We start from the raw sequence: 900,541 nt of genomic DNA on the forward strand, positions 1-900,541 counted from the left end.
GTCATGCGTCGCTCGATGCTCGAAGCTTCCTCCTTGTCACCTGAGCTCGCAGATGAAGCAGCCAGTGCAGACGCTCAGGGTATCACTTTGCTCTTGGATGAAATTGCAGCTCTGGAAAAGAGACAGGCTGAGGCCAAAGAAAAATTGGCTTCACCAAAACCTACAAAGAAGGCGGAAAACGATCTTCGGGTTTCAACCAACAAGATTGCCGCAGCCAAAAAGAAGCTGGAAGAAATCAGGAGTCCTGCACCGTCGGGTGGTATCGACCGGATTTGGCCAGGGCAGTTCGCCCCTATCCTGATTCGAGATCCGGAAACAGGTGAGCGCGTTGTCATTCCCATGCGCTACCGCTGTCGGTTGCCAGGGTGGGACGTGGCCAAGGAAACGGAAAAGCCCGGCACCTACAACGCAAGGCGGGACAAGTTAACGACGGTCTGGAAAAAGGTCTTTGGGGTTCACCACGGCATCATGGTGGTTGAGCGCTTTTATGAGAGTGTCAACCTCCATGACCTCCAACACAGAGACCTTGTGCCAGGCGAGCGCGAGCAAAGCGTAGAAATTGTTTTCACCCCGCAGACGGGCGAAGACTTGTTTGTTGCTTGCCTTTGGACCTACACGGAAGGCAGTGGGGATGAACCCGGATTCTTCTCGTTTGCTGCCATCACCGATGAGCCACCCCCGGAAGTGTCTGATGCAGGCCATGACCGTTGCATCGTGACGGTTGCCGAGGAAAACATTGATGCCTGGCTCAACCCAACGGCAAGTACACCCGTGGTGCTCAACGCGTTGCTCGATGCGGCAGACCGGCCTTACTTTGAGCATGAGCTAGCGGGCGCGATGAAGGCGACCGAGTGATTCAGCGTCAGAACCCACAATTTTCAAAAATCGCTTTCTGCCAAGTCGTACGTGTGCATGTTGCCGTTGGCTATTTTGTACAGCGTCAGATCAATTTGGCTGTATTGAACGCCACCAGACATTGGCGTCTGTTCAACAGTGAAGCGTTCAGTGCGGGCAAGTTGTCCTGTATCGAGGTCACGGTAGCGAACGTCGTAGCTGCCCGAACTCACCCGGTTGATAGTGAACTTCTGATTCGCTGGTACAAACAATTCGCGAACTGGGTAGGCCTTCGTGCCTTCGAGTGCAACGAGTTTTACAAACACATCAGACCCGTTGCCTGAGTTGTCGATCGTGACTTCAGACATGCCTTTGGTGTGCAGTTGCTTGAACTCTTTTAGGTAACTGGCAGTCACGGGCCATGGCCGACCGCGAGGCGTGAGAGTCGGACGCAAGTACACGGGTCTTTGCACGGCAGCGATCGGTGGCAAAGGTGCGCGTTCTGCTGCAGGGGCAACGGGAGGTAGAGAACCGGTGGCTTGAGGTTGCGCTTGTGAGTAGACCTCAGGTATCGGGGTAGCCGGTAGGTCGGGCGCATCGTTTTTACTTGATGAAAAGTAAATGACACCGACGAAAATTGCCGCAATCAGCCCATAGCTGACCAACTTCATGCCGGCGTGACCGAGCTCCATGCTTGCGACATGAGCTCGAATGCGAGTTGCCCAGGTGGAGACAAACGAAGGCTTTGGTTTAGCGTCGAACTGGTTGAAGTCACTCCAGTTCGCATCCTTCGTTTTTGCTTCTTCTCGCGCAATCCACTCATCGTGTTGCCGGCGACGCACCGGGTCTGACAACACGGCGTAGGCGTCACTGATAATTTTCGTAACGCGTGCGGTGTCTGAGCCTTGCGGATGCCGGTCAGGATGAAACTTCAGCAACAGTGACTCGTAAGCAGCTCGAATGACCTCAGGCGGCGCATCGCGGGATACCTTCAGATTGTCGTAGTGAGTTTTAAAACCCATGGTCCCCTCGCTATTGGTCCTCAAGACCCATGCAATATTCGAGCCCGCTTGAGCGCAGACGAACTGATGGCTTTCGGGGATCTCCGCGAAGGTGTCTGGCACAGGTGGCAAGATACATCGCAACCACCCCTACCTGGTCGCTTCCTGTGGCTTTCATCGCCGCGCGAAGAGCATCAGGCGTGCAACTGAAGTGCCCACACCAGTGCAAAAAGCAGATTTCGTCTCTAACGTCGATAATTTGGTCTTTCATCACTCTCTCCTTGAGTTTTAATGGATGGCTAGACGCCTAAAGCAAATGCCAACTGCCTACCAAGCCATGCGGCGTACATAAATACGGGGATGAATCCGAACAGTGCGGCAACGGGCATCAAAAGCAGCTGCCCCCATCCTTCCTGTTTTCGATCCACCAGGACGACGAGGAATGCACTAACGATGGTGCCAAGCCAAGCGCAAAGACCACCAACGACTAAGAGGCCTGTCACGAACCAGAAGCCTGGTTTGACCTGAATGTGTTGATGGTTTGGAAACTGCGAGCCGAGAATCCAGACGAGGAAGATGAGCGTGATGCTTCCAAGCAAAAGCGTCAGGGCCGCTTGAATTCGCCCAATGATAGGAATGAAGCCCAAGACGAATGCCGCGACCAGCAATGCCAAAGACATCTTGGCGAAGGGCCAAGGATTTGCAACCATGAACTGCCAAGGGAAAGCCCAAGCAGCTTGGCTCGATCGGCCAAAAAGAATGGGCGAGAGAGTCCACAGGAAGACAATGGTTGCCGCGCACTGCAGCAACGGACTCAACAACATCGTCAGGCAACCTGCCAACGGTTTGGGTCCTTCGTCGTTGCCAGCCCCGGAGGCGACTCCAATGATGACGGTCGGGATGAGGTAAATCCCAAGATACTCAACGGCAGCGAGCCACGTCTGCCAATGTCCAAGCACGGTCAGTCCAGCCCACACAGATTCCCAGAACATCCTTGGCTCCCCCGGCCGGTTCAGACCTTCAGCTTAACGCGGTTGGCGCAAGTCATGTCCTCTCCATTGGAAACGGCCGGTGTAGGTGCATGGCGTTCATCTTGTCAGAATCTCCGCTGGAATCAGGGACTCACAATCTGAGACCAGGTGCGTGTTAATTTGAATTCCTGTCCCGGTAATTCAAAGCGGTCTGAAGATGAACACCAAACGAGGTGGGGCAAGGCCTGGCGCGGGTAGACCCCCCGTCGAAAGCCCCAATCCAAGCCAGAGAATCAGAGTCCCCCTGAGCCACCTGCCGGTGGTCACCTCTTTGCTCGAACGGCTCAAGAAGCCTGAAGAATACGACTGGGTTGAACCCATGGGTCAAGCGTATGGGGACGGCCTTCCCTTGTCTATGTTCCCTGAGATCCAATGTGGTTTTCCAAGTCCCGCAAGTGACTATGAGGAGACGCTCAGTCTTGAAGATGTCGTGATCGATTCACGGCACAAAGAAGCCACGTATCTGGTCAAAGCCAAAGGCCACAGCATGGTTGGAGCGGGCATCTTCGATGGGGACACCCTGGTTGTCGATCGCGCTCAGACACCACGCAAAAACGGAGGCTCCATCGTCGTTGCTGTGGTCCAAGGCAAAGCCACCTGCAAACGCCTGATGTTCAAGCCGGATGGCACGCCTTACCTCGCTTCAGAAAACCCACATTTTGAAAACCGAGTGGTGGCAGAAGGCGATGAGTTCGAGCTCTGGGGTGTGGTGCGCTACTGCCTGCATGCGTTGCTATGAAAGAACGCTTTGCCTTGGTCGATGTGAACAACTTTTTTTGTTCTGCAGAGGCTGCTTTTGCACCAGAACTCAAAGGCGTTCCCTTGGTCGTTTTATCAAACAACGATGGGTGCGTGGTCAGTCGCTCAGCCGAAGTGAAGGCCCTTCAGACAGTGAAGATGGGCACACCCTGGCACCAGATGCAGGACTTGGCCAAGCAACACGGGATCATCGCCAAAAGCTCTAATTACGAGCTCTATGGAGACATGAGCAGAAGAACGATGACTGTCATCGGCACCTTCGTTGAGCCTTCAGATCAAGAGGTGTATTCGATTGATGAGAGCTTCCTCAGACTGACGAAGTACCCACATCTCGATGGCCAAACGCTTGGGCGAGAAATCCGTGCAAAGGTTTTTTTGTGGACAGGGATGATGGTGTGTTGTGGCATTGGCTTTAGTCGCACGCAAGCCAAGCTTGCCAATCACCTGGCTAAAAAACGCCCGCAGTACGAAGGCGTTTGTGACCTCACCAAGCTGTCGCGGGCTGAGTTCGATGACATCTGCAAAACTGTGTCTGTCAATGATGTGTGGGGCATTGGTGGACGGCTCACAGGGCACCTGACAGCCATGGGTATCACCACCGTCCATGAGCTTCGATGTGCTGACATCAAGCGACTTCGGGAGCGGTTCGGGGTTGTCTTGGAGCGCACGATAACGGAGCTCAACGGCACGCCTGTGAGTGGGCTTGATGTGGTGGAACCCAAACAGCAGATCATCTCAAGCCGAAGTTTTGGTTCACCATGCTATGACTACAACGGCTTGCACTCGATGGTATCGACCTTCATTGCCCGTGCCACCGCAAAGCTCAGGAAGCAGGGCAGCTATGCAGGCCGGGTCTGTGTGTGGCTGGAGACGAATCGCTTTCGCGAACAGGATGTCCAATACCACCCGGCAGCTGGCATCCGGCTTCCGAACCCCACCAACGACATTGCCGCGCTCACGAACGCAGCAAGCATCGTTTTAGGACGCCTGTACAAACCGGGTTTTCGGTATGCCAAAGCTGGTGTGATGCTCGAAGAGCTCAGTGACAGTGCTCACGTCCAAGGCTCTCTCTTTGGTGGCTCTGAGCCATCCCCTGAGCGGCAGAAATTGCTCACCACGCTTGACCGCATCCACCACCGTTTTGGGAAAAACCACATTGGCGTTGGATATGCCGGCGTCAAACGGGTCCCCCACGAGATGCAGCGGGCATTGATGTCGCCACGCTACACGACAAGATGGGATGAGCTCATGGAAGTGCAAGCGTAGGATGAGGGCGCATGCCAGAGCCATTGTTTAGCATCAAACACGAAGACGGACGTGACATGTCTGACGAGCTCAACGCGTTCGCCAGAACCATTGGCCTGGAGCGTATTGCGCCCGGTAGATACAGCATCCTGTTGGTGCTTTCTCTTTTCGGCGGGATGGCATCGGGAAGAATGAATCCAGCGGTTGTTGTGCAGGAGATTGAGGCACTCGAAGGACTTCGCACGAGTCGTTTCAAGAAGCCAATCCAGAACAAACATCCGCCACTCCAAGGCCTCTGGCACAAGCATTTTTACGACGCAGGGCTGAAGTCTCTGGCGATGAACTTCAAAAAGGGGCTGGACAAGTTCAAAATTCCTCTCTTTTTACAACGCATGAAAGAAGCAAGAGAAGCTGGGGTGGAGCGCTACGTAACCTTGGAAGATGTCGATGCTCTGGCTACAGACATGGTGCAGGGAAATCTAGCCCGCCTGGCAGAGCGCCAAGCGATGAGCGGCGAATGGTTGATGTTCGCGGAGCATGAGGGAAGGCGGTATTACCTGTGCCTTGCGACTCATGACTCATCACAACACGATGGGATTCGAACGCAGATTGACGAGATATGTTGCAAGGAATTTCCCTTCCTCAAAACAATCCTAAACGACCTGGAAACACGCCCATGAATGAGAAGGAATTTATTGCTTGGGCGGACGCGAAGCGTAAGCCGCTTGAGATGGCGATAGCCAAATCTCTCAGCATCACCGTCGCCAAGCACTCTAAACGCGTCACCAAGTTCGTTGGTTGGTGGCTGACTGCCATAGGCGCTGCTGCTGGTGTGCTTGCGGCCAACGCAAGCCAAGCACCTGTGATTCTCGGCGCACGGGGCTTCAAGGTTGATTTCTCCATCCTCGTTTTGGCCGGCATCATGGGCCTGTGGTCGCAGTACCGAGGGACCCAGGCTCAAAAGGCTCTTGCCATCACCACTTCGATTGCCAAGAATCTACCGCCGATCCTTGACGACTACCGGAAGGTGGAAAAAGAGTTGGCGGAAGCAGATGGTTGTCCGGAAGGGTACGACACAAGTTTCGACATCATGCGAGCCATGAAGCTTGGCCTGTCCATGCAACCTTGGCCAGCTAAGATGATGGCGGCATACGGACAGAGAAAAGCAACGCGTTCCCCACATCCTGAGTTGCTTCCCTATTCCGAGGCTGCAAGGCTCACCTTCTGGCAACAATTTTCAGCACAAGGCATGGTTCTAATGACCTTGCTCTTTGCAATTGTGTCGGGCTATCTAGTTGTCTTTGGCGGTTGCTAGTGGCAGACCACCTCAGCTGCCCTTGACCATCTCTGGCAAGCAGGGCAGGTGGGCCAGCTGCACTTGGATCACTCTTCTTGTGAGACCCACATCACCAGAGCCAACGCCCGAAAGCATTGCCATCATGCCGGCGAGGCCGTTGGCGTGCCGTAGCATTAAGATTCTCTGGCTCTCTGGCATGGCGCGCTCACCAAGAGCCGCATAGTGTCCACCATGCACATAGGAGTTGAGAGGCTTGAGCGACGAGTCGTTGAATTCTTGGAGCTGTCGGCAGACCTGTGCCGGAGCCTTTCCAGCCATGGCTTTGATCATCTCGGCGATGGTCTTGGCGGAGGGCTCTTTCAAGACTCCATCCTCAGCTTGGATGGTGGTAAAGCGCTGCACCTTTTCATCTGATGCAGCAAAGTGAAACCAAAAAGCTCTGACCGTTGCTTCGTACTGACAACGCAAGAGCACGAATGCTGATACTAGGTGGCCGTCAGCAAAAAGCGCCCGGATGGCCCTCCAGTGATCGAGAGACAGAGCCATGTAGATGCCGGTCACGGTTGCGCGTGGAGTTCCGTCACTCCGGTTGTCGGCAAGGACAGCTTCCATGTCTTGCTCAAAGCGTTCGGTGAGGAGGAGGGTTTCGGCTAAAGTGTTCGGCATGGTTCGGATGTTAGACGACATCGGCCAAGGAAACGAACAGGGGAAAGTCAGTGGTACTCACGCAGATACAGCGATTACTCATGGATGACGTCGAATGAACTCCAACCTGGTGCTGACGTGCCTGACTTGCGATGGTGATACGGACTGTCGAATCGGGTTTTCAAACCGAAGAATCCAACAGCTGCAATTTTCTTGTCCACACTGTACGACTCCCATTGAGCTGACTCTCGATATCACGAACGCGCCTGGTTACGAGCTCACATTCAAGAACTGTGAGCCACGTGAGGGTCACCAGTACGGTTTGTTCGACGGGCGAAACCCATTCGTTGACCTACACCTCGACTTTCCCGTGGCCTTTGGACAGTACGTGATGGGCCTGACTCCGTTCATGGCAGCAATGGGGCGCATAGAGGCAGGGCAAGGCGATGCAATGCAGGCGCACGCGGCACTCCATTTGTTCAATGAAAAACTTGACCGCCTGAACGAATTTTCGGACAAATCCGATGAAGTGAAGACCGCAATTCGACTGTATTTTGGAAAGAACAAGCAGCTTTTCAAAAAGCGAGTGGAGCAGCTTCTTGATAGAAACCTTGGACCGTCACTCTTGCCGCAGGATGTAAATGCAGCGCTCTACACGCTTGTCAGTCATTGCTTCAAGCCTCTTATCCATCACGAGTCCGTTCGTGATTTTGTAGAGGCGACTACTGACATGATCAGGGGACTAGCTCAGAACATGCCGGAGGCTTTCGAAGCATTCATGGCGAACATCATTGACACCGGATTCTTGCTAAACATTCAGCGAGACAGTTTGGAAGTCTATCCAGAAATTTACACAGCCGAGATTGCTCTGCGTCCCGCAATATTTCTGGACTTCGTCAACGAATCTGAGGAGCAGATGATTGCAGGCCGGGTCTCAACCAGCGATTTCCCGGTCTATAAGGATTTGTACAAGGACCTCTGTGAGATTCTTGGTCGTCAACTGATCTTGGTGGCTGGTATCAACAATTTGATCAATCGCGGAGACTACAACACGTTTGCTGCGACAAAAGACGGTCCAGGGCTTAGCTCACTGGACAAGTTTGCAGAGAAGACCCTCACCGAGAAGTTCAAATACCTCGATGATTGTTGGTTCAACTTTGGTCGTGACGCTGTCAATGCCGGCATCCGCAACGCGATAGCCCATCACATCACGGAGTACGACGAAGGAAGTCAGCTGATTAGGTACTTCCCTGACAAAGACGGCATCCGCCAAGACAAGGCCCAGACCATGACGTTCCTTGCGTTCGTCCGCTTGATCTTGCAAGTGTTTCGCGAAATCCACTATTTGCATCACGTCATCAAATGCTTCTTGAACTACGAGATGTTGATCCGGAGCAAGCGGGCGAATCAGTAAGCGACTGTAGACAGGGGAAGGACCGTGGCACTTACTCAGATGCAGCAAATCCAGAGCCTCGGGGAAGCCCTTGCCTGGCTGGAGCGGGAGATTTCTTGGGGTGTGCCTGTCACTGAGCTCCGGCACCTGTGTGGCCGCATTGGTGAGCTCTACGCTTGCACCATCACCAACGGTCAAATGGCGCTCCAAGTCAACCAACACGGCTATGACGTGGTCAGTGCAGATGGTGAGCGAATCAGTGTCAAAACCACCGGCACGACCAGAGGGGGCTTGGTCAACTTCAATACCAATACCCTGAGCTTGGTAGACCGCGTGATCATTCTTCGCGTCAACACGGATGAAATGCAGGTGGAAATCTTGCTCAATGCGAAGATCGATGAAGCAAGAGCACTGATGAGGGAAGGCACAGGAAAAGTGCTGTCCATCAACCTCGCAAAGCTGGAAAGGCCTAAAAGCCAGAGCACCGATGAGAAGGTGGTTAGAAGCGCAGCTTACGAAGGCTTCGTTGTGACAGAGCTCGAAAGCGGGACGATTGATGTCCGAGAGTTGGGCACACCAAAAGTGCCGGCCAAACCGTCCCTTCGAACCCTTGCGGGCAAGTTAGGACTTAGCCTATTGAACGGCCGTGGCAATCCCTACAACACGCGGCAGTTGGGCAGCATGGTGATCGAGGCAGTGAAAGCGCTTGATGGACGTTCAACAATCTAGGAGGACAGGATGGAATATTTACCGGAAGCGCCCACGACGGTAACACCCGATGGTTGGACGAAGTTCGTATTCAAGTTCGGATGGAAGCGTTGGGCATTGGTTTTTCTCCTCTTCATCGCAATCCTATACGCGTTAGTGCTTCTTGGAGATCAAATCAAGAATGAAGGAGGGCAACTGCACAGCTTTTGGCTCTGGGTTCTTCTGATTGCTTTGGGCGGCGTGGTCGGACTGCCATTGCATGAGGCTCTTCATGCTGTGTGCCTACCGAATTTTGGGTGTGGTCCACAGACAATCTGGGGATGGTCTAACGTCGTTGGGCCAATAAAGAATCCCTGGGTTGGGTACCTTGGTCCACTCTCAATCCAGCGATTTGTTGTCCATCGTCTAGTACCCTTTTTCATCTTGGGACTTGGTGGCCTCATACTTTCATTCTGTGTTCCTGAGCTTTGGAAAATGTTTATATTTGGCTTGACCGCAGGGAACTTAATTGGTTCTTTTTATGACATCGAGACAGCAATTCAAGCGTTACGTCTCGGAGCTAAGCAAGTGCAAGACGGAAAAGACGGATTCGACTGGACACCGGAAAAGGCGCTTCCCTAAAAGAGAAAGGCCACCGGTCCGATCCGATCAGGCGAAGATCACTCAGATCCGCGGCGGCGACTTCACTGCGGCGCCGGCCACCGCTGGCGAACGCAAAGTAGAGCAGGGCACGATCGCGCAACCCTTCCAACGTGTCATCGCACGTATCGATGAGCGCCTCCAATCCGATGCGCACGATCGCGGTCTTCCGGCGGCGTTACTGGCGGCACAGCACGCATTGAAAGCCAGTACGCAACGGGAAGTGGCGCTACAAGCAAAGTTAGATAGCATTCCTGCGGACGCGAAGATCAAGCCGACGATCAGGAAGAGAAAACCGCGTGGTGCGTCCAGCTGAAGTCGCGCACACCATAGCTTATTGAATTAACTAAATATTTTACTAAAATTACTTGTAACTAATTGATTTTATTGGATTCTAAAAACGGCACTTTTTGCACGGAAGGTACGTGGCCCCCAAGCTACGGTTCTGCCTAAGACTTGGCTGTTTTCCTGTCCAAGTCAGCCTCACATGTCGCGCATGAACGCGGCGGGGCGGCTGGAAGACATGCGCCTGGGCGTGGAATGCCTGCTCACCGACGACGTGGCGCAGGCGCGCCGCCATGCCGAGCAGCTCGACGCGATCAACCGCGAGCGGCGTGAGCTGCAGGCCTCGATGGTGGCCGAGGCCGAGGTGATGGTGGCTGGCCTGGGTCATGTCGACGCCGTCGGCGTGGCGCTGTTCGAGCCGTCGTGGCATGCCGGCGTGGTTGGGCTGGTCGCCTCCAAGCTGAAGGAGCGCTTGCACCGCCCGGTAATCGCCTTCGCGCCAGCCGGTGAGGACGACACCGAAAACCTGCGTGGCTCGGCGCGCTCGATCCCTGGTTTCCACATCCGCGACGCGCTGGCCGCGATCGACGCGCGCCAGCCCGGCTTGATCGAACGCTTCGGCGGCCACGCGATGGCCGCGGGGCTGAGCCTCAGGAGCGCCGACTACCCGCGCTTCGCCGCCGCCTTCGATGCGATCGCGCGCGAGCTGATCGAGCCCGAGCGCCTGCAGGCGGTGCTCTACACCGACGGCGAGCTGCCGCCCGGCGCCGCCACGCTGGGGCTGGCCCGACAGCTGCGCGCCGCGGGGCCGTGGGGCCAGGCCTTCCCCGAACCGCTGTTCGACAACCTGTTCGATTGCGCCGGCTGGAAGCTGATGGGCGAGAGTCACCTGCGCCTGCAATTGCGCGACCCGCGCGACGGCGCCCTGCATGATGCGGTGATGTTCAACGCGTATCACGGCCAGCCGCCGCCATCGCGGCTGCGCGCGGTCTACGAGCTGACCATCAACGACTGGCAGGGGCGCGAGACGCCACGACTGCTGCTGCGGCACATCGAACCGGCCTGATGCCGCTTGCGCGTTTTTCACGCGGCCCGTTCCAGACTGGCGTTCGCCCCGCTCATGGAGAACGCCCGTGATCGCACTGATCGAAGGACTGCCGCCCGGTACGCTGGGTTTTCGCGCCCATGGCCAGGTGACGGCGGAAGATTACGAGAACATCGTCGTGCCGGACGTCGAGGCGGCGTTCGCGCTCAATCGCAAGCTGCGCCTGCTGTATGTCACCGCCGATGACTTCACCGGCTTCGACCCGGGCGCGATGTGGGATGACGCCAAGCTGAGCCTGCGCCATTTCAGCGGCTGGGACCGCGTCGCACTGGTCACCGACGTGGTCTGGCTGCGCGGTACCGCGATGGCGTTCAGCTTTGCCATCCCGGCGCAATTCCGCCTGTTCCACGGTGCGGACATCGAGGAAGCCACCCGCTGGATCACGGCTCCCTGATCTCGCCCTGTGGTAGGAGCCCGCCCGCGGGCGATGCTCTGGCTTTTTGCGAATCCCGAATCCCGAATCTTGAGCCCAAGCCCAAAAGCATCGCCCGCGGGCGGGCTCCTACGGCGACTTGACCGTACCCGCGCTTGCCAAGCGCCGGCGAATCTGCTCAAGTTGGCCCATGCACCCCGCCGCCGCCAGCCGTCTGAACCTCACCGCGCCTTCCGCGCGGGGCTTAGTGCTGGCCGGCAACAACAATAATCGCGCGAACAATAACGCCAACCATTGGCGGGCCCGCGCGTAGCTGCAAGTCTCCACGAAACAAACGCGACGAAGGCCCGCTTGATGCGGGCCTTCGTCGTTTCCGGTGCTTGATTTGTGCGCGGCTCCATCCGCGCAAGAGCAAAACCCGGCCATCCATGGCCGACTTTCAAGAAGAGCGGTACCCACCACCAGTAACCGAGGAACCCCCACCATGTGCTCGATTTTCGGAATGTTCGACCTGCAGCCGGGCGACGACCTGGCGGCGCTGCGCCGGCAGGCGCTGGAACTGTCGCAGCGCCAGCGCCATCGCGGGCCGGACTGGAGCGGGGTGTTCGTCGACGCCGGGGTGATCCTGGTGCACGAACGGCTGGCCATCGTCGACCCGGCCAGCGGCGCGCAGCCGCTGCGTTCGCGCGACGGCGCGCTGGCGCTGGCGGTGAACGGCGAGATCTACAACCACCGCGAACTGCGCACAGCCAGCGACTACGACTTCACCACCGGCTCGGACTGCGAGGTGATCAACGCGCTGTATCGCGAGCAGGGCAGCGACTTCGTGGGCAAGCTCAACGGCATCTTCGCCTTCGCGCTGTGGGACGGCGAGGCGCAGCGCTACCTGGTCGCACGCGATCCGATCGGCGTCTGCCCGTTGTACTGGGGTCACGACGCGCAAGGCCGCCTGTGCGTGGCGTCGGAGATGAAGGCGCTGGTCGGCGTATGCGCCGACGTGGCGCCGTTCCCGCCCGGCCACGTCTACGACAGCGCCAGCGGCGGGCTGCGCGGCTACTACGCCAGGCCATGGCGCGACTATGCCGCCACGCGTGGCCATGACGTGTCTGCTCCGGCCTTGCGCAAGGCGTTCGAGCAGGCCGTACATCGCCAGCTGATGACCGACGTGCCGTATGGGATACTGCTTTCCGGCGGCTTGGACTCGTCGCTGGTCGCCGCCTGCGCCGCGCAGTTCGCGCGCGAGCGGGTTGAGGACGACGACCGCAGCGAGGCCTGGTGGCCGCGCCTGCATTCGTTCGCGATCGGACTGGACGGCTCGCCCGACCTGGCCGCGGCGCAGGTCGCCGCCGACGCGCTGGGCACCGTGCACCACGGCTTCGTCTACACGTTCTGGGAGGGTCTGGATGCCTTGCCCGAAGTGATCCGCCACATCGAGACCTACGACGTCACCACCATCCGCGCCGCCACGCCGATGTACCTGCTGGCGCGGCGGATCAAGGCGATGGGCGTGAAGATGGTGCTGTCCGGCGAGGGCTCGGACGAGATCTTCGGCGGCTACCTGTACTTCCACAAGGCGCCATCGGCCGAGGCTTTCCACGAGGAGACCGTGCGCAAGCTCGACGCGCTGCACAGCTACGACTGCCTGCGCGCGAACAAGGCGATGATGGCGTGGGGCGTGGAGGCCCGCGTGCCGTTCCTCGACCTGGAGTTCATCGACGTGGCAATGGGCTTGGACGCCGCGCACAAGATGGCCGGGCAGGGCCGCATCGAGAAGGCGGTGCTGCGCGAGGCGTTCGACGGCGCGCTGCCTGATGCGATCCTGTGGCGGCAAAAGGAGCAGTTCAGCGACGGCGTGGGCTACGGCTGGATCGACGGGCTGAAGGCGCACGCGGAGCAGGCGGTCAGCGATCGCGAGTTCGCCGCGGCGGCGGCGCGCTACCCGTTCAACACGCCGGCGACCAAGGAGGCGTACTTCTACCGGCGCATCTTCGAGCAGCACTTCCCCGGCGAGGCCTGCGCCGCGACCGTGCCCGGCGGCAAGTCGATCGCCTGTTCCTCGCCGGCGGCGCTGGCGTGGGATCCGGCGTTCGCGAATGCAGCCGATCCGTCGGGGCGGGCGGTCAAGGGCGTGCATCAGCAGGCGCTGGCCTGAACCACGACACCATGATCAGTCGTGTCGCTGCTGGCGCGGCGGTGCGTCCGCACGGGGGCGTCTGTTATCCTAGAGCGCTTGCATCCAACCCTGATACCGACATGATCGAGACCAATCCCATCCATGCGCAGATCGCCGACCTTCGTGGCCGGGTCGAGTCGCTTAGGGGGTATCTTTGACTACGCTGCGAAAAGCGAGCGTCTGGAAGAAGTAACCCGTGAACTGGAAAGCCCCACCGTGTGGGACGACCCGGCACGCGCGCAGGAACTGGGCCGCGAGCGTGCCCGCCTGCACACCATCGTCCACGGCATCGACACGCTGACTGCCGGGCTGAATGACGCCGGCGACCTGCTGGAGATGGCGATCGCCGACGGCGACGACGACACTGCGCGATCGGTGACCGACGACCTGGCCAAGCTCGAGGCACAGGTCGGCAAGCTGGAGTTCCAGCGCATGTTCTCCGGCAAGATGGACGCGATGAACGCGTTCGTCGACATCCAGGCCGGCGCCGGCGGCACCGAGGCGCAGGACTGGGCCGAGATGCTGCTGCGCATGTACCTGCGCTGGTGCGAATCGCGCGGCTGGAAGACCGAGTTGATGGAGGTCAGCGGCGGCGACGTGGCCGGCATCAAGTCCGCCACGTTCCGCGTGGAAGGCGATTACGCCTACGGCTGGCTGAAGACCGAGATCGGCGTGCACCGGCTGGTGCGCAAGAGCCCGTTCGATTCGGACAACCGCCGGCATACCAGCTTCACCTCGGTATTCGTCTCGCCGGAAGTCGACGACGACATCGACATCGAGATCAACCCGGCCGACCTGCGTACCGACGTCTACCGTTCGTCCGGTGCCGGCGGCCAGCACGTCAACAAGACCGAGTCGGCGGTGCGCATCACGCATATCCCGACCAACACCGTGGTGGCCTGCCAGACTGGCCGCAGCCAGCACCAGAACCGCGACACCGCGATGAAGATGCTGGCCGCCAAGCTGTACGAACTGGAGATCCAGAAGCGCAATGCGGAGAAGGATGCGCTGGAAGCGACCAAGTCCGACATCGGCTGGGGCAGCCAGATCCGCAACTACGTGCTGGACCAGAGCCGCATCAAGGACCTGCGCACCGGCATCGAGCGCTCGGACACCCAGAAGGTGCTGGACGGCGATCTCGACGAGTTCATCGAGGCCAGCCTGAAATCCGGCCTCGAAGCCGGTGCCAAGCGCGCCGATGCGTAACGCCTGATTCCTTCCGCTCCGCCCACTGACGAGGTGCCCGCATGAACAGCCAGAAGATCTGCGCGATCCTGATCACCTTTGCCGCGCTGGCGGCGTTCGGCGCCGCAGCGCAGTCGCAGCAAGGCAGTGCCGGCCAGGGCATCAAGCAGGATGCCAAGGCGGTCGGCCACGGCGTCGCCGATGGCGCCCGGGATGTCGGCCACGCCACCAAGCATGTCGCCAAGAAGATCGGGCATGGCGCGAAGGAGGCCGGCACCGGCATCGGCCACGGCGCGAAGAAGGCCGGCATCGCCGTCGGTCATGGCGCACGCGAGGGCTGGGACGCCACCAAGCACGCGGTGAAGCAGGTGTTCGGCAAGGACGGTTGAGTACCTGCGGGCACGCCGCTTTTCCCCCGACCCATCACTGGCACATCCACGAGACATTCGCTGCCCGGCGCACGCCGGCAGCCACGGAACCATCCATGAGCGAAGCGACCGATACCCAGCCCGTCGACGAGAACAAGCCGGACGTCAATCGACTCGTTGCCGAGCGTCGCGAGAAACTGAAGGCGCTGCGCGGGCAAGGCATTGCGTTCCCGAACGACTTCAAGGTCGACAGCTTCGCCGGTGATTTGCAGACCGAGTTCGCCGACAAGGACGTGCACACGGCCGAGGCGGTCGAGGCTGCCGTGCGCCGGGTGAAGATGGCCGGGCGCATCGTGCTCAAGCGCGTGCAGGGCAAGGTCAGCTTCGTGCAGCTGCAGGATTTCAGCGGGCGCATCCAGCTGTTCATCCACCAGGGCACGCTGGGCGAGGCCTACGAGGCGTTCAAGGGCTGGGACGTGGGTGACATCGTGGGCGCCGAAGGCGTGCTGATGCGCACCAAGACCGGCGAGCTTTCCGTCCGGGTCGACCGGCTGCGCCTGCTGACCAAGAGCCTGCGCCCGCTGCCGGACAAGTTCCATGGTCTGGCCGACGTGGAGCAGCGCTATCGCCAGCGTTACGTCGACCTGATCGTCACCGAGGAGGCGCGGCGCACCTTCATGCTGCGCTCGAAGATCATCGGCTTCATGCGCCAGTGGCTGGAAGCGCCGTCGCGCCGCTTCATGGAAGTGGAGACGCCGATGATGCACGTGATTCCCGGTGGTGCCACGGCCAAGCCGTTCGTCACCCATCACAACGCGCTGGATCTGGACCTGTACCTGCGCGTGGCGCCGGAGCTTTATCTCAAGCGCCTGGTCGTGGGCGGCTTCGACCGCGTCTACGAGATCAACCGCAACTTCCGCAACGAGGGCGTGTCGACCCGGCACAACCCCGAATTCACCATGCTGGAGCTGTACCAGGCCTACGCGACCTACCACGAGATCATGGACCTCACCGAGGCGGTGATCCGCGACACCGCGCAGGCCGTGCTGGGCACCACGCAGCTGGAATGGGACGGCGCCGCGATCGACGTCGGCCCGGCGTTCCGCCGCTGGCGCATGGAAGACGCCGTGCTGGAACACAACCCCGGGATCCGGCGCGAGGAACTGCGCGACCGCGAGGCGATGGCCGCGCATGCCAGGCGCCTGGGCGTGCAGGTCAAGCCCGGCTACGGCTGGGGCAAGCTGTTGCTGGAAATCTTCGAGAAGACCGTCGAACACACCCTGATCCAGCCCACCTTCATCACCGACCATCCGGTGGAGGTGTCGCCGCTGGCGCGCGAGAGCGACACCGACAAGGGCATCACCGACCGCTTCGAGCTGTTCGTCGGCGGCAAGGAGATCGCCAATGGTTTCTCCGAGTTGAACGACCCGGAGGACCAGGCCGCGCGCTTCCAGGCCCAGGTCGACGCCAAGGACGCCGGCGACGACGAGGCGATGCATTTCGATGCCGACTACATCCGCGCACTGGAAGTGGGCCTGCCGCCCACTGGCGGGCTCGGCATCGGCATCGACCGGCTGGTGATGCTGCTGACCGGCTCGTCCTCGATCCGCGACGTGCTGCTGTTTCCGTACATGCGGCCGGAGGCGTGAGTGTCGACACGCCCGCGCTGCAGGACCTGGCCGCACCCGACGGCGTTTGCTACGGCTGCGGCAGCGCCCATCCGCATGGCCTGCACATCAAGAGCCACTGGCACGAGGACGGCGTGCACGTGGTGAGCACCCATCTGCCGGGCGCCGATTTCCACGGCTGGCCGGGGCTGGTCTACGGTGGCCTGATCGCGATGCTGGTGGACTGCCATTCCAATTGGACCGCGATGGCCTACCACTACCGTGCCGAGCATCGCGCGCCGGACAGCAAGCCGCGCATCGACTGCGCCACCGGCAGCCTCGGCATCAGGTTCCTCAAACCCACGCCGATGGACGTGCCGTTGACGCTGAAGGCACGCGTCGAGGGCGAGGTCGGGCGCAAGACCCGCGTGCTGTGCGAGGTTTACGCCGGCGAGGTGATGACCGCGCTGGGCGATTCGGTCTTCGTGCGCGTCGACACGGCGCAGCTGGCTGCGGCCGCGCGGAACGCCTGAGCGGCGGCGTGGGTTAAACTTGCGGTTTCGCCGAAGCCCGGAGCCTGCATCATGTGGTTTGCCATCCTCGGAACGGACGTTGCCGACTCGCTGGAGAAGCGCAAGGGCGTGCGTCCGGCGCATATCGCGCGCTTGCAGGCGCTGCTGGACGAGGGGCGGCTGTTCGTGGCCGGCGCGTTCCCGGCGATCGAGTCCGAAGATCCGGGCCCGGCCGGCTTCAGCGGCAGCCTGATCCTGGCCGAGTTCCCGTCGCTGGCCGAGGCCCGCGCCTGGGCCGATGCCGACCCCTATGTGGCGGCTGGCGTCTATGCCGAGGTGCAGATCAAGCCGTTCCGCAAGGCCTTGCCGGTGTGAGCGAGGCGATGATCGAACAAATCCGCCAGCGCCTGACCCAGGCCCTGGCGCCGACCGAGCTGGAAATCGTCGACGAAGGCCACCTGCATGCCGGGCATGCCGGCGAGGGCAGGGGCCATTTCCACGTGCGCATCGTCAGCCCCGCGTTCGCCGGGCTGTTGCCGATCCGCCGCCATCGCCTGGTTTATGCGGCGCTGGATGGGCTGATGGATAACGGAATCCACGCACTGTCAATCGACGCAAAAAACAAATAGCTTTCAAACAATAAGTTATATTGAATCCTTCAGCTATTACTTCATGCGGAAACGCATTGCAGCGCCGTCCCGCGTTTGGCACAGTGACTTGTCGCCCGGACTGTGCGGGCACTACCGATGACCCATTGATGACCGCATGCGCCTGACCACGATCAAACTCGCCGGTTTCAAGTCCTTCGTGGACCCGACCACCCTGCACCTGCCGAGCAACATGATCGGCGTGGTCGGCCCGAACGGTTGCGGCAAATCCAACATCATCGACGCGATCCGCTGGGTGATGGGCGAGAGTGCGGCCAGCCGCCTGCGCGGCGATTCGCTGACCGACGTGATCTTCTCCGGCTCCAACACCCGCAAGCCGGTGGGGCAGGCCACGGTCGAGCTGATCTTCGACAACGCCGACGGTTCGATCCAGGGCGAATACGGCCAGTACGCCGAGATCTCGGTGAAGCGCCAGGTTACCCGCGACGGCCAGTCCGCCTATTTCCTCAACGGCGCGCGCTGCCGCCGGCGCGACATCACCGACCTGTTCCTCGGTACCGGCCTCGGCCCGCGCAGCTACTCGATCATCGAGCAGGGCATGATCAGCCAGATCATCGAGGCGCACCCGGAAGAACTGCGCACGCACCTGGAAGAGGCCGCCGGCATCTCCAAGTACAAGGAACGCCGCAAGGAAACCGAGAGCCGCATCAAGGCCACCCGCGAAAACCTCGACCGCGTGCGCGACGTGCGCGACGAGGTGGACAAGCAGCTCGAACACCTGAACCGCCAGGCCCGTGCGGCCGAACGCTGGAAGGCCTTGAAGGAAGAGCAGACGCGCAAGGAAGCCGAGTTGCGCGCGCTGGAATACCGCGGCCTGAAGAGCCAGCACGACGGCGAAGGCGAAGTGCTCTCCGCCGCCGAGATCGAGATCGAGAAGCAGCTGGCCGGCCAGCGCCAGATCGAGGCGCAACTGGAAAGCGTGCGCGAGCGCCACACCGACGCCAGCGAACACCTGAACGCGGTACAGGCCGAGGTGTACAAGGTCGGCGCCGAGATTGCCCGGGTCGAGCAGCAGGTTCGCTACAACAAGGAAACCGCCGATCGCCTGCAGCGCGCCCACGGCGATGCCGAGCGCGAGCACGCCGAGCTGGCCGCGCACATCGCCACCGACCGCGAGCAGGTCGAGGTGCTGCGCCTGGCGCTGGCCGAAGGCGAGCCGAAACTCGAGGCCCTGCAGCAGTTGCAGGACGACACCATCGAAGTTCAGCGCAGCACCGAGGCGAAGCTGGCCGACTGGCAGCAGCGCTGGGACAGCCACACCCGCAACGCCGGCGAATCCAACCGCGCGGCCGAGGTGGAACGCACCAAGCTCAATTATCTCGACCGCCAGGCGATCGACCTGTCGCGCCGGCGTGAGGCGCTGGAAGCCGAGCAGAAGGCCACTGACGTGGCCGCGCTGGACGCCGCCGGCCAACAATTGATCGACGAGCACGAGACCCAGTGCGAACGCGTGGAAACCCTGGGCAACCTGCTCGACCAGCACAAGTCTGGTCACGAGAAGGTGCTGGAGGAAGAACGCCAGGTGCAGTCGGCGCTGAACGAGGCGCGCCAGCAGCTGCAGGCGGCACGCGGCCGGCACGCCTCGCTGGAGGCGTTGCAGCACGCCGCGCTGGGCCAGGAAGAAAGCGCCGCCAGCGGCTGGCTGGCGCGGCTGGGGTTGGACCGCTCGCGTCGCCTGGGTGAATCGCTGCAGGTCGAGGCTGGCTGGGAAACGGCGGTGGAAACTGCGCTGAGCGGCTTCCTTGACAGCGTGCTGGTCGACGGCGCGCATGCGCTGGCCGCCGAATTCAAAGCGCTGGAGAACGCCGACGTTGCGCTGCTCGACGCCGCCGACGGCGGCGCCAACACCGCCGGCACACTGGCTGCCCACGTGCGCGGGCCCGCCGCTGCGCTGGCGATCCTCGGCCACGTGCTCACCGCCGAATCGCTGGGCGAGGCGCACCAGCGCGTGACCTCGCTGTCCGCGCTGGCGCCGTACCAGTCGGTGATCACCCGCGGCGGCGAATGGCTGGGCTCGGGCTGGGCACGGGTGCGGCGTGCGCAGGGCAGCCAGGTCGGTGTGCTGGCGCGCGAGCGCGAACTGCGCCTGCTCATCGAGCAGGTTGCCACGCTGGAAGCGCAATTGGAGGAATCCGGCGAACGGCTCGACACGCTGCGTACCAGCAAGTTCGAGGCCGAGCGCGCACGCGACGACGCGCAGCGCGAGCTGTACAACGCGCATCGCCGCCAGTCCGAACTGGCCGGTCAGCTGCAGAGTCATCGCGGCAAGCTGGAAACCGCGCGCGCGCGTGCCGAGAAGGTCAGCGGCGAGCTGAACGATCTGGCGGCCCAGCTCGACGAACTGCAGAATCAGACCCGCGAGGCCCGCGCGCGGCTGGACGAATCGGTTGGCCTGATGGGCGACCTGGAAGACCAGCGTCGCGAACTGGAAAACGAACGCCGCGCGCTGCTCGAAGCGCGCGAAGAGGCGCGCATGAACGCGCGCGAGGCGGCCGAGCAGTCGCATGCGCTGGCGCTGGCGCTGGAGTCGAAGCGATCCTCGCTGAGCTCGCTGGAGCAGGCGCTGGGCCGCATGGACGCCCAGTTGCGCCAGATCGAGGCGCGCCGCAACGAGATCACCGAACAGCTCGCCGCCGGCTCCGATCCGATCGCCGAACTCGAAGCCGAACGGCAGGCCTACCTGGACCAGCGCCTGCTGGTCGACAAGCAGCTGGTCGAGGCGCGTCGCGCACTGGAGGATTGCGACGTCGAATTCCGCAAGCTCGAACAGCAGCGGCATCTGGCGGAGCAGGGCCTGGCCAGCTTGCGCGAGAATCTGTCCGAGAAGCGCCTCGCCGCCCAGGCGCTGCAACTGCGCGCCGAGCAGCTGGCGGCGGCGATCACTGCGTCCGGTTTGGAACTGGAGACCCTGCTGGCCGAACTGGCCGAGGACATCGACGCCAACCAGTGGCGCCAGCAGCTCAACGACATCGGCCAGAAGATTGCGCGGCTGGAGCCGGTGAACCTCGCCGCGATCCAGGAACATGCCGAGCAGAGCGAGCGCAAGACCTACCTGGACAACCAGCTGGCCGATCTGGTCAGTGCGATGGAGACGCTGGAAGGCGCGATCAAGAAGATCGACCGCGAGACCCGCCAGCGCTTCAAGGAAACCTTCGACAAGGTCAACGCCGGCGTGCAGGAACTGTTCCCGCGCCTGTTCGGCGGCGGCCATGCCTACCTGGAACTGACCGGTGACGACCTGCTCAATACCGGCGTGTCGATCATGGCGCGGCCGCCGGGCAAGCGCGTATCCAACATCACCCTGCTGTCCGGCGGCGAGAAGGCGCTGACCGCGGTGTCGCTGGTGTTCGCGATCTTCAGCCTCAATCCGGCGCCGTTCTGCCTGCTCGACGAGGTGGACGCGCCGCTGGACGAGGCGAACGTGGGACGCTTCTCCAGCATGGTGCGCGAGATGAGCGAGAAAGTGCAGTTCATCTTCATCAGCCACAACAAGGCGACAATGGAAGCGGCCACCCAGCTGTGCGGCGTGACCATGCGCGAGCCCGGCGTGTCGCGGCTGGTGCAGGTGGACTTGGCCGAAGCGGCTAAACTGGCGGGAGCTGCCTGAAGGAGCCCATGATGACGATCGCCTTTGCCTGGAACCCTGCCGTCGGCGTCCCGATGCTGATCGTCGGGGTGATCGTGCTGGCGCTGATCTGGCTGTTCGGTCAGCCGAAGAAGGAACAGGGCAGGCGCAGGACAGTGATGGACCCGCACGCTGGCGAGCGCCGCGAACCTACCCTGGGCGAACCGGGCAGCGAGCCGGTTGCGGGTGAACCGTTCATCGGCGATGCGCGGCCGCAGCAGGGCGAACTCGAGGTGGGTCTGCGCGAGGAACTCGAACGGCTGGGCGCCACCCTGTCCGGCGAGCGCGCCAAGGCTCCGCTACCCGCCGCGGCACCGAGGGGCAGGCCCAGGCAGCAACCCAAGCTGGCCGACCATGTCGCCTCGATCATCGATGCCTTGCGCGCACCCAGTTCCGGCGAGCCGGTAGTCGCGGCGGACCTCTCGCCCGCCGCAGAGGAAGCTCCCGCGCCGGCGACGGCGTCCGTGGCCACGCCAGCCTCCGGAATACCGCCGCGCTCCGACCTTGGCCGCCGCCCACCCCAGCTGCCGGTGGAGCGCATCGTCACCTTGTTCGTGGTGGCCCGCGACGGCGGGCGTTTCCACGGGCCGGACCTCGTCGTCGCTGCCGAGAAAGCCGGCCTGGAATTCGGCGACATGGGCATCTACCACCGCCTGGTCGACGGCAAGCGCGAGCTGGGGCCGATCTTCAGTGTCGCCAACATGCTCAAGCCCGGCAATTTCGACTTGGCACGGCTGGATGCCTTGCGCACGCCCGGGGTGAGCTTCTTCATGACCCTGCCGGCACCGCTGCCTGCGCTGGACGCGTGGGATGCCATGCTGCCCACGGCGCAACGGTTGGCCGAACTGCTGGACGGCCAGGTGCTGGACGAGGAGCGCAATGCGCTCGGCCGCCAGCGCATCGCCCACATCCGCGACCAGTTGCGCGGCTGGGATCGCGACCACGAAGGCAAGGAAATCATCTTCGGGCGCTGATGCCCCGGTCAGCCGGCCTTCTGGCGGCGGGGCAGTTTCCAGCCCGGCCGGATGAAGTGGCAGGTGTAGCCGTCGGGATAGCGTTCCAGGTAGTCCTGGTGCTCCGGCTCGGCTTCCCAGAAATCGCCGGCCGGCGCCACTTCCGTCACCACCTTGTCGGGCCACAGGCCCGAGGCGTCCACGTCGGCAATGGTGTCCTCGGCGATCCGCCTCTGCTCCTCGGACGTGTAGAAGATCGCCGAGCGATAGGAACTGCCGCGGTCGTTGCCCTGCCGGTTCGGCGTGGACGGGTCGTGGATCTGGAAGAAGAATTCCAGCAGCGCGCGATAGCCGATACGCGCTGGATCGAACACGATCTCGATCGCCTCGGCGTGGCTGCCATGGTTGCGATAAGTTGCATTCGGCACGTCGCCGCCGCTGTAGCCGACCCGGGTCGAGACGACGCCGTCCTGGCGGCGGATCAGGTCCTGCATGCCCCAGAAACAGCCGCCGGCCAGGATGGCGCGTTCGGTACTCATCGCACGTCCTCTACCTGGTCCAGGTAGTCGCCATAGCCTTCGGCTGCCATGTCGTCGCGGTGGACGAAGCGCAGCGAGGCCGAGTTGATGCAGTAGCGCAAGCCGCCGCGATCGGCCGGGCCGTCGGAGAAGACGTGGCCGAGGTGGCTGTCGCCGTGCACCGAGCGCACTTCGGTGCGGATCATGCCGTGCGAGGCGTCGCGCCGTTCGTGGACGTGGGCCGGCTCGATCGGCCGGGTGAAGCTCGGCCAGCCGCAGCCCGATTCGAACTTGTCGGTCGAGGCGAACAGCGGCTCGCCCGACACGACATCGACGTAGATGCCCGGCTCCTGGTTGTGCAGGTATTCGCCGGTGCCGGGACGCTCCGTGCCGCTCTGCTGGGTGACCCGGTACTGTTCGGTGCTGAGCCGCGACAACACCTCGGGGTTCCTGGTGTAACGGGGCATGCGGAGCCTCCTGTCGTGATTCGGATACAGGTGGAAGATGGCTGTTCCTGCACGCTTATCAAGGCAGCCGGGGGAAACGCCGGAAGAAGAGGGCACGTCTGATTCTCCTGCGATCCCGGGCTTCGCGGAACAGGTGCGTGCCGCAGGTTGGCTGTCGCATGCGCATACGCGCGAGGGGCGGGCAGGGCAGCGGGCCGCCCTCTCATTCCTTGAGATGGCGACGGGTGACGCTGGAGTCCGCCTCACCTTCGAAACTGGATGCGATTGCTTCGCCAAGCCGTTGATCCATCGGGGTGCTACGGCGTGGTTTTTCTTTTACTCTCAATTTTCACCTGTTTAGGTGAAACTATGCGGACCATGACCATCCAGATCACCCAGCGCCAGTCGAACGTTCTTGCCTTCATCCGTGCGCGGATCGAGCGCGATGGACAGTCGCCCACTCTCGAGGAAATTGGCGAGGCATTGGGCATCGACAGCGTCAGCGCGGTGCTCAAGCACGTGCGTTCCCTTGAAGCGAAAGGCCGGCTGACCCTCGAACCCCATCGCGCCCGCGGTATCCGGCTGGTGCGCGAGCCCGATCCGATGGATGCGGACACGCTGGAGCTGCCGCTGATCGGTCGCATCGCGGCCGGCGAACCGCTGTTTTCGGAGGTGCGGGTTGATCGCCGCCTGCGTGTTTCGCGCGCGCTGTTCCGACTGCGCCCGGACTACCTGGTGAAAGTGGTCGGCGATTCGATGCGCGGGGAGGGCATTTTCGACGGCGACCTGGTGGCGGTGCACGCCACGCCGGTGGCCCGCCACGGCCAGGTGGTGGCCGCGCGCGTGGGCGGGGACCGTTTCACGATCAAGCGGCTGTACTGGAAAGGCGACATGGTGCGCCTGCTGCCCAACAGTCCGGGCTTTCGTCCGATCGACGTGGATCCCACCGAGGATTTCGCGATCGAAGGCCTGTTCGCCGGCTTGCTGCGGGGCAGTTGATGAACGCCGTGGTTCCCCTTTCCGCCTTGCTCGATGCGCGTCAGGTTTGGCGGGGGCACGCTGCCGGGGTTCCGGCCGGCAACCAGCCCACCGGGTGGCGCGCACTCGATGCCCTGCTGCCTGAAGGCGGCTGGCCCGATGCGTCGCTGTCGGAGATCCTGCTGCCCGTCGATGGCGTGGGCGAACTCCGCCTGGTGCTGCCCACGCTGGCGCGATTGACCCGAAGCCGGCGCAACGTGGTGATCGTATCGCCGCCATATGCGCCGTGCGTCGCCGGCTGGCGGCAGCAGGGCGTCGACATGCGCCGGGTGGACATCATCGATGCCGTCGAAAAGGACGTGCTCTGGGCCGCCGAGCAATGCCTGCGCTCGGGAAGCTGCGCCGCGGTGCTGGCGTGGCCGCGGCGGGCCGACGATCGCGCCTTGCGCCGGCTGCAGGTGGCGGCGACCAGCGGGCAGGCACTCGCCTTCGTGTTCCGCGACCGCTCCCATCTTTCCAACGCATCACCGGCCGCGCTGCGGCTGGAACTGGAAGCCTTGCCGCGGCCGCAGTTATGGGTGCGCAAATGCCGCGGCGGGGCCGTGCCCACCCGGCCCGTTTCGCTGGCGCGTCTTGCCGGTTGATGGTGGCCGGACATGCTCTGGGCCTGCATCAACCTGCCGCATCTGGCCATGGACGGGATCCTGCGACGCCATCCCGTGACGGGTCCGTTGGTGCTCGTCGACGGGCCGGCCAACGCCCGCACGATCGTTGCGGCCAATGAACCTGCCCATGCCGCAGGCCTGCATGTCGGGCAGCGACTGAGCGCCGCCCAGGCGCTGCTGTCCCAGTTCGAGGCGATGGCGTACGAGCGCGAATCGGCGGACCGCTGGCACCGGTTCCTGGCTGCCGTGGCCTATCGCTACAGCTCCGAGGTCAGCCTGCTGCCGCATGCGATCGTGCTGGAGGTCAGCCGCAGCATGGGCCTGTTCGGGCCGTGGCCACGGCTGGAGGCGATGCTGCGGGCGGATTTCACCGCACTGGGGTTCCGCCATCGGCTGGCCGCGGCGCCGACGCCCCATGCCGCGCAGGTGCTGGCCACGGTGGCCGATGGCCAGGCGGTGCAGGGCGCCGACGCGCTGCGCCGCGCCCTGCAGGGAGTGCCCCTGGCCGCTAGCGGCCTGCCAGCGGCGGCCATCGCCGCGCTGCCGGGCATGGGTATTCGCCGCCTGGGCCAGTTGCTGGCGTTACCGCGGGATGGCCTGCGCCGGCGCTTCGGCGCGGAGCTGCCGGCGGCGCTGGAACGCCTGACCGGCGAGCGCCCGCCCGGCCTGGAGTCGTATCGCCCGCCGGATGTCTTCGACCTGCGCATCGAATTGCTGCATGAGGTGGAGAACCGGTCCGCGCTGGTCTTTCCGCTGCGGCGCATGGTCGATGACCTGGCCGCCTATCTCGCCGGCCGCGATGGAGGCGTGCAGCGTTTCCTGCTGCGCCTGGAACATCGCGAAGGGCGCTGTACCGATGTGCCGGTGGGGCTGCTGGCGCCGGAGCGTGATGGCGTGCTGCTGTTCGAGTTCGCACGGGGCCGGCTGGAACACGTCGTGCTTCCCGCGTCGGTGCTGGCGCTGCGCCTGCTCGCGCGCGAGCTGCCGGCGTTCGTGCCCGCCGGGCGTGACCTGTTCGACGAGCGGCCGGCGCATGCGCTGCCGCTCGGGCAACTGCACGAGCGCCTGCGCGCGCGGCTGGGCGAGCGGGCGGTCTACCGGCTGAGCGGCACCACCGACCCGCGCCCCGAACGCGCCCAGGCCGTGGCCGAAGGCGACCACGGCCACGACGAGCCGTCGCCGCGGCCCACCTGGCTGCTGACGCATCCGGTTCCCCTGCGTGGCCCACCGCCGCGCATCCTCGCCGGCCCCGAGCGGCTGGAAACCGGCTGGTGGGATGGTGCCGAAGCCTGCCGCGACTACTACGTGGTCGAGACCTCGCTCGGCCAGTGGGCGTGGGCGTTCTGCCCGCCCGGCGAGCAGGACGGCTGGATGCTGCAGGGCTGGTTTGCATGAACGACTACGCCGAACTGCATTGCCTGTCCGATTTCTCCTTCGGCCGCGGCGCCTCGAGCGCGGCCGAGCTGTTCGAGCGCGCCGGGGCCTGCGGCTACCGCGCGCTGGCGATCACCGACGAGTGTTCGCTGGCCGGCATCGTGCGTGCGTACCAGGCCTCCAACGAAACCGGCGTGAAGTTGATCGTGGGCGCCGAGTTCCAGCTCGCGGATGGCCCGAAGCTGGTGCTGCTCTGCGGGAATCGGCAGGGCTATGCCGGGCTCTGCCGGCTGATTACGCGCGGGCGCCGGGCCTCGGAAAAGGGCAGGTACCGGCTTGCCTGCGAGGATCTGCATGGCGGGTTGCCGGGCACGCTGGCCTTGTGGATGCCGGCGCCGCAACCGGACATCGCCCACGGCCGCTGGTTGCGCGAGACGTTCGGCGATCGCGCATGGCTGGCGGTGGAACTGCACCGCGGCCCCGACGATGCCGCGCGCCTGCGCGAACTGCAGGCGCTTGGCCGTGCCGTGGGCCTTCCGCTGGTGGCCAGCGGCGACGTGCACATGCACGTGCGCCGGCGCCTAGCCCTGCAGCACACGCTCACCGCGATCCGCCATCGCGTGCCGGTCGCCGAGGCCGGGGCGCTGATCTTCCGCAATGGCGAACGGCACCTGCGCCGATGCGACGTGCTGGCCGGGATCTATCCCGAAGCCCTGTTGCAGGAAAGCGTGCGCATCGCCGAATACTGCACCTTCCAGCTGGACGAACTTGCCTATCGTTACCCGACGGAACTGGTGCCACCAGGCCACACGCCGACGAGCTGGCTGCGCCAGCTGGCGGAGGAGGGCCTGCGCTGGCGCTGGCCGCAGGGTGCCAGCGACAAGGTGCGCCGGCTGGTGAAGGAAGAACTGGCGCTGATCGTGTCGAAGCGGTACGAGGCCTTCTTCCTTACCGTGCACGACATCGTCCGCTTCGCGCGCGGCCAGGGCATCCTCTGCCAGGGCCGCGGCTCGGCGGCCAATTCCGCGGTGTGTTTCGCGCTGGGCGTGACCGAGGTGGACCCGGAGGTCAACCACCTGCTGGTGGCGCGCTTCATCAGCGAGGACCGCGACGAGCCGCCCGACATCGACGTCGATTTCGAGCACGAGCGGCGCGAGGAAGTCATCCAGTACGTCTACCGCAAGTACGGTCGCGAGCGCGCCGCGCTGGCCGCCACCGTGATCTGCTACCGCGGCCGCAGCGCTGTGCGCGACGTGGCCTGGGCGCTGGGCCTGCCGCCGGACCAGGTCGGCCGGCTCAGCGACGTGTTTGCGCGCGGCTGGGGCGACAGCAAGGCTGACGAACGGTTGCGCGAACAGGGCTTCGATCCGGACAGCCCGCTCATCCGCCGCGTGCTGAAGCTCACCGGAGAGCTGCTCGGCATGCCGCGGCACCTGTCGCAACATGTCGGCGGCTTCGTGATCTCCGATGCCCCGCTGAGCGAGATGGTACCGGTGGAAAACGCGGCGATGCCAGGGCGCACGGTGATCCAGTGGGACAAGGACGACCTCGACTGCATGCGCATGCTGAAGATCGATTGCCTGGCGCTGGGCATGCTGACCTGCCTGCGCAAGTGCTTCGCGTTGCTGGAAAGCGCGTATGGCGTGACCAGGATCATCGCGACGATCGAGCCGGATGACGCGGCGACCTATGCAATGATCCGGCGCGCCGATACCGTCGGCGTCTTCCAGATCGAAAGCCGCGCGCAGATGGCGATGCTGCCGCGGCATCGGCCAGCGAATTTCTACGACCTGGTGATCCAGGTGGCGATCGTGCGGCCGGGCCCGATCCAGGGCGACATGGTGCACCCGTACCTGCGCCGCCGGAACGGCGAGGAGCCGGTCGACTATCCGTCGCCGGCATTCAGGGATGTGCTGGAACGCACGCTCGGCGTGCCGCTGTTTCAGGAACAGGTGATGAAGCTGGCCATGGTGGCCGCCGACTTCACCGATGGCGAGGCCGACCAGCTGCGTCGTTCGATGGCCGCATGGAAGCGTCACGGCGGGCTGGAGCCGCATCGCGAGAAACTGGTGCAGGGCATGCTGAGGAACGGCTAGGGGTTCAGCCGAGATACGTGCAAAAGCAGGACATAACCCTGAATTAAACTAGGTTTGTCAACGGTTTAGTGTGACATTTGGAATGCCTCCTTTCTCCTTTTTCCGTGGACAATGTTGGACCTATTCCAACAGGAGTTCGGTCACAAAGGGATCGGGCACGGCTTCCACGTCGATCAGGTAGTCACCGAAGCGCTTGATGTGCCCGGTCATATATGGGCTCATTGTCGCGACGTCTTGGCGACTTGGCTTCATCCCTTCGCTGACCAAGTCACGCAGAATCCGCGTGAGGTCGACCGCGTTACTGAAAATGATCGCGTTGGTGACCAGGTCGTTGTACTTGACCGTCTTTTCCTGCTCCTCCGGATCGTTGTCGGCGATCACCCCCTCGCCACCGAAGAAGTTCCATTTGGCGAAGCCATTGTAGGCCTCGACCTTGTTGGTCGAGGCGGTGATTTTCTCGCGCAGCTCCAGATCCGAAATATACCGGAGCAGGAAGATGGTACGAACGACGCGCCCCAGTTCACGGAAGGCCTGATAAAGCCGATTCTTACGGCTGTCGTTGCCCAGTTTTCGCAAGAGCGTCACGGACGAAATCTTTCCGGTGGAAATCGAAAGCACCACGCGCATCAGGTCTTTCCAATGAACCTCGATGAGCGACCAGTCGATGGTGTCCTTGAACAGCGTATCGATATGCTCATAGCGCGTATCCGGTGCCGGCCGGAAAAACTTCAAATCCTGCCAGTTGCGTATGCGAGGCATCAGCTTGATGCCCAGCAGGTACGACAAGGCGAATACGGGTGCTGATTGGCCTTGGGTGTCGGCATGGATAGTGTCTGGCTGGATGTCTGACTTGTTCTTCAACAACCCGTCAATGATATAAATCGCCTCCCACACCCCGCATGGAATGAAGTGCGAGAACAGCGCGACGTAGGTATCGGAAACATGGTGATAGGCGATGCCGCCATAGCCGCCGTAGCGTATGTGGTACTCGGCCATGAGGTTCTGGTCATACATGTCGTATTTAGTGCCATCGGCGGCGGCACTCTTTCCATTGCCCCACACCTTGGGCAGATGCAGCGTGTTGTAGGCATTGACGATGTCCTTGATCGCCAGATCGAGTTTCGTCGGGTTGATGTGGCGGCGATTCACGAAGGAAAGCATGTGCGGGGTCACGGCGCCGCGAAAGTGGCGAGCTGCCTGCACCGGGCCCAGATTGCAGCCGTAGGTAAAAGACGTGAGGATGTATCGCTCAGTCGCACGGTCAATCTTGGGGTCGGAGCCTGAAAGCGGGCCGAAATGCCGCGGAAAACCCACCCAGTGCGCCACGTTGCACAAGATGTCCAACACATTGCGCTCCGGCATGCGCGCAAGGATGGTGGCTTCCAAGGTCTTGGCCGCTTCGGTGGGTTCCGTGGCGGTGACGCGCTTGAGTACTGGTAAGCCATTGGCATCAATGACTACCTGGTTGTTCTCCGGGTAGGCGGCATCGATCTCTTCGGCGACGCGTGTCAGCTCGTCACGCAACCGGGTGACGAATGCCGTGGCATCCGTGGGTAGGTCGAGTTGGCTGCAATAGTCAATCAGGTGTGCTTGGCAGTCTTCCCAGCCCAGCAGCTGATCTCGGTAGTCGGCGTATTCCTCGGAGCCGGCGATGGCTACGTCGCCGGTCTTCAGTTCGTTGGCCAGGCAGGAGAAGACGCAGGCCTCCAAATGCCGACGATGCAGGCGTGGGTTTCCGGTCTCGTCGCGCTGGGTCACCGCGCGGCGCCATCGCTCGTTCGCGAAGGACAGGTCGATCGACTCCTCCAGCCAATCGCCACGCCGCGATTCATGTTCAAGAACAAGATCCAGCGCCTCCATCAAGCTGCGATCTTCGCTGGTCGACGCCAAATCGAGCAGCCGAACCATCCTGAAAATGGTGGGACGATGGCTTTTGTAGAACTTCCAGACCAATGGGTAATAGTTGTCACCGCTGTACGCATTGATGGCGGCACAGTCTTCCTGCAGGGTCTCCATACCACCGCGCTTACGCAAGAGCTGGCGTATTTCTCGACCAGCATCCGTGTCGCTGGCGTGCGTATCCAAGACTTGGATGACATCGGCGAGCGTGGCGACGATCGCCTCGGTCTTCTCGCGGTGACGAACCCGCAAACGCTCCATCTCCTCCTTGGCGCGGCGGTGAAGATTGTTCATCCGCTTGATGTACATCGCGGCCAGATCATCGCGAGCCTGGATGCGTGCACGGTGAATCAGGCTCAGCAACAGCATGTGTCGTTTGGGGGCGCCAAAATCTCGCAGCTCGGCCGCATCAAGGGCTTTCGCTTCGGCGGCAAAGTGCTTGATCTTCACCTCCGGCACATCGGCCAACAGATGCATGTCGCCCATCAGATTGGAGAGGCGCGCGATGTGCTCGATCAACCGCTGGAAGTGCTGTAGCGAGGAGCGCTTGGGTAACTGCTTGATCAGCTGCAGCGGACTCTGGCGGCGCCCGGTATCCACATCGAGCAACGTGTCCAGTTGCGCGGCTTCCTCGGTGGTCAATCGTTGCTGGACTAGGCTGAATAGGCGTTGGTTGACCAGTGCCCGTACCCGTCGTGCCAAGCGATCCAGCGTACTGAAGGCCGGTAGCTCGATCTTGTCCTTAATTAGTTGCTCGATCGCCGCATTGATCAAATCCGCTGGGTTGTCCATTACGCCCGCTGCTATCCCCACCGCGCGCGTTGCCGCGTGCATGCCACGTTCCCGGAAAGCCGAGACGTCCAGCCGTTGCCGAATGGTGGCGTGATAGCGATAGAGCGTGCGCGCCCCCAATGTCGCTGGTCGGGCATGCCCGCTGAGCCGCAAGGTATCCCGGACCTGACGCATGATGGCGATTGGCACTGCCTCCAGCGCGGGAAAGTACCCGAGGCGTTGAAAGCCTTTCAGCAGCAGTAGGAAACTGAGGCGGCGCGCCGGCTCACGCACTTGCCGTATGGCCCATGCAATTTCGTCATCGGTCGGCGTATAGATTTGGGCCAGTTCACTCGCAGATGGATTGCGCTTGAAGAAGGGATAAGCGGTCCGTTCGATCGATGCCATAGTGAAGACAGTGATCTAGCCAGCCCGTAGGATAGACCGTGAAGTGTGTGTTTCGGTCCCTTACTTGGAGCTTTGTTGCTTTCGCGTAGACGCTGGCGGTGCAGACTGGGAGCGCATTAGTATGTATGCGCAATGTACGGCCCCATTCGCCCCGTGGCCAGGACGCGGCCACTCCCGCGCCGTCTCGATGGCAGCACCGAATGGCGGTGGCAACGACCAGTCGTCGCGTCGGTTCTTTGCACGTGCGCTTTATACGGGCAGCTCGACGTGTGCCGTGCGACGCGGCACCCCTACCATCGACTCCGGGGGCCGACCTGCAAGTGTTCTATGCCGAGGGCTTGTTTACGGGTTCAATCTCCTTCAGAAGCCGCTCTTGCTCGGTAGCATCCAGTGCACTGAAAGCCCGAATCATTCGAGCAAGTCGTTCGTTGTCGGCGTAGAGATACGCCAATGGCACGCCGAGCGCTTTCGCCAGGCGCTTCGCCGTCGCTTGATCTGTGGCGTGGACGTCCTGCTCGTATCGGTTGATGCGTGTGCTAGCCACGAAGGGATCCAGTCCGGCGAGGATGCCCAGCTCCTTCTGGGATAGACCGGCATCCTGACGCGCTTGCTTCAAGCGCTTGCTGAAGATGGACGACGGTTCACGTGGGCGAGGCATGGAATTCTCGAGGAGGAAGACCTCTACGAGATTCGTTGCTTTACCGTGCTGGCGATACTACGATATTCGTAGTTTTGTTGATAGCCTCAAGTGTTTGGCCACCCTACGACCGATAGGAAGCCAGCCCCATGCTTCTGCAACTGGTGTTCGAAGATCAGTGGTCCATTCCCGTACCGATGGACGATCGGCTGGAGGAGGCGCTTGGCGTGCAGCGCGAGCGCGCCTCCCGCGACGAGTTCGACCTCGCGTTTCTCGAGCGTCTATCAGAATGCTTAGCGAATTCGCTCGCGGCGTGCCTTGACACCGACTTGCAGCTGCCGACGGACAGCCAGGTGAAGTACGCCATGGACATCGCTCGGGAACTGGGTGTGTCGTTACCTGCCGATGCCCTACGTTTCCGCGGCGCAGCTCACGAGTTCATTGACCGCTTCAAAGATTCCTTCCGCGTCAGCCGTGAACGACGCCGGCGTATGACGAGTCCCACCGGGGGGTAGCTCATCCGGATGACCTGCCGAGGCCGCCGCCAAGACAAACCTTGGCGTGTTGGCCGCACGTATCACTAAATATCAGTCGATCATGACCCTACCTTACGAGCGCACTTGGGCAGTCGTCGAAACACGGCGTTTCCTGACAGAGGTGCTGGCCAATCGACGCGTTCCCGCCGCCGTTCGCGAGCAGGCGCGCACTCTGCTGCGTCACTACCCAGGCCCCAGCGACGTATTCAATGCGGCGTGGCAAGCGCTTGCCGATCCCCGCCTCGTCCTGGAACCAGTCTTTGACATGAGCACTGACGGATCGCCTTCACCCAACTGGCCGAAACCACGAGTGCTTCGTACTTCGAAATGACGGCATAGAGCCAATGCGTGACAGGCGTGCTTGTTGTAGCACGGCTCCTCAGCCACGCCCCCGCTGCCTACAGAATCGATCGAGCAAATGGCCAAGATGACAAAGGAAAAGCTTGCGCAACTACTGGCTTCTGCAAGGGCCACGCCATCTGGAGAGAATCCCGAAGACGCCCAAGAGGCGGTCTTCAGGGCACTCCTTGATGCGACGGTCTATGCACATGTGCCGTTGGAAAGCCCACCGGAAGGCGTGATGCGCTTCATCCAGTTCGTGCGTCCCGACAACGGTCAGACCGTGCTGCCCTTTTTCAGCGACAGGGAACAATCCGACGCGGCCGCCGGCGGGAACGTTCTCAGCATGGCGATGTCCGGACGAAGCCTGTTCGAACTGACGCGCGGTGCCACGTTGATGCTCAATCCGAACCTGGATGCGGTCGCTCTCTATCCGCCAGAGATCACCGCACTGCTGGAGGGGAGGGCGCTAGGTTTTTTCAGAAAGGACGAAGTGGCTGAGGATGCGAAGGTACTAACTGGTCAGCCATCCATATCGACAGCTGGGCTGAATACTATGCTGCGCAGCTTGTTCGAACGGGAGGCGACGGTCAGGGCAGCCTTCTTGTCCGAGGTGCACCATCAAGACGATCGCGCGGAGGTTTTCCTGCTCCTTACCGTCGTGGTGTCATTGGCCCACCAGGAGCGCATCCTCCAACTGGCCACGCTGGCTTTCAAGACGGAGGCTCTGCAACTCGACCTACCACTCAACATGAGGTTCTTGGCGCCTGATGCGCTGCTTGATGATCTCTGCAACTGCGGAGTGCAGATCTACGGTACTTGATGGAAGCCGGATGGCTTTACAAATGGGCGCTGCCGAAACCGCTTGCACGCGGCGGTGGTACCGCCTACCGCACGTCGCAACGCGTGGTGATGGAGGAGACGATCTGTCGAGTGCGCCGGGGCGACCCCCTTGTCGACTGCCTGATCATTAACGCTGTGTCCAGTGCTGTACTACTACCTCCAACCAAACCCAAAGATTCAGGAACTACATAACCATGAGCCACGAGCCTTAGGTGGAGACTTGGTAGTCAGAACCAATCGCAATACATGCAGCGTTGCATGTTAGCCTCTGCGAGTAGCCATGTACGAAATCCTGCCAGCGCGGGGTCCTGCGCTCGGGCCGGGCGGTACGCCAGGTACCAGTTCTCGTAGTTCTTTCCTGTGGACTGGAACGGGGCGACCAGCCGACCCGATTTGAGCGCATCGCTGACGTAGGGAAGCTGGGCCACGGCGACACCCACGCCGTCCAGCACGGCCTGCATGGCCATGGCCGAGCTCTCGAAGATCACTTCCGCTTTTGGCTTGAGCGGTGCGCGCAATCCCGCAGCCTTGAACCACCAGGCCCACTGTTCACGCAGGTGTGCGACCACGATCAGCGAGGCCTGGCGCAGGTCGCGAGGTTGGCGCAAACCCTTCGCCAGGGCGGGGATGCAGACCGGCACCAGGGTCGAAGGAAACAACTCCTCGGCAAGGTAGCCGGGCCAATCGCCGGAGCCACGGCGCACCGTGCAGGTCCAGTCGTCGCGCAAGGGATTCATGAGGCCACCGGTTGCCACGCGAACCTCGATCTGCGGGTGATCGTGACTGAAGCCGGCCAGCCGGGGGATCAGCCAATGTAACGCGAAGGCGGGAGCGACACCGATCGTGAGCACCGGGCCGGCGCGCATGGCCGACACCTGCGCGACCAGGCGCGTGATCGCCTCGAAAGCGTCGGTCAACCCGGGCTGCAGTGCGCGTCCCTGCAGCGTGAGCTCGAGCCCGTTGGCGTGGCGATGGAACAGCGCGAAGCCGAGGCGGCGTTCCAGCAGGCGCACGCTCTGGCTCACTGCGGCCTGGGTGACATGCAGCTCGCTGGCGGCCGCCGTGAAGCTGCCGCAGCGGGCCGCCGTCTCGAAAGCACGCAGCCCATTCAGGAGGGGAAGGGATCCTGTCATGGCGGGTAGCCCAAGGAAAACTTTTGGTGGCGGCAAGAAATAGTCGTTGGCAATGAGCGATGCCTACGCCTGAAGATAGCCGCTGACAACGCTTCACGGCGCAACACTACCCTTCTTCGCATGGATCGTCGAATGACGTACCCCAAGGTTGGCTTTTCCCGGGTTTCTCGTGACTCCGTCTGGATCGCCGAAACCGGGAGCGGATGCGGGGGCAGGGATGCCTCACGCCTCGATCGCCCACCCGCGGCTGTTCCACGGCATGGATCGACCCCGTGAACTTGTCCGCGCCGTTCATCGCGCGGCCAGTCGCGACGGTACTGCTGATGGCGACGGTGGCCTTGGCAGGCATCGTCGCGTTTCCCTTGTTGCCCGTCGCCCCGCTGCCGCAGATCGACGCGCCGACCATCCAGGTCACGGCGACGCTGGCAGGGGCCAGCGCGCAAACCATGGCATCGTCGGTGGCCACGCCGCTGGAGCGTCAGCTGGGCCAGATCGCCGGGGTCAGCGACATGACCTCGTTCAGCGCGATGGGGGCGACGTCGGTCACCGTCCAGTTTGACCTGGATCGCAACATCGACGCGGCGGCGCAGGACGTGCAGGCAGCGATCACGGCAGCGGGCAACAACTTGCCGCGGGCGATGACCACGCCGCCAACCTACAAGAAGTTGAATCCGACCGATGCACCGATCCTGGTGCTGGCGGCGAGTTCCGATGCGCTTCCGCTGACCGCCGTCTCCGACGCCGTCGACAACTTCCTGGCGCGCAAGATCTCACAGATACCGGGCGTGGCCCAGGTTTCGCTGGGTGGCGCGCAGCAGCCTGCGATCCGGGTGCAGGCCGACCCCGGCCGGCTCGCGGCGGTCGGGTTGACGCTCGAACAGGTGCGCACGGCGCTGGTCGCGGCCACCACCGACGCCGCCAAAGGTGCGATCGATACCCCCACGACGAGCTTTGCGATCGCCGCGAACGATCAGATCATCCATCCGCAACCGTTCGAGGATGTCGTGCTTGCCTACAAGCGCGGCGCGCCCATCCGGGTGCGCGACATCGGGCGCGCCGTCGCCGCGGCCGCCGATCGCAACGCGGCGGCGTACTACAACGGTCGACCGGCCATCCTGCTCACGGTCTACAAGCAACCCGACGCCAACGTCATCGCCACGGTCGAGCGCATCAAGTCGGAACTTCCCCAGCTTGTCTCCGACATCCCCCGTGCCATCACCATCGATACGGTGCTCGACCGTACCGTCACCATCCGCGCCGCAGTACGTGACGTCGAATTCACCCTGGTGCTGGGGGTCATCCTGGCGGTGCTGGTGGTGGGGTTGTTCCTGCGCAACCTGTGGGCGACCCTGGTGCCGGGCATCACCATCGTGCTCTCGCTGCTCGGTGCATTCGCGGCGATGTGGCTGTTCGGATTCAGCCTCGACAACCTGTCCCTGATGGCCTTGACGCTGGGCATCGGCTTCGTGATCGACGACGCGATCGTGGTGGTCGAGAACATCCAGCGTCACGTCGAGAACGGCTTGCCGCCGATGCAGGCGGCGCTCGAAGGCTCACGCGAGATCGCCTTCACCGTGTTCTCGATCAGCCTGTCGATGCTCGCGGTGTTCGTTCCGCTGCTGTTGATGGGCGGCATCGTCGGCCGCCTGTTCCAGGAATTCTCGTTGACCATGATGGCGTCGATCATGGTGTCCATGCTGGTGTCGTTGACCCTGGCGCCGATGCTGTGCTCACGCTTCATGCGCCGCGGGGATGGCCGGCACGGCCGCTGGCATGAGCGGGTCGAAGCCGCGTTCGACGCGCTCCTGGTGGGTTATCGGCGCACGCTGGACGGCGTGCTGCGTCATCCGGCCATCACGATGGGGGTGTTTCTTGCCACGGTGGCATCGGCACTGGCCCTGGCCATCGGGATTCCCAAGGGCTTCTTTCCGATTCAGGACACCGGGTTGATCCAGGGCCTGGCCGAGGCGGCACAGGGCACCTCGCCGGAGGAGATGCGGCGTCTGGAGCGCCAGCTCGACGCGGTGCTGTTGCGCGACCCCGGCGTGGCCGGCGTGGCCTCCTGGACCGGCACGACGGGCGGCAGCGGCTATGCGCAGACCGCCAACACGGCGCGCTACCTGATCGTGCTCAAGCCGCTCGAACAGCGCGAGCTGCCCGCCACGGAAATCATTCGCCGGCTGAAGCCGCACGTCGGCGCCGTCGCCGGTGTCGACTTGAAGCTGTCGCCGACGCAGGACATCACGACCGGTGGCCGCACGGCACGCGGCAGCTTCCAGTACACGCTGCGCGGCGCGGACGTCGATGAGCTCGATGGATGGTCACAGAGAATGCTGGCGAAGATGCGCACGTTGCCACAATTGACCGATGTGGCGAGCGACCTGCAGTCCAGCGCGCCGCAACTTGCGATCCATATCGACCGCACGGTGGCCGCGCACTTCGGCATTTCACCGCAGACGATCGACGACACGCTGAATGACGCCTACGGCCAACGCCAGATCACCCAGTACTCCACCCAGGTCAGCACCTATCCCCTGATTCTCGAGGTCACGCCCGACTTGCAGGGCAAGCTTGCGTCGCTCGATCGGCTGTATGTCCAATCGCCCCTCACGGGTACCGTGGTGCCGCTGTCGGTGATGACGCGGGTGGATTCCACGAAGGTGGGCCCGCTCTCGGTGATCCATCAGGGATCGTTCCCCGCCGTCACGCTGTCGTTCAACCTGCCGCCTGGCGTGGCGCTCGGCGAAGCGGTCACCGCGATCCAGCAGGCCGCGGCAGCGATCGGCATGCCCGATGGGGTGCGAGGGGCCTTCGAAGGCAACGCCAAGGCGTTCCAGTCCTCCTTGTCGAACATGCCGTGGCTGGTGCTGGGTGCGTTGGTACTGGTCTATATCGTGCTGGGAATCCTGTACGAAAGTTTCATTCACCCGCTGACGATTCTGTCGACCTTGCCCTCTGCCGGTGTCGGCGCGCTGGCGATACTCTGGATCATGCACATGGGCCTGACCGTCATCGGCATCGTCGGCATCATCCTGTTGATCGGCATCGTCAAGAAGAACGGCATCATGCTGGTCGACTTTGCCGTGGCAGCCATGCGCGAGCGCGGTCTTTCGGCGGTGGAGGCCGCGCGGGAAGCGTGCCTGCTTCGCTTCAGGCCGATCCTGATGACGACCGCGGCGGCCATGCTGGTCGCCCTGCCGCTGGCGTTTGGCCATGGCGTCGGATCCGAACTGCGCCAGCCACTCGGTTACGCGATGCTGGGTGGACTGGTGCTGAGCCAGTTGCTGACGCTGTACACCACGCCGGTCATCTTCGTTTACATGGAGCGCTCGCGAAGCTGGTTGGCGTACAGGAGGCAGTCGGCGCTGCAAGCGCCATCGTGACGAACCGGGATGGTGGCTTGGCACCTCTCAAACCCTCGAGCGGGCTTGGCCATGTGCAGCGGGGCGAATGGCGGCGGCGATGGCGCCCGGCGCGACCCGGTGGGTCCCCAAGCTCGAGCGGCCCCTTTCCCGGGGGAGAGGGGCCGTGACAGGCCGAGGTTGGGGGATGGACGTCAGGCCACCGCCGGGAAATCGATGGTGGTGTCGTTGATGCGGTTGAATACGTTGGTGAATACGATCACCGCCATCGCCAAGGCGATGTCCACCAGCTGTGCGTCGGTGTAGCCGGCCGCCCGGATCGCCGAGAGCTCGGCGAGGTCGAGCGTGCCGCGCGTCGTGGCGAGCGTGCGGACGAAGCGGATCAACGCGTCGCGCTTGGCATCGCCGGTGGGTTCGCCGGCGCGGATCCGCTTCAGGGTTTCCGGCGACAGGCCGGCCATCTTGCCCATCATGCTGTGCGCCGCCACGCAGTAGTCGCAACCGGCGGCCACGCTGACGGCCAGCTTGACGGTCTCGCGATCCTGCTTGTCCAGGCTACCCGCGGCGAGCACGCCATCGGCCTGCAGGATGGCACCCAGCGCAGCCGGGCCATGGGCACCGATGGCGGCGTAGGCGTTGGGCACCCTGCCGGCAGCCTTCTTGACCTGGGCATAGACCTCGGCCGTGGCGCCGGTGGCGGTTTCGAGGGCGGGGGTGACGATACGGGACATGGCGGTTACTCCGGTTGGGGAAGGGTGGAACACGTCGCTACTTTACGGACCCGAGTTGAGATTGTTAATGCCATAAAATCTCAGTAACATGCTTCATCGTCTCAAATCAGGAGGCCGATATGTCACCGCCTCTGGATTGGTTGAGCCGCCTGCTCAACCTCATTCCCGTCCGTGGGCAGCTCGATGTCCGCTGCCACTACGGCGCGCCCTGGCGCATCGATCAGGAGCCCATGCCGCCGGGGGAGATGCCGTACCACGTGGTGCTCGCGGGTTCGGCCGTACTTGAGGACCCGGTCAGTGGACAAACGGAAGTCCTCACGAAAGGCGACATCCTGCTGCTGGGAGAGGGCGGTGCACACGTCCTCCACGACGGCAGCGGCGCGCCTTCCGCGCCGACGCGCGTGCGCATGGGGTTCAACGTGTCGATCAGCGAGAACGCGGGGCAGGGCGAACCACTCGACTTGCTGTGCGGTCGCTTCGTCGTCGCCGCACCGCACGATCGCCTGTTGCGCGACTATCTGCCGCCGCGGCTGGTGGTGCATGCGGCGGGTGACGCCGCCGCGTCGGATACCGACACGGCGCTGCAACTCGAGCACCTGTTGGCGCTGATGCGCAGCGAGTCCTCCGGCGATCACCTTGGCGGCCGCGCCATGCTCAACGGCTTGTCGACAGCCCTGTTTGCCTTGACGTTGCGCCTGGCCAGCCAGCTTTCGCAGCCACCTTCCGGACTGCTCGCCCTGGCCGGCCATCCGCGCCTCGCCCCCGCCCTCACCGCGATGTTCAACGAACCCGCACGGGCGTGGACGCTCCCGGAGCTGGCGCAGCTGTGCAGCATGTCGCGTGCGACGTTTGTCCGCCATTTCCAGGATGCCACGGGCCGAACCGCCGGCGACCTGTTGGTCGACATCCGCATGACCTTGGCCGCACGCGAGTTGCGCAAGCCCTCGGTGTCCATCGGTACCGTCGCCGATAGCGTGGGCTACCGGTCCGAGGCCGCCTTCCAGCGCGCCTTCAAGCACTACATGGGAACGACACCCGCACGCTGGCGCCGCCAGGCGTAGGGCCAGTGAACCGCCGCTTGCAACCGTCGCACGCGAAGCACGCCGGGGTGCCGTGATCTGACGGCCTGGCCTGGGTAAGACGCACCCGATCAACCGGCGGCGTTCATGGGCCAGTCCGTGCAGCCTTCGTCACCGGCCGCAGAACGCGTGGACACCTGTCGACGCTGTCGTGGTCCGTGGCTCGCCACGGCATCCTGCTGCAAGCGGTTCCCCGCTGGCCTCTTGGGTCGACGGCGACTGCCGGACTAAGGAGCGACCGGTGGGGCTCGATCCCGCATTCTGCTCTGGTCGAATTCCGCGCGACTGCTGCTGTCGCCGCGCGGGCGCGGCACGTAACCTCGTGGCGGTCGGCAAGGGGCATTCGCATCGCCGCTGCGACGGCGGCAGCTGCCGGCGCGCGGCCGCATGCATGCACCCGGCGCAATGCCAGGGCAGACCGAGGAGACCGCGATGGCCAAACCGAACTTGCTTCGATTGCAGGATCACGACCAGATCACCAAGGAACTCAGCTTCAACATCTACGATATCTGCTACGCCGTGTCCGAAGACCAGCGCCGGCGTTACATCGAGTACATCGACGAGCAGTACGACGCCGACCGCCTGACCCGGATCCTCAGCGACGTGGCCGAGATCATCGGTGCCAACATCCTCAACATCGCGCGCCAGGATTACGATCCGCAGGGCGCCTCGGTTGCGCTGCTGATGAGCGAGCGCATGCTCGGCCGCAGCAGCACTGCCACGCATGTGGACAAGAGCCATATCACGGTGCACACCTACCCCGAGACGCATCCGCACACCGGCCTGGCCAGCTTCCGCGCCGACATCGACGTGGCCACCTGCGGCGTGATCTCGCCGCTGAAGGCGCTGAACTACCTGATCGAGCGCTTCGAGTCCGACATCGTCGTGTGCGACTATCGCGTGCGCGGCTTTACACGCGACATCAAGGGGCGCAAGCACTTCCTCGATCACCGCATCAATTCGATCCAGGAGTTCCTGTCGCGATCGATCCGGCAGAAGTACGAGTGCTTCGACGTCAATGTGTACCAGGAGAATCTGTTCCACACCAAGATGCACATCAAGAACTTCCAGCTCGACGACTACCTGTTCGAGGCGAAGGCGGACGACCTGTCGTTCAAGGAACGCGAGCGCATCAAAGCCCTGCTCAGCCACGAGATCCAGGAGCTGTTCCAGGGGCGCAACATCGCCTGAGTTCAGGTGCCAGCGAGGCGCCCGAGCGTCGCCAGCGCCGCTTCGGTGCGCGCATCCCAGGCATAGCCGTAGTTCAGGCGCAGGCAATTCGCGTAGGCCTGGCTGGCCGAGAACATCGGTCCCGGCGCCACGCTGATGCCATGCGATAGCGCGTGCTGGTGGATCGCCGGCGCGTCGGCCGGGGCCGGCAGTTCGACCCATAGGAAATAGCCGCCGGCCGGTCGCGTCGCGCGCGTGCCCGGCGGAAAGTGCTTCGCGATCGCCTCGATGAAGGCGCCCTGCCGGCTCGCCAGCGCTTGGCGCATCCGGCGCAGATGGCGGTCGTAGCCGGCTTTCTCCAGGTATGTGGCCAGCGCTGCCTGCATCGGCGCGGCGGTGGTCAGCGTGGTCGACAGCTTGTGGCGCGCGACCGCTTGCGCATAGCGCCCTGGCGCGACCCAGCCGATGCGAAAGCCCGGCGCCAGGCATTTCGAGAACGAAGAGCAGTGCAGCACCAGGCCTTTGCGGTCGAACGCTTTCGCGGGCGCTGGCCGCTGGTTGCCGAAGTAGAGCTCGCCATAGACATCGTCCTCGATCAGTGGCACCTCGTGGCGCGCCAGCAGCTCGACCAGTTCGCGCTTCTTCGCCTCCGGCATCAGGCTGCCGAGCGGGTTCTGGAAGTTCGTCATCAGCCAGCAGGCTTTCGGCGCGTGGCGCGCGAGCACGCGTTCGAGCGCGCCGAGATCGATGCCCTCGCGCGGGCTGGTCGGCACCTCGATCGCGCGCAGGCCGTTGCGCTCCAGCGATTGCAGTGCGGCGTAGAAGGTGGGCGATTCGACCACTACCGCATCGCCCGGCCGCGTCACCGTGGCGAGGCAGAGATTGAGTGCTTCGAGCGCGCCGTTGGTGATCACGATCTCGTCCGGGTGCACCTGCAGGCCGTCTACCAGGTAGCGCAGCGCGATCTGCCGGCGCAGCGGCGCGTGGCCGGGCGTGAGACTGTCGACCGTGCTCCAGGGATCGAGCCGCTGCACGCTGGCGGCGACCAGCCGCGCGAGGCGTTCGAGCGGAAACAGCAGCGGATCCGGGAACGCCGAGCCGAAGGGAACGACCTCGCGGTCCATGGTCGAGCCGAGCAGGTCGAACACGCGATCGCTCATGTCGAGCAGGACCGTGTCCTCGTTCGGCTGCGAAGCCGCATCCGGCTCCGGCGGCAACCGCGCCACGCGGGCGGCGACGTAGTAGCCGGAACGCTCGCGCGCGCGGATCAGGCCCCGTGCTTCGAGCAGGTAATAGGCCTGGAATACGGTCGACGGGCTGACGCCCCGGCTGGCACTGGTCTGGCGTACCGAGGGCAGGCGATCGCCGGGTCGCAGCAGGCCGGTGCGGATCGACTCGGCGAGATCAGCGGCGAGGCTTTCGTAGCGATTCATCGGCGGCATCAGCGACGGTGGTGAAGACTGGCATTGTGCGCCACGGCGCGCCGATCTGATCCGTACAGGATGCCGAATTATCCGGGTGCGTCAGTACGCCGCGCGTGCGACGAATACGGCCGATCTTTACAAACTGCTGGCTGCCAAGCGCTTTTCCCGTGCCACGTATCTGATACGGTTTTTTCCGATTCATCTGCTTCTGTTTGATCTGCTTCTGTCGACGCATCGTGCGGCCATTTTCCAAGCCGCCATGGGCGGCCCGTCCCCGAGAAGCCGTTGATGAACCCGACCGCCATCCTGCTTGCCACCTTCCTGCTCTCGATCGCCGGCTTATTCGCCTTCATCTGGTCGCTGCGCAAGGGCCTGTTCGACGCCGATGCTGGCGGTGCGCGCACGATCTTCGCGCAAGGCGAGATTGGCCATGTCGAAGATCCTGCCGCCGATGCAGGGCAGGCGCACACGCTGCAACGCGATGCGCGCGTGCTCGGACCGACCACGGCCGCCGAGCTGGCCGCGCGCGAAGCCGCCGATCGGTCGAGCGCGCAGCCGGCCTTCGCGCTGTTCACCTACGCGATCGTGTGGCTGATCGTCGCCTCGCTAGCCGGCCTCGTCAGCTCGCTCAAGTTGCACTGGCCGGAGCTGCTCGACCAATACGGCTGGCTCACGTTCGGCCGCCTGCGCACCCTGCATCTGAACGCCGTCGCCTACGGCTGGGCGCCTCAGGCGCTGCTCGGACTGGCGATATGGATGCTGCCGCGCCTGCTGCGCACGCCGCTGATCGGCGCTCGCTTCGTCCTTGTCGGCGCACTGATCTGGAACGCGGGCCTTGTCGCCGGCCTCATCGCCATCGCGTTCGGCCTCAGCGCCGGGCTGGAGTGGCTGGAGATTCCCTGGCAGGTCGGCGGGTTGTTCGCCTTCGGCGGCATGCTGATCGGCCTGCCGATGGTGTTCACCCTGCGGCGCAAGCGCGTGCATCACCTTTATGTATCGGTCTGGTACATCGGCGCGGCGCTGTTCTGGTTTCCGGTGCTTTATCTGGTCGCCAAGGTGCCTGGGGTGCATTTCGGCATCGAGATGGCGACGATGAACTGGTGGTTCGGACACAACGTGCTCGGCCTGTTCTACACGCCATTGTCGATTGCCGCGGTGTACTACTTCCTGCCGAAGATCATCGGCCGGCCGGTGCAGTCGTACAATCTCTCGCTGCTCGGCTTCTGGACGCTGGCGTTCTTCTACGGCCAGGTCGGCGCCCATCACCTGATCGGCGGGCCGGTGCCGGAGTGGTTGATCACGCTGTCGATCGTACAGAGCGTGATGATGGTAATTCCGGTCATCGCGTTCTCGCTCAACATGCACCTGACCCTGAGAGGGAATTTCGACGCGCTGCGCCATTCCTATTCGCTGCGTTTCATCTTCTTCGGCGCGGTGATGTACACGCTGGCGTCGCTGCAGGGCACATTCGAGGCGCTGCGCTCGGTCAACGCGGTCACCCACTTCACCCATTTCACCGTCGCGCATGCGCACCTGGGCATGTACGGCTTCGTTTCGATGGTCGCGTTCGGCGGCATCTATTTCGCGCTGCCGCGCGTGCTCGATTTGCGCTGGCCGCGACCGCACCTGATCGCGCTTCACTTCTGGCTCGTCGTGGCGGGCTTCCTCTTCTATCTCGTGACGCTGAGCGTCGGCGGCGTGTTGCAGGGCCTGGCCCTGCTCGATCCGGCGCGGCCGTTCATGGATTCGGTCGCGGTGACCTTGCCATGGCTGCAAGGCCGCTCGCTCGGCGGTGCGCTGATGACGGCGGGTCATCTGGTGTTCGCCTGGCATTTCTTCCTCGCGGTGCGCGCAACGGCATGGCGCACGCGCGTCCAATCTTTGCCGCTTAACGTCACGGGCTGATGACGATGGAAAACGAACTCAAACTGATCGGCGGCGCATTGGTCACGCTCGCACTCGCGACCGCGGCGATGATCCTGGTGCCGTTCCTGCAGCTCAAGCATGTCGCCGCACCGGAAGGTCTTGCGCCGTACAGCGCCGCCGAGGCGCGCGGGCGCGAGATCTACATCGGCAACGGCTGCATAGCCTGCCATTCGCAGCAGCCGAGCAGCACCGGAGCCGGCCGTGCCGATGCACGCCGCGGCTGGGGTCGGCCGTCGGTCGCGGCCGACTATACCTACGACGATCCGCCGCTGCTCGGCACGATGCGCACCGGGCCGGACCTGTTCAACATCGGCGTGCGCCAGCCCAGCGTCGACTGGCACCTGGGTCATCTCTACCAGCCGCGTGCCTACGTCAAGGGCAGCATCATGCCGGCGTTTCCGTTCCTGTTCGCGCTGCGCGAGTTCGACGAAGTGGGCCGCGACGATCGCGTCGTGGCGCTGCCGCCTGGCGTCGAGCCCCCCGGCAAGAAGGTGATCGCGACGCAGGACGCGCTGGATCTCGTCGCTTACCTGGTCGCGCTCAAGCACACCTACCCAGTACTCGCGCCCGATGCGAGCGCCGCAGCTGAACCGAAGAAGGCCGCACCATGAACGAGCCGATCCGCCAAGGCGAGAACGCCGATCCGAACGAGTCCAACAATCCGGTGCCGCGCGTCGTGCTCGCGCTGGTGGTCGGCCTGGTGATCTGGGCCGGCAGCTATATCGTGATGCAGAGCGCGAACGCGCCGGCCGAACTCGGCGACGGCCGCGATCCGGTTGCGCTCGCGGCCGTGCAGGCCGGCCCGGCCAATGGCGCCGAGATCTACACGCGTTGCCAGGGTTGCCATCAGGCCAATGGCCAGGGGTTGCCCGGCGTGTTCCCGCCGCTCGCCGGTTCGCCGTGGGTGATCGACGATGCGGTGCTGGCGACACAGATCGTGCTGCACGGCCTCACCGGCCCGATCAAGGTGCTTGGCACGACATACGATGGTGCGATGCCGGCGTTCGGCGAGCAACTGAGCGATGCCGAGATCGCCGCCGTGCTCACGCATATCCGCGCGGATTGGGGCAATGGCGCCGGCGCGGTCGACGAGGCCGCGGTCGCCGCCGCGCGCAAGCAATCGGCCGCGCGCACGACACCGTGGCATGGCGTCGACGAGTTGAAAGGCTTCCTTGCCGCGAAGGATGTGGCAACGCCGTGAACACAACCGCGCTGCGCACAGGGCTCGCCCTCGCCGCGCTGGCGTCCTTCGCGCTCGTCGCGTTCGCCGATGTGACCTGCGGTTTCGCCGCGATCACCAGCGAAGGCGCGCGCCGCGTTGCCATCGAGCGTGCACCGCGCGCGGTGCCGGACATCGAACTGGTCGACAGCCACGCGCAGCGCGTGCGCTTCGCCGACCTACGCGACGCGGCGGGCAGGGTGCTGCTGGTCAGCCTCGTCTACACGCAGTGCGAAACGATCTGCCGCACCACGGCGTCCGGCCAGGCCTGGCTACAGCGCGAGCTGCGCCACCGCGGCCTCGGCGAGCGCGTGCATCTGGTCACGTTGAGCTTCGACCCCGCGCGCGACACGCCAGCCGCGCTACGCGCCTACGCGCGTGGCCAGCGCGCCGACGCGAGCCTGTGGACGTTCGCGACCGTGGCCGATCCGGCGCAGCTCGATGCGTTGCTGCGCACGTTCGGCATCGTCGTGCTGCGCGATGAGTTCGGCGGCTACACGCACAACGCGGCGTTGTTCCGCCTCGACGCGCAGGGCCGCATCGATCGTGTCTACGACGTCGATCGGCCGAATCTCGCGCTCGCCGACCTGCTGCGCGACTGACGATGCCGCGCCTCTCGTCCGGTGTCGCGCCCGGCCTCGCACTCGCCGCCTGCGCGTTCGCGCGGCCCGTGCTCGAGGCGACGATGGCGCTGCACATGGCGCTCGAATTGCCGCTGCTGTTCGCGATCGGCCTCACTGCGGCGCACGCGGCCGGCCCGCGCCTGTCGCACTCGCTGGCGCGCTGGGACCCGAACGGACTGGTCGCGCTGCTCGCCGCCAGCCTGGTCGGCGCGTACTGGATGCTGCCGGTCGCTCTCGATCGCGCGGTACTGGAGCCGGCCCTCGGTTTCGCCAAGGCCGCCAGCCTCGTCGGCGCCGGCCTGCTTCTCGGCGCGAGCTGGCGCCGCGTGTCGCTGGTGTTGCAGGTGTCCTTCGTGCTCAACGCGGTCGGCATGCTGTTCGTGGCGGGCATGCTTTATCACGAGGCGCCCGAGCAACTGTGCAGCGTCTACCTCGCCGGTGAGCAGGCGCTGGCCGGCGCGGCGATGGTGGTGTGGGCGAGCATGCTGCTGGTCGGCGGCTTCGTCGCCTTGCTGCGCCATCCGGCGCTGCGTGACCGCGACGACTCTCATGAACTGAACCGGCCATGCCACGTTGGCGGGGTCACGGCTGCAACGCTCGCCTGCGCGGCGGCGCGATCAGCGCGTCATGCCGGCCATGCTCATCACCACCCGGAAGATCAGGGCTATAACCGCAAGTGCGGCGATGCTTGCGGCCCAGATGGCGATCAGCCAGCCGATGCGGCGCAGCCACAGGCCGCGCGGTCGCGGCTCCACGGCCATCAGTGATATCCCTCGCCGGCCTTCACCTTGCCGCGAAAAACGTAATAAGACCATGCGGTGTAGATGAGGATGAAGGGGATGATGAACAGCGCCCCGACCAGCGTGAATCCCATGCTCTGGGGAGGTGCGGCAGCCTCCCAGATGGAGATCGCAGGCGGGATGATGTTCGGCCACAGGCTAATCGCCAGTCCTGTATAACCGAGGAACAGCAACCCAAGGGACAACAGGAACGGAGCCGCATGGCCCTCGGTGCCCAGCGACTTCAGCAGCCCCCATGTGGCCAGCAGCACCAGCAAGGGCACTGGCGCGAAGTAGAACAGGTTCGGCAGAGCGAACCAGCGTGTTGCGATGTCAGGATGCGCGAACGGCGTCCAGAGACTGACGATGACGATCGTCGCCAGCACAACCAGCGTGATGGGCCGGCCGAGTCGTCGCATGCGCTGCTGCAGATGGCCCTCGGTTTTCATCACCAGCCAGGTGGCGCCCAGGAGGGCATAGGCCACCACCAACCCGACGCCCGTGAACAGGCTGAATGGCGTCAACCAGTCGAGCAGCCCGCCGGCATAGGCGCCGCCCTCGACCTTGAAGCCGCTGATGAAGGCGCCGAGCACAAGCCCTTGCGAGAAGGTGGCGATGTAGGAGCCCCAGATGAAAGCCTTGTCCCAGAAAGTCTTGTGGCTTTCGTCGGCCTTGAAGCGGAACTCGAAGGCGACGCCCCGCCAGATCAGGCCCGCCAGCATCAACATCAAGGGTAGGTAGAGCGCGCTCAGGATGACGGCGTAGGCGAGCGGAAAGACCGCCAGCAGGGCGGCGCCACCCAGGACGAGCCACGTCTCGTTGCCGTCCCATACCGGCGCCACGCTGTTGATCATCACGTCGCGATCCTCGCGACCGTACACGAAGGGAAACAGGATGCCGATGCCCAGGTCGAAGCCGTCCATGATGACGTACATCATCAGGCCGAAGCCGATGATGATGATCCATACGAGAGGAAGGTCGATGCCCATGGTCAGCCTCCTTGGTTCAACGCGGGATCGATATCGTCGGGGGCCGCCGACAGGGGGCGGGCAGGCCGACGCGCCTGACCGGGATCATCGGAAGGGGAGGCGTCCCCGCTCTCGCCCGGGCCCTTGGCGACGAGCTTGAGCATGTAGCTGACGCCGGTTCCGAACACGGCGAAATACATGACGATGAACACGATGAGAGTCGTCGACAGCGCGAGCGCGGAATGGTTCGAGACGCCATCCGCGGTGCGCATCACGCCATAGACCAGCCAGGGTTGCCGGCCGATTTCCGTCGTGAACCAGCCGGCCAGGAGGGCGACTAGGCCGGACGGCCCCATCCAGGTCGCAAAGCGCAGGAAGCCGGATGGCGCGAACAGGTTTCTGCGCCAGCGCAGCCAGACGCTCCAGACGCCGAGAAGCAGCATGAGCATGCCGAGCCCGACCATGATGCGGAACGACCAGAAGACGATCGTGGCATCAGGGCGATCCTCGCGCGGGAACTCGCTCAGACCCTGATACTGGCCGTCCAGGCTGTGGGTCAGGATGAGGCTTCCCAGCCGGGGAATCTCGACCTTGTAGCGCGTCTTTTCGGCTTCCATGTCCGGCCAGCCGAACAGGATCAGCGGCGCGCCGGCCCCCGGCTCGTTGCGCCAGTGGCCTTCCATCGCCGCGATCTTGGCCGGCTGGTACTTCAGCGTATTCAGGCCGTGGAGATCGCCGATGAAGATCTGGATCGGCGAGACGATCAGCACCATCCACATCGCCATCGAGAACATCTTCCTGACGCAGGGATTGTCATTGCCGCGCAGGAGATGCCATGCGCCGGATGCGCCCACGAAAAGGGCGGTGGCAAGGAAGGCGGCGACCGTCATGTGCGCCAGGCGGTAGGGGAAGGAGGGATTGAAGATCACCTCGAACCAGTTGACCGGCACGACGACGTTGTTGACGACCTCGAAGCCCTGCGGCGTCTGCATCCAGCTGTTGGAGGCGAGAATCCACGTCGCCGAAATCAGCGTGCCGATGGCCACCATGAGGGTGGCGAAGAAGTGCAGGCCTGGTCCCACCCGGTTCCACCCGAACAGCATGACCCCGAGGAAGCCCGCCTCGAGGAAAAAGGCAGTCAATACCTCATAGGCGAGCAGCGGGCCGGTGATCGAGCCGGCGAAGGACGAGAAATAGCTCCAGTTGGTGCCGAACTGGTACGCCATGACGAGGCCGGAGACGACGCCCATGGCGAAGTTCACCGCGAAGATCTTCGACCAGAACTGGTAGAGGTCGCGATAGACCGTATCCTTCTTCCGGAGCCACAGGCCTTCCAGCACGGCCAGATAGCTGGCCAGGCCGATGGTGATCGCCGGGAAGATGATATGGAAGGAGATGGTGAAACCGAACTGGATGCGCGCCAGTTCGAGTGCGGTCAGGCCGAACATCACGAGCCCTCCTGGGTTTGCCCGGCGTCGATGGTATCCGAGCCGGGAGGCGGAAGACGGGGGCTGTCGAAGGTAACGGCCGACTTCGACCGCGTGTCGACGAAGAGCTGGAAGACGTCGGGCCTTGCGTAATGGCCCACGACGTCGAGATCGTACTTGCCGCGCGCGATCATCCGCCGGTCGATCTCGGCGACCTTGATCGTCTCGCCGGTGAAATCGGGCTCGACCAGCACGTTGCCGAGCGGATCGACGATGCAAGAGCCACCCCGGATCAGCACCGTTGCCGGGTCATCACCCTGGATCGGGGCGTAGTCCGCCGGGCCGTCGCCGCGCGTCAGGTACTGGCAGGCCGAGATCACGAAGCAGCGCCCTTCGAGCGCGATGGTGCGCATCGTCGGCAGCCAGGTATCGCGATCGTCCACGGTCGGCGCGCAGTAGAGCTCGACACCCTGTGCGTACATGGCCGCGCGCAGCAGCGGCATGTAGTTCTCCCAGCAGATGACGCTGCCGATCCGCCCGATGTCCGAGTCGACGACGCCGATGGTCGAACCGTCGCCGAACCCCCAGACCAGGCGTTCCAGGGCCGTCGGCATCAGTTTGCGGTGTTTGTGGAGGAGCTTGCCCGACGGTGCATAGGTGAGCGTCGAGCAATAGAGCGTGCCGCCGTCCCGTTCGATGATGCCGACGACGAGATGGACGCCATTGTCGCGCGCGATGTCGCCGATGCGGACGGCTTCGGCGCCGGGAACGGTCATGGCGCCCTCGTAGTAACGCCGGAATTCCTCGCGCCCCTCCGCGCTTCGGCTGCCGAGCCGCGCTCCGAAGTCGAGTCCCTTGGGGTAGCCGCCGACGAAGGCTTCCGGAAAGACCACGAGGTTCGCACCCCTGGCGGCCGCATCGCGGGTCAGCTCGGCGAGCTTTTCCACGGTTCTCTTCGTATCGAACAGTCCCGGGGCGGCTTGAACGACGGCGGCTTTGATGAGGGACATGACGAAGGATCCTTTGAATCACACCGCGGCTGGCGCCGAGTGCCGGTTGAGAGACCCCGCTTGCAGGCGGGGCCAGACCGCCTTCGGGATCGCCGCGATCAGCATGCTCGGAAAGCGCCGGCCCGACAACGGATGGCTTGTCCAGATACCGCGTTCCTGGCTGATTCCCGTTCCTCGATGCCGCGGCGCCGCGGGCCGTTCGGTGCCACTCGATGCATCCTCGTCGCCCCGGCAAGCCCGGGCCTTGCGGGACCGGGGAACGCTGCCTCTCCCGGTCGTTCTCCGGGAAAGGCTATCGTCGGGGGTCGGCCATCGCCGCGTTCAAGGCGGCGGTGAATTCCTCCAGGGTCGATCCGGTCGCCGGCAACGGCACGATGCGATCATCCTGGATGTAGAGCACCGTGGGGTAACTCGCCACACCGAGTTCGCGCGCGCGCCGGAAGTCCGCCGCGGCCATCCGGGACGCCTCGCCGGAACTCAGCAGCGAGGCCACCCGACGGTCGTCGAGGCCGGCCTTCCGTGCAAGCTCCACAAAGGTTTGCGGGTCGGAAAAGTTCTTGCCGTGCAGGTAGAACGCCTCCTGGACCAGGTGCACGAGTTCGATGGCGCGATCCGGCGCCTGCTCACGGAGCGCCGCGTAGCCGGCGGCGACGTCGGCCGAGTTCATCATGAGACGGCCGTCCTTCAACACGTCGAGATACGGAGCGCCAAACGTCACGCCGGACAGGCTCGCAATGCGCGCATTCGCCCCGGGGATGTGCGGGTAAGCGCCTATGGGGAGAGCACGCTCGCCCACGAACAGGCCGCCGCTGATCGCGTCGAATCGAACCCGGTGGCGATGGGCCGCTTCATACTCGGCCATTTTCTGCGAGAAGCCGTAGCACCAGCCGCAGTAGGCGTCGAAGACGTACAACACCAGCGGAGTGGTTTCGACAGACGTGTTCATGCCGATTCCTCAGTAAGCCACGGTGAAACGCGCTCGCGGATGGCGAGGGTTCTCGACCTCGTCGATGAACGCCATCGCGAAGTCCTGGGTCGAGATGTCGCTCGGACCGTTGGCTCCGAACAGCACATTGTCCTTGCCGACCCGGTATTGGCCCGTGCGCTCGCCCGGTTGGATCGCCGGCGGCGGGGCGAGTACCGTCCAGTTGATGTCGCTGTCTTCCCGCAGCAAGGCAAGCGCATCCCGCGCGCCTTCGGCCGTGGGGCGCCAGTCGGCGGGGAAGGTCGGCGAGTCGATCAGCAACTGGCCCGGCTCGATCTCCAGGCTGCCGGCGCCGCCGACGAGCATCAGGCGCGGCACGCCTGCGCGCTTGGCCGCCGCGATGATCGAGCGGATGCCGCGCATGTAGTAGCCATACACGTCTTCACTGGCGTGTCCGCTGAAGGCACTGATCACGACGTCGTTTCCGGCCAGTTGCGCTGCCAGCGCCGGCGTATCGAACGCGTCCGATTTGAGCACGGTCAGGCCAGAGGCGGCCGCAAGGCGATCCGGATGGTGGACAAGACCGGTGACCTGATGGCCACGGGCGAGGGCTTCGTCGCGGATTGCCGACCCAAGGAAGCCGCTGGCACCGATAAGGGCAATTTTCATTACACCATCTCCAATTCGGGGAAATCCCGTGGACAAATAGTGGGCTCTACAATAGATGGGAAAAAGCCTACAATTCATACATCTTTGGTATGTGATTGTTACCAATGCCGCCACCCGTCCCGGACCTTAATCTCCTCCGCACCTTCGTCGCAGTGGCCGCCGTCGGCAGCTTCACAGCCGCTGCGGAACGACTGGGGGTGACCCGGCCACAGGTGAGTCAGCAGATTCGAAAACTCGAGTCGGCCCTGGCTACCCAGCTGCTACGACGCACCACGCGACGGGTGGGCCTGACGCAAGAGGGACGTTTTCTCTACGAACGATGCGCGCCTTTACTGGGCGACATCGACAGCAGCCTGGAGCGGCTGGGGAACACGCAACCCGAGCTGTCGGGGACGCTGCGCATCGGCGCACCGATCGACCATGCCGCGCAGGTCATCGCCCCCGTGGCTGCCGAGTTCTCGCGCGCACATCCCTTGCTGAAGATCGACCTGCGCGCCTCCGACCACATCCAGGACCTGATCGCCGAGGGCATCGACGTGTCGATCCGCATCGGCTGGCTGCCGGATTCCAGCATGCGGGTGACCAAGCTCGCCGACTTCCATCAGGTCGTGCTGGCGTCAGCCGGCTATCTCGCGCGCAGCCGTCCGATCGTCGCGCCGAGCGACCTCGCCAATCAGCAATGGATCGAGTTGTCCTTGCTCCGCGCCCCCTTGACGTGGACATTCGAACGCGATGGGGAAAAGGTTCCGGTGCGCATGTCGGCGCGCCTCAAAACCGATTCCCCGACCGTGCTTCGTTCATGGCTGATGGCGGGCGCAGGCATTTCCGTCGCGAGTCTTCACGCCTTTTCTCGCGAACTGTCGGAAGGAGTGCTGGTTCGCGTCCTGCCGGATTGGCAGCTACCCTCCGGCGGCATCTTTGCCGTGTATCCGCCCGGCACCCACATATCGTCCTCAAGCCGAACGTTCGTCGAGTTCCTGCGCACCCGGATGCACGCAGCGCGCTGAATAGCGGTCGTCACTGCGGATGATGGCCTAGCGGCAATGGTAGCTACATACCGCTAGGCGAAGCGGATCTCATGTAGGGCGTCATGCTGGCCCAATCCAACCCAATGACGCCCCGACATACCCGCAATGATGAAAATCATGGGAACCGGTGCTCTTGAACGGTAGATCGCCTGCCACGCCTCCTGATCAATTCGCGACGGACGCGGCATGTCTTCGGGATGGGTGTGCCATTCCCCGACATAGTCGACTGTGCCGCCACTTCGATGCCATCGCGCGGTGGCGATCTCTTGATGGGCCGCCGGCGATCGGTCGAAATGGGTGCGTCCGCGGCGATCCTTCGGTGCTGGCTCTGTTGCTTCGACCACGTGCAAGTGGATGCCCCGGCGTTGCCCGAGCAAAATGCCTCCGGCCTCGGCTTTTCGTGGTGCGTCTTGGCGATGGCGACTGATGGTGATCAGCACCCGTGCCTCGATCAGCACTTGACCACCCCAGGCACATGGATTGTCGCCAATCAGCGAGGCGAGCATGCCGGGCACCCCGTCAGCGGCGTCAGATTTTGTGGTTTGAGCTTCCTGATGTCGGCGCTTTCAGTGGTGCGAGTGCGAAAGCGAGGGGAGGGATCGCCACGCATCCAGTCGATCACCAGGTCACTCGCCAAGGCAGCGGCCGACATGGGGGCGGACACCGCAAAGGGTGTGAAGGCGTGACATCCCAAGTTGCGCTGTTCCACCGGGTGATTCATCACCGGGAATCGGGGCGTGCGCGCACCGTCATTGCAGCGTAGGCACCGATAGCAGGCGAATTTCGGGGTATCAACCCACAACGCCTGGGCGCAGTCGCCGTTACCTACGATCCACACATGCAACAGAGGAGGGCGCACTGCAGAATCGACCTGCAAGCGATGGCAGTTCAGCGCTTCGCTAAGCGCCTCTTCGCCGGTGGCGTCGATGATCAAGTCCCCACACAGGTCATCGTGCCAATTCGCTTCCCGCGGACAGGCCATCACATTGATGGTGGGGAACTCCTGCTGAAGGCGCCGCTGCACCGCCTCGGCTTTGGGCAGAAAGAGACTGTCGTACCCCAGCCAGTGTCGACCGAGGTTCTCGGCCCGAAGTCGATCCGGATCGATCAGCGTCAACTGGCCAGCGCCGGTGCCGGCGCCCAGCCGTGCCAAGGCCTGCGCGAGGTAGCCGCCAATCGCGCCGCAGCCGATCACGGTAATGCGTCGGTCCTGGAGGGAGTGGTAGGTGAGGTTGCGGCTATGAACAAAGCTCGGACCAATCTCCTGGACAGCCACGCGACTGATGGAGCGGGAGCTGCCTCGGCCGTGCAAGCTCTGGCGCATATAGGATGGCTTGCGCCGGAAGACCTGTCGTTTGCTGGCATCCAAGGTCATATCAAAGCCGAACCAGCCGGCCCGGCATTGCAGCAGAAACATGACATGCGGCCGGGCAAGGTAATCCGGCCGGCCCAAGATGCGCTGGATCGCTGCATACGCGCGCGTGTCCCAGGCCTTGATCCACGCGAACATTTCGCCGATGGTTCCCGGCAGGGCGTTCTGTGGCAATGTTGGCGCCTGATCGCTGCGCACGATCCAGCATGTCAGCGCTGCCTCGACGGGCGCCGGCCAACCCCGCACGGCGCACCATCGCGCGATCTCCTCCGGAAGACTGCTGATCGCCAACATGCGCTCATCGGGCGGCCCCACCAGCAACGCGCTGGCGAGATCGGAGTCCGGGTGAATCGAGCCGAGGAGCACCGTCCAAGGCAACGGTCGCTGACCGATGTTCCAGTTGGCCCCGAACTCCGATTGAAATTCGTTCTGTCGATAGACCGGTCCTGTGAGTAACCGGTCGAGCTCCAGACGGGCCAAGTCCAAGCATTGAACGATGGCGTGTTCCGGGTGGAAACGGTCCAAGACCACACTGCCGCTCGCGAGGTAGCACAGTCCCCGATCGGCGTCGATGTGCGGGAGCAAGCCACTGAGGCCAGATGGCGCCTCCAGCACCTGAACGGTCGGGTAGTGCACGAAGTCCCAATCGCGTATCGTCAGGCGAATTCGCACAAGCCCACGTTGAGGTATGGCCGGGATTCTGGAAATTTTCGCAGAAACACATCTAAGTAACTGTAGCGTCTAAGGTTCTGTTCCATTGAATTAGCTCAACTCAGCTAAAATTAGCAACATCGAAGAATTGCTGCGAATCGCGGCTGCACATCGAAAACGCCGAACATGCTGTCACCCGATCAGCATGGCGATGTGGGTTACGGAACCGGCGGCTTACGCTGAACAACTCCCGGAGCGTGCATGCACCTGAACGAAATCTCACGGGGCGTCTAACTAGGTAAGGCTCAGCTAAGAGCAAACAAGCAATCTGAGCCTGCCAAACACTTCGCGAGGAGCTGTTTCGGTACCAACAACCTCAATTCTGGAGAACCAATTATGCGCAAGTCCCTGCTCGTCAGCTCGTCCCTTGCACTGTGTGCCATGGCGTTTTCAACCATCGCCGCCGCTACTCCTGCAGATCTGGCGGCACAGGCCCACGTCAAGATGGCCGAGGCGCGTAGCATCGCCCTGAAAGCTTCTCCCGGAAAGATTGTCAAGGAAGAACTTGAAAAAGAGTCGGGCGGAAGCGGCCTGCGCTATTCCTTCGACATCACCGCAGCCGGTGTTACTCACGAGATCGGGGTAGACGCCAAAGACGGCAAGATTTTGGAAAACTCCATCGACAACGGCAACGATTAATCCTCAGCCGGCCGGCATCCGGCCAGCGACATTAATTTGAAGCGAGCCCCAACACGGAGTGATCCGAGGCCGCTCCGGCCGCGCAGTCGAAGTGGCTTTTTGCTGATCGAACTTGCTGCAGCTCACGAAGGGACCGTGCCCGGAAATGGGTAAAATCGACGCGTAGGCCTCAAACGAGGCCTACGCGTCGCGCTGCTTGCCCTGTTTTTTCCGAGGCATTGCTGGCGACATCCGTTCTGCCAGTAGCGCACTGATACGCGATTCGGCCGTGGTCGCCCGAGTTTCCAGCGATCGCATCGCCGTTCCCAGTCCATCCAATTGCCCGCGAGCCGCGGCCAGTTCGACCGCCATCCGATCGCGATCCGCGACAGTAGCGGCCAATGCCTCTAAGCGGGTATCACGTTCGGCCAGTTCACGACGGTGATGTCCTGCTTCCAAGCGCAGCTCCGCCAAACTGGCCTGCTGTTGCTCCAGCCGCTCTCGCGTTTTGCCGGCCTGCTGTTCTGCGCGGCGCTGACCTTCGCGAGCTGCATCGATCTCCTGCAGCATTCGGGCTTGGGCGACTTCCAGCCGTCCGCTCGCTATATCGCGTTCGGCCTGAAAAGCCGCATCCCGACTCGCTATCAAGGCTTGGAACTCCTCAGCCTGCTCGGTTTGAGCTCGCCGGATACGTTCGATTTGTTCAGCGGTTTCAGCCTGCAAAGCCATGAGTCTTTGTTGTAGTTCCTGCCCATCCTGGAGAGCTTGGTTCTTCGCGCCAATCTCAGTCTCTGCTCGCGCTTGCTGCGCGGCGACTTGATGCCGGAGTGTTTCACATTGTTCACTCAGTGCTGCCACCGTCGCCAGTGCTATGTTGCGCTCTTGCGCGGCTGCATTCCGTTGCTGGTCGGCCTCCGCCAAGGCAGTTTCCAAGGCGCCACTCTGTTCGGCAAACACCGCTTGGCCCTGCTCGACAGCGGCTACCCACAGAGCCTCCATGGCATCGGCCACGGCGGCCGGGAGATCAGCACCGAGGGCGTCAACCTTCGTGCGATCGCCTTTCCACAGTTTTAGCTCGTCATTGATCGTCGTACGGCTGCCTTGCTGGATGGCGGCGTAGATTTGATCGACGGTGATTTCGTGGGGCCGCTTCCCGTCGGCAACGAGCTGCGCAGCGGCTTCGCGGGTACGTTGGCGGGTGTCACTGATGCGGCTCATGGCATTTCCAGTCGCTCGGAGGGTCAATTTTTGAAGTGACGATAGATGTATATCACAGTATTACATTATATATATAACGATTAATCCTAGAAATTTACGATAACTCCTATAATCGAAAGTCTTTTGACGATACCCTGCATATTCCGTGGCGTGGGACATTGGAAAGCATGACTGAGCTGATAGTGAGTCTTTTGGCGTTGCCCCAAGCCTTGCCGCCCGCCCTGTCCGGTTGCGTCGGCACCAATCGCGCACCGGCCAGCGTGGCGCGGCAGATTGCGGCCAACGACGACGTGGCCGCGATCGGCTTGTGGTTGGCGGAATATCACGACTCGCCACATACCTTCCGCAGTTACCACAAAGAAGCCGAGCGGCTGTTGCTCTGGGCCACGCAAGTACGGGGCAAGCCGGTGTCGAGCCTCACCCGCGAGGACGTGATCGCCTACGAAGCCTTCCTCGCGCATCCGCCTGCTACCTGGTGCGACGACGGCCTGGCGCGTCGCGGTGAGCATCGGCGACTCTTCGTCGGTCCGTTGGCCGAGCGCAGCCGCCGCCAAGCGTTGGGCATTCTGGCGGGACTGTTTAATTATCTCGTACGCGCCGGCTATCTCGCTGGCAGTCCGTTTGTGCTGCAGCGACGACGGGCGCGCCGCGGAACCCGGCGCACCATCGAGCGCTATCTGGACCGCGCTCTCTGGGAGGACGTACTGCGGATCGTCGATGGCTGGCCGCAAGACACTTCGAGGGAGCGGCAACGCTACGAACGCGTTCGGTGGATCCTTCGTTTCCTCTATGAAACCGCACTGCGGGCCGCCGAAGCGGCGGCCACCGGCGAAAGTGATTTCCAACAACTCCGTGGGCGGTGGTGGCTACACACCGTGGGCAAAGGCGGCGTTGAGGGCACGATTCCGCTGAGCGATGGTCTCATGGTGGATTTCGCACGCTATCGACGCTTTTATGGATTGCCACCAATACCTGCGATGGAGGGCAAGATACCGGCCATTCTCGGTATCGCCGGAAGGCCGTCTCCGTTGACGTCTACCGCGGTCTACCAGATCGTCAAGGACGCCTTCCGACGCGTGGCCGATACGTTGCAAAAGGAGGATTGTGCCAAAGCCACGCGTCTGCGGCGGGCATCAACACACTGGCTGCGGCATACAGCCGCCACGCACCAAGCCGAGGACGGCACACCGATTCACCACATCCAACAGAACCTGCGCCACAGCTCTATTGGCACGACGTCGATCTACATTCATGCGGAAGAAGATGCACGGCATGCCAGCACCACGAAAACACGCAGCGAGACATCCGCTCCCCCAGGAGACGTGCCATGACTGACCCCGACGATCGCTTTGGCATGCCCGACAGTGCGTTCAAGTCCGCCCGGGAAAGCCATGGCTTGAATAGCCCGGTTTTCCGTGCAGGTATGTATGTCCCGTCCCGGCATGAAGTAGCCACTCTTTCTGCCGCCAAACTTCTACCCATCGTGGTCGACTGGATGTGGGAAAGTCCGTCGGAGTTGATCCCTAATAACGATCAGATTTCGCAGCTGCGCGCCATACTTCTGAGCCGCCCTGATGCCGCCGCACCCGAGGTACGCGAACTCATCGTGGCCTGTGAGGATTATTTGAAGGTGTAAGCAGATGGCCCGAAGCAGAGTGAACTATCGCCAGGAATTTCAACTTCCGTTAACACGAATGGGCACACGATCTCACCGTTGCGTCTGGCAACTCATCGTTGGGACAGCGATATGACTATTTCACGCAAATCATTACTTTCGACGTTTGGCTCTCTGGTGCTCGCTTTGGCCCTAAGTGGTGTCGCCGTGGCTCAGGACAGCACGCCCGCAAGCGGCATGGACAAAATGGGGGCCATGCACTCGGACATGAAGGGTATGCACGGCAACATGATGGGTATGCACAAGATGCCAGCGACCGTGACGGCGGCGGATGCAAAGACCGGTGTGGTCGATGTGACGACCGAAGGTATGGCTTTGAAGGTGCATTTCCCACCGTCCGCCATGGCCAGCCTGAAAGCCGGAGACAAGATCACGTTGCATATGGGCTTCAGCAAGCCGTGAATCATCTGAACCCACCTCCAGAGTTGAGGGTGCCAGGTCGCACGGGTATGCTCGCCATATGACCTTCTCGCTGCGTCAGCTCGCCCGTTCACGTCGCCTCCGGGCGATGGGCATGCTGGCGTGGCTGATGCTGGTCATCAACTCATTGGCCGCTGCACCGATGGGCATGACGGGAATGCCTCATTCCCATCCCATGCACACAACGGTTGCGGCGGTCAGTGAACACTGTCATCACCACGTAGCCGCCAACAAGGCAGCCCGACCCTGTTGCGACGATCAGGCAGGTTGCTGCGGCGGCATGACCGGTCACACCTGTAATTGTGCAGCGATGTGCAGCACCACCATGCCACCCGAGCCGGCTGTGGCTTTGGTCTCGGCCGCGATCACCGCCCGTTACGCCATGCCGCTGCCCCGTAGCGCGCCCTCGTTGAATACCGCCCCTCCGTTGCGACCACCGGCGGTCTGACTCTCCCTCGTTTCTGATGAGCTTTGCTGGCGATCGTCGTGTGTCGATGATTGCCAGCAATCGGCTGTGATCGGTATCGGCATGATCGGTACCGCCTGCCCTGGAGAGAGTCCATGAACCTGTTTTCCCCGCCCCCTGCAGATTTGTCGCGGCGACGTTTCGTCCAGGGTGTCGCCATCGGCGGCGCTGTGGCCGGTTTGGGCCTGCTGCGTCCCTCGAACGTCTGGGCATTGACCAACCCCGGTCACCCCACGGTGCTGAGCGGCACCGACTTCGCGCTGGATATCGCCGAAACACCGGTCAACTACACCGGTGCCACGCGTCTGGCCACCACGGTCAATGGCGGCATCCCTGGCCCGATCCTGCGCTGGAAGGAAGGCACCACGGTGAACCTGCGCGTGACCAACCGACTGCGCGTGCCGACTTCGATCCACTGGCACGGCATCATCCTGCCGTTTCAGGAAGATGGCGTGCCCGGCATCAGTTTCGATGGCATTGCGCCCGGCGAAACCTTCCTCTATCAGTTCAAGGTGCGTCAGTCCGGCACCTACTGGTATCACTCGCATTCGGGTTTCCAGGAACAGACGGGTCTGTACGGCCCGCTGGTGATTGAACCCGCCGGCCCCGATCGCCATCCCACCGATCGCGATTATGTGGTGATGCTCAACGACTGGACCGACGAAAATCCCGAACGGATTTTCGCCAAGCTTAAGAAACAGAGCGACTACTACAACTTCGCCCAGCCCACCGTGCCGGATTTCTTCCGCGATGTGCGCGAGAAAGGCCTGAGTCAAGCCCTGGCCATGCGCAAGATGTGGAACGAGATGCGCATGAATCCGACCGATTTTGGCGACGTTTCCGGCTACACCTACACCTATCTGATGAACGGTGCGGCACCGGCCGGCAACTGGACCGGTATCTTCAAACCCGGCGAGAAGCTTCGGCTGCGTTTCATCAACGGCTCGGCGCAGACGATCTTCGACGTGCGCATTCCGGGCCTGAAAATGACGGTGATCTCGGCCGACGGCCAGGACATCGAGCCGGTGTCGGTCGACGAATTCCGCATCTCGGTGGCCGAAACCTATGACGTTATCGTCGAGCCGCAGGAGGAACGCGCCTATACGCTGTTCGCCCAGTCAATCGACCGCTCGGGCTACGCCCGCGGCACCCTGGCACCACGCGCTGGCATGGAAGCGGAGGTGCCCAAGCCCGATCCCATTCAGTGGCTCGCCATGGATGACATGATGGGCGCGATGGCGATGGGTGGTTCCGGTCACGGCAGCATGCAAGGCATGTCGGGCATGAGTGGCATGCAGGGCATGGCCGGCATGGATCATGGTGCGATGCCAGGCATGACCGACCCTGCGCCTCCCGTGGTGCGGCACGCCCGCACGGAATACGGCCCCGGTGTCGACATGCACGTGGATATGCCGCGGACCAACCTCGACGATCCGGGCATCGGCCTGCGCGATAACGGTCGCCGGGTGCTGACCTACGCCGACCTGCACACGATCGGCGGCCCGATCGATGCACGCGAGCCCACTCGCGAGATCGAGTTGCACCTGACCGGCAACATGGAGCGCTTCATCTGGTCGTTCGACGGCGTGAAGTTCTCCGATGCCAAGCCGGTGCATTTCAACAGCGGCGAGCGGCTGCGCATCGTGCTGGTCAACGACACCATGATGAACCACCCGATACACCTCCATGGCATGTGGAGCGAGATGGAAAATCCGCAAGGCCAGTTCCAGGTACGCAAACACACCATCAACGTGCAGCCGGCGCAGCGCATCACCTATGCCGTGTCGGCGGACAATCCCGGCCGCTGGGCCTACCACTGCCACCTGCTGTACCACATGGAAGCTGGCATGTTCCGCGAGGTGGTGGTGTCATGAAAGTGAATCGTCGAAACACCTCAACCGCTCCGCACCGCTCGGTATGGCTGGCTGCAGTGCTGCTGGCGTTGCCGCTGGCTGCTACGGCGCAGAGCGCGCCCGCGTCCAGCAGCACCTCGTCGATGGACATGAGTTCGATGCCGGGCATGGATCACGGCAGCATGGCCGGTATGACGATGCCGGCTCCCGCCAGTAGCGCCGCGAAACCGGCCACGAAAGCGCCCGCCAAGAAAGCCAAGAAGAAACCCGTCTCTGCTGCCCCGACACCGGCTTCCCACGCTATGGACGGCATGAAGGGCATGGATCACAGCACCATGCCAAACATGGACCACAGCACGATGTCGGACATGCCGATGCCGGCCAAGCCCGCCGCATCGGCAGCCCCCGTCGGCGACATGCCCGGGATGGATCATTCATCGATGCCCGGCATGAGTCCGGGAGCGATGCAAGGGATGGATCACAGCGCGACGCCCCCAAAGGGACAAGGCGACATGACTGGCATGGCCGCGATGCCTGGCATGACGATGGGCCCCATGCAGGGCGGCAGTCCGCCGCCTAACGCACGGAGCCCCGATTACTCCGATGGCGTCGGCTACGGTTCCATGAAGGGCATGGACATGGCTGACAACGCGTCGTTGGGCATGCTGTTGATCGATCAGCTCGAAGCGTTCCACGGTCGCGATGCCAATGGCCAGAGCTGGGAAGCCGAAGGCTGGTATGGCAACGACGAGAATAAGTTGTGGGTACGTACCGAAGGCGAGCGTAGCCGCGGCAAGCTGGAAGACGGCGACCTTGAAGCGTTCTGGAACCACAACATCGCTACCTACTGGAGCACCCAGCTGGGTGCCAGGCAGGATCTGGGTGAAGGCCCCAAACGCACGTGGGCGGCCTTCGGCGTACAGGGCCTGGCACCGTACTGGTTCGAGGTGGAGGCGACGGGCTACGTCGGGGCTTCCGGTCGCACGGCGGCACGCTTGCGTGCCGACTACGAAATGCTCTTCACCCAGCGCCTGATCCTGCAGCCGGAAGCGGAAATCAACCTCTACGGCAAGAACGATCCGCAGCGCCGGATCGGTAGCGGCGTGTCCGACGTCCAGTTCGGCTTGCGGCTGCGCTATGAGATTCGCCGGCAGTTCGCGCCCTACATCGGGGTGAACTGGGTGCGCCGCATCGGCACCACGGCCGACTACGCACGCCAGGATCATCAACCCATTCTCGACCGGCAGATCGTGGCCGGCGTCCGACTCTGGTTCTAAGGGGAAATACCATGAAACAGCACATCAAGCATCACAGCATTACCGTTGCCGTTGTCCTGGGCGTTCTTGCCCTCGGCGCCGGTGCGTTTGTGTATTCCGGCCTCTACAACATCGGTGCTGACGACCACCACACCAAGCCGGTGTTCGCGGTAATGCAGACCCTGCGAGAGCAATCCATCCATGCCCGCTCGAAAGACATCGTGGTACCCGACCTCAATGACGAGCAGTTGATCTTGAAAGGGGCCGGCCTGTACGCGGCGATGTGCACCCAGTGTCATCTCAAGCCTGGGATGAAGGACTCGGAGCTTCGCCAAGGCCTGTACCCGCTACCGCCAAACCTGTCGCAGGTAAGGGTCGATCCGAAGGATGCGTTCTGGATCATCAAGCACGGCATCAAGATGAGCGGGATGCCGGCTTGGGGCATGGTGCCCGGTCACGACGACCCCACTATCTGGAGCATGGTCGCGTTCATCGAAAAACTGCCGGGCATGACGCCCGCGCAATACAAAGCCATGGTTGCCAAGGCCCCGCCGGATGAGGACATGCATATGGGAGAGGACGGTGGCCATGGCCACGGTGAGGCCGCCGATGAGGACGCCCACGGTGCTGCCGACATGGAAGGCATGGACATGTCCGGTGAGGCCGGTCACAGCCATGGCGCGGCTGCGGGAGATGACCACGGTCATGCGGCGGCCGCCGCGCCCGCGGCTGAAGCCCCGCTTTCGCTGGAGGGCATGAAGCCGAAGGCGGCACCCGAGGCCGAGGCCGTGGCACAGGCGTTCCAGGCGGCCTTGCAGCACGGCGATCGGGCGGCCGTACTCGCTTTGCTGGCTCCCAATGTCACCATCAGCGAAGGCGGCCATGTCCAGACGCGTGACGCCTACGCGGCTGGTCACTTGGGCGAGGACATCGCGTTCCTGAATAGTGCCAAGATCACCCCGGTCTCGCTGGGTTCAATGCCGATGGGCGACACCGCCATGGTCGGTAGCGAGAGCGACATCCAGGCCACGGTCAAGGGCAAATCGACCACGCTGCGCAGCCGCGAGATGCTCAACCTCAGAAAAGATGGCGACAGCTGGAAGATCGTGTCCATCCAGTGGCAAACCACCCCGGTAGCAGGAGAATGACGATGAAGCGATGGTTTTCCCGCATGGGCATCAGTTTGCTGTTTGCCGTGCTGTTCGCGCCGGCGGCGATGGCCGCGAACGCGTTGGACGTGTACAGCGACCCGTCCTGCGGCTGCTGCGACGCGTGGGTCGATTACATGCGCGCGCAGGGCTACACCGTCACCGTGCACCAGGACCAGCCGATGGCGAGCGTAAAGGCACGGCTTGGTGTGCCGGCCGATGTCGTCTCCTGTCACACCGCGCTGATCGATGGTTATGTGATCGAGGGTCACGTGCCGGTGGAAGATGTTCAGCGCCTGCTCGCCGAGCGCCCTGACGCCCGGGGCCTGGCGGCACCGGGTATGCCGATGGGCTCGCCTGGCATGGAGATGGGTGCGCCGGAACGCTATGACGTGGTGTTGATCGGCCGGGATGGATCGTCCCGCGTCTTTGCCACCCACGGTCCGAAAGCGTGATCGCCGTGGCCGGTGGACGAACCGCCCGTTCGTGTGCCGGCCACGATCGCGCCATACCGATTCCTGACCTCTCTGTACGGTTCGGAGAGTGACGATGCTCCTGCAGCCGATCGATATTTTTGTCTACGCGTGGCTTGCCATTGCGGTGCTCTCGGCGATCTATGTGGCGTGGGATCAGTTCCGCGGCAATCCCGAACCCACGGTCATGAAGTGGGGCTTCGTACTGATCACGCTGTACATGGGGCCGATCGGCTTGTTGCTCTACGTGATGGCGGACAAGGAGCCGACACCGGGTACGCATGAAGCGTTTGTACAGCCGCTGTGGAAACAGGGCGCAGGCTCGGCCGTGCACTGTGTCGCTGGTGATGCGACCGGCATCATTCTCGCCGCGGTGGTGGTTTCGCTGATTGGCCTACCGATGTGGGCCGATCTGATCGTCGAATACGCCGCCGGCTTCCTGTTTGGCCTGCTGATTTTCCAGTCGCTGTTCATGCGCAAGATGATGGGCGGGTCGTATCTGGAAAATGTACGCAAGTCGTTCATGCCCGAATTCATCTCGATGAACGCGATGATGGCCGGTATGGCGCCGGTCATGGTGCTGTTGATGATGGGGCGCGACATGCGCGCGATGTGGCCGGGTGAGCCGCTGTTCTGGTTCGTGATGTCGCTGGGCGTTACGGCCGGCTATGCGGTGACCTATCCAGTCAACGTGTGGCTGGTGTCGCGCGGCATGAAGCACGGACTGATGACGGTGCGCGACGATGCCCCTCCCCAGCACGATGAACGGCCGCAGGCATCGACGAGCGCGTCGCACGATCATGGCGCGATGGCGTCGATGCCCGCCGATCACGTAATGTCGGCGGTCACGGGAAAGGATGACGGCAAGCATGGAATGCACGACGCGTCCTCCGGCCACGGCATGCACGGCGGCGGCAAGACGCCGACCCGCGCGCAGCTCATCGCGGTCACTGCCTTCACCAGCCTGATGCTGATCGCCGGCATGACGCTACCCTCCGCCTTCGTCAACATGCGGTTGTCCGCGCACGAGGTCGGCAAGCTGATCATGCCGCCGGGCATGATCACCACCCAGGAAACCCCGGCCGCGACCATGCGCGACATGGCAGGTATCGATCCGCGTACCAGCGTGTACACCGCACCGGTCGCTGCCCAAGGCGATCAACTGCTGCAGCCGCAGATCGTCGAGGGGGTGAAGGTGTTTCACTTCAACCTCGAAGTGATCCAGTGGAGCATCCTCGCCGATCGACCGGTGAACGCTTATGCGGTCAATCGCCAGGTGCCCGGCCCACGCATCGAGCTGGAGCAAGGCGATCACGTGCGCTTCGTGGTCACCAACCATCTGCCGGAATCAACCACGCTACATTGGCATGGATTGATCGTGCCCAACGCGATGGACGGCCCGGCCATGGTCACGCAGAAGCCTATCGCGCCCGGCGCCACGTTCACTTACGACTATGTGGTGCCACAGGTCGGCACCTACTTCTATCACTCACACGATCATCCGGATCGCCAGCAAAGCCTGGGCCTCTACGGCGCACTCATCGTGCGTCCCACGCACAACTTGGAGAACCTCAAGCGCCTCGCGGCGCTGCACCTGCCGCCGGAAGAGGTAACGGCGGCGGCCGATCCGGCGAAAGAAGTGAAAGCCGACCACGAGTACACCCTCCTGCTGCAGGAATGGCTGGCTCGTGACGGCATCACCTATCCGGCGATGAACATGGAAGGCGGTCTACCCAACTACTTCACCATCAACGGCAAGGCCTACCCGTCGACCGATACGGTAAAAATGCGCGTGGGCGAAACGATCAAGATCCGCTTCATCGGCAGCAACACCAATTTCGTGCATCCCATGCATATCCACGGCGGGCCGTTCACCGTGGTCGCACGCGATGGCGTTGACCTACCCAAGGATGCGCAGTTCCAGGCGGACACCGTGAATGTCGGCCCCGGACAGCGTTACGACGTGATCTGGACCGCGCGCAAACCGGGACGCTGGCTGGTGCACTGCCATATCCCGCACCATACGACCAACAACAACCAGGAGCAGCAAGGCGGCGGCGGCTTGATGATGGTGCTCGATGTGCTCGACGCCAACGGACATTCGTTGCCAATGCCGCCACAGTAAGAGCGACTTTTGGCCGTGACGCCCGAAGGCACGAGATCCTCGTTCCGGGCCTGCCGGCCGCATCCCTCGGGAATGGCGCCGCCTGTGACCGCGTTCCGCCCCATGTCGTCGAGCCGCCCACGATTGACACCACATCCACCTCGCCGCTTACACGTGCTTGCACATCAATCGACGTCAATCCATTGCCATCGTCATGGGAGGCTACATGAACACTCGCCATCACCACACGGGCGCCAACAAACACGGACACGGCGCCCATCCCGGCTCGGCGACAACCGCGCTTGATCCGGTCTGCGGCATGCGAGTCGATCCGAATCAAACGGCTTACCACGCCGAGTATCAAGGAGTAACGCGCCACTTTTGTTCGGCGCGCTGCCGGGAGCGCTTCGTGGCTGATCCGGCCAAATATCTGTCCGGGCAGCCCGATGACGCCTCCGCGGAGGCACCGGCGGGAACGATGTACATCTGCCCCATGCATCCGCAGGTACGCCAGGAAGATCCCGGCATTTGCCCCATTTGCGGCATGGCGCTGGAGCCGGAAATGCCGGGGCTGGACGACGAGGACCAACCCGAACTGCGTGATTTCAGCCGTCGCTTCTGGTGGACCTTGCCGGCGACGCTGGTGGTGCTCGTGCTGGCGATGTTCGGCCATTACTTACCCCGGTTGCCGGTGAACACCCGAACCTGGATCGAACTGGTACTGACCATGCCAGTCGTGTTGTGGGCAGGCTGGCCGTTCTTCGTTCGCTGCGTGCAGTCGGTCCGCAACCTGAGCCCCAACATGTGGACCCTGATCGGCATCGGCGTTGGCGCGGCGTTCGGCTACAGCATCGTTGCCACCCTCGCACCGGACGTGTTCCCGGAGTCGTTTCACGAACATGGCCGCGTGGGTGTCTATTTCGAAGCCGCCGCGGTGATCGTTTCGCTGACTCTGCTTGGGCAGTTGCTCGAACTGCGTGCCCGCTCCAAGACCTCGACTGCCCTGAAAGCCCTGCTGGGGCTGGCGCCAAAGACTGCGCGCCGCCTGCGCGACGACGGCGGCGAGGAGGATGTCGAACTCGGCAACGTTCACGTCGGCGATCGCCTGCGGGTACGCCCGGGCGAAAAGGTGCCGGTGGACGGCGAAGTGATCGAGGGACGCTCCCTTGTCGACGAGTCGATGCTGACCGGCGAACCCGTCCCGGTCGAGAAGTCCATCGGCTCCAGCGTGATCGGCGCGACCCTCAACGGCACTGGCAGCCTGGTGATCCGGGCGGAGAAGGTCGGTTCGGCGACGGTGCTGTCGCAAATCGTGCAACTGGTCGCCCAGGCGCAACGCTCACGCGCACCGATGCAGCGCATGGCTGACAAGGTGGCTTTCTGGTTCGTGCTGGCGGTCCTGGCGATTGCCGTCGCCACCTTTGTCGTGTGGGGGCTGTTTGGACCGGAACCGTCGTGGACGTTCGCGGTGCTCAACGCGATCTCGGTCTTGATCATCGCCTGTCCCTGCGCGCTGGGACTGGCCACACCGATGTCGATCATGGTGGCGACCGGCCGTGCCGCCGGGGAAGGCGTGTTGTTCCGCGATGCCGAGGCGATCGAGAACCTGCGCAAGATCGATACCCTGATCGTGGACAAGACCGGAACCCTGACCGAGGGACGTCCGGCATTCCATACCGCACTCGCGGCCAAAGGGTTCACTGAGCATGAGGTGCTGCGCCTTGCGGCCAGCCTCGACCAGGGCAGCGAGCACCCGCTGGCCGACGCGATCGTCGCGGAAGCCCGCCATCGTGGCCTGGCACTGGAGACGCCGGAGAGCTTCGAGTCGTCCACCGGCATCGGGGTGCGCGGCAAGGTGGGAGGCGCCACGCTGGCGATCGGCAACACCGCGCTGATGGACGAGGTCGGAGTCGATGCCACCGTTCTTTCCGTTCCGGCCGAGAAGCTGCGCAGAGCCGGTGCCAGCGTGATGTATTTGGCGGTCGATGGTGTCCTGGCTGGCCTGCTCGCGGTCGCCGACCCGATCAAGGCGACCACCGCTGATGCCATTGCATCGCTGCACGATGCAGGCCTGAAAATCGTGATGGCCACCGGCGACGGCGCCACCACGGCCCATGCGGTTGCACGCACCTTGGGCATCGACGAAGTCCATGGCGAGGTTCGCCCAAAGGACAAGATCGACCTCGTGCAGCAGCTGCAAGCCAAGGGCCATCGGGTCGCGATGGCGGGCGACGGGATCAACGACGCACCCGCGCTTGCCGGCGCCGATGTCGGCATCGCGATGGGCACCGGTACCGATGTGGCGATGTCGAGCGCGCAGGTGACACTGGTGAAAGGCGATTTGCGTGGCATCGTGCGGGCACGGTCGATTTCCAACGACACCGTCGCCAACATGAAGCAAAACCTGGGCTTCGCATTTCTCTACAACGCATTGGGTGTACCGGTCGCGGCCGGCGTGCTCTACCCCCTGACTGGCCTGCTGCTCAGCCCCATGATCGCCGCTTTGGCGATGAGTTTGAGCTCCGTGTCGGTGGTTGCCAACGCATTGCGGCTGGGCCGAAAGCGGCATGGCTGAAATGACCAACGCCGGCGAGCGGAGCGAACCCGGCGCAATGCCTTCGCCGGTCGACGGACAATCCGTAGTTGATTCAAGTCAAGGAAACCTTGATATTATCCGAGATAAAGTGGTGTCCATGGCCCGTCCTTTCCGCATGCATCGCACCACACGTCGCCGCCTGTTCTGGCTGGTGACGCTGCTGATGCTTTGGCAGCAGACGGCACTGGCTGCTTATATCTGTCCGACTGTGCCCGAAGCGGCGACGGCGACCGCGTTGGTAAACTCGATGCCGGGCATGGACGACGGCTGTGTGCAGCATCAGGATACCCCCGCCAGCCCGTTGTGCCAGAAACATTGCGTGCCCGAGCACGCCACGCAGGTTGAGGCGCACACGGCGTCGGTGCCGCTGAGCCCATTGCCGGCCATGCCGCCGATGCTGATATCGGTCGCGGCCGTTACGCTGCCATCGAATCGCGCGCTCCAACGGATCGGGCATTTGCGCGCGCCACCACCTCCGCCCATATTGTTGTTCTGCTCACTCCTGATCTGATCTGACACGTCGAGGCATTGACGTACGTGGCGTCGCGTCTGCGTGGCGCGCCGCAAACCGCAGATCGACGGAGTATTCATCCATGTTGTCCATTCATTTCGCTCGGCACCTGATGGTGGCGGGCTTGGCCACGCTCCTGTGTGGGGCCGTGGCTGCGGCGGCGCAGGCCGCCGAACCGCCGCTGACGCTGGAAGCGGCCGTGCAGCACGGCCTGGCGCGGGCGCCGCAACTCGATGCGCGTACCGCCGACACGGTGGCAGCCCGCGAGGAAGCCGCGCGGGCCGGGCAGTTGCCGGATCCCACCCTGACGTTCGGGCTTTCCAATTTTCCCGTCACCAGCCCGGGCGCTTTCAGCTTGCGTTCGGAGGGGATGACGGCGCGCACCGTCGGCGTGATGCAGGCTATCCCATCACGCACGGCGCGTCGCGCGGAGCGCGCCTTGGCCAGCGCCCGGATCGATGCGGCCCAGGCCGATCGCGTGGCCACCGTGCAGAGTGTGCGCGAGCGCATCGCCGATGCCTGGATCGACGTATGGGTGACCGAGCAGCAGCGATCATTGCTGGCTGCCTTGCATGATGAGGCGGGGTTGGCTGTGCGGATAGCGCAGGCACGCTTGCGCGGCGGCGAAGGCAACGCGACGGATGTGCTGGCCGTCCGAGCCGAGGCTGCCACGCTGGATAACCGTCTGGAAGCGATTGGCGCGGATCTCGTCGCCGCCCAAGCCGGCCTGCAGCGCTGGCTTGGTCCGGGCGTTTTCGATCTGGCCGAGGCCCCGGATTTTGGTCGACTGCCGGTCACCGCAGATCACTTGGAGCAGCGCATCGACCAACAGGCGCCGATGCAGGCGTGGCAGGCACGCGAGCAAGTTGCGCAGGCGGCGCTCGAGCAGGCGCGTGCGGCCAAGCACCCGGACTGGAGCGTGACTGCCAGCTATGGTCGGCGCGCCCCGGGCCTGTCGGACATGGTGATGCTGGAGGTGGGCGTCAGCCTGCCGCTGTTCACGCGCAACCGGCAGGACCGCGGCATCAGCGCCCGGCAGGCGCAATGGGATGCGGTGCAGGCCGATCACGAGGACGCGCGGCGCGCCCAGCGCGAGGCAGTCACACGCGCCGTAGCGACGTGGCAGGGATGGAATCAGCAAGTCCAGCGCTATCAGGACACCCTGCTGCTGCTGGCGCGTGACCGCGCGCAAACCGCGCTGGCCGGCTATCGCGGCGGCGGCTCGTTGCAGCCGTGGCTGGATGCCCGTCGCGCCGAGATTGAGTTGCGTCTGAATTATGCCGATGCGCTTGCCGCCCGCGCCCGGTTATGGGCCTCGCTGGCTTATCTGTTGCCTACCTCGGAGACGACGCCATGAAGCGTGCACCGATAATCCTAGCCAGTGTTTTGCTGGCAGCCCTTTTGCTTTTGGTGGGGTACTTCGGCGGTCGTCGGCATCCGCCAGCGTCGTCCGCTCAGACAGGGTCCGCTATGCCTGCTGCCCACGGCGGCGACAAAAAAATCCTGTACTGGTACGACACGATGGTGCCGCAGCAGCATTTCGACAAGCCGGGCCTGTCGCCGATGGGCATGCAGATGGTGCCCAAGTATGCCGACGAAGGCGTGGCCAAGGATGTCGTCAGGATCGACCCGGCGACGGTGCAGAATTTGGGTGTGCGCACCGCTTCGGTCGAGCGTCGTGTGCTGGCATCGGCGATCCGGGTGCCGGGCACCATCACCTGGGATCTGCGCCAAGCCACCACCATCAGCGCACGCACCGATGCGGTGGTGAGCAAGCTGGACGTGCGCGCACCCTACACCGCGGTCAAAGCCGGCGAACCGCTGGCGGAGTTGTTGGCGCCGCAATGGAGCAGCGCACTGGCCGAATATGCTGCGCTTCAACAGGCGCACTCGGCCGACGCAAAAGGCCTTCGCGCGGCTTCGCGGGAACGCCTGCAGGTGTTGGGCCTGACCCCCGAGGATATCCGGGCGGCTCGTCATGGTTCGGGGGCCGCGATCACGCTGCACGCCCCGCAGGCGGGCGTCGTCACGACACTGGATGTGCGTGAAGGTCAGCGCGTCAGTGCGGGCCAGACCCTGATGACCGTGAACGGCCTGTCCACCGTGTGGATCGAGGCCGCCCTGCCGCAGGCGGCGGCAGGTGCAGTGCACAGCGGCACGCCCGTCACCGTCACGGTCGATGCACTCCCAGGTCGATCGTTCCACGGCATCGTCGAAACCTTGTTGCCGGACGTCGATGCCATGACGCGCACCCAGCGCGCCCGCGTCGTACTCGCCAATCCCGGCGAGGCCTTGAGTCCGGGCATGTTCGCCACCGTGCAACTCGACCCGACTCCCGACGCGGCGGTGCCGGTGGTGCCGGACGACGCGCTGATCGCGACGGGGACCCACACACGCGTCATTCTCGCCGAGGGGGATGGCCACTTCCGTGCCGTGTCGGTGCGTACGGGACGCGCAGCCGGCGGCTATACGGAAATTCTCGATGGCCTCAGCGGTGGCGAGAAGGTAGTGGTCTCCGGCCAGTTCCTGATCGATTCGGAGGCAAGCCTGTCCGGTGCGCTGGAACGCCTGAATGACGCCTCGGCGCCTCCGGCACCGGCGGCGAGTGCGCCAATGCCGGGCATGCCGATGGGAGGCAAACCATGATCGCCGCCCTGATCCGTGCTGCCATCGCGCATCGCGTGTTCGTATTGCTGGCCGCGCTGGCCCTGGCAGCGGTCGGCGTGTTTTCCGCGTTGCACACCTCGATCGACGCATTGCCCGATCTGTCCGACACCCAGGTGATTATTCGCACCAGCTATCCGGGGCAGTCGCCGCAGGTAGTCGAGGATCAAGTCACCTATCCGCTGGCCACCACCATGCTGTCGGTGCCGGGCGCGACGACCGTACGTGCGTTTTCGTTTTTCGGTGACTCCTACGTCGACGTGCTGTTCGATGACAGCACCGACCTGTACTGGGCGCGCTCACGGGTACTGGAGTACCTGAGCCAGGCACGCGATCGCCTGCCGGCGGGCGTTACGCCCGCCCTCGGCCCCGATGCCACGGGACTGGGCTGGATCTACGAATACGCCCTGATCGACCGCACCGGCCAGCACGACCTCGGCCAGCTACGCGCGCTGCAGGATTGGTTTCTGCGCTATCAGCTCAAGACCGTGCCGAATGTCGCCGAGGTGGCCACCCTGGGTGGCATGGAGCGCGCGTGGCAGATCGTGCCCGATCCGCAAGCGCTGGCGGCGCGCGGGATCACGGTGGCGCAGCTGGTCGATGCGGTGCGCAGCGCGAACGGTGCCAACGGCGGCTCGGTGATCGAACAGGGCGAAGCGGAACTGATGGTGCGCAGCGAAGGCTACCTGAAGAGCCGCACGGACTTCGAAAACGTCCCCATCACGACCAACGCCGGCGGCGTACCGGTGCTATTGCACGATGTGGCGACGGTGCGGCGGGGTCCGACGTTCCGCCGCGGCCTCGCCGAGCTGGATGGCCAGGGCGAAGTGGTCGGCGGCATCATCGTGATGCGCACGGGCAAGAACGCCAAGGCCACCATCGCCGCCGTGAAATCGCGATTGGCGGAACTGCAGCGCAGTCTGCCGGCCGGCGTCGAGATCGTGCCTACCTATGACCGCTCGCGGCTGATCGACGCCGCGGTGGAGAACCTGTGGGGCAAGTTGCTGGAAGAGTTCCTGATCGTGGCGCTGGTCTGTGTGCTGTTTCTCGGCCATCTGCGCTCGGCGCTGGTTGCGGTGATCACCTTGCCGCTGGGCGTGCTGACCGCGTTTATCGTGATGAATCTGCAAGGGGTATCGGCGAATCTGATGTCGCTGGGCGGCATCGCGATCGCGATCGGCGCGATGGTCGACGCGGCGATCGTGATGATCGAGAACACGCACAAGCATCTGGAACATTGGCGTAGTGCGAACGACGGACGTGAACCGCAAGGCGCGCAGCGATGGTCGTTGATCGCCGATGCCGCCGCCGAGGTGGGGCCCGCACTGTTTGTGAGCCTGTTGATCATCGCGCTGTCGTTCGTGCCGGTGTTTGCGCTGCAGGGCCAGGAAGGCAAACTGTTCAAGCCGCTGGCTTTCACCAAGACCTACGCGATGGCGGCGGCGGCCGGGCTGGCGGTGACGCTGGTGCCGGTGCTGATGGGCTATCTGATCCGCGGGCGCATCCGTGCCGAGCGCGACAATCCGCTCAACCGCGGATTGATCCGCGGCTATCGGCCCCTCCTCGAAGCCGTGCTGCGCCATCCGAAAGCGACCCTGGTGCTGGCCGGTGTGTTGCTGCTCACCGCGATCATTCCGATGACCAGGCTCGGCAGCGAGTTCATGCCCGCGATGGACGAAGGCACGTTGTTGTACATGCCCACCGCATTGCCGGGACTGTCCGCCGGCAAGGCCTCGCAGTTGCTGCAATTGACCGATCGCATGATCAAGACCGTGCCCGAGGTCGATCATGTGTTCGGCAAGGCGGGGCGCGCCGACACGGCCACCGATCCGGCGCCGCTGGAGATGTTCGAGACCACGATCACCTTCAAGCCGAAGGACCAGTGGCGGCCGGGCATGACCATGGACAAGATCAAGGCGGAGCTGGACAAGGCCGTGCACGTGCCGGGACTGACGAACTTGTTCGTGCCGCCGATCCGCAATCGCATCGACATGCTCTCCACCGGCATCAAGAGCCCGATCGGCATCAAGGTGCTGGGCACCGATCTGGCCGCGCTGCAGACCGTGGCCGATCGGATCGAGACGGTGGCGAAGACCGTACCCGGTGTCAGTTCGGCGATTGCCGAGCGTCCAACCAGTGGCCGCTACGTCGATGTGGCCATCCGCCGTGATGCCGCCGCACGTTACGGGCTGACCCAGGAGCGCGTGCAGCAACTGATTGCGACCGTGGTCGGCGGCGACCCGATCGGTCAGACCGTCGAAGGGCGCGAACGCTATCCCATCGTGGTGCGCTATCCGCGCGCTGAGCGTGACTCGGTCGAGGCCTTGCGACGGCTACCGATCGTCGCCGCCAACGGCGCCCAACTCGCGCTGAGTCAGGTGGCCGATATTGCCGTGGTTGCAGGACCGTCCATGCTGAAAAGCGAGGGCGGCCAGTTGGCCACGTATGTCTACGTCGATACGGCCGGCAGCGATTTGGGCACGGTGGTGGCCAACCTGCAACGCGCAGTGGCGCAGCAGGTCACCTTGCCGCCGGGTACGACCGTGGCGTGGTCCGGTCAGTTCGAATACCTAGCCAGTGCCATGGAAAGACTCAAGGTGGTAGTGCCGATTGCGCTGGTGATCATCTTCCTTCTGATTTACGCCGTGTTCCGACGCATGAGCGAAGCGGCACTGATCATGGCCAGCGTGCCGCTGGCCCTGGTCGGTGGGCTGTGGCTGATCTGGCTGCTCGGTCATGCGGTATCGGTCGCCACGATCATCGGCTTCATCGCGCTGGCCGGTGTCGCCGCCGAGTTCGGGGTGGTGATGCTGCTGTATCTGCGCCAAGCCTGGGACCGGCAGCTCGTGCGCGATCCGCAGGCCGGTCTCAACGCACTGGATGAAGCCATTCGCGAAGGTGCCGTGCAGCGCGTGCGCCCGAAGGCGATGACCGTGGCGGTCATTCTCGCCGGTCTGTTTCCGATCCTGCTCGGCCATGGTGCTGGCTCGGAAGTGATGCAACGTATCGCCGCCCCGATGATCGGCGGCATGGTCACTGCGCCCTTGCTATCCATGCTTGTCATACCCGCGGCGTACCGCCTGCTGGTTCGTCATCGGCTGCGTAAAGCCAGCAAGGCAAACGCCACACTTCATCCCAACCCACAAGGAAACTGACCCATGAAAAAGCCATGCATCACCCTCGCAATTACCGCTGCGCTGTTCACCGCTCCGGCGTTTGCCAACCCTCAGCAGATGGATCCCAACATGCCGGGCATGGCCGGGATGCACGAAGCCACACCTGCCGATGTGCAGGGCGTGGGCGTGGTCAAGGCGGTCGACACCGCCAAGGGCACCATCACGCTGCAGCATGAGGCGATTGCCGCGATCGGCTGGCCGGCCATGACGATGACCTTCAAGCTGGCGTCACCGGATCTGCTCAAGGGCGTCAAGGTCGGCGACAAAGTGCGTTTCAGCTTGCATCCGGCCGGCATCGCGAGCACGGTCACGGCGATCGCGCCGGCGCAACCGTAAGCGGATCGCGTGCATCTGTCGCCATAAGCCAGCGGCCGTCACAGTGACGGCCGCCAAACGGGTTCTTAGGGCTGCGCCTGCTTCGATTCCAGATCCTTGATCAGTCCCTTCATCTCGCCGATCTCGCGCTTTTGCGACGTGATAATTTCATCGGCGAGCTTGCGCACACGCGGATCCGAAATGTGGGCGCGTTCGCTGGTGAGAATGGCGATCGAGTGATGCGGAATCATCGCTTTCATGTAGGAAACATCGCCCACGGTGGCCTGGCTGCGCACGAGATAGAGCGCCGCGGCAAACACCACCACGGCGCCGCCAACGATGGCGAGGTTCATCGTGCGGCTGCCGTACATGTGCAGCATGAAGCCAAGCATGATCACCGCCATGGTCGCGCCCATCACCAGCGCCATCCAGGCGCGGGTCTGGCTCCAGAACACGTGATCCAGCCGGTAAGTGTTGAGGTACATCACGCCGAACATGACCACCGTGGCGGTGGCAATCATGGCGAGGAAGCGCACGTAGGAATTCTTCATCGGGGATCTCCGTAGGAAACGGCAACAAGGTAGGCGATAGCCTGTCGGAAGTTCGTGACCGAGTGGAACGGCTATGCCGACGCGCCGTCTCGCGCTTCCGCGCAGCCCGCCCGCGCTCGGGCGGCGATCGAAACGACTGCACCTGACGCTCGGATACTGAATGCACAGCAGCACACACGCGAACTCGACACGCCATGCGAAAAGATGAAGGATCGGCGCGGCGGTCACGTACGTCGGAGGGTCGGAAACGGTCGAGGACAACGTCATGGAAACATCCAAACCCATGGTCATCGTGACCGGCAGCAGCGGCTACATCGGCTCGGCGGTAGTGCGTGCCTTCGCTGAGCACTTCGATCTGGTCGGGCTCGATCGCGAAACCTCGCCGCATCCTCCTATCGATGCCGAATGCGTGTGCGTCGACCTGACCTCGGATGAGAGCGTGGCGACCGCGCTCCAGCGCGTGCGGCATGCGCACGGCGCGCGCATTGCCTCGGTCATCCATCTGGCCGCCTATTTCGACCTGACCGGCAAGCCCGATCCGCGATACGAAGCGATCACGGTGCAGGGAACCGCGCGCTTGTTGCACGCGTTGCAGGCGTTCGAGGTCGAGCAGTTCGTGTTTCTCAGCACGATGCTGGTGCATGCGCCCACGCAACCGGGGCACCCAATTAATGAAGACTCGCCGCTGGATCTGCAGCCGCTGCCGTATCGCGAATCGAAGATCCGCACCGAGCAGTTGATCCGCGAACAGCACGACGGCATGCCCGTGGTGATCGTGCGCCCGGGCGGCGTGTACGACGACGGCGGCCATTCGGCGTTTCTCGCCCAGCAGATCGCGCGCATCTACGAGCGGCAGCTAGTCGGCCACGTCTATCCCGGTGCGCTCGAAACCGGACAGCCGTTCCTGCACCTGGCCGATCTGGTGGCCGCGCTGCTGGCGATCGTGTTGCGTCGCGCGGAGCTGCCCGGCCAGCTGACCCTGCTGCTGGCCGAACCCGAGGCGATCGGCACCGGCGACATGCAGCAAACCCTGGGCCGGCTGCTTCACGGCGAGGACTGGGTGACGCGCCAGATTCCCAAGCCGGTGGCCAAGGCTGGCGCCTGGTTGCAGAACGACGTGCTGGACGAGCACACCTTCGTGCGCGACTGGATGATCGATAGCGCCGACGACCATTACGAGATCGACACGGCGCGCGCCCGGCACTGGCTCGATTGGCGACCGGGCCATGCACTACGCGATGCGTTGCCGAGTATCGTCGCGAAGCTCAAAGCCGATCCTGTCGGCTGGTATCGCAGCAACAAGCTGGACGCCGCACGGGTCGCCACGCTCGCGGTGAAGCCCGCGCCGCCCGCGCCGCCGCCAACCAACGACGACATGGCGCAGCATGCCGCGATGATGCGCAAGCATGTCGAGGACATGCGCGCGATGCATTTCGACATGCTGTGGGTGCACTATGTGGCGATGATGCTGGGCGCGTGGCTGGCGTTCTCGCCCTTCGTGTTCGGCAGTTTCGAGAGCACCGGCTTCAGCGATGCGGTCATGCGCGTCACCGCCGCGCGCGGCTTGCCCGATCCGGCACTGCGCAGCGCGATGTTGGGTTACAGCGACGTGGTCAGCGGCTTGCTGGTGATGCTGTTCGGCGCGCTGTCGTTGTCGCCGCGATTTGCCTGGGCGCAATGGGCGAATGCGGTGACCGGCGCGTGGCTGCTGCTCGCGCCGCTGGTGTTCTGGGCGACCAGCGCGGCGGCTTACGCCAACGACACGCTGGTCGGCGCACTGGTGATCGCGTTCGCAATCCTGGTGCCGATGATGCCAGGCATGAGCATGGCCGGCATGATGGACAACTCCGACCTGCCGCCAGGCTGGACCTATTGTCCGTCCACCTACCTGCAGCGTCTGCCGATAGTGGCGCTGGCCGTGGTGGGCCTGCTGATTTCGCGCCATCTGGCGGCGTACCAGCTGGGCCACATTCCGACGGCAATCGAGCCGTTCTTCTCTGGCAGCCATGGTCTCAACGGCACCGAAACGATCATCACCTCGACGGTGTCCAAGGCGTGGCCGATCGCCGACGGCGGCCTGGGCGCGGTCAGCTACATGGCCGAGATCCTGATGGGCGTGATGGGCGACCGCCGGCGTTGGCGCACGATGCCGTGGATGGTGGCGATGTTCGGCATCGTGGTGGTGCCGCTAGGCGTGGTGAGCATCTACTTCATCATCATCCAGCCGATCGTCATCGGCACCTGGTGCAGCCTGTGCCTGCTGGCCGGACTGGCGATGCTGGTGATGATTCCGTACAGCCTCGACGAGCTCGTCGCGACCGGGCAGTTCCTGGTGCAGGACCATCGGCGCGGCGGCAAGTTCTGGCGCACGTTCTTCCGCGGCGGCGCACAACCCGATGGTGCCTGCGACCATCATCCCGGTTTCGATGCACCGCTGACCGCGGCCACGAGGTCAGCCATGCGCGGCGTCGGCATGCCGTGGACTTTGCTGGCCAGCGCCGCCCTGGGTCTGTGGCTGATGTTCACTCGGTTGAGCCTGGGAACACATCCGCCACTGGCCGACAGCGATCACCTGATGGGCGCGTTGATCGTCACCGTCGCGGTGATTGCGATGGCCGAAGTGGCCCGGGCGTTGCGCTTCGTCAATATCATTTTTGGCTTATGGCTGATCGCTGCGCCGTGGTGGATTGCCGGTAGCAGCATGCTCGCTTCCTGGCTGGGTGTGCTGGTCGGCCTGCTGGTGATCGGCCTCAGCTTGCCACGCGGTACGCGCAGCCACGACCACTACGGAAGCTGGGATCGCTTCGTGTGATGACCCGCGTATCCATTGCACCGCCCAAGCACGGCATGGTCGACTGGCTGCCGCTCTGTCGCAGCGTCATCTTCGTGCACATGCGGAAGCCGGCTCACCGATCGCTACTTCAATCACCACCCAACAGATGGGCGATGGATGCGACCAAGGGACCCTTACGTTGCAGCATGAAGCGATTGCCGCGACCGGCCGACCGTCCATGACCATGCAAGGTGGCGTCGCCCGAGTTGCTGAAGGACGTGAAAGTCGACGCCAAGGTGCAGTTCTCCCCGCGGCCGAGATGGCCGGCCCAGTGATGGCGAACACGCCGGTGCTGCCCGTAAGTGGATGCACGTGTGCCTGTGCGAGCAGACGCGCGACTATGCCTGCCGAAGGAAATCCAGTGTCGGACAGTGACCGTCACGAGGTGTCTGTGCGCAGTCACCGGCGAGTTGTACGAGTTCCGCCTCCAGTCGTCGCAGTTCCTCCAACTTGCGGCGCACATCGAAAAGCTTGTGCTCGATCAGTCGGCGTGTCTGCGCACAGGCCCGTTTACCTTTGAGCTGCAGCAGTCCGGCGATCTCCTCCAGCGTGAAGCCCATGGTCTTGGCGCGGCGGATGAATTGCAGGCGCGCCAGATCATGATGTTCATAGCGGCGCACGCCGCCTAGGGGCCGCTCGGGCTCATGCAACAGGCCCACACGCTGGTAGTAGCGCACAGTTTCGACGTGCACGTCAGCGGCCAAAGCCAACCGACCGATAGTGAGAGCAGAATTCATGCTTGACTCCGTAGTGGGGTACGGAAGTTAGTATGCACGCATGAGCTCGATACCTGCCAAGTCGTCCTTGCCCGCCGTGATCGTTGCGTTGCTCGCGGCGATCGGCGCGTCGGTGTGCTGCGTGGTGCCGCTGGTGCTGGTGTTGTTGGGCGTCAGCGGCGCGTGGATCGCCCATCTCACCGCACTCGATCCCTGGCGGCCGTGGTTCATCGCGGCCACCTTGCTTTGCCTGGCGCTCGCGTTCTGGACGCTGTATGGGCCCTCGTCACGCTGCCGTACGGAAGGTGTTTGCGTTGATCCGCCGGTCTTGCGCCGGCGCCGGCGCTGGTTATGGCTGGCTACGGCATTGATCATGCTTTTGTTGCTGTTTCCCTATGTCGTGGGCTGGTTTCTGTAGGAGTTGATTGATGTGCATCAAGACAGCTGGAATGGTGGCGACCCTTTGGCTCGGCCTGGCACATGCGGCGACGCCCACCACAACGGTGTTGCATGCCGCGAACATGACCTGTCCCGCCTGCAACGTAACGATCGAGAAGGCATTGAGTCGCGTACCCGGGGTGACGAGCACGAAGGTCGATCTGAAAGCCGAGACAGTCACGGTGATTTTCGATGCGGATCGCACCACGGTGCCGGTGTTGGCGCGTACGGTCACCGATGCCGGTTTCCCGGCTACGGCGAAAGCCCATGGCGGTTGAGCCCATCTTGCAGAGCACGTTGACCTGTCCGCATTGCGGCCACCAGGCCAACGAGACCATGCCGACCGATGCCTGCCAGTTCTTCTACGACTGCAAGGGGTGCGGCGAATTGCTCCGGCCCAAGGCGGGCGACTGCTGCGTGTTCTGCTCGTACGGCAGCGTGCCGTGTCCGCCGATCCAGCAGCAGAAGCCGTGCTGCGAAAGCGGTCGCTGAATTTCACTCATCAGGCTGTTCGGATTTTGCTTCGCAATTTATCCGTTGACGGCTTGCACGAAGTCTCGCCAACTTGGCAACTGCCGTCGGACTGACTGCAGCAATGATCTGTGAGGTAGCCGATGAGGTCGTTCATGGCCTCGATCACGGGGGCGTAATAGATGAAACGTCCACTTTGCTGGCTGGTCACAAGGCCGGCGTGCGACAGCTCTTTCAAATGAAACGAAAGCGTGGCGTTGGCCAGTCCCAGCTTCTCGGCAATCGCACTGGCGGCAAGACCGTCCGGCGCGTGCTCGATCAACAGCCGATAGACCGCCAACCGCGACTCCTGAGCGAGCGCGGAAAGGATCGTGAGGACTTGTTTGGTCTGCATAGTGCGAATAGCCGTCTCAGAACGCTGCGTATTGTCCGCTTTTGCAGTGTAGTGCTTGCGCTCACCACCGGATCAACCGGCTGCGCCGTTACTGGGCGCTTTACCGATGGTATCAAGCCGACTGGACAGCGCGAGCCGATCCAAGGCCGTCAAGTTTAAATTGAGCAGCAAGCTGATCCGTTGCTGCAGAAGGTTCCTGGCCAGCACGAAGGCTTTGTAAACGCTGGCCTGATCGCCTTGCGCCTTCGCTGGATCAGGGATGTCCCAGTGCGCGGTGATAGGCGCACCGGGCCACGCGGGGCAAACCTCGCCGGCCACCTGGTCACACACGGTGATCACGAAATCCATCACCGGCGCTTCCGGTGCCATGAACTCCGCCCAGCTCTTGCTGCGAAGCCCATCGATGGGAAGATCCACGGCCTTGAGCACCTCCAGCGTCTGGGGGTAGATGAAACCTTTGGGCTGGCTTCCGGCGCTGTAGCCATGAAAACGATCGCGGCCAAAGTGATGCACGGTCGCTTCGGCCAAAATGCTACGCGCCGAGTTGCCGGTGCAGACGAACAACACGTTGTAGTGACCCTGCATGACGATGCTCCGCTCAAGCCTGCTTTAATTCGTACCAACGCTTGCTGCCGTTGACGATGCGAACCACCGACAACATCACCGGCACTTCAATCAACACGCCAACCACGGTGGCCAGCGCGGCGCCGGAGTGCACGCCGAACAGACCCACCGCGGTGGCGACGGCTAGCTCGAAAAAGTTGCTGGCCCCGATCAGCGCCGAGGGCCCGGCCACGCAATGGGGCACCCCGAACCGACGGTTGAGCACGTAGGCCAGTCCGGAGTTGAAATACACCTGGATCAGGATCGGCACGGCCAGCATCGCGATTACCGCCGGCTGGGCCAGGATCTGCTGCCCCTGAAAACCGAACAGCAGCACGAGGGTGGCCAGCAGCGCGAACAAGGACGCCGGTCCCAGGCGCTGTAGCAGTTTCTGCAGCTGTGGCTCGCCGCCTCGCGAGAGCACCCAACGACGAAGCACCACGCTGATAGCCACCGGCACAACGATGTAGAGCAGCACCGACAACAGCAACGTGTTCCAGGGCACCGTGATCGAAGAGATGCCCAGCAGCAGCGCCACGATGGGCGCAAACGCCACGACCATGATCGTGTCGTTCAAGGCGACCTGGCTCAGCGTGAAGTTCGGCTCGCCGTGGCAGAGATTGCTCCACACGAACACCATCGCCGTGCACGGTGCCGCGGCCAGCAGGATCAGGCCGGCAATGTAGGAGTCGAGCTGGTCAGCAGGAAGGTAGCCGGCGAAGACGTGGCGGATGAATATCCAACCCAGCAGCGCCATCGAAAACGGCTTCACCGCCCAATTGATGAAAAGCGTGACGCCAATGCCTTTCCACTGACGGCGCACGCCACCAAGCGCGCTGAAATCAATCTTCAACAGCATCGGGATGATCATCAACCAGATGAGCACGGCCACTGGCAGATTGACTTGCGCGACCTGCATGCCCCCCAAGGCCTCAAAAGTGTCCGGCAGCCAGTGACCCAGAAGCGTGCCCACCACGATACACAGCAAGACCCAGACTGTGAGGTAGCGCTCGAAGAAGCCGATGCGGCTGCCACTGGCCGTATCCGGATCGGCGTCGACCACTTCAGCTGACAACTGGTTCATGCGTGTTCCTCATCGGCGTCGGTGATGGTGCCGATGTGATCAAGGGCCAACTTCAACTCGTCCCGGCTCATCGTTTCCACCGGCAGGTTCAGCAACGCGTTGACTCGATAAAGCACGAGCGTGTGGGCAAGCCGGAAGGCTTCGATCACGGCACCTTCACCGTGGGCTGCCGCCGGATCGGGCTGACCCCAGTGGGTTTTCACAAAATCGCCGAACAGCACCGGGCACGTCTCATTCGCTGCGTTGTCGCAGACCGTGATGACGATATCCAGCGGCGGCGCACCCTCCCCCGTGAAGCGATCCCAGGACTTGCTGCTGAGTCCTTCGGTGGGTATGCCGAGGGCCTTGAGCTCGCCGATCGCATAGGGGTTGACGCGGCCGGTCGGCTGGCTGCCCGCGCTGAAGGCTTCGAAGCGGCCTTTGCCCAAATGGTTGAGGGTCGCTTCGGACAGGATGCTGCGGGCGGAATTGCCCGTGCAGATGAATAGAACGCGGCACGGATGCATGACGGTCTCGAATTGGCTTCTATATTTCCATAATGATAGAATCATTTAGTCAAAGCAACAGGAAACATACCCATGACGATGCCGGATCTGCCCCACATTGCCGCCGATGTGCTGGATACCCCAACCCTGGCCAAACTGGCGCTGCCGGCGGACTCTAGCCATCCGCCGCGCATCCTGATCCTTTATGGATCACTGCGTCCGCAGTCGTTCAGTCGCAAGTTGGCCCTGGAAGCCGAGCGCATCTTGCGCCAGTTCGGCGCCGAGACCCGCGTGTTCGATCCACATGAGTTGCCCATTCTGGACAGCGTGCCCAACACGCATCCCAAAGTGCAGGAGTTGCGGGCGCTGTCCTTGTGGTCGGAAGGCCAGGTCTGGGTCAGCCCCGAGCGCCACGGTTCGGTGACAGCCGTCTTCAAGAATCAGATCGACTGGTTGCCACTGGAAGAGGGCAGCGTGCGACCGACCCAAGGGCGCACCCTGGCGGTCATGCAGGTCAGCGGTGGCTCGCAATCGTTCAACGTCGTCAATGCACTGCGCGTGCTGGGCCGCTGGATGCGCATGGTGGTCATACCGAATCAATCATCGGTCGCCAAGGCTTGGCAGGAGTTCGACGATGCGGGTCGGATGAAGCCATCACCGTTCTACGATCGCGTTGTGGACGTCATGGAGGAACTGTTCAAGTTCACCCTGATGGTGCGCGATCGCAGCGACTATCTGGTGGACCGCTATAGCGAGCGCAAAGGTGCGGCTGAGGCACATGCCTTGTTGGTGGCTGCCGGCGTGACCGAAGAAGCGGCGCCGGCTCCGGTCGTGGTGGAACCGGCCAAGACCAGCTGTTGTTTCAGTGGAGCCTGCTGACGATGAATACGACGACACCGATGACCGCCACGATCTATCACAACCCGGACTGCGGAACCTCGCGCAATACGTTGGCCTTGATTCGCCACGCTGGCATCGAGCCCACGGTGATCGAATATCTCAGAACGCCGCCCAGTCGTAAACAGCTAACCAAGCTTATCGACGAAGCCATGCTCAAGCCCCGTGAGGCGTTGCGTGAAAAGGGAACGCCCTTCGCCGAGCTGGGGTTGGACGAGGCCGGCATCACCGACGACGTCATCATCGACGCCATGTTGCAGCATCCGATCCTCATCAATCGCCCCTTTGTGGTGACACCACGTGGCACACGTCTGTGTCGTCCCTCCGAAGTCGTACTGAACATCCTTCCGCCAAACCTCCAACCGTTCACCAAGGAAGATGGGGAAGTTGTCGTAGGCCGCGAGCCCTTGGCGATCTTCCCGGATGCTGACCCGCGTTGATGTTTTTGCGTGAGTCGTCAAACCGTTCGGAGAGCAAATGAAATTGTCTAACACCTACGAGGCTGGGTAACATGGCTAGATGCCATGCGCCCGATCATCACTGCTGAGTCACCTGCGCCGCCATCGCGGCCTATGGGTGTTGGCTGTGGCTGTATTGCTGATCAAGCTGGTCAGCGGATCAATCTGCGTTGCCGATGGACCGCGGGCGCAATTCGTTTTGGCGACTGCTGCTGCTCCGGCCACCTTATTGGCGGATACCGCCGTCAGCACGGTATCGGCTGACGATGTGAACACCTGTCTTCTGGGTGAAGGTGCCGGTTGCCATTGTGCCTGTGCGCACTCGGTGACGTTGCCGGCCACTGCGCCGATGTCCATCGCCAGAATGGAGCCGCGCTTCGCGCCGCTCACCATCCATTCGGGATTCACGCCGGCCATGACCGGCTCGCTGCTGCGCCCTCCCATCGCCTGAGAACAATCCCGTTCTGCGATGAAACCGCCTGTGCGGTTCCTCGCTTCGTGATCGTTTTGAGGAGATAGCTTCATGTCTGTTTTACGTTCGGTGCCCTTTGGCGCCGTGTGTCTGCTGTACGCGGCAATACTCAGTGCCACCCCCGTAACCCATCCTTCCCCACCGGTAGTGGCCCCCGCGCCATCGTTGGCATCGTCCTCGCTGCAAGAGGCGATGCGCCGCATTTGGCAAGCCAGCCCCGAGGTGCAGGCGGCTCGTGCGGATCTCGACGCCGCCCGGGCCCGTGCGCGTGCCGCCGCGCAACCGCTGTACAACCCCTCGCTGTCGCTCGATGCGGAGAACGCCGATGTCAATCGGCGCACGGCCGGCATCAGTCTGCCACTGGATCTGTCCGGCAAGCGTCGCGCTCGCACCAGCCAGGGTGAGGCCGACCTGCTCGCCGCCGAGGCGAGCTACAACGTGCGGCGTCGTGACGTCGCCGCCCGCTGGTTGACGGCGTGGTCGACAGCGGTGCTCGCGGCTCGACAAAGTGAACTGGGTCGCCGTCGTCTCGCGTTGATGCAGCGCTTCGACGATTTGGCCGCCCAGCGACTCAAGGTCGGTGACATCAGCAGCCCCGAACGCGATCTGGCCGGTCTGGCACTCGGCGAGGCGCAGGTGCAACAAGCCACGCTCGCCGGTAACGAAGCGGCAGCCCGTGCGGCATTGCTGGCCATCAGTGGCGATCAACCCATGGCCCTGCCACCACTGCCCAACGGGCTGTCACCAGCGACGGACAGTGTGATGCCATTGCCCGTCGACGAGTTGCCTGAACTGCGTCAGGCCCGCGCTCAGCAAGCAAGCGCCGAGGCGGGCGTGCAGGTCGCACGTCGCGCGCGCATTCCCGATCCGACACTCAGCCTGACCGGTGGCCAGGTGCGCAGTGGGCCACGCACCGATCAGGTGATCGGCGTGAGTGTGTCCATTCCGTTGCCGGTGCTCAACACCGGACGCGCCGAAGTGGATGCCGCCCGGGCGGAAGCCGACGCAGCCGCGGCCGGCGTGCGTTCGCGCCAGTTTGTATTGCGCGCGGGATTACAGGAAGCGCAAGCCCGTTACGCCGCTCTGCGCGGTGCGACTGAAGCGTTCCGCAGCGGCCGTGCCGCGGCGTTCGAGGATCGCACCACGCTACTGGAAAAGCTCTGGCGTGCTGGTGAAATCAGCACCTCCGATTACCTCGTGCAACTCAAGCAAAGCCTGGATACCGCGTTGTCCGGCCAGGAACTGGAAAGCCAAACCTGGCAGACCTGGTTCGACTACCTCACCGCTGCGGGCCGTCTAACCGACTGGCTCGATGGCCGTACTCAGGACGGCCACAATCAGGACATGACCCGATGACTATTTCTCTTTTGAAACGCAGCCTGCTGGGATTGGCGCTGCTCGCTGCGCTGGCCGGCCCCGTCCTGGCACAGGAACCGGCGCCCGCCAATCCGCTCGCACTGGACGCCAAGGCGATCAAGGACGCCGGTATTGTCCTCGACAAGGCTGCTCCCCGTGCACTGACGGATGAACTCAAAGCCCCTGGTGAAGTGAAAGCCGACGCGTACTCCACCGTACTGGTGTCGCCGCGCGTGGAATCGCAGGTGCTCGCCCGCAAAGCCAAGCTGGGTGACGTCGTGAAGGCCGGCGATGCGCTGGTCGTGCTCTCCAGCGTCGAGGTGGCCACCACGCAAGGTGCGTTGATCGTAGCCGAACAGGACTGGCAACGGATCGCGTCGCTCGGGCCCCAGGCGGTGTCGGCCCGGCGCTACAACGAGGCGAAAGTGCAACGCGACCAGGCACGCGCCAAGTTGCGCGCCTACGGCTTGTCCGACGGTCAGATCGGTGGGTTGCTGCGCAAGGGATCGGCCGGTGCGGATGGCAGCTTCGAGCTGCTTGCGCCCGCCGCCGGTCGCGTCACCACCGATGAATTTTTGGTCGGTGAGCGGGTGGAACCCGGCCGCACCTTGTTCACCCTGGTCAAGGAAGATTCGGTCTGGGTCGTCGCGCAGATGGCACCGGCCGATGCCGAACGGGTCAAGCCCGATGCCGATGCCCGCATCCTCGTGCATGACACCGAGATACCCGGCAAGGTCGTCCAGCGCTCGCATCAGACCGATGAGCGCACCCGCACGGTGCCGGTGCGCATCGAAGTCGACAACCGCAAGGATCTGTTGCACCCGGGTGAGCTGGTCGAAGCGCGCATCGCCGCCGGTAGCGCCGTGCAGAAGCTCGCGGTGCCGGCTGAAGCAATCGTATTGCTGCAGAACCAGCCGACCGTGTTCCTCGCCAAAGGCAATGGCCCGTTCGAGCCGGCATCAGTCATGGTTGGCGATACGCGTGATGGCTGGACGGTGATCACGCAGGGCCTGAAATCCGGCGACACCTACGTGCGCAAGGGCGCGTTCGCCTTAAAGGCCCGCTTGCTGCGCTCGCAGCTGGGAGAAGAATGATGCTGGAACGTCTGGTTGAATTCTCTCTGCGCTACAAGGTGCTGGTACTGATCATCTTCGTGGTGATCGGTTTTCTCGGCTTTCAGGCCGTGCGTCAGCTACCCATCGATGCCTTCCCGGACGTGACGCCGGTACAGGTCAACGTCTACACCGAAGCCTCGGGACTCGCAGCGGAGGATGTGGAGCAATTGCTCACCACTCCGGTGGAGTCGGCACTCGCCGGCTTGCCCAAGGTGGAACAGATCCGCTCGGTGAGCCTGTTCGGCTTGTCGTATGTGTCGGTGTACTTCGACGACAGCATGGACATCTACTTCGCCCGTCAGCTGGTCAACGAGCGGCTGCAACAGGTCGGCGATCGTTTGCCGGCGGGTTATGGCAAACCGGAAATGGGACCGAACACCTCCGGTCTCGGCCAGGTGTTCTGGTACACGGTCGAACGCGCCGACGACACGCTGAGAGGCACCACAGCCGGTACGGCACCGAACGACATGGATCTGCGCACACTGCAGGACTGGACCATCCGTTTGATCCTGCGCACCGCGCCGGGCGTCGATGACGTCAGCTCATGGGGCGGGCAGGAAAAACAGTTCCAGGTGCGCATCGATCCCATGAAATTGATCGCGCACAAACTCGGCTTCAAGAACGTGATTGAGGCGCTGCAGGCGAACAACGCGCAAGTCGGCGGCAACTTCGTCGACGTGGGGCGCGAGCAGTATCTCGTGCGCGGACTGGGCTTGATCCAGAACGCCAAGGATCTGGGCAACATCGTGCTCAAGACCGAAGACGGCACGCCGGTCTACGTGCGGGACGTGGCCACCATTACCGAGGCCGGGGCACCGCGCACCGGGGCGGTGACGCGCGACGGCAAGGAAGTCGTGCTGGGCATGGCGCTGGCGCGTATTGGTGAGAACGCCAAGAGCGTGGTCGATGCGGTCAAAGCCAAGCTCGATACGGTGAAGCAATCCTTGCCGCCGGGCGTGGTCGTGAAACCGGTGTACGAGCGTACCGAACTGGTCAACGCGGCGGTGGGTACTGCCGTGCGCGCGCTGGTGGAAGGTTCGATCCTGGTGGCGCTGGTGCTGTTCCTGTTCCTGGGCGAGTTCCGCAGCGCGTTGGTGGTGGTTGTGGCGTTGCCGTTGGCGATGCTGATCGCCTTCATCTGCATGAACCAGGTGGGGCTGTCGGCCAACTTGATGTCGCTGGCGGGGCTGGCTATCGGTATCGGCATGATGGTGGATGGCGCGGTGGTGATGGTGGAGAACGCCTATCGCATCATGGCCGAACGCAAGGCGCACGGCGGTCCGGTGGATCGTACCGCTGCCGTGTTGGCAGCCGCCCGCGAGGTGGCTAACCCGATGGCGTTCGCGATCCTGATCATCATCGTGGTGTTCCTGCCGCTGTTCAGCCTGCAGGGGCTGGAAGGCAAGATGTTCAAGCCGATGGCGTTCAACATCAGCTTCGCGATGGCCGGCTCGCTGATCCTCGCGCTGACGCTGATTCCGGTGCTGGCCGCATTGGTGTTGAAGCCCAAGGAAGAGAAAGACACCTGGCTGGTCGCGTTCCTGAAACGCCATTACGCCACGGTGCTCGCCTGGGCGCTGGCGCGGCGCAAGCTGGTGCTGGGCATCGCTGCCGGTGCCTTGATCGGCAGCCTGGCGTTGTTCCCGTTCCTGGGCAAGGAGTTCATGCCCAACCTGAAAGAGGGTGCCATCATGTGGCGCATCACGTCGATTCCGTCGGCCTCGCTGGATGAATCGATCAACATCTCCAGACAGGTGTCGGCGCTGATCAAGCAGAAGTTTCCGGAGGTGGACACTACCCTGGCGATGATTGGCCGCGCTGAAAAAGGCGAGACCGCCGACGTGAACTACATGGAGGTCTACACACCGCTCAAGCCCAAGGACCAATGGCGCAAGGGCGAGACGCTGGAAAGCATCGAGGAGGCAATGCAGAAGGAGTTGTCGGCCGCCTTGCCCACCGCCGTGGTGAGCTATACCCAGCCGATCCAGATGCGCATCGAGGAACTGATCTCCGGCGTGCGGGCCACGTTGGCGTTGAAGATTTACGGCGATGATCTGGGCGAGCTCGATCGTCTCAGCGGCCGCATCAAGAATGTGCTGGCCGGCGTGCCGGGCGTGGCCGATCTCGCGCTGGAGGCGAACATCGGCAAGCCGCAGATCCGCATCAAGGTGGATCGCGATGCGCTGGCCCGTTACGGCCTCAACGCCGACGACGTGCTGACCGTGGTGAAGAACGGCATCGGCGGCGAACCCGTGACGACGCTGCTCGATGGCGTGAAGCGCTTCGACATCGCGGTACGGCTGGACGATGCCGACAAGGCGTCCCTGCCGGCGATCCAGCGCATACCGATCCGCACCGCCAGCGGTGCGCTGGTGCAGCTGTCGCAGGTGGCCGAGGTCAGTGATGCGGAAGGCTATTCGTTCATCCGTCGCGAGCAGTTGCAACGCTATGCGGTGATCCAGATGGACGTGCGCGGTCGTGACATCGACGGCTTCGTCAAGGATGCCAACGCGGCCATCGCGCAACAGGTGAGGCTGCCGACTGGCTATTACAGCGAGTGGGGCGGCGCGTTCGAGAACCAGCAGCGGGCGTTGAAGCGGTTGTCGCTGATCGTGCCGGCGACGATCTTCTTCATCTTCGTCTTGCTCTACACCGCGTTCAACTCGGTAAAGCACGCCACGCTGATCCTGGCCAACGTGCCGTTCGCCACTATTGGCGGCATCGTCGGGTTGGCGATCACCGGGCAATACCTGTCGGTGCCCTCGGCGATCGGCTTCATCGCGGTGTTCGGCGTGGCGATGTTGAACGGCATCGTGCTGGTGAGTTTTTTGAACGAGCAACGTGAGAAAGGCTTGCCCGTGCGGGAGGCGGTGATCCGCGGCACCGCGCTGCGCATGCGGCCGGTGATGATGACCGCCAGCGTGGCGATCCTGGGCCTGGTGCCGATGCTGCTCTCCAGCGGCGTCGGTGCGGAAACCCAGCGTCCGCTCGCTACCGTGGTGGTCGGCGGCCTGATCACCTCGACGTTGCTGACGCTGGTACTGCTGCCGGTGCTCTACGACTGGATCGAAGAACGCGCCGCAAGGCGCCTGGCCAAGGAAAACACCCCATGAAAGAAGTGAAGGCATTCATCCACCGCGGTCGCGTGGTCGACGTCATCCACGCCTTGGAGGACGGTGGATTTCGTTACCTGTCCGTCAGCGACGTCAAAGGTCTGCTCACCGCGCTCAGCGCCCAGGAACAGATCTATTCAATGGAGCTGGGCGAACGGGTTACCCGGCAGATCAAGCTCGAAGTGTTCTGCGAGGACGATCAGGCTGATCGCGCGGTACAACTGATTCGCCTGCACGGACGCACCGGTCAGAGCGTGGCCGGTTGGGTCTATCAGAGCACGGTGGATCGGGCATGGCCCATCGACGGTGCCGTGGACTGAAGGCGATGGGCGGGTTACGCCCGCCCATCCTTCCGGGTGTCATTACATAACGCTGCAGCGGTCGCGTAAGGTGACCGCCGCACGGGAGACTTCGATGAGCACGTCAGAGCCACACAAACACGATCACGATCATCACCACGACCACAGCCACGGCGTGGCACCGGATGCGAACAAGAAATACCTGACCATCGCGCTGCTGTTGCTGCTCGGTTTCATGGCGGTCGAGGTGGTGGTCGGCATGCTGGCCAAGTCGCTGGCCTTGATTTCCGACGCCGGCCACATGCTTACCGACGTCGGCTCGATCGGGCTCGCCCTGGTGGCGATGCGCCTGGCCAAACGACCGGCCAGCGGTAGCTACACGTTCGGGCTCAAGCGCGTGGAAATCCTGAGTGCGCAGGCGAACGGGCTGACGTTGTTGTTGCTGTCGGTGTGGTTCATCGTCGAGGCGATTCGTCGCCTGATCGATCCGCCGGTGGTGGAAGGCTTGCTGGTCACGGTAATTGCGGTGATCGGCATCGGTGTCAACCTGCTCGCCGTGTGGGCGATGAGCAAGGCCAACCGACAGAGCCTCAACGTGGAAGGCAGCTTTCAGCACATCCTCACCGATCTGTATGCCTTTATTGCTACCGCGATTGCCGGTGGCATCATTTGGTGGACCGGCTGGAATCGCGTGGATTCGATCGCCGCGCTGGTCGTGGCCGGATTGATGCTGAAAGCCGGCATCGGGCTGGTGCGCGAATCGGGACGTATCTTTCTGGAGGCAGCACCGCGCGGCCTCGATCCAGTCACGATTGCCGAGGCGATCCGTGCTTTGCCCGCCGTGACCCGACTGGACGACCTGCACGTATGGGAAGTGACCTCGGGCATGCCGGCACTGTCGGGGCACATCTATGTGAACCACGACATCGACTGCCACGACGTGCGCCGGGCGGTCGAAGCGATGCTGCACGATCGTTTCAAGATCACGCACACGACATTGCAAACCGATCATGGAGCCACCGACGAATCGGCCAGCGCCGCAGGTTGCAGCTTTGCCTCAACTGGCGGGGCGCACTAAGGGCGTCGCTGTGCTGGCGATGAACGGCACCTCACGTCGGTGACGATGAGGACACGATGGCAGGCGTCGTCGCAGGGCGGCGAAGCCACCCCCAGCCAATCCACATAGCCAGAGCCCCCATCGCCAGAGCGCCGAGCATGTCGCCGGGATAATGCACTCCCAAGTAGATGCGTGCCCATGCCATGGGCAGGCCGAGCAGCGCAATCGCGAGGCTCCAGGCTCGGGTACGTCGATCCAGCAACAGCATGCCGGCGATGACCCACTGCGCGGTCAGATGATCACTGGGAAAACTGCCGGTCGCCGCATGAGATACCCACGCCTGACCGGCACCGGCCACGAAGGGGCGTGCGCGATCCCAAATCAAGCCAATGATCAGATTCGCGAGCAATGTCGCTGCGGCGGCAACCGATGCTTTCAGGGCGGTAGAGCGCATCGACCACCGAGGAACCATCAGCATCGTCCCAAGAAAAGCGGCGGTCAGGATCAATGGCCCATCGGCCAAGCCGCGCGCCACCTGCAGCATCGCGGACGATGGCGGTGTAGACGGATGGATGGCGTGGAACAGTCGCAGGTCAACGGCGTACGCCAAGGTGCCGAACCCCGAGATCGGCGATGTCATGGTTTGCCGATCGGTGCAAGGGCAGCGGCCCGTGCTTCCTTCGCTTCGCGCAGGATGCCGAACGCCTCCTTCAGCACATAGCAGGCGATGGCCGCACCGATGACCAGATCGGGGACCGCACTGTGTAGAAGCAGCACCAGCACACCGGAGACGATCACCGCCAGGTTGGCGATGACGTCGACTCGCGTGAACAGCCACGTGGCGCGCAGATGCACTTCGCCGTGACGGAACCGCTCCAACAACCGTAGCACGGTGGCATTCACGATCAAGGCGATGAAGGCAATACCCATCATCCAGCCACCCTCGGGATGACTGCCCGCGACGAGTCGCCACACTACGCCGGCGAGGACACCCGCGCCCAGGATCAGCAGCAACGTGCCACTCAGAGTGGCGGCCGATGCCTTGAAGCTTGCGGTGCGCTGCCAAGCGACGAGCGCGATGCCGTACGCACTCGCGTCGGCGAGCATGTCCAGCGAATCGGCGACCAGCCCCATCGATTGCGCGATCAGACCGGCGATCACACCGACCACAAACATCGTGGCGTTGAGAACCAGCGCGAAGCGCAGGATGCGTCGCTCCGCTTCGTTGCTGCCTTCAGCATGGCAACCACATTCACTCATGTCCTATCGCCTTCATTTTGCATCGGGAACCACTTCCTGGGCTCCCTGGGGTGACGGCAAGGGCTGGCGGCCACGACGGATGTTGAACACGAACCCGACAGCCAGTAGCACCAGAATTGCCAACTGGGCCAGCAAGGATTGCCAGGTCGGATAGATGCCCAGCAGTTCGATATGCGGCACCGGGGCGACGCTCACCGCCACCCAGCCGGCCTCCTGCAGGGCGGCGACGCCCTTGCCGGTCAGTACGACAGCAAGCACAGCGATCAGCACGGAACTGGCGGAGAAGAACGTACCGATCGGCAGCCGATGACTGGTGCGCAACAGCACCCAGGCGATCAACCCCAGCGCCGCCGCACCGGCGGCGATACCGCCGAGCAGCCACACTTCCTGGCCGTCATTCCAAAGGGCGGCATAGAACAGGATGCTCTCGAACACCTCGCGATACACCGAGATGAAGGCCAGCCCGAACAAGAACCAGGCGGAACGTCGGTTGAGCGCGGCAGCCATCTTTTCCTTCAGATACGCCTGCCAGCGACCGCCGATACTTTTCTGGTGCATCCACAGACCGACCCCAAGGAGCACGAACGCCGCAAACAGCGACGACAGCCCCTCGGTCAACTCACGGCCAGCGCCACTGATGGAAATGGCATAGCTGGCAATGGCCCAGGTAACGCCGCCGGCGACCAACGCAAGGCTCCAGCCGGCATGCACGTAGCGCCGTGCTTCGGGTCGCGCAGCCTTGCGCAGGAAGGCGAGTAACGCGACCACGACCAGCAGGGCTTCCAGACCCTCTCGTACCAAGATGGTGAAAGCCCCCAGGAAAGTGGCGGCGGCATCGCCAGCAGCATCGCTAGTGACTTCTTGCGCACGCAGCAGCAGGCCATCGACCTCATCGGACTGTTTCGCCACCGATGCCACCGAGGTGCTGCTCGTCAGTGCGGTGCGATAGGCACCCATCGCCGTTTCAAGCTGAGCGCGCAGCGCGCCGTCCCGTGCGTTGAGTTGCGGTTCGACCGGCTCCACGCCATCGAGGTAGGCGGACAGTGCCAGTTGGGTGGCTTGCGTCTTCGCTCCGGCACGATAAGCCGTCAGGCTCGCCGCCAGTCGCGCGCGCGCCAACGGGATGCCCGCCAACGCCTGCTGATGAATGACGTCGGGGTGTGCCCGCAAATAGCCCACGATCGCCCGGGCACGCTCCGCACCGAGGGTAGGTGTCAGCTGCGCGACGCGCACACGCGACAATTCCTTCAAGTCGGCGATCTGTGCACGGGCGGCGGTGTCGTGTTGCCAGGTATCAGCGCCAGTGGCGGATTCCTGGGTGTAAGCCAGCGAACCCACGTAGTAAGCCAGTGCCCAGCGGTCGTCGGACGACAGCTGCTGCGCGTAGCTCGCCATCGGCGTGCCTTCCACACCTTGGCTGATCACCTCGTACAACGACAACGCGCTGCGCTGATCCGCCCGCGTCTGGTCGGTGAAGTTCACCGGGTGGGGCGACAGTTGCAGGCCGGCCGGACCATCGCCATGGCCGGTCGCTCCATGACAGGCGGCGCACCGGTTCTGATAGAGCGTCGCCCCACGCGCCAGATCGGGGGCGTGTTCTGGAGCGGTCGGCACCGGATACGCTTGCAGCAACGCATCGGCCAGCGCGTGCGCTTGCGTCGCCACTTGGGCTGGCGCCGCCTTGGCATCGACCGAGGCCACCAATGTATCGGCCTGCTTCATGAGTGCGGGCGTGGTCGCGGTCGGTGGCAACGCGTCGATGCGCGATCGAGTCGTCGCCGTGAATTCCCGCATCTCGGCGTACTCGGACGCGCTGATCACCGCGCCATCCTTCACCGCACCAGCGTAGTCGGTCGCCAGGTAATCCAGCATCTGCCACGTTTGTGGAACGGTCGTAGTGGCATCCTGAGCCATCACCGTAAAGGTCGTCACACCGCACAGGAGTAGCGCCGCTATGGACAGTTTGCGCAAGGCACTGCGAATAAGAGTCGTTATCATTAATGCATGGTACTCGCCCTTCGATCGTTCGTCAGCAGTTGCTCGCCAGACAATGTTCTCGTTACCAAACGTGCCCCTCGCGTCGCAACGAACTCAACCCTGACGGTTAATTCGTTGCTTTCCGGCTCGTCCCCGCCAAATCTTCCAGAATTGGACAATCCGGATGATTATCGCCATGGCAGCGCCGGGCCAGATCCGTGAGCGTGGCGCGCATGGATTCCATTTCGCGGATCTTCTGTTCCAGTGCCCTGGCGTGTTGCAGCGCCAATTGCTTCACCTCGCTGCTCGCCCGTTGTCGATCGTCCCACAGACTTAGCAGTTGCTCGATTTCCTTGATCGAGAACCCCAAGGTTCGCGCACGTTTGATGAAGCGCAGGCGATGCAGATCGCTCTCGGCGTACAGGCGATAGCCGGCGAACGTGCGACCTGCGGTCGGCATGAGTCCGATCGACTCGTAGTGACGAATCATCTTGGCGGTGACCGCGCTGGCGAGCGCGGCTTCGCCAATGGTGTGCAGTCCCAGAGCACGTGCATCGGCGGCTTCGGGGCGTAGCGCAGGACGTGGCATCGGTGTCTCCAGTCATTCCTCGTGGGTATGGGGACGCCAGCGGCGCAGCAACAAGGTGTTGCCCACCACACTGACGCTGGACAGCGCCATCGCGGCCCCAGCGATCATCGGATTGAGCATGCCCAGGGCAGCCAAAGGTATGCCGATTGCGTTGTAGATGAAGGCCCAGAATAGATTCTGACGGATCTTGCGCGTGGTACGCCTCGAAATCTCGATTGCATCAGCAATCAGGCGCGGGTCGCTGCGCATCAGGGTCACCCCGGCGGTTTCCATCGCCACATCGGTGCCGGACCCCATCGCAAAGCCGACGGCGGCTGCGGCAAGCGCCGGCGCATCGTTGATGCCATCACCGACCATCGCGACATGGTCGCCGGCATCGGTAAGCGCTGTGACAGCCTGCGCCTTCTGTTCGGGCAGCGTATCGGCAATCACAGTGTCGATACCCAGTTCGGTGGCGATGGCCTCGGCGGCGGCGCGGCGGTCACCGGAGATCATGACCGTGCGCAAGCCGAGTGCATGCAGCTGGTCGACGGCCTCGCGCGCTGTCGTGCGCGGCGCATCGCGAAAGGTGAGAACGCCGCGCACCACGGTGCCTGTCGCACTGCGCTCGGCCAGCCACGCGGTAGTTTGCGCGCTGGCGTCTAGCCCAAGGCCGATGCGTTCCATCACGCTGCGATCCACACCCAACTCGTCCATCCAGCGTTCGCTACCCAGAACGAGTTCGCGCCCTGCCACGTCACCACGCACACCACGACCGACCACGGCCGCCACCTTCGTCGCTGGCACGATGCGGCGCTGACCGTCCGTCGCTGCCTGCAGCACGGCCTTTGACAGCGGATGCTCGCTGCCGGCCTGCAGACTGGCGGCATCGTCCAACAGCGCGTTGTCGTCGCCACGGATCGCGAGGCGTTGCACCAACGTCGGGCGACCTTCGGTCAGAGTGCCGGTCTTGTCGAAGGCGACCACGGTGACCGACCGCGCGACCTCAAGCACCTCGGCGTCCTTGATCAGGATGCCTGCGCGAGCAGCCACCCCGGTACCGGTCATGATCGCGGTGGGCGTGGCCAGACCCAAGGCACAGGGACAGGCGATGACCAGCACGGCCACCGCATTGAGGATCGCGCGACTCCAATCGCCGGTACTCACACCCCATGCGAGCAGGGTGATGAGTGCCAAGACGATGACGACAGGTACGAAGACTGCGCTCACACGATCCACGATGCGCTGGATCGGCGCCTTCTTGGCCTGGGCGTCCTCCACGGCACGAATGATCCGCGCCAGTCGGCTCTGGGCGCCGACTGCCTCCGTAGCCAGCACGAGCCGGCCTTCACCGTTGATCGCACCACCAATGACGGCATCGCCCGTGTGTTTGGCCACCGGCATGCTTTCCCCGGTAATGAGTGACTCGTCGACTTGTGAGATGCCTTCGAGCACAAGACCGTCGACCGGAATGCGTTCACCGGGAAGCACGACGACCACATCGTCCACGCGAATCATCTCCAACGGTACCCAGATTTCCTGATCGCCTTCGCGCCGACGCGCCTGCTCGGGGCGCAAGGACTGCAGGGCGCGAATCGCTTCGGTGGTCTGTCGCTTGGCTCGCGCCTCCAGCCATTTGCCCAGCAGGATCAGGGTAATCAGTACGGCGGAGGCCTCGAAATACAGCGGCGCGTGATTGACGCCGATACCATCGCGTAGCAAATGAAAGACGCTAAGACCGTAGGCAGCCGACGTGCCCATGGCCACCAGCAGGTCCATGTTGCCAGTGCGTGCCCGCACTGCCTTGTACGCCGCCCGGTAAAACCGGGCACCCAACCAAAATTGCACGGGCGTGGCCAACAGCCACTCCAGCCAGCCGGGCAGCATCAGGTGAATACCTAATGGCATGGCCAGCATCGGTGCCATCAATGGCAGCGATAGCATCGTGGCCCAGATCAGGTGACGACGCTCTTTGGCGGCACCGGCGGACTTCGTCGGAGTCGGTACGGAAGATGACTCCGCATCCGCGATGTTGGCCTGGTAACCGGCGTCCACGATCGCCTTGATCAACAAGGCGGCATCGGTCCCCGCGTTGATCATGACGGCAGCCCGTTCGGTGGCCAGGTTGACGCTGCTCGCGATGACCCCCGGCACTGCACGCAGGGCGCGTTCGACGCGTCCCACACAGGACGCGCAGGTCATGCCTTCAATCCGCAGCGCCACCGAGTCGATGGCAGCCTCGTAACCGGCGGCTGCCACGGCAGCGTGGAGGGCCGGCAACGCCTGCGGCGTGGATGTCCGCACCGTCGCCTGCTCGGTGGAGAGGTTCACCGTCGCATCGATCGTCCCGGCCACCGCCTTCAGGGCCCGCTCGACGCGCCCGACGCAAGAGGCGCACGTCATTCCGACAATACCGAAGCGGACAATGGATGGCGTGTCTGGAGAGGAAAGTGGTGTGGCGTGAGTGTTCATGAGGAGGAACTCCCGAGAGGGAGCGCCATCATGATGTCTCCCATCATGGGAAGGTCAAGCATGCCGGCTGAAAGCGCTGAGGCTTGACCTTCCCACCATGGCAAGCCTCATTCTTTTCCCCACTGGCAGCCTGCCTGACGATGGAGAGATCACCATGCAATTTTCAGTCGACAACATGACCTGCGGACACTGTGTCCGAGCCATCACCGCCGCCTTGCAAGACCTCGATGCCCACGCCAAGGTCGATGTTGATCTGCTGAGCGGAAGGGTTCAGACAGAAGGTCGTTTTACTTCGGCGGCCGCCGTCGCGGCGATGGAAGCGGCGGGCTATCACGCAACGTCTGAGATCAGCAGTCAGGCTCCGTCGACCTCCGAATCGTGCTGCGGGCACTGTCACACATGACCATGGAAGCAAGCTGATGTTGGATGGGGCGATATCAGCTGACGGGCTCCGCAGCCTTTGCCTGATAGACCCGAGGGAGCGCCGCTATGGAGCGATGCGTCTTGTCATTGTGGAAGACGATATCGCGATCAGCACACTCCTCGGCGATGTATTCACCCAACGAGGTGATGCGACCGTCAGTACCGAGACAGCGCGTACGCTTGGCTTCAGTTATCCGCCAACCCCGAACACCGAGCCGACGATTTTGCCGACGCCAGCGGTAACGCCCATCGCAAGCATCCCCCAAAAACTAATGCGCCATGCACCCCGGACCATATTCGCCCCACCGGCATACGCTGCCAAACCGCCTAGTAGCGTAAGCAAGATCAGCGAAGTGGCCGCCACCAGTACGATCAACATTTCCGTGGGCGCGAGGGCGACCACCAGCAACGGCAATGCAGCGCCCGCAAAGAAGCTGAGCCCCGAGGCCAACGCGGCTTGCAATGGGCGTGCCTTGAGCGTCTCGGTGATACCCAACTCGTCGCGCGCATGGGCATCCAACGCGTTGTGACTCATCAATTGAGCTGCGACTTGGCTGGCCAAGTTGGGATCAAGTCCACGCTTGGCATAGATCGCGGCCAGCTCCCTGTGCTCACCATCATCGTCATTACGCAAATGTTGACGTTCGCGGTTCAATTCAGCCTTTTCCGTATCGGCTTGTGAGTGAACGGAGACGTATTCACCGGCGGCCATGGACATCGAGCCGGCCACCAATCCCGCCATACCGGCAACTAGGATCGCTGTGTGAGTGGCTTGTGCCGAGGCAACACCCAGCACGAGGCTTGCGGTCGAAAGAATTCCATCATCCGCACCCAGGACAGCCGCGCGCAGCCACCCGCTGCGGCCGATTCGATGTTTGTCAGAACTCTGCAAGGGCATTTGCGGTCATTCTCCCTGTTGGCGGCGCTTTCTTCATTTCGGTGAGGGCCAATGCGGATGCATGTCGTCGATGACATATGGATGGGCATGCACATGCCCGGAGGCCACTTCGCCTGAGGTCAGGTGGGAATGATCGAGCGGCAGATCGTCGTGATGATGGATGAGCACCTCGGGATCGCGCGACGGCCATAGCAGGAAACCCGCGACCACCGCCATGACCACGATGACTGCCATCGATGCGGCGCCCCACGCTGGCGATGACAAGGTGCCCAGCCAGCCTGCCAGGGGATACATCAACAGCCAGCAGGCGTGGGACAGGGAAAATTGCGCGGCAAACAAGGCCGGTCGATCCTCGGCGTTACCCGAACGCTTCAGCAAACGGCCGCCCGGAGTGAGTATGGCGGCGTAGCCAGCGCCGATCAGCCCCCATGCGGCGGCGATCAACCATCGACGTTCCGCCACCGGAACCAGTGAAGCGAGCGCCGCGAAGAGCACCAGACCCAAGCCGGCCAGCACGGCACCACTCAGCATCACGCTCCGATCGGGCCAGCGTTTGAGCAAGCGTGGCAGGCTGAGCGCCGCCACCATCGAGAAGCCGCCGAATACCGCGGTGGTCAACGCCACGTCGCGATTGTTGCCGCCCAGCCAGTCGCGCACATAGATGACGGTGTTGACGATGACCAGTGAACCGGCGGCCGCCTCGGCGAAACTCAGGCACAGCATGCCGCGCAACCTTGGCGTGGCGAGGTAGCGGCGCATGCCGGCCAACACTTTGGGCCGTACCGCCGCCAGCGCGAGCCGACGCGGGAGTGGAATGGTCGCCACCAAGGCCGCGGAACTGACGAAGCCGAGCAAGGTGAAGCCGAACAATCCACGGAAACTGATCACCCCCAGCAGCAGTGCCGCCAGCAGCGGGCTGAGCAGGTTTTCCAGATCGTAGGCCAGGCGCGACAGCGACAGCGCGCGGGTGTACTGCGCCTCATCGGTCAGCACTTCGGGGATGGTGGCCTGGAAGGTCGGGGTGAAGGCCGCCGAGCAAGTCTGCAAGACGGCGACCAGCACATAGATCTGCCACACAGCAGTGACCCATGGCAGGCACAAGACCAGAACCGCCCGGATCAGATCCATGCTGACCAGAAAGGGTTTGCGCGGCCACCGCGCGGTGTATGCGGTGGCCAGCGGCGCGACCAGCACATAGACCGCCATCTTGATGCCCAGCGCCGTGCCGAGCACCACCGAGGCGCGGTCACCGGCGAGGTCATAAGCCAGCAGACCCAACGCTACGGTCATCAAACCGGTGCCGATCAGCGAGGTGGCCTGTGCCGCAAACAGGTGCCGATAGACGCGATCGGTAAGGACTTCAAACAGCATGCATGGCTCCAGTGGATAAGGAAGCTTGGCGCCGTCGGAATTCGCCAAGCAAAAACCGCCGACCCGATGGAACTTCATTCGCCGGATCGGTCCGTCGTGCAGCTTACTCGTGGGCCAGCCCCCAGATTCGGTGGGCGTCGATGAGCAGGCGATAGTACGCACGCAGGGCGGTAACGCGCGCGTCAAGAGCCGCTTCCGAGGCTTGCAGCGATTGCCGGCGAGCCAGCAGCAAGGTCTGCACGTCGGCTTCCCCCAGCGTATAGGCGCGCTGGGTCAGCCGCGCGGTATCGGCCGCATGGCGCGCGCCTTTCGTAGCCAGTTGCCAGCGCGCGTGGTTGCCGCTGGCATCGGCATAGGCCTCGGCGATTTCGGTCTCGACGACCCTTTGCTGGCGATCGCGGGCGGCGGTCGCCGCGTCCACGGCGGTCAGAGCCTGGCCGAGGCGTTCACGGCGATAGCCACCCGGCAACGGGATCGACACACTGACACCGATGATGCGTTCGCGACTGAACGCTTCGGAGGCGGTGAATACGCCGACCGTCGGATCAGGCAATCGGTCGGCGCGCGCGCGGTCAGCTTGCTGTTCCGCTTTGCGCATTTCCAGCTCGGCAATGCGCAACGGGTCGCTGCTGGCCATCACCAGCTCATGCCATGCCTGTTCCGGCATGGCGACGGGTTGCGGTTCGCTGAGCGTAGGCAGACCCGACGGCACGTCCGGGAAACGGATTCGCAGCCGTGCTTGCGCCTTGGCCGCCTCGGCGCTGGCTTGCGCAAATCGTTGCTGAATTTCAACCAGATCGCCGGCGGCGACATTCACCTCCAGGCGCGATGCATCCCCCGCACGCTGCCGCGTCTTGGCCGCCTGCAGGTTGGACTGCGCAAACGTGGTTTGTTCGGCTATCAACTTCTTCGCGTGCTCGGTTTGCGCCCAAGCCATCCACAGATCCAGCAGGCTGCGTGCCGCCTCATGGATCGCCTCACCCAGACGCGCCTGTGCCAGGTCGACTTCCACGTCGCCCAGCTGGCGATCCATCGCCTTCTTGCCGGGCAAGCGGATCGTGCGCTCCAGTTGCGCTGCCCATTCACGAGATGTGGGACCCGCTTCGTAACGACGTTGTTGCGAGGTCGCCTTGACCGTCCATTCATGCGGCGAAGCACGCAACATGCCGGCCACGTGACCAGCACCGGCCATGTCCGCCAACGCTTCCTGCACCGCGGGGTCCTGCCGCAGCCAAACCTGCGCTGATTCGGTGGAGGGCAGATCGGTGGGCGTGGGCATGTCGACGTCCATCGCCGAGATCGAACAGGACGCCATGCCCAGTAAAAGCAAACTCCACCAGCGCTTCATGCGAGTTCTCCTTCCAGCGAAATCGGCGACACCCAATAACGAATACCGGTACCGGCGAAATCCGCGTGCAGCAGCTGCTGCAGGGATTCGCTTTCGGCCTTGGTCAGCAGAATTTGCACGTAGACCGAGCGACTGCGCCCGAGCACTTGTTCCAGCGGATTCAACAGGCCGCCGGCGGTTCCATGACTGAAGGTGGGCAGGCTGAAGAAGACCTCGTCGCCAAAATTGAGCAGCAACGTGTCGAGGAGTTTTTCTTCGATGTCCGTCGCACAAACCAGGGAAAAACTGCATTTATCGAACGTGGACTTATCCATGACATACCTCCGCGGTTGCATGGGCGAACCGCAGGTAAAGGATGGGAAGCAGGATCAGGGTCAGCGCAGTGGCGGTGACCAGGCCACCGATGACCACGATCGCCAGCGGTCGCTGCACTTCGGAGCCCGGACCGCTGGCGAACAGCAGCGGGATCAGGCCGAAGGCGGTGATCGAGGCGGTCATCATCACCGGACGCAGACGGCGCTCGGCACCGACGACGACGCATTGCAGTCGACTCAATCCTTCGGCGTGCAGCTGATTGAAGTAGCTGACCAGCACCACGCCGTTGAGCACTGCGATACCGAGCAGCGCGATAAAGCCGACCGATGCCGGTACCGAGAGGTATTCCCCCGTCACCCACAAGGCGATGACGCCGCCCATCAGCGCGAACGGGATATTGCTCAGCACCAGCAGCGATTGGCGTACGGATCCGAAGGTGGAGAACAGGATCAGGAAGATCACGCCGAGCGCGAGCGGCACCACCAGTGTCAGCCGCGCCGCCGCCCGCTGCTGGTTCTCGAACTGTCCGCCCCAGCTGATCCGGTAACCGGTCGGCAAGCTCACCGCCTTGGCGATCTTTGCCTTGGCCTCTTTCACGAAGCCCACCAGATCGCGGCCGCTGACGTTGGCGATGACCACGCTGTAGCGGCTGCCCATCTCGCGATCGATCTTCACCGGGCCGCCATCGCGCACCAGCCTGGCCACGCTTTCCAACGGCACGCTGGTGCCATCGGCGGCCGTGATGCGCAGCATCGCGAACTCCGCTGGCGACAGCTTCACGCGCTCCGGTCCGCGCAGCACGATCGGCACGCGCTGGTTGCCTTCGATCACCAAGCCGGCGCGCTGTCCTTCGATCTGGGCGCGCAGCGCGTCCTGCACGTCTTCTACCGACAGACCAAACTGACCGGCCGCCAGCCGATCCACGATCACCCGCAGGTATTGCACGCCGTCGTTCTGCACGGTGTAGACGTCCTGGTTTCCAGGAACGGTTTTCACCTGCGCTTCGATCTGGCTCGCGAGCTCGTCCAATATCGCGAGGTCGGGGCCAAACACCTTGATCGCCAAGTCGCCGCGCACGCCGATGATCATTTCCTGCACGCGCATGTCGATCGGCTGGGTGAAGCTGTATTTGATGCCTGGCAGTTCATCGAGTACGCCGCGAATTTTGGTGATCAACGCGCCTTTGTCTTTGGCCTGCCATTCGTTGGTGGGCTTGAGTACCAGAAACGTGTCGGTCTGGTTCAATCCCATCGGGTCCAGGCCGATCTCGTCAGAGCCGGCGCGGGCCACCACGCCGATGATCTCGGGGACCTTCGACATCAGTGCCTGCTGGATCTTCAGATCGAGCGCGGCGCTTTCCTCCAGGCTCACGCTGGGCAGTTTCTCGATACCGACGATCAGGTCGCCCTCATTCATGGTCGGCATGAACGTCTTGCCGACCATCACGTAGACACCGATCGTGACCGCCAACATCACGCCCGCGGCAATGAACACCACGCGTTGACGCCGCATGGCCCACGCCAGCGCCGGGCGGTAGGCGGCCAGCAGTTTGCGCGGCAGCCACGGATCGTCGCGTGGAACCTTCCTGAGCAGGAACGACGCCAGCACCGGAATCACCGTCAGCGACAGCACCAGCGAGCTGGCCAGCGCAAACGCGATGGTCAATGCCACCGGCACGAACATCTTGCCTTCCAGATCCTGCAAGGTCAGCAGCGGCAGGAACACCGTTATGATGATCAGGATGCCGGCCGTGACCGGCACCGCCACTTCGCGTACGGCGCGAAAGATGATGTGCAGACGCGGCAGTTTGCCACCGGCCTTGTCATGGGCCAGGTGCTGCACGATGTTTTCCACCACCACGACCGCCGCATCGACCAGCATGCCGATGGCGATTGCCAGACCGCCGAGGCTCATCAGGTTGGCCGACATCCCGCCCACGCGCATCAGGATGAAGGTGGCCAGCGCCGCCAGTGGCAAGACCACGGCGACCGTGATCGCCGCCCGTACGTTGCCCAGGAACGCACCCAACAGCACGAGCACCAACAGCGTGCCTTCGATCAGCGCCTTCGTGACCGTGCCCACGGCCTTGTTGACCAGGTCGGCGCGGTTGTAGAACACCTGCAGCTTCACGCCCGCGGGAAGGCTCGGTGCCAGCTCCGCGAGCTTTTTCTCCACGCCGCTCACCACGTCGCGGGCGTTGGCGCCGGCCAGGCCGAGCACCAGGCCTTCGACGGCTTCGCCGCGACCGTCCTTGGTGACGACGCCATAGCGCGTCAGCGCACCGATGCGCACTTCGGCGACATCACCCATGCGCACCGGCACGCCATCCTTGCGGGTGACGACGATGGCGCGCAGATCGTCCAGATGGCGGATGTTGCCCTCGGTGCGAACCAGCAGCACCTCGTCACCCTCGCTGAGCCGGCCGGCGCCGTCGTTGCGGTTGTTGGCACCGATCGCCGCTTGCAAGTCGTTGGTCGAAAGACCCACCGCGGCCAGCTTCACCGGGTCGGGCACCACCTCGTAACTGCGCACCAAGCCACCGAGCGCGTTGACGTCGGCTACGCCCGGCACGGCGCGCAGCGCCGGCCGGATCACCCAATCAAGCAGGCTTCGACGTTCGGTGATCGACATGTTTTCCGCTTCCACGGTGAACATGAACATCTCGCCCAGCGGCGTGGTGATCGGCGCCATACCGCCGCTGATGCCTTCGGGCAAATCGGCGAGGATGCCGTTCAAGCGTTCGGCCACCTGCTGACGCGCCCAGTAGATGTCGGTGCCATCCTGAAAGTCGATGGTCACGTCGACCAGGCCGTACTTGGACACCGAACGCAGCATGCGCTGATCGGGGATGCCCAGCATCTCCACTTCGATCGGAATCGCAATCCGGGTCTCGATCTCTTCCGGGGTCATACCCGGCGCTTTCATGATCACCTTGACCTGGGTGCTGGAGACGTCGGGGAAGGCATCGATCGGCAGGTGCTGGAAGGCGAACCAGCCGGCGGCGGCCAGCAAGGCGGCAGCCAACAGCACGAACAACCGTTGGGCGAGCGCGAATTGAATCAGGCGATTGAGCATCTCATTCGCCCCCGCTCTCGCCGAGCCAGGCGGCCTTCAGCGCGATCACGCTGCTGACGGCGACCTGGTCGGCGCTCTTGAGAGGGCCTAGCACGCTTACCGATTGCCCAGCGCTGGCGACCACGTTGACCTTGCGCGCGTCGAAACCCTGAGCGGTCCGGACAAACACGTAGGCCTGCTCACCCTGGCGGGCGACGGCTGCCAACGGCAGCGACCACGCATTCGCGCGATCGGCAAATGGCACCTGCACCTGCACGGCCTCGCCCGGTCGTACGCGATCGACCCCGGCGCTGATTCGCGCACGCAGGCTCACGGTCTGGCCTTCGCCCACCACGGCTCCAGCCTGCATCGGTCGGGCCGTGACGGGGCGTCCCACGACGGTGATGTCGCCGTCCTTCGCCCAGGCATCGGCGCGCTTGGCCGGAATCTGGATGTCCAGCCACAGTTGGCTGGGATCGGCAATGCGCAGCAGCGGGTCGGCGGCAGCGACCCGCTGGCCCGGTTTGGCCTGCAGATCGACCACGAGCCCCGCGCTACGCGCCTTCAGCGTCAATGATTCCTGCAAGGCACCGGAGCCGATCAGGCGAGCAACGGCCGGCGCGTCCAGGCCCGCCAGGCGCAGCGCGGCGCTGGTCTGGCGCAAGCCTGCCTTGCCATCGCTGGCTGCGGCCTCGGCTTCGAGCAAGCGACGTTGCGGCACGATGCCTTCGGCGAACAGCTGCTTCTCGCGCTGCAAGGTCTGCTGCGCCAGGCGGTTCTTGTTGGCCGCTTCCAGCGCGGCCAACTGCAGCTCACCGAATTCCGGGCTGGCCAATCGCAACAACGGTTGGCCGATCGTCAATCGTTGATGTTCGGTCACCAGCAATTGCTCGACGACACCGGCGACCGGCGCGCTGATCACCACATCCTGCTGGGGCGGCAGAATCACCCGCGCCGGATAACTCAGGCCACGGATCGCGGCGGGTTTGTCCAGCCGTTGCACGGTAATGCCCAGGGCGCGCATCTGTGCGGCGGATACCGGAAACGTGTTGTTGACGGCGACAGCAGCCACCGGGAAAAGCAAGGCACCAACCAGCGCGCTGCGCGCGCCAGTTCGCCACAGTCGATAACTCATGGGACAGGACTCCAGAGAGGGAATGAATCAGGCGCGCTTGTGCCGCAAGAAAGCGGCACAGAGAGGCCTTGCATCGAGCCAAAAGCCCGGACGCCAGCAGGGGAAGAGGAAGAAAAAATCCCATCGGGTTGCCCGCAGCCACGGACAAGCCCGACCCAGCTGCGCACGGCAGCCGGCGAGGACAACGCAAAGAAGACACCAGCGTGCTCCGATCGGATCGGGTCAACGAAAGGCCGTTATCGGCCGGTCAACGTGGCGATCAGGCGATAGGAGGGCGGTGCAGCGTGGCGAGCAAGCCTTGCGGCGTCAGCGCATTGCGCCACGGCGGGCAGTGATTGCCCGCCGGGTTGAGCTGATGAAGCTGGCCGAACAGCGCGGGCAGCGTGAAGGCTGCACCGGCAAGGTAATGCACATGGGTATGCGAAACATCGGATGGCGTCATGTCAGCGACATCGGCATTGGCCACATGGTGCTCGAGGGTCTGATCAGCCGTAAGCAGGAACCCGGACGCCTGGTTGCCGTCGTGAGCATGGACCACCCACCGCGGCATCGTCGACAACATCACGATGGCCAACACCAGCAACAGCATCCACCGCACCATCGTGAGATGGCGTCGATGCAATCGGCGGATGGTTCGAAGGGCAGACATGGGAACTCAGCATGCGGGGTACGGACGAAACAGGCAAGCCATCACGAGAAATTGCAGCGGGTGGCGATGGCTATAATACCATAGGGGGGTATATTATAGCCCGTCTACGATCACGACGGTTGCCGGCAAGGAGAAGTTCATGGGACATCTGGCGAAGGACAACAGCAAGTTGCTTGGCCGCGTGCGCCGTATCAAGGGCCAGATCGAAGGCGTCGAACGGGCACTGAACAGCGAAAAGGACTGTGCCGAGATCCTGCGACAAATCGCCGCGATCCGCGGCGCGATCAATGGACTGATGGCCAAGGTCGTCGAGGACCATATCGAGATGCACGTGGCCCATCCGGACATCACCGATCCCGCGGAACGCAAGCAAGGCGCGCAAGAACTGATCGACGTGATCCGCACGTATCTGAAGTAATCAAGTTTCGCCGCAACCCAGTCTGCAGCAATCAGGAGTTCCTCATGACCGACCCCCAGCCGCGTGCTGACACGGATCTATCGGCGCAGGCAGAGCAGCGCACGATCGCGCCGGCGGCCGAGCCGCATGATCACGAACACGCTTTCGACATCCCGGAGGCGCTGCGCATCGGTGCCGTGGCGCTGGCGGCGATCGCCGTGTGGTTTCACTGGTGGGAACCGTGGCCCCGATTCAGCGTGATCGGCGTGGCTGGATTGCTGATCGGCGGTTGGCCGATCTTCAAGGAGGCGATAGAGAACCTGCTCGCGCGGCGCATGACAATGGAATTGTCGATGACTATCGCGATCGTTGCGGCGGCCGCCATCTCGGAATTCTTCACCGCGCTGATGATCACCGTGTTCGTGCTGGTGGCCGAGGTGCTGGAGGGCATGACGGTATCGCGCGGGCGACGCGCCATTCGCGATCTGCTGGATTTCCTGCCGCGCGAGGTCTCGGTTCGACGTGATGGCGCGATCCGCGAAGTCGACAGCGGCTCACTCGCCGTGGGCGATACCGTGCTGGTCAATCCAGGCGGCCGCATTCCCGTCGACGGCCGCGTCGTCGATGGGCATTCGTTTGTCGACCAGGCGCGGATTACCGGCGAATCCATGCCGGTGGAAAAGACTGCCGGCACCGAGGTATATGCCGGCTCCATCAATCAATCCGGCGCGCTGGAAATTCTGGCGCAACGGATCGGCCGCGACACCAGCTACGGCAAGATCATCGATGCCGTGGAAGAGGCGGAGCGTTCGCGCGCTCCGGTGCAAGGGCTAGCCGACAGAATGGCCGGCTACCTGGTCTATTTCGCGCTGGCCGCAGCGCTGCTGACCTACCTGATCACGCGGGACATTCGCGCCACCATTTCCGTGATCATCGTCGCCGGGGCCTGCGGCATCGCCGCCGGTACGCCGCTGGCGATCCTGGGTGCCATTGGTCGCGCGGCGCGTGGCGGCGCCATCATCAAGGGCGGCCTGTATCTGGAGCAGCTCGGCCGGGTGGATACCGTTGTGCTGGACAAGACCGGCACGCTGACTTATGGCGAGCCGGAAGTGCAGTCACTGGTGGTCGCCCCTGGTGCCGTCGTCGACGATGTCCTACGGCTGATGGCATCCGCTGAGCTGCGTTCGGAGCACCCATTGGGCAAGACGCTGGTGCGTTATGTGCGTGCGCAGGGCGTGACACCCGTCGAGCCGGAGGCTTTTCAGTACACGCCGGGCCTCGGCATTTCCGCCACCGTCAACGGCGAGCGCATCCTGGTGGGCAATGAAGCGCTGTTGCGCAAGTGTGGCATCGCGCTGCCCGAGGAGCTGCTGACGCAGCAGCCGGCCGCCGCCAAGGTATGGCTGGCCCGTGGCGATGCGTGGCTGGGCATGGCCATCGTCGCCGATACCATCCGCAGCGAATCGCGAAGCGCGCTGCAGGCAATGCACGCCATGGGTCTTCGCACCGTGCTGTTGACTGGCGATACCAAGGCCGTCGCCCAAGCCGTGGGCGCCGAGCTGGGTATCGACACCATCGTGGCCGACGTGCTGCCGGACGCCAAACTCGCCTACATCGAACAGCTGACCGCCGGCAAGGCCGTGGTGGCCATGGTCGGCGACGGCATCAACGATGCGCCCGCCCTGATGAAGGCGCATGTCGGCGTGGCGATGGGCTCGGGCACCGATGTCGCCCGCGAGAGCGCGGACGTAGTGCTGCTGGGTAACGATCTGGTCAAGTTCGTGCAGACACTGCAGCTGGCACGACGTACGCGACGCATCATCTGGGCCAACTTCGTCGGCACGGTGGCGGTGGATCTCGTCGGCATCGCGCTGGCCGCCGCCGGCTTGCTGAATCCTTTGCTTGCCGCTTTTATCCATGTCGCTTCGGAGATGACCTTCATCCTTAATTCGGCCCGATTGCTGCCGGCCGTTGAGTCCAAAGAGAAACCCGGTGCCGTACGGCTAGTTGCAGAGCATCACTGACATGGCGCTTGCGTCACCTTGCGGCGACGTCTGTCGGTTCAATCGAAAAGCCGACGTGTGCGTTGGCTGCTTCCGCACGACAACGGAGATTCGTCAGTGGCGGAAGCTCACCGATTATCGGCGGCGGGAGATCTTGGCGGATCTTGCGCGACGGGCTCACAAGCTGAAGGGCGGTCGCTGATTTCAAGGATCGCCTGGCCAAGGTGTAACGGCGCGCCGACTGCACTGCGGAAACACCGCGTTCCAGCCCTCGCCGCTTAGCGAAAACTTCTTCCTACACCATCCTGTCGAGCCACCACCATGCCGTGGAGCATCACCAAATACCTCATCACCGCAGCTGTCGTAGTAGCCGTCTCCGAACTGGCCAAACGCAGCGATCGGTTAGGCGCCTTGCTTGCATCACTTCCGCTGGTGACGCTGCTCGCGCTGACCTGGCTCTATCTGGACAAGCAGCCCGCGGAGAAGATCGCGAATCACGCCTGGTATACGTTCTGGTATGTCGTGCCGACGCTGCCGATGTTCCTGATCTTTCCGCGTCTGTTTGCACGCTTCGGTTTCTGGCCTGCATTGGCACTGAGCGCAGTCATTACGGTGGTGTGCTTTGGCATTTTTGCGCTGGCCGTCAAGCCCTTCGGGATCAAATTGCTTTAGCTTCTTCTTTTTTTGGCGGCGGCAAGCATGTCGCACCGTGGATTCGCATGAGCACGATTCAGGACACTGCCTATCCCCAATTGAAGAAGGATCTCAGCGCCCGTGAACTGGCGGTCATATACACGCCCACGGCCGATGAGTGCGCGTTTGCCATGGGAGTTTCCGCACGTAAGCCCACCCAGGCATTGCTGTTGATCCAGCTAAAAATCCTTCAGCGCTTGGGTTACTTCGAGTTGCTGTCGACGTTGCCGCGTGTGATTGTCGATCACGTATGTAGCAGTGCCCAGATGCGTGTTCCCACCATGCGCGAATTGAAGGCTTACGACGCGTCGGGAAGCCGCTCGCGACATCTGCAGAAGATCCGTGACTTTATCGGTGTGCAGCGGTTTGTGGAAACCGATTGGTCCTGGCTGGATCAAGTTGCCCGCGAGGCGGCCTCGACCAAACAGGAATTGGAGGACATCATCAATGTCCTCATTGAAGAACTCGTTCGGCAGAAATTCGAACTACCCGGGTTCACTCAGCTTGTGCGTGCCGCGCGGGCGGCGCGTAACGCTGTCAACACCGCAATCTTCAAATCGGTCACGGAGCAGTTGTCGGCCGAACAGCGCCAGATGCTGGACGACCTGATCCTGCAGCGGCGTGGGGTCACCCTATGGGATCAGCTCAAGCGTGAACCGAAAAGGCCCGCCGTGCGTGAAGTGGCAAAATTTCTTGAGCATATCCGCTGGCTCAAAAGCCTGGGTCATGGATTACCCGATACCCGCGAGATGGCGGTGACCAAGCGCCATCAGTTGATGTTGGAAGCTCGGGCGTTGGATGCGAAGGACATCCGAACCGTCAAGCTGATCAAACGTCATACCCTGGCCGTGCTGCTGATCCAGTCGCAGTTGGAGAAAGCCACTGACGACGTAGCGAACATTTTCATCAAGATCATGCATGGCATCGACAACCAGGCCGAGGAGCGGCTGCGCCAGTATCGCTTGGACCATGCCGAGCAAACCGATCGTCTGATTGGCCAATTTCGCGAGGTGCTGGCCGCCATGCAAGAGGGCGAGTCGGCCAAGAAGCGCGTGGCAAATATGGAACGGGTGCTGGGCGATGATCCGGAACAATGGATCATCCAATGCGATGAGCACGCCGCCTTCGCGGGGAACAACTATCTTCCCTTCATGTTGAAACCCTACGGGAACAAACGTGCGTTGCTGTATCAATGCCTGGACGTGCTCGAACTTCAGTCCAGCTCACAAGACGATACGCTGGTACGAGCCATCGCCTGGATCCGAGAGTGGCGCACGGCACGCCGCGAACACCTCGATCTAGCGGTGTTGCCCAAGGGCATCGATCTGAAGCGTTGGCTGCCCGACGCCTGGTATCGCCTGATCGCAGTGGTGTCGCCAGAAGACGAACCACGTATCCATCGAAAATACCTCGAACTGTTCATCTGCATGTCGATCATGAAAGACCTGCAGTCCGGCGATCTGTACTCGGCGCACAGCAACGACTTCGATGACTACCGGGAACATCTGGTGTCTTGGGATGAGTACGGCGGGGAACTGAGCCGCTACTGCGATATCACCTCGCTGCCCAAGGATGGCGCGGGTTTTGTTGCACAACTCAAGGCTGAGATGTCGACGCTGGCCAAGCAGGTGGACGACAGCTTTCCCGAGAACGAGTTCGTACGGATCGGTGACAACGGTCTGGTCATCCAGCGGCTCGACCGCAAGCAGGATCCACCGGAGTTGGCTCTGTTGGAGGCACGACTCAAGGAGGATATGCCTCCCGTCAACATACTGGACCTGCTGACCGAGTCCGAGCAGTGGCTCGACCTACATCGATTGTTCGGACCATTGTCCGGCTTTGAAACCAAGATCGACGACCCACGAAAACGCTTCATCACCACCTTGTTTTGCTACGGCTGCAACCTGGGCCCCACGCAGACAGCGCGCTCGGTGCAGGGGCTGAGTCGCAAGCAGGTCGCGTGGCTCAACCTTCGCCATATCACCGAGGAACGTTTGGACAAGGCGATCGTACGGGTGATCAACGCCTTCAACACCTTCGCCTTGCCCAAATTCTGGGGCACCGGCAAACACGTTTCGGCCGACGGCACGAAGTGGAGCATCTACGAGCAGAACCTACTATCGGAGTACCACGTTCGCTATGGCGGTTACGGTGGCATCGGCTATTACCATGTCTCGGATATGTACATCGCGCTCTTCAGCAACTTCATTCCGTGTGGCGTGCATGAGGCGGTTTATATCCTCGACGGCCTGATCAAGAATGAATCTGATGTGCAGCCGGACACGATCCACGGTGACACGCAGGCTCAGAGTGCACCCGTGTTCGGCTTGTCGCACCTCTTGGGCATCCGTCTCATGCCGCGTATCCGTGGCATCAAACAGCTGGTGTTCTACAAGCCCGACCGGAAGGCCAAATACGATCACATCAACAGCTTATTCACCGAAGCGATCAACTGGGAGCTCATCGAGCGGCACTACCCGGACATGCTGCGCGTGGCCATCTCGATCAAGGCAGGGCGGATCACTCCCTCAATGATCCTTCGGCGCTTGGGTGTGGCCAGCCGCAAGAACAAGCTGTATTTCGCGTTCCGCGAACTCGGTCGGGCGATTCGAACCCGGTTCCTCCTGAACTACATCAATGATGTTGAGCTGCGCCGCGTGATCCACCAGTCGACGAACAAGAGCGAGCAGTTCAACGACTTCGCCCAATGGTTGCACTTCGCGAATGACGGAATCATTGCGGAAAACATTCGCCACGAGCAGCGAAAAGTCGTGAAATACAACCACCTCGTGGCCAACATGGTCATCCTGCACAACGTCCATACGATGTCGCGGACGCTGAAAGTTCTTCAAGAGCAGGGCGTTCCGCTCAGCGAAGAGCTGCTGAATCGGCTGTCGCCATACCGGCGAGAGCATATCAATCGGCTAGGCCACTACTCACTGGACTTTGAGCGATACCAAAGCGCCATGGCCAAAGACATTAAATTTACCTTGTAGCCTCAAGGACTTATTGCTCATTTTGCGAAAATTTCCAGAATCCCGGCCGAACCTCACGTTGGCAGGCGAGTGTGCCTTCGAAACGCCGCGCGTATCCCGCGCGCGGCAGCTGGGCGAAGCCGCGATCGTGCAATGCCCGCAGGGCTGCAGCGAGTTCGCCGTGTGCGACGAGCGGGGCGTCAGGCATTAGCCGGCCTTCGTGGCACCCACCACCGGAGGCACCACTTGGGCGGCCGGCACGCGGCGCACGTCGGTGCCATCGTCGGCTGCCACCAGTTCGCAGTTATCGGCGATGCGCGGGCCAAACTGCGCGCGCACGTTATCGACAGCCGTCTGCCTGAGGCCCGGCCCGAAGTGGCGGCTAAGGGACATCTGACGGGCCAGCGACTCCGCCCGCTGCACCGCGATCAGGCGCTCGCCGGATGACATGCGGTTAAAATCCTCCTCGCCGCCGTCAATGCCGCGCTCGTACACCCCGTCGCCCAACGCCCGGGCGAGTGTCATGGCGGCCCGCTCGACGGCCAGATCATCGCGTCGCGGGGTGGCGTCAAACGCTTGAGTAACCACGATCATGATCAATACCGAACTCGGACCGCCGCCATCGCGCCAGTGATAGTCGCGCCATGCCTTGAGGTAGCAGCACACACGCCGCAGCTGCTCGCCATGCACCAGCACTTGATCATCGAACCACTTCGCCACGGCCTCCGGATCGGACGGCAGCCAGCGGCCGTCACGCGTTGCTACATGGATCTCGTCCAGCAGCTCCCAGAAGGGCTCCGGCGCTTCGTCCAGCGCCGCGCTTTCGCGTAGGTGAAGGTAGGCATGGTGGGCACTATTCAACGCCACGGCTTTTTCCATTACCTGGTGAAACTTGGCCTCGGGGGCGGCATACAGGGGCACATCGATGTGAGCCCAATCGGCAATTCGGATCCGAACGCAGCGTGTGTTGCCACGCTCCAGTCGCCAGCCCTCGCGTTCGCACAATTGGCCCAGCGAACGTTCCACCAGCTCAAAATACAACTTGGCCATGCGGGCCGGCGGGGCATGCTCGTCCCACACGGTCACCGGCAGATAGACGCCGAAATCCCAGTCCATCTCCTGCGGTGGGCGGTGGGCGGCTTGCACGCAGGTCTTGTAGGCCCACGAACCCTGAGTGCGAAAGCGCGGCGTCACCATGCGATCCATGCCAAGCACGGTAGTTGTAGCTGCCCGAATGTCCGCGCGAAGATGCTCGCGAATGGCATTTTTGGCGGCCATCAGCGTCCGACGCTGACTATCCGTCGGCGCAATCACCTCATCGAAGCTGTCGGGCGCGCCCGCGTTCAAAAACAACTTATGCAGTGACAGCATCGCGAGCGACTCCTTCTTCGTGGTGGGCATGGATACCGTGGTAGAAGCGGGGGGCGATGGGGGAGTGTTGGAGGACGGTCCGAAAAGCTGGGTCACCAAGACACCATTTCGCGCGTTCGGCGCCCACACCAAGCAGCACTTCGCGTGCGGCCGCGTTGGCCTTGTCGAGTGCCACCGCGCGAGCACGTGCATCGGTCAGGTCGTCATCCACGTGGAAGTATTGGCCAGGAGCCAGCTGATGGCCCAGCAGGTGATGGACCAGCGATTCCTGCGCGGAGATGGCGACGCCAAACAACCGCTTGGGCGTTTCCGCCGGGTGCCAGCCGCCCCAGTCGTAGGTGCCACCACTCCGATTGCGCCGTGGGTCAACGGTGAATCGCGCGGACATGGTGCCGATGGCGACTAGGCAGATGTCTTCCCGGGGGCGGCCGAGGAAATGTTGGGCCTCATGCAGGGCGAGCAAACCCGGGGCGTTGGCAAAGAGTCCGCCATCGATGTACTGACGATGATCGAAGACGTGGCGCGGAAAGTATGCGGGGGCTGCACTGGTGGCCAAGGCCACATCAATCAGCTGGTAGCGGAAATCGCGGGAGAAATTCGGGTGATGCGGTGTCTTGAAGAGCACCGGGAGGCCAGTGCTGTAGTTGATGGTGGGTACCAGCACCGGGTGAAGGCACGCCTCCAAACGGCGATCACCGAACAGGTCATCCTGCGCCAGCAACGCGGCCAGCGGTGCCTGCGAGTAAGGGGCGCGGACGATGCCGCGCAACGACCACCGACGCCGAAAGATCGCTTCCCCGTGCCGCTCGAAAAGCGTCACCATACGCTCCGCGGGAATTTCCAGCGCCACCGCCAAGGCCAGGATGCCCCCGATGGATGTGCCGGCGATGAGATCGAAATGGCGGCCAATGGGCGCCCCGATATGTTGTTCGAGGTCGGCCAAAATCTTCGCGGTATATAACCCGCGGTAACCCCCGCCGGAGAGGGCAAGAATCTGGAATCGCTGGTTAGGTGGGCGTTCCGAACCCTGCCCGATAGCCACTGCGGACGTGCTCATGTTGTCTTTCCCCATCAGGTGACGCGCTGCCCGGAGTCTCTGGTCGCGGCATCTCACCGGTTGCGACGACCCCTTTGGATTAGGCACATCCACGCATCACACATTGGGGTGCTGTTCACGTTTTCAACATCGTATTTTCTCGGGCTCTTCACACGCCACGACGGTGGGGCGGCCGACCGATCCTTCATCGGCGTCGGGAGCATCCATCAAGCGGGCTGCCGGATTCTGGTCTGCCGATCCGGCATGGAAATAACCCATCACACTACTGACCGACCGATGCTCGGTCATCGCCATCAACGCGGGCAAGGCGACACCTTGGCGCGCGCCCTCGGTGACGAAGCCCGAGCGCAGGCTGTGGCCCCCGAAATCCCCCGTGAGCCCCGCGAGTGCCGCGCGCCGTTGCACGATGGCCCCGACCGCCGCCGGCGACAACGATCCGCCGATCCGCTGCTTCCAGAGGCGCCTAAAGATCGCGCCTTCGGTGAGCCCACTCGCATCGAGCCAAGCACGCAGGGCAATCGCCGCATTGCCTAGGAGCGGCTTGTCCGGCGTGTCGGTGGCGGTTGGACCCGCCTGGCGGGTCTTGCTACAAGGCAGGTGATAAACATAGCCTTGGTCGATGCCCTTCAAGTCGGCCAAGTCGGCCGCGGCCACCTCGCTACGCCGCCGGCCACCGCTGGCGAACGCGAAGCAGAGCAGGGCTCGGTCTCGCCGGCCCTCCAGCGAGTCGTCGCAGGTGGCCAGCATGGTTTCGAGCTCCTGACGAGTGATGGCTGTCTTCTTGGTCGGCCGCTCGCCGCGCTTGGTCGCCGCCCGGCGAGCGCGGGCCAGCAGGTGGCGCACGCTCGGGCTCGCGCAAGGATTGGTCACGCGCCGCAGTTGATGTGCCTTGGACAGCACGGCGACCCGATGTGTCAGTGTGGCCAGCTTGAACGGCCCGGTTTTTTGCTTGAAGCCGCCAGCGATCAAGGCCGCATCCAAGGCCGGTGGCAGTTCCCAGACCAAACCGTGCTTGCCGCGGCGCGCCGTGTGGTCAACCAGGAACTGCACGACCACAGCCTCCGACAACGGCAACACCAGCGTCTGCCCGTAGCGGCCGGTGAACCAGGCCGCCCAGTAGCGCAAGGCGCTGGCGTAGCTGCGGGTGGTGTTCGCCGCGACCGCTTCCGCCAGGAGTTCACGGACCGCGTCCGCCGCGCGCGCATCCAGCGTCGCCGGATCCAGCATGGGTAAGGCGTTCGCCAGCGGCAACAGGTCATGTTTTTTCATATGTACTATGTATCATAATAAACGAAATAAACCATGTACCGACGATAACTATCTATTATCGCGAGTACGAAGCCAAGCGGGCAGGGCGCCGATCGAGGAGATCATCCGATGCGCACAGGGATCACCCAAGACCAAGTCAACGCCGCCGCCGACGCGTTGGTCGCCGCCGGCGACAAACCGACCGTGGAAAAAATCCGGGCCGCCTTGGGCACGGGCTCGCCGAACACCGTGACGCGCATGCTGGAGGTGTGGCGCAATCACTTGGCCGAACGCCTGCAGCAGGTGCTACAGCTGCCGGAGCTGCCGCCCGAAGCCGGGCAGGCGATGACCGAGTTGTGGCGCTTGGCGGTGGCGCATGCGGATCGCCTCCTCCAGGCCCGTGTGACCGAGACGCGCGACGCGTTGGCCACCGAGGCAGCTCACTTGGCCGAGGAACGGGCCCGCTGGGCGGCCACTCTGGCGGACGCTGAGGCCGCTGTGACCCAGGCCCAAACCCAACGCGAATTGTCCGAAAAGACCTGCACAAACTTGGACAGCCAGCTACGTGACAGCCACGCCTTGCGGGACGACTTGGTGCAGCAGCGGGATCGCCTGCAGGCGCTCTGCGATCGACAAGTCGCCGACATCGAGGCGCTGCAACGGGAAAAGAACGCGTCGACAACGGCGGCCGTCAATGAGCGAGAGCGTGTGGAGGAGCATGTCCGTGCGGTGGAAGATCGCGCGCACCAGGAAGTGGACCGCGCGCGCCAGGAGCTCCAATCCTTTCGGCAGCAACTGGAGGTACAGCGCCGCGAACATACCAAAGAGCGGGCGCAGACTCAGCGACAGCACAAGGCGCTCCAGCATGCGTTGCGAGAGGCCGAGAAAGCGGCAGCGCGTCATGCGGGGCGCGCGGATGCGTTGGAAGTGGCACGAGCCAAGGACAAGTCCGTGGCGGCAGCGAGCAAGCGTGGAAAACGGGTTCCTGCCAAGAAGCCACGCGGTGCGGGCCGCGCCTAACGAAAGTCGACGTATCGCTTCGCCGCTGATCAGCCGTCGAAACCCGCCAGAATCAGATCTTCCGTTGGGCCGCATTTCAGTGCACTACTGGCCGAATCGGTTTACGCTGTTCGAGCCAGAGCCGATCAGGATTAACCTTTGGCGTTCGACTGGTCGCTTTAGCAGACCAGGATCGGCGCGAGAAATCTTGCGCTAACTCGTTGGACTGAAATTGTTTTTCAGCCCGAGTGTCCTATTTTTACACGTATCTCGGCCGGACCCCGGCTACACGGCGGCATTCGCCGCGCGCATCTTCGAGCAGATCAAGGGCTTTGGTTCCTACGGTTTCCCCGAATCGCACGCGGCCAGTTTCGCCAACCTGGTCTACGCCTCGTGCTGGCTGAAATGTCATTACCCCGCGGCGTTCGCCTGCGCGCTGCTCAATGCGCAGCCGATGGGCTTCTACGGACCGAGCCAGATCGTGCAGGACGTGCGGCGTCATTGCGTCGCGGTGCGCCCGGTGGATGTGCGTTTCAGTGACTGGGACTGCACGCTGGAACCGGACCCGCGCGGCCATGCCGAGGCGCGCGCGATCCGGCTGGGCCTGCGCATGGTTCGTGGGTGTTCCGAAGCGGCAGCGCTTCGCCTGATGGCCGCGCGCCGGCAGCAGCCGTTCGCCGACGTCACCGACCTGTGCGTGCGATCCGGCCTCGATCGCCGTCACCAGGAGCTGCTGGCCGATGCGGCAGCCTTGCGCGGGCTGGCCGGCCATCGCCATCGCGCATGCTGGACGGTGGCCGGCGTCGAGGCGCAACTGCCGCTGTTCGGCAACACCAGTCCGGCCGAGCGGGCCGTGACCCTGCCGCTGCCGACGCAGGCCGAGGACACGCTGGCGGATTATGCGCGGGTCGGCCTCAGCCTGGGCGTGCATCCGCTGCGACAGATCCGCGCCCGCCTGGACGCGGCGCGCTGCATCGACGGCAAGGTCCTGCGTCGGCAGCCGCACCACAGCCACGTGCGTGTGGCCGGGCTGGTGACGTCGCGACAGCAACCGCAAACCGCCAGCGGCATCATCTTTGTGACGCTGGAGGACGAGCATGGCCTGATCAACGTCATCGTGTGGCGGCAGGTGGCCGAAACCCAGCGCCGGGCGCTGCTGCAGGCGCGGTTGCTGGCAGTGGAAGGGCAGTGGGAGAACGTCGAGGGCGTCCGTCACCTGGTCGCACACCGGCTGCAGGACCTCACCCCGCTGCTGGGCACGCTGGATGCGCGCTCGCGGGACTTCCACTGAGTTCGTCGCGGCTCACCCGTCGTTGCCCCGGCTTGCGCATACCCGGCGCGAATGGCCAAAACGACCGCGCGTGAAAACGTCCCGGATCCGCGCCGCGAGACGCGTGCGATGGGGCTGGTCCATGTCAGCGACGCGCAGCCTGGCCTGAGCCGACGGCGCCGCGGCAAGGGCTTCAGCTACCGCGATGCGGATGGCCGGCCGGTGACGGATCGCGATGAGCTGGCGCGCATCCGCGCGCTGGGGGATACCGCCCGCGTATACCCGGGTGTGGATCTGCAGCAACCTGCGCGGGTTCCGCCGCCAGCCACTGGCGGCAGGCGGCCTGTTCCGTGGCGTTCGCGCGCTTGTGCAACCGCGCTTTGCCGCGCGTCTCGTACTTGAAATGCTTGACCGTGTTGGTGAGATAGCGCGCCAGCCGCGGACCAGGAAGTAGAAGTTTCTCTGCGGAGAACAGGGGAGATGTGCCAGACCCGGCGACGGCGGGGCTTGCGTGCCCGCGCTGACCCCTTGGCAATTTCGCATAATGTATATTATGTCAAATAAATGCCTACGGCATCGCCGTGTTTGGCACATCAGCCCCGAGGGCTTCCGCACGCTCCACCACAGCTGCTTGCTGTCGCGCCCAGCGTGCGCGGACTTCCTCGGCGTCTGCCCGTGCACCGATCGCGTGCCCATGCATTGAGCTTGGCACGCCTGTTCCACGTTATGCCTTACGCAGACGGCCTCCTTGGGGAAGCCGCTCTGCGCAGGTCTGCTTGTGGCTGGGCTGGGGACCTGGCTGGCGAAGGCATCCCGGCCAATATCGGACTTTACGCGCCGGAGCCCCGATTCGGGGACGGGGAGCCCGGTAGGCGTGATGCCGGCGTTCTGTCGATCCGCGAAACGGGCGACGGGCCCGGATCGCTTCATCATCCGGAGCGGCATCGGTCGTCCGACAGCCTGGCGCGCCATACCCGGCCCGGGCGGGTGCATGCGGGCATGGAATGCCGGAGAGCGGCGCGACCATCGCGGAGCTTGCCGTCCATCAGCTCGGAGCCGGCGTCGCACACGCGCCAGACGGCTGGCGCAAATCGCTGCTCGTCGTGCGGCTGGCCTTGGGCTCTCGCCCCTGGCCTCTTGACGACTCAAATAGCAATGAGTAGCATTTACCAAACACGCGGGGATTTGCAGATGAAGTATTTTTTGATGCTGGCCGGGGTCATCCTGCTGGCTGCTGCCGGAAACGTAGTGGCCGGCGAGTTGCCGGAGTACACCTTGGTCATCAAGAACCATCGCTATCAGCCGAGCGAGATCAGGATGCCGGCCAATACCAAGGTGCGCATTGTGGTGAACAACCAGGATCCGACGCCCGAGGAATTCGAAAGCACTGATTTCAGTCGCGAGAAGCTGGTGCTGCCCAACGGCAGCGCCACGGTTTATGTCGGCCCCTTGCGTGCCGGTACCTATGCCTTTTTTGGCGACTTCCACCAGGACACGGCCCAGGGGCGCCTGATCGTGGAATAGCTGCCTGCCGTCGGATCGGCCTCCCCCACCGCCGCCATGGCGTGGATCCCTTCACACCTGTTCTCAATCAGTCGCGTATCGCCGTTGCTGCTGCGGCAGGTGGCTACCCGACCCGATGTTTTCCCAGGACTTTCCATGCAGGCAAACTACGCATTTACCGATCACTCCCGCCGTATTTTTCCGACAATCCTCGGCCTTGCCATGCTCGGAGGCAGCGGCCTCGTGCATGCCGACGATTTCATCGTCTACTCGCCGCATGTGATAGCCACCCAGACCGAAATCGAGCTGCGCGGCTACGGTTTCAGTGACGGGCGTGCGGACATCGGCGGCGAGCGGGCGGCCGAGCTTTCCGTCGCGCACGCAGTCACCAGTTGGTGGAAACCCGAACTCTACGTGGCAGAGTACAAGAAAGAGCCCGGCGGCCGGGGGAAACTGGTGGGCTATGAATTCGAGAACACGTTCCAATTCACCGAGCCGGGCCGTTATTGGGCCGACATCGGCCTGCTTGCCTCCTACGGTCATCCCAGGGGCGGTGGTCCGGGTGAACTCGAGCTTGGCGCACTGCTCGAGAAGGCGGCCGGTCGCTTCGATCATCGTGTCAACCTGATCTGGGAGCGTCATGTCGGCAGCGGCGCGTCGCATGGCACCGAGTTCCGCTACAGCTACGCGGGCACCTATGCATTGACGTCCGCATTTCGGCCAGGCATCGAGGCGTATGGCCGGCCGGACGACCATGCCTACCAGGCCGGTCCCGTGGCCACCGGTGAGTGGCACGTGCCGGGCACGCATGGCAACATCGAGTACCGTGTCGGACTGCTTCTGGGCATCAATCCCGCCGCTCCGCGGCGCACGGTGCTGGCCCAGGTCGAGTACGAGTTCTTTTGAGCGCACCGCGGTGGCGGTGAAGTGAACCCTGGCAACGTGGGCTACTGCCCTGCCCGCTGAGCGGCCCGGATCGGCTTGATCCGGCGCAACCAGTCGTAACCATCCGTGGGGCGCAAGCCGATGTCGGCGCCAGCGCGCCTGGCAGGGGCGCTGCGGCCCGTGACGTTCGGGTTACCGAATCGGCGTCGCGGATGTAGTGGCTGGCGGCTGAAGCTGGTCTTCATTCCCGGGTTCCTCGCGATGTGAGTTGATCGGCCCGATCCATGTCGGTTCGTGCGTACACCTCGAAAGATCCGGCTCGCCGGGCCGCGGATCAACGGCCTTGGCGGGATCGCACCGTTTCCGCCTGGGAACGATCTTGTTTCGGTCGATCGTTCGTCCATGGAGACTCACTGATCACCCACCAAGCGTTTTGCCGCGAACGGCCGACGCCATATCGCTGTGCACGAGTGCGTTCGGGTGTCGGATCATGGGCAAATCACTACTTTCGCGGCTGTTTCTCGTGCTCGGCATGATGAGCGTGGCGCTGCCGGGTGCTGGTGCGGCCACGCTGTACGGCGGCGACTACGCCAGGATCGGCGTGCCGGACTTGCAGCAGGCCGTGGCTTTTTTCCGAGATGTGCTGAACTGTCGCCCGCTCGACCCGGCCGCAGGTGCGGTCGACAGCCCGCGGCAATCCAGTCTGCTGGCCTGCGACGCGGGTTCGATCATTGAACTGTTCGATGAGCGGGATGCCACTCTTTCACCCGCACGGCCGTCGCCGGAACAGGTTGGCCGCACCTTGCGATTCGTGACGGATGACGTCGTCCATGCTGACCAATGGCTGCGCGACGAAGGCGTCGACGTGAGCGGAATGCCGCACCGGTTGAGTTCCGGACCGCTGACCGGCCGTCTGGTACTGGATTTCGTGTCGCCCTGGGGCTTGCGCCTGCAGCTGCTGGACAGCAAGGCGGCGGGTTCCGTCGACAGCCATCTGGCGGCGGTCGAGATGCCGCTCGGTGGCGATTGAGGCTCAACGGCGGGCGCGGAAGAACTCGCGCAACATGCCGGCGGATTCCTCGGCCAGCAAGCCGCCAACCACTTCGATGCGATGGTTGTGGCGCGCATCCTGCAGGGTGTCGAACACGCTGCCGGCGGCGCCGGTCTTCGGGTCGGCGGCGGCGTAGACTACTCGGCCGAGGCGAGCGTGGATCATCGCCATCGCACACATCGAGCATGGCTCCAGCGTGACGTACAGCGTGGCGCCGGACAGGCGGTGGTTGGCCAGCTTCTCGCCGGCGGCGCGCATGGCCATGATCTCGGCATGGGCAGTCGGGTCGTGCAGGGTGATGTTGCGGTTCCAGCCCAACCCGACGATTTTCCCGCCCTGCACCAGCACCGCGCCTACCGGTACTTCGTTCTCGGCATCGCGGGCGTGCTTGGCCAATTGCAACGCGCGCTGCATGTACTGCACGTCGGCGGCCGAGAATTCGCCTGAGCTTCCAATTACTTCGTCAGTCATTTCAATGCATTGTGGCTTGAACATGAGAAAGCCGGCAAGTTGCCGGCCTTCTCGGGTGCGTTCAAGTGGTTGATTTCCCTACTCCCACTCGATCGTGGCCGGTGGCTTGCCACTGATGTCATAAACGACACGAGAAACACCACGCAACTCATTGATAATACGGTTTGAAACCTTGCCAAGAAACTCGTAGGGCAGATGCGCCCAGTGTGCGGTCATGAAATCGACGGTTTCCACCGCGCGCAGCGCTATCACCCACTCGTAGGCGCGTGCATCGCCCACCACACCGACCGACTTCACCGGCAGGAACACCGCGAACGCCTGGCTGGTTTTGTCGTAAAGGTCGGCCTTGCGCAGCTCGTCGATGAAGATCGCGTCGGCCTTGGCCAGCAATTCGGCGTATTCGCGCTTCACTTCGCCCAGGATGCGCACGCCGAGGCCGGGGCCGGGGAACGGGTGGCGGTAGACCATGGCGCGCGGCAGGCCAAGTTCCACGCCGATCCGGCGCACCTCGTCCTTGAACAGCTCGCGCAGCGGCTCGACCAGCTTCAGCTTCATGTGCGCCGGCAAGCCACCGACGTTGTGATGGCTCTTGATGACATGGGCCTTGCCGGTCTTGCTGCCGGCCGACTCAATCACGTCGGGGTAGATCGTGCCCTGCGCCAGCCATTTCACCTTGCTGCCGTCGGCGGTGATCTTGCTTGACTCCTCGTCGAAGATCTCCACGAACAGGCCGCCAATGATCTTGCGCTTGGTTTCCGGGTCGGTCACGCCTTCGAGCGCCTGGAAGTAGCGATCGGCTGCATCGACGCGAATCACCTTGACGCCCATGTGCTCGGCCATGGTGGCCATCACCTGATCGCCTTCCTGCCAGCGCAGCAGCCCGGTGTCGACGAACACGCAGGTCAGCCGGTCGCCGATCGCCTTGTGCAGCAAGGCGGCGACCACCGAAGAGTCGACGCCGCCGGACAGGCCCAGCAGCACGTGATCGTCGCCGACCTGGGCGCGCACGCGCTCGATCTGGTCGCCGATGATGTTGGCCGCGGTCCACAGCGTCGCGCAGCCGCAGATCCCGGTGATGAAACGCTTCAGCAGTGCCCCGCCCTGCTTCGTATGCGTCACTTCGGGGTGGAACTGCACGCCGTACCAGCGCTTGGCATCGTTCTCCATCACCGCGACCGGGATGCGGTCGGTGCTGCCGGTGACGACGAAGCCCGGCGGCGCTTTCGACACGTGGTCGCCGTGGCTCATCCATACATCCAGCTTGTGCTCGCCTGGGTGATCGGTGAGGCCGTCGAACAGGCGGCTGGGCGCCACGATATCCACGCTGGCGTGACCGAACTCGCGGGCATCCGCCGCTTCCGTGGCGCCGCCAAGCTGGGCGGCCAGGGTCTGCATGCCATAGCAGATGCCGAGGATCGGCAGGCCGGCGTCGAACACCTGCGGCGGTGCTTTCGGTGCGCCTTCCAGCGTAGTGGATTCCGGGCCGCCGGACAGGATGAAGCCTTTCGCGCCAAACGCGGCGATCTCGGCGGGATCGTGGTCCCACGCCCAGATCTCGCAGTACACGCCCAGCTCACGCACGCGCCGCGCGATCAGCTGGGTGTATTGCGCACCGAAGTCGAGGATGAGGATCTTGTCGTCGTGGAGCCGGGATTGGGGATTCGGGGTTCGGGACTCAGTCATGGCTGGCTGCACGCGGGAATGGAGAATGGGAAATGGGAAATAGAAAGAACCACGAGCTTCGGAGCGAAAGTGCGATCGGATAGGTGGACCGCTTTACCCATTTCCCATTCTCCATTCCCGGCTCCCGGATACTCAGGAATTCAGCCGGTAATTCGGCGCTTCCTTGGTGATCTGGATATCGTGCGGGTGCGCCTCGGTAACGCCGGCGGAGGTCACCTTGACGAACTGCGCCTTGTGCCGCACGTCCTCGACGGTGGCCGCGCCCAGGTAACCCATCGAGGCGCGCAGGCCACCGATCAGCTGGTGGATGATGTTGCGCAGCGGGCCGCGGTACGGCACGCGGCCTTCGATGCCCTCGGGCACCAGCTTGTCGGCGTCGGCTTCGTCCTGGAAGTAGCGGTCCTTGGAGCCGAGCTGCATCGCGCCGATCGAGCCCATGCCGCGGTAGCTCTTGTAGGAGCGGCCCTGGAACAGTTCGACTTCACCGGGAGATTCCTCGGTGCCGGCGAACATCGAGCCGAGCATCACGGTGGACGCGCCGGCGGCCAGCGCCTTGGGGATATCGCCCGAGTAACGGATGCCGCCATCGGCGATCAGCGGGATCTCGTCCTTCAGCGCGGTGGCGACCAGGTCGATCGCGGTGATCTGCGGCACGCCGACGCCGGCGACCACGCGGGTGGTGCAGATCGAGCCGGGGCCCACGCCGACCTTGACCGCGTCCACGCCCACGTCGAGCAGCGCGCGCGCCGCCTCGCCGGTGACGATGTTGCCGGCGATCACCTGCACCTGCGGGTAGTGCTTCTTGACCCAGCCGGCGCGTTCGATCACGCCCTGCGAATGGCCGTGCGCGGTGTCCACCACCAGCACGTCGACGCCGGCGTCGACCAGCGCGGCCACGCGCTGCTCGGTGTCGCCACCCACGCCGACCGCGGCACCGACCAGCAGCGCCTCGTGGCTGTCCTTGGCGGCATACGGGTTGTCGCGCGCCTTCTGGATGTCCTTCACGGTGATCAGCCCGCGCAACTGGAACGCGTCGTTGACCACCAGCACCTTCTCGATGCGGTGCCGGTGCAGCAGCTGCAGCACCTCGTCCTGGCTGGCGCCTTCCTTCACCGTGACCAGCTTGTCCTGGCGGGTCATGATGTTGCGCACCGGGTCGTCGGGCTTGCGCTCGAAGCGCATGTCGCGGCTGGTGACGATGCCGACCAGCTTGCTGCCCTCGACCACCGGCACGCCGGAGATGTTGTGCGCGTGGGTGAGCCGCAGCACTTCGCGGATCGAGGTGTCCGGGCCCACGGTGATCGGGCTGCGGATCACGCCGGCCTCGAACTTCTTCACCAGGCGCACTTCGGCGGCCTGCTGCTCGGCGGTCATGTTCTTGTGGATGATGCCGATGCCGCCGTTCTGTGCCATGGTGATGGCCAGCCGCGCCTCGGTGACGGTGTCCATCGCGGCCGACACGATCGGAATGTTCAAACGCAGGTTGCGGGTGAAGCGGGTGGAGGTGTCGACGTCGCGGGGAAGCACGACGGAATGGCCCGGAACGAGGTAAACGTCGTCGTAGGTCAGGGCCTCGGCGAGGATGCGCATGCGAAAAGTCCCGCTGCAAAGAGGGAATTATACGCGCCCTGCCGGTGGGCTCGCCAGACGTGCTGCTTAATGCAGCAACAACCGACGCGTCAGGCGACCCGACGCGGTGTCGTGCGCGCTTCCGCCGCCTCCAGCGTGTTCTCCATCAGCGTGGCCACCGTCATCGGGCCGACGCCGCCGGGCACCGGGGTGATCCAGCTGGCACGCTCGGCGGCCGGCGCGAATTCCACGTCGCCGACCAGGCGGCCGTCGTCGAGCCGGTTGATGCCCACGTCGATCACCACGGCGCCAGGCTTGATCCATTCGCCCTTCACCAGCCCCGGCTTGCCCGCGGCGACGATCATGATGTCGGCCTGGCGCACGTGGCTTTCCAGGTCACGGGTGAACTTGTGGCAGCAGGTGGTGGTGCAGCCGGCGATCAGCAGCTCCAGCACCAGCGGGCGGCCCACGTGGTTGGACACGCCGATCACCACCGCGTGCTGGCCGCGCACCGGGCGATCGGTGTGGCCGAGCAGGGTCATCACGCCCTTCGGCGTGCACGGGCGCAGGCCGAAACGGCGCAAGGCCAGCCGACCCACATTGATCGCCTGGAAGCCGTCGACGTCCTTGTTGGGGTCGATGCGATCGACCAGCGCATCCTCGTCGATGTGTTGCGGCAGCGGCGACTGCACCAGGATGCCGTGCACGTCCGGGTCGGCATTGAGCCGGTCGATCAGGGCGAACAGTTCGTCCTGGCTGGTAGTCGACGGCAGGTCGTAGCCGAACGAACGGAAGCCCACCTGCTGGCAGGCCCTGCGCTTGTTGCGGACATAGACCGCGGAGGCTGCGTCGTTGCCCACCAGCACCACCGCCAGTCCCGGCGGGGGCAGTCCCTGCGCGGTCCTGGCAGCGACGCGCAGGCCGACACGCTCCAGCAGTTCCTGCGCGATGCGCTTGCCGTCGAGGATGCGTGCGTTCATGGGAGAGGCCTGGCTGCGAAGTCCGCCATTATCCGGGCTCAGCCCGGTGCGCACAAACGGCGCATGCACCCGAAGGTCAGTGGGAAGCTCTTAGCGCGTGCGCTTGATCAGCTCGCTGAGCCGCCGCCTTGCCTTGTGCTGCTGTTCCTTGGTCAGCACCTTCTTGCGTCCGGCATACGGGTTCTCACCTTCGCGGAACACGATCCGGATCGGCGTGCCTTCCAGCTTGTAGCGCTTGCGGAAGAAGTTCTCGAGGTAACGCTGGTAGGCCGGTGCGATGTGCTTGGTGCGGCTGCCGTGGATGACGATGGTCGGCGGATTGGTGCCGCCCGGGTGCGCGAAACGCAGCTTCGGCGCATGACCGTTCACCAGTGGCGGCTGGTAGCTCTCGTAGGCTTTTTCCAGTGCCTTGGTGAGGTCGGAGGAGACCAGCTCTTTGGTCGCCGACGCATGTGCGCGCACCACTGCACGCATCAGTTCGCGCAGGCCGGAGCCGTGCAGTGCGGAGATCTGCACCTGCTTGGCCCAGTCGACGAACACCAGTCGCCGGTCCAGCGCGCGGCGGCATTCGTCGCGCTGGTACGAGTCCATGTCGTCCCACTTGTTGATCGCGATGACCAGCGCCCTACCCTCGTCGATCGCGTAGCCGATCAGGGTGAGATCCTGGTCGGCAAGGTTCTCGCGGGCATCGATCATCACCACCACGACCTGGGCGGCGGCGATCGATTGCAGCGTCTTGATGACGCTGAACTTCTCCACCGCCTCCTCGACCCGCGCCTTGCGCCGGATGCCGGCGGTGTCGATCAGCGTGTAGCGCTTGCCGTCGCGCTCCAGCGGCACCCGGATCGGATCGCGGGTGGTGCCGGCGACGTCGGAGACGATCAGCCGCTCCTCGCCCAGCAGGCGATTGATCAGGGTCGACTTGCCGGCGTTCGGACGGCCAACGATGGCCACGCGGATGCTGCCGTCCTCGCCCTCGGCTTCCGCCGCGGCTTCCCGGTCGGCCGGCAGCAGCGGCAGCAGTACCCGCAGAAAATCGTCGGTACCGCGGTTGTGCGCTGCCGACAGCGGCAAGGTGGCACCGATGCCGAACGCGAAGAACTCGGCCATGACGGCCTGTTCGTCGAGGCCGTCGGTCTTGTTGACCGCCGCCACGATCGGTTTGCCGCTGCGCCGCAGTTCGGCCAGGATCGCGTCGTCCTGCGGCAGCAGGCCGTCGCGGGCGTCGACCACAAACACCAGCACGTCCGCTTCGGCGATCGCCAGGCGCACCTGCCTGGCGGTCAGCACGTCCATGGCCTCGTCGATGCCGGACAGACCACCGGTGTCGACCACCACGAAGGGCCGTTCACCGGTACGGCAGATGCCGTAGTGGCGGTCGCGGGTGACGCCCGGCATGTCGGCCACCAGGGCGTCGCGGCTGCGCGTCAGCACGTTGAAAAGGGTCGACTTGCCGACATTCGGGCGACCAACCAGTGCGACGACGGGCAGCATGAGGAGCGCTTCGTTCCGGCGATCAGTGCGCGGACAGACGGTAGGCGCCGATGCGGCCCTCGACGTCCTCGACGTACACGATGTCGCCCACCACCAGCGGTTGTGCGCGGATCGCCTTCTTCGACAGGCGCTCGCGTGCGGCCAGCGCGCCGTCGCCGGTCTGCAGCCAGTGCACGTAGCCTTCCAGGTCGCCGACCACGACGTAGTTGCCCTGCACCGCCGGGCCGCTGAGCCAGCGGTATTTCAGTGCATCGTTCTTCCATATGTCGGCGCCGCCATTCTTGTCGAATGCCCACACCACCGAGGCGTCGTTGACGCCAAAGACCGCATGGTCGTTGACCGCCAGCGACTCGAAGCTGGAGAACGGATGCGTCCACAACGGGCGGCCGCTGGGGCCGTCGACCGCCGCCACGTTGCCGTGATAGGCGGTGCCGTAGAGCGTGCTGCCGTCCAGCAGGATCGCACCGTCCGCATCGTTCAGGCGGTCGATTTCGGTACGGCCTTCGCCGCTGGCCAGTTTCTGTTCCCACAGCTTCGCGCCATTGTCCTGGCGCAGGGCGACGAGCTTGCCGTCGTCGCTGCCGAAGAACAGCACGCCGTTGGCTGCCAGCAGCGCGCCGTTGCCGCGCAGGCTGAGCAGCGGCACGGTGCCCTGGTCGTAGACCCAGCGGCGCTGGCCGGTCGCGGCGTCCAGCGCGTAGACGCGGCCGTCGCCGGTACGCACCACGACCATGTCGCCGACGATCACCGGCGACGCCAGCACTTCGCTGCTCACCTCGACGTCCCAGCGCGGACTGCCGTCTTTCGCATTCACCGCGTAGACGTGGCCGTCCAGCGTGCCGACGGCGAGCAGGTCGCCATTGACGGCAGGCCCGCCGGCGTACTGGGCGTCCTTGCGCTTCTTGTCGCCCCAGCCGAACCAGCCGTGGGTGCGCGAGCTCTTCGACCACAGGCTCTTGCCGCTGGTGGCATCGATCGCGACCAGCTTGCCGTTCGTGCTGGCGGCGTAGAGCACGCCGTCGACCACGGTCGGGCGCAGGCGTGCGCCGCTCGTGCCGGCACCGTCACCCACGCTGGTTCGCCACAGGCGGGTGACCTGCAAGGTCGGCTTGAAGTCCTTGGCCAGCGGAGTCGGCGGCTGGACGTTTTCCTTCTTGAACGAATGGCACCCGGCGAGGGTTACCAGCGAAGCCAGCGCGATCAGCAAGGCACGTTTGATCATTTCAGGTTTCATGCACCCTGCTTCCCGGCCGTGGCCAAATCATCGAGTTTCATCTGCAAGGCGCCGCGTTGCGGCGCTTCCTCGCCCAGTGCCGTCAGGGCCGTCTGGTAGGCCTTGCGTGCTTCGTCCGAGCGTCCAAGCTTGACCAGCACATCACCGCGGAGTTCCTGCACCAGCCCCTGGTAGCTGTCGGCCGGGATGCGGTCCAGCGTGGCCAGCGCCTGCTTGCCGTGGTCGCGGGCCAGTTCCACCTGCGCGATACGCAGCAGCGTCAGCGACTTCAGCGGGGATGCACCGGCATGGCTCTCAGCCCACTCCAGCGACGACTCGGCCTTGTCCAGCTGGCCGGCCTGGACCTGCTGCTTGGCGCGCTCGCTGACCGCAAATACGGCAAATGGCGACTTCGCGTAATCCTTCATCAGTTGATCGGTCAGCTGCGAGGCGGTGTCCGCCTTGCCGGACGCCTGCGCAATCTGGATCTGCTGATAGAGCTGCGAAGCCTGCCCCTCGTTGCGCGCCTGATGGTTGCGCAATTGCTGCCAACCGAAGATGCCGACCAGGCCGATCGCGATGCCGACGACGATCGACATGCCATTGTCGCGCAGCCACTTCTGAACCAGCTCGCTCTGTTCGTACTTGTCGTATTCTTCAAATGCCATGCAATCACCATTCAAGAGGCCGCCCACACGCAGACGCGGGCACGGGCCGGTGCGGTAACCAAGGGAAAAAGCCGCTTGCGCCCGCTCGTTGCCGAGCGAACCGAGTGGGCAAGCATAACCGAAATGGGCCGCACGCAGCGGCCCGAGCGGTGATCAAAGGCTGGTGGCTGAGGCCTTGCCGTCCTGCATCTGCAGGCGGAAATGGGCAACGTTGGCGCGCCGGAAATCGTCCAAGCCGATCGAGTTGCCATCGATGCTGACCTGCGCACCGCTGGCGTTGCCGATGCGCACGTCCAGCGGCTGATCGCTGTGCCAGGTCTTGCTGCTGCCGGCGGCGAGCAGGCCGTACTCCAGCCGTGTGCCGTCGGCCTGTGTCACTTCCACCCAACTGGCCGAAGACAGGCTGAGGCTCAGGCTGTGGCCGTCGGCACCGCTGTTCGCGACCGGCGCGACCTGCCGCGCCGGCGGCGGCAGGCTGGCGCTTTCCAGGTTCGGGAACGGTGCCATCGAGGCCAGCAGCGGTTGCTCCTGTTCCGGCGGCGGCGGCGTCCTGGGCGATGCCTGCGGAATCGGCGTGCTGGCCGGCGCGTCGGTCGCCACGGCATCCGTGGCGCGTGTTTCCATCTGGGCGACCGGTGCAGCATCGAGTGGCGCAAGGTGGCTGAGGTCACGATCCAGCGTGCCGCGTACGCCCAGCCAGATCATCGGCACCACGATCACCGCGGTCAGCACGACGTAGGTGGCGGCCGTGGCGTAGCGATCCAGCAGGAAGCGCGAATGAGAGATGCCGCCGGTGGCCACCAGCGGCGGTTCGATCTGCTTGATGCGATCGAGCTCGACCTGGATCGACGCCTCGTTGATACCCAGGTGGTGGCCGTACTTGCGGATATAGCTGGCCAGATAGATCTTGGAGTCGATGCCGTCGTACTGGTCGCGCTCGAGCTGGCGCAGTACCCGGGCCGGCAACTTCAGCCCGTGGGCGCAGGCTTCCAGATCCAGACCCTGGGCTTCACGTGCCGCATGCAGACGACTGCCGAAACTCACCGTGTGGGGGCCTGTCGAGGACACATCCATGTTGAGCAAATTGATACCGAACAGCCCGGGCTCGTCTGGACGCTGGTCGGTCGATGGAGACTGCATGGAGGTCATGGGCTGGCAGTGGTGTCTAGGGTGTGCGCCTGCTCCGAATCCGGGAACTGGCTGAGCAATCGCTTGCTGTAGGTACGGGCACCTTCCGGGTTGCCCAGACGGATTTCGATGTCGTGGCCGAGCTTGAGCGACGCGGCCGTCGGCTGGCCCAGCGCATCGAACCGCTGGAGGAAAGCCCTGGCGCGAAATGCATCCTTGTTCAGATAAAGCGTGTTTGCAAGCTGGAAGAGTGCCTCCGCATTCTTGGGATTTCTTGCGATGGCGTCACGAAAACTCGCTTCGGCCCCGCTGGCGTCGTCGGCGCGCAACTGGCAGACGCCGGCGTTGGTCAGCGCCACGTCGGGGGTCTGGTAGAACGGATCGGCGACGGCTTTCTGGAAATACTGCTTTGCCTCGGCGATTTTCCCGGTATGGCAAAGGAAGACGCCGAGGTTGTTGTTCGGTGCACCCCTGGCCGGTTCCAGCGCCACGGCCTTGCGGTAATGCTGCTCGGCTTCGGGCAGCTTGTTGATGCGCTCGTACAGCACCGCGATCACGGTGTGCGCCGGTGCGTAATTGGGGTCGAATTGCAGCGCCTTGGTCAGCTTTTCCAGCGCGGTCTGCAGGTCGCCGTTGGTCATGTAGCGCTGGCCCAGCTCGGTATGGATCCGGGCGGCGTCCTCGGCCTGCTCCGCCTTGCTGGTCTGCGGCATGCTCTTGCCCAGCGAGCTGCTGTCCGTATGTGTGGTGATGCAGCCGGCCAGCGGCAACAGCAGGCTGAAGATCACGACCCGGTCAAATCGCATGCGTTGCCCCCTCGTCCTGCCGTTTGCGGATATCGGCGCTGCGCCGGGTGCGGTCGGTGACCTGTCCGGCCAGCTGGCCGCAGGCAGCATCGATGTCGTCGCCGCGGGTGCGCCGCAGCATGGTCAGCACGCCGGCATTCAGCAGCTGCGTCTGGAACGCGTGGATGTCGGCGGCGTCAGAGCGCTTGAACTGGGTGCCCGGGAAAGGATTGAACGGGATCAGGTTGACCTTGCACGTCGGCAGCTTGCGCATCAGCTTGATCAGCTGGCGGGCGTGCTCGGGCTGGTCGTTGACGCCCTGCATCAAGGTGTACTCGAAAGTGATCGAGGTGCGCGGCTTGCGCGCAATCCAGCGCTGGCAGGCTGCCAGCAGCTCGGCGATCGGATAGCGCTTGTTGATCGGCATCAGCTCGGTGCGCAGCTCGTCGTTGGCGGCGTGCAGCGACACCGCCAGCGACACGTCGATGGCCTCCGACAACTGGTCGATCAGCGGTACCAGGCCGGCGGTGGACAGCGTGACGCGCTTGGCCGCCAGACCGAAGCCCAGGTCGTCGCGCATCAACTTCATCGCCTTCAGCACGTTGTCGAAATTGGCCAGCGGCTCACCCATGCCCATCATCACCACATTGGTGATGCGCCGGTTCTGGTGGGTGACGTTGCCTAGGTACTTCGCCGCCACCCACACCTGGCCGATGATCTCGGCGGTGGACAGGTTGCGGTTGAAGCCCTGCGCGCCGGTCGAGCAGAACTGGCAGTTCAGCGCGCAACCGATCTGCGAGGAGACGCACAGCGTGCCGCGGGTCGGCTCGGGGATGTACACCGTCTCGATCGCATTGCCGCTGTCCATGCCCAGCAGCCACTTGTGCGTGCCGTCGGTGGCCACCTTGTCCAGCAGCGTCTTCGGCGCGCCGATGTAGCAGGCCTCGGTGAGCTTGGCGCGCAGCGCCTTGCCCACGTCGGTCATGTTCTCGAAGTCGTCTTCCAGGTCGTGGTAGATCCACTTCATCACCTGCTCGGCGCGATACGGCTTCTCGCCGAGCTGCGTGAAGAAATCACGCAGCCCCTGGCGATCGAAGTCGAGCAGGTTGACCTTGTTCGAGCTGGCGACGACTTGTTGCATGGTTACCTTGAAACCACATCCGTCGCCGCGAAGAAATAGGCGATCTCCACCTTGGCGGTCTCGACCGCGTCGGAACCGTGCACGGCATTGGCGTCGATCGACTCGGCGAAGTCGGCGCGGATCGTGCCCTTGGCCGCTTCCTTCGGGTTGGTGGCGCCCATCAGGTCGCGGTGGGCGAGCACGGCGTTCTCGCCTTCCAGCACGCTGATCATCACCGGGCCGGAGATCATGAACTCGACCAGGGCCTTGAAGAACGGCCGCTCGCGATGCACGGCATAGAAGCCTTCGGCCTCGGCGCGCGACAGCTGCTTCATGCGCGCGGCGACGATCTTCAGGCCGGCCTTTTCAAAGCGGGCATAGATTTCGCCGATGACGTTCTTGGCGACGGCATCGGGCTTGATGATGGAAAGAGTGCGCTCCAGCGCCATACGGGTCTGCTCCGGAAAAACGGATGGATGGGGAAAAAGGCGTGGCCGCTCGGGCCGGCAAAATCGGCTAATTCCGACATGGATTGCGGATTTAGCTCAGGAAAGTTTGACAGATTCTAACTCATACGCAAGTCGGCGGACGTTTGCAACAAACGCTCGTTTGACGGCTGCCGAGCTGTCCGCGTATGCTCAAACGATCGTTTGAACCGGCCCGTGGCCGATGGATGATTCCGCCCGTGAACAGCTCCGGCTCAACCAAGGAACGGATACTCGGCGCCGCCGAGCTCCTGTTCGCCCAGCGCGGCTTCGACGGGGCCTCGCTGCGCCAGCTCACTGCCGCGGCCGGGGTCAATCTGGCCGCGGTCAATTACCACTTCGGTTCCAAGGACAAGCTGGTCGAGGAAGTGTTCCGGCGCCGGCTGGACGCGTTGAACGAACGCCGACTGACGGCACTCGCCAAGATCGCCGGTGCCGAAGACAGCACCCTCGAGGACGTGCTGGAAGCGTTCATCCGCCCCGCCCTGGACCTGTCGCACGACGACAGCGGCGCCTTGTTCATGCGCGTGCTGGCACGCGCGTTCGCCGAGCACGACGACACCCTGCGCCAGTTCCTTTCCGCGAACTACGGCCACGTGATGCGCCAGTTCACCGCCGAGTTCGCGCGCCTGCTGCCGCAGCTGAGCAAGGAAGAGCTGTACTGGCGCATCGACCTGGTCACCGGTGCACTGACCCACGCGATGTCCGGCTTCGGCATGATCCAGCGCAAGAGTGACGTCAGCGAACACGTCCATCGCGAACAGACCGCGCAGCACCTGATCCGCTTCGCCATCGCTGGCCTCAGCCATCCCTGATCCACTTGCCCCACCTCTTTTGCATCCTCGGAGAAGCCAATGACCGCTGCATCCTCACCCACTTCAGCGCTGCGCATCCGCAAGGCCGCCGTGCTGGGCGCCGGTGTCATGGGCGCGCAGATCGCCGCGCACCTGACCAACGCCGGCGTCGAAACCGTGCTGTTCGACCTGCCGGCGAAGGACGGCCCGAAGAGCGGCATCGCGCTGAAGGCGATCGCCAACCTGGCCAAGCTGTCGCCTGCCCCGCTGGCCGACAAGAACCTCGCCGGCGCGATCATCCCGGCCAACTACGACGACGATCTCGACCACCTGAAGGACGTCGACCTGGTGATCGAGGCGATCGCCGAGCGGATGGACTGGAAGCTGGATCTCTACAAGAAGATCGCCGGCCACCTGTCGAAGACCGCGATCATCGCCTCCAACACCTCCGGCCTGTCGATCAACACGCTGGCCGAGGCGCTGCCGGAAGAAATGCGCCATCGCTTCTCCGGCGTGCACTTCTTCAACCCGCCGCGCTACATGCACCTGGTCGAACTGATCCCGACCCGGCTCACCGACCAGAACGTGATCGACGGCCTCGAAGCCTTCCTCGTCACCACCGTCGGCAAGGGTGTGGTGATCGCCCGCGACACCCCCAACTTCATCGGCAACCGCATCGGCGTGTTCTCGATGCTGGCCACCATGCACCACACCGAGCAGTTCAAGCTCGGCTTCGACACCGTCGATGCGCTGACCGGCCCGGCCGTGGGCCGCCCCAAGAGCGCCACCTACCGCACCGCCGACGTGGTCGGTCTGGACACCATGGCCCACGTCATCAAGACCATGGCCGACACCCTGCCCGACGATCCGTGGCACGCATACTTCAAGGCGCCGGTGTGGCTGGCCGGGCTCATTGAAAAGGGCGCACTGGGCCAGAAGAACGGCGCCGGCTTCTACAGGAAGGCCGGCAAGGACATCGTGGTGCTGGACGTGGCGAAGCAGGACTATCGCCCGTCCGAGCAGAAGCCGTCGGATGAAGTCGCCGCGCTCCTGGCGATCAAGGATCCGGCCGAGAAGTTCGGCAAGCTGCGCGCATCAAACGATCCGCAGGCACAGTTCCTGTGGGCCACCTTCCGCGATCTATTCCATTACACCGCCTACCACCTGGCCGACATCGCCGACACCGCGCGCGACGTGGACTTCGCGATCCGCTGGGGCTACGGCTGGAAGCTCGGCCCGTTCGAGACCTGGCAGGCTGCCGGCTGGCAGCAGGTCGCCGGCTGGATCGCCGAGGACATCGCCGCCGGCAAGGCGATGAGCAAGGCGCCGCTGCCCGCCTGGGTCACCGACGGTCGCAGCGGCGTGCATGGCAAGGCCGGCTCGTGGTCGGCCAGCGCCAACGCCGACAAGCCGCGCTCGCCGCATCCGGTCTATCGGCGCCAGCTGTTCCCCGATCCGATCCTCGGCGAGAAGTTCGATACCGGAAGCACGGTGTGGGAGAACGACGGCGTGCGCCTGTGGACGCTGGGCGACGACGGCATCGGCATCATCTCGTTCAAGACCAAGATGCACACGGTCAACGACCACGTGCTCGACGGCATCCAGCACGCCCTCGGCATCGCCGAGGAGAAGCTCAAGGCGGTGGTGATCTGGCAAGACTCCGAGCCGTTCTCCGCCGGCGCCGACTTGAAGGGCGCGCTCGGCCTGCTGCAGGCCGGCAAGTTCGACGACTTCGAGAAGATGGTCGCCAACTTCCAGCGCACCAGCATGCGCATCAAGCACTCGCTGGTACCGGTGGTCGCCGCCGTGCGCGGCTTGGCGCTGGGCGGCGGCTGCGAGTTCCAGATGCATTCGGCGCGCACCGTCGCGGCACTGGAAAGCTACATCGGCCTGGTCGAGGCCGGCGTCGGCTTGCTGCCCGCCGGCGGCGGCCTGCATGAACTGGCCGTGCGCGCCGCGAAGGCGAACCCGGCCGATCCGTTCGAGGAACTGAAGAAGGTGTTCGAAACCGTGGCGATGGCCAAGGTCTCCGCCAGCGCATTCGAGGCAAAGAACCTGGGCCTGCTGCGCAACAGCGACGTGGTCGTGTTCAACGCCTACGAGCTGCTCTACGTGGCCAAGCAGGTCGCCAATGCCCTGGCCGAATCCGGCTATCGTCCGCCGCTGTATGCCCGCGCCATCCCGGTGGCCGGCGACGTCGGCACCGCCACCTTCAAGGCCTCGCTGGCCAACCTGCAGGCCGGCTACTTCGCCTCGGAACATGACGTGAACATCGCCACCCGCATCGCCGACACCCTGTGCGGCGGCGTGATCGAACGTGGCTCGGCGGTCGACGAAGAGTGGCTGCTGGCGCTGGAACGCAAGCATTTCGTGGAGCTGGCGCAGACCGAAAAAACCCAGGCCCGCATTGCGCACACCATGACCACCGGCAAACCGCTGAGGAATTGACGGAGACGGACGGCTAGACATCCATCCCGAACCACTTCGTCATTCCCAAGGATCAAATCCCATGACCAAGCAAGTGCAAGAAGCCTACATCGTCGCCGCCACCCGCACCCCGGTCGGCAAGGCGCCGCGCGGCGTATTCCGCAACACCCGCCCCGACGACATGCTCGCCCACGTGATCCGCGCCGTGATGGCGCAGGCACCCGGCATCGACCCGCACCAGATCGGCGACGTCATCATCGGCTGCGCCATGCCCGAGGCCGAGCAAGGCATGAACGTGGCGCGCATCGGCCTGCTCTTGGCCGGCTTGCCCGACACCGTGCCCGGCGTCACTGTCAACCGTTTTTGCTCCTCCGGCCTGCAGTCGGTGGCGATGGCCGCCGACCGCATCCGCCTGGGCCTGGACGACCTGATGCTCGCCGGCGGCACCGAGAGCATGAGCATGGTGCCGATGATGGGCCACAAGATCGCGATGAATCCGGCGATCTTCAACGACGAGAACATCGGCATCGCCTACGGCATGGGCATCACCGCCGAAAACGTGGCCAAGCAGTGGAAGGTCAGCCGCGAACAGCAGGATGCGTTCTCGGTGGAGAGTCATCGCCGGGCACTGGCCGCGCAGGCTGCCGGCGAGTTCAACGACGAGATCAGCCCGTTCGCGCTGGATGACCACTACCCGAACCTCGCCACCCGCGGTATCGTCACCGACAGCCGCCGCATCGACAGTGACGAAGGCCCGCGCGCCGGCACCACCATGGAAGTGCTGGCCAAGCTGAAGACCGTGTTCCGCAACGGCCAGTTCGGTGGCACCGTCACCGCCGGCAACTCCTCGCAGATGTCCGACGGCGCCGGCGCCGTGCTGCTGGCCAGCGAAAGAGCGGTCAAGGAATACAACCTGCAGCCACTGGCCCGCTTCGTCGGCTTCTCCGTCGCCGGCGTGCCGCCGGAAGTGATGGGCATCGGTCCGAAGGAAGCGATTCCCAAGGCACTCAAGCAGGCCGGCCTCAACCGCGACCAGCTCGACTGGATCGAGCTCAACGAAGCGTTCGCCGCCCAGGCGCTCGCCGTGATGGGCGACCTCGGTCTCGACCCGAACAAGGTCAACCCGCTTGGCGGCGCCATCGCGCTGGGCCACCCGCTCGGCGCCACTGGCGCCGTGCGCATCGCCACGCTGGTGCACGGCATGCGCCGGCGCAAGCAGAAGTACGGCATGGTGACCATGTGCATCGGCACGGGCATGGGCGCGGCGGGCATCTTCGAAGCGCTCTGATTTTTCGCTCGTCATGTCGGCGAAGGCCGGCATCCAGCGCCTTTCGCTGAAACAACAACGGCGCCGTATCGCTACGGCGCCGTTGCTCTTTCAGCAAGGCGAGGTCACGCAGGTTGGGGGCATCGCGAACCCAACAACCCGGCCAACCCGGCGCCTCGCCGGGATTCGCTTCGCTGGCCCCAACCTAACGGGCTGCGATCGCGTGAATCACGGCTTGCTTGCAGGCTCCGCGCATTGTCCCTGGGCGCAATCGAAGTCGACCTTGATGCCGCGGCCCACGACGACCGGCACGTTCACATGCTTGACGACGGGACGGCCGTCCTCTTCCAGCGTCACCGTGTAAACACCGACCGGCAGCGGGCCGATGCGGTAGCGGCCTTTGGCATCCACCTGGGCCTGGCGCTGGACTCCGGTCGCCGTGTTGTGCGCCGTGATGGTGTCGCCCGCCGGCGCCTTTCCGAAGACATTGCCCGCGGTGGCTTGTGCGTAGACCGAGGCCGATCCCGCCGCACCACACATGCCGATGACAGTCGCCATCGCCAGACTCCGGAGCGAGAAGCCGCGGCGATGCCGTGGACGGTTGCTTGAGAGGGAGCTGTTGTTGCTCATGGGATTTTCCTGATTCCGTTTGACTGTGGGGACATGAGCCCGCCAGACCGTTTGGCAGTCCGCTCATGGGGAAGTTCGGGACGGTTTTGTCCGCCCGCCGGGCCTGGGGATGGCTGACGGCAGGCATCGCTTCGCTCTCCGTCCTCGGCCACCCGGTAAATGACCGACGCCACAAACCGGATGGCCGGGCGCAGCCTACGCCGGCGTCAGGTGACCGTTGAAGGGTCAGAGGTCATTGGAGGCCGGAAGTCACGGCCCCATGAAAGCCGGCGACAGTGCACATGCTTCTTCCCGCAGAACCAGGCGAACAGGTTCAGCCCTTCTTCGGCGACGGCTTGACCGGCCAGGGCGCTGCGCGCCAGCAGGCGTTGTAGAAGTCCTTGATGGCGTGCCGGGCGGGATAGAGCACGAAGGTGGCGCCGTAGCGGAACGCGCTGCGCCTGCCGCCGACCCAGGCGCCGAGGGAGTGTGACGAAAGCAGGTGCCCCAGCTCGGCCGGCGGATAGGGCCGGGTTATCACGACGGCGTCATCGACGGCGCGGGCTGCACCGCGCGGCTCGACCAGCACTTCCTGGCGATCGACCTCGAAATACGATCGCGTTTCGTGCGCCACGATCTGCCTGGCACGGGGTGCGCCCACCAGATCGTACGCGGTCAGCGTCACGCTGCCCGGCCGGCATTGCAGGACGAGCCGATGGCTGCCGTCGCGGTCATCCTGCTGGAGGTCCAGGAAAGGCGCCGGCGGCAGAAGCCAGCTTTTCGTCTTGAGGGGAAGTCGGCCATTGTTGGCCAGGCCGGCGACGGTCATCTGATCCGCGGTCAGCCAGGTCGGCGAGTCGCCCGGTGGCGTCGGCGCCAAAGCGAGCCCGTCGAGATCGATGCCCATGCTCTTCAGGTATGCATCCGCCTCGCCGCTCTCCGACTGGTTCGGTGCGGCGCCCGCCGCCTGGTGACGGATCAGGCTGATGCGGTCGCTGCCCGTGGGAGCCCACCGGTAAAGGCCGCCGAAATAGGCATAGGTACAGGCTCCGCTGCAGACGGCCGCCTTGATGCCTCGATACCCGGCACGGCCTTTGTGCCGCGGTGTTCCCAGATGCGTCGTCATCGCGCCGGCGCGAAACAGCCGTCCCAGCGCCATGCCGGCAGCCAGGTCGCCCTGCACGGAATTCAGGTAGACATCGGACCCGGGCGAAATCTTCCCCGACTTCACCAACGTCTCGAACCGCTGCGGCGCGTCGGCGTCGATCACGCCATACAGATAGATCTGCGGCGCCCCGGCGATCATTACCGTCATGCGGTCGTCGTTGACCTGGATGACCATCCGCGGCGGGGTTGCGTTCCCGCTGCCACGTGCCGTGGTGCCGTGGGCAGGCACTGTGCCCGCCAGACCCGCGATGAGCAACAACAAACCCCGACATGCCATGTGGGTACGCGCCCTGCTCCAGCAGGCGGTGTTTTCGGATTTGCCGTATCGCACTACTGCTCCCGCGCTTCAAACGATGGAGTTTTAGGGGCTCAAGATGTCCTACAGGTGAACACGGGATCGCGGCTCTCGTCGTTACCGCGAGGCGCCCAGGCAAGCGCCGCCCGTGTCGGGTTCACGGGTTCGCCCCGATCGTCCCCGCTGCCGCATCATCGGCCTCCCCCAGCAGCCTGCCCAGCGCTGCACCCAGCGCAAGATCATCCAGCACCCCGAAATGCTGCTCGCGCAACCTTCCCTGCGCATCGATCAGCATCAGCGTGGGCGTGTCTTGCATGGCGTAGGCGCGCATCGTCAGCGGCAACGGGTCGCCATCGGCGTACGCGTCCACGCCGACGGGGAACGCATAGCGGTATTCGTACAGAAACGCTTCCAACGCCAGCGGCCCTTGCGCCTCGTGATGCTCGAACACCGTATGCAGCCCGATCACCGCCACGCGGTCGGCAGGAAAGGTCTGCCGCACGCGCTGCATCTGCGGCAGCGCGTGCACGGCGCAACCCGGACACAGCATCTGGAAAGCGTGCGCGACGACCACGCGGCCGCGCAAATCGGCCAGGGTCAGCGGCGCGCTGTTGAACCAGCGCGACACCTGCCACGGTGGCGCAAGCTGCCCTGTCGTCATGGTCTGCCTCCCGGAATGGAATGCTTCGAGTTTGTGCGTTCTGCGGGTGGTTCACAAACGCGGGTGTCGTGCATGCCGAAACTCGCGGCGGGCAGCGCAGCACGATGCGCAGGATCTGAAAAGTCTGGCCGGTTTCAGACCACTCGCGGCATTGCCAGCATGTTCATCACCAACCGGATCATGGTGTCCTTCTGTGCCGGGTCGGATTCGGCGACCAGCAAGGCCAGTGCAGCCAGACCGATGTCGTTGATCACCGGTATACCGACCGCATCCAGCAGGCGGCCATTGCGGTTGAGAAAGTCCACGAACAGAAATGCGCCGCTACGCTTGTTGCCATCGCTGAACGGGTGATTCTTGATCACGAAGTACAGAAGGTGCGCCGCCTTGGCCTCCACCGTGGGATAGGCTGGCTCACCAAACACGCTCTGGTCCAAGTTGCCCATCAGCGCGTCGAACGCGTCTCCGCGCTCCTGTGCGAACAGTGCGGTGGCTTCGCCGCGAGCTATGAGATTGGCCTTGAGGTCGGCCAGCGCAGCACGTGCTTCGGCCATGGATGGCAACGTGCCACCGGGTTGTGCGGCCGGCTCGGCCAGCAAGCCCTCGTCGTAGCGCTGCAATAGCAGAAAGGTCTGCGCGTAGCGGCTGACGATATTCAGCAGTCCGCGACTGGTATCCAGCCGCAGCTCCGGGCTCTGTGCGGCCCTGCCCACCAGCTGCAGCATGGCCGTCAACTCGCGCGCATTGGCCTCGAACCGCTCGTCATTGTGGCGGGCGTTCAGATGCTCGCGCAGCACCTTGGTGGCCCACTGACGAAAGCGCGTACCTTGCACCGAGTTGACCCGATAACCCACCGACAGGATCGCATCGAGGTTGAAATACTCGACCTGATAGGTCTTGCCATCGGCGGCAGTTGTTGCATTTTTTGCAACAACTGAAAATCGCTCCAACTCGCCATCCTTGAATACATTGCGAAGATGGCGAGAAATCACCGATTTGTCGCGGCCAAACAGTTCCGCAATCTGGTTCAAGGCCAGCCACAGCGTATCGCCGCGCAGCTGCACTTCGACGCGCTGGCCGTCGGCAGACTGATAAAGCAGGATCTCGTTGCTGGTCTCGTTCACAGCTGGCCTCCTCGGCGATGTATCCGAGGATAGCCGGGAGAACACCGCGAGTCTGCCACTGCGCAACGGCCGAGACACGCCAAGACGCTTACCGACATCTGCGGTCGGTCAGGTCAGTTTGTGGCCCAGCCAGCTTGACGACACCAACGTGGAGCCGGAACATTTCCGGCCGACGGCTCGCCGCGTACCCCACAGCCAGGAAGCTCCGCTCATGCGCACCCATGGCACGTTGACCCAATGGAATGACGATCGCGGATTCGGTTTCATCGCGCCGGCGCAGGGCACCGAGGAGATTTTCGTGCATGTTTCCGCCTTTCCGCGGGACGGTATCCGCCCCCGCATTGGCGAACTCGTCTCCTTCGAGATCGACCTGCGCGGCGATGGCAAGAAGCGGGCGGTACGCATCATGCGCCCCGGCAGCAGAACAAGATCGCGTCCCGCACGCCGGATGCAATCAACGACAACCCGCCAAGGCACATTTGCCATGATTGCCGGCCTGCTGATGCTTGCTGCCAGCAGCTGGTACGGCTACTCGCGGTTCGCCACGGACCGCACTCAGCCACCTGCTCCGGCAGCACGCGCGATCCAGACACTGCCTATCGCGCCCGCGCAAGCCTTTACCTGCGACGGCCGCACCCAGTGTTCCCAGATGACCTCATGCGCCGAGGCCACCTTTTTCATCAAGCAGTGCCCGGGCACGCAGATGGACGGCGACGGCGATGGGAAGCCTTGCGAAAGTCAGTGGTGCGGGGGTAGTTGGGCCGATTGACGAACGCTACAGGATCACGACGCGGCTGCTGGATTAAGTGGCGCTGCCCCGGAAACGGGAACGACGCCGTTGTGATGCGGCGCCGTTCTCGTATCAGGAAGTAGCTCTGCCCCAGTTACGAGCCGTGGTGTGACGTCAAGTTGACATTCAGATCGGCAATGAGCTGACGCAGGATGTTGTCGACTGCGAGCTTGGTCGACTGTTGCACAGCGTTCTTCATGGCAAACGCGCCGCCCCAGAACATCTTGCCGCCCTGCGTAGTGCCATCGGCCTGGTATACCTTGCTGAAGACATCTTGGTTGCCGCGCCGATAGGTGACTTTGAGTGAGACGTGTGCTCCAAGCTCGACGTAGGTGTAACTCTGCAGGTCGAAAACGAGCAGGCCATCATTGGCGGTGCCGCCCTCAGATTTCGCGAGTTTGCCGAATGCGGCCTGCACATCATGTGACTGCAAGGTATCGTCCAGCACCTGGCCAAACTGCACGACCCACACGTTTGCATAGCCAGCCATCGCGGAGCGGAACTCATAATGATTCGCGACAGTTGCTGGCGAGATCGTGTATTCCGATGCCGCCTTGGTTGATGGAAGCTGTGACGCGCCCTGATTGTTGATCAGGTATTGCGAATAGTCCTTTGCCACATCGTGTCTGATCGAACATCCGGACAGCAGCAAAGCCGCTGCAAATACAGCAAGAAGTGTCTTCATGTTTCCTTGCTCCCCTGTCTTCGTTGTAACTTCAAGAACCGCAACAACACTAGTACTACTTACCGCTCGCGTTGCTGCGCCCGAAACACCCGCCTGACCTCCGGTTCCAGCACATCCACCTGCCGCTTCTGCTGAAACATCGCCCGCTCCCCTGCCCCGAGCTGGCAATTCCGCGACAACGTGTCTGCGCCTTCCGAAGTGGTAGCCAGGAGGTCCTGCACGTTGACGACCACGCTCAGCGTGTCGCCCAGCGGTTCCAGCGCGAGGCAGATGGTGTCGATGGTGGCCATGCTGCGGTACTGACTACCGCCGACCAGCACCAGCAGGTTGGCGTTGTCGATCCAGACGGCGGACTGCACGCCTTGCAACGGGCGCACGGCGGCGCGGGCGGCTTCGTGGTCGATGCGGCGGGACGCGTCGGCCAGATGCATGTCGCGCATCAGGTTCTTGTGCATCGCGTTGATGTGCGCCTGCATGGCGCGCTGGTCGCCGCTCAGGCCCGCCACCTCGACGCCGGCGAGATGGCCGGCGGTGATCAGCGGGTTCATGTCCTGGCCGGCCTGTTGCGGTCGGCGTGTAGCGGTGGTCGCTTCCCCGTCTGCCTTGCTGCAGCCGGTCGCGGCGACACAGGTGATGGCGGCGGCGATCAGCCAGCGCTGCATGGACATCCATTCCCCCCCCGGAATACCGGCCGAGCATAGCTCAGCGAAAAGGTGATGGCATGCTTTGCCGGCCCTGCGCGATGCTTCCGCTGCCATCGCGGCGCAAGAAACGGAGTGCGCGGCCGGCCACGAAAGGCCGATCCTGATGACTCCACCCTATTGTTGGCACGCCTTCCGGCACAGGCGCCGGAAGGCGCAATGGCGTGTGATGCACAGCCGGCAGGCGACTCCGCGGAAGGCACGGACCGTGGCCGGTACCGAACCGTTTTCAGACTGCGAAGCGAGACCGCCCATGACGATGCGCCCGGCAGCACCCCGAACTCCGCACCGGCGCTGCTTGCGCCGGCTGGCATGGAGCCTGTCCTGCGCTGCCCTGTTGCCGCTCGCTGCACTGGCGCAGGACGTGCCGTCCCGCGCCGTCACGCCGGTGTCCGCGGCATCGCCGCCGCGCCAGTCGCAGGACGATGCCTGGTGGACCGGGCCGATGCTGGCGAACTCCGCCGCCACCCTGCCGCGCGGCCACGTCCTGATCGAGCCTTATGTCTATGACGTGTCCTCGCCGCATGCCGACGGCTACGGTTCGCTCACCTACATGCTCTACGGCCTCACCGACCGGCTGACGGTCGGCCTGATGCCGGTGCTGGGCTACAACCGCATGGATGGCCCGGGCGACAGCAGCGGGATCGGGCTGGGCGACGTCAGCGTGCAGGCGCAGTACCGGCTGACCGATGTGCCGGCGGGCAGTTCGCGGCCCACGGTCTCGCTGCAACTGCAGGAAACCCTGCCGACCGGCAAGTACGACCGGCTGGGCCGGCGACCCGGCAACGGCCTGGGCAGCGGCGCCACCACCACTACGCTGCAGGTCAACACGCAGACGTATTTCTGGTTGTCCAACGGCCGCATCCTGCGCATGCGCTTCAACGTGGCGCAATCATTCTCGACGCGGGCACGGGTCGAGGACATCAGCGTCTACGGCACCCCGGACGGCTTTCGCGGGCACGCCCGGCCGGGGCGTTCGTTCTTCGTCAATGCGGCCTGGGAGTACAGCCTCAGCCAGCGCTGGGTGCTGGCGCTCGACCTCACCTACCGGCGCAGCCACGGTGCCCGCGTGCGCGGCGACGACCTCAATGGCGTGCCTGCCTTGCGTCTGGACGGCCGCTCCAGCGAGGCGTTCGGCTTTGCCCCGGCCATCGAGTACAGCTGGAGTCCGCGGCTCGGCGTGCTGTTCGGCACCCGCGTGATCACCGGCGGGCACAACACCGCGACCACGATCACGCCGGCGGTGGCCTTCAACTACGTGCACTGAGGCCTGCATCGCTCGCTATCCGCCCTTGTCGACACGGTGGAAGCGAACACGTTCCCGGATACCGTTCGTGGTGAGCCGGTCGAACCATGGACGGTATCGGCGTCGGCCGTCCATCCTTCGCCAGACTCGGGGCGAACGGTCTTGCAGCGGTCCTTGAACTGCTTCGGCGGTCGGGCGGTGCGCGGCGGCGCGGCGCGCCGAAGAAAAACGGCGGTGCGATTTTGCCCATGCGCGCCTGCATCACGCCGTCTCGTGCGTACTGCCCTCCGCTGCACCCACATCCCTCCCCCATGATCGCGATGAATGCATCAGGACGGACCCTTCGGCCAGCCGCGGCCATATCCGTTCCTACCAGGCCACCGCCTATCTGGGTTATGCGCCGGGATCGTGGTTCGTCAACGGGGCGCTGGTCTATGGGCTGGATGACTATTCCAGTTCGCGCCGGGTCGCGTTCCCGGGGATCGACGAGACGGCGCGCGCCGACTACAGCGGTCGCCAGTACACCGCGTTCGGTGCGACCGGGTATCACTTCTACGTAGGCGATGGACGCAGCGTGATCACGCCGACGGCCACCGTGCAGTACACCCGCATGAAGATGCCCGGCTACCGCGAGTTCGGCGGCAACTCGGTCAATCTGGCGGTCGATGCGCAGACGTACCGTTTCCTGCAGTCCGGCCTGGGCGTGAAGTTCTCCCGCGACTTGGCCACCTCCGGCGACCTGACCGTACGCCCCGAGATGCACGCCAACTGGCTGCATTCGTTCAGCGGCCGCAGCGTGAGCGAGACCGCGCAGTTCGCCAGCGGCGGGCCGTCGTTCACCGCCACCGGAGTCAAGCCGGGCCGCGATCTGGCCGAGCTGGGCGCGGGCCTGCTGATCGCCGGCGGCAACCGCTGGTCGCTGGCCGGCGCCCACCGCTGCCAGTTCAATCGCAGCTACAAGGCGGGGCCAGGTCATGGTGAAGGTTGCCGTGGCGTTGTGAGGGCGACTCCTGTCCGGAGTGGCAGACTGATGGGGTGACGCGCCGCGCGTACGGCTCCGGCGTGCGCTGGCTGGCGTCGGCGAGCGGGATTTCCCTGCGTTCGTCCTCAGCTGGTCGAAGGACGGATGGGTGGAGCGTGAGGTGTTGGGCCGGCGTCGCGGGCCGGTCGCGTCGCGTTCACGGCAGCCTGCGCAGAGTGGGGCGAGTCTGCCGGCGTCGAGGTCGGACCGAGGTGGCTCGCGGGTTACAGCAGACAGGCGGTGTGGACATGCGGCGTTTGATGACGGCAGTTGCACTGGCGGTGCTGGGCCTGGCGCTGGGTGCCTGCTCGCCGCCGGCGGCGGTGGTCAAGCCGCCGTCGAAGGCGTTGCCGCCGACCACGGCCACGGCGGGCGCGCGCTACGTCCACGCCGAAGTGAAGCAGCACCAGGACAAGTCCGGCTTCCGTCTGCTCACGCGCAGCACCAACGCCCTGATGAGCCGGGTGGCGCTGGCCGACCATGCGCAGCACGCGCTCGACCTGCAGTACTACATCTTCGACAACGACGCGACCGGGCGGCTGGTGGCACAGCGGCTGCTGGCGGCGGCGGATCGCGGCGTGCGCGTGCGCCTGCTGGTGGACGACATCAACGCGGGCGAGGCGATCGACATGTTCGACGCGCTGGATACCCACCCGAACATCGAGGTGCGGCTGTTCAACCCGTTCGCCACGAAAAAACCCTCCCTGTTCTCCCGGGCCACCCAGTTCCTGCTGGATGCGCACCGGCTCAACCGCCGCATGCACAACAAGTCGTTCATCATGGACGGCAACGTCGCCATCGTCGGCGGCCGCAATATCGGCGACGCCTATTTCGATGCCGGCGACACCAATTTCCGCGACCTCGACCTGATCGCGATCGGCCCGGTGGTGAAGCAGGCGTCGCAAGCCTTCGACGAGTACTGGAACTGCGACGCCGCCTACCCGGTGAAGGCCTTCAGCGGCAAGCATGCCGGCCATTACGACCTGGCCAGGCTGCGGGTGGACCTGGCGCATGACGCGCGCGTGTTCGCCCAGTCGGATTATGCGCAGGCGACGCTGGACGAACTGCCCAACGGCGCCTCCGCCGATCGTCCGGGCAAGTGGTTCTGGGGACCGGCCACCCTGGTCACCGACCAGCCGGAAAAGATCGAGACCGGGCACGATCAGCCGCAGTTGCGCATCGGCCCGGACGTCAAGGCGCTCACCGATGGCGCGCAGCGCGAGCTGCTGCTGATTTCGCCGTACTTCATCCCCGGCGACAATGGCACGCAGTATCTCGCGGCGCTCGCGGCGCGCGGCGTCACGGTGAAGGTGCTGACCAATTCGCTCGCCTCCAACGACGAGCCGGCAGTGTTCTCGGGCTATTCGCGCTACCGCCGTGCGCTGCTCGAAGGCGGCGTGCAGCTGTACGAACTGCGTCCCGCCGCCGGAGCCGCCCAACCCGCCACCGCGCACGGCACCTCGTCCGGGGTGAGCCTGCATGCGAAGGCGATCGTGGTGGACCGGCAGCAGGTGTTCATCGGTTCGATGAACATGGACGCCCGTTCGAAGCTGCTGAACACCGAGATGGGCCTCATCGTCGATTGCCCGCCGCTGGCGGCGGCGGTGACCCAGTTCTTCGACACCGCCACCTTGCCCGCCAGCGCCTGGCACGTGACGCTGAAGACGGACGGCGGCGCCATGCAATGGCAGGCCAGCGACAACGGCAAGCCGGTGAGCTACGACCGCGACCCTGGCGCCACCACCCAGCGTCGCATCGAAGTGCAGATGCTCAAGCTGCTGCCGCTGGAAAGCCTGCTCTAGGGCCGCCGCGTGAGAGGACCCTGTCCCATGCTTCCTTCAATACGCCAGCTTCCCGCACGCCTGTCCAAGGCGCTGCTGGCGTGGCTGCTGTTCGCCCTGCTGCTGACGCCCGCACTCGCCCGACAGCCCATGTCGGCGCCGCCGACCGAGCAACAGAAAATCGACTACCTGATCAGCATCGTCGCCACGCTGCATGGCGCCAGTTTCATCCGCAACGGCAGCGCCTACGACGCGGAGCAGGCCGCCGCGCACATGCGCCTGAAGCTGCGCTTCGCCGGCAGCCGGGTGAAGACCGTGGACGACTTCATCGTGTATTGCGCCACCGGCTCGTCGGTATCCGGAACCCGTTACGTCATCCGCTTCGCCGATGGCCAAAGCATCGACGCCGCCACCTTCCTGCGCGGCAAGCTGGCCGTCTTTCGCACTCCGTGAATGCGGACACTCCCGTTCGTCCTGAGCCTGTCGAAGGATGAGCGGAAGGAGCGCGCTGTGTCTGCCGTCGCCGGGCGGATCAAGCTGCCGGAGATGCGAGCGCGGGATTCAGAGGACGCGGACGCCGCCACGCATCCGGCAGTTGCATCGACAACCGGCTGGTTCAGGAATGGGTCGACCGCACGTTCAGCCGAACGTGGCGAAGACCGGCACGGCCGGAACCGGGCGGGCACCGGGGCGCCGGCCGTCCACGAACATGTACAGGTGGCCGCCGACCACGGCCACCATCGGGCGACCGGACAGCTGCATCGCAGGGAATGCCGCGGGCGACTTGGCCAGGCCGATCTGGTGTTCGGCGCGCATCCGGGCGGTCTTGGCGGCAAACCAGGCTTTCGGGCCGGCCAGCAAGATGCCCGAGTCGGACTCCGCCTGGCGCGAGTTCTCGATGGTCTGGCGCAGGTGGGCGAGGTGGTGTGCGCTGAAGGCCTCGCTCAAGGCAGCGGACTTGAACGGCGAGGCGACGTATTCGTCGAGCAGGCCGCCCAGCGCCGCGGCCACCCGCAACGCGATCCGCCGGTTCGCACGCTCCACGCGTGAAGCACCGGCCGAGGCCTGCCAGACACCATCGAGGGCTTCGGCCAGGGCAAGGTATTCGGCCTGGTTGAGCGGGCGCCGGGCCAGCGGGGTGTCGCGACGAGCGATCAGCCACGCCTGGTCAGCGGCCGGCAGCGCGTGCGAGCGGCGTGCGACGCGCGAGCGTGCTTCCTTCATCGACAGGTCGCCGTCGGCCGCCAGTCGCAGCGAAAGCGCTTCCCGGGTCAGCGGCTGCGCACGCGGTGTGCCGTCGGTGCGGTACCAGCGGCGGTGCTCCAGCGTCGCTGGATGGAACAGGCCTTGCGGCGGTCGCAGCGTGACGCGCGCCTCCGCGGCGTAATCGAGCGAAGGGGCCATCGGTCGCAAGCCGGCAGCGCGGGCGGCGAGCACTCGGCCAAGCAGGATTTCGGCGACGACCAGATGCCGATGGCAGCTGGCCCGATGATCGCGCTCGGCCCGCGCGAAGTAGACGAAACGCACGCGAGCCGCTGGCGGGGTGCTGCCGGGCCGAACGGTGGCTTTGGTGCCGTGACAGCCCTGCCCGGCGATCCGGTGGCCGATCGGCAGCGCGCGATGCGCAGTAGGCAGGTCACCCAGCAGGGTATCGACGGAGGGCACAGGAACAGCGACGGATCTGGCCTTGGCGGCCTCTTTCACATGCACACTTGCGGGGATCGGCACACTCACAAAAAGCCTTCGTCGCTGGAAGGCAGTCACGACGCTCGACTCTGCCAGCACCGCACCTGCCTGGGTACCGCTCACGCCGTCCAGCCTGGACGGCCACGACACCACTCTTGCATCATGCGTGCCGCGAAAATGTGCGCTATCGCGCAATAATCGAACTTCGACTCTGCTTGGGTGCGCGCCGCGCAGCGGGGGGTGTTCCGCCGGCATTTCCCGGGGCCAGCCGGAAAGCAGGCAGAATGGGCGGCTGGCGACGCCCCGCCCGCCCCCTGTTCGACTACGGATGACCTCTTGACGATCACGCCCGCCCCCACGCCTCTGCCCGACCCTGCGGACGCCGCCCTGCTGGAGCGCCTGCGCGCCACCTCCGCACTGCTGGAAGCGGTGGCGGCCGATCGCCAGCTGCTGGACCGGCTTCCGGCCGAGGAGCGCCAGCGCCTGCACCGGGCGGTGGCGCAGCTCTACCATCCCGACCCGGCGGCCCGCCGGATCAAGCTGAAGGCGGCCGAGAAGGCGCGCCATGCCTCGAAGATCGAGGCCGAGGACACCGTGCTGAACCAGACCGGTATCCGCGCCTTGCGCCGCAAGCCGGTGTTCACCACGCCGAACGCGTTCGCGCCGGAAGGCTTCCTGCCGCACGACGTGCCGCCCGCGGCCGACGCCGCGCAGCCGCGCGAGTCGGTCGAGCCGAAGCACTGCTACGTGTGCAAGCGGAAATACACGGCCATCCACTTCTTCTACGACCAGCTGTGCCCGGAGTGTGCCGCGTTCAACTATGCCAAGCGCGGTGAACTGGCCGACCTGCGCGGGCGCGTGGCACTGCTCACCGGCGGCCGGGTGAAGATCGGTTACCAGGCCGGCCTGAAGCTGCTGCGCGCCGGCGCCGAGCTGATCGTCACCACGCGCTTCCCGCGCGACTCGGCGGCGCGCTATGCGGCCGAGCCGGACTTCGCCGACTGGGGTCACCGCCTGCAGGTCTACGGCCTGGACCTGCGCCACACGCCCAGCGTCGAGGCGTTCTGCCAGGAACTGGTGGCGACCCGGCCGCGGCTGGACTTCATCATCAACAACGCCTGCCAGACCGTGCGCCGCCCGCCGGATTTCTACGCGCACATGATGGAGGGCGAGACCGCCGCGCTGCACCAGCTGCCCGAGCACGTGCGCCGGCTGGTCGGCCATTACGAGGGCCTGCGCGGCGCGGAGATCCTGCCAGGCAGCAGCGCGCTGGCCAGCCGCGGCGCCGACCTGCCCGGGCTGAGCCGCGCCGCCGAGCTGTCGCAGCTGCCGCTGCTGCCGGAAGAACTGCTGGCGCGGAGCCACCTGTTCCCCGAGGGTCGACTGGATCAGGACCTGCAGCAGGTCGACCTGCGCCAGCGCAACTCGTGGCGGCTGCTGATGGCCGAGGTGCCGTCGGTGGAATTGCTGGAGGTGCAGCTGGTCAACGCGATCGCGCCGTTCATCATCAACGCGCGGCTGAAGCCGCTGATGCTGCGCACCGGCGAGCGCGACAAGCACATCGTCAACGTGTCGGCGATGGAGGGCCAGTTCTACCGCAGCTTCAAGACCACCCGCCACCCGCATACCAACATGGCCAAGGCCGCGCTGAACATGATGACGCGCACTTCGGCCACCGATTACCACAACGACGGCATCCACATGAACAGCGTGGACACCGGCTGGGTCACCGACGAGGACCCCGCCGAACTGGCCGCGAAGAAGGTGCGCGAGGAACGCTTCCACCCGCCGCTGGATATCGTCGACGGCGCCGCGCGCATCGTCGACCCGATCATCCACGGCATCAATACCGGCGAGCACGTGTGGGGCCAGTTCCTGAAGGACTACCGCCCCACCGACTGGTGATCCACTGGTGCCAGAGCGACGACAATCCGTTTCCTTCGCGCCGGTTTCAGACGCCGCTGCGTAGCCTTATCTTGCGGACAGGCGCCATCCGGCGCGATCAAGCATGAGGAGCAACGCCGTGATTGAACGCAGACCCTTCGACCGCCTGGGCGGAGCCGACCACGGCTGGCTCAAGGCCAAACACCATTTCTCCTTCGCCGGCTACCACGACGCGAATCGCATGGGCTGGGGCGCGTTGCGCGTGTGGAACGACGACACCATCGCGCCGCAGACCGGCTTCCCGCCGCACCCGCACGCGGACATGGAGATCATCACCTACGTGCGCGAAGGCGCGATCAGCCACCAGGACAGCCTGGGCAACGCCGGCCGCACCGAGGCCGGCGACGTGCAGGTGATGAGCGCCGGCAGCGGCATCACCCACAGCGAGTACAACCGGGAGGACGTGACCACGCGCATCTTCCAGATCTGGATCATCCCCGACGAGAACGGCCAGCCGCCGTCGTGGGGTGCGCGGCCGTTTCCCAGGGGCGATCGTTCCGGGCGTTTCGTGGCGCTGGCCAGCGGCTTCAAGGACGACGTCGAGGCGCTGCCGCTGCGCACCGATGCGCGCGTGCTGGGCGCCACGCTGAAGGCCGGCGAAAGCACCGAGTACATGCTGGCCCCCGGCCGCTACGCCTACCTGGTGCCGGCCACCGGCAAGGTGGACCTCAATGGCGTGCAACTGGACGCCCGCGACGGCGCCGCGATCCGCCAGGAGTCGACGCTGAAGGTCACCGCGCTGGAAGACGCCGAGCTGGTGCTGGTCGATACCGCGCCCTGAGCTGCGCGCATGCGGGCGCGTGCGGCGCCAGGCGCGGGCGCCCCGGCGGGAGCCGGCCCGGTGCGGCTCCAATTCGACCGCAAGACCCGGAGTGCCGCGGCGGGCGCCGGTCCGTAGATTGCGCCTTGAGCGATAATCCGACGGAAGGAACAGCCATGAAAACTCCGGAAAAACAGGCCGCACGTGCCGCCACCCTCGCCGACCCGCGCTGGGCCGCCGTGCAGGCGCGCGACGCGCATGCCGACGGCAGCTTCTTCTATTCGGTGCGCAGCACCGGCGTGTACTGCCGTCCCTCCTGCGCCGCGCGCGCCGCGCGGCCGGAAAATGTGGCGTTCCACGCCACCGCCGCCGAGGCGGAGCGCGCCGGCTTTCGCCCGTGCAGGCGCTGCCGGCCCGACCAGCCATCGCTGGCGCAGCAGCAGGCGGCGATGGTCACCGCTGCCTGCCGGCTGATCGAGCAGGCCGAGACCGTACCCACGCTCGAACAGTTGGCGCAACCGAGCGGACTCAGCCCCTTCCACTTCCACCGCGTGTTCAAGGCGGTTGCCGGGGTGACCCCGAAGCAGTACGCCACGGCGCATCGCAACCGCCGCGTGCGCAGCGGCCTGGAGCGCAGCCACACGGTGACCGAGGCGATCTTCGATGCGGGCTACAACGCCAGCAGCCGCTTCTACGAAACGGCGAACGAGGTGCTGGGCATGACGCCCTCGCGCTATCGCGCCGGCGGTGCCGACAGCGAGATCCGCTTCGCCATCGGCGCCTGCTCGCTCGGCGCGATCCTGGTGGCGCAGAGCGCGCGCGGCGTCTGCGCGATCCTGCTCGGCGACGACCCCGACGCGCTCGCGCGCGAGCTGCAGGATCGCTTCCCCAGGGCCAGGCTGATCGGCGGCGACCGCGACTACGAGCGCCTGGTGGCGCAGGTGGTCGGCTTTGTCGAAGCCCCTGCGCTGGGACTGGATCTGCCCTTGGACGTGCGCGGCACCGCGTTCCAGCAGCGCGTGTGGCAGGCGTTGCGCGAGATCCCGGTCGGCAGCATGGCCAGCTACAGCGAGATCGCGCGGCGCATCGGCGCGCCCAAGGCCGCGCGGGCGGTGGCGCAGGCATGTGCCGGCAACATGCTGGCGGTGGCGATCCCCTGCCATCGCGTGGTGCGCAACGACGGCGACCTGTCCGGCTACCGCTGGGGCGTGCCGCGCAAACGCGCGCTGCTGGAGCGCGAGGCGCAGGCATGAACGCGCAACTGCGCCCTGGCCCCGACACCGGTGCGCGGCTGCAGGCATACGACTGGGTCCGCATCGGCGATGAACTCGATGCGCACGGCTGTGCGATGCTGGAAGCCCTGCTGTCGCCGCCGGAGTGCGCGAAGCTGGCAAGCATGTACGCGGACGACGGACGCTTCCGCAACCGCGTGCTGATGGCCCGCCACGGTTTCGGCCGCGGTGAATACCGCTATTTCGATTACCCCCTGCCCGAGCTGGTGGCCGGGCTGCGCGGTGCGGTTTATCCGCGGTTGGCACCGATCGCGAACCGCTGGAACACGTCGATGGGATTGGCCGTGCGCTACCCCGCCGCGCATGCCGAGTTCATCGAACGCTGCCACGCCGCCGGCCAGCGCCGCCCTACCCCGTTGCTGCTGCAGTACGGCACCGGCGACTACAACTGCCTGCACCAGGACCTGTACGGCGAGCACGTGTTTCCGCTGCAGCTGGCGATCCTGCTGTCCGAGCCGGGACGCGATTTCAGTGGCGGCGAGTTCGTGCTGACCGAGCAGCGTCCGCGCATGCAGTCGCGTGCCGACGTGGTGCCGCTGCGCCAGGGCGACGCGGTGCTGTTCGCGGTGCACCAGCGGCCGGTGCAAGGCACGCGCGGCAGCTACCGGGTGAACATGCGCCACGGCGTCAGCCGCGTGCGCAATGGCCACCGCCACACGCTCGGCATCATCTTTCACGACGCCACATGATCACCACCGACCTGTTCGCCGCTGCACCCGCCCCTGTTCGTCAGGACGAGCCGCTGTGCGAAGGCGCGATGGTGCTGCGTGGGTTTGCCTTGGCCAGCGAGGCGGCGTTGCTGCAGGCGCTCGATGCGATCGTGACGCAGGCACCGTTCCGCCACCTGGTCACGCCCGGCGGCTTCCGCATGTCGGTGGCGATGACCAACGCGGGATCGCTGGGCTGGGTCAGCGATCGCCGCGGTTACCGCTACGACCCGATCGACCCGGACAGCGGCAAGCCATGGCCGCCGCTGCCGCCGGTCTTCCTGCAGCTGGCAGCTACCGCCGCCGCGCGTGCGGGCTTTGCCGGTTTCGTGCCGGATGCCTGCCTGGTCAACCGCTACGAGGCGGGTACCCGGCTGAGCCTGCATCAGGACCGCGACGAGCACGACCTGGGCCAGCCGATCGTGTCGGTCTCGCTGGGCATCCCGGCGGTGTTCCTGTTCGGCGGCTTGCAGCGCTCGGACTACCCGCAACGCGTGCCGCTGGCGCATGGCGACGTGGTCGTGTGGGGCGGCCCCGCGCGGCTGCGCTATCACGGCGTGCTGCCGCTGAAGCCGAACCATCACGCCGTGCTGGGCGACTGCCGCATCAATCTCACGTTCCGGCGGGCCGGTTAGATGAAGCGGACTGTCGATGCGTCCACATTCCTGGCCTCGATCGACGCCGATTGGGCAGGCCTGGTTGCGCAGGTCGGCCCCTGCGGTCACGAGCCGAAACCGGCGCGCGAGCCGTACGAGGCGCTGGTGCGCGCGGTGGCCTACCAGCAACTGCATGTGAAGGCCGGCGACGCGATCCTGGCGCGGCTGTTGGCTTTGCATCCGCGGCGGGCGTTTCCGTCGCCGGCGCAATTGCGCGATGCCGACTTCGACAGCATGCGCGCCTGCGGCTTTTCGGCGCGCAAGATCGAAACGATCCGCGGCATCGCCGCGGCCACGCTGAAAGGTGTGGTGCCGGACCTGTCCGCGGCCCTGGCGCTGCCGGACGAGGAACTGATCGCCCGGCTCAGCGTGCTGAAAGGGATCGGCCGCTGGACGGTGGAGATGTTCCTGATCTACAGCCTGGACCGGCCCGACATCCTGCCGGCAGACGACTTCGGCGTGCGCGAGGGCTACCGTCTGCTGAAGTCGCTGGAAACGGCGCCCACACCGAAGGCGCTGGCGGCGATCGGTGCGGCCTGGAGTCCGTATCGTACTGCCGCTGCCTGGTATCTGTGGCGCGTGCCGCGGCCGTCGAAGGCGAAGGCTAAGCAGGCGGCAGTGGGCTGACGCCGAGCCGGTGTCCGTACACCAGCTTGCCGCCGAGCCAGCCGGCCACGCCCAGACACAGGAAGCCCAGCACGCTCAACCCGATCGCCAGCAGGCCCGGCTCGATGAAGTGCGTGCCGTGCAGGCGCAGGAACAGGCTGGCCACGTAGCAGCTCAGCGCGCCCATCACCATGAGCATGTGCCGGTTGACGTCCTTGAGCGCCGGGTTGTCTTCGGCGACCTTGGCCAGCTCGAGCAAGCCGGCCAGCATGGCGGGGATCGAGAAGCCGATCCCCGCCAGCAGCAGGATGCCGGCAAAGCGCCATGCCGGTTCGCCCCAGGCCAGGCTGGCCAGATCCGCCGCGGTGGCCAGCGACCAGCAGGCGATCGGGAAATGCACCAGGGCCGGATGCAGCGGATGGCGCATGACAGCGGCTCAGGCCAGCAGCAGGCTGAGCAGGGTCAGGAAACCCACCACCGCGACGCCGGCGTGCACGAACACCACGGCCTTCGGTGCGACCTGCTGGCGCAGGTGGAACGAGGCGAGGAAGAAGCCGCCCAGCGCGGCCAGCACCAGCAGGGCCAGCGCCGCGGTGAGCCGCCCCGGGGCCGCGCCCTGCAGCACCACGAGAATCAGCAACACCAGGCCGCTGGCGCCGAGCAGCGCGTGCAGCATGGAAATTGCCCACGGCGCCAGCTTGCCGCGCAACACGCTGGAGGCCAGCACCAGACCGCCGATGGCGGCCACCGCAAAAACCAGAATCGCATAGAGCAGCATGTCGTTTCCCCCGGGTAGCGCGTTGATGAGTGGGTCGCTGCCGATCGGATGCGGCAGCCCCTCCAAAGGTTCCCGCGCCATGACGGCAGCCTCTGCAGGACGCGCTTTTCGGGCAACCCGCGCTCGACCATGGTGCAAGTGCCCATCCTGCGGCGGCTTGCTACCCTCGCCGGATCGTCCGGTTCGCGAGGCAGGCATGGCAAATACCCACGGCATCCACACCATCGACACCGGCTTCGTGCGGCCGCGGTTCGACGCGGCCTACCTGGTCGTCGAGAACGGCCGCGGCGCGTTCATCGACTGCGGCACCAACTTCTCGGTGTCGCGCCTGCTGGTGGCACTGGACGAGGCGGGAATCTCCGTTGCCGCGGTGGACTGGCTGATCCTCACCCACGTCCACCTGGACCATGCCGGCGGCGCCGGCGAGCTGATCGCGCGGCTGCCGAACGCGAAGCTGGTGGTGCATCCGCGCGGCGCCCGCCACATGATCGATCCCTCGGTGCTGTGGGCGGGCGCCAGCTCGGTGTACGGCGAGGCGGTGATGGAGCAGACCTATGGCCGGCTGCGCCCGGTCCCCGCCGAACGCGTCGTCGAGGCGCCGGACGGGCACGTGGTGGAACTGGCCGGCCGGCGGTTGCTGTGCATCGACACGCCCGGCCACGCGAGGCACCATCTCACCGTGTACGACGAGCGCGCCAACGTGTGTTTCACCGGCGACGTGTTCGGCCTGTCGTATCGCGATTTCGATACCGCGAACGGCCCGTTCATCCTGCCTACCACGTCGCCGGTGCAGTTCGATCCGGAGGCGTTGCATGCGTCGATCGGGCGACTGGTCGCCCTGGAACCTGCCGCGATGTACCTCACCCACTACGGCCGGGTCGAGCCGGTGGAGCGGCTGGCTGCCGACCTGCATTTGCAGATAGACGCGATGGTCGCGCTGGCCCGCGCCGCGCACGGCAGGCCCGACCGGCATGCCGTGCTGATGGAGTCGCTGACCGATCTCTACGCGACTCGTGCCGCGGCCCACGGCTGGGGCCAGGGACGCGACGCCTTGCGCCAGCTGCTGGGCATGGACATCGAGTTGAATGCGCAAGGGCTGGAGGTCTGGCTGGATCGCTGATCCATCATGCCGGCCGGAGCCGGCTCACTTGCCTGCCGCGCGCGCGTCCTGCCGCTCCTTCGCCAGCCGCGCCTCGAAGCGCGGCTGCGCCGCCGCGGCATAGGCGCGACAAGCGCCGGTGTCGATCAAGGGGGCGGACGAATGCTCGCGATCGCGCGCGGCGATCTTCTGCATGAAGCCGCTGGCCTCGGGATGCGGGGTGATCAGGATGTCGCACGGCAAGCCGGCGACGGTGGCGAAGGACCGGCGGAAGCTGGCGACCCGCGCCGGGTCGTCGCTGTAGCGGAAGCCATCGCGGCCGAGCGCGGTGAGGCTGTCGACGTAGGCCAGCGCGAGGCAGTGTTCCTTTTCGCAGGAACGCCAGGTCCATGACGTGCTGCCCGGGGTGTGGCCTGGCGTGTAGTGCGCCGTGATGGCGATCGGCCCCACCCGCACGGCGGCACCATCGGCGACCACCTCGACCGGCGTGACCGCCGGATAGCGTGGCGTCATGCCGTATTGCGGGTCGTCGGGATCATTGCCGCCCGAACGCAACTCCTTCGCTCCGGCCACGCTCGCCGCCACCGTGGCGCCGCTGTCGTGCGCCAGCCTGGCGATCGCTCCGGCATGGTCGGAGTGGGCGTGCGAGTTGAGGATCAGCTTGACGTCATGCAGGCGGAAGCCGAGCGTATGGATGTTCGCCTCGATCTGCGCCGCATTGCCTTCCAGCGTGCCGTCGATCAGCACGTGGCCCTGCGGCGAGGTGATCAGGATCGCGCTCAGTCCCTGCGTGCCCACGTACCAGCTGTTGCCGTAGATGCGGAACGGCTGCTGCGGCGCGCTCCAGTGCGCCTCATCTGCCTGCGCGACACCCGCCGCGGTCAAAAAGGTAAGCAACCATAGCGCGCGTAAAAATGGATTCATGCGTGGGACTCCGTGGGGACGAAGCCGCCATGCTGGCGGGCGGCGCGGCACTGGTGCGGGCACCGCTCGGGCAAATTGCGGGCGCGACGCCGCTCAGGCCAGCCGCGTGCCGTTCGGTACCGGGCGTTCGACCGCGGTGAGCACCACACCCTCGTCGGTGGGAAAGCCGGTGAGCAGGAACTGCGAGCGGAACGGGCCGATCTGCTTTTCGGGGAAGTTGATCACGCCCACGACCTGCCGGCCGAGCAGATCCCCGGCCTGGTACAACGCGGCGATCTGCGCGCTGGTCTTCTTCTCGCCATAAGGGCCGAAGTCCACCCACACTTTCCACGCCGGCTTGCGCGCTTCGGGAAACGGTTCGACCCGGGTCACCGTGCCGGCGACGACCAACACTTTCTCGAAATCGGCCCAGCTGATCTCGGGGTGATTCGCTGCACTCATCCTTCCAACCTCGTCTTCAGACAGTCGCGGCTTTGCTGCCACCAGTAGCTGGCCTGCGCCGCCAGATAACCGAACGGACGGTGCGTGTTGCCCAGGCCATAGTCGGCAAAACGTTTCCAACCATCGTCACCATCGGCGATCGCCGCCGCCAGCAGTTCGCCGGCCGCACAGGTCGGGGCCAGGCCGTGGCCGCCGAACGCCTGCGCCCACCAGAGGCCGTCGTCGCTGCCGCCGATCTGCGGCATCTGGTGCCGTGCGTAGCTCATCAGGCCCGACCAGGCGTGCTCGATCCGCACGCCGGCCAGTTGCGGGAACACCCGCAGCAGGTCCCGCGTCAGCAGGCGCTGCACGCCGCGCGGCGAGCGGTTGAGCACCGAGATGCGCCCGCCCCACAGCAGCCGCGTATCCGGCAGCGCGCGGTAGTAGTCGAACGCGAAGCGGCTGTCGTAGATCGCCGCGCGGGTGTGCAGGCATTCGTCCAGCCGATCGCCGAGCGCTTCGGTGACCATCACGTAGGTGGCGATCGGCAGGATCGCCCGGTCGATCGGTTTGCGCAGGCCGGCCAGATAACCGCCGCAGGCCAGCACGACCTGGTCGGCCAGCAGCTCGCCCTGCGCCGTACGCAGGCGCCACTGCCGGCCTTCGCGCGCGAGGCTGCGCACACCGCTGTGCTCGTGGATGCGCACGCCCTGCCCGGCCGCCGCCGCGGCCAAACCGATCGCATAATTGAGCGGATGCAGGTGCAGCGCGTCACGCTCGTACAGGCCGTCGTGATAACGCTCGCTGCGGATGCGTGCGCGCAACTCCGCTTCGGGCAACCACTGCCAGTTCACGTGGTAGTGTTCGGCCAGCAGTTGCTGGCGCCGGCGCAGCACCGCGGGGTCACGGAACCAGTTGGCCCAGATCACACCTTCGTCGACCGCGTCGCAGGGGATGGCGTATTCGGCGACACGCCGGCGGATGCGCCCGACCGCCGCGGTGGTCAGCTGGAACAAGGCCTGCGCACGCGCCTCGCCCAACTGGTCGAGCAGTGCCTGCTCACCCAGCGAATAGCCGGCGAAGACGAAACCGCCATTGCGACCGGATGCGCCGAAACCGACCTGCTCGCGCTCCAGCAGCACCACGTCGCGCACGCCGCGCTCGGCCAGGCCCAGCGCGGTGTTCAAGCCGGCAAAGCCGCCGCCGATCACGGCAACACGTGCGTGCGTGCTGCCCTGAAGCGGTTCCCAGGCCGGGTACGGCGTGGCGGTGGCGCGGTAGTAGGACGTAGGCGAGGGGGATTTCATGCTGCAGCGACAGGCGGCACCGGTGTCCGTGACTGGGCAAGCATATCCTTCATGCCAGGACGTCGTGGCAGCCGTGGTTCAAAGCTGGCCGAGGAACTCTCGCACGGTGGGCGCGAGTTTCGGGTCCTGCATGGCCATGTGCATGGTGGCGCGCACCAGTCCGGCCTTGTTGCCGCAATCGAAACGGGTGCCTTCGAAGCGGTAGGCCAGCACCTTGCCCTGCTCCTTCAGCAGCGCGTCGATCGCGTCGGTGAGCTGGATCTCGCCGCCGGCGCCGGGCGTGGTCTGCTCCAGCAACTGGAAGATGCGGCCGGGCAACACGTAGCGGCCGACCACGGCCAGGTTCGACGGTGCGTCGGCCGGCTTGGGTTTCTCCACCATGCTGCGGATCCGCGCGCTGCGCTCGTCGACCGGCACGGCGTCGACGATGCCGTACTTGTCGGTCTGGTCGTGGGGGACTTCCTCCACCGCGATCACGCCGGCGGCTTGCGCATCGGCGAGCTCCGCCATCTGCCGCAGCGCACCCTTGCCGGCGCCGTTCCAGATCAGGTCGTCCGGCAGGATCACGCCGAACGGCTCGTCGCCGACCACCGGCTTGGCGCACAGCACGGCGTGGCCCAGGCCGAGCGCCTCGGGCTGGGTCACGAAGATCGCCCGCACGTGCCGCGGCAGGGTGCCCTGCACCAGCGCCAGCAGTTCGGCCTTGCCCTTCTCCTGCAGCTTCGATTCCAGCTCGTAGGCCTTGTCGAAATAGTCGGCGATCGCGTGCTTGTAGCGGTTGGTGACGAAGACCAGGGTGTCGGCACCCGCATCCACCGCCTCGTCGACGGCGTACTGGATCAGCGGCTTGTCGAGCACCGGCAGCATTTCCTTGGCGACCACCTTGGTCGCCGGCAGGAAACGCGTGCCGAGTCCGGCCACGGGAAACACCACTTTGCGCAGGGGCTTGCTCACTCATTGATCTCCGGGTTGGCACGGCGGATCGACACCACGTTGTCCGGTTGCACCGTTTCGCTCCAGCGGAACGAAGGCAGCAGGCTGGACACGCAGCGCCGAAGTTCTTCCTCATTGAAAACCTCGGCCGCCTCGGCAGCCTTGTGCAGCAGGGCCTGCAGCAACTCCCACGACACCTCGCGATGTTGCGCCAGGAATATCTTGGCGTGCGCGGTGGCGCTGTAGTTTTCCAGCGGATGGAAAAGTTCCTCGAACAGCTTTTCGCCCGCGCGCAGGCCGGTGTACACGATCGGAATCTCGCTGCCGGGCTTCTTGCCGGCGAGGCGGATCATCTGCTCGGCCAGATCGCGGATCTTCACCGGCTCGCCCATGTCGAGCGCGAAGATCTCGCCGCCCTTGCCGATGCTGGCGGTCTGCAGGATCAGCTGGCAGGCTTCGGGGATCGTCATGAAGTAGCGCGATATTTCCGGGTGCGTCACGGTGACCGGGCCGCCGTCGCGGATCTGCCGGCGGAACAGCGGCACCACGGAGCCGGCTGAATCCAGCACGTTGCCGAAACGCACCGTCATGAAGCGGGTGGCGGCATGTGCGTCGAGGTTCTGGCAGTAGATCTCGGCAATGCGCTTGCAGGCGCCCATCACGCTGGTCGGGTTGACCGCCTTGTCGGTGGAAATCAGCACGAAACACTCGACCCCGGCTTCGCAGGCTGCATCGGCCACCGTGCGCGTGCCCAGCGCATTGTTGCGAAACGCCGCGCGAAGCTGGTTCTGCAACAGCGGCACATGCTTGTAGGCGGCGGCATGGAACACCACCTGCGGCCGGACGTCCGCAAATGCCTTGCGCATGGCGACCTGGTCGCCGCAGTTGGCCAGGATGCCGTCGAAGATCAGTTCGGGAAAATCCGCGCGCAGCTCCTGGCTGATCCGGTACAGGTTGTATTCGCTCTGCTCGATCACGGTAAGCGACTGCGCGCCCAGCCGGGCGACCTGGCGGCACAGTTCCGAGCCGATCGAGCCGCCGCCGCCGGTGACCAGCACGCACTTGCCGCTCAGCGTTTCGCGGATCGCGGTCCAGTCCAGCTCCACCGTGTCGCGACCGAGCAGGTCCTCGATCGCCACTTCCTTGATCTGGTTGAACTGGGCGCGGCCAGCCACCACGTCCTCCAGCCGCGGCACCGTCCGGTACGGCAGGCCGGTGGCGTCGCACAGCGAAACCACCCGCCGCATCTCGCTCGTCGACGCACCGGGCAGCGCGATCAGCAGCATGTCGATCGCCACTTCGCGGGCTACCTCGGGCAACTGGTCGAGTTGCCCCAGCATCGGGTGGCCGTTGATGCTGGCGCCGCGCAGGCTGGGCTTGTCGTCGACGAAGCCGACCACGGCATAGCGGTTGTCGCGGTGCAGGTCGCGCGAAAGCACTTCACCGGCGCGATCGGCGCCGACGATCAGCACGCGCTTCGCAACCTGGTTCTGCAGCAGGTCGTTGCGGCTGTCTTTCCAGTAGCGGTAGGCCAGACGCGGTACGCCGAGCAACGCGGCGAGCAGCAGCGGGTAAAGCGCCAGCACCGAACGCGGTACGCCCTCCAGCCGGTCATACAGGAACAGCGACACGCCGACGAACAGCGAACCGATCACGACCGCGCGCGCGATGTTCCACAGGTCCGGCAGGCTGGCGAAACGCCAGACGCTCTTGTACAACCCGGTCCAGCGGAAGATCAGCCCCTGCACCAGCAGCACGATCGGAAACTCGAGTATCCCGAAACTGACGACCTCGTCCGGTTTCAGCGCATACCTCAGCAGTTTGGCGATCCACCATGCGAGCACGGCCATGGCCAGGTCGTGCAACACGACGGCGATACGCGGGTGGATGAAGCCGACGAGCTTACGCAGCGACATGGGAGGCCTTGGGCAGATGGCGTCGCAGGCAGCGACGTTTCAGCGCCAGCCAAGTGGCCGCCGCTCCAAGATAGACGGCTATGGTAATCGGCAGCGCCATGCGCAGATGACTCCAGGCCAACCAGGCCGAGGGTGCCGCGACCAGCAGGTTCCAGCCCATATAGGCCATGTCCGTCCGTGCATGCGTTCCTCCGCGGCGCACCAGCCACTGGTAGAGGTGTTCGCGATGGGCAGTGTACCAGCGCCGCCCGCGCCACATGCGGGTCAGCAGGGTCAGGCTGGCATCCACCACGAAGGCGGACGACAGGATCAGCGCCGGCCACAGCGCCCCCGGCGCGACCCGCCACAGCATCGCGCTGAACGCAAAGACCAGCAGGCCTGTGCTGCCGCTGCCGACGTCGCCCATGAAGATTCGTGCGGGTGGCCGGTTGAAGCACCAGAAGCCCAGTGCCGATGCCGCGAAGACCGCCGCCGCGGCGGCCAGCGCAGGTTGCTCCGCTGCCCCCGCCAGCCAGGCCAGGCCTGCGCCCACGAAGACCGCCTGCTGTGCCAGCAGCCCGTCGATGCCATCCATGAAATTGTGCAGGTTGATGCTCCAGACACCGCCGACCAGCAACAGCGGTATCCACCATCCTGACAAGCCGGTGGCCAGCAGCCCCAGCGAGAACAGGCCGGCCGCGAGCAGTTGGGCGCCCAGCCGCGGCAGTATCGGCAGCGAGCGGTGGTCGTCCCACCAGCCGGCCAGCGCCACCAGCACCAGTGCGGCGAGCAGGCTCGCGGTCACGCTTGCTGGCCAATCCGCCGGCGCATGCCACAGCACGCCCGGCAGGCAGGCCAGCATCGCCACGACGATGCCGATGCCGCCGCCGCGCGGGGTCGGCAGCCGATGCGAACGGCGTTGCCCGGGCTGGTCCAGCATGCCGCGCCGCTGCGCATAGCCAATCGCGCCGCGCACCAGCAGCAAGGTGATCGACAAGCTGGCCAGCAACCATCCGGTGGTCAGGTACATGCTCCGCTCACTCGCTGGCGACACCGTGGATCGGCCGGATCGTGCTCCAGCTCTTGCAGCTGGGGCACTGCCAGTGATGGGCCTTGGCGCCGAAGCCGCAGCGGCTGCAGCGATACATCGCCTGGCCTTCCAGCAGCTTGCGGGTCAGGTCGCGCAGGATCAGGAAATTCTCGCGCGCCTCGCCTTCGATCTTGTCCATGGTGGCGTCGATCAGCGCCATCAACCCGCGCACCGACGGCCGCTGGCGCAATTGGGCGGTCAAGAAGTCGACCGCTGCCCGCTCGCCGTCGCGCTGCCGATACAGGTGGGTCAGCGCCAACACCGGCGAGACGCCGTGGTAGCGCCCGAGCATGTCGTGCAGGAAATGTTCGGCGCGCTCCATCTGCTGCGAGCGGGCATAGCTGTTGAGCAGCGGCGGCAGAATGTCCGGAGTGAAGGCGATATCGGCCTTGATCGCCGCCTCGTAGGCCGTTACCGCCTCCGCATGCTGGCCGTCCTCGGACAGCATGCGGCCGGTCAGCATGAAGGCACGCACGCAGCCGGGCTGGCACTCGAACGCCTGGCGCAGGTAGTCGCGCGCTTCGGCGCGGGCGCCGTGCTGGCGCGAGCGGTCGGCCAGCTCGCAGTAGAACTGGGCGATCATCGGTGCCTCGTCCTCGCCGGTCATCACCTCCAGCCGGCGCGCGTGCTCGATCGCCTTGTGCCAGTCGCGTTCGTGCTGGTAGATCGCGATCAGGTGGCGCAGCGCCGACGGTGCATGCGCATCCATCGCCACCAGGTCGGAGAACAGTGCCTCGGCGCGATCCAGCAGGCCGGCACGCATGTAGTCCTCGCCCAGTTCCAGCAAGGCCACCGTCTTCATCGCGTCGGTCAGGCCCGGTCGCGAGACCAGGTGCTGATGCAGCCGGATGGCCCGGTCCACCTCGCCGCGGCGGCGAAACAGGTTACCCAGTGCCAGGTGGGTCTCGACCGTGTCGCGGTTGTACTCGGCCAACTTGAGGAAGACCTCGATCGCCTTGTCCTGCTCCTCGTTGAGCAGGTAGTTCAGGCCGCGGAAATAGTCCGAGGACAGCTCGCTGACCTCGGCGCCGGAACGGCGTGCACCGGCCTGGCGGGAGGCCCACCAGCCCAGCACGAATGCAGCTGGCACCAGCGGAACCAGCACATACAGGAAATTCATGGCCGGGCCGGCTGCTTCTTGTCGGCACGCGGTTGCCGGCGATGCCGGCGCATGCTCACGCCGAGCCAGGCGGTGAGCCCGCCCAGCAGCCAGCCGATCACCAGCGCGCCCAGCAAGGCCGCGCCCTTGGGCAGTTGCATCCGGACGAACGCGAGGTCGTAGCCGACCAGGTCGGCATTGAGTGCGCCAAGCACGATGCCGGCGGCGATGAAGATCACGAGGACGATGATGGCGAGCAGTCGCATGGCCGAGACTTTACCCGATTGCTCGTGACAGGCACAGGCAGCGTGGGTGGTCCAAGCGGCAACGATTCATGGCGGCCCGGTGGCCGCACGACGGCGCGCAGCAAAAAAGGCAGGACCGCCCTGCATCGCCTGCCTTCGGTCGATCTTTCCTGAGTGGTGGCCGGGATGTCAGGCGATTTTCTGCTCCAGATCCTGGTTGACGCGCTCGCGCAATTCCTTGCCCGGCTTGAAGTGCGGAACGTGCTTGCCGGGCAGCGCCACGGCCTCGCCCGTCTTGGGGTTGCGCCCCATCCGCGGCGGCCGGTAGTGCAATGCGAAGCTGCCGAAGCCACGCACCTCGATGCGTTCGCCATGGGCCAGGGCGTGGCTCATCTGCTCGATGACGCTCTTGACGGCCATCTCGACGTCCGCAAACGCAAGATGGGTCTGGCGCCTGGCGAGCGCCTCGATCAATTCGGATTTAGTCATGGGCCCCAATGTCCGTGACATGAAACGACGGGGCGGCGGCGACAAACTGCCGCCCCGTGTCAGGCTGCTGCAGGCGATCAGTCGGCCTTGTTGAACTGCTCCTTGAGCAGCGCACCAAGCTTGGTCGTGCCGCTGGCCGCGGACGAGTAATCCACCGACGTGTCGGGCGCGTCTTCCTCGTCCTTGGCGCGGATCGAGAGCGCCAGCTGGCGACCCTTGCGATCCATACCGGTGAACTTGGCCTCGACCTTGTCGCCCACCTTCAGGTGCTGGGTGGCGTCGTCGATACGCTCCTTGGCGATGTCGTTGGCGCGCAGGTAGCCCTCCACGCCCTCGCCCAGGTCGATCACCGCGCCCTTCGCATCGACTTCCTTGACGGTGCCGTTGACGATGCTGCCGCGCGGATTCGCCGCCATGAACTGGCCGAACGGATCCTGCTCCATCTGCTTGATGCCGAGCGAGATGCGCTCGCGCTCCGGATCCACCGCCAGCACCACGGCCTCGATCTCGTCGCCCTTCTTGAAGTTGCGCACGAGGTCTTCGCCGGACATCTGCCAGGAGATGTCGGACAGGTGCACCAGGCCGTCGATGCCGCCGTCCAGGCCGATGAACACGCCGAAGTCGGTGATCGACTTGATCTGGCCGGAGACCTTGTCGCCCTTCTTGTGCATGGCGGCGAACGCTTCCCACGGGTTGGAACGCGTCTGCTTGATGCCCAGCGAGATGCGGCGACGCTCTTCATCCACGTCCAGCACCATCACTTCGGTCTCGTCGCCGACCTGCACCACCTTGGCCGGGTTGACGTTCTTGTTGGTCCAGTCCATCTCGGACACGTGCACCAGGCCTTCCACGCCCGGCTCGATCTCGACGAAGCAGCCGTAGTCGGTGACGTTGGAGACCTTGCCGAACAGGCGGCTGCCGACCGGGTAGCGACGGGCGATGGCGACCCACGGGTCGTCGCCAAGCTGCTTCAGGCCAAGCGAAACGCGGTTGCGCTCCTTGTCGTATTTCAGCACGCGCACGTCCAGCTCGTCGCCGACGTTGACCACCTCGGACGGATGACGCACACGCTTCCACGCCATGTCGGTGATGTGCAGCAGGCCGTCGATGCCGCCCAGGTCCACGAACGCGCCGTAGTCGGTGAGGTTCTTGACCGTGCCCTTGACCACCGCGCCCTCGGTCAGGCGCTCCAGCAGCTTCTCGCGCTCCTCGGAGAACTCGGTCTCGACGACGGCGCGGCGGCTGACTACCACGTTGTTGCGCTTGCGGTCCAGCTTGATGATCTTGAACTCGAGTTCCTTGCCCTCGAGGTAGGTCGGCTCGCGCACCGGGCGCACGTCGACCAGCGAACCCGGCAGGAACGCGCGGACGTCCTTGATGTCGACGGTGAAACCACCCTTGACCTTGCCGGAGATCATGCCCTTGATCGTCTCTTCCTTGTCGAACGCCTGTTCCAGGTCGTCCCACACCATCGAGCGCTTGGCCTTCTCGCGCGACAGCTTGGTCTCGCCGAAACCGTCTTCCAAAGCTTCGAGGGCTACCTTCACCTCGTCGCCTACCTGCACCTCCAGCACGCCGTCCTCGCTCTTGAACTGCTCGATCGGGACGATGCCTTCGCTCTTCAGGCCAGCATTGATCACGACGACGTCGTTGCGGATTTCCACAACGATGCCGGTGACGATGGCGCCGGGCTTCAGCTTGGAGATGGCCTGTTGGCTCTGTTCAAACAGTTCGGCAAAACTTTCAGTCATGTTGATTCCATAGTGGGAAAAGACCGTGATCCGTTGCGCCTGGTTGGGTGTTGCGCACGAACTTTCCGGTCCACCGGTTGAGGGTGCCTTCGGGTGGTTGCACAGAACCGACCGTCGTCACCATTGGCCAAAACCCCCTGCCGCGGCAGGGGCACAGAAACCGCCGCGCAACCCGCTCAGGACTGCACGACGGCAAGTACTTTCGCGACGACCTCGTCGATGCCCATCCCGGTGGTATCCACCAGCACGGCATCCTCGGCAGGCTTGAGCGGCGCAACCGCCCGCGATGCATCGCGGCTGTCACGCGCCTCAATTTCTCGCTGAAGGCCGGCAAGTGTAACGCTGAGTCCCTTTTCCTTCAACTGCTTATAGCGCCTTTTCGCCCGCTCGGCGGCGCTCGCGGTGAGGAAAACCTTGTGCACGGCATCCGGGAAGATCACCGTGCCCATGTCGCGCCCGTCGGCGACCAGGCCGGGCGCCTTGCGGAAGCCCAGTTGCAGCGCCACCAGCGCCTCGCGCACCGACGGCATCGAGGCGATCGCCGAGGCCGCCGCCCCGGCGGTCTCGGTGCGCAGCTCGTCAGTGGCGTCGTGTCCGTTGACGATCACCCGGGTCTCGCCGCCGTCGCTGGCAGCGCGGAACTGGATCTTCGTGCCCTGCGCGCAGCGGGTCACCGCCTCCACGTCCGACAAGTCCAGCCCGGCCATGCCGGCGGCGTAGCCCACGGCGCGGTACAGCGCGCCGGAATCCAGCAGCCGCCAGCCCAGCCGTTCGGCCACCAAGGCGCTGACGGTGCCCTTGCCCGACCCCGACGGCCCGTCGATCGTGAGTACGGGTACGACGGGAGCATGGCTCATGGAAGGACCCTGGCTGAATGGCTAAGGCCGGAAGTTTACCGCGTTGACCCCACCGGGGACGCGTGCTATCTAGCCGATCTCCTTGTCTGCAGCCCTGTCCGAACCGCCTTATGACCGACCTTCGCCGCGAGTTCGAGCAGGCTGCCAAGGACATCCGGCAATTGGCCCGGCGCCCCGACAACGACACCTTGCTGAAGCTCTACGCGCTCTACAAGCAGGGCTCGGAGGGTGACCTCAAGCGCGTCCAGCCCGGTTTCTTCGACTTCGTCGGCACAGCCAAGCACGAGGCCTGGGCGCAGCTGAACGGCGTCTCCGAAGAAGAAGCCATGCGCCGCTACATTGCGCTGGTTTACCAATTGCTGGCCTGATCCGGGCTGCCGTACTCACGAGAGGCTTGCTTTCAAACGCCGAACACCGGCACATTCATACGATCGTTTGAGCCTCGTGTGGATCGCATGCATTACCCGAACCTGTTCGCCCCGCTCGATCTGGGCCATGTCACCCTGCCCAACCGTATCCTGATGGGCTCGATGCACACCGGGCTGGAAGACAAGGCCAGCGACTACGACAAGCTGGCTGCGTACTTCGCCGAGCGCGCCCGCGGCGGCGTCGGGCTGATGGTCACCGGCGGCATCTCGCCCAGCATCGAAGGCTGGCTGAAGCCGTTCGGCGGCCGGCTCACCCTGCCTTGGCACAAGCCACGCCATCGCAAGCTGACCCGCGCCGTGCACGCTGCGGGCGGGCGCATCTGCCTGCAGATCCTGCATGCCGGCCGCTACGGCTACCACCCGTTGTCGGTGGCGCCATCGAGGATCAAGTCGCCGATCACTCCATTCACGCCACGGGCGCTCACCGCACGCGGCGTGGAGCGCACCATCGGCGACTTCGTGCACTGTGCGCGGCTGGCGCAGGATGCCGGCTACGACGGCGTCGAGGTGATGGGCTCGGAAGGCTACCTGATCAACGAGTTCATTGCCGCGCGTACCAACCGGCGCGACGATGCCTGGGGCGGCGACGCGACGCGGCGCATGCGCTTTCCGGTCGAGATCGTGCGCCGCACGCGCGCGGCGGTGGGCCGCGACTTCATCATCATCTACCGGCTGTCGATGCTCGACCTGGTCGAGGGCGGCCAGGACTGGAGCGAGGTCGCCACCCTGGCCAGGGCGATCGAGGCCGCCGGCGCCAGCATCATCAACACCGGCATCGGCTGGCACGAGGCGCGCGTGCCGACCATCGTCACCAGCGTGCCGCGCGCCGGCTTCGCCTGGGTCACGCAGAAGCTCAAGGGCGAGGTGTCGATCCCGCTGGTCGCCACCAACCGGATCAACATGCCGGACGTCGCCGAGCGCATCCTCGCCGATGGCGAAGCCGACATGGTCTCGATGGCGCGCCCGCTGCTGGCCGACCCGGCATGGGCGAACAAGGCGAAGGCCGGGCGCAGCGAACGCATCAACACCTGCATCGCCTGCAACCAGGCCTGCCTCGACCACGTGTTTCAGAACAAGCGCGCCAGCTGCCTGGTCAACCCGCGCGCCTGCCACGAGACCGAGCTGAAGGTCGAACCGGCCAGCGTGCGCAAGCGCATCGCCGTGGTCGGTGCAGGCCCGGCCGGCATGGCCTGCGCCGCCACGCTGGGCGAGCGCGGCCATGCCGTGGTCCTGATCGACCAGGCCAGCGAGATCGGCGGCCAGTTCAACTACGCCAAGCAGATTCCGGGCAAGGAAGAGTTCCACGAAACGCTGCGCTATTTCCGCCACCAACTGGACGACACCGGCGTCGACGTCCACCTCGGCCAGGTTGCGGATGCCGCCTCGCTGCGCGCCGGCGGCTATGACGAAGTGGTGATCGCCACCGGCATCACGCCGCGCCAGGCGAGCTTTCCCGGCAGCGACGACCCGCGCGTGCTGGGCTATCTCGATGTGCTGGCCCGGCATCAGCCGGTGGGCGCCAGGGTGGCGATCATCGGCGCCGGCGGCATCGGTTTCGACGTGGCCGAGTTCCTGGTCGAACACGCACCCTCGCCCACCACCGACGTGGCCCGCTGGACCCGCGAATGGGGAGTGGACATGCAGCTGCGGCAGCGCAGCGGCCTGCAGCCGCCACAGCCGGAAGCGCCGGCGCGGCAAGTCTGGCTGCTCCAGCGCAGCGAGGGTCGCCCCGGCGCGAGGCTCAACAAGACGACCGGCTGGGTACATCGGGCCACGCTCAAGGCGAAACGGGTGACCATGCTGGGCAATGTCGGCTATGAACGTTTCGATGACCTGGGCCTGCACATCACCGTCGACGGCAAGCCACAGATCCTGCCGGTCGAGCACGTGGTGGTCTGCGCCGGCCAGCTGCCGAACCGCCGGCTGGCCGAGGAACTGATCGCCGCCGGCATGAAGGTGCACGTGATCGGCGGCGCCGACGTGGCCGCCGAGCTGGATGCCAAGCGCGCCATCGCCCAGGGCACCCGCGTGGCCAGCGCAATCTAGGCGCCGGTACGCCGACACCGCTGCCCGATGGCAGCGGTGTCGGTCATCCAAAAGAAAGCGCCCCGCAGGGAAGACGCATCGACATGGGCTCAGGGGGGGAGTTGAACCAGATGTCGTATTTAGCGTCGCTGCGGGGCGAGGGCCGCCGCCACCAGGGGGGAGGGGAAGTGGCGGGACGGAGGTGATTTTATGATCGACGGAATAAAGTATCTAATATATATTTAGGCCGTTATTGATTTCGAATCGCTATATGTTTGACCTTCGCCAGCTGCGCTACTTCATCGCCGTCGCGGAAGAGCTGAGTTTCACCCGCGCTGCGCTGCGCCTGCATCTCTCCCAGCCGCCCCTGTCGCAACAGATCCAGTCGCTGGAACGGGATCTGGGCGTGCGCCTGCTGGAGCGCACCAAACGCAGTGTGACGCTGACCGAGCCCGGTCGGGTGTTCCTGGGGCAGGCACGACAGATCCTGGCCAAGGTGGACGAGGCGCGCAGCCAGACGGTGGCCGCCGCCGCGGGTTACAGCGGCCAGTTGCGGCTGGCCTATACCGTCTCGGTCTCGTTCCATCCGGCTATGCCGCAAACCTTGCTGCGTTTTGGCCAGATCGCTCCCGACGTGCGCCTGCAACTCAGCGAGATGTACACCGAGCCGCAGTTCGCGGCCCTGCTCGCCGGCAAGATCGACGTCGGCTTTGTCCGTGACGAGCCGATGCAGGCGCAGTACGCCCGCGACTTGCGCTGCAGCGTGATCGATCGCGAACCCCTGCTGCTTGCGTTGCCTGCCGGCCATCCGCTGGCTGGCCGCAGCAGCCTGCGTCTAGCCGAAGTGGCCGGCGATGCGTTCGTGTCGCAACCGCGTGAGCTCGCTGCCACGCTTTACGACCGGCTGGTGAAACTGGCGACGCGGGCCGGTTTCCAGCCGTCGATCACCCAGCATGCCCAGCAGATCAACGGCCTGCTGGCCCTGGTTGCCGCCGGGCTGGGGCTGGCGCTGGTGCCGGCCAGCATGCGCACCGTGCGCCTGGCCGGGATCTGCTACGTGCCACTGGAGGACCCCGATGCCTTTCTGTTGCTGGCCGTGGCCTGTCGGGCCAGCGATCAGTCCCCCGCCCTGCAGCAATTCCTGGCCACGGTGGCGCAGACGGCCGTCGCGTCGGACTTGTGACAAACCATGTGGCTCGCTATACTTGCCCGCTTACATTTTAGTCTAGTGTCAGGAGCTGGCCGTGAAGGTGCTTAACTCTTTGAAGTCCGCCAAGGCGCGGCATCGCGACTGCAAGGTTGTGCGCCGTCGCGGCAAGGTATTCGTAATCTGCAAGAGCAACCCCCGTTTCAAGGCTCGCCAGCGCTGAGTGCAGCCTGACGACGCCACGAAAAAGGCCGCGCAAGCGGCCTTTTTCGTGGGTGTTCCTGCGGCCTGCGGCGGCGCAAGCCGTCACTCGTAACGGACGTCGATGATCTCGTAGTGCTTGACGCCGTTCGGTGCGGTGAACTCGAAGCTGTCGCCGGCGCTCTTGCCGATCAGCGCGCGGGCGATCGGGGAGGACACCGCAATCAGCCGTTGCTTGATGTCCGCCTCCAGGTCGCCGACGATCTGGTAGGTCACCAGGGTACCGGAGTCCTCGTCCTCCAGATCCACGGTGGCGCCAAACACCACGCGGTTGCCCGGGTTGAGTCGGGCGACGTCGATGACCTCGGCGGTCGACAGCAAGGCCTCCAGTTGGGCGATGCGGCCCTCGGTGAAGCTCTGCAGTTCGCGCGCGGCGTGGTACTCCGCGTTCTCCTTGAGGTCGCCATGGGCGCGGGCCTCGGCAATCGCCGCGATGATGCGCGGACGCTCGACCGATTTCAGCCGCTCCAGTTCCGCGCGCAGGCGCTCGGAGCCGGTCTTGGTGATGGGAGCGCGACTCATGCGCTGAGCTCCTTGTGCAGTTCCTGCAGGCTGTGTACTTCACCGTCGACGTGAAAGTCCAGCGAATGCACGAGCGCGCGGGCGCCCGCCACCGTGGTGGAATAGGTGACGCGATGCTGCAGCGCCTCGCGCCGGATCGAGAACGAATCGGCGATCGCCTGCTTGCCCTCGGTCGTGTTGACGATATAGACGATCTCGCCGTTCTTGATCAGGTCAACGATGTGCGGACGCCCCTCGAGCACCTTGTTGATCCGCTCGCAGGCCACGCCGTGCCCGGTCAGGTAGCTGGCGGTGCCGGCGGTTGCCACCAGGTTGAAGCCGCGTGCAATGATCTCGCGAGCCACCGGCAACAAGCGATCCTTGTCGCCGTCGCGCACCGACAGGAACGCCTTGCCGACCGTCGGCGCCTTGATCCCGGCCGCTTCGTGGCCACGCGCGAACGCCGCGCCGAAACTGCGCCCCACGCCCATCACCTCGCCGGTCGAACGCATCTCCGGGCCAAGGATCGGGTCGACGTTCTGGAACTTCAGGAACGGGAAGATCGCCTCCTTCACCGAGTAGTACGCCGGGATCACCTCGCGCGTCGCGCCCAGGCTGATCAGCGAACGCCCGGCCATCACACGGGCGGCGATCTTGGCCAGCGGCACGCCGGTGGCCTTGGACACGAACGGCACCGTGCGCGATGCGCGCGGATTCACTTCCAGGATATAGACGGTGTCGCCCTGGATCGCGAACTGCGTGTTCATCAGGCCGATGACCTTCAGCTCTTTCGCCATCGCGCTGACCTGGCGGCGCATCTCGTTCTGGATCGATGCGCTCAGCGAATACGGCGGCAGCGAGCAGGACGAATCGCCCGAATGCACGCCGGCCTCCTCGATGTGTTCCATGATGCCGCCGATCAGCACGGTGCCTTCGGCATCGGCGATCACGTCCACGTCGACCTCGACCGCGTGGTCGAGGAAGCGGTCCAGCAGCACCGGCGAATCGTTCGATACCTTCACCGCATCGCGGATGTAGCGCGACAGGTCGGCGTCGTCATGCACCACTTCCATCGCGCGGCCGCCGAGCACGTAGCTCGGCCGCACCACCAGCGGATAGCCGATCTCGCGGGCCAGCGCCAGCGCCTCGTCGGCATTGCGCGCGGTGCGGTTCGGCGGCTGCTTCAGGCCGATCTTCTCGATCATGTGCTGGAAACGCTCGCGGTCCTCGGCCAGGTCGATCGAGTCGGGGCTGGTGCCAATGATCGGCACGCCGGCGGCTTCCAGCGCGCGCGCCAGCTTCAGCGGGGTTTGCCCGCCGTACTGCACGATCACGCCCTTCGGTTTCTCGACGTGGACGATCTCCAGCACGTCCTCCAGCGTCAGCGGCTCGAAGTACAGGCGGTCGGAGGTGTCGTAATCGGTCGACACCGTCTCCGGGTTGCAGTTGACCATGATGGTTTCGTAGCCATCCTCGCGCAGCGCCAGCGAGGCATGCACGCAGCAATAGTCGAACTCGATGCCCTGTCCGATCCGGTTCGGGCCGCCGCCGAGCACGATGATCTTGTCACGGCCGGTCGGCGCCGCTTCGCATTCTTCCTCGTAGGTCGAATACATGTAGGCGGTGCTGGTGGCGAACTCGGCCGCGCAGGAATCCACCCGCTTGTACACTGGGCGCACGCCCAGGGTGTGGCGCAGGTGACGCACGGCGGCCTCGTCGGTGCCGATCAGCTCGGCAATGCGCGCGTCGGCGAAGCCGAGCCGCTTGAGCTCGCGCAGGCGCGACGCATCGAGCGCGGTGATGCCCTGCCGGGTGATCTCCGCTTCAGTCAGCACGATGTCCTCGAACGCGGCAAGGAACCACGGATCGACCCGGCTGAGGTTGAACACTTCCTCCAGCGACAGCCCGGCGCGGAACGCATCGGCCAGATGGAACACGCGATCGGGGCGCGGCTCGCGCAATTCCCGCTTGAGCACGGCCAGCCCGTCGTCGGTGCCGAGGTCCAGGCCGGTGGGATTGAGGCCGGTCTTGCCGATCTCCAGCCCGCGCAAGGCCTTCTGCAACGACTCGTGGAAGCTGCGGCCGATCGCCATCACCTCGCCGACCGACTTCATCTGCGTGGTCAGGCGCGCATCGGCCGCCGGGAACTTCTCGAAGGCGAAACGCGGGATCTTGGTGACCACGTAGTCGATCGACGGCTCGAACGAGGCCGGCGTCAGGCCGCCGGTGATGTCGTTCTTCAGTTCGTCCAGCGTGTAGCCCACCGCCAGCTTGGCGGCGACCTTGGCGATCGGGAAGCCGGTCGCCTTCGACGCCAGCGCGGACGAGCGCGACACGCGCGGGTTCATCTCGATCACCACCACGCGGCCGTCGACGGGGTTGACGCCGAACTGCACGTTGGAGCCGCCGGTGTCCACGCCGATCTTGCGCAGCACCGCGATGCTCGCGTCGCGCAGGCGCTGGTACTCCTTGTCGGTGAGCGTCTGCGCCGGCGCCACGGTGATCGAGTCGCCGGTGTGCACGCCCATCGGGTCGAGGTTCTCGATGGCGCAGATGATGATGCAGTTGTCCGCGGTGTCGCGGACAACTTCCATCTCGAACTCCTTCCAGCCCAGCACCGATTCGTCGATCAGCACTTCGTGGGTGGGCGACATTTCCAGGCCGCGCTTGACGATGAGCTCGAACTCTTCCTTGTTGTAGGCGATGCCGCCGCCGGTGCCGCCCAGCGTGAAGCTGGGCCGGATGATCACCGGAAAGCCGAGCCTGGCCTGGATCTCCACCGCGTGCTCGAAGCTCTTGGCCACGTCGGATTTGGGGCTTTCCAGCCCGATCTCGGTCATCGCCTGCTTGAACAGTTCGCGATCCTCGGCCATGCGGATGGCTTCGCGCCTGGCGCCGATCAGTTCGACCTGGTACTTCTCCAGCACGCCGTGGTCGGCCAGGTCCAGCGCGCAATTCAGCGCGGTCTGGCCGCCCATCGTCGGCAGCACCGCATCCGGGCGCTCCTTGGCGATGATGCGCTCCACCGTCTGCCAGTTGATCGGCTCGATGTACACCGCGTCGGCGGTCTCCGGATCGGTCATGATCGTGGCCGGGTTGGAGTTCACCAGGATCACCCGGAAACCCTCTTCCTTCAGCGCCTTGCAGGCCTGCGCGCCGGAGTAGTCGAACTCGCAGGCCTGGCCGATCACGATCGGGCCGGCGCCGATGATGAGGATGCTCTTGATATCGGTGCGCTTAGGCATGCGTGCGGGCCTCCTGCATCAGTGCGGCGAAACGTTTGAACAGATAGCCGATGTCGAGCGGGCCCGGGCTCGCTTCGGGATGACCCTGGAAGCAGAACGCCGGCCGGTCGGTCAACGCGAAGCCCTGCAGCGAGCCGTCGAACAGCGAGGTGTGGGTAACCCGTACGTTCGCCGGCAGCGTGGTCGGGTCCACCGCGAAGCCGTGGTTCTGGCTGGTGATCAGCACGCGGCCATCATCCAGATCCTTCACCGGGTGATTCGCGCCGTGATGGCCGAACTTCATCTTCAGCGTCTTGCCACCCAGCGCCAGGCCCATCAGCTGATGGCCGAGGCAGATGCCGAAGAGCGGAATCTTCGCGTCGAGGAATTGCCGGGTCGCCGCGATGGCGTAATCGCACGCCGCCGGATCGCCGGGGCCGTTGGACAGGAACACGCCGTCGGGCTGCATGGCGAGCACTTCGGCGGCGGGCGTCTGCGCCGGCACCACGGTGACCTCGCAACCCTGCTCGGCCAGCAGGCGCAGGATGTTGAGCTTGGTGCCGAAGTCGTAGGCGACCACCTTGAAGCGCGTCGCGGGCTGGTTGAACGCGGTGCGGTCGAGGTCGTACACGCCCTGCTTCCACACGTACGGCCTGGCGGTACTGACCACCTTGGCCAGATCCATGCCGTTCAGGCCGGGGAACGCGCGCGCCTTGGCCAGCGCCGTTTCCGCGTCAACCTGCTCGCCCGCCACGATGCAGCCGGCGAGCGCGCCCTTGTCGCGCAGGATGCGGGTCAGTCGACGGGTGTCGATGCCGGCGATCGCGACCGTGCCGTGGCGCCGCAGGTAATCGGGCAAGCTCTCGGTGCTGCGCCAGCTGCTGGCGCGGCGCGGCACGTCGCGCACGATCAGTCCGGCCGCATGCACCGCGGTGGACTCGACGTCCTCGGCGTTGACGCCGGTGTTGCCGATGTGCGGATAGGTCAGCGTGACGATCTGGCGTGCGTAGGAAGGATCGGTGAGGATTTCCTGGTAGCCGGTCATCGCCGTGTTGAAAACCACCTCGCCGACGGTGTCGCCGACAGCGCCGACGGCGTGACCATGAAACAGGCTACCGTCTTCGAGGGCCAGCAGGGCAGGAATAGGCATCGGGGTAACCGCCTTTTGGATGCAGCAAAATCCGCAAGCCGCAGTATTGCTGGCTTGTGGAGCTTTGGTGGGGAAAGAAATTCGGGCGGGTGGAAATGATAAGCGGCGAGGTCGTTTCTGTCCACCTCACAGAACGTGAATCCGGGCCTTCCCTGGCTCTTTTGCGCCGAGCGGTCGGCGCTACACTAGGCCACTGTTTTGCCGGAGTCCGATGCCCCATGAGTGCTGCCGTACTGCTCGATCCCGCCCGTCTCGATCGTCCGGATACCACGGTTCAGCACCAGCCTTTCCCGTTCATGATGGCGCACGGTCAGTTGCCCGACGAAGTGCGCGACGACCTGGATCGCGACTTTCCGCGATACGCCAGCGCCGGTTTTTTCCCCTACGACCCGGCCGACTGCGGCCCGAGCGTCAACGCGCTGATCGAGAGCATGACCGCGCCGGCGTTTGCCCGCGCCATCGGCGCGCGCCTGGGCGTCGAGCATCTCGACCAGTACCCGACCCTGGTGACACTGTGCCGCCTGCTCAACAAGCGCCACGGCACCATCCATACCGACAGCAAGTCCAAGGTGGTCACCGCGCTGATCTATCTGAACCCGCAATGGCCGGACACCAGCGACGGCTGCTTGCGCTTTCTGCGCAAGATCGACGACATCGACAGTATCGTGGCACCGGAGCTGGCGCCGCTCTACGGCGAGTTCGCCGTGTTCAAGCGCTGCGAGAACTCCTTCCACGGCCACTTGCCTTACGAAGGCGAGCGGCGGGTGATCCAGGTGGCCTGGCTGACCAGCGAAGAAGAGAAGCGGCGCAAGACGAAACGCGGCAAGTTCTCTCGCGCTTTCAAGAAATTGTTCGGCAGCTTCGATACCCGGCTGGGCGCAGGCCGCGATCGCAACGCTTCGCATCGCGACTGAATCCGATCACGCCGTGGGCGCACCATGCTGGCGCTGGCGGCTCAGCGCGGCGCGGCGATCATGTCGTCCAATTGCCATGACCCCGCTGCACGCCCCGCCAGCCAGTGCGCCGCGTGCAAGGCGCCACGCGCGAAGATCGTGCGGTCGGTGGCGCGATGGATCAGCTCCAGTCGTTCGCCCTGCCCGATCAGCATGGCGGTGTGTTCGCCCACGATGTCGCCGCCGCGTACCACGGCGAAACCGATGCTGCCTTCGTTCCGCTCGCCGGTACGGCCTTCACGGCTGCAGACCGCCGCTGCTTCCAGCGTGGTATCGCGTGCCACCGCCGCCGCCCGGCCGAGCGCCAACGCGGTACCGGACGGCGCATCCTGCTTGCGGCCGTGGTGCGCCTCGACGATTTCCAGATCCCAGTCCGGCAGGGCCGCCGCTGCCTCGCGCAGCAGGCGCGTCAACACCGCCACGCCCAGGCTGAAATTGGCAGCGCGCAGGATCGCGATGCGCCGGGCGGCATCGGCCAGCCGTGCCTCGAGCGCGGCGTCGATGCCGGTAGTGCCGCTGACCAGCGCCGCACCTTGCGCGAGGCAATGATCGAGCGCATGTGCCAGCGCGGCGGGACTGCTGAAGTCGATGACGACATCGATCGGCGGCGCGTGCAGCCAGTCATGTGCATAACGCAGGAAACCCGCCGCGGAGCCGGGCACCGGCTGGCCGTCGTGAACCGAACCGGGCGCCACCACGGCATGCACCAGTTCGATGTGCTCGTCCCCGACGAGCAGGCCGAGCAGCGCGCGACCCATGCGACCAGAGGCGCCGCTCAAGGCAAGGCGAAGGGGACGGGTCATGGGCGGCGCGCTCGCAGAGTCGGGGCGTACATGCTAACCGCGCAACGGGATTTACGCGGTGACCTTGGACCAGAATTTCTTCACGCCGTCGACCCAGCCCTTGGCACGCGGCGTATGCTTGCCGGCGTCGCTGCTCTCGAAGGTGGCTTCCAGCGACTCCAGCAATTCGCGCTGTTGCTTGGTCAGCCGCACCGGCGTCTCCACCACCACGCGGCAGATCAGGTCGCCGTGGCGGCTGCTGCGCACCGACTTGACACCGCGACCGCGCAGGCGGAACTGGGTGCCAGTCTGGGTTTCCGGCGGAATGCTGACCGGTACTTCGCCCTCCAACGTCGGCACCGGCAGTTCGGCCCCCAGAGCCGCCTGCGAGAAACGGATCGGCAATTCGCAGTACAGGTCGTTGCCGTCGCGCTGGAAGATGTCGTGCTCGCGCACGCGCACCTCCACGTACAGGTCACCGGCCGGTGCGCCGGCCGGGCCGGCCTCGCCCTGCCCGGAAAGGCGAATGCGGTCGCCGTTGTCGACGCCTTCGGGGATCTGCACCGACAGCGTGCGGTTTTCCTCCAGACGGCCTTCGCCGTGGCACTTCTTGCACGGCTTTTCAATCGCCTGGCCGCTGCCGCCGCAATGCGGGCAGGCCTGCTGGATCGAGAAGATGCCGTTCTGCATGCGTACCTGGCCGTGGCCGTGGCAGGTCTTGCACTTGCTGATCTTGCCGTCCTCCGAGCCGCTGCCGTTGCAATGGTGGCAGTTGACCTGGGTCGGCACCTCGATCTGCCGGCTGACGCCGAACACGGCCTCCTCCAGGTCCAGCTCGATGATGTAGCGCAGGTCGGCGCCGCGTCGAGGCCGACCACGCCCGCCGCCGCTGCGGCCGAAGATGTCGCCGAAGATGTCACCGAAGATGTCGCCCATGTCGCCGAAGCCGGCGCCGCCGCGACCGCCGCCCATGCCGTTCTCGAAGGCGGCGTGGCCGTGCTGGTCGTACATCGCGCGCTTCGACGCGTCGGACAGGACTTCGTAGGCCTCCTTGGCCTCCTTGAACTTGTCCTGCGCGGTCGGGTCGTCCGGGCAGCGGTCCGGGTGGTATTTCATTGCCAGCCGGCGGAAGGATTTCTTCAGTTCGGCTTCGCCAACGCTGCGCTCGACGCCCAGCACCTCGTAGTAGTCACGCTTGTTCATTCATGCATCCACACTGCTTGTCACCACTCCGGCCGGCGAGGTCGACGGTCCCGCATACCCAATCAACAGACAGCCCGTGCCGGGGTTTCCCGGCACGGGCTGATTCATCGGCCGTGCCGACAATGCTTGCCGATTACTTCTTGTCGTCCTTCACTTCGGTGAACTCGGCGTCGACCACATCGTCGGGCTGGGCCGAGCCGCCCGGTGCGGATTGTGCACCGGCATCGGCCGTGCCACCCCCCTGCGCAGCGGCATGGAGCGCTTGGGCGACCTGCTCCAGCTTCTCCACCTTGGCCTCGATCGCCGCCTTGTCGTCGCCATCCTTGACCTTCTCCAGATCGGACAATGCGCCCTCGATGCTGCTGAGCTGGTCGGCCGGCACCTTGCCGCCGTGTTCCTTCAGCGCACTGCGGGTCGCGTGCACCAGCTGATCGGCCTTGTTGCGCGTGGCGACCAGCTCGTGGAACTTCTTGTCCTCTTCCTTGTTCGCCTCGGCGTCGGCGACCATCCGCGCGATCTCTTCCTCGGACAGGCCCGAACCGGCCTTGATCTCGATCTTCTGCTCCTTGCCGGTCTTCTTGTCCTTGGCCGACACGTGCAGGATGCCGTTCGCGTCGATGTCGAAGGTGACCTCGATCTGCGGCATGCCGCGCGGCGCCGGCTCGATGCCCTGCAGGTCGAACTTGCCCAGCGACTTGTTCGCGCTGGCGCGCTCGCGCTCGCCCTGCAGCACGTGCACGGTCACCGCGGTCTGGTTGTCGTCGGCGGTGGAGAAGGTCTGCGAGGCCTTGGTCGGCACCGTGGTGTTCTTCTCGATCAGTTTGGTCATCACGCCGCCCATCGTCTCGATACCCAGCGACAGCGGGGTGACGTCGAGCAGCAGCACGTCCTTGACCGAACCGCCCAGCACGCCGCCCTGGATCGCCGCGCCCACGGCGACGGCCTCGTCCGGGTTGACGTCCTTGCGCGGCTCCTTGCCGAAGAAGTCCTTCACCGCTTCCTGCACCTTCGGCATGCGGGTCTGGCCGCCGACCAGGATCACGTCGTCGATGTCGGCCACGCGCAGGCCGGCGTCGTTCAACGCGGTGCGGCACGGCTCGATGGTGCGCTTGACCAGGTCTTCCACCAGCGCTTCCAGCTTGGCCCGGGTCAGCTTGATGTTGAGGTGCTTCGGGCCGGACGCGTCGGCCGTCACGTACGGCAGGTTCACGTCGGTCTGGTGGTTGGAGGACAGCTCGATCTTGGCGCGCTCGGCCGCGTCCTTCAGACGCTGCAGCGCCAGCGGATCCTTGCGCAGGTCGATGCCCTGCTCTTTCTGGAACTCCTCGACCAGATAGTCGATGACGCGCATGTCGAAGTCCTCGCCGCCGAGGAAGGTGTCGCCGTTGGTGGCCAGCACTTCGAACTGCTTCTCGCCGTCGACTTCGGCGATCTCGATGATCGACACGTCGAAGGTGCCGCCGCCGAGGTCGTACACCGCGATCTTGCGGTCGCCGCCCTTCTTGTCCAGGCCATAGGCCAGCGCGGCCGCGGTCGGCTCGTTGATGATGCGCTTCACGTCGAGGCCAGCGATCTTGCCCGCATCCTTGGTCGCCTGGCGCTGGCTGTCGTTGAAGTAGGCCGGCACCGTGATCACCGCTTCGGTGATCGTCTCGCCGAGATAGTCCTCGGCGGTCTTCTTCATCTTCATCAGCACTTTCGCGGCGATTTCCTGCGGCGCCATCTTCTTGCCGTCGGAGGTCTGCACCCAGGCATCGCCGTTGTCGTGGGCGAGGATGCCGTAGGGCACGATGTGCAGATCTTTCTGCACTTCCTTGTCGGTGAACTTGCGGCCGATCAGGCGCTTCACCGCGTAGAAGGTGTTCTTCGGATTGGTCACGCTCTGGCGCTTGGCCGAGGCGCCCACCAGCACCTCGCCATCCTTGGTGAAGGCGACGATGGAGGGGGTGGTGCGATCGCCTTCCGAGTTCTCGATGACCTTGGTCGTGCTGCCGTCCATCACGGACACGCAGGAGTTGGTCGTGCCCAGGTCGATACCGATGATCTTGCCCATGTGATTGCTCTCCGAATTTTGCTTGCGGCCCCCGCGGCCGCGATGGTTTCCAGATGGGGGCCTGCCTTGGCGATTCAATGCCGGCAAGGCCCCGGATGCGATTTGGCGATGTCCGCCACCGCGCCGTTCAGGCGGGCGCCAGCAGCGGCGCCGCTCAGTCCTTTGCGACCGCGACCAGCGCGGGACGCAACAGGCGATCGTTCAGTACATAGCCTTTCTGCAGCACGCTGACCACGGTGCCCGGCGCCTGGCCCGGCGCCTCGACCATGCTCACCGCATGGTGGCGTTCCGGATCGAGCGGCTGGCCCAGCGGGTCGACCTGCGCCATGCCGTGGTTCTCTGCCACCTTGAGCAGCGCCTTCAGGGTCAGGCCGAGGCCTTCGCGCATCGAGGCGACGTCGCCGCCCTCCACGGCAAGGCCGCTTTCCAGGCCGTCGTAGACCGGCAGCAGTTCGCTCAGCAGCTTCTCGTTGGCGAAGCGGCGCGCCTGTTCGAGGTCGCGATGCAGTCGGCGTCGCTGGTTTTCGAGTTCGGCCTTTTCGCGCAGCACGGTCTCGTGCAACTCGGCATTGCTTGCCTCCAGCCCAGCCACGCGCGCCTGCAGGTTCTCCAGTTCCGTGTTCGACGATTCACCCGGCTGGCCCTGGACTGGCGTATCGCCAGGCGACTGCGGATCGTTGTTCTGCATGCTCACTCCAAACGATTGTCAATGGCCGGCATGCATGCCGACCGCCCTGGAAAATTGGCGAGAAACCCCGCTCCCGCAGCGGTTATAAGGTCGTGGCGGCGCGATTCAAGGCGTCGCTGAGCAATCCGGCGGTGGCTTGTACCACCGGGATCACCCGCTCGTAGGCCATCCGGGTGGGGCCGATCACGCCGACCGCGCCGAGCACGCGCCCCTGCGCGCCGTAACTGGCGGTGACCACGCTGCAGCCGTCGAGTGCGGTGAAGCCGGATTCCTCGCCGATGAACAGGCGTACGCCTGGCGCCCGCGCACAGACTTCCATCAACTGCAGCAATTCGTTCTTTTGCTGGAACGCCTCGAACAATTCGCGCAGGCGCTGCAGGTCGGCCAGCTCGGAGTAGCCCATCAGATTGGTCTGGCCGCTGACCAGCACGTCCGGGCCAGCCGGGCCGCTCGCCGGCGGTGCGAACGAGGCGGTGGCCAGCTCCACCGTGCTGGCCAGCAGCTGGTTGAGTTCGCTGCCGGTCTTGCGCACTTCGGCCAGCAGGTGGGCGCGAATATCGTCCACGCGCAGACCAGCGAAATGGCTGTTCAGATAGTTCGCCGCCTGCTCCAGCTCGCGGCTGCCGAGCGGCCGGGCCAGTTGCACGATGCGGTTCTGCACCTGGTTGTCGCTGAACACCAAGATCACCAGCACCCGTGCGTCCGGCAGCGCCACGAAATCGATGTGCCGCAGCGGGAAATCGGCCTGGCGCGGCACGGTGACCACACCGGCGAAATGGGTCATCGCCGACAACAGGGTCGACACGTTGCCGAGCAGGTCGCGCGTGGTAGTCGGCCCCGGCGGCAGTTCACGCTGCAGGCGGGCCATCTCCGCGCGCGGCAGCGGCTGCAGTTCGATCAGGCTGTCGACGAACAGGCGCAAGCCGCGCGGCGTGGGCACCCGCCCCGCCGAGGTGTGCGGCGAGGCGACCAGCCCGGCATCCTCGAGGTCGGCCATGATGTTGCGGATCGTCGCCGGGCTCACGTCCAGGCCGGACGAACGCGACAGCGTGCGCGAACCGACGGGCTCGCCATCGACCAGGTACTGGGCAATCAGCGTGCGCAACAAGCGGCGCGCGCGCGCGTCGAGGTCGTGGCCATGCGGCTTGATCATGCTGTCGTAGCAATCCTTGAGACGCTACAGAAATAAGGTCTGCGCGCGCAGCTTGCAAGTGGAACGGTGTCTTGTGCCGCCGGGCTGCCGCTACAATCCCGCCATTCCACCACCAGCCTGCCCATGCTCACTTCGCTCTACGTCCGCCATTTCGCCGTCGTCGAAGCCGCCGAGGTCGCGTTCGGCCCGGGCCTGACCGTGGTCAGCGGCGAGACCGGTGCCGGCAAATCGCTGCTGGTCGATGCGCTGATGCTGCTGGCCGGCGCCCGTGCCGACAGCGGCATGGTACGCGCCGGCAGCGATCGCGCCGAACTGGCGGCCGAATTCGATCTGACCGGACTGCCCGCCGCGCGCAACTGGCTGCAGCGCGAGGAACTGGATGAGGACGGCGGCTGCCAGCTGCGCCGGGTGATCCGCGCCGAGGGTAGTTCCAGGGCCTGGATCAACGGCCGCCCCGCGAACGCCCGCCAGCTCGGCGAGCTGGCCGCGCTGCTGGTCGAGATCCACGGACAGCACGAGCACCAGGCGCTGCTGTCGCGCCCACACCAGCTCGCCCTGCTGGATGCTTACGCCGGCCACGATGAGCTGCTGGCGCAAGTGCGCGACAGCGCCGCGCAGTGGCGCGAGCTGGGTGCGCGCATGCGCAAGCTCAGCGGCGGCGACGATCGCGGCCAGCGCATCGAACTGCTGCGCCATGAAATCGGCGAACTGGAGAAATGGGCGCTGCCTCCTGCCGAACTGGCCGAACTGGAGGCGGACCACCGACGCCTCGCCAACGCCGGCCGTCTGGCCGAAGGCTCTGCGGGTGTGGTCGAGCTGCTCGATGGCGACAGCGAATTCGCATTGCGCCGCGCCCTCGGCCGGGCCCACGCCGAACTCGGCAAGCTGGCTGCGCTCGACGACAGGCTGAACCCGCTGCTGGAACTGCTCGACAATGCCGGCATCCAGCTCGGCGAATCCGCCGACGGCCTGGCGCGCTATGCGCAGGATGTCGACCTCGACCCGCAGCGATTCACCGAAGTCGACAACCATCTGGCCCGCCTGCACGAGCTCTCGCGCCGGCACCGACTGCCGGTGGCCGAGTTGCACGACCGGCTGGCCGCCCTGCAGGCCGAACTGGCCGAGCTCGAAGGCGCCGGCGACGCATTGGAACGGCTGGCGGAGCAACGCCGGCGACTGCAGGACGATTACGTCGGTGCGGCGGCCAGGCTCAGCGCGGCGCGCGCGGCGGCCGGCGACCGGCTTGGCGACGAGGTCAGCACGTTGATGGCTGAACTGGGCATGGCCGGCGGGCTGCTGCGCGTCGAGCTGGAGCCATCCGCCGGCAGCGAGCCGGACCCGCAGGGCGAGGAGCGCTGCGAATTGCTGGTGAGCGCGAACCCCGGGCAGCCGCCGCGGCCGCTGCGCAAGGTGGCCTCCGGCGGCGAGCTGGCGCGCATCAGCCTGGCGATCGAAGTGGCCACTCTGGGCAAGGACACCATCGGCAGCATGATCTTCGATGAGGTCGACAGCGGCATCGGCGGCGCGGTCGCTGAAGTGGTCGGGCAGAAACTGCGTGCGCTGGGCGTCCAGCGCCAGGTGCTGTGCGTCACTCACCTGCCGCAGGTGGCCGCCCAGGGCCATGCGCATCTCAGGGTCAGCAAGTCCAGCGATGGCGACGCCACCCGTACCCAGATCGAACGGCTCGACGCTGCCGGCCGGCGCGACGAGCTGGCCCGCATGCTGGGCGGCGTCGAGATCACCCGCGAGACGCGGGCCCATGCGAAGCAGATGCTGGAGCGCGCGCAGACCGTCTGATCCGGCGACCGCTCACCCGGCCGGCGGCAACATCCCGCGCTCGGTGGCCATCCGGTACAGGTCCAGTTCCGAACCGGCGCCCAGCTTGCCCATCAGGCTGGCACGATGGATGTAGACCGTCTTCTGGCCGATACCCAGTTCCGCCGCTACCTGCTTCGGCGCGCGACCACCGGCCAGCAGCAGGAAGACCTCGCGCTCGCGTGCGGTCAGCCGGTTGATCGGGTCCAGCGCCGCATCCGGCCGGTCGGCCCGGCGCTGGCGCAAGTCGGAGCTGAGGAAGCACTCGCCCTGCATCACTGCACGCAGGCCTGCCACCAGTTCCTCCGGTGCCACGCCCTTGGTGACGTAGCCACTGGCGCCGCGACGCAGCGCTTCGGACACGTAAGGCTCGCCGTCGTGCATGCTCAGCACCACCACATGGGTTTGCGCATGCACGCTGAGCAAATGTTCGATCAGCGGCAACCCGCTGCCATCCGGCAGCGAAAGATCGAGGGCGACCAGGTCGGGGTGCCAGTGTCCCACCGCCTCGACCGCGTCGTCGGCGCTGCGGCACTCGGCCACCACGTCGAGATCGGGCTCCATCTCGATCAGCCGCTTGAAACCCTCGCGAACGATGGCATGGTCATCAACCAGAACGATGCTGTACATCCCACTACTTTACACAGGGACTCCCCGGTCATGCACATCCGGCTCGCCGACAGCCGGGCCGGCCACCGCGCCGCGGCGCACATGTAACATCCGCGCATGCGCCTGAAACCCCTACGCCTGCCCGACTCCGGCCCGCTGCTTGCCGCCGGCTACCTGTTGCTGTGGCTGCTGCTGTGGCTGACGGTGCAGCCGTACTGGATGCTGCCGTACGGCCTGCGTTTCGGCGCCCTGCTGCTGACCCCGGTCCGTTACTGGGGCTGGCTGCTGGGTGGCGAACTGGTCGCCACCGCCGGCATCGGCCTGGCCCATGGCCTGCCGCAGGGCTGGCTCGGCTTTGCCATCGACGAGCTGCCCGAGCCGCTGGTGATGGCCGCCGGCTTGTGGCTGCTGCGGCGATTCAACCTGCACGCCAGCCTGCACAGTCCGCAGGAAGTGACCCGCCTGCTGCTTTCCGTGGTGCTGGTGGTGACCGCCACCACCGCCGTCGACGCCGCCCTGCTGGCACTGGTCAGCACGCCGGGCTCGCCGGAATTGATCATCGGCGTACTCGGCGAGGAACTGCTCAGCCACTACCTGGGCATCCTGCTGATCGTGCCGCTGATGATCATGCTGCTGCGTACCCGGATCGAGCAGCGCGCCCTGGTCAGCCTGTTCATGGATGGGCTGCTGGTGATGCTGCCTTCCATGACGATCCTGCTGGTGCTGTCCGAGCAAGCCGCTCCCCAGCCGCAATTCGCCCGCGTGCTGTCGCTGGCGCCGGTGCTGTTCTTCGCATTCCGCCATGGCTGGCGCGGCGCCAGCCTGGCCATGCTGATCACCAGCCTCGGCATGACCCTGGCCGACCAGCACCTGGGCCACGCCCCCTCGAACGCCGCGGCCTATCTGTTCCTGGCCGTGGCCGGGACCGGTGCGCTGATGCTGGGTTCGGCCACCGATGCATTGCGCCGGAGCAGCGAGCGAGTCGCCGAGCAGAACGTCTACCTGGGCGCGGTCAATCGCCGCCTGGATCAGTTGGCCCATCAATTGCGCGATGCCGCCCGCGGCAACCTGCAGGCGGACGAGAACCAGCGCCGGCACCTGGCCGCCGAACTGCACGACGAACTGGGCCAGAACATCACCGCGATCCAGACCCACGTGAAACTGGCCCAGGCACGCCTGCTGCAGGCCGGCATGGAGGACATCAGTACCTCGATCAACACCATCCTGGCCCATATGCGGCGTGCCCTGCACCGCCTGTTGGACGACCTGCGCCCTGCCGTGCTGGACGAATTCGGATTGCTGCGCGCACTCGACGAGGGTCCGATCCGCGACCTGTTGAACGCCGCCGGGATGGCCTACTGTACCGAACTGCACGGCGATCCGCGCCTGCTGGACGACGACACGCGCACCGCGATCTACCGGCTGGTGCAGGAGAGCGCGACCAACGCCGTCAAGCATGCCAAGGCCAGCGAGTTCCGTCTGCGTCTGCGCATCGGCGAACGCCAGGGCATCGCAGTGGCCCTGCTCGATCTGCGCGATGACGGCACCGGCCTGCCCAGTCGACTGCCCCGGGGCGGTCGCGGCCTGCAGGGCATGCGCGACCGGGTCACTTCGCTGGGTGGGCAGTTCCGCCTGCGTCCCACGCCGGCCGGTGTCCACCTGCGGATTTTGCTGCGGGGCAACAACCATTTCTCCGAAAACAGCCGGTGAAACTAGGAATTTTTCCGATACCGGAAACGTGAAGCCCTCGTTAGCATCCTTCCATCGATGTGGGGGAGCCACCATCGCGAGATGGTGGATCAGGGTCGCCGTGGGGACGGAGGCTCTGAAACAACGGCAGGATGCCGTTTCGCCGCTACCTGGCGAGAGTCAAAAGGCGATGGCGAGCCATTCGCGTCGCCGACCGGCAGGTAGCGGAGCCGCCGCGGGTGGACAGGAGTCCTCCCCGCGGCTTTTTTATGTCCGTCTGCCTGCGCCCTTACGCCCGGGCCGATGCTCCGCGGTCGGCACGCCCCTCAGCTTTTGTGCGCGCGCTGCTTCGGCCGCACGTACAGCACCAGGCTGTGATCCTCGATCACGTAACCGTGCTTCGCGGCTATCTCGTGCTGCAGTCGTTCGATCTCTTCGCTGATGAACTCGATCACTTTTCCGCTGTCCACATCGATCATGTGGTCGTGGTGCTTGCCGCGGTCGAGCTCGTAGACAGCCTGGCCACCTTCGAAATTGTGCTTGACGATGATGCCCGCTGCCTCGAACTGGGTCAGCACGCGATACACCGTGGCCAGGCCGATGTCTTCCTGGTGGGCCAGCAGTTTCTTGTAGACATCCTCGGCGGTGAGGTGCTGTGTGCCCTCCTCGTCGAAGATTTGCAGGATGCGCATGCGCGGATGAGTCACCTTGAGGCCAACCCTGCGCAGCTCTTTGGTTTCCTGTTCCATGACTCACCCCGCACACGGCGTTTCCGAGCCGGTAGTGTATCATCCGACACCTTCACGATCCGGACGCAACACGCATGCAAAAGCTGATCACCCTGCTGGTTTTCGCCATGCTGGCGCTCTCCGTCGCCGGCTGCCATATCGTCTACAAGCCCGACGTGCAGCAAGGCAACCTGCTCGACAAGAAAACCGTGGATCAGCTCAAGCCCGGCATGACCAAGCACCAGGTTCTGGTGCTGATGGGCACGCCTTCGGTGAATACGCCGTTCGACCAGAGCCGCTGGGATTACGTATCGACCTTGGCGCACCGCGGCGGCGCGATGAAAGTGCGTACCTTCACCCTGACCTTCAACAACGACACCCTGGTGCGCACCGAGGGCGATTTCTTTGCACAGGATGCCCAGCAGTTGATCAAGGACAGCAAGAAATACAACGCCGGCTACCCGGTCAACGAGACCCAGGGCGACAAGAGCACGTCACCGGACGACAAGAAGAACGACGGCGGCTTCGGCCAGGGCGGCAATCCGGGCGGCAACGACGGTCATTGAGCTGAGCCTGGCGGGCCGATCCTCAACGAGCGCGTCGACGGCGCGCCTCCATCGGATCAAGTACCAGTGGCCGGCAGATCTCGATCCGGTCTCCTTCGCGCAGCAGCCGCTCTGGTGTCACCCTTCGCGCAAACATGCCGAGGCGAGCTGGATCAATCGCGTCGCCCGGAAGCAAGGCGGCGATTCCCGAAGCAGCAATCGCCTGCATCACGGTGCTGCCATCGGCCAGTTCGACGCGACGCCGGATCGGTTGCCCCGCTCCGGCGTAAACCACCTCGACGCGAATGGTAGGCTCAGCCATAGACCCGCTCCGCCTCGCGGCAGAAGTCGTCCACCATGCGACCGGCCAATCCCTGGAAGCCCAGTTTCAAGGCGCCTCCACCGAGCCGGCCGGCGTAATCGAAATCCAGCGCGAACGCGACCTTGCAGCCGGCGTTGCCCAGCGCGATGAAATCCCACGTGCCTTCCAGGCTGCGAAACGGGCCGTCGACCAGATCCATGCGCAGGCGCCGCGGTGGGTCGATCGTGTTGCGCGTGGTGAAACTCTGGTGAAACCCGGCAAACGTGAGATCCAGCCGCGCCACCAGGGCATCGCCGTTGCGCCCGAGGATCTCGGCCCCGGCACACCAGGAGAAGCGCTTTGGGTATGCTTCAACCTCATTGACCAGGTTGAACATCTGCGCTGGTGAATATTTCACCAGTGCACTGCGACGAATTTCGATCACGGCGATCCTCGATGGTTCTTGCATTCGTCCTTGAATGCGGGAATCAGGAAGCGGCTATCCATGGCTGCACCTTTCAACGAGTCCGTTCCCCACGGGACAGGGCCGACCACAGGGCGACGCGCCCGAGTTTAACGGACATGGCGAAAACGAAGGAAAAGGACAACAAGGGCGGCGGCACCATCGCGCTCAACAAGCGCGCACGCTTCGAATACCACATCGACCAGCGCTTCGAGGCCGGCGTCGCCTTGCAGGGCTGGGAGCTGAAGGCGCTGCGCGCGGGCCGGATCAACTTCGGCGACAGCTACGCGGTCGTGTTGAAGAACGAGCTTTTCCTGGTCGGTGCCTCGATTCCGCCGTTGATCAGCGCGTCCACCCACGTGGTCGCCGAGGACCGACGCACCCGCAAGCTGCTGCTGCACCGCAAGGAGATCGATCAGCTGGTCGGCGCGGTCGAGCGCAAGGGCTATACCCTGGTGCCCACCGCGATGTACTGGAAAGGCAACAAGGTGAAGGTCGAGATCGGGCTTGCCCGCGGCAAGCAGGAGCACGACAAGCGCGACACTGAGAAGCAGCGCGACTGGCAGATCGAAAAACAGCGAACCATGCGCTCGCACAATCGTGCCGCCTGACGCCACCACCTTCGAACCATAAAAAACCCCCGATCGCTCGGGGGTTTCGTGTTGGTGGAGGTGGCGGGAGTCGAACCCGCGTCCGAAGGCGTTCAACGCCTGGATCTACATGCTTAGCTCACCGTTCGATCTCGTTCCGCGACAAGCACGATGGGCGAGGCGCACCGCGGAACCAGCCTGATTGATCTAGCCTAGAACCGCCAGGCGGCAGCGTTCGGCGATCTCATGATAATGACCCTACACCGACGAGCATGAGCACAAGTGGGTTCGGGGCTTACGCCTTAAGCGGCGAGAGCGTAGTTGTCGTCGTTGGCAACTATGAGTTTGCTGCTGGATTAACGAGGAAAGCTGCCCCCTCGGCATGCACCAAGTCATCTCACTACCCCCGTCGAAGCCAGGACACCCCCGGGGAAAACGATCCGACTGCGACAGTATATGGGGGCATGCATCGCAACACCAATACCGCGCGATGAAGCCGGCCATATCGGATATGTGCTGCGCAAACATTGACCAACGTCAAGTCGAGTGTTGTTAGGGTGTTAACGCAACGTCTATACTTGGTGACTGGCGTACTTCCGTATCCGTCGCACTCGTGGGAATGATCTCGATGACTCGATTGCCATTGCTTGGCCTGACCGTGGCCGCAGCCCTCTTTGCCACCAGCCTTCACGCCGAGGGCGACAAGGCCGCCGGGCGTGCACTGGTCTATACCTGCGCCGGTTGTCACGGCGTGCCCGGCTACACCAATGCCTATCCGCAGTACCCGGTGCCGAAAATTGCCGGACAGAACGAGCAATACATCATCAATGCGCTGCAGGGCTACCAGAGCGGGGGCCGCAAGCATCCGACCATGGATGCGCAGGCGCAAAGCCTGTCGGCCACCGACATCCAGAACATCGCCGCCTATCTTTCCAGCCTCGCCAAGTAAGTAGCCAAGGACTTCCCGCATGAAACGTGCGATCACCCTGCTTTCATTCGGCGCCATCCTGGCGTTCGCTTCCTCCCAATTGCTGGCCGCCGGCAACGCCGAAAACGGCAAGCAGAAGGCGGCCACCTGCTTCGCCTGTCACGGCACCGACGGTAATGCGGTGGATCCGCAGTACCCGCGCCTCGCCGGCCAGTACAACCTCTATCTGCAACGCGTGCTGCATGAATACAAGGAAGGCCAGCGCGACAACCCGATCATGAAGGGCATGGTGGCCACCCTGTCCGACCAGGACATCGAAGACGTTTCGGCGTACTTCTCCAGCCTGCCGAGCAAGCTCGACACCCTCAAAGGCCACATCAGCGGCAACAGGTAAATCCGCCGCGGCGTCGTACGAAGAACAAAGGGTCCGCATCTGGCGGGCCCTTTGTTTTGGCGGCCGCGCCGCCACTCAGGCGAGTGCCGACTTGCCCCCGGCTTTGCCGTAGTACGGCTTTTCGCCGGAGGCATGGTCGGTGGCGTCGCGCACCGAGGTCACTTCCGGCACCCGCTCGCGCAGAGTCTTTTCCACGCCCTGCTTCAATGTCACGTCGACCATGCCGCAGCCATGACAGCCGCCGCCGAACTGCAGCAGCACGGCACCGCTGGCATCGATCTCCAGCAGGCTGACCCGGCCGCCGTGCGAAGCCAGTTTCGGATTGATCTCCGCTTCCAGCACATAGCGCACGCGTTCGATCAGGCCCGCTTCCACGCCGGGTACGTCGCCCTTGATCTTCGGCGCGCGGATGTTGAGCTGACCACCGGTGGCGTTCGGCTCGAAGTCGATGCTGGCCTGGTCCAGCCAGCTGGCGCTGTCGCCGTCGATATGGAAGTCGAAGCCGGCGCATTCGATCGTCCACTCCCCACCGGCCAGGTCCGCGGGCTCGCAGAACTCCAGCTCGCAGTTGGCCGCCGGCGTGCCCGGCGAGGTCACCCGCAGGCGGATGCCCAGCCCGTCGATGCCTTGCTGCGAAAGAAGCCGCAGGAAATGCTGCTGCGCGCGTTCCGAGATTTCGATCATGCCTGCTCCAGGGTCGCCAAATCGATGCCGGCGGGCCACACCGGCGAAACAGCACCATTTTAGTCCGGTTTCGCGTCCGGGTGCGTGCTTTGACATTTGCGCAGGCAACTTCGACGCTTCACCCTTCCAGAATCTCAAACCCGATGGAGACCTCCATGAACGCCAACGACCTGGCCAGCCGGCATTGCCAACCACGCAAGGGCAAGGAACATGCGCTGGACGCCGCGCAGGTGGTCGAACTGCTGCAGCAACTGCCGGACTGGCAGCTGCGTGGGGACGGCATGGCCATCGCCAAGGATTTCCGTTTTAGCGACTTCCACCACACATTGGGCTTCATCAACGCGGTGGGCTTCATGGCCAACCAGGAAGACCACCACCCGGATCTCGAGGCCGGCTACGGCCATTGCCAAGTGTTGTGGTCGACCCACGACGTGGGCGGCCTGTCGCTGAACGATTTCATCTGCGCGGCGCGGGTCGATGCCCTGCTGGCGCGCTGATCAGAAGTCGATGCGTGATTTTTCCTGCATCCACACCAGTCTCTTGCCCTTCACCGCCAGCACGTCGAGAAAATCCTTGAGGTCTTGCGGCAGTGGTGCGGAAAAGCTGTAGGCACGCCCGTCCAGGTCGAAACTCATGTGCGAGGCGTGCAGGAACATCCGGTTCAGGCCCATCTCGCGGTAGCGCTTGTTCATCTCGCGATCGCCGTATTTCGGGTCGCCGGCCAGCGGATGGCCGATGTGTGCCGCGTGCACGCGGATCTGGTGGGTGCGGCCGGTACCCAGCGTGGCCTGCATCAGGCGGGCGCTGGGGTATTGCTCCATTTCGCGGAAAAAGGTCAGCGACGGCTTGCCGTTGTCGGCCACCCGCACCATCCGCTCGCCGCCCTGCAGCACGGATTTCAGCAGCGGCGCGTTCACGTCAAATTTCGCCTTGGACGGGTGGCCGAGCATCAGGCACAGGTACTGCTTGGTCACCTCGCCGGCCCGGATCGCCGCCTGCAGACCGGTCAGTCCCGCCCGGGTACGGGCGAACACCAGCACGCCGCTGGTGTCGCGGTCGAGCCGGTGCACCAGTTCCAGGTGCTCCTGCGGGCGAGTGGCGCGCAGCAGTTCGATCGCACCGTGGCTCACCCCGCTGCCGCCATGGCTGGCCACGCCGGCCGGCTTGTCGATCACCAGGAAGTGCTTGTCCTCGAAAATGATCGCGTCGGCCACCGAGGCCACCAAGCCGCTGGCCGGGGCCCGTTCCTCCGGCCGTTCCGCCACCCGCACCGGGGGGATTCGCAGCGTATCGCCGTCGGCGAGACGCGTGTCCGGCTTGGCTCGCTTGCCGTTCACGCGCACCTGGCCAGTGCGCAAAAGCCGGTAAATCATGCTCTTGGGCACGCCCTTGAGCAGCGTCACGAGTGCGTTGTCGATGCGTTGCCCGTCCCGCTCGGGGCCGATCTCGACTTGACGTACACCGTGAGGTGCATCATGGGAAGTTGCCGTCTGCATTGAAAAAAACCTGCTGAAATAGGATACTCGGCGGGCGCTACATTCTGCCCGCCGAAGTCCGGACTGGGCCGAGTGCCCGCCCGTAACGTCGGCGAGGATTGCTCCAGTTGCCTTCGGGCGGCCGGTCGCGACTCCCTTTCATCGTAACGGTTTGGGCCGTCGTTTGTCCGATGCCATTGCGGTGTCGGGGCGGCAGGCGCAGCTGACCGAATCATCCCGACGCCGGAAACGGTGCCGTTTTTTTTGCCGCTTAACCGCAGCGGCGCGATCCCCGGCAGGCCGCCATTGTGGCGCCACCGTGGCACGCGACGCGCGGCCAAGCCGAGGATTACCACCATGAAACGCATGTTGATCAACGCGACTCAGCGTGAAGAGTTGCGCGTGGCCATTGTCGATGGCCAGAACCTCTACGACCTGGACATCGAAATCCCTTCGCGGGAGCAGAAAAAGTCCAATATTTACAAGGGTCGAATCACTCGGGTTGAGGCTTCACTCGAAGCCTGCTTCGTCGAGTACGGCGCCGAACGTCATGGCTTCCTGCCGCTGAAGGAAATCTCCCGCGAGTATTTCACCCCGGGTCTGGACCCGCACAAGGCGAACATCCGCGAGCTGATCAAGGAAGGCCAGGAAGTCGTCGTGCAGGTGGAAAAGGAGGAGCGCGGCAACAAGGGCGCTGCCCTGACCACGTTCATCAGCCTGGCCGGCCGCTACATGGTGCTGATGCCGAACAACCCGAAGGCCGGCGGCGTCTCGCGCCGGATCGAGGGCGAGGACCGGCAGGCGCTGAAGGAGGCGCTGGATCACGTCACGGTGCCTGACGATGTCGGCCTGATCGTGCGCACCGCCGGCCTCGGCCGCGATGCCGAAGAGCTGCAGTGGGATCTGGACTACCTGCTGACCCTGTGGAAGTCGATCTCCGAAGCGGCCAGCAAGCAGAAGGCGCCGTTCCTGATCTACCAGGAATCGAAGCTGTTCATCCGTGCCCTGCGCGACTACCTGCGCAGCGACATCGGCGAGATCCTGATCGACGACGAACCGCTGTACAACGACGCCCGCGATTTCATGCAGCAGGTGATGCCCAACGCCCTGCGCAAGCTCAAGCTGTATCGCGACGACACCCCGCTGTTCACCCGCTACCAGATCGAGACGCAGATCGAGAGCGCGTTCGACCGCCAGGTACGCCTGCCGTCGGGCGGTTCGATCGTGATCGATCAAACCGAGGCGCTGACCGCGATCGACGTCAATTCGTCCAAGGCCACCAAGGGCAGCGACATCGAGGAAACGGCGTTCAACACCAATTGCGAGGCCGCGGTGGAAATCGCCCGCCAGGCGCGCATCCGCGATGCCGGCGGCCTGCTGGTGATCGACTTCATCGACATGGACAGCCCCAAGCACCAGCGTGAAGTGGAAGATCGCCTGAAGGATGCATTGAAGCTGGATCGCGCGCGCGTACAGATTGGCCGCATCTCGCGCTTCGGCCTGCTCGAGATGTCGCGCCAGCGGCTGCGCCCGAGCCTGGGCGAAGCCACCCAGATCACCTGCCCGCGCTGCGAAGGCCACGGCCACATCCGCGGTGTGGAATCGCTGTCGCTGTCCACCCTGCGCCTGATCGAAGAGCACGCGATGAAGGACAACACCGGCCAGGTGCTGGTGCAGGCGCCCACCAGCGTCGCCAACTTCCTGCTCAACGAGAAGCGCGCCAGCGTGGTCGAGATCGAGCTGCGCCACAAGGCGCACGTGGTGATTGTCGCCGACGAGAAGCTGGAAACCCCGCACATCGAGATCCAGCGCATCCGCGAGGCGGAGATGGGCGAGCACAGCAAGCCCAGCTACGAACGCCTCACCGCGGTCGAGGCCAGCGAACTGCCGAAGATGGGCCAGACCCTGGGCAGCGGCGAGCAGCCTGCCGTAAGCGGCATCGTGCCGGCCAGTCCGGCACCGGTGCGCGAAGAAGTCGCCGCACCGGTCGCTGCGGCGGCTCCGCCGGCCGCACGCCGTCAAGCGGCGGCAGCACCCGCCGCCGCAGCGCCAAGCGGCGGCATCATCTCGCGCCTGTTTGGCTGGTTCCGCAGCGCGGAAGCGGCAGCACCCGCGCCGATACCGAAACGCGTCGACAACGGCGGCGACGGCAGCAGCCGCAGCCGTCGTGACGAGCGTGGCAATCGTCCCGGCGCCAGCTCGGGCGCACCATCCCCGCGCCAGCCGCGGCGCGAGGCCGCCCAGCAAGGCTCGTCGAAGCCCTCTGCCCAGCAGCCGGCCCGCGGCAACCGTCAGCGCGGCAACGAGACCCAGCCGCGCCCGGCGCAGCAATCCCAGGCCCAGGCCGCCAGGGCGGATCGCCAGCCCAAACCGGCCGCAGCAACCGAGAACACCCCTGCGCGTGCAGAGCGCAAGCCGAATCCGCCGCAGTCGCCCAAGGTCGAACGCCAGCCGCGCATCACCGTCGACGAGCGCCCCACCGCGGCACCACCGGATGATGCCGTGAAGGAAGCCGAGCCGTTGCTCGCACCGCTGGCCGCCTCGTCGGTGCCCGAATCTGCCGACAGCCCCCTGGATGCCGAAGGCAGCCAGGCGCGCCGCCGCCGCGGTCGTCGTGGTGGCCGCCGGCGCCGACGTCACGACGAAACCGCCACGAACGGCACGGACATCGACAGCGCCCTGGCGCTTGACGACGAGGATCGCGAGGAAGCCATTGCAGACGCCACTGCAGCGACCCCGGTTTCGCACAGTGCGCCGTCGCCGCGTGAATCGTCGCCCGTGGTCGCCGCAAGCGATGGCGACACCGCACCGGCCATCGTGCCGGCTCGCCCACCGATGCCTGCCCGGCCGATCGAAACGGGCACCACGCCTTCCATTGACGCGGAGATCAGTGCCACGGTGCCTGCCGCCACGGCATTCAACCTGCCAACCCTGCCGCCGATTCCCGACCCGGTGAAATCCGCAGTGGCAACGGCCGCGGCTGACGAACACGATCTTGTCCGGATTACCCCGGCGAGCACGCCTGCGCCAGAACCGCAACCTGCCGCAGTCGCGATGAGCGCCGGGGATAGCCATGCGACGAAGGCGGATCCTCTTCCGATGGCCGTCACCATAGCCGCCACCACACCGACGACGATCAGTCGGCCGGCTTCCGACACGGTGTCATCGACGGTCGTGGCATCGTCGAGCACGCAGCCGGCGCTGGCAGCAGTGACTGCGGCAAGCCCGACGGTCGTGATTCCCGGGTCGGCTACAGCTTCGGCACCGACCGCGCCGTTTGCGCAAGAGGTCGACCCTTCGATGAGCGTGGCGGTACCGGCGGTTGCCACCGACAAGCCTGAATCGGCAACCGATCCCGTGACTTCGCTGCAGCAACCCACGCAAGGCGATTTGCTGGCCCAGCCGAATCACCCGGCAAGGCCGCTGCCGTCGCTCAGCGAGGAAAGCGAACCTGCCTCGCCGCGCTCGCACGACGAGTCCGACGCGCACAAGGGCGACACGAACAGCTGAGTGGTCACGCCACCGTGCAGCACGACGAAAAAAACCGGACCTCACGTCCGGTTTTTTTTTACCGCTTCCGATCACCCGGATGCCTGGCCTGTTGCATCAATTGCCGACGTGGTGATTCGGAGTATCGATCAGTCCATGTACGGTCATCAGATGGGCCAGGCTGAGCACGTGGTCCACGTGCAGTTTCTCCATCAGGCGCTGTTTGTAGGTGGACACGGTCTTGGGACTCAGGTTGAGCTGTTCGCCAATGATGGTCAGCGGTTTGCCGCGCACCAGCATCATCGCCACTTGGCTATTTGTGCCCATCCCCCGACAGTATAAAATAAGCGGTAAAACAGCCTATATAACAACGACCTATCTTTGTCGCAGCTAACGACGCCGGACGTTCGATCGTGCCGGATTCGCACGAGGCACCGCTTCAGCCTCATGGACATCAACCTCAGTGGTACTGACGTTGCGCAGTCGAGCAAACATTTCTTCCAGTACGTCCAACCGTGCCTGGCTGGCGGCGCGCTGGGTCTCCACCTCTCGCCGGTGATCCCGTTCGGTGGTCAATTGAGTTTCGGCCGCTGCGAGCTGGGTTTGCAGATGCGCCTGCCCTTGTTCGGCTTGGGCCAACCGCATCTGCAAGGTCGGATGCTCCTTGGCCAGCGGCAGATTCGCGTCGTAGGCGTGTTGCAGTTTCTGATGCTCGGTGCGGAACTGGCGAAACTCCTTGTCGAGCTGATTGATATGCTCGGTCATCCGGGCATTATCGCGGTTGAGCTGCAGTAGCTCGTGATTCTTGCTCGTGATGGTGTCGTTGGCTTGTCGCAACTCGACCTGCAGTCCCTGCACCTGGTGTTCGTGCCGGCGCTGCTCTTGGTCGCGCTGTTCCTTGACTGCCGTCCGATAGTGCTCCAAGGCATCGCGGGCATGCTGGTGTTTGTCTTCCAGCGACTGAATGTGCGCTTCGTGCTCAGTCAGCCGAGTGGTCATGCCGGCGACCCGCTCCTCCAACTGCTGGACGAGCAACGCGCGATCACGAAGCCCTTGTTGGGCCTGTTCATGGGCAGCCTTTTCGTCTTGCAGGGCGATATCGGTACGCTGCAGCTGCGTGCTGAGCGCAGTCGCTTCTTGGCGGTGCTGTTCCACGGTGGCAGTCAGCGCTTGGCGTTCCGCCGTGAAGCGTTCTTGCGCCGCGGTGATCCGGACCTCGGCCTCCTCGTGCAGTCGTTCGGCCAGCCGGCCGACTAGATCCTGTAAGGCATCGCTGATCGCCACCGTCGCACCGACACGCGGCCCGTCCTCGGCTTCCAGTTCCTTCAGGTAGCGGTGGATGGTGGTCTTGGAGCCGGTATTACCCAAGGCCACCCGTAAGGCGTCGACCGAAGGATGCTTTCCCTGCGCCAACAGACTGTTCCGCGCCTTCTGGACCTCGGTCTTGTACAAGCCACCACGTGCCATATCGGTCTCTCGATGGATTTCATAATGCATTACATACCATGTAATTACATACCGATCAATCACACAAGACGCCACAGAAACCCGCTCTTTCTCAGGCGGGATAATGTTGGATTATCCCGCCTGACCCGGTCAGAAGGTGAATTTGGCCCTGCCGGCAGTACGAAATGGCGTTTCCGAGCGACGCGGCTGGGCGCCTACGACATGGTGGCGGCGATTCGCGCCGTAGTAAGTCCGTTATCGACGTCATCCCGCTGAGCGAACCGTCGTTCACCGAAATGCAGGTTGCGGCGCGACACGATGAGTTGGCCGGCCAATACGGCGCGGCCGCGCACACGCTGGACCAGGCCTTGAAGCTTGCCCCCGACTCATCGGACCTGCTGCAGGATCGGGCAGAGATTGCGTTGCGGCTGAAGAATTTCAGCGACGCCGAAAAGCTGGCCCGTCAGTCGTGGTCGTTGGGTCCGAAACTCGGCACCCCTGTGTACCCGCAACTGGCAGACCATGGTCGAGGTGCGCTTGCAGGCTGGCGACCGAGCCTGTGCGGAGCGCGCGCAGGTGGGTACAGCAATGCCGCAAGGCGAGGATCAATCACTTTTGAGCGAGCCACGAGCCGATCCTCGGTTGCTCCTGCGTGCCCGGCGGATGGGGCGGCGCGGTGTCACGCCATGGCCGGTGACCGCGGTCGCGGATCGGTGGTGCGCTTCGCAAGCGGTATCTAGATCGCTGCTGGTGGCGCGGCTTGCCATGCCCCGCAGGCATGCGCAAGGCACCTCGGGTTCATTTGCCTGACGCCGGCGCCGACGGGGTATCGGCATGTTATGGCGTGGGCTTGTGGCTCGCGCGTGCCCGCCCGTCCTGCCGCGCGCGCGCTGCGTCGTGCGGGATGACCGGTATCTGGCGCGCGCTCTGCCAGCCCCCCCCCAGGGCGAGAAACAGCCTGACCTGCGCCAGCGATACCTGCGCGTCGGCGGCCGCGGCGGCCGCCTCGGTGTTGGCCAGCGTGGTGCTGCCTTGTTTTAGGTGCAAAAAGTAACGCTTCGCGCCATTCGGCAACACATTGATTGTATTAATAAAAAGATCTTGCGAGTTTAGCAAATATCATTTCAATCAAAGAGTTGCTGTTACCCCTTTTTGAGACCCTAATTCGGGCTGATCGGCGGTGGTCCGCGATGATTTTGCTGCAAATAGTGACACTTCGACCTTGCGGTGGGTCGGATTGACTCGGCGGGGCCGGCATCGTCAACGGGAGGAACGCGTGCGAGGCCTGGCCGATTTTGCGGCCTTCTTGGCCGCTCCTGGGCGCTTAACCTTCGTGGCCTGACCTTGGGCCCGAAGGATCGCGGGCAGATCGCCCAACGTGGCCCATTGGCGCTCCAGCGTCTCGACACGCGCCCGGTACGCCGCCACGTCTTGCTGCGCCGTGGTCAAACTGGCGCGGACGGTGGTCAGTTCGTGCCGATGCTTCTCGCGCTCGGCAGCACGTTCCTTCTCCACAGCGGTCAGCCGGGTGCGCCATCCCTTGCTCTCCTGGCGGGCGCGATCCACCTCGGCGTGGCCATGATCTTCCGCGGCGCGCAGTTGCTGGGCCAGCGATTCGCGTTCGGCGGCCGCGGTGGCTTCCTGGGCCTGCAGGCGCGCTGTGACGCTGAGGTACTCCGCTTCCAGTCGCCCGTTACGCGCTTCCAGCGCTTCCCGCTGCTGGGTCAGATCCGCCAGTTGTGCGGCTTGCTGCTCGACGAGCCGTTGAATATCGGCCAAGCGTGCCGCCATGGCCGTTTCGGCCTGCTGCGCCTGCGCGAGCGCTTGCTGGAGTTGCGCGTGCGCCTGTTGAAGGGTCTCTCGTTCACGATCAAGCGCCACGCGATCGTCGGCGAGTTGTTGCCGCTCACGGGCAAGGTCGGCATGCACGGCCTCGCGCGCCTGCTGCCACGCCTGTGCCCACCATTGTTCCGCCAGGGTGGCGATTCCGGCGGGGACGTCGGGGATCGATGCCATCGCCTGCTGTGCGGTCAATCGGGCGCCCAGCGCCTGCCACCACGAATCGAGTAGCCGGGTGACGGTGTTCGGCGAGCCGGTACCGAGGTGGGCGCGGATCCGCTCCACCGTGGGGCGCTCGCCGGCGGCCACGAGGGCGTCGGCGGCGGCGTGAACCTGCGCTTCGGTGATGCCTTTGGCCATGGCGAAGCTTTCCTCTGTGCGGCGTGACCGGGTTTGGTGCTATACAAGCGATAATAGATCGTTATCGCAAGTAGGCCTTTCTAATCGTTACTTATCTTACATACTACATATGAAAAGAAACAGCGATTTGCGACTTCCCACCCTGCCTCCTATCGCTCCGCCGGAGCAATTGGCCACGGAAGCGGCGGCGGCCGTGCGCGACATCCTGGCCGAAGCGGCGTCGGCGAACACCGCGCGCAGTTATGCCAGCGCGCTGCGCTACTGCGCCGCCTGGTATCAGGGCCGCTACGGCCAGCCGTTTGCCCTGCCATTGCCCGAGGCGGTGGTGATCCAGTTCATCGTCGACCACCTGGCCCGTCGGAGCGAATCGGCGCTCACCTGGGAGCTGCCGCCCGCACTGGATGCCGCACTGGTCGAGGCCGGCCTCAAACAACGCCTGGGGCCGCTGAAGTTGAGTACGATCAGCCATCGGATCGCCGTGCTGTCCAAAGCGCACCAGTGGCGTCGCGTGGCCAACCCGTGCGAGCAGCCGGCCGTCCGTCACCTGCTGGCCCGCGCCCGCCGCGCCGCGGTCAAACGCGGCGACCGCCCCACCAAGAAGACCGCGATCACCCAGCCCGAGCTGGCCGCGCTGCTGGCCACCTGCGATGCCTCCCTGACCGGGGTGCGCGATCGCGCGCTGCTGCTGTTCGCGTTCGCCAGCGGCGGGCGCCGACGCAGTGAAGTGGCCGCCGCGGACCTGAGCGATCTGCGCCGGGTCGGCGAGCGCGCGTTCGTGTACCACCTGGGGCACAGTAAGACCCAACAGGCCGGACCGAGCGTCACCGCCACGCCCGACAAGCCCATCCTGGGTCCCGCGGCCGACGCACTGGCCGCTTGGCTGGCGGCGGCTCAGCTCACGGACGGCCCGATCTTCCGTCGGCTGTGGCGGCACCGCATTGGTGGCGGCCTCTCACCCGCCTCGGTCGCAGCCATCGTGCAACGCCGCGCCGCGATGGCTGGGTTGGAGGGGGACTTCGGCGGGCACAGTCTGCGCTCGGGCTTTGTCACCGAAGGCGGCCGCCAAGGCATCGCGCTGCCGGCGTTGATGGCCATGACCGAGCACCGCGCGGTGGGCAGCGTAATCGGGTACTTCCAGGCCGGTGGCGTGACCGACAATCCCGCGGCGCGCCTGCTCGACGATGGCATCCTGCATGCGTCGCACGCATCGTCCCCCTCATCGGTTTCGGGCGACGATGCGTCATGACCGCCGGCGCGTGCTCCACGCGGGCTATCCGCGCACAAACATCACCCCGCCTGGCGCATCCGATGACCCGATTCAAAAGATGGCCATGCGGGTGCGTAAAAATTCCTCATCCGACACGGACAATTCCGCCAGGTTTTTCAGTGCGGGCAAACGACGCACGTCATCCATGGCCATCGGAAAATCCAGACGCGGGTTGATGCGGTGGTAGGCGGTACCCAGCAGGCCCGCCGCCAACAGATTGGTGTACTGCGACTGGCTTTCGTCGATGACGTTGTGGAAGTGCGCACCCCAGGCCAGCAAACCGCCGTTACGCAAGCGTTCTGGGGTATAGGGCATGGCACATTGCTCACCGGTGCCTATCGACAATACGGCCAGTTGTGCCAGGCACGTGGCACCAAGGTCGTGAGGCGGCGCGATACCGCGCCGACTCGGGCGGCTGAACTGGAACGCCTCCACCACACCGAGTAGCGCGGGGTTGTTGGCGTAGAGCCCACCATCGACGAGATCGCTCAGGCGTTCCGTCGCGTGGGCGGCGAAGAAGGTTGGCGCCGCCGAGGTGGCTAATGCCAGATCGGCGAGACGATCTTCGCCACGCCATGGGCCTGGCTTCGCGTAATCGCTGCGGAAGAGATGGGGTCGTGCATTGGTCAGCGAGGCCGCGGTGACGCAGACATCCGTCTGCACCGCGCCTAAGGTGAGGTCGCCGAAGAACGCATGCATCGCCTCGCGTAAGGCGTCGCTGCGGTAACGGGGGCGGAAATTTCTCATCCACCCGAAGCGCCGCATCGTTGAACCGAAGATGCGCGGCACGTGTCTTTCATACAGGGCGGATATCTCGCTCACCGGTCGGCCCAGTGCCAGCGCCAGTGCGATGATCCCGCCCGTCGACGTACCACAGATGAGGTCGAAACGCGCCCCCAGCGGCAGCGCGTTATCAGTCAGCGTATTCAAATACGCTTCGACGCATTCGAGAATCTTGAGTGTCAAATAACCGCGGGCGCCGCCCCCATCCAGGGTGAGCACCGAAAACAACCGGGCGGTACCGGCACGAGGCGATGGGGGTTGCGCTAAATGCATGGCAGAGGGTGTGCTGGCTTGGACTCTTCGATGCATGAGAGGAAACGCGAAGGCTGCCCTTGTCTTGACGAGTTCGTTATGCGCCTCGCGTGGGTTGAGGTGCTGCACTAGGTCACGTCAGGAAAGCTACACGCCGTGCGGACTTTTTGCTTGGCGCGCCTGCTACACCATCGAACTGATGTCCGAGGCATAGCTGGGATAGGCAAAGATGATGCCCTTGAGCTTGTTCGCCGTCAGTCCAGCGCCCATGGCCATGGCGAGCAGATTGATCTGTTCCTCGGCGCCGGGGCCGATCAGATGCGCGCCCAGGATGTTCCCGCTGCCTTTCTCGACCAACACCTTGTAGGCGCTGTGTCGCGCGCCCACGCGCAGGGAGGAATACCACTGCGCGGTTATCTCGAAATGCGCGTCAAAGTCCAGCCCCTGCTCGCGTGCCGCGTCTTCGGACAGCCCGACGGACGCCACGGGCGGAAGCGTGAAGACGACGCTGGGGATCGGCGGGTAGTGGATCGCGCGCTCGTCTTTTCCGGCGAGCAGGTTCTTGCCCGCGATCCGGCCCTCGTTGGCCGAGACCGGGGTGAGATTGGGGCCGCTGTCCGCGCAGTCGCCGGCCGCGAAGATCGCCGGGTTGGTCGTGCGCATGAAGGGACTGACTTGGATGCCCTTACGGCCGTAGGCCACGCCCGCGGCGTCCAGGTTGAGATGCTCGATGTTGGGCACGCGCCCGGTGGCATGCACCACCCTGTCGCAGGCAATGGTCTGGGTGCCTTGCGGCGTTTCATAGGTCACGATGAACCCGGCGCCGTCCTGCTCGATCGTCAACACCCTGGCCTCGGTCCGCAGGTCGATGCCCAGATCGGCGGTCGCTTCGGAAAGCATGCCGACCATGTCGGGGTCGAAATTGCCCAACGGGCGCTTCATCATTTCTAGTACCGTGACGTCCCTTGAGCCGGCGCGTTTGCAGATGTGGGCAAATTCCATCGCGATGAATCCGCCGCCGACGAAGACGACCCTGTCCGGCCGCTCCGGCAATTCGAGGAAGTCGGTGCTGGTGATCAGCAGGTTTTCGCCCGGGATATTCAAGGTCATCGGCCGGGCGCCGGTGGCAAGGTGAAAATGCCGAGCGGTCAGGAGTTCGCCATTCACTTCAATCGTGTTTGGTCCGGTGAAGCGGGCCTGGCCATGCAGGGGAACGACACCGGCCCGCTGCATCCCGGCTTCGATCCGACCTGACATGAGGTCGGTAAAGCTGCGCTTGAAAGCGATCATGTCGGGCCAATCGACAGCGGTTTGCGCCCGAAGCCCCTTGCCTTTCAAGTTGCGCGCCCAGTCGACGCCCTCGGTCACGGCGATCAGCATTTTTTTGGGGTCACACCCGCGTAAGGCGCACGTACCGCCATAAGGCAAGCTATCGACCACGGCGACCTTCCAGCCTGCCGCCGCAGCCATGCGGGCGACGCCCGTACCGCCGGTACCGGCCCCGATCACGATCAGGTCGAAACTCTCATTTGGGTTCATGCCATGCTCCTTTACTTCCGACGGACGTCGAGCAGCGCTTCGAGGTTGACAGCGATCGTGGACGCAAGGCGCTTGGCCTGGATGGCGGCGTGCCCGCGGAATTGCTCGTCCACGGTTGCCACAAATAACGCCAACCACCGCTGAAAGTGGTGGTGGTGCAAGGAATGTCGCGTGTGCAGCGCCATGTGCTGGGCAATCATGTTGCGTCGATAGCCCTCATGGTCACCGAGCAGCATCTTGCGCCAATACGCGCGAATCTTTGGTATATGTTGCTGCAGGTCAACGTCTTTGAAGATCGGTCCAAGCGCGGCATCAACCCTCACCTTGGCGTAAAAGGCGTCCACGAAGTCGGCAATGGCCTCCGGTGAGTTCAGTTCACGCGAATCCATGGCGATCGTTTTCACCTGGCGCTCAAGGGCATGCGGATGCGTCCGATCGGCCCTCGACGAATTCAAGCCGGCCGTGCATCAAACCGCTCATACGCGTCCTCCAAACGCACGTATCGCCCGCCACACGGATAGCCCGAACAAGCTGATCAACCCCAGTGCCGCGATGACCCAGTGCGCACTGAAAAAGGCGCCGGCCGTCGTACCCGCCAAGAGCGCGGCCAGGATCGGGAGGTGACACGGGCACGTCAGCACAGCCAGCCCGGCCCACAGGTAACCCGTGATGGATTTGCGCTCGTGACCGTTCATCGCCGTGCCTCTTCGTGTCGACCAACCTCTGCCCGCAGCGCGCTCAATTGCGCCTCCAACCCCACCAATGCCTGCCGCCGCTCATCGACGATTCCGCCTACCTCTGCCAGGCACATCACCGTCTTATCGGCATTCGATGCATCCAGCGACCGGCACAGTCGCGTCACGACGTCCAGGCCGACCCCTGCCTCGACCGCGGACCGCACGAAACAAAGCCGGTGCAGGGCGTTCGCGTCGAACACGCCATAACCTCCATCGGTGCGCGCGGCCGGATGCAGCAGCCCGCGCACCAGGTAGTCACGCACGATATGCACGCTCACGCCGGCGTCTTTAGCCAGCTGTGACACGGTGTAGGCGTTCATCGAACACCCCGTCTCCTCATCCGGCACAGCAGGAAAGTTGCTTGACGTCCTTGGTGAAGGTCTGTGCCGCCAGTTTCAGGCCCTCGACCATCGTCAGGTACGGGAACAACTGATCGGCAAGCTCCTGCACGGTCATGCGCGCCCGGATCGCCAGTGCGGCCGCCTGGATGATCTCGCCGGCTTCCGGCGTCACCGCCTGCACCCCGATGAGCCGGCCGCTACCCGCTTCGGCCACCAGCTTGATAAAGCCATGGGTGTCGAAATTGACGAGCGCCCGCGGCACGTTATCGAGTGAAAGTGTGCGGCTATCCGTCTCGATACCCTGCAGGTGCGCTTCCGCCTCGCTAAGGCCTACGGTCGCGACTTGGGGCTCCGTGAACACCACCGCCGGCATGGTGGTGAGATCCAAGGTCGCCTCGCCCCCCATCAGGTTGATGGCGGCACGTGTACCGGCGGCGGCCGCCACGTAGACGAACTGCGGCTGGTCGGTGCAATCGCCCGCAGCATAGATGTGCGGCGCACTGGTTCGCATACCGCGATCGACCACGATGGCGTTTTGAGCATTCACCGCAACACCCGCCGCCTCCAGCGCGAGGTCACGCGTGTTGGCGGTCCGGCCCGTGGCCACCAGCAACCGATCGGCACGCACTTCGCCGTGCCCGGTGGTGAGCACGAATTCACCGTTGGCATGGGCAACTTGGCTGGCCTGGGTGTGCTCCAACACCTCGATGCCTTCGGCACGGAACGCCGCCGTGATCGCCTCGCCGATGGCCGGATCTTCGCGAAAGAACAAGCTGCTGCGCGCCAAGATGGTGACGTGACTGCCCAACCGCGCGAAGGCTTGCGCCAATTCCACCGCAACCACTGACGAGCCGATGACGGCGAGCCGCGGCGGAATCGCGTCACTGGCTAATGCCTCGGTGGACGTCCAATACGGGGTGTCCTTCAAGCCGGGGATGGGCGGCACCGCCGCGTGGGCACCCGTGGCGATCAGGCAGCGATCGAAAGACACCTCCGATTCACCACGCCCCGTCGTCGACGTGACGACGAGCGTGTGTGCGTCCTTGAAACGCGCTTCGCCACGCAGCAGCTGGATGTTGGGGTTGGTATCGAGAATCCCCTCGTACTTGGCGTGACGCAGTTCGTCGACACGACCTTGCTGTTGGGCGAGCAGTCGGTCACGCCGAACCACCGGCCCCGTACTGGAGATGCCGTCATCGAACGGACTGCTTCGACGCAGGTGGGCCACGTGCGCGGCGCGGATCATGATCTTCGACGGCACGCAGCCGATATTGACGCAGGTACCACCGACGGTTCCGCGCTCGATGACGGTCACCCGGGCGCCGAGTTCAACGGCCTTCAGCGCTGCCGCCATGGCCCCGCCGCCCGTGCCGATGACAGCAACGTGCAGTCGCTGCTCCGAAGCGGTGGGCGTGCGGTCGACATCGCCACGCGGCTTGAACCAACCACCCAGCGAGCCCAAGGCCTGGTCGAGCATGGAGGACTTGCGCGCGAGTGTGTCGGCTTGCGGTGCCGAGGCGGCGGCGATCCGGTAGTTTTGCGGCAGACCCGCGTTGAGTTGCTCCACCGTCAATGGCTGGGTACTACGGACGTGCGCCACATTTTGCGGGTAGGCGACGTCAGCGGCGACGACGTCAGGCAACGCCCGGAGCGCTTTTTCAACATGTCGGGCGCAATCGGCGCACGTCATGCCGATCACAGAGAGGGTTTGTTCGTTCATGATGTTCCTGGCAAATGAACGCGTGTCGCTTCGGTTCGAAGCAGAGCGGCACACCGTTGAATCAATAGAGGGCCCCATCAACCATCGCAGTGACGGCACCTTCCGTTAGCAGCAATAGGGCACCACGACGATCAACAAAAGCACGATGCCGATGACGATCGCGGCCGTGATGAGGTCGGTTTTCTTGGCACTCAGCCATGCTTTCATGGGTGTCATCTCCGATAGGGTGATCCAACGAACGCCGGTACTCCACGGGGTTTGATCCCACATCTCCACCCGCGGAAGGTGGGGTGAGTGTTCAACAGCAGGCGTCGTCTCGCTTCGCACCGCGGTGCCCCTTTCCCGGCGGCGATACCAGATCCCAGATGGATACCGCGACCATCAAGACCAGCCCGGGATAGAGCAGCCACGCCGCCATGCGCAAGGCCCCGATCAGCACCAAGACCGGTCCGATCACGCCAAGGGCCATGCGTAACCACTGCCGATGACGGAAGCCGGCGATCCCGTTGGCAAGCAAGGCGACCATCGCAAACAGTGGCAGCAAGTAATGGATGAATACGCCCTCGTACTGGCTCAGAAAGCCCAATCCGATCGCGGCGCCCAGGCTGGCGAGTGCAGGAAAGCAAGCAGCGCATCCCATCGCTGTGACGATGGCCCCGATTACGCCCGCTTTGTCGGCGGTGCGTGTGAGTGGAGTGAGAGACATGGGAATGACCTCGGGCGCTTCAATTCTTAACGGTGGAGGGGTAGCCCGCATCCGTCGTGGCGCTGACGAGTGCCCGGGTGCTGGTCTTGGCATCATCGAAGGTCACAACGGCTTCCTTCTTGTCGAACAGGATCTCGGTCTTTTCGACACCGGGAACCTGGGACAGCGCTTTCTTGACGGTGATGGGACATGCGGCACACGTCATACCGGACACCGACAGGGTGGCGGTCTTCGTAGCCGCCCAGGCAGGCGCGGAAATGGCGGTGGCAAGGACGATGAGAGCGGCAAGTTTCTTCATGGGTGGATCCTCCGACGGGTCAGTAAAACAGCGTGGCGAGATAGGGAAAGGTCAGCGCCACGAGCACCAGGGCTGCGACGATCCAGAACAAGACTTTGTAGGTGGTCCTGACCTGCGGCACAGCGCAGACGTCACCAGGCGCGCACGCCGTAGCAGGCCGGTAGATGCGTCGCCAGGCGAAGACCATCGCGATCAGCGCTGCACCGATAAAGTACGGGCGGTACGGCTCAAGCACAGTCAGGTTGCCGATCCAGGCGCCACTGAACCCAAGGGCGACCAAGACCAGGGGACCAAGGCAACAGGTCGACGCCAGTAGTGCGGTGATACCCCCGGCCAGAAGAGCGCCGGAACCTGTTTTCTTGACGACTTGGGTATTTTTCATGGAGGGCTCTGCGTGGATGGGGGCGACTATGGGAGCACTCTATTCGCGTACTTAGGTACAGAGTCAAGCGCAAGAATTTTTAGCGTCAACCCGCTGCAATCAGTTGGTGCTTCAGCAGACTGCGCAGACAAACCGCGAGATCGAATGCTCCGTCGATGGCCCGAGCCGCCGCATACGCGGCCTCCAGATCACGCGTATCGATCAGCGCGGCGATGCAGGCGAAGCTCGCTGCGTCCAGCACGGTCATCGCCACCTCGCCGCCGTCACGCCACAACACGACCTGTTCGCCGCGACCATCCAGCTGCAGCCGCTCGCCTTCGGGGGCGGTGGCGTAACGCCAGATCGTCAGCACCGGATGCGTACTGCCCAGCAGGCGCACGCTGGGATGCAACCGCCAGGACAACGATGTCGTGTCATCGAGCGTGGCCGGAGCCAGTGGCGATGCTTCAGCGGCCAGTGCGGACTGCTGGCGTAGCCACTCCAACTGCGCCACATCAGGCAAATAGGCAAGTGCTGCCGCTTCGGGCATCGTGGCCAGAAACGCGGCGAAGGCGCCGCCGAACGCCTGCAGGTTGCCGCGCGTCGACGGATGATGCAGGCGATAGCGCGTCGCTGCGGCCTCGAAGAAGGCCTCGCCGACCAGCGCTTGCACCGCGGGGTACGTGGCGCGCAGCGTTTCGATCTGCGTACTGGCGATGGCGTTGCCGTACACCTGCAACCGTGCAGCGGGGGCGAGGCCGGCACCGACAACCCACTGCGCGAGGTCACTGCCGCGATCGAGCACGGCGTTGGCGAAACCGCGTTGCAACTCAAGCAATGTGGGTGCGGTGACCATTGAGCAGGGCCTCCGCGCGGCCGGCTTCCGCCAGCAACACCTCAAGTTCGGGGATGTCCTGATCCCACTCAATCAGGGTGGGTACGGGGCCGAACAGATCCAGTGCCCCGGCATAAAGCGCCCAGACTTCGGCATCCACCGGCCGGCTGTGGCTGTCGATCAATAGCGGTACCGCGAGATCGGTCTTGCGAATAAATCCACCCAAGTGGATCTCGCGCACCGCCGCGCGCGGCATCGCACGCAGATAGGCATGCGCGTCGAAGCCGTGATTGACGCTGTTGACGTAGACATTGTTGACGTCGAGCAACAGGCCGCAGCCACTGCGACGTATCAATTCGGCGACGAACTCCCACTCGCTCATCTCGGCGTGTTGGAACGTGAGATAGCTGGAAACGTTCTCGACCAGGAACTCGCGGCCCAGCGCGTCCTGCACCTGCTGCACGCGCGTCACTATCAGGTCCAGCGCCTCCCGGGTGAACGGTAGCGGCAGCAGGTCGTTGAGGTGGATGCCGCCGATCGCGCCCCAGCAAATGTGATCGGAGACCAGCCCCGGTTCGAAGCGTTGCACCAGCGCACACAGCGTCGCCAGATGCTCGTCGTCGAATGTGTCGGCTGATCCCAGCGAGAGGCCGACACCGTGCAGGCTCAGCGGATAGTCGGCGCGCACATGCTCGATCGCCGCATGCAGTGCTCCGCCGTCGGCAAACAAATTCTCACTGTGCACCTCGAACCACGCCACGCGCGGACGTTCGCTCAACACCCGCTGCATGTGTGGCGCACGCAGACCGATCCCGACTCCAGAAGGAGCCGAGATCGGTGGCGCCGCGAGCGTGCTCGCGTCGTGCATCGTGGTGTTGCTCAGCCCTTCTGTGCCGGTTCGAGTTTGCCGCCGTCGATCTTCTCGCACAAGCCCTTGGGCACCGCGACGAAAGAGTTTGGATCGCGGGCCTTGGTGTCCTGGCTGGCGCAGGAGTGGCCTGCTGCTTTGCAGTCGTTCTTCTGCGCAGCGTTGATGCCGTAACACTTCTCCATATGACTCATTGACATCGGTTTGCTCTGCATGCCTGCGGCCGCTGCGACTGTGGTCAGACCCAACGTGAGTCCTCCCGCCAGAACGGATTTCAGAATCGATGCGGTATTCATTCTCAACTCTCCAGTACGTGGCCAGAAACACTCTGGCCTTCTTTGAAAATGACAATCGGTAACCCATGCAGAAACTTTCCCGTGTCGACCAGCAGCCATCCTCATCTTCGAACCGCGTGTCCGGTCAATCTCCGCCCATGGCGCAGAGCCTACTGCCGTACTTCGGTACGACATCAAGCGTGGATTGCCAAGACCGCGGGAGCCTTGACCGACGTCCTACTGCCCATCGTGGCTCGGCCTGAGATGGAAGGTCGGATGTGCGCATGCGATTTCCGTGATGATGTCGCTTAGCAGCTGGCGTGCTTCCTGCTCGCAGCCTCCGCAGCCACCCGAGCAGCCGGTGAGCCACTGCAATGCTTCGAAACTGCGCACCCCGGCCACCACCGCGTGGCGAATGTCCTCCTCGGTCACGCTGTGGCACACGCAAACGTCAGTCATGATCCAACTCGCGTGGCGGAGCCGTCCTGTCGTAGCCTGAGACGCGGCGGATCGCAGATGTCGGTCCTGAAGCACGGAGTCGTACCCACCATCTGACGCGAAGTCGGCACGTCAACCCGCGGCCTCGGGCAGGAGCGCAGCGGGCGTCAACCACGCCTCCAGCTGCGGCAGCGCGTTCGGTCCGAGATGCTGCTGGAATGTGTTTCGCGCCACCCCGAGTAGCCGGGCAAGTCGAGCTTCGATAGGCAAGGCCTCGTCTGCCACAAGAACCTCTAGCAGCGCACACGCGAGATCGCATTGCAGCGCGGCCCCATCGGGCAACGGAACGCGTGCTTGCGACAGCCGCTGGACGAGACGGGCGGCCATGGTGTGCGCCTCCTCCTGACTGAGCTGATCGACCGTCTCGCGCCGGTACCAGTATGAAGGGTTCGGAAATGTGGCAAGCAACGCCGACGCCGTCGTGGCAGCTACCAAAGCAACCTGGCTGTCACCGCCGAGGGCAGCACGCAGGAGGCCGACCTGCTGGTCGACCCGAAGCTCACGCAGCCATTTGATCGCGATCACGTCACCGCGATGGTGCAGCCAAACCTCTGCAATATCAGGATGAACCTCCAGGCGTGCCAAAACGGGTTTGGCAAGGCACCCGCAACCGATCTGCGGCACCGCCTCGCACACGAGCGGCACCGTGTAGAAGTGAATGAACACGAACGTCTCCCAGGGGGTGAGGTGGGTGTACGCTATGTCCGTAGTCATGTACGGAGTCAATGGGTATGGGGAAGCCATCGGAACAACTGACCATCGGTGCGTTTGCCAAAGCCGCGGGGGTCAACCTGGAAACCATCCGGTTTTATCAGCGCAAGGGGCTGCTTCCGGAACCGGACAAACCCTATGGCAGCATCCGCCGCTATGGTGATACCGATGTCGCTCGTGTGAAATTCATCAAGTCAGCGCAGCGTTTGGGCTTCAGCCTCGACGAAGTCGCACAGTTGCTCGCCCTGGAGGACGGCACCCATTGCAGTGAGGCGGCACAATTCGCCGCGCAGCACCTGGCCGACGTGCGGGGACGCCTGAAAGACCTCAAGCGCATGGAAACCGTACTGGCTCGATTGGTCGCGCAATGTCATTCGCATCGCGGCACCATTACCTGCCCCCTCATCGCCTCCCTGCATGGCCGTTGAGACGTCCTGCCGGCGACGCCTGACAGCCTGGCGCACTCTTTGGTGGATCAGCCGGACATGAAGGCAAGCTGTTCGCCGGCTTATCGGCAATGCCCCGTCAGCAGCCGCGTGATGCGCGACCGAAACTGGTCAGGGGTCAACGTCGTGATCGGTTCGCGCTGCGGCCATACCTTCAGGATGGCGGCTCGGAAATTGGCGGGCGTGCTGCCTTGCTCGGGACCAATGATGTAGGTCGGCACCGTGGTGACCGCGTAGTGCGGGTACATCTGCCGCGCGACGTCTTCGAACCGACCATGATCGGTGGCGCCTTCGGCAAACACCAGCAAAGCCACCCATGCACCGCAGCGGTCGCAACGCACTTCTTCGACGGGGATGGTGCCGCCGGGCAGCGAGTGCTTTGCCGCCAAGGGTGGTGGTGGCGTACTGCTCGGACCGCGAATGGACTCCAGCGCCGTCACGATCTGGTGCGACAGGGGTTCCAATATCGCGCGCCGCTGGGCAAACATCGCCTCCCGTTCGTCGCCGGCGATGTCGGTGACCACGCAGGTTTCGCCGGACGCGGTACCTGTGACGCGCAGGCGTCCCAACTCCCCCAGTTCGGCGTGCCGAAAGACGTAGGCGATACCGTCCGGCAAAGGGTCGCGGTGAAAGGACACATCCGGTGGCAGCTTTAATCCGGCAGCCGCTTCGGCGGGCGATTTGCGTTGGGAGGTCATGCGGGATTCCGTGCGAACGCGTGGCGGCTTCCAACGACGTTAACGCATGTTCCGCAGCACCGGCCTGACCGGCTGCAGGGTGGGCAGCAACCGCGCCATGTACCGCTCGACCGGGAACAGGAACAGCCCGCGAAAATTCACGAGACGCTCCTGGATCGGCGCGATATGGCGCAGGTTCTCGGGCACCGCGAGGGCTGCGATGTCGGCGGGCAAGGTCGCGAGCGATTGCTGCATGCGCGCCGTGGTCCACGCCATGACGATGTTGCTCAACAGCGTGATGGCGGAGGAGACACTTCGGAGGCGCGCGTTGTGGCTCATCTGATGCCGCGGCACCTTGCCCGTTTCCAGCGCATGCTCCAGCACATGGACACGTTCCCCGTGATTGAGGGTGCGCAGGATTTCCCGGCGGAAGTCGGGTAGCGTGAACCAGCGGCACAGATAGAGCGTGAGTAGCAATCGGCCGATCTGGACGCCCGCGTCGTACAACTGCTCACCGGCCGCGGCGGAGCCGAAGCGGGACAGGATGTCGACCGCGCTCGCTTTGCCGACATGGGTGGAGGCCGCCATGCGGACCCATTCATCCCATACGGGCTCCACCTTCTCAGGATGCGCTCGGTTCTTGGCGATCACGCTGCGCAGCCCCTCGGGCACCGTCATCGCCGGGGTCACATACAGCTTGTGTGCGCTGGCATCACGCAGCCGTGGGCACATATCCTTTCCCACCGTTTTCGCCAAGAACATGCCGAATTCGGTTTGACCGTGCGTATCCACCGCCAATTGGTTGATCGTGACCGTGCTTTGGCGAAGGACCCCTTCCAAGGCCACACCCTGTTGCCGTTCGCCGAGCACGACGGGCTGGTCGTGAAAGATGCCCCAGCGGTCATGGATGTGCGTGTAGATGCCAATCGACTTCTTCTTCGTGCGCGGGTCGCGACGTGCCAGGGGGCTGCTCTTGACGGTTTCACGACTCATCATGTCCGCGGACGCCAGATCGGCGCGTCCCCAGGATTCGGCAATGGGGTGGCTGTGCATGTACTCGAAGACGGCGGTATTGGCTTCCCGTAAGCGCTTTTCTTGGGCGATCCAACGCATGCTCTGATTGACGGCATCCGCGGAGAGGCCCGGCATCATGCGCGCCGTATCGGCGGCGGACAATGCCGTGCCGTGCGCAAGAAGACCGGCATACACCAAGCGCAACTCATCGATCGAGCGCGGCTCGCGGCCCAGCAGCGTCCAGCTGAAGCGGGTGTGGCTGTCCACTTCCATCATGACGCCCGGCAGCTCTTCCGCTCCCATGCGCTCCATCAGGGCATCCCGAAGCACCATCACGGCTTCCGGCACGTCCTCCGCCGGGAGTTTGGGCAAGTGCACACCGTCTCTGTCCACGGTGACGTCGCCAGCCTGCGCGGCTTCACTCAGGTGCTGGAGCTGCTTGGACACTTCCTCGACCAGCGGACCGGTGAATTCCTTCGCGTCGCGGGGCAGCTTCAAGCGCGCGTAATGATGCGTCTTGCTCTTGGTCCATTCCGCGGACGGAATCAGCATGCTTTCGCGACTGCGGAAGCTGAAACTGTGCGCGACATACACGCTGCCGTTCTTCAGGGCACGGCGTAACGCCAGCAGCGTCGCCACCTCGAAGGCCTGCAGGGCACGTTGCCGGTCGGGATTTGCCAGCATGTCGTCCCACACTTTGCCGAGGTGAACCGGTATCGCCTCGGGCAGTGCTGGTTTGCGCTGCAGATAGATCTCGCGCAAGGCGTCCAGCGCCTGACGAACCGGGTGCGGCGCCACGCTCTCAAAGGGAAGCGCACACAGCATTTTCAACAGCGAGCGCGAGTGGCGGTTGTTTTTGAGGAGGAGTTGTTCACGGGTCAGGTGCGCTCGGCTGAGTTTCTTGCCGCCGCCGACCTGTTCCACCGCACGCAGAATCGCCGCACGCAGATCCTCTTCGCGAAGGGAGCGATCGAGGGCCAGCTCGCGGACTTCCTTCGCAAAGGTGGTCAGCGTGCGCGCACGCGCCTCGGCGGATTGGACCACGGCGCGCATCCCGTTGCCCCAAAGATCGGCTACGTGTTGGCGCGTCATGGCCAGCACCCGGTCCGTGGCGGTGCACAGCGCCGTCTGCAGGTAACAGGCGACCTCGATGGTCCGGCGCGTTGCCGCAATACGCTTACTCGCCGCGGGTGGCCGATCTGCCATCGCCTGGGCGTAATGGCGCTTGATGTGATCCGACACGGAAGGCATGGGGTGTGCGGCCACACCGAGTTGGGTCAGGTATTGGATCCGCTCGAACTGTTCGCGAATCTGGGGGAGCGACTGCCGGCGTGGTGCTTGCGCAAGCCATTCCTGAAAGGAAAGACCAGAGCGATGGGGTTCGTCGCAGGCCCGCACCCACGCATCGAGGACAGTGAAAGGGGCGTCCTTCTGCAGCACGGTGCCGAGTTCATCCTCGGCCAGCTTTAGCGCGACATCGATGGCGCTCTTCAGTGGGCGCTCGCCCTCAATGAGGATGCCGTGCTCGTACAGCCACGTTTTGACGTGTGTTTTCAAACGATGACGATCGAACTCGGACAGCACCTCGACACGCAGGTAGCGCACCAGGGCACGGCGCTGGTGTTCGGACATGCGACCAAAACCCAACGTTTCCATGGCGGCGTTCTGGTGCGCGAACAAGGTCGGCCGGCGGCGATATAGCGAGCGGAGCGAGGCAATATCCGGCGTCGTGATCTCCAGCGTTTTGCCTAGATGTGCCCATAGCTCGGCAGGGACTACTTTGACGGCCGCAAGCACGCTGCCAGTCATCCGGATGAAGCCGATCTGCAACGCCAGGCCCAGCCGGTGCAGCGCGTCGCGCTTGGCGAGAATGACGCGCCGTTCCTTGGCCGAGTAAGTGAAGAAGGCATGGAGCTCGAACTGATTGAGCTCCTTGGGAATGGTGCGCAGCCCAAGATACGGCGCCTGCCAGTACTGCATGCCTACCTCCGGCCTTTCCGTGGAGAAGATCTGAGGCTAACAGCAAACTGTTGATTTTATGAAGATTGCTTCCCGGGCGCCTACATTATTCCCCGTCAAATCAAAGAGTTGCTTGACGAGGCTAAGCGTTACTATTTGCACCTAAAACAAGGTGACACCGTGACCACGATCACCGTGCCGTCCGGGAGCGTGATCGTGCACTCGCCGCTGGGACTGCACTCGACCTGCTGGGCCTGGGGCGTGGAGAAGGCACCGGCCGGAGTCGTGGTCGGGGTCGGCGCGGGCCTTGCCGGCGGCGCCTGGACGGCGCTGGCGGTACCGGCCATGGCGACCAGGGCGGCGGCGATCACGAGGGTCTGCTTGAGCTTCATCGGAACGTCCTTCGGGCTGGCGTCGCGGATTGCGACCGTTCCATGGCACCACCAGCCGCCGATGCGGCAACTCCTCTTGCTCCAGCCTGCCCAGATCCCGCAGCGGCCGGCGCAGGTAAGTTACTCCGTCCAGCGCAGACGTTCCGGACCCCGCAACGCGCGCATGTGCTGGACAACATCCGGCCTTGGATTGCACAATCCAATGGCAAACGGAGGGGTTCATATATGGTCCGACCGCTTTCGGCTCCGCTCCCGACGCCTAAGATGGCCGACGAGCTGCAGCAGGCTTTCGACTACTTCAATGAGCGACTATTCCACGGCGTGCTGCCGCCTTGCTTGATCACGCTCCAGCGCGAACGGGCCACCTTCGGTTACTTCCACGCGAAACGCTTTGTGAGCGCCGATGGTCGGGCGTTTACGCACGAGCTGGCACTCAATCCCAGCTACTTTGTCGCGCGCACCCTCAAGGCCACGCTAAGCACCCTGTGCCACGAGCTCGTGCATCTGCAACAGGAAATCTGTGGAACGCCTGGCCGCCGCGGCTATCACAATGCCGAGTGGGCGACTTTCATGAAGTGCATCGGGCTCATGCCATCCGACACGGGCGCTCCTGGTGGTCGGGAGACCGGCGAGCGCGTATCGCACTACATCGTCGATGGTGGCTTATTCGACGTGGCCGCCGACGATCTTCTCAACGACCAGTTCGTGCTGTCGTGGATCGACCGCTATGCCACTGCCGTCCCAGTCGGCATGCGGGTGCCGGAGAACTATCGAGCGAAGGAAATTCCCAACACGACGGCCCCTCAAATTCCCGACCCAGCGAACGATGGAGATGTGGGCCCATTGCAGGCTTCTTCGCAACTCACTTCCTTGGCCGCCTCCGAGCTTTTGGATGAAATCGACCCCCGAGACATGCCCGAGGTGGCGTACCGCGGTACCGCGCAACTCATCAAGTGGCCCTCGGATGCGCGCAACGGCTCCCGTCGCACAAAATACAAGTGCCCTGGTTGCAAGGCGCAAGTCTGGGGCAAGCCCAAGTTGGACATTCGCTGTGGACATTGTGGCGGCCGTCAGTACGAGGTCGAAACGGACGTCCACGCCTACGGCGCCCGACGTACCGCTGAGTTGAAGAACTGACCAGCGCTCCGCGGTGCTAGGCCGCGAGACGGTGCTCGTAGTACGGGCGCGGGCGATCGTCGAGGATGGCGTATTGCGCCGACAGGTTCGTCGGGTCGGGCTGCAACCACGCGTCGAGATTTTCGGGCTTGATCTGGATGACGAAGCGGTCGTGTCCTGCCGCGGCCACCTCCGGCGGCGGGTCATCGGTGATGGCGGCGAACGAGTAGAGGTCCTGCTCCCCTGCGCGTCCCTTCGTGCAGGACCACAGGCACGCAATCATCATGTACTGTCGCGGCTCCGGGCGGAACTCCAGCACCACGTTTTCTGGCGCCTCCCCAGGCACTAGCTCGCGACCTTCGGCGGCGTGCCGCCACACGTTCTCGTACACCGCGTCGGCAACGATGACGCCGTGCTGGTGGCCAAAGAGCCGCCCCCACGACGCTTCGAGGCGATCGCGGCGGGCGTTGTAGGACCCCGGGTATTTGCGCTCGACGGCCTCCGTCCATCCAGGCATGCGGCATTGGTATCGCATGGGCACGAGGATGCGCCGGCCTTCGTGGGCAATCAGAACGGGCGCGTAGCTGCCGGGGTAGATTCGCGCATCGTTCGGCTCCAAGGTCTTGCGCTCCAACACCCGAAGAGCGCGCTGGGCCGCTTGTACCTTGTTGGTCGCGATGCGCGCCTCGTTCGCCGCCTTCTTCGTCGGGCGCGGCGAGTCGAGCACAACCTGTGCATCAGCAAGGCGCTCGGATTGCTCGGTGATCTCCTTGCGCAGTTGGTCGGCACGGGTGCGATCACCTTCGGCGACGAGCTTGGCCAGCCCCATCTCCTCTGGCCCGCGCGGATGCCGAAAACTGGCACGCATGGCCTTGGGAATCTTTTGCCATCCGCCGTCGGCGTTCTTCTGCCAGAACAACGCTGCGTAGCGCCGGATGCTCAGCTCCGCGCCAAACTCCCGTTCGTAGTCCCTGAAGCCCGCCCACACCTCGGCCGAGTAGCACATAACCGCTTCCTCGTATGTCGCCTAACTGTCCATCCTACCCGCTCGATGTCATCGGTGTGGCGACCGCGGGGCAGCCGGCGTCATCGTCTACCCGGCACCTGGCGGCCCGCCGTTGCATGGAGTTATCAGCGTGGTAGAACACCATCTCCAACGAGGAGGGCTAGTTCATGGATACGCTTCCGGTGATCGGTGACCAGGTGCATTTTCCTGGCAACCTGGTTGTCGGCCCGTGCGATGGCGTCGTCGAGAACGTCCGGCGCGCCTTTCGGCTCGGGACGCGAGTCGCGCTTCCCGTCACGGATTGGTTCGCGAGGATTCGTCCGGACGCGTTGCCAAAGCCGTGGGCGTACGGATCGCGTTCGAGTGTTTTCGAAGCGCGCGTGGGGGACCTAGAGTCGATCCCGCAAAGGGCCGCCTCGGTCACCGGCCCGCGCGACGGGGGTGCTGCGGCGGTGTGACCTCGGTGGGCCATCGCTTCTGCCCACCACCCGCCCTTCCGTCCGAGTCTGACGCTCTGCCCATCTCAGTCTCGATCGAGGCGCGCGACGTGCGCAGCGATGAGGTGTGTCACACCGTCCACGTGCTCGATCCGACCGTCCACGCGCACAGGCCCACCGGACCGCAGCGCGATCGCGCATTCCTCCGCCAGATCCGGCCATACCACGACGTTCAGCCACGCTGTTTCGTCCTCGAGCGTGAGAAAGGTCACGCCGCGTGCCGCCGGCGGCCGCTGGCGCAAACCGATCAGGCCAACGACGCGCATTCGCCGCTGGTGCGGTGCTCGACGTGCCTCATCCAGAGTCGCCACGCCACGTCCCGCGAGCGCTGGCCTGACCAGTGCCATCGGGTGGCCGGCAGGGGTGAGGCCCATCGCTGCATAGTTGGCGGCCATGTCTTCGCCGGGGGTCGGTGGGCGCAGCATTGGCGCCGCTTCCACGGTACTGCCGAAGAGCGGCAAGGTCGCCTCGATGCCGCTGGCCACCCAGCGGGACACGTGACGGTGACCGGCCAGGCCGGCAAGCGCGCCGGCGTCGGCGAGCAGCGGCAGATCGCGCTGGTCGAGCGCGGCGCGGCGCGCCAGATCCGCAACGTCGTTGAACCGCATCTCGCTGCGCGCAGCCAGGAGCCTCGCCGCGCTGTCGACACGGAACCCGCTGATCTCGCGCAGGCCCAGCCGCACCACCGGCGCGCCCCTCACATCGCCTGGCTGCAGTGGGCGGCCGCCAGGCCCCTCCAGGTGCGAATCCCATCCGCTCACGTTCACGTCCGGCGGGCGCGTGGCGATGCCGTGGCGACGGGCGTCCTGCAATAACTGATCCCTGGTGTAGAACCCGGCTGGCTGGGCGTTGAGCAGCGCGGCGAGGAACGCGGCCGGGTAATGGGCGCGGAGCCACGCAGAAGCGTACGCGAGCAGCGCGAAGGAGGCTGCGTGGCTCTCGGGAAATCCGTAGGCGCCGAAGCCGAGGATCATTTCGAACACCTGCTCCGCGAAGCCCTCGGTGTAGCCGCGCTCGGCCATACCGGCGAGCAGGCGCGTGCGGAAGTGCTCCATGGTGCCGTGCCGCTCCCAGGCGCCCATCGAGCGGCGCAACTGGTCAGCCTCGCCCGCCGAGAAGCCGGCGGCGACCACCGCAAGCTGCATCACCTGCTCCTGGAAGATCGGCACGCCGAGCGTGCGCTCCAGCACGCCCTTGACCGCCTCCGACGGGTAACTCGGCGCTTCCCTGCCCTGTCGACGGCGCAGATACGGGTGAACCATGCCGCCCTGGATCGGTCCGGGCCTGATGATGGCCGTCTGAACCACCAGGTCATAAAAGCACTGTGGCCGCATGCGCGGCAGCATCGCCATCTGCGCCCTGCTCTCGACTTGAAACACACCTACCGTGTCGGCGCGCCGGAGCATCGCGTAGGTGGCCGGGTCCTCGGCCGGAATGTCCGCCATCGACAGGGAGACGCCGTGGTGGCGTCGGATGAGGTCGAACGTCCGACGTAAGGCAGACAGCATGCCCAGTGCCAGGATGTCGACCTTGAGCAGGCCCAAGGTCGACAAATCGTTCTTGTCGTACTGGATGATCGTGCGCCCTTCCATCGTTGCCGGCTCGACCGGCACCAGTTCGGCGAGCGGCGCCGCGCTGATGACGAAACCGCCGACGTGTTGCGAAAGATGCCGCGGCGTGCCGACCAGCTGCATGGCCAGCACCAGCAGGCGGCGCATCGCCGGCGTGTCGGTGTCGATACCCGTCTCGGCCAGGCGCGTCGGCATCGTCGCGGCGTCGCCCCATCCGTCCATCGCACGGGCCAGCCGGTCGATCAGATCAGGATCGAGGTCGAGCGCACGGCCCACGTCGCGCACCGCGCTGCGTGGCCGGTAGGTGGTGATCGCTGCGGTCAGCGCCGCGCGGTCGCGGCCGTACCGCGCATAGATGAACTGAATGACTTCCTCGCGCCGTTCGTGCTCGAAATCGACGTCGATGTCTGGTGGTTCATGGCGCTCTTTTGATAGGAAGCGCTCGAACAGTAGATGCCCGCGTTCGGGGTCGACCTCGGTTATACCCAGGGCGTAGCAGACTACGGAGTTCGCGGCCGAGCCGCGGCCCTGGCAGAGGATCTGGCGCGATCGCGCAAAGGCGACGATGTCGTGGACGGTGAGGAAGAACGCCTCGTATCCAAGGTCGGCGATCAGCGCCAGCTCGTGGTCGATCTGTGCCGCCTGCGGCGCCGGCACCCCGTTGGGCCAGCGCCGCGCCGCGCCCTCGGCCACCAGCGCGCGCAGCCACGCCGCCGGCGCAACACCGGCCGGCACGCTGTCCAGCGGCGGCCGGCACCCGAGCGTGCCGAGATCCAGCCGGCAGCGTGCGGCGATGCGCAGTGTCTCGGCGATCAGCGCCGGCGGATACAGCGCCGCGAGATCCGTTGGCGCGCGCAGGTGGCGCTCGCCGTTCGGGAACAGCTCGCCGGCGGCGGCAGTGACGGATTTGCCCAGGCGGATCGTGGTCACGGTGTCCTGCAGCGCACGTTGGCTGCGCGTGGCCATGTGCACGTCGCCGGCGGCGACCAGCGGCAGGCCGGTGGCAGCGCCGATACCGGTACACGTGGCCAGCGCCTCCGCGTCTCGGTCGCCGCGGTGAAGCTCCACGCCGAGCCACGCGCCACCCGGCAGCATGGTGGCCAGGCGCGCGGCCCAGCCGCGGCACGCCGCCGGCACCGCGCCATGACGATCGACCGCACACAGGAGGGCCAGCACGCCAACGTGGTCGCCCTCAAGATCACTCCAGCGTGCCTCGTACCGGCCCTTCGGCGCGCGGGCACGCGCGGCGGTGATGAGGCGGCACAGGGTCGCGTAGCCGGCGCGGTCCTCGGCGAGCAGCACCAGGCGCGCGCCATCCTCGAGCGCCAGCTCGGTACCGACGATCAGCGGCAGGCCCGTCGCGCGGGATGCCTCCAGCGCGCGGACGATGCCGGCGAAACTGCATTCGTCAGTGATCGCGAGGGCGTGGTAGCCCAGCGCCGCCGCGCGCTCGAACAGCACGCGCGCGCTGGCCACGCCGCGTAAGAAGGAGAGGCTCGAGAGGCAGTGGAGTTCGGCGTAAGTCACGGCACGACGCTCCGGCTGGTGCCCCCGGCCGGCAGCGTCGCTGATGGACGCGGGAGTACACTTTGCACCGGCAGGAAGGGGAAATCGAGATGGGGTTCGGACCGGATCACGCGAGAGCTGCGGGGCATGCGCTCATCACGATGCGCATGCACTACTCCAACCCCCAAACCACGGAACGTGGTCTGGACCCAATCTTCTACGCGTACCTGACTGGCGCCCATCCTGGGGTACCGGTGTCGCGGCAAAAACATGTGCACTTCCACCGTGTAGCCAAACCCAGCCGCATCGACTTCCGGATCGGTAGCACCTCCCCCACCGTGCTCGAGCTGGCGGTCCGCAAACCCACTGGCATGTCGGAGCTGTACGGACCCACGAACCACAGCGAGTTGATCAAACTCTCGAAGATCCCCAGGTCCCAGGCCGCCGCGCGCATCCTGCTGCTCATCGACCTGGCGCCGGCGCCGATCACTCAAGACGCGCTCCGCGCCTCGTACGCTCCGCTGCATGCTGGCCGTGGGCGCAAAGTCCGCGAGTCCGTGACGGTGGTCTATGTCCATGGCGAGCTGGATTACAGCTTCTGCTGGTCGCCCTTCCGCAGCATCTGACACGGCGTGGGCCATACCGGTACCGCTGCCGCGCTCCTGCCATCGTGGTACGCTCAGCCTCGGCGTCGACCGGCGCCAGCTGCTCACCGATGGCAAAGCCTCGCGGCACGGTTTCCACCCTTCAATCCCTGATTCCCCTCTGCAGGCGAATCTTGGCAGTGAGCACCGGGCGTTCGCCTCCAGCGAGGAGTCAGCGTCATGCGTTTCATCCCCACCACGACCGCGAAGGTCGAATCCCTCAAGAAGCAAGCCAAACGCATTCAGCGCAATGGTGGCGGCAGGCACGCCGACCTGCTGAATCGCGTTGCGCGCACCGCCGGGTATGAGCACTGGCACCACGTCACGCTGTGTCAGCGCGAGACAGAAGGCGTCAAGGAGGACCGGTCGCTTCGGTCCACCATCGCGAAGATCCTCACCCTCGAGGAGCGCGGCCAGGTCGGCATCGTCGGTACCGGATCGGAAACCTCGACCACGCAGCCCTTCCTCCTCTTTTCCACCGGCCTCGGCGACGCGTGGCTGCTGGACCCGATCGGGCACAAGGCCTGTTGCCTCATGTGGCGCGGTGAGCGGCGATCGCCCACGATCCGCGACGAGCCTGAGCGACTGGAAATCCTCTGGGAAGGGCACTACGAGTTGCGCGGCGCGTTCTTCGAGGTCGACCTGGACCATCCTCTGATCGGCCACCGCGCCATTGGGGGGTATCCGATTGACGGGCTGCGGGAGTTCCTGCTCCCGGCGCAGCCGGCCGAGGAGTCGATCGGCCAGGTGTTTGGCCAGGACGATGCTGTGCCCCTCACGCCCGACTTGATTCGGCAGTTGGAGCATGAGGGTTGGCAGGCGGAACAGCTCACCGCAGCAGCACGCCAGGGCGCCCTCTACTCGCCCACGCGGAACGGAATTCTCTTTCCGTCGATGCAGGAGCCGAAGTTCTAAGGACGACACGGCGTCACCCGAACCAGCCGTGCACGAACCAGGCGTCCGTGCGCAGGTCCTGGTAGACCCACCACGTGGCGCCGGCGTCGCCGCGCGCCACGTAGTAGTCGCGCCGGCTGTCGCCGCCGTCCCACCAGCCCGACTCCATGCGCTCCGGCCCGGCCAGCAGCCGCGCCGGATCGCACCGCCACGGCACCGGCGCCGGCAGCAGCCAGGCCGGTCGCCGCCGCGGCGACACCGCCGCAGTGTCCTCGCCGGCGAGCAGCACGCGGCGCTGCGCGCGCTCCGGCCGCGGATCGGCGACGGCGGCCAGGCCGTAGACAGCGGCATCCCCCAGGCGTGCGCGCAGGCGGTCGAGCAGCGCGACCAGTTGCTCATCGCCATCGTCACCGAAAAGCTGCGCCGCTCCGAGCGCTTCCCGGGCCGCATCAAGACGGAGCTGCATGGCGACTACGGGCCCTGGCCACGGTGCACTGGCCAGCCGCGCGACCGTGAGGTCCAGCAGCTGCCGGGCATCAGCCGTGCCGGCGGCGGCCGCAACGGCGATCGCGGCGTCGGCGCGAGCGTCGGTACGCAGCACCAGCGACCAAGCCGTCGCGCGCTCGCCACGGCACGCAACGTGGGCGGCCATATCACCCAGCAGTCGGCGCAGAGGGAACTGCAGGATCTCCACGCTGGCCAGCGCATCGTCCCAGTCGGCTTCGCGCACGAACCTCGCCGGCGGGACCCAGCTCTCGCGCGGATCGGGACGCTCGCCCAGCAGGCGCGCCAGCAGCGTCACCGCCGGCACGCCGAGCCGGCGCGCAAGGCCCGCACGCGGCAGGGCCAGCACGTCGCTGACTCGCCTGGCGCCTATCCGGCGCAGCAGCTGGTGCGCGGCCGGCGGCAGCGGAAGCGCCGACGCCGGCAGGTCGGTCAGCGCGGAGCGCAGCTCCTGGAGGTTGGCCACCGTGGTACCCGGCCGATACCCGGCCAGCATGGCGGCCGCCGCCGGCGTCGGCGCAATCGCGGCGCGCCAAGTCACCGCGGCATCCTCGAAGGCGCCCCGTGCCGCCCGGCGCACGCCGGCCAGCCCGCCGAGCATCCTCCGGCTCCCGCCCACCTCACCCAGCAGCGTGTCCGTTTCCGGCGCCAGCATCACCTGCGATGTGATCGTCGCCAGCCTCGGCGCAAGGTCGGCCAGCGCTCTGCCCCGCGAGGCGGCATCGGTATGGCGCACCTCCAGCGGCGACAGGAGCGCCCGCGCGGTGGCCACGCGCATACCCGGCTGGATGCCTGCCGCCTGCGCGAGCGGACAGGCCTGCCGCACCACGCCGTCAACGGCGACTCGGCCCACGCCGGTCGCCCCGGGCGGCACCTCAACCGCGAGCGAGGGAAACTGGCAGGCGAGCCACAGCATCGCCCCACTCCAGGTGCACCGGTCCCACCGGCGGGCCGCGGCGTTTCATGACGTCGACCTGCAGCGCGCCGGTGCCGACGCTGCGCAAGCCCAGACGCAACGGCACGCCGTTGGCGACACTGGATGGCCGGCAGAAGACGAATCCGAGGCCACCGCCGGCGGCGATCGCCAGGCTGAGCCGGCGCGCGATGCGATCGTCCAGCGGCGACGGCCACCACAGCAGCGCCGCGGCGAAGGCGCCGCTGCGCAACACCTGCTCGGCCACCCAGCGTTGATCGCGGGCCTCGCGCGGACGGGCAACTGTGATGGCTCGCGGCGAGAGGCCCAGGCCATGCAGGGCAGCGAGGCCAGGCTCCGCCGGTGGCGCGAGGAAGGCCACCCGCCCGGCACGCTCCGGCGACGCCAGCGCGCTGGCCAGCAGCCTCAGCTCACCGATGCCGGCGTTGGCCAGCTGCAGCTCCACCAGTGCGCCGCGCGGCCAGCCGCCACCGGGCAGCACTGCATCGAGGGGTGCATACCCGCTGGGTACCGTGCCCCGCGGCTGCGCCGCCACCTCGCCGGCGCGGCGGACCCCGGCGACGCGAAGCTCGCCTTCCCACGGCAGATGGTGGACGACGGCAGACATGCTCCACCTTCACCTGCGCGACGCCGCGCGGCCCCGCCGGCGGCCGAAGGTGCCGATTACCACCCCGAGGATGTCCAGCGACTGCTTCGGCCGCAGCGGCTGGTAGCGCGGGTCCGCATTGGCCGGCTGCAGGTAGCGGCCCTTGTCATCGCATGCGAGCAGCTTGAACGTCTCCTCGCCGTCGATCAGCGCGTACACGATCTCGCCCACATCCGCATGCTGGCGCACCTCATACACGGCGGTGTCGCCGTCCAGGAGCCCCATGTCGACCATCGAGTCGCCGCGGATGGGCGCAAGACGGGTGATGAGGGGATTGGGTGCCAGCCAGGCGTCGATCGAGCGGCGCTCCTCCGGCATGGTGTCCCCGGTATCCGGCACGCCGGCGGGCACGGGCCGGCCGATCGGGAAGCCGGCGAAGTTCCAGCCGGGCTTGAGCCGACCACCTGGGGCGCGGCCGACAATACCGGCCTTCTCCAGCCGGTCGATGATCCAAGCCAGGGTGCCCTTGCTGGTGATCTTGTGGGACTGCAGCGCCTCGAGCAGTTCGCTGAGGCTCGGCAGGATGCCGTGCTTGGCGTAGTAGGCGCGCAGCGCTTCCTCGACCGCTGGGGCGGATTGCGCAAACGGGATGGTGCGGCGCGCGGCGGGCATGACGGCGGGTCAACTTGAACGGACGTTCAAGCCTACTCGGTCCGGTCAGGACTGCCAAGCCCTACTCTGGCGGCGTGAACGGGTCGAGCAGCTGCGGATCGTCGTCACGCGACGCATTGACCCTGCGGGAAACCGGCCGCACCACCAGATCCGGAACGGGCACCGCCAGCATCAGGGCCATCGCGTCGTCCGGCGTTGCGCGCAGGTATTCCTCCACCAGCTCGGCCGGGATGCACACCGGCATGCGGTCGTGGATCGTCGCGGCGGCGCCGTCGGATGCCGTGACGATGATCGTGCAGGAGCCGGCCTCATCCTCATCCTGGAGCGGGTGCCGAGGCTCCCAGAGCCCAGCCGCGAACAGATCATGGCCGTCTGCCCTGGTCAGGTAGTAGGGCTGCTTCACCTTCCCTTCCAGTCGCCACTCGTAGTAGCCGGCCATGGGGATGACGCACCGGCGTGCCTTGAACGCCGCGCGGAACGCGGGCTTCGTGGCCACCGTCTCAATGCGGGCATTGAACGTCGAGTAGGACTGCTTGAGGTCCTTGACCCAGAACGGGAGCAGCCCCCACCGCAACCGGCGAACCGCGAGCTGATCGTCGGCGTCGAGAACCACCGCCGCGCGCTGGGTAGGCGCCAGGTTGTAGCGCGGCGTGAGGTTCGCCAGCTCGTCGGCCAGCGTCGGCGCCGGAAGGTCGCCGGGAAAGCGTAGAGGGAGCTGGACGAAGCGGCCGCACATGGGCGGGAGCGTAGCACCGGCTGCGGGACGCCTCTCTACCGCGGCCGCATCCGCCGGATGTCGGCGAGAATCCGCCGGTGCGCTGTCGGTGTGAACTCGAGCATGCGGGCCCTGCGCCGGACCTTCTCGGGCAAGGTGTTGACGGTCAGTTTCGTCACTGCCTCACCGCGGCCCTGCGACAACTCGAAGACCAGGTAATCCCGCGTGGCCACGGCAAGTGCCCACAGGCGACAGATCGCCTCCGGATCGTCGCAATCCTCGCCACGCAGCGGGAATCTGAGCGTCCTTCCGTATGGCAGCGAGGAGGCCTTCGCTTCGAAGAACGCCCGGTTGCGCGAGGACCAGCTGAACATCACACCTGGCCGCCCCGTGCGGACGGACTTGTGGTCGCGTTCGACCTTGTCGGTGTGCTTGAGCTCCCCTGCGCGGCGCATCGCTCTGCGGCGGCGCTCCAGCTCGGTGACAGCCTTGGCCAGCCCGACTACCGTGTCACTGGCCGGGAAATATTGCTGGCCAAACCGCCGGCTTGCGAAGGTCACGCGCCACAAGTGCGCGGCGCGCATATACGAGATACCGACCGGCACTTGGTGCGTGTTCCCGTCGACCGTCGTCAATTCTCGGAGTCGATACTCGTCCATCGGCCTGAGTATTGCCCTTAGTCGTCCTGCTCGCGACAGTCGCCTCGGAGTTTCCGGTATTCCATCGCGACCACCTGGTCCGTGCTCATTCCACCACTCGGATCTGGTGCATGCGCGACAATCGTAGGCGACCATCGCCCGATCAATCCGCATTGCGTCCCCGACAGAACCGATAGGCCCATCCTTGGGCCTGGTCACCACGACTCCGCGTGGATTTCGGAACGCGACACCTAGCGGCGTGGCGGGTGTTCAGGCAGCACAGGGGGGAGCTGCCTGATGCTTCGAGGCTGGGCATCTCCGTCACTGGAGATTCGGCTCCCAACCTCCGCCGCCAATGGCGGCGTGCTGCGTGGCGGTCAGGCCGGGTCTCCACGGCCTTGGGTATCCTCACCCGGCGGCCTGACCACCAACTCCAAAATCTGGCATTCCCTTGCCGTCGCTCGCTTTCCTTGCCTGGCGTCCTGCCTGGGCGTTCCTGCCCGACTCCTACCTCCTCCTCGGCGTCCTGCCCGTGCGCTGCCTTCCTGGCGCTGGCGGCGTCCGTGCCGCCTGTCTGGGCTCCCTGCCCCGATGCCATCCTCCTGGCGACCGTCTCGCTCCTTGAGACCGATGTGAGCACACCTCCGTGATCGCGCAAGTCCTGTTTCAGTGACGGTCCGCACGATCCCTCGCTGGCCGGCGTCGCGTCTCACTCGTTGCGACGAAGTGATCCCATCACATGCCGCCGATCTCGCAAGTCCCCTTGCCACCCGAGTCACGTCGCAGCGGTCTTGGCCACGGCGCCGGTCAGAAGGCGCCGCGCTTTCTCCTGCGGGAGTGCCGCATCCACCAGGACGACGCCTTGGTCGTGGTCCGACATCTCGGCGACGTGAGACGAAAGGTCGACCGCCAATCGCCTGGCATCCGGTAGCACCAACTCGAACGCCGGTGCACGCGGGTATGGCGACGGGAACAGTGGCGCGGCCAGCTCGACCTCCAACTCCAGCCGCTTCCATCCGCGCCAGAAGTGCATCTGCTCCAGGAGCAGGCGCGCCAGCGCGCGGTGGTCCTCGCTCGGCACCGGCAGCAGCGTGCGCCGATCGAGGGCATGCAGCAGCAGTACATCACCCAGGCGGCAGCGGCCGTCGCCATCAGCTACGCAGAGCGCCAATGTCCAGTATGGGCCGTGGCGACCGTCGTCGCCCACCGGCAGCCGGATGCCGCCCTGCACCGGCACGGCACAGCGGCCGCCGCGCTGATCCTTGCTCACTACGAATCCGGCACCGTAGCTGCTCTGAGCGAGCGTAATTTCCTCGGTGATGCCGACGAAAAGTCCGCACACCGTGCCCGCTGGTTCGCTTGTTCGACCCAGCGTCGAGAGCAGGCGAGGAATCGCCGGCAGGTAGGTAGTCCCGACGTCGCGAAACAGATGCGACCCGTCGATTTCCTGGCCGCCGAGATGGCGCAGCCTCGCAAATGGCGTCTCCAGCATGCGCAGCTGCCCGGCCGGCACCTGGCTCGCAAACGAGGAGACATGCAGGCGGTCGTAACCCAGTTGCGCGAGTGCCGTGCGCAACAGGCGTGACATCACGCTCTGGCGCTCCTCAGCGTCCTGTCCAATGGGAAACAGGGCCGCGAGATCCCACCTTCCCTCGAGCTGACCGTCTTCGTCCGACCCAGACTCGGCGAGGTCCACCGGGCGGATCGCGCCGGCGAACGGACAATCCCCTCGGTGGGCGACATGGCCGAACCGGAATGGGTGCATGCCGCCACGGCCATCGCGAGGGCCGATCATCGGCCACGTGTCGTCCGGCCCTTGAGCGCAGTCGCAGGCGAGCCATAGCCGCTGGCGGTGCAGGTCAGCCAGCGCAGCGCGCGCAACGGCCAACTGGTCCTGTGTGCGGTCATCCGTGAAAAACGCCCGGCGCAGTGCTTCCACGGTGGATTGTGGCGCCGGCGCTGTGCGAGTCTGGCGATTGTGGATGTGGAGCATGGTTTCCTCCTACGCGCTCGACGTCATCGCGACCTTGCAGGTACCGCAGTCGAGGCAAGCCGTGCCTTTCGCCCATGCCTTCTGCCCGCAGGACGGGCACGTGAACCTCACCTTGTCCCGCCGCGGCTTGCTGCCCGGCTCCGGCTGACCACCTACGCTGATCAGGGGTACCGGCTTCGGCTCCTCCCCCGCCCGCGCCTTGCTGCCCGAATCCAAGATGACGGCACCACCTTCCTGCGCGGGCCGCGGGCGGCCGTCGGCTGGCGAAAGCGCTTCGGCTCCCCGATCGTCGTCCTGCGGGAGCACATACGACTCAGTCGCTGCAGGACCAGGTGCGCCCCAGTCGAACGCGTCCTCTGGCGCAGGCTCCTGGCGCTGGTCAAGTGCCACCTGCGCGGCGGCGTCGGCCGGCGTGTGCCGTCCGTCGATGGCGTCGAGCTCTGGCTCGTCGTCTTGCACCTGGCTCACCAGCAGACCCATGCGGCCAAGCAGCTGGCTGCCGAGCAGCTGGTGCTCTCGTTCCGATGAGCCAGCGTCCTCGCCCTCCAGCCACGGCGACGCCACGCGGTCCAGCCAGGTGATGCCGAAGCCGCTGGCGACCAGATCGCGCACCGCCTCGTCGAATGGCCCACCCTCGATGATGTAGTGCTCGACCTTCTCGCCGGTGCGCTTGCCTCCCGGCCGACCGGTGCTGCTGGGCATCAAACCCAACGCCTCCATGCGGTCGGCCCACGCCTTCGAGTGGTAGCCGCGCCGTCCCTGCACGCCACGCATGTGCGCCCACAGGTGAACCATGTTGTGTGCCAGCTCGCTGAGGACCTCCGGGAGCGTGGCCAGCGCAAAGATCTGCGGATTCATCGCGATCTCGTGCGTGGTCGTGGCGTCCGCCCGAATGAACCGGTGGGCGGAGAAGAATCCCCGAAAGCCACGACTGCGTTGCAGCGTGATCAGGCACGGCGGGAGTTCGGCATCGAACAGTCGATCGTTGAGGACCTCGAAGGCATGTGCCAGCTCCTCATGTGCCTGCTCAGTCGGCGTCCGCGAGCGATCCATGGGAGGGCTCAGCGCGCCGCGACGGCGACTGGAGTGACGGTCAAGGTCGCACCGATGTCAGCGCGGACCGCCTCCGCGAGCTTGGCCAACTGCGCCTGCTGCGCTGGGTCGCATTGGACCGGATTTGCTTGGAGGGTGACCGAGCGCTGCACGCGGAGCGTCCGGCTCGCGTCGTCGTAGATGTACGTCGCCTGGTACCTACCGAGGCCGGCGCCCACCGAAAGGTCGACATTCCTGGGCACGTCGACCCTTACCGGAAGCACCCAATGGAGCTGCGTTTCCTCGCTGCGCACGGTGCGCTGGCAGAGCCCTGGGCCACGCTGGGCGGCGAAGGCATCCATGGGCCTGGTTCCGGTGACCACGCGCGGAATCGGCATTCGGTACGCCGTGAGCCCGTGGTAAGCGGGCACGGTGAAGGTGGTGTTGATGACGAACCGATTGGACGGCTGCAGCGGATCATCCGTATGCACGATGGCTAGTTGCGTCCCGACGGGCGCATTCCGACTGACCAGGCCACGCAGAGCAATCGGGTCATTGGCGAACACGTCGTGCCTGGCGCTGGCGGCCATGTCGCCGTAGGCGGCCACGGTGGTGGATCCCTGCAGACTGCCATCGGCCAGCATCACGAGCTGTGTCGCCGTACCGCCGTTGCTGGTGGTCGCGGTGGCATCGGGAATCTGCAGCGGAGCCACGCCGCCGCCCGGCCCGATCCGAATGCCGAATTTGCCGTGGTCCTCGGGGTCGTATTCACCGAGCGCGAGCACGGGATTGCCGATGTCGAGAACGTGCTGGCCGTTGTCGACCGTCAGCAACAGCTTGTCCTGAAACTCCGGCACGAGAGGTAGCTGATCGCCCCACATCACCGGCAGGCTCGGTACGAACACGAGGTCGCTCGGCAGCTCCTTGGCGTGCATCAGCGCCTGAAGGAGGATCACGCGGTCCTCTGCCGTGCCGTACTTTGAAAGCAGGATGTCCTGCGCGGCGCGCGGCCTGTCGTTGGCCAGCCCCAGGGGAACGGGCACCAATGCGATGTGCGCGTTTATCCAGGCGTAATAGCGCCGCACCAGCACGCTCGGATCAATCGCGTTCTCGCCGATCGAGTCGGCGAGCTGCTGCAGCTCGAGGGTCACCCGTTCCGCCGGTGCGATCCGGCCGAGGTAGGCCACGCCGACTGCGCGAGGGTCCGCGGACCGACCGATCGCCACGAACGGGCTCTTGGCCAGCAGGGTCGAGGTCGACGCGACGTTGACCAGTGGCGCGACCTTGTCGGCGGTCATGGTCCAGTGCTCGGTGCCTCCAATCCTCTGGTGGTCGGTTCGCATGTTATTCACGCGCACATTGAGGTGCATCGCGGCCGGGGCGCTCACATCGAAGCGCAGTTCCTTGATGGGAAAGGCGCGGGAAACGACCTGGAAATAGCCCCCTTGCCCTTGCAGCAGGGGTCGGTCAGTGCGGATGACGTAGTGCGCCGACACCACCGCACCTGGCTGAAGGCCGGCGAATCGGATTTCCTTTCGCTGTACGTCGCGGTAGGACGGAGCCGCCACGGGAGTCGGCCACGGGTGAGTAGCGATGTCGCCGGCGCCGACTTCGCGCATGGTCTGGTCCGGCATGACCACTGACGCGCCTTTGATGTCGACCGATTGGCGCGCGAGATTGAACGGAATGGTCAGCGTGCCGAGCATCCGCACCCCTTCGGCATCCATGGCCTTCATGATCTGCGTCCGATCCACCACCGTGGCGCCGGATGCCGAGACCTGGATGCTTGCTCGGTCCAGCACCACCATCACGTGGGGATCCTCGGCTGCCGCTCCCAGCGGCAGCAGCATCGCGGTTGCGAGGAGCGCGCACGCCGGCGCGGAAAAGCATTTCATCGAGTCGCTTCCTTCGGCGCCCCGTGCCGCAGCAAGGGACGACTCTGGTGGATGGCAAGCCGCCGCGGAGCGGACGGACGCCGGGTGGGAGGAGCCAGCCACAGGACTACGAGGCACAGAATGGCGGTGGCGGCGTCGACGCCGATCAGCGGCAGCGCCAAAGCAGGCTTGAGTGACGCCGCAACACCTGCCACGATCTGCAGCACGGCGATGAACACTAGGGCGTGGGGGAGCGCTCGCATGGTTCGTGGGTCCTCGAGAGGCACCTCCATGCTAGGGCTTGCCCCTCGGCTGAGCGGGTCGCGGTCGTGGCCTTCAACTGGGGACTGGCGGCACATCGACCCACGCCGCATGCGATCTGGCTCACGACCTCCGGGCATGGCGTTTAGCTACCATGGTCGGTTCCTCCATCTGCTGGCGCGGCCATCTACCTATGCGTGACGTTACGGTTCACCCCCGCTGGATTGCAGCGCAGCTGCGCATTCGCGACGGGGCCTACGCCATGCAGGCGCTGCGGGACGCCGCCTTACAGCCAGAAAGCCCTGAGATTGCCGAAGCCGAGCGCGAGCTGGCGGCCCGAGCCGACGCCCTATGTGATCAGGCGGTGGCGGCGTTTGGCCGCGACGCGCGGGCGGTGCGCAGCATCTACAACCGCACTGAGGATCCTCTGGCCCGCTTTGCCGTCCTGGCCAACCCCTACTACAAGGCCACCGGCTGGGGCGCGAGCGTGCTGGACCTCGACCAAGCCACGGCCCTGCTATGTTCCGGCGACCCGGCGGACCTCCAGGTCTTCATGGCTAACCCGCGGTTGTCCCCGGATGGCCTGCTGGATGTCCTACTTCGACGCGGACCGGCGTCGAGCCTGTCTCCCGACCATCCGTCGTGGCCGGCGATCTTCCAGGGGTTAGCCGAGAACCCGTCGCTGGGCGACCTTTTTGATACGAGTCGGCGCCTCCCGAACGCCGCCGCGCGCCAGTCCCTGCCTTCGGCACTCCTCGAATGCGTCCGCTGGTTGCCACCAGCCGAGCCGCTGGCAACCGCCTTGGCGGGTTTCCTGACGGCCCTGCACGACGATCGCGCGCCCGGGACCACCTTCCCACCGGGAGATGTCGCGGCGACGGTCCTTCACTGGCACCCCGACGTCAGCAGCGACGCCTCCGGCAGCTCAGCGTTTCGGGTGCAGATGCTTCTTGCCATCCTCTTTGGCAGTCGCGTAGAACTGCCGGCGCGCAATGCCTTTGCGTCTGCCCGCGCCGCTTCGATGGCGTTGGCCAATGTGTCCAGCGACGACGAGCTAGAGACGTTGGCGGACGTCGACGCGGCGGCGTTCTTCGCCGGCATGCCCTTCAACCCCGCGCTATACGAAGACCACGCCCTCGGTACGACGTTTCTATCCTTGGCAGCGGGCTCCAATGAGGCCGCCATGGCGCTCTACCTCAGCCGGCGGTCCAAATTCGATCGCCTGTGGCAGGTGGACCGCGCGGTGACCGCTCGCGACCTCGCTGTGCTGCGACGGGTCATGCGCGACGATCACAAGCAAGGCGCGTCCAAGGACGACGTAGAGAGCTTGCTGCGAGATCGAGAAGCCATGGTGGAAGATGACGCTGCGCGCCGTGCCTGGATCAGGTATGGGCACCCCAAGCTGTCCCGCTGGCGTCGGGCCGTGCTCGCCGCCGTGATCCTCATCATCGTGTTGCTGCTGATCGAGATGGTGGAAATTCGCGGGCTTACTCCATAACCGTCCCGCGGGCCTTGCGGGAAACCCGGTTAGCCGTACAAGTGGAACTCTCGCTGGAGATTTCCGCATGGCACCACCCAATGCTCACGCGCAGGCGCGCGACCCGTCGGTCGCTGGCTTTGTTGCCCCCAGGAGCCTCGCTGACTTCAATGAACGGCTCCATGCCCATGCGTTGCCAGGGCCGCTGACGCCCGAGGAGCACAAACGGCTCGTCGAGCAGTTCGACCGTGCCGATGTCATCCGCGCGCTCACGTCCTTGCACAACCGCGCCCGCAACAGCGACGGCGCCCGCGCGTTCCTGCTGCGTTCGATCAACCAGGTCCGCCAGGCGCCCACTGCCGCGGCGCCTGCCCCTTTCGCCGAGCCGAAAAATCTCGGCGAATTCAACGCACAGCTGGAGGCGACGCGCCTGCATCGGCCGCTCGCCGTGGCGGAGATGGACGTCCTGCTCCAGCAGGTCGGACGTACCGACCTCATTGCCGCCTTGCGCGACGTGCACCAAGGTGGCCCCGCCCGCGCGGAGGCTGAAACGATGTTGCGCCGGGTGCTCGCGGATGCCGTGGTGCGGGCGGCCCGCGGCCAGCTCCGGCCGTCCGCCGCAAGCGAACTGCCGCCGATCTCAGACGACGACGATGGCTTCGCCGGCACCGACGCGCCGGCACGTGCGCCCGCGCCACCTGCGGCGCCGGCGGAGCGGCCCCAGCATCGCCCGCCGGCGCCTGCCGCTCGAGCAAGCACGCCGTCGCCGCAGACCGCGGACGCCAACCATGATCGGCCTCAGGCGCGCGCATACGGCAAGCGGGCGGCACTGTGCGTCGAGCCCTCCGACAGCGGGAGCCAAGGGCCCACCCTCATGGTCGAGATGGCCGCCGCGGTACCGGACAAGGAAAAGACCTACGACTGGAAGCACTCCAAGATCCGCTTCCAACTGATGCGCAAGGAGCTTCTGTATCTGCTGGCCGTCTTGTATGGCTGGGCCGGCGCTGCGGAGTTCAAGAACCACGGCGAGTCGAAGGTCAAGTCGCTTTCGCTCGAGAACCAGGACGGCGGCAAGCTGTTCATGAAAATGTCCGACAAGGGCGCACCGATGCTGGTCCTTCCGGTGACCGAGGTGGATGCGCTGGCCGACTTCACGGTGCTTGCCCTGCAGCAGGCCTGCAAGACGTTCCACCAGTTCGGGCCGACCGAGCTGCTCGCCTTCGTGCGCCAGCGCGTGGCGCCCGGCATGCGGGCGCCGTAGCCGCCACGCTCTCCTTGGCATCCGGCTTCGGCTGCACAGCAGGTAAAAAAAAACCGGCGCCCCGTGAGGGACGCCGGTGCTGTTGCTCTCTTGGTCATCCTGCGCGGCGCCGGCTGGCGTCGTGAAACGGAATGACCACTCGCTGACTAACAGCCTTCTGCAAACTCTCGACGAAGCGAATCGCCTCCTTTCCATGCTGGTTGTAGATGTTGAGCCAGTCGACACCCTTGGAACCTACGGGAATGGGGCCGGGCGGTAGGTCCGCCCGCACCTGGTACCCGAGGCCCTTTAGGGTCCCTTCCTCGTCGCTCATCGCCTTCTGGCCTTCCTCGCTGCGATCCAGATCACCGAACAGATGCACGCCCAACGTCCCCTCCGGCGGTCGGAACTGACGCAGAAGCGTCGCGTTCACTGTCGACCACACGGAGAAGCCGGTGAATGCGCCGACTGCCAGCGCGGTTTCCATACCCTCCGCGGCTCCGATCACCCGCCCAGGCGGACCCAGGCGAATGGCACAACCGGCCAAGCTCACGATCTCCGGCTTGCCCATCAGCTTCTTCGGGTAGCTCACCGGCGCCTTGCCCCACCCATCACGGGCGAGGTAAGTCCGATGAACACCCCGAACGCCGCCTTGCGGGTTCTGCAGCAGTGCCACCATGGCCGGGAAGTACCCGGATTCATCGTTCTCGTCGTCCCGATCGTCGTCCCGATAGAACAGCGATGGGAGGAATCGAACCGAATCCCACACTCCCGGCATTTCCCCCGGCACAGGCAGCCCGCGGGATTCCAGGTAACGCCACGCGAGCCTGGCGCGGGCATCCGTCAACGGGATGGCCTTTTGCCAGGTCTCGCGCATCCGCTGTACCAACGCCCGGTCCTGCTCCTCCATTTCGCGAGTGCGAGCCGGAGGTGCAGGCGGCGGTGGCGCGGCGCGGCGATGTTCCGCCTTGCCGTGACTCTGCAGCAAATGCGGTGCCACGATGCTCGCCACATCTTCGAGGACTTGGGGGAACGATCCCCCCGTTGCCCACATCAGGATGCCGAAACCATCGAGCCACTGCCGTTCACCATTGCGCACGAAGGCGTCGCAGGAATTGCAGATGCCCTGCCCACCGTCCGCGGTCTTGTGCAGGCGGAACCCATTGGTCCCGCCGTGCACTGGACAGGCGACGTGCCTGCCCTTCTTGGCGATCGCCGCCCCAAGCGTCGGGGCAAGCGATGCATAGATGTTGTCCCAACGCCCGCGGGCGTAGGACGCCACCTCTCTTGCCTCCAGCTTGAAGTTGCTCACGCGACTCTCCTCATCTTCTTGTGAATGACCCCGAACAACGCCCCGGCCAGTTCGTCCACCGCGTCGATACCGACCGCGCTGGGGAAAAGCCTTTCCACAGCTTGACGGCCACTCCCGATACCGACGCCGATGACCTCGACCCCGGACTGGGCGAACTTGCCGGCCAGCCGCTTGACCATCGGAACATCCTCCGGCTCGCCATCGGTGATCACCACCAACAGCTTGCGCTCCTCTCGGCGTGACACCAGCTGCGAGGCCGCCCAGATCATGGCGCGACCCATCGGTGTGCCACCTGCGGCAGACAAGTCGAAGCGACCGGCCACTCCCCGCGCTGCCTCGTCGAACTCCTTGAGGACTTCGATGGCGGGAAACGCGGCCGCGGCCGCTTTGCAGCCAACGATCTGGCTGATGCCAACGGCCGTTGCCAGCGTCGCCTTCCTGGCGATCTCGATCGGCGTTCCATTCATCGACCCCGACCGATCAAGCAGGATTTGCACCGCCGTGTTCACCTTGCGCGCCACCTCCTTTCGGGCGAAGACGCGCATGTCGCCGGTGAACAACCGGTGGAGCACCCGCCCGTCCAGGCGAGCTCCCTGCCGACGGTAATCGACCTTTGCGCGGGCCTGGGCCTCCATGGCCGCCGCCAGACGAGTGCGCAACTGCTGGGATTGCCCCAACACTTGTTGCAGCTCGCCCTGTCCCTGCGCCCTCCGCTTCGACACTGCCAGCGGATCGGTCACCGGTCGAGCACGAACGCCCTCCTTTGCCAGCTGACGGGCTTCGGCCTCGACACCCTTTCGAGCTTCCTGCTCAAGGGAGGCGCCGAGCACTTTGCCCAAGTCCGTCGGGACGAAGTCGCTGGCCCCGGCACCCAAGGCCTGTGAAAGCGCCTGTCGGTCCGGTCCAGCTTGCGCATCACCCGTCGATCCCTGTGCGTCCGACGACGACGCCGCATCGGCATCGGGGTTGGACCGGGCGCTTTGATCGCCGCCGGCGTCGGGCTGTCCGCCCTGACCGGACGCATCGCCCTCTCTTTGCTGGGGGTCACCGGGTTGCGAGGGATCCGAGGGCTCCTGCGGCTCGTCCTTTGCCGCCTCCTCGACCAGCGTTTTGATCCGGCGTGCCAGAGCCAGTGCATCGGCCGTGGTATCCAGATCGTCCACGCACCCGAGGAGTGCTTCGAGCTTGATGCTCGCCGCCCGCCCTAGCAGCGCCTGCAGCTTCGGCCACCAGATGGCAGCCGCGACATCGCATGGCTGCCCGAGGTACTGGCTGCGCAGCCGGGTCAGAACGCCCATCATCAGCACGTTCTGAGGCTCGGCCGTCTTCGCCATCTCCTCCGTGCCGAAGTCCCCTTCGGCCGCCACCACTCCCACCAGTTTCGAGAGCGATGCGGCCGAGCCGGGATACGTCGCATTGCGCATCGACTCCATGCGGATGTCCTCGACCACGTTGAGCAGGTTGGCCTCGAAGGCGTCACCCGCTGTGGCGTAGGTCGTGAAGTCAGTGAACTCGATATGGCCGGTCTCGTGAAACAGATAGCCCATCGCTTTCACTTCCAGTGTCTCGTCGCAGTCCAGCGGCAGATCGGGCAGCCGGATGACCCGGCCGTCCGTGCATGCGATATTGCCCCCGACGAAGACCTTCACACCCTGGCGACGGCCGAATGCCGCCGCCAGGATTGGAAGGGATCCGAAGATCCCTTGTACGCGCTTTCCCATGACTTCCTCCTTCGCTCGCTAGAGCATCGTGGCGGTAGCCAGTGGCGACACCTGCGCCGGCGGCGGAGGTGCAACGACCACCGCTTCCGGTTCGGGTTCGTGGAACAGGTCCGTTTGGGCCTCGTCCACCGTGATGACCCCCTCTTGCACCTGCAGGGAGCCGTGCGTGCGGACCTTGACCGGATCGGTCAGCAGTTCCAGCAGGCCACGCAACGCACTGGTGTGCGTCACGCTGAGCGTCGCGCACGTGCTGCCGATCGAGCCCAGCACCTCGCCGATCATCGACGCCACCGGTACCACCAGCGGATCGACCATTGCGAAGGAGCGGAGCTTGTTCGCCAGCACGCCGATCGAGGTCATGATGCGGCCCGAGACCTGGGCCTTGCCCTCGAACGTCTTCTTGAGGATGTCAGTGGCGTTGTCGGCCACGTCGTCCAGGATCGCTTCGAGCAGCGAGCCCCGCGCGATGCCCATGCCGTCGTTCAACGGATCGTCATCGGCGTCGGCCGCCGGCCGCATGCGGTACATCATGTGCCGGAACCGGTAGCGGCTCCGGATGTTCGCCGGCGTCGGCCGATCCCTCGTCAAGAGATTCTCCCAGCCCGGGTTGGACTGTTCCCATTCCTTGAACTTCTGCGGCAGCGCAGCTTCGAGGTTGTCCGCCTCCCGGACATAGGAGATGGCCAGCTGCTTCAGCACGTCGTCGAGTTTGCGCGCCGCCGCTTTCGGCACCGCCCAGCCTTTCAGCAGGGGGAAACCGACTTCGGCACAGGCTCGCTCGGCCCGTTTCTTCAGCGCGTTGAAAGGCGCTTTCAGTTTCGGATCGGCGTAGTGCTTCACGCCGGCACTGATGAGGTGCGCCGGTGGCATCTGGTCGGAAGGCAGGTCGCGGGTGCGCTCCACCTTGCTGGACAGCTCCGACGCTCGCACGTCCAGCTGCACCAGCACCACCGCGTCAAGCACGGTGGCAGGGTTGTAGTTGCTCATGTCGTTCTCCTGGTAGGAACCCCAGGGATCGACGCACCTCCCCCGTGGGGGCGATGCGCCCCCGTGGGGATGGTGATGAATTACAGCAGGATTGCCTCGGCGACCGCACCGGATCCGATCAATCCCGGACGGGCGACACCTGACTCCAGAACGAAGTCCCGGAGCTCCTCCGGCAGGGCCTGTGCAAGTTCGTAGAGCTGACGGTGGTCGACCGCCCTGGTGCCACCGGGAGTGGGATAGACCTCGAGTGCGAGTTCCGCCCACCCTTCGTGACACCAGATCAGCGCGAGGGCCACCAGCGGCGAGTCGGAGGCCGACACCGCCGATGCGTCCCGCGTGACGTCCAGCGCGATGCGCGTGCCCCGTGAATCGGAGACGTCCACCCTGCCGGCCGCGTATGAACCCACCAGGATGCCCGGAGGCATGGTGGATCCGGTCACGTGGTCGATGACATCGCCGGTGTGTTGGCGATGCACCACCACGTACAGGTAGGACTCCCGTCCGTCCAGCGCAGTTTCGTCGTCACGGTCGAACGTGAAGCCTTCGCCCACCAGCTTGTGCTGCTGGACGCGCGCCTCGAGCTCGACCGATCCTCCTTGGCACAGCTTGATGGGGATCCGGACCGGCCTCCCCTTGCTGCGCGTTGACTCGACCCGTCGCGTTACCGTGACGGCCTCCGGCTCGGTCGAGATGGTTGCTACCTCATCCAAGCCGCCGGGGTGGGCCAATCGGAAATGGCGCTTCATGTCAGTCCCCCGTGTTGGCGGTCACGAAGCGATCCACGCCGATGTGTTGCTGGATCATGCTGTGCAGCGACTCGGACACCGCCGCCGACGTGCCGTTGGCGAGGGCCAGGTCCATCGCGTAATGGATGGGCTGGTGACCCCTGCGCTCGATGCCCGCGAACTGTCCCGTCAGGCGAACCCAACGGACCAGCGTGCGGGTGGACATCGTCACGTCCAATCCGGTGCCGGCTTTGAAGCCCTCCCGGATCATGTTGGCGACGGCGATGAAGCCCTTCAGGACCTGTACGGACGTGCTCGGGAACTTCCGCTCGAGGAGCTTCAGTTCCGTGGGCTCGTCCATGTAGTCCACGACGACCTTGAGGAAGCGATCGCGGAACGCGAGGTTCTGCACCTTCGTGCCCACGTACGCGCCCAGATCGTCGCCGGCGCCACCGGTGTTGCTGGTGGCAATGAACGCGAAGCCCTGCGCCGCACGAACGAGCTCGTTGGTCGATGGAATGACCAGGAAGCCACGCTCGATGATGTCGTTCAGACCGGTGGCCGTGCCCGACTCCAGCAGATCGCTTTCGTTGAGCACGAACGGCCACCCATTGCGGATGGCCATGGTCAGGGGGCCGTCGACCGTCATGGTCGATCCCTCGAACGCCACGATGCTGCTAATCAGCTCGGGCACCTCCATGCGCTCGTGGGCCGTGACCGAAACCACCGGTACGTTGAGCCTGGCGCAGACCTGCTCGATGAGCGAGGTCTTGCCGGAGCCGGTCGGGCCGATCAGCTGCAGGCCTTCCTTGGTCCCTTCGGTCCAGGCCGAGTTGAGGAAGTTGTTCACGACCGACAGGTTGTTCCTGTCGAACGTGTACGTCGCGTCGATCGCCGGAATGTAGGCCTCCGACTCCTGGCCGACCTCGCGCACCATGGCGGGGATCTGCACGTCGGGGCTTTCGTCGCCGAAAACCTTCGCACTGACGGTGGTGAATTGCATGTGTCTCTCCTTCGCTCAGATAGCAAAAAGGGGACACCCCCGACGGGAGTGTCCCCGCGGGGTGGGTTATGCGAACAGGAAGTCGTCCTGGTGCTCGTGCGTGTCCGCAGGAGCCCGATCTTCTTCCAGGTAGCCGCGAATCTCGGCCTTGAACTGATGCCACACCGAGGTGTAGATCGGCTCGGGGTCGAGGCCAGCGATGCGACAGCAGAACGCGAACGACAACGTCTCGTCCGGATCGCTGGACGGGGCGAACCACGTCAGCAACTCGCGCCGCCGGGCGGGGTCCTTGAACCCGCGCAGGCCTTCGAGGCTGGCGCGGATGATCCCATCGCAGAGCGCGACAATCTGCTGATCCGTCCACTCGCTGGCGACCGTACGACAGAAGTCGTGAGTCGGCACCAGGAGCTCGCGGTCTGCACTCGGCAACACCGCAGCGAACAGGTCCAACTGCTCGGACGCACCGAACGCCAGGAGATCCCGGCGCAGCTGCGCGATAGCACCCGTACGCAGACGCCTGGCATCACGACGCTTTTCGCGCCGGTCCGCCAGAGCGGTCACGATCCCAAGGGGATCGAGCACGGGCAAGCTGAGTTGCCCGAATATTTGCTTCAACATGACGAACCTCCGTGCAAAAGACGCACAGAGGCCCGAGTGGGCGGCTGTGCGCGCCCAGTGGGCAAAAATTCCGGAATCGCTCCGGATAGCGTGCGGTGCAAAAGCACCACGGAAACGCTGGCCCACACCGAACGCGGGGAGGCCTCACGCGAACACCCGCGCGGGCGCTCGCGTGAAACCTCACGCAGTCATCGGAAGGCTTTGGTCGGCGTCACCACGAAAGCGGGACACGATTGCTACGGCGGTGCGCAGCGGAGGAAGGCCGCCAAGCGTGGGCGGGTCACGGCCGAGATCGGCAGCTGCATGCTGGAGCAATCCGGCCGGCCGTGTCAAGCCAATCCCCGGGCGGCTTGCGCCGCCCGGGATTCACGTTCACTTACAACAGCACGACGGCTTGACTTCTAATGTCCTCAAGCCAGCTTGCGACCTCGCCCATGGGCTCCGATGCCGGTTCATCCCTTGCGAGAGCATCGGCAAATGCCATCCAGCTGGGGTTCGCCTCGAACGCATCGAAAGCCTTCCTGCTCTCTTTTAGCGCCCTCGCGTCGTCCAAGGTCCTCAGCAGGGACTGTGGCTCGCTGTCCGGCCATGATTTCCCGATGGCGTAGCCCGGGTGGGTGACCATCACGGCCTTTTGCGCGTGCATCATGGCAATGGCGATATTCGCCATTGGACCTCCGTATCGGGCCATGACCAAGGCCGGCCCGGTAAGGCCAACGCCCGGCATCACTCCCTGATTACCTTCGATGCTCACGCGACCATCTTCGTGAAGGAGGATGGCGGAGCATCCCAGCCTAGCTCGGTTCACTTTCCATTTCGTGAGGCCGTGTAGTTGGCTGCGACCCTGCGAGATGGCCTCGCTGGCCCTGATGATGTCATCCCGCGTCATCGCCAATGGGCGAACCGTGATCCACGCTGGATCCAACGTCAGCAAGGATAAACCACTGCTCCGGTCGAGTATGTAGCCCTCCTTGCGCTTCCTTTCGACGATCTTCATGGCAAGGGCATTTTCGTCACCCACGTCGCCGGAGATGGGATGGCTCTTCGCGAGCACCATCGTTCGGCCATGGCGTCCGTTTCGGCATTCGACCAAACCCGCGCCAGTGGTGACGACGTAGTCCTTGTCCGATCCGTTCTGCGTGTTTCGCATTACATAGTGCACAACAACCTCCCCGCCCTTGTGGGCGGTCAAGCCCGTGAAGGGTGGAAAAGATTCCGCGGCGTGCCGCACCGCGGTGGTAACGCTAGTTGCGAGAGGGCTGGCGCCGCTCCCGGCATGCGCCCTGCGGGCCTCGGCTTGCCAAGGCACGAACCATGGCTCGTGTGCTCAGCTGGACCGGCAGCGCCGACACGTAGCTCGACGCTACGTCGTCGTGGATCGCCTTGGTCCACCGTTTGGTCCACCTCACCATCGCGGCCGGATCGTCCAAACGGATGATCCGCAGGACCAGGCGTGCGGTAGCCTCGGCGTCTTTCAGCGGGCGCTGCGACAGCCGCATCAGGAGGCTGCCGATCCGGACGAGACTTTCCTCGCCCCCACAGGGGCGCATGAAGCCAGCGATCTCCTCGCCGGCAGTAATCCAGGTGGACAACTCGATTCCGACACGGTCCAGCTCGATCGTCATCGGCACACCGCGGCGGCCCAAGGAGATCGTGACGATCCCATCGTCCAGCGGCAGCGTGGACAGCTTGCGCACAGCATCCAGTACGGCCGTGGCGAGCGCTGTGTCGGCGTGGTCCGCTTTGGGGTTCGCGGCCAGGAACTGTCGAAGCTTGCCCTCGGTTGTATGCATGTTTCGGGTGTGGATCATCGCCAAATCCTCGATGGTCGATGCCGCGCGCCTTTGGCCCGCGACGATGGATGGGAACGCCCCTCGGAGAAGGGGCTGATGATGGTCATTCTGGGTTGCGCCAGTCGGCGCGGTGTGCCGGCCGCGCCGGGTTGAAGCCGGCGCGGCCGCCACGTGGAAAAGCGAAACCCTGCCACCGCATGCCAGGCCAGAGGTCTGGCATGCGGCCCTTTTCGATCAAGCGATCAACGACAGCTGCTGACCACCGCTCAGGCGGTTCAGCGAGCTGCAGATGCCGCTGTACTTATCCAGCGAGCCGAACGTCGCACACAGACCCGTGGCGATTGCCGGGATCGTCTGCAGCAAGCATTCCAGTTGCAGCTGGTTCTCGAGCGGGAGTCGGATGCCACCCTCCGAGTACTGGGGCTTGTAGGTCCACCCTTGCGCGACAGCAAAGCGCCACCAGGGGTGCACGCTGGCCTTCTCGGCATCGAACAGATGCAGCTTCACATCGAGGACCCCGCCCCTGTTCATGCTGAAGAAGTTTTCCAACGGCAGGGCGGACGCCGCCATGCGGTTGCGGTAGGCGGCGATATACGTCTCCGCCCGCTGCTCGCGCCCGAATGGCTTGGTCAGGCCACGTTCGACGTAGGTCGACATGGTGATCACCCGTTCGAGGCATTCCGAGACCGCTCCGCAGTGCTGGAGCTGCCAGGACCGCGACCGCCGATTCGTGTCGGCTTCGAAGGTGTTGCTGGCGCCCTCTTCCACGAACGTGACCACACACCTCTCGGCCGCGTAGTCCGGGAAGCGGCTGGGCCTGGCACTCGTGTCCTTGACGAGGGCATTCATCGCCGAGTGCGCCTGCTGGGCGTCGTAGGCGAAGACTGCGTAGCGATATTCGATTTCGTACGACATGGGATGCTCCTTGAAAGGCCGGAATCGCTCCGGTAGCGGTCGGAGGCAGACGCCTCGAACAACCGGCAGGGTCTCCATGCCCTGACGTGAGCCGCCGCGCACGGCGGTTCACGTCAAGCCACGGTTGCGCCTGATCTAAGGTGCCAACCCGACAGCACGCCCTGACGGCGTGCTGTCGGATGTCGGTCAGATCCCGAAGTCCTGCATGATCGCGTCGATCGCCAGCGGGTCGTTGGCCAACACGTGGTCACTGATCTCGGGGATGGTGGCTTCGAACCATACGTACTCGGCCGAGACGACCATTTCGGTCCTCGCGGCCTCCCACGGTTCGCCGTCGCCGTCGAGCTCGTCGCCGAAGGCGGCGCAATCGCCGTCGCTGCGATCGCGGATCGACATCGCCTGGACCGTCTTCACCGTGTCCGACAGCAGTCGGATGCGCTTGGCCAGCGCCAGGGAGATGACAACGCGCGCCTCTCCGGGCAATTCCGACTCGGTGTCCTCGCTGTCGACATGCGTACGGTAGATGCGCTCTTCAGTGGTCTGCATGGGAGTTCCAGATGAGTGAAAGGGATGAGGGCCCGGCCACCGAGGTGGCCAGGTCTTCGTAGGGCGACCATCACGCCGCGTGGACCAGATGCTCCCGGAACCAGTGGGCATAGCCGTCGATCAGGAACGCCGCGTCACCGCCAGCGAGGCTCACGGAGGGTCGGTCGATGCCGAGCCCGCCGTAGACCTCGCACATGGCGTAGAGGCGGTCGATCGGAGTCAGTGCCAGGGACACGTGCCACGGTCGAGCCCTCCCATCGTCGGCGCCGGCGGGTGCGATCCCGGCTTGCACGTAGTCAGCCAAGCGCTTTCCGTTGGCACTCCGCGGGCAGACGTCCCGTGTCGGCTGGAAGGCGATGCCGCGCTCGATGCCTTCGATGTAGCTCAGCGGCATCGCGTGGGCGAGCGCCAGGTCCATCACCGCGTCGAACGTCTCGACGGTCGCAGGACGACTCGCATCGGTGATCGCGATGTGGCCGGCATCGACGTCGGCCCGCAGCCCGTTGAAGGACTGCCGGACCTCGCCGTCGGTGCCGACGGCGAAGATCGCGCGCGTGCGGTCTTTCGTCGGACGCCCCAAGGCGAGCCTTGAGCGATCCGAAAGAACGATCAGCTGGCGGCCCTGGAAACCTGGATTGATCCAAGGATTCCAGTGGGGCAGCACTTCTCGCATGGCGTGGGCCGCACGCGATGCGTCGATCGCGATGGCGTAGTAGCCGTGTACCAAGTAGGTTGGGCGGTGGGTAACCGTGTTCATGGGAATCTCCAGATCGGCGAGGCCACGGACACGCATCCCGTGCGGGATGTGGACCCGCGGCGGGAGGAGGAAGCCGGAACGAATCCGGCTTGGGGAGCGGCAGCTTCGGTCTAGTAGCCGAAGAAGGACCGCTCGAGATCGCGGTCGCAGAAGCACACGCCACCGCGCTTGAGGAAGAACACCAGCTTCGTCGGGCGGGACACGGCCCGGCGGAACTCGGACCAGCTCACCTGGTTGGTCACCAGGAAGGCTGTGAGGCGGATCGCGCGTGCGATCAGGTACCAAGGGATCATCTTGACCTCCGATGGCGTGCTGCGGCGTGGCCGCGATCTGCACACCGTTTTGAACGACCGGGAACACCCCGGACAGCGACGTGCACGACGGCACGCAGGAAAGCGATTGGCGGCACGCGCAAGCACGCGCGCGGCGAATCGCTCTCGTTCAAATCGGATATGGAAATTGCGGCGATCGTGAATCGGCGCCGCGGGCTCACCGGAAGCGATGAGCACCTCGCATCGGGGAGGGAACCGGCCTGGAAGGCAGGAATCATGCTGCCACGGCGCTTCGGCGGGGTCAACGGGCCGGCCGACACGCCTTCAACCGGGTGGATTGCGCCCGGGCATTGGAGGGCAGTCGCCTAGAGTGGAAGTCCCCCCACCACGCGCGAAGGTCCACCGGTGCGAACTCTCCCTGCCATCCTTCTCGGCCTGATTCTGGCGCCGCTAGCGCACGCCGCCCAGGCGCCCGCGCCGGTCGCCGCGGCCATCCATCGTCTTTCGCCGACGGGCCAGATCACCGCGGTTACCGCAGCGCCAATGCCTCACTTCCTGACAGCCATCGTCGATGGCCAACCGCTGTACGTGAGCGACGATGGCCGATTCGTCCTGCAGGGGCACCTGTACGACATGGCACATGGCGTGGATGTCTCGGAACGCATCAAGGCGGCCTCGCGGGCCAAGGCGCTCGCGGGTCTGGCGCCGCACGACAAGATCAGCATCGCCCCGCCCCATGCGCGCTATCGCGTGACCGCTTTCGTGGACATCGACTGTGGCTTCTGCGAGCGACTTGTGACGCACGTTGATGACTACCTGAGGCAGGGAATCGCCTTCGACTTCGTGGCCTACCCGCGTGCCGGCATCAACGACACCGCTTCCTATCAGGAGGCGGTCAATGTGTGGTGCGCACCGAACCGGGCGGAGGCCCTTCGTAACGCCTACGCCAAACGGGAGCTCCCGGTGCGCCACTGCGCCAACCCGGTGGCTAAGGAGTACGAGCTGGCCATCGCCCTCCAAGTTCCCGGCACGCCCGCGCTGATCGCCCCGGATGGCACCGTGCTGGGCGGGCTGGTCGACCCGGCACGTCTGCGAAGCAGTCTGGATGCGCTGCAACTGCCGCCGGCGTCGCCGCGATGACGGAGTTGGCGTTGATGGCCGCAATCGTCGCGTGCGTCGCCATTCTGACCATAATCCATTGTTCCGCGACTCCCATCATCTGGGCGGCGTGGATCGTCCTCACTTTCGTCCTGCAGCTCGTAGGTGTGTTGGCCCTCATCAAACTGGCGCTCGGCGTGGACAAATGGATCGAGAAACGCTATCGCATGCCCGCACGAATTCGGCGTGGCCACGAGCCGTCTTCACCGAACTACGTGATCGCCGTACACGAGGTCGAGTTGAGCACCCTGCGTGGCCAAGGTATCTCGATCGACTCGCTGGCAGAGCGCGTGCTCGCCGACCACGGGCTGAAGATCGGTTCCGACCTGCTGGCCGAGCAGCTGGATGACTACCTGGTGCGCCGCCTCGCACCCGAACTCCGCGCGCGGCGTGCCGACGGCGTCGCGCTCGCAACGCTCTGCGCGGACCTGCGCGAGCGGTACGGCTACAGCTTAGGGGCGTCCCATCTGGTGGGGGCCGGACGGCTTCCGTGGTTCGCTCCCGACGGATCGCTGCAGGGATCCTAGCGCCGCGCCTCGCACCCTCTGCTTTCCGGAGCCCCAAAAAAGAGCGAGGCGCCCTGGTGGGGCGCCTCGTCGTTCTACATCGGTACGTTAGCGGTGGGTGCTCGCCCGCTGGTTCCCGTGGGGCGGCGTGGCCATGGCCTCGTCGGTTACGCGGTTGAGCCAGCGGAAGAAGGCCGTGACGGGAGCGAAGAAACCCCGTGGGGTCTCCTTTACGCCCTGCACAAAGCCTTCGATGAAGGCTTTCACATTGTCATTCATGGCTCGACTCCTGTGCTGCCCGTTTGGCGGATTTTACCACCCACCACAGCGACAGCGCCACGTCAATCAGCACGAACACCGCGTCCAGCCCCTCCATGAGACTGGTGAACCAGTGCTCCCCAACCATGTGGACCATGGTGCGGACCGCCACGATGACGATCGACTCCATGGCCACCAGGCACAGCAGCAGCACGGCACCGATCAGCAGGTGGGCCAGGAGACGACCCATTTCCCGCCACGCGGCGCGCACCGAACGTACGCGATGCATTGCATCGCTCTTCGCTTTCTTCATACAACACTCCTCTGCGGCCGTGCACGCCGCGGTTGAAACAAGCCCCGCGCGTGCACGCCGCGAGGGTTCCCACGCGGCGCAAATTGCCCCTGTCGGGCAATCGGCCCGACTAGGGTTGGGTGTAGCGGTCCCTGCAGGGAACCGGATCGGGAGCTCAGCCGAAGCTTCCGCCTTCCATGACGGCGCTTGGGCGGGTGGCCGGGTGATCTCGCCTCCACGCGCAAACCAGGCCGGATTGCCAGTCGGCCAGCAGCTCGTCGATCGTAAACAGCGTCGATGCTGTTGCAGCCATGCAGGCGGCGCGGTCTGCGCGACCGCAATGCACCGCCGCATCGCAGGCGGCTTGATCTGCCCCATGCAGCCGAGCGGCAAGCCCGTACGCCTCGATGACGCCAACGGTCTCGTCCATTCCGGCCACAAGGCGCAGCTTGAGCAATGCCTCGGCTGCCGTGTCCTTCGGGTCGTAGCCTTCCGGTGGCAGGCTCATATCCCGAACCACCCGCGGCCCACCACGTCCAGGTCGTAATCGTCGGCGTACGCGATGGCCGCCTGCTGATAGTCCTGGGCCGATTGGGCGTCGCCGATATAGTTGTCGACGTCGGCGTCGGACATACCAGCATCTTCTACCGTGATCAGACACAGACGCTGCAGCGCCTCGCTGAACCTCTGACGACGACCCGCCTGCGCCATCGCGTTACCTTCCAGTAACTCCGACATGGCCACCTCCCTCTCAATAATCCCGAATGCGCTTCGGGTAGCGACTGGTGCGAGGTGCACCGAATGCGTTGCCTTCACCGATACCGCCTCCCTGAGGCGCCATGGGTCAGGGCAAACAGCCCGGGCGACTTGCGTCGCCCGGGACATCTCCGACTTCCTACAACTACCCGCAGGCCGACCAGGAGCAGTTCCTGCAGACCTTGCAGCCCGATTCCTTCACGACCGCATGCACACCGCACTCACCGCAGAGTTCCCCCCGCGGCTGTTCCGCAACCGGCGATGATGCAGCGTTCGGAGAAGGCACCAAGCGAAGTGTCGGACCGCTCGCTCCCTTGCCTTCCGCCGACGTCAGGCCCAGCGTTTCCAGCCTGTGCCTGATCAGCGTGGCGATGTAGGCCACCGTGGACGGATACCACTGTTGCTTCTCCGAGCCAGGGACTGGGCCGAGGAAACCACCGTTGGGTTCCTCGATGTCCACCAGCTGGTCGAGCTTTCGCAGGATCCACGCCGGCGAGTACACGCGCATGTCTAGCGACAGCGCCTTGCACAGGCCATCGAGCGACCGTGGGTACTTGCCGGCCGTCCAAACGCTGATTGGGCGAATGGTGCCGTCAGGCAGGCTGACCTCCTTGAGCGTCATGTAGAAGTCGTCGCGTACGACGGCGTTCTTGACGTCGAAGCTCCAGGAGGCCGCTCCCTCGGCCGTGGTCTTGGGCTCCTTGCGGGACAGCATGGCGTCGATCAGCGGCGTCGCCGCCGACCCATCGAACGCTCCCATGGCCGTGCCGTGCCAGAGCAGCAGCCTCGCCATTGCGGCCGCATCCGACGCCACCCGTTCAATCGTTCCGTCGGGAAGCGTCAGTGCGAACGGCGTGCCTTCGGCATCCAGCAGCGCCTCCAGCTTCAGCTTCAGCCAGGCGCGATCCCGCGCCCGCATGTCCATGCTGAGATTCTTGGCCAGCGCCCGCAGATCGCGAGGCGCTTCACCCGGCACCCAAACTTCGAACATCCAGGGTGCATCGTCCTCGGTCTCGGTGACGACCACCGGGAACTTGCCCGTTGGCGATGCCACCATGAAGACTCTGGCCGGGTGACCGGCATCCGCATGGGGCCGGCGTTCCAGGTAGAGCACGCTCTTTGGGTCGAAGGCACCTGCGCTGATCTGCAGGCGACGGTCGGGCTCATTCGTGAAGCCGCCCTTGGACGATCCCTGGGGTGGCTCGTTGCTGACCACGGCATATCCCGTGATCCTCTTGCTGATGGTTTTCGACATGACTCCTCCCTGGCGGGGCACCGAAGTGCCCCGCCCTGGTTAGTTGGTTTAATGGCTGCGCCGGCTCAGAGCTTGCCGTAGTAGCCGTCCTTCAGAGCGTCGAACAGATTGGCGGCCGTATGCATCTCGCCGTCGTATTCGATCTCCTCGTTGCCCTTCACCCGCACCTCGGATCCGTCTTCGAGCTTGAAGACGTACTCCGTGGCGGCGAGGTCGGACTCCCGCACCAGGACGCCTTGGAAGGCCTCCGGGTTGAAGCGGAACGTCGTGCACCCTTTCAGCCCTTGGGAAGCGGCGTAGCGGTAGACGTCCTTGAATGCCTCGAACGGGATATCGGTCGGTACATTGACCGTCTTGGAGATCGACGAGTCGACCCAGTACTGCGCCGCCGCCTGCACGTCCACGTGCTCCTTCGGCAATACGCTGTCGGCTGCGACGAAGTACGCCGGCAGCCGATGCAACTCGCTGGTCGCATCCGGACTGGCCTGCGAATCAACGAACGCCCGGTAGGCCAGAAGCTCGAAGCTGAACACCTCGACCTTCTCCTTCGACTTCTTCCCCTCACGGATCACATTGCGCGAGTAGTGATGGGCGAAGCTTGGCTCGATGCCATTGCTGGCATTGTTGGCCATCGACAGTGCGATCGTGCCGGTCGGGGCGATGGAGCTGTGGTGCGTGAAGCGTGCACCGACCTCTGCCAGTCGCTCGACCAGTTCCGGTTCGCACAGGGCGATTCGCTGCATGTAGCGGCTGTACCTGGCGTGGAGCAGGCGGCCAGGGATGGAGTCCCCAACCTTGTACCCGTCGCGCACCATGTCCGGCTGCTTTCGCAGCATTTCGCCCGTCACCGTGAAAGTCTCGCCCATGATCGGGGCGGGGCCTTTCTCTTCGGCGAGCGTCAGCGCCTCGCGCCACCCCTCGATCGCCAGTGTCCTGGTGACCTTCGAGGTGAACTCGACGCTTTCGGGCGACCCATACCGCAGGCCCAGCATCGTCATCACCGAACCCAGGCCGAGGTAGCCCATGCCGTGACGACGTTTGCGCATGATCTCGTGGCGTTGGACCTCCAGAGGAAGCCCGTTCAGTTCCACCACGTTGTCCAACATCCGCGTGAAGATGCGGATGACCTTCGCGTACATCTCCCAGTCGAACGTCGCCGCTGTCCCGAAGGGCTGCCGCACGAAGCACGTCAGGTTGACGCTTCCCAACAAGCAGGCTCCCGCAGGGGGAAGCGGCTGCTCGCCACCAGTGCTGTTACTTTCGGCCTCGCGGCCTACTGACCGGCTGTCGCCGGCGGGGGAGCTCTTCGGCATCCCCTCTCCCCTTTCCACGGCGTTGCCGCCGCACGTCATGGGGGAGTTCTGACTGTCGCATGCCGGCCGGAGCCGGCCCCTCTCGCTCAGTCGATCACCCTGCACGGCTTTCGCCTGCTTGGGCCGTGTCGCCCGCGTCCGGGCTTCCACGTCGATCAGAGAGGGTTTTCCGCGGGCTGTTGCCCGTGGCCGCATGGTCTACGGATTGGTCGAACGAATCGACTCGCACCACCAGTTGTTGTTCATCGCATTGACCTTGTCGATCAGGATGAACCCCGGCTCGGCGAAATCGTACGTGCTGGACATGATCAGGTTCCAGAGCTGCCGCGCGCGAATGCGGCGGTAGACGCGACACGCGACCAGACCATCCTCGCGGACGGTATAGCCCTCGTACTGCGCCGGCCACTCACGCCAGATCACCTGCGTCGGATCGTCGAGATCGAGCTTCGACTTCTCCATCGCCATGACCGGGAATGCCAGGGGCCACTCGAGATCCTTCTCCACCGCCTCGAGGAAGGCCGAGGTGATCAGCAACGACAGGTTGAACTGCCGCAGCCGCCCTGCCTCCCGCTTTGCGCGGATGAAGGCTTCGACGTCAGGATGCCCGACGTCCATCACGCCCATCTGGGCACCGCGTCGGTTACCCGAGGAGGCGACCGTCTGGCACACCTTGTCGAAGATGTCCATGAAGGGTAGCGGCCCCGACGTCGATGCTCCGGCGCCAGCGACCACCGCTCCCTTCGGCCGAAGCGTCGTGAAGTCGTAGCCGATACCGCAGCCGGCTTTCAACGTCATTGCCGCTTCGTGTGCACGGGCCATGATCGAGTCCATCGAATCGTGGATGGTCTGCGACACCGTGCAGTTGATCGTCGAGGTCGCCGGCTTGTAGGCCGACGCGCCGACGTTGGACATGATGCGCCCGGCCGGGATCGCACCGTTCTCCAGCGCCCAGAGGAACTGCCGGGCGAAGTGCTCGCGCACTTCCGGCCTTTCCACCGACGCCAGGGCGGTCGCGACACGTTCGAGCGTGTTCTGCACCGTCATGTCCACCGGCTCGCCGTCCAGATCCTTGAGACGGTACTTCTTGTCCCAGATGTCCAGCGATGCCGGCTGAAGCCCCAGCGAGATCGGGGCGGGTTGCAAGCTAACTGCGTTCATGACTCTCTCCTGGTACACCCCGCGCCGGGGCACACCGATACCGCCCGCAGACGCAGGGGCATGGGTGTGCCCCGGCGAGGGCGCTTGGTAGCGACCAGAGACGGAGCCCCCTTGGCACGGGGACTGCGTCCCCGGCGGGGTTGTGTGAAAGGCTGGCAGAGCTATCCTTGATGCATGACCACGGACAGCCGCCCTACGACGTTGAAACTGATTGACGGCAGCCGTGACGCCCTTGAGCGTCAGGCTGTGCGACTTGCGGCACTCGGCAGCAACGCCGAGCTGAGAGCGGCCGTGGATCGGCTGATGCCACGGGGCAAGCTCACGCCTGTCCCGAGCGCCGGCGAGCCGACGACCACTCCACGTTGATCCTGGCGGCCTGCTCCTCACGGAGCATGCGCAGCATGAATTGGACGTCTTTCCGCGAGTCAGAGCCGCACTGCAGAACGCCCTCCATGTCTTCCAGCGCCTTCCTGCGTTCCCTCAACTCGCGGTGATTTGCGGTATCGAGGAACGTGAGAAAGCCTCGTACTTCGTCACGGTCCAGCATGTTGCCTCCTCGCCCGTAGGCAGCGACGGCATGCCAGCCCGGTGAGGGACGGACATCCCTCGCAGGGTTAAAAGTCTGGAAGCCCTCCAGCAGGGCATGGCGCGTGGCCATGGAAACGCGACAGGCAAGTGCCTGGGGACTGCGTGACGGCGCACGCCCCAATCACCTGATGAGAGGCGCCCCGCGCGGCGAACCGCGCGGGGCCATCCCGAATCCGCCCGCATCCCGGCTCAGTGGAACTCCGGCTGGAGCCCGTGGGCCAGCATGGTCAGCTGGGCGGCAAGGAAGACGTCGACAAAGCGGTCCGCCAACGCCGGGGTCTGAGAACACATACGCACCCATTTCGCAGCGCGATCGGGGTAGCTCACCGTGTCCATCGAGAAAACCTCGGCGCCGAAGCGATACTCGGTCGGCGTGGCCTGGCTGTTCTGCTGCTGCGACATGGTGTTGCTCCTCGTAGACGCCCGGTTGGGGCACACCGCAGCGACCGGAATCCAGTCGCTGCGGTGTGCCCCAACGCGAGCGCGTGTGGGGCAGTACGTCATGCACGCACGTGAACCTGCGAGGGTGCCAGGTGGATCGCCGGCGCCGTATTGCGCTTGGCCATCTCCAAGACATCCGCGTAGTCCACGAACTTTTCGGGAGCCCCGCCGATCGCGTCGACGAGGATCTTCCCCATGGCCGGCTCGGCCGCGAGATCGAGAAGGATCGTGCGAGCCTCCTTCTGCTCCTGCGCCGAACCACAGATGGCGAGTGCCAATGCCAGCAGCAGGCGGCGACGTTCGACCCTCAAGTCGAACAACTCGTCCTGCCGCTCCTTTGCCTGAATGCCCATACGAACTCCTGAAGCATGGCTTCGGTAAGCCCCGGGCAGACGGCTCGCCCCGGCGGGGAGAGACCCGCGCGGGGAGAGGAATGAATGGGTCGGACGGGAGCGAACTCCCGTCGACGATCCGTTGTGAGATCAGAGACCCAGCGCCACGGCGTCCGCGGCCGCCTGTGCGGCGATCGGGGCATCCGCAGCGAAACGCGGGTATTGCAGGGTCAGACCACGCATCTGCGTGGAGAACTGCGTGGCCACCTTGGCCTGCTCGCCCGCCGACATCCCTTTGAGGATGGCGATCGTGGCTTCGCAGGTGCCGGGACGGCCCAGCTGACTCAGGACACTCTCGAGCCTTTCGACGTTGCTCAACATTTGCCTTACTCCTTTGATTGAGAGCGCACCCCACCCTGGCGGGTTGGTGTCCCGCTCGGACGTGGAATGCCGCAAATGCGGCGGAAATCAGTGCTCGGTGAACCGACGCGACATCTCGAAGCTGGCGAGGAACTCGCCGCAGTGAGGATCACGAAGGTGACGTTCCAGCTCGCGCCGGACGTTTTGCTCTTCCTGGCGACGAATCGCGTTTGCTACGGCCTCGCGAGCGTTGCGCTCGTACAGATCGAGGCGAATGGTGCCATTGCGCATGATGTGTGCTCCCGTACCTGAGAGAAGGTCCGACAGAGCACGACCCTGACGGGGCGTGCCCGTCGGGGTCGATGATATGAAAGGCTTAGATGCTGCCTTCCACCTGCAGGTGACGCTCGAGGAGCGCATCCTCACTGGCCCGCTGCGCCGCTTCCAGGAGTCCCAGACGGAACTTCTTGAGGCGAGCGCGGAACTTGCGCTCCTGGGCCATCTCTTCCTTGCGCTGGCGCGCTGCCTGCTCGATCGCCAGGGACTGGCGACGAACGGACTCGGCACGGCGCTGCGGATCGGTCGAACGAACCGCCATGGGTTCGCCGGCCTTGCGGAGCTTCGCACTGCTGATCGACATCCACCAGGAGGCGGCGTCGTTGGCGGTCAGCGTCTTCTGCTGCTGGCCGGCTTTCTTGCTGGACTTCGTATCGCGATGATCGCTGGCAGCGGTCACTTCGAACGGGAGGTCCAAGGCTTTCAGGTCGAGGATCGGCTCTTTGGCCGAAGGACGAACTGCAAGGACGGATTCCGGCGACAGAACAGGGGGCGTCATGTCGACATCGGTCGGGGCAGCGGCATTGGCCGACGCTTTGATCGTGGAATCGTCCTTCTTGGACATCATCTCCTTTGCCTTATGGGTCGGTGCGATGCCGAGAAACATCATCGCCCTGCCCACGAACATCATGCCGATGAAAACGATCGACAACAGTCCGACGAACTGGATAACCATGGAACTTCTCCTTCTCAAATACGGACCCAATCGCTGGTCCAAGCGAGTCGCACGAGGCGACCATTTGCTCTGTTGGCGGCACCGCCTTGCTGATGCGCGCGCTGGAAAGCGCGCATAGGCAAGCCGGCGCGAAACGCGCAACGGCAAGAGAGGAGAGGTGATTCGAAGATTCGGAATACGGCAGCAAAGCCGTGGCGCTGGAGTAGCGCTTGTTTCGGCGGCTCGGTCGCGGCGCTGTTCGCCGCTGACTCTTGCCGCGACACCGCATCGGGGGTGTGGACCGGCGCCTGATGAAACTAGGCGCGAATACAGCCTAGCCGCGCGCCCGTGGCGTTGTCAACGGCCGGCAGGCGTCACTGCAGCTGCACCGGGCGAGCCATCAGGCTGGAGCGGATCGCCCCTACCCACGAATCCAGGTTGACCAGCCCGCGCACGTCGCGCGTCGGGCGGAACGATTGCACTGGCAAGGAGGGAAACTCGCGGGCCTCGGTGGGCTCCAGCAGCCCCACGCGGTCAATGAGGCCGATCGCCCTGGCATCGTCGGCCACCCAGACCCGGCCCGACCACAGGTCGGGGGTGTCTCGATTCAGCTGCGGGCGCCTGGCGATCACCTCCGACTGAAACACCCGCATCGCCGATTCGGCCAGTTGCTGGGCAACGGCCTGCTGCGCCGGCGTGTCGAGGGCGTAGGGCGACAGCATGGTCTTGAGCGGACCGGAGGCGTAGGCGTACGAGGAAACGCCAACCTTTTTCATGAGTCCGTCGTATTTCAGCCCCTCGATGATGACGCCGATAGATCCGACCATGCCGGTCGCGTTGGCCACGATCTCGTCGCCGTGCAACGCGATCATGTAGCCGGCGCTAGCGCCCAGGCCGTCGATGACCGCCACCACCCGCCGTCGCTGCCGGTTCGCCTTTGCATCCTTCCCGGGCGGCATCAGCTTGCACGCATCCACAGCGGCACCGATTCGCTCAGCGTCACCAGGACTGCCCCCGGGCGAGTTGATGTGCAGCACGAGGCCCTTGACGTTGGGCTGCTTGCAGAGGCTCTGGAGCATCGGCACGACGGTGTCCGCACTGGTCACGTTGCCCGCGCCGATCTGCCCGTCGATTTCCAGCTGCGCCACCGTCGGTTCGATCACGGTCGGATGAACCCCGAAGGCGGTTCCATAGATCAGCGCCCAGATCATCAAACCCAGGAGAAACATCAGCACGAGGCCGCCACGCTTGACGAGGGACCACAAGCCTCCGCTGCGCCGTTCGCGCGTGACGGTCGTAATGAACTTTAGGAGCGCCGGCTCCAGAGATTCCATGACCACGGCAAGCCGCTCGCTCGGCGATGGCGGTGTGGGAATCGGGTTCGGCGGGAGCTGTTGGTCAGGCACTGTCGTCTTTCCGTGTCGAGGCGGTCCGGCGTTGCAGCCAGGACCGTAGAACCGGCTCCATCTCCTCGATGTAGTCCGGATTGATTTCGCGGCCAAACAGAATCGAGAGCGCGCCTCCCGATTGCTTTTTCCCACCTGCCTTCATTTCGCCAGGGCCGCGTAGGCGAAGGTCGGCCTCCGCCAGCTCATAGCCGTCGTTTGTCCGGACCATGACGCCGAGGCGCTCACGCACATCGTCGGAAGCGGGCTTCATGAGCAGCATGTCGAAGTTCCCGACGCCGCCCTCCCGGGCGAGGCGGCCGCGGAACTGATGCAACGTGGTCAGTCCGAATCGTTCTGGGTGCACGACCACGACGCGTCGCATGTCAGGGATGTCGATACCGACCTCGATGACACTCGTGCAGATGCCAATGCGAGCAGTGCCGTCGCGCAGGTCCGAAATATGGCTCGCCACGAGCGTGCCTTTCGTCCGCCCCGTGAGGACCCGCACCTGGCCGGGAAACGCTTGCTCCCACTTGTCGCGTGCCGCTTCGATGCTGCGCAGCTCGCCACCGCCCTTGCTGCTGATGGCGGGATACACGACGAGCACCCGACCGCCGCGGTCGATGGTCTCGCGCACGCCCTGGAAGAGCCCCCGCATAGCGTCCTTCTCCCACAGCTTCGTGGAGATGCGCTTGCGCGTGTGGCCCTCGCGCAGGTGAACAGTGTCAATGAGGCCGAACTTGGCCAGCGCCATCGTGCGCGGAATCGCGGTGGCCGTCACTTCCAGCTGATGGGCTTCCCCGCTCGCGAGCTGGCGGCGCTGGGCCGCGCCCAGCTTCTGCTGTTCGTCGCAAATCACGAGGTCGAACACACCCACGTCGCGATTGAGCATGGCAGTGGTGCCCACCACGAGCGCGGCATCCCGCGCCGGCGCATTCGCCTCACCCGTGACCAGCGCTACCGAAAGATCCGTGAACACGGAACCGGCGACATCCACTACCTGGCGCGCCAGCACTTCATTCGGTACCAGCACTGCGACGCGTCCTCGCTGATCAATGACCGCGGCGGCAATGGTGAGGTAGGTGAGGCTCTTGCCGGTGCCGGTATCGCCGCTCAGGAACGCGGTGCTCACCGTGCCGCGACTGAACACGGCGGCGAGCTTGGCTACCGCCGCGCGTTGGGATGGGCTCGGCGTGAACTTCCACTGGGTCAGGCGTGCATCCGGGGCCAGCGCCATGGCGCGGCGGGGCCTTGCTTCCCGCTCATGCGAGTCCACCAGCTGCTTGAGTGTCACCAGCGCCGCAAAGCGCTCCATGGCCTCGATAGCCAATCGACCGGTGATCGGATCGTGCGGAAAGTGTGCTCGCACGATCAACCGTGCGAACCCGTCGACACCGGCGGGAACCCGGATCGCCGCAAGCATCTCGGGCACCGTGGCCAGCCCCTGTAGCAGCGACCCACAGCGGTGTTCAGCATCCGGCAAGTGGTCGCGCAGTAGCGAGACGACCCGGTCCCGAAGCGTGTCCGAGCGCATGCGCTTGCCGAGACCGCCGTAGTTCGGACGGCACCGGTCGCGCCAGCGCCGCTCCACCAGCGTGGGGCCGCTGATCTGCCAGTGCCCGTTGAACTGGCTCAGCTGGCCTTGGACCGCGACCAGGCGACCGGGCGTCAGGGTTGCGGCAACCTCCCGCGCATCACCGAACCACGTCAACGTCACCACGGTGCCGTCGGCCAGCGCGATCGGCACGGTGGTGCGCGGTGAGCCGCTGCCAAAGTGGCTCTCCGGCGTGCGCCTGACCTGTCCTTCCAAGACGACCGAAATGCCTACATCGAAGCCGAACGCGTCGTCTTGCACGTTGCGGAAGTCTGCGAAGGATTCGGGAAGCAGGAAAGCCACGTGCCACGGTTCAGTGAGGCCGACCTCGACGAGGCGGCCCAGCGCCTCGGCCGCCTGCGGCGGCGAGGTGCTTGTGGCTGCGCTGGGAGATACGCTGGCGTTCACTAATCGGTTGCTTCGAAGTGGCCGTCCTTGACCTGATACCACTGATCGGCGACGACGCCAGCCTCGCCGACGCGCGCCGTCAGGACCGTCACGGCGCCGTCCGCCACGACATCCAGGGCGACAAACTGGGCCCCGTCCGCGCCGCGATAGCGCGTACCGGCGCGCCCGATACCGACGCTGCGCTGGCCGAGGTCGAGGAAGCCGGCGCTCTCCACCATCACCCTGGCGCCGGCACCGACCTTGATCCTGGTCATACTGCCGGCCGCTATGATGGCGCCATCGCCGGCCTGGATCTCGGCATTCATGCCAGAGGCGATCGTGGCATAGCGATCGGTCAACACTTTCGAGCCGTCGCCTACCGACAGGCGAGCGAACTCGTTCGCCTGCACTTTGCTGTCGCGCCCGGTCGCGACGGTGGCGCCGGCATCCAGGTGAAGCTCCGCCCCGTCCGCAACCGCCACGGTGGCATGGGGGCCTGCCTCGACTTCGCCGGCGCTGCCCGAACTCAGGACCGCAAACGCACCACCGCGGCGCCGTCGTCCCAGGTAAGGCATGCCCGCAGCTCCGTGATGATGGAGGTACCGCAGCGCGTCGGCGCGCGCACCGTCGCAGACTACCGTGGCATCGAACACCAGCGCGCCGTGGTCGCTCGTTTCGACACGCTCGGCCTCCAAGATCAACCAGCGTGGCGCCTTCGGATTGATTCCGTACAGCGGACCGCAACCCCAAGCCAGCGCCGGATGCCCGTTCGGCGCGGTGAAGCGCTTGCCCGCCACCATGGGCGTTCCCTCCTTGGACCGGGCATGCGCGTCGCAAGCGGCCAGGTAGAGCACGACGGCGACCCGCGGCGCACCACCGGCGACGGTCGTGTGGCCGTCGCCCGTGGCGTAGCTGAGAATCTCGCGCTCGGTCGTGGTGGTCAGGGCGTAGCCTCGTCAGTTCGATACCGCACTGTGGCGTGCGCTAGCGCCGACATACAAGGAAAGGCCCAAGATCGCGCAGCCGGCTATGCCAATCAGCGCCCACAACGGCACGCCGAGCACGCTTACTTGCGCGATGACCTCCGTAAGCGTGACCCATGGCACGCGGGGATCCGGCGAGGGCTGACTCCACAAGAAGACCGACGTCGCAAGCGCGCTGGTTGCGACACCCAGCAATGGAACATTGAAGATTTCCCGGATTGCATTGGCGAAGCCGGCCAAGAGAGCGCCGAGGACGATGACCGGGGAAAGGAACATCACAAGGATCAGTTCGAGCAGCGCGATCATGGAAGATTCCTCTAGTTAGGCAGCTACCGGCTGCACGTCGCCTCCGGCATTCTGGCGGGCGTGCTATACATCGTAATCCGCCTGCAGCCGGACGCACGTATTGAGGGATCCCTTGCGTCAGCTGGTGACGCTGCGAAGGCGTCGGAATGGGTTGGCCAGCTTCTTTCGCAAGGCGGGACTCGGCTCGAAGGTGACGACGCGCCGACGCTTCTCGCCGAAGGCTGTTTGCTCCAGCGGCACGAGTCGACCGAGGAGCGGCAGCGAGACCGTTTCGTTGGCCTGCAATTCGTTGCTGGTCAGAATGCCCAGCTCGCGCAGCACGCGCGACACGTCCGCCGTTGGAACGCCGGTCTTTTCGTGGATCAGGAATACGAGATGGACGGTCTTCATCGTGCGGGCGAAATCGTTGCCGTGGCCTCAGGTGCACGGCCAGTCTACGGGCGCCCCCGACATCGGGCGTGCGCGCCACGCCCGCCTGAACGCCATGCTCGCGGCCCGTCGGTGCGGCGACTTGCCTCATGCGCCGGAGCACCCACGGTTGAAGTGCCGGCAGACCTTCTCGCAATAGCCCCGGTCGCGGGTGCGGCGCGGTGCTTCCCCGCGGGCCAGGGCGTGATAGCGCAACACCAGCGCCGCCAGCTGGCCATCCGTGAGGAGGGCGACACGCTGCCAGCGGATGCGCGTTCGCCCTGGTGTGCCATAGCGAACGTAGCCGAACGGCTCTACCGGCACGCCCCGCAGCGACGCTGGCGGGTTGTGCCGCAGAATGGCGGCATAGACGGACAGCTGGATCCTTTCGGCGGCCGGGTGGGGAAAACGGAGCCCAGACTTGTCCTCTCGAACCACCAGCGTGCCGCGCGCCGTGAGGTAGACGACATCCGGCCTTCCATGAAGCTTGAATGGCGACGTCATGGCCAGCGCCACATTGGATTCGACCACCCGCGCGTTGGCCAGGTCGGCTGGGCGCCGACCCTCGGCCCTCGCATAAGGGTCGCCTGCAGACCGCAAGGCCATGGCCAGCACGGTCGCCGCCACGATCAGCACACATACCCAGAGCAGCATCATGGCCGGCTCTCGATACGCGTGACGAGGCGATTCAGCACCCAGCGCGCCGCCGCGCCGAGACGCGGGCAACGCTGCAGCACCGGAACCAGGCGAGGTGACAGGGCGTAATAGCAGCGAACGACGGCTCGGCCGGCGCGGGTCGGGAGAAGTGAGCGGTCCCGCCAGCGCCGCAAGATGTCCGTCTGCGGCGCATCCGGGCCATAAACCGCTGAGGCGATGAAGCATCGCCGATCGGTTGCCGCTCCGCGCAGCGCAGCCAAGCGGGCCCGTTCATGGGAAGCGGTGCCGGCATCCAACCAGCGGCGCTGGTCCGCCGTTGCGCGACCCTTCCCGTTCGTCCGGTCCAGGGCAGCCTGCTGCTCGCACAGACCCAGCGTGGCCAGTTCGGTGGCGGAGATGCTGTCGTGCTTGGACAAGCTCAATCTGATTCCCCTGTACCGTCCAGGCAAGCGACGATCTTGAGGTCGTAACCTGGGCCGCGCGCGAAGGTGCTTCCGGTCAGCTGGTAGGCGAAGCGGTGGTGGCCAGGCCCAATGGGCAGCTGTCCATCCTCGCCCACTGCATTGAACCAGACCATGCGCTCCCGCTGCCCATCAGGGAATGCCACGTCCATCTGCAGGTGCTTGTTGTCCCTGCCGAGAGGGCGGATGCGACTAACTTCGCCGGCCACGACAAAGACGGGCTCGGGAAAGCCACGGCCGTACGGCGCCAGCTCTGCCAGCTCCGCGGCGGCCTGCCGCGACGGGCGCACCGGCAACTTGCCATCGTGTTCGCGCGGCGGCGGCGGCCTATCCGCCAGAGCGTCCTGTACCGCCAGCTCCCAGGCGATCGCGAACTGGGATACCAACGCCCGGGGGACTTTGACGCCACCAGCCATCGCATGACCGCCGTACCGAAGGTTCAGTTGCGGGTATTCGCGCGCGATGCCGTCGAGGAGGTGCTTGACGTGCGCCCCCTTCACGGAGCGAATGGACCCGGTCATCCAGTCCGGGTCACCTTCAACCGGGCTCAAGCAGACCGTTGGTACACCGAAGGTGTCCACGATCCGACTCGCGGTAATGCCATGCACGCCGGCGTGCCCACCCGTGTAGAACGGCAGGCATAAGGCGGGAGCGCCCTGATCCATCTGCGGCTGCGCCATCTCCATGGCGCGTTCGGTCAGCTCGGCCTGGACGCGCTTGCGTTCGAGGTTCGCGTCATCGAGCGTTTGCACCCAGGCATAGGCCTCGCGCAGGTTGCTCGAACACATCGCCTCGATGCCGCGCTTGGCATCGCCAAGGCGCCCGACGGAGTTCAGGCGCGGCACGATCTGGAAGGACAGCGAAGTTGAAGTCCACTCGTTGCGCACGAAGGGCGCGAAGGCTTCCCAGATGGCCTGGCCGCCTCGCTCGATGCGCTCCAAGCCCTGCTGCACGGCCCAGCGGTTCGCGTGGCTCATGCCAAGGTCCACGCAGTCGCCGCACGTTGCGACCGCGACGAAGCTGAGGAGATCCACCAGCTGCGCTGGTGTGCCGTGAGGCAAACCGCGGCGGGCCAGCTCACGCTGCAGCGCCACCATGACGTACCACGCCACCATGGCGCCGCAGATCGTTGGATCGCCAAATGCGGTGGCGTCGTCGCGCGCAGGATTGACGCACGCAACGGCCGATGGCGGCGGCCCTTCCTCCGGCAAGTGATGGTGGTCCGTGACGACGGTCTTGACCCCATGGCGCGCTAGCTCGGCGACGCGCGGCTCATCGGTCGAACCTTGGTCCGCAGTAAGCACGCACGTCGGCCTGGGGTCGAGCGCAAGGATGCGTTCCACCAGCTGGGAGGACACACCATAGCCTTCCTTGAGGCGATGGCTGGTGACCACGTGCAAGCGCTCCGGGGGCACCGCGAAGGCCTCGGTCATCGCGCGCCAGATCACCAGTCCAGAGTTCTGGCCGTCGGCGTCATGGTCGAGCACGGCAGCAATGACTTGCCCCTGCTCGATGGCATCGGCGAGGCATGCCGTCGCCAGGGCAATGTCCGGCAGCGCGCTCGCACGCGGAAGGTCCGCGGCCCGCGGGTTGATCAGATCGGCCAGGCGCCCATCGGGAAGGCGATTCAGACGACCGGCAATCACGGTCGCCTGGAGGTGCGAACGACCCTCCGCCACGGCGGCCTCGTACACGGCGTCGGCGAGCGGGCGTGCGGCCCATGGACGGGTGGCTCTCGAAGCGGTGGTTTCTTGCAAGGCGCTATTCATGCCTTCAACGGTGCCACACGCCGGTGCTGCGGCAACCGCGCTGGTCGTCCGTCCGCTGGTCGCGCTGGGACGCGCGGCCGGCGCAGACAAGCGTGCCGCCCGCGTCCGGCCATGACGCGCCATCGGCCGATCGGAAGCGCGCTGGATGCCGGTTGCCGGAATCCGGCTCCGTGGCAAAACGGAATGACTCTCCACGGAGTTCCCTCATGCTCGACCACGATACCGCAGCGGCGCTGCCCGCTTGTGATCCCTTTGCGTCCCGTCTTCTCGCGCTGCTGTCGTGGCCGGGGGAAAGCGCGAGCCCGACGGCCATCCCGGACGAGGCGGTTGAGCCGACGCCTGTTGTCAATTCGCCCAACTACCGGATTCCCGCGGACCTCGCCTTCGGCCAGGGCGGTCCGAAAGCACGCGCCTTGCGGAACATCGTGGCGATCCAGACTTTGCACGCGGTCGAGGAGGATGGCCGCGCACCAACGGCGGCCGAGCAGCGCGCTCTGGCCGCCTACGTCGGCTGGGGCGGTCTGCCGCAGGCTTTCCGGCTGCCCGACGGGTCCGTGAGCGCCGGCTGGCACGCGGTGGTAGAGAACCTTGAAGACCTGTTGTCGGCGGCCGAGCTGGCCGACGCGCGGCGCTCGACGACGGATGCCCATTACACGCCCCGCGTGGTGGTCGAAGCGATCTACGCCGGCCTGCAGCGCCTCGGCTTTCGCGGTGGGCTGGTGCTCGAACCGGGTTGCGGGGTCGGGTACTTTCTCGGGCTCATGCCGCCTTCGCTCAGCCAGATGACGGTCTGGACGACGGTCGAGCTGGACGCGATCAGCGCTGGCATTACCCGCCGGCTGTACCCCGACGCAACTCACCTGCATGCCGGCTTTCAAGACGTGGCGCTGCCCGCCGAGCACTTCGACCTGGCGCTGGGCAATCCGCCGTTCGGCTCATCGAAGCCGCACGACGCCAGCAATCGCGACCTGGCCGGATTCACACTGCATAACTACTTCGTCGCCAAGAGCCTTCGGGCGCTGGCTCCGGGCGGCCTGCTCGCGATGGTGGTATCCCAATCGCTGATGGACAAAGCCTCCGGGCGCGAACGGGCATGGCTCGCCGCACGGGCGCACCTGCTGGGGGCGATCCGCCTCCCGAACAACACGTTCACGGCCAACGCCGGCACGACTGTTACCACCGACATTATCTTTCTGCGGCGCGCGCTACCGGGTGAGACGCCGGACGCGGCGGCGTGGACCGACGTGGTCAACGTGCCGGCTGCCGAGGGTGCGGTGGCCATCAACCGGTACTTCTCCGATCACCCGGAGATGCTACTGGGCACCATGGCGATGGTCAGCGGCCCCTACGGTCCCGAACAGGCCCTGATCCCGCACGATGGCGCCGTGCTCGCCGACCTGTTGGCCGGTGCGATGGCTCGCCTGCCCCGCGACGTGGCGCGTACGGTTGTCTCGCGCAAGCCCGCGGCGACGACACCGCCGATCCCCGACGACATTCCCGTGCTGGGGCACTTCATCGCAGAGAACGGTTCGATCTGGCATCGCCAGCCGGATGTGCTTGGTCGTCGCACCGCGACGCCGGTCCATGCGGAAGGCCGGGCGGACGAGCGCTTGCGCGGCCTGATCGACCTCGCGGCACGGCTGCGCGCGCAGATCGCCGCCGAGCTGGACGATGCCGCTCCCGCGACCTTGACGCAGATGCGCTGCGGCCTTGAGCGCGCATATGACCGCTTCCAGCGGCAGTTCGGGTACCTCAATTCGCAGTCCAACATCAGCGCCTTCGAGGATGACGCGGCGGCGTACCTCGTGCGCGCCCTCGAAATTGACTACCAGCGCCTCGACGCCGTTGAAGCGGAACGCCGTGGCCTCGCCCTGCCCCGTGGACGGCAGACGCTCGAACTGGCGACCAAAGCCCCGATCCTCCGTGAGCGCGTTCTGCACCCGGCGGTAGAGCCGAACCCCAGTACCGCCGCCGACGCGCTGGCGGCGAGCCTCAATCGCTGCGGACGCATCGACCTCGCGTGGATGGCCGGTACGCTCGGGATTCCAGCCGCCCAGGTGATCGCGGAGCTGGGCGACCGAGTGTTCCGGACGCCCGAAGGCGAGTGGCAGGAAGCCAACAAGTATCTCAGCGGCAACGTCAAGGCCGCTCTGGCTGCCGCGCGGAAGGCCGCAGCGAGCGATCCGACGATGGATCGAAACGTCAAGGCACTCGAAGCGGTGCAGCCGGCCGACCTGTCACCTGCGGACATTCACGTTGCCCTTGGCTCACCTTGGGTGCCCGCATCGGACTACGCTGCCTTTGCCGCCGAGGCGATCGGCTTGACCGACGCGAAAATTTCGCTGCAGCAAGCGCTCGGGCGCTTCGTCCTCGTGTCACACGAAGCCGGTCACGCCCGCTTCGGCACCGAGAAGTGGTCTGCCCGCGAGATTTTCGAGAAGGCGCTGTCTCGCGAAACTATCGTCGTCAGCGTCCTCAAACCGGACGGCCGCACCGTGATCGACCACGAAGCCTCGGAAGCGGCCCGGCAGCAGGCGCTGATGATGCAGGATGCCTTCGCGGAATGGATCTTCGCCGACGCTGAACGCCGGGAGCGGCTGGCGAGGGTCTACAACGACACCTTCAACACCGACGTCCCCCGCGTCTACGACGGCTCGCACCTGACGTTCCCCGGCAAGGTCAGCGACAACGTCATCTGCCTTCGCCGCCATCAGGTCAACGCGGCCTGGCGGATGATCTGCGATGGCGTGGTTCTGCTTGACCATGAGGTCGGCAGCGGCAAGACGTACACCACGATTGCGGCCTTCATGGAAATGCGCCGCATGGGACTGGTGCGCAAGCCGCTGTTGACGGTTCCTAACGCACTCGTAGACCAGTGGGCTCAGGAGGCATTGCGCCTGTACCCGGCGGCGAAAGTCCTGGCGGTAAGCGACCGCGACTTCCAGAAGGACCGCCGCAAGCTGCTGTTCGCCCGCATCGCAACCGGTGACTGGGATATGGTCATTGTTGCCCATAGCCAGTTCACGCGCATCCGCGTCCCGTCGTCCTTCCAAAAGTTCTACCTGCAAGAACGAGTCAACGAACTGACCGCAGTCCTGGCGACGCTGCAGGCCGAGGGCGCGGGACGGCGCACGGTCAAGCAGGCAGAGAAGGCTCGCGAGGCCTACCGCGACCGCCTCAAGGACAAGGTTGACGCCGTGAAACACGACGATGACACGGCGTCGTTCGAGGACATGGGAATCGACGCCCTGGCGGTAGACGAGGCGCACCTGTTCAAGAATCTTGCGTTCGCCACGCGGCGCCGCAACGTGGCCGGGCTCGGCAATCCCGCTGGCAGCCAGCGCGCGGAAGACCTCTACCTCAAAGTGAGGTTCCTGCAGCACGAAAAGGCGAAGCCGTCGGTGTTCTTCCTCACCGGCACGCCGATTGTCAATTCGCTGGTCGAAATGCACGTTATGCAGCGATTCCTCGCCACCGATGCCCTGCAGCAGCGCGGCATTCTGGCGTTCGACTTGTGGGCCAACTGCTACGCCGAAGAATCGGTCTCCTTCGAGATTGACTCCTCCGGTTGCGGGCTCAAGCCGAAGACCGTCCTCAAGCGGTTCCACAATCTGCCGGAGATGATGGCGATCTATCGTCGTTTCGCCGATACGATCACCTTGGCACAGCTCAAGCGAATCCATATGGAGGCCGCCGGGCAGCCGTGGCCTGTGCCAAAGATGGAGAACGGTCGGCCGGAGAATGTCGTCGTTCCCTGCGGTGAGGCGTTGGAGCGCTACATCCAGGACACCATCATCCCGCGCATGCAGGCCATCTCCGGCGAGAAAGGCGATCGCCCCGACCCGCGCGAGGACAACGCGCTGAAAGTCACCAATGACGCGCGACTGGCGGCGCTGGACTTGCGCCTGCGCGTGCCGGACGCCGAAGACGATCCGGCCTCGAAGGTCAACGTCGCTTGCGGTCGCATCTTCGCGATCCACCAGCAGTGGGTCGAACGTCGCGGCACGCAACTGGTCTTCTGCGACCTCTCCACGCCGCAGGCGGCGGTGGGGCGGGAGCGGGCGACCTACCTCGCCCTGGTGGCTCGCGCCGACGCTGGCGACGAGACCGCGCAGCGCGCCATCGACGCGATGAGCCCGGATGTGGCGCTCGCGGTGTCCTCCCGATTCAGCGTGTATGACGATCTTCGCGCAAAGCTGATCGGGATGGGCGTGGCCCCCCGCGAGATTGCCTTCATCCACGATGCTCACACCGATCTACAGCGGCGCGCCCTGTTTGACCGGGTCAACCGCGGCGAAGTTCGCATCCTGATGGGCAGTACCTCGAAGATGGGCGCCGGCATGAATGTCCAGTCCCGACTCGTCGCCCTGCACCACCTGGACACGCCGTGGCGGCCGGGCGACGTCACCCAACGCGAAGGCCGCCTGCTGCGGCAGGGCAACCTGTTCTATTTGGCCGATCCAAAAAACTTTGCCGTGACCATCATCCGTTATGTCACCGAGCGGACCTTCGACTCACGCATGTGGCAGCTGCAGGAGCGAAAAAGCGCGATCATCGAGCAGATGCGCACGGCGGAAGGCGGCTGGCGCGAGGTTGACGACGTTCTGAGTCAGGCGGCATCGGCTGCCGAGCTGAAAGCGGCGGCGACGGGCAATCCCCTTATCATCGAACAGGTCGAGTTGGAGGTTACGGTCAAGCGCCTGCGCTCGCTCGAAAGGCTGTATCGCTCCCACGTCTACGATGCCGAGGCGACCATTCGACGGTTGACGCACGGCACTACCCCCGACAGCCGTCTCGCCGATACTTTGTCGCGGCTCGACGCGCTGGAAGCGCATGCATCGAGCTATCCGCGCGATCCGTTCACGGTGACGGTTGGGGCACAGCACTTCAATGACTTCCGCGCTGGCGCCAATGCGCTCGGGGAAGCCGTTGCATCGGTCATGCGTGAAAGGATCAGCAGGCACCGCGTCGTTGGCGTCTACCGTGGCGCCGCCGTCGAGGTCGATGGCTGTCGCGGCGTCGGCGTGGTCAGCCTGGTGGCGCGGGATGATGGGAGCAGCTTCGGGCAGACGGAAGTGCCGATCGACACCCAAGGACGCCTCAGCGCCTCCGGACTCATGGCCCGGCTCGACAACTTGTTCCGTAACTTGGCCGAGCGCCGGGAGAACGCGAGGGCGGAACACCGGCATCAGCAAGCGCGCCTCGCCGACCTTGGCGAACTGGTTTCCCAGCCATTCCGACAGGCTGCAGAACTGGCGGCCGCCGAAGCGAGGCTGCGGGTCGTGACCGGACTGCTCGTGGAGCGTGGCCGTGTATCGACGGCCCCCAAGTCGTCGAACGATGGGACGGTGCCTGTAGCCCAAGCAGCGTGACGCTTGCGCTAGACCGCGCCCGTGGAACGGTGGTGCACGTACACCGTGCACCCCTGTCCTGAGGCCACCATGCAAGCCGACCTTCCCTTCTCCACGCCCCCGACTCGGCGCAGGCGCTTCGGCGCCTCCGTCATCGTTGACGGCCACTCGCTGGGGCTGCTAACCGAAACGAATCAGCTCACCCCGGCCATGCGCGCGCACGGGATCACCGCCGCCGACCTCAGCCCGGTCCTGACCGGACGCCGGTGCGGGCGGCAGTTCCTCTGCAACGGTGAAGTGGTCATTCGTCGCGTGCTGCTGATGCCGGCTGGTCGTCGGCACGCCCAGGTCAGGTCGGGTCGCTTGCCGAAATAGGCGGTCGCGGTATTCCTGACCTCCCCTCTCCACGGGCACCAACGATGACGACCTCCGAACACGATTACGAACACAGCACCGGCGAGACGCGGGTAGTCCCGCTGTCAAGCATCAGCGTGCAGCCCGGCTTCAATCCCCGGCGCGCCTTCCGGCCCGCCGACATGGACCGGCTGGTTGCCTCGATCCGCGAGCAGGGCGTGATCCAGCCGCCGCTGGTGCGCCCGCGCCACGACGGCGAGGAGGGGTTCTGGCTGGTCGCGGGTGAGCGGCGCTTCCGCGCATGCACCCTGTTGAACAAGGCGGAACTTCCCGTGCTGGTGCGCGAAATGGACGACGCCCAGGCGCGACTTGCGGCGCTGTGCGAGAACATGGACCGAAAGGACTTATCCGCCGCCGAGGAGGCCATTGCCGCGCGACATGCGCTCGACCTCGCCGGCGGCGACAAGGCGGCCACCGCCTCCCAGCTTGGCTGGTCCGCAACGAAGCTGGAGGCGCGACTGTTGCTGCTGACCGCCTCCGCTGCCGTGCTGCAGGCGCTTGCGGACGGCGCGATCCACGTTGGCCATGCCGAGCTGCTGGCCGGCTTGCCGGAGGCGTCGCAAGACAAGGCGCTCGGTCGCATCATCGAAGGTCAGGTGTCCGTGGCCGACTTGCGCGAGCAGGTCAAAGGCATCGTGATTCCGCTCAGCACGGCGATCTTCGACACAACCGCCTGCGCGAAGTGTCCGTTCAACACCCAGCTGCAGGGTTCCCTGTTCGGCGATGCCGTGGCCGGCGCCCACTGCAAGAATCGCGCGTGCTTCACCGCCAAGACCAACGAGGCTATCGAGGCAAAGCGCGCGGCACTGGCCGAGGAAGTCGGCACGGTCGCGCTGTCCACCGAGAAGGACCCCGACAGCTACGTCCCGCTGGTGGTCAACGGCGAAGGCGGCGTGGGGCGCGCGCAGTTCGAGCAGTGCCGCACCTGTCAGCACTTCGGCGCACTCATTCACGCAAAGGCCGATGGTCGGCTAGGCCAGGTCGAGCGCCCGATGTGCTTCGAGCGCACCTGCCACAGCCAGAAGGTCGCGGCACACGCCGCCGAACTGGCCGCACTAGCGGAGGAGGCGTCCGGGAGCAGTCCCGTCGCGGCGGGAAACCCGTCGCCTGGCACCGCTCCGGCTGGCAAGGCCAAGGCGAAACCCAAGGTCAAGCCGGCCCCGAAGAAGGCCGCGCCCGCCGCCTCTCCCTCCGGCGCACGCACGGCCATGAAGCCGGCCTTTGTCGCTGCCGCGCGCGAGCTGCTTACCACTGATCCGCGCGTGGGATTGGCCCTCGCTGTGATGGCCTTGTCCAAGGTCGCGCGCGAGGCTGGTCTGGACCCAGCGACCGCCCCACGGCCCACGCCGGAGGAGAGCGTTGCGACTCTGCTGAAACTCGATGCGAACGCGCTGGCGGCGAAGTACCGCGAGGTCTGCGAGCAGCTTGTCAGCGGCGACCTGCGCAGCGCATACAGCCGCAACGACGTCTTCCCGATAGTTATTGCGGCGCGCGTGACCCAGGCGTTGCAAGGCGGGCCGGGATCGCACTTCAAGGTCACCGCAGAGTTTCTCGCGGCGCACACCCGTGAGGGCATCAGCGCCCTGCTGGCCGAGAGCGGGTTCGAGAAGTGGCTCAAGGAACAGGAGGACGGCGCGGCCAAGTGGAAAGCCCTCATGTCGTTGAAGAAGTCCGAACTCCCCGCCGCTGTGATGGAGAAGGGCTTCGAGTGGGCGGGCTTCGTGCCGGCCTCGGTGCAGAACGTCACACCGCGCAGCCTCGTCGGGGTGTGACGAGCCGTTCGCTCGCCGCGCCCGAACTTGCCCGAATGGCGATGCGCAGTAGCGTCGCCATCAATCCCGACCGGAGATTCCCATGACCCTGCTCGATCGTTTGGCCTCGCCCCTGCGCGACGGCGACTCCCTGACCCTGCACATCACGCGCCACGGCGCAGCGACCGACGTGCTCCTTACCGCTGCCATCAAGGGGCAGACCATCGACCACGACGACGCTGCGGTGCGTCAGCTGGTGGTCGCCCTGACCGCCCCGCTACTGGTCACCGTCCCGCAGGGTGAGTCGCTAGGCGACGCCCTTGGCGCGGCGCTGGAAGGCATCGCGCCGGCTCGCGGCGCCGCCCGGAAGGCGCTGGAGGAGCGCGTGATCGCCTTGCAGGACGCAACGGTCGGCGCGAAGTCGAGCGCCGTTCCGGCCAAGTCGCCGAAGGCCAAGGCGGCAGCGGCGACCAGCGTCCCGGTCGCGCCGGTCGTCGAGGGCGACGCCAACGAGGAGGCACCCGCTGCGACACCCGCCGCGTCGCCCGACACGCCCACAGCGCCTGCTGGCGTCCCGACCTTGTTCGACTGATCCCCACATCCCCGGATGTATCCATGGCCACGTCCCGCAGCCTCACTCGCATGTTCCGCATCGGAACCAACCTCGTTCCTGACCCGGCGCCGGATCGCAGCCCGGAGGAAGCCTTCGCGATGCTCGCTGTCGCTTGGCCCGCCGTCGCTCACTACACGCTCGACGCGCCGGTGGTCGAGGGCGAGAACCTGGTGTACGCCGGCATCAAGCCGCCAGCACAGACGAAGGGCCGCCAGACCCTACGCATGGCGCTACCCGCCGAGCACGCCTGAACCATGGCCGCCCAGCGCACGCCCCGCGCGTGCACCGAACAACGCTCCGCCGCTGCCAAGACGAGAGCAGCGCTGCGGGCCATCGACGCCTGGGGCAACGCATCGTCCACTGCCACTTACAACGAGGACTTGCATCGCGGCGTGGCTTCGGTACTGCTGCGACTGTCCCGTCGCCGAGCCAGTTGCGTGGACCCCTTCCGGATTCCCATGGCATGACGCCGATCCGGTTCGTCCACCTACCGACCAGTGCGCTCGCCACGGTCGGCGCGATGGCACACGCAGCGGTGCCCCGGATGGAACCGCTGGCCCGCTCGCGGGTTGCTGCAGCGATGCGCACCGCCGTGCTGGCGGGCCGCCTACGGCCTTCCGCTGTACTTGCGGCCCTCGGTGGCGGCCCCGACGGCGCAGACGCGCCGGTGATCGCGCTCGCTGAGCGCCGAGCGCGCCAACAGGTCCGGCGGCTCGGCCCCCGCCCGTCACTACCCGACGATCTGCGCTGCCCGTTCGATCCTCGCTTTGAGTCTCAGGGCAAACGCCAGGACATGCGGCTGTGGTTGCGTCGTCTCGTGCAGGCAGGTGCGCTGACCGGTGACGACGTCCACGGCGCGCTTCGCGATGGCGGCGCGGCCGTGGCTGACCTCATCACCCGCTGGATTGATGGGGAACTCCAACGGCAACTGGCTGCCCTGCTCGGTGCAGTCGGTGTGCAGGCCAGCGCGGACGAGCTGCGGATGAAGTGGCACATCTACCCGGCCTGCGCCGTGCTCGACCGAGAGGACCCGGATCGTCCCGCCGGGACGCTCGTGCTGGTGCCTGACGATGAACCGGCCGGCTTCTCTCTGCTGCGTCTCGGCGATACATCGGCGGTTGCCGGCTTCGAGCCTGTGCTGGATGCGCTGCACTTCCTCCACCTTTCGTTCCTCGCCCTGGTCTGGCCCAACGACCTCACGTGCTCCGATTTCCCGGATATGTTTCTCGAGGCGACCGGAGGCTACGCCGCTGAGTTGGTCGCGGACGACGGCGAGGTCACGCTGAGCCAGGACTTCCTCGACCACCTGTCGGAGGAGTTCGATTACGAGGTCGATGATCCCGAGCGGCGCGATGCCCTGACCCGACTGCTGCGCGTGCAGCACCATGCGCGTACCCGAGTCCGGGCCGCTTCCTCCGTGGAGCAGGCCGAGTCTCTACTTGAACAGATGGCGGAGGCCGCCCCCCGCGATGCAGGGCCGCTGCGCGCGATGAGGCGACTGCTGACGCTTTCGCAACCGACTCGCGCGGACCGGCTCGCGTCACAGAAGACCGAACTTCACGCCTTGGACGAGGAGGCCCAGCTGGTCCTGACGCATGTGATTTCGGCGGACCTCTCCGGCTTCGAGGATGCGGTGATCGAGGATTGGTCGGATCTCAACATGCAAGTCGGCGCGGAAGGTGCGTTCACCGTCTCGCACCGCGATCCCATGCTGGCGCTGCGTCTTGCGGTATCTGACGTGTGTCGTATCACGGTGCTCGACCTCCTCCTGTCCCGCTATGTGAGCGCCCATCAATGACCACGCCCCTGGAACCCCAGCTCGCCCTGATCGTTCACGGTTCTCCCGGTGGACTCTCCGAAATGGGCCGATTTCCGTGCGTCCTCTCGCTGCATGCGATTCGCCACGATGCGGACCAGCGCGCAAGCCTGGACGCGGGCCGATTGCTGACCGAGGCGGAGGCCGCCGAAATTGGGAGCGCGCTGCTCCTTGCTGATGGGCGCGCCTCCCAGCGCGGCGAGTTCATCCCGGCCACGCTGCTGCGCGAAACCCCGACCAGCCTGACGTGGTTCCGCCCGCCGCAACGTTCGACGCAGTACTGGCGGACCAAGGACGGGCGAACCACCATCAATGCTGTCCTGCCTGGACTGGTCTTCCACGTCGAGAGCCGTGTGCTGTTCGTAGCCGCCTACGCGGGCGGCGAACGCCCTCACCGTGGCACGGAGCTGTTCCACGCACCACTCGGCAACGTGTACGCGGACGGCCGCATCTGCACCGGGAATGCGACGCTCCCCGAGACCGTCGATCACGCCAGCATGGCCGCATGGGAGCGCGTATTGCTCGGGACCAATTACGCGCACATCAACCATACGCACACCCTTCGTGATGGCGCCACCACCGAGCAACTGGTGGCGTTCTGGACGCGCCGTCAGCGCTACGCCACGCCACCGGCTGCGAAGCTCCTGCGGCCATTGGCCCCCACCCTTTCCGATTGGCTCACGTCCCTGACGGAGGACGACTCGTGACCGCGATCGCCACCAATCAGCCGGGTCCATTGGACATGGCCGTGCTCGCTGCCATGCCGCTCGCCGCCGTGCCCCTGGACGGGCGATTCGTCGCGCTGGAAACCGGAAGGCGGCTGCTGGCCGCGCGCGACGGGTTCTATATCGAGGCCGCCAATGCGAGCCTGTACGTGCGCTGGCGCATCGCCGCGTGCGTCACGCCGTGGGGTCCAGTCACCGACGCGATCAGGCTGCGGCACGGCCCGATCCCACTCTCCTTTGCGCACCAGCTTGGGAAGGCGGCACGCGAAGCACACCCACGGGAAATGGCAGCTCTCGTGCTTGCCGACTCCGACGGTGCCTACTCGCTGCGCTTTCCACCCTCCCAAGCCACCGGCGCCAGCGTGTCCTACTCGGACGCGGACTATGCAGAGGACGCGCTGGTTATCGACGCGCACAGCCACGGCCAGTTCCCTGCCATTTTTTCCCGTATGGACGACGACTCGGATCGCTCCCGGTTCGGGCCGCATCTGAGTGTCGTGTTCGGTCGGTGCAATCCGGGAGGCCAATTCGAATACGCCGTTCGCTTGTGCGTCGGCGACTACCTCCTTCCGATTCCCGAAGCGACGTTCGAGGAGCTGTTCGCATGAGTGCCCAACGTTTCCCGACCCCCGAGGCCTTCCTCGGCGACCGTCCGATCCGTGTGCTCTTGGCCGGTGCCGGCGGGAACGGATCCATGTTGGCCGACGGCTTGGCTCGCTTGGACTGCGCGTTGCGCGCGCAGGGGCATCCCGGCATGGCCGTGACGGTATACGACGATGCTCTCGTTCGAGAGGCCAACATCGGCAGGCAGCGCTTCACCCATGTCGATGTGGGACACCCCAAAGCGACGCTGCTGGTGCATCGCCTGAACGGATTCTACGGGGTTTCGTGGGAGGCCGAAGTCCAGCGCCTGCCCGAGAGTCCGCCGCGTGCGGACCTGGTGATCGGGTGCGTTGACCTCGGCTGGTATCGCCACGCGCTGGGAAAGGCGAACGCCAAGCGACAAACCGACGCGCTTTACCTTGACCTGGGCAACGGTGCCTCCCGAGGGCAAGTATTTTTGGGCCATCTCGGCCAGCCGCAGAGCGGCCTGCGCTTGCCCAACATCTACGACCTCTATGGTGATGGGCTGCTGACCGGCGACGACGGCGACCTGCCAAGCTGCAGCCTTGCCGAAGCTCTGACGCGGCAGCGTTGGTCCATCAATCCACTGGTCGCGCAGGTAGCCCTCACCATGCTCGATGATCTTCTCCATCGCGGTGGTCTCGACGTGCATGGCGCCTATGTCAGGCTCGACCCGTTGAGCGTGACCTCCCTGCCGATTGATCCCGAGCAGTGGAAGCTGCTCGGCTATCAGCCCTGAGTCCGCACTGCGAGCCGCCGACCGCGCGGCCCCTTGCCAGAAATCGCGCCGGTGCGATGGTTCTCGCACCCACCACCGGAGCGATCACCAATGGCCAGCAAGCTGTATTTCCTCCTCGCAGACCTCCTGCCGATTCTCGCCCACGCGGAGGCCGCGCCGGCGCAGCAGGTGTCCTTCGCCCAGCTTTGCGACAAGTCGCTGTGGAAGCCCGGCACCGTCGCCCAGCCCGGTGGGTACTGCACCAGCGACGACATCGACCAGTCGAAGATCGCGCCGCAGGTGTTCTTCGTGAAGGACGAAGGTGCCTATCTCATGAGCGCTGGCAACCCGCGTCAGCTCGTCCCCGGTCACGACACCCGCAGCGTCGTCGCCTATGCCGATGGCTGTGACCCGAACAAGAACCCGGACTGGTGGGACGAAGTGACCTCACGCTGTGGCGGCGACGATTTCGGTTTCGACGTGCCGACCGCGATGCTGCGCACTGCCATCGCGAGGAAGCCCGGCGCCACGCAGCTGTGCATCAGCCTTGGGAAGCGCAACATGAGCTTCACCGCGCGCTGATTCGCGTCGCGGCGTCGTGCTGCCGAAGGCCCCGCGAGGGGCCTTCGTCGTGCCCGGCTGCGGCGCCGCTACGGCAGCGCACTATCCTCGCTGTGCGTCGGCGTGCCGGCCGTGCAGCCTTGAATGGCGAGTCGGCGGCACGGCGACGTCGGGCCGTCCTGTCAGCATGAGCGGCGTCTCCCGACCCGGAACGCCTCATGTCATCGTCCGACCTATCCCCGGCTGCCCGAACCGCTCGGCTGCAGCTGATCCGCCAAGTAGCTTCACCGCCGCTGTACCGGCGCTCCGCGCACGATGTTGCGGTTCGCTCCGTCCCGGACGGCCCGCACCGGCACCGCGCGCTTCCGGGCTTTGATCCACTCCCGCGTGACCGCCACCGTGGGTGAACTGACGTCCACTGTGTCGGGCCAAGGCGCTCCGGCGCGTGCCGCAGGCACGGGTTTGCAGCGGGCACACCGCATCGTCGCGCTTATCTGCGCCGCCATCGAACGCGAAGTCGAGCTGTCGGCATTGCCATTGGATGCCGATGAAGCGACGGCCCAGGCCGACCTTTTGAGCAGGGCCGGCTACGCCGACGGCGGCATGCCTACGCAGGACGTTCGTGCAGCCATGGCCGTCATGGCGCACGCCAAAGGACTGGTAATTCCGCGCGCGTTGCCCGCGTGGCAAGGCCTGCGGCGACTACTTGCCGATTCCGCACGGTTCTCCCGCGTCATCACGCGCGGTGGCGCGGCGATCGCTTTGGCACTGGTACTGATCGTCTCTCTGGCCGTGGTCCGCCGCGGGCACGATTTCGCCGCCTGGACGGCCACGGTTGGGCCGGTCGCCGCGGAGGCGACGGACATCGAGCAGAACTTGAATCTCGTCGCCACCAGCGCGGGATCGGTAGCCGCCTTTCCCGCCGGAAGCTACGCGCATGCGCAAGCGTCTCTGCGCGACATATCGGCGGCGCAAAGCGCGCTCTCTGGCCTGTTCGCCAGCTCGGCTGATCCCATCCTTCTGCACGACGTCGCTGCCGGGCACCCGGATGCCGGCGCCGTGGTCGCCCACGATGGACCACTCGTTGCCTCGGCCCGCCAGCACTTGCAGGCCGCGCGAAGCGAGCTGACCCTGGCGCACGAGGTGAAGGCCTACGGGCAGAAGTGGTCCACGCTGGCCACGCCGCCGACCATGCCATCGGATCTGGCCGTCGCGTGGGCGTCTGCTGCGGCGCAGATGTCCTCCGCCCTTGCTGCCGGCGACGTCACAGCACTGTCCCGGGCCGACAAGCACCTCGACTTGCTCATTAAGGGCGGCGAGCAGGAGACCACCGTCGCTGACCAGGTGCGTGCGTTACCGGGAGTCGCCGCGTCCCAGGCGGCTTCGCTTCTGGCGCCCCTCAACGGCATGATCGCCGCGGGCGACCAGGAGGGCGCTTTGACCCTGCTGGCCCGATGGGATGCGCTGCGCGCGCAGGTTCCCGTGAGCTATGAGTTTCACCTTCTGAACGGCGCCGGACAGCATCCCGGCGCCGTCCGGCAACTGGCAGGCACCAGCGCTCCGAAGCGGTACTACCTGCTGGTCAAGGTGGTGGACTCCACGACCGGCGCGCCGGTTGGACTGCCCGTCATCGACGCCGAATCGGGCGCGGCCACGACGGCACAGTTGGTCGGCCTGGAGGTATCCGCGGAAGTCTTCGCCGCCGTCCAAGCTGACCTTCCAAACCTGCCAGCGAACGTCGCCATCGGCGGCAAGGTAGCCGGCGATCTTCTCCCGACCTTCGGGGTCACCGTCCTGCCCGGACGCATCACTCACTGGTAACGCCGATGGCCGTGCTACCCCACGCCCCTACTCTGCTGCCCGAGGCGCGTTGGCGCGTCGATCGGGAATGCGGTGACGATTCGTCCATAGTGCTGGACACCGGCACGTGCCTCGAGTCGTCGGGATACCGCACGGGGCGTTTGCTGCGGCGCCTTCCCGCCAGCGCAGCAACAGAGCAGTTGATCGACCTTCTGCACCACGATGGCGTGCCATTGTCCGGGCAGGAGCGCGCAGTGCACGCTCGTGTTCGGGCGGTGCTTGGCCACGGTGCTTTCGCCGCGGTGGCCGTAAGCCTTGTTCCGTCGGCGCTGCCCGAGCGGCGGGGACCGCGACTCAGCGACCTGGACGAACGCACGATCCTCACCGCCGACTCGGTGGTGGGTGCCGCGCGCGACAAGATCAGCGATCCGCCGGTGGTTGCCCTGGCGATGTGCGAGACGCAAGTCGAGTGTCTGATCCTGACGTGGTGCCACGCTTGGGAGGCATACCGCGTGCGGTTGCGCTCGGATGCCATCGTGCCAGGTGCCGATGCGTTCCGTGCGGCGATCGCACGGCACCCGGCGAGCGTGACTGAACTCCTGGAACGCAGCCGCGTAGCGCAGGTGCCAGCGAGGGCTTGCGCGAATTGAGAGCTGTCCTAGGGTCGATGACACCTTCCCCTGAGCAACTATCAACGAGGAACGCACCATGCGCGGCATCAACAAAATGATTCTGCTCGGCACGCTGGGTGGCGACCCGTCCGTGCACTACTCCGGCAGCGGTTCGGCCATCACAACGCTCAGCGTTGCCACGAACGAATCGTGGGTCGACAAGCAGAGCGGCGAGAAGCAGGAGCGCACCGAGTGGCACCGCGTGAAGCTCTTCGGCAAGCTTGCCGAGATTGCGGGCGAGTACCTCAAGAAGGGTCGCCAGGTCTACATCGAGGGTTCCCTGCGCACCGAGAAGTACACGGACAAAGCTGGCGTGGAGAAGTACTCCACCGACATTGTCGCCAGTGACATGCAGATGATCGGCGGCGACGGTCAGCGGCCTGGCGGCCAGAACGCCGGCGCCGGCGACAACCGCCGCGATGGGCGGGCCTCGCAATCCTTCGGTCGCGACGCCGCGCAACGCGGCAACACCCAGCGCCATGCCGACCCCAGCTTCGGCGACGCGCCGAACTTCGATGACATCCCGTTCCGGTCCCTGAATCCGCGCGGGTACTACTGAGCTGGCATGCGCGCTGGATCGCGAGCACTGCAGGTCAGACGCGAGGCGATACCTTCGCCTCGCGTCGGCGGCTTCGCCGTTTCCCATTCCTCAGCGTCACGGAGCACACCTGCCCATGGAAGGCACCCCCTCTCCCACCGTCCGGTGCATGGCGCGGCGACTCGCCTTGGAGACGATCCTCGTGCTGGCTACCGCCGTCGGTACGGCCGTTGCGGCCGTGCTGATCGCCGCGACACAGTCAGCGCCGGTCGTAATTGCCGGCGCCGTGCTGGCGCTGGCCGTGCTGTGGCACCTGGAGCGTACGCGCCACGGCATCGTAGCGCGCGCCGCGTGGCTGCGGCTGGCTGCGGGTGGCCGACATGAAAGCGACCGTTGAACAGCAGCGTTGCCTGGAGGCGTTCAACGAAGGCGGGAGCCTCAAGATCGAGGCGACGGCCGGCTCTGGCAAAACCACCACGCTGCGCTACATCGTCCATCGTGGCACGTTCTACGGCCGCGCCCTCTACACGACGTTTGGCCGCAAGAACATCGAAGAAGCGAAGGGCCGCTTTCCCGCCCGACGCATCGACGTTCGCACTAACCACTCGCTGGCGTTTGGTCCCTGTGGCTCACGTTGGCGAGCGGAGGGTCGCCTAGGCGCCCGCCCGTCGCCCGGCAAGCTGGCCATGCTGATGGGCTGGCAGGACGCTACGTTTGCGCCCTACGCGCCCGTTCGCACAGGCGCGTATTACGTGCTGGCCACCCTCGACCGTTTCATGCAATCGAGCGCACCGGCGATCGGTGCCGAGCATGCACTCCCCACTGTGGCCGCTCGCACGATGAGCCGCGCTTCGGCTCTGCAGCTGGCGGGCCGCGTCGCCGAGCTGGCCCGCTCGGTGTGGGAGCGAATCATGGCCCGCGGCGACACCATGCCGTGCACGCATGACGCGTACCTCAAGGCATGGGCTCTGACCCGCCCGCAGCTTGGCTATGCCCACGTGCTGCTGGACGAGGCCCAGGACACGAGCGAGCTCATGATCGGCTTGCTCGAGGCGCAGGAGAACTGTGCGCTGGTCCTGGTCGGCGATCGGTACCAGTCGATCTACGGCTTTCGCGGCGCGCACAACGCGATGGAGCGTTTCGTCACGGACGAACACGCGACCCTGAGCCAGTCCTTCCGCTTCGGCCACGACATCGCCGTCGTAGCCAATGCGGTCCTGTCGAGCTTCCTGCAAAGCTCCACCCGCGTTCGCGGCCTGCCGTCGCTGCAGTCCCGCGTAGGCCCGGTCGACAAGCCATTCTGTGTCCTGTCCCGCACCAATGCGGCGCTTTTCGGCGAGCTGGTGCAGCGCGCGGTCACGGAGCCCACGGCCAAGCTTGCCGTGGTCGGCGGCGTGGAAGATCTGGAGAACCTGGTCAGAGGTGCGGAGTCGCTGATGCGCGGCGAACGTACGTGGGTCCCCGACCTGGCTGAGTTCAGCCACTGGGCGGAAGTGGTGTCTGCCGTCGACGACGACGGGTACCAGCACCTGGCCTCGCTGGTCGAGCTGATCACCGCGCACGGGCCGGCGAGCCTACTGGCGATTCTTGGCCGGTGCCGCGGCAATGAAGCCGACGAGGCTTCCTGTGACCAGGTGTTTTCGACGACGCACAAAGCCAAAGGCCGCGAGTTTCCGACGGTCCGCCTTTGCGACGACTTCCACGCTCCTCCGCCTGACCCGAAAGAGCGCCAGGCGCATTGGGATCCGGAGGAGGGCAACTTGTTGTACGTCGCTGTCACCCGCGCGCAGCACGAACTGGACATCTCCGGTTGCTTCGCGGCGCAGCTCGCCCTCGGCGCCTACGGCACCGAGAACGCTCACGCCAGCGGCGACGCCGGCTTCCCTTCCCCCTCTGCTCGGAGCCATGCCGCATGCTGATGCGCAACCTCACCCTGTTTCGCTTCTCACCGGCTGTCGCCGACGACCTGAGCCGCCTTGATGAGGCACTGGCCGAGCACCGGCTGCGCCCTTGCGGGCCACTGGAGATGTTCACCAAGGGCTTCGTGCCACCGGTAGGCCGTGGCCCCGACGCACCGCTCACGCATGCCGTGCAGGCGTACACCCTGTTCACCGTGGGCGGCGAGGACAAGCTGCTGCCGGCCGCAGTGGTCAACGCCGAGCTGCAGCGCAAGGTCCAGAAGATCGCCGAGGAGGAAGGCCGCAAGGTCGGCGGCCGCGAGCGCAAACGGATCAAGGAAGACCTGCTCACCGAGCTGCTGCCCCGGGCCTTCGTGCGCGAGTCGAGGATGTCGGCCTATGTCGACCGAAAGAACGGCTGGGTAGTGCTGGACACCTCCAGCCGCAAGTCGGCCGAGAACGCGCTGAGCCAGGTGCGCGAGGCGCTGGGCAGCTTCCCCGCGGTGCCGCTGGCGCCCGAGCAGGGTCCGCGCGTGCTGATGACCGACTGGCTGGCCAACGGCAACCTGCCGGCCGGGCTCGCCCTGGGCGACGAGTGCGAGCTGCGCGACCCGGCCACAGCCACCGGAGCCGTCGCGATCACCCGACGACAGGACCTCGACGCCGAGGAGGTCAAGGAACACCTGCGCAACGGGAAGGCCGTCTTCCGTCTCGGGCTGACATTCGACGACCGGATCAGCTTCGTGCTCGGCGAAGACCTCTCCATCCGCAAGCTCAAGTTCCTCGACGTGGTGACCGACGAACTGGGCGACAGCCACGGGGATGCCGCTGCCGAGGCCGACGCCAGCTTCGCGCTGCTGACGCTGGAGCTGGAGCGGCTGCTGGCCAAGCTTGAAGAGTGGTTTGGGCTCCCGCGCCCGGCCGATGCATGACCGATCACGCTCAGGAATGTGACATGACTCCTCCCGACAATGTTGCTACACAGCTCCATTGGCTCAGCGAAGACAAGGACGGCACGCTCGCGACAGCCGTGGCATTGCTGGTTGGCGAGCGGCGCAGGCATACGAGTGTCGAGGGCTGGACACCGGAACACGATGACGAACATCGTGACGGCCATCTGGCCCTGGCCGCAGCCTGCTATGCCACGCCGCCTGATCTGCGATCGCGCGGTGGCGATACGGTGGCGCCGGAGCTATGGCCTTGGGCTCGCGAATGGTGGAAGCCCGGCGATGGCAGCTACGACGGACGCATCCGTGAGCTGACCAAGGCTGGCTCGCTGATTCTCGCGGAGCTGGAGCGCTTGCTGCGCGCTGAAATCGCGGAGCGGAACGCCGCCTCATCCCCGGCGCCGGAGCTGGACTGGCCCTGATGATCGAGTGCGCTCTAGGCATGGATGCGCCAGTGCCGTTGCCGGCTGCCCCTGTGCGGTCCCGGTATGGCGCGTTCGACCCACCGCAGTCCTTGCGGGAACTCTTGATCGCACTGGATGCGGTGCTTCCCTTCGTGCACCTGCCGCGCGATGCGTCCAGCAGCGTACGGGTGGACCTCCAGCGCGTGCGTGAAGCGCAGGCGTGCGCGCGCAGGCTGCTTCGTTTGCCGTGGGTTGCGGTGCTCGAGGCGAGCAGCACGCATCTGGATGAAAGCGAGCGCGCGATGTTGGCTGACGGCGCGCCCCCGGATCCCTTCCTTCTCATCATGGCCTGTGACCACGGCTGGCTCCTCCACGTCCCGACGGTGACAGGCCCGAATGCCCCGCTTGGCCCTGGCCTGGCCAACCTGTTTGCCTTCGCGGCGCGCCAGAAGATCGCGTATGTGCGCATCGACGACGACGCGCCACTTGTGCCCGACGTGGTTGTGCTGTCGTGACCGAGCGCATGGACGTCGCCACTTATCGCGCGCTGGTTGCCGGCGCGTCCGGAGGCGGTCTTGCCTCGGCCGTTGTGCCAAAACCGCATCGCCGCGGAGAGCCCGAGTACCACGAGCCGGTGCGCTTCTTTCCACTGGTGGCTTGTCTGGCCGAGATCCACCCCTCCTCCGCCGAGGAACTGGAGGATGTGTGGTCGACGTCCAGCGGCGGTCGCCGTGATCGCGCGACGGCCGGCAAGCTGAAAGCGGCCGGCCAGAAACGCGGCGTACCTGACATTGAGGCACTGATCCCGATCGCCGGCCAGCACGGCCTCGTGATCGAGCTCAAGCCCATCGACAGCGGCCGCGCCAGCAAGGAGCAATCGGCACGCCTGGTCCGCCTGCGGCGCCGGGGCTACCGCGCCGAACTCTGCCACGGGGGGGTCGCCGCGGGCCAGGTGCTCTGCGACTACCTGCGCCTGCCGTGGCCGCCTGACGCCGTAGCTCGCGTCGAGGCGTATCTGGCCCTGCAGCATCTGCAGCGGCGCCTCAGGCGGCAAGCCAACCGCCGCGATTCCAAATGCCAGACCCCCATTTCCCTTCGGACCGCTTCCCCGTGATCGAGATCTTCAACCCGCCCCCCGTTCTCCTCGACGTTGCACCCGAGGTGACGGGCATCGTATGCACGGCCGAACCGGCTGAGCCAGTGTCGCTGGCTGACTTGGCGCTCGATGTTGCTTCAGGCGGCCTTGTTCCGTTGGACGTGCCCATCTTTGTTGCTGCACCCGCACCTGGCGCCGCCTCCGAACAGGCAGCGCTGGAGGATGTGGTGTCGCTTCTTGGCTGCCCGCCTCGATGGGATGCGCTGAGGACCGTAGCGGCGATGGCGTTGGCGCACGCCCGGGCCAATCGCGCCTCGCCAGAGGAAGGCGAGGCGCCGATTCGCCCGGTTTCCTCGCCCACCGCAGCGCCACCGAGCTTCGAGGAAATGCTGGCGGTCATGGAAGCCGCCGAGGAAGCCATGCTGCATCGGGGCCACTCATGACAACCGATTTGGCGCGGGTGCCCGGAGGCGATGTCGGCTCCGATGGTGCTTCTGCCGTCGAGGTGGCCGATCTGCTGGCATCGGCGCCGACGGCGGCCGACGCGCTGTCGATTGGCCCGTCGTCCCGCCGTGACGTGCGTCCTCTGCTTTCACGCGGGACTCCGGCGATGCCACGACGGCAATCGGTGGCACCGCGTCCGCTACGCCGGGTTCGGTTCGTCTTTTACACGGTCGAGGCGGATGAAGGCGATGTGGCGCACTACCACGAGGCTTTGGTCAATGCCGAGGGATTGTTCGATCGAGCATTGCGCGCGCACCGGCTCGGCCTTCGGGCCGTTCACGCGGGTCTAGGGGCGCGCGAGCAGGCGGCGCTGTTCTGCCGGCCTCGGCGCGGCAGCTTCGATGGGCTTACACCCGAGTACTTGCGGTGGTACGACATCGACGGGCGCCCGCGCGGGCTGCCACTTACGCGCGAATCGCTCGCCCCTATCCTGGTCAGATGCCTCGCCTTGGAGGAGAACCAAGCGGCCGCATGGGCCGTCGGTCGGTCCCGTGCTCTTTCAACCGAGGACCAAGCCTGGCTCCTCGCGCGGGCGCAGATGCGTCTTTCGCACCGGCCGCTGGATGCCGATGACCTGGCGCAGCTCGCAGCCGCTCTAGAGGCTGCCTCGATGGCGCCACTGCCTGGTGCTGTGGCGGCCGCGAATGCGGACATCGCGCTTCGTGCCGCGGCCGTACTCGGCGCCATGTCGGACGTCTTCACCCCCTCCCCCTTCCTGCACGGCGCCCTGTCCAACGCCTTCACCACCTTTCACGCCGCCCACCTTGCGCGAGTGGCGCGCCAGCACAGCATGTCGAACCATGACCGTCCGGATTCCGCCTTCGTTGATGTGGCACGTTGGCTTGGTACTCGATATGACTGGATGCGCGCGCTGGCACGCGCCTGGCCTGACGACGGGACCGAATCTTGCGGATCCTGATGCCGCGTGGAAGCTCCACTCCCAGGAGGACGACCATGAGCGATGTGACGCGCATACAGCTGGGTGGGTCGGCGGAATATCGCGTCGAGACGCGCGATGGCTGTACGCTGATTTTTGGCAGCATCCCCGCCAGAAGGGTGGCCGAGATGGCTGCGGGTACGCCTGCTGACACGGTGCTTGCGGTCGACTTGGCGTCCCTGACGGGAGCGTCCCTCGCGTTCGGCGCGCCGAAGGATGTCGATGCGCTCGTGGCGCGTTTGCGGAGGGAACGCCTGGCCTCGCCGTACGACGTTTTGCCTGGCTGGAGCCGCGGCGCCAACGACTGGTTCCTCGCCGGCGAACACGGAGCGTCATCCGCCACGATCCTGCAGCGCGTCACCGGCGTGGACCACCCCTACACGCACCAGCACGGCGACACGCCGTGCGAGTTTCCGCTAGACCCGGCCGACTTCCGGCGCTGCCGTCTGCTACTGGAGGCCGCTCCGGACGTCGCCGCCAGGTTCCCGGCCGTGATGGCGAGTGTGTCTCCCACGTGGGCGGCGCTGGTCGCGCATTGGGATGAGCTGTGCGGCCTCATGGATGAGGAGTGCGCAGACTGGGCCACCGGCGGCACGACGCCCTGCCCGCGCACGTACGAACGCCTCCACGCGCTGCTCTTTCCGGATTTCTCTCGGTGACCGCCGTCATTTCGCCATGCGGGCGCTACCGGTATCGCCTCGAGCGGGATGTCGGGATGATCGGCATCGTGATCGCGTTCTTCGGTATCAATCCGTCCACTGCGGATGCGCAGGCAGAAGACGCGACCACGCGCAGATGGGCAGGCTTCGCCCGCATCCTGGGCGCAAGGCGCTACCTCGCAGGGAATCCATTCGCCTTCCGCGCCACCGATGTCGCCGAGCTGGCCAACGTCGCCGATCCGGTCGGTCCGGAAAACGATGCCCACCTCGCTTCCATCATTGCCGACGCCGACCTTCTCATCCCCTGCTGGGGACGTCGCACCAAGATCCCGCCGCGGCTGCGGCCGGCGCTCGATGATCTGGCCTTTCGACTTCGGGCGTCCGGGAAGCCGGTCAAGGTGTTCGGTCTGACCCAGTCCGGTGATCCTGTGCATCCTTTGATGCTGGGCTACGCAACTGCCCTGATCGACTGGCGCTGACCGTCGGCGCGGGACGTTGCCGGCCGCTGCGCATGCGCCTCGGTGGCCTTGCGCGATCGGCGCTCCATGGAATCGTTGAGTTCCCCACTCGGGAACTCGCCATGTCGACCGCTACGCTCCTCTCCTTGACCTGGTTCGCCTCCTACCTCGTCGCCGCGACAGGCATCGCCTTCATGCCGCGGGCGTGCGGTTGGTTGGTCGAAGCTCTGGCCTTCGTGCTCGCCGGTGTTTCGCTCGCGTGGTGGCCCGTGTTGCCAGGGTATGAGTCGACGGGCGTGTGGATTCGCTCGCTGGCCTGGCCGTGCTTCGGCCTCGCCACGGCGTGCGGGCTGGTCGCCGCCTACGGATTCGGTACCGGCGTCGGCGTCGTCTTGCGCTTGCCGCTCGGGCCAAGGCGGCATGGCGAGCGGGCCGCGCACATCGGTTTGAAGGCGCTTCGCGCCGCCACCCCGCGGGCGCGCCACGGCGAATAATGGATTCGTCGTCGCTTCGATGACGTCACTGCGCAAGGAGAGTGCCATGCTGATTCTGACCCGCCACGCCAACGAGTCCGTCGTCATCGGACAGGACATCAAGGTGACCGTGCTGAGCGTGCGCGGCAACCAGGTCCGCATCGGTATCGAGGCCCCGAAGGACATCCCCGTCCATCGCGAGGAGATCCACGAGCGCATCGCCGCCCAATAGGCTGCATCTGCCGGCTGATGATTTTTTCGCCGCTCCGTGCCAGGCCGCACAGAGCCGCCGCCTCCGGACCGTCTTCTACCAGTTATCCACAATTTCTGTGGATGATTGGCCTGCCGCTTACCAGCCAGCCATGACGCAGGCGAGCACGCCGTGGTCATATGGACGTGCGAGGACCCAGTTTGAGGTGCCGAGCAGCTGAGCCAGCACGCGGAAGCGGCCGGCGATGGTGGAATCGACCAGCGAGACGTCCGCGCAGTGCATGGCCAGGCACGCAATGCCTGCCACGAGCCGACCCGCCGGCGTCGCCAGTTGTGCTGCCTCTGCGCTCGCACCGTTCGCGGCCGCGCTCGCGATGGCGTCCAGCACGACCTCGGGGGCGATCTCTCGACCCTCAACGACGGAACAAGCCGCACCGACATTCTCGACCAGGGACTGGAGCATCGCGGCCCAGCTAGGCAAGTTGGCGTAGCGGTCCAGCGCCAGTACGCCGTCGACGGCACTACGTTCGGCGATCACGGCCAGAATCTGGCGGATGGACGCCAGTGAGGTCGCGTAGCGCTGGTACTCGTCCCGGGATACGGGTGCTTCCACAGCTGCGATCCGATCCAGTAGTCGGTCGATGCGCGCTTGAAGCTGATGGTGTTGTGGAAGGCGATCGCCGATGGCGGTGAGCATCGCGCCGAGCACTGCGTTGGGGAGCGCGCGTCGACCGTCCTGGGTCAGCAGTTCGACGCCGGCGACGGCGAGCGACGGTGCCTCAGTCGCCAGGCCAGCCAGGAGCTCATCGTGGCCAATCCCTGCGCACTGGGTCACGAACGCCGCGGCATCCGCACGGAACGTCACGGGGTCGATCCACGCCGCCTCCAGTCGCGCGGCGTTGCTCGAGCGGTGCAGGACCAGCACACCAATATGGTTCCGCGTGCGCGCGACCGCGAAGGCGGGCGAGGTCCCGCGAAAGGCATTCCAGATCCCTGGCGTCGGATCCATCACCGTCACCGCTTCGCCATGGGGCGGCTGCAGGCGCTTGTGCGTGATGAATGCTTCCAGGGCGAGTGCCAGGCCCGGCTCGATGCCCTCCGTCACTGCCGCAATCATCGCCGACAGGTCGACGCGCTCGACGAAGGAACCCACCAGCTCGGCCGCGTGCGGTGCGGTCTCATTCAGGCGATCGACCGGCGATACTGCCGTCTCGATCGGCTCGCCGTCTTCCCCGAACACGTAGAGGAGCGGGGCACCGAACGCCCGCTCGTGCTGACAGGGCAGCACCGCCCAGGTGCGCGTCGCGAGTCGGGGAATGACATTGGCTTCCATGGTGGATTGCATTCTGGCGTCCTAGCCTCGGCTTTGAAAGTGATTGGAGTTACGCCCACCAGTAGGGTGAGTCGGGCTGCGTCACGCGTTCCTTGATGTCCGTCGGCGTGATCAGGAAGCTGCAGCCGTAGCCGCGCGGCGCCTGACTGGCCATCGCGTGCAACCACGGCATGCGTGGCACGTGATGTTGATGCGTACACGCGGCGGCCGCTTTCTCGAGCGCTCGCGTTTCCGTGGCCACCGAGCTATGGAGCTTGCAGTGAGCCTCCACCTTCAAGCGCAGTCCATGGGCATCCAGGCCGCCGTTCGGCAGATCAGCCACTGGCTTGCGCATCCACGCCACGCTCACCCAGAGTTGCCGGATCCTTGTCCAGGTCTCGGCCGAGACCCGCGGCCAAACGAAATCCTGCCGCCCCCGAAACGCCGAAAAGCGCCGCAGGCGCTCCTCGATGTCCGGACCCTCGAAATTGATCAGGCACCGGACCGCTTCGTTGGCGTTGTTCGGCTGACGCACGAGGCCGATGGAGGTGACTCCGCCGTCCCGCAGCAGTGCCAGAGCAACCTCGAAGAGGTTGTCCCGCAGCGACGAGGTGAATGTCACTTCGTCCCAGGTGGATGGGGCTGTTTCAGGAGCCATCGCTCGTGCCGCTGTTGTGGTCGAACACTTTGTCGATCCGATCGCGAAGGCGCCGCTCATTGGGCGTGGTGGCCGGGGCTCCTCGATCGAGGGTGCTGTCGTGGGGCGTGCCATACGATTCGTTGATCACCTGGGCCAGCTGCAGGCCCGCCTCGATCATGGCCAGTTCCACGGTGGGGCGCCAGTTGTCGACGTAGCCGTCGGAGATGACGCGCCGGTCCGGGTAAATCCCCGGTCGGTTCGCCACCCGGCAGGCCGATTGCGTCCAGACAATCGGGTCGGTGGTTGGCTCGAAGGGAAGCTGAAACGACTCGCTGATGAGCTGCTTCGTGTAGGCCTGGTAGTGCGGCCGTGCGGCGGCCTCGGCGGCCGAAGCGTCGCGACGACCAAAGAATGCTGCCAGTCGAGCGCCTGCCGATGCTTCCTCGCTTTTGCCGTCCGGCGTCGCTGTGGCATAACGACGGATCAGCTCGGTGTCCCAGACGTGGTGGAGGTTCGTGCCGCGGCCGTCGAACTGGACCTGGTAGCCGTTCCCACCGCGGTCGGGCGCCCAATCATGGAGCGGCATCTCGGCATCGCCGGCGAGGTGGATCAGGTACTTCAGCGCGACTTCCCGTTCGGCCAGCGGCCGGCTGTGGTCGCGGAAGACGGCTAGCTCGCGATCGAACGCGGCCACCAGGCAGTTCCCATCCGCGCACTCCACGGGAGGCTGGTAACGGCAATCGCCCTTCGGATAGTTCATGAAGTGCCAGTGCGAGGTACCGCGCGTGCGCACCGTGTCGGCCCAGTCCGCGACCGATTCCATGCTGGCGCCTGGCTCGATCTCGCTCAGCATGCGCGCGACTTCTTGCCGGGCCTGTGGGTTCAGGTGGGCGTCCGCGATCGCAGCGACGATGCGGTGGCCTTCGCGGCCCCAGGCGGCCGCGGGCGTCGGCGTCAGCGGGAGCAGGACAGCCAGCACGGAGGCGATCAGCACGTGGGTCTTCATTGTATCGGTTTCCTCATTCGTTGCCTGAAGCGTAGAACGTCGCTCGCCGTTGGCAACCGTTCGTTACCGCCCTGGTGGCGGAGCGGCGTCGGCGCGCAGCAGCGCCCCACCCTTCTCCAGGCGACGCATAACCGCGCCGAGATCTGCGTGTTCGCACGCCCCGCAGGTCAACGTGGCCAGCACGGCGACAGCTTTTGCCTGAGCGAGCGAGAGGCGTAGGCGAGCACCAGGAAGTTCGACCGTCGTCACGTGGTCGACATCCAGCCCTTCGAGCTGTCCGCAACCTTCGTCCACATCCTGGACCCAGGCACCCAACAGGCGGCGCAGCTCGGCCATGACGTCGTCGCGGCCCGTCAGGACCAGGCGCACACCGCTTTCGGAAGAGCGCTCGACCCGCCACGCCCTGCCCTCGTGGTCTACCAGCAGCCCATCGGGCCAGCCATCGTGTCCGACCTTGACACACTCCATCCCCGCCGTTTGGGCGAGTGCAGCGGGCGAGGCGTCGGCTGTGACGCCGGCGAACCAACGGATACTTGCCGCACGCTGCTGGTGCTCAGGAGTGTCCAGCGCTCTGGCTCCGGTGCGTAACGGGAGCTCGCAGCGCGTCGAGGAACGCCGCGGCTTCCTCCCGTGTTGGGTCGGGATGCTCGGCGAGCAGCCTTTCAGCCAAGTCGATCAAGGCCAACACCTCCCCGTGCTTCGCGGTGCGAAGGCGATAGCCTAACGCGCTGGTGTCGACGCCTGCGATGGTTGGCGAGTCTGTGCCAAGGAGCTGGATCTTGGCGGGAAGGAGCAAGGCCAAGTCCGGTCCGGTCAAGGTCTCTTCGCGAACGATGTTCGCCACCAGCACCAGCTCCGCTGGCGTCAGCTCCAGGCGGCGTGGCGACAGCTCCCGAATCAGGATGTCGTAGCGCGCTGCGAGATCATCCAGACGCGCCGATTCACTTCGTGCCCTGACCCGCCCGCTGGCCAGCAGCCGGGCGAGGTGTTCCCCGATGTAGAAACTGCGCCGCTTGGCGTCGGTTGGTCGAGGGTCCATGGTCATACCTTGGTCGGATACGGGTGGGAGTTTGGTCTGATCTTCGAACATTGTCTAGGTGCGACGGCCATTGGTCGGTGGAGGACGTCGGATACGCTGATGCGGTGGTTTTCCCGAAAAAAGCCCGTCAAATCAGCCGTGTGCATGGGTCTATGTCCTGGGCGGATGGTTCCTCGTGGAACACGTGGAACACGATCGCTTCGCAGCTGTTAGCGTTAAAACCTTTATCAATCAACCAACTAGGAACCCTCTGCGGCGTAACGTAAACGGCTCGCGCGCGCGGGTAGTTGGTTTTTTAGATATAGGTTCCGAAGCAAGAGCCTAGGTTTAGTGCACGGTTTGGCGGGCATCGCCCTCCTCCTGCTGCGCGCCACGTACAACGGCACCTTTCCAGTCGTTACTGAAGCCGCGTGGCGTGGTCCAGCGCTTTGCCAGGGCGATGGCCACGCCTGCCCTGACTCCGCCGGCAAGGTCACCCTTGCCGAGGCCCTTCTCGACCACCTGGTACGCGATTTCATCGACCAGCTGCCCGGCACGCTCGGCGCCGAGCGCTGCCGCGAGCCGCGGAATCGCTGCCATGGCTGCTTTGGCGATGGCTGGCGGAGCGACGCGCGTCTGTGGAGGCGTTGCGGCGCGCTGTGGCCGATTTTCCCGTTTCGGGAGCATGGCAAGAAGGTGTTCAGTCTCGGATTCCGTGAGACGCCATGCCGGATCGACTTGGAACGGCATGCCGGGCGTATGCCGCATGACCAGGTACAGCGCGTCCTTCCCGATTTTGGCCGTCATGCTGGCGTTGACGCTTGGATCGAATCGGAAAGGTGGGTCGAGGTGCCGGTCTTCCCTTGGCGCGGCCTGGGCCGTTTCGATGACCGTGGCGGTCGGTTCGGCGTCGGTGCTCCCCTGCCCCGCAGTTTTGTCGATGCCGTGGGCTTCTTTGCCGGACCTGGTGGTGAGCGTTTCGCTCTCGGTGCGAGGCGCATCATTTGCCGCAGGTGTCGTCGGTGGCGGTTGTTTGAGCTTCTTGGCCGCCGGTCGGACGCCGCGCCAGCGGTGATGTGATTCAGTTGGTTCACCGCAGCTCGAGGCCATCGTCTGCCCAGCTGGGTCTGCCCTGCTGATGCTGGCGGCTCGCACCGCTGCCAGAAGCATCAGCGCCGGCCCTGCTGCGGCGGTCCGGGTTGGGGCACCGCGTTCAGCCACAGGGATCCTTCGAAACACGCCGGCGTCAACGAGACTGCCATAGGCGAGCCCGACAGCGTTTCGGTGGAGGCCGAGCCGGTCGGCCATCCACTGAGCAGGAACTGCCTCATTGGTTCGCCGCTGCCTGAGAAGGCGCGCGAGCGTATCCAGGCCGACGCGCATGGCGCTGGCGCTGAGATTGGCGCCCACAAGGCGCTCAAGAACCGACGCGAGCTGGTCGGCAGCGGTGGGAACGTCCGGCGCTGATTGATCTTCGGCGTCGTAGCGAGTCAGGTGAATCGGGTGCACGGGCTCGCGCCCGAATGTGGACGGCATCATGGTGCTCTCCTCAGGATTGCAGGCAAAGCGCACCGGTTGACGGTCCGGGTGGTTCGGAGTACGTTTCCGCCTGTCGCGGGTCGGTACTCGTACTCCGAGTTCCCTGGGTGCCGCCTCCACGAAAGCCCTCCAGTTGCCGCTGGGGGGTTTTTCGTTTCTGGGTACGCGCGTTGTGGTGTCGCGGCGTCCTTAGGTCATGGCGAACTCCGGCTTGGAATGAACGGGATGCCGTGAACCAGTTGGTTCACGGCCAAGCTGTGGCGGTGGTGCCGGCGCAGAGATCCGGCGCGCGTGACGGGAGCACCGACCGCAGCCAGGGTGAACGGACGCCGGCAGCGTCCCGTCGGGGTCGCTTGATGTGCCCTGCGGTGGGCTCGATCGGACCCCGCTGACAGCTACCCATCGGCAGGGTGCGAAGTCGGCGCCTATGCGCGCGGTCGGCGCCCGGTGAGCCAGTTGGGTCACCCGGCCCGTGTCCCGCGCCGACGCGGCATTGCTCGTGGCTCCGTCGGCGCGCTGAGTCAGTTGGTTCGGTACCAGGCCAGCCGCGCAGGCACATCGCGTCCCGGCGTTTGGCGCGGCCCGGTGAGTCAGTTGGTTCAGCCGACCTCGTGCCGGGGCCGGTCCCTTGATGACGACCCCGCCCACCACAGTCCGCCGCCGCCGGACATCAGGGTTTGCGGCGTTGGCGCGGACCGCGACGGGTTCAGGGGTGCTTCCATGGCAGGCACGAGCGATCGGGTGATTCAGTTGGTTCGCGCCATGGAACGCCGTCCCCGCGGGGCGCGACCGGGCAGGGCGCCTGGCACGCGATTCAGTTGGTTCGCCGCCGTCGGGCTGGAGTGAGCACGGGCTCGCCGCCATCGGTCTCTCGGCGCCAGTGGCGATTGCGCCTGACGGGGCTGGATAGACCGCCACCCCGGGGTCAGGCTGGCCGGTCTCCCGCAATCCGCTTAGACCCGATCTGTCCACCAAAAGAAAAGGCCCAGGAAGTCCTGGGCCTCTGACTGCTGCGCGGCGGAGCCGGCGGGGGAAGGGCGGTGGTGTTGTCACGACTTCCCCCCATGTTCCGCTGCCCACCGCTTGACGACGTCGCTGATCTCCATGACCAACGCGTCTGGCGCACTCTTGAACAGCACGACCGCCGGACAGCCGTTGATCGTGCGGATCCGGCCGAGCACCTGCTCGCCATCGGAAATGACCTTGGTCCGCGGCGTGGAGCGCGTGATGCGCCGGAAGACCTCGCCAGCCTTTGGCTCGGGGGAGGCGGCCAGCTCCCGGCAAACCGCGGCGACCCGTTCGGGCTCCTTGGCCTGGGCCGCCAGCATCGCCTCGATCCAGTGGAAGCGGATCTCCCGTGGATCCACGAACGCGGCGATCAGATCGTCCGAGAGCTCGCCGTACTTGAGCAGACGCACCACATTCGTCTGCGCCACCATAAGCTTCGCGGCCAAGTCGCGGCCCGAGCTGTAGTCGCCGCTGCGAAGAAGCATGGCGTACTGGCGACCACGCTCGAAGGCGGAGAGGTTGACCCGGCCGGAGTTCTCCGCGTGCATCTGCCGCAGCAGGTCCAGCACGGACATTGTTCGAACGATCGCGTAGAGCGGGAAACCCAGCCGCAGGCACGCCGCGTGGCGGCGGTGGCCGCTGGCGATCTCGAAGTCGAAGTCGGGCTCGCCGGAAACAGGGCGAAGGACCGCCGGCTCCGTGTTCCGCCCGGCTTCGCGAATCTCGTCGCACAGCGTGTCGAACTCGGCGTCCATGAAGGCCCGCTGATGCCGATCGGCGTACGGGCTCGGCCGGACGCGCCGGGCGTCGACCTTCACCACCAGTTCGCCCTCACGAATCTTGCCCTCGAGGGAGGCTACCTTCTCCCTGAGCGAAGTCGCTTCGGCCGCCTGGGCCTCCAGCGTCGTCTGGCGCCCCTCGAGCATTTTCCCGACGAAGGAGCGCGCGGAGGCCTCGGGGACGGGAGCGGAGGGTGCTGCCGCTGGCGCGCGTGCGTCCTGCGCGGCGCTGTCGGAGGCCATCACGTCCAGACCGATGTCCAGGAGGCTGCGGCGCTTGGACGACATCACGCCACCCCGACCAGGGATGCTGATTCAGTTGGTTCGGCCGCCGGTTCGGAGTCCACCACCGGCCGCTTCTGGCCCTCGGCCACTTGGCGTGCCCACACGCTGCCCACCGACTGCAGCACACGTTGGGCGAGGGCGTCGTAGGCCTCCCTGGCGCGGCGAGACGACCTTGCGTCAACCTCGGCGCCCGTCACTTCGTAGACGGAACGGAAACGCGAGGCGGCGTTGACGAAGGCACTCGAGCTGGGCACGGACTCCTCGACCCGATGGGTGCCAAAGGTGTCGGCACTCAGGCTGCGCACTAGGGCAGTGGTCTGGGTCAGGTCCGAGCGGACGTGGGCGAAGATCACCGGATCCCACGTCTTCGTGATGTTGGCCGCCTTCTCCAGCTTGGCGACGTTCTCGCCCATCATCTGCGAGAAGTCCAACGTCGCCCGGTAGTCGGGGAGGTTCGGCGGCATCGGCACCAGCAGGCCGTCGGCCGCCCACATCATCGCGAGCGCGGTGAAGCTGAAGGACGGCGAGGTGTCAATCAGGACCAGGTCGTAGGCTCCCTCAATGCGCTTGAGGTCCTCGTCGATGAACGTGTAAAAGCGCCGCGCGCTGGCCGGCGAGGACATGAAGGCGGAGGCGACCAGGAAGTCGCTGCCGATCATCTCCAGCGAGGCCGGAATGAAGTCCAGGCCGTCGATATGGGTCTTTTGCGGCTGCACCGGCATCTCTTCGATGAGCTCCGGCGAGTCAATGCGTTCGAAAACGGCCGCCATGGTCTGCTCGGGCCGGACGGCCTCCGACCGCCACCCGCAGAGTGTCGTCAACGTTCCCTGAGGGTCGCCGTCGATCAGCAGCACGCGGTACCCGCGGCAGGCAAGGTTGTGCGCCAGGTGCAGCGTGGTCATGGTCTTGCCCGCGCCACCCTTCAACTGCGCGATGACCAGGCGCAGCGTCTTGGCGCCGGCCGGCTTAGACGGCCTGACCTTGAATGCTTCCATGAACTGGTGCACTTCCTCGATCGTGAGGCGAACCTCGCCGACTTCGCCGGCCCGGTGGGACGCCACCCACGTGCGCCAGTGGTGCGGCTTGAGGCCCGACAGCTCCAGAACCTCCTTCTGCCGGAAGAGGCGCATCTGACGCGCTTCCAGGGGTTCGTTCATTGCGGCCTGCAGCGCGGCCAAGCGACCCTGGCCGTGACTGGCCCAGCGGAGGAAGTCCTTGGTGCCTGCGGCGAGGCTCACAAACGTTGGCGACGCATCACGGCCCATTGCCCACTTCTCCGGTCAGTTTGCCCGGATAGTACGAACACGCGGATAGGTTTGCAACGCCTTTTCATCGCGAGCGGTTTTCCGCTCGCACTGTTTTCGACGTGCGACCATAAAACGATGCGAAACCCGATCCAACTGCATCCCCTGAGCTTCGCTCGACATCGCCCCACCAGGCAGGCGGGCGCGGTGCCGGCATTGTGACGTTACTGTAAGGCTTCAGAGTGCCGGCGTTGCCGCCTTAAAGGCCCCGCGGCGAGCACGCGGGATGCTCAAGGCGCGGTGGATGAGTAGGGCAGGGCAGACCAGGCGGCGAGAACCCCGCGGCACCGGCCCACGTCGAACCAGTCATCCGTGCGCAGCGACTCTTCCATATCGAGCCACCAACCCGTCCGCGCGACCATCGCCAAGCGACTCGCTTCGGCCTCCAAGTTGTGTGGACCCAAACCGCCGGCGAAGCCGACCACCTTGCCGGTGTTGGGCCGGTGCCAGGCGGACGGCGAGATGCCACGGCCGCCGGACGCATCCACCAGCAGCTGGTGATTGCTGACGCCCCCCTCCTGAGAGAGGTCGTGGACCCGCGGATTGAACTGGGTAATGAGCGTCTGGACGCGCCGTGCCAGCAGCGGCAGTTCCTCGGGAGTGACATCGCCGTTGACCTGCACCCGCGCCGCTGGCGCGACCAGTTCCTCCAGCTCGCCAGCAATGAGCAGGGCGCGTGCCAGACGGCCGCAGACGTGGATCGCGCACCTTCCGGCGAGTGCGTTGGCGGTGGCCACCAGCCACGAAAGCTCGGGGTACCGGCGCCGCGCTTCAGGGGTGGCGCTGTAGAGGAGGCCGAACTCCAGTCCCGGGTTGGTCGCCACGAGATCCTGCAGCGCGGAAACGTCGGTGCGGTAGTCGACGCCCGTAAGGGTCATGCCAGGACGGCCGGCCGCCACAGGCGCGTCGTCCGCGGCGATCACATGACTGGCGTTGCTGGACGCAAAGTTCATGAGCTGCGCAGTCATGGAAACCTCCAGGCGGTTTGGTTCCCGCATTCTTCAACCAGAGCGTGATCCGGCAAGGACTGCGCATGCCAGCGAAGGCGGCACGAATTCCGCTACTTGTCTTCGTTAGACGCGCTCTTACCGGCGGCAGCACTGAGCTCAGCAAGCACCTTGGCTCGAGCAGCCCTGGGGTCCGCATCGCATGCGTATGCCCGAACGGCGCGCAGGTCCCGCTCCAGGATGGTCTTGTCCTCGCGCAGCCATTGCGCGACGGCCGCGCCCACGTCGGCATGGGCCTCGCAGAGCCTGACAAGCCACTGCAGGTCCTCGGTACTCGCTGGCTTGTAAGTCGCAAAGATCGCAGCCTTCGCGTTCGCCAAGGCAGCGCGGCGGTCGGCCGCAGCCAATGTCACGACCATGACGACCACCGCGACCACAGTCGACAGTCCAGACAGCCACAGGAGGCCGGCCGATGGATGGAGAAACCACACCGACAGGCTGCCGATAACTACAGCACCCGCGACAAGAGACAGTTCGTTCAATAGCGTGGGCGAGATCTCCGCGAGCCGCGTCGCCGAGCGGGTGCCGTCCCCGCGCTGCAACTCGCTCAACTCTCGAGCGCGGGCAGCGGTGGCGTCGGTGGCACTGAGGCATTGGTGACTGAACATCGTTCGGTGCTCCTTGGGTTCGATGGGAAAAGCGCCTTGATGGCCGGAGGTGAGTGGCCACCCTCGACGGGCACGTGCTCGACGGGAGTTCGTGGATGTGGCCAACGCGGGATTCCGCCACCGGGCCGCCTGCGCGGCGGCACTCCCAGTCGATTATGGGATGGTCAGAATGGCCGGGCGGGCCACGGAAAGCCGATTCAGCGCCCCGCAGCGGGCCCGCTTGTCATTGGCCTGCAGGGCGTTCCCAGGTGACGCAACCACCGCCGGTGTCGCCTGACGACAGTGCAGCCATCACACCGTCGCCAGGCGCCGAGGTGAGCAGCTACGCCGGCATGGCCGTCAACCACCGGCCGATGGTCGCGAGCCGACGTTTCATCGCGCGGGCGGGGCTGCAGTCGGGATAGCCGTCGAGGATCTCTGCGACACGCGCAACGGCCGCCGTCGGCAACAGACCCCGCGGAAGGTGGCGACGGTGTCGATCGCCGTAGTACACCCCCGAGAGATTCCGCCTCGACCAGGCGTTCGCCGTCGCCTCACGTTGCAGCCATTCGTCCAGCTCGCTTTGAATGATGCCTAGGCTGTCACGGATGCGTGCGGGAAGACCTTCCACGCGCAGCAGCGCGAGCAACAGCTTGCCCGCTTCACGGTGGGCGGCGACAGGTATCGGCTGGGCTGGGCGCCAGCTTACGACGGCAGAGAACATGATGTGGTACGGAGTCGCGCCGCGACGTACCTCGCCGGCGCGCGGTGGGGCCGGGCGCCCGCGCTTTGGTTTGCCCGAGGCCTTCCGGGCGGGGCTCACAAAAGGCGGCGCATAAGCTCCGGAGTCGCCTGCCCACGTTCCTGCCGGTGCTTCGAAGCGGAGGCCATCGAGGCAGCGCACGATCCGATCCAGCCGGACCCCATCCTCGGCGACCAGGCACATCGTCGAGTAGGGTGGCGCGTAAAGCCCTCCCCACCGCGTCACTTGCAGCGCGAGGCCGCGCCCGCCAAGCCAGGACACCCGCTCGGCGAGGAATTCGGCAGTCGGGTCCTGATAGGGTTCGTCCACGGCCACAGTAAAGCCGTCCGACGGGTCCACCCACATGCTGGAGTGGTCACGGCCGGGCATGCGGCTCACCAGCCGGCGCAATGTCCCGGCTTCGCGCGTGCCCGCCGGCACCAGCCCAGTGGCCTCCATGAAGACGAGCGTGCGTGCGACCTTGTTCGCCAGGTTGCGAGCCGTCAGCTGGCCGCGGATGTCGTGGCGGCACTCCAGGTGATCGTCGGCATCCCACCGGAAGTGGCGCAGCTCCCCGACAAGATGGCTCGCCCGAAGGAAGTTCGGCATCGGACGTCGCAGCTGCAGCGCCATCGTCTCGCGTCCCGAGGCATCGCCGTCACGCCAGTACGTGGAGATGAAGACAGCCTGGTCCGGTCGCCCGCCGCGTCCCGCGAGGGTGGCAGGCAGGCTGTGCTGGGCATGACGAAAGTTCTCGAATCCGGCGACTCTGGCCGCGGCGTCGAGTGCGCGCGTATGCGTGATTGACTTTTCGCGCTTGAGCGTCGTGGCCAGACGCTTAATGCCTTCGATCGTGGATGGATGGATCGTTACCTGGGACATGGACATGGCCTCCGGGCTGCCTCACGTCACCCGCCACCGCTGAGCCGCCCGACAAGGGGGACATGTCGGAAGGAACCGGTACTCAAAGGGCAGAGCCGTCAACGGCTTCGCACGGCGGGTGGCTGGCGCCTGCCTGGCGCCTCAGGAAAAGTATCACTGGACCTGGAGCAAGTCGAGCCAACGAAATGCAGTGGGCCCGGTGGGCGGTCAGCAGACGGCGAGGGCGGCGCGACCCTCGCGGATCATCGCCGCGATCGTGCGCCCCATCAGGCGCTCGCAGGTCTCCGCCGAGACAGGGCGCTCATCAATGATGTCTCGTGCGGCATTGAGCCGGTCTGCCTGGAAGCACGTCATGCCTGGAAATCGTGGGACGTTGCGCCACGCAGAAGCGTCCTCTTCCGGAGTGACGAATCCGGCCCCGCCGAGCGTGACCACCTCATTGGCGGCGGCGTCGAAGAAGACCAGGCGGATGAATCCGACGCAGGAGGCGTCGTCATTCGTGCAGTGCGCTCGTTTCACGGCAGATCCTTGGGGCGGTGGCGCTGATGGAAGAAGCGCAGGATGGCTTTGGCGAGGCCTCGCAGCCTGGCACGCAAAGGAAGAGGCGCCTGTGCATGCATCCAGCCATGGGCGGTCAACCAGCTGAGGCGCCGTCCCGGATGAAGTCGCAGGCGAAAGCGGGTGAGCAGGCGGCACGCCCGGCAGATGCCCACGCAATCCAGCTCGACGACATGCGGCAGCGGCCGCCAAAGGGCCCCGTGGGTGTCCGCCTCGGGAATCGGGCAGCCGCACCCATTGCAGCTGCCGCAGATGCCCTGCCAGCAGGTCCCGTCCTCGAACGCGACCGGAAGCTGATCGGCCATGGTCGGCATGGCCATCAGCTCACGATCCCGGGCGGTGATCGGTGACGTGTTCATGGGTGGGGCGACCGGGCCGGCCATCAGCCGGCGCTGCTGTCCACGATCGAGCAACCCGGCGGCGACATGCCAGGATCGAAGAGCATGATCGCGCAGGCGCCGATGGTGGTCTCCTCGGCGTCCAAGTAGGACCGCGCCTCCTCCTCGCCCAAGTCGTCGGCCCGCGCCCGATCGCAGGCGGCTTGGCGGAAGGCCTTCTCGTCATTCAGCTCGAAGAAGATCGTGACCGAAGTTTCCATGGTGCGTCCTCTGGGTGGGGTTAAAGGAGAAGCGCCGTGCCGGCCGACCGCAGCTGTTTCGTGAGCAGTGCGGCAGCGGCGCGTTGATGTACGCCGAGCAGTGCGCTCTCCGCCATCTTCGGCGCCGTGGACGGGGCGCCGAATGCTTCCGGCAGCCGTACGTCGAGAAAGGGCAATGGGTCAACGCCAACGGCGGTGGTGTCTCCCCTCGCGGCAGCGGTCGCACGCGTATATGCCTGTGCCGCCGCCAAGTCGGTCGCGCCGAAGTAGGCCTCTGGTCTGATGTTGCTATTGTTGTAGTCGGTCACCGACAGGTACGTTCCGCCGTGGTTGCCCCCGAGACCGAACGTCATCACCACGTAGCGCGGTTCGGGCGCCACCCGGTGGTAGACGCCGTCGATGAGCAGGCCATCAGCCGCCCAGCGAGTGATTGCAGCCTCGGCATCTTCGCGGCTGGCAAGCTCGTTGGTGCCGATGTAGTGATCCAAAATCGCCCAGGAGTTGCTGGCCCCGACGAGATTCCGGCCGAGGTCGCCGTAGAGACGGACGACCGGCCAGGCCTCACCTTCGCGGCACTCCGTCGTGGGAAGGGAGTAGTCCCAGTCCGTGCCCCGGCTTGTCCTCGCGCACGGTTCCGCGGAGCTGGTGGCCAAGGCCGTCCAGAGCTTGCCGTCGAACCATCGGTATGCGATGTCCGGATGCTCATTGAGCTGTGAGTCACTCCTGGCGATCAGTGCGACCGGTGCCTGGCCGGCGGTGAGTTCGCGGACCTCGACGACGATGTCGCTGGCCATCGTGACGCTGCGTGGCTTGCGGCACCGCGGCGGAACGACCTGGGCGGCGAAAACGAATTCGACCTTGATGTGCATGGAAATACCCGTGAGCCGTGGATGACGTCCACGCTATAGCAGCGCCTGGATCTGGCAACGGCGCCTTCGGTTGGCCACGCCGTGAGGTTGAACAAAACGCCTGGCTTGGCGGATGTCATGGGCCCAGCCATGCGCTGCCTGACCGATTCGCCCGGGGGCCGCGGCGAGGGTGGCGGCCGTGTCCTGGTGCGACGGCTCGGGTTATGGCGGATCAGCCGAATAGGTCCAAGCATTGAGCAGCCTCGGCTGCCGCCGAGCGCGCTTCCGCTGGGTGATCGACGCGCCGCGCTTCCGCCTGCCACACCGCCGCGCTCTCGTCGGTCACCCCGTCCAGCATGGACACGGTGTCGGGCGTGGCCGCGGCGATGCGGTCGGCGCGCAAGTCCTCGTAGAACAGGTCGGCGCCGACGAAGGCACGCCCCGCCTCGATCGCCGCCACCGCCACGGACCCCGAGCCCATGAACGCGTCGCACACCAGGTCTCCCGGTTTCGTGTAGAGCACTATGGCCCGCTTGGCCAGCTTCACCGGGAACTGTGCCGGGTGGGCACCGTGGCGGCGATCGGGATGATTCGCGCGAACGGTCGGCACGTCGTCCCACACGTCCGTCGGCCAGGCTCCGAGCGGGTGACCCGACAGCTCGCCCTTGTTCGGTCCCTTGAACGCGCGCTTGCCCGGCTGCTTCTGCGGGTGGCGGGCCGCATTGGGGTTGAATGTCGGTGTCGGACCCTTGCTGAAGATCAGCACGGTCTCATACCGATCGGCCAGGCGGTGAGATGGAGTCAGGCCGTGCGGCTGCGTCCATACCACGCGATTCTGGAAGGTCAGGCCGGCGCGCCGCATGTCCTCGAACAGCATGATGTCCATGGGGTACAGCGCATCCGTCCAGTCGCGCGTCTTGCCCACGTTGAGGCACACCACACCGCCCGGCTTGGTGGTGCGCGCCAGCTCGCTGACCACCTGCATCAACCAGCCGTGAAAGAACGTGAAGCGCAGCGCATCCGCGCCAGCCGCGTCGCCGTAGCGCTTGCCCACGTTGTATGGCGGGCTCGTGAAGTGGCAGGCCACGCTGTCGTCGGGCAGGCCGGCCAGGAAGTCCAGCACGTCGGCCTTCACCGTCGAGTTCATCATGTCCCGCAGCATGGCCAGCTGGCGCTCCCTGCGCTCGGCGTGGCGTTCGGCGATGCGCGCCTCGGTCTTGCGCGCGCCGGTACGCAGGGCTGCACGGTAGATCGCTCCCTTCGAGAGGCCGGTGATCGCCTGGACCTCGGCATAGGTGTGGGTGGCGAGCAGCGCGGCGAGGTGCACGTCGTCGGCCGGCGCGCGCGAGGTCGATTGGATGTCGTGGACGGACAGGGCAGCGGGAGTGGCCATGCGGTTGCCTCGGTGAAGCGGGATCGGTGGATGTCAGGCGGCCAGCGCCGCGGCGGCCGGCAGCCGCCAGCGGCCGGGACCGCAGCGCTCGGCAAGGCGCTGCAGCTGCTGCCTGATCTTCTCCCGCCAGAACGGGTTGGGCGTCGGCTTGGCGCCGGCGACCTCGGCGTAGATCGCCGAGAGGTCGGCCTCGCCGCCTAGTGCCTGCAGGGCTGCCAGCGTCACCGCAGCCCAGACGCTCTTCTGTCCCTGCGCCAGCAGCGCGCGGTAGCGCGCCTGCAGGCGGCTCACGGCCGCGTGCTCGTGGTACAGCGCAAACCCGAAGAGCTTGCCGCCCTGCGCTTTGGTCAACATGGCGAAGCACAGCGGCAGCGATAGACCCGGGAAGAGGTTGCGCGGGATCATGTCCTGGCGGATCGCCCAGCGCTGGTTGATCTTGACCACCGTCTCACTGGTCTGGAAGGTGTAGCAAGGCAAGATCATTCCGAACCTTCCTTCGTTCGGCAGGAGTTCCCACGCGCGTTCGAGGAACGCCTGGACCTTGGCCAGCTGGAACGGCGGGTTGCCGATCAGCGCCGTCGGCCGCAGTGGCAGGTCCACCGCGGCGAAGTCGCCGACGATCACCTGCCGACCCGAGGACGCGCGTGCGCGCTCGGCCAGCGCCGGGTCGATTTCGACGCCGATGGCGGGGATGTGCTCCGGCAGAGCACGCAGGAAGGCTCCCTCGCCGCAGCTCGGCTCGATAACCGCGTCGCTGGAGGTGAGGTCGCCGAAGTAATGCGCCACCAGTTCGCTCGCCGCCCACTCCGGCGTCATGAACTGGCCGTGCACCTTCTGCTGCTCGGTCGGCGTGGACTGCGCCATGCTCGTCGGCTGGCCGGCGGGCGGAAGGGACCACAGGTCGAGCGTGGTGGCGGCGACAACGCGCATGGGAGAGGCCTCGTGACGTGGAGGCCTTGATCATTGAGCAGGTCAGCGGTTCGGCAAGTCGATCGCGCTTGCCGGCCGCGAGTCGCTGTGGGACACGGTACGCCGATCGCGTCAGCTCGCCGCGCCGCCCGCTGCGCTGCCCATCTCGCCCGGAGCAGCCGCCCTCTCCGACGGTGGTTCCGGAGGCCATCCCAGCGCTTGGGCTTCCTGGACTGACGGCAGCCGCCGGCTCTCGAGTGCGCGACGGAAAGCCTCTTCGTTGGGTCCGTCGATCGGCACCAGGTAGGCCAGCCGGCCGGAGCTCCCGAAGTAGACCGCGCGCTGTCCGCAGGCCTGTGCTTCCACGACGACCGTGTAGGCCGTCGTCATCGCAGCGCCGCCGATGCCGCCATAGCCCAGCGCGGTGCTGCCCCACAGCTGAGGAAACACCGTGACCAGGCACTCTTGCTCGGCGGCCCGGCGGAAGCTCCTTACCGTCGGCCCCTGCGGCTGGCCAGTAGCGCGTTCCTCCTGAGCCACCTTGGCGCGCTCCTCCCGCGTCAGCCCACTGGACCATGCGCTGTAGCGCTCCCAGTCTCTTTCGTCGTAGACGATCACCGGCAGGTCGCGTAGGCGCGCCGCGTGCAGGGCCGAGGCGATGGCGAGAATCGGGTTTTCAGGTCCCATGGGTTGTTTCCTTCGGTGCGTTAATGATGGGGGTAGGGGTGTCGCACAGCGGGACCAGCCAGGGGACCAGGCGGGCACCGGCAGGAGAGAGCGTCGTCAGGCGGCGGGTACCGGCGCGCCGTCCGTTCTCCCATCCGTCCTTGTCCGAGCGAGTTCGGTAGAGTGCGTCTAACCACGGCGTTCCCGTGCGCATGGTGATGTCCTCGAGTTCGACCATGCCGACGGTCGGCGCGAATGGTCTGTCCAACTTGGACAGCGCACCGGCAGGGTTCACGTAGGTCCGCTCGGTCCATTCGCGCACGCGCTTCTTTTGCGCGTCGTCACCCCAGGCATGGGCGGCCTCCCACGCGTCCACGAAGATCACCAGCAGTGCAGTCTTGTCCTTTTCGATCACCGTTCCGATCGGGAAGAGGCACGGCTCGCGCGAGACGAAGCGCTTGGAATGCGTGCGGTTGTAGTGGGTAGCCGAGGCGATCATGGCGTCCACTAAGGCATGGGGGTCATCGAACGCCAGCGACGTGGCTGCCGGGAGGTCCAGCAGCGACAACATGCGCTCGTGCGTCAGCCCGGCCGGTGCGGCCGCTGCCGCCCAGCGCTCGGCCGATGTCCAGGCGAAGATGATCTCCTCGCCCGCGCGACGCTGGTACAGCGCCATGGCCACCTTGTCGGCGCGTGGCACGCCGTCCCGGCCGAAGGCCAGCCTGCTGCGCGTGCACCACGGGAACTGGGCGATGCGCGGGTCGCGCTCGGCTTCGGTCGCCTCGCGGTACAGATGCCACCGATCACGTCCATCGTGAGTCAGCGCCACGGGCGTCCACCCTTGCGCGGCACACCAGTCCTCGATGGTCGCCACGCGCGCGCCGTGGTCGGCGAGCGCTGAGTGCGCCGCGTTCAGTGCCGCGTTGCGTAGCGCTGCCGACGCGTCGGCTGGGTCCGCCGGCAGGGCGCCGTCGCGCTGACTCGCGCGGATCACCGCTCGCGCGAGGCGGGCGGCTCGGGCAGCCTCGATCTCATCGCACGCCAGCCCGCCTTCGTGCAGCGACGCGGTGATCCACCGCTGCCATGGAGCTTCGGCCGCGTCCCGTGCAGCCACATGGGCCAGTGCCTGCCGGAACACTGCCACGTAGTCGGCATAGGCGCGGCGGCTGCGCCGGCTCTGCAGGTAGTAGCGCAGCTCGTCGGCGTCGGCGCGGTCGAGTACCAAGTAGGCATTCGGCTCCTCGAGCACGACGTTGACATTGCGCGTGCGTCCGCCGTTGAAGGCCTCATGGGTAGCCACGGAGATGGTCGGTCGCCCGCGGACGTAGGTCACGCGAGCCACCTGGCAAGCCTGCTGCGGAACCCATGCCTGATACTTGTTGCGGTTGTAGGCGCCGGGTGCAGCGGACTCTGTCATCGCAGCTCTGAGGTTGACGACTACCGTCACCCCCGCACCGAGGAAGCGGTTTCGGTCCGCGCGGTAGTCGGCGAAAGACGGACGCTCCTCGGCGATGAGGCTGTCCAGGCTGACCAGTCGCAGGTGCGACCGTTGGAATCCCGGATCGAGCCAGTTGGAGAAGCGCGGGATGCCGCTGGCGGCGAGCAGCTCGGTGCGATCGTGGAGGCCCCAGAGGATCACCAGCACGCGCGCGAAATCGGTGAGCCTGCCAAGCTGAGAGCGCTGGGCTTTCGCGTAGTCGATGTCTTCGCGCGTGATCGGCACTTCGTCGTAGGCGCGCCGGTCCCAGTTGAAGCTGCGGCGGGTGAAGTGCTCGGCCTGTTCGGCGGCGCTCGGCAGGAGCTGCTTGACGTTGGGCAGCACATCATCGCAGGAGATCAGGGTGATGCAGGCGCCGTCGCGATACAGCAAGTGGTGGCGCATCGACTCCTTGGTCATGGCTTCGTTGTAGCGCCCGACGGCCGCCGACCGCTCCGCGCTGTCACCGTCACGCTCCCTGATGAACTCCTTGTAGCCGCCGCGGAAGCGCACCAGCACGACGCCCCGCGGCGACGGGATCATCTGGCGCACGAGGGCCGGGTCTTCCAGCGCTTTGGCGACCTGGTCGACCATCGTGTGATCGAGGCCGCCCTGGTCGAGGCACAGCAGGAGCTCTTCGTCGAAACTCAGCAGGTCCTGGTAGATCACCAGCGGTTCATCGCGCGCCGCCGGCTCGCCGGTGGCCAGCGGCAGCACCTCGACGCCCTGGCCGGTGTAGATCTCCAGATTCGTAACCATGCCTCGAAGGCGGTCGAGGTCGGACAGCTGGTTCTTGGCATTGGCCAGCAGCGCGCTGGCTTTCTCCTGGTGAAAGCGCGCCAGCGCGCGGGCCTGGTCCCCGAGCTCGTCGCTGTGTTCCTTGATCCACGCCACCTGGGCATCGGCGGACGCCTTGAGCGCGTCGGCATGTCGGGTCATGGCCTTCAACCCGTCTTCGGTGGCCAGCTCCTGCCCAGTCGCGCCGCCGGCGTTCAGGCGTGGCTCCTGGCCTAGCCGCAGGGCCTCGGCATCCACGGGCGGGGGCTGGCTCATCGCCTCCTGGGTGAGGCGCATCGCGTCGATAAGCGCCGCCATTTCGCGGCTGCGCACGGCGTCGCCGTCGTGGGCCAGCTCCCAGTCCTTCTCGAAGTCGTCGGCGTGGATGCGCAGCGGGATCTGGTAGCAGCGCTCCCAACCGGGGTGTGGCGCGAGCACGATCACGTGATCGTCGCCGTCAGCCTGCTCGATGTCCTGCAGCAGCAGCACCTCGCCGGCGTCCACGCCGTTGTACTTGCCGCGGGTGTCATCCCGACCTTCGACATCGTGGCGAGCACGCCAGTACTGGCCCGGGGCGGGGCCGGCGATGCGCTCGACGGTCGCGCTGCCGGCGGCACTGTGGTGGGTGACGGTCAGCTCTTTCATGCCGCGCGCTCGGCGAGGGAGTCATGCCTGCTGGCGTCCTCCAGTTCGAGGATGCGACCGCGCAGCGTGCGGAGGGCAGCGGTCGCCTCGGCGGGCAGGGGGCTGGCGTGGTCGGCCATGGCCATGGCGCGTTCGAGCGAGATTGCGGCGTCGCTGGAGGTTGCCGCCCCGCCGCGACCGCCGGTGGCTCGCTGGTTGGCCGCGTGCGGGGTACCACCGTAGTTCAGCCGATCGTAGATCTCCCGCAAAGTCGCTTCGTCGGTCGCCCCCATTTCGATCGACGGGAACGACACCCGGTAGAACCGCCGCCGGCGCTCCGCGAGCGAGAGGTCCGCAAAGCGAGTGCTACCGAACACGGCGAACTCGCCCGCCGCGAAGGCGCGCAGCGCACTCAGCCGTTGCTGGCCGTCGAGGAGCAGCCCGGCCCACGGCTGGCGCACGCCATCGTGGTCCCAGTCCCACTCGGTGGTGACGTAGTACCCCGTGCCCAGGCCCAGGAAGATGCCCTCCACGAAACGCACCTGCTGCTGGCGCGTCCAGACTGCCGGGCGCTGCCACACGGGCAGGACCAGGCCGAGCAGGCTGCGCTCGCCCTCCCGCAGATGCGTGGCCGGAGCCATCGCCAGCAGGTGCTCGACATCGAAAGCGCGCTCGCATCCGAAGAGGATGGGTGAGGGAAGGGTGGATGGCTGCATGGGATGGCCGTTGACGGGGTGGTGACCCATGGTGTGCCAGGTCGCTCGCGGCGCAAGCGGCGGAGGCAGGGGTCGTGCGTTGTCGCGGCTGGACGAACCGGAAGGGCGACCGCCTCGCCGCCAACGCGCTTCATGGCTTCCGCGAGGCTGATCGCGGCGCCTCAATGATTGTCATAGGTGCGCCGGTAGGCGGCGGAAGCCAGCTGCTCGCAAGCGAGTTCGCGATCCACCGTGTAGTCGCCGAGTGCGCAGCGCACCATCTGCCGCATGACGACAAGCATCTTCGGGGAGGGCGGTTCGCGCAGCTGCAGGTCAATGAGACGCAGCGTTCCGAGCGCGATCGCCTGCGCCTCGCGGTTGAGGTCTGGGAGGTGCGCCGCGGCGTCGCCGCCGGCGGCCGTAGTCAATGCCGCAGCGTTGAGCAAGGCGGCGATGCGCTCTGCATCACCCTGGCCGCCGACCACGTCGCACACCGTGTCGTCGCCACACTTCACGCACCAGCCCGACTCGTGCCGCCCGCCGGCGGGGAAGGCGGTGTAGCTCTCGGCTGTGTAGGGGACGGTGTCCGGTGTGTCCTGCGGCTTGTCCTGCGCAGAGCCCGCGGGCGACGTCGCGCCAACGTCGACCGTCTCGACGGCCAACTCGATTTCCTCGCGATTGCAGGCGTTGCACGCGGCGCCGTCGTCGTGGAGGCTGGAGACGATCCAGTCTTGCGTGGCGACGTCCCACACCATGGTTGCGGTGCGCATCACGTCGTCGCTGCCGCAGTGGGGGCACACCTTGCGTACGTGTGCGCCAGCATCGCCGGCAGGGCTCTCGGGGAGATTCGAGGTGGTTGGCAGCATGGGCACTCCGGGCGGCTCGTGGATGACCCATGGTGCCCCGAGCCTGAAACCGCGCAACGCCTGTGGGCTGCAGCGCGCGACCGGCTCGCCACTGGAGGCTGCACGGTCCTGGCCGGACGGCCACGTGGTCGGCCGTGGTCATTGCCGTGCCGATCGGTCCCCAGCGTCGCCGTAGCCGGCGTCGACGCGCACGACAGCGACCTGCAGGCCGCCCTCGCGGGCAACGAGACGGGCGATCAACGGCTCTCGCGGGGCTTAGGGCACCGCTCGGTGTGCGATCCGCCCGAACTCGCTCCCGGCCATGCGGCCTGGGTAGTAGCCGCCCGACGCCGGGACGAAATGCACGGTTTCGCCGCGACCGGCCGGCACGACGGCCCGGACATCCACGGTGACCTGTCTGTCCGGGTAGGCCAGCACGTACCTCTGGCCAACCTCGATGGCAGCGGTAGCCCGCACCGTGCGGCTCATGCGTTCGCGCACGTGGTCAGTTCGCGGGGGACGGCGACGGCGGCCCGGGCGGCGATGTCCACGCCGGCGCGGACGGGTGGCGCCGCGTCGATGCCCGCCAATTGCCGGCGGATGTCGCTGGCCAGCTCGTGCTCTTCACGGAAGAAGGTCTCGCTGTCGGGATCGAGCCCCAGGCGGCGCGCATCGGCGCCGCACAGAGCGAACATGTACCAGCACTGCGAGCCGCGGCGTGAGGCGGTCACCAACCACTGCGATGAGCGATCCAGCACCACGAAGGCGAAGGGCTCGCCGTCGGCGCCGTGCAACCGCACACCCCGCTTCATGCGCTGCGCGTATCCGTCCGGCGCGTTCTGCAGCGACCGCGAACCGGCTTGCACGGCACGCGTGAACGCCGCACGGCCGATCAGGTAGCTCTTGCCGCCGATCGACAGATGCGGGGTAGGTGGCGGTGAACGTCGGGCGTGGTTCGAAGGCATGGTGACTCCCTTGGCAGAGGTGCGGCCAGGCCATCATCGGGCGCGCGATGACTGCGGCAAGATGGCGACGATCGAGATTCTTGACGGAGCGCGCGATGTCGCACTATCGTTCTGGCCAGCATCGTTGAGCCACGCTCCGTTGCACCGTATGTCCCGCGACGACACCCACCACTCTCATTTTTGGATCGTACGATCCAAATTTGCTGTATCCGGTCGGCATGTTCAGCCGTACGTCCGAACGTGCGTACGATCGTCGTCGGACCGGGACGCTGAGCGGTGCTGTGCGCCCGGTGAGGGCCATGGCTGGCGCCGGTGCCGCGGCTACGCAGGCAAGGCGTCCAACATGCTCTGGCTGTATTCCCACCGTCGGTCGCCGGCCAGGGCCGAAGCGCAGCCGGCCGCGGTGTAGAGCCGCTCCACCAGCGCCGCTTCCACCACGCGCGCGTCGGCAAGGGCGATGTGTTGGCGCGCCGACGGCAACGATCCCTGCAGCCAGGCGCGAAGGCGGCTGGCGAGGCGCGGCGGGGCGGCCAAGCGGTGCAGCACCAGTTCCACCGCATGGACCGAGCTGCCTGACTCGACGGCGACGACCAGTCGGCCTGTGGTGCGCAGATGCGGCCGTGACTGCAGCAGGCTCGCCACCAGTGGTACGTGGAAGTCCTCATTCAGCAGCTGGAAGTCCGGGCGCGCCTCGCCGCCGGCCCGCTGGCGCACCAGCAGCCAGTCGTCATCGCCCCCGTTGCTCTGCGCCGCCTGTAGCGTGCGGGCGACGAAGTGGAAGCGGCGGCGCCCGATGTCGGTGAGATCGAGTTCGTGCTCATCCCATCCGGGTGGAATGTCGTTTTCCTGGAAGGACGCACATGGGAAGGGGTGCCAGGTGCCGTCCGGGTCCAGTACCTCGATGTCAGCGTGAGGGATGCCGGTCGCCGACCAATCGGCATCGCCGTCCAGCGGGTCGGTGCGCCAGTAGAGCCAGGCGCTTCCCGGCAGGTATTCGTCGTCGCCACGTTGCATGCTCGCGAGGAAAGGGTGATCGGCGCGCACCCGCTGCAAGACGGGCGTCGAGATCGCCTCGGACCACCCCAATGCAACGGGCAGCTGAAGGTCGCAGCGGGCGTCGGCCAGCGTGCGCCACATCGAGATGCGAAACACCCCATGGCCGGGCGGCGCCGCGGCGAGCGCATGCTCCAGCTGGTGGTGCGCGAACGGATTGTTGGTCTGGGTCCGGATGCGGCGCGCACGCAGGACGTTGTCCGCGCCCTGTTTCCGCAGGTCCGCCAGAGAGTCGTAACGGTAGAGGTAATCGGCCATGCAATGGATTCCCGGCGGCCTCAGGCCGCGTGGCAGGCGCACGAGCAGCCGTCATCGCAGAGCGAGTGCACGGGAGCGTCGTCGCCCTCGAAGAGGCCGCGCGGCGGCTGCACGCGGTAGGCCTTGAAGTCTTCGCGCGTGGCAGTGCGGAAGGTGTCGGCTGCCGTCCGGATGAAGGTACCGTCGAGCCAGCTGCGGCCGCCGCGGATCACCGAGCCGGCGAGAATCGTGTAGGACGGCTGACCCTCGCGCAGGCAGCACAGCGTGTTTTCGTTGGAGACGAAGTACTCGACCTTGCTCATACGACCTCGCGCGAGATTCCCGGGATGTCGATCAGCATGCGCCGAACGACCCGTGGCGCAAGACGTGCAAGGCTCGTCGCGCAGGATCCGCGGCCCGACGGTATGCAGCGTCCAGCCAGGACCGGGGTCAGTGAGCCGACGGGGCGTCGACCGCGCCAGCGCCCGGCGGTTGATCCGCTCGAAGGCTTTCGAGGATGCGTGATCGCTCGGCCGCGTCTTGGCCGGTCTTCTCGGCGGCCGCCCCAGCATGGTACGGCGATGTGCCGATCACCGCCTAGGCCGAGGAGCGCACTCTTTCTCCATGCCGTACGCCAATGCTCGGTTGACGCGGTCGCGCTGCGACGGGGGTACATCCCAGGACCTACCCACGCCAGCGGTACCGCTCCCTCTGCGCCGCTCTACGCATCAGCTGCTGAGCGTGTTCTCGATGAAGCTGTCGATCTGGTCCGACGTCATACCCTCATGGCGACCGCTGCACGTCAGGATGTCGCCGACGTTGCCGTCGTTGGGCGCCACTTCGCCGAGGTCCAGCGCCCGTTGCAGGAGGCGCAGGCCGGCCATTACCGCATCGCGCTGGGGTTCGTTGAGGGTCAGTTTCAGCATGGCGGAAGCTCCGGCAGGTGAGTGGACGTGGTGAGCCACCATCGTGCCGCCGAACGTGATGCCGGCAAGGGTCTGCCGTGGATTCGCGTGAGCGTCGCGGGCCGACAACGCTACGCGACCGACGAGGGACGCGCCGCCTTCGCCGCCGATGCCTTGGTCTCAAGGAACGTGATGGCGGATGCGTACGCGCTGATCACCCGGCGCTTGGCCGATCCGCGCCGCGCGCACGTCAACGTGACGCGGCCCTTGTCCATCGCGACGCTCTCGATGGTCGCCGAGCTGTAGACCACGCCCTCCAGCCGGATCGCCCGCAGGCGCCCGCCCTCGGCCAGGCCACGGGTCTGGATGATCGTCCGGCCCGACTCCTGACGGCGTTCCTCCTCGACCTTGCAGCGTGCGAGGTAGACCTCCATGCCCACGAGGCGCGTGCACATCGCCTTGAACGTCGGCCTGGACCCCCAGCCGTCGCCGCGACATTCGACCTGGCCATCGCCGACGCTCATCAGCGCATTGAAGTGCACCTTGTGACCGGCCATGTGCTCCTCGATCACGGCCCAGGTGCCGCGGGGGGCGCCGGCCAGCCGCTCTTTCAGGGCACGGCCACGATCCCGACGGCTCTCGAACGTTTCGCCCAAGTCCGTTCGCACCACCACTGCCTCCAGCTCCTCGTCCACGAGCGGCAGCGCGGCTATCCACGCCCCGTGGCAGGCCTCGGCGAAGTCGTCCTGGTAGTGGATGCCCCGGTCCAGCGTCGCAGCGACGACGGCGTGCAGGGCAGGGATGGCGAGGACGTGACGGACGTGGTGCATGGCAGAGGCTCCGTGGAGAGACCCATGCACGATCGCATCGACGACGGGGCGCGCAAGTCCGGGCGGCCGAGGCTGGCAAGCCCCTCGGAGGCAGCCGGCGGGTTGGTCACCACTGGACGCGCATGGTCCTGTGGTCAGCGCCGCGTGTCCCTGCGTGACATTCATTCCCGGGACTGCAGCGCATCCAGAGCCAGCAGCGCGTTCTGCGTCGCCAACAGTTCTGCGTCGCTGCCGTACATGGCATGAAATGGTTTGCTGCCCGTGGCAACGGACGGGCCATACCGTGCGATCGCGTCGCGCTCCAGCATCGACGTCGGCGGTACGCCCCGGTGGTGCCACGGGCACAGGCCGATGGTGTGATCGTGGCCGATGCGGCGTCCGCCACTCAGGAGGTGGTGCGCCTCGCACGGCCCCGAGTAAGGCAGTGCCATGCCCATGGCAGCGTTGCGTCGGCAGCAGAGGCACCCCAACCGTTTGACCAACAGCATTCGCTCCGACTCTTCCGCTGTCGGCGTGTCGGTGGAGCGCGATGGGCGCATGCGCTTGGTCGAAGGCTTCAGGGTGGTGTTGCACGCAAGACGTCCACCGCCCTTGAGGGCGTGATGGGTCTTGAGTGGGGTCCGCCGCTTCAGCTCGCTGCGCTTCATGACGGCAGGAGACCACCGGCATGGTATTGCGCAACCCGGTAGCCGCGGCGTGGGATGGTGCGGCAGCCGTCGCGCGCGGATGCAGCCCGCGCGGCGGCGGCCGGATGCTCAGCGGCCGCTGACCGTCGCGGTCATTTCCACCATCGTGCGCGCGGAGGTCAGGTGCTTCCAGGCTTTGGCAACAAGGTTGGGGGCGTATTGGCCCTTCACCAGGTCCTCGGAGTACGCCTCCTCGATGATGGCTTCGTCGACGTCCCGTGAGAATGCAAGGGCGACGATCGAGTATTGAAAGGCCTCTGCATCCTTGGCGGTGAAGCCCGACCGTTTGGCCATGGCCTCGAGCAATACCGGCGCCATGCGTTCGAACGAGTCGAAGGGCGCTTGGCAGGAGGATGAGTCACCGTCCGGCAGGATCGTTCCCGCCGGCTGCAGCACCAGCACTAACGCGTCGTCCATGTAGACGCTGAAGCCCATCAGCGCTGCGTCGTCGTCGTTGCCAGCGATCCGGAAGGATGCGTCTCGCCCCAGCGTGATCAGGATATTCAGGAGGCCGAGAAAATCGGAATAGGCCAGCGCGAGGTCTTGCGAGCACGTCACGTGAGGGCGGGGGCCGTCACCGAAGAGCATGACGATCCAGGTGGTCGAGACGGAACCGGGCTGAGGCGGGGACTGGCTGGTGCGCTTTCGAGTTGCCATCGCCGTGGACCTGTGATGTGGACCGCGGGTGAGGATAGCGCCGTTACCGGCCCGGCGTTCGTTCGGTGCCAGGTGTGGCCGGAAGCTACCGGCGCGCCCGGGAGGCGCAAGCCCGCCCCTGTCCCAAGGCGTCGGCGGGTGGCCGCGCCTCCGCGCCAGCACGGATGGCTCCAATGTCGCGGCGGTACGGCGGCAGGGTGTCCAACATCCGGCGCCCGTATGCCTTCGTCGTGAGGCGACGGTCGAGGACCGTGATCCGCCCGGTGTCGCTCTCCGTGCGGATGAGGCGACCGCACGCCTGCACCAGGCGTCGGTGCGCCTCCGGCAGCAGCAGCTCGGCGAACGGCGAACGGCCACGCGCCTCGATCCACTCCGCACGGGTCTCACCCACCGGATCGGTAGGGGACATGAAGGGCAGCTTCACGATCACCACATGGCTGCACTGGCGTCCGGGCAGGTCCACCCCCTCGGCCAGCGTCGCCAGCCCCACCAGGATGGATCCTTCACCCGCCGCAATCGCCGCGCGGTGCGACTCCAGCAGCGGACCGATGGCGCGCGTCCCCTGCACCCGCAGACGGTCGCGCCACGACGCCGGCACCCGCTCCACCAGTGCTTCCATCAGCGCTCGCGAGGCGCAGAGAATCAGCGTTCCCTCGGCAGGGTCAACCGTCGACTCCAACTCGATCAGGACTTCGGCGAGGAATCGGTCCTCCTCGGACGGCTCTGCCACCATCGCCGGCACGCGCAGCACCGCCGACCGCTCGAGGTCGAACGGCGAGGGCAGGGCCACGTAGGCCACGCCTGGCACCCGCGACAGGCCGGAGCGCTCCGCAAAGTGGCGGAAGTCGCCCATCGCCCTCAGGGTCGCCGACGTCGCCACCGAACCGAACGCCTTGCGCCACACCGCCTGGGCAAGCCAGCCGGAAGCGTCCACGGGGGAGGCGTGCACCTCGACGGTGCCCTTCCCGTCGCGGCTTACCCAGCGAGCCACCGGCGACTCGTGATCCGCGTCCTCGGCTGCCAGAAGCGCGAGTGTGTCGTGGGCCGACTGCAGCCAGTCTCCCGACGCACCCAGCTCGTGCACCATGCGAGACACCACGCCCGGCGTAACACCTGCCGGCGGCTCCTTCGACAGCTTTTCCTTTTCCCGCCCCACCTGATCCAGCAGCCACTTCGCCTGGCCAGACGCGACCTCCAGCTCGTCGCGCAGGGGGCTGAGCTGGGCAGGGAGGACGCGCACCTGGGCAGCGTGACCAAAGGTGCGGCCGTACCGGCGACTGGGCACGGAAGAAGCGTTGCCGTCCAGCAGCGAGGCCATGCCTGCGCCGAGATGGTCCAGCGCGGACGAGAGGTCGCGCTCGGCGTCGGCGAGTTTGTCCAAGACGGACGCGGAGTACGCCTTCGCCCGCATCCTGGCCGCCTGCTGCGACGACTCGATGGCACCGCGTATGCGTTTGGCGTGTCCACCCAAGACCATCGTTGCGGACGAGGCCTCCACCGCGACCTCCGGCAGGTGGTGCGCCTCATCCACGACCAGGATCGACTCCTCCAGCGGAGGGAGCAGCGTGCCGCCGCCCGTCTCCCGCTGGTCGGCCAGCAGCAGCGCGTGGTTCACCACCACGACGTCAGCGTCGCGCACAGACCGACGGGAGCGGAGAAACGCGCACGATGCCGCGAACGGGCACGACGCGCCGGCACAGCCTTTCGCCGTCGTCGTCAGTAGCGGGCGGACTCTCGGGGGGATAGGGCGCGCCCAGCCGTCCAGGTCGCCGTCGAACTCACGGCGTGATCTGGCCGCACGAAGCTCTTGAACGGCTTCTCGCTCCTCCGCTGTTGGGCGGAATGGCCAGTGACCACCGCCGGCGTCGCCGCCAAGGTCGAGGCCCAGCTGGTCCGGGTCCTCGCCGGACAGTTGCGCGAGGTTGCGATCACAGAGGTAGCGCGAGCGTCCCTTGAGGACGGCCGTGCGTACGGGCGTCGAGGTCACACTGGCGATGACGGCGAGGTCAGCCGCGAGCTGCTGCTGCAGCGCCACCGTCGCCGTGGAGATGACCAGCGTCTTGCCGTGCCGCTTTGCGGCGACCAGTCCTGCTACGACGTACGCGATGGACTTGCCGATGCCGGTGGGGCCTTCAACCGCGATCGTACGCTGTGCCTCGTCGTCGGCGGACTCGAGCGTACGCGCTATCGCGAGTATCGCTCGGTCCTGCTCTTTCCGCCTTCTGAACCCTGGCTTGTGCGCGGCCAGTTCGTCGAGCCACGACCGGATTCCCGCGATGGTTTCGGCACTGAGATCGCTCACGCGCTGGCGGCCTCACTCGCGAGGCCCAACAGCGCGCGGCTGTCGCCGTACGTACGAGGGTGTACGACCACCTGGTGGCCCTCCTTATGCCACGCGCGATCGAGCTTCGCGCGCAGATGCACCTGCGCCGGCAGCAGCGGACGCAGGCCGGCGCGGATCAGATCGAGCGCGTCGTACTGGCCCACACTGTCGAGCGCGGCCTGGGGATCGGCCTCGAACTCGTCGAGCGTGACGCCCAGCTCGGCGAGGTGCGAGGCCTCGTAGACGTAATCAACAACGCGGCGGATCTCGGTGTTCATAGCGGACTCCATGTCCTGGGTGGTAGCTCTCGTGTACCACTGGTGAGGGATACCGCAAGGCCCTCCCCATGGGCCTCCCTGCAACCGTTCGGGCCGGTTTGAGTGCTCAGTCGCGCACCTATTATCTACATAGATAGGTGCGCGACTGGCCGCCGCCCTCCCACTCGCGCACCTATGTCCAGGAGGGGCGCCACCGGCGCCACCGGCATCTCCCTGGCCGCCGAGAGTCTTTCCCTGCTCGGGCCTTTGCGGGGTGGTGGCCGTCGACGCTTCACCCGCGGCTGGCGCGCATGGAAGGCCTGGGTTCGCGGCGGACCATGGCCCGGGATCAACGGGCGAGTGGGCAGGCGTCTGCGTAACGTCGGTGGGCCGATCAGATTGTCCGGTGAAGCGTCGAGCTAAAGCTTTTTGGGGTTGCTGCCGCTATCTGCCTATCCGTGCCAGACGCTGCCGTTGTCTGCCAGCGCCGGCTACACCCGTGACGAACCGTGCCAGACGCTGCCACTCCCTGCCGCTGCGTGCCTGTTCGAGCCGCTTCCTGCCAACGCCGGGAGGAGCTGGCTTTGCGTGTGCCGGACACTGCCAATTCGTGCCACTTCGTGCCGCGTCAGCCATCGCTGCCATTTCCTGCCGTTCCCTGCCGACGTGCACGCACTCGCGTTTTGAAAGCTCGACTTGCGGCCCGGCCGGAGTGTGGGAGGGTCGCAGACTGGAGACTCATTCCAGGGAGCGATTCAATCATGGTGCATTTGGGACTCGACATCGGCTACGGCCAAACCAAACTCGCGTGGAGCAGCAACTACGCCCAACCCGTCGCGGAAGTGCATCCTTCGGGCGCGGCGCCCATCGAGCGGTGTGACCGGATGGCTGGAGGGCAGGTTGGTGATACGGCCCTTGGCTACGGCGAAGAGGTCATCGTCGGCAACCGACGCTTTGGCTCGCTGATCGACCCGGACCGAATCCAGAACGGCATGCAGGTCTTGCATCAGGACTACGCCGGGACGCCCGAGTACATGGCGTTGTATTACGGCGCGCTCGCCCGGGTCGGGTCCAATGTGATCGACCACCTCGTGACGGGACTGCCCGTTGCACAGTGCAAAGACAAGGAGAGGGCGCGATACGTCAAGAGCCTTCTCTTGGGTCGGCACAATGTGCGCGAAGGCTTCTCCGTCTCGGTCAACCAGGTCACCATCGTTCCCCAGGCCGTGGGCGCCTACTACGCTTTCCAGGACCGCCGCATAGCGGCCCAGCCCCAGCACGATACCTTGCTGGTGGTGGACTTCGGGCACTTCAGCGTGGACTGGGTGCTCATCAGTGGTCGCTCGTTCCGCGACTCCTCATCGAACAGCTGCGCTCAGGGCGGCAGCTATGTCATCGACCGGATGGTCAGCCTGATCAAGGCCAAGCACGGTATCGCGGTCGGACGGGAACGAATCTACGGCTACGTTCGGGAAGGCCTGAAGGCAGTCCATCTGGGCACCGAAGAAGTGGACCTGCATGCCATCGGGCACGCTGCGGCGGCCGAGGTCGCTCCGACAGTGGTCGGGCAGATCCGCGCCTCACTGCGCGACCAGTCCACCGACGTTAACCGGGTGCTCCTGTGCGGCGGCAGTACGCCGTTCTTCGAGGCGGCGATGCGGGATGCCTTCCCCAAGGCCGTGTACGAGTTGGCGCCCATGCCGGTACTCGCAAACGCGATCGGCTTCCGTTTGTTTGCCAAGAAGAGCGGCTGAGGCTCGACGTAGGCATATAGATAGGAGCATATCGTGAGTAATCAGCCATCGACTTCAAACGCACAGATCCGCATCTTCTTTCGCGGCTCTTCGCCGCTCGATCGGCACGTCCGCGCGGTCGCCCAGAAGCAGAGGGCGCCGCTCATCAAACAGCTCGCGGGCGACTTCCTCGCCCTCCAGCGCGCTCACTACGTCTTTCCAGTCAACCTGGAGCCCTCAGCGGGCAATGGCCCGATTGAGCCCGATGGCCCGGGCCACGCACCGATCGGCGTACGCGTGACGTTTGTCGGCGACTCACCCCTCGACGAAATGTTCCGCGCGATGCCCTGCTCGACGCCGCTCGAGTGTGCCCACCGCATTGCGACGCTCAGGCAGCTGGCTGAGAACGGCTTCGCTGTGGCGAGTCGTGGCATTCGCCACGACGCGGTGGTGCTGCGCGAGGAACCTGCGGGCGGCTTGGTCGTGAGTCGCGCGGACGGTGCCTCCCCACCCCCGGCAGCTGCACCGTCGGCGGCGGCCCGCCAAGCCGGCGTAAGCAGCTGGAGCCGCGCGATCACGCTGGAGGAGTCGCATGGTGACCACGGTGAGGAAGGCTACTCGGCGTTCGATCTTCAGGTAGCCATCGCATGAATACGGCATCGCGATCTCGCGCCAAGACGATTATGTCCAGCCCTGCCGCCTTCCGCGCCCGGCTGCAGCGCTGTGGGTACCCGGTTGCTCCGCTCGCGCCCGTCCACTGGCGCTCGGCGCGGGCGGTCACGCGACAAAGCGCCGCTACAGTCCCCGCCAACTGCTGGCGTACCCTCATTCAGTGGCGTGCGGTCGTAGTGCTCACGGTTCGGACGGTTCGCCAGGGTCTTACGCGAGCCCAGATAGCTGCCGCGTCGAAACGTTGTTGTGCGCTACTGCGTCGGTCTTTTACGCAGTGCGTCCATTTCAGCATCCGGCCACGAGCCGCGCTGATCGCGCGGCCAGGAATGCCTGTTCGGCCTGTTCTTATGGATCCTGCACTGCCTGTTCTGTGGCGGCCTCGCGGCTTCGCCGGTGCATGGATGCGCCTGCGCAAGGTTCTCCAGGATGGGCAGCGGACAGCAATCCGGTGGGGCCGTCGCCTCGACGTGACACCACGGGTCAGGCAGCTTGGCGCGCGTTATGCAATGAACGGAGCCTCGGCTCTGGTAGCGGTGGTGGTCACTCTCTACCTGCCAAAGATTACGCACACTGAAGTGGAACATTCACCTTCCGCCACGCCCCAACATGGCCTTGCTTCGTCGCGTGGCCGAGCATCCGTCCAGGCCCCAGTTCCGGTGGAGGTGGCACGGCGTCCGCAGGGTTCTGCGACCGCACGCACCATCAATGGCGGAGCAGCGGCTTCCAGCCTACCGACTCTTGTTGTCTTCGCGGACGAAGGCCCCCAGCTCGATGGGTCCGATCGCGCGGCTAGCGCCAATGGCGGCGGCGCCGCCGCTCACGCAAACCTAGACATTACGGACCCGCACAGCGTCTGGTATAGGGCTGGAGCGGACCACGGGATCGACCCGCTGCTGCTCTACGCCATCGCATTGGTCGAGTCACGAAACCAAATGGCCGACGGAACGGTCGCGCCTCGTGCCTATGTGGTCAACATCGACAACGTGGTGCGATATGGGACGCGTGCCGAGATAGTCGACATGATCCATTCGGCGCGCACGGAGCATCGCGACATCAGGGACGTTGGGATCATGCAGGTCTTTTGGCCGTCCCACCGCGACTTGGCGCCGGACCCGGTTGCTCTGCTGGACCCAACGACCAACATCAACGTCGGCGCCGAGATCCTGCGCGGCGCGCTGGCAAGCTCGGTGGATCCGGTGACGGCGCTGGGCCACTACCACAGCTACGACGCGACACGGGCAAGCTATTACGGCCGTGCCGTTTATACGGTCTACCACCGCCTGCAGCGCGCCCTTGGGCGCTTGCCGTCCAGCGAGTTGGCCAGTACCGAGAGAGCGGTGCCTGACTAGCGACGTGGGCGATCAAAGGTAGGCTTGTTTCTGGGTAGACGATTCGTGGTGGCAGACAGAACTGGGGATGGAGTAGGTGTCAATGGACGCGAGATTTACGACACAAGGTTGCCGGCTCTTCCGAGACTCGGTGGCGGTTGCAACTGGCTTGCTCGACGAGCTGATCGGGCTTCGCCGTTCGCGGCAGCTGACAGACGATGGGCCGTTCCGGGTATGTGACGACGACGCTGCCTTCCTGGCGGACGAAGGCTATTCGGACGCGGTCAGGCGCATTGCCGGCGGCCTGCGATTTCCGTTTGCCCTGACGGAACTGATCCCAGCACTGCGCAAGGGCGAGCGGCTGGTGATGGCGGCCCCGGAGGCGCGACCTCGCAATGGGTCGGGCCCGTACGGGCGTTCCCTCATGTTCATGGCCCAAGCACTGCTGCTGGCCAAGCGCATGGCGATGACGAACCGCATCTATTGCCGCATGGCCTTCGACCTGACGGACGCTGAGATGGATGCCCTGGTCGACGCGCACGACTTGGGTTTGATGGAAGCCGCGAACTACGTTCGGGCCGAGTTCCGGTCAGGCCACTATCGGGACGTGATGCTCAAGTACGCGACCTTCCGCAACCAGCCGAGTAAGGACAAGCACGGCATCCTCTCCTTGGCGGCGCGGATCGTCGGGCTCGGCACCGCGCGCCGCCCGCGGGAGGCGCTGCGATGATGGGACGTCGAAATGCCCGCATCACTGTCCAGGACGTGCGCTCGCTTGGCGGCGAGGAGATCCAGGTACTTCGCGAGCTCAAAGCGCACGGTTTGCCATGGTCAGTCCTGTCCGGGATGTCGGTGCGAGGTCACCCAGTCACGCGTGCGCACCTCAAAATGGCCGAGCCGGGGGCGGCACTCCCCGAGTACATGGCAGCCATGCCGCCGGCGCCGAGCGACCGCTTGCTCCGTCGGCCAGCGGCGGCCATACACGTTCCCTACGCCGCCTCGCTTTACGACATGCTCGATCGGGACTGGCGCCGGTCCGGAACGGTCGATGCGTACCATCTGCTGGAAGCGTGGAATCTGTTCGAACTCACACTTGTGGGAATCACGCCACCTGGCGCCATGCCCGCGAACCCGTCAGCCCTGCAGGGGCACACCGCGATGGACCTCCGCGATCTGTGGATCACGGTCCGCGCCATGATCGACAACATGATCTCGTTGTCCCAGTGTTCGTCGTGCGGGATGCCGCTGCTGACTATCGACGGTCCCGACAAGAGCAACTGGTCGCGCCTGCTGCGACCTTGTCTCTGTTGCGAGTGGGGAACAACGATCCTTCGTCGAGCGCGAAATGCCGGCGTCGTAGCGCCTATTACCCTCGCTACATCCACAACCCCATCACTGGTGCGCTTGGGCCTGGTCGGCGACATGCCGCTGACCGGGAGTTGAAAGGAGGATTGGCGGCCCATCGGTAGCGCATGGACCCACTACCTTGGGACTATGCGCTACCAATACCTCCTCATCGCGGCCATTCTTGCGCTTACCCCGATTGCGGCGCCGGCGCAGTCTCATTCACCAGCGCCGGAAGGGTGGCTGTGGTATCGCGAGCAGCCGGTTCAGAAGCCGGCCGAGCCGCAGGCTCCGAAGCCTGCAGCGACGGCGGCCGCGCCATCCGGTCCCGCCATGTGGTCGACCGCGTGGATCCGGGACACTCTGCCGAGGCTGATGGACCAGGCGGTTGAAAAGCCGACTCCCGAGAATGTTCGCGCCTACCTGGCGCTGCAGAAGGTCTCGGTCAATCGCGCCCAGGCCTACGCCCAGATGGCGATGATGGTCACCCAAGGAAACGCCGGCCTGGATGAGAACGCGCGGTTTCCGTCGGCCAGTGCCGCGGCACAGGAAGCGGTTTCGCGCGCACAAGGTGGCCTGATCGGCGGCATCCAGACGCTCGCCAAATCGGCGGGGCTGTTCTTTTTCTTCCGCAGCGACTGCCCTTACTGCCATCGCGACCTGAGCGTCCTTCGCACACTTGAACTCGTCACCGGCATGCATGTGACGGCGGTGAGCCTCGATGGGCAGGGCATCGACGATCAGCTGTTTCCGAACTTCCTCATCGACAACGGCCAGGGAGCGCGCCTCGGCGTCCGAGCAACCCCGGCGTTCTTCCTCGTGCGCCCGCCGAATCTCGACGATGTTGTTGAAATCGGGCAGGGATATTTGAGCCTGGACGAGCTGGAGACGCGAATCGTCGAGCAAGCCTATTACCGGCACTGGCTTGGCGCCGAAGACTTCCAGCGGTCCCGCATCGCCGCGCCGCTTCAGGCGCAATCAGGCAATGCGAGTGCGCCACCTGGGCTGGACGGCGACGACATCGCCGTGATCCAAGCCGCCGTCGCGACGCTCCCGCCAGATCATCGAACCGCGGAGGAGCGCGCTGCGTCCACCTCTGCGGGCCAGCCATCGGCCCAGTAACTACTCCCAGAGGCACGTGCCATGAAAAGGTGCATCACGTCGGTCTGCGGCCTGGCGCTCCTCGCCGGGATGTCCACCGCATCGTTCGCTCAACAGGGCGGACTGCAAGGTCAGATGGACCAGATGTTCGGCCAGATGAGTACGGCGGCACCGCCGCAGGTCATCAATGACGCGCGCCGTGGCGTTATCAGTGGTGGCTCATTGGAGATCCGCTCGCCGGTGGCACCCCCGGGGGCCACCGCCCTGAACTTCGCTCCTCCTGAAGTCAGCGCGGGCTGCGGCGGCATCTCTCTCTATGGAGGGTCGCTTAGCTACATCAGCGGGCAGCAGATCGTTCAGGAGTTCCGGACGATCGCCAGCAACGCAGAAGGCCTAGCGTTCCAGATGGCCCTGCAGGCAATGTCCGATCAGCTGAGCCACCAGATTTCGTGGTTCAGCAACGTGCAGAAGGACCTCTCAACCCATCTGCAGAGCAGCTGTCAGTTGGCGCAGAGCGCATTGGTCAAGAGCGGCGCCGCCTCCGCCATCAACTCGTTCGGCACTCAGGTCGGCCAGAAGCTCGGTACCGCTACCGGCATGTTCTCGGACGCGGCGGCGGCAAATGACGCCAATACGCCGGGCAATTCCGTCGCCAATGCCGTGGCGGCCTCGAACCCCACGATCATGAACAAGCTGGTCTACGGGAACATGGTCTGGATGGGACTCTCCAGCCACAACCTTGGTCAGCTTTTCGGTGGCGGCAATGCTCTTCAGGAAGAAATCATGAGTCTCACCGGCACCGTGATCGTCTGCAATCCGCGGACCGACCACAACTGTCCGGCTTCGGGTGGCGATGACGGGATTGGCCTGACCTACGTCCGGCCGACTCTGCAGCTGGAGGATGTGATGTACGGCTCGGCCAGTAGCAGCCGTCAGGTCCTTTCTTGCGGAGGAGACTCGCAGCGGTGCATGAACCCGACGGCCGGTCCGTGGACGAATCCCGGCTTCCTCACGATGGTCAGCCAGGAGCTCGGCGCCGACGGGACCAGTGGCGTCGTCGGCTCCCTGCTGTCGGGTAGCAGCTTGACCCCACAGCAAATCAACTTCATGGCCAACGCCGGCAGCGCAGGTCCGCTGCTGGTGAACCTCGGACGGTCGAATCCCCCGGCCATGGCAGGTTTTGCCCGCCAGATCGCCGCGCCCTTGGCCTTGGAGATGGCGCGAAAGCTCGTTTACCAGATGATCGACACAGCCAGTGCTTCGCTCGCCGGCATGCAGAATCCCGCGGCCGCGGACTACCAGGCGCAGATCAGCGCCCGTCGCGCCGAGATTGACCGGGAATACAACGCCCTACGCCAAGACCATCAGTTCGACGTCGACACGTTCGCGCTCTACAAGGTCTACGTCTCGACCGCGCCAAATAATGCTCACGCCGATCCGTCAGTGTCCCCTGGCCTTCGCTGATCGGAGAGTTTGATGAACTGGCACATCATTTCCATTGGCGACGAAGCCTTTCTTTTCAAAATCTTCCAGTTCCTGTCGATGCTGAACTCGCCGGGTACGGACCTTTACACCAAGTTGGGCCTGCTCGGCGGCATGGTCGGACTGATGCTGTTGCTGTTCCAGGCGGTCAGCTCGGCGGGCCGCCAGTTCAACGTGGGGGCACTCCTTATCGGGGTGGTGATGTTCACGGTCTTCTTCGGGACGTCCACGAATGTGACGCTGGAGGATTACCACACGGGGCGAACGGACATCGTGAGCGGTGTGCCCCTTGGCACGGCGTTCGTTGGAACCATGGTCTCGCAGTCCGGCGCATCGCTTATCGACATCTTCCAGCAGGGTACGACGGTTCCCGGGCACGAAGTCATGCACGAGAACTATGCATTGGAGGCCTTGTCATCCCTGCGCGGCCTGACCACCGGCAACCTGTGCGACGGCAATGCAACGCTGTGCCCGTTCACGCACACGCTGGTGGCGTATATCCACGACTGCGTTCTACCGACCTACAACGGCATTGGTCGGAACGGGCAGACGGGCTGGTGGGCTGGTGACCCGTCCACGGCTGACAACGCACTGTCGGCCATGGCCGTCACCAATGATTTTCTCTCGACAACGGATAGCCTGCACGACTCCGGCAGCGCTCCCACGGCACAGACCTGCACGACCACCTACAGCGACCTCGTGAAGGCGTCGGCGACGACGCGCGTCTCCGACGCGATGGCGGCCCAGGCGCTGGCCTCCGCGCATCAGGCCGTGCCGGTCGGCGCACCGCCGGGCACGGCCACGGCGAAGGCGCAGGATATGCTCAACAATTCCTACACCGCGATCACGTCGGCCATCGGTGATGCACAAGGCGCGGCGTCAAGCACCATGCTGAACGCGGTTGCCGCTGATGCGATGCACGCCAGCCTGGAAAGGGGGCGACTCGCCGGCAGTGGCGATGTTGCAAACGCCGCCCTGATCGCGAGCGGGGCCATGGCGCGTGACGTGCGCTACGCGGCCGAGCAGTCCATGTTCGGCCGCACGCTGGTGGCGACGATTACGCTTTTCGAGGGCGTCATTTACGGTATGGCGCCATTCGTGGCCTTCCTGATCCCGCTGGGAGCGGTCGGTATCAAGTTCCTGGTGCGCTACCTGCAGCTGCTGCTGTGGCTGTTCCTGTGGCTGCCGCTCATGAGCTTCGTGAACCTGTACGAGATCATGGCCGTCACTCGCGAGATGAATGCGCTGTCACCGGCGCGCGGCGGTGGCTCGTTGTATTCGATGGTCGGCATCATGGAGGTACAGAACTCCGCAGCCGATTGGGTAGCGCTGGGTGGGTGGTTCACCACCAGCGTGATCGGCTTCAGCGGCATGGTGGTGTTCGGTAGCGTGGCCGCTTTCCAGAGCATCGCGAGTGCTGCTCATGGGCCGGACGCAGTGGACCCGAGCGGTCTGGCGCCGAACGTGATGGATTCGGCGCCGCTGGTACACCAGGGCAACATGTTCGCCTCTTCCGGTGGCACGGCCATGATGCGCAGCGGCGCGGCCGACTTCACGGTATCGCTCGGCGGCGGTCTGAGCGCGCAGGAAAGCGTCAAGCACAAGGAGCTTGTGTCTGCCATGGAAGGATTCGGCATGAGTCGAGCTGATGCGCAGAAGGCCACGTGGCAGGATGCGGTCCAATGGGCGAACACCGTTGCGCGACGCGCGAATGAAACGGGAGGCGTGACCCACGAGCAGGGCGACAAGTCCTCGGATGCATTGAAAACCGCGGACGCTGTTTCGCGCGGCGTCAACGGAGGGATCACGGTTACGGCGCATGGCGCTGCCGGCCTCGGTGCAGAAGACGTTGGCGCGACTCTCAATGTCAAGGCCGGAGTCACCGGACAGACGGGGGCACAGCACGCGCAAACCAGTTCTGTCGGGAAGGAGCATTCGAGTACCACCACCTCCGGGTACAGCGCGACGGACTCCCGATCGTCAAGCGTCGACCAGTCTCTCGCAAACTCCACAACCAATGGCTTGATCTACAACCATGGGCACGATCAGGCATGGAACCATCGCCTGGATCAGACCATCTCTCAGATGCGTGAGTACGACCAGACCCTCAGCCAGCACGCGAGCATTGAGGCCAAGGCATCGGTAAGCGGCGCACAGATTGGTTCCGCCCTGCCGCGTAATGAAGAGGCCTATCAGTCCGTCATGGGGGCGGTTCACGACCTCGGTGGTGGCGAACATTTCGAGACGCTTAGCGGGCAGCTCGCGTCGGTATTCCCCACGGAGCGGGAGGCGCGCGCCGTGGCTGCGATGGAGACGCTCCAGTACCTCTCGGACACCGGTGGCACCCAAGGTTCGTCTGCCGTGAAGATCGGCGCGATGCACGCTCTCATGGATGGCATGAAGGCGGTGAACCCCGGCCTCCCGTCGGAGCTTGGCTCCTCCGCCATGTCGATGCTGGGCGCTGGCGCGGCGGCGGACCGTGCCCAGATCCACGCGGGTGCGGGCGGTATTACCGAGAAGGTCGATCGCGTGATGGACGGGCACCGGGAGCCGCTGGAGCAGGATGTGCAGCTGGGCCATCCCAGCGCAATGCATCGCAGCTCTGGCCAGGACGCTTTGTGGGGTTCTGGCGCGGCGGCCGCGTCCAGCGCATTCGAGCGCCCGACAGAGCAAATCGCGGCACACCAGCGCAGCAACGACTCGGTATGGGATAACCTGAAACAGGTCACGACGCTTCCCTCGACCACGACGGAAATCGGGGCGATGAAATCCATCGGGGAGGACGACAGGGCTCGGCCGGAGACGCCGGGCCTGAAGCCGCTTCAAGGTCAGGTAACTTCGGTCGACCCCAAGGTTGGCGTTCAAGCGCCGCCAGACCACAGTCGATAATGTTGCTGGAAGTCCTGGGGAACCAGGACCTCCAGCACCATAGGTCGGCAATCAGTCGCCGAAAGGACCTGACGTGGAGGCGTTGATGCCGTGGCCGGCGCTGGTAATGCCGAAGACATTGCCGTTCATATCGACGCCGTCATGCATCGGCGTGCCGTCAACGTTCATCCCCTCGAAGCCCTCATCGCGAATCATCGGGGTGCGACGACGCCGGCCACGATCGACAGCCGATGGGGCGACCGCATGCAGCAGGCGGCCGAGCGCGATGAACACCGCGAAAATGATGACGGTAATACCAATGAACTCAAACATCGGTCGCTCCTTGCGCGTGCATCCCATCTACTGAGATCCAGCCTAGCGCGCCGCCATTGTTGCGCAAGGGGCGCCTCGAGTGCCACCCGCGTGGCGACTCATGCGTTGCGAAGGGCGTCAGCCGTTATTGAGCTGGGCAGCCCACGATGAGCACCGGTTGGTCATTGGCGCCGGTCCGAGCGGCCCCTACCAGAGCCGGTGGCGTCACCTTGACCTGTTCGCAGCTCGTCAACGCCGTTGAGGCGGCGGCAATCGGTTTCGTGGCTCGCTGGACGGTGCTGCAACCCGCGAGGGCGACGGCGGCGAGGCCGAACGTGGCGGCAAGGACGATCGAACGATGCATGGGAGAGCCTAGGCGGGTCGATGGAGACATGTTGAATCACGACCGACTGCTCGACGGGCCTCCGTTGCCGGCTTGAAGGCGCTACGGGTCGCCCGACGATCCACTCCTCGTCCTCCAGACTGGCCCTTACTTTGGAGGGCCTTTGATGGAAACGGTTGAGTTGCCCGTCCACCTGGACGATCCGAAATACTTTCTGGTCTTCACCATCGAAGACGCCATGCTGTTTATCGGCGCCATGGGTCTCGGCGTGCTGTTGCACGCACTGGGATACCTGATGCTGATTGGGTTCGGTGTTTCCTACCTGTCATCGCGCTTCCGTGGTGCGGTCCCCGAAGGCAGGCTTCAGCACATCCTGTATTGGCACGGCGTGCCGATCGGCAGTGGCCATTCCCTGATCAATCCGTATGCGCGGAGGTTCATCGGATGAACCAGGAAGCCGCCGCACGTCGCTTCTCCGGCCTCCACCAGGACAATCGGGCACTTCGCCTGGCCGTGGTCGCCTCGCTCCTGGTCAACGTCGTTCTGGTGATCGGGTTCGTCTTCCGGACCCAGATCGTGACGATCGTACCGTCCAACGTCATGACGAAGGCAACCTACACCGCGAACTCGGCCGACGAGGGCGCCCTCAGTTCATGGGGCCTGTACCTCGCCACGCTGCTGGGCAACGTCACGCCAGCCAATGCGGATTTCACCGCCGACAGCGTCGGCCATCTGCTGGCACCGGGCATCTACAAGGACGTGATGAGCGGCATCTCCGATCAGGTCGCGAAGATCAAGACCGGCCAGCTCACGCTCCAGTTCGAGCCGGCAGCCGTGAAGTTCGACGTCACCAAGAGCGTCGTTTATGTCGATGGCTGGTTGTCGACGACGGACGCACACGGAACGTCGCAGCGCGAGGAGCGTACCTACGAAATCTACTTCGACGTCGTGAACTACCAACCTCGCGTAGTGGGCCTCACCAGCTATCTCGGTAAGCCCCACTTCGGACAGTAAGACACAGGAGAACGGCAACATGAGGATCAGGAGTCCGTGGTGGGCAACGTCCCTTCTGGCGCTCGCATCGAGCGTCACGATGGCGGCGACGCCGGTTCGGACAGCGGGCGACGCAACTTTTTCGGGCGTTCCCAGTTCGGTCGTGGCAGGTATCCGGGCTACACCGCCCAAGGCCGCCGACCTACAGCCCAAGCAGTACACGTTCGATGTCCGACCTGGCGCGATGCTGCGGTCCGAGTTGGCCCGTGGGTTTCTCAACCGGATCGTCACGCCTTTCGTCTCCCCGATCGTCAAGTCCATCTCTCCGATCAAGGTCCAGACCGCCGGTTCGAGCATCTTCGTCTCCGTCGATCCCGCCCAGCAGGAGCCGGTGGTGCTCTATGTGATGGACAAGGGCGATGAGCTCGACGCGGTCTCGCTGATGCTCTATCCGAAGGATGTCGGCCCCGTCGAGATCGACCTGCGGCGCCCGGGCGTGCCTGGCGGCACCAATCCGGCACTGCGCTATGACGACAGCAAGGCGAGTTCGTGGGAGCAAAGTGCTCCTTTCGCGGAAACGCTGACCAACCTGATGCGGACCCTTGCGCAACACAAGGTGCCACCGGGCTACGACTTCCGCACCTACGCAGCTTCAGACGCCATGCCCCCCTGCGAACAAGCGGGATTGCGGGTCACACCACGCCAAGTCATCTCCGGGCACGACATGGTGGCATTCGTTGGCGAGCTGACCAACACCACGTCCACGCCGATTGAGTTCCAGGAGCAGACATGCGGCGTGCGCGGTGTTCTCGCCGTTGCGAGTTGGCCAGGCCCGCTCCTGCAGCCGCATCAGAGCAGTGAGGTGTATGTCGTTGTGCGCCGCGCCAGCCTTGTGGACGGTACTCAAGTGCGTCCCTCTGCCCTGAGCGTGGAGGGCGTCCAGTGAAGGGCCTCAAGAACCTCAATGCAAAACAGCGCCGCAACATCGTCATCTACGGCGCTGTCGCGCTGTTCGTCGTGGCTGCATGGCAGCTTAGCCGCCCGGGTGTTCTGACCAACACGGCGCCCCCGGTGAATGCGAAGGACCTTCTCGGGAACGCCGACTCCCATGCAATGGGCATCGCGTCGATCGACCGCCAGGTGCAGTCGGCGCAGTCAGACAACGCCGCGATGAAGAGCCAGATCGACGCGCTCAAAGCCGAACTGAAAGCGCAACGCGACGGAGGCGGCAGCACGCCGCTCCCTGCGCAGAGCACGCCCGTGGCCGCCACGCAGCCGGCTCCGACCGGCCTCCCGCCACCGCCGGTACCGACGGTCAGTCCCAATGGTCTGAACGCTCCGCAGGGCTATGGTGGGGCAGGGGATGGCGCAAGCCAGGGCGGCGCACCGGACATCCAGACGTGGGGCGAAAACGTCGCTCCATCCACGGTGCGGACCTCCAACGGACCTCAGCCGATGACGGTCGGCCAGTCGTCGGCACCAGCGCCCGCGCCGGAACCCGCACAGGCGTCGACTACTGGTACCCCAGCTCAAGCGTCCGCCCCGAAGGTTTTCGTGCCCGCAGGCACCATGCTGACGGGTGTGCTGCTCACCGGCGTAGACGCGCCGACCGGGCGCGACGCGTCCTCGCACCCGATTCCCCTGCTGATCCGCGTCAAAGAGGACGCCATCTTGCCGAATGAGTACCGCGCGGATTATCGCGAGTGCTTCATCGTCGGCTCGGCCATGGGGGATCTCAGTTCCGAGCGAGCCTACATGCGAGGCGAGACGTTGAGCTGCGTGGCCCGCAACGGTGGCGTCATCCAGGCGCCTCTGCAGATGTGGGGGACCGGAGAAGACGGCAAGGCCGGCATGCGCGGCACGCTGGTGAGCAAGCAGGGCAGCATCTTGGCCAAGGCGATGTTGGCTGGTTTCGCCTCCGGCATTGGGCAGGCGTTCAAGCCTACGCAGGCCACCACGATCACGACGAACGGGAATCCCTATCCAACGATCCCGATGGGCACGGCCGGCCGCATGGCGGGCATGAGTGGTGTCTCGAGCGCGGCTGACCAGGTGGCGAGTTACTACCTGCAGCTCGCCGACGCCGAGTTCCCCGTCATCGAAATCAGTGCGGGCCGCCCGGTGACCTTCATCGTCGAGCGCGGCGCGGAGCTGGCCAAACTGGAGGGTTCGAAGTGAAGGCGATCATTCGATTCGTGGCGGCGTTTGCGGTTGGCGCGACCCTGACGGGATGCGCCACGACCAAGTACCAGTGCCCGACGCCTACGGGCGTGGCGTGTTCGTCGGCGCCGGACGTCTATCACATGACCGATGCCCCAGGCCGCGCGGGGATGTCTGCCGCCAGCGGGGTCTTCGTTCCAAAGAAGGGGCGCCACGCCGCTGTACCTGCGGCCGCGCAGCCGGCCGCGGCGCCGGCGGCCGAGGTTGTGCCCCTGCCGAAGGCAGGCGACGTGATCCCGATCCGCGAGCAAGCACGCGTCATGCGCGTGTGGATTGCGCCCTGGGTGGACACGAACGGCAATCTGACGATGGCTTCGCGCGTCTACACCGAGATCGAGCCGAAGCGCTGGTCGGTCGGCACGGAAGCTGAGTCGACGTCGACAAACTTCTACCCCCTACAGGTCCAGTCGCCCGCGCCGGCGACCCCTGCACAGACATCCGCCTCCACGCCTGGGCTGCCCGCTGCGACGCCCGGCACGGACAGCCAGCTGCCCTAAGCACTGGCTGAGGCGATCCGTATCGGAGGACCGATACGCGCGGCGACCAGGACCATTACTTGATCAAGGAGTGCGTTATGAAAGTGACCATGAGCAAACGACAGGAGCGCCTCGTCGGCTATCTCCTCGTCGCCGTCGTGTTGGCGCTGCTGGTGGCCGAGCCGGTGTTCGCCGGCACGACGTCCGGTGGTAGCAGCCCGTTCACCTCGATGGTGCAGCTGCTTACGGGCTGGCTGAAGGGAGGCTTGGGCATGTTGATCGCCCTGCTGGCGCTTGGCGTTGGCCTGGTCGCCGGCGTGAGCCGGGGCTCGATCGGCGGCGCACTGAGCTGCGTCGGTGTGGCGATCGCCGCGTACTGGGGCCCGGACATCCTCCAGGGGATCTTCGGCGCCACGGTACTCGCGCCGCACTACGTCACCGTGGCCTTGCTGTAAGGCCGCACAGGGAGCCGGATGGACCGGCTCCCTGCCTTTCACCCAGGAGCACACATCAATGGGCACCTTCCTGAGCAGGCCACTTCACCTTTTCACGCAGCTGCTCATCAAGCTGATTCGGCTGCTGTTCGGTGGCGACCCGTGGCCGACGTTTGAGACGGAGGTGATGCCCGGATGGCTCCAGGCCATCGGCTACCTCGATCGCGAGGCGCTCTACCAGCTGGACAATCACTCGCTGGGCTTCGCCTTTACCGGCCCACCCATGTCCGGTGTGCAAGGTGCGACCTTCGAGAAACTGGCCGGCCTCCTACAGGGGCAGCTGCCGGCAGATACCGTCATGCAGTTCATGCTCTGGACGAGTCCGGACATGGAGGCGACGCTCACCCGCTACACGCTCGACCGGCTGCGAGCGGAAGGCGACTTCCTCCAGCAGACCTGCAAGGAGTTCGCCGCGTACTACCGGGACGGCGCGACCAACAGCGTCGTGAAAGGCAACGACATTCGACTGCGCGACGTGCGCCTCGTCATCACCGGCAAGGTTCCCGTGGGCAAAGAGCCCACGCTGGAGGACGTTCGCAAGGTCATGGAGGTCCGGGACGTCGTGAGTGCGGGCTTGCGAGCCTGCGGGTTCCATCTGGAGATGATGAAGCCCGCGGCCTACCTGCGATTCATGCAGACCATTTTCAACTGGCGCGGCGATGCCGCATGGCGCCAGTCGCCCGTCACCGACTATGACGACGAAGCGGCGCTCACCGAGCAGATCCTCGACTTCAACAACGAAGTGCGGGTCGACGAGAACGGGCTCTGGTTGGGGGACCACCGCGCTCGCGTGCTGTCGCCCAAGGGCTACCCATCCCAGGCAGCGTTCGGGCAGGCCTACGCGTATCTGGGCGAAGTCATGACCGGGGCCAATGGTCTCCGGGACCCGACCCTGCTGTGCATGAACCTCTGGTTCCGCGACCGCGAAAGCGAGGCGGCGGCAATCGGCAAGGAAACGATGTGGGTCACGAATCAGGCCGGCCAGGCCATCACGCGGTTCCGTCCCGAGATTCTCGATCAAAAGCGTAGCTTCGACCTGGCCAGCAAGCAGATCGGCGATGGTGATCGCATCATCCGCATGTGCTTCGGCATGGTAGTGATCACGCCTGACGACAAGACCTCGCTCGCGTCGGTAGCCAATGCCCAAGCCTACATGCGGACGTTCGGCTTCAAGATGATGGAGGACAAGTACTTCTGCGGCCCCATGTTCGGCAACTTCATGCCGTTCGGGACGGACGTGGTCTCGCATTCGGCGATGCGCCGCTGGAAGCGGACGACGGCGCGCGGTGTGGCGCCGCTGCTGCCGGTCATGGCCGAGTGGCGCGGAACCGGCACGCCGTCGCTGCTGCTGGTCTCGCGCAACGGCCAACTGATGTCGCTCTCCAACTGGGATTCGGAGACCAACTTCAATGTGGCAGTGGCCGCCGAATCGGGTAGCGGCAAGAGCTTCCTGGCCCAGACGCTGCTGCAGAACGCCCGTATGACCGGCGACCGGTTCTGGATCGTCGACAAGGGCAAGAGTTACCGGAACATCGTGGAGATGATGGGCGGCCAGCGCCTGACGTTCGGGGCAGACTCAACGCTCTGCCTGAACCCGTGGACGATCGTCGAGGACTACGAGGCGGACGAGGACCTGCTCTACAGCCTCATCAGTGCGATGGCCGCCCTGAACGATCCATTGAGCGACGTGCAGGCGGCCGAGGTGAAGCGCCTCATGCGTCTGACCTTCCAGGCGGTCGGCCGTGAAGCGATGACGATCGACCACCTTGCCGAGGTACTGCTCGAGCAGGAGGATCGCCGCATTCGCGACGTCGGCACGCAGCTCCATCCGTTCACGCGTCACGGCGGTTACGGGCGTCTCTTCCACGGGCGCAACAACTATGAGGTCGACAACCCGGTCATTCTCCTCGAGCTAGACGATCTCGAGGGACGTGCGCACCTCCAGCGCGTCGTATTGCTGCAGCTCATGTTCCAGATCCGGCGCGAGATGGGCCGTCTGCCTCGCACGCTGCGCAAGTACCTGCTGATTGACGAGGCCTGGGAACTGCTCGCCGGCAATGGCGTGGCAGGCGGCACCGATCCAGTCGCGGATTTCGTGGGCAAGGCCTATCGCCAGTTCCGCAAGCACAACGGCGGCGCGGTGACGATCACTCAATCCATTAGCGACTACTTCCAGAACGAGGTAACCCGGACGATCTGGCAGAACAGTGCGCACAAGTGGCTGTTGGGGCAGCGCCCCGAGGCCATCGAATCAGCCAAGCGCGAGGGGCAACTGGAAGTTGGCGAACACGGGTTCCGCCTGCTGAGGGGTGTGCACACCGTCAAGGGCGAGTACTCCGAAATCTTCATGCATACGCCGTTTGGTTACGGCGTCGGACGTCTGATCGTGCCGCCGGTGTTCCGCAAGCTCTTCTCCACGACGGCAACCGACGTCGGGCGCATTACCGAGATGCGGGCGCACGGCATGCCGTTGATGGCCGCGATACAGCGCCTGGCGCGTGAAGACGGCATCGTGGCTGATGCGACGGGAGGTTCCCAGTGAACGCCGAGACATCGAACCCCGATGGCGCCGCGGTGGTCGCTGCGCCGGCGCCTGCCGCGGCGTGGCCTCGCAGCCTAGTGGTCGGCCTTGCCCTGTGGTCCCTGGGGCTTAGCGCCCTAAGCGCTGCCGTTGCGCTGCACATCGGCAATCAGCGGCTGGAGGCGGCCCTCGCCTTGCGGCCACCCATCGTCGTCGTGGATCCCTTCGAGTGGATCAAGAGCGGCGGGCAGGGGGATACGCCGGAAGCGCGGTATCGCGACGGGGCAAAGCGCCTGCAGGGTGCCGTGCAACAGCTGACCGGCCGCGGTGCACTCGTCATCGACAGCACGGCGGTCCGAGGCAGCCCGGATAGCGTCCGACTGAACGTGGTTCCGCCGAGGGATCAACCATGAGACATGCGGTGCCCATTCCCAGCCTGCGAGTACACCCGCGCGCCCGGAGCCCGAGATTCCTCGTGATGCTGCTGGTGGGCATCGCGGCGCTGGTGTGCGCCGCCCAGTACGCGCTGCGGCACTATCGCGTCGGGTACAGCCAGGAATCGGAGCAGTCCATCGGCTCAGCGTGGACCCTCGTGCGCTTGAAGACGGGTCCGGTACCTGTCGGCGCCTATGGGGTGTTTGTCGTTGATGGACGGGTTAGCCGGTTCTCTGCGGGGACGCGGTTCGTCAAGAAGATCGTCGGCGGTCCGGGTGACCTGGTCGAAGTGAAGGCCACTGGCACCTGGGTCAATGGACAGCTCGTGGCTGGCCCTCTCGACATCCTGCCCGTGCTCCATCAGCAGGCCACCGCCTTTGAGCGGACCCTGATCCTCGGGCGCGGCGAATACTTCGCCGTCGGCACGCGCCCCCATTCCTACGACAGCCGCTACTGGGGACCTGTTCGCGCAGGCCAGTTCATTGGCCAGGCCACCCTGCTGTGAGGCCCGTTGCTTGCTGGCTGCTCGCCGCGGCGCTCTGGGCAGCTTTGGCCTGGCCGTTGGCCGCGCAGGACGTGCGTGCCGATGTGCAGGCGCAAGCCGCCGCGGCGCTGCGGGATGGCACGGCGGCGAAGCAGCGCGTGCTGCAACGGGACCGTGCCGCGCTGACAGAGACGATCTCGACGGCAAACGCAAAGCGAGATGCGCAGCTCCAGGCGATGTATCGGGACCATCTGCCGGCCAACGTCAAGGCCGCCGAGCAGAAGCCTGGCACGCGGATTCTGATGTTCGCCTCGATGTCGATGACCCGTACGGACATGCACGGCATGATGGAGGCGGCCCTTGCCGATCCACGGGTGACGATCGAGTTCATCGGCGGCCCGCGTGACGGTGGCGTCGGTGCGCTGATGCACTGGCTCAATGACATTGCCCAAGGGATGAAAGAAAGGCCGGCGATCGCGATCAATCCGCCGGACTTTGAGAAATACCACGTCGCCGAGGTGCCGTACGCCGTCGTGGTGCGAGATGGCGCGGCCGTTGCCCGGGTGGGCGGCGTCGTTTCGCCGAAGTGGATCGACTCGCAGCTTGCCACCCGTGATGGTGATCTCGGCACCTATGGCCGCATGAGCTCGGTCATCGAGGAGAACATGACGGCCTACCTCGCGGATCGCGTGAAGCACTTCGACTGGTCTGGCTACACACAGCGAGCCGTGGCCGGATTCTGGCGAGGTCTCGCGATGCCCAGCGTTCCGCACGCCTCCACCAGCGAGACCTATCAGATCGACCCGACGATCACGGTGACCCATGACATTCGGACGCCCGACGGCATTGTCCTCGCGCGTGCTGGCCAGAAGGTCAACCCGCTCGACACCGCGCCGATCGCGGAGACGCTGCTGGTGTTCGATGCGTCCGACGCTGACGAGCGCGCTTTCGCCCGCCACCAGGTTCAACTCGCGGCAGGCAAGCCCATTGTTGCGATGAGCACGACTGTGCCGGCTACCGCCGGCGACGGCTGGGCCACCTGGCGCGCATGGCAGGCCGAAGTCGGCACCCACTTGTTCGCCTACCTTCCCGCGATGGCCAAGCGGCTGAACCTGACCGGTTCGCCGTCCATCGTTCGCCAAGAGGGTCGGTTGTTGACCGTGCAGCAGATCGCGCTGCCGAGAAAGGAGGCACCCTGATGTTGTCCCTTCGCCGCCGGCAAGGTGAATCCATTCTGATCGGATCGGACATTGAAGTCCGCGTCGCGGCCGTGCGCGGTGGCGTGGTCTACGTCGACATCCTTGCCCCCTCTCATATCGCGGTGGATCGCAAGGAGGTTCGTCTCGGACTGGCATCGGTCAAGCGCCGTGCCGGCAAGCCCGAGGAGAAAATCCGCCATGGGTAGTCGACTGCTTTCGTTGTTCGCTGGCCTGGCGCTGTTCGCGACGGCCGGCTCAGCGGGCGCTGCAGCGTCCTCAGGCGGCGACGGTGGCGGCCAGGGCCACAGTCACGGTCCCGGCATGGCCGCGCTGGTGTCCGAGCAGTGTCCGAATTGCCTCTATCCGATCACCATCGCTGGTGCTCCGATAGGGAACTCCGCCGGTGTGCCGGCGGGGGCGTACCGTGCGCCGCTCTGCTGGTGCAAACACGTCATGGGCATCCCGATTCCCGGGATTCCCTACGGTGGCTGGGTGCCGGAGCGCCTGATCGAGACCGTGCGGGCGCCCTACGACTCGCCGATTTTCGGTGGGACGCTCGGCGGCGGCTCAGCCGCGACTAGCGCCATGCTCCGAGGCGGCAGCGCGGATGACTCGACGACGGCTATCGAGCAGGGTTTCTCGAACATGCATGTGTTCCGATACCCAGTGGGCGAGATTTACGGTCAGATGCTCGCGGCGGCCTGCCTGTCGAACACGTCTGGCGGCGCTGACCTGGCCTATGTATCCGAAATTGACCCCAGCTGGTCCAAGGATTCCCTGTCGCTGTTCCTGACGCCCGAAGCGGCGGTTTTTGCCACGAAGCCTGCCCAGCTCGCCTGCATGGCTGACGCTGCGGCGTCCAATGTCTATCAGCCGAACGATGCGATGTTCTGGTGCATGGGTTCGTGGGGTTCCTCCTACCCGCAGAACGGTGCCACGGGTCCCACCGATGTACCGCGCCAGGCCGCATTCACGGCCGCGCATGCGATCGCCATGCTCCAGCGCCGGCTGCTGATCAACAAGACGATGGGGCCGGACGCGATATGCAACGCCTATCCGGAACCCATGCTGATCAAGTCGATGTTCAAGCTCGAGCAGCTGTGGCCGGTACCGGAACTGACTGGCGACCACTGGATCGGCCAAGACCCGAATCTATGGGGGGAGTTCCGCTATCGACCCTATGTCGGGGAGGATTTTGTACAGCTAGGATGGCAATTTGTGAACTGTTGCGTTTACTAATAAAGCATTGATGTATATCATGTTTGCGCCTTTTCGCCCCGGCTTATTTGCCGCGACAGCCGTGCTGACAGTCGTGATGGCATCGGTGCCGTCCTTGGGCGCTGCCCAGCAGGTATCAATCGAGCTTCCTGGCTACGGCGCCGGCGGGCCCGCTTCGAGTAGCACGGCGCCTCCGGGCGCCGCGGCGATCTCTGGGCGCGTGCGTGCCACCTTGCCCGTGTACGACGCGAATCGCGGCGTAATCGTGAACGCGGCTGGACGCATCGTCGCGACTACGAGGGAGAATGCGCCGCTGCCCGCGCGCCAGTACGTTGGCAACAGCAGTGCTACGCAGCCCGGCTTCGCCAGTGCTGTAGCGCCGGCGCCGGACGCCGCATGGCAGCCGCGGAGCGGGCCTGAGGTTGTTCTCGCACCTGCCGTCTCCATCGTCGCGGACGATCGCCCAGTGGCTCTGCGGGCCACGTTGATCGGTGGCGCGGGACCGGTCAGTGTTCGGTACGTCGTGCGCGACGGCGTCGGTACCGTGCTGACGCAAGGCCAGCTTGCCTGGTGGCCCGGCGAGGTCGGTGCCAAGACCCTCACCGTGCCCATCTCGGGCGCAGGCACTGCCGGGCAGCTGGTCGTTTCCGTGATTGACCCGCGAGGAGCAACCGTCGCTGGGGACGGTAGCGCCAGGATCGTGATGCGCCATCGGCAGGCGCCGGCGTGGATCAACCGTCCGGGTTGCGCAGCTGGGGACGGTCGGGGATGCCCGGTGCTTCAGGGGCACCCAGCGCCAGTTCCATCTGGTTCTCTGCAAGCGCCCATGCCGGCACCCCGCGGCGATTCTTTGCCGGGGCGGTAGTGCGCTCGGCGGGTGCCAGCTCGAGAACTCGTGCGTGTTGATAGCGGCTCTGCATGAGCTTGGTCGCGGTAGCCGTGAGCGTCGCAATGCGCGCGCGGATCGGCTGCAGTGCGACCTCGGCAGCTTTGACCAAGTCGCCTTCGTCGGGATGTCCGTACGCTCGAAGATCCTTGATGCGCCACCCACCTTTGCGGTTCATCGGAATCGAGCGCGAAAAGACGCCGGTTTGCCCGGCCGCGAGTTGTACCTGTCGGGTCGACCGGCGCTGGGCCAGCGTGATCTGAGCACGCGCAACTCGTTTCCCGCGCGACTGGATATGACGCCACTCGGCGATCGGGACGCGGAGGACGCGACGTTCGCGCAGCGTGACCTTGAGTAGGAGGAAGGTGACCTGAGGGCGCTTGGTCTTGCGTCGAATATCGCGGAGGAGGGCGCGCCGGTCAGCCTTGAACTGCGCCTCGATGGCAAGTAGCTGGTTGTGGCACTCGAGCAGGCGGGTTTGCACCCGCGCCACGTCGTCATCAATGCGCCGGATCAGCGCCCTGCGTTGGGTAGGCGTCATGGGGACGAGTCTGTCACGCAGCACCGAAGTCACCGAGCCACGCGCCGCCCTTTGAAGCCGCCTTGAGTCGCCCGTGGGACATGCTCTGCACGGATAGAGTGAATCCACGAGGGCTCACTATGTTCCTACGAAGCAAGAAGCCACCCTTGGCGGCTGACCGTGTTCTGGCCGCGCGCGCCGAGCGCGGCACGGCACCCGAGCGGATCGTCGATTCCTTTGCCACCTTCGGCGGGCCGGACCAGACGGTCGAGATGGTCGACCCCGAGAGCTACCTGCATCTGCTGAGCGGTCCCATCGACATGCTCCGCCACGAGATCGGTTTGGATGGGCCGACGTTCGACCGCCTCGTCATGCCCATGCTCGTTCGCTACTTGCGCTGGGTGCACCTGTTGCCGGCCAGTGCAAATCATCACCACGCGCGGCTCGGCGGCCTGGCATTGCATGGGCTCGACGTCGCCGCGCTGGCGGCTCGCAACGTGCACAACGCCGTGCTGGATTACGATCCGGTCTATACGCGAGACCTTGAGCTGAAGGCGAATCGCGGCCTGCTGTGGCCCTTGGCCGCGGCCACCGCAGGGTTGCACCACGACCTCGGGAAAGTGCTGATCGACCAGATTGTCACCTGCGCGGCTACGGGTGACGTTTGGAACCCGTTCGTCTGCGACCTGACGTCATGGGCCCGAGAGCATCAGGTGGAGCGGTACGCCATTCGTTGGCGGCCTGGCGATCGGCTACACCGCCACGAGTCCTTCGGCTTGCTCCTCATGGGCGCCATTGCAGGGCCTGATGTGATGGGGGCGCTGTCATCCCTTGGCAGGGACATGCTGGAAGCAATCGTGCTTGCGATCAGTGGCGAGCGCGAAGAAGCCAGCGGCTTGCGCGAGATGGTCCATTTGGCCGATCAGGCTTCATCTCGGTCCGACCGCGACTCGGGGACGGCCTACTGGAGCGAGGGAAGCTCCAATGTTGATCCCGTTATTGGACGCCTGCTGGACGCGGCAATCGCTCTGATCCGCCGGCGGGCATGGAAGTTCAACACGCCAGGTCACCCGGTTTGGGTCACCGGCGACGGCGCGTACCTGGTGTGGCCGCAGGCCTTCAACAGCATGCGCCAGGAGCTTGTCGCCCAGCAGAAGGCGGTTGGTATTCCGAACGACGAAGTGGAAGTAGCCGAAATCTTCGTGCGCGGCCGGGTGGCCAAGGTGCGTGAGCTGAGCAACGGGCAGAAGGAAACGCTTTGGCGACTCCATCTGCCCGGTTCCGAACCTGCGGCCGAAGGTGAAGATGCGGCCTTCGCCGCCCTTCGATCTCGACTCGGCGGGACGACGAAGGCTCTCTTTTTGCCGGACCCGGGCCCCCTGATTCAGGGCTTGCCGGTCAGTGAGGCGACCGACGTACGCATTGCGCGCGACCCGACGCTTCCGGAGGCAGTTGTCCCTGACGAGGATGGGGCACAGGCACCGCCGAGCGGCGAACCCGGACCTGGTGCCGCCGCCGTACCGGAGACGCCGGCGCCAACGGATCAGCCACATGCTGCCGAAGCGCCAAGCGTCCCCCCGTTGGAACAGGGCACGATGTCGGGCGGCAGCGAGGCCGCGCCATCGCAGACAGCCCCATCCGTCGCCGAGGCTGCAGACGAGGCCCCACGGCCCGCGCAGCCGGCGGCTCCTGAGCACTCCCCAGCGCAAGCCGGCCTCCCGCTCGATTCTGTGCCCCAAGCCGAGCACGCCGACGCGCGAACTGCGCTGCAAGGCGCAGGGGCGCTTGGCTCGGTCCTGGAACGCATCGCGGACAAGATTGCGCTGGAGCCAGACAGCTACCCATCCCGCGAGCGTCTGACCATGAAGCAAGGCGTCGTCCTGATTCGATGGCCAGACGCAGTGCGCGGCGAAATCAAGGAAATTCGTGTCCTCGCGGATGAAATTGGTCAGCACCCTGAGTGGCTGGCAACTCGTGTTGCTGGACAGCCGGTAACGCCCCAGGAGAACGGCATAACGACCAGCGTGCGAATCCGGGGCAGTGCGTGGAACGTGGTACCCCTCAACGCGGAGCTTTCCGCGGCCTTCAACCTTTTGGCGCGACGGAATGCGGCGCCGGTACCCCAGGACATGCCATGAGCGAGCCCCTGATTCGGCAGACCTACCTCAACCCATTTCGCCCACATTTCGAGCGCGCAGCTGGCCTCGCGTGGATGGTTGCGGCGGCACTGATGGTTGCGGAGATGTTCCTTCCGCACGCTTCACCGCGCGTGTTGTTCGTCCTGGCTGGTGTGTGCGCTGCCTGTGCGGCACCGTGGATCAGCAAATGGCTTGGCCTGATGTTGATCCGGGACCGGATGAACACGCGCGACGTGACTATCATGCCGATCAGCGAGGCCCGTAAGGAGTTCGATCCCGGCGGCGAACGCATCTGGATCGGGTGGGGATTCCCATGGACGAGCGAGGAGTCGCAGCTGGCGCGGGAAGTCGCCATCAGCGACCCGAGCAAACTGACGCCTGCCGATTCCCCTGAGGCGCCGGGCCAGTCGTGGATGCACGGAATCGGAGCCACGGAGGAGAAGATCTATCTACCTGTCGTGGATGAGCACACGCTGATCATTGCGATGACGCGATGGGGCAAGACGGTCCTATATCGCAGCCTCATTACCCAGGCGATCGCACGCAAGGAGGCCGTATTCGTCATAGACCCGAAGGGTGACAAGGGCCTGCAGGCGGCCTGCGAACAGGCGTGCCGGGACATGGGGAAGAAGCTGCTGGTTTTCCATCCCGGCTTCCCCGCAACGTCCGTGCGGCTGGATCCGCTGAAGAACTTCACGGACTCGTCGGAAGTTGCTTCTCGAATCTCTGGCCTGCTTGGCCACGGCTCGCGTGACAACACATTCACCGCGTTTGCCCACATGCAGCTCGTCAACGTCGTCAACGGCATGCTTCTGGCGGGAAAGCGCCCGACGCTGGTAGCCATCAAGCGCTATATGGACGGGCACCTGGAATCGCTTCTGATTGATGCGATCAAGGCCTACTGCGACCGCGTCCTGGCCCCCGGCTGGGAACGGCATCTGGAGGGCTACAGGCGGAGCGTTCTTGGGCGGCGCAAAAGGCGGCCGGACGAATCCGACGGACCGATGCTGTTGACGCCTGAGGAGGATGCTGCGGCCTACACGGCGTTCTACCGTGAACAGGTTCTTGAGTCGAAAGGTAGCCCCGAGATCGAGGGACTGATCGCGACAGTCGAGCATCCGGCGGAGCATCGCTCGAAGATGCTTACGTCGCTCATGCCGGTCCTTACGAAACTGACGAGCGGAGCCATGGCGAAGCTCATGTCGACGGACGCGACCGACCCCGGCGACGCTCGCCTGATCACAGACACGGCGCGTATCGTGGAGCAGCGCCAGGCGATATACATCGGCCTGAACGCCTTGGGCAACGAGGACGTGGCGAACGCCATCGGTGAGATCCTGATGGCCGACATCGCAGCGGTATGCGGCACGCGATACAACTACGCAAAGGACAAGAAGGTCGTGTCGGTGCTGGTGGACGAAGCCCCCGAGATTTTGAACAACAACCTCATCAAGCTGTTGAACAAGGGCGGCGGCGCTGGCTTCCGGCTCACCCTGGCGACCCAGACGGTTTCCGACATCGTGGCGCGACTTGGCGACAAGGCCACGGCGGAGAAGGTGCTCGGTAACATCGCGAACTTGATCTTCGGCCGCGTCACCGCTGCGGAATCCCAGGAGTACTTCTGCAGTCGCCTTCCACGCGTCCCGATCAAGTCGCTGGGCCTCAGCCGGTCCGTGACCAGCCCTACCAGTGACCCCCTGGACTTTTCGGCATCCCAGGGTGAAACCCTCAGGGTGGAGATGGAGCCCCCGATCGAACCGCCAACGCTGGGTTGTCTGCCGCAGCTGCACTTCTTCGCGCTGCTCGGCTCACGCTTCGTGAAGGGTCGGATCCCCGTCATCGTCGCGGATGCCGCTGAATGAGCGACTCACCACACAGACCCGGTTCGCGCGTTCGTCGAGGAAGTATCGAGGCGCCCGACGAGGTTGCGCGGCGAGTCCTGAAGCGTCGCGGCGTCTGGTCGCAGTATTGCCACTGGTCCTATATCTGGCGCCTGATGCCCACGGTCGCCTACCGGCTCGCCGACTGCCTCACCACCGCCATCCCGGACCGGCAGCGGCGTGGACCTCTGCTTGGCCAGGCCTACGTGGAGGCGGCGCGCGTCATCGAGCGCTGGACGGAGGCTGACAGCACGCGCAGCCTGGTCACCGAGGCGATGGCGGTATTGTGCACCAGGGCAGCCGACGCGGCATCGGTGGTCGTGATGGTGGGCGACCATGAATGGCGTCCTGGAACGGACGGGCCGCTGGGATCGTTCATTCTGGCTGCTCCCGACGCCCACGTGTCGACATATGCACGCGAAGGCGATCTAACCGAGGCCACGGCAGGCATGCACGCGCTCCTGGCAGAGCACGTCTACTGCAGCCAGTGCGAGAGAAGCCTCGGCCGCCGCTACGAAGAACTCTTTGCCCCACTGGAGCCAGTTCGATGAAAGCCGCAAAGCAGCCGGCGCCGTTGGCCGGACAACTCATTATCGCGGCATTCTTCATGGCGCTGCTCCTTCCATTCATCGGCTCGCGTTTCATCAACAGCCAGATCGAGAAAGAACAGCGCCTCGAGATGTCGCTGTACGGCGATGATCAGGGCACGTACGTCAACGCGCGGGCCGATGGGTGGTTTCGGCTTTGGGCCATCCAGTCCGGCTTGATGAACCGCGCAATTCATTCAACCGATGCGAAGACGGCCCCGCCCGCCGCCGCCGTAGCCGGTGCCCCAGGGGCCATCGTCATCCACGACTCGGCCGGGCGCTTCGGCACCATTTCCCCCCAGGCTGGTGGGAGCTCGCCATCGTCGGCTCGCCGCATTTGGTACTGGTGGGTAACCGCCGCCTTTGCGCTTTGCTACTTCGCACTGCTGCGCCTGAGCACGCTGCTGTACTGGATCCCAATGCTCATCCCCCTGTGCATGGCCATCATGACCACGGGCAACACGGTCCGCCGGCTCAAGTGGCACAGTTTCGGCGGCGTAAACCCGTTTCGCTACCGGGCGGGGATTCGGCTGGCGAACTGGATGGCGGGCATTGGCGTCGGCATGTTGTTCATGCCGGGAGCGCTGCCGCCGGTAACGGTGCCGGCTTGCGTGCTGCTGACCTTCGCTGGTATGGCAATGGCAATGGCTAATCGACAGAAACCCAGCTAATGGGTAGCACTGTATGCAGGCACTACGGAAAAGCGCGGAAAGAGTGGGCGCTGATCTGCCCTGCGCGGGGTGCCTGACTTCGTTGCCCACATCGCCGTGCTGCCCGCGCGGGTATAGAGCGGTGTGCGCTTGCTCAGGCGCTGAGCCCACCCAGCCCTGATTCCTTGAGGAAGACGCTCTCTGGAGCGTCCTGCGTTCGGGAGTAGGAAAGCGTCAGGTGGCACCTGGCTCGCGTCATACCCACGTAGCACAGGCGGCGCTCCTCAGCGATGTCGCTGTTGCCGTGCGGCAGCACGCCTTGGCGGACCGCCGGCATCCAGACGCGATCGAACTCCAGTCCCTTGCTTGCGTGCAATGTCAGGAGAGCAACACCGTCGCGCTGGCGCGTGGTCTTGTCCCGTTCGGACCGGCGCGCCGCCTGCTCGATGCGCTGGTAGACGTCCGGGAGCGCGCCCGGCATCCGTGCGATGATCGACAAGATCGCGCGCAAGATCCCAGGGTTGGTGAAGCCGTCGATGCCCGGAGCGATGAACGTGGTGCAGGCTTCGGCGAACTCCGACGGCTGGCGGTTGGTTGCACGGACGATTCGTTCGAACCCTTCGCGCATTTCCTCCCAAGCCTGTACGTGGACGTCGCTGGCGCCGGCGAGCCACGTATTGGATTGCAGCAGTGATGCCATCCTGCCGTTCGCCGCCATCAGGTGCCGCCGAGCGTTCTCGATGACAGAGCTGGGCATGCCGCGTGCGGAGAGTGCGAGGGTCGCGCCGGTCGGGTTCTTGCCCAGGCTGGCGCCGATGAGGCCCCGGACCAGGCCTGGCGCGCCGCCACTCCAGATGCCGCCGTCGACGCCACCGTAGTAGGGGATGCCGTCGGCCACAAGCGCTGTCTCGACGACCCGAAGTACGCTCTTAGTCCGCGCCAGGATCGCCGAGGTTTCCGCCGGCAGGCACGCCGACATGGCATCGCACGCGGCAGCGACCTCGAGGTCGAAGGTCGGGAAGTCCATCCGGTCGACGGACCCGGTGGCCCGGCTGGCGGTCCTGATCGTCTTGGGGACCCGGTTCGTATTGCAGGAGATCAGGCGGGAGGCGTGGGCGACCACGACCGAGGCGCAGCGATAGGTGGTATCGAGGGTAATAGTGCGTGCGCGGGCGACCTGGGCGAAATGCATCATGCCGTCGTAGCCCTTGGCATGGCGAAACCCGTAGATCGCCTGGTCGTCGTCACCCACGCAGGTGACTCTCACGCCATGACGCACGTGGGCAATCACCCAGTCGAGCTGGAGCTTGTCCGCGTCCTGGAACTCATCCACGAGCAGGTCGTTAACCCGCAATGGCGGAAGCGTCCCCGCCTCCATGCCACCAACCGTCAGCTCCATGATGTCGGCGAAGTCCAGCAGCTTCTGGGCGCCGAGTAGCTCTTGGTAGCGCTCGAATGCAAACTGGATGATCTGCGGGTCGCCGGTCGGCGGTGCGAGGTCTCGATTTGCCTTCAGGAACTCGATGCCGCGCTTGACGGCATCGCGTGGGAGCATCGCCTGGCCGAAGCGTTTGGCGGCGAGCTCCCAAGCTTTCATGACCAGAGTGTGTGTCGTCCCTTCGGTTGCAATCGTGAAGGGACGATTGCCACGGCCAGAGATTGCGTCCAGCTGCTGAAGGCACAGGCTGTGAAAGGTGCCTGCGTCGACCCGCGGCATCACCCCTGGCCCGAGTTTGCCGACCAGTCGCTCCTTCAGCTCTTCCGCCGCAGCGCGGGTGAAGGTGACAATCGCGAGACGCGTGTTTTCCGCTTCGGCGAGCAGACGTTCGGCGCGCGCGACCAGCGTATGGGTCTTGCCCGAACCGGGACACGCCACAATGAGGCAATGTCCCGGTTCATCGACGGCGGCCTGCTGGCCGGGGTTCAGGCTCACGCGGTAGCGCTGGCCGAGCCGGTGGCCAGTTCGTCGTGGCCGGACGAGTCGTCGTCCGATGCTTTGCTGCCCTTGGCGCGGCTCGGCCGGCTGGCTGCCTTGGCCTTGGCGCGTTCGGCATCGGCCAGCAACTGCGGGCTGTCGCTGGCCAGCTCCGAGGTGCCAAAGTCGGGCGTCTGCGCTTCCATACCGCCGCGCCCCTCGACCTCGCTGATGATCCTCCCGGCCTGTTCGACTGTCGCGGTGAGCCTCTGGATGTGCTCGTCGGACGCGTCGGGCGAGTCCGTTGCACCTTCGGCACGGCCTTCGGCGGCGGCCTGCCGGGCTGCGTGGCGCGCTTCGATGAGGCGTGCCCGCTCGGCTTCGGCCGCCTGCCTGGCCTTGCGCAGGGAGATGTAGGAACGGGTGTGCAGTTCCCAGATCTCTCGCGCCAGGTAAATGGTGCGCATGCGAACGGCGAAGACGCTGCGCTTGAAGTTGATTTCGTCCATGAAGCCTTCAAGCCACGCACGCGCGTACGTGGTGATCGCGTCGTCGGCCAGCTGCAGCATTTCCATGTAACGGCGCGCCCTGGGCGTGTAGACCTTGACCTCCAGCTCGACCGGGGAGGTGTACTCGCCGCGGTCCAGCGACTTGCCGTTGTCCGCGAGCATCTTGTTGATGCGATTCATCTCGCCGTCCATGTACTCGGCGAAGCGGCGGATCTTGGTATCCAGCGCCGCGTTGACCGCGCGGACGCCGTCGTCGTTGCGCGCCACGATCGGGGCGATCATCTCGGTCTCGAACAGGGCCAGCTGGCACCGCTGGAAGGTTCGGTCGTAGGCGATCTGGATCGGGCGACTCGACAGGACGAGCTTGTCGCGGAAGTAGAACGTGGAATCTCGCGGCTCGAACACGAAGTCGTCGGGCCGGCGGCCGGCGATGGTGGAGCGATTCGTGTCGAAGCGACGCGACGGCATCGCGGGTTCGATGAAGGTGTGGCCGGGTGCCGGCGTGGAGTCCGGACCCTCGTGTGGCACGACTGCGATCTCGTTCATGTTGGCCTTCCCAAGGCGTGGTTGCGGTTGGTCCAGAGTGCGCTGTCACCGACCAACCGCCGGGCCGCCGCCCATGGCTTCAAGCCGCCTTGCGCGGCTCGCGGGGCCAAATCCGCGCGGATCACGTGCCAGAACCCCGGGCACCGACAGTGGCTTGACGCCGGGCCACGGCCGGGAACAAACTGTCAACGCGGTACGGCCGCCGTGACCCGCCCACGTTTGGCGGACTAGCTGTCAGAGTCATATCCCGACTCGCGAGTGTGCTTTCCTCGCGCCTTCCTCCCGAGCTTCCTACCACCGAGAAAGCGCTTCGCCGTGCACTGCATGCACCGCCGAGCGCTTTTCGTCCGCAGCTGCGGACTTCGGTGCCGTGTCCGTTACACGGTCGTTGAGGAGGTCTTGCCCGGTACGCAATGCGTGCTGTGATGCAAGCAGGAGAGTCCGATGGACATCAATACGCACACAATCCAGGGCCGCCTCGCTGCGGTACCGCGGGTTCTGCGCAACGAGCGAGGGGCGATCGCACGACTACGGGTCGTCACCAGCTATCGCTACCAGGACCGCGACAACAACTGGCAGCAGCGCGACACCGGTCACAACGTCATCGTGCGTGGTGATCTCGTCAGCCTGGTGGAGTCCCTGCGAGTCGGCGACGGCATCTTCGTCATCGGCTTTGCGGAAGACCACGAGTACACGGACGCCAGTGGCGTTCAGCGCGTCGAGCGTCAGCTCGTCGCGAAAACCGTCGGGCGCCCCCTGGCGGCGGCACCATCGTCCAAGCGGCCCGCCACCCCTCAGGAGGCGACGCCCCCAACGACGCCAAGCCGCCGCGTGGCCCCATCCGCAGCTCCCGCCAAGGAGGCTGTCCGTCAACCACCCGCTGTCTCGACCGAAGGCGACTGCTTCGATGAGATGGACGAAATTATCAAACGAGGTGCGCAATGAAGGCTTCCCCATCAGTGGTAAACATCTTCACCAAGGAAGGTGAAATCAAGCCCTACAAGTTGCACGCGGCGCGGCTTCCGGAGTTCCTGGAGCGGTTTCCGATCGCCCAAGGCTGGAGGCACGTCCGCGAGGTCGCGGAGGCCTGTTCGCTGGCCCCGCAGCTGGCCGCCATGCATCTGGCGGCGGTCACCGCCGGCAAGAAGCCTGCGGATCTCGGCTTGCCTGCGCTGCCGCAGGGCCTGGTGTTCACTTCGCGGCTGTTCGACCCGAACGGCAACGAGGTTTCATCGGGCTCGGCCACGTCCCCGGCGCTGGATCTCTTCTGCCCTGCAGCCACCGTCCGTAAGGACTATGAGGCGGCAGAAACCGCGGCTTTCCAGCGTCTGCTGGCAAGCGTGGGTATCGGCGGTGAGGTCTTCAATGAGGACGAAGCTCGCACGACGCAGGCCATGGGCTCGCGTCTTGAGCTGGTGACTGCCGCAGACGGCACGGGCCAGCAGGCCACCAGCCCGGCGGAACGGCGGGAACAGACAGCGCAGCGACTCTCGGCCGTGGCCGATTCCATCGTCGGTGCGGTTACCGACGGACTGCCGGATGTCGGTTCGCCTCTCGCGGCCTTGGCTTCGCTCGAGGGCCACTCGGCGGTGCGCGATGCGGGGGCGGAGGAGGCGCCATCGGAAGGTCCGACGTCTGCACCCGTCCCTGTCGAGTCTGGCCAGAAACGGGTTGTGGAGGCCTCGGCCCATCGACCTCGCGTGCAGGCGGCCAACCATGTGGAAGGCCACCGTCCGAGCGATGCTCAATTGCTCGCGGCGATGAACCGCCAGATCGCTGCCCTTTCGAGGCAGCTGGGCGTCAAGTCGAGCCCCGCGAAAACCCTGGAGTTGGCGCGCGAGCGCATGACCGAGTTGCAGGGCCAGCTCACGCGTTGAGTTGGTGCTGTGTTTTTTCCCCTGGAGGGTGTCCACCCCTCCGGGGTGGCGCTCTCCCTTTTTCTTGAGGAGAGCAAGATGGAACCCTTGGTACTTCGCCCAACTGGCGTCCTGCAATACGAGCGGTGTGGTGAGGCCTGGCGGCTTGGCCACCAGCTGAAGATCCGCAGTACCGGCGTCGGCCACGCGCTGGCGATGGGAAAGGCGGGCCACAAGGGCATGCTGCCCTTCGTGACTGCACACGCGATGGGAGAGTCGGTTGACCCTGTTCCGTTGTTCAACGCCGCGTGGCAGGAACAGCTGGACACCCAGATCGTCCGCTTCACGAAGCATTCCGCGGAAGAACTGGGCGCGATCGGCCGCAAGCTCATGGAGGAGTTCCCCGCGGTATGGCGCTCCACCAACCTGACCGCCACAGTGGGTCGGGGCACGGTACTGGTCGAGAACCGGCTGCGCCTCACGATCGAACCCGGCCTGATCCTGTCAGGCGAGCCAGACATCGTGGCCCATCGCACGGGCGACGCGGACGGCGGGCTTCACATCCCGGATGCCAAGTTCGTCTCCGGCACATCATTCGACGGCTTCGCCAAGACCAGCGATCAGCTGACGGCCTATCAGCTCCTTGTGCGGTTCAACGCAGACAAGCTGGGTTTGGACAGTCGATCGGTGGTCGGCCTCGGCTTCATCGAGGGCGTCAAGAACAAGTCGCCGTCGTGGAAAGTGCAGATGGCCGGGGCACGTGACGATCGCGCGCTCGGTGCCTACGTGGAGAAGTTGAAGATGACCGCGGCCCTGATCCGCAAAGGGTATTTCCCGAAGCGGTCAGGTGCAGCGTTTGAAAGCCCCTGCAGCGAATGCGATTTCCGCAGACTCTGCCTCGAAGGGGACGCCGAGGGCTACTCCTCCCCGTATGGGGATGTGCTGGCCCTGGTCCACGGCGAGATCGAGCCGCGCCCGGAGGTCGTGGAGGAAACCGTGCCGGCGATCGCTGTCGCGGCGTGACGGACCAAACCCAAAGGGTTCAGCTACCTCGCAAGGTGGCTGAGTCCTTTGGGCGAGGAGGAGGCCAGCATGCTGGCCAATGATGGAAGTAGCGGCCATGCCGGCGACACCTTCGGGTGTTGCCGGCACGTGCCGATCTGTAGTGCCAGCGCCATGCCCCCACGTGAGCCACCTCGACGAGGCGTTTCACGTGAGGCCATGGAAGGCAGCCGGTTGTTCGAGGCAGTTTGCCTCCAACCGCTACCGGAGCGTTTCCGGTCTTTCAAGGAACCAATTTCACCATGGCAAAGTTCATCGTGAGGTATTCGCTTGCCTACGATCACGTCGTGAGAGTGGGCATCGAGGCGAGTTGCGCGGAAGAGGCCTGTGCGATGGCCCAAGCGCTCTCGGACTCCGGCACTCTTTGGGACGACACACCTGCCGTTCCGATGCTGGAGGACGCCTACAGGGAGCGGGAGGACAACGTCCTGATCTTCAGCGCCGAGGCCGTGAAGGGTGATGACTACCCAAACGCCGACGGTACCGTGCGCCAGGTCAGGGAAGTCGCGGCCTATCGCCGCGTGGCGGAGTTGTTCCTGCAGGCTTATCGCGGGGGCGAGGAAGCGGGCGGTTCGGTCGACTGGAGCGATCTCGATGCCGCCTGGGAAGTCGCCGTCAAGGCGGGCCTGCCGGCCACGAGCGGATCAAGTTGATTCTCGCAGCAGCGCTGGCCGTCCCCCGAGGACGCGCCGGCTCGCTGGCGAGCCTGACCCACTCCCTTCGGCCGTGTGCTGGTGCGAAGGAGTTCTTAGCTGCGGTCGGTTCCGTTCTCGGTGCCGTGCACCGAGCGCTACAGGAGCGATGCCGGCATTTTCCGTGGCGATGGTCGCTGGGGCACATGGGCCCATGCGGCTGAGGAGGAGGCAATGCATATAGTCCTGAACAAGAAAGGCAAGGGGGACAAGACGCTTTGGTGTTCGGTGTCCGTGGGTGCGACGTCGGTCGAAGTTCGAAGCGGGTCCTCGAAGACGGGGCTGGCGCCGAAGATGCGGCTTACCAGCGATGGCACCAAGATGTCCGCGGGGACGGTCGGCGTGTGGGGGGAACACCTCGTCGAGAGGAAGCGTCAGGCGGGCTTCGCGCTGCAAAGGCAGGATGACTCGTTTCATCTGGAGTTCCTGGATCCATCTTTGATGGTGGTCCGGTTTCACAGCGACGTGGCGTATCAGTTCGCCAACGCATGCCGCCGGGCTGGAATCGCGCGGTGGGAGGCCGATAACGGACGAGGAGGTTCTATCGGGGTCCGGCAGGACGGCGACGGGCGGTTCCTTCTCCTGTACGACGTTGAGTCGGATGGCTGGCTCGAAACCTTCGGGCCGAACACCACGAAGGCATTTCCGCCCAATGGCGCGGTGACCAATGCTGTGATGGGACTGGTCGCCATCGGAGCAGCTGAGGTTGTCGCGTTCCCAGGCTTCCGTGGCGGAGCGGATTGGGACGCTCCTGTGCCAAAGGCGGTCAAGGTCGACATCCACGACGATGCTTCGGCGGCGGTGCTCGATAGCGCGGTTCTCCGCTATGCCAGGACGGCCATTCGGCACGCGGACGTGCTGGCCTTGCGTTCGCAGAGGCCCGACCCGCTGGCGGTTCATGTCGGCATTAGTAGGGCGATGATGTTGTAGGCATTGCAGGGGGTGGCTTAACGCCGCCCCCTGTGGGCTCCAGACGTACCAGGCGCTGCCACACGATGCGGTGCGACCCCAATCCCTGTACTTCGCCGGCGGCTGCCGGCAATCAGCGAGGTTTGACTCCAGCGTCCCGAGGAAGCTGGCGTGAGGCCTTGCGCCCCAACTACTTGTTCCATCCGGTAGCAGACGTTCGCCCGTCGGCGGATCGCCCATGCGGCGGCGATCGCGCCGGGTTCGCCGTGCCGCCGCTGCCCGGCTGAAAGCCCCGGCGGCGGCCCAGCGGTCAGGTCTTCATCGCGCAGCATAGGCGCTACGGTGCCACGAGCTCGCGGTGCCTCTCCGACTGGCCTCAGCAGGACCTACCGACGATGCACATCGCGAAACCCTTCGGACGCATGGCAACAGCAGGCGTGGCCTGCGCTGCCGTGTTCATCGGCGCCGTCACCCCGACGCTCCACGCCCAATCAACGGGCAGTAGCCCGTCCTGGGCCTCCCCCATCGACGACGTCACGGGACGACAGACCATTGCTGTCCCTGTGCAGCCCGCCGCGCCCAGCATCGCGATGTCCCGCACGACCGTGATGAATGCACGCCAGGCGCTGGTGGGAGCGCCACCGCTGCCCCGTTCGGCGTCGGTCACCCCTGCTCAGACGGTTCCCCTCGGGCGTGCGGTCACGACGCGCCCGCAGCCCGAGCCGCCGATCGCGGAGCAGTGGTCATCTGGCCGCGACCTGACGCTGCATGCCGTCGTTTACAGCTGGGCCCATCGCGCCGGCTGGCGCGTGCTGTGGCGAGCGAGCAGCGATCGGCGAATCGAGGCACCCCTCACGTTCGACGGCTCGTTCCAGGCGGCCCTGCGCGGCGTCTTTGGCCTGTACGCCAAGACCAGCAATCCGCTTCGCGTCGACACCTATCCCGATCAGCGCCCGCCCCTCGTGGTGGTGTCGGAGGACCGCTAAATGACCCAGGAGTTGTCTGCCATGTCCAGGAAGCTACTTGCCGCAGCGATCTCGGCGATCGTTCTCGGTCTGGCCGGGTGCGCCAATCCGGTCAAGCAGTCCATGCGGCAAGTCGACCAGATCGACCGTGACGCAAGCACCCAGATCTCGAGCATGCGCTCGACGTCGAATGACCAGTCGGTCTATGCCACCCACGATGGCCAGTGGGTTGACCCGAACCCCATTGCGCTCGATGCAAGCCGCACCGCGCCGCAGCTGTCCTGCAACGAGAACTTCAACCCGCATCGGCTGATTGGCCTGCAGGAGTTCGCGCAGATCATCAGCCGCGACTGCAACATCCCCGTCCAGGTGACGCCCGATGCCCTCGCGCATCTCAGCGACGCCCCCAGCACACCCGGCGCGGGCACAGCTCCGGTTCCCGCGTCCCAGTACGGCGCCTCTGGCGTCACGCTCCCCGGTGTTCGCGGTGCGGGTATCGACGCCATGGGTATCGAGACGCCGCAGCGGTCCATCGACCTCAAGTACTCGGGGCCGCTTTCCGGGCTCCTCGATGCGGCGACCTCGCAGCTGGGCCTGGGTTGGAAAGTGCAGGAAGGGCAGGTGGTGATTTTCTACACCGAGTCGCGCACGTTCCGCTTCAACATGATTCCGACCTCGACGACGATGAATACCACCGTCGAGGCCGGCACCACCACGTCGGCCGGCATCAGCGGGTCGGGCGGCGGTGGGAGTGGCGGTGGCAGCACCGGCGGGGTGTCCGGCAAGTCGGGCACGAATCAGTCCACCGACGTCACTCTCAAGAACGACCCGCGCAGCGACTTCGAGACCACCATCAAGTCGATGCTCTCCAAGAACGGACGCATGGGCCCGCTGACCGCTACCGGCACGATCACGGTGACCGATACGCCGGAGGTACTGGACGCCATCGCCTCCTACATCCACGCCCAGAACGCCATTCTGACCAAGCAGGTGCTGTTCAACGTGAAGGTCATCAGCGTCACGCTGACCAAGACCGACAACTACGGGATCAACTGGGGCCTGGTCTTCAAGGACGTCGCCGGCAAGTACGGCTTCAACCTCGCCAACACGTTCGCCGCGAATCCGGACTCCGTGACGGGGGCAATCAGCATCCTGCAATCGGCCACCGGCCATACCGCGCAGTTCGCCGGTTCGCAGGCCGTCATCAGCGCGCTGGCAGAGCAGGGGAAGGTGGGCGTGGTTACCTCGCCGTCGGCGACGACGCTGAACATGCAACCCGTGATCGTGCAGGTGGCCCACCAGACGAGCTACCTGGCCAGCTCGCAAACCAGCAATGTCGCCTCGGTCGGCAGCAGTACGGCGTTGCAGCCCGGGCTTATCACGTCGGGCTTCAATATGGACCTGGTGCCTGACGTACTGGAGGACGGGAAGACGATCCTCCTCCAGTACAACATGTCGCTGTCTTCGGACCCGACGCTGCGGACGGTCACCAGTGGCAATTCCTCGGTCGAGCTGCCGACCATGGACGCCAAGGTCCTCAGCCACAAGGTGCGTCTGCGCAGCGGCGAGACGCTGATTCTTTCCGGGTTCGAACAGACCAGCAACAACGGTACCCGCCAGGGCATCGGTTCGCCGTCCTTCTGGATCCTCGGCGGCGGCATGCGCCGTGCTGACCAGCGGGTGGTGCTGGTCGTGATGATCACTCCCATCGTGACCGACTGAGGACATGCCGATGCGCTCGACGCTAATCATGCTCGGCCTGTTGTCCCTGCCGCTGTTCGCGGCCGCCCAGGACGCACCGAAGCAAACCCTGTCCGCCATCCAGAGCGACACGGCGCTGTTGAAGGCGCAGGCCGCGAACAATGCCGCGAAGCGACTGGCTCAAGGCCTGCCGGCCGAGGCGGCGGCAACCGCCGCCGGTACTCCTGCGGCGGGGCCTGGCGCGCAACCTCTGCCGTTTGCTGACGTCGCATCGGACGCGCCGGTGGTGCTTGGCGTGTTCGGACCGACCGGCCATACCTATGCCCGTATCCGCATGCCCGATGGCACCACTGTGAGTGCCACGCCTGGCTTGCTTCCTGGCGGACGGTGGCGGCTGCTCGACCTGACCAGTGGCGTCCGCCTTGTGCGAGTGAGGTCGAAGTGATGGCGGCAGCACGCGACTTGGCGGGGAAACCCATCGGCGGCGAGGCTTCGCGCAACGACAAGACGCTCGTGCGCGTTACCGTCGGCTCCCTGGCCTATGTGTCCGGGTTGCACTGGGAGAGGGTGGGTGCCTCGCATGGCGCCCTTCGGGTGGTGCGCGACCGCGGCGTGCGGCTGGGCTTCCGTGCTGCCGCGATCTATCGCACCGACTCGGTGACCCAGGGCGGCTTTGCCAGAGTGGACGAGACGGCCACGGGTGCGTGCCGGTCGCTGGCCATGGCGGCGATCATGGTCGCTGGCGCCGATGCCGTCATTGGTCTCCGGGTACGCGAGGGTCTGTACGCACTCACTGCGGTTCGCGCTGGCGTCATCGTGTCCGGCTCGGACATGGCAGGTGCCCTGGACGACGTCCGGGCAGAATTCGCGCAGCTCGTGGAGGATGCGCTGGCGCAGGGCAAGCCATACGGGCGGGTGATTGCGCCGCCGGAGCTTGCCGACAACGCCGAGGACGTTGATGTCCTGAAGGCGATAGGGTCGCTCAAGAAGCCGCCCGAGCCGCTGGTATCCCTGACGAAGGCTGGCGTACCGGGCAGGGCCAAGCTGGTTTTGCTGGCCGTGGCGGTGGTGATCGCGGCGGCTGTCGGTGGCGCGCTGCACATCCATTCGGTACACGAGGCGCAGGCCGCGGCCGCTCGCGCCGCCGAGGCTGCCAAAGCAGCCGCCGAGCAGCTGGCCGCGATGAAGAAGGCGCAGACGCCGCCACCCGATCCGTGGTCTACCTCGCCAACGGCGCCTGCACTCGAGGCCAGCTGCAGCGAGCAACTGGCCAAGCTTCCGATCGCGGTCGGCGGTTGGCTGCTGGCCGGCGCCGAGTGCGGATACGGCCACATGAGCGCGACGTACAGCCGGCAGGACTCGGCAACCGTGGCCGATCTGATCGACGCCTTCAAGGCGACCCTGGGCCTCACGCCAAATATCAACGCCGACGGAAACAGCGCCGGCATCACGGTGGGCTTTGACGCGCCGCCCAAGTCGGACGAGAAGCTCGAGGACAGTGTCACCGCAACCACTGTGTTCGTGAGCCATTTCCAGGCGCTTGGCTTGTCTGTGCCGCTGACGCCCGTCCCGCCCCCGGTCGGTCCTGATCCCAAGAATCCACTACCGCCGCCGCCGTGGAAGACGTTCACGTTCCAAATCAATGCCACCCCGATCACGGCGACCCGGACCGAACATCATCCGAGTCTTCTCCTGTCCGGCCTTGACCTTCGCGGGCTGCGCGTCGATTCCATCGCCGTCGCACGCTCGGATCAAACGCCGTTCCTGACGTGGACCGTCGGAGGCCACCTCTATGCGCGTTAAGACCTGCGCCGTGCTCGGCCTGATGCTCGCCATCCCATGCGCCATCGTGATGGCCCAGGAGGCGCCGAGTGCACCACCCGTCATCACGCTTGGCCAGCTCGCCGACGTCACTGCCGACCTGGTGATTGACTCCGCACAAGCCGACCTTGCGGAGGCCCAGCGGGCGGCCGGCTCGCGAATCGAGGAGACCGGCAACACCGGCCACAGCTCGCCGTCGGTGGCCGCGCGCCCCGATGCTCCGTCCATCGACGACGTCGCGCACGTTGGCGCCATGGTCTACGTGACCCTGCATTACGGCGACGGCTCGGTCAGCAGCGTGCCGGCCGGGCAGCTTCTTCCCGGTGGCTACCGGGTCGAGGCGACCAACGTAGGCGCGCAGGTCGTCGACGACGGCTCCGGCCTCGTACTCAGCCGGTCTGGCAATCCCCCCTCAACGCGTGCGCCGGGACCGGCTGATGTGCCGACTTTCCCTGCGATGAACTCGCGGCCGATGCCGATCGCTCCCCCGGTGGCGACGCCGCCGCCGCCCATGCCGGCGCCCGGTCCCGGAATCCATTGATGAGCGCTCAGCTCCACACCATCGCTACGGACGCCCCAGCGCCGGCCCCGCAGAATCGGGACGCCGGCGTGGACGTCACCAGAGTCCTGGAGGACTTCCCGCGCATTCTTTCGAATGAGCCCGGCCCCCTGCGACTCGATGATCCCCTGCAAAGGGAGGTCATGTGCCTCTGCGGCAAGGTAGACAGCAATGTCGCCGTGCTCCTGGTGTCGTCGACGCACTACCAGCAGGGGACCGATGACCGATTCACCGAATACCGTTCCCTCGCACGCAGCCAGGGCGTTGCGGCGCGCGTCATCCAGACCACCGTCAGCCAGATCGCTTCGAAGTACGCGGGCGAGGACAGCGCTGCGGCGTCGAAGCTGGTGGACTCGCACGAAAAGGCGCGCGTGCTGGCGTACATCCGGCAGGCCGCGGCGCGCAATGCCTCGGATCTCAAGTTCCAGATCGTCGGCGACTTCTGCAGTGTGCGGTTGAAGGTCCACGGCCGCTCGCGTTCGATCGGCGAGCTGTCGGCCGAGGAGGGCTACCGGCTGATCCGCAGCCTCTACAACTCGATGGTCACGCAGGGACAGGGCGACCTGAACCCTAGGGCGATGCAGGACGGCCAGCTACGGCCAGAGTACGCAAAGCTCTGCGGCCTGACCGGATCCCGTATTGCCACGCGTCCAGCGAAAGACGATGGCCTCCTGGTGACCTTCCGCCTGCTCTACGCCAGCAATCGCAATGGCAAGTCGCTCACCTCGCTCGGCTATACCCCTGACCAGCTCGAATTGCTGGACGGCATGCTGCGCCGCAAGTACGGAATCAACCTGTTCACCGGTGTGACGGGCAGTGGCAAGAGCACCAGTTTGGTTGCTTGCATGCAGAAGCTGCTTCGCGACCACCATCAGGAGCTGGACCTCATCACCATCGAGGATCCGGTCGAGTACGACATCGAGGGCGCCGGTTCGCTCCAGACGCCCATGCTCTACGACATCCACGACCCGGTGGCGCGGGCGAAAGCGTGGGGCGATGCCCTGCGGAACTGCCTGCGCCATGCGCCGAATGTGCTGATGCCCGGTGAGCTGCGCGACGGCGACGGCGCAGTAACGGCCTTCAACATTGCCCTTTCCGGCCACCAGGTCTGGTCGACCTTGCACACGTTCGACGTCTTCTCAGCGATCCAGCGTTTGATCGAAATGGGTGTGGACGCGAGCCTGGTCACCAACCCGGCGCTCCTTACCGGCGTGATCAACCAGAGCCTGGTCCGCACGCTTTGCCCGCACTGCAAGGTGCCGCTGGCGGAGCACCGCGACCGACTCGAACCTCATCTGCTGGCGCAGGTAGACCGCTTGGCTCACGGCCACGAGATCTTCATCGCCGGTCCGGGCTGCCGGCACTGCGAATTCGGCGTCGGCGACCGCGAAGTCGCGGCCGAGGTGCTGGTTCCCAACGCCGAACTCATGCAGGTCTACCAGAAGGAGGGAATGCTCGCCGCCCGCATCCACTGGGTGACCCGCCTCGGCGGCGTGACGCGGCTGGCCCATGCATTACAGAAAATGCGTGCCGGCATCGTCGATCCGCTGCACATCGAGCAGGACGTTGACCCCTTGGATACGGATTTCGTCACGCTGGGAGTGTGGCCATGATGTCGCTGCGAGACATCTTCGAGGCCGTCGATCGGGCGCGCATTCGCTTCGAGTTCGGTATGGACGGCCGAATCGACTTCTATGAGCAGATTAGCCAGCTCTATGGCAATGGCATTCAGCTTGAAGAGGCGCTGAAGCGTATCCAACTCGTTGCGAGCGGTGGCAAGCCGAAGTCCAGCAATGCCTTGGCCGTCATCGCACAGGACTGCATTGCCGGCATCGGTGCCGGCTTGCCGTTCTCCGACGTCATGCGTCGGTGGATCACCGAGGATGAGGCGTCGATTATTGCCGCCGGCGAGGAAACGGGTGATCTGCTTGGCGCGCTGGAGCGTTGCGTGGAGAGCTCCAGCCGGCGTAAGGCGCTGATTGCCGGCGTCACCCAGCCGCTGGCATTGCCACTGCTGCTGGTATTCATCGAGTTCGGTCTGCTTGGCTTCATCGCGTTCTACTTCGCGCCGCAGCTTCTCGCGCTGGCACCGATCGAGCGCTTCAAAGGTCAGACACTGCAGCTGCTCCAGCTTGCGGTCTTCGTGCAGAACTGGTGGTGGGCCATCCTCATCCCGCTTGTCGTGTTCGTGATCGCTTTCGTCGTCTCGCTGCCGCGGTGGCGCGGCCGGTCTCGCGACTGGGATGCCATCAGCGCGGCCGTGGAACACGATCCCACCTACCGCCTCGCAAAACCGTTTCGGTCGCTGGTGGACAAGTACGTTCCGCCGTACGCGATCTACCGCATTTACGTCGCCTCCGTCTTCCTCGACAACGTGGCACAGATGCAGGGCCAGGGCATCCCGCTGCCGCGCGTGCTGGCCACCGTCTCGAAGTTTGCTTCGCCATGGCTGCAGGAACGCGTCGAGGACACCCTTTGGGGCGTGAACCGCGGTCTTCCTCTGGGCGATGCGTTGGACGCCGCCGGCCATGAGTTTCCGGATGCGGGATCCATCGCGTTCATTCGCGTCCTCGAATCCAGCGATGCGACGGGCCAGGCGCTACAGCGTTTCACCTCGCGCTGGATGCTGCAGAACACCCGCAAGGTTAGCCAGATTGCGATGTGGCTCCGCCTCATCGTGTTCCTGGCCTTTGGCTTGACGCTCACGCTGTTCTTTGGGGCGGTGTACGGCGTCAGCCAGATGGGCAAGAGCTGAGGGGGGAGGGCGGACCATGACCACGTAGCCATTAGGCATCGACCCGGCGTGCGGAATGAACTCCAGCGCGCCGGCCATCCCGGACATCCAATCGTCACATGAGGCATTTTCCATGAACCACAGCAAGATCACGCGCCGTCTGCAGGGCGGCTTCAACCTGGTCGAGCTGGCGATCGTCATCGCCATCGTCGCCGTCCTGATCATCATCGTCATGCGGTCCGCCGGCTCGACGTCGTCGGCGAACAAGGCGTCGAATGAGGTGTCGGCCGTTTCGACCATCATCCAGAATGCCAAGAAGTTCAAGTCGGGCGGCACGTACGGCGCGAACACCAACTTGGTGCCAATCCTGATCAACGCGAACCAGGTGCCGGGCGCCATCAACAACACCGGTGGCACGCTGTCCAACCAGTGGGGCAATGCCATCACCGTCGTGGGCAACGGCCCGACGCTGCTGGTGACCGACAACGCCGTCTCGGGCGATGCGTGTCAGGCGGTGGTGACCGGCGTCTCCGCCGGCGACACCTCCATGACCGTGACGGTGGGGTCCACCGCGGTGGCCTACACCAACGGCGTCATCACCACGGCTGCAGCGGCCTCGGCCTGCGGCACCGGTGCGCAGACCATCTCGTTCAGTGTTCCCGACTGACCAGCCCGGTCCAGGCGCTTCGGCGCTTGGACCGTTCTCCTAGACCGAGCCGTCTTCACCCTTTCCGAGCTGGCTGCCCATGACCACGCGCTACCTTCGCCACCGCCAAGTCTCCGGCTTTTCGCTGGTGGAACTCTCCATCGCGCTGGTGATCATGTCGATCGTGGTCGTCGGCCTCGTGCGCTGGCAGATGGACCAAACGAAGACCGTCATCTCGACGCAAGTCGCACGAGAGATGCGCGCAATTGCCGATGCCGGCATGCGCTACACCATCGCCAACGAGGCGAGTATCAAGGCCGTCACCGGGCCAACCACGCCATTCGTGGCGACGATTCCTACGCTGATCGCCAGCTCCTATCTGCCCGCGAACACGGGCACGAACAACTACTACGGCCAGACATTCCAGCTGGTTGTCATCAAGGACGCGGGCGGCAATCTGCTACCGATCATCGTGTCTCTGGGTGGCCAGGCGATGGATGGCGGGACCGTCCGCCAGGTTGCGCAGATGATCACAGCCGACGGCGGGGCTGGCGGCTTCATCGCCGCGGCGGCAAACGATACGCCCGGGCCCGGGGTTGCGCAGGGCAACGCCGGCTGGCAGGTCACGCTGGCGAACTACGGCCTCAATCCCGGCGCCGGCCACGTGGTTGACGCCATCTTCTTTACGCAGCAGTCCGCTCAGACCAATGTCGACCTTGCTCTGCACCGGGTCGCGGACGCTGGGTCTCCCGGCGACAACACGATGTCCACAACCCTCAACATGGGGGCAAACAACATCACCAACGTCAATACGCTGCAGGCCAACGCGCAAATCGGCGCGGCCGGCATGTCGCCCAACTCGGGCCTGCCCGGCGGCTGGTGGGGTGGTGTGCACACATGGGATCTATACGCCGAGGGCGCGATCGGCATCGGCTCCGGAGGCGGACTCGGTGCCTACATCACCAACACCGGCGAGTTTGTCGCGAACGGCTGGTACCGCACGAATGGCAACTCGGGCTGGTACAGCCAGTCCTACGGCGGCGGCATCTACATGTCGGACGCCTCGTGGGTTCGCATCTACAACGACAAGAATTTCTACACAGGCGGGCAAGTTCAAGCCGGCACCGTGGTCGCCAATGGCCGCGTCGATGCGAGGGAATATCTGCAGATCGACGGGAAGGCCAACGCCGGTTGGGGGTGCGCGCCCAACGGCGTCATGGGTCAGGCTGCCGATGGCACTGGCATGATGCAATGCAAAGGCGGTGTCTGGAGCATGCTTGCCGGTGTTGTTGATACCACCCAGGTGGCGTCGCCAACATCTTCTTGCGGTGGCACTGGCCAGTACGCCGTCGCGTCGTGTCCGGCTGGCTACAAGATCACGGGCGGCGGTCATTGGCTGACCAGATGGGCGCCCGGCGGTACCGGTGCTGATGCGGCGGCGCCGGAGCAAAGCAGACCCGCCGGCAATGCGTGGGCGGTTTACGGCGGAGGCGGTGCCGAAGGCAATTCCTGCTGGGCTGCGTACGCGGTATGCGCCAAGTAATGGCCATTGGTTCGATAATGGCCGGATGGGGAGTCCGTACTGCCATGGGCGGCGTGCTGGTCCTGGCGTGCCTGATGGGTGCGCCTGCACATGCGCAACACTCCGCAAACGAATGCGTCGCGGGAGCGGCGCAGCATTACCGCGTGCATCCGGCCGTGATTCTGGCGGTCATGCGTCAGGAAGGCGGTCGAGTCGGTCAGGTGTCGACGAACCGCAACGGCACGTACGACATCGGTCCCATGCAGATCAATTCCTCGCACCTGAGCGAGCTGTCGCGGTATGGCATTTCCCGCGCCGCGCTGCTCAACGACGGCTGCCTCAACATCTATATCGGTACGTGGCTTCTCAAGCGCGAGATGGTCGCGTCAGGCTCCTTGTGGTCGGGCATCGGCCAGTACCACTCCCACACACCCTCTTTGTCCATCGACTACCAGTGGCGCATCTGGCGCCGCCTGAAACAGCTGGCGGACGGTCGGTGAGCCGCTGCAGAACCTTGTTTTCCCGGCATCCGCCGAGCCCCTTGCGCGAATGTGCGTTCGTGTAAGCCTCGATTTACCTCAACCTGCATGGAGCTATTCATGTCGATCCTGCCCAATCGTCGTCTCCTCACCGTTGCTTTGGCCACCGCCCTGTCCGCCGCGCTGAGCGCGTGCGGCGGTGGCGGTGGCGGCAGCAACGTTCGGCCGACCCCCCCGCCTCCGCCGCCGGCTCCGGCTCCTGCGCCGGCCCCTGCGCCCGCACCGGCCCCCGCTCCCGGCCCGACGCCGTCGACGGACTGCGCGAGCTACGCAGGCATCCAGTGCAACCAGCTCACCCCGGCCAATGTCGTCAGAGCATGGGCGGTCGGCGGCACGGCGACGAGCAATCAGGGTCAGGGCGTGAAGGTCGGCATCCTGGATACCGGTGCGGACGCCACGAACGCCGGTCTGACCAACCGCATCAGTTGGTTCAAGGACTATGTGACGCCGAGCAACACCACGCCGACCGATCCGAACGGCCACGGCACGTCGATCGCCGAGATCCTCGGTGGCGTCGCCAACCCGAACGGTGTCATCAACGCTTCGACTGGCACGACGGCGTATCCGTTCGAGGGCGGCGTTGCGCCGCAGTCCAGTCTCTACATCGCCCGTGTGGGCGATGCCACCGGCACGTTCCAGAGCACCCTCGTTCCCGCCGCACTGAACGACCTGATGGCCCAGGGCGTGCGCCTGTTCAACAACTCCTATGGTTCGACGACGGCGATCACCAGCGTCACGGCATCCGACAGCACCGTGCAGTGGGACGCGCAGAACCTCGGCCCGATCATCAGCGGGGGCGGCTTGATGGTGTTTGCCGCCGGCAACGATGGACATTCGCAGCCCAGCATCGAAGCGGGCCTGCCGTACTACGTGCCCACGCTGCAAAAGGGTTGGCTGGCCGTGGTCAACGTCGCGCTGGACGGCAACGGGCACGTTACGGGCCTGGCCACGCCCACGGGTGATGCGTCCAACGCTTGCGGCGTTGCTGCCGCCTGGTGCCTTGCCGCGCCTGGCTACGACACTTTCACGCCGGTGGCCAACACGGAGTTCAAGACGGGCGCAGGCAACGGCACGTCGGCATCCGCGGCGGTCGTGTCGGGCGTGGCCGCGCTGGTGTGGCAGCGGTTCCCGTGGATGACGGCCAACAACGTGCAGGAAACCCTGCTGGGTACGGCCACCGCACTGGGTGATCCGGCTCTGTTCGGCTACGGCCTGGTCGACGCCGCGGCGGCGGTCCATGGTCCGGGCAAGTTCGACTGGGGCGTGTTCGACGCCACCGTGCCCTCGGGCACGTCCGCCACCTTCTCCAACGCGATCAGCGGCACCGGCAGCCTGCAGCTCGACGGCGCCGGCTCGCTCACCTTGTCCGGTGCCGACACCTACTCGGGTGGCACCGTGATCAATGGCGGCACGCTGTCGGTTGATGGCTCGCTGGCCTCGGATGTGACCGTCAACGCTGGCGGCACTCTCGCCGGTGCTGGCGTCATCCATGCCAACGTCACCAACAGCGGAACGGTCAGCACCGCGGGCGGCGCGCTGGCGATCGGCGGCAACTATTCGCCGGCGGCGACGGGCAACACCGCCATCACGATCGGCACGCCCCTACAGGTTGCGGGCACGGCCACGCTCAATGGGTCCGTGGTGACGGCCACTGTGCCGTCCACCTACACGCCCAAGAGCGTGGAGCCGCTGGTGCAGGCCAGCGTGCTTACCGGCACGTTCGGCAAGCTGGCCTTGACCGGAAGCGTCTACCTGGGCGGCACGCTGTCCTACACGGCGACGGAAGCTGATGTCGCGCTGTCGCGAACCTCGATCGCCAGTGTCGCCACGCAGTACATGCCGGCGCTGGCTACCACGCAGCAGACCGCCCAGCACATCGAGGGCGCGCTGCAGCAGGCGGACGAGTGGGCGGTCAACGATCCGTCCGGCCACGCGGCGTTCCTTGCGGCGGCCAATGAGTTCCTCCATGCGGCTTCGACGCCCGAAGCTGTCGCCTCGATCAACAGCCTGTCCGGCCAGATCCTCGCATCGTCGCAGGCTCTCACCTTCGCGCAGGCGGGCATCGTCAACCGTACCCTGGCCAATCGTCTGCAGGACGCGCACGGCGGCGGGAGCGGGGCATGGGTGCAGGGCACTGGCGTGAGCGGCGACATCGCGCGCAGCGGGTATGCGACGGGCAGCTACGACGGCGGTGGCGCCATCGCCGGCTACGATACGACGCTCGGTGACCAGTTCACCGCGGGCGCGGCGCTGACCTGGAACCGCGTGGCGTCGACCTACACGCTGGGTGCTGGCAGCAGCAGCACGCGCAGCGAGGGCGTCTCGCTCTACGGTCGCTATGACACGGGCACCGCGTACCTTGCCGGCCGTATCGGGCGGGACTGGGTGCGGGCAGACGTCAACCGCTGGGGCCTGCTCGGTACGCAGAGTGCTGCGATCCAGAGTGACCGGCAGGACCACCTGACCGCGGCCTACGCCGAGGCTGGCTATGCCTTGCACGGCTCATTCGATGTCACGCCCTTCGTCGGTATCGACGCGGCACGCCTGCGCCGTGGCGCGATCGACGAGCAGGGCGCGGGTGGCTTCGGCATCGCTGCCGGCGCGCACACCTTCGACCAAACCGCCGGCATCCTGGGCGCCCGGCTCGGCCGCGTGTGGTCCTCCGACGATGGACAGATCAGCGTGCAGGGCTATGCCCTGTGGAAGCACCTGTTCAGTGGCCAGTCCCTCGGCTTCACCGCGGCCTACGCGGGCGCCCCGGATGCCACCTTCACGTTGGAGGGCGTCAACGCGCCGAGCAACAGCGGATGGGTTGGCATCGGCATCGCTGCCGATCGCGGCAACGGCTGGTCGTGGTTCGGCAACGTGGACGGTCAGGTGGCTGGCCACGGCACCAAGGCGGCCGCTGTGAGCGCAGGCGTGCGGTATCGCTTCTAGGAGTTGGGCGGTGGCGTCGGCCCGGGCAGGGGTCGGCGCCACCAATTTCACCAGGACCCATTGATGTGTTGTGGAGAGCGCCGTTATGGCACTGAAATTTCTTGTGGGTCTGCTCGTCGTGATGATGCTCGGCATTTCGGGCGTATACCTGAGTAACCAGCACTCCGTAACCGCGAACGCCGATACCCAAGCATATGGCGCAAATGCCATGATGCTCGGCAATCTCGCATCCCACTATGCTGCCAAGAATCCGTCCGTCACCGGAGTGGAATCCCCGGCCGCGCTGTCGGCGCCGCCGTACTACGTGCCGCAGCCCGGGCTGACCGCGTATGTCTCGCAGGGGAGCGCGTACGTTTATCTGGCTCCGAATGGGCCGGTGGCTCCCAGCGCCAGCCTGCGCGATGTGGCTACTCACACGCGCAACGTCCTGGCCGGCATCAAGCAGGCGAGTGGGGCCATCCTCGACGCCACCGGCACTGTCGTAGCGTCCGGCGTTCCGGCGGCGATTCCGAACGGGAGCATGGTTCTCGTGGCTAGGGCCGTGGGGCCCTCGTCGGCGCAGACGCCGCCAGCGAGAGGCGCACCGGCGTCGTTGGCTGCATTAACTACTGGCGCCGCAATCGGTGGTCCTTCGTCGTACGGTAATCCGACAGGCGCCTACGTTGGCTGGAATCCGAGTACGCCACTGCCGCCGGCTGCGCCACCGCTTCCACCGCCGCCGCCGCCACCGCCGCCGTACATCAAGGCGGACGACCCTTCGGCCTGCTACGCGACAGGCGGCATGCCCTACACCGTCACCCCCAGCGCGATCTATTCCGGCGTCGGGGCTGCGAATTTTTATGGTGGCGCGGTCAACTACTTTAGGGGCACCACCACCGCCCGCGGTACGGCGACCGGAAGCTACCACTTCACGATCGCTTTCAATGGGGCTACTCAATCGCTGTCGCTCACGTGCACCCGCTTGAACACGGACAACACAACGATCGGCGATGACTGTTCGTACAACCAGGACTTCAACGTTGGAGGGGGCACGTTCAACATCGCCTTCGATTCAACGTCGCCGCTGAAGCAGGACTGGGTAGTTGGAGCGCTAGCACCGTATTCCGCGGGCGTCACCATTACGCAGAAGAACTGCAACCCCTGATCGGCCCCAAGCCTACCCAGGCGGCCCAACCGTGGCCGCTTGGGCTTTTTCATTTCAGGTGCGATGCCGTATCAGGGCGCGTCGCACTGCCCAATGCGTGAATCGGAGCCAAACAGCATGAGCACGTTCTATACGTCCTGCCCGGCGGTTCGCCGAAGCATCGAGACCTTCACGCAGTTCATTTTGGTCGGCGGTGAGACACAGCGAGTGGAGTTCACCAGGCCGATCGTCTGGATCCAGGAGAGCGAGTCGCAGCTGCTGTTTTTGCACGGCGGTGAAATCCTTGAAGTGGGCGAGACCCACAATGATTTCTACGGCTACCTGAGTTCCATGGACTTTACCGAGGAAGTGGCCCGGCTCATGCGGAAGTTTCAGATCACCGCGGAGTCGAGCTTGGAACTGGTGGTGGCCACGCGCGTGGCGCAGCGTCCTGCGCGCGAGACGGAGGAGTGCGTGGCGTACAACGTATCCCGCAGCCCGAGGCATAAGGCCATGTACGCCTACTTGGAAGACGACTGGCGCCAGCACGCTGTGGAAGACGGCGAGGAGCGACTGCGCCGTCTCGGGGAGTGCATGCTTGGCCAGGCCCACACGTGGTCGAGTCGTTTGTCGCCGGACGACAACGCTGCCTTGGCGACCGCTTTTGTGAACCGCTGGCAAGTGATCTCAGATGCACCATTGCGTTCAAGTGCAGCGTGATCCACACGGGCATTGACCGGCGAGTCAATAGCCACGCGGAATTGTCCGTCAAGGAAGCACGGCGTCGCTGCGGTGCTCGATCGCCAGCTTGAGTACGCAGGTATTGTTCGTGGCGTCACGGGATCGCACGCGAGAGCCGCGCACAAGCTTGCCTTGCACCCGTTGGAGGGCGAGAGGTTTGATGGATGGTGGCGCGGCGCCTGCTCCGTGGCTGAGTTGCGACAATACGGTCGCGGCCACGGATCGGGCTGGCGAGACATTGGCGGGCATGTTCTGATCGCTGCGGCGTGATCGCGGCGGCGACCTGCCGCGCCAGATACCATCGCCCCTTCACCGCCTCTCACGGGAATTGAAGCATGACCAAGCCGACTGCCGCGGGGCTTCGCCGCTATCCCTACACCGATGGGTATTTCCCGGACCTGAGCGCGCCGGAGACGGCGCCCGATACAGCGCTGCCGTGCGTATGCACGGATCGTTGCGCTGATCGCTGCGCCGGTGAGTGCGGGTGCCAGGCGTGTGGGGCGGCGTTCAGCGAGTTCTGCAGTGAAGCAGGCGAGTTCGGCGCGGACGGTCACTTAGTGGACGAGCTGCGGGCGCTGGCGAGGTATCGAGACATCGGTACCTGAGCTTCCGCGCGGCAACTTAGCCGGCGGGTGTAGGACGGTAACGTGCCCAGCTGGAGGCGTCCTCGATCGTCAGCCGACCGCCCGCCGACGCGGCGCGTTCGGTTCGCTCCGTGTTTGCCGCGTTCCATGTCGGCCGCCGACAAACTTCCGCCGGCACGCCGTTCGTCCAGAGCACGACGACCCAGTCGCCTTCCAGGTTTGAAGCGGTTTTTGTCATGCGCAGTCGAGCTAGAGGAGAACCTGCGCGATGCTCCCACCGGCCTGTCTCAGTGCTTGCGAGGGCGCGCGTCAGCCTCAGAAGCCGTAAGGCTCGGCTTCCCAGTCCTTGAGCACGCGGTAGTCGCACTCGGGCATGACGATCGTTCCGGCTTCCGCCGCGCGGATGACACGCCGGCCGGCATCGGCCTCGACCCGGTTGCCGTGCAGCATGTAGAAGAACCAGCCGAAGGTGACGCCCGTGCGCCGATCCAGCTTTTCCAGCGTGCCGTAGAACTCGTAGTCGCTGCCTTTGGCCGCGTTGACCTTGGCCAGCGGGCGGCTGAAGACCCACATGGGGACCATGTCGAGGCTGCGGCGCCCATCGCGTGGATCTGTCCAGTCGGTGAGCTTGAGCACCCACTGGTCGCACAGCCGGTGCGGGGCCGCGCTGGAGCGCCGCCAGTCTCGGAAGAAGCGCCGATGCTTGGCGGGGAAGCGGTCCCATCCGGGAAACAGCTCGTCCGGGGTCTGGATCGTCGCGCCGGGCGTTTCCGACGAGGTCACGCGATAGCGCCGCCCACAGATCGCCTCGCGCCTCGCGTCTTCCATCGCGTCGGCCACCTGCAGCCAGGCCTCCACGTCGACGATGCGGCGCAGCCGGTAGGCGCGCGGCCGCACCGGCAGGCGTTGGGCAAGCGGGAGTTCGAGGCCCTGGTCGGCCTCTCGCTGGAGCTCGTCGAGCGTGCGCGGCATGCGCCAGGCGCCACCGGGCCGCAGTTCGCGATCGAGGACCTCCTCCTCGAGATCCACTTCGATCTGCAGAAAGTCGGACGGTGTGCCGCTGTGGCCGGCGGCGACGACGTAGAGCGTCGTGATCTTGCACTGGCTGAGGCGGTAGCCGGCGTTGTCGAGCCGAGCGCACGTCGCCCGCACGTTGCCGCCATCGCGTGCCACTTGTTCGGCCAGCCACGCCTCGTGATCGTCGGCGACCAGCGTACCGTCGGCGCCGAACACCTTGCGGCGGTGCAGCCACGTGTCGCCGCGCGTCGTGGCGAGGCGCGCAGCGGCCAGGGCGGGCTCGCGGCGGAGGTGGTCGAGCAAGGCCGAATGGTTGCGTGTGGGCTGGCACGTGGCCACCACCTCTTCGAGGGCTGGATGTTGGCGCAGGTAGGAAGCAACCGGTTTCATCGCGTGTGACCAGACTCGCCAGATGGGCCGTGAAACCGGGCGCTCGCCGGGAGGCGAGCCTCTAATGGTGCGGCGTCAGCGCAACCGTGCGCGGACGCTGCACGGAGAATAGCGCGTCGCTGGCGGCCGGCAAGGCCATGGGTGCAGGCACCGGGTGTCTCAACGGGCGGCCGTTCACGCGGCGTCGGATCGCCGACAGTGCTGGTCGTAGGCCGGGTACAAGCGGATTTCCTCGCCAGCCCAGCGACGGTTGAGAAGGCCCAGCAGGCGTCCGTAGTGGCGTCCAAAGGCCAAGGTGTCGCCACCATGCTGCCAGGTGTCGAAGAAGCCGAGGATCTCTGCCGACAGTTGCCGCATTTCGTTGGCGTAGGTGTGCGCCAGCTCTTGCGTGGCGGCGTTGCGTTGCAGCGCCGGGTAGAACTCTGCGTCTTCGTGGCGCAGGTGTTCGACGATCAGCGCGCGCAGCTGGCGCAGCCGTTCTCGGCCGGCCTCCTTGCGGATGCCCAGCTGCTGAACTTCGGCGAGCAGGCGGTGCATTCGCACGTGCTGATCGCGCAAGAGGGCAGTGAGCTTCATGGGGCTTCCGGTTGTGGGGAGGCCGCAGTGTGGTAGTGAGGACCGCAGCGGGCACTGATGCAGGTCAGGGGGCAGGAGCGACTTGCCGCATGCGCATGCACGGACCAGACGGTGCGCGCTTTGAAACCGCTGATGCCGCCGGCGCTGTAGGTTGGCCATCAGAATCGCCGTTAAGTTTGGGGACCGCCAGCCGCTACCGGGTAGTGGTGTCTCTCAACCACGACAGGACGAAACATGAAGGTACTCAAACTCGCTCTCGCCATTCTATCCACCGCGGTGCTGGCTGCGTGTGGCTCCGCCAAGGATGCAAGCAAGAGCAACTTCGAAGGGGCCATCAACAAGCACTTCGCGGAAGACTGCACGCCGTTGAGCTTCGGCTTTGGCCAGCTGACAGGGGTCAAAGGCACCGATCACGGCTACCCGGTGATCGTCCGCGACACGAATTACGCTCTACAGCCCAACACCGCGGCGCGCGCAGCATTCGACGCGCTGGCAAAGGCAGGATTACTCACCGCCAAGCCTGCACAGATCCCCTCGTCGGGGCATGAGCCGGAGACTGGCACGGCGTACGCTCTGACCGAAAAGGGCAAGCAATCGCTGGTCAGGCCCGGCAGCGTATCTTTCTGCGTGGGGCACCGTCGCGTCGATGAGGTGGTGCAGTTCAGCGAGCCGTCCGACGGTCTGGGTCAGACCATGTCCGCGGCGACCTACACCTACACCGTTGTCGATGTTCCGGAGTGGGCCAACGATCCGGCCGTTCGCGCCGCCTTCCCCAGCCTCAACCAACTGCTTGAGCCGCACCAGAAGGCGCAGGCCACCATGGTGCTCATGAACGACGGTTGGTCGATGTAAACCGACCTAGGTGGGGACAGCTGCTGTCCCCACTTGCATCACGAGCGCGCACGGACCACTGGCGAACGCTTTGAGGCCACTCAGAGCCTCGTCGGTCACTCCCGGCCGGGATCGTCAAGCCATGTGTATCCCGCGCCGGCGAGCCAGGCGGCAATGCGCCGCGCGCCCTCCGGCGTGTCGAGTGCAACGGTTTCCTCGACGTCCCACTGGCCGCGGTCGAAGGGCGGCTGATAGAGCAGGTAGACGCGCGCGCCAGCGTGCTGCACCGACGCCCAGGTCAGGCCCGTGTGGATGGCGCCGGTGGCGGTCACCTGCTCGTACAACGCGGCTGCCGCGACGTGCGTGTCGGAATGGTCTGGCGTGCTGGTGAGTTCGGCGCACCGGGACGCGCGCCACGGCGTCGTGATAACGCGCCCCCGGTCCGGGAGCGCCAGGGGAATCACCGCCAGTTCCTCACGCAGGCGCAGCAGAGACAGGCGCTGGCCCGCCAAGCGGTAGAGCGGCAGGCTCAGGGTCTTGGCACCATGCCATTCAGCGTCGCGCAACAACGCCTCGAACAGCGCGCCAGCCGGCGTGGTCGCCAAGAACACCATGCCCAGGGGAGGCGCGCCCGGCACGAGGTGGGGGCCTAGTGCCAGGCGGGCCGTTGACCGCGGGTTAGCGCTTCGTGGGTCTACAGGGATAGGCGGGGAGCCAATGGTCGCGGGATGAACCCGGGCATAGAGTCCGGGCAGCATGGGGTCGAAGGCAACCGTGTCGAGTAGCCAGTCGGCCTCACCAATGTGCATTCGGATCCACCTTGGCATCCGACTCGGCCAAGGCAATCACCGCTGCCGGATCGGTCTCGAATACCTCCGCCGGCGTTCGCATGCAGCCGTCCTTGTCGGCCAACGCTCCCCTGGCTCCGTAGAGCCAGAACGCGCGCCGCCAACCCTTGGCGTCATCGGTGGCATTGAAGCCTGGGATCGCGGCGAGCGCGGCCAGCAACTCTTTCACCTGCGGCCGAATCATGCCGTCCTTGAACTGGAAGGTCGGATGGCGATAGGTGCGGTCGCGGACGGACCAGACGCCCAGCAACTCGCCGGCTGCGCGCCTGACGGCGGCCCATTGCGACCGGTTGTCTGCGGTGCTGTGGTTGGCGCGACTCACCTGCTCGGACGTCGGCCAGCCCAGATTGAGCAGTTCGTCCCGACGAGCGGCCGCGGCCGCCGCTGGGTCGGGTGTCTCGTGGTTGGTGGCCGGCGCCGCCAATAGAGCGTTGGTTGGCGCGTGCGACGTGATGAAGAGGACCTCGGTGCTGCTGGTGATCGCCTTCCTCAGCTCGTCCAAGGTGGCGCCGAGTGAGGCTGCACCGGCACCGCGCTGCAATTCGACGATGAACGAGTGGATCGCTAGAGGCTCGGCCGAGGCGAACCGCGCCGCGGCCGCCGCCACGTCGTCGGCGGACAGGCGGGTCAAGGGCCGTGAGTTCTTGTGGAAGGCGAACCATAGAGGCGCATGGGTCGGTTCGCTTTCCCACGACTCCTTGAGGACCTGAAGCGCTCCCGTGCGCGTATCCAACTCGAAGAGCTCGCGCGCGTCACGGTCGAGAGAGGCGATCACTTCCTTCGTGAGGCCGCGGCTGGCGGTGTTGGCCCGGAACAACCGCAACACCGCACCATGGCTTGGCCGGTGCTCCCGTGTGACCCGCTCCAAGGCGCCCAGCGAGAGGGAATCATAGGTCGGAGGGCCACCTGGCGCCCGGACCTCCAAGACGGCGAGGTTTTCATGGGTGGACGTCATCTGCTTTCTCCGGCTCCGGCGTTCTGTGCTCAGCGAGATTAGGATGCTGATGCATGTTATCTTACTTATACAGCATTGGAGGCGGCGTGTGTAACGCCCAGTTAGGAATCGTTGGTCCCCGTCGCGGGGCGTACTGATACTGCGGTATTCGGACCGGGATGGCGGTACTGCCGCCGGGTCGCCTCAGCGATCGGGGTCCTCGGCAGGCCGCAGCCGCTGCAGCTTCCGGAAGCGGCGCTCGCCGGCTCGCCGTGCTTCGGGGTGAGCGGCGTACTTCGCCGGCATCCGCGGGTCTTTCCACCGTCCTGCCTGCTGCACTTCGGCGTCGGTGGCGCCGGCCTCGACCATGTCCTGGGCACCGCCGACCCGCGTCGAGTGCCCGCTCAGGTGCGCCACGGAGACGCCCGCCAGGCGCGCCGCGCGGCGGAAGATCACGCCAACTTCCTGGGTGGTCAGCGGTGGCCAGCGTACGCGCTCGCGGTCCGCGGCGTCGGTGATGGCATCCGGTACAGGCCGAGGCTCGTGGTCCGCGTCGTGCTCGCGCACCGCGTGGAATACGAACGGCGACGGCCCAGCGACGGCGCGCCACGCCGCGAGGTCCTGCACGGTCTCGGGGCGAAGGTAGCGGATGAGGCCAATTCCCTCCTGATCGGTCTTCGTCTTGCCGAAGCGGTAGGTGCCGCTGCCGTTCGGCTCCACCGTGATACGGTCCCACTCGGCCGACACCAGCTCAGCCGAGCGCATCATGAGGTCGTAGGCGGTGTTGATCAGCGCGGCGTCGCGCAGGTCGCGGCGGCGCTGGGCGGCATCAACCACCTCGCGGTCCTTTGCCTTCGCGCGTCGGCCCGGTCGCGGCCGCTCAGGATCGCGTAACCACGCCGTGGCTTGCTCGACCGCGCCGAAGCCGAACGGCTTGGCCTGCTTCTGTTCGCCGGAGAGTTTTCTCCGCACGCGATCGCGCCACCACAGTTGGGCGTTCTTGCCGTCCATTGGATCGGGGCAATGGCAGCGCCAGTTCATGTGGGTAATCGACCACAGGTGGTGCTGTAGCGTGGCCTTCCGGCGTCCGGCGGCGATCAGGATGTCGATGAAGTCGGCGACGTCGTCGAACGCCGACGGCAGCACCACGCGATCGAAGTGGAGGCAGAAGGCCAGCCAGTTGAGCCAGTCGGAGGCCAGGCCGCGCGCGCTGTTGGCCGCATGGACCTCGTAGTCGAAGCGCTCGCGGTGATCCCGGTCCGCCCGGGTCGCCTTCACCTGATCGGCGGTCAGCTCCAGGCGCAGCTGGTCCACCGTACGTGGCACCAGGTCGGAGCCACCGGGCACGGCCGCTTGTTCTGGGGATCCCAGCAGCAGCGCGATGGGTGGGCTATGCCGTGCCCGCGCCCTGAGCTGGGCACGCTCGGCAGCCCAGGGTAAGGGCGGGTAGCGCGGCTCCTTTGGGGCGCGCGGTTCGGGCGGCCGCCCGCGGCGGCGCGGCTCGGGCGGCTCAGTCATGGAGAGCGCTCCAGCTGTCGATGGCCGCTCGCAGACGGGCCTCGGCCGCGCGCTTGTCCGAGGGCACGGGCGATGCCGCTTGCTCGGCGTCGCGCCACGCGGCAGCGGCGGCCAGCACGTCGCTCGCCGGGGTGGCGCCGACGCTCAGCAGGGCCGCGGTGTCGCCGGCTTCGGCGCGCTGCCAGCCGTCGGGCGCGCCGCGCCAGACTTCGCCGGTCTCGCGGTCGACGGCGAGCCACTTGCCTGGCGCGCGAGTCGTGAGGGACAGGGTGACGGGGTCGGTCAGCTCCGGCACCGTGCCGCCGTCGCGCAACCGCCGGGTCGGGGCGACCGTACGTTTCCGGAAGCACGCGATGAGGTGGGTGTCCGTGAGAAAGCGGCCCGCGCCGTCGCTGGCCGGATCGTGAAAGCGGCGCATGTAGTTGGTCAGCGTGTAGCGCTGACCGCAGTAGGGGCAGGGGCCGACGACATGGGTTCCGCTCGGGTGGGCCATCTCAGGCGTGCTCCGGGTTCACGGTGAGGCTGGCCAGCTGGCGCTCCGCGGTGCGTTGGGCGTGCGTCTGGTTGAGGCAGTTGCACTCCCCCACACGGCCGCGGCCGGCCAGCAGGCCGGTGCGGCCCCGGTAGGTGGTGGTTTCGTCGCGCACCGGGGTGAAGGGCGTCTTCGTCATGGGGTGTCCTCTCTCCAACGGGGTTTGACCAGCCAGCGCTTGACGTCGGTCTCGCGGAAGCTCTTCGGCGGGTTGCCGTTCCAACTGGCCAGTACGCGGCGCGCCTCCATGTCGACCGAGACGACCGTCACCCGGAAGGTGGCGGTCTCCCGCAGCGCCGTGTGGCCTCGGCGGCGGCGCACTTCGGTGTAGAGCACCTGGCCGGGTTGCAGATTTTTCAGGGTTGCCATCGCGGTCTCCTCACGATCAGTCTTTCCGGTCCTACGCCTTCGCTTCGGCCAGACCGCCCAGCGCGGCGCAGCGCGCGCAGTAGCGTTCGTTGAGATGCGACCGCGTGCCCCACGCCGCCAGCGGCACGGCGGTGGCCATGGTGCGGGCGCCGCACAGGGCCAGCACCGCCTTCGGCGCCCGCGACAGGTGGTAGTGCCAGGCGCCGCTGATCCCCTCGGCCAGGGCCAGCGGCCCGTTGAAGTAGCGCAACGCCTCCTTCGGCGCGGCGAAGCTTGGTTCGGCCAGCGCGGCACCCTCGGGACTCTGCAGCTGCCAGCGGTCGTTACTGAGGCGCTGCACCAGCGCCAGCGTGGCGGCTGCGAGCGTGATCCGCTGGACGTTCCAATCGACGCGGTGAAGGGTCGGGGCGGGGAGCCGGGCCGACGCCGGGTCGCCCGGCTCGGGGCGGGAGCGCGCCAATTGCTGGTCGGCTACGCGCCCCGCCCGGCCGGCGCCCTCGGGGTCGATGGGGTGCGGCGTCGCCGGCAGAGTGGACGGCGGGCTCGCGACGCCAGCGACAACATACTCGAGCGCGGCGCGTTCGACCGCGCGCTCAGCCAGCTGCAGGGCGTCGTGATCGCTGAGCGGGCGGAAGATCTCGCCGAGGTCGCGCAGCCGCCCGGCGGGGAGCACGCCGGTGGTCCGCCACGTGAGGAGGTCGCGGGCGCACGGCACCAGGTGGTCTCGCGCAAACGTGCGCGCGGTGTGCAGGATGGCGCGCGGCTCAGTGGGCACCACGGGGCGACTCCTTCACCCGGCCAGGAGCCGGCCCGACGGTTTCTCCGGTGCCGCCGGCGAGCGCCGCGCGCACTTGCGCACGAATTGCCTCGCGAGTAGCGTCCGGGGCGCGATCCCACAGGACATCCTTGGCGAACGTCAGGAAACCCTGCAGTTCGGCATCGTCGCGGCCGCTGGCCACGTCGATCGCGCGCTCCAGCGGCGAGCGGCGCGTCGCCAGCGCCGTCCCGGCGAGGCGGTCGTACTCGGCCCGCAACGTCGGATGCGCCAGCGCCAACTCGAGCACGTAGTGCAGCGCTGCCGCTTCGACCGCCACGCGGTCTCGTACCGCCCTCGGCACACTTTCCATGGTTTCCTCCCGCGCCCGGCCCATCCGGCACGCCGAGTGTACGCCCTATTTATCATGCTGCAACAAGGGCCATTGTCTATGCATGATACATATCTCTCGAAGGCGTTAGCTGTACGCCAGTAATGCAGTGCTTTTCAGCGTTATTGACAGCGGATCGGCGCGGCGCGCATGATGCGGCCCAACGCGGCCGTCAGCCGCACTCGAGTGCCGATTTCATGCCCCCTTCGCCCCGTTCCCGCCGCAACGGCGCCGACAGAGACGCTCAGGCACGCGCCGCGTGGCTTGCGTTGATCGACCAGCTCACCAATGGCCAGCCGGGCGCCCGACGGACCTGGACTGGCGATGAACTGCTGGTGGCGCTCTGCGCATTCGGCGACACCGGCCAATCGGTGGTGGCGCTGACAGGACGCCTAAACGCGTCCGCGTCGGCTGCTCCGCGGGCGCGGGAGCAGGTGGACGTGGAGCGCTTCGGGATGGTGCACTTCACGCCGGAGACTACGCCCGCCGGCCGATCCGTCGTGGCCTTCCCGACCGTGAGTGGGCAGGTCTGGCTTACCCCCGCCGCGCTGACCTACCTGCCGTGCCCGGCGTCGCCGGCGGACGGCGTCTTCGTGCTCACCGTTGCCGACCCCGTCACCGCACCGCCGGGTCAGAAGTTGCCCGCGCCCGCTTACCTGCAGGAGGCCGACGGCGCGGGGCAACGCCCGCGATGGGTCGCCGGCGGCCTGGTGCTGGCCAAACACGGCAGCGCGGTCGAGACCGGCATTCTCGCGGCGCCGGACGAAGTCTGGTTCGATTTCCCAGCTCTGGTGCGATGGGTCGGCCGGACCCTCGGCACACCGCCGCCGCGCACCACGGCCGAAGGCCTCGACGATCCGGCGCTCTTCGACACGCTCGTGGAGGCGCTGGCGCGCCACCGCGCCACCGCCGGCGCCGCACGCCAAGGCGCGAAGGCCACTCAGGGGGACGTTGACGCGATCGCCCGCGCCGCGATCGCGATCGGCCTGCAGCCGACCGTGGCGATGCTGACCCGTGTGCTCGGCCGCGGCTCCGCGTCGACCCTGCACCCGCTGCTCAAGTCTTTCTACAGCCGCGCCGTGTCCGAGGGCTTGCTGCCCGGGGCCGAGGCCGTGCCCGTGCACGATGTGCCCCCAGCGTTCCTGACCCTGCTCGATCAGCTGCGCGCTGCGGTCCGCGCGGAGGCCGAAGCCGCGCTCGCGCCCCAGCGCGCCGCGCTCGCTGAGCGCGAGGCCGCCGCCGCGGCCCGCGAGGCGGCCCTCGCCGCCGACCAGAGCGCCCTGGTGAAGGAACGCGAGGAGTTGGCCACCGTCGAGAAGGAACGTACTCGCTACGTCAGCCACCTCGAAGCCCAACTCGCCGAGGCCATCCGCGAGCGTCAGGAGGCGCGCGACATCGCCGCGGGCCACGAGGCGCTCATTCATCGGCTCGAGGCGGAAGCCGCCGCGGCGCGCATGCAGCAGGCCGACGTGGCGGCACGCACCGCAGCCGAACTCGACCAGCTCCGCGAGGAGCGGGCCGCGCTGGCGGCCAGCGAGCGCGCTCAGTTGCAGACGATTGCGCGTCTCGAAAGCGAACGCGACAGCCTCCAAGCCGCGCGCCAGGACCTCGCCGACCGCCTCGCCCAGGCCGGCCGCGACGCCGCCGCCGAGCGCGAGGCTGCCGAGCGCCGTCTGGCCACGGCCCAAGCGGCCGCCGAGGCGCGCTGGCAGGCCTCCCACCAGCAAACCGTCGACGCCCTCGACAGCGCTCGTTTGCAGTGCGATACGGTCACCCGCAAGATGGGTGCCCTGCAGTCCGCATTCGACGAGAAGCGGGAGGCTCTCGCGGTCGCCTTGGCGGAACGGCAGGCGGCACAAGAGGAGCGCGAGCGACTGGCCGCGCTTCTTGGCCGCTTGACGGACGCACCCACTCCCAGCATAGCGAGCGGTACCGATGAGCAGTGAGAACAAGCGACCCGGGTTCATTACCGGGCGGCAGGTGGCCTACGTTGTCGCCGGCATCGCGGCCGTCCCCGTGTTCGTCGGTGGATTGGTTCTGTCAGCGATGGGCATTGACGTGACCGGCAGCAAGAAGGCGAAGGCGTCCGCCGCCGGCACCGCGGCGCCTCCGCCGGGGCCGTCCCTGGCCGAACTGATAGCGCGGATCCAGCAGGGCGCGATGTTCGCGATCGACACCAACATCCTGATGGAGAGCGGCTATCTCGGCGCCTTGGATCGCTTCCTGGAGGCGTTGGCGGCACGTGGCGCCCACATCACCATCGGCGCCGCGCAACGCGAGGAAATCCAGAAGCTGCGGAAGGCGGGCACGCCCGAACAGCAGTCGAAGGCTTCGGCCGCGAGTCGTTGGTTGACCGCCGGCACCCAGCGTCAGGTCATCCGGTTCCTGGATGCCTCGTCCGGTCGCCGGGAGACCTATCTGGACGACGTCCTGGTGCGAGAGGCCCGCGCGCACCTTGCGCACGCCGCAGAGGAACACGCGTTCGTGTACGTGGTGACGGACGACGTCGAACTCACCGGGCGGCTCTATTCGATACCTCTGGCGCTGCAGCGCGATCCGTCGGCCCTCGTCGTTGTCACGGGCCGACAATTTGCAGCGCTCACATCGCATTCGCTGGACTGACCGCCACGCTCCCGTTACGCCACGCAAGAGCAGTGCGTTACCCGACGGCGGACGGCCCGTCTCTTGCATCGCGGTCAGCGGAACGTTCAAGTGAGCATGGGACGACAAAATCGGTCATCCGGATTTGGCTGTGTTTCACCACAATGAAATCCGGTTTATCAGCTGATTAGTTTTTAAGGAGTTGAGCCGTGGATGAGCGTCGAATTGGCCGGTTTTTCGTCCGGCAGGAGCTGTTCGAGCGGGTGAAGGAGTGCATGGGTATTGCGCTGAAAAGACCTGTATCAGACGAGGAAGCAGCGGGCTTTCTGGCGCGGGACCCGCCGCTTCTAGGCCGCATCGTCGGATACGACGAGGTGGACACGGAAGATAGCCAGCGCATTTGGGAAGGCTGCCGTGCTGACCGATCTCTATCACGCTGACGTGTGGTTGACCACACTCGAATCCGGATTCCCAAAAAATGTCCGTTCCATTCGTTGAGGTGTCCTCCCACGATCACGGCACCCTGGAAGGTAGGGCGCATGCGATCCAGGAGGCTGCGAGAGCCGCGTTCGTCGCGATGTATAACGAGGGCGACTTGACATGGCTGCCGGTGGATATGTCGCTTCGCGCGTCCCTCCCCGACGACGTTGCACGATCCAGCCGGTGGCTTGACGTTGCAAACGCCCTACCAAGCATCGCGGCGCGAAGATACCCGCTCATCGCCACCCGCATTTGGCAGAACGGGGTACCCCTGGCCCCGGCCGAGCCGGGGAGGACGCGATGGTTCGTCCATGCCATTTGGAAGCCTAGCCCGGCATCCCGGGAGCGATCAGACCGTGCCTACCAGGAAAACGAGGCCGTATTCGCACGCGCCCGCGAACTCCTCACGACCGTTCGTGCGCCAGCTGCCAAGGGAGCCGAGCCTCCGGCAGAACGCGGCGCATCGGAGACGGCCCCACCGCCTCTGGTTGGCTAATTTTGCCCAACCCCCAAAAATGTAAAATCAGCCGAGAGGCACTTCTTGCATCTCCTTCAAGGCCTTGCTCCAGTAGTCTGGATCGGCGTATCTGGCGGCAAGCGCATCAATGTCGACCTTGGTGGTAGTTTCGTTGAATTCGAACGTGCCAAACAAGTTGATATGTTGCCAAGCTACCGGGGAGATTCCTCGTAAGATGGCGATAGCCTCCTGGTCGCCAGCGGCCACCTTCTGTGCATATACCTTAGACAGTAGTGCCGTGTTGTAGAAGATGATCGCATTGGCAATCAGGCGCGAGCACTCGTTCCAGATTTGCTGTTCGGCTTCGGTGTGAACTCGGAACTTGCCGCCGTTGACGTAGGCGACCGCTTTGCGGAACCGGTGATACGCCTCCCCTCGGTTCAGCGCTTTTTGCACGCTTTGCCGCAAATCCACGTCGTCGATGAAGTCGAGGATGTACAGCGTGCGGCAGATGTTGTCGAGTTCCCACAGGGCCTTCTTGGTCTGGTTCTGGCGGGCGTAGCTGCTCAACTTGCGGACGATGGTGGCCTGAGTCACATCCTTCTGCGCCAGTGAGGCCATGATGCGCTGGATGTTGGGCCACTCCTTCACGATGAGTTCGTCGTAGACCTTGCGTGCCGGCTTGATAAACATGTCGGCGTAATGACTGGGATGCTCGAAGGCGACCAGAGTTTGCATCTTCTTGTGCAGATCGCGGTACCGCGGCGCGAAGCCATATCCGAAGGTGCGCAAGATCCAGAAATTGACTTGGTTGGTACCGTGCGTATCGGTCGAATGTCGTTCCGGCTTGATATCGGACGTGTTGTTGTACAGCAGGTCGAAAACGTAGTGACTCTCGTGCTCGTGCGTGCCGATGATACGGGCGTTGATCGGTACGTGGTTGGCCACCAGCGTGTACGCGCTCACGCCTTTCTGCAACCCGAAATACTTCGGCGAGTATCGGGCATTGATGGTATCGATCTGAGTTTCGATGCGCTGCCCGTCACTGCTGGAATGCATCTCGTCGCGGATGTCGTACAGATGGAACGCCGGCAAGGTCGCAATGGCATTCGTGATGGCATCGTTGGCGGCCCGTAGGGTTTCCAGCCGCAGATAGTTGCGTGCGGTGCCCTGTAATGACGAAAAGCTCAGGCCCGAAACTTCCGCCATCTTCCACAAGCCCATGTTGGTACCAAGCGCGACCACGCAAGCCAGGATTTCGCGGGCATCGGGGGCATGCTTGACATAGCGATCGAGCACATGGGTAAAGGCCCCCAGGAAGCCCGTCGCTCCCGCAACGAATCTCAACAGGTCGGCTATGCCGGTGCCGGGTAACTGGCTATAGAACGAGCCGCTGACGGGTTCTTCAGGCGTCGGGTAGATCAGCTTCCACCGTCGTTTCTCGGCACGGCCGGTGACTTTGATGTGTTTGTTGGCGGAGTCGATAATACGCTGGTTCACTTGCGCAAACCGGGTTTCCAGCGCCTCACGGAACGTGCTCAACGTGTCCTCGATGGGGGCCATCAGGAGCGGTACACCAATCTCCTGTAGGACTGTTTCGCGCTGCTCCCAGCGCATGTCGCTAATCAGGTCATCTTCGAAGCGACGAAATTCGTTGCTGTCCTTGACGAACAGGTCTCCGGCTTCCAGCGCGTTCCGTAACAGCCGATAGACGAGGAACTCATAACGATCGACTTCCAACCGCTTGCCCTGATCCTTCGCATCGCCTGCCTCGTCAGTCTCGGCAAAGAGGTGGCGCTGCAGGCTCTTCGGAATCATCGCCGTGGGAAATAGTGACGGTTGGGTCTGTCGCGGCGACTTGCCCGCGCGCAACAGCTCCTGCAGGAACGTGACCGCATCCAGTAGCGGCGCATCCTCCACCCGGCCGGCGAAGTCCAGTTCGCAGAACATGTGCCGAAGGTTGCGCTTGAATCGGTGCGACAGCGTTGTGGTGTAGTAGGACCACTGGAAGGCAGTCTTGTCGAAAGCGACATTGCGCAGGTAGTCGGCCACTGCCGCAAAGCGCTCCGGCTTCAGCAGTTCAAAGGCTTTCTTCTGGACGGTGGCGAACGGGCTGTCGACGGCGATGGACTTGTCGATGAACAGGCGAAGCACCTCGCCCGCCGCCTGCAAGTGTTCGCTGGCGTCCACCAGCGTCTGCTGCATCGCCGCCTCGGCGGCGTGTTTGGACTGCTTTTCATACTGGTCGACCAGATGAATGAACGCCTCGATGAGGTTGTCGTTGATCTGTCGGAAGCGATGGAAAGCGAAACAGAGCAGGTACAGGCGCGTCGTGCCCTTGGGCATGCGCTGCAGTTTGTAGACCGTGTAGAACTTGACCAGCGACGCATAGTACTTGCCGCTCTCGTTGGACAAGCCGGCCGCGACGAGAAAGCTCTGGGCGAACTCGTGCAGCGGCTGGAAGAATTTTCGCCGTTCGACTTCGCGCTTGAGCTCCTTGTAGCTGAAGTCCTTCGGTTCACGCTTGAGCGCACTGATCCGATACATCTGTTCGTCGGCCCGCAGCAAGTCGTCGAGACTTCGCTCGACCGCTGGGGTCATCGCCTGTTCGAGTAGGCGGGTGACGCGATGGCGTTCGTGCGTCACCACCCGTCCCACCATGTCCTGCATCGTCGTGTACTGCAGCGCCACGATCCGTTCGTTGCTCAGGTGCTGCAGTGACTCACGCCGGATGTACAGCGGTTGGGTCGACAGTGTTGCGATTCGCTGGGCTTTTTGCTCCAGCTCCGTCTTGGCGACGTTGTCGCACACGCGGTACCCAAATAGGTCGAGAACGGTTTGCTGGATGGCACCGCGCGTGGGCCTGGATGGCGCCTTGATCGATTCGACGGTCTGGCCCGGAAAATACTGCCCGAGCAGGTAGCACAGGTCATTGGCCACGGCGCCCTGCTCGAAGGTGAAGAACTGTCGCTTGGCCTTGAAGTAGCCCAACTCCAATGCCAAATACAGGCCGACGGCAGGAGTGCGTGCGTCGACAGCGGCCTTTTCCGCTGGGCTTAGGTCGAAGTAAAGGTTCCGGTCGTCGTCGGTAAATTTGGGCAGTCCATACAGGTCTTCAACCTCTTCAGAAGTGAGGATGTTCAGACGGTGAGAATCAGAGGCCGACGTCATTCAAATTGCCCGGAGAGTTTGTTCTTTTGCAGCGACCAGGAGCTTCGTTATCGCTGCTTCGTCAGTGCCAGCATAGAGTCAAGAACGAGGTGGTGACGATACCCGGTGTGAATGTGCCAGGCGATCAGTCAATCGTCGTCGTCCACACGACCCGCTGGCCGGTCGTTTCAGATTCAATTGTCCAGAGCACGCTTAACGAATAATTGAGAAGTCGTTGAGTGGGGACGCGCGGGTTGCTCATTACTGTGCCGACGATGTCATAGCGCGCAGGGATATTCGTGGCCCCATCCGTCCGTCTCACCGTTGTGGTGCCCGCGTACAACGAAGCGGAAGTGCTCCCCCTGTTTCATGCGCGTCTTGTCGGCGTGCTCGATGGGATGGCGCTCGATGCGCGGGTGATCTATGTCGATGACGGAAGTCGCGATGGCACATGGCTCGTACTCAACCGGCTGATGGGCCAAGACCCGCGCATCGGCGCGCTGCGCTTGAGCCGCAACTTCGGCAAGGAAGCCGCACTGACCGCGGGTCTCGACGCCGTGACGGATGAGGCCGATGCCATCGTCATCATTGATGCCGATCTGCAAGATCCGCCCGAACTTATTCCTGAACTGCTGGCGCGCTGGCGCGCTGGCTACGACGTGGTTTACGCCACTCGCGAACACCGTGAAGGCGAGAGCTGGTTCAAGCGAGCGACGGCACATCTCTTCTACCGTTTGATGGCGCGCATGGCGGCGTTCAACGTGCCGCACGATACTGGTGATTTCCGCCTGATGTCGGCGCGTGCGGTGGCCGCGCTGCGCCAGTTGCGTGAGCGCCAACGTTTCATGAAGGGCCTGTTCGGCTGGATCGGCTATCCCCATACGGCGGTGATGTACCAGCGCAGCCCTCGCCAAGCAGGTCGCACCAAATGGAACTACTGGCGGCTGTTCAATCTGGCGGTGGAAGGCATCACGTCGTTTTCCATTCTGCCGCTGCGACTGGCCACGGCCGTGGGTGTTGCGACGTCGGTGTGCGCCTTCAGCTATGGCGCAGGGGTCTTTATCAAGGCGGTGCTGTGGGGTGATCCGGTCAAGGGTTATCCCTCACTGATGGTGGTGGTTCTGGTGCTGGGCGGTCTGCAACTGCTGGCATTGGGCGTGCTCGGCGAATATCTCGGCCGTGTATACGCGGAAGTCAAACAGCGGCCGATCTATCTGATCGAGGCGGCGTGTCAGGTGCTGGCGATGCCCTCGCCACGCGGCACCGACACACCGCCATCGGTGGTCGCCGCATCGCTCCCCATCAAGGATCCTCGATGAGCGTCAAGCACACGGTTCAAAATGACGCTCGCACCGCGGGTGCCTGGTACGCGCGATTCAGCGGGGCCGCCTTGTTGCTGGGGATCGGGTGGCTCGCGGCCTGGTTTTACGGACTGGCAGGCCGCTCGCTTGGCGAACCGGATGAAGGGCGGTATGCAGAAGTCGCCTACGAGATGTTGACCCGCGGCGACTGGATCACGCCCCGCCTGGATGGTTTCAACTTCTTCGATAAGCCGCCCTTGCATTACTGGGCCAGCGCGACCGCCTATGCGCTCTTCGGGGCGCATCCGTGGAGCGCACGCCTGTGGTGCGCGCTCACCGGATTGCTGGCGATCGTGGCGATCGGCTGGGCCGGTGCGCGGCTATTCGGTCGTGAAGCAGGCGGTTACGCGGCCGCCATACTCGGAAGTTCGTTACTGTTCGCTTTCGCCGCGCATATCAACACGCTGGATATGGGGGTCACGGCGTTTCTCGCGGTGGGCATGGCGTGTTTTCTGGTGGCGCAGTTCGATCCGACCGCGCGGCATCTGCGCACACGACTGAACCTGCTGATGTGGGCAGCGCTGGCCCTGGCGGTGCTTTCCAAAGGACTGATCGGCGTGGTGTTTCCCGGCATGATCCTGGGCATCTTCATGCTGTGGCAGCGTGACTGGGGGGTACTGCGGCGCGTGTCCCTCGTGCCCGGTGTACTGGTGCTGCTGGTGCTGTGCGCGCCGTGGTTCATTTTGATATGCCGCCTGCATCCGGATTTCTTCGACTATTTCTTCATCCGGGAGCATTTCACGCGGTTCTTGACCTCGGCCGACGGTCGCTCCAAGGTCTTTGGGTTCTTTCTCCCCGTCGTGATCCTCGGCATGTTTCCCTGGACGTTGCTGTTGCCATGGAACAGGACCGGGTGGCGTGCTATCGGTGCCAGCCAACCCGCACAACGCTTCCTGTTGGTCTGGGTGAGCGTGGTCTTCGTGTTCTTTTCGGCCTCGCATTCCCAGCTACCGTTCTACATTCTGCCGGTGTTTCCTGCCTTGGCGCTGTTGCTGGGACGCGCGGCCACGGTTCTGCCGCTGCAGGCCCTGGCGCGCCGTTTTTGGTTGATCGCCACTCTGGCGACCCTCAGCGCTGCGATAGCCATCGTGGTCATGCTCGCTGCACGCACGGCGATTCCGAAACAGGTATTGGAGGACGTGTTGAGCGGGGTGTCGTTGGCCTTGTTGCTGATGGCGGTCGCCGCGATGGTGGGTACGTGGGCCTTGCATCGTGACCGTCGCCGCACCGCCATTCATGGGCTTGCCTTGGCCACCCTGATCGGATGGCAGCTTTCGCTGGTGGCATCGCAGCCCTTCGTCGACATGCGCTCCGCCGCACCCGTCGCTCGTCTCATCCAGCCCGAGCTCGGGCCGCACACCGAGGTATTCACGGTGAATGCGTATTTACGAGGGTTGCCGTTTTACCTTGGGCGCCCCATCACCGTGGTCGACCAAAATTCCGATGATCTGACGCCCGGCTTGGCGTCGCGGCCGGACGGCTACATCGCCGACCTCGCCACGTTCGAACAGCGCTGGCGCTCCAGCAATGATGCGATCGCCCTGGTCGCGGACAACCTGGTGGGACAACTGCGGAGCGAGGGGCTGCCGTTTCGTGAGCTGGGCCGCGAAGCGACCGGTGTCATTATCAGCCGACACGAAACGGCACCACCCCCACGGGCGATGCCATGAGGGGGACACCGATGATGCGTGATGGCAGTTGCCCGAAGGCGTATGTCGCACCAGGCACGTTCCCGTGAAGAACCGATTGATCTCCTGCGCGGAAGATTCATGAACAAGCACGTTACACGCATCGTGGTCGTCGGCCTGGCACTCGGTTTGACAGCCTGCGCAAGCTATCGGCCACGGCCGATTGAACCGGCCGCCACCGTCACTGCGTTCGAGCACCGCTCGTTGCACGATCCGAGTCTGCAGGCGTTTCTGCAGCGAAACGACTCCGCGTACCACCCGACCACGGGGCCATCCTCGTGGGATCTGCGCTCCCTCACTTGGGTGGCTCTGTACTATCAGCCGGATCTCGATGTGGCACGCGCCAAATGGCGCGCCGCCGAGGCAGCAGTGATCACGGCCGGCGCCCGTCCGAATCCGACGTTGGATTTCACCAATCAATACAACGTCGATGCCCCTGCTGGCGTGTCGCCCTGGACGGTGGGCCCAACAATCAATGTACCGATCGAGACGGCAGGCAAACGCGGCGACCGGATTCGACAGGCGCAGCAACTGGCCGAAGCGGCACGCTTGAATATCGCGGAGACCGCGTGGCAAGTCCGCCGTCGCGTGCGCAGCAGCTTGCTTGGCGTGTATCCCACCGTGCCCTTGCTGCGTCGACAACAGGAGCGACAAGCGGAGCTGGTCAGGTTGATCGAACGGCGGACTGCAACGGGGGAAGCGTCGCAGCCGGAGCTCATCCAGGCGCACATCACGCTCAACCAGCTCAGCTTGAATCTGCAGGAAGCGCAGAAGCGTCTTGCTGAAAACCGGGTGCAGTTGGCGTCGGCGTTGGGTCTGCCGGTGAGTGCGCTCCATGGCGTCACGCTGTCGATGACGACGTTCGAGCATATGCCACCCCTGAGCGCGTTGCCGTCGCATGACGTGCAACGTCAAGCGCTGCGGGATCGCCCCGATGTCCGCGCTGCGCTGGCCGACTACGAAGCCAGTCAGGCCGCGTTGCAAGGCGAAGTGGCCAAGCAATATCCCGACATCACGCTCGGTCCGGGTTTTCTGTGGGATGCCGCACAGGCCAAGTGGTCGTTGGGGCTATCGCTGGTGCTGCCGTTGTTCAACCACAATCAGGGGCCGATCGCCGAAGCCCAGGCGCATCGCCAGCAGGCGGCCGCCAATTTTCTTGCCGTGCAAGCGCAGGCGATCGGCGAAGTCGACCAAGCGCTGGCCGGCTATCGCCAGGTTGTCGGCAAACTTGGTACCGCCGATACCTTGCTGGCGGCCCAACGCAAAGCGGCGCGCTCAGCCGAGGCGCTGTATCAGGCGGGCGAAACGGATCGGTTGAGTCTGATCGGCGCCCAGGTGGAATTGGCCGCGGCCGAACTGGCCCGTCTCGATACCCTCCTGCAGGCCCAGCAATCGCTGGGCGCGCTCGAAGATGCCATGCGGCACCCCTTGGGTGCACTTGCGACCGACATTCACACCCTTGAAAACGCGCCCCGCATGCAGGATTCCCAGCCATGAACAAGAAATCCATTCTCGCGGCCATCCTGGGCGCCATCGTGCTGGCTCTGGCGGTCTGGGGATTCCTGGCTGGCCAGAAGGAGCGCGCCACGGAGGCCCAGCGCGAGGCTCCGGTGAAGGCGCCGTCGCGCGTGTCGCAGGTGCAGGATCAAACGGCGGTCACGCTGGATACGGCGGATCAGAAGCAGAGCGGGATCGTCGTGGTCGCGCAACAGGCCATGGCCCATCGTCCGATGCTGCAAACGTTCGGAACGGTGCTGGATGTAGCGGATCTGATCGCGTTGCGCAACGCCAACGTCGCCGCCCAAACCCAGGTGGACAAGGCCGAGGCGGCGCTGCAGGCTTCCCACGCCGAATACCAGCGACTGCAATCGTTGCATCGCGACGAACGCAATATTTCCGACAAGGTCTTGCAGGCGGCCGCCGCGGTATGGCATGCCGACCAAGCCGCTTGGCGGGCGGCGCAAGCCGCGCTGACCGCCGCGCAGCAGACCGCAAGCCAGCAATGGGGCGACGTCTTGGCCAAGGCGGCGGATGCGAATATGCCGCTGTTCACGCGTCTGGTCACTCGCCAGCAAGTCCTGGTCCAGGTGGTGTTGCCGGCGACCACCGCACTCGCCCAGCCCCCTGCCCAAGCGCGCGTGCAGAGCGTCAATGGTGACTTTCACGCCGCCACCTTGATCTCGCCCGCGCCACGCACCGATCCCCGTCTGCAGGGGGCCAGTTTCTTCTATGCCGTGTCGGCCGAAGGTCTCTTGCCGGGCATGGCGGTCACCGCGTATCTGCCCTCGGGCACGTCGTTACAAGGCACGATGATTCCCGGCTCGGCGGTTGTGTGGTGGCAGGGTCGATCGTGGATTTATAGCCGCAACCAGCCTGACCGTTTCGTGCGCCATGCGTTACCGGTCGACAACCCGGTGGACGGCGGCTGGTTCGTGGCCCAGGGGTTTGCTCGGGGCGAACCGATTGTGGCAACGGGCGCGCAATTGTTGCTCTCGGAAGAGCAGCGGTCACGCATTGCCGTAGGTGAAGACGGAGACAAGCAATGAGGCAGGACGCGCCGGGGCTGCTGGCGGCGATCGTCCGCTTCTCGTTGCGGTTTCGTGGTGTGGTGCTGGTGCTGGCGGGCATCCTGATTGTCTATGGCACGCTCACACTGTCGCGTAGCAAATACGACGTGTTTCCGGAATTCGCCCCGCCGCAGGTGTCGATTCAGACCGAAGCGCCAGGGTTGGCGCCCGAACAGGTGGAGGTGTTGGCGACCCAACCGATCGAGAACGCGATCAACGGCCTGCCGGGGCTGCAGGCGCTGCGATCGCAATCGATCCAGGGCTTGTCGGTGATCACCATCACCTTCAATCCGGGCAGCGACATCTATCGGGATCGGCAGAATCTCGGGGAGCGTCTCGGTGCGCTTGCCACCCAGTTGCCGCAAGGCGTGCAGGTGCCGGTGATGTCGCCGCTGACCTCCTCCACCAGTGTGGTGCTGGATATCGGCCTGACTTCCGACAAGCGATCGCTGATGGAGCTGCGCACGCTCTCCGACTGGACGCTGAAACCGGCGTTGCTGGCGGTACCGGGCGTCGCAAAGGTTGCGGTGTTCGGGGGCGATACCAAGGAATACCAGGTCCAGATCCACCCGGAGCAATTGCTCAAATACAATCTCGCGGTCGACGACGTCCTGACGGCGGCGCGTCGGGCCACGGGTGTGCGTGGTGCCGGGTTCATCGACACATCCAATCAGCGCATCGTCCTGCAGAGCGCCGGGCAAGCGCTCACCGTGCAGGAAATCGCCGGTACCATCGTGCGGCATCAGGCGGGTGGAAATGTCACCTTGGGTGACGTCGCGCAGGTGGTCGTTGCCCCGGAGCCGCCCATCGGGGCGTCCTCGATCATGGGCCATCCGGCCGTCCAGTTGGTGATTTCCGAGCAGTACGGTGCCAATACACTTGAGGTCACTCAGAGCGTCGAAAAAGCGCTGGCCAGTATGAAGCCGGGCCTGACCGCGCAGGGCATCACCTTGCATGCCGATCTATTTCGTCCCGCCAACTTCATCACGACGGCGACAGGCAACATCAAATCTTCGCTGATGATCGGCGGCGTGCTCGTCGTGATCGTGCTGATGCTGTTCCTGTACAACCTGCGTACGGCCGCGATCTCGCTGGTGGCGATCCCGTTGTCGTTGCTCGCCGCCGTGACGGTATTGGAATATTTCGGCTTCAGCCTCAACACCATGACCTTGGGCGGCCTGGCCATCGCCATCGGTTTGCTGGTGGACGATGCGGTGATCGTGGTGGAGAACATCTACCGCCGGCTGCGCGAGAATCGGCATGCCGAGGTACCCCGCGCCGTCTTCACGGTGCTGCTGGACGCTTCGCTGGAAGTGCGCAGCGCGGTGGTCTACGCGACGCTGGCGATCGCGTTGGTGTTCATTCCCGTGCTGACCATGTCAGGCATCGCAGGGCGCCTGTTCGCGCCCTTGGGCATTGCCTATGTATTGGCGACGCTGGCCTCGCTCCTGGTCGCCATGACGGTCACCCCCGCCTTGTGCTACTTGCTGCTGGCCAACCGCCCCTTGCCGGAAAGCGAAGCGCCGTTGGTGCGTTGGACCAAGGATCGTTATCGCGGCATGCTGTTGCGTGTGGAGACCAGCTATCGCGTGGTCATGACGGTGGTCGTAGTGGTGACGTTGATGGCGGTGGCGGCGCTGCCGTTCTTCGGAGGCAGCTTTCTGCCGGAATTGCGCGAAGGCCATTTCATCGTGCACATGTCGGCGGTGCCGGGGACCTCGCTGCAGGAGTCGATACGCATCGGCAACCATGTGACCGCCGCACTGCTGAAGCTGCCCTTCGTCCGTTCGGTGTCGCAAAATGCCGGGCGTGCCGAAAAGGCCGACGACACGTGGGGCACGCAATACAGCGAGTTCAACGTCGATCTCAAACCTCTCAGCGGTGATGCGGCAGAAGCGGCTGTCTCGGATATTCGCAAGGCGCTGGCACCATTTCCCGGCGTCAACTTCGCGGTCAAGACCTTCCTGACCGAGCGTGTCGAAGAAACCCTGTCGGGCTTTACCGCCGCCGTGGCGGTCAATATCTACGGCAACGATCTGGACACGCTCGACGCCAAGGCGGCGGACGTCGCGAAGATTCTGGCGCAGCTGCCCGGCGCGGCGGATGTCCAAGTGCAGTCACCGCCGGGTACGCCGCAGTTGGTCGTACGCTTGCGCAAGCAAGCGCTGGCGCATTGGGGATTCGATGCGGTGACGGTGCTCGACGCCATCCGCACCGCCTACCAAGGCGATCAGGTCGGCCAGGTCTACGACGGGAACCGCGTGTTCAATGTCTCGGTCATCCTCGCGCCCCAACAACGTGGCAAGGTGGCCGAAGTGGGTGCCTTGCCGATTCGCAACGCCGCCGGCACGTATGTCCCACTGAAAGAACTGGCCGACGTCTATGAGGATGCGGGGCGCTACGTCGTCTTGCATGATGGTGCCCGGCGCGTGCAGACCGTGACCGCCAACGTGAGCGGGGGCAACGTCTCGGCTTTTGTCGCCGCCGCCCAACAGCAGATTGCCGCCAAGGTCGCGCTGCCGCCCGGCAGCTACGTGGAGTTTGGCGGTGCGGCTGCGGCGCAGAGCCAGTCCACGCATGATCTGCTGATCAATTCGCTGATCGCCGGTGTTGCCATCATCTTGTTGTTGTTCATGGTGCTCGGCAGCACGCGCAGTTTGTTGCTGGTGCTGGTCAATCTGCCGTTCGCGCTGGTCGGTGGGGTACTGGCGGTGTTCGCCACCGGCGGCGGCCTTTCCATCGGCTCGATGGTGGGTTTCGTCACCTTGTTTGGCATTACCCTGCGCAACTCGATCATGCTCTTGTCGCACTACGATCATCTGGTCAATGTCGAAGGCATGACATGGGGACCGGAGGCTGCCCTGCGCGGTGCGCAAGAACGCCTGTCGCCCATCTTGATGACCGCGCTGGTCACGGCCTTGGGGCTGTTGCCGCTGGCGATCGGCAGTGGCGCTCCGGGTCGCGAGATCGAGGGGCCGATGGCGCTGGTCATTCTCGGCGGATTGGTCACCAGCACCGCGCTCAATCTGCTGGTGCTGCCCACGCTGGCCCTGCGTTACGGTCGTTTCCAGCGCGATACGCCGGGCGACACCCACCCCGCGGAGGCTTAGCGGCCATGTTGCGTGTGCTGCTTGTCGAAGATAACCGTGACTTGGCAACCACTCTGTGGGATTACCTGGAGCTGCATGGCTTCGCGGTGGATCATGCTTTCGACGGTATGACCGGGCTGCGCTTGGCGTTGACGGGCACGCACGATCTGATCGTGCTGGATCTGGGGCTACCGCGGCTGGATGGTCTGGAGGTCTGCCGCCAGCTTCGCGCCGCCCAGCACGATGTGCCGGTGTTGATGCTGACCGCTCGCGAGACGCTGGACGACAAGCTGCGCGGTTTCGCCGAGGGTGCGGACGATTATCTGGTCAAACCGTTCGCCATGAAGGAACTGGTGGCGCGGCTGCATGCTCTGCATCGGCGCGTGCAGCCCCCCCTTGGCGCGCCCTTGCGGGTCGCCGATCTCGAATACGATGCCGCCCGTTTTCGGGTCAGGCGCCAAGGTGTTTCCGTCTCGGTATCCCGTGCAGGCCTGCGCTTGCTGGAGGTTTTGATGCGTCGTTCGCCGCTCGTGGTCAGCCACGCCGACCTGGCCCGGGCACTATGGGGCGAGGCAGTGGGCGACGCCAATGCCATGCGCACACACCTGCATGCCCTGCGCCAGGCCATCGACAAGCCGTTCGACAAGCCGCTGCTGCATAGCGTGCACGGGATCGGCTACCGTTTGGCGGATGACGATGCGCCTTAGATTCACGCTCCGCACCCGGATTGTCTTGGCGTTCCTCGCCTTCGGGGTGGTGCTGTCGAGCTTGTTCGCCGCTGTGGCGTTGACCTCCATGGCCGACTTCGAACGCATCCTGATGACGGAGTTGCTGCAGGTCGAAACCAGCAACCTCATCGCGCACCTCCACACTCAACCAAGTACACCCCTGCCAGCCTCCCAGCGGATCTATGCGTATGTGAGTCGGGCGAGCGACCGCCATGATGTGCCCGCGGAAATGGCCGCCCTGCCACCGGGGACACACATACTGGATCGCGAAGGGGATCGGGAGACGTATGTCGCCGTCTCCGACGACGGCACCCAGCGGTTGTACTTCGTCATCGATCTGAGCGACATCGCCCAGCGCGAAACGTTTCTGCGTTGGTTGATGGCCGGTGTCATCCTCATAGGTACGCTGGTCTCCGGCGCGCTGGGCCTGCTCTTGGCCGGGCGGTTGATTGCACCGGTTCAGCGACTGGCGCAATGGGTCGAAGCATCGGCGCCGCCCCGCCGCGACGATCGCCTTCGCACCCACTTCGCCAATGACGAGGTCGGTGCGCTGGCGGTCGCCTTCGAGCACTACCAGGCACGCCTGGATGCGTTCCTGACGCGCGAACGGGAGTTTACCGCCGACACCAGCCATGAATTGCGTTCACCGCTGTCGGTGATCCAGGCCAGCGTCGATCTGCTCGCAGAAGACGCCACGGTAGGTCCTTCCGGTCAGCGCGCCATCCAGCGCGTGCGTCGACGTACCGCCGAATTGACGGATCTGCTCGATACGCTGCTTTACCTGGCCCGTCACGAGACGGAGGTGGCGATCGTTGCCGAACCCATTCCTGTGCGTGCCACATGGCAGCGCCTCGTCGACGCACAGACGATGCCTCCATCGACACCCGTGCAACTGCACGGCGATGCAAGCATCACCGTGTTGGCGCCCCAACGTGCTGTGACGTTGGTGTTTGGGCAATTGCTACGCCGAGCGGGCGAGCTCTCGGACGGGGCCGTGGTGTCCATAGTCATCGCATCCACGGGCATCGAGCTGAGCCCATGGCCGCAGGTTGGTGAGATGACGAACGCGAGGATTGACCAACGGCGGTCCGACAATGGCTTTGGGTTGAGCTTGATCAGTCGTCTTTGCGAACGGTTGGGATGGACGGTGCGATGGCCACAGCAGTCCGGTGAGCCGCTAACGCTCACCCTTGCGGACTCCAACCATGCATGACGGCCGACCCGATAAGCCACGGACTGCTTCTAACCCGGAAGATGGGGACGTACGGAACCGCATCCGGTTCGCTGAAGACGACCGATGAGGTCAACCGTTTCCAAGACCATCATCGTGCTCGGCTTCGTGAGCTTCCTCAACGAACTGTCATCGCAGATCGTTGCGCCGCTGATTCCGCTGTTGCTGGTCACGACGTTGGGTGCGGGTCCGGTGGCGATGGGCCTGGTCGACGGCGTGGCGGACGCGGTCGCCAGCGGAGTTCGTCTTTGGGCCGGTCGTCGCTCGGATGTGCGTGGGCGCCGGCGCAAGATCTTCGTCGTCATGGGCTATGGTCTGTCGAGCATCGCGCGACCGCTCGTGGGACTCGCGCTCAACTGGCCGGTCGTGATGTTGCTGCGCAGTCTCGACCGCGTCGGCAAGGGGGTGCGTGGTGCCCCCCGCGATGCGTTGGTGGCCGATGCCACGCCGGCGGCATTGCGAGGGCATGCGTACGGCATCAATCGCGCCCTGGATTACGCCGGTGCGGTCGGCGGCAGCCTGATCGCTGCAGCGGCATTGCTGTGGATCAGCCATCGCATCAGCGTGGTCATCATGCTGTCGGCCATTCCCGCGGCCCTCGCGCTGGTGGTTTTGATGACTCTCGTCAAGGATGTGCCGGCGAAAACGATCAAGCCCGGAACGACGCCAGCGCCTTTGCGTTGGCGTGCGTTGACTGTTCCGTCGCGGCGCTTCCTGACCGTCTTCCTGCTTTTTGCCTTCGCCAGTGCGTCGGAGAGTTTCATTCTGTTACGTGCTCACGAAATCGGTATGGGTAACGTCCAGGTGCTCCTGCTTTGGGCCGTGTTGTGCGCCGTGCAAGCCGGGGTCGCCTGGCGTGCCGGGAAGGTTTCCGACCGTTTCAACAAAGTCACGGTCGTGGCCTCCACCTGGTTGGCCTACGGCGTGGGCTTGCTGCTGTTCGCGTTCGTGGAAAATATCCTGGGCCTGTGGATCGTCGTGGTCGTCTATGCCTTGCTCAGCGGCATCGGCGAAGGCGCGGAAAAAACGCTGGTCAGCACATTGGCGACGGAAGCGGACCGCGGCACCGCCTTCGGATGGTTCACGATGATTTCGGGGTTAGGAGCCATCCCTGCCGGGTTGATGTTCGGCGTCATTTGGCAGCAGTCCACCGCAGGCATCGCGTTCGGGGTGTTCGGCGTCCTGGCCATCGTGAGCGGGGTACTGTTGTGGGTGATCTTGCCGACACAGCGTGCGGCAACTATCTGAAGGATGGATAGCGTGCTTATTCAATCGGCTATCGCCAGCGAAAAGCAAGTGCTCCCTCTCCGCGTCAACATTCAATGAGCTATTCAAGCATGTTCCTCCGATCGATCACCTTGAATGATGGCGTCCGCCGAACCTTCTTCTTTCTTCTAGCAGGTGGTACGGGATTCCTACTCTATTTTTGCATTTCGATGGTTTTGCATTATGGGTTTCGCGTCGGCGAGGTCGTTTCGGCGATCTTTGGAACTTTACTGCCGATCCCGCCGACATTCTGGATGCAGCGCCGGCTCACGTTCCAAAGTGATACGCCAAAGAGACAGGCGCTTCCGCGCTATGCGGTGCTCCAGCTGGGCAATGCGGCAGTCGTCTCGGGGCTCACCGCATTGGGAACAAAAATGGGACTGTCGGGGGGCCTGATATTCCTCATCGCGGGAGTCACAGGCGCTTTGATTTCCTATGTCGTACAGTCAAAGCTGGTGTTTCACGAAAACTAAATTCAAGAAGCCTCTTGTGATTTTAAGCGGAGGCTAAGCAAGGGCCGCTGCAGCGACAGCCCCACTTTTGACAGTATTGATAAAATTTCGATGAAAAATAGCGACGCACCATCCCAGATATCCCACTCACCAACAGGTTCCACTTCTCGGCGCTGGGAGGCTTTGCGCCATCGCGTCGTTGCGCAATGTTTTGGCCGCCTTTTTGGCGCCGTCGGAAGCCGACTTTGCGAGCCGGGCCAGCTGCCAACTCGCGGTATCCACCGTGTACTCGTATGTCGTCCCAATCACCGGCTCGGCAATGCCATCTTGCTCAGTCCGTTGCTCGCCGAAATCGAGGCGCTGTATCCCGGATCGGAAATTGACCTGGTCTGTGGCGGTGGTGCAGCGGAGGACTTATTCGCGCACCGCTTCCAGGTTCGCCGGGTATTCAGCCTGCCGCGAAAAATCGCACGACATCTATGGCTGACGATCACGCTGCTTCGGCAACTGCGAAGCAATTCCTACGATCTGGCCATCGACGCCTGCAGCGGTTCGCAGTCCGGACGGCTGCTGCTGGCCTTCGTCAAGGCCCGTTTCAAATTGGGCTTTCCGGATGCCCTCGGGAAAAGGGACTCGGCTTGGCACAACTGGCCATGCCCGGAGCACCTCGCACATCGCAGTGTTTTTTTGCTTCGCACAGCCTACACGGGAAAGGTAGATCGAGCCTACCCACCACTCAATTTGGGGCTATCAGATAGCGAGAAGCAGCAAGCCCGGCAGGCGCTCGTCGCTGTACTTGACGCCTCAGGACAGCGGTCAGGAATAAGCCGACCGGTTATCGGGATATTCGCCAACGCCACTGGTGCCAAACGATACGGTGAAGATTGGTGGAAGCAATATGTCGGTGCTCTGCGAACTTTGAAGCCCGAAGTGCTGATCGTCGAGCTGATCGCGGAACATGGCCAGACACTGCTAGACGGCAACTTTGCTTCTTACTACACGCGTCATCTGCGTCGTCTTGCCTCGATGATCGCAAACATGGACGGTTTCATCAGCGCAGACTGTGGCGTGATGCATTTGGCCGTCGCCAGCGGCACCCCAACACTAGGCTTGTTCTCGGTGACTTGTTTGAGAAAATACGGCCCATACGGGCAAAAAAATACGGCCATCGATACCGAGACCATGAGTGCTTCAGACGTGGCTGCCATCACTGCCGAGTGGCTGAGTTTCGGCATACCCACGGCTTCGCCACCCTTGTCATCCTTCAACCATTGACAGGGTCATCGCATCGACCGAATACGTTCGGTCGATGTAGAGCACTTTGGCATGCGTGTTTTGTCGCACGCTTTCTCCACTAGCCGGTTGCCTTATGCAGTCCCATTCAAACCGTTTCGATGCGCTGCGTCTGTTATGGCCTTGGCTTCCGCTGTGGATCACTGCCGCGTTGGCCGCAATCTTCATGCACGGCCCGATGCCGATGTATTCCACCCGGACACTCTCGGTCGCCTGGGAAATGTGGCATCAGCACAGTTTCATCGTGCCAATGCTCAACGGCGCACCTTACAGCGATAAAACGCCGATGCTGTACTGGCTGATTCATGCGGGATGGGCCATCGCCGGAGTGGGCGACATCTGGCCCCGTGTACTCGAAGTCATGATGGGGGCTGCCGAGCTGGTGCTTGCCACCGTGCTCGCACGCCGCTTGTTCCCTGAACGCGTGGCGGTTGCGCAAGCCACGCCGTGGGTGCTATGCGCCTTCACCTACGCCTTCTTGTTCGGCCTGCAAACGATGTACGAAGTGCTGCTCGCCGCCTGTGTTCTTGCTGCCTTGGTCAGCCTTACCCCTAGCTCGCGTCGTGAAGCGCCCCGTTTCATTGGGTTCGCCCTGGCGCTCGGAATCGGGTTGCTTACCAAAGGTCCGGTGATGCTGTTGCACGTCGCCTTCCCTTGGTTGCTCGGGCCACTGTGGAACGATTGGGCGCGGCGTGAGTCACGACGGTGGTACGCCGGCGGACTACTGGCGGTGCTGACCGGATGCGCCATGTTGCTAGCGTGGGCGCTCACGGCTGCCTCGATCGGTGGTCCGGCCTATCGCGAGCAGTTGCTGTTTCATCAAACGGCAGGGCGAGTCGTGGAAGCGTTCGCGCATGCGAAACCGCTCTGGTGGTACCTGCCGGTGCTACCGTTGTTGGTATTTCCGTTCGCGCTTTGGCCGAGGCTGTGGTTCGCGCTGTGTGCCCTGCGTCGTCCGTTCGAACCGGGACTGCGTTTCGTGTTCGCTTGGCTGGTCCCGGTGTTATTGGTGTTCTCCCTGATCAGCGGCAAGCAGCCGTATTACCTGTTGCCCGAATGTGCAGGTTTCGCATTGCTGTTCGCCGCCGCCGTGACTCGATGGCAGCCGAACCATGCGTCGCTGGCGACCAGCCGCTGGCTGAGTCCCTGGCCACTGGCTGTCTTAGCCGTTGGCGCCGGTCTGTTCCTGATGGCGCTTCCGCAGCTCATCGCGCACGGGCTGATACGTGATACGCAACTCGTCGCGTTGGGGGCTTTCAGCACCGCGTTCGGCGTGCTCTATCTCTTGCTGGGTGGTCTGCTTCTGCCAGGAAGGAGTGAGTTGCACCGCATTGCCTTGGTGGGCCTTCTGGGTGCCGTTGCCGCCAATGGTCTATTCACGCTCACCTGGTGGCCAGCTTTCGATCTCAAGCCTGTGGCCGTGTTACTGGCACGTGCCGAAGCTCAGGGTCGACCCGTCGCCAATCTGGAAACGTACGACGGTCAGTTCGACTTTCTGGGCCGATTGACACTACCTATTGCGCAGCTGTCCGAAGGCGAATCGGTGCAGGTGTGGGCAAAAGCACATCCACAAGGATTGATCGTGAGCTACCCAGCCACGGTGACATCTCTCGATCGACGCATAGCTCTTTATGTACAGCCGTTTCGTGGCGTGTGGTTGACCATATGGCCAGCCAGCGAATTGGCCGCCGGTCGCGAAGGCCTGCCGAAGGCGAACTAAACAACCGCACCCTTCGGACGAATTTTCCAACTGAACCCGGTTGAAAAGAGCACGCTATCAAATTTTCAAATAATCATCACACGCGGTGATGAGTTCTCGCAGTGTCGGCTCATCCGCATCAGGACGGGCCGCCAGCAGGGCGCGAAGTTCCCCAATCTGTTTATTGTCTGGAATCAGTTCGGACGGACTTTCCCACATCCAGTCGATCACGATCGGCAAAAGTTGGGTGGCAGACAACGTGGCCACTTCATGCCGGGTGGGTACATGGCTATTTGTGCCCATCCCCCGATAATATAAAATAGCTTATACATCAATACTTTGACGATCAATTTTACCCTATCCCGGAATCATTGAGGTCATGTGTCGCTTGGTTCCAGTTGACCAAGTCCACCAAGCGCGCGGCTAACGCATCGAGGTCGACCCTCGTCTCGCCGGGACTGAACTCGAAGGTGCCGAACAAATTGATGTTCTGCCACGCCACCGGCGACATGCTTCTGAGTATCTCGATGGCGGCCTCGTCTCCCGCCGCGAGCTTTTGGTCATAGATGCGAGACAGCAAGGCGGTGTTGTAGTAGATGATCGCGTTGGCGATCAAGCGCGAGCAGTCGTTCCAGATCTGCTGTTCTGCTTCGGTTTGCACGCGAAATTTTCCGCTGTTGACGTAGGCGATCGCGCGGCGGAAGCGGTGGTAGGCCTCGCCTCGATTGAGCGCCTTCTGCACGCTCTGACGCAAGCCGACATCGTCGATGAAATCGAGGATGTAGAGCGTCCGGTAGATGTTGTCCAGTTCCCACAGGGCTTTCTTGGTCTGATTCCGCCGGGCATAACTGCTCAGTTTGCGAATGATCGTGGCTTGGGTCACCTCCTTCTGCCCCAATGACGCCATGATTCGTTGAATATTGGGCCACTCAGCCACGATCAGCGCCTCATTGACCTTACGTGCTGGTTTGATGAGAGCATTGCCGTACTGATTCGGTGATTTGAAGCTGACCAAGGAATCGACCTTCGTACGCAGATCGCGGTAGCGCGGCGCGAAGCGATAACCGTACGCGTGCAGCACCCAGAAATTGACCTGGTTGGTGCCATGGGTGTCGGTCGAATGCTGTTCGGGCCTGATCTCGGAGGTATTGTTGAACAACAAGTCGAACACGTAATGACTCTCGTGCTCGTGGGCACCGATGACCTGCCCGTTGATCGGTACATGGTTGGCCACCACCGTGCAGACGCTGACACCTTTTTTCATCCCGAAATACTTCGGTGAGTGCCGCGCGTTGATCGTGTCGATCTGGGTTTCGATCCGCTGACCGTCGCTGCTCGAATGCAAGTGGTTGCCGATGTTGAAAAGATGGAACGCAGACAATTTTGCCGTGGCATTGCTGATGGCATCGTTGGCGCCGCGTATGGTCTCCTGCCGCAGGAAGCTGCGGGCGGTGGCCAACAAGGAGGCGTGGCTGAGACCGGAGACTTCGGCCATCTTCCACAATCCCATATTGGTACCCATGGCGACGATGCAGGCGAGAATCTCGCGAGGGTCCGGCGGCTGCTTGACGTAGCGCTCCAGCACGTGCGTGAACGCTCCCAGAAACTCCGTGTTCCCGGCCACAAACCACAATAGATCGGCAATGCCGATGCCCGGAATTTGCGCGTAGAACGGGCTGTTGAGGGACTCGTCAAGCGCAGGATAGATCAGGTTCCAGCGTCGTTTGTCGCCCTTGCCGCGGACCGTGATGTGTGCATTGTCGCCATCGGCGATGTGGGCGTTCACCGTTTGAAACTTCGCGTCCAGCTGAGTGCGTAGCGCGGCCAAGGTGTCCTCAATAGGGGCCTGCAGAATCGGGGCATCGAGGTCGCGCAGTACCGCCTCTTTGTCGATCCAGCGCTCATCACTGATCAGATCATCCTCGAAGCGCCGGTATTCGTTGCTGTCCTTGACGAATACATCACCGGCCTCCATCGCGTCGCACAACAAGCGATAGACGAGAAATTCGTACCGATCGACGTCGAGCCGCTTGGCTCGTCCTTTTCCTTCGGCGGTGGTGAACAGATAGCCACGCAATCGCTTGGGGATGAGATCGACCGGAAACGTGGTCGGGTCGATCTGTCGTGGCGTATGCCCCAGTCGCAGATGGCCTTGCAAGAAGTCGACAGCAGCCATGAGTGGCGCATGTTCGACCCGGCCAGCGAAATCCAGATCGGTGAATAGGTGACGCAGGTTTCGCTTGAAGGTCGACGTGAGCGTGGTGTAGTACGCCCACTGGAAACCTACCTTGTCGAAGGCGATGTTGCGCATGTAGTCGGCCACCAGCGGAATGCGCTCGGGACCAAGGTAGCTAAACGCTTTGGCTTTCACCGTCGCGAACGCGGCATCATCAGGAATCGTGTCGTCGACAAACAGTTGAAGTACCTCACCGGCGGCCTGCAGATGCTCACTCGCGTCGGTCAGTGCTTGCCGCATCGCTTCTTCACTGGCCAGCTTGGCCTGCTTGCCGTAACCCTCCACGCGAACCATGAAGGCTTCGATCAAATGGTCGTTTATCTGCCGGTAGCGGTGGTAGGCGAAACACAGCAGGTACAGCCGTATGGTGGCCGGCGCCATGCGCTGCAGCTTGTAGACGGTGTAGTACATCACCAGGGAAGCGAAATATTTGCCGCTCTCCTGCGAGATACCTGCCGCTGCCAAAAATTGCTGCGCGAACGCATGCAGCGGTTGAAAGAGCTGACGTCGTTCGACTTCTTGCTTCAGCGCCTTGTAACTGAAATCGTTCGGTTCGTGTTTGAGCGCGCTGATTCGATACATGGATTCATCGGCTTGCAGCAATGCGTCGAGCTGGCTGCGGATATCGGGCGTCAGCGCCTGTTCCAGCAAACTCGCCAACCGCACGCGCTCGTTGGTGACCACCAAACCGATGATGTCTTGGAACGTGCTGTACGCCGGTGTGACGAGGCGTTCTCGTTCCACGTAATGGAGCGCTTCGCGCAGCAGGTAGCGCGGTTGAGTCGAGCGCATGGCGATATGCTGGATGCGCTCAACCAGTGCTCCCCGTGCGGAACGGTTCCACGAGCGAACATTGAGTAGTTGAAGAACGAGCTTCTGCAGTGCGACACGCGTCGGTTGGGTGGGGGACCGAATGGCCTTCCAGGGAATATCCGGGAAATGCCGCGCGAGGATGTGCTTCACATCCTCGCGCACGGCTTCCGGTTCGATGTCGAAGAACTGTCGTTTGGCTTTGAAATAACCCAGCTGCAGCACCAGATACAAACCAGTCGTACCTCGACGCGCTGCTACTGCCGCTTGCTCGGCTGCGCTCAGGTCGAAGTACAGCAACCGTTCGTCTTCGGTGAAACGTGGCAGGCCGTAAAGGTCGTCGATTTCTTCGCCGGTGAGGATCGCCAGGCGGTGCGGGTTAGCCGTCATCGTGCCCCACGTGCAACGTGATCTTGTCGGCTAGCCCGCGTTCGATCCGAGCTTGCGCGAAGGGATCGGTTCCATCGATATAGCGCATGGCCGAATGCACGTCCTTCCAGCCAACGTACTCCATCAATGCCTTCACATCCCAGCCATTCGCGTTGGCCCATCCCGCGAAGCCCCGGCGCAGCGAATGACCGCTATATGTCTCTGGCGAAGCCAGTCCTGCCCGCGTAAACAACCTGCGCAGCAACGGCACTACGCTGTTGCTGTGCAAGGCGCCCGTCCCGAGCGCGCCCCAACGCGCAACACTGCGAAAAAGGGGGCCGGTGGTGAGGCCCGCATGACTGACCCAATCGAGCGTGGCCGTCACGGGACACCACCGACTGAGCGCCGGCACCCGATAGGTCGTACCGGCGAGTTGTCGATCGGTCTTGCTGCGCCCGAGGAAACACGTCATCCCTTGCCCAGGCACCACCACAATATGCTCGGTCTGCAGACCCACCAGCTCGTCGACACGAAACCCACGCCAGAATCCCAGGAGGAGCATTGCCCGATCGCGCCGGCACCGAAGTGCTTCGGCGCTGTCTCCGCGCAGGTCAGCGGCCGCGATGGCGGTATCGAGCCAAGCGGCCACATGGGCAACCGCCGTGAGCTGCAAGGGTTCGGCGCGTTTCTCTCGCACTGGATGGAGCGCTTGTATGCCCTTCAGCGTCTTTTTCACGATCGGTGCGGCTGTGGGATCGGAAAATCCGTGCGCTTGATGCCAGTGTGAGAGCGCCGCGAGTCGTTGCCGAAGTGTATTGGTCGACAAGGCGGTTGCATGTGCCACTAAATACTGGGCAACCGTGTCCGTCGTCGCTGGAAGCAATCCGCCCCAAGTCACTTCAAAATGGCGTACGGCAGATGCGTAACTGCGCTGGGTATTTTCACGCTGCGCCGCTTGCAGATAGGTTTCAAGTGACTGAGAAGGCATCATCAGGTTCATTAGTTATGATCTGCCACACCCGCATGAGCATCGAGCAATGCATGAACTCACTAATCACGAGTTACGCGCAGAGCAAAGCACCACAGAAACCCATCGACGCAACTGAGAAAAATTCCTGTGACCAATCTGAACGATGGCGGATTCAGTAGATTGGAAAGCGCTTTTCAGTGCTGCCAGGAAAGTCATGGGATAGATAGCAGCAAGCCTCCATGCACTGCGCAGTGGTTGGATAGCGCGATGTGATCAGCCGTTTTCCTCGATCCGGATCCAATCCTCGACAAGGCACTCGATGAACGCATTGCGAGCTTTGGTGTAGCTCGCACTGGCAGGGCCCTGTCGAATTGCGATCTGATGCAGGAGTCGATGGATCCGATCCAACTGAGTGCCCTTTGCAGCCGATGCATGGAGATAGGCATCGACTCGACAAGACGTGCGGACAAGTGTTGCGATCATTGCGGTATCGTCCATAAACATCCCCAGCCGATCTTCCCACAACAGGAACCCTGATAACGCGCCCAAGGCCGTACGGGGCACCATGGGATCGCACGCGAAACGTGAGCTTACACACCAGTCTGCTACGTGAGCACCAGACATCGGGCGCGCCAGCGCAAAGCCCTGCCCCAGATCAGCGCCAAGAATTGTTGCTGCTTCGATCAGACCCGCTGTCTCCAGTCCTTCGACCACCACTTTGACACCGAGGTCGTGGCCGAGCCGGGTCAGCTGGTATATGAAGTACAGCGTCCGCAGCGGCTGCCGCGCTATCTGGGCCACCAGCGTCTGATCGATCTTGATGCGATCAAAGGAGAGGTGGCGCAAGCGGCTCAGCGAGCTGTAGGCTGAGCCAAGATCGTCCTCCGCCAATTGGATCCCTAACGCCTTAAGCGCCAGCAGGCCACTCTCAGCATCGATAGTTTCGTCCATCCACTCCGATTCGAGGAGTTCGAGAACCAACGTCCCGGATGGACAGGGGTGTTGTTCAAGAACCTCGCGGGTAATGTCCACATAGCGCCGATCAAGTAGCGCGCTCGAAGGGAGATTGACAGCGATGCCCAGCGCAAGCCCATCCGTGGCCCACTGTTGGCGCGCGGCAAGTGCTTGGGTTAGCCCCTGTTGATACAGGAACAATAGGTCGTCCGAGCCGAGCGCTGGCAGGAACCATATGGGCAGTATCAGGTGGTCATCTTCGCGGATGCGTGCTAAGGCCTCGACCTCAACCACCTTGCCCATGCGAAGATCGACTACGGGCTGGTATTGCATCACCAGATCGTCGGTTGCTAGTTTGGCGCGCCAATGGTCACGTAGGAGTAACGGAGCTGCCTGGATGCCCTCAGTTTTCGGCAGCAACCGTGTCAAAGCGAGGCCCAGCAGGCTTTGCAAGTGCAACAGGAACGTATGTTGACTTGCGGTGGAAAAGCCGCCCGTGGCTGATGAGTAAAGGGTCAATACACTCTCAGTGGTGCCCTTAGGCAGACGCACGGGAATGGCCGCATTGGATCGAATGCCCAAACCCAACGCCACCCCACGCCACACGGTCATCTCCGGATCGGTAGCGTAGTTGAACGTGCGCTGGATTCCTCCGCTTTGCCAAGCACGACCCATCGCCATGCTGCCCCCGAGACGCTGAGCCTCGGCGCGAATATCTGGATGCTCGCCACGCTCAACCGCTCGCAAACAGCCGATAAAGGCTTCACTGCCGGCCACCGCTTCAAAATGAAATCGGCCATATGCGTCTGGTCGACCGATTGCGCACCCGACGATTTCGTCGAGGGTAAGCAGCGTAGCGGCCACCCGTTGGATAAAATCGGGGTAACAATCGGCTGACCAAGCAATCGCACTGATGCGCAGCAAAACATCGTTGCGGGCGAACTGACCCGCACGCGCTCCCTGCCGCACCGATCGCACGGTTGCCTTGCCATCCACTTTTTTCATGCAGGCAGGTCGGTTTCTGGTTCAGCTGCGCCAAGAATGGGGTGCCGCCATGCGCTATCGACTTCGTGTTCGCGCAGCATCTGAATTAGGCCCCTGATGGACGGACGCACGTAAGCATCTTTCCAAGCCCGCTCGGCCAGCTCTGTGAGTCGCTTGGAAGCGGCAAGCGAGGCATTGTCAAATTGCAGCAAGCTATCGCCCGCCGTATCCGGCGTGCCTTCGATCCGAAGGTAGCGATCATCGAGAATGTGTCGAAGGATATTGTCCGTCAGCTCGCGCTGGGCGGATGCCATCGTTGCATACAAGCGTCCGTTCTTGATCCAGCCCAGCGCGCCCAAACTGCGCTTTTCGCGTGCTAACCTGCGAGGGTTGGCGACATTGGTGCCCAGACTCAGCACGTAAATATCCGACGCTGGTACGTGGCAATAATGGGTGGCCTCGTGCAAGCCGAACATGCCGGGCGAGTTGGCGAAAATCCCCGCATCCACATAGAGCTGGCCGCGCAGATCGGCCAGCGGAAAGTAGGTCGGCGCGGCCGTCGCCGCCATGGCAACTTCGGACATCAGCATGTCCGCATAATACCAATTGCGCGCACTATGCGACGTCTTGATTACCTCCAATCGACCGGTAGACGCATTGATGACAGGTATGACCAGGCGCGTCCTTGCCATGCCCAAGGTGAATTTCTCGCCAATGATCGCGTTCACTGTCTCCGCTATGGTTTCTCCGCGATAGCGAGAGCGAAACATGTAGCGAATGCTGGCCACGTACGCGAGCGGGCGGATAGCGCGCCACCGAGAACCAGGAAAGATTCGTGCGCCGTGTTCGAGAAACCCCGCTTCGATATCGCGTGCCGGCGTGCCGGCAGCAACCGCCATGGCTGCCACGGCCCCGATCGATGATCCGCAGATCAGGTCGAAGGCTTCACCGATCGGCTTGTGCAGGGCACGCTCCAGTTCCCTCAGCAACACGGCCTCATGCAGGCCGAGATAGCCGCCACCCGACAAGGCAAGAATGGTAAATGGCATAGATGCATTTCTGTGTTATCGATACAGCGTTAAAGATCAAAGCCGAAACCTACCAGACCCATGGTTTCGCCGCGATTGGGCTCATGTAGGCCGCCGTTGGAGATGTGACGAATCTGCAGACTGAAATGCTTCCATTGCCATCCGAGTGTGCTTACAAACTGATAGGCACTGCTCAGGGCCTCAGTCCGTCCACGCGTACCCGCTACTTGAAAACTGAAGAACAGTGGGCGGTACCAGTCGCCCTCGCTGCCGTAGTGCAGACGGGCACCCGCGGCGCCGATCCACACATTCTTGGTGACGCCGGGGCTCATGGTGCGATAGCGCCCAATGTCGCGGCCTCTGAGGTATCCGATCGAGACATCGGGCGACAAGGTAAACCGCGTTTCACCTAACGGGAATGAAGGGAAGACCGACTCGATGAAAAATGAATTAGTTCCATGGCTGTCCATGTAGCTGCGACCACCTTGGACTTCCAGATGGGTCTGCGCGAAGACGGAGCCAGAAAGCAACAGACAAGCAAACGCAGCGGTAGCGCAAAGTGTGATACGGGGTGAGAGCATAAAGTAACTCCTTCGATCAGCTCACCATTAGTTGGATGCTTATGAAAATGCCATCGAGGCTGGGTGAGACAGTGCACGGAACAGTCTTTTCAGGTGTTGCTTGATAGAGCAGGCGGGTAGGCTTCAAGCGGTTGCCCGAGCAGGCATGAGAACTGCGATTCAGGACTGCAAATCTCTTGTTCAAAGACTGCACTGAACCGTTGGTTTCGCTGCCATGGTCTGTCCACAAACCTCATGGCACGACAGTCACTGGTATGCGCGTGTGGGCGAATACATCAGTCGACACGGAACCGAGCAGCCAACGAGCAAGGGCTCCTCTCTCGGTGTGTCCAATCACGATGTGATCAATCGCGTACTGCTTGACCTGCCTAAGCAGCACATCACCGGGATTTCCGGGGATCATTTCAAGATCGATCAGTTTGTCGGCGTCTGGCGCGAGTTGCTTCAATTCCGCCATCAGGTCGCCCAGGCGTTGCGCCCCCACATCGGCCATCATCAGCGCGGCGGTGTCCGCGCCACCGCCCGTGATCTGCAGCACCGACACCACCCTGACGTGACCGCCCGAGCAGCGGGCCAGCTCAAGCGCGAAGAGAAAAGCGCGTTGTGCCGTTAATGAGCCATCATACCCAACAAGAATGTTCTTCATGGATTTTCCTCCGTTATTGCAAGCAGTCGAGTGAGAGCATGGAAGTCTTCATACCTCGCATCAAACGTGGAACCCATCCGAGAGTTTTCTGCCTCAATGCCCGCCGGATAGCGCATTCGCTCTTGGTGAAAACGGTGGTTTTGTCAGCCAGATCACCGGCATCAGACCCAGAAAAATCCAGCCGAGGGAATAGAACAGTTCGTTGAAACCGATCTGGTAAGATTGCTGGGTAATCATGCCGTTGATGATATCGGCGCCTGCCTGCGCATTGCCATGCCCCAGTTGATGGATCGCCGACAGGGCCAATGGGTTATAGGGATTAAGGCTTTCCGCCAGCTGGGCGTGATGCAGGACGGCACGCCGATCCCATAGGAAGGTGGTGAGCGAGGCTGCGAAGCTTCCACCCAGCGTGCGCAGGAAGGTCGCCAGCCCCGAGCCTGCGGCAATCTCGTTCTGGTCAAGATCCGATAAAAGGATCACGGTGACCGGCATGAAGAACAATGCCACGCCAAACCCCATCAGGAACTGCATCATGGCGACGTGCGTGAAGTCGACCTCCAGATAGAAACGGGAGCGCAGGAAGCAGGTCGCCCCCATCACCACGAAGGCCACGGTCGCCAACAGGCGCAAATCGAAGCGCATCGCATAGCGGCCCACCAGGAACGTCAGCAGCAGCGGGGCGATACCGAGCGGCGATGCCGCCAAACCGGCCCATGTCGCGGTATAGCCCAGGTTGCGCTGTAACCACTGCGGCAGCAGCAGGTTGATGGAGAAGTAGGCCGAAAAGGAAAGCACCAACGCCAGCGTGCCGAACTTGAAGTTATGGTGACGAAACAGCCGCAAGTCGACGATGGGGTCGCCGTCGGTCAGTTCCCAGATCAAAAAGATCGCCAGACTGATCACGGCGACAATGCAGGTGACGATGACGAACGGCGAGTTGAACCAGTCCTCGTCGTTGCCCTTGTCCAGCATGATCTGCAGGGCGCCCACGCCGATGACCAGCGTGATGAGACCGACATAGTCCATCTTCGGCCGCTCGTTCGGTGCGGGGTAACCCTTCATTTGATTGGCTACCACCATGCTGGCCAGCATGCCGATCGGCACGTTGATGAAGAAGATCCAGGACCACGAATAATTCTCGGTGATCCAGCCGCCGAGGATGGGACCGGCGATCGGTGCCACCACAGCCACCATCGAAAGCAGCGCCAGCGCCATGCCGCGCTTTTGCGGTGGATAGATGCCGATCATCAGGCTCTGCGTGATGGGATACATCGGTCCGGCCACCGCGCCCTGGATGGTTCGGAAAAGGATCAGCATGCCCATGCTGCGAGAGACGCCGCACATGAAGGACGCCAATACGAACAGCAACGTGCACCAGACAAACAGCCTCACCTGACCGAAGCGACGGGTGAGGAATCCCGTCAATGGCAATGAGATCGCCAAACTGACGGCAAAGGAAGTGATCACCCATGTGCTCTGGCTCGAACTGACGCCCAGGTTGCCGGCGATGGTGGGCAACGACACGTTGGCGATGGTGGTATCCAGCACCTGCATGAAGGTGGCCAGCGAAAGCCCCAGCGTGGCGACCACCAGGCTGGTCGGGCGAAACTGGCCGTTCGTCATGGCACGTCAGAAATCCGAGGGATCAGCGAGGAGGGATGATCCCCATTGCATAGAGGACACCCTGCGCCGCTCCCGTCGAGGCCCGCGGTCACGGCGGCTCAGCCCCCAAGGCAACTAACAAAATTGCTTGAGCCAATCATTGAACGTACCCGGATTGCGGCTGGAGTCGTTCTGATTTTTACTGTCTAATACATAGTTGTCAAGGCAAACATTGATTTTGCACGGGTGATGCCCGCCGTTACCATCTGGGCGGACGAAGGCCAACCGGGATTAAGTGATCCATGCCCCTTAAGCACGATGCGTTCTACGCATTCACCGCCGCGCTCCAGCCGACCAAGAAGGCTTGGCACTCGGTAGCCGGTTCGGTGTTGACGGCGTCTGGTCTGTCGATCTCGCTGGCGACGCCCGTCTTGCTGGTCTCGCGTATGGGCGATGGGGTGCCGCAGCACGTGTTGGCAGACCGCATCGGCGTCCATCCAGCAGCGCTCCTGCGGACGCTTGATCAAGCGCAGAGAGTGAACTTGCTGGAGCGGCGTGAGGTCGTGGGAAACCGACGCATCCGAGCAGTCCACCTCCTCCCGGAAGGGTGTCGATTGGCGCAAGTGATGGAGACGGCACTCAAGGCGCTTCGTTGCACCCTGCTCGAAGACATCCCTCGGGAAGACATCGCGACGGCGACCCGAGTTCTTCAGGCCTTCGAAAACCGTGCGAACCTGTTTGCACAGCAGGAACGCACGAATTCCAAGTGATGAAGGAAGCCTTGGAATGGTCGCTTTTGCAGTAATTGGCCCTAAATGAATCAATCACTTAGGGGGTTGCATTGGTGGTGTTTGGCTGACCGTGTGCCAAATCGACTACCGAGCTTATGAGCACAGGCGCGGGTTAATGCGGACTTGACAGGCGACGCGAGGCGTTTACTCGGTTGCGGCCAAGGTCTTGCGAAACCGCGCCAGCGAAATCATGAACAAGATCGATCCGATCACCGCCAGGCTGATCAGCTGTGGCCAAACCACGTCCAAGCCGGCCCCTCGATAGAGAATGCCCTGGGACAACATCACGAAGTGGGTGTTGGGCGCTGCCAGCATCACGAATCGGACGATTTCTGGCATGCTTTCGCGCGGGGTGCTGCCACCGGAGAGCATCTGCAGGGGCAGCAGCACCATCAGCAGCAGCATGCCGAACTGCGGCATCGAACGAGCCAGCGTGGCCAGCAAAATCCCCAACGACGTGGTGGCGAACAGATGCAGGGTCGCACCCACAAAGAACAGCGGCAGCGAGCCTTCGATGGGCACGCCCATCAGGCCGCGTACGACGACATTGAGGGCAAAGGCCGACGCGACCAGCACCACGGCCGCCATCGCCAGCACCTTTGAGGCCATGATCTCGAACGGGGCGACCGGCATCACCAGCAGGTGCTCGAGGGTGCCGTGTTCGCGCTCGCGGATCAGGGCCGCGCCGGTCAGCACGATGGACAGCATGGTGATGTTGTTAATGATCTGCATCACCCCGCCGAACCAGGACTTGTTGAGTTCAGGGTTGAAGCGCGCGCGCAGGGCCAAGTCCACGGGCGGGCTGGACACGGCATGTTCGCGGCGAGCGAACTCGTTGACCTGGTCCAGGACGATTGTCTGGATGTAGCCGCTGCCGGTGAAGGCCTGGCCCATGCGCGTGGCATCCACGCTCAGCTGGATGGCAGGGGAGCGCCGGACCAGCATGTCGCGCTGAAAGTTGGCCGGGATGTACAGGGCGAACGTATCGAGCCCGGCATCCATGCGCGCATCCATCTCGGCCGGGGTGATCCGTGTGGGCGGCATGAAATAAGGCGGACGCAGGGCATCGACGATGCGCTCGGACAGAGGCGAGCGGTCCTCGTCGATGACCGCGATGGGGGCCTTGTGCAGCGTTTCCGGCATCGCCGTGGCGGCGGTGTAGATGGAGAAACTGAATGCGTAGACGATCAACACCAGCATGATGGGGTCGCGCAGCAGGCTGCGCAGCTCCTTCAGGCCCAGGTAGACGATGTTGCGCAAGCGTTGCCGTTTCATCGCTGTTGCTTCCTGAGCAGCACGGCGGCCAGGCCGATCAGGACGGGGATGCTGATCAGCAGCGGCACGAAGGAGGCCCGTAGATCGTGGAATTCCAGCGCCTTGGAGAAGGTGCCGCGAGAGATGGTCACGAAGTGGGTCGTCGGAAAGACATTGCCGATCAAGCGCCCTGCGCCTTCGAGCGAGCTGACCGGATCGATGAGGCCGGAGAACTGCACCGCCGGCAGAATGGTGAGCAGCGACGTGCCGAACAGGGCCGCCACCTGGCTGCGCACGAAGGTGGAAATGAGCAGGCCGAGGGCAGTGGCGCTGAGCACGTAGAGCAGCGCGCCCAGCGCGAGCGCCGCGAAGCTGCCGGTGACCGGCACGTGGAACAACACCACGGCCATCAGCACCAGCAGGAGAAAACTCACCATGGCCAGCACGACGTAGGGAATCTGCTTGCCCAGCAGGAATTCGAGCCGTGTGCTCGGTGTCACGTAGAAGTTGATGATCGAGCCCATCTCCTTCTCGCGCACCACCGAGAGCGCGGCGAGAATGGCCGGGATGAGCATCAGCAGCAGCGGAATCACCGCCGGCACCATCGCCGGCAGGCTGCGCACGTCGGGGTTGTAGCGAAAGCGCGTCTCCACGGTCGCGAGCGGCGCCACGGCGGCCTCGCCGAGCGCCTCGCGCATGCGCTGGCTCACCCAGTACTGGTGGATGCCCTGCACATAGCCGCGCACCGTCTCGGCACGGGTGGGCATGGCCCCGTCGATCCAGGCGCCGACCTGCACCGGCCGGCCGCGCAGCAGATCGCGCCCGAAGCCCGGCGGAATCTCGATGGCCAGGCTGATCTCGCCGGCGCGCATGCGCCGGTCCAGATCGGCGTAGCTGGAGAGCGGCGCATGCTCCTTGAAATACCGGGAACCGGACAGGTTCAGGCTGTAATCGCGGCTGATGCTGGTCTGGTCGTGGTCGAGCACCGCATAGGAAAGGTTCTCCACATCCAGCGTGATGCCGTAACCGAGTACGAGCATCAACAGCAGGCTGCCCAGCACGGCCAGTGTCAGGCGGATCGGGTCGCGCCTGAGCTCCAGCGACTCGCGTAGCGTGAAGCTGAACAGCCGCCGCAGGCTGAAGGCTCGGCGGCTACCGCGCGCCAACCCTGCCGGCACGACGGGCGAGCTCGTCGGGGTGGTTTGCGGGGGCGGCTCCTGCAGGTAGGCAATGAAGGCATCCTCGAGCGTCGGCACGCCACGCGCCGCCACGATGGCCTGAGGCGTGTCGGTGACCAGCACGCGTCCGGCGTGCATGAGGGCGATGCGGTCGCAACGCTCGGCCTCGTTCATGAAGTGGGTGGAGATGAAGATGGTGACGCCATCGCGGCGTGAGAGCTCAATCAGCGCGCGCCAGAAGGCGTCGCGCGCTACCGGGTCTACCCCCGAGGTGGGCTCGTCGAGGATGAGTATCTCCGGGCCATGGATCATCGCCACCGCCAGCGACAGGCGCTGACGGTCCCCCAGCGGCAGCGCGTCGGGCAGCGCATCGAGGATGTCGACCAGGTCGAAACGGTTGGCCATGGCCTGCACGCGGGGTTCGAGGTCCGCCTCCGGCAGGCCGAACAGGCGCGCGTGCAGCACCAGGTTCTGGCGCAGCGTCAGCTCGCTGTAGAGCGAAAAGCTCTGGGTCATGAAGCCGACGCGACGGCGGGTGGCCAGGTCGTGGGGGGCGAGCGGCTTTCCGAACAGCAGCGCCTCGCCCTCGCTCGCGGGGAGCAGCCCGGTGAGCATCTTCATGGTGGTGGTCTTGCCGCAGCCGTTGGAACCCAGGAAGCCGAAAATCTCGCCGCGCCGGATGCGGAAATTCACCCCATCCACCGCGGTGAAGTCGCCGAAGCGCATGGTGAGCCCGCGTGCCTCGATGGCAAGCTCCGTCTCGGCGCCGGCCACCAGCGGCACGATCTCTACCGGCCGGTAGCCGGCGCGTTGCGCTTCTGGAAGCAGCGCGATGAAGGCCTGCTCCAGCGTGGAGCAGCCAGTATGCGTCAGCAGCTCGGCGGGCGTGCCGGTGGCGAGCACGCGCCCCGCGTCCATGGCCGCCAGCCAGTCGAAGCGACCGGCCTCCTCCATGTAGCCGGTAGCCACCAGGACGCTCATGCCCGGTCGCTCGGCGCAAATGCCGTCGATCAACGCCCAGAACTGGCGGCGCGACAGCGGGTCGACGCCGGTGGTGGGCTCGTCGAGGACCAGCAGCTCGGGGTCGTGGATCAGTGCACAGCACAATCCGAGCTTTTGCTTCATGCCGCCCGAGAGCTTGCCGGCCGGGCGGTCTGCAAACGGCGCGAGCCCGGTGGCGGCCAGCAGCGTGCCAATGCGCCGCGCGCGCTCGGCACGGTCATGACCGAACAGGCGGCCAAAGAAGTCCACGTTCTCCATCACGGACAGGGTCGGGTAGAGATTCTTGCCCAGTACTTGCGGCATGTAGGCAATGCGCGGGGACACACGAGCGCGAAAGCGGGCGCTGGCCATGTCGCCGCTGAGCACCTCGATGCGTCCGTCCTGAAGGGCACGCACGCCCGAAACCAGCGCGAGCAGGCTGGACTTGCCGACCCCGTCCGGGCCGATCAGGCCGGCCATCACCCCGGCGGGGATGTCGAGGTCGATGTCCCGAAGCGCCTGCGTCTTGCCGTAGCGCAGCCCGACGCCATGCAGGCGCACCACCGGTGCGGCTGGGGTTGCACCGGTGTTCATTCCGGCAGCTTCACTTGCAATTGCGGCGGCCAAGGCGCTGCGGGGTCGAGCGTGACATAGGCCATCCCAGGCAGACCGGTCTTGACCTGGGACAGGTGCTTCTCCAGCAGTTCCTGGGGAATCTGCGCCCGCACCCGGAACATCAGCTTCTCGCGCTCGACCTGGGTTTCCACCGTCTTCGGTGTGAACTGGGCCACGTCGGCGATGAAGGAGATGCGCGCCGGAATCACATACTGCGGCACCGCATCGAGCACCAATCGCGCCTCGCTGCCCAGGGCGACGCGGCCAACGGCGCGGGTGGGAAGAAAGAAGGTCATGTAGACATCATTCAGGTCCACCAGGTTGAGTACCGGCGCACCCGCGCCCACCACCTCGCCGGGACGGGCCACGATCAACTGCACGCGACCATCGCGCGGGGACTTCAGCAGGCTGTCCTCGATGTCAGTGCGGATGCGGTCTGCCTCCGCCCGCGCCGCCTCTACCGCCGACTCGCTGCCGCGGATTTGGCTACGGGCAACGGCAATCGCGGCGTCGCTGGCCGCCACCTGCGCCCGGGCAGCGGCCAGCGCGGCCGCGGCGGTATCGACCGCTTCGGTTTGGTCGTCGAGTTGCTGCTGCGAGACGAACGCCTGTCGGCGCAGATCGGCGAAACGCTGCGTGCGCTGCTGCGCGGCCGCCAGCTCGGTCTGGCGCTGCACCACCAAAGCCTGTGCGGCGGCCTTTTCGCTGTTGCGCTGGGCGAGCTGGCTGTGTGCCGTGCCCACCGCATCTTCCGCCTGACGCATGAAGGCCTCCGCCTGTCGCAGTTGCGCCTGCAGCGATGCGGTGTCCATGTGTACCAGCACCTGGCCGCGACGGACCAGTTCGCCCTCGCGCACCTTTCGACCACGGCCTGCTGCTGTTCTCCAGCGTCTCGGCCGCAGCGGCCACCTTCTGCGCCTGCATGCTGTGGATCCAGTCGGGCTGGGAGCCGGGCGCCGGGGCGGTGATCCTGGTCGCCGTCGCCAGCTGCTTCTTCGCCGCCATCGACGACCCGCGGCCGCAGCTCAACGCCTTCCTGCAATGGGTGGTGATCGGCAGTGCCTTTGCCCTGATCTACCTGTTCGCGATCCTGCCGCAGGTCCACACGTTCCTGGGCCTTGCCGCGGTGCTCGCGCTGCCGTTGCTGTGGGCCGGCGCGTTCACTGGACGCCCGCAACACACCATGACCGTGCTGCTGTTCACCGCGCAGGCGATCACCGACCTCGGTCTGGCGGAACGCTACACGGCGCACTTCGAGAGCTTCGCCGCAGGCACGCTCAGCGCGATCCTCGGCATGGTCTTCGCCATCGTGTGGACCGCGATCACCAAACCCTTCGGCACCGAACTGATCGCCCGCAGACTGGCCCGCGCGATGTGGCGCGACCTGTCCCTGCTCGGGCACAGCGCGCGCCGCGCAGACCAGGTCGATGCCGCCTCGCGGCTGGTCGACATGACCGGCCAGCTGCTGCCGCGCATGGCGCTGATCAAGGACGAGTCGCTGGCGCGTCTGGATGTCGTTCGCGACCTGCGCATCGGCCTGCGCCTGCTCGACCTGCAGACTCACCGCGATGCCTTGCCACCCTCCATCGCCGAGACAGCGGACGCGGTCGTGCGCGAGGTCGGCAGCCACTTTGACGACTGCGTCGCCGCGGGCCACCCGCTGGAACCATCGGTCGCGTTGCGCAGCCATCTGGACGCGGTGATCCAGGCCATGACCGGCCACCCCGACGCGCCCGTCCGGCACACCACACAGGCTCTGGCCGGCCTTCGCCTGGCGCTGTTCCCGATGTCCTCGACCACGCGCACACAACCACCTGCCGACGTCTTCGCCGACGCTCCCCAACCGAACCTGAGCTGACGCCCATGCCCGGAGAATTCAGCCTGTACGGCGTGTTCGTGCCGACCCTGCTGGCCTTGATGGTGCTGGCATACGTCTTCAAGTCGATGTTGCGCCTGGGGCTCGCGCGGCTCGGCTTCTATCGCATCGTGTGGCATCCCGCCCTTTTCAACAGCGCCCTGTACGTGATCGTGCTGGGCCTGCTGTTCCTGCTCGCCCAACGGATACTGTCGTGAAAAAGATATTCAAATCCCTGGGGCCGATCATGCTGACGCTGGTCGCCGTAGTGATCGCGGCCATCGTGTTGAAGCACCTGTGGCACTACTACCACGACGAGCCATGGACACGCGACGGCCATCTGCGCGCCGATGTCGTGCAGCTGGCGCCCGATGTGTCGGGACTGGTCACCGCGGTCGAGGTCGACGACAACCAGCCGGTTCATCGCGGCCAGCCGCTTTTCGAGATCGATCGGTCCCGCTACGAGCTGGCCCTGAACCAGGCCCGGACGGCGGTGGAGAAGGCCACGGCCAGCCTGCACCAGTTCCAGCGAGAGGCGCTGCGCAATCATGCGTTGAGCGACTTGGTCTCGAAGGAAATCGTGGAAGAGGGACGCTCCAAGGTCGCGGTGGCTCAGGCTGCCCTGGACGAGGCGAAGAACGCGGTGGACCTGGCGCAACTGAACCTGCAGCGCACCACGGTCTACAGCCCGGTCGACGGCTTCGTGAACGACCGCACGGTGCGCGTCGGCGACTACGTGAATACCGGTCATCCCGTGCTGTCGGTAGTCGACAGCCGCTCGTTCCACGTGGACGGCTATTTCGAGGAAACCAAGCTGTCGCGCATCCACATCGGCCAGCCGGTGAAGATCGAGGTCATGGGCGAGTCGCAGTTGCTGCACGGCCACGTACAGAGCATCGCCGCCGGCATCGAGGATCGGGACAGGACACCCGGCTCCAACCTGCTGCCAGACATCAACCCCACCTTCAACTGGGTGCGCCTCGCGCAGCGCGTGCCGGTGCGGATCACGCTCGATGGCGATCCCGGCGACATACGGCTGATCGTCGGGCGCACCGCCACGGTCACCGTATTGCCCGACAACGACGCAACCGCCCGCCCACGGCAGCCGGCCACCCCGGCAGCGCCCGCAGCAACCTACCCGGGCGTGGCGCCGACAACGGCCCGGAGCGCGCCGTGAACACGCGCCGCCTGGGCATGCTGCTGGTCGCGCTGTGCAGCCTTGCCGCCTGCAAGACCGTCGGCCCCGACTACCATCGCCCCGACAGCGCCGTGATCAACCAGCCCGACGCGCAGAAGCCGTTTGTAGACATCGTGCTGGGCACGGCAGTGGATCCAAGCCGCAGCGGACCTGACGCCTGGTGGAAACTCTACGATGATCCACTGCTCAACCAGCTGATCCGGGATGCGTTGCGCAACAACGCCGGTCTGCGCGAAGCCACCGCCAACCTAAGCCTCGCCTCGGACATCTACGACCAGGCCATCAACGCTGGCGGCGTCACCTATGGTGCCGACGCGGAGGCCTTCCGCGGCCTGATTCCCGCCGAAAGCCTGCTCATGTCCAACCAGCTTCCCGTTTCCAACATTGCCAGCGGCAAGCTCAGCGCCAGCTACGAATTCGACCTCTTCGGCAAGCTCAAGCGTGCCAGCGAAGCGGCCAAGGCAGACAGCGAGGCGGTGCAGGACGCGCTGGACATGGCGCGCATCACCGTGGTCGCGCAGGTGGCCGGCAGCTACCTCGAAAGCTGCCACGCCAACCGCGAGATCGCCATCACGCGGCAATCGCTGGCGCTGCAGCAGCTCGGCATGGACGTTGCCCAGCGGCTGTTCGACGCCGGCCGCGGCACCCGCACCGACCTGACCCGGGCCAAGGCCCAGTTCGACCTGCTGAGTGCAAGCCTGCCGCCGCTGATCGCCCAGAAGAAGACCGCCCAGTACGCGCTCGCCGCGCTGCTGGGCCACACGCCCGGCGACCTTCCGCCCGGCGTCGATGCCTGCCAGGAAGCCCCGGCGCTCAAGCAGCCCATCCCGGTGGGCAACGGCATGGTGCTGCTGCAGCGCCGACCGGACGTGCGGGCGGCGGAGCGCCGGCTGGCAGCGGCCACTGCGCGTATCGGCGTGGCGGTGGCCGATCTCTATCCCGACGTCAAACTGGGTGGATCGGTGGGTGCCTCCGGCCTGCTCGGCGACTTCGGCGAAGCGCCGACGCGATCGTGGCAGATCGGCCCGCTGATCTCATGGACCTTCCCGTCCAAAAGAGCCCATGCGCAGGTGCGCGCAACCGAAGCCGGAGCCGATGCGCAGCTGGCTGCCTTCGACCAGACCGTGCTCAACGCCCTGCGCGACACGCAAACCGCACTCACCGGCTACGCGCAACTACTGGATCGCCAGCAGGCATTGCACGAGGCCGCTGCCGAGGCGCGCGAGGCGGCATCCCAGGATCGCCAGCTGTATCGGGGCGGCCGCGCACCTTACCTGACCAGTCTCGACGCCGAACGCACGCTGGTGTCACCTTGTTTTAGGTGCAAATAGTAACGCTTAGCCTCGTCAAGCAACTCTTTGATTTGACGGGGAATAATGTAGGCGCCCGGGAAGCAATCTTCATAAAATCAACAGTTTGCTGTTAGCCTCAGATCTTCTCCACGGAAAGGCCGGAGGTAGGCATGCAGTACTGGCAGGCGCCGTATCTTGGGCTGCGCACCATTCCCAAGGAGCTCAATCAGTTCGAGCTCCATGCCTTCTTCACTTACTCGGCCAAGGAACGGCGCGTCATTCTCGCCAAGCGCGACGCGCTGCACCGGCTGGGCCTGGCGTTGCAGATCGGCTTCATCCGGATGACTGGCAGCGTGCTTGCGGCCGTCAAAGTAGTCCCTGCCGAGCTATGGGCACATCTAGGCAAAACGCTGGAGATCACGACGCCGGATATTGCCTCGCTCCGCTCGCTATATCGCCGCCGGCCGACCTTGTTCGCGCACCAGAACGCCGCCATGGAAACGTTGGGTTTTGGTCGCATGTCCGAACACCAGCGCCGTGCCCTGGTGCGCTACCTGCGTGTCGAGGTGCTGTCCGAGTTCGATCGTCATCGTTTGAAAACACACGTCAAAACGTGGCTGTACGAGCACGGCATCCTCATTGAGGGCGAGCGCCCACTGAAGAGCGCCATCGATGTCGCGCTAAAGCTGGCCGAGGATGAACTCGGCACCGTGCTGCAGAAGGACGCCCCTTTCACTGTCCTCGATGCGTGGGTGCGGGCCTGCGACGAACCCCATCGCTCTGGTCTTTCCTTTCAGGAATGGCTTGCGCAAGCACCACGCCGGCAGTCGCTCCCCCAGATTCGCGAACAGTTCGAGCGGATCCAATACCTGACCCAACTCGGTGTGGCCGCACACCCCATGCCTTCCGTGTCGGATCACATCAAGCGCCATTACGCCCAGGCGATGGCAGATCGGCCACCCGCGGCGAGTAAGCGTATTGCGGCAACGCGCCGGACCATCGAGGTCGCCTGTTACCTGCAGACGGCGCTGTGCACCGCCACGGACCGGGTGCTGGCCATGACGCGCCAACACGTAGCCGATCTTTGGGGCAACGGGATGCGCGCCGTGGTCCAATCCGCCGAGGCGCGTGCGCGCACGCTGACCACCTTTGCGAAGGAAGTCCGCGAGCTGGCCCTCGATCGCTCCCTTCGCGAAGAGGATCTGCGTGCGGCGATTCTGCGTGCGGTGGAACAGGTCGGCGGCGGCAAGAAACTCAGCCGAGCGCACCTGACCCGTGAACAACTCCTCCTCAAAAACAACCGCCACTCGCGCTCGCTGTTGAAAATGCTGTGTGCGCTTCCCTTTGAGAGCGTGGCGCCGCACCCGGTTCGTCAGGCGCTGGACGCCTTGCGCGAGATCTATCTGCAGCGCAAACCAGCACTGCCCGAGGCGATACCGGTTCACCTCGGCAAAGTGTGGGACGACATGCTGGCAAATCCCGACCGGCAACGTGCCCTGCAGGCCTTCGAGGTGGCGACGCTGCTGGCGTTACGCCGTGCCCTGAAGAACGGCAGCGTGTATGTCGCGCACAGTTTCAGCTTCCGCAGTCGCGAAAGCATGCTGATTCCGTCCGCGGAATGGACCAAGAGCAAGACGCATCATTACGCGCGCTTGAAGCTGCCCCGCGACGCGAAGGAATTCACCGGTCCGCTGGTCGAGGAAGTGTCCAAGCAGCTCCAGCACCTGAGTGAAGCCGCGCAGGCTGGCGACGTCACCGTGGACAGAGACGGTGTGCACTTGCCCAAACTCCCGGCGGAGGACGTGCCGGAAGCCGTGATGGTGCTTCGGGATGCCCTGATGGAGCGCATGGGAGCGGAAGAGCTGCCGGGCGTCATGATGGAAGTGGACAGCCACACCCGCTTCAGCTGGACGCTGCTGGGCCGCGAGCCGCGCTCGATCGATGAGTTGCGCTTGGTGTATGCCGGTCTTCTTGCGCACGGCACGGCATTGTCCGCCGCCGATACGGCGCGCATGATGCCGGGCCTCTCCGCGGATGCCGTCAATCAGAGCATGCGTTGGATCGCCCAAGAAAAGCGCTTACGGGAAGCCAATACCGCCGTCTTCGAGTACATGCACAGCCACCCCATTGCCGAATCCTGGGGACGCGCCGATCTGGCGTCCGCGGACATGATGAGTCGTGAAACCGTCAAGAGCAGCCCCCTGGCACGTCGCGACCCGCGCACGAAGAAGAAGTCGATTGGCATCTACACGCACATCCATGACCGCTGGGGCATCTTTCACGACCAGCCCGTCGTGCTCGGCGAACGGCAACAGGGTGTGGCCTTGGAAGGGGTCCTTCGCCAAAGCACGGTCACGATCAACCAATTGGCGGTGGATACGCACGGTCAAACCGAATTCGGCATGTTCTTGGCGAAAACGGTGGGAAAGGATATGTGCCCACGGCTGCGTGATGCCAGCGCACACAAGCTGTATGTGACCCCGGCGATGACGGTGCCCGAGGGGCTGCGCAGCGTGATCGCCAAGAACCGAGCGCATCCTGAGAAGGTGGAGCCCGTATGGGATGAATGGGTCCGCATGGCGGCCTCCACCCATGTCGGCAAAGCGAGCGCGGTCGACATCCTGTCCCGCTTCGGCTCCGCCGCGGCCGGTGAGCAGTTGTACGACGCGGGCGTCCAGATCGGCCGATTGCTACTCACGCTCTATCTGTGCCGCTGGTTCACGCTACCCGACTTCCGCCGGGAAATCCTGCGCACCCTCAATCACGGGGAACGTGTCCATGTGCTGGAGCATGCGCTGGAAACGGGCAAGGTGCCGCGGCATCAGATGAGCCACAACGCGCGCCTCCGAAGTGTCTCCTCCGCCATCACGCTGTTGAGCAACATCGTCATGGCGTGGACCACGGCGCGCATGCAGCAATCGCTCGCGACCTTGCCCGCCGACATCGCAGCCCTCGCGGTGCCCGAGAACCTGCGCCATATCGCGCCGATCCAGGAGCGTCTCGTGAATTTTCGCGGGCTGTTCCTGTTCCCGGTCGAGCGGTACATGGCGCGGTTGCTGCCCACCCTGCAGCCGGTCAGGCCGGTGCTGCGGAACATGCGTTAACGTCGTTGGAAGCCGCCACGCGTTCGCACGGAATCCCGCATGACCTCCCAACGCAAATCGCCCGCCGAAGCGGCTGCCGGATTAAAGCTGCCACCGGATGTGTCCTTTCACCGCGACCCTTTGCCGGACGGTATCGCCTACGTCTTTCGGCACGCCGAACTGGGGGAGTTGGGACGCCTGCGCGTCACAGGTACCGCGTCCGGCGAAACCTGCGTGGTCACCGACATCGCCGGCGACGAACGGGAGGCGATGTTTGCCCAGCGGCGCGCGATATTGGAACCCCTGTCGCACCAGATCGTGACGGCGCTGGAGTCCATTCGCGGTCCGAGCAGTACGCCACCACCACCCTTGGCGGCAAAGCACTCGCTGCCCGGCGGCACCATCCCCGTCGAAGAAGTGCGTTGCGACCGCTGCGGTGCATGGGTGGCTTTGCTGGTGTTTGCCGAAGGCGCCACCGATCATGGTCGGTTCGAAGACGTCGCGCGGCAGATGTACCCGCACTACGCGGTCACCACGGTGCCGACCTACATCATTGGTCCCGAGCAAGGCAGCACGCCCGCCAATTTCCGAGCCGCCATCCTGAAGGTATGGCCGCAGCGCGAACCGATCACGACGTTGACCCCTGACCAGTTTCGGTCGCGCATCACGCGGCTGCTGACGGGGCATTGCCGATAAGCCGGCGAACAGCTTGCCTTCATGTCCGGCTGATCCACCAAAGAGTGCGCCAGGCTGTCAGGCGTCGCCGGCAGGACGTCTCAACGGCCATGCAGGGAGGCGATGAGGGGGCAGGTAATGGTGCCGCGATGCGAATGACATTGCGCGACCAATCGAGCCAGTACGGTTTCCATGCGCTTGAGGTCTTTCAGGCGTCCCCGCACGTCGGCCAGGTGCTGCGCGGCGAATTGTGCCGCCTCACTGCAATGGGTGCCGTCCTCCAGGGCGAGCAACTGTGCGACTTCGTCGAGGCTGAAGCCCAAACGCTGCGCTGACTTGATGAATTTCACACGAGCGACATCGGTATCACCATAGCGGCGGATGCTGCCATAGGGTTTGTCCGGTTCCGGAAGCAGCCCCTTGCGCTGATAAAACCGGATGGTTTCCAGGTTGACCCCCGCGGCTTTGGCAAACGCACCGATGGTCAGTTGTTCCGATGGCTTCCCCATACCCATTGACTCCGTACATGACTACGGACATAGCGTACACCCACCTCACCCCCTGGGAGACGTTCGTGTTCATTCACTTCTACACGGTGCCGCTCGTGTGCGAGGCGGTGCCGCAGATCGGTTGCGGGTGCCTTGCCAAACCCGTTTTGGCACGCCTGGAGGTTCATCCTGATATTGCAGAGGTTTGGCTGCACCATCGCGGTGACGTGATCGCGATCAAATGGCTGCGTGAGCTTCGGGTCGACCAGCAGGTCGGCCTCCTGCGTGCTGCCCTCGGCGGTGACAGCCAGGTTGCTTTGGTAGCTGCCACGACGGCGTCGGCGTTGCTTGCCACATTTCCGAACCCTTCATACTGGTACCGGCGCGAGACGGTCGATCAGCTCAGTCAGGAGGAGGCGCACACCATGGCCGCCCGTCTCGTCCAGCGGCTGTCGCAAGCACGCGTTCCGTTGCCCGATGGGGCCGCGCTGCAATGCGATCTCGCGTGTGCGCTGCTAGAGGTTCTTGTGGCAGACGAGGCCTTGCCTATCGAAGCTCGACTTGCCCGGCTACTCGGGGTGGCGCGAAACACATTCCAGCAGCATCTCGGACCGAACGCGCTGCCGCAGCTGGAGGCGTGGTTGACGCCCGCTGCGCTCCTGCCCGAGGCCGCGGGTTGACGTGCCGACTTCGCGTCAGATGGTGGGTACGACTCCGTGCTTCAGGACCGACATCTGCGATCCGCCGCGTCTCAGGCTACGACAGGACGGCTCCGCCACGCGAGTTGGATCATGACTGACGTTTGCGTGTGCCACAGCGTGACCGAGGAGGACATTCGCCACGCGGTGGTGGCCGGGGTGCGCAGTTTCGAAGCATTGCAGTGGCTCACCGGCTGCTCGGGTGGCTGCGGAGGCTGCGAGCAGGAAGCACGCCAGCTGCTAAGCGACATCATCACGGAAATCGCATGCGCACATCCGACCTTCCATCTCAGGCCGAGCCACGATGGGCAGTAGGACGTCGGTCAAGGCTCCCGCGGTCTTGGCAATCCACGCTTGATGTCGTACCGAAGTACGGCAGTAGGCTCTGCGCCATGGGCGGAGATTGACCGGACACGCGGTTCGAAGATGAGGATGGCTGCTGGTCGACACGGGAAAGTTTCTGCATGGGTTACCGATTGTCATTTTCAAAGAAGGCCAGAGTGTTTCTGGCCACGTACTGGAGAGTTGAGAATGAATACCGCATCGATTCTGAAATCCGTTCTGGCGGGAGGACTCACGTTGGGTCTGACCACAGTCGCAGCGGCCGCAGGCATGCAGAGCAAACCGATGTCAATGAGTCATATGGAGAAGTGTTACGGCATCAACGCTGCGCAGAAGAACGACTGCAAAGCAGCAGGCCACTCCTGCGCCAGCCAGGACACCAAGGCCCGCGATCCAAACTCTTTCGTCGCGGTGCCCAAGGGCTTGTGCGAGAAGATCGACGGCGGCAAACTCGAACCGGCACAGAAGGGCTGAGCAACACCACGATGCACGACGCGAGCACGCTCGCGGCGCCACCGATCTCGGCTCCTTCTGGAGTCGGGATCGGTCTGCGTGCGCCACACATGCAGCGGGTGTTGAGCGAACGTCCGCGCGTGGCGTGGTTCGAGGTGCACAGTGAGAATTTGTTTGCCGACGGCGGAGCACTGCATGCGGCGATCGAGCATGTGCGCGCCGACTATCCGCTGAGCCTGCACGGTGTCGGCCTCTCGCTGGGATCAGCCGACACATTCGACGACGAGCATCTGGCGACGCTGTGTGCGCTGGTGCAACGCTTCGAACCGGGGCTGGTCTCCGATCACATTTGCTGGGGCGCGATCGGCGGCATCCACCTCAACGACCTGCTGCCGCTACCGTTCACCCGGGAGGCGCTGGACCTGATAGTGACGCGCGTGCAGCAGGTGCAGGACGCGCTGGGCCGCGAGTTCCTGGTCGAGAACGTTTCCAGCTATCTCACGTTCCAACACGCCGAGATGAGCGAGTGGGAGTTCGTCGCCGAATTGATACGTCGCAGTGGCTGCGGCCTGTTGCTCGACGTCAACAATGTCTACGTCAACAGCGTCAATCACGGCTTCGACGCGCATGCCTATCTGCGTGCGATGCCGCGCGCGGCGGTGCGCGAGATCCACTTGGGTGGATTTATTCGCAAGACCGATCTCGCGGTACCGCTATTGATCGACAGCCACAGCCGGCCGGTGGATGCCGAAGTCTGGGCGCTTTATGCCGGGGCACTGGATCTGTTCGGCCCCGTACCCACCCTGATTGAGTGGGATCAGGACATCCCCGAACTTGAGGTGTTGCTGGCGGAAGCCGGCCGCGCGGAGGCCCTGCTCAATGGTCACCGCACCCACATTGCTTGAGTTGCAACGCGGTTTCGCCAACGCCGTGCTCGATCGCGGCAGTGACCTCGCGCAGTGGGTTGTCGGTGCCGGCCTCGCCCCCGCTGCACGGTTGCAGGTGTACGGCAACGCCATCGCCAGTACGCAGATCGAAACGCTGCGCGCCACGTACCCCGCGGTGCAAGCGCTGGTCGGCGAGGCCTTCTTCGAGGCCGCAGCGACGCGCTATCGCCTGCATCATCCGTCGACGCGCGGCAACCTGCAGGCGTTCGGCGGCGCCTTCGCCGCGTTTCTGGCCACGATGCCCGAAGCGGCAGCACTTGCCTATTTGCCTGATGTGGCGCAGTTGGAGTGGCTACGCCAGCAGTCCGCACTGGCCGCTGAAGCATCGCCACTGGCTCCGGCCACGCTCGATGACACGACATCGTTGTCCTGGCGGTTGCATCCCAGCGTGCGCCTGCTGGGCAGTACGCATCCGGTGCTGACGATCTGGCGTTACGCCACCGCCCCCGAAGGCGAGCGGCTGCAGCTGGATGGTCGCGGCGAACAGGTCGTGTTGTGGCGTGACGGCGGCGAGGTGGCGATGACCGTGCTGGACGCAGCGAGCTTCGCCTGCATCGCCGCGCTGATCGATACGCGTGATCTGGAGGCCGCGTATGCGGCGGCTCGGGCCATCGACGGAGCATTCGATCTCGCGGTTTGTCTGCGCAGTCTGCTGAAGCACCAACTGATTGCAGCGGGTTGACGCTAAAAATTCTTGCGCTTGACTCTGTACCTAAGTACGCGAATAGAGTGCTCCCATAGTCGCCCCCATCCACGCAGAGCCCTCCATGAAAAATACCCAAGTCGTCAAGAAAACAGGTTCCGGCGCTCTTCTGGCCGGGGGTATCACCGCACTACTGGCGTCGACCTGTTGCCTTGGTCCCCTGGTCTTGGTCGCCCTTGGGTTCAGTGGCGCCTGGATCGGCAACCTGACTGTGCTTGAGCCGTACCGCCCGTACTTTATCGGTGCAGCGCTGATCGCGATGGTCTTCGCCTGGCGACGCATCTACCGGCCTGCTACGGCGTGCGCGCCTGGTGACGTCTGCGCTGTGCCGCAGGTCAGGACCACCTACAAAGTCTTGTTCTGGATCGTCGCAGCCCTGGTGCTCGTGGCGCTGACCTTTCCCTATCTCGCCACGCTGTTTTACTGACCCGTCGGAGGATCCACCCATGAAGAAACTTGCCGCTCTCATCGTCCTTGCCACCGCCATTTCCGCGCCTGCCTGGGCGGCTACGAAGACCGCCACCCTGTCGGTGTCCGGTATGACGTGTGCCGCATGTCCCATCACCGTCAAGAAAGCGCTGTCCCAGGTTCCCGGTGTCGAAAAGACCGAGATCCTGTTCGACAAGAAGGAAGCCGTTGTGACCTTCGATGATGCCAAGACCAGCACCCGGGCACTCGTCAGCGCCACGACGGATGCGGGCTACCCCTCCACCGTTAAGAATTGAAGCGCCCGAGGTCATTCCCATGTCTCTCACTCCACTCACACGCACCGCCGACAAAGCGGGCGTAATCGGGGCCATCGTCACAGCGATGGGATGCGCTGCTTGCTTTCCTGCACTCGCCAGCCTGGGCGCCGCGATCGGATTGGGCTTTCTGAGCCAGTACGAGGGCGTATTCATCCATTACTTGCTGCCACTGTTTGCGATGGTCGCCTTGCTTGCCAACGGGATCGCCGGCTTCCGTCATCGGCAGTGGTTACGCATGGCCCTTGGCGTGATCGGACCGGTCTTGGTGCTGATCGGGGCCTTGCGCATGGCGGCGTGGCTGCTCTATCCCGGGCTGGTCTTGATGGTCGCGGTATCCATCTGGGATCTGGTATCGCCGCCGGGAAAGGGGCACCGCGGTGCGAAGCGAGACGACGCCTGCTGTTGAACACTCACCCCACCTTCCGCGGGTGGAGATGTGGGATCGAAACCCCGTGGAGTACCGGCGTTCGTTGGATCACCCTATCGGAGATGACACCCATGAAAGCATGGCTGAGTGCCAAGAAAACCGACCTCATCACGGCCGCGATCGTCATCGGCATCGTGCTTTTGTTGATCGTCGTGGTGCCCTATTGCTGCTAACGGAAGGTGCCGTCACTGCGATGGTTGATGGGGCCCTCTATTGATTCAACGGTGTGCCGCTCTGCTTCGAACCGAAGCGACACGCGTTCATTTGCCAGGAACATCATGAACGAACAAACCCTCTCTGTGATCGGCATGACGTGCGCCGATTGCGCCCGACATGTTGAAAAAGCGCTCCGGGCGTTGCCTGACGTCGTCGCCGCTGACGTCGCCTACCCGCAAAATGTGGCGCACGTCCGTAGTACCCAGCCATTGACGGTGGAGCAACTCAACGCGGGTCTGCCGCAAAACTACCGGATCGCCGCCGCCTCGGCACCGCAAGCCGACACACTCGCGCGCAAGTCCTCCATGCTCGACCAGGCCTTGGGCTCGCTGGGTGGTTGGTTCAAGCCGCGTGGCGATGTCGACCGCACGCCCACCGCTTCGGAGCAGCGACTGCACGTTGCTGTCATCGGCACGGGCGGCGGGGCCATGGCGGCAGCGCTGAAGGCCGTTGAACTCGGCGCCCGGGTGACCGTCATCGAGCGCGGAACCGTCGGTGGTACCTGCGTCAATATCGGCTGCGTGCCGTCGAAGATCATGATCCGCGCCGCGCACGTGGCCCACCTGCGTCGAAGCAGTCCGTTCGATGACGGCATCTCCAGTACGGGGCCGGTGGTTCGGCGTGACCGACTGCTCGCCCAACAGCAAGGTCGTGTCGACGAACTGCGTCACGCCAAGTACGAGGGGATTCTCGATACCAACCCCAACATCCAGCTGCTGCGTGGCGAAGCGCGTTTCAAGGACGCACACACGCTCGTCGTCACGTCGACGGCGGGGCGTGGTGAATCGGAGGTGTCTTTCGATCGCTGCCTGATCGCCACGGGTGCCCACGCGGCGGTGCCGCCCATCCCCGGCTTGAAGGACACCCCGTATTGGACGTCCACCGAGGCATTAGCCAGTGACGCGATTCCGCCGCGGCTCGCCGTCATCGGCTCGTCAGTGGTTGCGGTGGAATTGGCGCAAGCCTTCGCGCGGTTGGGCAGTCACGTCACCATCTTGGCGCGCAGCAGCTTGTTCTTTCGCGAAGATCCGGCCATCGGCGAGGCGATCACGGCGGCGTTCCGTGCCGAAGGCATCGAGGTGTTGGAGCACACCCAGGCCAGCCAAGTTGCCCATGCCAACGGTGAATTCGTGCTCACCACCGGGCACGGCGAAGTGCGTGCCGATCGGTTGCTGGTGGCCACGGGCCGGACCGCCAACACGCGTGACCTCGCGCTGGAGGCGGCGGGTGTTGCGGTGAATGCTCAAAACGCCATCGTGGTCGATCGCGGTATGCGAACCAGTGCGCCGCACATCTATGCTGCGGGCGATTGCACCGACCAGCCGCAGTTCGTCTACGTGGCGGCCGCCGCCGGTACACGTGCCGCCATCAACCTGATGGGGGGCGAGGCGACCTTGGATCTCACCACCATGCCGGCGGTGGTGTTCACGGAGCCCCAAGTCGCGACCGTAGGCCTTAGCGAGGCGGAAGCGCACCTGCAGGGTATCGAGACGGATAGCCGCACACTTTCACTCGATAACGTGCCGCGGGCGCTCGTCAATTTCGACACCCATGGCTTTATCAAGCTGGTGGCCGAAGCGGGTAGCGGCCGGCTCATCGGGGTGCAGGCGGTGACGCCGGAAGCCGGCGAGATCATCCAGGCGGCCGCACTGGCGATCCGGGCGCGCATGACCGTGCAGGAGCTTGCCGATCAGTTGTTCCCGTACCTGACGATGGTCGAGGGCCTGAAACTGGCGGCACAGACCTTCACCAAGGACGTCAAGCAACTTTCCTGCTGTGCCGGATGAGGAGACGGGGTGTTCGATGAACGCCTACACCGTGTCACAGCTGGCTAAAGACGCCGGCGTGAGCGTGCATATCGTGCGTGACTACCTGGTGCGCGGGCTGCTGCATCCGGCCGCGCGCACCGATGGAGGTTATGGCGTGTTCGACGCGAACGCCCTGCACCGGCTTTGTTTCGTGCGGTCCGCGGTCGAGGCAGGGGTCGGCCTGGACGTCGTGACGCGACTGTGCCGGTCGCTGGATGCATCGAATGCCGATAAGACGGTGATGTGCCTGGCAGAGGTAGGCGGAATCGTCGATGAGCGGCGGCAGGCATTGGTGGGGTTGGAGGCGCAATTGAGCGCGCTGCGGGCAGAGGTTGGTCGACACGAAGAGGCACGGCGATGAACGGTCACGAGCGCAAATCCATCACGGGTTACCTGTGGGCCGGGCTGGCTGTGCTGACGTGCCCGTGTCACCTCCCGATCCTGGCCGCGCTCTTGGCGGGTACGACGGCCGGCGCCTTTTTCAGTGCGCACTGGGTCATCGCGGCACTGGGGTTGATCAGCTTGTTCGGGCTATCCGTGTGGCGGGCGATACGTGCGTTTGGAGGACGCGTATGAGCGGTTTGATGCACGGCCGGCTTGAATTCGTCGAGGGCCGATCGGACGCATCCGCATGCCCTTGAGCGCCAGGTGAAAACGATCGCCATGGATTCGCGTGAACTGAACTCACCGGAGGCCATTGCCGACTTCGTGGACGCCTTTTACGCCAAGGTGAGGGTTGATGCCGCGCTTGGACCGATCTTCAAAGACGTTGACCTGCAGCAACATATACCAAAGATTCGCGCGTATTGGCGCAAGATGCTGCTCGGTGACCATGAGGGCTATCGACGCAACATGATTGCCCAGCACATGGCGCTGCACACGCGACATTCCTTGCACCACCACCACTTTCAGCGGTGGTTGGCGTTATTTGTGGCAACCGTGGACGAGCAATTCCGCGGGCACGCCGCCATCCAGGCCAAGCGCCTTGCGTCCACGATCGCTGTCAACCTCGAAGCGCTGCTCGACGTCCGTCGGAAGTAAAGGAGCATGGCATGAACCCAATGAGAGTTTCGACCTGATCGTGATCGGGGCCGGTACCGGCGGTACGGGCGTCGCCCGCATGGCTGCGGCGGCAGGCTGGAAGGTCGCCGTGGTCGATAGCTTGCCTTATGGCGGTACGTGCGCCTTACGCGGGTGTGACCCCAAAAAAATGCTGATCGCCGTGACCGAGGGCGTCGACTGGGCGCGCAACTTGAAAGGCAAGGGGCTTCGGGCGCAAACCGCTGTCGATTGGCCCGACATGATCGCTTTCAAGCGCAGCTTTACCGACCTCATGTCAGGTCGGATCGAAGCCGGGATGCAGCGGGCCGGTGTCGTTCCCCTGCATGGCCAGGCCCGCTTCACCGGACCAAACACGATTGAAGTGAATGGCGAACTCCTGACCGCTCGGCATTTTCACCTTGCCACCGGCGCCCGGCCGATGACCTTGAATATCCCGGGCGAAAACCTGCTGATCACCAGCACCGACTTCCTCGAATTGCCGGAGCGGCCGGACAGGGTCGTCTTCGTCGGCGGCGGATTCATCGCGATGGAATTTGCCCACATCTGCAAACGCGCCGGCTCAAGGGACGTCACGGTACTAGAAATGATGAAGCGCCCGTTGGGCAATTTCGACCCCGACATGGTCGGCATGCTTTCCGAAGCGACCGCCGATCTGGGCATCGACCTGCGGACCGAGGCCAGGGTGTTGACGATCGAGCAGGACGGCGCCGGGTTCATCGTGACCTATGAAACGCCGCAAGGCACCCAGACCATTGCCTGCGACAGGGTGGTGCATGCCACCGGGCGCGTGCCCAACATCGAGCATCTCAACCTGGACGCCGCGGGCGTGGCCTACGGCCGTAAGGGCATCCAAGTCAGTCCCTTCATGCGCACGACCAACCCGGCGATCTTCGCGGCCGGCGACTGCGCGGACAGCGGCCCCAATCTCACCCCGGTCTCGGCCAACGAGGGCCGGATCGCGGGCAAGAACCTGCTCGCCGGAAAAGACGAGCGCGCGATCCACTACCCGCCGATCCCCAGCGTCGTCTTCACGCTTCCGCCCGTGGCGTCCGTCGGGCTGTCCGAAGACGCGGCACGCGAGCAGGGGCTGGACTTTGACGCGCATTTCGAGATAACCGCGCAGTGGTATTCCTCCCTGCGCGTGGGCGCGCGACACAGCGCCTACAAGGTGTTGGTCGAGAAAGGCAGCGGGAACATCCTGGGCGCGCATCTGATCGGCCCCGGCGCCGAGGAACAGATCAATCTGCTCGCCATGGCCATGGGCGCTGGACTGACGGCGAACAAGCTCAAGGGCATCATCTTTGCCTATCCCAGCTATGCCTCGGACATCAGTTCGATGGTGTAGCAGGCGCGCCAAGCAAAAAGTCCGCACGGCGTGTAGCTTTCCTGACGTGACCTAGTGCAGCACCTCAACCCACGCGAGGCGCATAACGAACTCGTCAAGACAAGGGCAGCCTTCGCGTTTCCTCTCATGCATCGAAGAGTCCAAGCCAGCACACCCTCTGCCATGCATTTAGCGCAACCCCCATCGCCTCGTGCCGGTACCGCCCGGTTGTTTTCGGTGCTCACCCTGGATGGGGGCGGCGCCCGCGGTTATTTGACACTCAAGATTCTCGAATGCGTCGAAGCGTATTTGAATACGCTGACTGATAACGCGCTGCCGCTGGGGGCGCGTTTCGACCTCATCTGTGGTACGTCGACGGGCGGGATCATCGCACTGGCGCTGGCACTGGGCCGACCGGTGAGCGAGATATCCGCCCTGTATGAAAGACACGTGCCGCGCATCTTCGGTTCAACGATGCGGCGCTTCGGGTGGATGAGAAATTTCCGCCCCCGTTACCGCAGCGACGCCTTACGCGAGGCGATGCATGCGTTCTTCGGCGACCTCACCTTAGGCGCGGTGCAGACGGATGTCTGCGTCACCGCGGCCTCGCTGACCAATGCACGACCCCATCTCTTCCGCAGCGATTACGCGAAGCCAGGCCCATGGCGTGGCGAAGATCGTCTCGCCGATCTGGCATTAGCCACCTCGGCGGCGCCAACCTTCTTCGCCGCCCACGCGACGGAACGCCTGAGCGATCTCGTCGATGGTGGGCTCTACGCCAACAACCCCGCGCTACTCGGTGTGGTGGAGGCGTTCCAGTTCAGCCGCCCGAGTCGGCGCGGTATCGCGCCGCCTCACGACCTTGGTGCCACGTGCCTGGCACAACTGGCCGTATTGTCGATAGGCACCGGTGAGCAATGTGCCATGCCCTATACCCCAGAACGCTTGCGTAACGGCGGTTTGCTGGCCTGGGGTGCGCACTTCCACAACGTCATCGACGAAAGCCAGTCGCAGTACACCAATCTGTTGGCGGCGGGCCTGCTGGGTACCGCCTACCACCGCATCAACCCGCGTCTGGATTTTCCGATGGCCATGGATGACGTGCGTCGTTGCCCGCACTGAAAAACCTGGCGGAATTGTCCGTGTCGGATGAGGAATTTTTACGCACCCGCATGGCCATCTTTTGAATCGGGTCATCGGATGCGCCAGGCGGGGTGATGTTTGTGCGCGGATAGCCCGCGTGGAGCACGCGCCGGCGGTCATGACGCATCGTCGCCCGAAACCGATGAGGGGGACGATGCGTGCGACGCATGCAGGATGCCATCGTCGAGCAGGCGCGCCGCGGGATTGTCGGTCACGCCACCGGCCTGGAAGTACCCGATTACGCTGCCCACCGCGCGGTGCTCGGTCATGGCCATCAACGCCGGCAGCGCGATGCCTTGGCGGCCGCCTTCGGTGACAAAGCCCGAGCGCAGACTGTGCCCGCCGAAGTCCCCCTCCAACCCAGCCATCGCGGCGCGGCGTTGCACGATGGCTGCGACCGAGGCGGGTGAGAGGCCGCCACCAATGCGGTGCCGCCACAGCCGACGGAAGATCGGGCCGTCCGTGAGCTGAGCCGCCGCCAGCCAAGCGGCCAGTGCGTCGGCCGCGGGACCCAGGATGGGCTTGTCGGGCGTGGCGGTGACGCTCGGTCCGGCCTGTTGGGTCTTACTGTGCCCCAGGTGGTACACGAACGCGCGCTCGCCGACCCGGCGCAGATCGCTCAGGTCCGCGGCGGCCACTTCACTGCGTCGGCGCCCGCCGCTGGCGAACGCGAACAGCAGCAGCGCGCGATCGCGCACCCCGGTCAGGGAGGCATCGCAGGTGGCCAGCAGCGCGGCCAGCTCGGGCTGGGTGATCGCGGTCTTCTTGGTGGGGCGGTCGCCGCGTTTGACCGCGGCGCGGCGGGCGCGGGCCAGCAGGTGACGGACGGCCGGCTGCTCGCACGGGTTGGCCACGCGACGCCACTGGTGCGCTTTGGACAGCACGGCGATCCGATGGCTGATCGTACTCAACTTCAGCGGCCCCAGGCGTTGTTTGAGGCCGGCCTCGACCAGTGCGGCATCCAGTGCGGGCGGCAGCTCCCAGGTGAGCGCCGATTCGCTCCGACGGGCCAGGTGGTCGACGATGAACTGGATCACCACCGCCTCGGGCAATGGCAGGGCAAACGGCTGGCCGTAGCGGCCCTGATACCAGGCGGCGCAGTAGCGCAGCGCGCTGGCATAACTGCGCGCGGTGTTCGCCGACGCCGCTTCGGCCAGGATGTCGCGCACGGCCGCCGCCGCTTCCGTGGCCAATTGCTCCGGCGGAGCGATAGGAGGCAGGGTGGGAAGTCGCAAATCGCTGTTTCTTTTCATATGTAGTATGTAAGATAAGTAACGATTAGAAAGGCCTACTTGCGATAACGATCTATTATCGCTTGTATAGCACCAAACCCGGTCACGCCGCACAGAGGAAAGCTTCGCCATGGCCAAAGGCATCACCGAAGCGCAGGTTCACGCCGCCGCCGACGCCCTCGTGGCCGCCGGCGAGCGCCCCACGGTGGAGCGGATCCGCGCCCACCTCGGTACCGGCTCGCCGAACACCGTCACCCGGCTACTCGATTCGTGGTGGCAGGCGCTGGGCGCCCGATTGACCGCACAGCAGGCGATGGCATCGATCCCCGACGTCCCCGCCGGAATCGCCACCCTGGCGGAACAATGGTGGGCACAGGCGTGGCAGCAGGCGCGCGAGGCCGTGCATGCCGACCTTGCCCGTGAGCGGCAACAACTCGCCGACGATCGCGTGGCGCTTGATCGTGAACGAGAGACCCTTCAACAGGCGCACGCGCAACTCCAGCAAGCGCTCGCGCAGGCGCAGCAGGCCGAAACGGCCATGGCGGCACGCTTGGCCGATATTCAACGGCTCGTCGAGCAGCAAGCCGCACAACTGGCGGATCTGACCCAGCAGCGGGAAGCGCTGGAAGCGCGTAACGGGCGACTGGAAGCGGAGTACCTCAGCGTCACAGCGCGCCTGCAGGCCCAGGAAGCCACCGCGGCCGCCGAACGCGAATCGCTGGCCCAGCAACTGCGCGCCGCGGAAGATCATGGCCACGCCGAGGTGGATCGCGCCCGCCAGGAGAGCAAGGGATGGCGCACCCGGCTGACCGCTGTGGAGAAGGAACGTGCTGCCGAGCGCGAGAAGCATCGGCACGAACTGACCACCGTCCGCGCCAGTTTGACCACGGCGCAGCAAGACGTGGCGGCGTACCGGGCGCGTGTCGAGACGCTGGAGCGCCAATGGGCCACGTTGGGCGATCTGCCCGCGATCCTTCGGGCCCAAGGTCAGGCCACGAAGGTTAAGCGCCCAGGAGCGGCCAAGAAGGCCGCAAAATCGGCCAGGCCTCGCACGCGTTCCTCCCGTTGACGAGCCGGCCCCGCCGAGTCAATCCGACCCACCGCAAGGTCGAAGTGTCACTATTTGCAGCAAAATCATCGCGGACCACCGCCGATCAGCCCGAATTAGGGTCTCAAAAAGGGGTAACAGCAACTCTTTGATTGAAATGATATTTGCTAAACTCGCAAGATCTTTTTATTAATACAATCAATGTGTTGCCGAATGGCGCGAAGCGTTACTTTTTGCACCTAAAACAAGGCAGCACCACGCTGGCCAACACCGAGGCGGCCGCCGCGGCCGCCGACGCGCAGGTATCGCTGGCGCAGGTCAGGCTGTTTCTCGCCCTGGGGGGGGGCTGGCAGAGCGCGCGCCAGATACCGGTCATCCCGCACGACGCAGCGCGCGCGGCAGGACGGGCGGGCACGCGCGAGCCACAAGCCCACGCCATAACATGCCGATACCCCGTCGGCGCCGGCGTCAGGCAAATGAACCCGAGGTGCCTTGCGCATGCCTGCGGGGCATGGCAAGCCGCGCCACCAGCAGCGATCTAGATACCGCTTGCGAAGCGCACCACCGATCCGCGACCGCGGTCACCGGCCATGGCGTGACACCGCGCCGCCCCATCCGCCGGGCACGCAGGAGCAACCGAGGATCGGCTCGTGGCTCGCTCAAAAGTGATTGATCCTCGCCTTGCGGCATTGCTGTACCCACCTGCGCGCGCTCCGCACAGGCTCGGTCGCCAGCCTGCAAGCGCACCTCGACCATGGTCTGCCAGTTGCGGGTACACAGGGGTGCCGAGTTTCGGACCCAACGACCACGACTGACGGGCCAGCTTTTCGGCGTCGCTGAAATTCTTCAGCCGCAACGCAATCTCTGCCCGATCCTGCAGCAGGTCCGATGAGTCGGGGGCAAGCTTCAAGGCCTGGTCCAGCGTGTGCGCGGCCGCGCCGTATTGGCCGGCCAACTCATCGTGTCGCGCCGCAACCTGCATTTCGGTGAACGACGGTTCGCTCAGCGGGATGACGTCGATAACGGACTTACTACGGCGCGAATCGCCGCCACCATGTCGTAGGCGCCCAGCCGCGTCGCTCGGAAACGCCATTTCGTACTGCCGGCAGGGCCAAATTCACCTTCTGACCGGGTCAGGCGGGATAATCCAACATTATCCCGCCTGAGAAAGAGCGGGTTTCTGTGGCGTCTTGTGTGATTGATCGGTATGTAATTACATGGTATGTAATGCATTATGAAATCCATCGAGAGACCGATATGGCACGTGGTGGCTTGTACAAGACCGAGGTCCAGAAGGCGCGGAACAGTCTGTTGGCGCAGGGAAAGCATCCTTCGGTCGACGCCTTACGGGTGGCCTTGGGTAATACCGGCTCCAAGACCACCATCCACCGCTACCTGAAGGAACTGGAAGCCGAGGACGGGCCGCGTGTCGGTGCGACGGTGGCGATCAGCGATGCCTTACAGGATCTAGTCGGCCGGCTGGCCGAACGACTGCACGAGGAGGCCGAGGTCCGGATCACCGCGGCGCAAGAACGCTTCACGGCGGAACGCCAAGCGCTGACTGCCACCGTGGAACAGCACCGCCAAGAAGCGACTGCGCTCAGCACGCAGCTGCAGCGTACCGATATCGCCCTGCAAGACGAAAAGGCTGCCCATGAACAGGCCCAACAAGGGCTTCGTGATCGCGCGTTGCTCGTCCAGCAGTTGGAGGAGCGGGTCGCCGGCATGACCACTCGGCTGACTGAGCACGAAGCGCACATTCAGTCGCTGGAAGACAAACACCAGCATGCCCGCGATGCCTTGGAGCACTATCGGACGGCAGTCAAGGAACAGCGCGACCAAGAGCAGCGCCGGCACGAACACCAGGTGCAGGGACTGCAGGTCGAGTTGCGACAAGCCAACGACACCATCACGAGCAAGAATCACGAGCTACTGCAGCTCAACCGCGATAATGCCCGGATGACCGAGCATATCAATCAGCTCGACAAGGAGTTTCGCCAGTTCCGCACCGAGCATCAGAAACTGCAACACGCCTACGACGCGAATCTGCCGCTGGCCAAGGAGCATCCGACCTTGCAGATGCGGTTGGCCCAAGCCGAACAAGGGCAGGCGCATCTGCAAACCCAGCTCGCAGCGGCCGAAACTCAATTGACCACCGAACGGGATCACCGGCGAGAGGTGGAGACCCAGCGCGCCGCCAGCCAGGCACGGTTGGACGTACTGGAAGAAATGTTTGCTCGACTGCGCAACGTCAGTACCACTGAGGTTGATGTCCATGAGGCTGAAGCGGTGCCTCGTGCGAATCCGGCACGATCGAACGTCCGGCGTCGTTAGCTGCGACAAAGATAGGTCGTTGTTATATAGGCTGTTTTACCGCTTATTTTATACTGTCGGGGGATGGGCACAAATAGCCTACATACATGCCCGCCCGAAAAACGGGGCTATCCAGCCCATGACTTTCCCTGGCCGCCTTGAAAGCACTGGCGGGCATGCCGAAACGATCGTCGGGGTCAGTCATGGCAGGTCTCCTTCTCTTTGCTGCGAGGCGTCGGCTCGCGTTCTCGTTGTGCTTGCATGCCGTGAATCTTCTTCTGCGTGGAGGTAAATCGATGTCGTGCCGATCGAGCTGTGGCGAAGATTCTGCTGGATGTGGTGGATCGGTGTTCCGTCTTCGGCCTGATGCGTAGCGGCCGTATGCCGTAGCCAATGAGTCGACGCCCGCCGCACTCGGGAGGCTTTGGCGGCATCTTCCTTTTGGAGCGTATCCGCAACATGCCGGAAGGTGGCCTTGACGATCTGATAGATCGCCGTGGGAGTGAGCGCAGAAGCGCGGCCGGCGATCCCCAGAATGGCCGGTATCTTGCCATTGTCGGCCGGCGCGGGCGGCAACCCATGGAAGCCCCGATAGCGCGCGAAATCCTCCATGAGATGGTCGCTGAGGGGGATCTGACCCTCGACGTCGCCTTTGCCCACGACATGGAGCCACCACCGACCACGAACGCGCTGGAAATCGCTCTCGCAGGCCGCGGCGGCCTCGGAAGCCCGTAAAGCCGTTTCGTACAGGAAACGCAGTACCCAACGAGCGCGTTCGTAGCGTTGGCAATTCCGGTTCGTCGACCGTGGCCAACCGTCGATGCTGTGAAGCACGTCGTCCCAAAGGGATCGGTCCAGATAGCGCTCGATAGCACGGGGCATCCCGCGACGCGCGCGTCGCCGCTGCAACACAAACGGACTGCCGGCGAGATAGCCGGCGCGTACGAGATAGTTGAACAGCCCTGCGAGGATGCCCAAGGCCTGACGTCGGCTGCGCTCGGCCAATGGTCCCGTGAACAGGCGCCGATGCTCACCACGACGGGCCAGACTGTCGTCGCACCAAGTGGCGGGCGGATGGCAGAGAAATGCTTCGTAGGCGATCACATCCTCGCGGGTGAGGCTCGACACCGGCTTGCCACGTATTTGCGTGGCCCAGAGCAGCAGCCGTTCTGCCTCCTTGCGGTAGCTGCGAAAGGTATGGGGCGAGTCGTGATATTCCGCCAGCCACAGGCCGATCGCCGCCACGTCGTCATTGGCCGCAATCTGTCTGGCCACGTTCGCCGGAGCACGGTTGGTTCCGGCGCATCCCGACAGGACAGGAGGCAGGGCCTGGGGTACGGCGAGGCTCAAAGGATGTTCAGTCATGCTTACCGATGTCCAATGCCGCGGGACCACCAGCGTACTGCTGAATTACTTTCGATTATAAGGATTATCATAAATTTCCTGATTTCATCATTACACATATAACGTAATACCGTGATATACATGATTCATATCCTGCGAAATTGACCCGCCAGCAACTGAGAATGCCCATGAGCCGTGTCAGTGATACCCGCCAACGTACCCGCGAAGCCGCTGCCCAGCTCGTTGTCGGCGGCAAACGACCCCACGAAATCACGGTCGACCAGATCTATACGGCCATCCAGCAGGGCAGCCGCACGACGATCAATGACGAGTTGAAGCTGTGGAAGGACGAACGTACAAAAGCGGACGCCCTCGGCGCCGATCTCCCGGCCGCTGTGGCCGATGCGATGCGCACCCTGTGGGTGTCCGCTGTCGAGCAGGGCGAAGCGGTATTTGCCGAACAGCGGGGCGCCTTGGAGACCGCTTTGGCGGAGGCCGAGCAGCAGCGGAATGCAGCCCTGCAAACGCGCGCCGATGCCATGGAGATGGCGACAGCACTGACCGAACAGTGCGAAACACTTCGACATGAAGTTGCCGCGCAGCAAGCGCGCGTGGAGACCGAGATGGGTGCGAAGAACCAAGCTCTGCAGGATGGGCAGGCGCTGCAACAAAGGTTCATCACCTTGCAGACCGAGACGGCTGAACAGATCGAACGTATCCGTCAAGCTCAAACCGAACAGGCCGAGGAATTCCAAGCCGCGATCGCGAGCCGAGATGCGGCTTTCCAGATCGAACGCGATAAAGCGAATGAGCGACTGGAGATCGCGCAAGCACGCATGCTGCAGGAGATCGACGCCGCACGCGAAGGCCAGCGGCGCGCGGAAAACCAGCTGACCAAAGCGCGAGAGCGACTGGAACAGCAGCAGGCCAGCTTGGCGGAGCTACGCTTGGATGCAGGGCGCCATCGTCGCGAGTTGGCTGAGCGTGATATCCGCCTTGAAGCACTGGCCACTACTGTCGCAGAGCGGGATCGGATGGTCATCGAGTTGGCCGCAGTTCGCGGGCAATTGGAAGGGATGGGCACGGCGGTGCAGTCGCTCGAAGCCCGGGCGAAAGCCGCAGAAGCTCGGTTAACTCAGACACCCGCACCGCCTCGAAAACGCCGGCAACATTAGAACATCGAAAGACGCGCTTTACATTTTTGGGGGTTGGGCAAAATTAGCCTGGTTGAGCCATTTCCTACGGTGGCAAGGGAACGGGACGTCCCGCATGTCGCCAGGGTCGAAAGCGGCCCCGCGCCTGCTACCGAGGATGGCGCCGAGGCATTGACGCCGCCCGCCACGCTGGCGCCGCCGAAGGTCCAGCTCGACTCGACCACCGCCCTGCCGGTGTTACCGGCGATCCCGCCGGATGAGGAGCCAGGTGGTGATGGCCTCTCTGCGGCGCCGCACGATGCGGCACCGCCACCACCACCGCGCCACCTCGATGTGGCCGACACGACGATCGTCGCCTCATCGACCCGCTATGTCGCCGTCTCCCAGGTCCAGGGGACGCTGCGCTCGGGCAGCAAGAAGCCGGGCGCGGTCCGCAAAGTTGCGATCGACCAGGTGATCGAGTGGCTGCGTGGTCGCAAGGGCGTCGCTGTGCCGGCGGACTGGCGCGAGCGATCGTCATGGGAGGTCGGGACCGACACCGGCGCCAAGCAGTGCTGGTGGGAGACGGATGGCAGCCATGTGGCGATGCGCCTGGATGAGCCTTGTGGCCAGCTGCCGGGACGCCATTGGCGCGTGGAGTTCGTCCTGGCGCTCACTGCGAAGGAGGTTGTCGTCGGCACCCGTCTGAGCGTGCTTGTCCAGCGCGGGGTGGAACCACAGGTCAAACCCTCTGTTCCAGGCCTGGTCCGCCTGATGAACAGCAAGCTGGAGTTCCTCGCGGACGGAACACCGGGCAACGGCACGGCTGAGTTCGTCGCCAGCGACGCCGACGTGCGCCATCTTGTCGGGTTGATTAGCGACCGCCACCGGACCATCGCGCTGGTCATCATTCACACGGCCACCGCGCGCTCACGGGCGGCGATCTCGGCGGCGACCCTGGCCAAGAGGGTCGCCGGCATTGCTCGCGTGGTGATGATCGACACCGGCGGAGCGCAGCGGCTCGCGCACGCGCTCGGTCCGGCAGGCGTGATCCCCCGCAACGGAGTGCGCCTCTACGGTCGCCAGTTCGACGCGGATCTTGCCAGCGCGAGCTGTCCCGTCCTTCCGCCCGAAAGCTGGCCAGGCCGGGACGCTGTGGGCCAACTGGAGGACGCCTGCGCAGTGGTTTCGGTGTCGGTCGACGACGCCGAGATTGACGTGCCCTCCTTTGCGCATATCCGGCAGCTGATCGCGCGCGAGCGGCGACGCCAAGAACGCGAACGCCTGACCAGTGCCAGCGAGGAAGTCGTCGACGAGATCGCGAGCCTCCGCGCGGCCCTGGCGGCGGCCGAAGGCGACGTAGCCGCCGCCGAAGAACTCGCCGCCGAGCAACAGAATCGCGCCGAGGAGACCGAAGAGCAGCTGCGCAGCGCGTTGGCGAAGCTGATGATCGCCTCGGAGCGGATCGACCAGCTGCAGGCCGCGCAGCGTGCCGCCGTCAACGACGTGCCGCTTCCGGAAACTTGGGCCGCGTTGGAGCGATGGACGGTGGAGCAATTCCAGGATCGGGTGGTCTTGACCGCGGGCGCGATGCGCGCCGCCCGCGCGTCGGTGTTCGAGAACATACCTCTCGTCGCCGAGACGATCGCCCTGCTAGGCAACCAGTACTGGACGGTAAAGACCACCGGGTCGGAGGAAGCGCGCCTCGATCTCGTGGAGGCGCAGAAGAAGTTGTACGTTGAAATCAGCCCCGCAGGCGAAGCGCTGAACAACGCCAAGCTGAAGGGGCAGTACCAGACCACGTATCAGGGGAGGCGTTATACCCTGGACCAGCACGTGAGTGGATCCAGCTCGCGCGATCGCCGCCGCGGTTTTCGTCTGTACTTCACGTGGTCGGACGACTTACAGAAGGTGATTATCGGCAGCTTGCCTGAGCATCTCGACAATACGCTCACGTGATCGGACAAGCGCCACTTTTCTTGTGGCGAAAATTCCACCCGATACAGCGAGATCCCGGCCGTTCGCCGGCTAGGCCTCGCCGATCGCTTCGGATAAAAGGGCCGACAGTCGCTCGTGCACCCAGGCTTCGTCGGCCGGTCCCGCGGCGTCCTGCACGACGTCGGCCTCGCCGGCGAAGGCCATCATCAGGTCGCCGTTGTCAGGGTATTCGGCTCGGAGCGCCGGCAGCCGGGCCGCGAGGCTGGCGATGCTGCTTTCGAGTTCGGCGCGTGATGATGACATGGCGCCATTTTTCCCTTGCGCGCCATCGACGCGCAACTGTAGCGGCGCTGATTACGCCATGGCTTGCGCATCAGGGTGTCGTCGGCTCCGCGCTGTCCCCGGATACGAAAAAGCGCACCTGCGCCATAGCGAGGTGCGCTTCAGATCATGGGCAACCGAACAGCAAGATCAGGTGACGGTGCTGCCTTGTTTTAGGTGCAAAAAGTAACGCTTCGCGCCATTCGGCAACACATTGATTGTATTAATAAAAAGATCTTGCGAGTTTAGCAAATATCATTTCAATCAAAGAGTTGCTGTTACCCCTTTTTGAGACCCTAATTCGGGCTGATCGGCGGTGGTCCGCGATGATTTTGCTGCAAATAGTGACACTTCGACCTTGCGGTGGGTCGGATTGACTCGGCGGGGCCGGCATCGTCAACGGGAGGAACGCGTGCGAGGCCTGGCCGATTTTGCGGCCTTCTTGGCCGCTCCTGGGCGCTTAACCTTCGTGGCCTGACCTTGGGCCCGAAGGATCGCGGGCAGATCGCCCAACGTGGCCCATTGGCGCTCCAGCGTCTCGACACGCGCCCGGTACGCCGCCACGTCTTGCTGCGCCGTGGTCAAACTGGCGCGGACGGTGGTCAGTTCGTGCCGATGCTTCTCGCGCTCGGCAGCACGTTCCTTCTCCACAGCGGTCAGCCGGGTGCGCCATCCCTTGCTCTCCTGGCGGGCGCGATCCACCTCGGCGTGGCCATGATCTTCCGCGGCGCGCAGTTGCTGGGCCAGCGATTCGCGTTCGGCGGCCGCGGTGGCTTCCTGGGCCTGCAGGCGCGCTGTGACGCTGAGGTACTCCGCTTCCAGTCGCCCGTTACGCGCTTCCAGCGCTTCCCGCTGCTGGGTCAGATCCGCCAGTTGTGCGGCTTGCTGCTCGACGAGCCGTTGAATATCGGCCAAGCGTGCCGCCATGGCCGTTTCGGCCTGCTGCGCCTGCGCGAGCGCTTGCTGGAGTTGCGCGTGCGCCTGTTGAAGGGTCTCTCGTTCACGATCAAGCGCCACGCGATCGTCGGCGAGTTGTTGCCGCTCACGGGCAAGGTCGGCATGCACGGCCTCGCGCGCCTGCTGCCACGCCTGTGCCCACCATTGTTCCGCCAGGGTGGCGATTCCGGCGGGGACGTCGGGGATCGATGCCATCGCCTGCTGTGCGGTCAATCGGGCGCCCAGCGCCTGCCACCACGAATCGAGTAGCCGGGTGACGGTGTTCGGCGAGCCGGTACCGAGGTGGGCGCGGATCCGCTCCACCGTGGGGCGCTCGCCGGCGGCCACGAGGGCGTCGGCGGCGGCGTGAACCTGCGCTTCGGTGATGCCTTTGGCCATGGCGAAGCTTTCCTCTGTGCGGCGTGACCGGGTTTGGTGCTATACAAGCGATAATAGATCGTTATCGCAAGTAGGCCTTTCTAATCGTTACTTATCTTACATACTACATATGAAAAGAAACAGCGATTTGCGACTTCCCACCCTGCCTCCTATCGCTCCGCCGGAGCAATTGGCCACGGAAGCGGCGGCGGCCGTGCGCGACATCCTGGCCGAAGCGGCGTCGGCGAACACCGCGCGCAGTTATGCCAGCGCGCTGCGCTACTGCGCCGCCTGGTATCAGGGCCGCTACGGCCAGCCGTTTGCCCTGCCATTGCCCGAGGCGGTGGTGATCCAGTTCATCGTCGACCACCTGGCCCGTCGGAGCGAATCGGCGCTCACCTGGGAGCTGCCGCCCGCACTGGATGCCGCACTGGTCGAGGCCGGCCTCAAACAACGCCTGGGGCCGCTGAAGTTGAGTACGATCAGCCATCGGATCGCCGTGCTGTCCAAAGCGCACCAGTGGCGTCGCGTGGCCAACCCGTGCGAGCAGCCGGCCGTCCGTCACCTGCTGGCCCGCGCCCGCCGCGCCGCGGTCAAACGCGGCGACCGCCCCACCAAGAAGACCGCGATCACCCAGCCCGAGCTGGCCGCGCTGCTGGCCACCTGCGATGCCTCCCTGACCGGGGTGCGCGATCGCGCGCTGCTGCTGTTCGCGTTCGCCAGCGGCGGGCGCCGACGCAGTGAAGTGGCCGCCGCGGACCTGAGCGATCTGCGCCGGGTCGGCGAGCGCGCGTTCGTGTACCACCTGGGGCACAGTAAGACCCAACAGGCCGGACCGAGCGTCACCGCCACGCCCGACAAGCCCATCCTGGGTCCCGCGGCCGACGCACTGGCCGCTTGGCTGGCGGCGGCTCAGCTCACGGACGGCCCGATCTTCCGTCGGCTGTGGCGGCACCGCATTGGTGGCGGCCTCTCACCCGCCTCGGTCGCAGCCATCGTGCAACGCCGCGCCGCGATGGCTGGGTTGGAGGGGGACTTCGGCGGGCACAGTCTGCGCTCGGGCTTTGTCACCGAAGGCGGCCGCCAAGGCATCGCGCTGCCGGCGTTGATGGCCATGACCGAGCACCGCGCGGTGGGCAGCGTAATCGGGTACTTCCAGGCCGGTGGCGTGACCGACAATCCCGCGGCGCGCCTGCTCGACGATGGCATCCTGCATGCGTCGCACGCATCGTCCCCCTCATCGGTTTCGGGCGACGATGCGTCATGACCGCCGGCGCGTGCTCCACGCGGGCTATCCGCGCACAAACATCACCCCGCCTGGCGCATCCGATGACCCGATTCAAAAGATGGCCATGCGGGTGCGTAAAAATTCCTCATCCGACACGGACAATTCCGCCAGGTTTTTCAGTGCGGGCAAACGACGCACGTCATCCATGGCCATCGGAAAATCCAGACGCGGGTTGATGCGGTGGTAGGCGGTACCCAGCAGGCCCGCCGCCAACAGATTGGTGTACTGCGACTGGCTTTCGTCGATGACGTTGTGGAAGTGCGCACCCCAGGCCAGCAAACCGCCGTTACGCAAGCGTTCTGGGGTATAGGGCATGGCACATTGCTCACCGGTGCCTATCGACAATACGGCCAGTTGTGCCAGGCACGTGGCACCAAGGTCGTGAGGCGGCGCGATACCGCGCCGACTCGGGCGGCTGAACTGGAACGCCTCCACCACACCGAGTAGCGCGGGGTTGTTGGCGTAGAGCCCACCATCGACGAGATCGCTCAGGCGTTCCGTCGCGTGGGCGGCGAAGAAGGTTGGCGCCGCCGAGGTGGCTAATGCCAGATCGGCGAGACGATCTTCGCCACGCCATGGGCCTGGCTTCGCGTAATCGCTGCGGAAGAGATGGGGTCGTGCATTGGTCAGCGAGGCCGCGGTGACGCAGACATCCGTCTGCACCGCGCCTAAGGTGAGGTCGCCGAAGAACGCATGCATCGCCTCGCGTAAGGCGTCGCTGCGGTAACGGGGGCGGAAATTTCTCATCCACCCGAAGCGCCGCATCGTTGAACCGAAGATGCGCGGCACGTGTCTTTCATACAGGGCGGATATCTCGCTCACCGGTCGGCCCAGTGCCAGCGCCAGTGCGATGATCCCGCCCGTCGACGTACCACAGATGAGGTCGAAACGCGCCCCCAGCGGCAGCGCGTTATCAGTCAGCGTATTCAAATACGCTTCGACGCATTCGAGAATCTTGAGTGTCAAATAACCGCGGGCGCCGCCCCCATCCAGGGTGAGCACCGAAAACAACCGGGCGGTACCGGCACGAGGCGATGGGGGTTGCGCTAAATGCATGGCAGAGGGTGTGCTGGCTTGGACTCTTCGATGCATGAGAGGAAACGCGAAGGCTGCCCTTGTCTTGACGAGTTCGTTATGCGCCTCGCGTGGGTTGAGGTGCTGCACTAGGTCACGTCAGGAAAGCTACACGCCGTGCGGACTTTTTGCTTGGCGCGCCTGCTACACCATCGAACTGATGTCCGAGGCATAGCTGGGATAGGCAAAGATGATGCCCTTGAGCTTGTTCGCCGTCAGTCCAGCGCCCATGGCCATGGCGAGCAGATTGATCTGTTCCTCGGCGCCGGGGCCGATCAGATGCGCGCCCAGGATGTTCCCGCTGCCTTTCTCGACCAACACCTTGTAGGCGCTGTGTCGCGCGCCCACGCGCAGGGAGGAATACCACTGCGCGGTTATCTCGAAATGCGCGTCAAAGTCCAGCCCCTGCTCGCGTGCCGCGTCTTCGGACAGCCCGACGGACGCCACGGGCGGAAGCGTGAAGACGACGCTGGGGATCGGCGGGTAGTGGATCGCGCGCTCGTCTTTTCCGGCGAGCAGGTTCTTGCCCGCGATCCGGCCCTCGTTGGCCGAGACCGGGGTGAGATTGGGGCCGCTGTCCGCGCAGTCGCCGGCCGCGAAGATCGCCGGGTTGGTCGTGCGCATGAAGGGACTGACTTGGATGCCCTTACGGCCGTAGGCCACGCCCGCGGCGTCCAGGTTGAGATGCTCGATGTTGGGCACGCGCCCGGTGGCATGCACCACCCTGTCGCAGGCAATGGTCTGGGTGCCTTGCGGCGTTTCATAGGTCACGATGAACCCGGCGCCGTCCTGCTCGATCGTCAACACCCTGGCCTCGGTCCGCAGGTCGATGCCCAGATCGGCGGTCGCTTCGGAAAGCATGCCGACCATGTCGGGGTCGAAATTGCCCAACGGGCGCTTCATCATTTCTAGTACCGTGACGTCCCTTGAGCCGGCGCGTTTGCAGATGTGGGCAAATTCCATCGCGATGAATCCGCCGCCGACGAAGACGACCCTGTCCGGCCGCTCCGGCAATTCGAGGAAGTCGGTGCTGGTGATCAGCAGGTTTTCGCCCGGGATATTCAAGGTCATCGGCCGGGCGCCGGTGGCAAGGTGAAAATGCCGAGCGGTCAGGAGTTCGCCATTCACTTCAATCGTGTTTGGTCCGGTGAAGCGGGCCTGGCCATGCAGGGGAACGACACCGGCCCGCTGCATCCCGGCTTCGATCCGACCTGACATGAGGTCGGTAAAGCTGCGCTTGAAAGCGATCATGTCGGGCCAATCGACAGCGGTTTGCGCCCGAAGCCCCTTGCCTTTCAAGTTGCGCGCCCAGTCGACGCCCTCGGTCACGGCGATCAGCATTTTTTTGGGGTCACACCCGCGTAAGGCGCACGTACCGCCATAAGGCAAGCTATCGACCACGGCGACCTTCCAGCCTGCCGCCGCAGCCATGCGGGCGACGCCCGTACCGCCGGTACCGGCCCCGATCACGATCAGGTCGAAACTCTCATTTGGGTTCATGCCATGCTCCTTTACTTCCGACGGACGTCGAGCAGCGCTTCGAGGTTGACAGCGATCGTGGACGCAAGGCGCTTGGCCTGGATGGCGGCGTGCCCGCGGAATTGCTCGTCCACGGTTGCCACAAATAACGCCAACCACCGCTGAAAGTGGTGGTGGTGCAAGGAATGTCGCGTGTGCAGCGCCATGTGCTGGGCAATCATGTTGCGTCGATAGCCCTCATGGTCACCGAGCAGCATCTTGCGCCAATACGCGCGAATCTTTGGTATATGTTGCTGCAGGTCAACGTCTTTGAAGATCGGTCCAAGCGCGGCATCAACCCTCACCTTGGCGTAAAAGGCGTCCACGAAGTCGGCAATGGCCTCCGGTGAGTTCAGTTCACGCGAATCCATGGCGATCGTTTTCACCTGGCGCTCAAGGGCATGCGGATGCGTCCGATCGGCCCTCGACGAATTCAAGCCGGCCGTGCATCAAACCGCTCATACGCGTCCTCCAAACGCACGTATCGCCCGCCACACGGATAGCCCGAACAAGCTGATCAACCCCAGTGCCGCGATGACCCAGTGCGCACTGAAAAAGGCGCCGGCCGTCGTACCCGCCAAGAGCGCGGCCAGGATCGGGAGGTGACACGGGCACGTCAGCACAGCCAGCCCGGCCCACAGGTAACCCGTGATGGATTTGCGCTCGTGACCGTTCATCGCCGTGCCTCTTCGTGTCGACCAACCTCTGCCCGCAGCGCGCTCAATTGCGCCTCCAACCCCACCAATGCCTGCCGCCGCTCATCGACGATTCCGCCTACCTCTGCCAGGCACATCACCGTCTTATCGGCATTCGATGCATCCAGCGACCGGCACAGTCGCGTCACGACGTCCAGGCCGACCCCTGCCTCGACCGCGGACCGCACGAAACAAAGCCGGTGCAGGGCGTTCGCGTCGAACACGCCATAACCTCCATCGGTGCGCGCGGCCGGATGCAGCAGCCCGCGCACCAGGTAGTCACGCACGATATGCACGCTCACGCCGGCGTCTTTAGCCAGCTGTGACACGGTGTAGGCGTTCATCGAACACCCCGTCTCCTCATCCGGCACAGCAGGAAAGTTGCTTGACGTCCTTGGTGAAGGTCTGTGCCGCCAGTTTCAGGCCCTCGACCATCGTCAGGTACGGGAACAACTGATCGGCAAGCTCCTGCACGGTCATGCGCGCCCGGATCGCCAGTGCGGCCGCCTGGATGATCTCGCCGGCTTCCGGCGTCACCGCCTGCACCCCGATGAGCCGGCCGCTACCCGCTTCGGCCACCAGCTTGATAAAGCCATGGGTGTCGAAATTGACGAGCGCCCGCGGCACGTTATCGAGTGAAAGTGTGCGGCTATCCGTCTCGATACCCTGCAGGTGCGCTTCCGCCTCGCTAAGGCCTACGGTCGCGACTTGGGGCTCCGTGAACACCACCGCCGGCATGGTGGTGAGATCCAAGGTCGCCTCGCCCCCCATCAGGTTGATGGCGGCACGTGTACCGGCGGCGGCCGCCACGTAGACGAACTGCGGCTGGTCGGTGCAATCGCCCGCAGCATAGATGTGCGGCGCACTGGTTCGCATACCGCGATCGACCACGATGGCGTTTTGAGCATTCACCGCAACACCCGCCGCCTCCAGCGCGAGGTCACGCGTGTTGGCGGTCCGGCCCGTGGCCACCAGCAACCGATCGGCACGCACTTCGCCGTGCCCGGTGGTGAGCACGAATTCACCGTTGGCATGGGCAACTTGGCTGGCCTGGGTGTGCTCCAACACCTCGATGCCTTCGGCACGGAACGCCGCCGTGATCGCCTCGCCGATGGCCGGATCTTCGCGAAAGAACAAGCTGCTGCGCGCCAAGATGGTGACGTGACTGCCCAACCGCGCGAAGGCTTGCGCCAATTCCACCGCAACCACTGACGAGCCGATGACGGCGAGCCGCGGCGGAATCGCGTCACTGGCTAATGCCTCGGTGGACGTCCAATACGGGGTGTCCTTCAAGCCGGGGATGGGCGGCACCGCCGCGTGGGCACCCGTGGCGATCAGGCAGCGATCGAAAGACACCTCCGATTCACCACGCCCCGTCGTCGACGTGACGACGAGCGTGTGTGCGTCCTTGAAACGCGCTTCGCCACGCAGCAGCTGGATGTTGGGGTTGGTATCGAGAATCCCCTCGTACTTGGCGTGACGCAGTTCGTCGACACGACCTTGCTGTTGGGCGAGCAGTCGGTCACGCCGAACCACCGGCCCCGTACTGGAGATGCCGTCATCGAACGGACTGCTTCGACGCAGGTGGGCCACGTGCGCGGCGCGGATCATGATCTTCGACGGCACGCAGCCGATATTGACGCAGGTACCACCGACGGTTCCGCGCTCGATGACGGTCACCCGGGCGCCGAGTTCAACGGCCTTCAGCGCTGCCGCCATGGCCCCGCCGCCCGTGCCGATGACAGCAACGTGCAGTCGCTGCTCCGAAGCGGTGGGCGTGCGGTCGACATCGCCACGCGGCTTGAACCAACCACCCAGCGAGCCCAAGGCCTGGTCGAGCATGGAGGACTTGCGCGCGAGTGTGTCGGCTTGCGGTGCCGAGGCGGCGGCGATCCGGTAGTTTTGCGGCAGACCCGCGTTGAGTTGCTCCACCGTCAATGGCTGGGTACTACGGACGTGCGCCACATTTTGCGGGTAGGCGACGTCAGCGGCGACGACGTCAGGCAACGCCCGGAGCGCTTTTTCAACATGTCGGGCGCAATCGGCGCACGTCATGCCGATCACAGAGAGGGTTTGTTCGTTCATGATGTTCCTGGCAAATGAACGCGTGTCGCTTCGGTTCGAAGCAGAGCGGCACACCGTTGAATCAATAGAGGGCCCCATCAACCATCGCAGTGACGGCACCTTCCGTTAGCAGCAATAGGGCACCACGACGATCAACAAAAGCACGATGCCGATGACGATCGCGGCCGTGATGAGGTCGGTTTTCTTGGCACTCAGCCATGCTTTCATGGGTGTCATCTCCGATAGGGTGATCCAACGAACGCCGGTACTCCACGGGGTTTGATCCCACATCTCCACCCGCGGAAGGTGGGGTGAGTGTTCAACAGCAGGCGTCGTCTCGCTTCGCACCGCGGTGCCCCTTTCCCGGCGGCGATACCAGATCCCAGATGGATACCGCGACCATCAAGACCAGCCCGGGATAGAGCAGCCACGCCGCCATGCGCAAGGCCCCGATCAGCACCAAGACCGGTCCGATCACGCCAAGGGCCATGCGTAACCACTGCCGATGACGGAAGCCGGCGATCCCGTTGGCAAGCAAGGCGACCATCGCAAACAGTGGCAGCAAGTAATGGATGAATACGCCCTCGTACTGGCTCAGAAAGCCCAATCCGATCGCGGCGCCCAGGCTGGCGAGTGCAGGAAAGCAAGCAGCGCATCCCATCGCTGTGACGATGGCCCCGATTACGCCCGCTTTGTCGGCGGTGCGTGTGAGTGGAGTGAGAGACATGGGAATGACCTCGGGCGCTTCAATTCTTAACGGTGGAGGGGTAGCCCGCATCCGTCGTGGCGCTGACGAGTGCCCGGGTGCTGGTCTTGGCATCATCGAAGGTCACAACGGCTTCCTTCTTGTCGAACAGGATCTCGGTCTTTTCGACACCGGGAACCTGGGACAGCGCTTTCTTGACGGTGATGGGACATGCGGCACACGTCATACCGGACACCGACAGGGTGGCGGTCTTCGTAGCCGCCCAGGCAGGCGCGGAAATGGCGGTGGCAAGGACGATGAGAGCGGCAAGTTTCTTCATGGGTGGATCCTCCGACGGGTCAGTAAAACAGCGTGGCGAGATAGGGAAAGGTCAGCGCCACGAGCACCAGGGCTGCGACGATCCAGAACAAGACTTTGTAGGTGGTCCTGACCTGCGGCACAGCGCAGACGTCACCAGGCGCGCACGCCGTAGCAGGCCGGTAGATGCGTCGCCAGGCGAAGACCATCGCGATCAGCGCTGCACCGATAAAGTACGGGCGGTACGGCTCAAGCACAGTCAGGTTGCCGATCCAGGCGCCACTGAACCCAAGGGCGACCAAGACCAGGGGACCAAGGCAACAGGTCGACGCCAGTAGTGCGGTGATACCCCCGGCCAGAAGAGCGCCGGAACCTGTTTTCTTGACGACTTGGGTATTTTTCATGGAGGGCTCTGCGTGGATGGGGGCGACTATGGGAGCACTCTATTCGCGTACTTAGGTACAGAGTCAAGCGCAAGAATTTTTAGCGTCAACCCGCTGCAATCAGTTGGTGCTTCAGCAGACTGCGCAGACAAACCGCGAGATCGAATGCTCCGTCGATGGCCCGAGCCGCCGCATACGCGGCCTCCAGATCACGCGTATCGATCAGCGCGGCGATGCAGGCGAAGCTCGCTGCGTCCAGCACGGTCATCGCCACCTCGCCGCCGTCACGCCACAACACGACCTGTTCGCCGCGACCATCCAGCTGCAGCCGCTCGCCTTCGGGGGCGGTGGCGTAACGCCAGATCGTCAGCACCGGATGCGTACTGCCCAGCAGGCGCACGCTGGGATGCAACCGCCAGGACAACGATGTCGTGTCATCGAGCGTGGCCGGAGCCAGTGGCGATGCTTCAGCGGCCAGTGCGGACTGCTGGCGTAGCCACTCCAACTGCGCCACATCAGGCAAATAGGCAAGTGCTGCCGCTTCGGGCATCGTGGCCAGAAACGCGGCGAAGGCGCCGCCGAACGCCTGCAGGTTGCCGCGCGTCGACGGATGATGCAGGCGATAGCGCGTCGCTGCGGCCTCGAAGAAGGCCTCGCCGACCAGCGCTTGCACCGCGGGGTACGTGGCGCGCAGCGTTTCGATCTGCGTACTGGCGATGGCGTTGCCGTACACCTGCAACCGTGCAGCGGGGGCGAGGCCGGCACCGACAACCCACTGCGCGAGGTCACTGCCGCGATCGAGCACGGCGTTGGCGAAACCGCGTTGCAACTCAAGCAATGTGGGTGCGGTGACCATTGAGCAGGGCCTCCGCGCGGCCGGCTTCCGCCAGCAACACCTCAAGTTCGGGGATGTCCTGATCCCACTCAATCAGGGTGGGTACGGGGCCGAACAGATCCAGTGCCCCGGCATAAAGCGCCCAGACTTCGGCATCCACCGGCCGGCTGTGGCTGTCGATCAATAGCGGTACCGCGAGATCGGTCTTGCGAATAAATCCACCCAAGTGGATCTCGCGCACCGCCGCGCGCGGCATCGCACGCAGATAGGCATGCGCGTCGAAGCCGTGATTGACGCTGTTGACGTAGACATTGTTGACGTCGAGCAACAGGCCGCAGCCACTGCGACGTATCAATTCGGCGACGAACTCCCACTCGCTCATCTCGGCGTGTTGGAACGTGAGATAGCTGGAAACGTTCTCGACCAGGAACTCGCGGCCCAGCGCGTCCTGCACCTGCTGCACGCGCGTCACTATCAGGTCCAGCGCCTCCCGGGTGAACGGTAGCGGCAGCAGGTCGTTGAGGTGGATGCCGCCGATCGCGCCCCAGCAAATGTGATCGGAGACCAGCCCCGGTTCGAAGCGTTGCACCAGCGCACACAGCGTCGCCAGATGCTCGTCGTCGAATGTGTCGGCTGATCCCAGCGAGAGGCCGACACCGTGCAGGCTCAGCGGATAGTCGGCGCGCACATGCTCGATCGCCGCATGCAGTGCTCCGCCGTCGGCAAACAAATTCTCACTGTGCACCTCGAACCACGCCACGCGCGGACGTTCGCTCAACACCCGCTGCATGTGTGGCGCACGCAGACCGATCCCGACTCCAGAAGGAGCCGAGATCGGTGGCGCCGCGAGCGTGCTCGCGTCGTGCATCGTGGTGTTGCTCAGCCCTTCTGTGCCGGTTCGAGTTTGCCGCCGTCGATCTTCTCGCACAAGCCCTTGGGCACCGCGACGAAAGAGTTTGGATCGCGGGCCTTGGTGTCCTGGCTGGCGCAGGAGTGGCCTGCTGCTTTGCAGTCGTTCTTCTGCGCAGCGTTGATGCCGTAACACTTCTCCATATGACTCATTGACATCGGTTTGCTCTGCATGCCTGCGGCCGCTGCGACTGTGGTCAGACCCAACGTGAGTCCTCCCGCCAGAACGGATTTCAGAATCGATGCGGTATTCATTCTCAACTCTCCAGTACGTGGCCAGAAACACTCTGGCCTTCTTTGAAAATGACAATCGGTAACCCATGCAGAAACTTTCCCGTGTCGACCAGCAGCCATCCTCATCTTCGAACCGCGTGTCCGGTCAATCTCCGCCCATGGCGCAGAGCCTACTGCCGTACTTCGGTACGACATCAAGCGTGGATTGCCAAGACCGCGGGAGCCTTGACCGACGTCCTACTGCCCATCGTGGCTCGGCCTGAGATGGAAGGTCGGATGTGCGCATGCGATTTCCGTGATGATGTCGCTTAGCAGCTGGCGTGCTTCCTGCTCGCAGCCTCCGCAGCCACCCGAGCAGCCGGTGAGCCACTGCAATGCTTCGAAACTGCGCACCCCGGCCACCACCGCGTGGCGAATGTCCTCCTCGGTCACGCTGTGGCACACGCAAACGTCAGTCATGATCCAACTCGCGTGGCGGAGCCGTCCTGTCGTAGCCTGAGACGCGGCGGATCGCAGATGTCGGTCCTGAAGCACGGAGTCGTACCCACCATCTGACGCGAAGTCGGCACGTCAACCCGCGGCCTCGGGCAGGAGCGCAGCGGGCGTCAACCACGCCTCCAGCTGCGGCAGCGCGTTCGGTCCGAGATGCTGCTGGAATGTGTTTCGCGCCACCCCGAGTAGCCGGGCAAGTCGAGCTTCGATAGGCAAGGCCTCGTCTGCCACAAGAACCTCTAGCAGCGCACACGCGAGATCGCATTGCAGCGCGGCCCCATCGGGCAACGGAACGCGTGCTTGCGACAGCCGCTGGACGAGACGGGCGGCCATGGTGTGCGCCTCCTCCTGACTGAGCTGATCGACCGTCTCGCGCCGGTACCAGTATGAAGGGTTCGGAAATGTGGCAAGCAACGCCGACGCCGTCGTGGCAGCTACCAAAGCAACCTGGCTGTCACCGCCGAGGGCAGCACGCAGGAGGCCGACCTGCTGGTCGACCCGAAGCTCACGCAGCCATTTGATCGCGATCACGTCACCGCGATGGTGCAGCCAAACCTCTGCAATATCAGGATGAACCTCCAGGCGTGCCAAAACGGGTTTGGCAAGGCACCCGCAACCGATCTGCGGCACCGCCTCGCACACGAGCGGCACCGTGTAGAAGTGAATGAACACGAACGTCTCCCAGGGGGTGAGGTGGGTGTACGCTATGTCCGTAGTCATGTACGGAGTCAATGGGTATGGGGAAGCCATCGGAACAACTGACCATCGGTGCGTTTGCCAAAGCCGCGGGGGTCAACCTGGAAACCATCCGGTTTTATCAGCGCAAGGGGCTGCTTCCGGAACCGGACAAACCCTATGGCAGCATCCGCCGCTATGGTGATACCGATGTCGCTCGTGTGAAATTCATCAAGTCAGCGCAGCGTTTGGGCTTCAGCCTCGACGAAGTCGCACAGTTGCTCGCCCTGGAGGACGGCACCCATTGCAGTGAGGCGGCACAATTCGCCGCGCAGCACCTGGCCGACGTGCGGGGACGCCTGAAAGACCTCAAGCGCATGGAAACCGTACTGGCTCGATTGGTCGCGCAATGTCATTCGCATCGCGGCACCATTACCTGCCCCCTCATCGCCTCCCTGCATGGCCGTTGAGACGTCCTGCCGGCGACGCCTGACAGCCTGGCGCACTCTTTGGTGGATCAGCCGGACATGAAGGCAAGCTGTTCGCCGGCTTATCGGCAATGCCCCGTCAGCAGCCGCGTGATGCGCGACCGAAACTGGTCAGGGGTCAACGTCGTGATCGGTTCGCGCTGCGGCCATACCTTCAGGATGGCGGCTCGGAAATTGGCGGGCGTGCTGCCTTGCTCGGGACCAATGATGTAGGTCGGCACCGTGGTGACCGCGTAGTGCGGGTACATCTGCCGCGCGACGTCTTCGAACCGACCATGATCGGTGGCGCCTTCGGCAAACACCAGCAAAGCCACCCATGCACCGCAGCGGTCGCAACGCACTTCTTCGACGGGGATGGTGCCGCCGGGCAGCGAGTGCTTTGCCGCCAAGGGTGGTGGTGGCGTACTGCTCGGACCGCGAATGGACTCCAGCGCCGTCACGATCTGGTGCGACAGGGGTTCCAATATCGCGCGCCGCTGGGCAAACATCGCCTCCCGTTCGTCGCCGGCGATGTCGGTGACCACGCAGGTTTCGCCGGACGCGGTACCTGTGACGCGCAGGCGTCCCAACTCCCCCAGTTCGGCGTGCCGAAAGACGTAGGCGATACCGTCCGGCAAAGGGTCGCGGTGAAAGGACACATCCGGTGGCAGCTTTAATCCGGCAGCCGCTTCGGCGGGCGATTTGCGTTGGGAGGTCATGCGGGATTCCGTGCGAACGCGTGGCGGCTTCCAACGACGTTAACGCATGTTCCGCAGCACCGGCCTGACCGGCTGCAGGGTGGGCAGCAACCGCGCCATGTACCGCTCGACCGGGAACAGGAACAGCCCGCGAAAATTCACGAGACGCTCCTGGATCGGCGCGATATGGCGCAGGTTCTCGGGCACCGCGAGGGCTGCGATGTCGGCGGGCAAGGTCGCGAGCGATTGCTGCATGCGCGCCGTGGTCCACGCCATGACGATGTTGCTCAACAGCGTGATGGCGGAGGAGACACTTCGGAGGCGCGCGTTGTGGCTCATCTGATGCCGCGGCACCTTGCCCGTTTCCAGCGCATGCTCCAGCACATGGACACGTTCCCCGTGATTGAGGGTGCGCAGGATTTCCCGGCGGAAGTCGGGTAGCGTGAACCAGCGGCACAGATAGAGCGTGAGTAGCAATCGGCCGATCTGGACGCCCGCGTCGTACAACTGCTCACCGGCCGCGGCGGAGCCGAAGCGGGACAGGATGTCGACCGCGCTCGCTTTGCCGACATGGGTGGAGGCCGCCATGCGGACCCATTCATCCCATACGGGCTCCACCTTCTCAGGATGCGCTCGGTTCTTGGCGATCACGCTGCGCAGCCCCTCGGGCACCGTCATCGCCGGGGTCACATACAGCTTGTGTGCGCTGGCATCACGCAGCCGTGGGCACATATCCTTTCCCACCGTTTTTCGCCAAGAACATGCCGAATTCGGTTTGACCGTGCGTATCCACCGCCAATTGGTTGATCGTGACCGTGCTTTGGCGAAGGACCCCTTCCAAGGCCACACCCTGTTGCCGTTCGCCGAGCACGACGGGCTGGTCGTGAAAGATGCCCCAGCGGTCATGGATGTGCGTGTAGATGCCAATCGACTTCTTCTTCGTGCGCGGGTCGCGACGTGCCAGGGGGCTGCTCTTGACGGTTTCACGACTCATCATGTCCGCGGACGCCAGATCGGCGCGTCCCCAGGATTCGGCAATGGGGTGGCTGTGCATGTACTCGAAGACGGCGGTATTGGCTTCCCGTAAGCGCTTTTCTTGGGCGATCCAACGCATGCTCTGATTGACGGCATCCGCGGAGAGGCCCGGCATCATGCGCGCCGTATCGGCGGCGGACAATGCCGTGCCGTGCGCAAGAAGACCGGCATACACCAAGCGCAACTCATCGATCGAGCGCGGCTCGCGGCCCAGCAGCGTCCAGCTGAAGCGGGTGTGGCTGTCCACTTCCATCATGACGCCCGGCAGCTCTTCCGCTCCCATGCGCTCCATCAGGGCATCCCGAAGCACCATCACGGCTTCCGGCACGTCCTCCGCCGGGAGTTTGGGCAAGTGCACACCGTCTCTGTCCACGGTGACGTCGCCAGCCTGCGCGGCTTCACTCAGGTGCTGGAGCTGCTTGGACACTTCCTCGACCAGCGGACCGGTGAATTCCTTCGCGTCGCGGGGCAGCTTCAAGCGCGCGTAATGATGCGTCTTGCTCTTGGTCCATTCCGCGGACGGAATCAGCATGCTTTCGCGACTGCGGAAGCTGAAACTGTGCGCGACATACACGCTGCCGTTCTTCAGGGCACGGCGTAACGCCAGCAGCGTCGCCACCTCGAAGGCCTGCAGGGCACGTTGCCGGTCGGGATTTGCCAGCATGTCGTCCCACACTTTGCCGAGGTGAACCGGTATCGCCTCGGGCAGTGCTGGTTTGCGCTGCAGATAGATCTCGCGCAAGGCGTCCAGCGCCTGACGAACCGGGTGCGGCGCCACGCTCTCAAAGGGAAGCGCACACAGCATTTTCAACAGCGAGCGCGAGTGGCGGTTGTTTTTGAGGAGGAGTTGTTCACGGGTCAGGTGCGCTCGGCTGAGTTTCTTGCCGCCGCCGACCTGTTCCACCGCACGCAGAATCGCCGCACGCAGATCCTCTTCGCGAAGGGAGCGATCGAGGGCCAGCTCGCGGACTTCCTTCGCAAAGGTGGTCAGCGTGCGCGCACGCGCCTCGGCGGATTGGACCACGGCGCGCATCCCGTTGCCCCAAAGATCGGCTACGTGTTGGCGCGTCATGGCCAGCACCCGGTCCGTGGCGGTGCACAGCGCCGTCTGCAGGTAACAGGCGACCTCGATGGTCCGGCGCGTTGCCGCAATACGCTTACTCGCCGCGGGTGGCCGATCTGCCATCGCCTGGGCGTAATGGCGCTTGATGTGATCCGACACGGAAGGCATGGGGTGTGCGGCCACACCGAGTTGGGTCAGGTATTGGATCCGCTCGAACTGTTCGCGAATCTGGGGGAGCGACTGCCGGCGTGGTGCTTGCGCAAGCCATTCCTGAAAGGAAAGACCAGAGCGATGGGGTTCGTCGCAGGCCCGCACCCACGCATCGAGGACAGTGAAAGGGGCGTCCTTCTGCAGCACGGTGCCGAGTTCATCCTCGGCCAGCTTTAGCGCGACATCGATGGCGCTCTTCAGTGGGCGCTCGCCCTCAATGAGGATGCCGTGCTCGTACAGCCACGTTTTGACGTGTGTTTTCAAACGATGACGATCGAACTCGGACAGCACCTCGACACGCAGGTAGCGCACCAGGGCACGGCGCTGGTGTTCGGACATGCGACCAAAACCCAACGTTTCCATGGCGGCGTTCTGGTGCGCGAACAAGGTCGGCCGGCGGCGATATAGCGAGCGGAGCGAGGCAATATCCGGCGTCGTGATCTCCAGCGTTTTGCCTAGATGTGCCCATAGCTCGGCAGGGACTACTTTGACGGCCGCAAGCACGCTGCCAGTCATCCGGATGAAGCCGATCTGCAACGCCAGGCCCAGCCGGTGCAGCGCGTCGCGCTTGGCGAGAATGACGCGCCGTTCCTTGGCCGAGTAAGTGAAGAAGGCATGGAGCTCGAACTGATTGAGCTCCTTGGGAATGGTGCGCAGCCCAAGATACGGCGCCTGCCAGTACTGCATGCCTACCTCCGGCCTTTCCGTGGAGAAGATCTGAGGCTAACAGCAAACTGTTGATTTTATGAAGATTGCTTCCCGGGCGCCTACATTATTCCCCGTCAAATCAAAGAGTTGCTTGACGAGGCTAAGCGTTACTATTTGCACCTAAAACAAGGTGACACCAGCGTGCGTTCGGCGTCGAGACTGGTCAGGTAAGGTGCGCGGCCGCCCCGATACAGCTGGCGATCCTGGGATGCCGCCTCGCGCGCCTCGGCAGCGGCCTCGTGCAATGCCTGCTGGCGATCCAGTAGTTGCGCGTAGCCGGTGAGTGCGGTTTGCGTGTCGCGCAGGGCGTTGAGCACGGTCTGGTCGAAGGCAGCCAGCTGCGCATCGGCTCCGGCTTCGGTTGCGCGCACCTGCGCATGGGCTCTTTTGGACGGGAAGGTCCATGAGATCAGCGGGCCGATCTGCCACGATCGCGTCGGCGCTTCGCCGAAGTCGCCGAGCAGGCCGGAGGCACCCACCGATCCACCCAGTTTGACGTCGGGATAGAGATCGGCCACCGCCACGCCGATACGCGCAGTGGCCGCTGCCAGCCGGCGCTCCGCCGCCCGCACGTCCGGTCGGCGCTGCAGCAGCACCATGCCGTTGCCCACCGGGATGGGCTGCTTGAGCGCCGGGGCTTCCTGGCAGGCATCGACGCCGGGCGGAAGGTCGCCGGGCGTGTGGCCCAGCAGCGCGGCGAGCGCGTACTGGGCGGTCTTCTTCTGGGCGATCAGCGGCGGCAGGCTTGCACTCAGCAGGTCGAACTGGGCCTTGGCCCGGGTCAGGTCGGTGCGGGTGCCGCGGCCGGCGTCGAACAGCCGCTGGGCAACGTCCATGCCGAGCTGCTGCAGCGCCAGCGATTGCCGCGTGATGGCGATCTCGCGGTTGGCGTGGCAGCTTTCGAGGTAGCTGCCGGCCACCTGCGCGACCACGGTGATGCGCGCCATGTCCAGCGCGTCCTGCACCGCCTCGCTGTCTGCCTTGGCCGCTTCGCTGGCACGCTTGAGCTTGCCGAAGAGGTCGAATTCGTAGCTGGCGCTGAGCTTGCCGCTGGCAATGTTGGAAACGGGAAGCTGGTTGGACATGAGCAGGCTTTCGGCGGGAATCAGGCCGCGGAAGGCCTCCGCGTCGGCACCATAGGTGACGCCGCCAGCGTTGATGGCCTGGTCGTAGATGTCCGAGGCGAGGCTTAGGTTGGCGGTGGCTTCGCGCAGACCGGCGTTGTTGCGCAACGCATCCCGGATCAGCTGGTTGAGCAGTGGATCATCGTAGAGTTTCCACCAGGCGTCAGGTCCGCTGCGGCTTGGATCCACTGCCGTGCCCAGCACGATGTCTACAAACGGCTTCTGCGCGTCGGGCTGGTTGATCACGGCGCTGTCGGGGCGATGGTAGTCGGGGCCGACGGTCTTGCAGGCGGCAAGGCTGCACAGCGCGACCAGCAGCATGCCCAGGCGGCGCGTGTTCACGGCGCGCTCCGGGCCGTTGTCGGCGCCACGCCCGGGTAGGTTGCTGCGGGCGCTGCCGGGGTGGCCGGCTGCCGTGGGCGGGCGGTTGCGTCGTTGTCGGGCAATACGGTGACCGTGGCGGTGCGCCCGACGATCAGCCGTATGTCGCCGGGATCGCCATCGAGCGTGATCCGCACCGGCACGCGCTGCGCGAGGCGCACCCAGTTGAAGGTGGGGTTGATGTCTGGCAGCAGGTTGGAGCCGGGTGTCCTGTCCCGATCCTCGATGCCGGCGGCGATGCTCTGTACGTGGCCGTGCAGCAACTGCGACTCGCCCATGACCTCGATCTTCACCGGCTGGCCGATGTGGATGCGCGACAGCTTGGTTTCCTCGAAATAGCCGTCCACGTGGAACGAGCGGCTGTCGACTACCGACAGCACGGGATGACCGGTATTCACGTAGTCGCCGACGCGCACCGTGCGGTCGTTCACGAAGCCGTCGACCGGGCTGTAGACCGTGGTGCGCTGCAGGTTCAGTTGCGCCAGGTCCACCGCGTTCTTCGCCTCGTCCAGGGCAGCCTGAGCCACCGCGACCTTGGAGCGTCCCTCTTCCACGATTTCCTTCGAGACCAAGTCGCTCAACGCATGATTGCGCAGCGCCTCTCGCTGGAACTGGTGCAGGCTGGCCGTGGCCTTCTCCACCGCCGTCCGGGCCTGGTTCAGGGCCAGCTCGTAGCGGGACCGATCGATCTCGAAAAGCGGCTGGCCGCGATGAACCGGCTGGTTGTCGTCGACCTCGACCGCGGTGACCAGTCCCGACACATCGGGCGCCAGCTGCACGACATCGGCGCGCAGATGGCCGTCGCGTGTCCATGGCTCGTCGTGGTAGTAGTGCCACAGGTGCTTCAACACGATGGCCGCGATCACTACGGCGACCAGCGTCAGCATGATCGGCCCCAGGGATTTGAATATCTTTTTCACGACAGTATCCGTTGGGCGAGCAGGAACAGCAGGCCCAGCACGATCACGTACAGGGCGCTGTTGAAAAGGGCGGGATGCCACACGATGCGATAGAAGCCGAGCCGCGCGAGCCCCAGGCGCAACATCGACTTGAAGACGTATGCCAGCACCATCAAGGCCAGCAGGGTCGGCACGAACACGCCGTACAGGCTGAATTCTCCGGGCATGGGCGTCAGCTCAGGTTCGGTTGGGGAGCGTCGGCGAAGACGTCGGCAGGTGGTTGTGTGCGCGTGGTCGAGGACATCGGGAACAGCGCCAGGCGAAGGCCGGCCAGAGCCTGTGTGGTGTGCCGGACGGGCGCGTCGGGGTGGCCGGTCATGGCCTGGATCACCGCGTCCAGATGGCTGCGCAACGCGACCGATGGTTCCAGCGGGTGGCCCGCGGCGACGCAGTCGTCAAAGTGGCTGCCGACCTCGCGCACGACCGCGTCCGCTGTCTCGGCGATGGAGGGTGGCAAGGCATCGCGGTGAGTCTGCAGGTCGAGCAGGCGCAGGCCGATGCGCAGGTCGCGAACGACATCCAGACGCGCCAGCGACTCGTCCTTGATCAGCGCCATGCGCGGCAGCAGCTGGCCGGTCATGTCGACCAGCCGCGAGGCGGCATCGACCTGGTCTGCGCGGCGCGCGCTGTGCCCGAGCAGGGACAGGTCGCGCCACATCGCGCGGGCCAGTCTGCGGGCGATCAGTTCGGTGCCGAAGGGTTTGGTGATCGCGGTCCACACGATGGCGAAGACCATGCCGAGGATCGCGCTGAGCGTGCCTGCGGCGAAGCTCTCGAAGTGCGCCGTGTAGCGTTCCGCCAGACCGAGGTCGGTGATCGCCTGCGCGGTGAACAGCAGCACGGTCATGGTGTGTTGCGGGCGTCCAGTGAACGCGCCGGCCCACAGCAACGGCAGCGCGAGCACCGCGGCAAGGCCCAGGAACGTGTGGACCTGCGGCAGGATCGCGAACAGGTAGATCAGGGCAAAGGCACTGCCGATCACCACCCATTGCAGGAAGGCGTTGAGCTGCGGCCGCGGGTCGTCGATGGCGGCGAAGAAGCAGCTGGCGACGGCGACCAGGATCACCGCCCCGGCGCCCGGCTCCCAGCCCGACTGGATCCACAGCATGCAGGCGCAGAAGGTGGCCGCTGCGGCCGAGACGCTGGAGAACAGCAGCAGGCCGTGGTCGAAAGGTGCGCGAGGGCGAACTGGTCCGTCGCGGCCAGGTGCTGGTACACATGGACACCGCATCGCTGCAGGCGCAACTGCGACAGGCGGAGGCCTTCATGCGTCAGGCGGAAGATGCGGTGGGCACGGCACACAGCCAGCTCGCCCAGCGCAACAGCGAAAAGGCCGCCGCACAGGCTTTGGTGGTGCAGCGCCAGACCGAGCTGGCGGCCGCGCAGCAGCGCACGCAGCGTTTCGCCGATCTGCGCCGACAGGCGTTCGTCTCGCAGCAGCAACTCGACGACCAAACCGAAGCGGTCGATACCGCCGCGGCCGCGCTGGCCGCTGCCCGGGCGCAGGTGGCGGCCAGCGACGCCGCGATTGCCGTTGCCCGTAGCCAAATCCGCGGCAGCGAGTCGGCGGTAGAGGCGGCGCGGGCGGAGGCAGACCGCATCCGCACTGACATCGAGGACAGCCTGCTGAAGTCCCCGCGCGATGGTCGCGTGCAGTTGATCGTGGCCCGTCCCGGCGAGGTGGTGGGCGCGGGTGCGCCGGTACTCAACCTGGTGGACCTGAATGATGTCTACATGACCTTCTTTCTTCCCACCCGCGCCGTTGGCCGCGTCGCCCTGGGCAGCGAGGCGCGATTGGTGCTCGATGCGGTGCCGCAGTATGTGATTCCGGCGCGCATCTCCTTCATCGCCGACGTGGCCCAGTTCACACCGAAGACGGTGGAAACCCAGGTCGAGCGCGAGAAGCTGATGTTCCGGGTGCGGGCGCAGATTCCCCAGGAACTGCTGGAGAAGCACCTGTCCCAGGTCAAGACCGGTCTGCCTGGGATGGCCTATGTCACGCTCGACCCCGCAGCGCCTTGGCCGCCGCAATTGCAAGTGAAGCTGCCGGAATGAACACCGGTGCAACCCCAGCCGCACCGGTGGTGCGCCTGCATGGCGTCGGGCTGCGCTACGGCAAGACGCAGGCGCTTCGGGACATCGACCTCGACATCCCCGCCGGGGTGATGGCCGGCCTGATCGGCCCGGACGGGGTCGGCAAGTCCAGCCTGCTCGCGCTGGTTTCGGGCGTGCGTGCCCTTCAGGACGGACGCATCGAGGTGCTCAGCGGCGACATGGCCAGCGCCCGCTTTCGCGCTCGTGTGTCCCCGCGCATTGCCTACATGCCGCAAGTACTGGGCAAGAATCTCTACCCGACCCTGTCCGTGATGGAGAACGTGGACTTCTTTGGCCGCCTGTTCGGTCATGACCGTGCCGAGCGCGCGCGGCGCATTGGCACGCTGCTGGCCGCCACCGGGCTCGCGCCGTTTGCAGACCGCCCGGCCGGCAAGCTCTCGGGCGGCATGAAGCAAAAGCTCGGATTGTGCTGTGCACTGATCCACGACCCCGAGCTGCTGGTCCTCGACGAGCCCACCACCGGCGTCGACCCGCTGTCGCGCCGCCAGTTCTGGGCGTTGATCGACGGCATTTGCGCCGAGCGACCGGGCATGAGCGTCCTGGTGGCTACCGGCTACATGGAGGAGGCCGGTCGCTTCGACTGGCTGGCGGCCATGGACGCGGGGCGCGTGCTCGCCACCGGCACGCCCGCCGAGCTGCTGACGCATACTGGCTGCTCCACGCTGGAGCAGGCCTTCATCGCGCTGCTTCCAGAAGCGCAACGCGCCGGCTACCGGCCGGTAGAGATCGTGCCGCTGGTGGCCGGCGCCGAGACGGAGCTTGCCATCGAGGCACGCGGGCTCACCATGCGCTTCGGCGACTTCACCGCGGTGGATGGGGTGAATTTCCGCATCCGGCGCGGCGAGATTTTCGGCTTCCTGGGTTCCAACGGCTGCGGCAAGACCACCACCATGAAGATGCTCACCGGGCTGCTCCCCGCGAGCGAGGGCGAGGCGCTGCTGTTCGGAAAGCCGCTCGCCCCCCACGACCTGGCCACCCGCCGTCGCGTCGGCTTCATGACCCAGAGCTTTTCGCTCTACAGCGAGCTGACGCTGCGCCAGAACCTGGTGCTGCACGCGCGCCTGTTCGGCCTGCCGGAGGCGGACCTCGAACCCCGCGTGCAGGCCATGGCCAACCGTTTCGACCTGGTCGACATCCTCGATGCGCTGCCCGACGCGCTGCCGCTGGGGGACCGTCAGCGCCTGTCGCTGGCGGTGGCGATGATCCATGGCCCGGAGATACTCATCCTCGACGAGCCCACCTCGGGGGTAGACCCGGTAGCGCGCGACGCCTTCTGGCGCGCGCTGATTGAGCTCTCACGCCGCGATGGCGTCACCATCTTCATCTCCACCCACTTCATGAACGAGGCCGAGCGTTGCGACCGCATCGCCCTCATGCACGCCGGACGCGTGCTGGTCACCGACACGCCTCAGGCCATCGTGGCGGCGCGTGGCGTGCCGACGCTCGAGGATGCCTTCATTGCCTACCTGCAGGAGCCGCCCCCGCAAACCACCCCGACGAGCTCGCCCGTCGTGCCGGCAGGGTTGGCGCGCGGTAGCCGCCGAGCCTTCAGCCTGCGGCGGCTGTTCAGCTTCACGCTACGCGAGTCGCTGGAGCTCAGGCGCGACCCGATCCGCCTGACACTGGCCGTGCTGGGCAGCCTGCTGTTGATGCTCGTACTCGGTTACGGCATCACGCTGGATGTGGAGAACCTTTCCTATGCGGTGCTCGACCACGACCAGACCAGCATCAGCCGCGATTACAGCCTGAACCTGTCCGGTTCCCGGTATTTCAAGGAGCATGCGCCGCTCTCCAGCTACGCCGATCTGGACCGGCGCATGCGCGCCGGCGAGATCAGCCTGGCCATCGAGATTCCGCCGGGCTTCGGGCGCGATCTGCTGCGCGGCCGGCCGGTGCAGGTCGGCGCCTGGATCGACGGGGCCATGCCCACCCGTGCCGAGACGGTGCGCGGCTATGTGCAGGGCATCCACCAGTACTGGGTGAGCCAGCGCATGCGCGAGGCGCTCGGCGAGGCCGCCGTGGCGCCGCTCGCGACCGTGGAGACGCGCTTTCGCTACAACCCCGACGTGCGCAGCCTGCCGGCGATGGTGCCGGCGGTGATTCCGCTGCTGCTGATGCTCATCCCGGCCATTCTCGCCGCGCTCTCGGTGGTGCGCGAGAAGGAGATGGGCTCGATCATCAACTTCTACGTGACACCGAGCACACGGCTCGAATTCCTGCTGGGCAAGCAGATTCCCTACGTCGTGCTGGCCATGGTGAGTTTTCTCCTGCTGGTGCTGATGGCCGTGGTGTTGTTCCACGTGCCGGTCACCGGCAGCTTCGCGGCGCTCGCGCTGGGCGCGCTGCTCTACGTGCTCAGCGCCACTGCCCTCGGCCTGCTCATTTCCACCTTCGTGCGCAGCCAGGTGGCGGCCCTGTTCGGCACGTCGCTGCTCACCATTCTGCCGGCGGTGCAGTTCTCCGGCCTCATCGATCCGGTCAGCTCGCTCGAAGGCGCAGGGCGCTTGATCGGCAATGTCTTTCCGACGACCCACTTCGTGACCATCTCTCGCGGCACCTTCTCCAAGGCGCTGGAATTCCACGATCTACGGGCCTCCTTCGTGCCGCTGCTGATCAGCATCCCCGTCCTGATCGGCCTGGCCGCCGTGCTGCTCAGGAAGCAACAGCGATGAAACGGCAACGCTTGCGCAACATCGTCTACCTGGGCCTGAAGGAGCTGCGCAGCCTGCTGCGCGACCCCATCATGCTGGTGTTGATCGTCTACGCATTCAGTTTCTCCATCTACACCGCCGCCACGGCGATGCCGGAAACGCTGCACAAGGCCCCCATCGCGGTCATCGACGAGGACCGCTCGCCTCTGTCCGAGCGCATCGTCGATGCCCTGCGTCCGCCTTATTTCATGCCGCCCACACGGATCACCCCGGCCGAGATGGATGCGCGCATGGATGCCGGGCTCGATACGTTCGCCCTGTACATCCCGGCCAACTTTCAGCGCGACATGCTGGTCCGGCGCTCCCCTGCCATCCAGCTGAGCGTGGATGCCACGCGCATGGGCCAGGCCTTCACCGGCAGCGGCTACATCCAGACAATCGTCCTGGACCAGGTCAACGAGTTCGCTCGCCGCGAACATGCCGTGTCCAGCCCGCCCGTGGACTTGGCCCTGCGCGCGCGCTTCAACCCTGAACTCAACAAGTCCTGGTTCGGCGGGGTGATGCAGATCATTAACAACATCACCATGCTGTCCATCGTGCTGACCGGCGCGGCCCTGATCCGCGAGCGCGAACACGGCACCCTCGAGCACCTGCTGGTGATGCCGGTCGCCCCGTTCGAGATCATGGCCTCAAAGGTGCTGGCGATGGCGGCCGTGGTGCTGGTCGCGTCGGCCTTTGCCCTCAATGTCGTCGTACGCGGCCTGATGGGCGTGCCCATCGAAGGCTCGCTGCCGCTGTTCTTTGTGGGTGCGACCCTGCATCTGTTCGCCACCACGTCGTTGGGGATTTTGCTGGCCACGCTGGCTCGTTCGATGCCGCAGTTCGGCATGCTGCTGCTGATGGTGCTGCTGCCCCTGCAGATGCTCTCCGGTGGCAGCACCCCGCGCGAAAGCATGCCAGAAATCGTCCGATTCGTGATGCTGGCAGCGCCCAACACCCACTTCGTGATGTTGTCCCAGGGCATTCTCTATCGAGGGGCCGGCTTGGACGTGGTTTGGCCACAGCTGATCAGCCTGGCGGTGATCGGATCGATCTTGTTCATGATTTCGCTGGCGCGGTTTCGCAAGACCTTGGCCGCAACCGAGTAAACGCCTCGCGTCGCCTGTCAAGTCCGCATTAACCCGCGCCTGTGCTCATAAGCTCGGTAGTCGATTTGGCACACGGTCAGCCAAACACCACCAATGCAACCCCCTAAGTGATTGATTCATTTAGGGCCAATTACTGCAAAAGCGACCATTCCAAGGCTTCCTTCATCACTTGGAATTCGTGCGTTCCTGCTGTGCAAACAGGTTCGCACGGTTTTCGAAGGCCTGAAGAACTCGGGTCGCCGTCGCGATGTCTTCCCGAGGGATGTCTTCGAGCAGGGTGCAACGAAGCGCCTTGAGTGCCGTCTCCATCACTTGCGCCAATCGACACCCTTCCGGGAGGAGGTGGACTGCTCGGATGCGTCGGTTTCCCACGACCTCACGCCGCTCCAGCAAGTTCACTCTCTGCGCTTGATCAAGCGTCCGCAGGAGCGCTGCTGGATGGACGCCGATGCGGTCTGCCAACACGTGCTGCGGCACCCCATCGCCCATACGCGAGACCAGCAAGACGGGCGTCGCCAGCGAGATCGACAGACCAGACGCCGTCAACACCGAACCGGCTACCGAGTGCCAAGCCTTCTTGGTCGGCTGGAGCGCGGCGGTGAATGCGTAGAACGCATCGTGCTTAAGGGGCATGGATCACTTAATCCCGGTTGGCCTTCGTCCGCCCAGATGGTAACGGCGGGCATCACCCGTGCAAAATCAATGTTTGCCTTGACAACTATGTATTAGACAGTAAAAATCAGAACGACTCCAGCCGCAATCCGGGTACGTTCAATGATTGGCTCAAGCAATTTTGTTAGTTGCCTTGGGGGCTGAGCCGCCGTGACCGCGGGCCTCGACGGGAGCGGCGCAGGGTGTCCTCTATGCAATGGGGATCATCCCTCCTCGCTGATCCCTCGGATTTCTGACGTGCCATGACGAACGGCCAGTTTCGCCCGACCAGCCTGGTGGTCGCCACGCTGGGGCTTTCGCTGGCCACCTTCATGCAGGTGCTGGATACCACCATCGCCAACGTGTCGTTGCCCACCATCGCCGGCAACCTGGGCGTCAGTTCGAGCCAGAGCACATGGGTGATCACTTCCTTTGCCGTCAGTTTGGCGATCTCATTGCCATTGACGGGATTCCTCACCCGTCGCTTCGGTCAGGTGAGGCTGTTTGTCTGGTGCACGTTGCTGTTCGTATTGGCGTCCTTCATGTGCGGCGTCTCTCGCAGCATGGGCATGCTGATCCTTTTCCGAACCATCCAGGGCGCGGTGGCCGGACCGATGTATCCCATCACGCAGAGCCTGATGATCGGCATCTATCCACCGCAAAAGCGCGGCATGGCGCTGGCGCTGCTTTCGATGGTGGCTGTGGTGGCACCGATCGCCGGTCCCATCCTCGGCGGCTGGATCACCGAGAATTATTCGTGGTCCTGGATCTTCTTCATCAACGTGCCGATCGGCATGCTGGCCAGCATGGTGGTAGCCAATCAAATGAAGGGTTACCCCGCACCGAACGAGCGGCCGAAGATGGACTATGTCGGTCTCATCACGCTGGTCATCGGCGTGGGCGCCCTGCAGATCATGCTGGACAAGGGCAACGACGAGGACTGGTTCAACTCGCCGTTCGTCATCGTCACCTGCATTGTCGCCGTGATCAGTCTGGCGATCTTTTTGATCTGGGAACTGACCGACGGCGACCCCATCGTCGACTTGCGGCTGTTTCGTCACCATAACTTCAAGTTCGGCACGCTGGCGTTGGTGCTTTCCTTTTCGGCCTACTTCTCCATCAACCTGCTGCTGCCGCAGTGGTTACAGCGCAACCTGGGCTATACCGCGACATGGGCCGGTTTGGCGGCATCGCCGCTCGGTATCGCCCCGCTGCTGCTGACGTTCCTGGTGGGCCGCTATGCGATGCGCTTCGATTTGCGCCTGTTGGCGACCGTGGCCTTCGTGGTGATGGGGGCGACCTGCTTCCTGCGCTCCCGTTTCTATCTGGAGGTCGACTTCACGCACGTCGCCATGATGCAGTTCCTGATGGGGTTTGGCGTGGCATTGTTCTTCATGCCGGTCACCGTGATCCTTTTATCGGATCTTGACCAGAACGAGATTGCCGCAGGCTCGGGGCTGGCGACCTTCCTGCGCACGCTGGGTGGAAGCTTCGCAGCCTCGCTCACCACCTTCCTATGGGATCGGCGTGCCGTCCTGCATCACGCCCAGCTGGCGGAAAGCCTTAATCCCTATAACCCATTGGCCCTGTCGGCGATCCATCAACTGGGGCATGGCAATGCGCAGGCAGGCGCCGATATCATCAACGGCATGATTACCCAGCAATCTTACCAGATCGGTTTCAACGAACTGTTCTATTCCCTCGGCTGGATTTTTCTGGGTCTGATGCCGGTGATCTGGCTGACAAAACCACCGTTTTCACCAAGAGCGAATGCGCTATCCGGCGGGCATTGAGGCAGAAAACTCTCGGATGGGTTCCACGTTTGATGCGAGGTATGAAGACTTCCATGCTCTCACTCGACTGCTTGCAATAACGGAGGAAAATCCATGAAGAACATTCTTGTTGGGTATGATGGCTCATTAACGGCACAACGCGCTTTTCTCTTCGCGCTTGAGCTGGCCCGCTGCTCGGGCGGTCACGTCAGGGTGGTGTCGGTGCTGCAGATCACGGGCGGTGGCGCGGACACCGCCGCGCTGATGATGGCCGATGTGGGGGCGCAACGCCTGGGCGACCTGATGGCGGAATTGAAGCAACTCGCGCCAGACGCCGACAAACTGATCGATCTTGAAATGATCCCCGGAAATCCCGGTGATGTGCTGCTTAGGCAGGTCAAGCAGTACGCGATTGATCACATCGTGATTGGACACACCGAGAGAGGAGCCCTTGCTCGTTGGCTGCTCGGTTCCGTGTCGACTGATGTATTCGCCCACACGCGCATACCAGTGACTGTCGTGCCATGAGGTTTGTGGACAGACCATGGCAGCGAAACCAACGGTTCAGTGCAGTCTTTGAACAAGAGATTTGCAGTCCTGAATCGCAGTTCTCATGCCTGCTCGGGCAACCGCTTGAAGCCTACCCGCCTGCTCTATCAAGCAACACCTGAAAAGACTGTTCCGTGCACTGTCTCACCCAGCCTCGATGGCATTTTCATAAGCATCCAACTAATGGTGAGCTGATCGAAGGAGTTACTTTATGCTCTCACCCCGTATCACACTTTGCGCTACCGCTGCGTTTGCTTGTCTGTTGCTTTCTGGCTCCGTCTTCGCGCAGACCCATCTGGAAGTCCAAGGTGGTCGCAGCTACATGGACAGCCATGGAACTAATTCATTTTTCATCGAGTCGGTCTTCCCTTCATTCCCGTTAGGTGAAACGCGGTTTACCTTGTCGCCCGATGTCTCGATCGGATACCTCAGAGGCCGCGACATTGGGCGCTATCGCACCATGAGCCCCGGCGTCACCAAGAATGTGTGGATCGGCGCCGCGGGTGCCCGTCTGCACTACGGCAGCGAGGGCGACTGGTACCGCCCACTGTTCTTCAGTTTTCAAGTAGCGGGTACGCGTGGACGGACTGAGGCCCTGAGCAGTGCCTATCAGTTTGTAAGCACACTCGGATGGCAATGGAAGCATTTCAGTCTGCAGATTCGTCACATCTCCAACGGCGGCCTACATGAGCCCAATCGCGGCGAAACCATGGGTCTGGTAGGTTTCGGCTTTGATCTTTAACGCTGTATCGATAACACAGAAATGCATCTATGCCATTTACCATTCTTGCCTTGTCGGGTGGCGGCTATCTCGGCCTGCATGAGGCCGTGTTGCTGAGGGAACTGGAGCGTGCCCTGCACAAGCCGATCGGTGAAGCCTTCGACCTGATCTGCGGATCATCGATCGGGGCCGTGGCAGCCATGGCGGTTGCTGCCGGCACGCCGGCACGCGATATCGAAGCGGGGTTTCTCGAACACGGCGCACGAATCTTTCCTGGTTCTCGGTGGCGCGCTATCCGCCCGCTCGCGTACGTGGCCAGCATTCGCTACATGTTTCGCTCTCGCTATCGCGGAGAAACCATAGCGGAGACAGTGAACGCGATCATTGGCGAGAAATTCACCTTGGGCATGGCAAGGACGCGCCTGGTCATACCTGTCATCAATGCGTCTACCGGTCGATTGGAGGTAATCAAGACGTCGCATAGTGCGCGCAATTGGTATTATGCGGACATGCTGATGTCCGAAGTTGCCATGGCGGCGACGGCCGCGCCGACCTACTTTCCGCTGGCCGATCTGCGCGGCCAGCTCTATGTGGATGCGGGGATTTTCGCCAACTCGCCCGGCATGTTCGGCTTGCACGAGGCCACCCATTATTGCCACGTACCAGCGTCGGATATTTACGTGCTGAGTCTGGGCACCAATGTCGCCAACCCTCGCAGGTTAGCACGCGAAAAGCGCAGTTTGGGCGCGCTGGGCTGGATCAAGAACGGACGCTTGTATGCAACGATGGCATCCGCCCAGCGCGAGCTGACGGACAATATCCTTCGACACATTCTCGATGATCGCTACCTTCGGATCGAAGGCACGCCGGATACGGCGGGCGATAGCTTGCTGCAATTTGACAATGCCTCGCTTGCCGCTTCCAAGCGACTCACAGAGCTGGCCGAGCGGGCTTGGAAAGATGCTTACGTGCGTCCGTCCATCAGGGGCCTAATTCAGATGCTGCGCGAACACGAAGTCGATAGCGCATGGCGGCACCCCATTCTTGGCGCAGCTGAACCAGAAACCGACCTGCCTGCATGAAAAAAGTGGATGGCAAGGCAACCGTGCGATCGGTGCGGCAGGGAGCGCGTGCGGGTCAGTTCGCCCGCAACGATGTTTTGCTGCGCATCAGTGCGATTGCTTGGTCAGCCGATTGTTACCCCGATTTTATCCAACGGGTGGCCGCTACGCTGCTTACCCTCGACGAAATCGTCGGGTGCGCAATCGGTCGACCAGACGCATATGGCCGATTTCATTTTGAAGCGGTGGCCGGCAGTGAAGCCTTTATCGGCTGTTTGCGAGCGGTTGAGCGTGGCGAGCATCCAGATATTCGCGCCGAGGCTCAGCGTCTCGGGGGCAGCATGGCGATGGGTCGTGCTTGGCAAAGCGGAGGAATCCAGCGCACGTTCAACTACGCTACCGATCCGGAGATGACCGTGTGGCGTGGGGTGGCGTTGGGTTTGGGCATTCGATCCAATGCGGCCATTCCCGTGCGTCTGCCTAAGGGCACCACTGAGAGTGTATTGACCCTTTACTCATCAGCCACGGGCGGCTTTTCCACCGCAAGTCAACATACGTTCCTGTTGCACTTGCAAAGCCTGCTGGGCCTCGCTTTGACACGGTTGCTGCCGAAAACTGAGGGCATCCAGGCAGCTCCGTTACTCCTACGTGACCATTGGCGCGCCAAACTAGCAACCGACGATCTGGTGATGCAATACCAGCCCGTAGTCGATCTTCGCATGGGCAAGGTGGTTGAGGTCGAGGCCTTAGCACGCATCCGCGAAGATGACCACCTGATACTGCCCATATGGTTCCTGCCAGCGCTCGGCTCGGACGACCTATTGTTCCTGTATCAACAGGGGCTAACCCAAGCACTTGCCGCGCGCCAACAGTGGGCCACGGATGGGCTTGCGCTGGGCATCGCTGTCAATCTCCCTTCGAGCGCGCTACTTGATCGGCGCTATGTGGACATTACCCGCGAGGTTCTTGAACAACACCCCTGTCCATCCGGGACGTTGGTTCTCGAACTCCTCGAATCGGAGTGGATGGACGAAACTATCGATGCTGAGAGTGGCCTGCTGGCGCTTAAGGCGTTAGGGATCCAATTGGCGGAGGACGATCTTGGCTCAGCCTACAGCTCGCTGAGCCGCTTGCGCCACCTCTCCTTTGATCGCATCAAGATCGATCAGACGCTGGTGGCCCAGATAGCGCGGCAGCCGCTGCGGACGCTGTACTTCATATACCAGCTGACCCGGCTCGGCCACGACCTCGGTGTCAAAGTGGTGGTCGAAGGACTGGAGACAGCGGGTCTGATCGAAGCAGCAACAATTCTTGGCGCTGATCTGGGGCAGGGCTTTGCGCTGGCGCGCCCGATGTCTGGTGCTCACGTAGCAGACTGGTGTGTAAGCTCACGTTTCGCGTGCGATCCCATGGTGCCCCGTACGGCCTTGGGCGCGTTATCAGGGTTCCTGTTGTGGGAAGATCGGCTGGGGATGTTTATGGACGATACCGCAATGATCGCAACACTTGTCCGCACGTCTTGTCGAGTCGATGCCTATCTCCATGCATCGGCTGCAAAGGGCACTCAGTTGGATCGGATCCATCGACTCCTGCATCAGATCGCAATTCGACAGGGCCCTGCCAGTGCGAGCTACACCAAAGCTCGCAATGCGTTCATCGAGTGCCTTGTCGAGGATTGGATCCGGATCGAGGAAAACGGCTGATCACATCGCGCTATCCAACCACTGCGCAGTGCATGGAGGCTTGCTGCTATCTATCCCATGACTTTCCTGGCAGCACTGAAAAGCGCTTTCCAATCTACTGAATCCGCCATCGTTCAGATTGGTCACAGGAATTTTTCTCAGTTGCGTCGATGGGTTTCTGTGGTGCTTTGCTCTGCGCGTAACTCGTGATTAGTGAGTTCATGCATTGCTCGATGCTCATGCGGGTGTGGCAGATCATAACTAATGAACCTGATGATGCCTTCTCAGTCACTTGAAACCTATCTGCAAGCGGCGCAGCGTGAAAATACCCAGCGCAGTTACGCATCTGCCGTACGCCATTTTGAAGTGACTTGGGGCGGATTGCTTCCAGCGACGACGGACACGGTTGCCCAGTATTTAGTGGCACATGCAACCGCCTTGTCGACCAATACACTTCGGCAACGACTCGCGGCGCTCTCACACTGGCATCAAGCGCACGGATTTTCCGATCCCACAGCCGCACCGATCGTGAAAAAGACGCTGAAGGGCATACAAGCGCTCCATCCAGTGCGAGAGAAACGCGCCGAACCCTTGCAGCTCACGGCGGTTGCCCATGTGGCCGCTTGGCTCGATACCGCCATCGCGGCCGCTGACCTGCGCGGAGACAGCGCCGAAGCACTTCGGTGCCGGCGCGATCGGGCAATGCTCCTCCTGGGATTCTGGCGTGGGTTTCGTGTCGACGAGCTGGTGGGTCTGCAGACCGAGCATATTGTGGTGGTGCCTGGGCAAGGGATGACGTGTTTCCTCGGGCGCAGCAAGACCGATCGACAACTCGCCGGTACGACCTATCGGGTGCCGGCGCTCAGTCGGTGGTGTCCCGTGACGGCCACGCTCGATTGGGTCAGTCATGCGGGCCTCACCACCGGCCCCCTTTTTCGCAGTGTTGCGCGTTGGGGCGCGCTCGGGACGGGCGCCTTGCACAGCAACAGCGTAGTGCCGTTGCTGCGCAGGTTGTTTACGCGGGCAGGACTGGCTTCGCCAGAGACATATAGCGGTCATTCGCTGCGCCGGGGCTTCGCGGGATGGGCCAACGCGAATGGCTGGGATGTGAAGGCATTGATGGAGTACGTTGGCTGGAAGGACGTGCATTCGGCCATGCGCTATATCGATGGAACCGATCCCTTCGCGCAAGCTCGGATCGAACGCGGGCTAGCCGACAAGATCACGTTGCACGTGGGGCACGATGACGGCTAACCCGCACCGCCTGGCGATCCTCACCGGCGAAGAAATCGACGACCTTTACGGCCTGCCACGTTTCACCGAAGACGAACGGTTGCTGTACTTCGACCTGAGCGCAGCCGAGCAAGCGGCAGTAGCAGCGCGTCGAGGTACGACTGGTTTGTATCTGGTGCTGCAGCTGGGTTATTTCAAAGCCAAACGACAGTTCTTCGACATCGAACCGGAAGCCGTGCGCGAGGATGTGAAGCACATCCTCGCGCGGCATTTCCCGGATATTCCCTGGAAGGCCATTCGGTCCCCCACCCAACCGACGCGTGTCGCACTGCAGAAGCTCGTTCTTCAACTACTCAATGTTCGCTCGTGGAACCGTTCCGCACGGGGAGCACTGGTTGAGCGCATCCAGCATATCGCCATGCGCTCGACTCAACCGCGCTACCTGCTGCGCGAAGCGCTCCATTACGTGGAACGAGAACGCCTCGTCACACCGGCGTACAGCACGTTCCAAGACATCATCGGTTTGGTGGTCACCAACGAGCGCGTGCGGTTGGCGAGTTTGCTGGAACAGGCGCTGACGCCCGATATCCGCAGCCAGCTCGACGCATTGCTGCAAGCCGATGAATCCATGTATCGAATCAGCGCGCTCAAACACGAACCGAACGATTTCAGTTACAAGGCGCTGAAGCAAGAAGTCGAACGACGTCAGCTCTTTCAACCGCTGCATGCGTTCGCGCAGCAATTTTTGGCAGCGGCAGGTATCTCGCAGGAGAGCGGCAAATATTTCGCTTCCCTGGTGATGTACTACACCGTCTACAAGCTGCAGCGCATGGCGCCGGCCACCATACGGCTGTACCTGCTGTGTTTCGCCTACCACCGCTACCGGCAGATAAACGACCATTTGATCGAAGCCTTCATGGTTCGCGTGGAGGGTTACGGCAAGCAGGCCAAGCTGGCCAGTGAAGAAGCGATGCGGCAAGCACTGACCGACGCGAGTGAGCATCTGCAGGCCGCCGGTGAGGTACTTCAACTGTTTGTCGACGACACGATTCCTGATGATGCCGCGTTCGCGACGGTGAAAGCCAAAGCGTTTAGCTACCTTGGTCCCGAGCGCATTCCGCTGGTGGCCGACTACATGCGCAACATCGCCTTCGACAAGGTAGGTTTCCAGTGGGCGTACTACACCACGCTCACGTCGACCTTCAAGCGAAACCTGCGTCACCTATTCACCGATCTGGATTTCGCTGGCCGGGTCGAACATGCGCCACTCATGGCTGCTGTCGACTTCTTGCAAGGCCATCTGCGACTGGGGCATACGCCACGACAGATCGACCCGACCACGTTTCCGGTCGATCTCATCCCCAAGCGATTGCGTGGCTATCTGTTCACCACCGCCGAAGGAAAAGGACGAGCCAAGCGGCTCGACGTCGATCGGTACGAATTTCTCGTCTATCGCTTGTTGTGCGACGCGATGGAGGCCGGTGATGTATTCGTCAAGGACAGCAACGAATACCGGCGCTTCGAGGATGATCTGATCAGTGATGAGCGCTGGATCGACAAAGAGGCGGTACTGCGCGACCTCGATGCCCCGATTCTGCAGGCCCCTATTGAGGACACCTTGGCCGCGCTACGCACTCAGCTGGACGCGAAGTTTCAAACGGTGAACGCCCACATCGCCGATGGCGACAATGCACACATCACGGTCCGCGGCAAGGGCGACAAACGACGCTGGAACCTGATCTATCCTGCGCTTGACGAGTCCCTCAACAGCCCGTTCTACGCGCAAATTCCGGGCATCGGCATTGCCGATCTATTGTGGTTTGTGGCCGGGAACACGGAGTTTCTGGGAGCGTTCACGCACGTGCTGGAGCGCTACGTCAAGCAGCCGCCGGACCCTCGCGAGATTCTCGCCTGCATCGTCGCCATGGGTACCAATATGGGATTGTGGAAGATGGCCGAAGTCTCCGGTCTCAGCCACGCCTCCTTGTTGGCCACCGCCCGCAGCTTCCTGCGGCAGGAGACCATACGCGGCGCCAACGATGCCATCAGCAATGCCACGGCAAAATTGTCTGCGTTCCATCTTTTCAACATCGGCAACCACTTGCATTCGAGCAGCGACGGTCAGCGGATCGAAACCCAGATCGACACGATCAACGCGCGGCACTCACCGAAGTATTTCGGGATGAAAAAAGGTGTCAGCGTCTGCACGGTGGTGGCCAACCATGTACCGATCAACGGGCAGGTCATCGGTGCCCACGAGCACGAGAGTCATTACGTGTTCGACTTGTTGTTCAACAATACCTCCGAGATCAGGCCCGAACAGCATTCGACCGACACCCATGGCACCAACCAGGTCAATTTCTGGGTGCTGCACGCGTACGGTTATCGCTTCGCGCCGCGCTACCGCGATCTGCGTACGAAGGTCGATTCCTTGGTCAGCTTCAAATCACCGAATCAGTACGGCAAGGCTCTCATCAAACCAGCACGTAAGGTCAATGAGGCGCTGATCGTGGCTGAGTGGCCCAATATTCAACGAATCATGGCGTCATTGGGGCAGAAGGAGGTGACCCAAGCCACGATCATTCGCAAACTGAGCAGTTATGCCCGGCGGAATCAGACCAAGAAAGCCCTGTGGGAACTGGACAACATCTACCGGACGCTCTACATCCTCGATTTCATCGACGATGTCGGCTTGCGTCAGAGCGTGCAGAAGGCGCTCAATCGAGGCGAGGCCTACCACCGCTTCCGCCGCGCGATCGCCTACGTCAACAGCGGAAAATTTCGCGTGCAAACCGAAGCAGAACAGCAGATCTGGAACGACTGCTCGCGCTTGATCGCCAACGCGATCATCTACTACAACACCGCCTTGCTGTCTCGCATCTATGACCAAAAGCTCGCGGCGGGAGACGAGGCCGCCATCGAGATACTCAGAAGCATGTCGCCGGTGGCGTGGCAGAACATCAATTTGTTCGGCACCTTCGAGTTCAGTCCCGGCGAGACGAGGGTCGACCTCGATGCGTTAGCCGCGCGCTTGGTGGACTTGGTCAACTGGAACCAAGCGACACATGACCTCAATGATTCCGGGATAGGGTAAAATTGATCGTCAAAGTATTGATGTATAAGCTATTTTATATTATCGGGGGATGGGCACAAATAGCCCACTTCGAGTTCGCGACTGGACAGTACGTCGAACGGCGAGGCGCTGCCGTCGAGGGTGGCCAGCGCCAGCTGCTGGGCGACGGCCGGGGCAAGATAACGCCGGCCACCGGCCACCTGGCGCACGGCAGACACCAGCTCATCGGCGCTGCAACCCTTGGTCAAGTAGCCGAGTGCGCCAGCGTCAAGCAGACGCTTGGGAAAACGTGCGTCATCGACCACCGTCACGATGACGACGTGGGTGGACATTTTCGAGCGGCAGACGCGCTCGGTAAGCTCGATCCCGCTCATGCCGGGCATGTGCACGTCGACCAGGGCGATGTCCGGCGCCAGGCTCCGGATCAGGTGCAGGCCTTCTTCGGCGCTGCCTGCCTCGCCGCCGACACGAATGTCCGGTTGCTGCTGCAAGATCATTCGGAAGCCGGTGCGAACCAGCTCGTGATCGTCCACCAGGACCACATTGATCACTTGACGCCCTCCTTGGTTGGGCTGCATGAAATTAGGCCGCACGGAGCGCCTTTGCAAGCGGTTCGCCAGGTGAAGCGCTCGGCACGGCATACTCGCCGACGGCGGCTGCGTCGGGGAATGTCGACGTCAGGCCACCAGCGTCACGGCGGCATCGCTGCTGCTTCCATCACCATCATCATCGCCAGCGTAATGGGCCAGCACGATTGCGGAACTCGGCCCGGGCATTTCCACGCGGACCCGATGTCCGAGTCGCTCATGTTCATCACGAGCCATCTCGCGGGCAAGCTTGATCGCCGCACCCAGTTGCAGGTTGCTGAACAACGTGATCTGGCCGCGACGGACGCACCAGTCACCCGCGACCGCCTGTCTCAGCGAAATCGTCACCATGGACACCCCTGCCCCCTTGCCCCGAGGAAGCTGGCAACGGCATGACCGGCCGGCCATTCGACACCCTCGTGGTCTGGGCGCAATGTGTCATGTCCACCGCGGCGGATATGTCGGCCGACGCCTACGCACGCTGTACGGAAAGCGTGCTGCGGTCGTCGATCCAATACTGGTTTGCGTCGAGCTGCGCATCGTTGGCCCGCATACGTTCACGGCCTGATCCGTCGCAAACAAAAAAACCGCCAACGGCGGTTTTTTCGTCTGCGGCTTCAGTGTGACGCTCAGCGAAGCCTTCTATGTGGTGCCCAAGAGGGGACTCGAACCCCTACGACTTGCGTCGCTACCACCTCAAGGTAGTGCGTCTACCAGTTCCGCCACCTGGGCAGGTGTGTTGCTCAGTGTTTCGCCGGCGGCTCGGTGGCTGCCGGCACCTCGCCCTGACTGCGGGTCGGAGCGGGGGTTGCCGCCGGCTGTGCGACCGGAACGGCATTGTTGGTTGTGGCAGGAGCCGCCGACGGCACTTCCGTGCCGGCCGCAGGTTTGGCCGGAGTCGCCTTGCCCACAGCAGGCTTGTCGGCCAGCGCCCCCATCACGCCCAGGTCTTGCGTACTGGCGTGCGGTGCGCCGTTGCCGTGCAGGTAGATACCCATGCCGAGGCTGAGCAGGAAGAACAGGCCCGCGAGAACGCCGGTGGCACGGGTGAGGAACGTGGACGAGCCACGCGCGCCGAACACCGTGGCCGAAGCGCCGCCGCCGAAACCCGAGCCAGCATCGGCACCGGCACCGTTCTGCAGCAGGATCAGCACGATCATCGCCGCAGCGATCAGGATGTAGAACACGCTGAAAATGACGAACATAAGGTTTCTATTGAGCCTGTGGCGCCTGATGCGCCGCGGCGCAGATTCCAAGGAAGTCGGATGCGGCCAGGGAGGCCCCGCCGATCAGCCCTCCATCCACGTCCGCCTGCGCGAACAATTCCGCGGCATTGGCCGCCTTGACGCTACCGCCGTAAAGCAGCCGGGTCAGACGGGCAATCATAACATCTTCTTTTTCCAGTTGGCTACGAATGAAGGCGTGTACCTGCTGCGCTTGCTCCGGGCTGGCGGTGCGGCCGGTGCCGATCGCCCAGACCGGCTCGTAGGCAATCACCGCGGTGTCGAAACTGGCCACGCCATTGAGTGCCAGCACCGCCCGCAATTGCCGCGCGATGACCGCCTCGGTCTCGCTGGCTTCGCGCTGTTCCAGCGTTTCGCCCAGGCACAGGATCGGCGTCAGGCCGCCGGCACGGGCCGCGGCAAACTTGCGCGCAACCAGTTCGTCGCTCTCGCCATGGTATTGGCGCCGTTCGGAATGACCGACCAGCACCCATTGCGTGCCGACGTCCGCTAGCATCGTGGCGGAGACTTCACCGGTATACGCGCCCTGCCCCTCGTGCTCGCTGACATCCTGTGCGCCGATGCCCAGGCCGGACTCGGCATGCTGCCAAGCCAGTTCGGCCACGTAGGGAAACGGAGGGAATACCGCCACGTCTATGTCGTTCGGCATGCTGCTGGCAATGTCGTCCACCAAGGCCTTGGCCATCGAACGGCTGCCGTGCATTTTCCAGTTTCCGGCGACGAATTTCTTGCGCATGGGCTGCTTCCGTTGCGGTCAAACCGCAAGCTTACCGATGGCCCCGACGATGGGCAAACCCGTGCGATCACTGGCGCCAGCGGAGATCTCCGGTCAAGAATGGCGATTCACCACACGGAACGCCGCATGATGCCTGCCCGCCCGCTCAGCCTGATCACCGGCGCCTCCTCGGGCATCGGTGCCGCCTTCGCCCGGCAGCTCGCCGCACTCGGTCACGATCTGGTGCTGACCGCGCGCCGCGTCGATCGACTGCAAGCCCTCGCTACCGAACTCCATGAACGGCATGCCACCCAGGCCACCGTGCTGCCGCACGACCTGGCTGCCCTGGCCGCACCGCAGGTGCTGTGCGACGAACTGGAGCGGCGCGGCTTGCAGGTGGACTGGCTGATCAACAATGCCGGTTACGGCGTGCCCGGCACTTTCGTCGCCAACGACTGGACCACCCACGCACACTTCCTGCAGGTATTGCTGGCCGCGCCGACCGAACTGGCCTGGCGGCTGCTGCCCGGCATGCGCCAGCGCGGCCACGGCCGCGTGATCAACGTTGCCTCGCTGGCAGGGCACGTGCCAGGTCCGGCCGGACATACGTTGTACGCCGCCAGCAAGGCCTACCTGATCAAGTGGTCGCAATCGCTGGCGTTGGAGAACCACACGGCCGGCGTGAACGTCTGCGCGCTGTGCCCGGGCTTCACCTGGTCGGAATTCCACGACGTCACCGGCACCCGCGACAAGATGAACCGGCTGCCCGGCTTCATGTGGCTGAGCGCGGAAGAAGTGGTGCGTCAGGGCATCGCGGCGGTCGAGCGCGGCGATGCCGTGTACATCCCCGGCCGGGTCAACCGCACCATCAAGACGCTGGTGCAGTTGCTGCCGGACCGGCTGGCCCTGTGGCTTTCGGCACGGGAATCGAAGCGCTATCGAAATACCTGAATCCAGACGACGTCGCCGCTTCCGTTACTGTTGCCCGCATCTTCGCCACCGGCTTTCACCGACATGTCCCTGTTCCCGACCCAGATGCGTCCACTGCCCTACCGCAAGCCCGTCGAGGGGCGCGACTACTGGGTGATCGACGAGGCGCTGCCGAACGCCGACGAGGTGCGCGCACGCTGCCTGGCCAAAACCGACTGGGAAATGGGCTATCCGTACACCGGCGAAGTCTGGCCGGGCATGCGCGCCAGCCCCGCCCTGCTGGATGACGAACTGGCCGCGCTGGAGGCGCAGGTGCGCCAGCTCACGGGTGTGAAGAAACTGTGGGTCGAGCAGACCGAAGCCGGCCTCCGGCTCAACCACAACTGCGTGCAGGTGGTTGGCGCGGTCGAGGGTGCGGTCAAGCCGCACACCGATTCATCGAATCTGTGCCGCTACGCCGCCGTGCTGTACCTCAACCCCGATGTGCCCGATCACTGCGGCACCAGCTTCTTCCGCCAGCGCATGCCCGGCGGCCAGCTCGGCGGCAACATCGTGCTGCCGCCGCACCGCAACCTGGCCGAGGCGCTGGGCAACCGCTTCGTGCAGCCGAACGCCTTCGTCGAGGACGTGCGCGTGACGCACCGCTGCAACCGCCTGCTGGTCTACAAAGCCAACCTGATCCACAGCGCCAGTGCGTACTGGGGCCTGGAAGGGGCTGCCAGCAAGCGCATGACCGCGGTGTTCTTCTGGATGGCGTGACTGCCGGCCCGATCTCGCCAGGCCCTCCTGAAACCCGGCTCAGATCAGCTTGATCTCGCGCAGGCGCTGCAGCAGGTACTCGTGCGAGGTGATCGAGCTGTCGTAGCGGCGCGGGTTGTCCGGCGTGACGCATGAATCGAGCGGATCCAGCACCACGTCCGGGTTCGGGTGCAGGAAGAACGGCACCGAGTAGCGCGGCTTGCGCGCGTTCTCGTTCTTCGGGTTGACCACGCGGTGCGTGGTGGACGGGAACACGTGGTTGGACAGCCGCTGCAGCATGTCGCCGATGTTCACCACGATCGCATCGCCCTCGGTGGTGATCGGCAACCACTTGCCTTCGCGGGTGAGCACTTCCAGCCCTTCCGCGCTGGCGCCGACCAGCAGGGTGATGAAGTTGATGTCCTCGTGCGCGCCGGCGCGCACGTTCGGGATGTTCTCTTCCGTGATCGGCGGGTAGTGGATCGGGCGCAGGATCGAGTTGCCGACGTCGGTCTTGTCCTCGAAGAAGTTCTCCGCCTCGCCGAGGTGCAGGGCCAGCGCACGCAGCACGCGGGTGCCGAGCTGGTCCAGCGCCTGGTACAAGCCGTAGCCGTACTGCCTGAACTGCGGAACCTCGGCGGGCCAGAGGTTCGGCGGCATCACGTCGGCGAATTTCGAGTCGCGCGGGATCTCCCGGCCGATGTGCCAGAACTCCTTGAGGTCGGCGTACCGGCTGTCCTTGGCGGTCTCCACCTTGAACGGGGTATAGCCGCGTGCGCCGCCGGCACCGGCGAGGTGGTACTTCATCTTGGTGTCGGTGGGCAGCGCGAAGAAGCGCCGGAACACGTCGTACGAGCCGTCGATCAGCTCGCGCGCAATGCCGTGGCCGCTGATGCAGCAGAAACCGAATTCGCGGTAGGCCGCGCCGATCTCGGCGACGAAGGCGCCGCAGTCGGTGTCGTAACGGCGGATGTCGAGAGTAGGAACATTCTTCATGGCTGTAGTCATCAGGTTGGCGTGCGGTCGATTCATCCGCCACCGCAAGAGGCGGGGCACGTCGGGCCAATCCATGGCGACCCGGTACGGCTACAGGTTCACGAGCGTTCGGCGGCGGATTTTACCGTCCCGGCCAGCCTTTCCGCCAACTGCTGCACTTCCGCCGCATCGGCTCCCTCGATGGTGACACGCACCAGCGGCTCGGTGCCGGAGGCCCGCAGCACCACCCGGCCGCGACCGTGCAGGACCTGCTCCACTTCGGCCAGTGCCTGCCGCACCTGGTCGCTGGCCAACGCCTCGCGCGCACCGACCGCGCGCACGTTGAGCATCACCTGGGGCATCTTGCGCAGGCCCTGCCGCGCCGCGGCCAGATCCTCTCCCGAACGCACCAGCGCCTCCAGCACGGCCAGCGCGGCGATGATGCCGTCGCCGGTGGTGGCCCGGTCCAGGCACAGGATGTGGCCGGAGGTCTCGCCGCCGAGCACGCCGCCGTGCTGCTTCAGCTGCTGCAGCACGTAACGGTCGCCGACGTTGGCGCGGACCAGCGGCACGTCGAGCCCGGCCAGCGCCAGCTGCAGGCCGTAGTTGCTCATCAGCGTGCCGACCACCGGCCCATGCAGCTTCCCCTGCGCCTGCCAGCTGCGCGCCAGCAGGTAGAGGATGTCGTCGCCATCGGCGAGCACGCCAAGCCGGTCGACCAGCTGCACGCGGTCGCCGTCGCCGTCGAACGCGATGCCGAGATCGGCACCGTGCGCCAGCACCGCCTGCTGCAGGGCCTGCGGATGGGTCGAGCCGACCTCGCGGTTGATGTTGAAGCCGTCCGGCTTGTCGCCGATGGCAACCACCTCGGCGCCGAGTTCGGCGAATACCTTCGGCGCCACTTGGTAGGTCGCGCCGTGCGCGCAGTCCAGCACCAGCCGCAGCCCATGCAGGCTGAAATCCTCGGCCACCGTGGACTTGCAGTATTCCGCGTAACGGGCGGCCGCATCGTCGAGCCGGCGTGCCTTGCCGAGTTGTTCGGAGGGCACGGTGACGAACGCGGCATCGACCTCCCGCTCGATCGCCAACTCGACTTCGTCGGACAGCTTCTCGCCGTCGGCGGAGAAGAACTTGATGCCGTTGTCGTGGTGCGGGTTGTGCGAGGCGCTGATCACGATGCCGGTCTGCGCGCGCATCGAGCGGGTCAGATAGGCCACCGCCGGGGTCGGCATCGGACCGAGCAGGTCCACGTCGGCGCCGGCTGCGACCAGGCCCGCCTCCAGCGCGGCCTCGAACATGTAACCGGAGATGCGGGTGTCCTTGCCGATCAGCACGTTCGGCCGCTTGGTGCCCTCGCGCGCCAGCACGCTGCCGACGGCGCGGCCCAGCTTCAGCATGAAGTCCGCGCTGATCGGCCATTGCCCGACCAGGCCGCGGATGCCGTCAGTGCCGAAATACTTGCGTGTGGTCATGGGCTGTCCGATGGCATGGGAAATGGGAGGCCAGGGTCGAGCCGAAGCTCAATCGTCGTCCGGCCAGCGCGGCATGGCCGGCTGGTCGGCGCGTCGCGGCACGGCGTCAACCGCGTGCACCGCCCGCCATATCGCCAGCGCGTCCACCGTGGCGGCCACGTCATGCACGCGCACCATGCGCGCACCGCGCTGCACGGCGATCAGCGCCGCCGCCACCGAGCCGCTGACACGCCCGGCGGGCACCGTCCTGCCGGTCATCTCGCCGATCATCGCCTTGCGCGACAGCCCGATGTACGCGCCGCTGCCGAGGTCGGCAAAACGTTCCAGCGCGCACAGCAGCGCCAGGTTGTGCTGCAGCGTCTTGCCGAAGCCGAAACCCGGGTCGACCATCACCTTGCGCCGGTCGATCCCGGCCAGTTCGCAGGCAAACAGCCGGTCGGTGAGGAAGCGGTGCACCTCGCCGACCACGTCGTCGTAATGCGGCTCGGCCTGCATGCTGCGCGGCTCGCCCTGCATGTGCATCAGGCACACCGGCACGCCCAGCTCGGCCGCCGCCGCCATCGCGCCGTCGCGGCGCAGCGCATACACGTCGTTGATCATGCCGGCGCCGGCGGCCACCGCCGCACGCATCACTTCCGGCTTGGAGGTGTCGATCGCGATCGGCAGCGTGGTGCGCGCAATCAGCTGCTCGATCACCGGCAGCACCCGGCGTAATTCTTCCTCCACCGGCACCTCGGCCGCACCGGGGCGGGTCGACTCGCCGCCGACGTCGATCATGTCGGCGCCCTCCTCCGCCAGCGCCAGGCCGTGCGCCACGGCCGCTTCCACGCTGTCGTGCGTGCCACCGTCGGAGAACGAATCGGGGGTGACGTTGAGGATGCCGACCACGCGCGCGCGGTCGAGCCGCAACGGACGCCCGGCACAATCCAGCACCGGCGCCAACAGATCGTTCGACATGCTCATGGCCTCGTCAATGTGCGGGAACAGCGCGGCGCTCAGGCTTCGAGCCTGCCGCCAAGCTCACCCATGTAGCGGCGATAGTGCCGCAGTTCGGCGATGGAATCGCGGATGTCCGACAGCGCGGTATGCGCCGATTCCTTGCCGACGCTCCTGGCAATCTCCGGCGCCCAGCGGCGGGCCAGTTCCTTGAGCGTGGAGACGTCCAGGTTGCGGTAGTGGAAGTAGCGTTCCAGCCGCGGCATCTGCCGATGCAGGAAGCGGCGGTCCTGGCAGATCGAGTTGCCGCACATCGGCGACTTGCCCGGCGGCACCCACGCGCGCAGGAAATCCACGGTGGCCTGCTCGGCCATCGCATGATCGGTTTCCGAGATCAGCACCTGACGCCACAGGCCCGACTTGTGGTGCTGATTGCAGTTCCAGCTGTCCATCGATTCCAGCCGGTCGATCTCGTGGCGGATCGCGAATACCGGCCCTTCAGCCAGCACGTTCAGTTCCTTGTCGGTGACAATCGTGGCGATCTCGAGGATCGAGTCGTTGTCGGTGTCGAGGCCGGTCATCTCCAGATCGATCCAGATCAGGTTGTCTTCGTGGGCTTGGCTCATGGGCTCTCCTTGTGCGCCGCAGTTTATCAGCCCTCGTGCCGGCCCGGCTTTCGGCCATGCGATCATGCCCGCATGCAGACCTTCTTCTGGCACGACTACGAGACCTCCGGCGCCGACCCGCGGCGCGACCGCCCACTGCAGTTCGCCGGCATCCGCACCACCCCGGAACTGGAGATCGTCGGCGAGCCGGTGATGTTCTACGGCAAACCGCCGCTGGAGATGCCGCCGCATCCCGATGCCTGCCTGATCACCGGCATTACCCCGCAGCAGGCCGAGCGTGAAGGCATCAACGAGGCCGAATTCGCCGCCCGCGTACACGAACAGCTGGCTGCGCCGGGTACTTGCGGCGTGGGCTACAACTCGCTGCGCTTTGACGACGAATTCACCCGGCAGATGCTGTACCGCAACTTCTACGAGCCGTACGGCCGCGAGTGGGAGAACGGCAACTCGCGCTGGGACCTGATCGACCTGGTGCGCATGTGCCAGGCGCTGCGGCCCGAGGGCATCGTCTGGCCGACCCGCGAGGACGGTTCGCCCAGCTTCAAGCTGGAGCACCTGGCCAGCGCCAACCAGCTCACCCAGGAGCGCGCCCACGACGCGCTGTCGGACGTGCATGCGCTGATCGAGCTGGCCCGGCTGATCCGCGTGCGCCAGCCACGGCTATGGGACTGGTACTACGGCCTGCGCCGCAAGCAGAAGGTGTTCGAGCTGCTCGACGTGGTGAACATGACGCCGCTGGTGCACGTGTCCTCGCGCTACCCGGCCAGCCGCCATTGCCTGGCCGTGATCGCGCCGCTGGCAGCGCACCCCAGCCGCGCCGGCGAGGTGATCGTGTACGACCTGGCCACCGATCCGGCCACTTGGCTGGCGCTGGACGAGGACGAGATCGCCGACCGCATCTTCACCGCGCGCACCGACCTGCCCGAGGGCATCGAGCGCATCCCGTTGCGCACCGTGCGCGCGAACCATGCGCCGGCGCTGGCGCCCCTGTCGGTACTGCAGGGCGTGGACCTGGATCGCCTGCAACTGGACCTGGCCCGCTGCCAGGCCCATCGCGACGTGCTGCATGCCGTCGACGGACTCGCCGAGAAACTGCGCCGCGTCTTCCAGCGCGCCGCCGAACTGCCGCCACCGGAGGACCCCGAACTGGCCCTGTACGGCGGCGGCTTCCTGCCTGACGCGGACAAGCGCCTGCTGGCCCAGGTACGCGCCACCCCGCCGCAGGAACTGGGCGCGCGCGCGTTCCCGTTCCGCGATCCGCGCTATCCGGAGCTGCTGTTCCGCTACCGCGCCCGCAACTGGCCCGAGACGCTGGATGCCGACGAACACGCGCGCTGGGAAGATTTCCGCCGCGCACGTCTGACCCGCCACACGCCGCTGACCGGGCTCACCCTCGACGACTACTTCGCCCGCCTCGGCGAACTGCGCCGCGATCCCGCGGTGCAGGACAAACTGCCCCTGCTCGACCAGTTGCAGGCCTGGGGCGAACAGCTCGCCGCCAGCGTCAAACCTCTCTGATCCCCCACCCGATCCGCCCTCCAGACCCGCCATGCCCCAGAGCTACTTCACCCCGGCCACCTTCCGCTTCCTGCGCGCCGTCGAACGCAACAACAACCGCGAATGGTTCCACGCGCACAAGGACGATTACGAGCGCCACGTGCGCGAGCCGTTCCTGCGCCTGATCGCCGACCTGCAGGCGCCGCTGGCGCAGATCAGCGCGCACTACCGCGCCGACCCGCGCAAGAACGGCGGCTCGCTGTACCGCATCTACCGCGACACGCGCTACTCCAACAACAAGCTGCCGTACAAGTCGTGGCAGGGTTCGCGCTTCTTCCACCAGCGCCGGCACGAGATCCAGGCGCCGGGGTTCTACCTGCACATCGAGCCCGGCGAGTGCTTCGCCGGCGGCGGCATGTGGCACCCCGAACCCGATGCGCTGAAGCACATCCGCGAGTTTCTGGTCGACAACCCCGCCGCGTGGAAGCGCGCCACCCGGGGCAACGCGTTCCGCGAACACCTGCAGCTGGGTGGCGAATCGCTGGTGCGTCCGCCGCGCGGCTACGACCCCGCGCACGAGTTGATCGCGGACCTCAAGCGCAAGGACTTCATCGCCACCACCGCGCTCAGCGAGGCGCTGGCCTGCTCGAACGAACTGCTGCCGTGGACGGTCGCCACGTTCAAGCAGGTCGCGCCACTGGTCGACTACCTGTGCGCGGCGCAGGAACTGGAGTTCTAGGCGGGAACCGCCGCGCGCCGTGCGGACAGCAGCCAGGCCGCCACGGCGATACCGATCACGGCGGTGAACGCCACGTAGTGCGCCGGTGCGAGCACGCCGAACCGCCTCATCAGCAGGCCGATCAGCGGTGGCGTCAATCCGCCGAACAACGCATAGGCGACGTTGTACGAGAACGACAGGCCGGAAAAACGCACCGCCGGCGGAAACGCCACCACCATCAGCGCAGGCACCACGCCGACCACGCCCACGGCAAACCCCGCCAGCGCGTACAGCGCGACGAAATGCGCGGCACCGGCCTGCAGGTCGAAATACAACGCGTAGCCGCACACCAGCAAGCCGATCGCGCCGGCCAGCAGCGCCCGCGCGTAGCCGAGGCGGTCGGCCAGCCAGCCGTAGAAGAGACAGCCCAGCGCCAGCGCGAACGAGGCCACGCTGTTGCCGAGGAACGCGCGCGCCGGCACGACATGGAACGCCGACTGCCCCAGCGTCGGCGTCATCAGGATCAGCACCACGATCGCGGCGGTGAGCATCCAGGTCACCAGCATCGACAGCAGCACGCCGGGCAGATGCCGTTCGAACACCCGCCGCAGCGGCAGCCCCGAGGCCAGCTCCTTGCGCGCATGCATCGTCTCGAACACCGGCGTCTCGCTGAGCCAGCGGCGCAGCCACACCGCGAAGAAGCCGAATACGCCGCCGGCCAGGAACGGCAGCCGCCAGCCGTGGTCGAGCACCTCGGCCGGAGTCATCCGGCTGTTGATTGCCGCGGCCACCAGCGAACCGATCAGGATGCCCACGGTGAGGCCCGAGGTAAGACTGGCGCAGGCAAAACCGATCCGCTTCGGCGGCACGTGCTCGGCCACGAACACCCACGCGCCCGGTACTTCACCGCCCACCGCGAGGCCCTGCACCACCCGCAGCAACAGCAACAGCAGCGGCGCCAGCATGCCGACCTGCGCGTACACCGGCAGCAGGCCGATACCCAGCGTCGGCAGCGCCATCAGGAACACGCTGAGCGTGAACATCCGCTTGCGCCCGCGCTTGTCGCCGTAGTGCGCCATCACGATGCCGCCCAGCGGCCGCGCCAGGTAGCCTGCCGCGAAAATGCCGAACACCTGCAGCTGGGCCAGCCACGGCGCGGTGTCTGGCGGAAAGAACAGATGGCTCAGCGGGATCGCGAAGAACACGAACACCACGAAGTCGTAGAACTCCAGCGCACCGCCCAGCGCGGCCAGCAGCAGGGTGCGCGCGTCGCGGCGACCCAGCGGGCGCGCCGCCGCGCCGGTCACATCCACTGCCGTCAATGCCGTGGCTTCGTTCATGGCGGGGATTGCGCCTCGCTGCGGAAAGGGTTCGGCAACATAGCGCAGCGCGCATCACTTCGCGACGACATTCGCAACCCCATGCTTCACCCTGCCCAGCGGGATGCCGGGCTGCACGGGCGCGCCGGCCAGCCTGCACGCGCCGCCCGGCAATGTCTTCACGGGGAGGGGAAACGTCGTTCGACCCCGGCCCGCGGCCGGCGATCCGGCATGTGCCGCCCTGCTGCGGCGCACGAGTCCATTCACGCCATCGGGGAGGAGCCTTCGATGAATCTGGGCAAACGCATGGCCGCCGAATGCTTCGGCACGTTCTGGTTGGTGCTTGGAGGCTGCGGCAGCGCCGTGCTGGCCGCGGGATTCCCCGAGCTGGGCATCGGCTTCGCCGGCGTGGCGCTGGCCTTCGGCCTCACCCTGCTGACGATGTGCTACGCGATCGGCCACATCTCCGGCTGCCACATCAACCCGGCGGTGACCTGCGGCCTCGCCGCCGGCGGCCGCTTCCCGCTGAAGGAAGTGCTCCCGTACATCGTGGCGCAGGTGGTCGGCGGCCTGGTGGCCGGCGCGGTGCTGTACGCCATCGCCTCCGGCAAGCCGGGCTTCGACGCCGCCGCCGGCGGCTTTGCCTCGAACGGCTACGGCGCGCACTCGCCGGGCGGCTATGCAATGGGTGCGGCCATGGTGTGCGAGATCGTGATGACCGGCTTCTTTCTCTTCATCATCATGGGCGCCACCCACCGGAGCGCGCCGGTGGGCTTCGCCGGCATCGCGATCGGCCTCGCGCTGACTCTGATCCACCTGATCAGCATCCCGGTCACCAACACTTCGGTGAACCCGGCGCGCTCGACCGCCGTGGCCCTGTTCCAGGGCGGTTGGGCGGTGGAGCAGCTGTGGTTTTTCTGGGTGATGCCGATCGTCGGCGGCATCCTGGGTGGACTGATCTACCGCTGCCTGTGGAGCGACCGGCCTGCGCGGCCCGAGATCAAGGGCGACCGGGCCTGAGCATCGGCGCCACGCGATCCCGGAGCGCCGCCGGCCTGCGCTTCGCAAGGCTCGAACGGAGCATGCCTCGCGGCGGTGGCTGCCGACAGGCTCAAGCCTCGGCGAACGGAAACGCCAGCACGTCGGCGATCGCATCGGTGTCGGCCAGGCACATCAGCAGGCGCTCCACGCCCAGCGCCACGCCGGCGCAGTCGGGCAGCGCGTCGAGCACGCCGAGCAGGTTTTCGTCGAGCGGGATCTCGCGCAGGCTGCGTTCGCGCCGCCGCGCATTGTCGCGCTCGAAACGCGCACGCTGCTCGGCCGCGTCGTTCAACTCATAGTAGCCGTTGGCCAGCTCGTAACGGCCCAGGTACAGCTCGAAACGCTCGGCCAGCGGCGGCTCGCCGGGGCGGATCCTGGCCAGCGCGCACTGGCTGGCCGGATAGTCGTGGATCACCGTGATGCGGTCGCGCGGAAACGCCGGCTGCAGCTTGTGCGTGATCAGCAGGTCCAGCCAGTCGTCGTGGCCGAGGCCCGCCGGATCGACGCCGAACTCGGCCAGCGGCGCATGCAGCTGATCGATGGCGGCATGCACCGGGTCGATGCCCAGCTCGTCCAGGAACAACTGCCGGTAGCTCGTCACCACCAGCTCGGCGCGCCGCCCGACCATCGCCAGCGCGGCCTCGACCAGGGCGACGGTTTCCTGCATCAGCCGGCGATGGTCCCAGCCGACCCGGTACCACTCCAGCATGGTGAACTCGGGGTTGTGCCGACCGCCTGCCTCGCCATTGCGGAACACCCGACCCAGCTCGTAGCAGTCGCCGATGCCGGCGGCCAGCAGCCGCTTCAGCGGATACTCCGGCGAGGTGCGCAGCCAGCGCTCGCGTGCGCCGGCGTCGACGTGACCGCTGAACGTGGTGCTGAAGCTCTCGATGTTCGGCTCGGTATTGCCGGCCGCGGAAAGCACCGGCGTCTCCACTTCCAGCACCTGGCGTTCGGCGAAATACGCACGGATCAGTGCGTACAGCTGCGCACGCAACCGCAGCGCGGCGAAGGATCCGATGCCCATCAGCCGGCCTCGTGCTTGCCCAGCAGCGCCAGCAGCTGCGCCTCGTCCCACACCGGCACGCCCAGCTCCTGCGCCTTGTCCAGCTTGGAGCCGGTGGCTTCGCCGGCGATCACCGCGCTGGTCTTCTTCGACACCGAGCCGGACACCTTGGCGCCCAGCGCTTCGAGCCGGTCCTTCGCTTCGTCGCGACTGAGCGAGGCCAGCGTGCCGGTGAGCACGAAGGTCTGCCCTTCCAGCGGCGCCGTCGCCGCTTTCGCCGTGTGCGGGATGGCGGCAAGCAGGCGCTGCATCGCCGCCTCGGCCTCGCGCAGCGCGGCCAGCGCGGCCGGGTCGGCCAGATGATGTTCCAGGCTGGTCGCCGCCGTCTGCGGCACGCCGGCAGTGATCCAGTGCGCCGATCCGCCGGCCAGCAACTGGTCGAGCGTGGAGAAGTGTTGCGCCAGCAGCGCGCAGCTCTTGGGGCCGAGCTTGTTGATGTTGGCCATGCCCAGCAATACGCCGAAGTCCAGCCGCGCACGCAGCTGCGGCGACGGCGCACCCTCGTCGCTGAACGTGATGCCGGCTTCGAGCAGCGCGTCGACCACCTGCTCGTTGCCCGCCTGCGCGAAGAAACCGGCGATCGAGGTGGCCACTTCGCTGCCGATGTCCGGCAGCACGCGCAGCACCGCCGCCGGCGTGCTGCGCACGAACTCCAGCCGGCCCAGCCACGCGGCCAGCGTCTTCGCCGTGCTTTCGCCGATGTGCATGATGCCCAGCGCAAACAGGAAGCGCGCCAGCGTGGTGCGCTTGCTGGCCTCGATCCCGGCCACCAGGTTTTCCGCCCACTTGGTCGCCACCTTGCCGGCCTTGACAGTCTCCGGCGTGGTGCCGTCACGCTCGTCGATGCGCCGCTTCATCTCGACGAAATCGTCCACGCCCAGGCCGTACAGGTCGGCTGGCGAATGCACGATGTCCAGTTCCACCAGCGCCTCGGCGAAGCGCTCGCCCAGGCCTTCGATATCCATCGCGCGGCGCGAGGCGAAGTGGATCAGCGCCTCCTTGCGCTGCGCCGCACAGATCAGCCCGCCGGAGCAGCGCCACGCCGCGGCGCCCTCCTCGCGCAGCAGTTCGGAGCCGCATACCGGGCAGTGCGCAGGCATGTGCCAGGGGCGCGTATGCGGCGGCCGCAGTTCGGGCATCACGCGCACCACTTCCGGGATCACGTCGCCGGCGCGACGCACGATCACCGTGTCGCCCACGCGCACATCCAGCCGCGCGACCTGGTCGGCGTTGTGCAGCGTGGCGTTGGTGACGGTGACGCCGGCCACCTGCACCGGCGCCAGCCGTGCCACCGGCGTGGCCGCGCCGGTGCGGCCGATCTGGATCTCGATCGCCTCGACCGTGGTGATCTGCTCCTGCGCCGGGAACTTGTGCGCGATCGCCCAGCGCGGCGCACGGGAGACGAAGCCCATCTCGCGCTGGCCGGCGTAGTCGTCCAGCTTGTAGACCACGCCGTCGATGTCGTACGGCAGGCTGTCGCGCTTGGCACCGATGCGGCGGTAGTAGGCGATCAGGCCGTCGAAGCCGCGCGCCGTGTCCACCTCCGGCGACACCGGAAAGCCCCACTCGCGCAGCTGCCGCAGCGTGGCCGAATGGGTCGGCGGCAGCTCGCCGCCCTCGACCGCACCGATCGCATAGGCGAAGAAACTCAGCCGCCGCTTCGCGGTGACCGCCGGGTCGAGCTGGCGCAGCGAACCGGCTGCGCCGTTGCGCGGGTTCGCCAGCGGCTTCTCGCCATGCTTGCGGGCGTATGCGTTGAACGCCTCGAAATCCTTGTGCAGCATGATCACTTCGCCGCGCACTTCCAGCACGTCGGGCCAGCCCGTGCTGCGCAGGCGCAGCGATTCATCCTGATTTTTCCCATTGCGCAAGCGCAATGGGATCGCCCGCACCGTGCGCAGGTTCGCGGTCACGTCCTCGCCGGTCTCGCCGTCGCCGCGGGTGGCGCCCTGCACGAACACGCCGTGCTCGTAGCGCAGGCTGATCGCCAGGCCGTCGAGCTTGGGCTCGACCGAAAATACCGGCTCGCGCCGCTTCAGCGTCTGCTCGATGCGGCGTTCGAATTCGGCCACTTCGCGGAAGCGTTCGCGATCCGACTCGCCGTCCTGCTCGAACGCATTGCCCAGCGACAGCATTGGGATCGCGTGGCGGACCTCGGCGAAACCGCCCTGCGCGCGCGCGCCGACCTTGCGGGTCGGCGAATCGGGCGAGGCCAGCGCGGGATGCTCGGCCTCCAGTGCCTCGAGTTCGCGCATCAGCCGGTCGTACTCGGCGTCGGTGATCTCCGGGTCGTCGAGCACGTGGTAGCGGTAGTTGGCCTGCTCGATCTGCGCCCGCAGCGCGGCGGCGTGGGCGACAGTCTCGGCCGGGGCCAGGCGTTCGGTCATGCGGGTCTCCTTCGGATCTCCCCGCAGTTTAACGACACCGGCGCGCGCTGCGGATCAGCGGTGGAAGTGCCCCGCCGCTTCCGGCTGGTAGGCGATCTCCAGCACCTTCAGCCGGCGCTTGCGGCCGTCCGGCGTGGGCCAGTCGATCTGCTGGCCCTGCGCCAGGCCGAGCAGCGCGCTGCCCACCGGCGCCAGGATCGACACCGTGCCGGGCGTCCCGGCAGCCGCCGGATACACCAGGGTCAGGGTCAGCTTCTCGCGGTTGCTCTCGTCCTCGAAGGTGACGGTGGAGTTCATCGTCACGATGTGCTCCGGCATGGCCGCCGGCTCGACCACGTCGGCGCGATCAAGCTCCGCGCGCAGCGCATCGAGCCTGTCGGCCTCGGCGGCCGGCAGGCGTTCCAGCAACGCTTCGATGCGTTCCATGTCGATGCGGGAAACAGTGATCGGTGGCTTGCTCATGGCTTTTCCTGATACTCGCGGCTCCTGCCGCACAAAAGCACACGCCGGAACGAAGGCCGCCCCGGCGCGTGTGGTTGTTGATGGCCTCGATGCCTATCTGGGCATGACTGGCAGATGAAACAAGGCCCACTGTGCGTATACCGCCGGCGAAAAGCAAGCTGTCACAGCAGTTACCATGCCGCGGATGGTTCCCCATACCGCCGCGGATCCCCACGCAGTCGCCCCCGACGCCGGCATGCCGGCGACGGAAGCGGCCGATTCGCGCGAGATGTCCACGCGCGAGCGCTTCCGCGGGCTGCTGTGGCTGGTGGCCGCCGCATTCTTCATGCAGGCGCTGGATTCCACCGTAGTCAATACCGCGGTGCCGGCGATGGCCGAGGCACTGGCGGTGACCCCGCTGGGCATGCGCACCGCGCTGACCAGCTACGTGCTGACCCTGGCGATCCTGATCCCGGCCAGCCCGTGGCTGTGCGACCGCTTCGGCACGCGGCGGGTATTCGGCGCGGCGATCGTGGTGTTCGGCCTGGGCTCGCTGCTGTGCGGCATGGCGCAGACGCTGCCGCAACTGGTCGCCGCGCGTGTGGTGCAAGGCATCGGCGGCGCCGCGCTGATGCCGGTGGGCCGCTACGTGCTGGTGCGCAGCATCGACAGGCGCGAGTTCGTGCGGGCGATGAGCACGGTGGCCACGTTCGGCCTGCTCGGCTCGGTGCTGGGGCCGCTGCTGGGCGGCGCCATCGTCGAGTTCACTTCGTGGCGGCTGATCTTCCTGATCAATGTGCCGGTGGCGATCGCCGGCGTGTGGATGAACAAACGCGACATGCCCGACTACCGGCTCGATCGCGCGAACCGCTTCGACCTGTCCGGCTTCCTGTTGTTCGCTGCCGCCTCGGCCCTGCTGCTCACCGCCTCGGAGCTGGCTGGCAGCGCGCCGGTGCCATGGCTGCGGATGGGCCTGTACGCGCTGGTTGCCGTGCTGCTGGGCACGATCTACGTGTGGCACAGCCGGCGCACCCCGTATCCGGTGGCGGACCTGCAGCTGCTGCGAGTGCGCAGCGTGTGGGTGTCGCTGGCCGGCGGGCTGTTCACCCGGCTCGGCATTTCCGGCATGTTCCTGCTGCTGGTGCTGTTCCTGCAGGTCGGTTGCGGCTGGTCGCCGCTGATGGCCGGCCTGATGATGGTGCCGCAGGCGCTCGGTTCGATCATCGCGAAGTGGGCGGTCAACCGCGCCCTGGTGCACTACGGCTACCGCCGCCTGCTGCTGGGCAACACGCTGATCGTGGCCGCGCTGCTGGCCGCGTTCGCCCTGCTCGGCCCGGGCTCGCCGCTGTGGGTGATCGCGTTGCTGACGTTCGCCTACGGCGCCTTCGCCGGCCTGCAATACACCACCATGAACACGCTGATCTACACCGACCTCGACATCAAGCACGCCTCGATGGCCTCGTCGATGGCCTCGACCGTGCAATACCTCGCGATGAGCTTCGGCATCGCACTGTCCACCTTGCTGATGGAAGCAATGCTGCAAGGCCACGCCCATGAAGATTACGTGGTGGCATTCCGCTGGACGATGATCATGCTGGCGGCGATCACCGCGGTGGCCAGCCGCGTGTTCAGCCGGCTGCGGCGCGATCATCACCCACTATCCGGCGCTGCATGACGCGGGAGGCTGCATGTAGCATGCAGTCTTTGTCGAAGTTCCGGGCACGCGTCGCATGCACCACGCCAGCGAGATCCTGTTCACCCTGTTCGTCGTGTTCGTCGCCGCCCAGATCGGCGGCGAGATCGCACAGCGGCTGAAGCTGCCCGGCGTGGTCGGCGAGATCACCGCCGGCTGCGCGATCGGCCCGTCCCTACTGGGCTGGATCACCCCGGAGCAGATCGCCACCGGCACCCCGCTCGACGTGCTGGCCGAGATCGGCGTGATCCTGCTGCTGTTCGCGGTGGGCCTGGAAACGCGGTTGGAAGACCTGAAGAAGGTCGGCAAGGTGGCGTTCGTGGTCGGCGTGGTCGGCGTGCTGGTGCCGTTCGGCATGGGCAGCGTGTGGGCCCACGGCAACGGCTTCGACTGGGACCGCTCGCTGTTCGTCGCGGCGGCCTTCGTGGCCACCTCGGCCGGCATCACCGCGCGCGTGCTGCAGGAGCTGAGCGCGCTGCAGCGCATCGAGAGCAAGGTGATCCTGGGCGCCGCGGTGATCGACGACATCCTCGCCATGCTGCTGCTCGGCGTGGTGGTGTCGCTGCAGGGCGGCGGCAGCATCGACGCCACGCACCTGCTGGTGGTGCTGGCCGGCGCGGTCGGCTTCATCGCGGTGATCGGCTGGGGCGGTGCGCGGGTGATGCGCTGGAACTCCGCCTGGCTGGACAAGCCGCTGGGCCCGCATTCGCCGCTGATGATCGTGCTGGCGCTGTGCCTGGGGCTGGCCTGGCTGTCCACCCGCTTCGGCCTGGCCGCGATCATCGGCGCGTTCTTGGCCGGCATGATCGCCTCGGAAACCCGCCAGCAGCACACCCTGGAAAAACAGACCCAGCCATTGCTGGCCCTGCTCACCCCGTTCTTCTTCGTGGTCACCGGCAGCAAGGTCGACCTGCACGAACTGGCCAGCGCCGAGGCACTGTGGATGCTGGCCGTGGTCACCGCGATCGCGATCGTCTCCAAGTTCATCGGCGGCTGGCTGGGCTCGCTGTCGCTGGGCCGGCGCAGCGCCACCATCATCGGCTTCGGCATGGTACCGCGCGGCGAAGTCGGCATCGTGGTCGCCACCCTGGGTCTCGCCGCCGGCGTGTTCGACAACCGCATCTACGCCATCATCGTGGCGATGTCGCTGCTCACCGCGATGGTGACGCCGCCGGTCCTGGCCTGGCTGCTGAAGCGCAAGACCGGCGGCAAGCAGATCGAGGTACCCGACGTGCGCGGCTGAATGCCACTTCGACGCACCGGGGCCGGCGGCGCTACGCTGTCCGCACCGGCGCCGCCGGCACCGACCGGAACCCAAGCATGGACGAGACCACGCCCGACACCGCCGCGCCGCTGATCCGCAACCGCACGTTCGACGAGATCGCCGTCGGCGACAGCGCGACGATCGAGCGCTCGCTGAGCGCCGAGGACGTGCAACTGCTGGCGACCCTCTACGGCGACAGCGATCCGCAGCGGCTGGACCCGGCGTTCGTCGCCTCGCCCGGCTTCCACGGCGTGATCGGCCACGGCATGTGGGGCGCGGCGCTGATCTCCGCCGTGCTGGGCACGCGCCTGCCCGGCGCCGGTACCGCCTGCCTGGAGCAGGCGCTGCGTTTCCACGCGCCGGTGCGCATCGGCGACACGCTGGCGGTGCAGGTGCAGGCGATCGCGCGGGACGCGGCGACCAGGCGCATCCGCTTCGCCTGTCGCTGCACGAACCAGCACGGCGTGCTGGCGATCGACGGCACGGTCGACGTGACCGCACCGGACGAGCGCATCGAATACGCCCGCACCCGCCTGCCGGAAGTGCGCCTGCCCGACGCCGACGGCCGGCCACTGGCCGCCCGCGCCCTGTCGCTGGGCCCGATCCGGGTGGCCGTGGTGCATCCCTGCGACGAAACCAGCCTCGCCGCCGCGCTGGATGCGCATGCGGCCGGCCTGATCGAACCGGTGCTGGTGGCGCCGCAGGCAAGACTCGCGGAAGTGGCGCGCAAGGCCGGGCTTGATCTTTCCGGCATCACCATCGAGGACGTGCCGCACAGCCACGCCGCCGCCGCGAAAGCGGTCGAACTCGCCGCCGGTGGCCGCGTCGACGCGCTGATGAAGGGCAGCCTGCACACCGACGAACTGATGGCGGCGGTAGTGACCTCCGCCGCCGGCCTGCGCACGGCGCGGCGCATCTCGCATTGCTACCTGATGCACAGCCCGGCGTACCCGCGGCCGTTCATCATCACCGACGGGGCGATCAACATCGCACCGACGCTGGAGGAGAAGGCCGACATCGTGTGCAACGCGATCGACCTGGCGCACATCGTGGGCGTGGCCCTGCCGCGCGTGGCGATCCTCGCCGCGGTGGAGACCGTCAACCCGCGCATGCAGACCACGCTCGATGCCGCCGCGCTGTGCAAGATGGCCGACCGCGGCCAGATCGCCGGCGCCGTGCTGGACGGGCCGCTGGCGTTCGACAACGCGATTTCCGTCGCCGCCGCGCGGATCAAGGGCATTGTCTCGGACGTGGCCGGCCTGGCCGACATCCTGCTGGTGCCCGACCTGGAAAGCGGCAACATGCTGGCGAAGCAGCTGGAATACCTGGGCGGCGCAACCAGCGCGGCGGTGGTGATGGGCGCGCGCGTGCCGATCGTGCTGACCAGCCGCGCCGACTCGCGCGAATCGCGCATCGCCTCGTGCGCGCTCGCCTCACTGGTGGCCCACCATTACCGGCTCAGCCCGCCATGAACGACCGCGGCGGCAACTCGCTGATCCTGGTGCTGAACTGCGGCTCGTCCAGCATCAAGTTCGCGCTGTTCGACGCGGACGCGACGCCGCTGGCGCGCACGCCCGCCTGGGGCGGCAAGGTCGAGGGCATCACCGGCGATGCCCCGGTATTCAGCGAAAGCGGCGCGGCGGCCGAGATGCTGGCGCTGGGCTGCGAGCACCCCTACCATGCCGCGCTGACTTATCTGCGCCAGCGCATCGTGGCGCGGTTGCAGGGCCGCCGCATCGTGGCGATCGCGCACCGCGTGGTGCACGGCGGCAGCAAATATTTCGAACCGGTGCGGGTCGATGCCGCGGTGCTGGCCGACCTGAAAAGCCTTATCCCGCTGGCGCCGCTGCACCAGCCGTTCGCGCTGGAAGCGATCGGCGCGCTGCTGGACGAACTGCCGCGACTGCCGCAGGTGGCCTGTTTCGACACCGCCTTCCACCAGAGCATGCCGACCGTCGAGAAGATGCTGCCGCTGCCGCGCTCGGCCTGGGACCAGGGCCTGCGTCGCTACGGTTTCCACGGCCTGTCCTACGCGTACCAGGCGCAGGTGCTGGGCGAGCGCTACGGCGACGCCGCACGCGGCCGCACCATCGTGGCGCACCTGGGCAGCGGCGCCAGCCTGTGCGCGATGCGCAACCTGCAAAGCGTCGCCACCACGATGGGCTTCTCGGCGCTGGACGGGCTGATGATGGGCACGCGCTGCGGTGCGCTGGATCCCGGCGCGGTGATCTACCTGATGGAGATCCGCAAGTTGTCGCTCGAACGCGTGGGCCGCATGCTGTACCACGAGTCCGGCCTGCTCGGCGTCTCCGGAGTTTCCGCCGATCCGCGCGAGCTGCTGCCGCGCGAAGGCGAGTTGCCGGTGCAGCAGGCGCTGGCCCTGTACGTGCGCAGCATTGTGCGCGAAGTGGGCGCGCTGACGGCCACGCTGGACGGGCTGGACATGCTGGTCTTCACCGCCGGCATCGGCGAGCACCAGGCGGTGATCCGCGAACGCGTGTGCGCCGGCCTGGGTTTTCTCGGCGTGGCGATCGACCCGACCGCGAATGCCGCCCATGCGCCGGTCATCTCCAGCGCATCCAGCCGGGTGAAGGTGGTGGTGGAAGCGGCCAACGAGGAGTGGGTGGCCGCGACGGCTGCGGCGACGCTCACCCGCCACTGACGCTAGGCCAGCATGCCGGCCTCCGGCGCGTCCCACACCCAGTTCCGGATTTCCGGCAGATCCTCGCCGTTCTCGTCGATGTACTGCTTGTGCTCGATCAGCTTGTCCAGCAGCTTCTGCTTGAGGTAGATGCCGCGCTCGCCCGCCTGCGGCACGCGGTTGACCACGTCGATCACCAGGTGGAAGCGGTCCAGCGCGTTCAGCACGGTCATGTCGAACGCGGTGGTGATGGTGCCCTCCTCCTTGTAACCGTGCACGTGCAGGTTGTCGTGATTGGTGCGCCGGTAGGTCAACCGGTGGATCAGGGTCGGGTAGCCGTGGAACGCAAAGATCACCGGCTTGTCGCGGGTGAACAGCTGGTCGAAATCGTCGTCGTCCAGGCCGTGCGGATGTTCGCTGGGCGACTGCAGCTTCATCAGGTCGACCACGTTGACCACGCGCACTTTCAGCTCCGGCAGGTAGCGGCGCAATACCGACACCGCCGCCAGCGTCTCCAGCGTGGGCACGTCGCCGGCGCAGGCCATCACCACGTCGGGCTCGCCGTGCTGGTCGTTGCTGGCCCACGGCCAGATGCCGATGCCCTGGCTGCAGTGCCGCTGCGCCGCGTCCATCGCCAGCCATTGCGGCGCCGGATGCTTGCCGGCGACCACCACGTTGACGTAGTGCCGGCTGCGCAGGCAGTGATCGATCACCGACAGCAGGCAGTTCGCGTCCGGCGGCAGGTATACCCGCACGATGCTGGCCTTCTTGTTGACCACGTGGTCGATGAAGCCGGGGTCCTGATGGGTGAAGCCGTTGTGGTCCTGCCGCCACACGTGCGAAGCCAGCAGGTAGTTCAGCGAGGCGAGCGGGCGCCGCCATGGGATCGCCGCGGTCATCTTCAGCCACTTGGCGTGCTGGTTGAACATCGAGTCGACGATGTGGATGAACGCCTCGTAGCAGTTGAACAGGCCGTGCCGCCCGGTCAGCAGATAGCCTTCCAGCCAGCCTTCGCACTGGTGCTCGCTGAGCATCTCGACCACCCGGCCGTGCGCCGCGAGGAATTCGTCGTTCGGCTTCAGCGCGGCCTGCCACTGGCGGTTGGTAGCCTCGAACACCGCGCCGAGGCCGTTCGACACCGTCTCGTCCGGGCCGAACACGCGGAAGTTGCGCGACGACTCGTTCAGGCGGATCACGTCGCGCAGGAACGGCGCCAGCACGCGCGTGTCGCCGCTGCCGCGCACGCCGGGCTGCGGCACCGCGAGCGCGTAGTCGCGGAAGTCCGGCAGGCGCAGGTCGCGCAGCAGCAGGCCGCCGTTGCTGTGCGGGTTCGCGCTCATCCGACGTGTGCCGGCGGGCGCCAGCGCGGCGAGTTCCGGCCGCAGCCGGCCGTGCGCATCGAACAACTCGTCCGGCCGGTAGCTGCGCAGCCACGCTTCGAGCTGCTGCAGGTGCTCCGGCGGGCTGCTGGCGGAGATCGACAGCGGCACCTGGTGCGCGCGGAAGCTGCCCTCGTTCGGCTTGCCGTCCACCAGCTTCGGCCCGGTCCAGCCCTTGGGCGAATCGAGCACGATCATCGGCCAGCGCGGCCGCGTGGCGACACCCTGCTCGCGTGCGCCGCGCTGGATCTGCCGGATCTGCGCCACCACCGCGTCCAGCGTCGCCGCCATCGCCTGGTGCATCGCCGCCGGTTCGCTGCCCGACACGATGTACGGCGTCCAGCCGTAGCCACGCAGCAACTGCTCCAGCTCGTCATGGCCGATCCGCGCCAGCACGGTGGGGTTGGCGATCTTGTAGCCGTTCAGGTGCAGGATCGGCAGCACCGCGCCATCGCCTACTGGGTCGAGGAACTTGTTTGAATGCCAGGCCGTGGCCAGCGGCCCGGTTTCCGCCTCGCCGTCGCCGACCACGCAGGCGGCGATCAGCCCGGGGTTGTCGAACACCGCGCCGAACGCGTGGCTTAGCGAGTAGCCGAGTTCGCCGCCCTCGTGCAGCGAACCGGGACATTCCGGCGAGGCGTGGCTGGGGATGCCACCGGGAAACGAGAACTGCTTGAACAGCCGCTGCAGCCCCACCTCGTCCTGGCTGATGTCCGGGTAGACCTCGCTGTAGGTGCCGTCCAGGTACGCGTTTGCCACCACCACGGGACCGCCATGGCCGGGACCGGAGAGGTAGATCATGTCCAGGTCGTACTGCCGGATCGCCCGGTTCAGGTGCGCGTAGATGAAGTTCTGCCCCGGCGTGGTGCCCCAGTGGCCCAGCAGCATGTGCTTGACGTGGGCCAGCGTCAGCGGCTCCTTCAGCAGCGGATTGGCGCGCAGGTAGATCTGCCCGACCGAGAGGTAGTTGGCGGCGCGCCACCAGGCATCAATGCCGCGCAACTGATCGGGGTCGAGCGGCTGGTGGGCGAAGGCATCGGTAGTCATGATCGGGCAGCCCCGTGAATGCGAAGATACGGCTCGGTGCACTATGTACACCGCGGCTTGTGAAATTCGCTGCGACACCTCGTCACACACACGGTTCGACGGTTCCATCATCCGGACAGATACCCTGCCGCAGTGCCGGACAGGATCACCCAGCGGAAACCCCATGGCCGTACGCGAAAACACCGAAGACGGCGGCCCGGAAACCCCGCCCTGGAAAGACCTCGGCGCCGGCCTGATCACCGGCGCGGCCGACGACGACCCCAGCGGCATCGCCACCTACTCGCAGGTGGGCGCGGCATTCGGCTACGGCATGCTGTGGGCGGCGCTGGTGACCATGCCGCTGATGATCGCGATCCAGGCGATCAGCGCCGGCATCGGCCGCGTCACCGGCCATGGCCTGATGGACGGCATGCGCCGGTATTACCCGCGCACGCTGGTTTACGCGCTGCTGATGCTGGTCTTCGTCGCCAACGTGATCAACCTGGCGGCCGACATCGGCGCCATGGGCGCGGCGCTGAAGCTGCTGATCGGCGGGCCGGCCCTGCTCTACGCCGCGCTGTTCGCCGGGCTGTCGCTGCTGCTGCAGGTGTTCATCCCGTTCACCCGCTACGCACCGATCCTGAAGTTGCTCACGCTCAGCCTGTTCGCCTACGTGGCCACCGCGCTGGTGATCGACGTGCCCTGGCGCGCGGTGCTCAGGAGCATCGTGCTGCCGCCGATCCGCTGGGACGCGGCCTACGCCATGGGCCTGGTCGCCCTGCTCGGCACCACCATCAGCCCTTATCTGTTTTGCTGGCAGGCCTCCGAGGAAGTGGAGGAGATCGAGACGAGCAAGCGGCGCAAGCCGCTGCAGGACGCGCCGCAACAGGCACCAAGCGCGCTGCGCCGGATCGGCATCGATACCACGGTGGGCATGATCTTCTCCAACCTGATCGCGTTCTTCATCATCCTCACCGCCGCCGTGGTGCTGCACGCGCACGGCAAGACCGACATCCAGTCCTCGGCCCAGGCCGCCGAAGCGCTGCGACCGCTGGCCGGTGATCTGGCCTTCGCGCTGTTCGCCGCCGGCATCATCGGCACCGGCCTGCTCGCCGTGCCGGTGCTGGCCGGTGCCACCGCCTACGCCGCCGCGGGCGCGTTCGGTCGGCGCAGCGGACTCGAACACAAGCCGCACGAAGCCCGCTTCTTCTACGGCGTGCTGATCGGCTCCGCCCTGCTCGGCATCGCGCTCAACCTCACCCCGCTCGACCCGATCAAGGCGCTGTACTGGAGCGCGGTGATCAACGGCGTGGCCGCCGTGCCACTGATGGTCGCGATGATGCTGATGGGTTCGCAGCGCAAGGTCATGGGCGACTTCACCATGCCCTGGCCGTTGAAACTGTTCGGTTGGCTGGCCACGGCGGCGATGGGGGCAGCGGTGGTGGGGATGTTCGTGACATGGGGGAAGTAGGGCCCGTCCGAAATTCGCCGCTGGCGACGCCGCCGAAGCTTTCAGTCCGCCGTTGGAACCCGAGGCGCCCGGCATCCCGGTGATCCTGCATCTGTCTGCCGGCCGGTGCCACGGCGGCAACAATGACCGTTATGCGGCGCTGTGCGCCGAGCTGCAGTACTTGCCGCGCGATCGAGGAAGCGCTGCAGATGGAGCCGGCGATCATCGAACTGGCTGGCGAATTCACCCAGCACCAGCATGTGCTGTTCCTCGGCCGCGGCGTGCAGTATCCGGCGTCGCCGAACGGCCCACTGCTGGACAAGCTGAAGTCGAACCTGCAGGAAGTGCGCGCCCGCGGCGGCCGCCTGATCGTGTTTGCCGAGGCTGCCGTCGGCATGGACTGGACGACTTGGCCGGCAACGGCATCATGCTGCGCGTGCAATCCGGCGGCAGCTTCATCGCGCCGGCCGTGTTCACCGTGCCGCTGCAGCTGCTCGCCGACCACGTCGCCGTGCGGCGCGGCACCGACGCCGACCAGCCGGGCAACCCGGCCAAATCGGTCACGGTGGCATAGGAGCGACGAGTGAGTGGAGAGGAGTGAACAACGGGAGAAAGGCCTCCTCCCCGAGGTTCATGCCCTGTCAGCCAGCGTTGCGGGCTCCCGTGCGAGCTTTCGTTCCCACAGCAGTGCCGTGCCCACGATGACATCCAGGTCGTCGTACCGAGGCCGCCAATCGAGTCGCTGCTTGAGCCGGTCGCTGTGCGCCACCAGCATCGGCGTATCGCCGGCCCGACGCGGCAATTCGATCACCGTCAGCGGGTGGCCGTCGACGCGTTGCACCGCGTCGATGACTTCGCGCACGCTGTAGCCGTGGCCGTAGCCGCAATTGAGAGTCAGTGATTCGCCGCCATCGCGCAGGTGGTCGAGTGCCTGCAAGTGGGCTGCGGCCAGATCCTCCACATGGATGTAGTCGCGGATACCGGTGCCGTCCGGCGTGTCGTAGTCGCTGCCGAAGACCGATACGCTGGCGCGCTTGCCGACCGCATGCTCGCAGGCAACCTTGATCAGCAGCGTCGAGTGCGGCGTCGAATGCCCGATGCGGCCCAGCGGATCGCAACCGGCGACGTTGAAGTAGCGCAGGGTCACGTGCCGCATCGCTCCGGTGGCGCAAAGATCGCGCAGCATGGTCTCGGACATGAGCTTGGACGCGCCGTACGGGTTGATCGGCCGGGTGGGCGTGTCCTCGTCGGCCATGCCGTTCTCGGTCACGCCGTAGACCGCAGCGGTGGAGGAAAAGATGAACCGCTCCACGCCAGCCTCCGCGCAGCAGGCGAGCAGGCTTTGCGTGTTGCAGGTGTTGTTGCCGTAATACTTGAGCGGGTCGCCCAGCGATTCGGGCACCACCGTATGCGCGGCGAAATGCAGCACCGCATCGACCCGATGCCTGCCCAGCACGCGGGCAACCAGGGCGCGATCACCGACATTGCCGACCACCAGTTCGGCACCACGCACCGCGTCGCGAAACCCGGTACTCAGATTGTCGATGACGACAACGCGCTCGCCACGTGCGACCAGCTGCTGCACGACATGGCTGCCGATGTAACCGGCACCGCCGGTGACGAGGACGCTGTTGTTCATGAACGGTACTCCTTCATGGACCGCGGAAACCCGCGCTCGGCCCGGACGGCACGCCGGCAGCCGCTGCGCTTGTGGATCGACGGTGCCTGCGCTGCAGCAAAGACGTCCGGTATCCGCACCGGCAGCATGGACACGTGGCGTGCTTGCCGGCAATGCGCTCCAGCGGCGCGTTCACGATGTGCAAATTTTTTCGTGACGCACCCGCACACCGCCACTGATCGGATCGACTCCCGCCTGGCAGCGTCAATTCGACAAAGACTCAAACTCGGCCAACATTCACCCGGCCAACTTCACGGCCAAGGCAAACTGGCGTGAAAATCGCTTTCACATTCACATTCACATTTGCATGACTCGCAGCGCTGGTAATCTTTGGTATTTCAACGACGCCTCGAAAACCTCCGAGACTGCAAGAACGGGATAATCGAGATAAGGCAAGCCACCGTCACTCACGGCTCGGTTATTGACTTAATCATCACAAGTTACATGACCTGGCTCCGGCAGAAATGCCATGGGCACCTGCTATAAAAGACCTTCTCCAAAAACAGACAGAGGGCCGATCTCGCTATCTCTTGCGTCCTTGATCGACGCCAGCTGGCTTGGACCCCGGGAGCAAGTCGGCACCGTGTACAAACGGATACTGATTGTCTGCGTGGGCAACATTTGCCGCAGCCCTATGGCTGAATACCTGTTTCGACAGCGCATGGCGACGCGCGGCATCGAATTCAGCAGCGCCGGGCTCGGTGCGCTCGTCGGCAGCCCGATGGATGCGACTGCCTTGCAATTGCTTGCCGAAAACGGCATCGACGGCACGATGCATCGCGCGCATCAGCTGACACCTGCCATCCTGCGCCAGGCCGATTTGGTACTGGGCATGGAAAAGAACCATGTAGCCGCAATGATTCGGCTCGCCCCCGAGGTCCGCGACAAGGTTTACCTGCTCGACAAATGGCTGCACGGGAATGACATTCCCGATCCCTATCGCCAGCAACGGACTGTCTTCGAGCATGTTCACGAGATAATCACGCAGGGTGTCAGCAGCTGGGAGCCCCACCTGTGACTCCCATCCCTACGAGTCGAGCATCCCCATGACCCTCATCAAGGACCCCATGCAGCGCGACCCTGCTGGACCAGCCGCTGCTGCAGATCGCCGGCAAGAACGGCAGCTATGCCCTGGTGGTCGGCAACGTGGGCCACCGGCACACAGCGCACATGCCCATTGCTTTCCGGGCAATCGGCAGCCCACCCGAACATTGACACGCGGAGGCGACCGGCCGCAGTCTGCGACTGCCGGGGCTGCACGCGCATAAGGCTGTCCACTCAAAGCATGTTGAGGTGACCGAATGCGGAACATGGAGAACACCAAGCTCGCCATCGTGGGCCTGGGCTACGTCGGCCTGCCGCTCGCCGTGGAGTTCGGCAAGCACTACGACACCGTCGGCTTCGACATCAAGAAGGCCAGGATCGATGAGCTGGTTGCCGGTCGCGACAACACGCTGGAAGTGGACACCGCCGAACTGGCCGCGGCCACGCGCCTGCGCTTCAGCGCGGAGCTGGACGACCTGCGGGACCGCGACACCTACATCGTCACCGTGCCCACGCCGATCGATCTCGCCAAGCGCCCGGACTTGACGCCGCTGATCAAGGCCAGCGAAACCCTGGCCAAGGTGCTCAAGCCCGGCGACGTGGTGGTGTACGAATCCACCGTGTATCCCGGTTGCACGGAAGAAGTGTGCGTCCCGATCCTCGAAAAAGGTTCTGGTCTGGTCTACAACCGCGATTTCTTCGCCGGCTACAGTCCCGAACGGATCAACCCGGGCGACAAGCAGCATCGCGTCACCGGCATTCGCAAGGTCACGTCGGGCTCCACGCCGGAAACGGCCGATTTCGTCGATCGCCTGTACAGCTCGGTGATCACCGCCGGCACGTACCGGGCCAGCTCGCTGAAGGTGGCCGAGGCGGCCAAGGTCATCGAGAACACCCAGCGCGACCTGAACATCGCGCTGGTCAACGACCTGGCCATCCTGTTCAACAAGCTGGGCATCGACACGCTGGAAGTGCTCGAGGCCGCCGGCACCAAGTGGAACTTCCTGCCGTTCCGCCCGGGCCTGGTGGGCGGCCATTGCATCAGCGTGGATCCGTACTACCTCACGCACAAGGCACAGGAGGTGGGCCATCATTCGGACGTGATCCTGGCCGGCCGCCGCACCAACGACGGCATGGGGCCGTACATCGCCGGCGAAGTGATCCGCCTGATGGTGCGCAAGGGCATCAACCCGGTGCAGGCGCGCGTGCTGATCCTGGGCCTGGCGTTCAAGGAGAACTGCCCGGACCTGCGCAACACCCGCGTGGTCGACATCGTGCTGGCGCTGCACGGCTACAACGCCCAGGTCGATGTCCACGATCCGTGGATCAACGCCGCCGAAGCCGAGCACGAATACGCCATCACGCCCCTCGCCCAGCCGCAAACCGGCAGCTACGACGCGGTGATCATCGCGGTCGGCCACCAGCAGTTCGTCGGCATGGGCCCGGCCGGCATCCGCGCGTTCGGCAAGGCCGCCTCGGTGCTGTACGACGTGAAATGCCTGCTGCCGCGCGAAGCGGTCGACGGCCGCCTCTGAGCGGGACTTCATGCCATGAAAGTACTGGTCACCGGCACCGCCGGCTTCATCGGCTCGCATGTCGCACTGCAACTGCTCGAACGCGGCGATGAGGTCATCGGCCTCGACAACCTCAACGACTACTACGACGTCAACCTGAAGAAGGCCCGGCTGGCGCGTTTCATCGCGCACCCGGGCTATACGCATGTCCATGCCGACCTGGCCGACCGCACGGCGATGGAGAATGCCTTCGCCGCGCACAAGCCGCGGCGCGTGATCAACCTGGCGGCGCAGGCCGGCGTGCGCTATGCGGCCGAAAACCCACACGTGTACGTGGCCAGCAACGTCACCGGTTTCCTGCACGTGCTGGAAGGTTGCCGCCGGCACGAGGTGGAGCATCTGGTGTTCGCCTCCACCAGTTCGGTGTACGGCGCCGACACCGCCATGCCGTTTTCCGAGCATCAATCCACCGAACACCCGCTCACCCTCTACGCCGCGTCCAAGAAGGCCAACGAGCAGATGGCGCACAGTTACGCGCACCTGTACGGCATTCCGTGCACAGGGCTGCGCTTCTTCACCGTCTACGGACCGTGGGGCCGCCCGGACATGGCGCTGTTCCTGTTCACCCGGGCGATCCTGGCCGGCGAGCCGATCAAGGTGTTCAACCACGGCCGGCACAAACGCAGTTTCACTTACGTGGACGACATCGTGGAAGGCGTGATCCGCACACTGGATACGTTGCCGGGCAAGGACAGCGACTGGAACGGGAACGCCCCCGATCCGGCCAGCAGCGGGGTTGCGCCGTACCGGCTGTACAACATCGGCAATGCGGAAGCGGTGGAACTGCTGCGCTACATCGCGGTGCTGGAGCAGTGCCTGGGGCGCAAGGCGCAAATGGAAATGCTGCCCATGCAGGCGGGCGACGTCCCCGATACCGAGGCGGACGTGTCGGAGCTGATCCGGGCAGTCGGCTACGCCCCGAAGGTTCCGATCGGCACCGGCATCGCAAACTTCGTGAGCTGGTACCGCGGCTACTACGGCGTGTAGTCGGCCTACGCCGGGGCGCGGGCAGGTGCATTGTCAACAGGATGCAACTCGTGGCGGTGGCCGCCCTGTTCGTTCTCGACCGCCCCACGCTGCAGATGGAGGCCCGCGGCTGAATCGGCCGTCTCCCCGGACACGCCCGGGGAGACGGCCCCGCATGGCGGCGGGTGGTCAGAAGCTGGCCGTCACCCGCGCGTACCAGAACGCGCCGTTGAAACCGAACGGCGAGGTGAGCGCGTACTTGACGCCCAGAAATTGCAGCGTGCCGTTCTGCTCCTTGCCAGGGTAGGTGTTGAAGACGTTGTTGCCTCCGACAGCCACCGTGAAGGTGTCGTTGAATTTGAAGCGTGCCTCCAGGTCGAGCAGCGTCTTGCCGCTGTAGTGATCCACGTCGTCCGGCGGGTTGTTGCTGCCGAACAGGCCGACCGTGGTGCTCCAGCCGCCGTAATGGTTGATCCGGGCGATGACGTCGAACCGGTCCAGCCCGTAGTCGAAGCTGAGTACTGACCGGCTCTTGGGCACCTGGTGTTCGAGGTCGTACACGAAATCGTTGTTGAGTGTGTTCGGCTTGACCTTGACCACGTCCTGCGTATTGCGGTTGTAGCGGAAGTCGATGTTGAGCCTGCCGTTGCCCAGTTGGTGCAACGTGTCGACCACGAAGTCGATGCCGTGGACATGGGAGCCGAACGCATTGCCGAAGTAACTGGCGTCGCTGCCGAGCAGCAGTTGCGCATTCGGGTAGCCGCCGGCGGCGAGCTGATCGACGGTGGCCTGGGTCACGGTCTTGCTGACCAGGCCGATGCGGTTGTCGATCCTGATCCGGTAATAGTCCAGGCTCGTCGTGACGTTGTCGACCGGCGTCCATACGGCGCCGACGGACAGGCTCTTCGACGTCTCAGTCTGCAGCGGCGTCGAGCCGAGCGCGCGCGCCACCGGGTTGTTCACCGGATAGGTGCCGCTGGGGATCAGGCCACCCTGGGCGTTCGCGGTGGTGGTGACGTTCAGCGTGTTCGCCTGGCCCGGGGTCGGCGTGCGGAAGCCGGTGTTGTAGGTACCGCGCAGCGCGAACGTGTCGGTGAACGCATAGCGGCTGGAAAGCTTGTACACCACCTTGGAACCGTAGCCGTTCGCATGCTCGTAGCGCACCGCCGCGGCGCCCGACCACTTGTCGGTGAGGTTCGTCTCGGCGTCGAAGTAGGCGGAGTCGCTGTTTTGCGTGAACCGCCCGGCCGCGCTGGTCGGAAAGCCCTGGAAGGCATCGGAGCCCACGCCGAACACCGACGCGGTCGGCCCCACCGCGATCGAACCGGCGTCGCCCTGGTGGATGATGTAGGTCTCCTGGCGCCATTGCGCACCGAAGGCCAGCGTGAGCGGCGAGTTGTCGAACGAGCGGACGAAATCCGCGCCGGCGCCCTGCTCCCGCTGGGTCAGCTTGCCGGGGTGGAAGCTGGTGGGTGAAAGGCTGCCCAGGCTCGGGTTGATCGAACCCTGCAGCCGGTAGTCGACCTCGTTGCTGCCGGTGCGGTAGTGCGCATCCCACTGGAAGTTGCTCTGCCCGCCGCCGCGCACGCCGCCGACCAGCTGGTGATCGGCGATGTCCGCGCCGAACATCGGGCTGTAGCCGCCGGGGAACTGCGTGTAGATCGGGTTGAGCAGCACCCAGCCGCTCGAACTCGCGGCGTTGGCCGTGAGGTAGTTCGCCGGATTGCCGCCGCCGGCGACGATGCTGTCCACCAGCGACTGCGGCGCATCCGCCGGCGTCAGGGTGCCGCTGGCGTAGTTGACCAGCGTCGAGCGGCCGGCGATGCCGTACTGCGCCGGCAATACCGGGTTGCGGTAGAAGAAGCTGGACAGGACCTTCTTGTCCATGAAGTTGCCGTAGCCGTACAGCTCCACGTCGCCCGTCAGCGGCAGGCCGGCGTTGACGAAGAGCTTGTTCGACTTGGTCTGCGGGTCGCCCCAGCGCTGGCCGAGGCCGTTGTACGGCACCTGGTTCGCACCCACCGCCGCCGCGACGAGCGCCGCGTTGTGCTGCGGAATGCCGCGCGAAGTGGGATCGGTGGTCTCGCGCTCGGCGCTCACGTGCACGAAGCCGTCGGCGCCGAGCGGGAATCCGGCGTCGGCGTCATAGCGCCGCAGGTCGCCATCGCCCTTGTCGTACTTGCCCAGCTCCGCGCCGACCGTCACGCCCTTGGGAGCCTTCTTCAGGATAACGTTGACCACGCCGGCGATCGCATCCGATCCGTACAACACCGAGGCACCGTCGCGCAGCACCTCGACGCGCTCGATCGCGTTGGACGGAAACACCGAGAAATCGACCGCCTGCGCGCCCTGGTTGAAGGTGCCGAGCGGATCGATCTGCAGGTTGACCAGCGCCGAACGATGGAAGCGCACGCCGTCGACCAGCACCAGGGTCTGGTCCGGCGACAGGTTGCGCAACGACACCGGCCGCACGAACGCCGTGCCGTCGGCGATCGGAAAGCGCTGGGTAGTCAGCGACGGCACGATGTTGGTCAACGCGTCGGTCAAATCCGCCGACGGCTGGTTCGTGATCTGGCTGCCGCTGAACGCGTCGATCGGCGAGATGGACTCAGTCGGCGACAGGCCGGCCCGGTGCGTGCCGGTCACCACGACTTCCTGCAGGGTGGTGGTCGATTTGGCCTTCGCCGCATTGCTGCGTCCCTGCGCCGTGGTCGCCTGGCTGGCCGTGGCCTGCCCGCTGTCCGACGCTCCCGGATCCTGCGCCTGCGCCGAACACGCGACCAGCGCCGCGGCGGCAAGCGCTGTGCGCACTGCGCGCAAAAGCACGATGTTGACCCCTGCATGGTTAGGCATTTTCTCTCCCCTTCTGGTTGGCCCTGTATCCCCTACAGCGCAACCTACTCCGACCCTTTCCACCAAAAAAGTCCCCCATTGGTAGTACGTGCGTGAAATCACCCTGTTGGCGACAGCCTCGCCACTCGGCGCACTCGTCACCGCACCGCGCTCGGCTCCGGCGGCACCCTGGGCATGCCGACACTGGTCTCTTCGTATGTACTTGCCACCCGGGTTCGCACGACAGGAGTTGGGACGTTGGAGGCAGGAAGTGGGCTTTGCCGTTCTTGTGGGCGTTCCGTTGCACGGGCGACCCGGTCACTCCAATGCTGTCGGCGACTCGAAAATCCAGCCCGCCATATCGCCGCAAAAAATTGCAGGTGGCTCTGACACGCTTAGCCTCTGCGGCCAAGGGAAGTGCGCACTGATGGGCGTTCGGCGCACGGTCTGCCGCGCCTTGCAATACGCGCCCGTGGCCGTGCTGCATGGTGACAGGTCGTTGGCGATCCGTTCCACGACGTCGCGATCCATCGTCGCCTGGCACGAAGCGTCGCCGTTCAAGGTCTGCGCCATGAACAGCGGCAACGTGGTCATCGGCGGAAACAGCCGCTAACGGTGCGCAGGCATTTGCCTCGTCGTCGGCACCCTGATCGTCCACGAGCACAATGCAGCGAAGGGATGCGCCGCATTCCCGCAAATGCTCGCGCTGACCGTAGCGGTATACGCACTGTTCTTCACCATGGCCGACAGCGACGCCTTGACCGCCGTCGCGACCTGGTTCCGCAACCTGCCATTGACCTATGGCCTGCGGCCGACAAGCGAGGGGATTACCGCTACTTCTGCGGCGTGCTGATCGGCTCCGCCCTGCTCAGCACCGCACTCAACCTCACCCCACTCGACCCGGCAAAGGCGCGGTACTGGAGCGCCGTGATCAACGGCCTGGCCGCGGTATCGCTGATGGCCGCGCTGATGCCGATGGGCTCGCAGCGCAAGGTCAAGGGTGAATTCACCACGTCGTGGTCGCTGAAACTGTTCGGCTGGCTGACCACCACCGCGATGGCGGCGGTGATGTTCGTGATTTAGGGGAAGTGAGGCCTGGCCAGGCACAGCCCAGGCGGCGACCGGACGACCCTCGCCGGAGCCAGCCGCACCCCTTCGATCCGCGGTTCGCCGGCACCCGGCGCTCAACGGCATACCAACACTGGAATCTCGCTTTCCAGCAGCGTCTTGTGGGTCTCGCTTCCGAGCAGCAAGCGGGTCACGCCGCGCCAGCCGTGCGATGCCATGACCACCAGGTCGCAGTGCTGCGCACGCGAGGTCTCGAGGATCGCCTCATGCGGGTGATCATTGAAAACATAGCTGCTGCCGCATTCGACACCGGCCGCCTTGGCCAGCTGCTGCACTTCGGCCAGATAACGCTCGGCGCGCACAACGGCGTCCCGCGCGTACGTGGCCTCGGTGGCAGTCACCATCTCGGCCATGTAGGCGATGGTGTGGAACGGCGGCACCACATGCAGCGCATAGACCTTCGCCTTGCATGCCTGCGCCAGTTCGAGGCCGAGCTTGACCGCGCGCAACGAGAGCTCCGAACCGTCGATGGGAAGAAGGATGTGCTTGAACATGGCTGGCTCCTCGGTTGGGTTGGATCCTCGGCGGCAGGGCGTGGCCATCATCAATGTCCAGTTCGCTGCCGGTCATGGATTCTGATTCGTCAATGGCGAGCTCATCCGGCTCGTCCCTGTGGCCGGGCGGATGCAACGCGCCGATCTCGCGTCGGTGTTGCAGTGGACCGCCCTGCACTGCCGCGATGTACCGTCACCAGTCGAGCCGCGCAGGCCGCCCCGCTGCCCCATGCGCCATCAGTTGCCCTGCCGTCCAGCTTGCCCACGCTCGTGCCTTCGGTATCGACGACCGCAGCATGCGCACGCCCGCAGGGGGCGGTGTTGACCACGATCAAGTGGACACTGCATCGCGAACCTGGTTGATTCCAGTCAATCGGGCCGTGCCGAAGCGGGTTCACGAGGAACCCGTGCGGCAGCGTGAAGGATCGAGTCCTGCCTGATTCATCGTGAACGTGGACAGGGCGAATGCGGATATCCCTTGTCGCATGGCGCAGGTGGCCCGTTGCAAAGCCGACCAAGCAAGGCCTTGCTCGTCGCTCGTCGGCGCGCTGCCGGACATCGCCAGCATCGTCGTTCTTCCCGCGACGCCGCTGGCGACCGATCCCGGCCTTGCGTTGCTGCCGGCTGCCTTCTCCGTGTTCCCGATCGCGGCGACGATGGCCTCCCCGCCGGTCGAAACGGCCACGCGACGATTCATGCATTTCGCCAACGATGCCTCACCGGCGCAACAAGCTGGCGAGCAGACCAGGAGCAAGGCTTCATGAGCGACCCGTGGACGCACCTGCTGCAGCTTGCCTACTTCATGCTTCCCGCCTATTGCGCCAACATGGCGCCACCCTTCACCCGGTACTGGCGCGGCTGGAACCGCCCTATCTACGAGCGCCTCCTCGGCAGCCACAAGACCGTGCTCGGCTTGCTGTGCAGTGACCCGCTGGCATCGCATCATGCGGCGACGTACATCGACAAGACCGGCGTAGGCGCTGGTCCCTGGGACATGTTCAAAGAAACGCGCACGAAGCGCATGCACGCTGTCACGATCACTTCCGGCACCGCCGTCACGCGCACCGCCGATGGCTGGCATGTCGCCAAGCTGGAACTGGTGAGCCGGATACAGGCGCTGTTGCATTCGGGCGACCTGCTCATTGAGCCGGAACTAGCCGATGCCGCAACGCTAGCGCGTGAGCTGCAAGACTTCCGGGTGACTTTCAGCACGGCAGGTAATGCGCAATTCGGCGCGCGCGAAGGCGCACACGACGACCTGGTGCTGTCCGTGGTCACGGCGATCTTCGGGGCGACCCGCGCCGAGCCGGTCATGGAGCTGGGGCTGATGATACCGGGCAATGGTTACCGCCACTGACGGCGGCGCAGCGGTCGGTGGCCGTGAAGCGCAGGGCGGAAATCTGGACAGCACTGCATCCAGAACAGGTGGGAAAAGATTTCCCACCTGTTGCTAAACACGGCCGGCCGCAACCGAAAGCCTTTGCCGCCGAAACGGCTGAAGCATCCGGCATGACCAAACGGTCAATCAATCAACACCTCGCCCGCGCCGAAGCCCTTGGCGACGACCTGGATGAAGTGGCCGGTACATCACTGGACAAGGGCGTTGAGTTGGACGCGCTGGCAGCCTGCCTGCCGTGAGGTGTACGGTATCAAGAGGTGGGGATTGGTCGCGTGCGCTGAATCGGGAACTGGGAGGACTGGCGTTCAGCCGCGTCGGCTACGCGATGGTGGATGGTGGCGCCGATTCTCGGATGGGCGAGATGATGACCGCTGTTGACACATTCTTCGCTAAACCGTTAGATCAACCTTGTCAAGCTTGACTTAGAGCAGATTTAACAATTCAACCGAGCACGGAGCCTAGAATAGGCGGTTATCGAAAGCAGTTCCGGTCACGGACGGGGGTCTGAGATGTCGTCAAATAAACGGAAAGTCAGATGCTATGCGGAGAAGATCGGGAAGCAATGGCAGGCGTTCTGTATTGACTTGAACCTCGCAGTACAGGCCGACACGCTGCCTGACGTACGAGCAAAGCTCGAAGCGATGATTAACAGCTACCTGAAGCTGGCCATGGAGCAAACGGATCCGCAATACCAGCGCGACATGCTGTTCCGACCTGCCCCGCTCGCCATTCAGCTTCGCTACTGGTATGTCCGCGCGGCGGTCGCCTTCGACAACATCGGCCGGCCTCGCCATCACGGCGGCCGTCATGATCATCGCGGAAAGTTCGAACTGATGTCGTTTCGACAGCCGGCGCTCTGTTGAGTGGGAGGCAAACCGCAGCTAGATTGCCGCGCGGTCAAATCACTCCTGAAGATGCTGGGATTCAGTAAAGTCCGTCAGGATGGTTCGCACGAGCATTATCAGATGATGGCGCGAGGCCACATGCGTACAGTCACGGTCGACTGTCCGAAGGCGCCCTTCTCTCATGACCTCGTGCATTCCATGGCCAGGCAAGCCGGTCTAAAGCAGTCCGAGTTCTATGCGGCAAGCAATGGAATGATGCCGTCACCTTGGCCTTAGTTCGGCTTCACTCCCACACCAAGCCCGCTACAGCGGGCTTTTTTGCTCTGCTGCTACGCGCCCACTTTCAGCAGCGATGTATCGACCCCATTTGAGCCGCGAGATAGAAGCTCCCAATTCTCGAAGCACGCGCAGACATCGGGGGGCTCGACAAGCTTCCACGTATTCATGCTGAGCGCCGCCAAGTTAATTCCAGCGACGGTCTTCCAAGTGATCACGATGTATGCGTCATCGTCGGTAACCAAAAGGTTGCCGGGCGTGTATCTAGCTTCGCTAACTGCCGCTGGAACCTCAAACTTCGCGAGCAGATCGCCAACTGGAATTGCTAGCACCACTTTAGATCCTGCTGTGGCAATGCTCATGAGCGTTAGCGAAAACCTCTCGTCACCAGCAAGAGATATGCTCGCTGCCGGGCGCCTTTGATCATCTGGATCTACGCGCAAGCAATACTCGCGCACAGCTCCCCTAACCGACACTTCGTAGAAGAAGGCCCCCGGCTTTAGGCTGGCGACACTTTGGGATTTAAGTCCCTTGAGGGGAACAGTAATTGTCATAACGCCCCGTTCGAATGGAGGCAAGACTAGCGGTTATGGCACGTTGCAGCAGGTGGGAACAAAGCGTGATACGTCAAACGAATACAACAAAAAAGCCCATGAAATCATGATCTTAGTTGCATATCTGGCGGAGAGAGTGGGATTCGAACCCACGGTAGTGTTGCCACTACGGCAGTTTTCAAGACTGCTGCCTTAAACCGCTCGGCCATCTCTCCAGACTTGTTCGCGATCTTCTGCGAGGGTCGCCATGCTATCAGGAACACGGCGACGGGTGCCTGTGGGGGAAGCCGGATGATCGTGGTTCCGATTCTGCAGGAGCGCACCCTGTGCGCGAGCTCTTCGTCACGTGACCAAAAGCATCGCGCACAGAGTGCGCTCCTACAGTCAGGTGCCCTTCTTCGACAACGCCACCAGGCACCCCGCGAGAATCCCCACCGGAATCAACGCACCGAGCAGCGGAACCAGCAGCACCGGTTCGCGTACCACCATCGGCACCAGTTGGGTGGCACTCGCGAAGGCGATGATGGCGAGGCGCCAGCGGCGGCTGCGGCGGGCGAACCAGAAGCTGGCGAGCACCAGTGCCATGGCCACCACGGACAGGTCGAGGTCGAGCACGGGCATTCGCCACACGCCGTCGAAACCTAGCCGCATGCCGATCACGGTGGCCAGCACCGCCAGCAGGAAGAAGCTGGTGTAGAACTCCACCCTGCCCCAGCGGCCGTACCCGGATGCCGGCGTGTTCACGCGATGCTGTCCAGACCAGCCATGTACGGGCGCAGCACTTTGGGCACGTCGATCGAACCGTCGGCATTCTGGTAGTTCTCCATCACCGCAATCAGGGTGCGGCCGATGGCGAGACCGGAACCGTTGAGCGTGTGCACCAGCTCGGGTTTGCCGGTGTCCGGGTTGCGCACGCGGGCCTGCAGCCGGCGCGCCTGGAAATCCTCGCAGTTGGAGCAGCTGGAGATTTCGCGGTAGGTCTGCTGGCTGGGCAGCCACACTTCGAGGTCGTAGGTCTTGACCGCGGTGAAGCCCATGTCGCCGCTGCACAACAGCACCTTGCGGTACGGCAGGCCGAGTTTCTGCAGCACCTTCTCGGCGTGGCCGACCATTTCCTCCAGTTGCGCATGCGACTGGTCAGCATGGGTGATCTGCACCATCTCGACCTTTTCGAACTGGTGCTGGCGGATCATGCCGCGGGTGTCGCGGCCGTAGCTGCCGGCTTCGGCGCGGAAGCACAGCGTGTGCGCGGTCATGCGCAGCGGCAGTGCGTCGGCGTCCTGGATGGTGTCGCGCGCCAGGTTGGTCAGCGAGACTTCGGCGGTGGGAATCAGGTATTTGTCGCGAAAGCTACGCGCGACCTCAAATGCCGCATGCATATCACCAGCATCAAGGTCTCCAGGATTTCTTCGTTCGTCCGCGCGCACTTTGTAGCGTTTATGAAGAGCCGAAAAGGCATCTGGAGCAATCGTCATGCTCCACTGATCGTCACGAACCTCAGGCAGCCTAAATGTGGCGAACAGGTCTTCCTCGAACTTCGGCAGCTGGCCGGTGCCCTGCATGCTGTCGGCGTTGACCAGCACCGGCACGTTGCATTCGAGGTAGCCATGCTCGGCGGTGTGCAGGTCGAGCATGAACTGGCCCAACGCGCGGTGCAGATGGGCGAGCTGGCCGCGCAGCACGGTGAAGCGCGCGCCGGACAGCTTGGCGCCAGCGTCGCCGTCGAGCCAGCCGTGGCGCTCGCCCAGTTCGACGTGGTCCTTCACTGCGAAGGCGAACTTGCGCGGCGTACCCCAGCGGCTGACCTCGACGTTGTCCTTCTCGTCCTTGCCGACCGGCACGGACGCGTGCGGGATGTTCGGGATGCCCAGCGCGATGTCGGCGAGCTTCGCCTGCACCTCCGTCAACGCCTGCTCGTTGGCCTTGAGCTTGTCGCCGATACCGGCGACTTCGGCCATCAGCGATGCCGTGTCCTCGCCCCTGGCCTTGGCCTGGCCGATCGACTTGGAGCGGGTGTTGCGCAGGTTCTGCAGATCCTGGGTCTCGGTGGCCAGCTGCTTGCGGGCGTTCTCCAGCGACTCGACGGCGGCCACGTCGAGCGTGTAGCCACGGGTTTCGGCGAGGCGAGCGGCAGTTTCGGCAAGGCGCGAACGCAGCAGGGCGGGATCCAGCATGATCGAAGTCCGGGTGAAGGCTTGAACCGTGAATTATCGCTGTCGGGCGGCTGTTGCCGCAATGCAACGCGCGCTTTCACTCCTCCCCTCTGCACACAGGGGAGGGAGAACGGCATCCCGCGAGGAGGGAGCCAGGCGACTCATCTGGCCAGCTTGCGTTCACTGCGACCCAGCCACCAGGCGATCGCGGCGCCAGCGAGCAGCCAGCCGACGAGTTGCTCGACCAGCGCGGCCAGGGTGAAATCGAGCGGGAAGCGATACCAGTTCCAGTACGGCAGCGTCGTGCTCAGCCAGGCAAAGACCGCCGCGGCCGCGGCCAGCGCCACGCGCCGCCGGAAACCCAGCCCGGCCAGCCCCAGCACGAAGGCCAGCGCCAGCGCGGCAAGCGTATCGGATGCCCACTGCCGTCCGATCTGCGGCCCCATCTGCATCAGGTCGTCGCCTTGCGGCAGGTAGACCACCCAGGCGTACGGCGACGTCGCTGCCTTGGCCGAATAAGCCTTGATCACTGCTTCGTCGCCCATCCGCTTCGGGTTCAGCGACGGCAGGATGTAAACGCCCGGCTGATCGCCGAGACCTTCATGCAAGCTGTTCAACACGACGCTTTCGTTGGCCGGCATCTGGATGCCGACATTACCCAGCCCCAGCGCCATGTGCGCCGCCACGCCCCACGCAAAGATCACGATGCCGCCGATCAGACCTGCCACGAGTACGCGCATGGTTCACCCTCCCGGTCGATGCGGCGAATCTAGGTCGGGCACCGGGGCGGCGGCAAGGGTGCGCGCAGCAGCCGACGTTATTTGCCGCGGGCCTTGGCGCGGGCGGCGCGCAGGGCCAGCAGCTTTTCGCGCAGTTGCAGTTCCAGGCCGCGTTCGACCGGCTCGTAGAAGATGCTGCCAGCCAGTGCATCGGGCAGGCATTGCTGGTCCAGCGCGATGCCGCCTTCGGCGTCGTGGTCGTACTGGTAGCCCTTGCCGTAGCCGAGGCCCTTCATCAATTTCGTCGGCGCGTTGCGCAGGTGCATCGGCACTTCCAGCGTGCCGCCGCTGCGCACCGCGTCGCGGGCCTTGTTGTAGGCCATGTAGGCGGCGTTGCTCTTGGGCGAGATGGCCAGCCAGATCGCCAGCTGGGCGAGGCCGAGCTCGCCTTCGGGGCTGCCCAGGCGCTCGTAGGTATCCCACGCGTCCAGCGCCATGCGCCAGGCACGCGGCTCGGCCAGGCCGACGTCTTCCACCGCCATGCGGGTCATGCGCCGGGCCAGGTACAGCGGGTCGACGCCGCCGTCGAGCATGCGGCACAGCCAGTACACCGCCGCGTCGGGATCGGACGAGCGCACCGACTTGTGCAGCGCCGAAATCTGGTCGTAGAACTGCTCGCCCTGCTTGTCGAAACGGCGGGTGCGGTCGGCCAGCACCTGGCTCAGGGTGGTTTCGTCGATGCTGCGGTCTTCGGCCAGTTCAGCGGCGATTTCCAGCAGGGTCAGCGCGCGGCGCACGTCGCCGTCGGCGGCCTGGGCGATCGACTCCAGCGACTCGTCGGAGACTTGCAGCTGCAGTTCGCCCAGGCCGCGTTCGCTGTCGATCAGCGCGCGCTTCAGCGCGGCGATGATGTCGTCGGTGGAGACCGGTTCCAGCACGTGCACGCGGCAGCGCGACAGCAGCGCGGAGTTCAGCTCGAACGAAGGGTTCTCGGTGGTGGCGCCGATGAAGATGATCACGCCGCGCTCGATGTGCGGCAGGAACGCATCCTGCTGGGTCTTGTTGAAGCGGTGCACCTCGTCGACGAACAGCACGGTGCGCCGGCCTTGCGCGAAGTTCAGTTCGGCCTCGGCCAGCGCCTTGCGCACGTCCGGCAGGCCGGACAGCACGGCGGAGATTGCGCGGAAATCCGCATCGGCGTAACGCGCCACCAGCAAGGCCAGCGTGGTCTTGCCGCAACCGGGCGGCCCCCACAGCACCATCGAGTGGATCTTGCCGGCCTCCAGCGCGCGGCGCAGCGCCTTGTCCGGGCCGACCAGGCGCTGCTGGCCGACGATCTCGTCCAGGCTGCGCGGGCGCATGCGTTCGGCCAGCGGCTTGAGCGCATCGGGTTCGGCGAACAGGCCGGGGCTGGATGGCGAGGCGGGACGGGGCATCCGGGCATGATAAGCCATGCCTGCCGATTCATCTGATGGCAGCGGATTGCCGGTATGATTCCGGCACGCAGCGGTGCTTGACCCGCTGCGTGTCGCCGGGGGCAGGATGCAGAAGGGGGCCGCTTCCCTCCAGGGGAAGGATCACGACGGGTCGTGCCGACGCACGCCCGACAGGCGGGTGCCGCCACGCATGAGCGACGCGCATCGCCGTCGCCGGCGTTTCCGGCTGCCTCTGGCGGGTCTCTTTCTGCTGTTTTTGCTGGGCTCCGCGGCGCGCGCCGACAGCGGCGATCCGTGGGCGCCGTTCGATGCCCCCTGGTTCGACCAGGTCGGCATTTCCGACGGTTTGCCGCATTCGGTCACCACCGCGATAGCCCAGGACCGCGACGGCCTGATCTGGATCGGCACCATGGGCGGCCTGGTCCGCTACGACGGCTATCGCCTGCAGGTATTTGGCGCCGGCAGCGGCAAGGCGCCCGGCCTGCCCGACGCCTACGTGCGCAGCCTGCTTGCGCTGCCCGATGGCAGCCTGCTGATCGGCACCAATACCGGCGGGGTGGCCCGCTTCGAGCAGGCAGACAACAGCTTTCGCGTCTATCCGGTCGGTGCCGGCGGCCTCTCCGACCGCAAGATCTACGCGCTCGGCGAAGATCATGCCGGCGGTGTCTGGATCGCCACCGAGAACGGACTGAACCACCTCGACCTGCGCACCGACGCGATCCGCCGGGTGGACACTGGGCCGGATACCTCACCGCGCAACTTCAGCGTGCTGCAGGACCGGCACGGCAACCTGTGGCTGGGCAACAACAACGGCCTGTTCGTGCACCGCGCAGGCAGCGACGCCTTCGTGCGGCCGTCGACGCCGGACGGTCCCGCCGCTGCGGTGCTCGGCAACCAGATCTGGTCCGTCATGCAGGATCGCGAAGGCCGCCTGTGGGCGGGCAGCGTGCAGGCCGGCGCGGCGTATCGCGATACCGACGGCCGCTGGCACGGCGTGCCGGGCTTCAGCGGCTACCCGGACGGCGCACGCCACTCGACCGTGCGCGACTTGCTGCAGACCGCCGGCGGCGCGGTATGGATCGCCACCGACGGTGGCGGCGTGCTCGAGTACACGCCCGGCGACGCCGGCGTGCGGCGGATCGATCACGACCCGGCCGTGCCTTCGTCGCTGCCCGGCGACTCGGTGCGCGCGCTGCTGCGCGATCGCTCCGGGAACATCTGGGCGGCCACCGACCTGGGCGTCGCGCACCACAACCCGCAGGCGCGCATCGCGTTCTCGCTGCTGCCGTCGCCGCTGGAGGGCAACGCGCTGTCCGACACCAACGTGCACAGCATCTTCGTCGACTCGCGCGGGCGGATCTGGCTGGGCCTCGGCGCCGGCCACATCGACGTGATCGACCTGAAGGCCGGCCGCATGCGCCACCTTCACCTGGATGGCAGCCAGACCCAGCGCGACGTGCGCAGCCTCGCCGAAGTCGACGGTTCAATCTGGGTCGGCACCCAGGGCCTGGCGCGGATCGACCCGGACACGCTGGCGATCGCGGATTCGGTGCTGCCGGCGTTGCACGACAAGCCGGTGCTGAGCCTCAGGCGCGACGGTACGCACCTGCTGATCGGCACCTACGACGGCCTTTACCGCTACGACACCCGCAGCGGCACGCTGGAACACGCCAGCCACGTGCCGAGCGATCCGGCCAGCCTCGCCAGCGATACCGTGCGCTACATCGCGCAGGTGGGCGACGACTGGTGGTACGGCACCAGCCGCGGCCTCAGCATCGCCCGCGGCGACAGCCTGCCGCGCCGCTTCATCAACCTGCGCCATCGCGCCGACGACTCCGCCAGCCTGCCGCAGGACCTGATCGGCTCGATCAGCCGCGGCCCGCACGGCCAGGTCTGGGTCAGCACCTTCGACGGCCTGGGCATCGTCGACCCTCCCGTCGACGGCGAATCGTGGCGCTTCCGCACGGTCGGCCCGGCGCAGGGCCTGTCCAGCAACAAGGTCACTGCCGTGCTGGCCGACGACCACGGCCGGTTCTGGGCCAGCCTGTCCAACGGCGTGGCCAGGATCGACGGCGATACGCACGAGGCCATCAGTCTCGGCACCCGCGACGGCCTGCACATCGCCAGCTACGTCAATGTCGCCGCGGCACGCGCACCCGGCGGCGAGCTGCTGTTCGGCGGGCTGGGTGGCTTGACCGTGATCCGCCCGCACTGGCAACCGTCGGCGGTCGCCACCACGCCGCTGGCGATCACCAACGCCGTCGTCAACGGCGTGGCCATGCCGTTCGGCAAACTGCCGGCCAGCGGCGCGAAGGTCACGCTGGATCGCGGCAATCGCAACCTGCGCCTCGACTTCGCCCTGCTCGACTACCAGGTACCGATGGAAACCGCCTACAGCTACCGCATGGACGGCCTCGACGAGGACTGGACGAACATCCCCAAGGGCAGCCTGCCCAGTGCGATCTACACCAGCCTGCCACACGGCCAGTACCGGCTGCGCCTGCGCGCCGCCACCCGCGGCCTGCAGCCACGCACGGTCGAGACCGACCTGGCGCTCGCGGTCAAGCCGCGCTGGTACGAAACCACCCTCAGCCGGGTGGTCGCCGCCCTGTTGCTGGCGGCGCTGATCGCCACGCTGGTGCATTTGCGCACCCTGTACCTGGGGCGGCAGGCGGCACAGTTGCAGCGGCAGGTCGACGAGCGCACGCGCGACCTGCTCGTGGCGAACCGGCGCCTGGACGAACTGGCCAGCACCGACGGCCTGACCGGCGTCTACAACCGCCGCCGCTTCCTGGAGCTGGCCCGGCTCGAGCGCGAACGCGCCCAGGCCGGCCCGAGCTGCATCGCGCTGTTCGACCTGGACCGCTTCAAGCTGATCAACGACACCCACGGCCACCTGGCCGGCGACGCCGTGATCCGCGGCGCGATCGAGGTGATCCGGCAACACTGCCGCCAGGGCGACCTGGTCGGCCGCTACGGCGGCGAGGAATTCGTGCTGTGCCTGCCCGACACGCCATTGTCGCTGGCGCGGGAGATCGCCGAGCGCATCTGCGCGGCGCTGGCCGCCACCACGGTGAACCACGACGGGCGCCCGATCCCGGTGACCGCCAGCATCGGAATCGCCGCGCTGCGGCCGGGCGAGTCGATCGAGCAATGGCTGTCGCGCGCCGACAAGGCGCTGTACGAGGCCAAGCGCGCCGGTCGCAACCGTTGCGCCGTCGCCAGCTGAGCGGTGCTCAAGCCGCGTCGGCGTCGATGCCCCGTATCAGCGTGTCCCCACCGCGACAGGTCCATCCGGGCGGCTGATTCCTGACATGGTACGCGTGCCCGCATGAGGGCTGCGTTGTCCAGTTCGATGCAGCTCACCTCGGGCGCTCAACGAAGCCCGTGTTTGTCCGGGCGGCGATCGGCCCGCCGCCACGCTGTTTCCCGTCGTCCTTTCCCGCCCCATCCCTGCAGCTATGGCACCGACACGTGACGCTGGCAGCCGCTAGCGCGTCCGCGGCCTCTTGGCTGCAGTCGCGGTCTTTTCAGCAAGGTTGTACTCGCTTTGCCAGGAGTGCCCGGACTTCTGCTCGATATAGTCCCGGATCAGCTGGCGCACCACCTGCGACGGCGTGGTGTCGTCCCCCGCACACAAGCGCTCGAACACCGCCTTCTTGCGTGGATCGATCAGGACAGTCAGGCGGGCCGTACGGCTTTCTGTTGGCATGCGAGTATCATCGGCTATACACTAGATCATCATACTATGATAATAAAATTATCATGACAAACGTCCAGACGGCGCCGCTCAACGGCCGCTCAACCAGCGACCTGCTCGGGTCCACCGTATGCATGGGGTGAGTGCACTGACGACAACCACGGCACTGACGGCGTTGCTGGTTCTGGTTGCTTCGTGGTTGCTGATTGGTGCACTCGGCCTGGTCCAGTCCAATCGCATCGGTTGGGTCGCACGCACGCTATTCCCACTGGGCGCGCTGGTCGCGCTGGGCATGGCCGGCATGGGCGCCATGTCCCTGGCCACGGGCTTTGCCGCGCAGACCAGCGTGCTTGCCTTCGGGCTGCCAGACATGCCGTTTCATGTGCGTCTGGATGCGCTGTCAGGCTTCTTCTTGCTGCTGCTTGGAAGTGCGGGGGCTGGCATCTCCATCTTCGCCGCCGGTTACTTCCGGCAAGGCGAAGGCACGGCGCCGGGGCTGCTCTGCCTGCAGTACCACGTATTTCTGGCCAGCATGGCGCTGGTCGTGCTGGCCGATGACGCCTATCTGTTCATGGTGGCGTGGGAAACCATGGCGCTCAGTTCGTACTTCCTGGTGACCACCCAACACCGTATTCCGGAGATCCAGCGCGCCGGCTTCCTGTACCTGCTGATGGCGCACGTGGGGGCACTGGCATTGTTGCTTTGCTTCGGTGTGCTGCACGGCGGCAGCTGGCTGATGACGTTTGATTCGATGCGTGCGGCCACCCTGTCGCCTGCCTGGGCCGCGGCAGCCTTCCTGCTGGCCTTGTTCGGTTTCGGTGCCAAGGCGGGCCTGGTGCCCTTGCATGTGTGGTTGCCGGAAGCCCACCCGGCCGCGCCCTCACCGGTGTCCGCGATGATGAGTGGCTTGATGCTCAAGGTGGCGGTCTACGGCATGTTGCGCATCAGTTTCGATCTGCTCCACGCCGGCCCATGGTGGTGGGGCATGCTGACGCTGGCGGTGGGACTGGCCACGGCGCTGTTCGGTGCGGTGTTCGCTGCCGTACAGACCGACATGAAGCGGTTGCTGGCCTATTCCTCCATCGAGAACATCGGCCTGATCTTCGCCGCGCTTGGCCTGGCGCTGCTGTGCTACGCGTTCGACATGCGCCTGCTGGCGGCGTTGGCACTCACCGCCGCGTTGCTGCACGCACTCAATCACGCCCTATTCAAGAGCCTGCTGTTTCTCGCCACCGGCTCGGTTCTGCACGCCACCCACGAGCGCAGCCTGGGCAAACTCGGCGGGCTGATCCGGCGGATGCCATGGGTCGCCACGCTGGCCCTCGTCGGCACCCTGTCCCTCGCCGGGTTGCCACCGCTCAACGGTTTCGTTTCCGAATGGCTGCTGCTGCAGGCATTCTTGTCCACGCCGTCCATCCCGCATGCGTTCATCAACATGATCGTGCCACTGGGCGCGGCCGTGGTGGCACTCACCGCCGCGCTGGCCGGCTACGTGATGGTCAAATTCTACGGTGTCATATTTCTCGGCCAGCCACGTGAACCCTCACTGATGCAGGCCCACGATGCGGGCTGGCTCGAACGGGTGGGGCTGGCCTGGTTGGCGTTGGGCTGCATCCTCATTGGCGTGTTTCCGCAAGCCGCGCTGGATGCCATCGCTGGCGTGACCCAGACCCTGCTCGGCACCGTGATCCAGCGCGGCCCGGCGCCATGGTGGATCGCTCCGGTGGCGCAGGCGCAGGCTTCTTACAGTGGCCTGTGGCTGCTGTTGGGCATGGCCGGCGTGATCGCGGTGATGTTCGTGCTGGTACGGCGGATGTACCACGGTCGTGTGCGCCGGGTGTCACCATGGAATTGCGGTTACCCCGAGCTGACCCCGCGCATGCAGGACACCGCCGAAGGATTTGGTCAGCCGATCCGGCACATGTTCGGGCCGTTTTTTCGCATCGAGCGCGAAGTGCCTTCGCCGGATGATCAGCTCCCGCGTTACCGCATCCAGATCGATGACCACCTCTGGCATGGGCTGTATCTTCCGCTGGCCCGCATCGTCGGCTGGCTGGCCGATGCGTTGTCCGTGCTGCAGCGCGGACGTCTGGCCATCTATCTGCTGTACAGCTTCCTGACTTTGATCGTATTGCTGGTGTTCGTCCTGTGAACGCACTCGCGCTTGTCAGCCAGCTCGGCGGTGTGGTACTGGCCGTGGCACTGGCACCGCTGTTGGCCGGCTGGGTAGCACAATGCCGGGCCTGGCTGCAGAATCGCTCGGCCCCTCCCCTGCTGCTCCCCTACCGCACCTTGCGCAAGCTGTTCCGCAAGGATGCGGCGCTGGCCACGCAGGCCTCGCCCTTGTTCCGCGCCGCGCCCTACGCCGTATTCGGCGCCATGGCTACGGCGGCGGCGATCATTCCCTCGGTAACCACCGACCTGCCCCTCGCCAGGGTGGCCGATGCCATCGCCTTGGTCGGCCTGTTCGCGACGGCACGCGTGTTCATCGCCCTGGCGGCGATGGATATCGGCACAGTCTTCGGCAGCATGGGCGCACGACGCGAAATGATGATCGGATTTCTCGCTGAGCCGGCGTTGCTGATGGTGTTGTTCAACGCGTTTCTGATGTTTGGCAGCACGGCGCTGCCGACCATCGTGAAAGGCACGCTGGACGCCGATGGGTTGACGTTGCATCCGAGTCTGGCCTTCGCCGGCGTCGCTTTCGTGATGGTGTTGCTGGCCGAGAACGCCCGCATTCCGATCGACAACCCCGGCACGCACCTTGAAGTGACCATGATCCATGAGTCCATGGTGCTGGAATATTCCGCGCGCCATCTGGCCCTCATCGAATGGGCGTCCTGGTTGAAGCTGTTCAACTACGCGTGCATCGGTTTCACGCTGTTCGTGCCCTGGGGCATCGCGCCGCACACGACCGGCCCATTGGGTTTGTTGCTTGCCATCGTGTGGTTGCTGGCCAAGCTGGCCGTCGCCGGCGCGGTGTTGGCGGTGATTGAAACGGTCTCGGCCAAGCTGCGCATCTTCCGGGCGCCGGAGTTCCTGAGCATGGCGTTCCTGCTCGCCGTGCTGGGCCTGCTCGTTCATCTACTGCTGCAATCCTGAATGATGCCTCCACTCAACCTCGCCACCCAGCTGCTGCATGTGCTCGCCGCCGGCCTGCTGATGATCTCGTTCGCCATGCTCGCACAGCGGCGGACACGGCGGCTGATCGTGCTGCTGGCCTGGCAGGGTGTGGTGCTGACCGCCTCCACGCTGCTGGTCGCTGTCACAGCGCACTTGCAGCATCTGTATTACTCCGCCGCGCTGACCCTGATCGAAAAGGTCTGGCTGATGCCGTGGATCCTGCTGCGGCTGATGCGTCGCCTGGGCATCGAGGGCGACAGCGATCCGCTGGTGAACATTCCCACCCTGATGCTGGTTGGGCTGGGTCTGGTGATCTTCGCGTTCGGGCTGGCCCAGCCGATCAGTTCGCTGGCCACCACGGTCACCCGACAGACGCTTGGCATTGCGATGGCGGTGATCCTGCTGGCCTTCCTGATGATGATTGCCCGACACAAGGCGGTGACCCAGGTGATCGGTTTCCTGGCGATGGAGAACGGCTTGTTCTTCGCCGCCACCAGCACGACCTACGGCATGCCGATGGTGATCGAGCTGGGGATTGCGCTCGATCTGCTGGTCGGCGTGTTCATTTTCGGCATCTTCTTCTTCCAGATTCGCGAGCAGTTCGACAGCCTCGACCTGCATCAGCTCGAAGCACTCAAGGAGGACTGACGTGGAGCTTGCGTGGGTGCTGGGTACTCCATTGTTCGGTGCGATCGTGCTGGCCGTGCTCGGTGCGCGGCGCTCCGCCGCCGAACTCAACGTCGTGATCAGCCTGGCGACGTTGATCGCCGCCGCGGCGCTGGTACTCAGGATCATCGGCCACGGCTCGATGACCGTGGCCCACGAGCAGTTCTTCGTCGATCCGTTCAACGTGTTCCTGATCGCGCTGACCGCGCTGATCGGCTTCACCACGGCGGTGTTTTCGCGCCCCTACATGCGTATCGAACAGGATCACGGTCGACTCAACACGCACCGCCTGCGGCTCTATCACAGCATGTACCAGCTGTTCATGGCTGCCATGCTGGTGGCACTGTCGACCAACAACATGGGGCTGCTGTGGGTCGCGATGGAGGCGGCGACGCTGTCGACCGTGCTGCTGGTGTCGTTGTACCGCACCCGCGCCAGCATCGAGGCGGCCTGGAAATATTTCATCCTGTGCGGCGTCGGTATCGCGCTGGCGCTGTTTGGCACGATCCTGTTGTACTTCGCGGCAGAGCGGCTGCTCGGTGGCGAGGGCATGAAAGCGCTGTTGTGGACCCACCTCAACGCGGTGAAAGGGCAGCTCGATCCGACGGTGATCGGGCTCGCGTTCGTCTTTCTGCTGGTCGGCTACGGCACCAAGGTCGGTCTCGCCCCCCTGCACAACTGGCTGCCCGATGCCCATGCGGAGGGCCCCACGCCGGTCTCGGCGGTGTTGTCGGGGCTGCTGCTCAACGTGGCGATGTACGCTGTGGTCCGTTGCAAGATCCTTGCGGCCGGCGCGATGCACTCGGCGCTGCCCGGACGCATGCTGATGGCGTTCGGTTTGCTCTCGACGGTGCTGGCGGCGTTCCTGCTGTGGCGTCAACGCGACATCAAGCGTCTGTTTGGCTACTCCTCGATCGAGCACATGGGCATCATCACGTTTGCGTTCGGCATGGGCGGGCCGCTGGCAAATTTCGCCGCACTGCTGCATATGACGGTGCACTCGTTGACCAAGTCGGCGATCTTCTTCGCCGCCGGCCATGCCTCGCAGATCGCGGGCACCCAGCGCATTGATGGCATCCGCGGCCTGCTGGCGGTGAGTCCCACCGTCGGCTGGGGATTGATGCTGGGCTCGCTGGCGATCCTCGGCACGCCGCCGTTCGGCGTATTCACCAGTGAATACATGGTCTTGATCACGGCCATGCGCGACCACCCGTGGGCGACACCGTTCCTGCTCGTCGCGCTGGCCGTGGCATTCGCCGCGATCTTCTTCAAGGTGCAGCCGATGGTGTTCGGCGAAACGGATGCACAGCGCCTGCCGCACCCGCCGGCACTGGTGCCGGTGTTTGTGCACCTGTCGATCGTGCTGATGCTCGGCCTGTACATACCGCCCGCCCTGGCCCAATGGTATCGGCTCGCCGCGAGCCTGATCGGATGAATCCCATGTGGCCTGACTTTCTCGACACCGAATGTGCGGCCTTGCCCTCCAACGTGGCGGCCTGCCGCGTACAGGTCGATGCCACTCGCTGGTGCGAGGCCGCGGACGCGATGCGCGAAGCCGGTGCGGACCTGCTGTCGCTGTGGGGCAGCGATGATCGTGACCGCGACCGGTGCCTGCGCGTGCACGCGGCCTACCTGCTGCGCGATCGGGTGGTCGTGGTGGAGCACGCGATGCCCGCCAGCCAGGCAATCTACCCCTCGCTGGCCACACGCTTTCCGGTGGCCGGGCGGCTGCAGCGCGCAACCTACGACCTGCTCGGCATCCGCGCCGACGCTGGCGATACGCGGCCGTGGCTGCGCCACGGCGGCTGGCCGGAGGATGTGTTCCCGCTGCGCCGCGACGTCGCGGCGACCCAGACCTGGCCAGTGACCAGCAGCCCGTATCCCTTCGTCCCGGTCAGCGGCGACGGCGTGCACGAGATGACCGCCGGTCCGGTGCATGCCGGCACCATCGAGCCGGGGCGTTTCCAGCTGGCCGTGGTCGGCGAAAAGGTGCTGCGCCTGGAGGTTCGCCTCGGTTACACGCACAAGGGCATCGCCAAGCGCTTCGAGGCGCTGGCCCAGCGCGACGCCCACCGCCTGGCCGCCCATATCTGCGGCGATTCGACGGTGGCTTTCAGCTGGGCGTATTGCGCCGCGCTGGAATCGATCACCGCCAGCACACCTTCGCCGCGCGCCCTCGTCCTGCGTGCACTGGCGCTCGAACGCGAGCGCATCGCCAATCATCTGGGCGATCTCGGCGGACTGGCCAACGATGCCGGCTTTGCCTTCGGCCAGACCCAGTTTTCCAGCCTGAAAGAGCAGCTTTTGCGGCATAACGCGGCGCTGTTTGGCCAGCGCTACCTGTTTGACTTTGTGGTACCCGGCGGCGTCGCCCGCGACCTGCCGGCACGCACGCTGCCGGGCATGCTCGACGAGATCGCGGCACTGGAACACGCGGTATGCGACCTGCGTGGAATCTACGCTCGACACGCGGGCCTGCAGGATCGTTTCCTCGGGGCCGGCCGATTGACCCCCGCCCAGGCTGCCGCATTGGGTGCGATCGGCCTGGCCGGGCGTGCTTCCGGCGTCGCCCGCGACCTGCGCGTGGACCTGCCATGGTCGCCGTACGATCACTCGTCGCCGACGTTGGCCACGAGCACCGAAGGCGATGTGGCGGCGCGCGTGCAGGTGCGCTTCGAGGAGACGCTCGAATCACTGCGGCTGTGCCGGCAATGGCTGCAGGCGCTGCCAGCCGGTGAGCGGGTCTGCGACGTGCCGGTGGCGCCCGCCGGCCAGCTCGGCATCGGCCTGATCGAAGGCTGGCGCGGTCCGGTCATGCTGGCGCTGGAAACCGGCCCCGCCGGTGGCATCCGGCGCTGCCGCGCGCATGATCCCTCGTGGCAGAACTGGCCGCTGCTCGAAGTCGCCATCTTGGGCAACATCGTGGCGGACTTCCCGCTGATCAACAAATCCTTCAACCTTTCCTACAGCGGACACGATGGGTAAGCGCGCATGTTCGATATCCTGTCACGCATTCGTCGAACCGGCCGCCTGAGCGAACCGTATCCGGTGCCGGGTACTGACGAGACGGCGTCAACCGCGATCCAGCGCGAGCTGCACGCCGTGTTCGGGCGCGCCTTGTGCATTCGCCATGTCGACGCCGGCTCCTGCAATGGTTGCGAGCTCGAAATCCACGCGCTGAGCAACGCGTACTACAACCTGCAAGGCGCCGGCATCCGGTTTGTGGCCAGTCCGCGCCATGCCGATCTGCTGCTGGTCACCGGACCGGTCTCGGTCAATATGGAAGACGCACTCAGGCAAACTTACGAAGCGATGCCCGATCCCAAGTGGGTGCTCGCCGTGGGGGACTGCGCGGCCTGCGGCGGCCTGTTCGGCGCCAACTATGCGACCCGGGGGCCGGTCAGTGCCATCATCCCGGTGGATGCCGTGGTCACCGGCTGCCCGCCCGAGCCACTGGCGATCATGCGCGGCCTGCTGCAGATAACCAGCAAGCGGCCGGCATGACTTCTCCGCGCTGCCCGGTCAGCGGCCTCATGCGTAATCGGTGAGCGCGACGATACCCTGCTCGTGCACCGGAAACGGCCAGCTGGCTCCGCTCGTCCGCAGATCATCCGGCTGGCGCATCAGTCCTTCAGCGGCTGTACGTCGATCACCGGCGCGTCGCCGATCACGTCGGCGCCCTTCGGCGGCACGAAGTTGAAGGTGGCCGGCGGAATCGGCACGTTGCGCTGCCAGCCGGAGAAGCGGATCTCGGTGGTGGAACCGAGCTGGTCGCGGAACGTCATGCGGGCCAGGCCGTTCGTGTCGAAGCCGAGGTCGGCGTAGTCGAACTGCGGGTCCTTCGCGGTGGAACTGAGCCGCAGCCAGGCCAGGCCGTCGTGCTCGCCCCGCTCGACCACCTTGAAGTCCCTGTCCATCTGCGCGAGGTCGGTCAGCACAGTGAGCGGGCTGTGCGCCTCCTCGCTGCTCTGGATGCGCACGGTGACCTGCTCCAGTTCCGGGTCGTACATCCAGACCCGGCTGCCGTCGGCCACGATGGTCTGCTTGTACGGCGCCAGCGTGTCCCAGCGGAACTGGCGCGGCGCCTGCAGCGCCAGCGTACCGGAGCTGGCCTTGCTGGCGTGGCCGTTGATGTCGGTCAGGGTCTGGCTGAAGTGGCCGGTCAGCGAATGCAGGCCGCTGGCAAACGCATCCAGCCGCACGCGGGCGGGGCCGGTGGCGGCCTGGGCCGCGCTGGCCAGCGACAGCAGGAACGCGGCGGCGACGATGGTGAGGCGTTTCATCGGATTCCCGGAAGGTGGTGACGTGCCGCAATTGTGGACAGCACTGGCTTAACCGAACCGTAGGAGCGCACTCCGTGCGCGACGCCCTTCGGTGCATCGAAAGGCATCGCCTGCCAGCGGGCTCCTGCGGGTCTCATTTCAATTCTTCGGCGGTGGCGGCGCCAGCACTTCGCGGTTGCCGTTGTGCTGCGGGGCGCTGACCACGCCGTCCTGCTCCATCTGTTCGACCAGCCGCGCGGCGCGGTTGTAGCCGATGCGCAGGTGCCGCTGCACGCCGGAAATCGAGGCGCGCCGGGTCTGCGTGACGATCGCCACGGCCTTGTCGTACAGCTGGGTGTCGGCGTCACCGCCTTCTTCGCCCTCCTGCGGCAGGCCGGCGTCGTTGATGAACTTGCCGTCGGCGGTGGCCTGGACTTCTTCCAGCACGCCCTCGATGTAGTTCGGCGCACCCTGCGATTTCAGCCAGGCGACCACGTGGTGCACCTCATGGTCGTCGACGAAGGCGCCGTGCACGCGTTCCGGTGTGGCAGTGCCCGGCGGCAGGTACAGCATGTCGCCGTGGCCAAGCAGAGTCTCGGCGCCGCTCTGGTCGAGAATCGTGCGCGAGTCGATCTTGCTGGAAACCTGGAACGCGATGCGGGTGGGGATGTTCGCCTTGATCAGGCCGGTGATCACGTCCACCGACGGGCGCTGGGTGGCCAGGATCAAGTGCACGCCGGCGGCGCGCGCCTTCTGCGCCAGGCGGGCAATGAGTTCTTCCACCTTCTTGCCGACGATCATCATCATGTCGGCGAATTCGTCGATGAACACCACGATGTACGGCAGCGGCTCCAGCGGCTCGGCGGCGAGGTTCGGCATCTCCGGGTTCGGCCGGAACAGCGGGTCCAGCAGCGGCTGGCCGGCGTTCTCGGCGTCCTTCACCTTCTTGTTGAAGCCGGCCAGGTTGCGCACGCCGACGGCGGCCATCAACTTGTAGCGGCGCTCCATCTCGGCCACGCACCAGCGCAGCGCGTTGGCCGCTTCCTTCATGTCGGTGACCACCGGCGCCAGCAGGTGCGGGATGCCCTCGTACACCGAGAGCTCCAGCATCTTCGGGTCGATCATGATCATCCGCACGTCTTTCGGACTGGCCTTGTACAACAGGCTCAGCACCATCGCGTTGACCGCCACCGACTTGCCCGAGCCGGTGGTGCCGGCCACCAGCAAGTGCGGCATCTTGCCCAGGTCGACCACCACCGGCTTGCCGCCGATGTCCTTGCCCAGCGCCAGCGACAGCGGCGACTTGGTCTGGTCGTACTTGTCCGAACGCAGGATCTCGGAGAGGTAGACGATCTGCTTGTGCGTGTTGGGGATCTCCAGCCCGATCACGTTCTTGCCGGGGATCACGTCGACCACGCGCACGCTGACCACCGACAGGCCGCGCGCGATGTCCTTGTCCAGGCTGGACACCTGCGAACCGCGGATGCCCGGCGCCGGCTCCATCTCGAAACGGGTGATCACCGGGCCCGGGTAGGCGCCGACCACCTTCACGTCGATCTTGAAGTCCTTCAGCTTGAACTCGACCTGGCGCGAGAGCACCTCGAGGGTTTCCTCGGAATAGCCCGGCCCCTGCGGCGGCGCCTCGTCCAGCAGCGACAGCGGCGGCAGCTCGCCCGGCACGGCGGCGCCGACGAACAGCGGGATCTGCGTTTCGAGCTTCGCGCGTTCGCTCTTGGTCACCGGCGCCGGCGGCGCCTCGATGCGCACCGGTTCGCGCTTGGCCTGGCGCACCGCATCGGCCTTCTTGACCACCTCGCGCTCGGTGCGCGCCTGCCGCGCGGCCAGTGCCTGCGGTGCCTCGCGCAGCTTGCCCTTGAGCCAGTCGAGCAGCTTCAGCACGCCATGCCCGGTCCAGTCCATCACCTTGAACCAGGACAAGCCGGTGGCCAGCGTCACCGCGATCAGGAACAGCGCCAGCAGCAGCAGCGGCGCGCCCTTGTCGCCGAACGCGCTGAGCAGGGCGTCGCCCACCCACACCCCGATGATGCCGCCCACGCCCTGCGGCAGTACCGGCTCGTCGTGGAAATTGAGGTACAGCAGCGCCGGGCCGGTGATGAAGAAGAACACGAAGCCGATCAGGCGCAATGCCGGCTCCCACGGATGCACCGCCTGCTCGCCGCGCTGGCGCAGCACCTGCACGCCCAGCAGCAGCAGCAACAGCGGGAAACAGTAGGCGACCAGGCCGAAGATCCAGCGCAGCAAGTCGGCGATGTAGGCGCCCACGGTGCCGCCGAAATTGCGTGCATGTTCCAGCTGGCCGGCATTGGTCCAGCTCGGGTCGTGCGGGTTGTAGCTGAACAGGCACACCAGCAGGTACAGCGCCAGCGGCAGCAGCAGCAAGGCGCCGGCTTCGCGCAGCCGTCGCTTCAGCTCTTCGCTGAGTCCCTCCTTCGGTGGTTGCCTGACGTTCGTGCTGCGCGCCACTCTTGGTATCCCTTTCCTGCCCAAGCTCAGAGCATACCTTGCAGCGCGGGATGCACCAGCTTGCCGCCGTCGACATTGATGCCGCTATTCAGCGGGGCGAACTGGCGCCACGCGTTGCCCGCCGCCAGGCGCTGCACGTAGGGCAGGATCGCGGCGGAAATCGCCAGCGACGAGGTCTGCGGCACCGCACCCGGCATGTTGGTCACGCAGAAATGGGTGATGCCATGCACGTCGTAGGTGGGCTTCTCCCAGGTGGTCGGCTTCGAGGTCTCGAAGCAGCCGCCCTGGTCGATCGCGATGTCCACCAGTACGCTGCCCGGCTCCATCGTCCTGACCATCGCCTCGCTGACCACGTGCGGCGCCCGCGCGCTGGGGATCAGCACCGCGCCGACCACGATGTCGGCGTCGCGCACTTCCTCGGCCACCGACGACTCGTAGGCATACAGCGCGGTGACGTTCGGGCCCAGCGCCATCATCTCGGCCAGGCGGTCCTGGCGCTTGTCGAACACCACCACGTTGGCGCCGGCGGCCGCGGCCAGCGCCGCGGCATTGCCGCCAGCGGCACCGGCGCCGAGCACCACCACCTTGCCGCGCGGGGTGGAAGCCATGCCGCCAAGCAGCTTGCCCTTGCCGCCCTGCGGGCGATGCAGCAGCGTGGTGCCGAGCTGGGTGGCGATACGGCCGGCGATCACCGACATCGGCAGCAGCAGCGGCAGCACGCCATTCTCCGTCACCGACTCGAACGCCACGGCGGTGAGGCCGATGTCGAGCAGGCGGCGGGTCAGCTCGGGCTCGGCGGCCAGGTGCAGGTAGCAGAACAGCAGATGGCGCTTTTCCAGCAGGGCCAGGTCGCCGGCGATCGGCTCCTTCACCTTCACGATCAGCTCGCCGGCCGCGTACAGCGCGGCGGCGTCCGCCACCACCGTGACGCCTTCCCGGGTGTAGGCCGCGTCGGCAAAGCCGCTTTGCAGTCCGGCACCGGACTGGATGAACACCTCGTGGCCGCGGCGCGCCAGGTCGGCGGCAGCAGCGGGAATGAGCGCGACGCGCCCTTCCATCGTCTTGGTTTCGCAGGGAATGCCGATGCGCATGGAGAAGGAGTCCTAATGGAAGGTTGAACCCATCGCGCCGTCGACGCGGTCGTGCCGCCGATCTGCCGATGCCTTGAATCGGTGCCGCATATTCCCCATTCTTCCGGGGTCGTGCGCTCCGTCGTCATCGCCCGCAGCGGCCCGGAAGGAAACCGCCGCAGGGGTCGGAGCGAATAGCCACTCAAGTCACCCGAAAACCCAAGGATTATAACCATGAGCGTCGCCCCCAAACACAGCCGCCTGCTGATCCTCGGCTCCGGCCCCGCCGGCTACACCGCTGCGGTGTACGCGGCCCGCGCCAACCTCAAGCCGACCCTGATCACCGGCCTGCAGCAGGGCGGCCAGCTGATGACCACCACCGACGTGGACAACTGGCCGGGCGACGTCGAAGGCCTGCAGGGCCCGGCGCTGATGCAGCGCATGGCCGAGCACGCCGAGCGCTTCCACACCGAGATGATCTTCGACCACATCCACACGGCGGACCTGAAGCAGCGCCCGTTCCGGCTCAAGGGCGACTCCGGCGAGTACACCGCCGACGCGCTGATCGTCGCCACCGGCGCCACCGCCAAGTACCTCGGCATCGAAAGCGAGGAGAAGTTCAAGGGCAAGGGCGTCTCGGCCTGCGCCACCTGCGACGGCTTCTTCTTCCGCGACCAGGACGTGGTGGTGATCGGCGGCGGCAACACCGCGGTCGAGGAAGCGCTGTACCTGGCCAACATCGGCCGCAAGGTCTACCTGGTGCACCGCCGCGACAAGCTGCGCGCGGAGAAGATCATGCAGGACAAGCTGTTCGAGAAGGCCGCCGCCGGCAAGATCGAGCTGGTCTGGAATCACAGCATCGACGAGGTGCTCGGCGACGACACCGGCGTCACCGGCGTGCGCGTGAAGGACGTCAACTCCGGCGCCACCCGCGACATCGCCGCCACCGGCTTCTTCGTGGCGATCGGCCACACGCCGAACACCGGCATCTTCGAGGGCCAGCTCGACATGCACGACGGCTACATCAGGATCCACAGCGGCCAGAGCGGCATGGCCACGATGACCTCGGTGCCGGGCGTGTTCGCCGCCGGCGACGTGGCCGACCACATCTACCGCCAGGCCGTCACCTCGGCCGGCTTCGGCTGCATGGCGGCGCTGGACGCGGAACGCTGGCTGGATCAGCAGACGCCGGCCGGCTGATGAGACGGGAGTGAGTGGAGAGGAGTGAGCAACGAGTGGTGGCGGGAACTTGCCGCTTCCTCCATTCTCCACGGCCATGCACGAAATCCGCTTCCACACCGCGCTCGCCGAACTGCCTGCCGCGGCGTGGGACGCCCTGCGCGCCGACGCGAACCCGTTCGTGTCGCACGCGTTGCTGGACGCGCTGGAACGCAGCGGCTGCATCCGTCCCGACTGGGGCTGGCAGGCCCATCACCTTGGCCTGTACGAAGACGGCCGCCTGCTCGCCGCCGCGCCGCTGTACCTGAAAGGCAACTCGCACGGCGAGTTCGTGTTCGACTGGAGCTGGGCCAGCGCCTGGCAACGTGCCGGCGGCGAGTACTACCCGAAGCTGCTCAACGGCGTGCCCTACTCGCCCGTTGCCGGTCCGCGCCTGCTGGCCGGCAACGACGCACGCACGCCATCGCTGCAGCGCGAACTGGTCGAGGCGATGCGCCGCGAAGCCGAGCGGCTGGGCCTGTCATCGGTGCACGCGAATTTCCTGCAGCCGGCCGAGCTCGCCGCATTCGGTGACGGCTGGCTGGCGCGCTCGGACGTGCAGTTCCACTGGCACAACCGCGGTTACCGGCACTTCCCGGATTTCCTCGCCGCGCTCAACCACAAGAAGCGCAAGAACATCCTGCGCGAACGCCGCCAGGTGGCGGCGAGCGGACTGGCCATCGAGTGGCGCAGCGGCGACTCGCTCCATGACGACGAATGGCAGCGCGTGCATGCACTGTACGAAGCCACCTTCGACATGAAGGGCAACCACGCCGCGCTGACCGTCGCGTTCTTTCGCCAGCTCGGCACGCTGGGATCGACCGCGCAGCTCGCCCTGGCCCGCGACGGCGCAGCCATCGTGGCGATGGCGCTGTTCGTGCAGGGCGACAAGGTGCTGTACGGCCGCTACTGGGGCGCTGCGGTGGACGTGCCCGGCCTGCATTTCGAGCTGTGCTACTACCGCGGCATCGACTACGCGATCGCGCACCGACTCGACCGCTTCGAACCCGGCGCGCAGGGCGAGCACAAGCTGGCGCGCGGCTTCCTGCCGGCGCGCACGCACTCGCGCCACTACCTGGCAAACCCGGATTTTCGTGCCGCGGTGGCCGCGGCGCTTGCCAGCGAGGCCGAAGCGGTCGACGCTTATGCCACCGAGTTGGGGGATCACAGCCCCTATGCCGATCACGGCGAGGTCGATCGATGAACCGGTTGCCGCTGCTGGATGCCGAAGCCTGGGACCGCTTTCCCGACCCGTGCCACGCACTGGCCGAGCCGAACGGACTGCTCGCGTTCGGCGGCGACCTGTCGCCGCGCCGGCTGCTGGCCGCATACAGCCTCGGTATCTTCCCGTGGTTCGGCGAGCACGAGCCGATCCTGTGGTGGTCGCCCGACCCGCGCTGCGTGTTTCATACCGCCGACCTGCGGATCAACCGCAGCCTGCGCCGCCAGCTCCGGGACAAGCCCTGGCGGCTGACCGTGGACCACGCGTTCGAGCAGGTCGTCCGCGCCTGCGCCGCGCCGCGCGCCAGCGACGCCGGCACCTGGCTGGTGCCGGCGATGATCGACGCCTACGTGCAACTGCATCGGCTGGGCCACGCACACAGCGTCGAGGTGTGGGATGGCGAGCGGCTGGTCGGCGGCATCTACGGCGTGGCGGTCGGCCGGCTGTTCTGCGGCGAGTCGATGTTCAGCGCCGAGAGCGGCGGCTCCAAGCTCGCTCTGGTCACGCTGGCGCGGCTGCTGCACGCGATGGATTTCCCGCTGCTCGACGCCCAGGTCGCCAACCCGCATACGCTGGGTCTGGGCGCCGTCGAGATGCCACGCGCGGAGTTCCTGCGCCAGGTCGCCCGGCTCGGCCAGCTGCCCGGCCTGGTCGGCAGCTGGGCCGCCTTCACGTCGCGGCTGATCCAGCCCGGCGCCGGCGACTGAAACTCAGTGCGCCAGCGCCTTGAGCTCGTCGTAGTGCTCCAGGAACAGCGCCACCAGCTCGGGATCGAGCTGGCTGCCGACGGCGGCGCGCAAATAAGCCAGCACGTCCGCCTCGGGCCACGCCGGCTTGTACACGCGCGCGGTGATCAGCGCATCCCAGATATCGACCACGCTGAAGATGCGCGCCGCCAGCGGGATGTTCTCGCCGGCGAGGCCCTGCGGATAGCCGCTGCCGTCCCAGCGCTCGTGATGGCTGTAGGGAATCTCGCCGGCGTCGCGCAGGAAATCCACCCGCTGCAGCAGCTCGTGGCCCAGTTGCGGGTGCTGGCGCATCACCGCCATCTCCGCGTCGTCCAGCTTGCCCGGCTTGATCAGCACCGCGTCCGGCAAGGCCAGCTTGCCGATGTCGTGCAGCAGCGCGCCGAAGCTCAGGTTGCGCAGCGCCTCGCCATGCACGCCGGCCAGCCGCGCCAGGCCGGCGGCCATGCGCATCACCCGGTCGGAATGGTCGCCGGTCTCGCGGTGGCGGATGTCCATCGCCGACACCAGCACGCGCAGGGCCTGCTCGTACCCGTCCAGCAGCCTGCGGTTGGCGGCCTGCAGTCGGCGCAGGTCGCGCGCCACCATCCAGTACAGCAGCGCGCCGGTGCAGGCCACAAACAGCCAGCCCTTGACGCTCTGCAACCAGCTCAGCTCGGCCCGATTGCGCACCAGCGCATCCAGCGCGCGATCGGACAACCATATCCACAACGCGGACAGCAGCACGTAAAGCAGGACCGTGCGGAACTGCGGGCTGATTCTCACGAAAGCTCCCTTGGCAGGATCATCCCGCACAGGCTCGGGCTGCGCATCATGCGGGCCGGCGCAAGCATGAACCAGGATCAGGCGCGGCGGTGTGACCAGAGCCTCAGCGATGGTGAAGAACACCACTTCCCGTGGTTTTCTTCGGTCGCGAGTCCGGTACACACGCGGGCTCGCTCATATGAAAAATCACTGGCGTGACTGCTTCATGTCCGGCCATCGGCGGCCGGGCTTCGAGGTTGAAAAATCCACAAGCTCTCAGCCCGTTCGCGCCGCGTACCGGCGCGCGACGTAATCATCGAGGATGCCGACGAATTCCTCGGCGATGCGGTCGCCGCGCAAGGTCATCGCCTTCTCGCCGTCGATGAACACCGGCGCCGCCGGCGCCTCACCGTTGCCGGGCAGCGAGATGCCGATGTTGGCGTGCTTGGACTCGCCTGGGCCGTTGACGATGCAGCCCATCACCGCCAGGGTGAGGTTCTCCACGCCGTCGTACTTGATGCGCCACACCGGCATCTGTTCGCGCACGTGTTCCTGCACGGTCTTGGCCAGCTCCTGGAAGAACTCGCTGGTGGTGCGCCCGCAGCCCGGGCAGGCGGTGACCAGCGGGGTGAACGAGCGCAGGCCCATGGTCTGCAGCAGCTCCTGCGCCACGATCACCTCGCCGGTGCGCGAGGCGCCCGGCTCCGGCGTCAGCGAGATGCGGATGGTGTCGCCGATGCCTTCCTGCAGCAGTACCGCCAGCGCGGCGCTGGAGGCGGTGATGCCCTTGGAACCCATGCCGGCCTCGGTCAGACCCAGGTGCAGCGCGTAATCGCAGCGTGCGGCCAGGTCGCGGTACACCGCGATCAGCTCCTGCACGCCCGACACCTTGCACGACAGGATGATGCGCTCGCGCGGCAGGCCGATCTTCTCGGCCAGCGCGGCCGAATCCAGCGCCGAGCGGATCAGCGCCTCGCGCGCCACGTGGCTGGCGTCCCACGGCTCGGCGCGGCGCGCGTTCTCGTCCATCAGCGCGGTGAGCATGCCCTGGTCCAGCGAGCCCCAGTTGGCGCCGATGCGCACCGGCTTGCCGTACTGGATCGCCTTCTCGATGATCGCGCCGAACTGGCTGTCCTTCTTCTTGCCAAAGCCGACGTTGCCGGGGTTGATGCGGTACTTCGCCAGCACCTCGGCGCAGGCCGGCTCGCGTTCCAGCAGCTGGTGGCCGTTGTAGTGGAAGTCGCCCACGATCGGCACCTCCACCCCCATCATCGCCAGCCGCTCGGCAATCCGCGGCACTGCGGCGGCGGCGGCCGGCGTGTTGACCGTGATGCGCACCAGCTCGGAACCGGCGCGGGCCAGCTCGGCGACCTGTTTCGCGGTGCTGGCCGGGTCCTCGGTGTCGGTGTTGGTCATCGACTGCACCACCACCGGCGCGCCGCCGCCCACCGTCACCTTGCCGATCTGCACGGCCACGCTGGGCCGGCGCGGCGCCGGGGCGGCCGGATGCGGTTTCTGCGGAACGAACTCGCTCATGGAATCAACCGGATGTTCTCAAGGTCGCGATGGCCCGCGACGACGACGCCAAGAATACCCGATCGACCACCGTTTCCCGCCGGAAGCCCGATCGCGCCGGCGCCGGCAAGCAGGAAAACGCTCCGCGCATCACGCTTGGCGACCCGACGCATCTGCCGCCAGCGGGCCAGGCGTCAGCCGGGCCGGCGCGGTGCATACTGGCCGCCGGCGAAGGACGAATTGCCGCAGGCGCTTGATCGAAGTCATGACGACGTTACATGCTTCGCGCCAAAATACGCAGCTATCTTCACGGGGGCGTCCATGCCGAACACCGAGTATTACAACGACAAGGTCGTGCGCCAGTTCCTGCTGGCCGCGGCGGTATGGGGCATCATCGGCATGTCGGTCGGCGTGTATGCCGCCGCCGAACTGATGTGGCCGGCACTGAATTTCGAGATCCCCTGGCTGACCTTCAGCCGGATCCGCCCCGACCACACGTTCGGCGTGATCTTCGCGTTCGGCGGCTCGGCGCTGATGGGCACCTGCTATTACGTGGTGCAGCGCACCGGCCACGCGCGACTGGCGTTCAGGAAGCTGGCCGCCTTCACCTTCTGGGGCTGGCAACTGGTCTGCGTGCTGTCGATGGTCTCGATGCCGCTGGGCATGACCCAGAGCAAGGAGTACGCCGAGCCGGAATGGATCATCGACATCCTGATCGCGATCGTCTGGGTCAGCTTCGGCGTGGTGTTCTTCGGCTCGTTGGCGCGCCGGCGCATCAAGCACATCTACGTGGCGAACTGGTACTACGGCGCATTCATCATCGCGGTGGGCCTGCTGCACATCGTCAACAATCTCGCGCTGCCGGTGTCGCTGTTCAAGTCCTATCCGATCTATTCGGGCGTGGTCGACGCGATGGTGCAATGGTGGTACGGCCACAACGCGGTGGCGTTCTTCCTGACCGCCGGCTTCCTCGGCATGATGTACTACTTCGTGCCGCGCCAGGCGCAGCAGCCGCTGTGGAGCTACCGCTTCTCGATCGTCAATTTCTGGGCGCTGATCTCGGTCTACATGTGGGCCGGCGCGCACCACCTGATGTACACCGCGCTGCCGGACTGGGTGCAATCGGTCGGCATGGCGTTCTCGCTGGTGCTGCTGATGCCGAGCTGGGGCTCGGCGGCGAACGGCCTGCTCACCTTCAACGGCTCCTGGCACAAGCTGAAGACCGACCCGGCCGCCAAGTTCATGGTGATGTCGCTGGTGTTCTACGCCGCCTCGACCTTCGAAGGCTCGATGATGGCGATCAAGACGGTGAACCAGTTCACCCACTACACCGACTGGACCATCGCCCACGTGCACTCCGGTTCGCTGGGCTGGGTGGCGATGATCACCATCGGCTCGCTGTATGCGATGGCGCCGCGCGCGCTGGGCCGCCCGGAGATGTATTCGCACAAGGGCATGGAGGTGCATTTCTGGCTGCACATCCTGGGCACCTTGCTGTACGTGGGCGCGATGTGGACCGCCGGCGGCGTGGAAGGCCACATGTGGCGCGCCACCCAGCCCGACGGCGCGCTCACCTACGGCTTCCTGGACAGCCTGATCGCGATCAAGCCGATGTACGTGATCCGCTGGCTGGGCGGCGTGCTGATCCTGTCCGGCATGTGGGTCATGGCGTGGAACCTGTGGCATACCGCGGCCGATGCGCGCGCGCGGCTGATCAAGCCGATTCCGGTGCCGGTACCCGAACCCGTGCCGCACCAGGTGCCGGCACCGCTGCCTGCCGCCGGTTGAGGGAGCCGACTGATGCGCTCGTCCATGATCGCCGCTTCAATCAAATCCCTCTTGCGTGGCGGCAAGCCGGCCCGGCAAATCCAACAGCGGCCATCCATGGCCGCACTCTTCAAGTAGAGCTCACACCATGGCCTACAAGCATTTCGAAGCAATCGAGAAACACGCCGGCCTGCTCGGCATCGGCATCGCGATCATGGTGTCGCTGGGCGGGCTGGCCGAAATCACCCCGCTGTTCGTCGAGGCGCATGCGCTGAAGGCACCGCCGAACGTGCATCCGTACGACCCGCTGCGGCTGGCCGGCAAGGACGTCTACGTGCGCGAGGGCTGCTACCTGTGCCATTCGCAGATGATTCGCGCGCTGCGCTTCGAGACCGAGCGCTACGGCCACTTCTCCACCGCCGCCGAATCGGTCTACGACCGCCCGTTCCAGTGGGGTTCCAAGCGCACCGGCCCGGATCTCGCCCGCGTCGGCGGCAAGTACTCCGACGACTGGCAGCGCATGCACCTGATGAACCCGCGCAGCGTGGTGGCGCAGTCGAACATGCCGGCCTACCCGTGGCTGGCCGGCAAGAAGCTCGATGCCGCCGACATCCAGGCGCGCATGCGCACCCTGCGCAAGCTCGGCGATCCGTACAGCGACGCGGACATCGCCGGCGCGCCCGCCGCGGTGGAAGGCAAGACCGAGATGGACGCACTGATCGCGTACCTGCAGGGCCTGGGCATCAAGAATGAGCCCGATGCGGCGGGCGCCACGGCCACCGCATCGGCGGACACGGGAGGCACGCCATGACGCCGATGAACCCGGTCTGGGGCCACCTCGCCGGCGTGCTCATCCTGCTGATGATGTTCAGCTTCATCGGCATCTGGATCTGGGCCTGGCGCAGATACCACAAGTCCACGTTCGACCGCATGGCGCACCTGCCGATGGAAGACGAAGCCGCTTTCGACAACAGGGAGGATCGCCCATGAGCACGGGATGGTCGTTTTGGGTGATGTTCCTGGTAGTGCTCAACATGGGCACCACCTTCTTCCTGTACCTGTGGGGACCGCGCGCGAAGATCCCCACCCTGCCCGACGGCACCAGCGGCCACGTCTGGGCCCATGGCGTGCTGCGCGAGGGCGTGCGTCCGCTGCCGCTGTGGTGGGTGCTGCTTTCCGGCGCGATGTTCGTGGCCGGCTTCATCTACCTGGCGCTGTTCCCCGGCTTCGGCAATTTCAGGGGCGTACTGGGCTGGACCTCGCACGGCGAGCTGGCGAACGCCGTGGCCGCCAACGACGCCCGGCGTGCCTCGCTGACCGAGCGCTTCAAGCTGTATCCGGTGGAGCAACTGGCCAACGACCCCGCCGCGCTGCAGATGGGCAAGGTACTGTTCGAGGACAACTGCGCGGCCTGCCACCAACGCAGCGCGAAGGGCAACATGACGCTCGGCGCGCCCGACCTCAGCGACGACGACTGGCTGTACGGCGGCAGCGGCAACGACATCACCACCTCGATCCACGATGGCCGCAGCGGCGTGATGCCGCCGTGGGCCAGCCTGGGCGCGGACAACGTGAAGAATCTGGCGCAGTACGTGCTGAGCCTGTCCGGCTCGCCGCACGACGCGGCCAAGGCCGCCGCCGGCCAGCCGCTGTTTGCCACCTGCGCGGCCTGCCACGGCGCCGACGGCAAGGGCAACCAGGCGCTCGGTGCGCCAAACCTCACCGACCACATCTGGCTGCACGGCGGCAGCGTGGCCGACATCGAGAAGACCATCGGCGAGGGCCGCCAGGGCCGCATGCCAGCGTGGAACCCGCGCCTGTCCGACGACCAGATCCGCGTGCTCGCGGCCTACGTGTACCACCTGTCGCACCAGCCCGATGGCGACAAGCCCTGACCGCACTGCCCGCACCGCATCCGCCTGGTATCGCCAGCCGGTGCTGTGGCTGGGCGTGTTCGTCTTCGTAGCGTCGCTGGCCGGCTGCGTGTGGATCATCGTGCTCGGCGCGAACCACGCCGACACGCCGCTGAGTACTTCGCACACCGTGTTCGGCGTGCCGGTCAGCGCACACAGCAGCACCAGCCCGCCGCAGCAGCGGCCGCCGACCGATCGGCCACGATGAACGCCTACGCGGCCTGGGCCCACCCGCAACTCGCCGCGCAGGTGCTGCGCGTGCGCCGCGACGGCTGCAGCGAGGTCGCCTTGCGGGTCGAACCCCTGAACGACGCACGCCAGGTGCTGTGGCTGGAGCAGCGCATTCGCGCGTTGCCCGGCGTGCGGCGCGTGGCCATCGACCGGCCGGCACAGCGCGTGCGGGTGGTGTGGGACGTGCAACGCACATCGCTGCCTAGCCTGCTCGACAACTTTGCCATCGCCGGCTGCCCGGCGCAGCCGCTGCAGCAAGACAGCATCGACGACGCCCGGGCGCAGGAACAGCACGATGCGCTGAAGCGCCTGCTGGTCGCCGGCATGTGCTCGATGCAGGTGATGACCTACGCGTTCGTGATCTACATCGGCGTGGTCGATTTCGTCGACTTCAGCACGCGCAACCTGTTCCGCTGGCTCGGCCTGCTGACCAGCCTGCCGGTGGTGTTCTATTCGGCGCTGCCGTTCTTCCGCGGCGCCGTGCGCGAACTGGGCCAGCGCCGGCTCGGCATCAACTTGCCGGTGGCGCTGGCGGTGGCGCTGGTGTTCCTGGCCAGCACGTTCAACACGCTGCGCGGCAGCGGCGAGATCTATTTCGACTCGGTGACCATGTTCGTGTTCCTGCTGCTCGGCGGGCGCTACGTGGAACTGCGCTCGCGCCATCGCAGCGGCGCGCTCGGCGATGCCGCGATCGACGCCACCCCGCTGCTGGCGCAGCGGCGCCGTGCCGACGGCGAGCTGGAGACGGTGGCCGCGATCGCCCTGCTGTCCGGCGACCGCGTGCACGTCGCCGAAGGCGGCACCGTGCCGGCGGACGGCGTGCTGGAAAGCGCCGGCGCGCAGGTGGACGAGGCGCTGCTGTCGGGCGAGTCGCGCCCGCTGCAGCGGCTGCGCGGCGAGCGGCTGGTCGCCGGCAGCGTGCTGCTGTCCGGGCCGGCCGAGCTGCGCGTGGAGCACAGCGGCGCCACCACCGTGGCGGCGCGACTCGGCGCCCTGGCGAGCCGCGCGCGGCATGCGCGTTCGCTGATCGCCCCCAGCGATCGCGAAGTCGGCCGCTTCGTCGCCCGCGTGCTGGTGCTCACCGCACTGACCGCACTGGGCTGGCTGCTGCTCGATCCCGGCCGCGCGTTCGAGGCCGCGGTCGCCGTGCTGGTGGTGGCCTGCCCCTGCGCGTTCGCGCTGGCCGGCCCGGCCACGCTGACCCGTGCACTCGGCGTGCTGGCCGGCCGCGGCGTGCTGGTCACCGACGGCAAGGCGTTGGACACGCTGGCCACGGTCGACTATGCGCTGTTCGACAAGACCGGCACGCTCAGCGTGCCGCAGCTCGACCGCCGTGCGGTCGAACCCCTGCGCGGCGACACGCCCGACCGCGTCCTGCAGCTGGCCGCCGCGCTGGCCCACGAAAGCTCGCACCCGCTGGCGCGCGCACTCGCCGACGCGGCGCGCCTGCAGGCGCTGTCGCTGCAGGCGCAGTCGGTACGGGTCCATGCCGGCGCCGGCATCAGCGGCGACATCGACGGCCGCGAACTGCGCCTGGGCCGCGCCGACTTCGCACTGGCGCTCGCCGGCCAGACGGCGCCATCGGTGGTGACCGACACGCTGCTGCTGGCCGATGCGCAAGGTGCCATCGCCACGTTCCATCTCGACGAACAACCGCGTGCCGACGCCCGCCGCATGCTCGACGCGTTGCGCGTCGACGGCATCGCCGTCGCGATCGCCAGCGGCGACAGCGCCCCCCGCGTCGCCACGCTCGCCGCCCGCCTGGACATCGGCGACTGGCATGCGCGGCAGTCGCCCGCCGCCAAGCTCGAGCGGCTGCAGGCCGCGCGCGAGCACGGCCACACCACCCTGGCCGTGGGCGACGGCAGCAACGACGCCCCGGTACTGGCCGGCGCCGACGTCTCCGCCGCGCTGGCCTCGGGCACCGAGCTGGCCCAGGCGCATGCCGACCTGCTGCTGCTGGACGGCCACCTGGGCAGCCTCGCCGACGCCCGCGCGATCGCCCGCCAGTCGCGGCAGCTGATGGCGCAGAGCCGGCGCTGGTCGCTGCTGTACAACCTGTGTGCCGTGCCATTCGCCGCATTCGGCTTGGTGCCGCCGTGGCTGGCCGGCATCGGCATGTCGCTGAGTTCGCTGGTGGTGATACTCAATGCGTTGCGCATCGGCGGCGACACGGCAGCGGGCCGCTCCGGCGCGTCCGGCCCGGCAGCCCGCCCGCGCGAGCTGCGCGCATGAACATCCTGCTGGTGCTGATCCCGGTCACCCTGCTGGTGGTGATCGTCGCGGTATGGCTGTTCTTCTGGGCAGTCAACCACCAGCAGTTCGACGACCTGGACAGCCCCGCGCAGCTGCCGTTGATGGACGATCCGCCCGAGCCGGCGCCGCCTGCGGAAACCCCGCAGCACGACCCCACCGAACCGCCGTAGGCGTCCGCCTGCGGTCCTCTACCGTTGGCGGCGCAGGGCAGTCTGCAGCAGGCGTCGCTGCACGCGCCCAGGCCAGCTCGCCGGCGTGTCCAGGCCCATCCGTGCCAGCGCCTCGCTCTCGCCATCCACGACGTCGCCCGGGCGAATGACGGCACCCAGCAAGCGCCACCTGCCGCGCCAGTGGCCGCTGCAGGCTTTCAGCCATTCCAGTGCCGGCAACAGGCGCTGTTCGACCTCGGTGAAATCGCTGCCGAACGGAAACGCCGGCAGTACGCCCTCGTGCCGCAGCGGCGCCAACGCCTCGTGCAGATGCTCCGGGCGATGGCGACGCCAGGCTTCCGGCACCGCGAAATCCGCGGCCAGCTTGCCGTGCGCCTTCGCCTGCGCGCACAGCGCGTCGAGGAAGCGCGCATCGGCGATCGACAGCATCGCCTCGACGCACTCGCCATCGCTCTTGCCGCGCAGGTCGGCGATGCCGTACTCGGTGACGACGATGTCGCGCAGGTGGCGCGCAATGGTGGTCTGGCCGTAGTTCCAGCGGATGTTGCTCTCGATCCCGCCGCGGCCCTCGCGGGTGGCGCGCAGCAGCAGCGCCGAGCGTGCGTCAGGCAGCTCGTGCGCCATCGCCACGAAGTTGTACTGGCCGCCGACGCCGCTGACCACGGCGCCGTCCTCCAGCGTGTCGGAGACCGCCGCGCCGAGCACGGTCGCCATCATGCAGGTGTTGAAGAAACGCGCGCCGCGCCGCTGCAGCATCGCCAATGCCTGGTGGTCGCCGTACAGCTGGTTGACGTTGGAGACCGCGCACATGTCGATCGCGTCCGGATCGGCCGCTTCGGTGGCGGCCAGCCACGCGTACAGTTCGCGCGAACCGAGGAAGAACGCGCCGCGCAGATAGTGCCCGCCCGGCGTGGCCGGGTTCAGGCGACCTGCCGCCGCCGCGCGCTCCAGCGCCAGGTTGTCCCAGCTGCGCCGCTTCAGGATGCCGCCGCGTTGCAGGTGCATGAAGCCGTCCATCACCATCTCGCTGGCGCCGTACAAGCCGGCCTCGAACGGCGCCAGGCCGCCCTGCTGCTCCGCCAGCACCCGGGTGGCGCCGGCCGGATCCAGCGCCGCCAGCGCCTGGCGCCAGCGGGTGTTGTCGTGCTGACGCAACAGCAGCGCCTTGACCAGCGCGTCGGACAGCGCGCCGATGCCGATCTGCAGGCAACCGCCGTCCCTGACCAGCGCGCTGGCGTGCAGGCCCAGCGCGTACTCGGCCAGGCCCACCGGCGAGCGCGGCAGCGCAAACAGCGGCGGCGACGTGGGCGGACGCAGCTCCACGTCGAAGTACGCTTCGGCCACTTCGGCGTCGCCGCCCAGGTACGGCAGCTCCGGATGCACCACCGCCACGCACAGCGGCCGCGGCCGTCCGCTCGACTGCAGCCGGCGCAGCAGATCCAGGGTCAGGTCCGGATTGCACGACAGGCTGTAGTGCACGCCGTCCGGGCCCTCGCGCCGCGCCACCAGCTGCACCAGCAGGTTGATGTCCTGCAACGCGAGGTCGCGCGCCACGTGGGTGTAGTTCTGGCTGATGTAGCTGCGCTGGGCGCTGGCCGAACGCAGCAGCGCGCCGGACTGCAGGTAGAACTCGTGCACCTCGACGTTCGCCGGCAGCGCGTCGCGCGCCTGGTCCAGCGCGTAGTGCGGATCGACCGCGTCGGCGCCGAAGTGGCGCTCAAGGAAAGGCCCGAGGAAACGCTGCTCCAACCCCGGCGTCGGCTGCGGCCGGGTCAGCGACAGTGCAGTGTACAGGCGCATCGAGCGCCCAGCGTCGGCCGCGACCAGTCGATACAGCGCGTTGAGCAAGCCATGCGGCTTGCCCAGGCCCAGCGGCGCGGCGATGCGCAGGTGCGGGCCGAGTCCGTCCGCAAGATCGCGCGCGCAGGCATCGGTGTCGGCGTAGCGATGCTCGATTGACATGCGCGCGATCATGCCAGAAGCCCCACGACATCGGCGCACCGACAAGCCATCGCCTACACTCGAGCCATGCCCACGCCATTGATCCCCGCCACCCCGAGCCGCCTGCTGGCCGAACAGGCGCTGAGCCGCGCCGCCGGCGCACCGCTGCTCAATGGCAACGCGGTGGACCTGCTGATCGATGCCGCCGCCCATTACGAAGCCTGGCTGGCGGCCATCTGCGGTGCACGCCAGCGCGTGCTGCTGGAGAACTACATCATCCGCGACGACGAGGTCGGACGCGCCTTCCGCGATGCGCTGGTCGAACGCGCCCAGGCGGGCGTGTTCGTCGCCGTGGTGGTCGACTGGCTCGGCTGCCTCGGGCAGTCGCGCGGCGCGTTCTGGGCGCCGCTGCGCGCAGCCGGCGGCGAGGTGCGCGTGTTCAACCCGCTGCAACTGGGCCAGCCGCTGGGCTGGATCAGCCGCGACCATCGCAAGCTGCTGGTGGTGGACGGCGTGCTCGGCTTCCTGTCCGGCGTGTGCATCAGCGCGAAATGGCTGGGCGACCCGGCGCGCGGCGTGCCGCCCTGGCGCGACACCGGCGTGGCGCTGCGCGGCCCGGCGGTGGCCGAGCTGGAGGCTGCGTTCGCGCAGAGCTGGGGCGAGACCGGCGTCGCGCTGCGCCAGCTCCCGGCCGCGGCGGAGCCGGCCACGCCGGCCGGCGACGTGGCGCTGCGGCTGATCGCCACCCAGCCGTCCACCGCCGGCATGTACCGGCTCGACCAGATGATCGCCGCGATGGCGCGCAAGACGCTGTGGCTCACCGACGCCTACTTCGTGGGCCTGGCGCCGTACGTGCAGGCGCTGGTCGCCGCCGCACGCGACGGCGTGGATGTGCGTCTGCTGGTGCCCGGCAGCAGCGACATCCCGGTAGTGGCCGGCATGTCGCGCTCGGGCTACCGGCCGCTGCTGAAGGCCGGCATCCGCATGTTCGAGTGGAACGGCTCGATGCTGCACGCCAAGACCGCGGTGGCCGACGGCCAGTGGGCGCGGGTCGGTTCGTCCAACCTCAACATCGCCAGTTGGCTCGGCAACCGCGAACTCGACGTGGCGGTCGAGGACGCCGGCTTCGCCCGCCAGCTCGCCGCGCAATACGAGCGGGACCTGGACAATGCCACCGAGATCGTGCTGGCCTCGCGCCGGCACCGGCACGGCGGCGGCAGCCGCGAACGGGTGTGCCGCAGCGAGGTGCCGCCGCCGCGCGTGCGCCACGCCGGCGGCAGCTCCGGCCGTGCCGCCGCCGGCGCGCTGCGCATCGCCAATAGCGTCGGCGCCGTGCTCACCAACCGGCGCGTGCTCGGCGACACCGGCAGCGGGTCGCTGGTGATCGGCACCGTGGTACTCGCCGTGCTGGCGGTGGTCGCCTTCGTATGGCCGGCATGGATCGGCTGGCCGTTCGGCGCCATTGCCGCCTGGTTCGCGCTGAACCTGGGCATCCGCAGCTGGCGCGCGCGCAAGCGCCGCTGGCGCGAACTGCGCGACGCCGACGACGACTGAAGCCGGTTTGCCTCTTCAGGCGTTTCATGCGCTTCCCGCGTCAAGCGGATGTTTTCTCACAACTTGATACTGCCAGCATGCTAGGCTCACGCCCTTATGCCAGAGCCGTCCGACCACGCCGCACCGCGCCACGTCCTCACCCCCAGCTCGCTCAACCGGCTGGTGCGCGACCTGCTGGGAGATGCCTTGCCGCAAGTGTGGATCGAGGGCGAACTGTCGAACGTGGCCAAGCCGGCCTCGGGCCACCTGTACTTCACACTGAAGGACAGCGGCGCCCAGGTGCGTTGCGCGATGTTCAAGATGAAGGCGGCCGCGCTGCGCTTCCGCCCGGCCGACGGCATGCAGGTGCTGCTGCGCGCCAAGGTCGGTTTGTACGAACCGCGCGGCGAGTTCCAATTGGTCGCCGAATACATGGAGCCGGCCGGCGAAGGCGCTCTGCAGCGCGAGTTCGAGCAGCTCAAGGCGCGGCTCGACGCCGAGGGCCTGTTCGACCCGGCGCGCAAGCGCACCCTGCCCGCCTACGCGCGGCGCATCGGCGTGATCACCTCGGCCACCGGCGCCGCAGTGCGCGACGTGCTCAGCGTGCTGGCGCGGCGCTGGCCGCTGGCCGACGTCGACGTGCTGCCGGTGCCGGTGCAGGGCCGCGAAGCACCACCGGCGATCGTCGCCATGCTGAAGAAAGCCTCGGCCAGTGCGCGCTACGACGTACTGCTGCTGACCCGCGGTGGCGGCTCGCTGGAAGACCTGTGGGCGTTCAACGAGGAAGCCGTGGCGCGCGCGATCCACGCCAGTGCGGTGCCGGTGGTGAGCGCGGTGGGCCACGAGATCGACTTCAGCATCGCCGACTTCGTGGCCGACCTGCGCGCGCCCACGCCCTCGGCCGCCGCCGAACTGCTGGTACCCGACGCGGTGGCGGTCGGCCGCCACCTGCGGCAGCTGCAGCAGCGCCTGGCCACCTTGCTGCAACGCCGGCTGCAGGCGCAGTCGCAACGCGTCGACCATCTGCTGGCGCGCTTGCAGGCGCAACGCCCGCAGGCGCGCCTGCAACGCGACCGCGAACGGCTGCAGCACCTGCGCCTGCGCCTGGCCAGCGTGCTGCGCGAAGCGCAGCAGCAACGCCGCGCGCGCCTCGACCGCCTGCACGCACGCCTGCTGGCGCAACACCCGCGCACGCGACTGCCGCTGCTTACCCGCCGGCTGAACGAACAACAGCTGCGCCTGCACCGCGCGATCGCGCAAATCCTCGAACGCCGGCAGACCACGCTGCGCCACGCCGGCCACGCGCTGCACGCGGTCAGCCCGCTGGCCACGCTGGAACGCGGCTACGCCATCCTGTTCGACGCCGACGGCCAGGTGCTGCGTTCGGTGCAGGGTGTTGAGCCCGGCAACGCGCTGCGGGCGCGCTTGGTGGACGGGGAGCTGGGGTTGCGGGTGGAAGCGCGTGGGCCTGCGAAGTCACGCGGGTAAGTGCGCCTGACCCCGCTTTGATCGTTGGTCAGAATGAACGGGTCTAGCCCGTTAGCGCAATGATGGATGGCGGCAGCTCACGAGCCCTGAACGCCACGACGCCCTATGCTTGCCGGATCGCAGCCGCAGGCAAGCGCCATGTTGAACAAGAGCTACCCCTACTACCTCGCCAACCGCCCGCAGGCGTCGAAGACGATGCTAGAGGTGCGCGACAAGTACAGTGGCAGGCTGGCCACCCGAGTCGCCGTGCCCGATGCCAAGGCCGTCGAGAAGGCCATCGCCGCCGCAGTGAATGCCGCGAAGCCGATGCGCGAGTTCAAGCCGTGGGCGCGGCAGACGGTGCTGCAGTATTGCGCGGCGCGTTTCGCCGAGCGCCGCGACGAGCTGGCCGAGGCGTTGTGCATCGAGGCGGGCAAGCCGATCAAGGACGCCGCCGGCGAGGTGACGCGGCTGATCGAGACGTTCCGCATCGCCGCCGAGGAGGCAGTTCGGATCAACGGCGAGACGATCAACCTGGAACTTGCCAGCCGTCTGGACGGCTATCACGGCTACACCAGGCGCGTGCCGCTGGGGCCGGTGTCGTTCATCACGCCATTCAACTTTCCGCTGAATCTGGTAGCGCACAAGGTGGCGCCAGCGATCGCCGCCGGCTGTCCGTTCGTGCTGAAGCCGTCGGAGAAGACCCCGATCGGCGCGCTGATCATCGGCGAGGTGCTGGCCGAGACCGACCTGCCGAAGGGCGCGTTCTCGATCCTCACCCTGGATGGCGCGCACGCCGCACCGCTGGTGGAGGATCCGCGCTTCAAGCTGCTCTCGTTCACCGGCGGGCAGGTCGGCTGGGCGCTGAAGGCGCGCGCCGGGCACAAGAAGGTGACGCTGGAGCTGGGCGGCAACGCGGCGTGCATCGTCGACGCCGACCAGGACGGCAAGCTCGACCACGTCGTGCAGCGGCTGGTGTTCGGCGCGTTCTACCAGTCCGGCCAAAGCTGCATCGGCGTGCAGCGCATCTACGCGCATGCCGACATCTACGATGCGCTGAAGCGCAAGCTGGTCGCCGCCACGAAGAAGCTCAAGGCCGGCGACCCGAAAGACAGGAGCGTGTTCCTCGGCCCGATGATCGACGAGGCCGCCGCCGAGCGCCTGCACGGCTGGATCCTGGAGGCGAAGCAGGCCGGCGGCAGGATCCTCTGCGGCGGCAAGCGCCATGGCAACATGCTCGACGCCACCCTGATGGAAAACGTGCCCGCCGACGCCAAGGCGAATCGCATGGAGGCGTTCGGCCCGTTCGCCCTGCTCGCCCCGTTCCGGCGGTTCGACGAGGCGATCGCGATGGTCAACGATTCCGACTACGGCCTGCAGGCCGGCATCTTCACCGACAGCCTCGCCCACGCGATGCGCGCATGGAACGAACTGGAACAGGGCGGCGTGATCGTCAACGACATTCCCAGCTTCCGCGTGGACAACATGCCGTACGGCGGCGTGAAACTGTCCGGCCTGGGCCGCGAGGGCGTGCGCTACGCGATCGAGGACATGAGCGAGACCCGCCTGATGGTGATGCGCGAGTCCTGATTGCGGGAGCGTGCTGCATCCCCCCGCCCGCCGCGTCGTACCAGCCACGAAGGCGGGCAATGCCCGTCGATCCATCGCCCCAAAGAGCCGGCGGGCAGTGCCCGCCCTACAGCGCGCCAGGTTTCGTCGCCTGCACGTTCCAACCCATCGCGTCGTACACGTGGTAGCGCACGATGCCGGCGTATTCGTGCAGGGCCAGGTCGGCCATGGCGAAGTTGTGCGACAGCGGCAGCCAGGAACGCACGCCGTCGACGTGATCGGCCGGCACCGGCACGGCATGGATGCCGAAGTGGGCGAAGTACAGCATGCCGCGGCGCAGGTGGAAGCCGGACGACACCAGCAGCACGCGGTCGGCGCCGTACGCCTGCAGCAGCGGGCCGCTGAACTGCGCGTTCTGCCAGGTATTCATGCTGCGCGACTCCAGCAGCAGGTCGGCGGCATCCACGCCGAGCCGCTGCAGATCGCCGGCATAGACGATTGCCTCGGGCCGACCGAGTCCGCGCGCGTCGCCGCCACTCACCTCGATCCTGCACTCGCGCCCGGCCTGCCGGCATGCGCGGTACAGCTGTGCCGCCTTGCCGATGCGCCCGTAGGCGAACAGGCTGGGCTCGACCTCGCCGCTGCCGGCCACGCGCACGGTGCCGACGCCCAGCAACACGATCGCGTTGCGTTGGCCCCAGTCGATCGATGCGGTCGTCGCATGGCCCGATTGCAGCTGCGCCAGCAGCCAGCTCGGCACCGGCCCACAGCCGACCGCCAGCAGCAGGATCAGCGCCGATCCCAGCAGCACGCGGCTGCAGCGACGCCACTTCAGGCGCGACAGCACCACGGCCAGCGCGATCAGGATCAGCAGCACGTTCAGGGTCATGGGCAAGGCCGGTGGAGATGACGGGGCACGGGTGCCATTATGCCGATGCGCCGCGCGGGCACGAGCCGCTCGCGTTCGTCGGACCGGACCACTGCACCGGAGCTGAGCCATGACCACCCTCGTCTTCGTCCACGGCTGGAGCGTCACCAACACCTCCACCTACGGCCAGCTGCCACGGCAGCTGCAGCAGCAGGCGTCCGCCGCCGGCCTCACGCTGACCCTGGCCGACCTCTGGCTGTCCGAATACGTGAGCTTCGACGACGCGGTGACCATGCCCGACCTGGTGCGCGCGTTCGACCACGCCCTGCGCGACCTGCACCTGCTCGACGCCAGCTTCGCCTGCATCACCCATTCCACTGGCGGCCCGGTGGTACGCGAATGGCTGCGCGCGCAGCGCGACAAGCCGGCCACCTACAGCACGATCAAACTCAGCCACCTGGTGATGCTGGCGCCGGCGAACTTCGGCTCGGCGCTGGCGCAACTGGGCAAGGGCCTGCTCGGCCGGTTAAAGGCCTGGTTCGGCGGCGTGGAGCCGGGGCAGCGCATCCTCGACTGGCTGGAACTGGGCAGTGCCGCATCGCTGTCGCTCAACCTCGACTACATCCACAGCGACGACCCGGTGAAGCGCGGGCAATTCCTGTTCGTGCTGACCGGCGACCGCCCCGACCGCCAGCTGTACGACCACCTCAACAGCTACACCGGCGAGGACGGTTCTGACGGCGTGGTGCGCATCGCCGCCGCCAACCTCAACGCCCATCACGCCGTGCTGTCGCCGCAGGCCACCAGCGCCGGCGGCCTCGACATGCTGGCACTTACCCTCAGCCGCGGCCCGCGTTGCGCGTTCAAGCTGATCGCCGGCGCAGCCCATTCCGGCGACGAGCGCGGCATCATGGCCAGCGCCGCACCAGCCACCGTGCAGGCGATCCTGCGCTGCCTCGGGGTACGAAGCGCCGACGACTACGAGAGCCTGTGCGACGTTTTCGAGCGCGAGAACGCCGCGCGCGACGCCGACAAGGTGGAACTGGAGCCGGCCGGACCGTTCGCCCCGCGCGTGCACATCCACGACCCGCGCAGCCTGCTGATCGTGCGGCTCGCCGACGAAGCCGGCGAACCGCTGAGCGGCGCCGGTTTCCTGCTCACCGCAGGCAGCCAGGCCAGCCCCGACCTGCTGCCGGACGGTTTCCTGCTCGACCGCCAGGCCAACTCGAAGCAGCGCACCACCATCTCGCTGTTCCTCGATCACAGCCTGCTCGCCGGCGACGACCGCGTGGCCGACCCGCGCAACAGCCGCAAGACGCTGCGTGCCGCCGTCGCCAGCCACCGGCCCTACGGCGCCAGCGTGCAGCCGGTGGACCTTGCCGGCCTGGTCCACCATGCGCTAGCCCGAAGCGCCGCCGGCGACGACCTGTTCGCCCTGCTCGGCCCGCACCAGAGCACCGTGCTCGACGTGGTGCTGCCGCGCAAGATCCACGAAGGCGTGTTCCGGCTGACGCAGACGCTGACGCCGCAGGACTTCAGCAAGCCGGTGGCCGGACCGGTGATCGGCTGAACCGGCGAATGGGCAACGCCGGCTGACCGTCCTTGCCGGTCAGCCGCGTGGCAGGCTCCGCATCGGCGATACTGCGCATCCCGGCGCCGCGCCCAGCCAAGACGGCGCCGGGACCCACGCAGAGCCGCGCAACACAGCGTTCGCCGAACCGACCCCAGCATGCAAAAGAAACCGATCTTCTTCGACCCCACCGGCCGGCGGGCCAGCCATGTCTCGCGGCTGGCGCTGGCCGCCGCGGTGATCAGCACGCTGTTCGTGGTGGCCTGCGCGGCCAGCCTGTTCGTGTGGCCCAGCATGAGCGGCCTGCATATCGGCGAGCACAACCGTACCCGGCACGCGCTGGCCAACGTGAAGGCGGCGGCGCCCGAACTGCTGAAGCCGGCGGCGCGGCTGGCCGCCGAGGTCCGCGCCCGGCAGAAGCTGCTGCATCCGCCGCGCACCCACGCCGGCAAGACATCCGCGCACGTGCCGCCGCCGTCGCTGGACAAGCCGGCCGGCCGGCCGCTGGCGATCGGCTTCTACGTCAACTGGGACGAAAGCAGCTACCCCTCGCTGAAACGCGCCTTGCCCACGCTGGACTGGGTCATTCCCTCGTGGATGCATGTTTCCGGCCCGGACATGGCGCTGCACACCGACATCGATGCCAAGGCACTGAAGTTGATCCGCGCGCAGAAGCCGTCCACGCCGATCCTGCCGCTGCTGCAGAACATGGTGAACATGGCCTGGGACGGCCCCGGCCTGGCGCGCATGCTGGCCGACCCGGCGGTGCGCCATGCGCGCATCGCGCAGATCGTCGCCTTCCTCGACGCCAACCACTTCCAGGGCGTGACCATCGACTTCGAGGACGTGCCCGCCGCCTCGCAGAAGGACCTGAAGGCCTTCCTCAGCGAGCTCAACGACGCGTTCGATCCCCACGGCTGGGGCATCGTGCTGTCGGTGCCGTTCGACGACGCCGACTGGGATTACGCCGGCTACGCCGACATCGTGGATTTCGAACTGCTGATGGCCTACGACCAGCACTGGGCCGGCAAGGACCCCGGCAGCGTCGCCGCCCAGGATTGGTTCGAGGACACGCTCGACCAGCGCATGAAGGTGCTCGACCCCAACCAGGTGATCGTGGCGATCGGTAGCTACGGCTACGACTGGTCGCACGGGCAGAACGCCGAGGCGCTGACCTTCCAGGACGCGATGGACCGCGCCAGCGACGCGCAGGCGGTGATCACGTTCGACCCGGACACGCAGAACCCGACTTTCTCCTACGGCGAGGACGATGGCAGCACGCACCAGGTCTGGTTCCTCGACGGCGTCACCGCCTTCAACCAGATCCACGCCGCCGACGACTACCGGCCCTACGGCTACTCGCTGTGGCGGCTGGGTTCGGAGGACCCGTCGGTGTGGTCGGTACTGGGCCGCCCCTACGGCGCCGCCGCACCCGACGCGCTGCGCACGATCGGCCAGGGCGAGGACATCGACATCCAGGGCCAGGGCGAAGTGCTGGAGATCGCCGCGCAGCCGTCGCCCGGCGCGCGCAGCATCGAGATGGACAAGAACGACGGCAGCATCGACGACGAAAACTACAGCGCGCTGCCCAGTTCCTACGTGATCCGCCGCGCCGGCACGCTGCCGCACAAGATCGCGCTGACCTTCGACGACGGCCCGGACGCGCAGTGGACGCCGCAGATCCTCGACATCCTCAAGGCGAAGCACGTGCCGGCGACGTTCTTCATCATCGGCGCCAGCGCCGAGATGTCGCCGAAACTGGTGCAGCGCGAGGTGGCCGAAGGCCACGACGTCGGCAACCACACCTTCACCCACCCCAACCTCGGCGACACCCCGCCCGGCATCGTGTCGCTGGAGCTCAACGCCACCCAACGCCTGTTCGAGGCGCTCACCGGCCGCTCGATGCGGCTGTTCCGCGCACCCTACTTCGGCGACGCCGAGCCGACCACCGCCGACGAGCTAGTGCCGATCGGGATCGCCCAGAAGATGGGCTACATCTCGGTCGGTCTGCACGTCGACTCGGAGGACTGGCAACGCCCGGGCGTCGACAAGATCGTCGACAACGTGCTGGGCCAGGTCGCCGCCAGCAACTCCGAGCGCACCGGCCAGGTGGTGCTGCTGCACGACGCCGGCGGCGAGCGCTCGCAGACCATCGCGGCGCTGCCGCGCATCATCGACGGCCTGCGCGCGCGGGGCTACGACTTCGTCACCGTGTCTGAGCTGGCCGGGCTCACCCGCGAGCAGAGCATGCCGCCACTGCCGCCCGGCTCGCTGTCGCGCTGGGCCGACCGCTCGGTGTTCCTTGCGCTGGGCTGGTTCGGCCACCTGATCAACTGGCTGCTGACCACCACGATCGCGCTGGGCGTGGCCCGCCTGCTGCTACTCGGCGTGCTGGCGCTGGTCAACCGCTGGCAGGAGCGCCGGCGCGCGCCGCCGACCCTGCCGGACGATCCGCCGCTGGTCTCGGTGCTGATCCCCGCCTACAACGAGGCGAAGGTGATCGCCAGCTCGATCCGCCGCATCCTCAAGAGCCGCTACGCCAATCTCGAGGTGATCGTGGTCGACGACGGCTCCACCGACGGCACTTCCACAGTGGTGCGCGAGCACTACGCCGCCGAGCCGCGCGTGCGGCTGATCAGCATCCCCAACGGCGGCAAGGCGCACGCCGTCAACACCGCGCTGCGCGAATCGAACGGCACGGTGGTGGTGGCGCTGGACGCCGACACCCAGTTCGAGCCGCACACCATCTCGCGGCTGGTGCGCTGGTTCGCCGACCCTAAGGTCGGCGCCGTGGCCGGCAACGCCAAGGTCGGCAACCGCATCAACCTGATCACGCTGTGGCAGGCGCTGGAGTACATCACCGCGCAGAATCTCGAACGCCGCGCACTGGCCGCACTGGGCGCCATCACCGTGGTGCCGGGCGCCGTCGGCGCCTGGCGGCGCGAGGCGCTGGAGCGACTCGGCGGTTTCCCCGCCGACACCCTGGCCGAAGACCAGGACCTGACCATCGCGGTGCAGAAAGCCGGCTACCACACCCTGTTCGATGCCGAGGCGATCGCCTGGACCGAAGCGCCCGATACCGCCCGCGGCCTCGCCCGCCAGCGTTTCCGCTGGGCCTACGGCACCTTGCAATGCCTGTGGAAGCACCGCGACACCACCTTCAATCCGCGCTACGGCGCGCTCGGCATGGTGGCCTTGCCGCAGGTGTGGTTGTTCCAGATCCTGTTCTCGGTGGTGTCGCCGCTGGTCGACCTGGTGCTGGTCTGGCAGATCGTCAGCACCGGCATGGACTACCTGCAGCACCGCGCCCAGTTCGACGACACCAACCTGCTGCGCATGCTGGCGTTCTACGCCGCCTTCATGGCGGTCGACCTGGGCGCCTCGGCGCTCGCCTTCGTGATGGAGAAGAAGGAGAAATGGAGCCTGCTGTGGTGGCTGGTCCTGCAGCGCTTCGGCTACCGCCAGCTGATGTACTACGTGGTGGTGCGCTCGGTCTGGACCGCCATCAAGGGACCGTCGGTGGGCTGGGGCAAGCAGGAGCGCAAGGCGACGGTGAATACGCAGGATGGCAGCGGACACTGAAACCCTTGTCAATCAAGGGCTGGAACGGTATTCGTTGAAGGGGCGTGGATCGGCTGCCATTCACGCTGGACACCTCCTGGCCACCTCGGCACCATGGCATCCATGAATCTTTCGCTCGACCTCTTCGATCACGCCGCAAGAGCCCCTGAGATAGAGGCTGCCATCTCACACATGGCCCGGCACGATGAAACGGATCGCGGTGCCGTTTTCACCCGTCCGGAAGTGGTCGATGCCATCCTTGACCTTGCCGGCTACCGTTCGGATCGGCCATTGCATCGGCTGCGGTTGCTGGAGCCTTCGTTTGGAGCCGGCGACTTCTTGCTCCGTGTCGTGCATCGCCTGTGGTCGGCTTTCGTACGCGACGGTGGCACGCCGGCGACAGCCCCGGAAGAATTGCGCGATGCGATCATCGCCGTGGAACTGCATCAGGCCACATTCGACCTGACTGCCCAGCGGCTTGTCGCCCTGCTCCGGCAACAAGGCCTCAGCCCACGCGATGCGGATGCGCTGTGCGCGTCGTGGCTGATCCGCGACGACTTCCTGCTGGCGCCACTGAACGGACCATTCGACTTTGTCGTCGGCAATCCACCCTACGTCCGCCAGGAACGGATTCCCGCCGCACTGCTGAACGAATACCGGCGTCGTTTCCACACGCTCTACGACCGCGCCGACTTGTACGTGCCGTTTTTCGAACGCGCTCTCGACCTGCTTGGCGACGAGGGCGTGCTCGGCTATATCTGCGCCAATCGCTGGCTCAAGAACCGCTACGGCGGCCCGCTTCGCGAGAAGGTCACGAACGGCTACTGGCTGAAATATTTCATCGACATGGAAAGCACCGATGCCTTCCATTCGGAAGTCATCGCCTATCCCGCTATCACCATTTTCCAGCGCGCCGCCCCGGAATCCACCGGCCGACAGGCCACCCGCGCCGTTGCCGCCGGCGCTGCCACGTCACTGCCCGTGCTGGTCGATGCCCTGCTCGACGCTCACGGTTCCGAACACGTCGCGGAATTCAAGCTGGACAGCATGGGCCCTGCCCCGCTGCTGCTCGACGACATTCCCCGGCTCGTGCTGCTTCGTCGCATGGAGCACGAACTCCCGACGCTCGAGCAGGCCGGCTGCAAGGTCGGCATCGGCGTGGCGACCGGCTGCGATCGCGTGTTCATCGATGCCATGGACGCCCTGCCGGTCGAAGCAGAGCGCAAATTGCCGCTGGTCATGGCCCGCGACCTGGTGGACGGCAGTATCCGCTGGGGCGGCAAGGCAGTACTGAACCCGTTCGACGAAACGGGGCAACTGGTTCCGCTCGAATCCTTCCCGCGCTTCAAGCACTACCTCGACACGCATCGCGACAGCGTGGCAGGGCGCCACGTCGCACAGCGCAACCCCGGCGGCTGGTACCGGACGATCGACCGCATCCAGCCGGGCCTGCTGGAAACCCCGAAACTGCTGGTGCCGGACATCAAGGGCGAAGGTGTCTTCGTCATGGATGAAGGTCGCTATTACCCGCACCACAACCTCTACTTCATCACTTCAGGCGAGTGGGATCTGCGAGCGCTTCAAGCCGTACTCCGTTCATCGTTGACGTTGATGGTGGTGGCGACCTATTGCACACGCATGGCCGGGGGTTTCCTGCGATTCCAGGCGCAGTATCTGCGCAGGATCCGCCTTCCCCGTTGGCGCAACGTCGATGAGCGCATGCGCGACCGCCTGATCGCCGCAGCCGCGACGAAGGACCAGGACGAAGTCGACGCCCCCATATTCGAGCTGTACGGACTGAGCAGCGCGGAAGCGCTGCGGATGCGCCAGATCGCCGATGCCGCACGCGTGGGAAAAGGATCGCTCCAGTGACCATCAGTCTGCTTCCCCCATCGTTCGACGAACTCACCCGCCATGCGGTTCACGTTTTCTGGCATTCACGCAACAGCGGCTCCCTCAACGCGGAGCATGAGGGCGGTCGTGCGGCGGTCGTTGGCGGCAAGAACATGGACGGCTTCATCGAAGTCGTGCGTGCGGTCGTGACGCACTGCGGTCTGGCTGGCGATGCCGTGCACGTGCGCAAGTCGGCGGTGATACTTCCCGGCTTCTTTCGCGCCACCAAGAGCTGGACGTGCTGGTGGTTCACGAGAAGAGATTGCTCGGCGTATTCGAGTTCAAGTCGCAGGTCGGTTCTTTCGGAAACAACTTCAACAACCGAAGTGAAGAGGTCATCGGATCGGCAGCCGATCTTTGGGTGGCGCACCACCATGGCGCCTATGGCGGCCTGCCCAGAAGCCGGAGCGAAGTGCGCGAATACTCGTCGGCACTGTTGAACCCGGTGATCCAGTCGGATCCGCGCCCGCCATTTCTGGCGTGGCTGATGCTGCTTGAAGAATGCGATGCCTCCATGCGGTCCGTACGCTGCGACGAGCCGCACTTCCCCGTATTCGAGGAGTTCCGCGACGCCTCGTACGCCCGTAGGTATCAAATCCTTTGCGAACGACTGGTGGAACGCCAGCTCTACAGCGCGGCAGCGCTGGAGCTGACCCCTACCGGCAAGGACACGCACCGGGCACTGTCAAAGGCGACCAGCCTGCGCAACATGTTCTCGGAGTTTGCGGGGCGCATCCTCGCCGCCGTCCAAGGTGCGTAGCGCTGCTGCGGCAGTCGGCCAGTTCTCGCGCCACCACACCGGCATTTGCCAAAAGGAGCCGGCTGCAGCGGCACTCAGTTCGCCAGCGGCTCCGCCAACGCCGGCCGCTGCACGCTCAGCGCGGTACCTGCCGCCGCCACGATGATCGTCGCGATGGCCAGCCACTGCAGCAGGCTGAGCCGTTCGCCCAGCAGCGCCACGCCGGCGACCGCCGCGATGGCCGGCTCCAGGCTCAGCAAGGTGCTGAACGTGCGCGCCGGCAGGCGGGTCAGCGCCACCATCTCCAGCGAATACGGCAGCGCCGAGCTGAGCACGGCCACGCCGAGCGCATACGGCAGCAGCGCCGGCGACAACAGCGCGCTGCCTGCATGCGCGATGCCGAACGGGATCGCCAGCAGGGCACCGATCGAGGTGCCCAGCGTCACTGCGTCCGCGCCATGCGTGGCGCCCGCCTTCTTCCCCAGCACGATGTACAAGGCCCAGCCCGCGCCGGCCGCCAGCGCGTACATCACGCCCGCCGGATCGAGCGCATGCAGCTGCCCGCGCAACGGCAGCAACAGCGCCAGCCCGGCCACCACCAACGCGATCCAGACGAAGTCGAGCCACCGGCGCGAACCGAACAGCGCCAGCGCCAGCGGCCCGGTGAATTCCAGCGCCACCGCGATGCCCAGCGGGATCGTGCGCAGCGACAGGTAGAACACCAGGTTCATCGCCCCCATCGCGAGGCCGTAGCCCCACAACACGCGCCAGTCGCGCCGGCCAGCGTGGCGCCACGGCCGCCGCCACAGCAGCAGGAGCAGCGCGCTGAGCCCCAGCCGGTAGGCGGTGGCGCCTTGCGCGCCGACCAGCGGAAACAGGTGCTTGGCCAGCGACGCACCGCACTGGTACGAGACCATGCTGACCAGCAGCATGCCGACCGCGAGCGCGAGCGGAGCAACGGTGGAACGTGATGACATGCGTGCAGCCCCGGCGAAAGACCTTGTCCATGATGCTCGAAGACCCCGGTGAAACCCACCCCGCGGATCGTCTCGCCGTCGCCGTTGCCGATCGTGTCTGGCAGCAATGCGCGGCACGGCTCGCGGGTGATGCATGGAGGCCGGGATTGCCGCCGCCAGGCAGGCCCCCACACGTTGCATCAACCAGCCGCATCCGCATCCGCAAGGGAGCATTCCGGAAAACGGATGGGCACCCTCCCGCTCGAACGCCTCTCCGCAAAATCTTCGACCACCTCGTGGTGATTCTGAGCACCCGGTCAGAAACTGGTGCCCCGGCGGTCCCATGCTTGTCATCTGGCGCTGGGATAAATGGCGGGTCGAGACGATGGCCGGGGGGCTCTTGCTCGACCCACTCAACCGGGGACACTAATCAATGAACTGGAAAACCAGGATCGCTGGCGGCTTGCTGCTCGCCTGCGCAGTCGTTGCCGTTCCGGCATTCGCCGGCAGTCTGCCCGACCACGAGGAATTCGACGCCACGCTGCAAGTGCCGTTCCGCAGCGCCGGCGCGCGTCCCGTGACGATGCACTTCTCCTATCCAGGGGCGACGCCGGGAACACAGGTGGCGTGGGAGGTCGCCCTGCTCGGCCACGATGGCAGCGAGCTGCGTGCGTGGCAGGGACACAGCGCGCTCGGCACCGGCAGCACGCAGGCCAAGGTGCTCTGGGACGGGCTGGGCCGCAACGGCCAGGCCGTACCCAGCGGCTATGTCACGGTACGGCTGCGCGCCGTGGCGCTGGACGGCGCCACGGTCGCGCGCATCGGCAGCGGCCTGCCCGGCCAGGCGCTGACGCTGGCGCAACAGCGGGCACCGGAGCTGGTCGAGGAGCAACGCTACGACGTGCTGGTGGGCGCCGTCGCTGCACCCGTCATGCCGCACTTCCAGGCCCTGCGCCAGCACAACGGCACCACCACGGCCCTGTCGCCGATGTCGGCGACGAGCACCGGCGGCCTGCCGTACACCATCTACTTCGGCAACCTGCACAGCCAGACCAACCACAGCGACGGGGGCGGCGTGCTCTCCACTTGTGTCGGCGCGCAGAACCCGCAGAGCGGCGCCTATGGCCCGTCGGACGCCTACCAGTACGCCCTGAACGACGGCCTGGACATCCTGATGACGTCCGAGCACAACCACATGTACGACGGCTCGACCGGCACCAACACCTCGGCCAGCCCGACCACGGCGCACAACCTCTACCAGTCCGGCCTGCAGGCGGCCAGCACGTTCAACGCCGCGCACGCGAATTTCCTAGCGATCTACGGCCTGGAGTGGGGCGTCATCAGCAACGGCGGCCACCTCAACATCTTCAACACGCCGAGCCTGCTGGAGTGGGAATACAACAGCTCCAACCAGCTGATCGGCGACGTGTTCACTGCCAAGAGCGACTACGGCTCGCTGTACGCGCTGATGAAGGCGAACGGCTGGGTGGGGCAGTTCAACCATCCCGCCAGCACCGGCCAGTTCAACATCGGCGGCACGGATCTCGCCTACAGCGCCGACGGCGACACCGTGATGGCGCTGGCCGAGGTGCTCAACAGCTCGGCGTTCTCCACCAACACCACCGAGACCGAAACCAGCCGTACCAGCTACGAGGCGGCGTTCAACATCCTGCTCGCGCGCGGCTTCCACGTGGCGCCGAGCTCCGACCAGGACAACCACTGCGCCAACTGGGGAGCCAGCTACACCAACCGCACCGGCGTGCTGATTCCCAGCGGCACGGCGCTCAGCCTCGCCAGCTTCCTCGACGCGGTGCGCGCGCGCCGCACATACGCCACCGAGGACAAGACCGGCCAGATCGTGCTGACGGCGAACGGCCATGTGATGGGCGAGCGCTTCGGCAACAGCGGTCCGCTGACGCTTGCCGTCAACTACGCCAGCAGCGCCGGCCACACCGCACAGCGCGTGCAGGTTTTCGAAGGCGTGCCCGGCGGCAACGGCGCGGTGACCGCCACCTCGAGCACCGCCACCACCACCATCACGCCGGCCAACGGCGACCACTTCTACTACGCCAAGGTCACCCAGGAGGACGGCAAGCAGCTGTGGTCGGCGCCGGTATGGGTCACCCAGGGCGCGGGGGGCGGCGACACCACCCCGCCGACGGTGAGCGCGTCGGAGAGCGGCACTTCGGGCACCATCACGCTGTCGGCCAGCGCCAGCGACAACGTGGGCGTGACCAGGGTGGAGTTCTACGTGGACAACGCGCTGGTGGCCACGGACACCGCCACACCGTACACGGCCACGCTGGATTCCACCACGCTGGGCAACGGCACGCACAGCCTGGTGGCCAAGGCCTACGACGCGGCCGGCAACGTCGGCACCAGCAGCACGGTCAGCTTCAGCGTGTCCAACAGCACCGGTGTCGACACCACGCCGCCGACGGTGTCTGCGTCGGAGAGCGGCAACTCGGGCACCATCACCTTGTCGGCCAATGCCAGCGACAACGTGGGCGTGACCAAGGTGGAGTTCTATGTCGACAATGCGCTGAAGGCAACCTCGACCGCCGCGCCCTACCAGGCCACGCTGGATTCCACCACGCTGGCCAATGGCAGCCACAACCTGGTGGCCAAGGCCTATGACGCCGCCGGCAACATCGGCACCAGCAGCACGGTCAGCTTCAGCATTTCCAACGGCGGCACCGCCGCCGAGCTGGTGAAGAACAACAGCTTCGAGAACGGCACCACGCCGTGGACACAGACCAGCGGGGTCATCACCAACGCCAGCGGCGAAGCGGCCCATACCGGCAGCTACAAGGCCTGGCTGGACGGCTATGGCAGCGCGCACACGGACTACGTGCGCCAGCAGATCACCATCCCGGCGACGGCGACCAAGGCCACGCTGGACTTCTACATGCACATCGACACCGCCGAGACCACGACCAGCACGGCCTACGATAAGCTCAGCGCGCAGGTGATCACCTCGGCCGGCAAGTACGTGACGCTGGCAACCTGGTCGAACCTCAACGCGGCCAGTGGCTACGTCGAGCATGCCGTGGATCTGTCGGCCTACATCGGCCAGACCATCCAGATCAATTTCTACGGCGTGGAAGACAGTTCCAACCAGACCTCGTTCGTGATCGACGACGTCAGCGTGAAGGCGCAGTAAGCGGGCAGGCGGGAGTTCCGCGGCGAACTCCCGCCCTCCTCCGGCTCCGCTCGCACGCCCATCGGGTGGAAGGGCGTGACGGCAGGCGCACCTCCGCCAACCGCTCAGTCGTTGCCGCGCACCTTCATCGTCAGCCCCTTCAGGAAATTGCGCAGCAGCTGGTCGCCGCACAGCCTGAAGTTCTTGTGGTCGCTCTGGCGGAACAGCGCGCTGAGCTCCGGCTTGGAGATCGGGAAACCAGCGGCCTCGAGGAGCTCGTGCATGTCCACGTCCTTCAGCTCGAACGCCACGCGCAGCTTCTTCAGTACCACGTTGTTGGTGACGCGCTTTTCCGGCGGGCGCGGCGGCCGGCTCTCGTCCTTGCCGCGGCGGTGGAAGACCAGGCCGTCGAGGAACAGCGCCAGCACCTTGTTGCTGCACTCGGCGTAGCCGGGTTCGTCATCCTTCTTCAGGAACGCCTGCACGTCTTCCTTGCCGATCGGCGAGGCCGCATCCGCCAGGTGGATGATGTCCACCACCCTGCCGTCGCTGAGGTCGAGCATGTAGCGGATGGCGCGCAATACGTCGTTGTTGATCATGGGGTTCGGTCGGTCCTGCGGGGGACGCCATGCTACCGCACCGGCCCGGCGTACCCGGTGAAGCCGGCCGGCGGCCCGGCGCGCGCCTGCTACCCGCTGCCCGGCGATTTGCCTTAACCTCGCCACCCATGGATGCTGCGGCCACTCCCGATACGATGCCGATACAGGCCGACAACCTCGCCGCGCCACTTCCTGCCGCGCGGCATGCGCGGTCCGCTTTCCGCATGACCACCCCGCGGCCGCCGCAGGAGCCCGGCATGCCGGGCGAACGGCAGCCCGATGGGGCCGCGCCGGAACAGGCCCGCCCCGGCGCTGCCGTGGAACGCCGCAAGGCGCTGCGCGCGAAACCGCTCGAGCCATGAGCGGAACGCTGTCCACGCTGGCCCAGCCGTGCCGTCACCAGGAAGAGATCAGGAAGAGCCGCTTCCTCGCGCTGGCCGTACCGGTGGATTCGCCCGAGCAGGCGCTGGCGTTCGTGCGCGAGGCGGGCGACCCCACCGCCACGCACAACTGCTGGGCGTACCGCATCGGCCAGGACTACCGTTTCAACGACGACGGCGAACCCGGCGGCACCGCCGGCCGGCCGATCCTGCAGGCGATCGAGGGCCAGCAGATGGATCGCGTCGCGGTGCTGGTGACGCGCTGGTACGGCGGCATCAAGCTCGGCGCCGGCGGACTGGTGCGCGCCTACGGCGGCACCGCGGCGGAATGCCTGCGCCGCGCCGAGCGCGTGCCGATCGTGGCGATGGCGCGGCTGGGCCTGCGCTGCGATTTCGCCGAGCTGGCGCTGCTCAAGGCGCGCCTGAAAGACTTGCAGGCCGAGGTCGAACACGAAACGTTCGGTGCCGACGGCGTGGAACTGCAACTGTGCCTGCCGGACAGCCGGGTCGACGAAGCCCAACTGCGCGTCAGCGACATCAGCCGCGGACGCAGCACCGCGAAACGCCTGTAGGAGCGCGTCAGGGCCGGTTGAATACTTGAAAACCACGGCCGCGGATTGAATCGACGGCAACCCGCCCCACCTTAGAACGGATCGCCCGTGTGCGGGCCCGCGTCCATCTTCGATCCGCCGGTGAGAACCCATGAGCGACGCCCCTACCGACACGTCCCGCCCCGCCCACCGCATCGGCGCGCTGCGCGAACTGTGGCCGTTCCTGAAACCGCACCGCGCGCTGGCGCTCGGCTGGCTGCTGTTCCTGGCGCTGTCCTCCGGCGCCTCGCTGGTGCTGCCGATGGCGTTCCGCCACATCATCGACCAGGGCTTCGGCCACTCCAGCCAGGCGGTGATCAACCAGACCTTCATCGCCCTGTTCGGCGTGGCGCTGGTGCTGGCCTTCGCCACCGCCGCGCGCTACTTCTGCATCACCCTGCTGAGCGAGCGCGCGCTGGCTTCGCTGCGGCAGACGCTGTACGCGCACGTGATCCGCCTCGACGTGGGCTTCTTCGAGAAGAGCCGCGTGGGCGAGCTGCTGTCGCGGCTGAGCGCCGACACCGAGGTGGTGCAGGCGCTGATCGGCTCCGGCGTGTCGGTGGCGCTGCGCAGCGCGGTGATGCTGGTGGGCGCGGCGGTGGCGATGGTGTGGACCGCGCCGTCGCTGGCCGGCCTCACCGCGCTGGTGATTCCGGCGGTCATGCTGCCGATCCTGCTGTTCGGCCGCCGCGTGCAGAAGCTGTCGCGCGCCAGCCAGGACCGCCTCGCCGACGCCGCCGCGATCGCCAACGAAACCCTGAACGCCTCCACCGCAGTGAAGGCGTACGCGCGCGAGCAGATCGAGAGCACCCGCTACGGCAGCGCGATCGCCCGCGCGCTGGCCACCGCGCGCCGGCGCATCGGCATGCGCTCGCTGCTGACCATGGCGGTGATCGTGCTGGTGTTCGGCGCGATCACCCTGGTGCTGTGGGCCGGCGCACGCCATGTGCTGGCCGGCACCCTGGGCGCCGGCGTGCTGGGCCAGTTCGTGCTGTACGCGGTGTTCGCCGCCGGCTCGGTGGCCGGGCTGTCCGAGGTGTGGGGCGACGTGCTGCGCGCGGCCGGCGCGATGGAGCGCATCGGCGAACTGCTGGCCGAACGCGCCGACATCGTCGACCCCGCGCAGCCGCAGGTGCTGCCGCAACCGATGCGCGGCGAGCTGCGCTTCGACGGCGTGACCTTCCACTACCCCACGCGCCCCGACACGGCGGCGCTGCACGACTTCACCCTGACCGTCCGCCCCGGCGAGACGGTGGCCCTGGTCGGCCCGTCCGGCGCCGGCAAGAGCACGGTGTTCGCCCTGCTGCTGCGCTTCTACGACCCGCAGAGCGGCAGCATCCGCATCGACGGCATCGACCTGCGCGCCACCAGCCTGGCCGGCCTGCGCGGCGCGATCGCGCTGGTGCCGCAGGAAACCGTGATCTTCGCCGGCAGCGCCGCCGACAACATCCGCTTCGGCCGCCAGGATGCCGGCGACGACGAAGTGCGCGAGGCCGCCCGCGCCGCCGAGGCGCACGAGTTCATCAGCGCGCTGGACGGCGGCTATGGCGCCGAGCTGGGCGAGCGCGGCGTGCGCCTGTCCGGCGGCCAGCGCCAGCGCATCGCGATCGCCCGCGCGATCCTGCGCGACGCGCCGCTGTTGCTGCTGGACGAAGCCACCTCGTCACTCGATGCGCAATCGGAAGCGGCGATCCAGCAGGCGCTGGCGCGGCTGGAACAGGGCCGCACCACCCTGGTGATCGCCCACCGCCTCGCCACCGTGCAGCGCGCCGACCGCATCGTGGTGATGGACGGCGGCCGCATCGTGGCCCAGGGCACGCACGAGAGCCTGCTGGCCGAGGGCGGCCTGTACGCGGAGCTGGCGCGGCTGCAGTTCGTGGCCTGAGGCGGCCTTGCCCCTCCCCCTGCTTGCAGGGGGAGGTTGGGAGGGGGTGAAGCTTTTGACGGCAGCCTTGGTTTGACGAAGAGCGACCCCACCCCAACCCTCCCCTACTGCGCAGGGGAGGGAGAGAAGCCGCTCTGTCCCCGCAAGTGGGCTCAGCCGGCCAGCGTCGCGTTGTCGATCACGAAGCGGTACTTCACGTCGCTCTTCACCATGCGGTCGTAGGCCTCGTCGATCTTCTGCGCCGGGATCGTCTCGATGTCGGCAACGATGCCTTTCTCCGCGCAGAAATCCAGCATTTCCCGGGTCTCGGCGATGCCGCCGATCAGCGAGCCGGCGATGGCCCGGCGCTTGAAGATCAGGCTGGGGATGCTTGGCGACGGGTGCGGATGCTCCGGCACGCCGACCAGCACCAGGGTGCCGTCGCGCTTGAGCAACGCGGTATACGCATCCAGCGAGTGGCTGGCGGCGACGGTGTTGAGGATGAGGTCGAAGCTGCCGGCGTGCGCCTTCATCTCGCCGGCGTTGCGCGAAACCACCACCTCGTCCGCGGCCAGGTCCAGCGCGTCCTGGCGCTTGCTTTCCGAGGTGGTGAACGCCACCAGGTGCGCGCCCATCGCATGCGCGATCTTCACGCCCATGTGGCCGAGCGCCTCGATGCCGGCATCCGCCTCGGCGAGCAGGTGGCCCGGGACATGATCGCCGTGCCGATCGGCCCGCCGACTGGTGCCCGCCCTTCCCCGGCTACCACCTCTACTACCCGGGCCGGCGGCAACCGTCGCCGGCGTTTTCGCTGCTGGTGGAGGCGTTGCCGAAACGGGTCCGATATTTGATGCCGGCACGCCAGGCACTGGCCCTGACTCACATATCGGTTCGCAACGCAACGCGACTCAGTGCGTCGACGACTTCCGCTCCGCATCCACCGCCCGCTTGACGGCGGCCACGAACTCGCGCCGCGCGGCGACCAGCGCGTCGGACGTCGCATGCGGCCACGCACCGACCTGGGCGATCACCAGCTGGCGTGCGGGGTCGACGTAGACCATCTGGCCGAAGATGCCGATCGCGGCATAGCTGCCGTCGGTATCCGTCCACCACAGATAACCGTAGCCGCGGTCCGGATCATCGACGCTTTCCTGGCGACGCAGCGCGCCGTCGAGCCACGCCTTGGCGATCACCGGCGTGCCCGCGATGCGGCCGCCGTCGAGCATGAACTGCCCCAGCCGCGCGTAGTCGCCCAGCGTCGCCGACAGGCCGCTGCCGCCGGTGTCGCTGCCATCGCATTCGTCCTTGATCCAGTACGCATCGGCGGCCATGCCGTACGGCTGCCAGATCGTCTGCGACAGGTAGGCGGCCAGCGAGCGGTGCGTGGCCCGCTGCACCAGGATGCCGAGCAGGTCGGTTTCCGCAGTGTTGTAGTTCCAGTGCGTGCCGGCGGGCCACTGCCGCGGCTGTTTCTTCAGGTACGACAGCACGTGCGCCTGGCCGTCGATGCAGGCGTGCATGTACATCTGCGCCACGTCCGACTTCGCATCGGCATAGTCCTCGTTCCAGTGCACACCGGAGGTCATCGTCAGCAACTGCTGCACGGTGACCTCCGCATAGGCGCTGCCGCGCAGCTCCGGGATGTAGCTGCCCAGCGTGTCGTCCATGCTGCGGATATAGCCCTGCTGCAGGGCGACCCCGAGCAAGGTGGAGGTGACCGACTTGGCGACCGAGAACGACGTCCAGCGCTGCGCCGGCCCGAAGCCCAGCGCGTAGCGCTGCAGGCGCACGCGGCCGTGCTGCAGCACCATCACGCCGGCGAGGTGGTGCTGGTCCATGTAGCCGGCCAGCAGCCCCGACGCACCCTGCCCGCCCAGCAGCAGCGGCTTGCCCTGCGGCAGCGCGTGAACCTGCGTGCCGTGCGCGGCGCGGTCGCTGGGAAACCGTTCGTACATCCGCCGGAACTGTGCCTCGCGCTGCGCCTGCGGCCAGAACAGCACGCCCTCGCGTTGCTGGCCGATGGTCTGTGTGCTCTGCTCGCTGGCTATCGATGGCAGCGCGATGAACAAGCACAGGGTGGTAAGCAGGCGGATGCAGAGAGTTGGACACATGGCAGTGTTTACCGAATCGGCAGCGAAACCGCCATTTTACCGACTTGTGCCAACGTCGACCGCTGCAGGAAGTGCCGATTCGCGCGCGGCCGGGACTGGGCACGCCGGCGCGCACTCAGTGCGCTCCGGCCAGGGTCTCGGGTTCGGGCGCGCGCCTTCACGCCTTCGTCCCGGGCACGGTGGTCCCATTGGTTTCCCACGAGTCGGCGTTGGGTGTCAGCCGCCGGGTCACGCCGGCTCTGGCGACGCATGCCGTGTCCAACCAGAAGGAGTCCCCCATGATCAAGCGCGTACTTCCCCTACTGCTCGGACTGTCGCTTTGCAGTGTGGCCTTCGCACAGGATCTGCCTGCCGCTGCACAGTCGACGACAACGACTACCCAGACCACTACGATTTCCAGCTGGACCTCCCAACCGCCGACCGGCGCGTTGAGCGAGGAGGCCATCAAGGCCGCGATCGCCAACGCCGGCTACAAGGAGGTCAAGGGCCTGAAGTTCAAGGACGGCGTGTGGCGCAGCAAGGCCCGCGGCGGCAACAAGCAGTGGGCCGAGCTTGCGGTGGGGCCGGTGAGCGGCAAGGTCTACGTCAGCGGTGCGCCGTCCAAACTCAACGAGGACGAGGTCAAGGCGAAACTGGCCGCCGCCGGCTACGAAAACGTCCATGACGTGGAGTACGAGCACGGCCTGTGGAGCGCCGAGGCCAGGACCCGGGGCGGCGCCGACGTCGAGCTGCTGGTCGATCCGGACGATGGCAGCGTAGTGGCCAAGTCGCACGATTGATGCGCTGGGGTTGCGATGATTGCGGAAGCCCGGTGCGTTGCGCACCAGGCTTCTCATCATTGCGCCGTGGAAAGCAAACCCTCCCGCCCCGCAGTTCCCCCAACCCCGGTCTATCGGCCTGCCGCAGGAAGCATCCCGATGGTGCGCAGCCAGGTCTCGGCCAGGGCCGGCCAGTGCGTGATCGGGTTCGACGTCGGTCGCAGCCCGAACGCATGCCCGCCATGGGCGTACAGGTGCATCTCGGCCGGCACTTTGGCGTTCTTCAACGCGATGTAATAAGCCAGCGACTGGTTGACGCCATCCACGTAGTCGTCTTCCGCCTGCACCAGGAACGTCGGCGGCGTGTCGCGGGAGACCGGGACATTGGCATTGAACGTGTCGTCATCGGTCGCCAGATGCCCCGGATAGATTGGCATGGCGAAATCCGGGCGGGCGCTTTCCCTGTCGGCAGCGTCCACCGGCGCATACAGGGGGCGCGCAAAGTTCGTGCTGATCTCCGCCACCAGAAAGCCTCCCGCCGAAAACCCGAGTACGCCCACCTTGTGCGGGTCGATGTGCCATTCCGCGGCGTGATGGCGCACCAGCCGCATCGTTCGCTGGGCGTCCTGCAACGAAGGCACCGATAGCTGGTAATTGTGCGGACGGCAATCGCATTGCCAGACATAAGGGATACTCGGAACGCGATACTTCAGCAGTACGCAGGTGATGCCCCTGGACGTCAGCCAGTCGCAGACCTCGGTGCCTTCGAGATCCATGGCCAGCCCCTGGAAGCCACCACCGGGAAACACCACCACCGCGGTTCCCGTGTTCTTCCCGATCGGGGCGTACACCGTCATCGTCGGCTGCGACACGTTGTAGACGCCGGTGATCGTCTTGCCGCCGATCAACTTCTTGCCGGTCGCGGTGTACTCCGGCCCCGGCACGGGCTGGGCATCGGGCGGCGTGCCGGGCCACAGGGGTATCTGCGCATGCCCGGCGGCGGGCTGCCATACCACCGTCTTCGCCTGCGCGCCAGCGCATGCAGCCAGCAGGCACAGGGCAATGATCCAAAGCTTCATGACGCTCCTCCGTTCCGGCGCTCGCCAACGCTGTGCGATCAACGCAGCAAACAGGCCCTGCATGCTGCGCGCCGCATCGGGCCTGCAGCAGCCGCTTCTATGGATTTCTTCGGGCAAGTCGGCGGCTGTCCACGATTCCCGCGCCGGGAACGCGGTGAAGTTGCTTTCAGTGCCGACGGCGCGCCGATGCGGGGCTGTCGCCGGCGTGCGCCGACCACAATCGACGCAGCTGGCGCGCCGAACCCAGCCCGGCGCGTTCGGCGGCGCGTTCCACGCTGTCGCCGCTGGCCAGTGCCTGGCGGGCGAGTGCCAGTCGCAGGCTGGCGTGGTAGCGGTTGATCGACATGCCGCTGGCCTCGCGAAAATGGCGGGTGAGGCTGCGCACGCTCATGTGCCCGATGTCGGCCAAGCGCGCCAGCGGCCAGTCCTGGTCGGGCGCCTTGGCCAGCGCATCCTGCACGCGATGGATGGCCATGCTCATGTGGTTGCGCCCTTCCAGCCATGGCGACAGCGCCGGATCGCCGGACGCGCGCCGCACATAGACGGCCATCTCGCGCGCGACGGCGGCGGCCAGCCACGGCGAGCCGAGCCGGGCGATCAGGTGCAAGGCCAGGTCGATGCCCGCCGTGATGCCGGCGCTGGTGCACACCTCGCCATCCTCGACGAACACGCGGCTGTCCATGACTTCGGCGCTGGGCACCAGTCGGCGCAGCGCATCGAGCAGGCTGTGGTGGGTGGTGCAGCGCCGGCCATCCAGCAAGCCGGCAGCGCCGGCCAGCAAGGCGCCGGAACAGACGCAGGCCAGCGACCGGCCGTTGCCGCCATGCTGCCGCAGCCAATCGACCAGGGCCTGGCTGGCGGGCGACGACAACACCGCCTCGCCGCTGCCGGTCGCGCCGCAAACCACGATCAGCGTGTGCTCGCCGAGCCGGGCCGGCAGCAGTTCGATGCCGGTCAGGTCCACGCCGAGCGCGGTCGAGGCGGTCTCGCCGCGCTGTATGGGCGCCACCATCCGCAGGCGCACCGGCAGCCCCATCGACGCGGCGATCCTGAAGGCATCGGCCGCGCCGGCGAGATCCAGCAGGATCAGCGCCGGCGGCAGCACGAAGCACACCTCAGTGATCGGCGAGGACGTCATCGACGGTGCGAATGCGGGCAAAACGGCCATCCAGAACCAGCTCGGTACGCTGCTTGATGTCCTGCGCATCGTAGCGAGTTCCGCTGCCGGCGTGGATCATCGGAAAGGTCAGCGTCGCCTCGGTCACGTAGTCGACGGCGAAGCCGAGATCCGACGCCACGCGCGCCGTGGTCTCGCAACACTGTTCCGAGCGGATGCCGCTGACGATGACCCGCTCGATGCCGCGCGCCTTCAACCAGGCCTGCAGGCCGGTGTCGGTGAAGGCGTTGTGGACATGCTTGTGGAACACCACGTCATGCGCGCCGGGCACCCAATCCATCGGCCGCACCAGACCGGACGCCACGCTGAAATGCCCGTCGTCTTCGATGTGCAGGATCCGCACGATCGGCCAGCCGCGCGCTGCCGCCGCATCGAGCAGCTTCACCAGGTTTTCGCGGAAAGCGGGGACATCGTCCTCGCGCCAGTACGGCGCGTGCAGGAACGACTGCTGGACATCGATGACCAGCACGGCAGGCAGCTTGGACATGGGGCGACTCCATCGATAAAAGAGTCGCCACTGTAGGCAGCGCGCGAACGGTCAGCGAGCACCATGGCGGACCGCGAGCGGACGGATCGGGCCAGTCCGCCAGCAGGACAAGGGCGCGCCTGCGCAGGCGCGCGCAACCGGTGCCCCGCGGACCGATCGTCACACCGGCTTCCCGTCCGACGATCGATGGCGGCAGGTTTCGGCACCTTCCTGCGTGCGCGAAGGCACGGACCTTTCGTTTCGCGCCTTGCCTGCCGAGCCCTTCGCCCCGGCAGCAGTTACGATACTTTCCACCCTGTAAAGCCGGGAGCACCATGCGCGACGCCCTTGCCATCCGCGAGTTCAGCGACGAACTCGCCGTGCACTTCCGCGACATTAACGCGGAATGGATCAACGCCATGTTCCGCCTCGAAGCAACCGACCGGGACGTGCTGGAGAACCCGCGAGCGCGGATCATCGACGCGGGTGGCGTCATTCTCTTCGTCGAGGCCAGCGGGCTTGGGATCGTCGGTGCATGCGCCCTGCAGAAGACGGGGGCCACCAGCTACGAGCTCACCAAGATGGGTGTGCGCGAGTCGGCACGCGGCATGAAGGCCGGGGAGTTCCTGCTCGCCGCGATCATCGAGCGGGCAAACTCGCTGGGCGCCGATCCGCTGTACCTGCTCACCAACACCCGATGCGCCGCTGCCATTCATCTGTACGAGAAGCTTGGCTTCCGGCACGACGCCGAAATCATGGCCCGCTATGGCGCACGCTATGAAAGGTGCGACGTGGCCATGCGCTACCACGCGGAAGCCTTGCGGTAAGCCACCTCGTGGCGTTCAGCACGGGCCCGCATGCCGCTCGGGGTCGAGAGCGCTGTTGTCGCGGATAAAAGCTGCATGGCTTGAAACCCGCACAGCGCGCCACCCGACCCGCCTGCGCTCATAAAACGCTTCAACCCTGCCGCGCGGGCAGGAGGCGGCGTCGCGCAGCAGGCCCGCCGAGACCAGCGACCCCGGTACGCAGACCGGAAGATCTTCGCGACGGTCATAAAAACAAGATGCCCGGGACAATCCAAGCGCTACCGCAGCCGCTACTACATTGTCACTGACACCTTTTCCCACCTCAGCCAAAGAAAAGCCCCGCGACGCGGGACTCTTCATGCAGCGTGTTGCCGTGCGGCCGACGATCAGGCCGCCGCGGGCTCGGCTGGGGTGACCGGCGTCGAAGGCGCACGCGGGCCGCGGGCGAAGCGGGTGGCGAGCATCCAGCGCAGCTCCTCCACGCCCTGCCCCCCTTGCCGGTGACTTTGAGCACCGCGTAACCCTCCAGCGCATTGGTCATCAGGTCGCTGCCCACCGCCATCTGCGTGTCGTCACCGCGCTGGCTCAGCTTGGACAGCCGCGCCAGGCACGGACGCAGCGCATCCAGCGTGGCCAGGTCGCGACGATAGGCCGGACAAGCCGGTCTCCATGCGTACGTCATTCCCGATCAGGCACCAGTGCCAGTCGATAACCGAGCGCCTTCGCCACCTTCATGGTGTGTTGGCAAGGCTGGGTTTGCCTTCACCCGACAGTGCCTTGTACAGCCCGGCGCGGGCCATGCCAGCAGCCTCGGCCAGCTGGCTCATGTTGCGTGCGCGCGCCACCGTGCCGAGGGCTTTCAGCATGAATACGGGGTCGTTGGGCGCTTCCTCCGCGCAGGCTTCGAGATAGGCAGCTATGTCCGCCTCGGTCTCGAGGTAGTCGGCACTGTCGTAACGGGAAAAGGTCTCTCGCACGCCTTTCATGATCCACGCTCCCACTCGGCTGCAACGCGCTGGGCTGTCTTGATATCGATACGCTGGGTGTGCTTGTCGCCACCGGCCAGCACCACCACGAGCACCGAGCCACGCTGCATGAAGTACACCCGATAACCGGGGCCGTAGTCGATCCGCAACTCGCTGACTCCGCCGCCTGCCGGCTTGACGTCACCAAAGTTTCCGTCGGCGATACGATCAAGCCGAGCCGCGATCCGTGCCCTGGCGCGGGCATCGCGCAGGCTGACGAATCAAGTATCGAACGTCGCGGATTTGACCAAGTCAAACACAGATAAAATGCAAACTGTGGTTGTCACTCAATCAAGCCATCGTAGGCGGCCGCGTACTCAACTCATGAAGTGCGGGAAGAGAGAATCTCGGTACGGCTGCTGCCCCGCGATGATCGAACCCAAGACTCGACGCTCCGTCAACGAGCGAGCAGCCCACCAGGACGTGCGGTCAGGTGGACCCGCATCAAGTGAATCTGACGCCCATCCTTAACTTCCTCCGTCCCGATTTTCGCGCACACATCGCGCGCGACGGCTACGCCCACGGCACCGATTCAGCGAGCAGCTCGCGCAACCGCGACTCGCTCATGCCGGCCAGATCCTGCTCCGCCAGCCGCATGTTCTGCGCGCTCATGGCCGTCTTGCGAACCGCGCCATCGCCGGAACAGGAGAACACCAGCAGCGTCCCCCCAAACGAGCCATCCAGCACGGCCGCTTGCCAATGTCCGCCTGCCGCATCATCAAAATTGCGCATGAAACCGGAACCCATCTGAAATGAAATTGGCGTCGGGCGGCAGTTCCCCGCCGACACCCCCGAAAGCCTACTACTTCGCTGCTGCCTTGGCGCTTCGGTCGGGTAACAATGGCGGCGACATCCCCCCACAGGAAGCCACTCATGATCCAGCGTTTCGACACCGGTCCGCGAATGTCCGAAATGACCACCCACAACGACGTGGCCTACCTCGCCGGGCAAGTCCCCGAGGACACCGGCGTCGACATCGTCGGTCAGACCGAGCAGGTGCTCCATGCCATCGACGACCTTCTGCAACAGGCCGGCACCGACAAGACCCGCATCCTGCGCGCGGAAATCTTCCTGGCCGACATGGCCGACTTCAACGGCATGAACGAAGCCTGGGAAAAATGGGTACCGCAAGGCGCCACGCCGGCACGTGCCACGGTGCAAGCAAAACTGGCCAAGCCCGACTGGAAAATCGAGATCGTGATCACCGCGGCGATCGCGTGATCGCCGGATACCACAGCCGAAAGCGGCGGAGCCGAGGCCTGGGAACGCCGCCACACCCCGGTTTACACGGTTCGGATGTCGGAAGTCGCCCCGGCATTTTTCTGGGCGCCAAGGCTTGTGACCCCGGTTTTGCCGATTACTGGCACTGCTCCGGCAGATGAGCATTCCCGCATGAAAACGTGGGGAAACCTCAGACTCTGACCCGGGTTTCTGCCGTTTGCGATTTGCGGGCACGACTCAAGGTATCAGGAACAATTCAGGTGCTACGCGCGGCCGCTTCCAAATTGTCCCTGACACCTTTTCGGCTTCTTGGCCCTTGCCGCTTTCTTCGTCGTGGGTTCGCTCAGCAACATCTTCGCCCCGGGATCCATCTACGAGGAATACCTGAAATGGGGATACCCGCGCTGGTTTCATTTCGTGACCGGATCGCTGGAACTCGCTGCGGCCATGCTGCTTTTCCGGGCGCCGAGTCGCCTGCTGGGCTCGGCACTCGGCTGCACTGTGATGTTTGCCGCCCTCGCGACCGTCATCATCCACGGCGAATACGGGCACGCTGTGCCACCACTCGTCGTGGCGACATTGTCACTTGTGGTCGGCTGGATAAGCTGGCGCAAGCGGCCAACCGTCTCAGCGTGACTGACAGCACGGTAACGGGCTCTGAAGACCCGGTTGGTTTCTCTAGTTCTTTCAGAGCCATGATCGGATTCATTCGTTGTATTTGCGGAATGATCCCTTGAAGCGATCTACCGGGTACTTAGCACCGTTCGCTTCCAACTTTCTTCGAACGACATCGTCGACGTTGATAGCTAAGTCGTGCACCAGATAGGTCAAAAGAATACAGAGGTCGGCAACCTCCTCCTCGATCTTGCCGCGAGCCTCGACCGATCGCTTGGCCAGGTCAGCGTCTGGCGTCCATTGAGTGATCTCCGCGAGTTCTGCTGCTTCCACGGCTAACGCAGTCGAGAGCGTGCGCAAGGTATGGAACTGCTCCCAGTCACGTGCAGACCTGAAATCCAGCACGGATTGCCGTAGTGCAGAATCTTTCAAGATACTCATGGCATGAACCTGTTTTCATTGTGCCAGCGCAGGGCGTCACGATCCGGTCGGTCAACGGGCCGCTCTGGCAACAGGGCAAGCTCCTGCCCGTCGAGGCGGTAATAGGCCTTGCCATTGAAGTATTGATCGCGAATCTTGGAACTGATGCGGATGCGATAGTCCGGTTGGACCGTCACTAGGCCAAGATCAAACAGCTTATGGAAATCAGAACGTAACAACAGGCCGTTGGAGATGACATGCCGTCCTTGATCGGCATAGGGCCGGATATGTGCAGCCTCCAACACGGGCAACGTTGATTCACCCGTCAATGCGCAGCGGCGTGCATATGCATCAAGGACGAGCGTACGGAAGGCTCCTTGACCGAGCCGTCCGCGTTGAAGGTATTCGGCACCATAACGAGGTGCATCGTCCTCCACTCCCTTCGCCAAGACAGCCAAAGGCAAGACTGCCTGAATTTCTTGCCAAAGAGCTGCACCCTGCTCGTTCGACGAGTCGTATTTCTTGCCTCGTACGATCCCAGCCGCGCTGAAATGCTCTTCTACAGGAATCCACAGCTGGCGCGGGAGATAAAAAACGTCAGAAACGACGGTACATCCAATTGGCTGCTCGACCCCTACCGCAGTATGGGCATTTTCGCCGATCAATTCCGCGAACTGGCGAAGCGACGAGGCCCCATTTCGTTCACCGAAGAAATCCCAAGCAACTGAAAGTGGCAACTGTGTGAAGTGCGAGAAAAACCCACCTCCAACGATGTGGTTCTGCGGGCGCTTCAACTTGAAAAGGAACGGAGTGCCCGCTGGCAAATTAGTAAACGGCGCACGCGCTGATGGCTGCCAGAAGTTAACTTCATCAAACGCCCGATCGCTGACGAACTCATACCATTGGTTATCTGTGACGCCCAACCAGAATTTCATGCCGCCCCCGAACGAACGACTCCCTTACCGAGAGCTGTTGGAAGTATGGCCGTATTGACGCAGTCAGTTCATGTCAAGTGGAGGAGCTGGGTGGCGTGCTTTTCAAAGCTCTACGCAATCAAACCGCCGATCCGCCTCCACCTCCGCCTCATAGTCCACATCCGCCCGATCAAACCCGAACAGCTGCAAAAACTCGTGCTTGTACCCCGCGTAGTCGGTGATCTGCTTGAGGTTTTCGGTGGTGACGGTGGGCCAGAGGGTTTTGCACGGGATCTGCACGTCGTCGCGCAGTTCCCAGTCGTCCAGCCGCAGGCGGCCTTCATCGTCGGTGGGTGCAGCTTTTCCATCAGCGCGATAGAGGCGGTCGTGGAACAGGCGGTTGGCCTGTTCGATCGGGTTTTCGTGGATGCCCTTCTCCTTCATGATCTTGAAGGCGATGGACACGTACAGCGGGATCACCGGGATGGCGGCGCTGGCCTGGGTGACCACGGACTTCATCACGCCGACGTAGGCGTCGAGGCCGGGGTGGCGGCTGCGCAATTGTTTCGCGGTGTTGTCCAGGTGCTGCTTGGCCTGGCCCAGGGTGCCGTGCCAGTACATCGGCCAGGTGATCTCGGTGCCGATGTAGCTGTAGGCGACGGTCTTGGCGTGCTCGGCGAGCACGCCGGCGGCGCTCAGCGCGTCGATCCACAGCGCCCAGTCCTCGCCGCCCATCACGGTGACGGTGTCCTTGATTTCCTGCTCGGTGGCCGGCTCGACGGTGGCCTCGATCACGGTGTCCTTGTTGGTGTCGACCGAGGTGTTGTGGAACGGCGCGCCGATGGTCTTGAGCGCCGAGCGCACCACTTCGCCGGTGTCCGGCAGCTTGCGCACCGGCGAGGCCAGCGAGTAGACCACCAGGTCGATCGGGCCGCCCATCTCGTTCTTGATGATCTCGATCGCCTTGGCGCGGGTCTCGTGGGCGAACGCGTCGGCGTTGATCGACTTGCTGTACAGGCCGGCGGCTTTGGCCGCCTTGTCGAACGCGGCGGAGTTGTACCAGCCGGCGGTGCCGGTCTTGTCGTGGCTGCTGGGCTTCTCGAAGAACACGCCGAGCGTGGCCGCGCCGTAGCCGAACGCGGCGGTGATGCGCGAGGCCAGGCCGTAGCCGGTGGAGGCGCCGATCACCAGCACGCGCTTCGGGCCCTTGGCCTTGTCGTGGCCCGCGGCCTGGGTGACCTTGATCTGGTCGAGCACGTTGCGCTCGCAACCGACCGGGTGGGCGGTGATGCAGATGAAACCGCGGACTTTGGGCTTGATGATCACTCGGGGCTCCTGCTGGTATTCGGATGCTGATGGGCAGTTCGTCATATTAACCAAGCGGGGCGGCCATGCGCTGCCGTAGGGTCCTGTTCCCTGCTTTTGATCGTCATCCCGGCGCAGGCCGGGATCGCACTGGCTGTCGCAGACGGCTCGTTGGATAACCGCCCCGTTGCCGAAGTGCGATTACCAGCTTCGCTGTTGAAAAGCTCCTCCGGCCTGCGCCGGAATGACGGCGCGGGGGAGCGAGGTGCTTCGAAGGATCGTCTCTCGACTGAAATCCACTCAGAACCTTGTCGCGCGTTGCGCCGCGGTTGCCAGCGCCGTAGCCATGGCGCGCACCTGCTCGGCATCGCTGCGCAGCTCGCCGCTTTCCATGTCGGACAGCAGCGCCCGGCGGTGCCGCATGGCGGATGGCAGATGGTGCTTGGCGGAGGCGTGGAATTCGCGCGCGCCGGTGGCGGCGGCGAGCGCCGCGATGTTCTGCGCGGTGATGCCGGCGCCGGGCATCACCGCAAGACGCCCGGCGGCCTGCGTCACCAGCTCGCGGATCAGCGTGGCGCCGTCCACCGCGCTGGCCTGCGCGCCCGAGGTCAGCACGCGCTCGCAGCCGAGCGCGATCAGGTCATCCAGTGACGACGACGGGTCACGCGCGAGGTCGAAGGCGCGGTGGAAGGTGACGCCCATGGTGCCGGCGGCGGCGATCAGCGTGCGGCAGCGCGGCATGTCGACCTCGCCATTCGCATCGAGCACGCCGAGCACCACGCCGTCGCAGCCCAGCGCGCCGCAGGCTTCGATGTCGCGCCGCATCGTTTCGCATTCCAGCTCGCTGTAGAGGAAGTCGCCGGCGCGCGGGCGGATCAGCACGACCAGCGGGATGCGCAGGCGTTCGCGGACCAGCGCGATCTGCGCGTGCGACGGCGTGAGGCCGCCCAGTTCCAGCGCCGTGCAGAGTTCGACCCGCCCCGCTCCGCCCTCTTGCGCGGCCAGCGCGGAGGCGACCGAATTGGCGGCGATCTCAAGCATCATGGGCAAGCGGGATCATGAATAGCTCGTCGCGTAGACGCTTGGCGAGGGGATCAGGGTGTCCTGCTTCTTCGCATCGCATACCGCGTAGGAGAAGCCGTGCTGGATGGCGTAGGCGCCGACCTCGCCGTCGCGGTTCATGGCGAGGAAGCCGACCTGCAGGGTCTTGGAGGCTTCCGGGCGCTTCTTGACGATGCGCATCACCGCCTCCTTGCAGGCCTCGTGCGGCGAGCGGCCCTGGCGCATCAGTTCGACCACCAGGAAGCTGCCGGCGTTGCGGATCACTTCCTCGCCGACGCCGGTGGAGGTGGCGCCGCCGACCTCGCCGTCGACGTACAGGCCGGCGCCGATGATCGGGCTGTCGCCGACGCGGCCGTGCAGCTTCCACGCCATGCCGCTGGTGGTGCAGGCGCCGGCCAGGCGGCCGTGCGCGTCGATGGCCAGCATGCCGATGGTGTCGTGGTTGTTCGCCCCGCCGGGCATGCCGGGGGCGCCGCCCTTGCCGTAGTCGTGCACTTCGCTGTTGATCGAGGGCTGGTACTTCGCCGTCTTCAGCCATTCGTGCCAGGCCTGCTCGGCTTCGGGCGTGAGCAGGTCCTGCTTCCTGAAGCCCTGCTCCAGCGCGAACTGCAGCGCGCCCTCGCCGACCAGCAGCACATGCGGCGTGCGTTCCATCACCCGCCGCGCCACCGAGATCGGATGCTCGATGTGCTCCAGGGCGGCCACCGCGCCGCAGCTGCCGTCGGCGTCCATGATGCTGGCGTCGAGGGTGACGTGGCCGTCGCGATCCGGGTAGCCGCCCTTGCCGACGCTATGGTTCTTCAGGTCCGACTCGGGTACCTGCACGCCGGTCTCGACCGCATCCAGCGCATGGCCGCCCTGGCCCAGGATCGCCCAGGCCGCGCGGTTCGCGGCGACGCCGAAGTCCCAGGTCGAGACGACCCGTGCCGCCGACGCCTTCGTCCCCCGCGCCGCCGGCCCGGCGACCCCGCTGCCTGCCCACGCCAGCAGCGGCGCCGAAGCGCCGAGCAGGGATGCCTTGAGGAAACGCCGGCGATCAGTCATGGCCTACTCCGCAGTCCGGAAACAAAAAAACCCCGCACAGGATGCGGGGTTTCGCTTTTGCTTTACAACGTTTGTCTGGCTGATCAGGCGGGTTCGACTGCCGACGCCTGGGCGCCCTTCGGGCCCTGGGTCACTTCGAACTGCACGCGCTGACCTTCCTGCAGGCTGCGGAAGCCCTTGGAGTTGATCGCCGAAAAATGGACGAACACGTCCGCACTGCCGTCCTCGGGTGCGATGAAGCCGAAACCCTTGGCATCGTTGAACCATTTGACCGTACCGAAACTCATTTGAGCGAACCTCTGGATCCATGGAATGGGTGCGCCAGGAACTGCGCTGAACCACAGTTCTCCCCTTGGGTTCGCCGCCCCGGCCGGCGCAAAGTAGCAATATGTGAAGGCCGAACGCAATACGAAAATGTCCCGCCAGTGCACAAATTCGCCGCGGCGCTCAATTTCCCGGCAGGGCGGCGAGGATGCGCGGCACCTCGGCGGTGGCCGCCGCCAGGTGGGCGAAGATTTCCTCGATGCTGATCTCCGCCTGGTCGCCGCAGCCGGCGGCGAAATTCGCCACCAGCGCCAGGCAGGCGTATTCCAGCGCCAGCTCGCGCGCCAGCACGGCTTCGGGCATGCCGGTCATGCCGACCAGGTCGCAGCCGTCGCGCTTCATGCGGGCGATCTCGGCGCGGGTTTCCAGCCGCGGCCCCTGGGTGGCGCCGTAGCAGCCGCCATCGACCACCTCGACGCCCGCCGCGCGCGCCGCCGCCAGCAGTTGCCGGCGCAGCGCTTCGGTGTACGGCTCGCTGAAGTCGATGTGCCTCACCTCGGCGCCCTCGACGTCGCAGTAGCTGGTGATGCGGCCGTGGGTGTAGTCGATCAGCTGGTCGGGCACCACGATCACCCGCGGCCCCATGTCGCCGCGGATGCCGCCCACCGCGTTGACCCCGACCACCCGGCGCGCGCCCAGGCTGTGCAGCGCCCACAGATTGGCGCGGTAGTTCACCCGGTGCGGCGGCAGCGTGTGGCTCTCGCCGTGGCGGGCCAGGAAGGCCACCCGCTTGCGGGCGAAATCGCCGAGCACCACGTCGCCCGAAGCGGGCCCGTAGGGCGTGTCGACCGCCTGTCGCGTGGCGTTTTCCAGGCCCGGGAAGTTGTACAGGCCGCTGCCGCCGATGACGGCGAGGTCGAGGGGGGCCTGGTCAGGGTGAGGCATCGTGATGATCCATGTCCGGGTGAAGCCAACGGGGGGAACCTGCTTTGCCCCCTCCCCTGCACAGCAGGGGAGGGTTGGGGTGGGGTCGCTCTTGATCTTCAAGTCAAAGGCAAGAGCTTTACCCCCTCCCGGCCTCCCCCTGCAAGCAGGGGGAGGAGCAAAACCCTATTCCGCGCTCTCGGCTTTCAAGGCATAGATCCCCGGCAAATTGCGGCCCTGCTCGTAGTAGTCCATGCCGTAGCCGAACACGTAGCGATCGGGCAGTTCGACACCGTTGAAATCCGACGCGATGCCTTCGACCAGGCGGTCGTGCCGCTTGGTGCACAGGCTGGCGATCAGCACGCGCTTCGCGCCGCGCCGGTAGCAGTCGTCGCGCACCGCCTTCAGCGTGTGGCCTTCGTCGAGGATGTCGTCGACCAGCAGCACCGTGCGGCCGGCCAGCTGCACCGCCGGCTCGCGCAGCCAGTGCAGCTCGCTGCCGCTGGTGGCGCCGCGGTAGCGGGTGGCGTGCACGTAGTCGAACTCGAGGTCAGTGCGGATCGCCAGCGCCAGATGCCCGGCGAAGATCAGCGCGCCGTTCATCACGGTGAGGAACACCGCGCGCTCGCCGTCCAGCGCGGCGTCGATCTGCCGGCCCAGGTCGGCGATCACGCTTTCCAGCGTGGCGCGGTCGTGCAGCAGTTCGGCCTGCGCCAAGGCGTCGGCCAGGGAAGGGATTGGGGTGTTCATGCAGTTCCTTGGTCAACGTGCAGTGCCGTGATGCGCGCGACGAAGCGGTCGCGCTGCGGGTTGTCCAGAAGGCCGGCCCAGCTGGAACCCAACGACCCGCGCAGGGCGGCCAGTGGCGGCGGCACCGGCGAGGCGTCGGCCGGCAACGCGGCAATCGCCTCGTCCACCACCTCGGGGAAGCAGGCCAGCACCAGGTCGCAGCCGGCATCCAGGTGCGCGCGCACGCGCTCGCCCACGCTGCCGGCGGCACCGGCGGCGGCCATGCTGATGTCGTCGCTGACCACCGCGCCGGCGAAACCCAGCTCGCCGCGCAGGATCTGTTCGATCCACACCTTCGAGTAGCCGGCCGGCCTGCTGTCCACCGCCGGATAGGTGACGTGCGCCATCATCACCGCCTCGACCCGCGCCTCGATGCACTCGGCGAACGGCAGCAGGTCGTCGCGGCGGATCTGCTCCAGGCTGCGCCGGTCGATCGCCGGCGCCTTGTGCGTGTCGGTGGCGACCGAGCCGTGCCCCGGAAAATGCTTGAGCACCGCCGCCATGCCGCCCAGGTGCATGCCGCGCACGTAGGCCTGGCCCAGCTCGGCGGTCACCGCCGGATCGGCGTGAAACGCGCGCAAGCCGATCGCGGCATTGCCGCGGGCCAGGTCCACCACCGGCGCGAAACTGAAATCGACGCCGCTGGCGCGCAGCTCGCTGGCCATCACCCAGGCGTGCTCCTCGGCCAGGCGGACCGCCTCGGCGGGGTCGCGGTCGTAGACCGCGCCGATCGCAGCCAGCGGTGGCAGGCGGGTGAAGCCGTCACGGAAGCGCTGCACTGGGCCGCCTTCCTGGTCCACCGCGATCAGCAGGTCGTCGCCGCCGGCCTCGCGGATCGCCTCGCACAGCGCGATCAGCTGTTTGCGCGAGGCGTAGTTGCGCGCGAACAGCAGCACCCCCGCCACACCCGGCGAAGCGAGCCAGCGTTTCTCGCGTTCGGCCAGTTCCAGCGCGGCCACGCCGATCATCAGCATGCGGCATCCTCCGCGGCGCGCTCCGCCGGCGACCACAGCCGGTACGGATGCGCGATCAGGTTGACGTTGTAGTAGCGCGCCAGCGCGCTCACCTCGCGGCCCAGCCATGGCGGGCGCGGGAACGGCGCGTCGACCGCCGACAGCTCGACCTCGGCCACCACCAGGCCCGCGTTGTCACCCGCGAACTCGTCGACCTCGAACAGTGTGCCGTCGACCCGCACGTGATGGCGCGTCTTCTCCAGCACGCCGTTGCACAGCGTGACCAGCATGGTCTGCGCCTCGTCGGGCGGGATCGGATACTCGAACTCGGCCCGCGCGATGGCGAGCGTGGCGGCCTTGATGTTGAGCCACGCGCGCGCGCCCGCCACGCGCACACGCACCGACGCATGCGCCAGCCCGGCGCGCAGCGCCTGCGCATCCACCAGGTAGCCCTGCGCCATCGGCTCGCTGCGCTCGACCTGCGCGTGCCAACTGTCGTCGCGCAACAGGAATTTCCTCTCGATCTCTACAGGCACGGACAGACGCTCTCAGCCAATGACAAAAGCCGGATGAAGCGAGGCTTCATCGAAGAGTGCGGCCATGGATGGCCGCTTCTTGATCTTCGCATTCACGGACGAATGCACAAGCATCACCGCACAAATACCGCTATGGATTCGACGTGCGAGGTATGCGGGAACATGTCCATGACGCCAGCCGAGGCCAGCCTGAAGCCGTGCCGCTCGACCAGGATGCCGGCGTCGCGCGCCAGCGAGGCGGGATGGCAGGAGACGTAGACGATGCGCCGCGTCTGCTTGTGCGGCAGGTATTCCAGCACCTTGTCCGCGCCGGCGCGCGGCGGGTCGAGCAGCAGCTTGTCCCATGGCTGCTTCGCCCAGTCGGCGGCGCGCTGGTCCTCGAACAGGTTCGCCACGTGGAAGCGCGCGTTGGCGATGCCGTTGCGTGCGGCGTTCTGCGCCGCCCGCTCGACCAGGCCGTGCTCGCCCTCCACGCCCACGACTTCAGCCACGCGGCGGGCGATCGGCAGGGTGAAGTTGCCGAGCCCGCAAAACAGGTCCAGCACGCGGTCGCCCGGCTGCGGATCGAGCAGCTCCATGGTGCGCGCCATCATCAGCTGGTTCATGCCGGCGTTGACCTGCACGAAGTCGAGCGGCTGGAACTCCAGCTCGACGTCGGCAAAACGCGGGTCACCGCTGGCGATGCGGAAGGCCAGCCGCGGGTTCTGCGGCCACAGCGGATGCACGCTGCTGGTGCCGCCCGGCTGCAGGTAGATCGCGAAACCGTGCTGCTGGCCGAACGCGGTCAGCGCCGCCTGGTCGCGTTCGGAAAGCGGCTGCATGTGGCGGAACACCAGCGCCATCAGCTCGTCGCCGGCGGCGAATTCGATCTGCGGGATGTCGTTGACCGCGTCCATCGTGCCGAGCAGGTCGGCAAGCAGGCCGACCTTGGGGCCGAGCGCCGGATGCATCACTTCGCACTGGCGGATCTCGGCGACGAAGCGCGGGTTCTGCTCCTCGCGGAAACCCACCAGCACGCGGCCCTTCTTCGCCACGTTGCGCACCGACAACCGCCCCTTGCGCCGGTAGCCCCAGGGTTCGGCGGTGAGCGGCGGCAGCCATGCCTGCGGCGCGACCTTGCCGATGCGCTCGAAGTTTTCCGCCAGCACGCGCTGCTTGGTCTCGATCTGCGCGGCGGCGTCCAGGTGCTGCAGCGAGCAACCGCTGCACTCGGCGAAGTGCGGGCAGCGCGGCTCCACCCGCTGCGGCGAGCGGGTGATCAGCTCGACGACTTCGGCTTCGTCGAAGTGGCGATGGCGCTGGCGCAGGCGGGCCAGCACGTGTTCGCCCAGCAGCGCGCCGCTGACGAACACTGTCTTGCCGTCGATGCGGGCCACGCCGCGGCCGTCATGGCCGAGGGCGGTGATGTGAGCTTCGAAAGGCGTCGACGGAACGGAGTTGGATCGGGACATGAGCTACGGACAATGGGGCCATGCGGGCTGGCCCCCGATTATCCCAGATCGGCCCGGGTGACGCCCGCGGCCTACTTCTTCTGCCAGGCGCCGGAGGCGTCCTGGTAGTACCAGCCTGCGTGCGCCTTCTCGATCCAGCTCTTGGCGAAGGTGGCGCGGATCTGCGCCTCCCACTCCGGATGGTTGTTGGCGTTGGCGATTTCGCGGTACAGCGCGGTACGGTCGCGGTTCTCGTCGGCCACGGTGGCATTTGCCTGCGCGCGCTGGCTCAGCGGCACCTTGGCGGCGTCGCGCATGGCGACCATGCCGTCACGGGTGAAACCCACCGCACCGCTGTCGAGCAGTTCGCCCAGCGCGCCCTGGAAGCGGCCCTGCATGCGGCCACGGATCGCCTCGGTGGCGGCGGTCTGGATGCGGATGTCCGGCGTGTCGGCGGCATGCGCGGCCGGCACCAGCAGGTCGAGCAGCATCGCCGACGGCTGCGCGCCGCCATCCTTCGCCGCCGGCTTGGGCGTCTTCGGCGCCGGCGCGGCGGGCGTCGTCTGGTTCAGCACGTTGCCGATGAACTGGTCGGCAGCCTTCTGCGCGGCGGCCTCGGGAAAGTACACGTTGATGGTGACGCAACCGACCAGCGCCACGGCCAGCGAGGTCAGAATGACGTAGACGAGCTTGCGCATGACGAACTCCTGTCGTTGAAAGGGGTGGAAGAGCCGCCATCCGCAGCTGGGTTCAGCGGATCTGCGGCGCTCCTCCGTGGATCGCATCCTGCAGGCGCCGCACCAGGGTCGGCCAGTCGACCTGGGTCTGGTGACCGACCACCTGCAACCGCGGCAAGCCGCTGCCTTCGACGATAGTGTAGCCGTCGTCGGTAGCCTCCAGACCGCTCATCCGGCACAACGTGCCCTGCAGCGTGCAGTTGAGGCCGATGCGCTTGTAGCCGAAGGTCTTGAACAGCTTCAGCACGGCGCCCTGCAGGCCGGCCGCCATGCCGCCGCCACCGACCGCAGTGAGGTTGTTCACCGCGCGCTGGCTGATCCGGCCGCCCTCGCCTGCCAGCAGGCTGGCCTTGAACGCGACCGGGCTCCAGTTGACCAGGCGCAGATCCTCGATCGAACCGTCCAGCGGGCCGGTGATGCCGCCGAAGTCGAACACGCTGGTGATCGCGGCCAGGTCCAGCTGCTTCAGGGTGATGTTACCCGTCAGTACCGGGGTGGCGCCGAACGGCTGTTGCAGCGAGAGATCGGTGATGTCGACGAAGCCGCCGAACAGGCTGGCCGACAGGCCGCCGTCCAGTTCGAAACGGTCGTCGACCCAGCGCAGCGACGGAATCGCCCCGCCGAGCGTGCCGGGAAACGCCGGCCAGCCCATCGCCTGGCTGAAGGCGGCCATGTCGACGCCGGTCAGCGCCAGCGAGGCCGCCAGCCGCTGTCCCTTGGCCGCTGCCGGGCGCCAGTCCAGCTGGCCAATGCGCAACTGGCCCTGCAGCACCGGCACCTGCAGCGGCTGCTGCAGGCTGAGCATGCCGGCGCGGCTCCGCCACTGCGACTGCGCGGCGCCGTTCGCGATCCGGTGGAACTGCAGCTTGTGCCAGCTCAGCGTGGTAGCCGGCCGTTCGCCGTCGATCGCCCAATCCAGCCCGCCATGCAGGCCATCGACCGCCAGCCGGCCATCGGCGTCGGCCAGGTCCAGCCCGTCGGTGTCGAACGCGAAGCCGTGCGGGCCATCGGCACGCAGGTCCAGCCTGCCGCTCAGCTGGCCGGTGATGCGCATGTCGCGCAGGCCCAGCGTGCTCAGCCACGCCTCGCCATAGCGCTGGTAGGCCGCCGGGAAGTTCGCGTGCAGACGGTCCAGCCGCAGGCTCTTCAGCGAACCGCTCGCGTCGAAGGCCATGGCGCCGTCGAGCTGCAGCGCGTCGGCATCGTTCAGGCGCAGGTGGCTCAGTTCGAAGGCGCCGTTCTGCGCATTCGCATGCAGGGCCAGCTGGACCGGATGACCCGGCAGCTTCGCATAGATCGGCCCCAGCAGCAGCTCGCCGCCACGCAGGCTGGCATCCAGCTCGATCCGCGCCGGGCCGGCGGTGGTGTCGAGGCTGAAGCGCCCGCTGCCGTCCAGTCCCTGCCCGGCCAGGGTGCCGCTGGGGGTGTCGAAGCCCAGCTTGACCAGGGTGAACTGCCCGGACGACTGCAGGCCGGGATCGCGCAGGTCCAGCGCCAGTTCGGCATCCAGCCGGCCGCCAGTGGGACGCCCCGACCAGACCGTGCCGAGCAGGCCCTGCAGCCAGCCGACGGGGAGATTGTCCAGGCTGATCTGCGCGTGGGTGGGCTGGTCCAGCGGCAACGCGGTGCTGGCATGGGCCTTGCCCTGCACGATATCGACGAGCAGGGTGTTGGCCGCTTCGCTGAGCACGATGTTCACGTGGGCGTCGCTGAGCGCACCGCCCGGCGCACCGGCCAGGTGCACGTTGCCGTCGAGGCTCCAGCGCAGGCGGGCGTCCCGTTGCAGGTTGCCATCGAGGCTCAGGCCCAGCCGCCGCCAGCCCATCGCCGGCACGTCGGCCTGCTCCGCGCTCAGTTGCAGCCGCAGTCCGCCGGCGGCATCTTCGCCGAGGCGCAGGGTGACCGCCTGCAGGCGGGCGCCGGGCACGCTGATCGACTTCGCCGTCAACAGCACCTCCGCCCGCGCAGGCAGCGTCCAGCCGAACCCCAGCAGCAGGCAGCAGCACAGCAGGAAGTGGCTTGAAGTCGGGCGCATGTCAGGCCATTCTGCCAAATCAAGATGAACGATATGGATTTCGTCATGAACAGCCCCCTTGCCAACACCGATTCCGACCCGATCGGCACCACCCGTGCCCACGTGCTGGTGGCCGACGACGATCCCGGCAGTTGCCGTTTCCTGTGCGACGGGCTGGACTCGATGGGCGCCCGGACCGAAGCCTGCATGGACGGCATGGCGGCCCTGCAACGGGCACGCGCCGAACCGTTCGACCTGCTGCTGCTGGATTGCCGCATGCCCGGCGCCGGCGCGCTGCAGATCCTGACCGCGCTGCGCGCGGACCAGCGGGCGTGCTCGGCGGAAAGCATCGCGGTGGCCACCACGGCCGAGCTGGAACCCGGCGGCCGCCAGTCGCTGCTCGACGCGGGCTTCAGCCAGATCCTGCTGAAGCCCTGTGGCCTGGCCGAGCTGCAGCAGGTGCTGGCACTGGTGCAGCCGGGTCGTCACCCCGCCGGCATGCTGGACGACCGGGCCGCGCTGACCGCCACCGGCGATGCCACCACCATGCGCGCGCTGCGCCTGCTGCTGCGCGAGGAGCTGGCCCTGCTGCACCAGGAGCTGGATGCGCTGAGCCGCGACCGTGCCGGTTTCAGCGAGCGCCTGCACCGGCTGCGTTCGTCCTGCGGTTTCTGCGGCGCGACCGCGCTGTCGGCGCAGACCGTGCTGCTGCAGCAGCAACTGCTGCAGCGCGGCGCCACGCCGATCGCGCTGGCACGCTTCCGCCAGGCCCTGCTGGCGACGCTGCAGGCGCTGGACAGCTAATCAGGCGTTGCCCTGCGCCCCGAGACCGCCGTCGCCAGCACCCGCCAGGCGCGCAGCTCGCCGCCGCCCAGGTGGAAGCGGATCACCTCACGCATCATGTCGCGCAAGGCCTTGAGGCCACGGGCGTCGGGCACCCGGTCCTGGCCGAGTGCCAGCAGGTCGCTGCCGCGCAGCGCATGCGGGCTGTCGGCGGCGCAGCGCACCGCCCCCTGCTCGACCAGGTAGCGGTAGCTGGCCGCCGCCGCCAGCGGTTCGCCGGAGTCCGAGTCGTGCTGCAGTTGCAGGCCGTAGCCAATCGCCTCCAGCAGGTCGCGCTCGAAGCGGCGCAGGCTCCAGGCCAGCGATTCACCGGCAGCCAGCCGCGCCAGGGTGCCGGCATAGGCGTCGAACAGCCGCGGGTACGGGTCCTGCCGGCCAGTCAGGCGCACCACCAGCTCGTTGAGATACAGCCCGGCCAGGCCGGCGTCGCCCGGCAGGCGCAACGGTGTGCCTACCGTTTCGACTCCGGTCAGCGTGGCCATCTCGCCGCGCAGCAGCAGGTCCATTGCCAGCGGCTGGAACGGCTCCAGCTGGGTCCGGCGCAGGCGCGAGCGTTCGCCGCGCACGCCGCGCGCCACCACGCCGAGCCGGCCATGCTCACGGGTCAGGCATTCGAGCAGCAGCGACGTCTCGCGATAGGGGCGCGCATGCAGGACGTAACTGGGTTGCTGTTCGAGGCGCATGGCTGGTGGGCAGGGAATAGGAAATCGAGCATGGGGAACAGGAACAAAGCCGCGATCCCGACGATTCCCGATGCCCTCAATCGGTATAGCCGAACTTCTTCAGCATGTTCTCGTCGTCGACCCAGCCTTCGCGTACCTTCACCCACAGCTTGAGGAACACCTTGCGCTCGAACATGCGTTCCATGTGACGCCGCGCGCCCGTGCCGATCGCCTTGAGCTGGGCGCCGCCGTTGCCGATCACGATCGCCTTCTGGCCGGCGCGCTCGACCCAGATGATCGCGTGGATCTCGGCGATGCCGTCGGGACGGTCGTTGAACTGCTCGATCTCCACCGTGGTGGCGTACGGCAGCTCCTGGTCGAGCCGCAGCATCAGCTGCTCGCGCACCATCTCGGCAGCGAGGAAGCGCTCGCTGCGGTCGGTGACCTCGTCCTCGCCGAACACCGGTGGGCGCACCGGCAGGCGCTGCAGGATCGCCTGCTCCAGTTCCTGCAGGCCCTGCCCCTTGAGCGCGCTGACGTAGTGGATCTCGTCGTAGCTGTGCTTCGCCACCAGTTCGGCCACGAACGGCAGCATCACCGTCTTGTCCTTGTTGAGGTCGACCTTGTTGATCACCAGCAGGCGCGGCGACGACTGTTCGACCAGGGCGGCGTACAACGCCTCGTCCTCGTCGGTCCAGCGGCCGGCTTCGATCACCTGCACCACCAGGTCGACATCGCTGATCGCCGAGCGCGCGGCGCGGTTCAGGCTGCGGTTCATCGCACGCTTGGCGCCGCGATGCAGCCCGGGCGTGTCGACGTACATGATCTGCCCGGCCTCGCTGGTGTTGATGCCGAGGATGCGGTGGCGGGTGGTCTGCGGCCGCGGGCTGGTGATCGACAGGCGAAAACCGATCAGCGCGTTGAGCAGGGTGGACTTGCCCACGTTGGGACGCCCGGCCAGCGCGACCGTGCCGCAGCGGAAGTTATCGTGCGGCAGGCTGCCGGCGGCGGAGTCCAGTTCTTGGTTCATGACGCGGGTTGCTCGACGGGTCGGATGGCAAGTGTAGTGCTTCGCCGGAAGCGGCAGGCGGGCGCTTCAGGTGGCGAGGCGGCGACGTCAGGCGTCGCGCTGCTGCTCCAGCAGCTGGTTGAGCACGGCCTCGGCCGCGTCCTGCTCCGCGGCGCGGCGGCTGCCGCCATGGGCTTCGGCGGTGAATGCGATCGGCTCGCCGATGCTGCAGCTGACCTCGAAGGTCTTGGCGTGGTCCTCGCCGTGGCTGGCCACCAGTTCGTAGTGCGGCAGCGGCAGACCCTTGGCCTGCAGCCACTCCTGCAACCGCGTCTTGGCGTCCTTGGAGGAGCGGCGCAAGGCGGCGATGCGCTCGGCGAACAGCCCGCGCACGAACTCGCGGCAGGCATCGAAGCCGCCATCCTGGTAGACCGCGGCGACCATCGCCTCGAACGCGTCGGCGAGGATCGAATCGCGTCGGAAGCCACCGCTCTTCAATTCGCCCGGGCCGAGCTTCAGCCCGTCGCCCAGGTCCAGTTCACGGGCCACCACGGCCAGCGCCTGTCCATTGACCAGTTGCGCGCGCAGCCGCGACAGCTCGCCTTCGCTGGCCCGGGGATGCGCTTCGTAAAGCATCTCGGCGACGATCGCGCCGAGCAGCGCATCACCGAGGAACTCCAGCCGCTCGTTGTTCGGTTTGCCGACGCTGCGGTGGGTCAGTGCCAGCTGCGCCAGCGTCGGGTCGCGAAAACGGTAGTTCGGTTCCAAATTTACTCGCCCACGTTGCCCTGCAGCGGCACGCTCTTGTCGAAGTGCAGCAGGAAGTCGATGTTGTACATGAACGGAATCTGCTTGTCGTAGGCCACGCGCAGCTGGTTGGCGCCGCCGCTGTTGCGCACGATGGTGATGTTCGCCGGCTTGATGGTGGCGTCGTCGACGTACTGGAAGCCCATCTTGAACATCAGGCCACGGCGGATATCGTCCAGCGACTTGCCGTTGGTGCCCTCGGTGGCAACCTGGTTCATCGCCTTGACCACGCCCATGTACTCCGAGTAGGACGGCAGCAACTTCATACCCATGTAGGCCAGGAAGCCAACGATGGCCATGATGATCAGGAACCCGATCAGGGTGACGCCGGACTGCTTCGATTTCATAGTCCCCTCGCTATGCCGCCTGTTCGGCGTGCCTGTCTGTGAATGGTGATCCGGGCATGGCGACCGTGGCCGCCCCCGCCGGCGTGCCGATTATGCCTGCGGATTCTCGCACTGTCGGCGGCCGCGCGTGCGCAGCGGTTCGATCCCGTCACGCTTTCGCCCACCGGCCGGCCGCGGCCGGCCTCAGTGGATCACCGTGCCGATCCGCGAGAAGTCCACGCCGCCGGTGCCCCAGCCCTTCCAGCTCATCCAGATCAGGAACGCCTTGCCGGCCAGGTTCTGCTCCGGCATGCAGCCCCACCAGCGGCTGTCCAGGCTGTCGTAGCGGTTGTCGCCCATCACCAGGTAGCAGCCCGGCGGCACCTTCGAGGGCACCCGGTCGTTCGGGATCGAATTGGGCGTGGTGTAGGCCGGCATGCGCGCGATCATGTGGTTGACCTTGCCCAGGTGCTCGGTCCATACCGTGGCGCCCATGTTCAGCATGATCTGGTCCACGCTGCGCTGCGGGTTGCCCACGTACGGGCCGATCTCCTCGGCGTTCACCCGCTGGCCGTTGACCCACAGCTCGGCACCGTGCACCTCGATGCTGTCGCCCGGCAGGCCGATCACCCGCTTGATCCAGTTCTGCGCCGGTACCGGCGCATGCGGGTCGTTGCAGCTCATGTCGCCGCTGCGCACCAGCGTGTCGCCGTCCTGGCACAGGTAGCCGGGGAAGCGGAACACCACCACGTCGCCGCGCTGCGGCTCGCCGAGGTCGACCAGCTTGTTGTTGAACGCCGGCATGCGCAGGCCGTAGGCGAACTTGTTGACCAGGATGAAGTCGCCCACGTCCAGCGTCGGCATCATCGAGCCGGACGGGATGCGAAAGGGTTCTGCCACGAACGAGCGCAGCAGCAGCACCACCAGCACCACCGGGAACAGCGAGCGCGACCAGTCCACCGGCATCGGATCGCTGTATTCCTCGCCGGCCGCCTCCAGCCGCGCCTTGCGCTTCTGGTACAGGAACAGGCGATCCAGGCCCCACACCACGCCGAACAGCACGGTGAGGCCAAGCAGAATCGCCGAGAAATCGAATTCCATGCCTTAACTCCAGGTTGCCTGACGGATCATCGCTGATCGCACTTGTTATTTGTCGACCTTCAGTACAGCCAGGAACGCTTCCTGCGGAATCTCCACGCGACCGACCTGCTTCATGCGCTTCTTGCCTTCCTTCTGCTTTTCCAGAAGCTTCTTCTTGCGGCTGACGTCGCCGCCGTAGCACTTGGCCAGAACATTCTTGCGCAGGGCTTTCACCGTGGAGCGTGCGATAATTTGGGCACCCACGGCGGCCTGGATCGCCACGTCGAACTGCTGGCGCGGGATCAGGTCCTTCATCCGCTCGACCAGGTCGCGGCCGCGGCGGTCGGCGTGGCTGCGGTGCACGATCAGCGAGAGCGCGTCGACGCGATCGCCGTTGATCAGCACATCCACGCGCACGAACGGGCCGGCATCGAACCGCTCGAAGTGGTAGTCCATCGAGGCGTAACCGCGCGAGACGGATTTCAGCCGGTCGAAGAAGTCCATCACCACTTCGGCCAGCGGCATTTCGTAGCTGATCTGCACCTGGGTCGCCAGGTACTGGATCGAACGCTGCACGCCGCGCTTTTCCTCGCACAAGGTGATCACGTTGCCGATGTAGTCCGGCGGGGTGAGGATGTTGGCGACGATGATCGGTTCGCGGATTTCCTGCACCAGGCTGGAATTCGTCGGCAACTTGGCCGGGTTGTCCAGCATCATCGTCGAACCGTCGGTCTTGAGCACCTCGTACACCACGGTCGGCGCGGTGGTGATCAGGTCAAGGTCGTACTCGCGTTCCAGCCGCTCCTGCACGATTTCCATGTGCAGCATGCCGAGGAAGCCGCAGCGGAAGCCGAAACCCATCGCCTCGGAGGATTCCGGCTCGAAGAACAGCGCGGCGTCGTTCAGGCGCAGCTTGTCCAGCGCCTCGCGCATCGCCGGGAAGTCGTCCGACGAGACCGGGAACAGGCCGGCGAACACCCGCGGCTGCATGGTCTGGAAACCGGGCAGCGCCTTGTCGGCCGGCTTGCCGGCCAAGGTCAGCGTGTCGCCGACGGGCGCGCCGTGCACGTCCTTGATCGAGGCATTGATCCAGCCCACCTCGCCGGCGCCGAGCTTGTCCAGCTTCTTGCGCTTGGGCGTGAACACGCCGACGTCGTCCACCTCGTGGGTGCGCCCGGTGGACATCACCAGCAGCTTGTCGCCGGGCTTGATCTCGCCCTGCATCACGCGTACCAGCGAGACCACGCCCAGGTAGTTGTCGAACCACGAGTCGATGATCAGCGCCTGCAACCGGTCGGTGTCGCGCGGCTTGGGCGGCGGGATGCGCGCCACGATCGCCTCCAGCACCTCGACCACGTTGAGGCCGGTCTTGGCGCTGATCGCCACCGCATCGGTGGCGTCGATGCCGATCACCGCCTCGATCTCGCCCTTCACCTTCTCGATGTCGGCCGTCGGCAGGTCGATCTTGTTCAGCACCGGCACCACTTCCAGCCCCATCTCCACCGCGGTGTAGCAGTTGGCGACGGACTGCGCCTCCACGCCCTGGGCGGCATCCACCACCAGCAGCGCGCCCTCGCAGGCGGCCAGCGAGCGGCTGACCTCGTAGGAGAAGTCGACGTGGCCGGGGGTGTCGATGAAGTTGAGCTGATAGGTCTTGCCGTCGCGCGCGGTGTACGGCAGCGACACCGATTGCGCCTTGATGGTGATGCCGCGCTCGCGCTCGATCGGATTGTTGTCCAGCACCTGCGCCTCCATCTCGCGGTCGGCCAGGCCGCCGCAGAGGTGGATGATGCGATCGGCCAGGGTCGACTTGCCGTGGTCGATGTGGGCGATGATGGAGAAGTTGCGGATCAATTCCATGGAGCGCGGGCGGCCTGTCGGGCTTGGGCTTGCCGCCACGCACCATGCGTGGCGGCGCATCGGCATGAAGCGATGCTAACCCGGTATTGTCGCACGGAACCCGCCAGCGCCAAGCACGCCCCCCGCGGCGCGGGGTACCCCGCGGGGTGTCGTGCGAACCGCGGTTCGATCACTTGTCATCCGGCACGGTCAGGCCGACGAAGTTGCTCTGCTCGCCGCGGCGCACCAGCAGCAGCACCGTGCTGCCAGCCTTCACGCCCTTGGTGGCCGCCTCGAACTCGGCCACGCTGCCGATCTTCTGCTGGTTGACCATCAGGATCACGTCGCCCGCACGCAGCCCGGCCTGTGCCGCCACCGGCCCGGTGATGTCGCCGATCACCACGCCCTGACCCGGCTTCAGTCCGAGCTGCGTGCGGGTGCCGTCGTCAATCGACTGCACGGTCAGGCCCAGCGCGGCCGAGCCGCTGTGTGCCAGCGACGGGGCGGTGCCCTGGCCGTTCACCGCGTTGCGGTCGCGCGCGGCCTCGCTGATGGTGACTTGAAGCGTCTGCTTCCTGCCGTTGCGCAGGATTTCCACCGGCACCTTGCTGCCCGGCTTGGTCATGCCCACCAGCGGCGGCAGGTCCGAGGCCTGCTGCAGCGTCCGCCCGTCGTAGGCCAGGATGACGTCGCCGGACTGGATGCCGGCCCTGGCCGCACCGCTGTCCGCCGTGACATCGACCACCGCGGCGCCCACGCCGTTGTCCAGGCCGAACGCCTTGACCATGTCGTCGTCGACCGGCTGCACCGTCACCCCGAGCATGCCGCGCGACACGTAGCCCTTGCTCTTGAGCTGCTGCACCGCGTTCATCGCCACGTCGATCGGGATCGAGAACGCCACCCCGGAGTAGGTGCCGGTGTTGGAATAGATCTGCGAGTTGATGCCGACCACCCGGCCCTGCAGGTCGAACAGCGGACCGCCGGAATTGCCGCGGTTGATCGGCACGTCGGTCTGGATGAACGAGGTGTACGGCTGGTCGCGCTGGCCCAGGTTGCGGCCCACCGCGCTGACGATGCCCTGGGTCACGGTGTAGTCGAAACCGAACGGCGAGCCGATCGCCAGCACCCACTGGCCGGGCTTCAGGCTGCGCGAATCGCCGAGGGTCACCGCCGGCAGGCTGCCGCCGGCATCCACCTTGAGCAGGGCGATGTCGTAGGTCGGGTCGGTGCCGATCACCCTGGCCGTCAGCGTACGCCGGTCCTGCAGGCGCACGGTGACCTTGTCGGCATGGTCGACCACGTGATTGTTGGTGAGGATGTAGCCGTCGCCGGAGATGATGAAGCCCGAACCCAGCGAGGTGTGCCGCTGCTCCTGCGGCGACGGCATCATCGGCATGCCGAAGAAGCGCCGCAGGATCTCCGCCTGCGGGTCGTCCGGCATGCCTTGGCCGGGCATCATCTGCCCGCCTATGCTGCGGCTGCTGCCCTGCCGCTCGCCGTTGTAGCGGGCCTCGACGTGCACCACGGCCGGCGCGTTCTTCTGCACGATGCCGGTGAAGTCCGGCAGCGTGGCGGCGGCCGGTGCCTGCGCCTGCGCCGTGCCGGCAGCGGCGACGCCCAGCAGCGCGCAGCACGCCAAGCTGCGCAAGATGGAATGGTTCATGACTCCTCCTTGGTTGATTTCGGTCGACACGCTTCAAGTGGATGGATGACTCCGGCGGCGCCGTGCCCGCTCCGCACGCGCACCACCGATCGACCCGGGCGGCGGGTCGATGGAGGCGGGAACAGCGAGAACGAGCCGCGGGCAATCACACGCGGACCCGTGTCATTGCGCGACGGCGGAAGCCCGGCGCGAGGTGTCCGGGGCCACCGGTTGCTCCGGCTCGAGCAGCAGCAGGTAGCTGCCGTCGTTGTTGTCGAGCGTGCGGTAGCGGGGCATCGAGGGGTAACCAGACAGGCGCCGCGCATACGCCGACTGGCTCTGGCCGAACGGCGTACCGAAGGTCGCCGAGGCCTGCTGGCTGAGCAGTCCGGCGGAATTGCCGCTGAGCCATGGCGGCACGGCGGCCGGAGCGACCGGCTTGTTCGCCGGCGCGGCGGCAACTGCACTGGCCTGCCGGGCGGTCGACGCGGTCAGGCGTTCGGCATCGCCGGTCGGCTGGCCGATCATCAGGGCGGCGGCGGCCACGCTGGCGGCGATCGCGCCGCCGGTGGACCAGCGCAGCCAGTGGCTGCGCCGGGGCGACGTCGCGGCCGGCGACGACTCCTGTTCGATCGCCAGCATCACCCGCGCGGCAAAACCGGCCCCGGCCAGCGGCGGCAACTGCTGGCGCAGGCTGTCGCGGGCGATGTGGTAACGGGTCCAGGCCTGCTGCAGCGAAGCGTCATGGTCGAGCCGGCGCAGCAGGAAACGCAGCTGCTCCCTCGACAATTCGCCATCGATGCCCGCGGAAAGGCTTTCCCGGGTGTCCTGATTCATGCCTGCCTGCTTCATGTCTGATCCTCGCGGTCCGACAACAGGGGCCGCAGCTTCTCGTCGATCGCCTCGCGCGCCCGGAAGATGCGCGAACGCACCGTACCGATCGGGCAGCCCATCGCTTCGGCGATTTCATCGTAGCTGAGGCCATCCACCTCGCGCAGCGTGATGGCGGTCCGCAGCTCTTCGGGCAAGGCTTGGACAGTCGAAAACACGGATTGTTCAATTTCCTGGCGCATCAGCTCGCGCTCGGGCGTGGCGCTGTCGTGCATGCGTTCGGCACCGGCCATGAACTCCGCGTCATCGGCATCGATGTCGCCGGCCGGCGGCCGCCGGCCCATCGCCACCAGGTGGTTCTTGGCCGTGTTCACCGCGATCTTGTACAGCCAGGTGTAGAACGCGCTGTCGCCGCGGAACGAGCCGATCGCCCGCCACGCACGGATGAACGACTCCTGCGCGATGTCCTCGCATTCGGCGTGGCTGCGCACGTAGCGCGAGACCAGTCCGATCACCTTGTGCTGGTACTTGCGCACCAGCAGGTCGAAGGCCCGCTTGTCCCCCTGCTGGACCCGCTCGACCAGCAGGCGATCCAGTTCGTTTTCGCCCGTCCGGGCCGTATCCGTCGTCAATGCCGTCTTCCGCTGCGGGAGCTGTTTTGAACTGAACGCGGCGCTCAGACCACGATCCGGCGCCCGAGTTCAGCATGCACCGGGTCTCGCCTCCACCACAACGTACAGCCTGTCGACTGCCTGTCGTGCCTGGCCCGCGCCCCGGACCCGTGCCGGGTCGGCTTAGTTATGGGGACGCCTGCCGCCGGCTCAAGCCGGTTCGGCCACGCGCGCCTCCAGCAGGCGTTGGCGCTCGGCCAGCAACTTGTCGAAACTGACCGGCGGCAGCGGACGGCAGAACAGGTAGCCCTGCAACTCGTCGCAACCGTGCTGGCGCAGGAACTGCAGGTGCTGCTCGATCTCCACGCCTTCGGCCACCACGGCACGCTTCAGCCGGTGTGCCATTTCAACGGTGGCACGCACGATCGCCTCGTCGTCGGGGTCCACCCCGATGTTGCGCACGAAGCTCTGGTCGATCTTGATGCGGTCGGCCGGCAGCCGGCGCAGGTAGTCCAGCGAGGCCGCGCCGGTGCCGAAATCGTCGATCGCGATGTGGCAGCCCAGCCGGTGCAGCGCATGCAGGTTCTCGACCAGGTTCGGCGCCTCCTTGATGCTGATGCTCTCGGTGACCTCCATCTCCAGCAGGGTGGGGTCCAGCCCGGTTTCGCGCAGCACGGCCGCCACGGTGTCCAGCAGCTGCGGCTCCATCAGCTGCACCGCGGACAGGTTCACGCCCAGCCGCAGGCGCAAGCCGTAGCGTTGCTCCCATTCCTTCGCCTGGCGACAGGCGGTGCGCATCACCCACTCGCCGATCGAGACGATCAGGCCGCTTTCCTCGGCCAGCGGGATGAACACCGCCGGGCTGATCATGCCCAGTTCGGGATGCTCCCAGCGCACCAGCGCCTCCATCCCCATGATGTCCTCGGTCTCGGTGTTGACCTGCGGCTGGTAGACCACGCGCAGTTCGCCGTTGCCCTCGGCATGGCGCAGGCGCGTCTTCAGCGCCATGCCGTGCTGCTGGGCGTACTCCGGGCTGACCTCGTAGATCTGGAACGTGTTGCGGCCCTGGTGCTTGGCCGCGTACATCGCCTCGTCGGCATGCTTGAGCAGGGTCTGCGCGTCGCCGGCGTCGTCGGGGAAGAAGCTCAGGCCCATCGACGCGGTGACCTGCAACTCGGTGCCGTCCTCCAGGAACAGCGGCGTCTCCATCACCTGCACGATCTTCTCGGCCACGCGCAGCACGTCGTCGTTCTTCACGATATGGCGCAGCACGACGGTGAACTCGTCGCCGGCATAGCGGGCCACCGTGTCGGACGCGCGAATGCTGCCGCACAGGCGCTGGGTGACCGAGCGCAGCACCTGGTCGCCGGCGGCATGGCCGTAGGTGTCGTTGATCGCCTTGAAGCGGTCGAGGTCGACGAACAGCACCGCGAAGCACTCGCCGTTGCGGGTTGCCTCGCGGATGATGGTGTCCAGCCGGTCGTTGAACAGCAGCCGGTTCGGCAGGCCGGTCAGGGCGTCCACCAGGCCCTCTGCACGACCCTGCTCGCGGGTGCGGCCCAGTTCCAGCATCTGCGCGAAGCGTGCCGCGGCGCAGCGCAGTACCGGTTCGATGATGCCCATCTTGCCGAAACCGCGCCGGCTGCCGGCCAGCATCGCGCCGAGTACGGTGTGACGCTCGTCGTACAGCGGCAGTCCGGCAAACCCGGCCAGGTCGAGCTGCTGCAGCAGCGGGTCGACCGACGCCAGCCGTTTCGCATCGGTGCGATACAGGATCGGCTTGCCGCCCAGCACCAGCTGCAGCGAACTCTGCAGCTGCGCCGGCGGCCACGCCGGGGCATCGCCGTTCCACAGCTGCAGCATCTGGGCCGGCGCGTCGGCGCCGTCCTGGCGCGCCGACCATACAGCGAGGTAATCCAGCCCCAGCTCGTCGAACAGCAAGCGACCGGAGGCAGTCTGCGCGTCGACGCCGCTGGTCGAGGCGAAGATGCGCGACAGCAACGACAGGGCGGCTTCCGCCCGCAGGTCGGCGCGATCGCTGCGGAACATCAAGGCCAGCGCCTCGCGCCCGGCATGCCGGATGCGCCGCACGCTGGCCTGGCCGGTGTCGGCACCCTGCGCCGACTTGCGCTGGCAGGGATACCAGCCGCGGTTGGCCTCGGCCAGCACCTGGTCGATCGTGATGCCCTCGAAACGCAGCACTTCAGCCAGCGGCAGGCCCTCCCACTGGCTGGCGTGCATGCGGCTGTGCCGTGCCACCGTGGGACTGACCTCGAGCAGGCGGCCGGTTTGCGCATCGGCGATCAGCCACTCGCTGTCGCCCTCCTCGAACACGTAGCGGTAGTCCTCGTGCGCACTGCCGTCGGACGTGGCGGCCAGCGGGCGCGGCCGCTGGCCGTTGCCGGCCTGCCAGCGCCGCCAGCGCGGCACCAGTTCGCTGCCGATCTGCGCGGCCGAAAGCCAGTCGGCGATGTCGGCAGGCAGGTCGGCCGCACTCAGCGTGGCATCCTCGCCCAACACCACGATCAGCGGCGTGTCCGTGCCGCCCGGCAGACGATGCAGTTGCTCGCAACTGATGCGCGCCTGCTGTTCGTCGCCGGACAGCACCGCCACGATCAGCTGCAGCGGCGGCAACGATGCGCGGCCCTCGAGCAGGATGGCTGCGTGCGATACGTCGCGCGCACTGTGGATCTGCGGATAACCCGCCTGGTCGAGCGCATCGAACAGGCTGCGGCGCAGTTCGCGCTGGGCGGCAACCACCAGAATGCCGGAACTCATCTGCGTGTCGGCCTCAGACCAGCCAGCGGCCGTCGCGCAGGCGCAGGCGGCGCGGCTGGCTGTCTTCGCTGCCCACGTGCGCCGCCAGTTCGCCAAGGTGCTCGACCAGCGCCACCGGCGCGTCGATCAGCACGACACGGCGCAGATGACCCTTCGGCGCGCGTGCAAGCTGGCGCAGCAAGGTGGCGTCCATCGCCGACAGCGGCAGCTCCAGCCCGAGCAGGAAGTAAACGCCGAAATGCATGCTCTGCTGCATGTAGCGCAAGGCGTTGCCCAGCCGCTGACAGTCCGGCACCCGGACCTGCGCATCGCGCAGGCTGCCGAGGCCGGTATCGGGTTGCCACAGGTACACCGCCTGCCCGGTGTGCCGGGCGATCGCGCGGAACTGGTCGATCAGGACGTGCACGTCCTTGCAGTCCAGCACCACCAGGCCGCTGGGAGCCGCCAGGATACGCTCGAAAATCTCGGCGCCGGCTTGTGGCGGAACGGAGGCCAGTACTGAGGTCATTGCGTCTCCGTCCTGCCGTGTCGGCGATAGTGCACTGGTGAATCCGGCCCGCTGGCAACCACCCGTGGCTCAGCCCATCGAACCAGGCGTGGCCCATTGAACCACGACGGATGGCTCCGCGGTCCGACGGTCCCGCGCTGCGCCGTGACACGATCGGCCCGCCGCACCGCCCGGCTGGCCACGACAGGCGGTTTCCCCGAAGAAGGCTCGATTTCACACCGGCGCCGGTACAGGGTCAAGCAAGCACGTCACATCTCGCAATCACGGCGGCGGGACGGTATGGTTCAGGCCTCGACCACCACGCCTGTACGCCCATGTTCGAAGGATTGCGTTTCAACCACTGGAAGACCAGCCAAGGCGACGACGGCGTCGTCACGCTGACCCTCGACCGCGCCGACAGCAGCGTCAATGCGATCTCCCGTGCAGTGCTGGACGAGCTCGAACAGATCGTCGAGCGGCTGGCGATCGACAAGCCGGCCGGCGTCATCGTGCATTCGGCCAAATCCTCGGGGTTTGCCGTCGGTGCCGACGTGAAGGAATTCATCGAGTACGCGAAGCGCGACAGCGTGCTGGAGAACATCGAGCACGGCCAGCGCGTCTACGAGGCACTGGCGCGACTGCCCTGCCCCACCGTGGCCGCCGTGCACGGTACCTGCATGGGCGGCGGCACCGAGCTGATCCTGGCCTGCCGCCAGCGCATCGCCGCCGACGACGAGAGGACCCGGATCGCCCTGCCCGAGGTGATGTTGGGCATCCACCCCGGCTGGGGCGGCACCGCGCGCCTGCCGCGACTGATCGGCGCCACCGAGGCGCTGCCGCTGATGCTGACCGGCAAGTCGCTGTCGGCGAAACGCGCGCTGGGCCTGGGCGTGGTCGATCGGCTGGCCCGCGCCGACGAACTGCTGGCCGAAGCGAAACTGCTGCTGCGCCATCCCGCCTCGCGCCCGTTCGCCCGGCGCGCCAGGGCCTGGGCCAGCAACACCTGGCTGGCGCGGCAGATCCTGGCGCCGATGGTGTTCAAGCAGACTGCCGCGAAGGTGCGCAAGGAACATTACCCCGCGCCGTTCGCGATGATCGACGTATGGAAGCGCGGCGGCTCGGCCATCCAGCAGCGGCTGAAACTCGAGGCGCGCTCGGTGGCGAAGCTGGCGCAGACGCCGACCGCGCAGAACCTGATCCGCATCTTCTTCCTGCAGGAACGGCTGAAGGGCCAGGGTGGCGGCATCGAGCACGGCATCAAGCACGTGCACGTGGTCGGCGCCGGCGTGATGGGCGGCGACATCGCCGCATGGGTCGCGTTCAAGGGCTTCGAGGTAAGCCTGCAGGACCGCGAGATGAAGTTCGTCCAGCCCGCGCTGGACCGCGCCCGGGCGCTGTACGAGAAGAAGCTGAAGGCGCCTGAGAAGGTCGAGGTGGCCATGCGGCGCCTGCGTGCGGACGTCGAAGGCAGCGGCGTGGCTTCGGCCGACCTGGCGATCGAGGCGATCTACGAGAACGCGCGGGCGAAGGAAGCGCTGTACGCCGGCATCGAGCCGCAGTTCCAGACCGACGAAATCCTCGCCAGCAACACCTCCAGCATTCCGCTGGACGAGCTGCGCAAGAACCTTGCCGCGCCGCAGCGCTTCCTCGGCCTGCACTTCTTCAACCCGGTGGCGCAGATGCCGCTGGTCGAGGTGGTGCGCCACGACCGGCTCGACCCGGCCATCGAAAAACGCGCGTTGGCGTTCTGCAAGGCGATCGGCAAGCTGCCGGTGGCGGTCAAGGGCACCCCGGGCTTCCTGGTCAACCGCATCCTGATGCCGTACCTGCTGGAAGCCATGCGGCTATACAGCGAAGGCGTGCCCGGCCCGGTGCTCGATCGCGAGGCGAAGAAGTTCGGCATGCCGATGGGCCCGATCGAACTGGCCGACACGGTAGGCCTCGATGTCTGCGCCTCGGTCGGCAAGGAACTGGCGCCATTCCTTGGGCTGGAAGTGCCGCCCGGACTGGACGAAAAACTCGCGGCCGGCAAGCGCGGCAAGAAGGACGGCCAGGGCCTGTACGTGTGGCAGGACGGCAAGCCGCAGAAGCCCGAGATCGACAAGGATTACGTGACGCCGCCGGACGTGCAGGAGCGCATGATCCTGCCGATGGTCAACGAGGCGATCGCCTGCCTCGCCGACGGCGTGGTCGACGATGCCGACCTGCTCGACGCCGGCGTGATCTTCGGCACCGGCTTCGCGCCGTTCCGCGGCGGCCCGATCCAGTACACGCGCAGCGAAGGCGCCGACAAGCTCAAGGCCAGGCTCGAACAGCTGGCGCAGCGCTACGGCGAGCGGTTCAAGCCGAAGCACGGCTGGGAGCTTCCGGCGCTGGCGCAGCGTGGTTTCGGGTTGCCGGCCGCTTCCGCCGACTGACCGGTTTGCGATGACCGGCGTGAAAACGCCCGGCACGGCCGGGCGTTTCCGTTGACGCAGACCATCACCACATCAGGTCGTCGGGCACGCCGTCATCGCCCGCGCCGGCGGCATTCGGGTCGACCAGCAGCGCCAGCTGGTGCGGATCGATGTCGCGTACCTGCTCGGCAATCTCGCGACTGACCAGCAGATAGCGACCGCCCTGCTGCACCACGCCCAGTTCGCCGGCATTGAGTGCCGCCAGTTGCGCGGCATCCACGTGCACGCGGCGGATCTTGCCGCCGTATTCGAAATTGCGCGGCTGGTCGGCATCGGCCTTGTTCAACGCCTTGCCGTCCAGCAACTGCTGGATCTTCTGCTTGCGCTCGCGCCGCAGCCTGGACTGTTCGGCGGCCTCCCGCTCGACCCGCTGGCGTTCGCGGGCTTCGGTTTGTGCGCGCAACGCGTACGCCTTGGCCAGGTCGATGTCCTGCTGGCTCTGCCCCGACGGTCGTGCGGCGTGCGACGCGGCATGTGGCTTGCCGCCCTTGCGCACGGGCTTGCCGGACGACGGCGCAGCCGGGCGTTTCGGCTCGCGCGCCCGGTCCTGTTGGACCTGTTTGACGATGCCGCTCTTGAGCAGCTGATCGCGCAGGGAATCGGCCATGCGGGGGTTCCGTGATCGGTGGGCTGGATGGATCGGATCAGTAATGCGGCGGCGGCGGTTCGTCGTGCGGATCGTCGCCCTGCGCGATGCGCATCGACGCCAGCTCGCCGCGCAGGTCGCGCAACGCGCGCTCCAGCGCGGCAATCCGCTGCGACTGGTCGGCATCCGCCGTGGTCAACGCCTGCACCGCCTCGTCGATGAAGGTCAGCTTGACCTCCATCTCGTCGAGCCGCCGGGCAAGCATGTCGTTCGAGTCGTTCATCGCGATACTTGCAGGCTGCGGCCGCGGCCGATGCCGTAATAGGCCAGGCCCGCCTCCTCCACCACGAGCGGGTCGTACAGGTTGCGCCCGTCGAAGATCGCCGGCACCGCCAGCGTGGCGCGGATGGCCCTGAAATCCGGGCTGCGAAAGGCCTTCCACTCGGTGACCACCGCCAGCACGTCCGCGCCTTGCAGGGCATCCATGGCGTGCTCGCACAGCACCAGGTCATCGCGATCGCCATACAGCCGCTGCGCTTCTCCGCGTGCCTCCGGATCGAACGCGCGCACCTTCGCGCCGGCTTCCCACAGCTGTTCCATCAGGCGCCGGCTGGAGGCCTCGCGCATGTCGTCGGTATTCGGTTTGAAGGCCAGGCCCCACAGCGCAATCGTGCGGCCGGCCAGCCGGCCGTCGAAATGCCGCGAGATCAGCTCGAACAGCTTGCCCTTCTGCTGTCGGTTGACCGCCTCGACCGCACCGAGCAGGCGCGCCTCGTAGCCGTGCGCGTGCGCGGTGCGCTCCAGCGCCTGCACGTCCTTGGGGAAGCACGAACCGCCGTACCCGGCGCCCGGATAGATGAAGCTGTAGCCGATGCGCGGATCCGAGCCGATGCCCTGGCGCACCAGTTCCACGTCGGCGCCCACCCGCTCGGCGATGTTCGCGATCTCGTTCATGAAACTGATCTTGGTCGCCAGCATCGCGTTGGCGGCGTACTTGGTCAGCTCGGCCGAACGCTCGTCCATCACCACCATGCGGTCGTGGTTGCGGTTGAACGGTGCATACAGCTTGCGCAGCAGCGCCACCGCGCGCGTGCTGGACGTTCCCACCACGATGCGATCGGGACGCAGGCAGTCCTCCACCGCGGCGCCTTCCTTCAGGAACTCCGGATTCGACACCACGTCGAACTCCACCGTGGCCTGGCGCACTGCCAGCTCGGCCGCAATCGCCTCGCGCACGCGGTCGGCGGTGCCCACCGGCACGGTCGACTTGTTCACCACCACGGCGTAACGCTGCAGGTGCCGGCCGATCGTGCCGGCCACCTTCTGCACGTACTGCAGGTCGGCACTGCCGTCTTCGTCCGGCGGTGTGCCGACGGCGATGAAGATCAGCTCGCCGTGGGCGATCGCCGGTGCCGCCTCGGTGGTGAAATCGAGCCTGCCACTGGCGTGGTTGCTCTGCACGATCGATTCCAGACCCGGTTCGTAGATCGGGATCTCGCCACGCTTCAGCCGATCGACCTTGCCCGCGTCGATGTCGACGCAGACCACGTGGTTGCCCATCTCCGCCAGGCAGGCACCGGTGACCAGGCCGACGTAGCCGGTACCGAAAATGGTGACTTTCATCATCGTCGCAGCAATCCCTTGAAAACCGAGCCGTCTATTCTAACCGCTCAAACGCACCGCACGGCACCGCGCCGCCATCGGCGAAAACGCAGAAGGGCGCGAATCGCTTCGCGCCCTTCTGCTTGGTCAACGCCGCACAACGGCGATGGACTTCTGATTACTTGTCGGCCGGAGCCGCACCAGCCGGCGTCGGGCCGGTCTTGACCAGGGTCACGTCGAAGATCAGCGTGGCATTCGGCGGCATCGGCGGCTGCGGCTCTGCGCCGTAGGCCAGCGCTGCCGGGATGAACAGCTTGTAATGACCGCTCACCTGCATCAGCTGCAGGCCTTCGCGGAAACCGGGGATCACGCCGGCCAACGGGATCTTGGCCGCGCCCGGCGGATTGTGCTTGGCGGAGGCATCGAACACCTGGCCATCGACGAAGGTACCGGTGTAGTTGATCTCGACGGTATCGTTCGGGCCCGGGCGAGCGCCGGTGCCCTGGCTGATCACCTGGTACTGCAGGCCCGAGGCGGTCGTCTTCACGCCCGGCGCAGTCTTGTTCTTGGCCAGGAAGGCGTCGCCCTCGGCCTTGTTCTTGGCCGCCAGCTTGGTCATCTCGGCCTGGTACTTGGCCTGGATCTTGGCCATGAAGGCCTCATGCACCTGCTTGGCTTCGGTTTCGCTCATGGTCGGCTTCTGGCCGGACAGCGCCGCCTTCACCGCGTTGGCCACCGCATTCGGATCCAGTTCGTCGCGCATGATCGGCGGAACCTGGGAAGCAATCTCCCAGCCCACAACGTAGCTGGCCTTCGCCTTGTCGACGGTACCGGCAGCGCCGGCCGTCTGGGCGGCAGCGCCGGCCGTCATGCCCAGCGCAACGGCCATCGCCACCGCCGTCAGCGTGGGACGCAGAAAGTGCTTCATTCGTAACTCCCTCATGTATGGATATGCCGGCGTTGCCGGCCGGGCCCCCCCGATGGGGGCAGGCCTCGCATTGTGCGGTGCTTGTCCGGTCTTGGCAACGATTCAGGGTTCAGACCGTCAGTCGGGATAAAGGTTCACGCCACTGCCGGCCGGCCCCGCCGATCAGCCCGCGCCGCCCCCGGAAGGGCCCGGCTTCTCCAAGGTCTCCTTCAGCGCCGCCTGCAGACGCGCATGCATCTTTACCAGGCCGCGCCACAACACCACCGCCACCACCACGCCCAGCACGATCAGGGACAGCGCGATACCGCGGGGCGGCAGAATCGCCGAACTGAGCCCACTCACCAGCAACGCCAGCGCCAGCAGCGTCGCCAGCGGGATGACCCTGGCCAGCACGTTGCGGATGGCCTGGGTATACGAACCGGCAAAGCGCTCGCGTATGCCGATCTCCGCCAGCAGCATGCCCAGCGCCTCGGCCTTGCGGTAGACCGCGATCAGCATGGGCAGGGACAGGAACAGCGCACCGGCCCAGATCAGCGTATGGCGCAGGTTCCGGTCGATGCCGAGCATCGAGAACCAGCTCCAGTTGTGCGTATTGATGTAGGCGCCAATGACGAACAGCGCCACCACCAGCAGCACGTTGATGCCGATATGCCAGAGCAGGCGCCGGAACATGGCGGCGATCGCCGCGTTCTCGTTGACCGGCTTGAGGTTTTCCAGCCAACCGCTGTAGCTGGTCGCCAGCAGCCTCAACGAGCGCGGCGTCACCCGGCGCAAGCCGTTCGCCAACCCGTCGGCCGAACGATTCATGTACGGCGAGGCGGCCATGCACAGCACCGAAACCGCCACCGCAATCGGATAGATGAAATCGCTGATCACGCCAAGCGAAAGCCCGAGCGTGGCGATGACGAAGGAGAACTCGCCGATCTGCGCCATGCCCAGCCCCGAGCGCAGCGCCGTGCGCGCGTCGTGCCCGACCACGAAGATGCCCAGGCTGCACGCCAGCGTCTTGCCGACGATGACGACCGCCGCGATGAGCAGCGCCGGCAGTGCGTACTGCAGCAACATCGCCGGATCGATCTTCAGGCCGATCGCCACGAAGAACAGCGCCGCGAACATGTCGCGCAGCGGTTCCACCAGGTGCAGCACGCGCCCCACGCTGCGCGACTCGGCCACCACCGCGCCCGCCAGGAAGGCGCCCAGCGCCACGCTGAAACCCATCCAGGCCGCGAGCAGGCTGGTGCCGAAACAGATGCCGAGCACGCTGACCAGCAGCGTTTCGTCGCGATCGAAGCCAGCCACGTAATCCACCAGCCGCGGCAGCAACAACAGGCCGAGGATCATCCCGACGATCACGAACAGGCCCAGGTGACCGACCAGGGTGAACGCGGTCTCCGCCTGCACCGAGCCGCCGATCGCCACCGCCGTGAGCAAGGTCAGCATGACGATGGCCAGCATGTCCTCGGCCACCAGCAGCCCCACCACCAGTTGGGCGAACGGTTGATGCCGCTGCCCGCTCTCCGCCAGCGTGCGGGTGGCCACCATCGTGGACGAGAGCGAGATGATCGCGCCGAGGAACAGCGCGTCCATGCCGGTCCAGCCGAACAGGCCGCCGATGCCGTAGCCGATCCACAGCATCAGCCCGACTTCGGCCACGGCTGCGGCCAGCACGCCGATGCCGACCTCGCGCAGCTTGCGCACGCTGAATTCAAGGCCCAGCGTGAACATCAGCAACACCACGCCGAGATTGGAGATGTCGTCGATCGCGCGCGGATCGCCGACCAGCACGCCCGGCGTGTGCGGCCCGATCAGCACGCCGGCCAGGATGTAGCCCAGCAGCACCGGCTGGCGCATCCGCTGGAACAGTATCGTGGTGGCGCCTGCCACGATCATCACCACGGCAAGGTCGCGAATGAAGCCGATTTCGTGCATTCGTCAACTCTTCGAAACGACGCAAGTCGCTGCAGCTTAAACGAAGCACGGCAGTACCCGGCCGGCCGTCGAACGAGGCGATGGGCGACGGATGATTCCTGCGCCGGGATGCTGAAAAAAAGCTTGACGGATATGTGGCCCGCACCTATTCTTCTCGGCTTCCAGCGGCGGGGCCATAGCTCAGCTGGGAGAGCGCCTGCATGGCATGCAGGAGGTCGGCGGTTCGATCCCGCCTGGCTCCACCATTGATTCAGTGCAAGTCCTTTGCGAGAACCCGCACTTCCATGTGCGGACTTTTCGAAAAAGCAACGTCCCCATCGTCTAGAGGCCTAGGACATCACCCTTTCACGGTGGCGACCGGGGTTCGAATCCCCGTGGGGACGCCACTTTAACCCGGCAGTCGACGTTGGCTGTCGAGGTCAAATGGCAAGTTGGTTGAGACGCTGGAAGATGCTGCAAATGCGGAGTGGTAGTTCAGTCGGTTAGAATGCTGGCCTGTCACGCCGGAGGTCGCGGGTTCGAGTCCCGTCCACTCCGCCACTATTCAAGTAGAAGGCCCGCCTTGCGCGGGCTTTTTGCTGCGGTGTATTTGTGCGCTCATCCATGTGCGCAAAGATCAAGAAGCAGCCATCCATGGCTGGACTTGCTGTACTTGTGCGCTCATCCCTGAGCGCGAGAAAGTCAAAAGGCGGCCATCCCTGGCCGCACTTTCAAACGAGGCCGCCGCTTTCTGATTGTCCCGGTTGCGGCTCCAGCGTGCCGATGGAATGCCCCTGCTCCGCCAGGTACTCCAGCCAGCGCGACAGGAACCCGTTCATGCGCAGGCGATGCTGGAACACGGTGTGCGCCGGGGAGAACGGTCCCAGCACCTGCCACAGGTGCCGGCCGGGATGGCAGTGCAAGGCCTCGGCCACATGCGCATCGGTATACATGCGCAACTGCGCCGAAGGCGCGCGCTGGCCGGTATGCGCGTCGACGAAATCGTAGGTGAGCTCCAGTTCCAGCGTGTACGGATGGCATTCCTGCACGTGCAGGTGCACGTCCAGTCCGTCGCCCACGTCGGACACGTATCGGCCTGGCGCCAGCTGCTGCGGCGCGAACAACCGCGCCAGCCGGTGGTAGTTTTCCGCATACAGCCCCATCAGGAACTCGAAGCGTCCGGGCAGCAGGCTGTGGCGGTTGTCCAGTACGACGCTCATGCGGAGTGCAGGCTCCAATCAGAACATGGTCCGCTCGATGCCGAAGCGGTCGAAGATCTTGCTGGCGATTTCCTCGATCGACACGTGCGTGGTGTTGAGGCTGGGGATGCCGGCCTGGCGCATCAACCGGTCGGCCTGCTCCAGTTCCCAGCGGCACTGCTGCAGGGTGGCGTAGCGGCTGCCGGCGCGACGCTGTTCGCGGATCTGCGCCAGCCGCACCGGGTCGATGGTCAGGCCATACAGCCGGTCCCGGTACGGCCCCAGGCGCGCCGGCAGTTCGAGTTTCTCGAGGTCCTCGTCGGTAAGCGGATAATTGGCGGCGCGTACGCCGTAATGCAAGGCCATGTAGAGGCAGGTCGGCGTCTTGCCCGAACGCGATACGCCAACCAGGATCAGGTCGGCCTCGGCATAGTTCACGTCGATGCCGTCGTCATGCGTGAGTGCATAGTTGGTGGCGTTGATGCGCGCCTCGTACTTGTCGAAATCGACCAGGCCGTGCGAGCGGTTCACCAGGCCGGTGCGCTTGCTTCCCAGCTCGTCCTCCAGCGGGCCGATGAACGGCGCAAACACGTCCAGCATCAACGCGCCGCTGGCGGCGACGATCTCGCACAGCGCACGGTCGGCCATGGTGTTGACCACGATCGGCCGCTGCCCGCTCTGCGCATAGTTGGTCTTGATCCGCAGCGCAGCGGCTTCCGCCTTGTGCGCGTTGTCGGTGAACGGCAGCCGGTGCTTGTCGAACCGCACGCCCTCGAACTGCGCCAGGATGCTGTTGCCGATCGTCTCCGCGGTGATGCCGGTGGAGTCGGAGATGAAGAAAACCGTTCGCTGCATACAGGGTCCTGGTCGTGGAAAGAGCCGTTTGCCGGCACCTTAGCGCAAGCACGAAATCCACCGCCAGCTGACTGGTATGGCGTTGGAATGACATCGGTCGGCAATGGTCTTCTTGTGCCGCGCACCATCCGCAGCGGACAATACCAGTTCTTTGCAACCCGCTCCGGGCCTTCGTGCCGCGCCCATTCCACTTATCCGCGTTTTCCCTGAGGAGACACCCTTGAACGACCTGGTGCTTTGGCTCGACCAACTGCGCATGACCGACCTGGGCAAGGTCGGCGGCAAGAACGCCTCGCTCGGCGAGATGATCGGCAACCTCGCCAAGCTCGGCGTGTCGGTGCCCGGCGGCTTCGCCACCACCGCCAGCGCGTTCCAGCAGTACCTGGAAAAGAGCGGCCTGGCCCGGCGCATCCAGGACCGGCTGGCCACGCTCGACGTCGATGACGTCGACGCGCTGGTCGCCGCCGGCAGGGAAATCCGCAGCTGGATCATCGACACCGCGCTGCCGGCCGAGCTCGAACAGGCGATCCGCGCGGCCTACCTCAAGCTGTGCAAGGACGCCGGTGCCGACGATATAGCCGTGGCCGTGCGTTCCTCGGCCACGGCCGAGGACCTGCCCGACGCCTCGTTCGCCGGCCAACAGGAAACCTTCCTCAACGTGGTCGGCATCGACGACGTGCTGCACAAGGTGAAGGAGGTCTTCGCCTCGCTGTACAACGACCGCGCGATCGCCTACCGCGTGCACCAGGGCTTCAAGCACGAGGACGTGTTCCTCTCCGCCGGCGTGCAGCTGATGGTGCGCTCGGACGTGGGCGCCTCCGGCGTGCTGTTCACGCTGGACACCGAGTCGGGCTTCCGTGACGTGGTGTTCGTCACCGGCAGCTACGGCCTGGGCGAGATGGTCGTGCAGGGTGCGGTGAATCCCGACGAATTCTACGTGTTCAAGCCCACGCTGAAGGCCGGCAAGCCCGCCCTGCTGCGCCGCAGTCTCGGCGCCAAGCAGCAGCGCATGGTGTATTCGGGCGCACCGGGCGAGCGGGTCAGGATCGAGGAGACCCCGGCCGAGTTGCGCCGCACGTTCTGCGTCAGCGATGCCGATGTGCAGGAGCTGGCCAAGCAGGCGCTGGTCATCGAACAGCACTACGGCCGGCCGATGGACATCGAGTGGGCGAAGGACGGCCATACCGGCAAGCTGTACATCGTGCAGGCACGTCCCGAGACGGTGAAGTCGCGCGCACACGCCACCCAGCTGGAGCGCTTCAGTCTCGGCGAAAAAGGCAAAGTACTGGCCGAGGGCCGCTCGATCGGCCAGAAGATCGGCGCCGGCAAGGCCCGCGTGATCCGTTCGCTGGCCGATATGAACAAGGTGCAGGTCGGCGACGTGCTGGTCGCGGACATGACCGACCCCGACTGGGAGCCGGTGATGAAGCGTGCCTCGGCGATCGTCACCAACCGCGGCGGCCGCACCTGCCACGCAGCGATCATCGCGCGCGAGCTGGGCGTGCCGGCGGTGGTCGGCACCGGCAACGCGCTGGAGCTGATTCCGGACGGCGCCGACGTCACCGTGTCCTGCGCCGAAGGCGACACCGGCACGATCTACGAGGGCATCCTGAAGTTCGAGCGCATCACCGCCGACCTTGGCGCGATGCCCGAGGCGCCGCTGAAGATCATGATGAACGTGGCCAACCCCGAGCGCGCGTTCGACTTCGGCATGCTGCCGAACGCCGGCATCGGCCTGGCCCGGCTGGAGATGATCATCGCCAGCCACATCGGCGTGCATCCGAAGGCGTTGCTGGAATATGCCGAACAGGACGCCGAGACCAGGGCGAAGATCGACGAGCGCATGGCCGGCTACGCCGATCCGGTGTCGTTCTACGTCGAGCGCCTGGCCGAAGGGATCGCCACGATCGCCGCCTCGGTCTACCCCAAGCCGGTGATCGTGCGCCTGTCCGACTTCAAGTCGAACGAGTACGCCGGCCTGATCGGCGGCTCGCGCTACGAACCGCGCGAGGAAAATCCGATGATCGGCTTCCGCGGCGCGAGTCGCTACGTCGACCCGAGTTTCGCCGAGGCGTTCGCGCTGGAGTGCAAGGCGGTCAAGCACGTGCGCGAGGTGATGGGCCTGACCAACGTGTGGGTGATGATCCCGTTCGTGCGCACGCTCGGCGAAGGCCGCAAGGTGATCGAGGTGCTGGCGAAGAACGGCCTCAAGCAGGGCGAGCACGAACTCAAGGTCATCATGATGTGCGAGGTGCCATCCAATGCCCTGCTCGCCGACGAGTTCCTCGATATCTTCGACGGCTTCTCGATCGGCTCCAACGATCTCACCCAGCTCACCCTGGGCCTCGACCGCGATTCGGGCATCGTCGCCAGCCTGTTCGACGAGCGTGACCCGGCCGTGAAGAAACTGCTGGCGATGGCGATCAAGACCGCCCGCGCCAGGGGCAAGTACATCGGCATCTGCGGCCAGGGTCCCAGCGACCATCCGGACCTGGCCGAATGGCTGATGGAACAGGGCATCGAATCGGTATCGCTGAACCCGGACACCGTCGTCGACACCTGGCTGCGGCTGGCGAAAAAGAAGGCCGGCTGAACCGACGGACCCCGCATTCGCCCCACCGATCGACCAAAGGGCCGGAATCATCCGGCCCTTTTTGGTGACGGACGGCGCGTGGCCGGGTTCAGCTGGAACGCACGAGCAACACCGTGACGTTGTCGTCGCCGCCGCTGTCGAGCGCACTCAGCAGCAACTGGTCCACGCACTCCTGGGCGGCCAGGTCGGTGCGTGCCACCACGCGCGCGATCGAGGCGTCGCTGACGCCCTCGGTCAGTCCGTCGCTGCATAGCAGGAAGCCCATACCCGGCTCCAATTGCCCCCGCGCCATGCCGACATGCAACTGCTCGATGGCGGTCACGCCCAGCGCCTGGGTCAACACATTGCGCTGCGGATGCTGGGCAACCTGCGCCGGATCGAGCTGGCCGGCCTCAACCAGCGCCTGTACCAGCGAGTGGTCGTGGCTGATCTGCCGCAGTTCCTTCTTCCACAGGTAGATCCGGCTGTCGCCGACCCAGGCGACCTCATAGCCATCGCCGCTGATCCGCAGCGCGGCGATGGTCGTGCCCATCGGCAGCACGTCGAAACTGGGCCGGGTATGCGCCAGCAGCCGTTCGGCGGCAGCGTGCACGGCTTCGATCAGGCCGTGCCCCTTGCCGACCAGCTCGACCACCCCGTCGCGCACCAGCGCCGACGCCACCTCCCCATGCTGGTGCCCGCCCATGCCGTCGGCCACCAGGAACAGGCCCAGTGAGGCATCAGCGTAATAGGTGTCCTCATTGCGCGTGCGGCGCAAGCCGACATGCGTTCCGTGTCCGAATTCGATCATGGGTTTTCAGTAGGTGCGAGCCGTTGCAGCATGCCGGAAGACCGGGTTGTTGTCACGGCAAGTTCGCTCGCGTATGATTCCCGGCTCGCATGCGCCACCATGCACCGCACCGGAGAGGTGGCAGAGTGGTCGAATGTACCTGACTCGAAATCAGGCGTACGTGCAAGCGTACCGTGGGTTCGAATCCCACCCTCTCCGCCAGAAAGGCAAAACGCCCCCATGTGGGGCGTTTTGCCTTTCTGGCGGTGATGGCTGGGTGAGAACCCACCCAGGTTATTCGGCGCATCCTGTGCCTCACCCTTCGGGCCGTCGGCTTCGCCGAGTTCGCTCCGGCATCCTGCCTCCGCAGTCGACAAATTCGTCAGGAACAAATCTGGACAGCCCCAGGCTGGCCCCGCAGCGCCCAGCGCGGAGAGGTTCGGCCCAAGGATGGGCCGAACAATCTCACCAGCAACCCCGCGGCATCCGCCCTCTTGCCCTTCCGACCACCACAGTCGTCGCCAAGCACCGGCGCCGCACCACCTCACAACCGCCGCCACACGCTCTGCCCATCCGCACTGCTCTTGTCCAGCGCGGCCAGGCGCTGCTCGTGCGCCGATATCTCCTCTGCCGATGCACGCAGCACACGTGGCCGCGCATGCAGCACCGCCGGTACCATCACCATCACATCGCGCTGCTCGGCGGCGCCCTCGAAGCCCAGGTCGAACGCCACCTGCCCCGAAGTCATCGCCAGGTACACGTCGGCCAGCAGTTGCGCGTCGATCAGGCCCCCGTGCAAATCGCGCCGCGAGTTGTCCACACCCAACCGCTTGCACAGGGCATCGAGGCTGTTGCGCTGCCCCGGGTAGCGCTCGCGCGCCATCGCCAGGGTATCCAGCACGCTGCAGCGGTCGCCGATCCGGCCCGCGGCATTGCCCAGTCGGGCCAGTTCGGCGTCGAGGAAGCCGATGTCGAAGCTGGCGTTGTGGATGATCAGCTCGGCGCCGTCGATGAAGGCCAGGAACTCCTCCGCCACCTCGGCAAAGCGCGGCTTGTCGAGCAGGAACTCGTCTTCGATGCCGGTGACCAGCCGGGCGCCCTCGTCGATCGCCCGATCCGGGTTCAGGTAGGTCTGGTAGTGCCGGCCGGTAAGCCGGCGCTCGACCAGTTCGACACAGGCGATTTCCACCAGGCGATGGCCCTGGCGCACTTCCAGGCCGGTGGTTTCGGTATCGAGAACGATCTGCCTCATGCCCTGCCCTTCATCAGCTCGGCCTGTTTGCGCGCGGCCTGGTCGACCTGCTCGTTTTCGATGTGGCCGTTGTGGCCCTTCACCCACTTCCAGCGCACCTGATGGGCGCCGACCGCATCGGACAGCCGTTGCCACAGGTCCTGGTTCTTCACCGGCTTCCGGTCGGCGGTACGCCAGCCATTCGCGCGCCACTTCGGCATCCACTGCTCGATGCCCTGCATCACGTAGCGCGAGTCGGTGGTGAGCGTCACCCGACACGGCCGCTTCAATGCTTCCAGCGCGCCGATCGCCGCCATCAGCTCCATCCGGTTGTTGGTGGTGGCCGGCTCGCCACCGGACACCATGCGCTCGCTACCCTGCGCCCGCAACAGGGCGGCCCAACCGCCAGGGCCCGGATTGCCGAGGCAGGCACCGTCGGTAAATGCTTCCACTTCGCTCATCGTTGCTCACGTATTCCATTGGAAATCACGGCGCCGCACTGCGCCGGGTACCCGGCGACAACCGGCCGTTCGCCGGCACGCGTACCGGTACCGGCGCAAGCCGCAGCGGCATGGCCGGACGCCGACGCTTGCGTGCCACCAGCACGTAGCCGCCACCGAAAGCACCGGCCAATGCGCCCCACGGTGCCTTCCGCCCCGGCCACACACCACCTACCCGCTGCAACTGCTCGACAGTCAGACCAGCCCGTTCGAGTTGATGCCGGAGCCGCCACGGCATCTGCAATGCCGGCGGCTTGCGGCGTGCATGCCAGTAGCACCACGGCGACCAGCCGCCGAGCGGATGCACGCCGGTCAACGCCAGCACGCCACCGGGTGCCAGCACGCGCATCGCTTCGTCGAGCAGGCTCGAAGGCAGCGGCGCCACCTCCAGCGCATGCCGTAACAGCACCAGCTCGAACGCGTCGTCGATGAAGGGCAACGGCTCGTCCGCGGCGGCCCGCAGATCGCCCTGGTAACGCCCGTCCCGCAGCTGCAAGCAGGTCCAGCAGCCGAACATCGGCAACGCCGGTGGCGCATCGTCACGGGAAGCGCCCAACAGCAGGGCGTGAGTGCCGAAGCAGCGCTGCAGGACCGGCTTCAACGCGCACGTCTGCGCATCCAGCAAGCGGCGCAATGGCGCGCTGGCATAGATGTCGTCACCCCGTTGCTGCTTGCGGTCGACCCGGTCATTCATCTGTATCGAGAGTGTAGCGGCTGACGACAACGGGCAGCAGTTCGAAGGCGGAGCGGAACTGCCGCACGCGGCTGAACAGCCACCCGGCGGGTTAACGTTCTGCTAACGAGCCGGCACCGGCGCCCCTTTATATTCGACCGCCTCATGCGCGCCCCGGACGGTTGCGTCTGTCGTTCCCCAGGAAAGGCACCCGGCCTGCCGGGTGCTCCTCAAACGCAGCGGAGCCCGCCTTGCACCTCATCCCGTTACCGGCATTGGCCGACAACTACATCTGGCTGCTGCACGACGACCATGGCAACGCCGTCGTGGTCGACCCGGGCGATGCTGCGGTCGTCGAGCAGGCGCTGGTCGCGCATCGGCTGCAACTGCGCGCAATCCTGCTGACTCATCACCACCACGATCACATTGGCGGCGTGCCGGCCCTGCGTGCGCACCACGGCGTGCCGGTTCATGCGCCGGACGACGAGCGCATCGGCGAAGCGACTGCGCGAGTGCGCGATGGCGACCGGGTCGAGTTGGCCGAGCCCTCCGTGCAATTCGAGGTGATTGCGGTTCCCGGTCACACGCTCAGTCATGTGGCCTACGTCGGCGCCGGTATTCTGCTGTGCGGCGATACCTTGTTCAGCCTCGGCTGCGGCCGCCTGTTCGAGGGCACGCCGGCGCAGATGCTCGCCTCGCTGGATCGCCTCGCCCAATTGCCGGGGGACACCCTGGTATGCGGCGGCCACGAGTACACCGAGGCGAACGGACGTTTTGCACGCACCATCGAGCCGGCCAATGCCGATTTGCAGCAGCGGCTGCAGGAAGTCGCCGCGCTGCGCGCGCGCCTTGAACCCACCCTGCCGGTATTGCTCGCCGGCGAGCGGGCGACCAATCCGTTCCTGCGCGTCGACACCGACGCCGTCATCGCCTGGTGCGAACGGCAAGGTGCTGGCAACGACCGGGTCGCCCGCTTTGCTGCCGTACGCCGTGCCAAGGACGGGTTTCGCGCATGAGACGGTACGCTCGATTCCTGCCGCTGCTGCTGTCGATGTTGCTCGCTGCCTGTGCCGGCATGCCATCGCACGGCCCACGGCCATCCTCCGTCGAGAGCTTGCCGGCACCGACAGCCTCCCCTGAAGCCGCGCCGCCACCCGCCGAACCAGGGGCGCCCTCTCCCGCAGCCGACGTCTGGGAGCGACTGCGCAGCAGCTTCGCCATGCCCGGCTGCGACGCCGATCCCGCCGTGCTGGCCTGGGCCAGGCACTACACGCGCCACCCCCGGCAGTTCGAAAGCCAGCTGCAGGCGGTGATGCCGCGCCTGGTCTACGTGCAGCAAGTGGCGGACCGCTACGATGTCGCCGGCGAATTCGTGCTGTTGCCATGGGTGGAAAGCCACTTCCAGCCGGTACCCGCCCGCAAGCGCCGGCCGGCCGGCATGTGGCAGATCATGCCGGTGACGGCCGGCGCGATGGGGCTGCGTGTCGATGGCCACTACGACGGCCGGCTCGACGTACCCGCCGCCGCCAACGCGGTGATGAAACTGCTTGAGCAGTACCACGAACAGTTCCACGACTGGCGCGTGGCCGACTACGCCTACAACGCCGGCGAATTCACGATACGCAAAATGGTTCAGGCGCACGGCATGCCGGCGGCGCAGCCAGCGATTCCCCAATGGCCGGTGCGCAAGGTGACGCGCGAACACCTGGCCAAGCTGCTCGGCATGGCTTGCGTGGTGCGCGAGCCGGAGCGCTTCAACGTCAGCTTGCCCACGCTGCCGGACGAGCAGCAGCTGGTGCAGACCGGGATCTCCCACTCGATGCCGATCGCGCGGGCAGCCGATCACGCCGGCATGTCGGTGGAGGCGCTGAAACATCTCAACCCGGCATTTCGCAACAACACGATCGATACCAGCGCCGCCCCCTACCTGATCCTGCCTGCCCGGCATGCCCGGCAGTTCCGCGATGCCCTGCTGGAACAGGCCGACAGCTCCGGCGGCGATCTGCTGGCCGGTGCGAGCCGCGGCGACACTGCGCCCAGCCCGATGCCGGCCGTGAGCCCGCCGCGGAAGGTCCACACCGTGAGGCGCGGCGACAGTCTGTGGCAGATCGCGCGCAAATACTCGGTCGGCGTCAGCCAGTTGCGGCACTGGAACCACCTGAACGGCCACGCGCTGAAGCCCGGCCAGACGTTGACGGTAGGCGCCCCGGACTAGTTTCGTTGCCCGAACGGCGGGTGCCCGGCCGCGCCCCCGCCTCACCCGCAGCATCGACCTTCATGGCGTCGCCCGGCAAGCCATCCGCCACACACGAAAAGGGGCAGCCCAAGGATGGCCACCCCTTCCTGCGCGGCGTCGGCCGTGCCCGACCGCCAGCGCCTACAATCGCTGCTGGTTGATCTTGATCTTGGTCTTCGCCTTGAGCTGGTCGATCAGCTCGCGCGTCGCCTCATAGCCGTAGGCCTGGGCCATCTGCTGGCGCAACGACTCGCGCTGCTCCGGCGGCACCTTGGACAGGTCGCCAGGCTGCACCTTGTCCACGGCCAGCAGCACATAGCTGCCGTCCAGCATGTCCACGGCGGCGTACTGCGGGTTGCCCGCCGTCGGGTGCGGCAGCAGGAACGCCTGCGTCAGCAGCGGCGCCGGCATCTGCGCGCGCCTTACCACCTCGTTCGCGGTGGTGATGCTGGCGCCCAGCGACTTGGCCACGGCGTCCATCGACTCGCCCTTGCGCAGGCGCGCCAACGCTTCGTCGGCCTGCTTCTTCTCGATGGCGGCGACGCGCGCGTCGAGGATTTTCTGCTGCACGTCGGCCCGCACCTCGGCCAGCGGCTTGGCCGCCGCCGGCACATGCCGGTCGACATGGATCACCACGGAGTGGTTGTTGCCAAGATCGATCAAACCGGAGTTGTTACCCTGTACCAGCACGTCATCGCTGAACGCTGCCGCGACCACCTTCGGATTCGCGGCCACGCCTTCGCCGCCCTTGCGCGTGAACAGGGCCGTGGTCTTGATCGGCAGCTTCAACGCAACCGACGCCGGCTCCAGCGAAGTCGGATTCTGGTAGGTGTTGTCGGACATCTTGCCGGCGACTTCGTTGTACGTGCGGTCGCGATCGGCCGTCGTCGCCTCCTTGACCAGCTGCTCGCGCACTTCCTCGAACGGCTTGGATTCGCCGCTGCGGATGTCGCGCAGCCAGATAATGTGGTAGCCGTCGGACGACAGCACCGGCTTGGAAATCTGGCCCTTCTGCATCGCGAACAGGGCCGAATCGAAGGCTTCGTTGGTCACGCCTTTTTCCAGCCAGCCGAGGTCGCCACCCAGGCGGCGGGAACCCAGATCCTGCGAATCCTGTTCGGCCAGCTTGGCGAAGTCGCCCGGATCGGCTTGCGCGGCGATCTTCTCGGCCTGGGCCAGGGCTGTCTTCTGCTGCTCCGGCGTGGCGTTGGCCGGCACGTTGATCAGGATGTGCGAGACGAGCCGCTGCTCCGGCTGGACGAAACGCTGCTTTTCGCTCGCGTAGCGCTTCCTCAGGTCCTGGTCGCTCGGCTCGGCAGCCAGCGGCAGATCCGCACCAACGACCTCGACATACTTCACCGAGACCTGCTCCGGATTCATGTAGTCGGCCTGGTGCGCCTTGTACCAGGCCTCGATCTCGGCATCGCTGACCGTGCTGTTGTCCAACGCGGGACGCGGCAGCTGGAAATAGCGCAAGTCGCGGCGCTGGCCCAACAGCTTCAGGAAGCTGTCGAGCTGGGCATCGCTGGCGCCAGTGCTGGCATTGATCGCGGCCGGCAGCAACTGGGTAGCCAGCGACGTGCGGATCTCGTTCTCGAACATTTCCGGCGTCTTGTACTGGCTGGTGAGCCACGAGCGGTAGCTGGTGCCGTCGAACTGGCCGTTGACCTGGAACGCGGGGATCGAGGCGATGTAATCGCGCATGGCCAGATCCGATACCCGCAGCCCCCAGTCCCCGTTGGCCTGCAGCAGCAATTGCTCGTCGATCATCCCGTCGAGAATGCGCAGCTTCGTCTCGTTCTTCTCGAAGGCGCTGGAGTCGAACTGCTCGCCCTGCTGTTCGGCTGCCTGCTGCCGCAGCTGGTTCACGCGATCCTGGTAGGCGCGCTGGTCGATCTCGTGCTTGCCGACCTTCGCCACGAAGGCGTCGTCGTTCGACATGAAGTAGCTCTCCATGCCGAACAGCGACATCGCCAGGACGGCGAGGCCAAGCACAATGATGGACGGCCATCCGTGCATCTTGTTACGCATTGCCTGCAGCATTGAAATCTTCCCGCAAGGTGGTGAAAGCGCGTGGCGCGCGGATGGCACAAGCCGCCGTGCCGACGTGCGTCCGACAACGGTACGGACGCTCATCGCTCAAATGACAAGGGCGCCACACGGGCGCCCTTGCGAACTGTGGCGGAGTGGACGGGACTCGAACCCGCGACCTCCGGCGTGACAGGCCAGCATTCTAACCGACTGAACTACCACTCCGCATTTTTCTGGTGGGTGCTGTAGGGATCGAACCTACGACCACCGCCTTGTAAGGGCGACGCTCTACCGCTGAGCTAAGCACCCGAAACCAAGCGTTAGCCGCTTAGTTTAGGGCATCCTTGAGGGTCTTGCCAGCCTTGAAGGCAGGCACCTTCGAGGCCTTGATCTTGATCGCTTCGTTGGTGCGGGGATTGCGACCGGTACGGGCTGCGCGCTTGCGCACGGTGAACGTACCGAAGCCAACCACCGAGACATCCTCGCCTTTCTTCAACGACTTCTGCACGGTCTCGAAGAAGGCTTCGAGAGCACGACCAGCGTCGGCCTTGGTCAGCTCGGCCTTCTCGGCGATGGCATTGATCAGATCGGTTTTATTCATTGAAAAACTCCCTTGTTCGGATTTCGTCAGTGCGGTCTGTCCGGAGACGGGACAGCAACGACATGGATGGTTGGCTCTTGCCTGGGCCGTAACGCAACCCCGCATCGCTGCGCTGACCTACAACGCCGGGACTGCGGTATCGCCTTTATACCAGCGCCTTGCCGGACTCCGCAACACAAGCCACAGCAACGTTTCCGCAAGATTCGCGACTTGCGGAAACGCTTGCAAAACCGACTCCGGGGGACTAGGGGAAATTTCGTCGACCGACGGCGAAAAACAAAAAAGTGCCCTGCACGGCAGGGCACTTCGAAGGGAGCACGGCAGGATGAAGCGGAGCCGGCGAATCAGTGCGTCAGCGAGTGCCCTTCCGCCGGCTCGCCGGCAACCGCCGCAGGAGCCGCCTCTTTGGCCGGATTCGGCTGCAGCGGGCGCTCCAGGGCGATATCCAGCACCTCATCGATCCAGCGCACCGGATGAATCTCCAGCGACGAGGTGATGTTCGCCGGCATGTCCACCAGGTCCTTCTTGTTGTCCTCCGGGATGATCACCGTGGTGATCCCGCCGCGATGGGCCGCCAGCAGTTTCTCCTTGAGGCCGCCGATGGGCAGCACGCGACCGCGAAGGGTAATCTCGCCGGTCATCGCCACTTCGGAGCGCACCGGCACCCTGGTCAGCGCGGACACCAGCGCAGTGCACATGCCGATGCCAGCGCTGGGGCCATCCTTCGGTGTGGCGCCCTCGGGCACATGGATATGCACGTCGAGCTTCTGATGGAACTCCGGATCGATGCCCAACTGGTCGGCGCGCGCACGCACCACCGAAAGCGCCGCCTGGATCGATTCTTTCATCACGTCGCCAAGCTGGCCGGTATGCACCAGCCGGCCCTTGCCCGCCACCACCGAGGCCTCGATGCTGAGCAGCTCGCCGCCGACCTGGGTCCAGGCCAGGCCGGTGACCAGGCCTACTTCGTTCTGCAGTTCCTTGCGACCGAAATCGAACCGGCGCACGCCCAGGTACTGGTCCAGGTTGGATGAATCCACCTTGATCCTGTCGGGGCTGGCCTTCGCCCTGCCCTTGGTCGCCTTCGCGGGCGAGGCTTTCGCCCGCGCCTTCTTCACCTGGCCCAGGGTCAGCTCCTTGACCACCTTGCGGCAGATCTTGGAGATCTCGCGCTCGAGGTTGCGCACACCCGACTCACGCGTGTAGTAGCGCACGATGTCGCGCAAGGCGTCCTCGGTGACGCTGAGCTCCTCCGGCTTCAAGCCATTCGCCTTGAGCTGCTTGGACAGGAGGTACTTCTGCGCAATGCCCAGCTTCTCGTCCTCGGTGTAGCCGGGGATGCGGATGACTTCCATGCGGTCGAGCAGCGGGCCGGGGATGTTCAGCGAATTGGCGGTAGCGATCCACATCACCTCGGAAAGGTCCAGGTCGACCTCCAGGTAATGATCGTTGAATGCATGGTTCTGCTCCGGATCGAGCACCTCCAGCAGCGCCGACGACGGGTCGCCGCGGAAATCCATCGACATCTTGTCGATCTCGTCCAGCACGAACAGCGGGTTCTTGGTGCCCACCTTGTTGATGTTCTGCACGATGCGGCCAGGCATCGAACCGATATAGGTGCGCCGATGACCGCGAATCTCGGCTTCGTCGCGCACACCGCCCAGGCTCATGCGCACGAACTTCCGGTTGGTCGCCTTGGCGATCGACTGACCCAGCGAGGTCTTGCCCACGCCGGGCGGGCCGACCAGGCACAGGATCGGCCCCTTCATCACGGATACGCGCTGTTGCACGGCGAGGTATTCGAGGATGCGGTCCTTGACCTTCTCCAGGCCGAAGTGATCGGCGTCGAGCACCTCCTGCGCCAGTTGCAGGTCCTTGCGCACCTTGCTGCGCTTCTTCCACGGCACGCCAACCAGCCAGTCGAGGTAGTTGCGCACCACGGTGGCCTCGGCCGACATCGGCGACATCTGCTTGAGCTTGCCGAACTCCTGCCGCGCCTTGGCCAGCACGGCCTTGGGCATGCCGGAACCTTCGATCTTCTTCTGCAGTTCCTCGATCTCGTTGGGGCCGTCCTCGCCGTCGCCGAGCTCCTTCTGGATCGCCTTCATCTGCTCGTTGAGGTAGTACTCGCGCTGGCTCTTCTCCATCTGCGACTTGACCCGGCCGCGGATGCGCTTCTCCACCTGCTGCAGGTCCATCTCGCCATCGACCAGGCCGATCAGCAACTCCAGCCGCTGGCCGACGTCGGCGGTCTCCAGCACCTTCTGTTTGTCGGCCATGCGCACAGACAGGTGCGCGGCGATGGAATCGGCCACGCGCGAGGGGTCGTCGATACCGGACAGGCTCGCCAACACTTCCGGCGGCAGCTTGCGGCTCTGCTTGACCAGCTGCTCGAACAATGAGATCAGCGTGCGCGAGACCACGTCGAGCTCACGTTCCTTGGCGTTGTAGACCGGCTCGATCACGCGCGAACGGGCGGTCAGCATGCCGTCTTCTTCCTTGAAGCCCTCGACCGACACGCGCGACTGGCCCTCGACCAGCACCTTGACCGTGCCATCGGGCAATTTCAGCAGTTGCAGCACGCCGGCCAGCGTGCCGACCTGGTGCAGGTCGGTGATCTCCGGGTCGTCGATATCCGGACTCTTCTGCGCAACCAGCAGAATCTGCCGCTCGCCTTCCATCGCGCGCTCCAGTGCGCGCATGGACTTGTCGCGGCCGACAAACAGCGGAATGACCATGTGCGGATAGACCACCACGTCGCGCAACGGCAACACCGGCAGAGCGTCCAGCGCAACAGGAAGGGGGGCGTTCTTGGCCATGAAAGAGGGGTCCCTCGGGTTCAGATCTGGTTTCGTCCCGACACTGCGCCGGGCCTGTCAACTCGTCAAGTGGAGGCGACCGGGAGTCTACTCAAGGCGGGCTGGCCGCAAAAAACAGAACGGCCCCGGCGAAATCACCGGAGCCGTCGTCGCCGCAGACAGGGCTTGCAGGGGTCAGGCAGCGTCGCCGCCGTCACCGGCAACCCGTTGCTGCAGGTTGCCGCGATAGATCAGATAGGGCTCGGCCTGGCCCTGGATCACAGCATCATCCACCACCACCTTGCTGACGTGCTCCAGTGACGGCAACTCGTACATCGTGTCCAGCAGCACCTGCTCCAGGATGGTGCGCAGGCCGCGGGCGCCGGTCTTGCGCTTGAGCGCCTTGCGCGCGATCGCCTGCAGCGCCTCGGGGCGGAATTCCAGCTCCACCTCCTCCATCTCGAACAGCCGTTTGAACTGTTTGGTGACCGCATTCTTCGGCTCGGTGAGAATCTTCACCAGCGCCGCCTCGTCCAGTTCGTCCAGCGTGGCCACCACCGGTAGGCGCCCGACGAACTCCGGAATCAGGCCAAAGCGCACCAGGTCGGCCGGTTCCACGTCGGCCAGTACCTTGCCCAGGTTCTCGGTGCGCTCCTTGCTGCGTACCTCGGCCGAAAAGCCGATGCTGGTGTTCTCGGAGCGCTGCTGGATGACCTTTTCCAGGCCGGCGAACGCGCCGCCGCAGATGAACAGGATGTTCTTGGTGTCGACCTGCAGGAACTCCTGCTGCGGATGCTTGCGCCCGCCCTGCGGCGGCACCGAAGCCAGGGTGCCCTCGATCAGCTTCAGCAGCGCCTGCTGCACGCCCTCGCCGGACACGTCGCGGGTGATCGAGGGGTTCTCGCTCTTGCGCGAGATCTTGTCGATCTCATCGATGTAGACGATGCCCGACTGTGCCTTCTCGACGTCGTAATCGCATTTCTGCAGCAGCTTCTGGATGATGTTCTCGACGTCCTCGCCCACGTAGCCGGCTTCGGTCAGCGTGGTGGCGTCGGCGATCGTGAACGGTACGTTGAGCAGGCGCGCCAGCGTCTCGGCCAGCAGCGTCTTGCCCGAGCCGGTGGGACCGATCAGCAGGATGTTGGACTTGCCCAGTTCGATATCGTCGCTCTTCTGGCGCGACTCGATCCGCTTGTAGTGGTTGTACACCGCCACCGCCAGCGCCTTCTTGGCGCGGGTCTGGCCCACCACGTACTGGTCCAGCGATTCGCGGATCTCCTTGGGCTTGGGCAGCTGGGTGCGGCCGGAAGCCGCCTTTTCCTCCAGCTCCTCGCGGATGATGTCGTTGCACAGCTCCACGCACTCGTCGCAGATGAACACGGACGGACCCGCGATCAGCTTGCGCACTTCATGCTGGCTCTTGCCGCAGAACGAGCAATAGAGAATCTTGCCGCTGTCGCTGGAACGCCCCTGCCGGTCGTCGCTCATACTCTCGATCCCGCTGGTAAATCTGAATGCGTCGCGAGAATAACACAGGGCCCCGCGTCTGCCTGCAGACGCAGAGCCCATCCCGCGACCCTGGGGTAAAACCTCGAAATCAGGCCGATTTCACCGTTTCGCCGGCGCGCTTGTCGAGCACCTCGTCGATCAGGCCATAGGCCTTGGCGTCGGCAGCGCTCATGAAGCGGTCGCGCTCCATGTCCAACTCGATCTTCTCCAGCGTCTGTCCGGTGTGCTGGACATACAGCTTGTTCAGGCGCTCGCGGATATACAGGATTTCGCGCGCCTGGATCTCGATGTCGGTGGCCTGGCCCTGCGCGCCGCCGGAAGGCTGGTGAATCATGACGCGCGAGTTAGGCAAGGCGAAACGCTTGCCCTTGGCGCCGGCCATCAACAGGAACGAACCCATGCTGCAGGCCTGGCCGATGCACATCGTGCTGACGTTCGGCTTGATGAACTGCATGGTGTCGTAGATCGCCAGGCCGGCGGTCACCGCACCGCCTGGACTGTTGATGTAGAAGTTGATGTCCTTGTCCGGGTTCTCCGACTCCAGAAACAGCATCTGCGCAACGATCAGGTTGGCGACCTGGTCATTGACCTCGCCCACCAGGAAGATCACCCGCTCCTTCAACAGGCGCGAGTAGATGTCATAGGAGCGCTCGCCGCGAGCGGTTTGCTCGACGACCATCGGCACCAAATTGAGGTTCTGGATCGGATCCATGGCCATGTTTGCAGCTCTCCGCTCGATGGGCCCGATTGCTCAGGCGTTGGCTGGGCGCATCACGTCGTCGAAGCTCAGGTCCAGCTGAGTGGTCTTGGCGTGCTCGGCCACCCATTCGGCCACCTGATCTTCCATCACGCGATTCTGCAGCCCGGACATCAGTTGGGGGTCGCCGTTGTAGAGTTCAATGACCTTTTCCGGCTCCTCGTAGGTGGAGGCGATCGCCGCCAGCTGCTCGGCCACGCGCTTGCGGTCGATCTTGATCTCCTGCTTGCGCGCGATCTCGCCCATCAGCAGGCCGGCGATCACCCGTTGGCGCGCGATCGGCATGGCGGCCTCGATCAGCTGCGGCGGTGGCTGCTGGCCCTGCGGCACGCTGCCGGCAGCCATGTTGCGCGCCTCGGACTGCACCATCAGCTTCGGCACGTCCAGTCCGGCATGCGCCAGGGACAGTTTCTCCGCCACCTCGGACTTCAGGCGCGCCATCAGCGCCGCCTTCAGTTCGCGTTCGAGGTTCGCACGGACTTCCTTGCGGAACGTTTCCAGGTCGCCATCGGCGATGCCGAACAACTTGGCGAATTCGGCATCGATCTCGGGCAGCTTCGGCTCCTGCACCTTCAGGATGCTGAAGCTGACCTGGGCGTTCTTGCCCGCCAGCTGCGCATTGCGGAAGTCTTCCGGGAAAGCAATCCCGGTCTCGAAACTGTCACCCATCTTGCGGCCAATCAGCGCCTCGTCCAGCGCCTTGAACAAGGTGCCCGAGCCCAGCACGCTGCCGGCACGCTCCAGGCCCTCGGCCGGGAAGCGGTAGTCGCCAGCCTCGGCCGAGTACTCGAACATCACGAAGTCGCCCTCGGCGGAGGCGCGATCCACCTCGTCGAAGCTGCGGCGCTGCTGGCGCAGGGTCTCCAGCATCTTGTCGATATCGGCGTCGGTCACCACCGCCATCGGCCGGCTGATCTCGAGCGCGGCCACTTCAACCACCGGGAACTCCGGCATGATCTCGAACGTCGCGGTATACGCGATTTCACCGTTTTCCGGCTCGCCGGTGGTGTCGATCGCCGGATTCGCGATCGGCTGCAGCTTTTCCTGCGCCACCGCCTCGCGCAGCGTGCTGCCGATCAGGTCGGACAACACCTCGCCGCGGACCTGGTCGCCGAACCGCTGCTTGATCACCGTCGTCGGCACCTTGCCCGGACGGAAACCTTTCAGGCGAACCGTACGGCCCATCTCCGCGATGCGCGCGCTCACCTGCGTCTCGAACCGCTCCGCGGGGAATTTCACCGTGAGCTTGCGCTCGAGCGTGCCGATGTTCTCAACCGAAACCTGCATGACGTCTCCTGGTACTACCTGATGTTGTGGGCCTGCCACAGGCGCCATGGCGGCCGTGCCGCCCGAAAACAAAGAAATCAACGGGGTATGGTGCGAAAGGGGGGACTCGAACCCCCACGGGGTTAACCGCCAGAACCTAAATCTGGTGCGTCTACCAATTCCGCCACTCTCGCCCTGCACCCTCGCCAAACGTGCGTAACCACCGGATTCTGAAACCGATTGTCACTTGCCGGAGCAACTCCGCAAGCGCCTCATCCCCATGGCCACGCCCGCCTAAGTCGATGATTCCCTTATACGAAAGCAGACCATTTTACGGTCGCGCGACCTTGCAGCACAAGCGCTGGCGGCTGCGAACGCGCCATCGCCGATGTGTCGCAACGTTCCGGCTGCGCAAAGCAAAACGCCGATCGCAAGCGATCGGCGTTCTGTCGATTGGTGGGCCGTGAAGGATTCGAACCTTCGACCAATTGATTAAGAGTCAACTGCTCTACCAACTGAGCTAACGGCCCAGGAAACCTGGGTTGAAACTGGGGTGGATGATGGGATTCGAACCCACGACAACCGGAATCACAATCCGGGACTCTAACCAGCTGAGCTACATCCACCATCGACCGATACTGGTGCGCCAGACAGGACTCGAACCTGCAACCGTCGGCTTAGAAGGCCGATGCTCTATCCGGTTGAGCTACAGGCGCAGTCGCTGCAGGTAGAACGTTTCGCTGGTCGGGGTAGAGGGATTCGAACCCCCGACTTTTGCGTCCCAAACGCAACGCTCTACCAGACTGAGCTATACCCCGCTTTCGAATCACCGGCCGTGCCACCACCGGAGCCTTGAAATGTTACGGGTGCCGCCTCGCTCAGTCAATCCGTATCGAAGCACACCTTGTGTTTCTTGATCATCCTTTTCGCGGAGAACCGTACAGCTTCCCGTTGAAAACAAAACGGGGCGCAAGCACCCCGTCTCGCAGAATAAAAATGGTGCGCCCGGAGAGATTCGAACTCCCGACCACCTAGTTCGTAGCCAGGTACTCTATCCAACTGAGCTACGGGCGCACTAAAAAAACCTTTGCCTTGCAGCTTTCGATGTCTGGACACCGAGGCGGTGAAGCAAGGAGCGGAATTATTCAGGCTCCGCCCGCTTGCGTCAACCCTTTTCGTGAAATTTCTTCTCTGGTTTATTCACATCCGGCAGGTGACGGCTTGCGGCGCGCCACGCCTCCAGGCAGCACCTGCACACAGGCGCCACAAAAAACGCCCGTACACGAAAGAGGGCAACCACTCGCTGCCCTCTTTCGTTGCATCGTATGGCCGTCCAAACCGCGCTCAGCCGTCCAGGCCAATCCGACTCTGCGGTGCCGGGTCGCCGACCTTGCCGACGGCCGAGTCGGCGCCACCCTTCGGCGGAGGAGGCGGCGGCGTAGCGCCAGTCGATGCGTTCTTCGTCCAGTCGGACGGCGGCCCGGGTACGCGCCCGGCCATGATGTCGTCGATCTGGTGAGCGTCGATCGTCTCGTACTGCAGCAGGGCTTCGGCCATGGCATGCAGCTTGTCGAGGTTCGCGGTCAGCAACTCCTTGCTGCGTGCATAGGCACGATCGAGGATGCCGCGCACCACTTCGTCGATCTTGCTGGCGGTCTCGTTGGAGATGCTCTTGTGCTGGGTCACCGAACGGCCGAGGAACACCTCGTCCTCGTCCTCGCCGTAGGTGATCGGCCCCAGTTCGTCGGAGAGCCCCCACTTGGTCGCCATGTTGCGCGCCATCTTGGTCGCCCGCTCGATGTCGTTGGAGGCGCCGGTGGTGACCTTGTCGGCGCCGAAGATCAGCTCCTCGGCCACCCGCCCGCCGTACAGCGAGCACAGCTGCGACTGGATCGCCACGCGGTTGATGCTGTACTTGTCGCCCTCGGGCAGGTACATGGTGACGCCCAGCGCACGCCCGCGCGGGATGATGGTGACCTTGTAGACCGGGTCGTGCTCGGGCACCAGCCGACCGACGATGGCGTGGCCGGCCTCGTGATAGGCGGTAAGCTTCTTCTCGTCCTCGCTCATCGCCATCGAGCGGCGCTCGGTGCCCATCAGGATCTTGTCGCGCGCCTTGTCCAGGTGGCTCATGCGCACTTCGCGCGCGTTCTCGCGCGCGGCGAACAGCGCCGCCTCGTTGACCAGGTTGGCCAGGTCGGCGCCGGAGAAGCCGGGCGTGCCGCGTGCGATGGTCATCGCATTGACGTCGCTGGCGGTCGGCACCTTGCGCATGTGCACCTTGAGGATCTGCTCGCGGCCTCGCACGTCGGGCAGGCCCACCACGACCTGGCGGTCGAAGCGGCCCGGGCGCAGCAGCGCCGGATCCAGCACATCGGGGCGATTGGTCGCGGCGATCACGATGATGCCTTCGGTGCCCTCGAAGCCGTCCATCTCGACCAGCAACTGGTTCAGGGTCTGCTCGCGTTCGTCGTGACCGCCGCCCAGGCCGGCGCCGCGATGGCGGCCGACCGCGTCGATCTCGTCGATGAAGATGATGCACGGCGCGTGCTTCTTGGCCTGCTCGAACATGTCGCGCACGCGGCTGGCGCCGACACCGACGAACATCTCGACAAAGTCGGAACCGGAGATCGCGAAGAACGGCACCTTGGCCTCGCCCGCGATGGCTTTCGCCAGCAAGGTCTTGCCGGTGCCGGGCGGGCCGACCATCAGCACGCCGCGCGGAATCTTGCCGCCAAGCTTCTGGAAACGGCCCGGGTCACGCAGGAACTCGACCAGTTCGCCGACCTCCTCCTTCGCCTCGTCGCAACCGGCGACGTCGCTGAAGTTGACCTTGATCTGGTCCTCGCCCTGCAGCTTGGCGCGCGAACGGCCGAAGCTCATCGCGCCACGCCCGCCGCCGCCGGACTGCATCTGGCGCATGAACCAGATGAACACGCCCACGATCAGCAGCACCGGCAGCCAGCTGACCAGCAAGCCGATCAGCGAGAAGCCCTCGGACGGATCCTGGCGGACCTCGACGCCCTTGTCCTGCATCTGCTTGACCACCTCGTTGGTGGAGAAGCCGAGCATCGGCGCGACCGTGCGGAACGGGCTGCCATCCTTCAGCTTGCCGCTGATGGTGGCCGGCTGGTCGGCGCTGATCGTGGCATTGGCGACGTTGCCGTTGTCCACGCTTTGCACGAACGAGCTGTAAGGCAGGTCGGACGAGGTCGCGCCGCGCGGATTGAAGCTCTGGAACACGGTGAACAGGACCACCGCGATGATCACCCAGAGCAACACGTTTTTCGCTGTTTCATTCATGCACGGTTCTCGCCCGGTGACACCGGGGCGGGCTTGCGGCCCACCGCCAGTGCGTACACCTCACGCGAACGTGCGCGGGAGGCCTTAGGTTTACGCATGGTTACGCGGGTGAAGTCCGCGCGCAAGCTGCGCAAGTAATCGTCAAAGCCGACGCCCTGGAACAATTTGATCAGGAACGAGCCGCCCGGCTTCAGCCACTGCCGGCCGAAATCCAGCGCCAATTCGGCCAGATCCATGGCGCGGATCTGGTCGGCCAGTGCCACGCCACTCATATTGGGGGCCATGTCGCACAGTACAAGATCCACCTTGAGCCCTGCCAGGCGCGATTCCAGCTCGTGCAGCACCGCTTCCTCGCGAAAATCGCCCTGCAGGAAGTCCACCCCGGCGATGCTCTGCATCGGCAGGATGTCCAGCGCGAACACCTTGCCGCTGTCGCCCAGCCGGTTGCGCACCAGCTGCGACCAGCTACCCGGCGCGGCGCCGAGGTCGACCACGTTGATGCCCGGCTTCAGCAGGCGGTCGCGCTCGATCAGCTCCTCCAGCTTGTACACCGCACGCGAACGCAGGCCCTCGGACTGGGCTTTCTTCACGTATTCGTCGTTGAAGTGTTCGCGCAGCCAGACTGCGCTGCTCTTGCTGCGGGCCATGTCGTCACGGTCGCCGATTGGGGAACGGGTTGGCGCATGATACCCTTTGCCGTTCATTGACCGCGAATCGAGCACTGCCGCATGGCCCTTTCCCCCTCGCAGATCCGCTACCTGCGCAGCCTCGCCCATGACCTGAGCCCGGTCGTCCTGCTCGGCAACAAGGGTGCCAGTGACGCCGTGGTGAAGGAACTGGGCCAGGCGCTGGATATCCACGAGCTGGTCAAGGTGAAGCTGTCAGGCGGCGACAAGGACGAGCGGCAGGCCCAGATCGACGTACTGACCCATGGCACCGGGGCCGAGCCGATCCACCAGATCGGCCACGTCGTGGTGCTGTTCCGGCGCAACGCCGACGAGCCGAAGATCGCCCTGCCACGCTGATGGACCTGTCGCTCGAACGCCCCGAAGGCTATATCTACGTGCGTCGTGTCGGCGCACGCGGCATCACCCTGATCGACCGCGAGATCGCCCGCAGCTTCCTGCTGGCGCCGGACCGGGCCGTCGAGGACTGGCCGGTCACCGCCGTCGAGGCACTCGACGCCGGCCACGTGGAAGCCGTGCTGGCATTGCGGCCCGAACTGGTGGTGCTGGGCACCGGCGAACGCCAGGCGTTCCCGGCCGCGGCCTTCATGGCCGGTTTCCTGCGCAAGGGCATCGGCATCGAAGTGATGGACAACGCTGCCGCCGCGCGCACCTACAACCTGCTGGCCGGCGAAGGGCGACGGGTGATCGCCGGTTTCATCCTGCCGCCGGCCTGAGCGGCAGGCACCTTCATCAGCGCGGCGGCAGGTAGCCCAGTGGGTCGACCGGATTGCCGTCCTTGCGGATCTGGAATTCCAGCTCGTTGCGGGTAGTGCCGGTCGACCCCATCTCGGCGATCTGCTGACCCATGCTGACCCGTTGGCCTTCCTTGACCAGGCGCTTGCTGTTGTGGCCATAGGCGGACAGGAAGCTGTCGCTGTGCTTGATGATCACCAGCTCGCCGTAGCCGACCAGGCCGTTGCCGCTGTACACCACCACACCATCGGCGGCGGCACGCACCGGGTCGCCGGACTTGCCGGCGATCTCGATGCCGGGGATCGCGTCGCCACTCTGGAAACGCCCCACCAGGCTGCCGTCGGCCGGCCAGCGCCATTGCACGTGGCTGACCACGCGTGACACCCCGGCGGCCGCGGGCGCCGGCGGCGGCATGCTTGCCGGCGCGGCGGTCGGCACGCCCGCCACCGGCACGACGGACGTCGCAACGACGGCGGGCGCGACCGGCCTTGGCGGCGCGTTCGCCGTGGCGGTGCCCGGCGCCTCCACGGACGGGGCCGCGGAGGGAGAAGCCGGCGCCGCCACCGGCTCGAACACCGGCGCCGACGGCGCCGGCGCACTCGACACGGATGCGCCGGCGGCATGCACGGGCGCGGCTGCCGGCGGCGCGGCGGCACGTCCTGCCGGCGGCGAAAGCGTCAGCCGCTGCCCCGGCCAGATCGTGTACGGTGCGGCGATCCCGTTCCATTGCGCCAGGTCGCGGAAGTCCACGCCCTTGCGGAACGCGATCGAGTACAGCGTGTCGCCCTTGGCCACGGCATAGCTGCCGCCGGGAATCGGTGTACGGGCCGGTGTCGACGCGACAGGTCGGTGCTCGTCGTAGCCGCCAGCCACCGGTTCCACCACGACCGAGCTGCGCATGGTGCCGCAAGCGGCAAGCAGCAGGGTCACGGCCAGGGTTGCGCAACACGAAAGATATCGGTCCATGCGCACCAGCATACCGAGGCGGACGGCCTTTTTCATGCGACGCCCCCGCGCCGCGGCTGCTCAATGCAACCAGAACCACCACACCAGCAGCAGGGCCAGCAGCACCAGCGCGGCCCAGCCGATCCGTTCGATGTGTTCGTGCAGGATCCGCTCGGCACGCTCGCCGACCAGGCGGATCAGCAACGCCAGCAACCACACGCGCTTGCCGCGGCCAAGACCGATGCAGACCAGGAACGGCAGGATCGGCACGCCGATGATGCCGCACGCCCAGGTGACGAACTTCATCGGCACCACCGGTTGCAGCGCGGCCAGGGTCAGCACGCCGTACATGCCCCAGCGATGCTCGACCATCTGTCGGCTCAAGGTCGCCACGCCCTGCTCGATCGGTGCCAGCAGGTGCAGCGCATCGAGCACCGGCCGCAAGGCATGGAACGCCCAATGGCCCAGCACGTAGCCGACCAGCGCACCCAGCAGCGAGAACAGCAGGCTGACGTTGGCGAAGAAGAACGCCTTGTGCCGCTTGCCCAGCATCATCGGTGCCAGCATCACTTCCGGCGGAATCGGGAAGATGAACGATTCGACGAAGCTCAGCCCGGACAGGTAATACAGCGCCCGCGGCTCGCGCGCCCAAGTCAGTGCACGCGCATAAAGTGCCCCGAACAGACGCATCAGCCGATCCCGCCCAGCAGCGGCACGAAACTGACTGCGCCCAGTTCCTCCTGGATGAAGTCGCCCTTGCCGTCGCCACGCATGCGGATCAGGGTCTGCCGGCTCGGCGAGCCGACCGGCGCCACCAAGACGCCGGTGGGACTGAGCTGGTCGAGGATGCGGGTCGGAATGGTGTCGCCGGCGGCAGTGAGGATGATCGCGTCGAACGGCGCCTCGTCCGGCCAGCCGAGCTTGCCATCGTCGTAGCGCGAACGCAGGTTGGCCAGGCCGAGCTGGCGGAAGCGCCGGCGTGCCTGGCGCAGCAGCGCCTCGATCCGCTCCACGGTGAACACCTGCGGCACCAGCGCGGCCAGCACCGCCGCCTGGTAGCCGGAGCCGGTGCCGATCTCCAGCACCTTCTGCGGCACCCCGAACTCGAGCAGCGCCTCGGTCATGCGCGCCACCACCCAAGGCTGCGAAATGGTCTGGCCGTGGCCGATCGGCAGCGCGTCGTTTTCGTAGGCGCGCGAATGCAGCGCCTGGTCGATGAAGTGGTGGCGCGGCAGGTTGCGGATCACCTCGATCACGCGCAGATCGCGGATGCCGCCATCCTTCAGGGTCGCCGCAAGGCGATCGCGCGCGCGCTGCGAGGTCATCCCCTCGCCTTTCAGATCCGCGGCAGGCAATGGATACGTGGTCATGGCTCAGGCCGCCTCGTCGTTGCTGGTCCGGCCTACCGCCATCGCGTCGCTCAGCGGCTGCATCCAGCTGCTGACCTTCTCCAGCGCCTGGAAGCGGGTCAGGTCGACATGGATCGGCGTGACCGAAACAAAGCCGCGCCGCACGGCATTGAAATCGGTGCCGGGACCGGCATCGTCCACCTCGCCGGCCGGACCGATCCACCAGATCGGCCGGCCGCGCGGATCGGTCTGCGCGATGCACGGCGCGGCGCGATGGCGGCGACCGAGGCGGGTCACCTCGAAGCCCTCGATTTCCGCCCACGGCCGATCCGGCACGTTGACGTTGAGGATGGTATCGGCCGGCAGCGGATCGACCAGCAGCCGCTGCATCAGCAGCAGCACCGCCTTCGCCGCCGAGTCGTAGTGCACGCCCTTGTGGTCATGGCTGACCAGCGACACCGCGATTGCCGGCAGTCCCAGGAAGCGCCCTTCCATCGCCGCCGACACCGTGCCGGAATAGATCACGTCGTCGCCGAGGTTCGCCGAGTTGTTGATGCCGGAGACGACCATGTCGGGCTCTTCGTCCAGCAGTCCGGCCAGCGCCAGATGCACGCAATCGGTCGGCGTGCCGGCGACGCGGTAGTAGCCGTTGCCCATCGGCAGCACGCGCAGCGGCGCATCGAGCGTAAGCGAATTGCTGGCGCCGGAACGATCGCGGTCGGGCGCCACCACCGTCACCTGGGCCACTTCGCCGAGGCGCTCGGCAAGCACGTGGATGCCAGGTGCATCCACGCCATCGTCGTTACTGACCAGAACTCGCATGATGCTCCGTCGAAAGCTGACTGCGGACACGCTGGTCCATGACCCCACGGTGCGCGCCACACCCGTCGAGTTTACCGGAGCGCGGCATGGGTTTCACATCGTCCGGGCATCCGCTGCGCGCTTTGACTTAGCATGCCGACATGAAGCGCCGCCCACCTGCACGGGTCAACGACGACGACAGCCGCCTGTTCCGCGAGGCGATCGGCGACGTGCGTCCGCTCGACCCGGTGGCGCCGCCACCAGCGGCGGCGAAGCCCGCGCCGCATCCGCACATGCTGGACGCGGACGAAGCCGCCGTGCCCGGCGAACTGCTGGACATGGCGTTTGACCCGGCCCTGCTCGAAGTGGGCGAGGAACTGGGCTACTTGCGCGATGGCTACCCGCCGAAGCTGCTGCGCCAGCTCAAGCGTGGCCAGTTCAGCGTGCAGGACGACCTCGACCTGCACCAGATGAACGCCGCCGCCGCGCAGGCCAGCATCGTCGCCTTCCTGGCCGAGGCGAAACAGCACGGCCTGCGCTGCGTGCGCATCGTGCACGGCAAGGGCCTGCGCTCGAAAGCCGCCGGACCGGTGCTGAAAGGCCTCACCGACCGCCTGCTGCGCCGACGCGACGACGTGATCGCATTCGCCTCGGCACGACCGGCGCTGGGCGGCACCGGGGCGGTGGTCGTCCTGCTCAGGGGCTGACTGCAGGAGCGCGTCCGGGGCGCGAATGCTCTTCCCGATGCGAGAGCAAAAGCATCGCACGCGATGAAGGAAGTCCCTTGTGGACAGGCTGCGCTCCTACGCGATCGAGGCCACTTCGCGCACGACCACCGTGGCGTACGCGCCGGCCGGCAGCTCGAACGACAGTTCCAGCGCGTCGTCGCCCAGCCAGCGCCGGCGCAGGTCCTTCGGCAGCAGCCGCAGCGGGCGGCGTTCCTGGTCCATCCGCGCCGCCGCCAGGCCGGCGGCCAGGTCGTCGTTCGCCGCGCCGATCTCGCGCTCCAGCGCGCCCGCCTCGCCCTGGCTCGGCGGCTCGCCCTGCCCCCACAACGGGCCGGACGGATGGATGTCGGCGCGGGCCAGCCGTTCGGCCAGCACCGCGTTGAACGGTTCCGGCCCGAACCACGAGCGCGAGCCGGCCAGCGACCAGATCTCGCCATCCAGCGGGCTGTCCCAGGCGCCGCGTTCGACCCGTGCCGCCAGCACGCTGTTGAAGATCTGCGAACGCGCCGCGGACAACAGGAACGAGCGCTGGTCGCGATCCACGCGACGCCCGCCGAACATCGCCCGCGCCTGCGCCACGTTGCCGCCCTCGCGGCCGAAGCGCTGTTCGCCGAAATAGTTCGGCACGCCGCGCGCGGCGATCTGCTGCAGCGCCTGTTCCGCCGCGCCGCGGTCGCCCTGCACCTCGCGCAGCACAAGCACGAAGCGGTTGCCGCGCAATGCGCCGCGCTTCAGTTTGCGCGAATGCCGCGTCGCCGCCAGCACCTTCACTTCCGCGTGCGGGAACGCCGACCAGTCCGGGTCGGGCTTGCCCGCCAGCTGCACGGAGAAGGTCTGCCGGGTCACCGCGTGGCGATCCTTCAGCCCTGCGTAGCCCACCGCGACTGGCGGCACGCCGGCGAACTTCGCCAGTTCTCGCGCCACCCAGTCGGTATTCGCGCCGCGCTTCTCCACCCACAGCAGGGCGTGTTCGCCGGCACCGTCGGCGTCGTAGCCGAGGATCTCCTCGACCTGGAAGTCCTCCGGCGCGCTGCGCAGTCGGGCGGTCAGTGGCGGTTCGCCGAAGGCGTGGGGAAGTTCTTGCACGTCGAAAGGTCCGGTCAGTTTTGTAGGAGCCCACTCGCGGGCGATGCTCTGCTCTGAATCTCCACCGAAGTACCTAGAGCAAAAGCATCGCCCGCAAGCGGGCTCCTACATCAAGAAGATGGTGGCGAGGCCAAGAAAAATGAAGAAACCGCCGCTGTCGGTCATCGCGGTGATCAGTACGCTGGAGCCCAGCGCCGGATCGCGGCCGAACTTCGTCATCAGCACCGGGATGCCGACGCCGGCGAACGCGGCCAGCAGCAGGTTCAGCGTCATCGCCGCGGTCATCACCAGGCCCAGCGAGGCGCTGTCGTACAGCAGCCACGCGACGACGCCGATCACCCCGCCCCAGACCAGCCCGTTCAGCAGCGACACGGTCAGTTCCTTGCGCCATAGCCGCTTCGCGCTCTCGGTGGTGATCTGGTTCAGCGCCAGCGCGCGCACGATCATGGTGATGGTCTGGTTGCCGGAGTTGCCGCCGATGCCGGCCACGATCGGCATCAGCGCGGCCAGCGCCACCAGCCGCTCGATCGAGCCTTCGAACAGGCCGATCACGCGCGAGGCGATGAACGCGGTGACCAGGTTGATCGCCAGCCACGCCCAGCGGTTCTTCAGCGAGGCCCATACCGAGGCGAAGATGTCCTCCTCCTCGCGCAGGCCGCCGCGGCTGAGCGCTTCGCTCTCGCTTTCCTCGCGGATCACGTCGACCATCGCGTCGATGGTGATGCGGCCGATCAGGTGGCCGCTCTCGTCGACCACCGGCGCGGTCACCAGGTCGTAGCGCTCGAACGCCTGCGCCACGTCGTACGCATCGTCGGTGGGGTGGAAGGTGTTGACGTCCGGCGCCATCACCGCACTGACCATTTTTTCCGGCGGGTTCACCAGCAGCCAGTGCAGCGGCAGCACGCCGGTGAGCAGGTTGTCGTGGTTGATCACGAACAACTTGTCGGTCTGCGCCGGCAGCTCGTCCCAGCGGCGCAGGTAGCGCAACACCACTTCCAGGCTCACATCCTCGCGGATGGTGACCATCTCGAAGTCCATCAGCGCGCCGACCTGGTCGTCCCCGTAGGACAGCGCCGACTGCACCTGCTGGCGCTGCTGCGTGTCCAGGCTCGCCATCAGCTCCGGCAGCATCGCGGTCGGCAGATCCTCGACCAGGTCGGCCAGCTCGTCCGCGTCCAGCGGCTCGACCGCGGCGAGGATCTCCTGGCGGTCCATGTCCGCGATCAGCGATTCGCGCACCGCATCGGATACTTCCAGCAGGATCTCGCCGTCGCGGTCGGCCTTGACCAGCTGCCAGACCGCCAGGCGGTCGTCCAGCGGCAGCGATTCGAGGATGAAGGCGATGTCGGCCGGGTGCAGTTCGTCCAGTTGCCGGCGCAATTCGGCCTGCGATCCGGCCGGCAGCGGGCCTTCGTCGTCATGCCGGCGCAGCACCTCGACGATGGCTTCGAGCTGGTCGTGCAGCCGGCTGGTGGCGCTGCGGGCCTCTACTTCGGTCACGCGCGCTCCAGCAGGACGCACGCCTGCGCAGCGATCCCCTCGCCGCGGCCGCAGAAGCCGAGTCTTTCGGTGGTGGTGGCCTTGACGCTGATGCGGCCGACCTCGCTGTCCAGGTCGACAGCGAGGTTCTCGCGCATCGCCTGCGCGTGCGGGCCGATCTTCGGCGCCTCGCCGATCACGGTGATGTCGGCATTGCCCAGCGTGTAGCCATGCTGCGCCATCAGCATCGCCGCATGGCGCAGGAACTGGCGGCTGTCGGCATCGCGCCAGCGCTCGTCCGAGGGCGGGAAATGCCGGCCGATGTCGCCCAGCGCCAGTGCACCGAAGATCGCGTCGCACAGCGCATGGATCACCACGTCGCCGTCCGAATGCGCCACCACGCCGCGACGATGCGGTACGCGCACGCCACCCAGGGTGACGTGGTCGCCCTCGCCGAATGCATGCACGTCGAAACCCTGTCCGATCCTCATGGGGCGGCCCTCATGCGACTGTCCTTGCAAGCAGGAACTCGGCCAGCGCGAAATCCGCTGCCGTGGTCACCTTGATGTTGTCCTCGGCGCCCTCGACCAGCAACGGCGTGAAGCCGGCCAGCTCCATCGCCATCGCCTCGTCGCTGACGGTTGCGCCGCGCCGTGCCGCGTCGCGCAGCGCCAGCGCCAGTTGACCACGCCGGAACATCTGTGGCGTGAAGGCACGCCAACGCAGGTCGCGCGGCTCGGTCTGCACACTGCGGCCGGCCGCATCGGCGCGCTTCAGCGTATCGCGCAGCGGCGCGCCGAGCAGGCCGCCGTCGGCCGCCCCGGCCAGCTCGATCAGCCTGCCGATGTCGGCCAGCCGCACGCAGGGCCGCGCGGCGTCGTGCACCAGCACGAAATCGTCCGCACCCACCGACGCCGGCAAGGCGTCGATTCCGGCCAGCACCGAATCGCTGCGCTCGGCCCCACCGACCGCGGTCAGCACCGGCTTGCCGCTGAGCGTGTCGATCCTGGACCAGTGCGCATCGCCAGCGGCCAGCGTCACCAGCAGGCCGCCGATCCGCGGATGCGCAGCGAGCCGCTCCAGCGTGTGCGCGATCAGCGGCCGCCCGGCCAGCGGCAGGTATTGCTTCGGGCAGTCGCCGCCAACCCGGGTGCCGCGCCCCGCGGCCGGCACCACGCACCACAGCGCCGGCGCGCTCATGGCGACCCGGCGGGCGTGGCGGGTGGCGGCGGCGGCAGGCTGCTGGACGCCGAGGCCGGCGTTTCCACCACCTGGTAGAACACCTCACCTGGCTTGATCAGGCCCAACTCGGTGCGCGCACGCGCCTCGACTGCCTGGTCGCCATGCTTCAAGTCCAGCACATCGGCGCCGACCGCCTGGTTGCGCTGCAGCAGCTTCGCGTTCTCGTCGGCCTGTTTCTTCACCGCCACGCGCAGGCTGTCCACCTCGTGCATGCTGCCGCTGCCGGTCCACAGCTTCAGCTGCAGGCCGATCAGCAGCAGGATCAGAACCAGGGCGATCCAGCGCAGCATGGGCGGCCGTTCAGCCCGGCAGGCGGGTCAGGTTCGGAAACGCCCCGCGGCCGGCATAGCGTGCGGCCGAACCCAGCGCCTCCTCGATGCGCAGCAGCTGGTTGTACTTCGCCACGCGATCGCTGCGGCACAGCGAGCCGGTCTTGATCTGGGTCGCCGTGGTAGCCACCGCGATGTCGGCAATGGTGGTGTCCTCGGTCTCGCCGGAGCGATGCGAGATCACCGCCGAATACTTCGCCGCGTCGGCCATCGCGATCGCTTCCAGGGTCTCGGACAGCGTGCCGATCTGGTTCACCTTGATCAGGATCGAATTGGCGATGTGCTTCTCGATGCCCTCGCGGAAGATCGCCGGATTGGTCACGAACAGGTCGTCGCCGACCACCTGCACGCGCTCGCCGATCGCATCGGTGAGCAGCTTCCAGCCGTCCCAGTCGCCTTCGGCCATGCCGTCCTCGATGGTGACAATCGGGTACTGCCTGGCCCAGCCGGCGAGCAGGTCGACGAACTGCGCCGAGCTGTACTGCTTGCCTTCGCCGGCGAGGTCGTACTTGCCGTTCTTGTAGAACTCGGAACTGGCCGCGTCGAGGCCGAGCAGGATCTCGCTGCCGACCTTGTAGCCGGTCTTGTGGACGGCTTCGAGAATGGTGTCGATCGCCTCGACGTTGGAGCGCAGGTTTGGCGCAAAGCCCCCCTCGTCGCCCACCGCGGTGCTGAGGCCGCGGCCGTGCAGCACGCTCTTCAGCGCATGGAAGATCTCCGCACCGGCGCGCAGCGCCTCAGCGAACGTCGGCAGGCCCACCGGCAGTATCATGAACTCCTGCACGTCCACGTTGTTGTCGGCGTGCGCGCCGCCGTTGATGATGTTCATCATCGGCACCGGCAGCACGCCGGGCTTGCCGTGCGACAGGTACTGCCACAGCGGCTCGCCGCGCGACGCGGCCACCGCGTGCGCCGCCGCCATCGACACGCCGAGCAGCGCATTCGCGCCCAGCTTGCCCTTGTTCGGCGTGCCGTCCAGCGCGATCAGTTTCGCATCCAGGCCTTTCTGGTCAGCCGCATCGAAACCCTTCAGCGCCGCGGCAATCGTGGTGTTGACGTTCGCCACCGCGTTCTTCACGCCCTTGCCGCCGTAGCGTGACTTGTCGCCGTCGCGCAGCTCGACCGCCTCGCGCGAACCGGTGGATGCGCCGCTGGGCACGGCGGCGCGGCCGAAGCCGCCGCCGGCCAGGGTGACTTCGGCTTCCAGCGTGGGGTTGCCGCGCGAGTCGAGGATTTCACGGGCGTGGATGCGGGTGATCTGGGTGCTCATGCGGTGTCCGTCTGCCTGGGTGGTGAATGAGTTGGAACGGGCGCATCGCTGCGCCCGGTGTTTCAGGAAACATCCTGCTCCAGGAAGCGGTGCCGCTTGGTTACGGCATCCAGCTCCAGCAGGGTTTCCAGCAGCGCCTCCATCTTGCCCAGCGGCCACGCGTTGGGGCCATCGCTGAGCGCCTTGCTGGGGTCGGGATGCGTCTCGGCGAACAGGCCGGCCACGCCCACCGCCACCGCGGCGCGCGCCAGCACCGGCACGAACTCGCGCTGGCCGCCCGAGGTGGCGCCCTGGCCGCCCGGCAACTGCACCGAATGGGTGGCGTCGAACACGACCGGGCAGTTCGTATCGCGCATCACGCTCAGCGAGCGCATGTCCGACACCAGGTTGTTGTAGCCGAAGCTGGCGCCGCGCTCGCACACCATGATGGCATCGTTGCCGACGGCTTTCGCCTTGGCCACCACGTGCTTCATGTCCCACGGCGCGAGGAACTGGCCCTTCTTGATGTTCACCGGCTTGCCGGCACGCGCCACCTTCTGGATGAAGTCGGTCTGCCGGCACAGGAAGGCCGGCGTCTGCAGCACGTCGACTACCGCGGCGACCTCGTCCATCGGCGTGTACTCGTGCACGTCGGTGAGCACCGGCACACCGATCTGCCGCCTCACCTCGCCCAGGATGCGCAGGCCTTCCTCCAGCCCCGGCCCGCGGAAGCTCTCGCCGGAGGAACGGTTCGCCTTGTCGAAGCTGGACTTGAAGATGAAGTTCACGCCGAGCCGCGAGGTGATCTCCTTCAGCGTGCCGGCGGTGTCCAGCTGCAGTTGCTCGGACTCCACCACGCACGGACCGGCGATCAGGAACAGCGGCCGGTCCAGGCCGACGTCGAAGCCGCACAACTTCATGCCACGCGCTCCCGGGCCAGCTTCTCGCCGTCGCGCACGGCCTTGAACTCGCGCGCCGCGCGCACGAAGCCGATGAACAGCGGGTGGCCGTCGCGCGGGGTCGAGGTGAACTCCGGGTGCGCCTGGCAGCCGAGGAACCACGGATGCCGCTGTTGCGGCAGCTCCACGATTTCCACCAGCAGGTCGTCCATCGACTTGCCGGAGATCACCAGGCCCAGGTCCTCGAACGGCTGGCGGTAGCGGTTGTTGAACTCGTAGCGGTGGCGATGGCGTTCGCGCACCACGTCCTGGCCGTACAGCTCGCGTGCCAGCGTGCCGGCCTTGAGGCGGCATTCCTGCGCGCCCAGGCGCATGGTGCCGCCGAGGTCGGAGCGGTCGCTGCGCTGCTCGACCTCGCCTGCCGCGGTGGTCCATTCGGTGATCAGCGCGATCACCGGGTTCGGCGTGTTGCGGTCGTTCTCGCTGGAGTCGGCATCGGCGAGGCCGGCCACGTGGCGGGCGAAATCCACCACCGCCGCGTGCATGCCGTAGCAGATGCCGAAGTACGGCACGCCGTGCTCGCGCGCGTACTTCGCGGCCAGCACCTTGCCCTCGAAACCGCGCTTGCCGAAGCCGCCGGGCACCAGGATCGCGTCGGCCTTGCCGAGCACCTTGGCGGCGCCTTCGGCCTCGACCTGCTCGGAGTCGACCCAGTCCAGGTTCACCCGCGTCAGCTGCTTGATGCCGCCGTGGCGCAGCGCCTCGCCCAGCGACTTGTAGGCGTCCTTGTGCTCGACGTACTTGCCGACGATGGCGACGGTGATCTCGTCCTTCGGATGTTCCACCGCATCGACCGTGCGCTGCCATTCGGACAGGTCGGCCGGCTTGGCGTCCAGGCCGAGGCGCTTGACCACGATGTCGTCCAGGCCCTGCTGATGCAGGTACAGCGGCTGCTTGTAGATGATGTCCACGTCAGTAGCGCTGATCACCGCCTGCTCCGGCACGTTGGTGAACAGTGCGATCTTGCGCCGTTCGCTCTCGGGCAGCGGCTGCTCGCAGCGGCACAGCAGGATGTCCGGCTGGATGCCGATCGAGCGCAGTTCCTTCACCGAATGCTGGGTCGGCTTGGTCTTGATCTCGCCGGCGGCCTTGATGTACGGCACCAGGGTGAGGTGCATGAACACCACCTTCTCCGGTCCGTGCTCGATGCGCAGCTGGCGGATCGCCTCCAGGAACGGCAGCGATTCGATGTCGCCCACCGTGCCGCCGATCTCCACCAGCGCCACGTCGAAGCCGCGGGTGGCCTCGTGGATGCAGTGCTTGATCTCGTCGGTGATGTGCGGGATCACCTGCACGGTGGCACCGAGGTAATCGCCGCGGCGCTCCTTGCGGATCACGCTCTCGTAGATCTTGCCGGTGGTGATCGAGTTCTTGCCGGTCAGGCGGGTACGGACGAAGCGCTCGTAGTGGCCGAGGTCGAGGTCGGTCTCGGCGCCGTCGTCGGTCACGTAGACCTCGCCGTGCTGGAACGGACTCATCGTGCCCGGATCCACGTTGATATAGGGATCGAGCTTCATCATGGTGACCGAAAGGCCGCGCGCTTCGAGAATGGAAGCGAGCGACGCCGCAGCAATGCCCTTGCCAAGCGAGGACACCACACCGCCGGTGACGAAAATCAGGGGGGTCATGGAAAGCAGCCGTGCTGGAAATTGGCATTTTAGCTGCAGAAGCGTCCCGCTGCGAGATGGAAGCGCAGAATTTGTCGCGATCGGTTCATTTCCAACTGTCCACCACGGATGAAACGGCCGCGGAACGCCTGCTAGCATGGCCGGATGAACAACCCCGTCCTCGCCCGTCTCGCCGCCCTGCGTGCGGCCATGCAGCAGCACGGCGTCGCTGCCGTGCTGGTTCCCAGCGCCGATCCGCACCTGTCCGAATACCTGCCCGCCCACTGGGCCGCGCGCGAATGGCTGTCCGGCTTCACCGGTTCGGCCGGCACCCTGATCGTCAGCCGCGAGCAGGCCGGGCTGTGGACCGACTCGCGCTACTTCTCGCAGGCCGAACAGCAGCTCGCCGGCAGCGGCATCGGCCTGATGAAGCTGCGCGTGCCGCACACGCCCGAGCATCTCGAGTGGCTGCAGCAGCATCTGCACGAGGGCGACGTGCTGGCCGTGGCCGGCGACAGCGTGGCCGCGACCACCCAGCGCCAGATCGAGCGCCGGCTTGCCGACAGCGGCGCCACGGTGCGCACCGACCTGGACCTGCCCGGCGCGATCTGGGCGGATCGCCCGGCCCTGCCGCAGGCGCCGGTGGTCGAACACGAGCTGGCCTGGGCCTGCATCTCGCGTGCCGACAAGCTGGCCCACCTGCGCAAGGCGATGCACAGGCTCGGCGCCACCCATCACCTGCTGTCCAGCCTCGACGACATCGCCTGGCTGACCAACCTGCGCGGCAGCGACGTGGAGTGCAACCCGGTGTTCCTGGCCCATCTGCTGGTCCAGGCGGACCACCGCGCCACCCTGTTCGTCGGCCGCGCCAAGCTGAGCGATGCGCTGGTCGCGAAACTGGCTGCCGACGGCATCGGCATCGCCGATTACGCCTCGATCACCTCGACCCTGCAGGAACTGGATGCTGCCGACCGCCTGCTGCTGGACAGCGGCCGGGTGGTCAGCGCGATCGCCGCGGCGATCCCGTCAGGCGTGAGCCGGATCGAGGCAGCCAATCCGAGCACCGCGTTCAAGGCGGTCAAGAGCGTCGCCGAACTCGACCACATCCGCGACGTGATGCGCCGCGACGGCGCCGCCCTGGTGCGCGCTTTCCGCCGGCTGGAACAGCGCCTCGCCGCCGGCATGACGGTGACCGAACTGGACGTCGACACCTTGCTGCACGAAGAACGCTCGGCCCAGCCGGGCTGGGTCGGCGAGAGCTTCGCCACCATCGCCGGCTACCAGGCGAACGGCGCGCTGCCGCACTACCGCGCCACGCCGGAATCGCACGTCACGCTGCAGGCGAAGGGCCTGCTGCTGGTCGACTCGGGCGGCCAGTACCTCGGCGGCACCACCGACATCACCCGCGTGCTGGCGTTGGGCGAGACCACGCCGGAACAGCGCCGCGACGCCACGCTGGTGCTGAAGGGCATGATCGGGCTGTCGCGCGCCCGCTTTCCGAAGGGCGCCAGCGGCCCGCAGTTGGATGCACTGGCGCGCGCGCCGCTGTGGGCCAGCGGCATGGACTACGGCCACGGCACCGGCCACGGCGTGGGCTACTTCCTCAACGTGCACGAGGGCCCGCAGTCGATCCGCCCGCCGGTCGCCGGCGGCGCGCTGGTGGCGCTGGAACCGGGCATGATCAGCTCGATCGAGCCGGGCCTGTACAAGCCCGGCCGGCACGGCATCCGCCACGAGAACCTGGCCGTGGTGGTCGAAGCCGACCGCACCGAGTTCGGCGAATTCCTCGCCTTCGAGACGCTGACGATGTGCCCGTTCGACCGCCGCGCGCTGGAACCGGGCCTGCTCAACCCGGAGGAACGTGCCTGGCTGGACGACTACCACGCCAGCGTGCGCGCCGCGCTCAGCCCGCTGCTGGAGGCCGCCGACCTGGAGTGGCTGAGCCGCCACTGCGCGCCGCTGTAGCTCCTCCCCGAAAGCGCAGGGCGGACAGTGGCCGCCCTGCGTCGCGCGGCCGGCCACGCGTGACCGCCTCAGCGAAAGTGCGTGGCGCCCACGTCGACAGCGGCAGGCTGCATAAAGTACTCGTGCAGGTACTTTTCGCCCTCGTCGCAGAACACCGTCACCACCGTCTTCAGTTCCGGGAAATTCTGCCGGATGCGCTTGGCGGCGAGCAGGTGCGCGCCGGAACTCGGTCCGCAGAACAGCCCGTAGCTGCGCGCCAGCCGCTTCATCTCGCTTACGGCATCGGTGCTGGAGACGTTCAGCACCTCGTTCACCAGCCCCGCGTGGCGCTGGAAGATGCCCGGCACGAAGCCGTCGGAAATGCCTTCGATGGTGTGCGCGGCAATCTCGCCGCACAGGATCGTGCACGATTCGGACGGCTCCATCGCGAACAACCGCACATTCGGATTGACCTCGCGGAATGCCTGGCCCACGCCGATCAGCGTGCCGCCAGTGCCGACGCCCAGCACCAGCGCATCGGGCACGCGGCCCGGCGGCAGCTGGGCCAGGATTTCCGGGCCGAGGATCAGCCGGTTCTCCTCCACGTTCCATTCCGACTCGAACTGGCTGGGGCAGAAGTAGCCGGCCTGCTGGCCGAGCCGCTGCGCGCGCACCAGCGCCTCGTTGACATGGAAATTGCCGCAGAACAGCACGTCCGCGCCGTAGGCCCGCGAGATCGCCACGCGCTCGCTGGACAGGCCCTCGGGCATCACCACCAGCATGCGGTAGCCCTTCACCGCCGCCACCATCGACAGCGCGTTGCCGGTGTTGCCGCTGGTCGCTTCCACGATGGTGTCGCCGGGCTTGAGCAAACCTTCCTGCTCCGCCCGCTCGATCATGTACTTGGCGATGCGCGCCTTGATCGAGCCGGAAGGATTGAGGAACTCGATCTTCGCGTAGACGCCCTCGATCTCCAGTAACGGGGTGTCGCCGACCGCGTCGAGGATGCTGTCCGATACCGTGGTGAAGCGCGTGGCCATCTCAGGCGGCCTCGTGCGCGTGACGCATCGTGTCCAGCGCCAGCGCGGAATGGGCGTAGGCGCCGCCCGCGCGCATCTCGGCGGCGACCCAGATCGCCTCCATGATCTGCTGCTCGCTGGCGCCCTGCTTCAAGGCGCCGGCGGTATGTCCCTTGATGCAGTACGGGCACTGGGTGACGTGCGCCACCGCCACCGCGATCAGCTGCTTGGTGACCGCCGGCAGCGCGCCGTCGGCGAACACCGCGGCGCTGAACGCCTTGAACGCATCCAGCGGCGCAGGCGCCAGTTCGCGGCGCTTGCGCGCCAGTTCCGCCGTCGCCGGCGGGTATATCGTCGTGTCCATGCCATCCTCCTTGGATGAAGCCGGGTGGAAATTCAATGCTGCGCCGACACCGTGCCCTGCACCCAGCTCGGCGGGTCGCTGGCCGGGAAACTCTGGGCGAGCTCGTCGTCGACGCGCTGCTCCTGCGCCAGCACGGACTCGCCGGCCGGTGCAACGAAAAGCTTGCGGCCCGGCGCCAGCACGGCGCCGGCGGCGTCGGGCCCGGTCAGCGAGCGGCGAAGGGAACGTCGTACGAAGAAACGGAACATGGCGCTACCTCCTGATGTCGATGGACATCGAAGTGATGGACCGACCCGGCGCGCCGCGGGTCACAGCCCCAGATTGTTGTGCTCCAGCACGCGTTCGGCGCGATAACTCGAACGAACCAGCGGTCCTGCGACCGCCTCCAGAAAACCCTTGCCGAGCGCCAGCTTGCGATAATCGCGGAACTCGTCCGGCGTGACGAAGCGCTCCACCGGCAGGTGGTGCGGGCTGGGCCGCATGTACTGGCCCAGGGTGACCACGTCCACGTGGGCGGCGCGCATGTCGTCCAGCGCCTGCTCGACCTCGGCGTCGGTTTCGCCCAGGCCCAGCATCAGGCTGGTCTTGGTGAGCGTCTTGGGCGCGTGGCGCTTGGCGAACGCCAGCACGCCCAGGGTCTGCTCGTAGCCTGCGCGCGGATCGCGCACCGGATGGGTGAGGCGGCGCACGGTTTCCAGGTTTTGCGCGTAGGTGGCCAGGCCGGCGTCGAGCACTGTGGCGACGCTGGCATGGTTGCCGGCGAAATCGGGCGTGAGCGCCTCCACCGCGGTATCGGGCGAGCGCAGGTGGATGGCCTTCACGCAGGCGGCGTAGTGGGCGGCACCGCCGTCCGCCAGGTCGTCGCGATCCACCGAGGTGAGCACCACGTACTTCAGCCCCATCAGCGCCACCGCATCGGCCACCTTGGCCGGTTCCAGCGGGTCGAGCCAGCCGTTCGGGTTGCCGGTGGAGACCGAGCAGAACTTGCACGCGCGCGTGCACACTGAGCCCATCAGCATCAGCGTGGCGGTGCCGCTGCCCCAGCACTCGGCGATGTTGGGGCACTTGGATTCGGCGCACACGGTGTTGAGCTGGTGCGTGCGCACGATGTCGGCCACTTCCTCGTAACGCGCGCCGCTGGGCAGCTTCACGCGCAGCCACGGCGGCTTGCGGCTGACGTCGGGCTCATGGCTGTGCGCATTGGGCTTCTGGCCGCCCTTGACCGCGCGGGTGCCCTGCGCACTGACGTACTTGCTGCCATCGGGGATGGAGTGACTGCTGGACATGAACGGTCGCGGCTGGCTGGACTGCAACCAGTGTCCCGCTCCACGCAGCCGCCTGCCCTGATGCACATCAAGGCAGCCGGGCCGGCGCCGTCCACCGGGCGCCGCTCAACTGCGTTTGGGCGGCACCAGCTTCAGCCGCATCGGCACCGACGGCTGGCTCGGGCACAGCAGGCGCTGCACTTCCTCGGGCCGCAACGGGTAGGAATACAGATAGCCCTGCCCCTCGATGCAACCGCTGCGCAGCAGGAACTCATGCTGCGCCTCGGTCTCGATGCCCTCGGCGATCGTGATCAGACCAAGGCTTTTCGCCATCGCCAGCATCGCCACGGTGATCGCCGCGTCGTTGCCGTCGCCCGGCAGGCCGGTGACGAAGGAGCGGTCGATCTTCAGGCAGGTCACCGCCGGCAGTTTCAGGTATGCCATCGAGGAATAACCGGTGCCGAAATCGTCGATCGCCACCGCGATGCCGAGCGTGTGCAGGGTCTGCATGGTGCGCTCGATGTCGTCGCCCAACCGCAGCATTGCGCTCTCGGTGATCTCCAGCAGCAATCGTCCGGGCGCCAGCCGCCGCGACTGCAGGTTGCGGCTGACCCCGTCGACGAAGGCCGGGTGGCCGAACCAGCGCGCCGAGATGTTCACCGCCACGCGGATCGGCGGCACGCCGGCCAGGTCCCAGGCCTGGATCTGGGCGCAGGTGGTCTGCATCACCCACTCGTCGATGCGGCGGATCAGGCCCAGGCTTTCGGCCACCGGGATGAACTCGGCCGGCAGTACCTCGCCGCGTTCCGGATGCTGCCAGCGCAGCAACGCCTCCACCGCCACGATGCGGCCGCTGCGCAGCTCGACGCTGGGCTGGAACACCAGATGGAATTCGTTGCGCGCCAGCGCCTGGCGCAACTCGGCCGCCAGCTGCAGGCGCCGGCGGGTATCGGCGTGCATCATCGGCGTGTAGAAGCGGAACGCATTGCGCTCCTCGGTCTTTGCCGCGTACATCGCCGCGTCGGCGTTCGCGATCAACGCCAGCGCGTTGTCGCCGTCCAGCGGATAGCCGGCCACGCCGATGCTGGCGCTCAGCACGATCTCGTAATCGTCCACCAGCAGCGGCTCGGACAGGCTGGCCAGCAGCCGGCTGACGATCGCCCGCGCGTCCTCGCGCAGGATCAGCCGCGGGATCAGCACGGTGAACTCGTCGCCGCCGATGCGCCCGGCCACGTCGCCCTCGGACAGTTGCCGGCGGATCCTTTCGGCCACCTTGACCAGCAGGCGGTCGCCGATCGCGTGGCTGTAGCTGTCGTTGACGATCTTGAATGCATCCAGGTCGATGAACAGCACCACCGCCGCCAGCCGCTCGCGTTCGGCCACCGCGATCGCCTCGGCGCAATGCCGTTCGAACTCCGCCCGGTTGACCAGGCCGGTCAGCGGGTCGTGCCGCGCCATCTGCTCCAGCCGATGCTGGTTCGCCTTCGCCTCGTGGATGTCGGTGAGCACGGCGACGTAGTAGACCACCTGGTCGTCGGCATCGCGGATCGTGCTGAGGCTGAGGTGCTCGGGATAGCTGCTGCCGTCGCTGCGCAGACTCACGACCTCGCCCATCCAGTTGTGGCCGGCGGCCACGCTGTCCCAGATCGACCGCGGCAGCGGCTGGCCACCGGGCAGGCGACGGGTGTCGTCGAGGCGCCTGCCCTGCAGCGCCTGGCTGGTGAAACCGGTCAGCTCGGCATGCGCCGCATTGGTCGAGATCACCAGCCGCCCGGCATCGGCGATGATCACGCCTTCGGCGATGCTGGCCAGCGCCTCGGCGGCGATCCGGCGCTCGCGCTCCATCGCCACCCGCTCGGAAATGTCGCGGATGATCGCCTGACGCACCGGCTGGCTGCCCCAGTTGACCAGGCTGGTCTGCGTTTCCACCGGACGGGTCTGACCCTTGGCCCCGAGCAGCACGTTGGCGGCGGCCCGCCCGGTCTGCTGCCCCGCCATGGACTGCGTGAACAGGTGCACGAAGCGGTCGCCGACCAGCTCGTCCGCGCTGCGCCCGGTCCACGCCGAAGCGGTGCGGTTGACGTCCAGGATCCGTCCGCTGGCCTCGTCGACCATCACGATCGCATCGGCGGCGCTGTCGAACAGCAGGCGATAGCGCTCCTCGCTGCCGCGGATGCTGACCAGCGTGCGGCGCGCCATGTCCAGCCACAGCAGAACGGCAATGCAGGCGGCACTCAACACGCCAATGAACAGCATATGCCCCATCCACGTCGTGCCACGGGCGATTTCGAGCGAAAACCGGTTGGCCTTCGGCTCGATCGAATCATTCAGGGCATGAATGCGGCCACGCTGGATGGCTGCCTGTTCAGCCGAAGAGGCTCCGGCGGCATGCGTGTGTTCCAGCTCCTTGGCAATCGAGGCTAGCTGGGCAATCTCCGCATCACTGGAGCGCCACGCTGCCAGTGCGTCACGCAAATAAGGTGCTCCGGAGAAGTGCTCCAGCACGAAAATCATGCCGGGCTTCGCCGTCGGCATGACGTTGCCATGGACAAAGGCCCTGTCCACCACTTCCTGGTCGAAACTTCCCGACGCGATCTCGTCGCGCGCCAACCGATCCGAATCGAGGACAGAGTAGTTTTGCCAGAACCCGGCAAGATCGGCGGGGCTGCCGGTGACTGCATAGGCATCCAGGGCGATCACCGCCTGCTTCTGGGCCTTGGACCAGACACTCTCGCTGTTGAGAAATCCAGCGAGAGTGACCTGGGTCTGCAGGGCAAACCATGTCAGCCCGAGGATCGTGGCCAACATCACCACCAGCGCGTAGGCCAGCGGCAACATGCGTCGGGACAAAGGTTGCTGCAACATGGGAGACACCTTGCGCATGCGCAAGTTATCTCATGCCTGACCCGTCAATGGAACGCCCTGCCCGTTGTCTCGACAGCCGTCAGGCAGCCGCTTCCTTCATCCATGTGGACGGCCGATGCGTCTGCATGCAGAGGTCGCCGACGATGCGCATGCTTGTATAGCTTCTGCGGACGCACTCACCCAGATGAGCCACTTCGTCAGCCTTGGGCGTCATGCCCAGCAATGTGCAGACAATTTCCAGTGCCTCCCAGGGGTGGATGTCGTCGTAGGCCGCGTGCAGCTGGAGCCAACGCAGGCTGCCCGTCCTGATCCTGGGGGGAAAGCTCTCGGCATAAGCGGTGCTCTCATAGATGGGCCGCGACCACTCGCCGGTGACGCCCTCGATGGCATAGTTGGTGGCGATCATGCCCGCAGCCAGGGTTCCGTTGGCACTGATTTCCTCGCACCAGTTGGCCAGCGTCTGAGTGCCATGCGGGGGCCGCGCGTTCAGCACGTCGTCACGAGGCACACCGGAGCCCTCGGCCCAGGCAAGCCAGTACTCGGCATGATTCTGTTCGACCCGTATGTTGCGCACCAGCCAGCGACGCGCCACGTCGTCGCCAAGACTGCGCCCGTAGCGGGTTTTCAGCAGATTCAGTGCCATGAAGCTCGGGAAGCGCTCGATGAACGGCCAGACCCCCACCATGAAATTGGCGGTGGAAGCGTGATCAAGCCGAACCTCCCGCATCATCGCCCACAGCTCGTGATCCAGCACGCTCTGCTTGGTGCTTTCGCAGTCAACCACCATATCTTGCGCCCACTGCGGATAGCTGCTCAGTTCGGTCAGGGGGCCGGTACGCTCAAAACGAGTATGCATGACGGTTTTCCTCGGTCGTCAATGGGTGCTGCAGTCGGCTGCAGCGTCGTTGGCCGGCACGCAAGGCTGAAGCCCCGATACCGGCCGCCACCGGCATCGCGGTGATGCCGGAATTCTGTGGTGCATGACCCCGGTGGCGGCGCCCTCTCGCATGCGATGCCCGCATCGTGGCCGCCGCCGGTGCGGTGCGGGGCCATGGCGACGCTTCACATCCGGCTCCATCCCCCCGATGGATGGCCAGTGCGGTACAGCCTTCACACGTCATGCACGGAAAGAAGAAAAAGCTTGCCGCGGCCATCTTGGCTGAATCCGTACAAGACACGATCCGGTTCCGGCACGGGCGGGCAACCGCGTTCCCGATACCGCCCGATACTCGCCCACACATCGCGGAAGGGGAAGCGCCATGAGCATCGCCGCCCAGCCATTGACCCCGGAAGATCCCGAACTTTCCCCCTGGTGGCTGCGCACGGTGCTGATCGTGATGGTGCTGGGCTTCGCCGGGCTGCTCGCGATCACCGCGCTGGCCTACCGCAATGCCCCGCCGATTCCTGCCCGGGTGGTGGATGCGCAAGGCAGTCCGTTGTTCAGCGGCGACGACGTCCGCGACGGCCAGGCGGTGTTCCTGAAATACGGCCTGATGGACAACGGCAGCATATGGGGCCACGGCGCCTACCTGGGGCCGGACTATTCGGCCGCCGCGCTGCACCGGATCGGCGAAGACACCGCCGCGGCGATCGCGCAGCAGCAGCACCAGCAGCCCTTGGTCGCATTGACGCCCGGACAGCAAGCGGCCGTGCGCGCGGAAACCGCGGTCGAGCTGAAGACCAACCGCTACAACGCCGCCAGCGACACCCTGCAGCTGACCGCTGCGGAAGCGGCGGCATACCGCCAGCAGCTGCCGTACTGGACCGACTACTTCCTGCACCCGGAGCGCAACGGCGGGCTCAAGGCCGGGCTGATCACCGACCCGGCCGAGCTGCACCAGTTCACCGCGTTCGTGACCTGGGCCGCCTGGGCTTCGGTGGCGAACCGCCCCGGCGAGAACTACTCGTACACCAACAACTTCCCGTACGACCCCGCCGTCGGCAACATCCCGGTGCCGGGCGCGCTGCTGTGGAGCGCGCTGAGCCTGATCGTGCTGCTGGCCGGCATCGCCGTGGTGCTGCTGATGTTCGGCAAGTTCGACTACCTCGGCTGGATCAGCCGCGGCCAGCACATCCATCCGCACCTGCTGCCGGGCGTGGCCAGTCCCGGCCAGCGCGCGCTGGTGAAGTTCTTCGTGGTGGTGGCGCTGCTGTTCCTGGCGCAGACCCTGGTCGGCGGCGCGGTGGCACACTACCGCGCTGATCCGGGCAGCTTCTACGGCTTCCAGCTCGAAACGATCTTCCCCAGCAACCTGATGCGTACCTGGCACCTGCAGACGGCGGTCTTCTGGATCGCCACCGCCTACGTCGCCGCCGCGCTGTTCCTGGGCCGCACGCTGCGCAGCGACGAACCGCGCTGGTTCGCTCCGTGGGTGCACCTGCTGTTCGGGGCCTTCGTGGTGGTGATCGGCGGCAGCCTGCTCGGCGAGTGGCTGGGCATTTCGCAGATGCTCGGCAAGTGGTGGTTCTGGCTGGGCAACCAGGGCTGGGAGTTCCTCGAACTTGGCCGGATCTGGCAGCTGCTGCTGGTGGTCGGCCTGCTGGTGTGGTTCGCGTTGCTGTGGCTGCTGGTGCGCCCGCGCACGCTGGCCAACCCGGAGTCGAAGCCGCTGGTGAAGATGTTCCTGTTCGCCGCGGTGGCGATCCCGGTGTTCTACATCCCCGCGCTGTTCTTCGGCGCGAAGACGAACTACACGGTGGTCGATACCTGGCGCTTCTGGATCATCCACCTGTGGGTCGAGGGCTTCTTCGAGTTCTTCGCCACCACGGTGGTGGCGCTGACCTTCTACCAGCTGGGGCTGACCCGCCGCAACGTGGCGCTGCGGGTGATCTACCTGGACGGCATCCTGTACTTCCTCGGCGGCCTGATCGGTACCGGCCACCACTGGTATTTCACCGGCCAGACCAGCGTCAACATGGCGCTGTCGGCGATGATCTCGGTGCTGGAGGTGGTGCCGCTGACCCTGCTCACGCTGGACGCGTGGGACTTCGTGCGCACCACCCGCGGCCATTGCGAGATCTGCGGCAAGTCGGTGGCGGTGCCGCACCGCTGGACGTTCTATTTCCTGATCGCGGTGGGCGTGTGGAACTTCGTCGGCGCCGGCATCTTCGGATTCCTGATCAACCTGCCGATCGTCAGCTACTACGAAGTCGGCACCCAGCTCACGCCGAACCACGGCCACGCCGCAATGATGGGCGTGTTCGGCATGCTGGCGCTGGCACTGATGGTGTTCGTGCTGCGCCAGACCAGCAGCGACGAGCGCTGGGCCGGCATGGAGAAGTACGTGCGGACCGGCTTCTGGGGCACCAACATCGGCCTGGCCATGATGGTGGTGTTCAGCCTGTTCCCCAGCGGCGTGCTGCAGGTGTGGGACGTGATCCAGCACGGCTACTGGCACGCCCGCGCGCTCGACTACATCGCCAGCCCGCGCTCGCACCTGATCGAATGGATGCGCCTGCCCGGCGACCTGGTGTTCATCATCTTCGGTGCGATCCCGCTGACCATCGCCGCGGTCAAGGGCTGGCTGGGCGTGCGCGCGACGCCGCCATCCGACTGACCCGGCACCGGCGACCCCGGCGCGGCGCGCCTCGCCGCACCCGGCCTCAGCCCGACGCCACCCGGGTGAAGCCGTCCGCGCTCCATGCCTCGCTACCGACGCCGTGGTGCACGAAGAACAGCCCGGTCGGGTCGTACCGGCGCTTCACCGCGGCCAGCCGCGGGTAGTTCGCGCCCCAGAACGCGTGCTGCCAGTCGCGCTCGAAGTAGTCGCTCTCCGACACGTACGAACCCGCGTCGGGTGCCGCCTGCCGCAGGGCGGCGATCGCCCGGCCCATGGCGGCGGCGCGCTCGCGGGCGTGCGCCAGATCCGGTTTCGGGCCAGGCGTGCCGGGAAAAGCCGGCGGGCCGTCACCGGCGATGATCGCCAGCGCGAACGCGTCCAGCACCTGCGGATTCGTCGCGGTGTTCCGCGCCGCGGCCAGCTCGGCCTTCGGCGCGCCGGCCAGGCCCTTGTTGAAATGCAGGCCCACGCCCCAGTGGCGCGTGCAGGCGAACAACGCATCGGCCAGCCGCGCCTGCCGCTCCTCGCGCAGCAGCGACGCCGGCAGCCACGCCGACTTGAAGCCGTGGATGAACCAGCCTACCTGGCCCTGGTCGCCCGCCCACAGCACGTGGTTCCGCGGCGCGCCGGGACGGTCGTCACCGACCTGGACGCCCGGCGCGTGCTGCCGGAAGAACTCGGCATCCCACATGTGCCTGGCCGGCAGCGCGCGCGCCTGGATCGGTTTGACCAGCTCGTATTCCTTGCGCGCGCGAACCCATTCGAGCAGCGGCGCCCAGGCCTGCTCCGCCTGCGCCTGGCTCAGGCCCTGGAACACCATGTCGACCCGCACGGTGTTGTCCGCGCCGAAACCGATCTGCTCGCCCCAGTGCGGGTTGAACAGGCTGCTTTGGTAGAAGCCGATCACCCGTGCGATCAGGGCACGGTACGCCGCATCCGACACGGCCTTGATCGAACCGGACACCCCGCCGAAGAACTCCGGCAGTTCGCGCGTGCGCAAGGTCAGTCGGGTGACCACCCCCAGGCTGCCGCCACCGCCGCCCTTGATCGCCCAGAACAGGTCCGGGTGGGTGCAGGCGTTGGCGATGCACGCCCGGCCGTCCGCGGTGACGATCTCCGCCTCCAGCAGGCCCGCCGCCGCGGTGCCGTAGCGCTTGGAGAAGCTGCCGAAGCCGCCGCTCTGCACCAGCCCGGCCACGCCCACCGTGGTGCAGCCGCCGCCCTGCACGTAGCGGCCGCCGCGGGTGGTCACCGCGTCGTAGGCGTCGATCCACATCGCGCCGGCGCCTATCGACACCGCCGGCTGTGGTGCCTGCACGCCAGCGCAGCCCTGCGCCGTGAAGGCGTCATGCAAGCTGATCTCGTTCATGTGCCGCGTCCACACCAGCAACGAATCCGGCGCGTCGGAGGTGCCCTGGTAACTGTGTCCGCCGCCCTTCACCACCAGACGCAGGTGATGCTCGCGCGCGAAATTCACCGCCGCGACCACGTCCGCCGTGCTTTCGGCGGCCACCGCATACGCGCTCGGTTGCGAAGTCCACGCGTCGACCCAGCCGCTGGTCTGGGTCAGCGCCGGCTGGTCGCCCAGGTAGAACGGATTGTCCAGGTGCTTCAGCGCCTCGTCGCAAGCGGCGCCGGCCGAGGTCGGGCCGCAGCCGGCAAACGGCGACTCCAGTTTGAGCAGGCGCCCGCCCACGTCGTGCTTCAACCGGCCCCAGTCGGCAGCGGAAGGCCAGCCCGGCTCGCCGGGGCGCACCCGCGAACGCAGGCGCGCAGGCAGCGGGTCAGCCGCCTGCGCCATCGCCGGGATGCCGGAAAGAAGGCCCGGCAGGAGGGGAATCGCCAGTGCGGCCTTCAGCAGGTCTCTTCGTTTCATCGCACCGTCCTTCAGGGGGATCGCCGTGGAAGTCGCCACGATGCGACGCAAACGCTCCGCGCGCCAGCCGCCAGTGACGAACCGCACCGCACCGGTGACCGGTGGCGGCCAGCCGGGGCGGGCCGTGCCGGCAGGTTCGCAGGCATGCCCGCTCAGTCGTGGTGCTCGCGCAATTGCGGCGGTGTCCCGGCGCGCTCCAATCCCCCTCGTTCCAGCCAGCGGCTGGTCTGGGTCCTGGCACGGGCGATCAAGCCGGCCGCCGCGGAATAGTCGTACGGCGAGACACCCAGCGGACACAGGCTCGGCACGATGCGCAGTTCCACCGCACTGCCGGCAAAATGATCGGCGTCGTAGACCAGCTGGCGTGCCACCAGCAGGCTGAGCGCATGCATCGCGCGCGCGATCGCGCCCGAGGGTGCCCGCTCGAGCGCGCAGGCAAACCCGGTGGGCAGCACGATCACCCGCGTGGCGCCCAGGCCGACCGCCACCGAGATCGGCGTGTTGTTGGCCACGCCCCCATCGACCAGCCAGCGCCCGTCGATCCGCACCGGCGGGTACACGCCCGGAATCGCGGCACTGGCCAGCACGGCGTCGACGACCGGACCGGCCGACAGCAGTGCCTCCCGCCCGCTCAGCATGTCCGACGCCACCAGGTGAACCGGCAGGGCCGCATCCTCCAGTTGCCGATAAGGCAGGTGGCGCTCAAGCAGACGCCGCAGCCCCGACGAATCTACCAGATGGTCGCGCCGGCGCAGCAGGCCGAACACGCTGCCCAGGTTGAACGGGAACACCTCGCGCCGCTTCAGCGCGCACCAGATCCGTTCCAGTTCGCGCGCGCCGGCGCGGCTCGGGTCGCCGGCGAAGTACGCGGCGTTGATCGCACCGGCCGAGGCGCCGACCAGGAACGCCGGCGCCTCGCCCCACTCGAGCAGCGCCTGCAGCATGCCCACCTCGACCGCGCCGAGGCTGCCGCCGCCAGCCAGCACGAAGGCGGTGCGCTGCTGCGCACCGCCGACGACCGGAATTGCCTCTGCCATCCGAGCCACCTGCCTGCGCCGAGATGGCGGCGCACCCGGTCATCTGATGCACGCCGCAGCCGCGGGTTCCTCGCGCCGGATGGCGGCATGCGGCGACACCGCCGCCGAGGATCGAACAGGCCTGTCCGGTTGCCCCGGCAGGCCGTGACCCTCAGCCGGCCCGCTCGCTCGGCACCAGCACCATCCACGACACGCCGTAGCGGTCCGCAAGCATGCCGAAGCTGGAGGCGAAGAAGGTCGACATCAGCGGCTGCTGCACCTGGCCGCCGTCGGCGAGCGCATCGAACAGGCGCCTCGCCTGGGCATCGTCATCGGCGGTGAGCGCCAGCGAGAAGCCGTCGAACGTCGGCGTGCCGCCGCTGTAGCCGTCCGAGACCAGCACCTGGCTGGCGCCGATCTGCAGGCAGGCGTGCATCACCTTGTCCGCCGGCAACTGCGTGCCGTCGGGGCACTGGGCGGAGCCTTCAGGGCCGTCGGCGTAGCGCATCAGCATGACCACCTCGGCACCGATCGCCTGGCGGTAGAACGCGATGGCCTCTTCGCAATGGCCGTCGAAGAACAGGTAGGGCTGGATTTGCATGGGGGCATCCTCGTCGTGGTCTGGGCACGCCGAGCCGACACATCGGCTCGGAGGGACGACGAATGGCCCGGGCGCCAATCGACAGCGCTCACAGCCTGTGAAGAAAACCGCTTCCTGCGGATTTCTTCGATCGCGAGTCCGGTACAGGCCCGGACTCGCTCACGCGAATCAGGCACTGGCGTGCCCGATCCGCACCCGGCCATCGGGCAACCGCTCCTGCATTGCCTCGACTCGGGCATCCATGCCCTCGCCCTGGCCGCACTTCGAGGTTGAAAAATTCGCCACCTCTCAGCGCATGCTGCCGCTGTCCAGGTAACGCTGGTGCCAGGACAACGCCTCGTTCAGCAGGTGCGGCGTGTGCTTGCCGTAGCTGTCACGGCAGGCGCGGTCGAAGTAGTCCTGCAGCATCGGCCGGTAGTCCGGGTGCGCGCACTGCGCGATCACCGCCCGCGCGCGCTGCTTCGGCGACAGGCCGCGCAAGTCGGCCAGGCCCTGCTCGGTGACCACCAGGCCCACGTCATGCTCGGTGTGGTCGACGTGGCTGACCATCGGCACGAGTGCGGAGATCGCTCCATCCTTGGCCGTGCTCGGGCTCATGAAACAGGACAGGAAACCGTTGCGGGCGAAATCGCCGGAACCGCCGATGCCGTTGATGATGCGGCTGCCCGCAACGTGGGTGGAATTGACGTTGCCGTAGAGGTCGGCCTCGACCATGCCGTTCATCGCGATGCAGCCGAGCCGGCGCACCAGTTCGGCGTGGTTGGACATCTCCTGCGGCCGCAGCACGATGTGCTGGCGGTAGAAGTCGATGCGGCGCACGAACTCTTCCACGCCCTCGGGGCTCAGCGACAGCGAGGTGGCCGAGGCCATCTCGATGGTGCCGTCGCCGATCAGTTCCAGCATGCCGTCCTGGATCACCTCGGTGAACGCGGTCAGCCCGCGGAAGCCTCCCTCGCGCAGGCCGCCCAGTACCGCATTGGCGATGTTGCCCACACCGGATTGCAGCGGCAGCAGCTGGTCGCCCAGCCGCCCGGCGGCGATCTCGTGGTGGAAGAACTCCACCAGGTGTCCGGCGATGCGCCGCGACGCCTCGTCCGGCGGCGCGAAGCGGCCCAGCCGGTCGGGTGCGTCGCTTTCCACCACTGCGATCACCTTGTCCAGGTCGCAGCGCAGGTACGGCTCGCCGATGCGGTCACCCGGCTGCAGCAGCGGGATCGGCTTGCGATGCGGCGGCAGCGCGGTGCCGTAGTAGATGTCGTGCATGCCGTCGAGCCCTTCGGGCTGGCGCCGGTTCACCTCCAGGATCACCTTGTCGGCCAGGTCCAGCCAGGTCTTGTTGTTGCCCACTGAGGTGGACGGCAGCAGCCGGCCATCCGGCAGGATGCCGGCGACCTCGATCAGCGCCACGTCGATCTTGCCCAGGAAACCGCACCACGCGTACTGCGCCACCTGGCCCAGGTGGATGTCCATGTACTCGATCTGGCCGGCGTTGATGCGTGCGCGCAACTCCGGATCGGACTGGTACGGCAGGCGGAAGTCGATGCCGCCCACGCGCGCCAGCGCGCCGTCCAGTTCCGGCGCCGTCGAGGCCCCGGTGAGGATGCGCAGCGCAAACTTGTCGCCGCGCTCGTGGGCCGCGGCGATGCGCGTGGCCAGCGCCAGCGGTACGGCCTTGGGGTAGCCGGCGCCGGTGAAGCCGCTCATGCCCACGGTCATGCCCGGCAGGATCAGCCCGGCCGCCTGCTCCGCCGACATGCGGCGTGCGGCCAGGCCGGCATGTGCAATACGTGTCGTCATGGTTGTCCAACTCGGTAAAGGAACCCGGACCCGCCGCAGCTGCGCGCACTGCCGTGTGCCGCGGCCAGATCCGGGAACCATTCTGGGCGTGCCGGCGCGGCCCGCCAAGGCGACCTTCGGCGCATGCGTCAAATCACCGCCACCCTTCGCCCTTTTGCAAGTAGGGTGCAGTAATGGTCAACTCCACGCCACACGGTGGCACCGACAAGCCGCAGGGGAGATGACAGACCGATGCACATGCACACAGCGAACGAATCGCGCCCTCGGGCGCCCTGGCGACGTCTGCCGCGCCCGCTGCTGGCCGTGGCGCTGCTTGCGTACGGGCTGCTTGCCGGCGCACAGGCTGCGCCGCCTACCGGGCAGGTGCGCTGGCAGCGCCAGGCGCAGGCCGTCACGATCACCCGCGACGACTGGGGCATCGCCCATGTGCACGGCCGCACCGACGCCGACGCGGTGTTCGGCATGGCCTACGCCCAGGCCGAGGACGACTTCAACCGGGTCGAAACGAACTACCTCAACTCACTGGGCCGGCTGGCCGAGGCCGAGGGCGAATCGGCGATCTGGAGCGACCTGCGCCAGCAGCTGTTCATCGACCCGGTCGAACTCAAGGCGCTGTACGCAAAGAGCCCGGCCTGGCTGCAGGCACTGATGAACGGCTGGGCCGACGGGCTCAACTACTACCTCGCCACGCATCCGGACGTGCATCCGCGCGTGATCAAACATTTCGAACCGTGGATGGCGCTCAGCTTCAGCGAGGGCAGCATCGGCGGCGACATCGAGCGCGTCTCGCTGGAGCAGCTCGCCGCCTTCTACGGCACGGACGGCAAGCAGCTCGCCGGTGTGACCACGCCGTCCAGCTGGGTCGAGCCGACCGGCTCAAACGGTTTCGCGATCGCGCCGAAGCTGACCGCCGACGGCCACGCGCTGCTGTGGATCAACCCGCACACCTCGTTCTTCTTCCGCTCCGAACTGCAGATGAGCAGCGACCAAGGGCTGGACGCCTACGGCGCGGTGACCTGGGGCCAGTTCTTCGTCTACCAGGGCTTCAACCACCATATCGGCTGGATGCACACCTCCACCGGCGCCGACGTGGTCGACGAATTCGCCGAAACCATCGTGCACCAGGGCGGCAAGCTGTTCTACCGCTACGGCAAGGAGTTGCGGCTGGTCACCACGCGCACGATCCGCGTGGCGTATCGCGCGAAGGACGGCACGATGGCCACGCGCAACTTCGACGCCCGCTTCACCCACCACGGCCCGATCGTGCGCGCGACCGACGGCAAGTGGATCGCCACCGCACTGATGAACAAGCCGCTGGAAGCGCTGGAGCAGAGCTGGCTGCGCACCAAGGCCAGCGACTATGCCAGCTACATGAAAGTGGCCGAGCTCAAGGCCAACTCGTCGAACAACACGATCTTCGCCGACGACAAGGGAGAGATCGCGTACCTGCACCCGCAGTTCATCCCGCGGCGCGACAACCGCTTCGACTATACGAAACCGGTCGACGGCAGCGACCCGGCCACCGACTGGCAGGGCCTGCACGCGCTCGACGAGGCACCGCACCTGCTCAACCCGCCGAACGGCTGGATCATGAACACCAACAACTGGCCGTACTCCGCTGCCGGCGCGTTCAGCCCGAAGCAGGCGGACTACCCGCGCTACATGGACACCTTCGGTGAGAACCCGCGCGGCATCCACGCCACCCGCGTGCTGGACCGCGTGCGCGATTTCAGCAAGGCCTCGCTGATCAGCGCCGCGTTCGACTCGTACCTGCCGGCGTTCTCGCGACTGGTGCCGGTGCTGGTGCACGACTACGACATGCTGCCCGACAACGATCCGCTGAAGCCGCGCCTGGCCGGCCAGATCGCCCTGCTGCGCAGCTGGGACTACCGCTGGGGCATCGCCTCGATGCCGACCACACTGGCGGTGTTCTGGGGCGACATGCTGTGGGACAAGGTGCACGCCGAGGCCGAAGCCGAACACCAGTCGGTGTACGACTACATGGCTGGCGACGCCGGTGCCAGGGCGCGGCTGGGCACGCTGGCCGAAGCCTCCGACCGGCTGCAACAGGACTTCGGCAGCTGGGGCGTGCCGTGGGGCGAGGTCAACCGCTACCAGCGCAACGACGGCGCCATCGTGCAGAAATTCGACGACGCCAGGCCGAGCATTCCGGTGCCGTTCGTGTCGTCACGCTGGGGCTCGCTGGCCTCGTTCGGCGCGCACCGCTGGCCCGGTACGAAACGCTACTACGGCACCGGCGGCAACAGCTTCGTCGCGGTGGTGGAGTTCGGCCCGAAGGTCAGCGCCCGCGCGATCACCGCCGGCGGCGAGAGCGGCCACCCGGGCTCGAAGCACTTCAACGACGAGGCCGAGCGCTACACCACCGGCAACCTGCGCACGGTGTACTTCTGGCCGGAGCAGCTCAAGGGGCATACCGAGCGGGTCTACCACCCGGGCGAATGAGCCGCCGCGCTACGCGGCGGTGCCAAACAGCATGCCCACGCCGGTGGTGATCGCCATCGCCAGCGCACCCCAGAAGGTGATGCGCATGGCGCCGACGCCCATCTTCGCGCCGCCGGCCCACGCCGCCACGGCGCCGAGCACGGCGAGGAACACCAGCGAGGTGGCGAACACCAGCCACAGCAGGCTCGCCGCCGGCGTCAGCGCCACCACCAGCAGCGGCAGCGCGGAACCCACCGCAAAGCTCAGCGCCGAGGCGCCGGCGGCCTGCAGCGGCCGCGCCTTCAGCACCTCGGTGATGCCCAGCTCGTCGCGGGCGTGCGCATCGAGCGCATCGTGCGCCATCAGCTGCTCGGCCACCTGCCGGGCCAGCTGCGGGTCGAGCCCGCGGCCGACGTAGATCGCCGCCAGTTCGCGGTGCTCGGCTTCCGACTGGGTCTGCAGCTCCAGGTGCTCGCGCGCGAGTTCGGCGCGCTCGCTGTCGGCCTGCGAATGCACCGACACGTACTCGCCGGCAGCCATCGACATCGCGCCGGCGACCAGCCCGGCGACGCCGGCGACCAGGATGTTCTGCCCGCTGGCATGCGCCGCCGCCACGCCCAGCACCAGGCTGGCGGTCGAGACGATGCCGTCGTTCGCGCCCAGCACGGCGGCGCGCAGCCAGCCGATGCGGTCGGTACGGTGGCGTTCGTGATGGTGTCGGGGCATGCCGGTAATCTCGCGGGTCGGGTGGCGCATTGTGCGCAGGTTGGCCGGCGACCGTGCAAACGCTTCTCGTCCCGCCGGGGCCGGCAACGGCGGAACTAAGCCCGCGCCTTCGCGCCGCCCTTCAGCAGGCCCAGCTGCAACAGGCTCTCGGCGGTGGCGACGACGGCCTCCTGCGGCGAGCGCGGCGACCAGCCCAGCACGCGGCGGGCCTTGGCACTGCTGGCGTTCTTGGGCATGCCCAGCTCGGGCAGGATCTGCCTGACCGCCGGGTCGCGCAGCGCCGCCAGGCGCACCAGCCAGTTGGGCAGTTGCCGCGTGGGCACCTTGCGCGCCGACGCGCCCAGTTGCTGGCGCAACGTCGTGGCGATCTCGCGAATCCACAGGAAGTCGCCGGCGACGGCGAGAAAGCGCTCGCCGGCCGCGGCCGGGTCGGTCATCGCGCGCAGGTGCAGGTCGGCCACGTCGCGCACGTCGACCACGCCGAAACACAGCTGCGGGCAGCCGGGCATGGCGCCATCCATCAGCCGCTGCACCAGCAGGATCGAGGTGGAATAGTCCGGCCCCAGCACCGGCCCGAACACGCCCACCGGATTGACCACCGCCAGCTCCAGCGCGCCGCCCTCGCGCGCGATGAAATCCCACGCGGCGCGCTCGGCCAGCGTCTTGGACTTGACGTAGGGCAGCACGCCCTCGCCGTCGAGGTCGGTCCAGCGGGTCTCGTCGAACGGCGCCGGCTGCGGTGCGTGGCCGTAGCCGACCGCGGCGAACGAGGAGGTCAGCACCACCCGCCGCACGCCAGCGTCGCGCGCGGCATGCAGCACGCGCAGCGCGCCCTCGCGCGCGGGCACGATCAGTTCGTCCTCGTGCTTCGGAAGGTCCGGCGGGAACGGCGAGGCCACGTGCAGCACGTGGTCGCAGCCGGCCACCGCTTCCGGCCAGCCCGCGTCGCGTTGCAGGTCGGCCTGGACGAAGGACAGCCGATCGCCCGGCTCGGTCCCGCCCTGCCGCAGCATCGCGCGCACCATGCCCTCGCGCCCCGGGCTGCGCACCGTGGTGCGCACCCGATGCCCCGCGGCCAGCAGCTGCAGGATGCAGTGGCTGCCGATGAAACCCGACCCGCCCGTGACCAGAACCGTGCCCATGAGCATCTCCCGACGTTGTTGCGTTGCCGTTGCGCAGTATCGCGTGGTCTCAGTCGCGGCCGGGAATCGCCAGCCCGCGCTGCACCGCCGGACGCGCCAGCCCGCGTTCGAGCCAGCCGCCGACGTTGGCGAAGCAGTCGAACGCCACCAGCTCGCGCGCCTCGTATAACGTGATCAGGTTGTTCACCCAGCCCAGCGTGGCGATGTCGGCGATGGTGTAGTCCTCGCCCATCAGCCAGCGGCGGCCGGCGAGCCGCCCGTCGAGCACGCCGAGCAGGCGCTTCGATTCGTTGACGTAGCGCTGCAGCGGGCGCTTGTCCTCGTAGGCCTTGCCGGCGAACTTGTTGAAGAAACCGACCTGGCCGAACATCGGGCCGATCGACGCCATCTGGAAAAACAACCACTGGATCGTCTCCCAGCGCCGCGCCGGGTCGGCCGGGATGAACTGCCCGCTCTTGTCCGCCAGGTACAGCAGGATCGCGCCCGACTCGAACAGCGCCAGCGGCGCGCCGCCGGGACCGTGCGGGTCGATGATCGCGGGGATCTTGCCGTTCGGGTTGAGCGCGAGGAACTCCGGCGTGTGACTCTCGTCCCGCATGATGTCGACCAGGTGCGGCTCGTACGGCAGGCCGGTCTCCTCCAGCATGATCGACGCCTTCACGCCGTTCGGCGTGTTCAGCGAATACAGCTGGATGCGTTCTGGATGTGCCGCTGGCCAGCGGCGGGTGATGGGGAAGTCGGACAAACGGGTCACGCGGCACTCCTGCGGCGGGGGGAACGGCGCAAGGTAAGGCGTTCCCGCATCCGGTTCAACACGGCGCAGGACGCATCCCGCTCCGCGCCGGCGCTTTCACCAGCTTGCCTTCAACGCGCGCTCGATCTCCTCCAGCGGTGCGCGGAACAGCGACTTGTTCAACTCCTCCACCATCCGCCGGGCGGTTTCCTCGTGCAGCAGCGGGCGCATCTGCCCCAGCGCCTGCGGATCGGCCGCCAGCACCAGATGGGAGAATTCGTTCTTCAGCGCGGCGGCGTTGAGACGGCGCGCCAGCTGCTTGGCGAAGGTGGCGGCATCGGTCTCGGCGGTGCTTCGCTCCGGCGGCTGACGCCCGGCCGGGCCTTCGCTGGCCAGGTCCTTCGGCTCCACCAGCTTCATCTGTTCGAGCGATACGTTGAGGCCCTTGCCGACGTTGCGCAGGAGCCGCGCGCCGCTGCCATCGGCCACCACGACCCAAGCACCAGTGGGAATCTTTTTCATCGGGATCTCCTCGGGCTGGCCGGCGCGGTGGGCGATGGTGCGCGACGTTGCCAAGGCTAGTGCCCGGAAGGTGATGCCGATGGGAACGGGGCGCCGCTCAGCCGGCATCAGCCGCACGACGTCCACGCGCACCTGCGCCGGGCTGCGCGGCGGCGACGGCACACGCCGGGAGGCCGGCCAGCAGCGCGACGGCCAGCCAGGCAGCCAGGCAACGGCTCACGCCAGCACCCCGCGCAGCGACCAGAAGCCGATGTCGCTCCGGTGGACATAGCCCATCCGCTGGTACAGCGACTTCGCACGCGGGTTCTGATGGCTCACGTGCAGGAACGGCAGGCGGCCGCGCTCGAGATTGTCGTTCGACAACAATGCCAGCAGGCGGCGCGCGTAGCCGCGGGCGCCGAAGTCGGGGTGTGTGCACACCGCGCTGATCTCCTGCTGCGCCTCCATGCCCAGCCGTTCGCCGATCATCGCCGCCAGCCGGCCGTCCTGGTAGATGCCGAAGTAGCGGCCCAGCTCCATCGTGCGCGGGCGGAAGTAATGCGGATACACCAGCGCAGTCAGCGCCAGCACGTCGGCGCGATGCGCCTGGGTCAGCTCGATCACCGGCGGCCCGTCGATCACCGCGATCGGCGCCGGGCAGATCATCTGCGCCAGCGGGGCGAACGCCTCGATCAGCCACCCCACCGGCGGCTTCGGCGCCACGCCGAGCAGGTAGACCGATTCGCCCGGCTCGACCAACGACGCCAGCGCTTCGGTCACGCTCGCCTCCGCGCTGGCCACGCCGAGAAACGGGGCAAATGCGGCGGGATAACGCGCCACGTCGCCGTGGCGCAGCGCGATGGCCCGGTGCCGGCTGCACAACGACGCCCAGAAAGGATTGTCCAGCTCCGAATCGATCATGTCGCCATGCTTCCGCTAGCGCAGGCCCACCGTGCCGTTCGCCGCCTTCACCAGTCTGGCCGGGTCGTAGCCCACGCCGTCCTTGAACACCAGCGCGACGTGCTCGACGTCCTTGATGTTTGTTGCCGGGTTGCCGTCGAGCAGCACCAGGTCGGCGGCCTTGCCCACTTCGATCGAGCCGATGCGCTGGTCCTCGCCCATGAAGCGCGCGCCGTTGAGGGTGGCGATCCGGATCGCCTGCAACGGCGTGAAGCCGGCTTCCACCAACAGTTCCACTTCGCGCTGGTCGCCGTAGCCGGCGATCACGCCGCCATAGCCGGTGGGGTCCAGGCCGGCCAGCAGAATGCCGCCCTGCTGCACGAAGGTGCGCTCGAAGTCCTGCTCCAGCTTGAACACCTTCGGCCACGGCGAATCGTGCATGCCGGCGACGCGCTCGCGGCTGGCCAGGTACTCCACCCGCGTTTCCGGCAGCATTGCGTCCAGCACGCGCGGGTCCACCGGCGCGCGGCCGGGCACGAAGGTCTCGAACACCGGCAGGGTCGAGGTGACCGCCACGTGCTTCGACACCAGGGTCCTGATCAATTGCCGGATGCGCGGATCGTCGACGCTCATCGTCGCCAGCTGGGCCACCGCGAGCTTGGTGTCCGGGCAGACGTCAGGCTGCTTGCCCGCCATGAATTCGGTGTCCACCGGCAACCCGTGCTCCAGGTCGTCGATGCCGAGTTCGGCCGCCTCGGTGAAACCGATCGCGCACAAGTGGCCGGTCACCTGGATGTGCTTCGCATGCGCCGCCGCGATCGCCGCCGCCAGCTCGGCGCGGGTGATGTGCATGTACGCCTTGAACGAGGTTGCACCCTCGCCGATCCAGTAGTTGACCGTGTCGGTGGCATCGGCCGCATCCGCCAACTCGTGCATCTGCGGCGTGAAGCTGCCCTTGCCCTCCAGGTACGGCCCGGTGGTGTGCATCTTCGGCCCGGGGATCTGTCCGGCGTCGATCGCCTTCTTCAGCTCCAGGTCGGTATACGGCTCGGTGCTGCCGGTGGTGCGGATGCTGGTGACGCCGCCAGCCAGGTACAGCTTGGGAAAGCTCGACGCCTGCTCGGGGTAGATCGCCTCCTTCGCCTCCGGGTTCACCTTCGGCGCCGGATAGAACATGTGGTCGTGCATGCCGACCAGGCCGGGGATCAGCGTGTGCCCGCTGGCGTCGATCACGGTCGCGTCCTTCGGCAGCTTCACGTGCCTGCCGACCGCCACGATGAGGCCGTCGCGCAGCAGCACCGTCTGGTTCTCCCGCGCCGGCGTGCCGGTGCCGTCGATCACCCGCACGTGAGTGATCGCGATCAGCGGCTGCGCGTATTTCACGTACTGCAGCGTCCGCGCCGACAGCTGTGGCGCCTGGGCCCAGGCGGACGAAACGGCGCACAGCCCGGCCAGCGCAGCGGCCAGCAGGGCATTCCGGCGGGGGTGTGGCGGCGCCAGGACGGGCGCGGGGCGGCGGGCTTGCACGGGCATGATCGGATTCCCCAGTGGCAGGACGGGCAGCGGCCCGCGAGCGCGCCAAGTTACTCCGATGAAATCCGCGATGTAACAATGGCGCGACGTCGTTCCGTCTACTCGCGTTCTGTTTTCCGGCCCACCGCGCCCCCATATCCCGCCGATGACTCCGTTGCAGCGATTCCTCGAAGCCCATCCGCACCTGTTCGTGCTGACCGGCGCCGGCTGCAGCACCGACTCGGGCATTCCCGACTACCGCGACCGCGACGGCCAGTGGAAGCGTCCGCCGCCGGTGAACTACGGCGCGTTCATGCACGAGCCGGCCACACGCCGGCGCTACTGGGCACGCAGCATGGTTGGCTGGCGGCGCTTCGGCAGCGCGCAACCGAACGCCGCCCACCGCGCCTTGTCCAGGCTGGAGCGACGCGGCCAGGTCGAGTTGCTGGTGACGCAGAACGTGGACCGCCTGCACCAGCGTGCCGGCAGCGAACGGGTGCTCGACCTGCACGGTCGCCTCGACCAGGTGCGCTGCATGAGCTGCGACTGGCGAGGCGCCCGCCACGCGTTCCAGCAGGCGCTGGTCGAGCGCAATCCAACGTGGACCCGGCTCGACGCCGTCGACGCGCCGGACGGCGACGCCGAGCTGGAAGGTCTCGACTTTGCGTCGTTCGAGGTGCCGCCCTGCCCGCGCTGCGGCGGCATCGTGAAGCCCGACGTGGTGTTCTTCGGCGAGGCGGTGCCGCGCGAGCGCGTGGAGACCGCCACGCGCGCCTGGCAGGCCGCCGATGCGGTGCTGGTGGTGGGTTCCTCGCTGATGGTGTATTCCGGCTACCGCTTCGTGGCGGCTGCGGTGCAGGCCGGCAAGCCGGTGGCCGCGGTGACGCTGGGGCGTACCCGCGCCGACGCGCTGCTGACCTTGAAGGTCGACGCGCCCTGCCAGGAAGCGCTGGCGTTCCTGCACGCGGACGAGCCGGCGGCCAGCGTGCCGCTGCCCTAGCGCGGCGTTCCGCCGTCGCAGCGCGCGTTGCCGCGCGCTGGCAGCAAAGATCACCTGGCGCAACCGTAAAGTTGCATTTCATGCGGTGCCGGCGCAAGCTCATATGCAACCCGGAGGTGGCGCATGAGCGATCGCATCGAGAAACGCATCGAGCTGAGGGCGCCGGTGTCGCGCGTGTGGCGCGCGCTGACCGACTACCGCGAGTTCGGCGCATGGTTCCGCGTGGACCTGTCCGGGCCGTTCGAGCCCGGCCGGGAGGCCATCGGCCACATCACCTGGCCGGGCTACGAGCACGTCGTCTGGCGCGCCGTTGTGCAGGTGATGGAGCCGCAGCGGCTGTTCAGTTTCAGCTGGCATCCTTACGCCATCGAGCCGGGCGTGGATTACTCCGCCGAACCGCCGACCCTGGTCGAGTTCCACCTCGAAGCGCACGGCGAGGACACCGTGCTGACCCTGGTCGAGTCGGGCTTCGAGCGCATCCCGGCCAGCCGCCGCGCCGAGGCGTTCCGCATGAATGACGACGGCTGGAGCATCCAGCTGGAGAACATCCGCCGGCACGTCGAAGACAGCGTGATGACGGACGGCCATGCCGGCTAGCGCACGCTCGCGCCTGGCGCGGCGACTGCCGCGGGCCGCCACGGTGTTCGCCGCGCTTGGCGACCCCACGCGGCTGGCACTGGTGACCCGGCTGTGCGACGGCTCGCGCCGCTCGATCACCCAGCTCTGCGACGGCCAGCCGCTGACCCGGCAGGCGATCAGCAAGCACCTGCGCGTGCTCGAGGACGCCCGCGTCGTGCGCAGCGAGCGTACCGGACGCGAAAGCCTGTACACGCTCGATCCGCAGCCGATCGGCGAACTGCGCGAGTACATCGACCTCGTGTCGAGCCAGTGGGACGACGCGCTGGCGCGGCTGAAATCCTTCGTGGAGAAGTGAGCGCCGGTCAGCTGGTGTGATCGAGGATGATCTTCCAGCCGTCGGCGGTCTTTTCCCACAGCAACGAGAACACGCCATCGTCCTGCGCCACCTCGCCGTGCGTCGCGCGGTCGAGGTGGAAACGGCCGGTCACCACGGCGTAGCGCAACTCGCCGCCGGCGCCCGGCAGCAGGCGCACGTCCAGTTCGGAGAAGGTGAGCCGGCCCATCTGCTGCGCCGTCGCATAATGCCTGCGGTAGCTGTCGAGGATGGCGCGGTAGCCCTTGCGCACGCTGCTGCCGATGAAGGTGGTGTCGGGCGCGTCCTTGTAGCCGCGCATGTAGCCTTCCACGTCGCCGCGATTCCACGCCGCCGCCTGCTGCGCCATCACCTGGCGGATCGCGGCACCTTCATCGGTGGCCGCCGCCACCCTTGCCGGTCCCGCCAGCGCCAACGCCAGCAGGACCTGCAGTCCGACCAGGAACATTCTTGTTGCCACGATGTGCTCCCCTGCGATGCGCGCCGGCGACGCGCGCGGCGGCCTGCCCCGGCGCAGAACCGGCTCGGCGCCGGCCGCGCCATCAGATGAAGTGGAAGATCCAGTGCAGCGTTCCCAGCACCAGCACCTCGGCAGCCACGAACACCATGAAGCCGAGACAGAACTTGCCGACCGGCTTTTCGATCCAGAGCTTGTACGAACCCTTTGCGGGGCCGGCGTCGCTTCCCTCGTCGAGGGCAAAACCTGTCGCGTTGCCCGCACCTGCTTTCGTCGAAGCCATCTGCATGCTCCTGCCTGAAGGTGGTCGTTCCGATGCCACGGTTCCGTTGCGGACTGTACCGCGGCCATCGCCATGGCGACCACGTTGCGGCGATCGGAAGAAACTGCAGCCCGACCCGATCGGCAGCAGCGGCGCGCGGCGGGTTGCGCCTGTCCACCGGTCTGCCTACTCTCGACAGACCTTGCCCTGGAGCCGCCTGCATGCGCCCGATCCACGTCGCCACGCTATGCGCCGTAATGACCGTGGCGTTCGCCGCCGGTTGCCATCGGGAAGCGCCCAACGCACCGCCCCACAGCGCTCCCTCCTCCAGTATCGCGGCGGTCAATGACGACGCCCCACTGGAGCGCGCCGTCAACGACTTCATCGACGGCATGTTCCGCCGCCACCCCACCTTTGCCGCCAGCGCCGGCAGGCACGAGTTCGACGGCAAGCTGCCCGACTACAGTCCGGCCGGGCTGAAGGCGGATACCGACTGGCTGCATGCGCAGCGCGCCCGGTTCGCCGCGTTCGCCGACGACCGGCTCGATGCGAGCGGCCGCTTCCACCGCGACTACGTGCTCGCGGTGATCGACGGCCAGCTGTTCTGGCTGGAAGACTCCGGCTTTCCCTACGGCAACCCGGCCTTCTATACCGACGATCTGTCGCCCAGCATGTACCTGACCCGCCCCTACGCACCGCTGCCGCAACGGATGGCGGCCTTCGTCAGCTACCAGGAAGCGCTGCCCAAGGCGATCGCCCAGATCAAGGCAAACTTCAAAGTGCCACTGCCAGCGTCGTACATCGAGCTGGGCGTGAACAGTTTTGGCGGGTACGCGAGCTTCTTCAAGACCGACGTCCCGGCGATCTTCGCCGGGGTCAAGGACGACGCGCTGCAGGCGCGTTTCAAGGCGTCCAACGCCGCCGCGATCAAGGCCACGCAGGACCTCGCCGACTGGCTGAAGGCGCAGCAACCCCATGCCACCCAGGACTACGCGCTGGGCGCGGCGAAGTTCTCCAAAATGCTGCACGCCACCGAGCTGGTCGACCTGCCGCTGGACCGGCTCAAGGCCATCGGCGAAGCGGACCTGCAGCGCAACCTCGACGCGCTCAAGGCGGCCTGCGGCAAGTTCGCGCCGGGCCAATCACTGAGCGCGTGCGTCGCCAAAGAGGGTGCGGACAAGCCGGCCGGCGGTGCCGTGGAAGGCGCGCGTGCGGAACTCGCTGGCCTGCGCCAGTTCATCGTCGAGAAGGACCTGGTGAGCATCCCCGGCCCGGAACAGGCCAAGGTCGAGGAAGCGCCGCCGTTCAACCGCTGGAACTTCGCCTACATCGAGATCCCCGGCCCGTACGAGAACAACCTGCCTTCCGTCTACTACATCGCCCCGCCGGATCCGGCCTGGAGCAAGGCCGACCAGCAGGCCTACATACCGGGCAAGGCCGACCTGTTGTTCACGTCTTCGCACGAAGTGTGGCCGGGGCACTTCCTGCAGTTCCTGCACGCCAACCGCGCGCACTGGAAATTTGGCCAGCTGTTCGTCGGCTACGCCTTCGCCGAAGGCTGGGCGCACTACGCCGAGGAAATGATGTTCGACGCCGGCCTGGACGGCGCCACGCCGGAGGTCCACATCGGCCAGCTCACCAACGCCCTGCTGCGCGACGTGCGCTACCTCTCCGCCATCGGCCTGCACACCGGCGGCATGACCGTCGCCCAGTCCGAACAGATGTTCCGCGACAAGGCCTTCCAGGACCCGGGCAACGCGCGCCAGCAGGCGGCCCGCGGCACCTACGACCCGGCCTACCTGAACTACACGCTGGGCAAGCTGATGATCATGCAGCTGCGCCAGGACTGGATCGCCGCGCACCCGGGCCCGCACGCGCTGAAGGCGTTCCACGACCAGTTCCTCGGCTACGGCGGCCCGCCGATCCCGCTGGTACGCGCGCAGATGCTGGGTGGCAAGCCGGCGGCCAGCCTGTGGACGGCGCCGGCGGCGGCCGCGGCGGAAACGGCCGCGGCCACGTCCAGGTAAGGCCAGACGCCGGTCGATTTCCGCCGCGCCCGTTCGTCAGGGAGAGAGCCCCTCCTCCGCCACGGAAAACCGCCATGACCACCAACACGCTTCGCCTCCACCGCGTGCTGCGCGCCCCGCCCGAGCGAATCTACCGCGCCTTCCTCGACGCCGAGGCGATCGCCAAGTGGCTGCCGCCGCACGGCTTCACCTGCAAGGTGCACGAGCTGGACGCACGGGTCGGCGGCCAGCACCGGATGACCTTCACCCACTTCTCCAGCGGCCACGGACACGGCTTCGGCGGCACCTACCGCGAACTGGTGCCGAGCGAACGCATCCGCTACAGCGACCGCTTCGACGACCCCAACCTGCCCGGCGAGATGACCACCACCGTCACCCTGCGCGCGGTGTCCTGCGGCACCGACGTGCAGGTGGTGCAGGAAGGCGTGCCCACAGTCATCCCGGTCGAGCAGTGCTACCTGGGCTGGCAGGAATCGCTGCTGCTGTTGGCGCAACTGGTGGAGCCGGACATTCCGGGCTGACCGGCGCCGCATGCGGAATCGACGCCGACCCGTGTCGATTCCGCACGCGCCCGTTCGTCGTCAGCAAAGAAGGCGGCCCCGTCGGCCGCCGTTTGCGCAGGAGTCCGCCATGTCCTATGTCGATGGTTTCGTGATCGCCGTGCCCGACGCCAACCGCGAGCAGTTCATCGCGCATGCCCGCCACTTCGACGCCATGTTCCTGGAGTTCGGCGCCACGCGGGTGGTGGAGTGCTGGGGCGACGACGTGCCCGACGGCAAGCTCACCGACTTCCGCCGCGCCGTGCAGGCCGAGCCGGGCGAATCGGTGGTGTTCTCCTGGATCGAATGGCCCGACAAGGCCAGCCGCGACGCCGGCATGGAGCGGATCATGCAGGACCCGCGCATGCCGGGCGCCGGCGACATGCCGTTCGACGGCAAGCGCATGATCTTCGGCGGCTTCGCGCCGGTGGTCAGCCTGCCCGCCTAGCGTGCGGCGCGCTCACTCCTCTTCTTCCTCGAACTCCACCAGCGCGTCCAGCTCGAACGCCAGCGCCTCGACCGCCTCGCGCACCTTGCGCGCGGTGGAGGCGTTCGGCGCCTCGATCTCCAGCTCGTGCGCGTCGGGTCCGTGGGTGTCGCTCAGGCCGGCGGAGCTGGAATCCGCGTCGTCCATGCGATCCATCATGTCCGCGACCTCCTCCACGCGTTCGATGCCGTCCAGGCTCTGCAACAGATTCATCACGGCCCGGACGTCATCGTCGCTTCCGGTCAGGCGCAGGCGTAGTGTCGGCATGGCGGCATCTCGTGGCGGGATGCAAATCAGCCTAGGCACGCCCGGGCCAAGGCGGCGTGACGATGGCCACCCAAGCCGTCCGCGAAGAAGCTGGCCCCGCTAGTGGCCCAGGGCGTCGCCGCAACCCAGTGCCGCCGTCGACGGCAGCGCAGCCGGGCCGCGCGTCCGCTGCAGGTGCGCCAGCCCCCAGACCCTCGCCTCCTCCACCAGCGGCAAGACCGTTGCTCCGTAATCGCTCAGGCGGTACTGCACCGGCGCCGGTACCGGCCCGGCCACCAGGCGCTCGACCAGGCCATCGCTTTCGAGCTCGCGCAGCTGCTCGGTCAACACCTTGTGCGAGATCGGCGCGACGCGGCGCAGCAGGGCGGAAAAGTGATGGGGCTCGCGCGCCAGCCAATACAGGATGGTGAGCTTCCATTTGCCGCCGACCGCGACGAAGGCCGCGTGCAGCGGGCAATCCGCCAGCGGGTGGGCCGTGGCCGGCGGATACGCACCTGGACGTGCCTTCTTGTCGCTGGACATGGCTGCCTCTAGCTTCAGTCGATCGAACCACGTTGGAGCATGCCATGCCGAGCCGTTACCGCGCCTTGCTGCCGTGGCTGGCCATCGCCTGGCTGCCGTTGCTGCCGGCTGCGTCCGCCTGCGCACAAGCGGCGCAGGCCACCAGGGCTGGCGCGGAAATTCCGCGCGACGGCCAGCACGATTTCGACTTCGAGATCGGCATCTGGCGCACGCACCTGAAACGGCTGGCGCATCCGCTGTCGGGGTCCGGCGAATGGGCGGAGTACGAGGGCGTCACCACCGTACGCAAGGTGTGGAACGGCCGCGCCAACCTGGTCGAGCTGACGGCCGATGGCCCGGGCGGCCATTTCGAGGGTCTGAACCTGCGGCTCTACAACCCGCGCTCGCGCCAATGGAGCCTGAACTTCGCCAACAGCAGCAGCGGAACGCTGGGGCAGCCGACGATCGGTCAATTCGTCGACGGCCGCGGCGAGTTCTACGACCAGGAAGACTTCAACGGGCGCGCCATTCTCGTCCGCTTCGTAATCACGCCGCTCGACGCCGACACGATCCGCTTCGAGCAGGCCTTCTCGGACGACGGCGGCAAGACCTGGGAGGTCAACTGGGTGGCCACCGATACGCGGATGAAGTAGCGAGCCGAAGCGAAGGGCCAGGTTTCCCGGCGCCAAAAACGAACCCGGCGCCGTTTCCGCCTTCGGCGGCCGAACGGCTAGAACAGCGTGCAGCCCCGGCGGCCCGAAAGCACCCTGGCCTCGTGGATGTCCTTGTTGACCCGGCCGGAGTGCCGCAACGGCTCCTTCTTCATGGCGTCGTCGCCCGGGCCTTCTTCAAGCATGGCCCAGAGGCTGCTCGCGCGGTCGTCCCCCCACGTACTTCTCGAGCGTGGCGCCGTTGTGCAGCCGGCTGAGTTCGGCCGTCCATTCGCCGTCGCTTCCGACGAAGATCGACGGCTTTCCGTCGTCCTGCCCGGCCCTGCAGAACTGGCCGACGGTGGAATCCACGATCACCGGATGTGCCTCAGCTGATACAGCGCGTCGCCCAGGCACGCAGCTTCTCGTCGCTCGATCGAGGCATGCCGCTCTCCCGCCGCCAGGGAGACGGCATCGTATTCCCGGGCCTGGGGAGGGCGACAAGTGACCTGCCGCGGCCCGTGTGACTAAATAAGCCGTCCGCGAAACCGGAATTGCCCGGCACCTTTCCCAAGCGAGGAACCCGCCCATGCCTTATCCGCGCCAGCTTCCCGCCACCGGCACCTGCCGCTGCGGCCGCGTGCGCCTGCGCGTCACCAAGCCGGCCATGCTCAGCATGGCCTGCCACTGCCACGGCTGCCAGAAGATGACCGGCAGCGCGTTTTCGCTGTCGCTGGCGATGCCGGCCGATGGCGTGGAAGTACTCGAGGGCGAACTGGTCCGCGGCGGCCTGCAGGGCGAGCACAGCCATCTGTACTGCGCGTTCTGCAAGTCGTGGGTGATGACCCGCCCGGCCGGGCTCGACTGGCTGGTCAACCTGCGCGCCTCGGTGCTCGACCCGCACGCCGACTTCGTGCCGTTCATCGAAACCTGCACCGACGCCCGGCTGCCCTGGGCATCGACCCCGGCGAAGCACAGCTACACCGGTTTCCCGGCGATGGAGGATTACCAGCCGCTGGTCGAGGCCTACGCCGCCGAGACCGCGGATGCCTGATCGATGCGCCCGAGCCAGCCGGCTCCGGGCGCGCCGCGATGGCCGTGAACGGAGTACCGCATGCGACTGCATATCCTGTCCGACCTGCACCTGAGCACGCACGGCATGCCGTCGCCGGAAGTGGCGGCGGACCTGACGATCCTCGCCGGCGACATCCGGCGCCCCGCCGCCGAGGCGATGCAGTGGGCGGCCGGGCTGGGGCGCCCGGTGCTGTACGTGCCCGGCAACCACGAGTTCTACGGCGGCGCGATCCCGCAAGTGCGCCAGGCGCTGGCCCGCAGCGCTCGCGAGTACGGCATCGGTCTGCTGGACCAGAGCACATGCACGATCGGCGGCGTGCGCTTCGTGGGCACTACCCTATGGACGGATTTCGAGCTGTTCGGCGCCGGGGGCAAGGACCTTGCGATGACGGCGTCGGCGCAGTTCATGCGCGACTTCGCCGCCATCCGCAACGCCGACGGCAGCGTGTTCACCCCCGCCGCCGCCGCCGCGCTGTTCGCCGAACAGTACGCATGGCTTGCGGCCGTGCTGGAAGAGCCGTTCGCCGGGTCGACCGTGGTCATCACCCACCATGCGCCAACCCCGCGCAGCGTCCACCCGCGCTTTGCCGCTTCGCCGGTCAGCGCCGCCTTCGTGTCCGACTGCAGCGCGTTGATGGGCCGCGCCGTGTTGTGGGTCCACGGCCACACCCACGACAGTTTCGACTACACGGCGAACGGCACCCGGGTGGTGTGCAACCCGCGCGGCTACCGTGCCGGCGGGGTGAACGAGAACCCGCAGTTCGATCCATGCCTGTGCATCGAGGTGGCGACCGGCGCGTAAAAACGCGCCCCGGGGGGGCGCCGTTTTTCGCGACGGACAAACGCCTCTTCCGGGCCTCGGCCGCGCAGCCCTACCTTGGGTGACCATGGACCCGACCGGCAACCGCCCCTGGCCTTCCGGCCTATCGACACTGCGGACAGGGGTCGGCACCATGCCTGCCGATCCTCGAGGAGACGCGCGAAGATGGCTGTCGGACCGACCTGGATACTCGCCACCGCCGCGCTGACGATCGTCGCCGGCCCGCTGGCGCTCGGGCTGGCCGGGTTCATCTCCGCCCGCGCCCCACATGCCGCACCCGCGGCACCCGCCCCGGGCTGGCGCCTCACGGCAGCCTCGACCCTGCTCTACGTGCTGGCCTTCAACCTGACGTTCTTCCTGCAGGAACTGGCCCTGGTGCTGCCGAAGGCGCTCACGCCTGGCCTGCAGCCGACCCTGTACCACAATAACCACAGCTGGGAAGGCACGAACCCGCTCGCCGCCCTGTTCCAGGGCACCGGTGCGCTGGCGACGCTGGCGGTCGGCCTGTTCTGCCTGTGGCTGCTGCGGCGCCCGCGGCTATGGTCGAACAGCACCCGGCTGGTGCTGTTCTGGATGGCCTATTGCGGCTGCTTCATGGCGCTGCCGCAGGTCGTCGTCGGGGCGCTCAGCCCGGGCAGCGACGTCGGCATGGCGATGGGCTATCTGCAGCTCGACGCCGGCGCCCGCCTCGGCGCGGGCCTGCTCGCGCTCGGCCTGATGCCGCTGGTTGCCCTGCTGCTGCGCCAGCCTGCGCTCGCGATCGCGGATTCGCCGGCAGCCATCGCCAGCCCCGGCGCCCGCACGCGATTCGTGTTCCGGGCCGTGACGCTGCCGGCCCTTCTCGCGAGCGCGCTGGTCATCCCGTTCCGCATCCCGCGCGAGCTGCTGGAGGTGGTCCTCGTGCCGTTGCTGGTGATCCTGCCCGGCATACCCTGGATCCAGGCGGCAGCCTGGCGCCTGCCCGGGGTCGCGGCCAGCGGTGCCGCAACCGCCCGGCCGCTCGCCTACCCGTTCGCCGCCGTCGTGGCGTTGCTGCTGTTTTTCCAGCTCGTGCTCCGGTCGGGCATCCGGTTCTACTGACCGGACAGCGGGGCCTTCCCGCGCCTCGCACCACCGGAACCCGCCCCGGTCCTGCGGTGCCGTGTCGATCGGCGCGCCCGTCGTTCGTCGCAGGCATGAAGGGCACCTCGCCGCCCCGCATCAGGAGAAACGACATGCTCAGCAAGAACACGATCTGCCTTTGGTATGACGGCACCGCCGTGGACGCCGCCACGTTCTATGCCAGGACGTTTCCGGGCAGCGCCGTGGGCGCCGTCCACCGCGCGCCGGGCGACTATCCGGCGGGCCAGCAGGGCGATGTGCTGATGGTGGAGTTCACGGTGATGGGCATCCCCTGCCTTGGCATGAACGGCGGCCCCGGCGTCCCGCACACCGATGCGTTCTCGTTCCAGGTAGCCACCGACGACCAGGCCGAAACCGACCGCCTGTGGCACGCGATCATCGACCACGGCGGCCAGGCCAGCGCCTGCGGCTGGTGCAAGGACAAGTGGGGCCTGTCGTGGCAGATCACCCCGCGCGCGCTGATCGCCGCGGTCACCGACCCGGACCCCGCCGTCGCCAAGCGCGCGTTCAACGCCATGATGGAGATGACGAAGATCGACATCGCGGCGATCGAGGCGGCACGGCGCGGCTGACGACGGCCGCGGTCGGCCTCGCCCTCGGGGAGAGCGCACAAGCCAGCCGGGCGTCGTTGCCCATCAAGCCACCAGGAGCCGCCCATGGTCCCCACCATCACCGCCTTTGAAAGCTCGCCCGATCGCGGCCGCGGCCTCGCGCGCGACATGCGCGTGCGCTGGGCGCTGGAAGAAACGGGTCAGCCTTACGAGGTTCGCCTCGTCTCGTTCGAGGCGATGAAGAACCCCGCGCACCGCGCGCTGCACCCGTTCGGGCAGATTCCCACCTACGAGGAAGGCGAGCTGGCGCTGTTCGAGTCCGGTGCCATCGTGTTCCATATCGCCGAACGCCATGCGGGCCTGCTGCCGGACCAGGCGAATGCGCGGGCGCGCGCCATCATGTGGATGTTCGCCGCGCTCAACACGGTGGAGCCGCCGATCCTCGAACTGCAGACCGCCAAGTTTGCCGAAGCCGACCAGCCATGGACCACCGAACGCCTGCCGCTCATCAAGGAGCGCATCCGCACCCGGCTGGGCGAGCTTGCCGTTCGCCTGGACGAGGCCGACTGGCTCGACGGCGGGTTCAGCGCAGGCGATCTCATGATGGTGCACACGCTGCAGCGGCTGAAGCCCTCGGGCCTGCTGGACGGCTACCCGAAGCTCGCCGCCTACGTCGCCCGCGGCGAAGCGCGGCCGGCCTACCAACGCGCCTTCGCCGCGCAGCTGGCGGTGTTCACCGGGAAGAACTAGGGCCTGCGTTCGGCTACTAGAAAAAATCGACGCTGCTTCCCCGCATTGTCCGGCCCCGGCCTGCCCCGCCTCTGATCAAGCCGGGGGCGCCTCTCTATACTTGCAGCCCCGCCATCGCCCGGTCCGGTGCCACGCCCATGCCACGCCTACGCCTTGCCGAACCGCTCGTGATGCTGGCGACCGTGGTGCAGTGGCTGGCGCTGTCGATGCTGACCGGCGCCGTGGTCGGCGTGGGCTGCAGCGTCTTTCTCCACCTGCTGTTCGCCACCGAGGGCCACGTTTACGCCGTGCCGCTGGGGGTGCAGATGAGCCTGCTGGTCGTGGGTGGCTTCGCCAACGGGCTGTTGCTGCATTACGGCTATCGGCTGAGCCGCAGCGGCTACAGTGATTCGCCGATCGTTGCGGTGAACGAGCAACGCGGCAGGATGCCGTTCCGGACCCTGTGGGTGAAGCCGGTCGCCGCGCTGATCACCCTGGGCTGCGGCGGCTCGGCCGGCAAGGAAGGGCCGTGCTCGCACATCGGCGCCAGTCTGGCGGCCGGCATCGGCCGGGTGCTGCACCTGAACCCCGAGCTGCGCAAACGGCTGCTGGCGTGCGGGGTGAGCGCCGGCTTCGCCAGCGTGTTCGGCACCCCGATCGCCGGCGCCATCTACGGCGTGGAGATGCTGGCGATCGGCCGCATCCGCCACGACTTCCTGTTCCCCGGCATCGTGGCCGGCGTCACCGCGTTCCAGGTCAGCAAATACCTGGGCGTGCCCTACCCCCATTACCACATCGCCTTCATCAGCGACTTCACCGAGCTGCTGTTCCTGAAAACCGTGCTGATCGGCATCCTGTGCGGCGCGGCCGCGTGGGTGTTCGTCGAGCTGTTGCAGCAGGCGAGGCGGCTGTTCGGGCGTCTGCGCGATCGCTACGTGCTGTGGCCGCCGCTGGTGCCGCTGCTGGGTGGCGTGGTGCTGGCCCTGCTGGTCATGGTCGTGCCGTCCGATTACCTCGGGCTGAGCCTGCCGATCATGGAACGCGCCCTGCACGGCGAGACGATGCCGTACCTGGGTTTCCTGTGGAAAGCCCTGCTGGTGGCGATCACGCTGGGCTCGGGCTTCTATGGCGGCATCGTGACCCCGCAGTTCGTGATCGGCGCCGTGCTGGGCGGCGCGTTCGCGCACCTGCTGGGGCTGGCACCGGCGCTGGGCGCGGCGGTGGGGCTGGTGGCCGTGGTCGCCTCGGCATCCAACGCGCCGATCGCCGCCATCCTGATGGGCATCGAGCTGTTCGGCGCCGATTCGACGCTGTACGTGGCCGGCGCCTGCGTCGCCGCCTATCTCATCATCGGCCACCGCAGCGTCTACCCCGCCCAGCAGATCGCGTTCAGCAAATCGTCGTGGATCTTCGCCCACACCGATCTGCCGGTCGGCCAGGAGAAGACCCGCCTGTCGTACGGCTTGCTGCGCTGGTGGAGCAAGCGCCGCCGCGCCCTGCAAGGCCCAGGGCGGCCGGGAGCGGCGAAAGGGGAACGTGACCGATGACACCGCGGACCACAGGCAATCAGCCGCGTCCTTTCTGATCGCTTTTTCTATTCCAGGCTCAGGTCGTAGATCACCGTGGCCGGATCCCGCGGATCCAGGCGGCGCTGGAATCCGATGTTCGCCGCAAGGCGATCGCCGCCGCCGGATCGGCTCGGGGCATAGGCGCGCATGTGCCGCATGCCGCGTGCCCTTGCCGCGGCGATCAGGTGGCGCATCAGGAAGGAACCGACACCGCGCTTTCGCCATTCGTCACTCACCGTGAGCGAAGCATCGCAGCTGTCGCCGGCGGCATTGACATGAAACTGCGCGGCGCCGATCTGATGCTCGCGTCCCCGCTGCGAGACCAGGGCGATGAAGCCCACGGCGCAGGCCGGATCGAGACAGGTGAGCTCGCGCGCCACCTCCGGCGTCGGGTCGCGGACCAGGCCGAGAAAGCGCGAACTGCGGAACGCGGGCGACAGATGGGTGAGAAATTCAAGCTCGAGCTCGGCGTCCTGCTCGCCGATCGACCGTATCTGCACGGTCGTGCCGTCCTGCAGCTTCTCGTTCCAGCCCTTGCCCGGGGGTGCGTCGGTCTGTGCCATGACATGCTCCGTCATCAAGCAATCAAGCAGGTGCTTCAGCCTAGCAGTTGCCTCTTGCGGTCAATTGACCAGCATCAATGGAGCGGGCGTTGCCGCGCCGCTGGCGGAACCGGGCGGGCCAAGTCGAGCTGGCTCCGCTGGTTGCCCTGCACGTGCCGGGCAAAAAAACGCCGCCCCGGCGTCGGCCGTCGCCACCGACCAGATGGCGGCAACATGGCTCTTCCCGGCCACGGGCACCAAGGTCCTGTCGGCCGAGCCGGCCGCAGCAGAATCGGCACGCCCTTCCCGATGGGAATGGCCTCGACCCGCTTTCCCGCGCACCACCCACCATGGTCCGTGGTAGCGCCGCAGTTCCTCGGCGTCGCCGACGCCGTCCTTCACGCTGACCGCAACCTCCGGGTTGCCGCCTCCACGAAGCGCAACCATCGCCATGGCAGACATTCCCCCAACGCCCCACGTAGCGGCCACGACAAACTCGCCACTCGTTGGGAAGCCGAACCTGACCCTTGTTTCGCCTGACCTGCCGCCATGATGCATGCATAACCGCCTGGCGCGGTACGCACGACGCATACGGCGGCGGCAGCGCACGAAGTGGACCGGATTCCCGGATCGCCGGGGCGTGGCTGACGGCCGCCATGGGTCTTGGCCAGCGCACGGGCACGGATCGCATGCCAGCGATACCGGTGACCATCTTTTCATGACTTCGCGCCCCTCAATGACGCGGCCGGCTTCGTTCAGGAAAATCGCCAACACTCGTTGCGGGCCGGTGCATGCGTACCGCAAGTGCGGACAGGCCGCAGGTCGGATGCCGACCTTCGTTTTCGGTATCGCTTTTGTTGATCCCAGTCAACAGCCATCCATGCCGATGAACCGAATATCCGGGTGTTGCCACACTCCCGGCGACATCCTTGCAACTCGAGGCGAGGCTACTTCCATGCGAATCAGATACGTTTTCATGTCCGGTATCTCTGCGTTTTGCCTGCTCGCCACCCTGCCGGCATTTGCCTACCAGAGCGGCGGCGGCCAGCGAGGTGGCCAATCCGCACCTGTCGGACAGCCGGCAGGCGGCATGATGCAGCGGGATCAGCTGCACACACAGGACCGAACCACGCAGAAGGATCGCAGCCAGATCTATGGTTCCCAGCTGATGACTCCGGCCGAGCGCAAGGCGTATCGCGACCAGATGCGCAGCCTGAAGACGGCCCAGGAGCGCGAGGCGCTGCGAAAGCAGCACCATGAGCAGATGCAGAAGCGTGCTGCCGAACGTGGCATGAGGCTGCCCGACATGCCGCCCGGGCAGGGTGCGGGCATGGGTCCGGGTGCCGGCATGCGGCAAGCTACGCAGCAACAGACTATGCAGCAACAGCAAAACCAGGGCACGGAAAAGCAGGTCGAGCAGAAGCAGAGCACCGAGCAGCGGACCCGACAGCAGAAGGATGACGGCAATCGCTGACCGCAAGATGTCTCGCACCGTGCCCGGCGCCGGTGGTTGCACCGGCCCACGCGCCCTGGCATCGACAGCCGCGGCCGACGACTGCGGTCGAACCAGGACGACAGATGGGGCGACGACCCCGACGACATCGCCGGGGCGTCCGTTCCGCGCCGCGTTCCCCGCATCTCCATGGTTTCCTTGATACGCCACAGACATTGATGATCTCGATTGACACCCAACTGCGGAGGGTCAGCACATGCCGTCGATCAAGCTGGTTTCACTGATGGTTCTCGCCTCCCTGGCAACAGGCCAGGCATGGTCGCAAACCGCATTGATGAAGCAGGCCCAGGGCCTGTTCAAACCGATACCCGCCAACGCGCCGCCATTGGCGGGCAATGCGGCGACCCCGGCCAAGGTGGAGCTCGGCAAGATGCTGTACTTCGAGCCCCGGCTGTCCGAAAGCCACGCCATCAGCTGCAATTCATGCCACATGGTCGGCATGGGCGGGGTCGACCTGCAGGAGACTTCGCTGGGTCATCGCTGGCAGCATGGCGGTCGCAACGCGCCGACCGTCTACAACGCGGTGTTCGACGTCGCCCAATTCTGGGATGGGCGTGCCAAGGACCTTGAACAGCAGGCCGGCGGTCCGCTGGTCAACCCGGTCGAGATGGACACCACCGAGGCACATGTCGTCGAACAGCTCAAGGGGATTCCCGGCTACGCCGCCGTGTTCGCCAAGGCCTATCCGGCCGTGCCCGATCCGATCACGTTCGACAACGTGCGCAAGGCCATCGCCCTGTTCGAGGCCACCCTGACCACGCCGAACGCGCCGTTCGATCGCTACCTCAAAGGCGACGAGAAAGCACTCGACGCGAACCAGCAGGAAGGCCTGGCGCTGTTCATCAACAAGGGCTGCGCGGCATGCCACAACGGCATCAACGTGGGCGGGGGCATGTACGCCCCGTTCGGCGTGGTCGAGCGGCCCGGTGCCGACATTCTCCCGCCGGGGGACAAGGGGCGCTTCGCGGTGACCAAGACGGTCAGCGACGAATACGTGTTCCGGGTACCCTCGCTGCGCAACATCGCGCTGACCGCGCCCTATTTCCACACGGGCAAGGTGTGGGACCTTCGCCAGGCCGTCGCGATCATGGGCAGCAGCCAGCTCGGCGCTAAGCTGAGCGACGAGGAGGTCGGCAAGATCGAGGTTTTCCTCGGGGCTCTGACCGGCGACCAGCCGAAGGTCGCGCTGCCGATCCTGCCGCCCAGCGTGGCGACCACCCCGCGGCCCAAGCCGTAACCTGCACGAAGAGGATGCCCGCATGGTCGTGAAATCGAGCCGCTACCACTGGGTGGTCCGCTACGCACACTGGCTGACCGTGCTGGCCATCGTGCTGGCCTACGCGCTGGTGGACCTTGTCGATGACGAGGGCTCCGAAGGGAATTCCCCGCCCTCGCTGATGCTGCAGGGCCATTACCTGGCCGGGCTGGCGGTACTGGCACTTCTGCTGCCGCGGATCCTCGCGCGGCTCGCCACCCCGGTACCGCCGATCGTGCCGGCGCCGAAGACCGTCATCGCCTTCGCCGCACACGGCCTGCACCTGGCGCTGTATGCGTTTCTGCTGGTGCAGCCGATCCTCGGCATCTTGCAGGTGAACTACGCCGGGCAGCCGGTCAGCTTGCCGTGGGTGGGCTGGAGCCTCCCTGCGCTGGTCGGCCCCGACCACGCGGCACATGAATTCGTCGCCGAGGTCCACGAGACACTCGGCGAGGTGTTCTATTGGGTCATCGGTGCCCACATCGCCGCCGCGCTGTGGCATCACTTCCTGGTTCGCGACAACACGTTGCGACGGATGCTTTGAGCCGGGGCGGATTCGGCAAAGAACTGGCTGCATGGAGTTCGCCGGCAATTTCCCCTTGCCCCGCTCGATGGGCCGTGCCGCTTCCCTGGCGGGCCGTGCGGCAAGCTCGGTCGCCGCGGCGCTACCGCCGGCGCGCCGGGTTTCGGCGGCGCCGCGGAAACAGGAAGGCCCGGCACATGAGGTGGTTTGCCTCATGCACCGGGCCGCATGGTGCCGCTGTTGCGTGTCGTGCCGGATCGTCAGAGCGTGGCGGGCGCCGGCTCGGGCGAAGTGGGCGAACTAGGTGGCCTTCAAAGGTCCGGCGACCTTGTACGTACTGAGGATGATGCCGGACGGAAATGCTTGCGTGCTGACGAGCTCGAAGGAGCGTGGCGGGGTTCCTTCTGCAAAAAAGCGCTTGCCCTTGCCCAGCAGGACCGGATAGACGACCAGCAGGACTTCATCCGCCAACCCATGTTCGAGCAGCGTCGATGTCAGCGTGGAGCTGCCCGAGAGAACAAGGTTCGGGCCGTCCTGCGACTTGATGCGGCGAACGCCCGCGACGAGGTCCGGTCCAAAGCCCTCGAACGGGCCCCATGCAAGACTTTCCGGACGATGGGTAGCGACATATTTCGTCGCCGCATTGAGGGCGTCCGCCATCGGACTGCCCGGCGCCTTGGGCCAGAAGCCCGACCAGATATCGTAGGTGAGACGGCCAAGCAGCAGATCGAAGCTCGCGCCATACGCGGCGAGGATCGCATCCCGACCAGCAGGGGTCCGATAGGGCGCGGTCCAGTCGCTATAGGGGAAATCGCCGTCATCATCGGAGTGCTGGATCACGCCATCCAGCGAGATGTGTTCCATGATCTTGAGCTTTCTCATTGGAATCTCCGTGTTCCGGGGTTGGCGTTTCTATTCCGTTGGCATGACGAGGAATTCGCGCACCTCGACCGATGCGCGGCAAGCGACGACGGCTTTGCGGCCCCACGCCAGGGCCTCATCCATGCTGGCTGCGTCGAGTATCCAGAAGCCGCCGATGTATTCCTTGGCCTCGATGTACGGTCCATCGGTGACCACCACCTCTCCGCCGGGCCGCTTGCGCAGCGATTTCGCGAGGGACGCCGATTGCAGGCCGCCGGCGAAGAACCAGGCACCGGCAGCCGCCATCTCGTCATTGAGCGCCTGGATGTCGCGGACCATCGCATCGTCTTCAAGCGACGGGTCGTAGTTGTCGGGGTGGTGGATCGCCACCAGATATTGCGGCATGTCTGTTCCTCGGATGATCTGCAGGCTGACTGGTCACCGGCCTTCACTGCAGCGACGAACGGCCGCAACCGATTTCGACAACCGATCGGGATGTTGTTTCCGACCCCGGGCGTTTGCCGGGTAGCAGGCGGCGGACAAGGCGAAGCTCGGGGTGCCGAAAAAGCTCGGGGCGTGAGGGCCCGCCCCGGTCGCGCGTCATGCTCATTCCTCGATGGCTTCGACACCCTGTTGCCTGAGCTCTTCGATGCGATCGAGCATCTGCTTGAGCCGCCCGGGCGAATGACCCTGCCAATCCGCCACCTCGCCGACGACGCAGAACGGACTTCCGGAGCGATACGATCGGGTGATGTTGCCGGGGAATTTCTTGTCCGTCAGGTTGGGATCGTCCTCGATCGGCCCGGTGGGCTCCACGATGTCGATCCGCCCCCGCCCTGCCCCCACGGCCAGCTCGGCGCCCCCGGTGGCGACGTCCAGTGTCGCCCTGGCGTAAAGCACGATCTGGCAAGCGATCGCCGCGACTCTCGGCTACTGCCAGGTTGGATGCTGCCGCACGACGTGCGACGCGCTGCCCATGGGCAAACACGCGGGCAGCGCAAGATAGGTGGCCCACTCTTCACGCACACCGGGTTTCGTCCGGTGCGAGGGCTCCAACTCCTGCGCATTCACGTCTCTGTTGATGTCTCGCAGCTTCTCCACGTCGCGGACGATGGCATCGCCCATGATCGACAGCGTGACGTCGGATAACTCGGCGTGATCGCTGCAGGTCACCACATTGCCAAGGGCCCGCAGGCTGCTCAGCAGCAGGTTGATCTCGTCGACCTGATCCAGGGTGACGCCGAAGAGGAAGCGGTTGCCGGCCTCATCCGTCACCGGCTCGGCGGCATCCGGTTCTGCAGCTTGCGTGCAAGCCTCCGCTTCCGCTTCCGCTTCCTCCTCGGCCTTGGGTGCAGCCACCCGTTCGCCACGCTCGGCCGGCCAGGAGAGTTCGTCCAGCACCTGAGCGATCTGCTCCTCCAGCAACTCCATGCAGATCGCCACCTCGCCCGGGCGAATCTCCGAGAACCATTCCTGATCCTCGTCCGGCCTGCGCGGTCGCGCCAGGTTGGTCAGGAACCCCACGTACTCGCGTAGCTGCTTCAGCCGCAGTTGGCTGTCCTCCGGCAGGAAATAGCCCGTCGTTCCCAGATCATCCGAATCGAACGTCGACATGGTCGCCTCCTCGTTCCATGAAATGCCGTCGGAAGCAGGAGTCAGGGAAACAGGGGCAGAGTCGGCTCTACGCCCCTTCCTTCAACAAATGCATTCCGACGCCCGTTATCACCCCCACCATTCATGGCCATAATCCAACTATAAATTGCCCATGTCAACAACCATAAATGGCATATCCGCAAATGCGCGTGCGCAACAATGGACCGCACGTGCCAAGCCTCGCCGCGCGCAAGCGCGGGGACGATGCGACAACCAGGAATTGGAATGGCAGCACCCTACGAGCACTTCGCGAACCGCCTGCGCAAGGCGCTGGACCGGACCGATTTCGTTCCTGGGCGCGGAAGGACAAGTGCCCTGGCCGCCCGCTACGCGGTATCGCGGGAGACCGCCCGCAAGTGGCTCACCGGCCTCGCCCTGCCCGAGCTCCCACGCATCATCGAACTGGCCAAGGATTTCGACGTCAACCTGGAATGGCTCGCCACCGGACGAGGCCCCATCGCGCCGGGCGTGGGTGAAGCCAGCGCCCTCTATCGTCGCCTGAGCGACAACGAGAACCACCTGCTCGATGCATTCCGCAAGCTGCCCGAATCGAAGCGGCAGTTGCTGGTGAAGTTCCTTTCCTGAAGACGAGACAAAACAGTGTCGAGGACAATCAACGAATAGGGAAGAATGGTGGATTCAACTACGAAGTGCACCACGGTTGAAGGAAGCATCGAAGACTTGCTGTGGTGTACCGAAGCCTAAACGTTTTCGGGGCCGCCGGTTGATCTTGTCTTCAATCGCCTGGATGTCGGCATCGGTGTAAGCACCGAGATCGCACCGCTTTGGCAGGTACTGCCGCACCAATCCGTTGGTGTTCTCGTTGCTGCCGCGCTGCCACGAGGAGTACGGGTCGGCGAAAAAGCTCTTCGCGTGGAGGGCGATATCGATCACCGCGTGTTCGGCGAATTCACTGCCGTTGTCCCAGGTCAGGGTGTGCACGCGAGTCTGTAAGGGATGCAGGGCGTGGACGACGGCGCGCATGACCGTGTCCGCCTCGCCGTTGGGTACGCGACGCATCCGCAGCAGGCCAGATTTGCGGTCGACCAGGGTCACCACGCGCGAGAGCCCCTTGCCCACGATGGTGTCGCCCTCCCAGTCGTCCACCCGTTTGCGGCTTTCCACGATGGCCGGTCGCTCAGCAATACGCCGTCCACGGAAGCGCTGCCGCGGTGTGCCGCAACGATGGCGGCGCCGTTGCTTGCGGCAGCGCAGGTGCCGCCAGAGCTTGCCGCCACGCTGACGATCGGCCGCGATGTGTTGATAGATGCGTTCGTGGCTGATGGATACCTCGTTGGCGATCTGCGCGGGACTCCACTGCTCAGCGACCAGGCGTGCCTCCACAGCAACCCACTGATCCGGGTGAATCCGCGCCAGCGTGCTCGCAGCACGCCGCCGTGTTGCGCTCTGGCAATGGGCGGGTCGTGCTTGATACTTGCCTTCATCGCTTGCGTTACACCGAAGCTCCCGGCTGATCGTGGTCGCCGTGCGCTGCATCTGCGCACCGATCTCGCCGGCCGAGAAGCCACCGTTGTGAAGGTGCTGAATCTGGTAGCGTTCGTCTTGGCTCAGATGCGCGTAGCTCATGTGCAGTTCCACTTGGCGGTGAAGCTGTGCAGGCTACCGCGCCTGAGCCGCTCTACCGCATCGGGTGGTGCACTTCAGAATTGAATTCGCCACTCTTTGTCGTCAATTGCCTCCAATAGCGCCACTTTTTTCCGTTCGTGTTTGTTCCGTACTTACGGGCTCGGGCGGGAAAAATGTAAGTACGATGTTTCGCCGAAAGACGCTTTCGAACCCTTTGTACGGCAAGTTTTCGGTTCGCAACACGGCATTCACGACCGAACGTCGCCCCTGATCGTCATACGGGCAGCTTATGTCCGCCGTGGCACTCTCGACCTTGCCACCCGGCAACTGGACAACATTGACCCTGCATGTCGCCTTGGGCAAACCATCGGGTAAAAGCCAGTTCTTTGTCACCGCTGTTTGAATGGCCAATGCATAACCGTCCATGAGGGAATTTCCCGCCACACCGGGCGACCTGCTTATCGTCGCGGAGGCCTGATCCATCCGCTTCAAAAGCCCAGCCATCCGAGTCAACTCGCACTCTTTTACGGTCATCTCTGGTCTGCACTTGGATTCGCCACCAGAAGGAACATCGCTTTGCTGACCCGACGTACTCACTGCCAACCCAGCCAAACCGGCCGTCAGTGCAAAGTTCACCGGTTCCCGTACGTAACAGGCTACGGGCTGGCGATATCGGGTACAGGGCGCATACTTCCAGTTACTCACCGCGGCAAGAGCGCTGGCATCAAGTTCAGGGTACCCGCTGCTGCTCTCAACCTTCGCATCCTCGACCTCGCCGTTGGACTTCAGGAGGGCCAATACGACAACACGTCCTTGATGGCGTGCGGCAACCGCTTCCTTGGGATATTGCGCAGGGTGTGCGCGCTGATAGGTCAGGTCTATGCCTGCCGGCAGGATTCCTGCCGAAGGAGGGGGAGGGGCGCGCGGCCTGGTCGGATCCAGCATGGTTTGAGGTAGCGCGATCCCGCGCTTGGTCAACGTCGGCAGTATCCCTTCGACCCGCATCTGACTGGCGAGTAACTTGCTTGCTTCGAGCTGTGTCGGCGTCATCAAGCCGGCAACCACCTTGCGGTTTCTGGCGGATCCGCCGGCGACTCCGCTACTGGCATCAAGGGTGGGTGCGGAGAGCACGAGCAATGCATAACCCACCGCCACGTCCCTTGGCACTCCGCGTCCTGAGGCATACATGAGCCCGAGGTCGGTTTGCGCATAGGCGTTTCCGCCGGTGGCTGATGCGAAAAACCAACCCGCAGCCTTGGCGAAATCTTGTGCTGTGCCCAACCCTCTCAAATACAGCATACCCAGATTGCTCTGCGCAGCGACGTCCCCTTGCTCTGCGGCCTTGCCCAGCCACTCGAACGCCTTGGCGTAGTCCTGGTCACCGCCCTTACCATCCATGTACAGATGCCCAAGGCGGCTCTGGGCCGGACCAAACCCTTGAGTGGCAGCCTTGAAGTACCACTGACGGGCTTGAGTGACGTCCTTTGTTACACCCAATCCCTGTTGGTACATCGAGCCAATATCAGCCTGCGCGGCAGCAACTCCCTGGGTCGCCAGCGGCCGCAATTCGACGAGCGCGACAGCGTAGTCGCCGCGTCGGATCGCCGCTTCGCCTGCCACCAGATCGGAGGCATGCGCGGCTCCGACCATCCATAGCAACATGCAACCGAGGATCAGTCCCTTTGCTTTCATCGAAATACTCCTGCTCGCTTGCACATTGAAAGATGTCTACCACGCGTCATTCATCAGCTGCACGCGTCGCCATCCTAAAAAGGGGACTCCTAAAAAGGGGACGGAAGCAATTATCCGAGTTTAATTACCGTCCCTCATCGGCAGCTCGCCTTCTTGTCCTTCAGCAGCCACCATTGGCAGGCACGATCTTGAGATAGTCGACATCGATGTCTTTCGGAAGGTTGGGGTACGCCCGGGAGAGATATGCCCGGGCATCGTCAACGGTGATCGACGGATCGCGGGTGATGCCGAAGCGGCCGTCTCGCTGAAAAATGCCGATCGAACCGACGAAGGTGACCCTGCCCGGGTGCGCATGAAAGGCTGGAACACTGACGCCTTTTGTGACCACGAAGCTTTCGCCGCCGATACCGTCGGGCAGGATCTGGCCGATGCCATAGTCCTCCGTTCCAACGCGCGGCTTCAACTTGAGTACGATGAACTTGTTTTCCGACCACACGTTGGCGACATTGATGAGCCCCGTGCAATTCCACGACGAGTCGTCAAGCTCACCCTTGAACACCGACAATCTGACCCGCTCGGAAACTCCAAGAACGATGAACGTATCACCTTGTAAGTAGGGCAGCGTGGGTCGCGCCTGGCTATTTTGAATGCAGCCACTCAGTCCCGTCGTCATTGCCAGAAGCACGCACATCCAACTTGGTTTCACGTCAGGTCCTTGTGGCTAGTGGCCTATCCGGAAGAGCATCGAGCAGGGACAGAGCCACTTGATGGAACAAAAAAGGGGCTGAAACCTGGGCCAGAGTCGACTTCCAAGGGATCGAAGAACGGTGTCCGAAGAACGGTGTCAGGGACAATTTGACGACTCCTGTTGCCGCCCCGAAATTGTCCCTGACACCTTTTCGACACCTTTTCGGATTTTTTTTAGGCGGCTCGCGAGCGTTCTTCGTCCAGATTGATGGTCTTCAAACGCTCGCTGAAGAACATGACCTCATCTCCGACGTAGCGCCGCTGCGCCGTATAGTTCAAGCCGTAAGTGAAGGATGAGGAGAATGCATACATTTCCTGAATTTCATTCACGTTGTCGTAGGAAACTATCCAAGGCCTACGGAACCGGTTGCTAGCCATAAGCCGAGCTATTCTTGCGTGGTCCTCGTGTTTGTAGAAGTTGCGATACAAGCCTGCACCTTTGACGTAGTAGGGCGGATCTAGATAGACCAGGGACTTACTAGGAAGGAAATGATGGCAAGTCAGTAGAAGTGCATGCGCATCTTCTTCGTATACGTGCACACGTGTTGCTTGCTCCCCGATGCGCGTCAACCTTTGGCAAAGATCATCTCGCATGAACCGCGCGTCCAACTTGTATGCGCCGCTCTGCGCTTTTCCGCCAATCACTCCACCCTTGAGGATTCCTGAGCGATTAGTGCGATTCATGAACAATGTGGCGAAACCACGTTCCAGTTCGCTGGCTTGCGTGATGCCTAACATCACCGACCGCCAATGATGCCAAGCATCCATATTGACAGGCTGAGTTGCCACCATAGAAACGAGTTTCTTGTTCTGGTGTATGACTGATCGCCAAAAGACAGCAACCGCTGGGTCTACGTCATTGATGTGGATTGCATCGACCACGTTGTCCAACAAAAGGATGAGTGCAAGACCCGCCCCGCCGGCATAGGGCTCAAAGTAGTGCCCACCATCAAGCCCGTTGTCACGCATCAGGAGCTCGATCAAGGAGGCGAATCGGGCTTTGCCTCCCGGATACCGCAATGGTGTGTAAAGCTTGTTTGAGTACATAAAGATAGAAAGACCGAGTTAGGGAGAGCCTATTGGGCTACTTGAGGCGGCGCGATGTTGCCGCTACAGCTTTCTCGAACTCGTCAAGAAAGTGATCAACTACTACGGAATGATGAGCAATCCACGTATTGAGTATTCCCCACCGTTTCAACTTCTCCCAGTGGCCTGTCCACCAACTTTTGCTGGAATCCCGATCGTTACTTTGTCCGGTATTGTCCGGAAAGAACGCCGCCAAGAGCTTGTCGCTAGACGGGTTAGGCGGGCTTAGCTGGAGAAGTGCTTGTCGGAGGTGGCCGTCAGTTGCCGTTATCATTGAACGAATGAAGTTCTTGATGACGTTCTCAGGCGAGCGATCGGTACCGGAGGCTCCCGCCGGGCACGGTAGCTTCAACGTGTTCTTTCGTCTCGCTGCCCTTTCTGGTATCGAAGTATCGGCGTCAACGATCAATACCCGGTCTTTGAAAATGGGATCGTGATCCGGAAGCTTGATCAGGTTCGATCCGCCTACACCCAAGCCAATTGGCCGAATCCTTACGCCGTATTTGTTGCCAAGAGCGGCCTTCCTAGCGGCCGGAACCAAAGCATCGAAGAACTGCTTACCTTCTTCGTCTTCAAAGTACACACCGAGAACTGGCTTCGAAGCTTTGACGGGCATGTCCTCTCGAAGAGACATATCGTCGATGATGGCTTGGAGTGATTGATCTTCTGCGATGCGAGGAGTGGTTGTGTCCAGCAAATACACCACTGTATCCGGAGCGCGCCGATCCCCAGCCCCATCCGGATGAATTGCCTCAATCAGGCGCGGAGAATGCGTAGTAGCAATGATCTGCAAGTTAAGCTTCTTTGCATATGCCTTTAGATTTTTTGCGAGGCGATCAATTGCATGCGGGTGAAACCCGACGTCCAACTCATCGATGACCAAGAGGCCACCTCTATAACCTGCATCCTGCTCACGCTTAAGTTTGCTGAATGATGCGAGAGCTGTAGCGATACTCCCAAGGCTATCCTGACCCATCGACACGGCAAGGGCATCGTGATGCTTGTAGCCAGGTTGGCTGGTTCGCTTATTCGCGCCTTTAATACTTTGCTCGGTGACGTCAGTCGTGACCTCGACTCCAAGAATCACGGCATTCATGAAGTCAACCATGACTTTGCGATCATCAACATGCATAGTTGACTCACTGACTGCCACGTCGCGGTCATTAGCTTCGCCAATCGACGCAAGCCGACGAATGCCGAGGTAAAGCGTGGGAAGAGGGATCTTGGCATCTTGTCCGACCGGATCATTATCCGCTCGGTCGACGGTTCTCGGAACGACGCGCGCGCGCTTCTCTTTCACACGCTTTGTCATCGCGCATCGCTTCCTGACAATAACTCCTTCAACATCGGAGACAACTATTGGCTGAGAGGATAATTGTTTTTGCGAAGGCTCTACTTCGTCCAGGGCCAGATATACGATCTTCTCGATGTTCGCGTAGAAGTGATCGCCGAAGTAGCTCTTGGGCCCCTCCGTTAATCCAAAAGTGTTCGTGAGAAGTCCAAGAATCGTGGACTTCCCGATGCCATTGTGGCCTGCTATCAATGTCAACCTTTCGGCAATCGAAAGCTTCAGATTGGATAGCTTACGAAATGGGGGATGACCGAACTCGATCGACCGCACCAAGATCCTTGAATCGTTATTTGTTGCCACGATTTGGGTTTTTGCCATGATTCGAGCTCCCCTGCAGCTTCGTTGGCGTCCAGCTTGTCTTTCAGGATTCTAAGGCTTGTTACCCGTTCTTCCTCGACCAGCCCCACTCGCACTAACACTCATCAGTCAAACCAGCACCCCGCCTCATCATCTCGCGCTTTCTCGCTTTCTTACGCGCGTATAGAAGAGAGCGGGTTCATTCCGCGACCGTTTTCACCGGGTCAAACCATCGGCAACTTCAACCCCTGCTCTTTCGCACACTCCACCGCAATCTCATACCCCGCATCCGCATGCCGCATCACGCCAGTCCCCGGATCATTCCACAACACTCGCGCAATCCGCTTGTCCGCCTCAGCCGTGCCGTCGCACACGATCACGATGCCGGAGTGCTGCGAATACCCCATCCCCACCCCACCCCCATGATGCAACGAAACCCACGTCGCGCCCCCGGCCACGTTGAGCATCGCATTGAGCAACGGCCAGTCGGACACCGCATCGCTGCCGTCCTTCATCGCCTCGGTTTCGCGATTCGGTGAAGCCACCGAGCCGGAGTCGAGGTGATCGCGCCCAATCACCACCGGCGCCTTCAACTCCCCATTGCGCACCATCTCGTTGAACGCCAGCCCCAGCTTGTCGCGCAGGCCCAGGCCCACCCAGCAGATGCGCGCCGGCAACCCCTGGAAGCTGATGCGCTCCTTCGCCATGTCCAGCCAGCGGTGCAGGTGGGCGTCGTCGGGGATCAGCTCCTTCACTTTCTGGTCGGTCTTGTAGATGTCTTCCGGGTCGCCCGAGAGCGCGACCCAGCGGAATGGACCGATGCCGCGGCAGAACAGCGGGCGCACGTAGGCGGGCACGAAGCCGGGGAACGCGAACGCGTTCTCGCAGCCGACGTCCTTGGCCATCTGGCGGATGTTGTTGCCGTAGTCGAAGGTGGGGATGTCCTGCGCGTGGAACGCGAGCATCGCCTCGACGTGGGTCTTCATCGACAGCTTGGCGGCGCGCGCGGTGCCGACTGGGTCGGCCTTGCGGCGCTCGAACCACTGCTCCACCGTCCAGCCCTGCGGCAGGTAGCCGTTGACCGGATCGTGCGCGCTGGTCTGGTCGGTGACGGCGTCGGGGCGCACGCCGCGGCGCACAAGTTCCGGCAGCACGTCGGCGGCGTTGCCGAGCAGCGCGATGGATTTTGCCTCGCCCGCTTTGGTGTATTTCGCGATGCGCGCCAGCGCGTCGTCGAGGTCGCTGGCCTGTTCGTCCACGTAGCGGGTCTTCAGGCGGAAGTCGATGCGGCTCTGCTGGCATTCGACGTTGAGGCTGCACATGCCGGCCAGCGAGGCGGCCAGCGGCTGCGCGGCGCCCATGCCGCCGAGGCCGGCGGTAAGCAGCCACTTGCCCTTGAGGTTGCCGCCGTAGTGCTGGCGGCCCATCTCGACGAAGGTTTCGTAGGTGCCCTGGATGATGCCCTGCGAGCCGATGTAGATCCACGAGCCGGCGGTCATCTGGCCGTACATCATCAGGCCTTTCTTATCGAGCTCGTTGAAGTGCTCCCAAGTGGCCCAGTGCGGCACAAGGTTGGAGTTCGCGATCAGCACGCGCGGCGCGTCGGCATGCGTGCGGAACACGCCGACCGGCTTGCCGGACTGCACCAGCAGGGTCTCGTCGTCGTTCAGTTCGCGCAGCGCTTTCAGGATCGCGTCGAAACACTCCCAGTTGCGCGCCGCCCGCCCGATGCCGCCGTACACCACCAGCTCGGCCGGGTTCTCCGCCACCTCCGGATCGAGGTTGTTCTGCAGCATGCGGAACGGCGCCTCGCTGAGCCAGCTCTTGCAGGAAAGCTCGCTGCCGCGCGGCGCGCGGATGGTGCGGGTGGTGTCGATGCGGGTGGGTGCGGTCATGGACGAAGGCTCCGTTAAGACAGACCCCGAAGTATAGGCCAGCTGCCACGGCGACCCGGAGCCATGCTCATGGCGCGCTCGTCCGCGCATCGATGCCGGCATGCTTGCGCAGGGCCACCGCCGCGCGCATGCGCACGATGATTTTCGCGATCTGCGGGTCCTTGCCGAACTGCGCCTGCAGATGGTTGGCGGTGGCGTCCAGTCCCGGCCGTGGTTGTTGTTCCTGGATGGTCGCGCGCAGGATCCAGCCGTACGGGTTCTGCGGCTGCTCGCGGATCAGCTGGTCGGCCACGGCCCAGCCCTTGGCCCAGTCATGCGCCAGGTTCACGAACATGTCGCCGAGCTGGGGCAGCACATGCATGTCGTCCGGATCGATCGCCAGCAGCGCGCGGAAATCCTGTTCCGCATGCGCATAGTCGGCCTGCATTTCGTAGGCGTAGGCCCGTGCCCTGAGCGCGTCCGCATGGCGTGGCGACGCGGCCAGCAGGCGGCTCATGTCGGCGACGGCCCAGGCGGCCTCGTCGAAATCCACCAGCGCGGAGACGCGGTGGGTGCGCACGTCATCTTTTTCCGAGCCGAAACGCAGCGCCTCGGACAGGTAGATTCCCGGCACGGCCATGTTCCGGTTGCCGTCCGCCGCGAGGCCGGCCCGTTCGAGGTAAGTGATGCTGGCCAACTGGTCCAGCGCGGCCGGATACGCCGCCAGCTCGGCGTCCTGCGTGCAATCGCAGTTGTCCACCTGGTAGTACGGCCGCTCCGACAACATCAGCCGCATCAGCGGATTCGTGCGCGTATACGCCTGCGCTTGTGCGGCGAACCGGTCCATCGCGTCCAGCGAGCCGCCCCACTTCGGCTCCAGCGTCCACATCGCCATGCTGCGGATCGCGTAATCGTCCGGCGCCACGACCAGCGCGCTGCGGATCGCCGCGTCGGTGTACGCGCGACCGAAGCCGAGGCCACCGGCGTTGATCAGGGCGATATAGGCCGGTGTGAGCCTGGGGTTCAGCGCAATCGCCTGGCGCAGGTCGCTGTCGGCCTGGGCCAGCAGCTTGTGCATGGAGTCGACGCTGTCCTGCGGCGTGTCCTTCATGTATTGGGCTCCCCGCGCATCGCCGGCCATGGCCACGTAGGCCATGCCGCTGGCGGCGAGCGCGAAGGCGCTGTTCGGCGAATCGCGTTTCCAGGCATCGAGGGTCGGGCGAATGTCGAACGAGCCGTTTCGGAACGCTTCCTGGTAGATGCGGTCGAGCAGGCCGTGCGAATCCGGTTGGGTCTGCTGCGCCTGCAAGGCGGCGGCGAGACGGCGATCGAGCTCGGCGGCATGGCCCTGCTGGATCAGCGACTGCGCCTCGGCAAACGTGAGCAACGGTTGCATGCGGTAATGGCAGTACGCGGCCACCGCATCGTGCGACCAGTGACTGTCCGGTGGATCGGGGTAGGCCAGGCAGCGCTGCAGCGGATCGGCGATCGCCTCGGCTTTCTTCGCGGCAGCGAGGAACGCGTAGCCCTCGTCGCGGGTGAACTCGCGGGCGGCCGGCAGCGACGGAGGTGTGGGCTGTCGCGCCATCAGGAGTTGCTCCTGATGGCCGATCTGCGCATACACCGAATGGGCGATCCACACGCCTTCGCCGACGCCCAGCAGGACGATGGCCGCGATCAGCACACCGCGTTGCTTCGAGTTCATGCGCGCCTCCCCCAGGCCACCCGAACCTTGCCGATCATACTGCGCCACCGGCGGTTGTCGGGCAGCGCCGGCGTTCGCCTTGAGTAACGCCACGCTGCGGCACTGGCGACCCGGCGACGTTCGCAGGATGCTGCGATATCGCCACGAACGAGGAGCACGCCGATGCCACGCCGAACCGGGTTGCTGCTGTTGCCGTGGTCGATCGCCTGCACGTCCGCCGCGTTCGCGGCCACGCCGCCACCGGCCATGGACCAGCCGGCGTGCCAGGTCTGGCAGCGCGAGTTGTCGTTCGCGCAGAGCGTGCAGCGGCATGACGCGGCGGCATTCGCCGAGCACGTCATGGCGGACGCGGTGTTCGACGCTAACACGCCGCAGCCGACGCGCGGACTGGCCGCGGTGCGCCGGCACTGGGCCGCGTTCATCGCGGGCAGGACGCAGCGGGTGGACTGGTACCCGCAGCAGGTCGTGGCGTCGGGCGACGGCACGCTCGCGTACTCCAGCGGCGCGTACCTGTTCGAGAACCCGGCGCCGGGCGCGCAGCCGCGTTACGTGACCGGCCGGTTCGCGACGGTATGGCGCCGCGCCGGCGACGGCGCCTGGCGCGTCGCGTTCGACGGCGGCGACGCCGGCAAGCCGGCGGGCGACGCGGATGTCGCCGCGTTCCACGCCGGCCGCCAGCCCCGTTGCCCGGCCGCCGCCGGCACGAACTGATCCGCGCCGGCCGCTCGCCCGGCCCGTCATCGCGCCGATTGACCGCGCCATGGCGGCGGCACAGACTTCTCGCGGGAACCCCGGAGTGACCGTCACCAGTCACCGTGAGGAGGTTGTCATGCGTACCACAGGCTGGAAAAGACCGAGCTGGAAAAGCGGAGCCCTCGTCGCCGCTGCGCTGTTCGCCGGCGGCGGCGGCGTGCTGGCGGTGGAACACCCGGCAATGAGCGATGCGCAAATGATCGCGAGCGCGATGCACGCGGCACCGGCACGCGTCGCGAAGGGTGCCACGATCGTGGCGATGGGCGCGGATGGCACGCTGCGCACGCTGCGCAAGGGCACGAACGGGTTCACCTGCATGCCGGACAACCCGTCGACGCCGGGGCCGGACCCGATGTGCATGGACCAGAACGCGATGGAATGGATCAGTGCGTACATGGCGAAGAAAACGCCACCGGCCGGCAAGCTCGGCCTGATGTACATGCTGGCCGGCGGCACGGACGCGAGCAACACGGACCCGTACGCGCAAAAACCGGCCAGCGGCAACCACTGGATCAAGACCGGACCGCACGTGATGATCGTCGGCGCGGATCCGGCGTTCTATGCGAACTATCCGAAGAGCGCAGACCCGGATACGGGGGCACCGTACGTGATGTGGGCCGACACGCCGTACGAGCACCTGATGGCGCCGATCAAGTGAAGTACTGGAGCGAAGCATGCGCGATGCCGGCGTGGATCGTTCCCGCGCCCTGATCGTCTGGCCGGTTGAATCTGCCGCCCCGACCGGCCCGTTTTTCCCGTGCCATTGATGTCCGAAAACGGCGAGTCAGGCCATCGTGACGGTGCTAGCCTGCACCCATGAACGAACTGCCCACCCTGCCCGCACCGCATGTCTGCGAACAGGCCCGACTCAGCCGCGACGCGCGCTTCGACGGGCTGTTCTTCACCGCGGTCAGCAGCACCGGCATCTACTGCCGGCCGGTATGCCCGGCGCCGACGCCGAAGCGCGAGAACGTGCGTTACTACGCGAACGCGGCCGCCGCGGAAGCGGCCGGGTTCCGGCCGTGCCTGCGTTGCCGGCCGGAACTGGCGCCGGGCAACGAGCAGTGGCAGCGCGGCGATCACGTCGTCGCGCGCGCGTTGAAGCTGATCGAGGCCGGCGCGCTGGCGGAGCAGTCGCTGGACGACCTGGCGCTGCGCGTCGGCATCGGCGCGCGGCAGTTGCGCCGCCTGTTCGTCGAGCGCATCGGCGCGCCGCCGGTCAGCGTGCACACGACGCGCCGGCTGCTGTTCGCGAAACAGCTGCTGACCGAGACCGCGCTGCCGGTGACGGAAGTCGCGCTCGCATCCGGCTTCCGCAGCCTGCGCCGGTTCAACGCGGCGTTTGCGCAGGCGAACCGCATCGCGCCGCGCGAACTGCGCCGGCACCCGCGCGCGGCGGCCGGCGCGGCGCTGGTGCTGCGGCTCGGCTACCGGCCGCCGTATGCGTTCGATGCGCTGCTCGCGTTCCTGCGCACGCGCGCGCTGCCAGGCGTGGAACAGGTCGACGAACACAGTTATGCGCGCGTGTTCGGCCCGGCGAACGCGCCGGGCTGGCTGCGCCTGAGCGCGTGGCCGGGCGGCGAGCATGCGTTGCAGCTGCAACTGCACTGCCCGCAACCGACGCAGTTGCTCGGCGTGGTGACGACGCTGCGGCGGATGTTCGACCTGGACGCGAACCCGCAGGCGATCGCGGACACGTTCCGCCGCGACGCCGTGCTCGGTCCGCTGCTCGCGCGCCATCCCGGCCTGCGCCTGCCCGGCGGCTGGGACGGTTTCGAGATCGCGGTGCGCGCGATCCTCGGCCAGCAGATCAGCGTGGCCGCGGCGCGCACGCTGGCGACGCGCATCGTGCAGCGCTGGGGCGAACCGCTGCCGGCGGCGCCGCTGCCGGGGCTGGAACGGTCGTTCCCGACGCCGGCCGCGCTGGCGCAGGCAGACCTGCGCGAGATCGGCCTGACCACGACGCGCGCCGCGACGATCAGCGGCATGGCGCAGGCGCTGCTGGACGGCCGCGTGGATTTCCGCGCGGAGCAATCGCTGGATGCGTTCGTGGCGCGCTGGGTCGCGCTGCCCGGCATCGGCGAGTGGACGGCGCATTACATCGCGATGCGCGCGCTGAGCGACCCGGACGCGTTCCCGGCGGCGGACCTGATCCTGCGCCGCGAGGCGGCGCCGGATGCCGCGCCGCTGAGTACGAAGGCACTGACCGGACGCGCGGACGCGTGGCGGCCGTGGCGCGCGTACGCCGTCATCCACTTGTGGCGCGGCGCATCGGAAGCACCGTCGCCGGCACGCCGAAAAAAGCCGGAGGCGACCGCATGACGAACGAACCCGACACCGTTTACTACGACGAGATGGACAGCCCGGTCGGCACGCTGCGCCTGGTCGCGGACGGCCGCGGCCTGCGCGAGGTCTGGTTCGAGCGCGAACGCCATCCGAAAAAGGCGCACCCGGGCTGGGTCCGCGCAGCCGCGCCGCTGAAGTTCGCGCGCGTGCAGCTGGAGGAATACTTCGCCGGCGAGCGCCAGCACTTCGAGCTGCCGCTGCACCCCGTCGGCACGCCGTTCCAGCTGGAGGTGTGGCACGCGCTGGGGCGGATTCCGTACGGCGTCACGATCAGCTACGGCGAACTGGCCCGGCGCATCGACAAGCCGCTGGCGGTGCGCGCGGTCGGCGCCGCGAACGGGCGCAACCCGCTGCCGATCGTGCTGCCGTGCCACCGGGTGATCGGCGCGGACGGCAGCCTCACCGGCTTCGGCGGCGGCCTGCCGACGAAGCGTTACCTGCTGGATCTGGAAGACCGCATCGCGCGCGGCGACCTGTTCGGCTGAAACCGAAGCCCCGTGGGAGCGCCCGATCAGCCGCCGCTGCGTCCGGATGCCGGCAACGGCTGCGGCAGCACCCGCGGCAGCTCGCTCGCATCACGCGCGCGGTCGAGCAGATCCTGTTCCCGGGCCCGGTCGCGATCGCGTTGCGCCTGCTCGGCCTGGTCGAGCTGCCGCTGGGCGCGTGCATCCTTCGCCGCCGGAAGCTTCGCGTTGTCCGACACGCTCTGGCGGAGCTGCTGCTGCAGCTGGCTCTTCTGCAACTCGTCGCGTACCTGCTGCTGTTGGGCATCCTGCTGGAAGCGCACGCTCGGCGGCACCGGACGGATCACTGGCTGCGCGCCGGACTGCTGCCAGGCGCAGGCGGCGCCGAACGGGGCCAGCGCCAGCGCGCCGACGAGCAACGTGCGCCGCAGCGGGAAATATCCAACGATACGTGTAATGGTCATGGCGGTGCGCGATCATGCGATGGCTTGAATCCATCGTAAGGTCCCCTGCATGAAAATCCTGTTTCGCCTGCTGCTGTGTTCGCTGGCAGCATTCAGCTTCGGCTGCGCCACGCAGCGCCCGGCCCTGCCCGCCACTGCCTACGCGACGCCGACCGGCCAACCCGTCCCGCTGCTGCTGATCTCGATCGATGGCTACCGCCCCGACTACCTGCAGCGCGGGCTCAGCCCGACCCTGGCGATGCTGGCGCAAGGCGGCGTGCAGGCCACCTCGATGCAGCCGGCGTTTCCGTCGCTGACGTTCCCGAACCACTACACCCTGATCACCGGCCTCACCCCGGACCATCACGGCGTGGTCAACAACACGATGTTCGACCCGCAGCTGGGCAAGTTCTCGCTGAGCAGCCGCCACGCAATCAGCGACGGCCGCTGGTGGGCCGGTGGCACGCCGATCTGGGAGACCGCGGACCAGCACGGTCTGCGCACCGGCATCATGTTCTGGCCCGGCTCGGAGGCGGACATCCACGGCCATCGGCCGGACTACTGGAAGCCGTTCGACGGCAACGTCACACCCGACCAGCGGGTGGACCAGGTGCTGGCCTGGCTGGACCTTCCGGCCGCCGAGCGCCCCGGCTTCCTCACCCTGTACTTCGACGCGGTCGATCACGCCGGCCATCTCTACGGACCGGACACGGCGCAGGTGAACGCGGCGCTGCGCGAGACCGACACCGCGCTGGCGCGGCTGGTCGCGGGACTGCAACAGCGCGGCCTGTTCGACCGGATCAACCTGATCGTGCTGTCCGACCACGGCATGGCCGGCGTGCCGGAGGCGAACAGCGTGCTGATCGACCAGCTGGTCCCGCTCGACCGGGTGCACACGGTCAGCCTGGGCATCCTGGCCGGTTTCAACCCGGCGTCGGACAGCGCCGCGGCGCGCGCCGATTTCGCGCAGGTCGAACGGACCCTGGAGCAGCCACAGCCGCACATGCAGTGCTGGGACAAGACCCGCGTGCCGGCGCGGCTGGCCTACGGCAGCAACCCGCGCGTGCCGCAGCTGCTGTGCCTGGCGAACGTGCACTGGCGCATCACCACCAGCGAGCACGCGGCGAAACGCAAGGGCCGGCTGAGCCTGGGCGAGCACGGCTACGACAACGCCGAGCCGCTGATGCAGGCGCTGTTCGTGGCGCACGGCCCGGCGTTCCGCGTCGGCGCGCAGCTGCCGGCGTTCCCGAACGTGGACGTCTACCCGCTGATGACCCACCTGCTCGGCCTGCCCGCCGCCGCGAACGACGGCGACTACGACGCGGTGAAAGGCATGCTGAAGGCCGCCGCGCAATAAATCCCTGCAGGAACGCACCCTGTGCGCGATGGCTCGGGGGCTTGATCAAAGCCAGCAGCATTCGCGCACAGGGGCGCGCTTACCCCATCGCGCCCTTGCTCATCGGCGTCGGCGGCGTGGCCACGTCGGCCAGCGGCGGCAGGCGGAACAGTGCCAGCGCGATCGCGAGGCCGGCCAGCACCAGTAGGCCGACGAACAGCGCCACCCCGCTCCAGCCGAACGACGCGTAGAACAGCCCGCCGCTGGCGCCGGCGATGCTCGAACCCATGTAGTAGCAGAACAGGTACACCGACGCGGCCTGCGCCTTCGCCGCACCGGCGCGGCGGCCGACCCAGCTGCTGACGATGGAGTGGCCGCCGAAGAAGCCGAACGTGATCGCCACGATGCCGAGCATGACCAGCGGCAGCGGCCGCGCCATGCTCAACGCCACGCCGACCAGCATCAGCGCGAACGCCGTCCACAACACCTTGCGCCGGCCGCGCTTGCCGGCCAGGTGGCCCATCCACGCCGAGCTGAACGTGCCGATCAGGTAGATCGCGAAGATCGACCCGACCACCGCCTGGCTCAGCTTGTACGGCGGCGCCATCAGCCGGTAGCCGAGGTAGTTGTAGACGGTGACGAACGCGCCGAGCAGCAGGAAGCCCTCGACGAACAGCCACGGCAGGCCGCGGTCGCGGAACATGCCGGCGAAGCGCCCCGCCAGCGTGCGCCAGCGCAGCGGCTGCGCCATGAAATGCCGCGACGGCGGCAGCGCGCGCCAGAATACCAGCCCGGCCAGCACGCCGATCACGCCGACCACCGCCACGCCGATGCGCCAGCCGAAGAAGTCCGCCAGCACGCCGGAAATCAGCCGCCCGCCCATGCCGCCGACCGCGCTGCCACTGATGTACAGGCCCATGCCCAGGCCGATCGAGTCGGCGTCCATCTCCTCGCCGAGATAGGTCATCGCCACTGCCGGCAGCCCGCTCAGGGTCAGCCCGAGCAGCGTGCGCACCACCAGCAGCGCGGTCCAGTCCGGCATCGCCGCGGTCACCAGCACCAGCAGCGCCGAAGCCAGCAGCGAGGCCACCATCACCGGCTTGCGCCCCCACGCGTCGGAGACGCCGCCGGCGAACAGCATCGCGAACGCGAGCACGCCGGTGGTCAGCGACAGCGACAAGGCCGCCGCCGCCTCGCTCACCGCGTAGTGGCGACTGAACTCCGGCATCAGCGGCTGCACGCAGTACAGCAGCCCGAAGGTGGCGAAGCCGGCGGCGAACAGCGCGAGGTTGGTGCGCCGGAACGCGGGCGTGCCGTGGTGGACAAGCCCGTCTGCAGAATCGGTCATCGGCTCGCATCAATCCGGGGGAGCAGAGGCGCTCCCGTCCGCGGCGAGTGTAGCTCGCGCCGAAATGCCTGCCATCCGTGACCGGCGCCGCTCAGAGCCTGCCCCGGACTTGATCCGGGGGCGAGCGGGGCCGGATGCCGCGGGCGAAGAACGCCACAATCAGGCCGAACAGCAGCATCGCCAGCAGGTTCTCGACGAGGGAGAGTGCGCTGAAATGCGGCTTCGCCGCCGCGGACAGCGGCACCACCACGTACTCCATCACCACGAACACCGGCATGCCATAAAGCAGGCCGGCCGCGATCCAGCGCCGGCCCAGCCAGGCCATCCGCCCGGCGGCGAACACGAAGATCGCCGCAATCAGCAGCGACATCGCCCACTGCAGCAGCAAGCCCAGCGCCGCGACCGGCAAGCCGCCCTGGAACGCGGCACGACCGAGCAGGCCGCTGGCGATCGCGCGCAGGATGATGAGCGGATCGACCCGGTTGATCAGCGCCGCGGCAAGAATGTCGAGCGAGCCGGCGACGAAACCGCCGTAAAGGACGGCAAGCCTTGGCGAAGGACGGATGTCTGTCGGCATGGGTTTCTCTGCGGGCGGTCCGGAATGTTCCGGGATACGCCGTCGCCACGATGCCTGCACGTGCCAGCAGTCATGTCCTTCAGGCGCTGCGGTCGCCGCGCAACGCGCGCACTTCCTCGTCGTGCCCGGCCGCACCGCGCCCGCTGACCCAGCCGAACAGCGCGATGCCGACGATGATCGCCAGCGCGCCGAACGCGGCGTAGCCGTGCGGCCAGGCCTCGCCGAGGAACAGCACGCCGAGCAGCGTGGCGAACAGCAGCTCGGCCGCCTGCATCGCCTCCACCGCGGCCAGCGCGGTCGGCTCGCGGCGCACCATGTCGGTGGCGCGGAAGAACAGGATGGTGGCGATGGTGCCGGAGGACAGCGCCACGCCGCCGGCCAGCAGCGCCTCGCGCAGCGTCGGCGGGCCGACCGCGAACCACGCGACCAGCGCGAACGCCAGCCACAGCGGCCAGCTGCACAGCGTCATGCCGAACACCCGCTGCACCGCGTTGAGCCGGCTGTCGCAATGCTCCAGGTGCAGCAGCAGCCGACGGTTGCCCAGCGGATAGGCGAACGCGGACAGCACCACCGCGCCGATCGCCAGCCAGTCGCCGGCGTGCAATTGCCCCTGCGCATGGCCCCATTGCAGCGCGAACACGCCGGCCACGATCAGCGCGCCGAGCGCCAGCGTGTGCCACGCCAGCCGGCGCCGTTCGTCGCGATAGATCAGCGGCGCCAGCAGCGGCCCGGCCAGCACGGTGGTCTGGAAACTGCCGGCGACCAGCCACGACGGCCCGCTGCTCGCCGCCCAGGTCAGCGGCACGCCGAACAGCACGAAGCCCACGCTGCTCCACAGCAGCCACGGCCGCGCATGCCGGCGCAATTCGCGCGGCAATTCGCCCAGCCCACCTTGCAGCGGCAGCACCACGACCAGCAGCGGCAACGTGATCAGGTAGCGCAGGATCACCGCCCACGCCCAATGCCTGCCGCCAGCGACCAGGCTGCGGTTGAGCACGTAGGTGAGCGTGAAGAACAGCGCCGAGCACAGCGCCAGTCCCACCGCGGCAAGGGCATTCGTACGCATGCGGTGCCATCGGGCCAAACGTCGAGTGTGGCAAATCGCGCCGCGCCTGCGAAGCACCCGGGCACGGCAACGGTGGAGTGCATGCGAAACGCCCGCCGTTGCAGGCGGGCGTTCCGGTCAACCGATAGCGGACGAAAGGCCGCTCAGTTCCAGCGGCCGTTGCTGCCGCCGAGGCTGTAGCGGCCGGCGCCGAGCAGCATGATCGCCAATGCGGTGCCGAGGAACATGCCCTGCAGTTCCAGCGCCCAGCCGCCGGTGTCGGCCAGCGTGGCGAGCTGGCCCATGTGCACCAGCCCGATCGCCACCAGCATGTTGATCACGATGATCAGCCCGCCGACCCGGCTCCACCACCCGGCCAGCAGCAGCAGCGGTGCCAGCACCTCGCCGACATACACGCCGTAGGCCAGCATCGACGGCAGGCCGGCGCCGGTGACCACGCCGATGATGTAACCCGGCCCGTGGATCAGCTTGGACACGCCATGGAACAGGATCAACCCACCCAGCACGACACGAAGCACCAACTTGCCCAGATCCGCAGAACTTTGCATGGGACTCTCCCCCGGTGGTTTTCGGAAAACCGTCGTCGACGGCACGCAACGCGCACACAGGCTAAACCGATTGCCCGACCGCCGCACGGGCCGATCTCCGCGAGCGGCGCCCGCGCCTTCACGGCGAGGCGGCCAGCGGGCGCACGCGCAAGCCGTCGGCGATGCGGTCGTCCGGATAGGCGACCACCCGTTCGCCCTGGCGCAGACCCGCCACGATCTCCGTCGCGCCATCGCCCTGCATCCCCGGGGTGACCGCCGTCAGCCGCGCGCGGCCACCGGCCACGCGGTACACCGCCCAGCGCCGGCCATCGCGGAACAGCGCGCTGGACGGCACCTGCAGCACGTCGGGGCGACGCCCCACCTCGAACTCCACCTCGACGCGGTAGCCGTCGCCCAGCGACTCCCACTGCGCGCGCGGCGCGGTGATGTCCAGCCACACCAGGGTGCGCTGTTCCTCCACACCCAGCGCCGAGACCTTGGTGAAACCGCCCGGCTCGATCCGCGTCACCCGCGCCGGCAGCGCACCTTCGCCGCCCCAGCGCAGGATCCGCGCCGACGAACCCGGCCGCAGCGCGATCGCCTGCTGCGACAGCGCCTGCACCATCACCTCGAGCTGGCGCAGGTCGCCCAGTTCCAGCAGCGACTGCCCGGCCTGCACCGGCGCCGCGCTTTCCTGGAAACGATGCAGGACCACGCCGTCGATCGGCGCACGCAGCTCGACCACCTGCCCGCCGCTGCGGCCCTGGCCGAGCAGCAGCGCCGCCAGTGCCGCGCGCTGCTGCCCGGCGGCGCGGCGCTCGGCCTGCGCCGCCGCGGCCGCCGCGCGCGCGCGGGCCAGCCGTGCCTCGACTTCGTCGAGCGCGGCCACGCTCACCACGCCGGACGCGCCGAGCGCGCGCATGCGGCGCGCGTCGCGCGCGGCCAGCTCGGCATCGGCCTGGGCGGCCGCCAACCGTTGCTGCGCGGCCTGCATCGAGGCCTGCGCAGCCTGCTCCTCGGCCAGCAGGCGGGTGCGGTTGGCCGGGTCCAGCAGGGCACCCTGCAGCGGCTCGATCACCGCCACCAGCTGCCCGGCCTTCACCGCGTCGCCTTGCAGCAGGTCGATCCGCCGCAGCGTGCCGGCGATCGGCGCCGTCAGCACCCAGCGCCGCGGCAACTGCGTGCGGCCCTCTTCCTCGAACCGCTGCACCAGCGGGCCGCGCGTGACCGCCACCACGTCGAGTGGCCGCGGCGCGGACTGCAGCGCCCACCACGCCACGGCAACGACGGCGGCGACCGCGACGGCGGCAACGATCCAGCGGCGGTGCTTCACACTCATCAGGCAGTCCTCACTCGCGGGTCTTCAATACGGCGATCAGGTCCAGCCACGCGATGCGCCGGTGCACCAGCAGCGCTGATACCACGCTGGCGCCGAGCACCATCAGCCCGGCGAACGCGTAGGTGGCGGTGGTCAGCCGGATCGGGATGCGGAACAGCTCGGACTGGAAGCCCTGCACCATCACCCAGCACAGGCCCCAGCCCGCGGCGAAGCCGAACGGCAGCGAGATCGCCACCAGCAGGCCCAGCTGCCCCAGCAGCAGCGCGCTCACCTCACCCTCGGTCATGCCCAGCACGCGCAGGCTGGCCAGCTCGCGGCCGCGTTCGGACAGGCTGATCCGCGCGGCGTTGTAGACCAGCCCGAAATTGATCACCCCGCCGAGCAAGGCCGCCACCCAGGTGAACACCAGCAGGCTCTCGCCCATGGTGGCGTAGAAGCTGCGCACCGACGCCAGCCGCGAGCTGATGCCGGCCACCCACGGGCGGCGATCCAGGTGCGCATAGACGTCCGCTTCGGCACCGGGCAGCACGCCGAGCAGCACGCCGGAAACCACGTCGCCGTCGCCGAGCAGCCGGTTCAGCGCGTCCAGATCCATGTAGCCCTGCGCCCCGATCGTCTCGTGCACGAAGCCGGCCACGCGCACCTCGCGCACGTGGCGGTGCCCCTGCAGGGCCTGCACCTCGATCGTGTCGCCAGGCTCAAGCGCCAGCATGCGCTGCAGGTAGTCGGTCAGCAGCACGCCATCGGCCGGCGGCGTCACCGCGCCCAGCCGGGCATCCAGCGGCCGGCGCAGGCGCGCCGCCGGCGGCAGCCCCTCGATCACCGTGCGATAGCTGCGCAGGCCATGGACCAGCCGCACCGGCGCCGTCCGGATCGGCTCGGCCTCGCGCACGCCGGGCAGCGCGGCCAGCTCGAACAGCACCCGCCGCGGCGCCGCTTCGATGAAGGTCACCGCCAGGTCATGGTGCTGCGCGAGGCTGAGCTGGGTGTCGACCATGTAGCCGACCGCATCGCCCTGGAAGCGGCCGACCATGATCACCGCACAGGCCAGCGCCAGCCCGAGCACGGTGAACGCGGCGCGGCCGGGGCGGCGCTCCAGGTCGCGCAGGATCATCCGCGCCGGCTGCGACAACCAGCGCTGCAGGCCCAGCCGCTCGACCAGCGTGGGGCCGAAGCGCGGCGGCGCCGGGGCGCGCATCGCCTCGGCCGGCGGCAGGCTGGCAGCCGCACGCAGCGCCATCAGCGCACCGGCCGCGGCGGCGGCCAGGCTGACCGCGGCACCGGTGGCGATCGCCCCGGCGCTGAGCCGATAGGCGAGGAACGGAAACCGGTAGATGCCCTGGTAGACGTGCGCCAGCCAGCTGCCCAGGGCGGCGCCCAGCGCGATGCCCAGGCCCGCGCCCAGCAGCGCGATCACCGCGGCCATGCCGAGGTAGTGCGCCGCCAGCGCGCGATGCCCGTAGCCGAACGCCTTGAGCACGCCGATCTGCTCGCGCTGCGTGCCGATCAGGCGCATCAGCACCACGTGCAGCAGGAACGCGGCCACGCCCAGGAAGATCGCCGGGAACAGCCGCGCCATGGTCCGCAGCTGGCGCATCTCCTCTTCCAGGTAGCGTGCCGAGGTCTGTTCGTGGCGGCCGTAGGCGCCGACGCCGCCGTAGCGCGCCAGCGCGGCGTCCAGCCCGGCGATCACCGCGGCGGGCCGTGCCGCCGGCAGCAGGCGCAGCACCACGTTGTTGAACGCGCCATCCATGTCCAGCGCCCTTTCCATCGCGTGGCGGTTCATCCACAGCACGGCATAGCGCTTGAAGTCGGGAAAGACCGCACCCGGCGGACTCTGGTAGACGTACTCCGGCGAGGTGCCCACGCCGACCACGCGCAGCCAGCGCTGGCGACCGCGCAGGGTCAGCCGCAGGCGGTCGCCGACACGCAAGGCGTGCGCCGCGGCGAACGCCTCGCCCACCACCACCTCGTTGTCGAGCTCCGGGGCCGGCAGGCGGCCGCTGCGCAGCTGCACCCGGTTGAGCAGCGGCTGGCCACCCTGCAGCGGCAACGACACCACCTCGGCGCGCACCGGCTCGTCGAAACCGGGCACACCCAGCGTGCCCAGTGCCAGCAGCCGCGCCTGCACGGTCTGCACGCCGGGCAGCGCCGCCAGGTGCGCCAGCAGGGTGTCCGGCGCACGCGCCAGCGGCGCCCACAGGTCGGCCAGCGCGCCTTGCCGGTAGAACTGCTCGCGCGTCGCGGTGAGCGATTCGTAGGTGGACTGCGACATCACCAGCGTGGCGACGCCGCTGGCGATCACCAGCGCGATCGCCAGCGCCTGCCCGCGCAGGTGCCACAGGTCGCGCCATGCCTTGCGCGTCAGCGCGCTCACCAGCGCAGCTCCTTCGCCGGCGTGCGCTGCGCCGGGCGCTCCTCGCGCACGATGCGGCCGTCGCCCAGGTACAGCACGCGATGCGCCATGCGCGCGATGTCCGCGTTGTGGGTGATCACCACCGTCGTGGTGCCCAGTTCCGCATTGACCCGTTCCAGCGCCTCCAGCACCCGCACGCCGGTGGCCGAGTCGAGCGCGCCGGTGGGCTCGTCGCACAGCAGCACCGCCGGCCGCTTGGCGATCGCGCGGGCGATCGCCACCCGCTGCTGCTGGCCGCCGGACAGCTGCGCCGGGAAGTGGTCCATGCGGTCGGCCAGGTCCACCCGCGCCAGCGCCTCCTCCGGCGTCATCGGCTGCTCGGCGATCTCGGTGACGATCGCCACGTTCTCGCGTGCGGTGAGGCTGGGAATCAGGTTGTAGAACTGGAACACGAAGCCGACGTGTTCGCGGCGGAACAGCGTCAGCTCGCGCTCGCTGGCGCCGGTCAGGTGGTGCCCCTCGTACCAGACCTCGCCAGCGGTGGGCGCGTCGAGCCCGCCCAGGATGTTCAGCAGGGTCGACTTGCCGCTGCCCGAGGGCCCCAGCAGCACCACGAACTCGCCGCGGAACAGGTCCAGGTCGATCCCGCGCAGGGCATGCACCTCGACCTCGCCCATGCGATAGGTCTTGGTCAGGCCGCGGGCACGGAACACCGCCTCCCCGACCGGCAACGGCGCGACCACAGCCATGCATGCACTCCGCCCGGCAACCGCCCGAAGGTGGCGATGGCGTTCAGGCTAACCGCAGCGCGCGGGCCGGTTCATGACTTCAGGCAACTTCGAGCGAGTCGACCACGCGCCGATAGCGCTGCGCGATGCGCTCCTCGTCGCGGTGACGGAAATCGCGCACCTGCCAGCGCCCGCCGACCATCACGTCGCGCACCAGCGGCGTGTTGCCGGCGAACAGGAAGCTGTCCAGCAGCGAGCGGGCGTCGCGCGCGGCGAGCAGCGGCGAGGCGTCGTCCAGCACGATCAGGTCGGCGCGCGCGCCGTCGCGCAGTTCACCCACCGGCCGACCCGCGGCCTGGGCACCACCACGCAGCGCGGCGCGCCACAGCGTCTCGCCCACGCTGTCGCCCGGCTGCCGCGCGCCGATGTTGCGGTGGCGGGTGGCCAGGCGCTGGCCGTATTCCAGCCAGCGCAGTTCCTCCACCGGCGAGATCGAGATGTGCGAGTCCGAGCCGATGCCGAGCGTACCGCCGGCATCGAGGTAGTCGGCCAGTGGGAACAGGCCGTCGCCCAGGTTCGCCTCGGTGGTCGGGCACAGCCCGGCCACCGCGCCGCTGCGCGCCAGCTGCGCGGTTTCCGCCGCCGTGAGGTGGGTGGCATGCACCAGGCACCAGCGCGCGTCGACCGCGGCGTGCTCGAACAGCCATTCCACCGGCCGCGCGCCGCGGGTGGCCAGGCAGTCCTGCACTTCGCCGACCTGCTCGGCGATGTGCAGGTGGATCGGCCCGCTGGCCGCCAGCTCGCTTGCCAGCACTTCGCGCAGCGCGGACTCCGGCACCGCGCGCAGCGAATGCAGCGCGATGCCCACGCACACCTCGTCGTTCTGCTGCCGGCGCAGCGTCTCCAGCAGGCGCAGCCAGGCATCAACGGCATGGCCGAAACGGCGCTGGCGCGCACTCAGCGCACGGCCGTCGAAGCCGCCGCTGAGGTACAGCACCGGCAGCAGGGTCAGGCCAATGCCGGCTTCGCGTGCCGCCTCGATCAGCGCCAGCGACATCGCCTCGGGGCGGGCATACGGCGTGCCGTCCGGCTGGTGATGCAGGTAGTGGAACTCGCAGACACTGGTGTAGCCGGCCTTGAGCATCTCCACGTAGAGCTGCGCGGCGATCGCCTGCAGTTCATCCGGGCCGATCGTGGCGGCGAACGCGTACATCGTTTCGCGCCAGCTCCAGAAGCTGTCTTCGGCCTTGCCGCGCCGCTCGGCCAACCCCGCCATCGCGCGCTGGAACGCGTGCGAATGCAGGTTCGGCATGCCCGGCAGCACCCAGCGGCCGAGCGCTTCGGCGGCCGCGCCGGTCGGTGCCAGCAGGCGTCCATCGGCGGACACGCCCAGCGCCGCATCGGCCTGCCAGCCATGCGCGCGCCATAGCTGGCCGGCCTTGAAGTGGGCAACGGCAGTGCTGTCATTCATGGATCGGCTCCGGTACGCGATGCTGCGCAGTGTAACCGCCTCCGTGAAATCCCCTTCACCCGCGTTTGCCGCCGGCCTGGGCATGATCGGGCGATGATCCGCAAGACCAGCGAGAACGCCCCAAAACTGCAGCTGCGCCTGGCCACCCCGGCCGACGTGCCGGCCCTGGTCCTGCTGACCGCGCGCATCTACACGCCCGAGTGGGGCCACTCCGCCGAGATGCTGCGCTCGCAGCAGACGCACTTCCCGGAAGGCCAGTTCGTGGTCGAGTACGAAGGCGTGATCGTGGGCTACTGCGCGACCTTCCGCATCGACGAGGCCACCGCGCTCAGCGCCCACACCTGGATGCAGATCACCGGCGGCGGCATGGGCTCGCGCCACAAGCCGGACGGCAACTGGCTGTACGGCATGGAAGTGGTGGTGCACCCGGACTACCGCGGCATGCGCATCGGCCAGCGGCTGTACCAGGCGCGCAAGCGCCTGTGCATGGACCTCAAGCTGCGCGGCATCGTGTTCGGCGGGCGCATCCCGGGGCTGGCGCGGAACATCCAGCGCTACGGCAGCGCCGAGGCCTACGTGCAGGCCGTGGTGGAAGGCAGGCGCCGCGACCAGACGCTGAGCTTCCAGCTGTCCAACGATTTCGAAGTAATCGGTGTGTTGCGCGCCTACGTGCCGTCCGACCACGAGTCGCTGGGCTATGCCGTGCATCTGGTCTGGCGCAACCCGCAACTGCTCGACCAGCCCGACATCCCGCCGATCACCTCGGCCCGGCTGCTGCCCGATTCGGTGCGGGTGGCCTCGGTGCAATACCAGCAGCGGCGAATCGCTTCGTTCGAGGAGTTCGCCACCCAGGTCGAATACTTCACCGACATCGCCGCCGACTACAGCGCCGACTTCGTCACCTTCCCCGAGCTGATCACGCTGCAGCTGCTGTCGATCGAGAACACCGAGCTGTCGCCGGTGGAATCGATCCGCAAGCTCAGCCACTACACGCCACAGGTGAAGGAACTGTTCGGCCGGCTGGCGGTGCACTACAACATCAACATCATCGCCGGCACCCACCCCACCGAGCAGGCCAACGGCGACATCCACAACGTCTGCTACGTGTGCCTGCGCGACGGTTCGATCCACGAGCGCGAGAAGCTGCACCCCACGCCGAGCGAACGCAACGTGTGGAACATCGTCGGCGGCGACAGCGCAGCCACGGTGCAAACCGACTGCGGCCCGATCGGCGTGATGATCTGCTACGACGCGGAGTTCCCCGAGGTGGCGCGCTACCTGGTCGACCAGGGCGCGCTGATCCTGTTCGTGCCGTTCTGCACCGACGTGCGCGAGGGCTACCTGCGCGTGCGCTACTGCGCGCAGGCGCGCGCGATCGAGAACCAGTGCTATGTGGTGCTGTCCGGCAACGTGGGCAACCTGCCGGGGGTGAACAACTTCGACATCCAGTATGGCCAGAGCTGCATCCTCACGCCGAGCGACTTCCCGTTCGCGCGCGACGGCATCGCCGCCGATTCCACCCCGAACATCGAGACCGTGCTGTTCGCCGACCTGCGCCTGGAAAGCCTGGCTCGCGCGCGCAACGCCGGCGCGGTGACCAACCTCAAGGACCGCCGCTTCGACCTGTACGAGACACGCTGGCGGCCGCGCTGATGGGGCGGTGGTGGCTGCAGGGACATACCCTGCGCGCGATGCTCTTGCTCTTGTCGCATTCAAAGCGACGAGCTTTCGTTCACGAGCACCTGTAGGAGCGCGCTTGTGCGCGATGCTTTTGCTGCATTCATGGCGATGAGTTTTAGAGCGAAGAGCTTTCGTCTGCCTGCGGCGCCCGAAAGCTCTTCGCTCTGAATGCAGCAAGAGCATCGCCCGCGAGCGGGCTCCTACAGGTGGATACGCGGTCTGCGATAATCGCGCCATGGCCGCAGGCCTCTTGCGATCATCCCACCATCCACGCGGAACCGGCACCCCATGAATGACCCTCGCTGGGATCGACTGCTGCTCAACGCCACCCTGGCCACGTTCGCCGACGACACGCCCTACGGCCTGATCCGGCACGGCGCGATCGCGCTGCATCACGGCCGCATCACCTGGGTCGGTCGGCAGGACGAGCTGCCGGATGCGCCGGATGCCCTCGCCGCCACGGTGGAATCGCTGGACGGCGCGCTGGTCACGCCGGGATTGATCGACTGCCACACCCATCTGGTGTTCGGCGGCAACCGTGCGCACGAGTTCGAGCTGCGCCTGAACGGCGCCAGCTACGAGGACATCGCCCGCGCCGGCGGCGGCATCGCCTCCAGCGTCAACGCCACTCGCGCCGCCAGCGAGCAGCAGCTGTTCGAGCAATCGCTGCCGCGCGCCCGTGCGCTGCTGGCCGATGGCGTGACCACGCTGGAGATCAAGTCCGGCTACGGGCTGGAGCTGGACAGCGAACGCCGCATGCTGCGCGTGGCGCGCCGCCTCGGCCGCGAACTGAGCATCACGGTCCGCACCAGCTTCCTGGGCCTGCACGCGCTGCCGCCGGAATACAAGGACCGGCGGGACGAATACGTGGCGCTGGTCTGCGACGACATGCTGCCCACGCTCGCCGCCGAGGGCCTGGTCGACGCGGTCGACGCGTTCTGCGAGGGCATCGGCTTCAGCCGCGAGGAGACCCGCCGCGTGTTCGAGCGCGCAAGGCAGCTCGGCCTGCCGGTGAAGCTGCACGCGGAGCAGTTGTCCGATCTGGGCGGCGCCGCCCTGGTCGCCGAGTACGGCGGCTTGTCGGCCGATCACCTGGAGCACCTGAGCGAGGCCGGCATCGCGGCGATGGCGCAGGCCGGCACCGTCGCGGTGCTGCTGCCCGGCGCGTTCTACGCGCTGCGCGAAACGCAACTGCCGCCGGTCGCGGCACTGCGCGAACAGCGCGTGCCGATCGCGATCGCCACCGACTGCAACCCCGGCACCTCGCCGCTGCTGTCGCTGCGGCTGGCCGCCGGCATGGCCTGCACGCTGTTCCGGCTCAGCCCGGAAGAAGCGCTGCGCGGGGTCACCGTCAATGCGGCCCGCGCGCTGGGACAGCGCGATCGCGGCACGCTCGCCGCGGGCCAGCGCGCCGATCTGGTGGTGTGGAACGCGCGCCAGCCCGCCGAACTGTGCTACTGGATCGGCGGCGGCCTGGCGCGTCGGGTCTACGTGGCCGGCGAACCCGTTTCGCGGCGCAAACCGCCCAACCGTTCGACCAGCGCCGCGTAGAACGCGTCCGGCAGCTGCGCCTGCACCGGCACCCGCCACCAGTTCGGCCGGGCGAAGCGGCGGCACTTGACCGCATCCTTGTCGGTCATCAGCAGCGGCAAGCCGTCGCCGAATTCCAGCTCGGTCGCGACGAAATCGTGATGGTCGGCGAACGCATGCTCGATCGGTTCGATGCCGTACCCGCGCAGGCTGTCGAAGAAGCGCCGCGGGTTGCCGATCGCGGCCACCGCGTGTACGCGCTGGCCGGCAAAGTTCGCCAGCGCCTGCATGCGGCCGCCATCCAGTGCCACCGCCTCGCCGCCGCGCAGCTGCATCGGATACTCGCCGGCTTCGGCCGCACCGCCGTTGCACACGCGCAGGTCGACGCGGCGCAGCCGATCCAGCGGTTCGCGCAACGGCCCGGCCGGCAGCAGCCGCCGATTGCCGAAACGGCGCACGCCATCGATCACGCAGACCTCCACGTCACGCGCCAAGCGGTAGTGCTGCAAGCCGTCGTCGGCGATCAGCACGTCGCAGCCGGCATCCAGCAGCAGCCGCGCCGCCGCCGGGCGGTCGCGCCCGACCGCCACCGGCACGCCGCCGGCACGGATCAGGCAGGGCTCGTCGCCGACCTGCGCCGGCTCAGGCGCGTCGCCGAGCAGCAGCGGTTCGCGCTGGCGGCCGCCGTAGCCGCGGCTGACCACGCCCGGCCGGTAGCCGCGCTCGCGCAAGGCGCGCGCCAGCGCGATGGTCAGCGGCGTCTTGCCGGTGCCGCCCGCCGTGACATTGCCGACCACCACCACCGGCACCGGCAGGCGCACGCTGCGCAACCAGCCGCGCCGGTAAAGCGCGCCGCGCAGGCTAACCGCGCCGCCGTACAGCGCCGCCAGCGGCGCCGTCCACCACGGTGCGCGACCGCTGCCGTACCAAGCCGATTCGAGCGTGTCGATCAGCGCCACGGGCGTCCTCAATCGCTGCCGAGGTTCACGGCATGGTCGTGGAACTGCATCCGGTGCAGCGCGGCGTACTGGCCGTTCAGCGCAATCAGCTCGGCGTGGGTGCCGCGCTCGATGATGCGGCCCTGCTCCATCACTGCGATCTGGTCGGCACCCTCGATGGTGGACAGGCGATGCGCGATCACCAGCGTGGTGCGGTCGCGCATCAGGCGCTGCAGCGCCTGCTGGATCAGCTGCTCGGACTCGGTGTCGAGCGCGCTGGTGGCCTCGTCCAGCACCAGGATCGGCGCGTTCTTGAGGATCGCGCGGGCGATCGCGATGCGCTGGCGCTGGCCGCCGGACAGCGTGTTGCCGCTCTGCCCGATCGGCGTGTGGATACCCTGCGGCAGGCGCGCGATGAACTCCATCGCGTTGGCCGCCTCGGCGGCGGCGACGATGTCCGCCTCGCCGGCGCCGGCCAGTTCGCCGTAGGCGATGTTGTTGGCCACGGTGTCGTCGAACAGCACCACGCTTTGCCCGACCCAGGCGATCTGCCGGCGCAGCGAGGCCAGCGTGTAGTTCCGGTAGTCCTCGCTGTCCAGCACGATGCGCCCGCCACTGGGCTCGTAGAAGCGCGGCAGCAGGCTGGCCAGGCTGCTCTTGCCGCTGCCGGAACGGCCGACCAGGGCGGTCACCGTGCCGGGCGCGCAATGCAGGTCGACGCCGCGCAGGGCCTCGAAGTCGTTGCGCGGGTAGGTCAGCCGCACGTCCTCGAAGCGCAGGTCGCCACGCGTGCGCGCCAGCTCGCGGGTGCCCTGGTCGATCTCCGGCGGCATGTCGATCACTTCGAACAGGTCGGTGGCCGCGGACAGGCCGCGCTGGATGTTCGCCTGCACCGTGGTGAGCCGTTTCAGCGACGGCATCATGGTGCCCATTGCAGTCAGCACCGCCACGAACACGCCCGGCGAGATGTTGTCGATCACCCCCGGCCGCGTGCCCAGGTAGACCAGCGCGGCGAGCGCACATGCCGCCACCGTCTGGATCGCCGTGCTGGAGAGAGCGTTGGTGGCCGCGATCTTCAGGTTGAACCGCTTGGTGCGCTGCGTGACCACGTCGAAGCGATCCGACTCGTGCCGCTGGCCGCCGTAGATGCGCACCTCGCGATGCGCGCCCACCGATTCCTCCACGGTGCCGGTGACCGAGCCCATGCTGCCCTGGATGCGCCAGCTGATCTGCCGGTAGCGCCGGCTGACCACGGTGGCGATCAGCGCGATCGCCGGCACCATCACCAGCAGGGCCAGGGTCAGGTAGGCGCTGTAGTACAGCATCACGTACAGGCAGCCGATCACGGTGACGCCTTCGGTCACCACGATCTTCACCGCATCGGTGGAGGCCGAGGCCACCTGTTCGCTGGTGTAGGTGATGCGCGACACCTGGTGGCCCGAGGCCTCGGCGCCGAAGAACGTCGCCGGCAGGCGCAGGTAGGCGCCGAACACGTCATGCTGCATCACCTGCACCACGTTGCGCCCGATGTAGGACACGCCGTAGCTGCTGACGAAGGTGCCGACGCCGCGCACCGCGAAGATCGCGATGATCCAGATCGGCATCCAGAAGATCAGGTACGGATCCTTCTGGGCGAACAGCTTGTCGATCAGCGGCTGCAGCAGCTTGGTGAACACCACCAGGCCGCCGCCGTCCACCGCCATGCCGGCCAGGGTGACCAGCCCGATCAGCCAGTAGCGGCCGGTATAGCCCAGCAGGCGCCGGTAGATGCGCAGGCTTTCGGCATCCCATACACCAGTCCCGCCGGTGCTCACTGGCTGCTACCCGGCTTGGTTGGCGTGGTGGCGATCGACAGCCGGGTGAAGCCGAGCTGGCCCAGCGCATCCATCGCGGTGACCACATTCTGGTTCGGCGTCAGCGCGTCGGCGCGGATCGTCACCTGGCGTGCGCGATCGTCACCTGCATTGCGGGCGATGGTCTGCTTCAACGCCTCGATGCCTTCGCCCATCACCTCGTCGCTGCCGACGTAGAAACGGCCGTCGCGGTCGATCATGATGGTCAGCGCCGGCGTATCCATGTCGCGGTCCTGCGTGCTCGCCTGCGGCAAGGTCACCTGCAGGCGCGAGTGCTGGATGAACGTGCTGGTCAGCACGAAGAACATCAGCAGGGTCAGCAGCACGTCGATCAACGGGATCACGTTGATCTCGAAGTCGTCGCCGCGGCGGTCGTTGCCGATACGCATCGGTGCGCCTCAGCCCGCGCTCGGCGCGGTCGGCGCCGGCGCGCGGCGCGGCCGTACGGGTGCCGCCGCCGGAGCAGTGGCCAGGGTCAGGTCATCGAGCAGCGCCGTGGCCTGCTTCTCCATCTCCACGCGGTAGCCGGCTATGCGCGAGCGGAAATAGCGGTGCAGCACGTAGGCAGGAATCGCCACGGTCAGGCCCGAGGCAGTGCAGATCAGCGCCTCACCGATGCCGCCGGCCATCCTGGCCGGATCGCCGATGCCGCCGGCCATCACCTCCATGAACATGCGGATCAGGCCGATCACGGTGCCGAACAGACCCAGCAGCGGGCCGATCAGCGCGATCGTGCCGAGCGTGTTGAGGTAGCGCTCCATGCGGTGGACGACGTGGCGGCCGGTATCCTCGATGCGCTCCTTGATCAGCTCGCGCGGCTGCCGGCGCACCACCAGCGCCGAGGCCAGCAGTTCGCCAAGCGGCGAGCCGTTGGCCAGTGCCTCCAGATGGCCCGGATCGAGCTGACCGGAGCGCGCCCACTGGCGCACTTCCTCGCCCAACCCGGGCGGCAGCACCGACCTGCGACGCAACGTCCAGCAACGCTCCAGCACGATCGCCAGGGCAATCGCCGAGCAGATCAGGATGGGCACCATCGCCCAGCCGCCAGCCATCAGAATTTCCAGCACTTTTCGACCCCGACGCATGACCTGACAGGAAGCGCGCATGATAGCAGTCTCGCCCCGATGTACTGCGGCATGCGTGGCATTCCCCGCCGGCCCGCTCACTCGCGCCAGTAACGCGCCTGCCGCTGGCGCCAGCCCGGTTCGCGCCGCGGCGGCGCGTCGGCGGGGAAATCCAGCGCCATCGCACCCTGCCCGGCGGTATCGAACACCGGCACGCGGGCCGCGGCGTAGCGCGCCAGCACCTCTGGCCGGGGGTGGCCGAAACGGTTGCGCCAGCCCGCCGACACCAGCGCCAGCCGTGGCCGCACGGCGGCGATGAAGGCGGCGCCGGACGAGGTCCGGCTGCCGTGGTGCGGCACCAGCAGCACCGGCGCCGGGCCGGGGCCGAGTGCCGCCGCCACCAGCGGTTCCGCCGCGGAGCTGATGTCGCCGGGCAGCAGCAGGCGCCCGCCGCGGCCCTCGACCAGCAGCACGCAGGAGCTGTCGTTGTCGCGGTCGCCCGCGCCGCGGGGTGGGTTCAGCACGCGAAAACGCACGCCATCCCATTGCCATGCCTGACCCGCCACGCACTGCCGCATCGGCACTCGCACCCGCGACGGCTCGCCGGCGTAGCGCTGCGCCTGCGGAAACGCGTTCGCCACCGCTTCGGCGCCACCGGCATGATCATTGTCGCCATGGCTGATCACCAGCATGTCCAGGTGGTCGATGCCCAGCGCATGCATCGACGGCAACACCACCGCTTCGCCCACATCGAAACCGGACGGATAGCGCGCGCCGGCGTCATACACCAGCACGTGGTCGCGGGTGCGCAGCACTACCGACAGGCCCTGCCCCACGTCGAGCACCCATACCTGGAAGGCACCCTCCACCGGCCGCGGCAACGGCGGCCACAGCAGCGGCAGGAACAGCAGCAGGCCGAGCCAGCGCAGCGGCACGCCGCGCGGCAGGAACAGCCACAGTGCGCCGAGCACGGCCAGCAGCAGCGCAGGCGCCTGCACCGCGGGCAGGTACCAGTGCGCGCCGGGCCACGTCGCCATCTGTTCCAGCAGCCACCATTGCGCATGTGCGATCCGCGCGGCCAGCCACAGCACCGGCGCGGCCAGCGGCGGGCACAGGCCCAGCAGCAGCATGCCGAGCAAGGCGCATGGCACGATCACGAAGCTGACCACGGGCACCGCGATCAGGTTCGACAACGCGCCCACCAGCGAAGCCTGGCCGAAGAACCACAAGGTCAGCGGCAGCAACGCCACCGTCATCAGCAGCTGCCCGGCCGACAGCTCGTGCAGGAACGCGCGTACGCCGCGGCCACGCGACTGCAGGCACAGCATCAGGAACGCCACACCGACGAACGACAGCCAGAACCCCGCCGCCAGCACCGCCAGCGGATCGGCCAGCAGGATCGCGATCAGCGCCAGCGCCAGCGATTGCGCACCACTGCTGCCGCGACGGCTGCAGCGCGCCAGCGCCACCACCGCGATCATCAGCAGGGTGCGCACCGTGGGCAGGCCGAAACCGGCCAGCGCGCTGTACATCGCGGCCACCAGCAGTGCCGCCGCGGCCTGCGCCTGCGGCCGCGGCAACCACAGTCCCAGCCGCGGCCACAGCGCGTAGACCAGCCATGCCAGCCACACGCCGAACACCGCCGCCACGCCGACGTGGAAGCCGGAGATCGCGATCAGGTGCGAGACCCCGTTCGCACGCGCCACCGCCCAGTCGCGCTGCTGCAACCCGCGCGTGTCGCCGACCGTGAACGCCTGCAGCAAGGCCGCGTCATGTCGGTCGTGCACGCGTACCGCGATGCCGCGGGCCACTGCATCGCGCACCCCGTCGACGCACCAGGGCGTGCCGGCCAGTGGCGCGTTGTCGGCAACGTCGCGCACGTAACCGGTGGCGACGATACCCCGCTGCAGCGCCGAGCGTTCGCTGTCGGCGCCGCCGGGATCGAGCAGCCCGCGCGGCCGCCTCAGGCGCAGCGACAGCCGCCAGCGTGAACACGGCCGCAGCGGCGGCGCATCCTCGTACCAGGCCACCGTGATGCGCCCGTGCAACGCGATCGGCTGGCCGTCCAGCGTGACCTGTTCCGCCTGCAGCGTGAAGCGGCTGGCGTCCGGCTGCGCCAGCGGCAGGTCGGCGATCGTGCCGACGACCACGAAATCGTGCCCTTCCAGTGCCCGCGGCAGCCGCGCGTCCATCGCCACGCCGCCGCGCCACGCCGCCCACGCGATGCCGAACAGCAGCCAGGCCAGCCAGCGCCAGCGCGGGCAACGCCAGGCCAGCCACGCGGCCGCCAGCAGCACCAGGACCAGGCTCCAGTAAGGCGGCAACTGCGGCAGCCACTGCACCAGCAGCACGCCGGCGAGCAAGGCCGACGCCGCCGTGATCGCCCCGAGTCGCGCCATGTCGCGTGCCTCATTCCATCCTGGAAGAGTCCGAGCCTAGCGCGGTGGCGGCAGCGACGAAGACGAAAAACGTGTAGGCGCCCGCCTGAAAGCACGAAGTCGGCTCTCTTCCCGGTGCCACGGGGAAACAAGCCAGAGCGTCAGGCTTTCGGGCTTTCCTGCAGCACGCCGTTGTGCAGCACCAGGGTGCGGTCCATCTTCGCCGCCAGCTGCGGATCGTGGGTGACCAGCACGAAGCTGGTGCCGATCTCGCGGTTGAGCTCCAGCATCAGCGCGTAGACCTGCGCGGCATTGCCCTCGTCGAGGTTGCCGGTGGGCTCGTCGCCGAGCACGCAGGCCGGGCGCGTGACCAGCGCGCGCGCCACCGCGCAGCGCTGGCGCTCGCCGCCGGACAGCTCGGACGGCTTGTGCTGCGTGCGTCCGCCCAGCCCCACCCGCTCCAGCAGGGCAACGGCTTGCTTCTGCGCCTCGGCGATCGCCGTGCCGCGGATCAGCAGCGGCATGCACACGTTCTCCAGCGCGGTGAACTCGGGCAGCAGGTGGTGGAACTGGTAGATGAAGCCGAGCGAGCGGTTGCGCACGCGGCCGCGCTCGGCGTCGGACAGCTTCGACAGCACGCGGCCGTCCACTTCCACCTCGCCGGCGGTCAGCGTGTCGAGTCCGCCGATGATGTGCAGCAGGGTGCTCTTGCCCGAGCCGGAGGCGCCGACGATCGCCATCGTCTCGCCGCGCTTCAGGGTGAAGCTGACGTCGCTCAGCACCTCGGTGCGCAGGCCGCCCTCGTCGTAGGTCTTGGCGACGTGGCTGGCACGCAGCACGTTTTCGGTCGTGGAATTCATGGCGGCCTTATTCATAGCGCAACGCCTGCGCCGGCTGCGTGCGCGAAGCGCGCCACGCGGGATAGAGCGTGGCCAGCAGCGAGAACGCGAAGGTGAGCAGCGCGGTCCAGCCCACGTCCTGCCAGTCGAGCCGGCTCGGCACCTCGCTGATGTAGTAGACGTCCGGCGACAGGAAGGTGACGTGGAAGGTGTGCTCGATCCACTTGATGATGCCCGGCAGCTTCCACGACAGCAGCGAGCCGAAGCCCACGCCGAAGCCGATGCCGACGAAGCCCACCAGCACGCCCTGCACCATGAACATGCCCATGATGCTGCGCGGGGTGGCGCCGAGCGTGCGCAGGATCGCGATGTCGGCCTGCTTGTCGGTGACCAGCATCATCAGCATCGAGATCAGGTTGATCACCGCGACCAGGATGATCAGCGACAGGATGATGAACATCACCATCTTTTCCATCGACAGCGCGGCGAACAGGTTCGCGTTGGTGTCCATCCAGGTCTGCACCCGGTAGACCTGGCCCAGCTGGTCAGCCAGCTCGCGGGCGACCGGACGGGCGTTGAACAGGTCGTCGAGCTTCAGGCGGATGCCGGTCGGGCCGCTGAGATCATTGAGCTTCTCGGCGTCGCTCATGTTGACCAGGGCCAGGCCGGAGTCGAACTGCTCCATGCCCAGCTCGAACGTGCCCACCACGTGGAAGCTGCGCAACCGCGGCACGCTGCCCATCGGCGTGGCGCGGAGCTGCTGCACGAACATGGTGACGCGGTCGCCCACGGTGACGCCGAGCGTCATCGCCAGCTCGCGGCCCAGCACGATGTTCCAGCTGCCCGGGGTCAGCTCGGCGAGCTTTCCCTCCAGCATGTGCTTGTCGATGTCGACGACCCTCGGTTCCTGCGCCGGCTCGACGCCGCGCACCAGCGCGCCGCTGGAGCGACGGGCATTCAGATAGGCCTCGGTCTCCACGTACGGCGCGGCGCCCAGCACGTGCGGGTTGGCCTCGGCGATCTGCAATGCACGCGGCCAGTCCTGCACGCTCTCGCCGATGCCGGACACGGTGGCGTGCGAGATCGCGCCGAGGATGCGCGAGCGCATCTGGTAGTCGAAGCCGTTCATCACCGACATCACCGTGATCAGCGCGACCACGCTGATCGCGATGCACACGATCGACACGGTGGAGATGAAGGAGATGAACTGGTTGCGCCGCTTGGCGCGGGTGTAGCGCAGGCCGATGAAGAGTTCGAGCGGTCGGAACATGGGCGGGTCGCTTGTGGGAATCGCAGGGCGGGCCGCCCGGTCGCCCATTATCGGGCATTCGCTCGGACCGCGCTGCAGCGTCGAAGTTGCCGCCACGCTCAAAGGTGCGGCACGGCCTCGTCGGGCTGCATGGCCGCCAGCCGCATGCGCAGGCGCCGGCGGATGTCCGCATCGCTGTTGTCCGGCGCCAGCAGCAGCATCTGCACGCCCTGCTCCGCCGTATGCAGGCGCAGCAGCACGAACACGCCGAGCACGCGGAACGAGGCCAGCGTGGCTGGCATGTCCTGGTGATCGGCCAGGTGCAGCGTCCAGGCATCGTCGGCGCTCCAGCCGGCCGCCGTGACCGGGGCGGCGGCCAGGCGTCGAAGCGTGTGCCAGGTCGCCATTGCCACGGCTGCCGCCAGCAGCAGCTTCAGCCATGCGGGCAGCGCGCTCAACGCCACGGCGAGCCACGCCAGGGCGGCAACCAGTACCAGGGCTTGCCGCAGCCGTCGCGACGGCCGGTACTCAAAGCCGATGGCGGGCGCGGATGTCATCGACGATCGCCTGCCAGTCTGCCCGCTCGGGGCGCGCGTGACCCATCACCCAGTCCCACAGGTCCGGGTCCTGCACGTCGAGCAGTTGGTCGAAGGCCTGGCGTCGCGCCTCGTCCGCATCGGCGAAACATTCGTCCAGCCAGCCGCCGAACAGCGCGTCCAGTTCGCGCGTGCCGCGGCGGGTGCGCCAGCGCAGACGCTTGATGCGTGCTTCATCCATCACGAGGCTCGGTCGTTGTCCATGAAGGCGGAGTGTAGCCGTTGCACCGGAACGCTACAGGCCGCGCATGGCGGCCTGTAGCGTACGAAACCCGGTAGCGCGCTCAGGCCGAGCGCCGCTCCACCATCAGCTTCTTGATCTCCGCGATCGCCTTGGCCGGGTTCAGGCCTTTCGGGCAGGTGCGCGTGCAGTTCATGATGGTGTGGCAGCGGTACAGCTTGAACGGGTCTTCCAGATCATCCAGGCGCTCGCCGGTGGTTTCATCGCGCGAGTCGACGATCCAGCGGTAGGCCTGCAGCAGGATCGCCGGGCCGAGGTACTTGTCGCCGTTCCACCAGTAGCTGGGGCAGCTGGTGGAGCAGCAGGCGCACAGGATGCATTCGTACAGGCCGTCGAGCTTCTTGCGGTCTTCCGGCGACTGCAGGCGCTCCTTGTCGGGCACCGCGCTCTGCGTGCGGACCCACGGCTTGATCGATGCGTACTGGGCGTAGAAATGGGTGAGGTCGGGCACCAGGTCCTTCACCACCGGCATGTGCGGCAACGGGTAGATCTTCACGTCGCCGGCGGCGACGCTGTCGATCGCGCAGATGCAGGCCAACGTGTTGGTGCCGTCGATGTTCATGGCGCACGAGCCGCAGATGCCTTCGCGGCAGGAGCGACGCAGCGTGAGCGTGGGGTCGATCTCGTTCTTGATCTTCAGCAGCGCGTCCAGAACCATCGGGCCGCAGGCGGCCAGGTCGACCTCGTAGGTGTCGATGCGCGGGTTCTGGTCGTCGTCCGGACTCCAGCGATAGATCCGGAAGGTACGCGGCTTCTTCGCGTTCTTCGCCGGGTAGTGCTTGCCCGGCTGGATCTTGGAGTTTTTCGGCAGTGAGAATTCAGCCATTGGTATGCATCCGCAGTAGACAGAAAGGACCGGGACGGATCAGGTTCGCACGCAACACGATGCCCTGTTCCCCATTCCCCACTCCCGCACTCAATACACGCGCTTCTTCGGCGGCACCACTTCGACCTCGTCGGAGAGGGTGAACATGTGCACCGGGCGATAGTCGAAGCTGGTCTTGCCGTTCTCGTCCACCTTGACCAGGGTGTGCTTCATCCATTCGGCGTCGTTACGCTCGGGGAAGTCCTCGCGCGCATGGGCGCCGCGGCTCTCCGGGCGCTGCTCGGCCGAGTGCATGGTGCCCACCGCCTGGTCGAGCAGGTTGGCCAGCTCCAGCGTCTCGATCAGGTCGGAGTTCCACACCAGCGAGCGGTCGGTGACCTTCACCTGCTTGAACGAGTCGCGCACCTTGTCGATCTTGGTGCAGCCTTCCTTCAGCGTCTCGCCGGTGCGGAACACCGCGGCGTCGACCTGCATGGTGCGCTGCATGTCGAGGCGGATCTGCGCCGTTGGCAATTCGCCGCCGGCGTGGCGCAGGCCGTCGAAACGGGCCAGCGCCTTGTCCAGTGCGCTGGCCGGCAGATCCTTGTGCGCGGCGCCGGGCTGGATGAGCTCGGCGCAGCGGTGCGCCACCGCGCGACCGAATACCACCAGATCGAGCAGCGAGTTGGAGCCCAGGCGGTTGCCGCCGTGCACCGACACGCAGGCCGCTTCGCCGATGGCGAACAGGCCCGGTACCACGGCGTCGACGTCGTCGCCCTTCTTCTGCACCACTTCGCCGTGATAGTTGGTGGGGATGCCGCCCATGTTGTAGTGCACGGTGGGCAGGATCGGGATCGGTTCCTTGGTCACGTCCACGCCGGCGAAGATGCGCGCCGACTCGGCGATGCCCGGCAGGCGCTCGTGGATAACTTCCGGACCGAGATGCATGAGGTTGAGGAAGGCATGGTCCTGGTGCTCGCCCACGCCGCGGCCTTCGCGGATCTCGATGGTGATGGCGCGGCTGACCACGTCGCGCGAGGCCAGATCCTTCGCACTGGGCGCATAGCGCTCCATGAAGCGCTCGCCCTTGGAATTGGTGAGGTAGCCGCCCTCGCCGCGCACGCCCTCGGTGATCAGGCAGCCGGCGCCGTAGATGCCGGTGGGGTGGAACTGCACGAACTCCAGATCCTGCAGCGCCAAGCCCGCACGCAACACCATGCCGCCGCCGTCGCCGGTGCAGGTGTGCGCAGAAGTGGCGCTGAAGTAGGCGCGGCCGTAACCGCCGGTAGCCAGCACCACCGCCTGGCCGCGGAAGACGTGCAGCGTGCCCTCGTTCATGTCCAGCGCCAGCACGCCGCGGCAGACGCCTTCCTCGTCGAAGATCAGGTCGGTGGCGAAATACTCGACGAAAAAGGTGGCGTCGTGCGCCAGCGCCTGCTGGTACAGCGTGTGCAGGATCGCGTGGCCGGTGCGGTCGGCGGCGGCGCAGGTGCGCTGCGCGGTGCCCTTGCCGTAGTGCGTGGTCATGCCGCCGAACGGGCGCTGATAGATGTGGCCGTCCTCGGTACGCGAGAACGGCACGCCGTAGTGCTCCAGCTCGATCACCGACTGCGGCGCGTTCTTGCACATGTACTCGATCGCGTCCTGATCGCCCAGCCAGTCGCCACCCTTCACCGTGTCATAGAAGTGGAAGCGCCAGTCGTCCTCGCCCATGTTGCCGAGCGCGGCGGCGATGCCGCCTTGCGCCGCCACGGTATGCGAACGGGTGGGAAACACCTTGGTGACGCAGGCCGCCTTGAGGCCCTTCTCGGCGAGGCCGAAGGTGGCACGCAGGCCGGCGCCGCCGGCGCCGACCACCACCACGTCGTACTTGTGCTGCTGGATCTTGTAGCTTTCCACGGTCTCAGACTCCCAATGCGATGCGCAGCACGGCCAGCACGCCCGCGAGCGCGCCCAGCACCGCGAGGAACTTGATCGCCACCAGCAGCACCACTTCCTTCCAGCGGGTGTGCACGTAATCCTCGATCACCACCTGCAAGCCAAGCACGGCGTGCCAGAACGCGGTGACCACGAACAGCATCAGCAGCAGCGCATTCCACGGCCTGGCCACCATGGCCTTTGCCGTGGCGTAGTCGGCGTGCAGCAGGGAGAGCACGGTGACCACGAACCACAGACCGAGCGCGATCAGTGCAGCGGCGGTGACGCGCTGCACCCACCAGTGGTCCACGCCATGCTGCGCCGAGCCCAGGCCACGCGCATGTTTCATCGGGTGGCGCAGCTGGCTGCGCACATCATCGGTACCCACGCGCAGGTTCATGCCGCACCTCCTTGAGCGAGCACGCAGGCCCAGATAAGTACCGTGAGCACGAAGCTGCCGATCACCGACAGCCAGCTTGAACGCACGAACTGGGGAATCTTGTAACCCGCGCCGGTGTCCTGCACCAGGTGGCGGATGCCGTTGCACAGGTGATAGCCGAGCGCCCAAGTCCAGCCCACCAGCAGGATGAGGCCGATCGGGCTGCCGGTGCAGGTCTTGAATTGCTCGAAGGCCGCCTCGCCGGAGGCCAGCGCCAGAATCCCCCACACCACCAGCAGCGTGCCAACGGCCAGGGCGATGCCGGTGGCACGATGCAGGATGGAAGTCACCATCTGTATCTGCCACCTGTAAACCTGCAGGTGCGGGGAGAGCGGTCGTTGCTTGTCTGCCATGGCGGCTATCCTGTGTGGAATCGCTGGTGCCCATGCCGCACCTTCCCCTGTCCTGATGCGCAACGACGACGAGCGCCGCGCGGTCGTTCAGAAGTCGATACAGCGTCCGTTCTTTTCCCAATCGCCATAACGCGTGGGATCGGGAGCCGGCTTCTCCCCCGATACCTTGTCCACCGCCGGCCTGACAGGCACGACAGTCGTTTCCGCCGGAACGGAAACGGGTGTGGATTCGGCTGGAGAGGAGGTAGTGGACATGGTTTTTTGTAAGCCGCCAAAGGTTAATACTTGCGGCAATGCAGTACAACCATGCATCACGCACCGGTGTACTCGCATCGCGCGCCGTCACTTGTGTCTCGCGCCATGCACCCCCAACTCCAGCAGCCTCATGCCGACACACCACTCCGCCGAAACCCTGCTGATCGAAGGCCCCGACGCGAGAGCTTTCGCGCACGCGCAGTTCAGCAGCCCCGTCAGCTCGCTCGCCATCGGCCAGTGGCAATTCAGCGCATGGCTCGATCCGCAGGGACGCGTGCGCGCACTGTTCCAACTGGCCCGACTCGCCGACGAGCGCTACCTGCTGCTGCTGCGCGGAGGCGACGCCGCGGCGATGGCCGATGCACTGCACCGCTTCGTGTTCCGTTCGAAACTCAGCGTGACGGCATGGCCGCCGCGCCGCCTCGCCACCGGCGCGGTGCTGCCGCTGCACGCGGTCGCCGACGACGGCGAGAACGTGTCGCTCGGCTGCGGCACGCACAGCCTTCGCCTCATCGCCACCGGCGCGGGCGACGACGCGTGGCGCCTGCCGCAGTTGCGCGCAGGCTGGCCGTGGCTGCCGGCATGCTTGCTGGGCGAATTGCTGCCGCCGGCCTTGTCGCTGCAGCGCCTGCATGCCGTCGCCATCGACAAGGGCTGCTACCCCGGCCAGGAAATCGTCGCACGGCTGCATTTCCGCGGCGGGCACAAGCGACATCTGCATCGCGTCACTTTGTCGCAAGCAGCGGTCGCCGGCGACACGCTGCGGCGAGATGGGCGCGAGGCTGGTTGCGTGCTCGATGTCGTCGGCACGGATGACGGCATCGAGGCACTCGTCGTGTTGAGCGATGACATCGCCGCAACGGTTGGCGCCGGGCATCCGCATGCATTCGACGACAACCTCGCGCTCGACATCATCGCGTCGTGGCCGGCGTGAGCGACGACCGGCGACGCAGATGAATTTCGCGTGCAATGCGCATCAAGGGATCGTGAGCGTCAACTGAACTTCGGCATCCCGGCACTTGCCAGCTACGAAATCCGCCACTAGGCTCCGCCGATCGAATATCGCGGCAGCCGGAACACGGGGTGCCGATACACGCGACGAACCGGAAGAATCCGAATCGGCGCGACCCGGCAGCAACAACGCCGGATGGAACACCGCCTCGCAGCCAACGAGTGCGTAGTAGTCGAAGGCAACACGGCCGACGCGGCCGCGCAACGCCCGACAACAGCCAAATCCCCCGACCGGCCTGAACCGCCGTTCGACCCGCCACAATCCCGTGGCAAAGCGTCTTGGCCACAAGTTTCGGCCACGACGATTGATCCAGGTGGAACGGCCTGCCCGCCCGTCCACCGCAACGGCGCTCGAAGCTGCAACTGCTTCGCGCGTACAGCACGTTGGAGGCAGAACCATGAAACTTTCCATGCTGTTGTGGCTGACGACCCTGATGCCGCAGCCCGTCGCTGACCAGGCTTGCCTGGCCACCACCGTCTACCTCGAAGCACGCAGTGAACCGACCAATGGTCAGCTCGCCGTGGCGGAAGTGGCGCTGCGTCGCCGCGACCGCGGGCGCTGGGGCGACACCGTCTGCAAGGTGGTGACCTCGCCCCACCAGTTCGCCACCACGACCACGCCCGGCTCGTTCGAAATCACCAACCTCGAAGCCTTCAACAAGGCATGGCAGATCGCCGGCATGTCGATCCGGAACTGGCAGCTGCCGGTGGCGCAGCGTCGCATGCTGGTGCCGCGCGCCGACCACTTCGCCACCACCGCGATCTCGCCCGCATGGTCGCGCAACCGCCCAAGCGTGACGATCGGCGAGCACGCGTTCTACGCAGTGAACTGACCGCTCATCGGCGACCAAACAAAAAGGCCCTCTTTCGAGGGCCTTTTCTTTTTTGGACGTCCAGACGTCCATATGTCATTACTCAACGCGCATAGACGTGATCGCCACGAACCTCGACGTAGTCGCCGCTGCGGACACCGGGGTTCTCGCGCTGGGTCACCGTGGCGTACTGGCCATTGTCCAGTCGAACCACGATGCGCCAGGCGACGTCGCTGCCGCTGTTGCGCTTGCCGATCTGGTTGCCGACGACGCCGCCGGCGACCGCGCCGGCCACGGTGGCGGCCTTGCGGCCGTCACCCTTGCCAACCTGGTTACCGAGCACGCCACCGGCCACAGCGCCGATGATCGCGCCCAGCGTACCGCCGTTGCCGCTGCTGCCATCGATGTAGACCTGCTGCACCTCCTGCACCACGCCGCACGTCTGGCAGCGCACGCTGCGGTCGCCGTAACCGTTCTGTCCCTGATAACCGCGGTTGTAGGTGCCGTCGTTGCCGTACGGCGAGGTCGCGCAGCCGGCGAGGGCCAGTCCGGCGCTCATCGCGGCGGCCATGGCGAATTTGCTGGTCAGTGCATTCATGGGCTCGTTCCTTTTCCGGGGTTGCTTCAGTGGGCGTCGGACACCGCCGTCACGCCTTCCTGCACCTGCACCCGGTCGCCCGGGTCATGATCCATCCGCACCGTGCGGGTGACGCCGTTGTATTCGTAACGAACGTCGTAACCGACGATCTTGCTGCTGGTGTTGTTGACGGTTTCGCACTTGCGCTCCACCGTCGAGCTCACCTGGGCATGCTGCCGGCTGGCCTGGATGCGGTTGCCGGCATAGCCGCCACCGACCGCACCGGCCACCGTGGCCAGCGTCTTGCCCTTGCCGCCGCCGACCTGATTGCCGACCAGGCCGCCGACCACCGCGCCGATCGCGGTACCGGCGATGCGGTGCTCATCCTTCGGCGGCTCGGTATGCGTGACCGTCTCGTCATGGCAAACCTGCTTCGGATTGTTCACCGTCGAACGCACCGGGTCGACGCTGACCACCTTGGCGTACTTGACCCCGGCGTCCGCGCTGGTGCCCGCGTCGGCGGAGGCATTGGAAGCGCCGGCGTCCGCATTGCGGTTGCAGGCCGAGAGGCCAGTCGCGAGTACCGCCGCAATGGCGACATTGAGTACATTGGCTGTCAATCTGTTCATTACGATCCTCTCCTCTGTTTTTTGTTTGGCGGCATGGCGGGATGCCCCCGGCATCGCGCAATTACCTGCGTGGCCATTGAACCGTTGTTCAACTGAATCGCAGCTAGCTCACGCTCGTTACATTATCTTCACGCCACCGACGTAGGACTCTCTGCCAGTGCACGAAAAACGAACCCGGGTACCGCTCGTCGACAGCCACGTGCATCTCGACGACCAGGCGTTCGCTGGTGATCTCGAGGCGGTCATCGAACGCGCCCGCCAGAGCGGCGTCGACACGCTGGTCGTTCCTGCCGTCGATGCCCGGAGCTGGCCGGAAATCCGCCAGCTCTGCGCCCGTCATGCCGGGGTGCACCCCGCCTATGGGCTGCACCCGCTGTTCCTGTTGCAACATGCGCCGGAGCATGTCGACGCCCTGTCTTCCTGGCTGAACGAGAACCGTCCAGTGGCGGTCGGCGAGATCGGGCTGGACTTCCACCGGGACGACCTCGACCGGGAACTGCAGCGGCACTGCTTCTGGCGTCAGCTGCAGCTGGCCGGCGAGCACGACCTGCCGGTGATCGTGCATGCGCGCGGCGCGCTGGAGGAAGTCACCCTGACCTTGCGCCGCAACGGCAGGTTGCGCGGCGTGGTGCACAGCTTCTCCGGTAGCGAGCAGCAGGCGCGCCAGCTGTGGGATCTGGGTTTCCACCTCGGCATCGGCGGCCCGGTGACCTACGAACGCGCGCAGCGCCTGCGCCGGATCGTGGCGCAGATGCCGATCGAGTTCCTGTTGCTGGAAAGCGACGCGCCGGACCAGCCCGGCGCCGCCCATCGCGGCGAGCGCAACGAGCCGGCCCATGTCGTCGAAGTCCTGCGCTGCATCGCTGCGCTGCGCAACGCGCCGGAAGCGGACATCGCCGCCGCCACCAGCGCCAACGCCCGCCGCCTGTTCAGGCTCAACTGACGCCCAGGCCATCCGTCACTTGCCAACGGTGACCCCGGTTTGCTATTTTTTATTTCACTGGTGAAATATGAGTCAGTGAAATGGCACGCCTGGCAAACTGCATCACGATGATGGACGAAGGCGTCGGCCGGGTCAGCCAGATCATCCCGCAGGTACCTGCGCTCGAAGCGCGGCTGTGCCGGTTGATGCTGATGCTCGGCGACGACATCGAGGAAGAGCTCGAATTCAAGCTGAAGGCGCACAAACTCAACCACAGCGAATTCCTGACCCTGATGATCCTGTACAGCCGCCCGGACGGCAGCTCGACCCCGGGCGAGCTGTGCGAGTACACCTCGCAGGGCGCCACCAACATGACCCGCATCGCCAACGCGCTGGTCAAGCGTGGGCTGATCACCCGCGGCGGCAGCGAAGCGGACCGCCGCCGCGTGCTGATCCGCATCACCGCAGCCGGGCGGCGCTTCGTGCAGAAGATGCTGCCGCCGATGTTCCCCCGCGTCGCCACCATGTTTGCCGGCTTCAGCGACACCGACAAACGCCATTTCGATCGCCTGCTGCGCAAGCTGGCGGGCAACCTCGACCAGTTGGGCGAAAGCCGCCTCCCATGAAGGACACCCCGATGAAACATGCCCCGCTCCGCGGTCGCACGGTGCTGGTCGCCGCGATGGTGCTGGCGCTGGCCGGCTGTGCCGCTGCACCGGCCAGGCTCGGCACACCGGCGCTGCGCGACGATGTGCCGCTGGCCGGCCTGCAGGCCCCGGTCCGTGCCGGCTGGCCAACCGCCCAATGGTGGCGCCAGTACGACGACCCGCAACTGGACGGCCTGATGGATCGTGCCATGCAGCAATCACCGGACCTGGCGCTGGCGCAGAGCCGCGTGCGCAACGCCGAGCAGTCGGCGAAGCTGGCCGCGGCGCAGCTCGGGTTGTCGGTCAACGGCAGCGCCCAGGTGACGCGCGAGCGGCTGAGCGACCACGGCCTGATCCCCAGCCAGTTCCTCGGCTTCAGCTGGTACAACCAGGCCGACCTCGGCGTGCAGTTGCAGTACGACTTCGACTGGTGGGGCAAGAAACGCGCGACGATGGAAGCCGCACTGGACCAGGCGCACGCGGCCGAGGCGCAGCGCAGCGCCGCCGCGCTGGCAATCCAGTACGCCGTCGCCGACACCTACTTCGGCTGGCAGGCCGACCAGGCGCGGCTGCAGCTGGCCGACCGCTTGCTGGCCACGCAACAACAGTTCGCCGATATCGCCGAGTTGCGCGTGCGCCAGGGCGTGGACCTGCCCGACGAGGCGCAGAAGGCCCGGGCCCAGCTGGCTGCGGTGCGCGAGATGCGCGTGGCGCTCGACGGCTCGGCGCAGATCCGCCGCGCCGCGCTGGCCTCGCTGCTCGGCGTCGCACCGACCGAGCTGCCCGAGCTTCGGGCGCGGCCGCTGCCGGCGATCGAACGCGGCGTGCCGGCGAACGGCGGGCTGGACCTGATTGCGCGCCGCCCCGACATCGCCGCCAGCCGCTGGCAGGTCGAGGCCGCGCTGAAGCAGACCGACGCTGCGCGCGCCGAGTTCTTCCCCGACATCAGCCTCACCGCCCTGGCCGGCCTGTCCAGCATCGACATGGGCAAGCTGCTCACTGCCGGCAGCCGCACGTTCGCGCTGACCCCGGCGCTGCACCTGCCGATCTTCAACGGCGGCGCGCTCGAGGCGAATTACGGCGTCAGCAAGGCCCAGCTCGACGCGGCCGTGGCGCAGTACGATAGCGCCGTGCTGGCCGCCGCGCGTGAAGTGGCCACGCAGGCCCTGAGCGCCGAGCAGGTCGCCGCCCGCCGGCACGAGCAGCAGGCCCAGCTCGACGCCGACCAGCGCCTGCTGGCGAACGCGCAGGCGCGGGCCCGCCAGGGCGTGCGCGACCTGCGCGAAAGCCTGGGCGCGCAAGCCGCGTTGCTGCAGCAACGCGACGCCGCCACCCAGCTGCAGGCGCAGGCGGTAAGCACCGACCTGGCCCTGATCAAGGCCCTCGGCGGCGGCTACCGCGCCACCGACGCCGCCACCTCCCCTTCCTCTTCCGTTACCGCCGGAGCCGCCCCGCATGAGCGCCATTGAATCCGCCAAGACCTCCGCCGACGCCAACGACAGCGGCATGGCCGCGAAGGATCCGGCCAAGCGCCGGCGCACGCTGCTGATCGTGGCCAGCGTGTTCATCCTCGCCGCGCTGCTGTGGTTCCTGCTGTGGTTCTTCGTGCTGTCGACCCGGGTGAAGACCGACAACGCCTACGTCGGCGGCAACCAGGTGGCGATCTCGGCACAGGTACCGGGTACCGTGGTGGCGATCCTCGCCGACGACACCCAGCACGTCGAGGCCGGCCAGGTGCTGGTGAAACTGGACAGCACCGACGCCGACACCCGCCTGGCGCAGGCGCGCAGCGCGCTGGCCCAGGCCGTGCGCGGCGTGCGCCAGCAGACCAGTTCGGCGACCAGCGCCGATGCGCAGGTGGTCGCCGCGAAGCTGGACCTGAAGAAGGCCGAGGCGGACCTCAAGCGGCGCCTGCCGCTGATCGCCGCCCAGGCCGAATCGCCGGAGATCGTGCAGCACCTGCGCGACGGCGTGGAGCAGGCGCGTGCCGCGGTGAATGCCGCCGAGGCGCAGGCCGCCGCCGCGCATGCCGCGATCGAAGGCACCGACGTGGCGCAGAACCCGGTGGTGCTGCAGGCCCGCGCGAACTTCCGCGCCGCCTGGGTCGCCGCGCAGCGCAACGCGATCTACGCGCCGGTGTCCGGCTACGTGGCCGAGCGCAGCGTGCAGTTGGGCAACAGCGTGCAGCCGGGCCAGCAGCTGATGACCGTGGTGCCGCTGCACGACCTGTGGATCGACGCGAACTTCAAGGAGAGCCAGCTGCGCCACATCCGCATCGGCCAGCCGGCGAAGATCGTCTCCGACCTCTATGGCAGCGATGCCGTCTACCACGGCAAGGTGGTCGGCCTGGGCGCCGGCACCGGCAGCGTGTTCTCGCTGCTGCCGGCGCAGAACGCCACCGGCAACTGGATCAAGGTGGTGCAGCGCGTGCCGGTGCGCATCGCGCTGGACAACCAGGAGCTGGACCGGCATCCGCTGCGCATCGGCCTGTCCACCGACGTCACCGTCGACATCCGCCATGACCAGGGCAGCGTGCTGGCCAACGCGCCGACGCAACAGCCGGTGGCGCAGACTGGCGTCTACGACCAGATGGCCAGCCAAGCCGACGCGGAGGCCGACCGCATCATCCGCGCCAACCTGTCCCACGCCACCGCCGCGAACTGAGCCGGACCATCATGGCCGCCACGCCGAACGACGCCACACCCGACGCTCCGTTGAAGCCGCTGCACGGCGGCCCGCTGGCGTTGCTCACCATCGCCGTCGCGTTCAGCACCTTCATGGAGGTGCTGGACATGACGATCGTCAACGTCGCGGTGCCGCACATCGCCGGCAGCCTCGGCGTGAGCCCCAGCGAAGGCACCTGGACGATCAGCTCCTACGCGCTGGCCAGCGCGATCATGCAGCCGCTCACCGGCTGGCTGGCGCGCCGCTTCGGCGAGGTGAAGACCTTCGTCGGCTCGGTGCTGCTGTTCGTGATCTTCTCGATGCTGTGCGGCCTGGCCACCAGCATGCCGATGCTGGTGATCGGCCGCCTGCTGCAGGGCGCCGGTTCCGGCCCGATGGTGGCGCTGTCGCTGACCCTGCTGCTGTCCAACTACCCGAAGGAGAAGCAAGGCATCGCGCTGGCGCTGTGGGCGATGACCGTGGTGGTGGCGCCGATCTTCGGGCCGATCCTGGGCGGCTGGCTGACCGACAACTTCTCCTGGCCGTGGATCTTCTACATCAACCTGCCGGTCGGGCTGGCTGCGGCGGCCGTCACCTGGGGCTTGCTGCGCAAGCGCGAGACGAAGACCTTCAAGGCGCCGATCGACATGATCGGCCTGGCCTTGCTGGTGGTCGGCGTAGGCGCGCTGCAGTTCATGCTGGACAACGGCAACGACCACGACTGGTTCGCCTCGCCGATGATCCTCACCCTGGGCCTGGTCGCGCTGGTCTGCCTCACCTTCCTGATCGTGTGGGAACTGCACGCGAAGCATCCGGTGGTGGATCTGTCGCTGTTCAAGCAACGCAACTTCACTGTGGGCGTGGTCAGCCTCTCGCTGGGTATGTTCGCGTTCTTCGGCATCAACGTGGTGTTCCCGCTGTGGCTGCAGATCACCCTGGGCTACACCGCCACCTGGGCCGGGCTGGCCACCGCGCCGGTCGGCGTGCTGGCGTTCCTGATCGCGCCGGTGCTGGGCAAAAACATGCATCGGCTGGACCTGCGCGCGGTGGTGACGTTCGCGTTCCTGGTGTTCGCCGGCACCGCGTACTGGTTCTCCACTTTCGACAGCTCCGCCTCGTTCTCCGCCCTGGTGATTCCGCGCTTCGTGATGGGCCTGGCGATCCCGTGCTTCTTCATCCCGTTGAACCAGGTCTACCTGTCCGGCCTGCCGGTGGACCAGATCGCCAGCGCCTCGGGGCTGTCCAACTTCTGCCGCACGATCGGTTCGAGCGTATCTACCGCGGTCATGGTGACGTTGTGGCAGCACCGCGGCGAATCCCACCACGCCACGCTGACCGAGTACGTCAGCCCCGGCCACCCGGCCACCACCGGGTTCGTCGGCCAGCTGACGCATGGCGGGCTGTCGCACACGCAGAGCCTGGGCCTGATCGACCAGCTGCTGACGCGCGAGGCGCTGACACTGGCAGTGAACGACGTGTTCTGGGCCTGCGCGATCCTGTTCGTGCTGCTGATCCCGGTGCTGTGGTTTGCCAAACCGCCATTCGGCAGCGCCGGCGGCGCAGTGGGTCATTGAGCATGCGGACATGCTGCACCGGCGGGTGCAGCATATTGGCTGGTGCGGCGCAATATCTTCTGCTAGCGTTCGCCGCATGGCACAAACAAAGCGCACCATCAAGAAGTATCCGAACCGGCGTCTCTACGACACGGAGATCTCCAGCTACATCACGCTGGAGGAAGTCCGCCAGCTGGTGCTGGACAACGAGGACTTCGAAGTCCGCGACGCCAAGAGCGGCGAGGACCTGACCCGTTCGGTCCTGCTGCAGATCATCTCCGAGCACGAGGACAAGGGGCAGCCGATGCTGTCGCCGCAGTTGCTCAGCCAGATCATCCGCTTCTACGGCGATTCGCTGCAGGGCTTCATGGGGCCTTACCTGGAGCGCAGCCTGCAGGTCTTCCTCGACCAGCAGACGCAGTTCCGCAGCCAGCTCAACAGCCTGATGGGGCAAACCCCCTGGAACACGCTGAACGACCTGACCGAGCGCAACCTCGCGGCGTTCCAGGCGCTGCAGCGCGGGTTGATGGACACCGCCGCGCAAGTGATGCCGCCCTCCGGCGCCGGCAGCCGCAGCAGCAAGAAATCCGGCTGATCCCAGCCCGGCCGACGGCGCGCATCGACGCGCCGTCCGTTTTTTCTCCCGATCCGATCGCTGCAGCACAACACGTGCTGCCTTGCGGCATGATCGAACCATCGGATGCACAAGCATGAGCCGTTCCGCCCTCCCCACGCGCGTCGCCCTGGTCACCGGCGGCATCGGCGGCATCGGCACGGAGATCTGCCGCCAGTTGGCCCGTGCCGGCCGCCAGGTGATCGCACTGGACCTGGCTTCGCGCGAAGAACGCGTGGCCGCCTTCCGCGATGAAGTGGCCGGTTTCGGCGGTGCCATCGTGTTCGAGCCGATCGACGTCAGCGACTTCGACAGCTGCCGGCAGGCGGTCGAGCGCATCGGACAACGCCACGGCAGCGTCGACATCCTGATCAACGCCGCCGGCATCACCCGCGACGCCAGCTTGCGCAAGATGACGCCGCAGCAATGGCACGAACTGATGCGGGTGAACCTGGACGGCGTGTTCAACATGTGCCGCCACGTGGTCGAAGGGATGACTGCGCGCGGCTTCGGCCGCATCGTCAACATCAGCTCGGTCAACGGCCAGACCGGCCAGTTCGGGCAGACCAACTACTCCGCCGCCAAGGCCGGCGTGCACGGCTTCAGCATGGCACTGGCGCGCGAGACCGCGCGCAAGGGCGTTACCGTCAACACCGTCTCGCCCGGCTACTGCGACACTCCGATGGTCGCGGCGGTGCCTGTCGACATCCGCGCGCAGATCATCGCCGGCATCCCGGTCGGCCGGCTCGGCGCGCCCGCCGACATCGCCCGCGCCGTCGCCTTCCTCGCCGCCGACGACGCCGGCTACATCACCGGCGCCAACCTGCCGGTGAACGGCGGCTACTTCATGAGCTTCTGAGGAACGTTCCGGCCGTGCGGGATTGCAGTCGCGCGGCGCTTGCGGAACAGTGGGCGGGTTCCCCTGCCGGATCGCAGCATGGCGCAGCAACCCATCACCCTCATCGGCGGCGGCCTGGTCGGCGCGCTGCTGGCGCAGCAGCTGGCCGGACGCGGCTTTACCGTCGACGTCTACGAGAAGCGGCCTGATCCGCGGCTGGCCGGCTTCATCGGCGGCCGCTCGATCAACCTGGCGCTGGCCGAGCGCGGCTTGCAGGCGTTGCGCACGGCCGGCCTGGCCGAGGACGTGCTGCAGCGCGCGGTGATGATGCGCGGGCGCATGGTGCACGACCGCGACGGCCACAGCGGCCTGCAGCGCTACGGCGTGGACGACAGCGAGGTGATCTGGTCGGTCTCGCGCGGCGCGCTGAACATGCTGCTGCTGGATGCGGCCGAGGCGGCCGGCGCGCGCTTTCACTTCGGCCAGTCGCTGGTCGGCGCCGACTTCGGGCGGCAGCGCATCCGGCTCGCCGACGAAGCGGGCGTGCAGCACGAACGGGATGCCGGGCTGTTGATCGGTGCCGACGGCGCCGGCTCCACGGTGCGTGCGGCGATGAACGCGCATGCGCCGCTGGGCGAGCGCATCGAGTCGCTCGGCCACGGCTACAAGGAGCTGGAGATCCCGCCGGCCGGCGAGTTGCCGGCCGCGGTGCTGTCGCACAGCGGCGGCCGCGACCAGTTCGCGCTGGAGCCGCACGCGCTGCACATCTGGCCGCGCGGCGGCTACATGTGCATCGCCTTGCCGAATACCGAAGGCAGCTTCACGGTGACCTTGTTCCTGCCGGCACAGAGTGCCGCGCCGAGCTTCGCCAGCCTGCCCGACGCCGCGGCCGCGGCCGCGTTCTTCCGCGAACAGTTCCCGGGCCTGCTGCCGCTGATTCCGCGCTTCAATGAAGATTTCGACAGCCACCCGGTCGGCACGCTGTCCACGCTGTACCTCGAGCGCTGGCACCTGGACGGCCGCGCGCTGCTGCTCGGCGATGCAGCACACGCGATCGTGCCGTTCCACGGCCAGGGCATGAACTGCGGTTTCGAGGACACCGTGGTGCTGGCGAACCTGCTGGCCGAGGCGCCGGGCGACAGCGCCGACGTGTTCGCCGAATTCCAGCGCGTGCGCCAGCCGAACGCCGACGCGATCGCCGCGATGGCGCTGGAGAATTACGTGGAGATGCGCGACTCGGTGGCCGACCCGCACTACCTGGCCAAGCGCGAACTGGGCACGAAGCTGGCCGAACGCATTCCCGGCCACTACATGGCACGCTATCGCATGGTGACGTTCACCCACGTGCCCTACGCCTACGCGCTCGAACGCGGCCGGGCGCAGGATCACTTGCTGGAACAGCTGCTGCGCGACACGCCGCGCGTGGCGGACATCGACATCGAGGCCGCCGCGCGGCTGTTCCAGTCGACACTGGAGCCGCTGCCGCGGCTGCGCCATGGATGAGGCCCTGCTGGAGGCGTTCCGCGCCACCGCCTACCACGTCTGCCTGGACAGCGTGACATGGGCCACGATACGCGTGGACCTGCCGCTGCCGGCCGTGCTCGCCGAGGCGGTCGGTGCACGCCCCTGGGCCTTCGTCACCGCATGGAATCCGCAGGCACGCCGGCGCCCGCCGGCGGAAAACCTGGCCGCACAGCACGAACTGCTGGCCGCATTGCAGGCCCAGTCCGGCGTCGCCATCCACCCTGCCCTCGGCGTAGGCACCTCCGGCTGGAGCGAACCCAGCCTGTTCGTCGCGGGGTTGGGCGTCGATGTGCTGGACCGGCTGGCCAGAACCCACGGGCAACTGGCCTACGTGCATGGTGAGGCCGGCGGCGTCGCCCTGCTGCGGGTGCTGGATTGACCTGCGCAGCGGCAGCGCGCCGCATGGACAAGCGCCCTCGGCATTGCGGACAATCAAGGCAATGACTGCCGCCAGCACCGCCGTGCCCCTACTCGAAGCGCGGGCCCTGAGTTTCCATCGCCAGGACGAACCGGTGTTCGCACCGCTGGATTTCCAGCTGCGCGCGGGCGAACTGGCCCTGGTCGAAGGCGACAACGGCAGCGGCAAGACCACCTTGCTGCGCATGCTGGCCGGCTTGCTGCACACCAGCGCCGGGGAACTGCGCTGGCGCGGCGAGCCGCTGCAGCGCGAGCGCTGCGCCGGCGAAATCCTGTTCCTGGGCCATCAGCTCGGCCTCAAGGCCGACCTCAGCCCCCGCGAGAACCTGCGCATCGCCGTCGGCCTGCACGGTGCTCGCGAGGGAGCCAGCGTGACCACGGTACTGGCCCGGATCGGCCTGCGTGGCTACGAGGACGAGCCGGTGCGCCGGCTGTCCGCCGGCCAGAAGAAGCGCGCCGCGCTGGCCCGACTGCTGTTGCTGCCGGCCAGCCTGTGGTTGCTCGACGAACCGTACGCGAACCTCGACCGCATCGGCATCGCGCTGGTCAACGACCTGTTGGAGAGCCACACCGATGCCGGCGGCGCAGCCATGGTCACCAGCCATGGTGCGGTGAGCTTCCACGGCGGCGAGCCGCGACGGATCCGCATGCATGACTAGACCGGGCCTCACCCCCGCCTGCGCCGCGATGCTGCGGCGCGACCTCACCCTCGCCTGGCGCCGGCGCGGCGACATCGCGATGCCGGTGCTGTACGCGCTGATCGTGACCATGCTGTTCCCGTTCGCGCTGGGGCCGGAAGATACCCTGCTGCAGCGGATCGCCGGCGGCGTGGTGCTGGTCACCGTGCTGCTGGCGATGCTGCTGGCGCTGGACGCGATGTTCGCCAGCGACATCGAGGACGGTTCGCTGGAACAGCTGGTGCTTTCGCCGCAGCCGCTGGCGCTGCTGCTGGGCATGAAGATCCTCGCCCACTGGATCACCACCGCGCTGCCGCTGATCGTGATCGCGCCGCTGATGGCCGCGATGCTGCACCTGCCCGGCGCGGTGATTCCGGTGCTGCTGCTGGCGCTGGCGCTGGCCACGCCGCTGCTCAGCCTGCTCGGCGCAGTGCTGGTGGCGCTGACGGCCGGTACCCGGCGCTCTGGTATGCTGCTCGCCTTGATGTTGCTGCCGCTTTGCGTGCCAGCCGTGATCTTCGCCGCCGGCGCGGTGGCGGCTGCCCAGCAGGGCCTGCCGTGGTTGGCGCCGGTCGCCTGGCTCGCGGCCGCGTTGGTGCTGGCGGTGGTGCTGGCGCCACTGGCCTGCGCGGCGGCCCTTCGCATTGCCCTGGACGCATGACCGTTTATGTCTGACTGGATTCCGCTCTGGTTGCACAAGCTCAGCTCGCCGCCGACGTTCTACCGCTTCGCAGGCGCGCTGCAGCCGTGGGCAATGGGCCTGGCCCTGCTGCTCGGTGCAGTCGCGCTGTACGGCGGCCTGGTGCTGGCGCCGGCCGACTACCAGCAGGGCGACGCCTACCGCATCATCTTCATCCACGTGCCCAGCGCGTGGATGAGCATGTTCATCTACGCGGTGATGGGCGCGGCCTCGTTCGTCGCACTGGTGTGGCGGATCAAGCTGGCCGAGGTGGTGGCGATGGAGTCGGCGCCGATCGGTGCCGCATTCACCTTCATCACCCTGGTCACCGGCTCCTTGTGGGGCAAGCCGATGTGGGGCACCTGGTGGACCTGGGACGCACGGCTCACCTCCGAGCTGGTGCTGCTGTTCCTGTTCCTCGGCGTGATCGGGCTGTACCACGCGTTCGAGGACCGCCGCCAGGGCGCGCGCGCCGCGGCCTTCCTCGCCATCATCGGCATCATCAACGTGCCGATCGTGCATTTCTCGGTGAACTGGTGGAACACCCTGCACCAGGGCAGCACGGTCAACCTGTTTGGCCAGTCGAAGATCTCCGCCGCCATGCTGTGGCCGCTGCTGACGATGACCCTGGCGACCAAGTTCTACTATGCCGCCAGCCTGTTCCGCCGCGCTCGCACTGATCTGCTGGCGCTGGAAGGCGGCAAGGACTGGGTGCGCAAGATCGCCGAAGACGAGGCCGACCGATGAGCGCCCTGCAGCACTTTTTCGCCACAGGCGACGGTGTCGCCGCTTTCTTCAGGATGGGCGGCTACGCCGCCTACGTGTGGCCGGCCTATGCGCTGTTCTTCATCGTGCTGATCGCCGACACCCTCGCGCCGCGCCTGCGCCGTCGCCGCGTGCTGGCGGAACTTCGCGCCCGCCTGGCGCGTCAGAGCGCGCGACAGGAACGCAAACCCCTTTCCACGCCAGCATCCCCCTGACCGGGGCGGTCGACCACCATGCCCATGAATCCCACCCGCAAGCGCCGGCTCACCATCGTGCTGGCCATCCTCGCCGCGGCGGCTATTGCGGCCGTGCTGGTCGTGCTCGCGCTGCAGAACAACATGAACTACCTGCTCACCCCGAGCCAGGTGCAGTCGGGCGAGGCGGCCAGCTACCACACGTTCCGCCTCGGCGGCATGGTCAAGGCCGGCTCGATCCAGCGCTCCGGCGATTCGCTCAAGGTCACCTTCACCGTGGTCGATGCCGGCGGCGCGATGCCGGTGGAGTACACCGGCATCCTGCCCGACCTGTTCCGCGACAACCAGTCAGTGATCGCCACCGGCCACATGGACGGCGCCCGCTTCGTCGCTACCGAAGTGCTGGCCAAGCATGACGAAACCTACATGCCGAAGGAACTCAAGGACGCCATGGCGAAGGCGCACGAGCATAAGGGCATCGAGAATCGGGAGTAGGAAAACGGAAAAGCTTCGCAAACCGTCCCCTGCCCACCGCGCCATCGCACATAACGCCATGCTTCCGACACATCCCGAATTCCGTATCCCGAACCCCGGCACCCAATCATGACCCCCGAACTCGGCCAGCTCGCGTTGATCCTCGCCATGCTGCTGGCGCTGGCGCAAAGCATCCTGCCGCTTATCGGCGCCTGGCGCGGCAATCGCGCGCTGATGGCGGTCGCGCGCCCGGCGGCGGCCGGCCAGGCGGTATTCGTCGCGATGGCGTTCGCCATCCTGGCGTGGGCGTTCCTGCGCTTCGACTTTTCGGTGCAGTACGTGGCCGACAACTCGAACCTGGCACTGCCGTGGTACTACCGCATCGCCGCGGTATGGGGCGCGCACGAGGGTTCGCTGCTGCTGTGGATCCTGATCCTCAACGTGTGGACCATGGCATTGGTCACGTTCAGCCAGAAACTGCCCGAGGTGTTCGCCTCGCGCGTGATCGCGGTGATGGGGCTGATCGCGGTGGGCTTCCTCGCCTTCATCATCTTCACCTCCAATCCGTTCGGGCGGCTGCTGCCGATGCCGGGCGACGGCGCGGACCTCAACCCGGTGCTGCAGGATCCGGGCATGACCATGCACCCGCCGATGCTGTACATGGGCTACGTCGGCTTCTCGGTGGCGTTCGCGTTCTCGATCGCCGCCCTGCTCGGCGGCGAGCTGGAGCAGGCATGGGTGCGCTGGGCGCGGCCCTGGACGAACCTGGCCTGGGCCTTCCTCACCTGCGGCATCGTCGCCGGCAGCTGGTGGGCCTATGCCGAACTGGGCTGGGGTGGCTGGTGGTTCTGGGACCCGGTGGAGAACGCCAGCTTCATGCCGTGGCTGGTCGGCGTGGCGCTGATCCACGCGCAGGCCGTGACCGAAAAGCGCGGCTCGCTGCGCGCCTGGACCATCCTGCTGTCGATCTTCGCGTTCTCGCTGTCCCTGCTCGGCACCTTCCTGGTGCGCTCGGGCGTGCTCACCTCGGTGCATGCGTTCGCCTCCGACCCGCGCCGAGGCGTGTTCATCCTGGCCTTCCTGACCATCGTGGTCGGCGGCTCGCTGCTGCTGTATGCGCTCCGGGCACCGAAGGTGCTGGGCGGCAAGCCGTTCCAGGTGGTGTCGCGCGAAACCGCGCTGCTGATCAGCAACCTGATGTTCGCGGTGGCCGCGGCGATGGTGCTGCTGGGCACGCTGTTCCCGCTGATCGGCGACGCGCTGAACCTGGGCCGGATCTCGGTCGGCCCACCCTACTTCGGTTTCCTGTTCCCGCTGCTGATGCTGCCGATAGTGCTGCTGCTGCCGTTCGGGCCGTTTCTGCGCTGGGGCAAGGGCGACATGCCGGTGCTGAAGCAGTTGCTGTTGCGTGCCGGCATTGCTGCCGCGGCCTGCGCGATCGTGGCGGCGTTCCTGGTCGACGGCCAGCCGAAGGCGATCGCCGGCGTGGCGGCGCTGGTCTGGCTCACCGTCGGCGTGCTGCTGTACGCGCTCAAGCGCTGGCGCGAAATGCCGCGCGGGCGTCGCTACCCGGCCGAGATGGCCGGCATGCTGCTGGCGCACCTGGGCGTGGGCGTGTTCGTGGCCGGCGTGCTGCTGTCCGAGTCGCTCAGCGTGACCCGCGACGTGCGCATGGCACCAGGCGAGAGCCAACGCATCGGCAGCTACGACTTCCGCTTCGACGGCGTGCACCACACCACCGGGCCGAACTGGACCGCCGACCAGGGTACGGTCACGGTCATCCGCAACGACAAGACGCTCGCCGTGATGCACCCGCAGAAGCGCACCTATCCACGCGGCCAGGTGCAGACCGAGTCCGCAGTGGATGCCGGCGTCACCCGCGACCTGTACGTGGCGCTGGGCGAGCCGATGGACGCGAACGACATCGAGGGCGCCTGGGCGCTGCGGCTGTACTACAAGCCGTTCGTGCGCTGGATCTGGGCCGGCGGCCTGCTGATGATGCTGGGCGGCCTGGTCTGCGCCACCGACAAGCGCTTCCGCCTCAAGCGCAGCGCCGACGTCGCCGCCGAGGCCCCCACGGCAGACGGCCTGCTGGTACGGGAAACGCGCGCATGAGCCGGCTGCTCCCCTTCATCGGTTTCATGCTGCTGGTCGGGCTGTTCGGCTTCGGCATCTGGTGGAACACCCAGCACGACCCGAACGCGATTCCGACGCCGCTGCTGAACAAGCCGGCGCCCGCGTTCAACCTGCCCAAGCTGTACGAGCCCGCGCAGACGGTCAGCAAGGCCGACCTGCTGGGCAAACCCTACCTGCTCAACGTGTTCGCCAGCTGGTGTATCGAATGCGGCGTGGAGCACCCGGTGCTGACCGCCGAAGGCCCGACCCTGGGCGTGCAGTTGGTCGGCTACAACTACAAGGACGCCCCGGACGACGCCAAGGGCTGGCTGGCCAAGCACGGCAACCCGTACGACCTGCTGATCGCCGACGAACCCGGCCACACCGCGATCGACTTCGGCGTGTACGGCGCACCGGAGAGTTTCCTGATCGATGCCAGGGGCGTGATCCGCTACAAGCACATCGGCCCGCTGACCCAGGACGTGGTGGCGAAGGAACTCAAGCCGGCGATCGCGGCGATGCTGAAGGAGGCGCCGTGATGCGCCACCGCCCTTGTAGGAGCCCGCTTGCGGGCGATGCTCCTGCTTCTGCAGAGCCCGGCTCTCAACAGACTAACGTCTGGCCATCCCAAATCCCGAATCCCGTGAAGAGGGCATCGCCCGCAAGCGGGCTCCTACGGATGATCTTCGTGGTGTTGCTGGCGTTCATCGGTGTCGCCCACGCGCAGGCGATCGAACCGATGCCGTTCGCCAACCACGCGCAGGAACTGCGCTTCCAGCACCTCACGCGTCAACTGCGCTGCCCGATGTGCCAGAACGAGACGCTGGCCGATTCCAACGCGCCGATCGCGCGCGACCTGCGCAACCAGATCTTCCGGATGATGCAGCAAGGCAAGAGCGACGAGCAGATCAAGCAGTACCTGGTCGCGCGCTATTCCGACTTCGTGCTGTACGACCCGCCGCTGAGCGCGCGCACCTGGCTGCTCTGGTTCGGCCCGCTGCTGATCCTGCTCGGCGGGGCCGGCGTGGTACTGGTGGCGATCCGCCGGCGCAACCGCCCCGGCAGCAGTACTGAAGCACCGGCCGACAAGGGGCCGATCGACAACGGGGACGACTGGTGAAGACCGCTTTTCTGATTGCCGCCACCGCGATGGTCGCGGTGGCGCTGGCCGTGCTGTTGCTGCCGCTGCTGCGCCAGGGGCGCCGCGACGGCCGCCCGCGCGGCGTGTTCGCCGTGGCCCTGTTGATCGCGCTGGTGCTGCCGCTGGGCACCGGCGCGCTGTACCTGTTGGTGGGCACGCCGGCCGCGTTGAACGGGGTGACCGCCGCGACCACCGCGCCGATCAGCATGCAGCAGGCGCTGACCGAACTGCGCGCGCACCTGAAGCAGCAGCCGGACGACCTGCAGGGCTGGATGCTGCTGGCGCAGACCAGCAGCGCGCTGCGCCAGCCGGCCGAGGCGCGCGATGCGTTCGACCAGGTGCTGCGGCTGGCCCCGAACGACGCCGAGGCGATGGTCGGCTGGGCCGAGAACGATTCGATGATGCGCGACGACCACCTGATCGAGGGACGCGCGCTGGATCTGCTGAAGCGCGCCGTGCAGCTGCACCCGGACAGCCAGCGCGGCCTGTGGCTGCTCGGCATCAGCGACTTCCAGCGCGGCGCCTACCGCGAGGCCGCCGCCACCTGGCGCCTGCTGCAGCCACAACTGGCACCGGGTTCGAACGTGGCCAAGGCGGTCGCCGAGCAGATCGCCGTGGCCGATGCCCGCGCCGGCGGCGCCCCCGCCGACGCGTCGAGCGCCGCCGCCGCTGCCACGCCGCAGGGTGCCGCACTGCAGGTCCAGGTGACGCTGGCGCCCGCGCTGAAGGACAAGCTGGCACCGGGCGACGCCTTGTTCGTCTACGCCCGCGCACCGGACGGCCCGCCGATGCCGCTGGCCGTGGCCCGGCTCGACCCTGCCCAGCTGCCCACCACCGTCACCCTCTCCGACGCGATGGCGATGACGCCGGCCTACCGGCTGTCCTCGGTCCAGCGCGTCTTCGTCGGCGCGCGGATCAGCCACAGCGGCCAGCCGGTCGCCCAGCCCGGCGACCTGGAAGGCGACGCCGGCGTGGTTGCGGTGGACAGCAAGACGCCGGTCAGGATCAGCATCGACAAGGTGCACTGACGATGGGCGACGCGCGCCGCTATTTCGCCCTGCCCTCGCCGTTCGCGATGAAGCGCGGCGGCGAACTGCACGGCGCGCACGTGGCCTACGAGACCTGGGGCACGCTGAACGCGGCGCGCGACAACGCCGTACTGGTGTTGACCGGCCTCTCGCCCAGCGCGCACATGACCTCCTGCGAGGAAGACCTCTCGCCGGGTTGGTGGCAGGAGATGGCCGGCCCCGGCAAAGCCATCGACACCACCCGCTGGTTCGTGATCTGCGTGAACTCGCTGGGTAGCGACAAGGGCTCGACCTGCCCCGCCTCGGTCGACCCGGCCACCGGCGAGCCATACCGGCTGAGCTTCCCCGAGCTGGCGCTGGAAGACGTGGCCAATGCCGCGCACGGCGTGGTCGTCAGCCTCGGCATCGCCCGGCTGGCCTGCCTGATCGGCTGCTCGATGGGCGGCATGAGCGCGCTGGCCTACATGCTGCTGCACCCCGGCAGCGTGCGCACGCACATCAGCGTGGATACCGCACCGCAGGCGCAGCCGTTCGCCATCGCGATCCGCTCGCTGCAGCGCGAGGCGATCCGCCTCGACCGGCACTGGAACGAGGGCGTCTACGACGACGACAACTACCCCGACATCGGCATGAGCATCGCGCGCAAGCTCGGCGTGATCACCTACCGTTCCGCCATGGAATGGAACGGCCGCTTCGCGCGAATTCGGCTCGACCCCGAGCAGCGCGAAGACGAGCCGTTCGGCCGCGAGTTCCAGGTGGAGTCCTACCTCGAAGGCCACGCCCGCCGCTTCGTGCGCCACTTCGATCCGAACAGCTACCTGTACCTGTCGCGCGCCAGCGACTGGTTCGACATCGCCGAGTACGGCCACGGCAGCGTGCTGGAAGGTCTCAAGCGCATCCACATCGAGCAGGCGATGGTGATCGGCGTCAGCACCGACATCCTGTTTCCGCTGCAGCAGCAGGAGCAGATCGCCGAAGGCCTCGAAGCGGCCGGCGCCCGGGTGGAATTCGTGGCGCTGGATTCGCCGCAAGGTCACGACGCGTTCCTGGTCGACATCGACAACTACAGCCGCGCCATCGGCGGCTTCCTGAACCGGCTGCCGGCTTCCTGATTCCAGCGCTGCTAAGATCCATCCCGTCACGCATCATCCCGAGATCATCATGCTTACCCTGGACTTCCCCGGCAGCCGCACCCTGATCGACGCGATCGACGCCGCCGTGGTCAAGCCGACCACCCACGAGCTCACCGACAGCCTGCGCCACAGCCTGTGCAAGCTGATCCGCGACAACGCCGTCACCCTGCCCGAGTGCGTGTTCGAGGCCAACCCCGACCACTACGCCCGCCGCGAGTTGTACCGCAGCGAGGAACACGGCTACTGCGTGGTGGCGATGACCTGGGGACCAGGCCAGGGCACGCCGATCCACGACCACGACGGCATGTGGTGCGTCGAGGGCGTGTGGAACGGCGCGCTGGAAATCGTGCAGTACGAGCTGCTGGAGCACGACGCGCAGCGCTACTGCTTCCAGCCGGTCGGCTCGATCCAGGCCGGCGCCGGCTCGGCCGGCAGCCTGATCCCGCCGCACGAATACCACAGCATCCGCAACCCCAGCGACAGCGCGGTCACCGTCAGCCTGCACGTCTATTCCGGCCCGATGACCCGCTGCTCGGTGTTCCAGCCGCTGCCGGAAGACCGCTGGTACGGCCGCGACGTGCGCCAGCTGGGTCTCGACCGCGTGCACTGAACCCGGCATAATCGCCTGCTCGCACATGCCGGTGTGGCGGAATGGTAGACGCGGCGGACTCAAAATCCGCTTGTGGTGACACAGTGGAGGTTCGAGTCCTCTCACCGGTACCAATGACTCAGGCCGCACTTGCGGCCTTTGTTTTGCCTCCGATTCCGGCTGTGCTTCGCAAGTTTTCCCGCCGGAAGCGACGATCATGGGCGGCTGACCAACCTCGGACAGCCGCGCCAAGAAATCCTCGATACCTGCGATGTTGAAACGCGCGTGCCGAACGCGAATGCAGCTTACGGCCGTGAATCGTCCCGCCATTGAGGCTGCGCGTAAACAAGCTGGAATGTATATTCGAGCAAGACAGGGAGCCAGCAAACCACGATGACCACGACTCGGCGGCAGATATTCGAGAATCTGACCTTGGCACGCGGACGGGAGTTGGCCTCGCTGTTCGAGTTGGATGGCTTGTCCAGCCTGAGCAAGGATGCCTTGGTTGAAGCGCTAAGCCGCGAGCGGAGTCTTGAGCCTGAAAAGGTGCTCTGCGCACTCAGCCGGGATGAATTGACATCCATTTGCGAGGCCCTTGGCCTGGATACCTCCGGCCGGGAAAAGCAGTTGTTGATCGACCGCCTGCTGAAGCATGACGCTGGCACTCGTGAACGGGCAGCGATCTATGCCATCAGCCAGGAACCGGCGAGCGGCACAAGCCCCAAGGGCATGAACAAGAAAGCCCTCACCGAGGCGGACATCCGCACCAAATTCATCACCCCCGCACTCGACAAGGACAAGCACGGTTCATGGGACGTCATGACCCAGCTCCTCGAAGAGCACTACTTCACCAAAGGTCGCGTCATCGTGCGGGGGCAGACCGTCCATCGCGGCGAGGCCAAGAAGGCCGACTTCATCCTCTTCTACAAACCAAACATCCCGATCGCTGTCATTGAGGCCAAAGACAACAACCATGCGGTCGGCGACGGCATGCAGCAGGCACTCGACTACGCCGAAACTCTGGACCTTCCCTTTGCCTACAGCTCAAACGGCGACGCCTTCCTCGAGCACGACCGCACGCCTGGTGCGAATCCCGTCGAACGGGAAATACGCCTCGATCAATTCCCGAACCCCGACGAGCTCTGGCAACGATTCAGCGCATCGAAGGGCTACTCCAAGCAGCAAGAAAGCATCACTACCTACGACTATTACGACGACGGCAGTGGCAAGCAGCCGCGCTACTACCAGGTCAATGCCATAAATCGCACGGTCGACGCGATTGCGAGGGGGGAGGATCGCATCCTCCTCGTCATGGCCACCGGCACCGGGAAGACGTATACGGCCTTCCAAATCATCTGGCGTCTTTGGAAATCAGGCGCCAAGAAGCGCATCCTTTTCCTCGTCGATCGAAACATCCTCGCCGACCAGACCAAGACCAACGACTTCAAGCCGTTTGGTCAGGCGATGACCAAGATCACCAATCGCACCGTCGATAAGTCCTACGAGATATACCTCTCCCTCTACCAGGCCGTCACCGGCACCGAGGAAGCGAGCAACATCTACAAGCAGTTCTCCCCGGATTTCTTCGATCTGATCATCGTCGACGAATGCCATCGCGGTAGCGCTGCCGCCGATGCGGCATGGCGTCAAGTGCTCGAGTACTTCGCTTCTGCCACCCAGATCGGCCTGACCGCTACACCGAAGGAGACAAAGGATGTTTCCAATATCGAATACTTCGGCGAGCCCATCTACACGTACTCGCTGCGCCAGGGCATCACGGACGGTTTCCTCGCGCCTTACAAAGTTGTCCGCATCGGTCTCGACAAGGACCTCGACGGCTGGCGGCCGGAAGCGGGCAAGCTCGACAAGTACGGCTTCGAGATCGAGGACCGCGAATACAACGAGCGCGACATGGATCGCAACCTTGTCCTCGACAAGCGCACCGAACTGGTCGCTGCGAAGATCACGGAGTTTCTGAAAGCGACCAACCGCTACGCCAAGACCATCGTGTTCTGCGAAAACATCGATCACGCCGAACGCATGCGGCAGGCATTGGTCAACGCCAATCCCGACTTGGCGGCTGCAAACAGCAAATACGTCATGCGCATTACCGGCGACAACAATGAGGGCAAGGCGCAGCTGGACAACTTCATCGACCCCGAATCCACGTACCCGGTCATCGCCACCACTTCACAGCTCATGTCGACGGGAGTGGACGCGCAGACTTGCCATCTCATCGTTCTCGACAAGCGCATCAACAGCATGACCGAGTTCAAGCAGATCATCGGTCGTGGTACCCGCATCAATGAGGACTACAACAAGCTCTTCTTCACCATCATGGATTTCAAGCGCGCCACCGCGCTCTTCGCCGATCCCGGCTTCGATGGCGATCCCGTGCAGATTTATGAGCCCCGCGAAGGCGACCCCGTCGTCCCACCCGACGAGCCCACCGGGGCTGGCGAGGAGGAGCCTACGGACGGTATCGTCGTCGATCCACCGCCTCCAGTTGGGCCGGGTGGCGATCCGGAACCTCCGAAAAGATATTACGTTGACGATGTGGAGGTCAGCGTCGCCATCGAACGCGTCCAATACCTCGACGCTGATGGCCGACTCATTACCGAGTCGCTCACCGACTACACCCGCAAGACCGTCCACAAGTCCTTTGCCACGCTCGACGACTTCCTCACCCGGTGGAACTCCGCCGACCAGAAGAATGCGCTCATCAAAGAGCTGGCCGCTCAAGGGATTTTTCTCGACGAGCTGGCGGCGCAAGTCGGGGCTGACTACGACGCTTTCGATCTCATCTGCCACGTCGCCTACAATCAGCCGCCGCTCACCCGTCAGGAGCGCGCCGATGGGGTCAAGAAGCGCGATGTCTTCGGCAAATACGGTGACAAGGCGCGCGCCGTCCTCGAAGCGCTACTCAAGAAATATGCCGACAGAGGCATCCAGACCATGGAATCCATGGAGATTCTCAACGTCGACCCTCTTCGGGATTTCGGCACACCTATCGAAATTGTCCAGCTTTTCGGTGGAAAAGCAGCCTACCGCGCTGCGATCCACCATCTCGAAAACGCCCTTTACGCCACTGCAGCCTGAGAAGTCCTGATCCATGCCCAATATCTCCAACCTCGTCAAATCCATCCAGGACATCATGCGCAAGGACGCCGGCACCTACGGCGACGCCCAGCGCATTGAACAAATGGCATGGCTGTTTTTCCTGAAAATCTTTGACGACCGCGAAACCCAATTTGAGCTCTTCGACGACGACTACAAATCACCGCTCAAGAAACATCTGCGTTGGCGCAACTGGGCGGCGGACGAAGAGGGCATCACCGGCGACGCGCTGCTCGACTTCGTCAACCTCACGCTGTTGCCCGCACTCAAGAGCATGACCGCTGGTCAGGACAGCATCGCCGGCCTCATCCGCATGAGCTTCGAAGATGCCAACAACTACATGAAGAACGGCACCTTGCTGCGGCAGGTGGTCAACAAGATCAATGGCATCGACTTCAATACCAGCGAGGACCGTCACCTCTTTGGCGACATCTACGAGAAAATCCTCAAGGACCTGCAGTCCGCCGGCAACGCGGGCGAGTTCTATACGCCCCGCGCCGTCACGCAGTTCATCGTCGAGCAGATCGACCCCCGCCTCGGCGAGACCGTCCTCGATCCCGCCTGCGGCACCGGCGGCTTTCTTACCGCCGCCATTGATCACCTGCGCGACCAGGCCAAGAACGACAAGGACATGGCCATCCTGCAGGCCTGCTTCTCCGGCATCGAGAAAAAGCACCTGCCGCACGTACTGTGCATGACCAACCTGATGTTGCACGGCATCGACGTCCCCTCCAATGTCCGCCACGACAATACCTTGTCGCGCCCGCTTACCGACTGGAAGCCGAAGGAATACGTCGACGTCATCGTCACCAACCCGCCGTTCGGCGGCATGGAGGAGGACGGCATCGAAGCCAACTTCCCCAGTGAGTTCCGCACCCGCGAAACCGCCGATCTCTTTCTCGTCCTCATCATGCGCGTACTGAAGCCCGGCGGCCGGGCGGGGATTGTTCTGCCAGACGGCACCCTCTTCGGGGAGGGCGTCAAGACTCGCATCAAGGAGAAACTCCTCAGCGAGTGCAACCTCCACACCATCGTCCGTCTGCCCAACGGCGTCTTCAATCCGTACACCGGTATCAAGACCAACCTGCTCTTCTTCACCAAGGGCCAGCCCACCACCGAAGTCTGGTACTACGAGCACCCCTATCCGGAGGGTGCCAAGAGCTACAACAAAGGCAAACCCATTCGGATGGCAGAATTCAAGCCGGAGCAAAAATGGTGGGGTAAGCCCGACAAGAACGGTCGCTACTCCAAGCGCAAGGAGACAGAACATGCTTGGCGCGTAAGTATCGAGGACATCCAGAAGCGCAACTACAACCTTGACATCAAGAACCCTAACAACGCCGACACCGGCCCCGGCAAGGTTGAAGACCTCCTGCCAGCATATGAAGCGCTACTCGCACAAATCGCCGAAACGCGTGGTCAGCTGAAACAGGAACTCCACCGCGCACTTACCGACGCCGGATCGGCAAAATGAATCTCGAAACACTTTTTGAAAAGTTCGACCTGTTTACCGGTGCGCCGGGTGCCGTTGGGAGCGTGCGCAAGCTAATTCTTACTTTTGCGACCTCGGGAAAAATCGTGGAGCAAGACCCGGAAGATCGGCCTGCATCCACCATTCTTGAAATTGCAGAGATGCAACGTAAGGCTCTTGAGAAGACCAAGAAGATCGCGAAACAGAAACGGCTTTCGCCAGTCAGCGAAGAGGAAGCACCATCAACGCTACCTCCAAATTGGTGCTGGAGCAGGCTTGGTACCACGGGTGTGATTTCTAATGGAAACAGCATCAATGCCGCCGAGAAGGAAATACACTTTCTGGGTGCTGAGGGCCTGCCCTACATCGCGACTAAGGATGTTGGTTACGGCTTTGAGCAGTTGGCATACGAAAATGGAGTCTACATACCTGAATCAGAGTCAGGCTTTAGGGTCGCTCGTCGAAATTCCGTGTTGATATGCGCAGAAGGTGGAAGCGCCGGCCGGAAGTGTGGAGTTACCGATCGAGACATTTGTTTCGGCAACAAGTTATTTTGCAATGAGCCGCTAGCGGGGATTAGCGAAAAATACTTGCTCTATTGGTACCTTTCACCAACATTTATGGATCTCTTTGATGGAGCGAAAGCTGGCATCATTGGTGGCGTATCAATCGCTAAATTTATTGCGATCCCCATCCCTCTCCCCCCCCTCACTGAGCAGAAGCGGATTGTGGCGAAGGTGGATGAGCTGATGGCCTTGTGTGATCGGCTGGAGGCGCAGCAACACGAATGCGATACGCGGCAGGCCGTGCTCGCCCGCGCCTCCCTTGCCCGCTTTGCCGATACGCAAACCTCGGCCAATCTCAACTTCCTGTTCCACAAGACCTACGCTATCGCCCCATCTGACCTCCGCAAATCGGTCCTCAGCCTCGCCATCCAAGGCAGACTCGTTCCTCAAGATCACCACGATGAGCCCGCAGAGGCGATTCTTCGGCGTATCCAAGCAGACTGCTCGTCTGCGTTGGCCGCTCAGGGCTCCAGAACGAGCAAGGACCATGGGAAGCTTCCGTTCGACCTTCCAAAGGGATGGTCGGCTTCGAGGTTGGGCTCCATCTTAGATTCGAAAAGAGGCATTTCCTATGGCGTAATCAAACTTGGTACTGAGCCTACGCAGGCCGGCGTTTTTATCCTTCGCTGTAGCAACGTCCGCTTTCGAAGAATCGACTTAAGCGGCATTCGCAAAGTGAGTGAACAACTATCGTCAGAATATAGCCGGACGATTCTCCAGGGCGGTGAAGTCTTGATCAACGTGCGCGGCACTCTTGGGGGGTGTGCCGTTGTTCCTCAAGCTCTTAGGGGTTACAACGTCGCTCGGGAAGTGGCCGTAATCCCTGTCCATCCCGAAATCGATGCGACGTATCTCCTCAACGTGATCGCTTCCCCATATTTCCAGGAAAAGGTTGAGGATAACCTCCGAGGCATCGCGTATGCAGGGCTAAATCTTGGGCTATTGCGCGACTTTCTTGTCCCTATCCCACCCCTCGCCGAACAACGCCGCATCGTTGCCAAAGTGGAACAGCTGATGGCCTTGGTGGACGAGCTGGAAGCGCAGCTCGCCGAATCCCGCACCACTGCCAAGAACCTCCTCGAAGCCCTCGTCGCCGAACTCGCTGCCCCGAACGCGTCATCCGCCAAAGTGCTTGCCTAACCCATGAAGCTCCGCCGCCTCTGGATCGCCAGCTTTAAGAACCTTCGCAACTGCGAAATCGCTTTCGAGCAGCCCCATCTGCTCAACGCGGTCATTGGCGGCAACGGCAGCGGCAAGTCCAATCTTGTGGAGGCGATCCTCCACATCCTTCTCGACACCTACCTCAACAAGACGCCACCCTTCGACTTTCACTTCGAATATGAGGCTCAAGGCCGCCACATCAAACTCTCCGCCGCGGACGGTCGCCTGCGATCCATTGTCGATGAGCAGGAAATGCTCATCAGTCACTTCACCCGTCGCCTGCGCGACGGCGAGGCTCAGGTCTTCTACCCGGAGTCCACGTTCGCCTACTACTCGGGTGACTGTGACCGCGTTCGCCGCTTGCTCAAACGCTACAACGTCAGTTTCCGCCGCTTCGTCCAGCAATCCGAACATGACAACCTGCGCCCGCTTTTTGTCCTGTCCACCAACCAGCAGGCCCGCAACATCCTCCTGGCGCTCATCGCCCATCGCCATGTCGAGTTCCTCAATCGCCTCGGAATCTCCGGCGCGCGCAAAATCAAGATCGTCCTTCAGTCACCCGCAGGATTCGATCCCGAAAAAGACGAGCCTGTGCTTTGGGGCACGCTCGGCAAGGTCGGCAAAACCATCGCAGCATTGGCTGAAACGGCGGATGCCGAAGAAAGCCGGAAGGAAGAACTGCCAAAACGTCGGGACAGCGAGATCACCGGCTACGCGTTCTCCGAGACCCGAACCTACACCTTCGAGGAAATCATGAATCCGGAGCAGCGCCTCTGGAAACTGGCCGCCCGTCTTGAGCGCGGACGCGACAATCTCTACCTTGCCCTGGAGCACCTTGCTGTCCGCGGCATCCTTAGAAGTGTCGAATACGAACTGATCGGCGATGGCGACCAGCAGCCTTTCAACTTCGACCAACTCAGCGAGGGCGAGAAACAGCTTATTGCCGTCATCGGCGCCATCCGCCTCACCAACCAACGCGACAACCTCATCTTGCTGGACGAACCCGACACGCACCTGAACCCTCAGTGGTCGTGGGAATATCCCGAAATGCTCGACGAAGCGTTCGACAGCACCCAAAAGGATCGTTCCACCGTCCTCATGGCCACCCACGACCCGGTAGTCATCTCTGGCCTGGTGCGTGAGCAAGTATTTCTCGCCAACGGCAACGGTCACGACCGATCCAACTTCGAACATCCAGTCCGCCATCCCCGTGGCCAGGGCGTCGCCAACCTGCTTTGCAGCAGCGAATTTTTCGGCCTTCCGTCCAGCCTGGACAAAAAAACCCAGGTACTCATGGACGAGCGACTCAAGCTCAGCCTGAAAGAAACCCTCACCGAAGCCGACAAACAACACCTCAAGGACCTGAACCAAAAGCTCGAGATTCTCCAATCCGGTATCAGTGAACGCGACCCGGACTATGTCGAGTTTCTGCGTCAGAAGTATCAGCCGGAAGGAATCGGGAACTAACCATGCGCTTTATCGACATCAAGTTACTCACCAAGGTCATTGAAGCGGACGCCGACGGTGCAAAAATATGCAGTACGTTGCACAGGGCTCATAAGAGCACTGCGGTGAAATACGCAGGCGACCGGCAGGGCTACATTGATCGAAACGGATCCGCGAAATGGCGTCCGCTCAAGGCTCGTTTTACGGCGATTACTGGCAGAAAGTGCTGGTATACCGAGGCAGAGCTCACTGGCGGCGACCTTGTGATTGATCACTACCGCCCGAAGGCTGCTTACTGGTTTCTTGCTTTCGACGAGTATAACTACCGCGTGGCATGTCCATACGCGAATTCGCCGCATCACAACGAGGAATACGGGTGCGCCGGTGGGAAAGGAGATGAGTTTCCGCTGCTCGATCCACGCGCCAAAGCAAAGGGGCGCAATGGCATCAAACTAGAGCGCCCAATGCTTCTTGACCCATGCAATGAGGCTGACTGCAAGCTTGTTGTCTTCCAGACTGACGGCCGCCCCGTTTTACATCCTGATCACCTGAACGATGCGATCGCGAAACGAAGAGTTGAGAAGAGCAAGATTCTCTTGAACCTCGACCATCCAGACTTCAACAGCAAACGGGAGCAACTTCGAAGGGATATTGACAGAGATGTGAGGAGCCATGAGAACTCTGCTGGAGATCCCGCCCACCAGCAGGATCTGCGCACAAAGCTAACCGCACGAATCTCACGAACTGCGCCATTCAGTACCGCCGCACGCCAATACCTCGGCGCTCACAAGCATTTCGAATGGGTGGCTAAGCTTCTGGGTCAAAATATGTGACCCCCAACGCATCCCCTGTTTTGAGTAGCGCATCGATTCGGAGGCCAGCCCCGAGTTGGCGCGCAACTGGTCGGCCAGCTTCCACAGGTCGGCGCCGAATTGGTCGAGGTGGGCGAAGTGATCGGCGGTCATGAATCAGTCTTTCCGGCTTGCGGTGTTGCCGTAGGGCAGCACGGGATGGTCGTCGCTGGTGAGCAGGCGGACGAAGTTGGGATGCAGGAACAGCTTTTCGCGCCCGACCTTGACCTCGACCAGCATGCCCAGATCGGCCAGCTGCTTGAGGTAGACGGAGGCGGTCTGGCGCTTGGCGATGCCGCCGTCCACCAGGTTCTGGATGCGGCAGTACGGCTGCACGAACAGGGCATCGACCAGCTCGCGGCTGTAGATTTTCGGCGCATGCGTGCGCACGAAGTCCGTGGCCTGCGCGTGCAGGGCCTGGATGGCGCGGATCTTGTCGCCGGTCCAGCGCGCGGTCTGGGCGACCGCTTCGAGCATGAAGGCGATCCAGTCCTGCCACGCGCCGTCGCGGGTGACGGCAAGCAGCCGGCGGTAGTAGTCGATGCGATGGCGCAGGATGTGGCGGGACAGGTACAGCACGGGCTGATCCAGCAGTCCCTGCTCCACCAGCAGCAGCAGGTTGAGCACGCGGCCGGTGCGGCCATTGCCGTCGAGGAACGGATGGATGGCCTCGAACTGGTAATGCGCGACGGCCATGCGGATCAGCGGATCGACGTCCGTGGCTTCGTGGATGAAACGCTCCCAGTTGGCGAGCTTGCCGCGCAGCAGCGCCTCGCCCTGGGGCGGGGTATAGACGACTTCGCCGGTGGCGGCATTCTTGAGCGCGGTACCGGGGACGCGGCGGACATCCATGTCGCGGTTCTTCAAGCGGCTGCACACGCGCACGGCGGTGCCGGTGCCGAGCGGGCGCTCGGCCAGCGAATCGAATCCCTCGCGCAGGGCGGCGCGGTAGTTCAGCGCTTCCTTGGTGGCCGGATCGGCGGCCTGCTCGTCCTGGGCGAAGCGGAACAAGGCATCGCTGGTGGTGACGATGTTCTCGATCTCGCTGCTGGCCTGGGCTTCCAGCAACGGGATGGTGTTGATGAGGACGGCCTGGTTGGGGATGGCGGCGCCCACGCTCTTGAGCTCGGCCAGGGCGGCGCGGGCCTCGATGCAGGCCTTGAGCAGGGGCCGCGATTCGATGTCAGCCGCCGGTGGCAGCGCCGGCAGGTCGTCATGGGGCCGCTGTGGATCAAAAGGCATGTCGATGGTTCCCCTGGGTCATCGACACGTTTTGACGACATGTCGAAGGCGTCGACATTAGCCCACAACGCATCGAACAACAAACCATTTATCGACACATTTTGCCTATATGTCGATGGAATGGCCTGTCCAGCTTCAAACCAGGCTCCAGCGCACCCGGAACGGGGGAGACGCTGCGGCTGCGCTGGTTGAGCCGGCGCTCCGGTGCGGCGATCAGGGCATCCCGCTTGGCCTCGATCGCGTCTTCGACGTCAAAGATCTCCCGTCGCTGGCGACATCCGTGGTCTCGATCATCCCTACCCGCTCCATCACGAATCAGTCCGGTTTTTCGTACCTACAGTTCGCGCACCACGCGAAAACCCACGCGGCCGCTGCGCAGGTCGCCGTCGGCGCCCTGGCGGTAGGTCGAATCCACCTGCTCCGGGGAGCTGCCCCACGAGCCGCCGCGCAGCACGTGGGAGCGGCAACCCGGGTTGATCCAGGCGCTGCCGTCGTCCGGTGCGCGGATGTAGTTGTCGTGCCAGCAGTCCAGCGCCCACTCGGAGACGTTGCCGTTGATGTCGTACAGGCCGAACGGGTTGGCGGCGAAGCTCATCACCGGCGCCGGCCCCCAGTAGCCGTCGCGGTAGTTGCGGAAGGCGTGGCTCCAGCGGCGGCCGCTGCGCGAGCGGTCGCCGGAGCCGGTCAGGTTCTCCACCGTGTGCTTCGGCGCATCGTCGCCCCACCAGTAGCGGCTGCGGGTACCGCCGCGCAGCGCGTATTCGAACTCCGCCTCGCTGGGCAGCCGATAAGTCTTGCCGGTACGCTGGCTGAGCCAGTCGGCATACGCCTTGGCATCGTTCCAGGAGACGTTCACCACCGGCAGGTCGTCGTCGGCCTTGCGGCCGGCGTAGTCGTCCTGCCAGCTGGCCGCGCTGTCCTCGCGCAGCGCGCCGCTGCGCTCGTCGTACACGCTGGCGCCGCCCAGCCGGATCGAATCGGGCACGTAGTTGCTGGCGCGCACGAATTCGCGGAACTGCGCCACGGTCACCGCGCTGCGCGCCATCGCGAAGCCCTTGCCGATGGTGACCGTATGCTGCGGCTGCGCGGTAGCGCTGCGGTCGTCGTCGGCGGAGGCGCCCATGCGGAAACTGCCGGTGGGGATCACCACCATCGCCGGCGTCTTGCCCGGCAGGTCGACGTAGCGATCGGTGAACACCTGGCCGGGCTTGAAGCTGGCGTACAGGCGCGCGTTGGTCAGCTGCTCGTCGAACGCCGCCAGCGCCGCCAAGCCCGGGGCGATCGCGCGCACCTGCGCGGCCAGCCTGGTCGCCAGTTCGACGTTGCCGGCGTCCAGTGCCGAGTGCGCCTGCGCCAGCATGCCGTTCGCCCGCTGCTCGCGCATGTCGTCCACGCGTTTGTGCACGTCGATCATCTGCTGCGAACCGGGGCGGATCGCCTGCGCCGCGGCCAGTTCGCGATCGGCCCCGGCAAAATCGTTCTGCGCCACCGCCGCCAGCGCGCGATCGAGCACCGCCCGCTGCACCTGGAAGATGCCCTGCTCGGCCACCGCGTTCTGCGGGTCGAGCTTCTGCACCTCGCGGTACAGCTCCAGCGCGCTGCCGCCGGCAGGCCGATCGGCCTTGCCCTGCTGCAGCAGGCCGGCGGCCTTGGCCAGCATCGGCCGCACCTGCTCCAGGACCTTCAGGCTCGCCTCCAGTTGCGTCACTTCGGTCTCGGCGTTGGGCAGCGTGCGCAGCGCACCGAGCAGATCCTGCGCCGCGTCGGCGTCGCCCACCGCGATGTCCTGGTCGATCTCCGCCACCAGCCGCGCATGCACGTCGAACAGGCCCTGCACCGCGCGGCGGCTGTCCGGCTTGGTCTTCAGCGCCTGCTGGAACAACGCGGCGGCGCTGTCCGCGGCACCGACCAGCCGGCCGGCATGCAGCGCGCGGGTGGCCTGCTCCAGCAAGGCCCGCACCTCCGGCGGGTCCGCACTCAGCTGCTCGGGCAGGTTCGCGTTGTGGCTGCCGCGCGCAGCAATCACCGCCGCCGGCGCCAGCGTCAGCGGCGGCCCGGCATTCAGCTCGCCGATCGCCGACAGCCGCTCCGGCTGCAGGCCGCTGGCCGGCGCCACGGTTCCCATCGACATCGAACGGCGCGGTGCCTGCGCCGGATCGACGTGGAACACCCGCGGGAAGAAGTGATACAGCAGCGCGAACCCCAGCACGAGCACCCCGAGCCCTCCGCCGAGAGCGCGTTGACGGCGCAGGATTGCGTTGTTCGGCATGGATGGGCGTCCTTGATGCGGCCTGTTATCGTGCGCTGTCCACCATAGGCAGAAACCGCCGACAGGGCAATCCGCGCCCGCGCCCTTCCAAGGAGTACCGATGTCACCACCCGAAACCGCTGCCGCCGACTGGATCAACCGCCCCGATGCGCTGCAGGCATGGCTGGCCGCGATACCCGCCGATGCCGCCGTCGGCCTGGATACCGAGTTCATGCGCCGCAACACGTTCTACCCGCAACTGGCGCTGCTGCAGCTGGGCTGGAACGGCCGCCACGCGCTGATCGACCCGCTCGCGTTCGACATCGGCGCGGCGCTGCAGCCGCTGCTTGGCGCGGACGGCGCGATGACCATCATGCACAGCGCGGGCGAAGACCTGGAGACGCTCGCGCCGCTGCTGCCCGAGGGGCCGGGCCGGCTGTTCGACACGCAGATCGCCGCTGCTTTCGCCGGCATGGGCCTGGGGCTGAGCTACCGCGCGCTGGTCGCCGAACTGACCGGGGTGGATCTGGACAAGGGCGAGACCCGTTCGGACTGGCTGCAACGCCCGCTCACCGAGTCGCAGCGCGCCTACGCCACGCTGGACGTGGTGTACCTGAAAACCCTCCACGAACGCCTGGCCGAACGCCTGCAGCGGCGTGACCGCAGCGCCTGGCACGCCGAGGACTGCGCACGCCTGAAGCAACGCGCCAGCCGCCGCGACGGCGACCCGCAGCCACAGCGTGCGCTGCGCGGCGCCGCCGACTGGCCGGTCGCGCAACAGGCCCTGCTGCGCCGACTGCTGTTGTGGCGCGAGCGCAGCGCGCGCCGCCTCGACGTGCCGCGTCCGTGGTTGCTCGACGATGCGCTGGCGCTCAACCTGGCGCAGCAGCCACCGCGCAGCCTCGGCGACCTCGAGCAGCGTGGCCGCGGCCAACGTGCGCTGCGTTCGGCCCAGCGCGGCGAGCTGTTCGAGCTGCTCGCCGCCGCCGTCGGCGACGAGGAAATCGCCGCCACCGCGCGCATCCCCGGTCACCCGCAGGGCGAGGCGAAGAAGGCGCTGGCGGCGATGAAGACGCTGATCGACCACCGCGCCGACGAACTCGACCTGCCGCCCGGCCTGCTGTGCCCGCGCAAGGTGCTGGAGGAATACGTGGTCACCGCCGAATGGCCCGACTTCCTCGACGGCTGGCGCCGCGAGGTGCTGCATGACCGCTTGCCCGGCCTGTTGCCCGGCTGAGCCCGGTACATCAGGTCTTGGCGAACCCCCTCGCACACTGCTAACATTCGCGACTTCCGTGGGGCGGTAGCTCAGCTGGGAGAGCGCCACGTTCGCATCGTGGAGGTCGTGGGTTCGATCCCCATCCGCTCCACCACGGATTTACAAAAAAGCCCTCGGTCTCCGAGGGCTTTTTTGTTGCTCCCGCGCCGGCGCTACCGGCCGTCGAAGGTGCCCGCCACGTCGTGGCCGAGACTGCGCAGGAACGTTTCGACCTCGGTGGTGTAGTCGCCGGGAGCGCCCAGCTGCTCGTTGATCTGTTCGTGCGAGAGGTCCTCGGGCAGCACCTGCGCGCGCGTGCCCAGTGCGACTGGCTTGTCCACGAAAGCCTGCGCCTGCGGGCAGGCGTCCGCGCGGCGGCTGGAGCACACCGCGAGGAACGGCGCGGCCGGCGCCTGCAGCTGCTGCAGCGGCGAGGCCGCGAGCCAGCCGGCGCAGTCGTCGCCGAAGGCACGGTCGTACAGCCGCAGGTGGCGCGATTGCATGATCTGCACCACGTCCAGCGCGGCGCCGTCCAGCGCCACGCGGTCTTCACTGCACGCCGCCGGCTCCCGCCCCGCACAGCTTCTCCATCAGCTCGGCCTGCACGTCGCGGACGGGTTCGCCGGCGGCCGGCGAGGGGCGCAGGTACTCGCCGTCGGACTGCAGCAACGAGGCGCTGGCGTTGTCGGTGAGATACAGCTCCAGCGCGTTGCGCACGCGGTGCTGCAGTTTCTTGCCCTCGACCGGGAAGGCGGTCTCGACGCGGCGATCGAGATTGCGTTCCATCAGGTCGGCGCTGGCCAGGTACAGCTGCGGCTCGCCGTCGTTGGCGAACCAGTAGGCGCGGCTGTGCTCCAGGAAACGGCCGATGATCGAGCGCACGCGGATGTTTTCCGACACGCCTAGCACGCCCGGACGCAGGCAGCAGATGCCGCGCACGATCAGTTCCACCTGCACCCCGGCGATGCTGGCCTTGTACAGCGCGCGGATGATCTTCGGCTCGGTCAGCGCATTGATCTTGAGGATGATCTGCGCCGGCTGGCCCGCTTCGGCATGGGCCGTTTCCTGCGCGATCAGTTCGAGCAGGGTCTTCTTCAGCGTGAACGGCGCATGCAGCAGCTTCTTCATGTGCAGCACCTTGCCCATGCCGGTGAGTTGGCTGAACAGCTTGTGCACGTCCTCGCACAGCGCCTCGTCGGAGGTGAGCAGGCTGTAATCGGTGTACAGCCGGGCGTTGCCGGTGTGGTAGTTGCCGGTACCCAGGTGCGCATAACGCACCAGCTCGCTGCCTTCACGGCGCTGGATCAACATCAGCTTGGCGTGCGTCTTGATGCCGACCACGCCATAGATCACCATCGCCCCGGCCTGCTGCAGGCGCGAGGCGAGGCTGAGGTTGGATTCCTCGTCGAAGCGCGCGCGCAACTCGACCACCGCGGTCACTTCCTTGCCGGCACGGGCGGCGTCGACCAGCGCGTCGACGATCTCGGAGTTCGCGTTGGTGCGGTACAGCGTCTGCTTGATCGCCAGCACTTTCGGATCCGTCGACGCCTGACGCAGCAGGTCGACCACCGGCGCGAACGACTCGTACGGATGCAGCAACAGCACATCCTGCTTGCCGACGACCTCGAACAGGTCCTCGGCGTGCTGCAGCGCCTTCGGCAGCGCCGGCGTGAACGGCGGGTACTGCAGCTTCGGGTAGCTGACGTTGTTGGCGATGCGAAACAGCCGCGCCAGGTTCACCGGGCCGTTCACCTCGTACAGTTCCGACTCGGTGAGGCCGAACTGCTTGAGCAGGTAGTCGGTCAGGTCCTTCGGACAGTTGTCGGCCACCTCCAGCCGCACCGCATCGCCGAAGCGGCGCGAATACAGCTCGCCGCGCAGCGCCAGCGCCAGGTCCTCGACGTCTTCCGGGTCGAGCGTGAGGTCGGCGTTGCGGGTCAACCGGAACTGGTAGCAGCCGAGCACGTCCATGCCCGGGAACAGTTCCTCCGCATGCGCGTGCAGGATCGAGGACAGCAGCACGTAGTTGTCGCCGCCTTCGCAGATCTCCAGCGGCAGGCGGATCAGCCGCGGCAGCACGCGCGGCGCCGGCACGATCGCCAGGCCCGAATCGCGGCCGAACGCGTCCACGCCGTCCAGCCGCACGATGAAGTTGAGGCTCTTGTTGACCAGCAGCGGGAACGGATGGGTCGGATCGAGCCCGATCGGGGTGACCAGCGGCGCCACCTCCTCGCGGAAATAACGCCGCACCCACAGCTTCTGCTTGTGCGTCCATTGCGTGCGCCGCACGATGCGGATGCCGTGCGTGGCCAGCTCCGGCAGGATGCGCTCGTTGAGGATCGTGTATTGCCGCGCAATCTGCCGGTGCGCGATCTCGGCGATCTCGGCCAGCGCGCGTTTGGGCGCCATGCCGTCCGGACCGATCATCTCGTGGTCCAGCGCGATCTGCCCTTTCAGCCCGGCCACGCGGATCTCGAAGAACTCGTCCATGTTCGCGGAGAAGATCAGCAGGAACTTCAGCCGTTCCAGCAGCGGCGTGCGCTCGTCCAGCGCCTGGTCCAGCACGCGGATGTTGAACTTGAGCTGCGACAGCTCGCGGTGGATGTACAGGCGGCTGTCACCGAGGTCCGGGCCGGGCGTCGACGACGCGGCATCGTTGGCGGCCGGCGCGGCGGCGTCGGTCGGCAAAGTCTCGCGAATCAGGCGGCTGGTCATCGGTACACCGGGTCCGGCAAGGGGGAGGCGGCCTCCCATGGTAGCCCGCCGCGGACGGGGCCGGTCGAACGTGGCATTCGCGGCTCAGGCGGGGCTCAGCCTGCGGCATTTTCCTGACTGCCGGATGACATCGGCCGCCGACCGAACGGGTGGCACATGCTGGCCGGCGGCGGTTTGCCCTATCGTTGCCGCTCCCCACCGGCCTTCCTGGCCGAGCCCACCCCACCGAACGAACGCCCCATGCAGACTCGCGTCGAGACCGCTCCGCTGTCCCCTGTCGCCCTCACGCCGCCGACCGATGTCGCACCGGCCGGGGAACGCACCCAGTTCACGGTGCTCGGCGGGATCAGCTTCGCGCACATGCTCAACGACATGATCCAGTCGCTGATCCTGGCGATCTATCCGATCCTCAAGCACGACTTCCAGCTCAGTTTCGCCCAGGTCGGCCTGATCACGCTGACCTTCCAGCTCACTGCCTCGCTGCTGCAGCCATTGGTGGGCATGGTGACGGATCGGCGCCCGATGCCGTATTCGCTGCCGGTGGGCATGGGTTTCACCCTGTGCGGCCTGTTGCTGCTGGCGACGGCGCCGAACTTTCCGGTGCTGCTGCTCGCCGCGGCGCTGGTCGGCACCGGCTCGTCGGTGTTTCATCCCGAGTCCTCGCGCGTGGCGCGGATGGCCTCCGGCGGTCGTCACGGCCTGGCGCAGTCGCTGTTCCAGGTCGGCGGCAACACCGGCTCGTCGCTGGGGCCGCTGCTGGCGGCGTGGATCATCGTGCCGCACGGGCGCGGCAGCGTGGCGTGGTTCTCGCTGGCCGCGCTGCTGGCGATCGTGGTGCTGCTGCAGGTCGGCCGCTGGTACAGCCATCACCACGCGGTCCGTCGCAAGGCGGCGGCGGGGCATTTTGCGATACTCGCGCTGTCGCCCCGGCAGATCATCGGCGCGCTGGCGATCCTCGGCCTGCTGATCTTCTCCAAGTATTTCTACCTGGCCAGCCTCAGCAGCTATTACACCTTCTACCTGATCCACAAGTTCGGCGTGTCGGTGCAGAGCGCGCAGGTGCACCTGTTCGTGTTCCTGTTCGCGGTGGCCGCCGGCTCGCTGATCGGCGGTCCGGTCGGCGACCGGATCGGGCGCAAGTGGGTGATCTGGGTGTCGATCCTCGGCGTGGCGCCGTTCACCCTGCTGTTGCCGCACGTGGGCCTGATGTGGACCGGCGTGCTGACGGTGCTCATCGGCCTGGTGCTGGCGTCGGCGTTCTCGGCGATCCTGGTCTACGCGCAGGAGCTGATTCCCGGCCGTGTCGGCATGATCTCGGGCCTGTTCTTCGGCCTGGCCTTCGGCATGGGCGGCATCGGCGCCGCCGTGCTTGGCGGGCTGGCCGACACCCACGGCATCGACTACGTCTACCGGCTGTGCGCGTACCTGCCGCTGATGGGGCTGATCACGGTGTTTTTGCCGGATATCGAGAAGCGGGCGCCCGCGGCGTAGCTTTGCTGCAGTTTTTGTTGTTCCAATGGCAAGAGCTTTCGTGCGCCTATGGCAGACGAAAGCTCTTGCCTCTGATGCTTTTCGCTCTGAAGGCAGCGAGAGCAAGAGCATCGCCCACAGAGCGTGCTCCCGCAAAAATTCAGCGTGCGCCGATCACCACCGGCTCCGGCTCCAGCTGCACGCCGAACCTCTCGCGCACGCCGTGCATCACCTGCTGCGCCAGCGCCCACAACTGCGGGCCGGTGGCGTGGCCGTGGTTGACCAGCACCAGCGCATGCCGGTTGGAGATGCCGGCATCGCCTTCGCGCAGGCCCTTGAAGCCGGCTTTCTCGATCAGCCACGCGGCGGACAGCTTGCTGCGGCCGTCGGGTTGCGGCCAGGCAGCGAGGCCGGGGTGTTCGCGCTGCAGCGCGTTGGCCAGCGCGGCATCGACGATCGGGTTCTTGAAGAAGCTGCCGGCGTTGCCGATCACCGCCGGATCGGGCAGCTTGCGCAAGCGCAGGCGCATCACCGCCTCGGCAACGTGGAACGGCGCGGGCCGGTCCACGCCCATCCGCGCCAGTTCCTCGTCGATGCCGGCGTAGTCGGTGCGCAGTGGGCGGCTGCGCGGCAGCACAAAGCGCACTGCGGTAACCACGTAGCGGCCGGGCTCGTGCTTGAACAGCGAATCGCGGTAGGCGAACGCGCAGGCAGCACGGTCCAGCGTGGCCACTTGCCGCTCGTGGGTATCCCAGGCCTCGACGCTGTCGATGAACTCGGCCACCTCGCAGCCGTAGGCGCCGATGTTCTGGATCGGCGCGGCACCGACCGTGCCGGGGATCAGGATCAGGTTCTCCAGGCCGGCATAGCCCTGGCCCAGGGTCCAGCGCACGAAATCGTCCCAGCGCTCGCCGGCGGCCACCGCGATGCGCGCGCTGTCGCCGCCCTCTTCCAACTGCACGCCGCGCGTGGCCATCGCCAGCACGGTGCCGTCGAAGTCGCCGGTGAACAGCACGTTGCTGCCCTCGCCCAGCACCAGCAGGCGACCGCTGCGCACGGCGGGGAAGTCCAGCAGCTCGGGCAGTTTCGCGGCGTCGCGGATCTCCGCCAGCAGCCGCGCACGCGCGTCCACGCGCAGCGTGTTGCGCGCGGCTAGCGAGGCGTTTTCGATGAGCGCGTAGCCGCCCATGTCGACACGTTCAGACGACATTGGCGGCCTCGCGCTGGCGGCGGATCTCGTCGACGCATTCGGCGACCAGCGGCGGCCCGCGGTAGATCAGGCCGGAATACAACTGCACCAGCGAGGCACCCAGTTCCATCTTCTCTGCGGCATCGCTGCCGTCCAGGATGCCGCCCACGCCGATCAGCGGAATGCGCCCCTGCAGCCGCTTGTGCATGCCGGCCAGCACCGCGGTGGAGCGGTCGAACAGCGGCTTGCCGGACAGCCCGCCGGCTTCGTTGCCGCGCGCATCGTCGGCCACCGCCGTGTGATCGATCGTGGTGTTGGTGCAGATCACGCCGTCGATGCCGGTGCGCAGCAGCACCTCGGCGATCGCGTCCAGTTCCGCTTCGGAAAGATCCGGCGCGATCTTCAGCAGCATCGGCTTGCGCCGGCCCTGCTGCGAGCCGAGCCGTTCCTGTGCTTCGCGCAGCACCGAGATGAAGCGGCGCAGCGTGGCCTCTTCCTGCAGGTCGCGCAGGCCCTGGGTGTTCGGCGAGGAGATGTTCACCGTGACGTAGCTGGCCAGCTCGTACACGCGGGTGAGGCACAGCAGGTAGTCGCTGACCGCCTTCTCGTTCGGGGTGCCCTTGTTCTTGCCGATGTTGATGCCGAGCACGCCGTGGTAGCCGGAGCGCTGCACGTTGCGCACCAGCGCGTCGACGCCGGCGTTGTTGAAGCCCATGCGGTTGATGATCGCCTCGTGCCGCGGCAGCCGGAACAGGCGCGGCCGGTCATTGCCGGGCTGCGGCTTCGGCGTCACCGTGCCCACTTCGATGAAGCCGAAGCCCAGCACATCGAGCGCGTCCAGATGCTCGGCGTTCTTGTCCAGGCCCGCGGCCAGCCCGACCGGGTTCGGGAAGGTGATGCCGAACACCCGGGTCGGCAGATCCGCCGGCGGCCGGGCGATCCAGCGGGAAAAGCCGCTGCGCTGGGCCACGCCCAGCGCGTACAGGGTGGCGCGATGCGCGGCCTCGGCATCGAGCTTGAACAGCAGCGGGCGCAGCAGGTCGTACATGGGTCAGGCCGGTTGGCCCGCGAAGATGCGGGTGTGGTAATCGAAGCTTACCGCGCCGTCCTCGGCGCAGTCGTGGAACAGTTCGCGCAGTGCGCGCAGCATCGGTTCATGCCGGGGGTGGCCCGGCTTCGGCGCGTACGAGGACGACATCAGGCGTCCGCGCAAGGCCTCGAAATCCAGCCGCTGCGCATGCTCGAAACGGGCTGCGCCGCGAAAGCCGGTGCCGAACCAGGCGCGCATGTGCGCATCGTCGGCATAGCGCTCGACCACCTTGGCGTAATCCGTGCCGTAGGTGTTGAGCAGCGCCTCGTAGCCCTCCAGGAACGGCGTGCCGGCGAGCCGGCGCGAATTCCACCAGATCGCCACCAGCCCGCGCGGGCGCAGGATGCGGGCGAACTCGCGCCGCGCCGCCTCCTCGTCGAACCAGTGGAAGGCCTGCGCCACGGCGACCAGGTCCACACTGGCGTCGGGCAGGCCGCTGGCGTCGGCGCTGCCGTCGAGCGCATCGAAGCCCGGGTACGCCTGCAGCCAGTGTTCGGCGGCGGCGCGCATCGGCGCATTCGGTTCCACCGCGGTCACCCGATGACCGGCGTCGAGGAACAGCTTCGAGGAGATGCCGGTGCCGGCGCCCATGTCCGCCACCCGCCAGCTGTTGTCCACACCCTGCTCGCGCTGCAGCCAGTCCAGCAACGCCGGCGGATAATCCGGCCGGTAGCGCACGTAGTCGTCGACGCGGTCGCCGAAGCGCGCGGTGGACTGCAAGGAAGCCTTCTCATCAGCCATTGAGCATCTGTCCGCCATCGACGACCAGGGTGTGGCCGGTGATCCAGCCCGCCCACGGCGAGGCCAGGAACAACGCGGCATGCGCGATTTCCTCCGGCTTGCCGAAGCGGCCGAACGGGATCTTTGCCAGAGTGGCGCGGTAGAGTTCCGGCTGTCCCACCCGACGGCGATCCCACAGGCCATCGGCGAACGCGATCGAACCGGGCGCGATCGCATTGACGCGGATGCGCTGCGGCGCCAGCGCCTGCGAGGTGGCGTACTGGCTCAGCGCCGCCTTCACCGCCGCATACGCCGCGCCGCTGGCGCGCGGACGGAACGCAGCGATCGAGCTGGTGTGCAGGATGCAGCCATGCGGCGACGCGGCGAGATGGGGCAAGGCCGCGCGCGAGGCGCGTACCGCCGCCATCAGGTCCACGTTGAAGCCGGCCAGCCAGCCTTCGTCGCTGTCGTCGAAGCCGTAGCCGCTGGCGTTGTTGACCAGCACGTCGATGCCGCCGAGCGCCGCCGCCGCGTCCGCCATGTAGGCGTCGATGGCGCTGGCGTCGGCCAGGTCACAGCGCTGCGCATGCGTCGGCGCGCCATGCGCCGCCAGCGCCTGGCGGGTTTCCTCCAGCGCCGCGGCGCCGCGGGCGCAGATCGAGACGGCTGCACCGGCCTCGGCGAAGCCCAGCGCGATGCTGCGGCCGATGCCGCGGCTGCCGCCGGCGACGACGACGCGATACCCGGAGAAGTCGAAGGCCGCCGTCATGCGGGCGTCAGTGCCAGCCCGCAAACGCGAAGCCGAACACCAGCACCGCAATCAACAGGAACACGCCCAGCACGCACAGGGCCAGCTGCACGTAGCCGAGCACCAACCCGGCCACGGCCATGCCGTCGCCCTCGGTGCGATTGTCGAGCGGGCTGCGGTGGATCTCGCCGCGCGCCAGGTGGCCGCAGATGATCGCCACGATGGCGCCGATGAACGGCAGCACGCACCAGGCCAGAATGCCGAAAACCAGGCTCACCACGGCCAGCGAGCTGGTCGTGGTGCCCGGACGGTAGGACGGTTGGTAGCTCATCGGATCGCTCGCTCAGGCAGGAGGTGGAGGCGCCGTCGTGCACTGCCGCCGGTCGCGGGCGGCAAGCCGCCCGCGACCGGCGCATTCCGTCAGAGGTCGAACTTGATGCCCTGCGCCAGCGGCAATGCGTTCGAGTAATTGATGGTGTTGGTCTGCCGGCGCATGTAGACCTTCCACGCGTCCGAACCGGATTCGCGGCCGCCGCCGGTTTCCTTCTCGCCGCCAAACGCGCCGCCGATCTCCGCGCCGGAGGTGCCGATGTTGACGTTGGCGATGCCGCAGTCGGAACCTGCCGCCGACAGGAACTGTTCGGCCGCGCGCAGGTTGTTGGTGAAGATCGACGAGGACAGGCCCTGCGGCACGTCGTTCTGCATCTCGATCGCCTCGTCGATGGTCTTGAACGGCATCACGTAGAGAATCGGCGCGAACGTCTCGGCCTGCACCACTTCGTGCGAATTCTTCAGCCCGGTGATGATGGTCGGCAGCACGAAGTTGCCCTTGCGCTCGGTCAGCGCCTTGCCGCCGGTGCGCACCGTACCGCCCGCGGCCTTGGCCTTCTCGATCGCGGCCAGGTAACCCTGCACCGCCTCGGCGCTGTTCAGCGGCCCCATCAGCGTGGTGGCCAGGGTGGGATCACCGATCTTGCCCTCGACCTGCCGGTACGCCTTGACCAGGGTGTCGAGCACGCCGTCGAAGATCGACTCGTGCACGAACAACCGGCGCGTGGTGGTGCAGCGCTGGCCGGCGGTACCGACGGCGCCGAACACGATGCCGGGAATCGCCAGTTTCAGGTCGGCCGTCTCGTCCAGGATGATCGCGTTGTTGCCGCCCAGCTCCAGCAGCGAGCGGCCCATGCGCTGCGCCACGCGCTCGCCGACCATGCGGCCGACCTTGGTCGAGCCGGTGAAGCTGATCAGGGCGACGCGCTTGTCGTCGACGAAGGCCTGCGCCAGGTCGCTGCCGGCGTCGTTGAACAGGAAGAACAGGTCGGGGAAGCCGCCGGCCTTCAGCGCCTCGTTGCAAATGCGGATGGTGGCGATCGCCGACAGCGGGGTCTTCGGCGACGGCTTCCAGATGCAGATGTCGCCGGCGATGGTGGCCAGCATGGCGTTCCACGCCCACACCGCGACCGGGAAGTTGAACGCGCTGATGATGCCGACCAGGCCGAGCGGATGGTACTGGTCATACATGCGATGGCCCGGGCGCTCCGAGTGCATGGTGGCGCCGTACATCATGCGGCTCTGGCCCACGGCGAAGTCGGCAATGTCGATCATCTCCTGCACCTCGCCGTCGCCCTCGGGCTTGATCTTGCCCATCTCCAGGGCGACCAGCGAACCCAGTGCGTCCTTGTGCCTGCGCAGCGCCTCGCCGCACAGCCGCACCGCCTCGCCGCGACGCGGTGCCGGGGTGGTGCGCCACACTTTGAATGCTTCCTGCGCGCGCTGGACGATCACCTCGTAGTCGGCCGCGCTGGACGCGTGCACGGTGCCGAGCACCTCGCCGGTGGCCGGGTTCACCGGCTGCAGCGCGCCGGCGTCGGTGGTCTTGGACCACTCGCCCTGGCCGAGATAGCTGCCGGACTGCTCGCCGAAAAGGCCGAGCGCGCTGAGGATTGCATGGGACATGGGTGTCTCCTGGACGTGCGGTGCCCGCAGGCGCCGTGAAGGGAAGGCGGCAATTGCTCATTCTAACAGGCCGGCCGCCCCGCTCCCGCCCCGCCTGCGCCAAGTGGCCGATCTGATCGCACCGCCATGCGATCCATGCGAAAATCCCGCCGCTGCCCTCGTAGCTCAGTTGGATAGAGCGGCCCCCTCCTAAGGGGCAGGTCGGACGTTCGAATCGTCTCGAGGGCACCAGTTACCGCAAGCGAGGGCCGGCCATGCCGGCCTTCGTGCTATCCGGCTCAGGAACTGCACGACAGCATCGAGCAGCCGGCCTTGTGCCGAGCCCAGTCCGGGCGCTTCTGCGCAAATGCCTCGCGGCCAGGTTGGTCGTCGTAGGGATGGCGCAGCACGTCGAGCAGTTCGTGGATGCCGGCGACATCGCCCTGCTCCGCGCGGTCGATCGCCTGCTGCGCCAGGTAGTTGCGCAGCACGTAGCGCGGGTTGGCCAGGCGCATGCGTTCGCGGCGCCGCTCCGGCGCCAGCGGATCGTCGGCCAGCCGTGCCGCATAGCGGGCCAGCCAGTCGACAAGCTCCGGTTCGGCCGCGCGCCGCTTCGCCTCGTCGTAGAACGCCCCCTCGAACGGCGCCAGCGTGGGCGCCTGCACGTCGAGGTCAGCCAGCGCGCGGAACCACAGCGTCATGTCGATCTCGGCCTGCTGCAGCAACGCCTGCAGCGACTGCATCAGCCCCGCGTCGTCGTCGCGGCACTCGGCCAGGCCCAGCTTGGCGGCGACGTTGGCGCGATCGGCGGCGGCATAGGTGGCGGCGTAGTGCTGCAGCCCGGCTTCCAGCGGTCCGACGCCGTCGAACAGCGGCGCCAGCGCGCCGGCCAGGCAGCTCAGGTTCCACCACGCCACGTTCGGCTGTTGGCCGTAGCGGTAGCGGCGGCGCTGCGCGTCGGTGGTGTTCGGAGTCCAGTCCGGGTCGTAGTCGTCAACCCAGCCGTACGGGCCGTAGTCGAGGGTGAGGCCGAGGATCGACATGTTGTCGGTGTTCATCACCCCGTGCACGAAGCCCACCCGCATCCAGTGCGCCACCATCGTGGCGGTGCGCTCGCACACCTGCCGGAACCATGCCGCGTAGCGCACCTCACCCTCGCCCTCCAGTTCCGGGAAGTCGCGGCGGAGGGTGAACTCGACCAGTTGCCGCAGCAACGCGACGTCACCGCGCGAGGTGGGCAGCTCGAAGTTGCCGAAGCGGATGAACGAGGGCGCCGCGCGGCAGACGATCGCGCCGGGTTCCGGTGCGGCGTGGCCGTCGTAGAACATGTCGCGCAGCACCGTTTCGCCGGTGCCGACCAGGCTCAGCGCGCGCGTGGTGGGCACGCCCAGGTGGTGCATCGCTTCGCTGCACAGGAACTCGCGCACCGAGGAACGCAGCACTGCACGGCCGTCCGCGCCACGCGAATACGGCGTCAAGCCGGCGCCCTTCAGCTGCAGTTCCCAACGCTCGCCGGCTTCGTTGACTACTTCGCCCAGCGAGATCGCGCGGCCGTCGCCAAGCTGCCCGGCCCAGTGGCCGAACTGGTGACCGCCGTAGTTCGCCGCGTACGGCTGCATGCCCTCGATCAGCGCATTGCCGCCGAACACCTGCGCGAACTGCGGCGTGGCGACGTCCACCGCGCTGAAGCCGAGCGCAGCCGCCATCTCCGCCGAATGCGCCAGCAGGCGCGGCACCGCCACCGGCGTGGGCTCGACCCGCGAGTACAGCGCGCCCTCGACCTGGCGCCGCCGCGCGCCCTGCTCCGCGTCGCTGGCCAGCTCGCGCACGAACGTATTGTCGAAACGAAGATCGAACATCCGGCCACCTCAGGGAGCTATAGCCACAGCCTATATCCGGGCGCCAACGGTTCGATGCAAGGCCGCGCCGCGGCTAGCGCGCCACGGCCTGCCCGCGGTGGGCCGGGCGATGGATCGCCTGCAGCCGCTGGTAGACGGTCAGCACCGCGGTGCCGTAATTCCTGGCCAGGGCCGGCGTGTGGCTGTGGTAGTAGCCCACGCCGAGCACCCGGTCGCGGGTCTGGCGCATGCCGTCGCGCAGGATCTTCGCGGCCACGGTGATGTTGGTGCGCGGATTGAGCAGGGTCAGCGGATCGCGCACCGCGTCCCGGTGCATCGGGTAGTAGACCTGCATGATGCCGACGTCCTGCACGGCCGAATCAAACTGGCTCGCCGCCGCCATCGCCAGCTGCACGTCATGGCGTTCGCCGCGCACCAGATGGTCGTCGACGCGGAACAGCCACGGCGTGGGCGCGACCTTGCCGTCCGGGTACAGCGCCTTCGATTCCACCAGGGCCACGCTGTACAGCAGCAGCGGATCGACGCCGGAGGCCTTGCCGACCTGCGACCACAGGCTGTCCCGCGACGCGATGTCCAGGTCGGGCTCCTCGATCGGCATCATCAGGTCCATCGTGCTGACGTCGGACAGCAGCTTGCTGCCGGTTTCGGCCGGCCCGGAGCGGACTGCCGACGAAACGGTCGATGCGCTAGCCGGCGCCGCGGCGGCAAGCGACAGCACCGGCGTAAGCGGCACGGACGAGGCATGCGTGGCAGATGCCGGTGCCGGAGCCATCGCCCTGGCCGGTGTCGATCCCGCGTCGGGATGAGGCGCGCCGAGGCGAAGCAACACTAGGGCAGCACCCGCGATGGCGCCCATGGCAATGCCTGCCGCAAGCCTGTGCCGATGCGCCCTCGCCCATCCCGAGCACCACAGCATGCATGCCCGCGCCCACGGCACGATGCGCGCGCCGACGAGCCGGCGCAAACCGGCGACTGCGCTCACATGCCATCCATCCAGCGGCCATGTGGGCGGCAGCAACCAGCGTTCCGCCGCCGGACGCCGCGCGGGCAACCGGCTGGGCACGCACCGCGAGCGGACCCATTGCGCCGGCGCCGGCATCACGACCGGCGGGGCGACGGGACGGCGTGCCGACGAAGCCCCGGATTTCCAGCGCACCGGCGCCATCAGATACACGCGACCCGGTTTCCGCGGGATGCTGCGCACCGTCATGGGGTTCGCGGCCGGATGCCTGCCATCGACCCCCGCGTACCTGCGGCTTTCGCCGTGCGAGGTATCTGCGGTCGTCGGGGTGGAACCATCCACGTGGGAATCCTGTTCAAGGGCGCGGTCGCGGCCAGTTTGCCGGTGCCGGGGTTCGCCATTAAATCAGGTTTGCGGAACCAGTTCCCGTATCCGGCCACAGCACGTTTGCGCGCGGCCATCAGCACGGCATACCCGGACCGGTGCGCCAGCCAGCCGCTATAGTCGGCTGCCGCCACCTGCGAAAACCGCATGAACCCGACGCCTGCCAACGACCTCAACGCCGACGCGCGACCCGAGGGCGCGCCCTACCTCGCCGCCACCACGCGCTGGCTGGAGCGCGCGGTGATCGGGCTGAACCTGTGCCCGTTCGCCCGCGCCCCGCACGTGCAGGGCAAGCTGCGCCTGCGGGTGAGCCACGCGCGCGACACCGACGCGCTGCTCGACGACCTCTGCGGCGAACTGCAGTCGCTCAACGCGCTGACGCCGGACGAGTGCGAGACCGGCCTATTGATCCACCCGTTCGTGCTCGGCGACTTCCTCGACTACAACGACTTCCTCGACGTGGCCGACGCCGCCGTGCAGGCGCTGGGGCTGGATGGGGAATGGCAGGTGGCGAGCTTCCACCCCGACTACCAGTTCGCCGACAGCGCGCCGGACGACGTCGAGAACCTCAGCAACCGTTCGCCCTATCCCACGCTGCATCTGCTGCGCGAATCCAGCGTCGAAAGCGCGATGGAGACGATGAGCGACACCGACAGCATCTACCGGCGCAACATCGAGACACTGCAACGGCTGGGCGCCGACGGCTGGCAGGCACTGTGGCGCGACGACACGGATTGAACACGGCAACCCCACCCGGAGTTCACATTCGCGCCGGGCGAAGCTGTCACACTGGCGGGTGAAAAAAATCCCCGACCCCTACGCCGAAAGCGTCGACCCCAGCGTGCAATGCACGACTTGCGAAGCCGTGTGCTGCCGCCTCACCGTGGTGTTGATGCCGGAAGACCGCGTACCCGCCTGGCTGGTCGATCACGACGAACACGGCATGGCGACCCTGGCCAAGGGCGAGGACGGCTGGTGCGCCGCGCTGGATCCGAACACCTTCCGCTGCACCATCTACGAGAACCGCCCCACGATCTGCCGCAAGTTCGCGATGGGCAGCCCCAGCTGCCGCGACGAGCGGCACAAGTGGTTCGGCAACACCATTCCCACCGCGGTGCATGTGATGTAGGAGCGCGCTACGGCGCGAAGATCAGCGCAACCTCGGCGGCATCGAGCGCGCGCCATTCGCCTGGCGGCAAGCCGTCCAGCGTGAGGGCGCCGATCGACACCCGCTGCAGCGTCTCCACGTGATTGCCGGCGGCGGCAAACATGCGACGCACCTGGTGGTAGCGGCCTTCGCTGACGCCGAGCCGGGCATGCCGCGGCCCCAGCAGCTCCAGCGCGGCCGGTGCCAGCGGCGTGGTTTCCCCTTCCAGCAGCAGCGTGCCGCTGGCGAACAGCTCGCCTTCGTCGCCGCGCAGATCCTGCGCCAGGGTGGCCTCGTAGACCTTGGTCACCTGCGCCTTCGGCGAGATGATCCGGTGCAGCAACGCACCGTCGTCGGTGAACAGCAGCAGGCCGGAAGTGTCGCGGTCGAGCCGGCCCACCGTGGACAGCGCCGGCGAGCGCACGTTGTAGCGCGGCGGCAGCAGGTCGTAGACCACCCGGCCCGGGTCCTTGCGCGAGCAGGTGACGCCGAGCGGCTTGTGCATCATCAGCGTGAGCCCCGGCGGCGGATCGAGCGGCTCGTCGTCGACGCGGATGGTCTCGTACGGCACCACGTCGTCCGCGTACAGCACCTCGCCCGCGGCATCGGTGATGCGGCCAGCCCGGAACAGCTGGGCCACGTCCTTGCGGCTGCCGTAGCCCAGGCTTGCAATCAGCTTGACCAGTTTCATCCGCGCACTCCGACCGCCTCGATCACCTTGAACCCTTCCCGCACGACCAGCGTGCGCACTTCATGAAAACGCGAGGCCAGCACGGCTTCGTACGGCAGATGCCGGTTCGCCACGATCAGCAGCCGGCCATCCGGCAGCAGCGCCTCGGCCGCGCTGACGATGAACGCGCGGCCCAGTTCCGGCAGGTCGGCGCGCCCCTGATGGAACGGCGGGTTGCTGACGATGGCGTCGTAGCGTTGCGTCAGGCCGCGGGTCACGTCATACCAATGCACCGTCACGGCCACCTCGCGCCCGCATGCACGCTGCGCCCGCGCCAGGTTGAGCCGCGCCGGTTCCAGCGCGCGCGCTTCGGCTTCGTACAGGTCGAGCGCATCGACCCGCGGACAACGCGCGACGACCTGCGCGGAAAGGTAACCGTAACCGGCACCGAGATCGGCCACGCGACCGCGCAGGTCCGTCGGGAGATGTTCCGCCAGCAGTGCCGAGGCGCGGTCGATGCGGTCCCAGGCGAACAGGCCGGGGCGACTGACGTAGCCGTCGACGATCGTGCGCGGCGCGTCCAGCGCCAGCCATTCGGCCAGCAGGTCCTGGTCGACGTCGGCCGGCTGCGGCGTGCTCCAGAACGCGCGGCACTTGTGCTTGGACAGGTGCTGCACGGCGCCGGCCAGTTTCGCCAGGTCCGCCTCGCCCGACTTCGCGCCTTCGGCATTCGGCATCGCGGCCAGCAGCGTGCCGCCCGGCGCCACGTGTGTCAGCGCGCGGGCGAACAGCGCGCGTGCCTCGTCGCGCTGGCGCGGCGGCAGCAGCAACACCAGCGGAAATTTTTCATCGGCCGCCGCTTCGCCCACGCGCAGGCCGTTGCGACCCAGTTCGTCGGCGAACGGCAGGAAACCCTGCTCGCACAGCCAGCCGGGCTGCGCCATCTCGCGCAGGCCCACCCCGGCGCGCGCACGCAGGAACAGCACGCGGCCGTCCGCCGGCAGGCGCAACTCTCCGGCTTCGAACGGCACGAACAGGGCCGCCAGCGCCGCATCCGGCGCAGCCGCGAAAAACCCGCCAGCAGTCACGTCATCCCTTCCACCTTGAAACAGTGGCGGCATTGTACGTGGCGGCAGGCCGGACCTGGCCAGCGGGTTTAGCTTCCGCTGTGCTCGTGGACCGCGTCCATCGCGCGGGCAGAGAACACCAGCGCCGCGCCGGCATTCATCGCCACGGCCACGCCCAGCGCTTCGGCGATTTCCTCGCGGGTCGCACCGTGTTTCAGCGCCTCGCCCACGTGCACCGTGATGCAGCCGTCGCAACGCGTGGTCACCGCCACCGCCAGCGAGATCAACTCGCGGGTCTTTGCGTCCAGGTGGCCGGTCTTCTGGCCGGCATCGGTCAGGGTCTGGTACCCCTTCACCGTATCCGGGCTGAGCTTGCCGATTTCGCCGATGCGGCCCAGCAGTTCCTTGCGGTATTGCAGCCAATCCAGCATGGGACTCTCCTCGCGGTCGTGGCGGCCGGGCGACGCGCTCGACCGTGGCGGGGATGCTGCGCCAGCGGATGTAAAATCCGCATGCGGGCGGTTTCCCGGCGGCAGGAAAAGCGGCGGAGCTGCCGCAACCTGCCCCGGGAACATCACCCGGTTACGCAGTGGCCGATGTCCGCCCCAGCCCGGCCACCCAGCGGTACAGCGCCACATTGACCGCGACGAAGGCGATGCCGCCGATCCAGATCGCCGCCGTGCCGAAGCCGTCGCCGACCAGCGCCAGCGGCGCGCCCTTGCCGGAGAACACCACGATCGCCGCGATGATCACGCCGATGATGCTTTCGCCCACGATCATGCCGGAGGCCAGCAGCACGCCGAGCTGCTTGGTCGACTCGGGTTTGGGGCCGCGCTCGGCACGCTTGTCGAAATACCAGCCGACGACGGCGCCGACCACGATCATCAGCGTGGTCGAGGTCGGCAGGTAGATGCCCAGACCCACCGCCAGCGGCGGCAGCGCGGCCGATCTGGTGGTGCGGCCAAGGACGGCGTCCAGCACGATCAGCGCCACACCGATCGCACCGCCCAGAATGATCAGGCTCCAGTCGATATTGCCCTGGATCACGCCCTGCGCCAGCGCCGAGATCAGCCCCGCCTGCGGTGCGGCCAACGCACGCGCCGGGTCGACCCCGGGCATGCCGGCGAAGCCGTACGCCTCGTTCAGCAGGTCCAGCACCGGCGGGATCACCGCGGCGCCGACCAGCACGCCGACCACCAGCGCCACCTGCTGCTTCCACGGCGTGGCGTCGACCAGCTGGCCGGTCTTCAGGTCCTGCAGGTTGTTGTTGGCGATGGTCGCCACTGCAAACACCACCGAGGTGGCGAACAGCGCGAACGCCACCAGCCCCTTGCCGGCATCGCCGGACAGCTCCGACTTCACGCCCGCCACCAGCAGCAGCAACGCGGCGATGATCACCACCAGGATGCCCACGCCGGACAGCGGACTGTTGGACGAACCGATCAGGCCCGCCATGTAGCCGCACACCGCGGAAACCAGGAAGCCCATGATCACCACGAAGACCAGGCCGCCGCCCACCAGCAGCCACAGGTGCGAACCCAGCCCGGTGACAATGCTGAAATCACCCAGCAGCCAGCCGATCGGCAGCAGGCACAACAGGCTGATCAGGCCGACGATGCCGATCGGCATGTCGTGCTCGGTGCGCGGCAGCGTGCTGCCCTGCCCCGCCTTGCGCGCCCGCGACGACGCCATCGCCGAGGAAAGCCCGCTGATCACCGGCTTGACCAGCTTGGCCAGCGTCCAGATCGCCGCCACGCCGATCGTGCCGGCGCCGATGAAGCGCACCTTGGTGCCCCAGGCCGCCTGCGCCATGTCCGCGGCGGCGCCGGTGGCTGCCGCCAGCATCGTGTAGTGCGGCACCGCCCAGCCCCAGGCGATCAGCGCGCCGAGCAGCATCGCCAGGCCGACCCACAAGCCGACCAGGTGGCCCACCGCCAGCAGTGCGAACGACAGGCTGAAGTCATAACCGCTGGCCCCGCCGCGGTCGCCGACATGGAAGTACTGCGCCACGCTGCCGGCGAATACCTTGGTGGCGACCACCACCGCGAACACCGCCGAGACGATGGTGCCGGCGGCGACGGCGAACAGGCCCGACTTGCCGCTCTCGGCCGACGCCGCGACCGCGTCGTCGCCGCCGCCCACTTTCAGCACCTCGGCACAGGCCACGCCTTCCGGGTACGGCAGGTCGGAATCGGTCACCAGCGCGCGGCGCAACGGGATCGTGTACATCACGCCGAGGATGCCGCCGGTGGCGCAGATGCCGAACGTCACCCAGAACGGGAAGCCGGTCCACCAGCCGATCATCACCAGGCCGGGCAACACGAAGATGATCGCCGACAGCGTGCCGGCCGACGAGGCGACCGTCTGCACGATGTTGTTCTCCTGCATCGTGGAGTCCTTGAACCCGCGCAGGATCGCCATCGAGATCACCGCCGCCGGGATCGAGGTGGCGAAGGTCAGGCCGGCCTTGAGGCCGAAGAACACGTTCGCCGCGGTGAACACCAGGGTGATCACGACGCCGATGATCAGGCCGCGTGCGGTCAACTCGGTGCGCGGCGTGACGCTGGACAAAGGTTTTGCACTCACGAATGGCTCTCCCCCGGATGGATGCTGCGGTGGAAGATAGCGTGGAATGGCCGCGGAGGGTTATCCCTCCGGCCGAACGGCGCCGTCGTGTCACAGCGCCAGCCGGCTCTCGAAATGCCGCCGCTCGCCGGACAGCGGATCGACGAAGGTCAGGCTGCGCGCCAGCAGCTTCAAGGGTTGCGCATGGTCGTCGGCGGACTTGTCAGCCAACGCCGGATACAACGTGTCGCCCACGATCGGCGCGCCCAGCGCGGCCATGTGTACGCGCAGCTGATGCTTGCGGCCGCTGACCGGGAACAGTGCATAGCGCCACGCATCCTCGCCGCGCCCGATCGGCTCGATCCGCGTCTCGCTGTTCGGCTCGCCGTCGACCTCGCGCATGCGGAAGAACGGTTCCCCGGCCACGATGCGCGAACGCCTCGACAGCGGGAACGCCAGCGATGGCAACGGCGGCGCCAGCGCCTCGTAGCGCTTGTCGATCCGCCGCTCGCGGAACAGCGCCTGGTACGCCGCGCGGCTGGCCGGGTTCGCCGAGAACAGCACCAGCCCGGCGGTGGCGCGGTCGATCCGGTGCAGCGGCACCAGGTCGGAATTGCCCAGCCGGTGCATCAGCCGGCGCAGCAGGGTCTGCTCGACGAAGCCGCCGGCCGGGGTCACCGGCAGGAAATGCGGCTTGTCCGCCACCACCAGATGCGCGTCCGCATGCAGCACGGCTTCGACGAACGGGATCGGCCGCTCGTCCGCCACCTCGCGGTAATAGTGGATGCACATGCCCGGGCGATACGGCGTCTGCGGCGTGATCGCGATGCCCTGCCCGTCCAGCACGCGCCCACGCGCGATGCGGTCCAGCCATTGCGCGCGATCGATCGCGCCGAATAGCGCGCACAGCCCGTCGAGCACGGTGACCCAGGCACCCGGCGGCAGGTGCACGGTGCTGGCACGGGGATCGCGGCTGAAGGATGGCGTCGAGGGGTCCATGCTGATCGCCAGTGTAAGGCGTCCGGTGAGCCCTCCTTCGGTCGGGGCAGCGGCGCGGCACGTGCGCGTAGAATGGTCGGCTGTTGTCTCAAGGCACCCCCATGGCACTCAACTCCACCATCTACAAGGTCGAACTGCAGGTCAGCGACATGGACCGGCATTACTACGCCACCCACGCGCTGACCCTGGCGCGGCACCCGTCCGAGACCGAGGAACGGCTGATGGTGCGCCTGCTCGCGTTCGCGCTGCATGCCGACGAGCGGCTCGAGTTCGGCAAGGGCATCAGCGACGAGGACGAACCGGCGCTATGGCGCAAGGCGTACACCGACGAGATCGAGCTGTGGATCGAAGTCGGCCAGCCCGACGAGACGCGCATCCGCAAGGCCTGCGGCCGCTCGCGCCAGGTGGTGGTGATCAGCTACGGCGGCAACGCCGCGGAGATCTGGTGGAACAAGAACGCCAGCGCACTGGCCCGCAACAAAAACCTCACCGTGCTCGACATCCCCGCCGCCACCGTGGCCGAACTGGTCGCCCTGCTGCAGCGTGGCATGCGTCTGCAGGCGCTGATCCAGGACGGCCAGCTGCAGCTGATGAACGAGACCGACGCGGTCGCCGTCGATCCGCTGCGGCGCATGGCGCCCACCGAAACAGTGAACTGAATGATCATGCCGGCGAACGCCGCGGACAGATCGCTGCGCCGCGTCGTGGGCATCGTGGCGCTGCTCAATCTGGGCTACTTCGGCGTCGAGTTCGCGGTGGCGCTGGCGATCGGCTCGGTCTCGCTGTTCGCGGACAGCGTCGATTTCCTGGAAGACGCCTCGGTCAACCTGCTCATCCTGATCGCGCTCGGCTGGAGCCTGAAAGCGCGGGCGCGTGTGGGCATGGGGCTGGCCGCCATCCTGCTGGTGCCCGCGCTCGCCACGCTATGGGCGTTGTGGAGCAAGTTCCAACTGCCTGCCCCGCCGGCGCCGCTGCCGCTGACGGCCACCGGCCTTGGCGCGATGCTGGTCAACTTCAGCTGCGCGATGCTGCTCGTGCGGTTCCGCCACCATAGCGGCAGCCTGACCCGCGCCGCCTTCCTGTCGGCGCGCAACGACGTACTCGCGAACATCGCCATCATCATCGCCGGGGCAGCCACCGCGATGACGCATGCCGCGTGGCCCGACATGGTCGTCGGCGCAGGCATCATGCTGATGAACGCCGACGCGGCGCGCGAGATCTGGCAGGCCGCACGCAGCGAGCATCGCGCGGCGACCGGCCCGCACGCGTGAACCTTGCCGGTTCATGGCGCACGACGCCGCGCCCGGTTTGCCCGATAATCGCCGATTCGGCCACATCACTCCACGGAGTCGTCTCATGCGCTGGTTGCTGCCCCTGTTCGCCGTCTTCGCCCTCGCCGCCTGCAGCACACCTCCGCCGGCGCACGCCAGCGGACAGGTAGACAAGCTCACCGTGATCGACCAGAAGGTCGGCAGCGGTGCCGAAGCGAAGGCCGGCATGGACGTGCTGGTGCACTACACCGGCTGGCTCTATGACGAGAACGCGAAGGACAAGCACGGCGCCAAGTTCGACAGCTCGTACGACCACGGTGCGCCGTTCAACTTCACGCTGGGCGCCGGCCGCGTGATCGACGGCTGGGATCAGGGCGTGGCCGGCATGAAAGTCGGCGGCAAGCGCACCTTGCTGATCCCCGCCGCGCTCGGCTACGGCGCCCGCGGCGCCGGCGCCGACATTCCGCCGAACGCCTCACTGGTATTCGACGTGGAACTGGTCGACGTCAGCACGCCCTGATTTTCTGCAGGGAGGGCGGGCACTGCCCACCCGCCTCTGCCTTGTGCCTCGACCCGGAGCGGCGGGCCGCGCCCGCCCTACGAAGAGCCGAGGCTGTCGGCGCTCAGTCGCCCCGCGCCGCCGCCTCGCGCCCCTGCTGGCGGATGATCGCTTCTTCGCGCGCATCGATGATCGACTGCATCACGCTGTCCACGTCGGCGATGCTTTCGTCGAACTCGAAATGGCCGGTGAGCTCGCTGTCCGGGTGCAGTTCGCCCAGCTCGTACAGCGCCCACATCTCCTCGCCGTAGTGGGTGTCCAGCAGCTCCGGCGCGAAGCGCGACAGGCTGATCGTGATGTTGCCCACGTCACGGCGCAGCATCATGCGCGCATTGTTGTTGCCCGAAGCGCTGACCGCCTGCGGCAGGTCGATGATCACCGGGCCGTGCGGCCCCACCAGTACGTTGTATTCGGACAGGTCGCCGTGGATCAGCCCCACGCACAGCATGCGCGCCACCTGCTGCATCAGGAAACGGTGATAGTCGCGGGCGGTGTCGGCCGACAGCTCCACCTCGCCCAGTCGCGGCGCCGAATGGCCGTCCATATCGGTGACCAGCTCCATCACCAGCACGCCGTTGAAGTAGCCGTAGGGTTTCGGCACCCGCACGCCGGCGGCGGTGAGCTGGTACAGCGCGTCGACCTCGGCATTCTTCCAGGCAGCCTCGGCCTCCTTGCGGCCGAACTTGGTGGCCTTGCCCATCGCGCGCGCCTGCCGGCTGCCACGCACCTTGCGGCCTTCCTGGTACTGCACGCGCGCCTGGAAGCTGCGTTGCGCCATGTCCTTGTAGACCTTGGCGCAGCGGACGTCCTCGCCCGAACGCACGATGTAGACGGACGCTTCCTTGCCGCTCTTCAGCGGCCGCAGCACCTGATCGATCACGCCTTCGTCGATCAGGTCCTGCAGGCCCTTGGGGGTTTTCATGCGTGGGGGAGCTTCAAGGTTTCGTGGAATAACGCCCATTATGGCCGATCGGCGGCCTCGCCCGGGCTTTCGCGGCCACCACGCTCAGTTCGCGGCCGACAGCCGGTCGCGCACCGCCGCGGCGATCTCGAATGATTGCCGCCGCGCGGCGTGCTCGAACACGTTGGCGGTGAGCAGCAATTCGTCCGGCCGGTGCCGCGCGACGAACGCCTCGATGCCATCCTTCACCGTATCGGCAGCGCCGACCACGGCGCAGGGCAGCGCCCGCTCCACCATCAGCTTCTCCGGTGGCGTCCAGTACGACTCGATGTCGTCGATCGGCGGCGGGATCAGCCCGGGCCGGCCGCGGCGCAGATTGATGAAACTCTGCTGCTGGGTGGTGAACAGGCGCCGCGCCTCGGCATCGCTGGCGGCGGCGACCACGTTCAGGCCGAGCATCGCGTACGGTTGCTGCAACCGTGCCGACGGGCGGAAATCGCGCCGGTACAGCGCCAGCGCCTCGTCCATCGCGTCCGGTGCGAAGTGCGAGGCGAACGCGTACGGCAGGCCGAGCCGCGCGGCCAGCTGCGCGCCGAACAGGCTGGAGCCAAGCAGCCACACCGGCACCTCGATGCCGGCGCCGGGCACGGCGCGCACCGGCTGGCCGGGCTGGGCCGGCTCGAAGTAGCCGAGCAGTTCCAGCACGTCGTGCGGGAACGCGTCGGCGCTGTCAAAGTAGCGGCGCAACGCCTTCGCGGTCGGCTGGTCGGTGCCAGGCGCGCGGCCCAGGCCGAGGTCGATCCGCCCCGGATACAGCGAGGCCAGCGTGCCGAACGCCTCGGCCACCTGCAGCGGCGCGTGGTTCGGCAGCATGATGCCGCCGGCGCCGACGCGGATGGTCGAGGTGCCGCCCGCCACGTGACCGATCAGCACCGCCGTCGCCGCGCTGGCGATGCCGGGCATGTTGTGATGCTCGGCCAGCCAGTAGCGCCGGTAGCCCAGCCGCTCGGCGAGCTGGGCCAGGTCGAGCGTATTGCGGAACGCCTGGCTCGCATCACTGCCTTCGATGACCGGCGCCAGGTCGAGGATGGAAAACGGGATCATGTCGGGCTCTCGCCAAGTGGATCGCCACGATGTGGGGGCTGCCGCGCGGATTGCCACCGGCGCCTGCGCCTACAATGACCCAACTCCTTCCCGCGGCATCCCGATGACCGAACCCGTCCGCCTCGCCAAACGCGTCGTCGCGCTGACCCAGTGCTCGCGGCGCGAGGCCGAGCAATACATCGAGGGCGGCTGGGTGCGGGTGGACGGCGTCGTGGTGGAGGAACCGCAGTTCATGGTCGGCGCGCAGCACGTCGAACTTGACCCGCAGGCCAAGCTGGCACCCGCCGAACCGGCCACCCTGGTGCTGCACAAGCCCGCCGGCTACGACGCCGGCAACGGCCCGAACCCGGCCAGCGCGCTGGTCACCCCGCAGACGCGCTGGGCGGAAGACGCGTCAGGCGTGCGTCCGCTGAAACGCCACCTGCACCGGCTCGCCACGCCGTTGACGCTGCCGACCCAGGCCAGCGGCCTGCTGATCTTCACCCAGGACTGGCGCGTCACCCGCAAGCTCACCGAGGACATCGAGCGGATCGAACAGGAGTTCGTGGTCGAGGTCGGCGGTGCATTGATCCCGAACGGACTGGCCCTGCTCAACCACGGCCTGCGCTTCAACAACTACGCGATGCCGCCGATCAAGGTCAGCTGGCAGAGCGAGCAGCGCCTGCGCTTCGCGTTCAAGGTCTTGCAGCCGAGCCAGATCGAACCGATGTGCCACGCGGTCGGCCTGCAGGTGCTGGCGATGAAATGCCTGCGTGTGGGCCGCATCCCGCTGGCGAAACTGCCGCCGGGGCAATGGCGCTATCTGGCACCGCACGAACGCATCTGAACGCACGTCCCGCCGGGTTGCCCCATCATCGTCGGAACCGCTTAGACTTGCCCGCGTAACCGGTGTCGACATCGGCCAACCACAGCGCGGAGAACAGCATGAGCAAGGGCATGGATTCGAAGAAGAGCGAGAAGAAAAAGCCGGCCAAGACCATGAAGGAAAAGAAGGCCGCCAAGCAGGAAAAGAAGAAGAACAAGTAGGCCCGGACCGGTCGCCGCGCCCTCCCGGCTAAACTTTCCTCGCCGGGCGCCGATAGCCCGGGACGGGTTGCCCGGGAGTCGGCACGCGGGGACGAGGAACATGGGGAACATGTGGCGGCGCATTTTTCGCAGCCGACAGCCCGCGGCACGCGCAAGCCGCCCGCAGCCAGCCACCGCGCCATTCGCGCGGGCAGCCCCGGCCACGCCGGCGGCCCGCCCGGCGGCGCCGCTGGCGGACATCCGGGATCGCTTCCACCGCTTCGTGCTCGGCCTTGCTGACAGCCGCGCCAGCGAAGCCGATGCGGCCGAACTCGCCACGCTCAAGCAGTTGGAACTGCTCGGCTCCCGCTTCGACATGCATAGCCTGCCGCGCCTGCCGACGGTGTTGCCGCAGCTGTTGCGCGCGCTGAAGAACGACAACGCCGGCGGCGGCGAATTGGCCCGGCTGATCGGCCGCGATCCGCTGATGGTCGGCGAGGTCATGCGTGTCACCGGCAGCGTGCATTACCGTGCGGCGCAGCCGATCACCAGCCTGCAGCAGGCGGTGGTGCTGCTGGGCCAGGACGGGCTGCGGCGGGTACTCACCCAGCACGTGATGAAACCCATCCTGCAAGCCCACGCCGGCGCGTTCGGCCATGCCGCCGGCGAACGTCTGTGGCATCACGCCGAACGTTGCGCCCACGCCTGTGCCTGGCTCGGCCGCAACAACCGCTGCGATGCGTTCGAGGCCTACCTGGCAGGCATCGTCTGCCACGCCGGCGACGGCGCCGTGATACGCCTGCTGGACCGGATCGGTCCGGCCGCCGACGCCGAGCCACCATCGCCCGGCTTCCTCGCCGGTTGCGACGCCCTCGCCGCGCGGCTCTCGCTGGAGGTCGCGCAGCACTGGGAGCTGCCGCTGCGCGTGGTCGACGCGCTGGCGGAACGGCAGGCGGCGCCGACGTCGGCGGCTTCGCCGCTGGGCAACGCACTGGCGGTGGCCGACCTGCTGGCGATGGCCCAGCTACTGGCCGAACACGAGCTACTCGCCGACGACCCGGACCTCAGCCAGGGCTGGCCCGAGGTCTTTGCGCCGAACCTGGTGGCACGCTGCCGGCAGGACCTGCAGCGCCATTTCCCGGACGCCTGAGCGATCCGCGGCCCGCCGCCACGGTCACTCGCCGCGACGCAGCAGGGTCAACCCGATCAGCCGCGACACCACCAGCGCGATGTACATCACTCCGGCGAACATCTCCAGGCTGGCCGCCGCGCGGGCGTGCACGGTGATCGGGATGACGTCGCCGATGCCGGTGCTGGAAAGCAGCGCGAAGCTGAGGAACAGCAGCTCGGTCCAACTGCGCGGTGCCTGCGGGTTTACCGCGGCGGCGAAGCAGCCTGGCTGCAGCGTCTGGCACAGCACGAACACATAGGTGAACGCCCACACCAGCAGGGTGAAGGTGGCACCGGCGGCAAACAGCTCGTCGGTGGTGGCGCGGCGATCGCCCAGCATGTAGGCGATCAGGCAGCCGGCCGCATAGAAATAGAACACGGCTTCCAGCGCTGCCCACCACGGCCGCAGCGGCGGCATGTCCAGGGTCAGGTCGAGCACGTTGAGCAGCACCGCCGGCAGCGCGATGCCGGCGCTGATCCAGGCGCGCCCGCGCGTGCGCCGCACCATCGAGATCGCCAGCCCCAGCACCAGCACGCCGAACGCGCCGAACAACGCCCGCGCCGGACGGGTGTGCTCGATGAACGGGTACAGCAGCAGGCCGCTCAGCTGTACCAGCAGCAGGATCGCCGAAGGGTGCCGGATGATCCGCACCAGCCAGCGCAAGCGGGTGAAGCGGGGCATCCCGCCGGCGGATGCCCTCGCATCGATATCGTTCATGCCTCGCTCCTTGCACGCATCGGCACATGGCCGCTGCAGTGTAGACCGCGAGGCCGTCGCGGCGGGAGGCGATGACGCGCCTCCCGCCGCCGGTTTCACTGTGCCGTGACGCTGACGTCGTCGAGCACGAACGAGGTCTGCAGGCTGGCGTCTTCCACGCCGTAGAAATTGACCTGCACGGCCTGCCCCTTGTACGCGTCCAGGCTGATCGTGTGGCCCTGCTAGCCGCTGGCGGCGTCCGTATTGGAGAAGCTGGCCAGGGTGACGTACTTGCCGCTGGAGTCGATCACCTGCACTTGCAGCTTGTCGTAGGCCGTGCTGCCGGACTCGGCGGTGTCGACGTGCAGTTGGAAGCCCAGCGTGGCATGGGACGCGCCGGCCGGGATGCTGATCGACTGGCGCACGTAGTCGCTATGCGCGCTGCCGTAGCCGTCCAGCCATGCCTTCCAGCTGCCGGCGTGGGCAGGCTCGCTGCTGTCGCTGGTGATCACGCCGCTGGTCTGCGTCCAGTTGGCCGTGCCGCTCTCGAAGCCGCCGTTGAGGATCAGCTGCACCGGCGCGCTGGCGTTGGAGACGCTGAATGCGACCGCGCTGCTGCTGCCGACGTTGCCGGCCGCGTCGTAGGCCTTGGCGACCAGGCTGTGGCTGCCGTCGGCCAGCGTGGTCGAATCCAGCGCGAGGCTGTACGGCGCGCTGGCGTCGCTGCCCTTGAGCGCGCCATCGACGTAGAACTCCACGCGGGTCACGCCGATGTCGTCGCTGGCCGTGGCAGCGAGCGTGATGCTGCCGCTGCTGCCGCTCTCGCTAGGCGACCGGTAATGGCAACGGTATGACCAAAGTTCTTAGAAGCCGCCGCGCGGGCGCGGGCGCCGGCGCGGGACTGCCGGTCAGTGCCGCTCCAACTGCATCGGCTGGGTGACCAGGCCGCTCTGGCTTACCGTCGGCAGCCCGCTGTCCACGAAGCCGAAGCACCGGTACACCGGCACGGCCATGGCTGAGGCATTCAGGGTGAAGCGCCGCGTGCCGGCACGCCGCACCGCATCACGCATCGCCCGCCGCCACAGCTGGCGCGCGATGCCGCGCCCGTGCATGCGGGTGCTGACGAAGAACTGGAACAGATGGCAGTCGTCGCGCATCGCCGCCACGCCGGCCAGGCGTCCGTCCTCCTGCCACGCCAGGTGGAAACGCTGACCGGCCAGGATCTTCTTGCGGATCACCCGTGCGCTCATGCCGTAAAGCAGGGCCGCCGCCGCGCTGGCCGGCTGCTCCGGCAGGATCCAGCGTCGCGTCACCCGGCGCGCCAGCCGGCCGATCGCGAGCGCATCGTCCGGGCTGGCGAGGCGGTAGTGGATGGCCGTGGCGTGGCGGGGAGACACGCTTCAGGGATGGCCGGCGCGCCACGCTGCCAGGGCTGTCTGGTAACGCTCGAGCGCCTCTTCGTAGGCGTCGTAAACACAGCGTACGCAGCCCTCGCCGCAGCAATCGGCGGCGTCCGGCTCGCTTGGCGGCTGCGGCGGCGGATCGGCTGGATCGGGGCTTGGCGGGGCGGGCGGTACGGGATTCACGGCACTCCGGGCACCATCGTGTTCCGGGCGGCAACCCCGCCTGGAGCACGATGGTGCCGCCGATCGCCGCCGCGACTCAAGCGGCGGCGGCGCGGCGGATCACTTCGCCGGCTTGCGGAAGCGGTAGATGAACTGGTCGGTATGGCCGCGTATCGACTTGTCGAACACCTTGATGTCGAGCGGATCGGCCGGGTTGCGCAGCGCGTCGCTTTCGCCGTCGAAGACGAAGCCGGCGGCTTCCACTTCCCGCTTCACCACGGCCGGGTCGATGCGGTGCAGGGTGTCGGTGTCGGCGAGACCGGAGCCGGCCGGGGCCACGTGGTCGATCACCACGAACAGGCCGCCCGGCTTGAGCGCATCGTAGACCTGCTTGTCGAAGCCGGCCATGTCCACCGGGCCCATGAACGGGTCGTGATAGTCGTGGTAGTTCTGCGCGGTGAACACCAGGTCCACCGGCTCCGGCGCGCTCAGCAGCGCCGCCGGCTGCTGCAACAGGGTGACGTTGGCGTAGTGCGGCGTGGCGGCCAGCTTCTGCCATTGCGCAAGGCTCTTGCTGGCGTACTTCGCCATCTCGCCCGGCCACACCGTGTAGACGTGCCCCTGCGGGCCGACGACGGCGCTGAACACGCGCGTCCAGTAGCCGCTGCCCGGCACCAGCTCCAGCACCTTCTGGCCCGGTTTCACTTCGGCGAAGGCCATCACCTGGGCCACCTTGCGGCGTGCGTCCTCGGCGCGGTCGGTCTGGCGGACGGGATCGGCGAGCGCTTTCTGCACCGCGGCGGAAACCGCCGCCTGGTGGGGTTTCGCCGTCTGGGCCAGGGCTACGACGGGAAGGCTGGCGGCAAGCAACACGGCAAGGATGGCGGGACGCATGGTCGTACTCCTTCAGTGAGCCAAGGGTTTCCCGATTGTGCGCCCGATTCGCGCCGATGACCCCGTGCCGCTTGGCACGGGGCACCGCGGCGGTTCATGCTGCATGCTCGACCCGTGGCCGCGCCCCGGGCCCGCCCATTGCACGCATATCCGGCACGCGGCAGCCTGCGCGTGCCCCGAGACCGCCAGACGACCTCCCGAACACCGTATCCGGAGAACCCGATGCCAAGGCGCCCCTTCCTCCCCGCACTCGGCTTGGCGATGGGGCTGTGCCTCTCCGGCCAGCCGGGCCATGCGCAGTCGGCCTCGCAATGGCAGGCGGCACAGGTTGCCGCCGCGCAGAGGTCCGAGCAGATCATGCAGGAAGCGAACAAGCACAAGAGCCTGCTGGCCCAGTACCGGGTAATGCGCTATCCGTACGCCACCAACCCGGACCCAGCGTTCCACATCATCTTCGGCCAGTACCTGAGCTGGTACCAGACGTTCGTCGGCAATTACCCGGATGCCGCGGTCAGCTTTTCGATCAAGCAGCCGGCGCTGCCGGACGACCGCCCCTCGCCGCTCGGCAACCCCGACTACCGCGCCCGCCCCGCGCTGGACGCGATTCCCGAGCTGGCCAGGAACTACCGTGCGGTGTTCCTCAATGAAGCGCACAACATCCCGCTCACCCGCACGCTGACCGTGCAGTTGCTGGGCAAGCTGCGTGCGGAGGGTTTCAACTATTTCGCCGCCGAGACGCTCTATCAGACCGATACCGGGCTGCAGGCGCGCGGTTATCCGGTCGCCAACAGCGGCTTCTATACCGAGGAGCCGATCTACGCCGAGACGGTGCGCACCGCGCTGAAGCTCGGCTTCAAGGTGGTCGCCTACGAGGCGCTCTCCGCGGCCACCGGCGACGCCCGCGAAGCCGAGCAGGCGCGCAACCTCTACCGCGAGGTGTTCAAGAACGACCCGCAGGCGCGACTGGTGGTCAACGCCGGCTACGCGCACATCCAGGAATCGGGCGTCTACCTGGGCGGCTCCTCGATGGCCGAGCACCTGCACAAGCTCAGCGGCATCGACCCGCTCACGGTGGAGCAGACCATGCTGTACCCCCACCCGTCGGCCAGCGACGACCACCCCGACTACGCCCCGGTGATGCAGCAGCTGCGGCCCAGCGCGCCGATCGTGTTCGTGAACAAGCAGGGGCAGCCGTGGTCGCTGCGCCCAGGCTACGACGTCAGCGTGTTCTTCCCGCCCGAGCGAATCAAACGCGGCCGCCCCACCTGGCTGGACCTCGGCGGCAGCCGCAAGCCTTACCTGGTCAGCGGCGAACGCTGCAACCATGTCTACCCCTGCATGGTCGAAGCGCGCTACGCCGGCGAAGGCAGCGACGCGATACCCGCCGACCGCCTGGTGCTCGACCCGCTGCCGTTGAACCCCACCACCAGCGACCGCATCAGCAACGGGCTGATCGAACCCCACAGCCTGCTCTACCTGCGTCCCGGCAAGTACCGGCTGACCTACACCGATGCGGACGCCCACCAGCTGTTCGCCAACGACGTCACCATCCGCGACGGCGACGCGGCCCCGTCATCCGGCCTCGTCGACCCGCCGCCGGCGGAATCCACCACCACCCAGGGGGAATGACCCTATGACCCGATCCGCGATACGGCCTCTGCTGAGCCTGGGCTGCCTGCTGGCGACTTTCGCCGCAGCTGCCGCCAACGCCCCCGGCCACGCCGATGAGGGCACCCTGTTCGGTTTCAGCACCAGCGCAGCGACGGCCCAACAGGATCTCGAGCGGCGCTTCGACGCCCAGCTCGATCCCGCCGAACTGCGCAGCTGGCTCAAGCAGATGGCGTCGCAGCCCAACCAGGTCGGCTCGCCGCACGACCGGGCGAATGCCGAATTCATGCTGGCGAAGTTCCGCGAATGGGGCTGGGATGCGCACATCGAGACCTTCAGCGTGCTCTACCCCACGCCGAAGAAGGTGGCGCTGGAGCTGCTGGGGCCCAAACCCTATGTTGCGGCACTGCATGAGCCGGCCATCGAAGGCGACGCCACCTCCAGTCTCGCCGGCGTGCTGCCGCCCTACAACGTCTACGGCGCCGACGGCGACGTCAGCGCGCCGCTGGTCTACGCCAACTACGGCATGCCCGACGACTACCAGGAACTGGCCCGGCGCGGCATCGACGTGCGCGGCAAGATCGTGCTCACCCGCTACGGCGGCGGCTGGCGCGGACTGAAACCGAAGCTCGCGCAGCAGCATGGCGCGATCGGCTGCCTGATCTACTCCGACCCGCACGACGACGGCTACGCCAAAGGCGACGCCTACCCGCAGGGCGGCTGGCGTCCGGCGCAGGGCGTGCAGCGCGGCTCGGTGGCCGACATGCAGGTCTATCCCGGCGATCCACTGACCCCCGGCACGGGCTCCACGCCAGGCGCCAAGCGGCTGGCGCTGAAAGACGCCAGCACGATCCTGAAGATCCCGGTACTGCCGATCTCCTACGCCGACGCCACCCCGCTGCTGCAGGCGCTGAGCGGTCCGCTGGCGCCGGCCGGCTGGCGCGGCGCCCTGCCGCTGACCTACCACGTCGGCCCGAGTACGGCGAACGTGCACCTGACCGTGCAGTCGGACTGGAAGCAGCAGCCGGTCTACGACGTGATCGCCACGATCAAGGGCTCGACCGAGCCGGATCAATGGATCGTGCGCGGCAACCACCATGACGGCTGGGTATTCGGCGCCTGGGACCCGCTGGCCGGCAACATCGCCATGATGGCCGAGGCCAAGGCCATCGGTGGCCTGCTCAAGCAGGGCTGGCGGCCACAGCGCACCCTGGTCTACGCCAGTTGGGACGGGGAGGAACCGGGCCTGATCGGTTCCACCGAATGGGCCGAGACGCACGCCGCCGAACTCCAGCGCAAGGCCGTGCTGTACGTCAATTCCGACACCAACGGCCGCGGCTTCCTTGGCGCCGGCGGCAGCCACTCGTTGCAGCACCTGGTCAACCAGGTGACCGCCGGCGTGGCCGATCCGGAAACCCACGTCAGCGTGCGCGAACGCCTGCGCGCGCACATGCGGGTGGCCGGCAGCGACAAGGACGCCAAGCCGGAGGCCAAGGCCATCGCCACACTGGCGGCGGCCGGCGGCGACCTGCCGATCGCGGCGCTCGGCTCGGGCTCCGACTACAGCGCGTTCCTGGAACACCTCGGCATCGCCTCGCTGGACCTCGGCTTCGGCGGCGAAGACGACAACGGCGGCATCTACCACTCGCGCTACGACTCGTTCGACCATTACCTGCGCTTCGGCGATCCGACGTTCGAGTACGGCGTGGCACTGGCCAAGGTCGCTGGCCACGTCGTGCTGCGCAGCGCCGACGCCAATGTGCTGCCGCTGCGCTTCGGCGACTTCAGCGACACACTCGGCCGCTATGTCGGGGAGCTGCACAAGCTGGTGGACGATACCCGCAAGGCCACCACCCAGCAGCACCAGTTGCTGGACAGCCAGGCATTCGCGCTCGACGCCGATCCGACCCGGTCGGTCGCTCCGCCGGCGCGCGACTCCGACATGCCGGCGATCGAGCTCGCCCCGCTCGACCGGGCGGCGAAACAGCTCGCGCAAAGCGCCAAGGCCTACCAGGCCGCCTATGACCAGCGTGCCGCCACCGGCTTCGACCTGACCGCCGCACAGCGCCAGCAACTGGATCGCCTGATCGGCAACATGGAGCAGCGTCTCACCGACCCGTCCGGCCTGCCCGGCCGTGCCTGGTTCAAGCACATGATCTACGCCCCCGGCATGCTCACCGGCTACGAGGTGAAAACCGTACCCGGCGTGCGCGAGGCGCTGGAGTCGCGTCGATGGGACGAAGCGAACCGCTATGCCGCGGACACCGCCAAGGTACTGGATCGCTACCGCGCGCAACTCGACCGGCTGACCGCCTTGTTGAAGGGGTAACCGCCGGCGGCCGCGCCATGCGTCGAGGGTGGCCTGTTCCGGGCCACCCCCGCCGGATTGCCCCCGCTGCTCCGGGTCGCTATAACTGCTGCCGGGGAACGGGGCGGCACGCAAGCGGCAGCCCGACGATCACGACAGGGGAATCCAATGATGAAGGTGCGACGCTGGTTCGTTGCGGTCTTGCTCTTGCCGCTTGCCGCCGCGCTGCATGCGCAGCCGGTCTCGTTCGCCGAACTGGCGCGGCACGCCCAGTACGAGACGGTCAAGATCTCCCCGGACGGGGAATACCTGGCGGCCACCGCCGTGGTGAAGGGGCAGACCGTGCTGGCGCTGATCCGCCTGTCCGACATGAACGGCAAGCTGGTTCGTCCGCGCGAGGACGACGACGTCACCGACTTCTGGTGGGCGTCGCCCAAGCGCGTGCTGTACTCGGTCGGCACCCGCGTCGGCGGCTACGCGAGGCCGCTGGCGACCGGCGAACTGTTCGCGGTCAACGCCGACGGCAACGGCGTCGGCATGCTGTACGGCTTCCGCCGGCCCGGCATGAGCACCGGCTCGCACATCCAGCGCGCCACCGCGGAATACGGCAGCGCCCAGTTCATCAGCGCCATCGCCGACGATCCCAACCACGTGCTGGTGGCGATCAACTCCTGGGCGGGCGACGGCAACGAGCTGAGTCTGCCGGCGGTCTACCGCATGGACGTGCGCGACGGCAGCAAGCACCAGCTCATCGTCGCGCCCATGCGCGGCGCGCAGTTCGTCGCCGACCATCGCGGCCGGGTGCGCTTTGCCTTCGGCTGGGACAACGACGGCAACCTCAAGGTCTACCAGCACCCGGTCGACGGCGACGGCTGGCAGCTGCTGGCCGCGGAAAGCAAGAACCGCTCGATCCCGATCGCGTTCAACCGCGACGACACGGCGGCCTACTTCACCTGCCCCGCCCAGGGCGCTTTCGGCATCTGCCGGTGGGACCCGGCGAGCCAGGCGCAGACGGTGGTGTGGAGCAACCCCACCGTGGAGCCGGACTACCTGCTGCGGGGCCTGGCCGAGGACAGCGTCCTCGGCGTGGGCTTCATGGACGGGCGTACCGGCACCGCGCTGTTCGACGGCCAGTCGACCGACGCCCAGACGCTGCTCGCCCTGATGAAGCAATTCCCCGGCGAGAGCGTGCGCTTCGTCTCCGGCAGCCACGACGGCAGCCGCAGCGTGGTGCAGGTGGAGGCCGACGTCGACCCGGGAACCTTCCTGCTGTACGACGCGAAAACGCACAAGCTGACGCCCCTGCTCGCGCGCATGTCGTGGATCAACCCGGAGCGGATGGCCGCCAAGGAACCCTTCGACTTCGCCGCGCGCGACGGCATGAAGCTGCACGGCTACCTGAGCCTGCCGCCCGGCCACGAAAGCGCGAAACACCTGCCGATGGTGGTGCTGGTCCACGGCGGGCCTTTCGGCATACGCGACCGCTGGGAATACGACACCCTGGTGCAACCGCTGGCCACCCGCGGCTACGCCGTGCTGCAGGTGAACTATCGCGGCTCCGGCGGTTATGGCTACGACTACGAGCATGCCGGCTGGCGCCAGTGGGGCGGCACGATGCAGGACGACGTCACCGACGCCACCCGCTGGGCCATCGCGCAAGGCATCGCCGACCCGCAGCGTATCTGCATCTACGGCGCCAGCTACGGCGGCTACGCCGCACTCGAGGGCGTCGTGAAGGAACCGGACCTGTACAAGTGCGCGATCGGCTACGTGGGCGTCTACGACCTGCCGCTGATGTACCGCCGCGGCGACATCCCGCAGTCCAGCTATGGCGAGGGCTACCTCAAGCGGCAACTGGGCGACGACCCGGCCGCGCTGGCCCGGCACTCGCCGATCAACCAGCTTGATGCCCTGAAGGCCCATGTGATGCTGGTGGTCGGCGGCAGGGACAAGCGCGTACCGCCGGTCCAGGGACTGGACCTGCACGAGGCGTTGACGAAACGGCAGGTGGCGCACGAATGGCTGTACCGGGCCGACGAGATGCACGGGTTCTACGACGAGGCGCACACTGCCGAGCTGTACGCGAAGGTGGCGCAGTTCCTCGGCACCAACATCGGCCCGGGCGAGACCGTGACGGGCACCGCCGACGCTGGCCACACTGCAGCCGTGCATTGAGCCGCAACCCGAGCGGCCCGTGCCCGCCCGGTTCCGGCGCGGGCACGTCGGCGGGAATCGTCCAGGCGGCGGCACGTCGCCGCGGCGTGCCGCGGTCGCGCGGTCGATGCCGCGGCGATCCCTACCCAACTGATGGGCTACACGCAATCGCCGCCGTTCTGGCAGAGTGCGGCGATCGGCTGCCTCGCATCTCCAGGGGAAAACTCACCATGCACCCGTCCATCCGGCTCTCGCTTGCCTTCCTGCTGGCGTCAGGCACCCTTGGTGCGTTTGCGGCGGACGCGCCCGGCGGTGCAAAACCGTACGCCCGCAGCCCGGCCCAGCCGGTCGACCAGGCGTATACGGCGCAGATCCTCAAGTTCACCACCGACCCCTCGTTCAACTCGCCGCTGACCGACTACCTGCCCGCCTCCGCCAGCGTGCCCACGCCGGACAAGGTGCTCGGCCACATCGCCGGTGCGCCGGACTACCTGCCCCACGTGGCCGACGTCCACAGCTACTTCCGCACCCTGGCCGCGGCCAGTCCGCGGGTGAAGGTGTTCTCGATCGGCAAGAGCGAGGAAGGCCGCGAGATGATCGCAGTGGCGATCGCCGACGAAAGCCTGCTGGCCGACCTCGACGCGAACAAGGCACGCCTGGCCAGGCTGGCCGACCCGCGCCGCATCGGCATGGACGACGCCGTCGCCGACCAGTTGGTCGCGCAATCCACGCCGATCTACTACATCACCGGCTCCATCCACTCCACCGAGACCGGCTCGCCCACCGCGCTGATGGAACTGGCCTACCGCCTGGCGGTGGACGAGGCGCCGTACATCCAGCGCATCCGCTCGCACGTGGTCACCCTGATCACGCCGGTGGTCGAGGTGGACGGCCGCGACCGCATGGTCGACCTGTACAACTGGCACCTGGCGCACCCCGGCCAGGACTACCCGCGGCTGCTGTACTGGGGCCACTACGTGGCGCACGACAACAACCGCGACGCGATGGGCATGTCGCTGAACCTCACCCGCCACGTGGCCGACACCTTCGTCGGCTGGCACGCGCAGGTGCTGCACGACCTGCACGAATCGGTGCCGTTCCTGTACGACAACACCGTGGGCGACGGCCCGTACAACGCCTGGATCGACCCGATCCTCGCCGGCGAATGGCAGCAGCTGGGCTGGGACAACGTGCAGCAGATGACCCGGCTCGGTATGCCCGGCGTGTTCGCCCACGGCGACTTCGACACCTGGAGTCCGGGCTACCTGATGTTCATCGCCGCCATGCACAACGGCATCAGCCGCCTGTACGAGACCTACGGCAACGCCGGCGCCGACACCGTGCAGCGCATCCTCGACCCGGAGGAATACCAGCGCACCTGGTACCGGCCGAACCCGCCGCTGCCGACCGTCCAGTGGTCGCAACGCAACAACAACAATTACCAGCAGACCGGCCTGCTCACCGCGCTGGACTACTTCGCCGGCAACGGCCAGCAGTTCCTGAAGAACTTCTACCTGAAAGCCAAGCGCTCGATCGAGAAGCCGCAGCTGGCCGGCCCGGCCGCCTACGTGTTCCCGGCCGACGACAATCGCTCCGGCTCGCGCGCGCAGCTGCTGCGGGTATTGCAGCTGCAGCACGCGGAGATCAGCCGCACCAGCGCGCCGGTCACGGTGACCGTGCCGAAACAGGGCGACGACAAGAAGAAGACCGAAACGCGGACCTTCCCCGCCGGCAGCTACGTGGTGCGCATGGACCAGCCGTATTCGCGCATCGCCGACACCCTGCTCGACCGCCAATACTGGTCGCCGAAGGACCCGCAGCAGCACCCCTACGACGACACCGGCTGGTCGATGAGCGACCTGTTCGACGTGCAGGTGGTGCGCGTCACCGACACCGCGATCCTCAAGGCGCCGATGCGCCTGCTCGACGCGCCGGTCGCCGTGCCGCAGGGGCTGGCCGCAGTCGACATGCCGCAGGCGAAACTGCCGCGCATCGCGCTGATGCACACCTGGCTGAGTACCCAGACCGAAGGCTGGTGGCGCATGGCGCTGGACAAGCTCGGGGTGCCGTACGACTACATCAGCACCCAGGACGTGGCCAAGGCCGGCGACCTGCGCGCGAAGTACGACGTGATCCTGTTCGGTCCCGTCGGCGACGCCAGCACGCAGCAGATCGTCGACGGCCTGCCGATGTGGGGCAAGCCGCTGCCGTGGAAAACCACCGCGCTGACGCCGAACCTGGGCCGCATCGACGCGACCGACGACATCCGCCCCGGCCTCGGCGAGAGCGGCGTCGCCAAGCTCAAGCGCTTCGTGCAGGCCGGCGGCCTGCTGGTCACCGCCGAGGACACGGCGAAATTCGCCATCGACGTGGGCCTGGCACCGGGCGCGTTCGTCACCAAGACCGACAAGCTGAAAGTGGTCGGCAGCGTGCTGCAGGCGAAATTCGCCGACCGCCGCAGCCCGATCGCCGCCGGCTACGACCGCGACGAACTGGCGCTGTACAGCGCGGCCGGCCAGTCGTTCAGCGTGTCCAACCTGGTCACCGGCGACAAGGGACTGCCGACCGCGAAGGATTTCCAGCGCCCGACCGGACGCGGCGGCCCGCACGACACGGACATGCCCGAAGGCCGCGCCTCGCTCACCCCGGCCGCGCTGCCCGACGTCAAGCCGTGGCAACCGCTGCCGCTGAACGCCGAGCAGATGCGCAACAACCCGTGGGTGATCCCCGCCGATCAGCGCCCGCGGGTGATCCTGCGCTACGCCGACGCGAAGAACCTGTTGATCTCCGGCTTGCTCGACGGCGGCGACGAGATGGCCGAGCGCGCCGCCGTGGTCGACGCCCGCTACGGCAAGGGCCACGTGCTGCTGTTCGCCAGCAACCCGATCTGGCGCGGCGAGACCATCGGCAGCTACCCGCTGGTGCTCAACGCGATCGTGAACTTCAACAGGCTGGACACGCCGCCGGCGAAACCCTGAAGCCGGCGACCAACCCGGTCACTTCGACGGTGGCGCGGCCGGCTTCATCATGGCGTCGCGCGCGGCCTTGAACGGATTGCCGGCATACCACTGCGGCCACACGCCCGCATGGCTGAGGTATTGCCCCAATTCGTACAGTGCCTGGGTGTCCTGGAGGATGCCTTCCAGGTTCCAGTGCGGATCAAACACGTCGTTCGTCGTGTGATAGCGATGCGCCGTATAGTCGTCGGCCGCCTTCTGGCCGGCGGCCCTGCCGCCATCGAGCAGGTCGAGGCCCGAGCTGGCCAGCATCGCCGGCACGCCGGCCCTGGCGAAGTTGAAATGATCGGAGCGGAAGTAGAAGCCGTTCTCCGGGGTAACCTCCGGCGAGATCACCCGACCCTGCTTGCGCAGCACGCCGGCGAGCATGTCCTCCAGCTCGGACTGGCCCTTGCCGATCACCGTCATGTCGCGTGCAGGGCCGATGACCGGCAACGCGTCGACGGCGATGTCGGCCACCGTGCGGTTCAGCGGAAACACCGGCTTCGCCGCGTAATACTGCGAACCGAGCAGGCCCGATTCCTCCAGCGTCGGCATGAAGAACAGCACGCTGCGCTCGGGCGGCTGCGCCTGGTGCGCGAACGCGCCGGCGATCTGCAGCAGCATGCTCAGGCCGGTGCCGTTGTCGATCGCGCCGGCATAGACCTGATGGCCCTGGCGGGTCGGGTCGCTGCCCAGGTGATCCCAGTGCGCGGTGTAGACCACCACCTCGTCGGGCTTGTGGCTGCCCTCGACCATCGCCACCACGTTCTTCGATTCGATGTGGCCGATCTGGTTGTGTAGGGCGATCGAGGCCGTCGCGCGCAACGGCACCGGCTCGAAGCCCGGCTTCGCCGCGGCCCGTTCGAGTTCGGCGAAATCGAGGCCGGCGGCGGCGAACAGCCGGGTGGCCGCATCGCGTGTCAGCCAGCCGGCCACCGGCAGCCGCGGCGACGGATCGACGCTGGCCGGCAGGCTCAGCTGCGGCCCGACCGCGCCGTTCTGCAGCACGCTCCACGGATAGCCGGCCGCGGCGTCGCTGGTGTGCACGATGAAGCACGCCGCGGCGCCCTGCAGCGCGGCCTGCGCGTACTTGTACGGCCAGCGGCCGTACCAGGTCATCGCGCGGCCGTTGAACAGCTTCGGATCGCGGCTGGCGAAGCCGGGATCGTTGACCAGCACGATCACCGTCTTGCCCTTCACGTCGACATTCCGGTAGTCGTTCCAGTGCCAGGCCGGCGCATCCGCGCCGTAACCGAGGAACACCACCGGCGAGTCCTTCAGCGCGACCTCCGCTTTCGCCTGCAGGGTCTGCGCCACCATGTCGGTGCGGTAGGCCAGCTTCAGCGGCTCGCCTCGGGCAGTGACGTCCAGGGTGACGTCGGTATTCAGCAGCAAGGTGGAATCGGCCGGCACGGTCTGGTACCAGGAGCCGTGGTTGCCCGGCCGCAGGCCCATCCGCTTGAACTCGGCCACCAGGAAATCGGTGGTGCGCTGCGCACCGAGCGTGCCGGGTTTGCGCCCGCCGAACGCATCGGAGCTGAGCGTCTGGTCGAAGCGCGCGAAATCGGCGGCGTTGATCGACGGCGACCGCGCCATGTCCGCGTCGCCCGCTGCCGCCTGCAGCGGCAACATGGCCAGGCCCAGCGCCGCCAGCAGGACGAAACTCCTCACACGCATCGAAACACTCCCGGCAATGGCATCGGCGTCCTTTGTAGCGCGCGCCTGCGCGGCTGTCCACGCGAGCGGCCGCGCCCGCGATCGCCAGCGGCGGCTAACGTGCAAATGCCATTGCAACCACAGGACAATCAGCCGCGCATGCCGGCGTCGAACAGCCTGATCCGGTTGCGTCCCTCGCGCTTGGCCTGGTACAGGGCCCGGTCCGCATCGATCATCAGCTGCCGCAGCGCATAGCCGCTGCTGGCTGCGGCGGCGACGCCAAAGCTTGCCGAGATCGGGATGCCGGGCGCGTCCCCGGCGATCGAGGCGGCGGCGATTGCCGCGCGCATCTGCTCGACGCTCGGCAGCACGCTGTCCAGCGTGCACTCGGGCAACAGCACGCCAAACTCCTCCTCGCCCAGGCGGCCGAACACGTCGGTGGAGCGCAGATGCGCCTGGCAGGCATCGACCGCGCGCTTCAGCACCCGGTCGCCCACCGCGTGACCATGCGTGTCGTTGACCAGCTTGAAGTGGTCCAGGTCGATCAGCACCAGGCAGGCGTCGCGCGCCGATTTGCGGCAATAACGCAACTCCCGCTCGGCCTCGTTGACGAAGTGCTGCCGATTGAAGATGCCGGTAAGGCCGTCGCGCCGCGCCAGCCGCATGAAGCGCAATTGCGAGCGCTTGACCCGATAGGCCCACACGATGATCGACGCCAGCACCATCAGCAGCAGCGCGACGTACAGCCGGCTGGTTTCCGCCGCCTTGCGATCCAACTCGCCCTGCAGGGCGAGAATCCTGTTCTTCTTGTCGAGCCCGTCGATCTGCAGCTTCTTCGCCAGCACCTGCTGCTTGGCGATCTGATAGGCGAGTGCTTTCGCGCTGAGCCGGCTCTGGTAGCCATCGTGGGCAACCACGTATTTTTCGAGGTATGCCAGCGAGCCCTTGCTGTCGCCCCGTTCCTTGGCGACTTCGTAAAGCACCCGATAGGCACTGGCCGTGGATTTCGAATACGACCGGTTGGCATCCGTCATCAGGGCGCTATTGGCAAACTTCACGGCCGAAGCAAGATCGCCGATCTGCCGGTAAGCCGCGGCCAACGTAGCCTCGAACTGGGTAACCTGGGGCGGAAAGCCCGCTTGCAACACCTTGGGATAATTTGCCTGCAGTACACGGATGGCTGACTCGGGGCGACCCCGCCGCATGTCGAAACCCGCCAGCAGATGCCGGAAACTGAGTGAAAACAGGGTATCGCCCGCCTTTGCACACGCCTCCGCGCCATCGTGAAGCTGATCGGCAGGCAACTGTGCGCTGCCGCTTTCAAATAGCGCATCGGACTTGTAGAACCAGCCCTTGCATGCACTCTGGGTGTCGGGGCTTTCCCTGATCATCTGATCGGCATAATGAGTAGATACATCGTATTGCCCTGCCTCGATGTACAACTGTGCCGCGACACCAAGCCCCTGTATGCGGACGCCGGGTTCTTTGATTTTTGGCAGTTGCTCCAACAAGGGGTTGAGCTTGGCAAAGGCTTCCTCATAGCGGGATTCGGCCACCATGAGATCTATCACCGTGGCAATGGCACGAAACGCCAGGACGGGATCCTCCGTTTGGTCCGAGATCGCCGTCAACGAAGGCAACGCCGCGGCGTAGTTGCCCGCAAAGGCGATCCGCCGAGCCTCAAGGTAGCGCAGATGCAGCTTTTGTTGCGGTGAGAGCCTCGCCGCAACCGCGTCGAGTTGCCTCATCAGCTCATTGAACTTGGCGTGATTGGAGGACTCGACGCTTTCGGCTTGCCTCAACAACTGCGCAGGATCGTCGGATACCGGCGCAGTCGCAGCAACCGCGCCCGCTTCAAACAAAAGCAGAAGCATGCAGCACGCAAATACCAATCTGTACCGGCCCGTCCGGCCCATGAGCTAGTCAGCGGTCGCAAGCACAGGAGCGGCAAGTCGTGAAGCCTGGTTCTCAATCTCCATCGCTTTTCTTCTCCTTGTCCTCGTCGTCCTTCTTCTCTTCACCCTCTTCGCAGCTGCCGTCACACTCCTCCTGCTCCTCGCCCGGTTTGGCGGGATTGATCAGACAGCAGTACGGACCCTGCCCCAGTAACGTCCGCAACTCCTGTCCATCCCTGGCAAGGATCGCCACGCGCAACTCCGGATCAATCTCGGCATTGGACAGCGCTGACCCTACTTCATCCCGAGATGCATGACGCAATTGCGCGTCCTGCCCCACCCTTTCCAGAAAATCGATCACATCGAACATCGATCATCCCCCTGTCAGGATGAGTAATGGCTGGCGGTCCGGTAATGACCGCGTCAAATCCGTCTGCTGATCTTTTCCCCATTTCCCACGCATTGCGCGCCGCAAGCAGCAAGCTCCGGCCGCCCGCCGGGCCCAAAGTACACCCTTCCTTCGATGTCGTGCCATCGCATTGGTGCGGTCGGCGTTGCCCTGAGGCGGCAGGCGGACGGCAGCCATCTGGCCCGGTTTACTGCACGCCTTCGGCCGTCACGGCAACGGCATTCAGCTGCGGCTCCGCCCGGCCGTCGCTCACGCTGACGCGGTTGCGGCCCTCGCGCTTGGCCCGATACAAGGCGTCATCGGCGTGGATCAGCAACTGGCGAAGCTCATGCCCGGAGTACCGGGTGCTGGCCACGCCAAAGCTGGCCGAGACGCAGATTTCCTCGGCAGCGTCGCCGCGGACCACCGCCACGAGCGCCTGCCGGATCCGTTCGGTCCGGCTTAGCACCTGCTCGAGCGTGCAGTCCGGCAACACGATGCCGAACTCCTCGCCGCCCAGGCGGCCGAAGATATCGGTGGAGCGCAGATGCGCCTGACAGGCGGCCACGGCACGTTTCAGCACGCGATCGCCCACCGCATGTCCGTAGGTATCGTTGACGGCCTTGAAGTGATCCAGGTCGATCAGCACCAGGCAGGCCTCCCGCCCCGACTTGCGGCAGTACTGCAATTGCTGTTCGGCCTCGTTGACGAAATGCTGCCGGTTGAAGATGTCCGTGAGCCCGTCACGCCGCGCCAGCCGCATGAAACGCAACTGCGAGCGCTTGACGCGGTAAGCCCAAAAACCGATAAAAGCCAGCACCGTAAGCAACAGCAATATGTACAGACGACTCGTCTCGGAAGCTTTTTTGTCGAGGTTTCGCTGGAGCTGCAGGATTTGGTTCTGCTTGCTCAATGTGTCTAGCTGCAGTTTTTTGGCGAGCAGTTGTTGCTGGACGATCTGGAAGGCGAGTGCCCTGGCCCCCACTTCATCCAGCCAACCGTTATTTGACGCCATATAACGTTCATGATGGTCAAGAGCGGCCCGCAGATCCCCCTGGCTCTTCGCAATAAGATAGAGAACGCGCTCGGCGACACTCAAGGATTCCGAATATTTGTTCCCTTCACTTCGAGCAACAACCTGGAGTGCCGATTGCTTCGATAAAGCAATCTGGCTGGTACCCAAATATGCCTCGGCCAATAACGCATCAACCTGAGAGAGTAACCACGAGTAACCACTCCTCTGCACTGCATCGTAATTACTCCTCAAAAGCATGATTGCCTTCTCGGAATGCCCCCGTTGCAATGCAACTCTCGCCAAATACAGGCGAATGCCATTGGCATAAAGGTCGTCGCCCACCTTCTGGCAAAGATCTATGCCCTGCTGAAGCTTTTCGTTAATTCCGTCCAGCTTGCCCGCCTTGTAAAGCGCCGCTAGTCTCGCGTAGCCCGTTTTGCACATCCAATCGTTTGGCTGCCGGGTTTCATTGGCAAGCTGGTCAGCATAATTCCAGGCAAGATCGTACTGCCCAGACTCCTCGTAGAGGAGCACGGCGACGGTGATCGCCAAGGCACGCGCATCCGGGTCAGAAACCGTATGCAGCCGCGATAGCACCAAATTCAAGCGTCGGAACGCATCCTCGTAACGGGAACGCTCTGCGAGAGAGTTCACCATGAAGGAGTCCGTTTTGAAGCGCAGAACCGAGTCCCGCGAATGGGTCAACACCGTATCGGCCAACCGATCCGATGTCGCATAATCGCCGACGTAAGCCGCCTGCCATGCTTGAAGGTAATGCAGATATTCCTGTTGCTCGGGCGACAACTTCGCAGCCTGTTTGTCGAGACGCTGCAAGAGCTCCAGGAATCTGTCGTGGTTCTGTGTTCTGCTGCTATCAGCCTCCTTGAGCAGGGAGGCGCTTTGGTCAACGACCGGGAGCACAGCCGCATAGGCAATACTCCCGGATAGTCCGAGCAATATCCACCCCGCGATCACCATCCGACGATTCACTACGGATGCGGGCATTGATTTAGCCGATCAACTCCACGGCACTCAACGCGGCGCGGCTGGTTTCGCCCTCGCGCTCAGGAGTTTCGTTGCCGCCTTCATCCTCCTGCTCTTCCTGCTCCTCGGCGGGCGCGAGCATCGCGCAATGTGTCGCAATGCCCAGCAATGCCTTCAATGTCGATGAATCCTCAGAGAGGATCGCATCCTGCAAAATCAAATCCAGCCCTGCGCTTGCCGCTACCTGCTCAAGCTTATTGCCCGATGCTCGGCTCAGCTGCGCGTCCTTCCCCATCCTTTCAAGAAACTCGACAACATCCGACATATGCATTCCCCCCGACTGTTGTTGGCTTGGTCAGCGTCTCGGGGAACACTGCCTCGCTGGCGCCATGCGCCAGCGAGGCCATTCCGGTTCAAGCACGCTGTTCGTGGTAGTACTCGTCTTCGTCGTTGATCCCGGGAACAAGCAAACACCTTACCTGTGCAGGAACCAACAAGCAGCATACATTCTGTGCCCCCACCAGCGCAGTCAGCCGTTCTTGGTCCTTGGCCAGCACAGCCTCCTTGATATCCTGATCGAGCTGGCTATGGACCAGCATGCGTTGCATGTCCCCGGCGGAAGCATAGCGCAAGCTGGCGTTCTGCCCGACGTTCTCAAGAAAATCGATAATGTTCGACATGGCGTATCTCCCGGAATAGTCAATGGATTGGAATGGCGCGACTGGCCTGATTGCGGGGTGGAAGGGTTTACCCCGCAGCGAGGCTTCAAACCGCGCCGATTCATCCTAGGGACGACGCCAACGGCAACTTGCCGACTCGTTCACAAAACGCCCGCATCCTGCTTGATTTCCACCTTGTCCAGCGCGTCCAGCCGCGCGCGCATTTCCAGGTCGGGCTGCAGCGGGCCGACCGGCGGCAGCACCACAGTGTCTTCCATGCCGACTTCCGCCTGCGGCAGCTCGGCCAGCCGGATCCGGCGGATCCGCGGCTGCTGGATCGGCAAGGTCGCGCCGCGGTAAATGGTGATCTCGTGGTCCAGCGGATACTCGCGCGCCAGCACCTCGACCAGCAGCTCGCGGTAGGCGGGGCCGGTAGAGAAGCGCGCCAGCGACTGGTCGCCGACCAGGCCCACCTGCCACAGCACCAGGTAGGCGGTCGGGTCGATCCTGCGTTTGTAGAACAGCAGCTGGCTGGCCTCGAAGTGCTGGCAGCCGTAGCGGCCCGGGTCGATGCCGAGGTCGGCGTAGAGGCAGTCCTCGGCCGAGATGCCCGGTTCCATGTGTGCCTCGTAGCCTTCGCTGCGGGCGACCTCGATCGACTTGTGCGGTGCCCAGGCGAACACGCCGGGATGGCCGTAGAACACGCCGCAGACCCGCTTGCCCGCGCGCACCTCGGTGAGGATCGCCTCGACCATCTCGCGGTAGGTCTGCATGCGCGACTTGCCCTCGCGGTAGTACGGCTGCAGGCTGCGCACGTCCGGATGCATCTTGTGCAGCCACATCTCGACGATGCCGTCGGAGAGCCCGGCAAACACCACGTCGGCTTGTTCGATGTAGCTGCGCGCCAGCGGGCCGAGGTGCGAGCCCAGGGTCATGCCCAGGCCCACGCAGACCAGGCTGCCGGGTGAAGGTGCTGCATCCATGGTGGGTCGCTCGTCTTGACGGGAAGCGGCATTATTCACCCGCCCCGGACGGCGGCGCCAGTTCAGTGGTTCGGGGCCGGGCCGGGCTTTGCCGGAAACGCCTCCATCAGCGGCTTGATCAGGTCCAGCGGCAGCGGGAACACGATGGTCGATGACTTGCCGTTGTTGGACATGTCGGCCAGCGTCTGCAGGTAGCGCAGCTGCAGCGCCTGCGGCTGCTGCGACAGCATCGCGGCGGCATCGCGCAGCTTCTCGGCGGCCTGCATCTCGCCCTCGGCGTGAATCACCTTGGCGCGGCGTTCGCGCTCGGCCTCGGCCTGGCGGGCGATCGCGCGCACCATGGTTTCGTTGAGGTCGACGTCCTTGATCTCCACGTTGGCAACCTTGATCCCCCACGGGTCGGTGGCCTCGTCGAGAATGGTCTGCAAGGTGTGGTTGATCGAATCGCGCTGCGACAGGATCTCGTCCAGCTCGTGCTGGCCCAGCACCGAGCGCAGCCGGGTCTGCGCCAGCTGGCTGGTGGCCTGCAGGAAGTTCTCCACCTGCAGCACGGATTTGTCGGGCTCCACCACGCGGAAGTAGACCACCGCGTTCACGCGCACCGAGACGTTGTCGCGCGAGATCACGTCCTGCGGCGGCACGTCCATCACGGTCACGCGCAGGTCGACGCGGATCATCCGCTGCACGAACGGCACCAGCAGCACCAGCCCGGGCCCCTTGGTGCCGGTGTAGCGGCCCAGCGTCAGCACCACGCCGCGCTGGTACTCCGGCAGGATCTTCACCGCGGAGAACAACAGCAACGCGCCGAGGATTACCAGAACACCGACGAATCCGAACATGATCATCTCCTGCCTTTCATGAAATGGCCGCACCGGCTCATGCCGGCTCGACCTGCAACAACAAGCCTTGCCGCGACACCACGCGCACCCGCGCGCCGGCCGGCAAGGCGGTATCGCAACGCACGCGCCAGCGCTCGCCGCGCACCAGCATCCAGGCCTCGCCGCCGGCGCTCACCGGCTCCAGCAGTTCGCCGGTATCCATCAGCATCGCCGCATCGCCGGTAACCGGATGGGCGCGGCGCGAACGGAACACCAGCCACACGATCAGGACCAGCAGCCCCGCCGCGCACACCGCGATGCCGGCAATCACGCCGAGATTGACGCCATAGCCCGGCACCCCGGTGTTCATCAGCATCACCGAGCCCGTCACGAACGACACCAGCCCGCCGACGCCGAACGCACCCACGCTGGGGTTGGCCGCCTCGGCCACCAGCAGGCCGACGCCCAGCGCCATCAGCGCCAGCCCGGCGTAGTTCACCGGTAGCAGCTGCAGCGCGTACAGGCCCACCAGCAGGCAGATGCCGCCGGCGATGCCGGGCAGCATCGCGCCGGGATGCATCGCTTCCAGCGCCAGCCCGAAGATGCCGGCCAGCAGCAACAGGTAGGCGATGGTGGGGTTGGTGATGATCGCCAGGAAGCGCGTGCGCGCACCGGGCGCGTACTCGCGCACGGACGCACCCTTGAGCTGCAGCGTGACGTCGCGCTCACCCACACGTACCTTGCGTCCGTCCGCCCTGGCCAGCAGCTCGGCCACGTCCGCCGCCACGAAGTCGATCACCTGCTGCTGGGCGGCCTCGCTGGCGGTCAGCGTGGCCGCGCCGCGCACGGCCTGCTCGGCCCAGGCCGCGTTGCGCCCGCGCAACTGCGCCAGCGAGCGGATATAGGCGATCGCATCGTTCATGGCCTTGTGCGATTCCGCATCGTCGGCAGCCGTCTGGTCATCCGCCGTCGTGGTGGCCGACGCCGGCTGCCGGCCGGCCTTCGGCAGCGGCATGGGCCTGCCGCCGCCCAGCGCCACCGGCGTCGCCGCGCCCAGGTGGGTAGCCGGCGCCATCGCGGCGATCTGCCCCGCATACAGGATGTAAGTGCCGGCCGAAGCGGCCCGGGCACCGGCGGGAGCGACGTACACCAGCACCGGCACCTTGCTGGCCAGCATGCCGGCGATGATCTGCCGCATCGAATCGGCCAGCCCGCCGGGCGTATCCAGGCGCAGCACGATCGCCGCCGCGCCATCGGCGACGGCGCGTTTCGAGGCGTCGTCGAAGTATTCGGCGGCAGCCGGACCGATCGGACCGTCCAGGGCGATCTGCGCCACCATCGGCCGGGCCACGGGTTGGCCGATCGCCGCCGCCAGCACCGTGAGCGCCGGCAGCATGCAGCAGAACATGATCCATGCCACCCTCGACCCGCGCTTCATCGGACCCGCCTCCCGCCGATTCGTCATCGACGCAGCCATCCTAGCGCGGACGGCGCGCGCAAACTCGTCAATCGCAACTTCCGACAGCCCTTCCAAGGAACCCGTCATGCCAAAAATCGATATAGCTACCGTCCCGGAACGCAAGGGCTCCGGCTATCCGCCGCCTTATGCAGGGTTCGCCGGCGAACGCCGCAAGCAGGCGCTGGGCGACGCCGGCGGCCTGACCGACTTCGGCGTCAACCTCACCCACTTGCCGGCCGGTGCCTGGTCCAGCCAGCGCCACTGGCATTCGCACGAGGACGAATTCGTCTACGTGCTGGCGGGCGAGCTGGTGCTGGTCAGCGACGCCGGCGAACAGTTGCTGCGCGCCGGCGACTGTGCGGCGTTTCCGCGCAACGTCGCCGACGGCCATCACCTGATCAATCGCAGCGCAGGGATGGCCGTCTACCTGGAGGTCGGCTCGCGCTCGAACGAGGACACCTGCACCTATCCCGACATCGACCTGCATCTGGAACGCGGCGCGGACCGTTTTTCGCACAAGGACGGAACACCCTACGCCTGAACTCCAGCGCTGTCGTCCTGCAGCGGCCATTCTGCCAGCACCTGGTAGTCCGGCTGACCAACCACGCCGTGAACCAGCGCGAACCGTTCGACCGGCCATGTCACGGGCGTGATCGGCGTGCTGGCCAGCCGCGCGCCCTGGCTGTAGGCGATGGTGACATGCGGGGTGAAGTGGCGTGCGACATGGCGCCCCTGCCCAGCCAGCACGAGCGCACGGCGCAGGTCATGCCACAGGCGTTGCAGCGGCTCCGGCACGTGCGCGCTGCGCAGGACGCGCGGCGGCTGCCGGCCCTGGAAGCTGGCGGCCTCGTGCAGCACCCAGGCGAACGGCGCCATGCGCACCCCGCCTGCGGCAGCCAGCGCCGCGTCGACCACAGCCTGCCGCAGCAGCGCATGGTCGCCCAGAAAATGCAGCGTGGCGTGGTAGCGCGCAGGGTTCACCCAGCGCGCGCGCAGGTCCGGCTGGCCGGCCTTGAGCGCGGCCGCTGCCTGTGCCAGCCGCGCACGCGTCGCCGCATCCGGCAGCAACGCGAGGAACAGGCGATGCATCGGCACGGATCCGCCTGCGTCGCCGCCGAGCAGATCGGCCTGCAACGGGCCGGGGGAATGCGTTCGCGTGGTCATGGCGCGTGCCGGGCGTGAAAGGCGTGGCCGGGCGGAATCGACATCCTGCCCGCGTGGCCGACGAGGATGCCACAGCAGGCCCACCGCAGCGTCAATGCATCGCCGGCGGCTTCACTCGACGCCGTCCGCGCCCCACAATGCCTCCATGCCCACCGCCAGCTGCAGCTCATCGAGGTCGACCACCGCGCTGACCGCATGGGCCGGCTCGTCGCCGCGCCGGCGTATCGGCACGCCGACGCGCAGACCGTCCCGGGTGGTGATCGAGGCCACCTTCGGCATGTGCCCGGTCGCGCCGCGCTGGGTGACCACGGCGATGCTGCCGTTGTACAGGCGCACGCCGGTGCCGGGGGGATACACGCCCAGCGCCTTGATGAACCGCGCCGCCAGATGCTCGTCCATGGTCGCGCCTTCGTTCAGGAACAGCCAGCGCAGCGCCACATTCGGCGGCATCGCCGGGCGCGAATCGCGGCAGGCCACCCGTGCGCAGTACACGTCCGCCAGGGACAGCAGCTGGGCCGGCAGGCCGATCGCGTCGCCCGCCTTGCCGGCGGGATAGCCACTGCCGTCGGGGCGCTCGTGGTGATCCTGCACGATGTCCAGCCACAGGGCATCGGTCACCCCGTGCCCGCGCAGCAGCGCGACGCCGCGTTCGCAATGGCCACGGACCGCGGCCCGCTGTGCATCGGTGAGAGGCCCGCCCTGGGCCTGCAACCGCTGCTGCAGCTGGAACATGCCGATATTCATCGTCAACGCCGCCGCCGTCGTCGCCGCCAGCTCCGCCGGAGCCAGCTGCATCGCCGCTCCCGCGATCTGGCAGGCAACCGCCACGTTGACGGCGTGGCGGATGCTGTAGAGACCCTCGCGGCGCATCAGGATCGAGGCCAGCGCCACGTCCGCGTTCAGCCTGCAGGCGCGTCGCAGCATGCCGGCCATGCGCGACACCTGCGCAGGAAAATCCGCCGGCGACGGCGCGTCGAGCAGTGCCTGCAGATGCCGTCGGACCGCGAGCACCAGCGCCAGCGGTGAGGCCCTGGCTGGCTCCTTCGCGGAAACGCCGGGGCGCGCGTCCGCCATCAGCGCCTGCCGCATCAGCTTCTCGATCTGCCCGTCGCTGGTGATCACGTGCCCCTCGCACAGCAGCAACGTGCCCTTGCCGTCGTAGGCATTGCACGGCAACGGCTGGCCCACCTGCAGTTCCGACGGATGGATAAGGCGCCTGGGCACATCGAACCTCGCGAACCGACCGGAAAGCCGCCGGACGGGGCGATGGCCTGGCGGCGCCGCTCCCGAACCCCATCGTTCCCGCAGTGCGCCCCCGCACAACGCCCGCAGGCCCCGCGGTCCCGTACATGGCAGATCGGCCGGGCGCACGGAAACTTGAGCCGAAGACCGGTTACCCCCAACCGGCGCAGATCCGCGCCGGTTCCCGCGGAGCCATCAGCCGCCGGCGGCGTTCGCCGCGGTCGGCGCGGCCGGCAGCGTCCGGCCGGTCAGCGCCGTGCGGATCGCACGCAGCTTGGCCTTGATCTTCACCTCGTTGGCCGGCCCCACACGCAACAGCAGCTTCTGCCCGGTCGAGCGCGCTTCCAGCGCGGGATCGACGTAGACATAGAACGCCTTCGAACGCACCACGGCCAGCGGCGTGGCCGGCTCCGGCGCGGCCAGCAGGTCGTCGATCGCCACCACCAGGCGATCGTTGAAATAGCCCGTCGGATAACCCAGCTGCCGATAGGCCTGCTGGAACAGCGGATAGGCGTGCACGTACCAGGCCACCAGCGCCTGCGGATCGACGGCGTCGACGACCCGCATATACGGCGCATAGCGTGCGTAGTTCCGTTCACCAAGCAGCGTGGCGCTGCCGGCCTCGTCGACCGCGAAAGCGCCCTTCGGCACCCGCGCCGGCAGCGTGAACGCGGCCAGCCCGTCGTGGCGCGGCAGCGCATCGACGGTCGCCACGAGACGGGCAATGATCTGCTGTGGCACCAGCAACGCGGACACGTCGCCACCACCCAGCGCAGCGAGCGCGGCGGCCACGCCGGCGTCGCTGTCGTCCAGCGCCGGCAAGGCGCTGGTCGAAGCCGTTGCGGGCGCGACCTGCGCCTGTTCGATCGGATGCCGGATCGCCGGCTCGACCGGCGGCGCGGCAGCCGATGCCGAGCTTGCCGGTACCACCGGTGGTGGTGCACCGGCGTGCATGGCCTTGCGCGCGAGATAGGCCCCCGCCCCCACGACGGCCGCCACCACGACCACCGCCACGATCCAGCCGCCTGTCGATGTCTGCTTGCCCACGATGACTCCCTTGCGTCGAGTGTCCGTTATTGACTGGCCCGTGCGCGATTCGTTCATCACGGCTGTTCGCGCCGGCACGACTTACCCTAGCAGCTGGCCGGACCGGCGCTGCCGCCGCGGCCGGCGATAACAACCAGGTCACGCCGCGACAACGCCACAAACGCTAAACGATGAACCGCGCAAACCCGCCTCGCCCATGCGGATATCCCGGGCCGATCGGCGCCATCCGCGCGGCGGGCGCCATGCCGGAGGTGGAGGTACGCCCCATGAAAACCCGATGCGTATTCAGCACGCCCGACCTGACCGCGGCACGCGCCGCGATGGCGGCGGCCCGCGCCGCCGGCGTCGACGACGGCGACATCTCGCTGGTCGCCCGCGAGGACATCGAGCTGGAGAAGATCCCCGACCACCTGATGCAGGGCCGCAACGATTTCTACCCCGCCGCCGTGCGCGGCGGCGTCTGCGGCGGCGGTACCGGCCTGCTGCTCGGGCTGGCCGCAGCCGCCGTGCCGCCGCTGGGCGTGACGCTGGCCGGTGCCGCGGCGATGACCGTCGCCGGCGCCGCGTTCGGCACCTGCATCGGCGAGATGGTCGGCTTCGAGGTGCCCGACGTGGTCAGCCGCCGGTTCAAGGACGAGATCGCCGCCGGCCGCATCCTGGTGGTGATCGACGCCAGCAAGGACCGGCTCGGCGTGGCCGAGCCCGCGGTGGCGCGCACCGGTGCCACGCCGCTGCCGTTCCACGCGCATACCGTGCTGACCTGACAATCCGCTCAAGCCTTCAGCCGGTAGCCGCTGCGGAAGATCCACCACACTGCGGCCAGGCAGATCGCGAGAAACACCAGGGTCATGCCCACGCTGACGCCCACGCCGACGTCGGCGACGCCGTAGAAACTCCAGCGGAAACCGCTGATCAGGTACACCACCGGATTGAACAGGGTGACCTTCTGCCAGAACGGCGGCAGCATGTGGATCGAATAGAAGCTGCCGCCGAGGAAGGTCAGCGGCGTCACCACCAGCAGCGGCACCAGCTGCAGCTTCTCGAAGTTGTCCGCCCAGATGCCGATGATGAAGCCGAACAGGCTGAAGGTCACCGCGGTGAGCAGCAGGAACGTCAGCATCCACAGCGGATGCTCGATCTGGAACGGCACGAACAGCCGCGCGGTGACCAGGATGATCAGGCCCAGGATGATCGACTTGCTCGCCGCCGCGCCGACGTAGCCGGCGACGATCTCGAATGGCGACACCGGCGCCGACAGGATCTCGTAGATCGTGCCGACGAACTTCGGAAAGTAGATGCCGAACGACGCGTTGGAGATGCTCTGCGTCAGCAGCGACAGCATGATCAGTCCCGGCACGATGAAGGCGCCGTAGCTGACCCCGTCGATGCCGTTCATGTGCGAGCCGATCGCCGCACCGAACACCACGAAGTACAGCGAGGTGGAGATCACCGGCGAGACGATGCTCTGCAGCAGGGTGCGCCAGGCGCGCGCCATCTCGAAACGGTAGATCGCGCGGATCGCATAGATGTTCATGCGCGTTCCCTCAGCAGGCTGACGAAGATGTCCTCCAGCGAACTCTGCCGGGTCTGCAGGTCCTTGAAGTCGATGCCCGCCTCGCCGAGCCGGCGCAGCAACACGTCGATGCCGGTGTGCTCGCCCTGCGCGTCGAAGGTGTAGACCAGTTGCCGGCGATCGTCCGACAGCGCCAGCGGGTAGCCAGCCAGTGCGGCGGGGATGGCTTGCAGCGGGTTCTGCAGGTGCAGGGTCAGCTGCTTGCGGCCGAGCTTGTTCATCAGCTCGGCCTTGTCCTCGACCAGGATCAGCTCGCCCTTGTGGATCACCCCGATCCGGTCGGCCATCTCCTCGGCCTCCTCGATGTAGTGGGTGGTCAGGATGATGGTGACGCCGCTGGCGCGCAGCGCGCGCACCATCGCCCACATGTCGCGGCGCAGTTCCACGTCGACGCCCGCGCTGGGCTCGTCCAGGAACAGGATCTGCGGCTCGTGCGACAGCGCCTTGGCGATCATCACGCGCCGCTTCATGCCGCCGGACAAAGTGATCAGCCTGTCGTTGCGCTTCTCCCACAGCGAGAGATCCTTCAGCACTTTCTCGATGTGCGCCGGGTTCGCCGCCTTGCCGAACAGGCCGCGGCTGAAGCTGACCGTGTTCCACACCGTCTCGAACGCGTCGGTGGTCAGCTCCTGCGGCACCAGGCCGATCTTCGTGCGTGCCGCGCGGTAGTCCCGCACGACGTCGTGGCCGTCGGCCAGCACGCTGCCCTCGCTGGGATTGACGATGCCGCAGATGATGCTGATCAGGGTGGTCTTGCCGGCGCCATTGGGGCCGAGCAGGGCGAAGATCTCGCCGCGACGGATCTCCAGGTCGATCCGCTTCAGCGCCTGGAATCCGGAGGCGTAGGTCTTGCCGAGCTGGCGAACGGTGATGATCGGCTGCATGCGATCTCCTGGGGAACGGATCGGCCGCGCGGAGCGTCGATGGTATGCCATGTCGCCGTTGGCATGTCGTCGCCGCGCCGCTCGACGCAGCGGCCACCGTGTTGCTAAGGTCACCAGCGCGCCCGGAACACCTCATGAACTCGATCGAAGTAGCGTTGGCCATGCTGCTGGCCGTGGTCGGCAGCGGCTACCTGGTCCGCATGCTGCCGTTCTCGCTGCCGCTGCCGCTGGTGCAGATCGGGCTGGGCGCGGTGATCGCCGGCGTGTTCAAGCACGGCGTGGCGCTCGACCCGGACATCTTCTTCCTGCTGTTCCTGCCGCCGCTGCTGTTCCTCGACGGCTGGCGCATCCCCAAGGACGGCCTGTTGCGCGACCGCGGCGCGATCCTGGCGCTGGCGCTGGGCCTGGTGGTGGCCACCGTGCTCGGCGCCGGCTTCCTGATCCATTGGCTGATCCCGGCGATGCCGCTGGCGGTGGCGTTCGCGCTGGCCGCGATCGTGTCGCCGACCGATCCGGTGGCAGTGTCGTCGATCACCGCGCGCGTGCCGATCCCGAGGCGGCTGATGCACATCCTCGAAGGCGAATCGCTGCTCAACGACGCCACCGGCCTGGTCTGCTTCCGCTTCGCCGTGGCGGCGGCGGTGACCGGTGGGTTTTCGCTGCTGTCCGCGTCGCTGACCTTCCTGTGGGTGGCGCTGGTCGGGCTCGGCGTCGGCGTGGCGTTCACCGTGGCGGTGAGCTTCGCGCAGCGCTGGCTGTCGCGGCACTTCGGCCAGGAGGCCGGCTCGCCGATCCTGATCAGCCTGCTGATCCCGTTCGGTGCCTACCTGCTCGCCGAGCAGGTGCATGCTTCCGGCATCCTCGCCGCGGTCGCGGCGGGCATCACCATGAGCTACGTCGAACTCAGCGGCCGCCTGCTGGCGACCACGCGGGTGCAGCGCACGGCGGTGTGGAACACGGTGCAGTTCGCCCTGAACGGCATCATGTTCGTGCTGCTGGGCGAGCAACTACCCGCCAGCCTGCAGGGCGCGGTGGCGTCGGTGGCGCAGAGCGGCCATCGCAACCCGTGGTGGCTGCTGGTGTACGCGCTGGCGATCAACGTCGGGCTGGCGCTGCTGCGCCTGGCCTGGGCCTGGATCTCGCTGCGCCTGAACGTGCTCAAGGCGCGCCATCGCGGCCACCCCGTGAGCCGGCTGCACTGGCGGTTGCTGCTGGCCACCTCGCTGGCCGGCGTGCGCGGCGCGATCACCCTGGCCGGCGTGATGACGCTGCCGCTGCTGCTGCCCGACGGCACGCCCTTCCCCGCGCGCGAACTGGCGATCTTCCTCGCCACCGCGGTGATCCTGCTGTCGTTGCTGGCCGCCAGCATCGGCCTGCCGCCACTGCTGAAGGGGCTGGAATTGCCGCCGGAACCGGCGGTGCAGCGCGAAGAAAACCTGGCCCGCCGCGCCGCCGCCACCGCGGCGATCGCCGCCGTCGAGAAGACCCAGCACGAACTGCTGGAAAGGGCTCCGGCCAGCGAAGTCGACACCTACACCAGCGCAGCCACCCGGGTGATCGCGCTGTACCAGCACTGGCTGGACGAGGACGCCTCCGGAGAGGACGAGGCGCGGCAGCTGCGCAAGGCCGACGCCGCTGAACGCGAGCTGCGCCTGGCCGCGCTGCAGGGCCAGCGCGAGGCGATCTTCGAACTGGCGCGCCACTACCAGATTTCCGACGAGGTCTCGCGCCGGCTGGTGCGCGAGATCGACCTGCAGGAAGCGCGTTACCGCTAGACCACGCGCGAGGGTTCCGCGATCCTTCGTCCTGTCCACGCCACGCACGAGCCACGGAGCCCGACCATGCACCTGTTGCACCGGCTGCTGACCACCGCGGCCCTGGCCATTGCCTGGCCCGCTGCCGCCGCCAGCCTGCCGAACCGGCCGGTGCCGTCGCTGGACCTGCACCGCTACGCCGGCCAGTGGCACGAGATCGCGCGCCTGCCGATGTACTTCGAGCGCAAGTGTCTGGACGCCGTCGTCGCCACCTACACGCCGAACCCCGACGGCACCGTCCACGTCCACAACACCTGCCGCACCAGCAAAGGCCGGATGTCCGTCGATGGCGTGGCGCGGATGAAGGACGACCAGCCGGCGGCGCTGGAAGTGCGCTTCGCGCCCGCCTGGCTGACCTGGCTGCCGATGGCGTGGGCCGACTACTGGGTGATCGAGGTGGACGCCGGCTACCGGTGGGCCGTGATCGGCAGCCCCGGGCGCAAGCACCTGTGGATACTCTCGCGCCGCCCCACGATGGATCGCGCGCTGTTCCAGACCCTCAAGGAACACTCGCGCCAGCGCGGCTACGCGGTCGACCAGCTGATCATGACCGCGCCGCTGGATTGATCGCCGGGCGCATCACGAAAAACCGGCGAACGCAGCCCACGCCTCAGTCGAGCGGAAAGATCGCCGCTGGCGCCAGCCCGAGCTCCAGGCCCACGATCAGGCGCAGGCGCGCCTCGAGCGGCGACAGGTTGCCCACCGGCAAGCGCGCGCCGCACATCAGCGCGAACAGCTAGGCGGTTTCCTCCAGCGTGTCGGTGCCCTGGCTGATCACCACGCCGTCCGGCGGCTGCGCACCGGCGGCGAGCGCCTCGACGCGCTCGACCAGCTGCAGCACGTTGGCCAGCGACATCGCGCGGCTCGGCACGGTAAGCGCGTCGGTCGTGGTGACTTCGATCCCCACTGGCAGCCGCACCCCCGCCAGCAGTTCGGCGGCATGGCCCGTCGGACGAAAATGGCCGACCGCGTCGGCGTGGCCGGCAATCGTTCCCCCGCAGGCAAGCAGTGTCACTCGGCGCATGTCCCACCCTGTCAGGCATTGGCGAAGCACACCATCACGCAGCGCCCCGCTTGCAGAAGCCGCACAGGTAACCCGACAAGCAGGCCTTGTCAAAGAGTGCACCGGCGCGTGGCGAAGCTCCCGCGTAGACGGCCGGCCACTTCACCTTGCCCCGCAGGCCTGGCGCGCAGCCCAGCTTCTGCACGATCCAGCTGAACCCGACGATGCGCCAGCCGTGGCTGCCGCACACCAGGCTGAAGCCGTCGATGCCGCAAGGGGACAGCTTGCCGTCGCAGTGGAAATCGCAGGCGCCAGACCCGGGCGAGGTTGCCCCGCACCGTCACCTGCGCAGCCCAGATGCGCTCGCGGAACGCTTCCTTGCTTGCCCTGCGCCGCCAGGTAGCCGGCGTCCGGCTCGATCCCTACCCTGCCGTCGGGCCGCACCATCACGAAACGGGCGCCAGGCAGGATCAGCCGGCGCGAGGCGCCCACGTCATGCCCGCCCTCGTCGCGAACAACGCGTCGACCGCGCCGAACGCTTCGCGCGGCGATGTGCCGGAGGTGTCTTTCGCCGGCACGTTGGTTGCCGCCGGCCCGCATCGTGAAGGCGGCGCCCAGCGTCGCAAGGGTGGTCATCCGCAGGTTCACGCCGGGGCCTCGGTGGCTATCGCCATCCTGTCGCCGGTGCGCCGGCAACGCCATGACCGGCGCCAGGGCCAAAGCCCACGGGATCGGCCTGGACATCATTTGCCCTCGCGTGAGCCGTGCCGCGCCACCATGAGCGATGCGGCGCCACCGGCCCGTGTCGGAAGCCTTTCGATGAAAATAGCTTGCAATTGAATTGCGCGCTATGTAAATTGCGCGAGCATGAGCTCCCCCCGCACATCGCCGACGCCTGCCGCGGACTCCACGCCCCGACTGGACGCGCAGCTGTGCTTCGCCCTGTACTCGGCCGGCCTGGCGATGAACAAGGTCTACCGCAAGCTGCTCAAGCCGCTGGATCTCACCTACCCGCAATACCTGGCAATGATGGTGCTGTGGGAGCACGAAAGCCTCAGCGTGTCGGAAATCGGCAAGCGGCTGTTCCTCGACTCGGCCACGCTCACCCCGCTGCTGAAGCGGCTGGAGACGGCGGGATGGGTGACACGGCTGCGCTCGCGCGACGACGAGCGCCATGTGGTGATCTCACTGACCGCGCGCGGCAAGGCGCTGCAGGCGAAGGCCGGCAAGGTGCAGGAGTCGGTGTTCTGCGCCACCCGCTGCACGCCGGACCAGTTGCTGCACCTGAAGCGGGAATTGCAGGCACTTCGCGGCAAGCTGTCCGATGCCGCCTGACTCGCGTATCCCATTTGTGCAGAAACATAGCGCGCTATTTCATAGCCAGCTATGCATATCGGAATACCCCACAACCCCAAGAAGGAGACACACCATGTCCATTGAAAAAGTCCTGTATCGCTCCAAGGCCACGGCCACCGGCGGCCGCGACGGCCGCGCGACCTCGTCCGACAACGTGCTCGACGTCCGGCTGACCACGCCGAAGGAACTCGGCGGCGCCGGCGGCGACGGCACCAACCCGGAACAGCTGTTCGCCGCCGGCTACTCGGCCTGCTTCCTCGGCGCGATGAAGTTCGTGGCGGCCCAGCAGAAGCTGCAACTGCCGGCCGATACCCGGGTGACCGGCCAAGTCGGCATCGGCCCGATCCCCACCGGCTTCGGCATCGAGGTCGAGCTGACCATCTCGATCCCCGGCCTGCCTCGGGCCGAGGCCGAAGCGCTGGTGCAAAAGGCGCATATCGTGTGTCCGTACTCCAACGCCACCCGCAACAACATCGACGTCACGCTGACCATCGCCTGAGCGCCCGCGCCTTGGCCGGCCGCCAGAGGCGGCCAAGGCGCGAACGACTGCCGCGCGTGGTGCCGGGGCACGTGGACATTTCCCGCGCGGATTCCGGATAAGCTTCGAACCGGCATCACCGCCCCCGGCATCACGCTCGAACAGATACGCATGAACCAACCGCCTTCCCCGCCGGAGCCGGGCGCCGGCCTCACCTTCAGCAGCGTGATGGATCTCCTGCTCGACGCGATCTGCGTGGTGGACGTCCAGGGCCGCTACCTCTTCGTCAGCGCCGCCTTCGAGCACATCTTCGGCTACGCGCCGGAAGAGGTCATCGGGCGGCCGATGATCGGGCTGGTCCATCCCGATGACCGCGAACGCACCCTGCAGGCGGCGGACGAGATCATGGCCGGCCAGCCCAAGCCGCATTTCCAGAACCGCTACGTGCGCAAGGACGGCCGGGTCATCCACATCATGTGGTCGGCGCGCTGGTCGGAGACGGATCGCGTGCGGATCGCGGTGGCGCGCGACGTCACCGAGCTCAAGCACGCCGAGCGGATGCAGGCGGCCCTGCATGCCATTTCCGAGGCGGCGCACTCGGCGGAGGACCTGCTGGAGCTGTTCCGGCACATCCACCGCATCGTCGGCGAACTGCTGCCGGCCAACAATTTCTTCGTGGCCCTGTACGACGCGGACAAGGACGAGCTGAGCTTCCCCTACTTCGTCGACGAACACGACCCGCCACCGCCGACGCAGAGCCTGGATTCCGGCACGCTCAGCAACGAGGTGATCCGCAGCGGACAGGCGCTGCTGCTGACGCCGGAGGCCCGGATGGAACTGCCGCCGCGGGTGCGCCCGATCGTCGGCCGCGATTCGCTGGAGTGGCTTGGCGTGCCGCTCGGCGGGCCGCAGGGCGTGATCGGCGCGCTGGTGGTGCAGAGCTACTCCGGCGAGCTGCGCTACAACGAGCAGGACAAGACGCTGCTGCAGTTCGTCTCCACCCAGATCGCCGCGGCGATCGAGCGCAAGAAGAGCACGACCCGGCTGCAATACCTGGCCCAACACGACCAGCTCACCAGCCTGCCGAACCGCGGCCTGTTCCACGACCGGCTGCGCACCGCGCTGGCCAGGACCCGCCGCGACCGGCAGCAGCTGGCCGTGCTGTACCTCGACCTGGACCGGTTCAAGCCGGTCAACGACCACCACGGCCACGACGTCGGCGACCTGCTGCTGCGCGAGGTGGCGGCACGCATCCGCCACTGCGTGCGCGAATCGGACACGGTCGGCCGCATCGGCGGCGACGAATTCGTGGTGCTGCTCAACGACGCCGGCCACGCCGATCATGCGGTCGCGGTCGCCGCCAAGATCGGCGCCGCCCTGCGGCAGCCGTTCGAGCTGGCCGGCGGCCGGCTGCAGGTGTCGGCGAGCATCGGCATCGCGCTCTATCCGGCCCACGGCGAGGACGCCCGGCAGCTGCTGCGGCGCGCCGACGACGCGATGTACGACGCCAAGCGGCAGGGCGGCGACCAGGCGCGGATAAGCGGCACGCCATAGCAATCCGCGGCGCTCGCCGGTAGCCGCCGGTTCCGCCCTGCTGCTAGGCTCATGCGCGCACCGCGGCCGCGGCGGCGTCACCCGCCCGCCCGCGCCGTTTCCCCGCCACCGAAGCGAAGGTCGAGCTGCCATGACGCGCCATGTCCACGGCTGAGTCCGCCGGCGGCATCGCCTTCGCGCTGGTGCAGGCGGGCAAGCGCTACGGCCGGCTGCAGGCGCTCGAACAGGTCAGCCTGGCGTTCGCCGCCGGCACCACCACCGCGCTGATCGGCAGCAGTGGCTCGGGCAAGTCCACCGTGCTGCGCCTGCTGCTCGGCCTGGAGTGGCCGGACCACGGCCACGTCGAAGTCGACGGCCGCCCCCTGCAGCGCAGCGACGTGCTGCCGCTGCGCCGGCGGGTCGGCTACGTGATCCAGGACGGCGGCCTGTTCCCGCACCTGACCGCGCTGGGCAACCTGGCCCTGCTGCCGCGCCACCTCGGCTGGAATCGCGAGCGGATCCGCCAGCGCGCGGAACAGCTCGCCGCGCTGACGCATTTGCCGACTGGCGTACTGGAGCGCTACCCGGCCGAACTGTCCGGCGGCCAGCGCCAGCGCGTGGCGCTGATGCGCGCGTTGATGGCCGATCCCGACGCGCTGCTGCTGGACGAACCGCTCGGCGCGCTCGACCCGGTGGTGCGCCACGAACTGCAGGACGAACTGAAGCAGATCTTCGACCAGCTCGGCAAGACCGTGATCGTGGTCACCCACGACCTCGCCGAGGCGGCCTGGTTCGCCGAGCGGCTGGTGCTGCTGCGCCAGGGTGCCGTGCTGCAGGACGGGACGTTCCGCGACCTGCGCGAGCGCCCCGCCGATGCCTTCGTCAACCGCTTCGTCGCGGCGCAGCGGCGCCTGCCGGAGGCCCCGTGATGCGCCGCCTGCTACCCGCGCCAATGCTGCTGGGCGTTTGCCTGCTGCTGGGCGCCTGCCTGCTGCCCGCGCCGACGCAGGCCGCACCGGTGCGGATCGGTTCCAAGCAGTTCACCGAGTCGGTGATCCTCGGCGAACTGGCGCTGGCCGGCGCGCGCGAGGCCGGCGTCGAGGCGGTACACCGGCGTGAGCTGGGCGGCACCCGCATCCTGTGGCGCGCCCTGCTCGACGGCGAAATCGACGCCTACCCCGAGTACACCGGCACGCTCACCCAGGAACTGCTGAAGGGCCTGCCGGCGAACGCGGATATCGCCAGCTTGCGCGCGCAACTGAAACCCCTGGGCATCGGCATCACCGACTCGCTCGGCTTCAGCGACAGCTATGCAATCGGCATGCGCAGCGATGTCGCCGCGCGGCTGGGCATCACCGACATTTCCGACCTGCTGCAGCACCCCGGCCTGCGCTTCGGCTTCTCCAACGAGTTCATGGATCGCGGCGACGGCTGGCCCGGCCTGCGCCAACGCTACGGCCTGCCGCAGGCGCACGTGAGCGGCCTCGACCACGCGCTGTCGTACCGCGCCTTGGCCAGCGGCGCGGTCGACGCGATCGACCTTTACAGCACCGACGCGGAAATCCCCTACTACCACCTGCGCACGCTGCGCGACGATCGCGATTACTTTCCACGCTACGACGCGGTCTACCTGTACCGCCTGGCGCTGGAGCAGAGCGCGCCGGCCTTCGTCGGCGTGCTGCACAAGCTCGCCGGCAGCATCGACGAAGACGCGATGCGCGCGATGAACGCGCGGGTGAAGCTGCGCGGCGTGAAGGAAAACGTGGTGGCCGCCGATTTCCTCGGCATCCACGCGGACGGCCACGACGGCGGGCCATGGCCGCACCTGCTCCAGCGCAGCGTCGAACACGTCAAGCTGGTGGCGATCTCGCTGGGGCTGGCGATACTGCTGGCGATCCCGCTGGGCATCCTGGCGGCCCGGCGGCGGCGTCTCGGCCAGTGGTTGATCGGCCTGACCGGCGTACTGCAGACGGTGCCGTCGCTGGCGATGTTCGTGTTCATGATCCCGCTGCTCGGCATCGGCACCTGGCCGGCGATCGCCGCGCTGTTCCTGTACAGCCTGCTGCCGATCGTGCGCAACACGCATGCCGGCCTGGTCGGCATTGCGCCGGAATTGCGCGAATCCGCCGCCGCGCTGGGCCTGCCGCCCGGCGTGCGGCTGCGCCGGGTGGAACTGCCGCTGGCGATGCGCTCGATCCTGGCCGGCATCAAGACCGCGGCGGTGATCAACGTGGGCACCGCCACGCTGGCGGCGCTGATCGGCGCCGGCGGCTACGGCCAGCCGATCCTCACCGGCATCCGGCTGGACGACGTGGGCCTGATCCTGCAGGGCGCCGTGCCGGCCGCCGTGCTGGCGCTGCTGGTGCAGGGCCTGTTCGAACTGGTCGAGCGCCGGCTGACGCCGCGCGGACTGCGGCTCGAAGCGCGCCAATAGATCCGCCTCAGGCCTTCCTCAGGAAACACACCTTCAGCACCAGGCCCTTGATCTTGTCCGAGCTGCCTTCGATGTGCTCGTCGTCGCCGTCGACCAGACGGATGTTGCGGATCAGCGTGCCCTGCTTCAGCGCGATCGACGCCCCCTTCACCTTCAGGTCCTTGATCACCGTCACCGTGTCGCCGCTGTTGAGCACGTTGCCGTTGACGTCGCGCACCACCAGCGCGGCATCGCCCGCATGCACACTCGCCGCGATCGGCCACTCGTGACCGCAGTCGGCGCACACGTAGTTGTCGCCGTCCGGATAGGTGTTCTCCATCGCGCACAGCGGGCAGGCGGGGATGTCGGACATCGGTCGATCCTGGTTGTTCAATCAATGGGCCGCCGATTATACGGGTCATGCGGCGCGCATCCGGCTGCAGTCGCGAGAGTCGCCGACTCGATTATCCTGAACATCCCCTCGCCGAGGTATCCGTCATGTACCGTTCCCTGCTGCTGTTGCTGGCGCTCGCCATGTCCGCATCCGTTTGCGTCGCCGCCGCGCCGGAGGAAGCCGCCATGGCCGGGCTTCCCCATGTCGCGTTCCCGGCGCCGCATCGCGTGGCCTCCGGGCGGCTGCAGGCCAGCGACATCCCCACGCTGAAGCGCGCCGGCATCCGCCAGGTGATCGACCTCAGCCTGGACAGCGAGACGCCCGACTTCGACGAAGCCGCCGCAATGCGCGCGGCCGGCATCGGCTACCACAACCTGCCGATCCGCGGCGCCGCCGACCTGAGCCGCGCCCGGGTCGTGCAGTTCGACCGCCTGCTGCGCGACGCCGGCGACCAGCCGACCCTGGTGCATTGCGCCAGCGGCAACCGGGTGGGCGCGATGATCGCCCTGCGCGCCGTGCTGCTCGGCGGCCAGTCGACCGACGCTGCGCTGGCGGAAGGCCATCGCTGGGGCCTGCAGGGTCTGGAACCGGCCGTGCGCGAGCGGCTGCAGGCATGGTCGAGCGGCGCCACGGATGTACCGGTGCCGCCCGCACACTGAAGCGGCGCCACGCTGGCGCGAAAGCCGCTGGGCAAGTGGGGTACCATGCGCACCACCCAAGCTGCGCACGGCACGGCCCTGGACCCGATCCCCGCTTCGCCGCCCGTTTCCACGCCGCTGCCGCTGCGCGCGGTGTTGCTGATGCTGGCCAGCGCCAGTTTCTTCGCGCTGATGGCGGTGACGATCCGGTTCGCCTCCGCCCAGTTGCACCCGTTCCAGATCACCTTCTTCCGCAGCACGTTCGGCGCGCTGTTCGCGCTGCCGCTGCTGCACCCGCACGGCTGGCAGCTGCTGCGCACGCCGCGGCTCGGTTTCTACGTGATGCGTTGCGTGCTCGGCATGGGCGGCATGCTGGCCGGCTTCTGGGCGATCGTGAACCTGCCGCTGGCCGAGGCGGTGGCGCTGTCGTACTCCTCGCCGCTGTTCGTCACCATCGGCGCGGTGATCTTTCTCGGCGAAATCGTGCGCCGGCGCCGCTGGAGCGCGGTGGTGGCCGGCTTCATCGGCGTGCTGGTGATCGTACGGCCCGGCAGCGCGGCATTCACCGCCGGCAGCCTGGTCGCCCTGCTGGCGGCGGCGCTGACCGGCGCGGTGACGATCAGCATCAAGTCGCTGACCGGCAGCGAGCCGGCCGACCGTATCGTGTTGCTGACCACGCTGCTGTGGGTGCCGCTGTCGCTGCCCACCGCGCTGGCCGTGTGGCAATGGCCGCACGCCGGGATCTGGCCGTGGCTGGTGCTGTCCGGTGCGCTCGGCACCAGCGGCCACTGGTGCTGGACGCGCGCGCTGCGGCTGGCCGATGCCTCGCTGCTGGCGCCGTTCAGCTACCTGCAGTTGCTGATCGTGGCGGTGCTGGCCTGGTGGATCTTCGACGAACGGGTGGATCGCTACACGGCAGCGGGCGCGGCCATCATCATCGGCGCCAGCCTGTACATCGCCCACCGCGAGCACAGCCTGGCACGCCAGCGGCGCCGCGAGCGGCGCGCCGCGAATGCCGAGCCACAGATCTGACGGCGCCGCCCAGCGCGGCTCATTCCTCGTCGGACCATGCCGGCAGCTCCGGCAGGTTGGCCATTTCCGCCAGCAGGTCGACCGGCTCGGGCACGGCGGCCAGCGCCAGCGGCCAGCGGCCGACCACCTCGTACCTGCACTGGCCGAAGAAACTGCGGATCAGCACGAACTCGGACACGCGCCACTGGATCGCCGCGACCGACTCCTCGATGGCATCGACGGCATGGCCGTGCAGCATGGCCACGTGCGGCAGGAAGCTGGACACGCCGCTGACTTGCAGGCCCGCGCGAAGCTGCGCCGCGGCCACCGCCTTGCGCAGCTCCAGCGCCGCCGCGGTGGTGAGGCCATCCGCACACAGCACGAACGGGAACTGCCCGTCGCGGGCGCTGAAGCGCATCGCCGAATCCAGCGTGGCCACGAAACTCTGCGCGCGCACTTCGCCGGCCGCGGCCAGCAGTGCGTCTTCCAGCGGCTGGCGCAGCCGTTCGGGCTTGCCCATCGGACACAACGTCAGGTGCAGGCTGTCGACACCGACCGGCGAGCCGCTGACCCGGTGCGACTTGCGGAAACGCTCGCCCACGCCGACGATCGTGCTGCGTGCCTGTTCATCCGGCAGCAACGCGAAGAAATAGCTGATGCCGGCGGCGAGTTCGAACGGATTCGATGAAGTGGAAATGACTACCGCCTCCATGCTTCGCACCAGTAGCCGGTGGCCCCGCAGCTTGCGGACTGCCGGTAACAGGATCCGAGCTTGCCGCTTGTCGGCGGGACGCACAAGTACCCGCCCCGCCGGTCCGTTCAGCGCAGCTGGCTGTCCTTGCTGCCGCGGCGGTTGTACAGGCTGGCGCTGCGCTGCTCCGCGTCCTGCGCCTGCTGGCAGGTCACGCACAGACGCACACCGGGCACGGCCTGGCGCCGTGCCGCGGGGATCGGCGCGTCGCACTCCTCGCAGCGCTCCAGGCCCGGACCCTGGCGCAATTGCTGGCGCGCGCGCTGCACGCCGTCGTTGACCGTGGCGTCGATCTGGTCCTGCACGGCGCCGTCGCCGGCCCAACCGGTTGCCATGGGAAATCTCCGAAGGTTTGGCGGTATGCGCTTGTCTCGGCGAGGATTTGGGTGCGTCGAAGCAGCGTTTCAAGCCGTTGCGGCGGCCCGCTGCCGGCGGCCACGCGAGGCGCCGCCGGTGCGGCGATTGGCGGCATGGCCCGACGCGGCGGAAGTGCCAGAATGCCGTATTGCCCGCCATGGAGATCAGTCATGAGTCCGTCGTCGCCCACCGCCCCCGCTTCCTCCACGCCGCGCAGCGACGACAGCGTCGCCAAGCAGCTGTTTCTGGGCAACATCGTGGAGGAGAACCTGTTCCCCTACCCGGAGATCCGCGCCCGCGACCGCGAGATGCTGGGCGCGATGACCGACGCGATCGACGAATTCCTGGCCGACAAGGGCGCCGCGCTGAAGCAGTACGACCGCGACGCCGAGCAGCCGGCCGAGTTCATCCAGGCGCTGCGCGAGATGGGCCTGTTCGGCCTGATCATCCCCGAGGCGTTCGGCGGCATGGAGCTGTCCAACGGCGCCTATGCGCGCGTGCTCGGCCAGACCAGCAGCCACGACAGTTCGGTCTCGCTGACCATCGGCGCGCACAGCTCGATCGGCATGAAGGGCCTGCTGCTGTTCGGCAGCGACGCGCAGAAGCAGCGCTACCTGCCGAAGCTGGCCACCGGCGAGATGATCGCCGCGTTCTGCCTCACCGAATCCGGCGCCGGCTCCGATGCGGCCTCGATCCGCACCAAGGCGACGCGCAACGACGACGGCAGCTGGACACTGAGCGGCGAGAAGATCTGGATCACCAACGGCGGCATCGCCGACTTCTACACCGTGTTCGCGCGCACCGACACGCCGGAAGGCAAGATCACCGCCTTCCTGGTCGAGGCGAAGTGGCCCGGCGTGAGCCACGGCCTGCACGAAGACAAGATGGGCATCCGCGCCTCGAGCACCACCACCGTCGCGTTCGCCGACGTGCGGGTGCCGGCGGAGAACGTGCTGGGCCCGGTCGGCAAGGGCTTCAAGGTGGCCATGAGCATCCTGAACTCGGGCCGCACCGGCCTGGGCGGCGGCGCGGTGGGCGGCATGCGCACGCTGATCCGGCTGGCCTGCGCGCAGGCGAAGGAGCGCAAGCAGTTCGGCCAGCCGATCGCCGAGTTCGGCCTGGTGCGCGAGAAGATCGCGCAGATGACGGTGGACTGCTTTGCCGCCGAGAGCGCGGTGTGGATGGTGGCGCACCTGATCGACGGCGGCGGCAGCGACTACTCGGTCGAGGCCGCGATGAGCAAGGTGTTCGCCAGCGAGGCGGTGCAGCGCGCCTCCTACGAGGCGCTGCAGATCGCCGCCGGCAACGGCTTCATGCGCGAGTTCCCGTACGAGCAGATCACCCGCGACACGCGCATCCTGTCGATCTTCGAGGGCACCAACGAGATCCTGCGCCTGTACGTCGCGCTGTCCGGCCTGAAGGGCGTGGGCGCGGGCCTCGGCGAACTGAAGGCCGCGGTGGGCGACATCTTCAACGACCCGATCAAGGGCTTCGGCGTGCTCGGCAGCTACACCGGCCGGCGCATGCGCGAGGCCACCGGCTACGGCATCGACCGCATCGCCCACGAACTGTCGCCGCGGCTGCGCAAGGTGGCCGCCACCTACGAGAAGTACACGGTGGAACTGTCCAAGTCCGCCGACGCGCTGCTGCGCCGCTACGGCAAGAAGGCGGCCGACATGCAGCATGCGCAGAAGCGCCTCGCCGACATCGCGATCGACCTGTTCGTGGGCCTGTGCGTGCTGTCGCGCGCCGACAGCCTGGAACAGCAATCGCACCCGGCCGCCGGCGAGGCAGCCAGCATCGCCGAAATTTTCGCGAAGCAGGCGCGCCGGCGCATGGCACGCAACGTGCGCGGCCTGGAGCGCAACGAGGACGCGGCGATCGAGCAGCTGGCCGGCGCGGTGCTCGCGCACGACCGCTACATGTGGGACGTGATCTGAAACCTGCCGAAGGAGAACCCGCCATGAGCATCCCCACCGTCCGCACCAGCACCGGCAACGCGCCGTACGCGGTCGATTTCACCGACGACCAGGGCAACAGCTGGCACGCCGACGAGCCGCTTGAGGAAGGCGGCGCCAACACCGGCCCCGCGCCGCACCGGCTGCTGCTGTCCGCGCTGGGCGCCTGCACCGCGATCACGCTGCAGATGTACGCCGCGCGCAAGGGCTGGCCGCTGCGCCACGTCGACGTTGAGCTGAAGTTCAACCCCGACGGCACGCCGGCCGCGGGCAACGACATCACCCGCGTGATCACCCTCGATGGCGAACTGGACGGCGAGCAGCGCGAGCGCCTGCTGCAGATCGCCAACAAGTGCCCGATCCACAAGGTGCTGACCGGCGAGGTGCGCATCGCCTCGCGGCTTGGCGGCGATTCGCCGTAACGGGCTGACGCCACGGCCGTCTGGACGGCTGTTCCGAAGCGGACTTCGGGCCGGAATCGCGGCTTCCCGCCATTTCCATGCTTCACTCGACCTTGACACCTTCACCAAGGTGGGAGTAGATGACGGGCACGTGGCGCTTCCCGGGGAGAGAACGACCATGGTCTTGCAGAACGTGATTTGGGCGATCACGCTGACCGGAATGGGGCTGGTGGCACTGGGCTTCATTTACGCCATCGCGCAGGCCGGCAAGCCGGCCGATACCGCCGAAGCGGAGCGGGCACATCGAACATCCATCAGCTTGCGCCGCGCCTTGTTCGCGGCGCTTTTGCTGTTGGGCATCGGGATCGCCTGGGCCAGCCTGCGGCCCTTCCCCATTCCGCCGCAGCACCAGCCGCTGGAGGCGGCACAGGTGGTCGAGGTGGTCGGCCACCAATGGACCTGGGATGTCAGCCAGACCCGCCTGAGGGCTGACGAGCCGGTGGAGTTCCGGGTGACCGCCAGCGACGTCAACCACGGCTTCGCAATCTACGCCCCGGATGGCCGCATCGTCATCCAGACCCAGGCGATGCCCGGCTTCACCAACAAGATCCTGTACACGTTCCGCACGCCGGGCACCTACAAGATCATGTGCCTCGAATACTGCGGCGTCGCCCACAACGGGATGACCGCCGAATTCGACGTCGCCGCGCGGGAGGACAAGTCATGAGCTCGCTCGAACTTTACCCGCAGGACGAAAAACTGCCGCGCGGCGAACACGTGGCATTCAACCTGTACATGATCACCGCCCTGCTGCTGTTCGTGCTGATGATGCTGCTGGGCCTGACCATGCGCATGACCCAGGCCGAGTGGACGCCGGTCCAGGCCGCGATGTTCTACAAGATCATGACCATGCACGGCGCCGGCATGGTCGGCACCATGAGCCTGGCCAGCACCGCGGTGATGTGGTTCTTCCTGCGCAAGTACGTGTCGCTGCACCTGTGGGCGTTCCTGGGCAACTACGTGCTGTTCATGCTGGGCGCGCTGTGCATCATCGGGGCGGTGTTCGTCGGCAACTTCGCCAGCGCGTGGACCTTCCTGTACCCGCTGCCGGTGCACTCGATGGGGCTGTGGAGCAACGGCGCCGCCGCCGTGTTCATGCTCGGCTACCTGCTGATCGGCGTGGGCATGCTGATCTTCTACCTGGACGCCGCGGCGGCGATCATCCGGCGCTACGGCAACCTCGCGCGCGGACTCGGGCTGCAGTGGCTGTTCGGCGGCACGATCGACCCGACCCATCCCAAGGCCGTGGTTGCCGGCACCATGGTGATCATCGCCAACTCGCTGGGCATCCTCGCCGGCGCGGTAGTGCTGGTGATGTGCCTGATCAACGCCTGGGACCCGGATGTCGCGCTCAACGCGCTGGTGGTGAAGAACCTGATCTACTGGTTCGGCCACATGGTCATCAACGCCACCATCTACATGGGCGTGATCGCCGTCTACGAACTGCTGCCGCGCTACACCGGCAGACCCTACGGGATCTCGCGGCCGTTCCTGTGGTCCTGGGCGGCCAGCACCGTGTTCGTGATCATCGTGTTCCCGCACCACCTGCTGATGGATTACGCCGAGCCACGCTGGATGCTGGTGATGGGCCAGATCATCTCCTATGCGGCCGGCTTCCCGGTGTTCCTGGTCACCGCCTACGGCGTGCTGACCAACATCCATCGCTCCGGCCTGCGCTGGAAAATGCCCTCGATGCTGGCCGTGCTGGCGCTGTTCGGCTGGGCCGCGGGCATCGTGCCGGCGATCATCGACGGCACCATCAGCGTCAACCGGGTGATGCACAACACGCAGTGGGTGCCGGGGCATTTCCACTTCTACCTGCTGCTCGGCGTGTTGCCGATGGTCCTCACCCTGCTCTACCACGTGGTCGGCGGCCGCCGTCGCGCGCCGGTCAACGGCGGCGTGGATCGCGCCGGCCTGTTCCTATACGTGACAGGCGGCATCAGCTTCTGCATGGTGTTCCTGTACGCCGGCCACATGAGCGTGGCTCGGCGCTTCGCCGCGCACCTGCCGGAATGGCTGCCGTACGACAGGGCCGGTTCGGTCGCCGCGATGGTGCTGATCCTGGGCATGCTGCTGTTCGCCACGCGCATCATCGTCGGCCTGCTCAAGGCGCCGGTCGATGCCGATCCTGCGCACCCTGCTGGCTAGCACCCTGCTGCTGGCGCTCGGTGGCGCCGTGCTGACGGTCGCCACCGACGGCTTCCAGGCATTCACCAGCGAAACCGCGCGCCGCCTCGCGGTACAGCGCGACCCACCGCCGGTACCGACCGTGCTGCTGGAAACCCAGTCCGGCGCCCGCCTCGACCTGACCGAGCTGCGCGGTCGCTGGGTGCTGGTCGACTTCGTCTACACCCGCTGCCTGACCTGGTGCCTGGCGCTGGGCGGCGAGTTTGCGCAGCTGCAGGATCAGCTTGCCGCGCCGCTGGCCGACGGCCGGCTGGTTCTGCTCAGCATCAGTTTCGACCCGGTGCATGACACGCCTGCCGAGCTGGCGGCCTACCGACAGCGCTTTCGCGGCCGCGACCACGGCTGGATCGTCGCCCGGCCGACCAGCACTGACGGCCTGCAACAGTTGCTGCGCACGTTCGGCGTCACCGTGGTGCCGGACCGGATGGGCGGCTACGTGCACAACGCCGCGATCCAGGTGGTCGACCCGCAGGGGCGGCTGGTGCTGATCCTCGATGCGGGCAACCCGCAGGCCGTCGCGCAGACCATGCGGGGCAAGCTACCGTGAGAATCGCCGGCCGGCAACGCCTGGCCCCGGCCTTCGCCGCGGTGCTGTTCGCGATCCTGCTGCTGCCATCGGCGCGGCACGGGCTGGAAGGCAGCATGACGGCGCAGATGCTGGTGCAGATACCGCTGCTGATCGGGATCGGCTGGCTGCTGCCCGCCGCGTTGCCGCAACGGCTTGGCGAGGGCATCGCGCGCTGGAACCAGCACGGCATCAGCAGCGTGGTGCTGGCCAGCCTGGCCGGCATGTTCTGGATGCTGCCGCGCTCGCTCGATGCGGCCATCGGCGAACCGTGGATGGCGGTGGCGAAGTTCGCCAGCGTGCCGCTGCTGATCGGCCTGCCGCTGGGACTGGGCTGGCCGCGCATGGGCTTCGTGGTGCGCGGCGTGTTCCTGCTCGAACTGATCGCCACGTTCTTCCGGCTGGGCTGGCTGTATCTGGTCTCGCCGGTGCGCCTGTGCAACAACTACCTGCTCGACGACCAGCAGCGCGCGGGCGAGACCATGCTGGTGATCGGCGGCGTGATCCTGACCGGTATCCTGGCCAAGCTGTTGTGGGGGCGCTTCAACCCGGCCTGAAGGGCTACCGGCACGACGTCAGCCGATGCCGGCCAGCCGCAGCAGCGCCGCTGCCAGCGCGCCCACGACCACCACCAGCAGGAACGGCGCGCGCAGCCACAATGCGACACCCGCGGCAAGCAGCGCGCCGAGCCGCGCGTCGAGCGCCAGCGCCGCGCCGGCGCTGAACGTGTTCATCGCGGTCAGCGAAGCCAGCAGGCCGATCGTCAGCGTGCCCGCGACACGGCTCATGTGTTCGTTCTCCAGCCAGCGCGCCGGCACCAGGTAGCCGGCCAGCTTGATCGCATACGCCGCCGCGCTGGCCAGCAGCAGCCACCCCCACAGCGCCATCAGTGGCGCTCCTGCGACGGTACGCCGGCGTCTTCGTAGCCGGCCGGATCGACGTCCGGCTCCAATCCCTCGTCCGCCGGCCCGCGGCTGAACCAGCCCCACAGCGCCGCGACCAGTGCGGCGAGCAGGATCGGCACGCCGGGCGGCACCCGCGGCAAGGCCAGCACGGTAACCAGCGCGCAAACCACGGCCAGCGCCACCGGCTCACGTGCGCGCAGGCGCGGCCACAGCAGGCCGAGGAACGCGGCCACCGCCGCGCCGTCCAGGCCCCAGCGCCGTGGATCGCCCAGCGCATCGCCGAGCAGCGCGCCGGCCAGGGTGAACAGGTTCCACAGCGCGAACACGCCCAGCCCGGCGGCCCAGAAGCCGCGGCGCTGCTCGTCGGGATCGAGCTGGCCCGCGGCGGTGGCGGCGGATTCGTCGATGGTGACCTGGGCGGCGAGCAGCCGGCGCCAGCCGCGCGGCCGGAGCATCCGGTTCATCTGCATGCCGTAGACCGCATTGCGCACGCCGAGCAGGGTGGCCGCGCCGAACGCGGCCGAACCGGCGCCGCCGCCGGCCACCACGCCGATGAAGGCGAACTGCGAGCCGCCGGTGAACATCAGCGCGCTCAGCACCACCGTCTGCCACACGCCGAGCCCGGAAGCGACGCCCAGCGCACCGAACGACACCCCGTACAGCCCGGTCGCCACGGCGATCGAGAGGCCAATCTTCACGGCGGGGGACAACGCGACGCTCACCGGCGGATCTTATCCCATCGGCGGTCCGCCCCGCGCGGGTCGCCGCTCCCTTGGTTCTTTTTGTACATTACTGTAATATCCAGTTATGGAAAACAATCACAACGAAGGCATGAGCGGCTTCCTGGCCATCGAACAGAAGCTCGCGGTCAGCACGCGCAGGCACCGCGGCTTTCCGCGCGACCAGGCCATGCTGGTGCGCATGGTGAAGCTGCTGCACAAGCTGTTCAGCGACCACGCCAACCTGCTGCTGCGCACGCATGACCTGACCCACCCGGAATACAACGTGCTGATGATGCTCGACGGCAGCGAGGGCGGCCTGAGCCCGTCGCAGCTCGGCGAGGCGACCAGCGAGAAGTCGTCGAACACCACCCGCCTGATCGACCAGCTGCTGGCCAAGGGCCTGCTCACCCGCTCGCCCAGCGATGAGGACCGCCGCATGCTGGTGGTGCAGCTCACCGACGAGGGCGAAGCCCTGATCCGGCAGGTGGTGCCGGCGGTCACCCTGCAGCTGCAGGGCTTCTTCGCCGGCATCACCGACGCCCAGCGCGGCCAGCTGGAACACCTGCTGAAGAAAGTGCTGCGCGGAGTGGAGTCGCAGGGATGAGCAGCACCGCGACCGCCGAACCGCCGGCAACGCCGCCGCTGCCCTGGCGCCAGCAGATCGCCCACGCCATGGCCGGCGAAAAGGCCGCGTGGCTGTTCATCCTCAAGACCCTGCTGGCGATCTACCTCACCGGCTGGCTGGCGATGCGGCTGCAGCTGGGCTCGCCATCGGTGGCGATGGTCACCGTGGTCGTGGTGATGAACCGGCAGTCGGGCATGGTGCTGGCCAAGAGCCTGTATCGCGGCCTGGGCACCCTGCTCGGCTGCACCGGCGCGATCCTGGCGGTGGCGCTGTTCCCGCAGCAGCCGTTGCCGCTGGTGCTGTTCATCTCGCTGTGGGCCGGGCTGTGCGCCGGCGGCGCGGTGCTGTTCCGCCACTTCCGCGCCTATGCCTTCGTGCTGGCCGGCTATACCGCGGCGATGATCGTGCTGCCGGCCATGAGCCATCCGGTCCACGTGTTCGACAGCGCGTTCGCGCGCACCTCCGAGGTGCTGCTGGGCCTGCTGGTGGCCAGCGTGGTGTTCGACGCGGTGTTCCCGATCCGCCTGCGCGGCGACCTGCGCGGTAGCGCCGACCGCAACTTCGACGGCTTCCTGGACTTCATCCGCGACAGCAGCCGCGGCGCGCTGGTCGACCACGAGGCGATGGAGCGCACGCAGATGCGCGTGGTGCGCGGCGCACTCGGCTTCGAGGATCTGCGCACCGCCGCGTTCTTCGACGACCCTTCCCTGCGCACCCGCAACGGCCTGCTGAAGCTGCTCAACCAGCGCTTCATGGTCTCGGCTTCGCGCTTCCAGTCGCTGCACCACCTGGTCGACCGCCTCCGGCGCAAGGGCTCGACCACCGCCGCGCAGGCGCTGATGCGCCTGCTGCGCCCGCTGGGCGATGCGCTGGACGAACGCGCCACGCGCGATGACCTGGACCGGCTGGCCGACCAGCTTGCCGCCTGCCATCGACGGATCGCCGCGCAGGCGACGCACGAGCGCGCCGCGCTGGAGCCGTCCTGCCGCGACGACTTCGACACCGGCCACGCGCTGCTCCGCCGCTTTCTCGACGAACTGCGCGACTACGTGCGCACCAAGGCCCATCTGGACCTGGGACGCCGCGCCGGCAAGCCCGTGCCGCAAGCGCGCGGCCGCGTCCACTTTGCCCGCACCAACGACAGCCATGCGGTGATGCTGGCAATGCTGCGTTCGGCCGCGGTGACCCTGGTGCTGTCGCTGCTGTGGCTCTGCAGCGGCTGGACCGGCGGCGCCATAGCCCTGTTCGGTCTGGTCGCGCTGATCTCGATGGCGTCGGCGGCGCCGGATCCGGTGTTCGTCTCCAAGCGCATCGCGATCGGCCACCTGCTGGCGCCGATCGTGGCGCTGCCCACCTACAGCGTGCTGCCACTGCTGCCTACCTATCCGCTGCTGGTGCTCGGTACCCTGCCGCTGCTGATGCTGTCGCTGTACCTGGTCACCCGGCCGACGCTGGCCATCATCGGCATCGCCATGAGCGTGGGCATCCTGGTCGCGCTGGCGATCGGCGAGGCACCGCACGTCGACGCGCCGATGTACCTCAACAGTGGGCTGTCGTTCGCGGTGGGTGCCTGGCTCGCGGTGGCGATCTTCAGGCTGATTCCCTCGGGCCATGGCAGCAAGGGGCGCCGCCGCCGCCTGCTGCGCCGCCTGCGCGGGCTGGTCCGGCTCGCCGCCGGCGCGCCGCTGCCGGGCCTGCTGCCGCGTTTCGAAAGCCTCGCCCGCGACCTGTTCCAGCAGATCGTGGCGCAGACCCGGCCGGGCAGCCGGCATTCGCGCGAGCTGCTGGACTGGGCCCTGATGGTGCATGAAACCGGCCACGCCCTGATCGGGCTGCGCCACGACCTGGCCGAACAGGCGCTGCCGAGCGCGCTGCACGCCGACCTCGACGCCGCGCTGGAGGCGCTGGCCCGCGTCTACGAACGGCTGGACCCGGCCGACCGCGCGGCCGCGCTCGCCCGCGTCCGCCATCTCCTGGCGCAGATCGACATCACCCGCCCGACGCTGCGCGAGCACCTGCACCTGCTGCTGGGCGCGCTGGAGGACGACGATTCCGTGCTCGCCGCCGGCGTCGCCCGCCAGCACCGTCTGCTGCGCCTGCCGGAGGCCACCCATGCCGTATGAGGTCTCCATCGGCGGCGTCTACTTTCCCAGCGTGCTGATGTTGGCCGTCCTGTTGCTGCCCGCGCTGTGGCTGCTCGACCAGCTGCTCGGCCGCATCGGCCTCTACCGCCATGCGACGCATCCGTCGCTGCTGCGCATCGCGCTGTTCACCGGCGTCTGCAGCGTGGCGACGCTCGCCCTGTTTTCCTGAGGTATCCCTGTCATGAGAAGTGCAACCCTGATCCGTGCCGGCTTTACCGCCGCGATGGTCCTGCTGGCGACGGCGGCCGCGTACATCGCCTGGCAACACTACATGTCGTCGCCGTGGACCCGCGACGCGCGCATCCGCGCCGAAGTGGTGCGCATCGCGCCGGATGTCTCCGGCCTGATCACCCGCGTCGCGGTGAAGGACAACCAGCCGGTGAAGAAGGGTGACCTGCTGTTCGTGGTGGACCGCGACCGCTACCAGCTGATCGCCGACCAGGCCGAAGCCGACCTCGCCGCCGCCGAAGCCGCCGCGGCGGCCGCCGGCGCGAACACCTCGGCCGCTGCCGCCGGCGCGCAGGCCAGCGAGGCCGAGGCCGCGATGCGCCGCCTGCAGGCGCAACGCCGCGACCGGCTGGGCGACGTGATCTCGCGCGAGGCGCGCGACGATGCCTCTGCCGCCGCCGAGGCCGCCCGGGCCAGCTGGCGTCAGGCGCAGGCGGGGCGCAGCGCCGCCAGTGCCAGCCAGCGGCGCGCGGTTGTCGCGGTGCGCCAGGCGCGCATCGCGCTGGAGCGCGCGCAGCTCGACCTGGCCCGCACCGAAGTGCGCGCGCCCAGCGACGGCAGCATCACCAACCTCGACGTGCGCGCCGGCGACTTCGCCGAGGCAGGCAAGCCGCGCATGGCCCTGGTCCGGCGCGACGACATCTGGATCTATGGCTACTTCGAGGAAACCAAGCTGCCGCAGGTGCACGTCGGCGATCCGGTCGACATCCGCCTGATGGCCGGCGGCGTGCGCCTGCGCGGCCGCGTCGACAGCGTCGCGGTGGGCATCGCCGACGGCGCCAGCCCTGCCAGCGACAACCTGCTCGCCCAGGTCGAACCCACCTTCAACTGGATCCGCCTGGCCCAGCGCGTGCCGGTGCGCGTGCGCATCGACGCGTCGTCGATCCCGCGCGGCGCGGTGCTCGCCGCCGGCATGAGCGCCACCCTGGTCGTCCAGGGAAACCGCCGGGACTGATCGTCAGGCCGGCCGTGGCCGGCGCAGCAGCCGCAACGGCGCGGGCATGCCGCCGTGCTCGGCAGTGAGGCCGGACATCACCAGCCGCCGGAACGGCGAGAGCCGCGCGCCGGCGCCCAGTGCCAGCTTGCGCAACACGCGCGCCGGGCGGCGGTCGTCGGTGTACAGGCCGGCCAGGGCGTTGGTGGCCAGGTACAGCGGGCGCGTGGCCAGCCGCAGCCGGCGCTCGTAGCGCGCCAGCAGCGCCGGCGCGGCGATGGACTGGCCGGCGGCCTGCGCGGCGCGCAGCTCGCGCGCCAGCAGGTCCTGCCCGAGCAGGCCGAAGTTGAAGCCGTGCGCGGTGACCGGGTGCATGCCCACCGCGGCGTCGCCGATCAGCGCGAAGCGCTCGGCCACGAAGCGCTGCGCGTACACGCCCACCAGCGGGTAGGCACAGCGCGGGCCGGCCACGGCCATGCTGCCCAGCCGGTGCCCGAAGCGTTCGGCCATGGCCGCTTCCAGCGCCGCATCGTCCAGCGCCAGCAGCTCGCGCATCGCCGGCGGGGTCAGCGTCAGCACCACCGACGAGGTGTGCGCATCGTGCAGCGGCAGCAGGGCCAGGGTCTGACCGTGGCCGAACCACTCCCACGCCACCTGCTCGTGCGGCACCTGGTGGCGCATGCGCAGCACCAGCATGGTCTTGCCGAAGTCGCGCATCTGCGCACCGATGCCCATCGCGCGGCGCGTCTCGGAGAAGCGGCTGTCCGCCGCCACCACCAGCTGCGCGCGCAAGGTGTCGCCGTTGTCGAGGTCGACCTCGGCGCCGGCGGCGCTGGTGCGCACCGCGCCGACCCGCGCGCCGGTGATGCGCTCGACCTCGGGCAGCGTCATCACCTCCTCATACGCGACGCGACGGATCGCGTGGTTCGACAGCAGCCAGCCGAGCTGGTCGGTGCCTGCTTCATCGTGGCGGAACATCAGGCCGGCGTGGTCGTCGCCGTCGAGTACCATCGCGTCGCGCAGGGTGCCGACCTCCTCCTTGCGCAGACGCGTCCACAGGCCCAGTTCGCGCAGCAGGCGCTGCGAACGATGGGTGATCGCGATCTCGCGGCCGTCGTCGGCCGGCGCGGCCAGCGCGGACTCTTCCTGCCGCTCCACCAGCGCGATGCGCAGGCCGCTGCCGGCCAACGAACGGGTGAAACACAAGCCGGCCGGGCCGGCGCCGATGACCACGATGTCGAACGACATGGGCAGAACGCTCCTGGAGATGATCGTCGGCAAGCAACGGGTTGCGACACCGGCTCGTGCCGATGCCGGCGGGGAAACCGCCGGCGGTTGCCCCGTCAGCCGCCGCAACCGCCGCAGCAGATCGACGGCAGCTGTACCACCTGCTTCGGCGCTACCGTCCAGCCAACCTGGCGCAGCACCTCGATCAGGTCCGCCGCCGTCGCCGAGGCGGATACGCGCATCACCAGGCCGCTCATGTCCAGGTCGGCCACCGCGGTGGGGTCGACATTGAACAACGCGTCCTGCACGACGGCAGGATCGGGGGCGGCTTCGGTCAGGGCAATATGGAATTCCATTGGATTTCCTCGATTCATGGACACTGTCACGGTGTCGTCCACACCGATATTCGGCACCGGCGCCACCAGCCGCCTTGACCCCGGTCAAGCGCGGGGCCGGCCATGTCGATCCAGTCAGCATCCATTCGTCGCATGGACAACCTCCTGCAAAAGGCGATCCGCCATGCCGCTCCAGCTCTACGCCCACCCGTTCTCCTCCTATTGCCAGAAGGTGCTGATCGCGCTGTACGAGAACGGCACGGCGTTCGAATGGCGGGTGCTCACGCCGGACGACGCGGCCACCAGCGCCGAGTTCACCGCGCTGTGGCCGATCCGCCGCATGCCCCTGCTGCGCGACGGCGAACGCACGGTGATGGAGTCGAGCATCATCATCGAATACCTTGGCCAGCATCACCCCGGCCCGGTGCGCCTGATGCCCGCCGACGCCGGCGCCGCGCTCGAGGCGCGCCTGCTGGATCGCTTCTTCGACAACTACCTGCAGACGCCGCAGCAGAAGATCGTGTTCGACAGCCTGCGCCCCGCCGCCGACCGCGACCCCTACGGCGTCCGGGAAGCGCGTGCCATGCTCGACACCGCCTACGCCTGGCTCGACCGCAAGCTCGCCGGCCGCACCTGGGCTACCGGTGGCGACTTCAGCCTCGCCGACTGCGCCGCCGCGCCCGCGCTGTTCTACGCCGACTGGACCCACCGCATCCCGGCAACTTGCAGCAACGTCATCGCCTATCGGCAACGCCTGCTGGCGCGGCCCTCGTTCGCCCGCGCGGTGGACGAGGCGCGGCCGTACCGCTCCTACTTCCCGCTCGGCGCGCCCGAGCGCGATTGAGCCGAAGACGCCCTACTCGGCCGGCAGGGCCACGCCACGGCGTGCCCGGCGTCCCTTCCACAGGTAGCCGATGCCCAGCAGCACGAACCACACCGGGCTGGCGATCAGCGCCTCGCGCGTATCCGGCTGCAGGCTCAGCAGCACCAGCACGAACACGAAGAACGCCAGGCAGGCCCAGCACATGAATACGCCGCCGGGCATCTTGTAGATCGACGCCTGATGCAACTGCGGCCGCTGGCGCCGGTAGGCGATATAGCCGAACAGGATCAGCGACCACACGAACATGAACAGCACCGCGGACAGCGTGGTAATCAGGGTGAACGCGGTGATCAGGTCGGGGATCAGGTAGATCATCGCCGCGCCCAGCAGCAGGCAGAAGCAGGAGAACAGCAGGCCCAGCGACGGCACCGCCGCGCGCGACAGCCGCGCGAACGTCTTCGGCGCATGCTGCTCCTCGGCCAGGCCGTACAGCATGCGGCTGGTGGAGAAGATGCCGCTGTTGGCCGAGGAGGTGGCCGAGGTCAACACCACGAAGTTGATCAGGCTGGCCGCGGCCGGGATGCCGGCCAGCACGAACAGTTCCACGAACGGGCTCTTGCCCGCTTCCACCAGGCGCCACGGCGTCACCACCATGATCGCGATCAGGGCCAGCACGTAGAAGATGATGATGCGCACCGGGATCGAGTTGATCGCCTTGGGCAGGTTGCGCTTCGGGTCGGCCGTCTCGGCCGCGGTGGTGCCGACCAGCTCGATGCCGACGAAGGCGAACACCGCGATCTGGAAGCCGGCGAAGAAACCGCTGAGGCCCTTCGGGAAGAACCCGCCGTCACTCCACAGGTTGGCCAGCGAAGCCTTGTGCCCGCTCGGCGAGGTGAAGCCCCAGGCAACCAGCGCGAAGCCGGTCGCGATCAGCGCGACGATCGCCACGATCTTGATCAGCGCGAACCAGAACTCCAGCTCGCCGAACAGCTTCACCGTGACCAGGTTCAGGCTGAGCAGCAGCAGTACGCACAGCACCGCGGGAATCCACGGTGCCAGCCCGGGGAACCAGAACTGCGCATAGGCGGCGATCGCGATCACGTCGGCGATCGCGGTGATGACCCAGCAGAACCAGTAGGTCCAGCCGCAGAAGAAGCCGGCCCACGGCCCGAGCAGGTCGGTGGAGAAGTCGATGAAGGACTTGTACTCGAGGTTGGACAGCAGCAGCTCGCCCATCGCCCGCATCACGAAGAACAGCATCACGCCGATGATCAGGTAGACCAGCAGGATCGACGGCCCGGCCAGGCTGATCGTCTTGCCCGAACCCATGAACAGGCCGGTACCGATCGCGCCGCCGATGGCGATCAGCTGCAGGTGCCGGTTGGAAAGGCTGCGCCTCAGGTGCTCGGGGTGTTCCAGCGATGCGGTCATGCGGCGCGCCTTGGCGATGGGAAGGGGTCAACATACAGAAAAGCGCCCGCGGCATCCACGCGGCGCGCCACGCGCCACCTTCCCGCCGGCAACCGCTAACCCTGCCCGCGCGGCTTCGCCGGCAGGCCGCGGGAGTAGGCGTACAGCGCGCCGACGTGCTACGGACCCCAATAGTCGAACTTGAAGATGCTTTGCGCGGGAATGGAAAATGAAATTTCCCCACCGCATTTGATGACATGATATCCGGGCTCTATTTGACCACGCGCACCGATGGGGTGAGGCCAAATCTTGCCATCGACTGTCAGCGGGCCACATTGACCACCATTGTCATCGGCGAGGATCAGATAGGTGAGGCCATCTGGCGAGCGCGAAACTGAGCCACGAAGATCGCGATGACTACAAGCAGCGCAACCGATTGCCAGAATAGCCAAGACGATCTGCCGAATCATGGCCGCGAACTTCCCTTGCCGGCTAACACCTGAATTAAGCCGAGCCGCGAAGCGGCTTCGGCTTGAATGAATTGTTAGGGCACGTACTTTGCGATGAATGGAAATTCATGTGAGCAGCCGCCCTTCAGGTTTGCTGCAATGTTCTCATCACCACTCGCATGTGGCGAAATACTCAGGTAGTAATTTTGACCATTCTCTTTGGCGAAAATGATCCATTCACCGGTCAACTTGCCGGCTGAGCCACGGTCAACAATGGATTCCTCGACCACCCGACGGGAGAGTTCCCTGACCATTTCGCTCGTTACAACATCACTCTGAGCCGAATCAAAAACGTTATTCACGAGCTTTTCAAGCCCATTCTTGCCGAAGTGATTAATGATGTTGTGAGCAAAAGTGCTTGGGAGTATGGGCAAGAAGTGCTTGTGCCATAGGCCCTTTAGCACGCTTCCCTTGAACTCAGTTGCTTCCTTTGTCTGTAGGGAAGGGCCAAGACCCTCCAGATGTTTGATTTCTGAAATCACCTGATGGGGATCGACGCCGCTCACCTTGTCTAGTAGGTAAAGATTTACGATAAAAAGGGAGCTATACCTGCCAGGTGCTAGCAGATCAAGTTCATATAGACGTGCCAACTCTACAATTCTTGCGGGCTCAATCTGCTCGATTTCGGTACCGTTGTGAACTCGAAATCCTGTCTGCACGTTGCGATATCCTTGAATTAGGGCCCTAACGCTGGAATTGAGCGGCGGCGGAGCCGTCCGCCTCGAATGAGGTGTTAGGCATCCGTGGCGAGGATAAGCCTTTGGTTGGACAAAATGCAGGATAGCCGGCTATGTCTGCGCACAGCGACCTACAGATTGTAGAGCACGACATATACGACGAAGGCGGCGAAGACGGAAAAAGCGATCCCCCACACGACGCGCTGCGTTCTTGTCTTGGGGCTAGTTCCTCCTACACCAGACATTCCGAAGCTCCCATCAGGACGCCTAACGAGGTTGTAGAAAAACCTCCGCCCATCCTGCTTCAATAGCCCCACGTGAACAAGGGGGCGGCATGGCACGCTACCGGCATATCGATATGAGTCCGCGGCTGTTGCCGGTGGATCTGCAGGCGCAGCTGGTGCCGGGATCATTTGCCCATGCCGTGCACCATCTGGTCGATCAGCTGGATCTGTCCGCCTTCGATGCGCATTACCGCAATGACGACAGCGGCGCGCCGGCCCATGCGCCGACGATGCTGCTCAAGGCCGTGCTGCTGGCGTATTCCCAAGGCATGGTGAGCTCCCGCTCGATCGAGCGCGCCTGCCGCGACAACGTGCTGTTCATCGCCCTGACCGGCGACGCCAAGCCACACTTCACCACCATCGCGGACTTCGTCAGCCGCTCGCGCGGGGCGATCGCGACCGTCTTTGCCCAGGTGCTGACGTTGCTCGACGGCGAGGGTCTGATCGGGCGCCAGATGTTCGCCATCGATGGCGTGAAGCTGCCTTCCAACGCGTCCAAACACCGCTCCGGTACGCGCGCGGAGTTCCTTGCGCAGGCACAGAAGATGGAGCGCGCGGCCACCACGATGTTGGAACGTCACCAGGCCAACGATGCCGGCGCGGCCGAAGACGTGCGGGATGCCAAGGCCGCCGAACGCATCGAGCGCCTTACTCGCGAGGCAACGAAGATCCGCCAATGGCTGGCCGATCATCCGCAAGATCGGCCCGGTTCGCGCGGCAAGGTCCGCAAGTCCAATCGCACCGATAACGAATCGGCCAAGCTGGCCACCGACAAGGGCGTGATCCAGGGCTATTGCGGCGTGGCCGTGGTCGATGCCAGGCACCAGGTTATCGTCGAGGCTTCGGCTCACGGCACCGGCGCCGAACAGGAATTGTTGTTGCCCGTACTGGACGCCTGCGCCGAGCAGCGCACCGCATCGACGCTGATCACCGCCGATGCCGGCTATCACAGCGAAGCCAACCTCGCCGCGTTGGCCGACCAGGGCATTGACGCCCTGATCGCCGACCACGCGATGCGCCGGCGCGACGAACGCTTCGCCGGGCAGGACGAGCGCCTGGCCAAGCCCGATCCGTTGCACGACAAGTCGCGCACCCCCGGCAAGCCGCGGCTGTTCGGCAGCGAGGACTTCATCATCGCGCCGGACCAGTCGCATGTGATCTGTCCGGCCGGCAAACGCCTGCATCGCAACGGCAAGGACTGCACCATTGGCGGCTATGCCGCGATCAAGTTCCGCGCTCCCGACGGTGCTTGCAAGGACTGCCCACTGCGTGCGAAGTGCTTGCGAAAACCCGAAACCACACGCTCACGGCAAGTTGCCGTGCTCACCCGCAAAGCCGGGCCAACCCATAGCCAGCGCATGCGCGAGCGCATCGACAGCGCGTGGGGACGCGAGCAGTATGGACGACGCTTCGCTACCGTCGAGCCGGTCTTCGGCAACGTGCGCGCCAACAAGCGGCTCAATCGCTTCACCCTTCGCGGCCAAGCGAAGGTGGACGGCCAATGGAAGCTGTTCGCGCTGGTCCACAACATCGAGAAGTGGGCGAACTACCGCAAGGCGGCCTGAGCGGCACAAGGCGCGCCATGGGCGCCTGGGACGCCCACCCATCGCGTCAGATCAAGCCGGGCAACCCGTAACGCGAAACCCCAAGAAACCACGCCGTTGAGTGACGTGATGCAACGGCTGTCATTTTGGCCGTCTATCCATCCGTGGAAAGGGCTTTTTCTACAGCCTCAACGCTGGAGTTAAGCGGCGGCGAAGCCGTCCGCCTTGAACGAGTGGTTAGGCTTGCGAAGGCCTGCCTATTGAACCGTTACCTGCGCACCGAGTGACTCAAGGGTGTGCAACAGAGCCCCTGCCGACTCGACACTGACAAGCTCCAGGGTCACGGGCTCCCGCTTCATGACACGGCGAGCGACTCGCTTTAGTTCCGTGCCACGCAGGGACGTGCATTGTTGGATGCGAGCGCAGAAGGCAGCGAGCGGCCAGCTGTTGGGACCTGCCCAGCTCTGTTCAGGAACCCATCGATGGATGACCAAGGACGTCATTTAGCTCTTGAGGCCTAACGCTTGAGTTAAGCGGCGGCGAAGCCGTCCGCCTTGAACGAGATGTTAGGCATGCGAGGTGCCTGCCTGACGAACTAGATTGCTAAGCGTTGCCGCCATTTCGAGCACAGGACCGGCAACGACCCCGTCATGATCCAAAGCGCGCGAGATAGATGCCTTTGGGATGCTACGGCCAGAGGCGACTGACGCGCGCATGTCCTGGAAGACGTGAAGCCACTTGGCTTGGACAACCTCGGTCCATCCATCCGCGCGAGCCGCGCCTGTCAGTGGCGAGGAAAGCGCGCCCACGAGCTGGTCGAGGAGTTGGCAGATGTGATTGCGAGAACCTTCCATGTTTGCTGCCTAACGCTGGAGTTAAGCGGCGGCGAAGCCGTCCGCCTTGAACGATCAGTTAGATGATTGCGAAGGAATTCGCAACTGGCCATTGGCATAGTATTGGTCAAGACACATGATCAGGCGATCTGTGTCAGAGCGAATTTTCTTTGCCTGCGCGCGAGGAAAATCTTCCTGCTCAGCCGGAGCGGTAGCCAAGTACGCTTTGCCGTTATTGATTGAAGACGAGATCTCAACAACGCATACATGCGTATTTTGAGCAGCATCTATGACCCTGCGAGGAAAAAGCAGCGGAAAGACAAAAAACACTTCGCTGTCGGTCCCGCCGCGCATGGCCTCCGTTAGAAGCCGAGTCCGGCCATCAGCAGTCGGTTGGCTCATTGCATTGTCTACCGCTGCCTTGAACTTGGCGGAAAACTGCTCAGAATAAGGCTGCGTAGCTTGCGCCGCAGTGCAAAGTAGGAGAGCTGCCATAAAGAAAAGCATAAAAGTGCGCACGAAAACCCCCACATCTAACGCTTAGTAGACCCCAAAAGTGGGGTGTTGCACCGAGTATGCGGCTCCGATCCTGACCGCACAAGCCGACGATTCCTAAAACGGATCAGGATCTTGCGCGGCAGCACCGTCATCGATGCGGGTACAAGCAGCCGTGTTATCCGACACTTTTGAGGCTGTATCAGTTACACAGGCAAAAGTGCGGGTGTAACGGGTGCGAAAATGCCGTGGCTGCCGGATCGGGTGCAGGCACATGGGGAGAGAGGGAGGCGGTTTTGCGTTTCCGGGGTGGGAAGCCGCCCCATCCATGCCCGGCTCTCTTTACGCCTCGGAATTCCACGCCACCTGATTGCGGCCCTGGTGCTTGGCCCGATACAGCGCGACATCGGCGGCATTCACCAATTGCTCGACGTTCGCGTCGACGGCAGTGGCCCCGCCCACACTGGTGGTGATGTCGATGCGGCTGCCTTCGAACACCGCCGGTGCCGCCGCCACGGCGGTGCGCATGCGCTCGGCGAGCGCGGCGGCACGCGCAGGCTCGATGGCGGGCAGCAACAGCATGAACTCCTCGCCTCCGTAGCGCGCGAACAGGGTGCCGCGCGGCAGTCCCACGCTGCGGATCACCGCGACGAAATGGATGAGCACCGCGTCGCCCGCGGCGTGGCCCCAGTTGTCGTTGATTGACTTGAAGTGGTCCAGGTCGAACATCAGCACGCTGCAGCCCTGCCCGCGCGCGCGACAGGCGTCCACCAGGCGGGCGCCCGCCTCGATCAGCGCGCTGCGATTGAGCAGGCCGGTGAGCCCGTCGGTACGCGCCAGCCGGCGCAGGTCCAGGGTCAGCCGCTCGGCCAGCATCAGGGTGAACCCGGTGCTCAGCAGGAACGAGGACAGGATGCCGAACAGGTAATTCCAGGTAGTGAGCAGTTCGTCGAGCGGCGAGTGCGCGAGCAGTTGCGGAAACAGCACCACCACCGAACGCAGCAGGTAGAACAGCGCGTCGATGATGAAGATCAGCGCGGTGAAGCTGCAGGTGCTGCGCATGTCCCGCGGCGAGCGCCACAGCAGCACCCAGACCATCCACGCGTCCCAGACCACGCTGTAGCCGCCGAACATCAGCGCCGAGACCGTCTGCGTCGGCGGCGACAGGTAAACGTCGACCTGGCAGGCGACGAACAGACCCACCACCGCCAGCGGCCAGCGCCAGCGCAGCGGGTAGCGCAGGTGGATGGCGATGCCCATCAGCATCAGCGCGTTGGCCAGCGCGATCAGGCCGCCGCCCACGACCGTGGAGAGCAGGCTGCCGTTTTCGTTCAGCCCCTGGGTAAGCGCGGCGGCGGTTATGACCCAGAACGCGGTGGCCCAGATGCGCAGCGCCGGCAGGCCGCGCAGCACCAGCCCGAGCAGGGTGAAACTTATCGAGATGGCGATGCCGATGGCCGCGCCGATGACGCCGAGCGTAAAGAGGTCGAAGTGCATGCCGGTTCCCGTATGCCGACCGAAAGCCGGGGTCGGCGTGCCGCTTCCGTGATGCGCACGCGGGACCTTCGGACCGCCACGCCCCGCAAGGTAGCACGGCAGGAAACCGGCATCCCCGGCCGATACCGCGTCGCGCCAGCCTCAGCCCGCCCGCCCCCGCCGTGCATATTCCGCCGGCGGACACCCCACCAGCGCCCTGAAGTCGCGGATGAAATGCGCCTGGTCGAAGTAGCCCAGCTCCAGCGCCAGCCGCAACCAGTCCACCGCGTCACCGGCATCGACACGCTGCAGCGCTTCGTGCATGCGGTAGCGGTTGATCACCCACTTCGGGCCGATGCCTACGTACTGGTTGAACCATCGCTGCAGCGTGCGCGGAGTCAGCGGCCAGCGCGAGGTCACGTCGTCGAGGGTACGGATGCTGCGATCCGTGGCGATGGCGTCCACCACTTCGCCCACGCGCAGCGCCTGCGCATCGGGCGGCGGCAGGCGGGCGGCGAGGAAGTCGCTGGCCAGCGTCACCATGCGTTCGTCGTGCGGCTGCGCGTGCAGGATCGCCTCCAGCCGCGCCGCATTCTCGCCGAACACCTGTTGCGGCGGGATCGATCGGTTGCGCAATGCGGACACCGGCTGCCGCAGGAAGCCGCGGAACCCGCCGGGACGGAACTTCACGCCGAACACGCCGCCGCGCCCTTCCAGCGTGGTGCTGAAACGGTCGGTGTGAATGCCGTGGATGCGGCTGCCGCCGGCTTCGCACACCAGGTGTACGTTCGGGTGCGGCAGGGTTTCGCGCAGCTGCGGCGGGCCGTCCTGCAGGTCCCAGCGCACGATCCAGTAGTGCTGCACCACGCCGGCCAGTGCGGGCGGTGGCGCGATACGCGCATGATGGAACACGCCCGCCACCGGCGCATGGCGCAGCACGCCGCGAGCCTCGCCGACGCCCTCGTTCATTGGCGCCACCCGCGGCAGATGGCACCGGCCTGTCGCGTTTTTACAATCATCGATGCTCCAGCCGTGCTCTCATGTCGGCACGCGACACCACGCAGGAGTTTCCCACGAAGGACACGATGCTGTTCCTGCTCGCCGTCGCGGCTTCCCTGCCTTCGGCAGCCCTTGCACGAACCCCCACGGAGCCCGTTCCCATGCACGCCGCCGGCAACTTCAACGTCAAGATACAACCGCAGACCCCCGACAACCCCCAGGCCAGGGCCTCCGGCCTCGGCCGCCTGTCGCTGGACAAGCAGTTCCATGGCGACCTCGACGCCACCAGCCAGGGCGAGATGCTGGCGGCGGGCGACGGCACCATTTCCGGCGCCTACGTGGCGCTGGAAAAAGTCAGCGGCAAGCTGCACGGCCGCAGCGGCAGTTTCGTGCTGGTGCACCGCGCGCTGATGGTCGACGGCACGCCGCAGGAGTGGAGCGTGGCGGTGGTGCCCGGCTCCGGCACGGGCGAGCTGGCCGGCCTGGACGGCGCGATGACGATCACCCTCGCCGGCGCCAAGCACAGTTACAATCTGAGCTACACCCTGCCAGGCCACTGCACGGCCTGACCGCGCCACCCCGGAAAGCGCCGCCATGAACCAGCCCACGGAAGCATCCGGCAGCGCCACGGCGAAAACGCCTTCCGTGCTGCGCCGGATCCCGGCCGGCATCTGGGCACTCGGCCTGGTCTCGATGCTGATGGACACCTCCTCGGAGATGATCCACGCGCTGCTGCCGGTGTACCTGGTCGACGTGCTCGGCGCCTCGGCGCTCGCGGTCGGCTTCATCGAAGGCATCGCCGAAGCCACCGCGGCGATCACCAAGGTGTTCTCCGGCGCGCTGTCGGACTGGCTGGGCCGACGCAAGCTGCTGGTGGCGATCGGCTACGGCCTGGCCGCATTCACCAAGCCGGTCTTTCCACTGGCGGGCACGCTCGACTGGGTGGTCGCCGCACGTTTCGTGGACCGCATCGGCAAGGGCATTCGCGGTGCGCCACGCGATGCGCTGATCGCCGACCTGGCACCGGCCGAACTGCGCGGCGCCTCGTTCGGCCTGCGCCAGTCGCTCGACACGACCGGTGCGTTCCTCGGCCCCGCGCTGGCGATCATGCTGATGTGGCTGACCGCCGACAACATTCCGCTGGTGTTCTGGTTCGCGGTGCTGCCGGGCTTCGCCGCGTTCGCGCTGGTGGTGTTCGGCGTACGCGACGCGCGGGGCGACAAGGAGGGAAAACCCGCGCGCGCGCCATGGTCGCGCGCCGAGCTGGCACGCCTGCCGCCGCTGTACTGGGGCGTGGTGGCGATCGCCGCGGTGTTCACCCTGGCCCGTTTCAGCGAGGCCTTCCTGGTGTTGCGCGCGCAGGAACTGGGGCTGGGGCTGGTGCTGATCCCGCTGGTGCTGGTGGTGATGAACGTGGTGTACGCGCTGTCGTCCTACCCGGTCGGCGTGCTGGCTGACCGCTTCGACCGCGGGGCGCTGCTCGGGCTGGGTGTGCTGGTACTGGTGGCGTCGGACCTGGCGCTGGCCTTTGTCGGCGGGCTGGCCGGGCTGGCGCTGGGCGTGACGCTGTGGGGCCTGCACATGGGCATGACCCAGGGCCTGCTGGCCGCGCTGGTCGCCGACGCCGCGCCGGCCAACCTGCGCGGCACTGCGTACGGCGTGTTCAATCTGGTGAGCGGACTGGCCCTGCTGGCGGCCAGCGTGGTGGCCGGCGAGTTGTGGGATGCGTTCGGCTCGCACGCCACCTTCCTCGCCGGCGCCTGTTTCGCGGTCGTGGCGCTGCTCGCACTGGTGCCGGTGGCGCAGCGGGTGCGCCGGAACCGGCCCGCGCCGGGCTGAGCGCCACGCCGCAGGCCACGCTCAGCCCCAGGCATGTTCGGGGTAGAAGCGCTGCATCATCCGCGCGACATAGGCCACCAGGTTCGGCTGCGCTTCCACCGCCCGGCGCAGCGGCGTGTCGAAGAACGGCGTGGCGGTGCAGGCGAGCATGCCGAAGGCGGTGGCGTCCACGGCACTGGCCGATGCCCCCATGAAGTACGGCCTGTTGCCGAGCAGTTCGGCCAGCGCGTCGATCGAGCGCGTGCCCAGTTCGGCGATCTTTCCCGGCGCATGCCGGCCCAGCCCCTGCGCGTGCAGTTCGGCGAACTTGCGTGCCTGCATGTCGCGGCGCAATGGCGCCCGCTGCGCCTCGGGCGCATCGTCGACGAAGTGCGCCGGCCCCTTGGCGAAGCTGTCCGGATCGATCCAGCGGAACCAGACCATCGCGAAGTACAGGTGATCCTCCAGCAGGCGTTCGATCGCCCAGGCCTGCGCCCGCTGCCGCGCGTCCAGCCCGGCATCCAGGTCCACGCCGTACCTGCGCTCGATGTGCGCACGGATGAAAGTGGAATCGCCGACCACCTCGCCATGGTCGTCGATGAAGGGCAGCTTGCCGTTCGGCGCCTGCGGCGGAATCGTCGAGACGCAGCCGTAGGCCAACCCGGCCATCTTCAGCTGCACCTCGGTCTTGAGCACGAACGGGCTGGTGTCGGGCAGGCCGAAGCCGGCGCGGCTGGCGTACAGGGTGAGGCCGGTTGACGACATGGGCGAACTCGATGACGGAAGGTGCGCGCACTCTGGCGTGGTGCTGCTGACAGCTTTGTGTCAGCAGCGCCGCCACGCGATGTCGATGTCGCCGGCGCCCGTTCGTCATCCAGGTAGTCCCGAGCCCAGGAGAACCGTAATGAGCCCTGCCCCCACCCTTGTGCCCGCCGCCGAGCTCGCTGCGCGCAACCCCATGCGCTTCCCCAACGAAGGTGATGGCTACCGCCGCGCGCGCACCGCCTTGCTGGCCGAGGAGATCGAGCTGCGCCGGCACGTCGAGCGTGTCGCCGAGCTGCGCCGCGCACTGCCGCCCGGCGGCGAGGTGACCGGCGACTACCGCTTCCGCGGCGAACACGGGCCGGTCGATTTCGCCGGCCTGTTCGGCGACAGGCAGACCCTGGTGGTCTACAGCTACATGTTCGGCCCGCAGCGCGCGCGGCCCTGCCCGATGTGCACCTCGCTGCTGGGCGCGTGGGACGGCGAGGCGCGCGACGTGGCCCAGTGCGTGGCGCTGGCCGTGGTGGCGCGTTCGCCGATCGAGCGCCTGGTCGCGTTCAAGAACGAACGCGGCTGGCGCGACCTGCGGCTGTACTCGGATGTCGACGGCGCCTACAGCCGCGACTACTTCGCCGTCGACCCGGACGGCGGCGACGGCGACCAGGCTGCCTTCAACGTGTTCACCCGCCGTGACGGCACGATCCGCCACTTCTGGAGCGGCGAGATGGGCTTCGAGAGCGCCGACCCCGGCCAGGACCCGCGCGGCGCGCCGGACCTGATGCCGTTGTGGACCATCCTGGACTGCACGCCGGAAGGCCGCGGCACGGACTGGTACCCGAAGCTCGACTACCCGACCTGATGCTTGCGTCGGGTCGGCAGCAGATTTCTGCCGACCCGGACGCGTGACGCTTGATGTGCCGGGCAATCCGCCAGGCGAGCCGCGTCTTCAACTCGAGGGATGTGTCTCCAGCTGACGTACTTCGCACGTGATGTCCCACTCGTCGCCGTGGACTTTCAGAAAGCGCTCGGTCCAGTGGATCGCCTCTTCCATCGACTTCGTCTCCATCACCGCGTAACCGCCGATCACTTCCTTCGCTTCGGTGAACGGACCATCGACTACGCTGATCTTGCCGTGCGAAAGCCGCACGCGGACGCCTTCCGAAGTCGGCCTGAGCCCCGCGGTGTCGAGCATGACCCCGGCTTGGGTCACTTCTTCCAGCAGCTTGCCCATATCGCTCATCAGCTGCTCGCTGGGCTGCAGTCCGCAGTTCTCGTTGATCCTGATCATTGAAAGGAATCGCATCGTCCTCACTCTCCTGTGGGTTTACGGCAGAGCCACGCGGCAGGGCCACGCCGGCCCGCCCAACGTGCTCCTGCCATGGCGACGAACGGCTCCGCGCCGGATCGACACCTGCCGCCGCAGGAGCGTATCCGGCGCATTCCTACGAAAGCGGGTTCTGCCCTGATGCCCCGGCATCCGCCTCGCAACGGCCATCGGCGCAATGCCCCGCCGCCGACGCAACGCCCGTCGCCTCGAGGCGTTGCTGCCCCGCCTCGACCAGCAGCGCGCCGATCTCCGCGCCGAGCAGCAGGTCGTCGTACTGGCCGAACACCTGGTTGCGCAGGCGCCCCTGCGCGTCGATCAGGATCGCGGTCGGCGTGCCCTGCATGGCGTAGGCGCGCATGGTGCGCGGAATCGGATCGCCGTCCGGGCCGGGCGCGTCGATGCCGACCGGGAAGCCCACGCGATACTCGTGCAGGAACGCGCGCAACGACTCCGGCCCCATCGCCGCATGATGCTCGAACACCGTGTGCAGGCCGACCACCGCCAGCGGCGCACCCTCGAACAGCTTCGCCACGCGTTGCGCCTGCGGGATGCCGTGCGCCACGCAGCCCGGGCAGAGCATCTGGAAGGCGTGCAGCAGTACCACGCGCCCGCGAAAGTGGGCCACGCTCAGCGGCTCGGGAGTGTTCAGCCAGGCGCTGGTGCGCCACTCGGGAGCCGCTTCGGGTTTCATCAGAAATCTCCGTCCTTGACGTACGGGTAGGTCCACAGCGTCATCTGCAGCAGGCACGACTTCAGCCACGCAGCGTACATCTTCTCCACTTCGTCGGCGGTGTGTCCCTTGCTGGCGAGGAACGGCCTGAGCGTGAACGTCACCGGGTAGATCAGCGCAAACAGGTCGCGGAACGGCACGATGGCGGTCGAGGCGGCGCCGTCGGTGCGGTTCTTCTTTGCGCGGTGGTGGCGCAGGCCGATCTCGTGCTGGTAGTCGAGCCAGCGCTGGTCATACTCGGCGGCGGCCGTGTCGAGGATCCATTGGCCGAAGCGCTTGCGCACGGCGCCGAGATAATCGCCCAGCGGCTTGCCGTCGGCCCGGCCGGTGAAGGACGCCAGCAGGTGCGGCTGCGAACCGACGAAGCCGTACCAGACGTCGAGGATCGCCTCGACCTGATCCGCCACGATGCCGCGCGAAAGGCGCAGATACTTGACGTCCTCGTCGTCGAACAGGATGCTCTTCTTCATCAGCTCGAAGTCGCCGAGCGTCACCGGTGAACGCGCGATCGCACCGGTGCCGAAGGTGTATCCGGGAATGGCATGGGTTTCTTTCATGTCTTGGCTCCTCTGGTTGCGCCGGGTTCGGGGCGCGGGCCTGCGCTCCGTGGCCACGGACTCTAGCGACGGCACCGGCGCGCGTCAGGAAGGCACTTTTCGGTAAGGTGGTTACGACATGGGCGAACACGAACCCGCGACCAGCAGGCGGCCGGACACGGCGAACGCCGCTCCCGCGCCTGTTCCCGTCGCATCGATGGTCGAAAGCATCGTCGGCTGCAAATGGTCGATCCGGCTGCTGCAGCTCTGCGCGGAAGGAAACCATCGCCCCAGCGCGCTGCTGCGCGCCTGCACGGGGCTCTCCGCCAAGGTGATGAACGAGCGCCTGCGCAAGATGACCCGCTTCGGCATCATGCACCGCACCGTGCACGGCGAGAAGCCGCCGGTCGAGGTGGAATACCGGCTGACGCCGTTCGGCCGCCGCTTCATGGGCATACTCGAAGAGGTGCAGCGGCTGCAGCAGGCGGTCGAGTGCGGCGCGATCGGAAAAACCGGCGAAGCCGCGGAAAAGACGCGGCGGGGAAACGCCTGACCTCCCTCGCGCTCTCTTCGCAGCGCACCAGGCTCAGTGCGGCAACGCGGCCTGGCGATCCTGCAGGAAGCGGCGCACGGCGGGATCGGCGGCGAGGCCGATCGCGATGTCGTAGGCCTGCCGCGCCTCGCGGCAGGCGTGCGTCCGGGCCAGCAGCGCCGCTCGCGCCGCCCAGTAGGGCTGATAATCGACGAGCCGGCCATTAGCGGCGAGCGCGTCGACGAGCGCGAGCGCGGCCTGCGGACCCTGCACTTCCGCGATGGCCAGCGCGCGGTTGAGCGCGACCACCGGCGAGTCGCACAGCGCCAGCAGCGCGTCGTAGAGCTGCACCTCCGGCGCCCAGTCGGTGCGGCCGCTGCGGCGACGCTCGACATGCGCCGACTGCAGCGCGGCTTCGAGCTGGTAGCGGCCGATACGGCCCAGCCGGCTGGCGCGCAGCAGCAGCGCCTCGGCTTCGTCGATCATCGCCGCATCCCACCGCGCGACATCCTGTTCGGCCAGCGGCACGTAGTCGCCCGTCGCCGAGCGGCGCGCGGCACGGCGCGCTTCCGCGTGCAGCATGCAGGCCAGCAGGCCCAGCGCTTCCGGCTCCTGCGGCAGCAGCTCGACCACCAGCCGGGCGAGGAACAGCGCCTCCGCGGTGAGGTCGCGGCGGATCGCGTCGGTGCCGCCGGGATCGCTCCAGCCTTCGGCGAAGGCGGCGTAGATGGCTTCCAGCACGCCGTCCAGCCGCCCGGCCAGTTCGTCGCGCGTCGGCACGACAAAGGGGATGCCGGCCTGCCGGATCTTCTGCTTCGCCCGCCCCAGCCGCTTGCCCATCGCCTCCGGCGAGGCGAGGAACGCCGCGGCGATCGCCTTCGCATCCAGCCCAAGCACCACCTGCAGCATCAGCGGCGCGCGGATGCCGGCGTCGATGGCCGGATGCGCGCAGGTAAACAGCAGCGCGAGGCGCCGATCCGGGATGGCCGCATCGTCCCCTTCCGTCACCGCGCTCTCCTCGATCTCGGCGAGGATGCGCAACTGCACGGCCGCCGCCTCGCCGTTGCGATGCTGCCGGAACCGGTCGATCCCCTTGCGCCTGGCCACGGTCAGCAGCCAGGCTTCCGGATTCGCGGGGCAGCCGTTGCGCGGCCAGTCCGCCAGGGCCGTGGCAAACGCCTCGGACAAGGCATCCTCAGCCGCTGCCACGTCATGCAGGGCAGCGGCCAGGAAGGCGACGAGCTTGCCGTAGCTGCGGCGGACCACCGCATCCGCCGCACGACGTGCCTGCGCGGTGCGATCCAAGCTACATGCTCCAGATCGGCCGCACTTCGACAATGCCGTGACTCGCGGCCGGGCAGCGCGCCGCCCAGGCGAGCGCGGCATCCAGATCGGCGACGTCGATGAGGTAGTAGCCGGCCAGTTGCTCCTTGGAGTCCGCATAGGGGCCGTCCAGCACCTGCGACTTGCCGCTCGCCACGCGCACGGTGGTCGCGGTCGTCGTGCCCTGCAGGCGGTTCGAGCCGACCAGCGCGCCCGCCGTCTTCAACGCCTGCGTATAGGCCCCGTAAGCCGCGACACCTTGCTCCTGTTCGGCCGGCGACATGCGCGCCCAGCCGCCTTCCTCCGCATACAGCATCAGTAGATATTGCATCGTGATTCTCCGTTCCGGGTGATCGGCGGGCAGCATGCTCCACCTTGCCTATGACGCGTGGGGTCCCGCGATTTGGACAAGACCGGTCTTGCAGGGCGATGGCGGTGCATCCGGCCCGTCGCCCTACCCGCCCGGCGCATGCACTTCCGCGATCAGCGTGGGAAGGAGTTCCGACACGGTCGGGTGGATCGGCACCGTGTGCTGCAGCTGCGTGGCGGTGGCGTCCACGCTCATCATGTCGATGATGCCGTGGATCGCCTCGTCGCCCTCGATGCCGAGGATCGCGGCGCCGAGGATCGCCTTCGTGTCGGCGTCGATGATCACCTTCATAAAACCCTGCGTCTCGTCCCTCTCCACCGCGCGGCCGACCCGGCTCATCGGCCGCTTGCCGACCAGGAACGGACGGCCGCGCTCGCGCGCCTGCGCCTCGTTGATGCCGACGCGGCCCAGCGGCGGGTCGATATACAGCGCGTAGCCGCTGACGCGTTCGCTGAGCTTGCGGTGCTCGCCGTCGAGCAGGTCCGCCGCGACCATCTCGAAGTCGTTGTACGCGGTATGCGTGAACGCGCCGCGGCCGTTGCAGTCGCCCAGCGCCCAGATGCCGGGCACGTTGGTGCGCAGCTCGTCGTCGACGGTGATGTAGCCGCGCGCATCCGTCGCCACGCCGGCCTGGTCGAGGCCGAGGTCGTCGGTGTTCGGCACGCGCCCCACCGCCACCAGCACGTGGCTGCAGGCGAGCCGCTCGCCGTCGAGCGTCACCGCGAGCGTTTCGCCGGCGCCCGCGAACGCGAGCTCGGCGACGCCGGTGCGGATGTCGATGCCTTCGCCTTCCAGGATTCCGCGCACCGCCGTCGACACGTCCGCGTCCTCGCGCCCGATCAGCTGCGGGCCTTTTTCCAGCACGGTGACGCGGGCGCCGAAGCGGCGGTACATCTGCGCGTACTCCAGCCCGATGTAGCTGCCGCCGACGATCAGCAGGTGCGCCGGCACGCGGTCCAGGCCCAGGATCGAGGTATTGGTGAGGTACGGGATGCCGTGCAGGCCGGGCATGTCCGGCACCGCCGCGCGGCCGCCGACATTCAGGAAGATCTGCGGCGCGGCGAGCCGTTCGTCGCCCACGCGCAGGGTGTGCGCGTCCTCGAACTGCGCATGGCCTTCGATCACCGTGCAGCCGTCCATGCCGTCCAGCCACGTGCGCACGCCGTGCCGCGCGTTCGCGATGACGGTATCGGCACGCGCCTTGACCCTGGCCATGTCGATGCCCACCGTGCCCGTCAGCACCACGCCGAAATCGGCCGCGCGACGGGCCATGTGCGCGGCGCGCGCACTGGCCACCAGAGTCTTGGTCGGCATGCAGCCGGTGTTGACGCAGGTACCGCCGAACAGCTTGCGCTCGACCAGCGCCACCGACCGGCCGGCCCGGGTCAGCCGGTTCGCCAGCGGCGGGCCGGCCTGGCCGGCGCCGACAATGATCGCGTCGAAGCGGCGGTTCATGGCGCTGTCGCCGCGAACCGCGACGCGCCTCGCGGCGGCAATCCGCAACGGTGGAGAAGCATGCCGTCACTCCCTGCACGAAAACGGCTGTTGTATCGCGAAGCACCGAACTGAGCCGGCAAATTTCCGTGAAGCAGCCGTCCATCGGAACGTGGCCGTTCACTCCCCCGCGGAGGGCGGCGCATCGAAGCGGTACGCCGTGCTGCGCGCCGACGCCCGCTGGCCGAACTCGCGGGCGAAAGCCGTGAGCTGGCCGTAAGGCGCCAGCGGGACGGTGGTGCGGAAGGCCAGATGCTCGACCAGGCAGAACAGCGACGCCTCCAGCAGGCTGAGGTCGCGCGGCGGCAGCGCCTCGATGACCGCCACCAGCCTCTCGTCGAGCCACGCCAAGGTGTTGCGCAATCCCGCGGCGGCCTTGGCGAAGTAGATGCTGTCCGCCGGCAGGTGTGCGATCTGCGTGCCGAAGCTGAGCTGCACCTGCGCCTGCATGGCGTGCCAGACGAGCTCCTGCACATTGCGCGCCTGCAGCTCGCGCACGTCCTCGGGCCAGACGACGCGCCGGCGCTCGGGCGCGGATTCCGCCAGCACGCGGCAGATGTTCTCGGCGCCGAACACCGTCGCCCCATCGATGGCGAGTACCGGCAGCTTGAGCGCGGGATTCCCCGCGTAGTCGCGCGCCTCGAGCGACGCCAGGTCGTAGACCGGGGCGAACTCGCAGGCCACGCCCAGCTCCTGCGCGAACACGCGCACCAGGCGAGTGAAATGCGAACTGCTGCGGCCGGTGATCCGCGGCGCCGGACTCACGCGGGTCGTGTCATTTGCATCAGACAAGGCACCACCTCCTGCGTTTGGTCAATCAACCGCGGCTTTCACGGATTCCCCGCCGATCCGCCCTGCGCGAACGCGACGAAGCCTTGCATGAACTGGCGCAGCTGCTCGTCGGTGCGCGCATCGGCGATGGCGCCGTCGGCATCGAACACGCTGCCCGCGCGCGACACCAGCAGGCGGCCGCCGCTCCACAGCTCCGCACCGATGGTGCGCAGCACCGGAAGCCAGGCGTTCTGCGACAGGATGGTGCCGAAGCCGCCGGGTGAGGCGCCCATCAGCGCCACCGGCTTGCCGGCGAACACGCGCGGGATGTCGGCCGGCGGGCGGGTCAGCCAGTCCAGCGCGTTCTTGGTCACGCCGGGAATGCTGTTGTTGTATTCGGGCGTGGCGATCAGCAGGCCATCGGCGGCGGCAATCGCCTCCTTGAGCGCGGCGACCTCGGCTGGAATACCGTGCGCGGCTTCGTCGTCGGCGTTGTACAGCGGGAACGCGGCGATCGACATGATCTCCAGCCGGCTGCCGGCGGGCATCATCGCACCCGCGGCGTGCAGCAGCGCGGTATTGAACGAGCCTTTGCGCAGGCTGCCGGAAAAGCCGACCAGTACGGCCATGTTCCACCTCGGAGCGGCGACGGGAGCGGCAAGGGTAGCGCGGAAACGACGGCAGGCAGGGCGGCCGGACCAGCCCGCCTGCGTCACGCCGGGCAGCGGCCGGGTTACGATGCCGCTGCTTCGCTGCGCCGTCGTTTTCAGGAAAGCCCGCCGTGCCGCACTACTCCGGTCCCCTGCTCACCCGCCCCGTCGCCGCCTCGCTGCTGGCCGCGCGCGACGCCGGCGCGGATGCATGGCGCGGCTCGCTGGATCTGGGGGCATCGACCGGCGAAGCCTCGCTGCAGGCCGACGCCTGGCTGTGGCGGCAGCGGCGCTACCCGTACCCGTCCGCACTGAAGGACCGCACGATCTACTACTGGGACGGCGACGCATTCGCGCCGGTGGTGCGCTACGCCGGCTCGCTGATCAAGCTGGTGCCCACCGAATGGGGCGCACCCACGTTCGAGATCGACGGCATCAAGATGCTGCCCACGGCGAAAGCGTCGCCGCTGGACGACGCGCGCCGCAAGGTGGCGCTGGTCGAGCCACGCGGCAAGGTGGTGCTGGATACCTGCGGCGGGCTGGGCTACTTCGCCGCCTGCTGCCTGGAAGCGGGTGCCGCGCGCATCCACTCGTTCGAGAAGAACGCCGACGTGCTGTGGCTGCGCACGCTCAACCCGTGGTCGCCCGATCCCGAGTCACCTGCCAGCGGCGGCCGCCTGCAGCTCGCCCATGCCGACGTGTCGCAGGCGATCGCGCAGCTCGCCGATGCCTCGGTGGACGCGCTCTTGCACGACCCGCCGCGCTTCGGCATCGCCGGCGAGCTGTACGCGCAGGCGTTCTACGACCAGTTGGCCCGCGTGCTGCGCAAGGGCGGCCGGCTGTTCCACTACACCGGCAGCCCGAACAAGCTCACCAGCGGCCGCGACGTGCCGCGCGAGGTGGCCAGGCGGCTGGAGCACGCCGGCTTCAAGGCGCAACCGGCGCTGGATGGCGTGCTGGCGACGCGGCGCTGAGCCGGCGTCCGGACAGATACAGAGTCGGCCCCCGCGCCGTTCCGGCCCTCGCCTACTTCCGCGCCGCAATGATCTCGCCGAGGTAATCCGGCGTACCCTCGATGCGCACCAGGTGCGGATACTGCAGGCCGTCGTGGTAATCCACCGGCACCGTGCGATAGGCGCCCTGGAATTTCAGCAGCAGCTGGATCGGCGCCTTGCTGCCTTTCGCCGCCGTGATCGCGTCTTTCAGCACATCGTCGCTGTAGTCATGGCCGTTCACCGCGACGAGGGTGGCGCCGGCGCTGACCCCGGCCTTGAACGCCGGCCCCTCCCAGCGCACGTCGTTGATCTTGCCACCCTTGGCCATGGTCAGGCCGATCGACCAGGCGAAGTTGTACAGGTGACGCGACGATTGCGGCCGGCTGTTGTACTGCTTCTCGTAGGCGCTCTCCTTGTCGGTGTAGACCAGCTTCCAGCCGGTGCCCTCGATGCCGTCCAGCAGCGGCGGCATGCGCGTATCCACGTGCGCATGCAGGAAGCTCGCCCAGTCGTACTTCGCCACGCCGTTCAACGCGGCCACCACGTCGTCGAAGGTGTAGGTTTTCGTCACGTAGCTGCCGTTGTCGACGCCGAAGAACGCGCGCGCGAAATCGTCCAGCGACTTGCGGTCGTGGGTCAGCGCGCGCAGCCTGGCGTCCACCTCCAGCCACATCATCTGCCCGGCGCTGTAGTACTCCTCGCTCATCTGCCAGCTGCGATACGGCAGGCCCGAGCGGCGTGCGGCGGTCGGGTCGTTGGTGGTGTCCTCGAGCGTGCGCCACCGGAAGCCCTCGCGGTTGCGGTCGTAGTTGGCCGCCACCATCGCCAGCGCGTCGCGGAACTGTTCGGGCGTCCACAGGCCGGCGCGCGCGGTCAGCACGTAGCCCCAGTACTGCGTCTGCCCCTCGTACACCCACAGCAGCGAATCGCCCATCGGCACGTTGAAGTTGGGCGTCCACAGGTCGGCCGGACGGCGGAACTTGCCGTTCCACGAATGGGTGTACTCATGCGCCAGCAGGTCGCGGCCGGGCGCGTTGTCGTCCCAGGCGGTGAAGTAGTCGGCGCCCAGGCCATCCTCGCTGGACTGGTGATGCTCCGTGCCGTTGCCGCCCAACTGGTCCGACAGCGAGAACAGGAAATCGTAGTGGTCGTAATGGTGCGAGCCGAACAGCCTGGTCGCCTGCACCGCCAGCGCACGATGCACCCTCACCTGTTCGGGCGTCATGGCCAGGTACTTCGGTGCGTCGGCGACGACGTCCAGGTGCACCGGCGCCCCGCCGGGCGGCGTGAGATCGACGCGCTTGAAGTACTGGCCGGCGTAGACCGGCGAGTCGACCAGGTTGTTGAAGGTCACCGGCCTGAACGTGGTGGTATCGCCCGACTGCGAGGCCGGCTCCAGCGCACTGCCGAGCTGCCAGCCGTGCGGCAGCGTCAGGCTGGGCGCGAAGGTGATGCCGCGGGTGAAATGGCCGGCCGGATACAGCGCCACCTTGCTCCATTCCATGTCCATCATGCGGTCGGTCATCTCGAATCCGCCGTCGCGGGGCGACAGGTACTGGAACTCCACGTCGATGCTGGCGACCCCCGCGGGGACGTCGAGGTGGAACGCGTACACGTCGTACTCGTCACGCTTCCACGCCAGCGGCTTGCCGTTCGCGCTCAGCGCGAGGCCGGCAAGCATGGCGATCGGGCCGGTCGGCGAGTGGTCGCCGGGAATCCACTGCGGATACAGCAGGGTCAAGGCGCCGGGCTGCACCGGAATCGTCTCGTGCACGCGGAAGATCCCTCGTGCAGTGTCGCCGGCATCGACATGGATGGCGATCGTGCCGGGGTACGGCACGTCTTGCGGCGGCGGCACTCCGGCACCCGGAACTTGCTGCGCTCCCAGGGGAGCCACCGCGAACGCAATCAATACGGCCACGACCCCGCACGCCACCCGGCGGGACACGGCAGCCGGCAACCCGGCGAAAAAGGCAACGGACATGACGACTCCAATGGGCGGGAGAAGGACTCGCACCAACTTAGCACTGCTCGACCACGAGGTGAGCGTCTACCGCGGCGCCACCTTGCCGATCCGGCACCCGCTGGTTCGCCGCATGGCACTGCGCAACCAGCTCGGCTCCGAACTGACCGCCGGGAAACGGTAGTGCTACCGCTCGCCGCGCCCTTGAAGCAGAATCGGGCCATGCGCGAGCGGCTGGCGGCGCTGGACCAAGGAAGTCCTGCATCGCCCGACACGCTGGGGCAATCCGCGGCGTTCGCAGAACGCATGCCCGGGGAATCGGAAAAAGGGGGAAAACATGCCGGATACGATCGAACTGCTGGAAACCATCGGCCAGAACGCGGCGCTGCGCCGCGCATCCGCCGACGAACTTGCACCGATGCTCGAACAAGCGAATGCATCCGAAGCCCTCAGATCTGCCGTTGCCGCCGGCGACAGCTCGCTACTGTCCAGAGAGTTCGGGCACAAGCTGAACAAGGCACCGCAGATCTCCAATGCCCCGGGACACGAGGAAGACGAACCCGACCACGACGGCGGCGACGAACCGCGTCATCCACCCGAACCTGATCGCCACGAGCCGCGCAAACGATAGTCTCGCGCGCCATGCCCGTCGGCCGGCAAGGAAGAGGAAGGGGGACCGCCCTGGCCGCCCTGCTTCTTTGCGCCCTGGCGCTGGCAGGTCGCGCTACTGATCCTCCCCGGATTACCGACGCAAGCGCCTTCCTCGACCGGACCGAGGAGCTGCGCATCAAGGACCACCGGCAGTTCATCGAACGACTGGCGCAGATCCATCGCGAATCGCCCGCGCTGACGACGGCCGAGCAATGGCATCTGCGCTATCTCGACGCGCTCGAGTCTTCGCTGGAGGGCAGCTACGCCACAGCGGAGCAGCCGCTGCGCGATGTGGTCGGCCATTCAGGCGATCCGACGCTTGCCACCAAGGCATCGGCGCTGCTCATGAACAACCTGGCGGTCGGTCGCCGCTATGAAGACGCCTTCCAACTGGCCCAGCAGCTCACGATCGACCTGCCCCGAATCCGGGACAAAGAGGCCCGCCTCCAGGTCCTCAGCTACCTGTCCCAGACGTTGAACCTGGCCGGGCAGACCAATCTGGCGATCAAGTACGCCCACATGATGGAGGACATCGATCCTTCGAAGACGACCTCGTGCTACTCGCGTACCAAGCTGGTGGCCGCGCTCTACAACGCCAAGCGGCTCACCTCCGCGAGTCCGGAACTGCAGCAGGTCATCGAGACATGCGAAGCGGCTGGACAGCCCATCATGGCGACGACCATGCAGCTCATCCTCGGCACGCTCCACCTGGAAGAACACCAGCCGGCCAAGACCTTGGCGCTGCTCGACCGGATAGCGCCCGGCATCCGGATCAACCATTACTACCCGCACACGCTGTCCGCGCAGGTGCAACGAGCTCAGGCGTATGCACAGCTGGGTAAAGACGATGACGCCCAAAAGGCGGCACTCGCCGCCTTGGCGATGGCCGGCCCGGACGACGTCAACGACTATCTCAAAGATGCGTATGAAGTGCTCTACCTGGTCACGAAGCGGCACGGCAACACAGCCGCCGCGCTTGCCTACTACGAACGCTATGTCGCCCAGGACAAGGGCTCGCTCAATGATGCCTCCGCACAGGCATTGGCTTACCAGACGGTCCAGCAGCAGATTCTGACCCGCAAGCTGGAAACCGAAGAGCTTGGCAGGCAAAACAGTGTCCTCAAGCTGCAGCAAGCATTGGACGCCAAGGCCGCGGAGACCGACCGGCTCTACATCACGCTGCTGATCATCCTGCTGGCGGCCATCGCACTCTGGCTGCTCCGCACCATGCGTTCGCAGAGGCGCTTCAAGCGCATGGCGATCCGCGACGGGCTCACCGGCATCCTGAACCACCAGCACTTCATCAACGAGGCCGATCGCATCTTGCGCCTGCTGGAGAAGAAGCTCGGCCACGCCTGCCTGATCTCCATCGACCTGGACCACTTCAAGCAGATCAACGACACCCACGGCCACGCCATGGGCGACGCCGTGCTGAAGCGGGCCGTGGCGATCTGCCAGCAGCACCTGCGCCCCAGCGACCTGTTCGGCCGCCTGGGCGGCGAGGAATTCGGCATCCTGCTGCACGAGTGTTCCCGCAACCAGGGCCTGGACATCGCCGAGCGCATCCGGATCGCGATCGGCACGACGCCGATCGAGAAGGACGGGCAGCACATAGCGATTTCCGCCAGCGTCGGCCTGGCCTCCACCGATACCTCCGGCTACGGGCTGCAGCGGCTGTGCAAGGAGGCAGACGTCGCGCTGTACCGCGCCAAGCGCGCCGGGCGCAACCGGGTCGTCGCCGACGCCGGCAACCTGGCCGAAGCCTGAAGCCCCGCGCCGGAGCAGCGGCATCGACGTGCGTGAAAGCCTGCCGCCGGGCGGGCCGCTCGCGTTCCGGCCCCGCACCCCTTCAGGAAACCGGCGCCGTGCCGATGACCGTAGCAAACCCGAAGGATCCATCGATGCCACGCCACATCCGGATGCTCTTTAGCGCAACGACGCCACCCGCGGGAAACGGGGGCCGCCGGCCACGTCGGCCATGCCTGCCGGGCGCGTGCCAGCGGCGCACGGACGCACATGGCGAGCTCGGCCGCGCCAGCACCGCCCACCGCAGCGAATGGCCAGCATGATGGTCGACCGCAGCAACCCCACCCGCGCAGGCAATCGCGTCGACTGGAGCGATCCCCAGCTGCAGAAGCTGCTGAGCAAGATCGAGGACTGGGACCTGGACAACCGCGATAACTTCCCGCGGGAAGAAGTGCAGGTGCAGATCGGCTGGAGCGCCGGCGGCGGACGGACGGCGGTGCTGGTGTGGAAGCGCGACAAGGTCATGGTGCTGGAAGCCAGCTTCCCGATTCCCACCGCCGAATATGTACGCGTGGACCGCTTCTACGGCGACGGCATGCGCAGCGTATGGGGCGTGGTGGTCGAAGGCCGCGCCGGCAGGCGCGCGGAAGACTGCAGCAACGGCGTGAGCATCTACTGGCTGCACGAGTGCTGACCGCCGGCGCCGCTCGCGCCATGGCGCCAGACCGGGTACCGCCAGCGAGCGCGAATGGCGCGTGCCGCCCTGCCTTCAGCCGATGCGCAACTTGTTCAGGAACAGGCCGTGCTCGCGATCCTCGACGCGGTAGCCCTCGCGTCCTTCGATAATCCAGCCCCACACGCTGCGCGTGCCACCCGCCTGCTGGCTGTCCACGCGCACATGGTCGCCCTGCGGCAGCGGAAACCGGGTCACCAGCACCATGGTCTGCTCGTCGATCGAAATCAGCTGGGCCGGCTTGCTCACGACGGAGTTGGCAGTCCACCCGGAGCTGACGTGGATCTGCACTTCCTGCGGCGGCTGGTCGCTGCGGTTGTCGACCTTCCAGCCGTCGACTTTCTGCAGCAGCGCATCCAGATGCGGATCATTCCAGTCGACCGCGCCGACTGAAACGCTCGATCGTGACTTGTCGTGGCCCATGAGGCTGACCCCTGCCGGGTGAGTGCGAATGGACATGCAGACCGGTTCCCCGCAGCCAACATACCAGAACTCCGGCCCGGCGACGGGCTGCGGAGAAAGCAGCCATGGCCATGATCCGTGCCACCGAGGCAACGAGGCGAAGCCCGCGCCGCGAGCGGCCGCGGCATCCGCCCGGGCGCTTCTGGCGTATAAGCTGTCTGACCCCCTGGCCCGAGGAATCGCCATGAACGCCTTGTTGAAATTCGCCGCGCTCGCCCTCGTCGGCAGCGCCACCCTCGCCGCACCGGCCCTGGCAGCACTGAAGGAAGGCGCCAGGGCGCCCGACTTTTCTGCGCCAGCCTATCTTGCCGGCCAGCCGTTCACGTTCAAGCTCGCCGATGCCCTGAAGAAGGGGCCGGTGGTGGTGTATTTCTTCCCCGCCGCGCACACCCCGGGCTGCAACCTGGAAGCGCACCTGTTCTCAGAGGCCATCGACCAGTTCAAGGCGCAGCACGCCACCGTGATCGGCGTCACCGCCGGCAATACCGCGGAACTGGCGGCGTTCTCGCAGGAAACCGAGCATTGCGGCGGCAAGTTCGCGGTCGCCGCCGACAACGGCGCGAAGATCGCCAGGGAATACGATGCACTGCTGCCGCTGCGGCCCGGCTGGTCGGACCGCACGTCCTACGTGATCGCCCCGTCCGGGCAGATCGTGCATGTCTATTCGAACCTGAGCCCGAAGAAGCATGTGCAGGAGACGCTGGACGCGGTGAAGGCGCTCGGCAAATAGCGCGGCGCGAAGGCCGGCTCGCCCCGGGGCGAGCCGGCCGGTCCTGCCTGTCCGGCAGGTGGTCGAAAAGAGCGACCCTGCCCTCTCCCGCGCACCCGCCCGGTTGTCCGTCGCTGGCTGCGCCGGATCAGGTGCCTGGCGTGCCTGACTGGCGGCGCGCCTTGTGTGGCCCGCCCCCGCCCACGCGCTTTTCGACGCCGCGGCGGGGACGCAGCCGGCTCACGGACCGATCGCCGAGATGCGGGTGGCCCAGTTGCCCAGCGCACCGCGCGTACCGCCGCACTGGAACCGCGGGGCAGTCAGGTACTGGCTAAGGGTGCAGGTCTGGGCGATGTATTCGGAGGCAGTCCAGATCGTGTTGCCGTCGGCCGCCGCCGCGCCGTAATCGCCCCAGCGCGGACGATCGCCGGCGAGGTAGGGGATGCCGGTGAAGCCGTCCCACGGCCCCGCACCCGCCGCGGCGATATGCACCTCGCCGGCGCCGAGCTTCGCGTCCAGCCCGGCATAGCCGGCGCCCGGATGATCGTTCGGGCCGACCACGGTGAACGCGATGACGCCGCGCCCGCTTTGCGTGACGGCCGCCGCACCGTAGGTCAGGTTCGCGTCGGGCAAGGCCAGCGTACCGTTGGCGGAGAGACCGCCGGACGCCGGATTGATGACGAAGTAGTTGATGCCCGAGCCGTGGCTGCCATCGGCCAGCAGCACGTCGGTATCCAGCGTGCCCCAGAGCTTGCCGTTGGCGTAGCTCACCTGCTGCATGCGCGAGTCGTTCACCGCCATCGGGCGCGGCGTCGGATAGACGATGTTCGGGTAGCCGAGATAGGTCGGCGCGCAGCCGGTCAGGGCAAAGCAGTCGCGCAGCGGCGCACTGCCCGGCTTCTGCCGTGCCAGGCTGCTCGGCACGGCATAGGTCTGCACGGTCAGCGGCGACACGTTCAGCGTCAGCGCCGCCGGCGCGCTGTCGATGGCCTGCGTGTTCGACACCGACCACAGCCACAGCGTGTTCGAGACGCCCGAGTCGTAGAACACCGCGTCCGAGCTCAGCAGGTACTCGGTGCCGCCGCGCGTGTCGACATACTGCCCGCCGGAGGAGATGGCCGGCCAGACCGTGAACGCGGGCGCGGGAATGCTCGGGTCGCCACCGTTGAACAGCGCCACGTTCGGCGCAGCGGCACCGGTTGCCAGCGCCTGCTTGGAGATGGCGTAGATCTGCGCGCCGTAGAAGCCGTTGTCGAACAGCGCGAACTCGTTGGTGGTCAGGAAGATCGCATGGGCATCGGCGCCGATGTGCGGGTAATCGCCCAGGCAGAAGCCGCCCGCGCAGCTGTGGTCCGGCGTGCCGTCGGTGCCGTTGTTCTGCACCGGCAGCCGGTAGATGGTCCAGGCCCCAGTGGGGTCGGCACTCTGGCTGACGGCGATGTCCAGATGGTTGGTGCCGGCCAGCGACGAGGTGGTGCCGACGCGGTCCAGCGTGAGCACGACCTGGAACCAGCGCTGCGTGCCGGCATCGTAGTAACAGGACGGGTCGGTGATGCTCGGCCCGTACGCCCCGGTCGTGCGGTTGATCGCCGCGGGGTAGCCGTAGAAGGTGTTGAGATCGACCGGACCGACGAGCTCGTTGCCGGCCTTGTCATAGATCGCCAGCACGTCGTTGACGCTTTCCATGACGAAGCCGTTGCCGGCGCACAGGCCCTGGTCGGGCGGCTCCACCGAGAACTGGTTGCCGCCGTTGGCATAACGCTGGTCATGGAAATCGAGGCCATCGAAACCGCCCAGCAACTGCGGGTTCGCCTTCGCGCGGCGGGCCGTTCCCATCCGGTTGCTGCCGGCGTGACCGCGGGCAATGCTGCGGTTCACCACTGGCTGCGGCCCGAGTTCGCCGCCGGCGCCCGAACCGGCCTCTCCCGCGGTCATGGCCGGATCCAGTTCCAGGTTCGTCAGCGCCTGCCCGCCCACGGGCGTGGTCGTGGGCGTGGTGGTACCTGCCTTGTGCAGCTTGAGGGTGGTTGGCGTCGCCGCCAGTGCGCCGGTGGCAAACGCCACGGCCGCCACTGCGACGAGCAGTCGAGTCTTCATCATGTCGGTCTCCCGTTCGTGAGTAGGTGACCGCGTCCCCTGGGACGCCGGGGTCGGTCGTGCCGACGGGCGTCCACGCAAGTACGCATATTGGACATATGCGCCCGGCCACGATACGCGCGCCCGAGGGAAGTCACCATCCCCCCTCTGGAACCAGCCGGTTCGCGCCGGCATGCCGGCGCCGAAGCCGCCGATCCGCGGGCGCGGGGTTGCTGCACACCGCGTGCAGACGGAAGGCCGGATGGGTTTGCGCCAGCGCCGCCAGCAGCTGGCCGAACACCTGTTCCCGCGCACTGCGCACGCCGTAGTAGAGGTGTACGCGACGCCCGGGCTGCGCGGCGAGACACCCGCGCAGCATGCACAGCGGGGCGTGATCCCGATGCCGCCGGCGATCAGCACCACCGGCACGTCGAGGCCGGGATCGAGCACGAAGCGGCCGGCCGGCGCCTTCATCTTGAGCACGTCGCCGACGTGCACCGCGTCATGGAAATGGTTCGCGACCTTTCCCGCCGGAAGCTCCGGCCGGCCGGCGCCGGCGTGCGCTTGACCGTGATGCGATAGTGCGTCGGATCGGGCGGCGCGGACAGCGAACAGCAGCGGACGAGCGGGCTGGCCTGGTCGTCCCCGGCGACGGCGGCGAAGGTCAGGAACTGGCCGGGCAGGAACGCGGGCAACGCCGCGCCATCCAGCGGTGCCAGGTAGAACGAACAACGGATGGAAGCTTGGGCATGGGCCGAAATCGCCCGTCAGGACGAGCTCAAGCTACGCCACGCGCCGATACCCATATTGACCATGATGAAAAGAGCCCGAAGGCGCTGCGGACCCTGCGAGCGGCGGCGCGGCGGCGCGCCGACTTCCGCCTCTCGCGCCAAGCCGAGGGGCACCGCAGGAAAATCACCGGCTGATCTGTATCAGTGCGGCCCACAGGGCCGGGTCGTATAAAAGCGACAACTCTCCGGGAAGGAGAGTATCGATGCGATTTCGAGCTGCCGTCGCATTCACGCTGCACGGCATCCCGCCATGCATCGAGTGCAGGCCACAAGAGTGCATCCCATACGCGACCGGGCTTTTGCGACAACGGTCGTACCACTCGACCTCGACCCGCCAGGACAGACCCCGGGAAGGATTATTTCCGGGATTACCCATGAATGTCGGAAGACCCATACAGAGGGAACGCGACGCCATGTCGCAACAAACCACCGGGCTGCTGCTCATGGCGTACGGCACGCCGCACGGTCCCGACTCCATCGATTCCTTCTACACCCACATCCGTCACGGACAGCGTCCATCCGACGCGCTATTGCAGGAGCTCAGGAACCGCTACCAGGCCATTGGCGGCACCTCGCCGCTCGCCCACATCACGAAAGCGCAGGCAGACGCGCTGGCGACACGGCTGAATGCCCGCCACGCCGATCAGCGATTCAAGCTGTACATCGGTCTGAAACACGCGGAGCCGTTCATTGAAGATGCCGTCGAAGCCATGCACCACGATGGCATCACGCAGGCCGTTGCCCTGGCGCTGGCACCTTACGATGCCAACGCCAGCGTCCACGGTTACGGCGAGCGCGCACAGGGTGCAGCTGCGTGGCTGGGCGGACCTGCGATAACGGTCGTGTCCGACTGGTGCCGGCAAGGAAAATTCGTACGTTACTGGGCCGAGCAGATCCGGACTGCCCTCGCGGTCATCCCCGAGGATGACCTGCGCACGACCGTCGTCATTTTCTCCGCGCACAGCTTGCCCGCGGCGATGCTGGGTCCCCCCGACCGCTACCCGCGCCAGCTGGAAGAAAGCGCACGATCAATCGCCCAGGCGGCACACCTGAAACACTACGCAACCGGATGGCAGAGCGCAGGAAGAACCGCCGATTCGTGGCTGGGCCCGGACATCCGCGAGCTGACCCGTGATCTGTGGAGCCGCGGCGGCTACCGCACCTTCGTCTACTGTGCGACCGGATTCGTCGCCGACCATCTCGAGGTTCTCTACGACCTGGACGTCGAATGCCGGGCGGTCGTAACGGCCCTGGGAGGGCGTTATATCCGCCCCGCCATGCCAAACACCGCCCCCCTGTTCATTGACTGCCTGGCCGATGCGGCAAGCGACGCTTTGGCGCACCAGGCGGGGGTGCCCGCATGACCGGGCAGCCGCTGCACGCCGCCATTATCGGTGGCGGCATCACCGGACTCACCGCGGCCTTCTATCTGCAACGCCGACTGGAGGACATGGGCTCGGCGCCGAGGCTTGCGTTACTGGAGTCGGAGCCTCGGCTCGGCGGGAAGATCAGGACGACGATCCGCGACGGCTTCCTGATGGAACACGGCCCCGACTCCTTCGTGGCGAGCAAGAAGGGCGCCTACCAGCTCGTGCAGGACATCGGCCTGGAAAACGAGCTGGTACGCAACCACACGGGGCAGGCCTTCATCGCGCGAGGCGATCGGCTCTATCCGATCCCTGCCGGCACGATGATGGGCATTCCCGTCAGGCTGTGGCCGCTCCTGAGGTCGCCGCTGCTCTCCCCGCTAGGCAAGATGCGGGTAGTCCAGGATCTGTTCTGGCAGCGGAAGGAACCCGGCGGCGACCAGCCGGTCGGCGATTTTTTCCGAAGGCATCTGGGGAATCACATCGTCGATCGCCTGATCGAGCCGCTGCTGTCGGGCATCTACGCCGGCGACATCGACCACTACAGCCTGCAGGCCCTGTTCCCGCAGATCCATCAGCTGAGCAAAAACCGCCGCAGCCTGATCCGCGCGATGAGCGGAGCATACGCCCATGTCAGGCAGGCGCCCGCCGGCAAAGCCCAGGGGCAATTCCTCAGCTTCAAGACGGGGCTGCAGTCACTGACCGCGCGGATCGAAAGTCGCCTGAAGTCGTGCACGATCATGAAAGGCAGCCCCGCAAGAGCCATCCGCAGGCAGGGCGGGCACTATCGCGTGGAGCTGGACGATGGGCGCACGCTGGACGCCTGCTCGATCATCCTGGCCGTACCGGGCTCCGCCGCCGTGAAGCTGTTTCCTGCCGCAGGAAATGCCATCTCGCCCGTGCTGCTGACTCCGCCGACGTCCGTCGCCAATGTCGTGATGGCGTTCCCGCAGGGAACCGCAGGCATGTCGCTGAACGGCACCGGCTTCGTAGTGCCACGCGGGTCGGGGCATGCGATCACGGCGTGCACCTGGGCGCACCTCAAATGGCCTCACGTGGCCCCGAACGGCGCGGCGTTACTGCGCTGCTACATCGGTGGCCCGCATGACGCGCAACTTGTCGACGAGTCCGACGCCACCATCGTCGACACCGTCATGGCCGATTTGCGGCACCTCATGGCGCTTCGCGAAACACCGGCCTTTTACCAGGTGACCCGCTGGAAGCACGCGATGCCGCAGTACTCGGTAGGCCATCTCGAGCGCCTCGGGGACACCCGCAGGACCATCGCCACGCAGTTCCCTGGCGTCTTCCTGGCCGGCGCCACCTACGGAGGCGTGGGCCTGCCGGACTGCATTCGACAGGGGGAGCAGGTCGCGCACGACCTGGTCGACCATCTGGCGCAAAGAAACCTGTTGAACTCACGAGAGGCATCACATGTTGATTGAAAACCTTGGCACGACTCGCGAGAAGCTCCTGGCCAGCCTCGAAGGCCTGACGGAAGAGCAGTTGAATGCGAAGCCGCATACCGGCGGGCCCTCGATCGGCCAGATCGTTCACCACCTTTACGCGAGCGAGCGGGAAACCGCGGCCATGGTGCTCGATGCACTGCAGTCCCGCAGCGGGAAGGTCGAGGAAAAGGACGCGTCGCTTCTGGCGGCCGGCCTGCAGCAAGGCTGCGATGAGGAGCAGGCAACCGCCGAGCGATTCACCAAGGCGCAGCTGATCCGCTTGCTGGAGGAATCGCGCTTCAGGGACCTGCAGTCGGTATTCAACGAAACGCACGAATGCGTCCTGGCCGAGCGGTCACTGGAGCATCCCGCCTTCGGCAGGGTCAGCCTGAAGAACCTGCTCGACACCATCTGGATCCACGACGAGCTTCACGGCAAGCAGATTGCGGCGATCAGGCAGTCGCTTTGACACTCCCAACATAGTCACGGAAAGCAACCAACATGCGAACTCAGTACACCGCACAGCTGGCGATAAAGTACACGTCGGCATGGCACGAATCGGAGAAGGGCGACAGGATCGCCGCCATCAAGGAAGTGGTCGACATCTTCCGGAAATACGAAGACCGGGTGGGATTGCGTGGAACCTACGTGGTCCAGGGCTTCCAGGCCCATACGGACATCCTCTTCTGGATGTTCGCCGATCATTTCAACGACATCCAGGATCTGCAGCTGGAGATCAGGCGCTCGTCCTTTGGCCGGTATATAACCACGCCCCACGCCTTTACCGGAGTCACCAAGCCGTTCGAATTCTCCGAACACCCGACGTCCTTCGCGATCGGCATGCGGCCGAGGGAATACCTGTGCTTTTACCCCTTCATTCGCAAGCCGGAATATTATCTGTTGCCGAAATGGGAGCGCAAAGCACTCATAGGGGATCATGGCGATATCGGCCACGAATTCACGCCCGACATCCTCACCAATGGCGTCTATGGCTTCGGGCTCGGCGATTACGAGTGGCTGTTGACCTTCGAAACCAACGATCTGCAACGGCTCGTCGACTGCGTGCGAAAGCTGCGGGAGTCCAAGTCGAGACTGTATATGCAGGACGAGCACCCCTTTATCGTGGGGCGGTATTTCGAACTGGAAGCCGGCCTGTTGCAATATGGCTGACAACGAGGGGTGGCACCGGGAGGTGGCCACTCCGACCTACGCCCAGTTCGCGGGCCTTCAGGCCGACGGCTTCGGCCACCGTCACGGCGCAGCGTGGCAGCAGTCACCCGGCGGAGAGCGCCGCCGGTGCCGCCCCGTCGCCGCACCCTTCACGGCCCCAGGATCCGCGGCACGAGCGCGTGCCATCCCGGCGTGTCCCACAGCAGGTGGACGGCGACGGCGAAAGGCAGGTACAGGCCCAGCCATACCAGGTAGGCCCGGTGCACCGTCCGATGCCGGGCCACGTCCCACACGAACAGCGGTGATACCGCCAGCAGCGTGTAGAGATCGGTCGAGAGCGGGCTGACCGGGGCGGTGGTCGGCAGCCAGGCGATCCGGTCCATCGCCGCCTGCAACGGCGTGGCGACGGCCAGGAACATCATCCGCTTGTGAAAGCCGGGATCGGCGTGCCGTGCCCGCAACGCCAGCACGATGCAGAGCGGAAAGAAGATGCCGATGCGCGTCTGCAGCAACGCGATGTTGTCGAGGAAATGAAGCGTCTGCCGCAACTGTTCCCGCACCGGCGGCGGTGCTGCCTGGGCGCCGTTCCAGACCTGCTGGTAGATCGTCGGGACGAGGATGAAGCCGACCACGACGATGGCCGGAACGAGCACGAAGGCCGCGCGCCCCAGCAGCATGTGTCGATCGCGCCGGCCGGTCGCCATCAGCCAGGCCTGGGTGAGCAGCAACAGCAGGAAGGCGCCCATCAGGACCGCGTGCACGTGCAAGATCGGCGGGAACGGCGGCCTTGCCCCGGCCCGCACCATGGCAAGTTTGCCGAGCGAGTCCGGAATGAAGCCGGCCAGCGTAATGGCGATGAAGAAAGCCGCCATGAAAACCCAGATCCAGCGGTCGATCGCCAGGGCAAACGGCCTGGCAGGCACATAGAGCGCTTGCGCGTGGTTCGTGGTCATGACGCCCCCGATTAGCTCTTTCCACAGCGGACGGCTCGGCCCGGATCGGCCACCGTGTCGATCACGGTGCCGGGAGCACGGCTGAGCCCGATGGCACATCGCGCCGCCATTTACCCGGGGAAACCCAGGAGCGCGGTGGCGTTCGTGCCTGCCCCGAAACGTTGTTTCCCCCTCACTACTTCATCGCACATGGCGCGCGATCGAACACGGCGAAGCATTCGCGCACGTCGCCCATGGTGAGCCTTCCGGAGTGGAGCCGCAACAGCCGGCTGGATGGCCAAAAACTGCCACGGACAATGTGGCCGTGGAAGGTGTTGCCGCCCGGTTCTCGACCGGATCGCGGCGAACCGGCCCGTGCGCGGAAAGCGGAAATCGCGCGCCCTTTTCCCGCCGACTCGGGCTAGGCTATCCGCCGCGTCCCCCTGTGCCCGAACCGACCATGGGAGAACCACGATGATCCGTCGACCCTTGCTCCTGCCGCTGCTGGCGGTCCTGCTGGTGGGCTGCGATCCGGCGCCGAAGGCGACCCGCGACGCAGCATCCGCCGCCGAAGCCACCCCGCCGCTGTTCGATACCTTCGGCGACCTGCACCACGACGTGGCCACCCGCGTGCCCGCCGCGCAGCGCTATGTCGACCAGGGCCTGCGCATGGCCTACGGCTTCAACCACGAGGCGGCCGGGCGCGCCTTTGCCGAGGCGGCGCGGCTGGACCCGCAATGCGCGATGTGCGTGTGGGGCCAGGCCCTGGTGCTGGGGCCGAACATCAACCTGCCGATGGACCCGGCGCACGCGAAAGACGCCACTGCCCTCGCCGCGCGCGCCGCGAGCCTGGCCGCCACCGCACGCCCGGTCGACCGCGCGCTGATCCAGGCGCTGCAGTTGCGCTATGCCGACCCGGCGCCGGCGGATCGCGCAGCGCTGGACCGTGCCTATGCCGACGCGATGGCGCGTGTGGTCGAGCAGTTCCCCGAAGACGACGACGCGGCGACGCTGTATGCGGAAGCGCTGATGGACCTCTCGCCCTGGGCGTACTGGGAAAAGGACGGCAGCCCGGCCGAGTTCACCCCGCGCCTGCTCGGCGAACTGGAACGCGTGCTGGCGCGCAACCCGCGCCACATCGGCGCGATGCACTACTACATCCACGCCACCGAGTCCTCGCCCGACCCACGGCGCGCCGAACCCTGGGCGGATGCGCTGGCGGCGCTGGCGCCCGGCTCAGGCCATCTGGTGCACATGCCCGCGCACACCTACATCCGCGTCGGCCGCTACCACGACGCCACCCTGACCAACCTCGCCGCCACCACCGCGGACACGGATTTCCTGGCGATGTGCCGCGGCAGCAACGGCGTCTACCCGCTGGGTTACGTGCCGCACAACTGGCACTTCGCCAGCATGACCACCGGCCTGACCGGCTCGCGCACGCTGGCGCTGCAGGCGGCCGAGCAGACCGCCCGGCGCGCCGACCGTGCCGCGATGGGCGCGGCGCCGATGGAGTTCATGCAGCAGTTCGTGGTCACGCCGCTGCTCACCCGGGTCCGCTTCGGCGATTGGGACGCGATCCTCGCCGATACCGCCGCGCCGCCGGCACTGCCGTACCCCGCCGCGATCCGCCACTTCGCCCGCGGCATGGCCCAGGCGCGCAACGGTGCCCTGGCCGAGGCCGCGCGCGAGGCCGCCGCGCTGCACGCGATCGCCATCGACCCGGCCATGGCCAAGGTGAGCTTCTTCGACATCAACCACGCCGACGGCGTGCTGCGCGTCGCCGATGCCCTGCTGCGCGGCGAACTGCTGCGTGCGCGGGGCAAGCACGCGCAGGCCATCACTGTGCTGCGCGAAGCGGCGGCCGCCGAAGATGCCCTGGCCTACAACGAACCGGCCGACTGGCCGCTGCCGGTCCGCCCCTACCTGGGTGCCGCGCTGCTCGAAGCGGGCGACGCCAAGGGCGCGGCGGAAGCCTTCGAGCAGGACCTGAAGACCTACCCGCTCAACGGCTGGTCGCTGTTCGGCCTGGCGCAGGCGCAGCAGGAACTCGGTCAGGCGGATGCCGCGCGCGAAACGTCAGCGCGGCAGGTGGCCGCGTGGCAGTGGGCCGATGCGCCGCTGACGGCGGCGCGGTACTGAGCGCTGCTGCAAAGGGAAACGGGGCGTCCCAAAGGGGCGGAGGGAATCCGGCAACCAGGCCTTCCGACGCGGCCTGGCGCCGTTGCTCCGGCCTCCCGACGGCGCGGGTGAGCCATCGACAGCAAGCCTGCGGCATGCCACGTCGTCCGCGCCTCCAGCTTCCCGGGGCACCCCTTCATGTCGCCCGGCGTGGCGTCAATCGTTGCGCGATCTTCGTCGACGACCTCGACCGCAACCACGTCCACGACCTGCTGCGCGAAGCCATGGCCGAGCAGTTGCCGGACGCGCATGCCTACGTTTTCGTGGGCAACCACGGGCACCGGCTGCCGGCGCCGCCGGGCCGCAAACCGCCATCGACGTGCCGGCATACCCTGGCGGGGGCGGTTCAAGTCCTGCCTGGTCGACACCGACCGTTGCCCGATGACCGCCCACCCTTACATCGAGCTCAGTTCCGTGCGCGGCCATGGTGGCGCTGCCCGAGCGGTACCGCCGGTCAAGCGTGCACGTGCGTCCCGGCTTGCGGAAAGACAAGCTGAGCGCGCCTCGCCCCGCCTTCCTTGCGCAAGACCACGATCCCGGATGCGCGCGGCAGCCTAGCGGGCCTGGCGGCGTGAGGGTCCCGGCGAGGACGAGCTGCCGAGCATCGTCCCCTTGTTGCGCAGATGCGTCCATGCCTGCTCCATCACCGCTTGCCGCAGGTGGCTCAGCGCCGTCGACGGCGAGCCGGGGCGGCATGCAGGCACAGCTCCACGCCCGGCAGCGACGGCAGGCCGTGACGTTCATCCAGGCGCATCAGCGTGGGCGGCAGGTCGGCACCCGTGCGCACGGTGATGCCCAGGCCCGCGGCCACGCCGGCCCACAGGCTGTGCAGGCTGGCGGTGACGAAAGCCGGCCGCCAGGCGATGCCGGCCCGATCCAGCGCCGCCGTACCCGCCTGACGGAAGAAACACGGCGGCTGGTAGAGCGCCAGATCCAGCACCGTATCCGGCCGCACGACCTCGCCCGTACCTGCCGGCCCGATCCAGGTCATCGGCAGCGTGGCCAGACGCTCGGCGTCCGCGCGCCCGCCCTGGTTCATCGCAAGCACCAGGTCGAGCTCGCCGCGGTCGAGCCGTTCGAGCAGCAGCCCGTTGCGTTCGACCAGCACATCCACCCGCACCGCCGGGTAGGCCTTCCGGAACTGCCCCAACGCCATCGGCAACCAGGACTCGGCGAAATCGCCCGGCAGGCCGAAACGCACCGTACCGTCGATCGCTGCACCGCGCACCGCGTGGACCGCTTCGTCGTTGAGTTCCAGGATGCGGCGCGCGTAGGCGTGTACCCGGTCGCCCGCCTCGGTCAGCACCACGCGGCGGCCCTGCCTGCGGAACAGCGGCTGGCCCAGCTGCAACTCCAGCTTGCGCATCTGCTGGCTGATCGCCGAGGGCGAGCGCCCGACCCGCTCCGCGGCACGCGCCAGACTACCCAGGTGCAGGATCGCCACCAGGCTGCGCAACGCGTCCATGTCGAGATTGGGGAGCGGCATCGGTAAGCAATTCAAAAGTATTACCCCCGAATTATTCGGTTTTCCCGCGTTTCGGCAAGCCCTACGATCGGCGCCTCACCCACGCGTGCGCCACCCGATTTCGAAAGAGGAAAACCCCATGAGCCTGTACCGTACCTTCTCCCGCCTTGCCGCCCTCGCCTGTCTGCTGCCCGGCCTGGCCTGGGCCTCCGGCGCCGGGGCGGCCGATGCCCGCGGCGATGTTTCGCTGGCCGGCACCTGGACGCTGGTGGCGGCCGACGTGCTGCATCCAGACGGCACGCGCTCGCACGACTACGGCGATGCGCCGAAGGGCCTGCTGCTGATCGACCGCGCGGGTCACTACTCGCTGCAGATTTTCCGTGCCGACCGCCCGCGCTTCGCCAACCCGGACAAGGCCAAGGCCAGCGCGCAGGAATATCGGACGGCCGTGATGGGCGCAAGCACCCACTACGGCATGCTTGCGGTCGATCCGGGCCGGCACCAGCTGGTGTTCCATATCGAAGGCGCCTCCTTCCCCAATTGGGAGGGACAGCAGCAAAGCCGCGCCTTCGAGTTGCGCGGCGACACGCTCAGCTACCGGGTACCGCCGCGTCCGGACGGCAACGTGCCGATGTCGGTCTGGCGGCGCATCGGCGACTGAGCCGCCCGTAAAACCGGGGCAGAGGCGATGCTGCCGAGAACGTGCACTCTGCCGGCCTTGTTCCGGCAAGGGCTGGCGCTAACCGCCTGTCCGACAGCGAGGCCTGCCGATAGCCTGCAGACGGGTCAGGTTGCGCGCAAGCCAGCCACCGCGCTCGAGAGAGCGCCCCTGTTCGGAATCCACGACATGCAGCCCAGGCAACGTATCGAGGCGTACTTGCGGCATATGCAGGGCGGCGGAATTGCTCGGAGCAACTTCGCGCCGCCGATCTGGACCGGCTTGTGCTCCGTAGGCATATTCCTGCCGCCTCCACCGTTTCTGAAATTACCGGCGATGATCGCGATATCGGCCGTTTCGGGCGTGTTGCTGGTTCTCGTCCTGTGGGTTGTCTTCGGACTCATGGCGCTGCTCCGCCCCATCACGGGACATCCGCCCACCCTTTCGACGTTCTTGTGGACGGCCCCGATCAGCGCGGCTCTCATGGCGATCGGCAACCCGATCTACTATCGACGCATGGCGCGCCGACACGGTCTCGCAACCTGGTAGAACCCGCCGGTCCGGCTGGCGTCGGGAGGACGCCAACCGGACCGGTCAATCCGAGGTACCACCAGCCGTACTCAGTGCGCGTCTTGCGCCACGGCCACGCTGTGCTCCTCCGCGCCATGGGCGGTGCCTGCCCCCACCCGATCCACATTCTCGACGTAGTGGATGTACTGCACGTAGTCGTTCACGTAGGCCCGGCCGTTCGCGACACTGGTATCGGCGCTGGCCCGTGCCGCCCGTGCCGCCGCGTAGCGCGCACGGATGCCGTGCTCGATCTTGCCGGTGATTTCGGTGACGAGTGCATCGACGTTGCCGCCCTTCAGGGCGGCATCGGCGGCGGCCACGCTTGGCTCGATCCCGCCGGCGGGCTTGATGACGCCGTCGAAGGCCACGCCCTCCGAAGCGCGATGGACTCGAACCAGCGTTTCGAAGAAGTGCATGTCGGCCAGCTGGCGGGCTTCCGGACCCAGCTGACGCAGCTTGCGGGCCTGCGCATAGGCGCGCTTGACGGTCGCCTCCTCGGTTTCCGGCACCCACTTCAACAGCGGGGTGATGTCGCCGGTATTGAGGGCGACGGTAGCCTGGGTGATGACCGGGCCGTCTGCCGCATCGCAGTGGGCGGAGGCGGTTCCGACCATGCCGAGGCCGAGTGCGGCGGCGACGCCGACCGCGATCACGCGTTTGCGCAAGATGGAAAAGTTCATGGAGTGCTCCTGTTGAATGGTTCGGGACGAAGCGCCGAGCCGGTACCGACAGTTCGCGGCCCGATCCCTTCGCTGGGAACCATGATGGGGTCCGCCGGTGGCGGCGTCGTTCGCACGCACGCACTCGAACGCCTCCAAGATCAAGGCGTTATTTGCCTGATAAACAAAGAGTTGCTGGTTCGACTTTGAGCACAACCGAAAGTCGATCCGAAGGCCGCCGCTGCCTTGCCATGGCGGACCGGACTACCCGCAGGTTTCGTCGTGCCTGCCGGATACCGCTGTTCGCCGGGATCGCGCCACCGGGTGGTTCGGCCCGTCAGTCGAGCGGCGCCACCGGCGGCGACTGAACGTGGGCAGCGCGGTACTGGCTGGGGGTCATGCCGGTCGATTTGCGGAACGCCGTGTTGAAGACGGATTTCGAATTGAAGCCCGCGTCGTACATCACCTGCAGGATCGTGTCCGTGCAGGTGCGATCCGCCAGCCGGGCCTTCGCCTCTTCCACTCGGTAGCCACTGATGAACTCGAAAAAATTCTGGTCGAAGCCCTGGTTCAGCAGGTGCGACAGCTCGCGCGGCGCCACGGCCAGCGCGCGGGCGAGCTGCGCCACGGTCAGGTTGGAGCCCAGATGGGGGCGCTGTTCGCGCATGTACTGCTGCAGTCGCTGCCTGAGCGCCTGATCGTCGTTGGCCACCGTCGCAGGCGGCGGCGATGCGGCTGCCGCCACCTCCTCCAGCAGTGCCGCTTCCTCGGCATCCAGTCCGCGGAAGATCACCGGTTGGCGCAATGCATTGAGCAGCAGGTAATTGACGAACACGAACCCGGTCACACCGGCAAAGCCCACCACCCAATCCGCCTCGCCGGGACGCTTGAAAATGTGTGCGGAAAGGCAGTACAGCAAGCTCACCAGCCACACCGCGAAATAACCCAGCAGCAGCGAGCGCAGCCACGACAGCTGCTTGTTCTCGAGGTCGGAAAAAACCCGCCGCAGGCCCGCACCGAAACGCGAAATGGCGCGGATGGTTGCGTACAGGTAGCCAAGCACCACGGCGTGGATGGCCACCGCCAGCAGCGGCGAGGTCAGCACGCCCGGATAGTCGCGCCGCTGCAGGATCTGCAGCTTGATCGCGCTCGGCTGCTGGTAGTACTCGACGATCAACACTCCTGCGACCACCCAGAACAGCAGCGTGTGCACCAGATGCTCCTTGCGCAGACGGAAATCACGGAACATCAGCGCCTTGGCATACAGATACAGCGTGCCCGCCTGCAGCAACCCGAGCAGCGTGCCGAGATAGGCCAGCCCTGGATGGCGCAGCGTGAGCCCGGTGCCGTAAAACAGGATTTCCGTCAGACCGCCGGCAAAACTGATCAGCGTGACCACCAGCAGCCGATTGCTGGTCGTGCGGATGTTTTCGGGCAGCAGCAGGAACGCGGCCAGTGCCAGCGCCTGGATGATGCTGGTCACCAGCAGGATGTCGATCAGCGAAAACTGCATGGCGCGCCCCTCGTCGATTCAGGCCGGATAGCCGGTGATCTGGCGGATCTTCCGGTACAGCGGCCGCAGCTGGCGGTACATGCGCAGATACACCTCGGCATACAGCTGCTGGTAGATGCGTTGCGCCTGCGGGTCGGGCTGGAACACCTGGCCGACCCGGGTCATCGCCCTGATCGCGGTCGGGAAATCCGGATGCAGGCCGAGCCCCACCGCGCAGCAGATCGCCGCGCCCAGGCCGGAGGTTTCGTAGACCTGCGGGCGTTCGGCCGGCAGGCCGAAGACGTCGGCGGTGAGCTGCATGGCCGCCTCGCTTTGCGAGCCGCCACCGGAAACACGCAGCCGGGTGATCCGGGTGCCCGAGCGCCGCTCGATCTTCTCCTTGCCCTGGCGCAACGCGTAGGCGAGGCCTTCCAGAATCGCCCGGTAGACATGCGCGCGGGTGTGCACATCGCCGAAGCCGATGATCGCGCCCTTGGCCTCCAGCCCCGGATCGCGGATGCCGGGCGACCAGTACGGCTGCAGCGTCAGCCCCATCGAACCGGGCGGCACCGCGTTGACCAGCTCGTCGAACAACGCCTCCGGCTCGACGCCCAACACCTGCGCGCGCTGCATCTCGCGCAGGCCGAATTCCTGCTTGAACCAGCTGACCATCCAGAAGCCGCGGTAAATCATCACCTCGGTATTGAAGTGATCGGGCACCGCGGCCGGATACGGTGGAATCATCGGCACCGTTTCCAGATAGCTGCGCCGGGTGGTGTTGATGGTGGCGGTAGTGGCATAGGACAGGCAGGCCGTGTCCGGCTCGACGCCGCCAGCACCAAGCACCTCGCAGGCCTTGTCGGCGCCGGCGGCAATCAGCGGCAGACCTTCCGGAATGCCGGTGTGGCGGCTGGCTTCGGCACTGATGCGGCCAAGCTGCTCGCCCGGCTTGTAGAGCTTCGGCAACTGCGCACGACGCACCGGCATCGCCTGCCATTTCCAGTCGCGCGGCGCCGCCCAGCGCAGGCGCTTGTAATCGAACGGCAGGTAGGCCACGCAACAGGCCACCGAATCGACATACTGCCCGCACAGGCGCTGACTGAGAAAGCCCGACAGCAACAGCACCTTGTGGGTCTTCGCCCAGATTTCCGGCTGCTGCTGGGCAACCCAGTTGACCTCGGCCTGAGCGCGGAAATAATCCACCGTCGCCTGCGCGCCGGCCAGCTTGAACAGCCAGCCCCACGGCCCCTTGATCCGGCCACGCACCTCGGCGCGGCGCTGATCCAGCCACAGGATCGCCGGGCGCAGCGGCCGGCCGTGTTCGTCGACGTTGATCACGGTGCCGCGCTGGGTGGTCAGCGACACGCCCCTGATCAGGCTGCGGTCGATGTCCAGCTGCGCCCACAAGCGCCGACAGGCCTCGCCCACGCTGGTCCAGTAATACTCCGGATCCTGTTCGGCCCAGCCCGGCTGGGTGGAGTAGTACGCCTGCAGCTCGACCTTGCCCTTGCCGATCAAATGGCCGTCCAGATCGAACAGCAACGCGCGCACGCTCTGGGTGCCGTTGTCGATCGCCAGCAGGTAGCCTTGCCCGCTCATGGCTCCGCGCCCTCCGCTGGTTGCCGCACTGCCACGGGCTCGGGCAGGCTGTAGCAACGCCGCCAGAGTGCCAGATAATCCTGCTGCTCACGCTCCCAGCGCTGGTCGCTCCAGCCCAGCCGCGGCTGGCACAACGCGCGGATGCGCGGCAGCTCGGCCAGCGCACCGCCGGACAGCAGCAGGCCCAGCCGGGTTCGCCGCAGCAGCAGGTCGTCGAGGTGCAGCACCAGTTCGTTGTCCGCCGCCCACGCCAACTCCGCCCACAGCGTTTCGGTCGCGCCGACCCGTTCGCTGCCGACGCTCGCCAGTAGCGCCAGCAATCCCGGCAACGCTCGCCCGTGACGCCCGCGCAGGCGTCGTTGCCGGGCCGGGCTGAGCATCGGCAACGGTAGCGGCGGGCACGGGCTGAACACCGCCGCCGGCGGGTCATCCAGCGAGCGGCCGACGAATCCGGCACAAGCGCGCAGCACTTCCAACGCGAGCGGGCGGAAGGTGGTCAGCTTGCCGCCGGCCAGCGTCACGCAGCCCGGTTCGATCCACAGTGCGTGCTCGCGGTTTTCGTCGGAGGGTTTGCGGGCTGGCGCGCCGGCGCTGACCACCGGCCGCACGCCGGCCCAGGTGGACAGCACGTCGCCGGCGCGGACCCGCGCGCCGGGGAACATCTGCGCGATCGCGGCGAGCAGGTAATCCAGCTCCTCGGTGCTGATGCGCGCCTCCCTGTCCAGCGGGTCGTGATGATCGAGATCGGTGGTGCCCACCACGGTGGCGCCTTCCCACGGAAACACGAACACCGGCCGCCGGTCGGCGGCGTGCATGAAGCTGATGGCGTGCGCCACCGGCAGCCGCCACGCCGGCAGCAGCAGATGGCTGCCGCGCAGCGGGCGGATATGCCCGGGGTGGCTCGGATGGCGCAACTGATCCGCCCACGCCCCGGTCGCCTGGGCCACCGCCAAGCTGTGGAAGCGGTAGCGCCGGCCACTTTCGACATCCTCAGCGAGCACGCCGACGACCCGGCCGTCCACGCGCAACAGCTCTACCACCCGCATGCCGTTCAGCGCCTCGCCACCGTCGGCGCGCGCCTCGCCGAGCACGCGCAATACCAAGCGTGCATCATCGGTCACCGCGTCAAGGAAGCGCGTGCCGCCGAGCAGACCTTGCTGTTTCAGACCCGGTGCCAGATAGCGCAGCGGCGGCGGCGGGTAATAGCGATGGCGGCGCTGGCCGGCCAGCGCGTCGTACACCGTCAGCAGGCCGCCGAAAACTTTCGGCCCAGGGAAGTCGCCGCGGTAATGCGGCAGCACGAAGCTCAATGGATCGACCAGCCCGGGGGCCTCGTGCAGCAGGCGCTGGCGTTCATGCACCGAAGCACGGGTCAGCCCGAACTGGCCCTTGGCGATGTAGCGCAGCCCGCCGTGCACCATCTTCGACGAGCGGCTGGACGTGCCCCAGGCGAAATCGCGTTGCTCCAGCAGCAGGCAGCGCCAGCCGCGCCGCGCCGCCTCGCGCAGGATGCCGGCGCCGCAGATGCCGCCACCGACCACCAGCAGATCCCACTCCTGCGCCGCCAGCCCGGGCAGCGCATGTTCACGCCAGGCAGCGTTCCAGGCGGTGTTGCTCACGACTGCTCGATCAGCACGCCGGGCACCAGCTGCTGCTGCGGATCGAAATGTGCGGACAACGCCCGCAGCGTGGCCATGCCCAGCGCCCCCTTCTCCACCGGCAGGTATGCGGCGTGGTCGCGCCCCACCCCGTGCTGATGGCTGATGGTGCCGCGCTGGCCAACGATGGTCAGGCTGGCCGCGTGCTTGAGGCGCTGCCAGCGCGCCAGCGCTTCGGCATAACTGGCACCTGGGCGGAACACGTAGGTGGTGTACAGACTCGAACCCTCGCCGTAGGCGTGCGACAAATGGGTGAACACGTGCACCCGTTCGCCTTCGGCGGCCAGGCCCTCGCGCAGACTCGCTTCGACCTGCTGCAGCAGGTTGTCGACGTTGCTCCAGTCGGTGGCGGTTTCCAGCGTGTCCACCACGTAACCGGCGCTCCACAGGCTGTGCCGCAGATACGGGAACCCAAAGCGGTGCTCCGCCCACTTGCGGCCCAGCACCCGGCCGGTGAACACGCCGCCGAAACCCTTCAGCAGCTTTCTGGCCTGCCGCAGCGAGGCTGCGTTCTGCACGCGGTTGCCGGTGACGCCGAAGGTGAGCATGCACTTGCCGTCACCGGCACCGCGCAGCGCCAGATACTTTTCCAGCCAGGCCATCGGCCGCGGCTGGCCGGCCAGCACCAGCTGGGTCTGTGTCTCGACCGCGCCGGACAGGCGCAACATGGACAGCGGCACGCGCGCCTGCACCAGCTGGCGGACCGCCTGCATCGCCTGGTTCCAGTCGGGCAGGAATACCGCGTAGAAATGCTCCTGCGCGGCCAGCCGGGTGATCCGCACCTTGACCTCGGAGAGGATGCCGAAGCGACCTTCCGAGCCCAGTACCAGCTCGCGCAGATCCGGCCCGGCGGCGGACGCCGGGAAGGCCGGAATCACCAACGGGCCGGCGAAGGTTTCCAGCGTGCCGCCGGCAAACAGCTGCTCGATGCGGCCATAGCGCAGCGACTGCTGGCCACTGGAACGGCTGGCCACCCAGCCACCCAGCGTGGACAGCTCCCACGATTGCGGAAAATGGCCCAGCGTGTAGCCGTGTGCGCGCAACTGGCTTTCCACTTGCGGCCCATTGGCGCCCGGGCCGAAGGTGGCGAGCAGGCTGTCCTCGTCGATCTCGAACAGCTGGTTCAGGCGTTCCAGCGACACCGTCAGCACCGGCCGCGCGGACGCTGGCGGGTTGATGTGGCCAACCACCGAGGTGCCGCCGCCGTAGGGAATCACGACCACGTCGTGCGTCCTGGCCCAGTCCAGCAGCTCGCGGACCTGGGCGGCGGTTTCCGGACAGGCGACGCCGTCGGGAAATATGCCGAACTCGCCGGAGCGCATCGCCAACCAGTCCGGCAGGCTCTGCCCGCGGGCATGCCGCACGCGCTCCTCGGCAGCCACGCTGACCAACGGATGCGCCGGCAGCCGCGAAACCGGCACCGTGCCCAGCACCTGCGCCAAGCTGGCATCGGCCAGCCGCTGGCCGGGGCCCACCCGCGCGGCGAGAAACGCCTCGCCGGCGGCCGGCAAGGCCATGACGGTCGTCTCTTCGCCCCAGCCGTTCCAACGCCGCATTGCCCACTCCGAGTGCTGTCGCCGACACTCCATACTATCGCGCATGTCGCCCGGTTTTCTGCACCCCTTCGGTCCCTCGCCGTCACCCATGGCGGCTCCGGTGAACAACGATCGGAGCACACGCAATTTCCTGAAACCGAGCGGCGCGGTATTGGCCATGGGCGCGGCCGGTGCCGCCACCGGCGGATTGCAAAATCCCTGCCGACGTTCCCATAGTTGCGAACGCAACCCCCTCCATGAGGACCCCCAGCACATGAAGACTGCCGCTCTGGGCTCGGCGCTTGTTTCGCTTGCCTGCCTCTTTTCCATCACCGCATTCGCGGCGCCTCCGACGAGCCGGGATGCGGCGAAGATCACGCCCGACATGATCCAGACCGCGTCGGACATCCGGGAAACCGGGACGGAGGAAGTTAAACGACCCTGAAACCCGGCTTGCACTTACCCACACCATCTGGTCTTGCCGATGCCATCCGCTGCTGTGCACGCAGACACTGGGGTACCAATCCACGGTCCCTCACATGCCTCGCCAAGCTCGCCTGGAAATTCCCGGGGTACCGCTCCACATCACCCAACGTGGGGTCAATCGATGCGCCATTTTTCTTGATGACGAAGACCGGCGCCACTATCTCCGTCTGCTGGGCGAGAGCGCCGCGAGCCACGGTCTGCGCATTCACGCCTACGTTTTGATGGGCAATCACGTGCACCTGCTCGTCAGTTCCGACGAGTCCGGCCAGGTATCGCTGGGCATGCGCCAACTGGGTCAGGCCTATGTCACCGCTTTCAACCGTCGCCATGGGCGCACCGGAACGCTGTGGGAAGGGCGCTTCAAATCCAGTCTGGTCGACTCGGACCGCTACCTGCTCGCCGCCTATCGGTATATCGAGCTCAACCCGGTTCGTGCCGCGATGGTCGAGAGGCCCGAACATCACCACTGGTCCAGCGTGCACGCCAACCTGGCACTTTGCGAAGACTCATTGGTGACACCCCACGCCTGTTTCATCGAGATGGGGACTACGCCACAGGTGCGCGCCGAAGCCTATCGGACATGGCTCAAACAAGGTGTCAGCGACGACGAGCTGATCGCCATTCGCCAGCACCTGCAGCAGGAACGCGCCTTTGGAAGCAAACGCTTTCAGGCCATGGCGGAAAGAACCTTGGGGCGTCCGGTGAATGTGCGGCGACCTGGGCGGCCGGGGCGAGACCAAGACAAACCCAAAGGCATTTAACTTCCTCCGTCCCGGTTTCCCGCAAAGGCATTTAACTTCCTCCGTCCCGGTTTCCCGCCCGGCGCGCAGCAGAACCACACGATAAGGGGCAACCCGCCGCCTTTCGTCGCTGTTCCAGCTGCTGCCTGGACGGTTACGTCAAAGCCTTTTTACTGGGGATTGATGCAGATCACCACGACCCGTCTGCGATCAGATCATCATCATGTAACGCGAATCATTCGTATCGGCACTCGGACGAGCTGTGCCCTTTCGCGTGTATGAAATTGCGCTTGCGTGTCGATACGCCTCTTGACCAGGGAGAGTCTCTGACCATGACTGAAGTCCAGCAATTGGCGGCCTTTGTCCACGGTGCCCGGTACGTACAAATCAGTGCGCAGGCAGTGGAACAAATCAAGATCCGCATCCTCGACACGCTCGGCGTTGCCATCGGCGCACTCGATGCGCCACCTCTGCGGGCGATCCGCAAGCTCACCGAATCACTCGGCGGCAACAGCGCTTCCACGTTGATTGGCGGTGGCAGCTCGGCGCCCGACCGGGCGGCGTTCTACAACATCGGTCTCAGCCGCTATCTCGATTTCATGGACAGTTACCTCGCCCCGGGCGAGACCTGCCACCCATCGGACAACATTGGTGCGGTGTTGGCGGCGGGCGAAAGCGTCAACGCCAGCGGCAAGGATTTGCTCACCGCGGTGGCAGTGGCGTACCAGGTGCATACGCGGCTGTCCGATGTGGCGCCGGTACGAGCCAAAGGTTTTGATCACACCGTGCAAGGCGCATACGCCGTAGCCGCCGCGGTCGCCAAGGTAATGAAACTCGACGCGGCCAAGACGGCCAACGCGATCGCCATTTCCGGCACCGCCAACAACGCCCTGCGCGTCACCCGCACCGGCAATCTGTCGAACTGGAAAGGCCTGGCCTACCCGCAAGTCGGCAAGGAAGGTACGCACGCGGCGCTGCTGGCCAGCGTGGGCATCAGCGGCCCCGAGCAGGTGTTTGAAGGCAACAAGGGGTTGAAGGAAACCATCACCGGCCCGTTTGATATCGACTGGTCGCGCGAAGATCTGGAAAGCGTCCTGCGCACCATCATCAAGAAGCACAACGCGGAGATCCATTCGCAGTCGTCGATCGATGCAGCCATCGAGATCACCGCTCAGCCCGGTTTTCGCGCTGATGCAATTCGAGCGGTGCACATCATCACGTTCCAGGTCGCCTACGACATCATCGGCGGCGGCGAGGAAGGCGACAAAAGGCATATTCGCAGCAAGGAAGAGGCGGATCACTCGCTGCCGTACATGGTGGCCGTGGCGTTGCTGGATGGCGAGGTACAACCGGCCCAGTACGCTGCCGAACGCATCGTCGGCGCGGACGTGCAGGCGTTGCTGCAAAAAACCACGGTGACACCGGACGCCGCATTTTCCGCCCGCTTCCCGAAGGAAATGCCCAGCAAGGTGGAAGTGGAATTGAACGACGGGAAAATATTCTCTGCCACCGCGGCGGCCTACAAGGGGTTCACTTCGCAGCCGCTGGATTGGGCCAGTGCCTGTGAAAAATTCGATCGGTTGGTGACGCCTTTTGCGGGCGCTGAACTGGCCGACAAGATCGCGCGCACCGTGCATGGGCTGGATACCCACAGCGTGCGCGACTTGACCGCATTACTGGCAAAGGTTCCGTCGCAGCGCCACATCTCGGCTGCCGCCTGATCCCGGCACTACCCCCTGCAACGAAAGGAGAAATACCATGGCTACCACCAGTTTCGACTTCGTCCCGCGCGCGTATCGCCCCGACAAACCCCGCTCGTTCGGTCTGACCGAAATCCGCGGTCCGTATTACGCCACCTATGGCACGCGGCATCTGGAAGACGTGCTGGACGTCGCCGGCCAGTGGGTCGATGGCGTCAAATGGGCCGGCGGCTCGTTCGCCCTGCTGCCGCGCGAACAGGTACGTGCCTTCAGTGATCTGGCACACAAGCACAACGCCTACATTTCCTCGGGCGGCTGGATCGAAACGGTATTGCGCTACGGCCCGGATGCCGTGGACAAATACCTGAAAGAAGCCAAGGAAGTCGGCTTCGATGTGATCGAAATTTCCACCGGCTTCATCACCATCCCCACCTCCGGCCTGCTGCGCCTGATCGAGCAGGTCAAGAAGGCCGGGCTCAAGGCCAAACCGGAATTGGGCATCCAGTTCGGCTCCGGCGGCGATTCCACCGAGACCGAGTTGGCGGCCGAAGGCAAGAAGGATGTGGGCGATCTGATCAATCGCGCCAAGAGCGCGCTGGATGCCGGCGCCGACATCATCATGATCGAGTCCGAAGGCATCACCGAGAACGTGGTGACATGGAATACCGCGGCGGCGGCTTCGATCATCAACGGCGTGGGCCTGGAGCACGTCATGTTCGAGTCGGCCGACCCGTTAGTGTTCGAGTGGTACATCAAGAACTACGGCAACGAGGTCAACCTGTTTGTCGACCACTCGCAGATCCTGCAGCTGGAAGGCCTGCGCCAGAACATCTGGGGCAACAAATCCACTTGGGGCCGCATTGCCAATCCGGCACCCGCAAAGGGCTAAGTAACCCGAGGTGAGGACCTGCAACACGGCGTTCTGGCAGGTTGCCGGTGACAACCGCTGTTGTGCAAAAGGTGTCAGGGACAATTTGAACATCCCTGCGGCGAGACCGGGACCGGGACGGAGGAAGTTAAATCCCGTTCCGGTGTCCTTCAAAGCTTGAGCTTGTGTATTCTCGCACCAGCTGCCGCTCCCTCGCCGACCACACCGGGCAGAACGCCTCAACTACAACTAAAGCGGGTCAGAGCCCGTTCCATCAGATTCACTGCTGCGTCTCGGGCGGTGCGCAGGGCGGACGCTGGCGCAACGGCCCATCATCACCTCTATCTCGCGCTGGAATCGCGGCGAACCAAGCACGCGTTGCTGTTGGACATAGGCACGAATCTCGGCCAGACGATCCGCGCTCAATGCATCCTTGAGTAATGCTCGATAGGCGACGCAACGTTCCGCCGCATCAGCGCCAAGACGCAGGTATTCCGCGTGTGGGACCACCATCGCGTCTGGCAGCAATTGCGCATTAGCGTGATAGCTCGACCACGCATGGTTCCCCGGGTCAGCCACCATGGCGGCACGGACCGGGTTCAACTCGATATAGCGATAACAGCTAAGCAGGTAGCGCTCGGTATCGACCAGACAAGACTTGCAGCGGCCTTCCCACAACGTGCCGGTTCGTCGATACCGCCCGTTGATGTAACCCACGTATTGCCGACCGAGCCACTGCATCATCCGCGACACCGCACCAGCCGATGAGGGTGTCACCAGCACATGCACGTGATTGGTCATCAACACATACGCGTGCACCACACAGCCGTAACGGATGGCGGATTCCCGCAACCCGGCGAGGTAACGACGATAGTCGTCCTCCACGTAGAAACACGGCTGTCGATCGTTCCCTCGCTGCACGACATGTGCGGCACGTCCGCAAGATCTGGCCTGGGTTGGCGGGGCATCCGGCTTCTCCGTGGCAAACACCACGTCAGCCTGGCAACCCATCGCCGCCCCGCCTATCAGGCTTCCCTCGCCCCCACGTCAGCCCGGCCAAACCTTCTTGGTAAGGGGCTCTGACCCGGTTAGCTTCTCGTACGGGTTTGCGGGGGGCAGCGCGGGATGCGTGCTGACTTGCATCATGTGCGTTTGGATGGCTGAGCGTTACTATGCCGCGGTTTTGCGCAGACGATGGCCGGGCAACGATGCCCGGTCAGCGCGCGTGGTCAACAAGGAAATTCGCTCATGTTTCTTCGAATCAGTACTCTGGCGCTCGCCGTCGCTGGTGCGCTCGGTGCCAGCTCGGTCGCGTGCGCGCAGGACACCGGCGCCGTACCACCAGCTACCAACCTGCAGACGGTGGTGGTCACCGGTACGCGTACGCTCGACCGCACCATGGCCGACTCGCTCGCCCCCGTCGATGTGTTGACGACGGCCGATATCACGGCGACCGGCGCCACGGATCTGCCCAGCGCGTTGAACGTGTTGCTGCCGTCGTTCAATTTCCCGCAGGCCACTTTGTCGGACGCCACCGATGCCAACCTGCCGGCGCAATTGCGCGGGCTGTCGCCGGATCAGACCCTGGTGTTGATCAACGGCAAGCGGCAACATCCCACGGCCACGCTCAACAACGTTGAAGTGATGGGGCGTGGGTCGTCGCCGGTTGATCTGTCGGCGATTCCGCTCAATGCCATCGAACGGATCGAGGTGCTGCGCGATGGCGCCGCCGCGCAGTACGGTTCGGACGCGATTGCCGGCGTCATCAACATCATCCTGAAGCAGGGGCCCGGGCACGGCTCGGTCGACGTGGGGCGAGGCATGTGGGCGGGCAGGCAGGGCGGTACGTCGACGGCGGGCGCTGACGCCGGCTTCCGCGTTGGCGACGGCTGGCTGCGCGTTGCGGCCAACTACCAGAACCAGGACCCGACCAATCATGCCGCTGTCGATCGCCTGTTTCCCGGCGATTCCAGTTACGGCCGCGTCACCTTCCACTACGGCATGCCCGAGAAGATCGCCAGGCAGGCCGCCATCAACGGCGAATATCCGCTCGGTGAGCACGCGACGCTGTATGTGGCGAGCCTGTTCAACAAGCGCGATGTGAGTTCGCCGGGTTTCTTTCGCTGGCTGCCCATGTACGAGGGTGCGAGCCCCGCGGCCGCAGCGGTTTACCCGAACGGCTTTTTGCCGGTGGAGAACAGCGCGATCCGCGATGACACCTCGCAACTCGGTGTGCGCGGTGAAGTGGCCGGCTGGCATTACGACGTGGGCGCGGCGACCGGTGGCAACCACTGGAAACTCGACACCTCGAATACCTTCAACTATTCGCTTGGTGCCGACTCGCCCACCGCGTTCTACATCGGCACGCTGACGCTGCGGCAGAACCAGCTCAGTGCGGACTTCAACCGCGATTTCGACATGCCGTGGCAACACGCACTCGGCGTGGCGTGGGGCTTGATCACGCGCGAGGAGACTTTCGCGATCAAACCCGGTGATTCGGCCTCCTATGCCGGTGCTGGCGCGCAGGTGTTTCCCGGCTATCAACCCACCGATGCCGGCTCGCACAGCCGTCACAACCAAGCCGCTTACGTCGATCTGGAAACCGATTTCACCGACAAGTTCTCGGCTGGGCTTGCCGCGCGGCAGGAGCATTACAGCGACTTCGGCAACACCGCGTCGTGGAAGCTTTCGGGTCGCTACACGATCACACCGGTGGTCGCGCTGCGCGCCTCCGCGTCGACCGGCTTCCGTGCGCCGTCGCTGCAGCAGGAGTACTACTCCGATACCGCCATCGACATCATCAATGCCAGCTCGGGTCACCAGAGCTTGACCACGGTGCGTACTTTCCCGGTTGCTGATCCGGCCGCCATCGCGTTGGGCGCCCAGCCGCTCAAGCCTGAGCGCTCGCGCGATTACAGCGCCGGGCTGGTGCTGACGCCGGGGTTCGGCCCTTACGCCACGCTGGATTTCTACCAGGTGGATATCAGTGACCGCATCATCCTCAGCGAAGATCTGACCGGTCCGGTGGTTGAGGATTACCTCACCTCGGTGGGCATCCCGTTCGTCAGCGGTGGTCGCTTCTTCACCAATGCGGTCAATACGCGTACGCGCGGCGTGGATCTCGTCGGCACGTGGCCGCTCACCTTTGGCGCGAACGATCTCAAGTTCACGGGCGGCTACAGCCACAACCAGACGACGATTCGCCACATTCGCGCCAACCCACCGCAACTCGGCCTCGCCGGGCTTGAGTTGCCGGTGATCGGGCGCGAGGAGGCGGGCATCATCACCGAGGGTAGCCCGCACAATAAGGCGTTTGTCGGCGCGAACTGGCGTCGTGATAAGTGGACGCTGCACGCGCAGCTGACCCGCTACGGTGCGTTCACCTTTGTGGTACCGGTGCTGCCGGGCGATCAGACCTACGCCGCGCGCACGCTCACCGATCTCTCCGCCAGCTACCGCGTGGGCAACTGGACGGCGACGTTGGGTGCGAACAACCTGTTCAATGTCTACCCGCAGCACAGCAGCCCGACCAACGATTTCTATGGTCTGCTGCCGTACCCGGAAGGCTCGCCGTTCGGCTTTAGTGGTCGCTACGTGCACGTCAACCTTGGCTATCGCTGGTAAGCGATGCCGGCAAAAGGTATCAGGGACAATTTGAACGATAGCTCGACCACGAGTACTCGTTCGGCTGGGCCACCATCCACGCGCGAACCGGATTGAGCTCGATGTAGCGACTGCAGGCCAGAAAGTAGCGCCCCGAGTCCACCAGGCACGCCTTGTAGCGCCCTTCCCACAGCGTCCCCGTGCGCCCGTGCCGACCATTGAACGAGCCGACGTAGTTGCGCGCAAAAGTGTGCATCAGCCGCGACACCCCACCCGCCTCGTCAGGCGTCAGCAGCAAGTGCACGTGGTTATTCATCAGCACATAGGCATGCAGCCTGCAGCCGAACCGCAACAGCGCCTGCCGCAGGCATTGCAGATAGCGCTGGCGATCCTCATCGTCCAGAAAACATGGCAGACGATTGTTGCCCCCGCTGCACCACGTGCTGCGGAACGCCGGCAAGTTCGAAGCGTGGAAGTCGGGCCATGCCGGACAGGATCACTCAGCGCCCGCGATCAGTGCGAGCCGCGCCAGACCCTCATCCCACCAGCCCATCTGCTGTCAGAAATTGTCCCTGACACCTTTTTGCAGCGGCCTTGCGGCCTTGCATAGCCGTTCGACGAAGCCACTGCCGTGCCGCGCAGCGCGTTCGTCCGAAGGTGCAAACTCGGTGATCGTCAGACCGACCAGATCGGCGGCCACGCTGCGCACCAAGGCAAGCCCGGCGTCGAACGGCAGCTTGCCATCGGGATAGGCAACGTGCGGGAATTCAGCAGGATCGAGCGCGTCCAGATCGAAATGAATGTGGATGGGCCCCGAACCGACCTGTTCGGCGATGCGTTGCCCGGGTTCCAGCCACCTCAGGTCACGAGCTCGCTGGAACGCCCAATCGCCCTCATCGCCAACATGTGCCGAGAAATAACGGAATTGTGTCGGTAACAGCGGTGTCGAAAGCAACGCCTGCAGCTCGACCGGAGCGGAACCCAGGATCGCGGCCACCGGCATGCCGTGGAAATTGCCGCTGGGCGTCGTGTTCACCGTGTTCGCGTCGAGATGCGCGTCCACCCAGATCACGGTCAGGTCCGGATATCGTCGACGCAGGTAGTCGATGACCGCAATATCGCAGGCGCAATCCCCGCCGGCGGTCAGGATGCGCCTGGGCTGCCTCGCATCAAGGATCGCCTGAGCCGAACGGAATTGCTCGGCGATCGCTGTCCAGCGCCGGACACCGCCGCTGGCCTCGCCCCCGCCAGCCTCCGGGACACGCTC

General features: G+C 66.0%; 860 protein-coding genes, 17 tRNA genes, 1 other RNA gene and 17 pseudogenes (2 of these 895 only partly in view). 418 read left to right on the forward strand and 477 right to left on the reverse strand.

The genetic code is table 11. The features are described from left to right. Nucleotides 1–855, forward strand: the 3' portion of a protein-coding gene (locus tag R2APBS1_RS08110; protein ID WP_015447541.1) for an SOS response-associated peptidase family protein. 135 nt of this gene lie to the left of the window's left edge; 855 of the gene's 990 nt are visible here — the last part of the coding sequence; its start codon lies beyond the left edge, outside the window; the stop codon is at nt 853–855. Nucleotides 856–878: 23 nt separating this feature from the next. On the opposite strand, the gene R2APBS1_RS19555 is transcribed toward R2APBS1_RS08110, so the two are convergent. Together R2APBS1_RS19555 and R2APBS1_RS08115 are read right to left on the reverse strand one after the other, a co-directional pair. Then, nucleotides 879–1,856, reverse strand: coding sequence for a J domain-containing protein (locus R2APBS1_RS19555; protein WP_015447542.1), 978 nt, complete (start codon nt 1,854–1,856; stop codon nt 879–881). 278 nt (nt 1,857–2,134) lie between these two features. Further along, nucleotides 2,135–2,827 carry a hypothetical protein gene (locus R2APBS1_RS08115; protein WP_015447543.1) on the reverse strand — a complete coding sequence of 231 codons (693 nt, stop codon included), beginning with the start codon at nt 2,825–2,827 and terminating at the stop codon, nt 2,135–2,137. Between the two features lie 298 nt (nt 2,828–3,125). On the opposite strand from R2APBS1_RS08115, the gene R2APBS1_RS19560 reads away from it, so the two are divergent. Genes R2APBS1_RS19560 through R2APBS1_RS08130 form a run of 4 tightly spaced genes read left to right on the forward strand, consistent with a single transcriptional unit; the run spans nt 3,126 to nt 6,185 of the window. Beyond that, complete coding sequence (locus tag R2APBS1_RS19560; RefSeq protein ID WP_015447544.1) at nt 3,126–3,605, forward strand: LexA family protein; 480 nt, start codon at nt 3,126–3,128, stop codon at nt 3,603–3,605. After that, complete coding sequence (locus R2APBS1_RS08120) at nt 3,602–4,891, forward strand: Y-family DNA polymerase (RefSeq protein WP_015447545.1); 1,290 nt, start codon at nt 3,602–3,604, stop codon at nt 4,889–4,891. Before R2APBS1_RS19560 ends, R2APBS1_RS08120 begins: the two co-directional genes overlap by 4 nt. A 56-nt stretch (nt 4,892–4,947) precedes the next feature. Next, nucleotides 4,948–5,550, forward strand: a complete 603-nt coding sequence (locus R2APBS1_RS08125; protein ID WP_157769705.1) for a hypothetical protein — start codon at nt 4,948–4,950, stop codon at nt 5,548–5,550. Then, nucleotides 5,547–6,185 (forward strand): hypothetical protein, encoded by a 639-nt coding sequence (locus R2APBS1_RS08130; RefSeq protein WP_015447547.1) that lies wholly within the window; start codon nt 5,547–5,549, stop codon nt 6,183–6,185. Before R2APBS1_RS08125 ends, R2APBS1_RS08130 begins: the two co-directional genes overlap by 4 nt. A 12-nt stretch (nt 6,186–6,197) precedes the next feature. On the opposite strand, the gene R2APBS1_RS08135 is transcribed toward R2APBS1_RS08130, so the two are convergent. Next, the gene (locus tag R2APBS1_RS08135) at nt 6,198–6,833 is read right to left on the reverse strand and encodes a DUF6988 family protein (protein WP_015447548.1); all 636 of its coding nucleotides are present in this window, start codon (nt 6,831–6,833) and stop codon (nt 6,198–6,200) included. Between the two features lie 94 nt (nt 6,834–6,927). On the opposite strand from R2APBS1_RS08135, the gene R2APBS1_RS08140 reads away from it, so the two are divergent. The 3 genes from R2APBS1_RS08140 to R2APBS1_RS20680 are packed head-to-tail and all read left to right on the forward strand — an operon-like array spanning nt 6,928 to nt 9,534. Next, nucleotides 6,928–8,226 (forward strand): hypothetical protein, encoded by a 1,299-nt coding sequence (locus R2APBS1_RS08140; RefSeq protein WP_015447549.1) that lies wholly within the window; start codon nt 6,928–6,930, stop codon nt 8,224–8,226. Nucleotides 8,227–8,250: 24 nt separating this feature from the next. After that, nucleotides 8,251–8,934 (forward strand): DUF6998 domain-containing protein, encoded by a 684-nt coding sequence (locus tag R2APBS1_RS08145; protein WP_041676701.1) that lies wholly within the window; start codon nt 8,251–8,253, stop codon nt 8,932–8,934. Nucleotides 8,935–8,943: 9 nt separating this feature from the next. Further along, nucleotides 8,944–9,534 (forward strand): DUF3267 domain-containing protein, encoded by a 591-nt coding sequence (locus tag R2APBS1_RS20680; RefSeq protein WP_081602805.1) that lies wholly within the window; start codon nt 8,944–8,946, stop codon nt 9,532–9,534. A gap of 16 nt (nt 9,535–9,550) precedes the next feature. Here the strand turns inward: R2APBS1_RS20680 and R2APBS1_RS20510 are convergent. After that, nucleotides 9,551–9,724, reverse strand: a pseudogene (locus R2APBS1_RS20510) (integrase); the annotation flags it as partial. Nucleotides 9,725–10,045: 321 nt separating this feature from the next. On the opposite strand from R2APBS1_RS20510, the pseudogene R2APBS1_RS08150 reads away from it, so the two are divergent. The 11 genes and pseudogenes from R2APBS1_RS08150 to zipA form a co-directional block, all read left to right on the forward strand. Next, nucleotides 10,046–10,903 (forward strand): annotated as a pseudogene (locus R2APBS1_RS08150) (single-stranded-DNA-specific exonuclease RecJ); the annotation flags it as partial. 67 nt (nt 10,904–10,970) lie between these two features. Next, nucleotides 10,971–11,336 carry a SpoIIAA family protein gene (locus tag R2APBS1_RS08155; RefSeq protein ID WP_015447553.1) on the forward strand — a complete coding sequence of 122 codons (366 nt, stop codon included), beginning with the start codon at nt 10,971–10,973 and terminating at the stop codon, nt 11,334–11,336. A 463-nt stretch (nt 11,337–11,799) separates the two neighbouring features. Then, nucleotides 11,800–13,467: an asparagine synthase B gene (gene asnB, locus R2APBS1_RS08160; RefSeq protein ID WP_015447554.1), complete on the forward strand. Its 1,668-nt coding sequence runs from the start codon at nt 11,800–11,802 to the stop codon at nt 13,465–13,467. Nucleotides 13,468–13,568: 101 nt separating this feature from the next. After that, nucleotides 13,569–14,694 (forward strand): peptide chain release factor 2 gene (gene prfB, locus R2APBS1_RS08165; RefSeq protein ID WP_099047132.1). Its coding sequence is split into 2 segments (ribosomal slippage): nt 13,569–13,643 and nt 13,645–14,694, totalling 1,125 coding nucleotides; the frame shifts between segments, so codons are not numbered across the junction. Nucleotides 14,695–14,735: 41 nt separating this feature from the next. Then, nucleotides 14,736–15,062, forward strand: coding sequence for a hypothetical protein (locus tag R2APBS1_RS08170; RefSeq protein ID WP_015447556.1), 327 nt, complete (start codon nt 14,736–14,738; stop codon nt 15,060–15,062). A 95-nt stretch (nt 15,063–15,157) separates the two neighbouring features. Beyond that, on the forward strand, nt 15,158–16,690 hold the full coding sequence (lysS, locus tag R2APBS1_RS08175; RefSeq protein WP_015447557.1) for a lysine--tRNA ligase: 1,533 nt from the start codon (nt 15,158–15,160) through the stop codon (nt 16,688–16,690). Further along, nucleotides 16,687–17,181, forward strand: a complete 495-nt coding sequence (locus R2APBS1_RS08180) for a PaaI family thioesterase (RefSeq protein WP_015447558.1) — start codon at nt 16,687–16,689, stop codon at nt 17,179–17,181. Before lysS ends, R2APBS1_RS08180 begins: the two co-directional genes overlap by 4 nt. A 51-nt stretch (nt 17,182–17,232) precedes the next feature. After that, a complete protein-coding gene (locus R2APBS1_RS08185; protein ID WP_007508445.1) occupies nt 17,233–17,535 on the forward strand; it encodes a YciI family protein in 303 nt (100 codons plus the stop codon). An 8-nt stretch (nt 17,536–17,543) separates the two neighbouring features. Continuing rightward, a complete protein-coding gene (locus R2APBS1_RS08190; protein WP_015447559.1) occupies nt 17,544–17,789 on the forward strand; it encodes a BolA family protein in 246 nt (81 codons plus the stop codon). A gap of 136 nt (nt 17,790–17,925) precedes the next feature. Beyond that, the gene (smc, locus tag R2APBS1_RS08195) at nt 17,926–21,435 is read left to right on the forward strand and encodes a chromosome segregation protein SMC (protein WP_015447560.1); all 3,510 of its coding nucleotides are present in this window, start codon (nt 17,926–17,928) and stop codon (nt 21,433–21,435) included. An 11-nt stretch (nt 21,436–21,446) separates the two neighbouring features. Then, on the forward strand, nt 21,447–22,427 hold the full coding sequence (gene zipA / locus R2APBS1_RS08200) for a cell division protein ZipA (RefSeq protein ID WP_007508438.1): 981 nt from the start codon (nt 21,447–21,449) through the stop codon (nt 22,425–22,427). An 8-nt stretch (nt 22,428–22,435) separates the two neighbouring features. Here the strand turns inward: zipA and msrA are convergent, their stop codons facing one another. Next, nucleotides 22,436–22,945: a peptide-methionine (S)-S-oxide reductase MsrA gene (gene msrA / locus R2APBS1_RS08205; protein ID WP_007508436.1), complete on the reverse strand. Its 510-nt coding sequence runs from the start codon at nt 22,943–22,945 to the stop codon at nt 22,436–22,438. Further along, nucleotides 22,942–23,391 carry a peptide-methionine (R)-S-oxide reductase MsrB gene (gene msrB, locus R2APBS1_RS08210; protein ID WP_015447561.1) on the reverse strand — a complete coding sequence of 150 codons (450 nt, stop codon included), beginning with the start codon at nt 23,389–23,391 and terminating at the stop codon, nt 22,942–22,944. The genes msrA and msrB overlap by 4 nt, the downstream gene beginning before the upstream one ends. Nucleotides 23,392–23,748: 357 nt before the next feature. Between msrB and lexA the strand changes: the two genes are divergently transcribed. From lexA to R2APBS1_RS08230, 4 genes and pseudogenes are all read left to right on the forward strand, one after another. Then, nucleotides 23,749–24,369, forward strand: a complete 621-nt coding sequence (gene lexA, locus R2APBS1_RS08215) for a transcriptional repressor LexA (protein ID WP_007508431.1) — start codon at nt 23,749–23,751, stop codon at nt 24,367–24,369. After that, on the forward strand, nt 24,369–24,992 hold the full coding sequence (gene imuA / locus R2APBS1_RS08220; protein WP_015447563.1) for a translesion DNA synthesis-associated protein ImuA: 624 nt from the start codon (nt 24,369–24,371) through the stop codon (nt 24,990–24,992). The genes lexA and imuA (R2APBS1_RS08220) overlap by 1 nt, the downstream gene beginning before the upstream one ends. Nucleotides 24,993–25,004: 12 nt before the next feature. Then, nucleotides 25,005–26,408 (forward strand): Y-family DNA polymerase, encoded by a 1,404-nt coding sequence (locus R2APBS1_RS08225; RefSeq protein ID WP_015447564.1) that lies wholly within the window; start codon nt 25,005–25,007, stop codon nt 26,406–26,408. Next, nucleotides 26,405–28,480 (forward strand): annotated as a pseudogene (locus R2APBS1_RS08230) (error-prone DNA polymerase); the annotation flags it as partial. The gene R2APBS1_RS08225 and the pseudogene R2APBS1_RS08230, both read left to right, overlap by 4 nt. A 123-nt stretch (nt 28,481–28,603) precedes the next feature. Here R2APBS1_RS08230 and R2APBS1_RS08235 read toward each other — a convergent pair. Together R2APBS1_RS08235 and R2APBS1_RS08240 are read right to left on the reverse strand one after the other, a co-directional pair. Next, nucleotides 28,604–31,561, reverse strand: coding sequence for a Tn3 family transposase (locus R2APBS1_RS08235; protein WP_015447566.1), 2,958 nt, complete (start codon nt 31,559–31,561; stop codon nt 28,604–28,606). A gap of 325 nt (nt 31,562–31,886) precedes the next feature. Further along, nucleotides 31,887–32,219, reverse strand: coding sequence for a helix-turn-helix domain-containing protein (locus tag R2APBS1_RS08240; protein ID WP_015447567.1), 333 nt, complete (start codon nt 32,217–32,219; stop codon nt 31,887–31,889). A gap of 128 nt (nt 32,220–32,347) precedes the next feature. Between R2APBS1_RS08240 and R2APBS1_RS08245 the strand changes: the two genes are divergently transcribed. From R2APBS1_RS08245 to R2APBS1_RS08250, 3 genes are all read left to right on the forward strand, one after another. Then, nucleotides 32,348–32,713 (forward strand): hypothetical protein, encoded by a 366-nt coding sequence (locus tag R2APBS1_RS08245; RefSeq protein WP_015447568.1) that lies wholly within the window; start codon nt 32,348–32,350, stop codon nt 32,711–32,713. 82 nt (nt 32,714–32,795) lie between these two features. Further along, complete coding sequence (locus R2APBS1_RS20650; RefSeq protein ID WP_015447569.1) at nt 32,796–33,065, forward strand: BPSL0761 family protein; 270 nt, start codon at nt 32,796–32,798, stop codon at nt 33,063–33,065. 87 nt (nt 33,066–33,152) lie between these two features. Further along, on the forward strand, nt 33,153–33,896 hold the full coding sequence (locus R2APBS1_RS08250; RefSeq protein WP_236127008.1) for an SseB family protein: 744 nt from the start codon (nt 33,153–33,155) through the stop codon (nt 33,894–33,896). A 247-nt stretch (nt 33,897–34,143) separates the two neighbouring features. Here the strand turns inward: R2APBS1_RS08250 and R2APBS1_RS08255 are convergent, their stop codons facing one another. Continuing rightward, nucleotides 34,144–35,049: a LysR substrate-binding domain-containing protein gene (locus R2APBS1_RS08255; protein WP_015447571.1), complete on the reverse strand. Its 906-nt coding sequence runs from the start codon at nt 35,047–35,049 to the stop codon at nt 34,144–34,146. A gap of 272 nt (nt 35,050–35,321) precedes the next feature. Between R2APBS1_RS08255 and R2APBS1_RS08260 the strand changes: the two genes are divergently transcribed. Further along, nucleotides 35,322–38,432 carry an efflux RND transporter permease subunit gene (locus R2APBS1_RS08260; protein ID WP_015447572.1) on the forward strand — a complete coding sequence of 1,037 codons (3,111 nt, stop codon included), beginning with the start codon at nt 35,322–35,324 and terminating at the stop codon, nt 38,430–38,432. 173 nt (nt 38,433–38,605) lie between these two features. Here R2APBS1_RS08260 and R2APBS1_RS08265 read toward each other — a convergent pair whose 3' ends face one another. Beyond that, complete coding sequence (locus R2APBS1_RS08265; RefSeq protein WP_015447573.1) at nt 38,606–39,142, reverse strand: carboxymuconolactone decarboxylase family protein; 537 nt, start codon at nt 39,140–39,142, stop codon at nt 38,606–38,608. Nucleotides 39,143–39,282: 140 nt separating this feature from the next. Here R2APBS1_RS08265 and R2APBS1_RS08270 point away from each other — a divergent pair, with 140 nt between their 5' ends. Beyond that, complete coding sequence (locus R2APBS1_RS08270) at nt 39,283–40,203, forward strand: AraC family transcriptional regulator (protein ID WP_217154272.1); 921 nt, start codon at nt 39,283–39,285, stop codon at nt 40,201–40,203. Nucleotides 40,204–40,653: 450 nt separating this feature from the next. Beyond that, the gene (speD, locus tag R2APBS1_RS08275) at nt 40,654–41,412 is read left to right on the forward strand and encodes an adenosylmethionine decarboxylase (RefSeq protein WP_015447575.1); all 759 of its coding nucleotides are present in this window, start codon (nt 40,654–40,656) and stop codon (nt 41,410–41,412) included. Nucleotides 41,413–41,414: 2 nt separating this feature from the next. Here speD and R2APBS1_RS08280 read toward each other — a convergent pair whose 3' ends face one another. Both R2APBS1_RS08280 and R2APBS1_RS20045 read right to left on the reverse strand, forming a co-directional pair. Beyond that, a complete protein-coding gene (locus tag R2APBS1_RS08280) occupies nt 41,415–42,824 on the reverse strand; it encodes an aminotransferase-like domain-containing protein (RefSeq protein WP_015447576.1) in 1,410 nt (469 codons plus the stop codon). Continuing rightward, nucleotides 42,796–43,050 carry a hypothetical protein gene (locus R2APBS1_RS20045; RefSeq protein ID WP_157769706.1) on the reverse strand — a complete coding sequence of 85 codons (255 nt, stop codon included), beginning with the start codon at nt 43,048–43,050 and terminating at the stop codon, nt 42,796–42,798. The genes R2APBS1_RS08280 and R2APBS1_RS20045 overlap by 29 nt, the downstream gene beginning before the upstream one ends. A 53-nt stretch (nt 43,051–43,103) precedes the next feature. On the opposite strand from R2APBS1_RS20045, the gene R2APBS1_RS08285 reads away from it, so the two are divergent. The 4 genes from R2APBS1_RS08285 to R2APBS1_RS08300 are packed head-to-tail and all read left to right on the forward strand — an operon-like array spanning nt 43,104 to nt 46,562. Next, nucleotides 43,104–44,720 (forward strand): cbb3-type cytochrome c oxidase subunit I, encoded by a 1,617-nt coding sequence (locus R2APBS1_RS08285; RefSeq protein WP_015447577.1) that lies wholly within the window; start codon nt 43,104–43,106, stop codon nt 44,718–44,720. Nucleotides 44,721–44,725: 5 nt separating this feature from the next. Beyond that, on the forward strand, nt 44,726–45,352 hold the full coding sequence (locus R2APBS1_RS08290; RefSeq protein WP_041676893.1) for a cbb3-type cytochrome c oxidase subunit II: 627 nt from the start codon (nt 44,726–44,728) through the stop codon (nt 45,350–45,352). After that, complete coding sequence (locus tag R2APBS1_RS08295) at nt 45,349–45,942, forward strand: c-type cytochrome (RefSeq protein WP_015447579.1); 594 nt, start codon at nt 45,349–45,351, stop codon at nt 45,940–45,942. The genes R2APBS1_RS08290 and R2APBS1_RS08295 overlap by 4 nt, the downstream gene beginning before the upstream one ends. Beyond that, on the forward strand, nt 45,939–46,562 hold the full coding sequence (locus tag R2APBS1_RS08300; protein WP_015447580.1) for an SCO family protein: 624 nt from the start codon (nt 45,939–45,941) through the stop codon (nt 46,560–46,562). The genes R2APBS1_RS08295 and R2APBS1_RS08300 overlap by 4 nt, the downstream gene beginning before the upstream one ends. Nucleotides 46,563–47,200: 638 nt before the next feature. Here R2APBS1_RS08300 and R2APBS1_RS20685 read toward each other — a convergent pair. From R2APBS1_RS20685 to R2APBS1_RS08330, 6 genes are all read right to left on the reverse strand, one after another. Then, on the reverse strand, nt 47,201–47,398 hold the full coding sequence (locus tag R2APBS1_RS20685; protein ID WP_425477019.1) for a DUF2474 family protein: 198 nt from the start codon (nt 47,396–47,398) through the stop codon (nt 47,201–47,203). Next, a complete protein-coding gene (cydB, locus tag R2APBS1_RS08310; protein ID WP_425477025.1) occupies nt 47,344–48,357 on the reverse strand; it encodes a cytochrome d ubiquinol oxidase subunit II in 1,014 nt (337 codons plus the stop codon). The genes R2APBS1_RS20685 and cydB overlap by 55 nt, the downstream gene beginning before the upstream one ends. Further along, nucleotides 48,354–49,769 carry a cytochrome ubiquinol oxidase subunit I gene (locus tag R2APBS1_RS08315; RefSeq protein WP_275113305.1) on the reverse strand — a complete coding sequence of 472 codons (1,416 nt, stop codon included), beginning with the start codon at nt 49,767–49,769 and terminating at the stop codon, nt 48,354–48,356. The genes cydB and R2APBS1_RS08315 overlap by 4 nt, the downstream gene beginning before the upstream one ends. An 8-nt stretch (nt 49,770–49,777) precedes the next feature. Then, a complete protein-coding gene (locus R2APBS1_RS08320; protein ID WP_015447584.1) occupies nt 49,778–50,767 on the reverse strand; it encodes a carbon-nitrogen hydrolase family protein in 990 nt (329 codons plus the stop codon). Nucleotides 50,768–51,059: 292 nt separating this feature from the next. After that, nucleotides 51,060–51,713: a DsbA family protein gene (locus R2APBS1_RS08325; RefSeq protein WP_015447585.1), complete on the reverse strand. Its 654-nt coding sequence runs from the start codon at nt 51,711–51,713 to the stop codon at nt 51,060–51,062. Between the two features lie 9 nt (nt 51,714–51,722). Then, nucleotides 51,723–52,361 (reverse strand): NAD(P)-dependent oxidoreductase, encoded by a 639-nt coding sequence (locus tag R2APBS1_RS08330; RefSeq protein WP_015447586.1) that lies wholly within the window; start codon nt 52,359–52,361, stop codon nt 51,723–51,725. Between the two features lie 104 nt (nt 52,362–52,465). Between R2APBS1_RS08330 and R2APBS1_RS08335 the strand changes: the two genes are divergently transcribed. Continuing rightward, nucleotides 52,466–53,368, forward strand: a complete 903-nt coding sequence (locus R2APBS1_RS08335; RefSeq protein ID WP_015447587.1) for a LysR family transcriptional regulator — start codon at nt 52,466–52,468, stop codon at nt 53,366–53,368. Nucleotides 53,369–53,421: 53 nt separating this feature from the next. Here R2APBS1_RS08335 and R2APBS1_RS19580 read toward each other — a convergent pair whose 3' ends face one another. Next, on the reverse strand, nt 53,422–53,895 hold the full coding sequence (locus tag R2APBS1_RS19580; protein WP_015447588.1) for a Mov34/MPN/PAD-1 family protein: 474 nt from the start codon (nt 53,893–53,895) through the stop codon (nt 53,422–53,424). Further along, nucleotides 53,880–55,433, reverse strand: a complete 1,554-nt coding sequence (locus R2APBS1_RS08340; protein ID WP_015447589.1) for a ThiF family adenylyltransferase — start codon at nt 55,431–55,433, stop codon at nt 53,880–53,882. The genes R2APBS1_RS19580 and R2APBS1_RS08340 overlap by 16 nt, the downstream gene beginning before the upstream one ends. Nucleotides 55,434–55,808: 375 nt before the next feature. On the opposite strand from R2APBS1_RS08340, the gene R2APBS1_RS08345 reads away from it, so the two are divergent. Beyond that, nucleotides 55,809–56,111, forward strand: a complete 303-nt coding sequence (locus R2APBS1_RS08345) for a PepSY domain-containing protein (protein WP_015447590.1) — start codon at nt 55,809–55,811, stop codon at nt 56,109–56,111. Between the two features lie 180 nt (nt 56,112–56,291). On the opposite strand, the gene R2APBS1_RS19585 is transcribed toward R2APBS1_RS08345, so the two are convergent. Continuing rightward, nucleotides 56,292–57,308, reverse strand: coding sequence for a DNA-binding protein (locus R2APBS1_RS19585; RefSeq protein ID WP_015447591.1), 1,017 nt, complete (start codon nt 57,306–57,308; stop codon nt 56,292–56,294). Nucleotides 57,309–57,475: 167 nt separating this feature from the next. Between R2APBS1_RS19585 and R2APBS1_RS08355 the strand changes: the two genes are divergently transcribed. The 15 genes from R2APBS1_RS08355 to R2APBS1_RS08420 all read left to right on the forward strand — a co-directional run bounded on the left by R2APBS1_RS08355 (nt 57,476) and on the right by R2APBS1_RS08420 (nt 75,986). Beyond that, on the forward strand, nt 57,476–58,639 hold the full coding sequence (locus R2APBS1_RS08355) for a tyrosine-type recombinase/integrase (protein WP_015447592.1): 1,164 nt from the start codon (nt 57,476–57,478) through the stop codon (nt 58,637–58,639). After that, nucleotides 58,636–58,944, forward strand: coding sequence for a hypothetical protein (locus tag R2APBS1_RS08360; RefSeq protein WP_015447593.1), 309 nt, complete (start codon nt 58,636–58,638; stop codon nt 58,942–58,944). Before R2APBS1_RS08355 ends, R2APBS1_RS08360 begins: the two co-directional genes overlap by 4 nt. A 111-nt stretch (nt 58,945–59,055) precedes the next feature. Then, nucleotides 59,056–59,385 (forward strand): hypothetical protein, encoded by a 330-nt coding sequence (locus tag R2APBS1_RS08365; protein ID WP_015447594.1) that lies wholly within the window; start codon nt 59,056–59,058, stop codon nt 59,383–59,385. A gap of 58 nt (nt 59,386–59,443) precedes the next feature. Then, on the forward strand, nt 59,444–59,851 hold the full coding sequence (locus R2APBS1_RS20050) for a hypothetical protein (RefSeq protein ID WP_157769707.1): 408 nt from the start codon (nt 59,444–59,446) through the stop codon (nt 59,849–59,851). Nucleotides 59,852–59,964: 113 nt separating this feature from the next. Next, complete coding sequence (locus R2APBS1_RS08370; protein WP_015447595.1) at nt 59,965–61,743, forward strand: copper resistance system multicopper oxidase; 1,779 nt, start codon at nt 59,965–59,967, stop codon at nt 61,741–61,743. Next, entirely contained in the window at nt 61,740–62,999 is a 1,260-nt protein-coding gene (locus R2APBS1_RS20520; RefSeq protein ID WP_015447596.1) for a copper resistance protein B, read from the forward strand. Before R2APBS1_RS08370 ends, R2APBS1_RS20520 begins: the two co-directional genes overlap by 4 nt. Before the next feature lie 11 nt (nt 63,000–63,010). After that, nucleotides 63,011–64,126: a c-type cytochrome gene (locus R2APBS1_RS08380; RefSeq protein WP_015447597.1), complete on the forward strand. Its 1,116-nt coding sequence runs from the start codon at nt 63,011–63,013 to the stop codon at nt 64,124–64,126. Nucleotides 64,127–64,128: 2 nt separating this feature from the next. Next, a complete protein-coding gene (locus R2APBS1_RS08385) occupies nt 64,129–64,581 on the forward strand; it encodes a DUF411 domain-containing protein (protein ID WP_015447598.1) in 453 nt (150 codons plus the stop codon). Nucleotides 64,582–64,675: 94 nt separating this feature from the next. Next, entirely contained in the window at nt 64,676–66,724 is a 2,049-nt protein-coding gene (locus tag R2APBS1_RS08390; RefSeq protein ID WP_015447599.1) for a DUF4396 domain-containing protein, read from the forward strand. A gap of 298 nt (nt 66,725–67,022) precedes the next feature. Beyond that, nucleotides 67,023–69,278 (forward strand): heavy metal translocating P-type ATPase, encoded by a 2,256-nt coding sequence (locus R2APBS1_RS08395; RefSeq protein WP_157769801.1) that lies wholly within the window; start codon nt 67,023–67,025, stop codon nt 69,276–69,278. After that, nucleotides 69,271–69,810, forward strand: coding sequence for a hypothetical protein (locus tag R2APBS1_RS08400; RefSeq protein WP_235645280.1), 540 nt, complete (start codon nt 69,271–69,273; stop codon nt 69,808–69,810). Before R2APBS1_RS08395 ends, R2APBS1_RS08400 begins: the two co-directional genes overlap by 8 nt. Nucleotides 69,811–69,892: 82 nt before the next feature. Beyond that, on the forward strand, nt 69,893–71,167 hold the full coding sequence (locus tag R2APBS1_RS08405; RefSeq protein WP_015447602.1) for a TolC family protein: 1,275 nt from the start codon (nt 69,893–69,895) through the stop codon (nt 71,165–71,167). A gap of 113 nt (nt 71,168–71,280) precedes the next feature. Next, a complete protein-coding gene (locus R2APBS1_RS08410) occupies nt 71,281–72,456 on the forward strand; it encodes an efflux RND transporter periplasmic adaptor subunit (protein WP_015447603.1) in 1,176 nt (391 codons plus the stop codon). Beyond that, the gene (locus R2APBS1_RS08415) at nt 72,453–75,629 is read left to right on the forward strand and encodes an efflux RND transporter permease subunit (RefSeq protein ID WP_015447604.1); all 3,177 of its coding nucleotides are present in this window, start codon (nt 72,453–72,455) and stop codon (nt 75,627–75,629) included. Before R2APBS1_RS08410 ends, R2APBS1_RS08415 begins: the two co-directional genes overlap by 4 nt. Nucleotides 75,630–75,632: 3 nt before the next feature. Further along, entirely contained in the window at nt 75,633–75,986 is a 354-nt protein-coding gene (locus R2APBS1_RS08420) for a copper-binding protein (RefSeq protein WP_015447605.1), read from the forward strand. A 65-nt stretch (nt 75,987–76,051) separates the two neighbouring features. On the opposite strand, the gene R2APBS1_RS08425 is transcribed toward R2APBS1_RS08420, so the two are convergent. Next, a complete protein-coding gene (locus R2APBS1_RS08425) occupies nt 76,052–76,501 on the reverse strand; it encodes a DUF305 domain-containing protein (protein ID WP_235645841.1) in 450 nt (149 codons plus the stop codon). Between the two features lie 280 nt (nt 76,502–76,781). On the opposite strand from R2APBS1_RS08425, the gene R2APBS1_RS08430 reads away from it, so the two are divergent. After that, nucleotides 76,782–79,328 carry an NAD-dependent epimerase/dehydratase family protein gene (locus tag R2APBS1_RS08430; RefSeq protein WP_015447607.1) on the forward strand — a complete coding sequence of 849 codons (2,547 nt, stop codon included), beginning with the start codon at nt 76,782–76,784 and terminating at the stop codon, nt 79,326–79,328. 359 nt (nt 79,329–79,687) lie between these two features. Here the strand turns inward: R2APBS1_RS08430 and R2APBS1_RS19590 are convergent, their stop codons facing one another. Further along, a complete protein-coding gene (locus R2APBS1_RS19590; RefSeq protein WP_015447608.1) occupies nt 79,688–80,086 on the reverse strand; it encodes a MerR family DNA-binding protein in 399 nt (132 codons plus the stop codon). A 76-nt stretch (nt 80,087–80,162) separates the two neighbouring features. Here R2APBS1_RS19590 and R2APBS1_RS08440 point away from each other — a divergent pair, with 76 nt between their 5' ends. Genes R2APBS1_RS08440 through R2APBS1_RS08450 form a run of 3 tightly spaced genes read left to right on the forward strand, consistent with a single transcriptional unit; the run spans nt 80,163 to nt 80,995 of the window. Further along, nucleotides 80,163–80,483 (forward strand): mercuric transporter MerT family protein, encoded by a 321-nt coding sequence (locus R2APBS1_RS08440; RefSeq protein ID WP_235645411.1) that lies wholly within the window; start codon nt 80,163–80,165, stop codon nt 80,481–80,483. Between the two features lie 10 nt (nt 80,484–80,493). Beyond that, nucleotides 80,494–80,781, forward strand: a complete 288-nt coding sequence (locus R2APBS1_RS08445; RefSeq protein WP_015447610.1) for a heavy-metal-associated domain-containing protein — start codon at nt 80,494–80,496, stop codon at nt 80,779–80,781. Beyond that, on the forward strand, nt 80,771–80,995 hold the full coding sequence (locus R2APBS1_RS08450; protein WP_015447611.1) for a GDCCVxC domain-containing (seleno)protein: 225 nt from the start codon (nt 80,771–80,773) through the stop codon (nt 80,993–80,995). The genes R2APBS1_RS08445 and R2APBS1_RS08450 overlap by 11 nt, the downstream gene beginning before the upstream one ends. A gap of 10 nt (nt 80,996–81,005) precedes the next feature. On the opposite strand, the gene R2APBS1_RS08455 is transcribed toward R2APBS1_RS08450, so the two are convergent. The 4 genes from R2APBS1_RS08455 to R2APBS1_RS08470 all read right to left on the reverse strand — a co-directional run bounded on the left by R2APBS1_RS08455 (nt 81,006) and on the right by R2APBS1_RS08470 (nt 83,561). Further along, the gene (locus R2APBS1_RS08455; protein WP_015447612.1) at nt 81,006–81,368 is read right to left on the reverse strand and encodes an ArsR/SmtB family transcription factor; all 363 of its coding nucleotides are present in this window, start codon (nt 81,366–81,368) and stop codon (nt 81,006–81,008) included. 72 nt (nt 81,369–81,440) lie between these two features. After that, the gene (locus R2APBS1_RS08460; protein ID WP_015447613.1) at nt 81,441–81,953 is read right to left on the reverse strand and encodes an arsenate reductase ArsC; all 513 of its coding nucleotides are present in this window, start codon (nt 81,951–81,953) and stop codon (nt 81,441–81,443) included. Between the two features lie 13 nt (nt 81,954–81,966). Continuing rightward, nucleotides 81,967–83,055 (reverse strand): ACR3 family arsenite efflux transporter, encoded by a 1,089-nt coding sequence (arsB, locus tag R2APBS1_RS08465; RefSeq protein ID WP_015447614.1) that lies wholly within the window; start codon nt 83,053–83,055, stop codon nt 81,967–81,969. Next, nucleotides 83,052–83,561, reverse strand: coding sequence for an arsenate reductase ArsC (locus tag R2APBS1_RS08470; RefSeq protein WP_015447615.1), 510 nt, complete (start codon nt 83,559–83,561; stop codon nt 83,052–83,054). Before R2APBS1_RS08470 ends, arsB begins: the two co-directional genes overlap by 4 nt. A gap of 72 nt (nt 83,562–83,633) precedes the next feature. On the opposite strand from R2APBS1_RS08470, the gene arsH reads away from it, so the two are divergent. Together arsH and arsC are read left to right on the forward strand one after the other, a co-directional pair. Next, complete coding sequence (gene arsH / locus R2APBS1_RS08475; RefSeq protein ID WP_015447616.1) at nt 83,634–84,419, forward strand: arsenical resistance protein ArsH; 786 nt, start codon at nt 83,634–83,636, stop codon at nt 84,417–84,419. 20 nt (nt 84,420–84,439) lie between these two features. Then, nucleotides 84,440–84,877 carry an arsenate reductase (glutaredoxin) gene (arsC, locus tag R2APBS1_RS08480; protein ID WP_051061200.1) on the forward strand — a complete coding sequence of 146 codons (438 nt, stop codon included), beginning with the start codon at nt 84,440–84,442 and terminating at the stop codon, nt 84,875–84,877. Nucleotides 84,878–84,985: 108 nt separating this feature from the next. Here the strand turns inward: arsC and R2APBS1_RS20060 are convergent, their stop codons facing one another. After that, a complete protein-coding gene (locus R2APBS1_RS20060) occupies nt 84,986–85,486 on the reverse strand; it encodes a hypothetical protein (RefSeq protein WP_157769708.1) in 501 nt (166 codons plus the stop codon). Nucleotides 85,487–85,559: 73 nt separating this feature from the next. Here R2APBS1_RS20060 and R2APBS1_RS08490 point away from each other — a divergent pair, with 73 nt between their 5' ends. Genes R2APBS1_RS08490 through R2APBS1_RS08510 form a run of 5 tightly spaced genes read left to right on the forward strand, consistent with a single transcriptional unit; the run spans nt 85,560 to nt 92,328 of the window. Then, nucleotides 85,560–86,723: a TolC family protein gene (locus tag R2APBS1_RS08490; RefSeq protein WP_041676707.1), complete on the forward strand. Its 1,164-nt coding sequence runs from the start codon at nt 85,560–85,562 to the stop codon at nt 86,721–86,723. Next, a complete protein-coding gene (locus tag R2APBS1_RS08495; protein ID WP_015447619.1) occupies nt 86,720–87,817 on the forward strand; it encodes an efflux RND transporter periplasmic adaptor subunit in 1,098 nt (365 codons plus the stop codon). The genes R2APBS1_RS08490 and R2APBS1_RS08495 overlap by 4 nt, the downstream gene beginning before the upstream one ends. Further along, complete coding sequence (locus tag R2APBS1_RS08500) at nt 87,817–90,951, forward strand: efflux RND transporter permease subunit (RefSeq protein WP_015447620.1); 3,135 nt, start codon at nt 87,817–87,819, stop codon at nt 90,949–90,951. The genes R2APBS1_RS08495 and R2APBS1_RS08500 overlap by 1 nt, the downstream gene beginning before the upstream one ends. Further along, the gene (locus R2APBS1_RS08505; protein WP_015447621.1) at nt 90,948–91,271 is read left to right on the forward strand and encodes a P-II family nitrogen regulator; all 324 of its coding nucleotides are present in this window, start codon (nt 90,948–90,950) and stop codon (nt 91,269–91,271) included. Before R2APBS1_RS08500 ends, R2APBS1_RS08505 begins: the two co-directional genes overlap by 4 nt. Beyond that, nucleotides 91,258–92,328, forward strand: coding sequence for a cation diffusion facilitator family transporter (locus R2APBS1_RS08510; RefSeq protein WP_244868514.1), 1,071 nt, complete (start codon nt 91,258–91,260; stop codon nt 92,326–92,328). Before R2APBS1_RS08505 ends, R2APBS1_RS08510 begins: the two co-directional genes overlap by 14 nt. Nucleotides 92,329–92,359: 31 nt before the next feature. Here the strand turns inward: R2APBS1_RS08510 and R2APBS1_RS08515 are convergent, their stop codons facing one another. The 5 genes from R2APBS1_RS08515 to R2APBS1_RS08535 all read right to left on the reverse strand — a co-directional run bounded on the left by R2APBS1_RS08515 (nt 92,360) and on the right by R2APBS1_RS08535 (nt 98,584). After that, nucleotides 92,360–92,947, reverse strand: coding sequence for a phosphatase PAP2 family protein (locus R2APBS1_RS08515; RefSeq protein WP_015447623.1), 588 nt, complete (start codon nt 92,945–92,947; stop codon nt 92,360–92,362). Continuing rightward, nucleotides 92,944–93,567 carry a cation efflux transmembrane domain-containing protein gene (locus tag R2APBS1_RS08520; RefSeq protein WP_015447624.1) on the reverse strand — a complete coding sequence of 208 codons (624 nt, stop codon included), beginning with the start codon at nt 93,565–93,567 and terminating at the stop codon, nt 92,944–92,946. The genes R2APBS1_RS08515 and R2APBS1_RS08520 overlap by 4 nt, the downstream gene beginning before the upstream one ends. A 12-nt stretch (nt 93,568–93,579) precedes the next feature. Continuing rightward, nucleotides 93,580–95,538 carry an FTR1 family protein gene (locus R2APBS1_RS08525; RefSeq protein ID WP_236127009.1) on the reverse strand — a complete coding sequence of 653 codons (1,959 nt, stop codon included), beginning with the start codon at nt 95,536–95,538 and terminating at the stop codon, nt 93,580–93,582. 133 nt (nt 95,539–95,671) lie between these two features. Then, complete coding sequence (gene cueR, locus R2APBS1_RS08530; protein ID WP_015447626.1) at nt 95,672–96,133, reverse strand: Cu(I)-responsive transcriptional regulator; 462 nt, start codon at nt 96,131–96,133, stop codon at nt 95,672–95,674. Between the two features lie 12 nt (nt 96,134–96,145). Beyond that, complete coding sequence (locus R2APBS1_RS08535) at nt 96,146–98,584, reverse strand: heavy metal translocating P-type ATPase (protein WP_015447627.1); 2,439 nt, start codon at nt 98,582–98,584, stop codon at nt 96,146–96,148. Nucleotides 98,585–98,738: 154 nt separating this feature from the next. On the opposite strand from R2APBS1_RS08535, the gene R2APBS1_RS08540 reads away from it, so the two are divergent. Then, complete coding sequence (locus R2APBS1_RS08540; RefSeq protein WP_015447628.1) at nt 98,739–98,987, forward strand: heavy-metal-associated domain-containing protein; 249 nt, start codon at nt 98,739–98,741, stop codon at nt 98,985–98,987. A 210-nt stretch (nt 98,988–99,197) separates the two neighbouring features. Here R2APBS1_RS08540 and R2APBS1_RS08545 read toward each other — a convergent pair whose 3' ends face one another. The 7 genes from R2APBS1_RS08545 to R2APBS1_RS08575 all read right to left on the reverse strand — a co-directional run bounded on the left by R2APBS1_RS08545 (nt 99,198) and on the right by R2APBS1_RS08575 (nt 107,717). Next, nucleotides 99,198–99,905, reverse strand: a complete 708-nt coding sequence (locus R2APBS1_RS08545) for a VIT1/CCC1 transporter family protein (protein ID WP_015447629.1) — start codon at nt 99,903–99,905, stop codon at nt 99,198–99,200. A gap of 33 nt (nt 99,906–99,938) precedes the next feature. After that, nucleotides 99,939–101,276, reverse strand: coding sequence for an MFS transporter (locus tag R2APBS1_RS08550; protein WP_015447630.1), 1,338 nt, complete (start codon nt 101,274–101,276; stop codon nt 99,939–99,941). A gap of 103 nt (nt 101,277–101,379) precedes the next feature. Then, nucleotides 101,380–102,624 (reverse strand): TolC family protein, encoded by a 1,245-nt coding sequence (locus R2APBS1_RS08555; RefSeq protein WP_015447631.1) that lies wholly within the window; start codon nt 102,622–102,624, stop codon nt 101,380–101,382. Continuing rightward, nucleotides 102,621–102,938 (reverse strand): DUF3240 family protein, encoded by a 318-nt coding sequence (locus tag R2APBS1_RS08560; RefSeq protein WP_015447632.1) that lies wholly within the window; start codon nt 102,936–102,938, stop codon nt 102,621–102,623. Before R2APBS1_RS08560 ends, R2APBS1_RS08555 begins: the two co-directional genes overlap by 4 nt. Continuing rightward, nucleotides 102,931–106,014 (reverse strand): efflux RND transporter permease subunit, encoded by a 3,084-nt coding sequence (locus tag R2APBS1_RS08565; RefSeq protein ID WP_015447633.1) that lies wholly within the window; start codon nt 106,012–106,014, stop codon nt 102,931–102,933. The genes R2APBS1_RS08560 and R2APBS1_RS08565 overlap by 8 nt, the downstream gene beginning before the upstream one ends. 1 nt (nt 106,015) lies before the next feature. Then, nucleotides 106,016–107,128, reverse strand: a complete 1,113-nt coding sequence (locus R2APBS1_RS08570) for an efflux RND transporter periplasmic adaptor subunit (RefSeq protein WP_015447634.1) — start codon at nt 107,126–107,128, stop codon at nt 106,016–106,018. A gap of 259 nt (nt 107,129–107,387) precedes the next feature. Then, nucleotides 107,388–107,717 (reverse strand): hypothetical protein, encoded by a 330-nt coding sequence (locus tag R2APBS1_RS08575; protein WP_157769709.1) that lies wholly within the window; start codon nt 107,715–107,717, stop codon nt 107,388–107,390. A gap of 199 nt (nt 107,718–107,916) precedes the next feature. Here R2APBS1_RS08575 and R2APBS1_RS08580 point away from each other — a divergent pair, with 199 nt between their 5' ends. From R2APBS1_RS08580 to R2APBS1_RS08595, 5 genes are all read left to right on the forward strand, one after another. Next, a complete protein-coding gene (locus R2APBS1_RS08580; protein ID WP_015447636.1) occupies nt 107,917–108,195 on the forward strand; it encodes a metal/formaldehyde-sensitive transcriptional repressor in 279 nt (92 codons plus the stop codon). A 44-nt stretch (nt 108,196–108,239) separates the two neighbouring features. Continuing rightward, nucleotides 108,240–110,198, forward strand: a complete 1,959-nt coding sequence (locus R2APBS1_RS08585; RefSeq protein WP_015447637.1) for a heavy metal translocating P-type ATPase — start codon at nt 108,240–108,242, stop codon at nt 110,196–110,198. Nucleotide 110,199: 1 nt separating this feature from the next. Next, complete coding sequence (locus R2APBS1_RS20690; protein WP_015447638.1) at nt 110,200–110,379, forward strand: DUF1289 domain-containing protein; 180 nt, start codon at nt 110,200–110,202, stop codon at nt 110,377–110,379. A gap of 119 nt (nt 110,380–110,498) precedes the next feature. After that, nucleotides 110,499–110,849 carry a DUF3147 family protein gene (locus tag R2APBS1_RS08590; RefSeq protein ID WP_015447639.1) on the forward strand — a complete coding sequence of 117 codons (351 nt, stop codon included), beginning with the start codon at nt 110,499–110,501 and terminating at the stop codon, nt 110,847–110,849. Nucleotides 110,850–110,896: 47 nt separating this feature from the next. Continuing rightward, nucleotides 110,897–113,866 (forward strand): Tn3 family transposase, encoded by a 2,970-nt coding sequence (locus R2APBS1_RS08595; protein ID WP_015447640.1) that lies wholly within the window; start codon nt 110,897–110,899, stop codon nt 113,864–113,866. A gap of 186 nt (nt 113,867–114,052) precedes the next feature. On the opposite strand, the gene R2APBS1_RS19285 is transcribed toward R2APBS1_RS08595, so the two are convergent. The 3 genes from R2APBS1_RS19285 to R2APBS1_RS08610 form a co-directional block, all read right to left on the reverse strand. Then, entirely contained in the window at nt 114,053–115,246 is a 1,194-nt protein-coding gene (locus R2APBS1_RS19285) for a CBASS cGAMP synthase (RefSeq protein ID WP_051061148.1), read from the reverse strand. Then, nucleotides 115,200–116,273: a CBASS cGAMP-activated phospholipase gene (locus tag R2APBS1_RS08605; protein WP_015447642.1), complete on the reverse strand. Its 1,074-nt coding sequence runs from the start codon at nt 116,271–116,273 to the stop codon at nt 115,200–115,202. Before R2APBS1_RS08605 ends, R2APBS1_RS19285 begins: the two co-directional genes overlap by 47 nt. A gap of 123 nt (nt 116,274–116,396) precedes the next feature. Next, nucleotides 116,397–117,542, reverse strand: a complete 1,146-nt coding sequence (locus R2APBS1_RS08610; protein ID WP_015447643.1) for a site-specific integrase — start codon at nt 117,540–117,542, stop codon at nt 116,397–116,399. A gap of 108 nt (nt 117,543–117,650) precedes the next feature. Here R2APBS1_RS08610 and R2APBS1_RS08615 point away from each other — a divergent pair, with 108 nt between their 5' ends. The 6 genes and pseudogenes from R2APBS1_RS08615 to R2APBS1_RS08640 all read left to right on the forward strand — a co-directional run bounded on the left by R2APBS1_RS08615 (nt 117,651) and on the right by R2APBS1_RS08640 (nt 123,208). After that, nucleotides 117,651–118,541 carry a DNA-binding protein gene (locus R2APBS1_RS08615; protein ID WP_015447644.1) on the forward strand — a complete coding sequence of 297 codons (891 nt, stop codon included), beginning with the start codon at nt 117,651–117,653 and terminating at the stop codon, nt 118,539–118,541. 262 nt (nt 118,542–118,803) lie between these two features. Continuing rightward, nucleotides 118,804–119,811, forward strand: a pseudogene (locus tag R2APBS1_RS08620) (helix-hairpin-helix domain-containing protein); the annotation flags it as partial. A 51-nt stretch (nt 119,812–119,862) separates the two neighbouring features. Next, nucleotides 119,863–120,103: pseudogene (locus R2APBS1_RS20525) on the forward strand (DNA topoisomerase IB); the annotation flags it as partial. 878 nt (nt 120,104–120,981) lie between these two features. Beyond that, on the forward strand, nt 120,982–121,314 hold the full coding sequence (locus R2APBS1_RS08630) for a cupredoxin domain-containing protein (RefSeq protein WP_007508372.1): 333 nt from the start codon (nt 120,982–120,984) through the stop codon (nt 121,312–121,314). A 135-nt stretch (nt 121,315–121,449) separates the two neighbouring features. After that, nucleotides 121,450–122,199: a hypothetical protein gene (locus tag R2APBS1_RS08635; protein ID WP_015447645.1), complete on the forward strand. Its 750-nt coding sequence runs from the start codon at nt 121,450–121,452 to the stop codon at nt 122,197–122,199. Between the two features lie 469 nt (nt 122,200–122,668). Then, a complete protein-coding gene (locus tag R2APBS1_RS08640; protein ID WP_015447646.1) occupies nt 122,669–123,208 on the forward strand; it encodes a VOC family protein in 540 nt (179 codons plus the stop codon). 3 nt (nt 123,209–123,211) lie between these two features. Here the strand turns inward: R2APBS1_RS08640 and tadA are convergent, their stop codons facing one another. From tadA to ndk, 11 genes are all read right to left on the reverse strand, one after another. Beyond that, nucleotides 123,212–123,700, reverse strand: a complete 489-nt coding sequence (gene tadA / locus R2APBS1_RS08645) for a tRNA adenosine(34) deaminase TadA (protein ID WP_027489550.1) — start codon at nt 123,698–123,700, stop codon at nt 123,212–123,214. A 78-nt stretch (nt 123,701–123,778) separates the two neighbouring features. Next, nucleotides 123,779–125,383 carry a glutamine-hydrolyzing GMP synthase gene (gene guaA / locus R2APBS1_RS08650; protein ID WP_007508362.1) on the reverse strand — a complete coding sequence of 535 codons (1,605 nt, stop codon included), beginning with the start codon at nt 125,381–125,383 and terminating at the stop codon, nt 123,779–123,781. A 132-nt stretch (nt 125,384–125,515) separates the two neighbouring features. Beyond that, nucleotides 125,516–126,973 carry an IMP dehydrogenase gene (gene guaB, locus R2APBS1_RS08655; protein WP_015447648.1) on the reverse strand — a complete coding sequence of 486 codons (1,458 nt, stop codon included), beginning with the start codon at nt 126,971–126,973 and terminating at the stop codon, nt 125,516–125,518. 89 nt (nt 126,974–127,062) lie between these two features. Further along, on the reverse strand, nt 127,063–127,932 hold the full coding sequence (gene folD, locus R2APBS1_RS08660) for a bifunctional methylenetetrahydrofolate dehydrogenase/methenyltetrahydrofolate cyclohydrolase FolD (protein WP_015447649.1): 870 nt from the start codon (nt 127,930–127,932) through the stop codon (nt 127,063–127,065). Nucleotides 127,933–128,022: 90 nt separating this feature from the next. Continuing rightward, a complete protein-coding gene (gene der / locus R2APBS1_RS08665; RefSeq protein WP_007508358.1) occupies nt 128,023–129,426 on the reverse strand; it encodes a ribosome biogenesis GTPase Der in 1,404 nt (467 codons plus the stop codon). A 22-nt stretch (nt 129,427–129,448) separates the two neighbouring features. Then, the gene (gene bamB, locus R2APBS1_RS08670; RefSeq protein ID WP_015447650.1) at nt 129,449–130,660 is read right to left on the reverse strand and encodes an outer membrane protein assembly factor BamB; all 1,212 of its coding nucleotides are present in this window, start codon (nt 130,658–130,660) and stop codon (nt 129,449–129,451) included. Next, a complete protein-coding gene (locus tag R2APBS1_RS08675; RefSeq protein ID WP_015447651.1) occupies nt 130,657–131,307 on the reverse strand; it encodes a YfgM family protein in 651 nt (216 codons plus the stop codon). Before R2APBS1_RS08675 ends, bamB begins: the two co-directional genes overlap by 4 nt. Before the next feature lie 153 nt (nt 131,308–131,460). Further along, nucleotides 131,461–132,456: a helix-turn-helix domain-containing protein gene (locus tag R2APBS1_RS08680; protein ID WP_015447652.1), complete on the reverse strand. Its 996-nt coding sequence runs from the start codon at nt 132,454–132,456 to the stop codon at nt 131,461–131,463. Next, the gene (gene pilW / locus R2APBS1_RS08685) at nt 132,453–133,241 is read right to left on the reverse strand and encodes a type IV pilus biogenesis/stability protein PilW (protein ID WP_007508350.1); all 789 of its coding nucleotides are present in this window, start codon (nt 133,239–133,241) and stop codon (nt 132,453–132,455) included. The genes R2APBS1_RS08680 and pilW overlap by 4 nt, the downstream gene beginning before the upstream one ends. Then, nucleotides 133,231–134,361 (reverse strand): dual-specificity RNA methyltransferase RlmN, encoded by a 1,131-nt coding sequence (gene rlmN, locus R2APBS1_RS08690; RefSeq protein WP_007508349.1) that lies wholly within the window; start codon nt 134,359–134,361, stop codon nt 133,231–133,233. Before rlmN ends, pilW begins: the two co-directional genes overlap by 11 nt. Nucleotides 134,362–134,363: 2 nt before the next feature. After that, nucleotides 134,364–134,789 carry a nucleoside-diphosphate kinase gene (gene ndk, locus R2APBS1_RS08695; protein WP_007508348.1) on the reverse strand — a complete coding sequence of 142 codons (426 nt, stop codon included), beginning with the start codon at nt 134,787–134,789 and terminating at the stop codon, nt 134,364–134,366. A 185-nt stretch (nt 134,790–134,974) separates the two neighbouring features. Between ndk and R2APBS1_RS08700 the strand changes: the two genes are divergently transcribed. From R2APBS1_RS08700 to R2APBS1_RS08710, 3 genes are all read left to right on the forward strand, one after another. Further along, entirely contained in the window at nt 134,975–135,640 is a 666-nt protein-coding gene (locus R2APBS1_RS08700; RefSeq protein WP_015447653.1) for a TetR/AcrR family transcriptional regulator, read from the forward strand. 39 nt (nt 135,641–135,679) lie between these two features. Further along, nucleotides 135,680–138,067 carry a 3-hydroxyacyl-CoA dehydrogenase/enoyl-CoA hydratase family protein gene (locus R2APBS1_RS08705; RefSeq protein WP_015447654.1) on the forward strand — a complete coding sequence of 796 codons (2,388 nt, stop codon included), beginning with the start codon at nt 135,680–135,682 and terminating at the stop codon, nt 138,065–138,067. A 61-nt stretch (nt 138,068–138,128) separates the two neighbouring features. Next, nucleotides 138,129–139,334, forward strand: coding sequence for an acetyl-CoA C-acyltransferase (locus R2APBS1_RS08710; protein ID WP_007508344.1), 1,206 nt, complete (start codon nt 138,129–138,131; stop codon nt 139,332–139,334). Between the two features lie 207 nt (nt 139,335–139,541). Here the strand turns inward: R2APBS1_RS08710 and R2APBS1_RS08715 are convergent, their stop codons facing one another. From R2APBS1_RS08715 to R2APBS1_RS08730, 4 genes are all read right to left on the reverse strand, one after another. After that, nucleotides 139,542–139,943: a carboxypeptidase-like regulatory domain-containing protein gene (locus R2APBS1_RS08715; protein ID WP_015447655.1), complete on the reverse strand. Its 402-nt coding sequence runs from the start codon at nt 139,941–139,943 to the stop codon at nt 139,542–139,544. A 313-nt stretch (nt 139,944–140,256) separates the two neighbouring features. Further along, on the reverse strand, nt 140,257–141,264 hold the full coding sequence (locus R2APBS1_RS08720) for a hypothetical protein (protein ID WP_007508339.1): 1,008 nt from the start codon (nt 141,262–141,264) through the stop codon (nt 140,257–140,259). 277 nt (nt 141,265–141,541) lie between these two features. Next, a complete protein-coding gene (locus R2APBS1_RS08725; RefSeq protein WP_015447657.1) occupies nt 141,542–142,045 on the reverse strand; it encodes a redoxin domain-containing protein in 504 nt (167 codons plus the stop codon). Between the two features lie 134 nt (nt 142,046–142,179). Continuing rightward, the gene (locus tag R2APBS1_RS08730; RefSeq protein WP_015447658.1) at nt 142,180–143,166 is read right to left on the reverse strand and encodes a virulence RhuM family protein/type II toxin-antitoxin system death-on-curing family toxin; all 987 of its coding nucleotides are present in this window, start codon (nt 143,164–143,166) and stop codon (nt 142,180–142,182) included. Between the two features lie 211 nt (nt 143,167–143,377). Here R2APBS1_RS08730 and R2APBS1_RS08735 point away from each other — a divergent pair, with 211 nt between their 5' ends. Further along, complete coding sequence (locus R2APBS1_RS08735) at nt 143,378–143,935, forward strand: cold shock domain-containing protein (RefSeq protein ID WP_015447659.1); 558 nt, start codon at nt 143,378–143,380, stop codon at nt 143,933–143,935. Nucleotides 143,936–144,050: 115 nt separating this feature from the next. On the opposite strand, the gene R2APBS1_RS08740 is transcribed toward R2APBS1_RS08735, so the two are convergent. Continuing rightward, on the reverse strand, nt 144,051–144,641 hold the full coding sequence (locus R2APBS1_RS08740; RefSeq protein ID WP_015447660.1) for a hypothetical protein: 591 nt from the start codon (nt 144,639–144,641) through the stop codon (nt 144,051–144,053). Nucleotides 144,642–144,700: 59 nt separating this feature from the next. Then, entirely contained in the window at nt 144,701–145,303 is a 603-nt protein-coding gene (locus tag R2APBS1_RS08745; protein WP_015447661.1) for a hypothetical protein, read from the reverse strand. 292 nt (nt 145,304–145,595) lie between these two features. Between R2APBS1_RS08745 and R2APBS1_RS08750 the strand changes: the two genes are divergently transcribed. From R2APBS1_RS08750 to R2APBS1_RS08765, 4 genes are all read left to right on the forward strand, one after another. Continuing rightward, nucleotides 145,596–146,609 carry a transporter gene (locus tag R2APBS1_RS08750; RefSeq protein WP_015447662.1) on the forward strand — a complete coding sequence of 338 codons (1,014 nt, stop codon included), beginning with the start codon at nt 145,596–145,598 and terminating at the stop codon, nt 146,607–146,609. Nucleotides 146,610–146,976: 367 nt separating this feature from the next. Next, nucleotides 146,977–147,627, forward strand: a complete 651-nt coding sequence (locus R2APBS1_RS19610; RefSeq protein ID WP_231381793.1) for an autotransporter outer membrane beta-barrel domain-containing protein — start codon at nt 146,977–146,979, stop codon at nt 147,625–147,627. Between the two features lie 242 nt (nt 147,628–147,869). Beyond that, nucleotides 147,870–149,411: a phospholipase D family protein gene (locus tag R2APBS1_RS08760; RefSeq protein ID WP_157769710.1), complete on the forward strand. Its 1,542-nt coding sequence runs from the start codon at nt 147,870–147,872 to the stop codon at nt 149,409–149,411. A gap of 27 nt (nt 149,412–149,438) precedes the next feature. Continuing rightward, the gene (locus R2APBS1_RS08765; RefSeq protein ID WP_015447664.1) at nt 149,439–149,843 is read left to right on the forward strand and encodes a DUF5329 family protein; all 405 of its coding nucleotides are present in this window, start codon (nt 149,439–149,441) and stop codon (nt 149,841–149,843) included. A 186-nt stretch (nt 149,844–150,029) separates the two neighbouring features. Here R2APBS1_RS08765 and R2APBS1_RS08770 read toward each other — a convergent pair whose 3' ends face one another. Continuing rightward, nucleotides 150,030–151,199: a hypothetical protein gene (locus R2APBS1_RS08770; RefSeq protein WP_231378301.1), complete on the reverse strand. Its 1,170-nt coding sequence runs from the start codon at nt 151,197–151,199 to the stop codon at nt 150,030–150,032. A 213-nt stretch (nt 151,200–151,412) separates the two neighbouring features. Here R2APBS1_RS08770 and R2APBS1_RS08775 point away from each other — a divergent pair, with 213 nt between their 5' ends. The 6 genes from R2APBS1_RS08775 to R2APBS1_RS08800 all read left to right on the forward strand — a co-directional run bounded on the left by R2APBS1_RS08775 (nt 151,413) and on the right by R2APBS1_RS08800 (nt 157,062). Further along, nucleotides 151,413–152,981: an SDR family NAD(P)-dependent oxidoreductase gene (locus R2APBS1_RS08775; RefSeq protein WP_015447666.1), complete on the forward strand. Its 1,569-nt coding sequence runs from the start codon at nt 151,413–151,415 to the stop codon at nt 152,979–152,981. A gap of 118 nt (nt 152,982–153,099) precedes the next feature. Next, the gene (locus R2APBS1_RS08780; protein ID WP_015447667.1) at nt 153,100–153,801 is read left to right on the forward strand and encodes a pirin family protein; all 702 of its coding nucleotides are present in this window, start codon (nt 153,100–153,102) and stop codon (nt 153,799–153,801) included. A 155-nt stretch (nt 153,802–153,956) separates the two neighbouring features. Next, entirely contained in the window at nt 153,957–155,033 is a 1,077-nt protein-coding gene (gene ada, locus R2APBS1_RS08785) for a bifunctional DNA-binding transcriptional regulator/O6-methylguanine-DNA methyltransferase Ada (RefSeq protein ID WP_015447668.1), read from the forward strand. Next, complete coding sequence (locus R2APBS1_RS08790) at nt 155,030–155,761, forward strand: 2OG-Fe(II) oxygenase (protein ID WP_015447669.1); 732 nt, start codon at nt 155,030–155,032, stop codon at nt 155,759–155,761. The genes ada and R2APBS1_RS08790 overlap by 4 nt, the downstream gene beginning before the upstream one ends. Beyond that, nucleotides 155,758–156,414: a DNA oxidative demethylase AlkB gene (alkB, locus tag R2APBS1_RS08795; protein WP_015447670.1), complete on the forward strand. Its 657-nt coding sequence runs from the start codon at nt 155,758–155,760 to the stop codon at nt 156,412–156,414. Before R2APBS1_RS08790 ends, alkB begins: the two co-directional genes overlap by 4 nt. Further along, complete coding sequence (locus R2APBS1_RS08800) at nt 156,415–157,062, forward strand: DNA-3-methyladenine glycosylase family protein (RefSeq protein WP_015447671.1); 648 nt, start codon at nt 156,415–156,417, stop codon at nt 157,060–157,062. Here the strand turns inward: R2APBS1_RS08800 and R2APBS1_RS08805 are convergent. After that, on the reverse strand, nt 157,040–157,468 hold the full coding sequence (locus R2APBS1_RS08805) for a DUF2231 domain-containing protein (RefSeq protein ID WP_015447672.1): 429 nt from the start codon (nt 157,466–157,468) through the stop codon (nt 157,040–157,042). The two genes, R2APBS1_RS08800 and R2APBS1_RS08805, sit on opposite strands and share 23 nt — an antisense overlap. 9 nt (nt 157,469–157,477) lie before the next feature. After that, a complete protein-coding gene (locus R2APBS1_RS08810) occupies nt 157,478–157,819 on the reverse strand; it encodes a hypothetical protein (protein ID WP_041676920.1) in 342 nt (113 codons plus the stop codon). Nucleotides 157,820–158,015: 196 nt separating this feature from the next. Between R2APBS1_RS08810 and R2APBS1_RS08815 the strand changes: the two genes are divergently transcribed. Then, the gene (locus R2APBS1_RS08815; RefSeq protein WP_015447674.1) at nt 158,016–158,939 is read left to right on the forward strand and encodes an MBL fold metallo-hydrolase; all 924 of its coding nucleotides are present in this window, start codon (nt 158,016–158,018) and stop codon (nt 158,937–158,939) included. Nucleotides 158,940–158,963: 24 nt separating this feature from the next. On the opposite strand, the gene bla is transcribed toward R2APBS1_RS08815, so the two are convergent. From bla to cmk, 11 genes are all read right to left on the reverse strand, one after another. Next, the gene (gene bla / locus R2APBS1_RS08820; protein WP_015447675.1) at nt 158,964–159,842 is read right to left on the reverse strand and encodes a subclass B3 metallo-beta-lactamase; all 879 of its coding nucleotides are present in this window, start codon (nt 159,840–159,842) and stop codon (nt 158,964–158,966) included. Between the two features lie 93 nt (nt 159,843–159,935). Beyond that, on the reverse strand, nt 159,936–160,283 hold the full coding sequence (locus R2APBS1_RS08825) for a tRNA-binding protein (protein ID WP_015447676.1): 348 nt from the start codon (nt 160,281–160,283) through the stop codon (nt 159,936–159,938). Then, nucleotides 160,280–161,569, reverse strand: a complete 1,290-nt coding sequence (locus R2APBS1_RS08830; protein WP_015447677.1) for an NAD(P)/FAD-dependent oxidoreductase — start codon at nt 161,567–161,569, stop codon at nt 160,280–160,282. The genes R2APBS1_RS08825 and R2APBS1_RS08830 overlap by 4 nt, the downstream gene beginning before the upstream one ends. Before the next feature lie 78 nt (nt 161,570–161,647). Continuing rightward, entirely contained in the window at nt 161,648–162,523 is an 876-nt protein-coding gene (gene galU / locus R2APBS1_RS08835; RefSeq protein ID WP_007508288.1) for a UTP--glucose-1-phosphate uridylyltransferase GalU, read from the reverse strand. Then, a complete protein-coding gene (locus tag R2APBS1_RS08840) occupies nt 162,520–164,418 on the reverse strand; it encodes a polysaccharide biosynthesis protein (protein ID WP_015447678.1) in 1,899 nt (632 codons plus the stop codon). The genes galU and R2APBS1_RS08840 overlap by 4 nt, the downstream gene beginning before the upstream one ends. Further along, nucleotides 164,405–165,427: an MraY family glycosyltransferase gene (locus tag R2APBS1_RS08845; protein WP_015447679.1), complete on the reverse strand. Its 1,023-nt coding sequence runs from the start codon at nt 165,425–165,427 to the stop codon at nt 164,405–164,407. Before R2APBS1_RS08845 ends, R2APBS1_RS08840 begins: the two co-directional genes overlap by 14 nt. 7 nt (nt 165,428–165,434) lie before the next feature. Beyond that, nucleotides 165,435–166,607, reverse strand: coding sequence for a lipopolysaccharide assembly protein LapB (gene lapB, locus R2APBS1_RS08850; RefSeq protein ID WP_015447680.1), 1,173 nt, complete (start codon nt 166,605–166,607; stop codon nt 165,435–165,437). Beyond that, nucleotides 166,604–166,852 carry a LapA family protein gene (locus R2APBS1_RS08855; protein ID WP_015447681.1) on the reverse strand — a complete coding sequence of 83 codons (249 nt, stop codon included), beginning with the start codon at nt 166,850–166,852 and terminating at the stop codon, nt 166,604–166,606. Before R2APBS1_RS08855 ends, lapB begins: the two co-directional genes overlap by 4 nt. A gap of 168 nt (nt 166,853–167,020) precedes the next feature. Continuing rightward, nucleotides 167,021–167,320, reverse strand: a complete 300-nt coding sequence (locus tag R2APBS1_RS08860; protein ID WP_007508279.1) for an integration host factor subunit beta — start codon at nt 167,318–167,320, stop codon at nt 167,021–167,023. Between the two features lie 77 nt (nt 167,321–167,397). Further along, a complete protein-coding gene (gene rpsA, locus R2APBS1_RS08865) occupies nt 167,398–169,071 on the reverse strand; it encodes a 30S ribosomal protein S1 (protein ID WP_007508277.1) in 1,674 nt (557 codons plus the stop codon). A 176-nt stretch (nt 169,072–169,247) separates the two neighbouring features. Then, nucleotides 169,248–169,928 (reverse strand): (d)CMP kinase, encoded by a 681-nt coding sequence (cmk, locus tag R2APBS1_RS08870; protein WP_015447682.1) that lies wholly within the window; start codon nt 169,926–169,928, stop codon nt 169,248–169,250. Nucleotides 169,929–170,038: 110 nt separating this feature from the next. Between cmk and R2APBS1_RS08875 the strand changes: the two genes are divergently transcribed. From R2APBS1_RS08875 to ykgO, 4 genes are all read left to right on the forward strand, one after another. Next, nucleotides 170,039–170,296, forward strand: a complete 258-nt coding sequence (locus R2APBS1_RS08875) for an acyl-CoA-binding protein (RefSeq protein ID WP_015447683.1) — start codon at nt 170,039–170,041, stop codon at nt 170,294–170,296. Nucleotides 170,297–170,383: 87 nt separating this feature from the next. Then, nucleotides 170,384–172,402: an NADPH-dependent 2,4-dienoyl-CoA reductase gene (locus R2APBS1_RS08880; RefSeq protein WP_015447684.1), complete on the forward strand. Its 2,019-nt coding sequence runs from the start codon at nt 170,384–170,386 to the stop codon at nt 172,400–172,402. A 250-nt stretch (nt 172,403–172,652) separates the two neighbouring features. Continuing rightward, nucleotides 172,653–173,564 carry a LysR family transcriptional regulator gene (locus tag R2APBS1_RS08885; RefSeq protein WP_041676715.1) on the forward strand — a complete coding sequence of 304 codons (912 nt, stop codon included), beginning with the start codon at nt 172,653–172,655 and terminating at the stop codon, nt 173,562–173,564. Between the two features lie 61 nt (nt 173,565–173,625). After that, nucleotides 173,626–173,751, forward strand: a complete 126-nt coding sequence (ykgO, locus tag R2APBS1_RS19615) for a type B 50S ribosomal protein L36 (RefSeq protein WP_007508267.1) — start codon at nt 173,626–173,628, stop codon at nt 173,749–173,751. An 83-nt stretch (nt 173,752–173,834) separates the two neighbouring features. Here the strand turns inward: ykgO and greA are convergent, their stop codons facing one another. From greA to carA, 3 genes are read right to left on the reverse strand one after another with little or no spacing between them, the layout of a single operon-like run. Beyond that, nucleotides 173,835–174,311, reverse strand: coding sequence for a transcription elongation factor GreA (gene greA, locus R2APBS1_RS08890; RefSeq protein WP_007508260.1), 477 nt, complete (start codon nt 174,309–174,311; stop codon nt 173,835–173,837). Further along, entirely contained in the window at nt 174,308–177,535 is a 3,228-nt protein-coding gene (gene carB / locus R2APBS1_RS08895; RefSeq protein WP_015447686.1) for a carbamoyl-phosphate synthase large subunit, read from the reverse strand. Before carB ends, greA begins: the two co-directional genes overlap by 4 nt. Beyond that, entirely contained in the window at nt 177,528–178,664 is a 1,137-nt protein-coding gene (carA, locus tag R2APBS1_RS08900; RefSeq protein ID WP_015447687.1) for a glutamine-hydrolyzing carbamoyl-phosphate synthase small subunit, read from the reverse strand. Before carA ends, carB begins: the two co-directional genes overlap by 8 nt. A 218-nt stretch (nt 178,665–178,882) precedes the next feature. On the opposite strand from carA, the gene R2APBS1_RS08905 reads away from it, so the two are divergent. Further along, a complete protein-coding gene (locus tag R2APBS1_RS08905; protein WP_015447688.1) occupies nt 178,883–179,578 on the forward strand; it encodes a 2OG-Fe(II) oxygenase in 696 nt (231 codons plus the stop codon). Nucleotides 179,579–179,619: 41 nt separating this feature from the next. On the opposite strand, the gene dapB is transcribed toward R2APBS1_RS08905, so the two are convergent. The 5 genes from dapB to hrcA form a co-directional block, all read right to left on the reverse strand. Next, nucleotides 179,620–180,420: a 4-hydroxy-tetrahydrodipicolinate reductase gene (gene dapB / locus R2APBS1_RS08910; protein WP_015447689.1), complete on the reverse strand. Its 801-nt coding sequence runs from the start codon at nt 180,418–180,420 to the stop codon at nt 179,620–179,622. Nucleotides 180,421–180,471: 51 nt separating this feature from the next. Beyond that, nucleotides 180,472–181,602 carry a molecular chaperone DnaJ gene (gene dnaJ / locus R2APBS1_RS08915; RefSeq protein WP_015447690.1) on the reverse strand — a complete coding sequence of 377 codons (1,131 nt, stop codon included), beginning with the start codon at nt 181,600–181,602 and terminating at the stop codon, nt 180,472–180,474. Between the two features lie 133 nt (nt 181,603–181,735). Continuing rightward, the gene (gene dnaK, locus R2APBS1_RS08920; RefSeq protein WP_015447691.1) at nt 181,736–183,655 is read right to left on the reverse strand and encodes a molecular chaperone DnaK; all 1,920 of its coding nucleotides are present in this window, start codon (nt 183,653–183,655) and stop codon (nt 181,736–181,738) included. A gap of 154 nt (nt 183,656–183,809) precedes the next feature. Beyond that, nucleotides 183,810–184,343 (reverse strand): nucleotide exchange factor GrpE, encoded by a 534-nt coding sequence (grpE, locus tag R2APBS1_RS08925; protein ID WP_015447692.1) that lies wholly within the window; start codon nt 184,341–184,343, stop codon nt 183,810–183,812. Nucleotides 184,344–184,425: 82 nt separating this feature from the next. Further along, nucleotides 184,426–185,496 (reverse strand): heat-inducible transcriptional repressor HrcA, encoded by a 1,071-nt coding sequence (hrcA, locus tag R2APBS1_RS08930; RefSeq protein WP_007508243.1) that lies wholly within the window; start codon nt 185,494–185,496, stop codon nt 184,426–184,428. Between the two features lie 123 nt (nt 185,497–185,619). On the opposite strand from hrcA, the gene recN reads away from it, so the two are divergent. Further along, nucleotides 185,620–187,293 (forward strand): DNA repair protein RecN, encoded by a 1,674-nt coding sequence (gene recN / locus R2APBS1_RS08935; protein ID WP_015447693.1) that lies wholly within the window; start codon nt 185,620–185,622, stop codon nt 187,291–187,293. 12 nt (nt 187,294–187,305) lie between these two features. Here the strand turns inward: recN and R2APBS1_RS08940 are convergent, their stop codons facing one another. Further along, nucleotides 187,306–187,941, reverse strand: coding sequence for a response regulator transcription factor (locus R2APBS1_RS08940; protein WP_015447694.1), 636 nt, complete (start codon nt 187,939–187,941; stop codon nt 187,306–187,308). A 96-nt stretch (nt 187,942–188,037) separates the two neighbouring features. On the opposite strand from R2APBS1_RS08940, the gene R2APBS1_RS08945 reads away from it, so the two are divergent. Next, nucleotides 188,038–189,630, forward strand: coding sequence for an MASE1 domain-containing sensor histidine kinase (locus R2APBS1_RS08945; protein ID WP_007508237.1), 1,593 nt, complete (start codon nt 188,038–188,040; stop codon nt 189,628–189,630). 305 nt (nt 189,631–189,935) lie between these two features. On the opposite strand, the gene fur is transcribed toward R2APBS1_RS08945, so the two are convergent. Continuing rightward, complete coding sequence (fur, locus tag R2APBS1_RS08950) at nt 189,936–190,358, reverse strand: ferric iron uptake transcriptional regulator (RefSeq protein ID WP_007508235.1); 423 nt, start codon at nt 190,356–190,358, stop codon at nt 189,936–189,938. A gap of 74 nt (nt 190,359–190,432) precedes the next feature. On the opposite strand from fur, the gene R2APBS1_RS08955 reads away from it, so the two are divergent. Continuing rightward, entirely contained in the window at nt 190,433–190,903 is a 471-nt protein-coding gene (locus tag R2APBS1_RS08955; protein WP_007508233.1) for an outer membrane protein assembly factor BamE, read from the forward strand. Between the two features lie 22 nt (nt 190,904–190,925). On the opposite strand, the gene R2APBS1_RS19620 is transcribed toward R2APBS1_RS08955, so the two are convergent. Together R2APBS1_RS19620 and R2APBS1_RS08960 are read right to left on the reverse strand one after the other, a co-directional pair. Then, complete coding sequence (locus tag R2APBS1_RS19620) at nt 190,926–191,204, reverse strand: RnfH family protein (RefSeq protein WP_015447695.1); 279 nt, start codon at nt 191,202–191,204, stop codon at nt 190,926–190,928. Continuing rightward, nucleotides 191,197–191,628, reverse strand: a complete 432-nt coding sequence (locus R2APBS1_RS08960) for a type II toxin-antitoxin system RatA family toxin (protein WP_007508228.1) — start codon at nt 191,626–191,628, stop codon at nt 191,197–191,199. The genes R2APBS1_RS19620 and R2APBS1_RS08960 overlap by 8 nt, the downstream gene beginning before the upstream one ends. Before the next feature lie 137 nt (nt 191,629–191,765). Here R2APBS1_RS08960 and smpB point away from each other — a divergent pair, with 137 nt between their 5' ends. Beyond that, nucleotides 191,766–192,257, forward strand: a complete 492-nt coding sequence (gene smpB / locus R2APBS1_RS08965; protein WP_007508226.1) for an SsrA-binding protein SmpB — start codon at nt 191,766–191,768, stop codon at nt 192,255–192,257. Between the two features lie 52 nt (nt 192,258–192,309). Here smpB and ssrA read toward each other — a convergent pair. Beyond that, nucleotides 192,310–192,664, reverse strand: a transfer-messenger RNA (tmRNA) gene (gene ssrA / locus R2APBS1_RS19625). A 200-nt stretch (nt 192,665–192,864) separates the two neighbouring features. Here ssrA and R2APBS1_RS08970 point away from each other — a divergent pair. Together R2APBS1_RS08970 and R2APBS1_RS08975 are read left to right on the forward strand one after the other, a co-directional pair. Continuing rightward, on the forward strand, nt 192,865–193,185 hold the full coding sequence (locus tag R2APBS1_RS08970; RefSeq protein ID WP_015447696.1) for a c-type cytochrome: 321 nt from the start codon (nt 192,865–192,867) through the stop codon (nt 193,183–193,185). A 19-nt stretch (nt 193,186–193,204) separates the two neighbouring features. Then, a complete protein-coding gene (locus R2APBS1_RS08975) occupies nt 193,205–193,558 on the forward strand; it encodes a c-type cytochrome (protein ID WP_007508221.1) in 354 nt (117 codons plus the stop codon). A gap of 75 nt (nt 193,559–193,633) precedes the next feature. Here the strand turns inward: R2APBS1_RS08975 and R2APBS1_RS08980 are convergent, their stop codons facing one another. Then, a complete protein-coding gene (locus R2APBS1_RS08980; RefSeq protein ID WP_007508219.1) occupies nt 193,634–194,242 on the reverse strand; it encodes an NfuA family Fe-S biogenesis protein in 609 nt (202 codons plus the stop codon). A gap of 155 nt (nt 194,243–194,397) precedes the next feature. On the opposite strand from R2APBS1_RS08980, the gene R2APBS1_RS08985 reads away from it, so the two are divergent. Next, nucleotides 194,398–194,739 carry a 4a-hydroxytetrahydrobiopterin dehydratase gene (locus R2APBS1_RS08985; RefSeq protein ID WP_007508217.1) on the forward strand — a complete coding sequence of 114 codons (342 nt, stop codon included), beginning with the start codon at nt 194,398–194,400 and terminating at the stop codon, nt 194,737–194,739. Here R2APBS1_RS08985 and R2APBS1_RS08990 read toward each other — a convergent pair whose 3' ends face one another. Beyond that, nucleotides 194,740–195,738, reverse strand: coding sequence for an RluA family pseudouridine synthase (locus R2APBS1_RS08990; RefSeq protein WP_015447697.1), 999 nt, complete (start codon nt 195,736–195,738; stop codon nt 194,740–194,742). It abuts the gene before it with no gap. Nucleotides 195,739–196,074: 336 nt separating this feature from the next. Between R2APBS1_RS08990 and R2APBS1_RS08995 the strand changes: the two genes are divergently transcribed. After that, on the forward strand, nt 196,075–199,227 hold the full coding sequence (locus tag R2APBS1_RS08995) for an Rne/Rng family ribonuclease (protein ID WP_015447698.1): 3,153 nt from the start codon (nt 196,075–196,077) through the stop codon (nt 199,225–199,227). A gap of 96 nt (nt 199,228–199,323) precedes the next feature. Here the strand turns inward: R2APBS1_RS08995 and R2APBS1_RS09000 are convergent, their stop codons facing one another. Continuing rightward, nucleotides 199,324–199,533, reverse strand: coding sequence for a LuxR C-terminal-related transcriptional regulator (locus R2APBS1_RS09000; protein WP_081602808.1), 210 nt, complete (start codon nt 199,531–199,533; stop codon nt 199,324–199,326). Between the two features lie 63 nt (nt 199,534–199,596). Continuing rightward, the gene (locus tag R2APBS1_RS19630) at nt 199,597–200,703 is read right to left on the reverse strand and encodes a DNA-binding protein (protein WP_157769711.1); all 1,107 of its coding nucleotides are present in this window, start codon (nt 200,701–200,703) and stop codon (nt 199,597–199,599) included. 134 nt (nt 200,704–200,837) lie between these two features. On the opposite strand from R2APBS1_RS19630, the gene R2APBS1_RS19635 reads away from it, so the two are divergent. Continuing rightward, nucleotides 200,838–201,392 carry a tetratricopeptide repeat protein gene (locus R2APBS1_RS19635; protein ID WP_235642054.1) on the forward strand — a complete coding sequence of 185 codons (555 nt, stop codon included), beginning with the start codon at nt 200,838–200,840 and terminating at the stop codon, nt 201,390–201,392. A 97-nt stretch (nt 201,393–201,489) separates the two neighbouring features. Here R2APBS1_RS19635 and R2APBS1_RS09015 read toward each other — a convergent pair whose 3' ends face one another. Continuing rightward, on the reverse strand, nt 201,490–201,699 hold the full coding sequence (locus R2APBS1_RS09015; protein ID WP_157769712.1) for a hypothetical protein: 210 nt from the start codon (nt 201,697–201,699) through the stop codon (nt 201,490–201,492). Between the two features lie 213 nt (nt 201,700–201,912). Continuing rightward, a complete protein-coding gene (locus R2APBS1_RS09020) occupies nt 201,913–202,851 on the reverse strand; it encodes a DNA-binding protein (protein ID WP_015447701.1) in 939 nt (312 codons plus the stop codon). Nucleotides 202,852–202,960: 109 nt separating this feature from the next. Here R2APBS1_RS09020 and R2APBS1_RS09025 point away from each other — a divergent pair, with 109 nt between their 5' ends. Beyond that, nucleotides 202,961–204,097 (forward strand): site-specific integrase, encoded by a 1,137-nt coding sequence (locus R2APBS1_RS09025; RefSeq protein WP_015447702.1) that lies wholly within the window; start codon nt 202,961–202,963, stop codon nt 204,095–204,097. A gap of 72 nt (nt 204,098–204,169) precedes the next feature. Here the strand turns inward: R2APBS1_RS09025 and R2APBS1_RS09030 are convergent, their stop codons facing one another. From R2APBS1_RS09030 to R2APBS1_RS09095, 14 genes are all read right to left on the reverse strand, one after another. Then, nucleotides 204,170–205,120, reverse strand: coding sequence for a CBASS cGAMP-activated phospholipase (locus R2APBS1_RS09030; protein ID WP_235645292.1), 951 nt, complete (start codon nt 205,118–205,120; stop codon nt 204,170–204,172). A 216-nt stretch (nt 205,121–205,336) separates the two neighbouring features. Further along, nucleotides 205,337–206,692 (reverse strand): dihydrolipoyl dehydrogenase family protein, encoded by a 1,356-nt coding sequence (locus tag R2APBS1_RS09035; RefSeq protein ID WP_008214509.1) that lies wholly within the window; start codon nt 206,690–206,692, stop codon nt 205,337–205,339. A gap of 11 nt (nt 206,693–206,703) precedes the next feature. Beyond that, nucleotides 206,704–207,096 (reverse strand): group III truncated hemoglobin, encoded by a 393-nt coding sequence (locus R2APBS1_RS09040; RefSeq protein WP_231381787.1) that lies wholly within the window; start codon nt 207,094–207,096, stop codon nt 206,704–206,706. A gap of 72 nt (nt 207,097–207,168) precedes the next feature. Beyond that, nucleotides 207,169–207,387, reverse strand: coding sequence for a broad-spectrum mercury transporter MerE (merE, locus tag R2APBS1_RS09045; protein WP_008214504.1), 219 nt, complete (start codon nt 207,385–207,387; stop codon nt 207,169–207,171). After that, a complete protein-coding gene (gene merD / locus R2APBS1_RS09050) occupies nt 207,384–207,749 on the reverse strand; it encodes a mercuric resistance transcriptional repressor MerD (RefSeq protein ID WP_008214502.1) in 366 nt (121 codons plus the stop codon). The genes merE (R2APBS1_RS09045) and merD (R2APBS1_RS09050) overlap by 4 nt, the downstream gene beginning before the upstream one ends. A gap of 16 nt (nt 207,750–207,765) precedes the next feature. Continuing rightward, nucleotides 207,766–209,490 (reverse strand): mercury(II) reductase, encoded by a 1,725-nt coding sequence (gene merA / locus R2APBS1_RS09055; RefSeq protein ID WP_015447704.1) that lies wholly within the window; start codon nt 209,488–209,490, stop codon nt 207,766–207,768. A gap of 298 nt (nt 209,491–209,788) precedes the next feature. Beyond that, a complete protein-coding gene (gene merC / locus R2APBS1_RS09060) occupies nt 209,789–210,196 on the reverse strand; it encodes an organomercurial transporter MerC (RefSeq protein ID WP_015447706.1) in 408 nt (135 codons plus the stop codon). Nucleotides 210,197–210,215: 19 nt separating this feature from the next. Beyond that, nucleotides 210,216–210,494 carry a mercury resistance system periplasmic binding protein MerP gene (gene merP / locus R2APBS1_RS09065; protein ID WP_015447707.1) on the reverse strand — a complete coding sequence of 93 codons (279 nt, stop codon included), beginning with the start codon at nt 210,492–210,494 and terminating at the stop codon, nt 210,216–210,218. Between the two features lie 19 nt (nt 210,495–210,513). After that, nucleotides 210,514–210,876, reverse strand: a complete 363-nt coding sequence (gene merT, locus R2APBS1_RS09070) for a mercuric ion transporter MerT (protein WP_015447708.1) — start codon at nt 210,874–210,876, stop codon at nt 210,514–210,516. An 85-nt stretch (nt 210,877–210,961) separates the two neighbouring features. Continuing rightward, entirely contained in the window at nt 210,962–211,711 is a 750-nt protein-coding gene (locus R2APBS1_RS09075; RefSeq protein ID WP_015447709.1) for an HvfC/BufC N-terminal domain-containing protein, read from the reverse strand. After that, complete coding sequence (gene bufB, locus R2APBS1_RS09080; RefSeq protein ID WP_015447710.1) at nt 211,686–212,558, reverse strand: MNIO family bufferin maturase; 873 nt, start codon at nt 212,556–212,558, stop codon at nt 211,686–211,688. Before bufB (R2APBS1_RS09080) ends, R2APBS1_RS09075 begins: the two co-directional genes overlap by 26 nt. Before the next feature lie 11 nt (nt 212,559–212,569). Next, nucleotides 212,570–212,854: a BufA1 family periplasmic bufferin-type metallophore gene (locus R2APBS1_RS09085; protein WP_015447711.1), complete on the reverse strand. Its 285-nt coding sequence runs from the start codon at nt 212,852–212,854 to the stop codon at nt 212,570–212,572. A gap of 216 nt (nt 212,855–213,070) precedes the next feature. Beyond that, nucleotides 213,071–213,292 carry a (2Fe-2S)-binding protein gene (locus R2APBS1_RS09090; RefSeq protein ID WP_015447712.1) on the reverse strand — a complete coding sequence of 74 codons (222 nt, stop codon included), beginning with the start codon at nt 213,290–213,292 and terminating at the stop codon, nt 213,071–213,073. Nucleotides 213,293–213,403: 111 nt separating this feature from the next. Beyond that, a complete protein-coding gene (locus tag R2APBS1_RS09095) occupies nt 213,404–213,997 on the reverse strand; it encodes a hypothetical protein (protein WP_153021737.1) in 594 nt (197 codons plus the stop codon). 65 nt (nt 213,998–214,062) lie between these two features. Between R2APBS1_RS09095 and merR (R2APBS1_RS09100) the strand changes: the two genes are divergently transcribed. After that, nucleotides 214,063–214,470 (forward strand): mercury resistance transcriptional regulator MerR, encoded by a 408-nt coding sequence (merR, locus tag R2APBS1_RS09100; RefSeq protein ID WP_008209286.1) that lies wholly within the window; start codon nt 214,063–214,065, stop codon nt 214,468–214,470. An 80-nt stretch (nt 214,471–214,550) separates the two neighbouring features. Here merR (R2APBS1_RS09100) and R2APBS1_RS09105 read toward each other — a convergent pair whose 3' ends face one another. The 3 genes from R2APBS1_RS09105 to R2APBS1_RS09115 form a co-directional block, all read right to left on the reverse strand. Continuing rightward, nucleotides 214,551–215,186 carry a hypothetical protein gene (locus R2APBS1_RS09105; protein ID WP_008209284.1) on the reverse strand — a complete coding sequence of 212 codons (636 nt, stop codon included), beginning with the start codon at nt 215,184–215,186 and terminating at the stop codon, nt 214,551–214,553. A 39-nt stretch (nt 215,187–215,225) separates the two neighbouring features. Next, complete coding sequence (locus R2APBS1_RS09110) at nt 215,226–218,159, reverse strand: Tn3 family transposase (protein ID WP_008209282.1); 2,934 nt, start codon at nt 218,157–218,159, stop codon at nt 215,226–215,228. Between the two features lie 131 nt (nt 218,160–218,290). Beyond that, a complete protein-coding gene (locus R2APBS1_RS09115; protein ID WP_015447714.1) occupies nt 218,291–218,530 on the reverse strand; it encodes a hypothetical protein in 240 nt (79 codons plus the stop codon). Between the two features lie 264 nt (nt 218,531–218,794). On the opposite strand from R2APBS1_RS09115, the gene R2APBS1_RS09120 reads away from it, so the two are divergent. After that, complete coding sequence (locus tag R2APBS1_RS09120) at nt 218,795–219,667, forward strand: SprT-like domain-containing protein (RefSeq protein WP_051061164.1); 873 nt, start codon at nt 218,795–218,797, stop codon at nt 219,665–219,667. A gap of 16 nt (nt 219,668–219,683) precedes the next feature. On the opposite strand, the gene R2APBS1_RS09125 is transcribed toward R2APBS1_RS09120, so the two are convergent. After that, a complete protein-coding gene (locus R2APBS1_RS09125; protein WP_015447716.1) occupies nt 219,684–220,652 on the reverse strand; it encodes an SOS response-associated peptidase family protein in 969 nt (322 codons plus the stop codon). A 167-nt stretch (nt 220,653–220,819) separates the two neighbouring features. Here R2APBS1_RS09125 and R2APBS1_RS09130 point away from each other — a divergent pair, with 167 nt between their 5' ends. Next, on the forward strand, nt 220,820–221,110 hold the full coding sequence (locus R2APBS1_RS09130) for a hypothetical protein (RefSeq protein WP_015447717.1): 291 nt from the start codon (nt 220,820–220,822) through the stop codon (nt 221,108–221,110). 65 nt (nt 221,111–221,175) lie between these two features. On the opposite strand, the gene R2APBS1_RS09135 is transcribed toward R2APBS1_RS09130, so the two are convergent. Next, nucleotides 221,176–224,247, reverse strand: a complete 3,072-nt coding sequence (locus R2APBS1_RS09135) for an error-prone DNA polymerase (protein WP_015447718.1) — start codon at nt 224,245–224,247, stop codon at nt 221,176–221,178. 146 nt (nt 224,248–224,393) lie between these two features. On the opposite strand from R2APBS1_RS09135, the gene R2APBS1_RS09140 reads away from it, so the two are divergent. Together R2APBS1_RS09140 and R2APBS1_RS09145 are read left to right on the forward strand one after the other, a co-directional pair. Then, a complete protein-coding gene (locus R2APBS1_RS09140; RefSeq protein ID WP_157769713.1) occupies nt 224,394–224,852 on the forward strand; it encodes a hypothetical protein in 459 nt (152 codons plus the stop codon). A 198-nt stretch (nt 224,853–225,050) separates the two neighbouring features. Next, the gene (locus R2APBS1_RS09145; RefSeq protein ID WP_015447720.1) at nt 225,051–225,785 is read left to right on the forward strand and encodes a hypothetical protein; all 735 of its coding nucleotides are present in this window, start codon (nt 225,051–225,053) and stop codon (nt 225,783–225,785) included. 13 nt (nt 225,786–225,798) lie between these two features. Here the strand turns inward: R2APBS1_RS09145 and R2APBS1_RS09150 are convergent, their stop codons facing one another. The 8 genes from R2APBS1_RS09150 to R2APBS1_RS09185 all read right to left on the reverse strand — a co-directional run bounded on the left by R2APBS1_RS09150 (nt 225,799) and on the right by R2APBS1_RS09185 (nt 234,733). After that, nucleotides 225,799–227,184, reverse strand: a complete 1,386-nt coding sequence (locus R2APBS1_RS09150) for a Y-family DNA polymerase (protein WP_015447721.1) — start codon at nt 227,182–227,184, stop codon at nt 225,799–225,801. Beyond that, nucleotides 227,144–227,809 (reverse strand): translesion DNA synthesis-associated protein ImuA, encoded by a 666-nt coding sequence (gene imuA, locus R2APBS1_RS09155; protein ID WP_015447722.1) that lies wholly within the window; start codon nt 227,807–227,809, stop codon nt 227,144–227,146. Before imuA (R2APBS1_RS09155) ends, R2APBS1_RS09150 begins: the two co-directional genes overlap by 41 nt. 9 nt (nt 227,810–227,818) lie before the next feature. Further along, nucleotides 227,819–228,460 (reverse strand): LexA family protein, encoded by a 642-nt coding sequence (locus tag R2APBS1_RS09160; protein WP_015447723.1) that lies wholly within the window; start codon nt 228,458–228,460, stop codon nt 227,819–227,821. Nucleotides 228,461–228,521: 61 nt separating this feature from the next. Next, nucleotides 228,522–229,196: an SOS response-associated peptidase gene (locus R2APBS1_RS09165; protein ID WP_015447724.1), complete on the reverse strand. Its 675-nt coding sequence runs from the start codon at nt 229,194–229,196 to the stop codon at nt 228,522–228,524. A 35-nt stretch (nt 229,197–229,231) separates the two neighbouring features. Further along, the gene (locus R2APBS1_RS09170; RefSeq protein ID WP_041676720.1) at nt 229,232–229,810 is read right to left on the reverse strand and encodes a hypothetical protein; all 579 of its coding nucleotides are present in this window, start codon (nt 229,808–229,810) and stop codon (nt 229,232–229,234) included. A gap of 778 nt (nt 229,811–230,588) precedes the next feature. After that, a complete protein-coding gene (locus tag R2APBS1_RS09175) occupies nt 230,589–231,806 on the reverse strand; it encodes a hypothetical protein (RefSeq protein ID WP_015447726.1) in 1,218 nt (405 codons plus the stop codon). A 9-nt stretch (nt 231,807–231,815) separates the two neighbouring features. Then, entirely contained in the window at nt 231,816–232,859 is a 1,044-nt protein-coding gene (locus R2APBS1_RS19290; RefSeq protein WP_015447727.1) for a SprT-like domain-containing protein, read from the reverse strand. Between the two features lie 8 nt (nt 232,860–232,867). Continuing rightward, entirely contained in the window at nt 232,868–234,733 is a 1,866-nt protein-coding gene (locus R2APBS1_RS09185; protein ID WP_015447728.1) for a DUF3857 domain-containing protein, read from the reverse strand. A gap of 433 nt (nt 234,734–235,166) precedes the next feature. On the opposite strand from R2APBS1_RS09185, the gene R2APBS1_RS09195 reads away from it, so the two are divergent. After that, complete coding sequence (locus R2APBS1_RS09195; RefSeq protein WP_015447730.1) at nt 235,167–236,471, forward strand: hypothetical protein; 1,305 nt, start codon at nt 235,167–235,169, stop codon at nt 236,469–236,471. Between the two features lie 67 nt (nt 236,472–236,538). Beyond that, nucleotides 236,539–237,711, forward strand: a complete 1,173-nt coding sequence (locus tag R2APBS1_RS09200; protein WP_015447731.1) for a hypothetical protein — start codon at nt 236,539–236,541, stop codon at nt 237,709–237,711. A 94-nt stretch (nt 237,712–237,805) separates the two neighbouring features. Here the strand turns inward: R2APBS1_RS09200 and R2APBS1_RS09205 are convergent, their stop codons facing one another. From R2APBS1_RS09205 to R2APBS1_RS09260, 12 genes are all read right to left on the reverse strand, one after another. After that, nucleotides 237,806–239,002 (reverse strand): DUF7146 domain-containing protein, encoded by a 1,197-nt coding sequence (locus tag R2APBS1_RS09205; protein ID WP_015447732.1) that lies wholly within the window; start codon nt 239,000–239,002, stop codon nt 237,806–237,808. Next, on the reverse strand, nt 238,999–240,723 hold the full coding sequence (locus R2APBS1_RS09210) for a cobaltochelatase CobT-related protein (protein WP_015447733.1): 1,725 nt from the start codon (nt 240,721–240,723) through the stop codon (nt 238,999–239,001). Before R2APBS1_RS09210 ends, R2APBS1_RS09205 begins: the two co-directional genes overlap by 4 nt. Nucleotides 240,724–240,741: 18 nt before the next feature. Then, complete coding sequence (locus R2APBS1_RS09215) at nt 240,742–241,710, reverse strand: DUF3150 domain-containing protein (RefSeq protein ID WP_015447734.1); 969 nt, start codon at nt 241,708–241,710, stop codon at nt 240,742–240,744. Between the two features lie 80 nt (nt 241,711–241,790). Next, entirely contained in the window at nt 241,791–242,456 is a 666-nt protein-coding gene (locus R2APBS1_RS09220; RefSeq protein WP_015447735.1) for a hypothetical protein, read from the reverse strand. 1 nt (nt 242,457) lies between these two features. Continuing rightward, nucleotides 242,458–243,438, reverse strand: a complete 981-nt coding sequence (locus R2APBS1_RS09225) for an AAA family ATPase (RefSeq protein ID WP_015447736.1) — start codon at nt 243,436–243,438, stop codon at nt 242,458–242,460. Between the two features lie 66 nt (nt 243,439–243,504). Continuing rightward, nucleotides 243,505–244,056 (reverse strand): hypothetical protein, encoded by a 552-nt coding sequence (locus R2APBS1_RS09230; protein WP_015447737.1) that lies wholly within the window; start codon nt 244,054–244,056, stop codon nt 243,505–243,507. A 376-nt stretch (nt 244,057–244,432) separates the two neighbouring features. After that, a complete protein-coding gene (locus R2APBS1_RS09235; RefSeq protein WP_157769715.1) occupies nt 244,433–245,206 on the reverse strand; it encodes a hypothetical protein in 774 nt (257 codons plus the stop codon). 94 nt (nt 245,207–245,300) lie between these two features. Next, nucleotides 245,301–245,867 (reverse strand): hypothetical protein, encoded by a 567-nt coding sequence (locus tag R2APBS1_RS09240; protein ID WP_015447739.1) that lies wholly within the window; start codon nt 245,865–245,867, stop codon nt 245,301–245,303. 216 nt (nt 245,868–246,083) lie between these two features. Beyond that, the gene (locus R2APBS1_RS20390; RefSeq protein WP_015447740.1) at nt 246,084–246,764 is read right to left on the reverse strand and encodes a hypothetical protein; all 681 of its coding nucleotides are present in this window, start codon (nt 246,762–246,764) and stop codon (nt 246,084–246,086) included. Nucleotides 246,765–246,950: 186 nt separating this feature from the next. Then, complete coding sequence (locus R2APBS1_RS09250) at nt 246,951–247,310, reverse strand: hypothetical protein (RefSeq protein ID WP_015447741.1); 360 nt, start codon at nt 247,308–247,310, stop codon at nt 246,951–246,953. A gap of 70 nt (nt 247,311–247,380) precedes the next feature. Continuing rightward, entirely contained in the window at nt 247,381–248,067 is a 687-nt protein-coding gene (locus R2APBS1_RS09255; protein ID WP_015447742.1) for a hypothetical protein, read from the reverse strand. A gap of 110 nt (nt 248,068–248,177) precedes the next feature. Then, a complete protein-coding gene (locus tag R2APBS1_RS09260; protein WP_015447743.1) occupies nt 248,178–248,360 on the reverse strand; it encodes a hypothetical protein in 183 nt (60 codons plus the stop codon). 384 nt (nt 248,361–248,744) lie between these two features. On the opposite strand from R2APBS1_RS09260, the gene R2APBS1_RS09265 reads away from it, so the two are divergent. Continuing rightward, nucleotides 248,745–249,479: a DsbC family protein gene (locus tag R2APBS1_RS09265; protein WP_081602809.1), complete on the forward strand. Its 735-nt coding sequence runs from the start codon at nt 248,745–248,747 to the stop codon at nt 249,477–249,479. Nucleotides 249,480–249,493: 14 nt separating this feature from the next. Continuing rightward, nucleotides 249,494–250,024, forward strand: coding sequence for a hypothetical protein (locus R2APBS1_RS09270; protein ID WP_015447745.1), 531 nt, complete (start codon nt 249,494–249,496; stop codon nt 250,022–250,024). Nucleotides 250,025–250,111: 87 nt separating this feature from the next. On the opposite strand, the gene R2APBS1_RS20075 is transcribed toward R2APBS1_RS09270, so the two are convergent. The 21 genes and pseudogenes from R2APBS1_RS20075 to R2APBS1_RS09370 form a co-directional block, all read right to left on the reverse strand. Then, entirely contained in the window at nt 250,112–250,282 is a 171-nt protein-coding gene (locus R2APBS1_RS20075) for a hypothetical protein (RefSeq protein WP_015447746.1), read from the reverse strand. Beyond that, nucleotides 250,275–250,574, reverse strand: coding sequence for a hypothetical protein (locus tag R2APBS1_RS09275; protein ID WP_015447747.1), 300 nt, complete (start codon nt 250,572–250,574; stop codon nt 250,275–250,277). Before R2APBS1_RS09275 ends, R2APBS1_RS20075 begins: the two co-directional genes overlap by 8 nt. 154 nt (nt 250,575–250,728) lie before the next feature. After that, entirely contained in the window at nt 250,729–251,061 is a 333-nt protein-coding gene (locus R2APBS1_RS09280) for a hypothetical protein (RefSeq protein ID WP_015447748.1), read from the reverse strand. Then, a complete protein-coding gene (locus tag R2APBS1_RS09285; RefSeq protein ID WP_015447749.1) occupies nt 251,058–251,291 on the reverse strand; it encodes a hypothetical protein in 234 nt (77 codons plus the stop codon). Before R2APBS1_RS09285 ends, R2APBS1_RS09280 begins: the two co-directional genes overlap by 4 nt. 163 nt (nt 251,292–251,454) lie before the next feature. After that, the gene (locus R2APBS1_RS09290; protein WP_015447750.1) at nt 251,455–252,564 is read right to left on the reverse strand and encodes a hypothetical protein; all 1,110 of its coding nucleotides are present in this window, start codon (nt 252,562–252,564) and stop codon (nt 251,455–251,457) included. 65 nt (nt 252,565–252,629) lie between these two features. Continuing rightward, nucleotides 252,630–253,808 (reverse strand): annotated as a pseudogene (locus R2APBS1_RS09295) (ribonucleotide reductase subunit alpha); the annotation flags it as partial. Between the two features lie 270 nt (nt 253,809–254,078). After that, nucleotides 254,079–255,035 (reverse strand): annotated as a pseudogene (locus R2APBS1_RS09300) (ribonucleotide reductase N-terminal alpha domain-containing protein); the annotation flags it as partial. 319 nt (nt 255,036–255,354) lie between these two features. Next, nucleotides 255,355–255,582, reverse strand: a complete 228-nt coding sequence (locus tag R2APBS1_RS09305; RefSeq protein WP_015447753.1) for a hypothetical protein — start codon at nt 255,580–255,582, stop codon at nt 255,355–255,357. Between the two features lie 230 nt (nt 255,583–255,812). Continuing rightward, nucleotides 255,813–256,025: a hypothetical protein gene (locus R2APBS1_RS09310; RefSeq protein ID WP_157769716.1), complete on the reverse strand. Its 213-nt coding sequence runs from the start codon at nt 256,023–256,025 to the stop codon at nt 255,813–255,815. A 98-nt stretch (nt 256,026–256,123) separates the two neighbouring features. Next, nucleotides 256,124–256,417: a hypothetical protein gene (locus R2APBS1_RS09315; protein ID WP_015447755.1), complete on the reverse strand. Its 294-nt coding sequence runs from the start codon at nt 256,415–256,417 to the stop codon at nt 256,124–256,126. A 129-nt stretch (nt 256,418–256,546) separates the two neighbouring features. Beyond that, nucleotides 256,547–256,777, reverse strand: coding sequence for a hypothetical protein (locus tag R2APBS1_RS09320; RefSeq protein ID WP_015447756.1), 231 nt, complete (start codon nt 256,775–256,777; stop codon nt 256,547–256,549). An 87-nt stretch (nt 256,778–256,864) separates the two neighbouring features. Beyond that, on the reverse strand, nt 256,865–257,047 hold the full coding sequence (locus R2APBS1_RS20080) for a hypothetical protein (RefSeq protein WP_015447757.1): 183 nt from the start codon (nt 257,045–257,047) through the stop codon (nt 256,865–256,867). Nucleotides 257,048–257,132: 85 nt separating this feature from the next. Further along, a complete protein-coding gene (locus R2APBS1_RS09330; RefSeq protein WP_015447758.1) occupies nt 257,133–257,768 on the reverse strand; it encodes a hypothetical protein in 636 nt (211 codons plus the stop codon). Between the two features lie 353 nt (nt 257,769–258,121). Beyond that, nucleotides 258,122–259,153, reverse strand: a complete 1,032-nt coding sequence (locus R2APBS1_RS09335) for a S49 family peptidase (protein ID WP_157769717.1) — start codon at nt 259,151–259,153, stop codon at nt 258,122–258,124. Beyond that, nucleotides 259,146–261,137, reverse strand: coding sequence for a DEAD/DEAH box helicase family protein (locus R2APBS1_RS09340; protein ID WP_015447760.1), 1,992 nt, complete (start codon nt 261,135–261,137; stop codon nt 259,146–259,148). The genes R2APBS1_RS09335 and R2APBS1_RS09340 overlap by 8 nt, the downstream gene beginning before the upstream one ends. Continuing rightward, on the reverse strand, nt 261,137–261,970 hold the full coding sequence (locus R2APBS1_RS09345; RefSeq protein ID WP_157769718.1) for a hypothetical protein: 834 nt from the start codon (nt 261,968–261,970) through the stop codon (nt 261,137–261,139). Before R2APBS1_RS09345 ends, R2APBS1_RS09340 begins: the two co-directional genes overlap by 1 nt. A gap of 102 nt (nt 261,971–262,072) precedes the next feature. Next, nucleotides 262,073–262,405, reverse strand: a complete 333-nt coding sequence (locus R2APBS1_RS09350) for a hypothetical protein (RefSeq protein WP_041676728.1) — start codon at nt 262,403–262,405, stop codon at nt 262,073–262,075. Nucleotides 262,406–262,522: 117 nt separating this feature from the next. Continuing rightward, complete coding sequence (locus R2APBS1_RS09355) at nt 262,523–262,795, reverse strand: HU family DNA-binding protein (RefSeq protein WP_015447761.1); 273 nt, start codon at nt 262,793–262,795, stop codon at nt 262,523–262,525. A gap of 126 nt (nt 262,796–262,921) precedes the next feature. Continuing rightward, nucleotides 262,922–263,470 carry a PD-(D/E)XK nuclease family protein gene (locus R2APBS1_RS09360; protein WP_015447762.1) on the reverse strand — a complete coding sequence of 183 codons (549 nt, stop codon included), beginning with the start codon at nt 263,468–263,470 and terminating at the stop codon, nt 262,922–262,924. Continuing rightward, nucleotides 263,467–263,886 (reverse strand): CFI-box-CTERM domain-containing protein, encoded by a 420-nt coding sequence (locus R2APBS1_RS09365; RefSeq protein ID WP_051061167.1) that lies wholly within the window; start codon nt 263,884–263,886, stop codon nt 263,467–263,469. The genes R2APBS1_RS09360 and R2APBS1_RS09365 overlap by 4 nt, the downstream gene beginning before the upstream one ends. A gap of 2 nt (nt 263,887–263,888) precedes the next feature. After that, on the reverse strand, nt 263,889–265,700 hold the full coding sequence (locus tag R2APBS1_RS09370) for a single-stranded-DNA-specific exonuclease RecJ (protein WP_015447764.1): 1,812 nt from the start codon (nt 265,698–265,700) through the stop codon (nt 263,889–263,891). 206 nt (nt 265,701–265,906) lie between these two features. Between R2APBS1_RS09370 and R2APBS1_RS09375 the strand changes: the two genes are divergently transcribed. From R2APBS1_RS09375 to csrA, 25 genes are all read left to right on the forward strand, one after another. Continuing rightward, on the forward strand, nt 265,907–271,072 hold the full coding sequence (locus tag R2APBS1_RS09375; protein WP_015447765.1) for a helicase-related protein: 5,166 nt from the start codon (nt 265,907–265,909) through the stop codon (nt 271,070–271,072). 69 nt (nt 271,073–271,141) lie between these two features. Next, nucleotides 271,142–271,426: a hypothetical protein gene (locus R2APBS1_RS09380; RefSeq protein WP_015447766.1), complete on the forward strand. Its 285-nt coding sequence runs from the start codon at nt 271,142–271,144 to the stop codon at nt 271,424–271,426. A 44-nt stretch (nt 271,427–271,470) separates the two neighbouring features. Continuing rightward, nucleotides 271,471–273,237, forward strand: coding sequence for a PRTRC system ParB family protein (locus R2APBS1_RS19295; RefSeq protein ID WP_015447767.1), 1,767 nt, complete (start codon nt 271,471–271,473; stop codon nt 273,235–273,237). Between the two features lie 82 nt (nt 273,238–273,319). After that, nucleotides 273,320–273,808, forward strand: a complete 489-nt coding sequence (locus R2APBS1_RS09390) for a hypothetical protein (protein ID WP_015447768.1) — start codon at nt 273,320–273,322, stop codon at nt 273,806–273,808. 23 nt (nt 273,809–273,831) lie between these two features. Further along, nucleotides 273,832–274,080 (forward strand): PRTRC system protein C, encoded by a 249-nt coding sequence (locus R2APBS1_RS09395; protein ID WP_015447769.1) that lies wholly within the window; start codon nt 273,832–273,834, stop codon nt 274,078–274,080. Nucleotides 274,081–274,292: 212 nt separating this feature from the next. After that, nucleotides 274,293–275,627 (forward strand): hypothetical protein, encoded by a 1,335-nt coding sequence (locus R2APBS1_RS09400; RefSeq protein WP_015447771.1) that lies wholly within the window; start codon nt 274,293–274,295, stop codon nt 275,625–275,627. After that, the gene (locus tag R2APBS1_RS09405) at nt 275,624–276,352 is read left to right on the forward strand and encodes a PRTRC system protein B (RefSeq protein ID WP_015447772.1); all 729 of its coding nucleotides are present in this window, start codon (nt 275,624–275,626) and stop codon (nt 276,350–276,352) included. Before R2APBS1_RS09400 ends, R2APBS1_RS09405 begins: the two co-directional genes overlap by 4 nt. Continuing rightward, nucleotides 276,349–276,978: a PRTRC system protein A gene (locus R2APBS1_RS19300; protein WP_015447773.1), complete on the forward strand. Its 630-nt coding sequence runs from the start codon at nt 276,349–276,351 to the stop codon at nt 276,976–276,978. Before R2APBS1_RS09405 ends, R2APBS1_RS19300 begins: the two co-directional genes overlap by 4 nt. Then, on the forward strand, nt 276,975–277,733 hold the full coding sequence (locus R2APBS1_RS09415; protein WP_015447774.1) for a PRTRC system ThiF family protein: 759 nt from the start codon (nt 276,975–276,977) through the stop codon (nt 277,731–277,733). The genes R2APBS1_RS19300 and R2APBS1_RS09415 overlap by 4 nt, the downstream gene beginning before the upstream one ends. Nucleotides 277,734–277,823: 90 nt before the next feature. Further along, complete coding sequence (locus R2APBS1_RS19305) at nt 277,824–278,294, forward strand: DUF3085 domain-containing protein (protein WP_015447775.1); 471 nt, start codon at nt 277,824–277,826, stop codon at nt 278,292–278,294. 366 nt (nt 278,295–278,660) lie between these two features. Beyond that, nucleotides 278,661–280,094: a DUF6384 family protein gene (locus R2APBS1_RS09425; protein ID WP_157769719.1), complete on the forward strand. Its 1,434-nt coding sequence runs from the start codon at nt 278,661–278,663 to the stop codon at nt 280,092–280,094. A 5-nt stretch (nt 280,095–280,099) separates the two neighbouring features. Further along, the gene (locus R2APBS1_RS09430) at nt 280,100–280,723 is read left to right on the forward strand and encodes a hypothetical protein (RefSeq protein WP_015447777.1); all 624 of its coding nucleotides are present in this window, start codon (nt 280,100–280,102) and stop codon (nt 280,721–280,723) included. 58 nt (nt 280,724–280,781) lie between these two features. Continuing rightward, a complete protein-coding gene (gene ssb, locus R2APBS1_RS09435; RefSeq protein WP_015447778.1) occupies nt 280,782–281,303 on the forward strand; it encodes a single-stranded DNA-binding protein in 522 nt (173 codons plus the stop codon). Nucleotides 281,304–281,418: 115 nt separating this feature from the next. After that, nucleotides 281,419–281,679 carry a hypothetical protein gene (locus R2APBS1_RS20085; RefSeq protein ID WP_015447779.1) on the forward strand — a complete coding sequence of 87 codons (261 nt, stop codon included), beginning with the start codon at nt 281,419–281,421 and terminating at the stop codon, nt 281,677–281,679. Further along, a complete protein-coding gene (locus R2APBS1_RS19310; RefSeq protein WP_015447780.1) occupies nt 281,663–283,201 on the forward strand; it encodes a UvrD-helicase domain-containing protein in 1,539 nt (512 codons plus the stop codon). The genes R2APBS1_RS20085 and R2APBS1_RS19310 overlap by 17 nt, the downstream gene beginning before the upstream one ends. Next, nucleotides 283,195–284,112, forward strand: coding sequence for a recombination-associated protein RdgC (locus R2APBS1_RS09445; RefSeq protein WP_015447781.1), 918 nt, complete (start codon nt 283,195–283,197; stop codon nt 284,110–284,112). Before R2APBS1_RS19310 ends, R2APBS1_RS09445 begins: the two co-directional genes overlap by 7 nt. Nucleotides 284,113–284,135: 23 nt before the next feature. Then, nucleotides 284,136–284,549 (forward strand): hypothetical protein, encoded by a 414-nt coding sequence (locus tag R2APBS1_RS09450; RefSeq protein ID WP_015447782.1) that lies wholly within the window; start codon nt 284,136–284,138, stop codon nt 284,547–284,549. 104 nt (nt 284,550–284,653) lie between these two features. Next, complete coding sequence (locus tag R2APBS1_RS09455; RefSeq protein WP_157769721.1) at nt 284,654–285,046, forward strand: DUF5983 family protein; 393 nt, start codon at nt 284,654–284,656, stop codon at nt 285,044–285,046. Then, on the forward strand, nt 285,043–285,645 hold the full coding sequence (locus R2APBS1_RS19315; RefSeq protein ID WP_157769722.1) for a VRR-NUC domain-containing protein: 603 nt from the start codon (nt 285,043–285,045) through the stop codon (nt 285,643–285,645). Before R2APBS1_RS09455 ends, R2APBS1_RS19315 begins: the two co-directional genes overlap by 4 nt. Further along, nucleotides 285,642–286,070: a hypothetical protein gene (locus R2APBS1_RS09465; RefSeq protein ID WP_041676731.1), complete on the forward strand. Its 429-nt coding sequence runs from the start codon at nt 285,642–285,644 to the stop codon at nt 286,068–286,070. The genes R2APBS1_RS19315 and R2APBS1_RS09465 overlap by 4 nt, the downstream gene beginning before the upstream one ends. Continuing rightward, the gene (locus R2APBS1_RS19320; protein WP_015447786.1) at nt 286,067–287,050 is read left to right on the forward strand and encodes a hypothetical protein; all 984 of its coding nucleotides are present in this window, start codon (nt 286,067–286,069) and stop codon (nt 287,048–287,050) included. Before R2APBS1_RS09465 ends, R2APBS1_RS19320 begins: the two co-directional genes overlap by 4 nt. Before the next feature lie 35 nt (nt 287,051–287,085). Then, entirely contained in the window at nt 287,086–287,727 is a 642-nt protein-coding gene (locus tag R2APBS1_RS19325) for a hypothetical protein (protein WP_015447787.1), read from the forward strand. Continuing rightward, a complete protein-coding gene (locus R2APBS1_RS09480; protein WP_015447788.1) occupies nt 287,724–288,206 on the forward strand; it encodes a DUF1643 domain-containing protein in 483 nt (160 codons plus the stop codon). Before R2APBS1_RS19325 ends, R2APBS1_RS09480 begins: the two co-directional genes overlap by 4 nt. 101 nt (nt 288,207–288,307) lie before the next feature. Continuing rightward, a complete protein-coding gene (locus R2APBS1_RS09485; RefSeq protein ID WP_015447789.1) occupies nt 288,308–288,679 on the forward strand; it encodes a hypothetical protein in 372 nt (123 codons plus the stop codon). 46 nt (nt 288,680–288,725) lie between these two features. Next, nucleotides 288,726–288,890 carry a carbon storage regulator CsrA gene (csrA, locus tag R2APBS1_RS09490; RefSeq protein WP_015447790.1) on the forward strand — a complete coding sequence of 55 codons (165 nt, stop codon included), beginning with the start codon at nt 288,726–288,728 and terminating at the stop codon, nt 288,888–288,890. Between the two features lie 117 nt (nt 288,891–289,007). Here the strand turns inward: csrA and R2APBS1_RS09495 are convergent, their stop codons facing one another. The 31 genes from R2APBS1_RS09495 to R2APBS1_RS09645 form a co-directional block, all read right to left on the reverse strand. Then, nucleotides 289,008–290,201 (reverse strand): hypothetical protein, encoded by a 1,194-nt coding sequence (locus R2APBS1_RS09495; protein ID WP_157769723.1) that lies wholly within the window; start codon nt 290,199–290,201, stop codon nt 289,008–289,010. 49 nt (nt 290,202–290,250) lie between these two features. After that, nucleotides 290,251–290,838, reverse strand: a complete 588-nt coding sequence (locus R2APBS1_RS09500; RefSeq protein WP_015447792.1) for a hypothetical protein — start codon at nt 290,836–290,838, stop codon at nt 290,251–290,253. Beyond that, nucleotides 290,828–291,826, reverse strand: a complete 999-nt coding sequence (locus tag R2APBS1_RS19330) for a S1/P1 nuclease (protein ID WP_015447793.1) — start codon at nt 291,824–291,826, stop codon at nt 290,828–290,830. The genes R2APBS1_RS09500 and R2APBS1_RS19330 overlap by 11 nt, the downstream gene beginning before the upstream one ends. A 63-nt stretch (nt 291,827–291,889) precedes the next feature. Continuing rightward, nucleotides 291,890–292,195 (reverse strand): hypothetical protein, encoded by a 306-nt coding sequence (locus tag R2APBS1_RS09510; protein WP_157769724.1) that lies wholly within the window; start codon nt 292,193–292,195, stop codon nt 291,890–291,892. Between the two features lie 184 nt (nt 292,196–292,379). Continuing rightward, the gene (locus R2APBS1_RS09515; RefSeq protein ID WP_015447795.1) at nt 292,380–292,865 is read right to left on the reverse strand and encodes a hypothetical protein; all 486 of its coding nucleotides are present in this window, start codon (nt 292,863–292,865) and stop codon (nt 292,380–292,382) included. A gap of 327 nt (nt 292,866–293,192) precedes the next feature. Next, on the reverse strand, nt 293,193–294,383 hold the full coding sequence (locus R2APBS1_RS09520; protein WP_015447796.1) for a hypothetical protein: 1,191 nt from the start codon (nt 294,381–294,383) through the stop codon (nt 293,193–293,195). 1,049 nt (nt 294,384–295,432) lie between these two features. Next, nucleotides 295,433–296,458, reverse strand: coding sequence for a ParB/RepB/Spo0J family partition protein (locus R2APBS1_RS09525; protein WP_015447797.1), 1,026 nt, complete (start codon nt 296,456–296,458; stop codon nt 295,433–295,435). Then, complete coding sequence (locus tag R2APBS1_RS09530) at nt 296,458–297,612, reverse strand: ParA family protein (RefSeq protein ID WP_157769725.1); 1,155 nt, start codon at nt 297,610–297,612, stop codon at nt 296,458–296,460. The genes R2APBS1_RS09525 and R2APBS1_RS09530 overlap by 1 nt, the downstream gene beginning before the upstream one ends. Nucleotides 297,613–297,989: 377 nt before the next feature. After that, complete coding sequence (locus R2APBS1_RS09535) at nt 297,990–298,727, reverse strand: hypothetical protein (protein WP_015447799.1); 738 nt, start codon at nt 298,725–298,727, stop codon at nt 297,990–297,992. Between the two features lie 92 nt (nt 298,728–298,819). Next, nucleotides 298,820–299,374, reverse strand: coding sequence for a hypothetical protein (locus R2APBS1_RS09540; protein WP_015447800.1), 555 nt, complete (start codon nt 299,372–299,374; stop codon nt 298,820–298,822). Between the two features lie 322 nt (nt 299,375–299,696). After that, the gene (locus R2APBS1_RS09545; RefSeq protein WP_015447801.1) at nt 299,697–300,977 is read right to left on the reverse strand and encodes a DUF5623 domain-containing protein; all 1,281 of its coding nucleotides are present in this window, start codon (nt 300,975–300,977) and stop codon (nt 299,697–299,699) included. Nucleotides 300,978–301,184: 207 nt separating this feature from the next. Beyond that, nucleotides 301,185–301,496, reverse strand: coding sequence for a hypothetical protein (locus tag R2APBS1_RS09550; RefSeq protein ID WP_015447802.1), 312 nt, complete (start codon nt 301,494–301,496; stop codon nt 301,185–301,187). Next, entirely contained in the window at nt 301,493–301,894 is a 402-nt protein-coding gene (locus R2APBS1_RS09555; RefSeq protein WP_157769726.1) for a hypothetical protein, read from the reverse strand. The genes R2APBS1_RS09550 and R2APBS1_RS09555 overlap by 4 nt, the downstream gene beginning before the upstream one ends. A 23-nt stretch (nt 301,895–301,917) precedes the next feature. Continuing rightward, nucleotides 301,918–302,133: a hypothetical protein gene (locus tag R2APBS1_RS09560; RefSeq protein ID WP_015447804.1), complete on the reverse strand. Its 216-nt coding sequence runs from the start codon at nt 302,131–302,133 to the stop codon at nt 301,918–301,920. Between the two features lie 20 nt (nt 302,134–302,153). Further along, nucleotides 302,154–303,002, reverse strand: coding sequence for a hypothetical protein (locus tag R2APBS1_RS09565; protein WP_015447805.1), 849 nt, complete (start codon nt 303,000–303,002; stop codon nt 302,154–302,156). A 211-nt stretch (nt 303,003–303,213) separates the two neighbouring features. Continuing rightward, complete coding sequence (locus tag R2APBS1_RS19335) at nt 303,214–304,374, reverse strand: DNA-methyltransferase (RefSeq protein ID WP_015447806.1); 1,161 nt, start codon at nt 304,372–304,374, stop codon at nt 303,214–303,216. A 33-nt stretch (nt 304,375–304,407) separates the two neighbouring features. Then, a complete protein-coding gene (locus R2APBS1_RS09575; protein ID WP_015447807.1) occupies nt 304,408–305,304 on the reverse strand; it encodes a DNA methyltransferase in 897 nt (298 codons plus the stop codon). A gap of 111 nt (nt 305,305–305,415) precedes the next feature. Next, on the reverse strand, nt 305,416–305,970 hold the full coding sequence (locus R2APBS1_RS09580; protein WP_015447808.1) for a hypothetical protein: 555 nt from the start codon (nt 305,968–305,970) through the stop codon (nt 305,416–305,418). Further along, the gene (locus tag R2APBS1_RS09585) at nt 305,960–308,848 is read right to left on the reverse strand and encodes a hypothetical protein (protein ID WP_015447809.1); all 2,889 of its coding nucleotides are present in this window, start codon (nt 308,846–308,848) and stop codon (nt 305,960–305,962) included. The genes R2APBS1_RS09580 and R2APBS1_RS09585 overlap by 11 nt, the downstream gene beginning before the upstream one ends. Then, the gene (locus R2APBS1_RS09590) at nt 308,845–309,543 is read right to left on the reverse strand and encodes a DUF262 domain-containing protein (RefSeq protein ID WP_085999886.1); all 699 of its coding nucleotides are present in this window, start codon (nt 309,541–309,543) and stop codon (nt 308,845–308,847) included. The genes R2APBS1_RS09585 and R2APBS1_RS09590 overlap by 4 nt, the downstream gene beginning before the upstream one ends. A 161-nt stretch (nt 309,544–309,704) precedes the next feature. Continuing rightward, complete coding sequence (locus tag R2APBS1_RS19340) at nt 309,705–310,388, reverse strand: hypothetical protein (RefSeq protein WP_015447811.1); 684 nt, start codon at nt 310,386–310,388, stop codon at nt 309,705–309,707. Between the two features lie 255 nt (nt 310,389–310,643). Then, nucleotides 310,644–310,856, reverse strand: coding sequence for a hypothetical protein (locus tag R2APBS1_RS09600; protein WP_015447812.1), 213 nt, complete (start codon nt 310,854–310,856; stop codon nt 310,644–310,646). Continuing rightward, a complete protein-coding gene (locus tag R2APBS1_RS09605) occupies nt 310,853–311,332 on the reverse strand; it encodes a hypothetical protein (protein ID WP_015447813.1) in 480 nt (159 codons plus the stop codon). Before R2APBS1_RS09605 ends, R2APBS1_RS09600 begins: the two co-directional genes overlap by 4 nt. A 321-nt stretch (nt 311,333–311,653) precedes the next feature. Next, complete coding sequence (locus R2APBS1_RS09610) at nt 311,654–312,643, reverse strand: hypothetical protein (protein ID WP_015447814.1); 990 nt, start codon at nt 312,641–312,643, stop codon at nt 311,654–311,656. A 20-nt stretch (nt 312,644–312,663) separates the two neighbouring features. Next, nucleotides 312,664–312,945: a hypothetical protein gene (locus tag R2APBS1_RS09615; RefSeq protein ID WP_015447815.1), complete on the reverse strand. Its 282-nt coding sequence runs from the start codon at nt 312,943–312,945 to the stop codon at nt 312,664–312,666. 405 nt (nt 312,946–313,350) lie between these two features. Beyond that, a complete protein-coding gene (locus R2APBS1_RS09620) occupies nt 313,351–313,548 on the reverse strand; it encodes a hypothetical protein (protein WP_015447816.1) in 198 nt (65 codons plus the stop codon). Between the two features lie 110 nt (nt 313,549–313,658). Further along, nucleotides 313,659–314,357, reverse strand: coding sequence for a hypothetical protein (locus R2APBS1_RS09625; protein ID WP_015447817.1), 699 nt, complete (start codon nt 314,355–314,357; stop codon nt 313,659–313,661). A 161-nt stretch (nt 314,358–314,518) separates the two neighbouring features. Next, nucleotides 314,519–315,004 (reverse strand): Ref family recombination enhancement nuclease, encoded by a 486-nt coding sequence (locus R2APBS1_RS09630; protein ID WP_015447818.1) that lies wholly within the window; start codon nt 315,002–315,004, stop codon nt 314,519–314,521. A gap of 108 nt (nt 315,005–315,112) precedes the next feature. After that, nucleotides 315,113–315,631: a hypothetical protein gene (locus tag R2APBS1_RS09635; RefSeq protein WP_015447819.1), complete on the reverse strand. Its 519-nt coding sequence runs from the start codon at nt 315,629–315,631 to the stop codon at nt 315,113–315,115. A gap of 154 nt (nt 315,632–315,785) precedes the next feature. Then, the gene (gene dinG / locus R2APBS1_RS09640) at nt 315,786–318,002 is read right to left on the reverse strand and encodes an ATP-dependent DNA helicase DinG (RefSeq protein ID WP_015447820.1); all 2,217 of its coding nucleotides are present in this window, start codon (nt 318,000–318,002) and stop codon (nt 315,786–315,788) included. After that, nucleotides 317,999–318,301, reverse strand: a complete 303-nt coding sequence (locus tag R2APBS1_RS09645) for a hypothetical protein (RefSeq protein ID WP_015447821.1) — start codon at nt 318,299–318,301, stop codon at nt 317,999–318,001. The genes dinG and R2APBS1_RS09645 overlap by 4 nt, the downstream gene beginning before the upstream one ends. 740 nt (nt 318,302–319,041) lie before the next feature. On the opposite strand from R2APBS1_RS09645, the gene R2APBS1_RS09650 reads away from it, so the two are divergent. The 8 genes from R2APBS1_RS09650 to R2APBS1_RS09685 all read left to right on the forward strand — a co-directional run bounded on the left by R2APBS1_RS09650 (nt 319,042) and on the right by R2APBS1_RS09685 (nt 328,829). Beyond that, complete coding sequence (locus R2APBS1_RS09650; protein WP_015447822.1) at nt 319,042–320,034, forward strand: ParM/StbA family protein; 993 nt, start codon at nt 319,042–319,044, stop codon at nt 320,032–320,034. Nucleotides 320,035–320,067: 33 nt separating this feature from the next. Then, nucleotides 320,068–320,664, forward strand: a complete 597-nt coding sequence (locus R2APBS1_RS09655; RefSeq protein WP_015447823.1) for a hypothetical protein — start codon at nt 320,068–320,070, stop codon at nt 320,662–320,664. Nucleotides 320,665–321,086: 422 nt separating this feature from the next. Next, nucleotides 321,087–322,034, forward strand: a complete 948-nt coding sequence (locus R2APBS1_RS19640; RefSeq protein ID WP_157769727.1) for a lytic transglycosylase domain-containing protein — start codon at nt 321,087–321,089, stop codon at nt 322,032–322,034. 148 nt (nt 322,035–322,182) lie between these two features. Then, nucleotides 322,183–322,743 (forward strand): hypothetical protein, encoded by a 561-nt coding sequence (locus R2APBS1_RS09665; protein ID WP_157769728.1) that lies wholly within the window; start codon nt 322,183–322,185, stop codon nt 322,741–322,743. Further along, a complete protein-coding gene (locus R2APBS1_RS09670) occupies nt 322,740–323,456 on the forward strand; it encodes a hypothetical protein (protein WP_015447826.1) in 717 nt (238 codons plus the stop codon). The genes R2APBS1_RS09665 and R2APBS1_RS09670 overlap by 4 nt, the downstream gene beginning before the upstream one ends. A 51-nt stretch (nt 323,457–323,507) precedes the next feature. Beyond that, complete coding sequence (locus R2APBS1_RS09675) at nt 323,508–324,479, forward strand: conjugal transfer protein TraF (protein ID WP_015447827.1); 972 nt, start codon at nt 323,508–323,510, stop codon at nt 324,477–324,479. A gap of 21 nt (nt 324,480–324,500) precedes the next feature. Further along, nucleotides 324,501–325,922, forward strand: a complete 1,422-nt coding sequence (locus tag R2APBS1_RS09680; protein ID WP_015447828.1) for a conjugal transfer protein TraH — start codon at nt 324,501–324,503, stop codon at nt 325,920–325,922. A 12-nt stretch (nt 325,923–325,934) separates the two neighbouring features. Further along, on the forward strand, nt 325,935–328,829 hold the full coding sequence (locus tag R2APBS1_RS09685) for a conjugal transfer protein TraG N-terminal domain-containing protein (RefSeq protein WP_015447829.1): 2,895 nt from the start codon (nt 325,935–325,937) through the stop codon (nt 328,827–328,829). Nucleotides 328,830–328,880: 51 nt separating this feature from the next. Here the strand turns inward: R2APBS1_RS09685 and R2APBS1_RS09690 are convergent, their stop codons facing one another. Then, nucleotides 328,881–329,141 (reverse strand): hypothetical protein, encoded by a 261-nt coding sequence (locus tag R2APBS1_RS09690; RefSeq protein ID WP_015447830.1) that lies wholly within the window; start codon nt 329,139–329,141, stop codon nt 328,881–328,883. A 488-nt stretch (nt 329,142–329,629) separates the two neighbouring features. Here R2APBS1_RS09690 and R2APBS1_RS09700 point away from each other — a divergent pair, with 488 nt between their 5' ends. The 12 genes from R2APBS1_RS09700 to R2APBS1_RS09755 all read left to right on the forward strand — a co-directional run bounded on the left by R2APBS1_RS09700 (nt 329,630) and on the right by R2APBS1_RS09755 (nt 339,524). Further along, nucleotides 329,630–329,911, forward strand: coding sequence for a type IV conjugative transfer system protein TraL (locus R2APBS1_RS09700; protein WP_015447831.1), 282 nt, complete (start codon nt 329,630–329,632; stop codon nt 329,909–329,911). Further along, the gene (locus R2APBS1_RS09705) at nt 329,908–330,477 is read left to right on the forward strand and encodes a TraE/TraK family type IV conjugative transfer system protein (protein ID WP_015447832.1); all 570 of its coding nucleotides are present in this window, start codon (nt 329,908–329,910) and stop codon (nt 330,475–330,477) included. The genes R2APBS1_RS09700 and R2APBS1_RS09705 overlap by 4 nt, the downstream gene beginning before the upstream one ends. Before the next feature lie 19 nt (nt 330,478–330,496). Beyond that, nucleotides 330,497–331,402 carry a TraK domain-containing protein gene (locus R2APBS1_RS09710; RefSeq protein WP_015447833.1) on the forward strand — a complete coding sequence of 302 codons (906 nt, stop codon included), beginning with the start codon at nt 330,497–330,499 and terminating at the stop codon, nt 331,400–331,402. Then, nucleotides 331,399–332,634, forward strand: a complete 1,236-nt coding sequence (locus tag R2APBS1_RS19345) for a TraB/TrbI/VirB10 family type IV secretion system protein (RefSeq protein WP_015447834.1) — start codon at nt 331,399–331,401, stop codon at nt 332,632–332,634. Before R2APBS1_RS09710 ends, R2APBS1_RS19345 begins: the two co-directional genes overlap by 4 nt. Beyond that, on the forward strand, nt 332,631–333,173 hold the full coding sequence (gene traV / locus R2APBS1_RS09720) for a type IV conjugative transfer system lipoprotein TraV (protein WP_015447835.1): 543 nt from the start codon (nt 332,631–332,633) through the stop codon (nt 333,171–333,173). The genes R2APBS1_RS19345 and traV overlap by 4 nt, the downstream gene beginning before the upstream one ends. An 89-nt stretch (nt 333,174–333,262) precedes the next feature. Next, a complete protein-coding gene (gene traA / locus R2APBS1_RS09725) occupies nt 333,263–333,607 on the forward strand; it encodes a TraA family conjugative transfer protein (protein ID WP_157769729.1) in 345 nt (114 codons plus the stop codon). A 58-nt stretch (nt 333,608–333,665) separates the two neighbouring features. Beyond that, the gene (gene traC / locus R2APBS1_RS09730; RefSeq protein WP_015447837.1) at nt 333,666–336,188 is read left to right on the forward strand and encodes a type IV secretion system protein TraC; all 2,523 of its coding nucleotides are present in this window, start codon (nt 333,666–333,668) and stop codon (nt 336,186–336,188) included. After that, nucleotides 336,185–336,580: a hypothetical protein gene (locus R2APBS1_RS09735; protein ID WP_015447838.1), complete on the forward strand. Its 396-nt coding sequence runs from the start codon at nt 336,185–336,187 to the stop codon at nt 336,578–336,580. The genes traC and R2APBS1_RS09735 overlap by 4 nt, the downstream gene beginning before the upstream one ends. Nucleotides 336,581–336,645: 65 nt before the next feature. After that, complete coding sequence (locus tag R2APBS1_RS09740) at nt 336,646–337,107, forward strand: S26 family signal peptidase (RefSeq protein WP_041676740.1); 462 nt, start codon at nt 336,646–336,648, stop codon at nt 337,105–337,107. 56 nt (nt 337,108–337,163) lie between these two features. Next, nucleotides 337,164–338,285: a TrbC family F-type conjugative pilus assembly protein gene (locus tag R2APBS1_RS09745; RefSeq protein WP_157769731.1), complete on the forward strand. Its 1,122-nt coding sequence runs from the start codon at nt 337,164–337,166 to the stop codon at nt 338,283–338,285. Further along, complete coding sequence (locus tag R2APBS1_RS20090; protein WP_015447841.1) at nt 338,285–338,491, forward strand: carbon storage regulator; 207 nt, start codon at nt 338,285–338,287, stop codon at nt 338,489–338,491. Before R2APBS1_RS09745 ends, R2APBS1_RS20090 begins: the two co-directional genes overlap by 1 nt. Beyond that, a complete protein-coding gene (locus tag R2APBS1_RS09755) occupies nt 338,484–339,524 on the forward strand; it encodes a TraU family protein (protein ID WP_015447842.1) in 1,041 nt (346 codons plus the stop codon). Before R2APBS1_RS20090 ends, R2APBS1_RS09755 begins: the two co-directional genes overlap by 8 nt. Nucleotides 339,525–340,234: 710 nt before the next feature. Here R2APBS1_RS09755 and R2APBS1_RS09760 read toward each other — a convergent pair. Continuing rightward, nucleotides 340,235–340,930, reverse strand: a complete 696-nt coding sequence (locus R2APBS1_RS09760; protein ID WP_015447844.1) for a hypothetical protein — start codon at nt 340,928–340,930, stop codon at nt 340,235–340,237. Nucleotides 340,931–341,076: 146 nt separating this feature from the next. Between R2APBS1_RS09760 and mobH the strand changes: the two genes are divergently transcribed. Genes mobH through R2APBS1_RS09780 form a run of 4 tightly spaced genes read left to right on the forward strand, consistent with a single transcriptional unit; the run spans nt 341,077 to nt 346,185 of the window. Beyond that, nucleotides 341,077–343,047: a MobH family relaxase gene (gene mobH / locus R2APBS1_RS09765; RefSeq protein ID WP_157769732.1), complete on the forward strand. Its 1,971-nt coding sequence runs from the start codon at nt 341,077–341,079 to the stop codon at nt 343,045–343,047. Continuing rightward, complete coding sequence (traD, locus tag R2APBS1_RS09770; protein ID WP_015447846.1) at nt 343,044–344,909, forward strand: conjugative transfer system coupling protein TraD; 1,866 nt, start codon at nt 343,044–343,046, stop codon at nt 344,907–344,909. Before mobH ends, traD begins: the two co-directional genes overlap by 4 nt. Then, entirely contained in the window at nt 344,906–345,478 is a 573-nt protein-coding gene (locus R2APBS1_RS20095) for a hypothetical protein (RefSeq protein WP_015447847.1), read from the forward strand. The genes traD and R2APBS1_RS20095 overlap by 4 nt, the downstream gene beginning before the upstream one ends. Next, nucleotides 345,475–346,185: an IncC plasmid conjugative DNA transfer DtrJ family protein gene (locus R2APBS1_RS09780; protein WP_015447848.1), complete on the forward strand. Its 711-nt coding sequence runs from the start codon at nt 345,475–345,477 to the stop codon at nt 346,183–346,185. Before R2APBS1_RS20095 ends, R2APBS1_RS09780 begins: the two co-directional genes overlap by 4 nt. Before the next feature lie 133 nt (nt 346,186–346,318). Here R2APBS1_RS09780 and R2APBS1_RS09785 read toward each other — a convergent pair whose 3' ends face one another. Together R2APBS1_RS09785 and R2APBS1_RS09790 are read right to left on the reverse strand one after the other, a co-directional pair. Beyond that, a complete protein-coding gene (locus R2APBS1_RS09785) occupies nt 346,319–348,097 on the reverse strand; it encodes an ATP-dependent helicase (protein WP_015447849.1) in 1,779 nt (592 codons plus the stop codon). Next, on the reverse strand, nt 348,094–349,134 hold the full coding sequence (locus R2APBS1_RS09790) for a hypothetical protein (protein WP_015447850.1): 1,041 nt from the start codon (nt 349,132–349,134) through the stop codon (nt 348,094–348,096). Before R2APBS1_RS09790 ends, R2APBS1_RS09785 begins: the two co-directional genes overlap by 4 nt. 444 nt (nt 349,135–349,578) lie before the next feature. On the opposite strand from R2APBS1_RS09790, the gene R2APBS1_RS09795 reads away from it, so the two are divergent. The 19 genes from R2APBS1_RS09795 to R2APBS1_RS09890 all read left to right on the forward strand — a co-directional run bounded on the left by R2APBS1_RS09795 (nt 349,579) and on the right by R2APBS1_RS09890 (nt 369,546). Continuing rightward, entirely contained in the window at nt 349,579–350,079 is a 501-nt protein-coding gene (locus R2APBS1_RS09795) for a single-stranded DNA-binding protein (RefSeq protein ID WP_015447851.1), read from the forward strand. Continuing rightward, nucleotides 350,076–351,011, forward strand: coding sequence for a hypothetical protein (locus tag R2APBS1_RS09800; RefSeq protein WP_015447852.1), 936 nt, complete (start codon nt 350,076–350,078; stop codon nt 351,009–351,011). Before R2APBS1_RS09795 ends, R2APBS1_RS09800 begins: the two co-directional genes overlap by 4 nt. 78 nt (nt 351,012–351,089) lie before the next feature. Continuing rightward, nucleotides 351,090–352,013: a PD-(D/E)XK nuclease family protein gene (locus tag R2APBS1_RS09805; RefSeq protein ID WP_015447853.1), complete on the forward strand. Its 924-nt coding sequence runs from the start codon at nt 351,090–351,092 to the stop codon at nt 352,011–352,013. A 281-nt stretch (nt 352,014–352,294) separates the two neighbouring features. After that, nucleotides 352,295–352,705, forward strand: coding sequence for a hypothetical protein (locus R2APBS1_RS09810; protein WP_015447854.1), 411 nt, complete (start codon nt 352,295–352,297; stop codon nt 352,703–352,705). Nucleotides 352,706–352,918: 213 nt separating this feature from the next. Continuing rightward, complete coding sequence (locus tag R2APBS1_RS09820) at nt 352,919–353,674, forward strand: hypothetical protein (RefSeq protein WP_015447855.1); 756 nt, start codon at nt 352,919–352,921, stop codon at nt 353,672–353,674. 374 nt (nt 353,675–354,048) lie between these two features. Then, nucleotides 354,049–354,639, forward strand: a complete 591-nt coding sequence (locus R2APBS1_RS19350; RefSeq protein ID WP_015447856.1) for a TcpQ domain-containing protein — start codon at nt 354,049–354,051, stop codon at nt 354,637–354,639. After that, entirely contained in the window at nt 354,640–356,340 is a 1,701-nt protein-coding gene (gene pilN, locus R2APBS1_RS09830; protein ID WP_081602813.1) for a PilN family type IVB pilus formation outer membrane protein, read from the forward strand. A 10-nt stretch (nt 356,341–356,350) separates the two neighbouring features. Further along, nucleotides 356,351–356,764, forward strand: coding sequence for a type IV pilus biogenesis protein PilP (gene pilP, locus R2APBS1_RS09835; protein ID WP_015447858.1), 414 nt, complete (start codon nt 356,351–356,353; stop codon nt 356,762–356,764). Beyond that, nucleotides 356,764–358,122, forward strand: a complete 1,359-nt coding sequence (gene pilO2, locus R2APBS1_RS09840; RefSeq protein WP_015447859.1) for a type 4b pilus protein PilO2 — start codon at nt 356,764–356,766, stop codon at nt 358,120–358,122. Before pilP ends, pilO2 begins: the two co-directional genes overlap by 1 nt. Further along, nucleotides 358,112–358,681 (forward strand): type IV pilus biogenesis protein, encoded by a 570-nt coding sequence (locus R2APBS1_RS09845; RefSeq protein ID WP_015447860.1) that lies wholly within the window; start codon nt 358,112–358,114, stop codon nt 358,679–358,681. The genes pilO2 and R2APBS1_RS09845 overlap by 11 nt, the downstream gene beginning before the upstream one ends. Continuing rightward, nucleotides 358,681–360,312, forward strand: a complete 1,632-nt coding sequence (locus tag R2APBS1_RS09850; RefSeq protein WP_015447861.1) for a GspE/PulE family protein — start codon at nt 358,681–358,683, stop codon at nt 360,310–360,312. The genes R2APBS1_RS09845 and R2APBS1_RS09850 overlap by 1 nt, the downstream gene beginning before the upstream one ends. Then, nucleotides 360,309–361,454 carry a type II secretion system F family protein gene (locus tag R2APBS1_RS09855; protein ID WP_015447862.1) on the forward strand — a complete coding sequence of 382 codons (1,146 nt, stop codon included), beginning with the start codon at nt 360,309–360,311 and terminating at the stop codon, nt 361,452–361,454. Before R2APBS1_RS09850 ends, R2APBS1_RS09855 begins: the two co-directional genes overlap by 4 nt. 112 nt (nt 361,455–361,566) lie before the next feature. Beyond that, complete coding sequence (locus R2APBS1_RS09860; RefSeq protein ID WP_015447863.1) at nt 361,567–362,100, forward strand: type 4 pilus major pilin; 534 nt, start codon at nt 361,567–361,569, stop codon at nt 362,098–362,100. Between the two features lie 79 nt (nt 362,101–362,179). After that, on the forward strand, nt 362,180–363,622 hold the full coding sequence (gene pilV / locus R2APBS1_RS09865; RefSeq protein WP_015447864.1) for a shufflon system plasmid conjugative transfer pilus tip adhesin PilV: 1,443 nt from the start codon (nt 362,180–362,182) through the stop codon (nt 363,620–363,622). A 44-nt stretch (nt 363,623–363,666) separates the two neighbouring features. Then, nucleotides 363,667–364,101 carry a lytic transglycosylase domain-containing protein gene (locus tag R2APBS1_RS09870; RefSeq protein ID WP_015447865.1) on the forward strand — a complete coding sequence of 145 codons (435 nt, stop codon included), beginning with the start codon at nt 363,667–363,669 and terminating at the stop codon, nt 364,099–364,101. 99 nt (nt 364,102–364,200) lie between these two features. Then, on the forward strand, nt 364,201–367,077 hold the full coding sequence (locus R2APBS1_RS09875; protein ID WP_015447866.1) for an autotransporter serine protease: 2,877 nt from the start codon (nt 364,201–364,203) through the stop codon (nt 367,075–367,077). Nucleotides 367,078–367,162: 85 nt separating this feature from the next. Beyond that, entirely contained in the window at nt 367,163–368,221 is a 1,059-nt protein-coding gene (pilM, locus tag R2APBS1_RS09880; protein ID WP_015447867.1) for a type IV pilus biogenesis protein PilM, read from the forward strand. 117 nt (nt 368,222–368,338) lie between these two features. After that, a complete protein-coding gene (locus R2APBS1_RS09885) occupies nt 368,339–368,920 on the forward strand; it encodes a hypothetical protein (protein WP_015447868.1) in 582 nt (193 codons plus the stop codon). Between the two features lie 356 nt (nt 368,921–369,276). Further along, the gene (locus R2APBS1_RS09890) at nt 369,277–369,546 is read left to right on the forward strand and encodes a hypothetical protein (RefSeq protein WP_015447869.1); all 270 of its coding nucleotides are present in this window, start codon (nt 369,277–369,279) and stop codon (nt 369,544–369,546) included. 294 nt (nt 369,547–369,840) lie between these two features. Here the strand turns inward: R2APBS1_RS09890 and R2APBS1_RS09895 are convergent, their stop codons facing one another. Together R2APBS1_RS09895 and R2APBS1_RS09900 are read right to left on the reverse strand one after the other, a co-directional pair. After that, nucleotides 369,841–370,932 (reverse strand): hypothetical protein, encoded by a 1,092-nt coding sequence (locus R2APBS1_RS09895; protein WP_015447870.1) that lies wholly within the window; start codon nt 370,930–370,932, stop codon nt 369,841–369,843. Between the two features lie 174 nt (nt 370,933–371,106). Next, nucleotides 371,107–371,469 (reverse strand): hemerythrin domain-containing protein, encoded by a 363-nt coding sequence (locus R2APBS1_RS09900; RefSeq protein WP_244868481.1) that lies wholly within the window; start codon nt 371,467–371,469, stop codon nt 371,107–371,109. 273 nt (nt 371,470–371,742) lie between these two features. Here R2APBS1_RS09900 and R2APBS1_RS09905 point away from each other — a divergent pair, with 273 nt between their 5' ends. Then, the gene (locus tag R2APBS1_RS09905; RefSeq protein WP_015447872.1) at nt 371,743–372,360 is read left to right on the forward strand and encodes a hypothetical protein; all 618 of its coding nucleotides are present in this window, start codon (nt 371,743–371,745) and stop codon (nt 372,358–372,360) included. A 95-nt stretch (nt 372,361–372,455) separates the two neighbouring features. Here R2APBS1_RS09905 and R2APBS1_RS09910 read toward each other — a convergent pair whose 3' ends face one another. The 8 genes from R2APBS1_RS09910 to R2APBS1_RS09940 all read right to left on the reverse strand — a co-directional run bounded on the left by R2APBS1_RS09910 (nt 372,456) and on the right by R2APBS1_RS09940 (nt 377,667). Next, nucleotides 372,456–372,944, reverse strand: coding sequence for a hypothetical protein (locus tag R2APBS1_RS09910; protein ID WP_157769733.1), 489 nt, complete (start codon nt 372,942–372,944; stop codon nt 372,456–372,458). A 190-nt stretch (nt 372,945–373,134) separates the two neighbouring features. Further along, complete coding sequence (locus R2APBS1_RS19355) at nt 373,135–374,142, reverse strand: hypothetical protein (protein WP_015447874.1); 1,008 nt, start codon at nt 374,140–374,142, stop codon at nt 373,135–373,137. Nucleotides 374,143–374,325: 183 nt separating this feature from the next. Next, a complete protein-coding gene (locus tag R2APBS1_RS09920) occupies nt 374,326–375,435 on the reverse strand; it encodes a tyrosine-type recombinase/integrase (protein WP_157769734.1) in 1,110 nt (369 codons plus the stop codon). Nucleotides 375,436–375,631: 196 nt separating this feature from the next. After that, nucleotides 375,632–376,132 (reverse strand): hypothetical protein, encoded by a 501-nt coding sequence (locus tag R2APBS1_RS09925; RefSeq protein ID WP_015447876.1) that lies wholly within the window; start codon nt 376,130–376,132, stop codon nt 375,632–375,634. A 1-nt stretch (nt 376,133) separates the two neighbouring features. After that, nucleotides 376,134–376,310, reverse strand: a complete 177-nt coding sequence (locus R2APBS1_RS20100; RefSeq protein ID WP_015447877.1) for a hypothetical protein — start codon at nt 376,308–376,310, stop codon at nt 376,134–376,136. Continuing rightward, nucleotides 376,307–376,540, reverse strand: coding sequence for a hypothetical protein (locus tag R2APBS1_RS09930; protein WP_015447878.1), 234 nt, complete (start codon nt 376,538–376,540; stop codon nt 376,307–376,309). The genes R2APBS1_RS20100 and R2APBS1_RS09930 overlap by 4 nt, the downstream gene beginning before the upstream one ends. A gap of 31 nt (nt 376,541–376,571) precedes the next feature. After that, entirely contained in the window at nt 376,572–377,318 is a 747-nt protein-coding gene (locus R2APBS1_RS09935) for a hypothetical protein (protein WP_015447879.1), read from the reverse strand. Continuing rightward, nucleotides 377,305–377,667, reverse strand: coding sequence for a hypothetical protein (locus tag R2APBS1_RS09940; RefSeq protein ID WP_015447880.1), 363 nt, complete (start codon nt 377,665–377,667; stop codon nt 377,305–377,307). Before R2APBS1_RS09940 ends, R2APBS1_RS09935 begins: the two co-directional genes overlap by 14 nt. 287 nt (nt 377,668–377,954) lie before the next feature. Between R2APBS1_RS09940 and R2APBS1_RS09945 the strand changes: the two genes are divergently transcribed. The 3 genes from R2APBS1_RS09945 to R2APBS1_RS20105 all read left to right on the forward strand — a co-directional run bounded on the left by R2APBS1_RS09945 (nt 377,955) and on the right by R2APBS1_RS20105 (nt 380,726). Beyond that, nucleotides 377,955–379,631, forward strand: a complete 1,677-nt coding sequence (locus R2APBS1_RS09945) for a DNA-binding protein (protein ID WP_041676756.1) — start codon at nt 377,955–377,957, stop codon at nt 379,629–379,631. Then, nucleotides 379,621–380,307 carry a hypothetical protein gene (locus R2APBS1_RS09950; RefSeq protein ID WP_015447882.1) on the forward strand — a complete coding sequence of 229 codons (687 nt, stop codon included), beginning with the start codon at nt 379,621–379,623 and terminating at the stop codon, nt 380,305–380,307. Before R2APBS1_RS09945 ends, R2APBS1_RS09950 begins: the two co-directional genes overlap by 11 nt. Nucleotides 380,308–380,495: 188 nt before the next feature. Beyond that, the gene (locus tag R2APBS1_RS20105; RefSeq protein ID WP_157769735.1) at nt 380,496–380,726 is read left to right on the forward strand and encodes a hypothetical protein; all 231 of its coding nucleotides are present in this window, start codon (nt 380,496–380,498) and stop codon (nt 380,724–380,726) included. 563 nt (nt 380,727–381,289) lie between these two features. Here R2APBS1_RS20105 and R2APBS1_RS09955 read toward each other — a convergent pair. Then, a complete protein-coding gene (locus tag R2APBS1_RS09955; RefSeq protein ID WP_015447883.1) occupies nt 381,290–384,394 on the reverse strand; it encodes a Tn3 family transposase in 3,105 nt (1,034 codons plus the stop codon). Nucleotides 384,395–384,672: 278 nt separating this feature from the next. Between R2APBS1_RS09955 and R2APBS1_RS09960 the strand changes: the two genes are divergently transcribed. The 11 genes from R2APBS1_RS09960 (at nt 384,673) to R2APBS1_RS10010 (ending at nt 399,768) form a co-directional block, all read left to right on the forward strand. Continuing rightward, a complete protein-coding gene (locus R2APBS1_RS09960; RefSeq protein WP_015447884.1) occupies nt 384,673–385,692 on the forward strand; it encodes a glycosyltransferase family 2 protein in 1,020 nt (339 codons plus the stop codon). Continuing rightward, entirely contained in the window at nt 385,689–387,404 is a 1,716-nt protein-coding gene (locus R2APBS1_RS09965; protein WP_015447885.1) for a glycosyltransferase family 39 protein, read from the forward strand. Before R2APBS1_RS09960 ends, R2APBS1_RS09965 begins: the two co-directional genes overlap by 4 nt. Before the next feature lie 99 nt (nt 387,405–387,503). Beyond that, a complete protein-coding gene (locus R2APBS1_RS09970; protein WP_015447886.1) occupies nt 387,504–388,919 on the forward strand; it encodes a TolC family protein in 1,416 nt (471 codons plus the stop codon). Beyond that, nucleotides 388,916–389,968 (forward strand): RND family efflux transporter, encoded by a 1,053-nt coding sequence (locus R2APBS1_RS09975; protein ID WP_015447887.1) that lies wholly within the window; start codon nt 388,916–388,918, stop codon nt 389,966–389,968. Before R2APBS1_RS09970 ends, R2APBS1_RS09975 begins: the two co-directional genes overlap by 4 nt. Beyond that, nucleotides 389,965–393,099, forward strand: coding sequence for an efflux RND transporter permease subunit (locus R2APBS1_RS09980; protein ID WP_015447888.1), 3,135 nt, complete (start codon nt 389,965–389,967; stop codon nt 393,097–393,099). Before R2APBS1_RS09975 ends, R2APBS1_RS09980 begins: the two co-directional genes overlap by 4 nt. A 5-nt stretch (nt 393,100–393,104) precedes the next feature. Beyond that, nucleotides 393,105–393,785 carry a response regulator transcription factor gene (locus R2APBS1_RS09985; protein ID WP_015447889.1) on the forward strand — a complete coding sequence of 227 codons (681 nt, stop codon included), beginning with the start codon at nt 393,105–393,107 and terminating at the stop codon, nt 393,783–393,785. Between the two features lie 25 nt (nt 393,786–393,810). Next, complete coding sequence (locus tag R2APBS1_RS09990) at nt 393,811–395,019, forward strand: sensor histidine kinase (protein ID WP_235642846.1); 1,209 nt, start codon at nt 393,811–393,813, stop codon at nt 395,017–395,019. 84 nt (nt 395,020–395,103) lie between these two features. Beyond that, nucleotides 395,104–396,285, forward strand: a complete 1,182-nt coding sequence (locus R2APBS1_RS09995; RefSeq protein ID WP_015447891.1) for an MFS transporter — start codon at nt 395,104–395,106, stop codon at nt 396,283–396,285. A gap of 89 nt (nt 396,286–396,374) precedes the next feature. Then, nucleotides 396,375–396,776 carry a GtrA family protein gene (locus tag R2APBS1_RS10000; RefSeq protein ID WP_015447892.1) on the forward strand — a complete coding sequence of 134 codons (402 nt, stop codon included), beginning with the start codon at nt 396,375–396,377 and terminating at the stop codon, nt 396,774–396,776. A 90-nt stretch (nt 396,777–396,866) separates the two neighbouring features. Further along, complete coding sequence (locus R2APBS1_RS10005) at nt 396,867–398,030, forward strand: glycosyltransferase family 9 protein (RefSeq protein ID WP_015447893.1); 1,164 nt, start codon at nt 396,867–396,869, stop codon at nt 398,028–398,030. Between the two features lie 94 nt (nt 398,031–398,124). After that, a complete protein-coding gene (locus tag R2APBS1_RS10010; RefSeq protein WP_015447894.1) occupies nt 398,125–399,768 on the forward strand; it encodes an ArnT family glycosyltransferase in 1,644 nt (547 codons plus the stop codon). Nucleotides 399,769–399,825: 57 nt separating this feature from the next. Here the strand turns inward: R2APBS1_RS10010 and R2APBS1_RS19645 are convergent, their stop codons facing one another. The 8 genes and pseudogenes from R2APBS1_RS19645 to R2APBS1_RS10045 form a co-directional block, all read right to left on the reverse strand. After that, entirely contained in the window at nt 399,826–400,014 is a 189-nt protein-coding gene (locus R2APBS1_RS19645; protein ID WP_244868483.1) for a hypothetical protein, read from the reverse strand. Nucleotides 400,015–400,099: 85 nt separating this feature from the next. Continuing rightward, nucleotides 400,100–403,183 (reverse strand): Tn3 family transposase, encoded by a 3,084-nt coding sequence (locus tag R2APBS1_RS10015; RefSeq protein WP_015447896.1) that lies wholly within the window; start codon nt 403,181–403,183, stop codon nt 400,100–400,102. 31 nt (nt 403,184–403,214) lie between these two features. Then, nucleotides 403,215–404,150: pseudogene (locus R2APBS1_RS10020) on the reverse strand (site-specific integrase); the annotation flags it as partial. A 255-nt stretch (nt 404,151–404,405) separates the two neighbouring features. Next, nucleotides 404,406–406,091, reverse strand: a complete 1,686-nt coding sequence (locus tag R2APBS1_RS10025) for an EAL domain-containing protein (protein WP_015447898.1) — start codon at nt 406,089–406,091, stop codon at nt 404,406–404,408. Next, complete coding sequence (locus tag R2APBS1_RS10030; RefSeq protein WP_015447899.1) at nt 406,088–407,119, reverse strand: CBASS cGAMP-activated phospholipase; 1,032 nt, start codon at nt 407,117–407,119, stop codon at nt 406,088–406,090. The genes R2APBS1_RS10025 and R2APBS1_RS10030 overlap by 4 nt, the downstream gene beginning before the upstream one ends. Nucleotides 407,120–407,148: 29 nt before the next feature. Then, on the reverse strand, nt 407,149–407,679 hold the full coding sequence (locus tag R2APBS1_RS10035) for an acyloxyacyl hydrolase (protein WP_015447900.1): 531 nt from the start codon (nt 407,677–407,679) through the stop codon (nt 407,149–407,151). A gap of 232 nt (nt 407,680–407,911) precedes the next feature. Beyond that, nucleotides 407,912–408,325: a universal stress protein gene (locus tag R2APBS1_RS10040; RefSeq protein ID WP_015447901.1), complete on the reverse strand. Its 414-nt coding sequence runs from the start codon at nt 408,323–408,325 to the stop codon at nt 407,912–407,914. Between the two features lie 93 nt (nt 408,326–408,418). Then, on the reverse strand, nt 408,419–409,948 hold the full coding sequence (locus R2APBS1_RS10045) for a DHA2 family efflux MFS transporter permease subunit (protein ID WP_015447902.1): 1,530 nt from the start codon (nt 409,946–409,948) through the stop codon (nt 408,419–408,421). Between the two features lie 281 nt (nt 409,949–410,229). Here R2APBS1_RS10045 and R2APBS1_RS10050 point away from each other — a divergent pair, with 281 nt between their 5' ends. Continuing rightward, nucleotides 410,230–410,697, forward strand: coding sequence for a MarR family winged helix-turn-helix transcriptional regulator (locus R2APBS1_RS10050; RefSeq protein WP_015447903.1), 468 nt, complete (start codon nt 410,230–410,232; stop codon nt 410,695–410,697). A gap of 165 nt (nt 410,698–410,862) precedes the next feature. On the opposite strand, the gene R2APBS1_RS10055 is transcribed toward R2APBS1_RS10050, so the two are convergent. The 3 genes from R2APBS1_RS10055 to R2APBS1_RS10065 are packed head-to-tail and all read right to left on the reverse strand — an operon-like array spanning nt 410,863 to nt 415,558. Further along, the gene (locus R2APBS1_RS10055; RefSeq protein ID WP_015447904.1) at nt 410,863–411,993 is read right to left on the reverse strand and encodes an ABC transporter permease; all 1,131 of its coding nucleotides are present in this window, start codon (nt 411,991–411,993) and stop codon (nt 410,863–410,865) included. After that, entirely contained in the window at nt 411,990–414,725 is a 2,736-nt protein-coding gene (gene rbbA / locus R2APBS1_RS10060) for a ribosome-associated ATPase/putative transporter RbbA (protein ID WP_015447905.1), read from the reverse strand. Before rbbA (R2APBS1_RS10060) ends, R2APBS1_RS10055 begins: the two co-directional genes overlap by 4 nt. Next, the gene (locus tag R2APBS1_RS10065; protein ID WP_081602816.1) at nt 414,722–415,558 is read right to left on the reverse strand and encodes an HlyD family secretion protein; all 837 of its coding nucleotides are present in this window, start codon (nt 415,556–415,558) and stop codon (nt 414,722–414,724) included. Before R2APBS1_RS10065 ends, rbbA (R2APBS1_RS10060) begins: the two co-directional genes overlap by 4 nt. Here R2APBS1_RS10065 and R2APBS1_RS10070 point away from each other — a divergent pair. From R2APBS1_RS10070 to R2APBS1_RS10095, 6 genes are all read left to right on the forward strand, one after another. Continuing rightward, the gene (locus tag R2APBS1_RS10070; RefSeq protein WP_081602817.1) at nt 415,546–416,604 is read left to right on the forward strand and encodes an FUSC family protein; all 1,059 of its coding nucleotides are present in this window, start codon (nt 415,546–415,548) and stop codon (nt 416,602–416,604) included. The genes R2APBS1_RS10065 and R2APBS1_RS10070 overlap by 13 nt on opposite strands. 5 nt (nt 416,605–416,609) lie before the next feature. Beyond that, nucleotides 416,610–416,819, forward strand: a complete 210-nt coding sequence (locus R2APBS1_RS10075) for a DUF1656 domain-containing protein (RefSeq protein WP_015447907.1) — start codon at nt 416,610–416,612, stop codon at nt 416,817–416,819. After that, the gene (locus R2APBS1_RS10080; RefSeq protein WP_015447908.1) at nt 416,816–417,778 is read left to right on the forward strand and encodes an efflux RND transporter periplasmic adaptor subunit; all 963 of its coding nucleotides are present in this window, start codon (nt 416,816–416,818) and stop codon (nt 417,776–417,778) included. Before R2APBS1_RS10075 ends, R2APBS1_RS10080 begins: the two co-directional genes overlap by 4 nt. Continuing rightward, nucleotides 417,775–419,130, forward strand: coding sequence for an efflux transporter outer membrane subunit (locus R2APBS1_RS10085; RefSeq protein ID WP_015447909.1), 1,356 nt, complete (start codon nt 417,775–417,777; stop codon nt 419,128–419,130). The genes R2APBS1_RS10080 and R2APBS1_RS10085 overlap by 4 nt, the downstream gene beginning before the upstream one ends. Nucleotides 419,131–419,261: 131 nt before the next feature. Then, nucleotides 419,262–422,195, forward strand: coding sequence for a Tn3 family transposase (locus R2APBS1_RS10090; protein ID WP_008209282.1), 2,934 nt, complete (start codon nt 419,262–419,264; stop codon nt 422,193–422,195). Between the two features lie 39 nt (nt 422,196–422,234). Beyond that, nucleotides 422,235–422,870 (forward strand): hypothetical protein, encoded by a 636-nt coding sequence (locus tag R2APBS1_RS10095; protein ID WP_008209284.1) that lies wholly within the window; start codon nt 422,235–422,237, stop codon nt 422,868–422,870. An 80-nt stretch (nt 422,871–422,950) separates the two neighbouring features. On the opposite strand, the gene merR (R2APBS1_RS10100) is transcribed toward R2APBS1_RS10095, so the two are convergent. Further along, a complete protein-coding gene (gene merR, locus R2APBS1_RS10100) occupies nt 422,951–423,358 on the reverse strand; it encodes a mercury resistance transcriptional regulator MerR (protein ID WP_008209286.1) in 408 nt (135 codons plus the stop codon). Nucleotides 423,359–423,423: 65 nt separating this feature from the next. Here merR (R2APBS1_RS10100) and R2APBS1_RS10105 point away from each other — a divergent pair, with 65 nt between their 5' ends. The 14 genes from R2APBS1_RS10105 (at nt 423,424) to R2APBS1_RS10170 (ending at nt 433,185) form a co-directional block, all read left to right on the forward strand. Then, nucleotides 423,424–424,017, forward strand: a complete 594-nt coding sequence (locus tag R2APBS1_RS10105) for a hypothetical protein (protein ID WP_153021737.1) — start codon at nt 423,424–423,426, stop codon at nt 424,015–424,017. Nucleotides 424,018–424,128: 111 nt separating this feature from the next. Further along, complete coding sequence (locus R2APBS1_RS10110) at nt 424,129–424,350, forward strand: (2Fe-2S)-binding protein (protein WP_015447712.1); 222 nt, start codon at nt 424,129–424,131, stop codon at nt 424,348–424,350. 216 nt (nt 424,351–424,566) lie between these two features. Then, nucleotides 424,567–424,851, forward strand: a complete 285-nt coding sequence (locus tag R2APBS1_RS10115) for a BufA1 family periplasmic bufferin-type metallophore (protein WP_015447711.1) — start codon at nt 424,567–424,569, stop codon at nt 424,849–424,851. A gap of 11 nt (nt 424,852–424,862) precedes the next feature. After that, on the forward strand, nt 424,863–425,735 hold the full coding sequence (gene bufB, locus R2APBS1_RS10120) for an MNIO family bufferin maturase (RefSeq protein ID WP_015447710.1): 873 nt from the start codon (nt 424,863–424,865) through the stop codon (nt 425,733–425,735). Next, nucleotides 425,710–426,459: an HvfC/BufC N-terminal domain-containing protein gene (locus R2APBS1_RS10125; RefSeq protein WP_015447709.1), complete on the forward strand. Its 750-nt coding sequence runs from the start codon at nt 425,710–425,712 to the stop codon at nt 426,457–426,459. The genes bufB (R2APBS1_RS10120) and R2APBS1_RS10125 overlap by 26 nt, the downstream gene beginning before the upstream one ends. A gap of 85 nt (nt 426,460–426,544) precedes the next feature. Further along, nucleotides 426,545–426,907 (forward strand): mercuric ion transporter MerT, encoded by a 363-nt coding sequence (gene merT, locus R2APBS1_RS10130; RefSeq protein ID WP_015447708.1) that lies wholly within the window; start codon nt 426,545–426,547, stop codon nt 426,905–426,907. Between the two features lie 19 nt (nt 426,908–426,926). Then, complete coding sequence (merP, locus tag R2APBS1_RS10135) at nt 426,927–427,205, forward strand: mercury resistance system periplasmic binding protein MerP (protein WP_015447707.1); 279 nt, start codon at nt 426,927–426,929, stop codon at nt 427,203–427,205. Between the two features lie 19 nt (nt 427,206–427,224). Beyond that, nucleotides 427,225–427,632 (forward strand): organomercurial transporter MerC, encoded by a 408-nt coding sequence (gene merC, locus R2APBS1_RS10140; protein WP_015447706.1) that lies wholly within the window; start codon nt 427,225–427,227, stop codon nt 427,630–427,632. Between the two features lie 299 nt (nt 427,633–427,931). Then, nucleotides 427,932–429,656 carry a mercury(II) reductase gene (gene merA / locus R2APBS1_RS10145; protein WP_015447910.1) on the forward strand — a complete coding sequence of 575 codons (1,725 nt, stop codon included), beginning with the start codon at nt 427,932–427,934 and terminating at the stop codon, nt 429,654–429,656. Between the two features lie 16 nt (nt 429,657–429,672). After that, the gene (gene merD, locus R2APBS1_RS10150; RefSeq protein WP_008214502.1) at nt 429,673–430,038 is read left to right on the forward strand and encodes a mercuric resistance transcriptional repressor MerD; all 366 of its coding nucleotides are present in this window, start codon (nt 429,673–429,675) and stop codon (nt 430,036–430,038) included. After that, nucleotides 430,035–430,253 carry a broad-spectrum mercury transporter MerE gene (gene merE, locus R2APBS1_RS10155; RefSeq protein ID WP_008214504.1) on the forward strand — a complete coding sequence of 73 codons (219 nt, stop codon included), beginning with the start codon at nt 430,035–430,037 and terminating at the stop codon, nt 430,251–430,253. The genes merD (R2APBS1_RS10150) and merE (R2APBS1_RS10155) overlap by 4 nt, the downstream gene beginning before the upstream one ends. Before the next feature lie 72 nt (nt 430,254–430,325). Then, a complete protein-coding gene (locus R2APBS1_RS10160; RefSeq protein WP_231381787.1) occupies nt 430,326–430,718 on the forward strand; it encodes a group III truncated hemoglobin in 393 nt (130 codons plus the stop codon). Between the two features lie 79 nt (nt 430,719–430,797). After that, the gene (locus R2APBS1_RS10165; protein WP_244868485.1) at nt 430,798–432,084 is read left to right on the forward strand and encodes a dihydrolipoyl dehydrogenase family protein; all 1,287 of its coding nucleotides are present in this window, start codon (nt 430,798–430,800) and stop codon (nt 432,082–432,084) included. 216 nt (nt 432,085–432,300) lie between these two features. After that, nucleotides 432,301–433,185, forward strand: coding sequence for a CBASS cGAMP-activated phospholipase (locus R2APBS1_RS10170; RefSeq protein WP_244868486.1), 885 nt, complete (start codon nt 432,301–432,303; stop codon nt 433,183–433,185). Between the two features lie 137 nt (nt 433,186–433,322). Here R2APBS1_RS10170 and R2APBS1_RS10175 read toward each other — a convergent pair whose 3' ends face one another. After that, on the reverse strand, nt 433,323–434,459 hold the full coding sequence (locus tag R2APBS1_RS10175) for a site-specific integrase (RefSeq protein ID WP_015447702.1): 1,137 nt from the start codon (nt 434,457–434,459) through the stop codon (nt 433,323–433,325). A 109-nt stretch (nt 434,460–434,568) separates the two neighbouring features. On the opposite strand from R2APBS1_RS10175, the gene R2APBS1_RS10180 reads away from it, so the two are divergent. Then, nucleotides 434,569–435,507, forward strand: a complete 939-nt coding sequence (locus R2APBS1_RS10180; RefSeq protein ID WP_015447701.1) for a DNA-binding protein — start codon at nt 434,569–434,571, stop codon at nt 435,505–435,507. A 517-nt stretch (nt 435,508–436,024) separates the two neighbouring features. Here the strand turns inward: R2APBS1_RS10180 and R2APBS1_RS19655 are convergent. Beyond that, the gene (locus R2APBS1_RS19655) at nt 436,025–436,579 is read right to left on the reverse strand and encodes a tetratricopeptide repeat protein (protein WP_235642054.1); all 555 of its coding nucleotides are present in this window, start codon (nt 436,577–436,579) and stop codon (nt 436,025–436,027) included. Between the two features lie 134 nt (nt 436,580–436,713). On the opposite strand from R2APBS1_RS19655, the gene R2APBS1_RS19660 reads away from it, so the two are divergent. Then, complete coding sequence (locus tag R2APBS1_RS19660) at nt 436,714–437,820, forward strand: DNA-binding protein (protein WP_157769711.1); 1,107 nt, start codon at nt 436,714–436,716, stop codon at nt 437,818–437,820. A gap of 43 nt (nt 437,821–437,863) precedes the next feature. Here the strand turns inward: R2APBS1_RS19660 and R2APBS1_RS20110 are convergent, their stop codons facing one another. Next, nucleotides 437,864–438,004, reverse strand: coding sequence for a hypothetical protein (locus tag R2APBS1_RS20110; protein ID WP_015447913.1), 141 nt, complete (start codon nt 438,002–438,004; stop codon nt 437,864–437,866). Then, a complete protein-coding gene (locus R2APBS1_RS10195) occupies nt 438,001–439,164 on the reverse strand; it encodes a tyrosine-type recombinase/integrase (protein ID WP_015447914.1) in 1,164 nt (387 codons plus the stop codon). Before R2APBS1_RS10195 ends, R2APBS1_RS20110 begins: the two co-directional genes overlap by 4 nt. Nucleotides 439,165–439,331: 167 nt before the next feature. On the opposite strand from R2APBS1_RS10195, the gene R2APBS1_RS10200 reads away from it, so the two are divergent. Next, the gene (locus R2APBS1_RS10200) at nt 439,332–440,318 is read left to right on the forward strand and encodes a DNA-binding protein (protein WP_015447915.1); all 987 of its coding nucleotides are present in this window, start codon (nt 439,332–439,334) and stop codon (nt 440,316–440,318) included. Nucleotides 440,319–440,468: 150 nt separating this feature from the next. Continuing rightward, the gene (locus tag R2APBS1_RS10205) at nt 440,469–442,235 is read left to right on the forward strand and encodes a hypothetical protein (protein ID WP_157769736.1); all 1,767 of its coding nucleotides are present in this window, start codon (nt 440,469–440,471) and stop codon (nt 442,233–442,235) included. A 69-nt stretch (nt 442,236–442,304) separates the two neighbouring features. Here the strand turns inward: R2APBS1_RS10205 and R2APBS1_RS10210 are convergent, their stop codons facing one another. Together R2APBS1_RS10210 and R2APBS1_RS10215 are read right to left on the reverse strand one after the other, a co-directional pair. Continuing rightward, nucleotides 442,305–442,517 (reverse strand): hypothetical protein, encoded by a 213-nt coding sequence (locus tag R2APBS1_RS10210; protein ID WP_015447917.1) that lies wholly within the window; start codon nt 442,515–442,517, stop codon nt 442,305–442,307. Nucleotides 442,518–442,931: 414 nt separating this feature from the next. Further along, nucleotides 442,932–443,870, reverse strand: a complete 939-nt coding sequence (locus tag R2APBS1_RS10215) for a DNA-binding protein (protein ID WP_015447701.1) — start codon at nt 443,868–443,870, stop codon at nt 442,932–442,934. A 109-nt stretch (nt 443,871–443,979) separates the two neighbouring features. Here R2APBS1_RS10215 and R2APBS1_RS10220 point away from each other — a divergent pair, with 109 nt between their 5' ends. Next, complete coding sequence (locus tag R2APBS1_RS10220; RefSeq protein WP_015447702.1) at nt 443,980–445,116, forward strand: site-specific integrase; 1,137 nt, start codon at nt 443,980–443,982, stop codon at nt 445,114–445,116. Between the two features lie 72 nt (nt 445,117–445,188). Here R2APBS1_RS10220 and R2APBS1_RS10225 read toward each other — a convergent pair whose 3' ends face one another. The 14 genes from R2APBS1_RS10225 to R2APBS1_RS10290 form a co-directional block, all read right to left on the reverse strand. Next, a complete protein-coding gene (locus R2APBS1_RS10225; RefSeq protein WP_235645292.1) occupies nt 445,189–446,139 on the reverse strand; it encodes a CBASS cGAMP-activated phospholipase in 951 nt (316 codons plus the stop codon). A 216-nt stretch (nt 446,140–446,355) separates the two neighbouring features. Beyond that, nucleotides 446,356–447,711 carry a dihydrolipoyl dehydrogenase family protein gene (locus R2APBS1_RS10230; protein ID WP_008214509.1) on the reverse strand — a complete coding sequence of 452 codons (1,356 nt, stop codon included), beginning with the start codon at nt 447,709–447,711 and terminating at the stop codon, nt 446,356–446,358. 11 nt (nt 447,712–447,722) lie between these two features. Continuing rightward, nucleotides 447,723–448,115: a group III truncated hemoglobin gene (locus tag R2APBS1_RS10235; RefSeq protein WP_231381787.1), complete on the reverse strand. Its 393-nt coding sequence runs from the start codon at nt 448,113–448,115 to the stop codon at nt 447,723–447,725. A 72-nt stretch (nt 448,116–448,187) separates the two neighbouring features. Next, the gene (gene merE, locus R2APBS1_RS10240) at nt 448,188–448,406 is read right to left on the reverse strand and encodes a broad-spectrum mercury transporter MerE (protein WP_008214504.1); all 219 of its coding nucleotides are present in this window, start codon (nt 448,404–448,406) and stop codon (nt 448,188–448,190) included. Next, nucleotides 448,403–448,768, reverse strand: coding sequence for a mercuric resistance transcriptional repressor MerD (merD, locus tag R2APBS1_RS10245; RefSeq protein ID WP_008214502.1), 366 nt, complete (start codon nt 448,766–448,768; stop codon nt 448,403–448,405). The genes merE (R2APBS1_RS10240) and merD (R2APBS1_RS10245) overlap by 4 nt, the downstream gene beginning before the upstream one ends. Before the next feature lie 16 nt (nt 448,769–448,784). Next, entirely contained in the window at nt 448,785–450,509 is a 1,725-nt protein-coding gene (merA, locus tag R2APBS1_RS10250; RefSeq protein WP_015447704.1) for a mercury(II) reductase, read from the reverse strand. A 298-nt stretch (nt 450,510–450,807) separates the two neighbouring features. Then, nucleotides 450,808–451,215, reverse strand: a complete 408-nt coding sequence (gene merC, locus R2APBS1_RS10255; RefSeq protein WP_015447706.1) for an organomercurial transporter MerC — start codon at nt 451,213–451,215, stop codon at nt 450,808–450,810. A 19-nt stretch (nt 451,216–451,234) separates the two neighbouring features. Continuing rightward, nucleotides 451,235–451,513, reverse strand: coding sequence for a mercury resistance system periplasmic binding protein MerP (gene merP / locus R2APBS1_RS10260; protein WP_015447707.1), 279 nt, complete (start codon nt 451,511–451,513; stop codon nt 451,235–451,237). Nucleotides 451,514–451,532: 19 nt separating this feature from the next. Beyond that, nucleotides 451,533–451,895, reverse strand: a complete 363-nt coding sequence (gene merT / locus R2APBS1_RS10265; RefSeq protein ID WP_015447708.1) for a mercuric ion transporter MerT — start codon at nt 451,893–451,895, stop codon at nt 451,533–451,535. A gap of 85 nt (nt 451,896–451,980) precedes the next feature. Next, nucleotides 451,981–452,730, reverse strand: coding sequence for an HvfC/BufC N-terminal domain-containing protein (locus tag R2APBS1_RS10270; RefSeq protein WP_015447709.1), 750 nt, complete (start codon nt 452,728–452,730; stop codon nt 451,981–451,983). Then, entirely contained in the window at nt 452,705–453,577 is an 873-nt protein-coding gene (gene bufB / locus R2APBS1_RS10275; protein ID WP_015447710.1) for an MNIO family bufferin maturase, read from the reverse strand. The genes R2APBS1_RS10270 and bufB (R2APBS1_RS10275) overlap by 26 nt, the downstream gene beginning before the upstream one ends. Nucleotides 453,578–453,588: 11 nt before the next feature. Then, nucleotides 453,589–453,873 carry a BufA1 family periplasmic bufferin-type metallophore gene (locus R2APBS1_RS10280; RefSeq protein ID WP_015447711.1) on the reverse strand — a complete coding sequence of 95 codons (285 nt, stop codon included), beginning with the start codon at nt 453,871–453,873 and terminating at the stop codon, nt 453,589–453,591. Nucleotides 453,874–454,089: 216 nt separating this feature from the next. Then, nucleotides 454,090–454,311: a (2Fe-2S)-binding protein gene (locus tag R2APBS1_RS10285; protein ID WP_015447712.1), complete on the reverse strand. Its 222-nt coding sequence runs from the start codon at nt 454,309–454,311 to the stop codon at nt 454,090–454,092. Between the two features lie 111 nt (nt 454,312–454,422). Continuing rightward, nucleotides 454,423–455,016: a hypothetical protein gene (locus R2APBS1_RS10290; RefSeq protein ID WP_153021737.1), complete on the reverse strand. Its 594-nt coding sequence runs from the start codon at nt 455,014–455,016 to the stop codon at nt 454,423–454,425. A 65-nt stretch (nt 455,017–455,081) separates the two neighbouring features. Between R2APBS1_RS10290 and merR (R2APBS1_RS10295) the strand changes: the two genes are divergently transcribed. Next, a complete protein-coding gene (merR, locus tag R2APBS1_RS10295; RefSeq protein WP_008209286.1) occupies nt 455,082–455,489 on the forward strand; it encodes a mercury resistance transcriptional regulator MerR in 408 nt (135 codons plus the stop codon). Between the two features lie 80 nt (nt 455,490–455,569). On the opposite strand, the gene R2APBS1_RS10300 is transcribed toward merR (R2APBS1_RS10295), so the two are convergent. From R2APBS1_RS10300 to R2APBS1_RS10325, 6 genes and pseudogenes are all read right to left on the reverse strand, one after another. Then, the gene (locus R2APBS1_RS10300) at nt 455,570–456,205 is read right to left on the reverse strand and encodes a hypothetical protein (protein ID WP_008209284.1); all 636 of its coding nucleotides are present in this window, start codon (nt 456,203–456,205) and stop codon (nt 455,570–455,572) included. Between the two features lie 39 nt (nt 456,206–456,244). Then, nucleotides 456,245–459,179, reverse strand: a pseudogene (locus R2APBS1_RS10305) (Tn3 family transposase). 131 nt (nt 459,180–459,310) lie between these two features. Beyond that, on the reverse strand, nt 459,311–460,666 hold the full coding sequence (locus tag R2APBS1_RS10310; RefSeq protein ID WP_015447909.1) for an efflux transporter outer membrane subunit: 1,356 nt from the start codon (nt 460,664–460,666) through the stop codon (nt 459,311–459,313). After that, entirely contained in the window at nt 460,663–461,625 is a 963-nt protein-coding gene (locus tag R2APBS1_RS10315) for an efflux RND transporter periplasmic adaptor subunit (RefSeq protein WP_015447908.1), read from the reverse strand. The genes R2APBS1_RS10310 and R2APBS1_RS10315 overlap by 4 nt, the downstream gene beginning before the upstream one ends. Then, nucleotides 461,622–461,831: a DUF1656 domain-containing protein gene (locus R2APBS1_RS10320; RefSeq protein ID WP_015447907.1), complete on the reverse strand. Its 210-nt coding sequence runs from the start codon at nt 461,829–461,831 to the stop codon at nt 461,622–461,624. Before R2APBS1_RS10320 ends, R2APBS1_RS10315 begins: the two co-directional genes overlap by 4 nt. Nucleotides 461,832–461,836: 5 nt before the next feature. Further along, a complete protein-coding gene (locus R2APBS1_RS10325; protein WP_081602817.1) occupies nt 461,837–462,895 on the reverse strand; it encodes an FUSC family protein in 1,059 nt (352 codons plus the stop codon). On the opposite strand from R2APBS1_RS10325, the gene R2APBS1_RS10330 reads away from it, so the two are divergent. From R2APBS1_RS10330 to R2APBS1_RS10340, 3 genes are read left to right on the forward strand one after another with little or no spacing between them, the layout of a single operon-like run. Next, on the forward strand, nt 462,883–463,719 hold the full coding sequence (locus R2APBS1_RS10330) for an HlyD family secretion protein (RefSeq protein WP_081602816.1): 837 nt from the start codon (nt 462,883–462,885) through the stop codon (nt 463,717–463,719). The two genes, R2APBS1_RS10325 and R2APBS1_RS10330, sit on opposite strands and share 13 nt — an antisense overlap. Beyond that, nucleotides 463,716–466,451, forward strand: coding sequence for a ribosome-associated ATPase/putative transporter RbbA (gene rbbA / locus R2APBS1_RS10335; RefSeq protein ID WP_015447905.1), 2,736 nt, complete (start codon nt 463,716–463,718; stop codon nt 466,449–466,451). Before R2APBS1_RS10330 ends, rbbA (R2APBS1_RS10335) begins: the two co-directional genes overlap by 4 nt. After that, nucleotides 466,448–467,578: an ABC transporter permease gene (locus R2APBS1_RS10340; protein ID WP_015447904.1), complete on the forward strand. Its 1,131-nt coding sequence runs from the start codon at nt 466,448–466,450 to the stop codon at nt 467,576–467,578. The genes rbbA (R2APBS1_RS10335) and R2APBS1_RS10340 overlap by 4 nt, the downstream gene beginning before the upstream one ends. A gap of 165 nt (nt 467,579–467,743) precedes the next feature. Here R2APBS1_RS10340 and R2APBS1_RS10345 read toward each other — a convergent pair whose 3' ends face one another. Continuing rightward, a complete protein-coding gene (locus tag R2APBS1_RS10345) occupies nt 467,744–468,211 on the reverse strand; it encodes a MarR family winged helix-turn-helix transcriptional regulator (RefSeq protein ID WP_015447903.1) in 468 nt (155 codons plus the stop codon). A gap of 281 nt (nt 468,212–468,492) precedes the next feature. Here R2APBS1_RS10345 and R2APBS1_RS10350 point away from each other — a divergent pair, with 281 nt between their 5' ends. From R2APBS1_RS10350 to R2APBS1_RS10380, 7 genes and pseudogenes are all read left to right on the forward strand, one after another. After that, nucleotides 468,493–470,022, forward strand: a complete 1,530-nt coding sequence (locus R2APBS1_RS10350; protein WP_015447902.1) for a DHA2 family efflux MFS transporter permease subunit — start codon at nt 468,493–468,495, stop codon at nt 470,020–470,022. A 93-nt stretch (nt 470,023–470,115) separates the two neighbouring features. Beyond that, the gene (locus R2APBS1_RS10355; RefSeq protein WP_015447901.1) at nt 470,116–470,529 is read left to right on the forward strand and encodes a universal stress protein; all 414 of its coding nucleotides are present in this window, start codon (nt 470,116–470,118) and stop codon (nt 470,527–470,529) included. Between the two features lie 232 nt (nt 470,530–470,761). Next, nucleotides 470,762–471,292, forward strand: coding sequence for an acyloxyacyl hydrolase (locus tag R2APBS1_RS10360; protein ID WP_015447900.1), 531 nt, complete (start codon nt 470,762–470,764; stop codon nt 471,290–471,292). Between the two features lie 29 nt (nt 471,293–471,321). Beyond that, entirely contained in the window at nt 471,322–472,353 is a 1,032-nt protein-coding gene (locus tag R2APBS1_RS10365; RefSeq protein WP_015447899.1) for a CBASS cGAMP-activated phospholipase, read from the forward strand. Then, a complete protein-coding gene (locus R2APBS1_RS10370; RefSeq protein WP_015447898.1) occupies nt 472,350–474,035 on the forward strand; it encodes an EAL domain-containing protein in 1,686 nt (561 codons plus the stop codon). The genes R2APBS1_RS10365 and R2APBS1_RS10370 overlap by 4 nt, the downstream gene beginning before the upstream one ends. 255 nt (nt 474,036–474,290) lie before the next feature. After that, nucleotides 474,291–475,226, forward strand: a pseudogene (locus tag R2APBS1_RS10375) (site-specific integrase); the annotation flags it as partial. Between the two features lie 31 nt (nt 475,227–475,257). After that, complete coding sequence (locus tag R2APBS1_RS10380) at nt 475,258–478,341, forward strand: Tn3 family transposase (RefSeq protein WP_015447919.1); 3,084 nt, start codon at nt 475,258–475,260, stop codon at nt 478,339–478,341. Nucleotides 478,342–478,397: 56 nt separating this feature from the next. On the opposite strand, the pseudogene R2APBS1_RS10385 reads toward R2APBS1_RS10380, so the two are convergent. The 5 genes and pseudogenes from R2APBS1_RS10385 to tpiA form a co-directional block, all read right to left on the reverse strand. After that, nucleotides 478,398–478,871 (reverse strand): annotated as a pseudogene (locus R2APBS1_RS10385) (response regulator); the annotation flags it as partial. Between the two features lie 126 nt (nt 478,872–478,997). Then, on the reverse strand, nt 478,998–479,258 hold the full coding sequence (locus tag R2APBS1_RS10390; protein WP_007508206.1) for a hypothetical protein: 261 nt from the start codon (nt 479,256–479,258) through the stop codon (nt 478,998–479,000). 296 nt (nt 479,259–479,554) lie between these two features. Continuing rightward, nucleotides 479,555–479,639: transfer RNA gene (locus R2APBS1_RS10395), tRNA-Leu, on the reverse strand. Nucleotides 479,640–479,650: 11 nt separating this feature from the next. After that, on the reverse strand, nt 479,651–480,112 hold the full coding sequence (secG, locus tag R2APBS1_RS10400) for a preprotein translocase subunit SecG (protein ID WP_007508204.1): 462 nt from the start codon (nt 480,110–480,112) through the stop codon (nt 479,651–479,653). A gap of 7 nt (nt 480,113–480,119) precedes the next feature. Next, the gene (gene tpiA / locus R2APBS1_RS10405; RefSeq protein ID WP_015447921.1) at nt 480,120–480,887 is read right to left on the reverse strand and encodes a triose-phosphate isomerase; all 768 of its coding nucleotides are present in this window, start codon (nt 480,885–480,887) and stop codon (nt 480,120–480,122) included. Between the two features lie 126 nt (nt 480,888–481,013). Here tpiA and R2APBS1_RS10410 point away from each other — a divergent pair, with 126 nt between their 5' ends. Both R2APBS1_RS10410 and R2APBS1_RS10415 read left to right on the forward strand, forming a co-directional pair. Beyond that, nucleotides 481,014–481,817, forward strand: coding sequence for an SDR family NAD(P)-dependent oxidoreductase (locus R2APBS1_RS10410; RefSeq protein WP_015447922.1), 804 nt, complete (start codon nt 481,014–481,016; stop codon nt 481,815–481,817). A 63-nt stretch (nt 481,818–481,880) separates the two neighbouring features. Further along, complete coding sequence (locus R2APBS1_RS10415; protein ID WP_015447923.1) at nt 481,881–482,555, forward strand: DUF6445 family protein; 675 nt, start codon at nt 481,881–481,883, stop codon at nt 482,553–482,555. Nucleotides 482,556–482,594: 39 nt separating this feature from the next. Here the strand turns inward: R2APBS1_RS10415 and R2APBS1_RS10420 are convergent, their stop codons facing one another. The 4 genes from R2APBS1_RS10420 to orn all read right to left on the reverse strand — a co-directional run bounded on the left by R2APBS1_RS10420 (nt 482,595) and on the right by orn (nt 486,543). After that, nucleotides 482,595–483,530, reverse strand: coding sequence for an isopenicillin N synthase family dioxygenase (locus tag R2APBS1_RS10420; protein ID WP_007508196.1), 936 nt, complete (start codon nt 483,528–483,530; stop codon nt 482,595–482,597). Between the two features lie 98 nt (nt 483,531–483,628). Next, on the reverse strand, nt 483,629–484,981 hold the full coding sequence (gene glmM, locus R2APBS1_RS10425; protein ID WP_007508193.1) for a phosphoglucosamine mutase: 1,353 nt from the start codon (nt 484,979–484,981) through the stop codon (nt 483,629–483,631). A 48-nt stretch (nt 484,982–485,029) separates the two neighbouring features. Then, a complete protein-coding gene (gene folP / locus R2APBS1_RS10430; protein WP_007508190.1) occupies nt 485,030–485,944 on the reverse strand; it encodes a dihydropteroate synthase in 915 nt (304 codons plus the stop codon). A gap of 32 nt (nt 485,945–485,976) precedes the next feature. Further along, nucleotides 485,977–486,543, reverse strand: a complete 567-nt coding sequence (gene orn / locus R2APBS1_RS10435; RefSeq protein ID WP_007508188.1) for an oligoribonuclease — start codon at nt 486,541–486,543, stop codon at nt 485,977–485,979. A gap of 72 nt (nt 486,544–486,615) precedes the next feature. On the opposite strand from orn, the gene sbcB reads away from it, so the two are divergent. Then, complete coding sequence (gene sbcB, locus R2APBS1_RS10440) at nt 486,616–488,061, forward strand: exodeoxyribonuclease I (protein ID WP_015447926.1); 1,446 nt, start codon at nt 486,616–486,618, stop codon at nt 488,059–488,061. Nucleotides 488,062–488,092: 31 nt separating this feature from the next. Continuing rightward, entirely contained in the window at nt 488,093–488,779 is a 687-nt protein-coding gene (locus R2APBS1_RS10445) for a DUF2461 domain-containing protein (protein WP_007508185.1), read from the forward strand. Here the strand turns inward: R2APBS1_RS10445 and R2APBS1_RS10450 are convergent. Continuing rightward, complete coding sequence (locus R2APBS1_RS10450; protein ID WP_015447927.1) at nt 488,776–490,098, reverse strand: MFS transporter; 1,323 nt, start codon at nt 490,096–490,098, stop codon at nt 488,776–488,778. The genes R2APBS1_RS10445 and R2APBS1_RS10450 overlap by 4 nt on opposite strands. Nucleotides 490,099–490,365: 267 nt before the next feature. Here R2APBS1_RS10450 and aqpZ point away from each other — a divergent pair, with 267 nt between their 5' ends. Further along, the gene (gene aqpZ / locus R2APBS1_RS10455) at nt 490,366–491,097 is read left to right on the forward strand and encodes an aquaporin Z (protein WP_015447928.1); all 732 of its coding nucleotides are present in this window, start codon (nt 490,366–490,368) and stop codon (nt 491,095–491,097) included. 91 nt (nt 491,098–491,188) lie between these two features. Here aqpZ and epmA read toward each other — a convergent pair whose 3' ends face one another. The 3 genes from epmA to rnk are packed head-to-tail and all read right to left on the reverse strand — an operon-like array spanning nt 491,189 to nt 495,033. After that, nucleotides 491,189–492,145, reverse strand: a complete 957-nt coding sequence (gene epmA / locus R2APBS1_RS10460; RefSeq protein ID WP_015447929.1) for an EF-P lysine aminoacylase EpmA — start codon at nt 492,143–492,145, stop codon at nt 491,189–491,191. Further along, nucleotides 492,145–494,571, reverse strand: coding sequence for an NAD-dependent DNA ligase LigA (gene ligA, locus R2APBS1_RS10465; protein ID WP_015447930.1), 2,427 nt, complete (start codon nt 494,569–494,571; stop codon nt 492,145–492,147). Before ligA ends, epmA begins: the two co-directional genes overlap by 1 nt. A 54-nt stretch (nt 494,572–494,625) precedes the next feature. Beyond that, nucleotides 494,626–495,033 (reverse strand): nucleoside diphosphate kinase regulator, encoded by a 408-nt coding sequence (gene rnk / locus R2APBS1_RS10470; RefSeq protein ID WP_007508176.1) that lies wholly within the window; start codon nt 495,031–495,033, stop codon nt 494,626–494,628. Nucleotides 495,034–495,208: 175 nt separating this feature from the next. On the opposite strand from rnk, the gene R2APBS1_RS10475 reads away from it, so the two are divergent. The 4 genes from R2APBS1_RS10475 (at nt 495,209) to R2APBS1_RS10490 (ending at nt 500,631) form a co-directional block, all read left to right on the forward strand. Then, nucleotides 495,209–496,687, forward strand: a complete 1,479-nt coding sequence (locus R2APBS1_RS10475) for an MFS transporter (protein ID WP_015447931.1) — start codon at nt 495,209–495,211, stop codon at nt 496,685–496,687. Nucleotides 496,688–496,742: 55 nt separating this feature from the next. Beyond that, a complete protein-coding gene (locus tag R2APBS1_RS10480) occupies nt 496,743–497,948 on the forward strand; it encodes a cation:proton antiporter (protein WP_015447932.1) in 1,206 nt (401 codons plus the stop codon). Nucleotides 497,949–498,025: 77 nt separating this feature from the next. Further along, nucleotides 498,026–499,441 carry a bifunctional enoyl-CoA hydratase/phosphate acetyltransferase gene (locus tag R2APBS1_RS10485; protein WP_015447933.1) on the forward strand — a complete coding sequence of 472 codons (1,416 nt, stop codon included), beginning with the start codon at nt 498,026–498,028 and terminating at the stop codon, nt 499,439–499,441. Continuing rightward, complete coding sequence (locus R2APBS1_RS10490; protein ID WP_015447934.1) at nt 499,438–500,631, forward strand: acetate/propionate family kinase; 1,194 nt, start codon at nt 499,438–499,440, stop codon at nt 500,629–500,631. Before R2APBS1_RS10485 ends, R2APBS1_RS10490 begins: the two co-directional genes overlap by 4 nt. A gap of 2 nt (nt 500,632–500,633) precedes the next feature. Here the strand turns inward: R2APBS1_RS10490 and R2APBS1_RS10495 are convergent, their stop codons facing one another. After that, nucleotides 500,634–503,036 carry a phosphoketolase family protein gene (locus tag R2APBS1_RS10495; RefSeq protein ID WP_015447935.1) on the reverse strand — a complete coding sequence of 801 codons (2,403 nt, stop codon included), beginning with the start codon at nt 503,034–503,036 and terminating at the stop codon, nt 500,634–500,636. A 163-nt stretch (nt 503,037–503,199) separates the two neighbouring features. Between R2APBS1_RS10495 and R2APBS1_RS10500 the strand changes: the two genes are divergently transcribed. Together R2APBS1_RS10500 and R2APBS1_RS20540 are read left to right on the forward strand one after the other, a co-directional pair. Then, the gene (locus tag R2APBS1_RS10500) at nt 503,200–504,486 is read left to right on the forward strand and encodes an NRAMP family divalent metal transporter (protein WP_007508163.1); all 1,287 of its coding nucleotides are present in this window, start codon (nt 503,200–503,202) and stop codon (nt 504,484–504,486) included. A gap of 388 nt (nt 504,487–504,874) precedes the next feature. Further along, nucleotides 504,875–505,039 carry a hypothetical protein gene (locus R2APBS1_RS20540; RefSeq protein WP_236127011.1) on the forward strand — a complete coding sequence of 55 codons (165 nt, stop codon included), beginning with the start codon at nt 504,875–504,877 and terminating at the stop codon, nt 505,037–505,039. 57 nt (nt 505,040–505,096) lie between these two features. On the opposite strand, the gene galE is transcribed toward R2APBS1_RS20540, so the two are convergent. Then, nucleotides 505,097–506,104: a UDP-glucose 4-epimerase GalE gene (gene galE, locus R2APBS1_RS10505; protein ID WP_007508158.1), complete on the reverse strand. Its 1,008-nt coding sequence runs from the start codon at nt 506,102–506,104 to the stop codon at nt 505,097–505,099. A gap of 622 nt (nt 506,105–506,726) precedes the next feature. On the opposite strand from galE, the gene R2APBS1_RS10510 reads away from it, so the two are divergent. The 3 genes from R2APBS1_RS10510 to R2APBS1_RS10520 all read left to right on the forward strand — a co-directional run bounded on the left by R2APBS1_RS10510 (nt 506,727) and on the right by R2APBS1_RS10520 (nt 509,748). Next, entirely contained in the window at nt 506,727–507,161 is a 435-nt protein-coding gene (locus R2APBS1_RS10510; protein WP_027489443.1) for a low molecular weight protein-tyrosine-phosphatase, read from the forward strand. Nucleotides 507,162–507,444: 283 nt separating this feature from the next. After that, nucleotides 507,445–508,722: a Vi polysaccharide biosynthesis UDP-N-acetylglucosamine C-6 dehydrogenase TviB gene (gene tviB, locus R2APBS1_RS10515; protein WP_015447937.1), complete on the forward strand. Its 1,278-nt coding sequence runs from the start codon at nt 507,445–507,447 to the stop codon at nt 508,720–508,722. Nucleotides 508,723–508,737: 15 nt separating this feature from the next. Then, nucleotides 508,738–509,748 (forward strand): NAD-dependent epimerase, encoded by a 1,011-nt coding sequence (locus R2APBS1_RS10520; protein WP_015447938.1) that lies wholly within the window; start codon nt 508,738–508,740, stop codon nt 509,746–509,748. Nucleotides 509,749–509,916: 168 nt separating this feature from the next. Here R2APBS1_RS10520 and R2APBS1_RS10525 read toward each other — a convergent pair whose 3' ends face one another. Further along, entirely contained in the window at nt 509,917–512,580 is a 2,664-nt protein-coding gene (locus R2APBS1_RS10525; RefSeq protein ID WP_015447939.1) for a TonB-dependent receptor plug domain-containing protein, read from the reverse strand. A 250-nt stretch (nt 512,581–512,830) separates the two neighbouring features. Here R2APBS1_RS10525 and R2APBS1_RS20115 point away from each other — a divergent pair, with 250 nt between their 5' ends. The 3 genes from R2APBS1_RS20115 (at nt 512,831) to R2APBS1_RS10530 (ending at nt 513,642) form a co-directional block, all read left to right on the forward strand. Continuing rightward, a complete protein-coding gene (locus R2APBS1_RS20115; RefSeq protein WP_157769737.1) occupies nt 512,831–513,172 on the forward strand; it encodes a hypothetical protein in 342 nt (113 codons plus the stop codon). 84 nt (nt 513,173–513,256) lie between these two features. Continuing rightward, nucleotides 513,257–513,412 (forward strand): hypothetical protein, encoded by a 156-nt coding sequence (locus tag R2APBS1_RS20395; RefSeq protein WP_162129405.1) that lies wholly within the window; start codon nt 513,257–513,259, stop codon nt 513,410–513,412. Next, a complete protein-coding gene (locus R2APBS1_RS10530) occupies nt 513,406–513,642 on the forward strand; it encodes a hypothetical protein (RefSeq protein ID WP_007508149.1) in 237 nt (78 codons plus the stop codon). Before R2APBS1_RS20395 ends, R2APBS1_RS10530 begins: the two co-directional genes overlap by 7 nt. A gap of 101 nt (nt 513,643–513,743) precedes the next feature. Here R2APBS1_RS10530 and R2APBS1_RS10535 read toward each other — a convergent pair whose 3' ends face one another. Further along, nucleotides 513,744–514,181 carry a universal stress protein gene (locus tag R2APBS1_RS10535; RefSeq protein WP_015447940.1) on the reverse strand — a complete coding sequence of 146 codons (438 nt, stop codon included), beginning with the start codon at nt 514,179–514,181 and terminating at the stop codon, nt 513,744–513,746. Between the two features lie 485 nt (nt 514,182–514,666). Between R2APBS1_RS10535 and R2APBS1_RS10540 the strand changes: the two genes are divergently transcribed. From R2APBS1_RS10540 to R2APBS1_RS20695, 5 genes are all read left to right on the forward strand, one after another. Beyond that, nucleotides 514,667–514,945, forward strand: a complete 279-nt coding sequence (locus R2APBS1_RS10540; protein ID WP_041676759.1) for a hypothetical protein — start codon at nt 514,667–514,669, stop codon at nt 514,943–514,945. Next, entirely contained in the window at nt 514,942–515,538 is a 597-nt protein-coding gene (locus R2APBS1_RS10545; protein ID WP_015447941.1) for a hypothetical protein, read from the forward strand. Before R2APBS1_RS10540 ends, R2APBS1_RS10545 begins: the two co-directional genes overlap by 4 nt. Before the next feature lie 17 nt (nt 515,539–515,555). Further along, a complete protein-coding gene (locus R2APBS1_RS20120; RefSeq protein WP_015447942.1) occupies nt 515,556–515,819 on the forward strand; it encodes a hypothetical protein in 264 nt (87 codons plus the stop codon). A gap of 270 nt (nt 515,820–516,089) precedes the next feature. Continuing rightward, complete coding sequence (locus R2APBS1_RS10550) at nt 516,090–516,443, forward strand: hypothetical protein (RefSeq protein WP_015447943.1); 354 nt, start codon at nt 516,090–516,092, stop codon at nt 516,441–516,443. A gap of 51 nt (nt 516,444–516,494) precedes the next feature. Further along, nucleotides 516,495–516,701, forward strand: coding sequence for a type II toxin-antitoxin system HicA family toxin (locus tag R2APBS1_RS20695; RefSeq protein ID WP_217154263.1), 207 nt, complete (start codon nt 516,495–516,497; stop codon nt 516,699–516,701). A gap of 53 nt (nt 516,702–516,754) precedes the next feature. Here the strand turns inward: R2APBS1_RS20695 and R2APBS1_RS20125 are convergent, their stop codons facing one another. From R2APBS1_RS20125 to R2APBS1_RS10575, 7 genes and pseudogenes are all read right to left on the reverse strand, one after another. Then, nucleotides 516,755–517,063 carry a hypothetical protein gene (locus tag R2APBS1_RS20125; protein ID WP_157769738.1) on the reverse strand — a complete coding sequence of 103 codons (309 nt, stop codon included), beginning with the start codon at nt 517,061–517,063 and terminating at the stop codon, nt 516,755–516,757. 317 nt (nt 517,064–517,380) lie between these two features. Further along, nucleotides 517,381–517,470 (reverse strand) — tRNA-Ser (locus R2APBS1_RS10555). Nucleotides 517,471–517,639: 169 nt separating this feature from the next. Continuing rightward, nucleotides 517,640–517,999: a hypothetical protein gene (locus R2APBS1_RS10560; RefSeq protein WP_015447945.1), complete on the reverse strand. Its 360-nt coding sequence runs from the start codon at nt 517,997–517,999 to the stop codon at nt 517,640–517,642. After that, nucleotides 517,996–518,619 (reverse strand): annotated as a pseudogene (serS, locus tag R2APBS1_RS20660) (serine--tRNA ligase); the annotation flags it as partial. The gene R2APBS1_RS10560 and the pseudogene serS, both read right to left, overlap by 4 nt. A gap of 147 nt (nt 518,620–518,766) precedes the next feature. After that, nucleotides 518,767–519,429, reverse strand: a pseudogene (locus tag R2APBS1_RS20665) (serine--tRNA ligase); the annotation flags it as partial. Between the two features lie 140 nt (nt 519,430–519,569). Further along, nucleotides 519,570–520,148: a hypothetical protein gene (locus tag R2APBS1_RS10570; protein WP_015447947.1), complete on the reverse strand. Its 579-nt coding sequence runs from the start codon at nt 520,146–520,148 to the stop codon at nt 519,570–519,572. A gap of 77 nt (nt 520,149–520,225) precedes the next feature. Then, a complete protein-coding gene (locus R2APBS1_RS10575; protein ID WP_081602819.1) occupies nt 520,226–521,581 on the reverse strand; it encodes a replication-associated recombination protein A in 1,356 nt (451 codons plus the stop codon). Between the two features lie 172 nt (nt 521,582–521,753). Here R2APBS1_RS10575 and R2APBS1_RS10580 point away from each other — a divergent pair, with 172 nt between their 5' ends. Beyond that, entirely contained in the window at nt 521,754–524,792 is a 3,039-nt protein-coding gene (locus R2APBS1_RS10580) for a ligand-binding sensor domain-containing diguanylate cyclase (RefSeq protein ID WP_015447948.1), read from the forward strand. A gap of 261 nt (nt 524,793–525,053) precedes the next feature. Here R2APBS1_RS10580 and R2APBS1_RS10585 read toward each other — a convergent pair whose 3' ends face one another. Continuing rightward, nucleotides 525,054–525,275 (reverse strand): hypothetical protein, encoded by a 222-nt coding sequence (locus R2APBS1_RS10585; protein WP_015447949.1) that lies wholly within the window; start codon nt 525,273–525,275, stop codon nt 525,054–525,056. A 118-nt stretch (nt 525,276–525,393) separates the two neighbouring features. Here R2APBS1_RS10585 and hyfB point away from each other — a divergent pair, with 118 nt between their 5' ends. The 6 genes from hyfB to R2APBS1_RS10615 are packed head-to-tail and all read left to right on the forward strand — an operon-like array spanning nt 525,394 to nt 532,556. Continuing rightward, nucleotides 525,394–527,415, forward strand: a complete 2,022-nt coding sequence (hyfB, locus tag R2APBS1_RS10590) for a hydrogenase 4 subunit B (protein WP_015447950.1) — start codon at nt 525,394–525,396, stop codon at nt 527,413–527,415. After that, nucleotides 527,412–528,365: a respiratory chain complex I subunit 1 family protein gene (locus tag R2APBS1_RS10595; protein WP_015447951.1), complete on the forward strand. Its 954-nt coding sequence runs from the start codon at nt 527,412–527,414 to the stop codon at nt 528,363–528,365. The genes hyfB and R2APBS1_RS10595 overlap by 4 nt, the downstream gene beginning before the upstream one ends. Further along, a complete protein-coding gene (locus R2APBS1_RS10600) occupies nt 528,366–529,034 on the forward strand; it encodes a formate hydrogenlyase (protein ID WP_007508097.1) in 669 nt (222 codons plus the stop codon). A 1-nt stretch (nt 529,035) separates the two neighbouring features. Next, the gene (locus R2APBS1_RS10605) at nt 529,036–530,487 is read left to right on the forward strand and encodes a hydrogenase 4 subunit F (protein ID WP_015447952.1); all 1,452 of its coding nucleotides are present in this window, start codon (nt 529,036–529,038) and stop codon (nt 530,485–530,487) included. A gap of 5 nt (nt 530,488–530,492) precedes the next feature. Next, nucleotides 530,493–532,037 (forward strand): hydrogenase large subunit, encoded by a 1,545-nt coding sequence (locus R2APBS1_RS10610; RefSeq protein ID WP_236127014.1) that lies wholly within the window; start codon nt 530,493–530,495, stop codon nt 532,035–532,037. A gap of 6 nt (nt 532,038–532,043) precedes the next feature. Continuing rightward, the gene (locus R2APBS1_RS10615; RefSeq protein WP_015447954.1) at nt 532,044–532,556 is read left to right on the forward strand and encodes an NADH-quinone oxidoreductase subunit B family protein; all 513 of its coding nucleotides are present in this window, start codon (nt 532,044–532,046) and stop codon (nt 532,554–532,556) included. Between the two features lie 119 nt (nt 532,557–532,675). Here R2APBS1_RS10615 and lolA read toward each other — a convergent pair whose 3' ends face one another. The 3 genes from lolA to ald all read right to left on the reverse strand — a co-directional run bounded on the left by lolA (nt 532,676) and on the right by ald (nt 536,889). Then, a complete protein-coding gene (gene lolA / locus R2APBS1_RS10620) occupies nt 532,676–533,335 on the reverse strand; it encodes an outer membrane lipoprotein periplasmic chaperone LolA (RefSeq protein WP_015447956.1) in 660 nt (219 codons plus the stop codon). 138 nt (nt 533,336–533,473) lie between these two features. Beyond that, nucleotides 533,474–535,798 (reverse strand): DNA translocase FtsK, encoded by a 2,325-nt coding sequence (locus R2APBS1_RS10625; RefSeq protein WP_015447957.1) that lies wholly within the window; start codon nt 535,796–535,798, stop codon nt 533,474–533,476. A 26-nt stretch (nt 535,799–535,824) separates the two neighbouring features. Then, nucleotides 535,825–536,889, reverse strand: coding sequence for an alanine dehydrogenase (gene ald / locus R2APBS1_RS10630; protein WP_007508086.1), 1,065 nt, complete (start codon nt 536,887–536,889; stop codon nt 535,825–535,827). A gap of 213 nt (nt 536,890–537,102) precedes the next feature. Between ald and trxB the strand changes: the two genes are divergently transcribed. From trxB to aat, 3 genes are all read left to right on the forward strand, one after another. Beyond that, a complete protein-coding gene (trxB, locus tag R2APBS1_RS10635; RefSeq protein WP_007508084.1) occupies nt 537,103–538,068 on the forward strand; it encodes a thioredoxin-disulfide reductase in 966 nt (321 codons plus the stop codon). A gap of 76 nt (nt 538,069–538,144) precedes the next feature. Further along, nucleotides 538,145–539,290, forward strand: coding sequence for a GNAT family N-acetyltransferase (locus R2APBS1_RS10640; protein ID WP_007508082.1), 1,146 nt, complete (start codon nt 538,145–538,147; stop codon nt 539,288–539,290). Next, nucleotides 539,287–540,015 (forward strand): leucyl/phenylalanyl-tRNA--protein transferase, encoded by a 729-nt coding sequence (gene aat / locus R2APBS1_RS10645; protein ID WP_007508080.1) that lies wholly within the window; start codon nt 539,287–539,289, stop codon nt 540,013–540,015. The genes R2APBS1_RS10640 and aat overlap by 4 nt, the downstream gene beginning before the upstream one ends. A 3-nt stretch (nt 540,016–540,018) precedes the next feature. Here aat and R2APBS1_RS10650 read toward each other — a convergent pair whose 3' ends face one another. Next, nucleotides 540,019–540,819 carry an HD-GYP domain-containing protein gene (locus R2APBS1_RS10650; RefSeq protein ID WP_015447958.1) on the reverse strand — a complete coding sequence of 267 codons (801 nt, stop codon included), beginning with the start codon at nt 540,817–540,819 and terminating at the stop codon, nt 540,019–540,021. A 255-nt stretch (nt 540,820–541,074) separates the two neighbouring features. Beyond that, nucleotides 541,075–542,334, reverse strand: a complete 1,260-nt coding sequence (ispG, locus tag R2APBS1_RS10655; protein WP_007508077.1) for a flavodoxin-dependent (E)-4-hydroxy-3-methylbut-2-enyl-diphosphate synthase — start codon at nt 542,332–542,334, stop codon at nt 541,075–541,077. Between the two features lie 29 nt (nt 542,335–542,363). On the opposite strand from ispG, the gene R2APBS1_RS20130 reads away from it, so the two are divergent. The 8 genes from R2APBS1_RS20130 (at nt 542,364) to ccoS (ending at nt 548,650) form a co-directional block, all read left to right on the forward strand. Beyond that, nucleotides 542,364–542,570 carry a hypothetical protein gene (locus tag R2APBS1_RS20130; protein WP_157769740.1) on the forward strand — a complete coding sequence of 69 codons (207 nt, stop codon included), beginning with the start codon at nt 542,364–542,366 and terminating at the stop codon, nt 542,568–542,570. 64 nt (nt 542,571–542,634) lie between these two features. Continuing rightward, nucleotides 542,635–544,101: a cytochrome-c oxidase, cbb3-type subunit I gene (gene ccoN, locus R2APBS1_RS10660; protein ID WP_007508072.1), complete on the forward strand. Its 1,467-nt coding sequence runs from the start codon at nt 542,635–542,637 to the stop codon at nt 544,099–544,101. A gap of 127 nt (nt 544,102–544,228) precedes the next feature. Beyond that, nucleotides 544,229–544,891 carry a cytochrome-c oxidase, cbb3-type subunit II gene (gene ccoO, locus R2APBS1_RS10665; RefSeq protein WP_007508070.1) on the forward strand — a complete coding sequence of 221 codons (663 nt, stop codon included), beginning with the start codon at nt 544,229–544,231 and terminating at the stop codon, nt 544,889–544,891. Further along, nucleotides 544,888–545,070 (forward strand): cbb3-type cytochrome oxidase subunit 3, encoded by a 183-nt coding sequence (locus R2APBS1_RS10670; protein WP_007508068.1) that lies wholly within the window; start codon nt 544,888–544,890, stop codon nt 545,068–545,070. Before ccoO ends, R2APBS1_RS10670 begins: the two co-directional genes overlap by 4 nt. Further along, nucleotides 545,067–545,975 carry a cytochrome-c oxidase, cbb3-type subunit III gene (ccoP, locus tag R2APBS1_RS10675; RefSeq protein WP_015447959.1) on the forward strand — a complete coding sequence of 303 codons (909 nt, stop codon included), beginning with the start codon at nt 545,067–545,069 and terminating at the stop codon, nt 545,973–545,975. Before R2APBS1_RS10670 ends, ccoP begins: the two co-directional genes overlap by 4 nt. Next, on the forward strand, nt 545,959–546,201 hold the full coding sequence (locus R2APBS1_RS10680; RefSeq protein ID WP_015447960.1) for a hypothetical protein: 243 nt from the start codon (nt 545,959–545,961) through the stop codon (nt 546,199–546,201). Before ccoP ends, R2APBS1_RS10680 begins: the two co-directional genes overlap by 17 nt. Further along, on the forward strand, nt 546,198–548,459 hold the full coding sequence (locus R2APBS1_RS10685) for a heavy metal translocating P-type ATPase (RefSeq protein ID WP_015447961.1): 2,262 nt from the start codon (nt 546,198–546,200) through the stop codon (nt 548,457–548,459). Before R2APBS1_RS10680 ends, R2APBS1_RS10685 begins: the two co-directional genes overlap by 4 nt. Next, entirely contained in the window at nt 548,456–548,650 is a 195-nt protein-coding gene (gene ccoS / locus R2APBS1_RS10690; protein WP_015447962.1) for a cbb3-type cytochrome oxidase assembly protein CcoS, read from the forward strand. The genes R2APBS1_RS10685 and ccoS overlap by 4 nt, the downstream gene beginning before the upstream one ends. Nucleotides 548,651–548,668: 18 nt before the next feature. On the opposite strand, the gene R2APBS1_RS10695 is transcribed toward ccoS, so the two are convergent. Beyond that, the gene (locus R2APBS1_RS10695; RefSeq protein WP_236127015.1) at nt 548,669–550,612 is read right to left on the reverse strand and encodes an acetyl-CoA hydrolase/transferase C-terminal domain-containing protein; all 1,944 of its coding nucleotides are present in this window, start codon (nt 550,610–550,612) and stop codon (nt 548,669–548,671) included. A gap of 66 nt (nt 550,613–550,678) precedes the next feature. On the opposite strand from R2APBS1_RS10695, the gene R2APBS1_RS10700 reads away from it, so the two are divergent. The 3 genes from R2APBS1_RS10700 to R2APBS1_RS10710 all read left to right on the forward strand — a co-directional run bounded on the left by R2APBS1_RS10700 (nt 550,679) and on the right by R2APBS1_RS10710 (nt 555,181). Beyond that, nucleotides 550,679–552,145: a phospholipase D-like domain-containing protein gene (locus R2APBS1_RS10700; RefSeq protein ID WP_015447964.1), complete on the forward strand. Its 1,467-nt coding sequence runs from the start codon at nt 550,679–550,681 to the stop codon at nt 552,143–552,145. 96 nt (nt 552,146–552,241) lie between these two features. Then, nucleotides 552,242–553,612, forward strand: coding sequence for an exodeoxyribonuclease VII large subunit (gene xseA / locus R2APBS1_RS10705; RefSeq protein ID WP_015447965.1), 1,371 nt, complete (start codon nt 552,242–552,244; stop codon nt 553,610–553,612). Nucleotides 553,613–553,750: 138 nt separating this feature from the next. After that, nucleotides 553,751–555,181 (forward strand): aldehyde dehydrogenase family protein, encoded by a 1,431-nt coding sequence (locus tag R2APBS1_RS10710; protein WP_015447966.1) that lies wholly within the window; start codon nt 553,751–553,753, stop codon nt 555,179–555,181. A gap of 106 nt (nt 555,182–555,287) precedes the next feature. Here the strand turns inward: R2APBS1_RS10710 and R2APBS1_RS10715 are convergent, their stop codons facing one another. Then, complete coding sequence (locus R2APBS1_RS10715; protein ID WP_015447967.1) at nt 555,288–556,049, reverse strand: YdcF family protein; 762 nt, start codon at nt 556,047–556,049, stop codon at nt 555,288–555,290. 109 nt (nt 556,050–556,158) lie between these two features. Here R2APBS1_RS10715 and R2APBS1_RS10720 point away from each other — a divergent pair, with 109 nt between their 5' ends. From R2APBS1_RS10720 to R2APBS1_RS20550, 4 genes and pseudogenes are all read left to right on the forward strand, one after another. Continuing rightward, complete coding sequence (locus tag R2APBS1_RS10720; RefSeq protein ID WP_015447968.1) at nt 556,159–557,598, forward strand: lipase family protein; 1,440 nt, start codon at nt 556,159–556,161, stop codon at nt 557,596–557,598. Nucleotides 557,599–557,757: 159 nt separating this feature from the next. Then, on the forward strand, nt 557,758–561,180 hold the full coding sequence (locus R2APBS1_RS10725; protein WP_015447969.1) for a trifunctional glycoside hydrolase family 18/polysaccharide deacetylase/glycosyltransferase family 2 protein: 3,423 nt from the start codon (nt 557,758–557,760) through the stop codon (nt 561,178–561,180). 102 nt (nt 561,181–561,282) lie between these two features. Further along, complete coding sequence (locus R2APBS1_RS10730; protein WP_015447970.1) at nt 561,283–563,031, forward strand: Eco57I restriction-modification methylase domain-containing protein; 1,749 nt, start codon at nt 561,283–561,285, stop codon at nt 563,029–563,031. 134 nt (nt 563,032–563,165) lie between these two features. Further along, nucleotides 563,166–563,812, forward strand: a pseudogene (locus R2APBS1_RS20550) (PaeR7I family type II restriction endonuclease). A 74-nt stretch (nt 563,813–563,886) separates the two neighbouring features. On the opposite strand, the gene R2APBS1_RS10740 reads toward R2APBS1_RS20550, so the two are convergent. After that, entirely contained in the window at nt 563,887–564,768 is an 882-nt protein-coding gene (locus tag R2APBS1_RS10740) for an EamA family transporter (RefSeq protein ID WP_015447971.1), read from the reverse strand. A gap of 412 nt (nt 564,769–565,180) precedes the next feature. Here R2APBS1_RS10740 and R2APBS1_RS10745 point away from each other — a divergent pair, with 412 nt between their 5' ends. Further along, nucleotides 565,181–567,910: an Ig-like domain-containing protein gene (locus tag R2APBS1_RS10745; RefSeq protein WP_015447972.1), complete on the forward strand. Its 2,730-nt coding sequence runs from the start codon at nt 565,181–565,183 to the stop codon at nt 567,908–567,910. A gap of 104 nt (nt 567,911–568,014) precedes the next feature. Here R2APBS1_RS10745 and R2APBS1_RS10750 read toward each other — a convergent pair whose 3' ends face one another. Then, complete coding sequence (locus R2APBS1_RS10750) at nt 568,015–568,488, reverse strand: YehS family protein (protein WP_015447973.1); 474 nt, start codon at nt 568,486–568,488, stop codon at nt 568,015–568,017. A 128-nt stretch (nt 568,489–568,616) separates the two neighbouring features. Between R2APBS1_RS10750 and R2APBS1_RS20435 the strand changes: the two genes are divergently transcribed. The 3 genes from R2APBS1_RS20435 to R2APBS1_RS10760 all read left to right on the forward strand — a co-directional run bounded on the left by R2APBS1_RS20435 (nt 568,617) and on the right by R2APBS1_RS10760 (nt 571,343). Beyond that, nucleotides 568,617–568,850, forward strand: a complete 234-nt coding sequence (locus R2APBS1_RS20435; protein ID WP_217154264.1) for a hypothetical protein — start codon at nt 568,617–568,619, stop codon at nt 568,848–568,850. Next, on the forward strand, nt 568,847–569,440 hold the full coding sequence (locus R2APBS1_RS10755) for an IMPACT family protein (RefSeq protein WP_015447975.1): 594 nt from the start codon (nt 568,847–568,849) through the stop codon (nt 569,438–569,440). Before R2APBS1_RS20435 ends, R2APBS1_RS10755 begins: the two co-directional genes overlap by 4 nt. A 130-nt stretch (nt 569,441–569,570) precedes the next feature. Continuing rightward, a complete protein-coding gene (locus R2APBS1_RS10760; RefSeq protein ID WP_015447976.1) occupies nt 569,571–571,343 on the forward strand; it encodes an ABC transporter transmembrane domain-containing protein in 1,773 nt (590 codons plus the stop codon). A gap of 152 nt (nt 571,344–571,495) precedes the next feature. Here R2APBS1_RS10760 and R2APBS1_RS10765 read toward each other — a convergent pair. Beyond that, nucleotides 571,496–572,002 (reverse strand): annotated as a pseudogene (locus R2APBS1_RS10765) (zinc-binding dehydrogenase); the annotation flags it as partial. On the opposite strand from R2APBS1_RS10765, the pseudogene R2APBS1_RS20700 reads away from it, so the two are divergent. Together R2APBS1_RS20700 and R2APBS1_RS20705 are read left to right on the forward strand one after the other, a co-directional pair. Continuing rightward, a pseudogene (locus R2APBS1_RS20700) lies at nt 571,982–572,074 on the forward strand (LysR family transcriptional regulator); the annotation flags it as partial. The pseudogenes R2APBS1_RS10765 and R2APBS1_RS20700 sit on opposite strands and share 21 nt — an antisense overlap. Continuing rightward, a pseudogene (locus R2APBS1_RS20705) lies at nt 572,062–572,151 on the forward strand (LysR family transcriptional regulator); the annotation flags it as partial. The pseudogenes R2APBS1_RS20700 and R2APBS1_RS20705, both read left to right, overlap by 13 nt. A gap of 79 nt (nt 572,152–572,230) precedes the next feature. Here the strand turns inward: R2APBS1_RS20705 and R2APBS1_RS10770 are convergent. Continuing rightward, the gene (locus tag R2APBS1_RS10770) at nt 572,231–573,433 is read right to left on the reverse strand and encodes a serine hydrolase domain-containing protein (RefSeq protein WP_015447977.1); all 1,203 of its coding nucleotides are present in this window, start codon (nt 573,431–573,433) and stop codon (nt 572,231–572,233) included. A 278-nt stretch (nt 573,434–573,711) separates the two neighbouring features. Here R2APBS1_RS10770 and R2APBS1_RS10775 point away from each other — a divergent pair, with 278 nt between their 5' ends. Then, complete coding sequence (locus tag R2APBS1_RS10775) at nt 573,712–574,212, forward strand: PepSY domain-containing protein (protein ID WP_015447978.1); 501 nt, start codon at nt 573,712–573,714, stop codon at nt 574,210–574,212. Between the two features lie 110 nt (nt 574,213–574,322). On the opposite strand, the gene R2APBS1_RS10780 is transcribed toward R2APBS1_RS10775, so the two are convergent. The 3 genes from R2APBS1_RS10780 to R2APBS1_RS10790 all read right to left on the reverse strand — a co-directional run bounded on the left by R2APBS1_RS10780 (nt 574,323) and on the right by R2APBS1_RS10790 (nt 576,934). Then, complete coding sequence (locus tag R2APBS1_RS10780) at nt 574,323–575,270, reverse strand: alpha/beta hydrolase (protein ID WP_015447979.1); 948 nt, start codon at nt 575,268–575,270, stop codon at nt 574,323–574,325. 166 nt (nt 575,271–575,436) lie between these two features. Continuing rightward, nucleotides 575,437–576,438, reverse strand: coding sequence for a GlxA family transcriptional regulator (locus R2APBS1_RS10785; protein ID WP_015447980.1), 1,002 nt, complete (start codon nt 576,436–576,438; stop codon nt 575,437–575,439). After that, nucleotides 576,386–576,934 carry a cysteine hydrolase family protein gene (locus tag R2APBS1_RS10790; protein ID WP_015447981.1) on the reverse strand — a complete coding sequence of 183 codons (549 nt, stop codon included), beginning with the start codon at nt 576,932–576,934 and terminating at the stop codon, nt 576,386–576,388. Before R2APBS1_RS10790 ends, R2APBS1_RS10785 begins: the two co-directional genes overlap by 53 nt. A gap of 314 nt (nt 576,935–577,248) precedes the next feature. Between R2APBS1_RS10790 and R2APBS1_RS10795 the strand changes: the two genes are divergently transcribed. Beyond that, nucleotides 577,249–577,740: a GNAT family N-acetyltransferase gene (locus R2APBS1_RS10795; RefSeq protein ID WP_015447982.1), complete on the forward strand. Its 492-nt coding sequence runs from the start codon at nt 577,249–577,251 to the stop codon at nt 577,738–577,740. Nucleotides 577,741–578,450: 710 nt separating this feature from the next. On the opposite strand, the gene R2APBS1_RS10800 is transcribed toward R2APBS1_RS10795, so the two are convergent. The 3 genes from R2APBS1_RS10800 to R2APBS1_RS10810 all read right to left on the reverse strand — a co-directional run bounded on the left by R2APBS1_RS10800 (nt 578,451) and on the right by R2APBS1_RS10810 (nt 579,491). After that, nucleotides 578,451–578,705, reverse strand: coding sequence for an addiction module antidote protein (locus R2APBS1_RS10800; protein ID WP_015447983.1), 255 nt, complete (start codon nt 578,703–578,705; stop codon nt 578,451–578,453). Then, nucleotides 578,702–578,956 (reverse strand): type II toxin-antitoxin system RelE/ParE family toxin, encoded by a 255-nt coding sequence (locus R2APBS1_RS10805; protein WP_051061178.1) that lies wholly within the window; start codon nt 578,954–578,956, stop codon nt 578,702–578,704. The genes R2APBS1_RS10800 and R2APBS1_RS10805 overlap by 4 nt, the downstream gene beginning before the upstream one ends. A gap of 301 nt (nt 578,957–579,257) precedes the next feature. Further along, on the reverse strand, nt 579,258–579,491 hold the full coding sequence (locus R2APBS1_RS10810) for a hypothetical protein (protein ID WP_007511327.1): 234 nt from the start codon (nt 579,489–579,491) through the stop codon (nt 579,258–579,260). Between the two features lie 126 nt (nt 579,492–579,617). Here R2APBS1_RS10810 and R2APBS1_RS10815 point away from each other — a divergent pair, with 126 nt between their 5' ends. Beyond that, nucleotides 579,618–579,965, forward strand: a complete 348-nt coding sequence (locus tag R2APBS1_RS10815; RefSeq protein ID WP_015447984.1) for a RidA family protein — start codon at nt 579,618–579,620, stop codon at nt 579,963–579,965. Nucleotides 579,966–580,274: 309 nt separating this feature from the next. Next, a complete protein-coding gene (locus tag R2APBS1_RS10820) occupies nt 580,275–580,601 on the forward strand; it encodes a DoxX family protein (protein ID WP_015447985.1) in 327 nt (108 codons plus the stop codon). Between the two features lie 69 nt (nt 580,602–580,670). Here R2APBS1_RS10820 and R2APBS1_RS10825 read toward each other — a convergent pair whose 3' ends face one another. From R2APBS1_RS10825 to R2APBS1_RS10885, 13 genes are all read right to left on the reverse strand, one after another. Next, entirely contained in the window at nt 580,671–581,021 is a 351-nt protein-coding gene (locus R2APBS1_RS10825) for a MazG-like family protein (RefSeq protein ID WP_015447986.1), read from the reverse strand. Beyond that, complete coding sequence (locus tag R2APBS1_RS19685; protein WP_015447987.1) at nt 581,018–581,935, reverse strand: HNH endonuclease; 918 nt, start codon at nt 581,933–581,935, stop codon at nt 581,018–581,020. Before R2APBS1_RS19685 ends, R2APBS1_RS10825 begins: the two co-directional genes overlap by 4 nt. A gap of 102 nt (nt 581,936–582,037) precedes the next feature. Continuing rightward, on the reverse strand, nt 582,038–583,240 hold the full coding sequence (fabV, locus tag R2APBS1_RS10835) for an enoyl-ACP reductase FabV (protein WP_015447988.1): 1,203 nt from the start codon (nt 583,238–583,240) through the stop codon (nt 582,038–582,040). A gap of 279 nt (nt 583,241–583,519) precedes the next feature. Further along, entirely contained in the window at nt 583,520–584,263 is a 744-nt protein-coding gene (locus tag R2APBS1_RS10840; protein ID WP_015447989.1) for a copper homeostasis protein CutC, read from the reverse strand. Nucleotides 584,264–584,275: 12 nt separating this feature from the next. Beyond that, entirely contained in the window at nt 584,276–585,325 is a 1,050-nt protein-coding gene (locus tag R2APBS1_RS10845; protein WP_015447990.1) for a glycosylasparaginase, read from the reverse strand. 83 nt (nt 585,326–585,408) lie between these two features. After that, entirely contained in the window at nt 585,409–585,612 is a 204-nt protein-coding gene (locus tag R2APBS1_RS10850; protein WP_007511306.1) for a cold-shock protein, read from the reverse strand. A gap of 160 nt (nt 585,613–585,772) precedes the next feature. After that, nucleotides 585,773–586,534: an S-methyl-5'-thioinosine phosphorylase gene (locus R2APBS1_RS10855; RefSeq protein ID WP_015447991.1), complete on the reverse strand. Its 762-nt coding sequence runs from the start codon at nt 586,532–586,534 to the stop codon at nt 585,773–585,775. A 165-nt stretch (nt 586,535–586,699) separates the two neighbouring features. Continuing rightward, complete coding sequence (locus R2APBS1_RS10860; protein WP_015447992.1) at nt 586,700–587,263, reverse strand: hypoxanthine-guanine phosphoribosyltransferase; 564 nt, start codon at nt 587,261–587,263, stop codon at nt 586,700–586,702. Continuing rightward, nucleotides 587,260–588,276 (reverse strand): beta-N-acetylhexosaminidase, encoded by a 1,017-nt coding sequence (gene nagZ / locus R2APBS1_RS10865; RefSeq protein ID WP_015447993.1) that lies wholly within the window; start codon nt 588,274–588,276, stop codon nt 587,260–587,262. Before nagZ ends, R2APBS1_RS10860 begins: the two co-directional genes overlap by 4 nt. Next, complete coding sequence (locus tag R2APBS1_RS10870; RefSeq protein WP_015447994.1) at nt 588,270–588,791, reverse strand: CYTH domain-containing protein; 522 nt, start codon at nt 588,789–588,791, stop codon at nt 588,270–588,272. Before R2APBS1_RS10870 ends, nagZ begins: the two co-directional genes overlap by 7 nt. Nucleotides 588,792–588,904: 113 nt before the next feature. Further along, the gene (gene rlmD, locus R2APBS1_RS10875) at nt 588,905–590,242 is read right to left on the reverse strand and encodes a 23S rRNA (uracil(1939)-C(5))-methyltransferase RlmD (RefSeq protein WP_015447995.1); all 1,338 of its coding nucleotides are present in this window, start codon (nt 590,240–590,242) and stop codon (nt 588,905–588,907) included. Nucleotides 590,243–590,313: 71 nt separating this feature from the next. Beyond that, nucleotides 590,314–590,919: a YdbL family probable chaperone protein gene (locus R2APBS1_RS10880; RefSeq protein WP_015447996.1), complete on the reverse strand. Its 606-nt coding sequence runs from the start codon at nt 590,917–590,919 to the stop codon at nt 590,314–590,316. A 52-nt stretch (nt 590,920–590,971) separates the two neighbouring features. Continuing rightward, nucleotides 590,972–592,993 carry a translocation/assembly module TamB domain-containing protein gene (locus tag R2APBS1_RS10885; RefSeq protein ID WP_015447997.1) on the reverse strand — a complete coding sequence of 674 codons (2,022 nt, stop codon included), beginning with the start codon at nt 592,991–592,993 and terminating at the stop codon, nt 590,972–590,974. A 45-nt stretch (nt 592,994–593,038) separates the two neighbouring features. Here R2APBS1_RS10885 and R2APBS1_RS10890 point away from each other — a divergent pair, with 45 nt between their 5' ends. Next, the gene (locus R2APBS1_RS10890; RefSeq protein WP_338112039.1) at nt 593,039–593,776 is read left to right on the forward strand and encodes a response regulator; all 738 of its coding nucleotides are present in this window, start codon (nt 593,039–593,041) and stop codon (nt 593,774–593,776) included. On the opposite strand, the gene recO is transcribed toward R2APBS1_RS10890, so the two are convergent. The 11 genes from recO to R2APBS1_RS10945 form a co-directional block, all read right to left on the reverse strand. Beyond that, nucleotides 593,773–594,498 (reverse strand): DNA repair protein RecO, encoded by a 726-nt coding sequence (gene recO, locus R2APBS1_RS10895; RefSeq protein WP_015447998.1) that lies wholly within the window; start codon nt 594,496–594,498, stop codon nt 593,773–593,775. The two genes, R2APBS1_RS10890 and recO, sit on opposite strands and share 4 nt — an antisense overlap. Before the next feature lie 76 nt (nt 594,499–594,574). Continuing rightward, a complete protein-coding gene (era, locus tag R2APBS1_RS10900; protein ID WP_007511287.1) occupies nt 594,575–595,507 on the reverse strand; it encodes a GTPase Era in 933 nt (310 codons plus the stop codon). 87 nt (nt 595,508–595,594) lie between these two features. Continuing rightward, on the reverse strand, nt 595,595–596,254 hold the full coding sequence (gene rnc / locus R2APBS1_RS10905; protein ID WP_015447999.1) for a ribonuclease III: 660 nt from the start codon (nt 596,252–596,254) through the stop codon (nt 595,595–595,597). A gap of 2 nt (nt 596,255–596,256) precedes the next feature. Beyond that, on the reverse strand, nt 596,257–596,640 hold the full coding sequence (locus tag R2APBS1_RS10910) for a DUF4845 domain-containing protein (protein WP_007511284.1): 384 nt from the start codon (nt 596,638–596,640) through the stop codon (nt 596,257–596,259). Between the two features lie 183 nt (nt 596,641–596,823). Beyond that, nucleotides 596,824–597,720 (reverse strand): signal peptidase I, encoded by an 897-nt coding sequence (gene lepB / locus R2APBS1_RS10915; RefSeq protein WP_015448000.1) that lies wholly within the window; start codon nt 597,718–597,720, stop codon nt 596,824–596,826. Between the two features lie 45 nt (nt 597,721–597,765). Continuing rightward, entirely contained in the window at nt 597,766–599,559 is a 1,794-nt protein-coding gene (lepA, locus tag R2APBS1_RS10920) for a translation elongation factor 4 (RefSeq protein WP_007511281.1), read from the reverse strand. Nucleotides 599,560–599,728: 169 nt separating this feature from the next. Further along, nucleotides 599,729–601,201 carry a Do family serine endopeptidase gene (locus R2APBS1_RS10925; RefSeq protein ID WP_015448001.1) on the reverse strand — a complete coding sequence of 491 codons (1,473 nt, stop codon included), beginning with the start codon at nt 601,199–601,201 and terminating at the stop codon, nt 599,729–599,731. Nucleotides 601,202–601,363: 162 nt separating this feature from the next. After that, the gene (locus R2APBS1_RS10930; RefSeq protein ID WP_015448002.1) at nt 601,364–602,032 is read right to left on the reverse strand and encodes a sigma-E factor negative regulatory protein; all 669 of its coding nucleotides are present in this window, start codon (nt 602,030–602,032) and stop codon (nt 601,364–601,366) included. Beyond that, nucleotides 602,029–602,643 (reverse strand): RNA polymerase sigma factor RpoE, encoded by a 615-nt coding sequence (rpoE, locus tag R2APBS1_RS10935; RefSeq protein WP_007511277.1) that lies wholly within the window; start codon nt 602,641–602,643, stop codon nt 602,029–602,031. Before rpoE ends, R2APBS1_RS10930 begins: the two co-directional genes overlap by 4 nt. Nucleotides 602,644–602,832: 189 nt before the next feature. Next, the gene (locus R2APBS1_RS10940) at nt 602,833–605,400 is read right to left on the reverse strand and encodes a putative bifunctional diguanylate cyclase/phosphodiesterase (protein WP_015448003.1); all 2,568 of its coding nucleotides are present in this window, start codon (nt 605,398–605,400) and stop codon (nt 602,833–602,835) included. A gap of 13 nt (nt 605,401–605,413) precedes the next feature. Continuing rightward, nucleotides 605,414–605,908 (reverse strand): hypothetical protein, encoded by a 495-nt coding sequence (locus R2APBS1_RS10945; protein ID WP_007511273.1) that lies wholly within the window; start codon nt 605,906–605,908, stop codon nt 605,414–605,416. A gap of 314 nt (nt 605,909–606,222) precedes the next feature. On the opposite strand from R2APBS1_RS10945, the gene R2APBS1_RS10950 reads away from it, so the two are divergent. Continuing rightward, a complete protein-coding gene (locus tag R2APBS1_RS10950) occupies nt 606,223–608,304 on the forward strand; it encodes a 3-hydroxyacyl-CoA dehydrogenase NAD-binding domain-containing protein (RefSeq protein WP_015448004.1) in 2,082 nt (693 codons plus the stop codon). 64 nt (nt 608,305–608,368) lie between these two features. Here the strand turns inward: R2APBS1_RS10950 and R2APBS1_RS10955 are convergent, their stop codons facing one another. The 5 genes from R2APBS1_RS10955 to R2APBS1_RS10975 all read right to left on the reverse strand — a co-directional run bounded on the left by R2APBS1_RS10955 (nt 608,369) and on the right by R2APBS1_RS10975 (nt 613,388). After that, nucleotides 608,369–608,950: a DUF2058 domain-containing protein gene (locus R2APBS1_RS10955; protein WP_007511269.1), complete on the reverse strand. Its 582-nt coding sequence runs from the start codon at nt 608,948–608,950 to the stop codon at nt 608,369–608,371. A 37-nt stretch (nt 608,951–608,987) separates the two neighbouring features. Continuing rightward, nucleotides 608,988–609,212, reverse strand: coding sequence for a SlyX family protein (locus R2APBS1_RS10960; RefSeq protein ID WP_015448005.1), 225 nt, complete (start codon nt 609,210–609,212; stop codon nt 608,988–608,990). Next, entirely contained in the window at nt 609,209–610,552 is a 1,344-nt protein-coding gene (locus tag R2APBS1_RS10965) for a UDP-glucose dehydrogenase family protein (RefSeq protein ID WP_027484351.1), read from the reverse strand. The genes R2APBS1_RS10960 and R2APBS1_RS10965 overlap by 4 nt, the downstream gene beginning before the upstream one ends. 157 nt (nt 610,553–610,709) lie before the next feature. Continuing rightward, on the reverse strand, nt 610,710–611,459 hold the full coding sequence (locus R2APBS1_RS10970; RefSeq protein WP_015448007.1) for an FKBP-type peptidyl-prolyl cis-trans isomerase: 750 nt from the start codon (nt 611,457–611,459) through the stop codon (nt 610,710–610,712). A 162-nt stretch (nt 611,460–611,621) separates the two neighbouring features. Further along, nucleotides 611,622–613,388, reverse strand: a complete 1,767-nt coding sequence (locus tag R2APBS1_RS10975) for a cation:proton antiporter (protein WP_015448008.1) — start codon at nt 613,386–613,388, stop codon at nt 611,622–611,624. Between the two features lie 169 nt (nt 613,389–613,557). Between R2APBS1_RS10975 and R2APBS1_RS10980 the strand changes: the two genes are divergently transcribed. The 3 genes from R2APBS1_RS10980 to R2APBS1_RS10990 all read left to right on the forward strand — a co-directional run bounded on the left by R2APBS1_RS10980 (nt 613,558) and on the right by R2APBS1_RS10990 (nt 613,928). Next, nucleotides 613,558–613,633 (forward strand) — tRNA-Ala (locus tag R2APBS1_RS10980). 65 nt (nt 613,634–613,698) lie between these two features. Next, nucleotides 613,699–613,774: transfer RNA gene (locus R2APBS1_RS10985), tRNA-Glu, on the forward strand. A 77-nt stretch (nt 613,775–613,851) separates the two neighbouring features. Continuing rightward, nucleotides 613,852–613,928 (forward strand) — tRNA-Asp (locus R2APBS1_RS10990). A 170-nt stretch (nt 613,929–614,098) separates the two neighbouring features. On the opposite strand, the gene R2APBS1_RS10995 is transcribed toward R2APBS1_RS10990, so the two are convergent. After that, complete coding sequence (locus tag R2APBS1_RS10995) at nt 614,099–614,587, reverse strand: DUF1249 domain-containing protein (RefSeq protein ID WP_007511260.1); 489 nt, start codon at nt 614,585–614,587, stop codon at nt 614,099–614,101. 18 nt (nt 614,588–614,605) lie between these two features. Continuing rightward, nucleotides 614,606–615,421, reverse strand: coding sequence for a posphoenolpyruvate synthetase regulatory kinase/phosphorylase PpsR (ppsR, locus tag R2APBS1_RS11000; protein ID WP_007511258.1), 816 nt, complete (start codon nt 615,419–615,421; stop codon nt 614,606–614,608). A gap of 220 nt (nt 615,422–615,641) precedes the next feature. Between ppsR and ppsA the strand changes: the two genes are divergently transcribed. Then, complete coding sequence (ppsA, locus tag R2APBS1_RS11005; protein ID WP_007511256.1) at nt 615,642–618,014, forward strand: phosphoenolpyruvate synthase; 2,373 nt, start codon at nt 615,642–615,644, stop codon at nt 618,012–618,014. 88 nt (nt 618,015–618,102) lie between these two features. Here the strand turns inward: ppsA and R2APBS1_RS11010 are convergent, their stop codons facing one another. Further along, nucleotides 618,103–618,804: a PP2C family protein-serine/threonine phosphatase gene (locus tag R2APBS1_RS11010; protein ID WP_007511253.1), complete on the reverse strand. Its 702-nt coding sequence runs from the start codon at nt 618,802–618,804 to the stop codon at nt 618,103–618,105. Nucleotides 618,805–618,915: 111 nt separating this feature from the next. Between R2APBS1_RS11010 and R2APBS1_RS11015 the strand changes: the two genes are divergently transcribed. Then, nucleotides 618,916–619,005: transfer RNA gene (locus R2APBS1_RS11015), tRNA-Ser, on the forward strand. Between the two features lie 322 nt (nt 619,006–619,327). Here the strand turns inward: R2APBS1_RS11015 and dnaQ are convergent. From dnaQ to R2APBS1_RS11030, 3 genes are read right to left on the reverse strand one after another with little or no spacing between them, the layout of a single operon-like run. After that, nucleotides 619,328–620,035 carry a DNA polymerase III subunit epsilon gene (dnaQ, locus tag R2APBS1_RS11020; RefSeq protein ID WP_007511251.1) on the reverse strand — a complete coding sequence of 236 codons (708 nt, stop codon included), beginning with the start codon at nt 620,033–620,035 and terminating at the stop codon, nt 619,328–619,330. Beyond that, nucleotides 620,032–620,475, reverse strand: a complete 444-nt coding sequence (gene rnhA, locus R2APBS1_RS11025) for a ribonuclease HI (protein WP_007511249.1) — start codon at nt 620,473–620,475, stop codon at nt 620,032–620,034. The genes dnaQ and rnhA overlap by 4 nt, the downstream gene beginning before the upstream one ends. A 25-nt stretch (nt 620,476–620,500) precedes the next feature. Continuing rightward, nucleotides 620,501–621,208, reverse strand: coding sequence for a methyltransferase domain-containing protein (locus R2APBS1_RS11030; RefSeq protein ID WP_007511247.1), 708 nt, complete (start codon nt 621,206–621,208; stop codon nt 620,501–620,503). A gap of 230 nt (nt 621,209–621,438) precedes the next feature. Between R2APBS1_RS11030 and gloB the strand changes: the two genes are divergently transcribed. Then, nucleotides 621,439–622,203 (forward strand): hydroxyacylglutathione hydrolase, encoded by a 765-nt coding sequence (gene gloB, locus R2APBS1_RS11035; protein WP_015448009.1) that lies wholly within the window; start codon nt 621,439–621,441, stop codon nt 622,201–622,203. 203 nt (nt 622,204–622,406) lie between these two features. Further along, complete coding sequence (locus R2APBS1_RS11040; protein WP_007511243.1) at nt 622,407–623,402, forward strand: transglycosylase SLT domain-containing protein; 996 nt, start codon at nt 622,407–622,409, stop codon at nt 623,400–623,402. A gap of 162 nt (nt 623,403–623,564) precedes the next feature. Here the strand turns inward: R2APBS1_RS11040 and R2APBS1_RS11045 are convergent, their stop codons facing one another. From R2APBS1_RS11045 to rlmE, 16 genes are all read right to left on the reverse strand, one after another. After that, nucleotides 623,565–625,466: a SurA N-terminal domain-containing protein gene (locus R2APBS1_RS11045; protein ID WP_007511241.1), complete on the reverse strand. Its 1,902-nt coding sequence runs from the start codon at nt 625,464–625,466 to the stop codon at nt 623,565–623,567. 136 nt (nt 625,467–625,602) lie between these two features. Beyond that, nucleotides 625,603–625,679, reverse strand: a tRNA-Asp gene (locus tag R2APBS1_RS11050). Nucleotides 625,680–625,688: 9 nt separating this feature from the next. Beyond that, a tRNA-Val gene (locus R2APBS1_RS11055) sits at nt 625,689–625,763 on the reverse strand. 19 nt (nt 625,764–625,782) lie between these two features. Continuing rightward, the gene (locus R2APBS1_RS11060) at nt 625,783–626,055 is read right to left on the reverse strand and encodes an HU family DNA-binding protein (RefSeq protein ID WP_007511239.1); all 273 of its coding nucleotides are present in this window, start codon (nt 626,053–626,055) and stop codon (nt 625,783–625,785) included. Nucleotides 626,056–626,399: 344 nt separating this feature from the next. Continuing rightward, nucleotides 626,400–628,874: an endopeptidase La gene (gene lon, locus R2APBS1_RS11065; RefSeq protein WP_007511236.1), complete on the reverse strand. Its 2,475-nt coding sequence runs from the start codon at nt 628,872–628,874 to the stop codon at nt 626,400–626,402. A 174-nt stretch (nt 628,875–629,048) separates the two neighbouring features. Further along, entirely contained in the window at nt 629,049–630,341 is a 1,293-nt protein-coding gene (clpX, locus tag R2APBS1_RS11070; RefSeq protein ID WP_007511234.1) for an ATP-dependent Clp protease ATP-binding subunit ClpX, read from the reverse strand. A gap of 109 nt (nt 630,342–630,450) precedes the next feature. Further along, nucleotides 630,451–631,080 (reverse strand): ATP-dependent Clp endopeptidase proteolytic subunit ClpP, encoded by a 630-nt coding sequence (clpP, locus tag R2APBS1_RS11075; RefSeq protein WP_007511232.1) that lies wholly within the window; start codon nt 631,078–631,080, stop codon nt 630,451–630,453. Between the two features lie 33 nt (nt 631,081–631,113). Next, nucleotides 631,114–632,406, reverse strand: a complete 1,293-nt coding sequence (gene tig, locus R2APBS1_RS11080) for a trigger factor (RefSeq protein WP_007511230.1) — start codon at nt 632,404–632,406, stop codon at nt 631,114–631,116. Nucleotides 632,407–632,494: 88 nt separating this feature from the next. Beyond that, nucleotides 632,495–632,579 (reverse strand) — tRNA-Leu (locus tag R2APBS1_RS11085). A 260-nt stretch (nt 632,580–632,839) separates the two neighbouring features. Next, a tRNA-Lys gene (locus tag R2APBS1_RS11090) sits at nt 632,840–632,915 on the reverse strand. A 19-nt stretch (nt 632,916–632,934) separates the two neighbouring features. Further along, nucleotides 632,935–633,011: transfer RNA gene (locus R2APBS1_RS11095), tRNA-His, on the reverse strand. A gap of 13 nt (nt 633,012–633,024) precedes the next feature. After that, a tRNA-Arg gene (locus tag R2APBS1_RS11100) sits at nt 633,025–633,101 on the reverse strand. Nucleotides 633,102–633,126: 25 nt separating this feature from the next. Next, a tRNA-Pro gene (locus R2APBS1_RS11105) sits at nt 633,127–633,203 on the reverse strand. Nucleotides 633,204–633,382: 179 nt separating this feature from the next. After that, a tRNA-Arg gene (locus tag R2APBS1_RS11110) sits at nt 633,383–633,459 on the reverse strand. 270 nt (nt 633,460–633,729) lie between these two features. Next, nucleotides 633,730–635,688, reverse strand: coding sequence for an ATP-dependent zinc metalloprotease FtsH (gene ftsH, locus R2APBS1_RS11115; RefSeq protein ID WP_015448010.1), 1,959 nt, complete (start codon nt 635,686–635,688; stop codon nt 633,730–633,732). Continuing rightward, complete coding sequence (rlmE, locus tag R2APBS1_RS11120; RefSeq protein WP_007511227.1) at nt 635,685–636,335, reverse strand: 23S rRNA (uridine(2552)-2'-O)-methyltransferase RlmE; 651 nt, start codon at nt 636,333–636,335, stop codon at nt 635,685–635,687. Before rlmE ends, ftsH begins: the two co-directional genes overlap by 4 nt. An 81-nt stretch (nt 636,336–636,416) precedes the next feature. Here rlmE and yhbY point away from each other — a divergent pair, with 81 nt between their 5' ends. Beyond that, complete coding sequence (yhbY, locus tag R2APBS1_RS11125; RefSeq protein WP_007511225.1) at nt 636,417–636,713, forward strand: ribosome assembly RNA-binding protein YhbY; 297 nt, start codon at nt 636,417–636,419, stop codon at nt 636,711–636,713. Further along, nucleotides 636,713–637,090: an Mth938-like domain-containing protein gene (locus R2APBS1_RS11130; protein WP_015448011.1), complete on the forward strand. Its 378-nt coding sequence runs from the start codon at nt 636,713–636,715 to the stop codon at nt 637,088–637,090. Before yhbY ends, R2APBS1_RS11130 begins: the two co-directional genes overlap by 1 nt. 16 nt (nt 637,091–637,106) lie before the next feature. Here the strand turns inward: R2APBS1_RS11130 and R2APBS1_RS11135 are convergent, their stop codons facing one another. Genes R2APBS1_RS11135 through surE form a run of 4 tightly spaced genes read right to left on the reverse strand, consistent with a single transcriptional unit; the run spans nt 637,107 to nt 640,225 of the window. Further along, nucleotides 637,107–638,087 carry a peptidoglycan DD-metalloendopeptidase family protein gene (locus tag R2APBS1_RS11135; protein WP_041677019.1) on the reverse strand — a complete coding sequence of 327 codons (981 nt, stop codon included), beginning with the start codon at nt 638,085–638,087 and terminating at the stop codon, nt 637,107–637,109. Nucleotides 638,088–638,135: 48 nt separating this feature from the next. Then, nucleotides 638,136–638,744 (reverse strand): YqaA family protein, encoded by a 609-nt coding sequence (locus tag R2APBS1_RS11140; RefSeq protein ID WP_015448013.1) that lies wholly within the window; start codon nt 638,742–638,744, stop codon nt 638,136–638,138. Continuing rightward, complete coding sequence (locus R2APBS1_RS11145; protein WP_007511217.1) at nt 638,744–639,424, reverse strand: protein-L-isoaspartate(D-aspartate) O-methyltransferase; 681 nt, start codon at nt 639,422–639,424, stop codon at nt 638,744–638,746. The genes R2APBS1_RS11140 and R2APBS1_RS11145 overlap by 1 nt, the downstream gene beginning before the upstream one ends. Before the next feature lie 3 nt (nt 639,425–639,427). Next, complete coding sequence (gene surE / locus R2APBS1_RS11150; RefSeq protein ID WP_015448014.1) at nt 639,428–640,225, reverse strand: 5'/3'-nucleotidase SurE; 798 nt, start codon at nt 640,223–640,225, stop codon at nt 639,428–639,430. Nucleotides 640,226–640,365: 140 nt separating this feature from the next. Here surE and R2APBS1_RS11155 point away from each other — a divergent pair, with 140 nt between their 5' ends. Further along, the gene (locus tag R2APBS1_RS11155; RefSeq protein WP_007511212.1) at nt 640,366–640,911 is read left to right on the forward strand and encodes a Smr/MutS family protein; all 546 of its coding nucleotides are present in this window, start codon (nt 640,366–640,368) and stop codon (nt 640,909–640,911) included. Between the two features lie 96 nt (nt 640,912–641,007). Here R2APBS1_RS11155 and truD read toward each other — a convergent pair whose 3' ends face one another. The 8 genes from truD to pyrG form a co-directional block, all read right to left on the reverse strand. Then, nucleotides 641,008–642,018, reverse strand: coding sequence for a tRNA pseudouridine(13) synthase TruD (truD, locus tag R2APBS1_RS11160; protein WP_015448015.1), 1,011 nt, complete (start codon nt 642,016–642,018; stop codon nt 641,008–641,010). 105 nt (nt 642,019–642,123) lie between these two features. Beyond that, on the reverse strand, nt 642,124–643,518 hold the full coding sequence (mgtE, locus tag R2APBS1_RS11165) for a magnesium transporter (protein WP_007511176.1): 1,395 nt from the start codon (nt 643,516–643,518) through the stop codon (nt 642,124–642,126). Continuing rightward, on the reverse strand, nt 643,515–643,988 hold the full coding sequence (ispF, locus tag R2APBS1_RS11170; RefSeq protein WP_007511174.1) for a 2-C-methyl-D-erythritol 2,4-cyclodiphosphate synthase: 474 nt from the start codon (nt 643,986–643,988) through the stop codon (nt 643,515–643,517). Before ispF ends, mgtE begins: the two co-directional genes overlap by 4 nt. A gap of 10 nt (nt 643,989–643,998) precedes the next feature. Then, entirely contained in the window at nt 643,999–644,697 is a 699-nt protein-coding gene (gene ispD, locus R2APBS1_RS11175) for a 2-C-methyl-D-erythritol 4-phosphate cytidylyltransferase (RefSeq protein ID WP_015448016.1), read from the reverse strand. Then, nucleotides 644,694–645,029, reverse strand: coding sequence for a cell division protein FtsB (gene ftsB / locus R2APBS1_RS11180; RefSeq protein WP_007511170.1), 336 nt, complete (start codon nt 645,027–645,029; stop codon nt 644,694–644,696). The genes ispD and ftsB overlap by 4 nt, the downstream gene beginning before the upstream one ends. Nucleotides 645,030–645,039: 10 nt before the next feature. Next, nucleotides 645,040–646,338 (reverse strand): phosphopyruvate hydratase, encoded by a 1,299-nt coding sequence (gene eno, locus R2APBS1_RS11185; protein WP_007511168.1) that lies wholly within the window; start codon nt 646,336–646,338, stop codon nt 645,040–645,042. 62 nt (nt 646,339–646,400) lie between these two features. Then, complete coding sequence (kdsA, locus tag R2APBS1_RS11190) at nt 646,401–647,237, reverse strand: 3-deoxy-8-phosphooctulonate synthase (protein WP_015448017.1); 837 nt, start codon at nt 647,235–647,237, stop codon at nt 646,401–646,403. Further along, nucleotides 647,234–648,904: a CTP synthase gene (gene pyrG, locus R2APBS1_RS11195; protein ID WP_015448018.1), complete on the reverse strand. Its 1,671-nt coding sequence runs from the start codon at nt 648,902–648,904 to the stop codon at nt 647,234–647,236. The genes kdsA and pyrG overlap by 4 nt, the downstream gene beginning before the upstream one ends. A gap of 144 nt (nt 648,905–649,048) precedes the next feature. Here pyrG and R2APBS1_RS11200 point away from each other — a divergent pair, with 144 nt between their 5' ends. Beyond that, nucleotides 649,049–650,848 carry an aminopeptidase P family protein gene (locus R2APBS1_RS11200; RefSeq protein WP_015448019.1) on the forward strand — a complete coding sequence of 600 codons (1,800 nt, stop codon included), beginning with the start codon at nt 649,049–649,051 and terminating at the stop codon, nt 650,846–650,848. A 68-nt stretch (nt 650,849–650,916) separates the two neighbouring features. Here the strand turns inward: R2APBS1_RS11200 and R2APBS1_RS11205 are convergent, their stop codons facing one another. The 6 genes from R2APBS1_RS11205 to R2APBS1_RS11230 all read right to left on the reverse strand — a co-directional run bounded on the left by R2APBS1_RS11205 (nt 650,917) and on the right by R2APBS1_RS11230 (nt 657,196). Further along, entirely contained in the window at nt 650,917–651,867 is a 951-nt protein-coding gene (locus tag R2APBS1_RS11205; protein ID WP_015448020.1) for a PLP-dependent cysteine synthase family protein, read from the reverse strand. Between the two features lies 1 nt (nt 651,868). Then, nucleotides 651,869–652,210, reverse strand: a complete 342-nt coding sequence (locus R2APBS1_RS11210; RefSeq protein ID WP_007511159.1) for a carboxymuconolactone decarboxylase family protein — start codon at nt 652,208–652,210, stop codon at nt 651,869–651,871. A 32-nt stretch (nt 652,211–652,242) separates the two neighbouring features. After that, on the reverse strand, nt 652,243–652,458 hold the full coding sequence (locus R2APBS1_RS11215; protein ID WP_007511158.1) for a hypothetical protein: 216 nt from the start codon (nt 652,456–652,458) through the stop codon (nt 652,243–652,245). A 60-nt stretch (nt 652,459–652,518) separates the two neighbouring features. Beyond that, entirely contained in the window at nt 652,519–653,496 is a 978-nt protein-coding gene (gene lipA, locus R2APBS1_RS11220; protein ID WP_015448021.1) for a lipoyl synthase, read from the reverse strand. Nucleotides 653,497–653,601: 105 nt separating this feature from the next. Continuing rightward, nucleotides 653,602–656,340 (reverse strand): putative bifunctional diguanylate cyclase/phosphodiesterase, encoded by a 2,739-nt coding sequence (locus tag R2APBS1_RS11225; protein WP_015448022.1) that lies wholly within the window; start codon nt 656,338–656,340, stop codon nt 653,602–653,604. A gap of 79 nt (nt 656,341–656,419) precedes the next feature. Then, complete coding sequence (locus tag R2APBS1_RS11230; protein WP_007511155.1) at nt 656,420–657,196, reverse strand: iron-containing redox enzyme family protein; 777 nt, start codon at nt 657,194–657,196, stop codon at nt 656,420–656,422. 403 nt (nt 657,197–657,599) lie between these two features. Here R2APBS1_RS11230 and R2APBS1_RS11235 point away from each other — a divergent pair, with 403 nt between their 5' ends. After that, nucleotides 657,600–659,897 (forward strand): nitric-oxide reductase large subunit, encoded by a 2,298-nt coding sequence (locus R2APBS1_RS11235; protein ID WP_007511154.1) that lies wholly within the window; start codon nt 657,600–657,602, stop codon nt 659,895–659,897. Between the two features lie 46 nt (nt 659,898–659,943). Here the strand turns inward: R2APBS1_RS11235 and R2APBS1_RS11240 are convergent, their stop codons facing one another. The 4 genes from R2APBS1_RS11240 to scpC form a co-directional block, all read right to left on the reverse strand. Next, nucleotides 659,944–661,776: an FAD-binding oxidoreductase gene (locus tag R2APBS1_RS11240; RefSeq protein ID WP_015448023.1), complete on the reverse strand. Its 1,833-nt coding sequence runs from the start codon at nt 661,774–661,776 to the stop codon at nt 659,944–659,946. A gap of 152 nt (nt 661,777–661,928) precedes the next feature. Further along, nucleotides 661,929–662,813, reverse strand: a complete 885-nt coding sequence (locus tag R2APBS1_RS11245; protein WP_007511152.1) for a patatin-like phospholipase family protein — start codon at nt 662,811–662,813, stop codon at nt 661,929–661,931. 151 nt (nt 662,814–662,964) lie between these two features. Further along, nucleotides 662,965–663,393 carry a VOC family protein gene (locus tag R2APBS1_RS11250; RefSeq protein WP_007511151.1) on the reverse strand — a complete coding sequence of 143 codons (429 nt, stop codon included), beginning with the start codon at nt 663,391–663,393 and terminating at the stop codon, nt 662,965–662,967. A gap of 288 nt (nt 663,394–663,681) precedes the next feature. Further along, nucleotides 663,682–665,190, reverse strand: coding sequence for a succinyl-CoA:acetate CoA-transferase ScpC (scpC, locus tag R2APBS1_RS11255; RefSeq protein ID WP_007511149.1), 1,509 nt, complete (start codon nt 665,188–665,190; stop codon nt 663,682–663,684). Nucleotides 665,191–665,421: 231 nt separating this feature from the next. Here scpC and R2APBS1_RS11260 point away from each other — a divergent pair, with 231 nt between their 5' ends. Beyond that, nucleotides 665,422–667,653 (forward strand): penicillin acylase family protein, encoded by a 2,232-nt coding sequence (locus tag R2APBS1_RS11260; RefSeq protein WP_015448024.1) that lies wholly within the window; start codon nt 665,422–665,424, stop codon nt 667,651–667,653. 9 nt (nt 667,654–667,662) lie between these two features. On the opposite strand, the gene R2APBS1_RS11265 is transcribed toward R2APBS1_RS11260, so the two are convergent. The 6 genes from R2APBS1_RS11265 to R2APBS1_RS11290 all read right to left on the reverse strand — a co-directional run bounded on the left by R2APBS1_RS11265 (nt 667,663) and on the right by R2APBS1_RS11290 (nt 673,167). After that, entirely contained in the window at nt 667,663–668,358 is a 696-nt protein-coding gene (locus tag R2APBS1_RS11265; RefSeq protein ID WP_015448025.1) for a VIT1/CCC1 transporter family protein, read from the reverse strand. Nucleotides 668,359–668,453: 95 nt separating this feature from the next. After that, nucleotides 668,454–669,500 carry an SDR family oxidoreductase gene (locus R2APBS1_RS11270; protein ID WP_015448026.1) on the reverse strand — a complete coding sequence of 349 codons (1,047 nt, stop codon included), beginning with the start codon at nt 669,498–669,500 and terminating at the stop codon, nt 668,454–668,456. Between the two features lie 49 nt (nt 669,501–669,549). Beyond that, on the reverse strand, nt 669,550–670,254 hold the full coding sequence (locus R2APBS1_RS11275; protein WP_015448027.1) for a glutathione S-transferase N-terminal domain-containing protein: 705 nt from the start codon (nt 670,252–670,254) through the stop codon (nt 669,550–669,552). A gap of 96 nt (nt 670,255–670,350) precedes the next feature. Further along, entirely contained in the window at nt 670,351–670,755 is a 405-nt protein-coding gene (locus R2APBS1_RS11280) for a host attachment family protein (protein WP_015448028.1), read from the reverse strand. A gap of 216 nt (nt 670,756–670,971) precedes the next feature. Continuing rightward, complete coding sequence (locus R2APBS1_RS11285; RefSeq protein WP_015448029.1) at nt 670,972–671,655, reverse strand: GNAT family N-acetyltransferase; 684 nt, start codon at nt 671,653–671,655, stop codon at nt 670,972–670,974. Between the two features lie 15 nt (nt 671,656–671,670). Further along, the gene (locus tag R2APBS1_RS11290; protein WP_015448030.1) at nt 671,671–673,167 is read right to left on the reverse strand and encodes an amidohydrolase family protein; all 1,497 of its coding nucleotides are present in this window, start codon (nt 673,165–673,167) and stop codon (nt 671,671–671,673) included. A 145-nt stretch (nt 673,168–673,312) separates the two neighbouring features. On the opposite strand from R2APBS1_RS11290, the gene R2APBS1_RS11295 reads away from it, so the two are divergent. The 3 genes from R2APBS1_RS11295 to R2APBS1_RS11305 all read left to right on the forward strand — a co-directional run bounded on the left by R2APBS1_RS11295 (nt 673,313) and on the right by R2APBS1_RS11305 (nt 675,080). Beyond that, nucleotides 673,313–674,146 carry an NAD-dependent protein deacetylase gene (locus R2APBS1_RS11295; RefSeq protein ID WP_015448031.1) on the forward strand — a complete coding sequence of 278 codons (834 nt, stop codon included), beginning with the start codon at nt 673,313–673,315 and terminating at the stop codon, nt 674,144–674,146. A 123-nt stretch (nt 674,147–674,269) separates the two neighbouring features. Continuing rightward, nucleotides 674,270–674,743, forward strand: a complete 474-nt coding sequence (locus R2APBS1_RS11300) for an SRPBCC family protein (RefSeq protein WP_015448032.1) — start codon at nt 674,270–674,272, stop codon at nt 674,741–674,743. Next, nucleotides 674,733–675,080, forward strand: a complete 348-nt coding sequence (locus R2APBS1_RS11305; RefSeq protein WP_007511119.1) for an ArsR/SmtB family transcription factor — start codon at nt 674,733–674,735, stop codon at nt 675,078–675,080. Before R2APBS1_RS11300 ends, R2APBS1_RS11305 begins: the two co-directional genes overlap by 11 nt. A 7-nt stretch (nt 675,081–675,087) precedes the next feature. On the opposite strand, the gene R2APBS1_RS11310 is transcribed toward R2APBS1_RS11305, so the two are convergent. Further along, nucleotides 675,088–675,558, reverse strand: a complete 471-nt coding sequence (locus R2APBS1_RS11310) for a YybH family protein (protein ID WP_015448033.1) — start codon at nt 675,556–675,558, stop codon at nt 675,088–675,090. Nucleotides 675,559–675,640: 82 nt separating this feature from the next. Then, the gene (locus R2APBS1_RS11315; protein ID WP_015448034.1) at nt 675,641–675,838 is read right to left on the reverse strand and encodes a hypothetical protein; all 198 of its coding nucleotides are present in this window, start codon (nt 675,836–675,838) and stop codon (nt 675,641–675,643) included. 200 nt (nt 675,839–676,038) lie between these two features. Between R2APBS1_RS11315 and R2APBS1_RS11320 the strand changes: the two genes are divergently transcribed. From R2APBS1_RS11320 to R2APBS1_RS11330, 3 genes are all read left to right on the forward strand, one after another. Then, nucleotides 676,039–677,844 (forward strand): DUF885 domain-containing protein, encoded by a 1,806-nt coding sequence (locus R2APBS1_RS11320; RefSeq protein ID WP_015448035.1) that lies wholly within the window; start codon nt 676,039–676,041, stop codon nt 677,842–677,844. Nucleotides 677,845–677,918: 74 nt separating this feature from the next. Continuing rightward, nucleotides 677,919–678,365 (forward strand): SRPBCC family protein, encoded by a 447-nt coding sequence (locus R2APBS1_RS11325; RefSeq protein WP_015448036.1) that lies wholly within the window; start codon nt 677,919–677,921, stop codon nt 678,363–678,365. A 109-nt stretch (nt 678,366–678,474) separates the two neighbouring features. Beyond that, a complete protein-coding gene (locus R2APBS1_RS11330; protein WP_015448037.1) occupies nt 678,475–678,831 on the forward strand; it encodes a DUF1428 domain-containing protein in 357 nt (118 codons plus the stop codon). 12 nt (nt 678,832–678,843) lie between these two features. Here R2APBS1_RS11330 and R2APBS1_RS11335 read toward each other — a convergent pair whose 3' ends face one another. Both R2APBS1_RS11335 and R2APBS1_RS11340 read right to left on the reverse strand, forming a co-directional pair. Then, complete coding sequence (locus tag R2APBS1_RS11335; protein WP_007511108.1) at nt 678,844–679,137, reverse strand: hypothetical protein; 294 nt, start codon at nt 679,135–679,137, stop codon at nt 678,844–678,846. A gap of 99 nt (nt 679,138–679,236) precedes the next feature. After that, nucleotides 679,237–679,659, reverse strand: coding sequence for a winged helix-turn-helix transcriptional regulator (locus tag R2APBS1_RS11340; RefSeq protein WP_007511106.1), 423 nt, complete (start codon nt 679,657–679,659; stop codon nt 679,237–679,239). A gap of 44 nt (nt 679,660–679,703) precedes the next feature. Here R2APBS1_RS11340 and R2APBS1_RS11345 point away from each other — a divergent pair, with 44 nt between their 5' ends. Beyond that, nucleotides 679,704–680,291 carry a hypothetical protein gene (locus tag R2APBS1_RS11345; RefSeq protein ID WP_015448038.1) on the forward strand — a complete coding sequence of 196 codons (588 nt, stop codon included), beginning with the start codon at nt 679,704–679,706 and terminating at the stop codon, nt 680,289–680,291. A 77-nt stretch (nt 680,292–680,368) separates the two neighbouring features. Here R2APBS1_RS11345 and R2APBS1_RS20630 read toward each other — a convergent pair whose 3' ends face one another. Both R2APBS1_RS20630 and R2APBS1_RS11350 read right to left on the reverse strand, forming a co-directional pair. Further along, the gene (locus R2APBS1_RS20630; protein ID WP_015448039.1) at nt 680,369–680,494 is read right to left on the reverse strand and encodes a hypothetical protein; all 126 of its coding nucleotides are present in this window, start codon (nt 680,492–680,494) and stop codon (nt 680,369–680,371) included. Further along, nucleotides 680,487–680,666, reverse strand: coding sequence for a hypothetical protein (locus R2APBS1_RS11350; RefSeq protein ID WP_015448040.1), 180 nt, complete (start codon nt 680,664–680,666; stop codon nt 680,487–680,489). The genes R2APBS1_RS20630 and R2APBS1_RS11350 overlap by 8 nt, the downstream gene beginning before the upstream one ends. Nucleotides 680,667–680,877: 211 nt before the next feature. Between R2APBS1_RS11350 and R2APBS1_RS11355 the strand changes: the two genes are divergently transcribed. The 6 genes from R2APBS1_RS11355 to R2APBS1_RS11380 all read left to right on the forward strand — a co-directional run bounded on the left by R2APBS1_RS11355 (nt 680,878) and on the right by R2APBS1_RS11380 (nt 686,131). After that, on the forward strand, nt 680,878–681,342 hold the full coding sequence (locus R2APBS1_RS11355; RefSeq protein WP_007511099.1) for a GFA family protein: 465 nt from the start codon (nt 680,878–680,880) through the stop codon (nt 681,340–681,342). 60 nt (nt 681,343–681,402) lie between these two features. Beyond that, entirely contained in the window at nt 681,403–682,164 is a 762-nt protein-coding gene (locus R2APBS1_RS11360; RefSeq protein WP_015448041.1) for a metallophosphoesterase, read from the forward strand. A 183-nt stretch (nt 682,165–682,347) separates the two neighbouring features. Then, nucleotides 682,348–683,262 carry a hypothetical protein gene (locus R2APBS1_RS11365; protein WP_015448042.1) on the forward strand — a complete coding sequence of 305 codons (915 nt, stop codon included), beginning with the start codon at nt 682,348–682,350 and terminating at the stop codon, nt 683,260–683,262. A 134-nt stretch (nt 683,263–683,396) separates the two neighbouring features. After that, nucleotides 683,397–683,876 (forward strand): VOC family protein, encoded by a 480-nt coding sequence (locus tag R2APBS1_RS11370; protein WP_015448043.1) that lies wholly within the window; start codon nt 683,397–683,399, stop codon nt 683,874–683,876. A gap of 84 nt (nt 683,877–683,960) precedes the next feature. Beyond that, on the forward strand, nt 683,961–684,605 hold the full coding sequence (locus R2APBS1_RS11375; RefSeq protein ID WP_007511091.1) for a glutathione S-transferase family protein: 645 nt from the start codon (nt 683,961–683,963) through the stop codon (nt 684,603–684,605). Between the two features lie 137 nt (nt 684,606–684,742). Continuing rightward, nucleotides 684,743–686,131, forward strand: coding sequence for a chloride channel protein (locus R2APBS1_RS11380; RefSeq protein WP_015448044.1), 1,389 nt, complete (start codon nt 684,743–684,745; stop codon nt 686,129–686,131). 47 nt (nt 686,132–686,178) lie between these two features. Here R2APBS1_RS11380 and R2APBS1_RS11385 read toward each other — a convergent pair whose 3' ends face one another. Together R2APBS1_RS11385 and R2APBS1_RS20135 are read right to left on the reverse strand one after the other, a co-directional pair. Continuing rightward, nucleotides 686,179–686,715 (reverse strand): GNAT family N-acetyltransferase, encoded by a 537-nt coding sequence (locus tag R2APBS1_RS11385; protein ID WP_007511087.1) that lies wholly within the window; start codon nt 686,713–686,715, stop codon nt 686,179–686,181. A 60-nt stretch (nt 686,716–686,775) separates the two neighbouring features. Next, nucleotides 686,776–687,147 carry a hypothetical protein gene (locus tag R2APBS1_RS20135; protein ID WP_157769742.1) on the reverse strand — a complete coding sequence of 124 codons (372 nt, stop codon included), beginning with the start codon at nt 687,145–687,147 and terminating at the stop codon, nt 686,776–686,778. A 523-nt stretch (nt 687,148–687,670) separates the two neighbouring features. Between R2APBS1_RS20135 and R2APBS1_RS11390 the strand changes: the two genes are divergently transcribed. The 3 genes from R2APBS1_RS11390 (at nt 687,671) to R2APBS1_RS11400 (ending at nt 690,006) form a co-directional block, all read left to right on the forward strand. Next, nucleotides 687,671–688,168 (forward strand): hypothetical protein, encoded by a 498-nt coding sequence (locus tag R2APBS1_RS11390; RefSeq protein WP_231378276.1) that lies wholly within the window; start codon nt 687,671–687,673, stop codon nt 688,166–688,168. 235 nt (nt 688,169–688,403) lie between these two features. Continuing rightward, the gene (locus tag R2APBS1_RS11395) at nt 688,404–689,444 is read left to right on the forward strand and encodes a cytochrome-c peroxidase (protein WP_015448047.1); all 1,041 of its coding nucleotides are present in this window, start codon (nt 688,404–688,406) and stop codon (nt 689,442–689,444) included. Between the two features lie 22 nt (nt 689,445–689,466). Then, the gene (locus tag R2APBS1_RS11400) at nt 689,467–690,006 is read left to right on the forward strand and encodes a cytochrome b (RefSeq protein WP_015448048.1); all 540 of its coding nucleotides are present in this window, start codon (nt 689,467–689,469) and stop codon (nt 690,004–690,006) included. 279 nt (nt 690,007–690,285) lie between these two features. Here the strand turns inward: R2APBS1_RS11400 and R2APBS1_RS11405 are convergent, their stop codons facing one another. The 4 genes from R2APBS1_RS11405 to R2APBS1_RS11420 all read right to left on the reverse strand — a co-directional run bounded on the left by R2APBS1_RS11405 (nt 690,286) and on the right by R2APBS1_RS11420 (nt 692,460). Continuing rightward, a complete protein-coding gene (locus R2APBS1_RS11405; protein ID WP_007511078.1) occupies nt 690,286–690,867 on the reverse strand; it encodes a dihydrofolate reductase family protein in 582 nt (193 codons plus the stop codon). Nucleotides 690,868–690,897: 30 nt separating this feature from the next. Continuing rightward, nucleotides 690,898–691,251: a YciI family protein gene (locus tag R2APBS1_RS11410; protein WP_007511076.1), complete on the reverse strand. Its 354-nt coding sequence runs from the start codon at nt 691,249–691,251 to the stop codon at nt 690,898–690,900. A gap of 201 nt (nt 691,252–691,452) precedes the next feature. After that, entirely contained in the window at nt 691,453–691,746 is a 294-nt protein-coding gene (gene arr / locus R2APBS1_RS11415; protein ID WP_007511074.1) for an NAD(+)--rifampin ADP-ribosyltransferase, read from the reverse strand. A gap of 30 nt (nt 691,747–691,776) precedes the next feature. After that, entirely contained in the window at nt 691,777–692,460 is a 684-nt protein-coding gene (locus R2APBS1_RS11420) for an XAC0095 family protein (protein ID WP_007511072.1), read from the reverse strand. Between the two features lie 264 nt (nt 692,461–692,724). Between R2APBS1_RS11420 and R2APBS1_RS11425 the strand changes: the two genes are divergently transcribed. Then, complete coding sequence (locus R2APBS1_RS11425) at nt 692,725–693,084, forward strand: helix-turn-helix domain-containing protein (RefSeq protein ID WP_007511070.1); 360 nt, start codon at nt 692,725–692,727, stop codon at nt 693,082–693,084. 54 nt (nt 693,085–693,138) lie between these two features. On the opposite strand, the gene R2APBS1_RS11430 is transcribed toward R2APBS1_RS11425, so the two are convergent. The 7 genes from R2APBS1_RS11430 to R2APBS1_RS11455 all read right to left on the reverse strand — a co-directional run bounded on the left by R2APBS1_RS11430 (nt 693,139) and on the right by R2APBS1_RS11455 (nt 702,838). Further along, complete coding sequence (locus R2APBS1_RS11430; RefSeq protein ID WP_007511068.1) at nt 693,139–694,086, reverse strand: IS30 family transposase; 948 nt, start codon at nt 694,084–694,086, stop codon at nt 693,139–693,141. A 102-nt stretch (nt 694,087–694,188) separates the two neighbouring features. Further along, a complete protein-coding gene (locus R2APBS1_RS11435) occupies nt 694,189–695,778 on the reverse strand; it encodes a TonB family protein (RefSeq protein WP_015448049.1) in 1,590 nt (529 codons plus the stop codon). A 160-nt stretch (nt 695,779–695,938) separates the two neighbouring features. Beyond that, nucleotides 695,939–696,484, reverse strand: a complete 546-nt coding sequence (locus R2APBS1_RS11440; RefSeq protein WP_157769743.1) for a hypothetical protein — start codon at nt 696,482–696,484, stop codon at nt 695,939–695,941. A 215-nt stretch (nt 696,485–696,699) separates the two neighbouring features. Continuing rightward, complete coding sequence (locus R2APBS1_RS11445) at nt 696,700–697,509, reverse strand: DNA adenine methylase (RefSeq protein ID WP_196801990.1); 810 nt, start codon at nt 697,507–697,509, stop codon at nt 696,700–696,702. Nucleotides 697,510–697,609: 100 nt separating this feature from the next. Then, a complete protein-coding gene (locus R2APBS1_RS19690; protein WP_015448052.1) occupies nt 697,610–699,280 on the reverse strand; it encodes an AAA family ATPase in 1,671 nt (556 codons plus the stop codon). A 203-nt stretch (nt 699,281–699,483) separates the two neighbouring features. After that, complete coding sequence (gene hutU, locus R2APBS1_RS11450; RefSeq protein ID WP_007511058.1) at nt 699,484–701,154, reverse strand: urocanate hydratase; 1,671 nt, start codon at nt 701,152–701,154, stop codon at nt 699,484–699,486. A gap of 67 nt (nt 701,155–701,221) precedes the next feature. Beyond that, nucleotides 701,222–702,838: a tetratricopeptide repeat protein gene (locus R2APBS1_RS11455; RefSeq protein ID WP_007511056.1), complete on the reverse strand. Its 1,617-nt coding sequence runs from the start codon at nt 702,836–702,838 to the stop codon at nt 701,222–701,224. 162 nt (nt 702,839–703,000) lie between these two features. Between R2APBS1_RS11455 and R2APBS1_RS11460 the strand changes: the two genes are divergently transcribed. The 4 genes from R2APBS1_RS11460 to R2APBS1_RS11475 all read left to right on the forward strand — a co-directional run bounded on the left by R2APBS1_RS11460 (nt 703,001) and on the right by R2APBS1_RS11475 (nt 706,422). Then, nucleotides 703,001–703,549, forward strand: a complete 549-nt coding sequence (locus tag R2APBS1_RS11460) for a YybH family protein (protein WP_007511054.1) — start codon at nt 703,001–703,003, stop codon at nt 703,547–703,549. 118 nt (nt 703,550–703,667) lie between these two features. Next, nucleotides 703,668–704,249 (forward strand): hypothetical protein, encoded by a 582-nt coding sequence (locus R2APBS1_RS11465; RefSeq protein WP_007511052.1) that lies wholly within the window; start codon nt 703,668–703,670, stop codon nt 704,247–704,249. Nucleotides 704,250–704,407: 158 nt separating this feature from the next. After that, nucleotides 704,408–705,913 (forward strand): DNA-3-methyladenine glycosylase 2, encoded by a 1,506-nt coding sequence (locus R2APBS1_RS11470; RefSeq protein ID WP_015448054.1) that lies wholly within the window; start codon nt 704,408–704,410, stop codon nt 705,911–705,913. Further along, on the forward strand, nt 705,910–706,422 hold the full coding sequence (locus tag R2APBS1_RS11475) for a methylated-DNA--[protein]-cysteine S-methyltransferase (protein WP_015448055.1): 513 nt from the start codon (nt 705,910–705,912) through the stop codon (nt 706,420–706,422). Before R2APBS1_RS11470 ends, R2APBS1_RS11475 begins: the two co-directional genes overlap by 4 nt. 26 nt (nt 706,423–706,448) lie before the next feature. On the opposite strand, the gene R2APBS1_RS11480 is transcribed toward R2APBS1_RS11475, so the two are convergent. After that, entirely contained in the window at nt 706,449–706,865 is a 417-nt protein-coding gene (locus R2APBS1_RS11480) for a hypothetical protein (protein ID WP_007511047.1), read from the reverse strand. 49 nt (nt 706,866–706,914) lie between these two features. Here R2APBS1_RS11480 and R2APBS1_RS11485 point away from each other — a divergent pair, with 49 nt between their 5' ends. Then, nucleotides 706,915–708,201 (forward strand): alkaline phosphatase family protein, encoded by a 1,287-nt coding sequence (locus R2APBS1_RS11485; RefSeq protein WP_007511045.1) that lies wholly within the window; start codon nt 706,915–706,917, stop codon nt 708,199–708,201. 79 nt (nt 708,202–708,280) lie between these two features. Here R2APBS1_RS11485 and R2APBS1_RS11490 read toward each other — a convergent pair whose 3' ends face one another. From R2APBS1_RS11490 to R2APBS1_RS11525, 8 genes are all read right to left on the reverse strand, one after another. Continuing rightward, on the reverse strand, nt 708,281–709,528 hold the full coding sequence (locus tag R2APBS1_RS11490; protein WP_007511043.1) for an MFS transporter: 1,248 nt from the start codon (nt 709,526–709,528) through the stop codon (nt 708,281–708,283). 91 nt (nt 709,529–709,619) lie between these two features. Then, nucleotides 709,620–710,165, reverse strand: coding sequence for a hypothetical protein (locus R2APBS1_RS11495; RefSeq protein WP_236100216.1), 546 nt, complete (start codon nt 710,163–710,165; stop codon nt 709,620–709,622). 19 nt (nt 710,166–710,184) lie between these two features. Beyond that, nucleotides 710,185–711,171 carry a multidrug resistance efflux transporter family protein gene (locus R2APBS1_RS11500; RefSeq protein ID WP_015448056.1) on the reverse strand — a complete coding sequence of 329 codons (987 nt, stop codon included), beginning with the start codon at nt 711,169–711,171 and terminating at the stop codon, nt 710,185–710,187. 143 nt (nt 711,172–711,314) lie between these two features. Then, complete coding sequence (locus tag R2APBS1_RS11505; RefSeq protein ID WP_007511037.1) at nt 711,315–711,719, reverse strand: DoxX family protein; 405 nt, start codon at nt 711,717–711,719, stop codon at nt 711,315–711,317. Nucleotides 711,720–711,837: 118 nt separating this feature from the next. Then, nucleotides 711,838–713,037, reverse strand: coding sequence for an efflux RND transporter periplasmic adaptor subunit (locus R2APBS1_RS11510; protein ID WP_015448057.1), 1,200 nt, complete (start codon nt 713,035–713,037; stop codon nt 711,838–711,840). A 10-nt stretch (nt 713,038–713,047) separates the two neighbouring features. Further along, nucleotides 713,048–715,414 carry an ABC transporter permease gene (locus tag R2APBS1_RS11515; protein WP_015448058.1) on the reverse strand — a complete coding sequence of 789 codons (2,367 nt, stop codon included), beginning with the start codon at nt 715,412–715,414 and terminating at the stop codon, nt 713,048–713,050. Next, a complete protein-coding gene (locus R2APBS1_RS11520) occupies nt 715,411–716,142 on the reverse strand; it encodes an ABC transporter ATP-binding protein (RefSeq protein WP_007514889.1) in 732 nt (243 codons plus the stop codon). The genes R2APBS1_RS11515 and R2APBS1_RS11520 overlap by 4 nt, the downstream gene beginning before the upstream one ends. 79 nt (nt 716,143–716,221) lie before the next feature. Beyond that, nucleotides 716,222–717,592 (reverse strand): formimidoylglutamate deiminase, encoded by a 1,371-nt coding sequence (locus R2APBS1_RS11525; protein ID WP_015448059.1) that lies wholly within the window; start codon nt 717,590–717,592, stop codon nt 716,222–716,224. Nucleotides 717,593–717,685: 93 nt separating this feature from the next. Between R2APBS1_RS11525 and R2APBS1_RS11530 the strand changes: the two genes are divergently transcribed. Both R2APBS1_RS11530 and hutI read left to right on the forward strand, forming a co-directional pair. Beyond that, complete coding sequence (locus R2APBS1_RS11530) at nt 717,686–719,245, forward strand: bifunctional GNAT family N-acetyltransferase/carbon-nitrogen hydrolase family protein (protein ID WP_015448060.1); 1,560 nt, start codon at nt 717,686–717,688, stop codon at nt 719,243–719,245. A 315-nt stretch (nt 719,246–719,560) separates the two neighbouring features. Next, nucleotides 719,561–720,823 carry an imidazolonepropionase gene (gene hutI / locus R2APBS1_RS11535; RefSeq protein ID WP_015448061.1) on the forward strand — a complete coding sequence of 421 codons (1,263 nt, stop codon included), beginning with the start codon at nt 719,561–719,563 and terminating at the stop codon, nt 720,821–720,823. Here the strand turns inward: hutI and lpxK are convergent. The 14 genes from lpxK to R2APBS1_RS20560 form a co-directional block, all read right to left on the reverse strand. Further along, nucleotides 720,760–721,761 (reverse strand): tetraacyldisaccharide 4'-kinase, encoded by a 1,002-nt coding sequence (lpxK, locus tag R2APBS1_RS11540; RefSeq protein WP_015448062.1) that lies wholly within the window; start codon nt 721,759–721,761, stop codon nt 720,760–720,762. The genes hutI and lpxK overlap by 64 nt on opposite strands. 8 nt (nt 721,762–721,769) lie before the next feature. Next, nucleotides 721,770–723,554 carry a lipid A export permease/ATP-binding protein MsbA gene (gene msbA / locus R2APBS1_RS11545; RefSeq protein WP_015448063.1) on the reverse strand — a complete coding sequence of 595 codons (1,785 nt, stop codon included), beginning with the start codon at nt 723,552–723,554 and terminating at the stop codon, nt 721,770–721,772. Beyond that, nucleotides 723,551–723,982 (reverse strand): ExbD/TolR family protein, encoded by a 432-nt coding sequence (locus R2APBS1_RS11550; RefSeq protein WP_007508927.1) that lies wholly within the window; start codon nt 723,980–723,982, stop codon nt 723,551–723,553. The genes msbA and R2APBS1_RS11550 overlap by 4 nt, the downstream gene beginning before the upstream one ends. 9 nt (nt 723,983–723,991) lie before the next feature. Further along, nucleotides 723,992–724,645 carry a MotA/TolQ/ExbB proton channel family protein gene (locus R2APBS1_RS11555; RefSeq protein WP_041677021.1) on the reverse strand — a complete coding sequence of 218 codons (654 nt, stop codon included), beginning with the start codon at nt 724,643–724,645 and terminating at the stop codon, nt 723,992–723,994. A gap of 110 nt (nt 724,646–724,755) precedes the next feature. Next, on the reverse strand, nt 724,756–727,056 hold the full coding sequence (locus tag R2APBS1_RS11560; protein ID WP_015448065.1) for a DNA internalization-related competence protein ComEC/Rec2: 2,301 nt from the start codon (nt 727,054–727,056) through the stop codon (nt 724,756–724,758). A gap of 140 nt (nt 727,057–727,196) precedes the next feature. Next, nucleotides 727,197–727,895 carry a lipoprotein-releasing ABC transporter ATP-binding protein LolD gene (gene lolD / locus R2APBS1_RS11565; RefSeq protein WP_041676763.1) on the reverse strand — a complete coding sequence of 233 codons (699 nt, stop codon included), beginning with the start codon at nt 727,893–727,895 and terminating at the stop codon, nt 727,197–727,199. 7 nt (nt 727,896–727,902) lie between these two features. Beyond that, a complete protein-coding gene (locus tag R2APBS1_RS11570) occupies nt 727,903–729,144 on the reverse strand; it encodes a lipoprotein-releasing ABC transporter permease subunit (protein WP_015448067.1) in 1,242 nt (413 codons plus the stop codon). A 98-nt stretch (nt 729,145–729,242) separates the two neighbouring features. Further along, a complete protein-coding gene (locus R2APBS1_RS11575; RefSeq protein WP_007508937.1) occupies nt 729,243–729,680 on the reverse strand; it encodes a protein YgfX in 438 nt (145 codons plus the stop codon). Beyond that, on the reverse strand, nt 729,652–729,900 hold the full coding sequence (locus tag R2APBS1_RS11580; protein ID WP_007508938.1) for an FAD assembly factor SdhE: 249 nt from the start codon (nt 729,898–729,900) through the stop codon (nt 729,652–729,654). Before R2APBS1_RS11580 ends, R2APBS1_RS11575 begins: the two co-directional genes overlap by 29 nt. 103 nt (nt 729,901–730,003) lie before the next feature. Beyond that, complete coding sequence (locus R2APBS1_RS11585; protein ID WP_007508940.1) at nt 730,004–730,786, reverse strand: succinate dehydrogenase iron-sulfur subunit; 783 nt, start codon at nt 730,784–730,786, stop codon at nt 730,004–730,006. Between the two features lie 90 nt (nt 730,787–730,876). Next, nucleotides 730,877–732,664, reverse strand: a complete 1,788-nt coding sequence (gene sdhA, locus R2APBS1_RS11590) for a succinate dehydrogenase flavoprotein subunit (RefSeq protein WP_015448068.1) — start codon at nt 732,662–732,664, stop codon at nt 730,877–730,879. A 4-nt stretch (nt 732,665–732,668) separates the two neighbouring features. Then, on the reverse strand, nt 732,669–733,082 hold the full coding sequence (sdhD, locus tag R2APBS1_RS11595) for a succinate dehydrogenase, hydrophobic membrane anchor protein (protein ID WP_007508944.1): 414 nt from the start codon (nt 733,080–733,082) through the stop codon (nt 732,669–732,671). Next, nucleotides 733,079–733,474 carry a succinate dehydrogenase, cytochrome b556 subunit gene (sdhC, locus tag R2APBS1_RS11600; protein ID WP_007508947.1) on the reverse strand — a complete coding sequence of 132 codons (396 nt, stop codon included), beginning with the start codon at nt 733,472–733,474 and terminating at the stop codon, nt 733,079–733,081. The genes sdhD and sdhC overlap by 4 nt, the downstream gene beginning before the upstream one ends. Before the next feature lie 87 nt (nt 733,475–733,561). Further along, nucleotides 733,562–733,666: a DUF1674 domain-containing protein gene (locus R2APBS1_RS20560; protein WP_236127019.1), complete on the reverse strand. Its 105-nt coding sequence runs from the start codon at nt 733,664–733,666 to the stop codon at nt 733,562–733,564. Between R2APBS1_RS20560 and ygfZ the strand changes: the two genes are divergently transcribed. Together ygfZ and R2APBS1_RS11610 are read left to right on the forward strand one after the other, a co-directional pair. Then, on the forward strand, nt 733,641–734,663 hold the full coding sequence (ygfZ, locus tag R2APBS1_RS11605) for a CAF17-like 4Fe-4S cluster assembly/insertion protein YgfZ (protein ID WP_235644487.1): 1,023 nt from the start codon (nt 733,641–733,643) through the stop codon (nt 734,661–734,663). The two genes, R2APBS1_RS20560 and ygfZ, sit on opposite strands and share 26 nt — an antisense overlap. Nucleotides 734,664–735,138: 475 nt before the next feature. Continuing rightward, nucleotides 735,139–735,573, forward strand: a complete 435-nt coding sequence (locus R2APBS1_RS11610) for a cell wall hydrolase (protein ID WP_015448071.1) — start codon at nt 735,139–735,141, stop codon at nt 735,571–735,573. Between the two features lie 82 nt (nt 735,574–735,655). Here the strand turns inward: R2APBS1_RS11610 and R2APBS1_RS11615 are convergent, their stop codons facing one another. Together R2APBS1_RS11615 and R2APBS1_RS11620 are read right to left on the reverse strand one after the other, a co-directional pair. Continuing rightward, the gene (locus R2APBS1_RS11615) at nt 735,656–736,150 is read right to left on the reverse strand and encodes an outer membrane lipoprotein (RefSeq protein WP_007508954.1); all 495 of its coding nucleotides are present in this window, start codon (nt 736,148–736,150) and stop codon (nt 735,656–735,658) included. A gap of 26 nt (nt 736,151–736,176) precedes the next feature. After that, a complete protein-coding gene (locus R2APBS1_RS11620; protein ID WP_007508956.1) occupies nt 736,177–736,758 on the reverse strand; it encodes a glycine zipper 2TM domain-containing protein in 582 nt (193 codons plus the stop codon). A 157-nt stretch (nt 736,759–736,915) separates the two neighbouring features. On the opposite strand from R2APBS1_RS11620, the gene R2APBS1_RS11625 reads away from it, so the two are divergent. From R2APBS1_RS11625 to R2APBS1_RS20140, 26 genes are all read left to right on the forward strand, one after another. Continuing rightward, nucleotides 736,916–737,701 carry a TatD family hydrolase gene (locus R2APBS1_RS11625; RefSeq protein ID WP_015448072.1) on the forward strand — a complete coding sequence of 262 codons (786 nt, stop codon included), beginning with the start codon at nt 736,916–736,918 and terminating at the stop codon, nt 737,699–737,701. A gap of 80 nt (nt 737,702–737,781) precedes the next feature. Further along, nucleotides 737,782–738,306, forward strand: a complete 525-nt coding sequence (locus tag R2APBS1_RS11630; protein ID WP_007508962.1) for a MarR family winged helix-turn-helix transcriptional regulator — start codon at nt 737,782–737,784, stop codon at nt 738,304–738,306. Between the two features lie 11 nt (nt 738,307–738,317). Continuing rightward, nucleotides 738,318–739,796 carry an efflux transporter outer membrane subunit gene (locus R2APBS1_RS11635; RefSeq protein ID WP_015448073.1) on the forward strand — a complete coding sequence of 493 codons (1,479 nt, stop codon included), beginning with the start codon at nt 738,318–738,320 and terminating at the stop codon, nt 739,794–739,796. Next, nucleotides 739,783–740,991, forward strand: a complete 1,209-nt coding sequence (locus R2APBS1_RS11640) for an HlyD/EmrA/EmrK family protein (protein WP_007508966.1) — start codon at nt 739,783–739,785, stop codon at nt 740,989–740,991. The genes R2APBS1_RS11635 and R2APBS1_RS11640 overlap by 14 nt, the downstream gene beginning before the upstream one ends. An 11-nt stretch (nt 740,992–741,002) precedes the next feature. Next, nucleotides 741,003–742,565: a DHA2 family efflux MFS transporter permease subunit gene (locus R2APBS1_RS11645; protein ID WP_007508967.1), complete on the forward strand. Its 1,563-nt coding sequence runs from the start codon at nt 741,003–741,005 to the stop codon at nt 742,563–742,565. A gap of 76 nt (nt 742,566–742,641) precedes the next feature. Beyond that, complete coding sequence (gene phaR, locus R2APBS1_RS11650) at nt 742,642–743,139, forward strand: polyhydroxyalkanoate synthesis repressor PhaR (RefSeq protein ID WP_007508969.1); 498 nt, start codon at nt 742,642–742,644, stop codon at nt 743,137–743,139. 115 nt (nt 743,140–743,254) lie between these two features. Continuing rightward, complete coding sequence (gene phbB, locus R2APBS1_RS11655) at nt 743,255–744,016, forward strand: acetoacetyl-CoA reductase (protein ID WP_007508971.1); 762 nt, start codon at nt 743,255–743,257, stop codon at nt 744,014–744,016. Nucleotides 744,017–744,094: 78 nt separating this feature from the next. Further along, nucleotides 744,095–745,498, forward strand: a complete 1,404-nt coding sequence (locus R2APBS1_RS11660) for an FAD-dependent oxidoreductase (RefSeq protein ID WP_007508973.1) — start codon at nt 744,095–744,097, stop codon at nt 745,496–745,498. Then, complete coding sequence (locus R2APBS1_RS11665) at nt 745,491–745,898, forward strand: DUF3293 domain-containing protein (protein ID WP_007508975.1); 408 nt, start codon at nt 745,491–745,493, stop codon at nt 745,896–745,898. The genes R2APBS1_RS11660 and R2APBS1_RS11665 overlap by 8 nt, the downstream gene beginning before the upstream one ends. Nucleotides 745,899–745,959: 61 nt before the next feature. Beyond that, entirely contained in the window at nt 745,960–746,595 is a 636-nt protein-coding gene (gene ccmA, locus R2APBS1_RS11670; RefSeq protein ID WP_007508977.1) for a cytochrome c biogenesis heme-transporting ATPase CcmA, read from the forward strand. Further along, on the forward strand, nt 746,588–747,274 hold the full coding sequence (gene ccmB, locus R2APBS1_RS11675) for a heme exporter protein CcmB (protein WP_015448074.1): 687 nt from the start codon (nt 746,588–746,590) through the stop codon (nt 747,272–747,274). The genes ccmA and ccmB overlap by 8 nt, the downstream gene beginning before the upstream one ends. A gap of 6 nt (nt 747,275–747,280) precedes the next feature. After that, nucleotides 747,281–748,039: a heme ABC transporter permease gene (locus R2APBS1_RS11680; RefSeq protein ID WP_007508981.1), complete on the forward strand. Its 759-nt coding sequence runs from the start codon at nt 747,281–747,283 to the stop codon at nt 748,037–748,039. Further along, the gene (gene ccmD, locus R2APBS1_RS11685) at nt 748,036–748,272 is read left to right on the forward strand and encodes a heme exporter protein CcmD (protein ID WP_007508983.1); all 237 of its coding nucleotides are present in this window, start codon (nt 748,036–748,038) and stop codon (nt 748,270–748,272) included. The genes R2APBS1_RS11680 and ccmD overlap by 4 nt, the downstream gene beginning before the upstream one ends. Nucleotides 748,273–748,296: 24 nt before the next feature. Then, on the forward strand, nt 748,297–748,746 hold the full coding sequence (gene ccmE / locus R2APBS1_RS11690) for a cytochrome c maturation protein CcmE (RefSeq protein WP_007508984.1): 450 nt from the start codon (nt 748,297–748,299) through the stop codon (nt 748,744–748,746). Nucleotides 748,747–748,854: 108 nt separating this feature from the next. Beyond that, nucleotides 748,855–750,840: a heme lyase CcmF/NrfE family subunit gene (locus tag R2APBS1_RS11695; protein WP_007508986.1), complete on the forward strand. Its 1,986-nt coding sequence runs from the start codon at nt 748,855–748,857 to the stop codon at nt 750,838–750,840. After that, nucleotides 750,837–751,379 (forward strand): DsbE family thiol:disulfide interchange protein, encoded by a 543-nt coding sequence (locus R2APBS1_RS11700; RefSeq protein ID WP_007508988.1) that lies wholly within the window; start codon nt 750,837–750,839, stop codon nt 751,377–751,379. The genes R2APBS1_RS11695 and R2APBS1_RS11700 overlap by 4 nt, the downstream gene beginning before the upstream one ends. 140 nt (nt 751,380–751,519) lie before the next feature. Next, nucleotides 751,520–751,960, forward strand: coding sequence for a cytochrome c-type biogenesis protein (locus R2APBS1_RS11705; protein WP_007508991.1), 441 nt, complete (start codon nt 751,520–751,522; stop codon nt 751,958–751,960). After that, a complete protein-coding gene (locus R2APBS1_RS11710) occupies nt 751,957–753,009 on the forward strand; it encodes a tetratricopeptide repeat protein (RefSeq protein ID WP_007508993.1) in 1,053 nt (350 codons plus the stop codon). The genes R2APBS1_RS11705 and R2APBS1_RS11710 overlap by 4 nt, the downstream gene beginning before the upstream one ends. 2 nt (nt 753,010–753,011) lie before the next feature. Further along, nucleotides 753,012–754,121: a homoserine O-acetyltransferase MetX gene (metX, locus tag R2APBS1_RS11715; protein WP_007508995.1), complete on the forward strand. Its 1,110-nt coding sequence runs from the start codon at nt 753,012–753,014 to the stop codon at nt 754,119–754,121. Nucleotides 754,122–754,170: 49 nt separating this feature from the next. Next, nucleotides 754,171–754,752 carry a cysteine dioxygenase family protein gene (locus tag R2APBS1_RS11720; RefSeq protein WP_007508998.1) on the forward strand — a complete coding sequence of 194 codons (582 nt, stop codon included), beginning with the start codon at nt 754,171–754,173 and terminating at the stop codon, nt 754,750–754,752. A 27-nt stretch (nt 754,753–754,779) separates the two neighbouring features. Further along, nucleotides 754,780–754,865 (forward strand) — tRNA-Leu (locus R2APBS1_RS11725). 259 nt (nt 754,866–755,124) lie between these two features. Further along, entirely contained in the window at nt 755,125–757,830 is a 2,706-nt protein-coding gene (gene hsdR / locus R2APBS1_RS11730) for an EcoAI/FtnUII family type I restriction enzme subunit R (RefSeq protein WP_015448076.1), read from the forward strand. A gap of 13 nt (nt 757,831–757,843) precedes the next feature. After that, complete coding sequence (locus tag R2APBS1_RS11735) at nt 757,844–759,322, forward strand: type I restriction-modification system subunit M (protein ID WP_015448077.1); 1,479 nt, start codon at nt 757,844–757,846, stop codon at nt 759,320–759,322. Beyond that, nucleotides 759,319–761,025 carry a restriction endonuclease subunit S gene (locus tag R2APBS1_RS19700; RefSeq protein WP_015448078.1) on the forward strand — a complete coding sequence of 569 codons (1,707 nt, stop codon included), beginning with the start codon at nt 759,319–759,321 and terminating at the stop codon, nt 761,023–761,025. Before R2APBS1_RS11735 ends, R2APBS1_RS19700 begins: the two co-directional genes overlap by 4 nt. 3 nt (nt 761,026–761,028) lie before the next feature. Beyond that, the gene (locus R2APBS1_RS11745; RefSeq protein WP_015448079.1) at nt 761,029–762,513 is read left to right on the forward strand and encodes an AAA family ATPase; all 1,485 of its coding nucleotides are present in this window, start codon (nt 761,029–761,031) and stop codon (nt 762,511–762,513) included. A gap of 2 nt (nt 762,514–762,515) precedes the next feature. Continuing rightward, nucleotides 762,516–763,325 carry an HNH endonuclease family protein gene (locus R2APBS1_RS20140; RefSeq protein ID WP_015448080.1) on the forward strand — a complete coding sequence of 270 codons (810 nt, stop codon included), beginning with the start codon at nt 762,516–762,518 and terminating at the stop codon, nt 763,323–763,325. 135 nt (nt 763,326–763,460) lie between these two features. On the opposite strand, the gene fic is transcribed toward R2APBS1_RS20140, so the two are convergent. Continuing rightward, on the reverse strand, nt 763,461–764,585 hold the full coding sequence (fic, locus tag R2APBS1_RS11755) for a protein adenylyltransferase Fic (RefSeq protein ID WP_015448081.1): 1,125 nt from the start codon (nt 764,583–764,585) through the stop codon (nt 763,461–763,463). A 334-nt stretch (nt 764,586–764,919) separates the two neighbouring features. After that, complete coding sequence (locus R2APBS1_RS11760; RefSeq protein WP_015448082.1) at nt 764,920–766,854, reverse strand: formylglycine-generating enzyme family protein; 1,935 nt, start codon at nt 766,852–766,854, stop codon at nt 764,920–764,922. 100 nt (nt 766,855–766,954) lie between these two features. Between R2APBS1_RS11760 and rnd the strand changes: the two genes are divergently transcribed. Both rnd and R2APBS1_RS11770 read left to right on the forward strand, forming a co-directional pair. Beyond that, nucleotides 766,955–768,070: a ribonuclease D gene (gene rnd / locus R2APBS1_RS11765; RefSeq protein WP_015448083.1), complete on the forward strand. Its 1,116-nt coding sequence runs from the start codon at nt 766,955–766,957 to the stop codon at nt 768,068–768,070. Nucleotides 768,071–768,130: 60 nt separating this feature from the next. Continuing rightward, a tRNA-Ala gene (locus tag R2APBS1_RS11770) sits at nt 768,131–768,206 on the forward strand. Between the two features lie 58 nt (nt 768,207–768,264). Here R2APBS1_RS11770 and R2APBS1_RS11775 read toward each other — a convergent pair. After that, the gene (locus tag R2APBS1_RS11775) at nt 768,265–768,633 is read right to left on the reverse strand and encodes a hypothetical protein (RefSeq protein WP_051061181.1); all 369 of its coding nucleotides are present in this window, start codon (nt 768,631–768,633) and stop codon (nt 768,265–768,267) included. Nucleotides 768,634–768,640: 7 nt separating this feature from the next. Continuing rightward, nucleotides 768,641–770,806, reverse strand: a complete 2,166-nt coding sequence (gene ppk1, locus R2APBS1_RS11780; protein WP_015448084.1) for a polyphosphate kinase 1 — start codon at nt 770,804–770,806, stop codon at nt 768,641–768,643. A 240-nt stretch (nt 770,807–771,046) separates the two neighbouring features. Here ppk1 and R2APBS1_RS11785 point away from each other — a divergent pair, with 240 nt between their 5' ends. Further along, a complete protein-coding gene (locus R2APBS1_RS11785) occupies nt 771,047–772,297 on the forward strand; it encodes an MFS transporter (RefSeq protein WP_027489281.1) in 1,251 nt (416 codons plus the stop codon). Between the two features lie 139 nt (nt 772,298–772,436). Here the strand turns inward: R2APBS1_RS11785 and murB are convergent, their stop codons facing one another. The 6 genes from murB to amaB all read right to left on the reverse strand — a co-directional run bounded on the left by murB (nt 772,437) and on the right by amaB (nt 777,979). Then, nucleotides 772,437–773,465, reverse strand: a complete 1,029-nt coding sequence (murB, locus tag R2APBS1_RS11790) for a UDP-N-acetylmuramate dehydrogenase (RefSeq protein ID WP_041676767.1) — start codon at nt 773,463–773,465, stop codon at nt 772,437–772,439. Between the two features lie 10 nt (nt 773,466–773,475). Beyond that, on the reverse strand, nt 773,476–774,513 hold the full coding sequence (locus R2APBS1_RS11795; protein ID WP_015448087.1) for a quinone-dependent dihydroorotate dehydrogenase: 1,038 nt from the start codon (nt 774,511–774,513) through the stop codon (nt 773,476–773,478). A 3-nt stretch (nt 774,514–774,516) separates the two neighbouring features. Then, nucleotides 774,517–775,296 carry a class I SAM-dependent methyltransferase gene (locus R2APBS1_RS11800; RefSeq protein WP_015448088.1) on the reverse strand — a complete coding sequence of 260 codons (780 nt, stop codon included), beginning with the start codon at nt 775,294–775,296 and terminating at the stop codon, nt 774,517–774,519. Then, the gene (locus R2APBS1_RS11805) at nt 775,289–776,044 is read right to left on the reverse strand and encodes an SDR family NAD(P)-dependent oxidoreductase (protein ID WP_015448089.1); all 756 of its coding nucleotides are present in this window, start codon (nt 776,042–776,044) and stop codon (nt 775,289–775,291) included. The genes R2APBS1_RS11800 and R2APBS1_RS11805 overlap by 8 nt, the downstream gene beginning before the upstream one ends. A gap of 7 nt (nt 776,045–776,051) precedes the next feature. Continuing rightward, the gene (locus R2APBS1_RS11810; RefSeq protein ID WP_015448090.1) at nt 776,052–776,354 is read right to left on the reverse strand and encodes a DUF4190 domain-containing protein; all 303 of its coding nucleotides are present in this window, start codon (nt 776,352–776,354) and stop codon (nt 776,052–776,054) included. Between the two features lie 89 nt (nt 776,355–776,443). Continuing rightward, the gene (gene amaB, locus R2APBS1_RS11815; protein ID WP_015448091.1) at nt 776,444–777,979 is read right to left on the reverse strand and encodes an L-piperidine-6-carboxylate dehydrogenase; all 1,536 of its coding nucleotides are present in this window, start codon (nt 777,977–777,979) and stop codon (nt 776,444–776,446) included. Between the two features lie 154 nt (nt 777,980–778,133). On the opposite strand from amaB, the gene R2APBS1_RS11820 reads away from it, so the two are divergent. Continuing rightward, nucleotides 778,134–778,210, forward strand: a tRNA-Arg gene (locus R2APBS1_RS11820). A 47-nt stretch (nt 778,211–778,257) separates the two neighbouring features. On the opposite strand, the gene R2APBS1_RS11825 is transcribed toward R2APBS1_RS11820, so the two are convergent. Beyond that, nucleotides 778,258–779,817 carry a protein adenylyltransferase SelO gene (locus R2APBS1_RS11825; protein WP_015448092.1) on the reverse strand — a complete coding sequence of 520 codons (1,560 nt, stop codon included), beginning with the start codon at nt 779,815–779,817 and terminating at the stop codon, nt 778,258–778,260. A 73-nt stretch (nt 779,818–779,890) separates the two neighbouring features. Next, nucleotides 779,891–780,550 (reverse strand): transglycosylase SLT domain-containing protein, encoded by a 660-nt coding sequence (locus R2APBS1_RS11830; RefSeq protein WP_007509133.1) that lies wholly within the window; start codon nt 780,548–780,550, stop codon nt 779,891–779,893. Nucleotides 780,551–781,309: 759 nt separating this feature from the next. On the opposite strand from R2APBS1_RS11830, the gene R2APBS1_RS11835 reads away from it, so the two are divergent. Continuing rightward, complete coding sequence (locus tag R2APBS1_RS11835) at nt 781,310–781,900, forward strand: DUF1415 domain-containing protein (protein WP_015448095.1); 591 nt, start codon at nt 781,310–781,312, stop codon at nt 781,898–781,900. Between the two features lie 58 nt (nt 781,901–781,958). Next, nucleotides 781,959–782,291, forward strand: coding sequence for a YkgJ family cysteine cluster protein (locus R2APBS1_RS11840; protein ID WP_007509138.1), 333 nt, complete (start codon nt 781,959–781,961; stop codon nt 782,289–782,291). Nucleotides 782,292–782,298: 7 nt separating this feature from the next. Here R2APBS1_RS11840 and R2APBS1_RS11845 read toward each other — a convergent pair whose 3' ends face one another. The 5 genes from R2APBS1_RS11845 to R2APBS1_RS11865 form a co-directional block, all read right to left on the reverse strand. Then, a complete protein-coding gene (locus tag R2APBS1_RS11845; protein WP_007509140.1) occupies nt 782,299–783,000 on the reverse strand; it encodes a pseudouridine synthase in 702 nt (233 codons plus the stop codon). Next, nucleotides 782,997–784,067 (reverse strand): class I SAM-dependent methyltransferase, encoded by a 1,071-nt coding sequence (locus tag R2APBS1_RS11850; protein WP_007509143.1) that lies wholly within the window; start codon nt 784,065–784,067, stop codon nt 782,997–782,999. Before R2APBS1_RS11850 ends, R2APBS1_RS11845 begins: the two co-directional genes overlap by 4 nt. Nucleotides 784,068–784,135: 68 nt before the next feature. Next, complete coding sequence (locus R2APBS1_RS11855) at nt 784,136–784,477, reverse strand: carboxymuconolactone decarboxylase family protein (protein ID WP_007509145.1); 342 nt, start codon at nt 784,475–784,477, stop codon at nt 784,136–784,138. A 151-nt stretch (nt 784,478–784,628) separates the two neighbouring features. Next, complete coding sequence (locus R2APBS1_RS11860) at nt 784,629–786,632, reverse strand: OPT family oligopeptide transporter (protein WP_015448096.1); 2,004 nt, start codon at nt 786,630–786,632, stop codon at nt 784,629–784,631. A gap of 90 nt (nt 786,633–786,722) precedes the next feature. Then, the gene (locus R2APBS1_RS11865) at nt 786,723–787,610 is read right to left on the reverse strand and encodes an RluA family pseudouridine synthase (RefSeq protein ID WP_007509150.1); all 888 of its coding nucleotides are present in this window, start codon (nt 787,608–787,610) and stop codon (nt 786,723–786,725) included. A gap of 101 nt (nt 787,611–787,711) precedes the next feature. On the opposite strand from R2APBS1_RS11865, the gene R2APBS1_RS11870 reads away from it, so the two are divergent. The 3 genes from R2APBS1_RS11870 (at nt 787,712) to R2APBS1_RS11880 (ending at nt 789,401) form a co-directional block, all read left to right on the forward strand. Continuing rightward, nucleotides 787,712–788,269, forward strand: a complete 558-nt coding sequence (locus R2APBS1_RS11870) for a YaeQ family protein (RefSeq protein WP_007509152.1) — start codon at nt 787,712–787,714, stop codon at nt 788,267–788,269. A gap of 6 nt (nt 788,270–788,275) precedes the next feature. Further along, a complete protein-coding gene (locus R2APBS1_RS11875; RefSeq protein ID WP_235644471.1) occupies nt 788,276–788,881 on the forward strand; it encodes a cation efflux transmembrane domain-containing protein in 606 nt (201 codons plus the stop codon). Nucleotides 788,882–788,966: 85 nt separating this feature from the next. Continuing rightward, nucleotides 788,967–789,401, forward strand: coding sequence for an FKBP-type peptidyl-prolyl cis-trans isomerase (locus tag R2APBS1_RS11880; RefSeq protein ID WP_007509156.1), 435 nt, complete (start codon nt 788,967–788,969; stop codon nt 789,399–789,401). A 103-nt stretch (nt 789,402–789,504) separates the two neighbouring features. Here the strand turns inward: R2APBS1_RS11880 and R2APBS1_RS11885 are convergent, their stop codons facing one another. Both R2APBS1_RS11885 and R2APBS1_RS11890 read right to left on the reverse strand, forming a co-directional pair. Beyond that, on the reverse strand, nt 789,505–790,362 hold the full coding sequence (locus tag R2APBS1_RS11885) for a PA4780 family RIO1-like protein kinase (RefSeq protein WP_007509158.1): 858 nt from the start codon (nt 790,360–790,362) through the stop codon (nt 789,505–789,507). Nucleotides 790,363–790,446: 84 nt separating this feature from the next. After that, nucleotides 790,447–791,445, reverse strand: a complete 999-nt coding sequence (locus R2APBS1_RS11890; RefSeq protein WP_015448097.1) for an LLM class flavin-dependent oxidoreductase — start codon at nt 791,443–791,445, stop codon at nt 790,447–790,449. Nucleotides 791,446–791,548: 103 nt separating this feature from the next. Here R2APBS1_RS11890 and R2APBS1_RS11895 point away from each other — a divergent pair, with 103 nt between their 5' ends. Both R2APBS1_RS11895 and R2APBS1_RS11900 read left to right on the forward strand, forming a co-directional pair. Further along, nucleotides 791,549–792,271, forward strand: coding sequence for an rRNA pseudouridine synthase (locus tag R2APBS1_RS11895; protein ID WP_015448098.1), 723 nt, complete (start codon nt 791,549–791,551; stop codon nt 792,269–792,271). Nucleotides 792,272–792,580: 309 nt separating this feature from the next. After that, a complete protein-coding gene (locus tag R2APBS1_RS11900) occupies nt 792,581–793,600 on the forward strand; it encodes an HDOD domain-containing protein (protein ID WP_235644470.1) in 1,020 nt (339 codons plus the stop codon). 24 nt (nt 793,601–793,624) lie between these two features. On the opposite strand, the gene R2APBS1_RS11905 is transcribed toward R2APBS1_RS11900, so the two are convergent. From R2APBS1_RS11905 to R2APBS1_RS11920, 5 genes are all read right to left on the reverse strand, one after another. After that, nucleotides 793,625–794,338: an ion channel gene (locus tag R2APBS1_RS11905; protein ID WP_015448100.1), complete on the reverse strand. Its 714-nt coding sequence runs from the start codon at nt 794,336–794,338 to the stop codon at nt 793,625–793,627. Nucleotides 794,339–794,559: 221 nt separating this feature from the next. Then, a complete protein-coding gene (locus R2APBS1_RS11910; RefSeq protein WP_007509171.1) occupies nt 794,560–795,084 on the reverse strand; it encodes an Ig-like domain-containing protein in 525 nt (174 codons plus the stop codon). A gap of 141 nt (nt 795,085–795,225) precedes the next feature. Continuing rightward, nucleotides 795,226–795,714: a GNAT family N-acetyltransferase gene (locus tag R2APBS1_RS11915; protein WP_015448101.1), complete on the reverse strand. Its 489-nt coding sequence runs from the start codon at nt 795,712–795,714 to the stop codon at nt 795,226–795,228. 3 nt (nt 795,715–795,717) lie between these two features. Beyond that, nucleotides 795,718–795,903, reverse strand: a complete 186-nt coding sequence (locus R2APBS1_RS19705) for an oxidoreductase-like domain-containing protein (RefSeq protein ID WP_007509176.1) — start codon at nt 795,901–795,903, stop codon at nt 795,718–795,720. Nucleotides 795,904–796,002: 99 nt separating this feature from the next. Beyond that, complete coding sequence (locus R2APBS1_RS11920) at nt 796,003–796,776, reverse strand: class I SAM-dependent methyltransferase (RefSeq protein ID WP_015448102.1); 774 nt, start codon at nt 796,774–796,776, stop codon at nt 796,003–796,005. A gap of 222 nt (nt 796,777–796,998) precedes the next feature. On the opposite strand from R2APBS1_RS11920, the gene R2APBS1_RS11925 reads away from it, so the two are divergent. The 4 genes from R2APBS1_RS11925 (at nt 796,999) to R2APBS1_RS11940 (ending at nt 805,824) form a co-directional block, all read left to right on the forward strand. Continuing rightward, nucleotides 796,999–798,405, forward strand: coding sequence for a hypothetical protein (locus R2APBS1_RS11925; RefSeq protein ID WP_015448103.1), 1,407 nt, complete (start codon nt 796,999–797,001; stop codon nt 798,403–798,405). A 4-nt stretch (nt 798,406–798,409) separates the two neighbouring features. Beyond that, nucleotides 798,410–800,713 (forward strand): transferrin receptor-like dimerization domain-containing protein, encoded by a 2,304-nt coding sequence (locus R2APBS1_RS11930; RefSeq protein ID WP_007509183.1) that lies wholly within the window; start codon nt 798,410–798,412, stop codon nt 800,711–800,713. Nucleotides 800,714–800,860: 147 nt separating this feature from the next. Further along, the gene (locus R2APBS1_RS11935) at nt 800,861–802,867 is read left to right on the forward strand and encodes an alpha/beta hydrolase family protein (RefSeq protein WP_015448104.1); all 2,007 of its coding nucleotides are present in this window, start codon (nt 800,861–800,863) and stop codon (nt 802,865–802,867) included. A gap of 209 nt (nt 802,868–803,076) precedes the next feature. Continuing rightward, nucleotides 803,077–805,824 carry a M14 family zinc carboxypeptidase gene (locus R2APBS1_RS11940; protein WP_015448105.1) on the forward strand — a complete coding sequence of 916 codons (2,748 nt, stop codon included), beginning with the start codon at nt 803,077–803,079 and terminating at the stop codon, nt 805,822–805,824. An 18-nt stretch (nt 805,825–805,842) separates the two neighbouring features. On the opposite strand, the gene R2APBS1_RS11945 is transcribed toward R2APBS1_RS11940, so the two are convergent. The 9 genes from R2APBS1_RS11945 to R2APBS1_RS11985 form a co-directional block, all read right to left on the reverse strand. Continuing rightward, on the reverse strand, nt 805,843–807,522 hold the full coding sequence (locus R2APBS1_RS11945; RefSeq protein WP_015448106.1) for a M28 family peptidase: 1,680 nt from the start codon (nt 807,520–807,522) through the stop codon (nt 805,843–805,845). A gap of 128 nt (nt 807,523–807,650) precedes the next feature. Then, nucleotides 807,651–809,375: a tetratricopeptide repeat-containing diguanylate cyclase gene (locus R2APBS1_RS11950; protein WP_015448107.1), complete on the reverse strand. Its 1,725-nt coding sequence runs from the start codon at nt 809,373–809,375 to the stop codon at nt 807,651–807,653. Between the two features lie 94 nt (nt 809,376–809,469). Next, entirely contained in the window at nt 809,470–809,766 is a 297-nt protein-coding gene (locus tag R2APBS1_RS11955; protein WP_015448108.1) for a hypothetical protein, read from the reverse strand. 226 nt (nt 809,767–809,992) lie between these two features. Next, complete coding sequence (locus R2APBS1_RS11960) at nt 809,993–811,777, reverse strand: GGDEF domain-containing protein (RefSeq protein ID WP_015448109.1); 1,785 nt, start codon at nt 811,775–811,777, stop codon at nt 809,993–809,995. A 31-nt stretch (nt 811,778–811,808) separates the two neighbouring features. Further along, nucleotides 811,809–812,108: a hypothetical protein gene (locus tag R2APBS1_RS11965; RefSeq protein WP_007509199.1), complete on the reverse strand. Its 300-nt coding sequence runs from the start codon at nt 812,106–812,108 to the stop codon at nt 811,809–811,811. Nucleotides 812,109–812,196: 88 nt separating this feature from the next. Further along, nucleotides 812,197–812,463, reverse strand: coding sequence for a hypothetical protein (locus tag R2APBS1_RS11970; protein WP_007509202.1), 267 nt, complete (start codon nt 812,461–812,463; stop codon nt 812,197–812,199). A 140-nt stretch (nt 812,464–812,603) separates the two neighbouring features. Beyond that, nucleotides 812,604–813,425: an SAM-dependent methyltransferase gene (locus tag R2APBS1_RS11975; RefSeq protein ID WP_015448110.1), complete on the reverse strand. Its 822-nt coding sequence runs from the start codon at nt 813,423–813,425 to the stop codon at nt 812,604–812,606. A 62-nt stretch (nt 813,426–813,487) separates the two neighbouring features. Continuing rightward, the gene (locus R2APBS1_RS11980) at nt 813,488–814,264 is read right to left on the reverse strand and encodes a slipin family protein (RefSeq protein WP_015448111.1); all 777 of its coding nucleotides are present in this window, start codon (nt 814,262–814,264) and stop codon (nt 813,488–813,490) included. A 37-nt stretch (nt 814,265–814,301) separates the two neighbouring features. Further along, nucleotides 814,302–815,681, reverse strand: a complete 1,380-nt coding sequence (locus R2APBS1_RS11985; protein ID WP_015448112.1) for an NfeD family protein — start codon at nt 815,679–815,681, stop codon at nt 814,302–814,304. Between the two features lie 106 nt (nt 815,682–815,787). Here R2APBS1_RS11985 and R2APBS1_RS11990 point away from each other — a divergent pair, with 106 nt between their 5' ends. Continuing rightward, complete coding sequence (locus R2APBS1_RS11990; RefSeq protein ID WP_007509211.1) at nt 815,788–816,243, forward strand: cupin domain-containing protein; 456 nt, start codon at nt 815,788–815,790, stop codon at nt 816,241–816,243. On the opposite strand, the gene thpR is transcribed toward R2APBS1_RS11990, so the two are convergent. The 3 genes from thpR to R2APBS1_RS12005 all read right to left on the reverse strand — a co-directional run bounded on the left by thpR (nt 816,234) and on the right by R2APBS1_RS12005 (nt 819,155). Then, on the reverse strand, nt 816,234–816,866 hold the full coding sequence (gene thpR / locus R2APBS1_RS11995) for an RNA 2',3'-cyclic phosphodiesterase (RefSeq protein ID WP_015448113.1): 633 nt from the start codon (nt 816,864–816,866) through the stop codon (nt 816,234–816,236). The genes R2APBS1_RS11990 and thpR overlap by 10 nt on opposite strands. A gap of 111 nt (nt 816,867–816,977) precedes the next feature. After that, complete coding sequence (locus tag R2APBS1_RS12000) at nt 816,978–818,090, reverse strand: HD-GYP domain-containing protein (protein WP_015448114.1); 1,113 nt, start codon at nt 818,088–818,090, stop codon at nt 816,978–816,980. 213 nt (nt 818,091–818,303) lie between these two features. After that, nucleotides 818,304–819,155 carry a DUF3014 domain-containing protein gene (locus tag R2APBS1_RS12005; protein WP_015448115.1) on the reverse strand — a complete coding sequence of 284 codons (852 nt, stop codon included), beginning with the start codon at nt 819,153–819,155 and terminating at the stop codon, nt 818,304–818,306. 266 nt (nt 819,156–819,421) lie between these two features. Between R2APBS1_RS12005 and R2APBS1_RS12010 the strand changes: the two genes are divergently transcribed. After that, a complete protein-coding gene (locus tag R2APBS1_RS12010) occupies nt 819,422–819,919 on the forward strand; it encodes a hypothetical protein (RefSeq protein WP_007509220.1) in 498 nt (165 codons plus the stop codon). Between the two features lie 8 nt (nt 819,920–819,927). Here the strand turns inward: R2APBS1_RS12010 and R2APBS1_RS12015 are convergent, their stop codons facing one another. Together R2APBS1_RS12015 and R2APBS1_RS12020 are read right to left on the reverse strand one after the other, a co-directional pair. After that, nucleotides 819,928–820,689 carry an ABC transporter permease gene (locus R2APBS1_RS12015; protein ID WP_007509222.1) on the reverse strand — a complete coding sequence of 254 codons (762 nt, stop codon included), beginning with the start codon at nt 820,687–820,689 and terminating at the stop codon, nt 819,928–819,930. Further along, on the reverse strand, nt 820,686–821,612 hold the full coding sequence (locus R2APBS1_RS12020) for an ABC transporter ATP-binding protein (protein ID WP_007509225.1): 927 nt from the start codon (nt 821,610–821,612) through the stop codon (nt 820,686–820,688). The genes R2APBS1_RS12015 and R2APBS1_RS12020 overlap by 4 nt, the downstream gene beginning before the upstream one ends. 134 nt (nt 821,613–821,746) lie before the next feature. On the opposite strand from R2APBS1_RS12020, the gene R2APBS1_RS12025 reads away from it, so the two are divergent. Together R2APBS1_RS12025 and R2APBS1_RS12030 are read left to right on the forward strand one after the other, a co-directional pair. After that, nucleotides 821,747–823,387 carry a Na+/H+ antiporter gene (locus tag R2APBS1_RS12025; RefSeq protein ID WP_007509227.1) on the forward strand — a complete coding sequence of 547 codons (1,641 nt, stop codon included), beginning with the start codon at nt 821,747–821,749 and terminating at the stop codon, nt 823,385–823,387. A gap of 66 nt (nt 823,388–823,453) precedes the next feature. After that, nucleotides 823,454–823,993, forward strand: a complete 540-nt coding sequence (locus R2APBS1_RS12030) for a lipocalin family protein (RefSeq protein ID WP_007509229.1) — start codon at nt 823,454–823,456, stop codon at nt 823,991–823,993. A 169-nt stretch (nt 823,994–824,162) separates the two neighbouring features. Here the strand turns inward: R2APBS1_RS12030 and R2APBS1_RS12035 are convergent, their stop codons facing one another. Next, nucleotides 824,163–824,450, reverse strand: a complete 288-nt coding sequence (locus R2APBS1_RS12035) for an asparaginase domain-containing protein (RefSeq protein ID WP_007509231.1) — start codon at nt 824,448–824,450, stop codon at nt 824,163–824,165. Between the two features lie 357 nt (nt 824,451–824,807). Between R2APBS1_RS12035 and R2APBS1_RS20145 the strand changes: the two genes are divergently transcribed. The 6 genes from R2APBS1_RS20145 (at nt 824,808) to R2APBS1_RS12065 (ending at nt 830,230) form a co-directional block, all read left to right on the forward strand. Beyond that, on the forward strand, nt 824,808–825,269 hold the full coding sequence (locus R2APBS1_RS20145; RefSeq protein WP_157769744.1) for a hypothetical protein: 462 nt from the start codon (nt 824,808–824,810) through the stop codon (nt 825,267–825,269). Nucleotides 825,270–825,296: 27 nt separating this feature from the next. Continuing rightward, on the forward strand, nt 825,297–825,764 hold the full coding sequence (locus R2APBS1_RS12045) for a MarR family winged helix-turn-helix transcriptional regulator (RefSeq protein WP_007509235.1): 468 nt from the start codon (nt 825,297–825,299) through the stop codon (nt 825,762–825,764). 94 nt (nt 825,765–825,858) lie between these two features. Then, a complete protein-coding gene (locus R2APBS1_RS12050; protein WP_015448116.1) occupies nt 825,859–826,284 on the forward strand; it encodes an organic hydroperoxide resistance protein in 426 nt (141 codons plus the stop codon). Between the two features lie 150 nt (nt 826,285–826,434). Next, nucleotides 826,435–827,817, forward strand: coding sequence for a sensor domain-containing protein (locus tag R2APBS1_RS12055; RefSeq protein WP_015448117.1), 1,383 nt, complete (start codon nt 826,435–826,437; stop codon nt 827,815–827,817). A gap of 140 nt (nt 827,818–827,957) precedes the next feature. Beyond that, nucleotides 827,958–828,725: an ATP-binding cassette domain-containing protein gene (locus R2APBS1_RS12060; RefSeq protein WP_015448118.1), complete on the forward strand. Its 768-nt coding sequence runs from the start codon at nt 827,958–827,960 to the stop codon at nt 828,723–828,725. Then, nucleotides 828,722–830,230, forward strand: a complete 1,509-nt coding sequence (locus tag R2APBS1_RS12065; RefSeq protein WP_174315853.1) for an ABC transporter permease/substrate-binding protein — start codon at nt 828,722–828,724, stop codon at nt 830,228–830,230. The genes R2APBS1_RS12060 and R2APBS1_RS12065 overlap by 4 nt, the downstream gene beginning before the upstream one ends. A 7-nt stretch (nt 830,231–830,237) precedes the next feature. Here the strand turns inward: R2APBS1_RS12065 and R2APBS1_RS12070 are convergent, their stop codons facing one another. Further along, complete coding sequence (locus R2APBS1_RS12070; RefSeq protein ID WP_015448120.1) at nt 830,238–830,582, reverse strand: zinc ribbon domain-containing protein YjdM; 345 nt, start codon at nt 830,580–830,582, stop codon at nt 830,238–830,240. A 125-nt stretch (nt 830,583–830,707) separates the two neighbouring features. On the opposite strand from R2APBS1_RS12070, the gene R2APBS1_RS12075 reads away from it, so the two are divergent. Next, nucleotides 830,708–831,262, forward strand: coding sequence for a protein tyrosine phosphatase family protein (locus R2APBS1_RS12075; protein ID WP_007509248.1), 555 nt, complete (start codon nt 830,708–830,710; stop codon nt 831,260–831,262). Between the two features lie 45 nt (nt 831,263–831,307). Beyond that, nucleotides 831,308–832,273, forward strand: a complete 966-nt coding sequence (locus tag R2APBS1_RS12080; protein WP_015448121.1) for a DMT family transporter — start codon at nt 831,308–831,310, stop codon at nt 832,271–832,273. A 19-nt stretch (nt 832,274–832,292) separates the two neighbouring features. Here the strand turns inward: R2APBS1_RS12080 and R2APBS1_RS12085 are convergent, their stop codons facing one another. Further along, nucleotides 832,293–832,964 (reverse strand): 2'-5' RNA ligase family protein, encoded by a 672-nt coding sequence (locus R2APBS1_RS12085; RefSeq protein WP_007509253.1) that lies wholly within the window; start codon nt 832,962–832,964, stop codon nt 832,293–832,295. Nucleotides 832,965–833,071: 107 nt separating this feature from the next. Further along, nucleotides 833,072–833,338: a DksA/TraR family C4-type zinc finger protein gene (locus R2APBS1_RS12090; protein WP_007509256.1), complete on the reverse strand. Its 267-nt coding sequence runs from the start codon at nt 833,336–833,338 to the stop codon at nt 833,072–833,074. A 192-nt stretch (nt 833,339–833,530) separates the two neighbouring features. Between R2APBS1_RS12090 and R2APBS1_RS12095 the strand changes: the two genes are divergently transcribed. The 6 genes from R2APBS1_RS12095 (at nt 833,531) to R2APBS1_RS12120 (ending at nt 839,091) form a co-directional block, all read left to right on the forward strand. Beyond that, on the forward strand, nt 833,531–835,300 hold the full coding sequence (locus R2APBS1_RS12095) for an acyl-CoA dehydrogenase family protein (RefSeq protein ID WP_015448122.1): 1,770 nt from the start codon (nt 833,531–833,533) through the stop codon (nt 835,298–835,300). Nucleotides 835,301–835,323: 23 nt separating this feature from the next. Continuing rightward, on the forward strand, nt 835,324–835,740 hold the full coding sequence (locus R2APBS1_RS12100; RefSeq protein ID WP_015448123.1) for an OsmC family protein: 417 nt from the start codon (nt 835,324–835,326) through the stop codon (nt 835,738–835,740). A gap of 157 nt (nt 835,741–835,897) precedes the next feature. Next, the gene (locus R2APBS1_RS12105) at nt 835,898–836,446 is read left to right on the forward strand and encodes a cupredoxin domain-containing protein (protein ID WP_007509264.1); all 549 of its coding nucleotides are present in this window, start codon (nt 835,898–835,900) and stop codon (nt 836,444–836,446) included. Then, nucleotides 836,443–837,930: a cbb3-type cytochrome c oxidase subunit I gene (locus tag R2APBS1_RS12110; protein ID WP_015448124.1), complete on the forward strand. Its 1,488-nt coding sequence runs from the start codon at nt 836,443–836,445 to the stop codon at nt 837,928–837,930. The genes R2APBS1_RS12105 and R2APBS1_RS12110 overlap by 4 nt, the downstream gene beginning before the upstream one ends. Next, a complete protein-coding gene (locus tag R2APBS1_RS12115) occupies nt 837,902–838,516 on the forward strand; it encodes an SCO family protein (RefSeq protein ID WP_007509268.1) in 615 nt (204 codons plus the stop codon). Before R2APBS1_RS12110 ends, R2APBS1_RS12115 begins: the two co-directional genes overlap by 29 nt. Continuing rightward, on the forward strand, nt 838,513–839,091 hold the full coding sequence (locus R2APBS1_RS12120; protein ID WP_007509271.1) for a hypothetical protein: 579 nt from the start codon (nt 838,513–838,515) through the stop codon (nt 839,089–839,091). Before R2APBS1_RS12115 ends, R2APBS1_RS12120 begins: the two co-directional genes overlap by 4 nt. 18 nt (nt 839,092–839,109) lie before the next feature. Here R2APBS1_RS12120 and R2APBS1_RS12125 read toward each other — a convergent pair whose 3' ends face one another. Then, nucleotides 839,110–839,421 (reverse strand): AzlD domain-containing protein, encoded by a 312-nt coding sequence (locus R2APBS1_RS12125; RefSeq protein WP_007509273.1) that lies wholly within the window; start codon nt 839,419–839,421, stop codon nt 839,110–839,112. Continuing rightward, on the reverse strand, nt 839,421–840,137 hold the full coding sequence (locus R2APBS1_RS12130; RefSeq protein ID WP_196801988.1) for an AzlC family ABC transporter permease: 717 nt from the start codon (nt 840,135–840,137) through the stop codon (nt 839,421–839,423). The genes R2APBS1_RS12125 and R2APBS1_RS12130 overlap by 1 nt, the downstream gene beginning before the upstream one ends. Nucleotides 840,138–840,270: 133 nt before the next feature. Between R2APBS1_RS12130 and R2APBS1_RS12135 the strand changes: the two genes are divergently transcribed. The 4 genes from R2APBS1_RS12135 to R2APBS1_RS12150 are packed head-to-tail and all read left to right on the forward strand — an operon-like array spanning nt 840,271 to nt 844,113. Next, nucleotides 840,271–840,765, forward strand: coding sequence for a MarR family winged helix-turn-helix transcriptional regulator (locus R2APBS1_RS12135; protein WP_027489247.1), 495 nt, complete (start codon nt 840,271–840,273; stop codon nt 840,763–840,765). Then, nucleotides 840,762–842,909 carry an FUSC family protein gene (locus R2APBS1_RS12140; RefSeq protein WP_007509279.1) on the forward strand — a complete coding sequence of 716 codons (2,148 nt, stop codon included), beginning with the start codon at nt 840,762–840,764 and terminating at the stop codon, nt 842,907–842,909. Before R2APBS1_RS12135 ends, R2APBS1_RS12140 begins: the two co-directional genes overlap by 4 nt. Then, a complete protein-coding gene (locus R2APBS1_RS12145) occupies nt 842,899–843,099 on the forward strand; it encodes a DUF1656 domain-containing protein (RefSeq protein WP_007509282.1) in 201 nt (66 codons plus the stop codon). The genes R2APBS1_RS12140 and R2APBS1_RS12145 overlap by 11 nt, the downstream gene beginning before the upstream one ends. A 12-nt stretch (nt 843,100–843,111) precedes the next feature. Beyond that, complete coding sequence (locus tag R2APBS1_RS12150; protein ID WP_015448126.1) at nt 843,112–844,113, forward strand: HlyD family secretion protein; 1,002 nt, start codon at nt 843,112–843,114, stop codon at nt 844,111–844,113. 3 nt (nt 844,114–844,116) lie between these two features. Here the strand turns inward: R2APBS1_RS12150 and ubiM are convergent, their stop codons facing one another. Both ubiM and R2APBS1_RS12160 read right to left on the reverse strand, forming a co-directional pair. Next, on the reverse strand, nt 844,117–845,340 hold the full coding sequence (gene ubiM / locus R2APBS1_RS12155) for a 5-demethoxyubiquinol-8 5-hydroxylase UbiM (protein WP_015448127.1): 1,224 nt from the start codon (nt 845,338–845,340) through the stop codon (nt 844,117–844,119). 95 nt (nt 845,341–845,435) lie between these two features. Further along, entirely contained in the window at nt 845,436–845,675 is a 240-nt protein-coding gene (locus R2APBS1_RS12160; protein ID WP_007514864.1) for a hypothetical protein, read from the reverse strand. Nucleotides 845,676–845,838: 163 nt separating this feature from the next. On the opposite strand from R2APBS1_RS12160, the gene R2APBS1_RS12165 reads away from it, so the two are divergent. Beyond that, entirely contained in the window at nt 845,839–846,498 is a 660-nt protein-coding gene (locus R2APBS1_RS12165) for a glutathione S-transferase family protein (RefSeq protein ID WP_015448128.1), read from the forward strand. Nucleotides 846,499–846,510: 12 nt separating this feature from the next. On the opposite strand, the gene cycA is transcribed toward R2APBS1_RS12165, so the two are convergent. The 3 genes from cycA to R2APBS1_RS20150 all read right to left on the reverse strand — a co-directional run bounded on the left by cycA (nt 846,511) and on the right by R2APBS1_RS20150 (nt 849,055). Next, on the reverse strand, nt 846,511–847,908 hold the full coding sequence (gene cycA / locus R2APBS1_RS12170) for a D-serine/D-alanine/glycine transporter (protein ID WP_015448129.1): 1,398 nt from the start codon (nt 847,906–847,908) through the stop codon (nt 846,511–846,513). Nucleotides 847,909–848,066: 158 nt separating this feature from the next. Continuing rightward, nucleotides 848,067–848,357 carry a hypothetical protein gene (locus R2APBS1_RS19715; RefSeq protein ID WP_015448130.1) on the reverse strand — a complete coding sequence of 97 codons (291 nt, stop codon included), beginning with the start codon at nt 848,355–848,357 and terminating at the stop codon, nt 848,067–848,069. A 74-nt stretch (nt 848,358–848,431) separates the two neighbouring features. Then, nucleotides 848,432–849,055, reverse strand: a complete 624-nt coding sequence (locus R2APBS1_RS20150; RefSeq protein WP_015448131.1) for a hypothetical protein — start codon at nt 849,053–849,055, stop codon at nt 848,432–848,434. Nucleotides 849,056–849,407: 352 nt separating this feature from the next. Between R2APBS1_RS20150 and R2APBS1_RS12175 the strand changes: the two genes are divergently transcribed. Further along, nucleotides 849,408–850,922 (forward strand): IS1182 family transposase, encoded by a 1,515-nt coding sequence (locus R2APBS1_RS12175; protein WP_015448132.1) that lies wholly within the window; start codon nt 849,408–849,410, stop codon nt 850,920–850,922. Nucleotides 850,923–851,809: 887 nt separating this feature from the next. On the opposite strand, the gene R2APBS1_RS20155 is transcribed toward R2APBS1_RS12175, so the two are convergent. The 3 genes from R2APBS1_RS20155 to R2APBS1_RS12185 form a co-directional block, all read right to left on the reverse strand. Then, nucleotides 851,810–852,253 (reverse strand): hypothetical protein, encoded by a 444-nt coding sequence (locus R2APBS1_RS20155; protein WP_155950238.1) that lies wholly within the window; start codon nt 852,251–852,253, stop codon nt 851,810–851,812. 318 nt (nt 852,254–852,571) lie between these two features. Further along, nucleotides 852,572–853,726, reverse strand: coding sequence for a GGDEF domain-containing protein (locus R2APBS1_RS12180; protein WP_015448133.1), 1,155 nt, complete (start codon nt 853,724–853,726; stop codon nt 852,572–852,574). A gap of 141 nt (nt 853,727–853,867) precedes the next feature. After that, entirely contained in the window at nt 853,868–854,674 is an 807-nt protein-coding gene (locus tag R2APBS1_RS12185) for a helix-turn-helix domain-containing protein (protein ID WP_015448134.1), read from the reverse strand. Nucleotides 854,675–854,865: 191 nt separating this feature from the next. Between R2APBS1_RS12185 and R2APBS1_RS12190 the strand changes: the two genes are divergently transcribed. Continuing rightward, entirely contained in the window at nt 854,866–855,273 is a 408-nt protein-coding gene (locus R2APBS1_RS12190; protein WP_015448135.1) for a DUF3224 domain-containing protein, read from the forward strand. A gap of 25 nt (nt 855,274–855,298) precedes the next feature. Beyond that, entirely contained in the window at nt 855,299–856,543 is a 1,245-nt protein-coding gene (locus tag R2APBS1_RS12195) for an MFS transporter (RefSeq protein ID WP_015448136.1), read from the forward strand. Between the two features lie 21 nt (nt 856,544–856,564). On the opposite strand, the gene R2APBS1_RS12200 is transcribed toward R2APBS1_RS12195, so the two are convergent. Further along, nucleotides 856,565–857,287 (reverse strand): glutathione S-transferase family protein, encoded by a 723-nt coding sequence (locus R2APBS1_RS12200; protein WP_015448137.1) that lies wholly within the window; start codon nt 857,285–857,287, stop codon nt 856,565–856,567. A gap of 139 nt (nt 857,288–857,426) precedes the next feature. Here R2APBS1_RS12200 and R2APBS1_RS12205 point away from each other — a divergent pair, with 139 nt between their 5' ends. After that, nucleotides 857,427–858,143: a DUF899 family protein gene (locus tag R2APBS1_RS12205; RefSeq protein WP_015448138.1), complete on the forward strand. Its 717-nt coding sequence runs from the start codon at nt 857,427–857,429 to the stop codon at nt 858,141–858,143. Between the two features lie 87 nt (nt 858,144–858,230). Here the strand turns inward: R2APBS1_RS12205 and R2APBS1_RS12210 are convergent, their stop codons facing one another. The 3 genes from R2APBS1_RS12210 to R2APBS1_RS12220 form a co-directional block, all read right to left on the reverse strand. Continuing rightward, nucleotides 858,231–858,572: a YciI family protein gene (locus R2APBS1_RS12210; protein WP_007511798.1), complete on the reverse strand. Its 342-nt coding sequence runs from the start codon at nt 858,570–858,572 to the stop codon at nt 858,231–858,233. 154 nt (nt 858,573–858,726) lie between these two features. Continuing rightward, on the reverse strand, nt 858,727–859,302 hold the full coding sequence (locus R2APBS1_RS12215) for a thioredoxin domain-containing protein (protein WP_015448140.1): 576 nt from the start codon (nt 859,300–859,302) through the stop codon (nt 858,727–858,729). Beyond that, nucleotides 859,302–859,898, reverse strand: coding sequence for a protoglobin domain-containing protein (locus tag R2APBS1_RS12220; protein ID WP_007511802.1), 597 nt, complete (start codon nt 859,896–859,898; stop codon nt 859,302–859,304). Before R2APBS1_RS12220 ends, R2APBS1_RS12215 begins: the two co-directional genes overlap by 1 nt. Before the next feature lie 118 nt (nt 859,899–860,016). Between R2APBS1_RS12220 and R2APBS1_RS12225 the strand changes: the two genes are divergently transcribed. Beyond that, nucleotides 860,017–860,430, forward strand: coding sequence for a winged helix-turn-helix transcriptional regulator (locus R2APBS1_RS12225; RefSeq protein WP_015448141.1), 414 nt, complete (start codon nt 860,017–860,019; stop codon nt 860,428–860,430). Nucleotides 860,431–860,463: 33 nt separating this feature from the next. Here R2APBS1_RS12225 and R2APBS1_RS12230 read toward each other — a convergent pair whose 3' ends face one another. From R2APBS1_RS12230 to R2APBS1_RS12250, 5 genes are all read right to left on the reverse strand, one after another. Beyond that, on the reverse strand, nt 860,464–861,714 hold the full coding sequence (locus tag R2APBS1_RS12230) for an RNA polymerase sigma factor (RefSeq protein ID WP_015448142.1): 1,251 nt from the start codon (nt 861,712–861,714) through the stop codon (nt 860,464–860,466). 1 nt (nt 861,715) lies between these two features. Continuing rightward, entirely contained in the window at nt 861,716–862,099 is a 384-nt protein-coding gene (locus R2APBS1_RS12235; protein WP_236127020.1) for a YciI family protein, read from the reverse strand. 87 nt (nt 862,100–862,186) lie between these two features. Further along, nucleotides 862,187–863,557: an FAD-containing oxidoreductase gene (locus R2APBS1_RS12240; RefSeq protein WP_015448144.1), complete on the reverse strand. Its 1,371-nt coding sequence runs from the start codon at nt 863,555–863,557 to the stop codon at nt 862,187–862,189. Nucleotides 863,558–863,716: 159 nt separating this feature from the next. Further along, complete coding sequence (locus R2APBS1_RS12245) at nt 863,717–864,388, reverse strand: glutathione S-transferase family protein (protein WP_015448145.1); 672 nt, start codon at nt 864,386–864,388, stop codon at nt 863,717–863,719. Nucleotides 864,389–864,426: 38 nt separating this feature from the next. After that, nucleotides 864,427–864,996, reverse strand: a complete 570-nt coding sequence (locus tag R2APBS1_RS12250) for an NADPH-dependent FMN reductase (RefSeq protein WP_015448146.1) — start codon at nt 864,994–864,996, stop codon at nt 864,427–864,429. A gap of 152 nt (nt 864,997–865,148) precedes the next feature. Between R2APBS1_RS12250 and R2APBS1_RS12255 the strand changes: the two genes are divergently transcribed. Continuing rightward, a complete protein-coding gene (locus tag R2APBS1_RS12255; RefSeq protein ID WP_015448147.1) occupies nt 865,149–865,991 on the forward strand; it encodes a class I SAM-dependent methyltransferase in 843 nt (280 codons plus the stop codon). A 52-nt stretch (nt 865,992–866,043) separates the two neighbouring features. Here R2APBS1_RS12255 and R2APBS1_RS12260 read toward each other — a convergent pair whose 3' ends face one another. Next, nucleotides 866,044–867,996: a M61 family metallopeptidase gene (locus R2APBS1_RS12260; RefSeq protein WP_015448148.1), complete on the reverse strand. Its 1,953-nt coding sequence runs from the start codon at nt 867,994–867,996 to the stop codon at nt 866,044–866,046. Between R2APBS1_RS12260 and R2APBS1_RS20160 the strand changes: the two genes are divergently transcribed. The 4 genes from R2APBS1_RS20160 (at nt 867,995) to R2APBS1_RS12275 (ending at nt 871,066) form a co-directional block, all read left to right on the forward strand. Then, nucleotides 867,995–868,159 (forward strand): hypothetical protein, encoded by a 165-nt coding sequence (locus tag R2APBS1_RS20160; protein WP_157769745.1) that lies wholly within the window; start codon nt 867,995–867,997, stop codon nt 868,157–868,159. The two genes, R2APBS1_RS12260 and R2APBS1_RS20160, sit on opposite strands and share 2 nt — an antisense overlap. Nucleotides 868,160–868,312: 153 nt before the next feature. Beyond that, the gene (locus tag R2APBS1_RS12265; protein ID WP_015448150.1) at nt 868,313–868,606 is read left to right on the forward strand and encodes a hypothetical protein; all 294 of its coding nucleotides are present in this window, start codon (nt 868,313–868,315) and stop codon (nt 868,604–868,606) included. Between the two features lie 11 nt (nt 868,607–868,617). Beyond that, nucleotides 868,618–870,393 (forward strand): tetratricopeptide repeat-containing diguanylate cyclase, encoded by a 1,776-nt coding sequence (locus R2APBS1_RS12270; protein ID WP_015448151.1) that lies wholly within the window; start codon nt 868,618–868,620, stop codon nt 870,391–870,393. A 298-nt stretch (nt 870,394–870,691) separates the two neighbouring features. Further along, nucleotides 870,692–871,066, forward strand: a complete 375-nt coding sequence (locus R2APBS1_RS12275) for a hypothetical protein (protein WP_007511824.1) — start codon at nt 870,692–870,694, stop codon at nt 871,064–871,066. A gap of 75 nt (nt 871,067–871,141) precedes the next feature. On the opposite strand, the gene R2APBS1_RS12280 is transcribed toward R2APBS1_RS12275, so the two are convergent. Then, complete coding sequence (locus R2APBS1_RS12280; protein WP_236126951.1) at nt 871,142–871,564, reverse strand: hypothetical protein; 423 nt, start codon at nt 871,562–871,564, stop codon at nt 871,142–871,144. A gap of 187 nt (nt 871,565–871,751) precedes the next feature. Here R2APBS1_RS12280 and R2APBS1_RS12285 point away from each other — a divergent pair, with 187 nt between their 5' ends. After that, a complete protein-coding gene (locus R2APBS1_RS12285) occupies nt 871,752–872,297 on the forward strand; it encodes a peroxiredoxin (RefSeq protein ID WP_007511828.1) in 546 nt (181 codons plus the stop codon). Nucleotides 872,298–872,516: 219 nt separating this feature from the next. Here the strand turns inward: R2APBS1_RS12285 and R2APBS1_RS12290 are convergent, their stop codons facing one another. Continuing rightward, nucleotides 872,517–874,376, reverse strand: coding sequence for a hypothetical protein (locus tag R2APBS1_RS12290; RefSeq protein WP_015448154.1), 1,860 nt, complete (start codon nt 874,374–874,376; stop codon nt 872,517–872,519). Nucleotides 874,377–874,545: 169 nt separating this feature from the next. Between R2APBS1_RS12290 and R2APBS1_RS12295 the strand changes: the two genes are divergently transcribed. From R2APBS1_RS12295 to R2APBS1_RS12315, 5 genes are all read left to right on the forward strand, one after another. Further along, the gene (locus R2APBS1_RS12295; protein ID WP_041676770.1) at nt 874,546–874,920 is read left to right on the forward strand and encodes a hypothetical protein; all 375 of its coding nucleotides are present in this window, start codon (nt 874,546–874,548) and stop codon (nt 874,918–874,920) included. A gap of 636 nt (nt 874,921–875,556) precedes the next feature. Beyond that, the gene (hemH, locus tag R2APBS1_RS12300) at nt 875,557–876,507 is read left to right on the forward strand and encodes a ferrochelatase (protein WP_015448155.1); all 951 of its coding nucleotides are present in this window, start codon (nt 875,557–875,559) and stop codon (nt 876,505–876,507) included. Then, a complete protein-coding gene (hemY, locus tag R2APBS1_RS12305) occupies nt 876,504–877,955 on the forward strand; it encodes a protoporphyrinogen oxidase (RefSeq protein WP_007511835.1) in 1,452 nt (483 codons plus the stop codon). Before hemH ends, hemY begins: the two co-directional genes overlap by 4 nt. Further along, on the forward strand, nt 877,945–878,427 hold the full coding sequence (locus R2APBS1_RS12310; protein ID WP_007511837.1) for a DinB family protein: 483 nt from the start codon (nt 877,945–877,947) through the stop codon (nt 878,425–878,427). Before hemY ends, R2APBS1_RS12310 begins: the two co-directional genes overlap by 11 nt. Before the next feature lie 32 nt (nt 878,428–878,459). Continuing rightward, on the forward strand, nt 878,460–879,128 hold the full coding sequence (locus R2APBS1_RS12315) for a chlorite dismutase family protein (RefSeq protein WP_015448156.1): 669 nt from the start codon (nt 878,460–878,462) through the stop codon (nt 879,126–879,128). Nucleotides 879,129–879,277: 149 nt separating this feature from the next. On the opposite strand, the gene R2APBS1_RS12320 is transcribed toward R2APBS1_RS12315, so the two are convergent. After that, nucleotides 879,278–880,081, reverse strand: coding sequence for a hypothetical protein (locus R2APBS1_RS12320; protein WP_015448157.1), 804 nt, complete (start codon nt 880,079–880,081; stop codon nt 879,278–879,280). 453 nt (nt 880,082–880,534) lie between these two features. On the opposite strand from R2APBS1_RS12320, the gene R2APBS1_RS12325 reads away from it, so the two are divergent. Next, nucleotides 880,535–882,202: a tetratricopeptide repeat protein gene (locus R2APBS1_RS12325; RefSeq protein ID WP_015448158.1), complete on the forward strand. Its 1,668-nt coding sequence runs from the start codon at nt 880,535–880,537 to the stop codon at nt 882,200–882,202. Nucleotides 882,203–882,905: 703 nt separating this feature from the next. On the opposite strand, the gene R2APBS1_RS12330 is transcribed toward R2APBS1_RS12325, so the two are convergent. After that, entirely contained in the window at nt 882,906–883,727 is an 822-nt protein-coding gene (locus tag R2APBS1_RS12330) for a LysR substrate-binding domain-containing protein (RefSeq protein WP_015448159.1), read from the reverse strand. A gap of 118 nt (nt 883,728–883,845) precedes the next feature. Between R2APBS1_RS12330 and R2APBS1_RS12335 the strand changes: the two genes are divergently transcribed. After that, entirely contained in the window at nt 883,846–884,367 is a 522-nt protein-coding gene (locus R2APBS1_RS12335) for a lipocalin-like domain-containing protein (RefSeq protein ID WP_015448160.1), read from the forward strand. A 186-nt stretch (nt 884,368–884,553) separates the two neighbouring features. Continuing rightward, nucleotides 884,554–884,913, forward strand: a complete 360-nt coding sequence (locus tag R2APBS1_RS12340) for a DUF6404 family protein (protein ID WP_235605841.1) — start codon at nt 884,554–884,556, stop codon at nt 884,911–884,913. A 71-nt stretch (nt 884,914–884,984) separates the two neighbouring features. Here the strand turns inward: R2APBS1_RS12340 and R2APBS1_RS12345 are convergent, their stop codons facing one another. The 5 genes from R2APBS1_RS12345 to R2APBS1_RS12365 form a co-directional block, all read right to left on the reverse strand. Next, nucleotides 884,985–885,599 carry a DUF6448 family protein gene (locus tag R2APBS1_RS12345; RefSeq protein WP_236126952.1) on the reverse strand — a complete coding sequence of 205 codons (615 nt, stop codon included), beginning with the start codon at nt 885,597–885,599 and terminating at the stop codon, nt 884,985–884,987. A gap of 331 nt (nt 885,600–885,930) precedes the next feature. After that, nucleotides 885,931–887,106, reverse strand: coding sequence for a helix-turn-helix domain-containing protein (locus R2APBS1_RS12350; RefSeq protein ID WP_015448163.1), 1,176 nt, complete (start codon nt 887,104–887,106; stop codon nt 885,931–885,933). Nucleotides 887,107–887,124: 18 nt separating this feature from the next. Further along, a complete protein-coding gene (locus R2APBS1_RS12355; RefSeq protein WP_015448164.1) occupies nt 887,125–888,684 on the reverse strand; it encodes an FGGY-family carbohydrate kinase in 1,560 nt (519 codons plus the stop codon). Beyond that, the gene (locus R2APBS1_RS12360) at nt 888,681–890,303 is read right to left on the reverse strand and encodes a glycerol-3-phosphate dehydrogenase/oxidase (RefSeq protein ID WP_015448165.1); all 1,623 of its coding nucleotides are present in this window, start codon (nt 890,301–890,303) and stop codon (nt 888,681–888,683) included. Before R2APBS1_RS12360 ends, R2APBS1_RS12355 begins: the two co-directional genes overlap by 4 nt. Continuing rightward, entirely contained in the window at nt 890,300–891,898 is a 1,599-nt protein-coding gene (locus tag R2APBS1_RS12365; RefSeq protein ID WP_015448166.1) for an FAD-binding oxidoreductase, read from the reverse strand. The genes R2APBS1_RS12360 and R2APBS1_RS12365 overlap by 4 nt, the downstream gene beginning before the upstream one ends. A 100-nt stretch (nt 891,899–891,998) precedes the next feature. Between R2APBS1_RS12365 and R2APBS1_RS20405 the strand changes: the two genes are divergently transcribed. The 4 genes from R2APBS1_RS20405 to R2APBS1_RS12380 all read left to right on the forward strand — a co-directional run bounded on the left by R2APBS1_RS20405 (nt 891,999) and on the right by R2APBS1_RS12380 (nt 895,692). After that, the gene (locus tag R2APBS1_RS20405) at nt 891,999–892,322 is read left to right on the forward strand and encodes a hypothetical protein (protein ID WP_174315854.1); all 324 of its coding nucleotides are present in this window, start codon (nt 891,999–892,001) and stop codon (nt 892,320–892,322) included. Between the two features lie 94 nt (nt 892,323–892,416). Then, on the forward strand, nt 892,417–893,124 hold the full coding sequence (locus R2APBS1_RS12370) for a transposase (protein ID WP_015448168.1): 708 nt from the start codon (nt 892,417–892,419) through the stop codon (nt 893,122–893,124). 311 nt (nt 893,125–893,435) lie between these two features. Further along, nucleotides 893,436–894,824, forward strand: a complete 1,389-nt coding sequence (locus tag R2APBS1_RS12375; protein WP_015448169.1) for an MmgE/PrpD family protein — start codon at nt 893,436–893,438, stop codon at nt 894,822–894,824. Nucleotides 894,825–894,861: 37 nt separating this feature from the next. Continuing rightward, complete coding sequence (locus tag R2APBS1_RS12380; RefSeq protein WP_007511860.1) at nt 894,862–895,692, forward strand: phosphosulfolactate synthase; 831 nt, start codon at nt 894,862–894,864, stop codon at nt 895,690–895,692. Between the two features lie 228 nt (nt 895,693–895,920). On the opposite strand, the gene R2APBS1_RS19720 is transcribed toward R2APBS1_RS12380, so the two are convergent. Continuing rightward, on the reverse strand, nt 895,921–896,556 hold the full coding sequence (locus tag R2APBS1_RS19720; RefSeq protein ID WP_236126953.1) for a transposase: 636 nt from the start codon (nt 896,554–896,556) through the stop codon (nt 895,921–895,923). A 363-nt stretch (nt 896,557–896,919) separates the two neighbouring features. Here R2APBS1_RS19720 and R2APBS1_RS12385 point away from each other — a divergent pair, with 363 nt between their 5' ends. Then, nucleotides 896,920–899,295: a TonB-dependent receptor plug domain-containing protein gene (locus tag R2APBS1_RS12385; RefSeq protein WP_015448171.1), complete on the forward strand. Its 2,376-nt coding sequence runs from the start codon at nt 896,920–896,922 to the stop codon at nt 899,293–899,295. A 19-nt stretch (nt 899,296–899,314) separates the two neighbouring features. On the opposite strand, the gene R2APBS1_RS12390 is transcribed toward R2APBS1_RS12385, so the two are convergent. Next, nucleotides 899,315–899,734 (reverse strand): transposase, encoded by a 420-nt coding sequence (locus R2APBS1_RS12390; RefSeq protein WP_015448172.1) that lies wholly within the window; start codon nt 899,732–899,734, stop codon nt 899,315–899,317. A 99-nt stretch (nt 899,735–899,833) separates the two neighbouring features. Beyond that, nucleotides 899,834–900,541: the 3' portion of an arginase family protein gene (locus tag R2APBS1_RS12395; protein WP_015448173.1), read on the reverse strand. It continues 129 nt past the right edge of the window; 708 of the gene's 837 nt are visible here — the last part of the coding sequence; the start codon falls outside the window, past its right edge — the gene reads right to left on this strand; its stop codon occupies nt 899,834–899,836.

The organism is Rhodanobacter denitrificans, from assembly GCF_000230695.2.
In the GTDB taxonomy this organism is placed as follows: Bacteria; Pseudomonadota; Gammaproteobacteria; order Xanthomonadales; family Rhodanobacteraceae; genus Rhodanobacter; species Rhodanobacter denitrificans.

Excerpts from the sequence above, each read along its gene's own strand:
- R2APBS1_RS09560 (WP_015447804.1), bottom strand. The coding sequence starts at position 302,133 with ATGGAAACTTCGGTCACGATCTTCTTCGAGCTGAATGACGAGAAGGCC.
- R2APBS1_RS12275 (WP_007511824.1), top strand. The coding sequence starts at position 870,692 with ATGATGGTCGACCGCAGCAACCCCACCCGCGCAGGCAATCGCGTCGAC.
- R2APBS1_RS10740 (WP_015447971.1), bottom strand. The coding sequence starts at position 564,768 with ATGTCATCACGTTCCACCGTTGCTCCGCTCGCGCTCGCGGTCGGCATG.
- merE (WP_008214504.1), bottom strand. The coding sequence starts at position 448,406 with ATGAACGGTCACGAGCGCAAATCCATCACGGGTTACCTGTGGGCCGGG.
- R2APBS1_RS08120 (WP_015447545.1), top strand. The coding sequence starts at position 3,602 with ATGAAAGAACGCTTTGCCTTGGTCGATGTGAACAACTTTTTTTGTTCT.
- R2APBS1_RS11870 (WP_007509152.1), top strand. The coding sequence starts at position 787,712 with ATGGCACTCAACTCCACCATCTACAAGGTCGAACTGCAGGTCAGCGAC.
- R2APBS1_RS10525 (WP_015447939.1), bottom strand. The coding sequence starts at position 512,580 with ATGCCTAACCATGCAGGGGTCAACATCGTGCTTTTGCGCGCAGTGCGC.
- R2APBS1_RS08705 (WP_015447654.1), top strand. The coding sequence starts at position 135,680 with ATGACCGCTGCATCCTCACCCACTTCAGCGCTGCGCATCCGCAAGGCC.
- hyfB (WP_015447950.1), top strand. The coding sequence starts at position 525,394 with ATGCATGGGGTGAGTGCACTGACGACAACCACGGCACTGACGGCGTTG.
- R2APBS1_RS10015 (WP_015447896.1), bottom strand. The coding sequence starts at position 403,183 with ATGACGGCTAACCCGCACCGCCTGGCGATCCTCACCGGCGAAGAAATC.
- R2APBS1_RS12020 (WP_007509225.1), bottom strand. The coding sequence starts at position 821,612 with ATGCAGCCGATCATCACCGTTCGCCAGCTCGGCAAGACCTACGCCTCC.
- R2APBS1_RS09175 (WP_015447726.1), bottom strand. The coding sequence starts at position 231,806 with ATGCTCCACATCCACAATCGCCAGACTCGCACAGCGCCGGCGCCACAA.
- R2APBS1_RS20390 (WP_015447740.1), bottom strand. The coding sequence starts at position 246,764 with ATGTCGTACGAAATCGAATATCGCTACGCAGTCTTCGCCTACGACGCC.
- R2APBS1_RS12285 (WP_007511828.1), top strand. The coding sequence starts at position 871,752 with ATGAACGCCTTGTTGAAATTCGCCGCGCTCGCCCTCGTCGGCAGCGCC.
- R2APBS1_RS09285 (WP_015447749.1), bottom strand. The coding sequence starts at position 251,291 with ATGTCGGAGTTACTGGAAGGTAACGCGATGGCGCAGGCGGGTCGTCGT.
- R2APBS1_RS08385 (WP_015447598.1), top strand. The coding sequence starts at position 64,129 with ATGAAGCGATGGTTTTCCCGCATGGGCATCAGTTTGCTGTTTGCCGTG.
- orn (WP_007508188.1), bottom strand. The coding sequence starts at position 486,543 with ATGAGCCAAGCCCACGAAGACAACCTGATCTGGATCGATCTGGAGATG.
- msrB (WP_015447561.1), bottom strand. The coding sequence starts at position 23,391 with ATGCCCCGTTACACCAGGAACCCCGAGGTGTTGTCGCGGCTCAGCACC.
- R2APBS1_RS19715 (WP_015448130.1), bottom strand. The coding sequence starts at position 848,357 with ATGATTCGGCAGATCGTCTTGGCTATTCTGGCAATCGGTTGCGCTGCT.
- R2APBS1_RS10220 (WP_015447702.1), top strand. The coding sequence starts at position 443,980 with ATGAAAAGAAACAGCGATTTGCGACTTCCCACCCTGCCTCCTATCGCT.
- R2APBS1_RS08610 (WP_015447643.1), bottom strand. The coding sequence starts at position 117,542 with ATGAAAAAACATGACCTGTTGCCGCTGGCGAACGCCTTACCCATGCTG.
- R2APBS1_RS11975 (WP_015448110.1), bottom strand. The coding sequence starts at position 813,425 with ATGGATGCAGCACCTTCACCCGGCAGCCTGGTCTGCGTGGGCCTGGGC.
- R2APBS1_RS11525 (WP_015448059.1), bottom strand. The coding sequence starts at position 717,592 with ATGAATGACAGCACTGCCGTTGCCCACTTCAAGGCCGGCCAGCTATGG.
- R2APBS1_RS09605 (WP_015447813.1), bottom strand. The coding sequence starts at position 311,332 with ATGCCTTCGAACCACGCCCGACGTTCACCGCCACCTACCCCGCATCTG.
- R2APBS1_RS09545 (WP_015447801.1), bottom strand. The coding sequence starts at position 300,977 with ATGTCCCAGGTAACGATCCATCCATCCACGATCGAAGGCATTAAGCGT.
- R2APBS1_RS09310 (WP_157769716.1), bottom strand. The coding sequence starts at position 256,025 with ATGTCGCAGCAGCAGAACAGCCAGGCCACGCCGACCGAGTATCGCTTC.
- R2APBS1_RS11460 (WP_007511054.1), top strand. The coding sequence starts at position 703,001 with ATGCCACGCCGAACCGGGTTGCTGCTGTTGCCGTGGTCGATCGCCTGC.
- R2APBS1_RS10025 (WP_015447898.1), bottom strand. The coding sequence starts at position 406,091 with ATGAAAAAAGTGGATGGCAAGGCAACCGTGCGATCGGTGCGGCAGGGA.
- R2APBS1_RS19330 (WP_015447793.1), bottom strand. The coding sequence starts at position 291,826 with ATGAAGACCCACGTGCTGATCGCCTCCGTGCTGGCTGTCCTGCTCCCG.
- R2APBS1_RS09900 (WP_244868481.1), bottom strand. The coding sequence starts at position 371,469 with ATGCACCGCCTGCTCGCCGAAGTTCAGCAGCTGGGCATCCGCAAGGAG.
- R2APBS1_RS08540 (WP_015447628.1), top strand. The coding sequence starts at position 98,739 with ATGCAATTTTCAGTCGACAACATGACCTGCGGACACTGTGTCCGAGCC.
- nagZ (WP_015447993.1), bottom strand. The coding sequence starts at position 588,276 with ATGCTGATGATCGGCGTGGCCGCGCTGGAACTGGCCGAACGCGAGAAA.
- R2APBS1_RS09940 (WP_015447880.1), bottom strand. The coding sequence starts at position 377,667 with ATGGAAAGTGTGCCGAGGGCGGTACGAGACCGCGTGGCGGTCGAAGCG.
- R2APBS1_RS11225 (WP_015448022.1), bottom strand. The coding sequence starts at position 656,340 with ATGTTGCAGCAACCTTTGTCCCGACGCATGTTGCCGCTGGCCTACGCG.
- R2APBS1_RS11880 (WP_007509156.1), top strand. The coding sequence starts at position 788,967 with ATGCGCTGGTTGCTGCCCCTGTTCGCCGTCTTCGCCCTCGCCGCCTGC.
- R2APBS1_RS12325 (WP_015448158.1), top strand. The coding sequence starts at position 880,535 with ATGATCCGTCGACCCTTGCTCCTGCCGCTGCTGGCGGTCCTGCTGGTG.
- R2APBS1_RS12050 (WP_015448116.1), top strand. The coding sequence starts at position 825,859 with ATGTCCATTGAAAAAGTCCTGTATCGCTCCAAGGCCACGGCCACCGGC.
- R2APBS1_RS11735 (WP_015448077.1), top strand. The coding sequence starts at position 757,844 with ATGCCCAATATCTCCAACCTCGTCAAATCCATCCAGGACATCATGCGC.
- R2APBS1_RS09220 (WP_015447735.1), bottom strand. The coding sequence starts at position 242,456 with ATGAAGCGCCATTTCCGATTGGCCCACCCCGGCGGCTTGGATGAGGTA.
- lipA (WP_015448021.1), bottom strand. The coding sequence starts at position 653,496 with ATGTCCAGCAGTCACTCCATCCCCGATGGCAGCAAGTACGTCAGTGCG.
- epmA (WP_015447929.1), bottom strand. The coding sequence starts at position 492,145 with ATGGGCATCGGATCCTTCGCCGCGCTGCGGTTGCGTGCGCAGCTGTAC.
- aqpZ (WP_015447928.1), top strand. The coding sequence starts at position 490,366 with ATGAATCTGGGCAAACGCATGGCCGCCGAATGCTTCGGCACGTTCTGG.
- R2APBS1_RS11865 (WP_007509150.1), bottom strand. The coding sequence starts at position 787,610 with ATGGACCCCTCGACGCCATCCTTCAGCCGCGATCCCCGTGCCAGCACC.
- R2APBS1_RS19620 (WP_015447695.1), bottom strand. The coding sequence starts at position 191,204 with ATGGCTGAGCCTACCATTCGCGTCGAGGTGGTTTACGCCGGAGCGGGG.
- R2APBS1_RS10760 (WP_015447976.1), top strand. The coding sequence starts at position 569,571 with ATGAGCGACGCCCCTACCGACACGTCCCGCCCCGCCCACCGCATCGGC.
- R2APBS1_RS08395 (WP_157769801.1), top strand. The coding sequence starts at position 67,023 with ATGCGAGTCGATCCGAATCAAACGGCTTACCACGCCGAGTATCAAGGA.
- R2APBS1_RS11475 (WP_015448055.1), top strand. The coding sequence starts at position 705,910 with ATGACGAACGAACCCGACACCGTTTACTACGACGAGATGGACAGCCCG.
- R2APBS1_RS12365 (WP_015448166.1), bottom strand. The coding sequence starts at position 891,898 with ATGCGGCGTTGGAACGGCTGGGGCGAAGAGACGACCGTCATGGCCTTG.
- phaR (WP_007508969.1), top strand. The coding sequence starts at position 742,642 with ATGGCACAAACAAAGCGCACCATCAAGAAGTATCCGAACCGGCGTCTC.
- R2APBS1_RS09495 (WP_157769723.1), bottom strand. The coding sequence starts at position 290,201 with ATGGAAGCCAATGTCATTCCCCGACTCGCGACGCGCACCTGGGCGGTG.
- sbcB (WP_015447926.1), top strand. The coding sequence starts at position 486,616 with ATGCAGACCTTCTTCTGGCACGACTACGAGACCTCCGGCGCCGACCCG.
- R2APBS1_RS20680 (WP_081602805.1), top strand. The coding sequence starts at position 8,944 with ATGGAATATTTACCGGAAGCGCCCACGACGGTAACACCCGATGGTTGG.
- R2APBS1_RS08290 (WP_041676893.1), top strand. The coding sequence starts at position 44,726 with ATGGAAAACGAACTCAAACTGATCGGCGGCGCATTGGTCACGCTCGCA.
- pilN (WP_081602813.1), top strand. The coding sequence starts at position 354,640 with ATGACCCAGGAGTTGTCTGCCATGTCCAGGAAGCTACTTGCCGCAGCG.
- R2APBS1_RS08590 (WP_015447639.1), top strand. The coding sequence starts at position 110,499 with ATGCCGTGGAGCATCACCAAATACCTCATCACCGCAGCTGTCGTAGTA.
- R2APBS1_RS09020 (WP_015447701.1), bottom strand. The coding sequence starts at position 202,851 with ATGGCCAAAGGCATCACCGAAGCGCAGGTTCACGCCGCCGCCGACGCC.
- R2APBS1_RS08345 (WP_015447590.1), top strand. The coding sequence starts at position 55,809 with ATGCGCAAGTCCCTGCTCGTCAGCTCGTCCCTTGCACTGTGTGCCATG.
- R2APBS1_RS11320 (WP_015448035.1), top strand. The coding sequence starts at position 676,039 with ATGCGCCCGATCCACGTCGCCACGCTATGCGCCGTAATGACCGTGGCG.
- R2APBS1_RS09625 (WP_015447817.1), bottom strand. The coding sequence starts at position 314,357 with ATGCACCACGTCCGTCACGTCCTCGCCATCCCTGCCCTGCACGCCGTC.
- R2APBS1_RS10845 (WP_015447990.1), bottom strand. The coding sequence starts at position 585,325 with ATGACTGATCGCCGGCGTTTCCTCAAGGCATCCCTGCTCGGCGCTTCG.
- R2APBS1_RS10270 (WP_015447709.1), bottom strand. The coding sequence starts at position 452,730 with ATGGTCACCGCACCCACATTGCTTGAGTTGCAACGCGGTTTCGCCAAC.
- merE (WP_008214504.1), bottom strand. The coding sequence starts at position 207,387 with ATGAACGGTCACGAGCGCAAATCCATCACGGGTTACCTGTGGGCCGGG.
- R2APBS1_RS09670 (WP_015447826.1), top strand. The coding sequence starts at position 322,740 with ATGATGGGACGTCGAAATGCCCGCATCACTGTCCAGGACGTGCGCTCG.
- R2APBS1_RS09025 (WP_015447702.1), top strand. The coding sequence starts at position 202,961 with ATGAAAAGAAACAGCGATTTGCGACTTCCCACCCTGCCTCCTATCGCT.
- murB (WP_041676767.1), bottom strand. The coding sequence starts at position 773,465 with ATGGGCGGCTACGCGCTCATCGAAAACGCCTCGCTAGCCGCGCGCAAC.
- R2APBS1_RS10355 (WP_015447901.1), top strand. The coding sequence starts at position 470,116 with ATGAAGAACATTCTTGTTGGGTATGATGGCTCATTAACGGCACAACGC.
- R2APBS1_RS12135 (WP_027489247.1), top strand. The coding sequence starts at position 840,271 with ATGAGCGGCTTCCTGGCCATCGAACAGAAGCTCGCGGTCAGCACGCGC.
- merA (WP_015447704.1), bottom strand. The coding sequence starts at position 450,509 with ATGAACGAACAAACCCTCTCTGTGATCGGCATGACGTGCGCCGATTGC.
- R2APBS1_RS10695 (WP_236127015.1), bottom strand. The coding sequence starts at position 550,612 with ATGTCAATCGAGCATCGCTACGCCGACACCGATGCCTGCGCGCGCGAT.
- R2APBS1_RS08715 (WP_015447655.1), bottom strand. The coding sequence starts at position 139,943 with ATGAGCAACAACAGCTCCCTCTCAAGCAACCGTCCACGGCATCGCCGC.
- R2APBS1_RS12295 (WP_041676770.1), top strand. The coding sequence starts at position 874,546 with ATGCCGGCGCCGAAGCCGCCGATCCGCGGGCGCGGGGTTGCTGCACAC.
- R2APBS1_RS10050 (WP_015447903.1), top strand. The coding sequence starts at position 410,230 with ATGCCCCTTAAGCACGATGCGTTCTACGCATTCACCGCCGCGCTCCAG.
- R2APBS1_RS11855 (WP_007509145.1), bottom strand. The coding sequence starts at position 784,477 with ATGCTGGATTGGCTGCAATACCGCAAGGAACTGCTGGGCCGCATCGGC.
- R2APBS1_RS11465 (WP_007511052.1), top strand. The coding sequence starts at position 703,668 with ATGCGTACCACAGGCTGGAAAAGACCGAGCTGGAAAAGCGGAGCCCTC.
- R2APBS1_RS08135 (WP_015447548.1), bottom strand. The coding sequence starts at position 6,833 with ATGCCGAACACTTTAGCCGAAACCCTCCTCCTCACCGAACGCTTTGAG.
- R2APBS1_RS10180 (WP_015447701.1), top strand. The coding sequence starts at position 434,569 with ATGGCCAAAGGCATCACCGAAGCGCAGGTTCACGCCGCCGCCGACGCC.
- R2APBS1_RS19690 (WP_015448052.1), bottom strand. The coding sequence starts at position 699,280 with ATGGCAAAAACCCAAATCGTGGCAACAAATAACGATTCAAGGATCTTG.
- R2APBS1_RS11490 (WP_007511043.1), bottom strand. The coding sequence starts at position 709,528 with ATGACCGATTCTGCAGACGGGCTTGTCCACCACGGCACGCCCGCGTTC.
- R2APBS1_RS11135 (WP_041677019.1), bottom strand. The coding sequence starts at position 638,087 with ATGCTGGTGCGCATGGACCGATATCTTTCGTGTTGCGCAACCCTGGCC.
- tviB (WP_015447937.1), top strand. The coding sequence starts at position 507,445 with ATGCGGAACATGGAGAACACCAAGCTCGCCATCGTGGGCCTGGGCTAC.
- carA (WP_015447687.1), bottom strand. The coding sequence starts at position 178,664 with ATGCCTATTCCTGCCCTGCTGGCCCTCGAAGACGGTAGCCTGTTTCAT.
- R2APBS1_RS09905 (WP_015447872.1), top strand. The coding sequence starts at position 371,743 with ATGAAGGTACTCAAACTCGCTCTCGCCATTCTATCCACCGCGGTGCTG.
- R2APBS1_RS09555 (WP_157769726.1), bottom strand. The coding sequence starts at position 301,894 with ATGAACACGTCACCGATCACCGCCCGGGATCGTGAGCTGATGGCCATG.
- R2APBS1_RS20045 (WP_157769706.1), bottom strand. The coding sequence starts at position 43,050 with ATGCGTCGACAGAAGCAGATCAAACAGAAGCAGATGAATCGGAAAAAA.
- R2APBS1_RS08410 (WP_015447603.1), top strand. The coding sequence starts at position 71,281 with ATGCCTGCTGCCCACGGCGGCGACAAAAAAATCCTGTACTGGTACGAC.
- R2APBS1_RS12080 (WP_015448121.1), top strand. The coding sequence starts at position 831,308 with ATGCGCACCACCCAAGCTGCGCACGGCACGGCCCTGGACCCGATCCCC.
- R2APBS1_RS11560 (WP_015448065.1), bottom strand. The coding sequence starts at position 727,056 with ATGGCGCGACTCGGGGCGATCACGGCGGCGTCGGCCTTGCTCGCCGGC.
- R2APBS1_RS20695 (WP_217154263.1), top strand. The coding sequence starts at position 516,495 with ATGCTGGGATTCAGTAAAGTCCGTCAGGATGGTTCGCACGAGCATTAT.
- R2APBS1_RS10500 (WP_007508163.1), top strand. The coding sequence starts at position 503,200 with ATGGCCGTACGCGAAAACACCGAAGACGGCGGCCCGGAAACCCCGCCC.
- R2APBS1_RS09500 (WP_015447792.1), bottom strand. The coding sequence starts at position 290,838 with ATGGCTCCTGAAACAGCCCCATCCACCTGGGACGAAGTGACATTCACC.
- R2APBS1_RS19310 (WP_015447780.1), top strand. The coding sequence starts at position 281,663 with ATGAAAGCGACCGTTGAACAGCAGCGTTGCCTGGAGGCGTTCAACGAA.
- R2APBS1_RS08245 (WP_015447568.1), top strand. The coding sequence starts at position 32,348 with ATGCTTCTGCAACTGGTGTTCGAAGATCAGTGGTCCATTCCCGTACCG.
- R2APBS1_RS11370 (WP_015448043.1), top strand. The coding sequence starts at position 683,397 with ATGCTCAGCAAGAACACGATCTGCCTTTGGTATGACGGCACCGCCGTG.
- R2APBS1_RS10300 (WP_008209284.1), bottom strand. The coding sequence starts at position 456,205 with ATGACCTCCCAACGCAAATCGCCCGCCGAAGCGGCTGCCGGATTAAAG.
- R2APBS1_RS10495 (WP_015447935.1), bottom strand. The coding sequence starts at position 503,036 with ATGACTACCGATGCCTTCGCCCACCAGCCGCTCGACCCCGATCAGTTG.
- R2APBS1_RS10970 (WP_015448007.1), bottom strand. The coding sequence starts at position 611,459 with ATGAAGCACTTTCTGCGTCCCACGCTGACGGCGGTGGCGATGGCCGTT.
- ccmB (WP_015448074.1), top strand. The coding sequence starts at position 746,588 with ATGACTAGACCGGGCCTCACCCCCGCCTGCGCCGCGATGCTGCGGCGC.
- R2APBS1_RS12060 (WP_015448118.1), top strand. The coding sequence starts at position 827,958 with ATGTCCACGGCTGAGTCCGCCGGCGGCATCGCCTTCGCGCTGGTGCAG.
- R2APBS1_RS12025 (WP_007509227.1), top strand. The coding sequence starts at position 821,747 with ATGAACTCGATCGAAGTAGCGTTGGCCATGCTGCTGGCCGTGGTCGGC.
- R2APBS1_RS10790 (WP_015447981.1), bottom strand. The coding sequence starts at position 576,934 with ATGTCCAAGCTGCCTGCCGTGCTGGTCATCGATGTCCAGCAGTCGTTC.
- hutU (WP_007511058.1), bottom strand. The coding sequence starts at position 701,154 with ATGACCGCACCCACCCGCATCGACACCACCCGCACCATCCGCGCGCCG.
- R2APBS1_RS11245 (WP_007511152.1), bottom strand. The coding sequence starts at position 662,813 with ATGGCAGAGGCAATTCCGGTCGTCGGCGGTGCGCAGCAGCGCACCGCC.
- R2APBS1_RS09210 (WP_015447733.1), bottom strand. The coding sequence starts at position 240,723 with ATGGGAAAGCGCGTACAAGGGATCTTCGGATCCCTTCCAATCCTGGCG.
- R2APBS1_RS11400 (WP_015448048.1), top strand. The coding sequence starts at position 689,467 with ATGGTCGTGAAATCGAGCCGCTACCACTGGGTGGTCCGCTACGCACAC.
- R2APBS1_RS11905 (WP_015448100.1), bottom strand. The coding sequence starts at position 794,338 with ATGAACGATATCGATGCGAGGGCATCCGCCGGCGGGATGCCCCGCTTC.
- R2APBS1_RS11300 (WP_015448032.1), top strand. The coding sequence starts at position 674,270 with ATGAGCGATCGCATCGAGAAACGCATCGAGCTGAGGGCGCCGGTGTCG.
- R2APBS1_RS09415 (WP_015447774.1), top strand. The coding sequence starts at position 276,975 with ATGAGTGCCCAACGTTTCCCGACCCCCGAGGCCTTCCTCGGCGACCGT.
- R2APBS1_RS10795 (WP_015447982.1), top strand. The coding sequence starts at position 577,249 with ATGCGCGACGCCCTTGCCATCCGCGAGTTCAGCGACGAACTCGCCGTG.
- R2APBS1_RS09645 (WP_015447821.1), bottom strand. The coding sequence starts at position 318,301 with ATGAACACCGAGATCCGCCGCGTTGTTGATTACGTCTACGAGGCCTCG.
- tpiA (WP_015447921.1), bottom strand. The coding sequence starts at position 480,887 with ATGCGCAAGAAATTCGTCGCCGGAAACTGGAAAATGCACGGCAGCCGT.
- ccmA (WP_007508977.1), top strand. The coding sequence starts at position 745,960 with ATGACTGCCGCCAGCACCGCCGTGCCCCTACTCGAAGCGCGGGCCCTG.
- pyrG (WP_015448018.1), bottom strand. The coding sequence starts at position 648,904 with ATGACCCCCCTGATTTTCGTCACCGGCGGTGTGGTGTCCTCGCTTGGC.
- R2APBS1_RS08980 (WP_007508219.1), bottom strand. The coding sequence starts at position 194,242 with ATGATCGAAATCTCGGAACGCGCGCAGCAGCATTTCCTGCGGCTTCTT.
- R2APBS1_RS08605 (WP_015447642.1), bottom strand. The coding sequence starts at position 116,273 with ATGAGCACGTCCGCAGTGGCTATCGGGCAGGGTTCGGAACGCCCACCT.
- merT (WP_015447708.1), bottom strand. The coding sequence starts at position 210,876 with ATGAAAAATACCCAAGTCGTCAAGAAAACAGGTTCCGGCGCTCTTCTG.
- R2APBS1_RS08990 (WP_015447697.1), bottom strand. The coding sequence starts at position 195,738 with ATGCAGACGGCAACTTCCCATGATGCACCTCACGGTGTACGTCAAGTC.
- R2APBS1_RS12075 (WP_007509248.1), top strand. The coding sequence starts at position 830,708 with ATGTACCGTTCCCTGCTGCTGTTGCTGGCGCTCGCCATGTCCGCATCC.
- ispD (WP_015448016.1), bottom strand. The coding sequence starts at position 644,697 with ATGAGCGCGCCGGCGCTGTGGTGCGTGGTGCCGGCCGCGGGGCGCGGC.
- R2APBS1_RS09855 (WP_015447862.1), top strand. The coding sequence starts at position 360,309 with ATGATGTCGCTGCGAGACATCTTCGAGGCCGTCGATCGGGCGCGCATT.
- R2APBS1_RS10815 (WP_015447984.1), top strand. The coding sequence starts at position 579,618 with ATGATCCAGCGTTTCGACACCGGTCCGCGAATGTCCGAAATGACCACC.
- R2APBS1_RS11365 (WP_015448042.1), top strand. The coding sequence starts at position 682,348 with ATGGCTGTCGGACCGACCTGGATACTCGCCACCGCCGCGCTGACGATC.
- R2APBS1_RS12340 (WP_235605841.1), top strand. The coding sequence starts at position 884,554 with ATGCAGCCCAGGCAACGTATCGAGGCGTACTTGCGGCATATGCAGGGC.
- R2APBS1_RS11435 (WP_015448049.1), bottom strand. The coding sequence starts at position 695,778 with ATGAAAGCAAAGGGACTGATCCTCGGTTGCATGTTGCTATGGATGGTC.
- R2APBS1_RS08800 (WP_015447671.1), top strand. The coding sequence starts at position 156,415 with ATGAAGCGGACTGTCGATGCGTCCACATTCCTGGCCTCGATCGACGCC.
- R2APBS1_RS08170 (WP_015447556.1), top strand. The coding sequence starts at position 14,736 with ATGAACAGCCAGAAGATCTGCGCGATCCTGATCACCTTTGCCGCGCTG.
- R2APBS1_RS11660 (WP_007508973.1), top strand. The coding sequence starts at position 744,095 with ATGGCGCAGCAACCCATCACCCTCATCGGCGGCGGCCTGGTCGGCGCG.
- R2APBS1_RS09585 (WP_015447809.1), bottom strand. The coding sequence starts at position 308,848 with ATGAAAGAGCTGACCGTCACCCACCACAGTGCCGCCGGCAGCGCGACC.
- R2APBS1_RS10725 (WP_015447969.1), top strand. The coding sequence starts at position 557,758 with ATGCAAAAGAAACCGATCTTCTTCGACCCCACCGGCCGGCGGGCCAGC.
- R2APBS1_RS10840 (WP_015447989.1), bottom strand. The coding sequence starts at position 584,263 with ATGATGCTTGAGATCGCCGCCAATTCGGTCGCCTCCGCGCTGGCCGCG.
- R2APBS1_RS11505 (WP_007511037.1), bottom strand. The coding sequence starts at position 711,719 with ATGCAAAGTTCTGCGGATCTGGGCAAGTTGGTGCTTCGTGTCGTGCTG.
- R2APBS1_RS19295 (WP_015447767.1), top strand. The coding sequence starts at position 271,471 with ATGACGACCTCCGAACACGATTACGAACACAGCACCGGCGAGACGCGG.
- R2APBS1_RS09160 (WP_015447723.1), bottom strand. The coding sequence starts at position 228,460 with ATGCCCGCCGCGCGCCGCACCATCCCGTTTGCGCAATCCGCCCCAGCG.
- R2APBS1_RS10345 (WP_015447903.1), bottom strand. The coding sequence starts at position 468,211 with ATGCCCCTTAAGCACGATGCGTTCTACGCATTCACCGCCGCGCTCCAG.
- R2APBS1_RS12115 (WP_007509268.1), top strand. The coding sequence starts at position 837,902 with ATGCCGATCCTGCGCACCCTGCTGGCTAGCACCCTGCTGCTGGCGCTC.
- R2APBS1_RS11720 (WP_007508998.1), top strand. The coding sequence starts at position 754,171 with ATGCTTACCCTGGACTTCCCCGGCAGCCGCACCCTGATCGACGCGATC.
- R2APBS1_RS08400 (WP_235645280.1), top strand. The coding sequence starts at position 69,271 with ATGGCTGAAATGACCAACGCCGGCGAGCGGAGCGAACCCGGCGCAATG.
- R2APBS1_RS12030 (WP_007509229.1), top strand. The coding sequence starts at position 823,454 with ATGCACCTGTTGCACCGGCTGCTGACCACCGCGGCCCTGGCCATTGCC.
- R2APBS1_RS10285 (WP_015447712.1), bottom strand. The coding sequence starts at position 454,311 with ATGACTGACGTTTGCGTGTGCCACAGCGTGACCGAGGAGGACATTCGC.
- smpB (WP_007508226.1), top strand. The coding sequence starts at position 191,766 with ATGGCGAAAACGAAGGAAAAGGACAACAAGGGCGGCGGCACCATCGCG.
- R2APBS1_RS10380 (WP_015447919.1), top strand. The coding sequence starts at position 475,258 with ATGACGGCTAACCCGCACCGCCTGGCGATCCTCACCGGCGAAGAAATC.
- dnaQ (WP_007511251.1), bottom strand. The coding sequence starts at position 620,035 with ATGAGGCAGATCGTTCTCGATACCGAAACCACCGGCCTGGAAGTGCGC.
- R2APBS1_RS12270 (WP_015448151.1), top strand. The coding sequence starts at position 868,618 with ATGCCCGTCGGCCGGCAAGGAAGAGGAAGGGGGACCGCCCTGGCCGCC.
- R2APBS1_RS10370 (WP_015447898.1), top strand. The coding sequence starts at position 472,350 with ATGAAAAAAGTGGATGGCAAGGCAACCGTGCGATCGGTGCGGCAGGGA.
- R2APBS1_RS08880 (WP_015447684.1), top strand. The coding sequence starts at position 170,384 with ATGCATTACCCGAACCTGTTCGCCCCGCTCGATCTGGGCCATGTCACC.
- R2APBS1_RS10775 (WP_015447978.1), top strand. The coding sequence starts at position 573,712 with ATGATCAAGCGCGTACTTCCCCTACTGCTCGGACTGTCGCTTTGCAGT.
- ispF (WP_007511174.1), bottom strand. The coding sequence starts at position 643,988 with ATGAGGATCGGACAGGGTTTCGACGTGCATGCATTCGGCGAGGGCGAC.
- R2APBS1_RS10545 (WP_015447941.1), top strand. The coding sequence starts at position 514,942 with ATGAGCGACCCGTGGACGCACCTGCTGCAGCTTGCCTACTTCATGCTT.
- R2APBS1_RS12140 (WP_007509279.1), top strand. The coding sequence starts at position 840,762 with ATGAGCAGCACCGCGACCGCCGAACCGCCGGCAACGCCGCCGCTGCCC.
- R2APBS1_RS08445 (WP_015447610.1), top strand. The coding sequence starts at position 80,494 with ATGTGCATCAAGACAGCTGGAATGGTGGCGACCCTTTGGCTCGGCCTG.
- R2APBS1_RS10485 (WP_015447933.1), top strand. The coding sequence starts at position 498,026 with ATGGACGAGACCACGCCCGACACCGCCGCGCCGCTGATCCGCAACCGC.
- R2APBS1_RS11635 (WP_015448073.1), top strand. The coding sequence starts at position 738,318 with ATGAAACATGCCCCGCTCCGCGGTCGCACGGTGCTGGTCGCCGCGATG.
- R2APBS1_RS09540 (WP_015447800.1), bottom strand. The coding sequence starts at position 299,374 with ATGTTCAGTCACCAATGCCTCAGTGCCACCGACGCCACCGCTGCCCGC.
- R2APBS1_RS08805 (WP_015447672.1), bottom strand. The coding sequence starts at position 157,468 with ATGCGCCATCCGCTGCATCCGGCCCTGGTGCATTTCCCGATCGCCTGC.
- R2APBS1_RS11380 (WP_015448044.1), top strand. The coding sequence starts at position 684,743 with ATGCCACGCCTACGCCTTGCCGAACCGCTCGTGATGCTGGCGACCGTG.
- R2APBS1_RS09755 (WP_015447842.1), top strand. The coding sequence starts at position 338,484 with ATGGGTAGTCGACTGCTTTCGTTGTTCGCTGGCCTGGCGCTGTTCGCG.
- R2APBS1_RS11305 (WP_007511119.1), top strand. The coding sequence starts at position 674,733 with ATGCCGGCTAGCGCACGCTCGCGCCTGGCGCGGCGACTGCCGCGGGCC.
- ccmE (WP_007508984.1), top strand. The coding sequence starts at position 748,297 with ATGAATCCCACCCGCAAGCGCCGGCTCACCATCGTGCTGGCCATCCTC.
- R2APBS1_RS08560 (WP_015447632.1), bottom strand. The coding sequence starts at position 102,938 with ATGGATAAGTCCACGTTCGATAAATGCAGTTTTTCCCTGGTTTGTGCG.
- csrA (WP_015447790.1), top strand. The coding sequence starts at position 288,726 with ATGCTGATTCTGACCCGCCACGCCAACGAGTCCGTCGTCATCGGACAG.
- R2APBS1_RS09115 (WP_015447714.1), bottom strand. The coding sequence starts at position 218,530 with ATGAAGCTCAAGCAGACCCTCGTGATCGCCGCCGCCCTGGTCGCCATG.
- rlmN (WP_007508349.1), bottom strand. The coding sequence starts at position 134,361 with ATGCAACAAGTCGTCGCCAGCTCGAACAAGGTCAACCTGCTCGACTTC.
- R2APBS1_RS08940 (WP_015447694.1), bottom strand. The coding sequence starts at position 187,941 with ATGTACAGCATCGTTCTGGTTGATGACCATGCCATCGTTCGCGAGGGT.
- R2APBS1_RS10490 (WP_015447934.1), top strand. The coding sequence starts at position 499,438 with ATGAACGACCGCGGCGGCAACTCGCTGATCCTGGTGCTGAACTGCGGC.
- R2APBS1_RS08460 (WP_015447613.1), bottom strand. The coding sequence starts at position 81,953 with ATGCAGGGTCACTACAACGTGTTGTTCGTCTGCACCGGCAACTCGGCG.
- R2APBS1_RS08945 (WP_007508237.1), top strand. The coding sequence starts at position 188,038 with ATGCGCCTGAAACCCCTACGCCTGCCCGACTCCGGCCCGCTGCTTGCC.
- R2APBS1_RS08840 (WP_015447678.1), bottom strand. The coding sequence starts at position 164,418 with ATGTCGCTGCGTAAGCTCGTCGGCTTCATCCACCCGCGTATCGCCGTC.
- R2APBS1_RS11250 (WP_007511151.1), bottom strand. The coding sequence starts at position 663,393 with ATGCAAATCCAGCCCTACCTGTTCTTCGACGGCCATTGCGAAGAGGCC.
- R2APBS1_RS20100 (WP_015447877.1), bottom strand. The coding sequence starts at position 376,310 with ATGACGAAGACGCCCTTCACCCCGGTGCGCGACGAAACCACCACCTAC.
- rlmD (WP_015447995.1), bottom strand. The coding sequence starts at position 590,242 with ATGTCCCGATCCAACTCCGTTCCGTCGACGCCTTTCGAAGCTCACATC.
- R2APBS1_RS09780 (WP_015447848.1), top strand. The coding sequence starts at position 345,475 with ATGAAAGCCGCAAAGCAGCCGGCGCCGTTGGCCGGACAACTCATTATC.
- R2APBS1_RS08595 (WP_015447640.1), top strand. The coding sequence starts at position 110,897 with ATGAGCACGATTCAGGACACTGCCTATCCCCAATTGAAGAAGGATCTC.
- R2APBS1_RS11265 (WP_015448025.1), bottom strand. The coding sequence starts at position 668,358 with ATGCCCCGACACCATCACGAACGCCACCGTACCGACCGCATCGGCTGG.
- R2APBS1_RS11205 (WP_015448020.1), bottom strand. The coding sequence starts at position 651,867 with ATGGCCACGCGCTTCACCACGGTATCGGACAGCATCCTCGACGCGGTC.
- R2APBS1_RS08430 (WP_015447607.1), top strand. The coding sequence starts at position 76,782 with ATGGAAACATCCAAACCCATGGTCATCGTGACCGGCAGCAGCGGCTAC.
- R2APBS1_RS11345 (WP_015448038.1), top strand. The coding sequence starts at position 679,704 with ATGCCGAGCCGTTACCGCGCCTTGCTGCCGTGGCTGGCCATCGCCTGG.
- R2APBS1_RS08380 (WP_015447597.1), top strand. The coding sequence starts at position 63,011 with ATGAAACAGCACATCAAGCATCACAGCATTACCGTTGCCGTTGTCCTG.
- R2APBS1_RS11580 (WP_007508938.1), bottom strand. The coding sequence starts at position 729,900 with ATGGATGAAGCACGCATCAAGCGTCTGCGCTGGCGCACCCGCCGCGGC.
- R2APBS1_RS09520 (WP_015447796.1), bottom strand. The coding sequence starts at position 294,383 with ATGATGCCGTCCACATTCGGGCGCGAGCCCGTGCACCCGATTCACCTG.
- R2APBS1_RS11645 (WP_007508967.1), top strand. The coding sequence starts at position 741,003 with ATGGCCGCCACGCCGAACGACGCCACACCCGACGCTCCGTTGAAGCCG.
- kdsA (WP_015448017.1), bottom strand. The coding sequence starts at position 647,237 with ATGAAGTTGTGCGGCTTCGACGTCGGCCTGGACCGGCCGCTGTTCCTG.
- R2APBS1_RS11610 (WP_015448071.1), top strand. The coding sequence starts at position 735,139 with ATGAAACTTTCCATGCTGTTGTGGCTGACGACCCTGATGCCGCAGCCC.
- R2APBS1_RS08130 (WP_015447547.1), top strand. The coding sequence starts at position 5,547 with ATGAATGAGAAGGAATTTATTGCTTGGGCGGACGCGAAGCGTAAGCCG.
- R2APBS1_RS10965 (WP_027484351.1), bottom strand. The coding sequence starts at position 610,552 with ATGAAAGTCACCATTTTCGGTACCGGCTACGTCGGCCTGGTCACCGGT.
- R2APBS1_RS08825 (WP_015447676.1), bottom strand. The coding sequence starts at position 160,283 with ATGAGTGCAGCGAATCACCCCGAGATCAGCTGGGCCGATTTCGAGAAA.
- R2APBS1_RS09450 (WP_015447782.1), top strand. The coding sequence starts at position 284,136 with ATGACTCCTCCCGACAATGTTGCTACACAGCTCCATTGGCTCAGCGAA.
- R2APBS1_RS20085 (WP_015447779.1), top strand. The coding sequence starts at position 281,419 with ATGGAAGGCACCCCCTCTCCCACCGTCCGGTGCATGGCGCGGCGACTC.
- R2APBS1_RS09890 (WP_015447869.1), top strand. The coding sequence starts at position 369,277 with ATGACCAAGCCGACTGCCGCGGGGCTTCGCCGCTATCCCTACACCGAT.
- R2APBS1_RS12145 (WP_007509282.1), top strand. The coding sequence starts at position 842,899 with ATGCCGTATGAGGTCTCCATCGGCGGCGTCTACTTTCCCAGCGTGCTG.
- R2APBS1_RS19640 (WP_157769727.1), top strand. The coding sequence starts at position 321,087 with ATGCGCCTGCGCAAGGTTCTCCAGGATGGGCAGCGGACAGCAATCCGG.
- R2APBS1_RS19655 (WP_235642054.1), bottom strand. The coding sequence starts at position 436,579 with ATGGCGTTTCCGAGCGACGCGGCTGGGCGCCTACGACATGGTGGCGGC.
- R2APBS1_RS12160 (WP_007514864.1), bottom strand. The coding sequence starts at position 845,675 with ATGGAATTCCATATTGCCCTGACCGAAGCCGCCCCCGATCCTGCCGTC.
- R2APBS1_RS09105 (WP_008209284.1), bottom strand. The coding sequence starts at position 215,186 with ATGACCTCCCAACGCAAATCGCCCGCCGAAGCGGCTGCCGGATTAAAG.
- R2APBS1_RS19355 (WP_015447874.1), bottom strand. The coding sequence starts at position 374,142 with ATGACGTCCACCCATGAAAACCTCGCCGTCTTGGAGGTCCGGGCGCCA.
- R2APBS1_RS09305 (WP_015447753.1), bottom strand. The coding sequence starts at position 255,582 with ATGCTGGACCGTGACGAAGTACGAGGCTTTCTCACGTTCCTCGATACC.
- ligA (WP_015447930.1), bottom strand. The coding sequence starts at position 494,571 with ATGACCGAACGCCTGGCCCCGGCCGAGACTGTCGCCCACGCCGCCGCG.
- R2APBS1_RS09035 (WP_008214509.1), bottom strand. The coding sequence starts at position 206,692 with ATGAACCCAAATGAGAGTTTCGACCTGATCGTGATCGGGGCCGGTACC.
- R2APBS1_RS10010 (WP_015447894.1), top strand. The coding sequence starts at position 398,125 with ATGCAGTCCCATTCAAACCGTTTCGATGCGCTGCGTCTGTTATGGCCT.
- R2APBS1_RS08710 (WP_007508344.1), top strand. The coding sequence starts at position 138,129 with ATGACCAAGCAAGTGCAAGAAGCCTACATCGTCGCCGCCACCCGCACC.
- R2APBS1_RS08505 (WP_015447621.1), top strand. The coding sequence starts at position 90,948 with ATGAAAGAAGTGAAGGCATTCATCCACCGCGGTCGCGTGGTCGACGTC.
- R2APBS1_RS10995 (WP_007511260.1), bottom strand. The coding sequence starts at position 614,587 with ATGAGCGTCGTACTGGACAACCGCCACAGCCTGCTGCCCGGACGCTTC.
- zipA (WP_007508438.1), top strand. The coding sequence starts at position 21,447 with ATGACGATCGCCTTTGCCTGGAACCCTGCCGTCGGCGTCCCGATGCTG.
- bamB (WP_015447650.1), bottom strand. The coding sequence starts at position 130,660 with ATGAAACCTGAAATGATCAAACGTGCCTTGCTGATCGCGCTGGCTTCG.
- R2APBS1_RS12200 (WP_015448137.1), bottom strand. The coding sequence starts at position 857,287 with ATGTCGTCAACCGGCCTCACCCTGTACGCCAGCCGCGCCGGCTTCGGC.
- R2APBS1_RS09850 (WP_015447861.1), top strand. The coding sequence starts at position 358,681 with ATGAGCGCTCAGCTCCACACCATCGCTACGGACGCCCCAGCGCCGGCC.
- R2APBS1_RS09390 (WP_015447768.1), top strand. The coding sequence starts at position 273,320 with ATGACCCTGCTCGATCGTTTGGCCTCGCCCCTGCGCGACGGCGACTCC.
- R2APBS1_RS11665 (WP_007508975.1), top strand. The coding sequence starts at position 745,491 with ATGGATGAGGCCCTGCTGGAGGCGTTCCGCGCCACCGCCTACCACGTC.
- R2APBS1_RS10330 (WP_081602816.1), top strand. The coding sequence starts at position 462,883 with ATGGACACCGCATCGCTGCAGGCGCAACTGCGACAGGCGGAGGCCTTC.
- R2APBS1_RS08365 (WP_015447594.1), top strand. The coding sequence starts at position 59,056 with ATGACTATTTCACGCAAATCATTACTTTCGACGTTTGGCTCTCTGGTG.
- R2APBS1_RS10860 (WP_015447992.1), bottom strand. The coding sequence starts at position 587,263 with ATGAACACCCCAATCCCTTCCCTGGCCGACGCCTTGGCGCAGGCCGAA.
- R2APBS1_RS10410 (WP_015447922.1), top strand. The coding sequence starts at position 481,014 with ATGATGCCTGCCCGCCCGCTCAGCCTGATCACCGGCGCCTCCTCGGGC.
- R2APBS1_RS20110 (WP_015447913.1), bottom strand. The coding sequence starts at position 438,004 with ATGACTGACCCCGACGATCGTTTCGGCATGCCCGCCAGTGCTTTCAAG.
- pilW (WP_007508350.1), bottom strand. The coding sequence starts at position 133,241 with ATGCGATTTGACCGGGTCGTGATCTTCAGCCTGCTGTTGCCGCTGGCC.
- R2APBS1_RS20140 (WP_015448080.1), top strand. The coding sequence starts at position 762,516 with ATGCGCTTTATCGACATCAAGTTACTCACCAAGGTCATTGAAGCGGAC.
- R2APBS1_RS12350 (WP_015448163.1), bottom strand. The coding sequence starts at position 887,106 with ATGCAGTTTTCGCTGATCGACATCCTGCTGGTGACCAGCATCATCCAG.
- R2APBS1_RS08760 (WP_157769710.1), top strand. The coding sequence starts at position 147,870 with ATGACGGCAGTTGCACTGGCGGTGCTGGGCCTGGCGCTGGGTGCCTGC.
- R2APBS1_RS09870 (WP_015447865.1), top strand. The coding sequence starts at position 363,667 with ATGGGCGGCGTGCTGGTCCTGGCGTGCCTGATGGGTGCGCCTGCACAT.
- R2APBS1_RS08265 (WP_015447573.1), bottom strand. The coding sequence starts at position 39,142 with ATGTCCCGTATCGTCACCCCCGCCCTCGAAACCGCCACCGGCGCCACG.
- R2APBS1_RS08470 (WP_015447615.1), bottom strand. The coding sequence starts at position 83,561 with ATGCATCCGTGCCGCGTTCTATTCATCTGCACGGGCAATTCCGCCCGC.
- arsB (WP_015447614.1), bottom strand. The coding sequence starts at position 83,055 with ATGAACCAGTTGTCAGCTGAAGTGGTCGACGCCGATCCGGATACGGCC.
- R2APBS1_RS11235 (WP_007511154.1), top strand. The coding sequence starts at position 657,600 with ATGAGCATCGCCGCCCAGCCATTGACCCCGGAAGATCCCGAACTTTCC.
- R2APBS1_RS10925 (WP_015448001.1), bottom strand. The coding sequence starts at position 601,201 with ATGAACCATTCCATCTTGCGCAGCTTGGCGTGCTGCGCGCTGCTGGGC.
- merT (WP_015447708.1), top strand. The coding sequence starts at position 426,545 with ATGAAAAATACCCAAGTCGTCAAGAAAACAGGTTCCGGCGCTCTTCTG.
- R2APBS1_RS08810 (WP_041676920.1), bottom strand. The coding sequence starts at position 157,819 with ATGCTGCTCTATGCGATTCTGGTTTTTGCGGTGGCCGCCATCGGCGGT.
- R2APBS1_RS08845 (WP_015447679.1), bottom strand. The coding sequence starts at position 165,427 with ATGTACCTGACCACCGGATGGTTGCTGGCCAGCTTGTCGATCACCTTG.
- R2APBS1_RS12015 (WP_007509222.1), bottom strand. The coding sequence starts at position 820,689 with ATGAACATCTATGCGATCCGCGCGATCTACCGTTTCGAGATGGCGCGC.
- R2APBS1_RS08240 (WP_015447567.1), bottom strand. The coding sequence starts at position 32,219 with ATGCCTCGCCCACGTGAACCGTCGTCCATCTTCAGCAAGCGCTTGAAG.
- R2APBS1_RS10975 (WP_015448008.1), bottom strand. The coding sequence starts at position 613,388 with ATGCACGAAATCGGCTTCATTCGCGACCTTGCCGTGGTGATGATCGTG.
- R2APBS1_RS11950 (WP_015448107.1), bottom strand. The coding sequence starts at position 809,375 with ATGCTTCTGCTTTTGTTTGAAGCGGGCGCGGTTGCTGCGACTGCGCCG.
- R2APBS1_RS09565 (WP_015447805.1), bottom strand. The coding sequence starts at position 303,002 with ATGCACATCAAGGTCGAATTCGTTTTCGCCGCCCAGGTCGTTCCGCCG.
- clpX (WP_007511234.1), bottom strand. The coding sequence starts at position 630,341 with ATGAGCGACGACCGGCAGGGGCGTTCCAGCGACAGCGGCAAGATTCTC.
- R2APBS1_RS10930 (WP_015448002.1), bottom strand. The coding sequence starts at position 602,032 with ATGAAGCAGGCAGGCATGAATCAGGACACCCGGGAAAGCCTTTCCGCG.
- arsC (WP_051061200.1), top strand. The coding sequence starts at position 84,440 with ATGACCGCCACGATCTATCACAACCCGGACTGCGGAACCTCGCGCAAT.
- R2APBS1_RS10700 (WP_015447964.1), top strand. The coding sequence starts at position 550,679 with ATGCCCACGCCATTGATCCCCGCCACCCCGAGCCGCCTGCTGGCCGAA.
- R2APBS1_RS11045 (WP_007511241.1), bottom strand. The coding sequence starts at position 625,466 with ATGCTGCAGGCAATGCGTAACAAGATGCACGGATGGCCGTCCATCATT.
- R2APBS1_RS08280 (WP_015447576.1), bottom strand. The coding sequence starts at position 42,824 with ATGAATCGCTACGAAAGCCTCGCCGCTGATCTCGCCGAGTCGATCCGC.
- sdhD (WP_007508944.1), bottom strand. The coding sequence starts at position 733,082 with ATGAACCTGCGCGTGGGTACCGATGATGTGCGCAGCCAGCTGCGCCAC.
- R2APBS1_RS12045 (WP_007509235.1), top strand. The coding sequence starts at position 825,297 with ATGAGCTCCCCCCGCACATCGCCGACGCCTGCCGCGGACTCCACGCCC.
- R2APBS1_RS12280 (WP_236126951.1), bottom strand. The coding sequence starts at position 871,564 with ATGTCCATTCGCACTCACCCGGCAGGGGTCAGCCTCATGGGCCACGAC.
- R2APBS1_RS09710 (WP_015447833.1), top strand. The coding sequence starts at position 330,497 with ATGAGGATCAGGAGTCCGTGGTGGGCAACGTCCCTTCTGGCGCTCGCA.
- R2APBS1_RS12150 (WP_015448126.1), top strand. The coding sequence starts at position 843,112 with ATGAGAAGTGCAACCCTGATCCGTGCCGGCTTTACCGCCGCGATGGTC.
- R2APBS1_RS12335 (WP_015448160.1), top strand. The coding sequence starts at position 883,846 with ATGAGCCTGTACCGTACCTTCTCCCGCCTTGCCGCCCTCGCCTGTCTG.
- R2APBS1_RS10475 (WP_015447931.1), top strand. The coding sequence starts at position 495,209 with ATGCCGCGGATGGTTCCCCATACCGCCGCGGATCCCCACGCAGTCGCC.
- R2APBS1_RS09165 (WP_015447724.1), bottom strand. The coding sequence starts at position 229,196 with ATGTGCGGCCGCTTCGTCCAGCTCCCTCTACGCTTTCCCGGCGACCTT.
- R2APBS1_RS08325 (WP_015447585.1), bottom strand. The coding sequence starts at position 51,713 with ATGAACACGTCTGTCGAAACCACTCCGCTGGTGTTGTACGTCTTCGAC.
- R2APBS1_RS10070 (WP_081602817.1), top strand. The coding sequence starts at position 415,546 with ATGCGGTGTCCATGTGTACCAGCACCTGGCCGCGACGGACCAGTTCGC.
- R2APBS1_RS08190 (WP_015447559.1), top strand. The coding sequence starts at position 17,544 with ATGATCGAACAAATCCGCCAGCGCCTGACCCAGGCCCTGGCGCCGACC.
- R2APBS1_RS11360 (WP_015448041.1), top strand. The coding sequence starts at position 681,403 with ATGCGACTGCATATCCTGTCCGACCTGCACCTGAGCACGCACGGCATG.
- R2APBS1_RS11990 (WP_007509211.1), top strand. The coding sequence starts at position 815,788 with ATGCCAAAAATCGATATAGCTACCGTCCCGGAACGCAAGGGCTCCGGC.
- R2APBS1_RS09515 (WP_015447795.1), bottom strand. The coding sequence starts at position 292,865 with ATGGACCCTCGACCAACCGACGCCAAGCGGCGCAGTTTCTACATCGGG.
- R2APBS1_RS19335 (WP_015447806.1), bottom strand. The coding sequence starts at position 304,374 with ATGGCCACTCCCGCTGCCCTGTCCGTCCACGACATCCAATCGACCTCG.
- guaB (WP_015447648.1), bottom strand. The coding sequence starts at position 126,973 with ATGCGCATCCTCGCCGAGGCCCTGACCTACGACGACGTTTACCTCGTT.
- thpR (WP_015448113.1), bottom strand. The coding sequence starts at position 816,866 with ATGACCACGCGAACGCATTCCCCCGGCCCGTTGCAGGCCGATCTGCTC.
- R2APBS1_RS10745 (WP_015447972.1), top strand. The coding sequence starts at position 565,181 with ATGAACTGGAAAACCAGGATCGCTGGCGGCTTGCTGCTCGCCTGCGCA.
- R2APBS1_RS11530 (WP_015448060.1), top strand. The coding sequence starts at position 717,686 with ATGATCCGCAAGACCAGCGAGAACGCCCCAAAACTGCAGCTGCGCCTG.
- R2APBS1_RS10040 (WP_015447901.1), bottom strand. The coding sequence starts at position 408,325 with ATGAAGAACATTCTTGTTGGGTATGATGGCTCATTAACGGCACAACGC.
- carB (WP_015447686.1), bottom strand. The coding sequence starts at position 177,535 with ATGCCTAAGCGCACCGATATCAAGAGCATCCTCATCATCGGCGCCGGC.
- R2APBS1_RS09275 (WP_015447747.1), bottom strand. The coding sequence starts at position 250,574 with ATGAAGAAAGCGAAGAGCGATGCAATGCATCGCGTACGTTCGGTGCGC.
- R2APBS1_RS11155 (WP_007511212.1), top strand. The coding sequence starts at position 640,366 with ATGAAGCGCCGCCCACCTGCACGGGTCAACGACGACGACAGCCGCCTG.
- R2APBS1_RS09925 (WP_015447876.1), bottom strand. The coding sequence starts at position 376,132 with ATGGCCCACCCGAGCGGAACCCATGTCGTCGGCCCCTGCCCCTACTGC.
- R2APBS1_RS11980 (WP_015448111.1), bottom strand. The coding sequence starts at position 814,264 with ATGTTCGGATTCGTCGGTGTTCTGGTAATCCTCGGCGCGTTGCTGTTG.
- ccoO (WP_007508070.1), top strand. The coding sequence starts at position 544,229 with ATGGCCTACAAGCATTTCGAAGCAATCGAGAAACACGCCGGCCTGCTC.
- folD (WP_015447649.1), bottom strand. The coding sequence starts at position 127,932 with ATGAACGCACGCATCCTCGACGGCAAGCGCATCGCGCAGGAACTGCTG.
- R2APBS1_RS11930 (WP_007509183.1), top strand. The coding sequence starts at position 798,410 with ATGACCCGATCCGCGATACGGCCTCTGCTGAGCCTGGGCTGCCTGCTG.
- R2APBS1_RS10750 (WP_015447973.1), bottom strand. The coding sequence starts at position 568,488 with ATGATCAACAACGACGTATTGCGCGCCATCCGCTACATGCTCGACCTC.
- R2APBS1_RS11420 (WP_007511072.1), bottom strand. The coding sequence starts at position 692,460 with ATGTCGACGTTCGATTCGGATGATCTGGGAACGACGGGCTATTTCCTG.
- R2APBS1_RS08520 (WP_015447624.1), bottom strand. The coding sequence starts at position 93,567 with ATGAGTGAATGTGGTTGCCATGCTGAAGGCAGCAACGAAGCGGAGCGA.
- R2APBS1_RS10550 (WP_015447943.1), top strand. The coding sequence starts at position 516,090 with ATGTCGTCAAATAAACGGAAAGTCAGATGCTATGCGGAGAAGATCGGG.
- R2APBS1_RS08185 (WP_007508445.1), top strand. The coding sequence starts at position 17,233 with ATGTGGTTTGCCATCCTCGGAACGGACGTTGCCGACTCGCTGGAGAAG.
- R2APBS1_RS11285 (WP_015448029.1), bottom strand. The coding sequence starts at position 671,655 with ATGATCGATTCGGAGCTGGACAATCCTTTCTGGGCGTCGTTGTGCAGC.
- glmM (WP_007508193.1), bottom strand. The coding sequence starts at position 484,981 with ATGACCACACGCAAGTATTTCGGCACTGACGGCATCCGCGGCCTGGTC.
- R2APBS1_RS08490 (WP_041676707.1), top strand. The coding sequence starts at position 85,560 with ATGCGCCGCATTTGGCAAGCCAGCCCCGAGGTGCAGGCGGCTCGTGCG.
- R2APBS1_RS09290 (WP_015447750.1), bottom strand. The coding sequence starts at position 252,564 with ATGTCGAAAACCATCAGCAAGAGGATCACGGGATATGCCGTGGTCAGC.
- R2APBS1_RS08630 (WP_007508372.1), top strand. The coding sequence starts at position 120,982 with ATGAAGTATTTTTTGATGCTGGCCGGGGTCATCCTGCTGGCTGCTGCC.
- secG (WP_007508204.1), bottom strand. The coding sequence starts at position 480,112 with ATGTTCGTCATTTTCAGCGTGTTCTACATCCTGATCGCTGCGGCGATG.
- R2APBS1_RS11810 (WP_015448090.1), bottom strand. The coding sequence starts at position 776,354 with ATGAGCTACCAACCGTCCTACCGTCCGGGCACCACGACCAGCTCGCTG.
- R2APBS1_RS08575 (WP_157769709.1), bottom strand. The coding sequence starts at position 107,717 with ATGCTGTTGCTGGTGTTGGCCATCGTGATGTTGTCGACGATGCCGCGG.
- R2APBS1_RS19635 (WP_235642054.1), top strand. The coding sequence starts at position 200,838 with ATGGCGTTTCCGAGCGACGCGGCTGGGCGCCTACGACATGGTGGCGGC.
- merP (WP_015447707.1), bottom strand. The coding sequence starts at position 210,494 with ATGAAGAAACTTGCCGCTCTCATCGTCCTTGCCACCGCCATTTCCGCG.
- R2APBS1_RS11375 (WP_007511091.1), top strand. The coding sequence starts at position 683,961 with ATGGTCCCCACCATCACCGCCTTTGAAAGCTCGCCCGATCGCGGCCGC.
- R2APBS1_RS10480 (WP_015447932.1), top strand. The coding sequence starts at position 496,743 with ATGCACCACGCCAGCGAGATCCTGTTCACCCTGTTCGTCGTGTTCGTC.
- R2APBS1_RS10325 (WP_081602817.1), bottom strand. The coding sequence starts at position 462,895 with ATGCGGTGTCCATGTGTACCAGCACCTGGCCGCGACGGACCAGTTCGC.
- R2APBS1_RS11470 (WP_015448054.1), top strand. The coding sequence starts at position 704,408 with ATGAACGAACTGCCCACCCTGCCCGCACCGCATGTCTGCGAACAGGCC.
- pilO2 (WP_015447859.1), top strand. The coding sequence starts at position 356,764 with ATGGCGGCAGCACGCGACTTGGCGGGGAAACCCATCGGCGGCGAGGCT.
- R2APBS1_RS09690 (WP_015447830.1), bottom strand. The coding sequence starts at position 329,141 with ATGTTTGAGTTCATTGGTATTACCGTCATCATTTTCGCGGTGTTCATC.
- R2APBS1_RS10415 (WP_015447923.1), top strand. The coding sequence starts at position 481,881 with ATGTCCCTGTTCCCGACCCAGATGCGTCCACTGCCCTACCGCAAGCCC.
- recO (WP_015447998.1), bottom strand. The coding sequence starts at position 594,498 with ATGCGCCTCGAACAGCAACCCAGTTACGTCCTGCATGCGCGCCCCTAT.
- R2APBS1_RS09255 (WP_015447742.1), bottom strand. The coding sequence starts at position 248,067 with ATGAACACGGTTACCCACCGCCCAACCTACTTGGTACACGGCTACTAC.
- sdhC (WP_007508947.1), bottom strand. The coding sequence starts at position 733,474 with ATGGCAGACAAGCAACGACCGCTCTCCCCGCACCTGCAGGTTTACAGG.
- lon (WP_007511236.1), bottom strand. The coding sequence starts at position 628,874 with ATGGCCAAGAACGCCCCCCTTCCTGTTGCGCTGGACGCTCTGCCGGTG.
- era (WP_007511287.1), bottom strand. The coding sequence starts at position 595,507 with ATGAACCAAGAACTGGACTCCGCCGCCGGCAGCCTGCCGCACGATAAC.
- msrA (WP_007508436.1), bottom strand. The coding sequence starts at position 22,945 with ATGAGTACCGAACGCGCCATCCTGGCCGGCGGCTGTTTCTGGGGCATG.
- R2APBS1_RS11200 (WP_015448019.1), top strand. The coding sequence starts at position 649,049 with ATGAACAACCCCGTCCTCGCCCGTCTCGCCGCCCTGCGTGCGGCCATG.
- traD (WP_015447846.1), top strand. The coding sequence starts at position 343,044 with ATGAGCGAGCCCCTGATTCGGCAGACCTACCTCAACCCATTTCGCCCA.
- yhbY (WP_007511225.1), top strand. The coding sequence starts at position 636,417 with ATGGCCCTTTCCCCCTCGCAGATCCGCTACCTGCGCAGCCTCGCCCAT.
- R2APBS1_RS20125 (WP_157769738.1), bottom strand. The coding sequence starts at position 517,063 with ATGAGCATTGCCACAGCAGGATCTAAAGTGGTGCTAGCAATTCCAGTT.
- R2APBS1_RS10230 (WP_008214509.1), bottom strand. The coding sequence starts at position 447,711 with ATGAACCCAAATGAGAGTTTCGACCTGATCGTGATCGGGGCCGGTACC.
- R2APBS1_RS10880 (WP_015447996.1), bottom strand. The coding sequence starts at position 590,919 with ATGCGCAAGCTCGTCTACGTCATTCTGACCTCGCTGGCCGTGGCGCTG.
- R2APBS1_RS09600 (WP_015447812.1), bottom strand. The coding sequence starts at position 310,856 with ATGAGCCGCACGGTGCGGGCTACCGCTGCCATCGAGGTTGGCCAGAGG.
- R2APBS1_RS08740 (WP_015447660.1), bottom strand. The coding sequence starts at position 144,641 with ATGAAGACACTTCTTGCTGTATTTGCAGCGGCTTTGCTGCTGTCCGGA.
- R2APBS1_RS11935 (WP_015448104.1), top strand. The coding sequence starts at position 800,861 with ATGATGAAGGTGCGACGCTGGTTCGTTGCGGTCTTGCTCTTGCCGCTT.
- R2APBS1_RS11485 (WP_007511045.1), top strand. The coding sequence starts at position 706,915 with ATGAAAATCCTGTTTCGCCTGCTGCTGTGTTCGCTGGCAGCATTCAGC.
- R2APBS1_RS08970 (WP_015447696.1), top strand. The coding sequence starts at position 192,865 with ATGACTCGATTGCCATTGCTTGGCCTGACCGTGGCCGCAGCCCTCTTT.
- rpsA (WP_007508277.1), bottom strand. The coding sequence starts at position 169,071 with ATGACTGAAAGTTTTGCCGAACTGTTTGAACAGAGCCAACAGGCCATC.
- ssb (WP_015447778.1), top strand. The coding sequence starts at position 280,782 with ATGCGCGGCATCAACAAAATGATTCTGCTCGGCACGCTGGGTGGCGAC.
- R2APBS1_RS09315 (WP_015447755.1), bottom strand. The coding sequence starts at position 256,417 with ATGGGCATTCAGGCAAAGGAGCGGCAGGACGAGTTGTTCGACTTGAGG.
- R2APBS1_RS10850 (WP_007511306.1), bottom strand. The coding sequence starts at position 585,612 with ATGAGTTTCGGTACGGTCAAATGGTTCAACGATGCCAAGGGTTTCGGC.
- hemH (WP_015448155.1), top strand. The coding sequence starts at position 875,557 with ATGTCGCAACAAACCACCGGGCTGCTGCTCATGGCGTACGGCACGCCG.
- alkB (WP_015447670.1), top strand. The coding sequence starts at position 155,758 with ATGATCACCACCGACCTGTTCGCCGCTGCACCCGCCCCTGTTCGTCAG.
- R2APBS1_RS11390 (WP_231378276.1), top strand. The coding sequence starts at position 687,671 with ATGTCCGGTATCTCTGCGTTTTGCCTGCTCGCCACCCTGCCGGCATTT.
- R2APBS1_RS19320 (WP_015447786.1), top strand. The coding sequence starts at position 286,067 with ATGACAACCGATTTGGCGCGGGTGCCCGGAGGCGATGTCGGCTCCGAT.
- R2APBS1_RS09980 (WP_015447888.1), top strand. The coding sequence starts at position 389,965 with ATGAGGCAGGACGCGCCGGGGCTGCTGGCGGCGATCGTCCGCTTCTCG.
- R2APBS1_RS08495 (WP_015447619.1), top strand. The coding sequence starts at position 86,720 with ATGACTATTTCTCTTTTGAAACGCAGCCTGCTGGGATTGGCGCTGCTC.
- R2APBS1_RS10945 (WP_007511273.1), bottom strand. The coding sequence starts at position 605,908 with ATGACCTCAGTACTGGCCTCCGTTCCGCCACAAGCCGGCGCCGAGATT.
- R2APBS1_RS09630 (WP_015447818.1), bottom strand. The coding sequence starts at position 315,004 with ATGAAGCGCAGCGAGCTGAAGCGGCGGACCCCACTCAAGACCCATCAC.
- R2APBS1_RS20690 (WP_015447638.1), top strand. The coding sequence starts at position 110,200 with ATGGCGCTTGCGTCACCTTGCGGCGACGTCTGTCGGTTCAATCGAAAA.
- R2APBS1_RS09810 (WP_015447854.1), top strand. The coding sequence starts at position 352,295 with ATGGCAAAGTTCATCGTGAGGTATTCGCTTGCCTACGATCACGTCGTG.
- R2APBS1_RS09200 (WP_015447731.1), top strand. The coding sequence starts at position 236,539 with ATGGCACCACCCAATGCTCACGCGCAGGCGCGCGACCCGTCGGTCGCT.
- R2APBS1_RS11745 (WP_015448079.1), top strand. The coding sequence starts at position 761,029 with ATGAAGCTCCGCCGCCTCTGGATCGCCAGCTTTAAGAACCTTCGCAAC.
- merR (WP_008209286.1), top strand. The coding sequence starts at position 455,082 with ATGGGGAAGCCATCGGAACAACTGACCATCGGTGCGTTTGCCAAAGCC.
- R2APBS1_RS08750 (WP_015447662.1), top strand. The coding sequence starts at position 145,596 with ATGACGATGCGCCCGGCAGCACCCCGAACTCCGCACCGGCGCTGCTTG.
- merD (WP_008214502.1), top strand. The coding sequence starts at position 429,673 with ATGAACGCCTACACCGTGTCACAGCTGGCTAAAGACGCCGGCGTGAGC.
- surE (WP_015448014.1), bottom strand. The coding sequence starts at position 640,225 with ATGCGAGTTCTGGTCAGTAACGACGATGGCGTGGATGCACCTGGCATC.
- R2APBS1_RS11895 (WP_015448098.1), top strand. The coding sequence starts at position 791,549 with ATGACCGAACCCGTCCGCCTCGCCAAACGCGTCGTCGCGCTGACCCAG.
- R2APBS1_RS10720 (WP_015447968.1), top strand. The coding sequence starts at position 556,159 with ATGACCACCCTCGTCTTCGTCCACGGCTGGAGCGTCACCAACACCTCC.
- R2APBS1_RS11315 (WP_015448034.1), bottom strand. The coding sequence starts at position 675,838 with ATGGCTTCGACGAAAGCAGGTGCGGGCAACGCGACAGGTTTTGCCCTC.
- R2APBS1_RS12010 (WP_007509220.1), top strand. The coding sequence starts at position 819,422 with ATGAAAACCCGATGCGTATTCAGCACGCCCGACCTGACCGCGGCACGC.
- trxB (WP_007508084.1), top strand. The coding sequence starts at position 537,103 with ATGAGCGTCGCCCCCAAACACAGCCGCCTGCTGATCCTCGGCTCCGGC.
- R2APBS1_RS09110 (WP_008209282.1), bottom strand. The coding sequence starts at position 218,159 with ATGCAGTACTGGCAGGCGCCGTATCTTGGGCTGCGCACCATTCCCAAG.
- R2APBS1_RS08390 (WP_015447599.1), top strand. The coding sequence starts at position 64,676 with ATGCTCCTGCAGCCGATCGATATTTTTGTCTACGCGTGGCTTGCCATT.
- metX (WP_007508995.1), top strand. The coding sequence starts at position 753,012 with ATGGGCGACGCGCGCCGCTATTTCGCCCTGCCCTCGCCGTTCGCGATG.
- R2APBS1_RS09965 (WP_015447885.1), top strand. The coding sequence starts at position 385,689 with ATGAGCGTCAAGCACACGGTTCAAAATGACGCTCGCACCGCGGGTGCC.
- merA (WP_015447704.1), bottom strand. The coding sequence starts at position 209,490 with ATGAACGAACAAACCCTCTCTGTGATCGGCATGACGTGCGCCGATTGC.
- R2APBS1_RS09620 (WP_015447816.1), bottom strand. The coding sequence starts at position 313,548 with ATGCTGAAACTGACCCTCAACGAACCCCAGCGCGATGCGGTAATGGCC.
- R2APBS1_RS11575 (WP_007508937.1), bottom strand. The coding sequence starts at position 729,680 with ATGACATCCGCGCCCGCCATCGGCTTTGAGTACCGGCCGTCGCGACGG.
- rlmE (WP_007511227.1), bottom strand. The coding sequence starts at position 636,335 with ATGGCCCGCAGCAAGAGCAGCGCAGTCTGGCTGCGCGAACACTTCAAC.
- R2APBS1_RS09185 (WP_015447728.1), bottom strand. The coding sequence starts at position 234,733 with ATGAAATGCTTTTCCGCGCCGGCGTGCGCGCTCCTCGCAACCGCGATG.
- R2APBS1_RS11480 (WP_007511047.1), bottom strand. The coding sequence starts at position 706,865 with ATGACCATTACACGTATCGTTGGATATTTCCCGCTGCGGCGCACGTTG.
- R2APBS1_RS09610 (WP_015447814.1), bottom strand. The coding sequence starts at position 312,643 with ATGGCCGATTACCTCTACCGTTACGACTCTCTGGCGGACCTGCGGAAA.
- R2APBS1_RS19685 (WP_015447987.1), bottom strand. The coding sequence starts at position 581,935 with ATGAAATTCTGGTTGGGCGTCACAGATAACCAATGGTATGAGTTCGTC.
- R2APBS1_RS10200 (WP_015447915.1), top strand. The coding sequence starts at position 439,332 with ATGAGCCGTGTCAGTGATACCCGCCAACGTACCCGCGAAGCCGCTGCC.
- R2APBS1_RS11140 (WP_015448013.1), bottom strand. The coding sequence starts at position 638,744 with ATGCGTCTGTTCGGGGCACTTTATGCGCGTGCACTGACTTGGGCGCGC.
- R2APBS1_RS12210 (WP_007511798.1), bottom strand. The coding sequence starts at position 858,572 with ATGATCAGGATCAACGAGAACTGCGGACTGCAGCCCAGCGAGCAGCTG.
- R2APBS1_RS08125 (WP_157769705.1), top strand. The coding sequence starts at position 4,948 with ATGTCTGACGAGCTCAACGCGTTCGCCAGAACCATTGGCCTGGAGCGT.
- R2APBS1_RS09535 (WP_015447799.1), bottom strand. The coding sequence starts at position 298,727 with ATGACTGCGCAGCTCATGAACTTTGCGTCCAGCAACGCCAGTCATGTG.
- merC (WP_015447706.1), bottom strand. The coding sequence starts at position 451,215 with ATGTCTCTCACTCCACTCACACGCACCGCCGACAAAGCGGGCGTAATC.
- R2APBS1_RS11330 (WP_015448037.1), top strand. The coding sequence starts at position 678,475 with ATGTCCTATGTCGATGGTTTCGTGATCGCCGTGCCCGACGCCAACCGC.
- R2APBS1_RS10035 (WP_015447900.1), bottom strand. The coding sequence starts at position 407,679 with ATGCTCTCACCCCGTATCACACTTTGCGCTACCGCTGCGTTTGCTTGT.
- R2APBS1_RS11325 (WP_015448036.1), top strand. The coding sequence starts at position 677,919 with ATGACCACCAACACGCTTCGCCTCCACCGCGTGCTGCGCGCCCCGCCC.
- R2APBS1_RS12250 (WP_015448146.1), bottom strand. The coding sequence starts at position 864,996 with ATGGCCGTACTGGTCGGCTTTTCCGGCAGCCTGCGCAAAGGCTCGTTC.
- R2APBS1_RS08640 (WP_015447646.1), top strand. The coding sequence starts at position 122,669 with ATGGGCAAATCACTACTTTCGCGGCTGTTTCTCGTGCTCGGCATGATG.
- R2APBS1_RS11550 (WP_007508927.1), bottom strand. The coding sequence starts at position 723,982 with ATGCGTATCGGCAACGACCGCCGCGGCGACGACTTCGAGATCAACGTG.
- R2APBS1_RS09705 (WP_015447832.1), top strand. The coding sequence starts at position 329,908 with ATGAACCAGGAAGCCGCCGCACGTCGCTTCTCCGGCCTCCACCAGGAC.
- R2APBS1_RS12195 (WP_015448136.1), top strand. The coding sequence starts at position 855,299 with ATGAACCAGCCCACGGAAGCATCCGGCAGCGCCACGGCGAAAACGCCT.
- R2APBS1_RS08115 (WP_015447543.1), bottom strand. The coding sequence starts at position 2,827 with ATGTTCTGGGAATCTGTGTGGGCTGGACTGACCGTGCTTGGACATTGG.
- scpC (WP_007511149.1), bottom strand. The coding sequence starts at position 665,190 with ATGACGACACGTATTGCACATGCCGGCCTGGCCGCACGCCGCATGTCG.
- R2APBS1_RS12375 (WP_015448169.1), top strand. The coding sequence starts at position 893,436 with ATGACTGAAGTCCAGCAATTGGCGGCCTTTGTCCACGGTGCCCGGTAC.
- R2APBS1_RS08550 (WP_015447630.1), bottom strand. The coding sequence starts at position 101,276 with ATGCTGTTTGAAGTCCTTACCGATCGCGTCTATCGGCACCTGTTTGCG.
- R2APBS1_RS19585 (WP_015447591.1), bottom strand. The coding sequence starts at position 57,308 with ATGAGCCGCATCAGTGACACCCGCCAACGTACCCGCGAAGCCGCTGCG.
- R2APBS1_RS09700 (WP_015447831.1), top strand. The coding sequence starts at position 329,630 with ATGGAAACGGTTGAGTTGCCCGTCCACCTGGACGATCCGAAATACTTT.
- R2APBS1_RS09235 (WP_157769715.1), bottom strand. The coding sequence starts at position 245,206 with ATGCGAAACACGCAGAACGGATCGGACAAGGACTACGTCGTCACCACT.
- R2APBS1_RS10955 (WP_007511269.1), bottom strand. The coding sequence starts at position 608,950 with ATGGCCGATTCCCTGCGCGATCAGCTGCTCAAGAGCGGCATCGTCAAA.
- R2APBS1_RS09225 (WP_015447736.1), bottom strand. The coding sequence starts at position 243,438 with ATGCAATTCACCACCGTCAGTGCGAAGGTTTTCGGCGACGAAAGCCCC.
- R2APBS1_RS11640 (WP_007508966.1), top strand. The coding sequence starts at position 739,783 with ATGAGCGCCATTGAATCCGCCAAGACCTCCGCCGACGCCAACGACAGC.
- R2APBS1_RS12385 (WP_015448171.1), top strand. The coding sequence starts at position 896,920 with ATGTTTCTTCGAATCAGTACTCTGGCGCTCGCCGTCGCTGGTGCGCTC.
- R2APBS1_RS11845 (WP_007509140.1), bottom strand. The coding sequence starts at position 783,000 with ATGAAACTGGTCAAGCTGATTGCAAGCCTGGGCTACGGCAGCCGCAAG.
- R2APBS1_RS12100 (WP_015448123.1), top strand. The coding sequence starts at position 835,324 with ATGAGCATCCCCACCGTCCGCACCAGCACCGGCAACGCGCCGTACGCG.
- R2APBS1_RS11030 (WP_007511247.1), bottom strand. The coding sequence starts at position 621,208 with ATGAATGACCGGGTCGACCGCAAGCAGCAACGGGGTGACGACATCTAT.
- bufB (WP_015447710.1), bottom strand. The coding sequence starts at position 453,577 with ATGCACGACGCGAGCACGCTCGCGGCGCCACCGATCTCGGCTCCTTCT.
- R2APBS1_RS11510 (WP_015448057.1), bottom strand. The coding sequence starts at position 713,037 with ATGAGTGTGAAGCACCGCCGCTGGATCGTTGCCGCCGTCGCGGTCGCC.
- ppsR (WP_007511258.1), bottom strand. The coding sequence starts at position 615,421 with ATGCAGCGAACGGTTTTCTTCATCTCCGACTCCACCGGCATCACCGCG.
- arsH (WP_015447616.1), top strand. The coding sequence starts at position 83,634 with ATGACGATGCCGGATCTGCCCCACATTGCCGCCGATGTGCTGGATACC.
- dapB (WP_015447689.1), bottom strand. The coding sequence starts at position 180,420 with ATGACCCGTCCCCTTCGCCTTGCCTTGAGCGGCGCCTCTGGTCGCATG.
- R2APBS1_RS09895 (WP_015447870.1), bottom strand. The coding sequence starts at position 370,932 with ATGAAACCGGTTGCTTCCTACCTGCGCCAACATCCAGCCCTCGAAGAG.
- R2APBS1_RS08250 (WP_236127008.1), top strand. The coding sequence starts at position 33,153 with ATGGCCAAGATGACAAAGGAAAAGCTTGCGCAACTACTGGCTTCTGCA.
- R2APBS1_RS12180 (WP_015448133.1), bottom strand. The coding sequence starts at position 853,726 with ATGCACTTCGACCTCTTTACGCTCGGCGTCATCGGCGCGGCCATCGGC.
- R2APBS1_RS08535 (WP_015447627.1), bottom strand. The coding sequence starts at position 98,584 with ATGAACACTCACGCCACACCACTTTCCTCTCCAGACACGCCATCCATT.
- R2APBS1_RS08515 (WP_015447623.1), bottom strand. The coding sequence starts at position 92,947 with ATGACATCGCCGATCTCGGGGTTCGGCACCTTGGCGTACGCCGTTGAC.
- R2APBS1_RS09875 (WP_015447866.1), top strand. The coding sequence starts at position 364,201 with ATGTCGATCCTGCCCAATCGTCGTCTCCTCACCGTTGCTTTGGCCACC.
- R2APBS1_RS09320 (WP_015447756.1), bottom strand. The coding sequence starts at position 256,777 with ATGTTGAGCAACGTCGAAAGGCTCGAGAGTGTCCTGAGTCAGCTGGGC.
- R2APBS1_RS08405 (WP_015447602.1), top strand. The coding sequence starts at position 69,893 with ATGTTGTCCATTCATTTCGCTCGGCACCTGATGGTGGCGGGCTTGGCC.
- ada (WP_015447668.1), top strand. The coding sequence starts at position 153,957 with ATGAAAACTCCGGAAAAACAGGCCGCACGTGCCGCCACCCTCGCCGAC.
- R2APBS1_RS11825 (WP_015448092.1), bottom strand. The coding sequence starts at position 779,817 with ATGTTCGATCTTCGTTTCGACAATACGTTCGTGCGCGAGCTGGCCAGC.
- R2APBS1_RS10215 (WP_015447701.1), bottom strand. The coding sequence starts at position 443,870 with ATGGCCAAAGGCATCACCGAAGCGCAGGTTCACGCCGCCGCCGACGCC.
- R2APBS1_RS12265 (WP_015448150.1), top strand. The coding sequence starts at position 868,313 with ATGCCGGATACGATCGAACTGCTGGAAACCATCGGCCAGAACGCGGCG.
- R2APBS1_RS09680 (WP_015447828.1), top strand. The coding sequence starts at position 324,501 with ATGAAAAGGTGCATCACGTCGGTCTGCGGCCTGGCGCTCCTCGCCGGG.
- R2APBS1_RS20685 (WP_425477019.1), bottom strand. The coding sequence starts at position 47,398 with ATGGTCTTATTACGTTTTTCGCGGCAAGGTGAAGGCCGGCGAGGGATA.
- R2APBS1_RS10350 (WP_015447902.1), top strand. The coding sequence starts at position 468,493 with ATGACGAACGGCCAGTTTCGCCCGACCAGCCTGGTGGTCGCCACGCTG.
- lysS (WP_015447557.1), top strand. The coding sequence starts at position 15,158 with ATGAGCGAAGCGACCGATACCCAGCCCGTCGACGAGAACAAGCCGGAC.
- R2APBS1_RS09820 (WP_015447855.1), top strand. The coding sequence starts at position 352,919 with ATGCATATAGTCCTGAACAAGAAAGGCAAGGGGGACAAGACGCTTTGG.
- R2APBS1_RS19305 (WP_015447775.1), top strand. The coding sequence starts at position 277,824 with ATGGCCAGCAAGCTGTATTTCCTCCTCGCAGACCTCCTGCCGATTCTC.
- R2APBS1_RS12370 (WP_015448168.1), top strand. The coding sequence starts at position 892,417 with ATGCCTCGCCAAGCTCGCCTGGAAATTCCCGGGGTACCGCTCCACATC.
- hemY (WP_007511835.1), top strand. The coding sequence starts at position 876,504 with ATGACCGGGCAGCCGCTGCACGCCGCCATTATCGGTGGCGGCATCACC.
- R2APBS1_RS11985 (WP_015448112.1), bottom strand. The coding sequence starts at position 815,681 with ATGAAGCGCGGGTCGAGGGTGGCATGGATCATGTTCTGCTGCATGCTG.
- R2APBS1_RS09430 (WP_015447777.1), top strand. The coding sequence starts at position 280,100 with ATGGCCGTGCTACCCCACGCCCCTACTCTGCTGCCCGAGGCGCGTTGG.
- R2APBS1_RS20095 (WP_015447847.1), top strand. The coding sequence starts at position 344,906 with ATGAGCGACTCACCACACAGACCCGGTTCGCGCGTTCGTCGAGGAAGT.
- R2APBS1_RS20435 (WP_217154264.1), top strand. The coding sequence starts at position 568,617 with ATGGATGCTGCGGCCACTCCCGATACGATGCCGATACAGGCCGACAAC.
- R2APBS1_RS08860 (WP_007508279.1), bottom strand. The coding sequence starts at position 167,320 with ATGACTAAATCCGAATTGATCGAGGCGCTCGCCAGGCGCCAGACCCAT.
- R2APBS1_RS09280 (WP_015447748.1), bottom strand. The coding sequence starts at position 251,061 with ATGAGCCTGCCACCGGAAGGCTACGACCCGAAGGACACGGCAGCCGAG.
- R2APBS1_RS12085 (WP_007509253.1), bottom strand. The coding sequence starts at position 832,964 with ATGGAGGCGGTAGTCATTTCCACTTCATCGAATCCGTTCGAACTCGCC.
- R2APBS1_RS08615 (WP_015447644.1), top strand. The coding sequence starts at position 117,651 with ATGCGCACAGGGATCACCCAAGACCAAGTCAACGCCGCCGCCGACGCG.
- R2APBS1_RS12320 (WP_015448157.1), bottom strand. The coding sequence starts at position 880,081 with ATGACCACGAACCACGCGCAAGCGCTCTATGTGCCTGCCAGGCCGTTT.
- R2APBS1_RS19590 (WP_015447608.1), bottom strand. The coding sequence starts at position 80,086 with ATGAATTCTGCTCTCACTATCGGTCGGTTGGCTTTGGCCGCTGACGTG.
- R2APBS1_RS09805 (WP_015447853.1), top strand. The coding sequence starts at position 351,090 with ATGGAACCCTTGGTACTTCGCCCAACTGGCGTCCTGCAATACGAGCGG.
- R2APBS1_RS10885 (WP_015447997.1), bottom strand. The coding sequence starts at position 592,993 with ATGCGCCCGACTTCAAGCCACTTCCTGCTGTGCTGCTGCCTGCTGCTG.
- R2APBS1_RS12235 (WP_236127020.1), bottom strand. The coding sequence starts at position 862,099 with ATGCTGCCCGCCGATCACCCGGAACGGAGAATCACGATGCAATATCTA.
- R2APBS1_RS11130 (WP_015448011.1), top strand. The coding sequence starts at position 636,713 with ATGGACCTGTCGCTCGAACGCCCCGAAGGCTATATCTACGTGCGTCGT.
- R2APBS1_RS09090 (WP_015447712.1), bottom strand. The coding sequence starts at position 213,292 with ATGACTGACGTTTGCGTGTGCCACAGCGTGACCGAGGAGGACATTCGC.
- fic (WP_015448081.1), bottom strand. The coding sequence starts at position 764,585 with ATGCCTTTTGATCCACAGCGGCCCCATGACGACCTGCCGGCGCTGCCA.
- R2APBS1_RS10575 (WP_081602819.1), bottom strand. The coding sequence starts at position 521,581 with ATGGCTTATCATGCCCGGATGCCCCGTCCCGCCTCGCCATCCAGCCCC.
- merD (WP_008214502.1), bottom strand. The coding sequence starts at position 207,749 with ATGAACGCCTACACCGTGTCACAGCTGGCTAAAGACGCCGGCGTGAGC.
- R2APBS1_RS08955 (WP_007508233.1), top strand. The coding sequence starts at position 190,433 with ATGCAAAAGCTGATCACCCTGCTGGTTTTCGCCATGCTGGCGCTCTCC.
- folP (WP_007508190.1), bottom strand. The coding sequence starts at position 485,944 with ATGAGCATGTCGAACGATCTGTTGGCGCCGGTGCTGGATTGTGCCGGG.
- R2APBS1_RS20090 (WP_015447841.1), top strand. The coding sequence starts at position 338,285 with ATGTTGTCCCTTCGCCGCCGGCAAGGTGAATCCATTCTGATCGGATCG.
- R2APBS1_RS09950 (WP_015447882.1), top strand. The coding sequence starts at position 379,621 with ATGAGCAGTGAGAACAAGCGACCCGGGTTCATTACCGGGCGGCAGGTG.
- R2APBS1_RS10535 (WP_015447940.1), bottom strand. The coding sequence starts at position 514,181 with ATGTTCAAGCACATCCTTCTTCCCATCGACGGTTCGGAGCTCTCGTTG.
- R2APBS1_RS09355 (WP_015447761.1), bottom strand. The coding sequence starts at position 262,795 with ATGAAGACCGTCCATCTCGTATTCCTGATCCACGAAAAGACCGGCGTT.
- R2APBS1_RS08370 (WP_015447595.1), top strand. The coding sequence starts at position 59,965 with ATGAACCTGTTTTCCCCGCCCCCTGCAGATTTGTCGCGGCGACGTTTC.
- R2APBS1_RS08335 (WP_015447587.1), top strand. The coding sequence starts at position 52,466 with ATGCCGCCACCCGTCCCGGACCTTAATCTCCTCCGCACCTTCGTCGCA.
- R2APBS1_RS10030 (WP_015447899.1), bottom strand. The coding sequence starts at position 407,119 with ATGCCATTTACCATTCTTGCCTTGTCGGGTGGCGGCTATCTCGGCCTG.
- R2APBS1_RS11405 (WP_007511078.1), bottom strand. The coding sequence starts at position 690,867 with ATGAGAAAGCTCAAGATCATGGAACACATCTCGCTGGATGGCGTGATC.
- R2APBS1_RS12125 (WP_007509273.1), bottom strand. The coding sequence starts at position 839,421 with ATGGCGCTGTGGGGGTGGCTGCTGCTGGCCAGCGCGGCGGCGTATGCG.
- lolA (WP_015447956.1), bottom strand. The coding sequence starts at position 533,335 with ATGAAACGCCTCACCATCGTCGCCGCCGCGTTCCTGCTGTCGCTGGCC.
- R2APBS1_RS11885 (WP_007509158.1), bottom strand. The coding sequence starts at position 790,362 with ATGAAAACCCCCAAGGGCCTGCAGGACCTGATCGACGAAGGCGTGATC.
- fur (WP_007508235.1), bottom strand. The coding sequence starts at position 190,358 with ATGGAACAGGAAACCAAAGAGCTGCGCAGGGTTGGCCTCAAGGTGACT.
- R2APBS1_RS10610 (WP_236127014.1), top strand. The coding sequence starts at position 530,493 with ATGTGGCCTGACTTTCTCGACACCGAATGTGCGGCCTTGCCCTCCAAC.
- R2APBS1_RS09650 (WP_015447822.1), top strand. The coding sequence starts at position 319,042 with ATGGTGCATTTGGGACTCGACATCGGCTACGGCCAAACCAAACTCGCG.
- R2APBS1_RS11340 (WP_007511106.1), bottom strand. The coding sequence starts at position 679,659 with ATGTCCAGCGACAAGAAGGCACGTCCAGGTGCGTATCCGCCGGCCACG.
- R2APBS1_RS11940 (WP_015448105.1), top strand. The coding sequence starts at position 803,077 with ATGCACCCGTCCATCCGGCTCTCGCTTGCCTTCCTGCTGGCGTCAGGC.
- R2APBS1_RS10680 (WP_015447960.1), top strand. The coding sequence starts at position 545,959 with ATGGCGACAAGCCCTGACCGCACTGCCCGCACCGCATCCGCCTGGTAT.
- ubiM (WP_015448127.1), bottom strand. The coding sequence starts at position 845,340 with ATGTCGTTCGACATCGTGGTCATCGGCGCCGGCCCGGCCGGCTTGTGT.
- R2APBS1_RS08700 (WP_015447653.1), top strand. The coding sequence starts at position 134,975 with ATGCTCAAACGATCGTTTGAACCGGCCCGTGGCCGATGGATGATTCCG.
- lexA (WP_007508431.1), top strand. The coding sequence starts at position 23,749 with ATGACCATCCAGATCACCCAGCGCCAGTCGAACGTTCTTGCCTTCATC.
- R2APBS1_RS08330 (WP_015447586.1), bottom strand. The coding sequence starts at position 52,361 with ATGAAAATTGCCCTTATCGGTGCCAGCGGCTTCCTTGGGTCGGCAATC.
- R2APBS1_RS08675 (WP_015447651.1), bottom strand. The coding sequence starts at position 131,307 with ATGGCATTTGAAGAATACGACAAGTACGAACAGAGCGAGCTGGTTCAG.
- lepA (WP_007511281.1), bottom strand. The coding sequence starts at position 599,559 with ATGGAATTGATCCGCAACTTCTCCATCATCGCCCACATCGACCACGGC.
- R2APBS1_RS11145 (WP_007511217.1), bottom strand. The coding sequence starts at position 639,424 with ATGACCACGTATCCATTGCCTGCCGCGGATCTGAAAGGCGAGGGGATG.
- cueR (WP_015447626.1), bottom strand. The coding sequence starts at position 96,133 with ATGCCACGTCCTGCGCTACGCCCCGAAGCCGCCGATGCACGTGCTCTG.
- R2APBS1_RS08725 (WP_015447657.1), bottom strand. The coding sequence starts at position 142,045 with ATGACGACAGGGCAGCTTGCGCCACCGTGGCAGGTGTCGCGCTGGTTC.
- R2APBS1_RS10770 (WP_015447977.1), bottom strand. The coding sequence starts at position 573,433 with ATGTGTCCAACTCTCTGCATCCGCCTGCTTACCACCCTGTGCTTGTTC.
- R2APBS1_RS11010 (WP_007511253.1), bottom strand. The coding sequence starts at position 618,804 with ATGATCGAATTCGGACACGGAACGCATGTCGGCTTGCGCCGCACGCGC.
- R2APBS1_RS08570 (WP_015447634.1), bottom strand. The coding sequence starts at position 107,128 with ATGAGTTATCGACTGTGGCGAACTGGCGCGCGCAGCGCGCTGGTTGGT.
- R2APBS1_RS08415 (WP_015447604.1), top strand. The coding sequence starts at position 72,453 with ATGATCGCCGCCCTGATCCGTGCTGCCATCGCGCATCGCGTGTTCGTA.
- R2APBS1_RS10585 (WP_015447949.1), bottom strand. The coding sequence starts at position 525,275 with ATGCCAACAGAAAGCCGTACGGCCCGCCTGACTGTCCTGATCGATCCA.
- R2APBS1_RS10580 (WP_015447948.1), top strand. The coding sequence starts at position 521,754 with ATGAGCGACGCGCATCGCCGTCGCCGGCGTTTCCGGCTGCCTCTGGCG.
- lepB (WP_015448000.1), bottom strand. The coding sequence starts at position 597,720 with ATGGAATTCGATTTCTCGGCGATTCTGCTTGGCCTCACCGTGCTGTTC.
- R2APBS1_RS19660 (WP_157769711.1), top strand. The coding sequence starts at position 436,714 with ATGCATTATGAAATCCATCGAGAGACCGATATGGCACGTGGTGGCTTG.
- R2APBS1_RS09885 (WP_015447868.1), top strand. The coding sequence starts at position 368,339 with ATGAGCACGTTCTATACGTCCTGCCCGGCGGTTCGCCGAAGCATCGAG.
- imuA (WP_015447722.1), bottom strand. The coding sequence starts at position 227,809 with ATGTCTGCCGTCGTCCACCATCTGCCGTGGGAAGGCGAGCTTCGCGTC.
- cycA (WP_015448129.1), bottom strand. The coding sequence starts at position 847,908 with ATGACCGCATCGCTGGAACACCCCGAGCACCTGAGGCGCAGCCTTTCC.
- R2APBS1_RS10165 (WP_244868485.1), top strand. The coding sequence starts at position 430,798 with ATGGCTGCGGCGGCAGGCTGGAAGGTCGCCGTGGTCGATAGCTTGCCT.
- R2APBS1_RS11410 (WP_007511076.1), bottom strand. The coding sequence starts at position 691,251 with ATGCCGCAATATCTGGTGGCGATCCACCACCCCGACAACTACGACCCG.
- R2APBS1_RS11555 (WP_041677021.1), bottom strand. The coding sequence starts at position 724,645 with ATGGCTGGCGGCTGGGCGATGGTGCCCATCCTGATCTGCTCGGCGATT.
- R2APBS1_RS12290 (WP_015448154.1), bottom strand. The coding sequence starts at position 874,376 with ATGATGAAGACTCGACTGCTCGTCGCAGTGGCGGCCGTGGCGTTTGCC.
- R2APBS1_RS12185 (WP_015448134.1), bottom strand. The coding sequence starts at position 854,674 with ATGAACGAGGGCGTCGGCGAGGCTCGCGGCGTGCTGCGCCATGCGCCG.
- R2APBS1_RS11920 (WP_015448102.1), bottom strand. The coding sequence starts at position 796,776 with ATGCGTCCCGCCATCCTTGCCGTGTTGCTTGCCGCCAGCCTTCCCGTC.
- R2APBS1_RS09975 (WP_015447887.1), top strand. The coding sequence starts at position 388,916 with ATGAACAAGAAATCCATTCTCGCGGCCATCCTGGGCGCCATCGTGCTG.
- R2APBS1_RS11705 (WP_007508991.1), top strand. The coding sequence starts at position 751,520 with ATGATCTTCGTGGTGTTGCTGGCGTTCATCGGTGTCGCCCACGCGCAG.
- R2APBS1_RS10055 (WP_015447904.1), bottom strand. The coding sequence starts at position 411,993 with ATGAAACGGCAACGCTTGCGCAACATCGTCTACCTGGGCCTGAAGGAG.
- R2APBS1_RS19555 (WP_015447542.1), bottom strand. The coding sequence starts at position 1,856 with ATGGGTTTTAAAACTCACTACGACAATCTGAAGGTATCCCGCGATGCG.
- R2APBS1_RS11260 (WP_015448024.1), top strand. The coding sequence starts at position 665,422 with ATGCACATGCACACAGCGAACGAATCGCGCCCTCGGGCGCCCTGGCGA.
- rbbA (WP_015447905.1), bottom strand. The coding sequence starts at position 414,725 with ATGAACACCGGTGCAACCCCAGCCGCACCGGTGGTGCGCCTGCATGGC.
- R2APBS1_RS19580 (WP_015447588.1), bottom strand. The coding sequence starts at position 53,895 with ATGCTCGCCTCGCTGATTGGCGACAATCCATGTGCCTGGGGTGGTCAA.
- R2APBS1_RS11835 (WP_015448095.1), top strand. The coding sequence starts at position 781,310 with ATGAACCCGACGCCTGCCAACGACCTCAACGCCGACGCGCGACCCGAG.
- R2APBS1_RS11890 (WP_015448097.1), bottom strand. The coding sequence starts at position 791,445 with ATGATCCCGTTTTCCATCCTCGACCTGGCGCCGGTCATCGAAGGCAGT.
- R2APBS1_RS11210 (WP_007511159.1), bottom strand. The coding sequence starts at position 652,210 with ATGGACACGACGATATACCCGCCGGCGACGGCGGAACTGGCGCGCAAG.
- R2APBS1_RS09260 (WP_015447743.1), bottom strand. The coding sequence starts at position 248,360 with ATGATCCCTTGGTACCTGATCGCACGCGCGATCCGCCTCACAGCCTTC.
- R2APBS1_RS11585 (WP_007508940.1), bottom strand. The coding sequence starts at position 730,786 with ATGGCTGAATTCTCACTGCCGAAAAACTCCAAGATCCAGCCGGGCAAG.
- R2APBS1_RS08320 (WP_015447584.1), bottom strand. The coding sequence starts at position 50,767 with ATGTCCCTCATCAAAGCCGCCGTCGTTCAAGCCGCCCCGGGACTGTTC.
- R2APBS1_RS09930 (WP_015447878.1), bottom strand. The coding sequence starts at position 376,540 with ATGGCAACCCTGAAAAATCTGCAACCCGGCCAGGTGCTCTACACCGAA.
- R2APBS1_RS08995 (WP_015447698.1), top strand. The coding sequence starts at position 196,075 with ATGAAACGCATGTTGATCAACGCGACTCAGCGTGAAGAGTTGCGCGTG.
- R2APBS1_RS11800 (WP_015448088.1), bottom strand. The coding sequence starts at position 775,296 with ATGGCTGATGAGAAGGCTTCCTTGCAGTCCACCGCGCGCTTCGGCGAC.
- R2APBS1_RS08140 (WP_015447549.1), top strand. The coding sequence starts at position 6,928 with ATGAACTCCAACCTGGTGCTGACGTGCCTGACTTGCGATGGTGATACG.
- R2APBS1_RS11900 (WP_235644470.1), top strand. The coding sequence starts at position 792,581 with ATGTGGCGGCGCATTTTTCGCAGCCGACAGCCCGCGGCACGCGCAAGC.
- aat (WP_007508080.1), top strand. The coding sequence starts at position 539,287 with ATGAACCGGTTGCCGCTGCTGGATGCCGAAGCCTGGGACCGCTTTCCC.
- R2APBS1_RS10810 (WP_007511327.1), bottom strand. The coding sequence starts at position 579,491 with ATGGGTTCCGGTTTCATGCGCAATTTTGATGATGCGGCAGGCGGACAT.
- ccoP (WP_015447959.1), top strand. The coding sequence starts at position 545,067 with ATGAGCACGGGATGGTCGTTTTGGGTGATGTTCCTGGTAGTGCTCAAC.
- R2APBS1_RS09000 (WP_081602808.1), bottom strand. The coding sequence starts at position 199,533 with ATGGGCACAAATAGCCAAGTGGCGATGATGCTGGTGCGCGGCAAACCG.
- R2APBS1_RS10640 (WP_007508082.1), top strand. The coding sequence starts at position 538,145 with ATGCACGAAATCCGCTTCCACACCGCGCTCGCCGAACTGCCTGCCGCG.
- R2APBS1_RS12095 (WP_015448122.1), top strand. The coding sequence starts at position 833,531 with ATGAGTCCGTCGTCGCCCACCGCCCCCGCTTCCTCCACGCCGCGCAGC.
- R2APBS1_RS10825 (WP_015447986.1), bottom strand. The coding sequence starts at position 581,021 with ATGAGTATCTTGAAAGATTCTGCACTACGGCAATCCGTGCTGGATTTC.
- R2APBS1_RS11960 (WP_015448109.1), bottom strand. The coding sequence starts at position 811,777 with ATGGTGATCGCGGGGTGGATATTGCTCGGACTATCCGGGAGTATTGCC.
- R2APBS1_RS08225 (WP_015447564.1), top strand. The coding sequence starts at position 25,005 with ATGCTCTGGGCCTGCATCAACCTGCCGCATCTGGCCATGGACGGGATC.
- R2APBS1_RS10390 (WP_007508206.1), bottom strand. The coding sequence starts at position 479,258 with ATGGTGACGATTTCGCTGAGACAGGCGGTCGCGGGTGACTGGTGCGTC.
- R2APBS1_RS11295 (WP_015448031.1), top strand. The coding sequence starts at position 673,313 with ATGACTCCGTTGCAGCGATTCCTCGAAGCCCATCCGCACCTGTTCGTG.
- R2APBS1_RS11620 (WP_007508956.1), bottom strand. The coding sequence starts at position 736,758 with ATGAACAGATTGACAGCCAATGTACTCAATGTCGCCATTGCGGCGGTA.
- R2APBS1_RS11925 (WP_015448103.1), top strand. The coding sequence starts at position 796,999 with ATGCCAAGGCGCCCCTTCCTCCCCGCACTCGGCTTGGCGATGGGGCTG.
- ald (WP_007508086.1), bottom strand. The coding sequence starts at position 536,889 with ATGCGCATCGGCATTCCCTGCGAAACCAAGACGATGGAAGGGCGCGTC.
- R2APBS1_RS08975 (WP_007508221.1), top strand. The coding sequence starts at position 193,205 with ATGAAACGTGCGATCACCCTGCTTTCATTCGGCGCCATCCTGGCGTTC.
- R2APBS1_RS20650 (WP_015447569.1), top strand. The coding sequence starts at position 32,796 with ATGACCCTACCTTACGAGCGCACTTGGGCAGTCGTCGAAACACGGCGT.
- R2APBS1_RS09250 (WP_015447741.1), bottom strand. The coding sequence starts at position 247,310 with ATGCAGACCACTGAAGAGCGCATCTACCGTACGCATGTCGACAGCGAG.
- R2APBS1_RS10420 (WP_007508196.1), bottom strand. The coding sequence starts at position 483,530 with ATGAAGAATGTTCCTACTCTCGACATCCGCCGTTACGACACCGACTGC.
- R2APBS1_RS12205 (WP_015448138.1), top strand. The coding sequence starts at position 857,427 with ATGAGCCCTGCCCCCACCCTTGTGCCCGCCGCCGAGCTCGCTGCGCGC.
- R2APBS1_RS10855 (WP_015447991.1), bottom strand. The coding sequence starts at position 586,534 with ATGCCTCACCCTGACCAGGCCCCCCTCGACCTCGCCGTCATCGGCGGC.
- R2APBS1_RS09145 (WP_015447720.1), top strand. The coding sequence starts at position 225,051 with ATGCGTTTCATCCCCACCACGACCGCGAAGGTCGAATCCCTCAAGAAG.
- bufB (WP_015447710.1), top strand. The coding sequence starts at position 424,863 with ATGCACGACGCGAGCACGCTCGCGGCGCCACCGATCTCGGCTCCTTCT.
- R2APBS1_RS09675 (WP_015447827.1), top strand. The coding sequence starts at position 323,508 with ATGCGCTACCAATACCTCCTCATCGCGGCCATTCTTGCGCTTACCCCG.
- R2APBS1_RS08235 (WP_015447566.1), bottom strand. The coding sequence starts at position 31,561 with ATGGCATCGATCGAACGGACCGCTTATCCCTTCTTCAAGCGCAATCCA.
- R2APBS1_RS12330 (WP_015448159.1), bottom strand. The coding sequence starts at position 883,727 with ATGCCGCTCCCCAATCTCGACATGGACGCGTTGCGCAGCCTGGTGGCG.
- R2APBS1_RS11060 (WP_007511239.1), bottom strand. The coding sequence starts at position 626,055 with ATGAATAAAACCGATCTGATCAATGCCATCGCCGAGAAGGCCGAGCTG.
- R2APBS1_RS20520 (WP_015447596.1), top strand. The coding sequence starts at position 61,740 with ATGAAAGTGAATCGTCGAAACACCTCAACCGCTCCGCACCGCTCGGTA.
- R2APBS1_RS10540 (WP_041676759.1), top strand. The coding sequence starts at position 514,667 with ATGGCGCAGGTGGCCCGTTGCAAAGCCGACCAAGCAAGGCCTTGCTCG.
- R2APBS1_RS11875 (WP_235644471.1), top strand. The coding sequence starts at position 788,276 with ATGCCGGCGAACGCCGCGGACAGATCGCTGCGCCGCGTCGTGGGCATC.
- R2APBS1_RS10320 (WP_015447907.1), bottom strand. The coding sequence starts at position 461,831 with ATGCCCGGAGAATTCAGCCTGTACGGCGTGTTCGTGCCGACCCTGCTG.
- R2APBS1_RS12190 (WP_015448135.1), top strand. The coding sequence starts at position 854,866 with ATGCACGCCGCCGGCAACTTCAACGTCAAGATACAACCGCAGACCCCC.
- R2APBS1_RS10950 (WP_015448004.1), top strand. The coding sequence starts at position 606,223 with ATGTTCGAAGGATTGCGTTTCAACCACTGGAAGACCAGCCAAGGCGAC.
- R2APBS1_RS08720 (WP_007508339.1), bottom strand. The coding sequence starts at position 141,264 with ATGGTCATCCAGGTCAACGACGACCGCATGACGGTAATGATCGCCGGG.
- R2APBS1_RS08500 (WP_015447620.1), top strand. The coding sequence starts at position 87,817 with ATGCTGGAACGTCTGGTTGAATTCTCTCTGCGCTACAAGGTGCTGGTA.
- R2APBS1_RS11215 (WP_007511158.1), bottom strand. The coding sequence starts at position 652,458 with ATGTTCCGTTTCTTCGTACGACGTTCCCTTCGCCGCTCGCTGACCGGG.
- R2APBS1_RS11425 (WP_007511070.1), top strand. The coding sequence starts at position 692,725 with ATGGCAGCACCCTACGAGCACTTCGCGAACCGCCTGCGCAAGGCGCTG.
- lapB (WP_015447680.1), bottom strand. The coding sequence starts at position 166,607 with ATGAATTTCCTGTATGTGCTGGTTCCGCTGGTGCCAGCTGCATTCGTG.
- R2APBS1_RS20160 (WP_157769745.1), top strand. The coding sequence starts at position 867,995 with ATGACGACTCCAATGGGCGGGAGAAGGACTCGCACCAACTTAGCACTG.
- R2APBS1_RS09445 (WP_015447781.1), top strand. The coding sequence starts at position 283,195 with ATGCTGATGCGCAACCTCACCCTGTTTCGCTTCTCACCGGCTGTCGCC.
- R2APBS1_RS10730 (WP_015447970.1), top strand. The coding sequence starts at position 561,283 with ATGAATCTTTCGCTCGACCTCTTCGATCACGCCGCAAGAGCCCCTGAG.
- merR (WP_008209286.1), bottom strand. The coding sequence starts at position 423,358 with ATGGGGAAGCCATCGGAACAACTGACCATCGGTGCGTTTGCCAAAGCC.
- R2APBS1_RS10570 (WP_015447947.1), bottom strand. The coding sequence starts at position 520,148 with ATGCGCGTACTCGTGGCAGGTCTGATCGGCGGCATCGTGATCTTTGCG.
- smc (WP_015447560.1), top strand. The coding sequence starts at position 17,926 with ATGCGCCTGACCACGATCAAACTCGCCGGTTTCAAGTCCTTCGTGGAC.
- R2APBS1_RS09085 (WP_015447711.1), bottom strand. The coding sequence starts at position 212,854 with ATGAATACCGCATCGATTCTGAAATCCGTTCTGGCGGGAGGACTCACG.
- R2APBS1_RS09120 (WP_051061164.1), top strand. The coding sequence starts at position 218,795 with ATGGCCGACGAGCTGCAGCAGGCTTTCGACTACTTCAATGAGCGACTA.
- R2APBS1_RS08255 (WP_015447571.1), bottom strand. The coding sequence starts at position 35,049 with ATGACAGGATCCCTTCCCCTCCTGAATGGGCTGCGTGCTTTCGAGACG.
- R2APBS1_RS20050 (WP_157769707.1), top strand. The coding sequence starts at position 59,444 with ATGACCTTCTCGCTGCGTCAGCTCGCCCGTTCACGTCGCCTCCGGGCG.
- merE (WP_008214504.1), top strand. The coding sequence starts at position 430,035 with ATGAACGGTCACGAGCGCAAATCCATCACGGGTTACCTGTGGGCCGGG.
- R2APBS1_RS12225 (WP_015448141.1), top strand. The coding sequence starts at position 860,017 with ATGGGCGAACACGAACCCGCGACCAGCAGGCGGCCGGACACGGCGAAC.
- R2APBS1_RS08360 (WP_015447593.1), top strand. The coding sequence starts at position 58,636 with ATGACTGACCCCGACGATCGCTTTGGCATGCCCGACAGTGCGTTCAAG.
- hsdR (WP_015448076.1), top strand. The coding sequence starts at position 755,125 with ATGACCACGACTCGGCGGCAGATATTCGAGAATCTGACCTTGGCACGC.
- der (WP_007508358.1), bottom strand. The coding sequence starts at position 129,426 with ATGCTGCCCGTCGTCGCACTGGTTGGTCGCCCGAATGTCGGCAAGTCG.
- R2APBS1_RS20395 (WP_162129405.1), top strand. The coding sequence starts at position 513,257 with ATGCTCGCGCTGACCGTAGCGGTATACGCACTGTTCTTCACCATGGCC.
- R2APBS1_RS12310 (WP_007511837.1), top strand. The coding sequence starts at position 877,945 with ATGTTGATTGAAAACCTTGGCACGACTCGCGAGAAGCTCCTGGCCAGC.
- R2APBS1_RS11455 (WP_007511056.1), bottom strand. The coding sequence starts at position 702,838 with ATGAACTCGAAGCAACGCGGTGTGCTGATCGCGGCCATCGTCCTGCTG.
- tadA (WP_027489550.1), bottom strand. The coding sequence starts at position 123,700 with ATGACTGACGAAGTAATTGGAAGCTCAGGCGAATTCTCGGCCGCCGAC.
- R2APBS1_RS08905 (WP_015447688.1), top strand. The coding sequence starts at position 178,883 with ATGAGTGCTGCCGTACTGCTCGATCCCGCCCGTCTCGATCGTCCGGAT.
- R2APBS1_RS10910 (WP_007511284.1), bottom strand. The coding sequence starts at position 596,640 with ATGAAATCGAAGCAGTCCGGCGTCACCCTGATCGGGTTCCTGATCATC.
- R2APBS1_RS10195 (WP_015447914.1), bottom strand. The coding sequence starts at position 439,164 with ATGACTGAACATCCTTTGAGCCTCGCCGTACCCCAGGCCCTGCCTCCT.
- R2APBS1_RS11795 (WP_015448087.1), bottom strand. The coding sequence starts at position 774,513 with ATGTACGACCTGCTGCGCCCGCTGCTGTTCAAGCTCGATGCCGAGGCC.
- R2APBS1_RS08580 (WP_015447636.1), top strand. The coding sequence starts at position 107,917 with ATGGGACATCTGGCGAAGGACAACAGCAAGTTGCTTGGCCGCGTGCGC.
- amaB (WP_015448091.1), bottom strand. The coding sequence starts at position 777,979 with ATGTCCCATGCAATCCTCAGCGCGCTCGGCCTTTTCGGCGAGCAGTCC.
- R2APBS1_RS09995 (WP_015447891.1), top strand. The coding sequence starts at position 395,104 with ATGAGGTCAACCGTTTCCAAGACCATCATCGTGCTCGGCTTCGTGAGC.
- R2APBS1_RS11945 (WP_015448106.1), bottom strand. The coding sequence starts at position 807,522 with ATGCGTGTGAGGAGTTTCGTCCTGCTGGCGGCGCTGGGCCTGGCCATG.
- R2APBS1_RS08745 (WP_015447661.1), bottom strand. The coding sequence starts at position 145,303 with ATGCAGCGCTGGCTGATCGCCGCCGCCATCACCTGTGTCGCCGCGACC.
- ppk1 (WP_015448084.1), bottom strand. The coding sequence starts at position 770,806 with ATGACCAGCCGCCTGATTCGCGAGACTTTGCCGACCGACGCCGCCGCG.
- R2APBS1_RS10445 (WP_007508185.1), top strand. The coding sequence starts at position 488,093 with ATGCCCCAGAGCTACTTCACCCCGGCCACCTTCCGCTTCCTGCGCGCC.
- cmk (WP_015447682.1), bottom strand. The coding sequence starts at position 169,928 with ATGAGCCATGCTCCCGTCGTACCCGTACTCACGATCGACGGGCCGTCG.
- R2APBS1_RS11290 (WP_015448030.1), bottom strand. The coding sequence starts at position 673,167 with ATGCCCGTGCAAGCCCGCCGCCCCGCGCCCGTCCTGGCGCCGCCACAC.
- R2APBS1_RS11040 (WP_007511243.1), top strand. The coding sequence starts at position 622,407 with ATGCCCGGCTGCGACGCCGATCCCGCCGTGCTGGCCTGGGCCAGGCAC.
- greA (WP_007508260.1), bottom strand. The coding sequence starts at position 174,311 with ATGAGTCGCGCTCCCATCACCAAGACCGGCTCCGAGCGCCTGCGCGCG.
- R2APBS1_RS11760 (WP_015448082.1), bottom strand. The coding sequence starts at position 766,854 with ATGCCGAACAACGCAATCCTGCGCCGTCAACGCGCTCTCGGCGGAGGG.
- R2APBS1_RS11615 (WP_007508954.1), bottom strand. The coding sequence starts at position 736,150 with ATGAATGCACTGACCAGCAAATTCGCCATGGCCGCCGCGATGAGCGCC.
- R2APBS1_RS09795 (WP_015447851.1), top strand. The coding sequence starts at position 349,579 with ATGGACATCAATACGCACACAATCCAGGGCCGCCTCGCTGCGGTACCG.
- R2APBS1_RS19630 (WP_157769711.1), bottom strand. The coding sequence starts at position 200,703 with ATGCATTATGAAATCCATCGAGAGACCGATATGGCACGTGGTGGCTTG.
- R2APBS1_RS09405 (WP_015447772.1), top strand. The coding sequence starts at position 275,624 with ATGACCACGCCCCTGGAACCCCAGCTCGCCCTGATCGTTCACGGTTCT.
- R2APBS1_RS11280 (WP_015448028.1), bottom strand. The coding sequence starts at position 670,755 with ATGAAAAAGATTCCCACTGGTGCTTGGGTCGTGGTGGCCGATGGCAGC.
- R2APBS1_RS08790 (WP_015447669.1), top strand. The coding sequence starts at position 155,030 with ATGAACGCGCAACTGCGCCCTGGCCCCGACACCGGTGCGCGGCTGCAG.
- R2APBS1_RS08830 (WP_015447677.1), bottom strand. The coding sequence starts at position 161,569 with ATGAAATCCCCCTCGCCTACGTCCTACTACCGCGCCACCGCCACGCCG.
- R2APBS1_RS10890 (WP_338112039.1), top strand. The coding sequence starts at position 593,039 with ATGAACAGCCCCCTTGCCAACACCGATTCCGACCCGATCGGCACCACC.
- R2APBS1_RS12105 (WP_007509264.1), top strand. The coding sequence starts at position 835,898 with ATGGTCTTGCAGAACGTGATTTGGGCGATCACGCTGACCGGAATGGGG.
- R2APBS1_RS12355 (WP_015448164.1), bottom strand. The coding sequence starts at position 888,684 with ATGAGCGGGCAAGGCTACCTGCTGGCGATCGACAACGGCACCCAGAGC.
- R2APBS1_RS12220 (WP_007511802.1), bottom strand. The coding sequence starts at position 859,898 with ATGAAAGAAACCCATGCCATTCCCGGATACACCTTCGGCACCGGTGCG.
- traA (WP_157769729.1), top strand. The coding sequence starts at position 333,263 with ATGAGCAAACGACAGGAGCGCCTCGTCGGCTATCTCCTCGTCGCCGTC.
- R2APBS1_RS10125 (WP_015447709.1), top strand. The coding sequence starts at position 425,710 with ATGGTCACCGCACCCACATTGCTTGAGTTGCAACGCGGTTTCGCCAAC.
- R2APBS1_RS11270 (WP_015448026.1), bottom strand. The coding sequence starts at position 669,500 with ATGGGCACGGTTCTGGTCACGGGCGGGTCGGGTTTCATCGGCAGCCAC.
- R2APBS1_RS10600 (WP_007508097.1), top strand. The coding sequence starts at position 528,366 with ATGATGCCTCCACTCAACCTCGCCACCCAGCTGCTGCATGTGCTCGCC.
- R2APBS1_RS11395 (WP_015448047.1), top strand. The coding sequence starts at position 688,404 with ATGCCGTCGATCAAGCTGGTTTCACTGATGGTTCTCGCCTCCCTGGCA.
- R2APBS1_RS10095 (WP_008209284.1), top strand. The coding sequence starts at position 422,235 with ATGACCTCCCAACGCAAATCGCCCGCCGAAGCGGCTGCCGGATTAAAG.
- merC (WP_015447706.1), top strand. The coding sequence starts at position 427,225 with ATGTCTCTCACTCCACTCACACGCACCGCCGACAAAGCGGGCGTAATC.
- R2APBS1_RS11680 (WP_007508981.1), top strand. The coding sequence starts at position 747,281 with ATGTCTGACTGGATTCCGCTCTGGTTGCACAAGCTCAGCTCGCCGCCG.
- galE (WP_007508158.1), bottom strand. The coding sequence starts at position 506,104 with ATGAACAACAGCGTCCTCGTCACCGGCGGTGCCGGTTACATCGGCAGC.
- R2APBS1_RS08885 (WP_041676715.1), top strand. The coding sequence starts at position 172,653 with ATGTTTGACCTTCGCCAGCTGCGCTACTTCATCGCCGTCGCGGAAGAG.
- ndk (WP_007508348.1), bottom strand. The coding sequence starts at position 134,789 with ATGGCGCTGGAGCGCACTCTTTCCATCATCAAGCCCGATGCCGTCGCC.
- R2APBS1_RS09970 (WP_015447886.1), top strand. The coding sequence starts at position 387,504 with ATGAACAAGCACGTTACACGCATCGTGGTCGTCGGCCTGGCACTCGGT.
- R2APBS1_RS12380 (WP_007511860.1), top strand. The coding sequence starts at position 894,862 with ATGGCTACCACCAGTTTCGACTTCGTCCCGCGCGCGTATCGCCCCGAC.
- R2APBS1_RS08565 (WP_015447633.1), bottom strand. The coding sequence starts at position 106,014 with ATGCTCAATCGCCTGATTCAATTCGCGCTCGCCCAACGGTTGTTCGTG.
- R2APBS1_RS08285 (WP_015447577.1), top strand. The coding sequence starts at position 43,104 with ATGAACCCGACCGCCATCCTGCTTGCCACCTTCCTGCTCTCGATCGCC.
- R2APBS1_RS08295 (WP_015447579.1), top strand. The coding sequence starts at position 45,349 with ATGAACGAGCCGATCCGCCAAGGCGAGAACGCCGATCCGAACGAGTCC.
- pilM (WP_015447867.1), top strand. The coding sequence starts at position 367,163 with ATGGCACTGAAATTTCTTGTGGGTCTGCTCGTCGTGATGATGCTCGGC.
- R2APBS1_RS11955 (WP_015448108.1), bottom strand. The coding sequence starts at position 809,766 with ATGTTCGATGTGATCGATTTTCTGGAAAGGGTGGGGCAGGACGCGCAA.
- R2APBS1_RS10685 (WP_015447961.1), top strand. The coding sequence starts at position 546,198 with ATGAACGCCTACGCGGCCTGGGCCCACCCGCAACTCGCCGCGCAGGTG.
- R2APBS1_RS09860 (WP_015447863.1), top strand. The coding sequence starts at position 361,567 with ATGAACCACAGCAAGATCACGCGCCGTCTGCAGGGCGGCTTCAACCTG.
- R2APBS1_RS12110 (WP_015448124.1), top strand. The coding sequence starts at position 836,443 with ATGAGCTCGCTCGAACTTTACCCGCAGGACGAAAAACTGCCGCGCGGC.
- R2APBS1_RS09580 (WP_015447808.1), bottom strand. The coding sequence starts at position 305,970 with ATGGGACCTGAAAACCCGATTCTCGCCATCGCCTCGGCCCTGCACGCG.
- R2APBS1_RS09740 (WP_041676740.1), top strand. The coding sequence starts at position 336,646 with ATGCTGCTGGTGGGCATCGCGGCGCTGGTGTGCGCCGCCCAGTACGCG.
- lolD (WP_041676763.1), bottom strand. The coding sequence starts at position 727,895 with ATGAATTCCACGACCGAAAACGTGCTGCGTGCCAGCCACGTCGCCAAG.
- hrcA (WP_007508243.1), bottom strand. The coding sequence starts at position 185,496 with ATGATCAAGCCGCATGGCCACGACCTCGACGCGCGCGCGCGCCGCTTG.
- speD (WP_015447575.1), top strand. The coding sequence starts at position 40,654 with ATGGCCAAACCGAACTTGCTTCGATTGCAGGATCACGACCAGATCACC.
- R2APBS1_RS09530 (WP_157769725.1), bottom strand. The coding sequence starts at position 297,612 with ATGAACGAACCCCTGGAAGCGCGTCAGATGCGCCTCTTCCGGCAGAAG.
- ftsB (WP_007511170.1), bottom strand. The coding sequence starts at position 645,029 with ATGCTGCGCTGGATCGCCCTGGTTCTGATCCTGCTGCTGATCGGCCTG.
- R2APBS1_RS08545 (WP_015447629.1), bottom strand. The coding sequence starts at position 99,905 with ATGCCCTTGCAGAGTTCTGACAAACATCGAATCGGCCGCAGCGGGTGG.
- R2APBS1_RS08635 (WP_015447645.1), top strand. The coding sequence starts at position 121,450 with ATGCAGGCAAACTACGCATTTACCGATCACTCCCGCCGTATTTTTCCG.
- R2APBS1_RS10615 (WP_015447954.1), top strand. The coding sequence starts at position 532,044 with ATGTTCGATATCCTGTCACGCATTCGTCGAACCGGCCGCCTGAGCGAA.
- merC (WP_015447706.1), bottom strand. The coding sequence starts at position 210,196 with ATGTCTCTCACTCCACTCACACGCACCGCCGACAAAGCGGGCGTAATC.
- R2APBS1_RS10000 (WP_015447892.1), top strand. The coding sequence starts at position 396,375 with ATGTTCCTCCGATCGATCACCTTGAATGATGGCGTCCGCCGAACCTTC.
- R2APBS1_RS08450 (WP_015447611.1), top strand. The coding sequence starts at position 80,771 with ATGGCGGTTGAGCCCATCTTGCAGAGCACGTTGACCTGTCCGCATTGC.
- ispG (WP_007508077.1), bottom strand. The coding sequence starts at position 542,334 with ATGAGCGAGTTCGTTCCGCAGAAACCGCATCCGGCCGCCCCGGCGCCG.
- R2APBS1_RS09075 (WP_015447709.1), bottom strand. The coding sequence starts at position 211,711 with ATGGTCACCGCACCCACATTGCTTGAGTTGCAACGCGGTTTCGCCAAC.
- R2APBS1_RS12260 (WP_015448148.1), bottom strand. The coding sequence starts at position 867,996 with ATGTCCGTTGCCTTTTTCGCCGGGTTGCCGGCTGCCGTGTCCCGCCGG.
- merP (WP_015447707.1), bottom strand. The coding sequence starts at position 451,513 with ATGAAGAAACTTGCCGCTCTCATCGTCCTTGCCACCGCCATTTCCGCG.
- rnhA (WP_007511249.1), bottom strand. The coding sequence starts at position 620,475 with ATGAGCGAAGTGGAAGCATTTACCGACGGTGCCTGCCTCGGCAATCCG.
- R2APBS1_RS09230 (WP_015447737.1), bottom strand. The coding sequence starts at position 244,056 with ATGTTGAAGCAAATATTCGGGCAACTCAGCTTGCCCGTGCTCGATCCC.
- R2APBS1_RS19285 (WP_051061148.1), bottom strand. The coding sequence starts at position 115,246 with ATGCCCACCACGAAGAAGGAGTCGCTCGCGATGCTGTCACTGCATAAG.
- R2APBS1_RS10960 (WP_015448005.1), bottom strand. The coding sequence starts at position 609,212 with ATGAACGACTCGAACGACATGCTTGCCCGGCGGCTCGACGAGATGGAG.
- R2APBS1_RS10520 (WP_015447938.1), top strand. The coding sequence starts at position 508,738 with ATGAAAGTACTGGTCACCGGCACCGCCGGCTTCATCGGCTCGCATGTC.
- grpE (WP_015447692.1), bottom strand. The coding sequence starts at position 184,343 with ATGCAGAACAACGATCCGCAGTCGCCTGGCGATACGCCAGTCCAGGGC.
- R2APBS1_RS11240 (WP_015448023.1), bottom strand. The coding sequence starts at position 661,776 with ATGAAACGAAGAGACCTGCTGAAGGCCGCACTGGCGATTCCCCTCCTG.
- R2APBS1_RS09240 (WP_015447739.1), bottom strand. The coding sequence starts at position 245,867 with ATGATCCACACCCGAAACATGCATACAACCGAGGGCAAGCTTCGACAG.
- merA (WP_015447910.1), top strand. The coding sequence starts at position 427,932 with ATGAACGAACAAACCCTCTCTGTGATCGGCATGACGTGCGCCGATTGC.
- R2APBS1_RS09985 (WP_015447889.1), top strand. The coding sequence starts at position 393,105 with ATGTTGCGTGTGCTGCTTGTCGAAGATAACCGTGACTTGGCAACCACT.
- R2APBS1_RS19350 (WP_015447856.1), top strand. The coding sequence starts at position 354,049 with ATGCACATCGCGAAACCCTTCGGACGCATGGCAACAGCAGGCGTGGCC.
- R2APBS1_RS09380 (WP_015447766.1), top strand. The coding sequence starts at position 271,142 with ATGCAAGCCGACCTTCCCTTCTCCACGCCCCCGACTCGGCGCAGGCGC.
- pilP (WP_015447858.1), top strand. The coding sequence starts at position 356,351 with ATGCGCTCGACGCTAATCATGCTCGGCCTGTTGTCCCTGCCGCTGTTC.
- R2APBS1_RS20075 (WP_015447746.1), bottom strand. The coding sequence starts at position 250,282 with ATGAATGACAATGTGAAAGCCTTCATCGAAGGCTTTGTGCAGGGCGTA.
- R2APBS1_RS10280 (WP_015447711.1), bottom strand. The coding sequence starts at position 453,873 with ATGAATACCGCATCGATTCTGAAATCCGTTCTGGCGGGAGGACTCACG.
- R2APBS1_RS12315 (WP_015448156.1), top strand. The coding sequence starts at position 878,460 with ATGCGAACTCAGTACACCGCACAGCTGGCGATAAAGTACACGTCGGCA.
- R2APBS1_RS10210 (WP_015447917.1), bottom strand. The coding sequence starts at position 442,517 with ATGTCATCATCACGCGCCGAACTCGAAAGCAGCATCGCCAGCCTCGCG.
- R2APBS1_RS11385 (WP_007511087.1), bottom strand. The coding sequence starts at position 686,715 with ATGGCACAGACCGACGCACCCCCGGGCAAGGGCTGGAACGAGAAGCTG.
- R2APBS1_RS11970 (WP_007509202.1), bottom strand. The coding sequence starts at position 812,463 with ATGTCGAACATTATCGATTTTCTTGAGAACGTCGGGCAGAACGCCAGC.
- R2APBS1_RS08875 (WP_015447683.1), top strand. The coding sequence starts at position 170,039 with ATGACCGACCTTCGCCGCGAGTTCGAGCAGGCTGCCAAGGACATCCGG.
- R2APBS1_RS08765 (WP_015447664.1), top strand. The coding sequence starts at position 149,439 with ATGCTTCCTTCAATACGCCAGCTTCCCGCACGCCTGTCCAAGGCGCTG.
- R2APBS1_RS19325 (WP_015447787.1), top strand. The coding sequence starts at position 287,086 with ATGAGCGATGTGACGCGCATACAGCTGGGTGGGTCGGCGGAATATCGC.
- rnk (WP_007508176.1), bottom strand. The coding sequence starts at position 495,033 with ATGAGCAAGCCACCGATCACTGTTTCCCGCATCGACATGGAACGCATC.
- R2APBS1_RS09140 (WP_157769713.1), top strand. The coding sequence starts at position 224,394 with ATGCACTACTCCAACCCCCAAACCACGGAACGTGGTCTGGACCCAATC.
- R2APBS1_RS09575 (WP_015447807.1), bottom strand. The coding sequence starts at position 305,304 with ATGCGCGTTGTCGCCGCCACCACGCTCGACCTGTGGTCCCTTCCGCCC.
- R2APBS1_RS10110 (WP_015447712.1), top strand. The coding sequence starts at position 424,129 with ATGACTGACGTTTGCGTGTGCCACAGCGTGACCGAGGAGGACATTCGC.
- R2APBS1_RS08585 (WP_015447637.1), top strand. The coding sequence starts at position 108,240 with ATGACCGACCCCCAGCCGCGTGCTGACACGGATCTATCGGCGCAGGCA.
- R2APBS1_RS09845 (WP_015447860.1), top strand. The coding sequence starts at position 358,112 with ATGCGCGTTAAGACCTGCGCCGTGCTCGGCCTGATGCTCGCCATCCCA.
- R2APBS1_RS11335 (WP_007511108.1), bottom strand. The coding sequence starts at position 679,137 with ATGCCGACACTACGCCTGCGCCTGACCGGAAGCGACGATGACGTCCGG.
- R2APBS1_RS11805 (WP_015448089.1), bottom strand. The coding sequence starts at position 776,044 with ATGACGGCGGCCTTCGACTTCTCCGGGTATCGCGTCGTCGTCGCCGGC.
- R2APBS1_RS12175 (WP_015448132.1), top strand. The coding sequence starts at position 849,408 with ATGGCACGCTACCGGCATATCGATATGAGTCCGCGGCTGTTGCCGGTG.
- R2APBS1_RS10780 (WP_015447979.1), bottom strand. The coding sequence starts at position 575,270 with ATGAAGCTTTGGATCATTGCCCTGTGCCTGCTGGCTGCATGCGCTGGC.
- R2APBS1_RS09485 (WP_015447789.1), top strand. The coding sequence starts at position 288,308 with ATGTCGACCGCTACGCTCCTCTCCTTGACCTGGTTCGCCTCCTACCTC.
- R2APBS1_RS09150 (WP_015447721.1), bottom strand. The coding sequence starts at position 227,184 with ATGCTGTGGCTCGCCTGCCAGTTTCCCTCGCTCGCGGTTGAGGTGCCG.
- ccmD (WP_007508983.1), top strand. The coding sequence starts at position 748,036 with ATGAGCGCCCTGCAGCACTTTTTCGCCACAGGCGACGGTGTCGCCGCT.
- dnaJ (WP_015447690.1), bottom strand. The coding sequence starts at position 181,602 with ATGAACAAGCGTGACTACTACGAGGTGCTGGGCGTCGAGCGCAGCGTT.
- merT (WP_015447708.1), bottom strand. The coding sequence starts at position 451,895 with ATGAAAAATACCCAAGTCGTCAAGAAAACAGGTTCCGGCGCTCTTCTG.
- R2APBS1_RS08555 (WP_015447631.1), bottom strand. The coding sequence starts at position 102,624 with ATGAAGCGCTGGTGGAGTTTGCTTTTACTGGGCATGGCGTCCTGTTCG.
- R2APBS1_RS12215 (WP_015448140.1), bottom strand. The coding sequence starts at position 859,302 with ATGAAACCCGAAGCGGCTCCCGAGTGGCGCACCAGCGCCTGGCTGAAC.
- R2APBS1_RS12090 (WP_007509256.1), bottom strand. The coding sequence starts at position 833,338 with ATGGCAACCGGTTGGGCCGGCGACGGCGCCGTGCAGGACCAGATCGAC.
- R2APBS1_RS08815 (WP_015447674.1), top strand. The coding sequence starts at position 158,016 with ATGGCAAATACCCACGGCATCCACACCATCGACACCGGCTTCGTGCGG.
- R2APBS1_RS10670 (WP_007508068.1), top strand. The coding sequence starts at position 544,888 with ATGACGCCGATGAACCCGGTCTGGGGCCACCTCGCCGGCGTGCTCATC.
- R2APBS1_RS10045 (WP_015447902.1), bottom strand. The coding sequence starts at position 409,948 with ATGACGAACGGCCAGTTTCGCCCGACCAGCCTGGTGGTCGCCACGCTG.
- imuA (WP_015447563.1), top strand. The coding sequence starts at position 24,369 with ATGAACGCCGTGGTTCCCCTTTCCGCCTTGCTCGATGCGCGTCAGGTT.
- R2APBS1_RS10340 (WP_015447904.1), top strand. The coding sequence starts at position 466,448 with ATGAAACGGCAACGCTTGCGCAACATCGTCTACCTGGGCCTGAAGGAG.
- R2APBS1_RS12055 (WP_015448117.1), top strand. The coding sequence starts at position 826,435 with ATGAACCAACCGCCTTCCCCGCCGGAGCCGGGCGCCGGCCTCACCTTC.
- rbbA (WP_015447905.1), top strand. The coding sequence starts at position 463,716 with ATGAACACCGGTGCAACCCCAGCCGCACCGGTGGTGCGCCTGCATGGC.
- asnB (WP_015447554.1), top strand. The coding sequence starts at position 11,800 with ATGTGCTCGATTTTCGGAATGTTCGACCTGCAGCCGGGCGACGACCTG.
- merD (WP_008214502.1), bottom strand. The coding sequence starts at position 448,768 with ATGAACGCCTACACCGTGTCACAGCTGGCTAAAGACGCCGGCGTGAGC.
- R2APBS1_RS11430 (WP_007511068.1), bottom strand. The coding sequence starts at position 694,086 with ATGAGCTACGCGCATCTGAGCCAAGACGAACGCTACCAGATTCAGCAC.
- R2APBS1_RS08355 (WP_015447592.1), top strand. The coding sequence starts at position 57,476 with ATGACTGAGCTGATAGTGAGTCTTTTGGCGTTGCCCCAAGCCTTGCCG.
- hutI (WP_015448061.1), top strand. The coding sequence starts at position 719,561 with ATGAATGACCCTCGCTGGGATCGACTGCTGCTCAACGCCACCCTGGCC.
- R2APBS1_RS12035 (WP_007509231.1), bottom strand. The coding sequence starts at position 824,450 with ATGCGCCGAGTGACACTGCTTGCCTGCGGGGGAACGATTGCCGGCCAC.
- R2APBS1_RS10065 (WP_081602816.1), bottom strand. The coding sequence starts at position 415,558 with ATGGACACCGCATCGCTGCAGGCGCAACTGCGACAGGCGGAGGCCTTC.
- R2APBS1_RS09800 (WP_015447852.1), top strand. The coding sequence starts at position 350,076 with ATGAAGGCTTCCCCATCAGTGGTAAACATCTTCACCAAGGAAGGTGAA.
- R2APBS1_RS20630 (WP_015448039.1), bottom strand. The coding sequence starts at position 680,494 with ATGCTTGAAGAAGGCCCGGGCGACGACGCCATGAAGAAGGAGCCGTTG.
- phbB (WP_007508971.1), top strand. The coding sequence starts at position 743,255 with ATGAGCCGTTCCGCCCTCCCCACGCGCGTCGCCCTGGTCACCGGCGGC.
- R2APBS1_RS11965 (WP_007509199.1), bottom strand. The coding sequence starts at position 812,108 with ATGTCGGATGTTGTCGAGTTTCTTGAAAGGATGGGGAAGGACGCGCAG.
- R2APBS1_RS09270 (WP_015447745.1), top strand. The coding sequence starts at position 249,494 with ATGGCCGCAATCGTCGCGTGCGTCGCCATTCTGACCATAATCCATTGT.
- xseA (WP_015447965.1), top strand. The coding sequence starts at position 552,242 with ATGCCAGAGCCGTCCGACCACGCCGCACCGCGCCACGTCCTCACCCCC.
- R2APBS1_RS09395 (WP_015447769.1), top strand. The coding sequence starts at position 273,832 with ATGGCCACGTCCCGCAGCCTCACTCGCATGTTCCGCATCGGAACCAAC.
- clpP (WP_007511232.1), bottom strand. The coding sequence starts at position 631,080 with ATGGCCATGGATCCGATCCAGAACCTCAATTTGGTGCCGATGGTCGTC.
- R2APBS1_RS09370 (WP_015447764.1), bottom strand. The coding sequence starts at position 265,700 with ATGAATAGCGCCTTGCAAGAAACCACCGCTTCGAGAGCCACCCGTCCA.
- R2APBS1_RS11785 (WP_027489281.1), top strand. The coding sequence starts at position 771,047 with ATGCAGACTCGCGTCGAGACCGCTCCGCTGTCCCCTGTCGCCCTCACG.
- R2APBS1_RS11700 (WP_007508988.1), top strand. The coding sequence starts at position 750,837 with ATGAGCCGGCTGCTCCCCTTCATCGGTTTCATGCTGCTGGTCGGGCTG.
- R2APBS1_RS09955 (WP_015447883.1), bottom strand. The coding sequence starts at position 384,394 with ATGACGTCGGCCTCTGATTCTCACCGTCTGAACATCCTCACTTCTGAA.
- R2APBS1_RS19700 (WP_015448078.1), top strand. The coding sequence starts at position 759,319 with ATGAATCTCGAAACACTTTTTGAAAAGTTCGACCTGTTTACCGGTGCG.
- eno (WP_007511168.1), bottom strand. The coding sequence starts at position 646,338 with ATGAGCACCCAGATCACCCGCATCCACGCCCGTGAAATCCTCGACTCG.
- R2APBS1_RS09760 (WP_015447844.1), bottom strand. The coding sequence starts at position 340,930 with ATGACGCCTACCCAACGCAGGGCGCTGATCCGGCGCATTGATGACGAC.
- bufB (WP_015447710.1), bottom strand. The coding sequence starts at position 212,558 with ATGCACGACGCGAGCACGCTCGCGGCGCCACCGATCTCGGCTCCTTCT.
- R2APBS1_RS10090 (WP_008209282.1), top strand. The coding sequence starts at position 419,262 with ATGCAGTACTGGCAGGCGCCGTATCTTGGGCTGCGCACCATTCCCAAG.
- R2APBS1_RS20135 (WP_157769742.1), bottom strand. The coding sequence starts at position 687,147 with ATGGCGATGGTTGCGCTTCGTGGAGGCGGCAACCCGGAGGTTGCGGTC.
- merR (WP_008209286.1), top strand. The coding sequence starts at position 214,063 with ATGGGGAAGCCATCGGAACAACTGACCATCGGTGCGTTTGCCAAAGCC.
- traC (WP_015447837.1), top strand. The coding sequence starts at position 333,666 with ATGGGCACCTTCCTGAGCAGGCCACTTCACCTTTTCACGCAGCTGCTC.
- R2APBS1_RS09375 (WP_015447765.1), top strand. The coding sequence starts at position 265,907 with ATGCTCGACCACGATACCGCAGCGGCGCTGCCCGCTTGTGATCCCTTT.
- bla (WP_015447675.1), bottom strand. The coding sequence starts at position 159,842 with ATGAATCCATTTTTACGCGCGCTATGGTTGCTTACCTTTTTGACCGCG.
- rnd (WP_015448083.1), top strand. The coding sequence starts at position 766,955 with ATGTCACCACCCGAAACCGCTGCCGCCGACTGGATCAACCGCCCCGAT.
- R2APBS1_RS09125 (WP_015447716.1), bottom strand. The coding sequence starts at position 220,652 with ATGTGCTACTCGGCCGAGGTGTGGGCGGGCTTCAGGGACTACGAACGG.
- R2APBS1_RS08985 (WP_007508217.1), top strand. The coding sequence starts at position 194,398 with ATGAACGCCAACGACCTGGCCAGCCGGCATTGCCAACCACGCAAGGGC.
- R2APBS1_RS20080 (WP_015447757.1), bottom strand. The coding sequence starts at position 257,047 with ATGCGCAATGGCACCATTCGCCTCGATCTGTACGAGCGCAACGCTCGC.
- R2APBS1_RS11230 (WP_007511155.1), bottom strand. The coding sequence starts at position 657,196 with ATGCATACTCGTTTTGAGCGTACCGGCCCCCTGACCGAACTGAGCAGC.
- R2APBS1_RS10715 (WP_015447967.1), bottom strand. The coding sequence starts at position 556,049 with ATGACCCTGAACGTGCTGCTGATCCTGATCGCGCTGGCCGTGGTGCTG.
- R2APBS1_RS10940 (WP_015448003.1), bottom strand. The coding sequence starts at position 605,400 with ATGAGTTCCGGCATTCTGGTGGTTGCCGCCCAGCGCGAACTGCGCCGC.
- merP (WP_015447707.1), top strand. The coding sequence starts at position 426,927 with ATGAAGAAACTTGCCGCTCTCATCGTCCTTGCCACCGCCATTTCCGCG.
- guaA (WP_007508362.1), bottom strand. The coding sequence starts at position 125,383 with ATGACTGAGTCCCGAACCCCGAATCCCCAATCCCGGCTCCACGACGAC.
- pilV (WP_015447864.1), top strand. The coding sequence starts at position 362,180 with ATGACCACGCGCTACCTTCGCCACCGCCAAGTCTCCGGCTTTTCGCTG.
- R2APBS1_RS09360 (WP_015447762.1), bottom strand. The coding sequence starts at position 263,470 with ATGATGCTGCTCTGGGTATGTGTGCTGATCGTGGCGGCGACCGTGCTG.
- R2APBS1_RS10005 (WP_015447893.1), top strand. The coding sequence starts at position 396,867 with ATGAAAAATAGCGACGCACCATCCCAGATATCCCACTCACCAACAGGT.
- R2APBS1_RS11355 (WP_007511099.1), top strand. The coding sequence starts at position 680,878 with ATGCCTTATCCGCGCCAGCTTCCCGCCACCGGCACCTGCCGCTGCGGC.
- R2APBS1_RS09130 (WP_015447717.1), top strand. The coding sequence starts at position 220,820 with ATGGATACGCTTCCGGTGATCGGTGACCAGGTGCATTTTCCTGGCAAC.
- R2APBS1_RS09330 (WP_015447758.1), bottom strand. The coding sequence starts at position 257,768 with ATGGTTATCCAGTTCGTCGGACTGTTGTCGATCGTTTTCATCGGCATG.
- R2APBS1_RS09615 (WP_015447815.1), bottom strand. The coding sequence starts at position 312,945 with ATGAGCAAGGTCGAGTACTTCGTCTCCAACGAAAACACGCTGTGCTGC.
- R2APBS1_RS12165 (WP_015448128.1), top strand. The coding sequence starts at position 845,839 with ATGCCGCTCCAGCTCTACGCCCACCCGTTCTCCTCCTATTGCCAGAAG.
- ftsH (WP_015448010.1), bottom strand. The coding sequence starts at position 635,688 with ATGAATGAAACAGCGAAAAACGTGTTGCTCTGGGTGATCATCGCGGTG.
- R2APBS1_RS08855 (WP_015447681.1), bottom strand. The coding sequence starts at position 166,852 with ATGCGACTGCTCGCCATCATCGTCCTCGTGATCTTCATCGCCGCCGGC.
- R2APBS1_RS09590 (WP_085999886.1), bottom strand. The coding sequence starts at position 309,543 with ATGCAGCCATCCACCCTTCCCTCACCCATCCTCTTCGGATGCGAGCGC.
- R2APBS1_RS12240 (WP_015448144.1), bottom strand. The coding sequence starts at position 863,557 with ATGAACCGCCGCTTCGACGCGATCATTGTCGGCGCCGGCCAGGCCGGC.
- R2APBS1_RS19340 (WP_015447811.1), bottom strand. The coding sequence starts at position 310,388 with ATGCTGCCAACCACCTCGAATCTCCCCGAGAGCCCTGCCGGCGATGCT.
- R2APBS1_RS08420 (WP_015447605.1), top strand. The coding sequence starts at position 75,633 with ATGAAAAAGCCATGCATCACCCTCGCAATTACCGCTGCGCTGTTCACC.
- ccoS (WP_015447962.1), top strand. The coding sequence starts at position 548,456 with ATGAACATCCTGCTGGTGCTGATCCCGGTCACCCTGCTGGTGGTGATC.
- R2APBS1_RS10115 (WP_015447711.1), top strand. The coding sequence starts at position 424,567 with ATGAATACCGCATCGATTCTGAAATCCGTTCTGGCGGGAGGACTCACG.
- R2APBS1_RS09525 (WP_015447797.1), bottom strand. The coding sequence starts at position 296,458 with ATGTCGTCCAAGCGCCGCAGCCTCCTGGACATCGGTCTGGACGTGATG.
- R2APBS1_RS10710 (WP_015447966.1), top strand. The coding sequence starts at position 553,751 with ATGTTGAACAAGAGCTACCCCTACTACCTCGCCAACCGCCCGCAGGCG.
- tig (WP_007511230.1), bottom strand. The coding sequence starts at position 632,406 with ATGCAGGTTTCGGTTGAGAACATCGGCACGCTCGAGCGCAAGCTCACG.
- R2APBS1_RS11630 (WP_007508962.1), top strand. The coding sequence starts at position 737,782 with ATGGCACGCCTGGCAAACTGCATCACGATGATGGACGAAGGCGTCGGC.
- R2APBS1_RS10365 (WP_015447899.1), top strand. The coding sequence starts at position 471,322 with ATGCCATTTACCATTCTTGCCTTGTCGGGTGGCGGCTATCTCGGCCTG.
- R2APBS1_RS19290 (WP_015447727.1), bottom strand. The coding sequence starts at position 232,859 with ATGGATCGCTCGCGGACGCCGACTGAGCAGGCACATGAGGAGCTGGCA.
- ccoN (WP_007508072.1), top strand. The coding sequence starts at position 542,635 with ATGCCGAACACCGAGTATTACAACGACAAGGTCGTGCGCCAGTTCCTG.
- R2APBS1_RS20130 (WP_157769740.1), top strand. The coding sequence starts at position 542,364 with ATGGCCCGCGACGACGACGCCAAGAATACCCGATCGACCACCGTTTCC.
- R2APBS1_RS09195 (WP_015447730.1), top strand. The coding sequence starts at position 235,167 with ATGCGTGACGTTACGGTTCACCCCCGCTGGATTGCAGCGCAGCTGCGC.
- R2APBS1_RS09790 (WP_015447850.1), bottom strand. The coding sequence starts at position 349,134 with ATGAACGAGATCGCAGTCGTGCCACACGAGGGTCCGGACTCCACGCCG.
- R2APBS1_RS11500 (WP_015448056.1), bottom strand. The coding sequence starts at position 711,171 with ATGCGTACGAATGCCCTTGCCGCGGTGGGACTGGCGCTGTGCTCGGCG.
- R2APBS1_RS08680 (WP_015447652.1), bottom strand. The coding sequence starts at position 132,456 with ATGACCTCCATGCAGTCTCCATCGACCGACCAGCGTCCAGACGAGCCC.
- R2APBS1_RS08455 (WP_015447612.1), bottom strand. The coding sequence starts at position 81,368 with ATGCAGACCAAACAAGTCCTCACGATCCTTTCCGCGCTCGCTCAGGAG.
- R2APBS1_RS10075 (WP_015447907.1), top strand. The coding sequence starts at position 416,610 with ATGCCCGGAGAATTCAGCCTGTACGGCGTGTTCGTGCCGACCCTGCTG.
- R2APBS1_RS09635 (WP_015447819.1), bottom strand. The coding sequence starts at position 315,631 with ATGCTCTTCGGTGACGGCCCCCGCCCTCACGTGACGTGCTCGCAAGAC.
- R2APBS1_RS11570 (WP_015448067.1), bottom strand. The coding sequence starts at position 729,144 with ATGTTCCGACCGCTCGAACTCTTCATCGGCCTGCGCTACACCCGCGCC.
- R2APBS1_RS10360 (WP_015447900.1), top strand. The coding sequence starts at position 470,762 with ATGCTCTCACCCCGTATCACACTTTGCGCTACCGCTGCGTTTGCTTGT.
- R2APBS1_RS09215 (WP_015447734.1), bottom strand. The coding sequence starts at position 241,710 with ATGAGCAACTACAACCCTGCCACCGTGCTTGACGCGGTGGTGCTGGTG.
- R2APBS1_RS11695 (WP_007508986.1), top strand. The coding sequence starts at position 748,855 with ATGACCCCCGAACTCGGCCAGCTCGCGTTGATCCTCGCCATGCTGCTG.
- recN (WP_015447693.1), top strand. The coding sequence starts at position 185,620 with ATGCTCACTTCGCTCTACGTCCGCCATTTCGCCGTCGTCGAAGCCGCC.
- R2APBS1_RS10755 (WP_015447975.1), top strand. The coding sequence starts at position 568,847 with ATGAGCGGAACGCTGTCCACGCTGGCCCAGCCGTGCCGTCACCAGGAA.
- R2APBS1_RS09350 (WP_041676728.1), bottom strand. The coding sequence starts at position 262,405 with ATGATCGCGCTGCTCGAACTGATCCTTGTGATGTTCCTTTCCCCGGTC.
- R2APBS1_RS10785 (WP_015447980.1), bottom strand. The coding sequence starts at position 576,438 with ATGGCCGTTTTGCCCGCATTCGCACCGTCGATGACGTCCTCGCCGATC.
- dnaK (WP_015447691.1), bottom strand. The coding sequence starts at position 183,655 with ATGGGCAAGATCATCGGTATCGACCTGGGCACGACCAACTCCTGCGTG.
- R2APBS1_RS10175 (WP_015447702.1), bottom strand. The coding sequence starts at position 434,459 with ATGAAAAGAAACAGCGATTTGCGACTTCCCACCCTGCCTCCTATCGCT.
- R2APBS1_RS10450 (WP_015447927.1), bottom strand. The coding sequence starts at position 490,098 with ATGAACGAAGCCACGGCATTGACGGCAGTGGATGTGACCGGCGCGGCG.
- R2APBS1_RS10800 (WP_015447983.1), bottom strand. The coding sequence starts at position 578,705 with ATGAAAGGCGTGCGAGAGACCTTTTCCCGTTACGACAGTGCCGACTAC.
- R2APBS1_RS12070 (WP_015448120.1), bottom strand. The coding sequence starts at position 830,582 with ATGTCCGACATCCCCGCCTGCCCGCTGTGCGCGATGGAGAACACCTAT.
- R2APBS1_RS09400 (WP_015447771.1), top strand. The coding sequence starts at position 274,293 with ATGACGCCGATCCGGTTCGTCCACCTACCGACCAGTGCGCTCGCCACG.
- R2APBS1_RS11520 (WP_007514889.1), bottom strand. The coding sequence starts at position 716,142 with ATGGCTGTGGTCGCGCCGTTGCCGGTCGGGGAGGCGGTGTTCCGTGCC.
- R2APBS1_RS08735 (WP_015447659.1), top strand. The coding sequence starts at position 143,378 with ATGCGCACCCATGGCACGTTGACCCAATGGAATGACGATCGCGGATTC.
- R2APBS1_RS09685 (WP_015447829.1), top strand. The coding sequence starts at position 325,935 with ATGAACTGGCACATCATTTCCATTGGCGACGAAGCCTTTCTTTTCAAA.